This window comes from Haloterrigena alkaliphila (assembly GCF_017352155.2).
GTDB classification, from domain to species: Archaea; Halobacteriota; Halobacteria; order Halobacteriales; family Natrialbaceae; genus Haloterrigena; species Haloterrigena alkaliphila.
Genome location: NZ_CP071462.1, coordinates 2136784 through 3026907, shown reverse-complemented (window position 1 = coordinate 3026907; position 890124 = coordinate 2136784). Strand labels below are relative to the sequence as shown.

General features: G+C 65.4%; 884 protein-coding genes, 10 tRNA genes, 1 other RNA gene and 8 pseudogenes (2 of these 903 cut by a window edge). 452 read left to right on the top strand and 451 right to left on the bottom strand.

Annotation, left to right across the window (positions count from 1 at the left end; genetic code table 11):
- On the top strand, window positions 1-703 hold the 3' portion of the coding sequence (locus J0X25_RS33630; protein WP_207288245.1) for a formate/nitrite transporter family protein. The gene continues 86 nt to the left of window position 1, outside the view; the window shows 703 of its 789 coding nt (coding positions 87-789); its start codon lies off the left edge, out of view; it ends in the stop codon at window positions 701-703.
- 79 nt (window positions 704-782) lie between these two features.
- Here J0X25_RS33630 and J0X25_RS33625 read toward each other — a convergent pair whose 3' ends face one another.
- On the bottom strand, window positions 783-1364 hold the full coding sequence (locus J0X25_RS33625) for an ArsR family transcriptional regulator (RefSeq protein ID WP_207288244.1): 582 nt from the start codon (window positions 1362-1364) through the stop codon (window positions 783-785).
- Window positions 1352-1672, bottom strand: a complete 321-nt coding sequence (locus J0X25_RS33620; RefSeq protein ID WP_207288243.1) for a hypothetical protein — start codon at window positions 1670-1672, stop codon at window positions 1352-1354. Before J0X25_RS33620 ends, J0X25_RS33625 begins: the two co-directional genes overlap by 13 nt.
- A 285-nt stretch (window positions 1673-1957) precedes the next feature.
- On the opposite strand from J0X25_RS33620, the gene J0X25_RS33615 reads away from it, so the two are divergent.
- From J0X25_RS33615 to J0X25_RS33590, 6 genes are all read left to right on the top strand, one after another.
- Complete coding sequence (locus tag J0X25_RS33615; protein WP_207288242.1) at window positions 1958-2311, top strand: four-helix bundle copper-binding protein; 354 nt, start codon at window positions 1958-1960, stop codon at window positions 2309-2311.
- A gap of 70 nt (window positions 2312-2381) precedes the next feature.
- The gene (locus J0X25_RS33610) at window positions 2382-2753 is read left to right on the top strand and encodes an SPW repeat domain-containing protein (RefSeq protein WP_207288241.1); all 372 of its coding nucleotides are present in this window, start codon (window positions 2382-2384) and stop codon (window positions 2751-2753) included.
- 84 nt (window positions 2754-2837) lie between these two features.
- A complete protein-coding gene (locus tag J0X25_RS33605) occupies window positions 2838-4760 on the top strand; it encodes a glycoside hydrolase family 15 protein (RefSeq protein WP_207288240.1) in 1923 nt (640 codons plus the stop codon).
- A gap of 15 nt (window positions 4761-4775) precedes the next feature.
- Window positions 4776-6329 carry a vitamin K epoxide reductase family protein gene (locus tag J0X25_RS33600; protein WP_207288239.1) on the top strand — a complete coding sequence of 518 codons (1554 nt, stop codon included), beginning with the start codon at window positions 4776-4778 and terminating at the stop codon, window positions 6327-6329.
- Window positions 6330-6331: 2 nt separating this feature from the next.
- On the top strand, window positions 6332-7351 hold the full coding sequence (locus J0X25_RS33595) for an SDR family oxidoreductase (RefSeq protein WP_207288238.1): 1020 nt from the start codon (window positions 6332-6334) through the stop codon (window positions 7349-7351).
- A gap of 60 nt (window positions 7352-7411) precedes the next feature.
- The gene (locus J0X25_RS33590) at window positions 7412-8344 is read left to right on the top strand and encodes a diacylglycerol/lipid kinase family protein (RefSeq protein WP_207288237.1); all 933 of its coding nucleotides are present in this window, start codon (window positions 7412-7414) and stop codon (window positions 8342-8344) included.
- A gap of 325 nt (window positions 8345-8669) precedes the next feature.
- On the opposite strand, the gene J0X25_RS33585 is transcribed toward J0X25_RS33590, so the two are convergent.
- Window positions 8670-8752: transfer RNA gene (locus J0X25_RS33585), tRNA-Ser, on the bottom strand.
- 40 nt (window positions 8753-8792) lie between these two features.
- Window positions 8793-9554: a hypothetical protein gene (locus J0X25_RS33580; protein WP_207288236.1), complete on the bottom strand. Its 762-nt coding sequence runs from the start codon at window positions 9552-9554 to the stop codon at window positions 8793-8795.
- A 159-nt stretch (window positions 9555-9713) separates the two neighbouring features.
- On the opposite strand from J0X25_RS33580, the gene J0X25_RS33575 reads away from it, so the two are divergent.
- Entirely contained in the window at window positions 9714-9974 is a 261-nt protein-coding gene (locus J0X25_RS33575; protein ID WP_207288235.1) for a hypothetical protein, read from the top strand.
- A 12-nt stretch (window positions 9975-9986) separates the two neighbouring features.
- Here the strand turns inward: J0X25_RS33575 and J0X25_RS33570 are convergent, their stop codons facing one another.
- From J0X25_RS33570 to J0X25_RS33550, 5 genes are all read right to left on the bottom strand, one after another.
- Window positions 9987-10655 carry a uracil-DNA glycosylase gene (locus J0X25_RS33570; RefSeq protein ID WP_225896672.1) on the bottom strand — a complete coding sequence of 223 codons (669 nt, stop codon included), beginning with the start codon at window positions 10653-10655 and terminating at the stop codon, window positions 9987-9989.
- 186 nt (window positions 10656-10841) lie between these two features.
- Window positions 10842-11855, bottom strand: a complete 1014-nt coding sequence (locus tag J0X25_RS33565) for a helix-hairpin-helix domain-containing protein (RefSeq protein WP_207288234.1) — start codon at window positions 11853-11855, stop codon at window positions 10842-10844.
- Window positions 11856-12101: 246 nt separating this feature from the next.
- The gene (locus J0X25_RS33560; RefSeq protein WP_207288233.1) at window positions 12102-12377 is read right to left on the bottom strand and encodes a DUF7976 family protein; all 276 of its coding nucleotides are present in this window, start codon (window positions 12375-12377) and stop codon (window positions 12102-12104) included.
- The gene (locus J0X25_RS33555) at window positions 12374-13450 is read right to left on the bottom strand and encodes an Mrp/NBP35 family ATP-binding protein (RefSeq protein ID WP_207288232.1); all 1077 of its coding nucleotides are present in this window, start codon (window positions 13448-13450) and stop codon (window positions 12374-12376) included. Before J0X25_RS33555 ends, J0X25_RS33560 begins: the two co-directional genes overlap by 4 nt.
- 106 nt (window positions 13451-13556) lie before the next feature.
- A complete protein-coding gene (locus tag J0X25_RS33550) occupies window positions 13557-13880 on the bottom strand; it encodes a DUF7969 family protein (protein ID WP_207288231.1) in 324 nt (107 codons plus the stop codon).
- A 303-nt stretch (window positions 13881-14183) separates the two neighbouring features.
- Between J0X25_RS33550 and J0X25_RS33545 the strand changes: the two genes are divergently transcribed.
- Together J0X25_RS33545 and J0X25_RS33540 are read left to right on the top strand one after the other, a co-directional pair.
- On the top strand, window positions 14184-14516 hold the full coding sequence (locus J0X25_RS33545; protein ID WP_207288230.1) for a DUF5783 family protein: 333 nt from the start codon (window positions 14184-14186) through the stop codon (window positions 14514-14516).
- A 62-nt stretch (window positions 14517-14578) separates the two neighbouring features.
- The gene (locus tag J0X25_RS33540) at window positions 14579-15430 is read left to right on the top strand and encodes an eIF2B alpha/beta/delta subunit family protein (protein ID WP_207288229.1); all 852 of its coding nucleotides are present in this window, start codon (window positions 14579-14581) and stop codon (window positions 15428-15430) included.
- Window positions 15431-15470: 40 nt separating this feature from the next.
- On the opposite strand, the gene J0X25_RS33535 is transcribed toward J0X25_RS33540, so the two are convergent.
- Window positions 15471-16193, bottom strand: a complete 723-nt coding sequence (locus J0X25_RS33535) for a ThuA domain-containing protein (RefSeq protein ID WP_207288228.1) — start codon at window positions 16191-16193, stop codon at window positions 15471-15473.
- Window positions 16194-16469: 276 nt separating this feature from the next.
- Between J0X25_RS33535 and J0X25_RS33530 the strand changes: the two genes are divergently transcribed.
- A complete protein-coding gene (locus tag J0X25_RS33530; protein ID WP_207288227.1) occupies window positions 16470-17594 on the top strand; it encodes a Gfo/Idh/MocA family protein in 1125 nt (374 codons plus the stop codon).
- A 130-nt stretch (window positions 17595-17724) separates the two neighbouring features.
- On the opposite strand, the gene psmB is transcribed toward J0X25_RS33530, so the two are convergent.
- Together psmB and J0X25_RS33520 are read right to left on the bottom strand one after the other, a co-directional pair.
- Complete coding sequence (gene psmB / locus J0X25_RS33525) at window positions 17725-18456, bottom strand: archaeal proteasome endopeptidase complex subunit beta (RefSeq protein ID WP_207288226.1); 732 nt, start codon at window positions 18454-18456, stop codon at window positions 17725-17727.
- 135 nt (window positions 18457-18591) lie between these two features.
- The gene (locus J0X25_RS33520) at window positions 18592-18768 is read right to left on the bottom strand and encodes a hypothetical protein (protein WP_207288225.1); all 177 of its coding nucleotides are present in this window, start codon (window positions 18766-18768) and stop codon (window positions 18592-18594) included.
- Between the two features lie 324 nt (window positions 18769-19092).
- Between J0X25_RS33520 and J0X25_RS33515 the strand changes: the two genes are divergently transcribed.
- Together J0X25_RS33515 and J0X25_RS33510 are read left to right on the top strand one after the other, a co-directional pair.
- Window positions 19093-19446, top strand: coding sequence for a DUF555 domain-containing protein (locus tag J0X25_RS33515; protein WP_207288224.1), 354 nt, complete (start codon window positions 19093-19095; stop codon window positions 19444-19446).
- 105 nt (window positions 19447-19551) lie between these two features.
- Window positions 19552-20091 carry a CBS domain-containing protein gene (locus J0X25_RS33510; protein WP_207288223.1) on the top strand — a complete coding sequence of 180 codons (540 nt, stop codon included), beginning with the start codon at window positions 19552-19554 and terminating at the stop codon, window positions 20089-20091.
- 60 nt (window positions 20092-20151) lie between these two features.
- On the opposite strand, the gene J0X25_RS33505 is transcribed toward J0X25_RS33510, so the two are convergent.
- Window positions 20152-20565, bottom strand: coding sequence for a winged helix-turn-helix domain-containing protein (locus J0X25_RS33505; protein ID WP_207288222.1), 414 nt, complete (start codon window positions 20563-20565; stop codon window positions 20152-20154).
- A gap of 153 nt (window positions 20566-20718) precedes the next feature.
- Between J0X25_RS33505 and J0X25_RS33500 the strand changes: the two genes are divergently transcribed.
- A complete protein-coding gene (locus J0X25_RS33500) occupies window positions 20719-21273 on the top strand; it encodes a DUF8170 family protein (RefSeq protein WP_207288221.1) in 555 nt (184 codons plus the stop codon).
- 24 nt (window positions 21274-21297) lie between these two features.
- Here J0X25_RS33500 and J0X25_RS33495 read toward each other — a convergent pair whose 3' ends face one another.
- The 6 genes from J0X25_RS33495 to J0X25_RS33470 form a co-directional block, all read right to left on the bottom strand.
- Window positions 21298-22272 (bottom strand): aldo/keto reductase, encoded by a 975-nt coding sequence (locus J0X25_RS33495; RefSeq protein ID WP_207288220.1) that lies wholly within the window; start codon window positions 22270-22272, stop codon window positions 21298-21300.
- A 646-nt stretch (window positions 22273-22918) separates the two neighbouring features.
- On the bottom strand, window positions 22919-23311 hold the full coding sequence (locus tag J0X25_RS33490) for a hypothetical protein (protein WP_207288219.1): 393 nt from the start codon (window positions 23309-23311) through the stop codon (window positions 22919-22921).
- On the bottom strand, window positions 23308-25728 hold the full coding sequence (locus tag J0X25_RS33485) for a penicillin acylase family protein (RefSeq protein WP_207288218.1): 2421 nt from the start codon (window positions 25726-25728) through the stop codon (window positions 23308-23310). Before J0X25_RS33485 ends, J0X25_RS33490 begins: the two co-directional genes overlap by 4 nt.
- 104 nt (window positions 25729-25832) lie before the next feature.
- On the bottom strand, window positions 25833-27002 hold the full coding sequence (locus tag J0X25_RS33480; protein WP_207288217.1) for an ABC transporter permease: 1170 nt from the start codon (window positions 27000-27002) through the stop codon (window positions 25833-25835).
- Complete coding sequence (locus J0X25_RS33475; protein WP_207288216.1) at window positions 26992-28884, bottom strand: ABC transporter permease family protein; 1893 nt, start codon at window positions 28882-28884, stop codon at window positions 26992-26994. The genes J0X25_RS33480 and J0X25_RS33475 overlap by 11 nt, the downstream gene beginning before the upstream one ends.
- Complete coding sequence (locus J0X25_RS33470; protein WP_207288215.1) at window positions 28881-29972, bottom strand: ABC transporter ATP-binding protein; 1092 nt, start codon at window positions 29970-29972, stop codon at window positions 28881-28883. Before J0X25_RS33470 ends, J0X25_RS33475 begins: the two co-directional genes overlap by 4 nt.
- A 158-nt stretch (window positions 29973-30130) precedes the next feature.
- On the opposite strand from J0X25_RS33470, the gene J0X25_RS33465 reads away from it, so the two are divergent.
- Window positions 30131-30568, top strand: a complete 438-nt coding sequence (locus J0X25_RS33465) for an SRPBCC family protein (protein ID WP_207288214.1) — start codon at window positions 30131-30133, stop codon at window positions 30566-30568.
- A 318-nt stretch (window positions 30569-30886) separates the two neighbouring features.
- Here the strand turns inward: J0X25_RS33465 and J0X25_RS33460 are convergent, their stop codons facing one another.
- The gene (locus tag J0X25_RS33460) at window positions 30887-31534 is read right to left on the bottom strand and encodes a flavin reductase family protein (protein ID WP_207288213.1); all 648 of its coding nucleotides are present in this window, start codon (window positions 31532-31534) and stop codon (window positions 30887-30889) included.
- A gap of 185 nt (window positions 31535-31719) precedes the next feature.
- Between J0X25_RS33460 and J0X25_RS33455 the strand changes: the two genes are divergently transcribed.
- From J0X25_RS33455 to J0X25_RS33445, 3 genes are all read left to right on the top strand, one after another.
- On the top strand, window positions 31720-32091 hold the full coding sequence (locus J0X25_RS33455; protein ID WP_207288212.1) for a winged helix-turn-helix transcriptional regulator: 372 nt from the start codon (window positions 31720-31722) through the stop codon (window positions 32089-32091).
- Window positions 32092-32216: 125 nt separating this feature from the next.
- Window positions 32217-32966 (top strand): pirin family protein, encoded by a 750-nt coding sequence (locus tag J0X25_RS33450; RefSeq protein WP_207288211.1) that lies wholly within the window; start codon window positions 32217-32219, stop codon window positions 32964-32966.
- A 67-nt stretch (window positions 32967-33033) separates the two neighbouring features.
- On the top strand, window positions 33034-33594 hold the full coding sequence (locus J0X25_RS33445) for an FAD-dependent oxidoreductase (protein ID WP_207288210.1): 561 nt from the start codon (window positions 33034-33036) through the stop codon (window positions 33592-33594).
- Between the two features lie 30 nt (window positions 33595-33624).
- On the opposite strand, the gene J0X25_RS33440 is transcribed toward J0X25_RS33445, so the two are convergent.
- Window positions 33625-34239: a TetR/AcrR family transcriptional regulator gene (locus J0X25_RS33440; RefSeq protein WP_207288209.1), complete on the bottom strand. Its 615-nt coding sequence runs from the start codon at window positions 34237-34239 to the stop codon at window positions 33625-33627.
- Window positions 34240-34435: 196 nt separating this feature from the next.
- On the opposite strand from J0X25_RS33440, the gene purL reads away from it, so the two are divergent.
- Window positions 34436-36733, top strand: a complete 2298-nt coding sequence (gene purL / locus J0X25_RS33435; protein ID WP_207288208.1) for a phosphoribosylformylglycinamidine synthase subunit PurL — start codon at window positions 34436-34438, stop codon at window positions 36731-36733.
- Window positions 36734-36840: 107 nt separating this feature from the next.
- The gene (locus J0X25_RS33430) at window positions 36841-37434 is read left to right on the top strand and encodes a response regulator transcription factor (protein ID WP_207288207.1); all 594 of its coding nucleotides are present in this window, start codon (window positions 36841-36843) and stop codon (window positions 37432-37434) included.
- Between the two features lie 36 nt (window positions 37435-37470).
- On the opposite strand, the gene J0X25_RS33425 is transcribed toward J0X25_RS33430, so the two are convergent.
- From J0X25_RS33425 to J0X25_RS33400, 6 genes are all read right to left on the bottom strand, one after another.
- Window positions 37471-39351 (bottom strand): sensor histidine kinase, encoded by a 1881-nt coding sequence (locus J0X25_RS33425; RefSeq protein WP_207288206.1) that lies wholly within the window; start codon window positions 39349-39351, stop codon window positions 37471-37473.
- A gap of 240 nt (window positions 39352-39591) precedes the next feature.
- A complete protein-coding gene (locus J0X25_RS33420) occupies window positions 39592-40848 on the bottom strand; it encodes a GNAT family N-acetyltransferase (RefSeq protein WP_207288205.1) in 1257 nt (418 codons plus the stop codon).
- A 130-nt stretch (window positions 40849-40978) separates the two neighbouring features.
- A complete protein-coding gene (locus J0X25_RS33415) occupies window positions 40979-41509 on the bottom strand; it encodes a DUF1097 domain-containing protein (RefSeq protein WP_207288204.1) in 531 nt (176 codons plus the stop codon).
- A gap of 11 nt (window positions 41510-41520) precedes the next feature.
- A complete protein-coding gene (locus J0X25_RS33410) occupies window positions 41521-42678 on the bottom strand; it encodes a pyridoxal phosphate-dependent aminotransferase (RefSeq protein ID WP_207290922.1) in 1158 nt (385 codons plus the stop codon).
- A gap of 2 nt (window positions 42679-42680) precedes the next feature.
- Window positions 42681-43166: an Lrp/AsnC family transcriptional regulator gene (locus tag J0X25_RS33405; protein WP_207288203.1), complete on the bottom strand. Its 486-nt coding sequence runs from the start codon at window positions 43164-43166 to the stop codon at window positions 42681-42683.
- Window positions 43167-43519: 353 nt separating this feature from the next.
- Entirely contained in the window at window positions 43520-44158 is a 639-nt protein-coding gene (locus tag J0X25_RS33400) for a hypothetical protein (protein ID WP_207288202.1), read from the bottom strand.
- A gap of 161 nt (window positions 44159-44319) precedes the next feature.
- Between J0X25_RS33400 and J0X25_RS33395 the strand changes: the two genes are divergently transcribed.
- Window positions 44320-44889 (top strand): thioredoxin family protein, encoded by a 570-nt coding sequence (locus J0X25_RS33395; protein WP_207288201.1) that lies wholly within the window; start codon window positions 44320-44322, stop codon window positions 44887-44889.
- A gap of 94 nt (window positions 44890-44983) precedes the next feature.
- Window positions 44984-46141: a mechanosensitive ion channel family protein gene (locus tag J0X25_RS33390; protein WP_207288200.1), complete on the top strand. Its 1158-nt coding sequence runs from the start codon at window positions 44984-44986 to the stop codon at window positions 46139-46141.
- A gap of 298 nt (window positions 46142-46439) precedes the next feature.
- Here the strand turns inward: J0X25_RS33390 and J0X25_RS33385 are convergent, their stop codons facing one another.
- Window positions 46440-47546 carry an NADH:flavin oxidoreductase/NADH oxidase gene (locus tag J0X25_RS33385; RefSeq protein WP_207288199.1) on the bottom strand — a complete coding sequence of 369 codons (1107 nt, stop codon included), beginning with the start codon at window positions 47544-47546 and terminating at the stop codon, window positions 46440-46442.
- A gap of 463 nt (window positions 47547-48009) precedes the next feature.
- Here J0X25_RS33385 and J0X25_RS33380 point away from each other — a divergent pair, with 463 nt between their 5' ends.
- A complete protein-coding gene (locus tag J0X25_RS33380) occupies window positions 48010-48867 on the top strand; it encodes a BtpA/SgcQ family protein (protein WP_207288198.1) in 858 nt (285 codons plus the stop codon).
- Between the two features lie 51 nt (window positions 48868-48918).
- Here the strand turns inward: J0X25_RS33380 and J0X25_RS33375 are convergent, their stop codons facing one another.
- From J0X25_RS33375 to J0X25_RS33345, 7 genes are all read right to left on the bottom strand, one after another.
- A complete protein-coding gene (locus J0X25_RS33375) occupies window positions 48919-50241 on the bottom strand; it encodes a hydroxyacid-oxoacid transhydrogenase (protein WP_207288197.1) in 1323 nt (440 codons plus the stop codon).
- Complete coding sequence (locus J0X25_RS33370; protein WP_225896671.1) at window positions 50241-50441, bottom strand: hypothetical protein; 201 nt, start codon at window positions 50439-50441, stop codon at window positions 50241-50243. Before J0X25_RS33370 ends, J0X25_RS33375 begins: the two co-directional genes overlap by 1 nt.
- Window positions 50442-50542: 101 nt before the next feature.
- Window positions 50543-51790, bottom strand: a complete 1248-nt coding sequence (locus J0X25_RS33365; RefSeq protein ID WP_207288196.1) for a tripartite tricarboxylate transporter permease — start codon at window positions 51788-51790, stop codon at window positions 50543-50545.
- A gap of 104 nt (window positions 51791-51894) precedes the next feature.
- Window positions 51895-52608 (bottom strand): HAD family hydrolase, encoded by a 714-nt coding sequence (locus J0X25_RS33360; protein WP_207288195.1) that lies wholly within the window; start codon window positions 52606-52608, stop codon window positions 51895-51897.
- 88 nt (window positions 52609-52696) lie between these two features.
- Entirely contained in the window at window positions 52697-53050 is a 354-nt protein-coding gene (rpl12p, locus tag J0X25_RS33355; RefSeq protein WP_207288194.1) for a 50S ribosomal protein P1, read from the bottom strand.
- Between the two features lie 18 nt (window positions 53051-53068).
- Window positions 53069-54109 carry a 50S ribosomal protein L10 gene (locus J0X25_RS33350; RefSeq protein ID WP_207288193.1) on the bottom strand — a complete coding sequence of 347 codons (1041 nt, stop codon included), beginning with the start codon at window positions 54107-54109 and terminating at the stop codon, window positions 53069-53071.
- Window position 54110: 1 nt separating this feature from the next.
- Window positions 54111-54743, bottom strand: a complete 633-nt coding sequence (locus J0X25_RS33345; RefSeq protein WP_207288192.1) for a 50S ribosomal protein L1 — start codon at window positions 54741-54743, stop codon at window positions 54111-54113.
- A gap of 248 nt (window positions 54744-54991) precedes the next feature.
- Here J0X25_RS33345 and J0X25_RS33340 point away from each other — a divergent pair, with 248 nt between their 5' ends.
- On the top strand, window positions 54992-55600 hold the full coding sequence (locus tag J0X25_RS33340; RefSeq protein ID WP_207288191.1) for a hypothetical protein: 609 nt from the start codon (window positions 54992-54994) through the stop codon (window positions 55598-55600).
- A gap of 170 nt (window positions 55601-55770) precedes the next feature.
- Here the strand turns inward: J0X25_RS33340 and J0X25_RS33335 are convergent, their stop codons facing one another.
- Window positions 55771-56259 (bottom strand): 50S ribosomal protein L11, encoded by a 489-nt coding sequence (locus J0X25_RS33335; RefSeq protein WP_207288190.1) that lies wholly within the window; start codon window positions 56257-56259, stop codon window positions 55771-55773.
- Between the two features lie 154 nt (window positions 56260-56413).
- On the opposite strand from J0X25_RS33335, the gene J0X25_RS33330 reads away from it, so the two are divergent.
- Together J0X25_RS33330 and J0X25_RS33325 are read left to right on the top strand one after the other, a co-directional pair.
- Window positions 56414-56641 carry an antitoxin VapB family protein gene (locus J0X25_RS33330; protein ID WP_207288189.1) on the top strand — a complete coding sequence of 76 codons (228 nt, stop codon included), beginning with the start codon at window positions 56414-56416 and terminating at the stop codon, window positions 56639-56641.
- Window positions 56638-57018: a type II toxin-antitoxin system VapC family toxin gene (locus J0X25_RS33325; RefSeq protein ID WP_207290921.1), complete on the top strand. Its 381-nt coding sequence runs from the start codon at window positions 56638-56640 to the stop codon at window positions 57016-57018. Before J0X25_RS33330 ends, J0X25_RS33325 begins: the two co-directional genes overlap by 4 nt.
- Window positions 57019-57027: 9 nt before the next feature.
- Here the strand turns inward: J0X25_RS33325 and cutA are convergent, their stop codons facing one another.
- The 5 genes from cutA to J0X25_RS33300 form a co-directional block, all read right to left on the bottom strand.
- Window positions 57028-57366 (bottom strand): divalent-cation tolerance protein CutA, encoded by a 339-nt coding sequence (gene cutA / locus J0X25_RS33320; RefSeq protein WP_207288188.1) that lies wholly within the window; start codon window positions 57364-57366, stop codon window positions 57028-57030.
- Window positions 57367-57445: 79 nt separating this feature from the next.
- Window positions 57446-57637, bottom strand: coding sequence for an HEWD family protein (locus tag J0X25_RS33315; protein ID WP_207288187.1), 192 nt, complete (start codon window positions 57635-57637; stop codon window positions 57446-57448).
- Between the two features lie 111 nt (window positions 57638-57748).
- Window positions 57749-58081 carry a hypothetical protein gene (locus J0X25_RS33310; RefSeq protein ID WP_207288186.1) on the bottom strand — a complete coding sequence of 111 codons (333 nt, stop codon included), beginning with the start codon at window positions 58079-58081 and terminating at the stop codon, window positions 57749-57751.
- Window positions 58082-58335: 254 nt separating this feature from the next.
- A complete protein-coding gene (locus J0X25_RS33305; RefSeq protein ID WP_207288185.1) occupies window positions 58336-59847 on the bottom strand; it encodes a phosphoenolpyruvate carboxykinase (ATP) in 1512 nt (503 codons plus the stop codon).
- Window positions 59848-60104: 257 nt separating this feature from the next.
- Window positions 60105-60539: a cupredoxin domain-containing protein gene (locus J0X25_RS33300; protein WP_207288184.1), complete on the bottom strand. Its 435-nt coding sequence runs from the start codon at window positions 60537-60539 to the stop codon at window positions 60105-60107.
- 195 nt (window positions 60540-60734) lie between these two features.
- Between J0X25_RS33300 and J0X25_RS33295 the strand changes: the two genes are divergently transcribed.
- The 3 genes from J0X25_RS33295 to J0X25_RS33285 all read left to right on the top strand — a co-directional run bounded on the left by J0X25_RS33295 (window position 60735) and on the right by J0X25_RS33285 (window position 64889).
- Complete coding sequence (locus J0X25_RS33295) at window positions 60735-61460, top strand: protein sorting system archaetidylserine synthase (protein WP_207288183.1); 726 nt, start codon at window positions 60735-60737, stop codon at window positions 61458-61460.
- A gap of 78 nt (window positions 61461-61538) precedes the next feature.
- Complete coding sequence (locus J0X25_RS33290) at window positions 61539-62891, top strand: HEAT repeat domain-containing protein (protein ID WP_207288182.1); 1353 nt, start codon at window positions 61539-61541, stop codon at window positions 62889-62891.
- A gap of 141 nt (window positions 62892-63032) precedes the next feature.
- On the top strand, window positions 63033-64889 hold the full coding sequence (locus J0X25_RS33285) for a phospholipase D-like domain-containing protein (protein WP_207288181.1): 1857 nt from the start codon (window positions 63033-63035) through the stop codon (window positions 64887-64889).
- 206 nt (window positions 64890-65095) lie between these two features.
- Here J0X25_RS33285 and J0X25_RS33280 read toward each other — a convergent pair whose 3' ends face one another.
- From J0X25_RS33280 to J0X25_RS33255, 6 genes are all read right to left on the bottom strand, one after another.
- Window positions 65096-65527, bottom strand: a complete 432-nt coding sequence (locus J0X25_RS33280) for a metal-dependent transcriptional regulator (protein ID WP_207288180.1) — start codon at window positions 65525-65527, stop codon at window positions 65096-65098.
- Window positions 65528-65660: 133 nt separating this feature from the next.
- A complete protein-coding gene (locus J0X25_RS33275; RefSeq protein ID WP_207288179.1) occupies window positions 65661-66155 on the bottom strand; it encodes a ferritin-like domain-containing protein in 495 nt (164 codons plus the stop codon).
- A gap of 272 nt (window positions 66156-66427) precedes the next feature.
- Window positions 66428-67648 carry a Fe-S cluster assembly protein SufD gene (gene sufD / locus J0X25_RS33270; protein WP_207288178.1) on the bottom strand — a complete coding sequence of 407 codons (1221 nt, stop codon included), beginning with the start codon at window positions 67646-67648 and terminating at the stop codon, window positions 66428-66430.
- A gap of 1 nt (window position 67649) precedes the next feature.
- On the bottom strand, window positions 67650-69080 hold the full coding sequence (gene sufB / locus J0X25_RS33265) for a Fe-S cluster assembly protein SufB (protein WP_207288177.1): 1431 nt from the start codon (window positions 69078-69080) through the stop codon (window positions 67650-67652).
- Window positions 69081-69141: 61 nt separating this feature from the next.
- On the bottom strand, window positions 69142-70047 hold the full coding sequence (locus tag J0X25_RS33260) for an ABC transporter ATP-binding protein (protein WP_207288176.1): 906 nt from the start codon (window positions 70045-70047) through the stop codon (window positions 69142-69144).
- 196 nt (window positions 70048-70243) lie between these two features.
- Window positions 70244-72982 (bottom strand): DNA-directed DNA polymerase, encoded by a 2739-nt coding sequence (locus J0X25_RS33255; RefSeq protein WP_207288175.1) that lies wholly within the window; start codon window positions 72980-72982, stop codon window positions 70244-70246.
- 377 nt (window positions 72983-73359) lie between these two features.
- Between J0X25_RS33255 and J0X25_RS33250 the strand changes: the two genes are divergently transcribed.
- The 3 genes from J0X25_RS33250 (at window position 73360) to J0X25_RS33240 (ending at window position 74683) form a co-directional block, all read left to right on the top strand.
- Window positions 73360-73542 carry a DUF7331 family protein gene (locus tag J0X25_RS33250; RefSeq protein WP_207288174.1) on the top strand — a complete coding sequence of 61 codons (183 nt, stop codon included), beginning with the start codon at window positions 73360-73362 and terminating at the stop codon, window positions 73540-73542.
- A gap of 82 nt (window positions 73543-73624) precedes the next feature.
- Window positions 73625-74107 carry a DUF7322 domain-containing protein gene (locus J0X25_RS33245; protein ID WP_207288173.1) on the top strand — a complete coding sequence of 161 codons (483 nt, stop codon included), beginning with the start codon at window positions 73625-73627 and terminating at the stop codon, window positions 74105-74107.
- Window positions 74108-74191: 84 nt separating this feature from the next.
- The gene (locus J0X25_RS33240; protein ID WP_207288172.1) at window positions 74192-74683 is read left to right on the top strand and encodes a DUF7346 family protein; all 492 of its coding nucleotides are present in this window, start codon (window positions 74192-74194) and stop codon (window positions 74681-74683) included.
- A gap of 69 nt (window positions 74684-74752) precedes the next feature.
- On the opposite strand, the gene rad50 is transcribed toward J0X25_RS33240, so the two are convergent.
- From rad50 to J0X25_RS33215, 5 genes are all read right to left on the bottom strand, one after another.
- A complete protein-coding gene (gene rad50 / locus J0X25_RS33235) occupies window positions 74753-77443 on the bottom strand; it encodes a DNA double-strand break repair ATPase Rad50 (RefSeq protein WP_207288171.1) in 2691 nt (896 codons plus the stop codon).
- The gene (gene mre11 / locus J0X25_RS33230) at window positions 77440-78855 is read right to left on the bottom strand and encodes a DNA double-strand break repair protein Mre11 (RefSeq protein ID WP_207288170.1); all 1416 of its coding nucleotides are present in this window, start codon (window positions 78853-78855) and stop codon (window positions 77440-77442) included. The genes rad50 and mre11 overlap by 4 nt, the downstream gene beginning before the upstream one ends.
- A gap of 121 nt (window positions 78856-78976) precedes the next feature.
- Entirely contained in the window at window positions 78977-79372 is a 396-nt protein-coding gene (locus J0X25_RS33225) for a DUF5615 family PIN-like protein (protein ID WP_225896670.1), read from the bottom strand.
- Window positions 79296-79520 carry a DUF433 domain-containing protein gene (locus J0X25_RS33220; RefSeq protein ID WP_207288168.1) on the bottom strand — a complete coding sequence of 75 codons (225 nt, stop codon included), beginning with the start codon at window positions 79518-79520 and terminating at the stop codon, window positions 79296-79298. The genes J0X25_RS33225 and J0X25_RS33220 overlap by 77 nt, the downstream gene beginning before the upstream one ends.
- 111 nt (window positions 79521-79631) lie before the next feature.
- Window positions 79632-79901 (bottom strand): MarR family transcriptional regulator, encoded by a 270-nt coding sequence (locus J0X25_RS33215; protein WP_207288167.1) that lies wholly within the window; start codon window positions 79899-79901, stop codon window positions 79632-79634.
- A gap of 122 nt (window positions 79902-80023) precedes the next feature.
- Here J0X25_RS33215 and pan1 point away from each other — a divergent pair, with 122 nt between their 5' ends.
- A complete protein-coding gene (pan1, locus tag J0X25_RS33210; RefSeq protein WP_207288166.1) occupies window positions 80024-81241 on the top strand; it encodes a proteasome-activating nucleotidase Pan1 in 1218 nt (405 codons plus the stop codon).
- Between the two features lie 286 nt (window positions 81242-81527).
- On the opposite strand, the gene J0X25_RS33205 is transcribed toward pan1, so the two are convergent.
- Complete coding sequence (locus tag J0X25_RS33205) at window positions 81528-81665, bottom strand: hypothetical protein (protein ID WP_207288165.1); 138 nt, start codon at window positions 81663-81665, stop codon at window positions 81528-81530.
- 189 nt (window positions 81666-81854) lie between these two features.
- On the bottom strand, window positions 81855-82028 hold the full coding sequence (locus tag J0X25_RS33200) for a DUF7556 family protein (RefSeq protein ID WP_207288164.1): 174 nt from the start codon (window positions 82026-82028) through the stop codon (window positions 81855-81857).
- A gap of 281 nt (window positions 82029-82309) precedes the next feature.
- Between J0X25_RS33200 and J0X25_RS33195 the strand changes: the two genes are divergently transcribed.
- The 3 genes from J0X25_RS33195 (at window position 82310) to J0X25_RS33185 (ending at window position 84916) form a co-directional block, all read left to right on the top strand.
- Window positions 82310-82864, top strand: a complete 555-nt coding sequence (locus J0X25_RS33195) for a GMP synthase subunit A (RefSeq protein ID WP_207288163.1) — start codon at window positions 82310-82312, stop codon at window positions 82862-82864.
- A gap of 242 nt (window positions 82865-83106) precedes the next feature.
- Entirely contained in the window at window positions 83107-84405 is a 1299-nt protein-coding gene (locus tag J0X25_RS33190; protein WP_207288162.1) for an ArgE/DapE family deacylase, read from the top strand.
- 295 nt (window positions 84406-84700) lie between these two features.
- Window positions 84701-84916 carry a hypothetical protein gene (locus tag J0X25_RS33185; RefSeq protein ID WP_225896669.1) on the top strand — a complete coding sequence of 72 codons (216 nt, stop codon included), beginning with the start codon at window positions 84701-84703 and terminating at the stop codon, window positions 84914-84916.
- A gap of 124 nt (window positions 84917-85040) precedes the next feature.
- Here the strand turns inward: J0X25_RS33185 and J0X25_RS33180 are convergent, their stop codons facing one another.
- Window positions 85041-85301, bottom strand: coding sequence for a DUF3194 domain-containing protein (locus J0X25_RS33180; RefSeq protein WP_207288161.1), 261 nt, complete (start codon window positions 85299-85301; stop codon window positions 85041-85043).
- Complete coding sequence (locus J0X25_RS33175; protein WP_207288160.1) at window positions 85302-85700, bottom strand: prefoldin subunit beta; 399 nt, start codon at window positions 85698-85700, stop codon at window positions 85302-85304.
- A 105-nt stretch (window positions 85701-85805) separates the two neighbouring features.
- Between J0X25_RS33175 and J0X25_RS33170 the strand changes: the two genes are divergently transcribed.
- Window positions 85806-86903, top strand: a complete 1098-nt coding sequence (locus J0X25_RS33170) for an iron transporter (protein ID WP_207288159.1) — start codon at window positions 85806-85808, stop codon at window positions 86901-86903.
- 6 nt (window positions 86904-86909) lie between these two features.
- Here the strand turns inward: J0X25_RS33170 and J0X25_RS33165 are convergent, their stop codons facing one another.
- The 10 genes from J0X25_RS33165 to J0X25_RS33120 all read right to left on the bottom strand — a co-directional run bounded on the left by J0X25_RS33165 (window position 86910) and on the right by J0X25_RS33120 (window position 91946).
- Window positions 86910-87410, bottom strand: a complete 501-nt coding sequence (locus J0X25_RS33165) for a DUF2243 domain-containing protein (protein ID WP_207288158.1) — start codon at window positions 87408-87410, stop codon at window positions 86910-86912.
- A gap of 104 nt (window positions 87411-87514) precedes the next feature.
- Entirely contained in the window at window positions 87515-87778 is a 264-nt protein-coding gene (locus J0X25_RS33160) for a KEOPS complex subunit Pcc1 (protein ID WP_207288157.1), read from the bottom strand.
- Window position 87779: 1 nt separating this feature from the next.
- Window positions 87780-87914, bottom strand: coding sequence for a DNA-directed RNA polymerase subunit P (locus J0X25_RS33155; protein ID WP_207288156.1), 135 nt, complete (start codon window positions 87912-87914; stop codon window positions 87780-87782).
- Window positions 87915-87934: 20 nt separating this feature from the next.
- Window positions 87935-88210 (bottom strand): eL43 family ribosomal protein, encoded by a 276-nt coding sequence (locus tag J0X25_RS33150; RefSeq protein WP_207288155.1) that lies wholly within the window; start codon window positions 88208-88210, stop codon window positions 87935-87937.
- A gap of 122 nt (window positions 88211-88332) precedes the next feature.
- On the bottom strand, window positions 88333-88536 hold the full coding sequence (locus J0X25_RS33145; protein ID WP_207288154.1) for a hypothetical protein: 204 nt from the start codon (window positions 88534-88536) through the stop codon (window positions 88333-88335).
- A 148-nt stretch (window positions 88537-88684) separates the two neighbouring features.
- Window positions 88685-89440, bottom strand: a complete 756-nt coding sequence (locus J0X25_RS33140) for a DUF2103 domain-containing protein (protein ID WP_207288153.1) — start codon at window positions 89438-89440, stop codon at window positions 88685-88687.
- Window positions 89441-89500: 60 nt separating this feature from the next.
- Complete coding sequence (locus J0X25_RS33135; RefSeq protein ID WP_207288152.1) at window positions 89501-90046, bottom strand: hypothetical protein; 546 nt, start codon at window positions 90044-90046, stop codon at window positions 89501-89503.
- 2 nt (window positions 90047-90048) lie between these two features.
- Window positions 90049-90549, bottom strand: coding sequence for a hypothetical protein (locus J0X25_RS33130; protein WP_225896668.1), 501 nt, complete (start codon window positions 90547-90549; stop codon window positions 90049-90051).
- A 74-nt stretch (window positions 90550-90623) separates the two neighbouring features.
- The gene (gene surE, locus J0X25_RS33125) at window positions 90624-91460 is read right to left on the bottom strand and encodes a 5'/3'-nucleotidase SurE (RefSeq protein WP_207288151.1); all 837 of its coding nucleotides are present in this window, start codon (window positions 91458-91460) and stop codon (window positions 90624-90626) included.
- A 57-nt stretch (window positions 91461-91517) separates the two neighbouring features.
- Window positions 91518-91946 (bottom strand): zinc ribbon domain-containing protein, encoded by a 429-nt coding sequence (locus tag J0X25_RS33120; protein WP_207288150.1) that lies wholly within the window; start codon window positions 91944-91946, stop codon window positions 91518-91520.
- Window positions 91947-92133: 187 nt separating this feature from the next.
- Between J0X25_RS33120 and J0X25_RS33115 the strand changes: the two genes are divergently transcribed.
- Complete coding sequence (locus J0X25_RS33115; protein ID WP_207288149.1) at window positions 92134-92655, top strand: DUF8173 domain-containing protein; 522 nt, start codon at window positions 92134-92136, stop codon at window positions 92653-92655.
- A gap of 51 nt (window positions 92656-92706) precedes the next feature.
- Here the strand turns inward: J0X25_RS33115 and J0X25_RS33110 are convergent, their stop codons facing one another.
- Together J0X25_RS33110 and truD are read right to left on the bottom strand one after the other, a co-directional pair.
- Entirely contained in the window at window positions 92707-93012 is a 306-nt protein-coding gene (locus J0X25_RS33110; RefSeq protein WP_207288148.1) for a hypothetical protein, read from the bottom strand.
- 114 nt (window positions 93013-93126) lie between these two features.
- On the bottom strand, window positions 93127-94500 hold the full coding sequence (gene truD / locus J0X25_RS33105) for a tRNA pseudouridine(13) synthase TruD (protein ID WP_207288147.1): 1374 nt from the start codon (window positions 94498-94500) through the stop codon (window positions 93127-93129).
- A gap of 468 nt (window positions 94501-94968) precedes the next feature.
- Here truD and J0X25_RS33100 point away from each other — a divergent pair, with 468 nt between their 5' ends.
- Window positions 94969-95181, top strand: coding sequence for a hypothetical protein (locus J0X25_RS33100; protein WP_207288146.1), 213 nt, complete (start codon window positions 94969-94971; stop codon window positions 95179-95181).
- Window positions 95182-95199: 18 nt separating this feature from the next.
- On the opposite strand, the gene pth2 is transcribed toward J0X25_RS33100, so the two are convergent.
- Both pth2 and J0X25_RS33090 read right to left on the bottom strand, forming a co-directional pair.
- Window positions 95200-95538, bottom strand: coding sequence for a peptidyl-tRNA hydrolase Pth2 (gene pth2, locus J0X25_RS33095; protein ID WP_207288145.1), 339 nt, complete (start codon window positions 95536-95538; stop codon window positions 95200-95202).
- A 74-nt stretch (window positions 95539-95612) separates the two neighbouring features.
- Window positions 95613-96428 (bottom strand): hypothetical protein, encoded by an 816-nt coding sequence (locus tag J0X25_RS33090; RefSeq protein WP_207288144.1) that lies wholly within the window; start codon window positions 96426-96428, stop codon window positions 95613-95615.
- A gap of 142 nt (window positions 96429-96570) precedes the next feature.
- Here J0X25_RS33090 and dcd point away from each other — a divergent pair, with 142 nt between their 5' ends.
- The 3 genes from dcd (at window position 96571) to J0X25_RS33075 (ending at window position 99207) form a co-directional block, all read left to right on the top strand.
- Complete coding sequence (gene dcd, locus J0X25_RS33085; protein WP_207288143.1) at window positions 96571-97170, top strand: dCTP deaminase; 600 nt, start codon at window positions 96571-96573, stop codon at window positions 97168-97170.
- 326 nt (window positions 97171-97496) lie between these two features.
- Complete coding sequence (locus J0X25_RS33080) at window positions 97497-98396, top strand: thiamine-phosphate synthase family protein (protein WP_207288142.1); 900 nt, start codon at window positions 97497-97499, stop codon at window positions 98394-98396.
- 1 nt (window position 98397) lies between these two features.
- The gene (locus J0X25_RS33075) at window positions 98398-99207 is read left to right on the top strand and encodes a class I SAM-dependent methyltransferase (RefSeq protein ID WP_207288141.1); all 810 of its coding nucleotides are present in this window, start codon (window positions 98398-98400) and stop codon (window positions 99205-99207) included.
- A 92-nt stretch (window positions 99208-99299) separates the two neighbouring features.
- Here J0X25_RS33075 and J0X25_RS33070 read toward each other — a convergent pair whose 3' ends face one another.
- The 3 genes from J0X25_RS33070 to J0X25_RS33060 form a co-directional block, all read right to left on the bottom strand.
- Window positions 99300-99710: an acyl-CoA thioesterase gene (locus J0X25_RS33070; protein ID WP_207288140.1), complete on the bottom strand. Its 411-nt coding sequence runs from the start codon at window positions 99708-99710 to the stop codon at window positions 99300-99302.
- 107 nt (window positions 99711-99817) lie between these two features.
- Window positions 99818-100582, bottom strand: a complete 765-nt coding sequence (locus tag J0X25_RS33065) for a DUF7001 family protein (protein ID WP_207288139.1) — start codon at window positions 100580-100582, stop codon at window positions 99818-99820.
- Window positions 100583-100697: 115 nt separating this feature from the next.
- Window positions 100698-101588 (bottom strand): NAD-dependent epimerase/dehydratase family protein, encoded by an 891-nt coding sequence (locus tag J0X25_RS33060; RefSeq protein WP_207288138.1) that lies wholly within the window; start codon window positions 101586-101588, stop codon window positions 100698-100700.
- A 74-nt stretch (window positions 101589-101662) separates the two neighbouring features.
- Here J0X25_RS33060 and J0X25_RS40020 point away from each other — a divergent pair, with 74 nt between their 5' ends.
- From J0X25_RS40020 to J0X25_RS39840, 3 genes are all read left to right on the top strand, one after another.
- Window positions 101663-101812: an alpha/beta hydrolase domain-containing protein gene (locus J0X25_RS40020; RefSeq protein ID WP_225896759.1), complete on the top strand. Its 150-nt coding sequence runs from the start codon at window positions 101663-101665 to the stop codon at window positions 101810-101812.
- Between the two features lie 140 nt (window positions 101813-101952).
- Entirely contained in the window at window positions 101953-102123 is a 171-nt protein-coding gene (locus tag J0X25_RS33050) for a hypothetical protein (protein WP_207288137.1), read from the top strand.
- A 14-nt stretch (window positions 102124-102137) separates the two neighbouring features.
- Window positions 102138-102263, top strand: a complete 126-nt coding sequence (locus J0X25_RS39840) for a hypothetical protein (protein WP_284145155.1) — start codon at window positions 102138-102140, stop codon at window positions 102261-102263.
- A gap of 42 nt (window positions 102264-102305) precedes the next feature.
- Here J0X25_RS39840 and J0X25_RS33045 read toward each other — a convergent pair whose 3' ends face one another.
- On the bottom strand, window positions 102306-103238 hold the full coding sequence (locus J0X25_RS33045) for a sulfide-dependent adenosine diphosphate thiazole synthase (protein ID WP_207288136.1): 933 nt from the start codon (window positions 103236-103238) through the stop codon (window positions 102306-102308).
- A 138-nt stretch (window positions 103239-103376) separates the two neighbouring features.
- A complete protein-coding gene (locus tag J0X25_RS33040; RefSeq protein ID WP_207290920.1) occupies window positions 103377-104825 on the bottom strand; it encodes an MATE family efflux transporter in 1449 nt (482 codons plus the stop codon).
- A 408-nt stretch (window positions 104826-105233) separates the two neighbouring features.
- Between J0X25_RS33040 and J0X25_RS33035 the strand changes: the two genes are divergently transcribed.
- Window positions 105234-107726 carry a DNA topoisomerase I gene (locus J0X25_RS33035; protein WP_207288135.1) on the top strand — a complete coding sequence of 831 codons (2493 nt, stop codon included), beginning with the start codon at window positions 105234-105236 and terminating at the stop codon, window positions 107724-107726.
- A 97-nt stretch (window positions 107727-107823) separates the two neighbouring features.
- On the opposite strand, the gene J0X25_RS33030 is transcribed toward J0X25_RS33035, so the two are convergent.
- Complete coding sequence (locus J0X25_RS33030) at window positions 107824-108387, bottom strand: TlpA family protein disulfide reductase (protein ID WP_207288134.1); 564 nt, start codon at window positions 108385-108387, stop codon at window positions 107824-107826.
- A gap of 95 nt (window positions 108388-108482) precedes the next feature.
- Between J0X25_RS33030 and J0X25_RS33025 the strand changes: the two genes are divergently transcribed.
- From J0X25_RS33025 to J0X25_RS33010, 4 genes are all read left to right on the top strand, one after another.
- A complete protein-coding gene (locus J0X25_RS33025) occupies window positions 108483-109091 on the top strand; it encodes a class I SAM-dependent methyltransferase (protein WP_207290919.1) in 609 nt (202 codons plus the stop codon).
- An 89-nt stretch (window positions 109092-109180) separates the two neighbouring features.
- The gene (locus J0X25_RS33020; RefSeq protein ID WP_207290954.1) at window positions 109181-109456 is read left to right on the top strand and encodes a hypothetical protein; all 276 of its coding nucleotides are present in this window, start codon (window positions 109181-109183) and stop codon (window positions 109454-109456) included.
- Window positions 109453-110295, top strand: a complete 843-nt coding sequence (locus J0X25_RS33015) for a beta-keto acid cleavage family enzyme (RefSeq protein ID WP_207288133.1) — start codon at window positions 109453-109455, stop codon at window positions 110293-110295. The genes J0X25_RS33020 and J0X25_RS33015 overlap by 4 nt, the downstream gene beginning before the upstream one ends.
- Window positions 110296-110421: 126 nt before the next feature.
- The gene (locus J0X25_RS33010) at window positions 110422-110637 is read left to right on the top strand and encodes a helix-turn-helix domain-containing protein (protein WP_207288132.1); all 216 of its coding nucleotides are present in this window, start codon (window positions 110422-110424) and stop codon (window positions 110635-110637) included.
- 59 nt (window positions 110638-110696) lie between these two features.
- Here J0X25_RS33010 and J0X25_RS33005 read toward each other — a convergent pair whose 3' ends face one another.
- The 5 genes from J0X25_RS33005 to lrpA1 form a co-directional block, all read right to left on the bottom strand.
- Window positions 110697-110870 (bottom strand): hypothetical protein, encoded by a 174-nt coding sequence (locus J0X25_RS33005; protein WP_207288131.1) that lies wholly within the window; start codon window positions 110868-110870, stop codon window positions 110697-110699.
- Between the two features lie 79 nt (window positions 110871-110949).
- Window positions 110950-111855, bottom strand: a complete 906-nt coding sequence (locus tag J0X25_RS33000; RefSeq protein ID WP_225896667.1) for a DMT family transporter — start codon at window positions 111853-111855, stop codon at window positions 110950-110952.
- A 118-nt stretch (window positions 111856-111973) separates the two neighbouring features.
- The gene (locus J0X25_RS32995; RefSeq protein WP_207288130.1) at window positions 111974-112585 is read right to left on the bottom strand and encodes a nitrous oxide reductase accessory protein NosL; all 612 of its coding nucleotides are present in this window, start codon (window positions 112583-112585) and stop codon (window positions 111974-111976) included.
- A gap of 82 nt (window positions 112586-112667) precedes the next feature.
- The gene (locus J0X25_RS32990) at window positions 112668-113156 is read right to left on the bottom strand and encodes an SRPBCC family protein (RefSeq protein WP_207288129.1); all 489 of its coding nucleotides are present in this window, start codon (window positions 113154-113156) and stop codon (window positions 112668-112670) included.
- A gap of 92 nt (window positions 113157-113248) precedes the next feature.
- Window positions 113249-113677 carry an HTH-type transcriptional regulator LrpA1 gene (gene lrpA1, locus J0X25_RS32985; RefSeq protein ID WP_207288128.1) on the bottom strand — a complete coding sequence of 143 codons (429 nt, stop codon included), beginning with the start codon at window positions 113675-113677 and terminating at the stop codon, window positions 113249-113251.
- Between the two features lie 211 nt (window positions 113678-113888).
- On the opposite strand from lrpA1, the gene J0X25_RS32980 reads away from it, so the two are divergent.
- Window positions 113889-114209 (top strand): hypothetical protein, encoded by a 321-nt coding sequence (locus tag J0X25_RS32980; protein ID WP_207288127.1) that lies wholly within the window; start codon window positions 113889-113891, stop codon window positions 114207-114209.
- Between the two features lie 98 nt (window positions 114210-114307).
- Window positions 114308-115471: a LolA family protein gene (locus J0X25_RS32975; protein ID WP_207288126.1), complete on the top strand. Its 1164-nt coding sequence runs from the start codon at window positions 114308-114310 to the stop codon at window positions 115469-115471.
- A 56-nt stretch (window positions 115472-115527) separates the two neighbouring features.
- On the opposite strand, the gene J0X25_RS32970 is transcribed toward J0X25_RS32975, so the two are convergent.
- The 3 genes from J0X25_RS32970 to aroC all read right to left on the bottom strand — a co-directional run bounded on the left by J0X25_RS32970 (window position 115528) and on the right by aroC (window position 119881).
- Window positions 115528-116463, bottom strand: a complete 936-nt coding sequence (locus J0X25_RS32970) for a thiamine pyrophosphate-dependent enzyme (protein ID WP_207288125.1) — start codon at window positions 116461-116463, stop codon at window positions 115528-115530.
- Window positions 116464-116465: 2 nt separating this feature from the next.
- Entirely contained in the window at window positions 116466-118370 is a 1905-nt protein-coding gene (locus tag J0X25_RS32965; RefSeq protein ID WP_207288124.1) for a 2-oxoacid:acceptor oxidoreductase subunit alpha, read from the bottom strand.
- Window positions 118371-118729: 359 nt separating this feature from the next.
- Window positions 118730-119881: a chorismate synthase gene (aroC, locus tag J0X25_RS32960; RefSeq protein ID WP_207288123.1), complete on the bottom strand. Its 1152-nt coding sequence runs from the start codon at window positions 119879-119881 to the stop codon at window positions 118730-118732.
- 116 nt (window positions 119882-119997) lie between these two features.
- Here aroC and J0X25_RS32955 point away from each other — a divergent pair, with 116 nt between their 5' ends.
- Window positions 119998-120486, top strand: a complete 489-nt coding sequence (locus J0X25_RS32955; protein ID WP_207288122.1) for a hypothetical protein — start codon at window positions 119998-120000, stop codon at window positions 120484-120486.
- Between the two features lie 66 nt (window positions 120487-120552).
- Here J0X25_RS32955 and J0X25_RS32950 read toward each other — a convergent pair whose 3' ends face one another.
- Window positions 120553-121833: an alkaline phosphatase family protein gene (locus J0X25_RS32950; protein WP_207288121.1), complete on the bottom strand. Its 1281-nt coding sequence runs from the start codon at window positions 121831-121833 to the stop codon at window positions 120553-120555.
- Between the two features lie 129 nt (window positions 121834-121962).
- Between J0X25_RS32950 and J0X25_RS32945 the strand changes: the two genes are divergently transcribed.
- Entirely contained in the window at window positions 121963-123135 is a 1173-nt protein-coding gene (locus J0X25_RS32945; protein ID WP_207288120.1) for an MFS transporter, read from the top strand.
- A 188-nt stretch (window positions 123136-123323) separates the two neighbouring features.
- Here J0X25_RS32945 and J0X25_RS32940 read toward each other — a convergent pair whose 3' ends face one another.
- The 4 genes from J0X25_RS32940 to J0X25_RS32925 all read right to left on the bottom strand — a co-directional run bounded on the left by J0X25_RS32940 (window position 123324) and on the right by J0X25_RS32925 (window position 127562).
- Entirely contained in the window at window positions 123324-124466 is a 1143-nt protein-coding gene (locus J0X25_RS32940; RefSeq protein ID WP_207288119.1) for a thiolase family protein, read from the bottom strand.
- A gap of 171 nt (window positions 124467-124637) precedes the next feature.
- Window positions 124638-125936: a 3-phosphoshikimate 1-carboxyvinyltransferase gene (gene aroA / locus J0X25_RS32935; protein WP_207288118.1), complete on the bottom strand. Its 1299-nt coding sequence runs from the start codon at window positions 125934-125936 to the stop codon at window positions 124638-124640.
- A gap of 77 nt (window positions 125937-126013) precedes the next feature.
- The gene (locus tag J0X25_RS32930) at window positions 126014-126310 is read right to left on the bottom strand and encodes a hypothetical protein (protein WP_207288117.1); all 297 of its coding nucleotides are present in this window, start codon (window positions 126308-126310) and stop codon (window positions 126014-126016) included.
- 109 nt (window positions 126311-126419) lie between these two features.
- A complete protein-coding gene (locus J0X25_RS32925) occupies window positions 126420-127562 on the bottom strand; it encodes a LolA family protein (RefSeq protein ID WP_207288116.1) in 1143 nt (380 codons plus the stop codon).
- Window positions 127563-127655: 93 nt separating this feature from the next.
- Here J0X25_RS32925 and J0X25_RS32920 point away from each other — a divergent pair, with 93 nt between their 5' ends.
- Complete coding sequence (locus J0X25_RS32920) at window positions 127656-128846, top strand: M24 family metallopeptidase (protein WP_207288115.1); 1191 nt, start codon at window positions 127656-127658, stop codon at window positions 128844-128846.
- A 353-nt stretch (window positions 128847-129199) separates the two neighbouring features.
- Here J0X25_RS32920 and J0X25_RS32915 read toward each other — a convergent pair whose 3' ends face one another.
- Complete coding sequence (locus J0X25_RS32915) at window positions 129200-130255, bottom strand: NAD(P)/FAD-dependent oxidoreductase (RefSeq protein WP_207288114.1); 1056 nt, start codon at window positions 130253-130255, stop codon at window positions 129200-129202.
- 106 nt (window positions 130256-130361) lie between these two features.
- Entirely contained in the window at window positions 130362-131093 is a 732-nt protein-coding gene (locus tag J0X25_RS32910) for a GNAT family N-acetyltransferase (RefSeq protein WP_207288113.1), read from the bottom strand.
- 226 nt (window positions 131094-131319) lie between these two features.
- Between J0X25_RS32910 and J0X25_RS32905 the strand changes: the two genes are divergently transcribed.
- The 6 genes from J0X25_RS32905 (at window position 131320) to J0X25_RS32880 (ending at window position 136296) form a co-directional block, all read left to right on the top strand.
- The gene (locus tag J0X25_RS32905; RefSeq protein WP_207288112.1) at window positions 131320-132132 is read left to right on the top strand and encodes a prephenate dehydrogenase/arogenate dehydrogenase family protein; all 813 of its coding nucleotides are present in this window, start codon (window positions 131320-131322) and stop codon (window positions 132130-132132) included.
- Window positions 132129-133739, top strand: coding sequence for a small ribosomal subunit Rsm22 family protein (locus J0X25_RS32900; protein ID WP_207288111.1), 1611 nt, complete (start codon window positions 132129-132131; stop codon window positions 133737-133739). Before J0X25_RS32905 ends, J0X25_RS32900 begins: the two co-directional genes overlap by 4 nt.
- A gap of 486 nt (window positions 133740-134225) precedes the next feature.
- Entirely contained in the window at window positions 134226-135032 is an 807-nt protein-coding gene (gene surE, locus J0X25_RS32895; RefSeq protein WP_207288110.1) for a 5'/3'-nucleotidase SurE, read from the top strand.
- Window positions 135033-135146: 114 nt separating this feature from the next.
- Window positions 135147-135368, top strand: a complete 222-nt coding sequence (locus J0X25_RS32890) for a hypothetical protein (protein WP_207288109.1) — start codon at window positions 135147-135149, stop codon at window positions 135366-135368.
- Between the two features lie 209 nt (window positions 135369-135577).
- Window positions 135578-135964, top strand: a complete 387-nt coding sequence (locus J0X25_RS32885) for a helix-turn-helix transcriptional regulator (protein ID WP_207288108.1) — start codon at window positions 135578-135580, stop codon at window positions 135962-135964.
- Window positions 135965-136149: 185 nt separating this feature from the next.
- The gene (locus tag J0X25_RS32880) at window positions 136150-136296 is read left to right on the top strand and encodes a DUF1328 domain-containing protein (protein WP_207288107.1); all 147 of its coding nucleotides are present in this window, start codon (window positions 136150-136152) and stop codon (window positions 136294-136296) included.
- Between the two features lie 31 nt (window positions 136297-136327).
- Here the strand turns inward: J0X25_RS32880 and J0X25_RS32875 are convergent, their stop codons facing one another.
- On the bottom strand, window positions 136328-136648 hold the full coding sequence (locus J0X25_RS32875) for a HalOD1 output domain-containing protein (RefSeq protein WP_207288106.1): 321 nt from the start codon (window positions 136646-136648) through the stop codon (window positions 136328-136330).
- An 800-nt stretch (window positions 136649-137448) separates the two neighbouring features.
- On the opposite strand from J0X25_RS32875, the gene J0X25_RS32870 reads away from it, so the two are divergent.
- From J0X25_RS32870 to J0X25_RS32855, 4 genes are all read left to right on the top strand, one after another.
- On the top strand, window positions 137449-137640 hold the full coding sequence (locus J0X25_RS32870; RefSeq protein ID WP_207288105.1) for a hypothetical protein: 192 nt from the start codon (window positions 137449-137451) through the stop codon (window positions 137638-137640).
- Between the two features lie 179 nt (window positions 137641-137819).
- Complete coding sequence (locus tag J0X25_RS32865; protein ID WP_207288104.1) at window positions 137820-138209, top strand: hypothetical protein; 390 nt, start codon at window positions 137820-137822, stop codon at window positions 138207-138209.
- Window positions 138210-138368: 159 nt separating this feature from the next.
- A complete protein-coding gene (locus tag J0X25_RS32860) occupies window positions 138369-139055 on the top strand; it encodes a hypothetical protein (protein WP_207288103.1) in 687 nt (228 codons plus the stop codon).
- A gap of 148 nt (window positions 139056-139203) precedes the next feature.
- Window positions 139204-139908: an ABC transporter ATP-binding protein gene (locus tag J0X25_RS32855; RefSeq protein ID WP_207288102.1), complete on the top strand. Its 705-nt coding sequence runs from the start codon at window positions 139204-139206 to the stop codon at window positions 139906-139908.
- Window positions 139909-139996: 88 nt separating this feature from the next.
- Here the strand turns inward: J0X25_RS32855 and J0X25_RS32850 are convergent, their stop codons facing one another.
- Genes J0X25_RS32850 through J0X25_RS32840 form a run of 3 tightly spaced genes read right to left on the bottom strand, consistent with a single transcriptional unit; the run spans window position 139997 to window position 143184 of the window.
- Entirely contained in the window at window positions 139997-141019 is a 1023-nt protein-coding gene (locus J0X25_RS32850; RefSeq protein ID WP_207288101.1) for a branched-chain amino acid ABC transporter permease, read from the bottom strand.
- Complete coding sequence (locus J0X25_RS32845) at window positions 141019-141900, bottom strand: branched-chain amino acid ABC transporter permease (RefSeq protein ID WP_207288100.1); 882 nt, start codon at window positions 141898-141900, stop codon at window positions 141019-141021. Before J0X25_RS32845 ends, J0X25_RS32850 begins: the two co-directional genes overlap by 1 nt.
- Before the next feature lie 33 nt (window positions 141901-141933).
- A complete protein-coding gene (locus J0X25_RS32840; RefSeq protein ID WP_207288099.1) occupies window positions 141934-143184 on the bottom strand; it encodes an amino acid ABC transporter substrate-binding protein in 1251 nt (416 codons plus the stop codon).
- Between the two features lie 513 nt (window positions 143185-143697).
- On the opposite strand from J0X25_RS32840, the gene J0X25_RS32835 reads away from it, so the two are divergent.
- The 3 genes from J0X25_RS32835 to J0X25_RS32825 all read left to right on the top strand — a co-directional run bounded on the left by J0X25_RS32835 (window position 143698) and on the right by J0X25_RS32825 (window position 148373).
- Window positions 143698-144441 carry an ABC transporter ATP-binding protein gene (locus tag J0X25_RS32835; RefSeq protein WP_207288098.1) on the top strand — a complete coding sequence of 248 codons (744 nt, stop codon included), beginning with the start codon at window positions 143698-143700 and terminating at the stop codon, window positions 144439-144441.
- A gap of 205 nt (window positions 144442-144646) precedes the next feature.
- Window positions 144647-146101, top strand: coding sequence for a thermonuclease family protein (locus J0X25_RS32830; RefSeq protein WP_207288097.1), 1455 nt, complete (start codon window positions 144647-144649; stop codon window positions 146099-146101).
- 361 nt (window positions 146102-146462) lie between these two features.
- Window positions 146463-148373, top strand: coding sequence for a beta-CASP ribonuclease aCPSF1 (locus J0X25_RS32825; protein WP_207288096.1), 1911 nt, complete (start codon window positions 146463-146465; stop codon window positions 148371-148373).
- 32 nt (window positions 148374-148405) lie between these two features.
- Here J0X25_RS32825 and J0X25_RS32820 read toward each other — a convergent pair whose 3' ends face one another.
- Both J0X25_RS32820 and J0X25_RS32815 read right to left on the bottom strand, forming a co-directional pair.
- Window positions 148406-148648 carry an amphi-Trp domain-containing protein gene (locus J0X25_RS32820; protein WP_207288095.1) on the bottom strand — a complete coding sequence of 81 codons (243 nt, stop codon included), beginning with the start codon at window positions 148646-148648 and terminating at the stop codon, window positions 148406-148408.
- A 546-nt stretch (window positions 148649-149194) separates the two neighbouring features.
- Window positions 149195-149359 (bottom strand): macro domain-containing protein, encoded by a 165-nt coding sequence (locus tag J0X25_RS32815; protein ID WP_207288094.1) that lies wholly within the window; start codon window positions 149357-149359, stop codon window positions 149195-149197.
- Between the two features lie 49 nt (window positions 149360-149408).
- On the opposite strand from J0X25_RS32815, the gene J0X25_RS32810 reads away from it, so the two are divergent.
- Window positions 149409-150686, top strand: a complete 1278-nt coding sequence (locus J0X25_RS32810; RefSeq protein ID WP_207288093.1) for an MFS transporter — start codon at window positions 149409-149411, stop codon at window positions 150684-150686.
- Between the two features lie 209 nt (window positions 150687-150895).
- Entirely contained in the window at window positions 150896-153100 is a 2205-nt protein-coding gene (locus tag J0X25_RS32805) for a universal stress protein (protein ID WP_207288092.1), read from the top strand.
- Window positions 153101-153312: 212 nt separating this feature from the next.
- Here J0X25_RS32805 and J0X25_RS32800 read toward each other — a convergent pair.
- Window positions 153313-153384 (bottom strand) — tRNA-Ala (locus tag J0X25_RS32800).
- A gap of 165 nt (window positions 153385-153549) precedes the next feature.
- Between J0X25_RS32800 and J0X25_RS32795 the strand changes: the two genes are divergently transcribed.
- The 5 genes from J0X25_RS32795 (at window position 153550) to J0X25_RS32775 (ending at window position 158531) form a co-directional block, all read left to right on the top strand.
- A complete protein-coding gene (locus tag J0X25_RS32795; protein WP_207288091.1) occupies window positions 153550-155148 on the top strand; it encodes a long-chain-fatty-acid--CoA ligase in 1599 nt (532 codons plus the stop codon).
- 733 nt (window positions 155149-155881) lie between these two features.
- A complete protein-coding gene (locus J0X25_RS32790; RefSeq protein WP_207288090.1) occupies window positions 155882-156349 on the top strand; it encodes a 30S ribosomal protein S15 in 468 nt (155 codons plus the stop codon).
- A gap of 6 nt (window positions 156350-156355) precedes the next feature.
- The gene (locus J0X25_RS32785; RefSeq protein WP_207288089.1) at window positions 156356-157555 is read left to right on the top strand and encodes an exonuclease; all 1200 of its coding nucleotides are present in this window, start codon (window positions 156356-156358) and stop codon (window positions 157553-157555) included.
- Window positions 157552-157890 (top strand): KEOPS complex subunit Pcc1, encoded by a 339-nt coding sequence (locus J0X25_RS32780; protein ID WP_207288088.1) that lies wholly within the window; start codon window positions 157552-157554, stop codon window positions 157888-157890. Before J0X25_RS32785 ends, J0X25_RS32780 begins: the two co-directional genes overlap by 4 nt.
- Window positions 157887-158531: a 30S ribosomal protein S3ae gene (locus J0X25_RS32775; protein WP_207288087.1), complete on the top strand. Its 645-nt coding sequence runs from the start codon at window positions 157887-157889 to the stop codon at window positions 158529-158531. The genes J0X25_RS32780 and J0X25_RS32775 overlap by 4 nt, the downstream gene beginning before the upstream one ends.
- A gap of 266 nt (window positions 158532-158797) precedes the next feature.
- Here the strand turns inward: J0X25_RS32775 and J0X25_RS32770 are convergent, their stop codons facing one another.
- The gene (locus J0X25_RS32770) at window positions 158798-159898 is read right to left on the bottom strand and encodes a hypothetical protein (protein WP_207288086.1); all 1101 of its coding nucleotides are present in this window, start codon (window positions 159896-159898) and stop codon (window positions 158798-158800) included.
- Window positions 159899-160876: 978 nt separating this feature from the next.
- On the opposite strand from J0X25_RS32770, the gene J0X25_RS32765 reads away from it, so the two are divergent.
- From J0X25_RS32765 to J0X25_RS32755, 3 genes are all read left to right on the top strand, one after another.
- Window positions 160877-160953: transfer RNA gene (locus J0X25_RS32765), tRNA-Glu, on the top strand.
- Between the two features lie 63 nt (window positions 160954-161016).
- Window positions 161017-161319, top strand: a complete 303-nt coding sequence (locus J0X25_RS32760; RefSeq protein WP_207288085.1) for a hypothetical protein — start codon at window positions 161017-161019, stop codon at window positions 161317-161319.
- A 115-nt stretch (window positions 161320-161434) separates the two neighbouring features.
- On the top strand, window positions 161435-162655 hold the full coding sequence (locus J0X25_RS32755; protein WP_207288084.1) for an iron-containing alcohol dehydrogenase family protein: 1221 nt from the start codon (window positions 161435-161437) through the stop codon (window positions 162653-162655).
- Window positions 162656-162733: 78 nt separating this feature from the next.
- Here the strand turns inward: J0X25_RS32755 and queC are convergent, their stop codons facing one another.
- The 4 genes from queC to J0X25_RS32735 form a co-directional block, all read right to left on the bottom strand.
- Window positions 162734-163465 carry a 7-cyano-7-deazaguanine synthase QueC gene (gene queC, locus J0X25_RS32750; RefSeq protein WP_207288083.1) on the bottom strand — a complete coding sequence of 244 codons (732 nt, stop codon included), beginning with the start codon at window positions 163463-163465 and terminating at the stop codon, window positions 162734-162736.
- 21 nt (window positions 163466-163486) lie between these two features.
- Entirely contained in the window at window positions 163487-164293 is an 807-nt protein-coding gene (locus J0X25_RS32745) for a 7-carboxy-7-deazaguanine synthase QueE (protein WP_207288082.1), read from the bottom strand.
- Window position 164294: 1 nt separating this feature from the next.
- A complete protein-coding gene (locus tag J0X25_RS32740) occupies window positions 164295-164771 on the bottom strand; it encodes a 6-pyruvoyl trahydropterin synthase family protein (protein WP_207288081.1) in 477 nt (158 codons plus the stop codon).
- Window positions 164772-165120: 349 nt separating this feature from the next.
- Window positions 165121-165477, bottom strand: a complete 357-nt coding sequence (locus tag J0X25_RS32735; protein ID WP_207288080.1) for a winged helix-turn-helix domain-containing protein — start codon at window positions 165475-165477, stop codon at window positions 165121-165123.
- A gap of 227 nt (window positions 165478-165704) precedes the next feature.
- Here J0X25_RS32735 and J0X25_RS32730 point away from each other — a divergent pair, with 227 nt between their 5' ends.
- Window positions 165705-166391 (top strand): competence/damage-inducible protein A, encoded by a 687-nt coding sequence (locus tag J0X25_RS32730; RefSeq protein ID WP_207288079.1) that lies wholly within the window; start codon window positions 165705-165707, stop codon window positions 166389-166391.
- 24 nt (window positions 166392-166415) lie between these two features.
- Here the strand turns inward: J0X25_RS32730 and J0X25_RS39835 are convergent, their stop codons facing one another.
- A complete protein-coding gene (locus tag J0X25_RS39835; protein WP_284145154.1) occupies window positions 166416-166541 on the bottom strand; it encodes a hypothetical protein in 126 nt (41 codons plus the stop codon).
- 146 nt (window positions 166542-166687) lie between these two features.
- Between J0X25_RS39835 and J0X25_RS32725 the strand changes: the two genes are divergently transcribed.
- The 3 genes from J0X25_RS32725 to J0X25_RS32715 all read left to right on the top strand — a co-directional run bounded on the left by J0X25_RS32725 (window position 166688) and on the right by J0X25_RS32715 (window position 170447).
- A complete protein-coding gene (locus tag J0X25_RS32725) occupies window positions 166688-167884 on the top strand; it encodes an ATP-NAD kinase family protein (protein WP_207288078.1) in 1197 nt (398 codons plus the stop codon).
- Between the two features lie 104 nt (window positions 167885-167988).
- Window positions 167989-169020 carry a phosphate uptake regulator PhoU gene (locus tag J0X25_RS32720; protein WP_207288077.1) on the top strand — a complete coding sequence of 344 codons (1032 nt, stop codon included), beginning with the start codon at window positions 167989-167991 and terminating at the stop codon, window positions 169018-169020.
- Window positions 169021-169157: 137 nt separating this feature from the next.
- Complete coding sequence (locus J0X25_RS32715) at window positions 169158-170447, top strand: MFS transporter (RefSeq protein ID WP_207288076.1); 1290 nt, start codon at window positions 169158-169160, stop codon at window positions 170445-170447.
- Between the two features lie 9 nt (window positions 170448-170456).
- Here the strand turns inward: J0X25_RS32715 and J0X25_RS32710 are convergent, their stop codons facing one another.
- Window positions 170457-171578 carry a hypothetical protein gene (locus J0X25_RS32710; protein ID WP_225896666.1) on the bottom strand — a complete coding sequence of 374 codons (1122 nt, stop codon included), beginning with the start codon at window positions 171576-171578 and terminating at the stop codon, window positions 170457-170459.
- 125 nt (window positions 171579-171703) lie between these two features.
- Here J0X25_RS32710 and J0X25_RS32705 point away from each other — a divergent pair, with 125 nt between their 5' ends.
- Window positions 171704-172465, top strand: a complete 762-nt coding sequence (locus J0X25_RS32705) for a DUF8170 family protein (RefSeq protein ID WP_225896665.1) — start codon at window positions 171704-171706, stop codon at window positions 172463-172465.
- Between the two features lie 49 nt (window positions 172466-172514).
- Window positions 172515-173018, top strand: a complete 504-nt coding sequence (locus J0X25_RS32700) for a DUF5797 family protein (protein WP_207288075.1) — start codon at window positions 172515-172517, stop codon at window positions 173016-173018.
- A 395-nt stretch (window positions 173019-173413) separates the two neighbouring features.
- Here J0X25_RS32700 and J0X25_RS32695 read toward each other — a convergent pair whose 3' ends face one another.
- Both J0X25_RS32695 and J0X25_RS32690 read right to left on the bottom strand, forming a co-directional pair.
- Window positions 173414-174463, bottom strand: coding sequence for a DUF5787 family protein (locus J0X25_RS32695; RefSeq protein WP_207288074.1), 1050 nt, complete (start codon window positions 174461-174463; stop codon window positions 173414-173416).
- Between the two features lie 157 nt (window positions 174464-174620).
- Complete coding sequence (locus J0X25_RS32690; protein WP_207288073.1) at window positions 174621-175061, bottom strand: bis(5'-nucleosyl)-tetraphosphatase; 441 nt, start codon at window positions 175059-175061, stop codon at window positions 174621-174623.
- 154 nt (window positions 175062-175215) lie between these two features.
- On the opposite strand from J0X25_RS32690, the gene J0X25_RS32685 reads away from it, so the two are divergent.
- On the top strand, window positions 175216-175551 hold the full coding sequence (locus J0X25_RS32685; protein WP_207288072.1) for an uS10/mL48 family ribosomal protein: 336 nt from the start codon (window positions 175216-175218) through the stop codon (window positions 175549-175551).
- Between the two features lie 104 nt (window positions 175552-175655).
- Window positions 175656-176936 (top strand): amidohydrolase, encoded by a 1281-nt coding sequence (locus J0X25_RS32680; protein WP_207288071.1) that lies wholly within the window; start codon window positions 175656-175658, stop codon window positions 176934-176936.
- Between the two features lie 57 nt (window positions 176937-176993).
- Here the strand turns inward: J0X25_RS32680 and J0X25_RS32675 are convergent, their stop codons facing one another.
- Both J0X25_RS32675 and J0X25_RS32670 read right to left on the bottom strand, forming a co-directional pair.
- Complete coding sequence (locus J0X25_RS32675; protein WP_207288070.1) at window positions 176994-177809, bottom strand: DUF4397 domain-containing protein; 816 nt, start codon at window positions 177807-177809, stop codon at window positions 176994-176996.
- Window positions 177810-178279: 470 nt separating this feature from the next.
- Window positions 178280-179683, bottom strand: a complete 1404-nt coding sequence (locus J0X25_RS32670) for a geranylgeranyl reductase family protein (RefSeq protein WP_207288069.1) — start codon at window positions 179681-179683, stop codon at window positions 178280-178282.
- Window positions 179684-179897: 214 nt separating this feature from the next.
- Here J0X25_RS32670 and J0X25_RS32665 point away from each other — a divergent pair, with 214 nt between their 5' ends.
- Complete coding sequence (locus J0X25_RS32665; RefSeq protein WP_207288068.1) at window positions 179898-180233, top strand: 2Fe-2S iron-sulfur cluster-binding protein; 336 nt, start codon at window positions 179898-179900, stop codon at window positions 180231-180233.
- A gap of 57 nt (window positions 180234-180290) precedes the next feature.
- On the opposite strand, the gene J0X25_RS32660 is transcribed toward J0X25_RS32665, so the two are convergent.
- Complete coding sequence (locus J0X25_RS32660) at window positions 180291-181574, bottom strand: MBL fold metallo-hydrolase (protein ID WP_207288067.1); 1284 nt, start codon at window positions 181572-181574, stop codon at window positions 180291-180293.
- 153 nt (window positions 181575-181727) lie between these two features.
- On the opposite strand from J0X25_RS32660, the gene J0X25_RS32655 reads away from it, so the two are divergent.
- Window positions 181728-182363: a ferritin family protein gene (locus J0X25_RS32655; protein WP_207288066.1), complete on the top strand. Its 636-nt coding sequence runs from the start codon at window positions 181728-181730 to the stop codon at window positions 182361-182363.
- Window positions 182364-182610: 247 nt separating this feature from the next.
- On the opposite strand, the gene ftsZ is transcribed toward J0X25_RS32655, so the two are convergent.
- Both ftsZ and J0X25_RS32645 read right to left on the bottom strand, forming a co-directional pair.
- Window positions 182611-183777 carry a cell division protein FtsZ gene (ftsZ, locus tag J0X25_RS32650; RefSeq protein ID WP_207288065.1) on the bottom strand — a complete coding sequence of 389 codons (1167 nt, stop codon included), beginning with the start codon at window positions 183775-183777 and terminating at the stop codon, window positions 182611-182613.
- Window positions 183778-183931: 154 nt separating this feature from the next.
- Window positions 183932-185266 carry a D-aminoacyl-tRNA deacylase gene (locus tag J0X25_RS32645; protein ID WP_207288064.1) on the bottom strand — a complete coding sequence of 445 codons (1335 nt, stop codon included), beginning with the start codon at window positions 185264-185266 and terminating at the stop codon, window positions 183932-183934.
- A gap of 178 nt (window positions 185267-185444) precedes the next feature.
- On the opposite strand from J0X25_RS32645, the gene J0X25_RS32640 reads away from it, so the two are divergent.
- Both J0X25_RS32640 and J0X25_RS32635 read left to right on the top strand, forming a co-directional pair.
- Window positions 185445-187904, top strand: a complete 2460-nt coding sequence (locus J0X25_RS32640; RefSeq protein WP_207288063.1) for a PAS domain S-box protein — start codon at window positions 185445-185447, stop codon at window positions 187902-187904.
- Between the two features lie 136 nt (window positions 187905-188040).
- Entirely contained in the window at window positions 188041-189330 is a 1290-nt protein-coding gene (locus J0X25_RS32635) for a DUF7344 domain-containing protein (protein ID WP_207288062.1), read from the top strand.
- 97 nt (window positions 189331-189427) lie between these two features.
- On the opposite strand, the gene J0X25_RS32630 is transcribed toward J0X25_RS32635, so the two are convergent.
- Window positions 189428-190378 (bottom strand): calcium/sodium antiporter, encoded by a 951-nt coding sequence (locus tag J0X25_RS32630; protein WP_207288061.1) that lies wholly within the window; start codon window positions 190376-190378, stop codon window positions 189428-189430.
- 146 nt (window positions 190379-190524) lie between these two features.
- The gene (locus J0X25_RS32625; RefSeq protein ID WP_207288060.1) at window positions 190525-190941 is read right to left on the bottom strand and encodes a universal stress protein; all 417 of its coding nucleotides are present in this window, start codon (window positions 190939-190941) and stop codon (window positions 190525-190527) included.
- 115 nt (window positions 190942-191056) lie between these two features.
- On the opposite strand from J0X25_RS32625, the gene J0X25_RS32620 reads away from it, so the two are divergent.
- The 4 genes from J0X25_RS32620 to J0X25_RS32605 all read left to right on the top strand — a co-directional run bounded on the left by J0X25_RS32620 (window position 191057) and on the right by J0X25_RS32605 (window position 195186).
- The gene (locus J0X25_RS32620) at window positions 191057-191866 is read left to right on the top strand and encodes a shikimate dehydrogenase (RefSeq protein WP_207290916.1); all 810 of its coding nucleotides are present in this window, start codon (window positions 191057-191059) and stop codon (window positions 191864-191866) included.
- Window positions 191867-191954: 88 nt separating this feature from the next.
- The gene (locus J0X25_RS32615; protein WP_207288059.1) at window positions 191955-192767 is read left to right on the top strand and encodes a DUF4332 domain-containing protein; all 813 of its coding nucleotides are present in this window, start codon (window positions 191955-191957) and stop codon (window positions 192765-192767) included.
- Between the two features lie 99 nt (window positions 192768-192866).
- Complete coding sequence (locus J0X25_RS32610; protein ID WP_207288058.1) at window positions 192867-194540, top strand: anthranilate synthase component I family protein; 1674 nt, start codon at window positions 192867-192869, stop codon at window positions 194538-194540.
- On the top strand, window positions 194533-195186 hold the full coding sequence (locus J0X25_RS32605) for an anthranilate synthase component II (RefSeq protein WP_207288057.1): 654 nt from the start codon (window positions 194533-194535) through the stop codon (window positions 195184-195186). Before J0X25_RS32610 ends, J0X25_RS32605 begins: the two co-directional genes overlap by 8 nt.
- A 189-nt stretch (window positions 195187-195375) precedes the next feature.
- On the opposite strand, the gene J0X25_RS32600 is transcribed toward J0X25_RS32605, so the two are convergent.
- From J0X25_RS32600 to J0X25_RS32585, 4 genes are all read right to left on the bottom strand, one after another.
- Entirely contained in the window at window positions 195376-196056 is a 681-nt protein-coding gene (locus J0X25_RS32600) for a metal-dependent transcriptional regulator (protein ID WP_207288056.1), read from the bottom strand.
- 83 nt (window positions 196057-196139) lie between these two features.
- The gene (locus J0X25_RS32595) at window positions 196140-197225 is read right to left on the bottom strand and encodes a metal ABC transporter permease (RefSeq protein ID WP_207288055.1); all 1086 of its coding nucleotides are present in this window, start codon (window positions 197223-197225) and stop codon (window positions 196140-196142) included.
- Window positions 197222-198046 (bottom strand): metal ABC transporter ATP-binding protein, encoded by an 825-nt coding sequence (locus J0X25_RS32590; protein ID WP_207288054.1) that lies wholly within the window; start codon window positions 198044-198046, stop codon window positions 197222-197224. The genes J0X25_RS32595 and J0X25_RS32590 overlap by 4 nt, the downstream gene beginning before the upstream one ends.
- A complete protein-coding gene (locus J0X25_RS32585; RefSeq protein ID WP_207288053.1) occupies window positions 198043-199125 on the bottom strand; it encodes a metal ABC transporter substrate-binding protein in 1083 nt (360 codons plus the stop codon). The genes J0X25_RS32590 and J0X25_RS32585 overlap by 4 nt, the downstream gene beginning before the upstream one ends.
- Window positions 199126-199976: 851 nt before the next feature.
- Here J0X25_RS32585 and J0X25_RS32580 point away from each other — a divergent pair.
- Window positions 199977-200864, top strand: a complete 888-nt coding sequence (locus J0X25_RS32580) for an aminotransferase class IV (RefSeq protein ID WP_207288052.1) — start codon at window positions 199977-199979, stop codon at window positions 200862-200864.
- Between the two features lie 43 nt (window positions 200865-200907).
- Here J0X25_RS32580 and J0X25_RS32575 read toward each other — a convergent pair whose 3' ends face one another.
- The gene (locus J0X25_RS32575) at window positions 200908-201105 is read right to left on the bottom strand and encodes a hypothetical protein (protein ID WP_207288051.1); all 198 of its coding nucleotides are present in this window, start codon (window positions 201103-201105) and stop codon (window positions 200908-200910) included.
- A gap of 138 nt (window positions 201106-201243) precedes the next feature.
- Between J0X25_RS32575 and J0X25_RS32570 the strand changes: the two are divergent.
- Window positions 201244-201504 (top strand): annotated as a pseudogene (locus J0X25_RS32570) (MATE family efflux transporter); the annotation flags it as partial.
- Between the two features lie 7 nt (window positions 201505-201511).
- Here J0X25_RS32570 and J0X25_RS32565 read toward each other — a convergent pair.
- Window positions 201512-202630: a saccharopine dehydrogenase family protein gene (locus J0X25_RS32565; protein WP_207288050.1), complete on the bottom strand. Its 1119-nt coding sequence runs from the start codon at window positions 202628-202630 to the stop codon at window positions 201512-201514.
- A gap of 91 nt (window positions 202631-202721) precedes the next feature.
- Between J0X25_RS32565 and J0X25_RS32560 the strand changes: the two genes are divergently transcribed.
- A complete protein-coding gene (locus tag J0X25_RS32560; protein WP_207288049.1) occupies window positions 202722-203180 on the top strand; it encodes a Rieske (2Fe-2S) protein in 459 nt (152 codons plus the stop codon).
- Here the strand turns inward: J0X25_RS32560 and J0X25_RS32555 are convergent, their stop codons facing one another.
- Complete coding sequence (locus J0X25_RS32555; RefSeq protein WP_207288048.1) at window positions 203181-203543, bottom strand: DUF7344 domain-containing protein; 363 nt, start codon at window positions 203541-203543, stop codon at window positions 203181-203183. It lies immediately after the preceding gene.
- Window positions 203544-203744: 201 nt separating this feature from the next.
- Entirely contained in the window at window positions 203745-204041 is a 297-nt protein-coding gene (locus tag J0X25_RS32550; RefSeq protein ID WP_207288047.1) for a transcriptional regulator, read from the bottom strand.
- Between the two features lie 144 nt (window positions 204042-204185).
- On the opposite strand from J0X25_RS32550, the gene J0X25_RS32545 reads away from it, so the two are divergent.
- Entirely contained in the window at window positions 204186-205151 is a 966-nt protein-coding gene (locus J0X25_RS32545) for a nucleotidyltransferase family protein (RefSeq protein WP_207288046.1), read from the top strand.
- A 110-nt stretch (window positions 205152-205261) separates the two neighbouring features.
- Window positions 205262-205978, top strand: coding sequence for a hypothetical protein (locus J0X25_RS32540; protein WP_207288045.1), 717 nt, complete (start codon window positions 205262-205264; stop codon window positions 205976-205978).
- Window positions 205979-206093: 115 nt separating this feature from the next.
- On the opposite strand, the gene J0X25_RS32535 is transcribed toward J0X25_RS32540, so the two are convergent.
- The 10 genes from J0X25_RS32535 to J0X25_RS32490 all read right to left on the bottom strand — a co-directional run bounded on the left by J0X25_RS32535 (window position 206094) and on the right by J0X25_RS32490 (window position 218170).
- Entirely contained in the window at window positions 206094-206978 is an 885-nt protein-coding gene (locus J0X25_RS32535) for a hypothetical protein (protein WP_207288044.1), read from the bottom strand.
- A gap of 139 nt (window positions 206979-207117) precedes the next feature.
- Window positions 207118-207999, bottom strand: a complete 882-nt coding sequence (locus J0X25_RS32530; protein ID WP_207288043.1) for a twin-arginine translocation signal domain-containing protein — start codon at window positions 207997-207999, stop codon at window positions 207118-207120.
- Between the two features lie 378 nt (window positions 208000-208377).
- Window positions 208378-209103 carry a diphthine--ammonia ligase gene (locus J0X25_RS32525; protein ID WP_207288042.1) on the bottom strand — a complete coding sequence of 242 codons (726 nt, stop codon included), beginning with the start codon at window positions 209101-209103 and terminating at the stop codon, window positions 208378-208380.
- Window positions 209104-209205: 102 nt separating this feature from the next.
- Window positions 209206-210525: a DUF373 family protein gene (locus J0X25_RS32520; protein WP_207288041.1), complete on the bottom strand. Its 1320-nt coding sequence runs from the start codon at window positions 210523-210525 to the stop codon at window positions 209206-209208.
- Between the two features lie 114 nt (window positions 210526-210639).
- Window positions 210640-211635, bottom strand: coding sequence for a signal peptide peptidase SppA (sppA, locus tag J0X25_RS32515; RefSeq protein WP_207288040.1), 996 nt, complete (start codon window positions 211633-211635; stop codon window positions 210640-210642).
- A 111-nt stretch (window positions 211636-211746) separates the two neighbouring features.
- Window positions 211747-213087 (bottom strand): carboxylate--amine ligase, encoded by a 1341-nt coding sequence (locus J0X25_RS32510; RefSeq protein ID WP_207288039.1) that lies wholly within the window; start codon window positions 213085-213087, stop codon window positions 211747-211749.
- A 91-nt stretch (window positions 213088-213178) separates the two neighbouring features.
- Complete coding sequence (locus J0X25_RS32505; protein ID WP_207288038.1) at window positions 213179-213610, bottom strand: nuclear transport factor 2 family protein; 432 nt, start codon at window positions 213608-213610, stop codon at window positions 213179-213181.
- Between the two features lie 233 nt (window positions 213611-213843).
- The gene (locus J0X25_RS32500) at window positions 213844-214725 is read right to left on the bottom strand and encodes a coiled-coil protein (RefSeq protein WP_207288037.1); all 882 of its coding nucleotides are present in this window, start codon (window positions 214723-214725) and stop codon (window positions 213844-213846) included.
- 316 nt (window positions 214726-215041) lie between these two features.
- On the bottom strand, window positions 215042-216967 hold the full coding sequence (locus tag J0X25_RS32495) for a glycoside hydrolase family 2 protein (protein ID WP_207288036.1): 1926 nt from the start codon (window positions 216965-216967) through the stop codon (window positions 215042-215044).
- Between the two features lie 63 nt (window positions 216968-217030).
- A complete protein-coding gene (locus J0X25_RS32490; protein WP_207288035.1) occupies window positions 217031-218170 on the bottom strand; it encodes a tubulin/FtsZ family protein in 1140 nt (379 codons plus the stop codon).
- Window positions 218171-218390: 220 nt separating this feature from the next.
- Between J0X25_RS32490 and J0X25_RS32485 the strand changes: the two genes are divergently transcribed.
- Window positions 218391-218816 carry a DUF5791 family protein gene (locus J0X25_RS32485; RefSeq protein WP_207288034.1) on the top strand — a complete coding sequence of 142 codons (426 nt, stop codon included), beginning with the start codon at window positions 218391-218393 and terminating at the stop codon, window positions 218814-218816.
- A gap of 18 nt (window positions 218817-218834) precedes the next feature.
- Here J0X25_RS32485 and J0X25_RS32480 read toward each other — a convergent pair whose 3' ends face one another.
- Window positions 218835-219062, bottom strand: a complete 228-nt coding sequence (locus J0X25_RS32480; RefSeq protein ID WP_207288033.1) for an antitoxin VapB family protein — start codon at window positions 219060-219062, stop codon at window positions 218835-218837.
- A gap of 151 nt (window positions 219063-219213) precedes the next feature.
- Here J0X25_RS32480 and J0X25_RS32475 point away from each other — a divergent pair, with 151 nt between their 5' ends.
- Both J0X25_RS32475 and J0X25_RS32470 read left to right on the top strand, forming a co-directional pair.
- Window positions 219214-220116 carry an SDR family oxidoreductase gene (locus tag J0X25_RS32475; RefSeq protein WP_207288032.1) on the top strand — a complete coding sequence of 301 codons (903 nt, stop codon included), beginning with the start codon at window positions 219214-219216 and terminating at the stop codon, window positions 220114-220116.
- Between the two features lie 90 nt (window positions 220117-220206).
- Window positions 220207-221394, top strand: coding sequence for a DHH family phosphoesterase (locus J0X25_RS32470; protein WP_207288031.1), 1188 nt, complete (start codon window positions 220207-220209; stop codon window positions 221392-221394).
- A 462-nt stretch (window positions 221395-221856) separates the two neighbouring features.
- Here J0X25_RS32470 and glmM read toward each other — a convergent pair whose 3' ends face one another.
- Window positions 221857-223197 carry a phosphoglucosamine mutase gene (gene glmM, locus J0X25_RS32465; RefSeq protein ID WP_207288030.1) on the bottom strand — a complete coding sequence of 447 codons (1341 nt, stop codon included), beginning with the start codon at window positions 223195-223197 and terminating at the stop codon, window positions 221857-221859.
- Between the two features lie 180 nt (window positions 223198-223377).
- Between glmM and J0X25_RS32460 the strand changes: the two genes are divergently transcribed.
- From J0X25_RS32460 to J0X25_RS32435, 6 genes are all read left to right on the top strand, one after another.
- Complete coding sequence (locus J0X25_RS32460) at window positions 223378-223686, top strand: transcription factor S (protein ID WP_207288029.1); 309 nt, start codon at window positions 223378-223380, stop codon at window positions 223684-223686.
- A 99-nt stretch (window positions 223687-223785) separates the two neighbouring features.
- Entirely contained in the window at window positions 223786-224097 is a 312-nt protein-coding gene (locus J0X25_RS32455; RefSeq protein ID WP_207288028.1) for a DUF7518 family protein, read from the top strand.
- An 81-nt stretch (window positions 224098-224178) separates the two neighbouring features.
- Window positions 224179-227769 (top strand): chromosome segregation protein SMC, encoded by a 3591-nt coding sequence (gene smc / locus J0X25_RS32450; RefSeq protein ID WP_207288027.1) that lies wholly within the window; start codon window positions 224179-224181, stop codon window positions 227767-227769.
- Window positions 227762-229009 carry a segregation and condensation protein A gene (locus J0X25_RS32445; protein WP_207288026.1) on the top strand — a complete coding sequence of 416 codons (1248 nt, stop codon included), beginning with the start codon at window positions 227762-227764 and terminating at the stop codon, window positions 229007-229009. The genes smc and J0X25_RS32445 overlap by 8 nt, the downstream gene beginning before the upstream one ends.
- A gap of 56 nt (window positions 229010-229065) precedes the next feature.
- Window positions 229066-229746, top strand: coding sequence for a DUF8108 domain-containing protein (locus tag J0X25_RS32440; protein WP_207288025.1), 681 nt, complete (start codon window positions 229066-229068; stop codon window positions 229744-229746).
- A 144-nt stretch (window positions 229747-229890) separates the two neighbouring features.
- Window positions 229891-231348, top strand: a complete 1458-nt coding sequence (locus tag J0X25_RS32435; RefSeq protein ID WP_207288024.1) for an MATE family efflux transporter — start codon at window positions 229891-229893, stop codon at window positions 231346-231348.
- Between the two features lie 66 nt (window positions 231349-231414).
- Here the strand turns inward: J0X25_RS32435 and J0X25_RS32430 are convergent, their stop codons facing one another.
- Window positions 231415-231876: a response regulator gene (locus J0X25_RS32430; protein ID WP_207288023.1), complete on the bottom strand. Its 462-nt coding sequence runs from the start codon at window positions 231874-231876 to the stop codon at window positions 231415-231417.
- A gap of 195 nt (window positions 231877-232071) precedes the next feature.
- Window positions 232072-232770, bottom strand: coding sequence for a phosphoribosyltransferase (locus tag J0X25_RS32425; RefSeq protein WP_207288022.1), 699 nt, complete (start codon window positions 232768-232770; stop codon window positions 232072-232074).
- Between the two features lie 146 nt (window positions 232771-232916).
- On the opposite strand from J0X25_RS32425, the gene J0X25_RS32420 reads away from it, so the two are divergent.
- The 5 genes from J0X25_RS32420 (at window position 232917) to J0X25_RS32400 (ending at window position 238036) form a co-directional block, all read left to right on the top strand.
- Window positions 232917-233585: a helix-turn-helix domain-containing protein gene (locus J0X25_RS32420; protein ID WP_207288021.1), complete on the top strand. Its 669-nt coding sequence runs from the start codon at window positions 232917-232919 to the stop codon at window positions 233583-233585.
- 56 nt (window positions 233586-233641) lie between these two features.
- Window positions 233642-233992, top strand: a complete 351-nt coding sequence (locus J0X25_RS32415; protein ID WP_207288020.1) for a DUF7344 domain-containing protein — start codon at window positions 233642-233644, stop codon at window positions 233990-233992.
- Between the two features lie 172 nt (window positions 233993-234164).
- On the top strand, window positions 234165-235613 hold the full coding sequence (gene thiC / locus J0X25_RS32410; protein ID WP_207288019.1) for a phosphomethylpyrimidine synthase ThiC: 1449 nt from the start codon (window positions 234165-234167) through the stop codon (window positions 235611-235613).
- A 64-nt stretch (window positions 235614-235677) separates the two neighbouring features.
- The gene (locus tag J0X25_RS32405) at window positions 235678-237081 is read left to right on the top strand and encodes an alpha/beta hydrolase family protein (RefSeq protein WP_207288018.1); all 1404 of its coding nucleotides are present in this window, start codon (window positions 235678-235680) and stop codon (window positions 237079-237081) included.
- Window positions 237082-237136: 55 nt separating this feature from the next.
- Entirely contained in the window at window positions 237137-238036 is a 900-nt protein-coding gene (locus J0X25_RS32400) for a PhzF family phenazine biosynthesis protein (RefSeq protein WP_207288017.1), read from the top strand.
- A gap of 59 nt (window positions 238037-238095) precedes the next feature.
- Here J0X25_RS32400 and J0X25_RS32395 read toward each other — a convergent pair whose 3' ends face one another.
- A complete protein-coding gene (locus J0X25_RS32395) occupies window positions 238096-238812 on the bottom strand; it encodes a helix-turn-helix domain-containing protein (protein ID WP_207288016.1) in 717 nt (238 codons plus the stop codon).
- Between the two features lie 176 nt (window positions 238813-238988).
- Here J0X25_RS32395 and J0X25_RS32390 point away from each other — a divergent pair, with 176 nt between their 5' ends.
- A complete protein-coding gene (locus J0X25_RS32390) occupies window positions 238989-239846 on the top strand; it encodes an SDR family oxidoreductase (protein WP_207288015.1) in 858 nt (285 codons plus the stop codon).
- A gap of 2 nt (window positions 239847-239848) precedes the next feature.
- Window positions 239849-241873, top strand: coding sequence for an AMP-binding protein (locus tag J0X25_RS32385; RefSeq protein ID WP_207288014.1), 2025 nt, complete (start codon window positions 239849-239851; stop codon window positions 241871-241873).
- 99 nt (window positions 241874-241972) lie between these two features.
- Here the strand turns inward: J0X25_RS32385 and J0X25_RS32380 are convergent, their stop codons facing one another.
- Window positions 241973-242725: a DUF7345 domain-containing protein gene (locus J0X25_RS32380; protein WP_207288013.1), complete on the bottom strand. Its 753-nt coding sequence runs from the start codon at window positions 242723-242725 to the stop codon at window positions 241973-241975.
- Complete coding sequence (locus J0X25_RS32375) at window positions 242722-244239, bottom strand: hypothetical protein (protein ID WP_207288012.1); 1518 nt, start codon at window positions 244237-244239, stop codon at window positions 242722-242724. The genes J0X25_RS32380 and J0X25_RS32375 overlap by 4 nt, the downstream gene beginning before the upstream one ends.
- 171 nt (window positions 244240-244410) lie before the next feature.
- Between J0X25_RS32375 and J0X25_RS32370 the strand changes: the two genes are divergently transcribed.
- The gene (locus tag J0X25_RS32370) at window positions 244411-245613 is read left to right on the top strand and encodes a helix-turn-helix transcriptional regulator (protein WP_226776971.1); all 1203 of its coding nucleotides are present in this window, start codon (window positions 244411-244413) and stop codon (window positions 245611-245613) included.
- Window positions 245614-245866: 253 nt separating this feature from the next.
- Here J0X25_RS32370 and J0X25_RS32365 read toward each other — a convergent pair whose 3' ends face one another.
- Window positions 245867-246112 (bottom strand): AbrB/MazE/SpoVT family DNA-binding domain-containing protein, encoded by a 246-nt coding sequence (locus J0X25_RS32365; RefSeq protein ID WP_207288010.1) that lies wholly within the window; start codon window positions 246110-246112, stop codon window positions 245867-245869.
- A 114-nt stretch (window positions 246113-246226) separates the two neighbouring features.
- Here J0X25_RS32365 and gatB point away from each other — a divergent pair, with 114 nt between their 5' ends.
- The 7 genes from gatB (at window position 246227) to J0X25_RS32330 (ending at window position 253972) form a co-directional block, all read left to right on the top strand.
- Window positions 246227-247723 (top strand): Asp-tRNA(Asn)/Glu-tRNA(Gln) amidotransferase subunit GatB, encoded by a 1497-nt coding sequence (gene gatB, locus J0X25_RS32360; RefSeq protein ID WP_207288009.1) that lies wholly within the window; start codon window positions 246227-246229, stop codon window positions 247721-247723.
- Between the two features lie 304 nt (window positions 247724-248027).
- The gene (locus J0X25_RS32355; protein ID WP_207288008.1) at window positions 248028-249029 is read left to right on the top strand and encodes an MBL fold metallo-hydrolase; all 1002 of its coding nucleotides are present in this window, start codon (window positions 248028-248030) and stop codon (window positions 249027-249029) included.
- A 168-nt stretch (window positions 249030-249197) separates the two neighbouring features.
- Complete coding sequence (locus J0X25_RS32350) at window positions 249198-250538, top strand: ABC transporter substrate-binding protein (protein ID WP_207288007.1); 1341 nt, start codon at window positions 249198-249200, stop codon at window positions 250536-250538.
- 6 nt (window positions 250539-250544) lie between these two features.
- A complete protein-coding gene (locus J0X25_RS32345) occupies window positions 250545-251444 on the top strand; it encodes a branched-chain amino acid ABC transporter permease (RefSeq protein WP_207288006.1) in 900 nt (299 codons plus the stop codon).
- Complete coding sequence (locus J0X25_RS32340; protein WP_207288005.1) at window positions 251437-252528, top strand: branched-chain amino acid ABC transporter permease; 1092 nt, start codon at window positions 251437-251439, stop codon at window positions 252526-252528. Before J0X25_RS32345 ends, J0X25_RS32340 begins: the two co-directional genes overlap by 8 nt.
- Window positions 252525-253253 carry an ABC transporter ATP-binding protein gene (locus tag J0X25_RS32335; protein WP_207288004.1) on the top strand — a complete coding sequence of 243 codons (729 nt, stop codon included), beginning with the start codon at window positions 252525-252527 and terminating at the stop codon, window positions 253251-253253. The genes J0X25_RS32340 and J0X25_RS32335 overlap by 4 nt, the downstream gene beginning before the upstream one ends.
- The gene (locus tag J0X25_RS32330; protein ID WP_207288003.1) at window positions 253253-253972 is read left to right on the top strand and encodes an ABC transporter ATP-binding protein; all 720 of its coding nucleotides are present in this window, start codon (window positions 253253-253255) and stop codon (window positions 253970-253972) included. The genes J0X25_RS32335 and J0X25_RS32330 overlap by 1 nt, the downstream gene beginning before the upstream one ends.
- A gap of 74 nt (window positions 253973-254046) precedes the next feature.
- Here the strand turns inward: J0X25_RS32330 and J0X25_RS32325 are convergent, their stop codons facing one another.
- Complete coding sequence (locus tag J0X25_RS32325) at window positions 254047-254514, bottom strand: acyl-CoA thioesterase (protein WP_207288002.1); 468 nt, start codon at window positions 254512-254514, stop codon at window positions 254047-254049.
- Window positions 254515-254610: 96 nt separating this feature from the next.
- Window positions 254611-255408, bottom strand: a complete 798-nt coding sequence (locus J0X25_RS32320; protein ID WP_207288001.1) for an N-acyl homoserine lactonase family protein — start codon at window positions 255406-255408, stop codon at window positions 254611-254613.
- Between the two features lie 133 nt (window positions 255409-255541).
- Between J0X25_RS32320 and J0X25_RS32315 the strand changes: the two genes are divergently transcribed.
- Window positions 255542-255679, top strand: a complete 138-nt coding sequence (locus J0X25_RS32315) for a transporter (RefSeq protein ID WP_207288000.1) — start codon at window positions 255542-255544, stop codon at window positions 255677-255679.
- A 105-nt stretch (window positions 255680-255784) separates the two neighbouring features.
- On the opposite strand, the gene J0X25_RS32310 is transcribed toward J0X25_RS32315, so the two are convergent.
- Window positions 255785-257554 carry a GMC family oxidoreductase gene (locus J0X25_RS32310; protein WP_207287999.1) on the bottom strand — a complete coding sequence of 590 codons (1770 nt, stop codon included), beginning with the start codon at window positions 257552-257554 and terminating at the stop codon, window positions 255785-255787.
- Window positions 257554-258618 carry a gluconate 2-dehydrogenase subunit 3 family protein gene (locus J0X25_RS32305; protein WP_207287998.1) on the bottom strand — a complete coding sequence of 355 codons (1065 nt, stop codon included), beginning with the start codon at window positions 258616-258618 and terminating at the stop codon, window positions 257554-257556. Before J0X25_RS32305 ends, J0X25_RS32310 begins: the two co-directional genes overlap by 1 nt.
- A 169-nt stretch (window positions 258619-258787) precedes the next feature.
- On the opposite strand from J0X25_RS32305, the gene J0X25_RS32300 reads away from it, so the two are divergent.
- Window positions 258788-260080, top strand: a complete 1293-nt coding sequence (locus tag J0X25_RS32300) for an NAD(P)/FAD-dependent oxidoreductase (protein WP_207287997.1) — start codon at window positions 258788-258790, stop codon at window positions 260078-260080.
- 108 nt (window positions 260081-260188) lie between these two features.
- Window positions 260189-260602 carry an EamA family transporter gene (locus J0X25_RS32295; protein ID WP_207287996.1) on the top strand — a complete coding sequence of 138 codons (414 nt, stop codon included), beginning with the start codon at window positions 260189-260191 and terminating at the stop codon, window positions 260600-260602.
- Window positions 260603-260662: 60 nt separating this feature from the next.
- Here J0X25_RS32295 and J0X25_RS32290 read toward each other — a convergent pair whose 3' ends face one another.
- Both J0X25_RS32290 and artA read right to left on the bottom strand, forming a co-directional pair.
- The gene (locus J0X25_RS32290) at window positions 260663-261370 is read right to left on the bottom strand and encodes a metallophosphoesterase (protein WP_207287995.1); all 708 of its coding nucleotides are present in this window, start codon (window positions 261368-261370) and stop codon (window positions 260663-260665) included.
- 4 nt (window positions 261371-261374) lie between these two features.
- Window positions 261375-262412 (bottom strand): archaeosortase A, encoded by a 1038-nt coding sequence (gene artA / locus J0X25_RS32285; protein WP_207290915.1) that lies wholly within the window; start codon window positions 262410-262412, stop codon window positions 261375-261377.
- A gap of 177 nt (window positions 262413-262589) precedes the next feature.
- Here artA and J0X25_RS32280 point away from each other — a divergent pair, with 177 nt between their 5' ends.
- Both J0X25_RS32280 and J0X25_RS32275 read left to right on the top strand, forming a co-directional pair.
- Entirely contained in the window at window positions 262590-263369 is a 780-nt protein-coding gene (locus J0X25_RS32280) for a DUF7839 domain-containing protein (RefSeq protein ID WP_207287994.1), read from the top strand.
- Window positions 263370-263462: 93 nt separating this feature from the next.
- Window positions 263463-264251, top strand: coding sequence for an enoyl-CoA hydratase/isomerase family protein (locus J0X25_RS32275; protein ID WP_207287993.1), 789 nt, complete (start codon window positions 263463-263465; stop codon window positions 264249-264251).
- A gap of 48 nt (window positions 264252-264299) precedes the next feature.
- Here J0X25_RS32275 and J0X25_RS32270 read toward each other — a convergent pair whose 3' ends face one another.
- Together J0X25_RS32270 and J0X25_RS32265 are read right to left on the bottom strand one after the other, a co-directional pair.
- Window positions 264300-265199, bottom strand: coding sequence for a glycosyltransferase family 2 protein (locus J0X25_RS32270; RefSeq protein ID WP_207287992.1), 900 nt, complete (start codon window positions 265197-265199; stop codon window positions 264300-264302).
- A gap of 110 nt (window positions 265200-265309) precedes the next feature.
- Window positions 265310-266017 (bottom strand): class I SAM-dependent methyltransferase, encoded by a 708-nt coding sequence (locus J0X25_RS32265; RefSeq protein WP_207287991.1) that lies wholly within the window; start codon window positions 266015-266017, stop codon window positions 265310-265312.
- Window positions 266018-266276: 259 nt separating this feature from the next.
- On the opposite strand from J0X25_RS32265, the gene J0X25_RS32260 reads away from it, so the two are divergent.
- From J0X25_RS32260 to J0X25_RS32245, 4 genes are all read left to right on the top strand, one after another.
- On the top strand, window positions 266277-266558 hold the full coding sequence (locus tag J0X25_RS32260; protein WP_207287990.1) for a MarR family transcriptional regulator: 282 nt from the start codon (window positions 266277-266279) through the stop codon (window positions 266556-266558).
- A gap of 141 nt (window positions 266559-266699) precedes the next feature.
- The gene (locus tag J0X25_RS32255; protein ID WP_207287989.1) at window positions 266700-267488 is read left to right on the top strand and encodes an MBL fold metallo-hydrolase; all 789 of its coding nucleotides are present in this window, start codon (window positions 266700-266702) and stop codon (window positions 267486-267488) included.
- 71 nt (window positions 267489-267559) lie between these two features.
- Window positions 267560-268234: a YkgJ family cysteine cluster protein gene (locus tag J0X25_RS32250; RefSeq protein ID WP_207287988.1), complete on the top strand. Its 675-nt coding sequence runs from the start codon at window positions 267560-267562 to the stop codon at window positions 268232-268234.
- 77 nt (window positions 268235-268311) lie between these two features.
- Window positions 268312-269076 carry a geranylgeranylglyceryl/heptaprenylglyceryl phosphate synthase gene (locus tag J0X25_RS32245; RefSeq protein ID WP_207287987.1) on the top strand — a complete coding sequence of 255 codons (765 nt, stop codon included), beginning with the start codon at window positions 268312-268314 and terminating at the stop codon, window positions 269074-269076.
- Between the two features lie 313 nt (window positions 269077-269389).
- Here J0X25_RS32245 and J0X25_RS39830 read toward each other — a convergent pair whose 3' ends face one another.
- The 3 genes from J0X25_RS39830 to J0X25_RS32235 form a co-directional block, all read right to left on the bottom strand.
- On the bottom strand, window positions 269390-269515 hold the full coding sequence (locus J0X25_RS39830) for a hypothetical protein (RefSeq protein WP_284145153.1): 126 nt from the start codon (window positions 269513-269515) through the stop codon (window positions 269390-269392).
- 124 nt (window positions 269516-269639) lie between these two features.
- On the bottom strand, window positions 269640-270044 hold the full coding sequence (locus J0X25_RS32240) for a TRAM domain-containing protein (RefSeq protein WP_207287986.1): 405 nt from the start codon (window positions 270042-270044) through the stop codon (window positions 269640-269642).
- A 120-nt stretch (window positions 270045-270164) separates the two neighbouring features.
- Complete coding sequence (locus J0X25_RS32235; RefSeq protein WP_207287985.1) at window positions 270165-271892, bottom strand: radical SAM protein; 1728 nt, start codon at window positions 271890-271892, stop codon at window positions 270165-270167.
- Between the two features lie 320 nt (window positions 271893-272212).
- On the opposite strand from J0X25_RS32235, the gene J0X25_RS32230 reads away from it, so the two are divergent.
- Together J0X25_RS32230 and J0X25_RS32225 are read left to right on the top strand one after the other, a co-directional pair.
- The gene (locus J0X25_RS32230; protein ID WP_207287984.1) at window positions 272213-272371 is read left to right on the top strand and encodes a DUF7559 family protein; all 159 of its coding nucleotides are present in this window, start codon (window positions 272213-272215) and stop codon (window positions 272369-272371) included.
- 167 nt (window positions 272372-272538) lie between these two features.
- Window positions 272539-272982, top strand: coding sequence for an Hsp20/alpha crystallin family protein (locus J0X25_RS32225; protein WP_207287983.1), 444 nt, complete (start codon window positions 272539-272541; stop codon window positions 272980-272982).
- Between the two features lie 62 nt (window positions 272983-273044).
- Here J0X25_RS32225 and J0X25_RS32220 read toward each other — a convergent pair whose 3' ends face one another.
- Window positions 273045-274232 carry an NAD(P)/FAD-dependent oxidoreductase gene (locus tag J0X25_RS32220; RefSeq protein WP_207287982.1) on the bottom strand — a complete coding sequence of 396 codons (1188 nt, stop codon included), beginning with the start codon at window positions 274230-274232 and terminating at the stop codon, window positions 273045-273047.
- A gap of 170 nt (window positions 274233-274402) precedes the next feature.
- Window positions 274403-275182, bottom strand: coding sequence for a DUF7388 family protein (locus J0X25_RS32215; RefSeq protein WP_207290914.1), 780 nt, complete (start codon window positions 275180-275182; stop codon window positions 274403-274405).
- A 197-nt stretch (window positions 275183-275379) separates the two neighbouring features.
- Here J0X25_RS32215 and J0X25_RS32210 point away from each other — a divergent pair, with 197 nt between their 5' ends.
- On the top strand, window positions 275380-276177 hold the full coding sequence (locus J0X25_RS32210) for a LolA family protein (RefSeq protein WP_207287981.1): 798 nt from the start codon (window positions 275380-275382) through the stop codon (window positions 276175-276177).
- A gap of 52 nt (window positions 276178-276229) precedes the next feature.
- On the opposite strand, the gene J0X25_RS32205 is transcribed toward J0X25_RS32210, so the two are convergent.
- The 3 genes from J0X25_RS32205 to J0X25_RS32195 all read right to left on the bottom strand — a co-directional run bounded on the left by J0X25_RS32205 (window position 276230) and on the right by J0X25_RS32195 (window position 277808).
- Window positions 276230-277162: a mechanosensitive ion channel family protein gene (locus J0X25_RS32205; protein ID WP_207287980.1), complete on the bottom strand. Its 933-nt coding sequence runs from the start codon at window positions 277160-277162 to the stop codon at window positions 276230-276232.
- Window positions 277159-277407, bottom strand: a complete 249-nt coding sequence (locus tag J0X25_RS32200) for a YhbY family RNA-binding protein (protein ID WP_207287979.1) — start codon at window positions 277405-277407, stop codon at window positions 277159-277161. The genes J0X25_RS32205 and J0X25_RS32200 overlap by 4 nt, the downstream gene beginning before the upstream one ends.
- A gap of 122 nt (window positions 277408-277529) precedes the next feature.
- Window positions 277530-277808: a ribonuclease P protein component 4 gene (locus J0X25_RS32195; protein WP_207287978.1), complete on the bottom strand. Its 279-nt coding sequence runs from the start codon at window positions 277806-277808 to the stop codon at window positions 277530-277532.
- Window positions 277809-278093: 285 nt separating this feature from the next.
- Between J0X25_RS32195 and J0X25_RS32190 the strand changes: the two genes are divergently transcribed.
- Entirely contained in the window at window positions 278094-279905 is a 1812-nt protein-coding gene (locus tag J0X25_RS32190) for an ABC transporter substrate-binding protein (RefSeq protein WP_207287977.1), read from the top strand.
- Window positions 279905-280732, top strand: a complete 828-nt coding sequence (locus J0X25_RS32185) for a phosphatase PAP2 family protein (protein ID WP_207287976.1) — start codon at window positions 279905-279907, stop codon at window positions 280730-280732. Before J0X25_RS32190 ends, J0X25_RS32185 begins: the two co-directional genes overlap by 1 nt.
- A 122-nt stretch (window positions 280733-280854) precedes the next feature.
- Here J0X25_RS32185 and J0X25_RS32180 read toward each other — a convergent pair whose 3' ends face one another.
- Window positions 280855-281265 (bottom strand): hypothetical protein, encoded by a 411-nt coding sequence (locus J0X25_RS32180; protein WP_207287975.1) that lies wholly within the window; start codon window positions 281263-281265, stop codon window positions 280855-280857.
- Between the two features lie 133 nt (window positions 281266-281398).
- On the opposite strand from J0X25_RS32180, the gene J0X25_RS32175 reads away from it, so the two are divergent.
- Entirely contained in the window at window positions 281399-281743 is a 345-nt protein-coding gene (locus J0X25_RS32175; RefSeq protein ID WP_207287974.1) for a hypothetical protein, read from the top strand.
- Window positions 281744-281918: 175 nt separating this feature from the next.
- Window positions 281919-282548, top strand: coding sequence for a hypothetical protein (locus tag J0X25_RS32170; RefSeq protein WP_207287973.1), 630 nt, complete (start codon window positions 281919-281921; stop codon window positions 282546-282548).
- A 448-nt stretch (window positions 282549-282996) separates the two neighbouring features.
- On the opposite strand, the gene J0X25_RS32165 is transcribed toward J0X25_RS32170, so the two are convergent.
- Window positions 282997-283752 (bottom strand): DUF2797 domain-containing protein, encoded by a 756-nt coding sequence (locus J0X25_RS32165; RefSeq protein WP_207287972.1) that lies wholly within the window; start codon window positions 283750-283752, stop codon window positions 282997-282999.
- A 120-nt stretch (window positions 283753-283872) separates the two neighbouring features.
- Here J0X25_RS32165 and J0X25_RS32160 point away from each other — a divergent pair, with 120 nt between their 5' ends.
- The 4 genes from J0X25_RS32160 to J0X25_RS32145 all read left to right on the top strand — a co-directional run bounded on the left by J0X25_RS32160 (window position 283873) and on the right by J0X25_RS32145 (window position 287053).
- A complete protein-coding gene (locus J0X25_RS32160) occupies window positions 283873-284226 on the top strand; it encodes a BsuPI-related putative proteinase inhibitor (protein ID WP_207287971.1) in 354 nt (117 codons plus the stop codon).
- A 151-nt stretch (window positions 284227-284377) separates the two neighbouring features.
- The gene (locus J0X25_RS32155) at window positions 284378-285289 is read left to right on the top strand and encodes a CbiX/SirB N-terminal domain-containing protein (protein WP_207287970.1); all 912 of its coding nucleotides are present in this window, start codon (window positions 284378-284380) and stop codon (window positions 285287-285289) included.
- 3 nt (window positions 285290-285292) lie between these two features.
- Entirely contained in the window at window positions 285293-286480 is a 1188-nt protein-coding gene (locus J0X25_RS32150; RefSeq protein WP_207287969.1) for a DR2241 family protein, read from the top strand.
- A 150-nt stretch (window positions 286481-286630) separates the two neighbouring features.
- The gene (locus J0X25_RS32145; RefSeq protein ID WP_207287968.1) at window positions 286631-287053 is read left to right on the top strand and encodes a hypothetical protein; all 423 of its coding nucleotides are present in this window, start codon (window positions 286631-286633) and stop codon (window positions 287051-287053) included.
- Between the two features lie 6 nt (window positions 287054-287059).
- Here J0X25_RS32145 and J0X25_RS32140 read toward each other — a convergent pair whose 3' ends face one another.
- From J0X25_RS32140 to J0X25_RS32125, 4 genes are all read right to left on the bottom strand, one after another.
- Window positions 287060-287635 (bottom strand): DUF7524 family protein, encoded by a 576-nt coding sequence (locus tag J0X25_RS32140; RefSeq protein WP_207287967.1) that lies wholly within the window; start codon window positions 287633-287635, stop codon window positions 287060-287062.
- 16 nt (window positions 287636-287651) lie between these two features.
- Window positions 287652-287858 (bottom strand): methytransferase partner Trm112, encoded by a 207-nt coding sequence (locus J0X25_RS32135; RefSeq protein WP_207287966.1) that lies wholly within the window; start codon window positions 287856-287858, stop codon window positions 287652-287654.
- 112 nt (window positions 287859-287970) lie between these two features.
- Window positions 287971-289260 carry a glycosyltransferase family 2 protein gene (locus J0X25_RS32130; protein WP_207287965.1) on the bottom strand — a complete coding sequence of 430 codons (1290 nt, stop codon included), beginning with the start codon at window positions 289258-289260 and terminating at the stop codon, window positions 287971-287973.
- 142 nt (window positions 289261-289402) lie between these two features.
- The gene (locus tag J0X25_RS32125; protein ID WP_207287964.1) at window positions 289403-290782 is read right to left on the bottom strand and encodes an adenylosuccinate synthase; all 1380 of its coding nucleotides are present in this window, start codon (window positions 290780-290782) and stop codon (window positions 289403-289405) included.
- Window positions 290783-291136: 354 nt separating this feature from the next.
- Here J0X25_RS32125 and J0X25_RS32120 point away from each other — a divergent pair, with 354 nt between their 5' ends.
- Window positions 291137-291442, top strand: coding sequence for a hypothetical protein (locus J0X25_RS32120; protein ID WP_008892687.1), 306 nt, complete (start codon window positions 291137-291139; stop codon window positions 291440-291442).
- A gap of 242 nt (window positions 291443-291684) precedes the next feature.
- Here the strand turns inward: J0X25_RS32120 and J0X25_RS32115 are convergent, their stop codons facing one another.
- From J0X25_RS32115 to J0X25_RS32095, 5 genes are all read right to left on the bottom strand, one after another.
- Window positions 291685-294282, bottom strand: a complete 2598-nt coding sequence (locus J0X25_RS32115; RefSeq protein ID WP_207287963.1) for a DUF7527 domain-containing protein — start codon at window positions 294280-294282, stop codon at window positions 291685-291687.
- A 48-nt stretch (window positions 294283-294330) separates the two neighbouring features.
- The gene (locus tag J0X25_RS32110; protein ID WP_207287962.1) at window positions 294331-294609 is read right to left on the bottom strand and encodes a UPF0058 family protein; all 279 of its coding nucleotides are present in this window, start codon (window positions 294607-294609) and stop codon (window positions 294331-294333) included.
- A gap of 69 nt (window positions 294610-294678) precedes the next feature.
- Complete coding sequence (locus J0X25_RS32105) at window positions 294679-295329, bottom strand: DUF998 domain-containing protein (protein WP_207287961.1); 651 nt, start codon at window positions 295327-295329, stop codon at window positions 294679-294681.
- Between the two features lie 107 nt (window positions 295330-295436).
- Entirely contained in the window at window positions 295437-296624 is a 1188-nt protein-coding gene (locus J0X25_RS32100; RefSeq protein WP_207287960.1) for an ABC transporter ATP-binding protein, read from the bottom strand.
- Between the two features lie 237 nt (window positions 296625-296861).
- Window positions 296862-297332: a DUF5793 family protein gene (locus J0X25_RS32095; protein ID WP_207287959.1), complete on the bottom strand. Its 471-nt coding sequence runs from the start codon at window positions 297330-297332 to the stop codon at window positions 296862-296864.
- 186 nt (window positions 297333-297518) lie between these two features.
- Here J0X25_RS32095 and J0X25_RS32090 point away from each other — a divergent pair, with 186 nt between their 5' ends.
- From J0X25_RS32090 to J0X25_RS32065, 6 genes are all read left to right on the top strand, one after another.
- Window positions 297519-299387, top strand: a complete 1869-nt coding sequence (locus J0X25_RS32090; protein WP_207287958.1) for a type II/IV secretion system ATPase subunit — start codon at window positions 297519-297521, stop codon at window positions 299385-299387.
- A gap of 6 nt (window positions 299388-299393) precedes the next feature.
- Window positions 299394-301502, top strand: coding sequence for a type II secretion system F family protein (locus J0X25_RS32085; protein ID WP_207287957.1), 2109 nt, complete (start codon window positions 299394-299396; stop codon window positions 301500-301502).
- A gap of 45 nt (window positions 301503-301547) precedes the next feature.
- A complete protein-coding gene (locus J0X25_RS32080; protein ID WP_207287956.1) occupies window positions 301548-302258 on the top strand; it encodes a class I SAM-dependent methyltransferase in 711 nt (236 codons plus the stop codon).
- A gap of 86 nt (window positions 302259-302344) precedes the next feature.
- A tRNA-Gly gene (locus tag J0X25_RS32075) sits at window positions 302345-302415 on the top strand.
- 467 nt (window positions 302416-302882) lie between these two features.
- The gene (locus J0X25_RS32070) at window positions 302883-303860 is read left to right on the top strand and encodes an MBL fold metallo-hydrolase (protein WP_207287955.1); all 978 of its coding nucleotides are present in this window, start codon (window positions 302883-302885) and stop codon (window positions 303858-303860) included.
- 582 nt (window positions 303861-304442) lie between these two features.
- A complete protein-coding gene (locus J0X25_RS32065; protein ID WP_207287954.1) occupies window positions 304443-304637 on the top strand; it encodes a cold-shock protein in 195 nt (64 codons plus the stop codon).
- A 139-nt stretch (window positions 304638-304776) separates the two neighbouring features.
- On the opposite strand, the gene J0X25_RS32060 is transcribed toward J0X25_RS32065, so the two are convergent.
- The gene (locus J0X25_RS32060; RefSeq protein ID WP_207287953.1) at window positions 304777-306165 is read right to left on the bottom strand and encodes a S8 family serine peptidase; all 1389 of its coding nucleotides are present in this window, start codon (window positions 306163-306165) and stop codon (window positions 304777-304779) included.
- Window positions 306166-306399: 234 nt separating this feature from the next.
- Here J0X25_RS32060 and J0X25_RS32055 point away from each other — a divergent pair, with 234 nt between their 5' ends.
- Complete coding sequence (locus J0X25_RS32055; RefSeq protein WP_225896664.1) at window positions 306400-306660, top strand: hypothetical protein; 261 nt, start codon at window positions 306400-306402, stop codon at window positions 306658-306660.
- Between the two features lie 130 nt (window positions 306661-306790).
- Here the strand turns inward: J0X25_RS32055 and J0X25_RS32050 are convergent, their stop codons facing one another.
- Window positions 306791-307525 carry a DICT sensory domain-containing protein gene (locus J0X25_RS32050; protein WP_207287952.1) on the bottom strand — a complete coding sequence of 245 codons (735 nt, stop codon included), beginning with the start codon at window positions 307523-307525 and terminating at the stop codon, window positions 306791-306793.
- A 76-nt stretch (window positions 307526-307601) separates the two neighbouring features.
- Window positions 307602-307967, bottom strand: coding sequence for a DUF7344 domain-containing protein (locus J0X25_RS32045; RefSeq protein WP_207287951.1), 366 nt, complete (start codon window positions 307965-307967; stop codon window positions 307602-307604).
- A gap of 157 nt (window positions 307968-308124) precedes the next feature.
- Here J0X25_RS32045 and J0X25_RS32040 point away from each other — a divergent pair, with 157 nt between their 5' ends.
- The 3 genes from J0X25_RS32040 to J0X25_RS32030 all read left to right on the top strand — a co-directional run bounded on the left by J0X25_RS32040 (window position 308125) and on the right by J0X25_RS32030 (window position 310688).
- Window positions 308125-308685, top strand: a complete 561-nt coding sequence (locus J0X25_RS32040; protein ID WP_207287950.1) for a GNAT family N-acetyltransferase — start codon at window positions 308125-308127, stop codon at window positions 308683-308685.
- A 532-nt stretch (window positions 308686-309217) separates the two neighbouring features.
- A complete protein-coding gene (fen, locus tag J0X25_RS32035) occupies window positions 309218-310195 on the top strand; it encodes a flap endonuclease-1 (RefSeq protein ID WP_207287949.1) in 978 nt (325 codons plus the stop codon).
- Between the two features lie 181 nt (window positions 310196-310376).
- A complete protein-coding gene (locus J0X25_RS32030) occupies window positions 310377-310688 on the top strand; it encodes a hypothetical protein (protein WP_207287948.1) in 312 nt (103 codons plus the stop codon).
- A 174-nt stretch (window positions 310689-310862) separates the two neighbouring features.
- On the opposite strand, the gene J0X25_RS32025 is transcribed toward J0X25_RS32030, so the two are convergent.
- From J0X25_RS32025 to mvaD, 4 genes are all read right to left on the bottom strand, one after another.
- The gene (locus tag J0X25_RS32025) at window positions 310863-312014 is read right to left on the bottom strand and encodes an NAD(P)/FAD-dependent oxidoreductase (RefSeq protein ID WP_207287947.1); all 1152 of its coding nucleotides are present in this window, start codon (window positions 312012-312014) and stop codon (window positions 310863-310865) included.
- A 95-nt stretch (window positions 312015-312109) separates the two neighbouring features.
- Window positions 312110-312397 carry a HalOD1 output domain-containing protein gene (locus tag J0X25_RS32020; RefSeq protein ID WP_207287946.1) on the bottom strand — a complete coding sequence of 96 codons (288 nt, stop codon included), beginning with the start codon at window positions 312395-312397 and terminating at the stop codon, window positions 312110-312112.
- Window positions 312398-312520: 123 nt separating this feature from the next.
- On the bottom strand, window positions 312521-312997 hold the full coding sequence (locus tag J0X25_RS32015) for an Lrp/AsnC family transcriptional regulator (protein ID WP_207287945.1): 477 nt from the start codon (window positions 312995-312997) through the stop codon (window positions 312521-312523).
- A 74-nt stretch (window positions 312998-313071) separates the two neighbouring features.
- Entirely contained in the window at window positions 313072-314055 is a 984-nt protein-coding gene (mvaD, locus tag J0X25_RS32010) for a phosphomevalonate decarboxylase MvaD (RefSeq protein WP_207287944.1), read from the bottom strand.
- Between the two features lie 165 nt (window positions 314056-314220).
- Between mvaD and nth the strand changes: the two genes are divergently transcribed.
- The 3 genes from nth to J0X25_RS31995 all read left to right on the top strand — a co-directional run bounded on the left by nth (window position 314221) and on the right by J0X25_RS31995 (window position 316172).
- The gene (gene nth / locus J0X25_RS32005; RefSeq protein WP_207287943.1) at window positions 314221-314904 is read left to right on the top strand and encodes an endonuclease III; all 684 of its coding nucleotides are present in this window, start codon (window positions 314221-314223) and stop codon (window positions 314902-314904) included.
- A gap of 324 nt (window positions 314905-315228) precedes the next feature.
- A complete protein-coding gene (locus J0X25_RS32000) occupies window positions 315229-315471 on the top strand; it encodes a hypothetical protein (protein ID WP_207287942.1) in 243 nt (80 codons plus the stop codon).
- Between the two features lie 260 nt (window positions 315472-315731).
- Window positions 315732-316172: an SPW repeat protein gene (locus tag J0X25_RS31995; protein ID WP_207287941.1), complete on the top strand. Its 441-nt coding sequence runs from the start codon at window positions 315732-315734 to the stop codon at window positions 316170-316172.
- Between the two features lie 102 nt (window positions 316173-316274).
- Here J0X25_RS31995 and J0X25_RS31990 read toward each other — a convergent pair whose 3' ends face one another.
- Both J0X25_RS31990 and J0X25_RS31985 read right to left on the bottom strand, forming a co-directional pair.
- A complete protein-coding gene (locus tag J0X25_RS31990) occupies window positions 316275-317126 on the bottom strand; it encodes an NAD(+)/NADH kinase (RefSeq protein WP_207287940.1) in 852 nt (283 codons plus the stop codon).
- Between the two features lie 162 nt (window positions 317127-317288).
- Window positions 317289-318602, bottom strand: a complete 1314-nt coding sequence (locus J0X25_RS31985) for a M28 family peptidase (RefSeq protein ID WP_207287939.1) — start codon at window positions 318600-318602, stop codon at window positions 317289-317291.
- A gap of 165 nt (window positions 318603-318767) precedes the next feature.
- On the opposite strand from J0X25_RS31985, the gene J0X25_RS31980 reads away from it, so the two are divergent.
- From J0X25_RS31980 to J0X25_RS31970, 3 genes are all read left to right on the top strand, one after another.
- On the top strand, window positions 318768-319832 hold the full coding sequence (locus J0X25_RS31980; RefSeq protein ID WP_207287938.1) for a polyprenyl synthetase family protein: 1065 nt from the start codon (window positions 318768-318770) through the stop codon (window positions 319830-319832).
- A gap of 119 nt (window positions 319833-319951) precedes the next feature.
- Window positions 319952-320347 (top strand): DUF7541 family protein, encoded by a 396-nt coding sequence (locus tag J0X25_RS31975; protein WP_207287937.1) that lies wholly within the window; start codon window positions 319952-319954, stop codon window positions 320345-320347.
- A gap of 12 nt (window positions 320348-320359) precedes the next feature.
- Window positions 320360-320623, top strand: a complete 264-nt coding sequence (locus J0X25_RS31970) for a DUF6684 family protein (protein ID WP_207287936.1) — start codon at window positions 320360-320362, stop codon at window positions 320621-320623.
- 16 nt (window positions 320624-320639) lie between these two features.
- Here J0X25_RS31970 and J0X25_RS39825 read toward each other — a convergent pair whose 3' ends face one another.
- Window positions 320640-320774 (bottom strand): hypothetical protein, encoded by a 135-nt coding sequence (locus tag J0X25_RS39825; protein ID WP_284145151.1) that lies wholly within the window; start codon window positions 320772-320774, stop codon window positions 320640-320642.
- Between the two features lie 382 nt (window positions 320775-321156).
- Here J0X25_RS39825 and J0X25_RS31965 point away from each other — a divergent pair, with 382 nt between their 5' ends.
- The 3 genes from J0X25_RS31965 to J0X25_RS31955 all read left to right on the top strand — a co-directional run bounded on the left by J0X25_RS31965 (window position 321157) and on the right by J0X25_RS31955 (window position 323053).
- Window positions 321157-321423, top strand: a complete 267-nt coding sequence (locus J0X25_RS31965; protein ID WP_207287935.1) for a DUF7520 family protein — start codon at window positions 321157-321159, stop codon at window positions 321421-321423.
- Window positions 321424-321591: 168 nt separating this feature from the next.
- Entirely contained in the window at window positions 321592-322419 is an 828-nt protein-coding gene (locus J0X25_RS31960; RefSeq protein ID WP_207287934.1) for a hypothetical protein, read from the top strand.
- A gap of 280 nt (window positions 322420-322699) precedes the next feature.
- The gene (locus tag J0X25_RS31955) at window positions 322700-323053 is read left to right on the top strand and encodes a DUF7344 domain-containing protein (protein WP_207287933.1); all 354 of its coding nucleotides are present in this window, start codon (window positions 322700-322702) and stop codon (window positions 323051-323053) included.
- A 19-nt stretch (window positions 323054-323072) separates the two neighbouring features.
- Here the strand turns inward: J0X25_RS31955 and J0X25_RS31950 are convergent, their stop codons facing one another.
- The 18 genes and pseudogenes from J0X25_RS31950 to J0X25_RS31865 form a co-directional block, all read right to left on the bottom strand.
- Complete coding sequence (locus J0X25_RS31950) at window positions 323073-324773, bottom strand: methylmalonyl-CoA mutase family protein (RefSeq protein ID WP_207287932.1); 1701 nt, start codon at window positions 324771-324773, stop codon at window positions 323073-323075.
- Window positions 324774-324890: 117 nt separating this feature from the next.
- Window positions 324891-325046 (bottom strand): hypothetical protein, encoded by a 156-nt coding sequence (locus J0X25_RS31945; RefSeq protein WP_207287931.1) that lies wholly within the window; start codon window positions 325044-325046, stop codon window positions 324891-324893.
- A 105-nt stretch (window positions 325047-325151) separates the two neighbouring features.
- The gene (locus J0X25_RS31940; RefSeq protein WP_207287930.1) at window positions 325152-325559 is read right to left on the bottom strand and encodes a hypothetical protein; all 408 of its coding nucleotides are present in this window, start codon (window positions 325557-325559) and stop codon (window positions 325152-325154) included.
- Window positions 325560-325738: 179 nt separating this feature from the next.
- Window positions 325739-326545 carry a CBS domain-containing protein gene (locus tag J0X25_RS31935; protein WP_207287929.1) on the bottom strand — a complete coding sequence of 269 codons (807 nt, stop codon included), beginning with the start codon at window positions 326543-326545 and terminating at the stop codon, window positions 325739-325741.
- A 98-nt stretch (window positions 326546-326643) separates the two neighbouring features.
- On the bottom strand, window positions 326644-328188 hold the full coding sequence (locus J0X25_RS31930) for a DHH family phosphoesterase (RefSeq protein ID WP_207287928.1): 1545 nt from the start codon (window positions 328186-328188) through the stop codon (window positions 326644-326646).
- 154 nt (window positions 328189-328342) lie between these two features.
- Window positions 328343-329874, bottom strand: a pseudogene (locus tag J0X25_RS31925) (NADH-quinone oxidoreductase subunit N).
- On the bottom strand, window positions 329874-331397 hold the full coding sequence (locus J0X25_RS31920; protein WP_207287927.1) for a complex I subunit 4 family protein: 1524 nt from the start codon (window positions 331395-331397) through the stop codon (window positions 329874-329876). The pseudogene J0X25_RS31925 and the gene J0X25_RS31920 overlap by 1 nt, the downstream one beginning before the upstream one ends.
- Window positions 331397-333436, bottom strand: a complete 2040-nt coding sequence (gene nuoL / locus J0X25_RS31915) for an NADH-quinone oxidoreductase subunit L (protein WP_207287926.1) — start codon at window positions 333434-333436, stop codon at window positions 331397-331399. Before nuoL ends, J0X25_RS31920 begins: the two co-directional genes overlap by 1 nt.
- Before the next feature lie 3 nt (window positions 333437-333439).
- Window positions 333440-333745 carry an NADH-quinone oxidoreductase subunit NuoK gene (gene nuoK, locus J0X25_RS31910; protein ID WP_207287925.1) on the bottom strand — a complete coding sequence of 102 codons (306 nt, stop codon included), beginning with the start codon at window positions 333743-333745 and terminating at the stop codon, window positions 333440-333442.
- The gene (locus J0X25_RS31905) at window positions 333742-334230 is read right to left on the bottom strand and encodes a hypothetical protein (RefSeq protein WP_207287924.1); all 489 of its coding nucleotides are present in this window, start codon (window positions 334228-334230) and stop codon (window positions 333742-333744) included. The genes nuoK and J0X25_RS31905 overlap by 4 nt, the downstream gene beginning before the upstream one ends.
- Window positions 334227-334496, bottom strand: a complete 270-nt coding sequence (locus tag J0X25_RS31900; RefSeq protein ID WP_207287923.1) for an NADH-quinone oxidoreductase subunit J — start codon at window positions 334494-334496, stop codon at window positions 334227-334229. The genes J0X25_RS31905 and J0X25_RS31900 overlap by 4 nt, the downstream gene beginning before the upstream one ends.
- Before the next feature lie 2 nt (window positions 334497-334498).
- Window positions 334499-334960 (bottom strand): NuoI/complex I 23 kDa subunit family protein, encoded by a 462-nt coding sequence (locus J0X25_RS31895; protein WP_207287922.1) that lies wholly within the window; start codon window positions 334958-334960, stop codon window positions 334499-334501.
- Window positions 334957-336045, bottom strand: a complete 1089-nt coding sequence (locus J0X25_RS31890; RefSeq protein WP_207287921.1) for a complex I subunit 1/NuoH family protein — start codon at window positions 336043-336045, stop codon at window positions 334957-334959. The genes J0X25_RS31895 and J0X25_RS31890 overlap by 4 nt, the downstream gene beginning before the upstream one ends.
- A gap of 2 nt (window positions 336046-336047) precedes the next feature.
- Window positions 336048-337712 carry an NADH-quinone oxidoreductase subunit D gene (locus J0X25_RS31885; RefSeq protein WP_207287920.1) on the bottom strand — a complete coding sequence of 555 codons (1665 nt, stop codon included), beginning with the start codon at window positions 337710-337712 and terminating at the stop codon, window positions 336048-336050.
- Entirely contained in the window at window positions 337709-338416 is a 708-nt protein-coding gene (locus tag J0X25_RS31880; RefSeq protein ID WP_207287919.1) for an NADH-quinone oxidoreductase subunit B, read from the bottom strand. Before J0X25_RS31880 ends, J0X25_RS31885 begins: the two co-directional genes overlap by 4 nt.
- Window positions 338409-338825, bottom strand: coding sequence for an NADH-quinone oxidoreductase subunit A (locus J0X25_RS31875; protein WP_207287918.1), 417 nt, complete (start codon window positions 338823-338825; stop codon window positions 338409-338411). The genes J0X25_RS31880 and J0X25_RS31875 overlap by 8 nt, the downstream gene beginning before the upstream one ends.
- A 310-nt stretch (window positions 338826-339135) precedes the next feature.
- The gene (locus J0X25_RS31870; protein WP_207287917.1) at window positions 339136-339768 is read right to left on the bottom strand and encodes an AIR carboxylase family protein; all 633 of its coding nucleotides are present in this window, start codon (window positions 339766-339768) and stop codon (window positions 339136-339138) included.
- A gap of 57 nt (window positions 339769-339825) precedes the next feature.
- A pseudogene (locus J0X25_RS31865) lies at window positions 339826-340992 on the bottom strand (5-(carboxyamino)imidazole ribonucleotide synthase); the annotation flags it as partial.
- Between the two features lie 330 nt (window positions 340993-341322).
- On the opposite strand from J0X25_RS31865, the gene ribH reads away from it, so the two are divergent.
- From ribH to J0X25_RS31850, 3 genes are all read left to right on the top strand, one after another.
- Window positions 341323-341754, top strand: a complete 432-nt coding sequence (gene ribH / locus J0X25_RS31860) for a 6,7-dimethyl-8-ribityllumazine synthase (protein WP_207287915.1) — start codon at window positions 341323-341325, stop codon at window positions 341752-341754.
- An 18-nt stretch (window positions 341755-341772) separates the two neighbouring features.
- The gene (locus J0X25_RS31855) at window positions 341773-342921 is read left to right on the top strand and encodes a pyridoxal phosphate-dependent aminotransferase (RefSeq protein ID WP_207287914.1); all 1149 of its coding nucleotides are present in this window, start codon (window positions 341773-341775) and stop codon (window positions 342919-342921) included.
- Window positions 342922-343329: 408 nt separating this feature from the next.
- Window positions 343330-343432: transfer RNA gene (locus J0X25_RS31850), tRNA-Gln, on the top strand.
- Window positions 343433-343556: 124 nt separating this feature from the next.
- On the opposite strand, the gene J0X25_RS31845 is transcribed toward J0X25_RS31850, so the two are convergent.
- Window positions 343557-344075 carry a PIN domain-containing protein gene (locus J0X25_RS31845; RefSeq protein WP_207287913.1) on the bottom strand — a complete coding sequence of 173 codons (519 nt, stop codon included), beginning with the start codon at window positions 344073-344075 and terminating at the stop codon, window positions 343557-343559.
- Window positions 344076-344393 carry a hypothetical protein gene (locus tag J0X25_RS31840; protein WP_207287912.1) on the bottom strand — a complete coding sequence of 106 codons (318 nt, stop codon included), beginning with the start codon at window positions 344391-344393 and terminating at the stop codon, window positions 344076-344078. It lies immediately after the preceding gene.
- 295 nt (window positions 344394-344688) lie between these two features.
- Between J0X25_RS31840 and J0X25_RS31835 the strand changes: the two genes are divergently transcribed.
- Both J0X25_RS31835 and J0X25_RS31830 read left to right on the top strand, forming a co-directional pair.
- On the top strand, window positions 344689-345204 hold the full coding sequence (locus J0X25_RS31835; RefSeq protein ID WP_207287911.1) for a hypothetical protein: 516 nt from the start codon (window positions 344689-344691) through the stop codon (window positions 345202-345204).
- A 142-nt stretch (window positions 345205-345346) separates the two neighbouring features.
- Window positions 345347-347137: an ABC transporter ATP-binding protein gene (locus J0X25_RS31830; protein ID WP_207287910.1), complete on the top strand. Its 1791-nt coding sequence runs from the start codon at window positions 345347-345349 to the stop codon at window positions 347135-347137.
- Between the two features lie 300 nt (window positions 347138-347437).
- Here the strand turns inward: J0X25_RS31830 and J0X25_RS31825 are convergent, their stop codons facing one another.
- Window positions 347438-348466 (bottom strand): glycosyltransferase family 2 protein, encoded by a 1029-nt coding sequence (locus J0X25_RS31825; protein ID WP_207287909.1) that lies wholly within the window; start codon window positions 348464-348466, stop codon window positions 347438-347440.
- Between the two features lie 324 nt (window positions 348467-348790).
- On the opposite strand from J0X25_RS31825, the gene J0X25_RS31820 reads away from it, so the two are divergent.
- Complete coding sequence (locus tag J0X25_RS31820) at window positions 348791-349750, top strand: glycosyltransferase family 2 protein (RefSeq protein ID WP_207287908.1); 960 nt, start codon at window positions 348791-348793, stop codon at window positions 349748-349750.
- Between the two features lie 16 nt (window positions 349751-349766).
- On the opposite strand, the gene J0X25_RS31815 is transcribed toward J0X25_RS31820, so the two are convergent.
- The 3 genes from J0X25_RS31815 to J0X25_RS31805 all read right to left on the bottom strand — a co-directional run bounded on the left by J0X25_RS31815 (window position 349767) and on the right by J0X25_RS31805 (window position 352498).
- Window positions 349767-350792: an FkbM family methyltransferase gene (locus tag J0X25_RS31815; RefSeq protein WP_207287907.1), complete on the bottom strand. Its 1026-nt coding sequence runs from the start codon at window positions 350790-350792 to the stop codon at window positions 349767-349769.
- Window positions 350793-351061: 269 nt separating this feature from the next.
- Window positions 351062-351979 carry a putative sodium/potassium/calcium exchanger gene (locus J0X25_RS31810; protein ID WP_207287906.1) on the bottom strand — a complete coding sequence of 306 codons (918 nt, stop codon included), beginning with the start codon at window positions 351977-351979 and terminating at the stop codon, window positions 351062-351064.
- A gap of 87 nt (window positions 351980-352066) precedes the next feature.
- Window positions 352067-352498, bottom strand: coding sequence for a PPOX class F420-dependent oxidoreductase (locus tag J0X25_RS31805; RefSeq protein WP_207287905.1), 432 nt, complete (start codon window positions 352496-352498; stop codon window positions 352067-352069).
- 184 nt (window positions 352499-352682) lie between these two features.
- Between J0X25_RS31805 and leuS the strand changes: the two genes are divergently transcribed.
- From leuS to J0X25_RS31780, 5 genes are all read left to right on the top strand, one after another.
- The gene (gene leuS, locus J0X25_RS31800; protein WP_207287904.1) at window positions 352683-355445 is read left to right on the top strand and encodes a leucine--tRNA ligase; all 2763 of its coding nucleotides are present in this window, start codon (window positions 352683-352685) and stop codon (window positions 355443-355445) included.
- Window positions 355446-355635: 190 nt separating this feature from the next.
- A complete protein-coding gene (gene ddfA, locus J0X25_RS31795) occupies window positions 355636-355923 on the top strand; it encodes a DdfA family disk-determining factor (protein WP_207287903.1) in 288 nt (95 codons plus the stop codon).
- 115 nt (window positions 355924-356038) lie between these two features.
- Entirely contained in the window at window positions 356039-356782 is a 744-nt protein-coding gene (locus tag J0X25_RS31790; protein ID WP_207287902.1) for a J domain-containing protein, read from the top strand.
- A 79-nt stretch (window positions 356783-356861) separates the two neighbouring features.
- Window positions 356862-357464, top strand: a complete 603-nt coding sequence (locus tag J0X25_RS31785; protein ID WP_207287901.1) for a DUF420 domain-containing protein — start codon at window positions 356862-356864, stop codon at window positions 357462-357464.
- A 61-nt stretch (window positions 357465-357525) separates the two neighbouring features.
- Complete coding sequence (locus J0X25_RS31780; RefSeq protein WP_207287900.1) at window positions 357526-358005, top strand: pyridoxamine 5'-phosphate oxidase family protein; 480 nt, start codon at window positions 357526-357528, stop codon at window positions 358003-358005.
- A 44-nt stretch (window positions 358006-358049) separates the two neighbouring features.
- Here the strand turns inward: J0X25_RS31780 and J0X25_RS31775 are convergent, their stop codons facing one another.
- Both J0X25_RS31775 and J0X25_RS31770 read right to left on the bottom strand, forming a co-directional pair.
- Window positions 358050-358823 (bottom strand): ABC transporter permease, encoded by a 774-nt coding sequence (locus J0X25_RS31775; RefSeq protein ID WP_207287899.1) that lies wholly within the window; start codon window positions 358821-358823, stop codon window positions 358050-358052.
- A 34-nt stretch (window positions 358824-358857) separates the two neighbouring features.
- Entirely contained in the window at window positions 358858-359850 is a 993-nt protein-coding gene (locus J0X25_RS31770) for an ABC transporter ATP-binding protein (RefSeq protein ID WP_207287898.1), read from the bottom strand.
- 229 nt (window positions 359851-360079) lie between these two features.
- Between J0X25_RS31770 and J0X25_RS31765 the strand changes: the two genes are divergently transcribed.
- Both J0X25_RS31765 and J0X25_RS31760 read left to right on the top strand, forming a co-directional pair.
- Window positions 360080-361171, top strand: coding sequence for a GNAT family N-acetyltransferase (locus J0X25_RS31765; RefSeq protein ID WP_207287897.1), 1092 nt, complete (start codon window positions 360080-360082; stop codon window positions 361169-361171).
- Between the two features lie 104 nt (window positions 361172-361275).
- Window positions 361276-362232 (top strand): TIGR03557 family F420-dependent LLM class oxidoreductase, encoded by a 957-nt coding sequence (locus J0X25_RS31760; protein WP_207287896.1) that lies wholly within the window; start codon window positions 361276-361278, stop codon window positions 362230-362232.
- 36 nt (window positions 362233-362268) lie between these two features.
- Here the strand turns inward: J0X25_RS31760 and J0X25_RS31755 are convergent.
- A pseudogene (locus tag J0X25_RS31755) lies at window positions 362269-362580 on the bottom strand (cation:proton antiporter regulatory subunit); the annotation flags it as partial.
- Window positions 362581-362735: 155 nt separating this feature from the next.
- On the opposite strand from J0X25_RS31755, the gene J0X25_RS31750 reads away from it, so the two are divergent.
- Genes J0X25_RS31750 through J0X25_RS31740 form a run of 3 tightly spaced genes read left to right on the top strand, consistent with a single transcriptional unit; the run spans window position 362736 to window position 364423 of the window.
- Entirely contained in the window at window positions 362736-362981 is a 246-nt protein-coding gene (locus tag J0X25_RS31750; RefSeq protein ID WP_207287895.1) for an antitoxin VapB family protein, read from the top strand.
- On the top strand, window positions 362978-363367 hold the full coding sequence (locus J0X25_RS31745) for a PIN domain-containing protein (RefSeq protein ID WP_207287894.1): 390 nt from the start codon (window positions 362978-362980) through the stop codon (window positions 363365-363367). The genes J0X25_RS31750 and J0X25_RS31745 overlap by 4 nt, the downstream gene beginning before the upstream one ends.
- A 51-nt stretch (window positions 363368-363418) precedes the next feature.
- Window positions 363419-364423 (top strand): aldo/keto reductase, encoded by a 1005-nt coding sequence (locus J0X25_RS31740; protein WP_207287893.1) that lies wholly within the window; start codon window positions 363419-363421, stop codon window positions 364421-364423.
- Window positions 364424-364670: 247 nt separating this feature from the next.
- On the opposite strand, the gene J0X25_RS31735 is transcribed toward J0X25_RS31740, so the two are convergent.
- Window positions 364671-366125: a heme o synthase gene (locus tag J0X25_RS31735; RefSeq protein WP_207287892.1), complete on the bottom strand. Its 1455-nt coding sequence runs from the start codon at window positions 366123-366125 to the stop codon at window positions 364671-364673.
- A gap of 169 nt (window positions 366126-366294) precedes the next feature.
- On the opposite strand from J0X25_RS31735, the gene J0X25_RS31730 reads away from it, so the two are divergent.
- Window positions 366295-366645 carry a DUF7410 domain-containing protein gene (locus J0X25_RS31730; RefSeq protein WP_207287891.1) on the top strand — a complete coding sequence of 117 codons (351 nt, stop codon included), beginning with the start codon at window positions 366295-366297 and terminating at the stop codon, window positions 366643-366645.
- Between the two features lie 69 nt (window positions 366646-366714).
- Here the strand turns inward: J0X25_RS31730 and J0X25_RS31725 are convergent, their stop codons facing one another.
- On the bottom strand, window positions 366715-367017 hold the full coding sequence (locus J0X25_RS31725) for a DUF7111 family protein (RefSeq protein ID WP_207287890.1): 303 nt from the start codon (window positions 367015-367017) through the stop codon (window positions 366715-366717).
- 129 nt (window positions 367018-367146) lie between these two features.
- On the opposite strand from J0X25_RS31725, the gene J0X25_RS31720 reads away from it, so the two are divergent.
- Both J0X25_RS31720 and J0X25_RS31715 read left to right on the top strand, forming a co-directional pair.
- Window positions 367147-368049: a DUF3267 domain-containing protein gene (locus J0X25_RS31720; protein WP_207287889.1), complete on the top strand. Its 903-nt coding sequence runs from the start codon at window positions 367147-367149 to the stop codon at window positions 368047-368049.
- Between the two features lie 66 nt (window positions 368050-368115).
- A complete protein-coding gene (locus tag J0X25_RS31715; RefSeq protein WP_207287888.1) occupies window positions 368116-368421 on the top strand; it encodes a PadR family transcriptional regulator in 306 nt (101 codons plus the stop codon).
- 12 nt (window positions 368422-368433) lie between these two features.
- Here the strand turns inward: J0X25_RS31715 and J0X25_RS31710 are convergent, their stop codons facing one another.
- Both J0X25_RS31710 and J0X25_RS31705 read right to left on the bottom strand, forming a co-directional pair.
- The gene (locus J0X25_RS31710) at window positions 368434-369579 is read right to left on the bottom strand and encodes an acyl-CoA dehydrogenase (protein WP_207287887.1); all 1146 of its coding nucleotides are present in this window, start codon (window positions 369577-369579) and stop codon (window positions 368434-368436) included.
- 163 nt (window positions 369580-369742) lie between these two features.
- Window positions 369743-370384, bottom strand: coding sequence for an SDR family oxidoreductase (locus J0X25_RS31705; RefSeq protein ID WP_207287886.1), 642 nt, complete (start codon window positions 370382-370384; stop codon window positions 369743-369745).
- 181 nt (window positions 370385-370565) lie between these two features.
- Here J0X25_RS31705 and J0X25_RS31700 point away from each other — a divergent pair, with 181 nt between their 5' ends.
- The gene (locus J0X25_RS31700; RefSeq protein WP_207287885.1) at window positions 370566-371612 is read left to right on the top strand and encodes a phytoene/squalene synthase family protein; all 1047 of its coding nucleotides are present in this window, start codon (window positions 370566-370568) and stop codon (window positions 371610-371612) included.
- Here J0X25_RS31700 and J0X25_RS31695 read toward each other — a convergent pair whose 3' ends face one another.
- Window positions 371613-371870 (bottom strand): DUF5789 family protein, encoded by a 258-nt coding sequence (locus J0X25_RS31695; protein ID WP_207287884.1) that lies wholly within the window; start codon window positions 371868-371870, stop codon window positions 371613-371615.
- 97 nt (window positions 371871-371967) lie between these two features.
- Window positions 371968-372822, bottom strand: a complete 855-nt coding sequence (locus J0X25_RS31690) for a 3-hydroxyacyl-CoA dehydrogenase family protein (RefSeq protein ID WP_207287883.1) — start codon at window positions 372820-372822, stop codon at window positions 371968-371970.
- Between the two features lie 129 nt (window positions 372823-372951).
- Between J0X25_RS31690 and J0X25_RS31685 the strand changes: the two genes are divergently transcribed.
- From J0X25_RS31685 to J0X25_RS31675, 3 genes are all read left to right on the top strand, one after another.
- Window positions 372952-373710, top strand: a complete 759-nt coding sequence (locus J0X25_RS31685; protein ID WP_207287882.1) for a hypothetical protein — start codon at window positions 372952-372954, stop codon at window positions 373708-373710.
- Between the two features lie 143 nt (window positions 373711-373853).
- Window positions 373854-374648, top strand: coding sequence for a class I fructose-bisphosphate aldolase (locus J0X25_RS31680; protein WP_207287881.1), 795 nt, complete (start codon window positions 373854-373856; stop codon window positions 374646-374648).
- A gap of 1 nt (window position 374649) precedes the next feature.
- Window positions 374650-375519 carry a class 1 fructose-bisphosphatase gene (locus J0X25_RS31675; protein WP_207287880.1) on the top strand — a complete coding sequence of 290 codons (870 nt, stop codon included), beginning with the start codon at window positions 374650-374652 and terminating at the stop codon, window positions 375517-375519.
- A gap of 28 nt (window positions 375520-375547) precedes the next feature.
- Here the strand turns inward: J0X25_RS31675 and J0X25_RS31670 are convergent, their stop codons facing one another.
- A complete protein-coding gene (locus J0X25_RS31670) occupies window positions 375548-375802 on the bottom strand; it encodes a DUF8119 family protein (RefSeq protein ID WP_207287879.1) in 255 nt (84 codons plus the stop codon).
- A 143-nt stretch (window positions 375803-375945) separates the two neighbouring features.
- Window positions 375946-377118 (bottom strand): hypothetical protein, encoded by a 1173-nt coding sequence (locus tag J0X25_RS31665; protein WP_207287878.1) that lies wholly within the window; start codon window positions 377116-377118, stop codon window positions 375946-375948.
- An 870-nt stretch (window positions 377119-377988) separates the two neighbouring features.
- Between J0X25_RS31665 and J0X25_RS31660 the strand changes: the two genes are divergently transcribed.
- Both J0X25_RS31660 and J0X25_RS31655 read left to right on the top strand, forming a co-directional pair.
- Complete coding sequence (locus J0X25_RS31660; RefSeq protein ID WP_207287877.1) at window positions 377989-378339, top strand: DUF5658 family protein; 351 nt, start codon at window positions 377989-377991, stop codon at window positions 378337-378339.
- 990 nt (window positions 378340-379329) lie between these two features.
- Entirely contained in the window at window positions 379330-379524 is a 195-nt protein-coding gene (locus tag J0X25_RS31655; protein ID WP_207287876.1) for a hypothetical protein, read from the top strand.
- 25 nt (window positions 379525-379549) lie between these two features.
- On the opposite strand, the gene J0X25_RS31650 is transcribed toward J0X25_RS31655, so the two are convergent.
- Together J0X25_RS31650 and J0X25_RS31645 are read right to left on the bottom strand one after the other, a co-directional pair.
- Window positions 379550-380938, bottom strand: coding sequence for an NAD-dependent succinate-semialdehyde dehydrogenase (locus J0X25_RS31650; protein WP_207287875.1), 1389 nt, complete (start codon window positions 380936-380938; stop codon window positions 379550-379552).
- A gap of 89 nt (window positions 380939-381027) precedes the next feature.
- The gene (locus J0X25_RS31645) at window positions 381028-382344 is read right to left on the bottom strand and encodes an RNA-guided endonuclease InsQ/TnpB family protein (RefSeq protein WP_345778467.1); all 1317 of its coding nucleotides are present in this window, start codon (window positions 382342-382344) and stop codon (window positions 381028-381030) included.
- A 38-nt stretch (window positions 382345-382382) separates the two neighbouring features.
- On the opposite strand from J0X25_RS31645, the gene J0X25_RS31640 reads away from it, so the two are divergent.
- Entirely contained in the window at window positions 382383-382526 is a 144-nt protein-coding gene (locus tag J0X25_RS31640; RefSeq protein ID WP_207287874.1) for a hypothetical protein, read from the top strand.
- A gap of 145 nt (window positions 382527-382671) precedes the next feature.
- Entirely contained in the window at window positions 382672-383946 is a 1275-nt protein-coding gene (gdhB, locus tag J0X25_RS31635; RefSeq protein ID WP_207287873.1) for a glutamate dehydrogenase GdhB, read from the top strand.
- Between the two features lie 290 nt (window positions 383947-384236).
- Here the strand turns inward: gdhB and J0X25_RS31630 are convergent, their stop codons facing one another.
- On the bottom strand, window positions 384237-385520 hold the full coding sequence (locus tag J0X25_RS31630; protein ID WP_207287872.1) for a Cdc6/Cdc18 family protein: 1284 nt from the start codon (window positions 385518-385520) through the stop codon (window positions 384237-384239).
- Window positions 385521-386559: 1039 nt separating this feature from the next.
- Between J0X25_RS31630 and J0X25_RS31625 the strand changes: the two genes are divergently transcribed.
- The 3 genes from J0X25_RS31625 to J0X25_RS31615 all read left to right on the top strand — a co-directional run bounded on the left by J0X25_RS31625 (window position 386560) and on the right by J0X25_RS31615 (window position 389777).
- Window positions 386560-387426, top strand: a complete 867-nt coding sequence (locus J0X25_RS31625) for an HpcH/HpaI aldolase/citrate lyase family protein (RefSeq protein ID WP_207287871.1) — start codon at window positions 386560-386562, stop codon at window positions 387424-387426.
- Between the two features lie 108 nt (window positions 387427-387534).
- A complete protein-coding gene (locus J0X25_RS31620) occupies window positions 387535-388791 on the top strand; it encodes a Glu/Leu/Phe/Val family dehydrogenase (RefSeq protein ID WP_207287870.1) in 1257 nt (418 codons plus the stop codon).
- 245 nt (window positions 388792-389036) lie between these two features.
- Complete coding sequence (locus tag J0X25_RS31615) at window positions 389037-389777, top strand: DUF6517 family protein (protein ID WP_207290912.1); 741 nt, start codon at window positions 389037-389039, stop codon at window positions 389775-389777.
- Between the two features lie 50 nt (window positions 389778-389827).
- Here J0X25_RS31615 and J0X25_RS31610 read toward each other — a convergent pair whose 3' ends face one another.
- The 3 genes from J0X25_RS31610 to J0X25_RS31600 all read right to left on the bottom strand — a co-directional run bounded on the left by J0X25_RS31610 (window position 389828) and on the right by J0X25_RS31600 (window position 393803).
- Window positions 389828-391108 (bottom strand): RNA-guided endonuclease InsQ/TnpB family protein, encoded by a 1281-nt coding sequence (locus tag J0X25_RS31610; RefSeq protein WP_207287869.1) that lies wholly within the window; start codon window positions 391106-391108, stop codon window positions 389828-389830.
- Between the two features lie 236 nt (window positions 391109-391344).
- A complete protein-coding gene (locus tag J0X25_RS31605; protein WP_207287868.1) occupies window positions 391345-392487 on the bottom strand; it encodes an acyl-CoA dehydrogenase family protein in 1143 nt (380 codons plus the stop codon).
- 149 nt (window positions 392488-392636) lie between these two features.
- Entirely contained in the window at window positions 392637-393803 is a 1167-nt protein-coding gene (locus tag J0X25_RS31600) for a DUF7544 domain-containing protein (protein ID WP_207287867.1), read from the bottom strand.
- A gap of 185 nt (window positions 393804-393988) precedes the next feature.
- Here J0X25_RS31600 and J0X25_RS31595 point away from each other — a divergent pair, with 185 nt between their 5' ends.
- On the top strand, window positions 393989-394798 hold the full coding sequence (locus tag J0X25_RS31595) for an RIO1 family regulatory kinase/ATPase domain-containing protein (protein WP_207287866.1): 810 nt from the start codon (window positions 393989-393991) through the stop codon (window positions 394796-394798).
- A 16-nt stretch (window positions 394799-394814) separates the two neighbouring features.
- Here the strand turns inward: J0X25_RS31595 and J0X25_RS31590 are convergent, their stop codons facing one another.
- Window positions 394815-395114: a DUF4242 domain-containing protein gene (locus J0X25_RS31590; protein WP_207287865.1), complete on the bottom strand. Its 300-nt coding sequence runs from the start codon at window positions 395112-395114 to the stop codon at window positions 394815-394817.
- A 120-nt stretch (window positions 395115-395234) separates the two neighbouring features.
- Between J0X25_RS31590 and J0X25_RS31585 the strand changes: the two genes are divergently transcribed.
- The 7 genes from J0X25_RS31585 (at window position 395235) to J0X25_RS31560 (ending at window position 401690) form a co-directional block, all read left to right on the top strand.
- On the top strand, window positions 395235-395753 hold the full coding sequence (locus tag J0X25_RS31585) for a hypothetical protein (protein WP_207287864.1): 519 nt from the start codon (window positions 395235-395237) through the stop codon (window positions 395751-395753).
- A 127-nt stretch (window positions 395754-395880) separates the two neighbouring features.
- Window positions 395881-397419, top strand: a complete 1539-nt coding sequence (locus tag J0X25_RS31580) for an aldehyde dehydrogenase family protein (protein ID WP_207287863.1) — start codon at window positions 395881-395883, stop codon at window positions 397417-397419.
- Between the two features lie 148 nt (window positions 397420-397567).
- A complete protein-coding gene (locus J0X25_RS39820; protein ID WP_284145148.1) occupies window positions 397568-397690 on the top strand; it encodes a hypothetical protein in 123 nt (40 codons plus the stop codon).
- Between the two features lie 186 nt (window positions 397691-397876).
- Complete coding sequence (gene glmU / locus J0X25_RS31575) at window positions 397877-399058, top strand: bifunctional sugar-1-phosphate nucleotidylyltransferase/acetyltransferase (protein ID WP_207287862.1); 1182 nt, start codon at window positions 397877-397879, stop codon at window positions 399056-399058.
- 121 nt (window positions 399059-399179) lie between these two features.
- The gene (locus tag J0X25_RS31570; protein WP_486606260.1) at window positions 399180-399461 is read left to right on the top strand and encodes a DUF8044 family membrane protein; all 282 of its coding nucleotides are present in this window, start codon (window positions 399180-399182) and stop codon (window positions 399459-399461) included.
- 58 nt (window positions 399462-399519) lie between these two features.
- Window positions 399520-400662: a DUF4350 domain-containing protein gene (locus J0X25_RS31565; protein WP_207287861.1), complete on the top strand. Its 1143-nt coding sequence runs from the start codon at window positions 399520-399522 to the stop codon at window positions 400660-400662.
- Window positions 400659-401690 (top strand): AAA family ATPase, encoded by a 1032-nt coding sequence (locus J0X25_RS31560; RefSeq protein WP_207287860.1) that lies wholly within the window; start codon window positions 400659-400661, stop codon window positions 401688-401690. Before J0X25_RS31565 ends, J0X25_RS31560 begins: the two co-directional genes overlap by 4 nt.
- A gap of 32 nt (window positions 401691-401722) precedes the next feature.
- Here J0X25_RS31560 and J0X25_RS31555 read toward each other — a convergent pair whose 3' ends face one another.
- Genes J0X25_RS31555 through J0X25_RS31545 form a run of 3 tightly spaced genes read right to left on the bottom strand, consistent with a single transcriptional unit; the run spans window position 401723 to window position 404701 of the window.
- Window positions 401723-402718: a DUF7982 domain-containing protein gene (locus J0X25_RS31555; RefSeq protein WP_225896663.1), complete on the bottom strand. Its 996-nt coding sequence runs from the start codon at window positions 402716-402718 to the stop codon at window positions 401723-401725.
- The gene (locus J0X25_RS31550) at window positions 402708-403217 is read right to left on the bottom strand and encodes a DUF8163 family membrane protein (protein WP_207287859.1); all 510 of its coding nucleotides are present in this window, start codon (window positions 403215-403217) and stop codon (window positions 402708-402710) included. Before J0X25_RS31550 ends, J0X25_RS31555 begins: the two co-directional genes overlap by 11 nt.
- Complete coding sequence (locus J0X25_RS31545; RefSeq protein WP_207287858.1) at window positions 403214-404701, bottom strand: DUF58 domain-containing protein; 1488 nt, start codon at window positions 404699-404701, stop codon at window positions 403214-403216. Before J0X25_RS31545 ends, J0X25_RS31550 begins: the two co-directional genes overlap by 4 nt.
- 170 nt (window positions 404702-404871) lie before the next feature.
- Between J0X25_RS31545 and J0X25_RS31540 the strand changes: the two genes are divergently transcribed.
- From J0X25_RS31540 to J0X25_RS31525, 4 genes are all read left to right on the top strand, one after another.
- Window positions 404872-406971, top strand: a complete 2100-nt coding sequence (locus J0X25_RS31540; RefSeq protein WP_207287857.1) for a hypothetical protein — start codon at window positions 404872-404874, stop codon at window positions 406969-406971.
- 154 nt (window positions 406972-407125) lie between these two features.
- Window positions 407126-408139 (top strand): winged helix-turn-helix domain-containing protein, encoded by a 1014-nt coding sequence (locus tag J0X25_RS31535; RefSeq protein WP_207287856.1) that lies wholly within the window; start codon window positions 407126-407128, stop codon window positions 408137-408139.
- Between the two features lie 181 nt (window positions 408140-408320).
- Window positions 408321-409400 (top strand): DUF1616 domain-containing protein, encoded by a 1080-nt coding sequence (locus J0X25_RS31530; RefSeq protein WP_207287855.1) that lies wholly within the window; start codon window positions 408321-408323, stop codon window positions 409398-409400.
- Window positions 409401-409719: 319 nt separating this feature from the next.
- Window positions 409720-410937 (top strand): hypothetical protein, encoded by a 1218-nt coding sequence (locus J0X25_RS31525; protein ID WP_207287854.1) that lies wholly within the window; start codon window positions 409720-409722, stop codon window positions 410935-410937.
- Window positions 410938-411024: 87 nt separating this feature from the next.
- Here the strand turns inward: J0X25_RS31525 and J0X25_RS31520 are convergent, their stop codons facing one another.
- The 3 genes from J0X25_RS31520 to J0X25_RS31510 are packed head-to-tail and all read right to left on the bottom strand — an operon-like array spanning window position 411025 to window position 414255.
- Window positions 411025-412251, bottom strand: coding sequence for an ABC transporter permease (locus J0X25_RS31520; protein WP_207287853.1), 1227 nt, complete (start codon window positions 412249-412251; stop codon window positions 411025-411027).
- A 2-nt stretch (window positions 412252-412253) separates the two neighbouring features.
- Window positions 412254-413516 carry an ABC transporter permease gene (locus J0X25_RS31515; protein WP_207287852.1) on the bottom strand — a complete coding sequence of 421 codons (1263 nt, stop codon included), beginning with the start codon at window positions 413514-413516 and terminating at the stop codon, window positions 412254-412256.
- Window positions 413506-414255: an ABC transporter ATP-binding protein gene (locus J0X25_RS31510; protein WP_207287851.1), complete on the bottom strand. Its 750-nt coding sequence runs from the start codon at window positions 414253-414255 to the stop codon at window positions 413506-413508. The genes J0X25_RS31515 and J0X25_RS31510 overlap by 11 nt, the downstream gene beginning before the upstream one ends.
- A gap of 371 nt (window positions 414256-414626) precedes the next feature.
- On the opposite strand from J0X25_RS31510, the gene J0X25_RS31505 reads away from it, so the two are divergent.
- Entirely contained in the window at window positions 414627-414764 is a 138-nt protein-coding gene (locus J0X25_RS31505; protein WP_207287850.1) for a hypothetical protein, read from the top strand.
- Between the two features lie 304 nt (window positions 414765-415068).
- On the opposite strand, the gene J0X25_RS31500 is transcribed toward J0X25_RS31505, so the two are convergent.
- Both J0X25_RS31500 and J0X25_RS31495 read right to left on the bottom strand, forming a co-directional pair.
- Window positions 415069-415986 carry an NAD-dependent epimerase/dehydratase family protein gene (locus J0X25_RS31500; protein ID WP_207287849.1) on the bottom strand — a complete coding sequence of 306 codons (918 nt, stop codon included), beginning with the start codon at window positions 415984-415986 and terminating at the stop codon, window positions 415069-415071.
- A gap of 96 nt (window positions 415987-416082) precedes the next feature.
- On the bottom strand, window positions 416083-416250 hold the full coding sequence (locus tag J0X25_RS31495) for an HVO_A0556 family zinc finger protein (protein ID WP_207287848.1): 168 nt from the start codon (window positions 416248-416250) through the stop codon (window positions 416083-416085).
- A 477-nt stretch (window positions 416251-416727) separates the two neighbouring features.
- Between J0X25_RS31495 and J0X25_RS31490 the strand changes: the two genes are divergently transcribed.
- Window positions 416728-417960, top strand: a complete 1233-nt coding sequence (locus tag J0X25_RS31490) for a glycosyltransferase family 2 protein (RefSeq protein WP_207287847.1) — start codon at window positions 416728-416730, stop codon at window positions 417958-417960.
- Between the two features lie 50 nt (window positions 417961-418010).
- Here the strand turns inward: J0X25_RS31490 and J0X25_RS31485 are convergent.
- A pseudogene (locus J0X25_RS31485) lies at window positions 418011-419290 on the bottom strand (RNA-guided endonuclease InsQ/TnpB family protein).
- Between the two features lie 220 nt (window positions 419291-419510).
- Between J0X25_RS31485 and J0X25_RS31480 the strand changes: the two are divergent.
- Window positions 419511-419655, top strand: a tRNA-OTHER gene (locus J0X25_RS31480).
- 62 nt (window positions 419656-419717) lie between these two features.
- On the opposite strand, the gene J0X25_RS31475 is transcribed toward J0X25_RS31480, so the two are convergent.
- The 5 genes from J0X25_RS31475 to J0X25_RS31455 form a co-directional block, all read right to left on the bottom strand.
- A complete protein-coding gene (locus tag J0X25_RS31475; RefSeq protein ID WP_207287846.1) occupies window positions 419718-419903 on the bottom strand; it encodes a hypothetical protein in 186 nt (61 codons plus the stop codon).
- A 109-nt stretch (window positions 419904-420012) separates the two neighbouring features.
- Window positions 420013-420294 carry a DUF433 domain-containing protein gene (locus J0X25_RS31470; protein ID WP_207287845.1) on the bottom strand — a complete coding sequence of 94 codons (282 nt, stop codon included), beginning with the start codon at window positions 420292-420294 and terminating at the stop codon, window positions 420013-420015.
- Between the two features lie 146 nt (window positions 420295-420440).
- A complete protein-coding gene (locus J0X25_RS31465; RefSeq protein ID WP_225896661.1) occupies window positions 420441-420935 on the bottom strand; it encodes an HVO_A0114 family putative DNA-binding protein in 495 nt (164 codons plus the stop codon).
- 31 nt (window positions 420936-420966) lie between these two features.
- Window positions 420967-421215: a type II toxin-antitoxin system RelE family toxin gene (locus J0X25_RS31460; RefSeq protein ID WP_207287844.1), complete on the bottom strand. Its 249-nt coding sequence runs from the start codon at window positions 421213-421215 to the stop codon at window positions 420967-420969.
- A 6-nt stretch (window positions 421216-421221) separates the two neighbouring features.
- A complete protein-coding gene (locus tag J0X25_RS31455; protein ID WP_207287843.1) occupies window positions 421222-421542 on the bottom strand; it encodes a winged-helix domain-containing protein in 321 nt (106 codons plus the stop codon).
- Between the two features lie 102 nt (window positions 421543-421644).
- On the opposite strand from J0X25_RS31455, the gene aglF reads away from it, so the two are divergent.
- Window positions 421645-422376, top strand: coding sequence for a UTP--glucose-1-phosphate uridylyltransferase AglF (gene aglF / locus J0X25_RS31450; RefSeq protein WP_207287842.1), 732 nt, complete (start codon window positions 421645-421647; stop codon window positions 422374-422376).
- A gap of 4 nt (window positions 422377-422380) precedes the next feature.
- Here the strand turns inward: aglF and J0X25_RS31445 are convergent, their stop codons facing one another.
- A complete protein-coding gene (locus tag J0X25_RS31445; RefSeq protein ID WP_207287841.1) occupies window positions 422381-423913 on the bottom strand; it encodes an oligosaccharide flippase family protein in 1533 nt (510 codons plus the stop codon).
- Window positions 423914-423971: 58 nt separating this feature from the next.
- Complete coding sequence (locus tag J0X25_RS31440) at window positions 423972-424580, bottom strand: hypothetical protein (protein ID WP_207287840.1); 609 nt, start codon at window positions 424578-424580, stop codon at window positions 423972-423974.
- A 19-nt stretch (window positions 424581-424599) separates the two neighbouring features.
- Between J0X25_RS31440 and J0X25_RS31435 the strand changes: the two genes are divergently transcribed.
- A complete protein-coding gene (locus tag J0X25_RS31435) occupies window positions 424600-424962 on the top strand; it encodes a hypothetical protein (RefSeq protein ID WP_207287839.1) in 363 nt (120 codons plus the stop codon).
- Between the two features lie 721 nt (window positions 424963-425683).
- On the opposite strand, the gene J0X25_RS31430 is transcribed toward J0X25_RS31435, so the two are convergent.
- Window positions 425684-426730 carry a glycosyltransferase family 4 protein gene (locus tag J0X25_RS31430; RefSeq protein ID WP_226776970.1) on the bottom strand — a complete coding sequence of 349 codons (1047 nt, stop codon included), beginning with the start codon at window positions 426728-426730 and terminating at the stop codon, window positions 425684-425686.
- Between the two features lie 161 nt (window positions 426731-426891).
- On the opposite strand from J0X25_RS31430, the gene J0X25_RS31425 reads away from it, so the two are divergent.
- Window positions 426892-427653: an FkbM family methyltransferase gene (locus J0X25_RS31425; protein WP_207287837.1), complete on the top strand. Its 762-nt coding sequence runs from the start codon at window positions 426892-426894 to the stop codon at window positions 427651-427653.
- Here J0X25_RS31425 and J0X25_RS31420 read toward each other — a convergent pair.
- Window positions 427650-428729, bottom strand: a complete 1080-nt coding sequence (locus tag J0X25_RS31420) for a glycosyltransferase family 4 protein (RefSeq protein ID WP_207287836.1) — start codon at window positions 428727-428729, stop codon at window positions 427650-427652. The genes J0X25_RS31425 and J0X25_RS31420 overlap by 4 nt on opposite strands.
- A 127-nt stretch (window positions 428730-428856) precedes the next feature.
- On the opposite strand from J0X25_RS31420, the gene J0X25_RS31415 reads away from it, so the two are divergent.
- Window positions 428857-430464 (top strand): alkaline phosphatase family protein, encoded by a 1608-nt coding sequence (locus tag J0X25_RS31415; protein WP_207287835.1) that lies wholly within the window; start codon window positions 428857-428859, stop codon window positions 430462-430464.
- Window positions 430465-430483: 19 nt separating this feature from the next.
- Here the strand turns inward: J0X25_RS31415 and J0X25_RS31410 are convergent, their stop codons facing one another.
- Together J0X25_RS31410 and J0X25_RS31405 are read right to left on the bottom strand one after the other, a co-directional pair.
- Window positions 430484-431605: a glycosyltransferase family 4 protein gene (locus tag J0X25_RS31410; protein WP_207287834.1), complete on the bottom strand. Its 1122-nt coding sequence runs from the start codon at window positions 431603-431605 to the stop codon at window positions 430484-430486.
- A gap of 16 nt (window positions 431606-431621) precedes the next feature.
- The gene (locus J0X25_RS31405; RefSeq protein WP_207287833.1) at window positions 431622-432887 is read right to left on the bottom strand and encodes a sulfatase; all 1266 of its coding nucleotides are present in this window, start codon (window positions 432885-432887) and stop codon (window positions 431622-431624) included.
- Between the two features lie 130 nt (window positions 432888-433017).
- Here J0X25_RS31405 and J0X25_RS31400 point away from each other — a divergent pair, with 130 nt between their 5' ends.
- The 5 genes from J0X25_RS31400 (at window position 433018) to hepT (ending at window position 437653) form a co-directional block, all read left to right on the top strand.
- Window positions 433018-434154 (top strand): glycosyltransferase family 4 protein, encoded by a 1137-nt coding sequence (locus J0X25_RS31400; RefSeq protein WP_207290908.1) that lies wholly within the window; start codon window positions 433018-433020, stop codon window positions 434152-434154.
- 1591 nt (window positions 434155-435745) lie between these two features.
- Window positions 435746-436042 carry a UPF0175 family protein gene (locus J0X25_RS31395; protein WP_207287832.1) on the top strand — a complete coding sequence of 99 codons (297 nt, stop codon included), beginning with the start codon at window positions 435746-435748 and terminating at the stop codon, window positions 436040-436042.
- Between the two features lie 40 nt (window positions 436043-436082).
- Window positions 436083-436568, top strand: a complete 486-nt coding sequence (locus J0X25_RS31390; RefSeq protein ID WP_207287831.1) for a PIN domain-containing protein — start codon at window positions 436083-436085, stop codon at window positions 436566-436568.
- A gap of 219 nt (window positions 436569-436787) precedes the next feature.
- Window positions 436788-437231, top strand: a complete 444-nt coding sequence (gene mntA, locus J0X25_RS31385) for a type VII toxin-antitoxin system MntA family adenylyltransferase antitoxin (protein WP_207287830.1) — start codon at window positions 436788-436790, stop codon at window positions 437229-437231.
- Window positions 437231-437653, top strand: coding sequence for a type VII toxin-antitoxin system HepT family RNase toxin (gene hepT, locus J0X25_RS31380; RefSeq protein WP_207287829.1), 423 nt, complete (start codon window positions 437231-437233; stop codon window positions 437651-437653). The genes mntA and hepT overlap by 1 nt, the downstream gene beginning before the upstream one ends.
- A gap of 40 nt (window positions 437654-437693) precedes the next feature.
- Here hepT and J0X25_RS31375 read toward each other — a convergent pair whose 3' ends face one another.
- The 3 genes from J0X25_RS31375 to J0X25_RS31370 all read right to left on the bottom strand — a co-directional run bounded on the left by J0X25_RS31375 (window position 437694) and on the right by J0X25_RS31370 (window position 438318).
- Window positions 437694-437849 carry a hypothetical protein gene (locus J0X25_RS31375; RefSeq protein ID WP_207287828.1) on the bottom strand — a complete coding sequence of 52 codons (156 nt, stop codon included), beginning with the start codon at window positions 437847-437849 and terminating at the stop codon, window positions 437694-437696.
- Window positions 437850-437962: 113 nt separating this feature from the next.
- Window positions 437963-438085: a hypothetical protein gene (locus tag J0X25_RS39815; protein ID WP_284145146.1), complete on the bottom strand. Its 123-nt coding sequence runs from the start codon at window positions 438083-438085 to the stop codon at window positions 437963-437965.
- 92 nt (window positions 438086-438177) lie between these two features.
- Window positions 438178-438318 (bottom strand): hypothetical protein, encoded by a 141-nt coding sequence (locus J0X25_RS31370; RefSeq protein ID WP_225896660.1) that lies wholly within the window; start codon window positions 438316-438318, stop codon window positions 438178-438180.
- 578 nt (window positions 438319-438896) lie between these two features.
- On the opposite strand from J0X25_RS31370, the gene J0X25_RS31365 reads away from it, so the two are divergent.
- Both J0X25_RS31365 and J0X25_RS31360 read left to right on the top strand, forming a co-directional pair.
- Window positions 438897-440228 (top strand): DUF2189 domain-containing protein, encoded by a 1332-nt coding sequence (locus J0X25_RS31365; RefSeq protein ID WP_207287827.1) that lies wholly within the window; start codon window positions 438897-438899, stop codon window positions 440226-440228.
- Between the two features lie 70 nt (window positions 440229-440298).
- On the top strand, window positions 440299-440868 hold the full coding sequence (locus J0X25_RS31360; protein ID WP_207287826.1) for a metal-dependent hydrolase: 570 nt from the start codon (window positions 440299-440301) through the stop codon (window positions 440866-440868).
- A gap of 83 nt (window positions 440869-440951) precedes the next feature.
- On the opposite strand, the gene J0X25_RS31355 is transcribed toward J0X25_RS31360, so the two are convergent.
- Window positions 440952-441473, bottom strand: a complete 522-nt coding sequence (locus J0X25_RS31355) for a metal-dependent hydrolase (protein WP_225896659.1) — start codon at window positions 441471-441473, stop codon at window positions 440952-440954.
- A 5-nt stretch (window positions 441474-441478) separates the two neighbouring features.
- Window positions 441479-441991 (bottom strand): hypothetical protein, encoded by a 513-nt coding sequence (locus J0X25_RS31350; RefSeq protein WP_207287824.1) that lies wholly within the window; start codon window positions 441989-441991, stop codon window positions 441479-441481.
- A gap of 249 nt (window positions 441992-442240) precedes the next feature.
- On the opposite strand from J0X25_RS31350, the gene J0X25_RS31345 reads away from it, so the two are divergent.
- On the top strand, window positions 442241-442708 hold the full coding sequence (locus J0X25_RS31345) for a hypothetical protein (protein WP_207287823.1): 468 nt from the start codon (window positions 442241-442243) through the stop codon (window positions 442706-442708).
- Between the two features lie 148 nt (window positions 442709-442856).
- Window positions 442857-443411, top strand: a complete 555-nt coding sequence (locus J0X25_RS31340; protein WP_207287822.1) for a metal-dependent hydrolase — start codon at window positions 442857-442859, stop codon at window positions 443409-443411.
- 78 nt (window positions 443412-443489) lie between these two features.
- On the opposite strand, the gene J0X25_RS31335 is transcribed toward J0X25_RS31340, so the two are convergent.
- Window positions 443490-443660, bottom strand: a complete 171-nt coding sequence (locus J0X25_RS31335) for an HVO_0758 family zinc finger protein (protein ID WP_207287821.1) — start codon at window positions 443658-443660, stop codon at window positions 443490-443492.
- Window positions 443661-443845: 185 nt separating this feature from the next.
- Between J0X25_RS31335 and J0X25_RS31330 the strand changes: the two genes are divergently transcribed.
- From J0X25_RS31330 to J0X25_RS31320, 3 genes are all read left to right on the top strand, one after another.
- Window positions 443846-445018 (top strand): glycosyltransferase family protein, encoded by a 1173-nt coding sequence (locus J0X25_RS31330; protein ID WP_207287820.1) that lies wholly within the window; start codon window positions 443846-443848, stop codon window positions 445016-445018.
- A 26-nt stretch (window positions 445019-445044) separates the two neighbouring features.
- The gene (locus J0X25_RS31325) at window positions 445045-445524 is read left to right on the top strand and encodes a DUF7109 family protein (RefSeq protein WP_207287819.1); all 480 of its coding nucleotides are present in this window, start codon (window positions 445045-445047) and stop codon (window positions 445522-445524) included.
- Between the two features lie 216 nt (window positions 445525-445740).
- A complete protein-coding gene (locus J0X25_RS31320; protein WP_207287818.1) occupies window positions 445741-446334 on the top strand; it encodes an NUDIX hydrolase in 594 nt (197 codons plus the stop codon).
- A 281-nt stretch (window positions 446335-446615) separates the two neighbouring features.
- Here J0X25_RS31320 and J0X25_RS31315 read toward each other — a convergent pair whose 3' ends face one another.
- From J0X25_RS31315 to J0X25_RS31305, 3 genes are all read right to left on the bottom strand, one after another.
- Complete coding sequence (locus tag J0X25_RS31315) at window positions 446616-447296, bottom strand: DUF502 domain-containing protein (protein WP_207287817.1); 681 nt, start codon at window positions 447294-447296, stop codon at window positions 446616-446618.
- A gap of 103 nt (window positions 447297-447399) precedes the next feature.
- Window positions 447400-447714: signal recognition particle sRNA (gene ffs / locus J0X25_RS31310), an RNA gene on the bottom strand.
- A 59-nt stretch (window positions 447715-447773) separates the two neighbouring features.
- A complete protein-coding gene (locus J0X25_RS31305) occupies window positions 447774-449078 on the bottom strand; it encodes a PQQ-binding-like beta-propeller repeat protein (protein WP_207287816.1) in 1305 nt (434 codons plus the stop codon).
- A gap of 153 nt (window positions 449079-449231) precedes the next feature.
- Here J0X25_RS31305 and J0X25_RS31300 point away from each other — a divergent pair, with 153 nt between their 5' ends.
- Entirely contained in the window at window positions 449232-449558 is a 327-nt protein-coding gene (locus J0X25_RS31300) for a DUF5798 family protein (protein WP_207287815.1), read from the top strand.
- Between the two features lie 71 nt (window positions 449559-449629).
- Complete coding sequence (locus J0X25_RS31295) at window positions 449630-450610, top strand: PLP-dependent cysteine synthase family protein (protein ID WP_207287814.1); 981 nt, start codon at window positions 449630-449632, stop codon at window positions 450608-450610.
- A 231-nt stretch (window positions 450611-450841) separates the two neighbouring features.
- On the opposite strand, the gene J0X25_RS31290 is transcribed toward J0X25_RS31295, so the two are convergent.
- From J0X25_RS31290 to J0X25_RS31280, 3 genes are all read right to left on the bottom strand, one after another.
- Window positions 450842-451729: a hypothetical protein gene (locus J0X25_RS31290; RefSeq protein WP_207287813.1), complete on the bottom strand. Its 888-nt coding sequence runs from the start codon at window positions 451727-451729 to the stop codon at window positions 450842-450844.
- Window positions 451730-451980: 251 nt separating this feature from the next.
- Window positions 451981-452382 (bottom strand): metal-sulfur cluster assembly factor, encoded by a 402-nt coding sequence (locus J0X25_RS31285; RefSeq protein ID WP_207287812.1) that lies wholly within the window; start codon window positions 452380-452382, stop codon window positions 451981-451983.
- Window positions 452379-453452, bottom strand: a complete 1074-nt coding sequence (locus tag J0X25_RS31280) for an amidohydrolase family protein (RefSeq protein ID WP_207287811.1) — start codon at window positions 453450-453452, stop codon at window positions 452379-452381. The genes J0X25_RS31285 and J0X25_RS31280 overlap by 4 nt, the downstream gene beginning before the upstream one ends.
- Before the next feature lie 143 nt (window positions 453453-453595).
- Here J0X25_RS31280 and J0X25_RS31275 point away from each other — a divergent pair, with 143 nt between their 5' ends.
- Complete coding sequence (locus J0X25_RS31275; protein ID WP_207287810.1) at window positions 453596-454732, top strand: hypothetical protein; 1137 nt, start codon at window positions 453596-453598, stop codon at window positions 454730-454732.
- Window positions 454733-454781: 49 nt separating this feature from the next.
- Here the strand turns inward: J0X25_RS31275 and J0X25_RS31270 are convergent, their stop codons facing one another.
- From J0X25_RS31270 to J0X25_RS31255, 4 genes are all read right to left on the bottom strand, one after another.
- Window positions 454782-455192: a CoA-binding protein gene (locus J0X25_RS31270; protein ID WP_207287809.1), complete on the bottom strand. Its 411-nt coding sequence runs from the start codon at window positions 455190-455192 to the stop codon at window positions 454782-454784.
- A gap of 360 nt (window positions 455193-455552) precedes the next feature.
- Window positions 455553-456185 (bottom strand): RAD55 family ATPase, encoded by a 633-nt coding sequence (locus tag J0X25_RS31265; RefSeq protein WP_207287808.1) that lies wholly within the window; start codon window positions 456183-456185, stop codon window positions 455553-455555.
- Window positions 456186-456352: 167 nt separating this feature from the next.
- Window positions 456353-457204, bottom strand: coding sequence for a geranylgeranylglycerol-phosphate geranylgeranyltransferase (locus J0X25_RS31260; protein ID WP_207287807.1), 852 nt, complete (start codon window positions 457202-457204; stop codon window positions 456353-456355).
- A 157-nt stretch (window positions 457205-457361) separates the two neighbouring features.
- Window positions 457362-457544 (bottom strand): DUF7511 domain-containing protein, encoded by a 183-nt coding sequence (locus J0X25_RS31255; RefSeq protein ID WP_207287806.1) that lies wholly within the window; start codon window positions 457542-457544, stop codon window positions 457362-457364.
- 145 nt (window positions 457545-457689) lie between these two features.
- Here J0X25_RS31255 and J0X25_RS31250 point away from each other — a divergent pair.
- Window positions 457690-457764, top strand: a tRNA-Arg gene (locus J0X25_RS31250).
- 270 nt (window positions 457765-458034) lie between these two features.
- Here J0X25_RS31250 and csa3 read toward each other — a convergent pair.
- Window positions 458035-458688 (bottom strand): CRISPR-associated CARF protein Csa3, encoded by a 654-nt coding sequence (gene csa3 / locus J0X25_RS31245; protein WP_089787283.1) that lies wholly within the window; start codon window positions 458686-458688, stop codon window positions 458035-458037.
- Between the two features lie 436 nt (window positions 458689-459124).
- Between csa3 and J0X25_RS31240 the strand changes: the two genes are divergently transcribed.
- The 7 genes from J0X25_RS31240 to J0X25_RS31210 are packed head-to-tail and all read left to right on the top strand — an operon-like array spanning window position 459125 to window position 477806.
- On the top strand, window positions 459125-459991 hold the full coding sequence (locus J0X25_RS31240) for a hypothetical protein (protein WP_207287805.1): 867 nt from the start codon (window positions 459125-459127) through the stop codon (window positions 459989-459991).
- Complete coding sequence (locus J0X25_RS31235; RefSeq protein ID WP_089787280.1) at window positions 459988-460917, top strand: hypothetical protein; 930 nt, start codon at window positions 459988-459990, stop codon at window positions 460915-460917. The genes J0X25_RS31240 and J0X25_RS31235 overlap by 4 nt, the downstream gene beginning before the upstream one ends.
- Complete coding sequence (locus J0X25_RS31230) at window positions 460914-463991, top strand: hypothetical protein (RefSeq protein ID WP_207287804.1); 3078 nt, start codon at window positions 460914-460916, stop codon at window positions 463989-463991. The genes J0X25_RS31235 and J0X25_RS31230 overlap by 4 nt, the downstream gene beginning before the upstream one ends.
- A 1-nt stretch (window position 463992) precedes the next feature.
- Entirely contained in the window at window positions 463993-464829 is an 837-nt protein-coding gene (locus J0X25_RS31225) for a hypothetical protein (RefSeq protein WP_089787276.1), read from the top strand.
- A 2-nt stretch (window positions 464830-464831) separates the two neighbouring features.
- Window positions 464832-470360: a DEAD/DEAH box helicase gene (locus J0X25_RS31220; protein ID WP_207287803.1), complete on the top strand. Its 5529-nt coding sequence runs from the start codon at window positions 464832-464834 to the stop codon at window positions 470358-470360.
- 26 nt (window positions 470361-470386) lie between these two features.
- On the top strand, window positions 470387-475837 hold the full coding sequence (locus tag J0X25_RS31215; RefSeq protein WP_207287802.1) for a DEAD/DEAH box helicase: 5451 nt from the start codon (window positions 470387-470389) through the stop codon (window positions 475835-475837).
- Window positions 475830-477806, top strand: a complete 1977-nt coding sequence (locus J0X25_RS31210) for a phospholipase D-like domain-containing protein (RefSeq protein ID WP_207287801.1) — start codon at window positions 475830-475832, stop codon at window positions 477804-477806. Before J0X25_RS31215 ends, J0X25_RS31210 begins: the two co-directional genes overlap by 8 nt.
- A gap of 1084 nt (window positions 477807-478890) precedes the next feature.
- Here the strand turns inward: J0X25_RS31210 and J0X25_RS31205 are convergent.
- Window positions 478891-479157, bottom strand: a complete 267-nt coding sequence (locus J0X25_RS31205; RefSeq protein ID WP_097007351.1) for a hypothetical protein — start codon at window positions 479155-479157, stop codon at window positions 478891-478893.
- 254 nt (window positions 479158-479411) lie between these two features.
- The gene (locus J0X25_RS31200) at window positions 479412-479765 is read right to left on the bottom strand and encodes a DUF7344 domain-containing protein (protein WP_207287800.1); all 354 of its coding nucleotides are present in this window, start codon (window positions 479763-479765) and stop codon (window positions 479412-479414) included.
- Between the two features lie 423 nt (window positions 479766-480188).
- Between J0X25_RS31200 and J0X25_RS31195 the strand changes: the two genes are divergently transcribed.
- From J0X25_RS31195 to J0X25_RS31175, 5 genes are all read left to right on the top strand, one after another.
- A complete protein-coding gene (locus J0X25_RS31195) occupies window positions 480189-481367 on the top strand; it encodes a DUF5797 family protein (RefSeq protein WP_207287799.1) in 1179 nt (392 codons plus the stop codon).
- A 254-nt stretch (window positions 481368-481621) separates the two neighbouring features.
- On the top strand, window positions 481622-484525 hold the full coding sequence (locus tag J0X25_RS31190; RefSeq protein WP_089787263.1) for a DUF6884 domain-containing protein: 2904 nt from the start codon (window positions 481622-481624) through the stop codon (window positions 484523-484525).
- 97 nt (window positions 484526-484622) lie between these two features.
- Entirely contained in the window at window positions 484623-485657 is a 1035-nt protein-coding gene (locus J0X25_RS31185) for a tRNA-guanine transglycosylase (protein WP_207287798.1), read from the top strand.
- On the top strand, window positions 485654-486550 hold the full coding sequence (locus J0X25_RS31180) for a hypothetical protein (RefSeq protein ID WP_207287797.1): 897 nt from the start codon (window positions 485654-485656) through the stop codon (window positions 486548-486550). The genes J0X25_RS31185 and J0X25_RS31180 overlap by 4 nt, the downstream gene beginning before the upstream one ends.
- The gene (locus J0X25_RS31175) at window positions 486550-487707 is read left to right on the top strand and encodes a BREX system ATP-binding domain-containing protein (RefSeq protein ID WP_089787258.1); all 1158 of its coding nucleotides are present in this window, start codon (window positions 486550-486552) and stop codon (window positions 487705-487707) included. The genes J0X25_RS31180 and J0X25_RS31175 overlap by 1 nt, the downstream gene beginning before the upstream one ends.
- Before the next feature lie 264 nt (window positions 487708-487971).
- Here the strand turns inward: J0X25_RS31175 and J0X25_RS31170 are convergent, their stop codons facing one another.
- The 4 genes from J0X25_RS31170 to J0X25_RS31155 form a co-directional block, all read right to left on the bottom strand.
- A complete protein-coding gene (locus J0X25_RS31170; RefSeq protein WP_207287796.1) occupies window positions 487972-488751 on the bottom strand; it encodes a hypothetical protein in 780 nt (259 codons plus the stop codon).
- A 154-nt stretch (window positions 488752-488905) separates the two neighbouring features.
- The gene (locus J0X25_RS31165; RefSeq protein WP_097007359.1) at window positions 488906-489286 is read right to left on the bottom strand and encodes a DUF8115 family protein; all 381 of its coding nucleotides are present in this window, start codon (window positions 489284-489286) and stop codon (window positions 488906-488908) included.
- Window positions 489287-489288: 2 nt separating this feature from the next.
- Window positions 489289-490140: a ParA family protein gene (locus J0X25_RS31160; protein WP_097007360.1), complete on the bottom strand. Its 852-nt coding sequence runs from the start codon at window positions 490138-490140 to the stop codon at window positions 489289-489291.
- Between the two features lie 132 nt (window positions 490141-490272).
- Window positions 490273-491184 carry a hypothetical protein gene (locus tag J0X25_RS31155; protein WP_207287795.1) on the bottom strand — a complete coding sequence of 304 codons (912 nt, stop codon included), beginning with the start codon at window positions 491182-491184 and terminating at the stop codon, window positions 490273-490275.
- Window positions 491185-491560: 376 nt separating this feature from the next.
- On the opposite strand from J0X25_RS31155, the gene J0X25_RS31150 reads away from it, so the two are divergent.
- On the top strand, window positions 491561-491755 hold the full coding sequence (locus J0X25_RS31150; protein WP_207287794.1) for a hypothetical protein: 195 nt from the start codon (window positions 491561-491563) through the stop codon (window positions 491753-491755).
- Between the two features lie 145 nt (window positions 491756-491900).
- On the opposite strand, the gene J0X25_RS31145 is transcribed toward J0X25_RS31150, so the two are convergent.
- Window positions 491901-492656: a rhomboid family intramembrane serine protease gene (locus J0X25_RS31145; RefSeq protein ID WP_207287793.1), complete on the bottom strand. Its 756-nt coding sequence runs from the start codon at window positions 492654-492656 to the stop codon at window positions 491901-491903.
- A 255-nt stretch (window positions 492657-492911) separates the two neighbouring features.
- Here J0X25_RS31145 and J0X25_RS31140 point away from each other — a divergent pair, with 255 nt between their 5' ends.
- Together J0X25_RS31140 and J0X25_RS31135 are read left to right on the top strand one after the other, a co-directional pair.
- Entirely contained in the window at window positions 492912-493100 is a 189-nt protein-coding gene (locus J0X25_RS31140) for an AbrB/MazE/SpoVT family DNA-binding domain-containing protein (protein ID WP_207287792.1), read from the top strand.
- Window positions 493093-493881 (top strand): serine integrase family protein, encoded by a 789-nt coding sequence (locus tag J0X25_RS31135; protein ID WP_207287791.1) that lies wholly within the window; start codon window positions 493093-493095, stop codon window positions 493879-493881. Before J0X25_RS31140 ends, J0X25_RS31135 begins: the two co-directional genes overlap by 8 nt.
- A 433-nt stretch (window positions 493882-494314) precedes the next feature.
- On the opposite strand, the gene J0X25_RS31130 is transcribed toward J0X25_RS31135, so the two are convergent.
- The 6 genes and pseudogenes from J0X25_RS31130 to J0X25_RS31105 form a co-directional block, all read right to left on the bottom strand.
- A complete protein-coding gene (locus J0X25_RS31130) occupies window positions 494315-494533 on the bottom strand; it encodes a HalOD1 output domain-containing protein (protein ID WP_207287790.1) in 219 nt (72 codons plus the stop codon).
- A 161-nt stretch (window positions 494534-494694) separates the two neighbouring features.
- Window positions 494695-495015 (bottom strand): annotated as a pseudogene (locus tag J0X25_RS31125) (transposase); the annotation flags it as partial.
- Complete coding sequence (locus tag J0X25_RS31120; protein ID WP_207290905.1) at window positions 495014-495715, bottom strand: metal-dependent transcriptional regulator; 702 nt, start codon at window positions 495713-495715, stop codon at window positions 495014-495016. The pseudogene J0X25_RS31125 and the gene J0X25_RS31120, both read right to left, overlap by 2 nt.
- An 83-nt stretch (window positions 495716-495798) precedes the next feature.
- The gene (locus J0X25_RS31115) at window positions 495799-496878 is read right to left on the bottom strand and encodes a metal ABC transporter permease (protein WP_207287789.1); all 1080 of its coding nucleotides are present in this window, start codon (window positions 496876-496878) and stop codon (window positions 495799-495801) included.
- Window positions 496875-497699: a metal ABC transporter ATP-binding protein gene (locus tag J0X25_RS31110; RefSeq protein WP_225896658.1), complete on the bottom strand. Its 825-nt coding sequence runs from the start codon at window positions 497697-497699 to the stop codon at window positions 496875-496877. Before J0X25_RS31110 ends, J0X25_RS31115 begins: the two co-directional genes overlap by 4 nt.
- Complete coding sequence (locus J0X25_RS31105; RefSeq protein WP_225896657.1) at window positions 497696-498748, bottom strand: metal ABC transporter substrate-binding protein; 1053 nt, start codon at window positions 498746-498748, stop codon at window positions 497696-497698. The genes J0X25_RS31110 and J0X25_RS31105 overlap by 4 nt, the downstream gene beginning before the upstream one ends.
- Window positions 498749-499211: 463 nt before the next feature.
- Between J0X25_RS31105 and J0X25_RS31100 the strand changes: the two genes are divergently transcribed.
- Window positions 499212-500156 (top strand): phosphatase PAP2 family protein, encoded by a 945-nt coding sequence (locus J0X25_RS31100; RefSeq protein WP_225896656.1) that lies wholly within the window; start codon window positions 499212-499214, stop codon window positions 500154-500156.
- Between the two features lie 222 nt (window positions 500157-500378).
- Here J0X25_RS31100 and J0X25_RS31095 read toward each other — a convergent pair whose 3' ends face one another.
- Window positions 500379-501248, bottom strand: a complete 870-nt coding sequence (locus tag J0X25_RS31095) for a hypothetical protein (RefSeq protein WP_207287787.1) — start codon at window positions 501246-501248, stop codon at window positions 500379-500381.
- A gap of 114 nt (window positions 501249-501362) precedes the next feature.
- Here J0X25_RS31095 and J0X25_RS31090 point away from each other — a divergent pair, with 114 nt between their 5' ends.
- Entirely contained in the window at window positions 501363-502247 is an 885-nt protein-coding gene (locus J0X25_RS31090; protein WP_207287482.1) for an IS1595 family transposase, read from the top strand.
- 128 nt (window positions 502248-502375) lie between these two features.
- Here the strand turns inward: J0X25_RS31090 and J0X25_RS31085 are convergent, their stop codons facing one another.
- Complete coding sequence (locus J0X25_RS31085; RefSeq protein ID WP_207287786.1) at window positions 502376-502726, bottom strand: DUF7344 domain-containing protein; 351 nt, start codon at window positions 502724-502726, stop codon at window positions 502376-502378.
- Window positions 502727-503203: 477 nt separating this feature from the next.
- Between J0X25_RS31085 and J0X25_RS31080 the strand changes: the two genes are divergently transcribed.
- The 5 genes from J0X25_RS31080 to J0X25_RS31060 all read left to right on the top strand — a co-directional run bounded on the left by J0X25_RS31080 (window position 503204) and on the right by J0X25_RS31060 (window position 508425).
- Entirely contained in the window at window positions 503204-505222 is a 2019-nt protein-coding gene (locus J0X25_RS31080; RefSeq protein WP_207287785.1) for a hypothetical protein, read from the top strand.
- Between the two features lie 542 nt (window positions 505223-505764).
- Window positions 505765-506379 carry a hypothetical protein gene (locus J0X25_RS31075; RefSeq protein ID WP_207287784.1) on the top strand — a complete coding sequence of 205 codons (615 nt, stop codon included), beginning with the start codon at window positions 505765-505767 and terminating at the stop codon, window positions 506377-506379.
- The gene (locus J0X25_RS31070; RefSeq protein ID WP_207287783.1) at window positions 506376-507551 is read left to right on the top strand and encodes a tyrosine-type recombinase/integrase; all 1176 of its coding nucleotides are present in this window, start codon (window positions 506376-506378) and stop codon (window positions 507549-507551) included. Before J0X25_RS31075 ends, J0X25_RS31070 begins: the two co-directional genes overlap by 4 nt.
- A gap of 47 nt (window positions 507552-507598) precedes the next feature.
- Window positions 507599-507928 carry a hypothetical protein gene (locus J0X25_RS31065; protein WP_207287782.1) on the top strand — a complete coding sequence of 110 codons (330 nt, stop codon included), beginning with the start codon at window positions 507599-507601 and terminating at the stop codon, window positions 507926-507928.
- A 26-nt stretch (window positions 507929-507954) separates the two neighbouring features.
- Entirely contained in the window at window positions 507955-508425 is a 471-nt protein-coding gene (locus J0X25_RS31060; RefSeq protein WP_207287781.1) for a hypothetical protein, read from the top strand.
- A 132-nt stretch (window positions 508426-508557) separates the two neighbouring features.
- Here the strand turns inward: J0X25_RS31060 and J0X25_RS31055 are convergent, their stop codons facing one another.
- The 6 genes from J0X25_RS31055 to J0X25_RS31030 all read right to left on the bottom strand — a co-directional run bounded on the left by J0X25_RS31055 (window position 508558) and on the right by J0X25_RS31030 (window position 515238).
- Window positions 508558-509088 (bottom strand): hypothetical protein, encoded by a 531-nt coding sequence (locus tag J0X25_RS31055; RefSeq protein WP_207287780.1) that lies wholly within the window; start codon window positions 509086-509088, stop codon window positions 508558-508560.
- Window positions 509089-509307: 219 nt separating this feature from the next.
- Entirely contained in the window at window positions 509308-510855 is a 1548-nt protein-coding gene (locus tag J0X25_RS31050) for a hypothetical protein (protein ID WP_207287779.1), read from the bottom strand.
- A gap of 119 nt (window positions 510856-510974) precedes the next feature.
- Window positions 510975-511985: a tyrosine-type recombinase/integrase gene (locus tag J0X25_RS31045; RefSeq protein WP_207287778.1), complete on the bottom strand. Its 1011-nt coding sequence runs from the start codon at window positions 511983-511985 to the stop codon at window positions 510975-510977.
- 708 nt (window positions 511986-512693) lie between these two features.
- The gene (locus J0X25_RS31040; RefSeq protein ID WP_207287777.1) at window positions 512694-514370 is read right to left on the bottom strand and encodes a DUF262 domain-containing protein; all 1677 of its coding nucleotides are present in this window, start codon (window positions 514368-514370) and stop codon (window positions 512694-512696) included.
- 211 nt (window positions 514371-514581) lie between these two features.
- Entirely contained in the window at window positions 514582-514998 is a 417-nt protein-coding gene (locus J0X25_RS31035; protein WP_207287776.1) for a PIN domain-containing protein, read from the bottom strand.
- A 9-nt stretch (window positions 514999-515007) separates the two neighbouring features.
- Entirely contained in the window at window positions 515008-515238 is a 231-nt protein-coding gene (locus J0X25_RS31030; protein WP_207287775.1) for a hypothetical protein, read from the bottom strand.
- A gap of 388 nt (window positions 515239-515626) precedes the next feature.
- Here J0X25_RS31030 and J0X25_RS31025 point away from each other — a divergent pair, with 388 nt between their 5' ends.
- The 3 genes from J0X25_RS31025 (at window position 515627) to fdhF (ending at window position 522382) form a co-directional block, all read left to right on the top strand.
- Window positions 515627-516928, top strand: coding sequence for an L-lactate MFS transporter (locus J0X25_RS31025; RefSeq protein ID WP_207287774.1), 1302 nt, complete (start codon window positions 515627-515629; stop codon window positions 516926-516928).
- A 442-nt stretch (window positions 516929-517370) separates the two neighbouring features.
- Window positions 517371-518984: an NADH-ubiquinone oxidoreductase-F iron-sulfur binding region domain-containing protein gene (locus J0X25_RS31020; protein ID WP_207287773.1), complete on the top strand. Its 1614-nt coding sequence runs from the start codon at window positions 517371-517373 to the stop codon at window positions 518982-518984.
- Window positions 518981-522382, top strand: coding sequence for a formate dehydrogenase subunit alpha (fdhF, locus tag J0X25_RS31015; RefSeq protein ID WP_207287772.1), 3402 nt, complete (start codon window positions 518981-518983; stop codon window positions 522380-522382). The genes J0X25_RS31020 and fdhF overlap by 4 nt, the downstream gene beginning before the upstream one ends.
- 598 nt (window positions 522383-522980) lie before the next feature.
- Here the strand turns inward: fdhF and J0X25_RS31010 are convergent.
- The 4 genes from J0X25_RS31010 to J0X25_RS30995 all read right to left on the bottom strand — a co-directional run bounded on the left by J0X25_RS31010 (window position 522981) and on the right by J0X25_RS30995 (window position 529134).
- Window positions 522981-523697 (bottom strand): MaoC family dehydratase, encoded by a 717-nt coding sequence (locus J0X25_RS31010; protein ID WP_207287771.1) that lies wholly within the window; start codon window positions 523695-523697, stop codon window positions 522981-522983.
- 202 nt (window positions 523698-523899) lie between these two features.
- The gene (locus J0X25_RS31005) at window positions 523900-524727 is read right to left on the bottom strand and encodes an alpha/beta fold hydrolase (protein ID WP_207287770.1); all 828 of its coding nucleotides are present in this window, start codon (window positions 524725-524727) and stop codon (window positions 523900-523902) included.
- Between the two features lie 329 nt (window positions 524728-525056).
- Window positions 525057-526637 carry a uracil-xanthine permease family protein gene (locus J0X25_RS31000; RefSeq protein ID WP_207287769.1) on the bottom strand — a complete coding sequence of 527 codons (1581 nt, stop codon included), beginning with the start codon at window positions 526635-526637 and terminating at the stop codon, window positions 525057-525059.
- 352 nt (window positions 526638-526989) lie between these two features.
- Complete coding sequence (locus J0X25_RS30995; protein WP_207287768.1) at window positions 526990-529134, bottom strand: VWA domain-containing protein; 2145 nt, start codon at window positions 529132-529134, stop codon at window positions 526990-526992.
- 34 nt (window positions 529135-529168) lie between these two features.
- Between J0X25_RS30995 and cobN the strand changes: the two genes are divergently transcribed.
- From cobN to J0X25_RS30980, 3 genes are read left to right on the top strand one after another with little or no spacing between them, the layout of a single operon-like run.
- Window positions 529169-533059, top strand: coding sequence for a cobaltochelatase subunit CobN (gene cobN / locus J0X25_RS30990; protein WP_207287767.1), 3891 nt, complete (start codon window positions 529169-529171; stop codon window positions 533057-533059).
- Complete coding sequence (locus J0X25_RS30985) at window positions 533052-533786, top strand: precorrin-8X methylmutase (protein WP_207287766.1); 735 nt, start codon at window positions 533052-533054, stop codon at window positions 533784-533786. The genes cobN and J0X25_RS30985 overlap by 8 nt, the downstream gene beginning before the upstream one ends.
- A complete protein-coding gene (locus J0X25_RS30980) occupies window positions 533783-534622 on the top strand; it encodes a cobalt-precorrin-7 (C(5))-methyltransferase (RefSeq protein WP_207287765.1) in 840 nt (279 codons plus the stop codon). The genes J0X25_RS30985 and J0X25_RS30980 overlap by 4 nt, the downstream gene beginning before the upstream one ends.
- Window positions 534623-534936: 314 nt before the next feature.
- Here J0X25_RS30980 and J0X25_RS30975 read toward each other — a convergent pair whose 3' ends face one another.
- Both J0X25_RS30975 and J0X25_RS30970 read right to left on the bottom strand, forming a co-directional pair.
- A complete protein-coding gene (locus J0X25_RS30975; protein ID WP_207287764.1) occupies window positions 534937-535119 on the bottom strand; it encodes a hypothetical protein in 183 nt (60 codons plus the stop codon).
- A gap of 72 nt (window positions 535120-535191) precedes the next feature.
- Window positions 535192-535752, bottom strand: coding sequence for a DUF1802 family protein (locus J0X25_RS30970; protein WP_207287763.1), 561 nt, complete (start codon window positions 535750-535752; stop codon window positions 535192-535194).
- 111 nt (window positions 535753-535863) lie between these two features.
- On the opposite strand from J0X25_RS30970, the gene J0X25_RS30965 reads away from it, so the two are divergent.
- The 29 genes from J0X25_RS30965 (at window position 535864) to J0X25_RS30825 (ending at window position 567548) form a co-directional block, all read left to right on the top strand.
- The gene (locus J0X25_RS30965) at window positions 535864-537180 is read left to right on the top strand and encodes a cobyrinic acid a,c-diamide synthase (protein ID WP_207290902.1); all 1317 of its coding nucleotides are present in this window, start codon (window positions 535864-535866) and stop codon (window positions 537178-537180) included.
- Between the two features lie 441 nt (window positions 537181-537621).
- Entirely contained in the window at window positions 537622-538068 is a 447-nt protein-coding gene (locus J0X25_RS30960; protein ID WP_207287762.1) for a nucleotidyltransferase domain-containing protein, read from the top strand.
- Window positions 538061-538579, top strand: a complete 519-nt coding sequence (locus tag J0X25_RS30955) for a DUF8154 family protein (protein WP_207287761.1) — start codon at window positions 538061-538063, stop codon at window positions 538577-538579. Before J0X25_RS30960 ends, J0X25_RS30955 begins: the two co-directional genes overlap by 8 nt.
- 169 nt (window positions 538580-538748) lie before the next feature.
- Window positions 538749-539531: a 3-oxoacyl-ACP reductase family protein gene (locus J0X25_RS30950; RefSeq protein WP_207287760.1), complete on the top strand. Its 783-nt coding sequence runs from the start codon at window positions 538749-538751 to the stop codon at window positions 539529-539531.
- 180 nt (window positions 539532-539711) lie between these two features.
- Entirely contained in the window at window positions 539712-540344 is a 633-nt protein-coding gene (gene cbiT, locus J0X25_RS30945; RefSeq protein WP_207287759.1) for a precorrin-6Y C5,15-methyltransferase (decarboxylating) subunit CbiT, read from the top strand.
- Complete coding sequence (locus J0X25_RS30940; protein ID WP_207287758.1) at window positions 540341-541207, top strand: cobalt-factor II C(20)-methyltransferase; 867 nt, start codon at window positions 540341-540343, stop codon at window positions 541205-541207. Before cbiT ends, J0X25_RS30940 begins: the two co-directional genes overlap by 4 nt.
- A complete protein-coding gene (locus tag J0X25_RS30935) occupies window positions 541204-542100 on the top strand; it encodes a cobalt-precorrin-4/precorrin-4 C(11)-methyltransferase (RefSeq protein WP_207287757.1) in 897 nt (298 codons plus the stop codon). Before J0X25_RS30940 ends, J0X25_RS30935 begins: the two co-directional genes overlap by 4 nt.
- Before the next feature lie 225 nt (window positions 542101-542325).
- Window positions 542326-543318, top strand: a complete 993-nt coding sequence (gene cbiG, locus J0X25_RS30930; RefSeq protein ID WP_207287756.1) for a cobalt-precorrin 5A hydrolase — start codon at window positions 542326-542328, stop codon at window positions 543316-543318.
- Window positions 543315-544193: a precorrin-3B C(17)-methyltransferase gene (locus tag J0X25_RS30925; RefSeq protein ID WP_207287755.1), complete on the top strand. Its 879-nt coding sequence runs from the start codon at window positions 543315-543317 to the stop codon at window positions 544191-544193. Before cbiG ends, J0X25_RS30925 begins: the two co-directional genes overlap by 4 nt.
- 7 nt (window positions 544194-544200) lie before the next feature.
- On the top strand, window positions 544201-545280 hold the full coding sequence (gene cobJ / locus J0X25_RS30920; RefSeq protein WP_207287754.1) for a precorrin-3B C(17)-methyltransferase: 1080 nt from the start codon (window positions 544201-544203) through the stop codon (window positions 545278-545280).
- Window positions 545281-545282: 2 nt separating this feature from the next.
- A complete protein-coding gene (locus J0X25_RS30915; RefSeq protein WP_207287753.1) occupies window positions 545283-545549 on the top strand; it encodes a ferredoxin in 267 nt (88 codons plus the stop codon).
- Window positions 545546-546268: a cobalamin biosynthesis protein gene (locus tag J0X25_RS30910; RefSeq protein ID WP_207287752.1), complete on the top strand. Its 723-nt coding sequence runs from the start codon at window positions 545546-545548 to the stop codon at window positions 546266-546268. Before J0X25_RS30915 ends, J0X25_RS30910 begins: the two co-directional genes overlap by 4 nt.
- 16 nt (window positions 546269-546284) lie before the next feature.
- Window positions 546285-547517 carry a CbiX/SirB N-terminal domain-containing protein gene (locus J0X25_RS30905; protein ID WP_207287751.1) on the top strand — a complete coding sequence of 411 codons (1233 nt, stop codon included), beginning with the start codon at window positions 546285-546287 and terminating at the stop codon, window positions 547515-547517.
- 68 nt (window positions 547518-547585) lie between these two features.
- Complete coding sequence (locus J0X25_RS30900; protein ID WP_207287750.1) at window positions 547586-547957, top strand: DUF3209 family protein; 372 nt, start codon at window positions 547586-547588, stop codon at window positions 547955-547957.
- A gap of 2 nt (window positions 547958-547959) precedes the next feature.
- The gene (locus J0X25_RS30895; protein WP_207287749.1) at window positions 547960-549282 is read left to right on the top strand and encodes an outer membrane protein assembly factor BamB family protein; all 1323 of its coding nucleotides are present in this window, start codon (window positions 547960-547962) and stop codon (window positions 549280-549282) included.
- Window positions 549283-549437: 155 nt separating this feature from the next.
- Entirely contained in the window at window positions 549438-551384 is a 1947-nt protein-coding gene (locus J0X25_RS30890; RefSeq protein WP_225896654.1) for a DNA primase, read from the top strand.
- Window positions 551385-551419: 35 nt separating this feature from the next.
- Window positions 551420-551971 (top strand): hypothetical protein, encoded by a 552-nt coding sequence (locus J0X25_RS30885; RefSeq protein WP_225896653.1) that lies wholly within the window; start codon window positions 551420-551422, stop codon window positions 551969-551971.
- 60 nt (window positions 551972-552031) lie between these two features.
- Window positions 552032-553003, top strand: coding sequence for a hypothetical protein (locus J0X25_RS30880; protein WP_207287747.1), 972 nt, complete (start codon window positions 552032-552034; stop codon window positions 553001-553003).
- Window positions 553004-553083: 80 nt separating this feature from the next.
- The gene (locus J0X25_RS30875; protein WP_207287746.1) at window positions 553084-554136 is read left to right on the top strand and encodes a hypothetical protein; all 1053 of its coding nucleotides are present in this window, start codon (window positions 553084-553086) and stop codon (window positions 554134-554136) included.
- Window positions 554137-554270: 134 nt separating this feature from the next.
- Window positions 554271-554747, top strand: coding sequence for a hypothetical protein (locus J0X25_RS30870; protein WP_207287745.1), 477 nt, complete (start codon window positions 554271-554273; stop codon window positions 554745-554747).
- A 197-nt stretch (window positions 554748-554944) separates the two neighbouring features.
- Entirely contained in the window at window positions 554945-555439 is a 495-nt protein-coding gene (locus tag J0X25_RS30865; protein WP_207287744.1) for a universal stress protein, read from the top strand.
- Window positions 555440-555662: 223 nt separating this feature from the next.
- Window positions 555663-557699: a cation:proton antiporter gene (locus J0X25_RS30860; protein ID WP_207287743.1), complete on the top strand. Its 2037-nt coding sequence runs from the start codon at window positions 555663-555665 to the stop codon at window positions 557697-557699.
- A 200-nt stretch (window positions 557700-557899) separates the two neighbouring features.
- Window positions 557900-559876, top strand: coding sequence for an acetate--CoA ligase (gene acs / locus J0X25_RS30855; protein WP_207287742.1), 1977 nt, complete (start codon window positions 557900-557902; stop codon window positions 559874-559876).
- Between the two features lie 139 nt (window positions 559877-560015).
- Complete coding sequence (locus J0X25_RS30850) at window positions 560016-562259, top strand: bacterio-opsin activator domain-containing protein (protein WP_207287741.1); 2244 nt, start codon at window positions 560016-560018, stop codon at window positions 562257-562259.
- Window positions 562260-562531: 272 nt separating this feature from the next.
- Window positions 562532-564511, top strand: coding sequence for an acetate--CoA ligase (gene acs / locus J0X25_RS30845; RefSeq protein ID WP_207287740.1), 1980 nt, complete (start codon window positions 562532-562534; stop codon window positions 564509-564511).
- Between the two features lie 69 nt (window positions 564512-564580).
- Window positions 564581-565039, top strand: a complete 459-nt coding sequence (locus tag J0X25_RS30840; protein ID WP_207287739.1) for a DUF4212 domain-containing protein — start codon at window positions 564581-564583, stop codon at window positions 565037-565039.
- 38 nt (window positions 565040-565077) lie between these two features.
- On the top strand, window positions 565078-566772 hold the full coding sequence (locus J0X25_RS30835; protein ID WP_425600935.1) for a sodium:solute symporter family transporter: 1695 nt from the start codon (window positions 565078-565080) through the stop codon (window positions 566770-566772).
- Window positions 566773-566775: 3 nt separating this feature from the next.
- Window positions 566776-567237, top strand: coding sequence for a universal stress protein (locus J0X25_RS30830; protein ID WP_207287737.1), 462 nt, complete (start codon window positions 566776-566778; stop codon window positions 567235-567237).
- 86 nt (window positions 567238-567323) lie between these two features.
- Complete coding sequence (locus J0X25_RS30825; protein WP_207287736.1) at window positions 567324-567548, top strand: DUF8119 family protein; 225 nt, start codon at window positions 567324-567326, stop codon at window positions 567546-567548.
- Window positions 567549-567597: 49 nt separating this feature from the next.
- Here the strand turns inward: J0X25_RS30825 and J0X25_RS30820 are convergent, their stop codons facing one another.
- Window positions 567598-567825 carry a hypothetical protein gene (locus J0X25_RS30820; RefSeq protein WP_207287735.1) on the bottom strand — a complete coding sequence of 76 codons (228 nt, stop codon included), beginning with the start codon at window positions 567823-567825 and terminating at the stop codon, window positions 567598-567600.
- Between the two features lie 75 nt (window positions 567826-567900).
- Window positions 567901-568398 (bottom strand): cupin domain-containing protein, encoded by a 498-nt coding sequence (locus tag J0X25_RS30815; protein WP_207287734.1) that lies wholly within the window; start codon window positions 568396-568398, stop codon window positions 567901-567903.
- Between the two features lie 188 nt (window positions 568399-568586).
- Between J0X25_RS30815 and J0X25_RS30810 the strand changes: the two genes are divergently transcribed.
- Window positions 568587-568880, top strand: coding sequence for a hypothetical protein (locus tag J0X25_RS30810; RefSeq protein ID WP_207287733.1), 294 nt, complete (start codon window positions 568587-568589; stop codon window positions 568878-568880).
- Between the two features lie 114 nt (window positions 568881-568994).
- Window positions 568995-569558: a tRNA (cytidine(56)-2'-O)-methyltransferase gene (locus J0X25_RS30805; RefSeq protein ID WP_207287732.1), complete on the top strand. Its 564-nt coding sequence runs from the start codon at window positions 568995-568997 to the stop codon at window positions 569556-569558.
- A 112-nt stretch (window positions 569559-569670) separates the two neighbouring features.
- On the opposite strand, the gene J0X25_RS30800 is transcribed toward J0X25_RS30805, so the two are convergent.
- Window positions 569671-570249, bottom strand: a complete 579-nt coding sequence (locus tag J0X25_RS30800) for a hypothetical protein (RefSeq protein WP_207287731.1) — start codon at window positions 570247-570249, stop codon at window positions 569671-569673.
- A gap of 85 nt (window positions 570250-570334) precedes the next feature.
- The gene (locus tag J0X25_RS30795) at window positions 570335-570997 is read right to left on the bottom strand and encodes a hypothetical protein (protein WP_207287730.1); all 663 of its coding nucleotides are present in this window, start codon (window positions 570995-570997) and stop codon (window positions 570335-570337) included.
- A 188-nt stretch (window positions 570998-571185) separates the two neighbouring features.
- Between J0X25_RS30795 and J0X25_RS30790 the strand changes: the two genes are divergently transcribed.
- Both J0X25_RS30790 and J0X25_RS30785 read left to right on the top strand, forming a co-directional pair.
- Window positions 571186-572763 carry a class I adenylate-forming enzyme family protein gene (locus J0X25_RS30790; protein ID WP_207287729.1) on the top strand — a complete coding sequence of 526 codons (1578 nt, stop codon included), beginning with the start codon at window positions 571186-571188 and terminating at the stop codon, window positions 572761-572763.
- A gap of 121 nt (window positions 572764-572884) precedes the next feature.
- Complete coding sequence (locus tag J0X25_RS30785; protein WP_207287728.1) at window positions 572885-573118, top strand: hypothetical protein; 234 nt, start codon at window positions 572885-572887, stop codon at window positions 573116-573118.
- 103 nt (window positions 573119-573221) lie between these two features.
- Here J0X25_RS30785 and J0X25_RS30780 read toward each other — a convergent pair whose 3' ends face one another.
- Window positions 573222-574214, bottom strand: coding sequence for an MBL fold metallo-hydrolase (locus J0X25_RS30780; RefSeq protein WP_207287727.1), 993 nt, complete (start codon window positions 574212-574214; stop codon window positions 573222-573224).
- A gap of 139 nt (window positions 574215-574353) precedes the next feature.
- Here J0X25_RS30780 and tfe point away from each other — a divergent pair, with 139 nt between their 5' ends.
- The 3 genes from tfe to J0X25_RS30765 are packed head-to-tail and all read left to right on the top strand — an operon-like array spanning window position 574354 to window position 576366.
- On the top strand, window positions 574354-574872 hold the full coding sequence (gene tfe / locus J0X25_RS30775; RefSeq protein WP_207287726.1) for a transcription factor E: 519 nt from the start codon (window positions 574354-574356) through the stop codon (window positions 574870-574872).
- Complete coding sequence (locus tag J0X25_RS30770) at window positions 574872-575594, top strand: DUF2110 family protein (protein ID WP_207287725.1); 723 nt, start codon at window positions 574872-574874, stop codon at window positions 575592-575594. The genes tfe and J0X25_RS30770 overlap by 1 nt, the downstream gene beginning before the upstream one ends.
- A 1-nt stretch (window position 575595) precedes the next feature.
- A complete protein-coding gene (locus tag J0X25_RS30765; RefSeq protein WP_207287724.1) occupies window positions 575596-576366 on the top strand; it encodes a DUF5803 family protein in 771 nt (256 codons plus the stop codon).
- 49 nt (window positions 576367-576415) lie between these two features.
- Here the strand turns inward: J0X25_RS30765 and J0X25_RS30760 are convergent, their stop codons facing one another.
- Window positions 576416-576874 carry a chemotaxis protein CheW gene (locus J0X25_RS30760; protein WP_207287723.1) on the bottom strand — a complete coding sequence of 153 codons (459 nt, stop codon included), beginning with the start codon at window positions 576872-576874 and terminating at the stop codon, window positions 576416-576418.
- Window positions 576875-577010: 136 nt separating this feature from the next.
- Here J0X25_RS30760 and J0X25_RS30755 point away from each other — a divergent pair, with 136 nt between their 5' ends.
- The 9 genes from J0X25_RS30755 (at window position 577011) to J0X25_RS30715 (ending at window position 587588) form a co-directional block, all read left to right on the top strand.
- The gene (locus J0X25_RS30755) at window positions 577011-577832 is read left to right on the top strand and encodes a chemotaxis protein CheW (protein WP_207287722.1); all 822 of its coding nucleotides are present in this window, start codon (window positions 577011-577013) and stop codon (window positions 577830-577832) included.
- A gap of 133 nt (window positions 577833-577965) precedes the next feature.
- Entirely contained in the window at window positions 577966-578328 is a 363-nt protein-coding gene (gene cheY / locus J0X25_RS30750) for a chemotaxis protein CheY (protein WP_008896351.1), read from the top strand.
- On the top strand, window positions 578325-579515 hold the full coding sequence (gene cheB, locus J0X25_RS30745; RefSeq protein WP_207287721.1) for a chemotaxis-specific protein-glutamate methyltransferase CheB: 1191 nt from the start codon (window positions 578325-578327) through the stop codon (window positions 579513-579515). Before cheY ends, cheB begins: the two co-directional genes overlap by 4 nt.
- Complete coding sequence (locus J0X25_RS30740; RefSeq protein WP_207287720.1) at window positions 579508-582975, top strand: chemotaxis protein CheA; 3468 nt, start codon at window positions 579508-579510, stop codon at window positions 582973-582975. The genes cheB and J0X25_RS30740 overlap by 8 nt, the downstream gene beginning before the upstream one ends.
- A 34-nt stretch (window positions 582976-583009) precedes the next feature.
- Complete coding sequence (locus J0X25_RS30735) at window positions 583010-583615, top strand: chemotaxis protein CheC (protein ID WP_207287719.1); 606 nt, start codon at window positions 583010-583012, stop codon at window positions 583613-583615.
- Window positions 583612-584868, top strand: coding sequence for a chemotaxis protein CheC (locus J0X25_RS30730; RefSeq protein WP_207287718.1), 1257 nt, complete (start codon window positions 583612-583614; stop codon window positions 584866-584868). Before J0X25_RS30735 ends, J0X25_RS30730 begins: the two co-directional genes overlap by 4 nt.
- Complete coding sequence (locus tag J0X25_RS30725; protein WP_207287717.1) at window positions 584865-585386, top strand: chemotaxis protein CheD; 522 nt, start codon at window positions 584865-584867, stop codon at window positions 585384-585386. The genes J0X25_RS30730 and J0X25_RS30725 overlap by 4 nt, the downstream gene beginning before the upstream one ends.
- Complete coding sequence (locus tag J0X25_RS30720; protein ID WP_207287716.1) at window positions 585383-586237, top strand: CheR family methyltransferase; 855 nt, start codon at window positions 585383-585385, stop codon at window positions 586235-586237. Before J0X25_RS30725 ends, J0X25_RS30720 begins: the two co-directional genes overlap by 4 nt.
- A gap of 76 nt (window positions 586238-586313) precedes the next feature.
- A complete protein-coding gene (locus J0X25_RS30715) occupies window positions 586314-587588 on the top strand; it encodes a hypothetical protein (RefSeq protein ID WP_207287715.1) in 1275 nt (424 codons plus the stop codon).
- 34 nt (window positions 587589-587622) lie between these two features.
- Here the strand turns inward: J0X25_RS30715 and J0X25_RS30710 are convergent, their stop codons facing one another.
- From J0X25_RS30710 to J0X25_RS30680, 7 genes are read right to left on the bottom strand one after another with little or no spacing between them, the layout of a single operon-like run.
- Complete coding sequence (locus J0X25_RS30710; RefSeq protein WP_207287714.1) at window positions 587623-588387, bottom strand: DUF7289 family protein; 765 nt, start codon at window positions 588385-588387, stop codon at window positions 587623-587625.
- Complete coding sequence (locus tag J0X25_RS30705) at window positions 588384-588893, bottom strand: DUF7266 family protein (RefSeq protein ID WP_207287713.1); 510 nt, start codon at window positions 588891-588893, stop codon at window positions 588384-588386. Before J0X25_RS30705 ends, J0X25_RS30710 begins: the two co-directional genes overlap by 4 nt.
- Window positions 588890-589378, bottom strand: coding sequence for a hypothetical protein (locus J0X25_RS30700; protein ID WP_225896652.1), 489 nt, complete (start codon window positions 589376-589378; stop codon window positions 588890-588892). Before J0X25_RS30700 ends, J0X25_RS30705 begins: the two co-directional genes overlap by 4 nt.
- Complete coding sequence (locus J0X25_RS30695; RefSeq protein ID WP_207287712.1) at window positions 589372-590022, bottom strand: DUF7288 family protein; 651 nt, start codon at window positions 590020-590022, stop codon at window positions 589372-589374. The genes J0X25_RS30700 and J0X25_RS30695 overlap by 7 nt, the downstream gene beginning before the upstream one ends.
- Window positions 590023-590028: 6 nt before the next feature.
- Window positions 590029-590565, bottom strand: a complete 537-nt coding sequence (locus J0X25_RS30690; RefSeq protein ID WP_207287711.1) for a DUF7287 family protein — start codon at window positions 590563-590565, stop codon at window positions 590029-590031.
- 1 nt (window position 590566) lies between these two features.
- Entirely contained in the window at window positions 590567-592639 is a 2073-nt protein-coding gene (locus J0X25_RS30685; RefSeq protein WP_207287710.1) for a type II secretion system F family protein, read from the bottom strand.
- Complete coding sequence (locus tag J0X25_RS30680) at window positions 592636-596562, bottom strand: ATPase, T2SS/T4P/T4SS family (RefSeq protein ID WP_207287709.1); 3927 nt, start codon at window positions 596560-596562, stop codon at window positions 592636-592638. Before J0X25_RS30680 ends, J0X25_RS30685 begins: the two co-directional genes overlap by 4 nt.
- A gap of 396 nt (window positions 596563-596958) precedes the next feature.
- Between J0X25_RS30680 and J0X25_RS30675 the strand changes: the two genes are divergently transcribed.
- Together J0X25_RS30675 and J0X25_RS30670 are read left to right on the top strand one after the other, a co-directional pair.
- Window positions 596959-597726, top strand: a complete 768-nt coding sequence (locus J0X25_RS30675) for an SDR family NAD(P)-dependent oxidoreductase (protein WP_207287708.1) — start codon at window positions 596959-596961, stop codon at window positions 597724-597726.
- A 178-nt stretch (window positions 597727-597904) separates the two neighbouring features.
- On the top strand, window positions 597905-599146 hold the full coding sequence (locus tag J0X25_RS30670) for an acyl-CoA dehydrogenase family protein (protein WP_207287707.1): 1242 nt from the start codon (window positions 597905-597907) through the stop codon (window positions 599144-599146).
- Window positions 599147-599522: 376 nt separating this feature from the next.
- Here J0X25_RS30670 and J0X25_RS30665 read toward each other — a convergent pair.
- Together J0X25_RS30665 and tatA are read right to left on the bottom strand one after the other, a co-directional pair.
- Window positions 599523-599595 (bottom strand) — tRNA-Arg (locus J0X25_RS30665).
- Between the two features lie 17 nt (window positions 599596-599612).
- On the bottom strand, window positions 599613-599912 hold the full coding sequence (tatA, locus tag J0X25_RS30660; RefSeq protein ID WP_207287706.1) for a twin-arginine translocase TatA/TatE family subunit: 300 nt from the start codon (window positions 599910-599912) through the stop codon (window positions 599613-599615).
- 271 nt (window positions 599913-600183) lie between these two features.
- Here tatA and J0X25_RS30655 point away from each other — a divergent pair, with 271 nt between their 5' ends.
- Window positions 600184-600663, top strand: coding sequence for a redoxin domain-containing protein (locus J0X25_RS30655; protein ID WP_207287705.1), 480 nt, complete (start codon window positions 600184-600186; stop codon window positions 600661-600663).
- 150 nt (window positions 600664-600813) lie between these two features.
- Window positions 600814-601629 carry an HD domain-containing protein gene (locus J0X25_RS30650; RefSeq protein ID WP_207287704.1) on the top strand — a complete coding sequence of 272 codons (816 nt, stop codon included), beginning with the start codon at window positions 600814-600816 and terminating at the stop codon, window positions 601627-601629.
- Between the two features lie 354 nt (window positions 601630-601983).
- Here the strand turns inward: J0X25_RS30650 and J0X25_RS30645 are convergent, their stop codons facing one another.
- Window positions 601984-602208, bottom strand: coding sequence for a MarR family transcriptional regulator (locus J0X25_RS30645; RefSeq protein ID WP_207287703.1), 225 nt, complete (start codon window positions 602206-602208; stop codon window positions 601984-601986).
- Between the two features lie 264 nt (window positions 602209-602472).
- On the opposite strand from J0X25_RS30645, the gene J0X25_RS30640 reads away from it, so the two are divergent.
- Window positions 602473-602667: a XapX domain-containing protein gene (locus J0X25_RS30640; protein ID WP_207287702.1), complete on the top strand. Its 195-nt coding sequence runs from the start codon at window positions 602473-602475 to the stop codon at window positions 602665-602667.
- A gap of 41 nt (window positions 602668-602708) precedes the next feature.
- On the opposite strand, the gene J0X25_RS30635 is transcribed toward J0X25_RS30640, so the two are convergent.
- From J0X25_RS30635 to J0X25_RS30610, 6 genes are all read right to left on the bottom strand, one after another.
- A complete protein-coding gene (locus J0X25_RS30635; protein WP_207287701.1) occupies window positions 602709-602897 on the bottom strand; it encodes a hypothetical protein in 189 nt (62 codons plus the stop codon).
- An 88-nt stretch (window positions 602898-602985) separates the two neighbouring features.
- Window positions 602986-604824 (bottom strand): FAD-binding protein, encoded by a 1839-nt coding sequence (locus J0X25_RS30630; protein WP_207287700.1) that lies wholly within the window; start codon window positions 604822-604824, stop codon window positions 602986-602988.
- A gap of 3 nt (window positions 604825-604827) precedes the next feature.
- Entirely contained in the window at window positions 604828-605700 is an 873-nt protein-coding gene (locus tag J0X25_RS30625; RefSeq protein ID WP_207287699.1) for a succinate dehydrogenase/fumarate reductase iron-sulfur subunit, read from the bottom strand.
- Between the two features lies 1 nt (window position 605701).
- On the bottom strand, window positions 605702-606067 hold the full coding sequence (locus tag J0X25_RS30620; RefSeq protein ID WP_207287698.1) for a succinate dehydrogenase hydrophobic membrane anchor subunit: 366 nt from the start codon (window positions 606065-606067) through the stop codon (window positions 605702-605704).
- Window positions 606067-606462 (bottom strand): succinate dehydrogenase, cytochrome b556 subunit, encoded by a 396-nt coding sequence (gene sdhC, locus J0X25_RS30615; protein WP_207287697.1) that lies wholly within the window; start codon window positions 606460-606462, stop codon window positions 606067-606069. Before sdhC ends, J0X25_RS30620 begins: the two co-directional genes overlap by 1 nt.
- 192 nt (window positions 606463-606654) lie before the next feature.
- On the bottom strand, window positions 606655-607758 hold the full coding sequence (locus J0X25_RS30610; protein ID WP_207287696.1) for a succinylglutamate desuccinylase/aspartoacylase family protein: 1104 nt from the start codon (window positions 607756-607758) through the stop codon (window positions 606655-606657).
- A gap of 176 nt (window positions 607759-607934) precedes the next feature.
- Between J0X25_RS30610 and J0X25_RS30605 the strand changes: the two genes are divergently transcribed.
- The 4 genes from J0X25_RS30605 (at window position 607935) to katG (ending at window position 614484) form a co-directional block, all read left to right on the top strand.
- The gene (locus tag J0X25_RS30605) at window positions 607935-608684 is read left to right on the top strand and encodes a GNAT family N-acetyltransferase (protein ID WP_207287695.1); all 750 of its coding nucleotides are present in this window, start codon (window positions 607935-607937) and stop codon (window positions 608682-608684) included.
- Window positions 608685-609005: 321 nt separating this feature from the next.
- Window positions 609006-610475 (top strand): flippase, encoded by a 1470-nt coding sequence (locus J0X25_RS30600; protein ID WP_207287694.1) that lies wholly within the window; start codon window positions 609006-609008, stop codon window positions 610473-610475.
- Between the two features lie 75 nt (window positions 610476-610550).
- Complete coding sequence (locus J0X25_RS30595; protein ID WP_207287693.1) at window positions 610551-611894, top strand: RimK family alpha-L-glutamate ligase; 1344 nt, start codon at window positions 610551-610553, stop codon at window positions 611892-611894.
- A gap of 421 nt (window positions 611895-612315) precedes the next feature.
- Window positions 612316-614484 carry a catalase/peroxidase HPI gene (katG, locus tag J0X25_RS30590; protein WP_207287692.1) on the top strand — a complete coding sequence of 723 codons (2169 nt, stop codon included), beginning with the start codon at window positions 612316-612318 and terminating at the stop codon, window positions 614482-614484.
- A gap of 75 nt (window positions 614485-614559) precedes the next feature.
- On the opposite strand, the gene J0X25_RS30585 is transcribed toward katG, so the two are convergent.
- Window positions 614560-615930, bottom strand: a complete 1371-nt coding sequence (locus tag J0X25_RS30585) for a hypothetical protein (protein ID WP_207287691.1) — start codon at window positions 615928-615930, stop codon at window positions 614560-614562.
- Window positions 615931-616226: 296 nt separating this feature from the next.
- On the bottom strand, window positions 616227-616817 hold the full coding sequence (locus J0X25_RS30580; protein ID WP_207287690.1) for a DNA-3-methyladenine glycosylase family protein: 591 nt from the start codon (window positions 616815-616817) through the stop codon (window positions 616227-616229).
- A gap of 208 nt (window positions 616818-617025) precedes the next feature.
- On the opposite strand from J0X25_RS30580, the gene J0X25_RS30575 reads away from it, so the two are divergent.
- Entirely contained in the window at window positions 617026-617184 is a 159-nt protein-coding gene (locus J0X25_RS30575) for a DEAD/DEAH box helicase family protein (RefSeq protein ID WP_207287689.1), read from the top strand.
- A gap of 68 nt (window positions 617185-617252) precedes the next feature.
- On the opposite strand, the gene J0X25_RS30570 is transcribed toward J0X25_RS30575, so the two are convergent.
- Both J0X25_RS30570 and J0X25_RS30565 read right to left on the bottom strand, forming a co-directional pair.
- On the bottom strand, window positions 617253-619868 hold the full coding sequence (locus J0X25_RS30570) for a heavy metal translocating P-type ATPase (RefSeq protein WP_207287688.1): 2616 nt from the start codon (window positions 619866-619868) through the stop codon (window positions 617253-617255).
- A gap of 340 nt (window positions 619869-620208) precedes the next feature.
- Complete coding sequence (locus tag J0X25_RS30565; RefSeq protein ID WP_207287687.1) at window positions 620209-620955, bottom strand: helix-turn-helix domain-containing protein; 747 nt, start codon at window positions 620953-620955, stop codon at window positions 620209-620211.
- Window positions 620956-621016: 61 nt separating this feature from the next.
- On the opposite strand from J0X25_RS30565, the gene J0X25_RS30560 reads away from it, so the two are divergent.
- Window positions 621017-621532, top strand: coding sequence for a hypothetical protein (locus J0X25_RS30560; RefSeq protein WP_207287686.1), 516 nt, complete (start codon window positions 621017-621019; stop codon window positions 621530-621532).
- A gap of 248 nt (window positions 621533-621780) precedes the next feature.
- Here J0X25_RS30560 and J0X25_RS30555 read toward each other — a convergent pair whose 3' ends face one another.
- Window positions 621781-622932 carry an acyl-CoA dehydrogenase family protein gene (locus tag J0X25_RS30555; RefSeq protein WP_207287685.1) on the bottom strand — a complete coding sequence of 384 codons (1152 nt, stop codon included), beginning with the start codon at window positions 622930-622932 and terminating at the stop codon, window positions 621781-621783.
- A 115-nt stretch (window positions 622933-623047) separates the two neighbouring features.
- On the opposite strand from J0X25_RS30555, the gene J0X25_RS30550 reads away from it, so the two are divergent.
- Both J0X25_RS30550 and J0X25_RS30545 read left to right on the top strand, forming a co-directional pair.
- The gene (locus J0X25_RS30550; protein WP_207287684.1) at window positions 623048-625021 is read left to right on the top strand and encodes a 3-hydroxyacyl-CoA dehydrogenase/enoyl-CoA hydratase family protein; all 1974 of its coding nucleotides are present in this window, start codon (window positions 623048-623050) and stop codon (window positions 625019-625021) included.
- Window positions 625022-625299: 278 nt separating this feature from the next.
- Window positions 625300-625872, top strand: coding sequence for a HalX domain-containing protein (locus tag J0X25_RS30545; protein WP_207287683.1), 573 nt, complete (start codon window positions 625300-625302; stop codon window positions 625870-625872).
- On the opposite strand, the gene J0X25_RS30540 is transcribed toward J0X25_RS30545, so the two are convergent.
- The gene (locus tag J0X25_RS30540) at window positions 625869-627866 is read right to left on the bottom strand and encodes a PAS domain S-box protein (protein ID WP_207287682.1); all 1998 of its coding nucleotides are present in this window, start codon (window positions 627864-627866) and stop codon (window positions 625869-625871) included. The two genes, J0X25_RS30545 and J0X25_RS30540, sit on opposite strands and share 4 nt — an antisense overlap.
- A gap of 171 nt (window positions 627867-628037) precedes the next feature.
- Entirely contained in the window at window positions 628038-629189 is a 1152-nt protein-coding gene (locus tag J0X25_RS30535; RefSeq protein ID WP_207287681.1) for an acyl-CoA dehydrogenase family protein, read from the bottom strand.
- A 252-nt stretch (window positions 629190-629441) separates the two neighbouring features.
- On the opposite strand from J0X25_RS30535, the gene J0X25_RS30530 reads away from it, so the two are divergent.
- Window positions 629442-630467: a DUF4382 domain-containing protein gene (locus J0X25_RS30530; RefSeq protein ID WP_207287680.1), complete on the top strand. Its 1026-nt coding sequence runs from the start codon at window positions 629442-629444 to the stop codon at window positions 630465-630467.
- Window positions 630468-630817: 350 nt separating this feature from the next.
- On the opposite strand, the gene J0X25_RS30525 is transcribed toward J0X25_RS30530, so the two are convergent.
- The 3 genes from J0X25_RS30525 to nikR all read right to left on the bottom strand — a co-directional run bounded on the left by J0X25_RS30525 (window position 630818) and on the right by nikR (window position 632418).
- On the bottom strand, window positions 630818-631264 hold the full coding sequence (locus J0X25_RS30525; protein WP_207290899.1) for a hypothetical protein: 447 nt from the start codon (window positions 631262-631264) through the stop codon (window positions 630818-630820).
- Window positions 631265-631524: 260 nt separating this feature from the next.
- Window positions 631525-631902 (bottom strand): cupin domain-containing protein, encoded by a 378-nt coding sequence (locus J0X25_RS30520; RefSeq protein ID WP_207287679.1) that lies wholly within the window; start codon window positions 631900-631902, stop codon window positions 631525-631527.
- An 87-nt stretch (window positions 631903-631989) separates the two neighbouring features.
- Window positions 631990-632418, bottom strand: coding sequence for a nickel-responsive transcriptional regulator NikR (nikR, locus tag J0X25_RS30515; protein WP_207287678.1), 429 nt, complete (start codon window positions 632416-632418; stop codon window positions 631990-631992).
- Window positions 632419-632684: 266 nt separating this feature from the next.
- Between nikR and J0X25_RS30510 the strand changes: the two genes are divergently transcribed.
- Window positions 632685-633494 (top strand): creatininase family protein, encoded by an 810-nt coding sequence (locus tag J0X25_RS30510; RefSeq protein WP_207287677.1) that lies wholly within the window; start codon window positions 632685-632687, stop codon window positions 633492-633494.
- Between the two features lie 624 nt (window positions 633495-634118).
- Window positions 634119-634934 (top strand): mechanosensitive ion channel family protein, encoded by an 816-nt coding sequence (locus tag J0X25_RS30505; RefSeq protein ID WP_207287676.1) that lies wholly within the window; start codon window positions 634119-634121, stop codon window positions 634932-634934.
- Window positions 634935-634992: 58 nt separating this feature from the next.
- Here the strand turns inward: J0X25_RS30505 and J0X25_RS30500 are convergent, their stop codons facing one another.
- A complete protein-coding gene (locus J0X25_RS30500; protein ID WP_226776968.1) occupies window positions 634993-635535 on the bottom strand; it encodes a hypothetical protein in 543 nt (180 codons plus the stop codon).
- 140 nt (window positions 635536-635675) lie between these two features.
- Between J0X25_RS30500 and J0X25_RS30495 the strand changes: the two genes are divergently transcribed.
- From J0X25_RS30495 to J0X25_RS30485, 3 genes are all read left to right on the top strand, one after another.
- The gene (locus tag J0X25_RS30495; protein WP_207287674.1) at window positions 635676-636128 is read left to right on the top strand and encodes a DUF1467 domain-containing protein; all 453 of its coding nucleotides are present in this window, start codon (window positions 635676-635678) and stop codon (window positions 636126-636128) included.
- Window positions 636129-636253: 125 nt separating this feature from the next.
- The gene (locus tag J0X25_RS30490; RefSeq protein WP_207287673.1) at window positions 636254-639727 is read left to right on the top strand and encodes a PAS domain S-box protein; all 3474 of its coding nucleotides are present in this window, start codon (window positions 636254-636256) and stop codon (window positions 639725-639727) included.
- 68 nt (window positions 639728-639795) lie between these two features.
- Window positions 639796-640257, top strand: a complete 462-nt coding sequence (locus J0X25_RS30485) for a hypothetical protein (protein ID WP_207287672.1) — start codon at window positions 639796-639798, stop codon at window positions 640255-640257.
- A gap of 385 nt (window positions 640258-640642) precedes the next feature.
- Here J0X25_RS30485 and J0X25_RS30480 read toward each other — a convergent pair whose 3' ends face one another.
- On the bottom strand, window positions 640643-641311 hold the full coding sequence (locus J0X25_RS30480) for an O-methyltransferase (protein WP_207287671.1): 669 nt from the start codon (window positions 641309-641311) through the stop codon (window positions 640643-640645).
- A 96-nt stretch (window positions 641312-641407) separates the two neighbouring features.
- Here J0X25_RS30480 and J0X25_RS30475 point away from each other — a divergent pair, with 96 nt between their 5' ends.
- Window positions 641408-642085 carry a LysE family translocator gene (locus J0X25_RS30475; RefSeq protein WP_207287670.1) on the top strand — a complete coding sequence of 226 codons (678 nt, stop codon included), beginning with the start codon at window positions 641408-641410 and terminating at the stop codon, window positions 642083-642085.
- A gap of 66 nt (window positions 642086-642151) precedes the next feature.
- On the opposite strand, the gene J0X25_RS30470 is transcribed toward J0X25_RS30475, so the two are convergent.
- Window positions 642152-642823 (bottom strand): HD domain-containing protein, encoded by a 672-nt coding sequence (locus J0X25_RS30470; RefSeq protein WP_207287669.1) that lies wholly within the window; start codon window positions 642821-642823, stop codon window positions 642152-642154.
- A 226-nt stretch (window positions 642824-643049) separates the two neighbouring features.
- Between J0X25_RS30470 and J0X25_RS30465 the strand changes: the two genes are divergently transcribed.
- From J0X25_RS30465 to J0X25_RS30450, 4 genes are all read left to right on the top strand, one after another.
- Window positions 643050-643466: a cobalamin B12-binding domain-containing protein gene (locus J0X25_RS30465; RefSeq protein WP_207287668.1), complete on the top strand. Its 417-nt coding sequence runs from the start codon at window positions 643050-643052 to the stop codon at window positions 643464-643466.
- Window positions 643463-644560 (top strand): methylmalonyl Co-A mutase-associated GTPase MeaB, encoded by a 1098-nt coding sequence (gene meaB, locus J0X25_RS30460; protein WP_207287667.1) that lies wholly within the window; start codon window positions 643463-643465, stop codon window positions 644558-644560. Before J0X25_RS30465 ends, meaB begins: the two co-directional genes overlap by 4 nt.
- 99 nt (window positions 644561-644659) lie before the next feature.
- On the top strand, window positions 644660-645604 hold the full coding sequence (locus tag J0X25_RS30455) for an alpha/beta fold hydrolase (protein ID WP_207287666.1): 945 nt from the start codon (window positions 644660-644662) through the stop codon (window positions 645602-645604).
- Window positions 645605-645839: 235 nt separating this feature from the next.
- Complete coding sequence (locus J0X25_RS30450) at window positions 645840-646130, top strand: HalOD1 output domain-containing protein (protein ID WP_207287665.1); 291 nt, start codon at window positions 645840-645842, stop codon at window positions 646128-646130.
- A 118-nt stretch (window positions 646131-646248) separates the two neighbouring features.
- On the opposite strand, the gene J0X25_RS30445 is transcribed toward J0X25_RS30450, so the two are convergent.
- Window positions 646249-646644, bottom strand: coding sequence for a Zn-ribbon domain-containing OB-fold protein (locus J0X25_RS30445; RefSeq protein ID WP_207287664.1), 396 nt, complete (start codon window positions 646642-646644; stop codon window positions 646249-646251).
- Entirely contained in the window at window positions 646641-647813 is a 1173-nt protein-coding gene (locus J0X25_RS30440; protein WP_207287663.1) for a thiolase domain-containing protein, read from the bottom strand. Before J0X25_RS30440 ends, J0X25_RS30445 begins: the two co-directional genes overlap by 4 nt.
- Window positions 647814-647958: 145 nt before the next feature.
- Between J0X25_RS30440 and J0X25_RS30435 the strand changes: the two genes are divergently transcribed.
- Complete coding sequence (locus J0X25_RS30435) at window positions 647959-649026, top strand: M42 family metallopeptidase (protein ID WP_207287662.1); 1068 nt, start codon at window positions 647959-647961, stop codon at window positions 649024-649026.
- Here the strand turns inward: J0X25_RS30435 and J0X25_RS30430 are convergent.
- Entirely contained in the window at window positions 649023-649547 is a 525-nt protein-coding gene (locus tag J0X25_RS30430; RefSeq protein ID WP_207287661.1) for an SRPBCC family protein, read from the bottom strand. The two genes, J0X25_RS30435 and J0X25_RS30430, sit on opposite strands and share 4 nt — an antisense overlap.
- 108 nt (window positions 649548-649655) lie before the next feature.
- Between J0X25_RS30430 and J0X25_RS30425 the strand changes: the two genes are divergently transcribed.
- The 5 genes from J0X25_RS30425 (at window position 649656) to hpt (ending at window position 653988) form a co-directional block, all read left to right on the top strand.
- On the top strand, window positions 649656-650399 hold the full coding sequence (locus J0X25_RS30425) for an FAD-dependent oxidoreductase (RefSeq protein WP_207287660.1): 744 nt from the start codon (window positions 649656-649658) through the stop codon (window positions 650397-650399).
- Between the two features lie 53 nt (window positions 650400-650452).
- Complete coding sequence (locus J0X25_RS30420; protein ID WP_207287659.1) at window positions 650453-651187, top strand: competence/damage-inducible protein A; 735 nt, start codon at window positions 650453-650455, stop codon at window positions 651185-651187.
- Window positions 651188-651320: 133 nt separating this feature from the next.
- Window positions 651321-652541, top strand: coding sequence for a bifunctional phosphopantothenoylcysteine decarboxylase/phosphopantothenate--cysteine ligase CoaBC (coaBC, locus tag J0X25_RS30415; RefSeq protein ID WP_207287658.1), 1221 nt, complete (start codon window positions 651321-651323; stop codon window positions 652539-652541).
- Window positions 652542-652705: 164 nt separating this feature from the next.
- Complete coding sequence (locus J0X25_RS30410; RefSeq protein WP_207287657.1) at window positions 652706-653341, top strand: DUF7344 domain-containing protein; 636 nt, start codon at window positions 652706-652708, stop codon at window positions 653339-653341.
- Between the two features lie 77 nt (window positions 653342-653418).
- Window positions 653419-653988: a hypoxanthine/guanine phosphoribosyltransferase gene (gene hpt, locus J0X25_RS30405; RefSeq protein ID WP_207287656.1), complete on the top strand. Its 570-nt coding sequence runs from the start codon at window positions 653419-653421 to the stop codon at window positions 653986-653988.
- A gap of 16 nt (window positions 653989-654004) precedes the next feature.
- On the opposite strand, the gene J0X25_RS30400 is transcribed toward hpt, so the two are convergent.
- The 7 genes from J0X25_RS30400 to J0X25_RS30370 all read right to left on the bottom strand — a co-directional run bounded on the left by J0X25_RS30400 (window position 654005) and on the right by J0X25_RS30370 (window position 662502).
- Window positions 654005-654514, bottom strand: a complete 510-nt coding sequence (locus J0X25_RS30400; RefSeq protein ID WP_207287655.1) for a DUF7529 family protein — start codon at window positions 654512-654514, stop codon at window positions 654005-654007.
- 114 nt (window positions 654515-654628) lie between these two features.
- Window positions 654629-655072 carry a DUF7555 family protein gene (locus J0X25_RS30395; protein WP_207287654.1) on the bottom strand — a complete coding sequence of 148 codons (444 nt, stop codon included), beginning with the start codon at window positions 655070-655072 and terminating at the stop codon, window positions 654629-654631.
- A 3-nt stretch (window positions 655073-655075) separates the two neighbouring features.
- Window positions 655076-656452 carry an ABC transporter ATP-binding protein gene (locus tag J0X25_RS30390; protein WP_207287653.1) on the bottom strand — a complete coding sequence of 459 codons (1377 nt, stop codon included), beginning with the start codon at window positions 656450-656452 and terminating at the stop codon, window positions 655076-655078.
- Window positions 656452-657801, bottom strand: coding sequence for an ABC transporter ATP-binding protein (locus tag J0X25_RS30385; RefSeq protein WP_207287652.1), 1350 nt, complete (start codon window positions 657799-657801; stop codon window positions 656452-656454). The genes J0X25_RS30390 and J0X25_RS30385 overlap by 1 nt, the downstream gene beginning before the upstream one ends.
- A complete protein-coding gene (locus tag J0X25_RS30380) occupies window positions 657801-659540 on the bottom strand; it encodes an ABC transporter permease (protein ID WP_207287651.1) in 1740 nt (579 codons plus the stop codon). Before J0X25_RS30380 ends, J0X25_RS30385 begins: the two co-directional genes overlap by 1 nt.
- A complete protein-coding gene (locus J0X25_RS30375) occupies window positions 659537-660595 on the bottom strand; it encodes an ABC transporter permease (protein WP_207287650.1) in 1059 nt (352 codons plus the stop codon). The genes J0X25_RS30380 and J0X25_RS30375 overlap by 4 nt, the downstream gene beginning before the upstream one ends.
- A 134-nt stretch (window positions 660596-660729) precedes the next feature.
- Entirely contained in the window at window positions 660730-662502 is a 1773-nt protein-coding gene (locus J0X25_RS30370; protein WP_207287649.1) for an ABC transporter substrate-binding protein, read from the bottom strand.
- Between the two features lie 476 nt (window positions 662503-662978).
- Between J0X25_RS30370 and J0X25_RS30365 the strand changes: the two genes are divergently transcribed.
- From J0X25_RS30365 to J0X25_RS30340, 6 genes are read left to right on the top strand one after another with little or no spacing between them, the layout of a single operon-like run.
- A complete protein-coding gene (locus J0X25_RS30365) occupies window positions 662979-664622 on the top strand; it encodes an ABC transporter substrate-binding protein (protein ID WP_207287648.1) in 1644 nt (547 codons plus the stop codon).
- Window positions 664623-664655: 33 nt separating this feature from the next.
- Window positions 664656-665606: an ABC transporter permease gene (locus J0X25_RS30360; RefSeq protein ID WP_207287647.1), complete on the top strand. Its 951-nt coding sequence runs from the start codon at window positions 664656-664658 to the stop codon at window positions 665604-665606.
- Window positions 665603-666631, top strand: coding sequence for an ABC transporter permease (locus tag J0X25_RS30355; protein ID WP_207287646.1), 1029 nt, complete (start codon window positions 665603-665605; stop codon window positions 666629-666631). The genes J0X25_RS30360 and J0X25_RS30355 overlap by 4 nt, the downstream gene beginning before the upstream one ends.
- A 2-nt stretch (window positions 666632-666633) precedes the next feature.
- Complete coding sequence (locus tag J0X25_RS30350; protein ID WP_207287645.1) at window positions 666634-667677, top strand: ABC transporter ATP-binding protein; 1044 nt, start codon at window positions 666634-666636, stop codon at window positions 667675-667677.
- A complete protein-coding gene (locus J0X25_RS30345) occupies window positions 667674-669026 on the top strand; it encodes an ABC transporter ATP-binding protein (RefSeq protein ID WP_207287644.1) in 1353 nt (450 codons plus the stop codon). Before J0X25_RS30350 ends, J0X25_RS30345 begins: the two co-directional genes overlap by 4 nt.
- A gap of 22 nt (window positions 669027-669048) precedes the next feature.
- Entirely contained in the window at window positions 669049-669576 is a 528-nt protein-coding gene (locus tag J0X25_RS30340) for a DUF7974 family protein (protein ID WP_207287643.1), read from the top strand.
- A gap of 72 nt (window positions 669577-669648) precedes the next feature.
- Here J0X25_RS30340 and J0X25_RS30335 read toward each other — a convergent pair whose 3' ends face one another.
- The 6 genes from J0X25_RS30335 to J0X25_RS30310 all read right to left on the bottom strand — a co-directional run bounded on the left by J0X25_RS30335 (window position 669649) and on the right by J0X25_RS30310 (window position 677326).
- Entirely contained in the window at window positions 669649-670599 is a 951-nt protein-coding gene (locus J0X25_RS30335; RefSeq protein ID WP_207287642.1) for a phosphatase PAP2 family protein, read from the bottom strand.
- On the bottom strand, window positions 670589-672337 hold the full coding sequence (locus J0X25_RS30330) for an ABC transporter substrate-binding protein (protein ID WP_225896651.1): 1749 nt from the start codon (window positions 672335-672337) through the stop codon (window positions 670589-670591). Before J0X25_RS30330 ends, J0X25_RS30335 begins: the two co-directional genes overlap by 11 nt.
- 447 nt (window positions 672338-672784) lie before the next feature.
- Window positions 672785-672859, bottom strand: a tRNA-Met gene (locus tag J0X25_RS30325).
- Between the two features lie 66 nt (window positions 672860-672925).
- The gene (locus J0X25_RS30320; RefSeq protein ID WP_207290897.1) at window positions 672926-673372 is read right to left on the bottom strand and encodes a GtrA family protein; all 447 of its coding nucleotides are present in this window, start codon (window positions 673370-673372) and stop codon (window positions 672926-672928) included.
- A gap of 322 nt (window positions 673373-673694) precedes the next feature.
- Entirely contained in the window at window positions 673695-673961 is a 267-nt protein-coding gene (locus tag J0X25_RS30315) for an HAH_0734 family protein (protein WP_207287641.1), read from the bottom strand.
- Window positions 673962-674032: 71 nt separating this feature from the next.
- Window positions 674033-677326: a nitric-oxide reductase large subunit gene (locus J0X25_RS30310; protein ID WP_425600916.1), complete on the bottom strand. Its 3294-nt coding sequence runs from the start codon at window positions 677324-677326 to the stop codon at window positions 674033-674035.
- 272 nt (window positions 677327-677598) lie between these two features.
- On the opposite strand from J0X25_RS30310, the gene J0X25_RS30305 reads away from it, so the two are divergent.
- From J0X25_RS30305 to J0X25_RS30285, 5 genes are read left to right on the top strand one after another with little or no spacing between them, the layout of a single operon-like run.
- The gene (locus J0X25_RS30305; RefSeq protein WP_207287639.1) at window positions 677599-677880 is read left to right on the top strand and encodes a 50S ribosomal protein L44e; all 282 of its coding nucleotides are present in this window, start codon (window positions 677599-677601) and stop codon (window positions 677878-677880) included.
- Window positions 677881-677885: 5 nt separating this feature from the next.
- The gene (locus J0X25_RS30300; RefSeq protein ID WP_207287638.1) at window positions 677886-678059 is read left to right on the top strand and encodes a 30S ribosomal protein S27e; all 174 of its coding nucleotides are present in this window, start codon (window positions 677886-677888) and stop codon (window positions 678057-678059) included.
- The gene (locus J0X25_RS30295) at window positions 678056-678856 is read left to right on the top strand and encodes a translation initiation factor IF-2 subunit alpha (protein ID WP_207287637.1); all 801 of its coding nucleotides are present in this window, start codon (window positions 678056-678058) and stop codon (window positions 678854-678856) included. Before J0X25_RS30300 ends, J0X25_RS30295 begins: the two co-directional genes overlap by 4 nt.
- An 8-nt stretch (window positions 678857-678864) precedes the next feature.
- Window positions 678865-679044 (top strand): RNA-protein complex protein Nop10, encoded by a 180-nt coding sequence (locus tag J0X25_RS30290; RefSeq protein WP_207287636.1) that lies wholly within the window; start codon window positions 678865-678867, stop codon window positions 679042-679044.
- A gap of 7 nt (window positions 679045-679051) precedes the next feature.
- Entirely contained in the window at window positions 679052-679822 is a 771-nt protein-coding gene (locus J0X25_RS30285) for a proteasome assembly chaperone family protein (protein WP_207287635.1), read from the top strand.
- 639 nt (window positions 679823-680461) lie between these two features.
- On the opposite strand, the gene J0X25_RS30280 is transcribed toward J0X25_RS30285, so the two are convergent.
- A complete protein-coding gene (locus J0X25_RS30280; RefSeq protein WP_207287634.1) occupies window positions 680462-681289 on the bottom strand; it encodes an amidohydrolase family protein in 828 nt (275 codons plus the stop codon).
- A gap of 200 nt (window positions 681290-681489) precedes the next feature.
- On the opposite strand from J0X25_RS30280, the gene thsA reads away from it, so the two are divergent.
- Window positions 681490-683034 (top strand): thermosome subunit alpha, encoded by a 1545-nt coding sequence (gene thsA, locus J0X25_RS30275; protein WP_207290896.1) that lies wholly within the window; start codon window positions 681490-681492, stop codon window positions 683032-683034.
- Window positions 683035-683131: 97 nt separating this feature from the next.
- A complete protein-coding gene (locus J0X25_RS30270) occupies window positions 683132-683491 on the top strand; it encodes a HalOD1 output domain-containing protein (protein ID WP_207287633.1) in 360 nt (119 codons plus the stop codon).
- A gap of 155 nt (window positions 683492-683646) precedes the next feature.
- Here the strand turns inward: J0X25_RS30270 and J0X25_RS30265 are convergent, their stop codons facing one another.
- Complete coding sequence (locus J0X25_RS30265; RefSeq protein WP_207287632.1) at window positions 683647-684534, bottom strand: SAM hydrolase/SAM-dependent halogenase family protein; 888 nt, start codon at window positions 684532-684534, stop codon at window positions 683647-683649.
- Between the two features lie 102 nt (window positions 684535-684636).
- On the bottom strand, window positions 684637-685155 hold the full coding sequence (locus tag J0X25_RS30260; RefSeq protein WP_207287631.1) for a nicotinamide-nucleotide adenylyltransferase: 519 nt from the start codon (window positions 685153-685155) through the stop codon (window positions 684637-684639).
- Between the two features lie 292 nt (window positions 685156-685447).
- On the opposite strand from J0X25_RS30260, the gene lonB reads away from it, so the two are divergent.
- The 3 genes from lonB to J0X25_RS30245 are packed head-to-tail and all read left to right on the top strand — an operon-like array spanning window position 685448 to window position 689037.
- Window positions 685448-687637, top strand: coding sequence for an ATP-dependent protease LonB (gene lonB, locus J0X25_RS30255; RefSeq protein WP_207287630.1), 2190 nt, complete (start codon window positions 685448-685450; stop codon window positions 687635-687637).
- A complete protein-coding gene (locus J0X25_RS30250; protein ID WP_207287629.1) occupies window positions 687638-688657 on the top strand; it encodes a CPBP family intramembrane glutamic endopeptidase in 1020 nt (339 codons plus the stop codon).
- 26 nt (window positions 688658-688683) lie between these two features.
- Complete coding sequence (locus J0X25_RS30245; protein WP_207287628.1) at window positions 688684-689037, top strand: hypothetical protein; 354 nt, start codon at window positions 688684-688686, stop codon at window positions 689035-689037.
- Window positions 689038-689056: 19 nt separating this feature from the next.
- On the opposite strand, the gene J0X25_RS30240 is transcribed toward J0X25_RS30245, so the two are convergent.
- Window positions 689057-689527, bottom strand: coding sequence for an MGMT family protein (locus J0X25_RS30240; protein ID WP_207287627.1), 471 nt, complete (start codon window positions 689525-689527; stop codon window positions 689057-689059).
- Between the two features lie 471 nt (window positions 689528-689998).
- Window positions 689999-690412, bottom strand: coding sequence for an Lrp/AsnC family transcriptional regulator (locus J0X25_RS30235; protein WP_207287626.1), 414 nt, complete (start codon window positions 690410-690412; stop codon window positions 689999-690001).
- Between the two features lie 102 nt (window positions 690413-690514).
- Here J0X25_RS30235 and carA point away from each other — a divergent pair, with 102 nt between their 5' ends.
- A complete protein-coding gene (carA, locus tag J0X25_RS30230) occupies window positions 690515-691591 on the top strand; it encodes a glutamine-hydrolyzing carbamoyl-phosphate synthase small subunit (RefSeq protein ID WP_207287625.1) in 1077 nt (358 codons plus the stop codon).
- 111 nt (window positions 691592-691702) lie between these two features.
- Here the strand turns inward: carA and J0X25_RS30225 are convergent, their stop codons facing one another.
- From J0X25_RS30225 to purH, 4 genes are all read right to left on the bottom strand, one after another.
- Window positions 691703-692698 carry an NAD(P)/FAD-dependent oxidoreductase gene (locus tag J0X25_RS30225; RefSeq protein ID WP_207287624.1) on the bottom strand — a complete coding sequence of 332 codons (996 nt, stop codon included), beginning with the start codon at window positions 692696-692698 and terminating at the stop codon, window positions 691703-691705.
- On the bottom strand, window positions 692688-693881 hold the full coding sequence (locus J0X25_RS30220) for an ABC transporter substrate-binding protein (RefSeq protein WP_207287623.1): 1194 nt from the start codon (window positions 693879-693881) through the stop codon (window positions 692688-692690). The genes J0X25_RS30225 and J0X25_RS30220 overlap by 11 nt, the downstream gene beginning before the upstream one ends.
- Before the next feature lie 88 nt (window positions 693882-693969).
- On the bottom strand, window positions 693970-694743 hold the full coding sequence (locus J0X25_RS30215) for an SIMPL domain-containing protein (RefSeq protein ID WP_207287622.1): 774 nt from the start codon (window positions 694741-694743) through the stop codon (window positions 693970-693972).
- A gap of 349 nt (window positions 694744-695092) precedes the next feature.
- Window positions 695093-696733: a bifunctional phosphoribosylaminoimidazolecarboxamide formyltransferase/IMP cyclohydrolase gene (gene purH / locus J0X25_RS30210; protein WP_207287621.1), complete on the bottom strand. Its 1641-nt coding sequence runs from the start codon at window positions 696731-696733 to the stop codon at window positions 695093-695095.
- Window positions 696734-696910: 177 nt separating this feature from the next.
- Here purH and purB point away from each other — a divergent pair, with 177 nt between their 5' ends.
- The gene (purB, locus tag J0X25_RS30205; protein ID WP_207287620.1) at window positions 696911-698299 is read left to right on the top strand and encodes an adenylosuccinate lyase; all 1389 of its coding nucleotides are present in this window, start codon (window positions 696911-696913) and stop codon (window positions 698297-698299) included.
- Window positions 698300-698368: 69 nt separating this feature from the next.
- Window positions 698369-699142 carry a CPBP family intramembrane glutamic endopeptidase gene (locus tag J0X25_RS30200; protein ID WP_225896650.1) on the top strand — a complete coding sequence of 258 codons (774 nt, stop codon included), beginning with the start codon at window positions 698369-698371 and terminating at the stop codon, window positions 699140-699142.
- A gap of 88 nt (window positions 699143-699230) precedes the next feature.
- Here J0X25_RS30200 and J0X25_RS30195 read toward each other — a convergent pair whose 3' ends face one another.
- Window positions 699231-700145: a DUF8173 domain-containing protein gene (locus J0X25_RS30195; RefSeq protein ID WP_207287619.1), complete on the bottom strand. Its 915-nt coding sequence runs from the start codon at window positions 700143-700145 to the stop codon at window positions 699231-699233.
- 133 nt (window positions 700146-700278) lie between these two features.
- Between J0X25_RS30195 and J0X25_RS39810 the strand changes: the two genes are divergently transcribed.
- Window positions 700279-700410, top strand: coding sequence for a hypothetical protein (locus J0X25_RS39810; protein WP_284145143.1), 132 nt, complete (start codon window positions 700279-700281; stop codon window positions 700408-700410).
- A gap of 36 nt (window positions 700411-700446) precedes the next feature.
- Here the strand turns inward: J0X25_RS39810 and J0X25_RS30190 are convergent, their stop codons facing one another.
- The 8 genes from J0X25_RS30190 to dapA form a co-directional block, all read right to left on the bottom strand.
- Window positions 700447-701637, bottom strand: coding sequence for a M20 family metallopeptidase (locus tag J0X25_RS30190; protein ID WP_425600915.1), 1191 nt, complete (start codon window positions 701635-701637; stop codon window positions 700447-700449).
- On the bottom strand, window positions 701634-702464 hold the full coding sequence (gene dapF / locus J0X25_RS30185; RefSeq protein WP_207287618.1) for a diaminopimelate epimerase: 831 nt from the start codon (window positions 702462-702464) through the stop codon (window positions 701634-701636). Before dapF ends, J0X25_RS30190 begins: the two co-directional genes overlap by 4 nt.
- Window positions 702465-702468: 4 nt before the next feature.
- Window positions 702469-703911: a diaminopimelate decarboxylase gene (lysA, locus tag J0X25_RS30180; protein ID WP_207287617.1), complete on the bottom strand. Its 1443-nt coding sequence runs from the start codon at window positions 703909-703911 to the stop codon at window positions 702469-702471.
- Window positions 703912-703962: 51 nt separating this feature from the next.
- A complete protein-coding gene (locus tag J0X25_RS30175) occupies window positions 703963-704343 on the bottom strand; it encodes a type II toxin-antitoxin system VapC family toxin (RefSeq protein WP_207287616.1) in 381 nt (126 codons plus the stop codon).
- Between the two features lie 6 nt (window positions 704344-704349).
- Entirely contained in the window at window positions 704350-704601 is a 252-nt protein-coding gene (locus J0X25_RS30170) for an AbrB/MazE/SpoVT family DNA-binding domain-containing protein (protein WP_174681104.1), read from the bottom strand.
- 112 nt (window positions 704602-704713) lie between these two features.
- Window positions 704714-705550 carry a 2,3,4,5-tetrahydropyridine-2,6-dicarboxylate N-succinyltransferase gene (locus tag J0X25_RS30165; RefSeq protein ID WP_207287615.1) on the bottom strand — a complete coding sequence of 279 codons (837 nt, stop codon included), beginning with the start codon at window positions 705548-705550 and terminating at the stop codon, window positions 704714-704716.
- Window positions 705547-706314, bottom strand: a complete 768-nt coding sequence (dapB, locus tag J0X25_RS30160; protein ID WP_207287614.1) for a 4-hydroxy-tetrahydrodipicolinate reductase — start codon at window positions 706312-706314, stop codon at window positions 705547-705549. Before dapB ends, J0X25_RS30165 begins: the two co-directional genes overlap by 4 nt.
- Entirely contained in the window at window positions 706311-707255 is a 945-nt protein-coding gene (gene dapA / locus J0X25_RS30155; protein WP_207287613.1) for a 4-hydroxy-tetrahydrodipicolinate synthase, read from the bottom strand. Before dapA ends, dapB begins: the two co-directional genes overlap by 4 nt.
- Window positions 707256-707644: 389 nt before the next feature.
- On the opposite strand from dapA, the gene J0X25_RS30150 reads away from it, so the two are divergent.
- On the top strand, window positions 707645-708469 hold the full coding sequence (locus tag J0X25_RS30150; protein ID WP_207287612.1) for a M48 family metallopeptidase: 825 nt from the start codon (window positions 707645-707647) through the stop codon (window positions 708467-708469).
- 71 nt (window positions 708470-708540) lie between these two features.
- On the top strand, window positions 708541-709038 hold the full coding sequence (locus J0X25_RS30145) for a LabA-like NYN domain-containing protein (RefSeq protein ID WP_207287611.1): 498 nt from the start codon (window positions 708541-708543) through the stop codon (window positions 709036-709038).
- 35 nt (window positions 709039-709073) lie between these two features.
- Here the strand turns inward: J0X25_RS30145 and J0X25_RS30140 are convergent, their stop codons facing one another.
- The gene (locus tag J0X25_RS30140) at window positions 709074-709256 is read right to left on the bottom strand and encodes a hypothetical protein (RefSeq protein ID WP_207287610.1); all 183 of its coding nucleotides are present in this window, start codon (window positions 709254-709256) and stop codon (window positions 709074-709076) included.
- Window positions 709257-709519: 263 nt separating this feature from the next.
- Here J0X25_RS30140 and J0X25_RS30135 point away from each other — a divergent pair, with 263 nt between their 5' ends.
- The 5 genes from J0X25_RS30135 (at window position 709520) to ppsA (ending at window position 713997) form a co-directional block, all read left to right on the top strand.
- A complete protein-coding gene (locus J0X25_RS30135; RefSeq protein WP_207287609.1) occupies window positions 709520-710017 on the top strand; it encodes a PUA domain-containing protein in 498 nt (165 codons plus the stop codon).
- Between the two features lie 84 nt (window positions 710018-710101).
- A complete protein-coding gene (locus tag J0X25_RS30130) occupies window positions 710102-710239 on the top strand; it encodes a hypothetical protein (protein WP_226776967.1) in 138 nt (45 codons plus the stop codon).
- An 82-nt stretch (window positions 710240-710321) separates the two neighbouring features.
- Window positions 710322-710708: a nascent polypeptide-associated complex protein gene (locus J0X25_RS30125; RefSeq protein WP_207287608.1), complete on the top strand. Its 387-nt coding sequence runs from the start codon at window positions 710322-710324 to the stop codon at window positions 710706-710708.
- Window positions 710709-710711: 3 nt separating this feature from the next.
- The gene (locus J0X25_RS30120) at window positions 710712-711503 is read left to right on the top strand and encodes a methyltransferase domain-containing protein (RefSeq protein ID WP_207287607.1); all 792 of its coding nucleotides are present in this window, start codon (window positions 710712-710714) and stop codon (window positions 711501-711503) included.
- Between the two features lie 157 nt (window positions 711504-711660).
- Window positions 711661-713997: a phosphoenolpyruvate synthase gene (gene ppsA, locus J0X25_RS30115; RefSeq protein ID WP_207287606.1), complete on the top strand. Its 2337-nt coding sequence runs from the start codon at window positions 711661-711663 to the stop codon at window positions 713995-713997.
- Between the two features lie 42 nt (window positions 713998-714039).
- On the opposite strand, the gene J0X25_RS30110 is transcribed toward ppsA, so the two are convergent.
- The 4 genes from J0X25_RS30110 to J0X25_RS30090 all read right to left on the bottom strand — a co-directional run bounded on the left by J0X25_RS30110 (window position 714040) and on the right by J0X25_RS30090 (window position 717356).
- On the bottom strand, window positions 714040-714381 hold the full coding sequence (locus J0X25_RS30110; RefSeq protein WP_207287605.1) for a type II toxin-antitoxin system PemK/MazF family toxin: 342 nt from the start codon (window positions 714379-714381) through the stop codon (window positions 714040-714042).
- The gene (locus tag J0X25_RS30105) at window positions 714371-714739 is read right to left on the bottom strand and encodes a TrmB family transcriptional regulator (protein ID WP_207287604.1); all 369 of its coding nucleotides are present in this window, start codon (window positions 714737-714739) and stop codon (window positions 714371-714373) included. Before J0X25_RS30105 ends, J0X25_RS30110 begins: the two co-directional genes overlap by 11 nt.
- A gap of 549 nt (window positions 714740-715288) precedes the next feature.
- The gene (locus J0X25_RS30095; protein WP_207287603.1) at window positions 715289-715951 is read right to left on the bottom strand and encodes a helix-turn-helix domain-containing protein; all 663 of its coding nucleotides are present in this window, start codon (window positions 715949-715951) and stop codon (window positions 715289-715291) included.
- Window positions 715952-716063: 112 nt separating this feature from the next.
- Window positions 716064-717356, bottom strand: a complete 1293-nt coding sequence (locus J0X25_RS30090; protein WP_207287602.1) for a glycosyltransferase family 2 protein — start codon at window positions 717354-717356, stop codon at window positions 716064-716066.
- Between the two features lie 334 nt (window positions 717357-717690).
- Between J0X25_RS30090 and mfnA the strand changes: the two genes are divergently transcribed.
- The 3 genes from mfnA (at window position 717691) to metG (ending at window position 721990) form a co-directional block, all read left to right on the top strand.
- The gene (gene mfnA / locus J0X25_RS30085) at window positions 717691-718776 is read left to right on the top strand and encodes a tyrosine decarboxylase MfnA (RefSeq protein WP_207287601.1); all 1086 of its coding nucleotides are present in this window, start codon (window positions 717691-717693) and stop codon (window positions 718774-718776) included.
- Window positions 718777-719446: 670 nt separating this feature from the next.
- The gene (locus tag J0X25_RS30080; RefSeq protein ID WP_207287600.1) at window positions 719447-719815 is read left to right on the top strand and encodes a hypothetical protein; all 369 of its coding nucleotides are present in this window, start codon (window positions 719447-719449) and stop codon (window positions 719813-719815) included.
- Window positions 719816-719875: 60 nt separating this feature from the next.
- The gene (metG, locus tag J0X25_RS30075; RefSeq protein ID WP_207287599.1) at window positions 719876-721990 is read left to right on the top strand and encodes a methionine--tRNA ligase; all 2115 of its coding nucleotides are present in this window, start codon (window positions 719876-719878) and stop codon (window positions 721988-721990) included.
- Window positions 721991-722053: 63 nt separating this feature from the next.
- Here the strand turns inward: metG and J0X25_RS30070 are convergent, their stop codons facing one another.
- The gene (locus tag J0X25_RS30070) at window positions 722054-723811 is read right to left on the bottom strand and encodes an alkaline phosphatase D family protein (RefSeq protein WP_207287598.1); all 1758 of its coding nucleotides are present in this window, start codon (window positions 723809-723811) and stop codon (window positions 722054-722056) included.
- A 317-nt stretch (window positions 723812-724128) separates the two neighbouring features.
- Here J0X25_RS30070 and pyk point away from each other — a divergent pair, with 317 nt between their 5' ends.
- The 5 genes from pyk to J0X25_RS30045 all read left to right on the top strand — a co-directional run bounded on the left by pyk (window position 724129) and on the right by J0X25_RS30045 (window position 729043).
- A complete protein-coding gene (gene pyk / locus J0X25_RS30065) occupies window positions 724129-725886 on the top strand; it encodes a pyruvate kinase (RefSeq protein ID WP_207287597.1) in 1758 nt (585 codons plus the stop codon).
- Window positions 725887-726030: 144 nt separating this feature from the next.
- Complete coding sequence (locus J0X25_RS30060) at window positions 726031-726402, top strand: DUF7312 domain-containing protein (protein WP_207287596.1); 372 nt, start codon at window positions 726031-726033, stop codon at window positions 726400-726402.
- 105 nt (window positions 726403-726507) lie between these two features.
- The gene (locus J0X25_RS30055) at window positions 726508-727128 is read left to right on the top strand and encodes an NfeD family protein (RefSeq protein WP_207287595.1); all 621 of its coding nucleotides are present in this window, start codon (window positions 726508-726510) and stop codon (window positions 727126-727128) included.
- Between the two features lie 71 nt (window positions 727129-727199).
- Window positions 727200-728339, top strand: a complete 1140-nt coding sequence (locus J0X25_RS30050; RefSeq protein ID WP_207287594.1) for an SPFH domain-containing protein — start codon at window positions 727200-727202, stop codon at window positions 728337-728339.
- Window positions 728340-728422: 83 nt separating this feature from the next.
- Window positions 728423-729043 (top strand): winged helix-turn-helix transcriptional regulator, encoded by a 621-nt coding sequence (locus J0X25_RS30045; RefSeq protein WP_207287593.1) that lies wholly within the window; start codon window positions 728423-728425, stop codon window positions 729041-729043.
- A gap of 27 nt (window positions 729044-729070) precedes the next feature.
- Here the strand turns inward: J0X25_RS30045 and J0X25_RS30040 are convergent.
- The 3 genes and pseudogenes from J0X25_RS30040 to J0X25_RS30030 all read right to left on the bottom strand — a co-directional run bounded on the left by J0X25_RS30040 (window position 729071) and on the right by J0X25_RS30030 (window position 730810).
- A pseudogene (locus J0X25_RS30040) lies at window positions 729071-729685 on the bottom strand (HAD family hydrolase).
- A 115-nt stretch (window positions 729686-729800) separates the two neighbouring features.
- Window positions 729801-730034, bottom strand: a complete 234-nt coding sequence (locus tag J0X25_RS30035; RefSeq protein ID WP_207287592.1) for a DUF7123 family protein — start codon at window positions 730032-730034, stop codon at window positions 729801-729803.
- 248 nt (window positions 730035-730282) lie between these two features.
- On the bottom strand, window positions 730283-730810 hold the full coding sequence (locus J0X25_RS30030) for a DUF84 family protein (protein WP_207287591.1): 528 nt from the start codon (window positions 730808-730810) through the stop codon (window positions 730283-730285).
- A 219-nt stretch (window positions 730811-731029) separates the two neighbouring features.
- On the opposite strand from J0X25_RS30030, the gene J0X25_RS30025 reads away from it, so the two are divergent.
- The 3 genes from J0X25_RS30025 to J0X25_RS30015 all read left to right on the top strand — a co-directional run bounded on the left by J0X25_RS30025 (window position 731030) and on the right by J0X25_RS30015 (window position 733289).
- On the top strand, window positions 731030-732016 hold the full coding sequence (locus J0X25_RS30025; protein ID WP_207287590.1) for a transcription initiation factor IIB: 987 nt from the start codon (window positions 731030-731032) through the stop codon (window positions 732014-732016).
- Between the two features lie 70 nt (window positions 732017-732086).
- On the top strand, window positions 732087-732782 hold the full coding sequence (locus J0X25_RS30020; RefSeq protein WP_207287589.1) for a type I 3-dehydroquinate dehydratase: 696 nt from the start codon (window positions 732087-732089) through the stop codon (window positions 732780-732782).
- A gap of 57 nt (window positions 732783-732839) precedes the next feature.
- Window positions 732840-733289 carry a zinc ribbon domain-containing protein gene (locus J0X25_RS30015; RefSeq protein ID WP_207287588.1) on the top strand — a complete coding sequence of 150 codons (450 nt, stop codon included), beginning with the start codon at window positions 732840-732842 and terminating at the stop codon, window positions 733287-733289.
- A gap of 45 nt (window positions 733290-733334) precedes the next feature.
- On the opposite strand, the gene J0X25_RS30010 is transcribed toward J0X25_RS30015, so the two are convergent.
- Window positions 733335-734564: a 3-dehydroquinate synthase II gene (locus J0X25_RS30010; RefSeq protein WP_207287587.1), complete on the bottom strand. Its 1230-nt coding sequence runs from the start codon at window positions 734562-734564 to the stop codon at window positions 733335-733337.
- 234 nt (window positions 734565-734798) lie between these two features.
- On the opposite strand from J0X25_RS30010, the gene J0X25_RS30005 reads away from it, so the two are divergent.
- Window positions 734799-735476 carry an HAD family hydrolase gene (locus tag J0X25_RS30005; protein WP_207287586.1) on the top strand — a complete coding sequence of 226 codons (678 nt, stop codon included), beginning with the start codon at window positions 734799-734801 and terminating at the stop codon, window positions 735474-735476.
- Between the two features lie 64 nt (window positions 735477-735540).
- Here the strand turns inward: J0X25_RS30005 and J0X25_RS30000 are convergent, their stop codons facing one another.
- Together J0X25_RS30000 and J0X25_RS29995 are read right to left on the bottom strand one after the other, a co-directional pair.
- Window positions 735541-736077 carry a hypothetical protein gene (locus tag J0X25_RS30000; RefSeq protein ID WP_207287585.1) on the bottom strand — a complete coding sequence of 179 codons (537 nt, stop codon included), beginning with the start codon at window positions 736075-736077 and terminating at the stop codon, window positions 735541-735543.
- 159 nt (window positions 736078-736236) lie between these two features.
- Window positions 736237-736812 (bottom strand): SprT family zinc-dependent metalloprotease, encoded by a 576-nt coding sequence (locus J0X25_RS29995; RefSeq protein ID WP_207287584.1) that lies wholly within the window; start codon window positions 736810-736812, stop codon window positions 736237-736239.
- Window positions 736813-736898: 86 nt separating this feature from the next.
- Here J0X25_RS29995 and J0X25_RS29990 point away from each other — a divergent pair, with 86 nt between their 5' ends.
- Window positions 736899-737882, top strand: a complete 984-nt coding sequence (locus J0X25_RS29990; RefSeq protein WP_207287583.1) for a phosphorylase family protein — start codon at window positions 736899-736901, stop codon at window positions 737880-737882.
- Window positions 737883-737901: 19 nt separating this feature from the next.
- On the opposite strand, the gene J0X25_RS29985 is transcribed toward J0X25_RS29990, so the two are convergent.
- From J0X25_RS29985 to J0X25_RS29955, 7 genes are all read right to left on the bottom strand, one after another.
- Window positions 737902-738498, bottom strand: coding sequence for a poly-gamma-glutamate hydrolase family protein (locus J0X25_RS29985; protein ID WP_207287582.1), 597 nt, complete (start codon window positions 738496-738498; stop codon window positions 737902-737904).
- A 59-nt stretch (window positions 738499-738557) separates the two neighbouring features.
- Window positions 738558-739799 (bottom strand): NRAMP family divalent metal transporter, encoded by a 1242-nt coding sequence (locus J0X25_RS29980; protein ID WP_207287581.1) that lies wholly within the window; start codon window positions 739797-739799, stop codon window positions 738558-738560.
- Window positions 739800-740134: 335 nt separating this feature from the next.
- Window positions 740135-740932 carry a 2-amino-3,7-dideoxy-D-threo-hept-6-ulosonate synthase gene (locus J0X25_RS29975; RefSeq protein WP_207287580.1) on the bottom strand — a complete coding sequence of 266 codons (798 nt, stop codon included), beginning with the start codon at window positions 740930-740932 and terminating at the stop codon, window positions 740135-740137.
- Window positions 740933-740956: 24 nt separating this feature from the next.
- Complete coding sequence (gene trpA, locus J0X25_RS29970; RefSeq protein WP_207287579.1) at window positions 740957-741823, bottom strand: tryptophan synthase subunit alpha; 867 nt, start codon at window positions 741821-741823, stop codon at window positions 740957-740959.
- Window positions 741820-743139 carry a tryptophan synthase subunit beta gene (gene trpB / locus J0X25_RS29965; RefSeq protein WP_207287578.1) on the bottom strand — a complete coding sequence of 440 codons (1320 nt, stop codon included), beginning with the start codon at window positions 743137-743139 and terminating at the stop codon, window positions 741820-741822. The genes trpA and trpB overlap by 4 nt, the downstream gene beginning before the upstream one ends.
- Before the next feature lie 40 nt (window positions 743140-743179).
- Window positions 743180-743971: an indole-3-glycerol phosphate synthase gene (gene trpC / locus J0X25_RS29960; protein ID WP_207287577.1), complete on the bottom strand. Its 792-nt coding sequence runs from the start codon at window positions 743969-743971 to the stop codon at window positions 743180-743182.
- 611 nt (window positions 743972-744582) lie between these two features.
- Window positions 744583-745290, bottom strand: a complete 708-nt coding sequence (locus tag J0X25_RS29955; protein WP_207287576.1) for a PHP domain-containing protein — start codon at window positions 745288-745290, stop codon at window positions 744583-744585.
- A gap of 54 nt (window positions 745291-745344) precedes the next feature.
- On the opposite strand from J0X25_RS29955, the gene J0X25_RS29950 reads away from it, so the two are divergent.
- The 5 genes from J0X25_RS29950 (at window position 745345) to J0X25_RS29930 (ending at window position 750337) form a co-directional block, all read left to right on the top strand.
- A complete protein-coding gene (locus J0X25_RS29950) occupies window positions 745345-746295 on the top strand; it encodes a diacylglycerol/lipid kinase family protein (RefSeq protein ID WP_207287575.1) in 951 nt (316 codons plus the stop codon).
- 90 nt (window positions 746296-746385) lie between these two features.
- Window positions 746386-746952, top strand: a complete 567-nt coding sequence (locus J0X25_RS29945; RefSeq protein WP_207287574.1) for an NUDIX hydrolase — start codon at window positions 746386-746388, stop codon at window positions 746950-746952.
- Window positions 746953-747186: 234 nt separating this feature from the next.
- A complete protein-coding gene (locus J0X25_RS29940) occupies window positions 747187-748560 on the top strand; it encodes a glycosyltransferase family 4 protein (protein WP_207287573.1) in 1374 nt (457 codons plus the stop codon).
- A 2-nt stretch (window positions 748561-748562) separates the two neighbouring features.
- Window positions 748563-749285, top strand: a complete 723-nt coding sequence (locus J0X25_RS29935) for a class I SAM-dependent methyltransferase (protein ID WP_207287572.1) — start codon at window positions 748563-748565, stop codon at window positions 749283-749285.
- A complete protein-coding gene (locus J0X25_RS29930; RefSeq protein ID WP_207287571.1) occupies window positions 749282-750337 on the top strand; it encodes a glucosidase family protein in 1056 nt (351 codons plus the stop codon). Before J0X25_RS29935 ends, J0X25_RS29930 begins: the two co-directional genes overlap by 4 nt.
- Window positions 750338-750624: 287 nt before the next feature.
- Here the strand turns inward: J0X25_RS29930 and J0X25_RS29925 are convergent, their stop codons facing one another.
- Together J0X25_RS29925 and J0X25_RS29920 are read right to left on the bottom strand one after the other, a co-directional pair.
- Window positions 750625-751368: a class I SAM-dependent methyltransferase gene (locus J0X25_RS29925; RefSeq protein ID WP_207290893.1), complete on the bottom strand. Its 744-nt coding sequence runs from the start codon at window positions 751366-751368 to the stop codon at window positions 750625-750627.
- Window positions 751369-751379: 11 nt separating this feature from the next.
- Complete coding sequence (locus J0X25_RS29920) at window positions 751380-752489, bottom strand: alkaline phosphatase family protein (protein WP_207287570.1); 1110 nt, start codon at window positions 752487-752489, stop codon at window positions 751380-751382.
- A 219-nt stretch (window positions 752490-752708) separates the two neighbouring features.
- On the opposite strand from J0X25_RS29920, the gene J0X25_RS29915 reads away from it, so the two are divergent.
- A complete protein-coding gene (locus J0X25_RS29915; protein WP_207287569.1) occupies window positions 752709-753032 on the top strand; it encodes a DUF7853 family protein in 324 nt (107 codons plus the stop codon).
- Between the two features lie 119 nt (window positions 753033-753151).
- On the opposite strand, the gene J0X25_RS29910 is transcribed toward J0X25_RS29915, so the two are convergent.
- Both J0X25_RS29910 and J0X25_RS29905 read right to left on the bottom strand, forming a co-directional pair.
- Window positions 753152-753454 carry a DUF7977 family protein gene (locus J0X25_RS29910; protein ID WP_207287568.1) on the bottom strand — a complete coding sequence of 101 codons (303 nt, stop codon included), beginning with the start codon at window positions 753452-753454 and terminating at the stop codon, window positions 753152-753154.
- Between the two features lie 175 nt (window positions 753455-753629).
- Window positions 753630-754655, bottom strand: a complete 1026-nt coding sequence (locus tag J0X25_RS29905) for a zinc-binding dehydrogenase (RefSeq protein WP_207287567.1) — start codon at window positions 754653-754655, stop codon at window positions 753630-753632.
- A gap of 159 nt (window positions 754656-754814) precedes the next feature.
- Between J0X25_RS29905 and J0X25_RS29900 the strand changes: the two genes are divergently transcribed.
- The gene (locus J0X25_RS29900) at window positions 754815-755549 is read left to right on the top strand and encodes a MogA/MoaB family molybdenum cofactor biosynthesis protein (RefSeq protein ID WP_207287566.1); all 735 of its coding nucleotides are present in this window, start codon (window positions 754815-754817) and stop codon (window positions 755547-755549) included.
- 49 nt (window positions 755550-755598) lie between these two features.
- Window positions 755599-756351 carry a 5-formyltetrahydrofolate cyclo-ligase gene (locus J0X25_RS29895; RefSeq protein ID WP_207290892.1) on the top strand — a complete coding sequence of 251 codons (753 nt, stop codon included), beginning with the start codon at window positions 755599-755601 and terminating at the stop codon, window positions 756349-756351.
- A gap of 506 nt (window positions 756352-756857) precedes the next feature.
- Here J0X25_RS29895 and J0X25_RS29890 read toward each other — a convergent pair.
- The 4 genes from J0X25_RS29890 to J0X25_RS29875 all read right to left on the bottom strand — a co-directional run bounded on the left by J0X25_RS29890 (window position 756858) and on the right by J0X25_RS29875 (window position 760275).
- On the bottom strand, window positions 756858-757184 hold the full coding sequence (locus J0X25_RS29890; protein WP_207287565.1) for a DUF7126 family protein: 327 nt from the start codon (window positions 757182-757184) through the stop codon (window positions 756858-756860).
- Window positions 757181-758098, bottom strand: coding sequence for a glutamine-hydrolyzing GMP synthase (guaA, locus tag J0X25_RS29885; protein WP_207287564.1), 918 nt, complete (start codon window positions 758096-758098; stop codon window positions 757181-757183). The genes J0X25_RS29890 and guaA overlap by 4 nt, the downstream gene beginning before the upstream one ends.
- The gene (gene pyrG, locus J0X25_RS29880) at window positions 758098-759795 is read right to left on the bottom strand and encodes a glutamine hydrolyzing CTP synthase (RefSeq protein WP_207287563.1); all 1698 of its coding nucleotides are present in this window, start codon (window positions 759793-759795) and stop codon (window positions 758098-758100) included. The genes guaA and pyrG overlap by 1 nt, the downstream gene beginning before the upstream one ends.
- 126 nt (window positions 759796-759921) lie before the next feature.
- Window positions 759922-760275 (bottom strand): hypothetical protein, encoded by a 354-nt coding sequence (locus tag J0X25_RS29875; protein WP_207287562.1) that lies wholly within the window; start codon window positions 760273-760275, stop codon window positions 759922-759924.
- A gap of 116 nt (window positions 760276-760391) precedes the next feature.
- Here J0X25_RS29875 and J0X25_RS29870 point away from each other — a divergent pair, with 116 nt between their 5' ends.
- Window positions 760392-761312, top strand: a complete 921-nt coding sequence (locus J0X25_RS29870; RefSeq protein ID WP_225896648.1) for a PH domain-containing protein — start codon at window positions 760392-760394, stop codon at window positions 761310-761312.
- Between the two features lie 56 nt (window positions 761313-761368).
- Window positions 761369-761746 (top strand): cyclophilin-like fold protein, encoded by a 378-nt coding sequence (locus tag J0X25_RS29865; protein ID WP_207287561.1) that lies wholly within the window; start codon window positions 761369-761371, stop codon window positions 761744-761746.
- Window positions 761747-762020: 274 nt separating this feature from the next.
- On the opposite strand, the gene infB is transcribed toward J0X25_RS29865, so the two are convergent.
- The gene (infB, locus tag J0X25_RS29860) at window positions 762021-763820 is read right to left on the bottom strand and encodes a translation initiation factor IF-2 (RefSeq protein ID WP_207287560.1); all 1800 of its coding nucleotides are present in this window, start codon (window positions 763818-763820) and stop codon (window positions 762021-762023) included.
- A 169-nt stretch (window positions 763821-763989) separates the two neighbouring features.
- Here infB and J0X25_RS29855 point away from each other — a divergent pair, with 169 nt between their 5' ends.
- Both J0X25_RS29855 and J0X25_RS29850 read left to right on the top strand, forming a co-directional pair.
- Window positions 763990-764235, top strand: a complete 246-nt coding sequence (locus J0X25_RS29855) for a PRC-barrel domain-containing protein (RefSeq protein ID WP_207287559.1) — start codon at window positions 763990-763992, stop codon at window positions 764233-764235.
- Window positions 764236-764239: 4 nt separating this feature from the next.
- Entirely contained in the window at window positions 764240-764698 is a 459-nt protein-coding gene (locus tag J0X25_RS29850; RefSeq protein WP_207287558.1) for an NOB1 family endonuclease, read from the top strand.
- Between the two features lie 33 nt (window positions 764699-764731).
- On the opposite strand, the gene J0X25_RS29845 is transcribed toward J0X25_RS29850, so the two are convergent.
- The 5 genes from J0X25_RS29845 to J0X25_RS29825 all read right to left on the bottom strand — a co-directional run bounded on the left by J0X25_RS29845 (window position 764732) and on the right by J0X25_RS29825 (window position 769262).
- Window positions 764732-765862, bottom strand: a complete 1131-nt coding sequence (locus J0X25_RS29845) for a CPBP family intramembrane glutamic endopeptidase (protein ID WP_207287557.1) — start codon at window positions 765860-765862, stop codon at window positions 764732-764734.
- A 75-nt stretch (window positions 765863-765937) separates the two neighbouring features.
- Complete coding sequence (locus J0X25_RS29840) at window positions 765938-767239, bottom strand: glucose-6-phosphate isomerase (protein WP_207287556.1); 1302 nt, start codon at window positions 767237-767239, stop codon at window positions 765938-765940.
- A gap of 63 nt (window positions 767240-767302) precedes the next feature.
- Window positions 767303-768118 (bottom strand): TrmB family transcriptional regulator, encoded by an 816-nt coding sequence (locus J0X25_RS29835; RefSeq protein WP_207287555.1) that lies wholly within the window; start codon window positions 768116-768118, stop codon window positions 767303-767305.
- A gap of 323 nt (window positions 768119-768441) precedes the next feature.
- Window positions 768442-768909, bottom strand: a complete 468-nt coding sequence (locus J0X25_RS29830) for a response regulator (RefSeq protein WP_207287554.1) — start codon at window positions 768907-768909, stop codon at window positions 768442-768444.
- Between the two features lie 47 nt (window positions 768910-768956).
- Window positions 768957-769262, bottom strand: coding sequence for a hypothetical protein (locus tag J0X25_RS29825; RefSeq protein WP_207287553.1), 306 nt, complete (start codon window positions 769260-769262; stop codon window positions 768957-768959).
- Between the two features lie 174 nt (window positions 769263-769436).
- Between J0X25_RS29825 and J0X25_RS29820 the strand changes: the two genes are divergently transcribed.
- The 3 genes from J0X25_RS29820 to J0X25_RS29810 all read left to right on the top strand — a co-directional run bounded on the left by J0X25_RS29820 (window position 769437) and on the right by J0X25_RS29810 (window position 772594).
- Complete coding sequence (locus J0X25_RS29820; protein ID WP_207287552.1) at window positions 769437-769910, top strand: DUF5812 family protein; 474 nt, start codon at window positions 769437-769439, stop codon at window positions 769908-769910.
- Between the two features lie 198 nt (window positions 769911-770108).
- Window positions 770109-770993, top strand: coding sequence for a protein translocase subunit SecF (secF, locus tag J0X25_RS29815; protein ID WP_207287551.1), 885 nt, complete (start codon window positions 770109-770111; stop codon window positions 770991-770993).
- Complete coding sequence (locus J0X25_RS29810; protein WP_207287550.1) at window positions 770993-772594, top strand: preprotein translocase subunit SecD; 1602 nt, start codon at window positions 770993-770995, stop codon at window positions 772592-772594. Before secF ends, J0X25_RS29810 begins: the two co-directional genes overlap by 1 nt.
- Before the next feature lie 97 nt (window positions 772595-772691).
- On the opposite strand, the gene J0X25_RS40015 is transcribed toward J0X25_RS29810, so the two are convergent.
- The 5 genes from J0X25_RS40015 to J0X25_RS29790 all read right to left on the bottom strand — a co-directional run bounded on the left by J0X25_RS40015 (window position 772692) and on the right by J0X25_RS29790 (window position 776800).
- Window positions 772692-772796, bottom strand: a complete 105-nt coding sequence (locus J0X25_RS40015; RefSeq protein ID WP_425600914.1) for a DUF7563 family protein — start codon at window positions 772794-772796, stop codon at window positions 772692-772694.
- Between the two features lie 108 nt (window positions 772797-772904).
- Complete coding sequence (locus tag J0X25_RS29805) at window positions 772905-773918, bottom strand: sodium:calcium antiporter (protein ID WP_207287549.1); 1014 nt, start codon at window positions 773916-773918, stop codon at window positions 772905-772907.
- Between the two features lie 88 nt (window positions 773919-774006).
- Entirely contained in the window at window positions 774007-774699 is a 693-nt protein-coding gene (gene rnhB, locus J0X25_RS29800; protein WP_207287548.1) for a ribonuclease HII, read from the bottom strand.
- A 44-nt stretch (window positions 774700-774743) separates the two neighbouring features.
- Window positions 774744-775292, bottom strand: a complete 549-nt coding sequence (locus J0X25_RS29795) for a carboxymuconolactone decarboxylase family protein (RefSeq protein ID WP_207287547.1) — start codon at window positions 775290-775292, stop codon at window positions 774744-774746.
- 155 nt (window positions 775293-775447) lie between these two features.
- The gene (locus J0X25_RS29790; protein ID WP_207287546.1) at window positions 775448-776800 is read right to left on the bottom strand and encodes a tRNA pseudouridine(54/55) synthase Pus10; all 1353 of its coding nucleotides are present in this window, start codon (window positions 776798-776800) and stop codon (window positions 775448-775450) included.
- A gap of 198 nt (window positions 776801-776998) precedes the next feature.
- Here J0X25_RS29790 and J0X25_RS29785 point away from each other — a divergent pair, with 198 nt between their 5' ends.
- From J0X25_RS29785 to J0X25_RS29770, 4 genes are all read left to right on the top strand, one after another.
- A complete protein-coding gene (locus J0X25_RS29785; protein WP_207287545.1) occupies window positions 776999-778102 on the top strand; it encodes a S1C family serine protease in 1104 nt (367 codons plus the stop codon).
- Window positions 778103-778390: 288 nt separating this feature from the next.
- Window positions 778391-778582, top strand: coding sequence for a DUF7511 domain-containing protein (locus J0X25_RS29780; protein ID WP_207287544.1), 192 nt, complete (start codon window positions 778391-778393; stop codon window positions 778580-778582).
- Window positions 778583-778591: 9 nt separating this feature from the next.
- Window positions 778592-778780, top strand: coding sequence for a DUF8028 family protein (locus J0X25_RS29775; protein WP_207287543.1), 189 nt, complete (start codon window positions 778592-778594; stop codon window positions 778778-778780).
- Between the two features lie 165 nt (window positions 778781-778945).
- Complete coding sequence (locus J0X25_RS29770; RefSeq protein ID WP_207287542.1) at window positions 778946-779104, top strand: hypothetical protein; 159 nt, start codon at window positions 778946-778948, stop codon at window positions 779102-779104.
- Here the strand turns inward: J0X25_RS29770 and J0X25_RS29765 are convergent.
- Window positions 779101-779286, bottom strand: coding sequence for an HVO_A0556 family zinc finger protein (locus tag J0X25_RS29765; protein WP_207287541.1), 186 nt, complete (start codon window positions 779284-779286; stop codon window positions 779101-779103). The genes J0X25_RS29770 and J0X25_RS29765 overlap by 4 nt on opposite strands.
- A gap of 205 nt (window positions 779287-779491) precedes the next feature.
- Here J0X25_RS29765 and trmY point away from each other — a divergent pair, with 205 nt between their 5' ends.
- The 3 genes from trmY (at window position 779492) to J0X25_RS29750 (ending at window position 780617) form a co-directional block, all read left to right on the top strand.
- A complete protein-coding gene (gene trmY / locus J0X25_RS29760; protein ID WP_207287540.1) occupies window positions 779492-780094 on the top strand; it encodes a tRNA (pseudouridine(54)-N(1))-methyltransferase TrmY in 603 nt (200 codons plus the stop codon).
- A gap of 91 nt (window positions 780095-780185) precedes the next feature.
- Window positions 780186-780258: transfer RNA gene (locus J0X25_RS29755), tRNA-Pro, on the top strand.
- A gap of 206 nt (window positions 780259-780464) precedes the next feature.
- The gene (locus J0X25_RS29750; RefSeq protein ID WP_207287539.1) at window positions 780465-780617 is read left to right on the top strand and encodes a hypothetical protein; all 153 of its coding nucleotides are present in this window, start codon (window positions 780465-780467) and stop codon (window positions 780615-780617) included.
- A 50-nt stretch (window positions 780618-780667) separates the two neighbouring features.
- Here the strand turns inward: J0X25_RS29750 and J0X25_RS29745 are convergent, their stop codons facing one another.
- Together J0X25_RS29745 and J0X25_RS29740 are read right to left on the bottom strand one after the other, a co-directional pair.
- On the bottom strand, window positions 780668-782251 hold the full coding sequence (locus tag J0X25_RS29745) for an acetolactate synthase large subunit (RefSeq protein WP_207287538.1): 1584 nt from the start codon (window positions 782249-782251) through the stop codon (window positions 780668-780670).
- A gap of 76 nt (window positions 782252-782327) precedes the next feature.
- Window positions 782328-782735: a pyridoxamine 5'-phosphate oxidase family protein gene (locus J0X25_RS29740; protein ID WP_207287537.1), complete on the bottom strand. Its 408-nt coding sequence runs from the start codon at window positions 782733-782735 to the stop codon at window positions 782328-782330.
- Window positions 782736-782833: 98 nt separating this feature from the next.
- Here J0X25_RS29740 and J0X25_RS29735 point away from each other — a divergent pair, with 98 nt between their 5' ends.
- Window positions 782834-783112, top strand: coding sequence for a hypothetical protein (locus tag J0X25_RS29735; RefSeq protein WP_226776966.1), 279 nt, complete (start codon window positions 782834-782836; stop codon window positions 783110-783112).
- 124 nt (window positions 783113-783236) lie between these two features.
- Window positions 783237-783584: a hypothetical protein gene (locus tag J0X25_RS29730; RefSeq protein WP_225896647.1), complete on the top strand. Its 348-nt coding sequence runs from the start codon at window positions 783237-783239 to the stop codon at window positions 783582-783584.
- Window positions 783585-783653: 69 nt separating this feature from the next.
- Here J0X25_RS29730 and J0X25_RS29725 read toward each other — a convergent pair whose 3' ends face one another.
- Window positions 783654-783902, bottom strand: a complete 249-nt coding sequence (locus J0X25_RS29725) for a hypothetical protein (protein WP_207287534.1) — start codon at window positions 783900-783902, stop codon at window positions 783654-783656.
- A gap of 174 nt (window positions 783903-784076) precedes the next feature.
- Here J0X25_RS29725 and J0X25_RS29720 point away from each other — a divergent pair, with 174 nt between their 5' ends.
- The 3 genes from J0X25_RS29720 (at window position 784077) to J0X25_RS29710 (ending at window position 787463) form a co-directional block, all read left to right on the top strand.
- Window positions 784077-785324, top strand: a complete 1248-nt coding sequence (locus J0X25_RS29720; protein WP_207287533.1) for a sulfatase — start codon at window positions 784077-784079, stop codon at window positions 785322-785324.
- 153 nt (window positions 785325-785477) lie between these two features.
- Window positions 785478-786209 (top strand): profilin-fold protein, encoded by a 732-nt coding sequence (locus J0X25_RS29715; RefSeq protein ID WP_207287532.1) that lies wholly within the window; start codon window positions 785478-785480, stop codon window positions 786207-786209.
- 150 nt (window positions 786210-786359) lie between these two features.
- The gene (locus tag J0X25_RS29710; protein WP_207287531.1) at window positions 786360-787463 is read left to right on the top strand and encodes a DUF4397 domain-containing protein; all 1104 of its coding nucleotides are present in this window, start codon (window positions 786360-786362) and stop codon (window positions 787461-787463) included.
- Between the two features lie 186 nt (window positions 787464-787649).
- Here J0X25_RS29710 and J0X25_RS29705 read toward each other — a convergent pair whose 3' ends face one another.
- Window positions 787650-787925, bottom strand: a complete 276-nt coding sequence (locus J0X25_RS29705) for a PadR family transcriptional regulator (protein WP_207287530.1) — start codon at window positions 787923-787925, stop codon at window positions 787650-787652.
- Window positions 787926-788102: 177 nt separating this feature from the next.
- On the opposite strand from J0X25_RS29705, the gene J0X25_RS29700 reads away from it, so the two are divergent.
- The gene (locus tag J0X25_RS29700) at window positions 788103-788657 is read left to right on the top strand and encodes an NUDIX hydrolase (protein WP_207287529.1); all 555 of its coding nucleotides are present in this window, start codon (window positions 788103-788105) and stop codon (window positions 788655-788657) included.
- A 185-nt stretch (window positions 788658-788842) separates the two neighbouring features.
- Here J0X25_RS29700 and J0X25_RS29695 read toward each other — a convergent pair whose 3' ends face one another.
- Together J0X25_RS29695 and J0X25_RS29690 are read right to left on the bottom strand one after the other, a co-directional pair.
- Entirely contained in the window at window positions 788843-789874 is a 1032-nt protein-coding gene (locus J0X25_RS29695; protein WP_207287528.1) for a hypothetical protein, read from the bottom strand.
- Window positions 789875-790151: 277 nt separating this feature from the next.
- Window positions 790152-791657: a hypothetical protein gene (locus tag J0X25_RS29690; RefSeq protein WP_207287527.1), complete on the bottom strand. Its 1506-nt coding sequence runs from the start codon at window positions 791655-791657 to the stop codon at window positions 790152-790154.
- Between the two features lie 352 nt (window positions 791658-792009).
- On the opposite strand from J0X25_RS29690, the gene tgtA reads away from it, so the two are divergent.
- Window positions 792010-793485, top strand: a complete 1476-nt coding sequence (gene tgtA / locus J0X25_RS29685; protein ID WP_207287526.1) for a tRNA guanosine(15) transglycosylase TgtA — start codon at window positions 792010-792012, stop codon at window positions 793483-793485.
- 40 nt (window positions 793486-793525) lie between these two features.
- Here tgtA and J0X25_RS29680 read toward each other — a convergent pair whose 3' ends face one another.
- From J0X25_RS29680 to J0X25_RS29670, 3 genes are all read right to left on the bottom strand, one after another.
- Window positions 793526-794179, bottom strand: a complete 654-nt coding sequence (locus tag J0X25_RS29680) for a ribonuclease HI family protein (RefSeq protein WP_207287525.1) — start codon at window positions 794177-794179, stop codon at window positions 793526-793528.
- Window positions 794180-794483: 304 nt separating this feature from the next.
- Window positions 794484-794819: a DdfA family disk-determining factor gene (ddfA, locus tag J0X25_RS29675; RefSeq protein ID WP_207287524.1), complete on the bottom strand. Its 336-nt coding sequence runs from the start codon at window positions 794817-794819 to the stop codon at window positions 794484-794486.
- A gap of 133 nt (window positions 794820-794952) precedes the next feature.
- A complete protein-coding gene (locus tag J0X25_RS29670; RefSeq protein WP_207287523.1) occupies window positions 794953-795426 on the bottom strand; it encodes an Lrp/AsnC family transcriptional regulator in 474 nt (157 codons plus the stop codon).
- Between the two features lie 102 nt (window positions 795427-795528).
- Between J0X25_RS29670 and J0X25_RS29665 the strand changes: the two genes are divergently transcribed.
- Complete coding sequence (locus J0X25_RS29665; RefSeq protein WP_207287522.1) at window positions 795529-795891, top strand: TRAM domain-containing protein; 363 nt, start codon at window positions 795529-795531, stop codon at window positions 795889-795891.
- A 484-nt stretch (window positions 795892-796375) separates the two neighbouring features.
- Complete coding sequence (gene arcS / locus J0X25_RS29660) at window positions 796376-798133, top strand: archaeosine synthase subunit alpha (RefSeq protein WP_207287521.1); 1758 nt, start codon at window positions 796376-796378, stop codon at window positions 798131-798133.
- Between the two features lie 337 nt (window positions 798134-798470).
- Here arcS and J0X25_RS29655 read toward each other — a convergent pair whose 3' ends face one another.
- The 8 genes from J0X25_RS29655 to J0X25_RS29620 all read right to left on the bottom strand — a co-directional run bounded on the left by J0X25_RS29655 (window position 798471) and on the right by J0X25_RS29620 (window position 806263).
- A complete protein-coding gene (locus J0X25_RS29655) occupies window positions 798471-798614 on the bottom strand; it encodes a hypothetical protein (protein WP_207287520.1) in 144 nt (47 codons plus the stop codon).
- Window positions 798615-798928: 314 nt separating this feature from the next.
- The gene (locus tag J0X25_RS29650) at window positions 798929-800611 is read right to left on the bottom strand and encodes a bacterio-opsin activator domain-containing protein (protein WP_207287519.1); all 1683 of its coding nucleotides are present in this window, start codon (window positions 800609-800611) and stop codon (window positions 798929-798931) included.
- Window positions 800611-801072, bottom strand: a complete 462-nt coding sequence (locus J0X25_RS29645) for a response regulator (protein ID WP_207287518.1) — start codon at window positions 801070-801072, stop codon at window positions 800611-800613. The genes J0X25_RS29650 and J0X25_RS29645 overlap by 1 nt, the downstream gene beginning before the upstream one ends.
- A complete protein-coding gene (locus J0X25_RS39915) occupies window positions 801065-801475 on the bottom strand; it encodes an ATP-binding protein (RefSeq protein ID WP_345778466.1) in 411 nt (136 codons plus the stop codon). Before J0X25_RS39915 ends, J0X25_RS29645 begins: the two co-directional genes overlap by 8 nt.
- Before the next feature lie 163 nt (window positions 801476-801638).
- Window positions 801639-803951 carry a DNA polymerase domain-containing protein gene (locus J0X25_RS29635; protein ID WP_207287516.1) on the bottom strand — a complete coding sequence of 771 codons (2313 nt, stop codon included), beginning with the start codon at window positions 803949-803951 and terminating at the stop codon, window positions 801639-801641.
- Window positions 803948-804259, bottom strand: a complete 312-nt coding sequence (locus J0X25_RS29630; RefSeq protein ID WP_207287515.1) for a DUF8156 family protein — start codon at window positions 804257-804259, stop codon at window positions 803948-803950. The genes J0X25_RS29635 and J0X25_RS29630 overlap by 4 nt, the downstream gene beginning before the upstream one ends.
- The gene (locus J0X25_RS29625) at window positions 804259-804978 is read right to left on the bottom strand and encodes a hypothetical protein (RefSeq protein WP_207287514.1); all 720 of its coding nucleotides are present in this window, start codon (window positions 804976-804978) and stop codon (window positions 804259-804261) included. Before J0X25_RS29625 ends, J0X25_RS29630 begins: the two co-directional genes overlap by 1 nt.
- 265 nt (window positions 804979-805243) lie before the next feature.
- Window positions 805244-806263 (bottom strand): Cdc6/Cdc18 family protein, encoded by a 1020-nt coding sequence (locus J0X25_RS29620; RefSeq protein ID WP_207287513.1) that lies wholly within the window; start codon window positions 806261-806263, stop codon window positions 805244-805246.
- 1277 nt (window positions 806264-807540) lie between these two features.
- Between J0X25_RS29620 and J0X25_RS29615 the strand changes: the two genes are divergently transcribed.
- From J0X25_RS29615 to J0X25_RS29565, 11 genes are all read left to right on the top strand, one after another.
- A complete protein-coding gene (locus J0X25_RS29615; RefSeq protein ID WP_207287512.1) occupies window positions 807541-808380 on the top strand; it encodes a GNAT family N-acetyltransferase in 840 nt (279 codons plus the stop codon).
- Between the two features lie 31 nt (window positions 808381-808411).
- On the top strand, window positions 808412-808798 hold the full coding sequence (locus tag J0X25_RS29610) for a DUF7971 family protein (protein ID WP_207287511.1): 387 nt from the start codon (window positions 808412-808414) through the stop codon (window positions 808796-808798).
- A gap of 171 nt (window positions 808799-808969) precedes the next feature.
- Complete coding sequence (locus J0X25_RS29605) at window positions 808970-809488, top strand: hypothetical protein (protein ID WP_207287510.1); 519 nt, start codon at window positions 808970-808972, stop codon at window positions 809486-809488.
- Between the two features lie 258 nt (window positions 809489-809746).
- The gene (locus J0X25_RS29600) at window positions 809747-810097 is read left to right on the top strand and encodes a hypothetical protein (RefSeq protein ID WP_207287509.1); all 351 of its coding nucleotides are present in this window, start codon (window positions 809747-809749) and stop codon (window positions 810095-810097) included.
- Window positions 810098-810181: 84 nt separating this feature from the next.
- Window positions 810182-810472: a ubiquitin-like small modifier protein 1 gene (locus tag J0X25_RS29595; protein WP_207287508.1), complete on the top strand. Its 291-nt coding sequence runs from the start codon at window positions 810182-810184 to the stop codon at window positions 810470-810472.
- A gap of 65 nt (window positions 810473-810537) precedes the next feature.
- Window positions 810538-810738 (top strand): hypothetical protein, encoded by a 201-nt coding sequence (locus tag J0X25_RS29590; protein ID WP_207287507.1) that lies wholly within the window; start codon window positions 810538-810540, stop codon window positions 810736-810738.
- Window positions 810739-810848: 110 nt separating this feature from the next.
- Window positions 810849-811634 (top strand): AzlC family ABC transporter permease, encoded by a 786-nt coding sequence (locus J0X25_RS29585; protein ID WP_207287506.1) that lies wholly within the window; start codon window positions 810849-810851, stop codon window positions 811632-811634.
- Window positions 811627-811941, top strand: coding sequence for an AzlD family protein (locus J0X25_RS29580; RefSeq protein WP_207287505.1), 315 nt, complete (start codon window positions 811627-811629; stop codon window positions 811939-811941). Before J0X25_RS29585 ends, J0X25_RS29580 begins: the two co-directional genes overlap by 8 nt.
- 71 nt (window positions 811942-812012) lie before the next feature.
- A complete protein-coding gene (locus J0X25_RS29575) occupies window positions 812013-812273 on the top strand; it encodes a MoaD-like domain-containing protein (protein WP_207287504.1) in 261 nt (86 codons plus the stop codon).
- A complete protein-coding gene (locus J0X25_RS29570) occupies window positions 812273-812659 on the top strand; it encodes a DUF8048 family protein (RefSeq protein ID WP_207287503.1) in 387 nt (128 codons plus the stop codon). The genes J0X25_RS29575 and J0X25_RS29570 overlap by 1 nt, the downstream gene beginning before the upstream one ends.
- Before the next feature lie 85 nt (window positions 812660-812744).
- Complete coding sequence (locus J0X25_RS29565) at window positions 812745-813197, top strand: pyridoxamine 5'-phosphate oxidase family protein (protein ID WP_207287502.1); 453 nt, start codon at window positions 812745-812747, stop codon at window positions 813195-813197.
- A gap of 27 nt (window positions 813198-813224) precedes the next feature.
- Here J0X25_RS29565 and J0X25_RS29560 read toward each other — a convergent pair whose 3' ends face one another.
- Window positions 813225-813374 carry a DUF7560 family zinc ribbon protein gene (locus J0X25_RS29560; protein WP_207287501.1) on the bottom strand — a complete coding sequence of 50 codons (150 nt, stop codon included), beginning with the start codon at window positions 813372-813374 and terminating at the stop codon, window positions 813225-813227.
- A 136-nt stretch (window positions 813375-813510) separates the two neighbouring features.
- A complete protein-coding gene (locus J0X25_RS29555; RefSeq protein ID WP_207287500.1) occupies window positions 813511-814173 on the bottom strand; it encodes a helix-turn-helix domain-containing protein in 663 nt (220 codons plus the stop codon).
- A gap of 274 nt (window positions 814174-814447) precedes the next feature.
- On the opposite strand from J0X25_RS29555, the gene J0X25_RS29550 reads away from it, so the two are divergent.
- Window positions 814448-814834, top strand: coding sequence for a winged helix-turn-helix domain-containing protein (locus J0X25_RS29550; protein ID WP_207287499.1), 387 nt, complete (start codon window positions 814448-814450; stop codon window positions 814832-814834).
- 272 nt (window positions 814835-815106) lie between these two features.
- Here J0X25_RS29550 and J0X25_RS29545 read toward each other — a convergent pair whose 3' ends face one another.
- The 3 genes from J0X25_RS29545 to J0X25_RS29535 form a co-directional block, all read right to left on the bottom strand.
- Complete coding sequence (locus J0X25_RS29545; RefSeq protein ID WP_207287498.1) at window positions 815107-815550, bottom strand: hypothetical protein; 444 nt, start codon at window positions 815548-815550, stop codon at window positions 815107-815109.
- A 158-nt stretch (window positions 815551-815708) separates the two neighbouring features.
- Window positions 815709-816032 (bottom strand): DMT family transporter, encoded by a 324-nt coding sequence (locus tag J0X25_RS29540; RefSeq protein WP_207287497.1) that lies wholly within the window; start codon window positions 816030-816032, stop codon window positions 815709-815711.
- Window positions 816033-816377: 345 nt separating this feature from the next.
- Window positions 816378-816791 carry a helix-turn-helix domain-containing protein gene (locus J0X25_RS29535; protein WP_207290890.1) on the bottom strand — a complete coding sequence of 138 codons (414 nt, stop codon included), beginning with the start codon at window positions 816789-816791 and terminating at the stop codon, window positions 816378-816380.
- 98 nt (window positions 816792-816889) lie between these two features.
- On the opposite strand from J0X25_RS29535, the gene J0X25_RS29530 reads away from it, so the two are divergent.
- Window positions 816890-817510 (top strand): DUF7509 family protein, encoded by a 621-nt coding sequence (locus tag J0X25_RS29530; protein ID WP_207287496.1) that lies wholly within the window; start codon window positions 816890-816892, stop codon window positions 817508-817510.
- Between the two features lie 23 nt (window positions 817511-817533).
- On the opposite strand, the gene J0X25_RS29525 is transcribed toward J0X25_RS29530, so the two are convergent.
- The 3 genes from J0X25_RS29525 to J0X25_RS29515 form a co-directional block, all read right to left on the bottom strand.
- The gene (locus tag J0X25_RS29525; RefSeq protein ID WP_207287495.1) at window positions 817534-819456 is read right to left on the bottom strand and encodes an aldehyde ferredoxin oxidoreductase family protein; all 1923 of its coding nucleotides are present in this window, start codon (window positions 819454-819456) and stop codon (window positions 817534-817536) included.
- Between the two features lie 312 nt (window positions 819457-819768).
- Window positions 819769-819963 carry a DUF1328 family protein gene (locus tag J0X25_RS29520; RefSeq protein WP_207287494.1) on the bottom strand — a complete coding sequence of 65 codons (195 nt, stop codon included), beginning with the start codon at window positions 819961-819963 and terminating at the stop codon, window positions 819769-819771.
- Window positions 819964-820061: 98 nt separating this feature from the next.
- On the bottom strand, window positions 820062-821972 hold the full coding sequence (locus J0X25_RS29515; RefSeq protein WP_207287493.1) for a bacterio-opsin activator domain-containing protein: 1911 nt from the start codon (window positions 821970-821972) through the stop codon (window positions 820062-820064).
- Between the two features lie 110 nt (window positions 821973-822082).
- Here J0X25_RS29515 and J0X25_RS29510 point away from each other — a divergent pair, with 110 nt between their 5' ends.
- The 4 genes from J0X25_RS29510 to J0X25_RS29495 all read left to right on the top strand — a co-directional run bounded on the left by J0X25_RS29510 (window position 822083) and on the right by J0X25_RS29495 (window position 824892).
- A complete protein-coding gene (locus J0X25_RS29510; RefSeq protein ID WP_207287492.1) occupies window positions 822083-822274 on the top strand; it encodes an HVO_0649 family zinc finger protein in 192 nt (63 codons plus the stop codon).
- Between the two features lie 412 nt (window positions 822275-822686).
- Window positions 822687-823352, top strand: a complete 666-nt coding sequence (locus J0X25_RS29505; protein ID WP_207287491.1) for a helix-turn-helix domain-containing protein — start codon at window positions 822687-822689, stop codon at window positions 823350-823352.
- Between the two features lie 103 nt (window positions 823353-823455).
- The gene (locus J0X25_RS29500) at window positions 823456-823713 is read left to right on the top strand and encodes a HalOD1 output domain-containing protein (protein ID WP_207287490.1); all 258 of its coding nucleotides are present in this window, start codon (window positions 823456-823458) and stop codon (window positions 823711-823713) included.
- 78 nt (window positions 823714-823791) lie between these two features.
- Complete coding sequence (locus J0X25_RS29495; RefSeq protein WP_207287489.1) at window positions 823792-824892, top strand: archaeosine biosynthesis radical SAM protein RaSEA; 1101 nt, start codon at window positions 823792-823794, stop codon at window positions 824890-824892.
- A gap of 21 nt (window positions 824893-824913) precedes the next feature.
- On the opposite strand, the gene J0X25_RS29490 is transcribed toward J0X25_RS29495, so the two are convergent.
- From J0X25_RS29490 to J0X25_RS29475, 4 genes are all read right to left on the bottom strand, one after another.
- Window positions 824914-828120: a PAS domain S-box protein gene (locus tag J0X25_RS29490; protein ID WP_207287488.1), complete on the bottom strand. Its 3207-nt coding sequence runs from the start codon at window positions 828118-828120 to the stop codon at window positions 824914-824916.
- 143 nt (window positions 828121-828263) lie between these two features.
- Complete coding sequence (gene purQ, locus J0X25_RS29485) at window positions 828264-828956, bottom strand: phosphoribosylformylglycinamidine synthase I (RefSeq protein ID WP_207287487.1); 693 nt, start codon at window positions 828954-828956, stop codon at window positions 828264-828266.
- A gap of 59 nt (window positions 828957-829015) precedes the next feature.
- Complete coding sequence (gene purS, locus J0X25_RS29480) at window positions 829016-829267, bottom strand: phosphoribosylformylglycinamidine synthase subunit PurS (protein WP_207287486.1); 252 nt, start codon at window positions 829265-829267, stop codon at window positions 829016-829018.
- Between the two features lie 114 nt (window positions 829268-829381).
- Complete coding sequence (locus tag J0X25_RS29475) at window positions 829382-830650, bottom strand: MFS transporter (protein ID WP_207287485.1); 1269 nt, start codon at window positions 830648-830650, stop codon at window positions 829382-829384.
- A 276-nt stretch (window positions 830651-830926) separates the two neighbouring features.
- Here J0X25_RS29475 and J0X25_RS29470 point away from each other — a divergent pair, with 276 nt between their 5' ends.
- Complete coding sequence (locus J0X25_RS29470; RefSeq protein WP_207287484.1) at window positions 830927-831877, top strand: formyltetrahydrofolate deformylase; 951 nt, start codon at window positions 830927-830929, stop codon at window positions 831875-831877.
- A gap of 63 nt (window positions 831878-831940) precedes the next feature.
- Here the strand turns inward: J0X25_RS29470 and J0X25_RS29465 are convergent, their stop codons facing one another.
- Window positions 831941-832099 (bottom strand): DUF7576 family protein, encoded by a 159-nt coding sequence (locus tag J0X25_RS29465; RefSeq protein WP_207287483.1) that lies wholly within the window; start codon window positions 832097-832099, stop codon window positions 831941-831943.
- Between the two features lie 195 nt (window positions 832100-832294).
- Window positions 832295-833179 (bottom strand): IS1595 family transposase, encoded by an 885-nt coding sequence (locus tag J0X25_RS29460; RefSeq protein WP_207287482.1) that lies wholly within the window; start codon window positions 833177-833179, stop codon window positions 832295-832297.
- Window positions 833180-833383: 204 nt separating this feature from the next.
- Here J0X25_RS29460 and J0X25_RS29455 point away from each other — a divergent pair.
- Window positions 833384-833574 (top strand): annotated as a pseudogene (locus J0X25_RS29455) (acetamidase/formamidase family protein); the annotation flags it as partial.
- Between the two features lie 152 nt (window positions 833575-833726).
- Here J0X25_RS29455 and J0X25_RS29450 read toward each other — a convergent pair.
- The 3 genes from J0X25_RS29450 to J0X25_RS29440 all read right to left on the bottom strand — a co-directional run bounded on the left by J0X25_RS29450 (window position 833727) and on the right by J0X25_RS29440 (window position 835967).
- A complete protein-coding gene (locus J0X25_RS29450) occupies window positions 833727-834350 on the bottom strand; it encodes a hypothetical protein (protein WP_225896646.1) in 624 nt (207 codons plus the stop codon).
- 162 nt (window positions 834351-834512) lie between these two features.
- Window positions 834513-835532 carry a phosphoribosylaminoimidazolesuccinocarboxamide synthase gene (locus J0X25_RS29445; RefSeq protein WP_207287481.1) on the bottom strand — a complete coding sequence of 340 codons (1020 nt, stop codon included), beginning with the start codon at window positions 835530-835532 and terminating at the stop codon, window positions 834513-834515.
- A 144-nt stretch (window positions 835533-835676) separates the two neighbouring features.
- Window positions 835677-835967 carry a hypothetical protein gene (locus J0X25_RS29440; protein ID WP_207287480.1) on the bottom strand — a complete coding sequence of 97 codons (291 nt, stop codon included), beginning with the start codon at window positions 835965-835967 and terminating at the stop codon, window positions 835677-835679.
- Between the two features lie 242 nt (window positions 835968-836209).
- On the opposite strand from J0X25_RS29440, the gene J0X25_RS29435 reads away from it, so the two are divergent.
- Together J0X25_RS29435 and cofH are read left to right on the top strand one after the other, a co-directional pair.
- Window positions 836210-837007 carry an alpha/beta fold hydrolase gene (locus J0X25_RS29435; protein WP_207287479.1) on the top strand — a complete coding sequence of 266 codons (798 nt, stop codon included), beginning with the start codon at window positions 836210-836212 and terminating at the stop codon, window positions 837005-837007.
- Window positions 837008-837152: 145 nt separating this feature from the next.
- Window positions 837153-838532 carry a 7,8-didemethyl-8-hydroxy-5-deazariboflavin synthase subunit CofH gene (cofH, locus tag J0X25_RS29430; RefSeq protein WP_207287478.1) on the top strand — a complete coding sequence of 460 codons (1380 nt, stop codon included), beginning with the start codon at window positions 837153-837155 and terminating at the stop codon, window positions 838530-838532.
- 296 nt (window positions 838533-838828) lie between these two features.
- Here the strand turns inward: cofH and J0X25_RS29425 are convergent, their stop codons facing one another.
- Window positions 838829-839389: a hypothetical protein gene (locus J0X25_RS29425; protein WP_207287477.1), complete on the bottom strand. Its 561-nt coding sequence runs from the start codon at window positions 839387-839389 to the stop codon at window positions 838829-838831.
- Between the two features lie 573 nt (window positions 839390-839962).
- Between J0X25_RS29425 and J0X25_RS29420 the strand changes: the two genes are divergently transcribed.
- Both J0X25_RS29420 and J0X25_RS29415 read left to right on the top strand, forming a co-directional pair.
- Window positions 839963-840721 (top strand): SDR family NAD(P)-dependent oxidoreductase, encoded by a 759-nt coding sequence (locus J0X25_RS29420; protein WP_207287476.1) that lies wholly within the window; start codon window positions 839963-839965, stop codon window positions 840719-840721.
- A gap of 90 nt (window positions 840722-840811) precedes the next feature.
- A complete protein-coding gene (locus J0X25_RS29415; RefSeq protein ID WP_207287475.1) occupies window positions 840812-841261 on the top strand; it encodes a nucleoside deaminase in 450 nt (149 codons plus the stop codon).
- An 11-nt stretch (window positions 841262-841272) separates the two neighbouring features.
- Here J0X25_RS29415 and cofG read toward each other — a convergent pair whose 3' ends face one another.
- Entirely contained in the window at window positions 841273-842463 is a 1191-nt protein-coding gene (gene cofG, locus J0X25_RS29410; protein WP_207287474.1) for a 7,8-didemethyl-8-hydroxy-5-deazariboflavin synthase subunit CofG, read from the bottom strand.
- A 154-nt stretch (window positions 842464-842617) separates the two neighbouring features.
- Here cofG and J0X25_RS29405 point away from each other — a divergent pair, with 154 nt between their 5' ends.
- A complete protein-coding gene (locus J0X25_RS29405; RefSeq protein WP_207287473.1) occupies window positions 842618-842776 on the top strand; it encodes a hypothetical protein in 159 nt (52 codons plus the stop codon).
- A 78-nt stretch (window positions 842777-842854) separates the two neighbouring features.
- Here J0X25_RS29405 and cofC read toward each other — a convergent pair whose 3' ends face one another.
- From cofC to J0X25_RS29390, 3 genes are all read right to left on the bottom strand, one after another.
- Window positions 842855-843529, bottom strand: coding sequence for a 2-phospho-L-lactate guanylyltransferase (cofC, locus tag J0X25_RS29400; protein ID WP_207287472.1), 675 nt, complete (start codon window positions 843527-843529; stop codon window positions 842855-842857).
- A 258-nt stretch (window positions 843530-843787) separates the two neighbouring features.
- Window positions 843788-844969 (bottom strand): tubulin/FtsZ family protein, encoded by a 1182-nt coding sequence (locus J0X25_RS29395; protein ID WP_207287471.1) that lies wholly within the window; start codon window positions 844967-844969, stop codon window positions 843788-843790.
- Window positions 844970-845222: 253 nt separating this feature from the next.
- Entirely contained in the window at window positions 845223-846143 is a 921-nt protein-coding gene (locus J0X25_RS29390) for a complex I NDUFA9 subunit family protein (RefSeq protein ID WP_207287470.1), read from the bottom strand.
- A gap of 95 nt (window positions 846144-846238) precedes the next feature.
- Between J0X25_RS29390 and tmk the strand changes: the two genes are divergently transcribed.
- Window positions 846239-846850: a dTMP kinase gene (gene tmk, locus J0X25_RS29385; RefSeq protein WP_207287469.1), complete on the top strand. Its 612-nt coding sequence runs from the start codon at window positions 846239-846241 to the stop codon at window positions 846848-846850.
- A gap of 510 nt (window positions 846851-847360) precedes the next feature.
- Complete coding sequence (locus tag J0X25_RS29380) at window positions 847361-848017, top strand: trimeric intracellular cation channel family protein (protein WP_207287468.1); 657 nt, start codon at window positions 847361-847363, stop codon at window positions 848015-848017.
- Window positions 848018-848203: 186 nt separating this feature from the next.
- Here the strand turns inward: J0X25_RS29380 and J0X25_RS29370 are convergent, their stop codons facing one another.
- Window positions 848204-850072, bottom strand: coding sequence for an SLC13 family permease (locus J0X25_RS29370; RefSeq protein ID WP_207290888.1), 1869 nt, complete (start codon window positions 850070-850072; stop codon window positions 848204-848206).
- A gap of 177 nt (window positions 850073-850249) precedes the next feature.
- On the opposite strand from J0X25_RS29370, the gene J0X25_RS29365 reads away from it, so the two are divergent.
- The 5 genes from J0X25_RS29365 to J0X25_RS29345 all read left to right on the top strand — a co-directional run bounded on the left by J0X25_RS29365 (window position 850250) and on the right by J0X25_RS29345 (window position 852987).
- Entirely contained in the window at window positions 850250-850891 is a 642-nt protein-coding gene (locus tag J0X25_RS29365) for a hypothetical protein (RefSeq protein WP_207287467.1), read from the top strand.
- Window positions 850888-851514 (top strand): DUF2238 domain-containing protein, encoded by a 627-nt coding sequence (locus tag J0X25_RS29360; RefSeq protein WP_207287466.1) that lies wholly within the window; start codon window positions 850888-850890, stop codon window positions 851512-851514. Before J0X25_RS29365 ends, J0X25_RS29360 begins: the two co-directional genes overlap by 4 nt.
- A gap of 90 nt (window positions 851515-851604) precedes the next feature.
- Window positions 851605-851835, top strand: coding sequence for an Lrp/AsnC family transcriptional regulator (locus tag J0X25_RS29355; protein WP_207287465.1), 231 nt, complete (start codon window positions 851605-851607; stop codon window positions 851833-851835).
- A 175-nt stretch (window positions 851836-852010) separates the two neighbouring features.
- On the top strand, window positions 852011-852757 hold the full coding sequence (locus J0X25_RS29350; protein ID WP_207287464.1) for a potassium channel family protein: 747 nt from the start codon (window positions 852011-852013) through the stop codon (window positions 852755-852757).
- Window positions 852757-852987 carry an Lrp/AsnC family transcriptional regulator gene (locus J0X25_RS29345; protein ID WP_207287463.1) on the top strand — a complete coding sequence of 77 codons (231 nt, stop codon included), beginning with the start codon at window positions 852757-852759 and terminating at the stop codon, window positions 852985-852987. Before J0X25_RS29350 ends, J0X25_RS29345 begins: the two co-directional genes overlap by 1 nt.
- Window positions 852988-853453: 466 nt before the next feature.
- Here J0X25_RS29345 and J0X25_RS29340 read toward each other — a convergent pair whose 3' ends face one another.
- Window positions 853454-853990, bottom strand: a complete 537-nt coding sequence (locus tag J0X25_RS29340; protein ID WP_207287462.1) for a DUF5813 family protein — start codon at window positions 853988-853990, stop codon at window positions 853454-853456.
- Between the two features lie 193 nt (window positions 853991-854183).
- On the opposite strand from J0X25_RS29340, the gene J0X25_RS29335 reads away from it, so the two are divergent.
- The gene (locus J0X25_RS29335) at window positions 854184-854381 is read left to right on the top strand and encodes a hypothetical protein (RefSeq protein WP_207287461.1); all 198 of its coding nucleotides are present in this window, start codon (window positions 854184-854186) and stop codon (window positions 854379-854381) included.
- On the opposite strand, the gene J0X25_RS29330 is transcribed toward J0X25_RS29335, so the two are convergent.
- From J0X25_RS29330 to J0X25_RS29310, 5 genes are all read right to left on the bottom strand, one after another.
- A complete protein-coding gene (locus J0X25_RS29330) occupies window positions 854359-854748 on the bottom strand; it encodes a DUF7522 family protein (protein WP_207287460.1) in 390 nt (129 codons plus the stop codon). The two genes, J0X25_RS29335 and J0X25_RS29330, sit on opposite strands and share 23 nt — an antisense overlap.
- Before the next feature lie 118 nt (window positions 854749-854866).
- Window positions 854867-856156, bottom strand: a complete 1290-nt coding sequence (locus tag J0X25_RS29325; RefSeq protein WP_207287459.1) for an O-acetylhomoserine aminocarboxypropyltransferase/cysteine synthase family protein — start codon at window positions 856154-856156, stop codon at window positions 854867-854869.
- 84 nt (window positions 856157-856240) lie between these two features.
- Entirely contained in the window at window positions 856241-856399 is a 159-nt protein-coding gene (locus J0X25_RS29320) for a hypothetical protein (protein WP_207287458.1), read from the bottom strand.
- Between the two features lie 33 nt (window positions 856400-856432).
- Complete coding sequence (locus J0X25_RS29315) at window positions 856433-859063, bottom strand: alkaline phosphatase PhoX (protein WP_207287457.1); 2631 nt, start codon at window positions 859061-859063, stop codon at window positions 856433-856435.
- 332 nt (window positions 859064-859395) lie between these two features.
- Window positions 859396-859803, bottom strand: a complete 408-nt coding sequence (locus tag J0X25_RS29310; RefSeq protein WP_207287456.1) for a hypothetical protein — start codon at window positions 859801-859803, stop codon at window positions 859396-859398.
- A 258-nt stretch (window positions 859804-860061) separates the two neighbouring features.
- Between J0X25_RS29310 and J0X25_RS29305 the strand changes: the two genes are divergently transcribed.
- The gene (locus J0X25_RS29305; RefSeq protein ID WP_207287455.1) at window positions 860062-861585 is read left to right on the top strand and encodes an NAD(P)H-dependent oxidoreductase; all 1524 of its coding nucleotides are present in this window, start codon (window positions 860062-860064) and stop codon (window positions 861583-861585) included.
- A gap of 20 nt (window positions 861586-861605) precedes the next feature.
- On the opposite strand, the gene gpmI is transcribed toward J0X25_RS29305, so the two are convergent.
- Complete coding sequence (gene gpmI, locus J0X25_RS29300) at window positions 861606-863192, bottom strand: 2,3-bisphosphoglycerate-independent phosphoglycerate mutase (RefSeq protein ID WP_207287454.1); 1587 nt, start codon at window positions 863190-863192, stop codon at window positions 861606-861608.
- Window positions 863193-863579: 387 nt separating this feature from the next.
- Complete coding sequence (locus J0X25_RS29295) at window positions 863580-863840, bottom strand: hypothetical protein (RefSeq protein ID WP_207287453.1); 261 nt, start codon at window positions 863838-863840, stop codon at window positions 863580-863582.
- Window positions 863841-864062: 222 nt separating this feature from the next.
- On the opposite strand from J0X25_RS29295, the gene J0X25_RS29290 reads away from it, so the two are divergent.
- Window positions 864063-865337 carry a DNA double-strand break repair nuclease NurA gene (locus J0X25_RS29290; protein ID WP_207287452.1) on the top strand — a complete coding sequence of 425 codons (1275 nt, stop codon included), beginning with the start codon at window positions 864063-864065 and terminating at the stop codon, window positions 865335-865337.
- A gap of 208 nt (window positions 865338-865545) precedes the next feature.
- Here the strand turns inward: J0X25_RS29290 and J0X25_RS29285 are convergent, their stop codons facing one another.
- Entirely contained in the window at window positions 865546-865896 is a 351-nt protein-coding gene (locus J0X25_RS29285) for a DUF7113 family protein (RefSeq protein WP_207287451.1), read from the bottom strand.
- A gap of 318 nt (window positions 865897-866214) precedes the next feature.
- Between J0X25_RS29285 and J0X25_RS29280 the strand changes: the two genes are divergently transcribed.
- Both J0X25_RS29280 and J0X25_RS29275 read left to right on the top strand, forming a co-directional pair.
- Window positions 866215-866844, top strand: coding sequence for a helix-turn-helix transcriptional regulator (locus J0X25_RS29280; protein ID WP_207287450.1), 630 nt, complete (start codon window positions 866215-866217; stop codon window positions 866842-866844).
- A 183-nt stretch (window positions 866845-867027) separates the two neighbouring features.
- Window positions 867028-868929, top strand: a complete 1902-nt coding sequence (locus J0X25_RS29275; RefSeq protein WP_207287449.1) for an ATP-binding protein — start codon at window positions 867028-867030, stop codon at window positions 868927-868929.
- A gap of 86 nt (window positions 868930-869015) precedes the next feature.
- On the opposite strand, the gene J0X25_RS29270 is transcribed toward J0X25_RS29275, so the two are convergent.
- Window positions 869016-869702, bottom strand: coding sequence for a dienelactone hydrolase family protein (locus J0X25_RS29270; protein ID WP_207287448.1), 687 nt, complete (start codon window positions 869700-869702; stop codon window positions 869016-869018).
- Window positions 869703-869969: 267 nt separating this feature from the next.
- On the opposite strand from J0X25_RS29270, the gene J0X25_RS29265 reads away from it, so the two are divergent.
- Together J0X25_RS29265 and J0X25_RS29260 are read left to right on the top strand one after the other, a co-directional pair.
- Window positions 869970-870824: a PspA/IM30 family protein gene (locus tag J0X25_RS29265; protein ID WP_207287447.1), complete on the top strand. Its 855-nt coding sequence runs from the start codon at window positions 869970-869972 to the stop codon at window positions 870822-870824.
- A gap of 160 nt (window positions 870825-870984) precedes the next feature.
- Entirely contained in the window at window positions 870985-871335 is a 351-nt protein-coding gene (locus tag J0X25_RS29260) for a hypothetical protein (RefSeq protein WP_207287446.1), read from the top strand.
- Window positions 871336-871383: 48 nt separating this feature from the next.
- Here J0X25_RS29260 and J0X25_RS29255 read toward each other — a convergent pair whose 3' ends face one another.
- Window positions 871384-871896 (bottom strand): FxLYD domain-containing protein, encoded by a 513-nt coding sequence (locus J0X25_RS29255; protein ID WP_207287445.1) that lies wholly within the window; start codon window positions 871894-871896, stop codon window positions 871384-871386.
- Window positions 871897-872162: 266 nt separating this feature from the next.
- Here J0X25_RS29255 and J0X25_RS29250 point away from each other — a divergent pair, with 266 nt between their 5' ends.
- Window positions 872163-873212, top strand: a complete 1050-nt coding sequence (locus J0X25_RS29250) for a DUF7972 family membrane protein (protein WP_207287444.1) — start codon at window positions 872163-872165, stop codon at window positions 873210-873212.
- Here J0X25_RS29250 and J0X25_RS29245 read toward each other — a convergent pair whose 3' ends face one another.
- Entirely contained in the window at window positions 873213-874265 is a 1053-nt protein-coding gene (locus J0X25_RS29245) for a DUF7972 family membrane protein (protein ID WP_207287443.1), read from the bottom strand.
- A 148-nt stretch (window positions 874266-874413) separates the two neighbouring features.
- Between J0X25_RS29245 and J0X25_RS29240 the strand changes: the two genes are divergently transcribed.
- Both J0X25_RS29240 and J0X25_RS29235 read left to right on the top strand, forming a co-directional pair.
- Complete coding sequence (locus tag J0X25_RS29240) at window positions 874414-875442, top strand: DUF7972 family membrane protein (RefSeq protein ID WP_207287442.1); 1029 nt, start codon at window positions 874414-874416, stop codon at window positions 875440-875442.
- 81 nt (window positions 875443-875523) lie between these two features.
- On the top strand, window positions 875524-876561 hold the full coding sequence (locus J0X25_RS29235) for a DUF7972 family membrane protein (RefSeq protein ID WP_207287441.1): 1038 nt from the start codon (window positions 875524-875526) through the stop codon (window positions 876559-876561).
- A 34-nt stretch (window positions 876562-876595) separates the two neighbouring features.
- Here the strand turns inward: J0X25_RS29235 and J0X25_RS29230 are convergent, their stop codons facing one another.
- Together J0X25_RS29230 and J0X25_RS29225 are read right to left on the bottom strand one after the other, a co-directional pair.
- The gene (locus J0X25_RS29230; RefSeq protein ID WP_207290887.1) at window positions 876596-876940 is read right to left on the bottom strand and encodes a cupin domain-containing protein; all 345 of its coding nucleotides are present in this window, start codon (window positions 876938-876940) and stop codon (window positions 876596-876598) included.
- A gap of 210 nt (window positions 876941-877150) precedes the next feature.
- Window positions 877151-877336: a hypothetical protein gene (locus J0X25_RS29225; RefSeq protein WP_207287440.1), complete on the bottom strand. Its 186-nt coding sequence runs from the start codon at window positions 877334-877336 to the stop codon at window positions 877151-877153.
- A gap of 160 nt (window positions 877337-877496) precedes the next feature.
- Here J0X25_RS29225 and J0X25_RS29220 point away from each other — a divergent pair, with 160 nt between their 5' ends.
- Window positions 877497-877814, top strand: a complete 318-nt coding sequence (locus J0X25_RS29220; RefSeq protein ID WP_207287439.1) for an RPA12/RPB9/RPC11 RNA polymerase family protein — start codon at window positions 877497-877499, stop codon at window positions 877812-877814.
- 267 nt (window positions 877815-878081) lie between these two features.
- Entirely contained in the window at window positions 878082-878549 is a 468-nt protein-coding gene (locus J0X25_RS29215) for an ATP-binding protein (protein ID WP_225896644.1), read from the top strand.
- A gap of 111 nt (window positions 878550-878660) precedes the next feature.
- Here the strand turns inward: J0X25_RS29215 and J0X25_RS29210 are convergent, their stop codons facing one another.
- The 5 genes from J0X25_RS29210 to J0X25_RS29190 form a co-directional block, all read right to left on the bottom strand.
- The gene (locus J0X25_RS29210; protein WP_207287437.1) at window positions 878661-879569 is read right to left on the bottom strand and encodes a hypothetical protein; all 909 of its coding nucleotides are present in this window, start codon (window positions 879567-879569) and stop codon (window positions 878661-878663) included.
- A gap of 96 nt (window positions 879570-879665) precedes the next feature.
- Window positions 879666-880715 (bottom strand): dipeptide epimerase, encoded by a 1050-nt coding sequence (locus J0X25_RS29205; protein ID WP_207287436.1) that lies wholly within the window; start codon window positions 880713-880715, stop codon window positions 879666-879668.
- 5 nt (window positions 880716-880720) lie between these two features.
- On the bottom strand, window positions 880721-881740 hold the full coding sequence (locus J0X25_RS29200; protein WP_207287435.1) for an N-acetyltransferase DgcN family protein: 1020 nt from the start codon (window positions 881738-881740) through the stop codon (window positions 880721-880723).
- A gap of 587 nt (window positions 881741-882327) precedes the next feature.
- Window positions 882328-883269: a Vms1/Ankzf1 family peptidyl-tRNA hydrolase gene (locus tag J0X25_RS29195; protein WP_207287434.1), complete on the bottom strand. Its 942-nt coding sequence runs from the start codon at window positions 883267-883269 to the stop codon at window positions 882328-882330.
- 35 nt (window positions 883270-883304) lie between these two features.
- Window positions 883305-883682, bottom strand: coding sequence for a DUF5802 family protein (locus tag J0X25_RS29190; RefSeq protein WP_207287433.1), 378 nt, complete (start codon window positions 883680-883682; stop codon window positions 883305-883307).
- Between the two features lie 405 nt (window positions 883683-884087).
- On the opposite strand from J0X25_RS29190, the gene J0X25_RS29185 reads away from it, so the two are divergent.
- A complete protein-coding gene (locus tag J0X25_RS29185) occupies window positions 884088-884972 on the top strand; it encodes a hypothetical protein (protein WP_207287432.1) in 885 nt (294 codons plus the stop codon).
- Window positions 884973-885070: 98 nt separating this feature from the next.
- A complete protein-coding gene (locus tag J0X25_RS29180) occupies window positions 885071-885727 on the top strand; it encodes a metalloregulator ArsR/SmtB family transcription factor (protein WP_207287431.1) in 657 nt (218 codons plus the stop codon).
- A 16-nt stretch (window positions 885728-885743) separates the two neighbouring features.
- Here the strand turns inward: J0X25_RS29180 and J0X25_RS29175 are convergent, their stop codons facing one another.
- Complete coding sequence (locus J0X25_RS29175) at window positions 885744-886406, bottom strand: DUF456 domain-containing protein (RefSeq protein ID WP_207287430.1); 663 nt, start codon at window positions 886404-886406, stop codon at window positions 885744-885746.
- Window positions 886407-886487: 81 nt separating this feature from the next.
- On the opposite strand from J0X25_RS29175, the gene J0X25_RS29170 reads away from it, so the two are divergent.
- The 5 genes from J0X25_RS29170 to J0X25_RS29150 all read left to right on the top strand — a co-directional run.
- Window positions 886488-886691 carry a hypothetical protein gene (locus J0X25_RS29170; RefSeq protein ID WP_207287429.1) on the top strand — a complete coding sequence of 68 codons (204 nt, stop codon included), beginning with the start codon at window positions 886488-886490 and terminating at the stop codon, window positions 886689-886691.
- An 85-nt stretch (window positions 886692-886776) separates the two neighbouring features.
- Entirely contained in the window at window positions 886777-886974 is a 198-nt protein-coding gene (locus J0X25_RS29165; RefSeq protein ID WP_207287428.1) for a hypothetical protein, read from the top strand.
- Window positions 886975-887133: 159 nt separating this feature from the next.
- Window positions 887134-888405, top strand: a complete 1272-nt coding sequence (gene gatD, locus J0X25_RS29160) for a Glu-tRNA(Gln) amidotransferase subunit GatD (RefSeq protein WP_207287427.1) — start codon at window positions 887134-887136, stop codon at window positions 888403-888405.
- 365 nt (window positions 888406-888770) lie between these two features.
- Window positions 888771-889766 (top strand): GNAT family N-acetyltransferase, encoded by a 996-nt coding sequence (locus tag J0X25_RS29155; RefSeq protein WP_207287426.1) that lies wholly within the window; start codon window positions 888771-888773, stop codon window positions 889764-889766.
- A gap of 99 nt (window positions 889767-889865) precedes the next feature.
- On the top strand, window positions 889866-890124 hold the 5' portion of the coding sequence (locus tag J0X25_RS29150) for a sulfite oxidase (RefSeq protein WP_207287425.1). The gene runs 1013 nt beyond the window's last position; the window shows 259 of its 1272 coding nt (coding positions 1-259); the start codon lies at window positions 889866-889868; its stop codon lies off the right edge, out of view.

Sequence of the window (890124 nt, the reverse complement as noted above, 5' to 3'; positions counted from 1 at the left end):
GATCTCGACCGGCTTCATCGCAGGATTCACGATCGTCTTCGGCATCGCGGCGCTCGGTATCGTCCACTCGGTCGTCGAACCGAGCGCCGGTGACGTCGCGAAACTCCCGGGGTCGCTCGCGCTCGGCTTCGGCGTCGTGATGTTGGTCGTCGGGCGGTCGGAGCTGTTCAACGAGAACTTCTTCGCTCCGGTCGCGACGGCGATCGAACGAGACGACTCGTGGTTAATCGGATCGCTGCTCCGCCTGTGGGCCGTCACGTTCGTGTTCAACCTCGTCGGCGGCGCCCTCATGGTGTTCGTGCTGTCGGTCGACGGCGCGCTTCCCGCCGGAACGGGCCACGCGCTGGTGACGGTCGCCGAGGAGATCGCTCACCGTGAACCGAGGGGTGCGTTCGCGGACGCCATCGCCGGCGGCGCGCTCGTGGCGTTGCTCTCCCACCTCCTCGAAGCCGTCAACAGCGTCGGCAGCCGGATCGCCATGGCGTTCATCGTCGGCGTCCTGCTGGCGCTCGGCCCCTTCGACCACGTGATCGTCAGCGTCCTCCACGTCTTCTTCGGCATGCGGTTCGGTGCCGATATCGGTATCGGTACGCTGGGGACGATGACCGCCGTCGTGACCGCGGGGAACGTCGTCGGCGGCCTCGGACTCGTCACGTTCAGTCACATCGCGCAGGTCGAAGGAGCGCGCTCGTCCGGCGACTGACCGCCGGTACCCGACGCGAGGCCGTTCGGAAACCGAGCGTTCCGTCGAGGACTGCTCCGAACCGCCGTCACGGGGTTGCTCAACTCCGAGCGCCCGTTTCGGTCTCCGCCTCCGGGGCGGTCCGAAGCTGTCCCCTGAGGTACCGCTCGCCGCGCCGCGCCAGTCGGTACTTCCCCCGTTCGACCTTCTCGAGGAAGCCGTGGGCCTCGAGTTCGATCAGGCGCCGGTTCACCTCCTTCCGACTGTACCCCGTGTTGAAGGCGACGACGGCGGGCGACAGAACGAGATCCGTCCCGTGAAACGCCCCGAGGATCTCGTCGTCCATCGGCGTCATCCACTCGGCCGGCCGTCGGATCCGGGACGGTTCGTTCAACAGCACGCGCGCCCACTCCGTCCGCCGGACGTCGTTCGTCACGGGATCGTAGAGGCCGAAGACGACCAGCAAGGCGGCGGCCCCGTGGACCCAGTGGACCAGTTGCGGCGCGACCAGTTCGACGACGGGCCCGCCGATCACGGCCAGCACCAGTCCGGCGACGGTGACCAGCACGAACCGACGGTAGGCCGTCACGGCAGTCTCGAGCGAGAGGAAGTACAGGAGTTCGAGGGCGACGACGACGCCGATCACGAGGTTGTAGACGACGAAGGGGGTCAGTCCGTCCACGCGAGGTCACCTCCCGATCGATTCCCGCGGAGCTGTCGATGGCGGAGAATCAGCAGGCCGAGGAAGATCGCGACGATCGTGTTCGCCGCGCTCCGAAGTACGTGGAGGACAAGCGACTCCGGGCCGGCGACGAGCAGCATCGTATGGTAGATCGTCAGCGCGACCATCCCGACCGAGAGGAGGGCGATCGCCGTACCGAACGGCGAGTTCCGAAAGATCCCCCACGACAGGAGCGCGAACACGCCGGCCCCGGTGCCGGCGACGATCGCGAAGGGGATACCGAGAAGGTGGACGACGGAGTGGGTCACACGGCGGGTTTCGGGTTCGGTCGCCGTTAAGCTGCGGCATGGTATTTCACCGGTCGGTCGACGCGCAGGGCGATCCGATCCCCCACCGCGTTTTCGGCCGACCGGACGATGGCGGCGGGGCGACTCGCCCTCGAAGGGACCGTTTTTCCGGCAGTAATCTCTCATAACCGGCCCCTCACCGATCGGTCGAACCGGACAGTCCCCCGGATCTCGATCCTCACCGATCGGCCGCCGGATCGTGGGCGACGGATAACAAAGCCGGTCGTCGCCGACCGTTCGACTGCAATGGCACTGACCCAGATCGACCACGTCAGCGACGACGAGGAGATGCAGGAGTGTATCGACAGCTGTTTCGACTGCGCCCAGGCCTGCGAGTGGTGCGCCGACGAGTGCGCCGACGAAGGTGAAGGAATGGCCGACTGCATCCGGCTCTGTCGGGACGTCGCCGACCTGGCGACCATGCACGCGCGGTTCATGGCCCGCAACTCCGGCTACAGCTCGGACCTCGCCGCCATCACCGCCGACGCCTGCGAGGAGTGTGCCGGCGAGTGCGAACGGCACGACGCCGAGCACTGTCAGGTCTGTGCGGACGTCCTACGGGACTGCGCGGAGACCTGCCGGAGCATGGCGTCGGCCTGAGTGCCGGTCACGGCGTCGCGAGGTCTCGACCACCGACCGACCCCCGCTCGAGTCGACCGCGTAGTAGCACATGGACGCGACGACGAAACTCACCGCCGTCGGCAACGGCGCGCTGGGCTGCTGGCTGATCGCAGCGCCGTTCGTCCTCGGCGCGCCGGCGGTCGGTCGCTGGAACGACGTCCTCGTCGGAGCGGCGGTCGCCGCCGCAGCCGGGTACAACTACGTCGAAGACGGCGACCGACCCGCGAGCGCGACCACTGCGGGAGTCGTCGCGGTGCTCGGCTGCTGGCTCGTCGTCGCGCCGTTCGCGCTCGGCCTCGCCGGCCCCGCGCTGTGGAACGACGTCGTCTGCGGGACCCTCGTGGCGAGCTTCGGCAGCTACGACGCGTACGTCGCGTCGGCCGTCGGTCGCGCCCCGGCCGTTCGTGCGACTGCCGAATAGGGAACGCGACCGAGCGACACTAGACGACACGCGCAACGCTACCGCCGAACGGAGGCGACCGATCGCACGAGATCACGACAGATCATGGACTACGACCTGCTCGAGGAGTACGGCGCGATCGGCGACGGCGATACGGTCGCCCTCGTCGATCGGCACGGTTCGATCGACTGGTGTCCGCTCCCCCACGTCGAGTCGCCGAGCGTCTTCACCGCGATTCTCGACGCCGACCGCGGCGGTCGCTTCGCCGTCCGACCGACGGGGTCGTTCGAGTCCGTCCAGCGCTACCGCGACCGGACGAACGTCCTCGAGACGACGTTCCGGACCGCCGAGGGGGGCGCGACGGTGACCGACTTCATGCCCGTCGCCGAAGCGACCGGGCCGAACGCCTCCTCGCCCGCGATTTTCCGAAAACTGGAGTGCGACGATGGCCCGCTCGAACTCGAGGTCGCGTTCGAGCCGCGCTTCGACTACGCGCGGGATACCCCCAACGTTGAACCGACGGCCGACGGCGTCGTCGCGACCGGCGAGGGCGACGGCGAACGACTCGTCCTCTCGAGCGACCTTCCGCTCGAGGTCTCGACCGACGGCCGGTCGGCGAGTACGACGGTGACGCTCGAGGGCGGCGAGACCCGCTGGCTGGTGCTGGGGTACGGCGAGTCGATCCCCCTCGACCCCTCGCGCCACCGGGAGACGCTCCGAGCAACCGTCGACTACTGGCGGGAGTGGGTCCACGACTGCGACGGGACGGACTGCCCCGTCGGCGGCCAGTGGCACGACCTCGCCGTCCGCTCGTCGCTCGTCCTCAAACTCCTCATCCACCGGGAGACGGGCGCGGTGTGTGCGGCCCCGACGACGTCGCTGCCCGAGGACGTCGGCGGCGTCCGCAACTGGGACTACCGGTTCAACTGGATCCGCGACTCCGCCTTTACCGTCCGAGCGCTGTCCGAACTGGGCCACCTCGAGGAGGCCCGCTCGTACTTCGAACTCTGCCTCGACCACTGTCGCGACCACGATCCCGCCGAAATCCAGCCGGTCTACAGCCTCCACGGGGAGAACGATCTCGAGGAGCAGGTCCTCGACCACCTCGGCGGCTATCGGGGATCGGCACCCGTTCGGATCGGGAACGCGGCCCACGGCCAACAACAGCTCGACGTCTACGGCGAGTTGATCCTCGCGATTTACGAGAGCATCCGGTACGGCGAGCCGGTGACCGCCGACGACTGGTCCGTGATGTGCGACCTGATCGACTACGTCTGCGAGGCGTGGGACGAGCCGGACGCCGGCATCTGGGAGGTTCGGAGCGATCCCCAGCAGTTCGTCTACTCGAGGGTGATGTGCTGGGTCGCGCTCGATCGCGGAATCCGGCTCGCCGAGGCCGCCGGCGACCACGTCTCGGCCCCGCTCGAGCGCTGGCGGACGTGTCGCGACGAGGTTCGGGCGGCGATCATGGAGCGGGGCTACAGCGAGGAGGCGAACAGTTTCGTCCGCGCGTTCGACGACGACGAGGCGCTCGACGCGGCGAACCTGCTGATCCCGATCGTCGGCTTCCTGCCGGCCGATGACGAGCGCGTACAGGGCACGATCGACGCGACGATCGATCGGCTGGCGACCGACGGCGGCCTCGTTCGGCGCTACGACGGTGACGACGGACTCCCCGGCGAGGCGAGCCCCTTCGTCGTCTGCTCGTTCTGGCTCGTCACCGCGCTCGCGCTCGCGGGCCGGACCGACGACGCGGTCGAGCGCTTCGAGGCGGTCCTCGAGTACGCCAGCCCGCTCGGGCTGCTGGCCGAGGCCGTCGATCCCGAGGCCGGGGAACAACGCGGGAACTTCCCGCAGGCGTACAGCCACATCGGCCTGCTCAACAGCGCCCTCTCCCTCGCCGGCGCCGACGACTCGAGCGGAACGTCGGCGGAGTCGCCGGCACCGGCCCCGCTCGGCCGCGACGAACCGATCGGGGACGGCGACTCGAACGGCGAGATCGTTCGTCGATCGACCGATAGCGACTGAGAGACCGAAATTCCAATGACCGACGACAGACACGACGATTCGAACCGAGAACGGAGCGCCACGACGACCGACGCTCGAGCGCGTCGCCCGCGGACCGGCGGCGGCGACGGGAACGGAGACGACGAGGGCGGAACCGGGACCGACGGCGACGGCGGAAACGGAGGCGAGAACGGCGGGGGTGGTGAGGGCCAGAACGGCGGCGGAAACGGAGACGACGGATCGATGCGCCCGGGCGACATGATGCTCGCCCACCCGACGAAGGAGGCGTGGGTTCAGTACGCCGTCATCTCGCTCGGGCTCTGGCTCGTCGCGAGTCCGCCGACGCTCGGCTACGGGAACGCGCTGATGACGTGGAGCACCGTCGCCACCGGACTCGTGCTCATCGCGCTCGCGGGGCTGACGATCTACCGGGAGAGCGGCTACGCCAACTACGCGAACGGGTTCGTCGGCCTCTGGTTGCTGTTCTCGCCGATCGTGTTCTGGGCGCCAACGGCCGCGGCGTACGCCAACAACTCCCTCGTGGGCGTCATGGTGATCACGTTCACGGTGTTGATCGTGATGCGCTCGGAGATGGACGGGCCGACCGTCCCGCCGGGCTGGTCGTACAACCCCTCGACGGCCGCCCAGCGCGCCCCGCTGATCGCGCTCGGGATCTTCGGCTTCTTCGCCTCGTGGTACATGGCCGCCTACCAACTGGAGTACATCGACGCCGTCTGGGATCCGCTGTACGATCCGGGAACCCACGCGATACTCACGTCGCAGGTGTCGGAGGCGTTCCCCGTCTCCGACGCCGGCCTCGGCGCGGTCGCCTACGCGATCGAGGCGCTGATGGGATTCATGGGCGACCGCCGGCGCTGGCGCACGATGCCGTGGATGGTCGCCTTCTTCGGCGTCGTCGTCATCCCGCTCGGCTTCGCGCAGGTGCTGTTGGTCATCATGCAGCCGATCCTGGTCGGGACGTGGTGTACGCTCTGCCTCCTCTCGGCCTTTGGCATGCTGTGGATGATCTCGCTGTCCGTCGACGAGGTCGTCGCGATGGGCCAGTACGTCGTCCGGCTGATGCGTCAGGGCGACAGCCTCTGGACGGCCTTCTGGATGGGGGGGACGATCTCCGAGGACGAAGAGGGCGTCGACGAGACCTCGAAGCGACCGATCGGCGACTCGCCGATCAGCGAGCCGTTCTGGGGCGTCTCGATTCCCTGGACGCTGCTCGGCGCGATGGCGCTCGGCGTCTGGCTCATGCTCTCGCCGACCCTCTTCGGGATGACGGGACTCATGGCCGACACCAGCCACCTCGCCGGTTCGCTGATCGTCTCGTTCACCGTGATCGCGACCGCCGAACCCGCGCGCGCGATCCGGTTCTGCAACGTTCCGCTGGCCGGGTGGGTCATCGCGGCGCCGTGGCTGCTCGCGGGGGTCCCGACGATCGCGGCGATCAACGCCACCGTCGCGGGCCTGCTCGTCCTGGTCCTCACCGCCCCCCGCGGCCCGATCGCGGACCGCTACGGCGGCTGGGAACGGTACGCCACCCTCGAGACGGTCGACCGACTGAACCCCCTCAGTAGCTAACCATGTCCGAACCTATCGACTCCGAAGTCGTCGTCGTGACTGGCGCATCGGCCGGCGTCGGGCGAGCCACCGCTCGCGCGTTCGCCGAACGCGGCGCGAAGATCGGCCTCCTCGCGCGCGGCGAGGACGGTCTCGAGGGCGCACGCGAAGACGTCGAGGCGGCCGGCGGCGAGGCGATCGCCGTCCCGACGGACGTCGCCGACCCCGACGCGGTCGAGGCCGCGGCCGAGACCGTCGAGGACGCCTTCGGGCCGATCGACGTCTGGGTGAACAACGCGATGGTGTCGGTGTTCTCGCCGGCCGCGGAGATGACCGCCGACGACTACCGCCGCGTCACCGAGGTCACCTATCTGGGCTACGTCTACGGCACGCAGGCCGCGCTCGAGCGGATGCGACCGCGCGACGAGGGGACGATCGTACAGGTCGGCTCCGCGCTGGCCTATCGGGGCATCCCGCTGCAGTCGGCGTACTGCGGCGCGAAGCACGCGATACAGGGATACACCGAGTCCGTACGGACGGAACTCATCCACGACGACTGCGACGTGCAGCTCTCGATGGTGCAGATGCCCGCGATGAATACGCCGCAGTTCGAATGGACGAAGAGTCGACTCCCGAAGAAATCGCAGCCGGTGCCGCCGATCTACCAGCCCGAGGTCGCCGCTCGAGCGATCCGCTGGACCGTCGACCACGAACGCGACGAGCTCTGGGTCGGTCGGTCGACGGTGAAGGCGATCGTCGGCAATCGGCTGATCCCGCGACGACTCGACAACCTCCTCGCCAGCGGCGGCTACGACTCCCAGCAGACCGACGAGCCGGTCGATCCCGACCGCGAGCACAACCTGTACGGGCCCGTCGACGGCGATTTCGGCGCTCGCGGTCCGTTCGACGACCGAGCGCGAGAGCGGAGCTACCAGCTGCAGGCGTCGATGCATCGGCGGGCGCTCGCCCTGTTGGCCGGCATCGCGGTCGCGATCGTCGGCGCCGTCGTCGGTCGTCGCCTCGAGTCGAACGGCTCCAACTGAGCCGGCCACCGGCCGAGTCCTGCCGAGAGTACTTGGGCGATGCTCTATTTCGATTCGGTCATGACCGGAGGACCCACGGGTCCCACGGCCACGCCGGCCGAAGACGCACGGCTCGTCCTCAACCCGACGAGCGGCGAGGCCGATCACGCAGAACGCGTCCGTCAACTCGCCGCCGAACACGGCTTTTCCGTCGTCGAGACCGAACGGGCCGGCCACGCGGCCGACCTCGCGGCGGCGGCCGCGGCCGACGGCGTCGACCGCCTCGCGGCCTGCGGCGGGGACGGCACGATCCACGAGGTCGTCCAGGGGCTCGTCGCGGCCGACGCGCTCGAGGACGTGCCCCTCTGCGTGATTCCGGCGGGAACGGCCAACATCTACGCGTCGGGGTTGGGAATCGAGAACATCGAGGACGGCTTCGCGGCGGCCCGACGGGGCGCCACGAGGCGGCTAGACGTGGGCGTGGCCGACGGCGAACCGTTCGTGCTGTCTGCCATCGCGGGGCTGCTGGCGTCGGCGAGCACGGCCACCTCCGAGCGGCTCAAAGAGCGGATCGGTACCCTCGCGTTCGTGGTCGAGGGCATCCGGACCGCACGGGAGTTCGACGGCCTCGAGGTCGCGATCGACGCCGTTTCCGACGACCAGGAGTACGTCTGGGAGGGTGAGGCCCTGTGTCTGCTCGTCGGCTCACTCCGGCGGTTCACCGACGAGGACGAACCGTCCAACGCCGAGAACGGTCAGCTCAAGGTGACGGTCATCGATCGCCTCCCGCCGACGGACGCGATCGCCGAAGCCGTCGAACAGCGGGTCTTCGATCGGGAGACGCCCCACGTCACGACGATCGAAGCGGCCGAACTCGAGATCGTCGCCCTCGAGGACGAGCCGGTGCGGTTCAGCCTCGACGGGGAGCCCCGAGAGTACGAGCGCGTCGAGATCGGCGTTCGACCGCGGGCGCTCCGCGTGTGCGTTGGTGAGGCGTACGCCTCGCGACAGTGATCGGTCCGCGCGTCGGATTCGCCCACCGTGTATCACGGCGCCGATCCTGCTCCTGTGACGCCGACTTCGCCCTGTCGCACCGCTCTCGAACGGTGACGGATCCCGACAGCCGGGTCTCGCTCTCAAGCGACCGTAGTAGTCCATGCTTCTCGAGGCGGGCTCGAGACGCGGTTCGAAAATCGGTGGGGATGGGATTCGAACGAGACGAGTCGCAGTGCCCGAACGAAGTGAGGGCGACCGTCTCGGCGTAGTTCGAATCCCAACGTGTCGTCTTCTCACTCGCGATACTCCTCGCTACGCTCGTCGTCTGATGCTCGTGAGAAGACGGTGGGGATGGGATTCGAACCCATGAGGCATGAAGCCACCTGCTCTCAAGGCAGGCGCGGTAGGCCGCTTCGCTACCCCACCTCACCTCCGGATTCGCCGTACGTTCAAAAAGTGTTGTCGGTTACGCGCGCTCGAGCGAGCCGTCAGTCCCCACTGACAGCCCCAGTTCGTCCACGGCGGCGGCCGTCGCCTCGCCGCCGGGTTGGCCCGCGATTCCTCGAGCCTCGAGCAGCGCCACCGTCGAGCGAAGCCCCGCGGGCGTCGCCACGGTCGAGAGCATCGGCGCGAACCCGACGCCGAGTCCCGCGTCGTTGGCCCGCGCGGCCAGCGTCGCCACCTCGGGAACCGCGTACGCGCCGGTGAAGTCGATCGGTTCCCCGAAGGCCGCGAGGTAGGTTTGGCCCTCCGTGGACGGGCCGAGAACGACGTCGTGACGGCGGACGGACATCGCCGCGCCGTCGATTTCGGTCCGGCGGACCAGCGGCACCGTCGGCTCGAGGACCCCGACGCTATCGGCCGCCTCGCGCTCGAGCAGGTGCGTGACCGTGTTGCCGATTCGGGCGGCGCGACTCGAGCCGACCTGTCGTTCGAATCGGACGCCCTCGCCGTCGTCCCCCGCGAGGGCGTCGTCCCCGAGGGCGTCGACGACCAGCGCGCGGACCTCGGCTTCCGGGTCCCCGTCGGCGAACTCGTCGGGGAGGGTATCCCCGTCGCGGTAGTTGACCAGGAGGTCGCCGCCGCTCTCGAGGACGGCCCAGCAGACGTCGACGACGGCGGCCTCGTAGAGCGTGACCGCGGCGGCGGCCGAGAGCGGCGTTTCGTCGACGAGCGACGACAGAACGAGCCCCTCCCGGGGCGGGTCGACGGGGACGACGACGATCATACGTCACGCTCCGGGAGCCCGACCCTTGAACGCGGCGCTTCCGGCGGTGGATGCAACCGAGGCGAGGACGACCGGAACGCGGCCCTCCGAGGCGGCGTTGCGACCGCAAATCGACCGGATGGCGGACGAATTATAGTGGTGGGACGAGAGACCTCGAGTATGGACGACCAATCAACCGACCGAACGGTCGATCAGGGGATAACGCGATCGGTCCCCGGTTCGTTCGGCGTGCTCGCACCGCTACTGATCGCCGGACTCGCAGTGATCGGTATCTGGGGCTTCGTCGACGGCCAACTGGGCGGCTCCGGCGAATATCTCACGTCGACCCTTGGCGTCCTCGCGGTCACGCTCGTCGTGGTCGGTGCACTGATCGTCGTGGGTGCGCGGTCCAAACGGTGGCTCGAGGGGCCCTACTGGTAACGAGTCGAGCGCTTAGCGATCCCGCTGTCCTTTCGTCTGGCGGTAGTCCGACGCCATCAGGTCGACGAACTCCTCGAGCCACCGCTGCGTCTGCGCGTCGGACTGTTCTCGGGGGTCGATCATGGGGACGAGTTCGAACCCCCGCCCCCGGATGCGCTCGGCGTGGTCGGCCGGCAGCGCGAGGTCTTCGGCCAGCGTCGTCGTGTACTCGACGCCGAGTTCCCGCAGCGCCCGCTCGCCGACGGGAACGAGGATTTCGGGGTTGATCATCCGGATCTCGGCGTTGAGATACGGGTCGCAGTTGACGATTTCCTCGTCGGTCGGTCGCCGGTCCGGATCGCGACAGCGCGTGAGATTCGTCAGGTAGACGTTCTCGAGGACCGGCGCGTCCGCCGGCGACGTCGCGTCACAGAGCCCGAGGCGCTCGAGGAGCCGTCGAAGGGTCGTGCCGGCCTCGTCGTCGCGATCTGACGCCGACTGGTCGTCGACGTCGGACGCCGCGAACGGAACGCCGACCTCGTCCGCGGTCGCCGTCGGCCGCTCGCCGACGAACAGGAAGTCCGCGTCGACGTCGCCGTAGCCGTGGACGACCTGCGTGCGCGTCTCACAGAGCGCCGGACAGTTCCGACACTCCTCGTCCATGCCGAACGGGTTCGCTCGAGACTGCTGGTTCGCGTCCACACTCGAGTCTCGAGATACGAACCCAAAAGGGACGCGGCTGGCGGGGCGCTCTTCGCGCCGATTCCGCTTCGATTTCGGGTCGCTGTCGCTCGAGAGCCGGCGCTACTGTGGGTCGAAAGTCGACGGAAAACGGGTACGCCGGAACGGCGGCGATACCGGGCTCGCTCGGCGCCAGCACGACGACGCCTACGTCTGGGACTGGGACTGTGCGGCCTGAATCCAGTCGGTCGCGCGGGCCTGGGAGATCTCCGCGGCCTTTGCGACGGAGTTCGCTTGCGCCCTGGACAGGTCGGCGACGGTCTCGATCCCCGCGTCGGCGAGACGCTCCGCGTAGGTCTGGCCGACGCCCTCGAGGGCCTGCAGGTTCTGCTTCGCCACGTCGGTTCCCGCTTCGGTCGCGGATTCGATCGCGTCCGTCGTGTCGACCGCGAGGTCCTCGGTCGCGTCGGCGGTCTGATCGACCAGCTCCTGAGCACTCTGCTGGCTCGTTCGCGCGACCGACTCGGTCGATTCCTGCGCCGTCCGAGCGACGGCTTCGGTCGACTGCTGAACGGTGTCGGCGACGTCTTCAGTCGACTGCTGGACGGTCTCGGCGGCCTCCTCGGCGCGGCGGACGCCCTCGACGGTCTGCTGTTCGGTCTCCCGCTGGGCCTCGAGCATCGACTGCGTCGAGTCCGCGAGCACCTGCTGTTGCTGGGCGGTCAGTTCGTCGACGGCCTCGAGGAAGCCGTCCTCGAACTCGTCCCAGGCCTCGTTCTGGGTGCGTTCGAACTCCTCGAATCCGTCGTTGACGGCCGAACGGACGTCGAACTCGTCGCCGTCCATCACGGACTCGAGGGCGTCGAACTGCGCGTGAAGCATCCGCTGGACCAGTTCGGCGTGCTGCTCGAATCCCTCGTTGAACAGCTGCTTGGTCTGTTCCGTGCTCTCTTCGATTCCCTCGTCGACGGTCGAGCGGACGTCGTACGCGTCCTCGTCCATCGCCGCCTCGAGGGTCTCGAGCTGGGCGTCGAGGAATCGGCGGGCGAGTTCGGTTCCCTGGCGCTGGGCGCTTCGCTGGGCCGCGAGCCCGTTGCGGAAGAACGATTCCATCGCGTTCTCCTGGAACTCGAGCCCCTGCTCGAACAGCTGTTGGCTCTGCTCGATCGACTGGCGCTGCAGTTCGAACGTGGCCTCGATGGGTGTGGTTGCGTCGGTCATGAGTTGCTATCGATAGGAACGCCTCCCAACGGGATAAGGGCTGCCCCTAAATGGTTTTAGATACCATTTGATACCACAGAAGGGAAGAATTCCTCGACGCAGCGACAGCTATCGGTTTCCGATCGTCGTGTACTACCGCTGTCAGTTCCGTCGCGCGCTCCCCCGACATCGTGGCGGGCAGCACGAGTGCGATAGTAGCACGCCGCCGAAACGGACCGACGGCCGGAAGGCGAACCGACTACCCACTCAGCGGCCGAGACCGCCGCGCTCGTTGACCTCGAGGATGAACTTGACGTTGCGAACGATCTCCTCGGGCGTGGTCTCCTCGTCGGGATCGTAGAGGTCGCTGGTTCGATAGAGAATATTGGCGAGTTGTTTGCTCTCGCTGCTCTCGCCGCGGACGTCGTCGGCCGCCTCGCGGAGAGCGGCGACGCGGTCGAGATCTGGGTCGAACGCGGGTTCGTCCTCGGTCGCCGCTCCGGCGTCCGTGTCCGCCGCGTCGTCGTTCGGTTCAGACGTCATCGATCGGCCGATGCGGCTTCGCTCCGTCGCGTCTGGGAGACGCCGCGCCGGTGGACGATCCCGGTGTTGTTCGCGACGTTCTCGGTGATCGTCCGGAAGGCGTCGCCCGTCTCGGTCCCGTCCTCGAGGACGGTCGGCTTGCCGCCGTCGCCGCCCTCGCGGACGGCGGGATCGAGCGGGATCGAGCCCAGGAACGGCATCTCGTGCTCGTCGGCGAACTCCCGGCCGCCGCCGGAGCCGAAGATGTCGTGCTCGCCGCCGCAGTCGGGACAGGCGAACGTCGACATGTTCTCGGCGACGCCGAGCACGACGGTGTCGTGCTTGGCGAACATCTCGAGGCCCTTGCGGGCGTCGTCCAGGGCGACGTCCTGTGGCGTCGTGACGATGACCGCGCCCGTGACGGGCATGGTCTGGAGCATCGTCAGTTGGGTGTCGCCGGTTCCCGGCGGGAGGTCGACGACGAGGTAGTCGAGGTGGCCCCACTCGACGTCCTCGGTGAGCTGGGTGATGACCTTGTGGACCATCGGGCCGCGCCAGATGACGGGGTCGTCCTCGCCGGTGAGGAAGGCCATGCTCATCAGCTTCACGCCGTACTTCTCGGGCGGGACGAGCGTCTCGTCCTCGGTGGCCATCGGCGGCTCGTCTGCGTCGACCATCCGCGGCACGTTCGGGCCGTAGACGTCGGCGTCGAACAGCCCCACGGTGGCGCCCAGTTGCGAGAGCCCCGCGGCGAGGTTGACCGCAACCGTCGACTTGCCGACGCCGCCCTTGCCCGAGGCGACGGCGATGACGTTCTTGACGCCCGGCAGCACCTGATCCTCGCCCGGCAGGTCGTCGCGGTCGGAAATGCTGGCCGAGAGATCCGGTTCGAGGCCCTCGTCCTCGAGCACTCGCCGAACCTCGCCGGCGATGTCAGTCTCGGTGGGCGAGTAGGGCGCCCCGAGTGCGAGATCGATATCGACCCGATCGCCGTCGACGGTGATGTCGTTGACGAGTCCGAGCGAGACGATATCGTCGCCGAGTTCCGGATCTTCGACCGTCCGGAGGCGGTCGCGAACGGCGGCTTCGTCCATGTCCGATGGTAGGCCCGGCCGTCGAAAAGGGTTGTGTTCCCACCTGTTACGAGTCGTCCTCGCTCCATTCGGTCGCTCCGGTCGCTCGAACTCCGTCCCGTCGCGATTACGCGTTGAAATCGAACCGCGGTCCGCCGTAGGTCGGCGGATCCGGCTCGAGTTCGACCCCCTGCTCGTAGCGGACGAAATTGAGGTAGAAGGGCCGACCGCAGCCGTCGACCGGCTCTCCCTCGAGGTCGGTGACGGGGCCGTCCTCGCCGCAGAGGAACTCGATGCCGTCGGCCGATTCGCGGTCGGAATCGTCCGGTTCGGCGTACTCCCACCCCGGCTGCGGGACTTTGGTGACCGATCGGTCCGCCAGATCCGGCGGTCGCTCGAGGCTCACGACGGCGTTACAGCGGGGACAGGTGTATCGGACGGTGACGGTCATCAGGTGCTGCTAGGAGACTCGAAAACGTAAGTCTGCGGTCGTAGACGATCTCTCCAGCGTGTGGTGGCGCGCGCCGAACTGCGCCGAACGAATAGTGAGGCGGAGTTCAAAGACGTGCGAGGGATGAGCGAGGGAGTGAAACGACCGAGCGAATCGGTTGGGGAGGGCGTGGCAACTCCCCGTTGCCACGATAGCAGAGGCGACTCGAGGGAAGCGGAGATGACTCGAGTCGTCCAACATCGTTTGCTATGCGTCTCTAGATCGCTCCCGAACCGTTTACCACCTGCAGTCCCAGAATCGCTCATGTCCGAGACCGAGTTCGATCCCGAGAAGTTCGAGGACAAGTACGTCCACTACTTCGAAGAGCTTCAGGAGGCCTACTCGAACGCCTACAACCAGCTCCACGGCCGGTACGACTCTGAAATCCTCAAAGCGATCGACCGGCAGGTACTGAGCGAGAGCGAACCGTTCTACGAGGATGATGGCGAGTTCCGCGTCGACCTCCCCGAGGAGCGGGTCGAGGAGGTCCGCGCCGCCGTCGGTGACCCCGACCGGTTCGATACCGTCCTCGAGGAACTCACCGACCGAATCGAAACCGAGCTACGGCGCATCTTCGGGTTCGAATCGGCCGACTGAGGCCGAACGCGTTCGCTACCGACACCCGAACACCTTTCCCGCTGACGGGAATTCGTGCAGGTATGATCGACGAGACGGTCGAGGAGATCCAGCAGATGCAGACCCACAGCTCCTCGGTGGTGGCCGTTCACGCCGCCCGGGCACTCGAGGAGCTACTCGAGCGGGAGTTCGCCACCGTCGACGAGTACACGCGAGCCCTCGAGCGCAACGGCTCGGTGCTCCGCCGTGCGAATCACTCCCACGCGTCGCTGCAGAACGCGGTTCGAGAGGTCGTCGACGACGTCACCGACGCCGAACCCGACAGCGTCGAGACCGCGAAGCGACTCACCCAGGAGAAGATCGACACCGTCGTCGCCCGAGTCGAGTCCGGCAAGCGGCTGGCGGCCGAGAACGCGGTCGACTACCTCGAGGACGGCGCGACGCTGTTGACCCACGACTACTCCTCGACGGTCCTCGAGGCCCTCGAGCAGGCGGTCGAGGCCGGCAAGACGTTCGAGGTGTACGTCACGGAGGCCCGGCCCCGCTACATCGGCCGCAAGACGGCGCGGGCGCTGGCCGACCTCGAGGGCGTCGAGACGACGCTGATCACCGACAGCGCCCACGGGGTCTACCTCGAGGAGTGCGATCGCGTCGTCGTCGGCATGGACTGCATCGTCGAGGAGACGCTCTACAACCGCGTCGGCACGTTCCCGATCGCGGCGACGGCCGCACAGCGCGACGTTCCGGTCACCGTCCTCGGCTCCGCGTCGAAGATCGTGAGCGAGGGGTTCGTCTTCGAAAACGAGTTCCGGCCGGGCAGCGAGGTCATGCCGGAACCCGCCGAGGGCTTCGCCGTCGAAAACCCCACGTACGACGCGACGCCGGTCGAGCTGCTCGAGAGCGTCATCACGGACGAAGGCCGACAGGAGCTCTGACCGGAATCGAGCCGGATTCTCACTCCGAATCCGTCCTGACCTACTCGCGTTCGCCGAACGTTCGCGGGGCGCCCTCCGTCGGAGCGGCCCAGTCGACCGCGTTGCGAAGCACTCGCCGGACGTCGGCGTTCTCGTAGATCGGATACGTCTCGTGACCCGGTCGGAAGTAGAAGATCCGGCCGCTGCCCCGGCGGTAGCAACAGCCGCTGCGGAACACTTCGCCGCCCTCGAACCAGCTGACGAACACCAGCCGGTCCGGTTCGGGGACGTCGAACGGTTCGCCGTACATCTCCGTCTGCTGGAGTTCGATCGACTCCCCCAGCCCGTCGGCGATCGGGTGTCCGGGGTCGACGACCCAGAGCCGCTCGGTCGCGCCGTCCTCGCGGTACTGCAGGCTACAGGACGTGCCCATGAGCCGCTTGAAGGGGTTCGCGTAGTGTCCGGAGTGGAGGACGATCAGGCCCATCCCCTCGAGGACGCGCTGCTGGACGCGGTCGACGACGGCCTCGGAAACCTCGTCGTGGGCCTCGTGGCCCCACCACAGCAGGACGTCCGTCGACTCGAGGACGTCGTCGGGAAGCCCGTGAGTCGGCTCGTCGAGCGTCGCGGTACGAATATCGTGACCGTGCGACTCGTCTCGATCGGTTTCGTCACCGGCGAGTCCGTCGGCGATGGTCTCGTGGATGCCGTCCGGATAGACGGCCGCGACGTCGTCGTCCTCGCGCTCGTGTCGGTACTCGTTCCAGATCGTCACGTTGGCCATCGGCCGGCTATCGTTTCGAAGCGCCTTAGGTCGGCCGGTGATCGGAGTCGACTTCCGGACAGAAATATACAATTATTGGAGTATGTACCCGTGGTCCACCCAGTAATAATATAATTATACCTGAAATACAATACATTCGTACAGATTAATCGGTCACAACTCTTATTTCGATCGCCGACTGCTACTCTCTATGGACTGGCACCGCACGCAAACATCGAAATGGCTCGTTTCCTCTACCACCTCCTCCTTCTTCGGTCCACAATCGGGGGTTTCGCCATGATCGGCGACGGGATCGGCGTCGGAATCGTCGGCTTGGGTGGAATGGGTCACCTGCACGCGCGGAGTATCCGCGAACTCGGCGCCAGCGTCGTCGCCGGTGCCGACCTCGTCGAGGCGCAGCGACGACGCTTCGCCGACGAGTTCGGCGCGGCGACCTACGAGACCCACGACGGACTCCTCGAAGACGACGCCGTCGACGCCGTCATCGTCACGACGCCCAACCGGTTCCACGAACCGATCGCCGTCGCCGCCCTCGAGGCCGGCCGCCACGTGCTCGTCGAGAAGCCGCTGGCCCACACGCTCGAGAGCGCCGAGCGGATCGCCCGGACCGCAGCGCGCTCGGATGGGATCTGTATGGTCGGCTTCCACAACCGCCACGCCGCGTCGATGGCCATGTTCGACGAGCAACACGCCCGCGGCCGCTTCGGCGACCTCACGCACGTCGAGGCGAACTACGTCCGCCGCCGGGGCGTTCCGGGCCCCGGGTCGTGGTTCACCGATCCCGAACTCGCGGGCGGCGGCGCCCTGCTGGATATCGGCGTCCACGCGCTCGATCTCGCCCTCTACGCGCTGGACTTCCCCGAGATCACGGAGGTCACCGGCGTCACTCGAACGACGTTCGGCACCGACGAGGAGTACGCCGACCCCGAGGGCTTCGGCGACAACTGGGACGCCGAAGCGGAGACCTACGAGGTCGACGACTCGGTCAGCGCCTTCATCCGCACCGCGGAGGGCCAGACCGTCTCCCTCGAGGCCGCCTGGGCGACCAATCGCGAGGAGAGCATGGACTTCCGCGTGCGCGGGACGAACGCCGGTGCGCAGTTCGATATCGGTGACACCAGTCTCGAAATTCTCGAGGCGGGCACCGCGGGCTGTGACCACTACGCCGACGTCACGATGACCGGCGACGCCGCGCTGACCGGCTACTCGGAACAGGACGAGCAGTTCCTCGAGACGATCGCACTGGGCGCGACGCCCGAGACGAACACCGTCGAGGAAGCGCTGACCGTCCAGCGCGTCATCGACGCCATCTACCGCTCGAGCGAGACCGGGTACGCCGCTCAACTCGCCGAGCCGCAGGTCTCCGAGCACCAGCTCGAACAGGCGACGCAACTCGAGTAACGGCGGCGTTTTTCGCTCTTCTGGTCGCGGCACAGCGCCCGACACGACGCAACGTACCCAGTCCGAACGGAGCCGACGCTACTCGCGAGAGAAACCCGAAAAGCGACGCCCCGTTCCGTTTCGAACCGACTTACAGCACTTCGTCGAAGTCGTGGTGGCCGTGGATGTCGACGCCCTCGTCGGTGATCTCACAGAGGAAGACGCCGTTGCCGGAGCCGGTGTCGCGCTCGACGGCGGACTTGATACCGCGGGCGGCGACCGTCTTGGCCTCCTCGTTGGACATGTCCGGTTCGTAGGCCTGCTCTAAGTGACCGTAGGCGAGTTGCATCCCGGAGCCGGTGACGGTGTAGTCGTCCTCCATGACGCCGCCGGCGGGGTCGATGCTGTAGACGTGGCTCCCTTCCTCGTCGACGCCGCCCAGGATCGGGTGGATGGCGAAGAATGGACCGCCGCGGGCGAAGTTGCCGGCGAGCGTCGCCAGCGCGTCGATGCTCATCCCCTCGCCGCGTCGGGCCCCGTAGAGGTTAACCTCGGCGCGGAGACTCGAGATGAACGACTGGGCGCCGCCGACGCTGCCGACCAGCGTGAGCGCGGCCGTCGGGTGGATCTGCTCGACCTTCTGGACGTTCTTGTTCGAGACGAACCGGCCGCCGAGGCTGGCGCGCATGTCCGTCGCGATGATGACGCCGTCGGCCGTCGAGATGCCGATCGTCGTCGTGCCGGTCTTGTTGACGTTGTCGAGGTCGGCCCGCGACAGGTCGTTCTGGGGCATCGACCCGATCTCGGGCTCGTAGGGGTTCGGATCGTCGGCCAACTGGTCGACGGTACGGGAGAAGTCCGAATTGTGCTGAGGTGCTCGCATTGACGAAACTGTACGGCCGGCACGGTATAAAACACCGGCGGTCACCACGGCGGTTTCCGCTTTCGGGACCGGTCGCTCTCGACGTCGATGGCTGAGAGAAGCGGGGGTCGCAGCGGTGGACTGTGGGGGCGTCGATTACTCGTCGGGCTGTCTGGCCTCGAGGGAGTCCTCGACGTTCGCGAGGATGCGGTGGATCGGCAGCGTTACGCCGGCCTGGCGGGCGGCGATCGCGAGCGGCATCGCGACGATGCCGATCACGATGCACAACTGGTACAGGGCGAACAGGGTCGCGTGGTACACGCGGGATATCATCAGCGTTCATCGATGGCCAGACGATCGGTGTATATAAGCTTTCTTGAAGATCGATTATCATAACCATTTATCACCATAGTTCGAGTCGGCGCCGTCGTGCGATTCTACTCGACCTGCGGTCCGGACAACTCGAGACGGGTTCGGGCCGATGTACGGCTAAGCGGTCGGCAATCGACTCGCTCGATTCCCGTAACTTATGCGCATTATCCGTCTCACGTGCGCACCTCGGGCGCGCCGATCGGACGGCGACGATCGGCGACGCGACGCGGGTTTCGGCCGGCTACGAACCGCAAGACAGGAAACCCCTCGGAACGACCACCGCGTATGGGAAACTATCTCGTCGCGATGGAAGCCGCGTGGCTGGTTCGTGACGTCGAGCAGATCGACGACGCCATCGGCGTCGCCGTCAGCGAGGCCGGGAAACGACTGAACAGCGAAGACATGGACTACGTCGAGGTCGAGGTCGGCGCGACGGGCTGTCCGGCCTGCGGCGAGCCTTTCGACTCGGCCTTCATCGCGGCCGACACCGCGCTCGTGGGCCTCGCGCTCGAGATGGAAGTCTACAACGCCGACGGCGAGGAACACGCCTCCAGGATCGCCAAGAGCGAGGTCGGCGGTGCGCTGCGAGACGTCCCCCTCTCGGTCGTCGAGGTCGTCGAGACGCCCGACGAGGACTGATCGCGCGTCGCCCCGCGTCCAGCGGCGCTGACGGATACCCACCGTCGGCGTCAGCCGTCCGGTTCGACCCAAAGTATTTTTGATAACCCGCAGTTATTGTTCCCCATGGAACTTCCGACGCCCGCGGACCTGCGCCAGCGCCGCACCGATCTCGGGCTGACCCAGAGCGAACTCGCGGAGACGGCCGACGTCTCCCAGCCCCTGATCGCCCGGATCGAAGGCGGCGACGTCGATCCGCGCCTCTCGACGCTGCGCCGGATCGTCAACGCCCTCGAGAAGGCCGAGAGCGACGTCGTCCGCGCCGAGGATCTGATGAACGAGGCCGTCGTCAGCGTCGCGCCCGACGACGCCGTCAAGGCGGCCGCCCGCGAGATGGAGGAGGAGGCCTACTCCCAATTGGCGGTCATCCAGGACGGTATTCCGGTGGGCTCGATCAGCCAGAGCGACCTCGTCCACCTCGACTCCGAGGCGCGGGACGAACCCGTCGAGGACCACATGAGCGAGAGCTTTCCGACGGTGTCGAAGGACGCGACGCTGGACGAGATCAGCAACCTGCTCGAGCACTACAAGGCCGTGATGATCACCGAGGCCGGCGAGACGGTCGGGATCATCACCGAGGCCGACATCGCCTCGCGGTTCTCCTGATCGGCGTCGGTTCCCGAGCGACCGATCGGGCGATGGACGCTCGAGTTCTCTCTGCGGAACTCAGTCCCGATCGGGTCGCGGCGCGTTCTCGTACTTCACCATCTTCTCTGGTTTGTCGGAAATCGTCCCGTAGATCCGTTTGAGCGTCTCCTCGGCCCGAAGCAGGTTGTGGCGCCCGAGGAGTTCGCGGCCCGCGTCGGTCAGGCCGTAGAACTTCCAGGGGTAGCCCTGCCGGCGCTCGTCGTCGGACAGCGCGACCGCCTCGACGATGCCGGCGTCGATCAGCTTCTGGACGTGTTTGTAGACGGTCGCCTCGCTGACGCTCGGGTTCAACTGCTCGAGTTCGTACATCGAGGGCAGTCCCTCGGGGTGTTGCAGGATGTTGGCGACGAGCGCGAACCGGGTCTCCTGGGTGAGAAAGTGCAGGAGTTCCCGCGTCTCCGTCCCGTCGGCGGTACCCACGTCGGTACTCATGCGAGGGCCTACGCACCCCGCCACCAAGTAGTTTACCCTGAGGTAAATCACCCCAGAGTAAACCGAACTGGGTCGAGATCGCCACACCCGACCCGTTTCGGAAACGGAATCGGTGGAGAAAACCCTATTGTCGTCTCCTCTGAATCGTGGGGTATGACCGACGAGTCGCCGCCAGTCCCCGAGGCAGTGCTCGCGAGCGCGACGGAGCGACTCGAAGCCGAAGAGCTCTCGCTCGCGGACAACGAGGACCTCCTTCACGCCCTGAGCGAATTGGCGCCGATCTACGAGGCCGACCGCTCGTACTTCGTGCTCGGGAACTACGACCCGGAGCCGATGGCTCGGCTCGAGCTCGTCGTCGACCGTCTCGGCCGCCGTCGGGACGCCGCCGCCTTCCGGATGAACGACGTGCGCGGCGGCTGGGACAACGGGATCCAGAAGTTCTGCCTGATCGCGGACCTCGTGACCCACGTCGTCGGCGTCGCCGAGAAGGAACCCAGCGGCTTCCTCGTCGAACAGGGACTGCTCGCGGGCACCGAGGAGTACTTCGAGAAGACCCACGTGCTCAAGCGGGCGTATCCCGACGCCGACGAGGCCCATCCCTACGGCTGGATGGAGGACGGGGTGTTCGACCTGCTCGAGGCCGAGGGCCGACTGTACGAGTGGCGGACCGAGGAGGACCTGCTCGAGGTTGTGGAGGAAATTCCGTGATCGCGGTTCGCGTGTTCGTCCCGCTCAGGAGTGCCCCGACACCGGCACCGGTTCGTACGGCTCTTCGAGGTACGCGATATCCGACTCCGACAGCGAGATGTCCAGCGCTTCGACGGCCTGCTCGAGGTGCTCCACGCTGGTCGTCCCGACGATCGGCGCGTCGACCCAGTCCTTGTGCAACAGCCACGCCAGCGCGACCTGGGCCATCGTGACGCCCTTGTCGGCGGCGATCTCGGCCACGCGCTCGTTGATCTCCGACCCGCCGCCCTCGCGGTAGGGGTGTTCGTACATGTGTTCCTCCGTCTCGCCGCGTTTCGTGGCGTCGATTTCCTCGTGGGGGCGCGTGAGGTAGCCGCGGGCCAGCGGCGACCACGGGATGACTCCCACGTCCTCCTTCTCGCAGAGGGGCAGCATCTCCCGCTCTTCCTCGCGGTAGACGAGGTTATAGTGGTTCTGCATCGTCTGGAACCGCTCGAGGCCCAGGCTGTCGCTGGTGTGCAGCGACTCCGCGAACTGGTGGGCCCACATCGAGGAGGCGCCGATGTAGCGGACGTGACCCCGCCGAACCGCGTCGTCGAGCGCCCGCAGGGTCGTCTCGATCGGCGTCTTGGGGTCCCACCGGTGGGGCTGGTAGAGGTCGATCGTGTCCATCCCCAGTCGCTCGCGGCTCGCTTCGAGTTCCTGTTCGATGGCCTTCCGGGAGAGGCCGCCCGAGAGCGGATCGCCGTCGCGCATCCGGAAGTACCCCTTCGTCGCGACGACCGAGCGCTCGCGGTGGCCCTCGAGGGCCTCGCCGAGGATGCGCTCGGATTCGCCCCGCGAGTACATGTTCGCGGTGTCGAAGAAGTTGATTCCGAGGTCGATCGCCCGCTCGATGATCTCCTTGCTCTCCTCGTCCTCGAGGACCCACTCGCGCCAGTCGCTCGAGCCGAAGCTCATGCAGCCGAGGCAGAGGCGGCTGACTTCCATGCCGGTCGAACCGAGGGTCGTGTACTCCATACGGGTCGGACGTGGGCCGGCGAAAAAACAGTACGTGCTACGGCGACCCGCTCGTCTGAGACGACGATTCGGCCCACTCATCCGACGTGCGGTGGCGCGCGCTGTGTCGCGGTGAGCGAACAGCGAACCGCGAGGCAAAACCGTGCGAGGGATGAGCGAAGGAACGCAGTGAGTGAGCGAATCGGCTGGGGAGGGAGTGGTTACTCCTCGTTGCCACGATAGCAGAGCAGTCGGTTTCACCTCGGTGTTCGAGCACAGAATTGAGCCGACTACGGAGTCGTTCGGATGCATGTGACGCCATCTCGCCGGACCTAAAGTCGAATAGCAGTGCGCTGCTATCGTGGCAACAGGGATTCCCACACCCCACCCAACCGACTGCGGTCCTCGCTCCCGCTGGTCGCTGTGGTCCTCATCCACTGGAAGACGCGGGGCGTCTTCCAAGCTGCTGAAAATCGGAGATTTTTCGCATCACGAGACGGCGAAGCCGTCTCGAACGACTTCGCTCGCTACGCTCGCGAAGACCTCGCACGGTGTCGTCAACCGGCCTCGCAATCGCTCGGTCGGTCGAAAGCGCGCGCCACCGCACGTGCCCCTCTCGGGCAGAGCGAAACGTGGCCACATCGGCTATTAGAGTAGCAAGTCATTATCACACAATTCCCCGAACGAGCGACCCGAGCACCGGCAGCCCGATCGCGCTGGCGACGACCAGGTAGATCACCGGCGTCATTCCGAAGACGGTCCCCGCCGACCCACCGAGCGAGAGCGCGAAGGCGACGAGGACGACGACGCCGAAGCCGATCGCCCCGGCGACCCCGCGCCACGGGGTCGACGCGGTGAGGGCCACGAGCGCCCCGCCGACCACGAGTCCGAACCAGTGAAGCCACGAGAGGGCCAGTCCGAGGGCAACCGCGACGACGACGGCGACGGCGTGGTGTCGAGAGTCGGTCCTGATACGCTCGAGTGCGGTTCCGGCGCGTTCGGGTACGCTCGAGGCGTCCGAACCGGACGGATCGGTTCCGGCCGCGTCGGTTTCGCTCACGACGACCCCCCGGTGAACTCGACGGCGACGTCGGCCTCGGTCGACCGGTCCATCGGTTTCTGCTCGTTGGCGATCCAGCGCTCGAACTGGTCGTCGTAGTGATCGGAGAAGTAATCCCCCGAGTTCCCGCCGGGCAGGACGGCCGTCGCCGTTCCACCGGGTTCGACGACCATCCGCCAGCTCGAGCCGACGCCCGATCCGACGCGATAGTTGTTGACGGTCGCTCGCGAGCCGTCGAGGGCGTGCTCGTCGAGGTTCAGGAACGGGGCCTCCCCGCCGAAGGGATGTTCGATCGCCCGCGTCGTGTTCCAGTCGCCGTACTCCTCCCAGCCCGCCTCGTCGATCTCGTCGAGGGCCGCCTCGAGCGCCGCGACCATCGTCTCGCCCCGCGGCCGGTCCGCGTAGAGGTCGCCGTGGGCCGAAAGCGTCGCGACCGCCCAGTCGGTCGGATAGTACGAGTCGTCGAGGTCGGCCTCGTCGAACTGCGGCTCGACGGTCAGCCGACGGAAGTGGTCCATCCAGCGGGCGAAGACGAGCGCGCCCTCGCTGTCGCGACCCATCCGTCGGTCCCACTCGTCGAGCGTCGCCGCGGCCGTCTCGAGTCGGTCGCCGACGTCTCGCTCCGCCACGGCCTCGAGCAGATCCGGCAGGAGCTGATCGGCCCGGCCGTCGCGAGTGTCGCGCTGGAGGTCGCGATGGAACTCGAGGTCCGTAACGCCACCGTCCTCGAGCGCGGCGTCCAACCGCTCGTAGATTCGCGAGCCGCGGTATGGCGCCGCGTAGGCGACGCCGACGTAGTGCTCCGGGGCGTCGACGACGCGCTGGTTGGCCGTCGCCAGTACGTCGGGATCGATCGCGTGCGGTTTCTCCTCGAACGGGACGAACCCGTCCCACGAGGACTCGCCAAAGGGCGTAAAGCCCGTCCACTCGCCCTCGCCCGCGGAGCCGTCGAATATCCGGTTCGCGGCCACTTCCTCGCCGTCGACGGTCCGGATCGGGAGCTTCCCCGTCGCGTAGTAGCACGTCCGGCCGTCGGCGTCCGCGTAGACGAGATTCTGGGTCGGCAGGTCGAACTTTCGCGTGGCCTCGAGCAAGTCCTCGAGCCCGCCGCTCCGACCGAACTCGTATATCGCGTCGGTCGTCCGGGTGGCCGTGTGCCCGGTCCAGGCGACGCCGACCGTCCGCTCCTCGCGCTCGAGCACCGGTCCGTGGACCGTCTTCCGGACGGTAATCATCCGATTCTCCCCGCCGGCGACGGCGAGTTCGCGCTCTTCCGTGTCGAACTCGCGCCACTCGCCCCGATAGCGATAGCGCTCGCCCTCGTCGTCGATCTCGTAGCGGTAGCAGTCGAGCACGTCGGCGCCGACGTTGGTGAACGACCACACGCCCGCCGCGTTCGCGCCCGCGATGACGAACGGGACGCCGGGGAACGTCGCGCCCCTGACCGACCGTTCGGGCGTCTCGACGTGCTGTTCGTACCACAGCGGGGGCGTCATCAGCGTGAGGTGGGGGTCGTAGGCGACGATGGGCGTCCCGCTTTCGGTGTGGTCGCCCGAGACGACCCAGCTGTTCGAGCCGACGCCCGTCGGCGATTCGTACCTCGAGAGCCACTCGGTCAGCGCCGGCCCCACCGATCCGTTCGCGGCGGCGTCGGTCGGTTCGTTCGAGCCGTCAGTTCCATCTCCGTCGCCGTCACCACCCTCGAGGCGGTCCGCGTCGACGGCGTCGCGGAGGATCGGCGTGTCGTGATCCATCCGTTCGGGATACAGCTCCGCCGCGACGGCCTCGCCGAGCCGGTCGGCGACCAGCGCCCGCCGGAGCTCGCCGAAGTTCCCCGTCAGGTCCCACGAGATCTGTTTCTCCATCAGCATCGAGTCGACCGGCGTCCACTCGCGGGGCTCGTAGCCGAGGAGTTCGAACTCGAGGGGCAACTGTTCGCGCTCCATCGCCGCGGTGACGCCGTCGGCGTAGGCCTCGACGAGCGGTCCCGCAGACGTTTCGGCGACGAGTTCCCAGGTCGCCTCCGCGGCGCCGGCGAAGTCCATGCGGACGTGGAACTCGTCGTCCTCGAGGGTGGCCTCACCGACGATTTCGGAAAGCTGGCCGCGCATGACTCGCCGCTGGAGGTCGAGCTGAAAGAGTCGGTCGAACGCCTGCACGTAGCCGACGGCGAAGTACGCCGCCCGCTCCTCGTCCGCCTCGACGTGCGGGACGCCGTAGTCGTCGACGCGGAGCGTCGCCTCGCCGTGGGGACTCTGGACCGCGTCCGGTAGCGACCGGTCGGCCGCGTTCCAAGCCCGCCCGGAGAGGGGAGCGAACTGCTCGAGCAGCTCTCGAGCGCCAGTCAACGTCAGTCCGCCGACGCCGGCGGCGAGCGCGCCCGCGAGCACGCCGCGACGTGTGGTATCGGATGGCACTGGTCGTACATTCGACTCACTCGTCTTAACTATCACGCTGCCGAGTTGTTTCTATAAATCTGGGAGGGGTGGTTACTGAATCCCGTGGCCGTCGACCCACACCGTCACAGCGCGTCCGCTTCGAGCCGCGCGACGCCCGCCCTGACGGCGAGGTAGCCGCCGATAGCGAGCAGACAGTACGCCGCCAGCGAGAGCCAGGTCGTCGCCGTGGGGTTGCCGATGGCGAACTTCGCGACGGTGTTCGCCGGGTGTTCGGGCAGCAGGGTCGCGACGACGAGCGCGCCGACGATGCCGACCGAGTAGCACAGTTGCGCCTGCCGCCGATCCGGCGCGAGCAGGGCGACGCCGGTCCCCGCCGCGGTGACGAGCAACGCCAGCGCCGCCGCCAGCACGACGAGTGGGATCGGCGCCGCGATGGCGGTCCCGTTGAACGCGAGCAGGACCAGCCACGCGGTCGCCTGCAGCGGCGCCAGCGCGGCGATCGCCAGCAGCTTCGCGTCCGCGATATCGACGAGCGACAGCGGACTGACCCGGAGCAACTCGAGGGTGCCCCGCGAGCGCTCCTCGATCAGCGAGTCGACGACGATCGAGCCGCTGATGAACACCGGCAGGAACACCAGCAGCGGGAGCAAGATCGTGTAGGTGAACTCGACGTACGGGCTCGCCTCGCCACCCTCGGGGACGGTCAGCGGCGGCTCCTCGAGGAACTCGGCGTTGGCGACGTGCTCGTGGTGCTCGAGGCTCTCGAGCAGTTCCTGAAGCTGGACGACGAGCAGGGTCGTCTCCAGCCCCCCGTCGGGGACCGTCGCCTCGACGACGAGTCGGCCGTCGGCGTTCCGGTGCACCTCGAGCATCGCCGCCACCCGTCCGTCCTCGAAGGCCTGCACGGCGGCGGCCCTGTCCGCCGCGACGCTCGAGCGGAGTCCGTCCTGCTCGGCGGCGAGCGCGTTGAGCTGCTGGAGCGCCTCGGGGTCGTCGCCGGTGACGACGATCTCGGTCTCGTAGCCGTCGACGGCGCTGGGGTCGTACAGCGAGACGAGCCCGACGACGAGGAACGAGGAGAACGCCGCGATGACGAGCTGGATCGCCAGCGCGAGCACGATGGTCTTCTCGGAGCGAAGCGACCGGAGTTCGCGACGGGCGAGGGCCCAGCGCGCACCGAAACGGGAGTCGCCGGCCGCGTCGGCGCCGCCGTCCGACCGCGTCGGCGGATTCGGACCCCGCTGGATCGGCGTCGACTCGTCGCTCGAGCGACCGCCCCGATCACGCGACAAGGATGATCACCCCCACGTTGTAGGCCGCGTGAACGAGCGTCGCGACCAGGAAGGCGAGGGCGTACTGGGTTCGGCCGCGACTCGCCCCGAGCGCCGAAATCGTCGCCGTCACCGCGTGTAACACCAGCGGGGCGAAGAAGACGGCGACGAGGACGAGCGGGTCGCTCGAGAGCGCGGGACCGAACGCGGCGGTCCCGACGGACAGCTCCGGCAGACCGACGAACTGGACGATGTGCGTCACCTTCTCGCCGACGAAGAAGCCGGCGCCCGAGACGATCCCGAGAATCGCGGCGACGCGCAGCGAGGCGTCGAACCGCGAGCGGGCGAACCCGGCGTAGACGTGGATGCTCTTTGCGACCTCCTCGAGGGCAGCCGCGAACACGATGATGACGGGCAGAGCCAACGCCTCGGGGACGGCGAACAGCAGCGCGACGGCGAGCAACTGGCCCCCGAAGACGAAGGGGATGAAGAGAATCGACAGGAGGGCGACGCTCCGGTAGCCGCGGAGGCGACTCGCGATGGCGTCGATCACCTTCCCCGGGATCGCCTTCTGGGTGAACATGTCCTCCTCGCGGTAGACGCCGATCCCGAGCAGGTAGCAGACGGCCGCCGCGCAGTAGAACGGCCCCGTCGAGAACAGGTACTCGCCGAACGAGACGGACTCGCCCTGCAGGTCCATCACGATCAGCGTCAGCGGCGAGATCAGCGCGATTGGGTTCACGTCGGTGAAGACCGCCGGAATGAACGTGTACGTCGTCAGGAAGACGCTGATCGTGACCGTCACGAACGTGAGTTCCTTGTACGAACGGGCGAACATCGCCCCCCCGAACGTCGACGCGAGGAACAGCAACGCGATCGGGACGGCCGCGGCGACCGAGAGGATGCCCCCGCCGACCGCGACGGAGATGCCGACGGCGATGGCGACGAGTCCCAGCAGGTACGGCACCGTCTTCCCGGCGACGATCTCGTAGCGCGAGGCCGGAGAGACGAGCAGCAGTTCGCCGCGCCGTTTGACCCGCTCGTCGACGATCGTGCTCCCGTAGGCCTGGATGGCGAAGTTCATCGGGACGACGAACAGGAACGCCAGCACCAGCGACTTGAAGGGGAACGGCGGCGAGATCGAACCCGGCGGCCCGGAGAGGCCGTCCGCTGCGCTCCCGCCGATGTCGGGCACCTGTAGTCGGCCGTCGTCGCTCCCGCCGTCACCGTTGCCGCCATCGCTTCCGCCGGTTCGATCGCCGGAGCCATCCGAACCGCTGCTCCCGGAGTCGTCCGTCGTCTCGCCGGATCCCTCACCATCACCGGTGCCGGACTGGCCGCCGTCACCGCCGGTAGTTCCGCCATCACCCCCGGCCTCGTCGTCGGTCGGTTCCGCGAGGTTACGGTCCTGATAGTCGAGTTCGACGAGCACCGGATAGGCGGCCGTCTCGTTGGCTTCCTGACTCAGTCGGTGCTGGTTGTACGACTCGACTGCGTCCCGAAACGCGGCGTAAGCGGCGTTTCCGTGGGGATCGAACCGCTCGACGCGGCCGTCCCGCGTGAACGCCACGTCGGCGTTCGCCCGGGCTCCGTCGTCGGCGACCTCGAGCTCCGCGAGCGGGATCGCTCTGAACGTGTCGCTCTCGACGGCGACGTCGTGGTAGGGGTTGTCTTCGTCGACGGCGACCACGTAGATGTCGTCCTCGAGACCCAGTCCCTCGTTGGCGGTCGAGAACCCGACGACGCCGACGGTCAGGAGCATCGCGACTACCACGAGCGCCGTCTTCCGATCGACCGTGCCGGCGCTCCGGGCGACCTCCCAGCGGGAGATCCGCGCCGTTCGCGCCACTGCCCCGCGGAGTCGGCGCCACCGGGACCGGTCACGTTCGCGCTCGTCGGTCACGTCCGCGCCTCCGCCGCGTTCTCGGTGTCCGCCGCGTCCTCGGCGTTCTCGGTATCCTCGGCGTTCTCGTCCGCCGGCCCGGTCGCCGAGTCGTCTCGAGCCGCGGCCGGCTCGCCGGCGACCTCGAGGAATATCTCCTCGAGGCTCGGCGTCTTCGTCTGGATGTCGGTCACACGACCACCCTCGCGCTCGACGGCTTCGCGGACGGCCTCGACGCCGTCCATGTCGGCGACGACGTGACGGAACTCGCCGCCACCGGAAGCGTCCGCACCGGCATCGCCGGTGGCCACACCGGTACCGTCGACGTCAGCACCGTCTCCAGCGGCGCCAGCACCGTCACCGTCGGCGTCGACGGTCGGCTCACCGGCAACGGGATCGCCGCCGGCGTCGGCGGTCGCGTAGACGTGGTACTCGGTACCGCCGTGGGCGTCCCGGATCTCCTCGACGGTCCCGCGGGCGACGATCCGGCCGTCGTTCATGATGACGATCCGATCGCAGACGCTCTCGACGTGAAAGAGGTTGTGCGCGCTGAAGACGATGGTCTTGCCTTCGTCGCTCAGTTCGCGCGTGAACTCGATGATGTAGTTGGTCGTCAGCGGGTCGAGGCCCGACGCGGGCTCGTCGAAGATGAGCACGTCGGGGTCGTTCACCAGCGCCCGCGCGATGGCCACCTTTCGCTGCATGCCCTTCGACATGTTGCCGATCCGTCGGTCCCGGTGTTCCAGATCGAGACGCTCGAGCGAGCGCTCGATCCGGTCGCGAGCGACGTCGCGGGGGACGTCGTAGAGATCCGCGAAGAACTCGAGATAGCTGTTCGCGGTCATCTCCTCGTAGAGGGGGGACTCCTCGGGGAGGAAGCCGAGGCGGCGTTGCATCGCGGGGTCGCCGGGGGTGTGACCGGCGACGACGGCGGTGCCGCCGGTCGGTTCGATCAGTCCGGCGAGCATCTTCAGCGTCGTCGTCTTTCCCGCGCCGTTGGGGCCGACGACGCCGAAGACCTCGCCGCGCTCGACCGCGAAGGTACTGCCGTCGACGGCGGTGAAGTCGCCGTATTCTTTGCGGAGGGAGTCGACTTCAAGTATCGCCATTCGTTACCCGACCGAGGGAGCCACCCCAGTAAAGTCTAGCGGCCAGTGAAAGTCACCGACCTGTTCCGATTCGCCGTCCCCGCGAGACCGATTCCGTCGTTTCAGCCCGCCGGACGGTCGTTGCATCCTTGACCGAGCAGCGCGTAGCGACGAGACGAATGACCCGCCTTCGGACCACGCGAACGCCCGACGGCCGGCGGCTCGAGGCCTCACACGTGATCGAGGCGCCCGCGGACGCGGCCTGGGATCTGCTCGTCGATACGACGCGATGGCCGGAGTGGTCGCCCGTCGTCACCGGTGTCGAGGCGACCGACCGCCGCCTCCGGTCGGGAACGTCCGGTCGGGTCCGTCTCCCCGGGGCGTGGGTTCCGTTTCGCATCACCGGCTACGATCCCGCGGCTCGGCGTTGGCGCTGGCGTATCACCGGGCTCCCCGGTGCCGGTCACCGCGTCGACGACCTCGGCGACGGACGCTGTCGAATCGCGTTCGAGTTGCCCCCGCTGGCGACCGGCTACGCGCCCGCCTGCCTGCGCGCGCTCGAGCGACTCGAGGAGGTGCTGCTCGAGGAACGTGTCACCGAATCAAACGACAGATAACCGTGTTCAGTACAGGCTGAGAGCGAACCACGCTCGGCTGAGGAACCGCCGTGCGGTGGCGCGCGCTGTCGGCCGACCGAGTGATAGCGAGGGCGGTCGACGACTTCGTGCGAGGTCTTCGCGAGTGGAACGAGCGAACGGCTCGGAAGACGCTCTGCGTCTTCCGTTGGATGAGCGAACGAGCCTGCGAGTGAGCGAATCGGTTGGGGAGGGTGTGGCGATTCCCTGTTGCCACGATAGCAGGACACTTCTTTTCACCCATTCCGTCAATCGAAGAGCCGTTCCATTCGCACACGTTGGTCGTGTTACCGGCTACCGTTATGGAGGCCGCTCGAGCGAGAATCGATCCGCCGTCCGCGTGTAAAGACTCCCCGCCAGCCGTCCCACGGCGTCGACCTCGTTCACGTCGATCTTCCCGTCTGTCGTCACCGACTCGTCGAGGTGGACGTACTCGACGTCGCCCAGTACGAGCGTCGACCCGCCGACGTCCAGCAGATCCCGAAGGGAACACTCGAAGGCGATTTCCGCGTCGGCGACTCGCGGCGCGTCCACGACCGTCGAGTCAGCGCGCTCGATCCCGGCGTGGTCGAACTCGCTCTCGTCGGCCGGCAGCGTCGCGCTGGTCTCGTTCATCGCCTCCTCGAGGCCGTCGGTGACGATATTCACCACGAACTCGCCGGTCTCACGGGCGTTGCGCGGCGTGTCCTTGAGCCCGTCTGCGCCGTCGACGGGCGCGAACAGCAACACCGGCGGATCGACCGATGCGACGGTGAAGAAACTGTACGGCGCGAGGTTGTCGACGCCCTCGTCGCTCCGGGTGCTCACCCACGCGATCGGGCGTGGAACGACCGCGCTCGAGAGGACTCGATACAGCGAGCCGTCGTGGGAGTCGACGTCGATCTCGAGGGTTTCGCGCGTCTCTCCGCTGTCCTCCGCGCTGTCTGCCGGGTCCGAATCGGCCGTCATGGGCGTCTCACCTCGAGCGCCGCGCTGCGGGGATCAGTGTTCGCGCTCCGATACGGATCGACCGTCGACCACGTTCGCGTTGTGAGTACGAGAGTCATTGTAGTTACGTGCCGGAACCGACTAACGTCGTGTTAGCTGGTTCGAACCCGAACTGCTAAAACGGTTCGCGTCGTACCTTCGTTCGAATGTCATCTCCCCAGACCCACCCCCGCGACGAGGCGGCCGACGCGGCCGAGTCGTCCGGAGCGCCCGACGCCTGCCCCGTCATCGAGTCCCTCGAGCAGATCGGCTCCCAGTGGCGGCTGGCGGTCCTCCACGAACTGCTGTCCGGCGAGCAGCGGTTCAACGAACTCAAGCGCTCGACCGACGCGAACGCCCGGACCCTCTCGCGCGTCCTCGACGACCTCGGCGAGATGGGGTTCGTCGAACGCCGCATCGAGGAGGACGCCCCCATCGCGACCTACTACAGTCTGACCGCCAAGGGCGAGTCGCTCGAACCCGTCTTCGACGAGATCGAGTGCTGGGCCGGGTCGTGGCTCGAAACCTGCGACGCCTGAGCGGACGACGGTTCGAGCGAGCGTCCTGCTTCTCCTGACTCGTTTCGCACCCGTCTCTCTTCGGTGACCGCCGTGAAGCGGCTCGCCGTCGACAGGTTTTACCGGACGGTAAACCAAGGGGCGATATGGACTCGAGCGAGGCGCAGTCGACCCCCGACGGCCCGATCGCCGGCGAGGCCGTCCGACACGGAACCGGCGTCCAGTCGAATCGTGCGTTCCCGACGAACGGTTACCCGCGAAATCTGGATCCGTTCGTGCTGTTCGAGCGGTTCTACATCGATCCCGACGAGGGGTTCCCGATGCATCCCCACCGCGGGTTCGAGATCGTCTCCTACATGATCGACGGCGGGATGGAACACGAGGACTCCCTCGGCGTGACGAACACCGCCGCCGCGAACGACGCGATGCGCATCACGGCCGGCGAGGGGATTCGCCACTCCGAGTTCCCCGCGGACGGCCGGGCCTGTAACGGACTGCAGCTCTGGGTGAATCTCCCGCGAGCCGAAAAGGACGTCGAACCGGACTACGTCGACGCGACGGCGGCCGAACTCCCGACCGAAGAGCGAGGCGGCGCGACGGTCACGACGGTCGTCGGCGAGGGATCCCCGATCGATCTCCGCACGCCGATGGAGTATCTGGACGTCTCCGTCTCCGACGCGTGGACGTGGTCGATCCCCGACGGCTGGTCGGGATTCCTCTACGGCGTCGCCGGCGAGGGGACGGTCGACGGAGACGCGTTCACCGAGGGCGACGTGCTCCCGGTCACCGACGCTCGAGACGTCGCCCTCCGGACCGACGGAAGCCTCCGCGCAGTCGCCGTCTCGGGCCGCCCGCACGGCGAGCCGATCCGGCAACGGGGTCCGTTCGTTCTCTGAATTCCCAACTTCGGCGCGGTTTTACCAAATGGTAAAATACTTCTCCGTGCGGTGACTGTCTCCGAATATGGCAGACGTAGCCGTCGTCGGCGGTGGACCCGCCGGCCTGACCGCAGCACAGTACGCCGCGAAGAACGACCTCGAGACGATCGCCTTCGACACGGACGAGTCGTGGATGCACAAGGCGCACCTCTTCAACTACCCCGCCGTGCGGAGCATCAGCGGCGACGAGTTCCTCGAGATCGCCCGCGGACAGGCCCGCGACCGCGGCGCGACGCTGTACGAGGAAGAAGTGACCGCCGTCGAGGAGACCGACGACGGGTTCGTCGTGCGAACGGACGAGGACGAGTACGCCGCGGAGTACGTCGTCCTCGCGACGGGCGGCGACCGAAGCCTCGCCGAGGATCTCGGCTGCGAGTTCACCGACGAGGAGGTCGTCGACGTGACCCTCGACATGGAGACCTCGGTCGAGGGCGTCTACGCGACCGGCGCGATGAGTCGCGCGGAGAAGTGGCAGGCGGTCATCGCGGCCGGGGACGGCGCAGCCGCGGTCCTCGATATTCTCTCGAAGGAGAAAGGGGAGTACTACCACGACTTCGATATGCCGTCGGACGTGCCGGAACTGTAGTCCGCCGGACCGACGCGCTCGAGCGCGAACTCACTCCGCCGGATACAGCGAGTCGAGGACGAACTCGTCGATGGCCCGGCGCGCCTCTTCCGGGGCGTCCTCGTGACCGAGCGCGAGGCGCCGTTCTCGGGCGGCGTGAATCACGTCGGTGACGAGCTGGCCCATCAGTTCGGCCTCGACCTCCCGGAACTCGCCCCGTTCGATCCCCTTCTCGATGACCGAGACGATGCTGCCCCGAAGCCGGTCGTAGTGCTCGTTGAACAGGTCCCGGTGCTCGTCGTCGTTCTGAGCGTGGGCGTACAGTTCGTGGTAGACCTTCATCCGGTCCCAGTGGGTGAACTCGTCGAACTCCGGCCCGAACAGGCAGCGATCGATCCGCGCGTCGAGTTCCGCGCGGGGGTCCGTCTCGTCGTCGACCGTGACGCTCCCCTCGTACTGGTCGATGACGTACTCCAGAAACGAGGACATGAGGTCGTACTTCCCGTCGAAGTGATAGTGGATCACCTGCCGGGAGAGGTCCATCTCCGCGCCGATATCGCGGACCCGCAGGTCCTTGTAGCCGTGTTCGCTCAGCGCCCGGAAGGTCGCCTCCATGATCACGTCTCTGGTGTCTCGAGACTCGAGTCCCCCGTCCGAATCGCTCATGTCGTCATTCGTGGCGAGGGGACCATAAATCGGTTTCTCCATCCGGGAACGGTGGAATCCTCGCGTTCGGGTCCGGACGGCGCGAGTCCGTCGACGGTCCGTTCGACTCCCCCGTCCCACCACCACAATCAGCGGAGTGATACACGAACGTGCATATGGAAACCCCTTTACTCCCCGACTTCCACCACTGACGTGAATGAGTCTTGCCGATTCGGACCGCGAACTCGTCGTCGAGGAACTGGACCGGGAGCCCACCCCGGCCGAGGCGGCGCTGTTCGAGAACCTCTGGAGCGAACACTGCGCGTACCGCTCCTCGAGACCGCTGCTCTCGGCGTTCGACAGCGAGGGCGAGCAGGTCGTCGTCGGGCCGGGCGACGACGCGGCGGTCGTCGCGCTGCCCGGAAGCGAGGAGGGCGGCGCGGACGAGGGGACGACGTACATCACGATGGGCATCGAGAGCCACAATCACCCCTCCTACGTCGACCCGTTCGACGGGGCCGCGACGGGCGTCGGCGGCATCGTCCGGGATACGCTCTCGATGGGCGCCTACCCCATCGCGCTGGCCGACTCGCTGTACTTCGGCGAGTTCGACCGCGAACACTCGAAGTACCTCTTCGAGGGCGTTGTGGAGGGGATCAGCCACTACGGGAACTGTATCGGCGTCCCCACGGTCGCGGGCAGCGTCGACTTCCACCCGGACTACGAGGGCAACCCCCTCGTGAACGTCGCCTGCGTCGGCCTGACGACCGAGGACCGACTCGTCACCGCCGAGGCCCAAAAACCCGGCAACAAACTGGTTCTCGTGGGTAACGGCACCGGCCGCGACGGCCTCGGCGGCGCCTCCTTCGCTAGCGAAGACCTCTCGGAAGACGCCGAAACCGAGGACCGTCCCGCGGTGCAGGTCGGCGACCCCTACACCGAGAAACTGCTCATCGAGGCCAACGAGCAACTGGTCGACGAGGGCCTGATCCAGTCCGCCCGCGACCTCGGGGCCGCAGGCCTCGGCGGCGCCTCGAGCGAACTGGTTGCAAAAGGGGGCCTGGGCGCCGACATCGAACTCGAGCGCGTTCACCAGCGCGAACCGAACATGAACGCCCTCGAGATCCTCCTCGCCGAGTCCCAGGAGCGGATGTGTTACGAGATCGAACCGGAGAACGTCGACCGCGTGCGCGAGATCGCCGAGCGGTTCGATCTGGGCTGTTCGGTCATCGGCGAGGTCACCGAGGGCAACTATACCTGTACCTTCAACGGAGAGACCGTCGTCGACGTCGACGGCCACTTCCTCGGCGAAGGTGCGCCCATGAACGATCTCCCATCCGAGGCGCCCGAACAGCCGGAAACGGATCTCCCTGATGTCGACCTCGAGGACGCCTTCGACGCCGTCGTCTCGAGTCCGAGCACGGCCTCGAAACAGTGGGTCTACCGCCAGTACGACCACGAGGTCGGCGTCCGGACGAGCGTGGGGCCGGGCGACGACGCGGCGATCATCGCCGTTCGAGAGGCGAGCGCGGAGCCACGTCGAGGGAACTCGGAGAGTTCCCGACCGTCGGAAGACGAAGTCTTCCGAGACTCCGCGGATGAATCGAGCGGCGATAGCCGCGAGATCGGGCAGGGACTCGCCATCTCCGCCGGCGCCGCGCCCAACTGGACCACCGCCGCGCCCTACGAGGGTGCGAAAGCGATCGCCCTCGAGAACGCGACGAACGTCGCGGCCAAGGGGGCGACCCCGCTCGCAGCGGTCGACTGTCTGAACGGCGGCAACCCCGAGAAACCGGACGTCTACGGCGGCTTCGAGGGGATCGTCGACGGGCTCGCGGATATGTGCGCGACGCTCGAGGCGCCCGTGGTCGGCGGGAACGTCTCGCTGTACAACGACTCCGTCGCCGGGCCGATCCCGCCGACGCCGACGCTCGCGATGGTCGGCACGAAAGACGGCTACGACGCGCCGCCGCTGGCGGTCACGGCCGACACTGACGGCGATAGCCGACTGCTGCTGGTCGGTGACGTCGGCCTCGAGTCCGACGAGCCACGCCTCGGCGGCGCCGAGTACCTCGCGCAGTTCGACGGCAGCGACGCCTTCCCCGAACTACCCGACGACCCCGCCGCCCTCGTCGAAACCCTCGCGGACGTCGCGAACGACGACGCGACCCTCGCGGTCCACGACGTCAGCCACGGCGGCCTCGCGGTCGCGCTGGCCGAGATGGTCACCGACGACGCCGGCCTCGAGGTCTCGATCCCCGCCACTGAATCGGCCGATGACCCGGCCAACGCGGCCGCTGCGGCGCTGTTCCACGAACAGCCCGGCCGCGCCCTGATCCAGACCGAATCGCCCGAGGCGATCCGCGAGGCGTTCGACGGCGTGGCACCCGTCGTCGAACTCGGCTCGGCGACCGACGACGGTCGTCTCGCGATCGACGTCGGCGGCCGAACGATCGCGACCGACGCCGCCGCGATCCGGGAGCGACGCGCGACGATCGAACGCGAACTCGAGTGACCGAGCCGCAGGCGCCGTCCGGATCGGTGATTTCCGATTGCCCGATATCTTGAAATACCCAGGGTGCAATTGCTACGACGAACTGATATACTGGGGGATATCGCCTGATGGCCACTGAGACACCGTCCGTCCTGATCGTCGAAGACGAGCCGGACCTCGCGAACCTGTACGCCGCCTGGCTCGAGGAGCCCTGCACCGTCGAGACGGCCTACGACGGACAGAGCGCGCTCGACGCGATCGACGAAACGGTCGATATCGTCCTGCTGGACCGACGAATGCCGGGGCTGTCGGGCGATACGATCCTCGCGACCATCCGGGACCGGGGGCTCGACTGTCGGGTCGCGATGGTCACCGCCGTCGAACCGGACTTCGACATCATCGAGATGGGGTTCGACGACTACCTCGTCAAACCGGTTTCGAAGGAGGAAATCCGTCGGATCGTCGACCAGCTGTCGCTGCGCTCGAGCTACGACGCTCAGCTCCAGGAGTTCTTCGCCCTCTCCTCGAAGAAGGCGCTGCTGGACGCCGAGAAGACCGAGGCCGAACGCAAGTCGAGTCAGGAGTACGCTCGGCTCCAGGACCGGCTGGCGGCCCTCCGCGTCCAGGTCAACGACACGATGGAGGAGTTGCTCGAGCAGGACGGCTACCGGCGGCTCTGTCAGGACATCACTCGCGATTCGATCCTGCAGGAGTCCGACTGATCGCGACCGCAACCGACTCGTCGCGCTACCGGCCGATCACTCCGCCCGCTCGAGGGTCGTCACGTCGCGAATCTCGAGTCGCGTGCCGCCGTTCTCGCCGTTGTCGATCGACAGCGTCCACTCGTGGGCTTCGGCGATCGCCCTGACGAGCGCGAGCCCGAGCCCGGCCGTCGAGATCCCGCCGTCGACGTCCTCGTCGATATCGGTCGCGGGGTCGAGCACTCGATCGTGGGCCGTCGGCGGGATTTCGGCGGCGTCGTCGAGCAGGTAAAAGCCCCGCGAGCGATCGCTCTCGTCGAACCCGACGAGGCCGACCCGAATCGTCACCGCGCCGTCGGCGCGGACCGCGGCGTCGTCGAACGCCGTCTCGAGGAGGTGGACGAACCGATCGGCGTCGGCTCGCAGCGTCGCTCCGTCCTCGAGGACGACTGCATCGTCGTCGAGCCTGGATCGCTCGAGGGCCTCGTCGATCGCCGACTCCAGATCGATTCGGCTCCGGGTACCGACCGTCGAGGCGTTTCGGGCGAACTCCCGGACGTCGTCGACGAGTCGTTCGGCCCTATCGAGCGTCGCCTCCACGGAGTCCTCCGCGAGCGGGAACTCCCACTCCTCGGGGTCGTCGCCCTCGAGCGCGTCCGCGACGGTCGACAGTTGCCGCTTCAGGTCGCTCGAGAGCACGTTTGCAACCGACTCGAGGCGGTCGGTCTGACGCTCGAGTTCGGCGGATCGTTCCTGGAGGACCCGTTCGCGGTCGGCCCGATCGAGGGCCGCTCGGGTGTTCTCCACGAGCGTCGAGATGAGGTCGACGTCGGTCTCGCCGAACCGGTGGGCCTCGAGGGAGCCGGTCATCAGGACGCCGTGGGTGCCGATCGGCGCGATGATCTCCGACCGGATCGGGGTGTCGGGATTGTAGATCTCGTCGACGGTCCGGAGGTCGTCGAACCGTTCGACCGTGCCGGACTCGAAGACGTCCCAGACGAGTCCCTCGCCGGGATTGAACCGCGGGAGGCCGCCGAACTCGTCGTGGGCGCCGGCGGTCCCGGCGACGGGGTCGAGATAGCCCTGCTCCTCCGCTAACAGCCAGACGCCGCTGATCGGGAGGTCGAGCAGGTCGCTGCCGGCGTGGACCGCGATCGCGCAGATCTCCTCGGGATCGTCGGATTCGAGGAGCCAGCGGGTCACCTCGTGGAGCGAGGTGACGACGCGTTCGTACTCCTGTCGGTCGGTTACGTCCCGGATCACGCCGGCGACGGTCGCGATGTCGTCCTCGATCGGGACGAAGCGAAACTCGCCGACGCGGTCCCTGCCGTCGGCGTCGGTAAACGGCACCTCGAGCGTGCGCTCGTCCGCGTTGCCGACGTCGACGTCGGTGATCGCCCGACCGATCTCGACGGCGTGGTCGTCGGCGATCCCCGCCCGCTGGGTCAGCGTCTCCACGTGTTCGCCGACGAGTTCCGTCCGGTCCACCCCGAGCGCCGACTCGGTGGCGCCGTTGACGGTGACGATCTCTCGGGTCCGATCGAGGGTGACGACGGCGTCGTTGATGGCCTCGATGACGGCGGCGTGTTGGGCCAGCGTCGTCTCCTGAACCTTCCGTTCGGTGATGTCGCGCATGTAGACCGACAGCCCGCTCTCCGCGGGGTAGGCGCGGGCCTCGAACCACGTGTCCAGCGGGGCGTGGTAGACCTCGAACGAAACCGGCGTCTGTTCGTCCATCGCGCGGTGAAAGCGGTCGGGAAACTGCGTCTCGACTGTCTGAGGGAACTCGTCCCACATGACGCGGCCGATCAGGTCCTCGCGGGACCGTTTCAGCAGCGTCTCGGCGCGCTCGTTGAGGTAGGCAAACCGGAAGTCCGTATCGAGCGCGAAGAAGGCGTCGGTCACCCGGTCGACGATCGGCACGGAACGCAGCGTCACGGCTGTGCACCCCCGCACACGGTCGGCGACGGCGTGGCGAGACATCCCCCTGCGAGCCGATCGGCTCGCACCCACGTTGTGATCATCGACGGCCAGTTACTCTCCCTTTGCAGAGCGCGTATTTCAGTGTCGTGGCCGAGCGCTGTCCCGTCACGATCTCGCGTACCGGTGCAGGGCCGGTCCGTTCGTCGTCGCTGCCGGCCCTCGCAGCCGATCCCGATCAGATGAACTCCATCCCGGTTAGAAGAACTCCCCGAGGTAGACCTCGGTCTCGGGGAACAGCGCCGAGAGGTCCTCGAGTACCGTCGACTCCGCCGCCTCGAGGCATCCCGTCCGCTCGAGAGCACGGGCGGACCGACAGCCCACGACGAGTTGCGAGAGCGCACCGATCTCGAGGGAGACGTCGACGTCGTCCGAATCGGGACTGCCGCGGGTGCGCTCGCACGATGCGGTACCGTCCGCGACCTCGAGCGCAAACGTGCCTTCGTTCCAGTCGACCAGCGGATCCTCGACGCCGATCGTCAGCGTGGCGTCGCGCTCGGGGTAGGAGAGCGCCGACAGCGTCGCCGCGAGGTCGACGATCCGGACCATTGGGCCGTCCGAAATCGTCGTCTCGATCTCGTCCGGATCCCGAGCGAGGTCCCGGAGCGGGACGTCCGCGGGAATCCGAAATCGCACGCGCTGGACCTGCGACTCGTGTCGGTAGCAGAACGCCAACAGCGCCAGCAGGGCCTCGCGATCGGTGAAGACGAGTTCGGAGACGCCCATCGTCCGATCGCCCATCCCGCCGTCCATCGCGTAGACGAGATAGCCCTCGATCCGTCCGTCGCGTTCGACGGCGTAGACGAACGGGTCGCGGTCGCCGCCGCCGAAGACGCGGTGGCGCCACCAGTCGGCGTCCCGCTCGAGCGCCAGCCCGTACCGGTCGGCGTGGGCCGCGTAGGCCGACTCGAGGCGCTCGTACTCGTCGGCCTCGAGTTGGGGGGCGATCGTTCGCTCGGTCTCGGTCCCGGTCCCGGTTCCGGACGCGTCGAGCGCGCCGGTCGCGAACGACAGCACCGACGGCTCGCACTCGTGGGTGACGATCCGGTTCGCGGTATCCCAGCCGTACTGTCGGTAGAACCGGTAGCGGAACGGCCACAGCACCGAAAACCGGACGTCGTGGTCGCGGTACTCTCCCAGCGAGCGGGCGAGCAACTGTCGGACGTGGCCGCGGCGGCGGTACTCCGGCGGCGTCGCGACCGACGCGAGTCCGGCGGTTCGGTGGACGTCGCCCCGGACCCGGGACTCGAGCCAGTAGTGGCGACAGACGCAGCGCGGCTCCTCGTCGTCGGCCCCCTCAGTCGCGTAGAGGCCCCGACGTGAGCCGAGGGTCGCCCGCGGCGTCTCGTGCTCCTCGGGGTCGTACTCCGGTACGCCCTCCTCCGGCCGGAACGCGTAACTGCGGTACTCGTGGAAGACGTCCCGCTCGTCGGGAATGGGACGGTAGTCGACCATGCAAACGAGAGCGCAGGCGACCAGGAAAACTGTTCGTGCTCGGCGACTGCTCGCCAGCGGCCGCGTTCGCTTCGACCCGCCCCCCGAGTGACTCCGAACGCAGTACGCAGCCGACCGGTGACGTGCACCGTTAGGTTCCGAGGCGAGAACTCACCTCGTCGGTCGCGAGGCCGATCCCCGCACCGATGACCATCGAGAGGACCGCCGCGAGCGTCTCGCCGGGGAGGCCCACGACGCCGAGGGCAGTCGCCTCGGCGGCGTGGACGCTGAACATCGTCGCGTAGCCGAAGAACGCGCCCGGCGTGAACGAGAGCAGCGGAACGAACTCGTGGAGAGTGGCGAGGAACATGAAGACGCCGACGACGACGCTGAGTGCGACGACCCCGCCGCCGAGATAGCCGTCGACGACGGCGAGCGTCGCGGCGGCGTAGACGATGCCGGCGAGGTTGCTCGCGTACGCCCGGACGACGCCGTCCAGTCCGTCACCCGCCGCGTAGTACGTCGCCGACGCGATGAACGAGGGCCACAGCGGGATGTGCAGGCCGGCCACGAAGGCGTACGTCCAGGGGACGGAGGCGAGCCCGAACACGACCGCGAGCGACCACGTGTCGTTCCAGCCCCCGATCAGCCGCCCGAACGGCGAGTTCTCTCGACGACTCATGGGTGGCCCGATCAGGCGTGGTCCTCGACGAACGCCTCGAGTCGGGCCAGCGCCTCGCGGAGGTCCTCGAGGCCGGTCGCGTAGGAGACCCGGAGGTGGCCCTCGCCGACGTCGCCGAAGACGTCGCCGGGGACGACGGCGACGCCCTGCTCGCGGAGGACGTCCTCGGCGAACTCCTCGGCGGTGAAGCCCTCGGGAACCTCGGGGAAGCAGTAGAACGCGCCCTTGGCCTCGAAGACGTCCATCCCGATCTCGCGGAATCGCGAGAGGACGAACTGGCGGCGCCGGTCGTACTGACTCACCATCTCCCGAACGTCGTTCTCGCAGGAATCGAGGGCCTCGAGCGCGGCGTACTGGGCGGTCGTCGGCGCCGAGAGCATCGTGTACTGGTGGATCTTGTTCATCGCGCCGATGGCCTCGGCCGGGCCGAGCGCGTAGCCCAGCCGGAGGCCGGTCATCGCGTGGGCCTTCGAGAACCCGTTGAAGACGATGGTGCGCTCGCGCATGCCCTCGAACGTCGCGATCGAGGTGTGTTCGCCCTCGTAGGTCAACTCGGCGTAGATCTCGTCGGAGAGGACCATCAGGTCGTGTTCGCGGGCGAATTCGGCGATCGGCTCGAGGTCCTCGGCGGGCATGATCGCCCCCGTGGGGTTGTTCGGGTAACAGAGGACGAGTACGTCGGCCTCGTCGGCGCCCGCTTCCTCGAGCCCTTCGACGGTGAGTCGGAACTCGTCTTCCTCCCTCGTCGGCACCGGCAACACCTCGCCGCCGGCGAAGATCACGCCCGGTTCGTAGGAGATGTACGACGGCTGGGCGATGGCGACCGTGTCGCCGGGGTTCACGAACGCGCGGAAGGCCAGATCGACCGCCTCGCTCGCGCCGGCGGTGACGATGATCTCCTCGTCGGGGTCGTAGCCCAGGTCGAACCGGTCGGCGACGTAGTCGGCGATTGCCTCGCGGAGTTCGCGCTTGCCCCGGTTCGCTGTGTAAGAGGTCTTCCCCTTCTCGAGGGACGTGATCGCGGCGTCGCGGGCCGCCCACGGCGTCGCGAAGTCCGGTTCGCCGACGCCCAGCGAGATAACGTCGTCGCGCTCCTCGGCGATCTCGAAGAATCGCCGGATGCCAGACGGCGGCACCGTCTGCACGCGATCTGAGAGTTCGAACTCCATGGTCACGGTGAGAACGAGAGCCGTTCGTCGTCTTCGCCGTCGCCGAGTTCGATCCCGTTCTCCTTGTAGGAGGTCATCACGTAGTGGGTGACCGTCTGTGTGATCTCGGGGACGGGCGCGACCTTCTCGCTGATGAACTGCGAGACCTCGCGGATGGAGTCGCCCTCGACCTCCATGTCGAAGTCGTAGTCGCCGCTGACCAGGCGCAGGGCTTTGACCTGCGGAAACCGTGCGAGGCGCTCGGCGATGTCGCCGTAGCCCGTCTCGCGGTCGAGGTGGACGTTCAACTCGACCTCGGCGCGGACGCGCTCGTCCTCGAGTTCGTCCCAGTCGACGACGGCCTGGTAGCCCCGAACCACGCCCGCTGCCTCGAGTTCCTCGATGGCTGCCTCGACCTCGCCTTCCTCGAGGTCGGTCATTCGCGCGATATCCGCGGTCGAGTACCGCGCGTTCTCACGAAGCAACTCGAGCACCTCGCGTTCGCTCATACCAACGCGAAGCGCGAGCGCGAGTAAAGGTCTAACGTTGTTCGGCCGTCAGGACGGTCACGCTACCGGCGGCGTCAGTGCAGCGAGACCTCGCACTCGGGACAGATCTGCGAGTGCATCGGCACGCGGCGCTGGCAATCGGGACAGGTGATATCTTCCTCCAACTGAAAGCGGTATGCTCGGTCCATAGAGATCCATTCGAAACCACACCCACGGTTCTCATAAGTTACGCCGTAACGGATCGTGACTGTCCGCACGGCGAGTCAGTCACCGTCGTCGGCCGGTGGTCGGCGGACGCCCGTTTGGAGCGGACGAGAGGCGTTCGCGGACGCCGAGCGCGTCGCCGGTGGCACCTATCGGTAGTTCTTGAACAGCAGCGCCCGGACGTCGTCTTTCGTCTGGACCTCTTCGGTCGTCCCGTCGGGCAGTTCGACGCTGTAGCGGTAGTCCGCGGAACTCGACTCCTCCCACTTGTCGTCGTGGGTCTCGAGGAGGCTCATCATCTCGTCTAACATATCGTCGTCGTCGGCCGTGCCGTCACTCTCGCCACCGTCGTCGTCCTCACCCTCATCGGCGTCGGCCTCGGCGTCTTCGATCGGGCCCGCTGCGTCGTCGTCCGCGTCGGATGCGTCGTCGCCGTCCGTCTCGGCGTCGGGGTCGACCACAGCAGCGTCCGCATCCGCGTCGATTTCTGGCTCCTCGTCCTCGACGGACTCGTCCTCGATGTAGGAGACTTCCTCGAGGTCCGCCGGCGGCGACTCGCCCTCGATCGCGGCGCCGACCGAGGCGGCGACGTCGTCGGTCGCCGAGGAGTCTAGCTCCGTGTCGATATCGACGTCGATCTCCGGGTTCCCGTCGAGATTGTCGATCAGGAACTGGATCGCGTCGCGTTCCCGGACGTAGCCGTACTTGCCGACGACTTGTTCGGAAATCTCCTCGCGTAGCTGCTGGACGACCGCGTACTGTTCGTCAGTGAGCTCGAGCGTTTGCATACCCAACCGATGTCGCGGGGGGTACAAATATCATAGGCCAACCGTGTACGTTGTAGGCTGGCGCGCCGGTGGCTGCGCCACCCCATGTGACGTCCCCTAGCAACCGAGTGAGCGGACAAGTGAACACGATGCTTAAGATGAACGATCCGAAATCATCGAGTATGGTACTCCAAGAGTCCGACTCCGAACTCGAGGCCGGCGATCCGGCCCCCGACTTCGAACTCGAGGGCGCCGACGGCGAGACGTACGCGCTCGAGGACTTCGCCGACCGCGAGGCGCTGCTGGTCGTGTTCACCTGCAACCACTGTCCGTACGCGCAGGCGAAGTTCGACCTGCTGAACGAACTGGCCGCCGAGTACGACGACGTCGCGGTCGTCGGGATCAATCCCAACGACGCCGAGGAGTACCCCGACGACTCCCTCGAGCGTATGCGCGAGTACGTCGCGGACGGCCGAATCCAGTACGACGCGTACCTGCGCGACGAGCGCCAGACCGTCGCTCGAGCGTACGGCGCGGTCTGTACGCCCGATCCGTTCCTGTTCCGGTGGGACGACGACACCGGGCGCTTCCGGTTGGCCTACCACGGCCGCCTCGACGACGCGCTGAACCCCGACGACGAGCCGACGCGGTTCCACGTCCGCGAGGCGATCGACGCGGTGCTGGCTGGCGACTCGGTGGACCTCGAGTGGCAGCCCTCCCAAGGCTGTTCGATCAAGTGGACCGACGACTGAGTGATCCGCGGCGACGATCAGTACCGGCGGCCCGAAGGCTTGCATTTGCCGGGCGTTCGCTCACGGTGTACGGGTCGTTATTCAGTATCGCTGAATGGTCAGGATCGCGCCGACTGTTCTCTCTCACGGACTTCATCTTCGGCCGGATCCCATTCCGGAGATCCAGCAGACGTATCTCGGGACGACCGACGTCCAGTTCCTCGCGACCCTGTTGCTCGCCGTCCTGGTCGCGCTCAGCCTCGGCACCGCCTCGCGGATTCAGGCGGCCGCTCGCCGTCGGTACGGGAGGCAGATCGCCGAGGCCAGCTCCGTCGCCTTCCTCGGAGCCGTCGTCGCCGCCGCCGTCTACGCGTTCAGCGTGATCTGGCACGTCACGTACGTCCTCGAGTACACGCTTTCCTCGGTGATGATCGATCGGTGGTTGGCCGCCCAACAGCTCGTCACAGTGGGGATCATGGTGGGCGCGTACCTCGCGATGCGGTTCGTCAACCGATCGATCGACAAGCTCGCGCAGACGCGAGCGCTCACGAAACACCAGAGCGAGGTCGCCTACCACGTCACCGACGTCGCGATCGTCGCCTTCGCCGGAACGGTGATCCTGACGCTGTGGGGGATCGACCTGACGAACATCTTCATCGGCGCCGGCGCGATCACGGCGGTCGTCGCGCTGACGGCCCGCGAGACGCTGACGGCGATGCTCGCCGGCTTCATCCTGCTGTTCTCGCGGCCGTTCCACGTCGGCGACTGGATCGAGGTCAACGAGTCGACCGGCATCGTCACCGACGTCACCATCTTCACCACCAAGATCCAGACGTTCGACGACAGAAACGTGTTGATCCCCAACGACGAGGTGACCAGCAGTCAGCTGATCAACTACTCGGAGAACGACCAGTTGCGCGTCGCGGTCGACGTCGGGATCGATTACGACGACGACCCCCAGCACGCCCGCTCGGTCATCGTCGACGCCGTCGAGGACCTCGAGTCGATCAAGAACGCGCCGAATCCGCAGGTGATCACGACGGCGTTCGGCGACTCGGCGATCCTCCTCGAGTGTCGCGTCTGGATCGCCGATCCGACGATGCGCCGGAAACTCGACGCGCAGACGGACGTCATCGAGGCGATCACGGCCGCGTTCGAGCGCGAGGGGATCGAGATCCCGTATCCGCAACGCGTTCACACCTCGCGGGGTGACGCGCTGCAGGTCGACGGAATCGGCCGAGCGGGAAGCGGCGTCCCGACGGTCGACGATTGAGCGGCGACTGGCTGGTTCGTCGCCGGAGATGCAAAAACCGGATGCAGGGGGTGAGAGTCGGTCGGAGTAGTAGGAGGTTGTGGGAATCGGAGTGGCTACGGGAGCCGACGCGGATGCCACGGGAGTCGGCGACCGCCTGCCAGGAGGTACGGGCGGTCGCCGGATGTTGAACGGGATACCTCGTTTCGGGCGCCGGCGGCTGAACGTAGCGACTGCGACCGATTGAAACGTCCACCCGGTTCCCACGGACTGGGAGGCTGGCGATCATATTCGGACAATTACGTGGCACCGTGGACCGTCACCGAACGGCCCGACGGTACTGAACGGGCCACTTCGCGTCCGCGTCCGACTCGAGTTCCGCGGCCGCTCGAAGCCCGAAGTACGGATCCCGGAGGAACTGCCGGCCGACGAGGACGAGGTCCGCCCGACCGTTGCGGACCAGCGCGTCGGCCTGCGCGGGGTCGGTGACGCCCCCGACCGCCCCGACGGCGGCGTCGCTTCCCTCGCGAATCGCTTCCGCCAGCGGCACCTGGAAGTTGGGTCCGGCGGGGACCTGCTGATCGGGGTGGATGCCGCTCGAACTGACGTCGATCAGGTCGACGCCGAGGTCGGAGAGATCGCGGGCCAGTCGGACGGACTGGTCGATATCCCACGATTCGCGGTCCTCGAGCCAGTCGGTGCCCGAGATCCGCACGAAGACCGGCTTGTCGTCCGGCCAGACCTCGCGGACGGCCTCGACGACCTCCCGGACGAGACGAGTGCGGTTCTCGAAGCTCCCGCCGTACTCGTCCTCGCGATCGTTCGTCACCGGCGAGCAAAACTCGTGGAGCAGGTAGCCGTGGGCCGCGTGCACCTCGGCGATTTCGAACCCCGCCTCGAGCGAGCGCTCGGCCGCCGCCCGGTAGGCGTCGATCACGCCCCGAATATCGTTGCGGTCGGCCCTCCGCATCGCCGGCCGATCGCCGTCGAACGGCGGGTAGGCCTCCGGCGACGGGGAGAGCACCTCCCAGCCCGACGCGCCGTCGGGATCGGTTTCGTCCGGTTGGATCGGGACGTTCCCGTCCCACGGCCGCGTCTTGCTGGCCTTGTGACCGGCGTGAGCGAGTTGAATTCCCGGTACCGCACCCTGCTCGCGGATGAAGCGCGTGATCGCCTCGAGCGCCGCGGCGTGCTCGTCGCTCCAGATCCCCAGGTCGTGGGGCGTGATCCGTCCGCGGGGTTCGACGGCGGTCGCCTCGGTCATCACGATGCCCGCTCCCCCGACCGCTCGACTCCCGAGGTGGACCCGGTGCCACTCGGTCGGGAGGCCGTCAGTCTCACAGGAGTACTGGCACATCGGCGAGACGGCGAGCCGGTTCGGCGCCTCGAGGTCGCGCAACGGCAGCGAAGCGAACAGTTCTGGCATCCCTCGAGGCTTGCGAGGGACGAGAGAAAAGAACCGTGAACGGGGGCGGCCTTGCCGGCTCACGGTCCGATAGCCGGTACTGCTTTCGGGCGCACTCCGAGTTCGACTGCCGCCCATGCGGTGGCGCGCGCTGTCGGGAGTCCGAGCGAGAGCGAGGACTCACGGCGAAATTGTGCGAGGTCTTCGCGAGTGAAACGAGCGAACGGCTCGGAAGACGCGAAGCGTCTTCCGGTGGATGAGTGAGCGACCAGCGGGAGCGAGCGAATCGGTTGGGGAGGGTGTGGAACTCCCCGTTGCCACGGTGGCAGGACGCTTTTCTTCTCAGTGTCGATCGTGACCCGGTGTTCGCAGTCCGCTCGAGTGGATTCAGAAGGACACCTCCCGATTACTCGAGCACAATCTCGTCAGTCGATCGAATCCACGACGACTTATCTCGCTCGAGCGCCCAAATCCACCCATCTCCATGCCACCGTCGACCCCACTGCTGGACCGCTTCGACGCCGCTCGACCCGTCGTCGGAATGGTCCACCTCCCGCCGCTGCCCGGTGCACCCGGCTTCGACGGCGACCGCGACGCCGTGCGCGACCGCGCGCTCGAGGACGCCCGCCGCCTCGAAGCCGGCGGAGTCGACGGCCTCGTGCTCGAGAACTTCGGCGACGCGCCCTTCTACCCCGAGGACGTCCCCACCCACGTCGTCGCGGAGATGACCGCGGTCGCGACGGCCCTAACCGACGCCGTCGACGTCCCCGTCGGTATCAACGTCCTTCGCAACGACGCTGACGCCGCGCTCTCGATCGCCGCGGCCGCCGGGTGCGACTTCGTCCGGGTGAACGTCCACGTCGGGACGGCCGCGACGGATCAGGGCGTCCTCGAGGGGCGCGCCCACGAGACGATCCGCCTCCGCGACCGGATCGACGCCGACGCGGCGATTCTCGCCGACGTCCACGTCAAACACGCCGCGCCGATCGGCGAGGCGTCGATCGAACGGGCCGCCCTCGAGACGGTCGAGCGCGGCCGCGCCGACGGCGTAATCGTCTCCGGGCCGGGCACTGGGGCCGACACGGCTCTCGAGGACGTCGAACGGGTCGCCGGGGCGCTCGAGGACTCGAGGGAAGAGACCGGTGAGACCCTCCGAAAGCCCGTCTTTGTCGGCAGCGGCGTCACGAGCGAGACGGTCGGCCACTGCCTCGCGGCGGGTGCCGACGGCGTCATCGTCGGGACGGCGCTCAAGGAGGGCGGCGAGACGACGAATCCCGTCTCGCTCGAGCGCGTCGAGGATCTGGTTTCGGCGGCCCGCGCCGTCGACTCGAGCGACGGCTGAGACCCCATCGATCCACTACTCTCTCCCGATTCACTACTTCCTCTCGGTCCGCTACTCCCAGTTGTACAGCGCGTCCCGGAAGATGTCGGCCGCGTCGTCGGTCGTCACCGGTCGCGGATTACAGCGAAGCAGGCGCTGTTGGGTCTCGACCGTCTGGTTCGCGAGCCATTCCACGTCCTCCTCGGTGATCCCGGCGAGTTCGTTGAGGCCGCTGGGGATCACGTTCAGGTCCTGCTGGAGGCGGACGTACTCCGCTCGAGCGCGATCGGCCGCCTCGCGAGTTCCCAGTCCGTCGGTCTCCGCGCCCAGCATCTCGGCGACGCGGACGAAGCGCTCGGGGTCGCTGGCGACGTTGTACCCCAGCGTGCTCGCGGGCGTGAGGACGGCGATGGTCTCGCCGTGGTAGGTGTGATACCGGTTCCCGACTGGGTAGGCCATCGCGTGGCAGAGGCTCGCGCCGGCGGTGAGTCCGGCGATGGCGCCGAAGAGGGCACCCTTGAGCATCGCCGCCCGCGCCTCGAGGTCGTCGCCGTTGTGGACGGCGGTCCGGACGTTGTTCGAGAGCAACCGGATCGCTTTCTCGGAGAACATCTCGGTGAGTTCCGTCCGGCCGGCGTAGACGGGTCGTTCGCCCGGATCCGAGGCTCGCAGGAGACCATCGAAGGGGTGGGTGGTGTAGCCTTCGATGGCGTGACCCAGCGCGTCCATCGCGGTCTTGCCGGTCGTCTCGGGGGGCAGCGTCGTCGTGAACGTCGGATCGAGGACGGCCGCGTCGGCCCGGATGTGGTTGCTCGAGATGCCCTCCTTGATCTCCTGCTCCTCGACGGAGAGGATGGCGACCGGCGAGATCTCGGCGCCCGTGCCCGCCGTCGTCGGCATGAGGATCAGCGGCGGGCCCGACTCGGTCAGCGCCTCCCCGCCGCCCGTCGGCGCCGCGACGTAGTCGAGCACCTCCCCGCCGTTGGCGATCACCGCGCGGGTCGCCTTCGCGACGTCGATGCAGCTCCCGCCGCCGAAGCCGACGTAGAAGTCGTAGCCCGACTCCCCCTCGTTCTCGCGGACGAACTCGATGCAGCGATCGACGTTCTCGATCGACGGCTCGCGTTCCGCGCCGTCCCAGACGGTGACGTCGTAGCCCGCGTCCTCGAGGTGAGCCGTGACGCGGTCGGCGTGACCGATGTCGACGAGGGTCTCGTCGGTGACCACGAGGCCGTGAGGGTCGTCCGCGGCGTCGACGCCGAGATCGGCCAGTTGGAAGCCCAGTTCCTTGACGGCGTCGCGACCGAACCGAATCTGTGGCATCTGGAGGTGCCAGACGGTCTCGGGACCGAGGTCGTGGTCGGGCGCGGAGACCGAGCGATCGTAGCCCGCCATCAGTGCCCCCGCCCCTCCTCAATCTCGGCGTCGTGGCGACGCTCGAGTTCCTCGATCCGCCGGAGGCTGTCGAACCACTCGGTCTTGCCCCGCAGGACGCCGGCTTCGAGGGGTTCCTCGGCCTCGTAGCTGGGCGCCTGGTAGATCCGGTCGCACTCGAGGCCGCTCCGATCGATGGTATCGACGGTCGCGTCTACCATTGAAGTAACACCTCGCTACGATACATCAGTTCCGCGCAAAAGCGTTTGCGTGACCATCGCACGCACAGGGGGACGGCCGAGCGCTTTTGTTCGGCAACGGATCACACGCCGACGATCAGCGGCCCCATCAGCACGCCCATCAGGTGGACGCGCCGCGCCCGAAATCGTACCGGGACCATGCCGATCCCGGCCGCCACTGCCAGAACGGCGATTCCGAGGAACCCGGCGAAAAGCGCCGAGAGGACCACCAGCAGGCCCAGCACGGCGGCCGACACCTGCCAGTAGGGTAATCGACCGACGAACTCGAGGTAGGCGTCGCCGACGACCAGCACGAGGACGAACCCGAACAGTCCCGCGAGGACGACGCCCGCCAGAAGGATCGGCAGGTCGAGTGGCGCGTTCACCTGCTCGACGGCGACCATCACGCCGGTCCGGGGCTGGCCGATCGCAACGAGCGCGAAGAGTGCGAAGACCGTGTTCGCCGTATCGACGCCGCTGGTCGCGACGATGTAGCCCCGGTCGCCCGACCGGCCGGGGACGACGAGCAGCGCGGCGACGGCGGCGATGGCGGCCGAGACGCCGGGGACGTAGCCGACGACCGCGCCCGCGAGCGCGCCGGCCAGCGCGGTGGCACCGACGAGCGGCCCGGAGAGCGCGATTCTCTCGCCACGCTGTGGGGGGATCCCGCCGCCGCGAATCGCGTCGATCAACACCGGCGCGCCGAACAGGCCGGCGAACAGCGGCGCGAGGGTGCCGCCGGCCTCGAGCGGTGCGTCCGGCGAGAGATCGATGGTCGCGGCACCCAGCGCGGCCGCGAGCCCAAACGAGCAGACGGCGCCGAAGCGGGCCCGCCACGTCCGTTCGGCGGCGACGAGCGCGACGGCGACCATCGCCAGCAGGAGCGAGAGGTGGGCCCGAATCGTGGGATACGCTGCCGTGACGCCCCGCGTGATCGGGAGGGCGAGCGGTATCGCCGCGACCACCGCCAGGAGGCTGCCGAGCGCGGAGAGCCGGATCGCCTCGTACCCTCGGCCCTCGAGGACCAGCCGGTGGCCCGGCAGCGCGGTGACGGCCATCTCCGCGTCGGGCACGCCCAGCGCCATCGCGGGGACGGCGTTGACGAACGTGTGGACGACGCCGGCCGAGAGCATCGCACAGGCGACGAACAGCGGATCGCCCGGTATCGACGGCGCGACGCCCGCGAGCAGGAGCGCGAAGTTGTTCGCGTGGAGGCCGGGAATCAGGCCGCTACAGCTCCCCAGCAGCGCACCGACCAGCGTCCAGCCGAGCACCTGTAGCGTCAGCGACGGCTCGGCGACGAGGTCGACTGCCGCTGGTGTGACCGCCATCGCTCCCTCTGGCCGCGGCCTCCCGGTTAAACTCGAGGGTGAATCGAACGGCGCTGCGAGGGGGAAATCGCCGGCGATCGATCGAACGCCACCCGACCGGTCAGCTACCTGCGATCGGTTCGGCGCGACGACGACTCGAACGGACCCCGAATCGCCATCGGAAGCGACTCGGCCTCGAGCAACGCGTCGACGCTCGAGACGACGGCGTCGGCGGCCTCCGGAGGGGCGTCGCTCTCGGGATCCTCATCCCCCATCACGTAGACGGTCCGGTACCCGGCGTCCCGAGCGCCCACGACGTCCGCCTCGTAGCTGTCGCCGACGAACACGTACTCGTCGGCCGGCAGTCGCTCCCTCGCGGCATCGAAGATCCGTCGATCGGGTTTCCCCGCACCGACGTCGCTCGAGACGACGATTTCGTCGACCGCCTCGTCGAGTCCGTGGCGCTCGACTTTCGCCCGCTGGTGTTTCCCGGCGCCGTTCGTCAGAATGCCCGTCGGACAGGTCTCCGCGACTCGCTCGACGATCCGCTTCGTCGCCTTCGACACGACCGTTGCCTCGAGTTCGCGCTCGCGGTACTCCCGGGCGAGCGTCTCCGACCTCGCGTCGAGGGTGGTCTCGGCCGCGGCTGCGTCGAACGCCTCGCGGTAGGGGTCGGGTTCGCAGTGCTCGATCGCCGCGAGCAGGCGGTCGACGTACGCCTCGTAGGCGGCCTCGGTCGGCTCGCCGTACGGCGAGACGGTCGCCTCGAACAGGTCCGCGAACGGGACCGCGTAGGTACACAGCGTCCCGTCGAGGTCAAAGTAGACGGCGGTCGTCATGCGTTGCCCGTCTCGGAGCACACGGAGAAGTAGCTGTCCGTTCGTCGCGTCGAAAAATTCGAGATTGCGTGAATCGTCGCGTCGCGACTTAGCCGAAGAGTTCGCCGAGGCCCTCGCCGCCGGCGTCGTCGTCCTCGTCGTCGTCCTCGTCCGTCGTGTCCGGGACGTCGCTGGTCTCTTCGACCTCTTCCTCCTCGCCACCTTCGTCGCCACCGGCGTCGCCGCCCGCAGCGGCGCCGCCCGCTGCGGCACCGCCGGCGGGGACGGCCGCGGCTTCCGAGACTGCCTCGTCGATGTCGACGTCCTCGAGTGCGGCGACGAGCGCCTTGACTCGGGACTCTTCGACGTCGACGCCGGCAGCGTCGAGCACGTCCGTCAGGTTGTCTTCGTTGATCTCTTCGCCCGATTCGTTCAGGATGAGTGCAGCGTATACGTATTCCATTGTAGTGTTCTCAGTTGGTTAGCCGAACATCTCACCGAGTCCTTCCGCGCCGTCACCGTCGTCTTCGTCGTCGTCATCGTCGGTGTCGGGGCTTTCCTCGGCCTCGGCGGTGTCCTGTTCGTCGTCCGATTCGTCCTCGCCCTCGTCGGCCGCCGGTTCGGGGGCGGCCTCGACGCCCTGTAGTTCCTCGGGCAGGGCGTCCTCGTCGTCGATCTGCGACGCGAGCGCACGCAGTTGTGCGTCGGCCTTCGTGACGAGGTCGGGCATGAGGTCTTCGTCCTCGATGGCGGCCTGCAGGCCGAGGCTCTTGGCCTCGCCCGTGGCCTTGGCGATGAGCGTCGGCGCCGTCGCCGCGGTCGGATAGCTCGCGTTGATCGCGAGATTCCGCGCTCGGGCGGCCGCGGTCGACACGTCGCTCTCGTAGGCCTCGATGTCGATGTCGAGGTCCTCGGGATCGAAGAGCACGCCGTCGGCGACGACGGCGCGAAGGTCGAGTCCGACCTCCTTGGGCTCGATACCGAGTTCGTTGAGCACGTTCGCCAGATCCGCAGAGACGGATTCGCCGGCCTCGAGGACCGTCGAGTCCTCCATGACCTGGATCGAACCCTCTTCGATCCGCGCGTTGGCACCGATCTGCTGGAGTTCGCCGACGAACGGACCGGGATCGATCCCGGTGTCACCCTCGGGGATGACGATGTCGTTCGGGGCGACCTCGCCCTCGTTGATCGGCGCGGGCGTCTTCGACGCCTCGAGTTCCTTGTACAGCGTGAACGGGTTGTCGTTCGTGCCGACGAGACCGACCTGGCCCTCGACGTGTTCGACGAGGTCGCTGAGTCCGGTCTCTTCCAGCGCGCGGACCTGCAGCGTGTTGCGGCTGACGCGCAACTCTGCGGTGCCGTGCAGGTCGCGGCGCATGTCCTGGAGCTGTTTGCTCGGAATGCCGGCGATGCCGACGATGCCGACGCTCTCGTAGCTCTCGATGAGTTCCTCGAGCTCGTCGACCTCCTCTCGCTTCCACTGGGGAAGGTTCTCGGTCTTGCGTTCAGCCTGTGCGCTCATGTTAGACAACCTCCTGAGACGGCCCCATCGTCGTCTTCACGTAGACGCCATCGATGTTCTGGGGTCCCTTCTCGAGGTCGGCGTGCAGGCGCCGCAGGATGACGTCGATGTTGTCGGCGATCTCCTCGGCGTCCATGTCCTCGGCGCCGACGAGCGTGTGGAACGTTCGTCGGTCGCCGGAGCGAAGCTGCACGGTATTTTTCAGTCTGTTGACGGTCTCGACGACGTCGTCGTCGGGCGAGAGCGGGTCCGGCATCTTCCCTCGGGGACCGAGAACGGTACCCAGGTGCCGGGCGATGTCTTGCATCATCGCCTCTTCGGCGATGAAGAAGTCCGTCTCGTCGGCCATATCTTTGGCCTCGTCGTCGTCCAGATCGGCCACGTCGCTCTCCGAGAGCACCTCGTCCGCGGCCTCTTCGGCGCGGACGGCGGTTTCACCCTCGGCGATAACGACGATGCGGGTCTCCTGGCCGGTTCCGGACGGCAGGACGATAGACTCGTCTACACGGTTCGACGGTTCGTTTAGGTCTAAGTCGCGCAGATTGATCGCGAGGTCGACCGTCTCGGTAAAGTTCCGATCGGGCGACTCCTCGAGTGCGCGAGCGACTGCTGTTTCAATATCCGAATCTGCCATCGTTCACCTCCGTAGTACGCAGGACTGCTCCTACGGGTCAGTGAAACAGGCTACGCCTGTCTCCGTTGAACGAAGTGCCATGCCGAACTTAAACCCGTCGAACTGCTGCGCTCGGGAGTTCCACCGGTCACGACGCCGACAGCCACGCGTAGACGATGCGCCCGAATCACACGCGCGAAAAATATCAGTAGTAATGATGTTCATAAATACCGAAAATACTATGTGAGGGAATGCTGTATCTATCTCGTATGCGGCCAGTAGATTTATATGGGGTCGGTGGACCCGGGGGACTCGAGCCGAACGCACCCTTGGCGATCACGGGCATCGGTCTCGAAACGTATCAGGCGCTCAGCCAGTTGGAACGGGCCGGCCTCCAGTTCGCGGCGGTGTTGCTCGCCGGGACGGTCGTCCTCGGATTACTCCAGCGATACGGGCCGGGGACGGTCACGAAGGCTCGCCGGAGCCCGGTCATTTCGATCTGTATCGGACTGCCGAGTCTGTTCGTCCTCGGCGGACTCGTGAGTACGGGCGTCCTGATCACCGGTACCAGCTTCGGGACGTTCTTCGGGATCCCGCTGGTCGTCCTCGGCGGCACGGCGCTGTCGACGCTAACGGTGCTGGGACTCGTCGCGACCGGCCGTTCGATCGCGGCGCGACTCGGCTGCGACCGGCTCTGGACCGGCGTCCTCGTCGCCAGCCTGCTCGCCGGCGTCGCCGGCCTCTCCCTGGCGGCCTCCCTCGTCGTCTTCAGTCTGGCGGGGGCGCTGGGGGTCGGTGCCGGCGTCCGCGTGATCATGGCCACCGGCGGAGCGAGCAACCCCGACGAACGCACCGTTCCGCCCGCGAACAAGATCTAGACTCGAGTCTCGACCGATCGCCCGGGACCCTCCCCGCCGCCATTTTTCGTTCGCACACCTTCTCGCTGTGACCAGCGGCGGCCACGTCGCGAGCGCCGACGTAGTGGTACCGTCGACTATCGGGTCGAACTATCGCAAAACGGAACCGCGCGGTGTCGGACTCGAGTCGACTACGCTGCCGCTTCGTCCACAAGTATGTCGTCGTACTCGCCGCCGTCGACCTTCTCCTTGAACTCTCGAGCGTCGTCGCCTTCGATGGTGACGCCCATCGAGGCGCAGGTGCCGACGACTTCCTTCGCCGCGTTTCGAACGTCGTACGCGAGGAGGTCGGGGTGTTTCTGCTCGGCGATCTGCTTGACCTGCTCGACCGAGAGGTCGGCGACGAAATCCTTCTGGGGTTCGCCGCTGCCGGTGTCGAAATCGGCCTCGTCCTTGATCAGTTCGGCCGTCGGCGGCACGCCGACTTCGATCTCGAAGGAGCCGTCGTCCTCGTACTCGACGGTGACGGGGACTTCGGTCCCGTCGAAGGCTTCAGTCTGGTCGTTGATCTCCTGTACGACCGCCTGCACGTCGACAGGGGTCGGTCCGAGCTCGGGACCGAGCGGTGGGCCAGGGTTGGCCTGGCCACCCGGAACGAGCACTTCGATGGTTCCAGCCATATCCCACAGAACCCGCGCGCGAGTTTTAAGGGTTGCTTTTTCGGGCAGTCGAGAGTGTGACGGTCTGACGTACCTCCCGACACGGACCGGATTGGATCGATCCTCGAGTCGTCTCCGGAAGGACCGAAATACGTGGAGATCTATATCTACACGCATGGCGACGAAGAGCCTCACCATCACCGAGGAAGCGTACGATCGCCTCAGAGAGCACAAACGAGAGGGCGAAAGTTTCACGGAGACGATTCTCCGTCTCACCGATCGCGACCGAGACGTGATGAAGGGATTCGGTGCGATGAGGGACGCCGACGGAATCCGCGATGCCGTCGATTCGACGCGCGGCGAATTAGACGCCGATCTGCGAGAGCGTGAGCGTCGGCGATAGCGTTCGATACGACGTTTCTCGTGGACTGTCTGGACGGCGAGCCCGCGACCCGGACGTTCCTCGAGAATCACGAGGGGAAACCGTTCTGCGCCCCGTCGCTCGCCCTCTTCGAAGCGTACCGAGGGGCCGCGAAATCCGCCGGCCGAGACGGCGTCGATCGGATCGTGACCGGACTCGAGTGGATCGAACCGCTCGCGCTGACCGACGGGGCCGCTCGAGAGGCCGCGGTGATCGAAGCCGAACTACTCGAGGGCGGAACGCCGATCAACCTCGGCGACGTGTTGATCGCCGGCGTTTGTCGCCACAACGGCGCGCGACTCGTCAACCGGGACGGACGCTTCGATCGGGTCGACGAGTTATCGACGACGACCGACTAGCGGCGGAATTCACTCGTCGCTCTCGCCAGTTTCGGTACTGGCAGCGTTCTCGACGCTTTCCGCGCGCCACTGGGCGAACGACTCGAGGACGGCTCGCTCCTCGAACCGCTCGATACACGGCACGCCGTAGGGGTGGAGTTCCGCGACCCGATCGACCAGTTCGTCGGCAGCCGCTTCGGTCGTCTTCGCGAGCAAGATGACTTCGTCATCGCGGTGAATCTCGCCCTCCCAGCGATAGGTCGACGCTGTCGATACCTGATTGACACAAGCCGCGAGTCGCTCCTCGACGAGCGTCTCGGCGATGTCGGTCGCGTCGCTCGGCGGCGCGGTGATATAGACGGTCGGCATCGGCTACTGCTACGCTCGAGGCGACAAAAAGGCCCCGACGCAGGGGCTCGACGGAGAGAGAAATCCGCGGCGGCCGGCGTCAGTCGGCGTGGCCGGTGACGGGGTTGAACGTCCCGTTGATGTCCCACTCGTGAATGCAGTGGGGGCTTCCGATCTGCTTCTCACCGTCTTCGCGGGCGATCTGCCAGGCCTCGAGGTTGTCGTCCCATCGTTCGGATCGACCACACCGTTCGCAGACGCGGAGGGTCGGTGTTTGTACTTGTGCGCTCATTACCGGCTGTGAGAACTGCACGCATATAACAGTATCCGTGTGCGGCAACTTCTGCCCGACGTTCGTCCAGTATAATTGTACATTAAACACGGGAACGATAACGGTCTATTGCTACAATCGATCGCCGTCGTGGCCGAGTGCGCTGCTCGACTCAACGGTGGCCGGACCCTCGAGCCCCGACGGTCGGGACCGGGGCAGCGACAATCGACCGGACGGCGAGCGGTAGTACGCGACCAGCGACCACGCGACGGCGGTCCCGAGCAGACCGACTGCCGAAAACGTCATCCCCAGCGAGTGGAACGTTGCGGTATAGACGACCGCGAGGGTCAGTTTCGGGACGCTCGTGCCGAGCGGAATGCGCGCGTTCGCGTTCCGTAGCGTCGGGAGCAAGGCGACGACCGTCAGGAGGCTCCCACAGAGGAAAACGAGATCTTGCCAAGACATACACTAAATACTCGCTATTGAGTAAATATAAATGCCGATTTGATCGCCGGGAGCGCGACCGCGTCGACGCCTGAGAATGCACGATCCGCTGGCGAGGACACGATACGTGGACGCGTGAGGACCTCGGCGACGAGGAAGACCGCGATTCGCGAGCGCGCAACGCGGATCGATTACACGGCGACTCCACGGCCCGTCGGCTCTCGAGGAACGGAATACGCGTTCGAGGAGCTGACAGCCCCGACCGGATCAGCCGGTCAGTAGACGGCGTCCTTGATCTCCTCGCGGAGCTCGTCGAACTCCTCGAGGTAGTCGCGTCGTTCGGCCCGCAGGTCGGCGACGGCCGCGTCGTAGTCGTCGACGTGGTCGGGGACGTAGTAGTCCTCGATGTCCAGTCCGGGCACGCGCTCGGGGATGGTCAGTCCGGTACGGTCGTCGTCGGTCCACTCGATCCGGTCGCGTGCGGTTTCGGTGAGGATCGTCACGGACTCCTCGACGCCGACGTCAATGGATTTCTCGCCGAGATAGCCCGTGTTGATGACGTAACACTCGACGTCGAGGGTTTCGATGAGGTCCTGGAAGACGTTTCCTTCCTCGCCCTCGGGACCGACGATGAAGGGGTTCGTGCCGACGACGCGGATCGACTCGCCGGCCCGCGAGGGGTCGCCGGCGCTGGTCTCGATCGACTCGCCGAGCATGAAGGCGACGGCGGCCTGCTCGTCGTCGAGTTTCGCGACCGGGGGCATCAGGGGGTTCCGGGTGATGAAGAAGACCTGGTCCATCCGATCGAGGTCGATCTCCTCGTCGGCGCTCTCGAGTTCCTCGCGCTGGACGATCGCCCGGGAGTTCGAGGTGTAGCGGTCCTCGTCGAAGTGAACCGTCCCGTCGTCGTCGACGGCGACGTTCTCGAGGATCGCCGACTCGTCGGTCGCGGCCGCGTACAGTTCGGGTTGCTCGTCCGCGTCCAGCCCGATGGTCTTGATGAACAGGCCCTCCCCTTCGCTGCCGGCGACGGAGCCGTCGGGCAGGAGCCCGCAGACATCGTCCTGTAGCATGGAGGCGTCTTCGGGGTCCTCGAGCCAGCAGCCGTGGGAGGTCAGCGTCGACTTGCCGGTCGCCGAGAGGCCCATGAACACCTGCCCGACGGTGCGCAGGTCGCCGTCGGCGTCGCGGACGCGGACGCGTTTGCTGCCGGCGTGGAGTCCGAGACCACCCTGTTCCTTGATTCGGTACATGAACAGGCGCAGGAACGATTTCTTGGCCTCGCCGGTGTAGTCGCTGCCCAGCACCGCGGTGAAGCCCTCGTCGGGGAGGACGCGGATCGCGGTCTCGTCGTAGTCGGGACACTGAACCGTGTACAGGTCGGGTTCGCGGCCGTCGGTCGGCTCGAACAGGTTCGCCCACGCCAGCGCGATCCGGGCGTGCTCGACGGGAACGAAGAGCCGACAGCAGAAGGTCGCGTCCGAGTGACGACCCATCAGGCGATCCACGCAGAGCATCTCGCGGTCGCTCGCGAGCCCGATCGCGTCGTCGACCAGTTTCTCGTCTCGCTCGTCGAACTCGTCGTCGACGGCGTTTTTCGTCCGATCCGCGCTCCGCGATCGGTACTCGCTGACGTACGACGGCGACCCGAACTCGGTCGTCGTCTCGTCGTCGGCCGCGAGGTCGCGAAGCTCCTCGAGCGACGGCTCGTACCGGACGTTCGACGCGCTCGTCGGATCGGGAAGCTGTCGGACCAGCGGACGGGTCTCCGCCCCGGTTTCGGACATACACGTAATTCACCACCACGGTGATGTATAAACATGAAGGATCCTTATCGCAGTGTGTCACGTCCTCCCCAGAGACGGGGTGGCATATCCCAGTATCCTCCCGCTAGCAGCCGTGAGCGGCTCGATCACTCTATCTCGAGTAAATATCTGATACGAGAGAGTTCCGGGGGATCGTAGAGAAACAGGACTCGATCCGAAAATAATTCTGCGCCGGGTACCCGACGCGACGTCGGTCGCGCTCGATCTGCAGTCCGGTCTCACTCGGAGACGACGATCCGGCCCGCCATGCCGGCGTTGATGTGGGGCTCACAGAAGTACCGGTACGTGCCGACCACGTCGAACGTGTGCTCGAACGTCTCGCGGATTCCGAGTCGGCCGCCCCGTTCCGCGTGCCAGGCGTCGACGGCGGTCGCTTCGTCCTCGAAGCCGCCGGTCGCGAAGTAGTCGGCGCCGTCGGGAAGGCTGCTCTCGCGGGCGGTGATGGTGTGATCGGCGTCGCTGGTGTTCTTCCAGACGACCGTCTCGCCGACGCTGACCTCGTACTCGTCGGGCGTGAACGCGTTACGGGTCATCCCGATATCGCAGCCGTCGCAGCCGTCGTCCTCACTGAACGCACTGCTGACGGCCGAACAGCCCGCTAACCCGGTCGAGGCGGCGGAGCCGACGGCAGCGAGGTAGACGCGCCGGTTCATACGATTGATTTGGGAGAGTCACGGTATAATCGCCTCGGTTCGATCGTCGAAAGCCGACTCGACTGGTACCGCCTCGAGCGGTCCCGACAGAGACCGAGCCGTTACGGTCGAAACCCGGAGCCGTTACAGTCGAAACCCGGAGAAGCCATCCTGAAACGAAAACACGTAAGGTAACTCCCCGACGAACCCGCGAGTATGCTTCCCCGGTTCGTCGGGCGTCTGGGCGTCGCCGACGCCGTGACGATCGCCAACGCTGCGCTGGGGTTCGTCGCGGTCGTCATCGCGTTCGTCGACATCACGCAGGCGGCGCGGCTCATTCTGCTGGCGGCCATCGCGGACGGACTGGACGGGATCCTCGCGCGCCGGTACGGGGGGACCGACGCCGGTCCCTACCTCGATTCGCTGGCCGACGTCGCCTCCTTCGCCGTCGCCCCCGCCGTCCTCGCGTTCGTCGTCGTCACCCGGGGCCTCGAGATCGGGTTCGACGCGGTCTCCGGCGAGTTGGTCCTCGTGCTGGCGGTCTGTTCGCTGTTCGTCGCGATGGCCGTCACCCGGCTTGGGATGTACACCGCCTACGACGTCGCCGGGAGCCACACGGAGGGGATTCAGACGACGCTCGCGGCGACGATCCTCGGCGCCGCGATCCTCGCGGGCGAGAGCCACCCGTGGCTCGTGCTGGCGGTCACGGGCGCGTTCTGTTACCTGATGGTCTCGCGGATCGAGTACCCCGATCTGCTCGCCCGCGACGCCGGCATCATGGGGATCGTCCACGGGCTGGCGATCCTCATTCCCGATTTCGCCGGGCGCACGTTTCCGTACGCGCTGTTGACGCTCGGCATCGCGTACATGGTCCTGAGCCCGTGGTTCTACTGGGGCGACCGCGAGCGCCGCACGGAGCCCGAGGTGCATGGAAACGCTTAGGGCGCTGCTGGAACGACTGTGGCGTATGTACACTGCCACGCGTCGGCGATATCCCCGGATTCAGCGCCGGGTGGTACCATGAGCGATGACGAGGCAGCCGAGGACGGCGCGGACGAGCCGGCCGACGAAGGGGCGGAACCGGTCGACCTCGAGGCGATTCGCGAGGCCCTCGAGGCCTTCGAAGACGACGTCGACTCCCTCGAGAGCGACCTCGAGGCCGCCGAGACCGAGGACGACCTCGACGTCGTCGAGGCCGACATCGAATCGCTTCGCGCGGACCTCGAGGAAGTCGAAATTCCCGACCCGCCGGAGACCGAAGACGAGGGCGACGGCGACGAGGAGGAGGAGGAGGAGATCACCCCCGAGGAAGAACTCCAGGAGCGCTACGACGAGATCGAGAGCGATATTTCGGATCTGGAGTCCGATCTCGAGGACCAGCGCGGTCCCTACGGCGAGGACGTCGTCAGCGAGATCAACGGCGTCAGCGGAACGATCACGGGCACCCGCTGGACCGAGGAGGGCAACGCCGAACTGATCGAGGCCGTCGACGACTTCCTCGACGACCCGAACGACCTGCTGGGCAGTTCGGTCACGCTGGTCAATCAGGGCGACGACGTCCCCGACCAGCTCGACGCAACCCTCGATTCGGCCGCCGCGGCCGTCGAAGACGCCGCCCTCGACGCGGACGACGACGCCGAGACGATCGCCGCCCTGCTCGAGGCCACTGACGACCTCGAGTCCGACGTCGACGACGCTACCGCGTGGACCGACCTCGAGATCCGCGAGCAACTGCGCCGGGAGGGGTTCTACGACGTGCTCGACCACGTCAAGGACTTCCCGCCTGAGTGGCACGCGATCAAGGTCCACGAGAAGCGCGGCAACGTCGACCAGATCTTACTGGCCCTCGAGACGTTCGACTCGGACTTCATGGAAGACCACTGCATGGAGGCCCTCGAGCGAATGGGCCCCGAGGAGGCCACGGACTCGATGCTCCAGAAGGCCAACCGCCGCGATCAGGCGGCGATGCGCGTCCTCGGCAAGATCGGCGTCGCGGACGAGGAGGTCGTCGAGACGCTGGTCGACTACGTCGACTCCAACCCGAACCTCCAGCGGCCCGCCTTCCGCGCGCTCGGCGAGATTGGCGCCGAAGACGCCGTCGAGCCCATCGCCCAGCAACTGGTCGCGGACGAACCTGACGTCCGGAGCTGGGCCGCCCGCGCGCTCGGTCTGATCGGCGACACCCGCGCCATCGACCCGCTCGCGGACGTTCTCGCCGACGACGAGGAAGACCGCGTCCGCGCCAGCGCCGCGTGGGCGCTCAACCAGATCGCTACGGAAGAAGCCCTCGAGATCGTCGCCGAGTACGACGACGACCGCGCGTACCTCGTGCAGGCCGAAGCCGAGAAGACGGGTCTCGAGCCGGCGGCCTAATCACCCCCCAGCGCGATCCGTTCTGACCGCGCCTCGACACGCCGTTCTGACCACTTTACGACACGCCCGTTCTGAACACCCGTCGCCACGATCCGTTTTCCGACCTGCAGTTTATATCCGAAGGCGCGGCCAGACCGCCCGATGAATCGCCGTCGAGCCGTCCTCATCGCGCTCGTCGCGTTCGGCGTTCTCGCCGGTGCAGCCCTGGCGCTCGGCGTGAGCGACGATACCGCGACCGAGACAGCGGCGGCGGGGTATGCATCGACTATCGCTCGAGGGGGCGCCCCCATCGAAACCATCGGATCCTGTCCAGCGCGCGTCCCGAACGCACCTGCTATTCCGGGGACCAGAGGCGATACCAGCAGAATCGAGGTGACGACCCCGAACGAGAGCACCGGCACCCGTGCGCCGCGAATCGTCGAACTCTACCCGAATCCGACGATCCCCGACAACGTCGGCGAGTACCTCGTCCTCGAGACGCCGCCGGAGACGCGACTCGGCGACTGGACGCTCACCGACGGCCACACCACCGCCGGGCTCCCGAACGAGACCGTCTCCGGTCGCGTCGCGCTGAGCACGGCGCCGACCGTCACGCGGGGACTGACCGACGCCCCGGTGCTCGAACTCGAGGGTCACCTACGACTCGCCGCGGACGGCGACCACCTGGAGCTCCGGAACGGGACGACGACGGTCGATACCGTCTCCTACGACCGCGCGCCGACGGCGCGCCGGTGGTACCGCAGCGAGGGTGGCGCGAACGCGACGGTCGATCCGGCTGCCGGCAGTTGGCACCCTCGAGGGGCGACCTGTCTCCCCGTCTCGACGGCCGACGCCGCGGCGGCGACGGCGTTCGTCCTCCCCGACGCGCCGGAACTCCCCCTCGAGACGATCCGCGAGGCCGACGAGCGGCTGCTGCTGGCCGGCTACACGTTCACGTCCACTGCCGTCGCCGACGAACTCGTCGCCGCGGCCGACCGCGGTGTCGACGTCGCGGTCCTCCTCGAGTCGGGTCCAGTCGGCGGGACGCCGCGGGCCACCGACTCGGTCCTCGAGCGACTCGCGGCGGCCGGCGTCGACGTCCGCGTCACGGGCGGCGATGGTGCCCGCTACCGGTATCACCACGCGAAGTACGCCGTCGCCGACGACCGCGTGCTGGTCACCAGCGAGAACTGGAAGCCCTCGGGCATCGGCGGCGCCTCGAGTCGCGGCTGGGGCGTTCGGCTGGCGAACGCGAGTATCGCGGCCGACCTCGCGGCCGTGTTCCGGGCCGATCACGGGGGCTGGGACACCGAATCGGGAGCGGCGTTCCGCGCGAACGCCTCGTTCGTCGACGGCGAGGGCGGGGACGCAATCTCGCAGACGGATCCGTCATCGCGGGCGTTTTCGACCGAGCACGAACCGGCGACCGTCCCCCTCGAGTCAGCCGAACTGCTCCTCGCGCCGGACAACGCCGAGGCGCGCGTGACGACTCTCCTCGCCGACGCGGACGACGAAATTCTCGTCAAGCAGGCCAGCATCGATCGGGACGCCGCCGTCCTGGAGGCGACGATCGACGCCGCCCGTCGGGGCGTCTCAGTACGGATTTTGCTCGATTCGACGTGGTACCACGAAGACGAGAACGAAGCGCTGGCGGCCGATCTCGAGGCGCTGGCGGCCGAGGAGTCGCTGCCGCTCGAGGTCAGACTGGTCGCGGAGACCGACGACTTCGAAAAGATCCACGCCAAGGGGGTCGTGATCGACCGCGAGGTCGCCGTCGTCGGCAGCGCCAACTGGAACGAGAACTCCTTCCGGAACAATCGGGAGGTGCTACTGGCGCTGCACGGCGAGGCGATCGCGAGCTACTACGCGGCCGTTTTCGAGGACGACTGGGAGGGCGACGACGGCCCGTGGTCGCTCACGGTGGGGGTAGTTCTCACCGTCATCGCGGCGCTGGCGCTCGCGGCACTGGTCGGCCGTCGGTACGTTCGGTTCGGCGATGTTGCGGAAGAACGCCAATAGAGGGCTCGTTCGTCTCTTCGTACTAACGGGCTTCTGCAGTGATTGATCTCTCCGAACTGGAATACACGAGCGTCCTGCTATCGTGGCAACAGGGAGTAGCCACACCCTCCCCAACCGATTCGCTCCTTTCAGTCGCTCATCCCTCGCGCATAGTCGTGCCGCGCTTCGCGCGGCACAGCGCGCGCCACCGCAGAGAGAAAAACGCCTCAGTCCGCACAGCCGTCGCCAGCCTCGAGTCGCTCGCAGACGTCTCGTTCGGGGTCGAAACAGTCGGGACACTCGGCGGGGCGGTCGATGATCGTATCGAGGCGTTCAGCGACGGTGTCGTCGATAACGCTCTCGAGGGCGCGGGCCTCCTCGCGGTACTCCTCGACCTCGAGGACGTTCGCGAGGAAGCGTTCGATGATGCAGTAGGTCTGGAGGGCGTCGTGGGCGCGCTCGAGTCCCTCGTCGGTCAGGCTCGCCCCCTTGTACTTCTCGTGTTCGACGAGTTCGCGGCCCTCGAGTTTGCCGATCATCTCGTTGACGCTGGCGGGACTGACCTCGAGCAAGTCCGCGAGCGTGCCGGTCGATGCGGGGCCGTCCTCGATGCGTTGCGCCAGATAGATCGCCTTGAGATACTGATCCGCGGTGTTCATTGCGTCCCTCCGTCGGTGTTGTTGGGTGTCGCGTCACTTGCTCGCCGGCACAACCAGGCCCGGGCCTCGTTGCGGGGGGACGGCGTCCCGCCGACGACCCCACGCGCAGGTGCCGCGGTCGGCGTCGCCCCGATCATGCTCTGTGCTCCATGATCTCGGCCACCTCTTCGACGCCCTCCTTCTCCTCCTCGCGGATCTCGTAGAGGGTCTCGAGGAGTCGCTCGCGGTCGATCGCGAACTCGCTCTCGGAGGCCTCGATCGCGTCGATCAGGTCGTCGTAGAATTTGTAGGCCGTCTCCTCGTTCGCCAGCTGGTCGTAGAGGACGCCGTCGGTGTCCTCGGGCGGCCCGTACTGGGCGTCGACCAGAGCGTTGATCTCCTCGTACGCGACGGTTTCGGCCTCGAGCTCGTCGACCAGCGCCTCGAGCCGCTCGCGGTGGTCGGCCGACTCGGCGGCGGCCTCCTCGAGCAACTCCCGCACCTCCTCGTCGATCGCCGCCCGCTCCGCGGGCGCCAGCGAATCGAGGTGGTGGGCGGCGCGTGACTCGACGACCTCCTCCAGCACGACCCCGATCTGGAGCAATCGGGCCAACTGGTGGTCGCTCGAGACGCGCTGTCCCAGACTCATACCACGTGGTCTGGGCCGCTGATACTTAACCGTCCCTACTGAGCGGTCGGGTTTCAGTCGCCGTTGCGATCAAGTACGATACCGCCAGCCGTGTGTCTGCACCCTGCCGTCGACCACGTCGACCTGTTTGTGCCCCGCCTCGAGACAGCGCCATCGGCCGTCGCCCCTCTCGTACGCGGACGAGACTGGAACCGATTGCTCCTGTCGCTCTCGGACGAACGGTCCACACGCGGAAAACGCAGCGAAAGAAAAGCCGGATCGACCAGTCTCGCTTACTCTCGCTTGCTAAGACGCGCCCCGATCAGTTCCTCGAGGTCCTCGCGGAGTTCGTCGACGGCGATCTCCTCGAGGACGGGCACGAAGAAGCCCTCGACGAGCATGTTACGGGCCGAACGCGGGTCGACGCCGCGGGAGGTCATGTAGAGCAGGTCCTCCTGGTCGATCTGGCCGACCGTCGCGCTGTGGGATGCCTCGGTGTCGTGGTTCTTGATGATCAGCTTCGGGGAGGCGTCGGCCTCGGACTCGTCGCTGAGCATCAGCGTGTTCTCGCGCTGGTAGGAGCTGGTGTCCCACGCGTCCTTGCCGACGTCCTGGACGCCCTCGTAGACCGAGCGGGCGACGTCGTCGGTGACGCCCCGAGTCACTAGGTCCGCGGTCGTGTGCTCCGCACGGTGCCAGACCTTCGCGTCCAGATCGAAGTGCTGGTCGTTGTGGCCGTAGAAGGCGCCGACGATCTGCGTCTCCGAGGAGTCGCCGTTGAGCTCCGTCGAGACGCCGGACTTCGTCAACTGGGTCCCGAGGTTGACCTCGATCCAGTCGATCGTCGCGTAGGTGTCGGCGTCGCCGCGCTTGAGCGCGAAGTTGTAGGCCTCCTCCGAGAGATTCTGGAGGCTGCCGTACTGGACGTTGCTGTTCTCGCCCGCGGCGACTTCGACGATACCGCTGTAGTACTGCTCGTCCTGTTCGGCGCCGGTAGACTGGCGCTCGAGGATCGTCACCGAACTCGACTCCTCGGCGACGACGAGCGTGTAGTTGAACAGCGAGCGGGAGTTCTGCTCGGTCCGGATCGTCACGTCCTCCGCGTCGACGCCCTCGGGGACGTAGACGACCGTCCCGGTGCTAAACAGCGCAGTGGAGAGCGCCGTCAGGTAGTTCTCCTGGGGATCGATGATGCTCCCGAAGTGCTCCTGCAGGAGGCCCTCGTGCTCCGCGACGGCCTCGCTCCAGGGGAGGACCTCGACCTCGTCGGGCCCGACCTGATCCTTGTTCTCCGCCGCGTTCAGCGGATCCACGAGCGACTCGAAGTCGAGCTCGTGGAGGTTCGTCCAGTCGCGACCCGGCGTCCGGATGACGTCCGGCATGTCGAGGTCCTCGAGCGCCTCGAGGGCCTCGAGACGGGTCTCGAGGAGCCACTCGGGCTCGTCGAGGTCGCCCGAAATTTCGCGTACCTGTTCTTCGGTCAGATTGGCGTGGACCTGTGTTCCTGCGCTCATATTATCCGAGGCTCCCCTCCATCTCGAGTTCGATGAGGCGGTTGAGTTCGACCGCGTACTCGATCGGCAGTTCCTCCGTGATCGGCTCGATGAAGCCGGCGACGATCATCTTCTTGGCGTCGTCGTCGTCCAGACCGCGCGACTGGAGGTAAAAGATGTCCTCGTCGCCGATCTTGCCGACGGTCGCCTCGTGGGCGACGTCGACCTTCGACTCCTCGATCTCCATGTACGGCATGGTGTCCGACGTCGACTCGTTGTCGAACATCAGCGCGTCGCACTCGACGGCGGTGCTCGAGTTCTCGGCGCCGTCGGCGATGTGGACGAGCCCGCGGTAGTTGGTGCGGCCGCCGTCCTTGGAGATCGACTTCGACTCGATGGTCGAACTCGTCTCGGGCGCGTTGTGGTAGACCTTCGCGCCGGTGTCGATGTCCTGGCCCTCGCCCGCGAAGGCGATGGTGATGTGGGTGTCGGTCGCGCCGCGACCCTTGAGGATCGTACACGGGTAGAGCATGGTCGCTTTCGACCCCATGCTGCCCGAGACCCACTCCATCGTCCCGTTTGCCTCGACGATGGCGCGCTTGGTGTTCAGGTTGAACGTGTTCTTCGACCAGTTCTGGACGGTCGAGTACTGGACGTGTGCGTCTTCGCCGACGAAGACCTCGACGCCGCCCGAGTGGAGGTTGTGGGTGCCGTACTTCGGGGCCGAACAGCCCTCGATATAGTGAACCTCGGAGCCTTCCTCGGCGATGATGAGCGTGTGCTCGAACTGGCCCATCCCCTCCGAGTTCATCCGGAAGTAGGCCTGGACGGGCATCTCGACGGTGACGTCCTCGGGGACGTAGACGAACGAGCCGCCGGACCAGACGGCGCCGTGGAGCGCGGCGAACTTGTTGTCGCTCGGCGGCACGCAGCTCGTCATGAAGTGCTCCTTGACGAGTTCAGGGTGTTCGCGGACGGCCTCGTCCATGTTCATGAAGATGACACCCTTCTCCTCCCACTGCTCCTGCATGTTCTGGTAGACGACCTCGGACTCGTACTGGGCGCCGACGCCCGAGAGCGCGTTCTTCTCGGCCTCCGGAATGCCCAGCTTGTCGAAGGTGTCCTTGATGTCCTCCGGCAGTTCTTCCCAGTCGTCGACGCCCTCGCGTTTGTCGACGTCGGGACGGATGTAGGGAACGATCTCTTCGATGTCGAGTTCGGAGAGGTCGGGCATGCCGGGCCAGTCTGTCGGCATCGGCATGTTCTGGTACTGCTTGAGCGCGCGCAGCCGGCGCTCGAGCATCCAGTCGGGCTCGTCCTTGTCCTCGGAGATCATGCGGATGACCTCCTCGGTCAGGCCTTTGCCGGATCTGACTGCGGAGTTCTCCTCTTTCTTGAACTCGAACCGGGCCTCAGTATCTGTCTCTTTTAGGTGGTCTTGATCGGAACTCATTGGTTGATGTGATTTATGGTTACGGCTGTAGCGTTATTACGGTTGTTCTAGTCGAATCCGGTTACGCGGTGCCGTAGACCTCTTCGCGGACCCAGTCGTACCCCTTGTCCTCGAGTTGCTCGGCGAGTTCGGGACCGCCGCTCTTGGCGATCTGTCCGTCGAGCATCACGTGGACGTGATCGGGCTCGACGTAGTCGAGGATGCGCTGGTAGTGGGTGATCTGGAGGATCCCGGTGCCCTGCTCGTCGCGCAGCGCGTTGATCCCGTTGGAGACGTCCTGCAGCCGGTCGATGTCGAGTCCCGAGTCGATCTCGTCGAGGACCGCGATCGACGGCTCGAGGATGGCCGCCTGCAGCACTTCGTTCTGCTTCTTCTCGCCGCCGGAGAAGCCGGCGTTGAGGTAGCGCTGGGCGAACTTCTCGTCCATCTCCAGCTGTTCCATCTTCTCCTGAAGGATCTGCTGGAACTCGGCGACGCCGACTTCGCCCTCGTCGACGTCTCCCTCCATCGGCGAGGTCTCGAAGCCTTCGTCTGCTTCCTCCTCCTCACCGTCCTCGTCCTCGAAGAGCTCCGCGCGCTCCTCGATCTTGGCGTTCAGCGCCGTTCGGAGGAAGTTCGTCATCGTGACGCCCTCGATCTCGGCGGGATACTGGAAGCCCAGGAAGATGCCGAGCGCGGCGCGCTCGTTGGGCTCTAATTCCAGCAGGTTCCAGGTGCGCTGGTCCTCGTCGATCTCGATGTCCTCGCCGAACTCGTCCTCCTCGATGTGGAGCAGGACCTCGCCGTCGGTGACCTCGTAGGCCGGGTGGCCGGCGATGACCTTCGCGGTCGTCGACTTGCCGGAACCGTTCGGTCCCATCAGGGCGTGAATCTCGCCCGACTGAACCTCGAGATCGACACCCTCGAGAATCTTCTCGTCGCCCTCCGCTACTTCCGCGTGCAGATTGTTTAGTTCGAGACGTGCCATAGTACTTGCTCGTTTGAACGGTGGGTCGTATGACTGATAACGGTTTCGTATCCAACTGGATACTGTCCCACATTAGCAAAATAATTTCCTGAAAGGGAAACTGCTGTTATGGCTGAATGGAACTCGTGGTCGCGGGGTTCGTCCGTTCACGCGGCGAATGCTCGAGCGAACTGAAGGCCTGAGAGGCTCCGAAACCTCACATAAAGCTGTCTAAACCTTTCTGCTCCTGACCGCTTTTCACTTCGTTCCACGAGACGCCCAGCGCCTCGAGGATACGCTCGATCGGGCCCTGCAGCGTCTTCTCGAGCATCTTGTCGTAGTCGACCTCGAACTCCGGGGGGATCTGGTCGTCGTACTCGAAGCAGATGACGTCGGGATCGCGTTTGAACGCCCCGTAGAGCGGATCGGTCTGGGGGTCGAATCCCTCTTCGGTCTCCATCCGGCGGAAGAAGGCGGGGTCGACCCGGTCGAGGTAGAGTCGCTTCGGCTTGCTCCCCCGCTGGAAGTTGGTGCCGAGTAGCAGGTTCGCGTACTTCGCGCCCCGGACCTGCGCCGTGTCGGTGTCGTAGTTACCCAGTCGCTTGCCGATGCCGCCCGGGATGGCGATCTGCTCGAGGGAGATGTCGCCCGTCCGAACGTCCTCGATGATCTCGTTGAGGTACTCCTTGGCGCCCTCGACGTCGCCCTCGCGGACGATCATCTCGATGACCCGATGCTGGACCTCCTTAGTGATCGGCGCGATGTCCGAGCGCTGGTACTCGAAGCCGACGATGTCGATATCGTCGACGTCCTTCCCCTCTTTCCAGACGATGTGGCCGGCGTAGCGTTTCTTCTTGCCCGCCTGGAAGAACCGGCGGTAGAGTTTCTCGAACTCGATCTGAAAGCGGTGGGCGTCGGCGTTCAGGTCCTCGCGCGCGAAGTCGTCGTAGCGGCCGTTGATGTGCTCCTCTATCTCGAACGACTGATCGATGGCTTCGTCTTTCGAAATCTCGGGCCCGAGATCGAGCATGACGCTGTCGGTGTCGCCGTACGTTACCTGATAATCCAGTTCGTTCGCGGCGGTCTCCGTGAACTCGATGACCTCGCGGCCTGTCGCCGTGATCGCCGACGCGGCCTCCTTGTCGTACAGCCGGAACTGCTCCCAGCCCGACACCCCGTACAGCGAGTTCATGATGACCTTCACCGCGCCCTGCTGGCGGTCGTACTGTTCGTACTCGAGGCTCCCGGGTTCGTGCTCGTTGCGCAGTTCCTTCTTCTCCTCGCGCTCGGCGAGCAACTCGGTGATCATCTCGCGCATGACGCCGTCGGGCTCCTTCCGGAAGTGGATCGGCTCGGGTTTTGTCGGTGCGACGTAGGTCTCCCCGTCGTACTCGTCGGGGTCGACCTTCGTCTCGGGCGAGGCGTTGATCGTCGTCATGCACATCGGGTACAGCGACTTCAGGTCGAGCACGGTGACGTTCTCCTTGACGCCCGTGATCGGGTCGAATACGGCGCCGCCCTCGTACTCCTCGCCGGCCTCCTGCTGGCCCTTCGAGGGCAACGCGAACCGGCCGTAGGCCTCGTGGAGGACGTACATGTCGACCGCGTCCCCGGGCGTGGGGGCGTCCTCGAGTTTACACCCCACGAAGGAGCGCACCTCGTCCCAGAACGGGATGATCTCCTGCTGGCGGTCGAGTTCGACGCAGAGTTCGACGTCCCGGAGGTTGTACTCGAGCAGTTTCGTCGGGTCGTCCTCCCAGAGGTCGCCGATGTCGCCGGCGTACCGCTCCTTGCCGACGCCTAACTCGGCTTCGCCGACCGCGTCGAGTCGGTACGAGTCCAACTCGGAGAAGACCATCCGCTGGTAGCCGTAGAGCAGGTCGAAGACGACCCGACCCTTGATGTCCGGGCCGCCCCAGTTGCTGCGCCAGACCTCGTCGACCCGCGAGAGGCGATCGATCGAGAGGTCGTAGTCGTGGTGTGGCCCCTCGAGTTCCTCGAGGCGGTCGAGGAAGTACGGCGCGTCGAAATCCTCGAAGTTCCAGCCCGTGAGGATGTCGGGATCGGTCTTCTCGACGTACTCGATGAAGGCCTCGAGCATCGCCTCCTCGTCCTCGAAGGCGCGGACCTCGTGGTCGATCTCGCCTTCGATCGGGTCGTAGTCGTCGATCTCGGTCGGGATCGAGCCGTCGCCGACGGGCGCCTCGTAGAGCCACATGATGTACTCGTCGTCGTACGAATCGTGGCTGGTGAGACAGACGATCGGCTCCTCGCCGTCCTCGGGGAATCCCGACCGGTCGTCGACCTCGATGTCGAACGTGTTGACGCGCGGTTCGGCGTCGACGTCGACGGCCTCGGCCTCGTCGTGGGGGACGACCAGCGAGTCGTCCTCGGCGCGTCGCTCCGGAACGCGGATTCCGCTGCGGATGTCCTTGTCGATGAGAAATCGGTTCGGGAAGAGGATGTCGGCCTCGAAGTGCTGGAAGTCGTCGCGGATCTGCCCGACGTCTCGAGGCGTCTGACCGAAGATCTTGGTGAGCTTCTCGCCCCGGATGCTCTCGTAGGGCTCGCCGTCCTCGCCGACCTCCCGGCTGCCCGTTAGTCGGTCGTACTGCTCCTCGGGCGGCCGCTCGAGGCTGTCCGTCGGCGCGTAGAAGTACGGCCGGAAGCCGACGAACTGGACGTGCTCTAGCTCGCCGTCGGGCGTGCGCCCGAAGACGTGCATGATCGGTCGCTCCTCGTCGCCGTAGCCCGCGATGGTGTAATCCACCTGCATCACCGCGAACTCGAGTTCGCCCCGCGGTTCGGGCAGGGTCTCCTCGATGACGTCGATCACCTCCGCAGCGTCGGATCCGCCGTTGCCGGCGACCGCGACCGCCTCTTCCTCCGGCCGATCGTCCGTCTCGTCGGAGTCACCGCCGTAGTCCGTCAGTCCGGATTGGCCCGCCTCAGTCATACTGGCGAGATTTGCAGTCGGCGGATAAAAACCCCTGCAATCCCCGACTGCGACCTCGTGGACCGGGCTGGATGGCGGTGAGTCCGTCCCGGGACCGGTCCGTCGTCGATTCAGCGCGCGACCAGCCGATCGCCACAGGAAGGGAGCATGAGTCGTTACCTCGGCGAGCGCGGCCGTCGGCATCTCGGAGGCACCGGCTGGATATCTCCCGAGCATCCGCTCGGCGAGTTCGCCGGAGCGTTCCGAACGGTCGACTCGTACCCCTCAGCCGTCGGTAGTCGGTCCCGAGAGAGTGATATCACGTAGGGGGCGGACGGGTCCGGTTACTTGCAGTAGCAACAAGACATATACTGTGGTAACACATACCATAGAGTCAGGTGATCGAAGTGTCCACTAACGCTGACGACACGACGGATCGAAGCGAGCCGCGTAGCGACCACCAGGGCACCGCGACGATCGAGTCCTACGAGACCGAGGACGGTGTCGTCTTCTACGACGCCGAAAATCCGCTCGCGTGGGTTGAGACCTCTCGGACGCTCACGCTAACGGAACTGGCCTGAAGGCCGATTCGGCCGCCCCGTTTCCTCCCCGCTGCCACATCGAACGCGAACGCTTTTTTGCTGGCTGCTCCACCGTTCCAGTGTGGGATCCGACCGGAACGAGCACGAACCCGAGGAGTACGACCCCGAGGAGGAGTTTCGCGATCCCGAGAGTGACTCCCTCACGATTCCGTCGGTCTCGACCGAGGACGCGGGCGACGGACTCCGGTCGGAGATTCGAGCCGACATCGAGGAGGACCGGGCCTCGGAGCCGTTGATCCCGACCGACGAGACGGACGTTCCGCCGGAACTTCTCGAGACATTCTGGGCGCTGGTCCTCGTCATCAACGGCGCGCTCCTGACGCTGTCGCTCGGCGTCCTGTTCCTCGTCTTCGAGGGCGTGTCGCGAGTCAGCGGCGTTCTCCTCGTCGTCGGCCTCGTGCTCACCGGCTTCGCCGTGCGCCGGTATCGGAACTACCAGCGGCGCGACGACGCCAGTCCCGACGCGGATTCGACGCCAGAACCCTCGACAGCCCCTCCCGCCGACCAGGACGAGGAGGTCGACGGGGATGAGGAGACTTCGTAATCAGCTCTTACCACCCTTGCAGACAGCCGAAACTACTTCAGGAGTGCTCTCGCAACACCAGCCACCGGACGATCCCGACCGATCATGAAATCCGTCCAAGACGACACCGGCAAACGATACCTGCTTCTCAAGCGGTCCGAACACGCGAGTCTGGTCCGTGATCCGCGGAACGGCAACGAGTGTTACGTCCAGAACGACCGCCTCGAGGACCTCGACGAGTCGCCTCTCGAGACGTCCGCCCGGACCGTCGACGATCCGGTTCGGACGCTCCTGACCGCCGTCCACGACGAGGCGACCCTCGGGCTACTGATCGAACTCGCCGAACGAGGGCCGCTGGGCGTCCGGACGGTCCTCGACGCCTACGACTTCTGCGAGAGCGATCTCCACGGCCGACTCACGGTCCTGACGGCCGCCGGCCTCCTCGCGGAGACCGAGGTCGCCGGTGAGCGCGGCTATCGGATCACCGACAAGTGTGAACGGGCGCTCGAGGGAATCCGATCCGCCGACGCCGATTCGGAGGGCCCCGTCGAATCGTCGGGCACCGCGTCGAGCGGTGGGCCCGACAGCGCCTCGTAAGGACGGCATCCGAGCCGGTTCTCGTGGTTCTCGTCGGCCAGTGGTTCAGTCAGCCGGACGGCACTGTTGTCAGTCGGAAACGACCAGTTCGGCCTCGAGCGGCTCCCCGCGCTCGAGGCGGGAGCGATTCGACGTGGCGTCTTTTTCGACGCGGATCAGCGAGTCGGCCGCACCGACGAGCTCCTCGTCGTGGCTGACGACGACGATCTGTTCGACGCCGAAGTCGTTGCGCATCGATTGGATCAGCGAGACGAGTTGCGTGACGTGTCCGGAGTCGAGGAAGACCGTCGGCTCGTCGAGGATCAGCGGCGGCATCGGGGCCGATCCCTCGACGCCCTCGGCGAGCAGCCGGTAGATCGCACAGCGCAGGCTGAGGTTGAACAGCGCCCGCTCGCCGCCCGAGAGCTGTTCCGGTTCGAGGGCTTCGCCGTCCTTCTGGTAGACCGTCAACCGGTACTCGCCGTCTAGATCGATCCCCGCGTAGGAGTCGTTCTGATAGACCAGATCGAACGTCTCGTTGAGCAGCCGTTCGAGGGTCTCGACGTTGCGCTGGCGCAGTTCCGCCCGCAGGTCCGCGTAGGTCGCCTGCAGCGTCTCGGCCTCGTCGTACAGCGACTCGAGGCGCTCGCAGCGCTCCTCGAGTTCGTCGAGTCGGTCTCGGAGTTCCTCGAGTTCCTCGAGCTCCCGTTCGGCAGCGCCGATGTCGTTCTGGATCTCGGTGCGTTTTTCCTCGAGTTCCTCGAGTTTCGCGTCGACCTTCTCGAGGTAGTCCTCGGCGTTCTGCTTGTCGTTCCGGGCGGTCTCGACGCGCTCCTCGTCGAACTCCGACTCGAGGTCGCGCTTGCGCTCGCGTTTGCTCGAGAGCGTCTCGCGGCGCTCGTCGTTCATCGTCTGCCAGTCTCGGCGGCGCTCGCGACGGGTCTCGATCTCGCCGGCGAGGTCCGCGCGCTCGTCGTCGATTTCGGCGATCCGGCGTAACGACTCGAGACCCTCCTTGATCTCGCCGCGCTCGGTGTTGATCTCGCCGAGTTCGGCCCGGTGATCGTCGACCTCGTCCTCGAGGTCGTCGGCCTCCTCGCGTTTGGTCGCGGCTTCCGCCTCGTACTCGTCGGCCTCCTCGAGCAAGCGCTCGCGCTGGTCGCGGCGCTCGTCGAGCGTCTCGCGTTTCTCCGCGAGCAACTGCTCGACGTTCTCGCGGTTCTCCTCGAGTTGCGCGACCTGCCGCTCGGCCTCGCGGAGTTCCTCGGCGCGGTCGATCCGCTCCGCGAGGTCGTCGCGGTCGGCCTCCAGTTCCTCGAGTCGTTCCTCGAGCTCCGCGAGTTCCGCCCGTTTCTCGTCGAGGACGTCGACGTGCGGCGAGTCCTCGACCGGCTGCCCGCACTCGGGGCACTTCCCCTCCTCCAACAAGCGTTCGCCCTCCTCGATGGCGTTCTCGACGGTCCTGACGTCGGCGGTAACGTCGCCGATCTCGTCCGTCAGTTCCTCGCGCTCGGACTCGAGGTCTGCGAGGTGGTCGGCCGCGTCGCCGAACGCGATAGGCGCCCCGTCGAACCGCTCGCGTGCCGTCTCGATCTGCTCGTCGAGTTCCTCGATGCTCTCCTCGCGGTCGTCAATGGCCTCCTCGTCGGTCTCGAGTTTCGACTCGAGGTCCGCGGCGTCGGCCCGCGCCTGCTCGGCCTGTTCCTCGAGGTCGTCGGCCTCCTCGCGGAGGCGTTCGATCTCGCCGTTGGTCTCGGTGATCGCGACGCGAACGTTCTCCAGGTCGTCCCGGAGGTCCTCGTCGCGGGCCTCGAGGGTCTCGATCCGGTCGTCGACGTCCTCGGCGTCGGTGGCGTCCGCGCCCTCGAGGTCGACCTCGGCCAGTAACTCCTCGCGCTCTGCCTCGAGGTCGTCGCGTCTCTCCTCGAGGTTCCGGATCTCCTCTTTTGCGGCCTCACGCTCGCGTTCGGTCTCGGAGATCTTCGAGCGCAGGTCCTCGATCTCCTCGTCGAGCGAGTCGATCTCCTCGCGCGTCTCCTCGTGGCGCTCGAGGACGTCCTCGGCGGTCTCGAGCGTATTTCGGGCCTGTTCGCGCTGATCCTCGAAGCGGTCGATCTCCTCGTTGACGTCGGCTCGGCGCGACTCCAGTTCGTTGAGGCGCTCGTGGAGGTCCTTCTCCTCCTTCTGCTCGACCTGTTTGCGGAGGTCCTCGAGGACCTCCCGCTGGCCGTCGAGGACGGTCTTGACGCCCAGCCGGGCGTCGCTGGCGCGCTCGCGGTACTCCTCGAGCGCCCCGAGTTGCAGGAGGTCGTCGATCATGTCCTGTCGATCGCCCGGCGAGGCGTGGATCAGCTTGTTGACCTCGCCCTGCCGGACGTACGCGCAGTTGACGAACGCCTCGGCGTCCATCCGCAGGAGTTCGGTCACTTCCCGGCGCACGTCGCGGGCGCCCTCGATCGTCTCCGTCGGCGTCTCGAGGACGCACTTCGTCGTCGTCGCCCGATCGCCGCGGAGTTTGAGTCGGCGCTCGACGCGGTATTCGCGGCCGTCGTGAGCGAACCAGAGTTCGACCTCCGCGTCCTCCTCGCCGGTCGTGATCACGTCGTCTAAGGTGCGCTCGTCCAGCGCTTTCGAGCCGTACAGCGCGAAGAAGACGGCCTCGAGCAGCGTCGACTTCCCGCTGCCGTTGACGCCGTGGACGACGGTTACCCCGCGCTCGAGGCCGAGATCAGCCTCGCCGTAACACTTGAAGTTCATCAGGCGAACGCGGTCGACCCTCACGCGAAATCACCCAGCGAGGCGGTGTCGGCGTCAGCCGCTTCCTCGCTCTCGACCGATTCGTCGTCGGCTGGGGGCGTCTCGTCGTCGGCCCTCACTTCGGTCTCGTCGGATGTCGCCACAGCCTCGTCGTCGGTCGTCGCCTCGATATCGTCCGTGTCAGTGTCGGTCGCTATCGCATCCTCCGTCTCGGCAACGTCGTCCGTCTCGGCACCGGTCTCGTCGTCAGCGAGTTCGTCCGCGACGGTCGTCACGTCTTCGTCCTCCGGCGCGCGTTCCGGCGCAGGAGCGAACGCGGCTTCGTCGTCCTCGAGCAGGTCGCGAACTCGCCCTTCGACGGTCTCGCGGACGTTCGAATCGGCCAGGTCGTCGTTCCGGACGGTCTCGTCGATGGTGCGGGCGGCGTCGCTGAGTCCCAGTTCCCGGACGCGCTCGCGGACGGCGGCGTCGGGATCGGCGAAACTGACCGAAACCGCCTCGTCCTCGTCGGCGATCTCTCGCCGGTCGTTGACCCTGGCGACCAGCGCCCCGCGGTCGATGGCCGCCTCCTCGACCGTCGCGGGGGCGATCGGCTTGCCGTCGCCCTCGACCGTGACGATGACGACCGCGTCCTCGAGGTCGTACTGGCGGACCCGTTCTTGCACTCGATCGACGCCCTCGCCGGCCTCGAGGTCGACGTCGACGAAGACGAACTCGCGGGTGTCGGTCAGTCCGCGCCTGCTGATCGCCACCTCGGCGTCCTCGCCGTCGGGGAAGTCCACGAGGTTGTAGCCCCGATCCTCGCGTTCGCTCGCGCTGGCGCGCTCGGTCGACCCGCAGTAGGTGACCCACGTATCGGCCACCTCGGCGGTGTCGGGTTTGTGGTTGTCGCCCAGCAGGACGGCGTCGAACTCGACCGCGGACTCCTCGAGCAGCTCCTCGGTGTCCCAGTCGGCGTGGGCGAAGGGTTCGAAGAGGCCGTGAGTTACCAGCGTGGCGTGCTCGGCGTCGTCGGGGAGCGGTTCGAACGCGTACTCGAGGTCATCGCGCCGCGGTCGGGGGACGAAATCGAGTCCGTAGAGAGCGACATCGTCGACGACTTCGGGGTCGGCGCCGAGTCGCGTCGCGAGTCCGAGATCGGCGAAGAGATCGAGCCACTGGGCGTCGCGCTTCGACTCGTGGTTGCCGACGACGGCCAGAAAGGGAATGTCGGCGTCGGCGAGCGTTCGGAGAATTTCGACGGTGCCCTGCAGATCGACCAGCCCGGGACGGCGGTCGTGAAAGAGGTCCCCGGCGTGGACCACGGCGTCGACGTCGTCGGCGACGGCGTCCTCGACGACGGAGCGGAAGGCCTCGAGGAAGTCCTCGCGTCGCTGTGGAGAGTTGTATTGCTGATACCCGATGTGGGTATCGCCCGTATGGATAAGCCGCGTCATTGTCACCTCGTTAGGAGGCGCTCCCTAAAGGCATTCCGTGACCGACGTGAAAGTGAAGCGAACGGTTCGAGACTGCCGAACGGGCAGTAAGGAGATCCTCGAGGCGTAGAAGTCAAATCTATCAACAGTAGTGGATTTCGCGGTCGTCTTCCGACCGATCTTCGAGATGCGAATCGATCGCCTTAACGACGTCGCCGATATCACGGTTCGCCTGCTGAACGTAGATGATTCCCGCGTGATCGAGGTTCGATCCCTCGACGAGCGACAGAAAGTCGTCGCCGAACGTCACCAGAATCCAGTCGTTCTCGAGGGCGTACGAGAGGTGTTCGCGGTCGGGTTCCCCAGTTTCATCTCCTCTCGAACGGTTTTGACGGACCAGCCTCGACGGCGTAAGCCATCGGCTACCGGGATCCAGATACTTTCGTCGCAGTAGAGCGGCCTCATGCTCGAGCGGACTCCGCGGACCGGAAGTCGTCGATGTGGTCGTAGTAGTACGCGAGAGCGCGGTGGACGTCACCGAGCGAGAGGTCGGGGTACAGTTGCGTGATCTCGTCGGGTTCGTACCCGCTGTGTTCGTACGCCGAAGCGATGTCTTTCACTCGAATTCCCGTTCCCTCGATCGTGGGCGCTCCGTCGCTGTGATCCGGATCCCGAACGATGCTCATGGAACAAGATAGCTTTCGATCGTTCTTAAAGTCGTGGGACGATACGAAAACGAACGTATCCGTGTCTTGGCCGGCTTTCGGTCGGTCGTCCTGACGCTCCGTTCGAAGCCGTTACGCTTCGATATCGAGACTGTACAGCCGTTTGCGAGCGTCCGAGAACGAAAAACGGGAGTCGATCACGTTCTCCTCGTCGAGGCGGTTGAGGGCGTAGCGGACCGTTCGGGAGGGCAGCAGCGTCTCGTCGGCGATCTGTTGCTGGGTCATCGTCTCGTTGTACTCGAGGACCTTCGCGACGAGTTTGGCGCTGGGCGGTAGCTCCCTGACGTCGTCCCACGTCCCCCGCTGGTCGGGCTCCTGTCGTAGCGACTCTGAAGCACTCATCATCTCCCCATTCAGAATACAGGCTGATAATATTTTCTGTTTCGAAAAATGCGCAGCAGTCATATTCAAGACGGGTGTACTTACCCGAAGCCTCTTAAGAACCAACACCCAAAGGTCGGGTGATGAGCGACACTGTGGACGACGTCGACCTCCCGTACGACGAGGACGAGGCGTCCCAACAGGAGAAGATTCAGGCACTCGAGGAACGGCTGGAGGTCCTCGAGGCGCAAAACGAGGAGATGCGTGACAAACTCCTCGATGCCAACGCCGAGAACAACAAGTACCAGCAGAAACTCGAGCGACTGACCCACGAGAACAAGAAGCTCAAGCAGTCGCCGCTGTTCGTCGCCACCGTCCAGGAGATCACGGACGAGGGCGTCATCATCAAGCAGCACGGAAACAACCAGGAGGCGCTGACGGAAGTCACCGAGGAGATGCGCGAGGATCTCCAACCCGACGACCGGGTCGCGGTCAACAACTCTCTCTCGATCGTCAAGACCCTCTCTAACGAGACGGACGTTCGCGCTCGCGTGATGGAAGTCACCGAGAGCCCCGAGGTCAGCTACGCCGACATCGGCGGCCTCGAGGAACAGATGCAGGAGGTCCGCGAGACCGTCGAGATGCCCCTCGAGAAACCCGAGATGTTCGACGACGTCGGGATCGAACCCCCGAGCGGCGTCCTGCTCTACGGGCCGCCGGGGACGGGGAAGACGATGCTCGCCAAGGCCGTCGCCAACGAGACCGACGCCACCTTCATCAAGATGGCCGGCTCGGAACTCGTACACAAGTTCATCGGCGAGGGCGCCAAACTCGTCCGGGACCTGTTCGACGTCGCCCGCGAACACGAACCCGCCGTCATCTTCATCGACGAGATCGACGCGATCGCGGCCAAGCGAACGGAGTCCAAGACCTCCGGCGACGCCGAGGTCCAGCGCACGATGATGCAGCTCCTCTCGGAGATGGACGGCTTCGAGGAGCGCGGCGAGATCCGAATCATCGCCGCCACGAACCGCTTCGACATGCTCGATCGGGCCATCCTCCGCCCCGGCCGGTTCGACCGCCTCATCGAGGTGCCCAAGCCCAACGCCGAGGGTCGCGAGATCATCTTCGAGATCCACACCCGCGGCATGAACGTCTCCGACGAGGTCGACTTCGCGGAACTCGCCGCCGAGGCCGAGGAGGCCTCCGGCGCCGACATCAAGGCCATCTGTACCGAGGCCGGGATGTTCGCCATCCGCGACGACCGGACCGAGATCCGGACGGAGGACTTCCGCAGCGCCTGGGACAAGGTGCAGGCCGACTCCGACACCACCGAGGACGTCTCGAAGACCTTCGCCTGAGCGTTCGGTTTCTCCCCTCTCTCACTCTCCGTTTTTGCCGTTTTCACTCGAGAGCGACGCTCCCTTCTCGAGTTCCAGCTGCCGTCCGATCGATCCAATCAATCGACGATTCCGCTTCGATCCGTCGTCGATTCCGCTCCGATCGCTGTCGCTCTCGACACATCGACACGGACAACAGGTGACCGACGCGCTATCGGCCACAACCGCAGGCGTCGCGACGCCGCACGAGTTCGAGCGGGGATCGAACCGTCCGCTCCCCGATGTGTGTCTCGCAGTCCCTACTGCGTCACAGCGCCATGAAGACCAGCCACGGCACGACGAACAGGGCGACCGTCAGGACGGCGAGGATCAGTGCGTATCCGAGTCCCGTTCCCGCTGCGGTGAGCCACGCCGGATGATCGAATTCGCTGAGATCGACTGCCATATCGGTACCGTCCGGTGAGACGAGTATAAACGTACCGGAACGAGCGGCCCTGTCGTTCGCTGTCATCCGCATCGAACGCTCGCTGTCATCCGCGCCGGTCGGTCCCCGCCACCGGTGTCGGTTGGGTTGACCGCTATCACGGCTCGAGTCGATTCCCGCTCCCGCCCGGCGGCGCGTCGAATGACGGCGTTATCGCCAGGCGTCGAGCGAAACCGCGTCTCGCTCCGTCATCGAGAGCCAGGCGTCGTCCCGACCGATATCGGCGATAACGAGGTGTGGGCGATCCTCGATCTCGTCGATCGCGGAGACGACGGTTTCGTCGTCCGACGACTGATTCCCGACCGCTTCGCCCTCAGGTGTCATATCCAACGATACTCTCGGCGCCTGTATGAATGTTTTGGTATATCTCGAAACAGTGGTTGAACACTTGGTGTTATCGAGCTCTTTTTCCATAGTTTGGTTCTAGTGCCGATAGGAGTGGGAGATAAGAAGAAAACCCCTTCGTGCCGCCCGGGCGCAACCGGCAGTGCGAGCCGGTCCACCGCGGTGCGAAACGCGCCGCGGCCCGCCCACCGTTGCGGTCCGCGACGATTCGAAATCGGTTTCCGGACCGTTTTTACCGGCTGCCCGGCTAGCCACCCCCAATGACGAAGATCGTCGTGGTGGACAACCACGGACAGTTCACCCACCTCGAGCGCCGGGCGCTACGCGACCTCGGCGTCGACACGGAGCTGATCGACAACGAGACGCCGCCCGAGGACGTCGACGCCGACGGCGTCGTCCTCTCGGGCGGCCCCGACATGGATCGGGTCGGCCGTTCGGCGGACTACCTCACCGCCGACGTCCCGGTGCTGGGAATCTGTCTGGGAATGCAACTGATCGCCGAGGAACTCGGCGGGAGCGTCGGAAGCGGCGAGTACGGCGGCTACGCGGACGTAACCGTCGATATCGTCGACGACGCCGATCCGCTGACGGGGTCGCTTCACCCCGAAACGCGCGTCTGGGCGAGCCACGCCGACGAGGTCACGGAACTGCCCGACGGCTTCGAACTGACCGCCCGCAGCGACGTCTGCGACGTCGAGGCGATGAGCGACACCGACCGCGACCTCTACGGCGTCCAGTGGCACCCCGAGGTCGCCCACACCGAAGAGGGCGACGAGATCTTCGAGAACTTCCTCGAGATCTGCGAGTCGCGGTAAGGCTTCCCGAGTCGTCTCGACCGCCGGTTCGACTCGTCGACTTCGCCGCTCTCCGATATATCTTCTACAGGAATAGGAGTACCGACGGTTCCCCTCACGTCGCTGTCGGTGACGCCGCTGTTGGGTAGTAGGCCTCTCCCCTGTAACGACGGGGGGATGGACTGTCGGGTTCCGGCGGCCGATACGGGCGAGCAGCGGGGGAAAGGCGTAAGTACGCAGTGTGCTGTATCGTACCGTGGTATATGTCTGCAATAGACAGGAGCGTTCTCCGCGAGCGGATCGAAGACAGGCGCGAGGAGCTCGTCGATCTCCTCAGTGAACTCATCGCCCGGGAGTCCGTGACCGGCAACGAAAAGCCCGCACAGGAGGTTGTCGTGTCTCGGCTGGAATCCCACGGTCTCGAGGTCGATACGTGGGAACCCGACGCCGACGACCTGCGGGACCATCCCGGCTTCTTCGAGACGTCGTCCTACGCGGAGTACGGATACGACGACCGCCCGAACGTCGCAGCGACGTGTGACGGCGCCGGAAACGGGCGGTCGCTGACCCTGAGCGGACACGTCGACGTCGTTCCGGTCGACGAAGACGAGTGGCGCTACGACCCGTGGGACGCCACCGTCGAAGACGGGCGCCTCTACGGCCGCGGCAGCAACGACATGCTCGGCGGCGTCGCGACCATCCTCGTCGCCTTCGAGGCGCTCGACGACCTCGACGTCGAACTGGCCGGCGACCTCACGATCCAGACGACCATCGAAGAGGAGGACGGCGGCCCCGGCGGCGTCCTCTCCGCGCTCGAGCGCGGCTATCGGCCCGACGCGGCGATCATCACCGAACCCTCCGGGCTCCCGGATATCGGGATGGCGAGCGGCGGTGTCATGTACTTCCGCGTTCGCGTGCCCGGGAAATCGGCACACGCCGCGCAGGGCTACGCGGGCGTGAACGCCATCGGGAAGGCGACGACGCTCTATCGGGCGCTCGACGAACTGGATCAGGAACGGAAGTCGCGCATCTCCTACGAACCGGCCGTCCGTCAGAACCCGAAACTCGACGGCCACGAGACGAACCTGAACGTGGGCAGTATCGACGGCGGCGACTGGCCCTCGACGGTCCCCTCCGAAGCAGTACTGGAGGGGCGGATCGGCTGGCCCCCCGGCGAAACGCGCGAGGAAGTCCGGGCCGAAATCGAAGCGGCCGTGCGAGACGTCGCCGAGGACGACGAGTGGCTGTCCGACCACCCGCCAGCACTCGAGTGGTTCGGCTGGAACGCCGCGCCGCACGAACTCGACACCGACGCGGAGATCGTCCGACTCGCGCGGGAGAACGCGGAGACGGTCACCGGCGAGGAGACGACCTTCGGTGGCGGCGCCGCCGGCAACGACGAACGGTTCTACAACCGGTACTACGATATCCCCTGTCCGTCGGTCGGTCCGCGCGGCGACAACATCCACGGTGCCGACGAGTACGTGGAAATCGATTCGTTAGTCGAAACGGCACAAACGCTCGCGCTGACGGCCGTCGACTGGTGTGGAACCGTGGAGTGATACCCACCGACTCGCGGCGTTCTCGACCCTCCACGCTTATGTCGGATCGGTGAATTTACGTCGGTAATGGGTTCGCTCAGCGTGCGCGATCACCTCAGATCGACCGACGGCGACTACCCGCCGGGAATCTACCGCGTCGTCGGCACTGGCGAGGCCACCGTCACCTTGCTTCGGGTCGGCGACGCCGACGGCCGGCGGATCAACACCGGGGAGGTCGTCACGGTCGACGCCACTACCCTCGAGGCGTTCGAGCCGGCCGACGATCCGGACGGGAACCGCCCCGCTCGGGACCGCCGTGACGGCGGAACTCGAGATGGTCTACTGGCGAATTCGGGTTTTCGCCGAGCAACTGATCGCACAGCCGGTCCCGGCGACCGTCGCGGCGACGCTCGTCGCGGTGGGTTACGTCGGCGATACGTTCGGGTACGTCTCCGACACCGTAGCGAGCGTCCTGCTGTTCGTCGGTGTCGTCGGCCTCGCGTACGTCGGGAGCGGTTCTCTGGACCGGTAGCGACCAACCCGACCGCTCGGGGAGAACGGGATTCGAATCGGGACGTCGACACGCACCGCTCGAGGTGGAAGAAGAATCGGCGGGTCGACGACCGCCGAGGTGCCGCGACCGCGAATCGGGTCCGCTACGCCTCGAACAGGTCGTCGACCGCGTCCCGTGCGGCGCGCGCTGCGGCGTCGGCCACCTGATCGGGGCCGGGACCCGGTCCCTCCTCGGCACCGGGGACGTTGAGATAGACGTCGACCTCGAGGACGCCGTCCTCGAAGGCGACGGTGACGTCACAGTCGCGCACGTTGGACTGCTTGTACCGCGAGAAGATCAGCCCCTCCGCGGCGTCGGAGGCCGTCTGGACGACCGCCTCGTCCGTCGGCTCGTCGGCTGGCATTTATGCGCCGCCCGCACCCGGACCGCCCGGACCGGCCGGGCCGCCCATGCCGCCACCGCCGCCGAGCAGTTCCTCGAGCTCGTCCTGCAGGCCCTCGAACTGATCCTGGACGCGCTCTTCCTGTTTCTCGAGGGTCTCGAGGCGGATCTCGAGGGAGTCGACTTTGTCCTCGAGGTCGTCCTCGGCCTCGTCGTACTCCGTCTCGACGAGCAGTTCGCCGACCTTGCGGTACATCTTGGTGTCGCCGTCGATCTCCTCGAGTTCCTCGAGGGCGTTCTCGGCCTCGGTGAGGCTCGATTCGGCCTCCTGTTTCTGGACGGCGACCTGCTGAGCGGTCTCCTGAAGGTCCTGAAGCTGTTCGATTTTCTCCTGCGCTTCCGGCGGCAGATTACCCTGCATATCTCGACGGTCGCCCTCCGGACTGATAAAGCCAAGCTTTGTCCGCTGCGAGGGCCGGCGTCGGCAGCCCGGGGCGCTTTTCGGGTCGACGGTGTGGTGATCGATATGCGACGGCGCGAGGCGCTGGCAGCCGGCGGATCGGTACTCGCGGTACTGTCCGCTGGCTGTCTCGAGGCGCTCCGTCGGGACGACGCGTGGCGCGAACTGGTCGTCGACCCGCCCGAGGGGGTCTACGTGCCGCCACACGCCGACGAGATGGTGCGCTACGGGACGGCGACCGCGGTCGGCCGGGAGATTTCGCTGCTGGCGTCGCGTCCCCACTCGTTCTGGGTCGTCGCAGACGCCGAGCGCAATCGGGCCGACGTCCGCTCGCGACACGATCTCCACCTGATGGCGACCGTCCGGGACGCCGAAACGGGGGCGTTCGTCCCGGCGCCGGTGACGACGACGATCCGCGCTCGCGGGGCCGACACCGACGAGCCGATCGACCGGCGATCCCTCTGGCCGATGCTCTCCCAGCGGATGGGTGCCCACTACGGGGACAACGTCCCGCTCGCCGGCGACGGTTCCTACGTGGCGACGATCCGCGTCGGCGCGACGACCGCGAACGCGACCGGTAGGCGCGCGGACGTCCTCGAGCGCGAGACGAGCGTCGAGGCCGAGTTCGCGTTCGACACCAACGAAATCGAGGGCCTCGAGCGCCGGTTGATCGACGAGGCCGAGGGCCGCGGCGAGGCCGGCGCGCTCGAGCCGATGGATCACGCCGTGAGGGGTGACGTCGGGCCCAGCCGCGACCCGGGCGCGGAACTCGGCGCCGCGACGAGCGGCGACATCGAGTACACCGCGACGCTCCTCGACGATACCGATCGGAGCGGAATCGACGCGCCGATCCTCGCGGTGACACCCCGAACGGCGTACAACTCGTTTCCGCTCCCCTTCGCCGGCCTCGCCGCGTCGGTCGCTCGAGACGGCGAGCGGATCGCGAGCGCGCCGCTCCGGGAGACCCTCGACGCCCGACTCGGCCACTGCTACGGGACGGCCGTCGATCCGGCTATCCTCGAGCGCGGCGACGAACTGACGATCGACCTCGAGACGCCGCCGCAGGTGGCGCGCCACGAGGGGTACGAGACTGCGTTTCTCGAGGAGCGTTCGGTGACGTTCTCGAGGACGAATCGGTATCGAGGGCGCTCGAGCGCACCGTGAACCGTCTCATTCGGTCCGACTGGCGGCAGCGGTGGCGGGGTGGACGGCCCTGTCGACCGTCTGCAGGAGGGCCACTCCGAGCGCGAGCATGACGACGCTGACGACGACCCAGTGGGGGTTCCACGCCTCCGTCCCGTGGACGACGTTGTGCAGGTCGAGCACGTAGTGGTCGACGATGCCGTCGAAGACGTTGAACACGCCGGCGCCGACGAGGATCGACCCGACGAGATACGTCGTCGAGAAGCGTCGGTCCGTCCCGTTGACCAGCCGCCAGAGAAGCCCGAGTCCGACGAACGCGACGGTGAGCGTGGCGATCAGGAACAGGCCGTCGAACATCACGTTCGTCCGGTAGCCGTCGAGGCTGTACGGATCGTAGTAGCCCGACAGAAGGTGATGGGTCTGCAACGTGAGGTGGAAGATCACGGTGTCGACGACGGCCCCCATTCCGAATCCGGCCGTACCGCCCGCGAGCAGGAGCCGCCGTCGCAGGCTGTCTCGTGACGCCATACCGACGCTTCGGCGGCGACGGACAAAAATCGAGAACCGGCACCTGCTACGCGCAAACGCGTTCGCGGGACCGCCGGTCTCGTACCGTTCTCGATCCCGGCCGACTACGACTCGAGGACCGCCGTCCCAGAATCGGCCGTCCGTTCGGCGACGTCGATCAACGTAAACCAGGTGTTCAACGCGGCCCGCAGGGCGATCACGTCCGCAGCGTCGATATCGATCCGGACGATCGATCCATCGCGTTCGATGCTCGTCCGCGAGCGTGCGTCGTCGATTTCGCCGACCTCGCGGGCGACGCTTTCGGCGACGATGCGTGCGCGAGACGGCGTCTCGTAGTCGAACTCGAGCGTCGCGTCGTGGGTGGACACGCTAGACGACGTCGACTTCCTTGACGTCGCGACTGCGCTCTTTCAGCAGCACGCGGTGGCCACAGTAGGGACAGCGGACGCCACCGTACTCGTCGAGCTGGACGTCGCGTTTACAGCGAGAACACTTGTAACTCATAGTGAATCGTAACTCGAGGGTTATTCGTCGTCTTCGTCTTCGTCTTCGGCCAGCGCCGCGCGGATCGAGCGCGTGACCGTGCGGCCCGCTGGCGTTTCCGGACGGTAGGCGCCGCCGGTGAAGACCTCGCCGGTCTCCTCGTTCTTCCAGATGCCGGTGCCGACGCGCGTGACGTCGTCGCCGTCGACCTGGGCGTGTTCCATATCGTCTTCGATCTCGCTGACGCGACGGCGGGCGACGCGACCGTAGCGGGCGCCGAAACGGCCCGCGCTACCCACGCTTCCTTTCTTGGCCATAGTAGGACTAGCTATCGCCAGCGGATTCTTAAACCTGTTGAGTTAGGGCGGATGCGAATCCGCCGACGCCAGCGACGGTCAGCGACGAGAGCGACCGTCGGGCCGATCCGCCCGGGGGGTGATCAGTTCGTCGCCCGCTCGGCGACGGGACCGGTCAACAACTCCCCGAAGACCAGCGCGAGTGCGGCGAGCGGGCCGACGGGAGCGAGCGGGGCGGCCAGGAGTCCGGTCGCGACGCCCGTCAGTGCGATGGCCGTTCGCAGGGCGAGTCCACTCACCGCGAGCAGCGGAATCGCAGCCAAGACGGCGTCGGGACGCTCGATCATGGCTAATTATATCTAATTACGCCATCCGGATAAGGGGCCGACAACCAGCAGACAGTGTCTCTTCCATCAGGTGCGGACAATACTTGCGAGTTGGACGTCGACGCTCTCGCCGGCCGTCGGCGGACTCGCAGTGCCGTGAGGGCCGTCCTCACTGGAACTCCGCGTCGTCCAGCACCTCGTTTAAGTCCTCGCGGATCCGTTCGCCCATCTCCCGGTCGCGGGCCGTCGTCACGACGCGGTTCTCCTGGACGCTCGAGCCGTCCCGGAGGAGCATGCGAACGTTGCCGCCGTGGTCGGCGCGGGTGACTTTCGCGCGAAGCCCGGACTGCGAGCCCTTGCCGCCGGCGTCGATCGGTCCGGGGATGACCTTCTTGACGTGGGGGTGGCCCGCGACGGCCCGGATGGCTCGCATTCCGGTCCGCCCGCCGATGAGCGTCGAGTGGCTGCCGCCGATCTTCTCCGCGGGCGGCGTCTCGACCACGTCCAGCGCGCGATTCCCTCGCCGGTCCACGACCGCCGCGACGGGGTCGTCGTCCTCGACGCGGTAGAACGCGTGGTGGATGTCCTCGCGGACGGCCTGAATCACCGCCCGCTCGCCGCCCGCGTAGACCTCCTCGGGCCGCTTGCGCCTGATCTCGTCGCCGATCAGCCCCGCGAAGTTCCGGAGTTCGACGACCTCGTTCTCGCCCGCTTCGGGGGTCGTGGTGATCGTCGTCTCACCCAGTACCGGATCGTCAGTTCCGCGTCCCGCCGCCGTGGCTTCGTCGCCATCGCCTGCAAGCATCGTGAGCGTCGCCCGCTCGCGCCCCGCCTCGAGAACGATCGCTTCCGTGTTCGTCTCCCGGCAGACGAGACAGAAATCGCCGGGTTTCTCGAGCGGCGATGCGCAGTGGCGACACTCCATAGACTACCCCATCATTGGCCGGTCGGATGTAAAACAGGCGGGTTTTCGACCGGTGTCGTCCTACGACCCGCTTCCGGCGACGGTCGCGTCGTCGCGTCCCGTCTGTCCGTCCGCGTCGGCGACGGTAGCGACGATTCGATACTCGGCGAGTCGCTGGGATCCTCGAGCGCGGAGCCGCTCGGTCGCGGCGTCGCGGTCGCCGTCGAGGGTCGCCGTCGCCGCGTCGACGACGTCACCGGTGTCGGGATTCCGGAGTTCGAACTCGACCTCGTCCAGATTCCCGTCGGCGTCGGTCGCCTCGAGGGAGACGTCGTACCGGTCCTGACTGCCCCCGGTGTTCGCACTCACGTCGGTGATCGTCGCGGTCGGCGCCGGGCCCGAGTCGGAATTTCCATCGCCGTCCGTTCCCCCACCGTCGCGATCCATCACGCGGATGTCGTACGTGACCGCTCGGGGCGCTCCGTCGCCGAAGCGGAGCGTCGCCTCGACGTCCCGGCTCGCGTCGACGTTCGCGGGCGCGTCGTAGACGAACGTCGCGCGGTCCTCTGCGTCGGTGACGGGATCGACGGCTCGAACGCGCCCGTCGCCGCCGGCCGTTCCCGTCATCGTCACGCCGCTGACGGGGTTGTCGAACCGTCCTCGAACTCGTCCAGGTCGGGCTCGACGACGTGATACCGGTTCGTGTTGGTCGCCTCATCGTAGAGGATCGTCACGTACGCGTACGGTCGGTTCACCCAGTAGCGATCGACTTCCTCGTAGGCCTCGAGGTAGCCGAAATCGAAGAACTCCGTCTCGATGAACGCATCGGACGGCCGACCGGGAAAGGCGTCGTCGGGCCGGTCGTCGAATGAGTCCCGCACGTCCTCGAGGACGGCGGCTCGCACCTGTCGGGTCGACTGCGTGCCGGACGGCGCGATCGCCGAGGTCGTCGCCGTCTCGTCGGCGTCGGATTCCGTCGGGCCGTCGGCACCGCTCCGGCGCTCGTCGTTCTGCGGGGCGACGGGGTCGACGTCGCGTTCGGTCCCGGACGCGGGACCGATGTCGCGTGGCGGGTTCGACGGGATCTTCCCGCGGGTTTCGTCGTCGCCCGGCTGGTTGCCGTCCGGCATCGATCGATCTGCTACCCCGTGTGAGGCGACCCTCTAAATCGTATCGGCTGGTGAGAATGTGAGCGCGGTGACCGCTACAGAATGTCGTCGAGTATGTTCCGAACGGCCTCGGTCTGCACGACGTCGTAGGGGACCCGTATCGGAGAAATCGAGATCTGCCCCTCGAGCAGCGCGTGTCGATCGGTGTCCTCGGGGTCGGGGATGTCCCGGTTGGCCATCTGCTGCCAGAGGCGATTCGTCAGCTGAAACCGGCCGTTCTCCATGGCGGCGTCCATCTCGTAGACCTCGGTCGGCCGGGTCAGCGCGAACTCGTCGCTCTCGACGTCGGGCCGCGGGACGTTGACGTTCAGGTAGTCGACGCGGTCGAACAGCCCGGTCCCGGGCGTCCCCTCGACGAGCGCGGCGGCGACCTCGCCCGCGTGTTCGAAGTCCGCGGGCACCTCCTCGCCGTCCATCCCCAGCGTGTCCATCGAGACGGCGATCGACGGCGTCTCGAGGAAGGCGGCCTCCATGGCGGCGCTGACGGTGCCCGACCGCGAGAAGACGTAGGCGCCGAGGTTCGCGCCGGAGTTACAGCCCGAGACGAGCAGGTCGGGTTCGGGCTCGATGGCGTTGACACCGACGATGGCGCAGTCGCAGGGCGTACCGTCGACGGCGTAGCCGAGTTCGTGCTCGGTGTGGGGGACCGGCGAGGTGAACGCGTCGGCCTCGAGGTCCAGCGCGAAGTCGTCCGTGTCGGAACTCGTCCGGCCGTACGACAGCGATCGGCCGACGGCGCTCTGGTTGCGGTCGGGAGCGATCACGGTGACCGACGCGACCTCGGTGAGCGCGTCGTACAGCGCCCGGATACCGGGCGCGTCGATCCCATCGTCGTTCGTCAGGAGGACGTGTGGCGGTGAATCGGGGTCCATGTGTCGTACCCGTGAGATGCGCGGCGAGCTACCTATGGGTTCGGTTCTCGGCCGACGCTACGAGTCGGTCCCACCCGCGTCCGCGAGGGTCGTCCCGCAGTTCGGACAGTACCGCGATCCCTCGGCGACCATCGCCTCGCAGTCGGGGCACGCGACGGTCCGCTCCTGGTCGCGCGCGGTCGCGAGGTCCTCGCCGCAGTCCGGGCAGTATCTGGCCGCCGACGAGACGGCTGCGCCGCAGTTCGGACAGTCGCGCTCCTCCCAGAGAACGCGCCGCCGGGAGTTCGAGACGTAGTTGTACGCCCCCCAGACGACGTTCCCGACCCCCATCGAGAACCAGAAGGTCAGGAGGGCGACCAGCAGGTGCGAGAGCAGCGATCCGAACTCCCGGTCGACCATGACGACGTGGTCCGGCGCTTCCTCGTCGATGGTCCACCCCTGCGCGATCAGGTCGTCGATCTCCCGCTGGAGCCGTTTGCTGTGCATACCCGGTCTAGAACTCGAGCGGCCAAAAGCCTGTCAGCGCCCATCGCTCGTGCAGTTCCGCCCTCGGTCCGCCTTGCTCGAGTGGGCGGGGGACAGCAACGAACGTCCTGTTCGGGCTCGTCAAGGGAATCGCGGACGCAGGGGTCAAATGCGTGAACGTATCGTTTCTCGAGTCCTCTAGGGAGGCATGATCGAACTCGCACAGTCCGTCGCGACGACCGCGCTGCTCGCGCAGGCGAATCCCGGAATCGACGTCGATATCGGCGCCACCGAGGGGCTCGTCGGCGGCGCCGTCAGCGCCTTCCTGACGACCCTGGTGGTCGGCGCCATCATGGTCGCGATCGCCCCCGCGTACACGGAGCGGATGATGGCAGACGCGCTCGAGGACCCCGTCGGGGCCTTCCTCTACGGCATCGTCTCGCTGCTCGCGCTCGCGCTCCTGACCGTCCTGCTGGTCGTCACCATCGTCGGGATCTTCGTCGCGCTTCCGCTCGTGCTCGTCGCCTATCTGGTGTGGGCGGTCGGCGCCACCGTCGGCTACCTCGCCATCGCCGACCGACTGGTCGGTCGCGCGTACGGCTGGCTGCAGCCGTTGCTCCTCGCCGCCGCGATAAACGGCGCGCTCGCGCTGACCGGGGTCGGCGGCCTCGTTTCGATCTGCGTCGGCGCGGTCGGCTTCGGCGTCGTCCTCCGGAACGCGCTCGGCTGAGTCGCGGGAGCAGTCGCTCCGACGCTGTGGAATCGGGCGCCAGCCACTCGGTCACCACGGGAGCAGGCGGCGGACGCGGGACAGAAGCGACGGTTTCTCACAGCGGACGCGCAGCGTGGTCCCCTCGCTCTCGAACGTCGCCTCCCGCGCGGCGATCCGCTCGCCGCCGGGCAACTGAATCTCCTGATCGTCGATCGGGACCGTGCCACCGCTGCCCGCGCCGAACGAGGTCGGTTCCGGCGGTCCGCCCTGCAGCTCCGGGACCGGATCGCTGTACTCGATTTCGTACACCGTCGTCCCGTCGACCACGTCCCGGTGCCAGTCGACGATCTCGCGGTCCTCGTTCTCGCCGATCATACTGCCACGGTCGCAACAACTCCACAAAAGGCGTTCGGCTGGCGGGCCGTGAGGCGGTCGGCTACCGTCCGAGAGGCGTTCGGCTGCCGTATCGGTGGTCGGCGACGGTCGCCGTCACCCTAGCTCGAGCGGATCGACCTTCAGGAACTCCCGGCAGAGGACCGTCGCGTACGACCCCTTCGGCAGCGCGAACGAGAGCGTAAGCGGATCGGTCTCGAGGGAGAGAGCCGTCCGGACGAGGATCGCTCGCCGGGTGCCAGTCGAGTGAAATTCGCCGGGCAGATCGAAGTCCGCGGGCTCGAGGTTCAGTTCGTCGAGGACGCTCCGTTCGATCTCCCCTTGCTCGCCGTCGGCGAGTTCCGTCTCGGTGCCCACGAGCGGCGCGGTGACGAACGCGCGTCCGCGCTCGCAGTGGCGCCGCACCGAGCGCACGCGGCGCTCGTCGACCCGCTGGAGGCGATCGGTGTCGGGCAGCTCGAGGCCCGCGGGGGCGTCGGTGTCGGCGAAGCAGGCCACGTCGCCCGCGACGGGTTCGTCGAACGGCAGGCCGCGCTCGAGGCGCTCGGAGAGCATCAGGTTGAACGCATAGGACTGCGCGGCGTGGACGAACAGCCGCTGGAGATTCGAGGGGAGCCGCTCGAGGGCGGCCCGGAAATCCTCGGGTCCGGGCTCGCCGTCGACCTCGGCCAGCCCGTGACAGAGCGAGCGCTCGTACCGGAGGCGGTGGGGGAAGCGCTCGAGGGCTGCCTGCCAGTCGCGGGTCTCCTGGACGAAGGCGCGGGCCTCCTGCGTGGACTCGGGTTCCGCGTCGGTCGGGTTCCCGAGGTAGGCCATCACCGCGCCCGCCCAGTCGCCACGGACGATCTCGAGGCCGACCGCGTGGGTGACCGGCCGACGACTGCCGAAGCGCTGCTGGCCGAAGAAGTTGGGGACGCCGACGGAGACGCTCGAGCCGTCGTCGCCGTCGGTCGCGTCGGCACCGCCGTCCTCGAGGCCGCCGAAGGCGTGCAGTTCGTCCGCGATTTCGGTCGCGTTCTCGGGGTGCTCCGCGTCGCTGACGACCAGTTCGAACGCGTTGCCCGCGAGGTCGCCGAACTCGAGGTTTCGGCCGGCCCGCCCCAGCACCTCGAGGTCGGCGCCGTTTACGTCCGGGAGGTTCGTCGGGTCCGCCCCGTAGATCGAAAACAGCTGCGTGGTGACCGCGTACTTGTCCTTCGTCCCGGCCCAGTTGACCCGCTCGCGGGAGACGCCCAGCGCGTCGGAGAGTCGCGAGGCGAAGTCGTTGGTGTCCCAGCCCGACAGCCTCGCGCGAACAACGAGGTGCGGGTAGGCGTCCGCGTCGGCGTCGACCGGCTCGGTCGAGAACCGCTCGAGTTCGCGCACGCGGAAGTGGTCGTCGGCCTCGCGCAGGCGGCCCCCGACGCCGTCGCTGTCGGTGACGTAGTACTCCATGCCGACGGCCCGCTCCGTTGGATGTGCCGGACGCATGCTGATTGTCGGCGCTTGGGCGGCCGGGGATAAATCGGTTCGTTCTCGCGTCGCTCGCCGGATCGTTCGTCCGTCGGCCGACCCTCGCGCGCTGACCGAACCGATTATCGGCCGGGGCGGTCGACGGTGGCCGTATGGACGCGACCGGTCTGCGAGACCCGCTCGAGTCGTCGGTCGGGCTGGCGGTCGGTATCGGACTGGTGACGCTCGCGACGGGCGACTGACCCGGCCTCGGATTCGCGCTCGGTATCGCGCTCGTTCCGGTCTTCTTCGTGGCGCTCGCGCAACTCGACGGCCCGCTCGAGGTGCGGACGGCCCGAATCGGCGCGACCGTCGTGGCCGGCGGGCTTCTCGCTGCGGCGCTGTGGCTGCTGTGACGGTGTGACGGTTGCTCCCCTCTCGAGCGCCGTCGCACCGGGGCCGGAGCGACCCCGACACTTTTGGTCCTATCAGTTGTTAACAACGTCTATGGGTGGGAAACGGGAGTCGCCGAACGCGGAGAAATCGAAGGGAGTCGCCGTCTGCGACGGCTGCGAATCGGTCGTCTCGGTCTGGGTGAGAAGCGACGGGCGAGTGGATCCGATCAGTCCGCAGGGGGTGTGCACCTGTGCGGAGCCATCGCTTCAGCTCGTGGACGACGGTGAACGCGAGCCGGAGGAATCGACGACGAACGGCCCGTAACAGCGCTCTCGAGCCGTCTCAGAACAGGGAGAGGTCGCCGGTGACGCTGTCGACGCGGTCGTCGCCCGCGGGGCCGACGGCCAGCGTCGTGACGGTTCCGGGCTCGAGTTGCGTGTGACCGGCGTCCCTGACGACCGCGTTCGGGAGGCCCTCGCTGTCGGCGATGGCGGCGAGTTCGTGTAGCTGGCGTTCGCTCTCGCCTTTCAGGACGACCTTCTTCTGGCCGCTCTGTTTCCACTGGCTCCGGAGTTGGCTGTCCGCCTTCTCGTAGGCCGACAGCGACGCGTGGGCGACCTGCGCGGCGAGTTTGCCCTGCCCCATCCCGATGTCGGTGCGGGCGACGATGGCCTGCTTCATGGCCGAGAGAAGACGGGGGACGCCTTTAGCAGTGACTATTTCCGCAGCTGTGACCGAAGAGCGCCCCGAAGCGGTCAGCGAACGATCTCGCCCTCGAGGCCGAGTTCGCGTTCGGTTCGCCGCGCCTCGGGCCCCGCTTCGACGAGGCTCGGTTCGGCGGCCGGCCCCGAGAACCGTTCGGGATCCGGGTCGACGCGTTTGACCACCGACGAGAAAACCGAGCCGCGCCGGCCCGACGCCGAGACGATCCCGCCGTACTTGCGCTCCTCGAAGGTGGTCTCGTCCGGGTCGGGGAACTCCTCGCGGATCATGTCGGCGCCCTCTCTGACGTACTCCGCCGCCCGCCGCTGGGAGTACTGGCTCTCCTCGTAGTACGTCTCGGCGTGCTCGCGGGCTAGCTCCTCGGAGCAGTGTTCCGGCGACTCGTAGTGGATCGCCTCCGGCGCGGTGCAGTCGCTGGCGAAGCGAATGTTCAGCGTGAACCCGTCCGGATAGCGGAGGAGCAGCGGCGCGTACACCATCTCCGTCACCGTGGGCCACTGCTGAACCCGCCAGACGCCCTCGAAGAAGTACGCGGTGATCTCTGCGATCCGGTCGTCGCGGTCGCCCCGAAAGTACGCCATCGCGACCTCCTCGTAGTCCTCGCCCGCGATCCGCTGCAGTCGTCGCTGGAAGCTCTCCGCGGCGTAATCGAACCCCTCCTCGTAGGCGGTGAGCAACGGGACGTCCGGATCCGCCAGCAAGTCCGCCTTCCGCTCCTCGGCGTCCGCGATAGTCATCATGTTCTCGTGGAAGACCCGCTCGGCCTCCTCGTCGGGAAGCGGGATTCTGACAGATCGCTGATGTAACACCCCCGCATCGCCGTTGAACCGCTCCTGTTGCCCCTCCATGAGAATCCATTCGGGGTACCACTTACTAATCGATTCGGGCCACGAGTTGGAAAGTGAACCATCGAAGAATATTCGGCTGCCGTTCACGCACCCCCACAACGGATCGGGTGATTTAGGGCCTCGTGGTTCGCACCGACTCGGTATGATCCTCTCCGACGCGGACATCCTCGAGCGCCTCGAGGCCGGCGACCTCGTCGTCGAACCGCTAGACGACCCCGAGTTGCAGATCCAGCCCGCCAGCATCGACCTCCGGCTCGGCCAGGAGTTCCTCGAGTTCCAGCGGACGAACATTCCCTGCATTCACCCCAACTCCGAACAGGAGGTCGACGAGTACGTCACGGAGACCGTCGTCGAGGACGGCGACGACTTCATCCTGCACCCGGGGGACTTCGTGCTGGGAACGACCCACGAGCGCGTCGAGATCCCGGCCGATCTGATCGCCCACGTCGAGGGCCGCTCCTCTCTGGGTCGCCTTGCCGTGGTAGTCCATGCCACAGCGGGACTCTGCGATCCGGGGTATCGCGGCCAGATCACCCTCGAGCTATCGAATCTCGGCACCGCGCCGGTCGCGCTCACGCCCGGCATGCGGATCTCGCAGTTGACCTTCACCGAACTCAAGACCGAAGCAAAGCGTCCCTACGGCAGCGAGCGCGGCTCGAAGTACCAAGATCAGGCCGGGCCGCAGGCCTCGCGAATCCAGAGCGACGACGAGTTCGGCGGGGATCAACTCGAGCGCGACTAGTCGATACTTCTTTCAGCAGTATCGCTTTCGGGGGCGATCACAGCCGTTCCTCGAGTGCGGGAACGGGTGCGCGGAACACGCTGCTATCGTGGCAACTAGGATGGCCACACCCTCCCCAGCCGATTCGCTCGGTCACGACGTTCCCTCGCTCATCCCTCGCACGATGTCGCATCGCGGCTCGTTGTTCACTCGCCGCGACGCAGCGCGCGCCACCGAAACGGTGGCGAACGAACCCGTCGCTCAGCATCCCTCCTCGAGCGCTCGATTCCGATCCCGGGACCCACCGATCCCACAAGTTATTCCGCGCGCGGACGTAGGTCCGACAAATGCAATTCGTCGAAGAAATCGTCGTGGACGAGTTCCTCCCGACGGTCCGGTCGCTGCTGGCCGGGGAACTCCGCGAGCGCGGACTCACTCAGAGCGAGGTCGCGGAGGTCCTCGGGATCAGTCAGAGCGCCGTCTCGAAGTACGCCCACGGCGACGTCACCACCAACGAGCGCATCGCCGACGACGAGCGCGTCGAGGGGCTCGTCGGCGAACTCGCCGACGGGCTGGCGGCCGGCGACGTCACGCCCGTCCAGGCGCTGATCGAGATCGAAGTCCTCGTTCGCGACCTCGAGACGGGCGGCGACCTGCTGGCACAACTCCACGAGGAGGCGGTTCCCGACCTCGCCGACCACGGCGCGAGCTTTCGGGTGCACGACCCCGAAAACGACCTGCGGACCAGCGAGCGCGTGCTGTCGTCGCTCCGGCGCGGCCTGCGCATCCTCGAGAACGCCAGCGGCTTCTCGACCCTGATCCCGGCGGTCGGCTCGAACCTGGTCGCCTGTACGCCCGACGCCGCGGACGTCGACGACGTCGCCGGGGTTCCCGGCCGCATCTTCGACGTCAAGGGCCAGACCACGGTGCCGTCGGGTCCCGAGTTCGGGGTCTCCGAACACGTCGCGACCGTCCTCCTCGCCGCGCGCGACCACGGCGCGGACGCCTCGGCGGCGATCAACGTCCGGTACGACAAGAACCTGCTCGCGGAACTGACCGAACAGGGTCACACGACGGCCGAGTTCGACGAGTCGAGCGACGTCGCCTCGAGCGTCGGCGCCGCGATCGAGGACGATCCGGAGGCGACGGTGCTCTACCAGACCGGCGGGATGGGGATCGAGCCGCTGATCTACGTGCTGGGACCGGACGCGGAATCGGTCGCGGACGCGGTCCGATCGCTGATCTGAGATGGCGGGCCTCCCCTCGAGACTCCGAGCGCTCGATCCGCGCCGAGATTCGGAATCGGGACCGGCCACTGGAACGAGAACGAACGCGGCGTCTGAGACCGCCCAGGAGTTCTACGGCCGCTGGGCGCGCCTCTACGATCTCGTCGCGCGCCGCACGCCCGGAATCCCGGCGCTGCGACGCCGAGCGGCGGCCGCCTGCCGCCTCGAGCCCGGCGACACCGTCGTCGAGATGGGCTGTGGCACCGGCGCGAACCTGCCGTACCTGCGCGAGCGGGTCGGTCCGGAGGGGACCGTCATCGGAATCGACTTCACCGGACCGGTGCTCGAGCGGGCGCGGGAACTGACGGCCGAGTACGACAACGTGCACGTCGTCCGGGGCGACGCGACGCGGCCGCCGCTGGGCGCGCTCGAGGACGACCCTGATGCCGAGGACGCGCCAGCTGACGGGGTGCCAGCCGACGAAGCGGCCGTCGACGCCCTCCTGGCGACGTTCGTCGTCGGCATGCTCGAGGACCCCGCCGGCGCGGTCGACGACTGGTGTGACCTCGTCGGCCCCGGCGGCCACGTCGTCCTCGCCGACGCCGCCTCGAGCCGCGAGTGGTACGCGCCGCCGGTCAACGCTCTCTTCCGGGCGATCGTCGTCCTCTCGACGCCGCCGACGACGAAACTGCGCTACGAGCGCGATCCGCACCGTCGGCTGGACGAGAAGATCACCGACGCCCACGCGCGCCTCCGCGAGCGGTCGACCGCCGTCGCCGACGAATCCCACGTCTTCGGCGTCGTTCGGCTGACCGGTGGTCGGCTGGAGTGATCGGCGGCGGCAAACTGCCGTGATCGCCGGCGGACTGGCGTGATCGGCAGAGAAAAACGGTGATCCGAAGTCGATGCATCCACGAGGGTCGCCTACGCCGGCGCCTCGATTCCTTTATATTTCGCGATCGGGTCGCGGAGCTCGTCGGGCAGCGGCGACGGTCGCTTCGACTCGGGGTCGATGTGGACGATGGTCGTCTCGGCGGTCGCGGCCACGTCGTCGCCGACCCGGATCTCGTACTCCATCGTGCAACTGGACTCGCCAAGTCGACCGATCCGGAGGGCGACCTCCGGGTCGTCGCCCTTGACGACCGGTCGTCGGTAGTCGATCTCGAGGTTGGCGATGACGAAGGAGATGTCCTCGGGGGCGACGCCGACGACCTCCTCGAGGAAGTCGGTGCGGGCGACCTCGAGGTAGCTCGCGTAGACGGCGTGGTTGACGTGGTTCAGCGGATCGAGATCGCGGTAGCGGACGGGGATAGAGACGGTAAACGGTTCACTCATTGTGTGTTGAAGATGCCGGCTGTGACAAAAGAGGGCTGCGGTTCTGGCAATCCCGGAGCGGGGAGTCGATCGCTGCCGGAGCGGGGATTCGTCCGTCGCCGGTGCGGTCAGCCCTCGTACAGCCGAGCGTGGTCACTGCAGAACTCGGGGTCGCGCAACTGGGCCTCGATCAGGTCCTCGTGGTAGTGCGCGTTATAGAGGCGACACGCCTCGCTGTCGCAGAAGGTCTCGCCCGTCTCGAGGTAGTGGTACGCCTGCAGAACGTACCCCTTCAGGGCGTCGGTCGTCCGGGGGTCGTCCTCGATCAGGAACTCGCCCTCGACCCGATTCTCGAGGACCTCCCGGGGCGGCGCGTCACCAGAGAGCAGCGCGTGGCGCTGCTTTGCCTCGTAATAGGCCTCCGGCTTAGCGGGGGCCTCGTAGAGCCCGGGCACCGAGACCAGCGCGGGTTGTCCGAGGACGGTCACGCGCTTGTGCCAGCGACCGTCGTGGTCTCCCCACGTTCCGATCGCGCGGTCGAGGATCGCCACGTGGAGCGTCTCGAGGCCGCGCTCGGCTTCCGGGAGCGCGGCGTTGAGCGCCCGCTGGACGGCCACGCCGTCGTAGAGCACTCCGCCCTCGCGTTCGGGGTGCTCGAGCGCGCGCTCCTCGTACCGGATCGTCCCGAGCATCGTGTTGCCCGTCTCGCGTTCGTAGGGCGAGGGGACCCGCCCCTCGGCGAACCGCTCGGGGAGGTCGTCCGTTCGGTGGACGTCCAGAAACCGATCGCGAACCGTCACCGACGCGTCGATTCGGTCCGCGAGCCAGTCGGCGACGGTGTCGGCGTTGACGACGGTCGAGGGCGCGCGATAGCAGATGACTTCGTCGACCATATACAACCTAGTCGTACCACTCGGTGAAACGCTTGCGGTCACCGGTCGGTCCGCGGTGGGACGGGACGAACACTGAACGTCGGATTCGCGGGTTCGACGACGGACCGACAGACTGTCATTCGTCGAGAAACGCCGGCCTCTCCACGCGCTCGGACTCGGCCTCGCGCCACGAGTGTGTGGGCTCCCACCCCAGTTCCCGGCGCGCTTTCGCCGTCGAGAACGCCGACTGCTCGCCCTCGAGGTCGCAGTCGGCTGGGAGGTCGCCGAAGACGGCCTCGATCGCGTCCGCGGTCGGGCGGCCGAGGTAGTTCTCGGCGGCCATCGCGTGGTACGGCTCGTGGCCGTCGACGTCGGCCGCGAGGGCAGCCTCGACGATCGAGACGACGTCGCGCACGTCGACGTACGACCAGAAGTTGCCGCTGGGCTCGGCCGAGTCGGGGTCGAAGCCGTCCCGGACGTCGCCACACCGGTACTCGCCGGGGTACTGGACCCACGACGGACGGATCGAGGCGACCGAGACCCCGTGCTTCCGGACCGCCTTCGCCGCGAGTTCTTCGCCGACGAGCTTCGACGCCCCGTAGCCGTCTTCGGGCCGCTGCGGGTGCGATTCGTCGATCGGCAGGGCGTCCGGCAGGAACGGCTCGTCGGCAAAGGGCATCCCGTAGAGGCTCTCGCTCGAGGTCCAGACCACGTCCGCGCCGACTCGACCCGCGGCCTCGAAGACGTGATAGGCCGACGAGACGTTGGTCAGGAACGTCTCGGTCTCGGGCGCGAGGTCCATCCGCGGAATCCCGGCGCAGTGGATCACCGCGTCGGGCTCGCGCTCGAGGATCGCCTCCCACGCCGGCCCCTGTTCGGTGAGATCGGCCGCGAGGAACGTGACGTTCTCGCGCTCTCGCGGCGGTCGCTCGAGGTCGATCCCGACGATCTCGTGGCCCTCGCCCGCGAAGTGATCGACGGCCCAGCTTCCGACTCCGCCGGTCGCACCGGTCACGACGAGTTGCATGGTCGAAGGCTGCTCGCCCGCCGCGAAAACGGTGTGGATTCGGATTCCGTCTCGAGGATGCCACGCTCGCCGCGCTGTACGATTCCGACGACGACTACGTCGCCCAACTCGAGACCGCGACCGACGACGCCGTCGAGCGCGGCCACCTCCTCCAGTCCGACGCCGAAGATCTCCTCGAACGGGCGACCAGCGCCTCGATCGGTATCGATTCGGTCGACGGCTGAGCGGAAAGCGCGACTCGAGTCCCGTTCCGCAGCCGCCGGCGTCAATGCGTGCCATTACTCGACGAAGGATCGCTCGTCGCGAATCGCAGGTGTACGTACCGTCAACAGAGTTACCTTTCTCAAAAGACGACTCGATAGCGATGTACATTCCGCTGGCCGGAAATGCCCTCCAGATCGCGTCGACGATCGATGTCGCATCTTCGGTCGGTCGGTACGTCCTGCTCGCCGCGTTCGGAGTGATAGTCTTCGTGCGGATTGTGCTTCAGTTCGAGCACATACACGAGATCTACGGTGACGACACGGCTTCGTAGGAGTCGAAGAACAAATGTCTCTCGTGTGGGCCCGCGTTCCGGCGGACGCCGACGCGTGCGGGTACTGCGACGAATCGCTCACCGACGAGGACGAACCGTCCGCCGACGAGGCGCCGGACTACGGGTGGATCAACGACTGACGGCGCCTCGAGTCACCGAAAACGGCGGCGTCCGGGACCCGCTCAGTCGTCCGCCGGCGATGCCGCGCGCGAGGTGATGTCGACCGGGTCGGCGTCGACCTCGAGTTCGTCGAGCGCGACCTGTGCGGCGCGCTTACCCGAGACGAGCATGGCGCCGAAGGTTGGACCCATCCGCGGGAGGCCGTAGGTGGTTGCCGTCGCCATCCCGGTCGCGATCAGACCGTCGTGGACGAGGCCCGTGTGTTCGACGACGGCGTCCTCGGACTTGCCGACCCACATCGAGTCGTGGCCGGGCGAGTCGTGGCCGGGAGCGCCGTAGCTGTCGTCGCCGGTCTGGTCCATGCCGGTCGCGTTGGCCTCGGCGTCGCCGATACCGGGCGCGTCGAGGACGCCCCGCTCGTCGAGTTTCTTGACGGCCATCGCGTCGTGGCCGGTGGCGTCGATGACCAGATCGGCCTCGACGGCGATGGGGTCGACGCAGGTGATCTCGCGGGGCAGGGCGTGGACCGGCGTCCAGTTCATCACGATACCCGAGACCTTGTGATCCTCGCGGATGACGATGTCCGTGAACTCGGTCATGTTCTGCATTTTCGCGCCCGCATCGCAGGCGGCCTTGATGAGACCCGAACAGGCCTCGGGGCCGTTGGCGACGTAGAGCCCCTCGCTGTCCGCGGACTGCTTGTGCGAGACGTCGAGTTCGTCGAGGATCTGTTGGGCCGGGTCGCGGACGGTGACCTTGTTCATCAGGAAGCCGCCGAGCCAGAACCCGCCGCCGAGGTAGTTGTTCTTCTCGACGACCATCGTCTTGACGCCGCGCTCGGAGAGCTCCTTCGCGGCCGTCAGCCCCGAGGGACCCCCGCCCACGATGATCACGTCCGAGTCCGAGAAGTCCATGAACTCCTCGGTCCACTCCTGTCCGATCGCTCGAGTGACGTCCGCTTCGCCGACCTGACTGAACTGCTCGAAGTCGCTCATACAACCTAGTGGTAGTATCGGATGGTGAAAAGTCTATCGTGACGAACATCCCGAGAAATCAATTTTCGGACCCGTATACGGGCGAATAGATCGACATTCCTCGTGATCGATCGTGCGGTTCGGGAACGCCGTCGGCCGTCAGTCGTCGACCGACTCCGGATCCCGGTCGCCCGCCGGACGGTCCGTCCGCGGGTCGGTTCCGTCCTCGTTGCCGTCGATGACGCCCTCCGTCCACGTTCCCAGCCGGAACCAGGCGACGGCAACGACGAACGAGGCGACCATTCCAAACGAGTAGGCCCACCAGATCCCCTCGACGCCCCACTCGAGGCCGCTGATCTCGAGGCCGACGCCGGGAACCGTCACCGTCCAGCCGAAGGCGAGGACGAGCGCGACTGGGACGCGGAAGATCCACCGCGAGAGGAAGGAAAGCACCATCGCCTCGCGGGTGTTACCGGCGCCGCGGAACGCGCCCTGGATGACCATCACGCCGGCGAACAGCGCCCAGAAGGGGGCCATGATCCGCAGGTAGACGACTCCCTCGGCGATCACGTCCGGATCGCCGACGAAGATTCGCATGGCCTGTGCGGGGAACGCGATCAACACCGCCGCCACGGCACCGATCAGTACCATCGTCCCCGCGGTCGCCGTTCGCGCGACTGCCGCCGCTCGGTCGGGGGTCTTCGCACCCAGATTCTGCCCGACGCCGGTCGCCGTCGCGTTCCCGACGGCGCCGGCGACCGACCACGTGACCGACATCAGGCGGACGCCGATGCCGTAGGCCGCCGTCGGGTTCGCACCGAAGCGGGCGACGAACCCGGCCATCGCGACCGACGCGAAACTGCGCGCCCAGCCGTCGATCGTCGACGGGTAGCCGACGTCGACCAGCTGTTTCAGGACGGTCACGTCGGGTGTGAGATCCTCGAGCCGGAGTCGAACCCCGAATCGGCCGTCGAGCAGGATGGAGACGCCGGCGACGGCGGCGAGCCCGCGGGAGACGAACGTCGCCACGGCGGCGCCGCGAGTGCCCATCGCGGGGAACGGCCCCCAGCCGAGGATGAGGAACGGATCGAGGACGACGTTGATCCCCGCGGAGACGAAGACGAGCCACATCGCCGTCTTCGTGTCGCCGGCGCCCTGAAGCGAGGAGCGAAAGGCGAAGAAGAGGAAGGTCAGCGGCAGCGCCAGGAAGATGATCTCGACGTAGGCCAGCGCCTCGACGAACACCTGATCGCGCGCGCCGATTAGGGTGAGCAGCTGGCGCCGGAAGACCAAGCCGACCGCCGCGAGGACGCCCGAGACGGCGAGCGTGAGCAAAATCGTCTGGGCGACGACCCTATCGGCCATTCGATCGTCGCCGGAGCCGACGTACTGGGAGACGAGTGCGATGGTCGCCGCGGTAATTCCCATCGCCGTCGAGACGAACATCCAGGAAAGGGGAAACATCAGCGAGACCGCGGCGACCGCCTCGCTGCTCACGCGGCCGACCCAGAACATATCCGCGAGGTTGTAAACGGTCTGGAGCAGGTTACCCAGCACGAGCGGCCACGCGAGGTGCAGCAGTTTCGGCGGGATCGCTCCCGTCGTCATGTCGACGCGCTTGCGCTCGGGTTGCGATTCTGCCACGTGTCCCCTCCGTCCGACTCTCGCCCGGCGACGTGAAAAGGACTCGGCTCCCGGTAGCGGCGTGCCGTTTTCGGGAGGACCGGCTTCGAGCGCCGTCGGTTGGCGCGGGCCCGGAGCCCGCCGGCCGGTCGCCTCGAGAGACGAACCCGATAGTTCGCCGACCGCGTCGGTTCGAATATGGGATGCGTCGGCGACCTACCAGCAACCGACCTTCACGCACACGCGACCGCGGCCGCCCGCACAACGCACGCACACCCGCGCTATCCCCCGGTTTCCGGCGAAAACGTTATCAAACCCTCACTCGTAGCGAGCGACGATGCAGGACACTCGCCCGCACGTTCCGGAACCGACCGCTCGCGGAGGTGAGCCGTCGTGGAACTGATAATCACGGAGAAGGACAACGCCGCGCGACGGATCGCCGACATCCTGAGCGGCGGCACCTACGACTCGAGTCGCGAGAACGGCGTCAACGTCTACGAGTGGGGCGGTAAGCGCTGCGTGGGGCTGTCGGGTCACGTCGTCGGCGTCGACTTCCCCGCCGAATATTCGGACTGGCGGGACGTCGAACCCGTCGAACTCATCGACGCGAGCGTCGAGAAGACCGCCACGAAGGAGAACATCGTCGCGACGCTGCGCATTCTGGCGCGCAAGGCCTCCCGCGTCACCATCGCGACCGACTACGACCGCGAGGGCGAACTCATCGGGAAGGAGGCCTACGACATCGTGCGCGACGTCGACGAGGACGTCCCCATCCGGCGGGTTCGCTTCTCGTCGATCACGGAAAACGAGGTGCAAAGCGCCTTCGACGAACCCGACGAACTGGACTTCGATCTGGCGGCCGCGGGCGAGGCCCGCCAGATCATCGACCTCGTCTGGGGCGCCGCGCTGACGCGGTTCCTCTCCCTGTCGGCCGGCCAACTCGGCAACGACTTCATTTCGGTCGGCCGCGTCCAGTCGCCGACGCTGAAACTGATCGTCGATCGCGAGCGCGAGATCGAGGCGTTCGCCCCCGAGACCTACTGGGAACTGTTCGCCGACCTCGCGAAACACGAGGGCGATTCGACCACCTTCGACGCGCAGTACTACTACCGCGACGAGGACGACAACGAGGCCGAGCGCGTCTGGGAGGAGGCCGTCGCCGAGGAGGTCTACGAGACCCTCGCCGAGCGCGACGCCGCGACGGTCGTCGACGTCAACCGCCGGACGCGCACGGACACGCCCCCGGAGCCGTTCAACACCACCCAGTTCATCCGCGCGGCCAGCGCCATCGGTTACTCGGCCAAGCGGGCGATGTCGATCGCCGAAGACCTCTACACCGCCGGCTACATCACGTATCCGCGGACCGACAACACCGTCTACCCGGACGATCTGGACCCCGAGGAACTGCTCGACGACTTCGTCGGCCACCCCACGCTCGGCGAATCCGCCGAGTCGCTGCTCGAGGCCGACGAGATCGTTCCGACGGAAGGCGACGAGGAGACGACCGACCACCCGCCCATCCACCCAACCGGCGAGATTCCCTCGCGCGGGGGCGACGTGAGCGACGACGAGTGGGAGGTGTACGAACTCGTGGTGCGCCGGTTCTACGCCACCGTCGCCGAGGCGGCGATCTGGGAACACCTCAAGGTCGTCACCGAGGTCGACGACTACCGGCTCAAGTCCAACGGCAAACGACTCGTCGAGGCCGGCTACCACGACGTCTACCCGTACTTCAACACCAGCGAGAACTACGTCCCGGACGTCGACGAGGGCGAAGAACTCGCCCTCTCCGAGGTCGAACTCGAGGAGAAGGAGACCCAGCCCCCGCGCAGGTACGGCCAGTCGCGACTCATCGAGACCATGGAGGACCTGGGGATCGGGACGAAGTCGACCCGCCACAACACCCTGGAGAAGCTCTACGACCGCGGCTACATCGAGAGCGACCCGCCGCGACCGACGCGGCTCGCGATGGCCGTCGTCGACGCGGCCGAGGACTACGCCGACCGGGTCGTCAGCGAGGAGATGACCGCCCAACTCGAGGCCGACATGGACGCCATCGCGAACGGCGACGCGACGCTCGAGGACGTCACCGACGAGTCCCGGGAGATGCTCGAGGGGATCTTCGAGAACCTCGCGGACTCGCGCGAGGAGATCGGCGATCAGCTCCGCAAATCGCTGAAGGACGACAAGCGACTCGGCCCCTGTCCGGAGTGCGGCGAGGACCTGCTCGTCCGGCGGAGCCGCCACGGCTCGTACTTCATCGGCTGCGACGGCTACCCCGACTGCGAGAACACGCTCCCGCTGCCCTCGACGGGCAAGCCGCTGATCATGGAAAACGAGTGCGAGGAGCACGGCCTCAACGAGGTCAAGATGCTCGCCGGCCGGCAGACGTTCGTCCACGGCTGCCCGCTCTGCAAGGCCGAAGACGCCGGCGAGGGACCCGTTCTGGGTGTCTGTCCCGAATGCGGTGACGAACACGACGGCGAGTTAGCGGTCAAGACGCTCCAGAGCGGCTCCCGACTGGTCGGCTGCACGCGCTACCCCGACTGCGAGTACTCCTTACCCCTCCCGCGACGCGGCGATATCGAGGTCACCGACGAGTACTGCGACGAGCACGAGCTGCCCGAACTCGTCGTCCACAGCGGCGACGAGCCCTGGGAACTGGGCTGTCCGATCTGCAACTACCAGGAGTTTCAGGCCCGCGAGAGCGAGACCGGCTCCGACCTCGAGGCGCTCGAGGGCGTCGGCGCCAAGACGGTCGAGAAACTCGCCGACGCGGGCATCGAGAGCATCGACGATCTGACCGACGCCGATCCGGACGTCGTCGCCGAGGACGTCGAGGGCGTCAGCGCCGATCGGCTCCGCAGCTGGCAGGCGAAGGCCTGACCGAGCCGCGACCCGTTCGCAGCCCGCTCGTTTTTACCGTCGGAATCAATCGACTCGAGGCGGGTCTCTCGGCCGCGGACCTCGATTTCGCCGACGATCACTCGATGACGGATTCGACGCCACCGACGACCCTGCGGGGGCTCAGAACGCCGTTTTCCTCCCAGTCCTTCTCGCCCTCGGAGTCGACGACGATCGTGACGGGGAAGCCGACGACGCCGTAGGCGGCGGCGAGTCCGTCCTCGTACCCGACGGCCCACTCGCCGGAGTGGTCGGTCCACCACTCCCGGAGCGTCTCCGACGGCAGTCGCTCGGGCGACTGGTAGGTGACCGAGAGGAACCGGACCGCGTCGCCGTGGCGAGTGGCGAGCCGTTCGCGGGCCTCGGCGAGGCGGGGAATCTGGGCCTGACACTGGCCACAGCCCGTGGTGAAGAACATGATCGCCGTGGCCTCGGCTCCGTCGTCCCCGCCGCGAACGTCGAACGTCCCGGCGGTGCTCCCCTTCGCGTCGACGGTCTCGACCTCGAGCGGGTCGCCGTCCTCGTCGCCGGACGGCGCCGGAGCGCCGTCGCCGAACGACGGGAGGCCGCGCCAGAGGATGCCGCCCGCGCTGGCGATGACCCCGACGCTGCCGACGCCGGCGACGAACTCGCGTCGCTGCATGTCCGTTACTACGGGCCGGCCACCAAAGGAATCACTGGTTCGATCGTGGAACGATGGGGCGAACTTCCAACTGGGTCGCGCCCGTCGGTGCGCTCGTGACGGACGAACGCGAGCGGTGGAACGAGCGGTACAGCGACGTCGACTTCGAGTTGCCCGACGAGCCGATTCCCGAACTCGAGCGCCGCGTCGCGACGCTGCCCGAGGGCCGGGCGCTCGACGTGGCGACCGGCACCGGCCGCAACGCGCTCTTCCTCGCCGAGCGCGGCTACGACGTCGACGCGGTCGACGTCTCGGACGCGGCGATCGAGACCGCCCGCCGCAGAGCGGACGAGCGGGACGTCGACGTGAACTGGGTCCGAGCCGATCTGGGCGAGTTCGACCTCGAGGCGGACGCCTACGACGTGATCACGGTGAGCTTCTTCGCGGCGCTCGAGAACCTGCCCGATCTCAAGACGGCGCTGGCGCCGGGCGGCGTCCTCGTCTACGAGCACCACCTGCGCTCGAGCGACGCCCTCGAGATCGGCCCCTCGAGCGAGCGCTTCCGGTATCGGTCGAACGACCTCCTGCGGGCGGCGCTCGACCTGACGATCCTCTCCTACGCGGAGCGGCGCCGGCCCGTCGCGGGCGGGACCGCGGCGATCGCGACGCTGGTCGCGCGGAACACGCACGGCGGCACGCAGTCCTACCCCAAGTTGGGCGAGTGACCGCGGGACCGCGCTTGACCCGAGGACCCGATCGAGACCACCGATTCCGTCCCACGAATCGTTAACATGCCACAGCCGAAACTGGACGTATGACCTGTCCTCACCTCGAGTATCGAGACGAATCCGACGGGACGCGCTTCGACGAGGCCCGCGCCTACTGCACCGCGGCCGATCGCTTCGTCCAGCCGATGCGCGCCGACGTCTGCAACGACCGCTACGACCACGCACACGATCGGCACTGCGAGATCTACCTCGAGCACGCCGATAGCGACGGCGCAGGCCGGTCCGACGACGAGGCTGTGAACGCCGGTGCCGGTTCCGGAGGCCGAACCGAAAGCGAGGTCGACGACGGAGGCGAGCGATGAGCTACGGCGACTTCCTCCGGGGCGAGCCGGCGATCGTCACGGCGGCCCTGACCGGCGGCGTCCACGGCAAGGAGACGACGCCGAACCTCCCCGAGACGCCCGAGGAGATCGGGAAGGCGGCGGCCGCAGTCGAGGCGGCCGGCGCCTCGGTCGTCCACGTTCACGCGCGCCGTCCCAACGGGGAACGCACGTTCGAGACGGAGCGCTTCCAGGAGATCGACGACGCGATCCGCCGGTACGCCGACGACGTGATCATCCAGCACTCGACCGGCGGCACCGGGGCGCCGGACGCGGACCGCCACCGCCCGCTGCGAACCGACCCGCCGCCGGAGATGGCCTCGCTCGACATGGGGCCGCTGAACCGGTACGACCACCTCACCAGCGAGAACACGCGCGGACTGGTCGACTCGCTCCACGAGGAGATGGTCGACCGCGGCATCAAGCCCGAACTCGAGGTATTCAACGACGGCCACCTGAACGAGGTCCACGGGCTACTCGAGCGCCGCGACCTCGCCGATCCGGTGTACGCGACGCTGATCTTCGGCCCCGGCACGCTGGCCCGTCCGCGGCCGCGGAACTTCCTGAACGCGATCGATAATTTGCCCGAAGGCGCGCTGTTCAACACGCTCGGGTTCGGCCAGAATCAGCTTCCGTTCGCGACGATGGGGCTGCTCTTCGGCGGCCACGTCCGCGTCGGCCTCGAGGACAACGTCTACTACCGGCGGGGCGAACTCGCCGAGAGCAACGCGCAACTGGTCGAACGCGTCGTTCGCGTCGCCGAGGAACTGGGTCGACCGGTCGCGACGCCCGATCAGGCCAGAGAAATCCTCGGGCTCTGAGCGCTCTCCAACCCGTCCAGGAACCTGCTATCGACTCGTCGCTACGTCTGTGGAACCGACTTTCTCTCAGATCGACAGGCCACCGAAACATCTATGTCATATTTTGCCGTGATATATGGTTATACAATGACCAACTGTTCGAGTCGAGGACTTCTGGACGTTCTCGACGAGCGGGGGCCGGCCGAGGTCGGGTCGCTGGCCTCGGCGCTCGAGGTCCACCCGGTGACGGTTACGAAGGAGTGTCACGATCTCCAGTCCGACGGCCACATTCGACAGATTTCCGGGGGCGTCTACACCATCACCGAGGACGGCCGACAGTACCTCGAGACGGTCTCCGAGTAGCGAGCGACGGGACCTACTCCCGCGATCCGGGCCCGTCAGTCGTCGGATTCATTCGCCCGTCAGGCGTCCTCGACGCCGCTGGGAACGACGTCCATCGTCAGGGTAGACTGTTCTTCCGCCGCCTGCTGCTCGACGCCATCGAGGGCGCCCGTCTTCGTCGCCACAACGACGGCGCCCGTCCCCGTCGCGAGGACGAGGACGGCGCCGGCCGCCACGATGCCGAGTAGGGGCAACACCCCCGATTGCAGTGATCCACCGATCGCTCCTCGCCCTCGAACCGCGTCGACCGGAACCGTCACTCCGTGCCATCGTTCACGTCCCCGAGCCGTCCCGTCGCTCGCGCTCGAGCGTCGTCACGGCGATGCCCGCGAGGACGACCGCCCCGCCGGCCACCGTCACCGCGTCGGGGACTTCGGCCAGCAGAACGACCGCCAGCAGCGTCGCGCCGACGGGTTCGCCCAGCCAGGCGACGCTCACCACGACCGACTCGAGGTGTTTCAGCGTCCAGTTGACCACGGTGTGCCCGAAGACGCCGGGGCCGACGGCCATCCCGAGGAAGAGCAGCCACTCGCGGGCCGGATAGGCGACGTAGTCGTGGCCCTGCGCGGCGACGAGAGCGCCCAGCGTCAGCGCGCAGGCGGCGTAGACGACGGTGACGTAGGGAAAGAGGGAGACCCGCTGGCGGATCGACCGGCCCGCGAGCACGTAGCCCGCGACGGTGACGGCGCCCAGCAACGCGAGCGCGTTTCCGTACAGCGTCGCGTCGGAGAGTGGCGCCTCGCCCGCGTCGCCCAGCGACATCGCGGCGGCGCCGACGACGGCGACGGCGATCCCCGCGACGGTCTCGCGGGTGATCCGCTCGCCGAGCACGAGTCCTGCCGCCAGCGCGACGACGATCGGCTGGCTCTGGACGATGGTGACGCTCGCCGCGACGCTCGTGTGGTTCAGGCTCTCGAACCACGCCGCGAAGTGGATCGCGAGCGCGACGCCGGCGACGACGGCCGCGGCCAGATCGCGCCTCGAGAGTCGCGAAAAGTCCGCCCGATTCCGCACGAGCGCGACGGGCGCGACCAGTGCCGTGGTGAACAGCACCCGGTAGAATGCCGCGACCGAACTCGGCGCCGCGCTCCAGCGGACCAGCACGGCGCTGGTGCTCGCGGCGAACACCGCGAACGCGAGGGCGACCATCGGCGTCACCTCGAGGTCCGACCTGCGCACGTCGTAGGGGATTCGAACGGGTGCCCAAACCGGTTCCGAAACGCCGCGTGAGCAACTCGAGGCAGGACCGTGGATTTCGCCGGTCGCGACGGGACGGTGGCAGCCTCCCCGGAGGCAGTCACTCGTCCGGAAGGCGGTTCCCGCGATAGATCGCCGCGATATCGCGGTCGACGGCCTCGAATTCGACGATGTCGTCCTCCGTGAGGTCCTCCGCGCCCCACTCCTCGAGGTAGGCGACCGCGTCGTCGTACGACGCGAACGGGCGGGGATTGATCTTCATCGTCTCCGTCGGGACGGCGTCCGCGTCCGTGACGAGGACGAAGAAGGCGTCGCTCGCCTCGACGAGCCGTCCCGTCTCGAAGTCGGTGACCCAGGCGCCGACGACCGCCTCGTCCGTCGGCGGGGCGGCCGCGTACGCGAACAGACAGCCCGGCGTGTCGAAGACTGCACCGACCCCGTCGGCGTGGGCGATCTGGGCCTGCCAGTCGGGGTAGTCCGCGGCGATCATGTTACAGACCGGGCATCGATCCTCGTCGCCGAACTCGATCGGTTCGTCGCCGGGATGGGAGAGCTCCGTCGCGTACGGATGTTCCTCGTTACCGCCATCTCCGTCCTCGTCACCAGCGTCCTCCTCGCCGCCCAGACAGCCGGCGACGGCCACCGCGGTTCCCGCGCCGACGGTAGCGAGCAGTCGGCGTCGACCGAACGAGCGACCCGCGGGGCCAATCATGGCGGTCACTACCGCTTCGACGGCCAAAACGGACGTGGTTCGATCGTCTAACGCGACGAAACGGATCGACGCGCCGGATCCCTCACTCGAGGCGCGCCTTCGTCGCCCGGTGGCGGCCGCGAAACATCGCCTCGAAGCCGGCCTGCGAGAACGGCGTCGTGACCTCGGCGAGCGGGCCGCGGCCGAGGACCGGGAGTTCGTAGACGACGCGGTCCCGGAGGACCGTCCGCTCGCCGTCCGCGGAGAAGGCGTGGGTGTGTTCCCAGCGCTCGAACGGGCCGTAGACCATCTCGTCGCGAAAGTACGCGCCGTCGTCGCGGCGGTCGCGGTCCGTGATCAGCGACGTCCAGTGCTGGCGCGGCCCGATACCCAGCGGACGGATCGACAGCGCTAGTTCCGTTCCGACCTCGAGCACGTCGGGATCCGGCCGGCCGTCGGGGCCGAGCACGGCCTCGACGCGGAGGCCCATCCAGTCGGGTGTGACGGCCTCAAGCCCCTCGACTCGCGAGTGGAACTCCCAGACCTCCTCGAGCGGTGCGTCGACGGTCGTCCGGCGCTCGTACGTCGGCATAGCTCACTCCACGCCGGCCGGCGTGAAAACGGATGGGCCGAACCGATCGGTCTCGGGGAGACGAATTTGCGGCGAACGGACGCGGTAGCCGTCTACTTCAGTCGCTCCTGGAGGAAAGAGGGATGGGCCGCGGTGACGCCGTCGATCTCGAGGATGTTCTCGGAGATGATCTCGCCCAGCGCGTCGCCGTCCGCGGCGCGGACCTCGGCCATCAGCATGTGGTCGCCGCTGGAACTGTACAGCGCCTCGATCTGATCGAGGTCCTTCAGCGCCTTCGTCGCCTCGACGTAGCGTTCGCTCGCGACGTCGATCCCCACCATCGCGATGGTCTTGCTCGAGAGCTTCTTCGGGTCGACGTCGGCCGAGTAGCCGACGATGACGCCCTCTTCCTCGAGCTGGTTGATGTACTTCCGAACGGTCGGTTTCGAGACGTTCGCCTGCTCCGCGATCTCGGCGTAGGACGCCTGCGCGTCCTCCTCGAGGACCTCGAGGATGCGATCTTCCGTCGCCTGTGTACTCATGCTACTCTCTTTTGCTCGGACGGAAAAATATCTTTTGTATACGAAAACGACCGGTACGCCGGCGAACGATCCGCTGCTGGCGTGAATCGGGCGCCAGCGCCCGAATACGTATCAATACATAGATATAACCCCCGATAAATCGTGATCGCCGTCAGTTAGCGGTGGGATCGTCGGACTTATTCGCCCGCCCGACGCAGTTCCGGCGAACGACATGGTCGATCCGCACGTGATCAGCGGCGCCGTCTGGGTGTTCTGTGGGCTGCTCATTCTCGGACTGGGATCCCTCATCGCGTTCCGCGGCCGGGTCGACCTCCACGCGAACTACGACGAGTCGGTCGATCCGGCCTACGTCGCCCGGTGGGCCGGCGGCACCGCCCTCCTCATGGGGGTGCTCGTCGTCGCCTACGGCGTTCGCGAGATCCGGTTCGGGTTCCACCCGTACGCGCTCGGCGGCCTGATCGTCGCGTTGCTCGCGTTGAGCTACGTCTCGAAGCTGTTCGCCGGCGGATTCGGGACGGGGAACCGCGACTGATCACGATCGCCGCCGCCGAACCGGCCGGCCGCCGCGTTCCGTGAGAGAGTATCGGACGAATAACAATTGATTTGTCGAATGGGTGACGGTGTTGACGTATGGAACCGACACGTCGAAAATTCGTCGGGCTCGGATGCGGGGCGGCGACGGCGGTGGCGGGCTGTCTATCCGTCGGCGACGACGGCGAGGGGACGACGGACGCGGACCTCGAGGCGAGGCTGGCCGACCTCGACCGACCGGAGACGATGATCGCGACGGTCGAGACGACGGTCGAACGGGACGGAACGACGACCACCACGACGGACGAGATCACGGCGCGGCTCACCGGCGAGACATACGTCGAGGGCCGCAACGACGACAGGACGTTTCGGAACGTCGACGACGGGGAGCGGGCCTGGTTTCACGACCTCGAGCGAAACCGGGTGGCGGTGATGGACTCCGAGATGAGCGGCGAGAGCCACATCGAGTACCTCTACGGCGAGACGACGACGTACTTCGACCAGCTCGAGGCGCGGGTCGGCGGGGAGGCGACCCTCGACGGGCGGTCGGTCTACCGCGTCCGGTTCGATCCCCCGCCGTCCGAGACCGTCGAACGCTCGATCGGCGTCCTCGTCGGGAACACCGAGTTCGTGATCCCGCTCGAGACCGAGGAGCGCGAGGACAGCGAGTTACAGCAGTCCGTCGAGCGGATCGACGTCTGGTTCGACCGGGAGACGCTGTTCCCGGTCAAACAGGTCGTCGAGACGGACGAGGCCGACTTCGACGCGGTCTCCACGTCGCTCTCGCTGAACGAACCGGTCGACGACGAGCTGTTCGCGTACGAGCCGCCCGCCGACGCGCTCGTCGAGGAGCACGTCTTCCCGTACCTCGAGCGGTACGAGTCGCCCGCCGACGCCGAAGCCGCGGCGGGCGTCGAGATGGCGGAGCCGACGCACGTCCCCGAACGCTTCGAGCGCGCCGGGGCCGCCGTCGTCGATTACCCGTACGCGAACGATCTCCGGGAGGTCTCGGGCAGGTACGCCGGCGACGCGTCCGTCGGCGAGTCGATCCGGATCGGCGCCTGCAACGGTCCCCGTCCGTTCGCGCTCGAGGGCGAGACGGTCACCGTCGACGGCGTCTCCGGCACGATCGTCGAGAGCGACCTCGGCACGATCGTCGAGTGGGCCTGCGAGGAGCGGACGTACTACGTCTTCGCGACTGCGACGGTCGATCGCGAGACGGCGCTGTCGGTGGCAGAATCCGTCGAGGTCGACTGCGACTAGCGGCGAAACGCGGCAACATCGTTCGGTCAGCGATCGCGGACCGCCCCGCCGACCGGTTACGTGTGCCGCTCGAGCAGGTCGTAGCTGCGCTCCCACTCGGCGTCGTCGTCGAAGTAGCGCTCGGCCAGCGGCTGGTCGGGCATCTCGCCGACGGCGTGTTTCTCCTGCGAGTAGGAGGGACGGTCGTCCTCGACGTAGTAGCGGCCCGTCAGGACGGTCCCCTCGTTGAGGACGTCCTCGGTCTCGCGCATCATCTCGGCGGCTTCCGCGCGGTCGTGGACGTCGAAGTCGTAGTCGTCGGACTCCTGGACGTCGATATAGGGGACGTACTGGCGGGCGTCCTTGTTCCAGGTCGGACACTGGGTCAGGAAGTCGATGTGCGCGAAGCCGTCGTGCTCGATGGCCTCCTTGATGATCTCCTTGGCCTGGTTCGGGTTGACCGCGGCGGTGCGAGCGACGTAGCTCGCGCCGGCGTTCAGCGACGTCGAAAGCGGCCGCAGCGGCGTCTTCGCGCTGCCCGAGGGCTGGGTCTTGGACTTGTGGCCCTTCGGGCTCGTGGGCGAGGTCTGGCCCTTCGTCAGGCCGAATATCTCGTTGTTGAACACGATGTACGTGATGTCGTGGTTCTCCCGGGCCGTGTGGATGAAGTGGTTGCCGCCGATCCCGTAGCCGTCGCCGTCGCCGCCGGCGGCGATGACCTCGAGTTCCGGATTCGCGAGCTTCGCGGCCCGGGCGACGGGCAGCGAGCGGCCGTGAATCGTGTGGAAGCCGTACGTGTCCAGGTAGCTGTTCAGTTTGCCGGAACAGCCGATTCCGGTGACGGTCAGCACCTCCTCGGGCGTCTTCCCGACTTCGGGCAGGGCCTGTTTCAGCGACTTCAGGACGCCGAAGTCCCCACAGCCCGGACACCAGGTCGGCTGCGGTTCGACACCGGGGGTGTACTCGTCCCGGTCGATCTCCCGTTCCTCACCGATCGCGTTGAATGCACTCATTGTTAGTCACCTGCAGCGGGTTCGATTCGCACCTGTGCGGTCGGCTGACGGTCCTCGTCGGCGAGATTGACCTCGTACCCCTCGACGATCTCGGCGGGTTCGAAGGGGTTGCCGTTGAACTTCAGCAGGCTGGTCATCTTGTCGCCGAAGCGACCCAGTTCCTTCTGGATCAGGCCGCGGAACTGCGCGGTCGCGTTCATCTCGACGACCATCGCCTCGTCGACGCTCTCGAGGAACTCCGTCACCTCCCGTTCGGCGAAGGGCATCATGTCGGAGACGCTGATCCCCTTTACCGAGTGCCCGTTCTCGTTCAGGCGCTCGATGGCCTCCGCGACGGCGCCCTGCGAGGAGCCCCACGTGACGATGCCGTAGTCGGCGTCTTCCGGACCGAAGTAGGTCTGGGTCGAGTCCCGTTCCTCGTCAAGCTCCGCGCGGATCGACTCGAGTTTCTCGATGCGCCGTTCCATCTGCGCGACGCGGTTGTCGGGATCTTCGCTGATGTGGCCGACGGGGCTGTGCTCGTTCCCGGTCGCGAGGTAGCGGCCGCCCTTCTGGCCGGGGATCGAGCGGGGTGCGACGCCGTTTTCGGCGTCGTCGTAGTTGAACCGCTTGAACTTCCCGGAGTTGTCGTGGGCCGCCTCCGCCAGTTCGTCCTCCGTCAACGTGGAGCCGAGGTCCGGCGAGGGCTCGCGGTCGAAGAACTCGACGTCGACGTTCTCGTTCTCGCCCGAGAGCTTCTGGTCGTAGATGACGATCGCCGGGATCTGGTAGTCCCAGGCGATGTCGAACGCCAGTCGGGTCTGCTCGTAAGCCTCCTCGATGTTCCCGGGCGCGAAGACGACGCGCTGGGAGTCGCCCTGACTCGTGTAGAGGACGTGCTCGAGGTCGGCCTGTTCGGGCTTCGTCGGCATCCCCGTCGAGGGGCCGGCGCGCATCGATTCGACGAGCACGACCGGCGTCTCGGTCATCTCGGCGAGGCCGAGCGGTTCGGACATCAGGGCGAAGCCGCCGCCGGAAGAGCCGGACATGGCCTTCACGCCGGCGTGGCTCGCGCCGACCGCGAGGGCGGCCGCGGCGATCTCGTCCTCGACCTGCTCGGAGACGCCGCCCATGTCGGGGAAGTTCTGGCTGAGGATGGTGAACACGTCCGTCCACGGCGTCATCGGGTAGCCGGCGATGAACCGACAGCCGGCGTCGATCGCGGCGTAGGCGATCGCGTTCGAGCCCGACAGCAGCGCCTGCTCGGTGTCGTGGGAGCCCTCCGGCGCACGCAGATCGTGCTCGAAGTCGTACTCCTCGTTGACGGTGTCGTAGGCCTCGTGGAGGATCTCGAGGTTCGCCTCGAGGATCTCCCCACCCATGGCGTCGGACATGAGGTCCTCGATGTGCTCGAGTTCCATGTCCAGCAGCGCCGCTGTGACGCCGACGCCGGCGGTGTTGCGCATGACCTCGCGCCCGTGCTCTTTGGCGAGGCCGCGCAGGTCCATGGGGAAGACGTGCCAGTCGTTCTCCTCGGCGCGCTCCTCGAGGTTGATCGCCTCGACGTCCTCCTCGTCGATCAGCCCCTCGTCGTAGACGATGATCCCGCCCTCGCGGAGCTCGTCCAGGTTCTCGGAGAGGGGTTTGATCTCCTCGTTCCCGTAGTAGGCCTCCTCCTGTGGGTTCCGGGCGAACGAGTCGCCCAGCGAGAGCAGGAAGTTGTAGCCGTCTCCCCGTGACTGTACCTCGCGGTCTGCGGCCCGGATCTCGACGTAGGTGTGGCCGCCGCGGATTCGCGACGGATAGTGCCGATGGGTGAACACGTCGAGCCCCGAGCGCATCAGCGCCTTGGCGAAGTTCTGACTCGTCGAGTCGATTCCGTCTCCGGAACCGCCTGCGATTCGCCAGATGAGTTCGTCGTCGCTCATGGTGAAACCAGTGGCCGGTGGGCCGACCGTACCGGGATTTTGCTCTACGTGAACTAAAGCCTTTGCTATAGATTACCATAGATCTATCGTGAAGAATGAACAACCACACAATATATGGCATGAAAGACCGTTAGAGTTCGAGAAATTCGAGGGTATCGATTCTATTTATGAATGGTCGGCCAGCGTCCGACACCGACCGGAAAGACAGAATTGCACGAGAATAAACCATTATATAGTCGGTTCGCCCGCCCGCCGTCGGCCGATCCGTCTCCCCTGCGACGACGGAATAGCCGGGTCGAGTCCGAACCGATCCCGTTCGGCCGACCGCGAAGAAATTGCGAAACCGTGAAAACCGCCGACTACTCGTTTCGCGGGTTGCTCGGGTGGTAGTCCGTGTCGTACTCCCCGGGCTGGTCGTCGACGCGGTCGGGGTTGATCCGGCCCGACAGCAGCATGAAGTCGACCAGCGTCAGGGCGAGCATCGCCTCGACGACGGGCACACCGCGGGGCGGCAGGACGGGGTCGTGACGGCCGATGACCTGCTCTTCCTTGAGTTCGCCCGTCTCCCAGTCGGCGGTCTGCTGGCTCTTGGGAATCGACGTCGGCGCGTGCAGCGTGACCTCGCCGTAGATCGGCTCGCCGCTCGAGATGCCGCCCTGAACGCCGCCGTGGTCGTTCTCGACCGGCGTCGGGTTGCCCTCGTCATCGAACTCCCAATCGTCGTTGCGCTCCTTGCCGGTCCACTCGGCGGCGTCGGTTCCCAGTCCGAACTCGAAGGCCGTCGTCGCCGGGACGGCCATCATCGCCTGGCCGAGTCGTGCGGAGAGGGAGTCGAACCGCGGTGCACCGAGGCCGACGGGGACACCCTGCGCCTCGAAGTAAATGCTGCCGCCGATGGAGTCGCCCTCCTCCTGGTACTCCGCGATCAGGTCCTGCATCTCTTCGGCGGTCTCGGGGTGGGCACACCGGACGTCGTTCTCCTCGGAGTGCTCGAGGATCTCGTCGAAGCTCACGTCGGGTGCTTCGACGTCGCCGATCTGGTTGACGTGGGCCTTGAGTTCGATTCCCTCGCGCGCGAGGAGTTTCTTCGCGATGGCGCCCGCCGCGACCCAGTTGACCGTCTCGCGGGCCGACGAGCGGCCGCCGCCGCCCCAGTTGCGCGTGCCGAACTTCGCCGAGTAGGTGAAGTCGCCGTGGCTCGGCCGCGGCGCGGTGATGAAGGGCTCGTACTTGCCCGAGCGGGCGTCCTTGTTCTGGATGACCATCCCGATCGGGGTGCCCGTCGTGTAGCCGTCCTGAATCCCCGACTCGATCGAGACGTCGTCGGGTTCGCCGCGGCTGGTCGTGATCATCGACTGGCCCGGCTTGCGCCGATCCAGGTCCTCCTGAATGTCCTCCGCCGAGAGCTCGAGGCCGGCGGGGCAGCCCGAGACGGTACAGCCCATCGCCTCGCCGTGGCTCTCGCCGAACGTGGTCACCTGAAAGAGGCGACCGAAGCGGTTGCCGTTCATTACGGCTCTCTCGGGGACGGGGACACTTAGCGGTACGTGATTCCGTGCCGACACCGACGGCGCTGCAGTGATACCCCAAGCGTCTTTGCCCCGAGTGGTGTAAAACCGTTCACACTATGAACCGTCGATCGTTGCTCGCCGGCGCCGCCGCCTCGAGCGCCGCCCTCGCGGGCTGTTTCTCGGCCGCCGAGTCGGCGCCCGCGGAGAACGGTCCGGACGAGACGCCGCCCGAACCCCCCGAGGACCCGGACGATCCGATCGCGCGGTCGGCCATCGGTACGCGGTCGGACGACCCGGCCTCCCGCGTCCGGCTCTGGAACCTCGCCGATCAACGACACAGGGTCGATCTCGAGATCGAATCGGCCTCGGAGACGCTCTCGTTCGACGGGAGCTACGACCTCGATCCCGACGCTCACGTGGTCGTCCTGCTGCGGGGCCGAGACGAGTACGAGGCGACCGTAACCGTCGACGACGACGAGGCGAGATCGGTCGAACTCGAGGCCTCGTCGTTCGACGACCCATGCCCGGCGACAGAACTGTTCGTCCTCGAGGACGGCGCGTTCGACGCGACGACAAAATCGAACGCCGATCACTGTACCGACTGACGGTTCGATCGACCGCCACCGCTGGACGGTCCGACGATCGGTCGCCGCTTTTCGGTGGCACGCCGGCTACGACGGTCCCAGCGATGACAGATCACTCGCGGCGAACGGCACCAGCATCTCGTCGGGGTGGAGCCCCCCGTGCATCCCGATCAACTCGAGTTTCTCCGTATCGCTGCCGTACCAGACCGCCTGGTCGCGGTGGCTGACGACGAGGTCGCCGAGTCGGCGACGGAAGGTCTCGCTCTCCTCGCCGTCGCCGAACAGGTTGCGAGCGCGGACCTCGTCGGCGGTGAAGATGCGGGCGTCGAGCGCGTCGGCGAGTTCCGACCGGATCCGCTCGCGGACGCCCGCGCCGTCCCGCAGGTGGAGGTGGGCGTTCCGCGGACTCCCGGCGTAGCGGACCGGCTCCCCGTTCGCGTAGCGCTCGAGGTTGTCCATCACCGTCGGCCAGGACTCGAGGTCGACGGTTCGGTCCGCGTCGGTGTCGACGTGGCCGTGATCGACGGTTACGACGACCAGCGTTTCCGCGGCGGCCGCGGGGTCGTCCGTTGCGAGGCCGGCGAGCGCACGTTCGACCGTTTGCAGGGTGTCCGCGACGGTCGACCGGTACTCGTCGCTCTCGGTGCCGGCGGAATGCGCGGCGGTGTCGATCTGCGGGAGGTAGGCGTAGAGGTACGCCGGATCGTCCGCGGTGGAAAACGCCTCGCGGAGCGACGACTCGAACCCCTCGAGCGAGTACTCTGGACCGTCGTCGCCCCCGCCGTAGGTGTGGGCGGTCGCGCCGTCGTACGTTTCGGGGAACGGCACGATGTGTCGGCAGTCGACACCGGCCGCCTCGAGGGCGGGATAGATCGGCTCCCCCTCGAAGACGTCCTGCAGGTCGCGGTCGACCGGTTCGGTGCCCTCCGTAACCTCGACGGTGAAGGCCTCGTAGGAGGCGTCGTCGACCGGGTCGTAGACGTCCCAGCCCAGCACGCCGTGGCTCGTCGGGAGTCGACCGGTGTGGAGGGTGGTCAGCGCCGCCGCCGTCTCGGAGGGGGAGGTCGTCGTCAGCGGCGAAACGGTTCCCGCGGCCTCGAGTCGCTCGAGCAGCGGGTGGCCGTGGCGCTTCCAGAACGCGAGGCCGAAGCCGTCGACCAGCACGACGAGCACCCGGTCGTAGTCGTCGCCGACGCTCGCGAGGACGTCGTCGGGGAGCGGGCGTCGAGTACCGGCGACGCCGCCGACGCCGAGCACTGAGGCGACCGTGTCCGGCACGCCGGCGAAGCAGTAGCCCGCGTAGTCGGGGAACAGGTAGCCGTCCTCGGTCTGGCGCTCGCGGAGTCGGGACTCGAGGTCGGTGCGCATGCGTCGACTCACGAACGCGACCGAGAAAACCGTCACGGGTGTTCGACCCGTCGCGACGCGCTCGAGCGATTCGCGTCCCGATGTCACGAGGCTTATACGGGTCTCGCAGAAACCGGCGTGTAGACTCAGATGCGCTGGCAGTATCGCACGACGGTGCTCGCGCTCTGTCTGCTCGCCTTTTTCGTCACCTACTTCGCGCGGATGGCGATCAGTCCGGTCATCCCCTTCATCGTCGCGGAGTTCGACGTCTCGAACACGGCGATCGGGTTCGCCCTGACGGGAATGTGGCTGGCCTACGGCCTCTCGCAGTTCCCCAGCGGCGTCCTCAGCGACCGGTACGGGGAGAAGCCGGTCATCCTCGTCGCCGTCGGCGGGACGTCGATCGCGAGCCTCCTGCTCGCGTTCGCGCCGGCCTTCCCCGTCTTCGCCGCACTCGCCATCGTCCTCGGGTTGGTCGCGGGACTGCACTACGCCGTCGCGACGACCCTGCTGTCGCGGACGTACGACGAACTCGGCCGCGCCGTGGGGATCCACTCGATCGGCGGTCCCCTCGCCGGGCTAATCGCGCCCGTCGCGTCGGCCTGGGTCGGCGTACGGTACGGCTGGCGGCCGGCGCTCGCGCTCGCACTCGCCGTCGGGTTACCGGTGTTCGCCCTGTTCGCGTGGCGGATCCGACCCACGGAACCCCGAAGACCCGCCCAGCCGATGCGGGAGCGGTTCGATCTCGCAGTGCTGTTCGAACTCGTCGGCCGACCCGCCGTCGCCTTCACGCTCGGGATCGCCATGCTCGGGACGTTCGTCGTGCAGGGACTGCTTACCTTCCTCCCGACGTTCTTCGTCGACCACCTCGGCTACTCGGCGACGCTCGCCGGGACCGCCTTCTCCGCGTTCTTCGTCGTCCGCACCGTCGGACAGTTCGTCCTCGGCGAGTTCTCCGATCGGTACGGGCGCGACCTCGCGATCGGCGGATCGATGTTCGCGGGCGCCCTGGGACTCTTCGGACTGGTGATTGGCCGGACGGACGCGACGATCGGCGTGGCCGTCCTGCTGGCCGGATTCGGCTCGAGTTTCTTCTCGGCGATCGACCCGCGGTTCCTCGATCAGTTCGGCGACGCCGAGCGCGGCGCCGGCTTCGGGCTCGTCCGGACGGTCTACACCGTCGTCGGCTCCGCCGGCTCGGTCGGCGTCGGCCTGCTCGCCGACCTGTTCGGCTGGGGGACCGCGTTTCTCGTCCTCGCCGGACTGTTCGCGATCACGTTCGGTGCACTCGCCGTAAACTGGGCGTTCGACCTCGGCTACTGACGCTGGCGCTCCCCTCGAGCGACGAAAAAACGGATCAATCGTCTCAGGGGAGTTCGAACTCGATCGCCGCACCCTGACGCGACCACCTTTTGTCTCGGTCGTCACGCGCGGTTCTCGCTCACTCCGTTCGCTCCGAACCGGCGCTCCTCCCTCGCAAAATCTGGACCAAAAAGCCTAGAGCAACCGTCTCAGGGGAGTTCGAACTCGATCGCCGCTCCCTGGCCGAAGCCGACGCACTCGGTCGCGATGCCCCGGTCGACGCCTTGGCGGTTCATCTCGTGGACCAGCGTGACCGGCAGGCGTGCCCCCGAGGCGCCCAGCGGATGGCCGATGGCGATGGCGCCGCCGTTGACGTTGAGCCGATCGTCCGGAATGCCCAGTTCCCGCTGGGAGTACAGCGTCTGGCTGGCGAAGGCCTCGTTGATCTCCACGAGGCCGTAGTCGTCGATGTCGCGCCCGGCGCGCTCGAGCAGGCCCTCCGTCGCGGGGACGGGGCCGACGCCCATGATCGTGGGATCGACGCCGGCGACGTAGCTGGTGCCGACCTCCGCGAGGACCTCGAGGTCCTGCTCATCGGCGAACTCGCGGCTGGTCAGCAGGAGGCCGGCCGCGCCGTCGGCGATCTGGGAGGCGGTCCCCGGCGTGACGGTGCCGTCCTCCTTGAAGACGGTCGGCAGTTCCGCGAGTTTCTCGGGGGTCGTGCCGGGCCGGAGCCCCTCGTCCTCGTCGTGGACGCCGTCCTCGGTCTCGATGGGGACGATTTCGTCGTCGAACTTCCCCTCCTCGGTGGCCTCGACGGCGCGTTGCTGGCTGCGGGCGCCGTACTCGTCCTGTTCCTCGCGACTGATGTCGAACTTCTCGGCGACCTTTTCGGCGGTCATCCCCATCGAGAGGTTCTCCATACCGTAGACCTCGTCGAGTTTCGGGTGCATCTCGCCGCTCTCGGCGGCGCCCATCTTCACGCGACTCATGCTCTCGACGCCCCCGGCGACGACCGCCTGGTGGCGACCCGCGGCGATCGAGTCCGCGGCGCTGATGACCGCCTGCGCCGAGGAGGCACACTGACGGTCGACGGTGGTCGCCGGGACCTCCTCGCCGAGATCCGAGAAGAGCGCGATCTGTCGGGCGATGTTCGTTCGCTGTTCCGCGCGCTGCTGCGCACAGCCCCACATCAGGTCGTCGACGTCCTCGCCCGACAGCCCCGTCTCCGCGAGCATCTCGTTTACCAGCGGGATCGAGAGGTCCTCGCTTCGAATGTCCGCGAGCGCACCGTCTTCTCTCCCCTGTGCCGTTCTAACAGCGCTAACGATTACCGGTGTGGTATCTGCCATTGTATAGCACAATTATTCGTGATCGTAAATAGCTAACTCCTCCGGAAACCCACCGGGACGAACACCGGGCGACTGGAAGATGGAACATCGCGACTGGGGTCGTAGCCGACGGCCGAGATCGTGGCAGACGTCCGAGATCGTGGCAGACGGCCGGGGTCGTAGCCGGCGATGCTACTCGCGTCGCTCGAGGGCGACACCCAGATCCTCGAGCATCCCGAAGAAGCCGGGAAACGAGACGTCCACGTGGTCGGCGCCTTCGACGGTCGTCTCGCCGTCGGCGACCAGTCCCGCCAGCGCGAGCGCCATGATGATCCGGTGGTCATCGCGGCCGGAGACGGTCGCCCCCTCGAGTCGGGAGTCGCCGCCGTGGACCGTCAGCGAGTCCCGCTCCTCGGTCGTCTCGACGCCCAGTTTGCCCAGTTCCTCGGCCATCGCGCTCACGCGGTCGGTCTCCTTGTACCGGACGTGCTCGGCGTTCGTGATATGGGTATCGCCGTCGGCGACGGCGCCCAGCGTCGCGATCGTCGGCAGCAGATCCGGGGTGTCCTCGACGTCGACCTCGATCCCCGACAGCGGCGCGCTCGAGACGTCGATGACGCCCGCCTCGCGGTCCCAGTCGACGTCGGCGCCCATTCGATCGACGATCTCGACGATGGCGGTGTCGCCCTGCGCGCTGGGGTTGGCGCCTTCGATACGGACGCCGTCGTCCTCGTCGCCGGCGATGGCACCCGCCGCGAGGGGGTAGGAGATCGAGGAGAAGTCGCCGGGGACCGCGTACTCGCCCCCTGCCGGGTCGTAGGACTGGCCGCCCTCGACCGCGAAGCCGCCGTCCGTCTGGCGGGCGTCGACGCCGAAGTCTGCGAGCACCTCGAGCGTGATATCGACGTAGGGCGCGGACTTCAGTTCGGTCTCGAGGTCGATCTCGATCCCCTCGTCGGTGACGGCGCCGGCCAGCAGCAGGGCCGTGATGTACTGCGAGGAGACGTCGCCCGGGATCGAGACCGCGCCGCCCGAGAGGGGGCCGGTGACGACCAGGGGCGCCTGCCCGTTGCCGCGCGTGCTGTCGGCCTCGGCGCCGAGATCGGTGAGCGCCTCGAGCAGCGGGCCCTGGGGCCGCGAGCGCAGCGATTCGTCGCCGGTGAGGACGGTCGTGCCGTCGGCGAGCGCCGCCGCGGCTGTAACGAGTCGCATCGTCGTGCCGCTGTTGGCGCAGTCGATCACGTCCGCCGGCACGTCGGGCCGGCCGTCGAAGCCGTCGACCTCGAGGGTGCCGTCCTCGCGGCGCTCGACGTCGCCGCCGAACAGGTCGACCGCGCGGGCGGTCGCCCGCGTGTCCGCGCTCAAGAGCGCGTCGCGGACCGTCGCGCCGTCGGCGTAGCCGGCGGCGAGGATCGCCCGGTGGGTGTAACTCTTCGAGGGCGGTGCCCGCGCCGCCCCCGCGACGCTCGAGGGCGTGATCGTGACGTTCATGGTCGCCCTGTCGCGTGGCCTCCCCTTACCGATACCGATCCGAACGGTTCGCGAGGACGGCCGACAGGCCCGACGGGCTACTTCACTCGAAAAACGTGTTCGTGGTGCGCGTCCAGCAGTTCCAGCAGCGGTGCGATTTCGTCGAATCGAGGGCCTCGCTCGACCGTGTTTACGGCGGGCGTCCATTCGATGAACCCGTAATCGTCTAACTTGGGGAGGTCGCAGTGCTGGTATTCGGCGCGACCCGTGTCCGGTGGCGAGTCGTGGGTTATCGGCGAGTCGGTCTGCGGGGTCGTCTCGAGGAGGGCGAACAACAGGGTTCGTCGTTTTTGATCCGCCAGTGCGTCGAACATCTCTTCAGTCTGTTGAACCATCTTCCCTGAGATAGTTCCTCGAGACGTATACAGACCGCCATTTTCACGAGAATTAGGGGTTTTGATTAACTGGGTGAACGCCGGTATTGTTCGGCCGATCCGCGCGGGATCACGGACAGCCGATCGAGGCCGCGATTTCGCGCAAGGGTTCGTCGCCGGTCACGCTCGAGACCTCGTAGTTGAGCCCGTCGCAGACCCAGAAGACGCACTTCCGCCGCCCGTCGCGCAGGTAGGCCGTTCGACCGTCGATCTCGATCTCCTCGAGCGCGCTCGGTCTGAACCGCTGGAATTCCCGAACGGTCACGTATAGTTCGCGCGCGACCACGTCCGGATCGTCGTACCACAGCGTCGCGGTCACCCCGCCGTACTGGTCCTTCCGGTCGACGACCGTGATCCGATCGAGTTCGAACGCGTCCGGGACGTCCGGCGCCGGCAGGTCGTACGGCACCGCGGCTTCGGCGGCGTCCCGAGAGGCGAAGGCCCCGTCCGGTTCGGTGCCCTCGGTGACGACCTCGGCGTCCGCAGGGGGGTCGTACGTGAACGTCCCCGGCGCCAGCCCCTCGTCGATCGCGAGGTCCGCGTACGTGACCGACAGGCTGTGGACGGTCTCGCCACCGTCGTTCAGCACGGTTCGTTCCCGGATCGGATACCGGTACTCGTCGTCGATCCAGACGGTCCGGGTCACGTCCAGTTCCTCGAGGCTGCCCGTCGATCCCAGCGGCACGACGTACGTCGTGTCCCCCACGACCAGGTCGATCGTCGGGCCGCGGTCGTCTTCCGGGGGCTTCGTCTCGACGACGTGGGCCTCGCGCCCGTCGACGGTCTCGCGTCCCTCGTAGCCCAGCCGGTACTCCTCGAGGAGCATCTCGAGGACGCGCTGGGGCCGGTCGGAGTCGACCTTGTTCGGGTGGTACTGCTTCTCCACGCGGTCGGTCGTCGGATCGTACTCCCAGGTCACCTCCCGGTTGGTCACGTCGACCGAGCCCTCCGGGAACGTTGGATCGGTCGACTCGAGGATCTCCCGCCGTTGTGCGGCCGGCGGCCGACTGGCGAACCGTTCCGTTCGCTCGCGGGTCTCGTCCGGGAGTTCGGCCGTCACGACGCGACGGGCCGCGAGGTCGGTCATCCCCCGGCGCGTCTCGACGGCCTCCCGGACGAGCGCGTCGGCCGACGGCGGCTCGTCGGCGGTCTGTCGCACGCACCCGCCGAGCGCGACCACCGCGCCGGCCGCCAGGATCCGTCGCCGATTCATACGCGACAGAGTATCTTCTTAATTGATAAGTTTGTGGGTCCGAATCGATCCGCGATAGCCGGGGTTATGTGGCTGCCCGCCACACACCGACGTATGGACGTAGACGTCGACCTCTCGCCCCTGCGCGACCACCTCGAGACCGAGGGGCTGGACGGCTATCTGATCGACGACGACGCCTCGGACGCCGACCAGCGGTACGTCTCCGGCTTCACGGCGCCGGACCCCTACCAGACGCTGGTGACCCAGGACGGCGTCCACCTGCTCGTCTCGGGACTCGAGTACGGTCGCGCGAGCAAGGAATCTAGCGCGGACTCGGTGTCGCGGCTGGCCGCCTACGACTACCAGACGCTCGTCGCCGAACACGGCGCCTACGAGGGCAAGAGCCGCGTCCTCGCGGCGTTCCTCGAGGACCACGGCGTCGACTCGGTCGCCGTCCCGCGGAACTTCCCGACCGGGACCGCCGACGGCCTGCGCGAGCGCGGCCTCGAGGTCACCGTCGAACCCGAGGGGATCGTCGAGGACGTCCGGGCGACGAAGACCGAGTGGGAACTCGAGCAGATCCGCGCGACCCAGCGGGCCAACGAGGCCGCGATGGCCCGCGCGGAGGAACTGATCGCGACCGCGGACGTGGACGGCGACGGCGTCCTCGTCAGCGACGGCGAGGCGCTCACCAGCGAGCGCGTCACGGAAGAGATCGAGGTGACGCTGCTCCGCCACGGCTGCGGCCTCGACGACACCATCGTCGCCTGCGGCGCGGACGGCGCCGATCCTCACGACCGGGGCAGCGGCCCGCTCGAGGCCGACGAACTGATCGTGATCGACATCTTCCCGCGGGACAAGGAGACGGGCTACTTCGCGGACATGACCCGGACGTTCGCCCGCGGCGACCCGGGCGAGGAGGCCCGGCGGCGGTACGAGGTGACCGAACGGGCGTACGAGGCCGCCCTCGAGACCGTCGCAGCCGGCGTCACCGGCGCGGCCGTCCACGACGCGGCCTGCGACGTCATCGAGGACGCGGGCTACGAGACCCTTCGGAGCGATCCTAATACCGAGACCGGCTTCATCCACAGCACCGGCCACGGCGTCGGCCTCGACATCCACGAGGAGCCCAGCGTCTCCCCCTCCGGCGGCGACCTCGCGGCTGGCCACGTGATCTCGATCGAACCCGGTATCTACGACCCCGCCGTCGGCGGGGTCCGCATCGAGGACCTGATCGTCGTCACCGAGAACGGCTACGAGAACCTGACCGACTATCGGGTGGGACTCGAGCCGACGGCGGAGTAACCGGACTCGAGATCTCCTTGGACGGGTATCGGTTCCGAATCCTTCTCCTTGCCGTGGCGCGCGCTGTCGTCCGTTCGAACGGTAGTGAGAACGGACGATGATATTGCGCGAGGGATGAGCGAGGGAGCGCAGCGACTGAGCGAATCGGCTGGGGAGGGAGTGGCGATCCCCTGCCGCCACGTATGCAGGATGCTTTTTCCCTCGTTCTGCTATCGTGGCAACAGTGACTTCCACGCCCTCCCCAGCCGATTCGCTCGTTCCCTCCGGTCACTCGCTCATCCCTCGCACGCATTTGTAGCGCGGTTCACCGGTGGTTCACCGCGCTACAGCGCGCGCCACCACACACCGGTTCCTCATCTGGAGTTAGTATTCGTGACGCGCTCGCCGGTCTCGAGACCGTTCCGTAACGCGGCGTGCAGTCGCCCTTCGCCGGCGACCCAGTCGCCGAGACAGTACAACCCCTCCGCTTCGGCCTCTCGAATCGGCTCGCGGTCGACGCCGTCCTCGGGTTGCGCGTAGCGCCAGCCCTGGTGGGCCGTCCAGTCGGGCTCGAGCAACCGCTCGTCGTCCATCACGTCGGCGGTGAGCTCGGCGAGGTCCTCGAGGGCCTCGTCGGGGTCGTCGTCGAAGCGCTCGAGCGACCACTCGTGGTTGGCCTGGACGATCAGCAGCGTCTCGCCGTCGGGAACGTGGCCCGGCTTGCACTCCTCGCGGGCGATCCAGCCGATCTCGTGGGCCTTGTCGGTGTTCACCAGCGCGTAGTAGGGTTGCTCGAGTTCGAACGGGTAGTGGAAGACGCCGGTCCAGATCGTCCGGTAGGGAACGCTCGAGATTGCGTCGACGATCCGCTCTCGAAGGCCGCCGTCGGACTCCCAGTCGGCGTCCCGCAGCAGGTCGGCGGTCTGGGGCGCCGGCGGATTCAGGAGGACGGCGTCGAAGGGACCCCACTGGTCGCCGCTGGCGTCCTCGAGTTGCCACGTTCCGGTGCCGGAATCCTGGCGAATCGTCTCGACGCACGTCTTCCGGTGGACGGTCGCGTCGGTTCGCTCGAGGAGTCGCTTGGCGATCTGGGTCAGTCCCTCGCGGTAGGTCCACTTGTGCTCGTCGGCGTCCCGGCCCTCCGAGACTGCGCCATCGCCGTCGAACGTCCAGATCGGCTCCGCCACATCCACGAGCCCGTCAGTCGCGAGGGTCTCCGTGAGCAGGTCGACCACCCGCTCGTCGTCGGCCTTGACGTAGTTCGCGCCGTAGTCGTAGGTGACGTCGCCGCGCCGCCGGGTGGCCGCGCGGCCGCAGAGGCCGCCGGACTTCTCGAGGACGGTCACCCGCGAGTCGGGTCCCGCGGTCTCGAGGGCGTACGCGGCGGCCGCGCCGGCCGCGCCCGCGCCGACGATTCCGATTCGGGTCACGGTGGCCCGTTCGGCGCCGTCCGTCAAGTAGTCCGGCCCCAACGCGACGGGATGCAGGCACCTCGGCACTGATGCAACGAGACGCGGGAACCTCCCGCCGCCGTCGCTACAGTTCGCGGGCCATCATCACCTCGTCGATGCACTCGCCGTCGATCTCGTAGTGATCGCGCCGGATCGCCTCGGTGTCCCAGCCGTGCTCGGTGAGGAACTCGAGGGCGTGATCGTTGGTGATCGGGACGCTGTTGTACACCTTCCGGAAGCCGTTGGCCTCCGCCCACTCGAGCCCCCGCTGGAGCAGTCTGCTCCCGATGCCGTGACCCCGGTAGGCCTCGCGGACGCCGACCGTCTGCTGGGCGGTGCCCTGCAGGTGTTCGGTCTGGGGTAGCTCGAGGTGGGTCCAGCCGACGAGGTCGCCGTCGACCGTCGCGACGAAGAACATCCGCGACCGGACGCTGTTGTGTCTGGTCACCGCGTCCTCGTAGAGCAGTTCCTCCGCGATGGTCTCCGCGACGACGTACGTCTCCTCGGCGGTGACGTCCCGGACCGCGTCGACGAGGCCGTCGAAGTCGTCCTGTCGACCGGGCCGGATGACGAACGCCAGCTCGTCGGTCTCGTACTTCGCCACCGCGCCGAACTCGAGGGCGATCTGGAGGGTCCCGCCGCGCTCTTCCAGGTAGCCGTCGTTTTTCAGTCGCTCGAGGTGCGTTCCGAACTCGTCGGCCGAGAGCGCGACGGCGTCCAGTAACTTGTGTCGTTTGACCGTCCCGTTCCGTTCGACGTACTCGTAGATGCGTTTGCTGGCGTCGGACGCGAACGTCGGGCGCTCGATCGCTCCCATAGGGTCCGTACGGAAACCGGCGGCTTAGAGTTTGGCCCTTGGTACCGTCAGCCACAACTGACCGTTCCGAGCACGTCTTCGGGGCCGACTGGCGTTCCCGACCGACGACGCGGCGGTGTCACCGACGGACGACAGGGGGTCGCGGTTCGTCGGATCACTCCAGCGGACGGTCACGCGAGGCGATCGATCGAACGGCTTTTGCGACGCCGGGCGGTAGCAGAGGGCGATGGACGTACTGATCGTCGGCGCGGGCGCGATGGGGACCTGGTTCGGCCGCGCCGTCGACGCCGCGGTCACGTTCGCCGACGTGGACCCCGACGCCGCCGCGGCCGCGGCCGACGCGGTCGGCGACGCCGAGACCACCGCCCTCGAGGGCGACGACAGCTACGACGCCGTCTGTCTGGCGGTGCCGATGACCCACGTCGTCGAGGCGGTCGCCGACCACGCCGAGCGGGCCGAGCGGGCCATCCTCGACGTCTCGGGGGTGATGGAACCGCCGCTCGAGGCGATGGCGACCCACGCGCCGGACCTCGAGCGGACGAGCCTCCACCCGCTGTTCGCGCCCGACCGGGCGCCCGGGTCGATCGCGGTCGTCCGCGAGGCGACGGGGCCGGTGACCGACGCGCTCCTCGCGGCTCTCCTGGAACGGGGCAACGACCCCATCGAGACGACGGCGACCGAACACGACGAGGCCATGGAGTCGGTGCAGGCGGCGACTCACGCCGCCGTCCTCGCCTTCGCCCTCGCCGCCGAGCCGGCGCCGGACGGGTTCGAGACGCCGATCTACGACGGGCTTCGCACGCTGGTCGAGCAGATGACCGAGGGGACGCCGCGGGTCTACGCCGACATTCAGGGCACGTTCGCGGGCGCCGAGCGCGTCGCCGACGCCGCCGCGACGATCGCCGACGCCGACGCCGCGGAACTCGAGTCGCTGTACCGCGACGCGGCCGAACGGTGGCAGCCCGAACGGGAATTGCGGGGGGACGAGAGTACCGGGGACGGACCGATGCAGGACGCAGACGGCGGTGATCTCGAGTGAGCGACCAGCGCGACGCCGTTCGCTCGAACGCGAAGTACCTGCAGCACGTCCGGCCGATCGATCCGGACGAGATCTGCGAGTACGTCGAGGGGAACCCGCATCCGGCGGTCGTTCGCCAGCACCTTCGCGAACTGGCGCCCGAACTCGGCCTGCTCGAGCGCGACGACGGGACGTTCGTCCCCGTCGACGACGACCCCGTCGCGGCGAACCCCGGCCCCGTAGAGCGCTTCCCCACCAGATACGAACGCCGCCTCGAGGACTTGCTGGTCGACCGCTACGGCGCGAACTGGCACGAGGACGCCACGGGGGAACTCCTGCGGTCGACGATTCGGCGGTTCAAGCGCCGCTACCTCGAGCGCCGCCCGGTGGAGTACGACGAGGACGTCGCGTCGGGGTACGCGATCTACCACCTGCCGGGCTACTACGCCGCCGTCCAGTACGCGCTGGACGACCTCGCCGAGCGCGGCCTGCTCGGGCGGTCACTGCGGGTCCTGGACATCGGCGCCGGCGTCGGGGGTCCCGCCCTCGGACTGTGCGACTATCTTCCGGAGGACGCCCTGCTCGACTACCACGCGGTCGAACCCAGCGCGGCGGCCGACGTCCTCGAGGAACTGCTCGCCGAGACGGGCCGGAACGTCCACCCGACGATCCACCGGACGACCGCGGAGGAATTCGACCCCGGCGACGTCGCCGCCGGCGACGGCGACGGCGCGTTCGATCCGACCGCGCCCGACGACGGCTTCGATCTCGTGCTCGCCGCGAACGTGCTGAACGAACTCGCTGATCCGGCCGCCGTCCTGCGCTCTGCGCTCGAGACGCTCGCGCCCGACGGGACGCTGCTGGCGATGGCGCCCGCGGACAAGAACACCAGCGTCGGGTTGCGCGAGGTCGAACGCGAACTCGAGGACGAGCGCCTGTGGACGCCCGAAGAGATGGGCATGGGCGAGGACGGCGAGGAAGCGGAGGATGGGGACGACGGCGAGGAAAGGGACAGTGCGGATAACGGCAAAGCCGACGAGTACGGCCGAGTGACGGTCTACGGTCCCACCGTCCGACTCTGGCCGGGCGAGCGCCCCGCGGATCGGGGCTGGTCGTTCGACGCCAGACCCGACCTCGAGGTCCCCTCCTTCCAGCGGAAACTCGACGAGGCGGCCCCGCCCGACGACGAGGAGCACGCCCCCGGCGAGTTCGTCAACGTCGACGTGCAGTTCTCCTCCTCGCTGTTGCGACTCGACGGCCGGCGGCGGATCGACCTCTCGCTGACCACCAGCGACTGGGCGAAGATGGCCGAGATGGAGCGCCACGTCACGAACCGGATCGACCTCGTCGCCGCGAAACTCAGCCGGTCGCTGAGCGACCGCGGGGACGACGGCCGAGGCGGTGGTGGCGGCGGCCGCTCGAACCCGCTGTTCAAGATCAGCGACGGCAGCGAGGCCGTCGACCACTACGCGGTCCTGACGACGGAGACGACGCTCAACCGTCCGCTGCTCGAGGCCGACTACGGCGACGTGCTGTCGTTCGAACGGATCCTTGCGCTCTGGAACGACGACGAGGGGGCGTACAACCTCGTCGTCGACGAGGAGACGATCGTCGACCGGATCGGCTGAGCGATGGTCGGTCTGGCGATTTCCTATTCGGACTCGATATAGTACGAAAACGCTCTATGCGGTGCCGATACGTGCGAATGGAACGACGCTTCGATTGGAGCGACGGGTGAAACGAAGCGTCCTGCTATCGTGGCAACAGGGAATCGCCACGTCCTCCCCAGCCGATTCGCTCGTTCGCAGGCTCACTCGCTCATCCCTCGCACGAAATCGTCAGCCGCCCTCGCGCTCACTCGGACGGCTGACAGCGCGCGCCACTACACGCCGGTTCCTCAGCCATTATTGACCGCGGTTTCACGGACACTTCCGAACAGAGAGACGGTACTACCAACTACGATGAGGCCGCTTGAAGCGGGTGCGACCGTCGTAACCGCTCGAGCGATCAGTGGGGACCCGACCCGTCAAAGATCGGCGAGCACCCGGAAACCGATCCACCGAACGACCTGCTAAAGCGGTGGGCTTTTCGCGTCGGCTTCCGACCCGACGGATATGAGCGATCGCCTCGAGATCCTGCTGACCAACGACGACGGGATCCACAGCACCGGGCTCCGGGCGCTGTACGACGCCCTCTCCGAACGCGGCAACGTGACCGTCGTCGCTCCCGCGACCGACCAGAGCGCCTGCGGGCGCTCGATGTCCCACGAGGTCGACGTCGAGACGCACGAGTTGGGCTACGCCCTCCACGGGACGCCCTCGGACTGCGTCGTCGCCGGCCTGGCCGAACTCGGCCCCGACCCCGACATCGTCGTCGCGGGCTGTAACAAGGGCGCCAACCTCGGCGAGTACGTGCTGGGTCGCTCGGGAACGATCAGCGCCGCCGTCGAGGCCGCCTTCTTCGACGTCCCGGCCATCGCCACGTCGATGTACGTCCCCGTCGAGGACGCGCCGCTGAGTCAGATCGACCTCGCGACCGACGACTACGCCGAGGCGACCCGAGTGACCTCCTATCTGGTCGAACACGCCCTCGAGGCCGGCGTGTTCGACCACGCCGCGTACCTCAACGTCAACGTGCCCGTCGCGGACGGCGATCCCGCACCCGTCGAGATCACCCGGCCCTCGAAACGCTACGAGATGGACGCCGAACGGGACGGGAACCGGGTCCACCTCAAGGATCGCGTCTGGGAACGGATGGATCCCGAGAGCCTCCCGGACCCCGAGGGAACCGACCGACGGGCGGTCGTCGAGGGCCGCATCAGCGTCTCCCCGCTGACTGCGCCCCACTCGACGCCCCATCACGAGGCGCTGACGACGCTCGTGGAGGCCTATCCCGACAGTGCGCGGTCGACGAACGACTAGTCGTGGTGACGACGCGATGACGCCGGATCCGTCACGTCGGGGCCGCCCCGAACACGTCGGCGAGAATGCGCCTGCTACCGAACTGATTTGTATCGGGATGGTGAACGGATAGCCATGGCAGCGGTCGAAACCGAGATCTGTGAACCGCGCGAGGGCCTCGAGCGGGGCGTATTCGTCCGGTTCGGAGCCTCCTCGGCGGGCGGCCCGCGCCTGGAGACGGGGCCGAGTCCGCCCGGGAACGGTGGTTCCGACGGCCGAACGGTCGACGCGCGCCTCGTCGATAGCGAGACGACTTCCGTACGCGAAACCGGCTGCTTCGTCCGGGATCTGCCGTGACGGTCGATCGTCTCGGTCTCGAGTGTCTACTCGATGAGGTGATAATCGACTTGCGGGTCGCAAGGCCCGCGCTATTCGCCAATGGCAGCGTTACGATAGTTATACCGTAATTAGCAACTACAGAGATACATAACCCATGAAACATAAAACCAACGTCGGTGGGGTCCCAACGGACGCCACTGACGAGTACCACAGACGGTGATCGAAGAATGGTAATCAGCACACTCTGGGGTCGGCTCACTTCACTCTGGTCGGACAGTACGGCGGAAAACGCGGATACCGCCGAATCGGCGGACGAAGACGCCGACGGCAGCGAGGACGAAACGCTCAGCTACGCCGAAGAGATCGAGTACGGCGTCGACGAGCAGGAACTACCCGACGACGACAAAATTCTCAGACTACTCGTGAAACGCGGCGGCCGCGTCGATCGATCGACCGTCCAGCAGCAAACCGGCTGGTCGGAGGAGCGCCTTCGTGACGTCATCAGCGACATGGAAGACGACGGCCAGATCAGTGCGATCACCGTCGGTCGAAAGCGGGTGATCTGCCGGCGCGGGTTCGAACCCAAGGGCTATCGGTCGCATCTCAACGAGTAGCGGATCGAATCGAGTCGAACCGAAGTGGGACGGAGTGGGTTTTGCGGGGCTACACTGTAGACTCACGGATAGTGATACTCGAGAGACCGACCCTGCCGATGGTCGGTAGAGACGGCGGGCGGTGGTCGGTGGAGGCGGCGTATTCAGGCCGAATTCACTTCCGTCGAACAGCCGTTTGTATAGACATGTTAGAACTCGCACTGCTGTTCTTCGTGATCGCGATCATCGCCGGTGCGCTCGGCGCGAACGGCGTCGCCGGACTGAGCATGGCTGCCGGAAAGTGGCTCGTGTTGTTGTTCGTCGTGTTGGCCATCGTGTCCTTGCTGCTGTGACGGCCGGGACCCCATTTTTAGGGGAACGACCTCACCGGTACACGGGCGCCGACGACGACTGCTGGAGGGACAGATCGTTCTGACAGAGCACGCCGTCGACGAAGAGCCGACCGTCGCTGGTGATCGTCACCTCGTGGTCGGCGATCTCGAACGTAAACTCCCAGGTGCCGCCATCGTAGTCGGCCAGCTCCGTCAGGACGGCCGGGTTGATGTACTCGTAGAGGGTGTACTCGACTTCGTCGAGGTTGAGCCGATCGGCTTCGGCCAGCGCCTGGACTATCTCGACGATGATTTCGTCTCGACCCCCGTCGGCTGACGACTGCTGATTCGATTGGGACTGAAAGTTATCCATCGCTGGAACCTCGGTCTGAACGGGACTGCAACGGGCGAACCGATTCGACGGTCTGTTTACCTGATTCGGCGGTCCGTTTCCACGTTTGCGCGTCGGTACCTCGCTGGCGGCTCGAGTGGGGAATTGCGAGCGGGGTCGATCGCAGTCGGCCACGCATCGACGATCGGAAGCGGCGATCCGACCCCCCCGCCACCCACCCGTGGGTGTGCGAGGAGACGGACGTCCCGGTGTGGCGCGATCCGACCGCGGGACGACGCGGTGAACCACCCGGTCGCGGGCCGAACTGCGCCGCTCGGACGCCCGTTTTCCGGGACGCCACCCGCTTGAATCCCCATGACTGATCGATCATCGTCACGTACTCCCACTCCATCGGATCAATATTAAATAGGTTGTCACTAAATCGAACAGGAAGCTCTCTTTCGATCGCGTATGTCATACCTGATTAGGTGCCGGTGCCGTACGATCGGCTCCTCGCAGTATATGGTGTGGATACGGTCACTGGGGCTGGTGCGAAAACGGTCGCTATCCCCTCGGACGTCCACCGGACGGGACCGAACCGGAGAACGCGGTGGACGGGGCGAAGCGCCCGGCCAGACCCCAGATACGCTTCAATTGCAAAACCGACGACGGCCGATCCGTTCGGATCGGTTAGGACGGATCTCGTCACGAACGGTGCTCACCGTGCCAATTAGCCCCACTTCACGCCGATATGGCACATTTTGCGCCTGTTCGTTCCACTCTCGATGAAATTCTCGAGTAGTAAAATTCATTCTCCCGATCCGCGTCTCGACGGAGTGGGGATGGCTCACAAAGACGAAGTGACGCGAGTGCTGGCCGCGTGCGACGCGTGCGGATCCATCTACGCTGCGCGACAGTGGCCCGACGGGACCGTGCGGATCATCGGCCAGGAGGGGTGTTCGTGCGGCGAAGGGACGTTCGAAGTCGTCACCGATCCCGAGACAGATCCGCCGGCCGACGCCGGCGCGGAGTAGCGCTCTCTCCGGTGGCTCGAGTCAGTATCCGATATCGCGAGCCGTCGGTATCACCGCCCGTTGCCCGATCGAGACCGTCCGTTCTCGGGGCCCCTGGTGATTTGCGTAACGTGGAAGTCTTAGTTCTCCAGTCACAACCCTCGCCTACAGATGCGCCCCGACCACGCGAGGTGGCCACGATGATCCTCGACGACACGGAGCGACCCGCCGCGGAGTACGCGGCCCTCGCCGACGCCCTCGAGGAGTTGCGCGACGAGGTCGCCGAGAAACCGATCAAGGAATCGCGACTCGAGGGACTGTTCGACGAGGCGACCACGAGCAACCCCGACATCTGGAACACCGTCACGGCGTTCGTCGACGTCGAAGACGGCGAGGCCGTCGTCACCGAGGAGTCGAAACTCGCCCGCGGGAAGTGGGCCCCCGAAATCGTCGACGACTGCGACGCGATGGTGACCGTCGATGTCCAGTACGGGCAGATGCCCGACGAGTTCGCGTACAGCGTCCTGAAGAAACTCGAGACGAAGATCGAGACGGCCCGGGAGCGAGCGGCGGCGCAACGCGAGGAGTGAGCGGTTCTTCTACTGTTGTCCCGGGCGATCGGCGTTCGTCCCCCAGTTTCGGACGATCCGAACGCGGGTCGCGATACCGTACCGCTCGGGAAGTCAGTCGATACGAAAATCTGTCTCGATAGTAATATCTATAACCGTAAACCGAAAAGGGCGATATCAATGGTCACTCGGAGCGGGGTCCTCGTCGCCGTCTTCGTCGTCCTCTCCATCGGAATCGGCGACCCATCCGTCGCCGCGGCACAGGAAGGGGGAGATTCGATGGAAACGACGACGACGGTCACCGAGGACGGGGACATCGACACCCTAGAGATGAACTGGAAGACGGACGCGGCGACCTACGAGTCGCTGCGGGCGGCCGCGGACAAAGGGGGTTACGAGACGGTCGCCGCGTGGTTCGCCGAAGAACGGATGCTCCCCGCCGAAAACGGGTTCGAGGCGTACGGCGACGCCGCGGACACCGAACTCGAGGACGGCTACCGTATCGAGGTCGCGTTCACCCAGTTCGATCGCAGCGAACTCGAGGGACTCGAACTGACGGTCGAAGACGGAACGGTCGCCTACGAGTCCACGAGCGTCGAGGACCCCGCCGAGGACGCGACGTTCGACGAAGTAACGTACGTCCTCGAGATGCCCGGCGAAATCACGGACTCGAACGCCCACGAGGTCGACGGGAGCGTCGCCACGTGGCACCTCCACGAGGAGCCGGTGGACTCGCTCAGCGCCACGGCCGAGACGGGCAGTAGCGGGGAAACTGGATCGGCCGAGAGCCTCCCCGGCTTCGGTGCCGGAGCCGCCGCCGTCGGCGCGCTCGTCGCCATCGCCGTGCTCGGCCGTCGATCGGACTGATCTCCCGCGCTCCGATCGGGATCGCGGACGGCCGCTATATCGTGGGAGACTGTCGTTCCCGTTCTTCCGCTGCCAGATACCAGTATCACGGGGCGAGACTCGGCGAACTGAGGTACTATTTTAATGGCGGTGTGTGTATAGTGGCCCAATGACACTGCTCGAAGTGGATAGCATCGACGTCGCGTATGGGGACATCCAGGTCGTCTGGGACGTCAGCTTCTCCGTGACTGAAGGCGAGACAGTCGCGTTACTGGGCGCCAACGGTGCCGGCAAGACGACCGTGTTGAAAACCATCTGTGGCCCGCTCACGCCGATGGCGGGGGAGGTCACGTTCGATGGGGAGTCCATCGGGCACCTCCATCAGGACGAGATCGTCCCGAAGGGGATCACCCACATTCCGGAGGGTCGCGAGATTTTCTCGGACAGCACCGTTCGAGAGAACCTCCGGCTCGGCGCGTACACGAACCGCGAGGGGATGGACGAACAACTCACCCGCGTCTACGACGTGTTCCCGCGATTAGAGGAGCGACAGGGCCAAAAGGCGGGTACGCTCTCCGGCGGCGAACAGCAGATGCTGGCCATCGGACGCGGACTAATGAGCGACCCAGACCTGATCCTGCTCGACGAGGCCAGTCTGGGGCTCGCTCCCGTGCTCGTCGAGGACGTGTTCGACGCCATCGAGCGCATCAACGAGGAGGGAACGACCGTGCTACTCGTCGAACAGGACGTCAACAACGCGCTTCGCATCGCCGACCGCGGGTACGTCCTCGAGTCGGGCCGGATCACGCTGTCCGGCGACGCGGCAGAACTCGCGGACGACGAGCGCGTCGCGGCGTCGTACCTCGGCGGATAGTCGTCGGCGCGAGAGGCGGTTCTCGAGTCGAGGGACAGCGAGGAGCGGCCGGCGAGAAAAGGAGTGGCAACGGAGACGCGGTCAGCAGTTACTCCGCACCTGACTGGTCGGTAGTGGCGTCCTCATCGACGGCCGGCGATTCGGCGTCGCCGAAGCGGTCCGCGAGGAGTTTGTAGAGGCCGCCCGGCGCGTAGATGATGAACGTGATGATGAGCGCTCCCTCGATGACGGGTGCGAACTCGCCGGCGATCTGGCGCAGGCCCTCGTCGAGCGCCACGAACAGGGCGCCCCCGAGCAGCGGCCCGGCCATCGACCCCATCCCGCCGAGGACGACGACGACGAGCGTATCGACCATCCACGAGACGGCGAGCGTCGAGTCGGGGTTGACGTACAGCCAGAACTGGGCGTAGAACCCGCCCGCGATGCCGGCCATCATCGAGGCGACGATGAACGCGAACATCTTGTACCGCAGCGGGTTGATGCCGAGGCTGCTGGCGGCGTCCTCGTCGTCGTGGATGGCCCGCATTCCGAGCCCGGCGCGGCTGTTCACGATGGCGTACGTGACGAGGATACACGCGACGGTCGCGACCAGCATCAGCAGGAATACCACGTCCGGCTCGAGCTCGTTGCTGACGTAGTAGCCGGTCGCACCCCCGGAGAACTGCCGCTGGTCGAGCAAGACGAGCTGGATGATCGCAGCCACTGCAAGCGTGCCGATCGCGAAGTAGTGGCCGGTCAGCCGGAACAGGATCGGACCGAGCACGAGCGCGAGCAGTCCCGCGACGATCGCAGCGGCCGCGACTGCGACCAGTACGGGCGATTGGATGGACTCCGGTAAGCCGGCCCGCATCGGCGTCGTGAGCCACGCGGAGACGAACGCGCCGAGCCCGAAGAAGGCGTGGTGACCGAGCGAGATCTGACCCGTGTACCCTGCGATGAGGTTCCACGAAACGCCGAGCAAGACGAAGACGAGCCCGTTGAAGAAGATGTTCGTGACGAACCTCGTCGTCGTGTAGGGAACGACCGCGAGCGCGAGCACCGCGACGACGAACAGCCCGACGCGGCGCCGATCACCGAACAGCCCCTCGAAGGGTCCCGTGAGCGACACCATCACTCACCACCCCCGGAGTTGCCGAACAGGCCGTGTGGCCGCACGAGCAACACCAACACGAAGATGGTGAAGCTGATGATGTCTCGGAACCCGCCCCCGAGGTAGAGAACGCCGACGTTCTCGGAGACCCCGAGGATGAGGCCGCCGATGAGCGTGCCGGGGACGCTCCCGACGCCGCCGAGGACGACCACGGCGAACGCCTTCAGGAGGTACGACCAGCCGACGAACGGCGTGATCGGGAACAGCATCGAGAGCAGCGCGCCGGCCGCGCCTGCGAGCCCCGTCCCGATGCCGAGCGTGAGCACGTAGATGTTGGCCGTGTCGATACCCATGTACTGCGCGGCGGCGTTGTTCTGTGCGGTCGCGCGGATGGCGAGCCCGGTCGTCGTGTACTTCAGGAACGCCCACGTGCCGAGGATGAGCGCGAGGGAGAGGACGAACGTCACGAGCCGGGGGAACGAGAGCGTTATCTCTCCGATGGAAACCGGATTCCCGGGAATCCCGATATCGGTGGCCTGCGCGTCGCTTCCGACGACGATCCGGCCGATGCTCTGGAGCATCAGCGCGAGCCCGAACAGGACGATGATGGGTTGTTCCATCCCCTCTCCGACGACGCGCTTGAGAACGACGCGCTGGAGCGCCATCCCGAGCACGAAGAGCACGACGAACGCGACGACCATGCCGACGATCGGCGTGAGTCCGAACGCGGTGAACAGGGTGATCGCGACGTACGCGCCGACCATCAACATGTGGCCGTGGGCGAGATTCACGATGTCCATGATCCCGAACACGAGCGAGAGGCCGAGCGCGGCGACGGCGTAGATCCCCCCGAGGAGAAGGCCGTTGAGCAGCGACTGAACGACTAGGTCGGTAGCTACCATGTGTGTGTATCAATAACGTTGGACGGCGAGGGATTACCGTTCGCTCCACGACGGAATCGGGTAGCGGAAGTCGGACGCACCGCGCCCGTCGGCGTTGGGGTAGACGGTGTGCTGGTTCCCCTCCCACCACTGGCCGGTCGGTGCGGTCAGTTCGCCTTCCGCCGGCAGCCCGTTGTCCTCGAAGCTGAACGAACCGATGACGGTCTCGAAGGACTCCGACCGGAGCGCGTCCTGAATGGCACCGGGATCCGTGGAGTCGGCGGCCTGAACCGCCTGCAGCGCCGTCTGTGCGAGGTTGTATCCGCCGCCAACCGGGGTTCGAATGAGTTCGCCATCGTCGAGCCCGTACTCGTCCTCGTAGGCGCTCCAGAGCTGTTCGTTGCCGCCGCCGGTCAGCCCCGGCACCCAGCCGGGACACATGCAGGCGTAGGCGCCCGCTTCGCCGAGACCCGACCACCACGCGGTCGGGTCCGCGGCGCGGACGAACTTCAGCACCTGTGGTGCCCAGCCGTTCTCCTGCATCTGGGTGACGGCCGTGATGCCGCCCGGCGGCGTCGGGGTCGACAGCAACACTTCGACGTCGGCGCTGGCCGACTGGGAGATGAGCGACGAGAAGTCCTCGGAGCCGAGTTGGTAGGTCTCCCGGAGCACGACGTCGTAGCCGGCCCCCGAGAGCGTCTCCTCCCAGTAGTCGGCCTGCTCCTCGCCCCATCCGCTGTTGGCCTCCCAGATACCGATGTTCGAGGGGCGTTCACCTTCCGGGATGAGTTCGAGCAGGCCTTGCGTGGACCGCGCGACGTCCCGGGACTTCGGGAACGGGGAGTACGTCCACTCGTACCCCTCGTTGCGGTGTGGCCCCTCGAAAGCGAAGAACGCGCCGAGGAACGGCAGTCCCTGGTTCTCCGCGAACGCGCTCCCTGCGGTCACGAGGACGCTCGAGAAGCTCCCCCAGATCATGTCGACCTGGTTGTTGCTCGTGATCTGCGTGAGGCTCTGCGAGACGACTTCGGGGTCGCTTTCGTCGTCGTGCATGATGATCTCGACCTCCTCGTCGAGTTCCTCGTTCATCCTCGCGACGCCGAGTTCGTACCCCTCCTCGACCGCCGTCCCGAGCGAGGAGAACTGCCCCGACCGCGGTACCGTCGCGGCTATCGTAATCCCTTCCCCGTCGTCTTCGTCCCCGATGAGGGTACAGCCGGCGAGTCCGGACATGCCGGCGGCACCGGCCGCCCCGAGTGTTTTGAGATACGTACGCCTTCCCTGCTGCTTGTTACGTCCCACCATGCTATATCTCCATCTATATCACTTACATTATAAAAGGTATGGTTATGGTCCACCAACTATTACATTTGCCACGTTTCACTGCTGATTTCAACGATCGAGGTCTCCGTGACGGGGTTTGAGAGGATATTAGCTGATGAAGTTACCGATGGGAAAATTGGAAGATAGGTCGTCGGTGTGGTCTTTGTGTATTAATAATGGTAAATAATGCTTGGGTGGGCCTGACGATCCCATCGCGGGACTCGCCCCCGGGGTGTATCGGGGCGGCCTGCTCCGACGAGAATTTCGCGTCGGAGTCGCTCGTTTCTACCAGCGGCATCGGAAATCGACGCGTCCGCCGCGACCGCATCGGCGGCGCGGCTCGAGGCCCAGAGCGCGGAGGGACGCCGCCGATCGGGCCCGATCCGTTCGGATCCGTATAAAACTCACTTCGCCCGGGCGTAAATTTCACGCGCGTGGGACAGGGCCGACGCAGAAGACCACATTTATGCGAGTGGATGGGTAACGGCTACCAAGATGACCGTACTCGAAGGCGAGCAACTCACGAAACGGTTCGGCGGCATCGTCGCCGTCGACGACGTCTCGTTCGCTATCGATCGGGGAGAGACCGTGGGTCTCATCGGGCCGAACGGCGCCGGCAAGTCGACGCTGTTCCGACTCATCTCCGGCGTTCAGGAACCCAACGAAGGGACCGTGTACCTCGACGGGAACGACATCACCGGCCTCTCCCCCCACGAAATCTGTCACCGGGGGCTCGTTCGCACCCACCAGATCGTCCGCCCGTTCGAAACCCTCACGCTCGTGGAGAACGCCGCCGTCGGCGCGGAGTTCGGCGGCCGCGACGTCGACGACCCCGAAGAGCGCGCCCACGAAGTCCTCGAGTTCGTCGGGCTCGACGAGATGGCCCACACCACGCCCGACGAGCTCAGCGTCGGCGCGCTGAAGCGCCTCGAGATCGCTCGCGCGCTCGCGACCGATCCCGAGGTCCTGCTGTTCGACGAGGTCGCGGGCGGCCTCGACACCGAGGAAACCGAGGCGATCGTCGATCTCATCGGAGACATCGGAGATCAGGGGAAGACGGTCTTCCTCATCGATCACGTGATGCGCGCGCTGATGTCCGTCAGCGAGCGCGTGTTCGTCCTCGACAACGGCTCTCTCATCGCGTCCGGGACTCCCGACGAGATCCAGAACGATCGCCGGGTCATCGAGGCCTATCTCGGCGAGAACGCCGGCGAGACGGCGGGCGCCGCCGGCGACTGATCAGGTTCGATTGCGATCGGAACTCGCAGGCTCGAGGCTGGAACCCCGGAATCTCGAATTTGGGTTCAGTGCTCTGCTGGGAATCTGTAACGCTCTACTGGAGTGGGGTTCGATGGATTCTCGCATCGAGTTTGTATTATCTCAATGACGCTGATTCATCGAATCATCAACAGCGCTGATTACGGCGTGTGTGGGCGTGTGTCGTATGCCTGCAGGCGTTACTATCGGACGGGTAAAACAGGTCGTCGTTTACGGGTCGGGGATATGCCTACTTCTGGCTGGTCTCGGCGGGCTGGCGGAGGGAGGTGTAGGACTGCTCGGCGGATCGATTCTACTGGTGACCGGGCTGCTTCTCCTCCCGAAAACCCGTCCTCTCGTTATCGGTGCAGTCGAATCGGTCGGCGGCCCCGACCTCAGTACGCTCGGACGCGGGACGTTCGTCGTCGTAATCCTCGTCGGAACGGTCGCAGGGGCGGCTCTCGTTCCGACTGCGGAGTCTCCAGCGACGGATGACGCAAATTCGCCCGCGTCTCAGTCCGAGTCGACGGACCCGCCGTCCGACTCGTCATCGGACGACTCGTCAGGGGACGACGCAGAGGAGACGGGAGACACCGATTCCGGGTCATCCACAGCAGAGAGTTCGGATTCGGCGTCTGACTCCTCGGGAACCGACACGGCGGATTCGTCCTCGAATGCTGATTCGGACCAGTCGCCCGACGATAGCACGGCAGCAGCCGCTGACTCGTCGTCGAATGCCACGACAGCCTCACCAACCGATTCCGAATCCACCTCTCAGCCGGACGATAGCACGGCAGCCACGTCCGACTCCTCGTCAAGTGGGACAGCGGATTCAGTCGCTGATTCTGAGTCGAGACCGACATCGGACGGGAGCACGGCATCTCCGTCCGACTCCGCATCGGCGGATTCGAATGCTGATTCACACGCCGATTCGATAGCACGTGGGCAACAGACGTCGTGGACGGTTACGGTCGTCTCCGTCACCGACGGGGATACGATGGACGTGCGAATGCCCGACGGCAGCACGGAGACGATCCGATTACTCGGCGTCGATACGCCGGAGACGAGCACTGGCCGGACGGACCCTGCGGAGTGGGAAGGCATTCCCGATGATGCGGCCGGAAGGAGTTGGTTAGCCCAGTGGGGTGATCACGCCAGTGAGTACGCCGAAGAGCGCCTGGCCGGGGAAGAAATCCATATCGAACTGGACCCCGAATCCGACCGGCGCGGCACGTACGACCGCCTACTCGTGTACGCGTCCCAGTCGGCGTCGTCGGACACGTCGTTCAATCTCCGCCTCCTCGAGAACGGATACGCGCGGCTGTACGATACCCAGTTCACACAGCGATCGGCGTTCCGATCCGCCGAGGAGGCGGCTCGAGCCAACGATGTCGGCGTCTGGGAGTACGCAGGGTCCTCCCAGTCGTCCGGTGGGAGCGACGAGTCCACAGAGCAATCGGATCCGGAACCGCCAGCAGATGAGAGCACCGAGGATCTCCCCCAGCTTCCCGCGGATGGAGATTACGATTGCGGCCATTTCGACACGCAGGACCAAGCACAAACGGTGCTCGAGAGAGATCCGAGCGACCCGCACCGCCTCGATGCCGATAGCGACGGAATCGCCTGCGAGTCGCTCCCCTGATTTCGACACCGGAGGACGGTATTTTCCGCGCCTTCGGCCGTCGCACTCTCGCCGTAACTCACCAGAACGGCTGCAATCTGGCCACGAACCCGCCACTCATCTAGTTCGCTCGGACGGTATCGCGGTTCGTTTGACTCGCTGGCCACCATCCCACCACGGCGGGGAGGTTGTCACCGCATGGTTCGATGCCGTCCCACGCTATTCGTGATACGAAGTTTTTTGGTCCTCCTCACTAAGACGAAACTACCGGTTCATCACCCCCTCTCCGTCCCTTCGATTGGCGAGTTCGATGCCAGTTTCTAGTACACGGGTCCCTCGAGGAGGTGTATGTGATCACCAGACAACGACAGCGATCCGATCTATGAGTGACGATACGAACGCTTCCGACCTGTACGACCGAGTTAGAAATGAGGTGCCCTCAGAACTGGACGTCACCGACGTTCAGTACGAGGGTCCCGATCTCGTTATCTATACTGAGACGGCTCGAGAGTTCGCACGCGATAGTGATATTCTCGGGACGCTCGCACACGCACTTCGCAAACGAATAACGATCCGTCCGGTTCCGGGAACGCAGTCGAGCCCGGACGAAGCCGAGGCGGTGATCCACGATGTCGTTCCCGACGACGCGAAGATCCAGGATCTCGAGTTCCACTCGTCGATCGGAGAGGTACTGATCAAAGCCGAGAAACCGGGGTTAGTAATCGGACAACGAGGAAGTACGATCCGCGAGATTTCGCAGGAAGTGGGATGGAATCCGGAAGTCGTCCGGACGCCGCCGATGGAGTCGTCGACGGTGGACAACGTCAGGAATTACCTTACGCAAGAACGAGCCGAACGGCGTGACTTTCTCGTCGACGTCGGCGAACAAATTCACGGCACGCCCGAGAACGACGTTGACTGGGTTCGAGTGACGACGCTGGGCTGCTGTCGTGAGGTCGGCCGTGCGAGCTTCGTTCTCCACACGCCGAATACGAAGATACTCGTCGATTGCGGCGACAAACCCGGTGCCGAAGGTGAGGTGCCGTATCTTCACGTTCCGGAAGCGATGCCACTGCCGGAACTCGATGCCGTCGTGCTGACGCACGCACATCTGGATCACAGCGCGTTGCTCCCCTTGTTGTTCAAATACGGCTACGATGGACCGATCTATACGACGGAACCGACGCGGGATCTCATGGGGCTCCTCCAACTGGACTATCTCGACGTCGCCTCGAAGGAAGGCCGGACGCCGCCATATTCCAGTGAGCAGGTCCGGCAGGCGATCAAACACACGATTCCGATCGGATACGGTGACGTCACCGATATCGCGCCGGACGTCAAGTTGACGATGCACAACGCGGGGCACATCCTGGGGAGCGCAACGGCGCACTTCCACGTCGGGAACGGCTTTCACAACGTCGTCTTCTCCGGCGACGTCCACTACGAACCGACGCGACTGTTCAACGGTGCGGTCAACGACTTCCCGCGAGCGGAAACGATGATCATGGAGTCGACGTACGGCCGACGGAACGATTATCAGACGGAGACCGAAGAGAGCGAAGCGCGGGTCCGTCAGATCATCAGAGAAACGTACGATCGAGATGGAACGGTCGTCATCCCCGCCTTCGCCGTCGGCCGCTCACAGGAGCTGATGTTAGTCCTCGAGGAAGCGATGCGCGAGGACGAGATTCCGACGATGCCGATCTATCTCGACGGGATGATTCGGGAAGCGACCGCGATCCACACGGCGTATCCGGAGTATCTCCGCGACGGGCTTCGGCGACGCATCCTGCACGAGGACGAGAACCCCTTCATGGCCGAGCAGTTCCACCAGGTCGACGGCGGCGGGGCGATGCGCGAAGAGATCGCCAGCGGCGAGCCCTGTATCATCCTCTCGACGTCCGGGATGGTGACCGGCGGCCCGATCATGTCCTGGCTCGAGTTACTCGGTCCGGACGCGGACAACACGCTCCTGTTCGTCGGGTACCAGGCGGAAGGGACGCTCGGCCGCAGAATCGAAAGCGGTCGCACGGAGGTGTCGCTCGAGGGCGGTTCCGGACGCGCGGAGCGATTGACGCTTTACTGTCGAATCGAGTCCGTGAGCGGATTCTCGGGGCACGCGGACCGAGCGGGTCTCGAGCAGTACGTCGAGGAGATGAACCCGCGGCCGGAGCGGATTCTCTGCGTTCACGGTGACGATCAGGCGACGGATCAGCTCTCGTCGGCCCTCTACCAGCAGTACGATATCAGGACGCATCAGCCGAAGAATCTGGAGACGTTCCGATTCCCCTGAGAGCGATCGGCCCAGTTGCTCGGCACGATATCCTACCGTGTCCACCTGATTTCGTACTCGAGTTCGTACCGCTGGTCCCCGGTTTCCGAATCCGTGAGTCGCTCGAGTTCGACTTCGAAGGTCGGCTCTTCGGGGACGGTGACCTGCTGCTCTTGGTCTGTACTCTCCAGGTGAACGGTGCCGGCCTCGATCTGTTCGGCGGCATCGATGAGCGCCTCGGCGATCGCCGATCGTGATTGTGGTTCCTCCGTTTTGAAGAGTTCTTCTTCGGGCATCAGCCGCTAGTACGACTCCAATTGTCATATACTCACCATCTGGTTCCCACGGTTGGGTTTCTGGTTGGTTCACGGAACGGTGAGTGAGGAGGTCGCTCCCTACGCAACGGTAGCAGTCGGTAGTGCTGGTGTTCACAGTCCGTCTCGTCACTAACTCAGCCGTGTCGGTGACTACTGATGCGTAGCGAACACCGACTGCGCTCGAGTGGTTGAGTAACGGATCTCGAACAGCGGCTACAGTCGACACTCCGTCGGTAATAAATCGGTGGACGGAAACGCCGAGTACCCCTACCCGCTGTCCACCGTCTTACTCGGTGAATCAGTGGTCGGTGGAATATGCTTTGTGGCCCTCTCTACTGAGCGCTTGTCCCGAATTATGTCGAATACAGCGGTGAGAGACGCCGAACGGGATTGGATAGCCAGGGATTCCGGCGAGCGCATACCCCCAGAGCAGTCGTTCAAATCTGCCTCTCGCTATTTCTCATCGGACTTTGCTATGGGGTTCTTTGATCCGGTGTTCCATCCGTGTGCGATAGATACCGCTGTTCATCGTCTCTCCTCGGCTATCGATTCGAGGTCGGCGTACTCCCGCTGCGAGTAGGTGATCGCTCGAGTGTCGGCCACCGACGATTCGTACTCCCGGACCTCCTCGCAGACGTATCGCACCCCCTCGTCGAAGTCGAACCCCGCGGCACCAGTACCGAGGATCATGCGTCCGCCGTTTCGAAATCTCTTTTTCGCCACATTCGAAAGAGGCGCCGTGGACGAAGATCGCCTCCAGTTCTGGTCGCTCTATCTCGCCCGGTTCGCGGAAGGGTTCGGCTTCGTCACCCTGATCACGCTCCTGCCGTACTACATCAACACGCTCGGTCCAACTGATACGACAGTTCTGGGAGTAACAATCAGCGCCGGACTCATCGTCGGCCTCTACACGACGGGCTTCACGTTCGCCCAGACCCTCGCCGTCGTTCCGATCGCGTGGGCCGGCGATCGATTCGACAAGCGGACCGTGTTGCTCGTCGTACTCGGAATCGGTGTCGTCGCCTACGCGCTGTTTCCGATCGTCGACTCGAGCGCGTCGTTCATCGTCATTCGAGGGCTACAGGGGATCGTCGTCACCGGAACCGGACTGATGACGCTCTCGCTCGTCGGGCAACTCGCCGACGTCGGGACGCGAGCCAACTACATCGGCAAAGCCAACGCTGCCAGTTTCGCCGCGTCGATCGTCGGGAGCCTCAGCGCGGGGACGCTCTACGAAGCGTTCGGGTTCGGCCCGATCTTCGCGATCATCGTCGGGATCGTCCTCGTCGCGTGGGTCGGAACCGTGTTGTATCTCGATCCGGACGAGACGCGCGTCCACGGATTCCCGTTTACCGATCTCGCACTCAACCGCCGGATTCTCACGCTCTCGAGTTTCCGCTTTCAGTACGCGTTTTCGGTGACGCTCGTCCGAACGTGGGTCCCGATCTTCGCCGGCGTCTCCGCGGCCGACGGTGGGTTGGCCTACGGCGGACTCGCCGTGTCGCTCACCGTCGTCGCCGAGAAGTTCACCAACATGTGCTGTCAGCCGTTTACGGGCCGGCTCTCGGACGGCTACGGTCGGGCGATGTTCGTCTTCGCCGGCGGCGGTGCATACGGCTTGGTCGCGCTGGCCGTCCCGTTTTCGCCGGCGATCGGAACCGCGCTCGAACTGCCGGCTCGCGTACCCCTGTTCGGCGACGTTTCGCCGGCGTTTCTCCCGCTCGTTGCGCTCTCCGGATTTCTCGGCGTCGCGGACAGCTTCCGCGAACCGGCGAGCATGGCCCTGTTCGCCGACGAGGGGACCGACGACGGCGGCGTCGCCTCGAGTTTCGGGATCCGCGAACTGATCTGGCGGCCGGGAAGCGTCGTTGCGCCGCTGCTCGGCGGCTGGCTGATGTACGAGATCAGTATGGCGTCGGTGTTCTACGTCGGTGGTGCGTTCGCACTGACCGGTGTTGGATCGTTTCTCGTGATTCTGGTGTGGTTTCACGGCCCTGACGCGCTCACCGAGTGGTGATGAGTGCATCCGTCTAGGCGATGGAGAACGAATATTCAGCAGAGTACGTGTGGCACGCAACTAAATTCGGGATGTTTATACCGGAGGTATCTCGTTGTTCGAACGAGAGCGGGGAGACTCTCCGTTGCGGTGTTTTTACCCGACTCGTCTTTCCCACCAGATGAGTGGTACGACCCGCCGAAATTGACAGCCAGTACTCACACACCCCCATGACAAAGGACCTCGAACGAGACCTCGGACTTCCAGCCGTATTGGCCATTAGCATCGGCGCGATGATCGGCAGCGGGATCTTCATCCTCCCCGCGCTGGCGATCAATATCGCGGGCCCGGGCGTGATCCTCGCGTATCTGATCGCCGGGCTGCTCGTCGTCCCGGCCGCGCTGAGTAAATCCGAAATGGCGACCGCGATGCCCGAAGCCGGCGGGACGTACATCTACATCGAACGCGGAATGGGCCCGCTGTTGGGGACTATCGCCGGCGTCGGAACGTGGTTTTCGCTGGCGTTCAAGGGTGCGCTGGCGCTCGTCGGTGGCGTCCCGTACCTCGTGTTGCTCTTCGACCTTCCGGTTAAACCCGTGGCACTCGTGTTGGCGGTCGTCCTCATCGCCGTCAACCTGCTCGGCGTGAAACAGACCGGCCGGCTCCAGGTCGCCATCGTCGTCGTCATGCTCGCCGCCTTGCTGTGGTTCATCTACGGCGGAATGCCCGCCACCGAGACGGCCAACTACGACGGGTTCTTCGCCGACGGCGCGGGCGGCCTCCTCGCGGCGACCGGTCTCGTCTTCGTCTCCTACGCGGGCGTCACGAAAGTCGCGAGCGTCGCGGAAGAGGTCGAGCGACCGGATCGAAACATTCCGCTGGGGATCCTCGGCTCGCTCGCCTTCACGACGGTGCTGTACGTGCTCATCGTCGCCGTGATGGTCGGGGTTTCTCCGCTCGAGGAACTGGCGGATACGGAGACGCCGATGGCAATCGCCGCCGAGGCGACGCTCGCACAGGCGGGGGTCGTCGCCGTCGTCCTCGCAGCGATTCTCGCGCTCGTCAGCACCGCAAACGCCGGCATCCTCTCGTCGTCGCGCTATCCGTTCGCGATGAGTCGGGACAACCTCGCACCCGACCGGTTCGCGGCGGTCAGCGACCGATTCGGGACGCCGACGACCGCGATCACACTCACCGGAAGCGTGATGCTCGTGTTGATCGCGTTCGTCCCCATCCTCGAAATCGCAAAACTGGCTAGCGCGTTCCAGATCCTCGTGTTCATCCTGATCAACGTCGCCATCATCGCCTTTCGGAACGCGGACATGGACGAGTACGATCCCAGCTTCGAATCACCCCTCTATCCCGCAATTCAGGTGTTCGGCATCCTCAGCGGGGTCGTCCTCCTCACCCAGATGGGGGGCGTCGCGCTCGTCGGCGCGGTTATCATCACGGTCGGGAGCGTCGCCTGGTACTGGTTCTACGCCCGTTCCCGAATCGATCGCGAAGGAGTCGCTGTCGATACGATCCGACGGAAAACCGGACGAGAGGCCGTCGATCGGACCGAGGCGTCGCTCGAATCGCAGGCGTACGACGTGCTGGTCGCCCTGACCGAGGGGACGACCGAGGAGCGCGAACAGCGACTCGTCCACATCGCGGCCGACATGGCCCGACAGCACGACGGTGGCGTGACGGTCATTCAGTTCGACGAGGTTCCCGATCAGGTGCCGCTGCAGTACGCCTCGGAGACGCAGTCCTCGGCCGACCTCCAGTTCGAAGCACAGACGGACCACCTCTCCGAGGAGTTCGACGTCCCGATCCAGTACGGCGAGATCGTCAGTCACGACACGAAACACGCTATCGTAAACTTCGCCGAGCACGAGGGTGCGAATGCGATCCTGATGGAACGCCATCCCGGGCGACTCAGTCACCAGTTCATCGGCAGTCCGATCGAGTGGATCCTCCGACACGCGCCGTGTGACGTCCTCCTCGTCGAGGACCGCGCGTTCGACGACGTCTCGGAGATCACGGTCCTCACCGACCAGAGCCCCTACGACCCTTCGAAGGTCCGCATCGCCGACGCACTCGCCGGCGAACTGGGGGCGACGGTCAGACTGGTGTACGCCATCGACGAGTCAGCGACGACCGACTTCAAGCGGACGCTCGACGACTACCACAGCGAGCTGGTGGACCTCTGTTCGGCACCGGTCACGACGGAAATCGTCGAAACCGACGGCTCGGTTGACGATCTTATCACGATTGCAGCGTCCACCGAGTTCCTGGTGTTGAGCAGGAACTACCGCCTCAGTCACGAACTCCGGGACAGCGTGAGTGACCAGGTAATCGACGCCGTGGAGATCCCCGTACTCGGCGTCCACACGCACGAATCGAAGCGCCCTGGTCCCCTCGGCCGTCTCGTCGAACGATACGTGTTCTAACCATCGGGATTTGAACCCGAAGGAAGGCGGTCGCTCGCTCCGCTCGCGCTGTGACTTTCAGGGTTTCAACTCCCGCCTCCGACGACAATTCGCGCCGCTCGCAAATATGCTCGCGGCGCAAGAATAGTGGACTCGCCGGGAGTCACGCGAGCGAAGCGAGTGTGACTACGGCGAGTTCATTGACTGGAGCGAACGTAGTGAGCGAAAGGAAATGGACTCGCCGGGATTTGAACCCGGGGCCTCTCCCATGCCAAGGGAGTGATCTACCTCTGATCTACGAGCCCTCGTACGCATCCACTCTTTTCCGTCGGGAATAGATAAACCCCTCGAAATTCTCGAGCACCCCCACGCTTTAGCACACCCTCGAGCCACGATCCACCCTGCAACCGCTGGAACCCGGGAGTAAACATTTGACCGAGAACGTGGTCGGTGGTAACGGGTGCCACAGAATGAAACAGGAGATGCTCACCACGGACTTCCTCGAGCGCGCGGTCGATATCTACGGCGACGTCACCGGCGTCGTCGCCCACGACGGGACGGCGTACACCTACGAGGAGGTAAACGACCGGGTCAACCAGCTCGCACACGCCCTCGAGGAACGCGGCGTCGAACGGGGGGACCGCGTCGCCCTGCTGGCGCCGAACACGCACTACTTCATCGAGACGCTGTACGCGACGAACAAGCTGGGCGCGGTGTTCGTCCCGCTGAACTACCGGCTGACCGCCGGCGAGTACCGGTACATCCTCGAGGACTGCGCGGCGAACACGCTGATCGCGGACTACGACTACGCGGCAAAGGTCGAGGAAATCCGCGACGAGATTCCGGCGGAGACGTTCGTCGGGTATCGGGCCGACGAGATAGACGGGGAGTGGACCGACTACGAGGAGTTCCTCGAGGGCCACCCCACCGAGGAACCCGACCGACCCGAGATCAGCGAGGACGACGACGCCAGCATCAACTACACCTCGGGGACGACGGGCGATCCGAAGGGGGTCGTCCGCACCCACCGCACGGAACACTGGCACGCCCTCGTGCTCAACCAGCACATGGAGATCCGGGACGACGACACCTACCTCTGGACGCTGCCGATGTTCCACTGCAACGGCTGGGGCCACACCTACGCGATCACGGGCACCGGCGGCACGCACGTCTGCCAGCGCACCTTCGACGCCGAAGGCGTCTTCGAGCGCGTGCGCGAGTACGACGTCTCGTTCATGTGCGGCGCGCCGACGGTCCTGAACAACCTCATCCAGTACTACGAAGAAAATCCCGGCCTCGAGACCACGGGCGACCGCGACGTTCGCATCGCGACGGCCGGCTCGGCACCCGCCACGGCCACCATCGAAACCGTCGAGGACGAGTTCGGCTGGCGGATCATCCACATCTACGGGCTGACCGAGACCGCGCCGATCATCACGACGAGCAACTCGCCGCGCCGACTCGCCGAGCGCGGCCGCGACCTCAAGGTCAAGCAGGGCAGCCAGACCCTCTGTACCGACGTGCGGGTCGTCGACGAGGACGGGACCGAGGTCCCCCGGGACGGCGAGACCATCGGCGAGATCGTCGTCCGCGGCAACCAGGTGATGGACCGGTATCTCAACAAGCCCGACGCCACCGAGGAGGCCTTCAACGCGCGCCTCGAGGGCTACTTCCACACCGGCGACCTCGCCACTATCGACGAAGACGGCATGATCGCGATCCAGGACCGCAAGAAGGACATCATCATCTCCGGCGGCGAGAACATCTCGAGCATCGAGGTCGAGGACGTGCTCTACGACCACCCCGACGTCCTGAAGGCCGCCGTTATCCCAGTCCCCAGCGAGCAGTGGGGCGAGACCCCGAAGGCGCTGATCGTCCCGCGTCAGGGTGCGGCGCCGGCCGAAGACGAGATCCTCGAGTTCGTCGGCGACCACCTCGCGGGCTACAAGAAACCCACGAGCGTCGACTTCGTCGACGATCTACCGGAGACCGCGACCGGCAAGGTCCAGAAGTACGAACTCCGCGAGGAGTACTGGGACGAAGAAGAGACGCGTGTGGGACAGCAATAATCGGTCACTCGATTGACCGCGATCGCACTCCATTCTTTCAGTACTGGATCTCTCGAGAACACCACGAAAGCCCCTGACGCGCTCGACCCTCCGGGGCTCGCTGCGCGCGCTCCCTACGGTCGCGTGCTTATTCCGGAAGACTCGCTTCACTCGTCTTCCGACGTTCGCCTCACTTCGTTCGGCTCACCGTCGCCCGGGAGGGATCGAGTGGGCGGTCGGCGGAGCCGACCGCCAATAACGTGGCGGCGAAGCCGCCACGCACGCGTCAGCCCCTTTCATTCCCACCCTACGGTGGCATGACCGGCCAGCCGACACGGGCGGGAATGAAAGGGGCTGCCGCTATCGAGGAAGGTCGACGAAGCAAGCACTGGAGCGAACGAAGTGAGCGAAGGCGTTCGAAAGACGCTTCGCGTCTTTCGTGATGACGAGAGAGCGAAGCTCTCTCGAACCACGCGCAGCGAGGCGCCCGACTCGATAGCGGCAGGGGCTTTCGTGGTGTTTGCGGGACAGTAATCGACTCTCGAGCACCGTTCGGCCGATTCGAGAATTCGAGGAAACCAGTGTAGAAATCCTTTAGTCCGTCCGAACGAAGAAACGCATGGGAAGCGCACGGCCGCAAATCTGACTGCGCCATTCGCTGTTCAGAGTGGCTTGGGATTGCGGAAGTGCACGGGCAGTCGCAGCCGCGACTGTCACACTATCGGAGCGGTCAGTGCGGTTCCTATCCTCACCAATGGCACGAATGCACACCCGCCGTCGCGGCTCGTCCGGTTCGGACAAGCCGGCGGCAGACGAACCCCCGGAGTGGAGCGACGTCGACGCGGAGGACATCGAGTCTCGCGTCGTCGAACTGGCAGAGCAGGGCTACGAGCCCAGCCAGATCGGGATGAAGCTACGTGACGAGGGCGTCACGGGCACGCCCATCCCGGACGTCAAGCTGGCGACCGGAAAGAAGCTCACCGAGATCCTCGAGGAGAACGACGCCACGTCTGACATTCCCGAGGACCTCTACAACCTGATGGACCGGGCCGTCCGGCTGCGCGAGCACGTCCGGGAGAACCCCCAGGACTACCAGAACAAGCGCGCCCTGCAGAACACGGAGTCGAAGGTCCGACGCCTCGTCAAGTACTACCGCGGCGACGAGCTCGAGCCGGACTTCCAGTACTCCTACGACGTCGCGAAGACCCTCCTCGAGGACTAACGCGAGATGGCTTCCGAGGGTCGGTCCGCCGAGTCGTCGCCCGCCGCTGCCGCCGAGGCAGTCGAGAGCGCCGGCTTCGTCCACGTCGTCACGCGAGCCGACGGCGACGCGCTCGCGGCGGGCGGACTCCTCGCGAGGGCGCTGGCCGACCGCGGGACGCCCTACCAGGTGAGCGTCGGGCGAACGGTCGCGGATCGAACCGACCGCGTTCGCGACCGTCAGCCGGCACCGGACGACGTCGCGATCGGTATCGGCGCGATCGACGCGGACGTGACGCGACTGGACGAGACCGACCGTCCCGCCACGCTCGCCGCGCTCGAGGTCGTCCGAGACCTCGGCGCGACCCCGGCACACGACCTCGCGCTCGCGGGACTCGTGGCCGCCGGCGTCGAACCGGGCGCCGGCGAGAGCGAGTGGCTCCTCGAGGCCGCCACCGAACGCGGCCTCGTCGAGCGGCGACCGGGCGTCGCGGTGCCGACAGCCGACCCGGTCGACGGACTCGCCCACACCACGCGCGTCCGCGCGCCGTGGTCGGGTGAGACGGCGGCGACGCGCACAGCCCTCGAGGGCCTCGGCGTCGACCTCGCGGCGCCCGACGCGTTCGACGCGGACGACCACCGGACGGTGGCCTCCGCCGTGGCGCTGGACGCGGTCGGCGACGACGACGCGGCCCCGGCCGCCGCGGAGACGATCCAGCAGGTACTGCGACCGTACGCGACCCCCGAGGCGCCGTTCGCGACCATCGGGGGCTACGCCGACGTCCTCGAGGCGACCGCCCGGGACGAGCCCGGAACGGGCGCCGCGCTGGCGATGGGCCACGACGCCCGCCGACCGGCGCTGGACGTCTGGCGCGAGTACGGCCGCCAAACGCACGCCGCGCTCGAGGGCGCCTCGACCGGCCGCTACGACGGGCTGTTCGTCGTCGGTATCGACGACGGCCCCGTCGAGGCGGTCGCCGACGTCGCCGCGGCGTTCCGGTCGCCGGAGCCCCTCGTCCTCACCATCGGGGCGGGCGAGGCCGGCCTCGCGACCCGCGACGCCGGGACCGACCCGCTGGGGCCGGTCCTCGAGGCGGTCGCCCGCGAACTCGAGACGGCCGGCATCGACGGCGTCGGCTACGATAGTACCCGTCGGCGCGGCTACCTGCGGTACGACCCCGACGTGGACGAGTCGACGATCATCCAGATCGTGAGGGAGCGACGATGAGTCGACGCGCGACGATTCGGACGACCCACGACGACCCCGCGCTCGTCGCCCGAGCGCTGGCCCCCGACAACACCGACGAGATGGAGACCGCCGTCGACGGCGACGACGGCGGCGATACCGAGACGGCAGGCGCCGTCGTCACGCGGATCGAACGCGAGACGACCGGCGGCCTCCACTCGAACGTCGACGACTACGTCGTCAACCTCGAGGTCGCGATGGACGTTGCGGCCGCTGCACGGAACGCAGGCGGAGCCGACGAACAGCACGAGCAACCAGCGGACGCGGGGCTCGCGTTCGATGCGAATGCGGACACAGATACACCCAACACACAATGAGTGAACGATCAGTTTCACGCGCGAAACAGGAGAAGCGGTGGTACACCATCCTGGCACCGGAGCAGTTCGACCGGAAGGAACTCGGTGAAACCCCCGCTGACGAACCGGAGAAAGTCTACGACCGGACCATCGAAACGACGCTCGGCGACCTCAACAACAACGCCAGCGAGAACAACACGAAGCTGACCTTCAAGGTCACCGACGTCGGCAGCGACTCGGCGTACACGGAGTTCGTCGAGCACTCGCTGACCCGCGACTACCTGCGCTCGCTGGTCCGCCGCGGCGCCTCGAAGATCGAGGCCTACGTCACCGTCCTCACGACGGACGACTACCGCGTCCAGATCCAGCCCGTCGCCTTCACGACCAAGAAGGCCGACGCGAGCCAGGAGAAGGCCATCCGCGAGCAGATGGTCCAGATGATCGAGGAGGCCGCCGCCGAGCGCTCCTTCGAGGAACTCATCGACAGCGTCGTCGAGGGCCGGCTCTCCTCGGCGATCTACGGCGAAGCGAAGACGATCTACCCGCTTCGACGCGTCGAGATCCAGAAGGCGACGCTCGAGGCCCACCCCGAGGAAGTCGCCGAAGAGGAAGCGACCGCGGTCGACGTCGACGAGGAAGACGTCGCCACGGGCGACGACTGAGCCCGGTACTCGACGCCGACGACCGACGATCGATTTTTCTCGCCGATGGCAGCGCCGAGCGGCCGCCGCGTTCGGACCCCGACAGCGTGGACCCGACGGTCGATCGCCCATAGCCGACACACAACTGCCCGTAGCCGACGCACGACCGCCCTGGCCGACGGCCGAATTCGACGCGGAGTGACCGCTGGATCCCCACCGAGTGACCGCCGACCTGTCCGAGTGATCGGCGCGCGAGAACCCCTCTCAGGTGACCGCCATCTCGGAAATCAGGTGACCACCACCATCTCGGTGACCGTGTGGGCGCCGGTATCGACCCTGACGGGGAACTCCTCGCGGCCGCCGGAGGGGGTCCCGGCGCGGAACTCGAGAGTGATAGCCGCCGACTCGCCCGGATCGAGCGTGAGTGTTTGGCTGTCCTCGACTTCGGGCGAGTGGCCGACGACCAGTTCGACGTCGGTCGTGCCCGCCTCGTCCCCGACGTTCTCGATGGTCGCCGACACCTCGAGCAGTTCGTTGGGGCCGACCGGGGAGTTCGTCGAGACCGAGGCGACCTCGAACAGCGCCGGATCCGAGTCACCCTGCCCGACGGCGTCCTCCCACCGCGACCTGATTTCCTCGAGACAGCCCTCGGCGTGGGGGTTGCCGTGGGTGGTGCCGGCGACCCGATAGTCCTCCTCGTCGGTCGTCAGCCCCGTCAGAACGGTGCCGTACTCGCCGTAATTGGGAACGTCGACGTAAATTCGGTCACCGTCCTCGATCACGCGCGAGTCGTCCGAGATCCGGACGACGATCGTCCCCGTGAACGGCGCGTCGACGTCCTCGCCGACGGTGATCCCGTCCTCGATGATCGTGTTGCCGACCCCCGACTCGGTGTAGAAGATCGTGCTCGCGTAGCAGGGATAGCCGTCCTCGAACGTTCCGGTGAGCCGCGCCTGCGTACAGGCGTCGAACGTCACCCCCTCACCGGGATCGCCGCCGTCCGCAGTGACGACCACGCTCTCGGAGGCCTCGTGGGCACCCGTATCGACCCGGACCGGGAACTCCTCGCGCCCGCCCGACGGCTGCCCCGCCCGAAACTCGAGCGTGAGCCGCTGGCGTTCGCCGGGCGCGAGCGTCAGGGTTCGACTGTCCTCGACTTCGGGCGTGTGGCCGACGATCAGTTCGACGTCGGTCGTCCCCGTCTCGTCGCCGACGTTCTCGATGATCGCCGTCACCTCGAGCAGGTCGCCGCCGTTGACCGGCGAACTCGTCCGCGCGGTCGCGACCTCGAACAGCGCCGGATCGTCCTGTGCGGATGTCGTCGCCGGACCGACGCCCGCAGTGCCGATTCCCCCACCGGTGAACGCGATGAAGCGTCGTCGGTTCATACCCTAACCTTGCGTGTCAATCCCAATCAAACCATACGGCACGTGTCATGTTCGACTACTGTCAGTGCGACTGGTCGCTCGGCAGGTAATTCCGCGGGCGGGACGGCCCGTGGGTCGCCGCACCGTTCGCCCGTGGCGCGCGGTCGTCCGACCGGGACGCTCGACCGCTCGTCCCCTCGAGTCGGGTCGACGAGTACCGTTCGGAGCCGACCGATATGAGTGTGTGTATCATACCCAAAGCACAGTTAAGGAGATCGCACCAGTGACATCGAAACGAAGTCTTCAGACGCGCACAACGAATTCAGGTGATCCCACGTGACCGCTCGCTCCGCGCCACGGCTCCGCTCGCTTCTTTCGACTCGAGCCGTGACGCACGGTTTCGGCGGGCTCGAACGCCGCGAACCCGTGGGAACCCCGGACGATCTCGGGTATCCGAACTGGTCCAGTACTCAGACACTGGCGACCCGTCTCGGGATCGTCTGATCCACTTGCCCGCATAATCCGGCCCCCACACGGAGTACCCGTCCGGGGCCGGAGAAGACGGGCGCGCCGCTCGCGAGGCACAGCGTCATCGCCGTCGTTCGCTGTCGACCTCGCTCGCGGCATCTCGATTTCGGTTACGGCGACACCGCGAGCCGGTAGCGATCGAGCCGCCGGCTCGGTCGGCGCGCCGGCTGCCGTCCACGCGGTACGCGAGTAGCCGTGGCCCCGTTCAGTTCGGGTCTCGCCGCCGGAACCGCGAGATCGAGACCCGACGACGAAGCCCGCGAGGGATGCGCATCGAGACAGGCACCGACTCGCCCGACCGGGACGACCGTCCCCGACCGGGTGACTGCGAGGGTCCCGGAAGGGACTACGACCTGCACGAACCGGTGCCCATTCCCGGCCCTCGGCGGCCGGAGGACGCCGCTCCGCGACGGACCGGCCCCGGAATCGGGCCGTCCCGTCACGTACTGCACCGAACCGACCGCCGACCCGGCTCCCGGAGTCTCCGGTGGCGAGAGACGCCAGCCCTTCGAGCTGGAGGTCGGGGGTTCGATTCCCCCCCGGGAGCACTGCGGAACCGCTCGCGTGACGGGCCGCCGTCCGCGACGAGCGCTCCACGCGGAGGTGAAACGATGACTGCGCTCAGTACCACCGACGACGATGTGGAATCGACCGGACACGCCGCGGTCGCGACGGTGCGGGTCCCGAACGGAGCGGACGGCGGTCTGGCGCTCGAGGTCGAGCGCCGGCTGGGAGCGGTCGACGGCGTCACGGAGGTCGTCGTCGACGGCCTCCGCGGAATCGAGCCGCGGCTGTCCGCGACGGTCGTGACCGCGACGGTCACGGTCCGCGCGGAGGCGAGCGTCGCCGGCGAGGTGCGGGACCGGCTGTCGGACGGTCCGGGTATCGAGAACGTCGATTTCGGGGGTGCGTGACGGGTCCGTCCCCACGCGCCACCGGACGCAGCCGACGCCGCCGATCCGACGGAGTATAGCGGCGTCCGGTGTCACGACTCGCGGGTTTAACACCGCGCGGGACGTACGACCGGCCATGACTCCCTCGAGCGACCGCGACCCGTCGTTTCGCTTCGACTACGACCCGGCGACGATCCGGTTCGGCGCCGGGTGCGTCGACGATCTCGCGGCCGAACTCGAGGCGCAAGGCCTCGAGCGCGCTCTGATCGTCTGCGGCACCACCGTCGGCTCCACGCCCGCGGTGATCGATCCGGTTCGGCGGGGGCTGGGGGATCGACTGGCCGGCGTCTTCGACGAGACGACCCCGAAGAAGCGCCTCGAGACGGCCCTCGAGGGGCGCGACCGGCTCCGCGAGACGAACGCGGACGTTCTCGTGAGCCTCGGCGGGGGCAGCAGCCTCGACGTCGCGAAGGTGATCAGCACGCTCGCGGCGAGCGACCGGTCGGCCGACGACGTCGCCGACGAGTTCGCCGAGCGGGGGACGATCACCGTGCCGGAGGAGGGTCTCGTCCCGATCGTGGCGATTCCGACGACCCTCGCGGGCGCGGACCTCACGATGGTCGCGGGCGTCACCGCCGACCCCGAGTCGGGGCTGGTCGAGTCGGCGGTCAGCGGCGGCATCTCCGATCCCGGCCTCATGCCCGCCGCGACCGTCTACGATTCCGAACTGGTCGCGACCACGCCCGAATCGGTGCTGACGGGGTCGACCATGAACGGCTTCGACAAGGGTCTCGAGACGATCTACGCGAGCAACGCGACGCCGATCACCGACGCGACGGCCGCACGCGGCCTCTCGAAACTCGAGGCGGGACTCCGCGCCTTCGGCGACGGCGACCGCGACACCGGAACGTTCGAGACGGCCCTCGAGGGGATCGTCCTCGTGCAGTACGGCATCTCACGACCCGGCGAGACGACGCTGTCGATCGTCCACGCCTTCGGCCACGGGCTGACGCGCACGTACGACGTCCAGCAGGGGGCCGCCCACGCCGTCGTCGTTCCCCACGTTCTGGAGTACCTCTTCGAAGCGGAGCACGTCGACGCCCGACTGGACGTGCTGGCCGACGCGCTGGGCGTCGCCGACGCCGCCGATCCGGCGGGAGCGGTCGTCGACGCGGTGGCTGACATCCGCGACGCGCTCGACCTCCCTACCCGCCTGCGCGACGTCGACGGGCCCGAGCGCGACGAGTTCACCGCCGTCGCGGAGTCGATCCTCGCCGATCGCTTCACGGCGAACGCGCCGCCGGGATTGGATCCCACGGTCGCCGAGATCGAGGGGATCCTCGAGCGGGCGTGGTGATCCCACGTCAACGCGCGTGGTGATTCCGCTCCGAACGGGTGTGGAAGATCGACATCTCGCGTCAGTAATTGGCCCGCGTCAGTCGTCGGCGTAGGACGGCCGCTCGGCGTACTCGATCGGGTCGCGGACGTCGATGTTCTGGAACGCTTGCAGGCGGTACGCACAGGCGTCGCAGGTGCCGCAGGCGGGTTCGTTCTCGCAGTAACAGCTCCAGGTGTGTTCGTACGGTACCTCGAGTTCGACGCCGCGCCGGGCGATGTCAGTCTTCGAGTGCTCGACGAACGGTGCCTCGATCGAAATTTCGGTCTCGGGTTTCGTCCCGACGTCGACCACTCGCTCGAAGGCCTCGAAGAATTCGGGCCGGCAGTCGGGGTACCCCGAGAAGTCCTCGCTGTGGGCGCCGATGAAGACGGCCTCGCAGTCGTTGGCCTCGGCGTAGGAGACGGCCATCGCGAGCAGGTTCGCGTTCCGGAAGGGGACGTACGAGGTGGGAATCTCGTCGCTCGCCATATCGGCGTCCTCGACGGCCAGCTCGTCGTCGGTGAGACTCGAGGCGCCGATAGCCGAGAGGTGTCCGGTCTCGAGCCGCAGGAAGTCGGCGGCGTCGAGTTCGTCGGCGAGTCGGCGGGCACACTCGAGTTCGCGGTCCTCGGTTCGCTGGCCGTAGGAGGTGTGGAGGGCGTAAATTTCGTAACCTCGTTTGCGAGCCTCGGAGGCGGCGGTGGCGCTGTCCATGCCACCCGAGAGGAGGACGACGGCGCGCTCGGAAGACGGTTCGTCGGTCGTGGTATCGGCGGTTGCGTCAGTCATGGTCGTGATCGAGTCGGGTGATTACGTCTCGGGCGCGTCGTTCCAGAGGTCGACGTGCAGTCGCGGCGTGTACCGGAAGCCGTACTCCATCGCGAGGTCGGCGACGCGGGTGCGGGTCTCCGCGAGGCGCTCCCGGGTCGCGCCCTCGGGCATCAGGAGCACGTCGTCGTCGCCGATCGGCGCGTCGGTGACGCCGCGGAGTGCCTCGAGGAGGTCGAGTATCTCCGGCATGTCGTCTTCGTCGGTGACGACGAACTTCAGTTGGAACTCGTAGTCCTCGACCAGCGCGGCCAGGGCCTCGAGGTCGATGCGATCGTTCTCGTGGCGCTCCGCCCATCGGTCCGCGTGGGCGCCCTCACCCTCGGGCGCTCGTTCGGGCGTCGGCGTGCTGCTCTCGAGTTTCGGGCTGATCGAGGCGAGGTCGATCGGGGCGTCACGGTGGATCGTCCCGTTGGTCTCGACGGTGGTGTGATAGTCCCGGTCCTCGAGGGCTTCGAGCAGGTCGACGCTCGCCTCGTGGAGCAGGGGTTCGCCGCCGGTGAGAACGACGTGGTCGGCGTCGTGGGACTCGATCTCCGCGAGGATCTGCTCGCGGTCCAGCCAGGCGTGGGTCGGCTCCCAGGAGGTGTGATAGGAGTCGCAGAACCAGCATCGGAGGTTACAGCCGCTCGTGCGGACGAACACCGACGGAACGCCGGCGAGCGTTCCCTCGCCCTGCAGCGAGTAGAACAACTCGTTGATCGGCAGGCCGTCCGGCGTCTCCTCGCTGGTGGTATCGCCGTCGGCATCGACTTCCGGGTCGAAATCGACGGAATCGGAAACCGGCATCTCAGAGCTCGCTCCCCCCGCAGAGTTCGCTCGTCTCGTTGACCTGCACCGCGACGTCCGTGACGGTATCGGGCAACGCGGCCGCGAGCTTTCGCTCCAGGACGACGCTCATCACCTCGGCCGTCGGCGGGTGCTCGAGGACGACGACGGCGTCGTCGTCGCCGGCGGCCTCGAAGGCCTCGATCAGGGGGTCGCCGGCCTCGAGGAGGAACATGTGGTCCCACTCGGAGATTGCTGCGGTAATATCGCCCTTGTCGGCGATCCACCCCTCCTCGGTCAGCGTGCCGGCGACGGTGACGGCCACCTCGTAGTTGTGGCCGTGGGGTCGCGCGCACTTGCCGTCGTGGTGTTGGATTCGATGGCCGGCGCTGATCCTGATCGGCCTGTCGTGGCCCACGCGGAGGACGCGTTCGGTGCCGACGACCGCGTCGCGGTCGGTTCCGGCACCTCGTTCGGCGCCGTCGGTCGATCCGGTCATATCTCAGTATTCTTCCGAGAATACTTAAGTATGATCGAAGCGAGTTCGAGCTCTCGGTTCGAGTCCGAGCCGTCGGCTCCGACGTCCAGTGCGTCGACGATAAGCCTGCTCCGCGCCGGTGTAGCGAGCACCTGCGCCGTTGTAGCGAGCACCTGCGCCGGTGTAGCGAGCACCCGCGCCAGAATCGTCGAGTAGCGATTACGAACGGCGGATTCGTCTCCGTCGCGAATAGCGATCAAAAGGGACGACCGCGTGAACGCCCAACCGTCACTGACCAACCTCGAGAGACGGGACGCAGCGCTCGTGGCCGAACGGAGCGACGCGAGTCGGGAGCGAACGGGTGAGTAGCCTACTCGTGGAGTTGATCCTGAAGTCTGTTCTTGGCTTCCGTGCGGTTTTTCCGCGATAACGCCGGCTGTTCGCTCGAGAAGTTGACCTCGATTTCGTCGAGGGTGCGCCGATAGATGTTCGTACGACGGCCCTCCGTCGAGAGCTGTCGCCCCTCGCAGGTCAGCAGTCCGGCGTCGACGAGTTCCTCGATTCGTCGATAGCACGTCGCGATCGGAATCTCGATATCCTCGCTCAAGGTCTGCGCCGATTTTGGCGTTCCCGCCGCACAGAGAATCTCTGCGCTGTACTTGTTTCCGAGCGCCGCGAGAACCGCAGTTGACTCCGATTCGTTTCCATTCGTCCGACTCTGAGACATCGTTCATCCTCTAACGAATTATCAAGATTGAATCTTGTGGTTACGTGACCGTCTCCTTTATATACTAATCAGGCCGCCAGACCGCTAATCGGCCGGGCTGTCAACCGCCGACCGATCGAACCGTCGACGGCCGACCGACCGGATTCGGCGGACTGTCACGACTCCGCGGTCGGCGTCGTGGGCGGAACCTCGATACTCGTTTTAGGCCGCGACCCGAACGGAAAGCCATGAACGTCGCGGTCGTCACCGTCGGAGACGAACTGCTCGCCGGACGAACGGCGAACACCAACGCCACGTGGCTGTGTGAACGACTCGCCGAGCGCGGCGTCTCGGTCGAACGCGTCACTACGCTTCCCGACCGGATCGGCGATATCGCCCGCGTCGTCAACGAGTATCGCGCCGAGTACGACGCCGTCGTCGTCACCGGCGGCCTCGGTCCCACGCACGACGACCTCACCATGGAGGGCGTCGCCGCCGCGCTGGGACGGGACCTCGAGGAACACGAGGGCGCGCTCGCCTGGCTGGCGGAGGACGGCTACTCGCGGGCCGACCTGACCGGGGGGACGGCCGACCTGCCGGCCGGCGCGCGAGCGCTGCACAACGAGGAGGGAGTCGCGCCCGGCGCCGCCCTCGAGGGCGTCTACGTCCTCCCCGGCGTCCCCAGGGAGATGAAGGCGATGTTCGAATCGATCGAATCCGAGTTCTCGGGAACGCCGACCTATCGGGAGGAGGTCGTCGCCGACGAACCGGAGAGCGCGTTGCTCGATCGCATCGCCGCGGTGCGCGACCGATTCGACGTCTCGGTCGGCAGCTATCCGGGCAATTCGGTTCGAATTTCACTCGAGAGCACCGACGAGACGACCGTCGCCGAGGCGGCCGCGTGGCTCCGCGAGCGCGTCGACGGTCCCGAGTAACGACACCCGACTCGAGGGTCTCGACTACCGGTAGACGTAGGCCGTCCAGATGATCGCGACGAGCAGGCTCAGGATCAGCGCGCCCCAGCCGACCAGGTCCATCGGAAGCTGCGTCTCCGTCGCGAGAACGGCGTGCGTGAGTGCGTCCATGGTTCGCGATCCGGCCGCCTCCCTCTTAATCTTTCAGAAACGCTGTGCGTCGATCCCCGCGCGCATCGGCTGCGGGCGAGCAGGTGCCGGCGCCGGCGATCCGTCGAACCGCCACACTGACTTGCAATCGGCGGCATACCGTCACCATGGACGCAATCGGTGTCGTCGTGAACCCGATCGCGGGGATGGGTGGTCGGGTCGGGTTGAAGGGGACCGACGGCAAGGTCGAGGCGGCCCGGCGACGCGGTGCCGAGCCGCGGGCGCCCGACCGGGCGCGGGATGCCCTTCGCTCGCTGCATCGGCGCTCACCGGAGCTGACCGTCTACACGGCCGCCCACGTGCTGGGCGAACGCGCGGCCCGAGACGCCGGCTACGAGCCGATCGTGGTCTACGATCCGGCGACCGACGGCCCCGAAGCCGATTCAGCATCCGATACCAATACCGAACCCGTCGCCGACACCGATCCCGAATCGGACGCCGACGCGAATGACTCCGCGCGGCCGGTCGATCCGGCGACCGCCGAGACGACCGCGGCTGACACGCGCGCAGCCGTTCGTGCCTTTCTCGAGCGCGGCGTCGATCTCGTCCTGTTCGTCGGCGGCGACGGAACCGCCGTCGACGTCGCGACGGTGATCGAGGAGTCGAACGAGCAAGAAAGCGGGACGACGCCGATGCTTGGCGTACCCGCCGGCGTCAAGATCTACTCGTCGGTGTTCGCCGTGACGCCCGCCGACGCCGGCCGGATCGCCGCCGAGTTCGATCGCGTCGAACCCCGCGAGGTCAACGACATCGACGAGAACGCCTACCGCGAGGGCGAGGTCCGCGCGGAACTCAGGGCCGTCGTCCCGGTCCCCGTCGCGCCCGACGTCCAGTCGGGCAAGCAGGTCTCGAGCGGCAGCGTCGAGTCGTTAGCCGCGGGATTCGCGCGCGAAATCGACCCCGATCGGACCTACGTCTTCGGCCCCGGCAGCACCGTCGGTGCGATCGAGGAGGAACTGGGGGTCGACCCCTCGCCGCTGGGCGTCGACGTCTGGCGCGACGGGACGGTGCTGGCCCGCGACGCCGCCGAGAGCGATATTCTGGACGTCCTCGAGGAGCCGGCGACGATCGTCGTCTCGCCGATCGGCGGCCAGGGGTTCGTCTTCGGTCGGGGCAACCACCAGCTCTCGCCGGCGGTCATCCGGCGCGCGGACGCGATCGAGGTCGTCGCCTCGGACGCGAAACTCGACGACATCGACGCGCTACGCGTCGACACGGACGACGAGACCCTCGACGAGGAGCTTCGGGGCTGGGAACAGGTCCGAACCGGTCGGTTCACGACTCGCCTCGTGAAGGTTGTTTAAGGTTACGACGGCATCTCTCACTTCGGTCAACGATATAATCATTGATGCCATGTATAATGACCATATAGTCAAGATTAAGGTCCCGTCCTTCCTTAGAACTCCACATGGAAACGCGGAAAGTGCAACGACTCGGGCCGTCGACGCTTGCCATGACCCTCCCCGCCGAGTGGGCGTCGGAACACGACGTCGAAAAGGGCGACGAGGTCTCCCTGCGAACCAGCGGGAAGGGGACCCTGACCGTCATGCCCGAATCGGCGAGTTCGGAGGAGACGGAAGCGATCATCCACGCCGACGACCTGGACGCACAGGCCGTCGAGCGAGCGATCGTCGCCCAGTACGTCCTCGGACGGCGCGTCATCCGCATCGATACCGAGGACGGCGCCCTCGAGTCCGATCACATCAACGCCGTCTACCAGGCCGAGACGCAACTGATGGGACTGGGCGTCATCGAGGAAACGCCGGAAAGCATCTCGATCCGGTGTTCGGTCGACCCTGAGGATTTCACGCTCGATAACCTGCTCGAGCGCCTCGAGCGAACCGGCCAGACGATGCGCGGCGAGGGGATCAAGGCGCTGGCCCACGGCAACCCCGATCTGGCCCAGCGCGCCCTGAACCGGGAGCGACAGGCCAACAAGATCTTCGTCCTCCTGTTGCGCCTGATCTTCACGGCCTATCAGAATCCAAACCTCGCGCGGGCGGTCGGCCTCGACAGCGGCTTCCCGCTGATCGGCTACCGCTCGATCGCGAAGAACCTCGAACTCACGGCGGACAACGCCGAGGACATCGCCGACATCGTCATCGAGACCGAAGGCCACTCCCTGAACGTCGACAGCTCCGTCATGCGCGACATCCGCGAACTGAACGAACTGGTCGACGAGATCACCTCGCTGGCGGTCGAGGCGGCCGTCGAGCGTGATTACGACAAGTCCAACCAGGTGCGGGCGCTGTTCCACGACGTCTCCAATCAGGAACAGGAGATCCTCGACGAACTCCCGGAGATGTCCAACGAGGACCTGCTGCGCGTCCGCGAGGTGCTCGTCAGCCTCCAGCAGACCGCCCAGTACGCGATGCGCAACGCCGAAATCGCCGCGAACCTCGCGCTGAACGAGGAGTCCGAACACACGACGATCAACTGACGACCCCGGGACCGATCAGCGACGGTCGGTCGTCCTCTGCCTCCCGTTTCGACGGCTGACCTGATCGTGGACCGGGACGTCGTGGATACCTTTTCGGTTCGAAACTATAATCGGACGGGACGATCCATATGTGCCCGATGGGGAATCTCCTTCGCCGAGTCGTCGCCCAGTTCGACGTCGATCGGCGGGTCCTCACCCTGGCGTTCGCCCGGATGGCCGACGGGATCGGAAACTCGTTTCTGATCATCGTCATCCCGCTGTACGTCACCAGCGACGCCGTCGGCGGCGCGACGTTCGGCCTCGAGGAGGCGATGATCATCGGGGTCATCCTCTCGCTGTTCGGCTTTCTCAACAGCAGCGCGCAGCCGTTTACGGGCCGCCTCTCGGATCGACTGGGGAAGCGAAAGCCGTTCATCCTGATCGGCCTCGGCGGCCTCGCGGCGACGAACCTCGCCTACGTGTTCGCCGATTCCTACCTCTCACTGCTCGCGATCCGCGGCTTGCAGGGCGTCAGCGTGGCCTTCATCGTCCCCGCGTCGATCGCGCTGGTCAACGAACTCGCGACGAGTCAGGATCGGGGCGGCAACATGGGCGTCTACAACACGTTTCGGCTGATCGGCTTCGGCGCCGGCCCCATCGCGGCCGGCGCGGTGGTCAACCTCGGCCCGTACGCGCTGCCCAACGGCGCCTCGATCAGCGGCTTCGACGCCGCCTTCGGCCTCGCGACGGTGACGGCCCTGATCAGCTATCTGCTGGTGAGCGTCCTCATCACCGATCCCGACGGGACGAAGGCGAACGCGGGCGCGGATCTCTCGATTCCGATCCGCGATCGATCGGGACCGAACCTCCTCGATCCCATCTTCACCCTCGGCGTCGCCTCGCTGTTCATGGCGGCGGCCATCGCCCTGTTCTCGACGATTCAGCCCCAGGTCAACGCCCGCCTCGAGCAGGGGGCGACCTGGTTCGGCCTCCAGTTCGCGGCGTTCATCATCGCGCAGGTCGCCCTGCAGACGCCGATCGGCCGGGCCTGCGACCGGTACGGCCGGCGGCCGTTCATCGTCACCGGGATGGTGTTGCTGATCCCGACGACGCTCGTACAGGGCTTTCTCACCTCGTCCCTGTTGATGTTCCTCGCGCGACTCTCGCAGGGGATCGCCGCGGCGATGGTGTTCGCGCCGTCGCTGGCGCTGGCGGGTGACCTCGCCGGCGAGGGCGAGTCCGGGTCGAAGCTGTCGGTCCTCACGATGGCCTTCGGCTACGGCATCGCGATCGGCCCGCTCTCCTCCGGCGCGCTGATCCCCTACGGCTTCCACGCGCCGTTCGTCTTCGGGACCGTCCTCGCCGTGCTCGGGACGATCCTCGTCTACACGCAGATCGAAGAGACGCTCGAGTCGACGGCGACCGTGCCGGTCGTGGGCGACGACTGACGGCTCTCGTCACTCGAGAAGTTCTATCGCTCGCTCTGTAAGCCGATACCGATACGGTTGCTGTACGAATACGATTCGACCGTATTCCTCGGATTTGGTGACCTCTCGAGACGATTCTATCGCGTCGACTGCGGCGTTCAGCCGATCGACCGGATCTCCCGAACGCAGGTACTGGGGAACTCGTTCGGGTACGATGTCGAATTCGGCCGCGAGAATGCTGCGAACCGTTCGGCCAGCACCGTCTGCCATCGCGACCGAGGGTTCGACAGTCGCCGCTCGAGGCTGGTCCAATTCCGCCGCTTCGGAGTCCAGTTCGATCGGCTGGAGTTCGTCGTCGATGTGTGCGACGAGTGCGTCGATATTCGTCTCGGCCTCCGTCTCGATCTGCCCGTTCACGATTTCGTCGAGTCGTTCGCTAATCGCGAAGATATTCGGACCCGGTGGCGTGAACTCGTCGACGAGATCGGTATCGACGAGCTGATTGAGGGGCGTTGTCGGACGGTACTCGAGACTATCCGCTAGTTGCTCCGACAACTCGGATAGCTTGAGCCCGTCGTGATCTGGACCGATATCGTTCTCGTAGAGCGCAGTGACGATTTCGACCTGATCCGCTACGGTCCGTGATTTCTCCTGATTCTGACGGAGGTATCGTTCGATTCGATCGGTATTTGCGGCGTCCGTCGTCGATTCGATAGTGAGTGCTCGAGCGACGGATGCTGGAAGTTCCGGACGTGGCGCATCGCGATGCCGTTGGGCCTTCTCCGAGAGCCGCGTATTGTCGTACACTGCGCGTGCGACTGGCAACCCACGGAGGTAATTATACTCGTCGAGTACCGTGACGCCGCGTTCGGTCAATCCGTAGAACTGTGACGGAAGGTCGCGAGAATTCTCGTTCGACGGGTGGTCGTATCGATCGAGGAGTCCCGCTTCGTCGAGAACCTGTAACTGGTCTCGGATCGCCGCTTTGTTCTTCGGCATCAGATACGCCAGTCCGTCGAGCGACGGAAGGTGGTCTGGATGGCCGAGAATATGCTGGAGAATCAGGTGCCGCGTCTCCTGGGACAGTAACTCGTAGATCTGCCGCTGCTCTTCGAACGGTCCGATATCCTCTGCGGCAGGAGCGTCGCTCATCTGTCTCTTATATGAACGAAGTGTTCCGATTCAGATAATAGTTCGGGTTGACCGATGTGGTCAAACCCTGGTGAAGCCAAACTAATTGCGAACGCATTTATTGGAAGCGCAGTAATCCGAACGAAATGACAGCGCCCGGTCCGCCCGAGAACGCCGCGGAAATCATGGAACGCGTCGACGAGGCATTACAGGGGCTCGAACTCGAGCCCCACGAGTCGTCGGAGATTCTCGGATTCGCAAATCAGGAGATTCCACACCTTCAAACGCCCGAGACATCGTACTTCGTTCTCGGAAGTTACCGCGACCCGTTTATCCGCCGGCTACGGATCGTCGAAAACGAGTTAGACAAACGACTCGGGTCGTATCCGTTTCTTATGGGGGACCTCCGCGAGACAGATATCGATCGCCTTCCTACCTTTCGTCTCCGGTTTCATCTTCTCGCGGCGTATGCGGACTACATCGTCGCCGTGTACGAACAGGACGCCGGCGGTGAGGTGACTGAACTCGGGAAAATCCGCTCGACACCGTATTTCGAGAAGTCAGTCGTGTTACCGCGGGACTACACGTGGATGACCGATCGAAAACTCGAGACGCGAGCCGATGTCTTCGCCGCTGCCGTCAATATCTACTTCAACGGCGACCTCGATTCGGAAGCCGTCGAAAACGAGCTTGACGCCCTCGTCACGCGAGCCAGCGGCAACGGTGTCGATATCTCGGTCGACGAACTTACTGAGCGAATTACCGAGCGAGAAGAAGCCGAGCGAGCGGCGGTTTCGTATAGTTGGGTTCATCTCAACGAGTTCCGCCTCTTCGAACTCCACGGCCGATGCTTCCCGTGGTCGGAACCGGACGAACTACGAGCTGTCGTGGACCACGTTCCGAACTGAAGATGACGGGACGCAACGCAAAAGTAGCGGATCCGCGTACGACCCGCCAATGACGCTCTCGGAGGAGGCAACGGAACGGTTGGCGGACGTGGTGGAACTACAGCCGACGAAGAACTCGGAGCTCCAGGAGCGCTGGGACATGGAGAGCGGCAGCGAGGTCCACCAGTACCTCGAGAACGAACTGAGCGACTACTACTTCCGGGACGACAACAGCCTGATCCGCGCGACCGCCGAGGCGAACGATCTCGTCGACGTCGAACCCGGCATCGAGAGCGACCCCGAGGACGACGGCGTCCCCTCCCGGATCCGGGTACCGGAACTCCAGTCGCAGATCGTCGCGGTGCTGGCCGGGCCCGACGAGGAGTCCGAGAGCGTGGTCTCCGTGGTGCACAAACTCCGCGACGAGTACGACGTCGACCCCGAAGCCGAGGACGTCCGATCGGGCCTGCAGAGCCTGCGCCGCAAGGGCGTCGTCGAGGTCGAGTACCGCACCGTTCCCACCTTCCGGTTGACCGTCGACCGCGACGAACTCGAGGTTGCCGTCTCCGATTGAGGGTCGATCACGCGTCGCGCGCACACCGTCTCGAAACCAGCAGTTGCTACGGTAATTCCGTTCCACGCAATCGTCCGGTAGAACCGGTTCTTGGCCATACCCCTGTATTTGTCCGCGAACGCGATCAGGACGAAACGGAGTGTCCTGCTATCGTGGCACCTGGGATTCGCCACGCCCTCCCCTGCCGATTCGCTCTCTCGCTGGCTCACGACCTCCGGCCGTCCGCCTTGCCGCGACGCAAAGCGCCGCGCACCGCTCGTTCGCTCATCCCTCGCGCATGATCGACGGCCGCCCGAACGACGGTGAGGGCGGCCGCCAGCGCGCGCCACCGCACCGGATTTTGGCCGGGTACTCGGGTATCAACTGTACTCTTCGCGAGTTTCACGAGGGATACGCTACAATCCCGGTCGCTGCCGCCGACGCCGGGCCTCGAGCAACTTCCGAGTCCGCTTTCCGGGTCCGCCCTCGATCGGCCACCCGTTCGTCCGCCAGACGGGCGGCTCGGGTTCGAACGCGGAGCACCCCCCTGAGCACTCGGCGGCCGTCTGGCACCGCTCCTTCGCCGCGCAGTAGGGCTCGAGGTGGGCTCCCTCCCGCGCGCGCAACTCGAAGTAGCGACAGTCGGGGCGCATCGTGTCCACGAACGAGCGCCAGCCGCGCTCGTAGGCCCGCTCGGCGATCTCGAGTCGCGTCTCGGCCTTCTCGTCGGGATCGACGTACTCGAACCGCGCCGCCGAACCGTCGCGTTCGCCGCCCTCGGGGCGCTCGAGGATCCGCGTGCCCGGTTCGTCGACGGCCAGCGAGCGAGGGTACCACGCGACCTCGGCCGCGAGCGTTTCGGGATCCAGCGCGAGGATGCCCGCCTCGACCGGCAGATCCTCGAAGAGCGCTGGCTCGACGCGGTCGCCAGTTGTTCGGGTGGCGACCCAGACCTCGTCGGCTAGCCCCATCGCGACGTCGTACTCGAGTTGAGCGCCCAGCACGCGGGCGGCGCTCCTATCGAGGTCGGGCTTGTTCTCGATCGCGACGATCCGCTCGAGCCAGTCGGGATAGGGCCACTTCCGGCGGATCTCGATGCGGTTGCCCGCCCGGCGCGTCTCGAGGATCCCGCGGTCGTCGGCCCGATGGATCGCTTCGCGGACGTACCGCCACGGGTAGCCGGGATGGGGAAGACAATCGCGGTAGTAGGACCACTCCGCGGGCGCGTTCCGCACGACGTGGAGGAGGTCGCTATCGAGTCGTTCGAGGCCGAATTTCGCCCGCTCGCGGAGGGCCCCGGGATCGCACTCGAGGACGATCGTATCCCAGCGGCGGCGTTTCGTGCCGAGTTGCCGGGCGACGAGGAACGCGCGGTCGTCACTGGCGGCCGCCTCGGGCGGCCAGGCGCGTTCCGCCCAGCGACAGGTTCGGAGTTCGAACGGGAACTCGCTTGCGTACCGGTCCACGCCCGGCTTTGGGACCGCGCCAGCAAAAGCGCTACTCGATCGGTCGCCGTTGACGGCCGGTCCAATCGGTTGCCGGGCGCCGTCCAGACCCGAAGCTGAACGCCGTGCGGTCAGCTATCGGGGTCGATCTGGAGCGATCGGATCGATTCCGTCGGCCCTACTCTTCGTCGTCTTCCTCCTTGCGTTCGTCGAGAAACTCGTGAGCGTCCTCAAGGATCTCTCGCGGCCCGTCCTGCGTGACGGTGTTGATCGCCTGTTCGTAGTCGCGCCACTGGAGGTCGCGATGTTCGTTTGAGAGTTCCGCGCTCGCCTCGAACGATTTCGCAACGAAGAGGTGAACGGTCTTGTGGATCGTCTTGCCGTTCGCCTCGAAGACGTAGTCGTAGTCCTTGCGGAAGCCGTCGAGTAGTCGGAACTGTTCGATACCTGCCTCTTCCTTTACTTCGCGGATCGCCGTCTGCTGTAGCTCTTCATCTCCTTCGACACCGCCCTTGGGAAACTCCCAGTCGCCTGGGCGGCTCTTGAGTAGAAGATACTCGCGCCGGCCCCGCGTATCGCGGAAGAGGATCGCGCCTGCGCTCGTAGCTTCGACTGCCATTAACTGGGCTAATAGGTGCGACGTTAAGAGAATATCGGACTGTTCGTCCAGCCTATGTACTAACGACTGGAAGTCCGTGGGGCGCCTCGCGGACCGAGTCGCCGGATCTCAGCAGCTTTTTACGCGCCGGCCGATGATGATTGGACGATCAGCCATGACCTTCGTCACCCGTCTCACGCTCCAGAGCGGCGATCGCGCCGCGCTCGATAGCATCGTCGAGGACATCAAAGCCACCGCCGAGCGCAAGGGCGCCGCGCTGAAAGGGCCCCACTCCCACCCTCCGGAGAAGCTCTCCGTCCCGCAGTCCTGTCGGCTCCACGCCGACGACGACCGGCGGTTCTCCTCGTGGGAGTACACCGTCTTCACCCGCGAACTCGAGATTCACGGCCACGACAACCTCGCGCGCAACGTCGCCTCGCAGAACTTCCCCGACTCGGTCCACATCGAGGCCGAAGTCGAGCAGATCCACGGCGCGGGTCGGGGCAACTGAGGCGGCGCGGTCGCGACCGTATCGCCGACAGTGCGCGATCGATCCGCGAGCGATCGGCGGACCCGAGGGTTAGCGCTTTTCACGCCGCCCGACGAGTGTGAGGTATGAGCACGGACGACCTCGTCTCGTTGCGGCGCGACCTCCATCGGAAACCCGAGCCCGCCTGGTGCGAGTTCTACACGACCGCGCGAATCGTTGACGAACTCGAGTCGCGTCTCGGCGACGAGTTGGCCGCACTGCACGTCGGTCCGGAAGCCATCGCCGGCGACGAGCGACTGGCCGTTCCCGACGAGACCGAACTGACCGGGTGGTACGAGCGCGCGCGGTCGGCCGGCATCGACGAGGACGTCCTCGAATCCCTCGAGGGGGGCTACACGGGCGCCGTCGCGGTCCTCGAGCGCGGTGAGGGGCCGACCGTCGGCCTCCGCGTCGACATCGACGGCCTCCCGCGCGCCGAGAGCGACGACCCCGAGCACGTCCCCGCCGCGGAGGGATTCCGTTCCGAGCACGAGGGCGCGATGCACGCCTGCGGCCACGACGCCCACGCGACCATCGGCATCGGCGTCCTCGAGCGCATCGCGGAGAGCGATTTTTCCGGGACGCTGAAGGTGTTCTTCCAACCCGCGGAGGAGGTCGTCGGCGGCGGGAAGTCGATGGCCAAGAGCGAGCACATCGACGATATCGACGCCCTGCTCGCGATCCACATCGGGCTGGACCACCCGACCGGCGAGATCGTCGCCGGTATCGACGGCTTCCTGGCCGTCCGCCACATCGAGGCGACGTTCACCGGCGAGTCGGCCCACGCGGGCGGCCACCCCGAGCAGGGACGCAACGCCGTGCAGGCGATGGCGACCGCAGTGCAAAATCTCTACGGGATCCCGCGACACAACGACGGGAGGACCCGGGTGAACGCCGGCGTCGTCGAGGGCGGGACCGCCGCCAACGTCATCCCGGAGGAGGCGCGCATCCTCGCGGAGGTCCGGGGCGAGACCACCGCCCTGATGGAGTACGTGGACGACCACGCGCGCCGGGTCGTCCGCAGCGCCGCCGAGATGCACGCCTGCGAGGTCGAGTTCTCCGTCGGCGCGGAGGCGCCGAGCGCGACCAGCGATCAGGTACTCGTCGATATCGTCGCCGACGTCGCCGGCGAGACGCCGGGCGTCGAGAACGTCCTCGAGCGCGACGAACTCGGCGGCAGCGAGGACGCGACGTTTCTGATGCGGGCGGTCCAAGAGAACGGCGGGAACGCGTGTTACGTCGGCATCGGGACGGACCACCCCGGCGGCCACCACACCGCGACGTTCGACGTCGACGAGGCGAGTATCGCCCACGGCGTCGACGTGATTTCCGGCGCCATCGAACGAATTGCTCGTGACGGCGCCTGAGCGACGTCGATCGGCACCCGTCCGATCCGGCGCGCCCGATCCGGCGCCCGTCGAAGCTCAGTTCTCCTCGCTCTCGTGGTCCACCACGACCTCGAGGTCGAACGGCGCGTCGGCCGGCGCCGATTCCGGCTCGAGGTAGCCGACCGCGAACGCCGAGTAGACGCCGCCAGCCGCGGGTTCGACGTCAAACGTCGCGACTACTTCGCCGTCGTTCGCGTCGGTCGCGGGTCGGACCTCGAGCGTGTACGCGTCGGGAGCGACCTCGACGGCGGCCGCGTCGCCGAAGGCGACGTTCTCCACGAGCACCGTCTCGCCGTCGCCGACCGTGACGTCGACCGCGGGGGCGTCAGGCGACGCGTGGACGAGTCGGAGTCGGGCGTCCTCGCCGGGGTCGCCCAGGTCGTCCTCGAGGACGGCCGGGGCGAACGGCTGGTTCTCGTCGGCCACTTCGCCCAGAGCGGCGACGGTGTAGTCGCCCTCGCCGACCTCGACCTCGTCGTCGAAGACCACGGTCTCGGCGTCGCCGGCGGCCGTGATCATCACTTCGTACGTGCCGGGCGCCAGTTCGAGGTAGTCGCTGATCGTTCGGTAGGGGACGTCCTCGAGGACGGCGTCGCCGTCGACGTAGACGTCGACGTTCGGCGCGTCCGGCGAGAGGTGGGCGACGCGGACGCCGGCGGCGCTTCCGTTCATCGCGTCGCCTTCGGTCTCGTTAGTCATTTCGTCGCCGGTTCCGGTGTCGTTCTCCCCGCTATCGTCGGTCATCTCATCGTCGCTCGTTCCGTCGTCCCCGCCCATACAGCCGGCGAGCGCGGCGGCCCCGGTGGCGCCGATGAGAGTCAGTGCTTGTCTTCGCGTCTGGTTTCGTGCCATCGAGACTATGTATCCGCTCGACAGGAATGGAGAGATACCCTAACAGAGAAGGGTTTTGGCCAGAACTAGTTTAAGTCATGAACCGATCAACGTTTTCGGCTGATCCGCCTTGTCGCACAAGTTAGGGGGATCGACTCGAACATCCCGGCCGGGAGCGGGCTCCGAGCACTGCGAGGAGCCCGTGACCCGGGGAAGGGCAGGCTGTCCCCAGTCGCCGACCGCGAGCGACCGAAGGGAGCGAGCGGGCCGACGACTGATGTGAAGTGACGCATCGCGTCACGGAACGGAAGGAGGAGTGCTTTTCATCGACGCTGAGCGGGATCGAAGATCCCGCGAGGTCGTCGGCGCTTCGCGCCGACTGCCCGAGGGACCTCCGGTCCCTCGCTGTCCAAAAGAGCGCAAAGGGCTCTTTTGAAGATTTTGCCGAGTGCGGTCGCTTCGCGACCGCACGCAGAGCAAAAGTTCGCTCCTTAGTATTTAGGGTCAGCCCCGGTCGTCTCGTAGATGGCCTCCATCACGTCGTCGCGGCGCTGCTGCCAGTGCTCGAGGGCGGCGGGATGGTTCGGGTAGTGCTCGTAGAGTTCGAGCAGGTCGTCGGCGCGGCGCTTGGTCTGGAAGAGGTTCCAGATGGTGCCCCAGTGGTCGCGGCTCTTGTAGAGGCTCTCGAGGGCGAGTTTCGGGCCGATGCTCGTGCTGCCGGAGTACAGCGCCTCCGCGAGTTTCTCGCCGGGCATGGCGGCGAGTAGCCCCATCAGGTCGTCGACGTCGACGGCCGTCGAGAGGATGTTGTAGACGTCCAGGGCGGCGTAGCGCGCGCCGAAGTGGTCCATCACCCGCTCGTTGTACTCCCAGAGCGCCTTCTCGCCGACGTCGCCGGTCTCGAGGCCCTCGATCGCCGCTTCGGCGGCGTACTTGCCGGCGTAGGCGGCGCCCGCGATGCCGCCGCCGGTGGTGGGGTTGACGTGACCCGCGGCGTCGCCGACGGCCATGTAGCCCGGGTGGACCGCGGAGTCGTAGGGCCGCCGGGTGGGGAGGGCGGCGCCGAGTTTGTCCTCGACCGCTGCGCCGGCGAACTCGGGGCGATTCTCGAGGTCGCGTTTGAGGTCGTCGACCAGTTTCATGGGTTCCTCGGTCATCTGGAAGCCGAGTCCGGCGTTGATCTCCGTCTCGGTCCGCGGGAAGTACCAGAGGTAGCCCGCCGCGCGCTCGGTCGGCTTGAACACGAGCGCGTCGTGCCACTCGACCGGTTCGTCGACGTGGACGATCTCGCGGTAGGCCGAGCAGAAGTGGCTGTAGTTGACGTTGGTGTCGAACGTCGACGTCGAGAAGTCGACGTTGTCCTGCAGGACCGACAGCGACCCCGCGGCGTCGATCACCACGTCGGCCTCGTAGCGTCGGGGCTCGCCCTTCCGGATCGCCTCGACGCCAGTCACACGGCTGTCGTCGGCCTGCGTGACGTTCTTCACGACCGTATCGTAGTGGAACTCGGCGCCCGCGTCCGCCGCGCCCTCGATGATCAGGCGGCCGTACTCCCAGCGGTCGATGACCGCAAGTTCGCCGGGGATCGGAATCTCCAGGACCGTATCCTCCTGCGGGATCTCGAAGCGGCCGTGATCGACGCCCGTGTTGGTGAACGCGGACTCGATCTGCGATTTCGGAATCGACTCGGGGAAGGCGTCGGCGCCCTTCAGCGCGTCCCCGCAGGCGATGTGGCCCGCCTCTTCCTCGGACTTGCGCTCGAGGACGACGACGTCGTACCCCTCGCGCGCGACGGTCGCTGCGGCGTAACACCCTGCGGTCCCCGCGCCGACGACGACGACGTCCGGCGCGTCCGTCTCGGACGTCGCGGTCGCCGACTGCTCCTGCGTACTCATACGAACAGTATCCTCACCACGGGAAGAAAACGTTTTATGTGTGATTTGTCGCCGCCGGGGGACCACAAACGGGCCGCGGAGACCGATATTTTCCTCCCGTAACGCCTCGAGACTGGTTCGGGTGCGTCGACAGGTCCCGCCGGCCGATTCTCGGTGGTCCTGTCACGACAGAGAGGAATAAAGAGTTTTAGTGAGGTCGTCCGTATCGGATGCCATGACTGAGTACACGGTCGAGTTCGTCGGGACGGGTGAGACGATCACCTGTTCGGACACGGAGACGATTCTCAGCCGGTGTCTCGAGGAGGGCATCGCCCAGGAGTACTCGTGTCGCGTGGGGATGTGTCTGGCCTGTTCGGCCGAAATTCTCGAGGGCGAGGTCACCCAGCCCGCGGCCCGCGGACTCACCGAGGAGGAGGCGGAGAACTACGCGCTGACCTGTATGGCGCGCCCGCAGTCGGATCTGAAACTCGACCGCGGGAAGTACCCGCCGAGCATCGAGAGCGACCTCGAGGCCGAGGGCTCGAGCGCCGGCGCCGCGGCCGACGACTGAGACTGACCGGATCGCTCGCTGCTCGTTCTCGCTGTCTCGTTCTGGCGACCCGCGCTCTCAATCGGCGACCGCGCAGTTGTTCGGCCCGAGCTCGAGTTCGAACGCCGTCTCCCTGTCGACCTCCTCGCGGCCGAGATTGACGGCGACGATGCGCTCGTGGTTGGCCGGCCGCGGCGGGAGATCGCTCGTCGCGCGCTCGACGAACGCAGCCTCGTCCATCGAGAACGCCTCGAGCCGCTCACGGAGCGCGCCGAGGCGTGCGGTGTACGTTCCGTTCCCCTGGGGTTCGGCGGCGGGGCTGTAGTGGCCCGGAGCGATCGTCGTCGTATTCGGAACGCTCTCGAGTCGATCGCGTAGCGTCTCGTACAGCTCTCGGGCTATGTCGGCCGCTCCCTCGTCGCCGTCTCGCGGTTTCACCGTCTGCTCGCGGGCCTCTGGCCCGCTCGCACGGTTCGAGGAACTCTTGGAGTCCCTCGCTACTCGACTGTCCGCGGCGCGTTGCGCCGCGCTCTCCTCGAGGTCCGGTCGGCCGACCCCCTCGAGGAAGAGCGTGTCGCCGGTGAACAGGAGGTCGCCGAGCCGGTACGAGACCGACTCGGTGGTGTGGCCCGGCGTCGCTACCGCAGTCAGCGTCGCATCGCCGATTCGCAGTTCGTCCCCGTGTTCGACCGTCGACGCGTCGAACGCGAGGCCGCGATCCGTGGCGCCTACGGGGACGACCGACTCCGCACCGGCCCGGTCCCCGAGGGTCCGAACGCCGCTGACGTGGTCCGCGTGGACGTGCGTGTCGATCGCGTACTCGATCGTCGCGTTCCGATCGGCTGCGTCGTCGACGTACCGGTCGGCGAACGCGCGGAGCGGGTCGATCACCGCTACCTCGCCGTTGCTATAGATCGCGTAGGAGAGACAGCCGCTCGAGGGCCGATCGTACTGAACGACCGTCGCCGGCGCGTCGACCTCGAGTTCGCGGGCGAGGTACAGGTCGGCCCAGGCGTCCATCCCGCCGGCGAGGTTGGCCGCGTCGACGCCCGCCTCTCGGAGGAGTCCGACGGCGTAGGCGCTCGCTTCCCCGCGGCCACAGACCGCGACGATCGGTTCCCCGAGGTCGGCCACGAGATCGATCACGCCGCCCGTGGCCTGAGCCTGGATGAACTTCATATGCGGAATCTGGACGGCCTCGATCCCCTCGCCCTCGAGGTGCCACCGTTCGAACTCGTCGCGGTCGCGGACGTCGAGGACGGTCAGGTCGTCGCCGGATCGCAGTCGGTCGGCCAGCGTCTCGGGAGCGATCGAGGGGGGTTCGTCGGTCGATCGCTCGTCGGCGTCGCTCCGGTCGGTCATATCGATCCGTACGCGATCCCGGCAGTTAACGTCGCGGCTCGAGGGTCTCGAGCGACGGCGGTCGGTTCGGTCGCCTCGCGGCGCCGGCGGGGCCACTGCCGTTCGATAGTCACGGCCACCAACGTTCAACACGCTACGCGGTGTCGTCTCCGTATGGACGCCGACGAATTCCGACGATCGGTCGAGGAATCGATGGCCGTCGAACTCGAGCGTCTCGGGTCGTCGAAACTCCTCGTCGCGCTCACCGACGCGGAACTAACCGAGGAGATGGTCCTCCGAACGGCCGCGAACAGCGAACGCGCCGCCGTGGACACGTTCGAGGCGTGGGTCGACGGCGCGGATCACGACGACGCGCGGGCGGCGTTCACCGACTGTCGCGACGAGGAGCGCGAGCACTACGACCGGGTCGCGGCCCTGCTCGAGGGCGAACACGAGGTCGATACCGCGGACGGGGGTCCGATGCACGACCGCCTTCGATCGCTCGAGACGGATACGGCTCGCCTCGGCGGACTCGTCGGTCGATCGCTGGTCGGCGAACGGACGCACCTGCAGGTCGTGAGCTTCTTCGTCAACGAGGGCGACGAGCGCCGCGCCGACGTCTTCCGGGAGCTGCGGACCGAAACCGCGGCGCAAGGCGACCGAGCGCTCGAGGTGCTCGAGGAGCTCAGTGACAGCGAGGAGGAGTGGGATCGCGCACGGACGGCCGCCGAAGAAGTGATCGACGTCGCCTACGAGTCGTACGCGCAGTCATTGGACGACCTCGGCCTCGATCCGAAGCCGATCTGTTGACCGCGCGAAGTCGATCTGTTGACCGCGCGAAGTCGATCTGTTGACCGCGCGAAGTCGATCTGTTGATAGCGCGAAGCCGATCTGTCCGCGTTCGGGGCGAACCGTCGGCTCGAGACGTGCGACTGCTGAGAGGGTTCTGAAGTGTCGAGCGGGAGAAACTAGATCGTAGAGGAGAGAGAAAGAGAGGACTCGGATCGCCGACGGGCGGTCACTCCCGTTCCGCGTTCGTCTCCGAGCGGGATCGCGATTACTCGACGAAGTCGATGTCGTCGCCCTCGCCCGGCGTCTCGGGCTGGACGGCCTCGCCGTCCGGGCGGCCGTAGATCTGGGGCGACTCGACGCCGGTGACGACGATCATCGTCCGCATGCTGCCCTCGAGGCTCTCGTCGATCGAGGTCCCCCAGATGATGCGGGCGTCGGGGTCGATCCGGTCGTAGATCTCCTCGACGACGCCTTCGGCCTCTTCGATGGCCATGTCGTTGCCGCCGGTGACGTTGACGAGGGCGGAACTCGCACCCGAGATGTCGACGTCGAGCAGCGGCGAGCGGAGCGCCGTTTTGACCGAATCCTCCGCCTTCGCCTCCGAGTCGGACTCGCCGAGGCCGATCATCGCGACGCCGCCGCGTTCCATGACGGTCCGAACGTCGGCGAAGTCGAGGTTGACGAGGCCGGGTTTCGTGATGAGTTCCGTGATGCCCTTCACCGAGCGCATCAGCACCTCGTCGCTGACCTTGAACGCCTGCCGGACGGGCAGTTTGCCGACCGAGTCGAGCAGGCGGTCGTTGGGGACGACGATCACGGTGTCGCTCACGTCGCGCAGGCGCTCGAGGCCCGCTTCGGCGTTGGTTCGGCGGACTTCACCTTCGGCGGTGAAGGGCGTCGTGACGATCGAGATCGTCAGCGCGCCGGCCTCGCGGGCGGCCTTCGCGACGACGGGCGCGGACCCGGTCCCGGTTCCGCCGCCGAGGCCGGCCGTGACGAAGACCATGTCCGAGCCGTCGATGGCGTCGTAGATGTCCTGCTGGCTCTCGAGGGCCGCCTCTTCGCCGACCTGGGGGAGCGAGCCGGCGCCGCGGCCGCTGGTCTTCTCTTTCCCCATCAGAATCTTGGTGTCGGCCTCGATTTCGACGAGGTGCTGGACGTCGGTGTTCGCGGCGACGAGTTTCGCGCCGTGGATACCTTCCTCTTCCATCCGGTTGATGGTGTTGCCGCCGGCGCCGCCGCAGCCGACGACCGTGATGTCGGTCTGGAGGTCCTGGAGGACGTCCTCCAGTTCGTCGTCGGTCATCGTTCCCGTCTGGTTCGATTCGCCTCCGGTCGGCGACTGGCCATCCTGTGGCGGGGCGTCGTCCGGGGCCTCCGAGGGCTCCCCGGTCTCGGCCTCGTCGATGGCATCGTCGATGATGGAGTCCATTCTTGGCCCAGTCTAAAAGATGGAGCATAATTACCTTTCCCCTACACGTCAGACGGATGTCTGACGCCGTGTAGCGATTAGCGGTCGCTCACCGCCCCCGAGAGTCCCGGTATCCGATCCGGTGTCACTCGAGTACCGTATTCTTTCGGGCCGATCACCGAGAGAAACGATCGGTCTTCTCGGTGCGAACGTCCGCCGGATCGATCGGTTCGCCGTCGACCGTGACCGACTCGCCGTCCGCGAGCGCGCCGAACTTCGGCCCCTCTGGGACGCCGGCCTCGCGCGCCAGCGCCGGATCGAACGCCGTCCGCTCGGCGACGACCGCGTCGTCCGTCACGGTCACCGCGTCGTACTTCGCCTCGAGGACGGCGGCCAGTTCCGTGACGATCCGCGCTCTGGCGTCGTCCGCGTCCGCGGCCGGAACCGCCACGCGCGATCCGACGCGGCTCCCCCCGTTTTCGGTCTCGAAGGCGACGGTGTGGGTCTCGACGATCTCGCGGACGCGGTCGGGGTCGACTCCCTCCGCGGCGTCGATCAGATCGCCGGAGAACTCGGCGACGGCGAACTCGTCGGTGCGCCGGTCGCCGAAGCGAGTTCCGTCGTCGACCGCGCCCAGATCGGCCTCGACCGCGTCGACGAGTTCGAGCGATCGATCGCCGACCTCGCGCAGCCAGGTCTCGCTGACGATCCGGTATCCGAGTTCCCCGAGCGTCTCCTCGAGCACGGGCCAGTCGCCCTCGAGGAGCGCGATCTCGGCCGCGCTGGCCTCGAAGGCGTCCGCGAGGACCTCGCGGTGGGCCGTCGGGTGCCCCATCGCCTCGAGCGCCCAGTCGGCGGCGACGTGGCCGACCGCCCACGGCGTCTCGCGGACGACGCGCTCGAATCGCGGGGCGTAGTGGTTGCCGCCGAAGCCGACGACCGCTCTGGTGCGGTGTGGGTCGACGCCCCGCAACTCGAGGATCGCGCGGGCGACCGCCTCGGCGCCGGCGGGGTCGTCCCACTGCTCGTCGCCGCTACCCAGTTCCGCGAACAGCGAGGGGCAGCCGACCTCGGTGGGGCCGTGGTGGGTACACTCCATTCCCACGTCGTATCCGGCCGGCGCGTGCTCGTCGAAGGCCTCGAGCAGGCGCGCGAGCGCGTTCGGAGCGGCGTCGGCGACGGCGTCGTCCTCGCCCCCGAACTCGGCCGGGCCGAAGTTCCCCGTGAAGTGACCCGTCAGGAGCGCCCCCGTGTCGCCGGAGTGGCGCGAGGCGAAGACCAGCAGGTCGGGGTCGCAGTCGAAGACCTCGGCGGGCGACTCGAGTTCGATGTGGAGGTCGTCGACGGATCGCAACTCGGCGCCCTCGAGCTGGTAGTAGGTCCCGCCGCCGTCGGCCGCGGGTTGAGAGTCGTCCTCGAGGGGCTCCCAGTCGGCGAGATCGCGGAGTCGATCACAGACGTGGACCGACGCGCGGTCGGCCCGGCTCTCGACGATAGCGAGGTCGGTCATACGCGAGTTGCGGTGTCCGGGCCCGGTAACGTCGTCGGTTTCCCGCGACGAATCGGTCTGGCACTGTCTCCCATGCAGAATCATTATAAATACGTGGCGAGGGCCGCCGGTGGTTTTTCCGCTTTCCGAATGGTAACAGGTATTGGGAAATACCATCCCCCAACGAAGCTGATCGCCAATGACGGAGTCATCGTCGGACGGGGACGACGATCCGAGCGAATCGAACCCGCCAACGGATCCCGATTTCCCCGTCGAGTTCAGCCTCGACGTGCGACAACTCACCGGCCTCGTCAGCGATCAGACCGTCGCGTTGCTTGATCCCGAGGGGCGCGTCGGAACGTGGAACGAGAGTGCGCGCCGCCTCACTGGCTACGAGGAAGACGAAGTCGTCGGGCGCCACTACCGGCTGTTTTTCCCGGTCGGCCGGCGCGAGCAGGGGGTCCCGGAACGACTCCTCGAGCGGGCGCGGACCGAAGGGAAAGCCGAGGAGCAGGGGTGGCGGCTCCGGAACGACGGCAGCAGGCTCTGGGCACGGGAGGTGATCGCGCCGATTCGAACGGACGACGTCGACATCGAGGCCGAGAGCGACGCCGATTCGGCCGACGATGACGACGAAAACGGCGATCTCGTGGGGTACGCGTGGCTTCTCCACGACCGGACGCCGGAGTACGAACGCGAGCAGAAACTCCGGGAGCAACAGACCTTCACGGAGAGCGTCTTCGCGGCTCAGCCGGACATCGTCTACGTCTTCGACGTGGAGGGTAACTACCTCCAGTGGAACGATCGAGTCCCGGAAGTGACGGGCTACACGGAGGCCGAACTGGCCGAGATGGAGCCCCTCGAGTTCATCGCGCCGGAACACCGCGAGCAGATCGCCGAGGCGATCGAACGGATTCTCGAGGAAGACGAGTACGTCACCAGGGAGGCGGACCTCCTCACGAAAGACGGTGAGCGGATCCCCTACGAATTCAACACCGCCCGGATCTCCGACGACGACGGGACGACCCTCGGTTTCACCGGCGTCGGCCGCGACGTCAGCGATCGCAAGGAACGCGAGCGCGAACTCCGCGAGGAGAAGGCCCTGACCGAGAGCATCTTCGAGGCGCAGCCGGACCTCCTCTACGCCTACGACGCCGACGGAGGCCTGATTCACTGGAACGATCGCCTCGAAGAGCTCACCGAGCTCGAATCCGACGAACTCGAGGGCAGGGAGCCCCTCGAGTTCATCGCGCCGCCGGACCGAGACCGAATCGCCGAGGCCATCGACCGGATCATGACCGAAGGGGAACGCGTCACCGAGGAGGGGCGACTCGTGACGGGCGAGGGGGAGTACGTCCCCTACGAGTTCAACAGCGCCCGGATCACCGGCGAGGACGGGGCGGTCCTCGGCTTCACCGGCGTGGGCCGCGACATCAGCGACCGCAAGGCGCGCGAGCGCGAACTCGAGCGCCTCGAGCGCCTCAACGCGACGATCCGAACGATCGACGAGACGATGGTCGCGGCGGAGAGCCGGGACGAGGTCGAATCCGCGATCGTCGACGCGTTCGCGGCCGCCGAGGCGTACCGGTTCGCCGTCATCGGACGGGTCGACACGGCGCCGGCGAACGCCGAGCGACGGTGGGAGGCCCAGGCGTGGACGGGTATCGACCAGGACGGAGCCGCGGACGCCCTGCAGTCGTTCGCCGACCCGCCGACCGGTGCGGGCGAGTCGCCCCTGGAAACGGGGCGCGTCCAGTGTTATCGCAACCTCCGTGACAGCGACGTCGACCGCTGGCGCGACCACGCTCGCGACCGCGAGTACGGGGCGGTCGCCGTCGTCCCGATCGTCGCGAGCGGGCGCACCTTCGGCCTGCTCCTCGTCGCCGCCGAGAAGGGGTCCGCGTTTACCGATCGCGAGCGGGAAGTCCTCCAGGAGTTCGGCGGGACGATCGGCCACGCGATCAACGCGATGATCGTCCGTCGACTCCTCTATCAGGACACCGTCGTCGAACTCGAGTTCGAGTCGACCGACCGGCAGGAGATCTGTATCGATCTCTCGGCGCGACTGGACTGCCGGCTGAGTCTCGAGCACGTGTTGTCGCTGACCGACGAGACGTTCGTCTACTACGTCACCGTCACCGAATGCGATCCGGATCGCGTTCGATCGTTCGCCGCCGAGCACGGTGGCGTCGACGAGTTCCGCAGCATCGACACCGGCGGCGAGGAGAGTCATTGGGAACTCGTGGTCCGCGGGCCGACCATCACCGGCCTGCTCGCGGACTACGGCGCGCGAATGCGCTCGATGATCGTCGACGAGGGCGTCTCGAACGCCGTCGTCCACGTGAGTCCCGACGTCGACGTTCGGGATCTGGTCGGCGCGGTGACGGCGACCTACCCGGAGACGGAACTGCGGTCGAAACGGACCGTCGAACGGCCGGTCGAGACCAGCGGCGATTTCCGACGCCGGGTGCAAGACGAGTTGACCGACAAGCAACAGACCGCGCTCGAGGCCGCCTACTACGGCGGCTACTTCGAGTGGCCGACCCGGACCAGCGACGCGAGCGAAATCGCCGACCGGCTCGGGATCGCTCGGCAGACCTTCCACCAGCACCTTCGGGTCGCACAGGAGAAACTCTTCTCGGCGTACTTCGCCGAGTGAAGGTGTCGAGGCCGGCGGTGACGAGCGTTTGGGACGGAACTGACGATCGGTTGGCGAGATTCCACCGCGGTATCGCCGGGTCATACCAGAGCACGCTGGTACGCACCTTTCCCGCGTTCGCTGTCTCTATAGACCAATGAGTTCCCCCCTCACTACCGAACGGTTGACTACCGTGTTCGACGTCTTCGCCGATTGCCGACGGCGATACCTGCTCTCGATTCTCGACGAACAGTCGGAACCGATAGCAGTGGACGCGCTCGCGACCGAGTTGGCAGTGCGGGAACGCGGCTCCCCCGTCGTCACCGACGACCAAGTCCAGAACGTCGCCATCGAACTCGTTCACAACCACGTCCCGCGATTGGTCGACATCGGCGTGGTGACCGACGACGGCGACGGAGACGACGAACCGCGAACGATCGCGCTCGCCGATCACCCGCTCGCCGAGGCCGACTGGGTCGGCGCGCTCCTCGAGAACCCGACCGGCGGCCCGGGCGTCGACGAATCGGCGCTCGATCGAACGATCGAAGTGCTCCAGCCGGCCCGCCGCCGAATCGCCTGTGCGGCGCTCGCGCGACAGCGCGACTCGGTCCCCGTCGCCGACCTCGCCGCGATGGTCGTGGCGCGGACCGACGACGTTCGACTCGTCGACGTCGACGAGGCGGACCGGAAACCGGTCGAAACGCAGCTCACACACGGCGATCTTCCCGCGCTCGCCGACGCGGGGCTCGTCGAGTTCGATCGCTCGAGCGCGACCGCCGAACTCGCGGCCGACGCGGACCAGTGGCACGCCGACTGGCTGGCTGCGAGTCCCCTCGGCGAGATCACCGACGCGCTGACCGGCGGCCGAAACCGGATCCGCTCCGTCGACACCGGGCCGGCCGCCTCCGAGGCTGGCAGCGAGAAGGGACGAGAGCCGAGAGCGACCGGCGCGTGCTGGACGCTCGAGGGACGGGAGTCGGTCATCGCCAGGGGCCAGGAAATCGCCGACGCGGCGTCGGAGGAACTGTTCGTGACGGTCCCCGACGCGGGACTGCTCCAGGACCGCTGTCTCGACCGGTGGCGCGCGGCGGCCGACCGCGGCGTCGACATCTACGTCGGCTCGCAGTCGACCGAGGTTCAAAATCTCGTTCGCTCGGTGATCCCCGAGGCGACCGTCTGCGAACCGCGGTTCGACTGGATGAACTTCCCGGTCGATCAGTTCCACCACGGTCGCGTCGTCTGCGCGGATCGCGAAACGGTGATGCTCGCCACGATCGACGATTCGGTACCCGGTGCGGACCCGCGCGTGACCGCGATCAGCGGCCACGGACGAGAGAACACGCTGGTCGTCCTCGTTCGGGAACACATCGGACCGCGACTGGATCGCCTGCAGTCTCAATACGACGGGACGACTGACGCCGAAGAGGCCACGCCGCTGCCGCTGTGAGCGAGGCGAGACACCCGCCGTAACTGTTCTCTCGACGCGCGGATACTCGGTAGCGACGGGTTCCGCGACCGCCCGCCGGCCGTGAGGGCGCCGTCGATCACGGGAACAGCAGGTAGATGAACACGCCGTAGCCGACCACGAGCGCGGCCCCGTCGAGTCGCGTGAGCCGACGGCCGTACCCCATCATGGCCACCAGCACGATCGTGAAGGCGACCAGGACGGGAAGCTCGAGGCGGAGCGTGCTCGCGGTGATGTCGATCGGCGTGATCACGGCGACCACTCCGAGCACGGCGAGGATGTTGTAGATGTTCGAACCGACGACGTTCCCGATGGCGAACTCCGTCTGGCCGCGGACGGCGCCGACGACGGACGCCGCCAGTTCCGGCAGCGAGGTCCCCAGTGCGAGGACCGTGAGGCCGATGAAGAGGTCCGAAAACCCCAGTTCCGACAGCAGGCCGGTCCCGCCGGAAACGAGCCAGCGCGAGCCGACCAGGAGCGCCACCAGCCCGCCGATCACGAGGGCAACGTCCCGGAGCGCGAGGCCGTCGCCGGCGTCGGCGTCCGGATCGTCGACCATCGGCGCCGGGGTGGCGTTGACGCCGTAGAGCAGGTACGCCGTGAAGACGGTCAGCACCAGGAGGAGGACCGTCCCCTCGAGACGGCCGATCGTGCCGTTCGCGCCCAGTCCGACCAGTAGGATCGCCGCGAACACCATGAAGGGGACGTGGCGCCGCATGACGATCGGTCCGACGCGCAGGGGTTTGATCAGCGCCGACACGCCCAGCACCAGCCCGATGTTGGCGATGTTCGAGCCGACGACCGCGCCGAGACCGATGTCCGTCGAGACGTTCAGCGCGCCGATGGTCGAGACGAACAGTTCGGGCGCGGTCGTCGCGAGCGCGATGACGGTCACGCCGACGGTCGCCGCACGGAGCCCGACGCCGAGCGCGAGTCGGCTGGCCCCGGCGACCAGTAGCTCGGCGCCGCCGTAGAGCGCGACTACGCCGGCCGCGAGGAGGGCGAGATAGAGTGGCATCCCGGAGAGCATAGCGACGGCTACACACGACCGGCTCAAAAGGGACCCGAAAGCGAATCGAGCACCCGGGCGGTGGCGGCCGACGCGATTCACCCGCCGTCGAACGCGTCGGGGTGATCGGCGGACTACCGGACGATCGTCACCGGACGATCAGCGGACTACCGAACGATCGTCACCGGAACGGGCGCCCGTCGCGCGACGCGTTCCGCGACACTACCGAGCAGGATGCGGCTCGCGCCCGAACGGCCGTGACTCCCGATCACGACGTGGTCGACGCCCCGCTCGTCGGCGAAGGCGACGATCTCACGAGCCGGATCGCCGACGGTTGTCTCTTCGGTGATCGGTCCGTCGTGGTCGGCCGTCAGCTCCCTGACGTCCGCGAGCAGTTTCTCGGCCGTCGCTTCCCGGCCCTCGAGGACCGACTCGTACGCGTAGACGCCGCCCTCCCCGTAGGTCGCGAAGTTCGGATCGATGACGTGCAACAGCGTGATTTCGGCGTCCGGGTACTGCCGACGGGCGTGCTCGAGGGCCGCCCGTGCCGGCTCCGAATCGTCGATGGGAACGAGAATCTCCATACGATGCGTTCGACGAACGGCGATAAAAGGGGCGGGGCGAGTTCCCGCGACGCGGTGAGACCCCGGCGAAGTCACACGGATTATAATCCCGCCGCGTCGACTGTGCGGTATGGCCATGGACGTCTTCGGGTTGCTCGGCAACCCGGTCGGACACTCGCTGTCGCCGCCGATGCACGAAGCGGCCTACGACGAACTCGATCTCGAGGCCCGCTACGTCACCTTCGAGCCCGCTCCCGAGGAGCTCGAGGGCGCGATCGACGGCGCCGAAGCGCTGGGTATCGCCGGGCTGAACGTGACCATTCCGTTCAAGCGGGACGTCCTCGACGTCGTCGCGGCCGACGAACTGGCGAGCCGGATCGGCGCGGTCAACACGATCGATTTCACGAGGGACGGAGCGCCCGCGGGGCACAACACCGACGCCGCTGGTGCCCTGCGCGCCCTGCGGGACCACGACGTGACCGTCGACGGCGCCCGCGCGGTCGTCGTCGGCGCCGGCGGCGCCGGGCGAGCGATCGCGTTCGGCCTCGCGGACGCCGGCGCGACGGTCGAGATCGCCAACCGGACCGAATCGACGGCCCACGAGTTGGCCGACGAGGTGCCGCGCGCGACGGGCCACGGACTCGACGGCGAGACCGTCGCCGACCTGCTGGCCGACGCCGATATCCTCGTCAACGCGACCAGCGTCGGGATGGAGGAGGACGCCTCGCCGGTCGCCGCCGACGCGCTCCACGGGGGACTGGCCGTCCTGGACGCGGTCTATCGCCCGCTCGAGACGCGACTGCTCCGGGAGGCGGCCGACGCGGGGGCGACGACCGTCGACGGCGCGTGGATGTTGCTCTACCAGGGCGTCGAGGCCTTCGAGATCTGGACGGGGCGGGAGGCGCCGGTCGATGCGATGAACGAGGCGCTCCGCTCGCGGCTGTAAGCCCCCTCACCCCCCGCTCCGGACGGACCGAACGCCGGGATCCGAGTATCACGCGAATTTAAGTGATGGAACCGACTATATCGAGATAATGGCAATCCTCCAAAAGCTGAAGTCGCTGCTCGGGTTCGGCGATTCGGACCCGGAGCGAGGACGCAGTCGAGAGGTCGGGGTAACGGTCGAGCGGGAAGGATCGGGGGCGACCGAATCGACCGCGGACGACGCCGAATCTGAACGGCCGGCACCCGCGAGTCCCGGGGTCGAGTCCGAGAACGAGGCCGACACTCAAGCCGATATCGACGCCGACGACGCGTCGGAGTCGGCCGCCGCCGGCTCGACCGCCTCGAGCTCGACGGACTCGATGACCGAACCGTCCGACGGCCCCGACGAGGCCGCCGAACCGGCGGAAGCGACCGGGCCCGGGACGGAAGACGCGGCGCCGACAGAACCGAAGACGCCCGACGCCGCCGAGGACGAGGTCCCGGTCGACGAGGCCGAACCGGACGTCGACGAGGCACCCGCCACCGAGACGGACGGCGAAACCGAGACCGAGACCGAGATCGAGTCCGAGACCGAGTCTGAGTCAGAGATCGAAACCGAGACCGAAACCGAGTCCGCCGCGGAACCCGCACTCGATACCGACGACTCGGGTTCCGAGGAGACGGAGACGGCTCCCGAATCGGAACAGGAAGCGGAACCGGCGCAAGACGCGGACGACGAGGCCGCCGGGGAACCGGTCGACTCGATCAAGGGGATCGGTCCCGCCTACGCCGACCGCCTCGCCGCCGCCGGCGTCGACTCCATCGCCGAACTCGCCGCCGCCGACGCCGCGGAACTGGCCGAACAGACCGACATCTCCGAGAAGCGCATCCAGGGCTGGATCGATCGCGCGGAAGTTCGCTAACCTCGATCGGTCCGTTCGGTCGCCAGCGCTCCCGTTACCCGGTTTCTTCTCTCGCGCTAAACCGCAAAAGGATTAGGGCCCCCTCGCCTCTCGAGGCACATGAGCGACCCGCGCGTCGTCACCTCGCTCGCCGCCTTTCGCGCCGCCGCCCGCGACGGACGCGAGCGAGACGCTCCCGCGAGGGACAGAGCGACACGGACGCGGTCCGGACGCAGGATCCCCGTCGAAGTTCGCGTCACCGTCGACGACCCGTTTCTCGCCTACCGACGGGCGCGCGATTCGACCGGTGGAACCGCCTTCCTCGAGACGACCGGCGGACAGCCCGGCTGGGGCTACTTCGGCGTCGATCCGGTCGACCGGCTGACGGTCGGCCCGCAGGCGGTCAGCCGAGCCGATGCGGACGACTCCCCGACGCTCGCCGCCCTCGAGGGACTCCTCGATGCCGACGAACTCGCCCGCGGCGACTGCGACGTCCCCTACCCCTGCGGCGCCGTCGGCTGGCTCTCCTACGACGTCGCCCGTGAACTCGAGACCCTCCCCGAGTCGGCGGTCGACGACCGCGGACTGCCGCGACTCGAGGTGGCCGTCTACGACCGACTGGCGGCCTGGGAGGCGCCGGCCGCCACCGCCGACGGCGACCCGGCGACGGACGGGCTCACGCTGCGGGTGACGGCGTGTCCGCGACTCGAAGGGGACGCCGATAGCGCCGGATCGACCGGAACCGTCGGCGACGATGCCCTCGTGGCGGCCTACGAGCGCGGCCGCGACCGAGCGCTCGAACTCGCGCGGGCCGCCCTCGAGGGCGATCCGAGCGTCGGGGATCCGCCGGTAGCGACCCCCGAAGCGACGTTCGAGAGCGACTGCGGCCGCGAGGCGTTCGCGGAGCGAGTTCGGCGAATCAAGGCGTCCGTCCGCGACGGGGACACCTTTCAGGCCAATCTCTCCCAGCGGCTGGTCGCCCCGGCCGCGGTCCACCCCGTCGCGGCCTACGACGCCCTCCGACGGGTCAATCCCGCACCGTACTCGGGACTGCTCGAGTTGCGCGCGGTCGATCTGGTGAGCGCGAGTCCGGAGCTGCTGCTGGAGCGCGAGGGCGATTTCGTTCGGACGGAGCCCATCGCAGGCACGCGACCGCGCGGAGAGACGCCCGAGGAAGACGAGGCGCTCGAGGACGACCTCCGAACCGACGAGAAGGAGCGCGCAGAACACGCGATGCTGGTCGACCTCGAGCGCAACGACCTCGGGAAGGTCTGCGAGTACGGCTCCGTGTCGGTCGACGAGTATCGCCGGATCGACCGGTACTCGGCGGTGATGCACCTCGTCTCGAACGTCACGGGGCAGTTGCGCGACGACGAGACGCTGGCCGACGCGGTCGCGGCGGTGTTCCCGGGCGGAACGATCACCGGCGCGCCCAAACCCCGCACGATGGCGCTCATCGACGAACTCGAGGCGACGCGTCGCGGCCCCTACACGGGTAGCGTCGGCATCTTCGGCTTCGACGGGCGGGCGACGCTGAACATCGTCATCCGGACGCTGGTCCGCCACGCCGACGAGTACCACCTCCGGGTCGGTGCGGGCATCGTCCACGACTCCGAGCCCTCCCGCGAGTACGACGAGACGCTGGACAAGGCCCGCGCGCTGCTCACGGCCGTCGACGAAGCGCTCGGCGAGCGGGCCGGGATGGGACTCGAGGCCAGCGGCGAACCGACGACGGACGACGGCAAGGCGACTGCACTCGACGGCCGCGGCGGCGTCGGTGATACCGATGCGTGAGTCGCGGCCGGGCGACGAGACGCGAATTCTGGTGGTCGACAACTACGACTCCTTCGCGTACAATCTGGTACAGTACGTCGGCGAAGTCGCGGACGACGTCGTGGTCCGTCGCAACGACGCGATCGATCTCTCCGACCTCGAGTCGATCGATCCCACCGGCGTCGTCGTATCGCCGGGGCCGGGGACGCCCGCGGAGGCGGGGATCTCGATCCCGCTGTTCGCCGAGACCGACTACCCGATTCTAGGGGTCTGCCTCGGCCATCAGGCCCTCTGTGCGGCCGCCAGCGCGCCGGTCGTCCACGCGCCCGACGTCGTCCACGGCAAGCCCTCGACGGTCGAACACGACGGCGACGGGATCTTCGCGGGGCTCCCCGAGACGTTTCAGGTTGGACGGTACCACTCGCTGGCGGTCGACCGGGCGGACCTCCCCGACGCGCTGGTCGAGACGGCCCGGACGACCGACGAGCGCGGCGTCTCGATGGCGGTCCGCCACCGGGAGAAGCCCCACGTCGGCGTCCAGTTCCACCCCGAGAGCATCCTGACGCGGGGCCACGACGACGCCGCGAACGGCGACGGCATCTCGCTTTCGGTCGGCAAACGGATGATCGCGAACTTCTGCCGGTTCGCCGCTCGAGTCGACGAGTGATCTGTCCGACCGAATCGTCGCTCGGGCGGGCCGATCGGCAGCCCCTCACCGCCCTCGATCGATCACCGCTAGGCGGTGCTGAATAGATAGCGCGCATCGGTCATCGGCCACTTGCGGTTGCGTGAGGATTTGGAGCGGTAGTCACAGCGGGTGAACCCGTCAGGGGGCCGTTCGAAGACGCGACCAGCCCTACACCTCGACACCGTCCGCGGCGGCTGCCGGGACGACCTCGATGAGCTGGGCGATCGCCTCCGGGAGGCTCTGCTCGCCAGCCGGCGTCTCGACGGTCACCATCCCAAACGGCGCGACGGCAACTACCGTGAGTTCGTCCTCCGGGCGGACGCCGGCTTCGGCGAGGTACCGCAGTTCCGCGTTGCCCTGGTGGTGAATCCGCCGGACGGTCACGCGCTCGTCCTGGTCGATATCGACGAGACGGGTAGATTCACCCTCCTCGGGGAGGGACAGATCGGCGTCAGGGATCGGGTCGCCGTGCGGATCGACTGGGGGGTTGCCTAGCACCTCGGCGATGCGGTCGGTCAACTCCTCGGAGACGTGGTGTTCGAGCCGATCGGCCTCATCGTGGACGTCGATCCAGTCGTAGTCGAGCCGTTCAGTCAAAAACACTTCGAGGAGGCGGTGGTGCCGGGTGATCTCGAGAGCGACGAGTTCGCCCTCCTCCGTGAGCGTCACACCCTTGTACTCCTCGCGGTCGACCAGGCCCCGCTCTTCGAGCTTTTTCAGCGTGGAGGAGACGGTCGGCGCGGTGACCTCGAGGTAGTCGGCGAGCGCTGAGGTCGACATCCGCCCGTCGCCGTCGCTCTCGATTGCGTAGATCGCCCTGATGTAGTCCTCCAGAACCGCGCTCAGCATTCCTCTCGATACGTTCGGCCGATTCCCCTTGTCGCTTCGGGTGCGACCGTCGTCTGGCGAGTCATCATCACCGGACGGGACCATCAGTCACCCTCCGTCCTGGTACCGACATCCGCGCCGTCGGCCTCAATGCTCCCCATCTCGGGCGTGTCCTGCTCGCCGCGGATGGACTGAACCTTGCCCAGTGCGACGGCACAGACGTAGATTCCCACGGCGATCAGGACGATGGCCCCACCGGCCGTGACGCCGGCGTAGTAGGCAACGCCGATGCCCAGCAACACCGCGAGTTCCGCGAGGACGACCGAGACCACCAGCGATTCGGAGAAACTCCGGGACACCTGGGTCGCGCCCGCTACTGGAACCACGAGCATCGCCGCGACGAGGATGACGCCCATGATCTGCATTGCGCCGACGACGACCATCGCCGTCAGCATCACCATTACTCGGTTGTACCAGTTGACGGAGATACCGGAGACGGCAGCCGCCGTCTCGTCGAAGGTTACGTACAGGAGCTGGTTTCGTGTCACGGCCACCGTCCCAACGATGACGGCGAACAGCACCAGGAGGATAGCTGCACTCTGGGGTGACACGGTGGAGAGGTTGCCGAAGAGGAACTGGTTGACGCCGACGGCGAGCCCGCCCGCGTTGAGACTGATGAGCGTCGTCCCCAGCGCGAACCCCGTCGACAGGACGATGGCCATCGAAACGTCGTTATAGGCGTCCGTGGTCTCGGAAATGAGCTCGATGAACAGCGCGGCGATCATCGCCACGACGACGGCGGTGAGGTACGGCGACACCCCGAGGTCGATGACGGCGTTCAGGAACAGGCCGACGGCCACGCCCGCGAACCCGGTGTGGGCCAGGGCGTCTCCGATGAGCGCGAGCTGCCGGTGGACGAGGAACGTCCCGATGAGCGGCGCCATCACGCCGACGCAGAGCCCGACGAGTATCGCCCGATGCATGAACCGGTAGCGCGGGTTCAGCATCTCCAGGCCCGTGAAGTAGTACACCCAGTCCATCAGCCAGTACCACTGCTCTAGGAACCACAGGAGGACGCCGAAGACGAGGTCGCCGATGGCGCCCAGCCCGCTCTGCAGTGGGAGCATCACGGACGGGTCCACGGTTGCGAGGACGTTCGCCACGAACGTGGCCGCCACCTCCGCGCTCATCCGTCAACCTCCCTGAGAAGCCGCGCCTTGGTTCCGAACGCCCGAGCCAGCGCGTCGCTTTCGACGAACTCGTCCGTCGGACCGTCGAAGTAGACCTCCCGGTTCAGGCAGACGACGCGGTCGGCCTGCTCGACGACCGCCCCGAGGTCGTGCTCGATGAGGAGGACGGTGATGCCCTCGGCGTTGAGCGCCGCCAGTAGATCGTAGAAGGCGTCGACCGACTCGGCGTCGACGCCGACAGTCGGCTCGTCCAGAACGAGCAGGGCGGCCTCGCTCGCCAGCGCTCGCGCGATGAACGCGCGCTGGCGCTGGCCGCCCGAGAGCTGCGTGACGCGCCGGTCTGCGAACGCACTCATCCCGACGGTCGCAAGCGCGTCGTCGACGATGGCCCAGTCCTCGCTCGACAGCCGGCCAAAACCGACGTGCGGGAATCGGCCCATCTTCACCACCTCGCGGACGGTGATGGGCATCTCCTTCGCCGCGTTGGCGTGCTGGGCGACGTACCCGACCCGCTCGCCGTCGTCGAAGTGGTCGGCGCGCTCGCCGAACAGACGGGCTGTGCCCGTGTCAGGCTCGAGCAGCCCCAGCATCAGCTGCATCAGCGTCGACTTCCCCGAGCCGTTCGGCCCCACGATGGCGACGTACTCGCCCGAGCCGATGGCCAGCGAGACGTCCTCGACTACGGGTGTCGCCGTGTAGCCGAAGGTGACGCCTGCGAGGTCGATGATTGGCTCGCTCCCCGTCGCGTCCGGGGCGCTCTCGGTGGTCGCTCGATCGTCTGTGACAGCCGCCGTCGCGGGATCGGTATCCTCGGTGCTCATATCGGTTCGAAGTTCCGCCACTGTTCGAGCCACTCCTCCGACGGCGCCGCGTCCGCGGGTGTCCCGTTGCCGAGGACGATCTCGAACGTGGGCATATTGATGTTGTCCGCGATCTCCTCGTAGCCCCAGTCCTCCGCGACCCACTCCTCTCGGACGCCGGCGTACGGCGTCACGGGGAAGTACGCCTCCACGCCCGTCTCGCGGACGAGCTGCTGGGCCGGGCGCTGGGACTCGAAGACACCGTTGGCGATATACCTGATGTCGTTCTCGCGGATTACCGCCTCCGCTTCGCGTACGTCCGCGGGTTTGACGTCGCCGCTCGCCGCGAGGTTCGTCACCAGTGGCCGCATCCGAACGCCGTAGCGCTCCCCGATGTACTGGAAGGCGTTGTGCGCGGCCAGCTGGACGATGTCACGTTCGGCTCGGTCGAAGATGGCCTCGTAATCCGCGTCGATGCGGTCGAGCACATCGGTCTTGTAGGTCTCGGCGTTTTCGCGGACGGCGTCGGCGTGTTCCGGGACAATGTCGGCGAGTCCATCGGCGATGTTGTCGACGGACTGCTTCGCGCGTCGGGGGTCTAGCCAGAAGTGCGGGTCCTTCCCGCGCTGAGCACCGACACCCTCCTCCTCGCGATCGAGGGTCGCGGCGAGATCCACGAGGTCGATGCCCTTCCGGACATTGATGAGCGCCGTGTCGACGTCGTCGCCCTTGATCGTCTGGATGGCGCGGTCGGCCCAGGGCTGGAACTCCCCCCCGACGTGGATGAACGCGTCCGCCTCGATGATACGCCGGGTGATGCTGGCGTTTGGTTCCCAGCCGTGGCCGTGCAGTCCCGTCGGAACGAGGTTTTCCACCGTTAGCGGGGTCCCGTCGGCGATCTGCCGGCCGAAGTCGTAGAAGCTGAAGAACGAGGCCACGGCGACCGGCCCGTCGCTTCCGTTGTCACCGTTACTCCCGGACTGCACCGGTGCATCGGGTAGTGCCGTGCACCCGGCCAACCCCGCCACTGCCGCCGCACCGCCGGCGCGTAGCGCGTCCCGTCGCGTAACCGCTCGTCCGTCGTATGTTTCGTGTGGCATAATAACTCTCGAAGTTATAGATTAGGTCTGTCTAATTCTTTGTTTGGTGCATCCACATTTGTAGATTGTGGTTTCAAAAGCAGCGGTGGGCGGGGCGGACGACTGCGAAAGGAATGAAAGCCGTTTTGCCCGGAGAGGTCATACGCCACTCCGCAACCAGCGACGACGATCGGCCCGTGAGGAACTGTCACTTCCGGACCTCTCGACCGTGGACGACTGACCGCATTCGTCGGCGATGCTGGGGGTGACCAGCGCCCGATTACAGACCACCGTTCGGTTCCTTCGACCAGTGAGACGCTGAATAGCCCTGGTCAATACACCGCAGCAAGATACGCGGTCTCTATGCAGCATATATTCGATTCGGTACCGACGTTCTGATAGGAATGCCCTCGTTGTCTGGCCCATCGTCCCGCTGAAATTCGCTCGTCACCGTCCCCATCGCGGTGACGCCAAGCGCTAATTGTTTCGCCGTCTTTTCATCGGACGCATCCACGTCGACTGCGGAGTCGAACTGGTAATGTTGGCAGATGTAGGTGCTACGAGATCCGCAAGAGTCCCTCTGAATAGAACTCGGGAGAGTGAGTTTTGAGACGACTCTCCGGGGCACACGTCGCGAAGATCGAGTTCCCGTATCCGAGCACGATTCGACCGTGTTCACCGCTCCGGGATCGGTGTTGTGCTGAATCGGTCAGTCGAACACCCGTACCAGAACCCACGACCCGGTATCCAGAACCGATCAGCGAATACTCGAGATACGCCCCCAATAGCGGCCCGCATTCACGACAGTCGGACAGTGAGTTCATGGTCCTCCGAGTGCCACGACGAGATGACTCCGACTCGAGAACACCGTCATGACCGACGACCGCATCTACCACGTCGACGGCGAACTCGTCCCCGCGAGCGAGGCGACCGTCAGCGTCGACGACCGCGGCTTTCGGTACGGCGACGCCGCGTTCGAAACGCTTCGGGCCTACGGCGGGACGGTCTTCGCGTGGGATCGACATTGTGAGCGCCTCGAGCGGACCTGCGACGCCCTCTCGCTCGCACACGGCCTACCCGGCGCCGACCTCCGCGCCCGGATCGACGAGACGCTCGGTGCGAACGCCCTCGCGGACGCCTACGTCCGGCTCTCGATCACCCGCGGCGTTCAGCCGGGGAAGCTCACCCCTCAACAGGAAGTCGATCCGACGGTCGTGGTCTACGCGAAGCCGCTCCCTCGAGGGGGCCTCGAGGGCGAGTCCGTCTGGGACGAGCCCGCGATCGTCCGGACGGTCGAGACGCGCCGGACGCCGAGCGAGGCGGTGCCGGCCGCGGCGAAGACGCACAACTACCTGAACGGCATCCTCGCGCGTGCGGAACTCCGGGCCGACGACGGGTCGGTCGAGGCGGACGAGGCGCTCACGTGCGACCTCGAGGGGCGCATCGCCGAGGGCGCGACGAGCAACCTGTTCTTCGTCCGCGACGGCGCGCTCCACACGCCGACGACCGACGGGCCCGTGCTGCCGGGGATCACCCGCGATATCGTTCTCGAACTGGCTTCCGAGAACGGGATTCCGACTCAGGAGGGGCAGTACGACCCCGCGGACGTCCTCGCGGCCGACGAGGCGTTTCTGACGAACCGGACGTGGGAGCTCCGACCGATCGCAGCTCTCGACGACCGCGAGATCGGTGGCGGCCCGATTACGGATCGACTCTCGCGGCTGTACGACGAGCGCGTCGAACGGGCCTGTTACTCGTAGCCTCAACCGGACCATCCTCGAGGGGGCCCGAATTCGAGACATCTCATTCATCGGCGGTCCGTAGCGGAACCGGCGGTATCGCGACCGTAAACCCGATCCCGAGCCCGATCATGGCACCAACGTACTCGAGGGGCTCGAACCGATCGAAGACGAGGATTTCGAGACCGCTGATGAGAAGGAAGGCGAAAATCGCCCAGAACACGAACGAGAGCGCGACGTTTCGGACGATCCATTTGCTCATTTTTCGACGATCCATTTGGATAGCAAGCTAATAAGCGTGTCGCGAACCCCACCGTCGTCGCGTCGTCTCGAGCGCGTGTGCGTTCCCTCGAGTGCCGCCTTCAACAGGTTCAAGCGCGACACTCGCGGACTCCAGCCCGTGCTCTCCGGAGGCCGACGACGGCTGTTCGACGTCTGGCGGCGCGTGTTCGACCTCTCGTGGCCGGTGATGATCGAGCAGTTCCTCCGGACGCTGATGCGGACGACGGACGTCGTCGTGACTGGCCTGTTCTCTCCGGCAGCGGTGACGGCCGTCGGACTGGCCGACCTCTACGCTCGACTGCCACTTCGCATCGGGCTGGGACTGAGTAGTGGCGTCATCGTCCTCTCGAGTCAGGACACGGGCAGCGGTGCGAAGGACTACGGACTCAGTCGTCGGACTCGAGGGCCGACCGTTCGGGGTCCCTTGATTCGGTCGGGACCTCGAGGAGTTCGCGCTCGGTACCGTCGAGTTCGAGGACGAAGTCGGCCCCGAACGCCGATGCCGGCGTCTGGAACCCGTCCGGGACGCGCCCGCGAGGGCTGTCGCGGCCGTCGACGACGCGTTCGGCGGCGCGCACCGCGGCCTCGGCCGTCAGCGCGTACGGGTTGGGCGTTCGAAGGCGGGCGCGTGCGCGCCGCCCGGTCGACGCGTCGGTGACCTCGCCCCAGACGATCGCCTCGCTGCTGGCGAGTTCTCGCTCGTCCGGGCCGTCGATTCGGGCGTCGACGAGTCGTTTCAGGATCCCTTCGACCGGTCGGGACTCGAGCAGCCAGCCCAGCGAGTCGACGACCGACATCGCGCGGGTCGCCCACGGTCCCGCCGCCGCGTACACCTCGATCGAATCGATTCCCGTGCTGTGGGCGGCCGTGACGACGTCTCCCCACGGAATCGTGACGGCGGGTTCGGCGCCGTCGCCGAAATCGATCGCTCGCGTTCGGTACGTCGCGGGGACCCTGATGAGCCGTCCGTTGCGACGGACGACGCCCTCGCTCCCGGCCTGTTCGACGAGCGTGCGGGCGGTGCCCCGCGAGAGCGACCCGCCGCCCTTGATGGCCAGCGAGAGCTCGGTCGCGGACGGCACCTGCTCGTGGAGAAACGCCGCCAGGCAGTCCGACGGGACGACGTCGAACCCGACGCCCGGGAGCACCGTCACGCCCGCGTTCCGCGCGGCGTCGTCGTACCGCCCGAGTCGTTCGAACACCTGAAACTCGCCGGTGATATCGAGATAGTCCGTTTCGGTCTCGAGACACGCCTCGACGAGCGGTTCGGCCGTCTTCGCGAACGGTCCCGCACAGTTCAACACGGCGTCGAAGTGCCGGATTCGGCCGGCGACGTCGTCCTCGAGATCGAAGGTCCGGCCTTCGACGCCGAGTTCGTCGGCCTGCCGAGCGACGGCTCTGGCGTCGCGACCGGCGACGGCCGGCGACCCTCCTCGAGCGACGGCTTCGCGGGCGATCAATCGACCGGTGTAGCCGTACGAGCCGTAGATGAGAAGGGAGTCCATGGCCGTCGTTTGGCGTTCAGACTGTTAAAGGTGCGTCAGACGTGGGGGGTTCCGTAACGTTCACCACGTCGGACCGGGTACCGAGGTGGCGATGGACGCCTCTCAGCGGATCACCGCACTCGCGGACGTGCCGGCCGAGTCGACGGTTTGCTTTCGCGTGTCGAACGACACCGACGAGGTGCGGGAAGCGATTCTCGTCGCGAGCGACGGCGCCCCCGACACCGCTGACGATCGGTCCGACGCCTCGGACGACGAGCGGGTCGCCTGCTGGCTGAACTACTGCCAGCACATGACGCACATCAAGATCGACAAGGGATCGGGAGCGCCGATGCGAGACGGCGAACTCGTCTGTGCGAACCACGGGGCGTACTTCGACGCCGACTCCGGGAAGTGTACGTTCGGCCCCTGTGAAGGCGCCTATCTCACCGATCTCGAGGTGACGGTCGCGGACGGCGCCGTCTACCTGGCCGACGACGAGTACGAGTTCGTCGGCGAGGGGCCGATCGACGACGGCGACGATCTCACCTCGAGTTCCAACGTCAAAATCTGACTACTCTAACTCGGTCGGGGAGACCAGATCGCGTTCCTGATCGTACTCGAGGAGTCCGGCTTCGACCAGTCGCGGCAGGTGATCGTGATACAGCGAGATGTAGGTCTCGTGGACGCGCTCGGCCGAGATAGATGGCACGGGCGATCCGGTCTCGCGGACGGCGACCTCTTCGGCGGCGTCCGGGAGGGTCAACGGCTCGTCGAAGGCGCGCATCACCTCGAGCAGTAGCCGACGGCGTTGATCGGCGAGTAACCCGAACGCCTCGTCGACCGTTTCGGCCGACGCCTCGCACGTGTCCAAACTGTCGAGGACCGCCAGCACGAAGTCAACACAGTCGGGGTCGGGTTGGGACGTGGCAGTCATTCGTATCCTCCGTGAGACCTCTCGAAACGGACGGATACCTGAATACGGAGACGAGGGGGTATCAGATATCGATCGATCCCGTGTGCCGACCGTCCGTTCGCTCGAGGGTTCGTACCGGGTTCTTGGCACGCCACTAAATATTAGTATCGAATCCGTTTCAGCTTGTCAGGTAACCATGACAGTCATCGGTTCACGAACGCGTCACTCGATGGTCAGCGTCGGTTCGCTCACGGACTCGCTCTTGCAGTCCGGACACCGGGAGGGTAGGTTCAACAGGTCGTCGAAGTCGTCGAATCCGCAGTCCCGACAGGCCGGGGGCGCGACGAGGAACCGTTCGTCCGACTCGGCGCGATCGACCGACCGGGAGACGTGTTCGGCGTGACGGACCACCGCCTGCGGGGTCAGGTCGAGTTCTACCGCGAGTTCGCTCGGCGTGGCTGGTTCGGCTCGGAGGGCGTCGGCGAGTCGCTGTCGCGTCGTTTCGTCGGCCTCGCGCATATCGGGGACAGGGCGGCCGGACGTTTATACTGTCGGGCAGGTGCCGGTGAGAAGCCGACCGGTCGCGGGCGTCGATCGCTCGACGGCGCCATCCTCGGTGGGGAAAGGGCAAACCACTTATCACATGCAGGTGAACATCGGGACATGAAGGCCGTCGTTCTTGCCGGCGGATACGCGACCCGTATGTGGCCGATAACGAAACATCGGCCCAAGATGTTCCTCCCGATCGGCGACTCGACCGTCGTCGATCGCATCTTCGCGGAACTCGAGGCTGACGACCGGATCGACGAGGTCTACGTCAGCACCAACGAGCGCTTCGCCGCCGACTTCGAGGCCCACCTCGCCGACAGCGAGTTCGAGAAGCCGCAGTTATCGGTCGAGGAGACCACCGAGGAAGACGACAAGTTCGGCGTCGTCGGCGCGCTCGCACAGTTGATCGACCGCGAGAACGTCGACGACGACCTGCTGGTCATCGCCGGCGACAACCTGATCAGCTTCGACGTCGCGGACTTTCTTGACTACTTTCAGGAGCACGAGTCCCCGACGCTCGCCGCCTACGACGTCGGCTCCCGCGAGAAGGCCAAATCCTACGGGCTGGTCGAACTCGAGGGCGACCGCGTCGTCGACTTTCAGGAGAAACCCGATGACCCCAACAGCACGCTGGTCTCGATCGCCTGTTACGCGTTCCCGCGGGATTCGCTGTCCCTGTTTCCCACGTACCTGGCGGAAGGCAACAATCCCGACGAACCGGGCTGGTTCATCCAGTGGCTCCAGAATCGCGACCCGACCTACGCCTACACGTTCGAGGGCGCGTGGTTCGACATCGGGACCCCCGAAAGTTACCTCGACGCCGTCGGCTGGCACTTGGACGGCGAGTCGATCGTCGCCGACTCGGCGACCCTCGAGAACGCCACGGTCGGCGAAAACGTCCACGTGATGGCCGACGTGACGCTCGAGAACACCGATCTCGACCACGCCGTGATCTTCCCGGAGGCGACGGTCCAGGACGCGGACATCCGCCGGTCGATCATCGACGAGGGGACCCACCTCGAGGATATCGACCTCGCGGGGGCGCTCATCGGCGCCCACACGACGATCACGAACGGGTAGTAGCGGGTCCAGAAGAGCGCTGACGGTCCCACCTGCCGCCGGGGACACTCGAAACCGGGAACGGGCGGTACAGCTATAGGTCTCCCGTGTGATGCGTATCGACGAGGGACATGTCTCGGTCAGTTCAGACCGTCCTCGACCGGTACGCCGAGGAGGTCCCCTACGAACGACTCGCGGCCGCCGTCCGCGAGCACCGGCGCTGGACCGGCGACGACCCCCGACTTCTGGTGGCCGAGGCCGCCGCGTCGACGACCGGCCAGAGCTTTCTCGGCGGCAGCAAACCCACGGTCGAGCGCTTCCGCGAGACGTTCGTCGCGACAGGCCGCGTCGACTCCTTCGCGGACCTCGCCGCGCTCGACCTCGAGGACGACGATCTCGTCGCCGCCTTCGGCGCCCAGCGGAAACGCCACGTCCTGCTCGAGATCGCTCGCGTCCTCGCGGATCGCTCCGCAGACGACGACCTCGTTGCGCTGGTCGACTGGGCGAGCGCGGCCGACCAGTACCGGTACGATGCTGACCCGATCGGGTCGATCGCCGGCGTCGGCCCCTCGACGTTTCAGTACCTCCGCCAGCTGGCGGGGATCGACGCGCTGGTTCCCGATCCGACCGGCATTCAGTTACTCGAGGTCGTCGCCGCGGACCTCGAGTCCTCGCCGATCGATACGGCGACCGATCTGCGAACGATCGCGTCCGCCGAGTGGCTGGCCTGGGAGTCGTCGTACACGCCACTCGAGATCGACCGCCTCGCGTGGTGGACGTTCACCGACGACGCGGAGCGGGACGCGATCCTCGAGGTTCACGGGATGGCCGACGAACTCGTCGACTGAGACGAATCGCCGGTCGAGTCATCTACGCCGGATGAGACGAACCGACGGTCGAGTCGTCGACGCCGGATGCGACCATTCGACGGGCAGTACGACGAATCCGGCGTCTCAAACGCCGTTAGAACTTCTCGGTGGGCATCGTGTAGTCGACCGTCACCAGACGACCGTCCTGCGAGACGTCGTTCAGTTCGCTTTCCTCCTGCATATTGTCCTCGAAATTCTGCTCGATTTCGTCGATATCGATCCCGTCTTCGCTCTTATACAGAAGCAGGTACTCCACGTTCATCTCCTCGCCGTCGATCGTCAGCGTGGCGCCGGTGGCGACGACGATATCGTCGCTCGCCTCCTCGGCGGACGACTCGGTTTGTCCCTGGACGAATACGGCGGCACCGAGTTCGACCTCGTCGCGAATCGTCGCGAAGTCGTCGTTGGTGTCGGCGAACCGATCCGCGTCGTCGTTGTAGGTGTCGATCAGGAGTTCGAGTTCCTCGCGCGGTCCGAAGTCGACGTACTGCGCCGGTTCGGACTTGATGAGGTAGTCCCCGTCGGTCCCGATCAGTGCGGATGCGTTCCCCTCCTCGTCTTCGTCCTCCTCGTCGACGTAGACGTCGAATCCTTCGTAGCTATCTTCGCTGGAGAACTCCATTTCCTCGACGATATCCGCGCCGTCGAACGAACCGGTGAGGATCTGGGCGTGACCGACGTTCAGCGAGTAGTCGACGTTGTCGGCCTTGAGCGTCCCGCTGTAATTGCTGGTGACGTCGTCACGGATCTCACCTTTCTTCACCTCGTCTTCCTCGAGAACCGACGAGATGTCCGTTAAATCCGCACTTATCGAACTCGATCCCAGTTCGTCCGGATCGTAGGCCCACTCGGTGATGTCCGGTTCACCCTCGAAGTAGCTTCCGACGACCGGAACGTTACTGCAGCCCGCGAGGCTCGCGATCCCGCCGGCAGCCGCGAGTCCGGCACCCGTACGAAGTACGTCGCGTCGTGATTGCATTCCTCGCTGTATAGTCAGTACGTCTATAAAGTAGTTCTGACCGACAAGAGCTGCGCTGGAGAACTGCACTCCGGTTCGGGAACTGCGCCGATGAACTGAAATTCGGTGGGTGTTCGACGGCCCCACCAGAACGAGGCCGTTACAGGAACTTCTCCGTCGGGATCGTGATTTCGACGGTGAGCAGACGTCCGTCCTGTTCAATCGTATTTAACTCGATCTCTTCGACGTTCGTCAGCTCCGATTCGAGTCGTTCGACGTCGATTCCGTCCGCGTGCTTGTAGAGTTCGACCCACTCGAGGCGCGTCTCCGTCCCGTCGATTTCGAAACTCTCGCCGTTCGCGATGACCGTCTTGGCGTCGGCATCCGCGGCGGCCGATTCGGTCATGCCGCTGGTGTGGACGACGTGGCCTGCCCCGAGTTCGTCGGACACCAGGGCGTAGTCGTCGTCGACGTCGACGAACCCGTCCGGGTCGCCGTTGTAGGTGTCGATCAGGAGTTCGAGTTCCCCGCGCAGGTCGTACCCGGAGCTCGCCTCCGATTTGAGGAGGTAGCCGTCGCCGACGGCGAACAGCCTGCTCGCGGACTCGTGCGCGTAGACGTCGAACCCGCCGTAGGCCTCGGCGGACGAGACCGCCAGCCCCTCGACGAGCGCGGTCGCATCGAACGTTCCGGTGAGAACGTGGGTCCCGCCGACCTCGAGTCCCGTCGCGACGTCTTCGACCGCGAGTTGCCCGTCGTAGCCCCCGGTGAAGTTCGATCGGATCGCCTCCTCGTTGGGAAAGCTGTCCTGGGAGAAGAGCGCCTCGGCGTCCCGCAGGGTCGCCGTTATCGAATCGCGATCCATCGATGCGGGGTCGTAGACCCAGTCGGCGGGCTCGATTTCGGTGACGGCGTCATCAGAATCGGACTGGTCGTCGGTGTCTCCGTCGTCGGTAGCGGTCGACTCATCACTGCAGCCAGCGAGCGTCGCGAGCAGTGCGGCCCCGGTTCCTGCGCGGAGGAAATTCCGTCTCGATTGCATTCTCTCACGAGATAGCGCCGTCGGCTACATATCCATTATTGCCGATCGAATGACCGGAATCGTCCCTCGAGCCACCCCGGTCGTCGCCGTAACCGGTCCGGAACCGGCGGTAGCGGCGTCGACGCCGCCGCGAAGAGTGTAACATCCAGACGTGTTCGCTCGCAGTAGTTACGCTAACTCCGCACCCGTAATCCGCAACCGCCCGCGCGTCCCATCCTACTCCGTCTCAGAACCACCTTTTTCCGCCTCGGGATTCGCTCGCGAACCACTCGGCGCAAAAATCTGTCTGGCGAGAGCTTCGCTCTCGCTGACCTTCGCTCACTTCGTTCGCGAAGAGACCGAAAAAAGCCGCTCGCTCACTGCGTTCGCTCGCGGGACTTACGCTAGCTCCGCATCCGAAATCAGTAGTCTACCGCGCGTCCCATCCCACTCCGTCTCGTACTCGAGGTCGATCCGCCGGTCCATATGCGGGCCGTCCACCACCAGCGTCTCGAACTCGCCGCCCTCACCCAGAATGTGGACGCCGTACTCCTCGTTGAGCGCCTCGAGGTCGGCGATCGCCTCGCGGTCGAGGGTTCGGCCGAGCCAGGACTCGTCGAGGCCGCCCGCGGCGACCTGGATGATTTTGATCTCGAAGCCGGCTGCGAGCATCGCGTCGGCGAGTTCGCGGGGGTCTTCCTGCCAGAGCGGGGCGAACAGTTCACAGCCCAGCCGATCGCACATCCCCTGAATGCGACTGGTCTGGTACTCGCTCTCGACGGCGCCGGCCGTGACGCCGGCGATTCCGGCCTCGAGTTCGCGGTCGAGGTCGGTCAGGGCGGCCTCGAGGGGTTCGAGTTCGTCGTCGCCCTGCTGGCTCGAATCCGCGGCTCGTTCGGCCTCGAAGTCGGCGGGTTCGACGTCGACCAGCGGGATCCCGACGCTCTCGGCCGCCAGCGCCGCGAGTTCCGTGGCGGGGACGTGGTACATGTACGAGTCGCCGGTCGGGTGGACGGTGACGAGCCGGGAGACCTCGAGTCCGTCCTCGAGGGCCCGGTACAGCGCCCACGAGGAGTCTTTGCCCCCCGAGAAGAGGCTCACCCACGCGCCGTCTGCGTCGCTCATGGTCGGCAGTACGCGCACAGGGGTAAATGGATGGCGAGTCGCGGCCGTCGTCAGCCGGTCCGCTCGACGGTTGTCGTCAGTTGGTCCGCTCGAAGCTCGTCATCAGTCGGTCCGTTCGGCGTCGGTCTGGGCGTCCGAATCGCCGTTCGAGGCCGCGTCCGACGGCTCGTCGGCCGGCGACGACTCGGTCCCCGGACCGCCGTCGGTGAGTTCCGACGGGAGGTCGGCGTCCGCGTCCGGTACCGGGGTGGCTCCCGACGCTGCGTCCCCGTCTTCGCCGCCGTCCGCGAGTTCCGTCTCGTCGCCCTGGGACTCGCTGAAGTACGACGCGATGCGCGCCCCGACGAGGCTGACCACGATTCCGGTCACGACGAACAGCGCGAGGCGTTCGCCGGCCGTCACGACGAAGCGCTCGTTCGACAGGACGCCGAACTCGTTGGCCGGTACGATGAACGGGTCGATCACGCGCTGTTGCTCGAGGAAGTACGCCGAGAACCCGCGCACGACGAGCGCGACGGAGACCACGATGAACGGCAGGTTGAGGAACGAGCGGCGGATGGGGTGGTCGCCGATGGCCTCGTCGAGCAGTCGGCCGGCGCTGGCCGTCAGCGCGGCCATCGCGAGCCACGGGATGCTGTCGAAGGCGAACTGCATCGCCGGGATCACCACGCCGGGGGCGTCCTCGAGGTTCGAGACGCCGAGCGCGCCCGCGAAGAGCCCGACGAGGGTGAGCCCGGCGGCGACGACGTAGGTGACGACCGAGACTTGCCCGGAGTACAGCGATTCCCGAATCTGGTGGGCAGCCCTGGTGAGGAGTTCGTCGACGTTGAACCCCTTGTAGAGCAGGAAGATTCCGATGACGGTCGTGATCGCGGCGGCGCCTTCCGCGGGCCCGACGACGGTCGCGAGGATGGGAAAGACCAGCAGCGTCAGCCCGATCGGAACCAGGACGGTCTGGCGCAGTTCCTCGTCGGCGAGGAACTGCTTGAGCAGGTAGTACGTCGACTCGATGTCCCGCGCTTGACGGACGACCACGCGGTCGACCGAATCGACTCGGACGCGGCTCTCGACGATCGGTACCAGTCGCTCGTCCTCCGCGCTGTCGATGACGACGACCGCCGAATCGGGATCGTAGTCGGCGACCAGATCGTCGAGCTGTGTGGCGACCGCTCGATCCGCCGACACCATCGACTCTCGGTCCCCCGAGACGACCGCGACGACGACCTCCTCGTTCTCGTCGCGGAGATCCTGCGCGACGCGCAACGTCTCGAGCAGGGAGTTGACCCCCGAATCCTCCGGATCCGCCAGCCCGACGTCGGTCACGAGCGAGCGGACCGCCTCCCAGCCGACGACGGGTGAACGGAGTCCGGTCTTGCGACCGACGTCGTCGGTCCGATCGAGGCAGACGACCAGCGTTGTCACGGTAGGCGTTGTATGCTGTGGTACGATAAAACCTCTTACTCGATCGACGCATCGGTCGCGCCGCCGCCTCGATGTCGACGGGCGGTATCGGTTCCGAACCGGTATCGACGCCGATCAGGTCCGCAGGCGGAACTCCCGCTCGTCGGCGACCCCCGCGATGCCGGCGCCGAACGCGTAGGCGACGCCGCGCGCGCCGGCCCCGACGCGGGCCATCAGCGGCCGATCGGGCTCGAACTCCTCGACGGTGACCTCCTCGCGGGCGAGGCGGTCGGCCAGTTCCTCCTCGAGCTCCCGGCGGGTCCCGAGGCGGTCGACGAGCTCCAGTTCGTGGGCCTGCTCGCCGAGGTAGATCCGCGCCTCGGTGTCGCGGACGAACGCCGGATCGAGGTCGCGGCCGTCGCTGACCCGCTCGACGAAGGTGTCGTAGTAGTCGTCGATCAGCCCCTGCAGGTAGGCGCGCTCGTCCTCGTCCATCTCCTTCAGCGGGGTGCCGGCGTCCTTGTAGTCGCCGGCGGCGAACCGCTCGTAGGAGAGGCCGACCTTCTCGGCGAGGTCGCTCGCGTTGACCCGGGAGCCGATGACGCCGATCGAGCCGACGATAGATCCTTCGCGCGCCCAGAGTTCGTCACAGCCGCTGGCGATCCAGTAGCCCCCGCTGGCACAGACGTCGGTCGCGTAGGCGATCGTCGGCCCGTCGAATCGCTCGGCCGCGAGTCGGATGTCGTCGCTGGGGACGACCTCGCCGCCGGGCGTGTTGAGTTTCAGGAGGAGGGCGTCGACGCTGTCGTCCTCGTCGGCCCGATCGATCTGATCGACGATGTCGTCGGCCGGCGTCCCCCGCGGGCTCGAGGGAAGGCCCCCACCGCCGCCGTCGCGCGTGATCGGCCCCTCGACGGCGACCTCGGCGACGTCGTAGTCGGGAAACAGCGAGCCGGCCGCGTTGCTCGAGAAGCGAAGCCCGAGGAGCACGACGCCCAGCGCGATCAGGACGCCCAGCAGATCCGTCACCGACTCCGGATAGACGACGAACAGCGCGATACCGATGGCGGCGAACGCGACCGCACCGACGGCGACGATCAGGAGTCGACCGATTCCCTCGCTACCGACCATCTCGAACACCTCGAGTCATACGGTCACCTGTGTACGGCATCCGGTAAGCATTGGTGGTTGTGCCCGCTCCAACGCAGGTCGGACCGTCGTCGGGCCGGACGGTCGGGAGACTCAGTCGTCGAGGCCCTGTGACGCCTGGGACGGCGGCGATCCGTGTGGCTGATTCGATCGCTGGTCGGCTCGATCCGGATCGGTCGAGCGGCGATCGCCCGACGCGCTCGAGCGCTCGCCGTCGTCCGGCGCGTCCGATCCCGATCGGGTGCCCCACCACGTCTGGAACAGGTTGAGACCGTCCCTGACGAACGGCATCGGGTCGTCGGGGACGGCGTAATCGAACCGGGGCTCGCTCACGAGCGACGTCGCGATGTCGCGGGCCGCATCGGAGAACGAGGGGCGTTCGACCATCGGATAGTCCTCGGTCACCACGCTGTGGAGGTAGCTGAGTTCGCCACGGAGCAGGTGGCCGCCGATGCCGACCTCGTAGGTGTCGTCGGAGTCGATCGGCTCGCCGTTGGCCTGCTGCCAGTAGTAGTAGGGAAAGTCCGCCCCCGCGCGGACCGAGAACGGCAGCGACGACCAGAAGCGCGGGTTGATCTCCATGAGTTTGTACTCGTCGTCGACGGGGTCCCGGAGGAACTCGACCATCGCGAGCCCGTGCCACTCGAGTTCGTCGAGCAGGGCCCGGCCGGCCGCCTCGAGGTCGGAGTCGTAGACCGACTCGCGGTAGGCGCTGGGGCCGCCGCAGTACTTCCAGCCGCGGTGCTGGCAGTGCTGGAAGGTCGCGACGGGTTCGCCCTCGTCGTAGAGCGCGAAGAAGCCGAACTCCCGCGAGTCGGGGATGCGCTCCTGAACCAGAGGCACGTGGCCGCGCTTGTCGACGACGGCCTGCGAGTCGGGCGCGGTGCCCGGCGTCTGATACTCCGTCGAACCGATCTCGATTTGGTCCGCGTCGGAACCGAGGTATGCGGGCGCGGCGACCGTGTATCTCGGTTTCACGATCGTCTCCTGGTCCCAGTCGTCCCACTGATCGAGCAGCGCGGTTTCGGGGACCGCAACGTCTGCCGCGTCGGCGGCCGCGAAGAGTTCGACCCGGTCCTGGACGCGACGGAGGGTCTCGGCGTCCGGCCAGTTCGTCTCGACGACCTCGGCGAACTCCTCCTTGCGGTCGGCGAGGACGTAGACGTCCTCCTCGCGGACCGGGATGATCGTTCCCACGTCGGGCCGTTCGGCGAGCTCGAGCAACACGTCGCCGTAGGCGGTCAGGTCTTCGGTCGCGTCGGGGACGGTGACGAACTCGTCGCAGTACGCCGAGCAGGACGAGGGCGTCGTCGTCGAGTCCGAGGCGACCACGGTGTGGACGCCGCGCGGGCGAAGCGAGCGCAGGCAGGCGACGGTACTCGGTGCATCGATTCCGGGAACGAGGACGCCCGGGTCGCCGCTGTGTCGGTGCATGGTCGAAGCGTTCTGATCGTCTGTCATCGGTATGTGCTGGCTAACGCGGTTCGGTGTTCGGATAGTCGGTAACGATTTCCGTCTCGCTGTATCAGCGCTCGAACGACGACCGTTCGAGCGCGGTATCGGTGTAGACTCGGCACGCCTGGACCGTCTCGCCGTCCAATTCGTGGATGTGGACGAACGGCACGTCGAACTCCCTCCCGTCGGTGGTGCCGACGTAGGCACCCTCTACGACGACGGTTTCGTCCGCTTCGGAGAATCGCTCGGGGACCGCCTGGACGTGATCCGCTGGTCCGCTGATCATCGTAACGTATTCGACGACACCCTCGACACCCGTATAGTTTCGCTCGGAACCATCACCGTCCGTGACCACGGTCCAGCGCACGTCGTCCGACAGCGTCGCCGCTACCTCGTCTCGACCCGCCCGATCCGTTGCGAGGTGATTGAAGGCGGCGTAAAACTCGGTAACGACCTCACGGCCACCCGTACTCGCGGTCGATCGACTCGTATGTAGTTCCATTACCCTGTCGTGTGATACGAACCCGCCCGTAACCAAAATAACTCACACCGTTTACAGCCGGTGAGAATGTACCGCGGACGACAGATACGCGCGGTGACGGTGCGGATCCGTCTCGGCGATCGCAGCGACCCGCCGTCGTCGACGGCGCTACGATCGAATCGCGAGTCCAGCGGCTCGAGCGTCGAAAACGAGAGAACCGCAGCGATCGCGAATCGCAGGTAGACGAGATCGAACTAGAGCAGCCCCGTTTTCTGGAGCTTCATCAGGTCCTCGGTGTCGAGGGTTTCGCCTTCCTTGAACTTCTGATAGATTTCTTCGGCCTCCTCCTTGGCCTCCTCTTTCTTCTTGTCGCGCTCGGACTTGCGCTCCTTCTCCTCTTTCTTGTCCAGTTCGCGGAGGCGCTTCTGGACGCGCACGAAGTCCTCGTGGTGCTGGTCGGCGGCCTCCTGGGCCTCGACGAAGGACTCGTGCATCTCGTCGGCCTCGTCACGGATGTCGTCGGCCTCCCGGTAGGCCTCGATCATCTGGTTGTGGTGTTCCTGGGCCTTGTCCGCGAGCTCAGTCACCTTCTGGTGGTGCTGGGAGGCGTCCGATCGGACTTCCTCGGCTTCCTCGACGAGTTCCTCGAGGTCCTCGTTCTGCTCGAGTTTTCCCTTTCGCTCCTCGTACTCCTCGCGCTTGGACTCGATCTTCTCGATGAGCTCCTTCTCCTCCTCGCTCGAGAGGACTTCGGTCTGCTGTTTGAACTCGAGTTCCTCGATCTCTTCCTCGAGGTCCTCGAGGTCCTTCCCCTCGTCGAGTTCCATGTCGGACTTGAGCTTCTCGACCTTGTCGAACAGCTTGTTGGCCTCCGCGTTGAGCTCGTTGCGCTGCTCCTTGTGTTCCTGGACCTGCTCGTTGAGCTCGTCGCGCTTCTCGCGGTGCTCCTGGGCTTCGTCGACCTTCTCGCGCGTCTTCGCGTTCAGGTCGTCGCGCTTGGATGCGCGCTCGGAGGCCATCTGGTTGAGCTCGTTGCGCCGGTCCCGCAGTTGACCGGCCATCTTGATGAGCTGTCCTTTCGATTTGTTCTCGAGGTCGTCCTCTGTCAGTTCGATGTTCTTCGATTCGTCTACCATGTGTTAGTCAAACCTCTGTGCCATACCCGCACCGGGGGCGGCGATGGCTCGCCTCGAGACGGCTCACACCCGTCGGTAGGGTGTGGACCGTCTGTCGAAGGCGAGCGATCGTGTAAAGCGCCTGCTCACGATCTGCGAAACCTCGGTGAATAAGATTTCCTGTCATCGATCGTCGAGCGATACGCGCCCCGGTGGCGTTCTGGTAGCCGTACCTACTGGCGCCTTCAATTTAAATGTACCGGTCACCAGCACCCTGAAAACCGTTAGCAGGGACCGCCTCCTACTGTGCTGGACTGTGGCACGGGTACGCAGTCAGTTATAAACGATATTCGTTGGAGATCGTTCGATCACCGGCGTCGACGGTCAGTTCGATCCGGGAGGCGGCGGCGGGAACGTCGGCCGTTCCGGCCGCCGCCGTCGAGAGCGGCCCGACGCGGACGACCGTCTCGCCGGTCGCGTCGCCGGCAGTCCAGGCGACGGTCGCCTCGAGTGACTCGTGGGTGTCGTTACAGAGCGTGATCCCGACGCGTCCCGGCGCGGGCGGGCCGTCGAGGACGGCCTGTACGGGTTCGAAAGCGTCGGCGATCGCGCGGTAGGCCGGTTTCGCGTCGCCGTCGACGGTCAGGACCCCCGTGCCGCCGGCGGCGTCCGTATCGCGCAGCGTCGACGCCGACAGGAGGGCCGACTGGCGTCGGCGCAGCGCCTCCGCGACGACCTTCAGCGTCCGCGCCTGATAGGTCTGGGACGCGTCGACGCCGACGTCGTCCCCCAGCCGTCGCTCGAGGACTGCCCCGTCGAGACCGGAGACGTCCGCGGGATTGACCCCGCTCTCGGTCAGCGAACCCGCGCCGAACGCGGCGACGATCCGCGCCAGGTCGGGATCGCGCTCGAGGAGCCACTCGATATCGTCGGCGGCGAGGTACCGCCAGCCCGGGTAGAGCGCGGCCGCGTCGGGATCGGTCCCCGGCGGTCCGACGCTCGAAACGACCGGGCGATCCCCGGGAACGGCCTCGGCGGCCGCGTCGGTCGCCTCGCCGTCGACGTCCGTCCGCCACGTGCGGTACCGGAATCGGAGTTTCGTCATGATCCCGCTCCCGTAGAGGCCATCGGCGGCCCCGCTCGCGGCCGATTCGTCGGCGACGCCGTAGAGCGCGAGGCTCGGGTGGTGGCCGTAGGCGTCCTCGAGTGCGGCCGCGAGGTCCCGAACGCGATCGGCCGCCGGGTCGCCACCGATCCCGGTCGACGGCAGATCCTGCCAGACGAGGACGCCGGCCGCGTCGCAGGCCGCGTAGAACGACTCCGAGGGCACGTGCCCGCGGACGCGAAGGAGGTTCGCGTTCGCCGCGACGGCCCGTTCGACGTCGACGACGGGAGGGCCGCCGGATCGCCGCACGAAGCCCCGGGAGCGAACGGGGGTCCCGTTGACCAGCAGGTCGTCGCCGTCGCGGTCGACGGTCCGGAAAGCGGCCGTCGTCTCGGTCGAATCTCCACCCAGTTTCGCCTGCACGGCGTACCGGTGCCGGGGGCCGTATCCGGTCGGCCACCACAGGGCCGGTTCCCGAATCTCGATCGATTCCGTGACCGTCACCCGCTCGCCAGCGGCCGCCTCCACCGAGAGCCGTTGCATCGTGGCGCCGCCGCGAAAGCCCTCGGGGCGCACGGAGAGCGTGATCGCGTCGTCGACCGCCCTGCCCGCGTCGACCTCCATCTCGATATCGACGACGCCGCCGTCGTCGGTCAGTCGCGGCCGCGCCTCGAGGCGCCGGCAGAACGTCTGTGGTCGGCCCTCGACGTCGAGGTTTAGACCGACGCTCGAAACGTCCAGATCGACACCCGCGACGTCCGTAACGGCGGTGCCGCCAGCCGACGATGGATCGGTCGACGGATCGGCGGTCGCCTCGTCGCGGGCGGCCGAACCGGGCCGCTCGCGGACGACGATCAGTTCGTTCTCCGGTCGGGGGTCGAACGCCGCGCGAACCGGTCCGAAGCTCCCTTCGCGCGTCCGCACCCGGTCGCCGTTGAGCCAGAGTTCGGCTCGCGGGCCCGCGCCATGGAGTTTCAGGAATCCGCGCTCGTCGTCGCTCGTGCGCGGATCGCCGAACGTCGTCCGGTAGGCGATCCGGTCCGCGGGATCCGCGGCCTCGGTCCACCGGCCGCTCTCGGCGACCGGCCGCCACTCGTCGTCCGTCGGTGGACCGTCGTCAGAGCGATCGACGACGCCACCGGTCCAGTTGGCATCCATCGAGACAGTCACGGAACCCGAGTGAAAAAGCACTTCCGACGTTTCGTTCGAGACGGGTTCCTGCTAAAAGAGATTCTCGAGGCGATCGTCGGCGAACTGTTCGGCCGGATCCGACGACCGGTCCTCGCGTTCCTGAGCCTTCTTCGCTTCGCGTGCGCGTTCCATGAACTGTTGGATTCGATCGGAGCGTTCCGCGCCGCCGAGCAACACCAGCGCGCCGAGTCGATCGCTCTCGAGGGGGAAGTCCCCGCCCCGAACCTCCATGCTGCCGGTCTCGTCCTCGAGCCACCGGCGCGCGCGCTCGACGCCCTTGCGGGGGATCCGTTCGGGTTCGCCGGCGACGACCAGCAGCGCCGAATCGGCGGTCGTCGCGTCCGGGAGACTGGTCCCGGTCAGCAGGGCCTGCCGCGAGACGCTCATCGCGGTGTTGATGTTCTCGGCGCTGTCCTCGCTCGCGAGTTCGGTCGCGTAGCCCAGCGCGGCGATGCCGCCCGCCCGCAGGGTGTTGATGACCTCGCTCGAGTCGACCACGCTAGCGGCGGCTGCGCCGCCTCTCGTTCGTGACGTCTTCGACGTCACGCTACTCTCGCCGACGCCCTCGACGGCTTCGCCGGACGCGAAGAGGAGGCCGACGCGCTGAGCGATCCGCTCGTTGATCGTCTCGAATGCGCCTTCGACGCTCTCGCCCTGTTCGTGCCAGGCGTCGTTGTCGACCAGCAGCGTCGAGTCGGCCTCGCGGATGATCGTCTTCAGCGAGCGGCCCGCGTTGGCCTGGTAGAGCGTCCCCTCGTTGCGCCCCGGCAGGACGCCGAGCGCGTAGACGGGGACGTCGTAGACCCGCTGGAGGTGGTGGACGAGGACCGGCGCGCCGCCGCTGCCGGTCCCGCCGCCAAGCCCCGCGACGACGAAGACGGCCTCGGCTTTCGAGGTGACGCGGCCGTCGAGCGAGCCGAGCACCTGCTGGATGTCCGACTGCATGACTTCGGTGCCGAGTTCGTTGTCGCCGCCGACGCCGTGGCCGTTGACGCGGTCGGCGCCGATCAACTGGGTATCGACGTGCTGGAGGGAGCGGAGGTCGGGTTCGGCGGAGTTGACGGCCAGTGCGCCCTGAACGGCTCCGTAGCCCATCTCCGCGTCGAAGCGGGCGAGCCGTTCAGTGATCTTGCCACCGGCCTGACCAACACCGATCAGGGCAACTTTCATACGGGATCATGTAAGTATTCCCAGTTGAACGTTCCGGTGAACAATTGCACCGAACGGAGTGGCTCGAGCGGGCGGCGACGGGCCGTCGGCGTCCTCTCGATGGATCGCCGAGGCCGCGCCAACGGGCCATCGACGCCCTCCCAACAGGCCACCGACGCCGCACTGGCGGCCGGCACTGATAATAACAATCCCTTTCAGCGTGATGCTCGTTTTGCCGCGCATGTTCTACGAGCAACGGATGACCGTCCCGGAGTCGCCCGCCGACCTCCGCGCCGAGTACGAGGACGACCTGCGGGCCGTCGTGAACCAGCACGGCGTCGACGCGGTCGCCGAGCGGACCGACGTCGACCGCGAGACCGCCGACGCGCTCCTCGAGGGCGAGTCACCCGCCCTCACGCTCCCGGAGGCGGCCCAGATCCAGTCGCTCGAGGCGGGCGAACCCGACCCCGACGAGATGGTCACCATCGCCTGCGAACACCTCCTGCTCGGGATGTCGACCGCCGTCCTCGACGTCGACGCGCTCGAGGGCGAACTCGACCTCGACCTCGACGCCAAGGAGATCCAGCAGAAACTCGAGCAGCGCGCGCCGATGTCGTTCGAGGAGTACGTCCACCTCCAGTACGTGATCGCCGACGGCGCGCCCTAGTTCAGTACTCGTTCCAGATCACTGATCTTCATCGTCGAGCCTCGAGAGCGCACCACGGCTCAGTTCCTCGACGTCTGTTTTGACAGCCTCTTGAGTTTCGGGATCGAGTACCCCCTCGCCGGTCACGTCAGCGAGCCGTCGACCGTCAGCGAGCGTCTCCCTGATTACCTCGCTGAAGCTTCGGTCCCCCTTCTCTCGCTTCAGTTCCCGGTCGGCGTCGTCCGAGATCGCGATAATCTTGCTCATACTCGGTGTATGGGTACCCATACGCAAACCGGTATCGTCGCTCGAGTATGAGATACCATTCCTCGGCCGCGTCCGGTTCCTGATCGTCGACCCAGCGATTGATATTCGGTCAGAACGTCGAAATTATGGTCGTTCGGTCACGAGTACCGCTATGAACGTCGCAATCCTGGGCTGCGGCCACGTCGGCCTCGAGTTGGGCCGCCAACTGACCGAGCGCGGCCACGACGTCGTCGGCGTCCGGCGATCCGACGATGGTCTTGGACAGATCGAAGACGCTGGCTTCGAGGCCGTACGGGCCGACGTCACCGACCGCGAGTCGCTCGAGGCCGTCCCGGACGTCGACGCCATCGTCTTCGCGGCCAGCAGCGGCGGCCGCGGCGCCGAGGCGGCCCGCGAGGTCTACGTCGACGGGTTGCGGACGGCCATCGAGGCGTTCGGCGAGCGCGAGGGCGCGCCCGAGCGGCTGGTCTACACCTCCTCGACGGGCGTCCACGGCGACCACGACGGCGACTGGGTCGACGAGGAGACGCCGATCGAGCCGACCACGGCGAAGACCGAGGTGCTCGCCGAGGCCGAACGGATCGCGCTCGAGTCGCCACCCGAGTACGGCTTCGAGGGCACCGTCGCGCGCTACGCCGGCCTCTACGGGCCCGGCCGCTTTCGGCTGGAGCGCTACCTCGAGGGCCCCGTCACGGAGGGCTTCCTCAACATGGTCCACCGGGACGACGCTGCCGGGGCCGTCCGCTACCTCCTCGAGGAGGACCTCGCGCGCGACGAAGTGGTTCTGGTCGCCGACGACGAACCCGCTCACAAGTGGGAGTTCGCCGACTGGCTGGCCGATCAGTGTGGCGTCGAGCACCCGCCGAAGCAGACGAAAGCCGACCGGCTCGCGGACGACGACGTCTCGGGAGCGGGCAAACGCCGCATCCTGACGAGCAAACGCTGTTCGAACGAGAAACTGCGCGAACTGGGCTACGAGTTCGCGTTTCCGACCTATCGCGAGGGGTACCGAGCGGCGATCGAGGCCTACCGCGACGATTCGTCGGGGCGGTAATCGGCCGATAGCGAGCAGTACTGACAACGACCCAACCGATACCGTCACTCGAGGGGGAAATTTCTTCACGATTCGATTAGATGGTGACGTATGAGCGCCCGGGACAGCTCGATCAGCGACGCGTTCCTCGAGCCGAATGCAGCGGTCGTCGAGCCGACCCGGGACTTTTTGAACTCCCTCGACCCGTTGATACTCTCCCTGTTCGTGCTGGCGACCGTCGCCATCGTGGTCGGGGGCTGGTGGGTCGTCCGCTGGTTCCGCCGGCCACCCGGCGTGCGCCTCCAGCGGCTACTGAGCAACTACGACGAGATCGCGGTGTTGATGCACCCGAACCCGGACCCCGACGCCATGTCCTGTGCGATGGGGATCGCCAGAATCGCCGAGGCCGTCGAGACCGAGGCGACGCTACAGTATCCCGGCGAGATCCGCCACCAGGAGAACCGCGCGTTCCGGACCGTCCTCGATCTGGAGATGGAGTCCATCGAGTCGAGTTCGCAACTGGCGGCCGACGCGGTGGTGCTGGTCGACCACAACACGCCCCGGGGGTTCGCGGGCTCCCAGACCGTCGAACCGATCGCGGTCGTCGACCACCACCCCGGCAACGGCGCGGGAACGGAGTTCACCGACGTCCGCACCGACTACGGCGCCGCGTCGACCATCGTCGTCGAGTACCTGAACGAACTCGGCGCGACGATGGCCGCCGACAACGGTACCGGCCTCGAGATTTCCGAAGAACTCGCGACGGGGCTGCTCTACGGCATCCAGTCGGACACGAACCACCTGACCAACGGCTGCTCGCGGGCCGAGTTCGACGCCTGCGCCGCGCTCTTCTCGGGCATCGACCAGGACCTGCTGGATCGGGTGGCCAACCCGCAGGTCAGCGACGACGTCCTGCAGATCAAGGCGACGGCGATCACCGAGAAGCGCGTCGAGGGCCCCTTCGCGGTCTGTGACGTCGGCCAGATCTCCAACACCGACGCGATCCCGCAAGCCGCGGACGAACTGATGCACCTCGAGGGGGTCACGGCAGTCGTCGTCTACGGCCAGAACGACGGGACGATCCACCTCTCGGGGCGCTCCCGGGACGACCGGGTCCACATGGGCGAGACGCTTCGCCACGCCATCAGCGACATTCCGATGGCCAACGCGGGCGGGCACGCCCGGATGGGCGGCGGCCAGGTTTCGGTCGAACACATGAACGGGATCGGCCCCTCCGACGGGATCAGCAAGAACGAGTTCGAGGAACGGCTCTTCGCCGCGATGGCCGGCGAGCGATAACGACCGGCTGAGAACGGAGTGCTCCAGTCCGAGAAGCCGGCATGTGGTGGCGCGCGCTGTCGATCGAGTCCGAGCGAAGCGAGGAACGATCGACGACATTGCGCGAGGGATGAGCGAACGACCGGAGGGAGGGAGCGAATCGGCAGGGGAGGATGTGGAAATCCCCGTTGCCACGATAGCAAGACGGTTACTTTCGATTACTATCCCTTGTACTCCAGTTCGATAGGCGTGCGTATCGAACGCGTGTCTGTGAGAAGAGGATGAAGGAAACAAGCGTCCTACTATCGTGGCTACAGGGAATCGCCACACCCTCCCCAGCCGATTCGCTCGGGCCCTGCGCGCCCTCGCTCATCCCTCGCGTGCAGTCGAGCGACGGTTCGCCGTCGGCTCACCGCCGCTCAGCACGCGCCACCGCAGTCGTTCGACGAGGCGGTTCGAGACGGAGCGTGCGGGCGTCCGGCGTTATTCGGCGGCCGGCGCGTCGGCGCCCTCGACCGCCTCGAGGACGATCTCGCGCGCGTCTTCGAACAGTTCGTCGGCGCGGTCGTCGTCGCGGGCTTCGGCGGTGATCCGGACGACGGGTTCGGTGCCGCTGGGACGGACGAGCGTCCAGCCGCCGTCGTGTTCGATCCGGACGCCGTCGAGCGCGTCGAACTCGAGGCCGCGGTCGCGGACGGTCGCCTCGACGCGATCCATGACGGCCGGCTTGTCGTCGACTTCGATCGCCGTCCGCCGGATCGGGTACGTCTCGAGGTCGTCGACCAGCGCCCCGAGCGGGCCGTCGCGGCCGACCATGGCGGTGAGTTTGCAGGCCGCCAGCATGCCGTCGGGGCAGAGCGTCTCGTCGGGCCAGATCCACGCGCCGCTGGGCTCGCCGCCGAAGACGACGTCGGGATCGGTGGCCCGCTCGGCGACGTAGACGTCGCCGACGGCCGTCCGGGTCAGCGAGGCGCCGACGGTCGCGAGCGCGTCGTCGACCGCGAGGCTCGTGTTCAGCGGGGCCGCGACGAGGTCCCCCTCGCCCGCCGCCTCGCGGGCGAACAGCGCGAGCAGGAGGTCCTTCGGGACGAACTCCCCGCGCTCGTCGACGGCCACCATCCGGTCCCCGTCGCCGTCGTGGGCGACGCCCAGGTCCGCGTCCGTCGCGCCGACCAGTCGCTGGAGGTCCTCCAGCGTCTCCGCGTTAGGTTCGCTGGGACGACCGGGGAAGCGGCCGTCCTGCTGGGCGTTGAGCGTCCGCACCGACGCGCCGAGTTCGACCAGCGCGTCGGCGGTGACGCTGCCGGCGCCGTTGCCCACGTCGACGACGACGTCGAGGCCCTCGAGCGAGCCGACGGAGTCCCGGATCGCCGCCGCGTGGCGCTCGAGGAGGCCGTCGTGCGATCGGCCGGTGCCCAGTTCGTCCCACGACGCGAGGTCGTAGCGCTCGTTCTCGACGCGGTCCGTGATCGCCGCCCGCCGGTCGGCGTCGAACGCCTGCCCGGTGGGCGACCAGAGTTTGATCCCGTTGTCGGTCGCCGGGTTGTGCGAGGCCGTGATCACCACGCCCGCGTCGGCCTCGAGCCAGTCGACGCCGCGGGCGACCGTCGGCGTCGGCGCGACGCCGACCTCGACGACGTCCCCGCCGCACTCCCGAACCCCCGCCGAGAGCGCGTCGACCAGCATCGCGCCGCTCTCGCGAACGTCGCGCCCGATCACGACGCGTTCGTACCCCTCGGTGGCGAGCGCGCGACCGACGGACAGCGCCAGTTCGGCCGTCACCGCCTCTCCGACCGCACCCCTGATACCGCTCGTTCCGAACATACCCGACCGTAGCACGACCGAGCATATAAATACCGGAATACCCTCCGGCGTTCTGAGATGGGGCGTGGCCAAGTGGCACGGTTCGGGAACGATGAGAGCCACCCCGATGCTCGAGCGGTCGAGGCACCGGGGACGGTAAACGGGTGGCTTAAGTTACTCGGCCGCTGTAGCCCGGACAACATGGAATTCTGTGACGAGTGCGGTTCGATGATGAAAGCCGACGACGGCATCTGGGAGTGTGGCAGCTGTGGCTACACGAAACCGAAGGACGACGCGAAGGAGTACGTCGTCACCGACAGTCAGGAGGCCAGCGAGATCATCGAGTCCTCCGGCGAGACCTCGCTGCCCGAAACCGACGCCCACTGTCCCGAGTGCGGCAACGACCGCGCCCACTGGTACATGCAACAGATCCGCTCGGCCGACGAGTCCGAGACCCGGTTCTTCATCTGTACCGAGTGCGAACACAAGTGGCGCGAGGACGATAACTGATTCGGGGACGGCCGCGACTCGAGGCGCCCACTAAAACGTGCCAGAATAGTTAGTCTTGTCTGACGTACGTTTATGTGGTCTGACCGACCCCTAGTGACTATGCCGAAAAATCGCGTCGAGGAACTCGAAGCGACGGTTGCGGAACTCGAGTCGACGGTAGAGGGCCTGACGGACGAACTGATCGAGGCCAAGGAGCGCATTCGCGTCCTCGAGGCCGAACTCGATGCCGAGACGCCGACCCGCGTCCCCGACCGACGCGCCGGCGAGGACGACGGCGACGTCACCGAGGACGAGACCCGGGAAGCCGAACCCGACGAGGTGGCCGAGGCCGCGGCCGACGCCGACGCGGACGACGCGCCGGCCGGTGACGAAACAGAAGACTCAGGTACCGACGACATTATCGTCGCATAACTACGCCCCGCGGTCGTCACGACGACCGGGTGCGACCTGTCGGCGCGGTTCCCGCTGCAGGACGGAGGACTCGAGAAGAGAATGTATATCAAGGCACTCGTTCTGGACAATTTCAAGAGCTTCGGTCGCAAGACGAAGATCCCGTTCTACGAGGATTTTACCGTAATCACCGGCCCGAACGGCTCGGGCAAATCGAACATCATCGACGCCGTCCTCTTCGCGCTCGGACTGGCCCGCACCCGCGGGATCCGCGCGGAGAAGTTGACGGATCTCATCTACAACCCCGGTCACGAGGACGGCGACGCCTCCGCCGGGCCGCGGGAGGCCACCGTCGAGGTCATCCTGGACAACGCCGACGAGACCCTCACGCGGTCGCAGGTCGTCAACGCCGCCGGCAGCGACGACGTCGGCGACGTCGACGAGATCCGCATTCGCCGGCGGGTCAAGGAAACCGAGGATAACTACTACTCCTACTACTACCTGAACGACCGGTCGGTCAACCTCTCGGACATTCAGGATCTCCTCGCGCAGGCGGGCGTCACGCCCGAAGGATACAACGTCGTCATGCAAGGCGACGTCACGGAGATCATCAACATGACGCCCCACGATCGGCGGAAGATCATCGACGAGATCGCGGGCGTCGCCGAGTTCGACGCGAAGAAGGAGGACGCCTTCGAGGAACTCGAGGTCGTCGAGGAACGCATCGACGAAGCCGAGTTACGGATCGAGGAGAAGCGCGACCGACTCGACCAGCTCGCGGACGAACGGCGGGAAGCCATGCGCTACCGCCGACTGCGCCGCGAGAAGGAGGAGTACGAGGGGTACAAGAAGGCCAGCGAACTCGAGGAGAAGCGCGACGAACTCGCGAGCGCCGAGGAGGAGGCCGACGAACTCGCCGACGACCTCGAGGAACTCCAGCGGGAACTCGACGAGCGCCAGGGCGCGGTCGTCCGCTTACAGGAGGACCTCGAGGACTTAAACGCCGAGATCGAGCGCAAGGGCGAGGACGAACAGCTCCGGATCAAAAGCGAGATCGAGGAGATCAAGGGCGAGATTTCGCGCCTCGAGGACAAGATCGAGGCCAGCGAGGAGGCCATCGAAGAGGCCGAATCGAACCGCCGCGAGGCGTTCGTCCAGATCGACCGCAAGCAGGAGCAGATCGACGACCTCGAGAGCGAGATGCGCGATCACAAACTCGAGAAGGCCTCGATCAAGAGCGAGATTCAAGAGCGGGAGACCGAGCGCGACGAACTCGAGGCCGAGATCGAGGCCGTCGACACCGAGTTCGACGAACTGAAGGCCGACCTCGCCGAGCGCAAGGAAGAACTCGAGGAAGCCAAGACGGAGCGGAACGACCGCCAGCGCGAGCAGGACCGCCTGCTCGACGAGGCCCGCCGTCGATCGAACGAGATCGACGAGAAGGAGGCCACCATCGAGGAGAAACGCGAGGAGATCCCCGAGATCGAGAGCCAGCGAAGCGACCTCGAGCGGGAACTCCAGAAGGCCGAAGCGAACCGCGAGAACATCGCGGGCGTCGTCGACGACCTCAAGGGGGAGAAGCGCCGCCTCCAGTCGGACGTCGACGAGTTGGACGACGAAATTCAGGCGAAACAACAGGAGTACGCCGAACTCGAGGCCAACGCGGGCGAGAGCGGCGACTCCTCGTTCGGCCGCGCGGTGACGACGATCCTCAACGCGGGGATCGGCGGCGTCCACGGCGCCGTGGCACAACTGGGGAACGTGGCCGGCGAGTACGCCGTGGCCTGCGAGACCGCGGCGGGGGGCCGCCTCGCGAACGTGGTCGTCGACGACGACGTCGTCGGCCAGCAGTGTATCGACCACCTCAAATCGCGCAACGCGGGCCGGGCGACGTTCCTCCCGCTGACGGACATGAGCCAGCGGCGACTGCCCAACGCGCCGAGCGATCCGGGCGTCGTCGACTTCGCGTACAACCTCGTCGACTTCGACCAGGAGTACGCCGGCGTCTTCTCGTACGTGCTCGGCGACACGCTCGTCGTCGAGGACCTCGAGACCGCCCGCTCCTACATGGGCGACTACCGCATGGTGACGCTGGACGGCGACTTAGTCGAGAAGAGCGGCGCGATGACCGGCGGTTCCGGTAGCGGGTCGCGCTACTCCTTCACCGGCGGCGGCGAGGGCCAACTCGAGCGCGTCGCCAAGCAGATCACCGAACTACAGGAGGAACGCGAGTCCCTGCGGGAGGAACTCCGCGGCGTCGAGGAGCGCCTCGACGACGCCCGCGACCGGAAGACCGACGCGGCCGACGAGGTGCGCTCGATCGAGAGCGAACTCGAGAGTTTAGACGAGCGCCGCGAGTCGATCGAGGCCGAGATCGAGTCCCTCGAGGACGACCTCGAAGAACTCGAGGACGAGCGCGAATCCGTCGACGAGCGGATGACCGAAATCTCCGGCGAGATCGAGGAGAAGACGGCCGCGATCGAGGAGATCGAGGCCGACATCGAAGAACTCGAACGGGAACTCGCCGACTCGAAGATCCCCGAACTCACCGACCAGATCGAAGAACTCGAGGCCGAGATCGACGAGCGCGAGGAGAAGATCGCCGATATCGATAGCAAGCTCAACGAACTGAGCCTCGAGAAGGAGTACGCCGAGGACGCCATCGAGGACCTCCACGACGACATCGAGACGGCCCAGAACCGGACGGCCGAACACGAGGACAAGATCGAGGAGTACGAGGAAGCGATCGAGGGCAAGCGGGAGACCCTCGAGGAGAAGCGCGAGGCCGTCGAGGACCTCGAAGACGAACTCGCCGAACTCAAAGAGGAGCGCAGCGACCTCAAGGAGGAACTCTCGGACGCGCGGACGAAACGCGACCAGCAGCAGGACCGGGTCAACGCCGTCGAGAGCAAACTCGAGGAGACCCGCAGCCGCGTGAGCGACCTCGAGTGGGAGATCGAGAGCCTCGAATCGGAGGTCGGCGACTACGACCCCGAGGACGTGCCCGACCACGAGACCGTCCTCGAGATGATCGAGTACCTGCAGGCGGACATGGAGGCCATGGAGCCGGTCAACATGCTCGCGATCGACGAGTACGACGAGGTCCGCAGCGACCTCGAGGAACTCGAGGACGCGAAGGCGACGCTGGTCGAGGAAGCCGAGGGGATCCGCGACCGGATCGAACAGTACGAGACCCAGAAGAAGCAGACGTTCATGGACTCCTACGACGAGATCGCCGAGCAGTTCACCGAGATCTTCGAGAAGCTCTCGGAGGGGACCGGGACGCTCCACCTCGAGGACGAGGAAGATCCGTTCGACGGCGGGCTGACGATGAAGGCCCAGCCGGGCGACAAGCCCATTCAGCGGCTCGACGCGATGTCGGGCGGCGAGAAGTCCCTGACCGCGCTGGCCTTCATCTTCGCCATCCAGCGGCACAACCCGGCGCCGTTCTACGCCTTAGACGAGGTCGACGCCTTCCTCGACGCGGTCAACGCCGACCGCATCGGCGAGATGGTCGACGAACTCGCCGACGAGGCCCAGTTCGTCGTCGTCTCCCACCGCTCGGCGATGCTCGACCGCTCCGAGCGAGCCATCGGCGTCACGATGCAACAGGACAACGTCAGCGCCGTCACCGGGATCGACCTGAGCGACGGCGCCGATGCCAGTGGTGAGGAGGTGCCAGTGAGTGACTAGGGAGTCGCGAAGCGACTCCGAACAACCGAGCGGGGAACGAAGTGACCCGCGAGGTAGCGAGCCGCCACGCGGCTCGGAAAACGCGAGCGACAACCCCGCGAGCGAGGAGTCGCGAAGTGATCCGTCCGATGATCACGACGAGTTCTATACCGACGGCGGGAGAGACGACATCCCCCTGAACATCGCCGGCCACGAGGAGAGGGAGCCGCCGACAGGCGGCTCCGAACAGTCGAGCGGTGAGCGGAGCGAACCGCGAGACCGCGAGCGGCCGGGAGAATCGGATTCGGACTCGAACTCGAGCGATGAGGACGGATCACCCGGGGCCGCGGAGTCGATGCTCGAGTTTTCGGAAGCCGACGGAGACGAGGCCTCGAGCGGGCCGGATGCGGACGAAGAGGGAACCGAAGGCGATGCGGACGACGACGAGGAAGAGGTCGAACCCGTCGAACTGCTGGTCCAGCTCGCCGAGAACGGCGAGATCGACCCGTGGGACATCGACGTCGTACGCGTCACGGACAAGTTCCTCTCGGCGCTCGACGACGCCGACCTGCGGACCTCGGGGCGGGCGCTGTTCTACGCGAGCGTCCTCCTTCGGATGAAAAGCGACGAACTGTTCGCGACGGACGAGCCCGACGAGGAGGAACTCCCGCCGTGGGAGGCCCCCTTCGCGGACGAGGGGCCGATGGACGCCGACGACAGTGCGGGCGGCGGACACCCGCCGGGGTTCGATCCCGTCGAGAACCTCGAGGAGGAGATGGAACGGCGGCTCGAGCGCAAGCACGCCCGCGGGAAGCCCGAGACCCTCGACGAACTGGTCCGGGAACTCCGAAGCGCCGAACGCGGCTCCTGGTGGAAGGAGTCGCGCAGTTACGACACGAGCGACTCCCCGCAGGGGTACGACCGGGGCGTCCAGGAGCTGAACTACCACGCGGGCGACGACTTCCGGGTCGACGACGAACCGACCAGCGACGACGTCACGCACACGACCCACGAGGAGGACATCGAGACCGTCATCGACGACGTCGAGGGCGAACTCGAGGCCCACTACGAGAACGACCGCGAGGAGGTGCTGTACGCCGAAATCGACGAGGTCGGCGGGACGCGCGTGATGACGTATCTGGCCCTGCTCTTTCTCGCCCACCGGGGCCGAATCCGCCTCGAGCAGGACGAACTGTTCGGCGACCTCTGGGTGAAAGACGTCACGCAGGAGGCGGAGGCGAGCGAGGCGATCGCCGACTGAGTCGGGCGCTGAAACTGCCACAAACGTTTACTCGACACCGGCGAAACGGTGGATCGATGGAACGGCCCGACGACGCCGCGCTCCGGGTTCACGTCGAGACCTTCGCAGTCGTGCGGCTGCTCCTCCCGGTCGCGATCCTCGGCAGCGCGCTCCTCGGGCCGATCTTCGTCCTCGAGCCGAGCGTGGCGATGTGGTGCTCGGTGGGGCTGTTCACCGCCAGCCTGTTCGTGCTCCGGATCCTGAACGGCCTGCCGCTGTATCCGGCGCACACCTTCGGCCTCGAGTACCGGTACGAGGATCGTCCCTTCGAGGAGGGACGGCGACGCTGCGTTCGCTGCGAGACGATCACCGACGAGGGGGTTCACCGCCGATACGCCCGCCAGATCGTCGTCCTCGGCGTTCCCATTCACACGCTCGCGTGGGGCAGCAACGACTTCTGTCGCCCCTGCTTCGAGGCCGACCCGAGCGAGGGGGGCGCGGCCGACGCCGACGCGACCCGGACTGATCGGGCGGCGTCGGACCGCGACGGAGCGACGGCCGCGGCGGGGAACGCTCCCGACGCGTCCGAGACGCGACGGGAACGGGACGAACGGGGCGGCCGAGGCGACCGGCGCCCACCGACGAGCGTCGTCCGGCCGGACGACCCCGGCACCGAAATCGCCCGCCGTCTCGACCTCACCGACGAGACGACCGCGCTCGAGGTCAGACGGGCCTTCGACGGAGAAGAGGCCCGGTAGGGAACTCGGACGGAGCGGGACTCGTACGTAGCGGGGACTCAGCAACGGAACCGAAGGCGATCGGGCGCGATCGAGCCGGACGGACACGTCCGTCGATACCACACCTCACGAGTGGTCAAGTGAGTCGAACGACACTGTCGAGGTATGGTTGCGGGTCCGCAACCGGACGAGAGTTCGCTCACGGAGGGGAAACTCGTCCGGCCGATGTTCAAACTGGCGTGGCCGCTCGTGGTCATCCAGTTGCTGCAGGTCACCTACAACGTCGGCGACACCTTCTGGCTCGGCGCGCTCTCGCCCGACGCCGTCGGCGCGGTGAGCCTCGCCTTCCCGCTCCTCTTTCTCGTGATCGCTGTCGGCGGCGGCTTTACGACTGCAGGTGCAATCTTGCTCGCCCAGCACACCGGCGCCGAGAGCGGCGAGGGCGGGCTGATCGCCGGCCAGACCATCACTTTCGTCTCGCTGGTCGCGGTCGTCCTCGGCATCGTCGGCTATTTCGCGACGGATCCGATGCTGGCCGCGCTGCCCGCCGACGCCGAGACGCAGGCCGCGATCTTCCCGCTGGCCGCCGACTACCTGCGGATCTTCTTCCTCGGGGTTCCCTTCGTGTTCGGCTTCTTCGTCTTCGCCGCGCTCATGCGCGGGTACGGCAACGCCCGCGCGCCGATGCGCGTGATGGTCGTCAGCGTCCTGCTCAACCTCGTCATCGACCCGCTGTTGATCTTCGGCGTCGGGCCGCTGCCCCGCCTCGAGATCGCCGGCGCCGCCGTCGCGACCGTCGTCTCGCGGGGACTGGCGACGGTCATCGGCTTCTACCTGCTGTACTACGGCGACGTCGGCCCGGACATCCAGGCGGCCCACCTCCGGCCGCGCCTGAAGTACGTCACTAAGATCGTTCGACTGGGCGTCCCGACGGCCCTCGAGCAGTCGATGACGGCGCTGGCGCTCGTGGCGATGACGGCGATGGTCGTCACCTTCCCGCCGGCGGTCGTCGCGGCGTACGGACTGGGCAACCGGCTGATCTCGCTGGCCTTCCTGCCGGCGATGGGAATGGGCCAGGCGACGGACTCGATCGTCGGCCAGAACCTGGGCGCGGGGAACGCCGACCGGGCGGGAAAAGCGACGTGGATCGCCGCGGGCGCCATCGCGGGGATCATGGCCGCCGCGGGGCTGCTCGCCGCCCTCTTCCCGGAGCCGTTCGTCTCGGTGTTCGTCACCGCCGACGCCGCGGGGAAAGCCGAGACGATCGCCTACGGCTCGACCTACCTCCGTATCGCCGCCGTCGGGTTCGTCTTCATGGGCGCCATGCAGGTCGTGTTGGGCGCGTTCCGCGGCGCCGGCAACACGAAGACGGCGCTGGCCTTCGCCGTGCTGGGACTGTGGATCGTCCGGGTTCCGGTGACCTACTACCTACTGTTCGTCGCCGAGTGGGGGCCGATGGGAATCTGGACCGGCGTCGTCGTGGGCGATATCGTCGGCGCCGTCGCCGCCGTCGCGTGGTTCACGCGCGGGACGTGGAAGGGGTCACTGGTCGACGAGTCGAGCGACGAGGACTCGAGGGCGGAGCCAACCGAGGCGTCCGACGCCGATTCGGTCGCGGAGTAACGAGTAGTGGATCGACGAGGGCGACCGAGCGAGCGACGTCCAGAGACGACGGACACCGATCGAGGATTACGCCCCGTTCGTCGGCGGCAACCGCGCGGTTGACAACCAGAACGTTTCGAACGAGCGGAGCGTGTCGATGTACTCGTCTGCAGTTCCCGATTTGGTGATGCAGGCGTTCGCGTGGTACTCGTACGCTTCGACGACGTCTCTCTCGGCCTGTGACCCGGTCAGAACGATGACGGGGATCTGACCGAGTTCCGAGTCGTCCTTCAGTTCCATCAGCACCTCGTCGCCGCTCGTCCCGGGCAGATTCCAGTCGAGGAGGACGAGATCCGGGCGCGGCGCGTCCGGATAGTCGCCGCGTTGATAGACGAAGTCGAGGGCGTCCTCGCCCTCGGTGACGACGTGGAGCGACTCCGCGAGTCGCTCGTCGCTGAACGCTTCCTGGACGAGTCGGGCATCCCCTGGGTTGTCCTCGACCAGCAGGAGAACGGGCGCTGGTCCCGAATCAGGGGACGAATCACTCATGGCCATATTGTCTGCGCGCGTGTACATAAAACCAGTGCGGGAAATCCGTCTATTCGAAGTCTCTCAGTCGTCTGTGAATCGTGTCAATATATAGGTGTGATTTCCTAGTGGGTTCTTCGAACAGTACCGACGACCGAGCGGTGAGCGACCGCTCGCCACGACACGCCGGCGGCGACGGGCGATCCGATCGGCCGATCAGCCGTCGGCCAGTCTCCACTCGCCCGGCCCGGCCGACTCGAGGACGTCGCGTCGTTCCATCTCGTCGAGGACTTCCGGAACCCGGTCGGGTTGGGCGATCTCCATCTCGATGCGGTCGATGCCGTGGAACTCGGCGAGGTAGTGGCGGATCTCCTCCTGCGTGAACGACTCCTGGTCGGCCTGGCCCATCACGCTCGAGACGAGGTCGACCATGTCCTCGATGAAGTTCCACGGGTAGACGATCCAGGTCCACTCCGCTAAGCGTTCGCCGACGTAGTCGGGCTGATACTCGCTGGTTCCGAGCAGTTGCAGCGTCGCGGTGCGGACCTCGCCGGCGTCGCGGTCCGTGACGTACTCGTACGCGCGCTCGATGGAACCGCCGGTGTCGGCGATATCGTCGATGATGAGGACGTCCTTCCCCTCGACGCTGCCCTCGGGCATGGGGTAGCGAACCGAGGGCTCGCCGCTCTTCTCCGCGGTTCCGACGTAGTGTTCCATCTTCAGGCTCGTCAGGTCGTCCAGCCCGAGGAAGTCACAGAGACACCGGCCCGCGAACCAGCCGCCGCGGGCGAGTGCGACGACGACGTCGGGTTCGAAATCGTCGTCGCGGACCTGATCACTGACGTCGCGACACAGGCCGTAGATGTACTCCCAGGTAGTGATCGTGCAGTCGAAGTCGTCCGGTAGATCGGACATCTGGTGGCACCTACTCGGTGGCAGGGCGGCGACCCCCATAAGTCAGGTTATCTCCCCTCGGCTATCGCCGTGGGCTCGAGCGTGGGACTCCACTCCTACCGACGTAACGATTAACATTCAAGCCGGCGACGACGGAACACCGTGATATGAGCGTCATTCTGGAGTTTACCATCGCCGCCGAGAACTTTCGGCTCGGTCGGGTCCTGTCGGGGCTGTCCGAGATGGAGTTCGAACTCGAGCGGATCGTGCCGACGGGCCACATGGTGATGCCGTTCGTCTGGGTGACTGGGAAGAACCACGCGGCGTTCGAGGAGCACGTCCGGACCGATCCGGCGGTGAAGGAACTGCTCGTGCTAGACGATCTCGACGGCAGCGGGCTCTACCGGATCGAGTGGAACGACTCGCCGACCGACCTCATCGAGGCCATCGCCGCGGCCGAAGCGAGTATCCTCCAGGCTCGCGGGAACGACGACTGGGTGTTCCGACTTCGATTTAACGACCACGATGCGCTCTCCCGGTTCCACGACGACGTGCTCGAACGAGAGATGCCCATTCACGTCGACCGAACGTACACGTTGTCGGAGGCGCCCGACCGCGGCCACCGTTTCGACCTCACGCCCGAGCAGCGAGAGGCGCTCCTGCTGGCACTCCGGCAGGGGTACTTCGCGACGCCGCGGGAGGGGAGCCTCGAGGAGCTGACAGACGAACTCGGAATCACCCGACAGGCGCTGTCGAATCGCCTCCGTCGGGCCAACGAGAAAGTCCTCCGGGGGGCGTTACTCGCTTCGGATACCGACGTCGACGACACTCCATAAAAAGGGATTGACGCGTCAACGACACCGCGTTTCCCTGCTAGCGTTGAACTGGGAATGTGACTGGTTCGTTTCCATCTGACGACGAGGGTACGTCCAGCGAGCGGGTCGACGCACTATTCGAGGCGCTCGCCGACGAACACCGCCGTCAGGTGCTCTGGTATTTTCAGACGACCGATACGGACGTCGCGTCGGTCGAAGCGCTCGTCGACTACGCGCTCGAGCGGGAGAACACACCTCCATCGCGCGAGCGACTCGTCCGGCTGTTCCACCACAGTACGCTGCCCAAGTTGGCCGCGATGGATTTCGTCGGGTACGATGTCCACAGCCAAACGGTGAACTACCGCGGATCCCCGGCACTGGAACGGATACTCACCGTCGCCACCGAAACGGACCTGGTCGCCGAGTAGCGCGGTTCTCGCGGGACCGCTTCCAACGACAGCCGTTCTCCTCCACGCAGCCCGCCGTTTCCGTCCAAAATTCGGTTCGGCTGACCCGCTCTAGCGCGTCCAGCGAACGCTCTTCGGCTCGCTTCCGAGCAGCGCCAGACATATATAATGCGGTAGTACAACCTAGTTATCGATGGCGCGAACACAGATCGAGGCCGCCCGCGAGGGGACGGTCACCGACGCGATGGAGCGAGTCGCCGAACGCGAGAACCGCGACCCGGAGTTCGTCCGGGCGCAGGTCGCCGAGGGGCAAGCCGTCATCCCGGCGAATGCGAACCACGACGCGCTCGATCCGATGATCATCGGCCGGGAGTTCGCGACGAAGGTCAACGCGAACATCGGCAACAGCGAGGAGACCAGCGACCGCGAGACCGAACTCGAGAAGCACCACACTGCGGTCCACTACGGGGCGGACACCGTGATGGACCTCGGGACGGGCGCGAATCTCGACGCGATTCGCGAGACGCACGTCGAGCACTCGCCGGTACCGATCGGGACGGTACCGCTGTACGAGGCCGTCAAACGGGCGGGCAGTCCCGAGGACGTGACGAAAGGGTTGCTGCTCGAGGTGATCGAAAAGCAGGCGAGACAGGGCGTCGACTACATGACGATCCACGCGGGAATTCTCGCCGAGCACCTGCCGCTGACCGACGGCCGGAAGACGGGGATCGTCTCGCGGGGCGGGTCGATCATGGCCTCGTGGATGGAAGCCCACGGCGAACAGAACCCGCTCTTTCAGGTCTACGACGAGCTCTGCGGGATCTTCGCCAAATACGACGTGACGTTCAGCCTCGGGGACAGCCTCCGACCCGGCTGTCTGGCCGACGCCTGCGACGAGGCCCAGTACGCCGAGCTGGATACGCTGGGGGAACTCACTCGCCGCGCCTGGGAGCACGACGTGCAGGTGATGGTCGAGGGGCCGGGCCACGTCCCGATGCACAGGGTCGCCGAGAACGTCGAGCGCCAGCAGGCGGTCTGCGACGGCGCGCCGTTCTACGTCCTCGGGCCGCTGGTGACCGACGTCGCGCCCGGCTACGACCACATCACCAGCGCCATCGGCGCCGCGATGGCCGCCCAGGCCGGCGCCGCGATGCTGTGTTACGTCACGCCGAAAGAGCACCTCGGGCTCCCCGAGGAGGAGGACGTCCGCGACGGCCTCGCGGCGTACCGAATCGCCGCCCACGCGGGCGACGTGGCGAACGACCGTCCCGGCGCCCGCGACTGGGACGACGCCCTCTCGGAAGCCCGCTACGCGTTCGACTGGCGCGAGCAGTTCCGCCTCGCGCTGGACCCCGACCGCGCCCGCGAGTTCCACGATCAGACCCTCCCCGGCGACAACTACAAGGAAGCCCGCTTCTGCTCGATGTGCGGCGCCGAGTTCTGTTCGATGCGGATCGATCAAGAAGCGCGAAGAGACGGCGAGATGGAAACGCTCGACGACGACCGGGACGGCGGGACCGACCTCGAGTCCTCGCCGGCCGCGGAAGTCAACCGCCCGCCAGTCGGCACGCACGAGTCGGGGGATCTACCGTCGGTCGACGACGAGAACGACTACCCGGTCGAGCGGGCGGACGACGATTGACGGATCGGTCACGAGCGGAGAGTAACAGTATTTATTACCTTCCTGTCATGAATCTAAATCGATAATGACAGCTCTCGACCGGCGACAGCTACTGGCGGCGATATCGACGACGACGGCCGCCGCGCTGGCCGGCTGTTCCGACGCGTTAGACGGCGAGTCCGAACTCGACGGAAACGAGACCGATCCGTCCGAAGACGGGACGGACTCGGCGCCGGACACGCCCGCGGAACTCGCGACGGCGTTCGCCGAGAAACTGGCGGCGGAACGGTTCGAAGCGGCGAGCGAACTGACGTCGGTACCGCACGTCGGTTCGATCCCCGCGGGGAATCTCGAGCAGTTCTGGATGGGATACACGTCCGCCCACGGCGCGTTCGAGGAACTCACGGGCGTCGAGGAGACCGACGACCTCGATACCAGACAGGCCAGGACGTTCGGCGACGCCACGGTCTTCCGCATCGGGCTCGCGTTCGAAAACGGTCAGGACGGACTGCTGGCCGGGATCGACGTCGACGTCACGGCGGTGGACTTCGCCGGCGAGTACGAACGGCCGTCGTACGTCGATCCCGACGCGTTTACGGCGGAATCGGTGCCCGTTTCGGGCGAGGGCTGTCACCTCGAGGGGACCGCCGCGGTCCCGACGGAGCCGGCCGCGGGCGACGACGTGCCGGGCGTCGTTCTCGTCCACGGCTCGGGCGCGGCCGACGAGAACTACGACAACGGCGGAACGCAGCTGTTTCGGGATCTGGCGGAAGGGCTCGCGAGTCGCGGGATCGCCGTGCTCCGGTACGATAAACGGACCTACCGGTGTAACGTCGATTTCGCCGACCACACGCTCGATCGGGTCACGGTCGACGACGCGCTGGTCGCGATCGACGAACTCCGCGGGGTCGACGGCGTCGACGCGGACCGCATCGCCGTCGTCGGCCACAGTATGGGCGGAATGGCCGCGCCCCGAATCGCAGACCGCGACGGCGACCTCGCCGGCGCCGTCTCGCTGGCCGGAAACGCGAGACCGATGATCGACCTCGTCCCCGACCAGTTGGAGTACCAGTCGAACCTCGGCGAGCACGAGTGGGAGCAACTGGATCGGCGTGTCGAGCAAATTCGAACGCAAGTCGAACGCGTTCGCAACGGCGAGTACGAAGCCGGCGAACTCGTCGCGATGTACCCCGGCGCGCTCTGGCAGAGCCTCGAGGAGTACGATCCCTTCGAAACGGCCCGAACGACCGACGTCCCGCTGTGTTTCCTCCAGGGTAGTCGCGACTACCAGGTGACCCTCGAGAACGACTTCGAGCTGTGGCGCGAGGAACTCGGGGATCGGTCGGCCACGGCCTTCGAATCGTACGACGGGATCAACCACCTGTTCATGCCGGGTCGGCGCCCGTCCAATCCCAACGAGTACAGGGCGCGCAACAACGTCGCGGAAGCGGTGATCGACGACCTCGCCGACTGGATCGACGGGCGCTGACGATCGGTTGGCCGACGACGGAGGATTGATACGCCGCTCGGCCCACCGCAATCGTATGCAGACGATTCGGATCCTGCAGGTCGACGCGTTCACCGACGAGCCGATGGCCGGAAATCCGGCCGGCGTCGTGCCGGACGCGGGCGGCCTCTCGGCCGACCAGATGCAGCGGATCGCCGCCGAGATGGCGGTCAGCGAGACGGCCTTCCTTCGCTCGAGCGACACCGCCGATCGGCGGGTTCGATACTTCACCCCCACGCAGGAGGTCGATCTCTGCGGCCACGCGACGATCGGGTCGTTCGCCCACCTCCACGACGAGGGGCTCGAGGCGGGGACGACCACGCTCGAGACGAACGTCGGAACGCTCGAGATCGACGTCGACGAGGACGGCACCGTCTGGATAACCCAGGACGCCCCGCAGGTCCGCGAGGTCGACGTCGGCTACGACCGCGTCGCCGAGGCGCTGGGCGTGGAGAGCGCCGCCCTCGAGGGAGCGAGCGCGGACATTCCGCTCGCGGTGTCCTCGACGGGACTGCCGTTTCTGATCGTGCCGATCACGTATCTCTCGGACCTCGGGGACGCCCGACCGGACATGCGCGCGATCGAGGAACTGACCGACGAGGTCGACGCCGCGGGCGTCTACCTCTTTACCTTCGACGCGCTCGACCGGGAGTCGACCCTCCACGGGCGGATGTTCGCGCCGGGTGCGGGCGTCCCGGAAGACCCAGTGACGGGCACCGCGAGCGGTGCCGTCGGCGCCTACCTCGATCGGTTCGGCGCGTTCGACGACGACCTCCCCGACGAACTCCGCCTCGAGCAGGGCCACTACGTCGACCGGCCCGGACTGGTCCGCGTTCGCGTCGGGGAGGACGTCCGGGTCGGCGGTCGCGGCGTGACCGTCCTCGACGGCTCGCTGACCGTTCCCGAGGACGACGACGACGAGATTCTCGAGGCCTGAGTCGGCCTCCTAGCGGTCACGCGGCGGAAGCAGATGAGTCGCCACGCGGGCGGACGGAATCAGCGCGTTCCGGTCCCGTCCATGTTCTCCAGCGCCGACAGCGCCGCCTGCAGCACCTTCCGTTCGCTTCGGCGCAGGTTCATCGAGACGGCCGTCTTCGAGACGTCGAAGTGGTCCGAGAGGTCGGCGAGGGTCGTGTCCCGCGGCGTCTCGTAGTACCCCTCTCGAGCGGCGACTTCGAAGGTCTCGCGCTCGGTTTCGGTCAGCGACCGACAGCCCTCGAGCAACCGGAGCGCGCTGTCGGAGTTCTCCAGCAGGTCGAACAGTTCGGTGGGGCCGAACTGGTCGCGGTCGGCGACGGTGAACTCGTTGTGGGTCTCGAGTTCGGCCAGCGCCCGGTCCTCGTCGGCGTCGTCGTCGAAGCCGACGTGCCACCGTTCACGGCCGTCCTCGATCCGGAACGGGCCGGTGATGTAGCCGCCGTTTCGCTGGATCGTCCGCATGGCGTTGGTCTCCTCGATCGTCGTCCCGATCTCGGCGACGTTCTCCCGCTTCGAGAGGATGTAACACTCCCGCATGTTCGGGTGATCGCGGAGTTCGTGCAATCCCACCTCCAGCGCGCCGGTCGACGCCCCCTTGGCGATGAGTCGCGTCTCGAGTTGCTCATCGTCGGTGTCCAGTTGCCACTGGACGGCCGAGAAGGCGATATCGACATCGTCGGTCGTATCGATGAACGGACAGTCGTACTGGCGCATGTCGATATCGAGGTCAATCATTACTAGGAAGGGAATTACATACAAGGTATTAATATCTGCTATTCGTCGGCACATGTCACAATTTTGCGGTCGGACGGGCCAGAATCGGGCGAACCGTCGGCAGCGGCGGCGCCGTCGGTGCCTCGTTGATATGTTAACGGCTGAGTATTAACGCGCTCCCCGGGTACCACGTGAGTATGTCCCAGGATCAGGTGACGCCGCCGACGGTGTCGGCGGACGACATTCATCGCATCGACGACGACTCGTTTACCGGCCGGAACGTCTGTCTCGTGACGGGCGCCGGATCGGGGATCGGGCGCGCGACCGCGCTGGCCGCCGCTGGCAACGGGTTGACGGTCGCCGCGACGGACATCGACGAGAAGGGGCTCGCGGGAACCGTCGACCGCGGCGAGGAACTCGGCCTCGAGAGCGATATCGAGCCAATAGTAGGCGATCTGACGGAGGACGACGACCTCGAGCGAATCGTCGAGGAAGCCGCCGAACTGGGCGATATCAAATATCTCGCGAACATCGCCGGGATGCAACACATCGACTCCATCGAGAACTTTCCGATGGAGACCTACGATACGATGCATCGGATCATGCTCCGGGCGCCGCTCTACCTCTCGAAACTGTGCATCCCGCACTTCCGGGAGACCGAGGACGGCCGGGGCTGCGTCGGCAACATGGGCTCGGTCCACGGCCACTACGTGACCAGCGACAAGGTCGCGTACAACGTCGCGAAGTTCGGCCTGCGCGGCCTCACCCAGTCCATCGCCGCCGAGGGCGAGGGGGAGATCCGCGCCTACTCGATCAGCACCGGCTACGTGAAGACGCCGCTGGTGACCGACCAGCTCGAGGACACCGCCGAACAGCGGGGGATCTCGGTCGACGAGGTGATCGAGGACGTGATGCTGGGCCAGTCCCGGGTCAAGGAGATGATGGAACCGGTCGACGTCGCCAACCTCTTCCTGCTGGGCTTCTCGGATCTGGGCCGGCACCTCGACGGCGGCGACCTGTTGTTTGATGGTGGCATGACCCTTACCTACGAGTAACGATGTCCGACGCAACAGATCCGGCCCTCGAGGACGTCGACGAGATCGTCCACGAACCGAGCCGGGAGTTCGTCGAATCGACGAACGTCTACGACTTCATGGAGACGTACGGGATCGACGACTACGACGAACTCATCGAGCAAACGACGAGCGAGGTCGACGGTGTCGAGGCCTCGGGCGTCGACTGGTTCTGGGACGAACTCGTCGACTACCTCGACATCGGGTTCTACGAGGCGTACGACGAGATCAGGGACGACAGTGAGGGACCGCAATTCACTGACTGGTATCCCGGCGGCGAGATCAATATCGCGCACAACGTGCTGGACCGCCACGCCGCCCGCGACGAGGAACGGCGCAACAAAGTCGCGACGATCTGGGAGGGCGAGGACGGCGAGATCCGCGAGGTCACCTACCACGAGTTGCGCCGCCAGTCGAACATGGTGGCGAACGCCCTCGAGGAACGCGGTATCGAGACGGGCGACACCGTCGGGCTCTACATGCCGATGGTGCCCGAGGTCGTCTCGATCCTCTACGGCTGTTTCAAGGTGGGCGCGATCGCGGTCCCGATCTTCTCGGGCTTCGGCGTCGACGCGGCGGCGACCCGGATCGCGGACTCGGAGTGTTCGGTGCTCTTTACGGGCGACGGCTTCTACCGCCGCGGCGATCCCGTCTTCCTCAAGTCGGCTGCCGACGAGGCGATCGAGGAGGCAGGCCACGTCGAGGACACGATCGTCTTCGACCGGTTGGGATCGAGTGACGACCGGAACGAACACCAAATCCCGTGGACCGACGACCGCGACGAATGGTGGGCCGACGCCGTCGGGACTCAAAGCGACGAGTACGAGACGAAGTCGCTGGACTCGAGCCAGGAGTCGATGCTGCTGTACTCTTCAGGGACCACGGGCAAACCCAAGGGAATAGTTCACACGCACGCGGGCGTGCAGGTCCAGTGCGCCAAGGAGGTCTACTTCGGGATGGATCTGAAGCCCGCGGACCGGTTCTTCTGGGTCTCGGACATCGGCTGGATGATGGGGCCGTGGACGCTCATCGGCACGCACACCTTCGGCGGCACCGTCTTCATGTACGAGGGCGCGCCCGACCACCCCGAACCCGACAGGTTCTGGGAGATGATCGACCGCCACGAACTCACGCAGTTCGGCATCTCGCCGACCGCGATCCGCGCCCTGCGCAAGCACGGGGACGACTGGCTCGAGGGCCACGACCTCTCCTCGCTGCGCTTGCTGGGGTCGACGGGCGAGCCGTGGGACCCCGAGTCCTGGCGCTGGTTCTACGAAAACGTCGGCGGCGGCGAGGCGCCGATCATCAACATCTCCGGCGGCACCGAAATTTGCGGCTGCTTCCTGATGCCGATGCCGACCCAGCCGCTGAAACCCTGCACGCTCGGCGGTCCCGGCCTCGGGATGGACATCGACATCGTGGATCGCGACGGGAACTCGGTGACGGAGGAGAACCAGCGAGGATTCCTCGTGGCTCGAGACTCCTGTCCGTCGATGACCAAGTCGCTGTGGTCGGGCGACGAGCGCTACCTGAACGAGTACTGGTCGACGTTCGAGGACAGGTGGAACCACGGCGACTGGGCCCAGCAGGACGCGGACGGCTTCTGGTTCCTCCACGGCCGGGCCGACGACGCGCTGAACGTCGCCGGCCGGAAAGTGGGGCCGGCGGAGGTCGAGGGGGCGCTGATCGACCACGAGTCGGTCAATCAGGCCGCGGCTATCGGCGCGCCCGACGACACGACCGGGACGGCCGTCGTCACCTACGTCATCCTCGAGGACGGCTACGAGGAGTCGGACGACCTCCGCGAGGAACTGCGAGCGCAGGTCGGCGAGGAGCTCGGGAAACCGTTCCGGCCGCGGGACGTCCTGTTCGTCGACGACCTGCCGAAGACGCAGTCGGGCAAGATCATCCGGCGGGCCATCGAGGCCACGTACACGGGCGAGGATCTGGGCGACATGAGCAGCATCGAGAACCCGGCGGCGCTCGAGGAACTCGAGGACGCTCGATAACTCGTGTCGGTTGGTCGGCCGGCAGCGTCGTGATCGAGTCCGAGTGGATCCGATCGGTTCCCGAGAACCGGCGTCAACCGGAGCCGTGCGTCGCTGCGCTTACCGGCGGCGGCACAGCCAGGCGCCCCCGGCGATCGCCGCAACTGCTGCCCCGAGGCTGAATCCGGGTTGTCCGTCAGTCTTCTCTCCCGTCGTTTCGTCCGCCGGAGTAACGACCGTCTCGTATCCTTCGAGCGACGTGTTCGCGTCCCAGACGATGCGTCCGTCCGTTCGCTCGCTCGGCTCCGGCGTGGACGCCGAGAGCGAGTAGCCCTCGGGGAGAGCCATCACGACGGGCCGGTCCGACGTGAAGCCGCTGGCGAACGGTTCGGTGACAGTCAGTCGATCGTCGTCGGTGGCCGCGAATTCGGTCCAGGTCGCTGAGACGGAAACGATACCGCGATCGGTCTCTCCGTCCGTTTCGAAGGACGTGCGCGTGTCCTCGATGGCCATCTCGCGACCGGTCTCGTTGGCCGCGCTCGTCGCGACCGCCTGCAATCGCCGTTCAGTGCGGGTTTCGAGTTGACTCCGTTTCGTCTCGTTCGCTTCAAGCGATTCGAAGGCAGCCCGATCCGCCTCGTCGCTCAGGTCGAACGTGACGTGGACGGTCACCGTCGCGTCGCCGTCCGAATCGAGAGCGACCTCGAACGCTGAGTCGGTGTCGATTTCCTGCGAGCGATCGGTGCTGTGCACGCCGTCGAGGGACGCGGTGGCGGTTCCCGTCAGGAGCAGCCCGACGAGGATAACTGTCAGGAGTCCTGCTCGACACGTTCCGTTCGGTAGTAGTCGGTCCCGGTCAGTTCCACGACTCATTGATCAGTTTCGTCGTCCTCTTCATCTTCGTCTTCTTCGTCCTCTTCATCCTCTTCTTCGTCTTCATCCTCCTCGTCACTTTCGAGTTCGAACTCGAGTTCGGACTCGAGTTCGCCACGGAGTACCTCGATCTCGAGTTCGTCAGTATCGTCGTCGAGAGCGAACGACACTGTGCCGTCCTCGCCCGTCGTCCCGACCGTCTCGTCGTTCGCGACGACGGTCGCACCTGCGACCGGGCTCTCGTCGAACGTCGCCGAGACGGTGACGGTACCATTGTCGATGGTCGCGTCGGCGTTGAACTGCGATTCGGCGTCCTCGTCGCCAGACCCGTCATCGAACTCGAACTCGAGTTCGCCCTCGGCATCTCCGTGTTCGGCTTCGATCTCGGCCTCCTCGACCGGAAGGGTGACGGTGAGTTCGCCGTCGTCGTTCGTCGTGCCGACGGCCCGATCGTTGACTGTGACCGCTGCGTCAGCTGCTGGCTGTCCGTTCGCGAGGAGTTTGAGCGTCACCTGCTCGCCCGGATCCGGGGAGCCGGACGCGACGAGAACGACGAGTCGTTCGTCCTCGTCTTCTTTTTCGTCCGCTTCGTCCTCGTCGTCAGCCGCATCTCGCCGCTCGATCTCCTCCTCGAGTTCGAAGACGGTCCCCGTTTCGCCGTCGACGCTGACCTCGGCCTCGCCGGTCTCGCCGGTTTCAGCGCCCGCTAGGACGAACTCAAACTCGTAGACGCCGTCGTCCGTCTCGGCTTCGGTGACCGTCCAGTTGCCGTCTTCGACCGGCGAGAGCACGTCGGTGGCCGCGTCGAGCGCGTCCGTCTGTGAGATAGCCAGTGATCCGTCTCCGTCGCGCGGTCGCTCGTACTCGCGGGTCCGTTCGCCGTCGTCGGTCTCGACCTCGATCGACACGCCGCCGTCGACCTCGATCTCGGCGTTGCCGTTGGTCTCACCGGTGAACTGCTGGAACAGCGCATCGGCCCCCGAACTCGTGAGGTCGGCCACCGCCGCTCGCTGGTCGGCGAGTTCCGACGGCGTCACGCCGGCGGCGCGGCGGTCGATCTCATCGACCGATTCGACGCGCTCCTCGAGTCGTTCGTAGCTCGAGACGACGTTCTCGGCCCGCGCGGAGAGTGACGCGAGCCGCTGTGCGTACGCAGACTTCTCGAGGTCGCCGACCTCGTAGGCGGCCGTCGCGTTCTCGTACTCCGCCCGCAGCGTCGTCGAGCGATTCTCGAGTGCGGCCGCACGCTCCGCGATCGCGGCCGCGCGATCGCTGGCGTTGTCTGCCATGCGTTCGTCGAACGCCGTGTTTTCGAACTCGGTGCGGACCTCGTCGCTCGTCGCCGTGACAATCGTCGACAGCTGTGCGCCGGTCGTAACGGTAACGTCGTTCTCGGTCGATTCGTCCTGGATCGCCGTCTCGGGCTGGTTCGCCGCCCCGGCGGCGGCCGCCGGGCCGAACAGCGCGGTGCAGAGCACCACGACCATCGAGACGGTCAGTAGTCGTCGGTTCATCGTCGGTCACGTCTCGGAACGGGGACCCCATAAATCGGCGCGATTATCGGACCGATTTGCAGCGGTTTGCACGCCGTGTGAGTAATTCGTACCGTCGTTTGCAGCGGTTTGCAGCGAGTTGCAACTGTGGGACAGAAAACTTACATGCCCCCTCTCAAAACCTCGGATAGCGTGAGTATCGTATCCGATCGTACAGTGACCGTGGTCCTCACCATGCTGTGTCTGATCGCGTTCGTCCCCGCCGGATCGTCTGCGGCGCTCGCCCAGTCGGGCGAGACGAACGGCGACGATCGATCGCCGCTCCTTCCGTCGGTGGGACCCGAGGTCGACACGACGGTCACCCGGATCGACGTGGCGGCGAACGGCACCGCCCGCTGGTCGGCGACGATCCAGACCCGGCTCACGAACGAGTCGGACGTCGACGACTACGAGGCCTTCCAAGAGCGGTTCCGCGCCGACCGCGAGGAGTACGCCGATCGGTTCGAACGCCGCATGACCGGCGTCGTCTCGAGCGCGTCCGAGTCGACCGGCCGGACGATGGCCGCGTCGTCGTTCCGCGCCGAAACGTCGATTCAGGAGGTACCGCGGCGGTGGGGAACCGTCACGTACTCGTTCACTTGGACGAACTTCACCGCAACCGAAGACGAAGCGGTCGTCGTCGGCGACGTCTTCGAAGGCGGCCTCTATCTCGATGCGGACGATTACCTCGAAATCGTCGGGCCCGACGGCTACACGCCGACGGCGACGACGCCGCAACCCGACGAGACCAACGGCACGACGGTCGTCTGGACCGGGCCGAACGATTTCACCGATCAGCGGCCGACGGCGAGTTTCGAACCCGCCAGCTCGGAATCGATGGCCGCGAGCGCGAGCGACTCGGATCGGTGGCTTTCCCTCTCCCCGACGCTGCTCGGGATGACGTTCGTCTTCATGCTCGCGCTCGTCGGACTCACGCTCGTCGTCGCCTCGGATCGCGAACCGTTTTCGACGATCGGCTCGCGGCTGTCGATTCCGGACTCGCTCGAGACGGCGACCGAATCGGACGACGCCGAGTCGACTGCCGTCAACACCGATTCCGACACGAGCACCGACGAACCGCCGCGATCAGCCGCGATCGCCAAACCGTCCGATGCGACCGCTTCGGGCGCCGACGCTGCTCTCGACTCGGATCTCCTCACCGACGAAAACCGCGTCCGTCGACTCCTCGAGCGGAACGACGGCCGCATGCGCCAAGCCGATATCGTCGACGAACTCGAGTGGTCGGCATCGAAGACATCGCGGGTCGTTTCCGGGATGGCGGACGAGGGAACAGTTGAAAAGCTCCGTATCGGTCGTGAGAACGTGATCGATCTGGTGGATGACGGCGATCCCTGAGGATTCTACGAGGGCAAGTACGAACGCCGGAAGTACGAGCGAACGATTACCGCGCTGGCCGACAGCCGGCCGTCCGGCCTGGAAACGAGCTGCGCGCGGTCGCGCTCGCTACCGCCCGATAGCCCCAGTTGGCCGTCGGCGAATCGGGGACGGTGCTCGAACGGCGGTACTGACGGTCGTTGGGGACACGGCGGTGATCGAACTAGCGAGGATCGTACGGGTTCGTTGGCGTTTCGACGACCGGACGCGGCATTCACTCCACTCCCCACGCGTCGTGGTTCGTCGCTGAGTCAGTCTCGTCCTCCCCGTCGTAACCCGTGAAATCGGCGAACGAACCGCTGCTGCGGTGAACGACCTCGACCCGTACCGAACGGTCGTCTTCGACGCTCCACTGGAGGCGATCCCCGTCGTCGATATCGAGGCGTCGACGGATTCGTGTGGGGATGTTCGCCTGATTGCCGGAGACTTTGCTTTCGGCGTCGACCCGATCGGTGCTCATAGTCGCAATGAGTTGCTGTGAATACAAATTTAGTGTGGTGATACACTATCCGGGTGCCACCGAGACGAGTCCGTCCCGTTACGTTTTACCGCACCCGGCTCGAATCGGGGTCCAATGACTGCCCAGACCGTCCAGCAGGGCGACCTCGTGACCGTCATCGGCCTCGAGGTCCACGTCCAGCTGGAGACCGACACGAAGATCTTCTGTGGCTGTTCGACCGACCAGACCGACGAGCCCAACGAGAACGTCTGCCCGGTCTGTCTCGGCCTCCCCGGTGCCCTCCCCGTACTCAACGAGGCCGCCGTCGAGGCCGCCGTCAAGATCGGGAAGGCGATCGACGCCGAGATCCCCGAGGAGACCCGGTTCCACCGGAAGAACTACTACTACCCCGACCTGCCCAAGAACTTCCAGATCACCCAGTACGACGAGCCGATCTGCGCCGACGGCGACCTCGAGGTCGCCGTCGAGGGCGAGCGTCGAACCGTCACGATCGAGCGCGCCCACTTGGAGGAGGACCCGGGCAGCCTCCAGCACGTCGGCGGCGGTGGCGGCATCGATTCGGCCGACTACACCCTCGTCGACTACAACCGCGCGGGGACGCCGCTGATGGAGATCGTCACCGCCCCGGACTTCCGCAGTCCCGACGAGGTGCGGGCCTTTCTCGCCGAACTCGAAGAGGTCCTCGAGTACCTGGGCGTTTTCGACGCCGAACGCGACGGCAGCCTGCGGATCGACGCCAACCTCTCGATTATCCCCGAAGCGGAGATCGAGAGCGACGATATCACCGAGATCGGCGAGGAGGCGCTGGCGGCCGCTAACCGCACCGAGGTCAAGAACATCTCGAGTCACAAGGGCGCCCAGAAGGCTCTGGCCTACGAGGAGACCCGACAGAAGAACGCCATCCAGCGCGGCCGCGCGGTCGAGCAGGAGACCCGTCACTGGGACGAGTCCCGCGGGATCACCGTCTCGATGCGCTCGAAGGAAGAGGAGAAGGACTACCGCTACTTCGAGGAGGCCGATCTGCCGCCGCTGCGGGTCTCCCACTGGACGGACGAGATTTCGATTCCGGAACTCCCCTCCGCTCGACGCGAGCGCTTCCAGGACGAATACAGTCTGAACGAGGAGGCTGCCTCGAAGCTCACCTCGACCAAACAGGTCGCGGACTTCTACGAGGACGTCGCGAGCGAGTTCGACCCCGATCTGGCGGCGACGTGGGTCGCGGACAACCTGCTGGGCGAACTCAACTACCGCGACATGGAAATTACGGACATCGAGGGGCGCCTCGAGGAGATCTCCCGCCTCGTCGAACTCGTCGCCGACGACGAGATCACGGCGAAAAACGCCCGCGAGACCGTTCTGCGGTCGATGCTCGACGACGGCCGGACGCCCGACGAGGTCGTCGCCGAAGAAGGATTGGGCAAGACCGACGAGGACGAGGTCCAGCAGGCCGTCGTCGAGGCGATCGACGAGAACCCGGACGCCGTCGACGACTACGAGTCGGGCGACGACGGCGCGATCAACTTCCTCGTCGGCCAGGTGATGCAAAAGACCGGCGGCAGCGCCGATCCGGGCGACGTCAACCAGTTGCTGCGGGCCGAACTCGAGGGATAAGAACCGAACGCGAACGAAGTGAGCGTTCGGCTTTTTGGTCCAGATTTTTCGAGTCGAGCGGGACCGGAGGTCCCGCTGACCATGTGAACGGGCGCTACGCGCCCGTGAACAGAGAGTGGTTGCGAGCCTAGCGAGCAACCCGACGAGAAAAAGGTGGCAAAACTGACCGGCGGCAGCGCCGACCCCGGCGACGTCAACCAGTTGCTGCGGGCCGAACTCGAAAGCTAAGGAACGAACGCTCGTATTCTAATGCGACCGTCCGCTTTCGGGTGAATTACAAGCCGACGGCGTGTGGGGTGGCGACATGGACCGAATTCGGCTGGGGAACGAGGAGTTCGAGGGCCGGAACAACGCGTACGTGCTCGATGATGACGACGGCGATGACCTCGCACTCGTCGACACCGGCCTCTCGACGCCGGCCGTCCGCGAGGACCTGCGAGAGGGGCTGGCCGAACGGGGATACTCGTTCGCGGACGTCGACGACATCGTGCTCACGCACTTCCACGTCGACCACGCCGGCCTCGCCGGCGAGATTCAGGCCGAGAGCGACGCGACGGTGTACGTCCACGAGGCCGACGCGCCCCTCGTCGAGGACGATCCCGACGCGGTGGCGGCGATGGAGGACCGCCGGCAGTTTCTCCTCGACGAATGGGGCGTCCCCGAAGCGAAGCAGGCCGAACTGCTGGCCGTCTTCGACGACGCGAGCCACCTCGTGGGCGAACCGGCGGACGTGACGCCGATCGAGGACGGGACGGTGCTCGAGGTCGGCGGCCGACGACTCGAGGCGGTGCATACGCCCGGGCACGCGGCCGGACACTGTTGTTTCGAGATCAGCGAGGCGCCGGGAACGGAGCGAGGGGATGGAAACGGCGACGCCGCCGGCGCTTCGGCGGCGTTCGTCGGCGACGCCCTCCTGCCGGTATATACGCCCAACGTCGGCGGTGCCGACGTCCGCGTCGAGCGTCCCCTCGAGCGCTACCTCGAGACGCTCGAGTGGCTCGCCGACCGCGAGTACGACCGCGTCTGGCCGGGCCACCGGGACCCGATCGACGACCCGACCGGGCGAGCCCGAGAGATCATCGACCACCACCGCGATCGAACCGACGAGATCCTCGACGTGCTGTCCGAACACGGACCGGCCGACGCGTGGACGGTCAGTGATCACCTGTTCGGTGAGCTGTCGGGAATCCACATCGTCCACGGCCCCGGCGAGGCGTTCGCCCACCTCGATCACCTGCGGCGTGAGGGGGTCGTCGCGGTCGACGACGGCGAGTATCGACGCACCGATGAAGCTAAGACAATCTAGAGTAACCGGTATTCAGTACGTTCCCGCCGTCGATCATCTCACGTGACCGCCTGCTGCCGACAACTACACACGTGTGTATAGTTCCCAATTATCTTTGCGAACTTCCCTCATCTTTATTATGGGTGAATTGAAAGGGGGAGATGGGAATCGGTAACTCAGTGACACACAATGCCTAACGAAGATAACAATACGCTCGAATCGAGAAGAACTGGAAAGCGGTGCGTCAGGCGACGAACGGTCCTCGGCGCCGCAGGGACGGGGATCGCAGCGACGGCGCTGGCCGGGTGTCTCGGCGGCGTCGGCGGCGGCGGTAGCGACGACGGAGTCTTCAAGATCGGTCATCTGGCCCCGACCGCGATCCCGAACGGCCGCGGTTCGCAACGAAGCGCCGAACTCGCCGTCGGCGAGATCGAGGGCGACGGCATCCTCGATCAGGAGGTCGAACTGGTCGCGGAGAACACGCAGGGCGATACCAGCGAAGCCACCTCGGTGGTCCAGCGGATGATCGAGCAGGACAACGTCGACCTGCTCGTCGGCACCTTCGCCAGCGAGGTGACCCAGACGATCGCCGACTACGTCGGCGAGCGCAACGTACCGTTCCTCATCTCCGGCTCCGCCGACCCGGACACGATCACGAACAACCACGGAGAGAACTACGACAAGTTCAAGAACATCTTCCGGGTCGGCCCGCTCAACTCCGAACTGCAGGTCGAAGGGTTCGGCGACTACGCCGAGTACCTCAACGACCGACACGGCTGGACCGACTTCGCGGTCCTTCCCGAGGACGCGGCGTGGACGACGTCGTTCCAGGACGGCATCGCCGACGAGTTCAAAGGTCGCGGGCTGAACGTCGTCTACGAGAACACCTCGAGTGTAGAGACGGAAGACTACACGACTTTCTTCGACGATATCGAAGCGGCAGGTGCCGACGCGCTGTTCCGCTTCTTCGCTCACTCCGGGAAGGGTCCCGACGTTGGGGCGTGGAGTCAAGGCGAGTACGAGTTCGCCCTCGAGGGTACTCACGTCGCTTCGATGTCGCCCGAATTCTACGCGGCGACTGAGGGCGCTTCCCTGTACGAGTCGACGAATCAGTCGGGGGCCGGCGGTGTCGCCGAACTGTCCGAGAAAACGATGCCATTCGTCGAGGCCTACGAAAAGGAGTACGCCGATGGGAAACCGCCGAGCAAGCCCATGTACATGGGGTTCAACACGTACGACGCGATCCACCTCTACAAGGAAGTCGCCGAGGAAGCGGGGACGGTCAACTACAGCGAGGAACTCGACACCATCGTCGACACGCTCCAGGGAGTGTCCTACACCGGTGCCGCTGGAACGATCGAGTTCTTCGGCGAGGACGAGGCGTATCCGAACGACCTCAAACCGACTCGGGACGACAGCGACAAGATCGAGAACTTCCCGGTCACGCAGTGGCAGGGAGACGGCAGCGTCGAGTGCGTCTACCCGAGCGCCGACCAAACCGCCGACCACGTCGCACCCGAGTGGATGTAAGAAGACATGCTCGATTCTCTACTTACCGTCCTCCTTCTCGGAGCGACTATGAGTGCCATCTACGCGCTGATCGCCCTCGGCTTCACGATGGTGTTCGGCGTCGGCGGGGTGCTAAACCTCGCCCATGGCGGTCTGATCATGGTCGGCGCATACACGTACTTGGTCGTCTCACGGTCGGGAGCGCTCGATTGGCTTCCGGGTGCGGGCCCGGAAGTAGCGAGCCTGCTCGTCGCGGCACTCGTCGCGGCACTCGTCTCGTACGTCTTGTACGTTGGACTCGTCCGTTATATCGAGGAGAACGTCGTTATCACGTTCCTCGCGACGGTCATCGTTGCGCTTCTGCTCACGGAGGTAGCTCTCTATCAGTTCGGCAGCCAGCCGAACACTCTCCGTGCGATATGGGGCGGTGCAACGAACCTGGAGAGCGTCGGTACCCGCGTGCTGCACATGCACGTCCTCGGGTTCGTCGTCTCCTGGGTGATCATCGGCGGGCTCTGGTACTACGTGAAACGGACCGACGAGGGCCGGTCGATCCTCGCGGCGTCAATGAGCGAGCGTGGCGCACAACTGACCGGCGTCAGCCTCCAGAAGGTCAAGTCCCGAACGTGGCTGATCGCCGGCGCTTTCGCCGGGATCGCCGGAGTCTTCCTCGGTGCAACGACACAACCAGCGTCGCCAAACATGTGGCTCAACCCGCTGGCACTCGCGTTCATCATCGTCGTCATCGGCGGCATCGGCAGCATCAAGGGATCGGTCGTCGCTGCGTACCTCATCGGGTATCTCGAGGCGTTTACGATCGAAGTGATCGGCGCGAGCTACCAGGGAATCCTCTCGCTGGTGGTTCTGGTCGCCGTCCTACTGGTCTTACCCGAAGGCCTCTACGGGAGGGAGTTCGTCCATGAGTAGCGAAACCGAGAGTTCGAACACGATCGCAGGGGAGTCGTCGGGGAGAGTCGTCGATCGACTGCGCCCCGTGACGGGACCGATCGACCGCGCGCTCTCGCCGCTCGCGAACGGCTACAACCGCTTCCTCGGCCCCTACTTCGGCGAGATGAACGGGCTCCAGTTCGCGCTCCTGTTCGTCTCGCTGATTTCGCTGGCGACGGCTCCGTTCTGGTCGAACTACATCATCGTCCAGACGTTTACCGTCGCGTCGATCTGGGCGATCTTCGCGATGAGCTGGGACATTCAGAGCGGCTACACCGGCTACATCAGCTTCGGCCACTCGGCGCTGTCCGGCGCGGCGGCGTACACGACCGCGATGTTGCTCTACAACGTCGGCGACTTCCCGTTCATGGTCACGGCCCCGGTTTCGGTGTTCGTGACCCTGGTCGTTGGCCTCGCGATCGCGCTGCCGTCGCTGCGGCTGAGCGGGCCGTACTTCTCGCTGATCACGTTCGTTGCGGTGTTGATCTTCTACCGCCTCATCCGACCGTTCAGCGATCAGACCGGCGGCGAGACGGGGCTTCAGTCGGTGGAGGTGTTCACCTACGATCCCGTCGCGCTGTACTACTACATGTTCGTCCCGATGGTCGTGATCGCCGTCGTCCTGGTGTTTATCGCCAGGTCGAACATCGGCCTCGTATTCACGGCGATCCGCGAGAACGAAAGCGCCGTCGAGGCGGCCGGGCTGAACGCGACGAAGTTCAAGCTCTGGTCGTTCGTCATCAGCGCGATCCCGATGGGGATCGGCGGCGTGTTGCTCGCCCACTACTACGGCGGCGTCGATCCGTACACGTTCGTCGTGGTCGACAACAGCATCGAGATGATCGCGATGGCGGTCGTCGGCGGCATGAGTTCGATCCTCGGACCGCTCGCAGGGGCGTTCCTGTTCCTGAGTCTGGACCGGATCATTCTGACCGAACTGCCGACGAGGCTGCGCTGGATCATCATCTGGGTCGCCGTCCTGGTGGTCCTGGTGTTCGCCCGGGACGGCGTGTTCCGGAAGCTCTGGCACGGCCTCGACCGACTCGGAGGTGACCGCGAATGAGCCTGCTCGAGGTCGACAGCCTGACGAAGAAGTTCGGCGGCCTCGTCGCCGTCGACGACTTCTCGATGGACGTCGAGCGGGGCGAGATCGTCGGACTGATCGGCCCCAACGGCTCGGGGAAGTCCACGGTGTTCAACTGCATCATGGGCATCTACAACGTCACCGACGGAACGGTCCGATTCGGCGGTGACGAGATCACCGACGACGCGACCCACGAGGTCGTCAACAAGGGACTCTCTCGCGTCTCTCAGGAGTCGAATCCGATCGACTCGATGTCGGTCGCCGGCAACATCAAACTCTTCACGCTGCCCGACAGCATCGTCTCGCTGCGCGGCGGCGCGACGGAGGAGGAGATCTACGAGTACGCCGCGCGGATCGATATCGAGGACGATCTCCACGAGATGCCCGACGAACTGCCCCACGCGGACGTCCGGCGCCTCGAGATCGCCAAGGCGCTGGCGACCGAACCCGAGATGATGCTCCTCGACGAGCCGTTCGCGGGGATGAACCAGGCCGAGATCTCGGAGCTGGCCGCCCAGATCGATCGCTTCCGCGAGGAAGGGATGACGATGGTCGTCGTCGACCACAACATGGGCGGGCTGATGAATCTCGTCGATCGGGTCGTCGTGCTCAACAACGGCGTCAAACTCGCCTCGGGCGAACCCGAGGAGATCGCCGAGAATCAGGAAGTCCAGGAGGCCTACCTCGCTGGGGAGGGAATATAATGTCCGACACGATCCTCGAAATCGAAGACCTCAACGTCTACTACGGCAAGTCGCACGCACTCAAGGGCGTCTCGCTGTCGATCAAGGAGGGCGAGATCTACGGCGTCATCGGCCCCAACGGGGCCGGCAAGACGACGATGCTCAACGCCGTCGCCGGGTTCCTCGACTACGGCGGAACGATCCGATACGACGGAACGGACCTCGCCGGCGTGAACCCGACGCAGATCGTCCGGGACGGGCTGATCTACTGTACCGAGGACCGGGACCTGTTCCCGTACTTCTCGGTCCACGAGAACCTCCTTATGGGTGCGCAGTTCCGCGACGACCGTGACACCGTGAAAGAGGACCTTCGGATGATCTACGACCTGTTCCCGCGGCTGGACGAACGCCGCGAGCAGGAAGCCGAGTCCATGAGCGGCGGCGAGCAGCAGATGCTCGCCGTCGGTCGCGCGCTGATGAGCGATCCCGACCTGCTGATGCTCGACGAGCCGACGCTCGGACTCGCGCCGGTCATCATCCAGGACATCGGCGAGGCCCTCGAGAAACTCCAGCAGGAGACGGGGCTGACGATTCTGCTCGCCGAGCAGAACTCGACGTTCGCGTTGAACCACGCCGAGCGGCTCTCGCTGATCGAGACCGGGGAGATCGAACTGTCGGGGACCCACGACGAGTTCACCGACAACGAGTACGTCCGCGAGGCGTACGTCGGCGTTCACTGACGCCGGCGGTCGCCGATTTCGATCGTCGTTTCGCGGTGGTTTTTCTTCGACTCGAGCGGCCGCGCCGGGAGACATCAGCCGTCGGTCGGGAGTCCGCCCTGAAACGCCGCGATAGCCTCGCGGAACGCGTCCGGGACGGGCGTCGTCTCCCCCGTCTCCCCGTCGACGGCGACGTGGGTGACGGTCCCGTCGGCGAGGACGGCATCGTCGCCCGTCCGACGCACGCGGTAGTCGAACGTAACGCTCGCGGTGCCGATCTCGGCGACCCGCAGTTCGTTGACCAGCACGTCGCCGAACTCGGCCCCGTCGCGGTAGTTCAGTTCCGCGTTGGCGACGTGGATCTCCCAGCCGTCGTCCTCCATCTTCTCGTAGCTGTAGTCTATCTGCCGAAAGAACTCGGAGACGGCCTCGTCCTGAAACGTGAAGTACTCGCCGTAGAAGACGATTCCCTGCTGGTCGGTCTCCGCGAACCGAACGCGGTTCTCGAAGACCGGCTGGAACGCCGGGCCGTCGGACGGATCGGTCTCGTCAGTCGTTCCCATACGTCGTATCGCCGGAGCGAACGACAAAGTCGTACCGGCGCCGGCAACGAGCGACCGCAGTCGTCACGTGGCCACCGCGAACGGTGCGACTGCAGTCTACAGCGACTCGAGCAACTCGAGGTCGTCGCCGTCGTGGCCGCAGATCACCGTCGCGTCGCGGCGCCGTTCGATCTCCTGGACCGTCCGGAGGCTCTCGAGCCAGTGGCGTTTGCTCCAGAGCAGTTCGCCGCCCAGCGGCCGCTCGTCGCGGTAGTTCGCCCGCGTGTAGGCCTGATCACCGGCGAGGACGACGGTGCCCGCGTCGTCGAGCTCGAGTCGGACGCCCAGCAGGCCGGGCGTGTGCCCCGGCAGGCGGACGAACTCGAGGTCCGCGTAGCGCTGCTCGCGGTCGCCGTGGATGGGCACCCAGTGCAGGTCGCGGTCGAAGTCGCCGGCGACGTAGGCCTCGTCGGCGTCGACCGCGTCGGTCTTGGCGCTGTAGTAGGCGTACTTCAGTTCCCGCTCGTGGACGTAGATCGGCGTGTCGGTTCCCTCGAAGGCGTAGAGTCCGCCCGCGTGGTCGAGGTGGAGGTGGGTCTGGATCACCGCGTCGATGTCCGCGACGTCGTAGCCCGCGTCGGCGAGGTCGTCCTCGAGCGGGCGCAGGCCGGTGTGTTCGAAGGCGGCGTAGAGGTCGTCGGGCCAGTGGCCCGAATCGGCCTCGGGGTGGGAGCCGGTGTCCCAGAGGATCGTCGCCTCGGGGTGGTCGATGACGACGTTGTAGACCGGTCCGTCACCCATCACCGTGTCGGGGTTAGGGTCGTCGGCGGTTCCCAGCCGAAACCCCTCGACGATGTTGTTGACGTCGGTGGTAATCGTGCCCCGATCGATCGGCGTGAGCGTCGCGTCGACCATACTCGACCCACGGCCGAGCGACCCATATACGTGTGGAACGGGCGGCGGACTCGGTGGCACCCACCGGCCGAGCGCATACGGGCCCTGTACATGTCGGCCACAGCGATACCCCCCGCGGCGTAGACGACCGCGTATGGTCCGACTCTCGACGATCGTGATCCTCGCCGGAATCGTGATGCTCGTCTTCCCAGTACCGCCGATCGCGAGCGCGATCGGGGGACTCGGCGTGATCCTCATCGGGATCCTCCTCCGGGTGCTGACGGACAAGTAACCGTCATCAGGCGACGGGTCGCCGACGCCAGCGACGCTCGGCGACGAGTACCGAACTCACGTCCGAGGACTCGAGGCGAAGAAAAAACGACCGCCGCTCGGCGGATCAGTTCTCCGGAGCGGCCAGTATCTCCGGTTCGTTCAGATACTGCTGGATCCCCTCGGCCGCGCGGAACGCCAGCGCACCGACCGTACCCGTCGGGTTGTAGCCGCTGTTGTGCGCGAACGCGGAGGCGCCGGGGACGAAGAGGTTGTGCGCGTCCCAGTTCTGCAGGTAGTTGTTCACCACGGATTCGGCCGGATCGGATCCCATGACCGCGCCGCCGGTGTTGTGGGTCGACTGGTAGGGCGTGATGTCGAAACTCCCCTCGAGGCTCGTGCTCGCGTCGACGGTGTCCGCGCCCATCTCTTCCATGATCTCCTCGAGGAACGGGCCGATGTACTCGACCAGGTTTCGATCCTGCTCGTGCCAGTCGAAGGTCATCCGAAGGAGCGGGCGACCGTACTGGTCGGTGTAGTTGGGATCGAGGTCGAGGTAGTTCTCCCGGAACGGGAGCACCGCTCCCTGCGCGGCGATCGAGACCGAACTGTGGTAGTTGTCGATGCTCTGGGCCTTGAACTCCGAGCCCCACGACGGGGTGCCCTCGGGCACCGGGTTGTTAGCGATCGGCCGGTCCCCGGTCTGGTTGAGCGCGACGTTACCGCCGTGGAGGAAGTCCAGATCGGAGTGATCGAAGTTGTCGCCGTTGAAGTCGTCGATCGACGCGCCCAGCGCTCCGGCCCCCATGTAGAGGTTCCACTCCTCGTCGTCGAAGAACCCGCGAGCGCTGGCCTGGAAGTTCTGGTAGCAGTAGTTCTTCCCGACGGTGCCCTCGCCGGTCTCGGGGTCGTACGGCTCTCCGATCTCCGACAGCAACAGGAGACGGACGTTGTTCAGCACGTAGGCGGTCAACGCGACGACGTCGGCCGGCTGCTCGTACACCTCGTCGGTCTTTCGATCGACGTATCGGACGCCCTCGACCCGCTGTTCGTCCTCGTTGTACAGCAGTTCGACCACGTCGGAGTGCGTCCGCAATTCGAAGTTCCCCGTCTCCTGGGCGGCCGGCAGCACGGTCGTGATCGGCGAGGCCTTCGCGCCCCACTCGCAACCGAACCGCTCGCAGTACCCGCAGTACTGACACTGGCCCTGCTGGACCCCGTCGGGGTTCGTATACTGCTCCGTGAGGTTGGCCGAGGGCGCCTGAAACGGTTCGTATCCCAGCGCCGCGGTCGTCTCCTTGAACCGGCTGAGCACCGGCGTCTCCATCATCGGCGGAAGCGGATACTCCCGCGACCGGGGCCCCTCGTAGGGGTTACCCAGCTCCTGGATCTCGCCCTCGATGTTGCCCGCCTGGCCCGCGATGCCGGCCGTGTACTCGAAGGCGTCGTAGTAGGGCTCGAGTTCGTCGTAGCTGATCCCCCAGTCCTGTAGCTGCATGTTCCCGGGGATCTTCTCCTCGCCGTACTCGTCGATCGTCCGCGACTCGATCTCGAAGTCGTAGGGGAGGAACCGCCAGGTCTGGCCGTTCCAGTGGACGCCGGCGCCGCCCTCGCCCGATCCCGGCAGGAAGGCGCCGTAGCGGCGCATCGGCAACGCGGTGTCGTCGACCGCGTTTCGGAAGGTGATCGTCTCCTTCGAGAGGTCCTGCATCAGCTTGTACCGGAGTGCGTACCCCAGCTCGTCGTGGACCGTGAAGAAGTCCTCCGTCGCGCGCTCGCCGCCACGCTCCAGGCTGACCACTTGATAGTCCTCCTGGGCGAGTTCCTTCGCGATGATCCCGCCGGTCCAGCCCGCGCCGACGGTGACGACGTCGACCGGCTCGAGTTGCTGGACCATCACCGGTCACCTCCCTCGTCGGCGGCCTCGTCGTCGAGTCGCAGGCGAGTGGTCTCGTCGCCGTCGGCGTCCCCGCGTGCGGCCGCCTCGTCGACGATATTCGGATAGTCGGCCTCGGCCGCGTTGTGGACGTGGGCGTGCCCTTCCTCGCTCTGGTCGTTCGCCGGCTGCTCGTTCTCGCCGTCGATCCCGAGCGACTCGATGTCGTCGGCCAGTTTCCGGAAGTCGTCCTCCTCGAGTTCGATGTACTCGCCCTCTTGCAACACGCCGCGGTAGCTGCCGAGCGCACCGGGCGTCCCCGGGAACCCCTTCAGCCGCCAGCCGATCATCTCCCGATTGCCGCCGTGCATCGGATCGCTGAACATCCCCTCCAGCGTGTTCTGGCGAACCATGAGGAAGAAGCCGCTGGCGTCGATGCCGGTATTCTCGAACGTCTCGACCTCGTCCGCCTCGAGCGCGGCGACGACGGCGTCCTGCTGGTCGGCATCGAGTTCGGTGAACGACTCCGCGTCGTCGGCTTCCGCGGCGACGTACTCCTCGATGGCGTGAATACCCTGATCGTAGGCTTCGTTCGGAGTGAGCGCGTACTGCCACCCCTGCGTCGCGGCGGGATCTTCCTCGGACCACGGCACCTCGACCTCTTCGCCCGCGGCGTCCGCCGGTTCTGCCTGGAACGGATCGGTCGGCGACTTCCCGGCGAACGGGGACTGCATGTACCAGCGTTCGCCGCGGCCCCACGCCGAATTCATCTGCTCGTCGATGAAGTAGACGACGCCGGCCTCCGGCGCACCCGGACCGTTCTCGTCGGACGGATAGATCCGCGCCGTCAGGTCGTGGACGACCCGCGCCTGCTGAATCGTGAAGTACTCGAGTCCCTGTTCTTCGACCTCGACTTCCTGAACGTCCTGGAGCGGCGCCACGTCGAACCGCTCGGGGTCGAATCCCTCCGCGGTCCCGGCGATCCCGAAGACCGCCAGTCCGCCGCCGGCGCGCATTACCCGCCGTCGCGACACGTCTCGCGTGAAGTCCAGCTTCGCCCGCTTCTGTTCGTCATTGTCTCCCATGCGGACTCACGGACTCCGAAGCGAGAGTTAACGCGTATCCTTGCAGGTGATGGCCCGGCGGTCGGGGCGTGACCAGCGTCTCCGGCCGGCGGACGGATTCGGCGACGACTGCGGCCGGTCATCGTGGTTTGGTTACACGACTTAGGGGCCGGTCGTCGAACGTTCGGTCATGACATCGACACCGCGCGTCCTCGTCGTCGGCGGGGGGCTCGCCGGCCTCGTCGCCGCCAGGCACCTCGCCGGCGGCGGCCTCGAGGCGACGCTGCTCGAGCGCCGCGAGACCGTCGGCGGCCGCGTCCGAACGCTCGAGCGCGACGGCTACCGGTTCGATCGGGGGTTTCAGGTGCTGTTTCCCGCCTATCCGGCCGTCCGGCGGGAACTCGATCTCGAGGCGCTGGAGCCGCGTCGGTTCACGTCGGGAGCGACCATCGCGGCACCGGACGGTCGATCGGTGCTCGCGGACCCGCGCAGCGCGCCCGGGACGCTTCCCGCGACGCTGCGCAATCCCACTATCACGCTGGGCGACCGCCTCCGCGTCGCTCGGCTCTGGGTGGAACTCCATCGAACTGATCCGGACCGGCTCTTCGACGACGACCGCGGCGAGGAGCAGTCGATCGAGCGCTATCTCCGAAACCGCGGCTTCTCGGACGGATTCATCGAGAAGTTCGTCGCACCCTTCTACGGGGGGATCACCCTCGACCGCTCGCTGTCGACCTCGAGTCGAGTCTTCGAGCACACGTTTCGAACGCTGGCGGCCGGCGGCGCCGCGGTCCCCGCGGCGGGGATGGAGGCGATCCCGAGGCAACTCGCGGATCGCGTGCGCGAGGCCGGCGGGACCGTCGAGACCGGCCGCGAGGTCGAATCGGTCTCGAGCGAGGGTGACTCCGCAACGGTCCGGCTCGCCGACGGCATGAACGGCGAGGTCGACGCCGTCGTCGTCGCGACCGATCCGCTTACTGCCCGAGAACTCACCGGCCTCGAGTCGATCCCGACCGACGCGCGGGGCTGTGTGACCCAGTACTACGCGCTGCCGGACGGGGCGAGCCTCGAGACGGGAAAGCGACTCCTGCTCAACGCTGTCGACGACGACGGACCGAACCACGTCGTCCCCCACAGCGCGGTCGCGCCCGAGTACGCACCCGACGGATCGACGCTGATCAGTGCGACCTACCTCGGAGACCGGGCGGAGAGCGACGCTGATCTGGCCGCGCGAACGCGAGACGCACTCGAGTCATGGTACCCGAAACGGGCGTTCGACGGCCTCGAAACCCTCCACACCGCCCGGATCCCGTTCGCGCAGTTCGATCAACCGCCGGGGATCCACGACCGCCTGCCCGGGACGCGCGACCCCGACGGCGCCGTCTACCTCGCCGGAGACTACACGCGCTGGTCGTCGATTCAGGGCGCGATGCGAAGCGGTCGGGACGCGGCGAAGGCGGTGCTCGAGGATCTCTCCGGATAGCCGACCGCCGATCGACCCCGGTAGCGTACCGTCGCTGCCCGATCGTGTATTCGCGCGAATGATTCTCGAGAGCGGGACGTTTTTGGTGGTGAAACAGAGCCGTACCCTATGGCCAATACAGCGATCGTCCTCGCGCTCGGCGCGTTAGTGCTGTACGGTGGGTGGGCGGTGTCGGCGGGCGTCGCGACCCGGTCGCTCTCGCCCGTCAACGCGGTACTGCTGTCCTACGTCGCCAGTCTCGCCGTCGTCGGCGGCTACGTACTCGCGACCCGTCGCCCCGTCGTCGGGACGCGCACGGACGTCGGCTTCGCGCTCCTGTCCGGCGTCCTGCTGGCCGTCGCGACGATCAGTTTCTACGCCGCGCTGACCCACGGGAACATGGCGATCGTGTCGGCGATCGCCGCGCTCTACTTCGTCATTCCCGCGATCGTCGGCGTCTTCTTCTTCGACGCCCAGCTCGCGACGACGAACGTCGCCGGACTGGCGCTGGCGATCGTCGCGGTCGTCCTCGTCGCTACCTGAATCGGGCCTCGGTGACCCGAGTGCCGCCGGCCGACGACCGCCGGCCGGCCCGCAGTATCGTTACAACAGCCGCCGACACTCGCCCAGCGGCGGGAACCAGAGTACCTCCTCGCTCGAGTCGTCCCAGACCGCCGGATGAAAGGCGTCCGCGTCGGTGACCAGCGGGGACTGGAAGTCCCGGGCGCGCATGCCGTTGACCGTCGCGCCCGCCGCCAGCGTCGTGAAGCAAGGGCAGACGATCACGTCGGCCCCCTCGTAGACGCCGGGGCCGTAGAGGAAGCAAGGCAGTTTGCGGCCCTCGACGGAAAGGGCGGGGTGGTCGTGGCCGATCACGTACCGCGACGCCGATTTGTCGGGCCGTTCGTGACCGTGGCAGACGACCGTCTCGCCGTCCGCGAGGCGGTAGTCGGCGGCCGTCTCGCCGTCGAAGACGTCCGCGAGCATCGTGTCGTGGTTGCCGGGCGTGACGCGCAGGTCGGCGCCGGCGTCGGCGACGCACTCCGCGAGCGCCTCGAGGTCGCGCCTGACGCCGCGCGGGACCCGCTGAAAGGAGTGGAGCAGGTCGCCCGCGACGACGACCGTCTCGGGGTCGGTGCGCCCGAGCAGCGACGCGAGGCGCTCGCGGACGTCCCGCCCGTCGTCGATCGGTGCGTCGACGTTCGAGTCGGCCGCGCGCCCGAGGTGGACGTCGGCGACGACCAGCGCGTCGGCTGCGGGGACGAAGAGGGCGCGCTCGAGGGGCGCCACGGGGAGGTCGATCTCGGTCACGGCGTTATCGGTCGCGGTCCGCGGCGTCCGGGCCGCCGTCGGCCCGCGCTTGCATCTCCTCCGCCCCCAGCGCCTCGAAGAGGTCGTACTCGTTGCCGGTGACGACGAACAGGGCCTCCTCGAGCGGGACGAGCACCTCGGGGAGGATCCTGACGACGAGGTAGGTGATCCCGATCAGCGCGACGATCGAGAGCGTCTGGGCGATGTAGTTGTGCGCGACGAGGTAGGAGACGCGGTTGGCCTCGGCGCCCATGTAGGTGGTCATGAACGAGACGAGCCAGTCCTGCTGGAACCAGCCCCACGGCGACGCGAGGCCGATGAAGACGTTGCGCACGAGGTTGAGGAACCAGATGACCCCGACCGCCAGGCCGAAGGCGGTGACCTTGCGCTTCAGCGGGGCCTTCACGGCAGCGACCAGACCCCCGAAGATGGCCATGCTCCCGATGCCGGTACAGGCGAGGACGATGTAGGTCGTCCGCCCGGTCACCGTCTCCTGGGGATCGAAGGCGAACTTGCTCTGGTAGCCGTTGCTCCCGACCTCGAGGCCGGGGCTGTAGCCGAGCAGTTCCATCCCGAAGTGCGTCTGGGCCGCCGTCGTCTCGATCAGCCACGTCTTGACGAACGGCATCGTCTCGACCGGGAGGTAGATCAGGCCCATACAGGCGACGGCCTTCGTGAGGACCAGCAGCGAGTCGCGCCCCTCCCAGAGGAGGTAGCCGGTGTAGAGACACAGGGGCAACGCGAGCAGTCCCAGCACCGTTTTGAGGGGGCTCTGGGCCTCGCCGTAGTAGTACGGCACCATCGTCAGCCAGAAGAGACCGAAGGTGATCCAGGCACCCGTTCCGAGATAGCGCGCTGCCTCGAGGTATCCCTGATATGCGAGGAGCAACGCCGCGAGGAACGCGCCGATGGCGACCCACGCCAGCAGGTCCGACGGATCGATCCCGGCGACCGCGGCCATCCCCGGTAGGAGGGTCGTTGCGCCGGCGAGTTCGCTGCCGACGACCGACGCGGCCCCGGTCGCGGCGGGTGCGGACGACATAGTCATGCTCGACTGAAGGACGCCCCTGCTATCAACTTGACGCCTCGCGGATTCCGCGCGCGGAGGCAGGATGCCGACCCCCGCGAGGGTCGTCCGGTCGTCAGGCCAGTGCAGTCGACCGCTGGTGCCCGACTTCGACCGAGCACCTTTTTGGCGCGCTCGTGAAAGTGTGAGCGCATGGTCGACGTCCTCGACAACAAGCGGGCCGCGACGCGCCTCCGGATCCTCGTGCAGATCGCCGAGCGCCAGCCCGCGGTCAGCCAGGGTGAGATCGCCGAGGAAGTCGGCGTGACCAGTCAGGCGGTCAGCGAGTACATCCGCGAACTCGTCGACGACGGCCTCGTCGAAAAGGAGGGTCGCTCGCGCTATCGCGTCACGCCGGAGGGCGTCGACTGGCTGTTCCGGACCGCCGACGACATCCGCCGGTTCGCCGACCACGTGACCGGCGACGTCCTCGACGCGATGAGCGAGGCGGCCTACCTCGCGACCGACGACATCGCGGAGGGCGACACCGTCTCCCTGTTCGTCGAGGACGGCCTGCTCCACGCGGCGCCCGGGGAGGAAGGGCCGGCGACCGGCGTGGCGACGACCGACGCCGAGGCGGGAACCGACGTCGGCGTCACGAGTTTCGAGGGCGTCATGGACTTAGAGCCCGGCTCGGTCACCGTCGTTCAGGTGCCCGCGGTCCGCACCGGCGGGAGTCGCGCGGTCGATTCCGACCGCCTCGCCGACCGCTGCGAGGGGGCCGATCTGATCGTGGCGGCCGGCGTCGAGGCGGTCGTCGCCTGCCGACAGACCGGGGCGGATCCGGCGGTGCCGTTCGCAGCCGGCGAAATCGCCGCCGAGGGGGCAGAGCGGGGTCTCGCGGTGACCGCCGTCGCCACGACCGACGAGGTCGGCCGGGTCACCGACACCCTCCGGGACGCCGACGTCTCCTACGAAGTTCTCGAAGGCTGACCGGCGGTCGGCCCGAATTCAGCGGCCCGCCGGCCACCGGTACTCGCTCTCGTTTTCCACACCGTTAAGAGCGTGGCACTGGATCGCACGGGCATGGAATCCGTAGGCAACGGCCTCGCGGTGATCGACTGGAACGACCATCGGGCGGACGTCTACCTCTCGCGTCCCGACAAGCGAAACGCGATGACGGTCCCGCTCATGCGGGACCTGATCGAGGCCTTCGAACGGGTCGACGCCGACGACGACGTTCGCGCCGTGACCCTGCTCGGCGAGGGCCCCGTCTTCTCCGCCGGCATGGACCTCGAGATGATGCGCGACCGTGTCGAATCCGACTCCGAGATCGATCGCGACGTCTTCCCGGAGGTCCTCGATACCATCGAGACCGCTCGCCAGCCGGTCGTCGCCGGGATCAAAGGCGCCGCACCCGCCGGCGCGTTCGAACTCACGCTCCCCTGTGACTTTCGAGTCATCGGCCGGGACGCGAAGTACGGCCTGCTCGAGGTCGCACTCGGGACCTTCCCCCACGGCGGCGGGACCCAGCGCCTGCCGCGGCTGGTGGGGCTGTCGAACGCGAAGGAAATCGTCCTGACCGGCGAGTTCGTCGATCCCGAGGACGCCGCCGAGATGGGACTGGTCCACGAGGTCGTCGACGCCGAAGCCGTCGACGAGCGCGCGAAGGCGTTCGCGGACGACCTCTGCGAGAACGCCCCGCTCGGACTCCGGAAGGGCAAGCAGGCGCTCAACGCCGCGTTCGACATGCCCCTCGAGCACGGCCTCGAGTACGAGCGCCAGTTGGGCCACGAACTCGACGACACTCGCGACTACCGCGAGGGGTTCGAAGCGCGACTCGAGGACCGAGAGCCCGAGTTCCGCGGCGAGTAGGGGTTGCGAAGAACCGGCGAGGCGACGAATCGTCTCGGCGAGAGACGGCTACCGACGGTCGTACATCCGAACCGCGCGGTCGTGGCGCACCGAGACGCCGTTCGGATTTCGCTGGGCCGATCGATCGGCCCAGCGCGCGCGGAGTCCGTCCCGCAGTCCGCGCGCGCCGTTCGCGAAGACGGCGCCGCCGTTAGAGAGCCAGTCCGTCGGCGTCACGTCGCCGGAAACGACGTCGCGGACGCCCGAGAAACCGTCGCGGAGGGCCCCGCCGAGCAGCCGACCGACGACCGACGGTCGCAGCCCGTAGTTCTTCGCGAGCCGGTAGGACCGCGAGCGGTAGGTGTCGCCCCAGTCGTCGCCGGTCCTGCCGCCGTCGGTTCCGACCTCACAGCGGGCGGCCATCTCCGCGTCCCAGGCGACGTCGAAACCTAACCCGGCCACGCGGTGGGCGCAGTCGCGCTCGCCGCCGACCGCGAGGTACTCGTCGAAGCCGTCCAGCGCGTCGAGGACGGTCCGGTCGAACGCGACGTTGTCGCCGTCGAAGTGGGTGACGCTCCGGCCGGCGACGGTTCGCGGGTTCTCGAGGTCGTAGTCGGTCCCGCCGCCGGTGACGGGCCCGGAGACGACGTCGATCCCGTCGTCGATCGATCGCTCGACGGCGTCGTACCAGCTGTGGTCGACGGCGTACTCGCCGTCGAGGAAGGCGACGACGTCGCCCGTGGCGGCCCGCAGGCCCGCGTTACGCGAGACGTTCGGGTTTCGCTCGGAGATCTCGACGAGCACGTCGACGTCGGATCGGTCGCGGACCACGCCCGTCGTTCCGTCGGAGGAGGGCCCGTTGACGACGATGATTTCGGTCCCGGGGGGCGTTCGCTCCGCGAGGGCGTCGAGACAGGACAGCAGTCGCTCTCGGTCGTTGAGCGTCGATACCACTACCGAGAGCTCCATATCCCGAGATAGGGTTCGTCGATAGTAAAATTAGGGGAAATCCGTATCGGAGCGTGCCAGTCGCTATCTCGGGGCATTCGTGGGGGAACCGAGGGGGCTAGTGCACGCGGTCACCGAACGCGCGTGTTCCAGTAGGAGACCGACGCGAGGTGGTCGGTCACCGGCAGCGACCCGATCAGTTCGTCGAGCCCGCGGATCGGCGACGCCAGCCCGTTCGGGATCGACCGGTAGAGTCCGTAGGGAACGAGGAAATCGTCCTCGACGTCGACGAGCGTCAGGTTCGTCTTGGCGAGCAGAACGGCCACTTCGCTCTTCGAGTAGAGTCGCGAGCCCATCGGCAGCGCCCAGTTGTAGATGCTGCGCGCGCTGAACCGGTTGAACGTGTCGAAGACGATCTGGTCGCTAGATACCCGCCGCATCTCCTTCAGGAACGCCTCTGGATCGTCCGCGAGGTGGAAGAACCGCATCGCGATGACGGTATCGAAGTGATCGTCCGGAAACGGCAGTCGTCCCGCGTCACCGCGAAGGAACTCGAGTGTCCCCTCGAGAGCCGTGTTCTCCCGCTTGTTTCGCCCTTGCTGTAACATCGCCGCCGAGATGTCGAGTCCGACGACGTCGGCACCCTGTTCGGCGAGCATCACCGTGAACCGCCCGGTACCACAGGCGATCTCGAGGATGTTCCGGTCCTCGACGGGCATGATCGCCTCGAGGACGGCTGCCTTCTCCCGACGGTCGATCAGCTGGCCGCCCTGGGAGAACCGTTTATCGTCGTACTCCTCGGCGACGTCGTCGGCCTGGTACCACTCCTGTCCTTTCACACTGGGCACAACTACAGGAGCGGGAGGATAAAACGATACTGGACTCGTTCGAGGAATGGCCGACCTCGCACGCGTGCCGAGTCGGGTCCGATCTGCCGCCGAACCGTCCCAATTCGCCGGAGAGATTCCTCCGAAACCGCGTGACTGGATCGGATTGGCGGTCCTGTGTTAATACACCATTCATACCCCTTATACAAACTGAACTGTTCGTATCCACATATAGGGAAGCTTTACCATCGGCGATTCCGCTGAAGAGTATATGAGCTTGAGTACCGCCGAGGACCGTGCCGCCGCTGCCGAGGACACCCTGTCGGAGGAGGAATACCGCGACCGGCTCCGCGACCTGCCGCCGAGTGCAAAGCTCGTCGCGAAGGTGCTGGAGACCGACTCGCCGCTCTCGCAGGGCCAGCTCGCCGAGGAGTCGCTGCTGCCCGACCGCACCGTCCGCTACGCCCTCAATCGGCTCGAGGACGTCGGAATCGTCGGCTCCCGGTACAGCTTCCGCGACGCGCGCAAGCAGGTCTACTTCCTCAAGCACTGACCGACCGCAACCACTGATCGACGACCGATCCGCCGGCGACCCGGTCTTCTCCGCTCTGGGGGTGGAAACGGGGGTGGCCGCGGAGGACGGTCTCACCGTCTCGCCGATACACACTTTTTCGCCCGCTGAGTCACTCGATACATGGACGTCACTCGGTGTTCCGTCCCAGTTGCGACGCGTGCGCCAGCCGGCGAGACGAACGCCTATCTGCTCGGCCGCGATCCGGCCGTCCTCGTCGATCCCGCGGCCCGGACCGACGAACTCGACCGACTCGTCGGCGAGCGAGCGGTCGCACACGTCGTCGTCACGCACACCCACCCCGACCACGTCGGCGCCGTCGACGCCTACGCCGCCGAAACGGACGCGACCGTGTGGGCACGATACGGCCGAACCGAACGCTTTCGCGAGGCGACGGGCCGGGAGCCCGATCGGACGTTCGCGCACGGAACGACGATCCCCCTCGAGGACGGCCGCGTTCGCGTCCTCGACGCGACCGGGCACGCGCCGGATCACGTCGCCCTCGAGGCCGGCCGCGGCGGCCCGATACTCTGTGGCGACTGCGCGGTCCGCGAAGGGAGCGTCGTCGTGGGCGCACCAGAGGGCGACATGCGCGCGTACGTGACGACCCTCAGACGGCTGTGGGCGATGGACCCGCCGACGCTGTCTCCGGGTCACGGCCCCGAAATCGACGCGCCACGGGAAACCCTCGAGCGACTGCTGGACCACCGTTCGCAGCGCGAGCGACGGGTGCTCGAGGCCGTCGAAAACGGCGCCAGAACGCTCGAGGAGATTCTGGACGAAGCGTACGAGAAGGACCTCTCCGGGGTCCGGGATCTCGCGAAAGCGACGGTCCGAGCCCACCTCGAGAAACTCGCGGTAGAAGGCCGACTCGAGTGGAACGGCGAGCGCGCGACGCCGGTAGGCCAGTGACCGTGACCGCGACCGAGGGAGCCCGATCGCTGAGCGACTGACTTTTCCGCGTCGCCGCCCCACGACCGGGTGTGCAATCGCTCGAAGCCGAACTCGAGGCGGCCCGCGCGCTGGAGATCGACGACCTCGCGGACGCCATCGAGTCGATCGGCTTCGAGTGTACCCGCTGTGGTGCCTGTTGCAAGAGCGACGACGAGGACGACCACACGGCGACGGTCTTTCCCGACGAGGTGCGCGACCTCGAGGCGAGTGATAGCTACGACGGCGACTACGACTGGCGCGACGTCGCCCGACCGATGCCGTACGGCCTCTCGGAGACCGACGACGGGGACCTCGAGGGTGAGACCTTCGAGTGGGCGCTCCAGACCGACGGCTGCGGCGACTGTACCTTTTACGAGGAGGGCGACGACGGCACCGGCGCCTGCGCCGCCCACGACGACCGGCCGCTGATCTGTCGGACCTACCCGTTCAGTGTGGCACTCGCGGGAACGAGCCAGCCGATGGGCGAGGCAGTCGACGAGGCGGGCGTCGTCCGCGCCCACGAGTGCGAGGGGCTGGGACGAGACATCTCCCGAGAGGACGCCGAGGACCTCGCCGGCGCGCTGAAGGAGCGAGCCGTCCGCGAACTCGAGGAAGCGATCGCCGTCCGGGACGCGTACGAACCCGCCGATCCCGGCCCTGGTGAGGTCGTCATCCACGACTCCGAGGGCGCGAAACGGATCGACGGGATGCCCCTCGAGGAGTAGCTGGCGCCCCCAGCGTGGCGCCGCGCCGCCGGTGGGAAACCGACAGGACATTCACCCGGTCGGCCGAAGCCCTCGACATGACGCTCGACTGGGACGGGATCACCCACGTGACGAAGGTCGATCCCGCGAAGCCGCTGCCGGCCGATCTCGGCGTCCTCGAGGGGACCGATCTGGTGATCGTCGGTGGCTCCGACGCGGTCACCGAAACGAACACGCTCGAGACGGTCCGCGCGATCGACGACGCGGCGCCGGAACTGCCCGTCCTCCAGGAACCCTACGACGCGGCTCACGTCTCCGTTGAAACGATCGACGCCGCCGACGCGATCGCCGTTCCGGCCGTCTACAACGGCGACCGAGAGCACTTCGTCGGCAAACACGTCGATCTGTTCACCGAGATCGGCCGCAAAGCCGACGCAGTGCTCGGAAGCGAGTCGTCGGCCGACGGCGATTCCGACGCGGCGACCGCCGCCGACGCCATCGCGGATCTCGCGAACAAACTCGTCGGTGAGGGCTACGTCGTCCAACACCTCGAGTCGGCCGCCGCGGCCACCGCGGGCGTCGACGAGCGCTACACCCGCGCGCAGGTCGCCGGCGCCGCCCTCGCGACCGAGGCGTTCTACGGCTTCCCGGTCTTCTACGTCGAGTACTCCGGAACCTACGGCGGCCCCGAGGACGTCGTCGCCGCCGCTCGCTACCTCGAGGAGACGACGCTGTGGTACGGCGGCGGTATCGACAGCCGAGCGAGGGCGACCGAGATCCTCGCGGCCGGTGCGGACGCCGTCGTCGTCGGCGACTGTTTTCACGACGACCCGGAGACGTTCCGGGAGACGATTCCAGAATAGTGGTCCTGTTTTAGCAATCCGCGATAGCGACGGGGTCGGGGCGGACTCGCCGGATGGTGTCGCCACGGGTCGTTCGTCCAGCCGAGACCGGAGTGGTGAACAGTGATCGGTCCGCTAGCGTCGCCCGGTCGGCCGACGAACCGGCGCGATAGGGGGCACTAGACGGGTAATAAACCGGCGGACAGAAACTGCGAGTACCCCTACCCGCTGTCCGCCGTCCTACCAGATCAATCACTGGTCGGTGGAAATATGCTTTGTGGTCCCACTGTCTCGAGCGGTTCGTCACTCGTCGTTCCTGTCACCGAAACGAGTTCTAGTGGCTCGAGGGGCCGTATCCGGCGACCGCGTCGGCGCTGGCTCGAGACGGGGGCCAGTAGGTGACGGCACGCTCCGCCTGGCCGTTCCTCGAGCGGGATTCGTAGCCGGACTCGGCCGTCATCGCGCGTTTCAACGATTCGAACGGGAGGTGCGAACGCGATCGCTCCTGGTTGTTGCGCGAGCGGTGTCGCGAGCGTCGAGACCGGCACCCGAGACGCCAGCGAGGCCCCGGCTACAGCGGTGCGTTAGAAGGTGTCCTCGATGATTTCGCCGACGGCGAAGTTCGATTTGACCTCGGTGACTTCGACCTTGACGCGCTCGCCGACGTCGGCCCCCGGGACGATGATGACGTAGCCGCGCTCGACGCGCGCGATGCCGTCGCCCTGTTTGCCGATGTCCTCGATCTCGACGTAGCGGGTTTCGCCGACGTCGACCGGCGGTTGCGGTTCCGACGGCGCGCTCCCCGGCGTGGCCGACGCCCCCTCGCTGTCGGCCGCTTCGTCGCGGGAAATGAGTGCGACGCGGTAGACCTCGTCCGGCTCGATGTCGCCGGTCTCGACTTCCTGGCGTGGTACCTCGATGACGTAACGGTCCTCCTCTGCCGAGACGTCCGCGCTGAACAGACACAGGAGTTTTTCAGATATTTCCACAGGTAGACCCTCAATTCCACCTCTGAAGCGCCTCCATAATAGAACTACCGACCGAAAGCCGACATTTGCCGGGGTAGCGCTCAAAAGACGCGTGGGTAGACACTCGTTTCCGGGCGGTCGTCAGTCCGCGCCTTCGAGCGCGCGGGTCGTCGCGAACCCCTCGAGGTCGACCTCGGAGCCGAGATCGGCCTCCGTGACGGCCTCGTAGGGCCGATTGACGACGATGTCGCCGGCGGTCCGGTCGCCGATGCCGGGGATCGCGGTCAGTTCGTCCATCGAGGCCGCGTTGAGATCGAGCGGGTACGGGACGCCGGTCACCGAGCGGTAGCCGTGGTCGACGACCGCGACGTCGATCATCCGTCCGAGTTCGCGTTCGCCGGGGATGCCCACCAGCAGCGGGTAGGTCCCGAGCTGGCGGCCGAAGGTCTTGCCGTCCTGATGGTACTCGAGGTGGACGTCCGGGAGGACGGTCCCGCGGGGCGCGACGCGCTCGAGCATCGGGTTGTCGATCTCCTCGCGGACCCGCTTCTTGTACCGTTTGAACAGCTGCTTGTGTTCGTTGGCGATCTGGGCCCCCGTCTCGCTCATCTCGGTGCCGTCGAAGGCCATCACCTGCCGGATGTTGATCCGCCGGAGCATGTACCCCTCGTCGTAGACTCGCTGGAGGAACTCGCGGTTGCGCTCGTAGGTTTCCTCGCGCTCGGCCTTGAGGCCGTGTAGGAGGTTAATTCCGGGGAGGAGCTTGGGGAGCCGGTTCGGGGCGTCCGGACCGAAACTCGGGCCGTCCCCGGGTTCCTCTCCGGGACGCCATCCCGCTTCCTCGTTTACGATTTTGACCGCTTCGAAGCACTCCTCGGCGGTGACGTTCAGGTTGTTCGCCTCCTGCACGACGGGATCGGCCGACTCGAGTCCGAACGCGGCCGTGTCGCCGGGCGTGTTGTGCTCGGCGATGATCCGGATCCCCTCGCGGCTCTGCTCGGGCCACTCGACGATCGTGATCGGGTTCATGTTGTCGAGGTGGAGCGTCTCGAGGTCGGGCGCGACCTCGCGGATCCCGCTGTACAGTTGGCGGAGGGCGTCGGGGTTCGGCGCCTCGCCGTCGCCGCCGTAGGCGAGGATGTCGGCTTGTCGGCCGAGTCGGAAGTGCTTGACGCCGAAATCGGAGAGCGCGTCGACCTCGCCGACGACCGTCGGCGGCGGACGGAACGAGGGGTTGCCGTACAGCGGCTCGGTACAGAACGAACACCGATAGGCGCAGCCGCGGGAGGTCTCGAGTTCCGCGATGAGGTGGTCCGGGTGGTTGGGGTGGTGCTCGACGATAAAGGCACCCTCCTGTGCCCACCGCGAGACCTCGTCGATATCGCGCATCCGGTTGTTGAAGCCCTCGAGGCCGCCTGTGACGAGGTCGTAGACGGCGGCCTCGACGTCTCCTTTGGCGACGAAGTCGAAGTCCAGGTCCTGGCGCTCCGTTTCGGTGGCGCCGGCGTTCTCGTCGCCGACGCCGAACTTGACGGGGCCGCCCATCAGGCTCGTGCCGTTCGCGGTCCACGCCAGCTTTCGCACCTCGTCGGGTTCGGCGGGCGTGCCGCCGACGTACTTCCCGGGGACGGTCATCCCCCCGATGTAGATCATGAGATCCGCCTCGTCGACGTCGCGCCACCGATCCGGCTCGTCGCGCAGGCCGTCGATCGTGTGGTAGGTGATCCGCTCGCGGGGAACTCCCGCGTCGACGAGCGCCCCCGCGGTGTAGCGGGGGTACGTCGAGATGTACGGCGGCACCCCGAAGTGTGCGGGCTCGTCGACGTAGCCGTCGACGATCGTCACGGACAGCGTCTCGGGGTCGGTCATAGCCGCCGATAGCGCCTCGAGGGGTAAAACGATGACTGAAAGGGGCTGCCGCTCGCGACGCTTCGCGGCGCGAGCGGCAGCCCCTTTCAGTCCCGCCCACCGCCGTTGCTCGACCGGCCGGCCGATACGAGTCAACCGGCCGGATTGGCCGATATCGAGCGGTACTCGAGCCGTGTTTCAGCACGCGATGCGTGCTGGTGGCGCGTCCGAGTGACTCGAGCGGCCGAGGGTGTTCTCCTGACAGGGGCCGAACGGAGACAGCCTGTAATCGAGGTGCCGCAACCCCGACGTTGATAGTGCTCGTGGCGCTACTATCGGGTATGCCACCGACCGAGGAAGTCGTCTGCACCGACGATGATTGCTTTCTCGACATCTTCGAGAACCACTACACGTACGACGTCCCCGACGACCTCGAGGTGACGGAACTCTCCTGTCCCGTCTGCGGGGGGACTGACTGCCTCGAGCGGGTCGAACTGTAGGCGTGGCCGCTGTACCGGCCGCTCGCGGCGGACACGTGTCAGACGTTTATTTTGACCCATCAAAAGAGATATGAATGGCGCCATCGTAACTCCTCGTGAGCCATGACTTCGACGTACCTCCAGGTCCCCACCACCGCCCTGCGAACAGCTAGCAGGGGTGACGCCGCGTGAGCCTCGGCGATCTCCCGAAATCGGTCGGCAGCGTGCTCTACCGGCAGGTCGGCCGCGCGAACGGAGAGTTCCAGAACCACCGCTCGCTGCCCGTCGACGTGCTCGAGAACGACGCGTCGTATCGGGTCGTCTTCGACGCGCCCGGCGCCGAACCCGACGACGTCCAGGTCCGCTATCTCGGAGGGAACGTCAAGATCCAAATCGATCGGTTCCGCCAGTACCGCGACGGCTACGAGATGCGCTTTCCCGGCCGCGGGATGGAACTCGAGGGCGAAACCGAACTGCCGTCGGACGCGATGGTCGACCCCGATTCGGGGACGGCGACGCTGACCGAGAACGGCACCTTGCGCATCGACATTCCGAAGGACTCGACGGTCGAGGGCGACGAGAGCGAGTCCGACCCCGCCTCCGAAGCGGACGAACTCACCGCCGACGACTGATCAGATCTCTCCGGGCCCACTCCCTGCGTCCCGCGGCCGACCGGTCGGCCCCGCCGTCGGTCTTAATTCTCCGACTCGATCGACATCCCGTCGACGATATCGAACGCTTCGTCGCCGCCGAACCGCGCCGGATCGAACGCGTCGATGCCGTCGCCGCCGAGAACCTGTTCTGCGAGCCGCTGGCCGATCGCCGGCGCGCGCATGAAGCCGTGGCCCTGGAAGCCGGTCGCGACGTAACACCCCGCCGCGACGCGGCCGACCAGCGGGTCCCGGTCCGGCGTCGCCGTACAGAGCCCGGCCCACGCCCGGTCGAGTTCGAGGTCAACCCCCGGAAGCCGGTGTGCGACCCGCTCGAGGAGGTCGTCGGCGAACTCGGGATCGGCCTCGCGGTCGTAGTCGTCGGGGTCGCTCTCGACGTGCTCGGTGCCGTCCCCCGCGAGGAGGCCGTCGGGGTGCGGGCGGAGGTAAAAGGAGTCGCTCGCGTCGTAACAGATCGGTTCCTCGAGGTCGGCGCTGGCGACCAACGCCTGCACCCGGTAGGGTTTCACCGGGATCGAGACGCCGGCGTCCGCGAGCAGTTCCGTCGTGTGAGCGCCTGCGGTCACGACCACCGCGTCCACCTCGCGCTCGGTACCGTCCGCGAGGACCACCCGCGCGGGGTCGAGCGCGACCTCGACGGGCGTCTCGGGCTCGAGGGTTGCGCCGGCGCCGTCCGCCGCGGCGGCGAGGCAGGCGGTGTATCTGGCGGGATCGGTGTAGCCCGCCGCGCCCGCGATGCCCGCGACGGCGACGTCGTCCGTTCGCAGGGCGTCGAAGCGATCCGCGAGCGCGTCGCCGTCGGCCTCGAGGGCGACGATCCCCTGTTCCTGCATCCGCTCGACCTGTTCGCGTATGGCGTCGGCCCGCTCCGTATCGCCCTCGCGGGCGAGCCAGACGTAGGGACACTCGACGAACGGGAACGTCTCGTCGCCCGAGAACGCGCGGAACCGCTCGATGGCGTCGCTGGCGATTTCGGCGTCGAGGGGGTCCGCGAACGCGTCGTAGCAGATGCCCGCGGCCCGACCGCTCGAGCCGCTCGCGATCGATCCCTTCTCGTAGAGCGTGACGTCCGCCCCCTCCCGCGCGAGGTCGTAGGCGGTCGTCGCACCGACGGCGCCGGCGCCGACGACCGCGATCTCGAGGCCGGCACCCGACTGCGTGAAGGCGTCCGCGCCGACGGCGATCTCCGGATCGTCGTCGATACCGCTCATCGCCGATCACGCTCCGATCCGCCGGCCGTCCGGCGCTGTACTCGACCGTCGATGGCCCGAACGAAACTCGTCATAGCGGCTACTGGGGGTGGCGGGCACTTACCTCTGGGTGGTTGTCGATCGACGGAGACTGATCGAGACTGCAGGCGGCGCCGCTCATCCGCGAGCGGTCACTCGAGAAACGGTTCGAGACCCTGTGCGGGGTAGCCGACGACCGTCGCCGCGCCGGCCTCGCGGACGGCGTCGGTCTGCTCGCGGACCTCGTCTGCAGTGCCGACGAGCGCGTAGTCCGTCGCCGCGGCGAGCAAGACCTCTCGAGCGCGTCCGGTCGCGCTCGCGTCCGTCGCGGCGCCCGCGGGTAACGCCTCCGCGACGGGGCGCCGCCGGGCGACGTAGTCCCCGACGGCCTCGAGGATTCGGTCCTCGTCGTCGGTCAGCACCGTCGGCGCGTAGACGGCGACGCCGCCGTCGAAGCCGGCCGCCCGCAGCGCCCGCAGGTCGCGGTGGGTAGTCCGGGAGAGCAGTTCGTACTGGGTCGCGCCCGTGGCCATCGCGATCCGTTCGACGCTCTCGGTGCCGACCCAGGCGTCCGGGTCGCGCTCGAGGGCCGCACCGAGTCGGGGGGCGACGGCCCGCTCGCGTTCGTCCGAGGTGAGGTAGGCGGGGTGGCCGGCGACGAGGACCCGCCCCACCGAATCGGGTAGTTCCGCGACCAGCGAGTCGTCGCCCAGCGGATCGAAGCCGTCGGCCCGGACCGGCGTCGTGAGGTAGACCGCGGCTTCGTTCGAGAGGGCGCGAAGGGTCTCGCGGGCGGGGAGGTGCTCGCGACCCTCGTAGTCGATCGCGATCGTCTCGACCGGCAGCGCGCTCGCGGCCGAGACGTCGCACTCGGCGGGCTTCAGCGCGATCGCGTCCAGTCCGGCACGGGCGACGGTGTTCGTTGTCAACATCGGGAAGTTCTCCTCGGGCAACGCGGCCGCGGATCGTCGAGTCGATTCCCGGTCGCGGCCCGCGTCGTCGTGGGTATGCACGTGCTGAGCGGTCGCCGCGCAAAAAACTGGCGTTCCGGACCGATTCGGGTCCGAGCCGGATCGTTTCGGTTCGAGGATGAAAACGCTTAGTACTGTCTAACCGGCTGACTACTCCTATGCAACCTCGCCGATTCGCGGCGCTGTGCTGCCTGCTCGCGCTGATCGTCCTCGGCGGCTGCGTCGGCGTCCCGTCCGGCGAGGGGGCGCCGGGCGACGCCGACGACCCCGATCCGGAAGCCGTCTTCGAGGGCGCGTTCGTCCACAGCGACGATCTCGAGGACGTTAGCGGCGAGATGCGGACCGAGGTGACCGACGGCGACCGGTCGGTCGTCGAACGCGTCCGCATGGCCGAACGTCCTTACGTCGACTACCGGGACGAAGTCCTCGAGGCGTCGAACCCCGACCGCGTCGGCGACGTCTACGTCTCGAACGCGACCACGAAGTGGTGGTACTACCCCGACGCCGGGGTCGCCCAGTACACCGAGTTCGAGGAGCCGTTCGAAGACGCGTCCGTCCGCGAGAGTCGCGCCGACATGGCCGCGGAGCAACGCGAGCTGTACGACCTCGAGTATCAGGGGACGGCGGAAATCGCGGACCGCGAGGCCCACGTCCTCGACGTCGATGCGAAAGACGAGGTGGTCACGGAGGGACTCTCGGTCCTCGTCGGGGACACCGAGTACGTCTACGCCCTCGAGACGATCGATCCGGAAGACGAACTCACCGTCGTCGAGCAGACGATCTGGATCGACGCGGAATTCGACTACCCGCTCAAGGAGAAACTGGTCTTCGAGGGACCAGCGGGCACCCGCCACGTGATGATCGAGAAATTCGAATCGGTGACGTTCAACAGCGGTCTCGAGGACGATCGGTTCGCCTTCGACCCGCCGGAAAACGTGACCGTCGAGGAGTGGTAGCGCCGACTGTGGGAGGCGCGGTGTACGTTGAAACCGCTCGGTGCTCGTCGCCTTATTCTGCCGGCTGACCGATACTCGGCCTGTCTTCGAGCGTGAGCCCGCCCTCGAGCGTGCGGACGGGGTAGGGGATGTCGATCCCCTCCTCGTCGAAGCGCTGTTTGACGCTCGTGACGTACTCGCCGCGAATCCGCACGAAGTCGGCCCGCGAGGGGTTCGCGATCCAGAACCGCGACTGGAGCCCGACGTCGGAGTCACCGAGTTCCGTCAGTCGGACCGACGGCCCTGGATCGTCCATGATGTCGGGGTGGCGCTCGGCCTCGTCGACGATGATATCGGTGGCCTTCTCGATGTCGTCGCCGTAGCCGATTCCGAAGACGAACTTCAGTCGGAGTTTGTCGCCGTCGACCGGGTTCTTGAGGACGCTATCGGTGAGACTCGAGTTCGGCACCGTCAGGAGTTCGTTGTCGAACGTGCGCACCCTGGTCACCCGGAGGCTGATGTCCTCGACGACCCCCGAGTAGGTCCCGTCGTCCCACTCGATCCAGTCGCCGATGCGAAACGGCTTGTCGACGTAGATGAAGACGCCGGCGACGAAGTTCGAGATGACGTTCTGCATCGCCAGGCCGACGGCGAGCGCCCCGGCCGCCGCGATGCCGGCCATCGAAACGAGGAAGTTTCCGAAGCCGGCGAAGCCGAAGGCGATGGCGACGGCGACGAACAGCATCCCGAACGTCGTCAGCCGCAACAGCGGCTTCTTCGCGTGGTCGTCGAGGTCGCGCCCGTCGAGGGCCCGCCGGACCAGGGGCACCACGACCAGACGACCGATCACCCAGATCGCGGCGAACGCGAGGACGAACCGGATCACGCTCGCGACGCTCCCGGCGACGGTCGGCCCGACGTACGGAATATCTAGCGCCTCGAGTCCGCGACCGATCGGACCCAGTTCGTCGGCCTGGAGCACGATCGAACTGGGGCCGCCGGTCATCGATACAACACCGCAGTGTGCCCGCGCGTCTCGATCAGTTCGGCGCCGACCCGATCCGCGAGATCGGCCGCCTTCTCCTCGGTGGAACTGCCCGCGCGGGCCGCGCGGAGGAATTTGACCTTCACGAGTTCTCGGGTCGAAAGCTGGTCGTCGAGTTCGTCGACGACCGATTCGACGCCGCTCTTGCCGACCCAGACGGTGACGTCGAGATCGTGTGCCTCCTGCTTGAGTTTCTGGGTATCCATACCCGTCGATAGCGAACCGAGCCGTTTGTATCTTCTCGAATCGGAATTCCGCTTCCCAGGTCCATCGCCGACGGGTCCGATAGCGGCGGTCGACCACTCAGTCGTCGGTGGCGGCCGGTCACTCAGTCCTCGTAGGGGTACCTCGCGTGGGCCCCGCAGTCACAGGTGATCACGACGTGGCCGTCCCGGAGCCTGACGCGAGCGTTCCGTCCGGGCCGGAGGTACGCGTCACAGCGATCGCAGGCGAACCGCCGAAACTCGCGGGGGAGCGTGAGCCGGTTCCGTTCGGCGATGCGACGCGCGAGGCGGACGTAGTACCGCGCTCGGTCGTAGTCGTCGTCCGCTGTTGCCGCTCGAGCCAGCTCGTGGAGGCGGTCGATTCGCTCGGCGGCGACGTCCATACTCCGTCTTGCGGTGGTTCGCCTATTGATGTTGCGTTCTCAGGGCTCCGCGGGGCGGCCTCCACGGACCGACAACCACGGCTCACCGATCGAATCGACCCGAACGGCGTCGACCGAGAACCCTCGATAACAACGCCTCTCGTCGTCGTTCGGGCTGATTTTTGGCCAGGGCCGTCAATCGTGGGGTATATATGGGCGATTGGAAAAGTTTTTGACGATGCCCCATAGCCGATCGTAGTACGCAATATTGTTATATATCAACAACAAAGAGGTGTAATAGACTGAATGAAATGCAATCCAACTGATCCGACTGACGGCGTCGATCGCCGCTCCGTCCTGGCCGCCGGTGCGGCCGGGCTTTCGCTCTCGTTGAGCGGGTGTGTCGAGTCGGTGCAGAGCGTCGTCAACGGTGACGGAAACGAGCACATGTCGCTCTCCATCGTCACGGTTCCCGGCGACGCCGGCCCCGAGACCGTTCAGATCGCCCGCCATCTCGAGCGCAACCTCAAAGAGATCGGTATCAACGCCAGTCTCACGATGCGTTCGCCCGCGGACTTCCTGGAGAAGGTCCTGATCGACCACGATTTCGACATCTACGTCGGCCGCCACCCCGCGGACTACGATCCCGACTTCCTCTACGAGGCCCTCCACTCCACGTACGCCACCGAATCCGGCTGGCAGAACCCCTTCGGATTCGATAGATGGTCGTTCGATTCCCTCCTGGAGGACCAGCGTCGGGCCGACGGTGAGGATCGACGGCGCGACATCGCAGAGGTATTGGACGGAATCGCCAACGAAAAACCGTTTCAACCGATTTGCCGGCCCGACGAGGTTCGAATCGCCAGAACCGATCGATTCGAGGGCTGGGACGAGACGCTCTTCCCCACGCGAAGCGCCTATCTCGGCCTCGATCCGGTCTCCGACACCGACCGACTGAACGCACTCGTCACCGACGCGCGCGCGTCGCAGAACCTCAACCCCCTTTCGGCGACGACTCGAGATCGGGGGACGGTCGTCGACCTGCTGTACGACTCGCTTGGAACCGTCGTCGACGGCGAGGTAACAGCGTGGCTCGCGGAATCCTGGGAGTTCGAACCCGCCTCGGACGAGTCGGACGACTCGCCCGGAACGACCGCGACGGTTACGCTCCGAGAGGACTGTCGGTTCCACGACGATGAACCGAACACGCCCCGGACGGTCACCGCGAACGACGTCTTTTTCACGTATCGATTCCTCGCGGACACCGCACTCGGACAGGCCCAGCATCCGTCGCCGCCGCCGCGCTATCGCGGCCACACGAGCGCCGTCGAGGACGTCGAAATCGTGGACGAGCGGACGCTCCGGTTCACGTTCGACGCCAGCACCGAGGTCGCCAAACGCGCGTTTACGGTGCCGATCTTCCCCCGTCACATCTGGCGCGAGGAACTCGAGAACCGGATCGACGACCTCGACGAGTTCACGGCACCGCAGGGTCGGTGGGGACTCGTCACCTCCAATTCGGTCCCGCCGATCGGCAGCGGCCCATACCGGCTCGCCGAGCGGGAAGAACGGAGCCACGTGTTACTCGAGCGGTTCGACGACCACTTCACGCTGCGCGAGGACGCCGAGGCCGATCACCTTCGCGCGCCCCTCGCCGAGGAACTCCGGTTTACCGTCGACACCGGAAGCGCGTCGTCGATCAACCGCATCGAGAGCGGGAACGGAGACGTCACGGCCTCGATGCTCGCGTCGTCCACGATCAGGGGGATCCCCGACGATTCCGACATCGAACGGCTGGACTCGCCGTCGTGGACGTTCTTCCACGTTGGGTTCAATACGCGCCGCCCGCCGTGCAGTAACCTCCACTTCCGCCGCGCCGTGTGTCAGGCGATCGATACGCAGTGGCTGGTCGACGAGGTCTTCCACGGTCACGCACAGCCGCTGGCGACGCCCTTGACCGACGAGTGGACGCCCGACGACCTCGCGTGGGACGGGGAGGACCCCGTGACACCGTTCGCCGGCAGCGACGGAACGCTCAACGTCGAAGCAGCCCGCGCTGCGTTCGAATCCGCGGGCTATCCCATCGACGACGAGGGACGGGTGCTGAGGAAATACTGATGCTCAGCGACATTCTGACGCAGGTAGCGATCGTCGTCGGCCTCATGGTGGTTCTCTCCACAGCCGTATTCATCGGCCGCGACCGCCTCGAGCAGACGCAGAGGGAGTGGCTGTCCCGAGTTCGAGTCTCTGCGCCAGTTCTCGCCGTCCTTGCGTGCGTCCTGGTCTTCAACCGTATTATGCGGGACAATCAGCCGGATATCGGCGTCTACATGACCCGGACGATCCGCTCGATCGAGGGGGAGTTCGTCCTGATCTTCCAGGCGATCGCCTCGGAGGACGTGACGTTGTACTTCTCGTTTACGTACATCTATGGCTACGCGTTCCTGCTGATCTTCCCGCCGATCGCGTACTTCGCCCTGTCGAACACCCGACCGTTTCGACGGCTGCTGACGGCCTACTCGCTCAACTACGCGATCGGGGTCGTCATCTACGCGCTCGTCATCGCCTACGGACCGCGGAACTTCATGCCCGAACTGCCGACGATCCTGTACAACGTGAACCCGGAGGCCCAGCACCTCACCCGCGAGGTCAACCGCAACACCAACGTCTTCCCCTCGCTGCACACCTCGCTGTCCGCGACCGTCGCCATGTTCGCCTATCAGACCCGGTCGGAGTATCCGAACTGGTTCCCCGTCTCGGTCGTCTTCGCGGTCAGCGTCATCATCTCGACGATGTATCTGGGTATCCACTGGGGGATCGACGTCATCGGCGGACTCATCCTCGCGGTCGTCTGCGTCGTCGCCTCCGACCGCATCGTCGGTCGCTGGTCGGTAACGACACTGTACGAAACGTTCCGCGAACGCCTGAGCAGCCACGTCGAGTGAGGCCGAGACGGGCGCCGGCCCGCGGTCTCCGATCGGCAGCCACGAGCGACCGGCGACGATCGATCGCGAATCGCGACGCTACCGGGCTGGTAATCCGAAAAATCGAGCGAACGGAACGGTCGTTACCGATCCTCGAGCGCGTCGGCGATCCGCTTGAGCGCGCGCGTCTGGTCGCGCATCTCGTCGCGGAGCTGGCGAACTTCCTGCACGAGTTCTTCGTTCCCGACCTCTTCGCCGCGGCCGCCGGGACCGCCGCCCATGCCGCCGGGACCGCCGGGGCCGCCGCCCATCATGCCGCCCATCATCTGCGCGAAGGGGTTGCCGCCGCCGCCCATGCCGCCTGGGCCGCCGCCACCGCCGAACGGGCTCTCGGGCGGCTCGCCCTCGCCGTCGCCTTCTTCGGCGCGCTTCTCTCGAATCTCTTCGACTCGCTCGCGGAAGGACTTCTCCTCGCCGTCGTCCGCTTCGCCGTTGGATTCGTTTTCGTCCGTCATACCATCGGATTCTGGACGGCCGCGGAAAAGGATTGCCATGTTTCGAACCGGGTAGCGGCCAGTCGGCGGGACGAGTCGTCTCGTCCGGACGCGGGTCCCGGGCTGGCTCTGGGACCATCGACGCTGGTATCGCTTGCAGAAGACGGAACCCGGTCGGGACGGAAGCGCCCGTATGAACGACGCGAGCGCCGACGGAGAGCCGATCGCCAGCGAGGGCCGGTACGCGGTCGTCGCGGCCGAAGAGAGCGAATCGACGGACTACTGGTTCGTCACCGACGACCGCGAACACGCCGTCCCTCTCGGGGACACCGATCTGGACGCCGCCGCGACCGTCCTGTCGCGGGTTCGCAACGCGCGAACCGACGCCGGCGGGACCGGGAGCGGAGCGGAGTCGTCGGACGGCGTCGAGTTGACCTGCCACGAGTGCGGCAAAACCTGGACCTACACCGGCGGGGACGAGCACGCGTCGTGTCCCAACTGCGAGACGGAGGTCCCCGTCGAGGGCATCGGTCCCTGAAACCGCCTGAAGCGACGGGACCCGCTCGAGCGCGCTGCAGTCGCATAGGCCGAACGGGCGACCACGAACGTTCAGGCCGAACGCTTGTCTCGAGTGTAGGCCAACGGACCGTCGTGACGCCGAATCGATACGACGAAACGGTACTCGACGCGCCGGTTGCCGTCGGTGAGCGGCCGTGACGCCGGACCTGACCAGACGCGAAGCGATGGCGGGTATCGGGAGTGCGGTCGCGGTCGGGGCGAGCGCGGGCCTCGCGGGGGCACAGGAGTCGCCCGCCGAGGCCGTCGTCGACGCCGACCGCGAGGGCGACTATCCGCGCTGTCTCTACAAGCCCGACGGCGACGGGGAGTGGAACCCCGTCCTTCCGATCAACGTCCACGCGCGCGACTCGAGCGACGGCGCGGCGCTGGCGACGGTCGAGGACGCCTTCGCTGGCTTCTCGAACCTCGAGTGGACGCGCGTGTTCCCCGACGCGACCGCGCGGGCGTGGGACCGCGAGCGCGAGCGACTCGTTCCGCCGGACTACTCGGTGCGGCGACCGCGACTGGGCGACGAGTGGACCCACGTTCACGTCTGGGACGTCGACGACGACCGGGTGGCGATCCACGCCCACCTGGACGTCTTCGACCCCAGTTCCTCGCACTTTCACCGGGGCGACCACTACGGCGACGCGGCCCGGGCGGTCGCCGACCACCTCGGCGACGAGGGCTGGACCGTCGAGCGCGACTACAGCATCGAGTACGGGGTCGGCGAGGATCGACTCGAGCGCTGGGGCGACACCGGCGACCTGAAACTGACGTACTAGTCACGTCTTCGAGTCCGCCACTCCGGACCGACGATTCGGCGTGCGGTGGCGCGCGCTGTCGGCCGTCCGAGCGAGCGCGAGGACGGCCGATGACAATGCGCGAGGGATGAGTGAGCGACGGACGCGCGGCGCTACGCGCCGCGGAAAGGCGAACGGCGAGTCGTTCGAATCGCCGACGGCGTTTCGTGACTGAGCGGAACGGAGTTCCGCGAGGTCCGCGAAATCTTCGATTTCGCTTGATGACGAGAGAGCGAAGCTCTCTCGAACCACCGTGAGCCAAGGAGCGAACGAATCGGTTGGGGAGGGCGTGGCGATTCCCTATTGCCAGAAGTCGTAACGAACGCGATGATAGTCGACGTCGTCGCATCTCGAACGGACCACTCCGCTGCGAAATAGACCGAGAGTGGCCACAGCGACCGACTCGAGCAGACTGGACGAATCGACTCGACTAGCCGAACGACCCGAGCGAGGACTGCAGGCTGCGACTCGTCTCGCCGGCCGTGACGTCGTACCCCACCAGATCGCGCATGTCCACGGCGTAGGTCGTCCCGCCGGTCTCGAGCACCAGCAGCCGCCCCTTCACGCCGACGACGGTCCCCGAGGCGATGGTCTCGCGGACCGGTTGGGCCTCGAGGCCGAGGCCGTAGTCGAACTCGAACCGCTGAATGACGTCGAATTCGTCGAGAACCGACTCCCACGCCGCACCGTCGATCGTCGCGGCCAGTGAGGCGACCTTCGCCGGCGTCCGGACCCGATCGACCAGCCGCTCGGCGATCTCGGCCTCGAGTTCGCGGGCGATTCGGCCGTTCGAGACGGTGTGGACGTGGGCCGCGCGGTCGGCGCCCTGTTCCCGGAGGCGGGTCTCGAGCCGGCGACTCTTGGTGACGCCGACCTTGAACGTGTCCGGGGCGAAGGCGGCGATGTAGACGGCGTGTTCCTCGTAGCAGTCCATCTCGTCCTTCAGGCAGGTGCCCGTACAGCGGGCGCAGACCCACGTACTCGTGTGGTACTCGCAGTAGGGGGCCGACGGTCGATCACACGAAACGTGGTCGCCGTCCTCGTCGATCGTTCCGGCGCAGTGGCGCTCCCCGAGCGCGTAGGCGAGGTCGGCCCCGGACTCGAGCGGGCGGGCGTCGACGGCGTCGCCGTCGCTGACCAGCAGCATCGACCCGCGGCCGCTCGGTTCGTAGCCGACCAGTTGCACGCCTCCGGCTTGGGACCGGGCGCAAATAGGCGTAGCGCTCCCGGCCTCGAGTCGGTCGTCACCGCTCTCGAACCGTCACGCGAGGGAAGACCTATCCGACCCTCCGCCCTACCGGATCGTATGACACTCGAGGGGGCGCTCGAAGCCGACGTGCGGCCGACCGACGGCGACTCGAGAACGGTCTCGTTCGCGTTTACCGTCACCAACGCGGGCTCCGAACCCGTCGAACTGCAGTTTTCGGACGCGTGCAAGGCGGAGTTCGTCGTCCGCGACGGCGACCGCGAGGTCTGGCGCTACACGGAGGGCCGACTGTTCGCCCAGATGCTGAGTCGGGAGGACCTCGAACCCGACGGGTCGTCGACCTACGAGGCCGAGTGGGAGCGGCCGCGGACAGGCGAGTACACCGTCACCGCCGAGTTGCGAACACAGGAGGCGTCCTGCGAGGCGCGAACGTCGGTCACCGTTCCGGAGTGATCGATCGCGCCAGCGCTCGTCCGCGGTCCCATCGAACGAGGTTCTTCTTTCTGAAAGGAGTTTTCCCAACTATACAACTCTGGTTCGGGTTTCGGGGAGGACTATTCGCCTTTCCATAGAGTATAAATCGCTTCCGTCCGAAGGGAAGCCCATGCAAGCGCTGGTCATCGCGGCGCACGGTTCACACCTGAATCCCGACGCCTCTGACCCCACCTACGTCCACGCGGACACCGTCCGCGAGACGGGCGCGTTCGACGAGGTCCGGGAGGCCTTCTGGAAGGAGGAACCGCACTTCCGGGAGGTGATCCGCACCCTCGAGTCCGACGAGGTGTTCGTCGTCCCGCTCTTCATCAGCGAGGGCTACTTCACCGAGCAGGTCATCCCGCGGGAACTGCGCCTCGAGGAGTGGAATCCCGAGAAGTGGGACTCCGACGGCACGAGCGCCTCGCAGGTGACCCTCGAGGTCGGCGACGCGAACAAGACCGTCCACTACTGCGGCCCCGTCGGGACGCACGACGCGATGACGGACGTGATCGTCCAGCGCGCCGAGTCGGTCACGGCCGATCCCGACGTGGGGGAGGGGGTCGGCCTCGCGGTCGTCGGCCACGGCACCGAGCGCAACGAGAACTCCGCGAAGGCCATCGAGTACCACACCGAGCGCATCCGCGAGCGGGACCGCTTCGACGAGGCGAAGGCGCTGTTCATGGACGAGGAGCCGGAGGTCGACGACGTCACCGACTACTTCGACAGCGACGATGTCGTCGTCGTCCCGCTGTTCATCGCCGACGGCTACCACACCCAGGAGGACATCCCCGAGGACATGGGGCTGACCGAGGACTACCGGCTGGGCTGGGACGTGCCCAGCGAGGTCGACGGCCACCGCATCTGGTACGCCGGCGCCGTCGGCACGGAGGGGCTGATGGCCGACGTCGTCCTCGAGCGAGCGGCCGACGCCGGCGCCGATATCGGGGGCGCGCTCGAGGCGGTCCGCGAGGGCGTCGCTCCGACGGGCGACGGCGACCGCGGGACCGATCCCGAACCGAGCGCGGAGATGGGGGACTGACGGGTGACGGCGACGCTGCCGGCAGCCGACTTCGAGGCGCTGCTCGAGGCCGTCGACGCCGACGGGACGGTCGGGTTCGACGGGCTCCGGATCGATCGCGCCTCGGACGGCGACGGCTACACCCTCGAGACGCCCGACGACGAGTGGACCGGCCTCGAAGCCGACGACCTCCGAGACGCCCTCGAGCCGCTCGCGGCGTACGTCACGAACTGGCGCTACTGGCAGCGGTCGGTCGGCGGCGAGGGGACCGCCCGGCGGGCGTTCCTCCGGTGGTGTGAACGAGCGCCCCTCGAGCTCGAGGGAGACGGTGACGAACCGGCGGACGCCGACACCGACCATCCCGACCATCCGTCGGTCGACGACCCGCTTCCCGTTCCCGAGCGCTACGAGGCCCTGCGTGAGGGGATCGACCGTGAGTGGGGCCAGCTGTGCATCACCGCCCGGCTCGGCGACGACGTCGACGAACCCGCCGGCGAGCGCGTCTACGACCTGTGGCACGTCGACGACGCCGCCAGCGACATCGCCGACCTCGAGATCTACGACGATCCCCTCGAGGCCCGCGAGATCGCGACGTACGACGAGGACGGTCGGTACCGCCCGCTGAAGACCGCGCCCACGCTGCCCTCGGGGTGGGCGTTCACCGGCCTCTCGGGCGCGGAACTCGTCGAGACGGTGGAGTTCGTCTACCCCGCGACGGTCGCCAACTGGCACCGCGAACGGCGCGGGGAACTGGACGTCGACCACTGGGTCGAGACCGCCGAGCGCCAGACCGGCATCTACGACGTCCTCGACGAGCTACCCCGCGAGGCCGTCGAGTGGGTGGCCGAGGCCTGCTGCGTCGACTCGCAGTGTCTGCGACGACGCGAGTGGGAGTACGAGGCGGGCGACGACCTCGACGTCGACGGCGGCGACGGCCCGTTTCCCTGTCGGGAGCCCTGCTCGCTGGTCGTCGCCGCCGCCCGCAAGTGGACCATCCTCGAGTCCGAGGCGGAGCACACCTACGAACTCGAGTTGACCACCAGCGAGTACAACCAGCTCGCGGAACTGATCGACGCGGTCGCCGAGGGCCGAACCGACGAGATCCGCGAAGCGGACGTCAACGACGGTGCGAACCGTTTCCGGGCACGCTACCTCCGGGCCAAGCGGTTCGACGAGGAGGGGGACCTCGAGGGAAGGCGGGTCGACGACTGATCACCGCTGCGAGCGGGAACGGGACGACGACCGGGCGGCCCCCGAGAGCCGAACCGGGATGACCACTGCCCGTCCCCGTGACCCAGACGGGGGACCAGTCGCGCGCCGTCGGCCGCAATTTTGGTGTACCGGTACTCGAACAGTGCAGACGTGAATCGCCGCGAGTTCCTGACGACCACAGTGTCGACGACCTTCCCGCTGGCAGCCGGCTGTTCCGCACTCGCTGGGGAAGACAATGGCCTCACGTACACGCTCGAGATCGAGGGCCCGATCGAGGAGTCCGCAGCCGATACCGACCCGTCGATCGAGGTGCTCGATTACGAGACGATCGGGCTGGCGATGAGCCAGCGAGAAATCGTCGAGGAGACAGTTCAGTCGGGGTCGTACAGCGAGGAGAACGTCACCTGGGATACCCTCCCGGGACGGGAAGCGATCACGATGGACTTTCGGATGTTGCTCCAGCTACTCGCCCGGCACGTCGATCGCGATCCGGAGATCGACCGCCCGACGTCGTTCGAAACGCCGAGCCGGTACGAGAAGACGCCGTACCGAACGGTCGTCACCGCCGAGTGATCGCGCTCACCACGCCAACAGCAACAACGCGACGGCGACGCCGAGAACGACGACTGCCAGTCCCGCAGCGGCGACCGGACCGCCGATCGCCGTCGCCGTCAGCACACCGACCATGACCGCGATCGCGCCGAGTGCACCGATCGCCAGCGACGCCGGCTCGAGGGCGGTGACGTCGACCGCTCGCTCGAGAGCGGACCGGTCGGACCGGTCGGCGGGCGGGTCGGCGAGCGAGTCGTCGACGTCGACCCCGTCCGGTGCGGGGCCGACCGTCACGGGGATCGAGAGCGATTCGGATCCGTAGCCGGTCAGTATCTCGAGTTCGCCCGCGATGGAATCGTCGATTCGCTCGGCGGCGACGTGGACCGGGACGATCGTTTCGCCATCCTCCTCGACGTAGTAGTTCGACGTCTCGAGCGTCGCGATCCGCGCGAGCGCGTCGTCGAGACGACAGTGGACGTGCGCGGGCGAGCCGTGGCTCTGGACGCGCAGGCCGAACGAGCCGCGCGTCTCGACGGTGTCGACTGCGGCCTCGAGCGAGTCGGCGGATCCACGGTTGACGTGGACGATGACCTCCGGGGACACGGGTGAATCTGGCCGTTCAGGCCGGGGTCTCCTCGCGCATATCCGGCGGGAGCAGGTTCGGGATGCCGTCTTCGATCGGGTACCGTTCGCCACACTCGGTACAGACGAGGTCCCCACCGATGAGTTCGGCGTCCTCGTCGTCGCCCTCGTAGTCGGCGTCCTCGAGTTCCAGTTCGTGTTTGTCCAGCGGACAGCAGAGGATCTCCAGTAACGACTCCTTCATAGTAGGAAGGGTGACCGCATCAAGCAAAAGGTTTCGGGAACGTCGGGCGTGAGTCGATGGGGTTCGAGGGGAGCGTGCGCCCCGCTCCCTGGTCGAATCGGATCGGTTCGAATCACGCGCCCGTCTTCTCGACCTGATACCACTCGCCGTCCCAGCTCAGGAGGTACTCGAAGGCACAGCGGATCGTCACGAGACCGAAGCCGGGGTAGACGAGGGGAGCAAGCAGGAACGCCGGGGTCAGTCCGTGGATATGGCCGGCCCGGTAGTCGCGGTAAAGCGTCGGGAGAACCGTCAGCGCGACTGCGATCAGAGGCAGCGCCGCGACCGCGTAGAGCCCGTAGTAGACGAGGACGGCAATCTTGGCGACCACCGCGACCATGAACAGGCTGGCCGAGAGGCTGGTCGCGAGGCGGATCGTCGACGCGGCGCCGCGCAGGCCGGCGGGTTCGAACCCGCGGGTCACCGCCTTCTGGAAGACCTGAATGTGGCCGATCCGCCAGCGTTTGCGCTGCCCCCAGAGGTCCGCGAGGGTGTGGGGCGCTTCCATCTCGTTGGTGATGTGACGGGACTGCTTGACGTCGAGTCCCTGGCGGAAGCACTTGTGAGCGAAGTCGATGTCCTCGGTGAGGATGTCGTCAAGGCCGCCGACGCGCTCGAAGGCCTCGCGGGTAAACGCCGACGAGGAGCTCCGGCAGTAGGTAAAGCCCAGCGGTTCGATGAGCTTGTAGCTGGCGTGAAAGAGGAGCCGCTCGCAGTAGGCTAACGCCTCGACGTGGCCGTTGGCGCGCGGAACGCGTCGCACCTGGAAGACGTCGCGATCGTTCTCGAGCAGTTCGTACATCGCCGTCGGGACGAACTCGGGATCCACGCGTTCGTCGGCGTCGAACGCACAGAAGTACTCCGCGTCGAGCCGCGAGACGGCGTCGTTGATCGCTCGCGCCTTCGAGCCGGGCTGGCGATTGAGCAGGAGCCGAACGTCCGGATGGTCGGCCAGTTCACGGGCGGCCGCAAGCGTCGCCTCGTCTCCCGGTTCGCCGACGATTACGACCTCGAGGTTCTCGTAGTTGGACTCGAGGAGCGATCCGACGCTCGCCTCGAGGACGCCGCCGTCCCGATAGACCGGAACGATCGCGGCGACCGTCGGCCCCTCGGTGAGCCGCGCCTCGGTGTCCCGCCGCTGATAGACTTCGCGGGTGAGCATCAGGCCCGACAGCGCCGTGAGAAACGTGAAGAGCAGTATCGCCGGCACCGCACTCTTCGTCGCGAGATGGATCGCGGACCCGGGAACCTCGAGGATCACCGCGACCGGCTGAATCCCCTGATAGAACCCGATCGCGAGGCACAACCCAACCCCCGTAAACGAGCCACTGAGACCGACTGCGTCACGAAGGTCTACAACCATACTCGACAACATCTCAGAAGTGTATAATGAATCTATCTATCTTGTTGGGTAGTTAATGACGGTGAATAAACACCCACTGATTGATAGTGGGCGGGTTTTCGGCGCGATCTCGGACCGCGATCCCCGGCGCGTCAGGGACCGCCTACTCGTGGGGGTTCTCGACGACGACGGTCTCCTCGCGGCCGGGACCGACGCCGACCGCGTAGATCGGCGCGTCGAGTTCGTCGCTGATGTACTCGAGGTACGTGCGCGCGTTCTCGGGGATCGCATCGTACCCCGCCTCCGCGACTTCGCTCCAGTCGACTTCGGGCCAGCCCTCGAAGCTGCGGAACGTCGCCTCGCACCGGCCCCACTCCTCGGTGGTCGAGGGGATCGTGCGGATCTCCTCGCCGTCGAGTTCGTACGCGTGGCCGACCTTCACCTCGTCGAGGCCCGCGAGCACGTCGATGTGGTTGACAGCGAGGCCGGTAAAGCCGTTCGCGCGGGCGGCGTGGCGGAGCATCGGTACGTCGAGCCAGCCGACGCGTCGGGGGCGACCGGTGACGGTACCGTACTCGCCACCCTCCTCGCGGATGTACGTCGCCAGTTCCTCGTTCCGGCCCTCCGTCCCCTCGTCGTAGCCGGGCGTGTCGCCGACGACGCCGCCGAGTTCGGTCGGGAGCGGACCGCTTCCGACGCGCGTGAGGTAAGCCTTGACGATCCCGATGATCTCACCGGTGCCGACGACGCCGGGGCTGAGCCCCGTACCGACCGCGGCGCCGCCCGCCGTCGGGTTCGACGACGTCACGTACGGGTAGTTGCCGTGGTCGATGTCGATGAGCGTCCCCTGTGCGCCCTCGAACACGACGGTCCGTCCGTCGTCGATGGCATCCGAGAGGAAGTCGCCGGCGTTGACGGTCATGTTCTCCTCCTCGAGGCGACGGCCGAACTCGCGGAACTCCTCGAAGAGCGCGTCCACGTCGAACGCGTCGGGATCCTCGAGGTCCTCGACGTCGAGCCCGTAGACCTCTTCGACGAGCGCGCGCTTCTGGGGGACCAGGTACTCGAGTCGGTCCCGGAGGACGTCGGGGTCGAGCAGGTCCCCGATCCGGACGCCGCGGCGTCCGGCCTTGTCCTCGTAGGTCGGGCCGATGCCGCGGCCGGTCGTCCCGACCTCCTGATCCGTTTCGCTCTTGACGTCCTCCTCGATGCCGTCGAGGACGCGGTGGAGCGGCAGGATGGCGTGGGCGCGTTCGGCCACCCGGACGTCCGGCTCGAGCCCCTGCTCTCGGAGCGTGCTCAGTTCGTCGAACAGCGTCCGCAGGTTGACGACGCACCCGTTACCGAGGACGCCGACCTTCCCCCGGACGGCGCCCGACGGGACGAGCGAAAGTTCGTACTTTGCACCGTCGTGTACGACGGTATGTCCAGCGTTGTCGCCGCCCTGATAGCGAGCGACGATGTCGGCGGCGTCGCCGTAGAGATCGACGACCCCACCCTTGCCTTCGTCGCCGAGTTGCGACCCGACGATAGTGACGGTCATAACAGCGGCGGGTTCTTGCCGGGTCGATAAACAGATTACGGTATGGCCGGGGCCACGCAGTGAGAGCCACGGTTGTCGGGAGGGCCACGCGAGGACGCGACATCGCTCGGCGAGATATCGACGACGCCCGCGAGGGCGGATCCGACCCCCGAGCTTCGGTCCGCGGACGTCGACGACCGATTCAGAATTCGAGCGCATCGAGAACGATAACGAACGATATCAGGGTTTCGCCCGCGGAGATCGGCCGCAACCCGAAGCGTTAACTACTGACAGGAACGAGCATTCAGTTGAGAGTGGACGCTCGAATCATCGAGAGTAACGTTTAAAAGGTCCGAAGACAAGTTAACAAATGCCATGATAGACCGACTTGAGAAGGAAGTCGATATGCTGGAACGCCATCTTCAGGTTCTGAAGATGGTCATCGAAAACGAACCGATCGGGATCGTAAAGATGTCTAACGAGACGGGCTACCCCCACCACAAAGTCCGCTACTCCCTGCGCGTCCTCGAGGAGGAGAACCTCATCGAGCCCTCCAGCCAGGGTGCGATCAAGACCGAGCGCACCGCCGAGTTCGTCGACGAACTCGACGACAAGCTCGACGACATCATGGACAAGCTCGACGGAATGAAGATCGAAGACGTCGCCGAGATCGAAGGCTAGTCTCTCTGCCCGCACGTCCGACTCGACTACCAGCGCCCGGTAGCGAGCCGTTCGGGGCCGGGGATCGGGGGCCGGACCGGAGCCGATCGCCACCGATCGCGACGCCGTTCTGATCGGTCCGGAACGACCGAACGACCGCTTTTCGACACGGTACCGCCGCTAGTCGCGACGTCGACAGCCCGACGAAAACCGCGTCTTCTCACGCCACTGACGGCCCGAAACCGGACCGCCGCGCGCCCCGACTACAGTTCCGGGACGTTCATGTGGAACCCTTCGGAGCGCGATTCCACCAGACAGAGGTGATAGCCCTGTTTCCGCGAGAGGTTGACGTAGCTCAGCTTCGAGCCGCGACTCAACAGACCGCCGCTGGTCGCCTGCTCGGCCACCTCGAGCGCGCCGGGTTCGAAGTAACTCGAGGTGACGACGACCGCCGCCGCCAGGTCGGGATAGTTGGCCTTGACCGCCGAGGCGGCCTCCTCCATCTCCTCGAGCATCCCCTGAGTCGCGGGGTCGCGCGAGTCGTTCAGGTTCGCCACCACGAGCGGATTGCCCATCTTGTCGAACGCGACGACGTCGAAGGTCACCTGGTCGGGCACGTCTTCGGTATCGTCCTCCTCGAGGGAGAGCGTCGCGCCGAGTTCTGCGCGGTCGATCCGCGGAATCGCGTCGTAGAGGTCGGCCAGCGCGTCGGCGCTGCCGGTGTCGCGGATCTCGAAGAGCAGCATTTCGGTGAGCCAGTCGACGAACCGGTGTTCCATGGTCTCCGTCAGGAACGTCTCGTAGGGCCGGCCGTCGACCGCGACGTCGGCCGCGTCGAACCCGGTGTGGTGCTCCAGTCGCAGGTTCGAGGCGACGTCGGTTCGGTCGGCGTCGCCGTCGTGGGCGGACTCCAGCGTCGGCTGGCTCTTCGAGACGTACCGGACGAACAGGTTCGTGTCGGCCAGCGCCCGCTGGGGCGACAGCGTGGTGCTCGCCGACGGCGTCGCGTCGCCGCCGTCCGATCCCGACTCGCGGGCTCGTTTCAGTTCGGCCTCGAGTTCCTCGATCCGGGACTGCAGGCGGTCGACCGTCGAGGAGAGTTCCTCGTTCTCCGACTGCAACTCGTCGCGTTCGGTCTCGAGTTCCTCGGCTTTGGCCGCGAGTTTCTCGCGGTGTGCCTCGAGGGTCTCGATGCGCTGCGTGAGTTCGGCGACCCGTTCGTCGGCGCGGCCGCCGTTCGCCGCCCCGCCCGACGAGGAGCCGGACTCGGCCGTTCCGGGGCTCTTGGCCTCGGCGCGGTCCGTCCGCTGGGCCGCGCGCTGGCCGCTCGCATCGGACTGTCGCTGACGGCTCGTTTGTGTCGACCCCGCGGCCGTACCGCGCGACCTGCCGTCGGATCGGTCCGCCTCCGACGAGCGGCCGGTCCCGCGCTGGGTCGTTCCGTCGCGGCCGGCGGCCCCGCGCTGGGTCGAGTCGGCCGTCTCGCTGTTGTCCGGATCGATCGACGGGATACTACGCGTCTCCCGCCACTGAGCCTCCTCCTCGAATCGCTCCTCGTTCTCCGGCGCGTCGGCCGCGGCCTCGGTCGCCGTGTCGGCGGCGACGGCGGAGGCGGTTTCGGTCGTCGACTCCTCGTCGGTCGTCGAGTCGACGTCGTCCTCGGTCCAGGAGATGTCGTTCTGGTCCAGTTGCTCCGCGGCGGCCTCGACTTCGGCGAGGTCGGGGCTCGAGTCACTGGTCTCGGTGTCGGTCTCGGGATCGGTCGTCGACGCCCTCTGGTCGCCGTCGGCCTGAATGTCGGCCGCGTCGGGGCCCTTGCTCGCCGCTGGCTCTACGGCCTCCTCGACCGTTGTCTCCGTCGTCGGTTGCGCCTCGGTCTCGTCCGGGGTCTCGGAGTCGACCTCGCCGATCGCCGCTTGGACGTCCGGGTGGTCGTCGTCCGCGGGCGACTCGGTCGCGTCCGTACCCACGCCGGTATCGGTGATGCCGCTCGAGGCCGGTTCCGGGTCCGGATTCGCGTCGTCGGTGGCCGTGATTCCCGACGGCGCGTCCGCGGAGTCGGACGATGCGCCGTCGATAGCGGCCTCGTCGAACGAGACGTCCTCGATCGGTGCGGCGGTGCCCCCGGCGTCGGCCGCAGTCTCGGGCTCCGATCCCGAGATGTCGATCGACTCGACGGCCGACTCGGTCGGGTCCGTACTCGGTTCGGTCCGCTCCGGTTCGCTCGAGCCGGTCTCGGCGTCCGCGCCGGCGGTCGATCCAGCGCCTGCGTTCGATCCGGCGTCGGCGTCGGAACCGCTCTCGTCGGGGCCGTCCGACGCCGCGCCAGATACGTCGGTCACCTCGATCTCGACGTCGACGACCTCGTAGATGCCGACCTCGTCGGCGGCGCGTTCGAACGCCTCCTCGCCGGTCAGCAGCCGTTCGGCGTTCCCGATGTAGGCCGCGGCCATCCGCCGGCCGCCGTAGTAGACGGTGTAGTAGTCGCCGCTGAGAACGTTCTCGCTCAGCTTGACGTAGCCGGTAAAGGAGCCGTTCTGGAGGGTCTCGTCGACCTCCCGGAGGGGCGTTTCGTTCGTGTAGTAGTTCGCTCTCGTCTCACCGCCCCGTTCCTCCATCGTACAGAGGAGCGGGAGCGCGGGATCCGGTGCCTCGTGGGCGGTGCCGGACGCGCCGTCGAAGTCCTCGATCGTGCCGTCGAAGACGCCGACGACGCGGCCGTTGAGCATGAACAGCCACGTGCCGGCAGCGGCGACAGCTCCGGAGAAATCAGCGTCAGCGAGATCAGTAAGGCCGTCATAACCGCCGTTGAACGGGCGAGAATCCCATCGTTCGACGCGCTCTTGCGTGCGCGGGTCCATACGACAACAAGCGGGAACCGCACCAAATACGTTTCGCCTAGATAGAGTCTATATTTTTGACTCGGCGTCCTCGGCGAGCTCCTTCATTCGCTTGCCGATCCGACCGGCGCTCGAGAACTCGTCCTCGCTCATTCCCTTCGCTAAGGCGTTGCCTAACACGAAGACGGCGTGTTTGTGCTCGCTCTTGGACTTGTGGACGTGCGACGGATCCACGTCGAGGTTGCGGTAGGGTTCGAACAGCGCTTCGTCGACGTCCTCCCGCTGGGCGAAGTACTCCATGATCACGACGAGTTCTTCGTGAAGCTCGAGGAGTTCGTCCTTATGCATGCACGTGTGTACGAACGGTCCGGGCTTAAACGTTGTGTGGAACACAGGTACAATACCCGGACGGAGCGCTCAAATCCTCGATTTCGGGCGGTTGTCGGCGAGACGACGATACCGGTTCGCGGCCAGCGCCACTACCCAGCCGCCGAACGCGACAGCGGCGACGAACTCGGGCACGGCGAACCACGCGGAGGGATCGCCGGCGGCGGCTCTGGAGACGAGCCAACCCAGCCAGGTCAGCGGGTGCGCGATCCCGAGCCAGATCGAGACGAGACCGAGTCGGGCGTCGCCCGCGAGGACGAGGCCGCTCCCGTAGAGCCACTGCGCGAGCGGCGCGAGCCCGAAGTACAGCAGGGCGACCGGCGCGTGAAGCTCCGTTCCGAGGTAGTACGCGTCGTGGCCGAGGAAGAAGACGCCGATCCCGACCAGCGCGGCGGTCGCCGCCCACAGCAGCGCGACGCCCACTCGCTCGAGGCCGTTGCGGGCCGCGACCCAGAGCTGCCAGCCGAAGGGAACTCCCAGTAGCCCGCCGGCGATCAGGCCGCCGTTGAACAGGAGGAAGGTTCGGGTCCCGACGCGACCCATGTCCGAGAGCGCGCGGGCGCGCCAGGTGAACGTCTCCGGCGCGGCCAGCAGCGTCGCGAGACCGATCGCTCCCAGCGCGACGAGGGGAGCGGCGAATCCGCAGGCCGTCGTAATCCGCCGTCGAGACCGAGTACTCATCGTCTGAGAATGTCAGCAGCCGACTATCAAACTGTTCGTCTCCACCGGGCAGCGCCGAGGCAAGAGGGACAGTCCGCGGCAGCGTCGGCACCGATGAGGCAGAAGTATCAGTCCGCGGCGGCGTCGGCCGCGTCGGACGCTTCGGCGGCGGCCTCGCGCTGGCCCGCGGGGAACCACGCGAGGTCGTGGTCGGCGGTGATGCGGACGGCGACGCGCTCGTCGAGATCGATTCGGTCGGAGTGGTTGTGCATGCACTCGACGGTCTCACCGGAGTCGAGTTCGACCCGGTAGAGGACCGTCGGGCCGAGATAGCGCCGGTAGACGACGCGACCGTCGGCTTCGTCGTCGCTCTCGTCGTCGACCGGGAACGCCGTCACGTCGTCCGGGCGGAGCAGCAGGTCGATCGCGGTGCCGTCGTACTGGTGGGCGAGGCCGTTGACGTCGTCGCGGAGCACGCGCCCGACGGCGGTGTCGACGCTGTCGCCGTGGACGTCCCCCTCGAGAAAGCTCGCGTGGCCGAGAAAGCCCGCGACGAACCGGGACTCGGGCTGCTGGAAGATCCGCTGGGGGCGATCGATCTGTTCGACGTCGCCGTCGTTCATCACCGCGACGCGGTCGGAAATCGATAGCGCCTCCTCCTGATCGTGGGTCACGGAAATCGCGGTGACGCCGGTTTCCTTGATGATCCGGCGGACCTCCTCGCGCATCTCGACGCGAAGGTCGACGTCGAGGTTCGAGAACGGTTCGTCGAGCAACAGCATCTCGGGTTCCGGCGCCAGCGAGCGGGCCAGCGCGATCCGCTGTTGCTGGCCGCCGGAGAGTTCGTCCGGATACGCGTCCCCTTGGGCCTCGAGGCCGACGAGTTCGAGCAGTTCGTCGACGCGAGCCGCTCGCTCCTCGGCGTCCCACTCCTGGAGGCCGAAGGCGACGTTCTCGCGGGCGGACAGGTGGGGGAACAGGGCGAACTCCTGAAAGACGACGCCGACGCCACGGTCCTCCGGGGAGACGAAGCAGTCGGCCCCCGCGACGGCGTCGTCCTCGAGGAGAACCCGCCCGTCGTCGGGCCGCTCCAGCCCGGCGATCAGTCGCAGCGTCGTCGTCTTGCCACACCCAGACGGACCGAGCAACGTGAGAATCTCGCCGTCGCGAACGGACAGGGAGAGGTCGGTGATGACCTCCTCGCGCCCGTACCGTTTCACGACGCCGTCTAGCTCGAGCACCACCTCGTCGTCGTCCGGGGTGTGCTCGGGTCGTCGTCCCTCGGCCGTCGTCGTGAGAACTTGTTCGTTCGACATTGATCGATCCTCCGGTAGCCGGCGGTGCCGCGTCTATTGGATTTAGGCACCCCTAAAACACTTATAGCTGCCGGTCGGTTCCGACGGTCGGGAAGACCGACGGGCGCAGTTCGACGCCGGGAGTTGCAGTTCGACGCCGGGGTTGCAGTTCGACGCCGGGGTTGCAGTTCGACGCCGGGGTTGCAGTTCGACGCCGGGGTTGCAGTTCGACGCCGGGGTTACAGTTCGACGCCGGGGTTACAGTTCGACGCCGCTGGGGATCAGGCTGTGCTGACGGAGCAGGTTCCCCTCCTCGTCGTAGACGAGGAAGGTCCGTTTGTCGTAGGAGACGAACCCGTCGCCGTCGAGCGTGATTTCGACCTCGTAGCGGCCGTCGTCCTCCGTCGCGTCCTCTCCGTACCCTCGCGCGGCCTGGATGAAGGTCAGGACGTCCTGGGCCGGCTCGTTGAGTTCGAGAATGAACTCGCCGGTAACCCGGTTCGTGACGCTGACGACGCCGTCGGTATCTTCCCCGAGCGGTCCCTGCAGACGGAGGGCGACGTCGGTTTCCCCCGCCTCGAGAACGTCGCCGTCGGGACCGGTAAGGCGCTCGCGAAGCATCGTCGCCGGGCCGGTAAAGTCGATCGATACCGAGGGTTTACTCGGTTCGCCGTCGGTCTCGACCCAGTCGACGTTGCTGACGTCTAGCGTGAAATGCTCGCGCCTCATTCCGTACCGGTGGCTTCGCACTCACACCGTATCAACGTAACGCACAACGAATCAACGATCCGGTCAGTTCGAGCGCGTCGTTGTCGATACGCGGACCGGCGCGTCGCCGATCGATCGGCCATCTCACTTATGGCGGTTCGCGCGCGACATGCCACGAGAACGACTTCGCCTCGGAGATCCTCACAGATGTCAGACCAGATCGACGCAGGAACGGCCGACCGACCCCCAGTCGGCGACGACGCCGACGCCGGCGGCCGACTCGAGTCGACGATCGCGACCGCCCGCCGGACGATCCGCCGGGTCCGCGAGACGCTCCAGGGCTCGGAGATCGAGGTCACGAACTACGACCCGGGAGCCCACGGCCCGCTGCTCGAGTTCGACGGCATCGACGGCGTCGACGAAGCCGAGCGCTACTGGGTCGACGCCCCCTTCTCGTTCGTTACGATCGGCCACGATCCCGACACGAACCAGTACCGGTATCACACCGTCGAGCCGACGCTCCGCGAGGACGAGGCGGCCCTGCTCGAGACCCTGTTCGACGATATCCGCGATCCGCTGTTGTACCGCGAGGACGAGCCGGCCGACGTCGAGACGCTCCTGCGGGAGACGATCCACGAGTACCTCGAGCGCTACGGCGCCGAGATCGACATGGCGACGTTCTACCGCCTGTTTTACTACATCCACCGGGACTTCCGGGGCTACGGCCGCCTCGAGCCGATCATGCACGACCCCCACGTCGAGGACATCTCCTGTGACGGCTACGACCTGCCGATCTTCGTCTACCACGACGAGTACGCGGACGTGGCGACGGACGTCGCCTTCGCGAAGGCGGACCTCGACGGCTTCGTCGTCCGCCTCGCCCAGCACTCGGGCCGGCACATCTCGATCGGCGATCCGATGGTCGAAACGACCCTCCCCGACGGCTCGCGCGCGGAACTGGCCCTCGGCGAGGAGGTCACTCCCCGCGGCTCGGCCTTCACCGTCCGTAAGTACGCCGACGAGCCGTTCACGCCGATCGACCTGCTCGAGTACGGGACGTTCAACGTCGAGCAGTTGGCGTACCTCTGGCTGGCGATCGAGCACAACAAGAGCCTCATCTTCGCCGGCGGGACCGCCTCGGGGAAGACCACGAGCATGAACGCCGTCTCGATGTTCATCCCGCCGCGCGCGAAGGTCCTGACGATCGAAGACACCCGCGAGCTGCAGCTACACCACGACAACTGGCTCTCCTCGGTCACGCGCGAGCGCATTCACGAAGGCAAGGACGTGACAATGTACGACCTCCTGCGCTCGGCCCTGCGCCACCGCCCCGAGTACATCGTCGTCGGCGAGGTCCGCGGCGAGGAGGCGATCACCCTCTTCCAGGCGATGAACACGGGCCACACGACCTACTCGACGATGCACGCCGATTCGGTCCAGACGGCGATCAATCGCCTCGAGAACGACCCGATCAACGTTCCCCGGCCGATGGTCCAGAGCCTCGACATCCTCTCGGTCCAGACGCTGACCCGACTCGAGGACGGTCGCGTCCGCCGAAACAAGGTGCTCGCCGAGATCGACGGTATCGACCAGCGAACCGGCGAACTCGACTACTCGACGGCGTTCACCTGGGACGGCGACACCGACACGTTCCGGTCCAGTGGCAGCCGGCTGCTCGAGGAGATCCGCGACGAACGCGGCTGGAGTCGGGCCGAACTCCTGGACGAACTCGAGAACCGCCAGCGGTTCCTCGAGTACCTCCGGACGAACGGTATCGCCGACTACCGCCGGTTCACCGCGCTGGTCAACGAGTACTACACCGACCGCGAGGGCGTCCTCGAGACGATCGAGGCGGCCGACCTCGAGATGGACGGCGAGACGACCGACGCAGCCGACCTCGAAATGGACGACCAGACGACCGAAGCGACGCGTCCGAACGGTCTCGAGGACGAGGGAGACGAGTCGACGACCGAATCCCTCGAGTTCGAGGACTCGACGGTCGATGGTGGGCATGAGAATCCGACAGTCGATGCTGGGCACGAGGATCCGCCGACCCGAGGGGACGACCACGACTGAGCCACTATGAACCTCTCGAACTTTCTGCCGCTGGTCGTCGCACTCTGTTGCTGTGCTCCCGTCGTCGTCGCGCGGTACCACGACGGGGTCGACCGCGCGCTGACCCGCGCCGCGGTCGGCCTCTTCGGCGGCTACGTCGACGAGTTCCGTTCCGAACACTCCGACAGGCAGGCGGCCCTCCGGGCCGCCCACACGCCCGTGACCTACCGCGAGTACGGCGCGAAGACGGTTCTGTACGCGGGCCTGTTCGCGATGCTCGGCTCGGTGCTGGGGATCTACGTCATCTGGGCCTTGCTGTTCGTGCTCTCGATCGATCCCCGCACCCTCCGCGAGGCGCTGCCAAGCGCCCTCGCGTTTCTCGCGAACCTCGGCGGCGTCCCCGCGCTGTCGCCCGTCGAACTGTTCGGCCTGCTCTTCGCCTCCTGTCTCACGCTCGGCGCCGTCGCCGGCGGCGCCAGCTACTGGCTCCGCTGGTGGTACCCGGGCTACGTCGCCGACAACCGCGCCCGGCGCATCGAGGCCGCGCTGCCCTCGACGGTCGCCTTCGTCTACGCGCTCTCCCGCAGCGGGATGGCCTTCCCGAAGGTGATCCGGATCGTCGCCGCCCACGAGGAGACCTACGGCGAGGCCGCCGCGGAGTTCGACGTCGCGGTCCGCAGCATGGACACCTTCGGGCAGGACGTCGTCTCGGCCCTCCAGCAGATGGGGCGGCGCTCCCCCAGTCCGCAGTTCCGCGAGTTCACCGAGAACCTCGTCAGCGTCCTCCAGAGCGGCCACAACCTCTCGAACTTCCTCGAGCGTCAGTACCACGACTACCAGGAGGAGGCCGAATCCCAGCAGGAGCGGACCCTCGACCTGCTGGCGACGCTCGCGGAGGCTTACGTGACGGTGCTCGTCGCCGGCCCCCTCTTTCTCATCACGATCCTCGTCGTCATCGGCATCTCCGGCGGCGACACGATCGAGCCGCTGCGGGCGGTGATCTACCTGATCGTCCCCTTCGGCAACCTCGCGTTCGTGGTCTACCTGAGCGCCGTCACCGACAAACTCACCCCCGGCGAGGTGAGTGGCGACTCCTCGAGCGACGCCCCCTCGATCGAGAGCGAGGCCGCTCGAGCGACCCGCGCCGACGGCGGGAGGACCGCCGATAGTGGGCCACTCGACGCCGAATCGACTCCCCATCCCAACGTCGAACGCCTTCGGATCTACCGCCGGCTCCGGGGGCTGCGCGAGCGGTTCGGCAACCCCGTGCGGACGCTGCTCGATCGGCCGGTCCTGTCGCTGGGGCTCACGGTCCCCGTCGCGCTCGCGGGCGTCCTGTGGCAACTGCCGGGCGCCCTCGAGGGTGGCTTCGATATCTCGGCGGTCGACGACGCCGCGGCGCTGGGGCTGCTGGTCGTTCTCACCGGCTTTGCGATCTGTTACGAATTCCACCGCCGGCGCATCACCGCCATCGAGGCGGCGATCCCGGACCTGCTCGATCGACTCGCGAGCGTCAACGAGGCCGGGATGTCCATCGTCTCGGCGGTCGACCACGTCCGCGGCTCAGATCTGGGCCCGCTCGGCGTCGAACTCGACCGGGTCTGGGCGGACGTCCAGTGGGGCGCCGACCTGCAGACCGCGTTCGGCCGCCTCGAGACGCGCGTCCGGACGCGATCGACCTCGCGCGTGGTCACGCTGTTGACCGAGGCGATGAACGCCAGCGGGAACCTCGCGACCGTCCTCCGGATCGCGGCCCGGCAGGCCGCGGCCGACCGCCGACTCGAGCGCGAGCGCGCCCAGGCGATGGTCGAGTACATGATCGTCGTCTACGTTTCGTTTCTGGTCTTCCTGTTTATCATCGCGGTACTCGCGGGGTATCTCCTCCCGAGTCTGCCCGCGAGCGGGGCCGGTGAGGCGGTCGGCGCCGACGCCGGCACCGCCGTCGAGGGACTCGGCGGCCTCTCCGAGTCCGACAGCGCGGCCTACGGGACGTTGTTCTACCACGCGACGCTCCTGCAGGGACTGCTCTCGGGGCTGATCGCCGGCCAGTTGAGCAGCGGAAACGTCAGGGGCGGCGCGAAACACGCCGCCTTGATGGTCGCGCTGTCGGTCACCCTGTTCGCCGTGCTGCTCTGACCCCGTTGCGAACGCTTTTTGCGCGCCCCGCGAGGAACTCCGCCAATGGCCGATCACGGGGACCGAGACGAGGCCGCCGACTCCGACCGACGCGCCGCCGTTCGCGACACTTACGACCGAATCGCCTCGCACTTCGCGTCGACGCGGGAGTACGCCTGGCCCGAAGTCGAGGCGTTCGTCGAGACGGCCGCGGGGGACCTCGAGTCCGGCACGAGCGAGCGTCCGGTCGGACTCGACCTCGGCTGCGGCAACTGCCGCCACGCCGAACTCCTGGCCGACCACTGCGTCACCGTCGTCGGGGTCGACGTCAGTCGCGGTCTCCTCGAGACGGGTCGGGAGCGATCGCTCGAGCGCGGCTTCGACGTCGCGCTCTATCAGGGCGACGCCGCGCGGCTCCCGCTGGCCGAGGACAGCGTCGACCTCGCGGTCTACGTCGCGACGCTCCACCACCTGCCGACCTCGCGGGCGCGACGGGCCAGCCTCGACGAACTCGCCCGCGTCCTCGCCCCCGGCGGCCGCGCGCTCGTCAGCGCGTGGTCGACCGCCCACGACCGCTTCGAGGAGTCCGAGGGGTTCGACACCACCGTCGAGTGGACCCTCCCCGGCGGCGAGACCGTCGATCGCTTCTACCACATCTACGCGCCCGACGAGTTCGAGGCCGAACTCGAGGCGAGCGAACTCGAACTCCTCGAGTGGGAACTCTCGAGCGGGAACTGCTACGCCGAGGTGACGGCACCGGGAGGCGACTCGGGGTGAGGGCTCGAATAGGGAGAATCGCTCGACCCCGACGCGCTGCCCCGAAAAGCAAGAGCCTTAACCGTGGAGGGAAAATCGGCTGGTGCGCGCGGATGGTCTAGTGGTAGGACCTGAGCCTTCCAAGCTCATGGCCCGGGTTCAAATCCCGGTCCGCGCATTTCTGCTGCGAGCAACTTCGCGAGCAGCAGAAATCGCAAGAGGGATTTGAATTATACCGAGGTTCTGCGAGCGAAGCGAGCAGGTTCTCGGGAGTAGTTCAAATCCCGGTCCGCGCATGGAGACAGCAGAGCTGTCTCGCAGGTTTCCCACACATTATAGGTGAACAAAAGATGTGGGTCACAGCTCATAGTCCGGGTTCAACTAACGACCCTACCGTCGTACAGCGATTTCAAAAATCGTGACCTCGCTACCCTGGGCGCAACGGACCGTCGAAGAAGACGAGTGGGTTCCCGCCATTCAAGAAGCGATCGCCGATCTTCTACCGGAGGAACCGTGCTTCGAGTAGACTATGATCCGTCATAAACGATCGTACTGCCTTATCATGAGATAGGTATGCCAATAACCCGAACCCGAATTACGGCGTTGGTGAGCACTATAAGTAATTGAAGTGTGAATGTTGTGGCTATGGAAGGAATGGAACGGATCTCGATTCCGACACCGTTCAGCGTCGGGCGGGTAAACTGCTATCTCTTTACAAAGAACGGTCTGACCGTCCTCGATCCTGGACCCGCAACTGAGGAGGCCTACGAGGAGTTAGAACGCTCTCTCGCTCGCTTCGGGTACAGTAGTAGCGATATCGATCGCGTACTTATTACTCATCCTCACATGGATCATTTCGGTCTTGCACACCGGCTCGTAGCGGAATCGAATGCCCATGTATTCGCCCACGAGGATGCCGTCGAGCAGTTGTCTGACCCAATTGGATACTTCGAGAAGGAGCAGGAGTACTTCCGACCGTTCTTACTCTCGATGGGAATGCCTATGGATACGGTGGATACAGTCCTCGAGTTGCCGGAACCGTACACCGAGTATCAGGATCCGGTCACTGTCTCCCACGAATTAGCTGAGGGAGACACTATCGATGTCGGCGTAGAGTTAGAGTGCCTTTCGACACCGGGTCATGCCCCTGGTTCACTCTGTTATCTCGCAAAAACGGAAGGCATCATGTTTGCTGGCGACCATGTCTTGCCCGATATTACGCCGAATCCGTTACTTACGCTCGCACCCGGCTCCGAAGACGAACGAACGCGAAGCTTGCCGACATATCTCGAGTCACTACGAAAAGTGCTCGATACCGAGGTCCCGTTCGGGTACGGCGGCCATGGCGACCCTATCTCGACTCTTCAGAATCGAGCGCGAGAGACGATCACTCATCATCAAGAGCGGAAAGAACGAATCGCGGATCTCGTAGCCGACCACGAGCCGACGACGGCGTATCAAATTATGAAGGAGATGTTTCCGGATCTTCCAGCGACTGAAATGTTCCCCGGAATGTCCGAGGTGATAGGCCACCTCGACCTCTTAGAAGATGAGAATCGCGTTGTGATCAGCGAGTCAGATGGAGTAAAACGGTACGAACTCGATACACAGCAGTACGAGTAAGTCATTCTAACTCGCATACTAAAATCGGAGCTATCACGCCCGTATGGTCGATTCGCCCGATTCGAGGAAATTCGGACTCATATCGATGCTCGTAGCGACCATTCTATAGCCGTCGATAGGTCTCATCCGACTCGTCCTCGAATACGGAAGCAAGCCAATGGCCCGGGTTCAAATCCCGCTCCGCGCATTGCTGTCGCGAGCAACTCCGCGAGCGACAGCAATCGTACGAGGGATTTGAATTATACCGAGGTTCTGCGAGCGTAGCGAGCAGGTTCTCGGGAGTGGTTCAAATCCCGCTCCGCGCAGGAACCCACCATGGATGAAGAGTTCGGAAACGAACCATTCCGTGTGGCACATGACCAAATCATAAGCGAACACGATAGACCACTGAGGGAGAACTATGGATACGACGAAATACCTCGCTCGTTGTGACGGGTCGGGCACTGATTCGGTGAGATATCCCACGTATATATCTAAATATCCATAAAGTAGTGGACTTGAGAAACATTCGTCTCGAAAACCCTGGCTCAGCTATACAGATGCGGAACACTTATCCGTATATGCAGTCACGATTCAATCGCAATGGCAAACGGTAAGGTCGACTTCTTCAACGACACTGGCGGCTACGGTTTCATCGAGACTGACGACGCGGACGAGGACGTTTTCTTCCACATGGAAGACGTTGGCGGTCCGGACCTCGAGGAAGGCACGGAGATCGAATTCGACATCGAACAGGCCCCCAAGGGCCCCCGAGCGACGAACGTCGTTCGGAACTGATACGGGTTCGCACCGTCGCGGATAGCGGCGTCGCGTAACTTCGTTTTCTACGGCAGCACGTCCTCGAGAGCGACTGCTCGCGAGGCGGCAACGAGTTCGAAAGACGGAGCGGCAGCCACAAGGAGAGTTCCGGGACGCCCTATAGCGCGTCGAGGATGTTCAGGAATCCAGAGCCGTAGAATTCCTTGTCATAGCCGTCGGGAACCTCGGCCGCCTCCGTGAGCGCCGATCGAACCTGATTGGCGCCGTACTCCGGATTGACGCTCTTGACGAGCGCGGCGGCGCCCGCGACCTGCGGGGCGGCCATGGACGTCCCGGCGGCCCACGAGTAGGAGTGCTCGTAGTCGGCGATATCGACCAACTCGCCGTCCTCGTCCCGCTCGTACACCGGTTCGGAGATGGTACTGAACACCAGATCGTAGTACAACGCGGGTAGCCCGCCGATCACCTCCTCGAGGGACTGGTCGAAATCGCCGCCTGGGGCTCCGATCGCGACCGCGTTCGTCCCGTAGTTCGTGTAGGTCGCCGGACTCTCCGGCGGTGCCTGCAGGGGCGCGTCGTCGGCCAACGCGTGCCCGAACCCGATCGGCCCGGTCGCCGAGACCGAGAACGATCTGGCGGCCTCGTTCGGGAGGCTGATGACGTTCCCGTCGTGCTGGAGGTCCGCGTCGGCGTTCCCGGCGGCCATCACGAGCAGCGTGCCCTCGCGGTTCACGTGCGTCGTCGTGCTAGTGAGGACCTTCCCGTAGAAGTCCCCGTGGCCGGTCACCAACTCGCCGTCCTCGTCCCGGTAGGCGTTTCGCGGCACCGGATACGCGCCGAGGCTGAGGTTCGCCACGTCGGCATCGATGGTCGCGCTGTAGACCATCGCCGCGAGAATGTCGCCGAACAGCGCCGTCGCGTCCGGCGAGAAGACCCGACAGTCGACGAGGTCGGTCGCCGGCGCCGTGCCGGTGACCCCCTTCCCGTTGTCGGTCTCCGCGGCGACGATTCCCCCGACGTGGGTGCCGTGATAGCCGCCCGCGGCGTTCGCCGCGCCGAATTCGTCGGCCGTGAAGTTCCGGGAGAGCTCCTCGTCGACCTCGAGGTCGGGATGGTCGGCGGCGACTCCCGTGTCGATGATCGCGACGCGAGTCCCCTCGCCCCGGGTCGTCTCGTGGGCCGTCGGCACGTCCAGCGCCTGTTTGTCCCACTGGTACGGGTACAGCGGGTCGTCCGGAGCGTCCGCGGCGTCGACCGTCGGCGCCGCCTCGTTGACGGTCGGCTCCTCCAGTTCGAGTTCGATGTCGGGTGCGTAGTCCCGAACGGCGTCTGCCCGCCGCAGCTCGGATTCGTCGCCGCGAACGACCGCGAACGTCACGCCGGGCATCTCGTGGACGACCTCGAGGCCGCCGAGGTCGGCGTCGCCGCGGGTCTCGACGACGAATCGGTCACGCCGCGCGGCCGCCGTGACCGTGGTTCCGGTCGCGAGTCCGCCGAGGACGCCACCGCTGACAGTGAGAACCGTTCGTCTGCTGTAGTCTGTCATGCGACACACTGTCTATGACCGGGGTATATAAAAATAATTGACCATAAGAATATCGAGAGTATCGGCGGCGGAGATCCGCCGCCACTCTCGGTCTCGAAATTTCCCGGTGGGGCGGAGGTGACGGGAGAACCGACTCGAGCGGCGAGCGGCATCGACAGCGGTTTCGATCCGACGCGACTCCTCCTTGCGAATTCTTGCGCTGTCCCTTCCGACGTGACGGCCCGACCGTCGCGTATGAGCGAAACCGCGACCAGATACGTCGAGGCCGGCGACGACCGACCGGCGTACGTCGTCGGTCTCGGGGCGGTCGGCTCGGCCGTCTACCGCACCTCGAGCCTGACGTCCAGCGACCTCGAGGACGACGCGACGGAATCGGCCGACGGCGATCGGTTGACCGGCGTCGTCGACGAGGACGTGAACGGCCTGGACGACCTCTCCGAAGGGTGGGACCGCGACAGCGTCCTCGAGTACTGGTCGTCGATCGACGTCTCCTGAGAAGAGTGCGCCGAGGTGTTGGCCGACGAGTTCGACGAGGAGCGCGCGGGACCACTGTTCGGCGATGAAAGACGAGGTGCTGCGGACCCGTCGGTGGCGCAATCGGTTTTGAGATCCACGGGCCCGGCCGTTACGCGCCGTCGGTCGCGCACTCGAGGATCGCTCGCTCGAGAGTCGCGACGAGATGCGCGTCGTCGGTCCAGTAGCCCTCGAAGCTGTCCGCATCGCGCTCTCTCGCCAGGAGGGCGCTGTTCCAGAGCTGGTCGCCGCTCCCATCGAAGGTGAGAAACCAGTAGCCGCCGATTTCGCTCCCGGCGTCGGCGTGGATCGTCACGCCCGGGACCGACGGTCGGTCCCAGTCGTCGGCGATGTAGACGTGGACGTCCAGCGACGACTCCCCCGCGAGGCGGACGTACACCGGTACCATCGCCTCGAGCGCCGCCGCCCGCTGGAAGCCGACCCGGAGGGTTCCGCTACCCACGCGCCACGCGCGGGACTCGATCTCGCGGCTGATCGCGAGCAGCTGTCGCCGCTCGAGCGCGCTCCACACCGTCGTCTCGAAGACCTCGATCACGCGCCGATACGACGAGTCGTCGCCACCCTCCGCCCAGGGGGCGACGATCGGCGGCTCGAGGAACTCCCGGACGGCCGGCAGGCCGATCGCGGCGACGAACGCGTCGTCCTCGCGAACGACGAGAAATCCCTGATCGTCCCGCGTCGCTTCCGGAAGTTCCCGGTAGTCGACGGCGTCGATCCCCGTCTCGGTCGCGATCCGGTCGACGAGATCGGGCCGCGGCGGGGGCGCGTAGACGGTGACCGTCCGCGCGGGCGCCTCGAGTCGATCGAAGTACTCGGAGAGCGTCATCGGTTGCGCTCGACCGTCGGTCGCCGGTCCGTTCGGGTCCGATCGGTCGCGATCCCGTCGGCAGTCGGCCGGCCGGTCACGAGCCGGTCTCCGCGGCGCAGGCTCGCGCCGCCAGTTCACGGATCGGCTCGGGACAGGGCGCCAGCGACACCCGGTCGGCCTCCTCGTCGTGGGCGACGACGCCGACGTCGGCCAGCTTCGGGACGTGCGTTTGCAGGAGCCGGCGGTACCGCTGGTTCCGACACTGGGGTTCGATGACCCCGCCGTCGGCCGCGTGGCTCCAGGCGGTGACGACGTCCGCGAGTTCCGCGACCGATGCCGTCTCGTGCTCGAGCAGGAAGTAGAGGGCGAACCGACGGTCGCGGTCGCGAAGCGCCAGAAAGGCGTCGTCGAGGGCGTCCGGGTTCGCGGTCGGCTCGGTCGACGACTGTTCGGGATCCATTCTCACGGTTCCTACTCGATACCGCGGTGTTAGCCCTTTCCCCTTCATTCGCCGACGGTAATTGTGGACGGAGGGGCCCAACGGCGACCCGTGCCGGATCACGGCATCGACAGCGCAGTCGCCGGAATCTTAGTCGGTGGCGTCCGAACGACCGAGCGTGGAGTACGACCTGCTCGGCTGGCCGCCCGACGGCCCGAAACTCCGGCTCGACCACGAGCGGTTCAGCTACGCCGGCAAGTTCGTCATGACGAACACGGGAAAGGCGGTCTCGCGGACCGACGACGGCGAGATCGTCGCCGCCGTCGCGTTCAACGAGGATCGCACCGACGAGACGACGCTGTGGCTTCGCTACGTCACCGTCGCCCGCGACCGGCGCGGCGAGGGAATCGGGCCCGAACTCCTCCGGCGGGTCCGCGACCGCGCGCTCGAGCGCGGCTACGATCGCCTTCGAATCGCCGTCAACAACCCCTTCGCCTACGAGGCCCTCTACCGGACCGACTTCGGCTACACCGGCGAGACGACCGGCATCGCCGAACTGGTCCTCGAGCATCCGGCGCCCGTCGACGACGGAGACGACCGCAGCGGCGAACTGGATGTGCGCGAGCGCTATCAGTCGGGACTCGAGGAATTTCGCGAGCGCGACCTCTCCGACGAGGAGGAGGAGTTCCTCGAGTCACGCGAAGGGAGTGACCCGCCGGAATTCGGACCGCGCGATTAGGGAACGGAACACCTCACCCTCGGCGCGCGGTGCTGCGGCGAGCGGGAGCGAGACGCAGCACGAATCGCGAGGGATGAGTGAGCGACCATAGGGAGCGAGCGAATCGGCTGGGGAGGGTGTGGAAACTCCCCGTTGCCACGGTAGCACAGAGTAGCGAGCGGTTCCTATCGGTTGGTTTCGCCGTAGTTTTCCGACTAATTCGTCCGTAGCTTCTCGGACCGGACGGGAAACCGGAGCGGAACGAAACGGAAAACAGAATGGTGTCCTGCTAACGTGGCGGCAAGGAGTCGCCACACCCTCCCCAGCCGATTCGCTCACTCACTTCGTTCGTTTACTCATCCCTCGCACGGTTTCGGACCGCGGTTCGCTATTCGCTCACCGCAGTCCAGGGCGCGCCACCGCATATCGGACGAGTCAACTGAAACGATATCTGCACGGAAATCAGAGTTGAACGACGTGTGAACGACCGTACCGAGCAGTCGTCACCGAAGAAGCCAATGATACAAATCCCAGTCCGCCCAAGGAAGCGGTAATGGGAAACGCTGCACTCCGGGACATCGCCGTCATCGAGGAGATACCCTTCTCCGAGATCGAGGGCATCGTCGCCGTCGACGCGCACAACTGGCTCTACCGATACCTGACGACGACGGTCAAGTGGACCGACAGCGCGACGTACACGACCGCTGACGGCACCGAGGTCGCCAACCTCGTGGGGATCGTCCAGGGCCTGCCCAAGTTCTTCGAGAACGACATCACGCCGGTGATGGTCTTCGACGGCGGTCCCTCCGACCTGAAGGAAGACGAAATCGAGTCACGGCGCGAGCAGCGCCGGAGCTACGAGGAGCAACTCGAGACCGCTCGCGAGGAGGGCGACGAGGTCGCCATCGCGCAACTCGAGTCCCGGACCCAGCGGCTGACGCCGACGATCCAGGAGACCAGCCGCGAACTCCTCCGACTGCTCGACGTGCCGATCGTCGAAGCGCCGGCGGAGGGTGAGGCGCAGGCGGCCCACATGGTCCGCCGCGGCGACGCCGACTACGTGGGGTCGGAGGACTACGACGCCCTCCTGTTCGGCGCTCCGCTGACGTTGCGCCAGCTAACGAGCAAGGGCGACCCCGAACTGATGGATCTCGAGGCGACGCTCGCCCACCACGACCTCACGCTCGAGCAACTCATCGACGCGGCGATCCTCATCGGGACGGACTTCAACGAGGGCGTCTCGGGAATCGGTCCCAAAACCGCCATCAAAGCGATCACCGAACACGGTGACCTCTGGAGCGTCCTCGAAGCCCGCGGCGACCACGTCGAGTACGGCGACCGCGTCCGGCAACTGTTCCGAGACCCCGACGTGACCGACGACTACGAGTTCGAGACGGATCTCGACCCGGACCTCGAGGCCGCCCGGGCGTACGTCTGCGAGGAGTGGAGCGTCGACGAGGGCGAAGTCGAACGCGGCTTCGAGCGCATCGAGGAGAGCGTCACGCAGACGGGACTGGATCGCTGGACCTGACGTCGTTGGATCGCCGGACCCACCGCCGGTCGAACCCTCCCCCATATTCTGATAAGCGTCGCGTACAGTACCTAGTAAACCGCCGGAACGGACACCGGTGCACCGCCGCTCGAGCGTCCCGTCGGATACGCACCGAATAGTAAATGCCGACCGCGGACTCCGACGAAACGGGTGACCACCCATGCCACGACAGTCCGGTAGCGACCGATCCCGAGACGGCGCTCGAGAGTCGCGGCCGCCGGCCGATCGACCGGGTGAGCCCGCACCCGCGCCCGGACGATGGCTGCTGTCAACCGTGTTGCAGACCGTCGTCGCCGTCGTCGGGCTCGTCGTCGTCCTCTACGCGCTGAGTCGCGCGTTCGGCGTCGATCTCCTCGGCAGGACCGCCGCCGCGCTCGCGACTCAGACGGGCCAGTGGATCGCGATCGCCGTCGTCGCGCTCGTCGCCATGAGCGCGGCGATGCGAGCGGTCCGCTACGCTCGAACGCCCTGAGCCGGGACGACCCCGGTCGCGTTCGGTTCCTGACGTCGCGTGGACACACCCTATTTTCTTCGCGTGAACGACACCCGCCGATGATAGCTACGGCGCCCGGACCGAGGACGCCGTCGACTACAGAAGGCCGGCGAGCATCAGGGACTCGACGTCTCGCTCGAGTGGCTAGAGTGACTACCGCCGCCTGAACCGCTCCGGAACGAACTCCCGGTAGGCGAAGCCGGCCGCGTTCCCGGCGCCGCCGACGCCGGAGAGGTAGCCCACCCCGACGCTCGCCTTGAGGGCCTTCGCGGCCCGTCCCGTTAGGACTCGCGAGCCGACCGTGGCGACCGCGTCGTCGCCGACGCTGACGGCCCAGCCCGGAGAGTCGAAGCGAAACTGCTCGAGGTCCGGTTCGGACGGTTCGACGCCGTCGCGCCGCGCCTCGACGAGTCGCTCGATGTTCTCGGCCACCGTTCGGGCCTCGCGGACGGCCCCTTGCGCGCTCGGCGGGACCGCCTCCCCGTCGGCGTCGGTCACCCGCGCGGCGTCGCCGAGCGCGAACGTCCGGTCGTCGAGTCGGAGGTCGGCCCCGACGGCCGGTCGCTCGCCGTCGAACGCGTCGGCCCCGCGGATGCCGCCGGTCCAGACGAAGGGGTCCGCTGGCAGTCGCTCGCCCGACTCGAGGCGAACGCCGCCCTCGTCGGCGCCGACCACGGCGGTCTCCGTTCGAATCTCGATCCCGGAGTCCTCGAGCGCGCGTTCGACCGCGCGCTGGAAGGGGTCGGGGAACCCCGGCGCCACGCGATCCAGTTGCTCGAGGAGCGTGATCGACGCCGATCCGTGCTCCTCGCGGGCCAGCGCCGCGAGTTCGCCGGCGACCTGAACGCCGGAGAGACCGGCACCGCCGACGACGATCCGACCGTCGTCCTCCCGAAGCGCCCCGAGCGCTCGTCGCCGGATTCGACGGGCGTCGGCCAGCCGCTTCAACGGAAACCCGTGCTCGGGGACGCCCTCGAGGCCGTAGTACGCGGTCTGCGCGCCCAGACAGATCGCCAGGAGATCGTACTCGAGCGTGCCGTCCGACAGGGACACGAGCCGTCGATTTCGGTCGATACTCTCGACGCGGGCGACCCGGACCGTCGCGCGCTCGAGGGCCGCGGGGAGCGACACCGTGATCTCGTTGGCCAGCGCCGGCCGCCGGATCACGCGGTGGAGTTCGTGCTGCACGAGGTGGTCCGGCGACTCGTCGACCAGCGTGAGGGCGACGTCGGCCGGGAGGTCGGACTCGAGTAGCTTCGTCAGGGTCAGCCCGGCGTAGCCCGCGCCGCAGACGACGACGTGCATAGCGGCGGCTACGGGCGCGAGCGGTATAGTAGCACGCCGACTGCAGATCAAATCAGAGTAGTACGTCTCTCACGACGGAACTCGGTAGATATCCGTCACTCGTCAGGCGAGAGCCACTCGCTCGAGGGAATCTCCTCAGTCGACGCCGAGACCTCCACGTGACCGGTACCGGTAACCACGACGGACCGATCCCCGTATCGAAACTGGATCCGAACGTTCTCCGTCCCGGATCGAACGAGGGCGTCCAGCGCCTCGGGGTCGACTACATCGTAGAGCGTGGGTTCGAAGTCCAGCGGTGACGTCCCGGATGCGGTGGCGACGGCCTCGACGACTCGCTCGCTCGGTGCGCGGCGGTCGTCTGGTGGGTGAGTCTGATCGGGCATCGAGTACGGGTATCGCTTTAAAGGCCTAAAAAACGTCGCTCACCGAACAGTTTCCGTCGTCCCTTTCAACCCGTCGCAACACTGGCCGGAACGCGATCGGATTTTTGCGGAATCGTTCCGAAATTAGCCGTCGCTCGTGTACTTCTCCCCGAAGTGGTCGAAGACGCGGGTGGTCTCTTCCACGACGACGCTCGTCTTCGTGATCTCGACGCCGAGTGCGTGGAGTTCGTCCGCGACCGCCTCCGCTCGCTCCTGTGATCGAATCACGAGTTCGATGTGGAGGTCGTCTTCGTCGGCCAGCAACCGTCTGACGCTGATCACGTTCTCGATCTCGCTCACCTTCGTGACGACCCCTTCGTCGTCGGTCTCGGGACGGACGGTTCCCAGGAGGATCAGCCGCTGCTCGAACCCGGCCTTCTCGTAATCGATCGCCGGTGCGTAGCCCGTGATGACGCCGCGTCGCTCGAGGTCGTTGATCCGCGAGGCGACGGTGCTAGAGGCGAGGTCGACCCGCTCCCCGATCGTCTCGGTCGTCGTGTTGCGCGCGTCGTCTTGCAGGACGTGGAGGATCGCCATATCGTCCCTGTCCAGATCGGCCATTGGATGGACAACGACTACGAGCGGCGCCACTATAAGAGTCGCCCAGCGGAATCGATTCCGACGGGGTCAGAACCCTAAAAGAGGTGTTTGTCCTCGTCGAGTAGCTTGGCGGGGCCGCCGACGTCCCAGACGGTCGTGGAGACGCCACAGTCCGAGATCGCTTCCTCGACCTCGTCGGCGTGTTCGTCGGTGGTGTTGACGTAGACGCTGGCGCCGGTGTCGGTCGAGAAGTAGACGGGGATATCCTCCTCCTCGCGGAGTTTGCGCACCGTGTTGAAGATCTTCAGCGTCGCCGGCTGCCAGTAGACCCACCCCGAGGGGCCGGTCATCGTGGTCGCGGCCAGCGAGAGGGAGTCCTGTTCGGCGAGTTCGAACGCGCGGTCGAACTCGTTGTTCCGCAGTGCGTCGCGCATGTCGGACAGTTGGCCGTGGATGTGGGCCATCCGCGACTCGAACATGTGGCTGTCGGCGGCCTCCTCGTGGGCGTCCTCGGTCTCCTTGTGGTAGGGGACGAGGCCGACGACGATCTTCAGGTCCTCGTGGATATCGGTCGGGATGCGCCGGGAGCGACAGTCTTCGTCGTTCAGGCCGGTGTGCAGTTGCGAGAACGCGCCGGTGACGGCGCGGGCCGCCGAAGCCGACCCGACCCGAGCGATCGTCGAGATCTCCTGCCGCGAGGCGTCGATCTCCGCAGCGTCGGCCAGCGCCATCGCGGCGGCGGCGAAGCCGGACGACGAGGAGCCCAGACCCACGTTCGACGGGAAACTGTTCTCGCTCTCGAGGCGGACCGGGTAGACGGTGTGGGCGGCGTCGGACTTCTCGCGGGCCTTCTCGACGACGGCCTCGACGCGCTCGTAAGCCCGGCCGTCGAGTTCCTCGCCGTCGACGACGAAGGTGTCCTCCTCGTAGTCCATCGAGAACTCGACGGTCGTGCGGGTGTGGCTCGGCGCCGTACAGAGGCTGATGCTGTCGTGATAGGGGAGTCGCTCGATCTCGTCGCGCATCCCGTGGTACTTGACCAACCCCTGAATCGGGTGGGCCATGGCGGTGGCTTTCATACCCGAATAGCCGGATGACGACCGCTTAAAGGTCACGGCATCCGAACGGACGGGGTGCTGTCACCGGCGCGTCGGTTCCGCGCGCCCGGGTCGAGCCGTCGTCGCTCGTACCGTCGTCGCCCGTGACCGATACGCTCAAATGGACGCTCTCGCAACGAACGCCCCATGGGAACCCCGCTCGAGAGCCGCGCCGCGCAGGCCGAGGAAGTCGTCGACCGACTCGAGGAGGCGTATCCGGACTCGACGATCTCGCTTCGGTACTCGAATCGCCTGGAGTTGCTGATCGCGGTGATCCTCTCGGCGCAGTGTACCGACGAGCGCGTCAACGAGGAAACGAAGCACCTCTTCGAGAAGTACGACGGGCCCGAAGAGTACGCCAACGCGCCCCAGGAGGAACTCGCGGAGGACCTGAACTCGATCACCTACTACAACAGCAAGGCGGGCTACATCAAGAGCTCCTGTCGGACGATCCTCGAGGAACACGACGGCGAGGTGCCGGACACGATGGACGAACTGACCGAACTGTCGGGCGTCGGCCGGAAGACGGCCAACGTCGTCCTCCAGCACGGCCACGACGTCGTCGAGGGGATCGTCGTCGACACGCACGTCCAGCGACTCTCGCGGCGACTCGGACTCACCGAGGAGGAGCGCCCCGAGGCGATCGAACAGGATCTGATGGGGATCGTCCCCGAGGGCTACTGGCAGCAGTTCACCCACCTCTGTATCGACCACGGCCGGGCGACCTGTACCGCCCGCAATCCCGACTGCAGCGACTGCGTGCTCGCGGACATCTGCCCCTCGGAAAAGGGCTACGGCGAGATCGATCTGGCCTCGGGCGACCCCTGGTAATCGGTCGAACGAGAATCGTTCCGGGCCGACTTACCGCCGTACGGTGGTGCGCGCTGTCGGCCGACCGAACGACAGTGAGGGCGGCCGATGACACCGTGCGAGGGATGAGTGAACGAACGGAGTGAGTGAGCGAATCGGCTGGGGAGGGTGTGGCAATCACCGTTGCCACGGTAGCAGAACGCTCGATTTATCCACGAGACGACTCACTCGAGCAGCCGAACGATCAACGAGACGACTGCAGACGAACTGGGAATTTCGTTCTAGCCGACCTTCGCAAGCCCAACGCCTTTTCACGGTTCGACGGTACCCGGACACGGGATCAGTATGTCCGACAACACTGACGAGACCGGCAAAGACGAACACGGGCGGGACGTCGAACTGGCGCACGAAGACACGGACGCCGAGGCCGAGGACGAACTCACGGAAGAGGAGATGGAGGCGCGAGAGCGCCAGGACGAGGAACAGCGCCGACAGGACATCGAACACAAGTCCGACGAGCGGGTCAACGACGCCCTCGAGCAGGAGAACCCGGACAGTCACCGCGACGAGGAGCCGTACAACAGCTAGTCGACGCTCGAGCGCTTGCGACCGCTCGAACGACTCCGCTGCCGACGGCCCGCCGTCCACGCCGGCGCTCGCGATTTTCGTTTTTCACCACCCTCGAGTCACGACGTTCGAAGTCGTCACTCTGCCCTCGAGTCGCGACAGCCTCGGTTCGTACACCCCCGAATTACGCCGCTCTCGAGTGCCGTACGACCTTCTGTGAGTAGCCCTACAACCGCAGGCACGACCGCTTTCCCTGAGACCCGGCTACGACCGGTGAAGACATGAGCGAAACACCGACGGATACCGACTCGAACACGACTAGAGCCGACCGCAACAGAAACACCCTCAACACCGACGTGATGCAGTGGCTCAGCGCCCTCGTCGCGCTGATCGGCCTCTACGTCGTGGCCTCGCCGTTCATCTTCGAGGCCACGGACCAGGCCATCTGGAACGACACGCTCGTCGGAACGGGCGTCTTCCTGCTGGCGGGCTACAACTTCGTCCGCCTGTCGCGCGATCGGCTGGCGAGCGTCGGCGTCGCATCGCTGGCCGCCCTGCTGGGCCTCTGGCTACTCATTGCGCCCAGCGTAATCGACATGGGCAGCGAGACCCTCGCGACCGGGACGGCCGCCTCCGGGGCGGCCATCGCCGCCCTCTCGGCGTACAACGCCTACGCGAACAAGAAGGCCGACGCGCCCGACCACGTCGGCACCCGGGCCTGAACTGCGACGCCCGGCGCTTCGGTGACGACTGGCTTTTTCTCCGCGAACGTCGCCCGTTACGACTCGAGTCGACCACCCATTACGACTCGAGTTGACTACTCATTACGACTCGAGTACCCCATCCGGAACGGACAGCGTCTCGAGCGCGCCGTCTACAGCGATCGTCACACGGGAATCGACGTCGACCGTCGCCACGGACCGCCCGTCGGCGACCAGTCTGACGTCGCCCTCGTCGCGTTCGACCGTCACCGCGAGGTCGTCGTCCGGGAGCACCCACCGCCGGGTCTGCGTGACGAAGGGGGCGATGGGGGCGACGGCGACGGCGTCGACGGCTGCCGAGAGGTGAGGTGCGTCGACGGCGCTGGCGTAGCCGTGACTGCCGGCCGGCGTCGCGATCACGACGCCGTCGGCCCGGAACGTCGCGACCGACTCGCCGCGACTCGAGACGCCGTACTCGGAGATGCGTGCCGGTTCGTCGGTGACGAGCGTGGCGTCGAACAGCGCGTACTCCCGAGCGCCGTCGCGCTCGACCGAGTCGGCTGCGTCACCAGTCGATCCACGTCCGGCCGCGTCGCCGCGGTCCTCGACCTCGAGTCCCAGTATCGGGTGCCGGTGGATCCTCGCGTCTCCCTCGAGGACGGCCTCGAGCGCCGCCGGTAGCCGATCGAGATCGACCGCGTCGATCCCGGTCACGTCGCCGACGGGGAGAACCGGCACGTCGGGTCGCCGTCGAGCGACCGCCGAGAGGGCGTCCTCGCCCGCTACCACGAGAACAGACGGCGACCCCGCGAGCACGTCGGCCGCGTCGCCGCCGACGGCCGTGGCGTCGTGGGCGTCCAGCGTCGGCCGGAGCGCGTCCTCGAGCGACTCGGCGCCGTCGCTCGGTCCCGCCTCGACGTTCGGGTCGACGATGCCGACGACCGGTCGCTCGTCCGCGGACCACGCGGCGTCCATGTCCGCCCGTTGGCGCGGGGCCGAAAAAAGCCGTTGGGTTCCCTACTCGTCGTATAGTACCAACTGAAACTGTTTACACACCGATCGCACTATCCGCGGTTCTCACTCGCTTCGCTCGCTCCGAACCGCGCTCCTGTCGTGCGATCGGGTGTGCACTGACTTTCAGTGGCTACTATAGGGCCAGTCGCCGGTGATCCGCATGCCGTCCGCCAGGTCCTGGGCCTCGAGGTCGGCGGCGATTGCCTCGGGATCGCGGTGCTCGACGGAGGTCTCCTCGCGGGCGAGTTCGACGACGAGGTCGGTCAGGAGGATCGCCTGCTCCCGGAGCGTCCGTTTCTCGAGTTTCTCGATGGTGTCGGCGGAGGTGTGGCCCCAGCCGCGGCCGACGTCGTCCGCGGTCGAGTTGACGTACGCGCCGGGAACGCCCCACTGGACGAACGACCAGTGGTCGCTGTGGGGACCGAGCGTCGGATCCGTCTCGATCGGGTGGCCGTGTCGGTCCGCGATTTCGTCCGCGACGGCCTCGAGGACGTCGAAGCCGTGGGTCGTCACGGAGAGCGTTCGACCGCGCACGACGCCGTCGTTGTTGACGATTGCCTTGATCGTCTCGCGGTCGGTCGACTCGGCGTAGCGCGAGGAACCGACCAGTCCGACCTCCTCGGCGCCGAAGGCGACGAACTCGACGCGGGTCTCGAGGTCGTCCGCCCGCGTCGCGAGCGCGTTCGCGAGTTCGACCACCAGCGCCGTTCCCGCGCCGTTATCCATGGCACCCTCGGCGATGTCGTGGGCATCGACGTGGCTGGTCACGAGGACGCGCTCCTCGGTATCGGGGCCGAGTTCGGCGTGGACGTTCTGACTCCGGGCCGAGTGAACGTCGGCCTCGACCGTCAGTTCGATCTTCTCCCCCGCGAACCGACGGGATAACCGGGCGCCGACCTCGCTCGAGACGCCGACGGCCGGAATCTCGCCGATCGGATCCTCGTCCGTTCCGACGCTTCCAGTCGGGGGCAGACAGCCCTCGACGTGGTTCCGGTAGACGAAGCCGGCGGCGCCCGCGTCGACGGCGTGGTAGTACTTCTCCCGCCGGTGGACGTAGCGGTCGGCGTAGTCGGGGATGTCGCTGCGGACCAGAACGATCGCCCCCTCGAGATCGGCCTCCTCGAAGTCCGCCGGGAGCCCGTAGCCGAGGTCGACCAGCGGCCCGGTCGCGCGTTCGGACGGACTGCGCGGCAGGGCGATGCAGTCCTGGGTCGTCTCGCCGGCCGCGATCGAACTGTCGCCGCGCGTCCAGCCCTGAATCTCGACGGACTCGAGGCGGGCGTTTCGGGCACCGGCGTCGGCCAGCGCGTCGCGAGTCAGTTCGGCGGCCTCGCGCTCGCCATCGCTGCCGGCCATCCGGTTCCCGACGTCGACCAGTTCCTCGAGGTGGCTCCAGCCGACGTCGCTCGTAAAGACGTCACCGATCCAGTCGCTCATACCGACAGCGTGGGGCGACGGCCGGGTAACTGTACCGCTCGCGAACGGCGGTACCGGGGCTCGAAACCGGAGTCGCGGGGCACGGAAAACGAGAGCGATCCAATTAATCGCAACTGACAACATAAACTGGGAAACTTTTTCACGCCCCCCACGCACGGGACGAGTATGCGGGAGACGCTTGCCGACTGGCGACCGGCCATCGACGAGGCGATCGCCGACCTGGTCCCACGCGACGTCGACGCCGACTATCTCGAGTCGTTCTTCGGTGATCCGACCTACGAGTACGATTCCGGGGGGATCCAGCGGGCGCTGTCGACGCCGCTGTGGGACCTCCTCGATCGGGGCGGGAAACGGTGGCGCGCGGTGCTCTTTCTCGTCTTCGTCGAGGGGTTCGGCGAGGACCCCGCCGACTACGTCCACTACGCCTGTATCCCGGAGATCCTCCACAACGGGACGATCATCGTCGACGACGTCGAAGACGGCGCCACGATTCGACGCGGCGAGCGCGCCCTCCACCACGTCTACGGACATGACATCGCGCTCAACGCCGGCAACGCGATGTACTTCCTGCCGCTGAAAGTGCTGACCGAGGACCCCGGCGACCTCCCGGCCGAGCGGCGACTGGCCGCCTACGAGATGCTGATGTACGAACTCAACCGGACCCACCTCGGCCAGGGGATGGACATCTGCTGGCACAACGAACGGGCGGTCCGGGTCGGCGTCGACGAGTACCTCGAGATGTGCGCGTGCAAGACGGGCTGTCTCGCCCGGATCGTCGGGCGCCTCGCGGCCATCATCACCGGCCAACCCGACGACGTGGAGCAAGCCGTCGCGACGTACGCGGAACTGACCGCGGTCGCCTTCCAGATCGGCGACGACATCTTAGACGTCGAACACTCGCTGGGTCGGGCCGGCGACTTCGGCAAGGAGTTCGGCAACGACATCCGCGAGGGGAAGAAGACGCTGCTGGTCATCCACGCGATCGAGGAGAGCCCGCCCGAGCGGGCCGAGCGACTCCAGGCGATCCTCGGCGCCGACTCGAACACCGACGAGGAGATCGCCGAGGCCCTCGCGATCATCGAGGACGCCGGCAGCCTCGAGTACGCCCGCGAGTTCGCCCTCGACCTCGCCGCGACGGCCCGCGAGGAGATCGACCGACTCGCATTCGACGACGAGACGACCCGGAAGCTCCACGAGTTCACCGAGTTCGTCATCGAACGCGAGGCGTGACGGACGGCGACGAGCCGCGCTAAGTACTCGATTAACCAACAGTCACCGGTCGACCACTGTCTCGAGAACGGACGAACGGCCCTAGCTACTACTGGGGGGACGTGGTAGCCCCGAATCGAATGGCCGACCACTCGCGCGCGAACGACAGGGAGCAGCCGACGGCGAGCCCGTGGCCCCTCATGGTCGCGCTCGGGCTCGTCGGCTCGGAGGTCGGGATCGTCGTCGACCTCTTCCCGGTCGCGGTCGGCGGCCTCGTGCTGTTCGCCGCGAGCGTCGCCGGGATCCTCGCCGAGTCCGGCCACGTCGAGAGTCCGTGGCCGCTCGCGACGGGACTGGGCGCCCTGTTCGTCGTCGCGGGTGCCCTGCTGTACGCGCTCGGTACCGGTGTCCTCTCGGTCGCCGCGCTCGAGGGACTCACGGGACTGGCGACCCGCGGCCTCGCGATCGCCGTCGCCGGCGTCGTCACGGTCGCCGGGACGGTCCTCGTTCGCGCTCGAAGACGATCCACCCGCTAACTCCACCCACTCATGAGTAGAGCCGCTTTCGACTCGGAAATCACGCTCGACCTGGCAGTCAACCTGATCCCGCTGGCGATCATGGTCTTCTTCGTCGCCCTCTTCGCGGTGTTCAACCCCTGGGGCGTCGCGATACTGCAGTCGACGATTCAGTTCGCGATCTTGCTGTCGATGATCGCCACGCTCGGGTTCGTCACCTACTACGCGGCGCGCGTGATCGAGGGCGACGAGCGGACCCACCACGACGTCGCGGAACCCGAACTGGAGGAGCACTGACCGCCCGCCGCCGCCGTCAGGTGACGATCAGGACGTACCCCGTCAGCGACATCAGTACCGCGATTCCCACGAGTAACAGCAGGAACAGCTCTTTCTCGGCGAACCGTCGCCGCGAGTCCGCGCCGTCGGAGTCGGTGGTCTCGGAGTGCACGGCTACCTGCGACGCTACGACGTGAGCGGGCAAAAAACCGACGCGGAGTCGCGCGCCAGTAGTACCAACTGAAACTGTTCACACACCGATCGCACGACAATTATGCGATCGGATGTGCACTGACTTTCAGTCGCTACTATAGCGGGCGGGAGACGGCCGTCGAGTAACCGACGGAGAGGATGGGGGTGCAACGGCAGGGTGACAGGACCGGGTCCAGTGCCGACGACCCTGCCGTACGTACACGTAGGACGGCATCCTCGATATCAGTGGCCCCAAACAAATTTGGTTCCCCTCGAGGCGGCGCGAATCTGGCGGAATCGGCCCGCTCGAGCGCGGACGTGAAACCGCAACGGCCTCGTATCCGCGCGGTGAACCGACGGGCGTGACTGGTGATCGCCGACTCGGCGGGCGCCGCGTGGTGGGTGGCCTCGTCCTCGCGCTGAGCGCCGCGACCGCCGCCTTCGGCGCCGTCCTCGGCTACGCCCTCCCCGCGTGGAGCGGCCTCGAGACGATCACCGTCCTCGAGCGGTCGATTCCCGCCACGCCGATCACGTTCGCTCTCTACGGCGGCGTCGCGGTCGCGCTCGTGCTGGGTGCCTTTCTGCTGGTCGTCACGGTGCTGTCGCGGTTCGACGACGACGCGGTCTGACTGCGACGGGTGCCGCGGGCCACTCCGCTTCGAACCCGTCGTCGGTCACTTCGTCCGGCGGTTTCGACGCCGGGACGTCAATCGAGGGGCACACTCACGGCCCCGAGGTCGACCGTTCGCGAGCGGTATCCCGCGGGAATTATCCTCTCCGGCACGCAACCGGCCCGTATGCCGCCGACGAACCTGCTCGTCATGGGGGCCGCGCTGCTGTTCGGGCTCGCGGTCCTCGCCGCCGGAGTGATCATCGCGTCGATGGGTGTCGGCCGGATTCGACTCGCCCGACGGCTCCGTGCGGCCGGGCCGATACCGCTCCGCGAGGTTCCCGACGCGAACCGGCTCGTCGAGTTCGCGGGAACCGCTCGAGCGAGCGACGAGGGAACCCTCGAGGCGCCGGTCTCCGGCACTGCCTGTCTGGCGTACACGGTGCAGTCTCGCTCCCGCGACGAAACGCGGCCGGACGCGACGTGGACCCACGACGCGGCGGTGTCGGCCGGCGTTCCGTTCGTCGTCGACGAGGGCACGGACCGCGTCAGAGTCGACCCCGCGAGCGCCGTCCTCTCGCTGACAGACCGTCCCTCAGCCGCGACGGCCTGGACGGACCGGGCCGACCTCTCGGCCGACGTCCGCGATCGGCTCGCGGGGATCGGCCTTCCGAACGCGGCGACCGACGGCGACGGCGCCGACTCGAGCGACGACCTCCGCGAGTACCGGGAACACCGAGAGTACCGCGAATACCGCCTCGAGCCCGGTGGTGACGTCCACGTCTACGGCGGCACCGTCACCGACGGGGCCGACCGCGCGTCCGATCCCGACGCGCCGGTCACCGTCGCCGGCGACGACTGGTTCGAAGTGTCGGTCGGCGACCGGCCGACGGTGATCCCCGACCGGCAGCGCTCCGGCTCCCTCTACGTGATCTTCGGCGGACTGCTCGCGGTTCCGGGACTGGGGTTCACGCTCGCCGGAATCGTCGGGCTGGTGTCGACGCTCGTGTTGTGACCCGATCCTCGCGTCGTTCCGATCGATCGGGGAAGCGTGGGTGGAACGATCCGGGGACCGTACCGACGGAACGGTGAACGCCAGGGTGGCAGCCCCTCTCGAAGCGGTTCTGCACCGCGCACGAGAGTCTGCGCCGCGTACGAGAACCTCGTCGCGAGCACGGTGACGGTCACGCATCAGGGCGGAGAGTGACGTCATCTCCGTTCCACCTCCGCACGCCCCACTCTGGGTGGTGTATACAACATATCCCCTCTTCCGCAAAGAGGTGCGTTATCCGTGTATGGTTGGGCCACAACAGTCGCACGAATCCGTCAGCACCGTCTTCGAAATGCTCTCACACCGCCGCCGTCGGTACGCCCTCGAGTGTCTTCGGGAGTACGAGAACCCGCTCCCCTTGGCCGATCTCGCCGACGAGGTCGCCGTCCGGGAGCACGACGCGCCGATCACGGAGATCCCACCCGAGGAGGTGAGACGGATCTATCTCACGCTGTACCACACGCACGTTCCGAAGTTGGCGGCCGCGGAGTACGTCGACTACAGTCAGGAACGGGATACGGTCACCCTCCGGGAACACAGCGAGCGCTCCGAGCAGCTTCGAGCACACCTCGAGGCCAGCGGTTGCGCCACGAGCTAATCGGTGACCGGTCGCCGCCTCACGCCAGGCCGATCTCTTCGCTGTAGGCGCCGTACTGCTCCTCGAAGACGCCCATGATCTCGCCCATCGTCGCGTACGCCTTCACGGCGTCGACGATGTACGGGATCGTATTTTCGCCGCGCTCGCTCGCCTCGCGGAGCGCCTCGAGCGCGTCCTCGACGGCCGCGTCGTCTCGATCCGCCTTCACGTCCTCGAGGCGGGCCAGTTGCCGCTCGGCCGTCGTCTCGTCGATCTGGAGGATCTCGGGACTGGTGTCCTCCTCGAGCGTGTACTCGTTGACGCCGACGACGACCTCCTCGCCGCGCTCGACGCGCTCCTGGTACTCGTAGGAGGCCTCCTGGATCTCCCGGAGGAAGTAGCCGTCCTCGATGCCCTTGAGGACCCCGTCGCGGACGGAGCCGTCGCCCATCTCGCGGATCTCCTCGAGGTAGCCCATCACCCGCTGCTCGGTCTCGTCGGTGAGCGCCTCGACCGCGAAGCTCCCGCCCATCGGGTCGACGATGTCCGCCGCGCCGGACTCCTCGGCGATGATCTGCTGGGTGCGCAGGGCGACCCGGACGGCCTTCTCGCTGGGCAGCGCCAGCGCCTCGTCGAAGCTGTTAGTGTGCAGCGACTGCGTGCCCCCCAGCACGCCGGCGAGCGCCTGGATCGTCACCCGAACGACGTTGTTCAGCGGCTGCTGGGCCGTCAGCGACTGGCCCGCCGTCTGCGTGTGGAACTTGAGTCGCTTCGACTCGTCGACCTCCGCATCGTACCAGTCGTCCATCACGCGGGCGTAGATCCGTCTCGCAGCGCGGTACTTCGCGATCTCCTCGAAGAAGGCGTTGTGGCAGTTGAAGAAGAAGGAGAGCCGCGGCGCGAACTCGTCGACCGCGAGGCCACGTTCGAGGGCGTCCTCGACGTAGGCGAAGCCGTCCGCGAGGGTGAAGGCGAGTTCCTGCACCGCCGTCGACCCGGCCTCGCGGATGTGATACCCGGAGACGGAGATTGGGTGGAACTTCGGCGTCTCCTCGGTGCTGAATTCGACGACGTCCGTGACGAGATCCAGCGAGGGCTCCGGGGGGATCACCCACTCCTTCTGGGCGATGAACTCCTTGAACATGTCGTTCTGGAGGGTCCCGCGGAGATTCTCGCGCGGAACGCCTCGCTGGTCGGCCAGCGCGACGTACATCGCGTAGATCACCGGCGCGGAGGGGTTGATCGTGAAGGACGTCGAGATCTCCTCGAGATCGATCCCGTCGAAGAGGATCTCCATGTCACGGAGCGTGTCGACGGCGACCCCCTCCGTGCCGATCTCCCCCTGGCTCATCGGGTCGTCCGAGTCGAGACCCATCAGCGACGGCATGTCGAAGGCCACCGAGAGGCCGGTCTGGCCCTCGTCGATCAGGTAGTGAAAGCGCTCGTTGGTCTCCTCGGCGGTTCCGAAGCCCGCGAACTGGCGCATCGTCCACGTCCGCCCGCGGTACATCGTCGGGTACGGCCCGCGGGTGTACGGCTCCTCCCCCGGGAAGCCCAGATCCTCGAGGTAGTCGAGGTCGGCGACGTCCTCGGGGGTGTAGAGCCGATCGACGTCGAGATTCGAGACGGTCGCGAACCGGTCCTTGCGCTCCCCGTGGGCGTTGAGGGTGGGCTCGAGCGTTTCCGCCTCCCACTCGTCGGTGGCCTCCCGGATCGCCGCGAGCTCCTCGTCGTCGTACATGGGTGCAATATTTGCCGAACGCGGCATTAAGGATTCCGGGGATTGGTAGCCCGTGACGAAGGTCAGCCGTCGGCTCGAGGGACGTCTTCGCCGGCTCCGCGAGCGGCGACGAACCGATCAGGCGAACCGGCTGAACTCGGTACCCCCGCAGTCACAGCGGTCGCCCAGTCCGATCAGGAAGACGTCCCCGTCGGCTTCGATCTCGGCGGTGAAGATGGACTGGCAGTCCGCACAGCGCACGGCGGTCTTTCGCTGGGTCTGGGTTCGTGCCATACTAATCTGAACGGCCGATGACGTGTTGAATCCGTTCCCAACGTACAGTGGGACGAGGGGCCAAAACCGTGCGCATCGACCGGAGCGTCGGCGCCGGCGGTGGGACTACCGCTCCGCCAGCCACTCCAGCGCGTCGGATTCGCTCTCGAACGTGCGGTACGTGAAGCCGGAATCGGGTTCGTTCACCATCCGTTCGATTTCCTCCATATCCAGGCGCGCGACCGCGGAGTCCGCGTGGACGCCGGCCCCCATCCCGACGCCCTGATCGATCAGCCTCGGTACCCAGGTGTCGGCGATCCAGCGCTTGTCCTCCTCCGGATGCGCCATAAACGCCTCGGCGTTCACCACGTACCGGTCGGCGTCCGCCGCCTCGAGGACCGCCGCCCACTCGTCGAGGACCTCGCGGAGTTGCTCCCCGGAGACGTACTGCGTGTACGTGAAGATCGCTACCCCCGACTCGTCGTCTCGTTCGATCGTGTAGTCGTCGCTCCGTTCGAGTACCGTCCTCGACATACGGAGGGGTTGTCGACGCCCGCTTGTAACTATTCAGGCGCGATTATCATTGCTGATAGTCGATCCGAACGCGGTCGCCTCGAGAGAAGCGAGTACGGCCCCTCGAGATCGCGGATGCGAGTTGGGCCGAGTGAGTGCCGGTCGGAACGGAGGCGAGTGCGACGCGCTCGGCGCACCCCTCATTCGTCGGTCTGCAGCCGTTTGGTCGTCTGGACGAGCGGGTGCCGGGCGTAGTCGACGACGTCGATGTCGTCGATCCGCTCGAGTTCCTCCTTTTCGGCCGTCTTGGCCATTCCGAGGTCGATCTCGCGGTCGACGACGATGACGTAGGCGTCCATCTCGTCGATCCCGAGTCGATCCGCGGCGAGGACGCGGTGGTGACCGTCGGCGAGCAACAGGGTGCCGTCGTTGTCGATGACCACCAGCGGTTCGGCCAGCCCGTGCTCGAGTTCGTAGCGCCGGCCCTCGAGTTCGTCGGCGTAGACCCGGCCCTGCGTGGGCGTCAGGTCCGCGAGCGCGACCGTCCGCCGCGCCTGATCGAGGTCGGTGTCGTGGATCTCCTCGAGCGTGCGCATCAGTTTGCCGACCTTCTCGGGCGTCGCGCGCTCGATCTGACTCCGGATGACGTCGGCGTTGGAGATGATGCCCACGAGGTTGCCGGCGTCGTCGACGACGGGCAGTTTCTGGATCCCCGAGCGGAGGATGACGCGGGCGGCCTCGGTCACCTTCATCTCGGGGTGGGCCACGAGGAGGTCCGTCGTCATCACCTTGAACAGGGGATCGTCGTCGTCGGCCAGCAGCAGGTCGCGGGCGCTGACGAACCCCTCCACGCGGCGGCGTTCGCAGACGGGAAAGCCGCTGTGCTCGTCGCTTTCGGCGATCCGGGCCGCGACCTCGCCGACGGTCTCGTCGGGGGCGACCGTCGCCACGTCGCGCGTCATGTACTCCTCGACCCGGGGTTTGGTCCTGTCCGACACGACGTCCATACGCGAGTCAACGGCCTCCGGGCGCAAAAACGTGTCTTCGCGAGGGAGTCGACGATCCGCTGCGGTCGTCACTCCGGGTCGAGTCGGACCCCCCGCCGCTACGCCGATTCCTCGCCCTCGTCCTCGGACGCGACCCGCTCGCTCGCGGGCGTGGCCTCCTCGTCGTCGACGTCGAACAGCCACTCGCTGGTCTGGGTGTAGGTGCCGACCGGGACCCCCGGACGGGTGTCGATCGCCTCGAAGAACCGGTTGGTGATGACCTCCTCGACGACGCTGACGATCGATTCCACCTCGTCCTCGTCGTCGGCACTGCCGAGGATGCCGATCTCGAGTTGCGCGCCGGCCATGTCGCCGTGGCCGCCCGCGCTGCCGATCCGGTCGAAGGCGTCCCGGAGGGCCTCCCCGAGGTCGACGTCGCTCGCCCGCGAGCGCGCCGAGAGGAACACCATCTCGTCGCGGAATCCGAACACCAGCGTCGTCTCGACCCCCTCCATCAACAGCAGTTGGTCGGCCGCCTGCGGCAATGCGTCGCGGTCGCTCATCATCCCGACGCTCGCGACGGCCACCGACTCCCGCTGGATGCGGTTCTTGATCGCCCGGGCGATCGTCTCTAAGGTCTCGCCCTCGACCGTCGGCTGTTCGATCTGGCTCATGACCGACGCGTCAACGTAGGGCCACAGGAGCGACGCGGCGTTGAAGTCCGCCGCGGAGACCTCCCGCGTGAAGTCGTTCGTGTCGATCCGGATGCCGTACAACAGCGCCGTCGCGGTCGCGCGCCGGGGCTCGAGGCCGAACCGGTGGAGGTAGTCGGTCAGGACGGTGCTGGTCGCGCCGGCGTGTTCGCGCAGGTCGACGAACTCGCCGGGCACCGGGCCGCGGGGCGGATGGTGGTCGATGACGATGTCGACGTGCAGATCCTCGGGAAGTTGATCGTTGACCCCGGGCCGGGAGTGATCGACCAGCGCGAACGCGGCGTACTCCTCGATGGAGTCCGTCGGCGAGAGGTTCCGCAGGTCGAGATCGAGCAGGTTGACCATCGCGCGGTTCTCCTGGTGGGAGATCTCGCCGAAGTAACAGGCGTCGGCGTCGACGCCCACCTCCGTGGCGATGTCGACCAGCGCGACGGCGCTGGCGATCGCGTCCGGATCGGGGTTGTCGTGCATGACGACCGCCAGCCGGCCGTCGATCCCCGCGAGTCGCTTCCGGAGCCCGATGGCGGCGTCGGCCGACGGGCTCACGATGCCGTCGAGCACGTGATCGACCATCGCCCCCCGCGCGTCGACGACGTGGTCGGCGAGCTCCTCGAACCGCGTTCTGTTGGCCTCGGTCGCGTTGCCGCCCATGTAAGCCACGATCGACGCCGTCGGGAACCGATCCCGGGCGCGCTCGAGAGCGGTCCGGTTGACGTCGGTGCGGTCGCTGGCGACGAAGATCACGTCCGGCGCGTCGAGGCTCGCGATCACCGACGGATCCGTCGGGTCCCCGAACCGGGCCGGAATGCTCTCGTCCCGGAGCGTCTCGACGATGCTCTGGTCGTCGGTCACGACGAGCAGTCGGTTGGCGTCGCCTCCGTCGCGCTCGGGCAGCTCCTCGACGACCTGCCGTCCCACCGTTCCGCACCCGAGCACGAGCCGGAAAACCATGTATCGCGCTTTGCAACCCGACGGGGAAAAACTACCGGGTCGGCTCGGCGCCGCTGCCGTCGTCCGTCAGTCTCGTACGGACCGCTGTAAGTCGTTTCCGGAGCAACCTCGATCGTCCTGTGGTTGCTCCGGTAAATCGGTACAGCAGACCGTCTCAGCCCACGATCGACGCGGCGGTCTCGAGGGCGGCGTCGACGACCGGGCCGAAGCCGGGCAGGATGACGATCGTCATCACCGCGGCCGCGACGATCGCGGCGTAGAGCCCGGTCGGCTGGCGAGTCGATCGCGGGTCATCGGCGGCTCCTCGATCCACAGCGCCTTGACCAGCCGCGAGTAGTAGTACAGCGAGAGCGCGCTGTTGACCACGAGCGCGCCGGCGACGGCCAGCATCGCCGTGTTCGCGGCTGCCGCCTCGAGCGCCCCGACGAACAGGAAGTACTTGCTGAAGAAGCCGCCGAAGGGCGGGATGCCGGCGAGGCTGAAGAGGAAGACGGCCATCGCCGCGCAGGCGACCGGCGCCTGCGTCGAGAGGCCGTTGTAGTCCTCGAAGGTGCGACCGACGCCCCAGTGTTCGGCCAGCGCGACGAACAGGAACGCGCCCGTGTTCATGAAGCCGTAGACGAGCAGGTGCATCAGCGCCGCCCCCATCACGAGTTCGCCGCCGTCGGCCGACAGGCCCGCCAACCCGATCAGGGCGTAGCCGGCGTGGCCGATCGACGAGTAAGCGAGCATCCGCTTGACGTTCTCCTGGGTCGCCGCCGCGAAGTTGCCGACCGTCATGGTAACGATCGCGAGCACGATGAACGCGACCGTCCAGTCGAAGCCGATCGCGCCGCCGATCTCCTCGAGCGGGAAGGCCACGTTGAACACGCGAAAGGCGATCACGAAGCCGGCGGCCTTCGAGGCCGAGGAGAGGAACGCGCTGATCGGCGCGGGCGCGCCCTCGTAGGCCTCGGGCGCCCAGAAGTGGAACGGGACGCTGGCGGTCTTGAACGCGATCCCCCCGAGCAGCATCAGGATGCCGAGCCCGAGGAGGCCGCCGTGGACCTCGACGTCGTCGTTCCCGATGACGTCCGCGATGGCCGCCAGGTCCAGGTAGCCGGTCGCGCCGTAGACCAGCGAGATCCCGTAGACGAAGATCGCCGACGAGAGCGCGCCGATCAGGAAGTACTTCAGGCCGGCCTCGACGCTGCCGCGGTTGTCCTTGAGGATCGCCACGAGGGCGTACGACGGTAGGCTCGTCAACTCGAGCGCGATGAAGATCGTCACGAGGCTGTCGGCGGCGGCGACCGTCGACATCCCGGTCGCGGCCAGCACGACCAGCGAGTAGTACTCGGCCTGGTAGGTGTGGCCCTCCAGGTAGTCGTAGCTGGCGACCACGACCAGCGCCGTCACGATGGCGACGACGATCATGAAGTACAGCGCCAGCTGGTCGACGACGAGGCCGTGAATCGGCTCGACCACGCCGCGACCGCCGTCGATCGTCGGTACGCCGACGCCGGCGGCGGTGTACCAGACCGCGACGGCCAGCGACGCGAGCGCGCCCGTCGCCGCGGTCCCCGCGAGCAGCGCGCGGTTCGTCGATCGCGGCGAGATGCTGTCCACGAGGAACAGCACCAGCCCGGTCAGCGCCAGGATCAACGGCGGCGCCAGCGCGGCCCACTCGGGCAGTTGGTACACCGCCATCACAGTTCACCTCCGGTCAGGATCGGATCGACTGCGTCGGTTATCATCTCGAACAACAGGTCGGGGGCGACGCCGAGGGCGATGATGATGCCCAGCAACACGAACATCGGTGCGAGGTCGTGCAGCGGCGCCGCGCCCACGTCGTAGTCGGTCTCGAGTCGGTACGGGCCGAAGATGGTCCGCTGGAGCGCGAACAGCAGGTAGCCGGCGACGAGGACGATGCCGAACATCGCCAGCGCGGTGAAGACGGGCGCGTAGGGGAAGTCCGCGCCGAACGCGCCGAAGAAGATGAAGTACTCCGCCGCGAAGCCGCTCATCAGCGGCAGCCCCATGTAGCCGAAGGCGCCGGCGACGAGGATCCCCGCCGCGACCGGCATCCGATCGGCCAGCCCCGACATGTCGCCGACGTTGCGGGTGTGGGTCGCGTTGTAGATGACGCCGACCGCCATGAACATCAGCCCCGAGATGAGGCCGTGGGAGACCATCTGGAACGTCGCGCCGCCGACCCCGAACTGGGTGTAGGCGATCAGGCCGAGGATGACGTACCCCATCGACGACACCGAGGAGTAAGCGACGATCCGCTTCAGGTCGGTCTGGGCCAGCGCCAGCATCGCGCCGTAGATGACGCTGATCACCGCGATGGCGGCGATCGGGACCGCGAACGCCTCGACTTGCTCCGGGAACATCGTGAAGTTGAACCGGAGCAGGGCGTAGGTCCCCATCTTCAGCAGGACGCCCGCCAGCAACACGGAGGCCGGCGTCGGCGCCTGCACGTGAGCGTCGGGGAGCCACGTGTGGAACGGCACCACCGGGACTTTCACGGCGAAGCCGAGGAACATCGCGACGAAGACGATCGAGGCGAGGGTGGTTCCCTCGAGGCCGAAGACCCCTTCGGGGCCGGTCTCGATCATCGCCGACGCGATCTCGGGGAGCGCGAACGACGTCACCGCGTCGCCGAGGGCGAACACGAGCGTCACGAACGCGCCGAACATCAGCAGCGACGCGACGTTCGTGTAGACGAAGAACTTGATGGCGGCGTACTTCCGGTCCGGACCGCCCCAGATCCCGATCAGCAGGTACATCGGGATCAGCACGGCCTCCCAGAAGATGAACCAGACGAAGAAGTCGAGCGCCGCGAAGACGCCGATCAGGTTCGCCTCGATGAACAGGACGAGCCCGTAGAACTGGGACTCGCGGCGGTCGATCGGCGTCCACGAACTCAGGATCGCCAGCGAACAGAGGATCGTCGTCAACACCACCAGCGGCAGGCTGATGCCGTCGAGACCGACGACCCACGAGATCGAGTACTCGCCCAGCTGAATCCACTCAACGCGGGATTCGAAGGCGAGGTCGCCGCCGAGCAGGGCGTTGCCGCTGCCGTCGAAGGCCGCGAACAGCCACAGGCTGAGCGCGGCGGGCACCAGGCTGATCGCGAAGGCCAGTTTGCCCGCGTAGCGATTCGGCACGACGAACGTGACGAGCGCGCCGACCAGTGCGACTGCGATCAGTGCTTCGATCATCATTAGAACCACCCTCCGTAGAGTCCGAGCGCCGCAAGCAGGGCGACGAATCCGGCCACCAGCAGCGCCGCGTAGTTCGTCACCAGTCCGGTCTGGATGCGTTTGACCCAGCTACTACCGAACAGGCTGCCCGTCGAGACGCCGTCGACGGCGCCGTCGACGACGGTCCGATCGAACAGATCGGCCGCTCGAGCGAGCGGCAGCGTCAGCCCCTCGGCGAGCCAGACCTGGTACTCGTCCTGGTAGTAGTTGTCCCGCAGGACGCTGTACGCGCCGCCGAGTTTCGTCGCGTGCCGTTCCGGTTCGGGCACGTTGTAGAGCGTGTGGGCCGCGAACGCGCCGGCCAGCGCCAGCCCGAGCGACAGGCCCGCGCTCAGGAGCATGGTGATAGTCTCCGAGCCGACGTAGCCCTCCTCGAAGGCGACCGTCTCGTGGTACGCGTGGTAGGTCAGCCCCTCGACGGAGCCGTACTCGCCGTCGAGCCAGTGCTCGAGGAACGCGATGTCCCACCCCGCGATGTGGGCGATCGGCGCGAGATTCACGAAGCCGGCGACGGCCGCGAGGACGCCGAGGACGACCAGCGGCGCCTTGATCGACCAGCCGACGCCGTGGGGGTCTTCCGCGGTCTCCGTCCGGGGTTCGCCGTGGAAGGTCAGGAAGACCATCCGGAACGTGTAGAAGCCGGTGAAGAAGACGGCGAGCAGCCCCATCGCGTACGCCGCGAGGATCACGGGCTGCTCGAGGCCGACGATCAGCGCGTCGAACAGCACCTCGTCTTTCGACCAGAAGCCGGAGAACGGCACGATCCCCGCGAGCGCGAGCGCGCCGGCGAGGAACGTGTAGTAGGTGACCGGCGCCTTGTCCTTCAGGCCACCCATCTCCCACATGTCCTGTTCGTGGTGCATGAGGACGATGACGGCGCCGGAGCCGAGGAACAGCAGGGCCTTGAAGAAGGCGTGGTTCATGAGGTGGAAGACCCCGGCGACGTAGCCGCCGACGCCCAGCCCCAGCATCATGTAGCCGTACTGGCTGATCGTCGAGTACGCCAGCACCTGCTTGATGTCGTCCTTGACGACGCCCATCGTGGCCGCGAACAGCGCGGTGAAGCCGCCGACGAACGCGATGATCGCGAGCGCGGTCGGGCTGAGCGCGTAGTAGCCGAACATCCGCGCCACGAGGTAGACGCCGGCCGCGACCATCGTCGCCGCGTGGATGAGCGCGGAGACGGTCGTCGGGCCTTCCATGGCGTCGGGTAGCCAGGTGTGGAAGGGGAACTGCGCGGATTTGCCCAGTACGCCGCCGAGCACGAGCAGTCCGGTGATCGTCACCCACGTCTGGGCGTCGAAGCCGAACAGCGTCGCGCCGTCGTCGATGGCCGCCTCGGCGGCGACGACGAACGAGTCCTCGCCGGCGAAGCCGACCGTGCCGAACGTCGCCGCGATGGCGACGACCCCGATCAGGAAGAAGTAGTCACCGAAGCGGGTGACCAGGAACGCCTTCTTCGCGGCCGAGGGGGCAGATTTCGTGCGGAACCAGAACCCGATCAGCAGGTACGAACAGAGGCCGACGAGTTCGAAGAACATGAACGCCATCAGCAGGTTGTCCGCGACGACGAACGCGAGCATGCTGAAGGTGAACAGACCGAGGCTGGCGTAGTACCGCGGGAGCCCGGTCTCGCCCTCGTCGTTCATGTAGCCGAGGCTGAACACGTGGACGAGGAAGGCCACGAGCGAGACGATGACCAGCATGAGCGCCGAGAGCGGGTCGATCAGCAGCCCGAAGCTGAAACTGATCCCCTCGGCGCCGGCCTCGGCCGCGGCCGAACCGGCCGTCCACTCGTAGAGCGGTTCCGAATTGTGTCTCACTTCGCCGCCCGCGACGGTGACGAGCATCCACAGCGAGAGCAGCAGGGAGCCGCCCGTCGCTATGATGCCCGCGAACGCGCCCTTCTTCGGCATGTACGTCCCGAAGACCAGGGCGACGACGAACGCCACGAGCGGGAACACCGCGATCGCCGGAGCGTATGCGAATGCGTCTGCCATTGGTTACCACCTCATCGTCGTCGGAACCGTGACGTCGACGTCACGGAAGTTGCGGTACAGCACCAGGATGATCCCGAGTCCGACGGCCACCTCGGCGGCGGCGAGCGCCATCGTGAACAGCGCGAACACCTGCCCCGTGAGGTTGCCGTGGTAGAACGCGAACGCGATCAGATTGACGTTCGCCGCGTTCAGCATGAGTTCGACGGACATCAGGAACAGCAGTGCGTTACGACGCGTCAGCACCCCGAAGAGGCCGATGCAGAACATCGCCATCGAGAGCAACACGTAGTACTCGACGGCGACCGTCATCGGTCCTCACCCCCGCTCGAGTCCGCATCGGAATCGCCAGCGGCGGTCGTCTCGGTCCCGGCCGTACCGCCGTCGGTCGCCGTCGACTCCGAGCGACCGAAGCCGCTCGAGTCGACCGCCGGACGCGCGCCCGTATCGGGGTTCTTGGAGCGCGAACTGGACAGCGGGCCGACGGGTTCGCCCTCCTCCTCGCGCTTCGCGAGGACGAGCGAGGCGTCCAGCGCCGCGTCCAGTGCGATCGCGATCAGCAGGAACGCGGCGAGGAACGGTTCGGTGGCCGACATCCCGCCGTCGGTCGACGCCAGTTCCGGCAGGTCGAACAGCGCGTAGCCGATTTCGGACGTGATCGCGATGCCGTCCGGGAAGCCGGTCATCTCGCCGAACGACGTGTTCAGGGCGATCAGCGCCATCAGCCCGAAGAGGGCGACGGCGAGCAGTCCGGGAACGAGCGTCTTGCCGAGGCGGAGTCGCGGTCCGGTCGTCACGCCTGCGTCACCCCCTCGCTATCGTCCGACTCGAGCTGGGTGAGCATGACGGCGAACGTGATGAGGACGAGCACCCCGCCGACGTAGACGAGGATCTGCATCATGGCGACGAACTCGGCCGCCAGCATCACGAAGTGCACCGCGATGCTCAGCAGCGCGACGCCGAGCATGAGCGCAGAGTGCCACGGGTCCTCTAGCAGGACCACGCCCAGCGCGCTGAGCAACGTCACGAGCGCGAACGCCGCGAACGCGATCGTCTCCAACATGGTTACTGGTAATCGACCTCCCCTTCGCCCTCGCCGATCCACGCGCCCCGGTCGGGTTCGCGCGACTCGAGCGGGTCGATGTCCTTGTACCACGGGACCGCCTTCAGCTGCTCCTTGTTGTAGACGAAGTCGTGTTTCGTGTCCGCGGTGAACTCGAAGTTCTGGGTGAGCAGGATGGCGTCGACGGGACAGACCTCCTCGCAGAGCCGGCAGTAGACGCACTGCCCGATGTGGAGGTTGTACTGTTCGCCCTCTCGCTGGTCGTTCGTGACGATCTGGATCGTGTCGTTCGGACAGACGTTCTCGCACTGGCGACACCAGATACACCGCTCCTGGCTGAACTTGTGAACGCCCCGGAACCGCGGGGAGACGTCCGGTGCGGTCTCGGGGTACTCCACCGTGAAGGTGGAGCCGTCCAGCGCGTGCTTCATCGTCGTGGCCATGGATTTCAGGATTCCGATCATGCTATCAGCCCCACAATTACCGCGGTCAGGACGAGATTGGCGAACGAAAGGACGAGCAGTCCCTTCCAGCCGATCTCGATCAGTTGGTCGATCCGGACCCGGGGCACCGCCGAGCGGAGCCACTGGGTCAGGAGGAATATCGCCCAGATCTTGATGAGGAACCAGACGATTCCCGGCAGGAGTGGTCCGGCCGGGCCGCCGAGGAAGATGGTCGCGATGATCGCGCCGCCGAGGAAGATGTGGAGGAACTCCCCGAGGTAGATCAACACGAAGTAGACCGAGGAGTACTCGGTCTGGTAGCCGGCGACGATCTCGGTCGGCGCCTCCGGCGTGTCGAAGGGGTTGCGGCCGACCTCCGCGAAGTTCGCCACCAGGAAGAGGACGAACGCGAACGGGTTGACCAGCGCGTACCACGCCGGAATCGCCACGATGCCGAGGTCGAACAGGGGCTCGGCTTGTGCCGCGACGATCTCGCTCGTCTGCAACGACCCGGCGAAGATCACGACCGACATCCCGGTGACGACCAGCGGGATCTCGTAGGCGATGTTCTGTGCCACCGCGCGGAGGCCGCCGAGCATCGAGTACTTGTTCGCGGACGCGTAGCCGGCCATCACCAGTCCGAGGCTCGCGATGCCGGCGACGGCGAAGACGTACGCCAGCCCGACTTCCGGGTCGGCGAGGTGGATCCCGCTGCCCATCGGAATGACGGCGAAGCCCAGCAGGGCCGAGCCGGCGACGACGATCGGCGCGAGGTCGTACGCCGGTCGATCGGCGTTCTCGGGAACGATCAGCTCCTTCGACAGCAGCCGAACGGCGTCTGCGACGATGATGAACAGTCCCGCTGGCCCGAGCCGGTTGACCGCGATGCGGTCCGTGAACGCGGCGGTGATCTTCCGTTTGGCCCACGGGCCGGCGACGCCGGTCATCGCGAGCATCAGGTTTCCGATGATGAACGCCGCGATGAACGTCGCGAGCAGTTCGCCCCCGACGCCGAAGCCGTCCAGTCCCGTCAGGTCGCCGATCCGCTCGGGGAGCAAGACGGTGTCGTCGCTCTGCAGCGGAACCGCGGTGAGTCCGCCGACCATACCTATCGGTCCACCTCCCCGAGCACGATGTCGAGACTACCCAGCGACGCGATCAGGTCGGGGACGTACTCTCCGTTGGACATCTCCGGCAGCGCCGAGAGGTTGTGGAAACACGGGCTACGGATCTTGAACCGTGCGGGCTTGTCAGTCCCGTCGGATCGGATGTAGATCCCGAGTTCGCCCTTCGCCCCCTCGACGGCCCGATAGACCTCCGTGTCCGCGTCCGGCTTGAGGGTGCGGGGGACGTTGGCCTGGATCTCCCGCTCGTCTTCGGGCCAGTCCTCGATGAGCTCGAGACACTGCTCGATGATCTTGGCCGACTCCTCGACCTCCTGCATCCGCACGAGGACGCGGCTGTAGTTGTCACAGCCCGGTTCGGTGACGACGTCCCACTCGAGTTCGTCGTAGTAGCCGTAGGGGTCGTCCCGTCGGAGGTCGTACTCGATCCCGGAGCCGCGAGCGACGGGGCCGGTACAGCCGTAATCCTTCGCGACCTCGGGCTCGAGGACGCCGGTGTCGTGCGTTCGAACCTGGAAGATCTCGTTGCCGGTGAGCAGGTCGTTGTACTCGTCGACCTTGGCGGGGAGTTCGTCGAGGAAGTCCCGACACTTCTCGATGAACTCCGCGCGGGGTTCGGGGAGGTCCCAGGCGACCCCGCCGAGTCGGAAGTAGTTGAACATCAGCCGCTGTCCCGTGAGGTCCTCGAGGATGTCCTGCACGACCTCCCGATCGCGCATCCCGTACTGGAAGATGGCGGTGAAGTCGCCGTAGACGTCCAGCGCGAACGTCGCCAGCGCGAGCATGTGGGAGGCGATCCGACAGAACTCGGCGCCCATGGTCCGGATCACCTGGGCGTAGTCGGGGACCTCGATGTCGGCCAGATCCTCCGCGACGCGCGCGTAGGCCCACTCGTTGAGCAGGCCCGCCGAGACGTAGTCCCAGCGGTCGGGATAGGGCATGATCTGGTGGCGGTAGGTCCCGTTCTGGCACATCTGTTCCTCGCAGCGGTGCAGGTAGCCGACGTCGGGATCGACGTCGACGACCGTCTCGCCGTCCAGCACCGTCTCGAGGTGGAGCACGCCGTGGGTCGCCGGGTGGTGGGGACCGATGTTGAGGAACATCGTGTCCGATTCGTCGTCGTGGTGGTCCGGCTGGATCGGGTTGGCGTGTTCCGTGAGGGTGACGACCTGGGGCTTCTCCTGGTCGTACTCGAGCGAGAGCGGGTGTCCCTGCCAGGTTTCGGGCAGGAGGATCCGCCGGGGATCGGGGTGGCCCTCGTAGTCGATCCCGACGAGGTCGAACGCCTCTCGCTCGTGCCAGTCGGCGGTGGAGAACACCGACGCGGCCGACTCGCTGACGGGATCGTCGATCGACGTCGGAACGACGATCGACACCTCCTGGGTCCGGTCGGCGTACTTGGTCAGGTGGTAGATCGACTCGTACCGGTCCTCGTACTGCTGGGCGGTCAGGTTCGAGAGGTGGTCGAACCCGGCCTCCTCCTTGAGGTCCGAGAGGACGTCCCGGACGTCGTCCGGCCGGACGACGAAGCCCGGCGCGTTCAGGTGATCGTCTCGCGCGAGCGCGCGATCACCGATCAGCGCTTCGAGGTCGTCCTCGGAGACCTCGACCGGTGGCCGTCGCCGTCCGCGCTCGAGTCCCGTGCTCATGGCGAATCAGCCCAGTTGTAGCGCATGACGAGGTCGTCCTCGTCGATCTCGCTCGCCAGTTTCTGGACGAGTTCGTCCTCCGGCAGGTCGCCGAACTCCTCGAGTTCGTACGGTTTGACGACGACCGGGGACGACTCGCCGTTGCGGATCCGCTCCTGGAGTTTGGCGATGCCGTAGACCAGCGCCTCGGGCCGGGGCGGACAGCCCGGGACGTGGATGTCGATCGGGATGATCTCCTCGGCACCCTTGACGACGTTGTACCCTTCCTGGAAGGGGCCGCCGGAGATCGTACACGACCCCATCCCGACGACGAACTTCGGTTCGGGCATCTGGTCGTAGACGCGTTTCATGCGGGGCCCGAACTTGGAGACGATCGTCCCGGGAACGATCATCACGTCCGCCTGTCGCGGCGAGGCGCGGGGAACGCCGGCACCGAAGCGATCGAGGTCGTGCTTGATCGCGTACGTGTGCATCATCTCGATGCTGCAACAGGCGATCCCGAACTGCAGCATGAACATCGAGTTGCCCCGGACCCAGTTCATGAACTTGTCGAACTTCGTGAGAATGAACGGCGTCGAGCCGAACGCCTCCCGAAGCTTGGAGTTGAACCGGTCGTCGGGACCCTCGCCGATCCGGGAGTCGCGAGTGTCCGTCGACGGTGCGGTGCTGTCGTGGATCGATTGCCGTGGATTGTTGCTACTCATGTCGGTCAGAGTCGGCCGCTGCCTGACGGGGTGTCTGTGCCCACTGTACTGCGCCGTTGCGCCACGCCCACGCGAGTCCGACCAGCAGGATGGCGACGAACAGCAACATCGGCCCGAGTATCTCGAGCAGGGCGATGTCGTCCGATTCGACGGCATCCAGGTACACGACCGCCCACGGGAACAGGAGGACGGTTTCGATATCGAAGACGAGGAACAGAAGTGCAACCGTGTAGTACTGGATGTTGAACCGGACTCGGGTCCCGCCGGTGGGAATCTCGCCACTCTCGTAGGTGGCGCGTTTACTCGTTTCGGGGACGGTCGGCCGCAAGAGGTACGATACCGCCATCATTCCCAGCGGTATCAGCAACCCCACGAGCGCCAGCGCCCCGATAGCGATCCAGTCGTTCATCTCCGTAACGTTCGGAGGTTCTTACCGCACGCATATAAGGGTTGATTGTTCGATTTGCGGCCGCAGACGGGCTACAGCGGCGACTTCCGGGAGATCAATCCCTCCTGAATAATCGCCTTATACGATATATGTCCGTTTCAGGAGTATCGAATTCGGTATCGCGCGATTACTACGAGCGATAAATCGCGTTACTGCGGTCCGGTCGACGGGTTGCAGTCGACGTCCCCGATATCCGCAACCGACCGAATGACCAGTTCTCGTCGCCGTGAGCCCGACGGAGCGAACGGACAGTAATCGCCCGAAGGGGGTGCTATTCGCTCGAGAACGCCGCGGTTCCCCGATCGTGAAGCCGCCGTGAAACGTCGCCGACGCCCTCGCGGAGGTCCTCGTGGTAGTCGACGAGCGCCTCGCGGACGGCCTCGTGCTGGCGCGCGAGGATCTGGGCCGCGGAGAGCGCCGCGTTGAACGACTTCCCCGCGTCGACGGCGACCAGCGGCGCCCCGGTCGGCATCCCGATGACGCTGTCGACGGACTTCTCCTGGACCGGCACGCCGATTACGGGCAGCGGGTAGGCGATCGAGGCGGTCATGTTCGGTAGATCCGCCGACTTGCCGCCCGCGCCGGCGATGATCACCTCGAGGCCCCGATCCTCGGCGGTCTCGGCGTAAGCGGTCATTAAGTCCGGCGTTCGGTGGGCCGATGTCACGTACGTCTCGAACGTGAACCGCGCTTCGGGCGGGTTCTCGTAGTCCGTCTGCTCGGCGAACCCGAGTTCGTCGACGAAGGCGTCGTAGGCCCCGCGACGGCGGCCGCCGGTCATCATTGTCTCGAGGTCGGAGTCGCTGCCCATGACGATGCCGACGTCGGGCGTCTCCTCGTCCGGGCGGTCCTGCTCGGCCTCGCGGCGAAGCCGGTCGATGAGGTCGCTAACGCTGTCGCTCATGGGTGATGATGTGCGGGCGGATGACTTGAAACGGTGGCAAACGGGACGGCCAGTAGCTCAGTTTCGGAACGTCACCGCGTCCTCGAGGTCGCGCGCGGTCTCGAGCAAGTCCTCGACGTCGGCGCCCTCGCGTTCGCCGGAGACCGTCACGTGCCCCATCTTGCGCAGCGGCCGGACCTGGCGCTTCCCGTACCAGTGGAGGTGCGCGCCCGGCGTCTCGAGGATGCGGTCGATGTCTCCCAACTCCGCGCGCTGCTCCTCGTCGACGTCGCCCAGCAGGTTCGTCAGCACGGTCGGCGAGCGCAGTTCGGTCGACCCGAGCGGCCAGCCCAACACGGCGCGGGCGTGCTGTTCGAACTGCGAGCTCTGGGCCCCCTCGATGGTCCAGTGGCCCGAATTGTGCGGGCGCGGCGCGATCTCGTTGAGCAGGATTTCCTCCTCGGGCGTTTCGAAAAGTTCGATCCCGTAGACGCCGCGGCCGTCCATCACCTCGAGGACGTCCCGAGCAACGTCGTAGGCGCGTTCCGCGGCCGCCTCGCTCGAGCGCGCGGGCACGATCGTCTCCCGAAGGATCTCGTCGACGTGGACGTTCTCCCCCAGCGGGAACGTGGCGACTTCGTCCTCGCCCTTGACCGCGATGACCGACACCTCGCGCGCGAAGTCGACGAACGACTCGACCATCGCGGGGCCGGCGACCGACTCGAGCGCCTCCTCGGCGTCGGCTTTCGACTCGACGGGGACGTTCCCCCGGCCGTCGTAGCCGCCCGTTCGCGCTTTGAGCATCACCGGCGCGCCGCAGTCGTCGATGGCGTCGCGGATATCGTCGGCGTCCGCGACCTCACGGAACGGCGGCACCGGGACGCCCGCGGCCTCGAGTTCGCGTTTCTGAACGAGCTTGTCGTGGATCGTCCGCAGCGTCGACGGCTTCGGGTGGACCGGCGTCCCCGAGTCCTCTCCGACGCGCTCGAGGACGTCCTGGTCGGCCAGTTCGATCTCGAAGGTGAGCACGTCCGCGCGCGCGGCGAGCTCGCGGATTCCGGCTTCGTCGTCGAAATCCGCGACGATCTGGTCGCGGGCGACCGGCGTCGCCGGACAGTCGGGCGTCGGATCGAGCACGACGACCTCTACCCCCAGCGGTGCGGCCGCCTCGGCGAGCATCCGTCCGAGCTGTCCCCCGCCGACGACCCCGAGCGTCGGTCCCGGCGTCTGGAGCGTTGTCATTGCGCGCCGCTTGTCTACGGCCCCGCTTAAGCGTTCTCACTTTCGCACACGATCGTGCCTACCACACGGAGTGGTCGCTCCAGATCTGATCACGTTCGAGGACACCGAACCCGATCAGGGGCGAGGACCCTCCGAGAGCGCCGGCGTCCGGTCCGGGCGAGCGCGGCGGGGTGTTCGCGGTGGTACCATCAGTATAGTCGACCGCATCGCGTCGGTGCCGCCGATCGCATCGGGAGCAATCGCTGCGTGACGAAGCGTGACGGAACCAACTCGGCGGGAGACTGGCCACGCGAGAACGGTACCTCTTTTACTCACCCTCTCCACCGCTGGCGTATGACCACGCTCGGACTGGTGGTCGCGGAGTTCAACCGTCCGATCACCGAGCAGATGGAGCAGGAGGCACTCGAGGCGGCCCAAGCCGCGGGCGCCGAGGTGTACGAGACGGTCACCGTTCCGGGCGTCTACGACGCGCCCCTCGCGGCGGACCGACTCGCCCGCCTCGAGACCGTCGACGCGGTGGCCGTGATCGGGACGGTCATCACCGGCGACACCGACCACGATCAGGTGATCACCGACGCGACCGCCCAGCGGCTCTCCGACGTCAGTCTCGAGCGTGACACTCCGGTGACGCTCGGCGTGACGGGCCCCGGCATGTCCGCCGCCGAATCTCGTGAACGCGTCGAGAACGCGGCGAAAGCCGTCGACGGGGCGCTCGACCTCGTGGACGAACTTCCCGATTCGGACGGAGACCCAGATTCAGCGTAACGCGACCAACTCAGCACAATGTCCATGGAATTCACCGATCGCCTGACCCGAGTCGAACCGTCCGCAACGCTCGCCATCTCCGCGCTCGCGACCGAACTCGAGAACGAGGGGGCCGACGTCGTCGACCTGAGCGTCGGCGAACCCGACTTCCCGACGCCCCGGAACATCGTCGACGCCGGCCAGGCGGCGATGGACGCCGGCCACACCGGCTACACCCCCTCCGCCGGCATCATCGACCTCCGCGAGGCGATCTCCGAGAAACTCGCCGACGACGGCCTCGATCACGGCTCCGAAGAGATCATCGTCACCCCCGGCGCGAAGCAGGCCCTCTACGAGATCGTCCAGGCGCTGATCGCCGACGGCGACGAGGTCGCCCTGCTGGACCCCGCGTGGGTCTCCTACGAGGCGATGGTGAAGATGGCCGGCGGCGACCTGACCCGCGTCGACCTCTCCGAGACCGACTTTCTGCTCGAGCCCGCGCTCGACGACCTCGCGGACGCCGTCTCGGACGAAACGAAGCTGCTGATCGTCAACTCGCCGTCGAACCCGACCGGCGCGGTCTACTCCGACGCCGCGCTCGAGGGCGTCCGCGATCTGGCCGTCGAGCACGACATCACCGTCATCAGCGACGAGATCTACAAGGAGATTACCTACGGCGTCGAACCGACGAGTCTAGGCACGTTCGAGGGGATGGCCGACCGCACGATCACGGTCAACGGCTTCTCGAAGGCCTACTCGATGACCGGCTGGCGGCTGGGCTACTTCGCCGGCCCCGAGGAACTGATCGATCAGGCCGGCAAACTGCACAGCCACTCCGTCTCCTCGGCCGTCAACTTCGTCCAGCACGCCGGTATCGAGGCGCTCGAGAACACCGACGAGGCCGTCGAAGAGATGACCGAGGCCTTCGAAGACCGCCGCGATCTGGTCGTCGGCCTGCTCGAGGACCACGGCGTCGACGTCGCGGTTCCCGAGGGCGCGTTCTACATGATGCTGCCAGTCGATGACGACGATCAGGCGTGGTGCGAAGGAGCCATCGAGGACGCCCACGTCGCGACCGTCCCCGGCAGCGCGTTCGGGACGCCCGGCTACGCGCGGATCTCCTACGCCGCGAGCGAGGAGCGACTCGAGGAAGGGATCGATCGGCTGGCCGAGGAAGGGTACCTGTAGGCGTCGTCGTCGGCTCGAGCGGCTCTTCGGTAACCGATCCAAAAGTTGTTCTCAACGTTGAGAGCTGTCACGGATAATCGTTGCCAGTACCGTGAGAACGGGCTATCTCACACTCGGTACGCGGTACTAATTCGTATGATATCCAAGCCCGAAGGCGGTGTTCACCAGCGACGAAAAGTAACACTATTGTGCGACGGTAGTCTATCCTACGAGTGAAGTCCCGTGGTGGTGAGCAGTTTCGACGGAACTGCGAGGTATCCGGGGCGTGCGAAACGAGGAGTCCCGTGGTGGTGAGTAAATCCACTGGATTTACGAGCCTCACGGGGCTTCGAACGAAGTGAGAAGTCCCGTGGTGGCGAGCAAACCCGATGGGTTTGCGAGCGACACGGGACGATGAGTGAAACGAAGAGTCCCGTGGTGTAGTGGCCAATCATATGGGCCTTTGGACGTGTTCGGTTCCGGCCGTCACGGAAGCGAGCCCATGACGGCGGTTCGAATCCGCCCGGGACTATTTTCGCGCGAACAGTTCCGTGAGCGCGAAATATCCTCGGCGGTTCGAACCCAGAGGACGAGAGGATTCGAGTCCTCGCGGTTCGAATCCGCCCTATACTACCGGAGTATTGGTAGTGGACCAATCACTGCATCTGCCGTTGGAGAGTCACCTCTGCCTGCGCGACGTACGTGTTAGTTTCCCAGCTTCGGGCTTCGCTTATCTTCGACAACAGCTCTTCCGCGTCTACCGGGGCGAGGTGCTCGTTGCGAACTAACGCTGTCAAGAGTGACGGTGTCGTCACGAGTCGGGTGTCAGCTAAGGAGGCGTGAATAAGCGCGAGTTGATTGAATTCATCGCAGAGAAACTGCGTCGCATCGAGGTCGTTGGCCAGCGAAACCGCGGCATTCTCACCATCGTCGAGTGGAAGGTCCTCCTCGAGTTTCGCGGCTCGGACGCTGAACTCCGAACGACGGTCGAGAACGGCCTGTGCGGCGTTTCCCGAACGGTCTTCGTACGGGGCCGTTTTTTGCAACTCAGACACCACCTGTTCTGGAATACAGACCAGATGGGTGTCGAGAAGAATACTGAGGGGCGTCTTCTCGTGAGTTGCAACAGTCCCGAGACTAACGAGAGCGGACGTGTCTGCGACGAGTAACGCCATCTACGAGTCCGCCAGTTCCTCCGCAGTCTCTTCGAGGAATTCGTCGCTTAGTTGGTTCTTCAGGACGCGAAAGTTCGCTGCCTCCTCGTGTCCGACGAGGTCCTTCAACTGCTGGAAGGTAATGTCGTTCTCGTAGTACGCTCCAGCGATCTCCTGAGTGATGTCGTCATCGTGAGATGCGTCACGGAGGTACTCGCGCAGTGCGTTGGTGAGGATGTCCGTGCGATCGGTTTCGAGGACAGTTGCGAGCGCATCCGCTCGCTCGACTAACCCTCGAGGAGCGCGGAACTGAACTCGCTTTTTACCTTCGGAGCTCATGTGTGTACATCGTGAGTGTTATCGGTTAACTCTTTCTTCGTTCCGATCGGTGTGGGCGGGGTGAGAGTACGGAGGATTCGACACTCAAACCCTCGGATTACCCAAGACTATTATTTGCGGATTGGTACGTATCCGGGTTCCCTCTGCTCGAATCACTACACCCTCTCGAGTACCGACCGAACGACGACCGACACCCAGCAGAGAGAAACCATCCTAAACCGTCGAAAATCGAGTTGATCCGCTCTGGATGAACGTACGCTTATTTAATCGATCATGCGACAGCCTCGAGTGCATCATGACTGAACCGAAACAGACTCTCCCGGCATCGCTCGAGTACGAGACGGTGAAGTCCATCAGCAAACTCCTAGTGGCGACGCTGTCGCTGCTCGCGCTGCTGTGGCTCGTCTCGCTGCTGCCCGGAATCGATCGGCTCGTCCCCGGGACGCCCGTGACGTTCGCCGCCCTCGTCGGCGCGGTGGTGACGGTCGCGACGGTCGCCCTGCTGCTGTACCTGGCGCCGACGCTCGCCGAACTCGTCCGGTCGACGCTCGAGGGACCCGAAGGCGTCGTGAACGACGTCGCGTCGATCGTCAACCTGCTGGTGGTCCTGATCGCCGTGCTGGTGGCCCACCGCGGGCTGGCGGCGGCGACCGTCCCGCTGCTCGGCGGGGCGACCTGGGTCTACGACGTCCTCTTCCTCGCGCTCGCGCTGCCGCCGCTGGCGATCCTCGCGGCACGGCTGTACGTATCGCTCGATCCGATCTCGGAATTGCTGGCCGAGCGGATGACGGCGTCGGATCGGGACGACTGACCGACGTCTCGCGGACTGGGCTCCAACTCGAGACGCGGCCCTCCACCCCGAAGCGGTCGGTCTGAGACCCGGATACGACTACCTTCCCTGCGGTAATCTTTCGATAACAATAACGTTCGTCCCCGTCCGTCGAGCCGGATTAATGGCTACTGACGAGCTCTCGCGGCGGGAAAAACTCCGCGGGTTGTACCTGATCGCGACGTATCGGCCTGCGGTGACGCTGGGAATCGTCGTCTGCAGTGCTGTCGCCGCGTTGCTGGCGGGGATCGGTGCCACCTTTATCGTTCCGCTCATCGAGTTGGCGCAGGCGGACAGTCCGGCGGCGGCCGAGGGAGGCCGCATCGTCGCCGCGTTCGTAACCGTCTACGACGCGCTGGGCGTGCCTTTTACGATCGGTACCGTCGTCCTCGGCGTGAGTCTGGCGATGACCGTCCGCTTCCTCTCGAGCATCGCCGTCGCGTGGATGCGCGTCTGGCTCCAGACGACGTACGTGCGCGAACTCCAGGCGAAGGCCTTCGAGAACGCGCTCGACGCCCACGTGTCGTACTTCGACCGTGAGGGGTCGGACGACATCCTCAACGCGATCGTCACCCAGGCGGAGTACGCTGGGAAGGTCATTCGCGACTTCGTCCGCGTCTTCGAGCAGGGCATCCTCATCGTGATGTACCTCGGGCTCGCGTTCTATCTCGCGCCGATGCTGACGATCGTCGCCGGCGGGATCATCGGCGGCCTGACCTTCCTCGTGCGGAACGTGTTCGAGTCGGGGTACGCCGTCGGCGACCGGGTCGCGGACGCCAACGAGAAAATCCAGCAGAGCGCTCAGGCCGGGACGCAGGGGATCAGAGACGTGAAGATGACCGGCATCCGGGACGAACTCTACGACGGGTTCTCCCGGAACCTCGATCAGTTCACCGACGCGCGGATCAAACTCGGGCGTAACGAGGCGATGATCAACAACGTCTACAACCTCTCGATCGCTGTCCTCCTGTTCGTCCTGATCTACGCGGCGCTGTCGTTCGCCGAGATGTCGCTGGGCGCGCTGGCCGCGTTCCTCTTCGTCATGTTCCAGACGGGGCCGCGCGTCAGCCAGACGAACGAGTTCTTCTACAAACTGGAGGGGCGCATGCCCCACCTGATCCGCACCCAGCAGTTCATCGGGGAACTCGAGGCCAACCGCGACCTCGAGGGCGGCGACCGACCCGTGCCCGAGGAACCGACGCCGATCGCGTTCGACGAGGTGTCGTTCGCCTACGAGGCGGACGAACGGATCCTCGACGACGTCTCCTTCCGCGTCGACGACGGCGAGTTCGTCGCGTTCGTCGGCCAGTCCGGCGCCGGGAAGTCGACGATCGCGGCCCTGCTCGCGCGGCTCTACGCGCCCGACGACGGGGAGATCACGGCCGCCGGAGAGCCGATCGACGAGTTCGACGTCGCCGAGTGGCGCTCGCGGATCGCGTTCGTTCGCCAGGACCCGTACATCTTCAACGACACGCTGCTCGAGAACGTGACCATCGGCAACCGCGACGCGTCGATGGACGAGGTCGAGGAGGCCTGTCGGATCGCCCAGGTCGCCGAGTTCGTCGACGACTTGCCCGAGGGCTACGAGACGGAACTCGGCGACGACGGGGTTCGGCTCTCGGGCGGCCAGCGCCAGCGCGTCGCCCTCGCCCGAGCCCTGCTCGAGGACGCCGACATCCTCATCCTCGACGAGGCCACGAGCGACCTCGACGCGACGATCGAGAGCGAGGTCCAGGAGGGACTCGAGGCGCTGGGGCGGGACTACACGATCGTCGCGATCGCCCACCGCCTCTCGACCGTCCGCGACGCGGACACGATCTACACGCTCGAGGACGGCCACATCATCGAACGCGGCGAGCACGGCCAGCTCCTCGAGGCGGACGGCGCGTACGCGGATCTGTACGCCGCCCAGTAGCGACGCGGCGCCGTCGTGACCGGCGAAAGCGGGTCCTGAATCGTCGACTCGGTTTTCTATCGACGACGATGGTCAGTAGCCAGTGGGAAAGCGAGACGAATCGGGTACAGTCTCGTATGGAACGTAGATCGCGACGGCTTTCGAAGCTGCTGGCGCGAAATCAACAGCGGTCGGGATCGACGTGCCGCGACGAGAAAACGGACCGTAATGCGGGCCGTGACGCGAGCCGGTAGCGAACGCGAACGGCTGAGAAACAAGGCGAGAAACCGATTGTGACCGAGCGAACGGTGGGTTCGGACGTTACGCTCGAGGGAGGGGCTCCGCTTCGTCGGTCGTCGGTTCGGTCCGTGTCTCGCGCTGCCAGTCGACCGCAGAACGATCGATATGAGAGTCCGTGACGGTATCTCGGACGGAGCGCACGAGGTCGAGCACGGACGGCCCGAGGAGGGCGAAACAACACACCGCGAAACTGGCGATCGTCGGCCCGTATTTCGCGGCTTCCCAGCCGTACCGGAACGCCCGCCGTCTGTTGTTCCGTTCGATCTCCGTCCAGCCGTAGGAGACGTGACGTCCGTGCCGTAACCGCCGCTGGACGTCCGGGTGACGCTCGAGTTCCTCGCGGTACTTCGACCAGATCCGCCCGGCGATGTCCATGGACTCTTCGAGATCCAACTGGAGCCTGTCGACCTGGTCGACGGCCTGTTCCGAGGCGTTACTGTCGTGGAACTGACGGACGACGAGGGGTTCCGGGACGTACTCGTACTCGTACTCTCGAGCGACCCGGATCGCGTGGTCCCAGTCCTCGCCGCAGTCGAAGTCGGTGTCGTAGCCGCCGACCGTCTCGAAGCACTCGGCGCGGATCATGTGTCCCGAGTACGGTTTGAGGCCGAATCGGGCGAGGATTTCCGGGTAGATGTCGCCGGACATCGAGGGCTGGTACCTGCCGACGATGCGGCCGTCCTTCCGGACGAGACCGCCGGTGTAGACGGCGCCGCAGCCGGGATTGGCCTCCATGACCTCGAGTTGTTTTTCGACCTTCTGGGGCCCCCAGCGGTCGTCGTCGTCGAGGATGCAGACGTACTCCCCGCGGGCTAGTTCGACCGCACGGTTGCGGCTCGCGGCGATACCGACTCGCTCGTCGTTGTAGACCGCCCGGACGCGCTCGTCGTCGGCGTACCGTTCGAGGACGGCGCGCGTCTCCTCGACGGGCGGATCACAGACGACGACCACTTCCATCTCGTCGTGGGTCTGGGCGAGTGCGGTCTCGACTGCGCCGTCGATGAACGACGGTCGGTCGTAGGTCGGGACGATCGCACTGACGAGCGTCATGATCGCAATCTACTCGGGAGTCGCCTCCAGCGAACGGTCGTCCACCACCACTCACCGATGCACATACGGCGACCGATCACCGAGAGGTACTTATCTATAAACAGGATTATCGAGAGATACCGACGTTTACGTATCCATACTGGAGGTCCCCGTCCACTTTCTTGAAATCCATCCCGGTAGCCCCGTTCGCGACGATTCAGGTCGGTTTCGATTCGGTTACAGTCGATTCTCGCCGTCAGTCACTCGCGGAATGGTGTCGCTACTTTTCACTGTCAGCCTCGAGAGACGGAGACGGGACCGACGACGTCGCGCTTTCGAGGTACTATGAACGAATACGACACACGCGCAGAGCAGGTGAACGACGCGGACGGAGACGAGTGGCCCGACGTTTCGGTGATCGTGCCCGTCTACAACGACCCCGAGGGACTCCGGGAGACGCTCGACTCGCTCACGGCTCAGACGTACCCGGACGACGCCCACGAGATCCTGGTCGTCGACAACGATTCGACGGACGACACCCCGGCGGTCGCCCGATCCTACGCCGACGACTACGAGACGGTCACGTACCTCCTCGAAGACGACCGGCAGAGTTCCTACTCGGCGCGCAACACGGGCATCGCCGCGGCGAGCGGCGAGGTGTTCGCGTTCGTCGACGCGGACATGCTCGTCGAGGCGGAGTGGCTCGTCGACGCCATCCGGACGTTCGAGCGAAAAGACGCCGAGTACATGGGCTGTAACGTCGAGATGATCCCCTCGAACGGCGGCGACTCCCTCGCCGAGCGGTACAATCTGCTGAGCGGGTTCCCGATCGAGCGCTTCATCGAGACCATCGGGTTCGCGCCGACGTGTTGCCTGGTCGTCCGCCGAAGCGTACTCGAGGACGTCGGCGCGTTCGATCCGCGACTGGTCTCCGGCGGCGACCGGGAGTTCGGCCACCGGGTCCGCGACTCCGGACGGGAGCTACACTTCGCGCCGGACGTGACGATGTACCACCCCACGCGGTCGACGACCGACGCGATACTGCGAAAGTCGCGCCGAATCGGCCGCGGAATCTACCAGCTTCGGCTGTTCCACCCGGACCGCTACGACGACCGGCTGCCGGTCGCGCTCAACCCGTCGCCGTACCTCCCGCCGCGACTCGAAACGCACCGCGAAATGGACGGCTGGGCGGAGCTGACGCGCCGCGAAAAGGTCGGCTTCTATCTACTCTCGTACGGCCGCAAGGTCTGGAACGGCGTCGGTCGGATCGAAGAATCGCTGCGCCGGCGACGGAACCCGAGTTGAGGAACGGACCGCACCGCTACTTCCGCGCGACGAGTTCGATCGAGTGATCGCTCTCGGCCATCGCCCGCCGGAGGTCGTCGAAGTCGTCGACGCCGCACTCGAGACCGTGCCAGCGCCGCTCGTCGTCGACGCCGGCCGCCGCGTCGGTACGGACCGCGGAGACGACCTCGAACCCGTGGTCGACGAAGCGATCCACGATGGCTGTTCGCGACTCCGGGGACAACTCGAGCGGGTGGAGTTCGACGAAGACGACCGTCGGGCCGGGAGCCGCCAGCACGTCGGACAGCCCCTCGAGCACCTCGCGTTCGTACCCCTCGACGTCGAACCGGACGACGTTGACCGACGCGGGGTCGACGTCTCGCTCGGCGAGGTACCGGTCGCCGGTCGTCTGCTCGACGGTGACCGTGTCGTCGCTCCCGGCACCGTCGGACGGGCCCGAATCGCGAACCCGGTGCTGATTCGAGTGAGTGCTCAGATCCATCTCGACGGTCGCCCGTTCGGCGCCGAAGGCGAGCCGGTCGACGTCGACGCAGCCGTCGAGATCGTTGCGCTCGAGGTTGTGCTCGAGCAGGTCGACGTTCGAGGGGACGGGTTCGACCGCGTGGATCCGCACCCGCTCGTCCAGCGCGGCCGCCTCGACCAGGGCGAAGTAGCCGATGTTCGCGCCGACCTCGAGGATCCGGACCGGCCCGTCGACGACGGCGGCGAGGCGCTCGAGTTCGCGTTCGAACGCCCGCGTCGAGCGGTACTCGTGGACGCCGTAGGCCAGCAGCGTCCGCGAGATGCCGGCGTCGGCCGTGTCGACGACCAGTTCGTACCCCTTCACGTCGACCCGCTGGTAGCGCCCGTTCTCCAGCCGAGCGGCGTAGTATGGGTTCCGTCCGGTCAGGAGTTCCGCGACGGAGCCGACGAACGCGCCGGGACGGCGCATCCGCAGCAGACAGCCGAGTTTTTGCGCCTCGAGGCGGACGTACTGTGCGATTCGCTCGGTACTGGTCCCCGCGGATCGAAGCCGGTTCGCGAGGGGGCGAATCGCGCTCATGGTCGACACACCCGTCTAACGGTCGCTCGTGCGTCCATACTCGTGACGACTGGTACGTCACGGGCGCGAATAAATCCGGAGCGGACCTCTCGTCTCGTGAGACCGCCGCGACGGGCAGCAGACCGAGGAGGGCTCGGGCACCGCTCGAGGCGGCGGTAATCGTGTCGTAACCGGACGCTCACGAGGAAGTCCTGTTCCGATCGACACCGGGCCCCTAACCCCCACACCGGAGAACGCCGGCGTTACGAGGGACCGTCGCCCTCGGGCGGTCAGCCGTCGTCGGGCGAGTCGTTCCCGTCCGGCGAATCGTCCTCGTCGTCGGACTGGCCGTCGGAGCCGTCTGAATCATCCTCGTCGGACTCCTCTACTTGGTCGCCCTCGTCGGATTCCTCTACTTGGTCGCCCTCGTCGGATTCCTCTGCTTGGTCATCCTCGTCGGACTCCTCTACTTGGTCGCCCTCGTCGGATTCCTCTGTTTGGTCGTCCTCGTTGGACTCCTCTGTTTGGTCGTCCTCGTCAGATTCCTCTGCTTGGTCACCCTCGTCGGATTCCTCTGCTTGATTATCCTCGTCAGAATCCTCTGGTTGGTCTGTGTCGTCAGGTTCCTCTGGTTGGTCGGTGTCGTCAGGTTCCTCTGGTTGGTCGGTGTCGTCAGGTTCCTCTGGTTGGTCGGTGTCGTCGGGTCCTTCCGATTGATCATCGTCGAACGGGTCGTCCTCCGATTCCCCAGGGAAGTCGTCTCCGAACGGTCCCTCGTCATCGTCCGTCGATCGGTCCTCCTCGTCCGGAGTCTCGTCGGGTTCCGCTGATCGGTCCTCCTCGGGCGACCCGTCCTCGGCGTTCGCCGACGGACCGTCGTCCTCATCGGCCGACGACGGATCCGCGCCGGACTCGTCGCCGGATTCGTCGGTGCTGTCGTCGTCGGCCGGCTGACTGTTGGCCGCATCGGCGTCGGCTGGTTGACTGTCGGTCGCCTCGGCGTCGGTATCGTTGTCGTCGCTCGCGGCCGTCGACGGTGCACTACTCGAGGAGTCGTTGCCGTCGCCGCCGTCATCCGGTCCGAGCGGTGACAGACCGATACCCGGCGCGACGACCACCGCGAGAAGCGCGAACGTCAGCGAGACGACGAGAACTGTCACGAGGAGCGTCGACCCGGTCGGCATCGAATCATCGCGTGAACGAGACATTCAGGTAGCCGTTTCTTTCAGCCCGATACGCTTTGTTAATGACCGCCCACAGCCGCCGTCGTCGCTCGAGGACGGTGATCGGACTCGCTACTCGTATTCGCGTCCGCGGGCGACGACGTGTTCGGCGGGTATCCGAACGATGACGCGCGGGTCGTCCTCCTCGTCGTGGTGGGGGTACTCCTCGACGTCGAGGTACTGGCGGGCCAGTTCGTCGATGTGCTCGACGGCTCCCTCCTCCGAGAGCGTCGCGCTCCCGCGAACGGCCACGTAGCGGTACGGATCGTCGGGGTCGACGACCGAGATCGAGACCGCCGGGTTCGCTCGGATGTTGCGCTCCTTGGTGCGGCCCCGGACCGTGTTTATCAGCACGGCCTCGCCGTCGTCGTGGTCGACCCAGACGGGACTGCTGTGCGGATGGTCGTCCGAACCGATCGTCGCGAGGTGCCCGAACGATCGCTTCTCGAGGATGTCTCGGTGCGATTCGGGGATCCGTCCGCTGTGCGTTTCGAACGCGCTCATTATCCCCGACTCGCGGCGGAATCGGTTTCGAGCTTTCGATCCGAGCCGCTCCCGACTCTCGATTCCGCGAGGGGGCGCGACGCCGCCGTTCGAACGGCCTGTTCGCCGTCGTCGACCCGCTCGGCGGGCGACCGAACAATGATATGGCCCGCACGCCCAGTATTCGGCAAGACCGATCGCTACAATGACCAATCACTACGATCACGCACAGGTCCAGGAGTTCTGGCAGTACGTCTGGGAGCGCGACGACGTCTACGAACTCGACGACGACGCCGCCGACCCGACATACGTCCTCGGGATGTTCCCCTACACGTCGGGGACGCTCCACATGGGTCACGTCCGCAACTACGCGATCACCGACGCCTACGCCCGCTACCGGCGGATGCGGGGCGACGACGTCCTCCATCCGATGGGGTGGGACGCGTTCGGCCTCCCCGCCGAAAACGCCGCGTTCGAGCGCAAGACCGACCCCCGGTCCTGGACGGAGGCGTGCATTCGGCGGATGCGCGAGGAACTCGAGACGATGGGCTTCGGCTACGACTGGTCCCGCGAGATCACCACCTGCGAACCGGAGTACTACCGGTGGAACCAGTGGTTCTTCAAGCGGTTCTACGAGGAGGGCCTCGTCGAGTACGAGGGGGCCTCGGTCAACTGGTGTCCCGACTGCGAGACCGTGCTCGCTGCTGCACAGGTCGAGGAACGCGAGGTCGGACGTAGTGAGTCCACGGGTCGAGGGAGTGACGACGCCGCGAGCAGTGACGTCGAACGCGTCTGCTGGCGCTGCGAAACGCCGGTCGGCCGCCGCGAGCTCGACCAGTGGTTCTTCACGATCACCGACTACGCCGAGGAACTCCACGACGGGCTCGAGGACCTCGAAGGCTGGCCCGAGGGCGTCCGCGAGATCCAGCGCAACTGGATCGGCCGGCAGGAGGGCGCGCGGATCACGTTCGAAGTGAGCGAGGCGCGTAGCGCCTCGAACGGACGCGGCGAGGGTACCGAGCCGCGGGAGCACGGCACCGTCGACGTCTTCAGCACTCGCCCGGAGACGATCCACGGCGCGACCTATCTCGCCGTCTCGCCGGGCCACGAACTGGCCGACGAGCTCGCCGAGAGCGATCCGGCGGTCGCCGACTACGTCGAGGACGTCCGCGAGCGAGACCCCGGCGAGGTCGGCTTCGCGGGGGTCGAGACCGACGCGACCGCGAGGCATCCGCTCACGGGCGACGAACTCCCCGTCTACGTCGCCGGCTACGTCCTCGAGGACGTCGGTACCGGCGCCGTGATGGGCGTCCCCGCGCACAACGAGCGCGACCACGCGTTCGCGCTCGAGCACGACCTGCCGATTGAGGGCGTGATCGCGCCGAAGAACGCGAGCGTCGAGGTCGACCTCGCGGCGGACCCGTACACGGGCGAGGGCATCCTCGAGGACAGCGGGGAGTACGACGGCCTCGAGAGCGAGGCCGCCCGCGACCGGCTCCTCGAGGAGAGCGCGTCAATCGAGGACGACGTCACCTACCGCCTGCGCGACTGGCTGATCTCCCGGCAACGCTACTGGGGGACGCCGATCCCGGTCGTCCACTGCGACGACTGCGGTCCCGTGACGGTGCCCGACGAGGAGTTGCCCATCGAGTTGCCCGAGTTCGTCCGGACGACGGGGAATCCGTTAGACGCCGCCGAGGAGTGGAAGCAGACCACGTGTCCCGACTGCGGCGGGCCGGCCGAGCGGGAGACGGACACGATGGACACCTTCGTCGACTCCTCCTGGTACTTCCTGCGCTTCCTCTCGCCCGGCCTCGCGGACGCGCCGTTCGACGCCGATCTGGCCGACGAGTGGCTCCCCGTCGACGTCTACGTCGGCGGCGAGGAACACGCCATCCTCCACCTGCTTTACACGCGCTTCTTCACGAAGGCGCTGGCCGATCTTGGGCTGCTCTCCGAGCGCGAACCCATTCGGGAACTCAAGAGCCAGGGGACGGTGCTCTACGACGGCGAGAAGATGTCGAGTTCGAAGGGCAACGTCGTCGCCCCGCGGGAGTACGGCGCGGAGACGACCCGGCTGTTCGTCCTCTCGGCGGCCCACCCGGAACAGGACTTCGAGTGGACCGCGAACAACGTCCGCGGCGCCTACGACCTCCAGCAGACCCTCTACGGCATGGCGGCCGACTTCGTCGAGGCGGGCGATACCCGGCTCGAGCGCCGGCCCAGCGACGAGTACCTCGCCCGGGAGATCGACCGAACGATCGCCGCGGTCACCGAGGAGTACGAGCGGTTCCGGTTCCACCGCGCGGCGACGGAGATTCAGGAACTGGCGCGGCTGCTCCGGCGCTACCGCGAGTACGACCGTCCGCACGAAGAGGTCTATCGGCGCGGACTGCTGACGCTGGCGGCGCTGATCGCGCCGATGGCCCCACACCTCGGCGAGGAGTGCTGGAACAAACTCCGCGGCGAGGGACTGGTCGTCGAAGCCGACTGGCCCGATCCCGAGGGCGACGTCGCCGACTACCGCCGGGAGCGCCGACTCGTCGAAACCACCCTCGCGGACGTCCGCGATATCGTCGACACCGCGGCGATCGACGATCCGGAGCGGATCGAACTCGTCGTCGCGCAGGACTGGAAGTACGAGGTCGTCCGACTGCTGGCCGACCTCGTCGACGAACCGGCCGACGCCGATACCGGAACGCTCGTCGACCGCGTGCTCGAGGCCGACCTCGAGGCCGACGTCGACCGCGAGACCGTCGCGACCTTCGTCGCCGGCCTGCTCGAGCGGGGGAGCCACACGGAACTCGACGGCGTCCTCGCGCCCGCGACGGAACGATCGATTCTCGAGCGAGGGGCCTGGCTCGTTACCGACGAGTTCGACGCCGAGGTCACCGTCAGGCGGGCCGCCGAAGGCGACGACCTGGCGGGGGCCGCCCGCCCGGGCAAGCCCGGGATCCACATCAGTTAATCACTCGTTGCGTTGTCAGCACTACTACAACAAGAGGCAGTGAGAACGAAATCGAGGCCTGATAACGCCGATATTGCCCTAGTAGCGGCCCACAACGCGGCATTCTGTATCGCCCCGGAACTGAACCTGTACTGTCAGAAACTCGACCGGGAAGGACAGTTTTATTCCATCGGCTTCGGTACAGTGGAATATGACCGATGGGGACGGCGACAGCGTCGACTCGTGGTGCCGGAAAACGCCAAGCCAGACGGTCATCGAAGCCGTCGCCGCGGCCGAAGACGTTTCGCCCGCCGAGTTGCGTCCGCCGACGTACGAATCGCTCTACGCCGTCGTCGATCCGGAGGCACTCGACGCACTGTTCGCACAACGGGGCGACGGAACGCCGCGACCTGGCGGTGAACTCTCGTTCCGGTTCTGCGAGTACGAGGTGACCATCGAGTCCGACGGGTCGGTCTCGGTCGACGAATCACCCGACTGATCGATCGCCAGGTGACGACCGGTCGGTCGGCGGGCACGGACGGACCGACTCCGCCAGTTCGATGGCGATAGCCGGACGGAAAGACTCTTTTCGTCGAGGTACGGTAGTACGGATCGTGGAGAGCCACTACGAAGTCCTCGGGCTCTCGCCGACCGCCGACGAGCAGGAGGTACGGCGAGCCTACAGGACGCTGCTGAAGGAACACCATCCCGACCAGGGTGGCTCTCGAGAACGGTTCCTCCGGATCAAGGAGGCCTACGAGGAGATCGTCGGTGACCGGCCGGCGGACGATCCCCTGCTCGACGGCCGGTCGATTTCGTCCGGCGACGGGCCGCCCCCTCGACCCGAGGCCCCGACGTACGATCCCGACGACCGCGAGGCTATCGGCGCCGATCACGAGACGCTGACGGTCACCGGTGAGAATCTCACGCTCACGCTCTCGGCGCTGGTTCACGACGTCTCCCTCGACAACCTCGTCGACGGCCACGTCCCCGCAGTGACCGACCGAACGGTCGCGTTCTTTCGGGTCCACAACACGAGTTCCCACCACCTCCCCTGGCGGGGCGAAGCCAATACGAGTTTCATCGGCGACGACGGCTTCCTCTACGAGGGGTCGCGTATCGTCGCGCCCCACGCCGACCGCCTGCCCGAGCGGTGGTGTGGCACCGACGTCGAGATCCCGCCCGGCCGGGCGCTCGACGCGATCGTCATCGCCCAGGAGATGCCCGCCGACGTCGCCGTCGAGAAGGTGCTCTACACCCAGCACGGTCCCGACGCGGGCGACGACACCGAGCGCTACCTCTTCGAACTCCGACCGCTCGTGCGCGAGCGACTGAATCGGCTGCCGTTCCGCGACTGACGGTCGCCGGCGACACCCGTTGCCTGCCCGACGACCCCGAAAGGCAAGACAGATACGGGATTGCTTCGAATCGCCGACAATGGCAACCGCCGACGCGAGACGACGGCTTCGAGAGCAGCCGATCGGGGCCACGATCGTCCTCACGATCGTCGGCTACGCGCTCGTCATCGGGACCTTTCTCCTCGACGTCCCGATCTACCCCGATCTCAGCCTCGAGCAGGTCAACCTGCTCACGGATCTGATCGCGGTCAACAACGCGATCGCGACCCTCCTCCTGATCGCGGGCTGGTACTGGATTCGAGCCGGTGAGATCGCGAAGCATCGACTCGCGATGATCACCGCCTTCGGACTGATACTCGTGTTTCTGGTCCTCTACCTCCTCAAGGTCGGCGGGGGCGGCACGAAGGAGTTCGTCGGACCGCAACTGGTGAGATACGGCTACCTGCTCATGCTCGCGATCCACATTCTCCTCTCGATCGTCTCGGTCCCGGTCGTGCTGTACGCGCTGATCCTCGGCCTGACGCACACGCCCGCGGAACTCCGGACCACCGCCCACGCGCGGATCGGCCGCATCGCCGCCGGCGCGTGGATCCTGAGTCTCGTGCTGGGCGTCGTCACCAACCTGCTGCTCAATCACATCTACGGCTACGAGTTCGCGGGTATGCTCGCTCCGCTGGTCTGAGCGATAGCCTGAACGGTGCACTCCGTGTCAGTATTTTGGGCGTCGCGGTCGTACCGACGGTATGCAGGTACGCGGGAGCCTCTCACCGACGGCGATCACGAGCTTTCTCGAGGACGCGACGATTCCGGTCCGACTCGCCTGTCGAACGTCCGCCGACCACCTCTGGATGTGTTCGCTGTGGTACCGACTCGAGACGACGGCCGTGGACGACGGACCGAGCGACCACGACTGGCGACTCCGGTGTGCGACGGCCGCGAGCGCGGATATCGTCTCGTTTCTCGAGAGCGACCCCGAGATCGCCTTCGAAATATCGACGAACGACCCGCCCTACACCGGCGTCAGGGGCCGCGGGACCGCAACGATCGATTCCGATCCGGAGAAGGAGACGCTCCGGGACCTCCTCGAGCGGTATCTCGGCGACACGGAGTCGGGATTGGCGCGGAATCTGCTCCGAGCCGAGCGCGAGGAGGTGACGATCACGATCGATCCGGCCGTCGTGTACGGCTGGGACTTCACGGATCGAATGAGCGATACCGACTGACGAGCTCGAGACCGCACTGGACGGCAACCGCGACGCCGCGCGACTCAGTCCGTCCGCGGAATCGACCGCGCGCCGAGTGTGAACGCGATCACGGCGACCGCGGTCAGAATTCCGAGGTTCGCCAGCGCCGGATCGACGCCGGCCACTGCGGAACCGCCGGCCTCGGGATACGTCGCCGCACGGACGCCGCGGGCGAAGTACGTCAGCGGCGAGAGGTTCACCAGCGGCTCGAACCAGCCCGGAAGCTGCTCGAGCGAGACGAACGTCTCAGAGAGGAAAAGCAAGGGGAGGCCGATGGCGTTGCTGGCGGCGACGGCGCCGTCCTGGGAGTCGGTGTAGCTGCCGAGCATCGCGCCGACGCCGCAGAAACAGACGACGCCGACGAGGACGTACGGAACCAGCAGCGGGGAGAACGCGATCTCGGCGCCCGTCAGGACGATCACCATTCCGAGGATCAGCAGGCTCGCGAGGCCGATGATCGCGGCGTTGACGGCGGTCTGGGCGAGCAGCCACTCCCCCCGGGTCAGCGGCGTCGTCGCGAGCTTCTCGAAGCGGTTGCCCTCGCGGTGGCGCGCGACCTCGCTGCCCATCCGCGAGAGGGGCGTAAAGAGGACGACGACGGCGAGATAGCCCGGTACGTAGTAGGCCGCCGGCTCGGTGAACAATCCCCCGCCCGTCGGATCCGTCTGGACGAGCGCGCCGAAGATGGCGATCAGGATCACCGGGAAGAAGAAGGTGAAGAAGACCGCCGTCCGGCGGCGGACGAACGATCGCCACCCGGCGCCCGTCGCCGCGCGGACGCGGCCGACGCGAGTCACGCCGTCTCACCCCGTCTCCGGCGTCGAGTTCGGATCACGCCGTCTCACCCGCGCGAGCGAGGTCCGATTCGTCCGCAGCGCCGTCACCGCTACCCCCCCGACCGGTCCGCTCGAGTTCCGTCCGGTCCGCCAGCGCCAGGTAGACGTCCTCGAGGTCGGGTTCGGCCCACGTCAGGCCGGTGTATTCGATTCCGCGGTCCTCGAGGTAGTCGACGACGGTCCCGATTTCGGCGGGATCGACGTCGCGGACGACGACCGTTTCCGACGGCCGGCCGTGACGGCGACCGGTCGCCGGGCGGTCGGCCGGATACTCGAGGTCGGCGAAGGCTTCGAGCGAGGCCGTCGTCTCGATTGTAAGCCGACTCGAGCCGCCGTGTTCGGCGACGAGTTCCGCGGGGGTGCCGCGGGCGACGACGGCGCCGTCGGCCAGCAGACCCACGCGGTCGCCCAGGCGTTCGGCCTCGGCCATGTCGTGGGTGGTGAGGACGACGGTCGTCCCGGCCGCGGCGAGGTCCTCGATCAGGCGCCAGACGGTCCGCCGGCCGGCGGGATCGATGCCGGTCGTCGGCTCGTCCAGAAAGAGGACGTCGGGGTCGTTGACCAGCGTGGAACCGACGCAGACGCGTCGTTGCTGGCCGCCCGAGAGGTCCTCGTACCAGGTGTCGCCGGCGTCCGCGAGGCCGACGTCGGCGAGGACGTCGTCGGGGTCGCGCGGATCGTCGTAGAGGCCCGCGTAGTACTCGAGGAGTTCGCGCGCGCTGAGGCGATCCGGCGGCGAGAAGTCCTGTGGCAGCACGCCGAGGCGGTCCCGGTCGATGGCCGTCGGCGACTCGCCGAGCACGCGTGCCGTTCCCGAATCGGGTTCGGTGGTCCCCGTCAACGCGCGGACGAGCGTCGTCTTTCCGGCGCCGTTCGGACCGATCAGCGCGAAGACCTCGCCGCCCCCGACGGCGATCGACGCCCCCGACAGCGCCGTCGTCTCGCCGTAGGTCTTCTCGAGAGCAGTCGCGTCGACTACGGCTGTCATACGGGCCGATTTCGGTCGGCCGGGCGTAAGGGGTTCGGTTTGCCGTCACGGACGGTCTCGTCCCCCGGACTTAACGGCCTGATTCGCCGGCGTTCCCGGAAGTAGGAGGTGTTTACTCGCCGCGTTTTCGTCGGTACGGAACGAGAGAAAACCGGTTTCAGTCGTTCGTATCATGCTATTGACTGATGTATCCCCTTAACGAAGGATTGTTCCGTCGATTTCCGATCGAATGGCGCTCGAGACACAGACGGATAGTTCGGACGAGTACAGCGTCCGGACGTTCGATTCGGGGGATCGCGAGGGAATTCTGACGCTGTTCGAGACCGAGTGGGGTACTCGGCCGAGCACCGAGTGGTTCGACTGGAAGTACGTCGACGATCCGTACCTCTCGCACGTTCCGATCACGCTCGCCGAACGGGACGACGAGATCGTCGCCGTACAGGGATACGTGCCCTGTCGGCTCCGCCGCGGTGCGGACGTTGCCCTGGCGCTCAAACCGGTCGACGCGGTCGTCCACCCCGATCACCGTCGACAGGGGCTGTACTCTCGGATTACCGAACTGGGGATCAGTCGCTACGAGGATCGAGAGTCGGCGTGTTTCTTCAATTTCCCGAACGGCGCGTCGCTGGGCGCACAGGAGAAACTCGGCTGGTCGGAAGTAACGGTCGTGTCGACGTACAACCGGGTACAACGGCCGGGCAGCGAGCTTCCGGACGAAATCGCCTCCGGGCCGATCGAGCGGGTGACGAACGCCGCCTCGCGGGGCGGACTTGAGCTGTGCGATCGACTCGCACCCTTCGACGGAACGTACGACATCAAACGGTACGCATCGCCGCCGCCGGACCTCCTCGAGTCGATCTACGAGTCGGAGGTCCCGCGAGCGTTCCACGCCTACCGCGAAGCGCAGTACTACCGCTGGCTGCTCGACGCACCGTCCCTCGACCACACCGCGTACGTGGCCACCCGCGACGACCGTCCCGTCGCCGCGCTCGTCACGCGGTCCGATGGCGGGGACGTGATCATCTTCGATTCGCTTCCGCTGGGCGCGAACCACGACGCGTTCGCCGATCTGCTCGCGGCGGTCGTCTCCGACAACGAGGACGCGGACGTGCTGTCGGTGACCGATCAGACACTCTCGCCGTCGCTGCTCGCCCGCCACGGATTCGTCAGCGACGGGATGCCGGTCGTCTCGCGTTTCAGTCGGCCCACGTACATGGCGGTGCGGCCGCTCTGGGGCGACGACGAGTCGGCGCCGTTCTCCAGACGAGAACTCGTCGACGCGGACAACTGGTGTCCCTCGTTCCTCGAGGTGAAGGATTAGCGACGCCGTGGGGCCGTCCGGTTCCGCTCCGATCGCTGCTCGGCCGCGTTTCTTGCCCTCGCAGGGTGAACCATTAGGCGCCGAATTGTGGTAGCGGTCGGGGAATGACCGACATCGGTTACACCCTCTCGAGCGAGGAGCACGTCCCGACCGAACTCGTCGATATCGCCCGCCGGGCCGAGGAGGCGGGCTTCGACTTCCTCTCCATCTCCGACCACTTCCACCCGTGGGTCTCCGCGCAGGGCGAGTCGCCGTTCGTCTGGTCGACGCTGGGCGCGATCGCCACCGAGACCGACGACATCGAGGTCGGCGTCGGCGTCACCTGCCCGACGATCCGAATTCACCCGGTCAACGTCGCCCACGCCGTCGCCACCGTCGACGAACTGTTCGGCGACCGGTTCACGTTCGGCGTCGGCACCGGCGAGAACCTGAACGAACACGTCACCGGAGAGCGCTGGCCGGAACACGACGTCCGCCTCGAGATGTTAGACGAGGCGATGGACGTGATGCGCCAGCTCTGGACCGGCCAGACGACGAGCCACCACGGCGAGCACTACACGGTCGAGAACGCCCGCCTCTACACCTGTCCCGACGAGCAGCCGACGACCATCGCGAGCGCCTTCGGCCCGCAGACCGCGGAGTGGGTCGCCGAGACCGCCGACGGGCTCTGGTGTTCCGGCCCGAAGGGAGAGCCCGTCGCGGCCTACGAGGACGCCGGCGGCGACGGTCCGAAATACACCCAGCTGCACGGCTGTTACGCCGAAACCGAGGAGGAGGCGATCGAGACGATCTACGAGCAGTGGCCCAACGGCTCGATTCCGGGCGAACTCGGGCAGGAGCTGCCGACGCCGGCCCACTTCGAGCAAGCGGCCCAGCTGGTCGAAAAGGAGGACATCGCCGAGGCCGGGACCACCACCGAACCCGACCCGCAGGCTCACATCGACAGCATCGAACAGGCGATCGACGCCGGCTACGATCACGTCTATTTCCACCAGATCGGGGACGAGCAGGAACTGGCGATCGAGTTCTACGAGGAGGACGTGCTTCCGTCGTTCGACTAGCCCTCGAGGCGGCCCCAGCGCTGACTCGAGGCGGGTTCAGCAGGCCAGCGAGACGAACCGGTTGATCGCCTCGTCGTCGCCGGCCACGATCAGCACGTCGTCCGTGCGAACGACGAACTCCGGACCGAGGTCGGTCAGCAGCTCCCCCTCGCGTTCGACCGCGACGACCGTACAGCTGGTTCGCGCCCGCAGGTCGACCTCACCGAGGCTCCGGCCGGCAATTTCGGGGGCCGTCGTCCGGACGAGTTCGAACTGCGTCTCGGGCGTGAGGATCTCCTCGTCCTCGATCAGCACGGAGGCGAGCATCCGCCCGGTGACCGTCGACAGCGAGAGGACGTACTCGGCGCCACCAGCGGTTCATTGCCATATCGTGACCGATGAACCGCCATGTAGCTTCGGAAGCTGCCGTCGCTCGTCCGGACCCCTTCTTGACGGAGAGCACGATTGGTCACTCGTGATACCGCAGTAGATTTTTAGGATACACGTACGTACATGTACACATCATGGGGACGAAGACGATCTCGTTAGCAGACGACGCGTACGAACGACTCCGTGCGGAAAAGCGCGAGAACGAGAGTTTCAGTGACGTCGTTCGGCGCCTGACAGCGGGCGCTTCACTCGAGGAGTACTACGGAGCGTTGAGCGACGAAACGGCGGACGAACTCGAAGCAATCGTTTCACGGCGCCGGAACGAGCGAACGAGCGAACAGCGAGAACGAGTCGAACGAATCGTAGACGCGCTCGAATGATCCTCGATACGTCGTTTCTCATCGACACACTTCGAGGTGAGGAGACGGTCGAAGAAGCTGTCCGGACAGTCGACGAGCGCGGTACTGCACAAGTGAGTTCGATCACAGTGATGGAACTCTGGGAAGGCATTCACCTCGCGGATTCGTCCGATCACGAGCGAACAGTAGTGGAAAATCTGCTCACGGACGTTCGAGAACTCCCGTTCGATCGCGAGTGTGCGACGACTGCCGGAGCGATCAACGCCACACTGCAACGGGACGGCGCTCCGATCGAGGACGCTAACGTGATGATCGCCGCCACCGCTCTCGTCCACGACGTCCCGATCGTGACGAACAACGTCGCCCACTTCGACCGAATCGACGACCTCGAGATCCTCACGTACTGATCGATCGCCGCTTCCCCATCCGTTTTGCCGCTCGCGGGCGAATCCGCGCTCATGGAGTACACCACGCTCGGCAACACGGGCACGACCGTCTCGAGGCTCTGTTTCGGCACCTGGCGCTTCGCGAAGGAGAGCGGCGGCACCGTCGAAACCGACCGCGAGGAGGCCCACGACCTGCTCGACGCGGCGTGGGAGCAGGGCATCAACTTCATCGATACGGCCAACGTCTACGGCGATCCCAACGGGACCAGCGAGGAGTGGATCGGCGAGTGGCTCGCGGACCGCGACGTTCACCGCGAGGACGTCGTCATCGCCTCGAAGGTCTACTTCCCCTTCGACGGCCGGGGCGAACCCGGTCCGAACGACTCCGGGCTGGGGCGCAAGCACATCCGGGCCCAGATCGAGGGGACCCTCGAGCGGCTGGGAACCGACTACCTCGATCTGTACTACATCCACCGCTGGGACGAGGACACGCCGATTTGGGAGACCATGCAAACGCTCACGGAACTCGTCCGCGAGGGAAAAGTCCGCTATCTCGGCGCCTCGTCGATGGCCGCGTGGCAACTGACGAAGGCGCTGTGGACCAGCGACGTCGAGGGACTCGAGCGGTTCGACGTCACCCAGCCGATGGTCAACGCGGTCCAGTACGACGAGGTGGGCGACTACCTCGACGTCTGTGCCGATCAGGATCTCGCGGTCTGCCCGTATTCGCCACTCGCGGGTGGATTCCTCACCGGCAAGTACGACCGCACCGAAGACGGCGGGGTGGAAGCGCCCGACGGTTCGCGGGGCAGCCTCGACGAGATGTTCGACGAGTACTACGTCAGCGAGCGGGCCTGGGACGTCCTCGAGGCCGTCGAGTCGGTCGCCGACGAGGTCGGCGCCACGCCGGCGCAGGTCTCGCTGCGCTGGCTGATGGACCAGGACCGCTTCACGTGCGTGCCGATCGTCGGCGCGCGGACGCCCGAGCAACTCGAGGAGAACGTCGGCGCGGTCGAGATCGATCTCGACGAAGCGCAGTTCGAGCGGATCGACGCGGCCCGAAGTTCGAACGAGTGAGGATTACTGATCGACTCGAAACCGCCGCTCACACTGGGGGCTAGGGATCCCACGTCCTCCCCAACCGATTCGCTCGCTGCGCTCGCTCATCCCTCGCGCGACGGTGCGTCGTGACTCGCTGTTGGCTCGTCACGACCCAGCGCGCGCCACCGCACCGTCCGGTCGGTTCGGAGCGGTACGGCGTCCACTACACTGGAAGAATAACGCACAATAACGGGGACTCGAGCGATGGTCCCGGCCGTTCGAATCAGAACGGGGCGCCAGTCAGCACGAGCGCGTCGACCAGCACCGCGACGAGGACGGCCCCGAGGAAGGCGTTCGAGGCGTGAAACGAGCGGAACGCAGCGGCCTCGGTCTGCTCGAAGTGGAGCCTGACGGCGGTCCAGAGGAAGATGCCGCCGAAGACGACCACCGTCGCGGCGTACAGCGCGCCGAGGTCGGTGATCCAGGCCAGCGCGACCGTCGACACCAGCGTCGCCGCGAGGTAGTAGACGATCTGCTTTCGCGTCTCGGTCTCCCCGCGGACGACGGGCATCATCGGGAACCCGCCGCGGGCGTAATCGTCCTTGTACGCCAGCGCGAGGTTGTAGAAGTGCGCCGGCGTCCAGAGGAAGATCACGCCCGACAGCGCGAGCGCCGGCAGTCCGATCTCGTTGGTCACGGCCGCCCAGCCGATGAGCGCGGGAAGCGCGCCGGCGATCCCGCCGATGACCGTGTTCTGGACCGTGTTCGGTTTGAGGACGACCGTGTAGACCACGCTGTAGAACACGATCGCCGTCAACCCGAGCGCGGCGGCCAGCCGGTTGATCGTCAGGAAGACGCCGACCGAGGCGACCGTCAGCAGGCCGCCGAAGGCCAGGGCGTTTCGAACGGGGATCAGGTCGGTCGCCAGCGGCCGATCCGCCGTCCGGGACATCTTCTGATCGACGTCGCGCTCGAGGACGTGGTTGAACGTCCCCGAGGCGCCGATGGCGAGGACGCCGCCGCCGAGCGTGGCGACGATCGTCGCGGGCGTCAGCGCGGGCCCGGCGGCCAGCGCCATCCCCGCGGCGGCGACCAGACAGAGCAGCCACATCAGGCGCGGCTTCATCATCTTGAAATAGGCGAAGGCGGTCAATCGAGCGCGCTCGAGGCCGCCGGAGGGAAGGGAGCGACCGGCCTCGGCGTTCTCGACACCGGCCGCCGAATCGGGTGCGAGGGGTTCGGGCTCCGGCATCGTGTCGTCCTCGCTGCCGGTCGCGAGTTCGAGGTCCCAGGCGAGCGCGAGCACGACGGCCCCGAAGATGGCGAGGCCGAGGCCGAGGTGGAGGCCGGGAACGATCGCCGCGGGACCGGAAAGCGCCGTGACGGCGCCGACGCCGACCTGCAGGACGTAGAGCACCGCCGCGGTGACGAGCGTCGTCCGCACGCGTCCGGAGACGTCGCCGAGGACGGCGGTGACGGCCGTCGCGGCGACGAGCAGGCCGACGACGACGGCCGCGATCCGGTGACCCCACGCGACGGCGAGTTGCGTCTGGTTCAGCGGATCGACCGGGGCGTGACAGGTCGGCCACGTCGAACACGCCGCGGCCGCGTTCGTCAGCGACGTCGTGGCACCGACGAGCAACAGGAGGTAGACGCCCAGCGCGGTCGCTGTGAGCAGTGCAGCGAAGCGCTGTCGGGTGCCGATCGGACGGGGAAACGACGGGGATTCGGTTGCCACGGCTATTCTCGTATGGATCGTTCGACTCCGCGTATTTATGGTTCCCGCTTTTTCCCATCGGGCGAACGGATCGCCCGACTCGATGGCCCTCGGCCGACGATACGGACACGGGTACGATACCTGAGACGTTGGAGAGGATCCTTTAGCGAGGACGGTGTATCGTCGACCGATGTCCGCATCCGACCGGCGACGGGAGTCCGCCGACTCGCCGCGGCGGGAAGCCGACGGATCGCCGACTGAACGCGCGTCGGCGGTCGACGAGCGTCCGGCGGTCGCCGTCGGAGCCGACGAACCGGCCGCGCGCTGCCCCTACTGCGGTCTGCCGTTCCACGAGGAGCGACTGGAGACGCTCCACCGGGGACTCGAGCACCCCGCATCGCTCTCGGATCGCGAACGCGCCGCGTTCGAACGCGCCTATCGCGAAGAGGATGCCGACGTACGCCGATTCCGCCTGCTGGCGCTCGGAGCGGTGGTACTCTGTTACTTCTGCCTGCTGTTCGTCTACGCGGTAATACTCTGACGGCCGACGGTCGTCGGCTGCGAGCCGTCGTCGACTACGAGCGAGGGCAGCTCGAGCCCTCCAAGTCCGTTACATGCCCATGTCTTCGGCCGCCGCGGGTATCGGAAGATCGCGTGGGGCGACCCCCAGCAGCTCCGCGGCGTGGTCCAGCGCCATGTCGAAGCCGTAGTAGCGCTCGAGTTCGTCGCCGTCGACCGTCGGCCGTACCTTCAGCATGGCGTACCCCTCGCGGTTCTGTGCGATCGCGGCGGTCGCACCCGATCGGGGCGCCGCGGTGTCGTCGATCGCCTCGAACGCGAGGCGTCGTTCGGAGTCGGTCTCGTCGTACCGCGCCGCGATGCCGTTCGCCGCGGCCGTTCGCTCGTCGGTCATGGCCGGTACTCGGCGGTCGAGGACCGGGAAACTATCGGTTTCGTCGGATCCGACGACTGGGACGACCCGACCCCGCCTCGAGCGTCCGGAATCGGTACCGATTTTTCGGCTCCCTGTGAGGAGGCGACCGTGAGCCGGGAGCCCGCTACCGACCGACTGATCGCTCAGTTCCGACGGACGCGGACGGTCGCGATCCAGTGGGTCGTCGGCTCCGCGATCGGCTTCTTCGCCGCCGCCTACGCGTTCGGTCACGTCCTCGCGGTGATTCGGGGGACCTCGCTCGAGCCGATCGTCATCCCGGCCTTCTCGCCGCCGGACGTCGGCGTCTGGCTCGTCGCCTCGCTGGGGCTGGCCGCGCTGGTCGTCGTTCCCCACGAACTGCTCCACGGGGCCGCCATGGCCCGGTACGGCGACGATCCCGAGTACGGCGTCGGCGTCTCCCACTTCGTCCTGCCGTACGCGTACGCGAAGTCGGAACGGGAGGAGTACACGCGAAACCAGATGCTCGTCGTCACGCTGGCCCCGTTTCTGGGACTGACGGCCGTCGGCCTCGTCGCGATGGTCGTCTACCCCTCGCCGCTGGTCGTCGTCGCGCTGGCGGCCAACGCCGCCGGCTCGATCGGCGACCTCTGGATGGCCGCGGTCCTCCTGCAGTACCCCAGTGACGTCCGGGTGGCCGGCCTCCCTCGCGGGGCGGGCCAGGGCTTCGGCGTCTACGGCTCGAGCGAGGACGACGCCGGGCGACGCCCGGGAATGCAACTCCTCGCGCCCGCCGTCTCCGGCGCGGTGGGGACGATCGCGATCCTCTCGACGGCGTTCGCGGCGGCGGTCTTTCGCTCGCTTGCCGTCGGCTCCGGCACCGTCGTGGTCGGCGACCCCGCCGGCCGCTGGCTGCTCTTCAGCCACGAACGCCACGCCGCTGGAGCGGTCCACCTCGAGATCGGCGGACTCGCGCTGCTGACCGTCGCGGTTGCCGGCGGCCTCGCGTGGGCGCTTGTCGTCGCGGGCTATCGTGCGCTCGCCGAGTCGTGATCGGCGACCGGACCCCTCGAGCGGGAAACCGTAACGCTCGAGCGGGGGCGACGCCACGACTGGGATATGACCAAGTGGCTCCGGAGCGGCCGCCGCCGCGACATCTGTTTCCTGCTGGCCGCCGCGGAGGACGGCGAACTGCGCAGCCAGCAGCTGAAGTCCCGTCTCGAGTCCCACTACGACGACCACCTCGATCCGAAGTCGTTCTACGGGTCGCTGTCGGCGCTCGAGGACGCAGGGTTCGTCGAGAAGCGAACGGCGGGGATCCACGACGTCTACGCCCTCACCGAGGGCGGCCGGCGGCGGGTCCGAGAGCACTACGAGTGGGTGCAGGACTGTTTCGAGGGAGAGACGGATCGCTCGAAGCGGTGATCGACGGCCGGCTTATTCCTCGAGCAACTGGTCGCCGATCGTGTTCCGGAGCACCTCGCTGGTGCCCTCGTAGATCTCGTTGAGTTTGGCGTCGCGGTAGAACCGCTGGGCGGCGAAGTCCTTGGTGTAGCCGTAGCCGCCGTGGATCTGGATGCCCTCGTTGGCGACCTCGCGGCTCACTTCGGAGGCGTAGAGTTTGGCCTGCGAGGCGTCCTTGATGTAGTTCTCGCCGCGGATCTTCTTGTCGGCGGCCTTGTGCATCAGCATCTTCGCGGCCTGGATCTTCGTATCCATGTCGGCCAGTTTGTGCTTGATCGACTGGAACTCGCCGATGGGCTGGCCGAACTGCTCGCGTTCGTTCGCGTAGTCGCGGGCCTCCTCGAAGGCCGCGCGGGCGATGCCGACGCCCCGAGCCGCGATGGTGATGCGGCCGCCGTTGAGCGTCTTCAGCGCGTGGACGAAGCCCTCGCCCTCCTCGCCGAGCCGTCGCGATTCAGGGATCCGCATCTCGTCGAACCGGAGTTCCGCGGTCGGACAGCCCTTGTCGCCGAGTTTCTCCTCAGTTCCTTCGACGATGAAACCGTCGTCCTCCTCGGGCCGAACGATGAAGGAGGTGATGCCCTCGTTGCCCGCCTCGGGGTCGGTCTTGGCGAACAGCGTGACCGTGTCGGCCACGGAGCCGTTCGAGATCCAGAGCTTACCCCCGTTGACGACGTATTCGTCGCCGTCCTTCTCTGCGGTGGTGTCCATGGCTGGCACGTCGCTTCCGGCTCCCGCTTCGGAGAGCGCGAACGCGCCGATGTCTCGCCCCTCGGCCAGCGGCGTGAGGTACTCCTCCTTCTGCGACTCGTCGCCGAACTCGTAGAGCATGTTCCCCGCCAGCGAGGTGTGGGCGGCGACGATGGTTCCCAGGCCGCCGGAGCCTCGGGAGATTTCCTCGAGGCCGATGGCGTAGGAGTGGTAATCCAGCCCGGCGCCGCCGTACTCCTCGGGGAAGGGCATCCCCATCAGCCCCAGGTCGCCCATCTCGCTCACGAGGTCGGCCGGAAACTCGTCGTCGTGGTCGATCTCCTGGGCGACCGGGACGACCTCCTCGTCGACGAACTCCGAGACCATCTCGCGGATCTGTTCCTGTTCGGCAGAGAGTGAAAAGTCCATGCTCGAGCTATCGGGACCCGCGTTGTTAGTGGTATCGTTCCGTGCGGCCGTTTCTGGACCTGGGAGTGCGAAATAAGTGCGGGTGCTGAGGACCGACGAACGTCGAAGTGGCGTCGCCGGCAGTCGCCGAATCGGAACGGCCGACACGGGTGACCAGCGACGATCAGTTCGGAGCGATCGTCGCGAGCGCTTCCTGAATCGGCTCGTCGCCCGAGAGGAGCTCGAACGTCTCCCCGACGAGTTCGTCGTGGTCGAGCGCGGCCACGAGCGTTCGGGCGACGTCCTCGCGGGGGATGTCGCCGGCGTCCAGCCCGATGTCGTCCCCGACTTCGACCGTGCCGGTCCCCGAGCCGTTCGTCAGTTCGCCGGGGCGGACGATGGTGTGGTCCAGACCGCTCTGCCGGAGGTACTCGTCGGCCTCCGCTTTGGCGGTCAGGTAGTCCTCGAGCGCGTCGGGGCCGGACTCGGGGTCGTCGGCGCCCATCGAACTGAGCATGACGAACCGATCGACGCCCGCGTCCTCGGCGGCGTCGATCAGATTGATCGCGCCGTCGCGGTCGACGCCGAAGACGTCGTCACCGCCGGAACCGGCGGCGAAGACGATCGAATCGCAGCCCTCGACGGCGTGGTCGACGTCCCCGGTCAGGTCCGCGACGACCGGCTCGGCACCCAGCGATTCCATCTCGTCGGTCTGGTCCTCGTCGCGGACCATCGCTCGCGCCTCGTGTTCGCCCGCGCCGAGCAGTTCCGTGACGTGCTGTCCCACCTGTCCGTGCGCGCCGGCGATGAGTACGGTTCGGGTCACGGCCGCGGGTTGGCCCTCGGCGCGCTTACGGATTCGGGCGGGAGGCGCCGGGTCGGGGCGAGCGTTACCGTCTCGAGACCGGGTCGACGGCTCGATGTCGGGAGTGAATTCGACGACTGGACGGAAGAATGCGCCGAGACCCGGGTGTTTTTCCGGTCTGGCGCCCAAATGCAGGCAGTAGATGACCACGGGCCAGTCCGGATCACAGACCGACGCCGACCTCGAGTGGTGTTACGATGCGGTTCACGGCGTTTCGCGGACGTTCTCGATAACCATCGACCGACTCGAGGAACCGATGGCGAAGCACATCTGTCTGGGGTATCTCCTCTGTCGAGTCGCAGACACGATCGAAGACGCGGGGCACATTCCGCCGGCGACGCAGACCGAACTGCTCGCGACGTACGACCGCGTGCTCGACCCCGACGCGGACGAGACCGTCTCGGGATTCATGGACGACGTCGAGCCGTGGCTCCCCGACGAGCGCACCGACGACTGGGAGGTCGTCGCGCAGACGCCCCGCATCGTCCGGACGTTCGAATCCCTCGAGGAGGGCCCCCGCGAGATCATGCGCGACCCCGTCCGGGAACTCGTCGACGGGATGGCGATGTTCACCGACCGCTACGCCAGCGAGGGCGGTCTCCGTCTTCAGACACTCGAAGAACTCGAGGAGTACTGCTGGTACGCCGCCGGCACCGTCGGGACGCTCATCACGGGACTGGTCGCTCGCGGCGCGTCCCCGGATCGCGCCCGCGAGATGCAACAGAACGCCCGTTCGTTCGCCCTGCTCTTGCAACTGGTCAACATCGCCAAAGACGTCTCCTCGGACTACCGGGAGGAGAACAACGTCTACCTACCCGCCGAGTGGCTCGAAGACGAGGACGTCGACGTCGACGCCGTCACCGACGAGACCAGCCACCGCGGCGTCACGAACGTCATCAAGCGGGTGACCGGCCGAGCCGAGACGTACCTCGACGACGCCCAGCGCTACCTCGAGGTCGTCCCCGAGACCCACGGAAACCGGCTCTCGGCGTGGGCGATCCCCTACCTGCTGGCGGTCGGAACGATGCGCGAACTCCGCGAGCGACCGGAAGACGTCATCCGCGAAGGCGACGTGAAGGTCTCCCGCGAGGAGGTCTACGCGCTCCTCCAGACGTTCGAGGAGGGAGTGCCGCGGTCGCACCTGGCGGACCTCCGCAAGGAGATGTCGGAGAAGCCGCTACACCAGTGACTATCCTTCGCCCTCGGACTGGTAGGGCTCGCCGACGGCGCGTCGGGGGAGCAGGTTGAACACTTCCGACTCCAGATCGTCGACCGACGAAAACTCGTCGCCGCCCGACTCGGCGACGAGGTCGCCGAGGTTCTGCTCGCCCTCCGCGAGGATCAGCGTCACGTCGTCGTAGCGCTCTGCAGCCGCGTCCCGAGCGATCGGATAGTCGAGTTCCTCGAGCACCGGCTCGATGTCGTTGAGGTGGACGTCTCGGCCCATACCGGTGCGTTCGGCCGCAACCCGCTTACACCTACGCATGCGTCAGCTCCCGTGACGATCGCTCTCGTGACGATCGTCCGTACCGTCGGCGCGGTCGTCAGTCGTACTCGTAGAATCCCGTGCCGGTCTTCTTCCCGAGGTCGCCGGCCTCGACCTTCCGCTTGAGGAGGTAGGCGGGCTTGTAGCGGTCGCCGAGTTCCTCGTGTAGCGTCTCGGAGGCGTGCAGACAGACGTCCAGTCCGATGTGATCGGCGAGCGTCAGCGGCCCCATCGGGACGTTCGTCCCGAGTTCCATCCCCGCGTCGATGTCCTCCTTCGTGGCGACGCCCTCGTCGAAGGCGCGAATACCCTCGTTGATCCACGGCATCAAGATCCGGTTCGTGACGAAGCCGGGTTTGTCGTCGGCCTCCCACGTGGTCTTGCCCAGTTCCTCGGCGAGGTCGTGGGCCAGTTCAGTGGCCTCGTCGGTCGTCTTCTCGCCGACGACCACCTCGACGCCCTCCATGATCGGGACGGGGTTCATGAAGTGGAGGCCGATCACGCGCTCGGGGTGCTCGAGGTCAGCCGCGATCGAGGTGATCGAGAGCGTGCTCGTGTTCGTCGCGAGCAGGACGTCGTCGTCGCAGACCCGCTCGAGGTCGGCGAAGACGTCTTGCTTGATCTCGAGTTCCTCGAGCGCCGCCTCGACCACCAGATCGCAGTCGGCGAGGTCGTCGATAGCCGTCGTCCCCGCGATTCGGTCGCGGATGGTCTCCGGGTCCTCGTCGAGGGCATCTCGACTTTCGAGGCGGCCGAGGCTGTCGTCGATGGTCTCGAAGCCGTTCTCGACGAACTCGTCCTCGATGTCCCGCATCACCACGTCGTAGCCGGTGGTCGCGGCGACCTGTGCGATGCCGCTGCCCATCGTGCCCGCGCCGACGACGCCGATCCGCTCGAGTTCCGTGCGAACCATACCCCCGTTTCGCGGGACGCCGCCGTAAGGATTTGCGTCTCCATCGCCGTGCTGGAGCGGTTATCACGTCCACCGCGAGGACAAGTTTCAAGAAGAGTGGGTGAGAGCTACCCATAACCGGTGAATCGCGTGAGCAAGAACGAGGTCGTCAGCGAAACGGGAGCGAACCGAGGGAGCGACGCCGAGGGCGACGAGAGCGACGGCGGTGGCACCGAACCCGTCGATATCGGGATCGGGATCGCCGTCGAGATCGACGCCGACGCCCTCGAGGCCGTCGACGACGCCGACACCGACGTCGTCGAACTCGAGTTCGACGAGGCCGAACTGCTCGAGGCCGACGTCGCGTCGCGTCGCGACGCCGGCGCCGACGGCCAGCGGATCGAAGCCGACCAGCGGGACCGCCTCGAGGCGGTCGACGTCGACCCCGACGCCGTCGCGGCCAAGGAGTACTCCTACCGGATGTTACTCGACGCCGGCGTCGACGAGTCCGACGCCGACGCGCTCCGGCGACAGTTCTCGCTGCCGTGGTCGTTCGACGGCGACGGCGACCTCGAGCGTCGCTCGAGCGAGGTCCGCGGACTCGGCGACGCCGAGCGCGAGTGGATCGCCGTTAGCGGCGACGAGCGCTGGCAGTCGTTCGACTACGAGCACTCGCCCCTCGCGGCGGTCAGTCGCGAGCGCCCGTCCGAACGCCCGTATCCGAAGCCGACTCCCGTGACGGCCGTCACCGGCGTCGGCCCGGACGACGCCGACGAACTGGCCGAGGCCGGGGTCCGCTCGGCGGAGCGGCTGGCGACGGTCAGCGCCTTCGCGGTCGCCAACGCCCTCGGTCTGGACGTCCTGCACGTCCGGACGTGGCGACACAACGCCCGGGAGATGCTGGGCTGACTGACCGCCGCGCATTACGACTCACTGCAGCGACAATATCGAGTCTCCCGATACGGTTGTCAGGCTCGTTTACTACTCGAGTACGGAATTTCGATAATCCGGACCATCAGAGATATATAGCGGCCTAGTGGACCGTCTAACAGATGATTCCGATCGACGATTCCCCGATCGTCCGCGACGGTAAGTCACTGATTCTCGCGATGGACCACGGGTTAGAGCACGGACCGACCGACTTCGAGGAGGTTCCCGAGAAGCTCGATCCCTCGACGGTCTTCGAGACGGCGACCCACGACGCCGTCACCGCGATGGCCGTCCAGAAGGGGATCGCCGAGGGCTACTACCCCAGCTACGAGGACGACGTCAACCTCCTGCTGAAGGTCAACGGGACCTCGAACCTCTGGATGGGCGAGTACGACTCGGCGGTCAACTGCTCGGTCGACTACGCGGCCGAGATCGGCGCCGACGCCATCGGGTTCACCCTCTACGGCGGTTCGAACCACGAGGTCGAGATGGCCGAGGAGTTCCGCGACGTCCAGGAGGACGCCCGCGAGCACGACCTGCCCGTCGTCATGTGGTCGTACCCGCGCGGTCAGGGGCTCAAGAACGACACCAAACCGGGGGTCATCTCCTACGCGACTCGACTCGGCCTCGAGCTGGGCGCGGACATCGCGAAGGTCAAGTACCCCGGCGACGCCGAGGCGATGGCCCACGCCTGCAAGTCCGCCGGCGACATGAAGGTCGTTATGTCGGGCGGCTCGAAGACCGACGACTACGAGTTCCTCTCGACCGTCGAGGCCGCCGTCAACGCCGGCTGCTCGGGACTGGCCGTCGGCCGCAACGTCTGGCAGCGCGAGAATCCCACGCAGATCCTCGACGCCCTGGAGAAGGTCATTTACGAGGAGGCGACCGCCGACGCCGCGCTCGAGGCCACGGAATAGGATGACGGTGTCCGATCCAGTCGTCGAGAGCGTCGTCGCGACGATCAGCAGATCGGCGACCGAGATCAGACAGGGCCTCATCGGCCGGCGCGGCGCCGTCGACGAGGAGAATCCCAGCGGCGAGACCCAGATGGAAGCCGACGTCTGGGCCGACGACATGCTCCGCGAGCGCCTCACGGCCATCGACGGCGTCGGCCAGTACGCCAGCGAGGAGCGCCCCGAGGTCGAGGACTGCGGCGGTGATCCGGCGGCCGGCGACGCCTACGCGGTCGCGGTCGACCCGCTGGACGGCTCCTCGAACATCAAGTCCAACAACGCGATGGGGACGATCTTCGGCGTCTACGACGACGCGCTGCCCGCCCGCGGCGAGACGCTCGTCGCGGCCGGTTACGTCCTCTACGGACCGATCACGACGATGGTGCTGGCGACCGAGGAGACCGTCTCCGAGTACGAGATGACCGGCGGGGAGCGGCAACTCATCGAGCGCGACGTCACCCTGCCCGCGGATCCGGTCGTCTACGGCTTCGGTGGTCGCGTCCCCGACTGGCCGGCGGATTTCGAAACCTACGCCCGCGAGATCGAACAGGAACTCAAACTCAGGTACGGCGGTGCGATGATCGCCGACGTCAATCAGGTACTCACCTACGGCGGCGTCTTCGCGTACCCCGGCCTCGAGTCCCGTCCGGAGGGAAAACTGCGCCTCCAGTTCGAGGGGAACCCAATCGGCTACGTCGTCGAACGCGCCGGCGGCCGCTCCTCGGACGGTACCGGGTCGCTGCTGTCGGTCGACCCCGACGCGTTACACGACCGGACGCCGGTCCACGTCGGGAACGAGGGCCTGATCGACCGACTCGAGGACGCACTCGAGTGAACGCCGGCGACGACCGATTAGTCTGCGATCACGACGACTCCGACCCGTCTCCGCCGTCGGACCGCCCCCACGTCGCCGTCACGGTGACGTACCCGCCGACGCCGACCACGAGCAGCGCGTAGAACGCCCAGCGGGGCCACGCGGTCTCGAGGAAGGCCAGCGTCAGGAAGACGACCCAGACGGTGACGACGAACAGGTCGAGAGCGAGTCGAACGACGGTGCTCACGACGCCGCGGACGGTGCGTCCGAACCGGCCGGAACGCGATGTATTATCGGTTACCATTGATCGAGGAGAAGGGACTACCAGTCGGTGCTTGGCGATGGTTGTGGGACGGTCGTCGGCGCGTGTTGGATGATAGTTGGTGCGCGTTGGACGCCCGTCGATACTCGCGGAACGAGCGTGGTCGACCGTCCGTCGGGAGTCGGTCAGAAATGATAGCCATGCTCCTCCGTGATTTTGTAGGCGGCGACGCCCCAGACGTAGCTCTGCCCGGGCCACCAGGTGCGGGCGTTGTTGAACCCCGCGACGAGGACGTCGCGGTCCTCGCCCTCGGGATCGCTGTGAAAACTCACCGACCCGCTGTCGCCGTCGGTCAGGTCCATCTCTCCGCCCCAGCGGATCTGTCCGTAGCGACAGAAGTCGTCGGTAAAGCAAGTGACCGCGTCGATGCCCTGGATCTTCCCGGTCGTGTGGCCGGTCACCGCGCCGACCTTCTCGAGTTTCTCGCCTCGAGCGACGAGGTCGGCGAGTCCCAGTCGGGTGAACTGACCGCGGACGCGGGCCGGCGACGGCGAGTCGATGCTGTTGGAGGGAGCGGTGCCGCCGTACGGCGCCACCGCGGCGATGTCCTCGGTCGGATGGGCGTATTCGACGGCGCCCAGATCGACGGTCTCGGCGTTTTCGACCGGGAGCGATAGCTGGTCGCGGGACGGTGTGGCTCCGCCCGCGAACGCGTGTTCGGCCGTCACGAAGAGCTCCTGTCGAGACGACGGATCGTACAGCGCGGGGCCGAGCGTCGCGATGCTCTCGGCCGTCTGGCAGGCGACGCCGCTCGGGACGTCGTCCATCGACACCGAGCCGGCGAGCCGCGGCTCGAGGTCCTCGGGACCCTCCTCGATGTCCTCGACGTCGATGATCGTCTCCATCTGGAGCGAGACGCCCTCGAACAGCCCCTCGACCGTCTCGCGGATGGATTCCGCGTCGGTAGAGACGCCGACGGAGACGGTGGCGGTGGCGCTCTCGTAGGACCCGGGGACGACCGCACTGCCGAGGTAACCGGTAAACGCCGTCCGCGCCAGGCGCTCGTTCAGTTCGAGGGCTTTCTCGACGGCGGCGTACCACTCCGCTGGGACGTATTTGACGCGTTCTTCGATCGACCACGGATCGTCGGGGTCCGAGCGAACGAGCCCGGTCACGATCGGGACCTCCCCGTCGCCGGCCGCGAGGAAGTCGTCGACGCCGAGGAACTTGGCCACGCCGAGCGCGTAGCCGCCGGTAACCAGGGTCCGGAGAAATTCGCGACGGTCCATCCCTGCGTCGATCCGGTCACGAAGCGTCGCGAGCCGGTGGACGAGATGCTCGTTATGTGTGCGTTCCATGCCCCACTGGCGGGTTCTGCTCTCGAGTTCGCTCCGTGACGCTAAAGCTAATGTTCACGTACACGGAGGGGCCGATCTGGACTGTATACTCCCACGAAATCGTCGAAAGCGGTTGTGCCTGCAGTTGCCACCGGCTCCTCGCGGCCTCGCGCGGCGAAATCGGGGACGCACCGGACCGGTGAGATGCGGTCGGCGACGGGGTAGCACTTGTCATCCCCGATATAATAGCTGTACGACTGAACGCGAGCATTGGTGTCGATCGACCGTCCAGCATACGATGTCTCCGTGCTGGTGACCACGGAGGCAGTATATCCGAGCGGGTCGCGTCCCACGACACGCGATCCTCCTCATCCCCTCGTGGCGAGCTCCAACGATCAGTGGTGATCGGACGCGCCCCGCTCTCTCCTCTCCCCTCTCTCTGTGCCCCACTTTCCTGAGCGACTGACTCGCAACACAGCGGAAGCCAGGATTGCGCGACTCGAGTCGAGCCCTGCAGTTATGGACTGATTTCGGACGGTTCCACCGACGTCGTTCGGCCCGAGCGACGCCCTGCGTTCCGGAGTCCTCGCACAGGGCATCCTCCATCCATCGGCTCTCCGTCGTGTCAGCACCGGCTCCGTCGAGTCAGCACCGACGCGAACGTCCGAACTCGATCGATTCCGGCGCGTCCCGATGGCGACTCGAGTCCGCCGTCCGCTCGACCGAGCGAGCACGGTAGTGTCGTTTTACGGTGGTTACCTCGCTGGACGACCGACCGAGCGCCGCCTATGGCTGCCATAACAATACCCCGAGCGGCGGTACCGTGGCGTGCTTGTCGCACGCTCCCGACGGTCGCCGCGGCTGGGCCGGTTCGACTCCGGCAGGGGGTCTATGAGCTCCGATGGCGCGTATCCGCAGTTCGAGCTCCCGTTCGATCTCTCGCCGACCACCCTCGAGCGCGCCCTGTGGGTGGTCGTCGCGCTCTCCCTGGTCGCCGACGTCATCACGACGTTCGTCGGCCTCCACCTGGGGTTGGCCGAATCGAACCCGGTCGCTCGGAGCGCGATCGAGGGACACGGGCTGGCCGGCATGCTCGTGTTGAAGGCGGCCGCCGTCGGTATCGCCCTGGTCTGTCGACCCATCCTCCCCACCGCCTACCGACCGATCATCCCTGCCGGGCTAGTGGTTCCGTGGACGATCGCGGTCTGCATCAACGTCTACACGATCTCGAACGTGCTGTAGTGTTCTCCGAAGGGGTCATCCGCGCACACCTCGAGCGGCCGCAAGGCGTTCCCTCCGCTGGGACTCGATCTATCCACTGGGACTCGAGGGCGCGAGACCCTCTCGGAGACGTCTCCGCCGGGACTGTGAGACGTTTCGTCTGTGCGGTCGAAAGTTCGACTCGGACTGCCCGACTCGTAATCCGGCGTGCGGTGGCGCGCGCTGGCGGTGCGCCTGAGTACTGCGAAGGCGCGCCGGAAACGACGTGCGAGGGCTTCGCGGGCGCAGCGAGCGAATGGCTCGGAAGACGCGAAGCGGCTTCCGGTGGATGAGCGAACGAGTAGCGCGGGACCTCCGGTCCCGCGAATCATGCGAACGGGCGCTTCGCGCCCGTGAGCAGACGGAGTGAGTGAGCGAATCGGCTGGGGAGGATATGGCCCTCCTAGTTGCCACGATTGCAGGACGCTCTGTGTGTCCTCGGTCGTCCCGATTCTCCCGTTCATTCGCCCGGTATCGATCGACGTGCTCGAGGAGAATTACAGTGGAGACAGAGCGAAAGCCCACGTATTCAGTTGTGGGAGAAGTCAGATCGAGTAAGCGTCCTGCTATCGTGGCAGCGGGGATTTCCACAATCCTCCCCAGCCGATTCGTTCGCTCACGGCTCGCTTCGCTCCCGCTCGCTCACTCATCCCTCGCACGAGTCTGGCCGCTGGCCTCGCTATCGCTCGTCCAGCCGCCAGCGCGCGCCACCGCACGTCGATTGCGTCATCGGCGGGACGGAGACCAGCGCACGCGACGGATCAGCAGTCGCCAGCGGTCATCAGTCGCTCGAGGCCCCCGGCCCGACGTTTCACTCAACCGATGCCGTTCCGATTTCACTCCCCAGATACCTTGATAACGATTGACGTGGTACCGGGAACTGACCCCGTATATGAGGGGGCACGTGCTCGAGGCGGCGACGCAGCGAGGACCGGATCGTGATCGACCCACGACGGGACCAGTACGAGATCGATGCCACTGCCACCCGAACCGATGTTGCTGTACGTGATCGTCAGTACGGTCGGCTACGCGCTGCTGTGGCGGTGGTGGTGGAGCGCGATCGAGAACGGCGACGTCGAACTCAGCTACTCCGAGGACGGACTCCGCGACGTCGGGGAGTCGGACCGATTCCGCGACGACGCGGAGATCCGGTTCCGCGACGAGTAGCAGTACCCTCCCCTCACTCCTCCCTTCAGGTTTCCTCGCCGGCGTCCCGCTGGACCCAGATCGTCTTCGTATTGACGAACTCGCGAATGCCGTCGCGGGCGAGTTCGCGGCCGTAGCCCGAGTCCTTTACGCCGCCGAAGGGCAGTCGGGGATCGGACTTGACGAGTTCGTTGACGAACGCGAGGCCGGACTCGAACTGCCTGGCGACTCGCTCGCCGCGCTCGAGGTCCGCGGTCCAGACGCTGGCGCCGAGGCCGAACCGGGTGTCGTTGGCCTTCTCGATGGCGGCTTCCTCGTCGGGCACGCGGAACACCGTCGCCACGGGACCGAACAGTTCCTCCTGATCCGCGGGCGCGTCTTCGGGGACGTCGGTGAGGACGGTCGGCGGGTAGAAGGCGCCGTCGCGGTCCATCGGCTCGCCGCCGAGTTTGCACTCGCCGCCTGCCTCGAGGGTCTCCTCGACCTGCCCGTGGAGTTCTTCCATGAGGTCTTCGCGGGCCTGCGGCCCGATGTCGGTCTCCTCGTCCATCGGATCACCGACGGTCTGGGCGTCCATCTCCTCGACGAAGCGCTCGACGAACTCGTCGTAGACCTCGTCGACGACGACGAACCGCTTGGCCGCGATACAGGACTGGCCGTTGTTGATGAGTCGCGCCTGGACCGCCGTCTCGACGGTCTTGCCCATCGGGGCGTCCTCGAGGACGACGAACGGATCGCTGCCGCCGAGTTCGAGGACGCTCTTTTTGAGTTCGCTGCCGGCGGTCTCGGCGACCGCGCGACCCGCCCCGTCGCTCCCGGTGAGGGTGACGCCCCTGATTCGGTCGTCGGCGATGACGTTGTCGATCTCGCTGGAACTCATCAACAAGGACGTGAACGCGCCCTCCGGGAACCCGGCCTCGCGGAACACGTCCTCGATCGCCGTGGCACAGCCGGGGACGTTCGAGGCGTGTTTCAGCAGGCCGACGTTACCCGCCGCGAGGTTGGGCGCGGCGAAGCGGAACACCTGCCAGAAGGGGAAGTTCCAGGGCATGATCGCCAGAATCGGTCCCAGCGGCTGGTAGGCGACGACAGTCCGCGCGTCGGGTTCGCCCGCGACGACCTCGTCGTCGAGGAAGTCGGCGGCGTGTTCGGCGTAGTAGTCGCAGACCCACGCGCACTTCTCGACCTCGTCGCGGGCCTGCCCGACGGGCTTGCCCATCTCCTCGGTCATCAGTTCGGCGAACTCCTCGCTCCGGTCGCGGAGGACGTCCGCCGCCGCCGAGAGCAACCCCTGGCGGTGCTCGACGGGCGTCTCGCTCCACTCCTCGAAGGTCTCGGCCGCCCGCTCGAGGCGATCCTCGCGGTCCTCGCTCGAGGTCTCGTCGAAGGTGTCGACGACCTCTCCCGTCGCCGGGTTGGTACTTTCGATAGACACGCGGATGACGACTACGCCGAGGGGCTTCAATCAGGGGGCTTGACATCCTCCCACCCATAAAGGATGGGATTCCTCCGGTGAGATGTTGGCTATGCCGTACCTACGGAGGCAAGTTTCCCGTCGTCGGTACTCCGGTTTGTGCGCTCCTCGTTGGGACTGGCCCTCTCGGGAGAGCGTGGTGACTCCGACCAGTTGTGGTCGTCCCACTTGAGGCGTACGGGCCGTGCCATCGACCCCACTCCCAGATTTGTGCCAGCCTGCCGTTCGAGGAACGTCCGCGAAGCGTCGAGGTCGGCGTGTCCCTCGTAGCCACACGAACACCGGAACACATCGCCGTTCCGGTCTGTATCGTCGCGCTCGCCACACGCCGGACACTCCGCCGTCGTGTACGCTTCCGACCGCACCTCGATCCTGATACCGTACTCTTCGGCGGTCGTAGCGAGCCTGTCGATGAACGAACGGTACGCCCAGAACTGGTGCGTCTTCTCGTTCACCACTGTACTCCAGTGTTCTGACAGCACGTCCGTGAGGTCGCCCACGTACATCGTAGCGACACCTTCGTCGTACAGTCGCTCGATAAGGTCGCGCACGAGCGCGTCCCGTGCGTGGTCGCGGCGTCGCGTTCGCTTGCGATACAGGCGTCGGATCCGGCGACTGCTGTACCGGCCCTCCCGGAGTTTCGACTGCAACCGGGCAATTTCTCCGGTGGTTTCGCGGAATCGGGCGAACAGGTCGCGCCCCTCGTAGAGGTACTGCTGACCGGTCGTAGTGGTACAAGCGACGAGGTTGTTCGCGCCCACGTCCAGCGCGGCTTCTTCCAAAGCCAGTGGTGAATCCTGTCGAGAATCGGGTACGGTGACAGGCTGAATGGCTCTGAACGTGTCGTCTACCTCGTCGTAGTACAGTTCCAACCGGCCCTGCTCGCCGTCCCACTTCGGGTGGCCAGTGACTTCGAGGCGCAGACGGTCGTGGTAGCCAAGGCCGTACTCCTCTTTCAGGTCTTGGCCGACGGGGACTTCGAGTCGGCTCCGCTCGCCGGTTTCGAGGGTGTACTGGTCGTTGCGGAGGTACGTCCGCAACTCCCGCCCCTCGTCCTCGTTGCCCCAGTAGCCCGGCGGGGCGGTGTCCTCACCACCTTCTCGAGTAGCGAAGAACGACCGCCATGCCTCGCTGTTCTTGCGGATGACTTGTTGGGCGGTGGCGGAGCCGAGGACGCCGACGTACTGCTTGCGGTAGTCGGCGGTGTCCCACACCGATTCGCCGTCGAAGAAGTTTTGGCGACGTTCGTAGGTAAGTTCGTTCCACAGACTGGCGGAGGCGTCCAACAGGTCGCGGAGCAGTTGCTCGTCCTGCGTGGAGAGCGGGCGCACCGCGAACGTGTTGGTTCGCCTCACGACAACAGACATTTACAGTTCTACGTCCAAATGTCTTTTGGACATAGACGATGCGACCGAACATCGACATCTCGCACACGTTGAACGGGCGCGTGAAAGACTACGCCGAACAGCAGGACGTGACCCTCGAAGAAGCCTATCGGGAAATTATCGAAGCGGGGTTGGAAGCGGTGGAACATCCAGACGAGCAATAGCGCGTGGATTGCCGAGCCATGCTGTCGCTTACACTCACCCCTGAAGGGGTGGGCTTCCGCTCGCTACGTGTCAGTAGACGAGTGCAGTGCCAAGGGTTTTGCCCGGCCTCCGGGAAGAGTACGCCACGATCCGCCCGATTCTACCATGACAGTCGCCGACCAGCAGTCCGAACCCGAGTCGGAGAGCGCGGTCGAAACAGCCCGTCGCCAGCTCGAGCGCGCCGCGGCCCATCTCGACGTCGACGAGGGGATCGTCGAGCGACTGCGCTACCCGACGAGCGTCCACCGGGTGACGGTCCCCCTCGAGCGCGACGACGGCTCCCGCGAGATGTTCACGGGGTATCGCGCCCACCACGACAGCGTCCGCGGGCCGTACAAGGGCGGACTGCGCTACCATCCGGAGGTGAGCGAAGACGAGTGCGTCGGGCTCTCGATGTGGATGACCTGGAAGTGCGCGGTGATGGACCTCCCCTTCGGCGGCGGCAAGGGCGGCGTCGTGGTCAACCCGAAAGAACTCAGCGCGGAGGAAAAAGAGCGGCTCACCCGCCGTTTCGCGGAGGAACTGCGGCCCGTGATCGGCCCGATGAAGGACATCCCCGCGCCGGACATGGGAACCGATCCGCAGACGATGGCGTGGTTCATGGACGCCTACTCGATGCAGGAGGGCGAGACGACCCCCGGCGTCGTCACCGGGAAGCCGCCGGTCGTCGGCGGCTCCTACGGTCGCGAGGAGGCGCCGGGACGGAGCGTCGGCATCATCACGCGCGAGGCGATGGAGTACTACGACTGGGACGTCGAGGAGACGACCGTCGCCGTCCAGGGCTTCGGCAGCGTCGGCGCCAACGCGGCCCGCTACCTCGACGACCTCGGCGCGTCCGTCGTCGCCGTTTCGGACGTCGACGGCGCCGTCTACGATCCGAACGGCCTCGACACCTCCGACGTCGAGGACCACGACGAGCGGCCGGGGATGGTCTCGGGCTACGACGCGCCCGAGACGCTCACCAACGAGGAACTGCTCGAGCTGGACGTCGACGTGCTCATCCCCGCCGCCATCGGGAACGTCCTGACCGGCGAGAACGCGCGCGACGTCGACGCCGACATGATCGTCGAGGGCGCCAACGGGCCGACGACCACCACGGCCGACCGCATCTTCGCCGAGCGAGGGGTTCACGTGATCCCCGATATCATCGCCAACGCCGGCGGCGTCACCGTCAGCTACTTCGAGTGGCTCCAGGACATCAATCGCCGGAAGTGGTCCCTCGAGCGCGTCAACGAGGAACTCGAGACCGAGATGTGTCAGGCCTGGGCCGACGTCCGCGGGGAGTACGACGCCCGAGACGTGACCTGGCGCGACGCGACCTACATCGTGGGCCTCGAGCGGGTCGCGGCGGCACACGAGGCGCGAGGACTCTGGCCGTAAGTCGGTTCGACGACGGATGGAGTCGGGATCGGAAATACGCGGGCCACCCCCACCCCCGATTCAGAGTGAAACGGTGGCGAACGGACCGGACGGATACGTCGATGAGAGAATCGATTCGACGGAAGAGATTTGATTCGACGAGAAAGATCCGATTCGACGAGAGAGATTTGATTCGACGAGAAAGATCCGATTCGACGAGAGAGATTTGATTCGACGAGAAAGATCCGATTCGACGAGAGAGATTTGATTCGACGAGAAAGATCCGATTCGACGAGAGAGATTTGATTCGATCAGGAGAACGACGAGAGATCGGCGTCCCGATCCGTCGTCGCCCGCTCGGTGCCAGCGAGGTCGTCGTACGTCGGAAGATCCTCGAGCGACGAATCCCGCCGCACGGCTTTGACGATGTGTTTCGGATCGGTAACGAGCCGGTGGAGGAGGTAGCTCCCCTGCGAGCGGCCGCCGCCGGTCTTCTCGGACTCGATGACGCCGAGGAAGGCCTGTTCCTTGAGCTGGCGGTAGAGGCCGTTCTCGGTGATCGGATCGGTCGCGATCAGATCGCAGACGCTGCCGTAGCGCTCGTAGATCTCGCGGGTCTTGTACGTCTCTCGCTCGCCGGTGACGATGTGACTCGCCAGTGCGTAGAGGGCGAGTTTCGCGTGGACCGTGGCACCGCTGGTCAGTTCCTCGATTCGATTGATCTCGGCGACCTCCTGGGCCTGCTTGATGTGGTCCTCCGAGACCGTCTCGCTCCCGGTCCGACGGGCGAGTTCGCCGGCCTCTTTCAGAATCTCGATGGCCTTCCGCGCGTCGCCGTGTTTCTTGGCCGCGAGCGCGGCACAGAGCTCGATCGTCCCGTCCTCGAGCACGCCGGACTGAAAGGCGTCCTCGCGGTTTCGCATGATCTCCCGGAGCTGTGAGGCGTCGTAGGGGTGGAAGAACAGTTCGCGGTGACCGAAGCTGCTGTCGATGCGCTCGTCGAGCGTTTCCCGGTACTTGACCTTGTTACTGATCCCGATGACACCGATGTAGGCGTCCGTCTTCTGGGCCTCGCGGGCCCGCGAGAGTTGCATCAGGATGTTGCTATTGTCCAGTTTGTCGATCTCGTCCAGGATAACGATGACCGCGTCGAAGAACGCCTCGAGCACGTCCCAGATGTGCTGGTAGTACTCCATCGTGCCGACACCCCGGACCGGAATGTTCCCCTCGTACCCGGTCCCCTCCTTGAGACTGAGCGCCAACTGGCGCGTCGCCCGCGTCTCCGTGTTCGCCTCCGAACAGTCGACGTAGAGGACGCCGCAGTCGACGTCGTTCCCCCGGGACGCGTTCCGCGCTCGAGTCGCGACGTGTCGGGAGATGAGACTCTTTCCGGTGCCGGTCTTCCCGTAGATCATCACGTTGTTCGGCGGGTCACCGCGCGTGATCGCGCCGACTTCGGCGGCGACGGATTCGATCTCGTCGTCCCGGCCGACGATCCGTTCCTCGTCGGGGACGTGCCCGACGTGGAGGAGTTCCTTCCGATCGAAGATCGGATCGTGAGATTGGAAAAGCGGATCCCCTGCCTGATCAGCCATGTCTCGGTCGTCGAAGACGGACATAATAAATCTGTGGAAGGTAGTTCAGACTGATACACCGCCGTGAAATACCCACCGATGGAGTCGATCGCCGGATCCTCTGTAGCGATTTCGCGCTGAATGCAGACTGAATCCAGAACCGTCCGACGCCCTGCTCCCCCACCCCTCATGCAGAGTGAAAACCGGCGAACGGGCACTCCATCCAGTCCCTGATACCGCCGACTTAGAATCGATTCCAAGCGGTATCAGCAGACCCCAGAATCGTATCCGAGCGTGTCAGCAGACCCCAGAATCGTATCCGAGCGTGTCGGTAGCCTCGAGTAACCCAACGGAGTGTCTGGACCGCCTTCCGCTACGTGTCCACACTCCTCTCCTCTGCTCTCCCATACCCCTCCCCTCTCCTCCCTCCCTTTCTAGTTTAGTAATATATGTTACGATACAAGCAACAGTGTCCTGAGAACATTAAGTGTCGATGAGTGATGAGGCGAATTAGCCCTGGTGATTCCTGATGAAATATCGGTTCCGCTCCTCAAATTTTGACTTCCGAGGCCCCTCATCCAACATTCAAGGAGTCTCATCCGACAATTCGGCCCGGTCCGCTACCTCCGATACATAGCTCACCCGTTTGCCGGTTTTCACTCTGCACGAGGGGTGCGGGACATCGACCCACAGTCGCGGTCGGCAGGGTACCTATCGACTCGAACATGCGACACCCCCTCGTTCAAAGTGAACTGGTCCGTCGATCTCTCGAGCCCTCGCCCCCTCATCCCCGGGGACGTCAGCACCGCTTTCAGTTTGAACGAGGGGCCCCCGAAACCGGACGAGACCAGACGATCCATCGCACACCGTTTTCACTCTGAACAGGGGGTGCCCGTCTCGAGCGACCTCGCGACGTAACAGTTGCGCGCCAGCGACCATCGGCAGTTGCCCGGCGCCAGCAACCGTCGACAGTCGCCCGGCGCCAGCAACCGTCGGCGGTCGACACCGCTAGCAGTATTCCACACACATTCCTTTGGTCGTGGACCGAAGACACGCCAGTATGGGACGCAGAAGCGTGCTGTTCACCCCCGGCGACCGACCCGAGATGCTCCGAAAGGCGCCCGAAGCGGGCGCGGACGTGATCGTCTTCGACCTCGAGGACGCCGTGGCTCCCCAGCGCAAGGCCGAGGCCCGCGAAACGGTGCGCGAGGTGCTCGTCGACCCCGCGTTCGATCCCGACTGCGAGGTCTGCGTGCGGGTCAATCCGAGCGAGTCGCTGCTGATCGACGACCTCGCGGCGCTCCTGGAACCCGCCGACGACGGCGACCGCCGACTCGACAGCGTGATGGCGCCGAAGGTCGACTCGCAGGCGGACGTGCTCGATCTCGCGGACGAAATCGCGAAGTACGACGACTCGCTGCCGATCTTGGCGCTGATCGAGAACGCCGCCGGCGTGCTGGCGGCCCCGGAGATCGCCGCGATTCGGGAGACCAACGCGCTCGTCTTCGGCGCCGAGGACCTCTCGGCGGACATCGGTGCGACCCGGACCGCCGAGGGAACGGAGGTCCTGTACGCCCGCGAGCGCGTCGTGCTGGCCGCCGCGGCGAACGACTGTGCGGCGATCGACACCCTCGTCACCGACTTCGAGGACGACGCGCGACTCCGCGAGGACGCCGCCTTCGCCGTCCAACTGGGCTTCGACGGCAAACTCGCGATCCACCCCGCACAGGTCGGCCCGATCAACGAGGCGTTCACCCCCGCGGACGAGGAGATCGCGTGGGCCGAACGCGTCCTCGAGGCCAAACGCGAGGCCGACGCCGACGGTCGAGGCGTCTTCGAGGTCGACGGCGAGATGATCGACGGGCCGCTGATCGCTCGAGCGGAACGAATCCGGGACCGGGCCGCCGCAGCGACGGACGACAACTGACCGACCGTCCAGAATAAAAGGAGATGGGAACTCCTCGAGTGGATGGGGGATGATGGACTATGATAGATATTCGCTACGCTTATCCTTCCATCCCGAAAACGCACGCGTATGGCCGAGGAAGCGAATCCGTTCGAGAGTCTCCAGTCACAGATCGACGACGCGGCGGCCTACCTCGAGGTGGACGACGACGTCATCGAGCGTCTCAAACACCCCGAGCGCGTGCTCGAAACGAACCTCACCGTCGAGATGGACGACGGGTCGCTCGAGCGATTCAAGGCGTTTCGCTCGCAGTTCAACGGCGACCGCGGCCCGTACAAGGGTGGCATTCGCTATCACCCGCAGGTCTCACGGGACGAAGTCAAGGCCCTATCGGGCTGGATGACCTACAAGACGGCGACCGCCGACATCCCGCTGGGCGGCGGGAAGGGCGGAATCATCATCGATCCCGCCGACTACTCCGAGAGCGAACTCGAGCGCGTCACTCGCGCGTTCGCGAAGGAACTCCGCCCGCTGATCGGCGAGGACCGGGACGTCCCCGCGCCCGACGTGAACACGGGCCAGCGGGAGATGAACTGGATCAAAGACACCTACGAGACCCTCGAGAACACCACGGAGCCGGGCGTCATCACGGGGAAGAACCTCGCGAGCGGTGGTAGCGAGGGGCGCGTCGAAGCGACGGGCCGCTCGACGGTCATCGCCGCCCGCGAAGCGTTCGACTACCTCGACAAGGACCTCGAGGGCGCGACCGTCGCCGTGCAGGGCTACGGCAACGCCGGATGGATCGCCGCGAAACTGATCGACGAGATGGGCGCGACCGTCGTCGCCGCCAGCGACTCGAGCGGCGCGATCTACAACCCGGACGGCTTCGATCCAGTCGCCGCGAAGGATCACAAGAACGAGACCGGTAGCGTCATCGGCTTCGAGGGGAGCGAGGAGGAACTCACCAACGAGGACCTCCTGACGCTCGACGTCGACCTGCTGATCCCCGCCGCCCTCGAGAACGCCATCGACGCCGACCTCGCGGAAGACGTCGAGGCGGACGTCATCTCCGAGGCCGCCAACGGGCCGCTGACGCCCGGCGCCGACGAGGTGCTCGCGGAGAAGGACGTCTTCGTCATTCCCGACATCCTCGCCAACGCCGGCGGCGTCACCGTCTCGTACTTCGAGTGGGTCCAGAACCGCCAGCGCTTCTACTGGACCGAGGAGAAGGTCAACGCGGAACTCGAGGAGCTCATCGTCGACGCCTTCGACGCCCTCGTCGACACCTTCGAAACCCACGACGTCGATAACGCGCGCATCGCCGCGTACGTCGTCGCGATTCAGCGAGTCGCCGACTCGTTCGAAGAGGCCGGTAGCTGGCCCTAACCCGGATCCGACGGCCGTTTGCACGACTCGAACAGTAGGTTTGGCGAGCGCATTGCCGTCCGTTCCGTCGACTCGTTCCTTCCGTGGGGTCTGCCGAAATCGGCCGACGTATTCGATGCAGTGGCTTCCAGCTACCCGTATTCGTTCCGAACGGTACTGGAAAAGGATTTCATATTGACAGACTGTCGTCGTTCCAATAAACACTTACCACCTGAATCTCCATATGGTGGGAAATGGATCGACAACTGAATCGACGAAGCGTCATCGCGTGCCTCGGGGCCGCCGGCCTCGCGAGTCTGTCGGGCTGTCTGGGATTGATCGGAATGGCGGAACACGAGTCCTCGCCCGCGGGCGTCGAAGCCGCCGCCCGCGAGGAGACCGGCTACGAACAGACCGAGATCGAAGCGCTCCCCATCGAGCGCGACGTCGGCCCCACGAACGAGACCGTCACGGTCCGCAACCACATGACCAAACACGAAAAACGGGTCGGGATCATGGGGCTCGGCGAGCGGCGCGCTGCCATCTACAACGTGTTGACGACCCCGCAGGTCAGCATCTTCGGACGGGAACTCAACCCCGTCGGAGAGATGTCGACGCAGGAACTCATCGACCTCGTCAGGAGCAACTACGACGGGATCAACGACATCTCCCACGAGGAAGACAGCGACGTCACGATCCTCGGCGAGTCGACGACCCAGTCGCGGTTCACCGCCGACGCGACGTTCGACGGGCAGGAACTCGAGGTCGACATCCACATCACCGAGGCCGTCGAGGCCGACGAGGACCTGCTCGTCACCATCGGCGTCTATCCCCGGGACCTGCAGAGCCAGGAGCAGCCGAACATCGCGACGCTCACCGAATCGGTGACCACCGACGTCGATTCGGACGACTCGGCCGGCGGTTCCGAGGACGGTGGGAACAGCAGCTCGAACGAAACCAACGACGGCAGCGGTGACAACGAAAGTACCGACGGCATCCTCGGTTGACATCCTCCCCGCCCTGAAGGGCGAGGATTCTCGCGTTGGGATATTGTGGTTTACGACGTGACCTGTTCTTGAGGTGTGAACGCACCAGTTTCCTTGTCAAACAGGAACGTCGATGGCTGTGCCAACCAGCCGTTACTCCTATCTCCCCCGTCACAGGAGAGACTCGGAGATACTTTCTGTCGAATATTCTCAGCGCCGTTCACATCGGCATTTGCCACCATCCCGCATTCATCGCACACATACAACCCGCGTTCGACACGGTTTGCTTTTCGTGTACGGCCACAACACGAACACGACTTCGAGGTATCGCGCTCCGATACCTGTTCGACCGTGATGCCTTCCATCTCGACCTTGTATTCGAGTAGGTCGGTGAATCGGTCGAACGCCCACGAGTGCAGGTCAAGGTTGCCGTGCTTGCCCCAGTTCTTCGCCTCGTCGTTCTCCTCGTCTTCGCGGATACCAGAGAGGTCACCCACCACGATGGTTCCAACTCCCTCATCTACACACCGCTGAACTATGTGTTTGGAAAGTGTGTGGAAGTAGTGGGTTCGGCGAGCCGACTTCTTCCGGTGCAACCGCGTGGCCTGCTCGGAGTCAGAGTCGTCACACCGAGCGATGCGCTTGCTGAAGTAGTAGTCATCCTGCTTCAAGCAGTTGAGTGGGTACAACTCACTGTGACCGTCCTCGTAGGCGAGGGCAGCGAAGTTGTTGATACCGAGGTCAACACCCACCGTCTTCTCACCGGGTGCTTCTGATACTTCGATTTCGACTTTGCAAACGAAGTGTAGCTCCCACTCGTCACCAGTCCAGACGCCCCGTACTTGTTGGACGTTCTCCACAGTGGAGAGATCAACGTCGGGGCGAGTCTGGTACTCGCAGAGGATGAAGTCCGACCAGTACTCCTTGAGGTTCGAGCCTTTAGAGAGGCGGACTCGCTGGTACTTCGTGTCGAGTTTGAAGCCTTTGTTCTTGAACGTGACCGTGCTTCGGGGGTGTTCATCGCCGTGTTTGCGGTAGCCGGGCGGGTTTGCGTTCGTGTCTCCGTTACGTCGTTTGCCGTACCAGCCGTTGAACGCTTCAGCGAGTTCTTGAAGAACGCGCTGACTTGACTGAGAATGCAGGTCATCATAGCGTTCGTGTGACTTGAGGTACGCGGTGAGTTCGTCGTGTTCAGGGATGTAGTCGATTTCATCCCAGATGCGACTGCACGTCCACCGTCCGACGTTCCAGAGTTTCGAGGCGGCGAACCCGAGCGAATCGAGATCGTCAGACACCCGTGACTGGTTCCGAATGGAAGCAGTGTAGGTGCGGGTGACGACCCGTTTCGCCATACGTAACTAATGTAGAGAAAGCTACTTGAAGGTAGGGATTGCGAAGCGAGGAATATCCTGCTGTGCCATCGGACGGTGGACTGCGAAAGGTTATGTCGGATTCATCCCCGCGCTAAAGCACGAGGCTTTCTCCTTGGATTGCCGTAACGCCGTTTCGATCGAGGATTTCTATACGGCCTCGAGGCGGTCGATCGGCCGGTACCCGCGACGCGTTTGATTTTCTGACTGCGTGCCCCTCAGAGGCCGAGTTCCCGGCCGATGACGAGGTGTTGTATCTCGCTCGTGCCCTCGCCGATCTCCATCAGTTTCGCGTCCCGGTAGAACCGCTGGGGGGCGAAGTCGGTGGTGTAGCCGTAGCCGCCCAGCACCTGGACGGCGTCTTCGGCGACCTCGCGGGCGGCCTCGCTGGCCTCGAGTTTCGCGAGCGCCGACTCGCGGGTCACGGGTTCGCCCTTGTCGGACGTCCGAGCGGCGCGGTAGGTGAGCAGTCGGGCCCGCTCCGTCTTGCGGTGCATGTCGACGATCGTATCCCGAATAGCGTCGAACTTCGAGATCGGCTGCCCGAACTGCTCGCGCTCGGTGCTGTAGGCCTTCGCGTGTTCGTAGGCGCCCTGGGCCAGCCCCGTCGAGAGCGCGGCGATGGAGATCCGGCCGCCGTCGAGGGTCTTCTTGGTTTGCTCCCAGCCGTCGCCTTCCTCGCCGAGCAGTCGATCCTCGGGGAGGCGGACGTTCTCGAGGCGAATCTCACAGGTCGGCGAGGCGTTCAGCCCCATCTTGTCCCAGATCGTGGTCACCTCGAAGCCGTCGTCTTCGCGGGGATCGACGATGAACGTCGAGATACCGTCGTACCCCGCATCGGGGTCGGTGACGGCCTTGACAAGGACCGACCCGGCCTCGGAGGCGTTCGTGATGAACTGCTTGGTGCCGTTCAGCACCCACTCGTCGTCCTCCTGTTCCGCAGTCGTATTCATGTCCGAGGCGTCGGAACCGCTCTCGGGTTCGGTCAGCGCCCAGCCGCCCAGATAGTCGCCCTCGGCGAGCGGACGGAGCCAGCGTTCCTTCTGGGCCTCGGTGCCGAACCGCTCGAGCGGTTTCGAGGCGAGCGACGTGTGGGCGACGTATGAGAGGCCGATCGAGCCCGAGACGCGGCCGAGTTCCTCGGCGACCAGCGCGTACATGAGGGTGTCGCCGCCGAGGCCGCCGTAGCGTTCCGCGATGGGGACGCCCATCACGTCCAGATCCGCGAGCTGGTCGAAGATCTCCGCCGGGAACCGGTGTTCGTCCTCGATCTCCTGGGCGATCGGTTCGATCTCGGTCTCGCAGAAGTCCCTGACCGTCTCCCGGATCATCCGGTGTTCGTCGGGCAGGTCGGTGTCCATACGCGATATGTGCCGGGCTACAGAATAAACGCACCGACGACCCCGCAGCGTCGGTCCGATAGGTCGGCGGTAGCGGCAGCCCGACGGTTCGCGGCAGCGTCACTTCGACGGTTCGTGTCAGCGTCGATCCGATGGATCGGAGCGGCGACCTACCAACTGCGGTCGTCATCGTCGTCGCTGTCGCCGCTCTCATCCGCGTCATCGGCGTCGCCCGCCTCGTCCCACGGATCCGACCCGTCCCAGCCGCTCTCGTCGTTCCAGTCGTCGTCTCGAGCCGACGAGTCGCTGTCGGGTCGCTCCCAGTCGCTGCGGCCGATCGCACCGCCGGTACCGGCGGCTCGAACCGCGGCGCGCTGGTCGGGGACGAGATCGAGTTCGGGGTCCGTATCGCCCAGCAGCAACAGCGCGTAGTACTGGAAGTAGGTGGTGACCGGCGTCCAGACGAGCGCGGCGAAGAGCAACACGGCGGCGAGCGCGAGCAGGCCGACCACGACGGCGACGGCCCAGCCGATCGGGCCGGCGAGCACCGCGACGAACGCCACGATGGCGAACGGGATCGCGATGACGACGGCGCCGAGGGCGATGACGATCGAGACCGTAACCGTCACCGCGAGCGTGAGGACCCAGACGAGGAGCAGATAGACCGCGTACTCGGCGAGGTTCGCCCGCAGCGTTCGCCAGAACCGACCCCACGCCGCGAGGACGCCGCAGTCCTCGAGGAGCATGATCGGCGCGACGAACTCGTCCGTGAAGCGGCGACCGATCGAGTGCAGCAGGTAGAGCCCGCCCCCGTACAGCAGGTAGAGGGCGAGCAGGCCGGGAGAGATGTCGTCGAAGGTGCCCAGACCGACGGCGATCGCGGCGGGCGCCGACACGAGCGCGCCGGCGACGAGCAGGAGGGCGAGCCGAAACAGGAACAGCCGGACCCCCTTCCCCGCGTTCGCGCCGAAGTAGCCGCGTATTCGGACCTCCTCCGACCGCAGCGACTCGAGGAAGACGAACTCCATGACGCCGGCGAGCAGCGCGTAGCACAGCCACAGCACCAGCACGACGGCGGCGACGACGAGGAGCGCAACGAGCAGATCCTCGACCGGTAGTTCCGACTCGAGTTGCTCGAACTCCTCCTGGAACGAGTCCTCGGTGGCCGTACCGTCGGCGTACATCGTGGTGTCGCCGCCGGGAGCCGCCGCCCCGAACCCGAGCGAACTGACGAAGAAGACGACCACCGCGAGCGTGACCCACTGTCTGACGCTCAACTGCGTCAGGAAGTTGCGGGTTCCCTCGATCGCGTCACTGAGGTCGTCGATCGCGTCCATACTCACCCGTTCGTTCAGTAGCAGCGTTGATAATAATGTTGTTCTCGAGGCCGAACCGTCGTCGCGCCGCCGATTTCGAGGAGGGATCGAGGGGAACGGGATCCGAGCACCAATTCGTTCGTCGGACACGTCTCGTCGGCGACAGTTCGGGACGCATTTAACCCCCAAGGCCCCACACCCGACGTATGGATATCCGCCGGCTCGCGCGAGGGACCGTCGAGTGGGATCGCCTCGAGCGCGTGGTCCGGACGCTGGCGGATCGGTACGACCGCGAGGAGGTCCGCGTCGAGTTCCTCGAGGCCGACAACTGGCTGTCGACGCCCTGCGTCATCGACGACCGGTGGTTCGTCAAGATCGTCTCGCGCCAGAACGCGCTCGTCCACGCGGTGTTGACCGCGGGGCGAAACGTCGGCGCGGTGTCGGCGGGCTCCGGCGGCTTCTTCGGCCGGTTCGACACGCCCCGCGAGATGGTCGAACACGAGTACGAGGCGACCGAACGGATGCGCGAGATCGGAATCAACGCGCCCCAGCCGATCGACGCCTTCGAGGTCAACGGTCTCGGCGTGCTCGTCCTCGAGTACCTGCCGGAGTTCCGGTCGCTCGACGACACGCCCGACTGGCTCGTCGCCGAGCGCGCGACGGTCCTCTTCGAGATGCTCGCGACGCTGCGCGATCACGGGATGGCCCACGGGGATCTGCGCGCCGAAAACATCCTGCTCTGTGACGGCGAGTTCTACTTCATCGACGCCACGAACGTCCACGACGACCGGGTCGCCGAGACCACCGCCTACGACCTGGCCTGCGCGCTGGCCGTCCTCGAGCCCCGAATCGGCGCTCGAGACGCCGTCTTCGCGGCCGCGACGGTCTACGAACCCGACGAGTTGCTCGCCGCGCGGCGGTTCCTCGACTTCGTCCGCCTCCGGCCCGACCACGAGTTCGACGCCACGACGCTGCGCGACGAACTCGAGGAGGCCGCCGAGATACGACAGCAGTGATTCCGCCCGACGCCGACTATTCTCCCTCGAGCGGGTGCCCTCGTCGGTCGATTCTCGTGACCGGAAGCTCGGCGCGATCGGCGTGCTCCCGAACGACCTCCTCGCTCTCGGCCCGGTAGTGACAGTAGGTACCGGTGATATCACCGTCCTCGTTCGTCATCACTTCCGATTCGATCCACCGAATGTCCGCGCCTTCGTTCCGGAGGTCCTCGAGGGCGTCACCGGATCGATCGCCCGCCGCCTCGAGGTCGTCCTCGGTGATCGGTTCGTCCATCGCTCGGAGGATGAGGAAGTCCTCCAGGTCTCGCTCTGGCATGGCTCCCACCGTGGTATATTTTGGCAGAGAGGGACATAAACCCAGGAGGACGGGTAGACGCGCTCGATCCCGGCGGCTGCAGGCAGCAGTGGCTTTCGACGGATTCCAGTAGGCCCGCCCATGAGCCACACGTTCACCGACGACGACGTCGACAAGCGCGTCGAGACGGCCAACGGCGAGCGGATCGGCGTCGTCACGATGACCGAACCGGAGACGGCGTACGTCGACCTCGAGTCGGACGTCGCCGACTCGACCGCGGCGGCGCTGGACTGGGACGGCGGCGACGAGGTCGTGCACCTCGAGGCCGACTCAGTCCAAGCCGTGACGGCGGAGACGATTCGACTCGCGGGGGACGGGAAGCCGGGGGCGACCGACGACGACGCCACCGATCCCGTCTTCGACCGCGACCCGGAAGCGGTCGCGGACGAGCGAAGCGGCGATCGGCAGCCGAACGGGGTGACGGCGAGCGGCGAAGACGAGACGGACACACCGGAGGAGGGCCGATCCGGTACCGCGATGGAGCCCGAAACCGAGGAGATGGACGAGGCGGGCGAGGAGCGCCAGCCCGACGAGGAAGACCGGCCCCCGGAGGGCGACCGCACGGTGACCAAAGACCGCGCCGAGGAGCAAGATCGATAACACTGACGGTCGTCGCCGGACTCGTCCCCCGAGCCGCCGGAGCCACCGAGGCGCTCCCTCGGGGCGATTCCCGCGCCGTGTGTGAACCACCATCAGGGTTTTCACCTCGCTCGCCGTTTCGTCTCGTATGAGCCAGCAAGCCACCGAACAGGTGTACGGCCACTACATCGGCGGGGAATGGACTGATGGCGCGGACGACACGTTCGAGAGCCGGAATCCCGCCACCGGCGAGACGCTGGCGACGTTTCAGCGGGGAACGGAGGACGACGTCGACGCGGCGCTGGCGGCCGCCGAAGACGCCTTCGAGGAGTGGCGTGACCTGTCGTACATCGACCGCGCGGAGTACCTCTGGGACATCTACCACGAACTACGGGATCGCCACGACGAACTGGGCGAGATCGTCACGCAGGAGTGCGGGAAGGAAATTTCCGAAGGAAAAGCCGACGTCACCGAGGCCTGGCACATGGTCGAGTGGGCCGCGGGCAACGCCCGCCACCCCCACGGCGACGTCGTGCCCTCGGAGATCGCGGGGAAGGACGCCTACATGCGCCGCAAGCCCCGCGGCGTGATCGGCTGTATCACCCCGTGGAACTTCCCGGTCGCGATCCCCTTCTGGCACATGGCGATCGCCCTCGTGGAGGGGAACACCGTCGTCTGGAAGCCCGCCGAACAGACGCCGTGGTGCGGCCAGATCATCGCCGAGATGATGGACGACGCCGGCGTGCCCGATGGCGTCTTCAACATGATCCAGGGCTACGGCGACGCCGGCGCGGCGATCACCGACGACTCGAGGGTCGACACCGTTCTCTTCACCGGCTCCGCCGAAGTGGGCCACGAGATCGCCGGCAAGGTCGGCGGCGAACCCGGCAAGCTCGCGGCCTGCGAGATGGGGGGTAAGAACGGGATCGTCGTCACCGAGGAGGCGGATCTCGATATCGCCGTCCACTCGGCGGTCATGTCCAGTTTCAAGACGACCGGCCAGCGCTGCGTCTCGAGCGAGCGCCTGATCGTTCACACCGACGTCTACGACGAGTTCAAAGAGCGATTCGTCGACATCGCCGAGGACGTCGCCGTGGGCGACCCGCTCGAGGAGTCGACGTTCATGGGACCGGCGATCGAGGCCGACCACGTCGAGAAGATCCGCCGGCACAACGAACTCGCCGTCGAGGAGGGCGCGAACGTGCTCGTCGACCGGTTCGAACTCGAGGACGACGAGATTCCGGAGGGCCACGCGGATGGCCACTGGGTCGGCCCCTTCGTTTACGAGGTCGAGTACGACTCGGACGCCGACCTGCGGTGCCTCCAGGAGGAGTGTTTCGGCCCCCACGTCGCGCTGATCGAGTACGACGGCGACATGGAGCGAGCGCTCGAGATCCACAACGACACGCCCTACGGGCTGGCGGGGGCGGTCATCTCCGAGGATTACCGCCAGCTCAACGCCTTCCGCGACCGGGCGGACCTCGGGCTGGCGTACGCGAACCTCCCGTGTATCGGCGCCGAAGTCCAGTTGCCCTTCGGCGGCATCAAGAAGTCCGGCAACGGCTATCCCAGCGCCCGCGAGGCCATCGAGGCCGTCACCGAGCGCACGGCGTGGACGATGAACAACTCGAAAGAGATCGAGATGGCACAGGGGCTGTCGGCCGACATCACGACCTCGGAGGACTGACCGGCTCGAGCGAACCGGCGTTTCGCGGTCGCTGACGGCAACCTCCTTTTGGGGCCGCTGACCGCGATCTCCGGCGGAGCGGCCCGTACGCTTGAACGCGGAAACAACAGCTATACGACACGTCACGCAGTAGTGGACTCGAGCGACGATGATCGAGACTCTCGGAATCGTTCTGCTGCTCGCGGTCAGTGTCCTCCTCGTTCTGCTTCCGTCCCTGGCCACGAGCTGGTGGCTGTCTCGCGATCGAGACGACGACCGCCCGGACGAGTGAGCCGTGGTTGACGCGATCAGTCGTACCATCGGCGAGCCGTAGCTGTCGGCGCCCGCGGTCCCAGTACGGATCTCGCGATCTATTCGACGGAGCGCCTTCGACGGGCATCCCGTCTTGCGGCGATAGTTGCAGTCGGCTCTAGCGAGCGAATCGCTTATCCGGCCGCTCAATGAATCGTCGGGATGCATGAAAGCAGTCGTTCTCGCGGCGGGCCAGGGAACGCGTATTCGACCGCTCTCGGATTCGGTTCCGAAACCGATGCTGCCGGTCGCCGATCGGCCCCTCGTGGCCCACACCATCGACGCCGCGATCGACGCGGGGGCGGACGAAATCGTTCTCGTGATCGGCTACGAGGGCGAAACCGTCCGCGACTATTTCGGCGACGAGTACCGCGGAACGCCCATCTCCTATGCGGTCCAGACCGAACAGGCGGGGACAGCCCACGCGGTCGCCACCGCTCGCGACCACATCGACGGGCCGTTCGCCGTCCTGAACGGGGACAACCTCTACGATCCGGCGGCGGTCGAACGGCTCTTCGATGACTGTCCGGCCGTCTGCGCCGTCGAAGTCGAGGAGCCGCGCAACTACGGCGTTCTCAGTACCGACGGCGGAACGGTCACCGGCATCGTGGAGAAGCCGGCCGATCCGCCGACGAACCTCGCCAACGCCGGCGCCTACGCCTTCCCCGAGGAGGCCCGCGAGTGGCTCGAGGTCTCCGAGAGCGAGCGCGGCGAGCACGAGATCACCGACGTCCTGGCGACCGTGATCGGGGCCTTCGACGTCACCCCGGTCACGCTCGAGCGCTGGCTGGACGTCGGCCGGCCGTGGGAGCTCCTCGAGGCCAACGAGTGGAAGCTCGGCGAGCTCGACGGCCGCGTCGACGGCGAGGTGAGCGAGGACGCCCATCTCGAGGGCGACGTGGTCGTCGAGGAGGGCGCAACGGTGAAACCGGGGGTCGTGATCGAAGGCCCGGCGCTGATCCGCTCGGGCGCGACGGTCGGGCCGAACGCCTACGTCCGCGGCGCGACGCTCGTCGACGAGGACGCCGAAGTCGGCCACGCCGTCGAGGTCAAAAACAGCGTCATCGGTCCCGACTCGTCGGTGAGTCACCTCTCCTACGTCGGCGACAGCGTTCTCGGCCGGTCGGTCAACGTCGGCGCGGGGACGAACGTCGCGAACCTCCGCCACGACGACGCGGACGTGAAGTTCACGGTCAAGGGCGAGCGCGTCTCGACCGGCCGGCGCAAGTTCGGCGTCGTCGCCGGCGATCGGGTCAAGACCGGCATCAACACCAGCCTGACGCCCGGGCTGAAACTGACGACCGGTGCGACCACGCGACCCGGCGAGACCGTCGAACGGGACCGGTAGCGCGCGTCTGTCCGCTTCTCCTCGAGTCGTCTCCGCCGCGGGCTCGAGACGGAACTCTCGATTCGTTCGAGCCACCGAAACCCCGAGGATTTACGGGTTCCGGCGTCGCGTACAGCACTAGATGCCGACGCACCGACGGATGCGATTCGTCCGCGGGCAACTCGCCTGGATGCTCGCAGCCGTGCTCGTTCTCTCCCTGCTTGGCTCGTTCTCCTACGAGCTGTTCTTCGTACTGTCGCTGATCGGACTCCTGATCGTCACCGAGCTGACTGCTCCATTCGCCGTCACACCCGACTGGCGACGCCGTCTGCGGTGGATCATCGCGATCGGACTCGTCGGCTTCGCCGTCGTGGTCGTCCGACGCATTCTGGAGATTCTCCCGCCGGAGGTGTTGCCGTGGTGATCCGGCTGCGTGACGCGACTCGAGTCAGAGATGCTTCGATGCGACCGGAGGTGCGGCGATGACCGTCCGCGAGTGGTTCCGCGACGGCGGCGGACTCGACTGGCCGCGCGTCCTGCTGGCCGCCCTCTCGGTCGCCGTTCTCGGCGGGCTGCTCGTGGCCGCCGCGACCTCGAGCGCGGCGTTCGGCCCGTACAACCCGTCGTGGGACGGGACCTCCGAGCTCCGCAGTCAGGTCGCGTCGGAGCCGGGCGTCGAGAGCGAAATGGTGCGAGACACGGCCAGATACGACGCACACGAACCGAACGAGACGGTCGCGTTCGTCGTGGCCCCGGACGAGTCGTACGCCGACGAGGACGCCGAGCGACTCCGCCGGTTCGTCGCCGACGGCGGGACGCTCGTCGTCCTCGAGAACTTCGGGACGAGCGGCAACGAACTGCTGGCGGCCGTCGGCGCCGACACGCGGACCGACGGCGTCCTGCTTCGGGACGAACAGGAGTACTACCGCGGCCCGACGATGCCGGTCGCGACCGGCGTCGAGAACCACACCTACACCGACGGCATCGAACGGTTGACGCTCAACCACGCGTCCGCGCTCGAGGTGCCCGAAGACGGTGACGGCAATACGACAGTGCTCGTGCGTACCAGCGAGTACGCCTATCGCGACGCCGACGGCGACGGCGAACTCGGCGCCGACGAGTCGCTCGACGCCTATCCCGTCGCGGCCGTCGAGAACGTCTCCGAGGGGCGGGTCGTGACGGTCGGCGATCCGAGCATCGCGATCAACGCGATGATCGACGAACCCGACAACGCGGCGTTCCTCGGGCGGCTGTACGCCGACGCGGACCGCGTATTGATCGATCTCTCTCACTCCGAGGACCTCCCGCCGCTGACGAGCGCCGTTCTCGCGTTCCGCGATCTGCCGCTGGCACAGGTCCTCGTCGGCGCCCTGGGAATCGTCGGGATCGCGACCTTGTCCGGCCGGCGCGTCAGACCGTCGCTCGAGCGCGTTCGAACGCGAATCGGCGGCTCCCGCGATCGGAGAACGCCACTCGACGACGCGACGCCCGGCCCGTCGGTCGAGACCGTCGACGAGCGGCGGGCGGCCGTGCTCCGCGAGCGCCACCCCGACTGGAACGAGGCCCGCGTTCGGCGCGTGATAGCAGCGCTTAACCGTGACGACGCGGAACCGGAGGACCAATGAGCGGCGACCAGCCCTCCGCCGGCGATTCCGCGGACGCCCTCGATCCGGCACCGATCTACGAGGCGGTCCGCGAGGAGATGGGGCGCGTCCTGATCGGCAACGAGTCGGCGGTCGAACACCTCACGATCGCGCTGTTCACGCGAGGGCACGTCCTGCTCGAGGGCGTCCCCGGCGTCGCGAAGACGACGCTCGCGAACCTGTTCGCGCGGGTGACCGGCCTCGAGTACACCCGCATCCAGATGACGCCCGACATTCTGCCGGCGGACATCACGGGGACCCACGTCTACCGGGAGTCGACCGGCACGTTCGAACTGCAGCGCGGACCGATCTTCGCCAACATGGTCGTCGCCGACGAGATCAACCGCGCGACGCCGAAGACCCAGTCGGCGCTGCTCGAGGCGATGCAAGAACGGCGCGTGACGATCGAAGGCGAGACGCTCACGCTGCCGACGCCGTTCATGGTCGTCGCGACGCAGAACCCCATCGAGATGGAGGGGGTCTTCGAACTCCCGGAGGCCCAGCGCGATCGCTTCCAGTTCAAGCTCACCGTCGACCTCCCCGATCGGACCGTCGAGCGGCAGTTGCTCGACCGGTTCGACGACGATCCCGACCTCGGCCCCGAGGCCGTCGATCGGGTCGTGACGATCTCCGACCTCGTCGCGGCGCGAGAGACCGTCACCCAGGTCCACGTCGCGGCGCCGGTCAAGGAGTACGTCCTCGACCTCGTCGCGGCGACTCGAGACCATCCGGACGTGACCCACGGCGCCTCACCCCGGGCGACGCTCGCGTTCCTCGACGGCGCCAAGGCTCGAGCGGCGATCCGCGGTCGGGAGTACGTCATCCCCGACGACGTGAAGGCGCTGACCGAATCGATCCTCGTCCATCGGCTCGTGTTGAGCACCGACGCCGACCTGAGCGACGTCACGACCGCGGACGTCGTCGCCGACGTCACCGATTCCGTCACGTCACCGGGTGCCGACGCCGTCGAACTGCAACCGGCGAGCGACGGCGGCGAGAAGCGAGAGTAGTCGGTCGACGGGGCGGACTCGAGTCGCCGATTCTATTCACCAGTGTTCGTCTCCGTCCCCTCGTCGCGCTCTTCGTCACCGGCGGCGTCAACACCGTCGTCCGGCTTCGCCTCGAGGCCCCACCGACAGGTCACCAGCCAGTCGGCCCGGTCGTCACCGGGCGCGACCTCGAGGCGGACCGGTCGATCGAGCCCGGCGGCGAAGCCGACCGCGAGGAAGGAGGGGATCGGGTGATCGAACCGGTCGATCGACCCGAACGCGCCGTCGTTGATCGCGATCGTCGCGCGGCCGTCGGCGGCGTCGACGTCGGGCGCGGCGCTTCGCGCGAGCTCGAACTGTTCGACGAGGCCGTCGGTCAACTGGGCGGCCAGCGGCGTCGGCTCCGCCGCGAGGTCGCCGGTCAGGGCCCGCTCGAACTCGCGGAAGAGTTCGGCTCCGGTCGCCTCGAGCAGCAGTCCCCGGGCGTCGTCGACGACGATCGGGCCGGCCCGCTCCTCGGGTAGCGCGGCGTCGGCGTGCTGGGGGACGTAGAGCCGGGCCGGTGCCGTCCCGCCGGGGACGTACACGCGCTCGTCGCGGAGACCGAGTTCGTCGGCGATCGCCGCGGCGTTCGCGGCTCCGGCGGCGTACACGCGCTCACCGACGTCGGCCGCGACGACCCGGCCGGGCGTGAGATAGTAGGTCAACAGCGCGCCGAAGAGGCCGGTCGCGCCGAGCGCGACGAGCACCTCCCGCGCGTCCGGGAAGAGGATGCCGCCCAGAACGGCGACGACGCCGATCGCCGCGAGACCGAGCGCGGTGGACCGATACCGGGACTGGCGGGCGCGGACGTACTCCTCGCGCAGCCGGCGATTCTCGTCGGCCAGGAGTTCGACCTGTGCCGCGAGTTCGTAGCTGTCATCGGTGGCGGCCGGCGCCGTCTCTGCGGCAGTCGCCTCGCCGATGGCCTTCGGGTCCGTCTCGTCGTCGGTAGCCGCGTCTCTCGAGGACGCGGGCGAATCGGTCGTATCGACGTCGTTACTGCTCATGGGTCGGTGAGTCGGCGTCGGAGTCGATCTCGGGGACGAGCCCGAGGCGAACGAGTTCGTACCGGTGGAGGGCGTAGGCCGCGAGCGCGACGGCGATCAGCAGCGTTCCGGCGGCGATCCAGAGGGGCTGGGCGCCCGCGACGAGCCAGCCGATGCCCACGAACGTGGTCGCGGTCGCGAGTACCGCGAGAGCGTCGCCGACGGCCGTCTCCGACCGGACGACGGCGGCCAGCAGGACCGCGACGAACGCGAGTTCGACCAGCAGGAACGTCGCGGCGTCGATCCCGTCCGGGAACGCCGCCGCGAGCACGACGTGGCCGGCCGCGAGCGCGTAAGGCGTTCCAAGGACGTACCAGGTCAGGGCCGTCGCGAGGCCGGCGACCGCACCGGTCGGCCCGGCGAGGACCGCCAGCGCCCCGGTGAGGACGGCGAGCGCGACGAGCGTCGGCCAGCGGCGGCCCGTCGGTTCGGCCGGGCCTGCCGTCGCGACGCCGCTCACGCGCGACCACCTCGAGCGCGGACGCGTCCGCCCGAGAGGACCGCCGAGAGGCGATCCCGGGGGCCGACCTCGAGGGCGGTCACGCGCGGTATCCGGGAGAGGTCGCGACGCAGTTCCTCGAACTCGACGTAGCGGTCGTACGCGTCCTCGACGTCCGCGAGCCCGCCGGGTTCGTAGAGTACCGTTGGTGCTAGCAGGACCAGCACCGAGTTCCCGTTGCCGCGAGCGAGTTTGACAGTCTCGCGGACCTCCGCGGGCCGGGAGTCGTCGGTAAACAGAATGGTCCATCGACCGCCGGTCCGGTCGCGGTGGGCCGCCCTGACGGCGCCGTAGAGCGGGTCCGATTCGATGCGCTCGCGGTAGCCCTCCCGCGTCGCGTAGAACGGCCGGAGCGTCGACGCGAAGGCGTCGGTCTCGTCGCCGAGGGCGGAGAGCTTCGAGCGGGCGTCGGCCGCGGTGAATCCGCCGACGGTGCGCGGCGTCGATCCCCCGAAACGCCGACGATCACGGTCGACTCCGTCGACGTGCCCTCCGGGGGTCGACGGATCGACCGTCGGCTCGAGGTCGAGCAACCGGCGGCGGATCCGATCGTACGCCGCCGGCGTCGTCGCTGGCTCGAGACTGAACGTGACGCCCTCGTCGCCGACGGTGCGCAGTCCGACGGGGTCGCCGAGACGGCGGGCGCTCGCCGCGGTCGCGAGCGCGACCTCGCGGAGGTAGTCGAGTTCGGTCTCGCCGGGGCGGCCGGTCGCCAGCGACTCGCGGTGGTCGACGACCAGCAGCGTCTGCCGGTCGGACTCGGCTTCGTACTCCCGGACGTGGGGCGTCGCCAGCCTGGCCGTCGCCTTCCAGTCGATTCGGTCGGCCGTGTCCCCGGGGACGTACTCGCGCAGTTCCGCGGGCTCGATTCCTCCACCGAGGCGTCCCGTCTCGTGTTCGCCGTAGGCCGTCGCGATCCGATCGCCGCCTTCGCCGACGTGGATCGTCCGCGGCCCGCGGGGTTCGACGGTCACGACCGGCGTCGACCCGAGCGATACCGTCTCGCGGAGGTGGCCGTCCGTGAGGGTCACGGTCGGTTCGTCGAACCGGTGGCGGCCCGCGACCGGCCACGTCACGTCGATCGTTCGGTCGGCCCCGGTCTCGGACGCGTCGAGCGACAGCGCGAGCGGTTCGTCGGCCGCGGTTCCGGTCGGCAGTTCCGCCTCAACTGCGACGACCAGCGGCGACGGCGCCTCGAGCGTCGCCGAGAGGGTGACCGGGACGGTGTCGTTCGTCCGAACGCCGGTCCGGGCGATCGACTGTTCGACGGTCAGCCCGTCGACGGTCTCCTCGAGCGTCCGGTAGAACCGGTACTGACGAACGGCGATCCACGAGCCGACCAGTCCGGCGCCGCCGAGGAGGAGCGGGCGGGCGGTGACGACCGCGAAGGCCGCGAGAAAGACCGCGAGCCCCGCGACCGCCCACAGTCGACGCGTGGGATACATACTCGGTCGATCTTCGGGTATCCTGTTGAAGCTACTGGTGTCGGGCGAACGGAACGATGGGGGCTGCTCACGCCCGGTCGATCCAGCCCGTCCGATCGATCCGGTGGAGCAGTACCGACACGTTCCGCGGAGAGAACAGTTTTTTGCCGTGGGCCGCGAATCCCACTCCCGTGAACGTCGCCGTCGTCCGAGCGCTCGTCCTCGCTCTCCTGCTCGTCTGTCTGCCGCTGAGCGCGGCGGGGAGCGGACTCGCCGCCGCTGAGACGGCGGGCGTCGGTGACGGCGACGCCGAACCGGCGTTCGGTAGCGTCGCCCAGCAGGAGTCGACGGACGACGACGCCGACAACGAGAGCAACGAAACCGTTCGCCACCGAAACCCCGACGAGTACGACGAGAACGCCGACGAAGCGCAACTCGAGCGGTGGCTCTCCGGCTGGATGTCGAGCCAGCTCGAGAGCGGGGCGATCGAACTCAGCGAGGGCGAGTACGAACTGGCCAGCCAGTACGTCGACGAGGAGTACCACGACCGGCTCGGACAGTACGTCGACGTTGCGGGTGAGACCGAACGGGCCGAATCGTTCGACGACGCCCGAAGCGAGCAAGCGGAGATGACGGAGTCGGTGGCCGAATACGAGGAGACGAGGGAGGAGTACGAGGCGGCGCGCGAGGCGGGCGACGAGGAACGGGCGCGGGAACTCGCCCGCGAACTCGAGACGCTGGCCGAGGAGATCGACGGTTCGAGTCGGAGCGTCAAGACTCACTACGATGCGATCAGCGAGGACGAGAACATCGACCTGCGCGACGCCGCAGCGGAGATCGAGGCGGTAAACGAAGCGGTTCAGGCCGAGCAGGAAGAAATTCGCGACGCGGAGTTCGTCGAGACCGAACTGACCGTCGAGTCGGCGACCGAGGAGATCTCGTTCACCGACCCGATGACCGCGAGCGGTCGACTGGAGACGACGGACGGCACGCCGGTCGCCGACGAGGAGATCCGCCTCGACGTCGGGAACCAGACGCTCCGAACCGAGACGGACGCGACCGGCTCGTTCGAGTTCGAATACCGACCGATTTCGGTCCCGCTGTCGGCCGACTCGGTGTCCGTCGAGTACGTCCCGGAAAATCAGTCGATCTACCTGGGAAGCGAGACCAGCGTCCCTGTCGAGATCGAACAGGTCGAACCGACGCTGACGGTGTCCGACGTCGAACCCGATACCGTCGCCTACGGTGAGCCGGTGACCATCGGCGCCGAACTCCTCGTCGACGGCGACCGAATCGATAACGTCCCCCTGGTCGTCACCCTCGACGGGACGGCGCTGGGACTCTTCGAATCCCGCGAGGGGACGATCGCGGGCAATCCGACGATCCCCGCCGACGTCCCCACCGGTGAACGGGAACTACGGGTCTCCCTTCCGTTCGAGGGGCGAGCGCTCGCGAGCGCCGCCGACTCGACGACGATCACCGTCGAGGAAACAGAACCTGCGCTCTCCGTCTCCGCGAGTCGAATCGGCGAGCGCGAGATATCGGTCAACGGGACGCTCGAGGCCGGCGGCGACGGCGTTCAGGGGCAATCGATCCGGCTGATCGCCGACGGCACGGTCCTCGAGACGATGTCGACCGACGGGGACGGCGAATTCGGCGGCGCGGTTTCGATCCCCGAGGAGACGGCGACGGGAGACGTGCAACTGGTAGCCGTCTACGACGACGAGGCGACGAACCTGGCCCGGGCCGAGGCCGCGACGACGGTCTCGTTCCCCGCCCCCGGCGACTCGCTCGTGCCGACGTGGGCGTGGCTGGCACTCGGCTTGGTCGCCGTCGCCCTCGGAACGGGCGCCTACCGGTATCGGAGCGGTTCGAAGTCGGGTGAGCCGGAGGCCGATCGAACCGACCGGGACGAGCCGGTCTCGGCGTCCGACTCGACCGACTCGTTCGATCCGTCGGCGGCCCGAACGCTGCTCGCTCGAGCGACGGAGCAGGCGTCGCAGGGCGACCCCGACACCGCAGTCCAGAGCGGCTACGCGGCGGTTCGCCGCATCCTCGGGCCGCGAATCGACGCTCGCGACTCGCTCACCCACTGGGAGTTCTATCGCCGATATCAGGACAGCGAGTCGGCGGCGGACCGATCGAGCGACGTGCTTCGGGACGTGACCGAAGGATACGAACGAGCGGCGTTCGAGCCGGGGGGCGTCTCCGAACGCGAGGCCGAGACGGTTCTCGAGGACGCACGCGAACTGTGCGTCGAGGAACCCACCCGTACCGATACCGCCGATTAATTTTTCATCTGGCTCAGGTTGGCGGATTAACCTGAAAGAACGAAATATAAAGCGCGTTGAAGATCTATAATCGATTCAGAAACACAGGTTGTTATGTGAGTGTATTAAAATTTGAGGAAGCTATAAGCAACGGTTCGTCATAGACAGGTTCTGTATGGCGAACGGGGGCACCGAGGCAACTCGCAGAACCGGTGGTGAACAGGACGCGCCGCGCGCGATCATTCACAAACAGATTCTCGATCACGCCGACGAGAATCCGGCGGCGGCGATGGAAGCGATCGCCGACGCGGTCAGCGGTGCGACGACGGCGACCGTCGAACGCGTACTCGAAGAGTACGGCGATCCCGCTGCCGACGAATCGGACGGGGAGGTCGCCGCAGCGTCGGATACCGAGCCGTCACCTGCAGCGGCGGTATTGGCTACTCCGGACGGACAGCCGGCAACCGACGGCGGCGCGACGTCGGAACTGGCCGAACCGATCGTCACTGAAAGCTCGACGACGGAGGAGCCAGTGACGACCGACCGAGACGAGGAGACCGAACCCAGGTCCGAGTCGGGCCTCGATCGATCCGAGCTGACCGAGAAACAGCGAGAAACGCTTCGGGAGGTCTACGAGCGCCCCGATGCAACGCAGGCGGAACTCGCCGATAGACTCGGAGTCAGCAGTCCGACGATCAGCCAGCGCGTCAACTCGATCGACGGGTTCGACTGGTCTGACCGACACGCACTCGTCGCCTCGCTGTTCGAGACCGACGGTGACGAGCGGGAGGACGGAGGGATGACGCACACGAACGATACAGACCCTGCCTCGAGCGGCGGAGACGCGGACGAGCGGACGAACGCGGAATCGAACGCCGATCAATCCGACGAAGACGCGGCCGACGTGTCCGCGCACGACCGCCGACTGACGGAACTCGCCGAACGGATCGACGAACTCACACAGCAGGTGGCAACCGTAGAGCGAGAACTCACGGCGCTCGAGCGCCCGGAGGTCGCTCGCGAGAGTGATCCATCGGTACTCGCCGATCCCGAACTCGCACACAAGATCATCCACGCCTGCATGCGCTCCGATCGCATCACTGAAGAGGAAGAATTGCGGCTGCTCCGCGACGTCACCGCAGCGAGCGCGGTCGCCGAACCGGACACGAGTCAGTCGGACTCGACCTAGTACTAGCCCGAATCCGCTAGTACTAGCTGACCGCGATTACCGTTCCGATCGGCTCCGATAGTGAGCGATCAGCGGTGATCGAAACCGGAACCGGACCGGGCAGTGTCAGAGAGGACGGCGGGAAAATCGCGTCCTCGATGACCGGTTCGTTTTTGCCGTCGTCCTCGTTAGGTAGGAACGAATGGTCGAGACACGGTCCCTGGTGGCGATGCTTCCGCGTCCGGTACGGACGCTTCCCGCCGATCTCGCGACCGTATTCGTCCTCGTGGGTCTGACGAATATCGCCGTGCTCGGCCCCATCATTCGTGACACGCCGCTTCGGGTACCACTGGGACTCGCGTTCGTTCTCTTCGTTCCCGGCTACGCGTTCATCGCAGCACTGTTTCCGGAATCGGGTGAGGCAGCGACCGCCGACACCACGTCCCCGACCGACGAGGACGTCACGGCGGGTGAATCGGACAACCGCGGTCTCGTCCCCGGCAGTTCGGTCTTCGCCGACCGGTCGGGTATCGACGGGATCGAGCGCGTCGCGCTCTCGTTCGGACTCAGCATCGCTATTACTCCCTTGCTCGGGCTCGCGTTGAACTTCACGCCGTGGGGCATCAGACTGGTGCCGATCATGCTCACCGTGAGCGCGTTCACGGTCGGTGCGGCGGTCGTCGCCGCCGTTCGCCGGTGGGAGCTCCCCGAAGACGAGCGCTTCCGGGTGCCCTACCGCGCGTGGTACGCGGCCGGACGCGCGGAGTTGCTCGAGCCGGACACCCGCGCCGACGCCGCGTTGAACGTCCTGCTGGTCGCCTCCGTCCTGCTCGCGGTCGGCAGCGTCGGGTACGCGGTCATGGTGCCCCCCCAGGGCGAACAGTTCTCGGCGGTCTACATCCTGACCGAGGACGACGACGGCGAACTCACGGCCGACAACTATCCGACCGAGTTCACGCGGGGCGAACCCCGAGAGATCGTCGTCGGGATCGACAATCACGAACATCGAACCGTCGACTACACCGTCGTCCTGGTCGAACAGCGAGTCTCGGTCGAGGGCAACGAGACGACCGTCGAGGAGCAGCGCGAACTCGACCGGTTCGAGACCCGACTCGCTCACAACGAGAGCTGGCACCAGCCCCACGACCTCGAGCCGACCATGACCGGGGACGACATCCGACTGGTCTGGCTGCTGTACCCCGACGGAGACGTGCCCGCCGAGCCGTCGATGGAGACGACGGAGTATTACGCGCACCTCTGGGTCGACGTCAGCGACGAGTGAGCCGGCGGCCGCTGGAGGTCGGCGTGAACGGTAGCTGACTCGAGGTCAGGTTCGACATTCGGGAACAATAATAGATTATCCGCGGCGCAGTCGGCCGGTAGCGATCGACCAGACGGTAAGAAATGCGTTGGGTGGCCGGTTTCCTGTCTCGATTCGGACATCCCATCAGTTCCGAAATCCGCCAGTCGACGTCCCGGCGTAATGCGTTCTCGTTTCGTACGCCTCCGTCCACGGGGGTGAATGAATAACGTAAATTCTGACTGTCTATCTGACTATAATAGGACTTTATGACAGGATTCCTCATGTATTGGAATCGAATATGAGTAACGACAAGAACGGTTCGACCGACTCGAACTCCCGATTCGGCCGGCGCACGCTACTGGTCGGGGCGGGTGGCGCAGCTATCGGTGTCTCTGGGATCGCAGGCGCCGGGAGCGCGCTCGCAGGTGAAGGCGACGACGGTACTGGCAAGGGAGCCCACGCCGACGGTACTGACACGGAAGCCGACACGGCAACGACCCAGTTCCAGGGAGTGTACCACAACGAGGCGGTGCTCTGGGATCACGACATGGATATGGCGTTTACGAACCGGATGCGGCTGGCGGCGGATCCGGCGGGCGGGGATCGCGTCGGCATCGTTCACGTGACGTCCGACGGTCAGGAGTCGTCGGATTACGCCGTTTCGGGCATCGACCTGCGTGCTGCGGACCTCTCGCTCGGGGACATCAGCGACGTCGGCTTCACCTACGATTACTTCAAGGGAGAACGGGCGTCCTACAAGGTGCCGGACGAGGTGTTTCTCATCCTCCAGACGACGGACGGCGAGATCGCCGTGACGTATCGGAAGGAGGATACGGAGCAAACCGGCACGTGGGAAACGCGGGACGTCTCGAGCGAGTTGACGGCGGGCGGCTGGCGGGAGTTCGGCGTCGACGCCGGCGATATCGACGTCGAAGACGAGCAGGTCCGCGTGACGGCCGAGACGATCGGGAACAACATCATGGCGTTGCGAGAACAGGACCACTACGAGAACGTTCTCGACCGATTCGGCGCGGAGACGTCGGTACTGGCGGTCGCGATCGGGAACGGGAGCGTCGACGGGGTCGTGAGCGATGCCTACTTCAACAACGTGCAGATCGGCGAGACCACCTACACCGTTCCGGCGACGGTCTCCATGGACCCGACGGTCACGTCCCAGCGGGGTCGAGGGGGCGGACGCGTCACCGTCTCGCTCACGTTCACCGACGACCAGTACGGACTCTCGGCGGACGACATCGATCCGGAGTCGGTACGGATCGCGCCGTACTCGTCGTTCGGCCCGCCGATTCCGGGTACCGGCGACCCGAGCGACGTCGCGCTCGCCGAGGACGCGTCCGTCTCGGGCGACGCCCTCGAGGCGGAGTTCGTGCCCGGACAGATCCAGCGCCTCGTCCGCGGGAACCGACCGACGACGGTGCTCGTCTTCGGTGGCTTCGAAGACGAACCGTATCGGTTCGTCGGCGTCGCCGAACTCGAGGGCCCCGGCGGCGGAAACTGACCCGTCACCGATCGGTCGCAGCATCAGCGGGGACCGACCCTCTCGAATCGGTGAGGTCCGTCTCTCTCGAGTCGGCCGTCGCCGGTCTCAGATGAGCGTCTCGAATCGCGCGTACAGACTGGCGCGCCACCCGGCGACGACGGCGGCGACCGTGCCGACGCCGACCGCGATTCCGAAGCCGAGCGCGTAGACCGCGGGTGGCGTTCGCAACAGGTTCTCGAAACCGACCAGCGCCGCGGCGAGCGCGTTCAGCGCCAGCGCGGCCGGCGGCGTCGCGAGCAGTCCGAGGGCGCCCCCGCAGAGCCCCAGGACGACCCCCTGGCCGCCGACGAGTCCCGCGATCACGCCCCGCGAGAGCCCGATCGCGCGCAACGCCGCGAGCTCCTCGCGCTGTTGTGCCGCGACGAGCGCCAACAGGTTCACCGTCAAGACGACGCCCGCGAGGACGGCGAGGGCGACGAGCGCGACGCCGCTGGCGAGGAGCAGAACCTGGTCTTCGAACATCGACTCGAACTGCTCCTCGCTCGTCCGGACGTCGTACGCCGGATACTCCGACTGCAGTTCGTCGCTGACCGCGTCCCGATCGGCGCCGTCGGCGACCGTCGCGGTCACGAACGCCGCTCGGTCCGTTCCGGTCGTTCCCGCAATCTCCTGCAGTTCGCTCAACGGCATCGTCACGGTAGAAGTCCCGAGGAACTGCGAGTACGACGACGAGATGCCGACGACGGTGAACTCGCGTTCCGCCGCGGTATCCGGATTCGTGCCGACGTAGATCGAGTCGCCGACCCCGACGTCGAACCGCTCCGCTGTTCCCGGATCGACGATCACCTCCTCGGTCATCGGTCCGTCGTAGTCGCCGTCCCCGTAGTGGACGTCCCCCTCGGAGAACCCGTCCCCTTCCTCGAGCGTCAGTCCCCCGTGCTCGTTCGGGACGCCGACGCCCGAGACGAGTTCGAGGTTCGAGGGGTCCGTGCCCGCGTAGACGGCGTGGAACGCGATCGGGGACGCGCTCTCGACGTCGTCGCGCTCCGCGACGTCGGCCGCGAGGCGGTGGGAATCGGTGATCGGGTTCTCCATCCCGCCGGTCGCCGTGAGCTCGATCGAACCGCCCGTGATCCAGACGTCCTGATCGGCCTCGTCGAACCGATCCTGGCCCGTCTCGAGCACGCCGAGCCCGAGGCTCGCGAGCAGCGTCACCGCGAGTACCGCCAGGGCGATCGCGACGATCACCAGCACGGTGCGACCGAGGTCGTGGCGGAGCTGGGCCGTCGAGAGGCGTCCGACCGCGGCGATCTTGCGGAGCGTTCGGATCACGGTCACTGTCCGAGTTCGGCGACGACGTCCGTTTTCGTGGTGAGATACAGGGGGTACGGGAGCGCGAGCAGGCCGGCGACGACCGACACCCCGAGCGCGTAGGGCACGAACAGCGGATCAGTCGTCGCGATCGGCGACGACGTGACCGTGGTCATTGCCACGTAGTTCGCGAGCGCAACGCCCGCGTAGCCGAGCGCGATCCCGACCGCACCGCCGGCGAGCGTGAGCGCGAGGGTCATGACGGCGATGACGGCGAGTCGGGAACGGCCGGCGAAGCCGACCGCCGCGAGGACCGCGAGGGTCCGGCGCTCGCGTTCGACGAGGAGTGCCGAGGCGGTGGTGACGAACAGCGCACAGATGCCGATACCGACGACCAGGGCGACGGCGCTCGTCGCCAGCGCGAGCGTATCGTCCCGCAACGCGGTCATCCCGCCGTCCGCGCCGGACTCGATCGTCGCGTTCGGGTAGGTCTCCTCGAGGGCCGCTTTCGCGTCGGCGGACTCCGTTCCGACGAGGACCTGATCGGCGAGGTCCTCCTCGTCGGCGCCCGTTAGCGATTGCAGTTCGCTCAGCCGGAGGACGACAACTGGCAGTTCGCTCGTCACTCCCCCGGACTCGGCGTCCTCGATCGCGGTCACTTCGTGGGCCTGTGAGACGGCGCCGGTCCGCGGACTCCTGACGAGCAACGGATCCGTTTCCGACGCTTCGAGTTGCTCGGCGGCGCCCGAGGAAAGCACGACGTCACCCGTCCGCTGACCGTCGTAGTTACCGTCCGCGTAGTGAGGGTCGCCGGGCTCGAGAACGCTGGTCGAAACGCCGCCGACCGGCGGAGACCCCTCACGAGGGACGACGCCGATGGCGAGTACAGTCGTCGAGTCGTCCGATCCACGCGTTCGGATCTCGATGACTTCAACGAGGACGGGCATCGCGTAGTCGACGTCTTCCCGGTCGTCGATCGTCGCCGTTCGATCGTGGACGTCGCCGAGTCGGGGTCCCTCGACCCCGACGACCGGCGACAGCGTTCCCCCCTCGTGGGGCACGACGCGGAGGTCAGCTTCGTCCTTGGAGGTCGTCTCGTCCGCGAGTGCGACGCCGATTCCGGTGACGATGACGAGCACGGCGATCGTGATCGCGACGAGGCCGACGGTCACGGCGGTCCGGCGCGGCGTTTGCCGGGCCTGCGTCGCGATTCGTCCGCCGGCGAAGCGAACGATCGCGACCCACCGGTCGCGGGCGGTACGTTCGGTCGGGTCCTCATCGATCATCGTCGACCACCGTCCCGTCGAGGAGGGAGATCACCCGCTCCGTTCGGTCGACCGCTCGCTCGTCGTGGGTCGCCAGAACGACCGTCCGGTCTCGGGCGGCGTCGACGAGGTCGTCGAGAACGGCCATCCCCGTCTCCGTGTCTAGTTCCCCCGTCGGTTCGTCGGCCAGGATTACGTCCGGGTCGGTGACGAGGGCACGTGCGATGGCGACGCGCTGGCGCTCGCCACCGCTGAGTTCGCCGGGTCGGTGGGTGGTGCGGTCGGCCAGTCCGACCTGCTCGAGTCGCCGCTCGGCGCGCAGGCGTCGTTCCGATCGGCCGTATCCCAACTGCACGAGGGGCAGAGCGACGTTGGCGACCGCCGTCAGCGACGGGAGGAGGTGAAACTGCTGGAAGACGAGTCCGACCCGCTGGCGGCGAATTCGGGTCCGCTCGCGCTCCGAACACGCGGTGAGGTCGTCGCCGAGCAGTTCGACGGTCCCGCCGGTCGGCACGATCAGCCCGGCGATTGCGTGCAGGACCGTCGACTTGCCGCTGCCGCTGGGGCCGATCAGCCCGACGACCTCGCCGGTCTCGATCTCGAGGGAAACGTTCTTCAGGGCCGTGACCGACCGATCGGGGCCGGACCCGAACCAGGAGGAACTGCCCGCGTACTCGTGGCCGATGCCGGTACAGCGGATCGCGACGGACCGTTCGGGTGACCCGGGTGCGTCGCTCCTCGAGGACGAATCGCTTGCCATACTCGGGTAGGTCTATCGTTCCATGCATCCCGCTAGCCATAGTTTGGATCCGCCTACCCAGACACGCGACGAGTCCGACGATCAGTTGCGGGACCACCGCCCTCGGCTACGCTCCGCCCGGTTCAGTCCATTGAACGGCCGTAACTCCGTATTACGTCGACGATCGGCCGCAACGAGCACCGCTCGTGTCCCGGGATTCGGGGTAACGGATCCGTCTCCAGTCGCCTTCCGCGAGTTTTCGAATGGCGAACCTATTTTGGTTACCACCAGGTGGCAATCCATTATCTCGCTAATCCATAATTGCATTTCAGTCACTTCAATAAATATTATACTACGGAACTTTCATTACTCGTTACCACAACGAGTCCGGTATGGGGGACGATCGGGAGCAGCAACTGGTTACGGCGTGTCCGGAGTGCGGTGACGACGGATCCGTCAAACAGACCGTGCCGTGGCAACCGAACATCTGTACGAGTTGCGGTTCGGATATTCCGAAGTCAGACGACTAGTGCGGTGGGGCCGGCGGCTTCCGCGCCCAGCGACGGCCGTCTCGAGGAGAATCGCGTCTCGGTCCCGGTCCCGATCCCGGTCCCGGTCCTCGGACGGCCCCCGCCTCCGGCCGCTGGGCGTTCTTGCGGCGGTGATCTGCCGGTGGACCGAGGCGACGATCGGGAGCGCGGTGATCGCTCCGACCGCGTCGCGGTTGCGATTTCAGTCACCTCCCGCTCGACACTGATTCGGGCGTTGGCTCCGATCGACGGGGGCAGTCGAGCGTTCGCAACTAGTACGAGGCCCTAGTTCCACTAGTGGTGACTAGCGGTACGGCTCACACACCTGCTCGATCCCCTCCTCGAGCGCGATTTCGGGTTCCCAGCCGGTGTCCTCCCGCATCTTGCTCGAGTCGGCGCAGGTGTCGTGGACGTAGACGTCCTCGGGGATGGGATTCTCGATGTACTCGGGGTCGATGTCGGTCCCGAGTTCGTCGTTGAGCATTCCGACGAGTTCGTTGAAGCTGTAGGCGTCACCCGTGCCGAGGTTGTAGACGCCGGTGAGTTCGTGATCCGCGGCGAGCTCGAGGCCGCGGACGATGTCGTCGACGTGGGTGAAGTCCCTCGTCTGGGTGCCGTCGCCGTAGAGGACCGGGGCGTCGCCGCTGGCGAGGTCGTCGGCGAACTGGGCGATCACGTTCGCGTACTCGCCCTTGTGCTCCTCGGCGCCGCCGTATCCCTGGTAGACCGAGAAGAAGCGCATGCCGGCGACGTCCATATCGTAGTGATTGGCGAAGTACTCGCCGTAGCGTTCGCGGGCGAGCTTGGAGGCCTCGTAGCCGGTGTTGACCGAGACCGGCATGTCCTCCGGAGAGGGGTCGGTCTGGCTCCCGTAAATCGAGGAGGTGGAGGCGTAGACGACGGTGTCGCAGCCGTCCTGTCGGGCCTGATCGACGACGTTGACGAACCCCTCGACGTTGACGCGAGCGCCCGTCGTGGGATCCTCCTCGTGCATCGCGTAGGAGGACAGCGCCGCGAGGTGGAAGACGACGTCGACGTCCGTCGGGAGGTCGTCCTCGAGGACGCTCCGGTTTCGGTAGTCGACGGCGGACTCGAGGTTCTCGGGCGTCCCGAGGTACTCGTCGTCGATCGCGACGACGTCGTTGTCGTCCGCGAGGTGATTCGCCAGATTGGAGCCGATAAACCCTGCCCCACCCGTGATGAGAACGCGCTGATTCTGCATGCCGGTACAACTGTCGGTCACCTACGAGAACCCTGCGATCTCCGGTGGTGGCTGATCACCGGTATCGGGTCGCGAAAAACGGGTCGCCCGAGGGCGTTACCAAAGTTGGACGCCGGGCGTGTCGCAGGACTCGCAGACAACGGCGTTCTTCCCCTTGTACTCCTCTCGAACGAGCGTTCCGCCGTCGCAAAACGAACAGTCGGCCCCCTCGAGTGCATCGATCACGGGATGCACGACGGCATCACCTCCCACGGATTGTTGCATAACGGCTTACACATTGCATCTGACCGTGTTAAATCCACGGATCTTCCCGAATTGTAACCGGTTACTCCCGACTGTTCGTGTTCTTTTCTGCTACTGCGGTTCCGGAACGTCTTCAATGTCGCGTATTTCGACCGGACCGAACTATTTCGCAAATCGAAGCCCCGTTCGTCCACCCTAACACGTCCGAATCGCATCCAGTTGACGTCATCGTTGAACTATTCATTTCTATCCGATATTTCTGCGACTGACTACCCGTGACAATGTGCAACGCGACCGAGAAGCCACCCATCGGCCGTTTGCACGCCGTAGCGGGCTCTCCGCGCCGGTTGTATTCAGGAGCTACAAGTCAGTAGTATCCTAGTGCGCGAGCCTCGTCTCTTTACGGATAGTCAGTTTCCGAGGAATATGAATAGCTACTGTTAAGAGGCCAGTCGCGATACACTTTGAGCGTGCGGGGGAGCACATACGAACTCAACGATGTCTTCGAAATCACAATCTAACCAGTCGTCCTCGACTGATCGCCCTCTCGAGGCGGACCGGGGCCTCGAGCGTCGGTCTGCGGACGACCTCCTGGTGGACCGAGGGAGCGACGTCGAGCCGACGTTGTCCGTCGTGATGCCGACGCTGAACGAGGAGGAGGGGATCGAAACCTGTATCAACTGGATCAAATCGGCGGTCGAGGAGCTGCAACTGCCGACCGAGATCATCATCAGCGACAGTTCGACCGATCGAACGCCCGAGATCGCGCGGGAGCTGGGGGCCATCGTCGTCGAACCGGATCAGCCCGGCTACGGCTACGCCTACCGGTACGCGTTCGAACGGGCCCGCGGCGACTACATCGCGATGGGCGACGCCGACACGACCTACGACTTCAAGGACATCCCGCGGCTGCTCAGTCACCTCGAGGAGACCGGCGCGGACATGGTGATGGGGAGTCGCCTCGAGGGGGAGATCAGACCCGGCGCGATGCCGACGCTCCACCAGTACGTCGGCAACCCGCTGCTGACGAAGTTTCTGAACGCGTTCTACCGGGCCGGCGTGAGCGACGCCCACAGCGGCTTTCGCGTGTTCCGCCGGCAGGCACTCGACGAGATGGAGCTCGAGACGACCGGGATGGAGTTCGCCAGCGAGATGATCATGGAAGCCGGCGCGAAGGACCTCGTGATCGAGGAGACGCCGATCATCTACCACGAGCGCGAGGGCGAGGAGACCCTCGAGAGCTTCCGCGACGGCTGGCGACACGTCCGTTTCATGCTCGTCAACGCGCCCGGATTCCTGTTTTCGGTACCCGGAATGCTGATGAGCCTGCTCGGGATGGCCGTGATGGGAGTCGCATACTCCGAGGCGTCGATCAACGGCGTGTCGCTAGGACTGCACTCGATGATCGCCGGGAGTTTGTTGACCATCGTCGGCTATCAGGTTGCGAGCCTCGGGGTGTTCGCCGCGGTGACGAGCGATCCGATCCAGAAGCCCGAAGACCCGATCACGGAACGGGTGATCGGATCGCTATCGCTCGAGCACGGCGCGACGGCCGGCCTCCTGGTCTTTGCTGCCGGGGGGCTGTACGCCGCGGGACTGGTCTACCAGTGGATCTCGAGCGGGTTCGGCTCGCTCGAGTTCACGATGGGGGCGCTGATCGCCTTCACCGCGATCGTCATCGGCCTCCAGACCGTGTTCTCGTCGTTCTTCCTGAGCTCGGTCGAGCGTTGACATCCTCCCAGCCCTGAAGGGCGAGGATTCCCGCGTTGGGAGATTGTGGTTTACGACGTGACCTGTTCTTGAGGTGCGAACGCACCAATCTCCTTGTCTAACAGGAATGTCGATGGCTGTGCCAACCAGCCGTTACTCCTATCACCGCCATTCGTGGCGGGACTCGGAGATACTTTCTGTCGAATGTTCTCAGCACCGTTCACATCCGCGTTCGCCACCGTCTCGCAGTCATCACACACGTACAGTCCGCGTTCAACACGGTTCGCCTTACGCTTCCGACCACAACACGAACACGACTTCGAGGTGTCACGCTCCGAGACCTGCTCAACCGTGATGCCTTCCATCTCGGCTTTGTATTTGAGCAGGTTGGTGAAACGATCGAACGCCCACGAGTGCAAGTCGAGGTTGCCGTGCTTGCCCCAGTTCTTTGACTCACCGTTCTCCTCGTCTTCGCAGATACCGGAGAGGTCACCCACCACGATCGTTCCAACGTCCTCGTCAACACATCGCTGAACGATGTGTTTCGAGAGTATATGGAAGTAGTGGGTGCGGCGAGCCGACTTCTTCTGGTTCAACCGCGTGGCTTGCTCAGAGTCCGAGTTGTCACAGCAGGCGAGACGCTTGCTGAAGTAGTAGTCGTCCTGCTTCAGGCAGTTGAGTGGATACAACTCGGCGTGACCGTCTTCGTATGCGAGGGCGGCGAAGTTGTTGATCCCGAGGTCAACACCCACGTCTTCTCACCGGGCAAGTCGGATGTTTCGATCTCGACTTTGCACACAAAGTGCAGTTCCCACTCATCGCCCGTCCAGACCGCCCGAACCTGTTGGACGCTCTCCACAGCGGAGAGATCTACATCAGGACGAGCCTGGTATTCGCAGAGGATGAAGTCCGACCAATACTCCTTGAGATTCGACCCCTTTGAGAGTCGGACTCGGTTGTACTGAGTGTCGAGTTTGAAGCCTTTGTTCTTGAAGGTGACCGTGCTTCGTGGGTGTTCGTCGTTGTGTTTGCGGTAGCCGGGCGGGTTCGCTCGTGTGTCTCCGTTTTGCCGTTTGCCGTACCAGCCGTTGAACGCCTCAGCGAGTTCTTGAAGGACTCGCTGACTTGACTGAGAATGCAGGTCATCATAGCGTTCGTGCGACTTGAGGTAGGCGGTGAGTTCGTTGTGTTCGGGGATGTAGTCGATTTCATTCCAGACGCGACTGCACGTCCACCGTCCGACGTTCCAGAGTTTACTGGCGGCGAACCCGAGCGAATCGAGGTCGTCTTGCACCTGTTGCTGGTTCCTGATTGAAGCAGTGTATGTGCGCGTGACGACCTGTTTCGCCATACGTAACCTATGTAGAACTGGTTACTTGAATATGTGGATTACGTAGCGTGAAATATCCAGTCGTGCCATCGAACGTCGGTCTGTGAAGGGTAGTGTCGGATTCATCCCCGCCCTAAAGGGCGGGGCTTTTTCCTCGATTTCCGTAAGGGTCGCTCTCGGGTTGTCGCGGTTTGCCGTCCGATGACTTTTTGCCTGGCGTCGTGGTCGTCACTCGAGTCAGGGGTGTGTAGTTCAGTCCGGAAGAACCGCTGAACCGTCGACGTGGGTCGGGCGAGGGGCGCGAGTCCGCGCGGCGCGTCGTTCGCGAGAGGGGAGTGCTCGGACAGCAGGTCAGCAGGCCCGGGGTTCGAATCCCCGCATACCCACTGTCGGTTGTCAGGCTCGAAGGGAGTGGTGATGTTCTACAGACTGTTCGGTTTCGTCGGCGTTACGCGTCGGGGTCGGCCGACCCGACCGTGGGGATGTCGACCACCGTCTCCTCGGGGTCTTTCCGCTGTTTGCCCGTCGGCGAGTAATGCTCCCGGACGTACTCCCGGCCGAAAGGATGCTTCAGAAGTCCCCAGTAGGCCATCGTCCGCTCGAGTCGGACCAGCACGCGTTTGCGAGCGTTCATGGCTGTACGAGGTGACGGCAGGGACTTATCCGTTCGTAGCGTTTCGAGGCGCGTATCGAGACGTGAGTCGTGGCGAGCCGAGAGTCGTAGTGGGGGATCAATCGAGACGTCATTCGCGGACTGTATCGGGATCGGTCGTCAATTCCGCGTACTCGTCGGCGGCCTTCCGACGCTGGTTCTCGACCGTTCGCATCTCGTCGGGATGGTCGTGATAGTATGTGAGCGCTCGGTAGACGTCCGCCACGTCGAGGTCGTGCCGATTGGCGACCGTCCGTGGCTCGAGTCTTCGATCTTCGACCTGTGTCTTGATGAACTGAACCGTCAGTCGCCTCCCCTCGAGGTGCGGTTCGTCGTGGAGCTCGCGAACGATCGCCGTCCCCATCTGGCTCATACCGGAGGTAGTTCGCCATCGCACTTGAACCGTGGGCCGAGTCCCTCGAGTGGAGTTCCCTCGAATCGACGCCGAATCGGGGGACGGGACCGTCCGCTCTCGATCATCGCGGCCTTCAACCCGGCGCTCGTCCTCGTCTCGCCAGGTCAGGCCGGTGCGATATCGTCGGCCGGGTTCGGTGTCGAAATCTCGAGGCTGACCTCGATGCTCTCGTACGGGACGAACGGACGCTTCGCCCGCCCGGCCTGCTCGAAGTGAACGATATCGTACTCGGCCAGTACCTGGAGGTCGTCGTGGACCGTCTTGACGTCGCGGTCGAGGCGCTCGGCCAGCCGACGGATACTGTCCGGTCGCTCGGCCATGATGCTCCGAAGGAGTTCGATCCGTCGGTCCGTGAGCAGCGCCCGGAGATCGCTCGGTTTCTGGAAGTTGATGACGTGCGGGACCTCCTCGCCGTTCTCCCAGCGCTCGAGGCGCTCGAGCGCTCCCCGTCGGTGGGCGTCCTCCGAGTCAGAGGTAATCCGGAGCGTCGACGGGTACGCTTCCGGGTCTCGATCCTCGAGGAACTCGGCCTCGGCTTCGGTGTCATCCATCGAAATTTCCTCGTTTTCGGTCTCGTCGGTGGTGGATTCGTCGTGCATGATCCGTCACCTCTTCCGGCGCGGGAGGATGTCAGTCGTAGACGTTATCTCGAGTGTCGATCTCCAGCACTCTCAGTTCGCCTCGTTGCCCGTCCCAGTCGATAATCGCCCGTCGTTTGCCGATCCGGAGCGAATACTCTTCGCGGCCCTTCAGCGGCTTCAAATGCCGTTCGGGGTTCGCCCCGGCGTCGCTCAATTTGGATCGAATTCGGTCTTCGATATCGTTCGGGAGCGACTCGAGTCGCTTCTCCACGTCCGGGTGTAACAGTACCCTCGCCATCCGTCGTTACAGTTCCGTCCACTCGTCGGACTCCTTTCGAGTCTCGACGCGGTCGACGGTTTCGGCGTCGAGTTCCGGTGCGACCTCCGCCCACCAGCCGACCGCTCTCGCGCCGAACTTCTTCCGGCTCACCAGGCCCTCCTCGGTCATCCCCTCGAGTCGGCGGCGGACGCCTTCCGAGGTGATGGATTTGCCGAACCGTCGAAGACCGTCGGCGACTTCCGTCGTCGTGAGAACTGGATCGTCCTCGTAGTCGAAGACCTTGAGGATGTCCTGTTCGGTGACGGTCTCCTCGAACCGGCCCGCATCGTCGCGTCCCTGACTCATATCGGTCCGTTCGGAAGCGAGCCCCATAACCGTTTTGCACGTGCAAACCGGATTGGATGACACCCCGTTTCTATATGGGTTCCCGTCATCAATACGTCGCGTATGAAAGCAGTCGTACTCGCGGCGGGCGAAGGAACGCGGCTCCGACCGCTCACCGAGGACAAACCCAAGGGAATGGTCGAGGTCGACGACAAACCGATTCTCACCCACTGTTTCGATCAACTGGTGTCGCTGGGCGCCGACGAGCTGATCGTCGTCGTCGGCTACCTCAAGGAGAAGATCATCGATCACTACGGCGACGCGTACGAGGGCGTTCCGATCACGTACAGTCACCAGCGCGAGCAGCAGGGCCTGGCTCACGCGTTGTTGACCGTCGAAGAGCACATCGACGACGACTTCATGCTGATGCTCGGCGACAACGTGTTCCAGGCGAACCTCGAGGACGTCGTGCGTCGCCAGCGGGAGGACCGCGCCGACGCCGCGTTCCTGGTCGAGGAGGTCCCGTGGGACGAGGCCGACCGGTACGGGGTCTGTGATACGAATAAATTCGGTGAGATCACGGACGTGGTGGAGAAGCCCGACGATCCGCCGTCGAATCTGGTGATGACCGGGTTCTACACGTTTACGCCCGCGATCTTTCACGCGTGTCATCTGGTGCAGCCGTCTAATAGAGGGGAGTACGAGATCAGTGAGGCGATCGACTTGCTGATTCAGAGCGGGCGGACGATCGATGCGATTGGCTTGGAGGGATGGCGGATCGACGTTGGGTATCCCGAAGATCGGGAGGAGGCAGAAGAGCGGTTACAAGATTATGCAACTAAATCAACATCGTGAACGATTACTTACCCTCTCCAGTAGTATGGCTGATGTGGTGAAGGAAGCTAAGAATCCACTTCGAGAACGGTTCCGGAATACGTGAAACTAGTGGCAGAACCTCTTCATGGTCAATCGTACGCGTTCGAACAGCGATCACCAAATATATGATTAGTCCTACTGGGGGAACAACTATTAACGAAAGAATAGCTGACTTTATCAAAAAAGAAATGCCAAAGATAAGTAGAGCGGATGAAACTGATGTGGTAGCAAGGCGTACAAAGCGAAGATCGGCAAATGGATCATAGCCGATTTTTCGAGCAACAATTCCATGGAATATGAGCATTGAACCATAACCAATACTTGTAGCAACTGCGGCGCCGATCATACTATAACGTGGTATCAGGATAATATTTAGCAATAGATTGATTAGTGCTGCAAGACCTGTCGCTATGATGAGGGGACGGAGCTCACCTTTCCCCTGTCCAATTGCAAAAATTGGCCGAGCAATCGCAAAGCCTAGGGCGCCCGGGAGAAGCAATAAGAGTGGGATTATTGATTCAGTGAACTCTTTCCCAAAATAAAGCGGTACAAAATGATCAGCTAACGCAGCAATTCCAATGGCTAGCAATAGTGTAAAAAGAATTGTGAATCTTGTTACGCGTGCAGCGATATCTGTGATCTCGGAAAGATCACGTTTGGTCCACATTTCCGAAGTTGAATGAAGGAGAGCTGTTTGTGCTGCAATTGGCACAAACCACAGAAACTCCGCAATGAGTAGAGATGCTTTGTAATAACCAGTGGCTGTGCTTCCGGCTAGTGGTTGTAACAAGATAATGTCGACATTATAGAGAGAATTCATAAGGAATATTAGTACTATACTATATAAATTGAAGGTCAATAATTCTAATTTAGGAAACCCTTCCGGAGGGTTGCGAAAAATTGAATGTAAATTATATCTATCAGATATATAGTATAGACCAATAATTGTAGCGAAGGTACTAGCTAGAATATGTCCGATAAGGACCCCTGTTACGCCGTACCCAATAATTGCGAGGGATAATCCTATAAAGGCGAACATCATCTTTTCAACCACTAAGAGTGGCTCAGAAATGTGCTCTAAACCTTTCCCCATGAGAGAACTCCGTATAATAGAGGAGAATTGCCTACCAAAGATCAGTATCGCGACTAAGTAGAGATAATACTCAAATCTATGCCCAATTATGTTTCCCACAATTCCAGAGGCAGATAACACAAGAAAGAAAATAGCACCAATACTGGCTAATAGTGCTCCTTGCCGTGTATAGTATCCAAAAACATTACTCTCCCAGGTTGGACCTGATCGATCTTCTGCAACAAATTTTCGAATACCATCATTTATACCTGCGTTTATAATGATCATAGCCAATCCCAGCAATGAGAGTATAAACGAATAGTCACCATACTGGGCACTACCTAATGAACGAACAAGTAATGGTGTTATCGCTAATGTCAAAATTAGTGTGCCGATCTTCGCAGATAGGATAGATAAAAATCCTCGAAGCGCATCTATTTGCATTAGATCAGTATACTATATTCTGCTTTGTAGCTTTCACGAAGTCCTTGCTAGGGGCGCATTATATTGTGCTGGGACAGCCTCCAACTGAAATTCCACCCGAATTGTAAATAACCTCTTGTTCAGGAGGGCGTATCCATTGTTTGGTTCCAGCGTAGTGTTCTCGTTCGATACTATAGCCCCTACATTCGTTAGTTACTCCCCTTTCGACTATTGATGAATAATCACTTGCGTGCCAAAGGAGTGGCTGTTCAGCTATAACCTCTTCTTCCCCATAAGTTGTGACCCAGTTGCCTATCGCAAATTCAGATGGCGTATAATGTGACTCTCCATAAACCATATCGGTTTGATCATTCTTAACCAATTGAGGAGGGATAGCAGCAATTTGAGTTGCTATTAGAAGCACTACTAATATGATTGCAATTGTTTGCTCCTGAGGTACCTTTATTTGACGAAAATACAGCACTGCTATGGCTGCTGTTAGTATAACTGGCAATAATGGGGTGAAAAGACGAATTGGATCTAGGGGGATTACTTTCCCACCTATCAATGTAAAGAAATATGACGCACCCAATAAGCCAGCTAATACTGCCCAAGCTTGTTGCCAATCCAGAAGGAACTTTTCAGATAAAAAGCCTCCAGCTACAATTATACATAGTATTATTAACACTACAAAAGCAGATCGAGAAATGAATTGGCGTGGCGCAAGTTTACTAAATTCAAAAAAGCCTGGTCCAGTTGCATCAGTACTTGGTGCAGGAGTTGTACCATTGAAAATAGATCCAATAATGGTATTAATCCCCCATTTTGTGAAGGATATATACAACATAGAGAGAATAGATAATAACACGAGTGTTGCAATAATTGAATATATTGGCCTTACTCTTGTAGAAGTTCTTATCGTTTCTAATCTATCGGAAATTATGTTAAGTGGGAGAATTGGAATGAAAGCCCATATAAATAGGATAAAGACAGTAAGTAAAGCAGTGAAATGGTGCGAGAATAAAGTAGCAATTAGAACAGGAATGATTAGAAATGGGTGTTTCTTATAGTTAGATGTGATGAATATCATAGAGATGATTGAAAATAGAAGCGTAATCGCTAGCATCTCTTCTATGAATTTTGTTTGAAATAGCAGTAGAGTACGACTTGATGCAACTCCAATCGAAATAAGAAAGGAGATCTGTGAAGAGAATGACCGACTCAGTCCGATAAAAAGCAGAGCGGGGATTGAGGTAACTATTAGAGGAAGGTATTTACCAACAGTTTCTACATCTGATTCTAATATGGAAACTACCAACGACGTGAGTGAGTATAACGCAGGCCAATCCCCTTCATAAGAGATGAATAGTTCCCATCCACTTTGAAAAGATTCGTAGCCGGAAAGGGTATGAAGATATGGGTCATGACCAAACAGACCCATCTCATTTGGTCCAATAACGACTAACATAGATATGAATGATGTACTAATTAGAAATATTGTTAGTATGAATTTAGTCGGATCACACAAGAAGCAAACAAGAATAGGAGTGATGAATAATAAGCCTAAGAGGGCATAGTTAAATGTTATTGGAAAAGAATAGATGGTACGCAATGAAAGGAAAGCAAAGAAAGAGAAGAAAATACAATAGATACTAACTCCAGTTTTTAGCCAATGAGAAGATCCAGATCTGTATTCTGGCATGGTAACTTTCATTAATACGGTAGCAGATAATGAGTCTATCGTTGACTCATTAAGTATGAGGATGTTCTATGACTATCATCAAAAACTGGTTAGGCAATAGTTCTTTCGAAGACGCCAATCGTTTGGTTTGCGACGTTCTCCCAGGAATATTTTGAGGCTTTTTGGACACAAGGAGCTTGTTCTATCTCACGAACTGCTTCAACTCCTGCTAATAGATTTGGAGTTACTCTACCACAGGAGTCATCTACGATCTCAGCAGCGCCACAATATTCACTGACTACAACAGGCGTGCCACAGGCAAGTGATTCCAGAATCACATTACCAAAAGCCTCAAACTTAGCTGGGTGTATTGTGGCTATCGCTGAACTATAGTATTTTGCGAGTTGATTCTGGCTAAGACGACCAAGTGAATGCAGGTTATCTGAGTTGAATTTTATATCCCCTGCAACATATATTGGGTACGGTGATTTTTCAGCGAAGTCTATTACTTTTCCCAACCCTTTCCGAGGTATTGTTCCAACAAATAGAACAAACTCCCCGTTCTCTATATCCCTTGGATAGAAAATATCCCTGTCTACTCCATTATGTATGACTTCAGATGGTGATGTGATCGTATATTCCCTTTTCCAAATTTTCCTTGTAAGGGCACTATTGAATATTAGATGGTCGGCTAAGTCAAGAGACCGTTGAGCTGCCCATGATCGAGTAGGCTGAAGTGCCGTTTCTAGTGCTTTCATAAGGGATCCCATCGTCTTTCGATAATATTTCCTCCCCTCATGCTTTGCATCATGGAACTTATATACAGTTGGTATCTCAAGTGAAAACGGTAATTCTGTGTGGGAAACAGCGATATCGTATTTATCTATGGATAGATTCCCTATTTCCCGGTATAAGAAAGCCGGAAATTGGAGGTGATAGGCAACCATTGACGGATAATCAATCCAATGAACATCAATATTTGGATCTATATCAATTGAATCAATAGGATCGACATTTCTAGGCCGTCCAGCTATCACTGTTATATTATGGCCCTTCTTAGATACTTCAGAATAGAGGTTTTCTAGGTGGTAAGATAAACCTCCAACCACATAAGGAGGGAATTCACGAGTGATAACTAGTATCTTCATATTGGTCATGAATCACCCTTTGGAGTATAGGGGTTTTGATTCACTAATCTTTGATCTGATCACGATTGAGTGATTTTGGTACAAAATTGTATATTTATGCACGTATGTGCCATATCTTATATTAGGTAAATTCCAATGGTTGTTTATAGATAGATGCCTAATGCGGATCTATGACTATGAGAAGATTGGCACAAAAGGCAGTTTCTGTCTATCAGGAAGAAGGAATGCAAACAGTTCTTAGAAATATTCCTACTGCTATCCTTACACGATCGCATGGATATTTTAATAGGAGTGATATAGTAACTGATGGTGATATTCTTGTCCCTTCTTCAGAGAGCATTTCAAATAATGAGATTGGTAGAATTCATTTCGGTTGGCATGAACAATCTGAGCGCTTAGCTATACAAAAATACCTCCCCACGGATATTCCTGTTATTGAACTGGGGGCGGGTATTGGTTATATTTCATCATATATAGACGAAACACTTCAAGAGGAAGAACATCTTGCAGTAGAAGCGAATGAAAACTTATGGAGTGCACTAGAGTTAACTCGAGAACTGAATTCTGCATCCTATAAGATAATAAAAAAAGCATATCACCCAAATAGCTCATCAGTGTCATTAAGCAATTCAACAGATTATTCTGAACAGTCTGTCCTAGAACGTTCTGGTGGTATTCGGACAGTATCTCTAAAAGATCTTGTCAACAAATATGATCTCGATAAATTCGCTCTAGTTGCTGATATTGAGGGAGCTGAGAGATTAATTATTGAAGAAGAGATTGAATTGCTCAGAAAACATTGTCCGTGGATTATAGTTGAATGGCATGGGACAATTTCTGAAGACGTTCTTCTTAAATCAGGCTTTGAAAAAGTATCGGAGATAGATGAGGTGTATATTTTCCTAAACAAGGAACTTAAATACATGATCTAGACTATATCTTCGCAAACCTCTAAAAGCAGATCGGTAGTATTTGCCCAAGTAAACTCTTTAGAACGCTCTTTTCCACGACATTCCATTTTTGCACGATATCCGTCATCTACTAAAAGCTTGTGTATTTCTTCTGCAAATTGTTCTGTATCATGCGGATTAACTAGTATTGCACCATCATCTAGGATCTCGGGCATAGATGCAGCATTTGATGCAACAACAGGTGTCCCGGTTGCCATGGCTTCCAAGGGGGGGAGCCCAAACCCCTCATGCAATGAGGGATACAAAAATACATGAGCATTCTTATACGTGTACTTTAGTTCGGAATCAGATATGTATCCAGTAATATGGATCTCATCCTCTAACGATGGGGTTTTATTATAAATATTCCCATTTTCTGGCCCGACTAGTACAAGAGAATGTTCCATATTGTATTTGTTTTTCAATATCCTGAACGAATCAATAGCTGCATCCAGATTTTTCCTGTTACCAAAATCCAAGGCAGAAGAAACAACTAGGATGTATTTTTCAGGTAGATCTAAGGGCGTGATATCTCTATCAGAGATAAAGTATTGATCAACCCCATTGTATATTACTTCTATTTTATCTGAGCCCACATTCAACTCTTCTATAACCTCATTTTTTGAAAATTCAGATGGAGTGACTATTTTATTAGCTACAGAACAGGCTATCGGTAAGGTGACATTTCTATAGGTCTTGTGAAGTGGATCCATCCACCCTTTTTTCGAACCAACATCATGAACCCACATTATGACTGGGATAGTGGTTTTAGTGAGGGGACCATTCCCATTGGGAGCGAAAATAACATCTACCCCGTATTTTTTCGCGAACAATGGAAGCACAGTTCGTTCCCATAATACACCGAACGCCCTATGATCCGATATATAATAATCATCAACGACAGTAGTAGCGAACTCTTTTTGGATTGATTGGTGTCCAAATAGAATGACTTCATGATTTGAATCAGACACAAGCTCATGCGTCACGTTTTTTGCCGCTTGAACAGAACCACCAGGTTCCTTTGTTGAGAAAGTTCTTGCATTAACTCCGATCTTCACTCTAAATCCCCCTTCTTTCTCTATCTAAACGACGTCTCTAATAAAGCTTACAATTTCTACTACCTATGAAGTCATGACGAGCGGACAACCACAACAATTATGTCCTGTATTTGCACTGGATAGAATAATGGGTGCCAGAGAGCCAGTTATTTTGATTGGTCTTGATGGATTAGGTGAAGGAGAAATTCATGACTGGGTATCTCCAGATCATTTATCGAACCTATATAAGCTACGTTCTGGAGGAAACATAATTAACCTGAAAAGCACACATCCTCCATGGACACCCTGTGCATGGCCTTCTTTTCTCAGTGGCCGTAACCCAGGTAAACATGGTGTTTTTGACTTTTTTACTCGTGAGGCTTACGATAAGCGTCTGATCAAACGATGGGATGTTGATGCTCCGTATCTATACGAAGTAACTGATAGAAAGGACCTCACCTCGATCACCATAAATTATCCAGTCACACATCCTGCTTCCAGTATCGAGAATGGTGCTATCGTCCCAGGATATCTTGCTCGCGAAGACGTGTCGTTTCACCCAGAACACCTTCGAGATGAGTACGAATCCGAACACGGCGAATATATCATATACCCAGAATACGGAGCCGACGAAGACGCCGTCAGCGAATACGTTAATGTTGCTCGTCATCGGCGAGACATGGCGCGATTTCTTGACGAACGATACGACTGGGACTTATTAGCTGTCCAGTTTCAGGTTACGGACTCTATTTTCCATGATCTCGATGATCACAACGAGATCCGCCAAGTCCTCGAGAAAGTCGATGAATACATCGGAGACATAATCGAACTCGCCAGAAAGGATCCGACCGTCTTCATCGCGTCGGATCACGGCATGGGTGACTACGAGTGGACATTTTACGTCAACTCTTGGCTTGCCGAGCACGGTTACTGTGAAACGACGACAGGTGATACCCAGTACTTCTGGCAACAGAAGGAGACACTAAAGGGAACAGATGACGAAACCGATGAATCGAGCCCCCTAGAGACTGCCATTGGTACGGCGGCGAATGCCCTCTCGAAAGTCGGACTCTCTCCCCATCACGTTCATCAGGGACTTTCCGCAGTTGGACTGGCAAAGGCCGTCGAACGAATACTTCCTGAAGACGCGCTCGTCGTTGCACAGAACCAAGTCGTCGATCACGCCAACTCAGAGGCGTTCCAGTTGTATTTCAATAGCCTCGGAGTACATTTGAACGTTGAAGGTCGAGATACGAACGGACAGATCCCGGAATCAGAGTACGAAGAGACACGCGACGAACTCATCGCTGAACTCGAGCAGGTCCGCGACCCTGATGGCGAACTAGTCTTCGACGAGGTTCTCCCTCGGGAGGAAGTGTACGAGGGGAAGCATCTTGAGGATGCGCCGGATATCGTCTTCATCCCGCGAGACTATCAGTACGATGTCAGCGGCTCGATTCTAGATACGTTCCGACGATATCCGCACAAGAACCACAAACCGGACGGAATACTCCTCTCGAACCGAGAGCTCACGTGTGACGACCGGGCCAAAATCTACGATATCGCACCAACCGTCGCGGCAGCGCTCGGGATCCCTGTCGATACAAACACTGATGGGGAAGTCCTCCTCGACGGAATCGACGATATCGAACGTGCGGATTGGGACGAGCTGGCAGAAGGATACGGGACCGCGGGATCCGACACGGATATGTCAGATGTCGAGGGCCGACTCGCAGATCTCGGATATATGGAGTGAGGACCGTCGAGGGCGTCGTTCAGTTCGTGGCAGTGATCCGTTCGTAAATCCGATTCGTCTGTTCGGCGACGCCCTCCCACGAGTACTCGTCTTCGACTAGTTCGTATGCATTTGCGGCCCACTCTGTTCTCTCGTCTTCGTTCGATAGTGCGTACTGAATCGCGTCTGCAAGCTCACTCGGTGATTCCGGCGGAACGAGATACCCGGTCTCTTCGTGTTCAACGAATTCAGCGATTCCTTCGACATCGCTTGTGATAACTGGAACCTCACCTGCCCACGCCTCGAGTAACGTCAACGGGTGTCCTTCCCATACCGAAGGTAAAACGAACAGTTGGGCTCGTCGATAGTATCGCGGAATCGCTTCGTCCGAGACGCGTCCTTCGAACTGGACGCGATCGGCAAGCCCGTAGCGTTCGGCCTGAGCTTTCAACTCGTCACCTTTCGGCCCCGTCCCGACAATCACGAGGTCCGTATCCGGAATGTCGTCTGCGATTCGATCGAACGCCTCGATCAGATCACTCACCCGTTTCTTGGGTGCGAGACGGCCGAGGAACAGGATTTCGTCACGACGCTCGACATCGACATCGAACCGGTCGAGATTGACGCCGTTCGGAACGCAGGAGAGATTCGTGTGATGCTCGCTGAGGAGATCGAGATGCTCCGTATTGACCGAGATGACGTGATCGTAGTCGAAGTTGAGAACGAACAATCGCTCGAGGCGCCGTTTCACGTGAGCGAGCATCGATTCGTCACGGCCGACACCGGACGTAAGCGCTGTTCCGTGCACAGTGAAGACCGTCGATGCGTCCGTGAGTGCGCCACCGGTTCGTGTCGGAACCGCCGGTAAGAACGTATGTCCGTGGACGATATCGAAATCCTCTGTAAGCAGATGCGGTACTGGCGTTCCGAGGGACGAAACGCGACCGATCGAATTCCAGTATTCCGTCGACGGTTTCAATCGGTGGACTCGAACGGCTCCGTCGACGAACGTTTCCGTGCCAGTATGGTTCCGTCCATCTTTTTCGAGCGCTCGCGTGTATATATCGATCGTGTGGTCGAACTGTCTCGCGAGTGCAACCGAGAGCTCCTTGACGTGTACTGGTCCGCCACCGGTACGCGGCCACCAGTCGTCCTGTATCATCGCGATTCTCATCGAATCACTCCTTGTATCCCAGCGCTTCCAGTCGTCGATCGATCTCCTCGTCGACGTCGCCGGTATCGGCTACGTCGTCGCCATTTTCTCTCCCCATACGCGCTTCGACGTGTGCCTCAAGCTCGTTCCGAAGCGATCGGGACGTACAATCGGTAAACGAGAGCGCTTCCGTTTCTTGATCTCGTTCGCAGAAACACGCCCCCTCCCGAGTCCGAAGTGCGTATCGCCGGACGTGACTCTCGTCGTCTTCACCGCGGGCCTGCATGAACACGGTTCGATCCTCTTCGAATGATCCGAGCAGGGAAGTCCCGTCGTGATCACTGCTAGTAGCAACGGACTGCTCGACTGTCGCGGCGATATCCAGCGTACTGGCTGGTATCGATACCTCGTCGTCAGCCCCGCCAGGAGGTCGAACCATTAGTGGGACGTGGATGATCTCGTCGTGAAGGTATCGCGGATGCTCGTAGTACCCGTGCTCGCCGAATGCATCACCGTGATCGGCAGTGAAAATGAGCAACGATCGCTCAAGTAACTCCCGTTCTCGCAGCGACTCGAGGAACTCTCCAATCCGTTCGTCGTTGTACCGAATCTCGGCGTCGTAGAGAGCAATCAACAGTTTCTGCTCTTTCTCGGTGATCGAATCAGGATCCTTGATTGCCCGTCGGTACAGCGACTGTGCATCTCGGCCCGACAATTCCTCGACGTGGTACAACTGCTCGTATTCGCCAGGCGGCTCGTACGGACCGTGCGTATCCATGTAGTGATTCCAGAGGAAGAACGGTTGATCATCGTCTAGCGAATCGATCCAGGAGAGGGACCGTTCGTTGATCTCCTCGGCTCGAGCGTAGTGACGATTCCGCAGTTTGTCGAGTGCCCGCTGGGCCAGCGCGATGAGCTTGTGTTTCCCGAAATGCAAATCGTCGTTGAACTCGTCGAATCCGCGGTCGAAGCCGTACGCGCGGGAGATGAACGGATTCGAATGGAATCCGCCAGTAGCGAATCCGTGTTCGGAGAGCGTTGATGCAATTGTATCAGTTGCAAGCCGATAGTCAGGCCCAACTGCGGTGTCCGGATACTCTCCAGTCAACAGCGCGGGAACTGCTTCTCTCGTGTGCGAACTCGCGCTATAGGCGTTGGTGAAGTGAAGACTCTCGTCAGCCAGCTCGTCGAGAACGGGTGACGTTTCCCGATGATAGCCGTGACACGAGAGGTGATCTGCCCGTAATGCATCCGCCGAGAGCAGAATGATATTGTCCCAATCCTCAGCCATTGTTGGCAAAGAGGGAGAGGAAGTCTTTATAGCTTTATTCTCCAGTGACATACTAGGGCAGCATCAATCAGATGAGAAACAGTAACCAGTTTCGAAGGTTCATTAGTTCCCGTTTCCGACCACTAGGATGATGGATATCGCGTTCGTTTCGAACGTCGTTTTTCCGTTCGTCAAGGGGGGAGCTGAAAAACGGATTCACGAAATCGGAACTCGACTCGCAGCTGAGGGTCACGACGTCACAGTGTACGGACGTCACTACTGGGACGGACCTCAGGTAATGGAGTACGAGGGACTCACACTCTACGGCGTCGCACCCGCCAAAGAACTCTACGACGACGAACGGCGATCGATCACCGAAGCGATCGACTTTTCCGTACGCCTACTTCCTCATCTCCGGCGGAATGTCGACGATCACGACGTCATCGTTGCGTCCCTCTTCCCCTATTTCCCTGTCCTCGCATCTAAACTCACTACGCTCAGAACGGATACTCCACTGATCACGACCTGGCACGAGGTCTGGCTCGACTACTGGGACGAGTACCTCGGTCGACTCGCCCCGTTCGGCAAGGCGATCGAACGACTCACCGCGAAAACGCCACACTATCCGATAGCCATCTCGAGCGTCACCGCCGACCGTCTTACGGAGATCGGCTCAACGAGAGACGAGATCGAAATCGTCCCGAACGGAATCGACGTCAAGCAGATCGAAACGACCCAACCTGCCGAAGACGGATTCGATATCCTCTATGCAGGTCGGCTCATCGAACACAAGAACGTCGATCTCCTCCTCGAGGCGTTCGACCGAATCGCCGAAACCGCCCCGAACATTACGCTGGGTATCATTGGCGATGGCCCAGAACGTGACTCCCTCGAGCGCCAGGCCCAAAACCTGAACCACGCCGACCGGGTAACGATGCTCGGCTTCCTCGAAGAGTACGACGACGTCCTCGCACACATGCGTGCAGCGGACATCTTCGCCTCACCGTCCACTCGAGAAGGCTTCGGGATCACATTCGCCGAGGCGATGGCCGCGGATTGCACCGTCATCGCAGCGGACCATCCCGAATCCGCTGCCTCCGAAGTAATCGATGACGCAGGGTTCCTCGTGTCACCGACGGTCGACGACGTAACCGCTGTTCTCGAACGCGCACTCTCCGGTGACCGACCGAATACGGAGCCGACGACTCGAGCCCAGCGATACGACTGGGATACCGTCGCTGAACAGGCAGAGCAGTGCTATCAGCGGGCGATCGATGGAAACTGGTAGACTCGCGAACACAGAAGGAACTGACCGACAACTGCTGCGTTCGTATCCTGAACTGGTCTCGTTCTTCGATCCGAATTACACTTTAGCGTCTCCGTTTTCGTCCGAAGGACCCGTCTCGCGTTCCCCGCCGAGTGGTGTATAGCGGGCTTTCGCGTACTCCCGACCGCACGGATGGTCCAAGAGCCCCCAGTAGAGGAGCGCCCGGTGCAGTCGCACTCCCAGACGCTTTCGGAGTCCCATGTTGTGTGTTAACGTGTTTTTCGATATGGCTGTCGCTGGCCGATGCAGGCGATGACATCGATTGGGTATACGTGCTCGTCGACGGTGGGCGGCCTCGCGCAGCCCGTGACCGAGGCCCGGGGTGGGACAGAGAACTGTCCGACACGAGGCACCTGCCTTGATCGCCGTCGAATCCGTCGTCGCAGTCCACCGACGGTCCGCTCGCACCCGACTACTCCGCGCTAGTACCCGACACACAGGACTAGTCGATTGCCGTCGCCCCTAGTGCATCCGGGAGCACTAGGCACCAGTACTCGAGCGGATGGCAGCCGGCTGTCTGACTCGCCCCGAAAGCGAGCTACTGGGTCCGACTACGGCCGTTATGGCCACTGCGCCCGCGAATCGCGTGCCGGCACACGGGAAACCATTATGTCGCTTCTCGAGCGAAAGAAGCGATGCGGGGGCAACCTGAATGAGTGTGAAAAACAAACGAGAGAGCGATCGGGCATGGGCGATGTACTGCGAACGTGGGAGTGTGCCGCCCGGATACGAGGCCGAAATCGCCGAACGGCGGCGGCTCTGTCGCGAATGGACGGCTGCTGGGGAACCACTCCGCTAAGGGGTGGTGAACCAGCGCCGGGCGACCTCCCCTGATGGGCGGTCAGCAGCGACGGTGCGACGCGCGCGGCGCGTCGCCGGACGCGGTTGCAACGAGCGACGGCAGTGCTCGTAGCGGGCCCGACGTGTGCAGCCCGAGATCAGCGCAGCGTCAGGTCGAACGTGTGTCCGAGAGCGGCTGGTGGGACTGGCTCACGGCTTGCCGACCCCATGCAGTGAGACGACCACACCGCGTGCGTCTGCCGGTCCGGTCCAATTTCTCTCGGCTAACGGCCTCGAGTACACCGAACGCGGGCTCATCGTCCCGGCCGACGCCGAAATCCCCGGCGAGTAAGGCATCACGAGTTCAGCCGACGAACGGCCCTCGAGTGAGCTGGGCACACGACTCGAGGTCCACGAATGGCGCGAACGCGAGCGTTCCGACCGGCCCCGGAGACAGCTGACGTCCTCGAGCAGCCGTGGACGGCCCCGAAAACGCTCCTCGAGAGAGGTCACAACTCTCGCGCGATCCACACCATCCCCGCCGCGAGCGATCGGCTAGCCGGGTTCGGTAGCCGTGGGTGTCCCGCCTCGAGCAGTCCTCGGCAGTCTCGCGAGCAACGCGAGCGAGACATCGAGAGATCGGGTTGATCTCTCGGCAGTCGAGAGCGAGACGGCCTCGAGTCGCTGTCCGGAGACGACGGCTGTCCACGGACGGGCGATCCTGCCGTACTCGTCCCAGTGTTTATCTGTGATTCGGCCGTACGGACGACTAATGACCGGCTTCGTCGAAGACCTCGAGCGGATTGCGGCCGTGGGCGGCTACGAAGACGCGGACGACGTCCTCGAGGACGCCGTTCGCGAACTGTTACGGCGACGGCCGGAGCTTCGAACGTCGCTTGCGGTCGAGAAATACCGGGCGGGGGACATCAGTCTGAACCGGGCTGCGGAATTGGCGGGGACGTCGACCGAGAATTTCAAAGCCGAACTCTCCGATCGCGGAATCGATCGCGAAGCTGGATTTCTCGACGACGTTGACCGGGAGGAGAAACTGGACGAGTTCTGCGGGTGAGGGAGGCGGAGCCACTGATGACGGTCGCGATAACAACATATTGAGTGCCGTCGCGAAGATAGAACGACTGGCGTTGGTTCCGGCCGTGTTCGATACGGTCGGGACGCCGACGGCAGTCGTCGACGAACTCGAGCGTGCGAAGGCGACAGGATACGAATTCGTTACTCGTATTGACGCAGTGAAATCCTACAATGGTGGCTGGCTGAAAGTCGTTTCGCCGACACAATCTGAACTCCAGTTAGCGGACGAAATCCGAGATCACGCATTGTCGACGACCGATTCCCAGTGTCTCGCAATCGCATCCCAACGTGGTCGACGGCTCGTTACTGACGATGCCCATGTCGGAACGATCGGAGACCAACGAGGTGTGGACGTCTGGGACCTCACGTTATTTCTCAAGGCAGCGATTCGGGTCGACGCGATCGAGTCAGTTGACGAACTCACAGAGATACTCGAAGCCCTTCGCCGCAACGACGGCTACCGATTTTCCGCTACCGACGAAGAATCCCTCTTCGAGGAATTCTGACTCCAATTCCAGTACGCCGAACCCAGACTCATCGTCCCGGCCGGCGCCGAGATCGCCGGTGAGCGAGGCACCTCGAGTTCTGTCGACGGCCCACTCGAGCGGTTTGACACCACCGGACTCGAGAACGGATCGACCGAGAAACAGGGGTACCGCCACGTGGCCGCTGGCAGCGGGATGAGCCACCGATAGTATAAGGCGGGACCGGACGTAGACGAAGGTATGCGAGACAACCCTCGCGTTTCGGACGAGGTCCGTACCCACATCAATCTCGAGGGGTTCCGGTCGGTATTCGACGAGGCAGACGTTCGATACGCTGTCCTGTTCGGATCCTACGCCACGGGGTCGGAATCACAGACGTCGGATCTCGACGTGGGCGTTCGATTCGCTGACGAGTGCTCGCGCCGCGAACGATTTCGGCGACGGAATCGAATCGATAGCGAACTCCAGTCGTATGCGGATCCGTTCGTGGATGTGAGCGATCTCGAGGCACTCCCGGACACTGTCGCGTTGACTGCGCTTCGAGACGGGCGTCTGTTGTACGGTGATCTCGCCGCAAAGGCGGCGGACGAACGGCGACTCGAGCGACGCGTCGAGGAATCGAGTGAGCGACGCGCTCGACGGCGACGCGACGTTATCGATCGACTGGCCGAGAGAGACGTCTGATGGTCGACGAAGATGTCGTCGTGGACCGTCTCGAATTGATCGATCAGTACACGAACGAATGCAAGGAGATGCGGGACGTTTCGAAAGGAGAGTACCTTGACGACGTCATTCTCCAGCGTGCCGTCGAGCGGTCGTTGATGAACGCGATTCAGTCGTGTATCGATCTGGCGGGCCATATTCGTGCATCTGAAGACCTCGAAACTGCTGAGACCTCACGCGAGGAAATTGAAGCACTCGTCGCGGCCGATATTCTCTCAGATGAAACCGGAGCAAAACTCGCGGAAGCGGTCGGCTTTCGGAACCACCTCGCCCACCGATACGGCGACATCGATCACGACCTCGTGTACGAGGTTCTGCAGGACGATCTCGAGTGGATCGATCGGTTTCAGCGCGAAATCGCGACGTGGATTCGAGAGCGCTGACGAGAGATCGCGACGAAAACGTTCGTATCGAGAAAGAGCCTCATGTCCGTTCTCGAACGTTCCGGACCTCGTCGACGGAGTCGATGTCGAGTTCGGACGCCATTCCACGGAGCCGCTCGCCCAACGGCGCCCGATCGTCATCCTCGGCGTCGTCCGACCGAGCGAACTCGCTCACATCATCGACGTATACTCCCATAAGCGAGCGCACGTACGCCACGGATAGAACAGTTCGGCGAGTGCTCGAGTCTCGCGGAATCGATTCGCGGCCGGTTCGACGACCGTGTACTGGTGCGATCTTCTCGAGCGATCCTACGACTCCTTCTCCCGCTTCCACGTGTGACCACACAGGTTGCAGCCGTACTGGATGACTCGAGCGCGTTCCTCGAGCCAGACGTCCGTTTCGCCGCAGTTCGGACACGATTCGGAGGCCATACGGGACGGACGACCGCCAGCGGCTTCAGCGTCACTGTCACGCGTCTACCGAAGCCGCGGCGACGCGAACCGGAGCCGAGAAGCAGCGGTGCCTAGTCCTCGCCCGGGCTTTCGAGCCGGTCCTCGATGGCCGTCACGACGGTGCCGTCGGCGTGGACGGTGAACCGCGCGATGAGGTCGTCGACCTCGAGCCGCTCGCTCGTGTAAGGGCTGTTTCGCGCCAGCTGAGGCACAGCAGTATCCGCTCGAGTTCGTCGTCCGTGAATTCGAGTGCCACCGTGGTTCCCTCACCCATTTCGGGCTAGTCCCTGCGGGAGGCGGCCAATTAGGTAGTGAGGAACGGTACCGTCCTTGCCGACAATTTCCCGACGCCGCCGGTTCGGGTCGAGTACCGCCTACGCTCGAGGAGCGTACGACCGCCAACAGTTCGGATCGGGCACCGCCTGCCCCCGAGGAGCGAGAGACCACCGACGGACGCGCCGGGAACCCGCCAAAAGAGGCCGTGCGTTTATGTGGCACTCCATGCACCTGTTCGTATGTTCGGTGCCGCCGGCGTCGAGCCGCCGTCCGACGCCGCCGATCGACCGGAACGGCGTTCCCTGCCCGGGCGGCCACCCGTGACGGACCCCCTGTCCGAAGTGAACCTCGCTCGAGCCCGCGTGACACTGACGCCGCCGACAGAGCGGTCGTGGCCACCGACTGACCCGATCCGAGTACCTGATCCGACAATGCGACCGGGCAAATCGAGACGACGAGTGCGTGCTGGGGCTGAGACCGCCTGCAGCAGTGACGAGACCCCGCGGAGTCGCCGATGAACCGCCGAAAACTCCTCTTAATACTTGGGCTCCTCGTGCTCGTCGGGAGCTACCTGGTCGCCGCCGGCGTCGTCGACCCGACCGACGAGCCCGCGGAGTCCGAGACGATCGACTCCGAGCGACTCGTCCAGCCCGAAGCAAACGGCAGTTACATCTGGCCCTACACCAGCCGGGCCCGGTCGATCGACGGCCGGACGCTGGCGATCAACTTCGTCGTCCACGGCTCCGACGAGCGCGTCCGGCGCGCGCTGGTCGACGAAGCCGAACTCGAGTGGCAGCCGGCCGAAACGGAGACGGACGGAGAAGCGGCACCAGAGAACGAGACGAACGAGACCAACGAGACGAACCGGACCGGCTTCGAGAACCGGACCCGGTCGAACGACTGGGACGACGCGCACGGATCGATCCGCTACACCTACGTCGATACCGGCCCGCACGGTGGCGACGGGCGCTGGATCAAAGAGAGCTATCAGCTCCACCGGGGGACGTACATGGGGAGCCGGATTCACATCCGCGCGTACACCACGGACCACGACGACTGGACCGCGATCCAGGCCCACCGGGAGTACTGGGACTGGTTCCGGCTCCGCCACACGGTGACCGACATCCAGGACTCGAGGAACACGCTCGAGGCGGAGTTCCTCGACGAGCCGTACGTCGACGAGGTGCGCCGCGAGTACCACGGGACGCACAAGGGCTGGAACGACGGCTGGCTTTCGGTCGTCGAACTGGTGCCCGCCATCGCGATCGTACTCGTCGGCGGCGTGGCGAGCCTGCTCAGCACCGACACGAGCCGGGAGCTCTGGCGCTCGGCGCGACGGCTGATCCGGTGGGCCTATCGGAACGTCCGCGGGTTCGTGCTCGCGACGGCACTCGCGGGACTGGTCCTCGGCGTCCGCAGCGCAGCCCTCGCGGCCGAGGCGGCGATCACCTCGATCACGCCGCAGGCGTTCGTCGTCGTGCTCTACCCGCTCCTAGTGATCGGCCTCCCGGTCACGACGATCCTGCTCACTCGGCCCCTCGAGGGGGCGTCCCGCTTCGTCCGCGTCCGGCGCGTCGCGAGCTGGCTCGGCGCCCCGCTGGAGCCCCAGCCGGCGTTCGCGTTCACCGCCGTCGGAGTCGGGACGGGGTTCATCCTCGACTTCGTCGGGCTCGGCGTGACGGCGCTCCCGGTGGAGCTGTTGCTCCATCGCGTCGGGCTTGTGGTCGCACTGGGGATCGTCGCGGCGGGCTCGGCCCGCAACGACGCCGAAGGCGCCGGACTCCTCGCGCTCGGTCTGGTCGGCTGGTGTATCGGCCTCGCGATGCCGCTGCTCGGCTACCTGTAAGGCCGCCGGACGCGAGTGGCCCCGTTCCTGAACGAAGCACCTTTAGGAGTCTCGGCGGAATCCCGAGACGATGTGGCCTTGGGGACACCTCGCCGTCGTCTATCTGTGCTATTCGCTCCACTGCCGGCGACGCGACTGGCCGCCGCGAGCACTATCAGTGATCGTACTGGCGATCGGCTCGCAGTTCCCCGATCTGGTCGATAAGCCGCTCGCGTGGACGTTCGACGTTCTCCCCGGCGGGCGGACGCTCGCTCACTCCGTATTCGTCGCCGCCCTCCTGCTCCCGACCGTCGCCCTCGCCGCGCGCCGGTTCGACCGCCGCGACCTCGGTACCGCCTTCGCCGTGGGGCACGTCTCGCACCTCCTCGCGGATATCCCGCCGTCAGCGATCCTAACCGCCGACGCTTCCGAGCTAACCTTCCTCGTCTGGCCGCTGCTCCCCCCGTCCCCGTACGAATCGGTCGACGGCATCCTCGCCGGCTTCCTGCGTTACTCGATGGGGTGGTACGAGTGGGCCCAGCTGGGACTCGTCCTCATCGCGCTCGTCGTCTGGTACCGCGACGGACTGCCCGGAACCGGCTACGCTCGAGACGTCGTCGAGCGCATCACGGGGAGAAACGACGCGAGAGAGGGTATCTGACTGTCGCGAGGCAAGGGTAGCTGACGGTAGCAAGACGACCACCGATCCGACGGATCAGCGAGCCGCGATCTCGAGCCACTGACTTACCCTTCGATTCGCACCGGAGAATCCCGCTCGAGTGCGTGAGACCGGCGACGAGCGAGCGCGTGCGCCGCCAGCGCCAGAAGGACCGCGACTATTGCGACCCATCGATCGTGACTCGTGTAGAACCCCGGAACGACGAGTCTGGCGCTCGTAATCGGCCAGAGATACTGGTAGGTGCCCGCGGGCGGTACCAGCAGGAGGTCGAGTACAAAATGCGACAAGGCGCCGAGCGCAAGCAGGAGCGCGACTGCACGCCGATACGTGGCCCGGACGGTCAGCGACGCGATGGCGATGACGACCGCGACGCCGCCGATCGAGTGCATCGGTCGCCAGGAAACCGACACTCCGAGTATCGATTCGATCGTTTCCGGCGGAACGATCCACTGTAGGCGATTGAGGTCGGGAAGCACGCCGCCGACCATCGCGACGGTGGCCAGTCGCGTCGTGATCCAGGGATACCGCAGCGAGAGCACCGTCGCGAGCGCGTACGGGACCAGCACGTGGGTTAGGCCGTCGGCCACGTCGATCACTCCCCGCCGCGAGGCACTCGCCTCGTCCGCGATCTCTGCCGTCGCGTCGGTTCCGACCCGCTCGACCCGCCGAACGACAGCCGACCGGTCGGCTCGAGTGACAGCCGCCGAACGTCGACGCGCCAGCCGACGAGCGCGCGGACCGCGACCAGCGCGGCCCCGAGCAGGGAGACGATGTGGACGTACAGCAGTCCGCCGATTCGGGACTGCTCGCTGCGGTCCGCCGGCGCGACGAGGTCGCTCGCGATCGCGGTGGAAACCGACGCGACGCCCGCGGTCACCGAACGGTCGGTCGCGCCGGTGTCGGCGGCCGCCGATCCGACGTCGCGGTAGTCCGCCCCGAGATCAAGGTCGACTCCCTCGAACACCGCGATCTCGTCGGTGTCGCTCGAGCCGTCCGTCAGGCCCGCCTCGAGGGACCAGCCGGCGCCACCCAGCGCGAGGAGACCGAGAAGACCGGCGGTCAGCGCCGCAATTCCGAGGCTTCGATAAAGTGGGCCGGTTCGCATACCTATTGGTTGGGCGGATGCGGCGATAACAGTCAGCAGAATATCACGTCCTGAGTCGAATCGCGACTCGAGTCCCGTTTCGATGCGCGAATCGAACCGTGAGGGGAGCAGACGCTCGAGAGGCGTGCTCGAGGGTCGGGATGACGCGATCAGCCGGTCTCGATCTCCGTTCCTGACCATCGGACGGAACGAATTCAAAAGGTGATAAAAACATATATTAGTAATTAAGAAAGTAATACCAGTAGGCAAATGAGTGGGCAACCTGTGGAGCGGCGGTTCAGGGAGTGGGGGACGGAAGACGTACTGGCGATCACGACCGCCGGCCTCGTGGGGGGGATCGGTTTCGCGATCGTCCTGGCTGCGCTGGGCTTACTCGACTCGGTCGGGGTCCTCGTCGACGCACCCGGGCTGGTGGTCGGTCTCCCACTCGCCCTGATCGCCGGCGTGGTCGGCGCGTTCGTCTATCGGGCCCTCGGAACGCTGTACCCGTTCGAAGAGGACGTAACCGATCCGATTACGGGAGTGACCCTCGGGACGTGTTTCGGGGTCGCCGTGTGGGTAATCGGCGTCGCCGTGTTGGTGCCCCTGTGGCTTCGCCTTCTCGGGAGAACGCCGCCGTTCCCGTTCCTTCACTGGCAGAGCCTCGTCGCGTTGCTCGTCTACGGGGCGATCGTCGGACCGGCGTCTCCGCTCGTCGAGCGGTACGTCCGACTGTAACTCACAGACGGCAGATCGAAACCGATCCGTGGGACGTCCGGATCGACGCCTCGAGTTACGACGACGCTCGCAGTTCTCGAGTCCGACCACGCCGGACTCGACTCCGATCACATCAGTTATATCCCGCCTCCACTACGTCCCGGCCAGCATGTGGCCACTCGGACACGTCGCCGTTGCCTATCTCTGTTACACGCTCGCGACTCGAGCGCGCTTCGACGCGCCGCCGGCACACGTCCCGGCGCTGCTGCTCGTGCTCGGGAGCCAGTTTCCGGACCTCGTCGACAAACCGCTGGCGTGGTATCTGCTGGTGCTCCCGACGGGTCGCTCGCTGGCTCACTCGCTGCTCCTGTTGGTGCCGCTGTCGCTCGCCCTCACGCTCGTCGCCGCCCGCTACGGTCGTAGCGAGTACGGCGTCGCATTCGGTATCGGGGCGCTATCGCACACGTTCGCCGACGTCCTGCCGGCCCTCTGGGACGGCGAGACGACCGCCAATCAGTTGCTCTGGCCGATCACGCCGGTCGAACCCTACCCGGGTGGACCACCGACGATTCTCGGCCTCCTGCGGGACTCGGCGACCGACCCGTACTTCCTCGTCCAGTTCGCGCTGGCGGCGATCGCGTTCGCGTACTGGCGTCGCCACGGCTATCCCGGGCTCGAGGTGCTCCGGGCGGCCGTCGCGCGAGTCCGACCCGCGCCGAGCTAGCGCGGCGGGTCGGGCGTCGTCACTCGCGACGCGGTGCCGGGAAAGGAACTCCGTCTCTTGGCGCCCCGCGGCGGAGACTCAGCGAATCTCCTTCCACTCGGCCGCACACTCCGGACAGATGCGGACGGTCTTGATCTGGTCCGGATCGTTCTCGGTCTTCAGGGGCTTCTCGCACTCGCCGCAGACGAGCCGATCGTACGTGTCTTTCTCGAGTTCGCCTTCGCGGAGTGCCTTCCGGACTGATTTCATGTTGGCCCCCTACGAAGGTGGGGGAGAAAAAGACTGGTGCTCTATCGAGAGCTGTATTATCGATCCGAGTTATGCCATCTCCGTGCGTATGCGGCTGTCGGCGTGCGACTGTCGGTGCTCCGTCACGACCGGTGGTTCTGGCCGGAGTCGTGGCCGTTTTATCGGTTCGGCCGAACACTCCACCGATGGAGTACGTACAGGAGCGGATCGCGACGCTCCACGAGTTCGGCGGGACCGCGGGCCGCGAGCGCGACCTCGCCGCCGACGCCGCGACGGCGGTCGGCGACGCGGCCGTCGTCGTCCCGATGACCGGCCGCGAACACGAGAACCCGGCCGCCGAGCGCGTCCTGTCGGAACTCGAGTCCCTCGAGCCCGCTCCGGCGGCCGTTTTCGTCCCCGTTCGGGCCGACGCCGACCGGATCGGGCCGTTTCGCGCGTGGCTCGAGTCGTTTTCCCTGCCGATCCGCGTCCTGTGGTGCAACGCGCCCGCGATCGACGACCTGCTCGCCGACGCGGGACTGGGTGGCGAGTTCGGAAAGGGGCGAGACGTCTGGCTCGCGCTCGGCCCCGCCGCCGCGGCCGGGTCGTCCGTCGTCGTCCACGACGCCGACGCCAGCAGCTACGAGGCGGGCCACGTCCGTCGACTGCTCGCGCCGCTGACGATGGGCTTCGACTTCGCGAAGGGCTACTACGCGCGCCTCGAGGACGACCGACTGTACGGACGACTCTTTCGACTGTTCTACGCCCCGCTCGTCCGCACGCTCGCGGGCGCACACGACGCGCCGATCCTCGACTACCTCGCCGCCTTCCGGTACGCCCTGGCCGGCGAGTTCGCCGTCACCGCCGACCTGGCTCGCCGTCTCCGTACGCCCCGCGCCTGGGGGCTCGAGGTCGGCACCCTCGGCGACGCGTTCGCGTCCGCCGGCTTCGAGGGCACCGCGCAGGTCGACCTCGGTCGCCACGAACACGACCACCGCGCGGTCGCCGGCGAGACCGGCCTCGAGGGGATGAGCCGCGAGGTGGCCGGGGAACTGTTACGCGTCGTCGAGGAACGGGGCGTTGACCCCGACTACGCGACCCTGCGGGAGCGATACCTCGCGGCCGGCGACCGACTGATCGACCAGTACCGCGCCGACGCGGCGTTCAACGGGCTCGCGTACGAGCCCGCGGACGAACGCGACCAGCTGGCGCGCTACGCCGACTCGATCGCACCCCCCGGACCCGACCGCCGCCTGCCGCGGTGGACCGACGCGCCGTTCGACCCCGACGACGTGCTCGCGGCGGCCCGGCCCTGGCGCTCGGACCGACGCGGCGGCCGTCACCGCGCCGACCGCGTCGACTCTCGCGCACAAGACTAATCTTCCCACCCTCCGTTGTGGCCCGTATGGACGCGACCGCCGACGAACTGGCCGGCGTCGTCGACCTCTTCGGCGGGTTGACGCGCCCCGAACTCGAGCGGGCGCTCTCGGAGGCCGCGTTTCGCGCCGACGGGCAGTCGGTCGACGACGCGGCGCTCGAGGCGGCGATCGACGACGCCCTCGAGTCGTTCGCCCTCGTGCGCCACGAGCGACACGACGGCGGCGAGGACCGGCCGCTGCTGGTCGCCGGCCCGACGGCGTTCCCGTCGGTCCCCGACCACGCGGAGGACGTCCCGCACATCCTCGACGTCGACAGACGGCGTCTCGATCGGGACGCCCTCGGCGAGACCGCCCGCGAGGAGTTCGCGGCCGCCGTCGAGACGGCCGTCGACGACGGCGACGAGGACCGCCTCGCCGTCCTGCTCGACGTCAGCTACGACGTCGAGGCGTGGGCGCCGGTCGACCTCGCGAGCGAGCAGGAGCGACTGGAAGCGGCTCTCGAGTGATCGGAACCGCCCCTCGAGTGACCGGGCTCGACTCCGGACCCCGGAGGCGACCTCGAGACTCGAACAAAAACGGAGACAGGTTCGAGATGCCGAACGGACCCGCCGGCAAAACCGAAACGGACGGCGAAACCGAAACGAGCATTCGGATCCGGACCGACGATCCGGTATCCCGCGCTCCGCCGCCGAGCGCCACCGAGACAGCTCACGTGTGATCGCATGCCACAGCCGACGATGAACCTCGAGGCGGTCGCGGAGCACGACCCGCTCGAGATCGACGACCAGGAACACGACGCGGCAGTCCTCGCGCCGATCATCGAGCGCGACGGCGAGGAGCACCTGCTGTTTACCCGCCGAGCCGACCACCTCGGGGAGCATCCGGGCCAGATGAGTTTCCCCGGCGGCGGCGCCGAACCGATCGACGACTCCATCCTCGAGACGGCGCTCCGTGAGGCCCGCGAGGAGATCGGCCTCGAGGACCACGAGACGGAGATCGTCGGCCAGTTGGACGACATCCGGACGATCACGGAGTACGCCGTCACGCCCTTCGTCGGCCGCGTCCCGGATCGGGAGTACGTCGGCGACGGACGCGAAGTCGCCGAAATCGTCGTCCTGCCGCTGTCGGGACTGCTCGATCCGGCCAACTACGAGTACGAGCGCCGGGATCACCCCTACTACGGCGACATCGTCATTCACTACTTCCACGTCGACGGCTACACCGTCTGGGGCGCGACCGGGCGGATTCTCGTCCAGTTGCTCGAGTTGACGACCGACTTCGAGGTGCCCGAGCGCGTCGAGCGGTCACGGCGCTAACAGATCGCTCAGCCGATCAACTGGCATGCGGTGGCGCGTGCTGTGCCGGGGTGAGCGCAAAGCGAACCGCGGCGCGAACTCACGCGAGGGATGAGCGAGCGAAGCGAGCGAATCGGCTGGGGAGGGTGTGGTGATTCCCTGGTGCCACGATAGCAGGACGCTTCCCGCCAGTTCACCGCCTCTCATCTCGAACGTACTAATCAATCTTCGGACACAATTATCGGAGCGGGCGCCTCAGTGTCAAAACTCAGGCGAGGTAACGAAACGGATCTTCGACGACTCTACCGCTGCCGCTTCTCGTCGCCACTCAGCTCTCCCACGATGGCCAGCGACGCGTCCTCGAGATCCTCCGCCTGATCTGCGTTGCCGAATCCGCCGCTGACGACCCGCGTGAGCGCCTCCTCGACGGTCTCGTCGAGTTCGATGACCTCGTCGGCTGCGACCTCGAGGACGAACCCGGACGTGATGTTCGGTGAGGTCGGCAGGAACAGCGTGACCCGGCCGTCGCCCGCACTGCGGCCGGTCTTGAACGCGGTCATCCGAATGTTCTCCCACGTTTCGACCCTGACCGGCGTCTGCAGCGCCTCGCCGGCGCCGAACGTGGTCTCGGTGGCGGTCTTCGAGGCGTTGTAGACGACCCGAATCACGGGGACGCGGTTCGCCGCGTAGTCGACGATCCCCTCGAGGAGTTCGCCCATCGTGGTCTCGGTCATCTGACCGATGACGTACATCGAGAGCCCGATGATCCCGACGAACGCGACCACGCGCAGGAAACCGGCGAGTCGTTCGCGGACGCCCTCGCCGAGGCCGGGCACCACCACCGCGAGCGTGTCGGCGTTGAGGAACACGTCGGGGACGATACCCGCGATGAACGAGTAGAGGTAGTGCAGGAGAAACAGCGTCACCAGGATCGGGCCGATGACGATCAGCCCGCGCCCGAAGTCGCCCTTTACCGAACTCATGGCCTCCGTCTCACAGTCGGTGTCTGGGAGTCCACCTACGTGTAGATTGCGGAGTGGACTCGAGCGAGCGCAAAACCGGTCGCTATCGGGTGTGAATGCGGTATGAATGGTGGAAGCCACGGTTGCCCGGCGTTCCGGCCGGGGGAATCCCGGTTGCCTTCTCCACCCCGCGACCCGTCGAGCGACAGGTGTCCGGCGGTCCACTGCTCGCTTCCGCGCCTGATGGGCTGTCGCCGACTAACCACGATGGGACGTCCCTGCGGACGGCCACCGTGGACCGCTGTCCCCGACGGACGAGGCTTCTGCGTTGGCTCCCGGGGCCCCGGCCGGTCTGACCGGACGCCCGCGGTGTTTGGTCCCCGCTAAAGGCCATATCGCGGGTTACGAGCAGGGCCTAACTGCCCGACCTATCCGTATATTGGTAAACGGCCGGACCTTAAGGGCCTTTCGTCTCCACGATCGACGGACGGCGCGGGGTCAGTCGCCCGCCTCGCGGAGCGCGTGGAGTCCCGCGCTCGGGAAGAAGACGGTTCCACCGACGACCGGCGCGACCGGGTCGCCGCTGCCGCTCTCCGCCTCGGACCCGTATCGCCACAGGCGCGTCCCGTCCGCGGTATCGTACGCTTCCATCGTGTTCAGTCCGCTCACGTAGACGACGCCGTCGGCGACCACCGGCGGATCGTTTCCGCGGATCCCGGTCGTCCAACGTTCCGATCCGGTCTCGGCGTCGAGGGCGGTCAGTTGCCACGAACTCACGACGTACAGCGATCCGTCGGCGACCGCCGCCGACGTGACGGATTCTCTCCTCGATCCCTGACCCCCGCTTTCGACCGGCTGTCGCCATCGCTCCGCGCCGTCCGGATCGAACGCCGCGACGCTGCCGTCGGCGACGGGGACGTAGAGCGCGCCGTCGGCGACCGTCGGCGATCCGGTGACCGTCTCTCCGAGGTCCCGCGACCACTGCTGTTCGCCGTCGGCCGCCGACAGCGCCACGAGGTCGGCCCCGCCCTGGTAGACCGTCCCGTCGACGACCGCCGGCGGCGTCGGCCGGTACAGCGCGTCGCCGGTGAGCGGGGCGTTCCAGCGCTCGCGTCCCGTCTCGAGGTCGATCGCGACGAGCGTCGGCGGGTCGGCGTACGTCGTGTTGATCGCGTACACCGTCCCGTCGGCGACCGTAATCGCGTCGGAGAAGTCCCGATCGAGCCGCCAGCGTTCGGTCCCCGAGTCGGCCTCGAGGGAGACGACCGACGCGCCGATGCCCAGAACGACGGTGCCGTCGACGACGGCGGTCGACCCGAACGAGTTCGTCCCGGAGTAGGTCCGGTCCCACTCGACGTCTCCCGTCGCGCCGTCGAGGGCGTAGACGACCGTCTCCACGTCGTCCTCGCCGACGGATCGCCCCTCCGCGACGTAGACGGTTCCGTCGACGACCGCGGGCGATCCGATATTGTAGGCCGGCCCGAGTTCCCCCTCGCGAAACGTCCAGACGGCCTCGACGTCGTCGGTCGGCCCTTCGTCGGCCGTCGCCCCGACGTGGGCCGGTCCGTACTGGTCCATTCGGTACGGATCGGCGTCGGCCAGTCGCTCCCGAAGCGCCGCCGTGTCGTGGGTCGACTTCGAATCGGGTTCCTCGGGTTCTCCGTCGCCGTCGGACTCGAGGTCGCCGAGACAGCCGGCCAGCCCGGACGCGAGCGCCACACCGGTGGCGGAAAGCAGCGCCCGACGACCGGAGCCGTCGGACGCCGATGAGCCGTCGAACGTCAAATCTCTCGTGAACTTCATCGTTCGTGTCACTATATCGAAGAAATATATAGGTGGGTGGTGTCACTCAGCGGCCCCTCGGCCGGACGCGCTCGCCATCGGTGTTCGGTGGTGCCAGCGACGAGCGTGCGACGGAGGAAAAGGCCCATTAGTTCCCCGACACATCGACTAGCTATGGGACTTGGCAGCACTGCAAAGAAGATTCAGGGACTCTCGGATCGCGCCGAGGCGATGTACAAGCAGGTTCAGAAGCTCCAGCAGCGGATCATCGGGCTGGAAGAGGAGATGGACGAGACCAACGACACGGTCAACCGACTCGACCATCAGTTGACCGAACAGCGCGCGCTCCTGCTGGCCATCGCCGAAGAACACGACCTCGACGGCGAACAGATCCTCGCCGACGCGGCTATCGACGAGGCCGAACTCGAGGCCGAAGACGGAACGGAATCCGACGACGAGACCACCGCCGACGCCGAAACAAGCGACGCGACGGCCGAGTAATCGGCGTCGTGCCGGGTCGGCCCTCGTGCGATGAGTAACACCTAACAGCAGGGGCAACTTTTGCCAGCACGATGACGAGCCACGAGCAGCCGGTCGACTCGGTGCTCGAGACGATCGGACGGACGCCCCTCGTCGCCCTGCAGGACGGGCCCCCGGACGTCGACTGTTACGCGAAACTCGAGACGTTCAATCCCGGGGCCAGCATCAAGGACCGGATCGGCCGGTACATGCTCGAGCGCATGCTGGAGCGCGGCGACGTCTCGGCGGGCGGGACGGTCATCGAGCCGACGGCGGGCAACACGGGCATCGGACTGGCGATCGCGGCCGAACAGCTGGGACTCGAGGCGATCTTCGTCGTCCCGGAGCGGTTCAGCGTGGAGAAACAACAGCTGATGGCCGCGCTGGGCGCCGAGATCATCAACACGCCCACGGACGCGGGCATGGGCGGCGCGATCGATCGCGCCCACGAACTCGCCGCCGAACTGGACGACGCGGTCGTCCCCCAGCAGTTCTCGAATCCGCTCAACGCCGAGGCCCACTACGAGACCACCGCGCCCGAGATCTACGAGGCGCTCGACGGCGAGGTCGGCGCGGTCGTCGTTGGCTGTGGCACCGCGGGGACCCTGATGGGGATCGCCCGCTACGCGCTCGAGCGCGACCCCGAGACCCACGTCGTCGCGGTCGAACCCGAGGGCTCGATCTACGGCGAGGCCCTCGGCGACGACCGCGAGGAAGGCGAGTACAAGACCGAGGGAATCGGCACCCACGATCTGGCGACTAACGAACTGTTCGATCCCGACCTCGTCGACGCCGTCCACGCGATTTCCGACCGGGACGCCCACGAGGAACTCAAACGATTGGCTCGCGAGGAGGGGCACCTGGTCGCCTCGAGCGCCGGCGCCGCCAGCGTCGCGACGAAGCGGGTGGCGCGAGAGATTTCGGCGGGTGACCTCGAGGTTCCCTACGATAGCGTGGTGACGGTGTTCCCGGACTCGAGCGAGCGCTACCTCTCGAAGGGGATCTACCGCTCGTTCGAGGAGTGGGAGGGGTAAGCCGGTCGCATACTGGAATTCGAGCCCGAACTATCGGCACAACCAATACAATTTTGTACCTTTGCTGGCGTACCGTGAAACGCAATGAACGAAGCGGCTGTCGACAGAATGCGCGAACTCCGCCAGCGCAACGCTGAAATCTATCGTGAGATGGGGCGTGTTGGCAGTGGCCGTTCCACGGATGAAGACGGCTCTGAGTGGATCGATCGATAGTTTTTTCGTCTCTCGTACTTATTCGCCGAATTCTGCTAACCGCCCTCGTATGTCCTGTAAGCAACTGTCTAACAGTTCCGTCGGTGGGTCGTCGGGACGACGCCGTTCTAATTGATCCGTCAGTGCTCTCGTGAAATATCGATACCAGAGATAGAAGTGTTCATCGCGTTCCCATAGTGTATTGAACCGATTGTCCGTTTTTAACGTGCGCGTATATTTCGAAAGGAGTACCACTCGTCGGATCTCCGGTCGAATGAGATCGGTCGCTGGCCCGCCGTTTTGTTCGACGATATATTCGAGCGTATTCGTCGCAGTTCGATGGTTAGCATCCGGAAAGAAGTGAAGGCCTGTGAAGGCACGTACCCAGTGAGCGCATTGAGCGGGAAGCGGATCGTGAGTCGGGAATTCTCTGATGAGACGATGGATATCTGTATCGGCAACACCCCGTATCCGCGTTCGTGTTCGTTCCGGCGAGTCTCGAACCCAGCCATAGACTTCGGTCGAATCCTCGATGATGTCGTAATTTATCCGTTTTATCGTGGGACCATCGATCTCACTGAAATCCTGGATCCTCCACTCATCGGAGGGGTACTTCTCCGGCACGATTGCTTCGACATCGAATAATCCGTTAGACAAGGGAAGCGGTTCGGCATCTCGAAGGACATCCTCACCATATTCCGTGATTTCATAGAATTCGTGACCTGCTCGACGGGCTAACCCGAGTCTCCGTAGATCTTTCAATTGTAACCGGATAACGTTCTCTCGATACCGGCCATTCGCTAATTCGTATGGTGTGTTCCGATCCCCTTCTGTTAATTCGTCCAAGAGTTCAGTGTCAGAACGATACATCGGCTGCTGAACGTCGATGAAATCACGATAAGAATGGTCGCCAGCTGTCGGTGACATTTGACCAAACGCGTCGATCGAGTATCTTTAATTTTGTTACCACCAATTTCCCCCTTGAATACAGGTTGTTCCAACGATAGAGGAAGTATACTGATCGAGTCACTCTGCCAGAAGGGTCGTGCCACGTTCTACTGATCGTCTTCCCACGTGTGGGGTATTCCGACTGATCATCGGACGCTACCTGCGCAGAGCGACCTCCTAGTGCGCACACTGTGGTAGCGGACAACGAGGGGAAGCGGAGTGGGGTGGTCTTACGCGTCTGAAGCTGACTCTGCCCCGTCGCACTCCCGCCGGTACCGCGACTCGTGCTCGTCCAGCACCGCCTGCCGGCGCCGCTGGGCCTCGTCGGTCATCAGCTCCTCGGACCACTCGAAGCCGCCGTCGGTCTCGAACTCGACGGACTCGATCCCGGGCAGATCACGAAGCCGCTCTTCGACCTCCTTGTTGAAGTACGGCACCATGTGGCACATCGGCGTCGTGAGCCGCATCTCCACGCGAACGCGGTCGCCGTCGACGTCGATCGACTTCACCAGCCCCATCTCGACGATGTCGAGGTTCGAGCCGGTCGCGGCGCTGCAGGGGTCGACGATCTCGCGGAGGCGCTCGCGAACGCGGTCGGCCCCGACCGTCTCGTCCGTCCCGGCGGAACTCATTCGGCCACCTCGAACTCCGTCGTCGCCCACGGCTCCTCGACCAGTTCGGCGTCGCTGTACTGGTCGCCCTCCATCGCCGACTCGAGGTCGTCGATGTCGAAGCCGTGGGCCTCGGCCCAGTTCTCGCCGAGGATCTTGCGCTTGTCTTCCTGCGTGATCTCGAAGCTCCCCGAGAAGCTCTCCATCTCCGGGAAGTCGTACTCCCAGAAGCGCTCGAGCAGCAGTTGCGGGTGGAAGTGCGGCGCGCCGGTGCCCCAGAGGATCTTCTCGAGGGCCCGCTCGCCGCCGGCGAACAGGAGGTCCTGGAGGGTGTCGACGAACGAGTCGGGGGTGGTGACGAGTTCGGTCAGCGTGAGCTCGAGGTTGACGTAGACGTTCGGGTGGCGGGCGATCTGCCAGCCGGTCTCCTCGGCGAACGTCAGCCCGCCGTGGACGATCTCGAAGGTGAGATCCGGGAAGCTGGCCGCGGCCTCCTCGACGTCGCCGACCTCGTAGGAGTCCATCGGCACGGCCCCGAACGGGAACGCCTTGTGCACGGCGACGACGTCGAGGCCGAGGTCCGCGGCGTGCTCCCAGAGCGGGAACGCGACCTCCGGGTCGTCCATCCGGAACCCGTGGTGATTCCCGTCTTCCTCCCAGTAGGAGGGGTAGACCTTGACGCCGTGCGGGTCGAACTCCTCGACCTGTCGCGTCAGTTCCGCCTGCGGATCGTCCAGTCCGATCGCGTCGATGCTCGCCAGCGCCGCACCCCGCGTGGGGTTGCGCTCGACGAACTGCCTGGCCTTCTCCTCGGCGGTGAGCCCATCGTGGAACACCCTGATCGACTGCGGGTGGAAGACGGCGAAGTCGGTCTGACTCTCGCGGAACAGCGCGTTCTCGGTGTTTTCGACCGGCCAATCGCCCAGAAACGACTCCGGGGTCCGCGCGTAGCCCTCGGGCATCTTCGACTCGAGGCCGACCCCGATCTCGGCGATCTGCTCGGCGTAGCGCGGAACGCGGTAGTTCGACTCGGTCTGGTTGTAGGCGTGCGTGACTGCGTCGGCGACGAAGACCTCGTCCAGTGATACCATAGCGCACTCGGGTTGCCACCGAGGTCGTACATAGGAATTGTGGTCGACGACACTGATACTGACAGCCCCGGCCCCACTCCGGGACCGTCCGCGCGCACAGCGGCGACCAGTACACTGATTAGGCGGTGCTAGCAGGTGATCGTATGAGCCGGCCGCTGGACACCCCGCTCGGTCAGGCGGACCCCTCGCCCGCCGTCCGGGAAACGTGCGAGACCTACGCCGACCAGGGCGGCCTCCTCGGGACGTTCGTCCACGCGCTCGTCGACCTCGAGACCGGCGACGCCGACCTCGCGGAAGTGCTGGCTTCGATCCCGACGAACCTCTTCGTGACGAGCAACCTCCACGACGACGCGATCGACGAGTCGGCGGGCTGGGACGACCGGAAGCGACGCCTGAACGAACACGTCACGCTCGGCGACCTCGTCTTCACCGACGTCGTCGAGACCGCTGCCGCACTGCCGGCCGACGTGGATCTGGGACCGGTTCTCGAGACGGTCCGCCGGATCGGCGCGGGCCAACTCGGAGAGGAGCGCGTCGACCCGAAGTCAGCGACGCTCGAGGACGCTCTCGCCCGGGTCGACGCGCGCGGCGCCGTCTGGGGCGACCTCGCGACCGCACTGGTCGACGCCGGCGGCGGCTACTCGGACGCGCAACTCGAGGCGCTCCACCGGCTGGCGACGGAGGGGATGGTCGTCCTCGCCGTCCTCGACGACGTCGAGGACCTACCGGCCGACGTCGCCAACGGCGTCGCGACCGTCCCGCGGGCGCTCTACGACGGCGACCTCGCGGCGTTCGACTCGACGGCGGCCGCCGTCGAGGCCTTCCTCGCGTCCGACGCTCCGGCGCGACTCGAGGCGCTGCTGGCCGAGCGATACGCCGCGCTCGAGGCCGCGGCGCTCGAGTTTTCGGAGACACTGGATGGGACGGACGCGGAACTGCTCGCGGCCGTCCACGGGGCACTGTCGTGGTACTGCGAGACGGTCTGTTCGGTGCCGGTCGCGCGAACCGTCCCCGAGAACCGTCAGCGGGCGCTCCGCGCGCAGGTGACCGGCCCGGCGGAACAGCGCCGAGCGGCGATCGCCGCGGTCGTCGCCGACGCGCCGATCGATCCGGCGGCCGCGACGGTGGATTTCGACGCCGCGATCGATGCCGTCGCCGACCTCCCCGGCGACCCGCTCGCGGACGCGCTGATCATGGTCGCCCACGCCGCGGCGATCATCGACGAGCGCGTGGCTACGTCGCTCGCGGACGCGCTCGGGACGCTCGAACGACGCGTCTGAGCGCCTGAGCAGCAAGCCGAGCTGTTCAGCAAGCCGAATCGAAGCGTCGTCAGGGCGCGATGCGACGGTGTTCGACCTTCATACACCGATCCTGGACGACGGTCCGGCCGTCCGACTCGGCGCGGGCCGCGGCGTCGTCGTCGCGGATCCCCTGCTGGGTCCAGATGACCGCGACGTCGTCGCGCTCGAGGGCCGCGTCGACGATCTCGCCGACCTCCTCGCTCGGGCGGAAGATACAGACGACGTCGATCGACTCCTCGACGTCGTCCAGCGAGTCGTAGACCTCCCGGCCGAAGATCTCGTCGGCGTAGGGGTTGACCGGAATCACGTCGTAGCCGTGATCCAGCAGATACTTCGGCACGTCGTGGGCCGCCTTGCCGGGCGTGCTTGAGCAGCCGACGACGGCGATGGTCTCGTACTCGAGGACGTCCTCGATCGCTTCGGTGGTGTCGACCGGCATGGTACTCGAGGGTACGCGCTCGGCGCTGAAACGTTTCGGGGTCTCTTATCTCGGGAACGAAGTGACTCGAGTCGGGAGACAGCGGTGGCTGAGGAGACTACAAACAGCACGAAAGCCCCTTCATTCCCACTCGCGGAGGTCCGACTGGTCAGCCGCTACGGGTGGGAATGAAAGGAGCTGCTGGCTCCGGGAAGACGGGCGACACAAGCACGTGAAGGAGTGAGCGCGCGCAGCGAGCCCCTCGACCGGAGCCAGCAGGGGCTTTCGTAGTGTTCTCGACTCCATGGGCTGTGAGTGACGGGATTCCGGCACTATCACACAGTAGTCGCAGCGAAAACGAGTGCCAGCGGTCGATATCGATTATCGCGAGAGGCCGGCGGTCCGAATCTCGGGCTCCTCGCCGTCGTCCGCTTCCTCGAGTTCGATGACGGCGTCGAACAACTGTTTGAGCGTGTTCATGGTCTGGTCGTCGTGGGCCGTCGAGTCGATGACGTACAGGCCCATGGCGTCGGCGCTCTGGATGCGGCCGGTGAAGACGTGGAGGAACCGGAACACGGTCTGCAGATCGGAGTACATGAGCAGCGTCGAGACCGAGTGAAGCAGGACGCGGTTCTCGGTCAGTCCGCGGCCCTCGTAGAACTCCTGGAGGAACTCGGAGAGCTTGATCCCGATGCCGGTCATGTCGACCGGCGAGGACGCGTACTTGATCCGCGGGTCGGCGTCGACGGTGCCGATCCCGCGCTGTTTCGTCACGCAGTCGACGACGCCGACGTCCGGCTCGGTGCCCGCATCGACCGTCTCGGTGAAGGTCTCGAGGATCTTGTCGGCGCTGTCCTTGGTCGTGACGACGATCGAACCGTCGCCCCGATTGGCGCCGTTCGCGAGAATGTCGAAGGCGAGCTCGCGCTTGCCGGTCAGCGGCGGGCCCGCGATGAGCAGGTTCGTCCCGGGATCGATTTCGGCGTCCGGGAGGGCGTCTGCGAGGTCATACATACCAGATACTCACATCCATACAGCCGTCGTGCGGACCGCTGGCTACTTCGGCGTGTAGTATGAGAATGCGGCATCCAGCTTATATTACTTTTGATTGTTCGGCCACAACCAATACTAATTCGTATGGATTGTGGCACTTGAACCGGCCGTAACTGGCCTGTACGACGTCACGCGATCGCTACCATCGTCGCTGCACGGCCGACGATAAACGCGACAGCGGCCAGAAACATCCCGTACTTGAGGTATCGCTGGCCGGCCGTCGGATCCGCGAAACTCTCGTAGGCGCCGTAACACATGATCGCGACGGCCGGCACCACCACGGCCAGATACGCCTCGTCGAAGTACTCGAGGAGATACGGCAGGGGGCTCGCGACGACGCCGACGAGAAGGAGGCCGGTCGCGACCCACAGCGCGGGCCGTTCGCCGATCGCGATCGGCAGCGTGTTCAGCCCCTCCTCGCGGTCGCCCTCGAGGTCCTCCACGTCCTTGACGATCTCGCGGGTCAGCGTCGCGATCGCCGAGAGGAGAAAGAGGACGACCGCGGGCGCCATCTGGCCCACCGCGGCGGCGCCGAAGAGGAACGTGCTCCCGACGAGGTAGGCCACCAGCGCGTTCCCGACCCCGGGCAGTCCCTTGAAGACCTCGGTGTAGGCCACCAGCGCGACGAGGTTGATCCCGGCGATGGCGAGCGCCGCCAGCGGGAGCGTGACCGCGAGCGCGACGGAGGCGCCGAAACAGACGAGACTGAACGCGAGCGCGCCGCGCGGGCTCACCGCGCCGCGGGGGATCGGCCTGTCGGGCTGGTTGATCCGGTCGATCTCCCGGTCGAAGTAGTCGTTGATCGCGTTTCCGGCCCCGACCGCGAGTCCCGTGGCGGCGACCGCCGCCGCGACCGCGACCGGTTCCTCGGTGATCCCGCCGGCGACGAACGACCCGATAGCCGTCAGAACGCTCGCCGCGATCACGTTCACCGGCCGCGTCAACTCGAGCAACCCGCGGCCCGTCTCGCCCGCTGTCATGCACGGCAGTGCTCAGCGGGACTGGTTAAACGGTGCGATCCGGCGCCGCCGCTGCAGGCGACGACGCTGGGAACGGACGGCGAACTGGGTGGAGAATCGAGACCGAATGCTCAGTGGACCGAACGGGCGGTCGATCGCAGTTGCGGGGGTCGGATCGCTAGCGCCACTCCTCGAGGTCGCAGAGCGTGTCGGCGTCGATCGAGAGCCACTTGCTCACCCGTTCGTCGCCGGTAGCGTCGGCGGGGACGGCCGTCCAGACGTCCTCGTCGTCGGTGAGCAACTCGAGCGGTGCGTCGTCGGTCTGGCCGTCGTCGGGGATCGGGGCCTCGTTCACCGTCATACGGGTCGACGTTCACCCCCCACGACAAAGACCCCGGGCGGCAATTTTCACCGAATGAGAAGTGGCAATGGTGGACGCGGTAAGGGCTGCCGGAATGGCCCAAAATCGAGTGACTTATACGGCCCGACGGAAATTGCTCAACTGAGGGCGCTTAGCTCAGTCTGGACAGAGTGCTTGGCTTCGGACCAAGTTGCCGTGGGTTCAAATCCTGCAGCGCCCATTCGTTTTCCGAACGGATCACATTCGCAAGACGGCGGTACATCGTTTATAAACGAGCCGCCGATCGCGCATTTGATTTCGTTCGATTATCGAACGGGGGTCCCTGCTGTCCTGCGATTCGCCAGGATTTACTGGACAGTCCAGGGACATAAATCTCGGTTCTGACCGTTTCCATAGGACACAATTCAATGCAGGTCTGGAATAAACATCACAAAGATGTCTATTCTCCAAGATAGTGATAATGCCGCCAGAAGGGACAGAGCGGATCGTTTCAGATAACGTTAGCAGCTCTTGTCTTTAGGAAAATCCGACCACTGTCGGTGATTTCGACCGTTTTGCTTCTCCCATTCTTTCTGGTCCGCACGAAGCCCGCGGATTCTAGGCTATTGATATGGCGTGCGATTGTACTCTTCGACTTATCAAGCTCATCTGCTATTTCACTTATTGATAAAACTGTATCCAGGTCGTGGAGGTCGGCGAGAAGGGTCGCTTCAGCGTCCGAAACTTCCCCGCGGAGATTCAAGCGTGGTAACCGTCGGACACTGCTATCTATATCGCCTACTTGGAGCACTGTGTCGATATTTTCACCACTAGTGAATGTCGCGACTGTTAGTGGCAACAGTAATTCCCGCGCACCACCACCCAAAATAACGATGGTTTCACCTTCCGATGCTTGGATGAGATCAGCACAGTATAACGTTGTCTCGACAAAATCTGTGTACGGTAGATGCTCTGTTTCTAAGTCTAGGTCCGGGACTACTTGCGTCAGGACATTTTGAACTTCCTGAAAAGCATCCTCTCCTCGATCGGAACTGCTTGCGGGTTGCAGTAATACGACTTGATCTCCTGTCTCTATACCTTCACTCAAAACTGGTCTGACTACGCGTCGACTATCGAATCCCAATGGAGCGAGGTATGTGCGCATATCGATAGCATCTGCTCGAAGCATCGTTACTGTTCCGGAATAGTGCAACAGTGCGCACTATATTCGAACAGGAGCGACGAGAAGGGTCCAGAAATCACTGGCACATCCGATGTCTTGGTTTAGTTCGCGATCTACCGTATCGCATTATCGCAACTCACGTCTAACTGTTTCATCGCCGATAATTATATGATGATTCGACAGAGAGTGTGAAGTGTTCGCTCATCTCGCCGACGGGGCGAGTAGAGGCATCTATGGAATTATAACCTTCCCGACAGTTTTATGTGGGTTCCGCTCTGACTGCTATGCGTTCGCACCCTACGTTCACGGCCTGAGAAGGCCGAGAACGACGTAGCGATAGCTACGGTCAATGGGTGCGTTCAGACGGCGTCCATCCCACACCGACGCCGAAACCAACTCCCAAGCGATCACCAGAACGATGCACGATCCACCCGACTCAGAGACGCCAGCATTAGCGGACTTCATCGGAACACGAGATTCGTTTCTCGTGATTCGGGATCCGCAACTAGCAAAGACTGGTTCCCAAGCACGTGCGCAACTCAGATCGTTGCCGTTCCTCGCCGAATTCGGCCTCGATAGAGTCTCGCATCCCGAAATATACGACAACGGGTTGCGACTCGTCGAGTACGAACTGTTTCCGAACGAGGATCTCCGAGAGAATGGGGTGGATGGTGTCGAGTTTCCACTAGTTCACTACGTCAGCCAAGAGATGCTGACGGGAGAACTACGGGACGAAGACAGTACGTTCGACGATCAAGACGTTATTCGGCGGCTGCTGCGGAAGCGCCCGGAAGGTCTGCCATATGTGCTCGTCACTGATACGAGTACACCGAAGATGCCCCGTCATACGAAGAAACCGGGGAAGTCGTTCATCGACGAGTTCGAGTGCACGGTCACCGATTACAAAGGACTGCTGAAGCGGTACATACAGTACAACCTCGACTCGGATCTACCGCTATCAACAACGCAGAATCTGTTCTTCCATCAGATTTCTGCGCATCACAAACAGGAGGGTCTCGAGGCAGGCTCGATTCCGGTACTCTTCGATTACACGCAGATTCCGGCTGAAAGTCCCGCCTGGGCACCCCTCTACTACCTCATTCGAGAGGACGTAGACCGTGTACTGGAAGATTACTCCGAGCGCATCAGAGAGGCGCTCCGTTCGTGGACTGAGCGCGGGCCCACGCAGAAAGTCGCGAACAGCATGCTCGACATGCTCGAACGTGTAGAATTCGAGGAAGATCGATTAGACAGTTATCGTTATCGCCACCAGGAGGACATATGAGTACAACATACACACCGGCGACCAACAAGCCGGACAAACTACTCACCGGGTTCATCTCGGTGCGAGCACCGGAGCTAAAACACATCTACGGCTCACTTCAGGGGACCACCAGTGTCTCGGAAGTCACGAGCAAATTCGGTCGACCAGCCACCGGCGGTGAGGTGAAAACCGATCACGTCGAAGGGTCACTTCGTTTCCTGAATGCGGTCGATCTCGTCGAGAGTCCGACCGGAGACATCAAAGATACGGTCGAACCCATTAACGAGCGGCACTTCGAGGGCCTCCCTTTCGAAGCACAGTTGCTATACCACTGCAATCAGCAGGACGGTCGTCAGTCCCACTTTGGGGATGTTCACCGTGCCCTATTGAGTGAGGGGAGCCGAACGGTGAACGCTGGCCGAGACAACCTTCGAACCATCCTGAAGCGCGAGACTGACTACGACTTCAGTTGGACCGACGAGAAGATCGACATGTGGGTGACGTTGTGCGAGCAACTGGGTCTCGTGTCGGAGACCGAGGACGGTCTCGTGCTGAGCCCCTGTCGGGCAATGATGTACGACGCGCTCATACTCGCCCCAACTAGTTCGGGAGAGGACGCAGGCTACGACGGAGAGACAGTTGAAAACGGTGAATTCCGACGCGCACTCAACTGGATCAACGACAACTTGTTCACCGTCTACAAGGCACGAACTGGAACGCCGCGGCTTCACCCTGCAATCGCTGACGTCCTCCGTAACATGGAGGAAGATGGGGTCTTGTCCCTGTCTGCACCCGGCGACGCGCAGAACCAGGTAGAAGTGCCACCAGCAGACCTCGACGATGACGTCCGCGGAAACAGACGAAGCGTGACGCACGTTTCGATTCATTCTCGACCGGACGAAACGGCGTATCAGTACCCTCTCGACCAACTTCTCACTCACCAATGAGCCAACAAATCAAAGATTCACCGGCCAGCGGAGAGATGCCCCAATACTGGGACGACGAGGAAGTCGACCACTTCATCACGTCGGAAGCCCATACGAAGAAGAAGACGCCCGAACAGTTCCGAGAGACCCACGTCGACATCGATCGGATTTACGCAGACACGCTGACCCCACTCGGTATCTCGGGCGACTTCGTTACCCAAGAGAACGTACTCGACGCGATTACTGCGTCGAATATCGACGACCCGAACCGTATTTTCATCCTCCGTGGTGAACCCGGATCGGGTAAAAGCCAGCTCTGTGAGTGGACAAAGTATCAGATCAATGGTTACGGCGAGGATGACGATGGCGTCGAAGATTACGTCGCCTTGCACGTCTCCCGTAGCCAGACCCGAATGGATCAGATCATCGACGTCCTCACTGAACCACTCGACGTCGATACTGATGTCAGAAACATCGACGATCTCGACCCCGCCGATGCGGCGAGCGCCATCGTCGAGTATATGCGCGGTATCTGGTCGACCGAACACTTTTCAGACCAAGAAATACAGGAACTGACCGAGAGCAGAGGCGATAATAGCGACCTGCGAGAAATCTTCGCCAAGAACATCAGGGAGTATCAGGAAGCTCTCGAGTCTCGTGACGAGAATCCCGACTTCAATCTGCTAACCCGCGCAGATTTCCGCACTCTACGCCTGCAACTGAGCTTCAGTACGAAGCTCACGGAGAACAAAGACGTTCTGTACTCTGTCTTGAAGAACGAGGCTCACGAATACCTTTCCCGCAATCTCGTGGGCGACTTCAAGGAACAGCTACAGCAATACTCGGAGATGTATCAAGAGCGCGGTATCCGGCCGGTACTCATCTGTGAGGACCTCACGACGTTCAGCGTCCTGAAAGAGCAACTCCTAGACCACATCTTCGAACTTAGTAGTAGCAGCTACGACATCGTCCTCGGTTGGACGATCGGTTGGGAGCAGGACAACATCGACGACGCCCTCGCTCGCGAAGACGCAGCGACGTACATGCAAGGCCGATCTGAGGGGTACCTAACGATGACCGACGAGAACGGCGAGGCGTACTTCCTCGACGACGATGCTTCAGTAGCCCTCGCCCGATCGTATCTAGGTGCCATCGAACGGAATTCTGATGCGGCAGATGCGCCTCAGGACGTTGCAGAAGCTTTCGACGGTTTATACCCGTTTAACGAGCGCTTCATACACGTCGCTTATCGACAGCTAAACGACGAGGGAAGCAACCGGAAGACGCCGCGACTGTTGCTTCTTCGAGTGGTAAAGCACTGTCTCAAGTCGACGTGGGCACCTTACGAAGCGATGAAGTCGAACTCGTTCGTCGACACGCCGACCTTCGAGATCGACATGAAATACGACCAAATCTACCAAGACGTCAGCCGCTGGTACGGAGTTCCTGTCGAGGACGGCGTCGGGGTCAAGGTCGGCATCTTCGAAACGTTCGGTATCGAACTACCGGACGACGACACTGCCGCTGTGAAAGGCGATTACGTCGTGTTCGACAAGGGCAAGGGGAGTGCGGTACTCGATAAGATCAAGAACCCGCCGGTACCGGATCACGAGGTCGATACCGAGGACGACGGAGACGATACAGAAAGCAACTCTTCTGAGGTCGAAGACGGCGAAGAAGCAGCAGACGACGAGGATCCAGAAGACGAGCAGGTTGAGGTCATCGACGAACCAGAACTGAGCGAGGAAGAACGCGAGCGACAGCGCAAATTCCAGGAGTTCCAAGACTGGGTCACGAGCGGCGAAGAGTATCCCAGTTCGGACACGCTCCACGACGGCGCAGTCGCCGTTCTCGAACGGTGGCACAACCCTACGCGCCTGAGTAATCCGAACTCCTCGACGCGGTCGGTCGGTGGGATCTACTACGCTCGCGGCGACAGTATTCCGGTCTCCATTCAAGGGGACCAACAACGCCAAGCTAGCGTCGACATCGAACTCGAATGGGGCGCAGAACACGCCGATCTCTACACACCGATGCTGGAGTACGGACTGTTCGATATGTTCGACCCGACGACGACGAACTTCGATCAGCTCCGTGCGTGGGCAGACACTAACGTCGCCCAGTTCCAGCATGAAATGCGCGAAGAGATCGAGGACTGTCTTCCCGAGGAACTCACGATAGAGAAAACGCTGGTCCTCGCACAGTTCTTCCTTATCAACGCTGCCCGTGGAGTTGAGGTCGACGACGATCAGATCCCCACAGAAATCGTCTTCGAGGAGTACGACAGCAATCAGTCGTACGGTAAACCGATCGTCGAAAACTTCGATCGAGATAGCGCGTTTGGACAGGCGTTCACCGACCTCACCGTGTCGTCGGGGGATATTAGTGACCTCATCGAGGGGTTCTTCCTCCTCAAATCGAACGTCGTAGACTACGAGCGCCTGTCTGAAGCACGTAGGGAGGTTGCCGAAGACCTCGAGGCACACGTCGACGCTGCGATGGTCATCGATACCGACGAACTCGCTGACGCGTACAAGGTCGGAACGACGCGAAATAACGCCAATACCAAGGTATCGAGTCTTTTCGATCGGATTTCGGATTACGCAGCAGAACTCCAGCGGCTCACGGTCAACGACGACGCATCACACATCCAGGACGCGCTTGAACCCGTTGAACGGTGGTACGACAGCGGCCATACGGTCGACCAGCTCGCAGAGTGGTTCGAGACGTTGTATCAGTGCGCAGGTGCGATGGACGTTCCGATCAAGTCGAGTTACGAGGACGCCTACGAACTGCTCACCGAATCGCCGGAGGAAGTGAAGCTCACGGCCTTCCGTGATGATGTCAAGCAGTTCCGTAACATGGGTGACGCAACCGGTGTGACGTTCATCGCTCGACTTCACGACTTCGCCCGGAGCCAAGACGAACAAGCAGCGTGGGAGATATACGAGGCGTTCGACTCGCTGATCAGCGATCTCCAAGACCAGGAACACGCTACCGGGGCCGATCTCGAACATCGCATCAAGCAACTCAGCGAGTACAGTAACTACGAGCAGAAGCGCCAGTCGATCGTCTCTCTGACGGAGGATCTGTAAAATGAGCGAATCGAAATCACTACCGACGGCCGTTGACGCTCTCGAAGACAAGGCTCGAGAACACAAGCAGGCACAGAACACGCAGTATCACGTCTCGGTCGCGCGGCACAACATCAGCGAGGTGAACGACGAACTCGACGACCTCGCCGAGCGCCTTCGAGACCTGAAATACTACAAGAAAGTGCTTGAGGAGGCCTTCGACGGTTCCGCGCCATCGATGACCAGTAGTGCGGTTCAGGTGGCAGAGAAAGCGGTCGAGGTGACTCAAGAGGATCTACTCGAGAACGTCCAGAGCGACGATATGGGCGAGGGAGACGCGGAACTCGACGATCTTGGCGCAGACGGTCAGAGCGACCTCGAAGTCCAGCTGACACCGGACGTCGAGACCCATATCGAGCAGATTCGCTCGGCGAAGAAGCAGGTAAAGAACGTCACCGAGACCATTGAGAGTCAACTTGACAGCAAGCGCAACGATTGGAGTACAAAGGTCGCGGCAGCGGAAGAACTCCAGAAGATCCTCGGTGGGCAGGACTCGGACTTCGCGCGTACACTCAACCACATGCACACGTTGCTGACGCGAGAGTTGATGGACTCGAGCGGAAGCGCCACGAGCTTCGTATCAAAGTGGGATAACGCCACCAGCGACTGGGAGAAACATCAATCGCTCCAGAGCTTCGACGACTTTCAAGAGAAACACGACCTCTCAGACTCCACGATCGAGGACGTAAAGACGCTCAGTAAGTCCCAACAGCTTACGTTGGCTGATGTCTCGCTCGACTCGCTCGAGGAGATGAAACGCGTGGATGAACTGGAATCGGCGGTGGAGCTTAACCTGTAACGATGAAGGACCCCGTCGCCAGCGCGGAACAAATGCAGGCTGCATACCACGACTACTTTATCGGTCGTGGGGGACGAGCTGCGCGTAGCGTCGCTAATCGCCTGGCGGACGGCGAGGACGACATCACGGGGATGCGCGGTCCCTATCTTCAGGCACTCGACATCCCGAACTGGAGCGGCCGTTCGTGGGACGCGTTCGCCAGGTCGGCACGTCTCGAGCCGCATATCCGCCGGGCTTTCTCGAAGATCGGCTTCGAACGGCTCTACGACTTCCAGGAGCGTAGTATCGAGGCCATTCTCGAGGGAGATGATACCGTCATTACTGCCGCGACGGGACGAGGAAAAACTGAAGCGTGGCTCATTCCCATCCTCAACCGCATCCTCGAAGACAAACGGCATGGTGACGGGGGTGACGATACGAGCGTCAAGGCCACGCTCATCTATCCGACGAAGGCGCTCGCACAGGACCAGTTGAAGCGCCTCCTCCAGTACCTCTACCTCATCAACAACCACCTACGGTCGGAACAACAGATCACCGTCGGTATTTACGACGGTGATACCCCGCGGAATGTCGGCGAATCAGGCTCCGAAGGGTACCTCAATGCGACCTTCCGTCACTTCGAGTGCCCTGGGTACAATGACGAACTCGACAAATGCCAAGACTGCGGTGGTGGTGTTCGGATCCGAAACACCGGCGCTCGGTTCAAACTCATCCCAGAGAAAGCGCACTGTGAAGACGATGATCCGCACGACGTTCCGCTCGATTTCCTGCGGCTAACGAAGAACGACATCCTCGAGAACGGCGTTGACATCCTGCTCACAAACCCGGACACGATCAACTACCGACTCATCAACACTAACGCCGAAGACGAGCACGAGCGGTTCGTCTACGAACCTGAATTCCTCGTCTTCGACGAGGTCCACACCTACGACGGCCTGTTCGGGAGCTACACGTCGACGCTGATGAAGCGAATCCAGTCGCTCCGCGAGGAACGCGGCCTCGACGACTTACAACTCGTCGCGAGCAGTGCGACCGTCGAGAACGACGTCGAGTTGTTCCAGAAGGTTAGCGGTGCCGTCGACGTCAAACAGGTGAGTGAGTCACCACGCGACCTCGATGGGGAGGTTCCGGACGATGTTCCGGAAGAGCTAACGTCGCACAGTCTGTCCGTCGACCGCATTCTGCGTGCGACGGCCGCGCCGGACGACGTTGTTCCGGGCCTCGATGCGTTCGACTACACGCTGGAGGATGCATCGAGTTACGACCGTGACCGCCGGGAGACGCTAGCGAGTGACGCTCTCTTCGATTACCTCACTGAAGCCGAGGACGACCCCGGCGCACAGGTCGTTCGCTACGTCCACCAGTTGTTGTACGATGAGCCACTCACGCGGTCCCAACTACACGACGAGTTAGCGACGACGCTGAATCTCGACGCCGATGAAGCATCGAAACTGGTGGCGAACGTCCGGACCCTCGGTGAGTTTTCCGGCATGCTGGAGAACCGAAGTCACGTGTTCTCTTGGCCGATCGACGGCTTCTATACGTGTCCATCGTGTGACGCAACGTACCGCTCCCCACAGGACGACTGTAACGAGTGTGGGTTCGACTTCGTCACGCGCTCTACCTACTGCCGACACTGTAGCGACGAACACCTTGTCGGATGGTACTGTCCAGGCTGCGACCAACTAGAGCCGTACACGCCAACCGAACACGGGACGATCGACCAAGACGAGGAACACGTCTGCCGCCGATGTGAGGTAGCGCGCGACGATGTCGTCCAGATGGTTCGTACGACGTTCCAGCCGTTCCTCGAGTGCCTCGACTGTGGACTCCGAACCGAGCGAACGACGACCCGTGACTGTCCCGAGTGCGGTTCCAAGACCGTCAGGACCGACGATGAGACGTTCACCTGCGTTAATCCGAAGTGTGAGTCGGCTCACGAGATTGAGCGAGTCTGCGATAACTGTGACGGGACCGACTTCGGGCTAGCTACTGTTGCGAGTCGATTCGATTGCCCGGAATGTGGCGCGACTTACGAACACCCCGAGCAGGCCTCTGACCAGTGTGTCGACTGTGGTTCCTCACTCACCTCGACGAGGTTCCTTCCCTGGGTCTGTGGGAGCGACGATTGTAGCCGGATCCTCTTCGATGATTCCCCCGATCAATGCGACTGTGGCTCATCGTCGTTCGTAAAGCGCGGACTCTTCGAGATTTACGACGACCAACACTGCCGTTCGTGTGAGACGGCATTCCTCGGCGACGAGGGCTGCAACTGTGACGATCCGGACATCCATCCGCGGACCGGTCATCATCAGGCCTACAAGACGATCGACACCAGTGGGCGGATTCACACGATGAGTTCGCAGCCGTCGGCTGTCCCGTGCCCGCATCCGTATGCCCGGTACGAGATTGACCGCCGGTTCGACGAACTGATGCGAGGACCGAGCAATCTCGCGGTGACCACCTCGCAGTACATGTTGCGCCGCGTCGCCGACGAGGAGGGCCAACAGGCGGCGAAGCTCCTGTCGTTCGCTGACTCTCATCGTGACATGAAGGAGCTCAGTCGTGACTTCTCGGAACCAGAGGTCGAGACCCTTCTCGATCAACTGTTAATCGAAAGTGCGTCGTCCCGTAATGACGGGAACGACTGGACACCGTTTAATCAGGTCCTCGAGGACGCGGCGAACATCGTCGACGAGGTAAACGATGCACTGGAACCGCCGCGAGTCGCGAGGAGTGTCGAGTTTGACCTGAAGTCACGATTGAAAGATCAGCCCCGAAAGCGCTGGGACGACGATGACGCGCTTCGGGATCGACTCACCCGACGCGCACTCGAACACACCTACAGCCAGCGTTTGGGCGAGCGGGACGGCTCCCTCACCGAAGAAGGACTGCTCGATGTCCGCTTTGCCCCAGGTCTCGACGAACTCGATGGTGATGAGCGCGCTATCGTCCGCGAACTCGCCGACGAGGGCAATGACTATCGTGTCGCAAACTTCGACCATCCGAGTCCCGACAGGCCCGCCGAAGCAGTCGTCGACGAACTGGTTGACCGCAATATCCTCTCCTACGGGCACTCTGATGACTACGTCTCGTTCGATCCGTCGGCGCTCGCTGTTACGGTTGCGGGCGACGGTGATGGTATTCGGTTCGACCCTGATACTGAGCGGTACTACACGACGCTCCAGCACCAGTTTGGTCTGGATACGCAGTCCACTGTTCAGTCCGGAACGTCGCTCGCCGAACGTGCCTCGACCTCCCATCCCCGGTTCACACAGCGTGCCCACCGTGCCGAATACTCAGAGACGCGGATTCTCATCTCTGAGGAGTATCTCGGGGCGACGAATAAGCGCAAACGTCGGGAGTTAGAGTACCTCTTCCGCGAGGAGAACTACCCCCACCACCTCTCTTCGGGACCGACGATGGAACTCGGGGTCGACATCGGTGACCTCGACGCACTCCTGCTGTACGGGACGCCGCCGAACATGAACGCGTACCTCCAGCGGGTCGGGCGTGCGGGGCGCAGCTCCCATTCTTCGATGGTTCACTCGGTCAGTCAGCGCAACCCGATCGACTACTACTACTACGACCACCCGGACGAACTCATCGACACCGATCCGACTCCAGTACCGCTCAACGAACACAACGAGGAGGTCCTACGCGTTTCGCTGTCGTGGGGGATCTTCGACTACGTGGCGGCTAACTTCACTATTCCGTGGGACGTCAGTCGACACGGTCGCGCGCGGTCGATCGATGGTGGAGATACCTATCACCGTCGGAGCATGCTCGACGAGAGCGAACGTGACGACGCCAGTAAACTGACCCACGTGATGTCCCTCGGTGCCGACACGCTATCGCTCGGTGGCGACGACTCAAAACTCGACGTACTCGGCGAAGTCGTCGACGACTATGAACGAGACATCGCCGACTACCTTGAATCTCTCCTCGACTACCGCTACTGCGAAGAATGTGAGCGGCGGTATGCTACTGACGACGACCGCGAAACGTGTACCAACAGTGACTGTGATGGAGAAATCCTGCACGCTCAGAGCGAGTTCGGCCACCTTGTCGACGACGTTCTCGCGAACTTTGACGAGCGCTACATCACTGGATACCGCGAATACAAACGGGGACTGGAAAGTGAGTTGTCCAACCTGAAACGACGTAACTCTCGGTTGCGTCGTGACCAGCAGCGGGCCGGGTCAGACGAACGAGCACGCATCATGCGCGAACGCCGGGGCCTCAAGGACCGCATCGAGGTTCTCGAGGACTACCTCTCTGATCTAGGTGGTGCGAGCTACTTCGACTTCCTCAGAGAGTCCCGTGAAAGCAAATACGACTTCTCGATGCGGAGCGTCGCCACGACGGCAGGTCTGTCCCTGGTCGACGAAGGGTACAACCGCCGGAACGTCGGCGATCAGGGGAGCGGCCGCGCGATGCAGATGGCGCTCTCAGAACTCCACCCCGGTGCCGCCTACCTTGACGGCGGGGAGACGTACACCGTCTCGCGCGTCCGACTCGACGACAAGGCTAGCTCGGACCTCCGGGATACCGTGAGCGAAGCCGTCGACGGAGATCACCTGGCCGAGGAACTCGTCTGCCCGGCGTGCCACACCTCGCACGACCTCGACGCTGACGGGTGTGATTGCGATAACGATGTACCGCTCAAGCGACGCCGACTGGCGGTACTCGATTCGGTCGATGCCTACCACGACAACCTCAAACTGACCGCAGAAGGTGACGAAGCGCGCTACCTCCACGACGAACCGAACAAACCGATCCAGAACACGTACGCCGAGCGGGAGACGTCGATACTCGAGTTCGACTCTGAACGGACGTTCGAACTTCAGGATGCCGATGGCGATCCTCTCGGGACGATCGAGTACGGCGATTACTCGGTTCTGCTGCACACGAAGAGCTACAAGACGAAGTACAAGTCCGGTGAGGTCGATCCGAGGCCGACAGCCTTCGAGGTATGCGGTGAAGAGAACTGTCCAGGCGTCATCTATCGTGACGATGACGACGAGCGTCGGTGCAGCGCCGACCCTGACCACTTCCCTAACGGCCGCGGTGCTGACTCCGAGTTCATTCGCCTTGGATACCAGTACGACACTCAGGGTGTCCGAGTTGACCTCAACGACCGCGACCTGTCGCACACGTTGGCTCACGGCCTCCGAGTCGCGCTGCAATACCTCGGCGGCGTCAACATTCGTGACCTCGCCGAATATGTCGGCGAGGATCACGTAGACGTCTTCGAGTCTCAAGAGGGCGGGTCCGACGTCGCGCGACTCCTCTTCGAACGGACGGACGGAGAGTTCCGGGCGTTCCACCGTGCAGTCGGGCTTATGCGCGATCAGTTCGACTGTGACTGCGAGAACGGGTGTCCGTCCTGTCTCTACCAATACGGCTGTGACGTCAGGAACGACCAGCGGTCGTTCGACCGAGAACGTCTTCGAGACATCCTCGCCAACGGTAGCGTGATCATTCAGCCGATCACGAACCACGAAATCGACGAACAGCTCACCGACTGACCAACATCCCACACAAATTGCCGCCGATGGATTTCGACCCACTCGAACTCGCGAACTCGATGCGCGAATCGTACGCTGAACACTACGCCGGCTCCCAACCACAGCGAGCCGTCAAGAACCTCGTCTCGCGGTACCACGACGGGTCTGGCGAGTCACTGGAGGAGGACCTTCCTGAGTTCATCCGGACGAAAGGCCCCTTCCTCCAGGTGCTGGACCTTCCACGGATGAGCGACACCTCTTGGGAGACGTTCGCCAGTAACCAAGGCCTCCACGACGATGTCACCGAAACGTTCTCTGAGGCCGGGTTCCGATCCCTGTATGAATTTCAGGAGTCAGCGGTCGAATCGGTTCTCGAGGACCACCACACGCTCCTGACCGCAAGTACGGGTCGGGGAAAGACCGAGGGATGGCTCATCCCTATCCTTCAGTTCATTACTGAGGCAAAAGCGGGTCAGCACGGCGACCATCCACCAGACAGCGTCAAGTGCGTCCTCACATACCCGACAAAAGCACTCGCACAGGACCAGTTGAAGCGATTGATCGACTACCTCTTCACGCTCAATCGAGATCGATCGTTGGACGAGCAAGTGACCGTTGGTATCTACGACGGTGACACTAAGCGTCGCGACCCCGACGAACTCGCGTACCTCCAGACCACGTTCCAATACTTCGACTGCCCGTGCGACGAGTGTGATTCGTCGCTGACGGTTAGGCAGCGTGACGACGACTCGTTCGTCGTCGAACCGATGGTGGAACACGAGGACGACCTCACGTTCGATTTCATCAAGGTCACTCGTGACGCCATCGTCGAATCGCCAGCGGACATCCTGTTGACGAACCCAGACACGATCAACTACAGGCTCTTCAACGTCAACGGTGACGAGGAACAGCAGCGCTTCGTCGCCGAGCCGAAATACTTCGTGTTCGATGAGATCCACGAGTATTCCGAACTCTTCGGTTCGTTCACGTCGACGCTCATGCGCCGGTATATTCGAGAGCGGCAGGAACTCAACGGGTACGAGAGTGAGGCAGACGACGATCTCACCATCGTCGGTGCGTCGGCGACCGTGGAGAACAAACGGACGGTCTTCCAGCGCATCAATCCGTTCGTCGACCCTGACATCGAAGTTGTCGAAGAAGACGAGCGTACCCTCGACGCACCGTTCCCCGTCGACATCCCCGACGAATTTGTTTCGGCAGAAATGAGCGAAGAGGAGTTACGTGCCGGGGACACCGATGCCGCGAGGCAAGCACTTGACGCAGCTGCCGTAAAGGATGGTAGTGAGGACGTTGATGATGCGCTCTACGAACATTTAGTCGAGGACGAAGGTGGGCCCCTTGAGTTCGTCCGCGGGATCTACGCGGCGCTCCGTGAGACCCCACTTCGGCCAGTCGGTCTTCGGGGCCGCCTGATCGACGAGGCTGGGCTTTCTGAGTCCCAGGCGGAGACAGTCGTAGCGAACTTCATGACTATCGGCGAGGTGTCGGGCATTCTCGAGCGCCGCGCCCACTTGTTCAGCTGGCCGCTCGACGGTTACTACACGTGTATTAACTGTGGGACAGTCTACGACACCCCGCAGTCGTCCTGTACTGAGTGCGGCCACCACTTCGTGACGAAACTCTCGTTGTGTAACGAGTGTGGTGAAGAGTCGCTTGAATCATGGTTCTGTCCAAACTGTGAGCGCCTCGCACCTCATACCGTCACGTCGGAAGAAGGCCGTTTCGAGTATTTCCAACGGAGAGAATGTCAGTGTGAGACCATCGACGGCGAAACACCGGAGATGGTTCGAGTTTACTGGCGACCGTACTACGAGTGTACGGACTGTGGCGAGCGTCAGAAGATTGACCATCAGCATGACTGTCCCGACTGCGACGCCTCGATGGTCCTCGACGATTCGATGGAGAAGCACGTTTGCACCAACCCAGACTGTGACGGCGAACTCACGGTCGAGGAAGCACGGGAACCCGAATGTCATTCCTGCCGTTCCACTGCGTTAGAGCCGCTTGCAGACGAAGATGTTCAGTATTGCACCGAGTGTGGAGAAGTCTATGAAGATCCGGAGGGACAGGAGTGCACTACAGACGACTGTGACGGCGAACTCACGCCCAAACGGTTCCTCGGATGGACGTGCAGCGACCCCGGGTGCGACGAAGTGTATTTCGGTAATCCACCCGCGTCGTGCAGTTGCAATAAACGGAAACTCGTTCGATCCGCGCTGTTCGACATCAACATGGTCGACGAGTGTCAGTCCTGCGGGCACGAGTTCCTTCCTAACGGTCCACACAACTGCAACTGCGACGATCCCGAGATTAGCCGCCGGGCGAAGGGCTACGGGAACTTTCGGATGGTAGACGATAACGGACGAATCAGGGAAGCGAGTAACTTCTCCGGCGGACTGCCGTGTTACCACGAAGATCGGCGAGAAACCTACGCGAAGAACCGGCGATACGACTCGATGCTCCGTGGTCCGGCCAATGCTGCTGTGACGAGCGGGCGCTATTTGTTGCGTTCACTGGCAGATCGTGACGATCCCAGTACCTTCGGAGAATCGAAGATGCTCTCGTTCGCGGACAGCCAGTCCGACATGAAGGAACTCGAGCGGAACTTCCGCGAACCCGAAGAGTCGTTCTTCTTCGACCAGTTGTTCGTAGATAGCGTCAGCTCGGAGGCTGACGAATCGGGTTGGGCAACACTGTCCGACGTCGTGGAGTGCGGAGTAGACGATGCACACCAGTACGAAGGGCAATTAGTCGGTAAGGACGGTAACGCCCCGCAGATGTACGAACATCTGACCGGCTACGACCAGTCGGTCGACGAATACCTGACAGAAGAATTGCTATCTCGCGTCTTTGAAGGTAAGTACAGTCAGCGTTACCGCAGTAGCCAGCTTAGCGACGAGGGGCTGGTCGACGTTCGGCTGGACGCCGGACTTGACGAGCTCAGCGAGGGCGAGCGTGAGTTACTCGTAGAGGCAATCGGTCAGAACCACCATTATGAGCCGAATCTGGTGGACGAGATCGAGAACGGACACGACCATCTCGACTCCCTCGTCGATCGCGGTATTCTACGTCGCGTCGAAGAGGAGGGGAGTCGGTTCGTCATGGTCGACGAAGATGCGGTCGAATGTGCGGTCGTCGACAACGTGACGCCGACGAACTACAGTCCGAGCCAAGAGGAATACGCGACCTCGCTCGAAGTCACTCTAGGGCTCGCACCGGATGATGTCATCGAGTTCGGAACGACGATAGAGGACCGGTCGGAGTTCTCTCACTCCCACTACTCCCTGACTGCTCAACAGGTTTCGACGTCCGACCCGATGATGTTGCTCGCGCGGGCATACTACGGTGAGACCGACCGCGACGAGCGGCGAAAACTGGAGTACCAGTTCCGACAGGGGCGGTATCCACACTTCCTCTCGTCTGGGCCGGCGATGGAGTTAGGTGTCGACATCGGCGACCTCAACACGCTCCTCCTGTACGGGACCCCGCCGAACGCCAACTCGTATCTTCAGCGAATCGGACGTGCGGGTCGGGCTTCGGGCAATTCCCTCATTCACTCGGTCAGCCAGCGGAACCCCATCGATTACTACTACCACGAACACCCAGAGGAACTCATCGCGGCCGACCCCCAGCAGGTTCCGCTCAACGAGGTGAACCACGAAGTGCTCCACCAGTCGCTTTCGTGGGCCGTCCTCGACTGGGCTGCGACGACCCGATGGGTCCCATGGCGCCGCGAACAGAGCGGTCTCGAAGACCTCATCGTCTGTGGCAACGAGCCAGTACCGCGAACGGAGCCCCGACCGAACGACGTGATGACGTTCACCGGGGTGCTTTCGTCCACGAACTTCCAAGTCCAGAGTTGGAACGATGATGCTCCGCTTGAAGCACTTCGGAGGCTCCTCGACGAGAACCGGGACGAAATCGAGCAGTGGTTGGAGGACCTCCTGTCGTTCAGCGTTTGTTCAGCGTGTGGCCGAAAGCACGCCGCTGGCTACGGCGGGGAGTGTCAGCGTAACGACTGTGACGGTGTCGTCGAGTCGGTTCTCGATAAGCATGGGGACCTCGTCGAAGGGATCCTCGCCGGAACCGAGGACAAACAGAGCTTCGAGGAGACTATCGTCGATCTCTATCGCGACCAGCAAGACGACATCTACGACGACATCGATGAACTTGACGAGGAAGTAAGCGATCTACGGCGAGAAGAACGGAATACTCGCGACCGCGACGAAAAGCGCCGCCTACGAGAACAGCGAGAGCAGGTCGAGCGTCAACTCGACCAACTGAACGACTATCTCGACCGACTTGAGGACATGGACTTCGGTAGCTATCTGAACCGGGAGAGTCCTGCTGCGTTCGGATTGCGGTCGGTTGGTAGCTCGGTCGATTACCAACTCGTCGGTGAAGACTTCGAGCACGTCAGCGACGGGTCACGCGAGCGCCGCATCGCTCTCTCTGAACTCCATCCTGGCGCTGCGTATCTCTACGACAGCGAGACCTACGTCGTGACACAGGTGTACTGGGAGCCGCTGGAATCCGCACGCATCACTGACGACCTCGAAGATGCGGCTATTTGTCCGACGTGTGCTTCCGAGTACGATAGCGACACTTCCAACTGCGAGTCGTGCGGGACGCGACTGAAGCCGCTCGTCACTCAGGTCCCGGAAAGAGTGATTGCGTACCAGCACGATCTCCCGCTCAGTTCGACGCCGAGTACCCAGCAACTTCAACCCTCGACGGTCTACCAGAACGATACGGAACCCCAGAGCACGTACGCTCCCGTCGAAACCGATGCCGGCGATTCGTTCGAGGCGACGTTCTCCCGGGACATCGTCGACGAAAACGGGACCGTCCACGGACAGTTCGAGTACGGTGACGTCACGCTACTCGCCTCGACGAGCAAATACTGGGCGACCTACAAGGACGGTGGAGCAGACCCGTTACCGAACGTGTTCGAGATGTGCGGTGTCGACGGATGTAACGGAGCAATCGCGAAAACCGGAGACTCGGCATACTGTACGAACAACGTCGAACATCCCGTCGATGAGAGCGAGGCTGTCCGGCCCGCAACGAAGTTCTCTACGAAGGCGGCCCGGATACGCTTCGACAGCGAAGAACTCGAACACGGCTTCGCTCACGGCCTCCGAGTCGCACTCCAGTACATCGGCGGCGTTAGCGTCAGGCAGGTTCCAGAATCCATCGAGGACGAAGGAACACTAGTCTACGATTCCGACGAAGGCGGAAGCGGCATCACCGTGCTGCTAACTCAAGATGACGGAGAGAAATTCGAACGCGCCGTCGAACTCATGCGTGAGGCGTTTTCACCGGACGAGTCGAAGTGTAACTGCGAGAACGGATGTCCGTTCTGCCTCTACCAGTATGGGTGTGTAGAGCAGAACGACCCCGAATCGTTTGCAAAGGACGAACTGCTAGACCTGCTATCTCACGAGCTTCACCTCGAACCGAGGAACGATGAGTAATCCACTCAACGCCGCGAACGAACTCCGAACGCAGTCACCTGAGCGCCTCTGGGCGCTTTCAGCGGAGAGCGTGTACTCTGCACTCGCCGCAACAGCAACTGGGGAGCCCATACAGGAACGCCTCGAACCGCATGTTCGGACTGAAATTATCAGAACGAATGACGAACGAGGCCGCGATCCCGTCGTCTCGATACACGAGTGGCTGCTCGACGAACTCGGTCTCGTCGACAACAGCACCATTTCGCTACTGGGAATGGTAGTGCTAATCTCGGACGAGCCACAGCCGTTCATCCGAACAGCTACTGTCGCTCGGCTTCAGCCAGCTGAGATGGTGCTTCGCTCGTGCAACGAAATCGAGGAGGATAACGTCCCGAGACGCGAACTCGACAGCCTGCTCGCCGACGAGTGGGATGAAACCGTTCTTGCTCCCCTCTTAGGGTCGCTCGGGTTCATGACTATCTATCCCGATAGCGTCGACCTCAATCGAGAACGGATCGACAGTTCGCTGTCGGCCCAGCAGACAATGTCTACCGAGACAGTTGTTGCAGAAGCCTATCGCGACATCCTCTCTCGCGTCGTCGAATCTGCGGACGCAGCCTGTCTAGAAGACCTCGTGCAGCGATTAATTGGAACAACTCCGACGAAGGGAGAACTGGAGATGGCCGAGGTAGCAAACCTCGCCAGTACGCAAGCGATCACAGTCGATGAAACGGAAGTCGAAGACGCAGTCCGTAACCAGCGGCAGGAATACGAGGACGAATTCGACCAAGTGCGATCACTGCTGGTGCCATCAACTGAGGCCGACTTAGAGAGGGTCAACACGGACCAGTCGGTCGGACTCGACGATGTATCGGAAGATGCGGATCTTAGCGCTGATGAACGGGAGGCAGCTCTCAAAGTCGTCGCCACTGTTGCGGCATACCCCGTTCTGGCGACGTTCGACGTGCACTTCGTTACTGAGCGGTGGCCGAGCGTAACGCCGTACTCTCTCTACCAAGCACTTTCATCAGTTCCGGGAGTCGAGTGTGAGGTCAGCGACGGCCTCGTCGAATTTGAGACCGTGCCAGAAGCTGTCGATGTCGAGGCTGTACGAGACGAATATACGAAACACCTCGTGGAACGCTGTTCGGACATTCAGAGTCGCATCGACACCCTCTCTCAAGAGACGGTGTCATTCCCGCCTGACCCCGTCGCGACCGAGTCGATGGTGGTTCAGGACTACGAGTCGATCGACAGCGGGGCGATCGCACCGACCTACTTCACCTACACGCTCGTCGATCCGGACGCTCTCGGAGAGCAAAAGATGGACGCCTACGTCGGAGATTCACGTGGACTCGGTAGAGAACGGGCACGTCTCCGCCGCTGGCATGAGAGGCGCTCGTCGGGACTGAAACCGTACACTGCAATGACCGACCGCTTGTTCAGCCTCGGCCTCGAGCGCGACATAGAGGACAAGGTTTTGCGCATCATGACACCGTTCGACGACGACACGTTCAACGAGTACGTGGCCCAAATTCGTCGTCTTCTCGAACATGGCTTCGAGCTTCGTTTGCTCACTCGCCATACGAAGGAACCCTGGGAGTGGCGGCGGCTTCAACGAAACCTGCTGAGCGAGATCAAAGAACATCGTGATCGAGTGACGGTGCGTTCCTATTCGCGGTTCAAGGAACACCAGCGTGTGACGCCCGATATGGACTTCCGCGATCTCAATGAAATCGGGATTCATGGCAAACTCCAGACGGTCGGTGCACCGGAGGAAGGGGCAGCACTCCTCGGGTCTGCGAACTTCATGGAGAACAGTTACGACTGGAACCCCGAATGTGGGATCTACACCGAACGAACGCAGTTTGTTGATGCCGCAGTCGAATTCTTCGACATCGTATGGGACATCTCGGCAGCTGACGAATTATCGATTGAGCGCTTGCAAGAGATTCCCGATCACCAGCTAGTACCAACGTACTATAGCTAGCTTGTCCTGCCTAGCAAGCGCATTTGGATCTCTGCCTCAGAAACATACGTTGGTATACAAGTAGTACAAATATGTAGATAGCCCAACTGGCGACTGAAGTTCTTCGCAAGTTGGCTCAGTCGATTCGTCGCCTTAATGGCTCATAGGCATGGGTTCTTACGGACTCAAAACCACCCTCACGACTCCACTTTTTGCTATATAAGCGTATTAGAAACGATAATATCCCATCTAATGGCGAGAAAAAGCGTGAGAGGTTACGCCGATTTTTGCCATTGTCGACCTCACACTTTCTAAGGAGTTTATAGGGGCCGAAATAGGATTTGGGTTTTTGTTTCCCACTAAAACTGCCGAAAGACGATGCTGGTGACAAATATAGCTTCTCGGGATGACACAAATGTGTGCAAACTGCCCACATCGGTCTAAAAATCGCAGGCCATCGAGACGACTCTGAAATCATCCAAATGATATTCTGTGTATCAACTCCCGTATTATAAATAATATTACTATTATGCAGCACGCTTGGCACACATCATGAGAGAATTTTTACTGTAATGTGGGCAGATTGCCCACAGAGTTCTAGAAATCGCAAGACGAAATCCGAAACACAATATTCAAAATCAGACATGTGCTAGGTAGCTCACTATACATAAGATGGTTTTTATAACTCAGATTTAATTCGCGCCCGGAATAGTTTGACTGATTATCATAATGTGGGCAGGTTGCACACATTCCTTGAGAATTGGTGGACGTGGCAAGAGGTATCGTATGAAAATTCTGGTATTAGGATGTTTGTCAGTATTACATAAACACCCATACACTATTGGCCACCAAATTGAACTCCATCTGTTATTTCTGCGTTTTCAGACCCCACTGCTATTATTAACTCGTAGGTTTTGGCGAATCGCCATACTGCAAGGGGTCTAGTGTGTTGGAGTCATCGTGAGAACGTCTAATTGGCTCGCCAATACGGATCCTTCGAGATTGCACACAAGAGCGTTCCAGCGTGACGTCTTGAGCGACGTGGTTTCCTACCGAAAGTCGCCGCTGCCCAGTGATTCATCAGAGCCAACTCGTACAAAATTGGTCATTCGCACCAGCAGCGAACTCGACTCTCATCCTCTTCGGTTTCGACCTCACACGTGAATGAATCTCCTTCAGGGAACATGATGAACCGATCTTCTTCAACGTTTTTGACGCAGTCAACGTCCTCTATCTCCCAATTCGCATCTTCACCATCCTCCCATGTGTAGTAGTCATTCTCGCCTTCAACTGCAAAATCAAGGATCCCAGATCCACTCCCGAGAATGTGTTCAACTTGTTCCAGCGTGGTTGACTGAGAGATTCTTGGCATGGTCGAGTGTTCTGTGTTCACACAAATTAATACCGGCTACTTTGGCGGCGCTGTGTCACTATTTCAAAAGGGAAGTTCGTGCCACCGATGGAGGATGGCAACTCCCAAGCTTCCCAGGTGGGGACGACGTAATTTTAGAGCATACCACGCATCCCACTACGCGGTAGACCGTCGTCCACTGGATCAGATGCGGTCAAGAGATAAAGATATTGGCCGCGTAGACTGGTGACTTACTTTATTCTGAAGAGGTGACCTTAGACCGAGATGGCAAGTTGAGCGAGCACAGAGATCGATGCGTACCTCTGGAGACGGGGGGTTACCACTACCTCCTTCGCTGATTCATCGTACTCAATCAAGCCCTTCGCGCTGAGTTTCGGGAGGTGCGTTTGGATCAGTCCGTTGTAGGCTGATTCGTAATCGCCTGTACTGACCTGAGTGGGCGGAGTTCCGGTCTCTATCCCTCGAATGACCCTCGCGATGTGACGGACTGTTACAGAGGCGTTCTCCTCGAACAGAGAGAGGTACCGAATGAGCAGGTTACGCCGTTCGTTGCCGAGGAGTTTGTGAACCGAAGCCGGTCGGGTGTCGACGTCACTCTTAGCTGCCATTCTTCTCCACCTCCGTTGAGGGCAATGCGATAGTTGCATCTACTATTCCATCGTCGGACTTTTGCGAATCGTCCTCGACTATGTACATGCTGTCTGCTCCAGACAGCGCGGGTTCGGTGTCTTCACCACCGGGCCCACTTCTGTGGACCACCGCGCGTCAAAAACGTGTAGGTCGGGAACCGTCTTAACCGTAGGTAAATCGGCTCAGTGGCCAACAAACCAAGCTTTGGGGTTCGCCTCTCTTGGAGGATCCTGATTCTGTCGAAACACTCTCCAGTTGCTAGGAATGGTATGCTGAATACAGCGCGTTTGGTCAGTAAGAAGTCATCGTTTGTTTCAGCCGGTTAGAGCAATGCGGTCGTTAGATAGCCGTGCATCTATAAGAAGGAAAACAAATTTCTTGATTGACTCGTATCGATGCGTATGCCCAACCCGTACAATGTCCTCGGAATAACAAAAAATGCAAATGAGGTAGTTGTTGAAGCTGCATATCGAGCGCTGGTAAAGGAACACCATCCAGATCAGGGTGGAAGCAAGGAGCGTTTCCAAGAGATTCGGGATGCGTACAAGCAGATACAGAACGGTGACCCAACTGCTGGTACTGCGGACGGTACAAGTACGTTCAGTGGGTTTGCTCGTGGACTCGCGGCGCTCGGTACACCCGTTAGCGTAGCGTCGATAGAGGGCACGCTTGCAGATGACTTGACAGTCGAGAAGGGCCCGCTGCGCGTGTCTCTTATCGGACTGTTCCGAACCGACATCGAACCACTCGCTTGGCCTCATGAGATTGATTCTATCCAGACTGAGGACCGGTTTCTCTGTGTAACTCGCATCGAGAACACTTCCGAGTACGTGCAAAAGTGGAACGGACTCAGTAAAACGAAATTCGTCGGGAGTGACGGGCAAACGTATTCACCGACTCATGATTTAGCATCGACAGAAACAGATATTCCGCCCAGTGTAGACCAACGTGATACGCAGCTATCTCCACAGTTCTCCACCAACTACAGTAAACTTGAACCGAAATCATGGACGCTTGGGATAACGGTCGCACCGAACCTCCCCGGGCAGGTGGATATTCAGCGGGTGTCTTATACTCATAGTGTATTTGAGGGGCATCAGACCGATGGGGTTGTGAAGGAAAAGATTCGATATGAGTTCTCGATCACTCCGGAGAGGCAGCAGCAGATGCTTTCGCTTATCGCGCAGGAATTGATGGACGAAGTCCCAGAAGAAACACCGTTGCAAGCGCTCGCGTCTGTGGAAGACACCCCGGCTTCGACGCAGACTACGGAGGACGATTCACAATCTACGCAGAGTGGTTCTGAGTCGCAGCAGGTACCGGCACCAATGACAGATGACTCTGGTTCGGTGAGTGCTGGTTCTTCGGCGAGACGTGAGCTCTCGGAGCAGGAACAGGAACGAGTGGCAGATATTGTTCGCTTGGCGCCAACATCGAATGGGGAACTTGCTTCTTCTTGGGGTCTCGAGACAGGAAAAGAGGCATGGGAGTACCTTTCTCAGCATCTGGAGGACTACTACCATCGGAACAAAAATAGTCGTATTGAGCCGACGGAAGAGGCAGTTCAGATAGTTGAATAACCAATCTGCACTTAGTGATTCTCCCGACGATCGATGACGTCCTACTCTATAACCGACATGTGCGCTCTATACAGCACGACCGCTAATCTCCATCACCTGCTGTGGGTTTCAACAAGACCAGAAAAGCCCACCTCGGGCTCGGGTACGTCCTAACGTGATAATATTTTCATCCGTTCCGGAACTACACTTCGACGAAGCGGAAAGGGAGATTCATAAGGAGGAACCAACTTAGCGTAAGACGGTGAATAGAATCTGTGAGATTTTACGTTCCTGAGTGGGACGACGCGGTCGATTCCCACTACGATTTCCGACACGACGAACTCTCTACTCTCGACCGTCAGGAGCGGGATCTAGATTACATCTGGGACATTTTCGAGCGCGACACAACCCCGATCGATGGCGTGCTAATTTCGCGTGAACAAGTCGAAGAGACGACTCGCAAAGCAAATCGTCTCGCCGAGTACGGGGTCTACGATGACCCGGTGTTGTCCGTTCCAGAATGGCTTCCTACGATCAGCGACTGCGGCGCGTGGGGCTACAAGTCACTCCCGTTCCCTCCGTACGGGAACGCCGAGATGCTCGACTTCTACGAAACGCTGGAGGTCACAGTCGGCGTTACTATCGATCACCTCGTTTTGGGCTCGGGGAAAGACAAGGGTCGTCTGTACCTCGACGAACGCGCCTTCCATACCGATTTCAAGAAGAGTGACATCCCAGACGCACTGACTGACGTCGTCGATTTGATGGTCGACGAGTGGCCCAACGAATGGCCTACTTACGTCGAGGAGTACGAACCGACCATCTGTACTCAATCGAAGAAGGAGGTCGAGGCCTTTGCTCCAGAAGACTTCCAGGGTGACGTCGATACGGTACTTGCGCGATTGGCTCGCGATCCCAGAGCGGTGTACCGAGAGGACGACGCAGCATTCCGCTACGAGCTTACTCTCCGGAACGCTCAGGAGATGTACGACCTGTACCACCGAGGTAACTACCCGTTCCGGCTAATGGTAGCGATCCAGGGCTGGAACCCCGAGACGTATATCGAGGCCACGGAAGAAGTGCTCGACATTGGATACGATTATCTCGGTATCGGTGGCGTCGCTGGCAGTCCCATCCATGACGTCAGGCAAATCGTGAAGGGCGTCGGAAAGTCTGTAAAGGAGTTTGAACGCGAGAATAACACTCGCATTGACTCGCACGTCTTCGGGTTTGCGAAGAGCGAAGGATTCGAGACGGTCGGTCGATCGGGGATGACCAGTTTCGATAGTGCGAGTATGCTCCGTTCGGCATGGACAGGAGGGCAGAATTACCGGCTTGACAACAACGAGCGATACGACGCGATTCGGGTGCGTTACCCATCTAACCGCGATTCTCTTGCAGAGGCCGTGGAGAAGTCCCTTCGAGGCCGCGAGACGCTAGTTGCGTTGAGAGCCTTCGATTCTGAGGAACCCATCGTTGACGCGCTCTATGAGTGGCAAAAGAAAGCAGAAAAGGTCCTTCCAGCCACTCGAGAATATCTGCGTGAACACCGTCACGACGAGCAATACGACGCTTCGCTACTCCAAGAAGTCGAAACCGCTTTTAGAGACGATTTCGAGTACGCCCGAGAGCTACAAGCGAGTTTCAGCGACAATCTTCGAGGAAAGCTGGTCAAGCTTCTTCGGAAAGACGATCCCGAGGACCCGGTTAGCTTCGAAGAGTATTCTGATCTACTAACCGTCGCACAGCAGGAGTTCGAGCCTTTCCCGCGTATGACTACCATCCTTGAAAACGACGATCCTGAAACTACTTATGACGCGATTTGGACCGTCGTTCGCGATTACGCGACGTGGATCGGCGACGAAGACCTCTTAGAAGAGTACCAGCGTACACTGCAAAACCGACCTTGGGAGAAGTGCGATTGCTCGATCTGTACCGAGAACAGTATTGAGGTCTGTATCTTCCGTGGTAACGACCGCAACCGTCGACGTGGATTCCATAACACCCGACGGTTCTACGACGAATTCACCGACGAGCTACCGAAAATCCTCATCGGAACTCGAGGTACGGCATCTCTGAACGGCTACGAAACTATCGAGGACTACCTTCGAGCCGAGCATCCTGACTTCTGGCAGCAGGTGCATGATCTCCCAGTTGCCGAAGTTGGCGTTTTGGACGCCGGCGGTGTACGAGAGTGGTGGGACAAGACCCCCACCGGCGTTTCGCTTGCCCGGAGTCGCATGGCTGAAAACCTTGGTCAGCAAGCAGAGCGATACCAGAAGGTGTTCCTCCACACACCTGACGGAGAAATCGACGAGCACATCGTAGATGCCGTGGAGGAAAGTAACTGCACAATCCAGACGTTCCAAGATCCATCGAAACTGCGCCAGAATGCTTTGGAAGCGTGCGGAGAGAATTACATAGCTGGGGATGACTTCCTGCCTCACCCACCCAAAATCAACGTCCAGGATGGGCTCGACATTTTGGTTATCGACCAATGTTCTGGCTCGAAGGACATCCCCGAAGGTGCACCCGTCTTCGATGATAAAGAGACGCTCCAATTCTCGAGAGAAGAGCTCTTGGAGCGCGATAATGTTCCTGCAATCAACGCCAAGGATCTCTACACGGGCCGACAGCAGGAGTTCGTGAAGGAAGCGGTTAGACGGCTCAAAGGAGAAGGTCACGATGTCGAGCGGTACTTCATAAGTGCAGGCTTCGGCCTCGTTTCCGAGGACGAACCGTTGCCGCCATACGAAGTGACGTTCAGCTCGATGGGCGTTGCCGACATCAGGGAGCGATCTAAACAACTCAGCATTCAGGCCGACTTAGAGCAGGTGCTGAACGAGTCAGACTACGATGTAGTCTTCTTCACTCTCGGGAAGGATTACTACACCAGCATTGACATCGATAATATGGTCCAGGACGTTCGTTCTGATCGTATTGGAGTCGTCTTCAACCGGGAACTCGTCGACGACCAGTTCGATAATATCGTGTCAGTGCCTGCCCGCACAGAAGACGCGAAAAACCACGGCACAATCGTAGTAGGGTTGAAAGGACACTATATGAAGAATTTCGCACACCGTATAGACAGTGTCGAATCACTGGAACCTGAAGCGATTGAGGGCCTCTGTCGTCGTGTAGAAGAGGAACCTACTCAGATGGCCTTCGAGAAGTATTAGACGAGAAATTACTAAGGCGAACCTCTATACTTCACCTCTTCTGATCGTCTATCGCCCCATTATCTAAGTAAGATAACAGCATATCCGAGCGGGAGGGATGCTGTACAGACAACGGAAACTCGATCTTCCCCACGGAGAACTGGATACACCAGTTCTCTTCCCAGTTAGGAACGTGGGGAAGCGATCGAGTGATAACACTCCCAAGTACGTCGGCACTATCCCGGAGTTTTCCGCGGCGATGATTAACGCTCGATCGATACGGAACCGGGACCCGATGTGGAATCGGCTAACGAATGGTGTGGCCCTCCGCGAAGAGATGGACGTTCCAGAAGACACCATCATCTTCGCTGATAGCGGTGGATTCGATTTTTCGGAACAGGAGATCGACACTACGCCGGAAAAGACGATCAAAACTCAACAGAAATTAGATAGCGACATACACGGGACAATTGACATCCCTTTGTCCAGAGAAAACCGTGCAGCAGAGAATCAACGGCGTATCGACCGAAGCATCGAGTTTGCTCTCGAGGCAAGTGATCTCCATACTGGTGATGCTCTACTCTTCGCGAGCGTTCACGGGTACGATCCAGAAACGATTCGTAACAATATCCAGTACCTAGAGAACCGCGGAGATTTTGATGGATATGCACTCGGGAGCATGGTGCCGATCCGGACAGATTACAAAAAGGTGACAAAGTTGGTACTTGCTGCAAGAAATGCGACGGAGAAGCATCTACACGTCTATGGTCTCGGCGGATTAGTCTATCAACCACTTTTACTTTATCTCGGTGTCGATAGTTTCGACTCGTCGGCGTTCATCAGAAGTGCCGGCAATCGTAATTACTTGATACCTGGTTTTGGAGGGGAAGAACTCCACAACATCGAGGACTTAGATCGGTTGCCTTGCCCCTGTCCGATCTGTGGTCAACGGAGTTTAGAAGACATTCGGGAAGACCGAACTGCACTCACTCAGCATAACCTCTGGGCGCTTGCAACGGAGCTTCGACGATTCAAATACATAGCTGAGTCTGATCGGGATGTCGAGAATTATCTCGATCTTCGCTTCCAGGGCAACGAAGTTACTAGACGGGCCTATGAGACCGCAAAACAGCAAGTGAGGAGGCTCACATGAGTGACGAACGAGCGACGATCCGTCCAGTCACACTGAGTCGTTTGGTTGAACTCACACATGCCTGTGAAGACGACGAGAAAACGACAGAGGATCTCGAGACCGCTCTCGATGTAAGTCATCGGCGAGCGCGAGAAACGGTTCTAGAAGCGAAACGAATCGATCTGCTGGACGAACGCGAATCAGATGACGATTCCTATTACGGGACCACCGCTATCGGCGAAGCCTTCTTAGAGGCGATTCGGGATGAGAGCTGGCAGCAGGTGAGTTCAATCCTCGCAACTCGTAGCCCCCACTACGGAACATTTCTCGAGGTTCTGGAGCGACTCGAACCTACAGACCTCGATACCCTTCTGGAGAGCCTGGAAGAAGACCAGAAGTATACACCCTATTCCTTCAACCAGACCGGCATAGAGGTCGTCGGCGACTGGGCCGAACGATTAGGTCGCGTTCAGCGGAATGCCTTCACTGGGAGCTACTATTTGACCAGCCAATCCAGCATTCCGGACAACTTCCCTTTCGTGGTGCTTGACGCTTATGACCACCTCGAACAGACAGCAGGCGTAGATTTACGACAGCGCTATCTGTCGATACCGAAACTTCGGGAGGAAGTCTGTGAACGAATTGGATGTTCACGTGCGGGTTTCGACGAGGCACTAGTCGCTCTCTGCCAGCAAAACGTCGGCAAACTCGAGCTTTCGGGAGCTCCAATGGATACGGAGGCTAAAGATTCTGCTCTCGGAATCAAGCGGATTTCCGTGGCAGATGAGGGAACGTTAGTCTCCACGTCGCAGTCGACACAGCAGGTGATGTCTGGCGTTGAATTGTACGACAAACAATACTACTACCTCGCGGTCCACGACCGCGACGTCACGTTCCACCAGGAGGATACATAATGGCCGACGCATTCGACATTTCAGACGAACAGCAAGATTACTCACAGTACGACCTCGAGGCCAATCCGTTTCCGTACAGCCCGGTTCCCGCAGAGGACCCCGAAATATACTGTGGTCAACAACACGTCTCCGAAAAGATTAGTTCCACAGTCTCCACGATGCTTTCGACTGGAAAGTCTAAGCATCTCGTTATCACTGGGAAATACGGCAACGGAAAGTCGCATACGCTCAAATATACCCGCTCTCTGTTACGGGACCGGGACGATGTCGTCGTTGGGTACGTCGCTCAACCGGGAGAGGGCTTTCTCGACATCTATCATGAGTTCGTGTACGACCTAGGTTTCAATCGAGTCCAAGAGTTGGCCTACGAGTACCTCGCCTCGGTTGCTCGTGACGTCACAGATGCGAATCCAATTAGCGCGAGCGCAATGAAATCGCTCATCGATGAGGGAGACGTCCTTCTCTCTGAGATCGTCCCGGAGGCGGTTCGACGGTTAAGCGATGTGACTCACTTTGCCGACTTTGCTCGTGCGATCGTACACATGGTGTACGAAGACACCAACCTCTATGCTTGGCAGTGGTTGACCGCAGAGGGTATCCGGTATGAGCAGCGCAAGGAGATGGAAATCCACAGCGCACTCGATGACGATACGATGGGCGTCCGGGCGTTCACCGCTTTCAAGAATATGCTACTCGAACTCGGTTACACTGGCGTATTCGTTTTCGTCGACGAGTTCGAGAGTATCGCACGTCTCAGCCCAAAGAATGAGCAGGCCACGCTCAACAGTATTCGACACCTGATGGACCAGAATAGTTCCGGGTTGTGTATGTTGTTTGGCTGTGCTCCCGAGGTCTGGCAAGACGTCATGAGTGAATATCATGCTTTTAGCGAGCGGATCGGCGAGGAGGTCGCTCTGAAACCCCTCACAAACGAGCATCTGAACGACCTGGTATCAGACTACCTCAGTCGAGAACGCAATGGGCCGACCGAAACTTCTTCGATCGACCCGTTTACTGATGAAGCGTTGGATGTGATCCTACAACGTTCACAGGGTAACGTTCGCCAAGCCCTTGCTATCTGTAGCCGCGTATTGGACTCTGCTGTTGAGGAAAACCAAGAGCGGGTCACACCCGAATTCGTTCAAGAATCAATGTGAAACGGGGCCTACCGAACGAACATCCACTAGTTATGGGGTTTCTGTCCCTCAAGCCATTTTGAACCGCGTCGAGGATGGGCAGTTTCAGAAGGAGAAACACATCCCGCTAGGTTCATGGGCACTCTGACATCAATACGGCAGCCAGACCGTATGATCCGATACATGCATACGCCTACGTACATTTCGGAAACCCATCTTCATTTGTTCGATTCACCAAGATCAATTTCTCCCAATAGAACCGTAGATCAGCAGGAGGCGTAGCGGTCAGACTCGAGTAAGAGCTTCGTAGCTCTCGTCGTCTGCGAGTTCGTAGAGGCGGTCGAGGTCTGGGTCGGGCACTTCTATTCTCGCCTCATACTCGCTATCTCCCCAAGTGGCACCGAGAACGGGTCGCACCATAGCGCGTACGTGCTCGTAGTCTTCGGGGTCAAGCGCTTGGAGATCGTGGTCGTTTTTGATTTGCTGCACGTCGTGTTGCCATCCAGCGTAGGGTTTCTCGACGTCAATGCTGACACGGGTGCCGTCAGCGTGAGTGAGGAGGTCAACGATTCCACCACGACCGTTGAGCAGTTTCTGCGTGATGACTTCGGTCGCGCTAGTGACGTAGCGATCGACGAGATCAACGACGGCGGATCCAGGGATGGAAGCCGACACACCGACATCGCTCAGACTTTTTTCGATGTCCATGCTGGCGACCGGGACCTTTGCTGACTCGATCGGGACGATACGCGGCCTTTGCGTCGCGACTTGTTGAATTTTGACGTGATAGCTGTCTATCGTCCCCTGCGTGTAGCCCGTCCCCTGAATGTAGAGGGCGGCGTCAGGATCAACGTACCAACCACTGGTACTGGAGAGAGCAGACAGGTCCACTTCAAGGTCGGATCCTTGCTCGACTGGGATCTGGCCCTGGATTTTGTACTCTGGCTCGTTTACAAACCTGTTCTTGATCTTGGTTGCGTCGAGTTCCACCGGTAGCTCGAGGGGGCCTCCACCATCGTGGAAGCCGTGATCGTCAGCGGTGGGTGATGCGTTTGATTGACTCATCGCAAGTGGAGATTTTGATTGGTCAGGTAAATACCCTAGCCCACTGACGGATCCTCTCCGAGCACTTGTATCTATAGTTAGAATGGGCTGAGAGACAATATACGGCGAGAATATGTGGATATAGGTTTTCCTATAGGATACGATATAGAGGCATCTATAGGTTTTTTGTCGCCTTATCGCTGACCGCCTCGCGCGTCGCTTTCATAGCCTCCGGTGCGGCGGTTCCAAGTCCAAGCCGAAGCGCAAGCCGAATAACCTCGCTCCGATCAACGTCCTCCTGGTCGACATCGAGCTCGTCCTGAAGACGATGACCGACATCATCCAGATGCTCGGGATGGTTCTCGAGAGCACGAACTAATGCTGCCATTGGCCCGTCCCAGACACTGACGACCTTCTGCTGATCTCCTTCGTCGATTTTCTCCAGTTCTTCAAGAATCGCGGTTTTGAGGTCATTCCGTTTCTGTTCTGCACTCACTTCGTCCAATCGGTCTCCTTGGCTGGTCTGCTGTTTCAGCTCTTCAATTTCGTCATCCATGGTTAGTTACCACTGACGCGTTCTATGAGCGCTTCAGCGTTGGTACGATATGCGTCACGTGCTTTACGGGCTGTTCCACTCGGATTGTCCAGCGCAAAGATTGACTGTCCCTGCTCGGTTGCGTTCCGGATGTCTTGCGAAGAGGGAACATACTTTGGCGCGATTGCTCTAGGGTACTCCTCGCGATAGGCATCAAGATACTCGCCAGCGAGTTTCGTACGTGAGTCAACTTTGTTCGGGAGGACCATCGCCAAGTCGACATTGATGTTGAAGTTGGCCTCGACCTTCGCGAGATCGTCACGTAACGCGCCAACTTGTTCGGCCTCGAACGGTCCCATTTCGACGGGGGCGAGCACGTTCTGTGCTGCCCAGAGTCCGTTGTAGGTCACGTTCGTCGTCATTCCTGGCAGGTCGATCAGTACGGCGTCGTAGCCAAGCGGGTCAATGTAGTCGTCAAGGAATTGCTTGAACCGGGAGTACCGGTCGGAAGCATCGTCGATGTTCGCAAGTTCCGCGTCAAGCGTATCCAGTCCAGGATGTGCCGGGATTAGATCGACGCCCTCGTCGGTCTGCACGATGAGTTCCTCAACAGCCTCGTCGCCGAGCTTTTCGACGATCGTCTCCCAGGCGTCGTCGAAGACTGTCGAGATGTTCGGCCAGGCGTCGTCGTTCTCGATGGCGGCCTGTGTGCCCTGCCAGACGCCGAATGATTTTGCGAGGTCTCCCTGTTTACCGGCAAGATCGATGAGCAGGACGTCGTGTCCTTGCTCAGAAAGTGCGACGCCGAGATGTGCGATACTGGTGGTCTTTCCTGTTCCTCCTTTATCGAGGAAACTGGCCACTCTTGCGCTCATTTATGTATTCCTATATGCTCAGATATAGGGAAACCTATAGGATAAACCCTTGTCAGACATCCCTAAGCAACTCGTCAATAGTTGGCGTCAAGGACTCTCGGTTCGTCTTGGACTATTGATGCCCAGAGTGAGTTATTCTTTCGAGAGGTACGGCTCGAGGCTATCGAAGAAGTCACGAAAGCGGTAGTGAAACCTCTCTGAGGGCGTAAACGCCGTTTTTACCCGATTTGATTGCCCGTTCGCATCCTTCTTTCCCAGTTCTAAGAGATAGCCGTTATCAGGGGTAGAAATGACTTTCAGCCAGGCCGTTATGGGATCGGCGTACGCTTTGATCCAGCAAACATCCAGATCCTGCCACTCTCCCTCGACCAGCTTTTTTTCGAGTGCCGAATTGAGTATATCTGGGGCATGCTGAAAACTGTCGATGTCACCTTCTCTAAGCGGAACGTGGACAAATTCGGGGCGCTGTCCTTTCTTGCCTTTACTCAGCTTCAGGTAGAACCCTCCAGCAGGTGCTTCAGCGAATTGCAGAGATCGGTTGGTGGGTTGATGTGGTTTACTTAGCCACACTTGCTGATGCGTCGTCCAAGACCTGTTTGACCGCTGGCGCTGCCCCCGTTCGAAGGCGTCGCGAATCGATGACTGGTGGTGATCCAGGTAGTCAGGGGGGAGTGGAATTTGGATCTCAGGAGTCGAAGGCTCGTCTACAACTGGCCATGATAGCCCATCGTACCCTCGAAGCTGAGGAAGAGCTTTCGGCCAAACGGGCTGGACATGATCAATAGCGACGTCGTACTCGGCATAGTGCTGTTCGGATAGCCAGAGGACACTGAAACCTTCGTCGTAGTAATCTTGGTCAGTCGCAAAGAGGTCTTTCGAGTTGTTCCGGTGCTGAACCTCGACGGCGATTCCCTTCCCGAGAGGAGACCGTGGTTCTGGAAATTCGACGAGAACATCTGCTCGGCGTGGACCGACTGATTTCTCGATACTGACGTCCGCATCAGGGTAGGTGGCTACGAGTTTCGAGAAGGCGATCGCCTTCATTCGTAGATGCGGAATTGACTCACCTGAGCATTCATCGTTAGTCTGATGACGGAAGTGCCGAGCAACGAAACTACCGCGTCGCCGATGCTCGTCAACAACACTCATCGCGTCATCGCAGATGGGACAGACTAGCGCATCAGAAGATTCTGCTTCGTGGGGAAGAACACGTTCGTCATCGCGGGTTGCTGTGAATGGCATGATTCAGGACGTACTGAACTATCGTGATTGAGTGATAGCTATCCAACCATTATTTGTTTCACGATAGGAACGCATTTTCACACCGGCCTTCTGCCGGATCGCCAGGCAGTCGCTGTTAGGGTACGAAGAGCGCCGCGGCAACGCGCCCGACCATATTGCAATCCATCGTGACGGCTTCATGAACGACCCAATTGAGTCGGCCCTTGAGTTCCTGGATAACCGCGGTATCTCCTACGACGTGGTCGAAGTGTGCAAGCAGGCTCCTGCCCGACCCGTCAATCAGGAGGATGGATTCGCGACTCCAGATAAGGCGATCGCCGTAGACGTCAAGGACTTCGACACACAAGGACGGACTGTCTTATTAAACGGCTGATAGTCTAATTTGGCTCTGTTCAAACCCTCTGAATCTGATAGGAATGGCGTGCTGCATACAGAGGGTATAGTCAGCAACAGGGAGATTCCAATTATCACCGACGGACAGAAACTACTGTTTGGTAGAACTTGCCAGTTCGATCCCGCTATTCGTGCTTCCTGACGATACCAAATACTACTATTCCCAGGAGTCCGCCAAACAGGTGAGCGGTGTTTAGGGGTTGTATTGACATATGGTGTACCGCCGTCGTCGCTTGAACGAGGATCTGGATTATAGCAGCCACTCCTACCAGCATCCCCAGATATTCTATCTCATCTCCGTGTTCAGAACTGTATACTGTCATTACAGTGTAGATTCCAAGAGAGTAGACGAAGTCGCTGATACCGTATACCGCGACATTTGGTTTCGGGCTCGTTGAAAGAGTGATAAGTGCATCTATGGGTTTGACGATTATCGCGACTCCAACGAACCATAGGATGTAGTAACGGGTCTGAAATCGGGATTCGATTATTTTCCCGAACAGCGCTAGGAGAGCGATATTGGCGACGAAGTGGCCTACTCCTTTGTGGAGGAATTCTGCGAGAGGCCATGCTATCCACGGGAAGTCGACGAAGAGGTAGGCGGTCAGACCTGTTAGGGCGCTGCGTTGGGTGAGGATGACGAGGATTCCGATGGGAAAACTCTCGGTTATGTAGAGGTAGAGGACTGATTGGAGTATGAAGACGGTTATGGTGATTAGAATCAGGATGGCAGTTACAGGGGCGTCTCGGTCTCTGACCTGGCCAGGAATTGCTTTGAAAAAATCCCTGTAGATGGAGACCCATTCTCTCCAGGTTTCAGCTTCATTAGCCTGAGCTAGGGACTTGGAGGCTGCATCACGGTATTCTTCCTGATCAGCCATACTGGTGTCCAGTGTAGTTAGAGGCTTCTTTGTGAGCTACATATAAAAGAGATTTCTTGATACTATTAGGTGAACAACAAGTCTTGAACTACTTACCATACTTGAGGAAGTGAGCCGCGATGATGGCTCTAGTCAAAATGGTTAGAAACAGAGGAACTGGTGGTAGGTGGTTGCGCAGTGTGTCCCACTACCCGGGGGTTCCGAGACACCAGTAATTAGCACTAAGTGTAGTGCAATCTTTAGCACTAACTACTGATGCCCAAGACGACCGTTACGAAGACCACGAGTACCACCACCAACTCCGACGGTGAAGACCGAACTGTTGAGCAGTACCGAACGACTGTTCCTAAGGGCATCGCCGAGGCGATGGACCTCGCGGGAGCCCGTGTTGAGTGGAACATCAAGAGCGGGAACACACTCGAAATCACAATCACCGATGAGTGACGCTACCACCAGCAAGGCGCTCGCGGTCATTCGACGATCACAAGGCGACGAGGATGGTGCCAGCCTCCGCCTCCAGCGCAAACAGGTACCTGAGCTCGCGAGCGATCTTGCCGATGAATACGATGTCGTCGACCTAGGTGTCCACACCGGATTTAGCATACTATCACGGGACAAGGATGACTCGAGAATTGACGATAACGACGAGATCCTGAACGCGATTGATCGGGTGCGAACTGGAGAGTACGACCACGTGGTCGCCTGGGACGACTCCCGACTGGCCCGCGACGACTTTTTCGCGGAATGGCGGCGTGCAGCTGCCTCGGGCGGCGCCGAGTTCGCGTTCGTCGCTGGAGACGTTAATGTCGACAGTATGGAGCACGGTGTTCGCCGTACGGTCGAGACTGCGATCAAACGCGAGGAGATCAGGAAGGCTCGTGAGGCCGTGAACGACCGCGAACAGCGAGCAATGTGGAACTCCCGGCCACCGGTTGGTCTCGAGTTCGACGACGCGCGCGAGTATTTGGTGGCAAGTGAGTGGTTCGACACTGTTGTGGATGCGCTCGCGATGCGCGCCGACGGCGTGTCATATCGTTCGATCGCAGACGAGACTGGCCTCTCCCGCGGAGCGATCGAGCGGTGGGTCAACCACGTTGAGGACCGAGCGCGGTCATGCCGAGATGACGGTACCGCGCGTGCGCTTCTCGACGCCGCCCCGAACGACGCAATTGACGACTATGAGGGAGACGATCTGTCCGCCACCAGTGGGGGTGAGGCAGCGTGACCTACGACGAGACACTTCCGAAGCTCATGTCAGTGATTGACCGGACCGAACTCGTTAGTGAGGATTCTCGACCAACGTTGTCGCAAGCGCGGGTAGTTGCGCCTGCTGGGAGTTCATCGGCAGACGTCGCGGTTGTTCTTAACGCGGCTCGTGACGGTGAGAATCGGCAGGTGACCGTGCGTACTGACGCTGACGGGATGCGCGCGCTCGGAGAATCGCTCATTGAGGCGGCCAACTCAGTGTCACCCAACGACGATCGTAGTGACGGGTAGCATCGCTCATTCCCCTGGTATGTAGTAACAATCATCCCCGTTGAAATCCTAATGTAGGGGTTTGTTTTAACAGTCGTGCTGGATACAGAGGATGTAGTCAGCACCGAGAGGATCTTTTGTGCAAGCACATCTGACCGAATCAGCCGCAAGGATGAGCGTGCTTACTGATCGATCCTGATCGTGCCGCTATCTACAGTTATTTTGTGTCCAACATACTCGAATTGGATCTCATTTGATTCAGCAAGATCGTCCAGTGCCTCAGGGTCAACGCTATCATAGATAGGTGGCAAGTCCAGCGGATCCCGTTCCTCCATTTCAGCCACTCTATATACAATTTCAAGGGCTGGACTGTGCCGTGTACTCTTCGTTAGATTCCCCATTTGAGATTCAGTTTGACGGCCCCGGTTATAATTTGACCGTGAATTAAAGTAGATGATCATCAACTATGACAGTTGGTAGCTCCCGGCAAATGAATCTCCTATACTGATCGTTAGATGAATCGGTCGAGATTGTGGACGAAGCCCGTTCTCGTGGGCCTCGCTCGAATCTGCTGATCGTCGTATCCCTTGTCTCCAAGCAGAACTCCGACTTCAGCTGCATTTCAGTTGATGAGCGATAGTGTGACCTGTGTATCGTGCTTTCGGGTCGTTATGACGTGGAGATCGAGGGTTGCGTTTGATCTCGTATCGGCTAAGAGCGCAACTTTCAGCCGCTGAATCTCCAATTTCGTCCGTTTCGTATAGTGCTTCGAGGCGTGACCACGGTCGAATCCCGAAGCGTCAATCCCCACAATACCGTTAGTCGGGGGCAATGAAACAGAGAGATTGAGAAGAACCTGCCAGACCGCCAGATCGAATCTGTCAGGATTCCTTCTCCGAGGTGTGAGCCGCCCTATCCTCCGTGGCGGCCGCCGGGGCGACCTCGATGAGCTGGGCGATCTCCTCCGGAAGGCTCTGCTCGCCCGCCTGCGTCTCGACGGTCACCATCCCGAACGGCGCAACGTCGACTACCGTGAGCTCGACCTCCGGACGGACGCCGGCGTCGGCGAGGTAACGTAGTTCCGTATCGCCTTGGTGGCGAATACGCCGGACGGTCACGCGCTCGCCCTCGTCGGCGTCGGCGAGGCGGGTGGTTTCGCTCTCAGCGGGAAAGGACAGGTCGGCGTCGGGGATCGGGTCGCCGTGCGGATCGACTGGGGGGTTGCCCAGCGCCTCGGCGATGCGGTCGGTCAGTTCCTCGGAGACGTGGTGCTCAAGTCTGTCGGCCTCGTCGTGGACGTCGGCCCAATCGTAGTCGAGCAGTTCGGTCAAGAACGCTTCGAGAAGACGGTGGTGCCGGATAATCTCGAGAGCGACGAGTTCGCCCTCCTCCGTGAGCGTCACACCCTTATACTCCTTGCGGTCGATCAGGCCGCGTTCTTCGAGCTTTTTCAGCATGGAGGAGACGGTCGGCGCGGTGACCTCGAGATGGTCGGCGAGAGTTGAGGTCGACACTCGCTCGCCGCTGTCGCTTTCTATGGCGTAAATCGCCTTGATGTAGTCTTCCATGACCGCGCTCAGCATTCCTGCCGACACGTCCGACTGACCTCCATTGCCACTTCGGGCACGACCGCCGCTTGGCGAGTCGCCATTATTGGCTGTGACCATCAGTCATCCTCCGTCCCCGCGCCGACATCGACGCTGTCGGCCTTGATGCTACCCATGTCGGGCGTGGCCTGTTCTCCACGGGCAGATTGAACCTTGCCGAGCGCGACGGCGCAGATGTAGATGCCCACGGCGACCAAGACTATGGCGCCGCCGGCCGTGACGCCGGCGTAGTAGGCGACGGCGATGCCGAGCAACACCGCGAGTTCCGCGAGGACAACCGAGACCACGAGCGATTCGGAGAAACTCCGGGACACTTGGGTCGCGCCCGCGACCGGCACCACGAGCATCGCGGCGACGAGGATGACGCCCATGATCTGCATCGCGCCGACGACGACCATCGCCGTCAGCATCACCATCACCCGGTTGTACCAGTTGACGGAGAGCCCGGAGACGGCGGCCGCCGTCTCGTCGAAGGTGACGTAGAGGAGCTGGTTGCGCGTCACCGCTACCGTCCCGACGATGACGGCGAACAGCACCAGCAGAATCGCTGCGCTCTGGGGCGACACGGTCGAGAGGTTCCCGAAGAGGAACTGGTTGACGCCGACGGCGAGCCCGCCCGCGTTGAGACTGATGAGCGTCGTCCCCAGCGCGAACCCCGTCGACAGGACGATGGCCATCGAGACGTCGTTGTAGGCGTCCGTGACCTCCGAGATGAGTTCGATGAACAGCGCGGCGATCATCGCCACGACGACCGCGGTGAGGTACGGGGACACGCCGAGGCCGATGACGGCGTTCAGGAACAGGCCGATGGCCACCCCGGCGAAGGCGGTGTGGGCCAGCGCGTCGCCGATGAGCGCGAGCTGTCGGTGGACGAGGAACGTCCCGATGAGCGGCGCCATCACGCCGACGCAGAGCCCGACGAGTATCGCCCGGTGCATGAACCGGTAGCGCGGGTTCAGCATCTCCAGACCCGTGAAGTAGTACGCCCAGTCCATCAGCCAGTACCACTGCTCCAGGAACCACAGGAGGACGCCGAAGACCAGGTTGCCGACGGCGCCGAGTACGCCCTGCATCGGGAGCAGCAGCAGTAACGGATCTCCAACATTCGTCACGAGCGTAGTCGCAACCTCAGCGCTCATTCGTCCACCCCCGCGAGGAACCGCGCCTCGGTCCCAAACGCCCGGGCCAGCGCGTCGCTTTCCACGAACTCGTCGGTCGGTCCGTCAAAGTAGACCTCGCGGTTCAGGCAGACGACTCGTTCGGCGTGCTCGACAACCGCCCCGAGGTCGTGCTCGATGAGGAGGACGGTGATGCCCTCGGCGTTGAGCGCTGCCAGCAGATCGTAGAAGGCGTCGACCGACTCGGCGTCGACGCCGACGGTCGGCTCATCCAGCACGAGTAGGTCGGCCTCGCTCGCCAGCGCCCGCGCGATGAACGCGCGTTGGCGTTGGCCACCCGAGAGCTGCGTGACGCGCCGGTCGGCAAACGCACTCATCCCGACGGTCGCGAGTGCGTCGTCGACAATGGCCCAGTCTTCGCTCGACAGGCGGCCAAACCCGACGTACGGGAACCGACCCATCTTCACCACCTCGCGGACGGTGATAGGCATCTCCTTTGAGGCGCTGGCCTGCTGGGCGACGTAGCCGACCCGTTCGCCGTCGTCGAAGCGGTCGGCGCGCTCGCCGAACAGATGAGCTGTGCCCGCGTCGGGCTCAAGCAGCCCCAGCATCAACTGCATCAGCGTCGACTTTCCCGATCCATTCGGCCCCACGATGGCGACGTACTCACCTGGCTCGATGGTCAGCGAGATGTCCTCGACCACCGGTGTCGCCGTATAGCCGAAGGTGACGCCCGTGAGGTCGATAACGGGCTCGCTTGCTGTGGCATCCAGGTTAGTCTCGCTGGATGCCTGCTCGCCTGTGCCAGCCGCCGTCGTGGGGCCAGTGTCCTGCATTCTCATATTGGTTTGAAGTTCCGCCACTGTTCGACCCACCCTTCCGACGGGGCCGCCTCCTGGGGCGTCTTGTTCCCGACGACGATCTCGAATGTAGGCATATTGATCTGGTAGGCGATCTCCTCGTAGCCCCAGTTCTCCTCGACCCACTCTTCGCGGACGCCGGCGTACGGCGTCACGGGGAAGTACGCCTCTACGGCCGTCTCACGGACGAGCTGTTGGGCTGGACGCTGGGATTCGAAGACACCGTTGGCGATGTACTCGATGTCGTTCTCGCGGATGACCGCCTCCGCTTCGCGGATGTCCGCGGGTTTGACGTCGCCGCTCGCCGCGAGGTTAGTCACCAATGGTCTCATCCGAACGCCGTATCTGACGCCGATGTACTGGAAGGCATTGTGCGCAGCCAGTTGGACGATGTCGCGTTCGGCTCGGTCGAAGATGGCCTCGTAATCTGCGTCGATGCGGTCGAGTACCTCTGACTTGTACGTCTCGGCGTTCTCGCGGAACACGTCGGCGTACTCGGGGACAACCTCGGCGAACCCGTCAGCGATGTTGTCCACAGACTGCTTTGCACGCCGGGGATCCAGCCAGAAGTGCGGATCCTTTCCGCGCTGAGCGCCGACGCCCTCCTCGTCGCGGTCGAGGGTCGCGGCGAGGTCCACTAGATCGATGTCCTTGCGGGCGTTGATGAGTGCCGTATCGATGTTGTCACCTTTGATTGTTTGAATGGCGCGGTCGGCCCAGGGTTGGAAGTCCTCACCGACATGGACGAACGCGTCCGCCTCGATGATGCGCTGTGTGATACTGGCGTTGGGCTCCCAACCGTGGCCGTGCAGGCCCGCCGGGACGAGGTTCTCCACCGTCAGTGGGGACCCATCGGCGATCTGCCGGCCGAAGTCGAAGAAGCTGAAGAACGAGGCCACGGCAACCGGCCCGTCGTTTTCGTCATCACTGTCATTCCTGGCCTCTACCGGTGGGCTCGGCAGCGCCGTGCACCCAGCCAGTCCTGCCAGCGCCGTCGCACCGCCGGCCCGTAGCGCGTCCCGTCGTGTCACCGGTCGTTTGTTGCGAAAATCTGATAACATAGTGGTTCTCAAACCAATTGATTAGATGTGTCTAATTCATAGTTTTCCCCGGCCACACCTATATCTTGCGTCTCCAAAAACAGTAGTAGGGGAGGCACGACTACCAGAGGGTGGATGCTGTCTCGTCCAACGCGGCTAGACGCCGCTACACAACCGGCGACGACGGCAGGTCGAGGGAACTATGCTTCCGACCCTCTCGACAGTGATCTGGCTACTTAGTTCGGCGGCGATGCCAGTAGATAGCGACCGGAGGCCATCCATCGTCTGGTCCCTTCTGTTAGTAGGCCACTGTAGAGTTCCATTAGAAACACCCGTTTATTCCGAATTCACTATATAGGTAAAATTATTGCAAAATATGCGCTCTTTTTTAGAACGGATTCTGAGACTTATTACCGACTAAGAGATTCACCAAGGCCAGGTCGAAGTATTAACAATGACCGGAGCCGCACACTGCCGCAAAAAGATGCTCAGCGATTACCGGGGAATCGGGATCAGCGAGGCACTCCACGGGTTGGCACAGGATCCGGTTCTCGTCATCTTTGCGCTGTTGACCCAACTCGGCGATGTCTGGTTTCTCTTTTTGCTGGGCGGCGTACACTACGTCGTCGGTGACAAGTTCCCGCAGTGGGGGATCGACCGACGACGTGGACTGTTCGTTCTCGGACTCTTGCTGACCTACGTGGTTCTCGTCGGAATCCTCAAGCAGTCCTTCATGCTCGCACGACCGCCGGGAGCGGGTACCCCACCGGACATTCAATGGATCCCGTCTGCCCTTCAAGGGGTGTTCGCTAGTATTTCGACGGGAGGGGGGTATGGTTTTCCGAGCGGCCACGCCCTTGGGAGTACGCTGGTGTGGGGTGGATTCGCACTCGTTGTCGGAAAAGATAAAATTTCGAATATGTGGCTCGCCCTTGCGGGTGTCGTAATCGTCATCGTCTCGCTTTCGAGAGTCATCTTGGGGGTTCATTACCTCGTTGACGTCGTAGTCGGAGCCGTCATCGGGATAGTAGTTCTGGGTGCCCTTTATAAGGTCACTGATCACGGTACTGACCCTGGTCGGGTACTCGTGTTCGCCGCGGGTATCGGAATACTGGGATTGATTCACGGAGCTACCTTCGATAGCGTAGCTGCAGCCGGGAGCGCTGTTGGTGCGTGGTTCGCTTGGCGTGCCGTCGGTGATTTGATTCCAGCTCACCCCTCGAATCGCCCCGAGGTCGTTGCGGGTCTCGTCGTCTTCGGACTCGCTGGCGGCTTCTTCGCGCTCTTGTATTCCCTCAAACCGTCGTTGCTAGTCACGTTTTCCGGTGCTACTATTGCCGTCGGTAGTGTCGTTGGTGCACCGCTGGTTGGTAATCGAACTGTCGGGAATTTGGGATAACGGTAGACTTATTCGATGTTTCGTGATCCCGTCAGTTCATCCCGAGTAAAACGTTCGTGCTAATCTCGTGCTCTGTATACAGCACGTCGTTCTTGACAACTATCGGTGGGATCAATTTCGGCTCCGTTACCTACTTCGTCTGTATCTACCGATTCGAGCAACGTCGATTCCAACCATCTGTGACCGATTTGCGCCCTGTATTCAGCACGTCATTCCTATACGTTATCCTAAATCATCAGCGATCGCCTTTAGTATCGTTTGCTCTTCTTCGATCGATTTTTTGACGAGCCTGAGACACGGCTCGCAGAACATCAGCTTCCCCTCCCAATTTTTATATTTCAGCGTCGGACCCTGGACAGGTACGTCGCCGCAAATGAGACATTGTACTGACTCTCCACCATCGGTTCGACATGACGTCGAATGGGTATCACTAGAAGATCGCTGAGCCATAGGCGTATCCAAGTACCGCCACTCTGGTCGATGTTTGAGTCGCATCGCTACCTCTCTTACTGGGTCGATCTGCTCGCACACGGTATCTAGTTCGTTTCGCATCTGCTGGTGTGCTTTCGGAGCGCTTCCAGAGATCGAGATAGGCGATGAGTGGTTCTCTTCTCCTTTCTTGATTGCCGTAATAAAAGTGAGATATGCAGTTAGCTCTGCTGCCACCACTGCCGCGTTAGTTGCTGAGGAGGGTTCACCGAGAAAGAACGGATATTCCTCTTCATCAAGGTAGTAGCTCGACACAACACTCACTTTGCCGTTCTTCCGAAATTCGACCTCCAGATTGATGATCGGTTGTTTGGCTTCTGGTGACCGGCCGATAGCTCTCGCTAGCCTCACTGACCCGTCCCCATCAACGGAATACAGTTGGTGATGGTCAAATTGAGAGCGTACTACTGACTCAATCTCTTGCCAGGTCTGAGCTGAGCCTCCAGTTCCATCACGAAGTTGGGCAAAGTCAAGCGATTGATCTTGGAATGACGGAGCACTCGTTGGGAGGTCTTTGATAGCCGTTTTGAGTGACTTAATCGCTGATTCGAACTCTGATACAGTAGGTAATCGTTCGGGAGATTCTTCCAATGATTCGATCATGGATCAGTCTACAAACCCATGGTACGCTCTTCTGTAGGAGATTGTTGATACTGCTCAGCTATCGCTGTGGAATCGAAGAGAGCAAGGACACCGCGTCAGCGGTGTCCGTTAAGCATGATTCCGCTAGATGTGTTTGGGTCGGAATCGGTCGCAGCGGACCTGTTGGCGCAGGTTCGCTGGCGTAACGGTGTTACTTGCCCTCGCTGCCGTTCTGACCTGGCGGTCAAGAACGGCAGCTATGGGCACTTTCAGCGCTATCTCTGTAAGAATTGCGACCGCACGTTCAACGATAAGACCGGCACAATCTTCGCCCACTCGAAAGTCGCACTCAGAAAGTGGCTGTTCTCGATTTATGCGTTTCTTCGGTTTAACACGAGTCTTCGCCAACTTCAGCTAGAGATCGACGTCCAGTACAAAACGATCTACCAGCGCGTCGAGCGCTTTACGAAGGCGCTCGACGCGCCTTCGCTCGACCTCGTTGGTCCGGTCGAAATCGACGAAGTCTACGTTTCTGCAGGGCTAAAAGGCCGCGAGCGCGACCAAGAGTCGCGCTCGCGTGGCCTGTCCACACGTGGACGAGGATCGTACGATCAGGACAAACCGCCGGTGTTCACGATCGTCGATCGTGGCACCGGCGATCGATACGTGATCCCAGCGAAATCAGCCGATGAATCGACGATTCGGCTCCTTCTCGCAAACCGCGAGAAGGAGCCACTGACCGTCTACACTGACGGATTTCGCGCCTACGATCCACTTGCCGAGGACGACGCATTCGACCGCGAATACGTCGTCCACGGCGACGGCGAATACGCTGACGAAAACGTACACGTCAACACCTGCGAGAGCCACGGATCGCTGCTGCGACCGTGGCTCTCGCCTCATCGAGGCATCTCAAAAGATAAGCTTACACAGTATCTCCGAGCGTTTCAACTTCGACGCAAGCTACTGCGGAAACCAGGGAGAGAAGCCCTCAAACATGCTGTCAAAGCTACGCTGTGAAATCAACAAAGTGCTACACAAGAGCGCCCATGGTATTAGTCTATATGCTGGCTAAAATCGAGGTCTCTATAATACACGTAGATGTGCTCTACAGGTAGTTTTCTCTGTTAGATCCCGTGTCTCTTTAGTCACGGACTTAACGGGCGTGACTCGATCCCAGATCCAGGTAGGAGAACTGCAAAAGCGTAGTAGCGACGAAGGTTCTCCCCAGGGGCAACAGTGGTGGAGTCGTAGTTGACGACGTTCGCCGAGTCAAGCTTCGGGAGATGGTATTGAGTGCTCGTTGTATAAACTGACTGACGGGATTTCTTGTCGACGGGTCCTTGAGTCTGGGATTCGAGTCTTGCTACTTCCGTAGCGAGTTCTCCTACGTCGATCGGATCGCCACCACAGTTCTCAAGCAGGACCATGGCGATCAGGGCACGTCGTCGACTACTCAGAAGGTCTCCCCACTTGATCGTGCCGTCGCTATCTGGCATGGGTGACCTCCCAGTCTGGCTCGTCTGCAATGATAGTCCGATGCCTCTCGACTCGAGCGAGACATTTTAGTCTCGCAGCGTCTGATTCGATCATGCGGTTTGCCTCCAAGCGGACCGCACGACAACCCGCGCACCACCGCGGGTTTTGATCCGACAGCGTTCCAGTCGTGCGGTCTGAGTAATCCTGTGTCCTTGTATAAAATAAGCAATTGTATCTTGCGCTACTGGGGTCGAAACAACTTCTGTCTTCACCCGTCAGCGAAGGTACTCATCGTTCTGTTCGCCGGAGGTTTCTCTGTGAGTTCCCGTTCTTGATTTTCCCGCTGCTGGTAGGCATCTAGACAGTCATTCCATCATCAATTCTCCGGAACAGAACTGCTGCTATCAATATCATCTTCTATCTGCATCTGTAGAACATCGAGCGACAGACTAAACTGGAAATGGCTAACTGGTGTCAGCAGGGAAGGACCTATCTCTATGTTATCTACACAAGAGCAGAAAAGCATCAACAAGGTTCGAAAAGCGACAAAGAAACTGGTTGATGATGCTTACGACAAAGCAAAACCCGTTCTAATCGAAGCCCCTCCTAATAGCGGTAAAACGACTTCTGCGATCGAAGCCGCTGTTTCGTCTGATAAGCCAGTCACATATCTTGCAGGTCGCACGGACTTGTACGAAGAGGCGAAACAGTTGTGCGATGATCTCGATCTCAGATATGAGGTTATTCCCAGTCCTCATCGTCATTGCCCTACCTTTAGAGGTGAGAATGCGGGCGATGAGGGCTCTGTGGCACAGTTGTACAACAAGGGATACTCGGGAAGAAAAGTTCACTCGCTCCCATCAAGTGTAGCAGATACTCCCTGTAACGATGGTCAGGGCCGGTGTGAATACATCCAGCGGCTTCGGAAAATTGACCGCGAGCTATCCGAGATCGACCTGCTAGTAGGGCATCATAAGCACAGCCAGCGGCCAAGTTACGTAAAAGGTCGTGTTGTCATACTCGACGAATTCAATCCCGATCCATTTCTGGAACGTTACCCATCTCCAGAAACGAAGAGAAGTCCTAACCACCCCGGCGACATCGTACGACACTTCCTTGAACGGATTGCTGAAGAAGATGAAGATTTCCCAGCTGAACTAAATGACCTAACCGACCTCATTGTGAAACGTCACGACAGCGAGGTGAGACAGGAGGCATTGGACTGGTTCAAAGAAAACGGGGCAAGCCAACGTGCTGCACGTGATTTCGATTTTCTGGACGTGACTACGTACCGCCATGATGCAGCCAACCTTATCGCGCCCTTTCTGACACTCAGTATCCTCTGTATGGAGAAACTCAGTCCAGGTATAGAACGTGCCCCTCCAACCGACAATCAGGAGCTCTACGACGAATGGATTGAAACTGGTGTGCGAAGAAACTGGAAATGCATCCGTGATCGGAACACTGGAGAAATGTACGTTCTGAAACCACCACTCCTGGAGGGGGCGGCACAGGTTATCGGATTAGATGCCCTTCCCTCTCTCGAGTTGTGGAATCTCGTTTTCGGTGCTGACGAGGAGTTCCAGCACGAAACGATCATTCCACGGGAAGATTTGGCTACGTACCTCGATTCGGCTCTCAATATGACCCTTGTTCAGATCGGGGATGGAATGCACCACTACGCAGGTGGACGAATCAGTAACCGAGATGAACAGAGATTCAGAACAGTACAGGCCCTTGAACAGGGCCGTTTCACACTCATTTCTACAAAAAAGGCACTGAAGGAGTACGAAAGGAGAGGACTAATCGAGAAGTATGTAAAGAATGGACACAGTGAAACCGACCTCAGCCCAGTTGCAAAGAACTACGCAACAGTTCGTAGCTCGAATGAGTTCGAGAAAGAGAGGCTAGGGGTTGTTTCCGGGACACCGTATCCAGGAGACGATATTGTCGAACTGTGGAGCGGCCTCTGCGGCCAGCCGACGTCGTCAGAAGGGTCAGGAATAGAGAAGTCGTTCGAAGGCATCGGCGAGGAGGTTTTTCGATATTTCACTCATCACCAGGTCATTCAGGCGGTTCTCCGGTTCGGGCGACACAAATCAGTGATAAATGACGGTGGTTCGACGATTTACGTGAACACGAAGGCTGTCCCCGCTTGGTTTTCCCCTACTACCGAAATCGAGATACAGACAGACAAAAAGCAGACCGCAATCGTGGAGACACTCATTCACGCCAGCCACACTGATTCCCGTAAACCACTCTCCCAACAGACTGTGAATACTCTCGTCGAACTACTCAAGAGCCGAGATGACATAGGAGAAATTAGTGAAGAGCACGTTCGGGAGACTCTAAGAAGACTTCACGATCGTAATCTTATCACCGTGCGTGAGAATGCGGGTCGCGGTGGGGCAGACTTATTCCAGTGGGATGGAGACGAGTTCGTATCGAAGATTGGTGGAGAGGTCGTTCTCGCTAAGGACGACTACAGTTGGATCCTGTCGTCCGACGCCGTTTAGTGAGTTGTGTGCTAACTCTTCAGAAGTAGCCAATTCTAGAACTATTAGATTGGGACTTCCACTATTACTATAATGGAGGAGGAGAGGCGGCGTCTTCAACTACAGATCGAGTTCCGTAGTTTCTACTTCTGATACCCGGGGCGCGACGCCCCCAAGTGAGGGGGCGGAAGCGTCGCGCCCCGGGCGGCAGCGGTGTTCCGATTATCGCTGATCCGGTCGGGAAACCGGACTTCCGAGATAAAGATGACTGAAGCGATTCAGACTTCGATAGAGGCGTATCGAACGATCAAACGCGATATTCTGACTGAGAGCAATACAACCACCTTCGAACAGCCAGGTTCCGTGATAGCAACGCCGAAGTCGTGTGTATCTATACTCGGTTGTTCTGCAACGATGGGAGATGTCTCAACTTGTTCTCAGCTATTTAGAGGACAGCGACGGTTTCGAACTAGTTCTAGAACGCTTTGTTGCTATCATCGTGATAACGAACAGTCTCTGGTTGAATCGGAGTCGATTTCTGGCAGCTTCCAGGGTGATCACGAATGAGCGATCGAGATCAATTTAACGTGCGAATTGACGAATCAGTTGCAAAGCGGTTCCGTTCGTTTGTACAGGATCACCGTGGTGATCGTCGGGGCGCTCTCGGTAAAGAAACAGAAAATGCATTGCGGGAATACATGGACAACGACCAGGCAGCCAGAATCGAAGCGAACCTCGATATTCTTCTTGACGAAATTCAAGAGGTGAAAGCCCTCCTCGATCAGGAAAGCAGTGTACACACACAGACGTCGCCTGCTAGCGATAGACCACCGGAGACAATACAGAAATTGGAAGAAATCTTCTCTCGGATTCAGGATCAGGCTACTAATGGCGAGTCAGTAAAAGAAGAACACGTCGAAAGGGCGATCAAGCACGTTGCAGGGGCGAATCCCCAGACTCTCAGACGATATAAATCAGAGTTGAAGGCAGAGGGTCATGCCTTCGAAGATCCTGGTGAGCCCCCGCTATGGTATCTCAAAGAAGAGATATTATTTAATAGACTAGTTAGAACACGTAACACCGATGAGGTTCTAAGCCAGTACCCAAATGAGGTAAAGAAGTCATTCGATGATTGGTTAGAAAGTAATCAAGAAATCTGGGCGGGGGATAACGAATGAGTGCTAACTCCCCGCTTGAGGAGACTTCTGATTCATCTACTAAAGATGAGTCACAGGACCTTGCCAGCCTTCGATCAGAATTAAACGCAATCCAAGAGCGACTCTCGACAGAGTCTGATCTTGAACCGATCACTCCCGAGGAGGCAGCAGAAATCTACTTGGAAGATCGCCGCGAGGATCTCGTCGAATCGACAGTTCAGGACTATCGTCGAAGTTTAGATTTCTTCGTCAAGTTCTGCGATCTCGAAGGTATCGACAACCTCAATAACCTCAGCGGTCGGACAATGCGCGAATACCGGGCCTGGCGACGATCTAAATCGTCACACAAGACGCTCAGTCCCAAGACGATGCGTGACGAGATGTACCTGATGAGAAACTTCCTTGGGTTCCTCGAAGACATCGAAGGAGTCGAAACAGGCTTGGCCAACAAAGTCCAGACTCCCGAACTCAGCTACGAAGACGAAGTCCGGGAAGGACACCTGTCGAAAGACCGCGCGAATGAGATCATCCAGCATCTGGAAGAGTACGAGTATGCTACGGCCGAACACGTTATCTGGCTTCTGCTCGGCGCCTTGGGTTGTCGTCGAGGCGGCGTCCACTCACTTGACCTTGAGGACGTCCACACTGATCGCAGCGAACTCTTCATCGAATTCCACCATCGACCCAAAGGAGGAACGACTCTGAAGAACAAGAAAGCGGGAGAGCGAGAAGTGAATGTCTCCGAAGAGGTCGCTGAGGTGATCGATGATTACATCGAACACAACCGGATCGAAGTAACTGATGACCACGGTCGTGAACCCTTGATCACGACCACGCACGGCCGGATGGCAAAGTCGACGATCAGCAAGTACATCTACAAGTGGACTCGCCCGTGCGAGATCGGCAAGGACTGTCCACACGACCGTGACCCAGACGAGTGCGAAGATGCACAAACCATCGACAGCGCCTCCAACTGCCCGTCTTCCCAACCGACTCACAACGTCAGAAAGGGCTATCTGACAGCTGAGAGGTCGAACAATATCCCGATCGAAATGCTGGCTGATCGCTGCGACGTCAGCCCAGAGGTTATCAAAAAGCACTATGATCAGCGTGACAAGACCGATCGACGCGAACTGCGTCAGGAAATTTACGAAGAAGTCTACGGCGATAGCCGAGGAGGGTATCTGAGCTAACCATGGATCGTGGGTATCCTTCGGAAGAAGACGGTTCAGGCCCTGATATGGCTGAACTCGTCCGTCTAGAAGCCGATCTCCTGGGAGAGCCAGTCGGAGAGTCGGATCAAACGTTATTCGATACGGCCCTCCGAGCACATCTGGTGATGCTCCGAGATGACTGGAACGAGCCGCTAGTAGTCCCTGGGCAGGTCTACTCTGAGGCTCGAGATCACAATCCGGATGCAGAGGCTCACACCGCTATAGAGTTTGCTGACGCCGTTCACCGCTATCTCGAGAAGCGTGGCCTCGACACATTCAAGGAACTGCTCAACCGGGAGCCAGAACTCCTGAGCCAGTACAGGGACGTGAAGCAGGCTCAGCAGGAATCCAACTAACTCATCGAAATCACCCTTAGCAAGATATGACCGCTGACGACACTCACAGTGACAACTGGGTCGACGAACTCGACATCGAACAGCTATCAGATGAACAGCTCGAAACGATTCACGACGAAATCGAGACTGAACTCGAAAATCGAATGCAGGATGCTGATCTCGCCGATAGCCGTACTATCGATCTCGTCAACGATCAGTGGGTCAGTTGGCGAGAGCTGAGTGCCCATCCCAACCTGAAGGCCGTCAAGCCGTGGATTCTTCGTGTCACTGGTCTGCACGACAAGTACGGCGTCGATGGCGATTGGCTCGACAAACAGCAGATCGATGGCGAGTACCACATGGATGTCTCTGACCTCAAACAGGAAGACATCATCAAGATTAGTGGAGGCAGCCACAACAACCGTAAACATCGCTACTACCGTGTGACTGCGTTCGAGAACGGTCAGCTCTACTACGAGAGAATCAGCGAGAGTGAGACGATCGAGGCAGTAGGCTGATCTAACGAGTTCTGTTGTGACTGCTTCACCTAGGTACTCAATACAGCCAAGACCTGTGATTAAACCTCAGAAACCCCATTCAATTCAGACCGAGAGACCTAGAGACTTGTTCGTGGCAGTACGTTCGTAGGTCTAAGCAGACAGTGAGTCAAGCGTAATTACCGTACCAGAGTTGAGCGATCTCACATCCTCTAAGTTCAAGCACCAGCCCATAATATCGTCCTCTGGAACATCCCTAACATCATCTAATACAGCGTCGAGCATGTCAAATGCTTCTTCCACTTCCTTTCCATCGACTTCATTCTGGTCTGGAGTATCGACTGGTCGGGTATCGAATTTTCGCGTCTGATAACCGTCATGATATGCACGACGACTTCGGAGCCCTAAAGATTGGAACGCTTTCCGAATTTCCTTGGAATAGACTCCTCGCCGGATTTTTTCGAAGGTTGCATCAAGAAGTGAATAGTCATTATTCGACTGCCAATTGACCTCGGCAGAGAACAGAATTGCTTGAACACGTCGCTCAGAGACGTAGTTGTCACTAGATTTCGCGAGGACATATTGCACTGCGGGTCGAGTCTTAATTGCATATTCACAATTGCTATTCGGGTTTTTGACTGACCGTTCTAAAGCAGCACTTTCACCACTTGATTGCGTACTCATTTTTGTTGTCTGAGTATCAGCGTATGTTTTGCTAGCGAGGTCCTCACGCTCTTTCAGGTACTTCGAAGTTCACCAGTATGCCCTAATAGCTTTTCGACACACGAACATGTTGTCTTCTGCCCCTGGTTCGTCCATATGTGCTCATGGATTTGGATACCACTGTGATCACTAAAGTATCTTATCGAGGGTTGTCGATCTAGTAGCTGGGTACTCATTGTCTTATGTGGTCCCGTCATCATCTGTGGTCCCGTCATCATCTGTGGTCCCGTCATCTTCTCGGAGACTTTCCCAAGTGTCGGTAATAAGATACTCAACATAGTTTGCTTTGTAGGAACTGGTCGCACTGAAGAAGGCGACTGCCGATAGACCAATGAAAAAGATGATCCCTGGTAATGAATCACCGAATATTTCAATCACGAGTGGCTCTGGCGGGGAAGCATAGCCAAAGAGCGCTGTACAGAATTCCCCTATCTGAGTGAATAAATCGAGACTGAACCCGACACTGTACTCTACAGAAACCGTGAATAGAATCAAGAGTGATTCAGCCAACCATTTGCCGAGAAGTGAGTTGATTGCGAGAATTCCAATTCCAACAGCGGCACCCCATGTCAGGATAAGTGGAACTCCATTAAAGAGTCTTTCAAAGGATTGACCAAAAAGGGTAGCTGAGAGAGTGATTATAAAGACAATTGCCAATACTTCGCTAACAGCTTGTAGAGGCAAAATCGAGAAGATAGTATCAGTGGCTGAGGAGGTATCAATCTCATTAGCCCGGGTATAGACACCCCCAAAAGCGAGAAAGAAGACAAGAGTGGTTAACCACATGCTGCGACAAAATGAATATCGGGCTTGAAACCCTGTTGCTCGTGTTAACCCCTCAGAATCCAGTTTACTTCGGAAGAATGGATACAGATCAGAGAATGAAGAATCTTCTGCCTCAGGACCGAATTCGTCAAATTCTACACTGTAGTACGGTTCAGCAACTGCTTCAAGGTGATTGTACCCTATCTCATCTGGATCTCTTGGAGTAAGATAGTAGCTCCCTGTAGTATAGAGATAAGATTCAAATAGTTCACGATGAGATGTGAGCCCAGTATTTAAGATACGAATCAGTGTGATCACCTTCTGTTGCGTTTGTTTGAGTACAGTTCGTGGAACGAATGCAGGAACTTCCTCATCAAGATCAGCAGAGAGTGCCTCTACGATGCGTGATTCTATCCCATATCTATACGTAATATATACGGAGATTCCTGCAATGATAACAAATAGAAAGGCAACTAGTAAAATTCTCTCAGGAGAGAAAAAACCACTAAGAATCATGAGGGCTTGTAGAACTCCAGTGATAATAGCAGCAAGAGTAATGCCGAGTAAGACAGCAAGTGTCGCTTGTTGTTGTCTCTCGTCAAAAGAAGGGAGGTTAGATTCAACAAAGTATAGTGCCCAATTCACTATAAGATCCTTTGCCAATATGAGAATTGCTGCGACAGCACCAATCTGACGTCGGACCCAGGCGACAATGTGTTCTGTGAGACGAGCTAAAGTATCGATTCCTTGTCCAAATATCAACCCTGCAATGATTGCAACCGCAAGAAGTCCGACAATACGGCTGAACGAAAATGTTACGTCTCCCCCACTAGATGCTGTCGAGCCGAATGAAAATAGCTCAGCAGGCAGGAGTAGGATAAGTCCAAAGAACCAAGCGACCCCTGGGACTGCTTTCCCGAGAATATCGTAACTGTCGAGAAACCCAGTCAGTTGAGTGGACATAATATATGACTTGTATATAACCAGCCAGGTAAGATAAGTTATTATGTCTCGTACGACCGGCCAATGAACGCTTTCTCTATGCACCGGTCGTAGTTCTGTGCGATAACCGTAGAACTTCTCTATAGATCGTCTAAGTAATCACGTCGTTGTTCCATCCGTTCTCGTTCAGTTCTACGGTCATAGTGCGTATCGATGACCTCCTGACTTACATTAGCTCGATCGCTCACGACTTTATCTGGCATATCGCTGTTTAGACTGTGTGTAATGCTCCCACGACGAATCGCGTGCGGACTGACCGATGACGGGCATTTTGAGAGGTGATCGCGATCAGTAGCTTCACATTCGTCAGGATCACGATCATGCGGACATTCCCCATCGTATCGGCAGGGCTGCGTCCAGCGGTAGACGTATGCTCTGAGCGTCGTCTTGCACGGTCGCCCCTGAGCAGTCGTCAACAGTGGACTTCGGTCGTTATCGTCAGTCATGTTGCGACGCTGATTATCAATCCAGTCGTCGAGCAGTTTGCAGAGGTCGTTGGAGAGGGCAACCAGCCGTTCGCCATCGCCTTGATTCTTGATTGGTGTCCCGGCTTCGGGACGGTGGCGAACTTCGACATACTGCTCGCTGGGATGATAGTCTTTCAGGTCGAGAGCGTGGACCGCCCCAACACGCATCATCGTATGCCACATGAGCGCGATCGTGACGTGCTCGATAGACGCGTAGTGGTACTTCTCAAGGTGGGCCAGAACTTTAGCGGCGCGATCAGTATCGAGCATCACGTCGCGAGAGTTCTGCTCGGGTGTGATGTCCGGTGAAAGGACCTTCTGGCTGAGATCCTGCTCAACGCCATCAACAGTTTCGAGCCACCGGATGAACACTCGTAGCGTATCCATCTGGGTTTTCTCCGAGACCGGCGAGAGGTCGCCCTCATCTCGCCTCCAGACGCGGTAGCGCTGGAGCTGCCGTCCGCTGAGATTGTTGAGGTTCTCGATGTCCTGGTGGTCGCACCAGCGGACGAAGTGGCCGAGTCGGTACTCGTGAGCTTCAAGCGATGCTTCGGCGAGTTCGTTGTCCTTGTCCGCGAGGTAGAGTTCCAACGCGGTGTCGGGTTCGATTGGTTCCAGACTCATGGTTCGTGGTGGCGATCCAGAACCTATCAGGAACCTTTTACAGGATGCGCCTCATACGGTGGAAACCGTGAGAGGTCGATGCTTTCGTCGGTCGAAAGCAAGCCTGCAGCGCCCATGTTTCTATCGCGAACAAACTCGTGAGCGACAGAAACGGGACCGCGAAGGATTTGAAGGAGACAGCGGCGAGCGAAGTGAGCCGCTGGCGTAGTTCAAATCCTGCAACCTTCTCCAGAAATAATAACCATTCCCGAGCCAAGAACAGTAGCCGCGCCAGCAACTCTCGTCTCGGAATTCGGCCCTACGTCACGACGTGCGGACTCTATACTCATTATGCGACGGGTTTGACAGCTCCACGAGTACGCATCGCAGTTAATTCCACTGCGCAAAATACTATCTTCTAACTGAAATATTTAGATCACCCACTGGTAGCAGGAAACCGTGTGGAGAATCTCTCAGTGCAGGGTCCCTCCATAGAGGGTTTCGCTGAGCGCGGATTCACTCTCGAGAAACTATCTGAAACGTTTGACATATGGTGACATGAAAACACGCTCGTTACACGGTTCAAATGGTGGGCCGTGTCTGCACTAGAAGCGCTCGTTGTTCTCGTGGAAGTACCTTGTGTGGATGGTTTCCGTTAGAGGAAGCAGCTATGCGCGTTGTAGAGGGGATAGAGATTTCAGCGACGATTCTTCGGTCGTAGGTGGTTAGTTAGACTGACCAGCGGTTGGTCAGTTCCTTCGCAAGGTTCTCAGTACGGTCTTTGATTTTCTCGCTCGTCCACTCGTCGTAATCACTCAGCTCTTCGGTAATCTTGATGTCAGACTTTCTGTACGTTCTCCGTTTCTTTTCGAAGGACGATTCATCCAGTCGTCCGTGGTCGGTCGGTGAGAGGAGCGTGAGGTTCCCGAGCCTGTTCTTGTAGTCCTCAAACTCGCTTTTCTCGATATCGAGGTCGTGCTGCCAAGTCGTGTAATCCGAACTCTCGAAGGTTCGACGCGGTGCAACGTGTTCGATGTGGAGGTCGTCGAAGTCGATACGCCACGGGCCACGACGCTCTTCTTCAATGCTGGAGAGGATAAGTGCAGTTCGGAAGCCCCATTGACCGCGAATGGTCATGTCGTTTGCCTTTAGATATTCGATAATTTCGGAATCCTCGGGCGTTCTATCGTTGATTGAGTCGACAAGCGTGCTTCGGATATCATCACTCCCACGGACTGCCTTCGCAGTTCTGTAAATGGTCTTGCGCTTGTCCTCGGAGCGACGGCCCGCTAATTCCGATCGCATGCCGATGATAGAGGCGAGTCTGAAGTACTCTTTCAGGAGCTTTTCGTTATCCGTGTTGTTCAGGATAGCGAGCGTGAGCACTTCCGCATGAGTAGAGATAGAGTTAAAGTACTGGAGGTGGCGTTTCGCATCGTTCGGAAAATCTCCACCGTTAACATCGTAGCCTGAGCTACTCAGTTTCAGGTATTCATCGGTCTGCCCGTCGAACCACTTGACGAATTCGTGGACATCATCATGGTTCTGCAAGGTCTCGTCGAAGTTGCGATACAGAGCGGATTTGTCTATCTGTGTCGGCGTGGCCGTATCCGAATTCACCAGAATCTGTGACATCGGTCGGCGAACACGGAATTCATCGCGGAATCTCGGACTGCCCAGTTCGCTTTCAAGCTGCTGATATATTTTCTTCCAGCGCCCTTTCACCTCGCGCTGTTTCGCGATGTCATCGAACTTCTCTGCTTCGCCGAAGATACGTGCTTTCGCGAGAATCTGAGGTTCGACGTCCTTCCCTCGCTCGTTCTGGGACTGGAAGACCATGTAGGCGAGACTCGTGTCCTCAGACGTGGTCTCGACCACTCGCATCTTGTTTACCAAGTTTGTCTTGAGTTCCTCGACCTCATCCTCGTCGCAGCTTATCAGTTTCCGCGAGAAGAAATTGTACGCGTCGCCGATAGTGCCATCAACATCATCTGTCTCCCCTTGCCAGAGTGCTTCGAATCGAGCGTCCTGGTCGTCGTTGTAGAGATGCAGTTTCCGCTCCGCACCCCCTGTGGGATACGTATTCAGAATGTCCTCGATGATTTTATCATCGGCGTTGCCCATATCCTGGCGGTCTCGAATCGCCATCATTAGAGTGGATATGGTTACCATCCGCTGCTGGCCGTCAACGATACTGAAGCGCTTCGTATCCTCGTCCTCTTCAAGTAGGATGATGATGTTCCCGAGGTAGTGCATGTTGACCCTGTCGCCAACCCGCTTCAGGTCTGACCATAAGTCCTCGAAGTGTTTCTGCTCCCACTCATACCCTCGCTGGTACTCAGGAACTTCGAATTTCGACCCCGACTTCCCGTAAAGGTCCCGTATCCGTTTAAACCGAGCTTCCATAGCTCTCACTGGTCACCCTATTATGATAATGGTTATGACTGTCATGTAGTACAAGCTGTTGCTCTACAGTAGTATTTTGAGGTAATATCGCTAATAGAATTGTAGAAGCAAGGGACTCGCTGACGCCCTCAACTCGAAGACGAGAGAGTAAAGAGACGGCATGTGATCAGTGTTCAGTTGATATGGCCACTCTAGAGGAGATCACTCTGAGCTAGAACGTGTCGAAGGAGTCGATCACGTCGCTCGTCGAGTACCTCTCGACCAGATTCTGTTCGTCGAAATCGGAATCATCACTCCAGATGGCCGCATCGTTGGCGATCGCACACGCGAGATAGAGCACATCGTCGGGGTCGGTGTCGCCGATCACAGCGTCCGCGTTCTCGATAGCCGGATAGAAGTCGTCGACAGGAACAACCTCGATGTACTGAAACAGGAGGTCGATGAACTGTGCCACTCGATCCGGTTTCATCCCGAATTCTTCCACGATCACGTCTTCGTAGTTCTCGACGTCGTCGTGGACGAACGCGGGCGTCAAAAGATCCGATTCAAGTGTAACGATGAGTTCCCGCGTTTTCGAATCAGCGATGAGCGCGGAGATGACGACGTTAGCGTCGATGACCAGCTTCATTCGTCGAGCCTACTTCGATTCTTCTTCGGCGCGCTTGCGTCCACGTTCGTTTATCTTGTCGGCGATTTCCTGAACGTCGTGCTCGGTGAGTTCGCTCTCGCTAGTGAGTTCGTCCATCATTTCGAGCGCCTCGATCTTCTCCTGAATGGCCTGTCGTGTGACCTCACTCCAGTTGATCTCCGGGTGGTTTTCCATTCGCTCTTTGAGGTCGTCGTCCACGTTGACCGTGATACTGGGCATACAGAAATCTATGTAGACACAGAATACTGTGTCTTCCGGTAGATTTCAGCTCCTCGATTCGGGACACCATACTCCTGAGAGGTCAAATCGTTCGATGGATGACCGAGAGGCTGCAACACCCATCATTTTGCGACGGTCTCCAAACGTTGACGGAACGAGGTGAAAAATCGCTGCGCGATAACAGACAATCTAAATTCTACTTGCGCGACCCGGAGCCCGTTCCATTCGACTCCGGAAACCGGGTATCGACACCGCGACACCGTTCGAAACGATACAAAGATACCCCCTGATCGAGACTCGAGAAGACCTGCAGTCGCCGTCGGACGCGACGCCGACGGTGCAAACGCGGGCCACGGACCTTTACTCTCCAGTCAGATACCCGGCAGTGATGGTCCGAACCGACGCCGACAGAAATCGCTGGTTGATCGCGCTCTCGGCGATCGCGATCCACCTATCGATCGGATCGATTTACGCGTACAGTGTGTATCAGAACCCGTTACGCGACGAGTTGGGCTGGGCGATCTCGGACGTGTCCCTCGCGTTCACCGTCGCGATCGTCTTCCTCGCGCTCTCGGCGGCGTTCCTCGGGGGGTTCGTCGAGAACCGCGGACCGCGGATCTCGGGACTGATCGCCGCCGGGACCTTCGGGCTCGGTATCATCGGCGCCGGCCTCAGCGTCCAGCTCGAGACGTACGCCGGCTTCGTCCTCACGTTCGGCGTGATCAGCGGGATCGGCATCGGGATCGGCTACATCACCCCGATCTCGACGCTCGTCCAGTGGTTCCCCGACCGCCGGGGGATGGCCACCGGGATGGCCGTCATGGGCTTCGGCGCCGGCGCGCTCGTGACCGGCCCGGTCGCGAACTACATCATCGAGACCGTGAGCATTCCGGTCACGTTCTACGCGCTCGGGGTCGGCTACTTCCTCCTGATGGTCGCCGGCGCGAGCTACCTGAAGAAGCCGCCGACCGACTGGGTCCCGGAGGGAATCGACGAGAGCGAGATCGACACCGCGGACAATGCGAAAGGCGTCTCCATCAACACCGACCTCGCGGAACTCACCGGCAGCGAGGCGCTGCGGACGCCGCGGTTTTACCTCGTCTGGCTGATCATGTTCATCAACGTCTCGGCCGGGATCATGCTGTTGTCCGTCGCGTCGCCGATGACTCAGGCGATCACCAACGTCGACGCGGCGACCGCGGCGTCGGTCGTCGGACTCATCGGCGTCTTCAACGGCGGGGGTCGAATCTTCTGGGCGACCGCCTCCGACTACATCGGGCGGACGACCACGTACGGGGCGTTCTTCGGCCTCCAGATCGTCGCGTTCGTCCTGATGCCCCAGATCAGTCACCTCTGGCTGTTCTCGGGACTGATGTTCCTCATCATCACCGCCTACGGCGGCGGGTTCGCTTGCCTGCCGGCGTACCTGGGCGACCTGTTCGGGACGAAAGAACTCAGCGCCATCCACGGCTACACCCTGACGGCGTGGGGGGCCGCCGGCGTCGCCGGTCCGATGCTCGTCTCGGAGATCGTCGAGCGGACGAACAGCTACCGGATGGCGTTCTACATCATCACCGGAGCGTTGGTCGTCGGACTGGCTGCCGTGGCCGTCCTCTACTTCCGGATCGAGTCCGTTCGCGACGCCCGCGGCGGTCCGAGTCGCCGGCCGTCCGAGCAGGCGACCGACTGATCGGCGACGGGTCCCGCGACGGGACCGGCACGCGGCGGGCTCGCCGCCGTGATCGCGCCGCGTTACCGGTGCCGTGCGAAAGCCTATCCGTCGCGCCGGCGAACCGTGACGCATGTTCGGTGATCCCACACCGTCCGAAGAACCCCAGTCACGACCGGAAAGCGGTCGACGCGTTCGGCCGGCGTTCCTGACGCTCCTCGCGATCGCGATCGCGGCCGCGGGACTCATTCTCTGGCGTCGTCGCACCGCGGCGCCGAAGCTAGAACCGCCGTTCTGATCGCCGACGGGTCCGCCGGAACCCGGCGTTCGTGGCCCGAGCTATCGCGGCGGCTCTTCGTCCGAACCGCCCGCCGGCGCCCGTCAGACGCCCGACACGCCGGCGAACCGTTCCATACCCTTTCAGGCCGTGCCTTTTCGGGCCGGGGTGCCGTCCGAAGGCGTAATGGCTGAACGGAGCGATCCGACCGACGAAGAGACGGTGATCCGGGTCGCCGGCGGTTCGCGGAGCCGACGGCGCAAGCGCCGCGCCCTCGAGGAGATCCGCTCGGCGGCCGCCGACACGCCCGTCGCCGAGACGGGGCCGACAGGCATCAGGGCGCTCGAGCCGCTGGTGCTGTTCACCCGCGAGGACCGAACGGCGTTCTACCCGGGCTCGGTCACGGGCCGACTCGAGTCGCTGGTGGAGACGTTCGAGCGCGGGGAGCTCCCGACCGACGACGCGATCGCGGTCGTCGAGCACGAGCCGACGCCGTCGTCGCTCCCGACGCCCGAGGACGGACCGCTCGCGGTCGGTCGACGTCGCGTCCTCGGCCGGTGTGGCTGGGCCGAACCCGCGTCGATCCCCGGCGAATCGGCGGCTGAACTGGCCGGCGACGAGCCCGAGACGGCCCTGTCGCGAGTCCGCGACATCGGGGTGCTCGGCCGCGGACGCGGCGATTGGTGCGCCGACGACCCCGTCACCGAGGAGTGGGGGATCGCCTACGAGGCCGCCGCGGGGGACGCGGACGAGGGTCGCGACCCGGTCGTCGTGGTCAACGCCAACGAGAGTGACGACCGCAACGGAACCGACCGGCTCCTCCTCGAGTCGGCGCCGGGCGAGGTCCTCGACGGGGCGCTGGCGGTCGCCGAACTGGTCGGTGCCGACGACGTCGTCGTCTACTGCAACGAGAACGACGACCGGGGCCGCGAGCGGATCCACGAGGCCGCACGGAACGCCGAGGAGACCCTCGACGAGCGCCTCGATCGCGAGGTGCGTCCGGAGGTCGTCGTCGGCCCGGACCGCTACATCGCCGGCGAGCCGACGATGGCACTCGAGGCCATGGAGGGCAACGACCGCCTCGAGGCGCGGCTTCGACCGCCATCGCCCGCGGAACACGGGCTGTACGGACGGCCGACCGTCGTTCACACGCCGCGGACGATGGCGCAGGTCCGCCGCGCGTTGCTCGCCCCCGACGAGTTCGACGCCGACGACGCGGATCCCGGCACCCGACTGTTCACGGTGACGGGCGACGTCGACGCGGCGGCGACCGTGGAACTGCCGACCGGCGGGAGTCTCGCCGACGTCCGCGAGACCGTCGACCTCGAGGGGCGGTTCAAGATGGCCTGCGTCGGCGGCCAGTTCGGCGGCTTCACCCCCGATCTCTCCCACTCGCCGTCGGCGCCCGCCCTCGAGGGTGCGGGACTCGGGACGGAGGGCGTCGTCGAACTGCTCGACGAGGACACCTGCGTCCTCGCGACGGCCGGGCGGCGAGCGAACTTCGCGATGGAGTCGAACTGCGGGCGTTGCGTCTCCTGCCGCGAGGGAAGTCAGCAACTCACGAACATGCTTCGAGAGATCTACGACGGACGGTTTCGAGACGCGAAGATCCGCGAACTGACCCGCGTGATGGGCAAGACCAGCATCTGCCACTTCGGCCGCACGGCGATCCGACCGGCCGTCACGGGGATGCGCGAGTTCGAGCGGGAAGTGGCCGCCCACGCGGAGGGGCGCTGTCCCAGCGGCGAGTGCGAGGCCGCGCTGACCCAGACCGCCGGCCACCGCGGGGGGGAACGATGAGCAGCGAGGGCAGCGACGAGGTAGCGAGTCACGTCGACGACGTGGAGGCCGAACGGCGGCCGACCGCGGTCGAGCGACTCCCCTCGGTGCCGAACGTGACCGATCCGCGGCCGAGCACGCCCCTTACGGAACAGTTCGAGACCGGGACCGCCAACGATCCGGACGTCCGTTCCGGAGACGGCGAGGACGGAATGACTCGGCTCACGGTCGACGGGACGCTCGTTTCGGTACCGCCCGGCTCGACGATCATCGACGCGATCGAGTCCGTCGAACCGGCCGACGAGATCGCCGCGCTCTGCTACTACGACCGCGACACCGAACAGGCCGACGCGATCGGGCCGCGCGGTGAGTGTCGGACCTGCACCGTCCACACGGACGAACACGGACTCGTGACGTCCTGCTCGCACCCCGTCGAGGAGGGGATGACGGTCCGGACCGACGAGGACGACGCGGCCGAAGCGCGCGAGGTCAACCTGGACCTCCAGCTCTCCGACCACAACCTCCGCTGTACGACCTGCGGTCAGAACGGCCGCTGCGAACTCCAGGACACCTCCATCGAGCAGGGCGTCGAGGAGCCCCGCTGGGGCGTCTTCGAGGATCGCGACCAGTACGATCCGCTCGACGACACCTCGTCGGCCATCCAGATCGATCGCAACAAGTGCATCCTCTGTAACCGCTGCGTCGAGGCCTGCAACGACGTGCAGGTCGAGGGCGTCCTCCGCATGGAGGGCAACGGGCAGGACACCCGCATCGCCTTCCAGAACGGCGAGGACACCTTCGACGAGTCCACCTGCGTCTCCTGTGGCCACTGCGCGACCGTCTGCCCGACCGGCGCCCTGGTCGAGCAGGGGCTGACCGACGCCGCGACGATCCCTCTCCCTGGCTTCACCCAGGAGAACTCGATCGGCAAAGTCCTCGAGAGCCCCAAGGCCGAGACGGCCGATCAGACGGAGGCGCCGAACCGGGACCTCCCCTACGATGTGGACGGGCGAGGTGAGCCGGAGGAGGACCTATCGGGCGTCGCCCGCTTCATGTCGATCGCGAAGGCCCGCGCCGGCGACGCGAGGCGCCACGCGAGCGAGTCTCTACAGCGGACCGGCGACCGCGCGCTCGAGGAGTTCGAACACGTCGCCGAGGGGATCGCCAGCGAGGCGATGCCGGCCGGCCGGCTGTTCGACGTCGCGACGACCATCGGCGACGCGCGCCTCTCGCGGGTCGACAAAGCGGAGACGACCTGCAACTACTGCGCCGTGGGCTGTCGGTTCGAACTCTACGGGAAGGACGGCGAGGTGCTCGGCGTCCGACCCGCCGAGCCCGACTCGGCGCCGGCCAACGACTTCTCGACGTGCGTCAAGGGGAAGTTCGGCTACGACTACGTCGACGCCGACGACCGCCTCGAGAAACCGCTGATCCGGAAGGAGGACGCGCCGGACGGCCCGGTCGGCCGCGACGGATTCCGCGAGGCCACGTGGAAAGAAGCCCTCGAGCGCGTTTACGAGGGCCTCTCCGAAATCAAGGAGGAGCACGGCAGCGAGTCCCTCTCGGTCATCTCCTCGTCGAAGACGACCAACGAGGAGAACTTCCTCTGCCAGAAGTTCGCCCGGCAGGTCCTGGGGACGCCCCACGTCGACAACTGCGCGCGGCTCTGTCACTCCTCGACCGTCGCCGCGCTGCAGCAGACGGTCGGCTACGGCGCGATGACCAACCGGATCAACGAGGACATCGCGGAGACCGACTGCTATCTCATCACCGGTTCGAACACGACCGAGTCCCACCCCGTCCTCGCGACGCGGATCAAGCAGAACGTCCGGGAGGGCGCCGACCTCATCGTCATCGACCCCCGCGAGATGGGGCTGGCCGAGCACGCCGACCAGTACATCCGGACGACGCCCGGCGAGGACGTGGCCTGGATGAACGGGATGATGCGGTACATCATCGAGAACGACCTCCACGACGAGGCGTTCATCGAGGAGCGGACGAAGCACTTCGACGAGTTGAAGGAGAAGGTCGAGCCGTTCACGCCCGAGCAGGTCGAGGAGCTGACGGCCGTCCCCGCCGAGGAACTGAAGGAGGCCGCGGAGACGATCGCCACCGCGGACACCTGCATCTTCGGCTGGGCGATGGGGTTGACCCAGCACAACACCGGGACGCGCAACGTGATGTCGATCGCCAACCTCGCGCTGCTGACGGGCAACCTCGGCAAGCCCCGGGCCGGTCTCTCGGCGTTCCGCGGCCAGAACAACGTCCAGGGCGGCGGGGGCGACATGGGACCGGCGCCGCACACGCTCCCGGGATACCAGGACCTCGCCGACGAGGAGGTCCTGGACAAGTTCGGCGACGCGTGGGGGGAGCGTCCGCCCAACGAGATCGGGCTCCGGCTCCCGGAGATGTTCCACGCGATCAACGACGGGGAGCTCCGGGGCATGTTCATCATGGGCGAGAATCCGGTCCTCTCGGAACCGGACGTCGACAACGCCGAGGAGGGGCTCGAGAACATCGACTTCCTCGCCGTCCAGGACATCTTCCTGACGGAATCGGCCGAGTACGCCGACGTCGTCCTCCCGGCAGCCTCCGCCGCCGAGAAGTCGGGCACGTTCACGAACACTGAACGGCGCATTCAGCGCGTCCGTCCCGCGGTCGACTCGCCCGGAAAAGCGAAACCGGACCAGGAGATCCTCATCCAACTCGCCCGCCGGTTCGGCTACGACTGGGACTACGACGAGCCGGCCGACGTGATGGACGAGATCAACGACCTCGTTCCCATCTACGGCGGCGTCACCTACGAGCGCCTCGAGGAACAGACCAAGGGCATCCAGTGGCCCTGCTTCGACGAGGACCACCCCGGCACCCCCTACCTCTACGAGGACGAGTTCAACTTCGAGGACGGGAAGGCTCGCTTCGTCCCCGCCGACTACGCCCAGCCGCCGGACATGCCGGACGAGGAGTATCCGCTGACGCTCTCTTCGGGTCGAGTACTGTACCACTGGCACACCGGCACGATGACTCGCCGGGTCGGGACGCTGATGAACCACGTCCCCGAGAGCTTCGTGACGATCCATCCCGAGATGGCCGACCAATTAGGCGTCGAGGACGCGGAGTACGTCCGCGTCGAGTCGCGACAGGGAGAAATCGTCGTGAAGGCCACCGTCGAGGACACCTCCGATCCCGGCGTCGTCTTCATCCCGATGCACTTCCCGCAGGGGGCGATCAACAAGCTCACCCAGCACGAACTCGACCCGACGTCGTTCATCCCGCAGTACAAGGTGACGAGCGTTCGCATCTCGCCGCTCGAGGCCGATCCCGAGGAGGTGAGCGCGGACGTTCACCCGACGCCGGGGCAGCTCGAGGGCCAGGGCGGCGACCCCGAGGACGTCGGCGGACGGCAGGCCGACGACTGAGCGGGGCGGTCGACGGGCTGGCCGCTGAGGGGGTGGAGCGGGCAGTCGTCGGGCTGTTCGCTGAGCGGCGGTCGGCTGCGACGAACGGCGGAAAATCAGTGACCGGCGGACGATCCGCGGGTACTCGAACTCGATGCCGTCGCGGCGCCGTCGACCGTCTCAGTCCGACGGCGGGGCCGCCGCCGAACCGGCGTCTCCCGACGGGGAGACCCGACGGAAGTCCCCGTCACCGCAGGTGCACTCTTCCGAGACACCGATCGGTCTGATCGTGCCGTCCGGTTTCTGTTTGGAGACGAACACCGATTCACAGGAACGACACACTGCGACGATCCTCGTCTCGGATTCTGACCTGCTCATCGAGAAGAAAAACAGCACGAACAGGTATCACAATTGTTCCAAGGTGTTTTGGCCCGCTCGCGACGCGCCGACGGTGACGGCGAATCGACCGGCCTCGAGCAACGCTCTCGAGGCCGATACCGTCGGTCACCGACCGGAACCTGAATTCTCAGGGTGCGGCCCTCGCGCTCTGGACGGTCGAATCGCTCACGGGTCGTCAGAACGCGTTCGGCGAAAATTCATCGTCGCTCGCGGGTCCGGATCAGGCGTCGGACTGGGTCTCGATGATGACGATTGCTTCACCGTCGATCACCGTTTCTCCGTCGGCCGTTTCGACCGTCGTGTGCAGTCGGTAGCGGGTGTCGCCGAGCAGTTCGACGATTTCGCAGGTGGCGGTGACCGTCTCGCCGATCTCGACGGGGGCCTGGAACTCGAGGTCCTGCGAGAGGTACACCGTCAGGCCGGGGAAGCGAGCCAGCGCGGCGCTGATCGTCCCGGCGACGAGCGTTCCGTGAGCGATCCGCCCGCCGAACTGCGTCTCGTCGGCGAACTCCTCGACGAGGTGGAGGCGGTTCGTATCGCCGGAGACCTGTGCGAACGCGGAGACGTCGGTGTCTTCGATCGGTTTCGTGAACCGGACGTAGTCGCCGACCGCGAGGTCCTCGCAGCTATCGGTCGATCGCTCCATGAACCACGTCTCGTCGCCGAAGGCGACCTCGGCGACCGGCGCGTCGGCGGTTTCCGGCTGCCGGCCCGGGGTGACCGGCTCTTCGGTGGATTCCGACGGCTCACCGTTCGGTTCCGACGACCGGGACGGCGAGAACCCCATCGCCGCCAGGAGGGCGTTGTTCGCTTCCACGTAGCTGTTGACGACGTGTTTCGAGACGCTCGACCACTGGTTACTCGAGGCGCTCGACCACTGGTTATTCGGTGCTACCGCGGTATCGCTGGCGTCGGACTCCGGACAGTTACTGCTCATGAGTACTCGAGTTCGTCGGGTCGCGGCCGATAACCGAATCGGACCGACCTACGTCATCCGTTCGCGCTCGCACCCCTTTGTGTCATCGCCAAAATGCGTTGGGTGAGACGGCCCGACTATCATCGCCCGCAGAACGTCGAGAGAGCGATTCGTTCGAGAAGATAGGGGCTCTGCTCGAGGGTACGTGTCACTCTGGGACACGCTAGGCTGCGCGACAGCCCTCGAGGAACGTCTCGCTCGCGACGTTGAACGCGTTCGGCCGGTCGAGGTTGACCAGATGGCCCGATTCCGAGAGCTCGAGTCGGTCGCCGTCGGCGACTTCCGAGACGAGTTGTCGGCCCTGTCGTTTGACCAGCGGCGCCTCCTGCTCGCCGTGGACGACGAGCGTCGGCGTCCGGACGTGCGAGAGGTCCGAGGGATCGTACCGGTAGAGCGCACCGAACACCTTGCGGAACTCGTCGCGTTCGATCTCGTCGACGGCGTCCATCGCCCGGGCCTGAACCTCCGGCTTTACCGTCAACCACCGCTCGCCGGTCGTCGCCCGGATCGAACACAGCATCGATCGGAACGTCGTCTTCGAACCGGTCAGCGACAGCGACGTCGTCAGGGCCGGTAGCGGCGAAAGGAAGGGTTTCATCCCCGCCGGCAGCTCCATCGGGGGCATCGAGCGCACCGCACCGCCGAGAATCGCTCCCGCGGCGCGGTCGGGGTGGCGGTCCATGTACTCCTGGACGACCATCGAGCCCAGCGAGAGCCCACAGAGGATCGGGTCCTCGAGGCCGAGGTGCGCGAGCAGCGCCTCGAGGTCGTCGGTGAAGAGTTCGATCGAGTACTGATTCGGCTCGGTCGCGCCGGTCTGGCCGTGGCCGCGGACGTCGAGCGTGACGACCTCGTAGTCGTCGGCGAAGCGGTCGACCTGGGGCCGCCAGGACTGTCCGTTCATCCAGCCGCCGTGGATGAACACCAGCGGGTGGCCGTCGCCTCGCGTCTCGTACCAGAGGGTTCCGTCCTCGAGGGATAGTTCTGCCATTGACAGGTAGTGGGGTCGGCACGGGTAAAGATGGTCGGGTTGCAGGGCGGGCGAATCGCGGTCTTGCGGTTCTCGAACCGAGGACTGGACCTGTTTTCGAACGGAGCCCAGACGGACGAGCGTGCTGCTACCGCTGGCAACTGTGATTTCCACGTCCTCCCCAACCGATTCGCTCACTCCTTTCAGTCGTTCGCTCATCCACCGGAAGACGCTCGCGTCTTCCGAGCCGTTCGCTCGTTGCACTCGCGAAGACCTCGCGCAATGGTGGCGGCCCCTCGCAATGCTCGGAGCCGCCACCAGCGCGCGCCACCGCACGTGTTCGGTCGTCCTCACTGGCCCCGATCGGTGCCGACCCACCGGTCCCAGAAGCTATCGAACTCGGACTCGTCTTCGGTGATCCGGTCCCAGTGGGCCAGTCCGCGCTCCTCGCGGCTGCCCGGGATCGTGTTGTCCAGTACTAGCGCCGCGAGGCCGCCGACGGCCATCCCCGTCGAACCGATGATATAGACGGTGTCGACGACGGCCTGTGCCGCGGCCTCGAGCCAGACCGGGAACGAGGCGAGGGCGGCCTCGAGCCCGATCGCCTCGCGGAACGCGATCGTGCTCTCGAAGTTCCCCATGTAAGCCGGAATGGCCAGCCCGACGAACAGCGCGAAGCCGACGACGAAGGTGTTCCTCGAGGAGTCCAGATCGACGTGGCGGAGGTTCGAGACGCCGACGGCGACGATCTGGGCGAACATGGCGATGAACAGTCCGCCGACGATCGGGTCCGGAATGGTCGCGACCAGTTGGCCGAAGGGACCGAGGAAGCCGACCACGAGCATGACGACGGCGCCGAGCTGGACGACGTACCGCGAGGCGACGCCGGTCAGCCCGATCGCGCCGATGTTCTCCGAGTAGGAGGTCGAACCGCCGGTGCCCATGATCCCGGAGAAGACGTTCATCAGCCCCTCCATCCCGATGCCGTGGTTGATCCGCTTCTCGCTGGGCGCCGCGGAGCCGGTCAGGTTCGCCACGGCGTAGTAGTCGCCGATGCTCTCGACGATCGAGGCGAGCACGCCGGCGAACATCCCGACGACGAACGCGATAGTGAGTTGGGGCGTCCCCCACTGGAACGGATAGATCGGCAGCAGGAACTGCGTATCGGTGATCTGCCCCAGCGCCACGTGGCCCGGGTGGGAACTGCCGATGACGCCGGTCGTCGAGAGCGCCGCGGCGACGACCCACGCGATCACGAGCGCGAGGATAACGGGATAGAGCCGGAACGCTCGAGCTTTGACGTCGAGGTACTGCGAGAACAGCAGGATCAGGCCGAGCGTCAGCCCGAGCAGGGGCCAGCTCTGGTTCGCGGCGGTGATCTGGGGCGCGTTGAACAGCGCCAGCCCGATCAGCGCGATGGTCGGCGCGATGACGACCGGCGAGAGGAAGCGCCGGAGTTTGCCGACGAGGCCGAGATACCCCATCAGTACCTGTACCGTCGCCGCGACGATGATCGCGCCCTGTAACTGGAGCAGGGCGGCCTCCCACCCGCCCCCGCCGACGCCGCCGGACGTGACGACGGCGATGATCGCCAGCGCCGGCGCGAGCATCGAGAACGGCGCCCCCTGCACGATGGGGTAGCGGTTCCCGAAGGTCGTCTGGGCCAGCGTCGCGATCCCCGAGACGACGAAGAAGGTCCCGATGAACCGGGCGGTCACGTCGGGCGGCATTCCCATCGCACCCGCCAGAATCAGCGGGACCGCGATGTTCGCCCCGACCATCGTCAGGTAGTGCTGGACGCCGAGAACGAACGATTCGGCCGCCGGTGGTCGGTCGTCGATACCGTACTCGATCTCGTCGCTGACGGTGACGTCCCGCTCGAGTCCGCCATCACTGCACCCGTCAGCGACGTGGTCCCCCTGTTCGGTCATCTCGTCGGATAACGAGCGAGGGGGATCATATTGATACTGATCCACCGCCGCCGATTCCCTCGAGACGGCGCGAAAATAACCCCGAGATGACGTGCGCCAGCCGCGACGGTCTCATCGCGACCGAGTCCGAGAAGAACGGACGAACGTCTCAGGAGAGGACGTTCCAGACGTGCCCGCACGCTCCGCATTCGACGGTTGGCTTCAGATCGGACGCGAGCGTCTCCCGTCCGGTCTCAGTGCCGGCGCCGGTCAAACACGACGGACACCGCACGTCTCTCACACGGCTCATTGCCGTCCGATTTGGACCGGGAGTATCTGTCGTCATCTCCACCGTAGTTCGGTTCCCTCGACGTCACCGCTCGTCCGACGCGGCGCGATCGGCCGCCGCGCGGACCGTCTCGGGCGACAGGGCCTCGAGGGCGACCACCTCGCCCCCCGTCTCGCCGGCGACCAGTTCCGAGAGGCCGGCCCGGGAGTCGTCGCCGGCATCGACGACGACCACGGTCGCGTCGTCGGCCGCGAGCCCCCGCGCGGCTTGCCGGGTCGCCTCGGTCGGGCTCCCGTCGGCGACGTTCGCCCGACCGTCGGTCACCAGAACGACGACCGCGGCGTCCGTCTCGGCGCGCTCGAGGACCCGCCGGGAGGTCTCGAGGCCCGCTGGCAGGGGCGTGCGGTCGCCAGAGGGCAGTTCCTTGAGGTGGCGCGCGGCCAGCGAGACGCTGTCGGTCGGCGGCAGGAGGACCTCGGCGTCCGCGCCGGCGAAGGCGACGAAGGCCACCTGATCGCGCTGTTCGTAGCTATCGCGCAGGAGATCCAGCACGACGCCCTTGGCGGTCCGCATCGCGGGTCGCATCGAGGCGCTGGCGTCGACGGCGAAGACGATCGTCACCGACGTCTCGCCGCTTCGCACCGACTGCCGGAGGTCCCGCTTCTGTACGCGTGAGTCGCCGCGTGCGGCGGCGGAGCGAACCGACGCCGCCGCGTCGATCGAGCCGTCGCCGGAGGCGGGTTCCGTTCTGACTCGAGCGCCGCGGTTGTCCGTACTAGGGGCCGTGCTCGCTCGAGCGCCACCGGACGCCGTCGCTGTGCGGTTCTCGACGTCGGGCGTCTCGAGGTCCGGCGCCGTCGCCTCGCCCACTTCCGCGACCTCGGCGCGCTGCTGGCCCGGAACGAGCGGGTTGGCTTCCTCGTCTTCCTCGCCGCCGGTCGAGTCGTCGCCCTCGTCCGGTCCGCGTTCGGGACCGGACTCATCCGAGCCGGGATTGGCGTCGGGATCGCCCCCGCTGCTCGAGTCGTCCGGTCTGCCATCGCCGTCCTCGCTGCCACGGTCGTCATCGTTACCGCCGCCGGACTCGTTTCCCGCATCGTCCTCCCGACGCTCCGTCTCCGCCTCGTCACCGTCGCCGTCGGCGTCTTCACCGGTCTCATCGTCCCCGTCCCCCTCCTCCGGCGATTCCTCGTCGAACCGGTCCTCGAGCAGGTCCTCGAGGTCGGGTTCGTCCTCGAACGGCGTGCTCCGGAGCCGGTGGGGCAGGGTGTAGCTGGCGGCCTCGTGGACGTCCGATTCGATAACCGTGGTTCGGCCCTCGAGCGCCGCGAGGGTCATCGCGGTTCGTGCGGTGGCCACGTCGCCGCGGTGGCCGTCGACGCCGGCCTCGAGGCAGAGTTCGGCGATATTAGCTTTGAACTCGGCGGGGAGGGTGACCTGGGAGAGTCGTTCGCGAGCCGCCGCCAGTTCGTCCCGGAGCGAGGCCGTCTCGTCGGCGTACTCGGTCCACGGGTCGGAACCGTCGGGACCGCCGCCACCGGACTCGAGCGCCCGATCGATGATCTCCACGCGCTGGTCGATCTCCCGACAGCCCTCGACGGTCGCCTGCAGGGCGAAGCGGTCCCGGAGTTGGGGCCGGAGATCGCCCTCCTCGGGGTTCATCGTCCCGATCAGGGTGAACTCTGCGGGGTGGGAGACGCTAATCCCGTCGCGCTCGACGGTGTTGACGCCGCTGGCGGCCGCGTCGAGGATGACGTCGACGAGGTGGTCGTCCAGCAGGTTGACCTCGTCGACGTAGAGGATGCCCCGGTGGGCGCGGGCGAGCAGGCCGGGATCGAAATCCGCGTCCCCCGCGAGGGCGTCCTCGACCGAGAGGGTGCCGACGACTCGATCGCGGGTCGCCCCCAGCGGGAGGGTGACGAGGGGGACGGGGCGGCTCTCGACGGGCAGTTCCTCGCGGTCGCGCTCGCGGCAGTCCTCGCACTGCAGGCTCGAGTCGTCGGGCGCACAGCCGTACGGACAGTCGGCGACGGCTCGCTGTTCGGGCAGAAGGTCCACGAGCGCCCGGACGGCGGTCGACTTGGCGGTCCCCTTCTCGCCGACGATCAGCGCGCCGTCGAGGCCGTCGTTGGCCGCGACGGCCAGCAAGACGCGCTTCAACTCCGCCTGTCCGACGATGGCCGGAAAGGGGAGTGACGACAGCTTTTTGTCTTCGGACTCTGCAACCATACTTGCGCTAATACAACAGAGGTTTAAAAACGCGATGACTACGATCGGGATCTATACCGCCACGGAGAACGAACTCGGCTCGATCGGCCGGGCAGCCGACCGTCTCGAGGGGATCGACCTCGTCGTTCGCTCGGAGAGCGATCTGGACGGGGAGGCCGATATCGAGGAGTTCGTCGAGGAATTGCACGACGCCGCGGCGGCCGTCTTCTGGCTGCACGGGGCCGAGGACAGCATGCCGGGCTACGAGTACGCGACGGGCGCGCTCGAGGACGCGGGCGTCCCGCTGATCGTCAAGGCGACCGGCGACGCCTTCGCGTTCGAGGACACGACCGTCGCGGAGGGCCATCGCGACCTCGCCTACGAGTTTCTGGAGAAGGGGGGCACGATCAACGTCGCCAACCTGTGCCGATTTCTGGCCGCGGAGTACGAGGGCCGCGATATCGAATACGATGACCCCACCGAACTGCCGACGGAGGGCGTCTACCACCCGGACCATCCGGGGATCGAGTACGAAGAACTGCTCGAGACTCACGACCCCGACCTGCCGACGGTCGCGATCTGGTTCTACGAATCCCACTGGACCCACGAGAACACCCGCTACGTCGACGCGCAGGTCCGTGCGCTCGAGGAACGGGGTGCTAACGCCCTCCCGATCTTCTGTAACCCCGCGACGGACACCGACGAGCAGGAAGACGCCGAGTGGGTGACGGACAACTGGCTCATCGCCGACGATGGACGGCCCGTCGTCGACGCCGTGCTCTCCTCTTTTATGTTCTCCCTCTCGATGGACGAGCGCGGCCGCAGCGCCGACGACGAGGGCAGTTCCGCGGAAGACGTCTTCCTCGACCGCCTCGGCGTGCCGGTCCTCCAGACGGTCACCACGATGCGCTCTCGATCCCGGTACGAGTCCAGCGACACGGGCGTGATGGGCTTCGAACTCGCCCTCTCCGTCGCCCTGCCGGAGTTCGACGGCAACGTCATCACGCATCCGATCTCGGGTAAGGAACGCACCGACGACGAGGCCGGCATCGGCTCCGCGCCGAAACACCACTTCCCGATCGAGGACCGCATCGACCACGCGACCCGCCTCGCGGTCAACTGGGCCGAACTGCGTCACACACCCAACGAGGAGAAACAGATCGCCGTCGTCCTGCACAACTACCCGCCGAGCGACGACGGGATCGGCACCGCGTTCGGCCTCGACAGTCCCGAATCGACCGTCAATCTGCTCGAGGAACTCGAGGCCCGCAACTACGATTTAGGCGATGATATGCCCGATAGCGGACAGTCCCTCGTGGAGAAACTGACCGCCCAGCTCACGCTCGAGGACCGCTGGGTCGCCCCCGAGGACGTCCGCGACCTCTCCGTCGACGTCGTCTCTCCCGACACCTACGAGGAGTGGTTCTCGGAGGTCGACGAGCGCTTCCAAGAGAATATTATCGACGAATGGGGCGACGTGCCGGACCGTCCGTTCGCGATTCCGGGCGTCGAGTTCGGCAACGTGCTCGTGACGGTCCAACCACCCCGCGGATTCGGGATGGACCCCTCGAAAGTCTACCACGACTCCGATCTCCAGCCGCCACACGACTACTACGCGTTCTACGGCTGGCTACGGAATACGTTCGAGACCGACGCCGTGGTGCATCTGGGGACCCACGGCAGCCTCGAGTGGCTCCCAGGCAAAACCGTCGGCCTCAACGGCGAGAGCGCGCCCGACCAGTTGATCGACGATATCCCGAACGTCTACCCGTACATCGTCAATAATCCGGGGGAAGGAACGCAGGCGAAGCGGCGTTCGTACGCGGCCATCGTCGACTATCTCACGCCAGTGATGCGGAACGCCGGGACGTACGACGAACTGTCGGAGCTCGAGGAACTCGCGAATCAGTATCGCGAGGCTGGGATGGAGGACGCCCGCGCCGATGACGGCGAACACCTCGAGGCCCTCATCCGCGAGAAAGTCGAGGAACTGGATCTCGCCGTGGAACTCGGCATTTCGGGGACGATCGACGAGAAGGCAGACGTTCGCGGTCCGGACGAGGCCGGCTCGAGCCTCGCGGAAGGCGAGGTCGATGGCGACGACCTCGCAATCGACGAACTCGTCGAACGCGTCCACGAGTACCTCACCGACGTCAAGACCACCCAGATCCGGCTGGGACTGCACACGATGTCCGAGCCGCCAGCCGACGAACGCCTCGTAGAGTACCTCGTCGCGCTGACCCGGCTCGAGAACCCCGGCGCGCCGAGCCTGCGCGAGAGCGTGGCGGGTGCGCTGGGCGTCGACTACGAGAAGATGCTGAATGCGCCCGGCGAATACGATGACGATCTCGGAATGACCTACGCTGAGGCCGCCGACGTCGTCTACGAGACGAGCGTCGATTTGATCGAGACGCTCGCCGAGCACGACTTCGACGTGCCGGAATCGGAGCGGGAAGCCGGTCCCGACGACGAGGTGAACATGAACCTGCTCGTGGTCGACCTCGAGACGATCGGCGACGCGCGAGCCAAATCGCGGGCCCACGACGACCTACGCGAGGTGCTGGCCTACATCTGCGAGGAGGCCCAGCCCCGCGTGCAGGGGGCCGAAGACGAGATTCCGCGCACCGCGGACGCGCTCTCGGGCGAGTACGTGCCGCCGGGCGGGTCGGGCGCGCCGACCCGCGGCGGCGTCGACCTGCTGCCGACGGCCCGAAACTTCTACACGCTCGACCCGCGGAAGGTCCCGGTCAAGGCAGCTTGGCAGGTCGGTAGCGAAGTGGCTGGGGGCGTCCTCGAGCGCCACCATAGCGAAAACGGGGAGTACCCCGAGGAGGTCGGCGTCGTCGCGTGGGGGACACCCACCGTCCGTACCCGCGGCGAAACGATCGCACAGGTGCTGGCCATGATGGGCGTCGAACCGCAGTGGACCGACGCCGGTCGGATCGACGACGTCGAGCCGATTCCGCTCGACGAGTTGGATCGCCCGCGCGTCGACGTGACGACGCGCGTCTCCGGCCTGTTCCGCGACGCCTTCCCCGCAGCAGCGGGGGTCATCCACGACGCCGTGGACGCGGTCGTCGACCTCGACGAACCCCCCGAGATGAACTACGTGAAGAAGCACGTCGAGGAAGAGCAGGCGGAACTCGAGGCGGACGAAGGCCTCGACGAGTCCGACGCCCGCAAGGCCGCGAAGCATCGCGTCTTCACCACCAAGCCCGGCGGCTACGGCGCCGGGACGAACAAGGCCGTCGACGAGGGCAACTGGGACGACCGCTCCGATCTCGCGAGCGTCTACGTCCAGTGGGGCGGCTACGCGATGGGCTCGAGAGGGCGCGTCTCGGACGCCCACGACGCCTTCGAACGGCGCCTCTCGAGCGTCGACGCGACGGTGAAGATCGAAGACACGATGGAACAGGACGAGTTCGACTCCTCGGACTGGTACGCCTTCCACGGCGGCTTCATCTCCGCCGTGTCCGAGATCTCGGGCGAGGAACCGGCCTCCTACGTCGGGGACTCCTCGGATCCCGACAACGTCGACGTCTACACGAACGAGGAGAAGGTCCGCAAGGCCATGCGCTCCCGGGTTTTGAACCCCGACTGGCTCGAGTCCATGGAGGACCACGGCTACAAGGGTGCGGGCGATCTCTCGACGACCGTCGACGTAACCCTTGGATGGGACGCCACGACGGGCGTCGTGAGCGACACGCTCTGGGAGGAGGTCGCGGAGAAGTTCGCCTTCGACGCGGATCGCCAGGACTGGATGCGAGACGTCAACCCGTGGGCGCTCGAGTCCATCACGGACACGCTGCTCGAGGCGATCGAGCGCGACCTGTGGGACGCAGATGACGAAACGGTCGATCGCCTGCGCGATCTGAACCTCGAGGTCGAGGGTGACCTCGAGGCGCGGACGACCAACGAGGCCGTGGGGGTGACCAACGATGACTGAACAAGAGTTTGAGAACGAGTACGCTGATCTGGGTGCAACGACGCAGAACGCGATGGACATCGCGGAGACGAGCATGGACATCGTCCGGCAGTTCGTGCCGGACGAGACTCTTGGAGACCGCATCCGACAAAAGGCGGTCCATTCAATGGGCGACATTGAATTCCAGCACTTGATCGAGTTCACCGGGAGCGACGACGAGGACGCGCCCGTCCGGGCCGGCGCTCGAGCGGTCCTCGACGAGGCCACGATCGTTACTGACATTACCATGTCCAAAGCTGGAATCACCGGCCGCGGACACAACTGCGAGAAGCGCAAGGCGATCGGTAACGGCGCCGAACTGGCCGAGGAGACCGGGATGACCCGTACCGCCGCCTCGGTGCTCGAACTCGACAAGCGGGGCGTCTACGACGGCGCGATCGCCACGATCGGCAACGCGCCGACGGCCGCCTTCGCGCTGGCCGACTGCATCGAGAACGGCACCCGACCCGCCGCCATCGTCGCGACGCCCGTCGGCTTCGTCAAGGCCGAGGAGAGCCGCCAGCGGATCCGCGAGGTCAGCGACGAATACGACGTTCCAGCCATTACGAACGTCGGCCGCCGCGGCGGCAGCGGGCTGGCGGCGGCGCTGACGAACGAACTGATCCACGTCGCGAAGGACGTGCGAACCGACGAAATCGACCTCGACCTCGACGCCGAAACGCGGGGCGCGGACGGCCGGAACCGATGAGTGGCGAGTACGACCTCGATTCGGGACCGGACCCGGCGACGTTCGCCGCGGGAGCGGCGGAACCCGATATCGACGAGCGGGCAGACGATCCGGTCTACGCCGTTGGCGTCGGGCCCGGAAACCAGGAGTATCTTACCCCCCGCGGCGAGCGCGCGATCCGCGAGGCCGACGTCGTCGTCGGCTTCACGACCGTCGTCGAGTTCGTCGAGGACCTGACCGACGCCGACCTGCTGACCTGTGGCTACAAGGACGAGGCCGAGGCGCTCGAGGCGTTCGGCGAGCGCGTCGCCGCCGGCGAGTCCGGGACTGCCGTCGCGATGGGCGACCCCAACCACTCGGGCTACCAGTTCGTCGGAAAGGTCCAGGACGCCGTCGAGCAAAGCTCGACGAGCCCTGACTCACAAGCTCGTCAGGATGCGGTCGAGCGGGCGGATTCCGATACGCCGGTTCGCGTGATCCCTGGCATCTCCTCGCTCCAGCTGGCCGCCAGCCGGGCCCGGACGCCGATGGAGGACACCGAGTTCGTCACGCTGCACAAGAGCGGCGACCTCGAGGCCGACATGGACCGCCTCGCGACTGCAGCGACGGTCGACGAGCGACACCTGCTCGTGCTCCCCCGCCCCTACGATCGGATGCCCGGCGACATCGCCGCGTTCCTGCTCGAGGAAGGGGCCGACCCGGACCTCGAGGCGCTGGTCCTCGAGAAGTTGACCCACGACGAGGAGGAGATCCATCGGTTCACGCTGGCGGAACTGTCCGAGCACGCCGGCGGCAGCGGACGAGAGGACACGCCGTTCTCGGATCTGGTCGTCCTCGCGGTGAGACAGCCGGTATAGTCGCTCTCCGTTCCGCTCCAAGGATCCATCCGCCGTGCGGTGGCGCGCGCTGGGACGCGGTGAGTGGTGAACGAACCGCGTCCCAAAGCCGTGCGAGGGATGAGTGAATGAACACAGTGAATGAGCGAATCGGTTGGGGAGGGTGTGGTACTCCCCGTTGCCACGACAGCAGGACGCTTCTCGAGATCGCCTCCTCGCGAGGTCACCGTTCCGTATGCGGATACCCGATAACGACGCTGTGAACTGGTGACGGTAGCACTGAAACTACGTGTCCGAACAACAGCCGCTCGGTCAACCGAATCAGCGCTCGCCTCCTATTCGTCCTGTTCGTACTCGCGCAGCACCGTCGAGACGGTGTTTTCGACTTCCTCGAGCGCGACGGCGTTTGTCTTCCTGATATCGTCTGCGTCGCGCGCCGCGCTCAGGTGCTGCAGCGCGTCGCGGAGGTGCTGTTCGGTCTCGGTCCCGTCGTCCCCACTGGCGTGGTCCCCGTTCATGATTCGATCCGGCGTTCGTAACCGACTCGAGCGGTTAAGTTCGTCGGTGGTTTGAACCGACCGATAGAGCCGTCACTCGAGCGCGTCCCGAACCGCGGCCCGCCGCTCTGCGAACGTCGCGTCGTCGAGGACCGGCGTCGCCGCGGCGGTGTCGATCTCGACGTCCGCCTCGAGATCGATCCACGCGCGACAGCCGCGGTAGCTGCCCCGCTCTTCGACGAGCGGTGGTGACGCGAGCGCCGACACCCGAAGCAACAGCACGCGCAGGTCGTCATCCGGGTCGTACTTGTCGCGCAGACCGTCGGGCGTGTAGACGTAGTGACGCGCCAGCGCCTCGAGAGCGTCACTCGAGACGGTGTACTCCTCGCGGACGTCGGCGACGGCGCGGATCGGCACGCCGGCGTCCGGCTTCGCGCTCGAGCGATGGTAATACTCCTCGTACCGGGACTGGTAGCGGGCCGGATCCTGATGGCTGTACGCCGGATAGAGGACGAACCGATCGTCGATCGTTCCAGGATCGAGCGTCGGGTGGCGGACGAGGACGGTCTGGGCGCCGTCGAGCAGGGCGTTGACGACGCCGGCGCGCTCCTTCAGCGCCGGCACCGTTTCGGTGGCGGTCGTCGCGTCGCTCATTGATCTCAGTCTCCTGAACGTGGACGATTCCCAATTCGGTTTCGGTCGCTCGAGGCCCACGGTCACCTCACCGACGGATTCAAGTCCAGTTGTGCGAACGAAAGGACAATGATGGACGGATTCGTCCTCGGCGGCGTCAGTTCCGGCGTCGGGAAGACGGTCGCGACGCTGTCGATAATTCAGGCCCTCGAGGACGCCGGCTACGCGGTCCAACCCGCCAAGGCTGGCTCGGACTTCATCGATCCGAGTCACCACGAGGCGATCGCGGGCCTGCCCTCACGGACGCTCGACCTGTGGCTCTGCGGCGAGGACGGCCTGCGGCGCAACTACCAGCGCGGCGAGGGAGACATCTGCGTCGTCGAGGGCGTCATGGGTCTTTACGACGGCGACGGCTCGAGTACGGCGATGGTCGCCGAAGCGCTCGACCTGCCGGTCGTCCTCGTGGTCGACGCCAAGGCGGGGATGGAAAGCGTCGCGGCGACCGCGCTCGGATTCCGCGAGTACGCCGAGACCATCGGCCGCGATATCGAGGTCGCCGGCGTCGTCGCCCAGCGCGCCCACGGCGGCCGTCACGAGCAAGGGATCCGCGACGCGCTGCCGGACGGCCTCGAGTTCTTCGGTCGGATTCCGCCCAATTCGGACCTCGAGATCCCCGACCGACATCTGGGCCTCGAGATGGGCGAGGAGGCGGCACTGCCGCGGGACGCGCTACGGGAGGCCGCCGAGTCGCTCGAGGCCGAACGGCTGGCCGCCGTCGCGAGCGAACCGCCCGCACCGGTGACGCCGTCGCGGACCGACGGGGCCGCCGAGCCGGTCGACGCTACCGTCGCCGTCGCCAGCGACTCCGCCTTCTGCTTCCGGTATCCGGCGACGATCGAGCGGTTCCGCGACCGGGCCGAACTCGCCACGTTCTCGCCCGTCGCGGGCGATCCCGTCCCCGACTGCGACGGCGTCTACCTCCCCGGCGGCTACCCCGAACTCCACGCGGCCGAACTCGAGTCGAGCGACGCGCTCGACGAACTCGGACGCCTCGCGAGCGAGGGCCTGCCCGTCCTCGGAGAGTGCGGCGGACTGATGGCCATGAGTCGGTCGCTGACCACCGCCGAGGGCGACCGCCACGAGATGGCCGGCATCCTGCCTGCCGACGTGACGATGCACGACCGCTATCAGGCGCTCGATCACGTCGAGTGCGAGGCCAGCGAGGGGACCCTGACCGCCCGCAGCGGCGAGTCGATTCGCGGTCACGAGTTTCACTACTCGAGCGCGGCGGTCGACGACGACGCTCGCTTCGCCTTCGAGACCGTACGGGGCGACGGGATCGACGGCGAGCACGACGGCCTGACCGAGTACGAGTCGCTGGGGACCTACGTCCACGTCCACGCCGAGAGCGGCGCGTTCGATCGGTTTCTCGAGTCGATCGCGAACTGATCTCCTCGAGTCGAGGTCGTGTTCCTCGTCGGAGTATCGAGACCACTGTACTAATAAACTATATATTGGCGCAGTATCATGCCGTATGCGGCACAGTAGTTCGGGAGATCAGTCGGTCCGCACCGACCGATCGTCCGGGGCAGCTATCGGGCTGACGCTCCCCATACGGGACTCGGAACTCTTCAAACACGGCGCCAGCCCGCACATCCTCAACTTTCTCGGTGACAATCCGGATATCGATGTCTCCATCCGTCAACTCTCCGCGGTGACGCCGATGAGCGAGCGACCCGCGAAGCCGTCAATACGCTCGAGGCCAACGAACTCGTGGAAACGTTCCACGAGGGGAACGCACGACGGGTCCACATCAACAGAACGCGACTCGACAGACCGAGCGATCCGATACAGAGCGTTCCGCAGGTCCAGTTTCGGACTCCCGTTCGAGTGGGACGACACTACATCGAAGACGAACTCGACGACGTGAAGGGAATCGTCCTCTTCGGCAGCGTCGCTCGCGGAACGGCCGACCGCCAGTCTGACATCGACCTGTGGGTTCTCGTCGGCGGCGACCACATGCAACAACGGCACAACGCAAACAAACTCGAGAAGCGGCTCGCCGACCTCCGGATTCCGCGAACAGTTGCGGCCGCAGACGCCGCGGAAGCCGACTTCGAATCGAACTGGGCGGAAATCAGGGCGCGACTCGAGGACGACGACCAGGCGTGGACCTCGGCAGAGCGGCATTCCTTCGAAATGATCGTCGAAACTCCTCGATCGATCGTCAATCAATCGGACCGAGTCGACGCCGAACGGCTATTCGGTGACGGCATTACGCTCTACTCCACGGAGACGCTCGAACGAGTCAAGTTGGAGGTTCTGCGCGATGAGTGATCCGGCCGAACTACTCGAGCGTATCGACGCCGCTGAGGACGCGTTCGGGCACGCACACGGGCGACCGACGTTCGAACCGGAGCTGAACGCAGCGTCCGACGCTGACGCCGGTGAGGTCCAGGTTCAGAAGGCGTGTCGACTCCTCGAATTGATCCACGAGATCGACGACCTCGGTGACTACTACGGTGCGATTCTAGAACACTCGTTCATCGTTATCGAACACACCTTCCAGGGATACCTGTTGGCGGTAACCGACACTGACGCGAGCGAGTTACGGGATCACACGTCCCCCTACGAATTTGCGAAAGGACAGGTCCTACTCGAGGACGAGACGATCGAGTCGCTGAAAACGCTGTACGATGCGAGACGAACGGAACACTACTACGGAACGACTGTCACGACGAAAGCGCAGGCACGGACTATGCGTTCGGTAGCGACGACCGTTCACGACCACATCGTTTCGTTCGACCACGATATCGAACGGTTCCGCCGCTGCTCCTCGTTCGAGTGAGTGGAGCAGTCCGACCGATTTCTCGAGTCGATCGCGAACTGATCGCGGGTGTCGAGGATCCGCTGCCGCGTCGATGATTCCCGACTCGACACCCTATCACGAGGTAGTATTCACGAATTCTGACGTGTAGTCAAATAGTTAACACGAATGCCGGTGTACTGTCTCTCGCATGTCCGAAACCGTCCAACGACTCGAGCCGCTGGAGCGAAGACCACTGACCGACCGCACCTGTCTCGTCACGGGATCCTCGCGCGGGATCGGCCGCGAGATCGCCTTCGAATTCGCCCGCGCCGGCGCCGACGTGGCCGTCAACTACCGCTCGGCCGAGGACCGCGCCCTCCAGGTCACGGAGACGATCGAGGAGAACGGCGAGAACGCCGTCCCCGTGCAGGCGGACATCTCCGAACCGCAGGATGTCGAGCGAATGGCCGAAACGATCCGCGAGGAACTGGGCGAGATCGACGTCCTCGTCAACAACGCGGGGATCACCATCGACCGGACGTTCGAGGACATGACCTACGAGGACTGGCAGACGGTGATCGACGTCAACCTCAACGGCACGTTCAACTGCACGAAGGCGTTCTACGAGGACATCAAGACCTCCGACCACGGTCGCCTCATCAACATCTCGAGCGTGGTCGGCCAGCAGGGCAACTACGGGCAGGCCAACTACGCGACATCGAAGGGCGGCCTCTTCGCCTTCACGCGGACGCTCGCCCTCGAGTTGGCCAGCCACGGCTCGACGGCCAACTGCGTCGCACCCGGGTTCACGGAGACGGACATGCTCGAGAAGGTCCCCGAGCGGGTCCAGGAGAAGATCCGCGAGGACATCCCGCTGGGTCGGTTCGCGACGACCGAGGACATCGTCGGGATGGTCCGGTTCCTCGTCGGCGATCAGGCGGAGTACATGACCGGTCAGGTGCTCGGGATCAACGGCGGCATGGAGTGGTAGCCTCGCGTCCCGCGCGCCGAACCTGATCGGCGCCGACCGCTCTCGACCCAGTTTTTCAGTGACCAGCGGGCAGCCGTCCGTGAGCAAATTTCGTTGGACTACCCCAACCATATCTGGGCAATTACAGTTGCCCTACTCCAAACAAAATTGTTTTAGGGGAGGCTGCTGTTGCCACGGGTGATGCCACCCATCGCGCTTCCACACGACGCGAAGGCCGGCCCGACCAAGTCGGAGGTCCGGGCCGTCGTCCGCTCGAAGCTCGCCCTCGAGCCGGACGACCACTTCGCGGAGGTCGGCTCCTGTACGGGGGCCGTCACCATCGAAGCCGCACAGCGAGCCGGGCGGGTGACCGCCCTCGAGCGGAAGGCCGACCGGCTCGAGACGACCGAGCAGAACCTCGCGGCCAACGCGGAGTCGGTACGGGCCGACGTCGAGTTGCGCAACGCGGAAGCTCCCGAAGGGCTGCCCGACGACGCCGACGCGCTGTTCCTGGGCGGGAGCCGGAACTTCGAGGCCGTCCTCGACCACGCCGTCGAGACCGCGGTCGACCGCATCGTGATGAACGTCTCGCGACTCGAGGTCGCCGGGAAGGCGACCGAAGCGTTCCGCGAGCGCCAGATTCTCGAGGAGGTCGTCCAGTTTCAGGTGAGCCACGGCTACGAGTTGGCCGGGGCGACGAGCTTTAACTCGGACAATCCGGTCTACATGCTGGTCGGGAGCGCGACGCCGGACGAAGACAATGCGGACGAAGACGGCGGCGAGAAAGTCGCAGCCGATGGAAGCGGCGAAACGACGAGAGGTGACGAGCGATGACGCTCTACGGCGTCGGACTCGGCCCCGGCGAGGCCGACCTCGTGACCGTCCGCGGGAAGGAGGTCCTCGAGCGCGCCGACGTGGTTTACTCGCCCGGTCGCCTGTCGCGATCCGTCGCGCTCGAGCACGTCGACGAGTCGAAGATCGGGGAGCTGGACTTTCCGATGACGAGAGACGAGGAGAAGCTTCGAGCGGCCTGGAAGGAGGCCGCGGCGGAGATCGCGCCGAACGCGCGCGACGGCGACGTCGCCTTCGTCACGCTGGGCGACCCGAACGTCTACTCGACGTTCGGCCACCTGCGCCGGACGATCGACGCCTTCCACCCCGACGTCGAACTGGAGATCGTCCCCGGCGTGAGCGCCGTCACGGCCTTCGCGACCGCGATGGGGGTCGAGATCGAGGCCGGCGCGGGACTGTCGCTCCGGGAGGCCGCGAACGGTGCGAGTCCCGCCGGACCGGATCGGATGATCCTGTTCAAGGTCACCGATGCGCCGGCGACCCACGAAGGGCTCCTCGAGGCCGGCTACGACGTGACCTACGGCCGGCGGCTGTTCATGGAGCAGGGCGAGACCGTAGTGACGGACGACCCCGAGGCAATCGACGAGCGGGACTATTACACCCTCGCATACGCCGAGAAGGCGGATCTCGAGGTCGAGCAGGCGACCAAGGCGTTCCTCGAGGACGAAGACGGCGATGGGACTGCGAGCGATGGGACCGACGACGCGACCTCGAGCGACGGGACCGGTGAGGCGAGCGACGACGAATCGGCGACGAGCAGCGAGCCCGTCGCAGACGGCGGGGCCGTCGTTACCGAAGAGATCGCCGAGGGCTGTGCGCACGGCGACTGTGGAGGCCACCGATGACCGACGACACGCAGAACGACCCACAAGACGCGATCGATTCCCAGGGCGAACGGCGCCGCGAGGAACTCGACGACCGGATCTTCGAGCACAGCGCCGGCGACGAACAGGAGGGGATCCCCTTCGTCGGCGCCGGCCCCGGCAACCCGCGGTTGCTGACCGTCGCCGGAAAGGAACTGCTCGAGGCGGCCGACCTCGTGGTCCACGCGGGCTCGCTGGTCAACAGCGAACTGTTGGACGAGTACTGCGGCCACGCCGAGTTGGTCAATTCGGTGGGCAAGGACCTCGAGGAACTGATCCCCCTGATGCGGGACGCCTACGAGGAGGGCCGGAACGTGGTCCGCCTGCACAGCGGCGATCCCGCGATCTACGGGGCGGCGCTCGAGCAGATGGACGCGCTCGAACACGAGGGCGTCCCGACCTACTTCGTCCCGGGCGTCACGTCCGCTTTTGCCGCGAGCGCGACGCTGCGGACCCAGTTGACGCTCAACGAGGTCTCGAATCACGTCGCGTTCACTCGGCCGCAGGGGAAGACCCTGAGCCCGGAGGAGGACCACATCTCCGACTTCGTCGAGATGGGCGACGTGACGACCTGCATCTACCTCGGGACCCACGCGGTCCGCGATACGATGGATCGGTTGCTCGAGGACGGTCACGACCCCGAGACGCCGGTCGCGGTGATCTACCACGCCTCGTGGCCGGATGAGGACGTCATTATCGGTTCAGTTGAGAATATCGCCGACAAGGTCGAAGAAGCCGGTTACCGGGCGTCGGCGCTGGTCGTCATCGGCGACGCCGTGACCGGCGCGGGCTACGAGCGCTCCTTCCTCTACGGCGACTGGGCTAATCGGGGTTCTCCGGAAAGTTCGGCTGAAACGGAGGCGGGCGATGACTGAAACGCAGTGCAATGGCCGCAAACACGGTGAAAGCCCCCAGCCCCGTCGACTCGGGGGGCTCGCTGCGCGCCTCGGTCAGTCGCAGGGCTCCCTCCCTGCGGTGCTTGCGTCGCCCGCCTTCGCCGACGGGACTGGCCCCTTTCAGTCCCACCCCCGTGGTGGTCTGAACGGGTCGAAAGAACGTGGACAGGACGATTTCGCTACGAGTACGACGGAGGTTTCAGCATGAGTTCAGGAACTGAGAACACGGACACGACGAACGAATCGGATTCCGACGGCGGCCACTGTGCGACGCCGGATTCGGACGGCGAGGTCGCGGAGGAGATCGCGATTATCTCCTTCGGCCGGAAGATGAACACCGCCGAGGAGATCAAGGCAGAGATCGGCGATCGCTACGAGGCGATCGACATCATCGAGTACCACGGCGACGTCTTCGAGGAGCACTGGGGCGAGTACGACTGCTTCATCGGTCTCATGGCCTCGGGCATCGCGATGCGGAAGACGGCCCACCTGCTCGACGACAAGTGGGACGACCCCGCGATCTGCGTCGTCGACGAGGAACTGACGTGGGCCATCCCGATCACCGGCGGCCACCACGGCGCGAATCAGGTCGCACAGGATCTCGCGACGATGGGGGCCGTCCCGGCGATGACCACCGCTTCGGAGGCGGCCGGCAAGCAGGGCGTCGAGTCCAAGGCGAAGGCGATGGACGCCCACGTCGTCAACGGCGACTCGACCGTGAAGACGAACCTCGCCGTCCTCGACGAGAACCTCGGCCCCGTGGCCCGGCTCGACGGCCCCAAAGCCGTCCTCGTCGGCGACGACGTGACGGTGCTCAAGCGCAACAAAGACGACGGCGTCGTCCTCGGTACCGGAAGCGTTTCGGGGGCCAGCAAGGACGCCTTCCTCGAGGCCTGGGAGGAGGCCCTCGAGCGGACCGACTACGGCTTCGACGACGTGGAGTTCGTCGGCACCGCGACGCGAAAGGAAGACGAGGAGGGACTGCTCGAGGCCGCCCAGGAACTCGATCTCGGAGTGGTCGCCTTCGACAAGGAGACCCTGCTCGAGCACGAGGGGCCGACGCCGTCGAAATCGAAGGAGCTGATCGGCTGGCCGGGCGTCTCCGAGGCCTCCGCCATCGCGGGTGGCCGTGAACAGGAACTGGTCCTCGAGAAGATCAGCTACGAAAACGAGGTCACGGTGGCGATCGGCCGATGAGTTCGGGCGCCGAATCGACCGGCGCGACGACTGGAGGTACCCCCGACGATCACGGCACCCTCTACGTCGTCGGCATCGGCCCCGGCCTCCCCGACCACATGACCAAGCGAGCGAAGGAGGTCATCGAGTCCGCGGACGTGGTCATCGCCTCGAGCCTCTACCAGGAGTTCCTCCGGGCCGACGGGACGATCCCCTCGGAGAAGCAGACGGACGAAGACGGGGTCGCGACTCGAGACGACGGCTTCGAGCAGGAGATCGTCCGTTCGACGATGGGCCGCCAGATCGAACTCGCCCGCGCGGCGTTCGACTACGTCCGCGAGGGGAAAGACGTGGCTCACGTTTCGGGCGGCGACCCGTCGGTCTACGGCAAGTCGGACCTGATCTTCAAGATGGCCGAGGAGGAGGACGCGACGGACATCCCGATCGAGATCGTTCCCGGCCTGACGGCGGCACTCGGTGGGTCAGCCAACGTCGGCGCGCCGCTGTGCAACGACTTCTGTACGGTCTCACTCTCGGACAAGTGGCGCGGCTGGGACGAGATCGAGGAAAAACTGCGTGCCGCAGCGATCTCGGACTTCGTGATCGTCCTCTACAACTGCTGGCGCAACTACGAGCAGGCCGTCGAGATCGTCCGCGAGGAGCGAACCGACGACGCCTACGTGGCCATCGTCAACGACGCCGGCCGCGAGGACGCCGGCCGCAACGGCGAGAGCCAGTTCATCACCACCCTCGGCGAGGCCGCCGATCACGACGACAAGGTCTCCGGCATGGGCACCTCGCTGATCATCGGCAACCACGAGACCGAAACGTGGAGTAACGACGACCGAACGTACCTCGTCACCCCGCGCGGCGGGCGTGACGTCGACGACTTCTGATACCACAATGAGTACTGACACCGACGCAGACGCCGACGCCGAATCGACTTCCAAATGCGGTGCGTCCACGACCGACGACGAAACCGAGACGTCGAGCACCTCCAAATGCGGGGCCTCGAGTAGCACTACCGAAGCCTCGAGCTCCGGCTCGAAATGCGGTGCGTCCTCGAGCGATACGGGCGACTCGAGTAGCTCCACGTGCGGTGCCTCCTCGAGTTCCTCGTCGTCCTCGAGTTGCGGCGCCTCGAGTTCCGACGACGACTCGAGTAGCAACGAAAAGGAGGTCGGCGCCACCATCGAAGATTTCGACGCCGAACCCGGTCAGCTGATCGCCGTCGGACTCGGCCCCGGCCACCCGGAGGGGATGACCGAGCGCGCCAAGGACGCGCTGCTCGAGGCCGACCACATCGTCGGCTACACGACGTACATCGAACTGATTCCGGACGAGATCACCGAACAGGCCGACGAGATCTACGACACCCCGATGTGCGGCGAGGTCTCCCGCACCGAGGAGTCGATCGACCGCGCGCTGGCGGGCAACGACGTCGCCATCGTCGGCAGCGGCGACCCCAACGTCTACGCGCTGGCGGGGCTGGCGCTCGAGATCCTCGAGTCGAAGAGCGCAACGGCCTCGATGGTCGATTTCGAAGTCGTGCCGGGCGTCCCCGCGGCGCAGTCCTGCGCGGCTCGCCTCGGTGCCCCCCTCGTGAACGACACCGTCTCCGTATCGCTGTCGGACCACCTCGTGCCGATGCCCGAGATCGAGTCGCGGCTCCACTCCGTCGCGAGCGAGAACTTCACGATCACCATCTACAACCCCTGGAGCCGCAAGCGCCGGGAGAACTTCCAGAAGGCCTGCGAGATCCTGCTGACCCACCGCGACCCCGACACGCCGGTCGGCATCGTCCACGGCGCCGGCCGCGAGGACGAACAGGTGATGATCACCGAACTCGCCGAACTCGAGGAGCTCGGCGAGAGCGAGATCATCGACATGACGACGACGATCGTCGTCGGCACCGAGGACACCTACGTCTGGGACGACCGGATGGTCACGCCTCGAGGCTACGAGACGAAGTACGATTACTAACGATGCCACGATACGAAGTCACCATCGAGAAGGACGCCTGCGACGGCATCTTCGCCTGCCTGACCCGCGACCCGCGGTTCGTCGAGGGTGAGGACGGCCTCGCGACGATCGATCCCGGCGCGGACCCGGTCTACGACTGCGAGGGCGAAGTGACGGACACCACCGAGCGCGTCGTCGCGACGTTCGACGACGACCGCATCGGCGAGGCCCAGCAGGCCGCCGCGGCCTGTCCGACGGACGCGATCATCGTCGAGGAGGTGGGCGAATGAGCGAGAGTCGGCCGAAATCCGACGGTGAGGCCGCGGCGGAAGAGTCGCTCGAGATCGCGGTCCCGTCCGATCCGCTCGCGGGCCACCCCGCTACGGCGTACTTCTGGGGCCACGTCGCCGGCAGTGGTGACGTTTCCGACGACCGCATCGAGGTCGTCGCCAACGACGAGGAATCGGCGCAGGTGCTGGCCGCCGTCGCCGGCGGCGACCTCGAGCACGAGACGACGACGCGCGACTACGCCCACGATACGTCGATCACGCGGACGGAGGACGAGTACACGCTGACGATCGGCGACGACGATGAAACGGGCCTCTTGGGGCGAAGCGGCGCGCTCGGCCTGCCCGTCGACGGCCGCGGCAACTACCGCTTCGGCGCGTTCTCCGAGTACGACCGGGAACTCCTGCGGGGCCTGCTCGAGGGCTGTGGCACCGTCTGCTTCAAGTCCTCGAGCGGCACCGTCGGGATCTCGTTCGTTCACGACGACGCGGACCTGCTCGAACTCGCACAGGAACTGATCGCCGATTGTCCGGTCGAAGCGCCCTTCGACGACCTCTCGGAGACCTCGTCGGGCGGCTACTGGTTCGGCGTCGACGACGACGCCGCGCCCGCGTTCGGCACGTGGCTCTACGAGGACTGCGAGGCGACCGGCCTGTTCGCGCCGAGTCGCCGGCGCAAGTTGGAGCGCAGCCTCGAGCAGGCCGACGCCTACGACGAGTGATCGACTGAGCCCCACCATGAGTACACCCGACGACTCCACGTCCGCGCCCGCGGCCGCGTTCGACGACGAGGCCGTCCTGCTGGTAGGCCACGGCTCCAGGCGCGAGAAGTCCAACGAACAGGTCCGCGAACTGGCCGCCGACCTCGAGTCCCGGCTCGGCATCCCGGTCGACGCCGCCTTCCTCGAACTCGCGGAGCCGGCCATCGACGAGGCCTTCGACGCGCTCGAACCGATCGCCTCACAGGTGACCGTCGTCCACTGCTCGCTGTTCGCCGCGAGCCACGTCAAAAACGACGTGCCGCTGGCGATCGAGCAGGCTCGGGCGACCCACGACATCGAGATCAACAACGGCGCGCATCTGGGGATCCATCCCGCAATCGTGGACCTGCTGGACGACCGCGCAGCCGCGGTCGAGGATCAACTGGGCGTCGACCGCGAGGCGGACGACGTCGCCGTCGTCCTCTGTGGCCGCGGCTCGAGCGATCCGGACGCTAACGGCGACGTACACAAGCTGGCCCGCCTGCTCTACGAGGGCCGCGCGTTCGACCGCCTGGAGGCATCGTTCATCGGCGTCACGGAGCCGACGCTCGAGGACACGCTCCACGGACTCTCGAAGCACCGCCCCGATGCCGTCGTCGTCCTGCCGTACATGCTCGGCGACGGCGTCCTCACCCAGCGGGTCCGGGACTGGACGGACGACTTCGACGACGACTACCCGTACGTCGACGCGCTGGCCGGCGATCCGCTGGGGACCGACTCCCGACTGCTGGACGTCTTCGCCGACCGCTGGCAGGAGGCCCGCACGGAGAGCGTCGAGATGTCCTGTGACACGTGCAAGTACAAGGTCGACCTCGAGGGCTACGAGGAGGACGTCGGCGGCGCGCGAGCCATGCTGCGCGCGCTGGCCCATCAGGAGGCCCACGCCGACCGGGAGGACGTCGACGACGAACCCCACACGCACGACGCGCTCGAAAAGCACGTCGCGGTCTGTACCAACCAGACGTGTGCGAAGATGGGGTCGCCAGCGGTCCTCGAGCGACTCCGACAGGAGGCCCGCGATTCCGAGCACTGCGACGCCCGCATCACGCGTTCCTCCTGCCTCGGCCGGTGCGGCGACGGACCGATGGTCGCCGTCTACCCGGACGGGATCTGGTACGGAGACGTGGCGAGCGAGGACGCGGAACGGATCGTCGGCGACCACCTCGATCGGGATCGGATCGTGAGCGACCTCGTCGACCAAACGCTGTAGCGGACCGAATCGACCATCGAGACACGCGAAACGAAAGACACGAAACCGATAATCCACTACGTATACCCATGAGCTGCCACGAAATCGAAGCGTTACGACTCGGACTGATGACCGTCCTCGGCGTCGGGGACGACAGCGCCCGCGACCACGCGGAGAAGGAACTCGAGGGTCACCTCGAGGGGCCGATCGAGGGGCTCGCCAACGCCGAGAGCCTCGCGGAGATCGAGCGCCACCTCGACGCGACCCTCGTCGATCTGGAGGAAGAGGTGGCCGCGATGGACAGCGACGACCCCGAGTACGACTACACGCGCGGGCGCCTGCTGGCGGTTCGCGACGCCGAACGTGCAGTCCAGCGCCTGAGCGCGCAGGGCGAGAGCATCGTCGACGGCCTCGGCGACGCCCACGACACCCTCCACGAGACCTTCCCGGTCGAGGACTGACTATGTCCGAAGCTGCAGACGTCGACCGCGGCGAGGACGGTGACGGCAGACTCGAATTCCGGTCGGTCCCGCTCGGCGATATCGAGACGGCCCGGAGCCGCCACATGTGGACTCGCTCGGCGGTCCACGTCGCCGACGGGGGCGACCTGGTCGTCACCGGCGAGTGGGACGGAACGGTTACGGCCCGTGAGAGCGACTCGCTCGAGGCCCGCTGGACGACCGACCATCCAGATCACGCGGTCGGCATCACGACGCTCGAGGGGAGCGGTGCCGAGAGTAGCAACGCCGATAGTGACGGCGACACCGCAGAGACGGTCGTCGTCGCCGGCCGCGGCGAGACCGGCACCGTCGCGGCCTACGACGCTGCGACGGGGGACCAGCGCTGGCGGTACGACACCGTCGACGACCTCGGCGAGGCCGTCAAGGACACCGTGTTTTACCTGCCCTACGTGGTCAGTCTCGAGACCGGCAGCGACGGCGACACCCTCTACGCGGCCGCGCGTCGGTACGAGCGCGACGGCGAGGTGCGGCGGTGGCACAGCACCGTCTACGCGTTCGACGCCGACGGTACCGTTCGCTGGCGCTACGAGACCGACGCGTCACCGATCGCGATCGATCTCGACGCCGACGGCGAGCGACTGGCGGTCGGCTACAACCGCTGTATGGGCGACCACGACACCGGTCTCGTCGTCCTCGAAGCCGAGACGGGCGACCTCGAGTGGACCTGGGACCCCGGAACGGAGGGCGACCGCCGCGTCGGCGACGTCTCGTTCGACGGCGAAACGCTCGCGGTCTCGAGCCACGGCGACAAGCGCGGCTACCTGCTGGGTCCCGGCGGCACCGAGCGCTGGCGCGTCGACCTCGCGGTCGAGACCGAGATGGATGGCGAGACGCTCTACGCCTACCCGAATCACGTCTCGGCGGCCGACGGACGGGTGACGTTCGTCACCGGTAACACCTACGCCGAGGAGAGCCGCGAGACCGAGGGGCGCCACCCGAACGAGCACCGAATCGCGACGTTCGACGCCGACGGCGAGGTGGCGTGGGACGCCCAGGTGCGGGGCTTCGTCCACGGCCTCGCGACCGGCGGCGAGACGATCGCTGCGCCCTGCGCACAGAACTTCCGGGTTCGCGATCCCGAAACGCACGCCGTCCGCTGGTTCGAGCGTGAATCGGGACCGCAGGGACTCGAGCGACTCGAGGGCATCGCGACCGCCGCAGCGGCCGACGACGGGACGCTCGCAGCGATCGAAGAACCCGTCGAGTACCACGACGATGGCGAGACGCGCGGCGAGTACGCGCTCCACGTGGCCGCGCTCGAGTAGCGGTCCGCCGCGATCGCGTCGTTCGATCGCCGGCTTCGAAATTTCCGGTTTGTCGTCACGTAACGTCGGAATCCGCCTCGGACTGCTGACACGGGTGAAAGTCGCACACGCAAGGGAAATCACCACAACGCTGACTCCCGTCTTTTTCGTATATAATGACAAACGGTTTAGAAGATGATGGTTCCGAGGAGAGTTCCGATCCCGTGGAGGTCGCGGACGCCTCGAGCGATCGTCACGACGGTGAGCACGCGGAGCGATCGGGCCGCAGGATTATGACCGATGGCGGCCAGGCAGAGATGGCTGAGGAGAGCGACGACGAGGACTCGAGTGGTGATGCCGACGAAGCGTCGGCAGCCGACACGGAAGGTGCTGACGCCGAAGAAGCGGAAGAAGAGGACGAAGAGGCGGAGGAAGAGGAAGCCGAAGACGAAGAGGCAGAGGAAGAGGAAGCCGAAGAAGAGGAGGCCGAAGACGAAGAGGCTGAAGAAGAGGAAGCCGAAGACGAAGAGGCAGAGGAAGAGGAAGCCGAAGACGAAGAGGCAGAGGAAGAGGAAGCCGAAGACGAAGAGGCAGAGGAAGAGGAAGCCGAAGACGAAGAGGCAGAGGAAGAGGAAGCCGAAGACGAAGAGGCAGAGGAAGAGGAAGCCGAAGACGAAGAGGCAGAGGAAGAGGAAGCCGAAGACGAAGAGGCAGAGGAAGAGGAAGCCGAAGACGAAGAGGCAGAGGAAGAGGAAGCCGAAGACGAAGAGGCAGAGGAAGAGGAAGCCGAAGACGAAGAGGCTGAAGAGGAGGAAGCTGAGGACGAAGAGGCTGAAGAGGAGGAAGCTGAGGACGAAGAGGCTGAAGAGGAGGAAGCTGAGGACGAAGAGGCTGAAGAGGAGGAAGCCGAGGACGAAGAGGAGGAAGCCGAGGACGAAGAGGAAGAAGCCGAAGACGAAGAGGAAGAAGCCGAAGACGAAGAGGCTGAAGAAGAGGAAGCTGAAGAAGAGGAACAGGACGTCGGAGACGATACCGGTGACCTCACCGAGGACAAGCGCGAGGAAGGACACGCCGAGGACGCCGAAAAGGTCTACGAGGGCGACGACGCGTCCGGCGTCCTCCATCTCGATCTCGACGGCCTCTTCCTCGATCTGCTCGGCCTCGAGGTCAACCTGAACCCGCTCCAGCTCGACGTGTCGGCCCGTCCGGGCGGAAACAACCTCCTCGGGAACCTGTTGTCCGCCGTGACGGGGCTACTGGACGGCCCCGGTGCAATGATCGACAAGGCGAAAGAGCTCCTGAGCAAGCCGGTCGAGCTTCTCAAGAAAGTCCCCGGCAAGGCGAAAGAGCTCCTGAGCAAGCCGATCGAGCTTCTCAAGAAGGCCCCCGGCAAGGCGAAAGAGATGCTCAGCGGACTCCTCGAGAAGCCCAAGGAGTTCCTCAGCGGGTTGCTGAGCAAGCCGAAGGAACTGTTCGACAAGCTGCTGGGGATGCTGGGACTCGGCGGCGAGGAAGAAGCCGAAGGCGAGGAGGAGGCCGAAGCCGAAGAGGGCGAAGAAGAGGAAGAAGCGGACTCCGGTGGCCGGATCTCCTCGGCCGTCAGCTGGGTGAAGGGAATGCTCGGCAAGCCGGTCGAGTGGATCCGCGGGCTCTTCGGCAGCGGAGACGAGGAGGAAGCGCCGGACGAGGAAGAAGCGGCCGAAGCCGAAGAAGAGGAAGCGCCGGACGAAGCGGAGGGAGAAGGAGAAGGCGAAGAGACACCGGACGAAGCGGAGGAGGGAGAAGGAGAAGGCGAAGAGACACCGGACGAAGCGGAGGAGGGAGAAGAAGAAGAAGGCGAAGAGACACCGGACGAAGCGGAGGAGGGAGAAGAAGAAGAAGGCGAAGAGACGCCGGACGAAGCGGAGGAGGACGAGGAAGCGACCGAATCGCCGAGTCCGATCTCCGCAGCCAGCGACCGGGCGAAGGAGGGTCTCGCCGGACTCGTACCGAGCTTGCCGGTCGAGGACTTCGTGGCGACGGTCGTCAGCGAGGTGCTCGAGCAGTTAATTGAGCAGCTAGAACCCGACGAGGAGCAGGAAGGGGCCAGTGACCAATCCGACGCGACAGCGGAGGCAGCCTAACGATGAGTGGAGAATCCGAATCCGAGTCCGAATCAATGGCACAGCGAATCGACTACGGGAAGATCACCGAGAACATCGACATCAACGAGCTGATCGAGGGTACCCAGTGGGAAGACGAGATCGACGAGGACAAGCCCCTCGGCGAGGCGCTGGGCGCCCAGATCGGCGCGCTCGTCGGCCGGAAGATCGGCGAATCCATCGGCCGGACGATCGGCGACATGGTCGTCGACGAACTGCTCGGCGGCGCGGACGAACTCGAGGAGGAGGCCGAGGGCGAGGACCTCGAGGAAGATGCCGAAGAAGACGAAGTTCAGGAGGAAGCCGAGGACGAGGAGGACGCCTCCGAAGACGCCGACGAGTCGGCGGAGGAGGACACCGAGACCGAATCCGACGACGAGGAAGGGGACGACGAATCCGCGGACGACGGGGAAGACGAGGAGTCCGATGCGTCCGACGACGAAGGCGGTGACGACGAACAGGCCGACGAAAGCGAGGACGACGCCGCGGCGGACGACGGGGGCGGCGACGAAGCCGACGCCGACGGCGAGGACGAAGAGGCCGAAGCGGCCGAATCCGAGGAGGACTGACCATGAAACGGAGCCAGATTCCCAACACCGACTCGCCGATCCAGCCTCGAGGTGAGCGCCGTGACTGAGAGCGGGCTGAAAGCGATGGTGGCCCAGGAGGTCAGCGACCAGCTCGACGTGGCCGAACTGCTCGGCGACGGCGACATCGAGGACAGCATCGACGGCGGCGAAGTCGGTGCGGCGGTCGGCCGCGAGTTCGGCGAACGCGTCGGCCGAGAACTGGGCGGCGCGATCGGTCGCGGCATCCACGAATCGATCGCCGAAGGCATCGAGGAGGGGAAAGACCGCAAAGAGATACGGTCGGACCTCACGGCGTCGATCCGCGAGGCCATCCGCGAGTCGGTCGAGGAAAACGACGCGAAGGAATCGGTCCAGTCGCTGGCCGAGAGCGTCTCCGAGGGGAGCGGCCTCGAGGGCCTCCTCGAGAGCGGAGAGAGCGACTCCGAGAGCGACGACGAGACCGACGAGGCCGAAAGCGAGGGCGGCACGCAGGAGACCATCGAGGACGTCGTCGAGAGCATCGGCGAGGAGAGCGGACTCGACGAGCTCCTCGAGAGCGACGAGGACGACGCGGAAGACGACGGGGAGGAATCCGAGTCGGAAGTCGAAGGCAGCGAGGACGACGCGGAAGACGACGGGGAGGAAACCGAGTCGGAAGGTGAAGGCGACGAGGACGACGCGGAAGACGGAGGTGAAGAAGACGAGGCAGAGCCGGAAGCAGAAGGCGACGAAGACGACGCAACGGACGAGGAGTCCGAAGGGGAGCAGGAAGGCGAAGGCGACGAGGAGGAGACGGTCGAGGACGAAGCGGGCGACGACTCGGAGCCGTCGGTCGAAGACATCGAAGACCTCCGCAAAGACACCCTCGAGGACTTCCTCGGCGTGATGTCCTACCAGGACCTGCAGTCGGTGGCCAAGGACGTCGGCGTGAAGGCGAACCTCAGTCGCGAGGAGATGACCGACGAGATCATCGCGGCGGTGACGGACGACGAAGGCGAGGACGAGTCGGAAGCGGAGGCCGAAGCCGAATAGCGCCCGTCCGCCCCTCGAGTGCGACTCCGACGGCGGCGGGCGGCGAACCGCGAACCGCGGTGCGGACGCCGAGGGGAGCCATGAGCCAGGACAGCCAGGACCTTCACGACCGGGTGACCGAGATACTGAACGCGGCCGAGACCTCGAGCGGATCGATGCTCGGCGGCGAGAACGGCGACGGCACGGATCTGCTCGAGACCGCCGAGGAGGCCAGCGACCTCCTCGAGTCCGCGGAGCCGAACCAGCTGCTCGCAGCCGTCGGCCTTGATACGCTACCGGACGGCAGCGAACCGAACTCGATTCCGGCGGCGATCGCGCAGGGCGATCCGGAGCAGGTCGCGGACCTCCAGCGGCTGTTGCACCTCTCGAATCTCGCCGACGGCGACGGCGACGACGAGGGGACACTCGAGGGTGCCGTCGACGAGTTGCGGGCGTCGATCGGCGAGCGCGAGGGTGCGTCGAGCGATTCGGACGCCGAGGAGGGCGAGGGAGACGCGGACGGCGAGAGCGACGCCGGCGGCGGGAGCGACGACGAAGCCGAGGACGGACTGCTCGAGAGCGTCCTCGGCTCGAGCGAGGAGGGCGACAGCGCCGACGGGGACGGCGGCGCTGAAGCCGAAGACGCCGACGAGGCCGACGAAAGTGACGAATCCGAGAGCGAGGGCGGCGCTCGAGAGGCGATCGAGTCGGCCGCCGAGACGGTCAGCGAGGCCGGGGGGCTCGACGGGGTCCTCGAGAGTGAGGACGACGAATCGGCCGAGAGCGAGGACGGCGAGGCGGACGGCGACGAGACGTCGACAGATGACGGCGGCGACATCGGCGACCGGCTTCGATCGGCGGTCGAGTCCTCGTTGACCGACGTCGGCGACGACCTCGAGGGTCTCCAGGATCGACTGCAGAACCGCAGTGCCAGCGCCGTCGGCGGAGACGAAACCGATGACGACGAAAACAACAGGGCCGACGACGCCGAGGAAGACGAGGACGACGGCCCGCTCGACACCGATCTCGGCTCGAGCGAGAAGAGGACCGGCGGCGGCGACGGAACGCGCCACTCGACGATGGCGCCCCCGCCGTCGGAACGCGCGGATATGCGAGCCAGTACGCGACACTCCACCATGCCCAGACGACACTGATCGGACCTCGAGTCGTGGTCGGGTCGGGTTGGGGCGGGCCGAGTCGGATCGGATCGAGCACACGGCCGACGGGACCGACGGCAGGCTCCACAACGCCGGTGATTTATCGGGGTTGGCGTCGTCCGAATCGTGTTATGAGGCACATTAGCGAGACGCAGATCCGCCACTGGCTGGACGAGACGGCGATCCGGGACGTGACGGCCCACACCGACGAGGACACCGAGTTCAATCTGCAGGTCGAACTCTCGCAGCTCCCGGTCCACGTCATCAAGGAGTCGGAGTTCGGGCCGGTGCGGATCGTCGGTCGGAGCGGATTCGACACGGAACGGACGAAGGAGCTCCTGCGGGACGAACAGCACCGCAGCGAACTCCTCCAGTACGTCGGCCCTATGCTGGCGGCGACGCCGGGGTTCTACACGTTTCTCGACCCGGACGGTGCGGCGTGCCAGTTGCGGCGTGCGGAGACGGTCCAGGTCGAGTACCGGATCTACCCCGACAGCGCCTCCCAACAGGTCCTGATGGACGGCATCATGTCGATCGCGACGAGCATGCGCTACGTCAGGAACGTCGTGGCGGCGATCGGCGATCGAGAGCGCGAGGCGGGAGAATAGGCGTTCACATTGCGGTTCGCAGCCGTCGATCGGCGGCCGCTGCGGGGCGAGCGCTGCTCGGAAGCACCGTCACCCGACTCGTTCGGACCGCGGACCGCCCCGTCCTGATCGTCGACGGCGAGGAGTGCCGCTACCACCCGATTCGATGGGGCGATGGAGGCCGAACATTTACTTCCACTGTCGTATGAGATAGGCCCATGACGCTACTCGTGCCCTTCGACGGCTCGCAGTTGGCCGGCAAAGCACTCGAGAAGGCTTCCGAATTCGGCGATCTGCTCGACGAGGAACTCGTCGTGCTGACGGTGATCCCGGACGACGCCGACTACGCCCGGGAGCGGGGCTGGATCGCCGAGGGAGAGCCGTTCAACCTCGAAGCCATCGAGGAGGGCATCGCGACGCGGGCCGAAGAGATCGCGCCGGAGGCGACGGTTCGCACCGAGCGCGTCAGCTCCGACGAACCGACCGCGACCTCGACGAAGAACGTCGTCCGCGAGATTCGCCGAGTCGCCGCCGAAGTCGAGGCTTCCGTCGTATTCATCGGCTCGGAGAACGCCGGCTCCGTGATCACGCCCCAGTCCAGCGTCGGCAGTCCCGTCGCCAACGATCAGCGATACGACGTCTACGTCGTCCGCCAGCACGGCGCCGACGTCGACCCCGAAGAGATCACGGATATCGACTCGACCATCGAGTGAGTCCGCCCCGAGCGTCCGACTCCGGAATCGGCGACGCGTTCGAGGTCGGCACGGGTCGATTCCCTCGTTCGGAAATCGCAACCAGCTTCCCCTCGATCATCCCCGTCTCGAGCAGGTATCCGACGATGTCTGGATGGGATTCGAACGCAGTAACTGACGGCCGTCGGCGACGCAGCCAGCCGGTTCGATCCTGGAGCCTGCTGGATCGATTCTGGAAACGAGTATGACGGCGCCGCTAACGTTCCCCCTCGAGGACTCCATTCTCATCTTCGGGCTGGCGATGACCGTCTTCCTGGTCGTGCCGCTGGTGCTCGGCCGGTATCGCCTCCCGGGGATCATCGGCGTCATCGTCGTCGGCGCGGCCATCGGACCCAACGGGATCGGGGTGCTCGAGCGCGGCGAGACGATCGTCCTGCTGGGCGAGGTCGGCATCGTCTACCTGATGTTCGTCGCCGGCCTCGAGATCAACCTCGCCCAGTTCATCGCGTACAAGGATCGGAGCGTCGTCTTCGGCCTGCTCTCGTTCGTCGTCCCGCAGGCGGTCGGGATGATCGTCGGGGTCTACGCGCTCGGACTCACGCTCGGGGCCGCGGCGCTGTTCGCGGCCATCTTCGCCTCGCACACGCTGCTCGCGTATCCGATCGTCAGCCGACTGGGGATCACGAAGACGGAGAGCGTCACCGCGACGATCGGTGGAACGATCGTCACCGACACCCTCGCGTTGCTCGTCCTCGCCGTCGTCATCGCCGCCGAGACCGGCGAGATCGGCCCGGCGTTCTGGCTCTCGATGGCCGCCAAACTCGCCGCGTTCTTCGCGGGCGTCTGGCTGCTCGTCCCCCGACTCGGCGAGTGGTTCTTCCGGACGGTCGACCAGGAGAGCTACTACGAGTTCCTGTTCGTGATGGTCGTCCTCTTCGGCTGCGCCTTCCTCGCCGAACTCGCCGGCGTGGAGTACATCGTCGGCGCTTTCCTCGCCGGCCTCGTGCTCAACCGGCTGATCCCCGAGAGCGGTCCGCTGATGAACCGCATCGAGTTCGTCGGCAACGCGCTGTTCATCCCCTTCTTCCTGCTGTCGGTCGGGATGCTCGTCGACGTGCGCGTCCTGACGGAGGGGCTCGAGACGCTGACGATCACCGTCGCGTTCGTGATCCCGCTGCTCGCGACGAAGTACGCGGCCGCGTGGCTGACCGCGCGGCTGTACGGCTACTCACACGCGGAGGCGATGACCATGTTCGGCCTCTCGCTGGGCCAGGCCGCGGCGGCGCTCGCGATCGTCCTCATCGGCTACCAGGAGGAACTGTTCGGCGAGGCCATGCTCAACGCGGTCGTTCTGATGATCCTCGTCGTCAGCGTGATCAGCCCCGCCGTCGTCGACCGTTACGGGCGAGCGGTCGTCCGCGCGTCCGAGCGCCTCGAGTACGACCCGCGGACCGCCCCGCGGCGGATCATGGTCCCCTTCTCCCGGGACTCCGAGTACCGCGACCGCCTCCTCGATCTGGCGCTGCTCGTCCGCGACCCGGAGGACGACCAGCCGCTCTACACGCTGAGCGTGGCCCAGCCCGGCGAGCGGGCCGAGGCGGACGTCGCCGCCATCGAGGCCGCTCTCGAGGAGACCGAGGCCTACACCGCCGGGGCCGAGGTGGCGGTCGAACCCCAGGCCCGCGTCGAGGCTAACGTCGCGTCGGGGATCGTTCGCGCGGCGCTCGAGAACCGGATCACGACGCTGGTCATCGGCTGGGACGGCGCCCGACGCGATCAGCGCGTGTTCGGCCACGTGATCGATCAGGTCCTGATCCGAACGAAACAGCAGGTGCTGGTCGGACGCGTCCGGCACCCCCTCAACACGACGGACGAGGTCGTGGTCGTCCTCCCGGCGGGAATCGACCGGAACGAGGGGTTCTACGAGACCGTGCACACGGTCGAATGGCTCGCGGACCAGCTCGGGGCGCCGATCCGCGCCGTCGTCGTGGACGACGATTCGGCCCAGTTCGAACGGCTCTTCGAACTGGTCGAACCGGACGTCCCCGCGACGTTCGAGCGGGCGGCGGACTGGAGCGAGGTCACGACGCGCCTCCGCGAGGAGGTCGACGAATCTTCGCTCGTCGTTCCGCTGAGCGCCCGCCGGGGAACGATGGGCTGGCAGTCGCCGCTCCGGACGCTCCCCACGACGGTCGCGCAGTCGACCGACGCGAACTTCGTCGTGATCTATCCGGCGGTCGGCGACCGGGGCGACGACCGGCAGTTCCTCCAGTTCCGGTGATCGATCTACTGAATCTGGAGCATCCGCGAACGAAGTGAGCGGTTTTCCGCCGGAGCGGGGCTTCGCCCCGCGGAGGCGGTCTTTTTTCATCGAAGTTTTTTGGCTGGGTTCGAGCGCGGCCGTTGGCCGCACGAGGACCCAGTTAAAAAAGTTCGGGGCCTAACGCTTATTCCGCTGCCTGCCGTCGATTCGAACGAGATATGGACGATCGGAACGGGTGGGGACGGGAGCATCCCGTCCTCACCGGGTCGCCCCGCAGCCCGCCGGCGTCGTTCGTCGAGCAGGCGAACGTCACGGACCCGGGGATCTACGACGAGTTCGAGGCAGAGTGGCCCGACTGCTGGGAGCGGGCGGCCGACCTGCTCTCGTGGGCGGAGCCGTACGAGACCGTCCTCGAGGACGAAAACGCCCCCTTCTACGAGTGGTTCTCCGGCGGCGAACTCAACGCCTCGTACAACTGCCTCGACCGCCACCTCGAGGCGGGGCGGAAGAACCACGCCGCGATCCGCTGGGAGGGCAAGCGGGGCGAGCGCCGGACGTACACCTATCGCGATCTGTACGTCGAGGTCAACGAGGTGGCCGCGGCGCTGCGGGACCTGGGCGTCGAAGAGGACGACGTGGTGACGATCTACCTCCCGATGATCCCGGAACTGCCGATCACGATGCTGGCGTGTGCCCGGATCGGAGCGCCCCACAGCGTGGTCTTCGCCGGCCTCTCGGCCGACGCGCTCGCGACGCGGATGGACGCCGCCGACAGCGAGTACCTGTTGACCTGCGACGGCTACTACCGCCGCGGCGACGCCTTCAACCAGAAGAGCAAGGCCGACAACGCCCTGCTCAAACTCGAGCACGACGTGCGAACGGTCGTCGTGGATCGGCTGGGCGCGGACCTCCCGCACGTCCTCGGCGACGAGGAGTACGACTACCACGACCTCCGCGACGAGTTCGCCAGCGAGACCGTCGACCCGGTCTCGCGGGACGCCGAGGACATGCTGTTCCTGATGTACACCTCCGGGACGACCGGCGAACCGAAGGGCGTCGTCCACACCACCGGCGGCTACCTCTCGCACGTCGCGTGGACGACCCACGCCGTGCTGGACGTCAAACCGGAGGACACCTACTGGTGTGCGGCCGACATCGGCTGGATCACCGGCCACTCCTACATCGTCTACGGGCCGCTCGCACTCGGAACGACCAGCCTCATGTACGAGGGCACCCCCGACTATCCCGACCGGGATCGGCTCTGGGAGATCGTCGAACGGAACGCGGTCGACGTCTTCTACACCGCGCCGACGGCGATTCGCGCGTTCATGAAGTGGGGGGAAGACTATCCCGCTCACCACGACCTGGCCTCGCTACGATTGCTCGGAAGCGTCGGCGAACCGATCAGCCCGCGGCCGTGGAACTGGTACTACGAGCACATCGGCAACGAAGAGTGTCCCATCGTCGACACCTGGTGGCAGACCGAGACGGGCGCCGTGACGATCTCGACGCTGCCGGCCATCGACGAGATGAAACCCGGCGCCGCGGGACCGGGGCTTCCCGGCATCGACGTCGACGTCGTCGACGCCGCCGGCGAGCCCGTCGATCCCGGGGACTCGGGCTACCTCACCATCGACCGGCCGTGGCCGGGGATGGCCCGGACGCTGTACGACGGCGACGAGCGCTTCCGGACGGAGTACTGGGAGCGATTCTCCGACCCCGGCCGCGACGAGTGGCGCTACTTCAGCGGCGACGCCGCGCGCGTCGACGAGGACGGCTACGTCACCGTCCTCGGCCGGATCGACGACGTGATCAACGTCTCCGGGCGCCGCCTGAGCACGATGGAGATCGAGAGCGCGATCACCGACGTTCCCGGCGTCGCCGAGGCCGCCGTCGTCGGCCGCTCGAGCGAGGGAACCGGGACCGATATCCACGCCTACGTCAGCACCGAGGGCGGCTACGACGACGACGGCGCCGTTCGGGAGGCGATCCTCGACAACGTCGAGAGTGCGATCGGGTCGATGGCCCGCCCGGAAGCGGTCGTCTTCACGCCAGAACTCCCGAAGACCCGCTCGGGCAAGATCATGCGCCGCCTCCTCGAGGACGTCGCGAACGACGAGGAACTCGGGGACACCTCGGCGCTGCGGAACCCGGAGATCGTCGGCGAGATTCAGGCCGAGATCGACGAGGAGTAGTCGGACGACGGACTGTTTCGGGATATCAGAGAGTGCGAAACGCAGGTAGCGCAGAAAACGCGGTAGTCTCGAGTCATTCAGCCAAATAGCGGCCAGCACAGCGACACAATTATATTCGGGCCGCTTGAATGCGCGAAGCATGAGTCTCGAGGAGACCGAGTCGTCGGTACTCGCGCGCGACGAGTACGAACTCCTCCTCGACGCCGCCGAAACCTACCGCGAGGCGCTGGTCGTGCGCCTCTGTGGCGACGTCGGTCTCCGCCCGACGGAGCTGGCCGAACTCACCGTCGACGACGTCGAGCAGGTCCGAATCGAGCCGCCCCGTTACCTTGTCCGCGTGCCGGTCGTCGACGACGGTGACGGACGGACGGCGTACCTGCCAACCAGGGTGGAACGCGAACTGCGGCGGTACGCCCGGAGCAACGGACTGACGACCGACGATCGGATCTTTCCCGTCACGGCGCGGCGCCTCCAGATGCTCGTCTCGGACGTGGGCGACCGGGCCGCCGATCTGTTCGATCGACCGCCGCTCGCCCACGTCTCCACGAGCGATCTCCGGCAGTACTTCGCCCGCCGGGCGCTCGTCGACCACGCCGTCAACCCGCGCGTCGTCAAGGCCGCCGGCGGCTGGCGGAGCTTCGAGGCCCTCGAGCCGTACCTGCCCGAACCCACCGACGCCGAGATCGTCGACGCCTTCGACGCCGTCGAGCAGCCCTCCGGCACCGGCCGCGACCGAGGCGACGGACCCGTCGTGGGCGACGACAGCGTCATCCGCCTGTTACTGGCCGCCAGCGACCGGTACGCGCTGTTGCGGCTGGACGCGGACGGCTACGTCGAGCGCTGGAACCGGAGCGCGGCCGCGATGTTCGGCTACCGAGCCGGCGAGATCGTCGGCACGCACGTCTCGACGTTCTACCCCGACGCGGCCGTCGACGACGGCGTCCCCGAGCGGACGCTGTCCGCGGCCCTCGAGGAGTCGGGCTACGAGCACGAGGGGTGGCGCGTCCACAAGGACGGCTCGCAGTTCCGGGCGACCGAGGTCGTCTCGCCCCTGCGGGACGACCAGGGGCGTCACCGCGGCTTCGCCGTCTTCGTCCGCGACGTCTCCCCCGCCCACGAAGAACTCGAGGATCTTCGCGCGCGCACGCACGATCTCGAACGGCGCGACGCCGTCGCCCGGACCCACCGAGCGGTCACGCGGGCGCTGTTGGAATCGACCGACCACGAGGAAGTGGAGACGAAGACCTGCGCCGCGCTGACGGCTGGAGGCGCCTACGAGTACGCCTGGATCGACCGAGCGACCCACGCGAATCAGCGCCGGGACTGGCGCGCCGCGAGCGGGATCGACCCCGACGCGGTCGAGCGACTGGTCCCCGACGGCTGGCGCGAGGACGGCGGAGAGACCGACGCGTCAGCCGACGAGACGCCGATCGTAGTCGAGACGGACGTCCCCCTCGCGGTCGATGGCGACGGCGTGGACAGCGGCGGTGGGGGTAACGCGGACGACGCGGCCGGCGCCCTCGCGCGCGTCCCGCTGGCCTACGGGGACACGGTCTACGGCGCCCTCGCGGTCGCGACCGACGCGTCCGCGGCGTTCGACGACGAGGAGCGGCGCTGGCTCGAGACGATCGGCCGGCAGGTCGGCTACGCCATCGCCGCGATCCGGCGGCGGAACCTCCTGTTGTCCGATCGGATCGTCGAACTCGACGTCGAGTGTCGCGATACCGACTCCTTCTTCGTCGACGCCTCCCGGCGACTGGGCTGTCGGTTCGAACTCGACTCGCTCGTCCCCCTCTCGGAGTCGACGAAGCTGTACTACCTACGCCTCGAGGACGCCTCGCCGGCCGACGTCTTCGATCTCGCCGCGGACGAGGCCGGCATCGAGGACTACCGGCTGGTCGAGACCGACGCGGAGGGGTGGCGCGTCGAGTTCGTCGTCGACGGTGCCTGTCCGATCGTCACGCTCACCGAGTACGGCACCACCGTCCTCGAGGCGCACTTCGAGGGCGGGACCGCGGCGATCACCGCCGAGTGCGCCGCCGACGCCGATATCCGGACGATCGTCGACGGGCTTCGCGCCGTCTTCCCCGACTCCGAACTGATCGGGAAACGCGAGACCGAGCGGACCGTCCGGACCGCCCGGGAGTTCCGCGAGGGACTCGAGGACCGACTGACCGACCGCCAGGAGGCGTCGCTGCGGGCGGCGTACTTCGGCGGCTACTACGACTGGCCCCGCGAGAGCACCGCCGAGGAGATCGCCGACGCGATGGGCATCTCGTCGCCGACGCTGCACAACCACCTGCGGAAGGGCCAACACGAACTCCTGCGGACCTTCTTCGACGATCCGACGGCGGAAACGACCGACACCGCCGATACCGACTGACGGCGCCGATCGCTCGACCGTCGTGGCGACCGGCCCGACCCTAAACCTCTAGAGCGTCGGCCTTGCACCTGCGTGGTCACGGCCGCGGTCGTCCGCGCTCGAGGCGTCGCGTCGCGTCGCGCGACCGCGAACCGGCGTCGACGGGCCGATATAACCGGCTATATTCTCCTAATACAGTCAATATTCCTTAGCTATCCGCCCCGTACGCGGCCCGATTTTGCACAACTAGATGGCGGCTTTACTATGGCAGTTGTGCATTGCCCTGTTGTATCATGTCACAGGAGGACGCGAACCTCGAGGCGAGACTCGAGGAACAGGAGGCGTTCGATCCCCCTGAGTCGTTCGTCGAACAGGCGAACGTCTCGGACCCGGGGATCTACGAGGAGTTCGAGGAGAACTGGCCGGAGTGTTGGGAACGAGCGGCGGACTTGCTCTCGTGGGACGAGGAGTACGACACGGTACTCGAGGACGGGAACGCCCCGTTCTACGAGTGGTTCACCGGCGGGGAACTCAACGCGTCGTACAACTGCCTCGACCGGCACGTCGAGGAGGGCCGCGGCGACAGCGTCGCCATCGAGTGGGAGGGGGAACTCGGCGAGACGCGCAGCTACACCTACGACGAACTCTTGGACGAGGTCGAGGACTTCGCCGCGACGCTGCGGGACCTCGGCGTCGAGGAGGACGACGTCGTCACGCTGTACATGCCGATGGTTCCGGAGCTGCCGATCGCGATGCTGGCGTGTGCCCGGATCGGTGCCCCACACAGCGTCGTCTTCGCCGGCTTCTCGGCCGACGCGCTGGCGACCCGGATGAACTCCGCGGACAGCGAGTACCTCGTCACCTGCGACGGCTACTACCGCCGGGGCGACGCGCTCGACCACATCTCGAAGACCAACGAGGGGCTCGAGGGCGTCGAGCACGAGGTCTCCGACGTCGTGGTCGTCGACCGACTCGGCGACGACCTGGACCACGAGCTCGCGGACAACCAGCACGACTACGACGAACTCGTGGCCGACCACGAGGGGTCGACGGTCGAACCCGTTTCGCGGGACGCCGAGGACATGCTGTTCCTGATGTACACGTCGGGGACCACCGGCAAGCCGAAGGGTGTCAAGCACACCACCGGCGGCTACCTCGCGTACACCGCGTGGACGAGCCACGCCGTCCTCGACATCGAGGCCGACGACACCTACTGGTGTTCGGCGGATATCGGCTGGATCACCGGCCACTCCTACATCGTCTACGGCCCCCTCGCGCTGGGGACGACGAGCGTGATGTACGAGGGGACGCCGGACTACCCCGACAAGGATCGGCTGTGGGAGATCGTCGAGAAGAACGAGGTCGACATCTTCTACACCGCGCCGACGGCGATCCGCGCGTTCATGAAGTGGGGCGCCGAGTACACGGAGAACCACGACATCTCGAGCCTTCGCTTGCTCGGCACCGTGGGAGAACCGATCAATCCCCGCGCGTGGAAGTGGTACTACAAGCACATCGGCAACGAGGAGTGCCCCATCGTCGACACCTGGTGGCAGACCGAGACCGGGGGCATGATGATCACGACGTTGCCGGGGATCAACACTATGAAACCCGGCTCCGCGGGGCCGCCGCTGCCGGGGATCGACGCCCGGGTCGTCGACTCGCAGGGTGAGGAGGTCGAGGCCGGCGAGGCCGGCTACGTCACGGTCAACAACCCGTGGCCCGGGATGCTCCGAACGCTGTACAACAACGACGAGCGGTTCATCTCGGAGTACTGGCAGGAGTACTCCGACGAGGACGCCGACGAGTGGGTCTACTTCCCCGAGGACGGCGCGAAGATCGACGACGACGACTACATCACCATCCTCGGCCGGGTCGACGACGTGATCAACGTCTCCGGCCACCGGCTGGGGACGATGGAGATCGAGTCGGCCGTCGTCGGCGTCGAGGGGATCGCCGAGGCCGCCGTCGTCGGCGGCGACCACGACGTCAAGGGCGAGGCCGTCTACGTCTACGCCATCCCCGAGGACGGCTACGAGGACCGACACGCCGAACTCGAGGAGAAGGCCATGGAGGCCGTCCTCGACTCGATCGGCCCGATCGCCAAGCCCGAGGAGATCGTCTTCACGCACGAACTGCCCAAGACGCGCTCGGGCAAGATCATGCGTCGCCTGCTCGAGGACATCGCGAGCGGGAACGAGCTCGGGAACACCTCGACGCTGCGCAACCCCGAGGTCGTCGACGACATCGCAGCACAGGTCGAAACGGACTGAGGCGTCCGTTCGAGGCGAATATTTTCGAAATCCAACGAACGCGAAAACCGAGAGACGACATACGAAACCATGGCAGATAACACCAACCACGATACGGGAGACGAACCCCGAGACGTCGCGACCGACGGCGGACTGAGCGACGTCGAACGCGAACAGCAAATCGACTACATGGACGTCGAGATCAACCTGTTGAAGCCGGCGACCCCGTTCATGCGGGATCACCTGCGGATCATCTGGATCGGCTTCGGCATCTGGGTGCTGACGACGTTCGCGCCGATCACGGCGACGCGTCTCGCACCCGACCTGATGACGAGTCAGATGCCGCTGATCGGCTTCCCGTTACACTACTTCCTGCTCGCCATCGTCGGGCCGGGGGCGGCGCTCATCCTCTCGGTCTGGTACGCGCGCAAGCGAGATCAGATCGACGAGAAGTACGGTATCGAACAGGGCGTCGCCGAACCGGAGACGACCGACACCGACTCCGTCCCGGACGACGCGGCCGCGACTGACGGAGGTGTCGAGGAATGATCGGCACGCCGGCGCTGGCGAACCTCGCGATCGGTGCGATGGCCGGGGCGCCGCTGCAGACGGACGAAGGGTTGCTCCCGGAGGGACTCAACGTCTCCTTCAAACTCGTTCCGTCGATCATCGTCATCGGCATGATGCTGTTGTTCATCGTCGCCGGCTTCATGTTCAAGGTCGCCGACACCGACGACATGTGGGTCGCCGGCCGGTCGATCGGGAACATCGAGAACGGGATGGCCATCGGGGCCAACTGGATGTCGGCCGCGACCTACCTCGGCGTGGCTGCCACCGTCGCAATCTCGGGCGTCTACGGGCTGGCGTACGTGATCGGCTGGACGACGGGATACTTCATCCTGCTGATCTTCATGGCCGCCCAGATGCGGCGGTTCGGGAAGTACACCGCGCCGGACTTCGTCGGCGACCGCTTCAACTCCGACGCCGCGCGCGCCCTCGCGGCGATCACCACGTTCCTGATCGGATTCGTCTACGCGCTCGGTCAGGCCCGCGGGATGGGCCTCGTCGGGATGTACATCCTCGGCGACTGGTCGGCGGTCACCGGCGGTGCGCTATCCGCTTACCAGACGATGATGGTGATCTTCATGGTCATCACCGTCGCCTACCTCTCGCTGTCGGGGATGCTCGGCGCGACCAAGAACATGGTCCTGCAGTACGTCATCCTCATCGTCGCGTTCCTGCTCGGACTGGTCGTAACCGGCTGGTCGGCGGGGTACACGACGATCCTGCCCCAGCTCGAGTACGGGATGATGATCGACAGTCTCGGCGCCGAGTTCTCGGAGCCGTTCGCGGGCGGCAGCTACTACCTGTGGGTCGCGACGTGTTTCAGCCTGGTCTTCGGAACGTGCGGACTGCCCCACGTGCTGGTCAGGTTCTACACGGTCAAGAACGAGCGCGTGGCCCGCTGGTCGTGCACCTGGGGGCTGTTCTTCATCTCGCTCCTCTACCTGAGCGCGCCCGCGTTCGCCGCGATCGGCACGGCACTGTACGGGGACCAGATCGGCGCCGTGTACGGTGACCCCGGCATGACCAGCGCCGCCGGCGACGTCCTCGTCGTGCTGGCCGCACAGCTCGCGGAGCTGCCGGCGTGGTTCGTCGGCTTCGTCGCGGCGGGCGGCATCGCCGCGGCGGTCGCGACGACGGCCGGCCTGTTCATCGCCGCCTCGTCCGCGATCTCCCACGACATCTACGCGAACATCATCAACGAAGACGCGACGCAGCGCCAGCAGGTGCTCGTCGGCCGCCTGAGCATCATCCTGATCGGTCTGCTCACGATCGTCTTCGCGCTGAACCCCCAGCAGCCGATCGCGGCCCTGGTCGGGTTCGCGTTCTCGCTCGCGGCCATCGTGCTGTTCCCGATGTTCTTCCTCGGGCTCTGGTGGGAGAACACGAACCGGCCGGGTGCGCTCGCGGGCATGACGACCGGGATCATCGTCTGGTTCATCCCAATGTTCAACGAGGGGAACTTCGGTCTCATCGACGGCGGACTCGGCATCGACGTCATCTCGACGTGGATGCCGGCCATCGGCTCGGCGCTCGTCGGGACGCCGATCGTGTTCGCAGTGACGATCATCGTCTCGCTCGTGACCACCGAACCACCGCTCGAGACCAAACAGATGGTCCGACAGTGTCACAGCCCCGATCCGATGCCCAGCGACAAGACCGCGGCGGACATCGTCGCCGAGAAGAACCGTGGCGGAAACACCCCTGCGGACGACTGACCGATGTACGAACGCATACTCGTTCCGACGGACGGTAGCAAGGTCGCGAAGGCGGCGGTCGATCACGCGATCGATCTCGCCGAGCGGTACGACGCCGACGTTCACGCGATATTCGTCGCCGACACCGACGCGATCGCGTACGGACTGGGCACCGAACAGGTCGACCGGATCCGACAGGGTCAGTTCCAGGGAATGACGGACCTGCGCGAGGACGCCGAGGCGGCGACCGGCTACGTCACGGAGGCGGCCGAGGCCGCCGGCCTGACCGCCTACGAGCGCCACGCCGGGGGACAGCCCCACCGGATGATCGCCGACTACGCCGAGGAGAACGATATCGACCTCATCGTGATCGGCAGTCACGGCCGGTCGGGCGTCCGGCGAGCGCTGCTCGGGAGCGTCACCGAGCGCGTGCTCCGCTCGACGACCGTTCCCGTGCTGGTGGTCGACTACGAAGGCGAGGACTGAGTCGGACGCGCAAGACTGACGTCCCACCGATTCCATTCTTTCGACATGATACAGCCACGGTCCACGCACGCGGGAGGGTCAGCGCGATGAGCGTCGTCGATCGCGTGCGCGAACACGTCGACGAACACGGGGGCGGCATGGTGTACGACCTGCTGTTCGCCGTCGTCTGGGTTGCGCTCGTGAACGCCCTCTTCGATTTCGTCTTCACGGGCGCGCCCACGTGGGTCTTCTACATGTTCATGGCCGCGGGCATTCCCGCCTACTTCGGGTTCTTCTGGTCGCTCGAGGCGGCCAAGCAGCAACACGACTGAGACGGGCCGCCGGAACGACGTCTCGGCGCAGCAAAACGAGTCCGCACGTTCAGTCGTCGTCTCTGGCTGCGACAGCCCGCCGTCGCAGGTGGAAACTCAGCAGCGCGGCACCGGCGAAGATGACCGGCGTCGCCAGATCCGACGGCGATCCGGACAGGGCGGGCTGGACGCTCATCCCGGCCATGACGGCGAACACGAGTGACAGTAGCCCGGCGATCGGAACGATGAACCCGTCCGTGAACGTCGACCACCGTTCGTCGTTCGGCTCGTTGCTCATACGAGACGTTAGTGGTGTGTTACCTAATAACCACGGATTCCGACGGACGGAGGACTCACGACGGGACTGCCGTCCCTACTCCTCGGGTTCGTCCGCGTCCCAGTACGCCACGTCGTCGTCGATTCGGTAGTAGCCCTCGAGCGTTCGCTCCTCGCGACCGCCCGGCGGCGAGCCCACGTAGACGCCGAACGTCTCCAGCTCGGGGTAGACGGTGACGTCCGGTTCGTTCATCGTCGAGACCAGCAGGTATCGCAGCGGCTCGTCGCCGTCGTTGACGATCCGGTGGCCGCCGCGCTCGTTCGCCGGGAACGTCGCGTAGTCGCCCGCCTCGAGCGGGTGCTCGCCGTCGGCAGCGACGAGCAGCCCGTCGCCCGCCAGCACGTACAGCGCCTCCTCGTTGGCCGTGTGGTAGTGGTAGGGCCACGAACGCTTCCCCGGCGGGAGTTCGTAGAGGCTGCAGCCGAGGTCGTCGGCGTCGACGGCCGTCGAGAGTTCCTTTCGGCGAAACACTACGTCATCGAGTTCCGGGTCGTTCTCGGACCATTCGAGGTCCGACTCGTTGATCGTGTTCATCGACGGTATCGAAGTCGGTCAGAAGAGTAATATATTCGAGGGTGCTCGAGTCGGTGCGGGAATAGCCCTCGCGCGAGAGAGCGACGGTCAATCGCCGCGCGGTTCGAGATCGAGTTCGTAACGATCGATTCGATCCACCGGCCATCCGTCAGTACAGTTAAGCGATCGGAGGGCGACGTTCCGATCCCATGACGTGTCCAGTTTGCGATGAGACGGACGTGACGGTGATCAACGTCCGCATCGAACAGGAGAGCGACCTCACGCAGGCGATCGGAAGCGCGTGGGACGGGCGGAATATGGCCCGCTGTGACAACTGCGGCGTCCTGTACGACCACCAGCTTGCGACCCGGGAGAGCGACGGATCGAGCGGCGAGCGACGGGAGTCCGAGACGGTGAACTGTCCAAGCTGTGGGTCGCCGGCCCCCGGCGACCGCGACCGGTGTTCGTACTGTGACGAGCCGTTACGGTCCCCGTCCAGGTGAGCGGCGACCGTCCGGTGGCCGTCTCGCAGTCGCTCGGTCGGGCGCGATGACGCCGACGCTCGCGCTCGGCGCGAAAACGAAACCCCCTAACCATGTCCGGGAGTGGATTCGAGCATGCACGACGAACCCGCGGTCGCCGTCCTCCGGCTGGGCCACCGGCCCGGCCGGGACGAGCGGATGACGACCCACGTCGGCCTGACCGCGCGGGCGCTGGGCGCCGACCGCGTCTGGTTTCCGGACAACGCCGGCCAGTCCCTCGAGACGGTCGAAGACATCACCGACCGCTTCGGCGGCCCATTCGCGGTCGAACTTACCGATTCGCCGCAAGGAGTCATCGGCGACTGGGAGGGTCGGGTCGTCCACCTCACGATGTACGGCGAGCGCGTCCAGGACGTCGAGGACGAGATTCGGAAGGCCCACCGGAGCGAGGGCGACGAGAGCGGCGGCGAGCCAATTCTGATCGTCGTCGGCGCCGAGAAGGTTCCCTTCGACGTCTACGAGGCCGCCGACTGGAACGTCGGCGTCACCAACCAGCCCCACTCTGAGGTCGCTGGCCTCGCGGTCTTTTTGGACCGGCTGTTCGAGGGTCGCGAACTCGAGCGCGAGTGGGCCGACGCCGACCGCCGCGTCGTGCCGATGGAGACCGGCAAACGCGTCGAATCGGAAGACGACGGCTGACTCCCGCTAACGACCCGGAATCAACACCGAGAGCGGCCGACAGAGCCGGCGGATCGCGTCGCGAGCCAGCCCAGAAATCCCCATCTTCGCTTCGTTCACGGTGTACCGATCGTCACCGACCCGTTCGATCGGGACGTCGTCGCCGAACTCCTCGAGGAGACGTTCGACCTCGTCGACCGAGAAGTCGCTTCGATCGGCGATTTCTGCGGGTGAGAGGGCGACCGGCGATTTCTGCGGGTGAGAGGGCGACCGGCGATTCGCGGAGGACCCGGCCGATCGCGCCCGTATCCGACACGACCCGCATGCTCTCGCGAAACGAGTGGTCCGCCATGGGGTCCTCGGACGGCCCCGCGCGATCGATCCCGTGGCGGCGATCGTAGAGGGAATCGAGACAGAGCCACCAGCCGACGGCCGAGAAGGCGACGAACAGCCACGAGAACCAGCCGACGGCGGCGATAGCGGCGCCGAGTCCGACGCCGCCGCCGATCAGGACTCCGGAGAGGTAGTCGGGCGCCTCGAGGGTCGCTAGCACCGCTCTGAGGACGGCCAGTCCGACGATGACGGCCGGAATCGCGGCGAAGGCCAGCCACGACTCAGTCAGCAGATAGACGACGGCGAGCGCGACTGCGAACGAGACCGGATTCTGCGGCTCGAGTTCCGTCCGGAGCGTCCGAACGAACGAGTGTGTCATACGATTCGCTTCGTGACGACAGTACAAAACAACGATGATCCAGTTGACAGGACGCCGGTTCGCTTATCGGCGGGCCGGCCGCCGGTCAGCCGGCCGGCCGAAACAGCCGGAACGGCCGGAGGAGGCGCCCGCCGATCGTCCGGACGAGGTTCCGAACGAACGCGACGGCGCCGAGTTCGCGCTCGTCGATCGTGTAGCCGGTGCCGACGCGTTCGATCGGTCCCGACTCGCCGTGAATCTCGAGCAGGCGCTCGAAATCGTCCTCGGTGAGCCCCGTCCGCGACTGAATTTCGTCGGCGGTGAGCGGCCGATCTGCCGTGCGGAGTTCCTCGACCAGCCAGCGGTTGTACTCGCCGTAGAGATGCAGTTCGTCGGTCAACATATCGTCGTCCTTACTCGTGTCGGCGACGTCGCCGTGGCGGCGCGTATCGATCCCGTCGAGAACGAGCCACGCGCCGGCGATACCGAACGCCAGACCGAGCCAGTGGCTGCCGTTCCAGTAGCTGTTGATCCCCGCGGCGACGGCGAACGCGCCGAACAGACACTCGGCGAGACCGGGCCCGAGATCCAGTTCGGTGGCCTCGAAGAGAGCGGTGACGAACGGGACGCCGATTAGGAGGCCGGCGAGCACGCCGATCGCGGTCGATTCGTGGCCGAACAGGGAGAGGACGACGGCGAAGAGGACGGCACTGACGACGTCAGCGCGGTCGATTTCGTTCCGGAACCGGGACGCAAATCGTCGAATCATCGTGTAGAAAAACGGACACCATTGGTGTTAATACTACCGTTCGGATCGGCTCCGAATTCGCGGCTGCATCGGCGGTGCCGCGATCGAAGACGATATCGACGAGAGCGAGAGGGGCGAGCCGTCCAGCGGTTCGAACCGAAGCTATCGCCAACGCGAAATTTTATACGTGATCCTCGGTATCGTCCACCATGGATCTGGAAGACGTCGATCCGGTCGCACGGGAGGGGAACGTCGCGAAGCTGTTCGACGAGACGGCGTCCCAGCACGGGGACGCGCAAGCGATGGAACACCACGGGGAGCGGCGGACCCACGCCGAACTGCGGGACCGAACCGCCGCGTTCGCCGGCGGACTCCACGATCTGGGGCTCGAGCCAGACGACCGAATGCTGCTGTTCCTGCCGAACTGTCCGGAGTACCTGATCGCGTCGCTGGGGGCGTTCAGGGCGGGCGTCGTCATCTCGCCGGTCAACCCCCAGTACAAGCGCCGCGAGGTCGCCTACCAGCTCGAGGACACCGACGCGAAGGCGATCGTCACCCACCCCTGGCTCCGGGAGGTCGTCGACGAGGGGCTCGAGGACGCCGACCGCGAGGCCGAGGTCATCACTATCGAGAGCGAGGGGATGGAGCGAAACCCCGAGGACGTCTTCTTCGAGGACGTCAGCGGCGAGGCCACGCTGGTCGAGCGCGCCGACGACGACGTCGCCCTGCTGCCCTACACCTCCGGAACGACGGGTAAACCGAAAGGCGTCCAGCTCACCCACCGCAACACCCGGGCGCAGCTGAACTGGACGCTCGCGGCCTCTAACGTCGACGTCGAGAGCGAGGACGTTCGCAGCCTCATCTGGCTGCCGCTGTACCACATCACCGGCTTCACCCACACCGCCCTCCAGCCGCTGGTCGGCGGCGGCAGCCTCTACTTCCGCAGCGCCCTCGAGTGGGACGCCCAGGAGTGTATGCAGCTCGTCGAGGAGGAGGAGATCACCCACTTCGTCGGCGTGACGACGATGTACGCCGACATGGTGCAGGCGGAGGACTTCGGCGAGTACGACATGACGAGCCTCGAGTCGGCCTCGGAGGGCGGCGCGAAGCTCTCGACCGCGGTGCAAGAGCAGTTCGAGGAGACCGCCGGAGTCGACATCTCCGAGGGGTACGGCCTCACCGAGACCCACGGCGCGACCCACACCCAGCTCGGCTCCTCGTTCGGGCTGAAACACGGGACGATCGGCCAGCCGCTGCGAATGACCGACTGCAAGATCGTCGACGACAGCGGGGACGAAGTCCCGCCCGGGGAGAAGGGCGAACTCGTCGTGCGCGGGCCGCAGGTGATGTCGGGCTACCACGAGATGCCCGAGGCGACCGAGCAGGCGTTCACCGAGCACGGCTACTTCCGGACCGGCGACATCGCCCGCCGCGACGAGAACAACTACTACGAGATCGTCGACCGGAAGAAGCACATGATCAACACCGCCGGCTACAACGTCTACCCCAGCGAACTCGAGAATCTCCTGCTCGAGCACGAGGCCGTCGCGGACGTCGCCGTCGTGGGAATTCCCGACGAGCGGCGCAACGAAGTACCGAAGGCGTTCGTCGTCGCGTCGGCGGACGTCGAGTCGGGCACCGACGTCACGGCCGAGGAGATCAAGCAGTTCAGTCTCGACCGCGTCGCCGAGTACAAACACCCCCGCGAGATCGAGTTCATCGACGAACTCCCCCGCACGACCAGCGGGAAGATCCAGAAGTACAAACTCGAGGACGACGAGTCGTAACCGACTCGAGCAAGACGAGGTGTACCCCGGCGCGCGCACTCCCAGTCGACGCAGCAGGGCGACGGGGCGGACGGCCGGACGAATGGGCTAGTTTTTCGGCGATCGCGGACGCAGGTCGCGTATGGCTTTCGACGCGCCGTTACAGCGGACCCCGATCGAGTACTACGCGTTCGCCGCGGGGCTGGTCGTCCTCAATGTGGTCGGCCTGCTCGCGACCGGCCACACCCTGCCGGCGTCGTTCTCGATGGGGCTGTTCTTCGGTCTCTTTCAGGCGACGATCATCCTGCTCATCGTGGTCACCCTGCGACTGGTCCTCGGCGGGAGCGGGGGGTCCGACGCCGAGTCGGCGGAGTGATCGTCAGTCGTCGGCCGTCTTCCTCTCTCTCGCGTCGACCGTTCATCTCTGCTTCCGTCGCCCGTCGGCCGCTCGCCATCCGCTCTCGTCTCCCGTCGATCGATCAGGTCGTCCGGTAGTATCGCACGCCGTCCTCGCTCTCGGAGCGGACCCGTCCCCGGTTCTCGAGCGTCCCGAGCGCGCCGAGCGCGTCCATCACGGGCGCGGGGTAGCGGACGCTCCCGGTGTGCTCCTCGGCGATCGCCAGCGCCGTCGCGGGTTCGATCGCCGCGACCGCCTCGAGGGTCTCGGCGAGCAACGTGTCGAGTCGATCCCGCGTGCGATCGACGACCCGGTGGGGATCCTCGAAAACCGGGCCGTGGCCGGGGAAGACGTGCGTCGCCGTCGTCTCCTGCAGTCGATCCATCGCGTCGTAGTAGGCGTCGACGGCCTCGTCGGCGCCCCGATCGAACCCGACGTGGAAGGCGCCGGCGCGGAAAGATTCGATGAGCGCGTCGCCGGAGAAGAGGACCGTCGTCCCCTCGAGGTCGGTCTCGAGGCTCAGGTGGTGGATCTGGTGGCCCGGCGTTTCGAGCGAGCGAAACTTTCGGTCGCCGACCGCGAACGTCGTTTCCGGGGCGATCGGTTCGGTCGCTTCGGGGTCGAGCAGCCGTCGATCCCGCCGAAACGAGTCGACTTCCCCCTCGACGATCTCCTCGAGGGCGTCGCCGCTGTACCCCGCAGCCCGCGCCGTTTCGTGGACGGCCTCGCGGACTCGGTCCGGGTCCCGCCGCAACCGCTCGAGGGCCGGTCTCGGCGCGTAGATCGTCGCGCCGGCCTCGCGGAGGGTGTCGGCCTGCCCGAGGTGGTCGCTGTGGGGATGGGTCACGACGACGTGTTCGATATCGCGAATCGAGAGGCCGGCTCGCTCGAGACCGGTCTCGAGCGTCGACTCGCCCTCGTCGACCGGCGTGCCGGCGTCGATCAGCATCGGTTCGGGGCCGTCGAGGGCGTACGCTGCGACGTGTTTCGGGGGCCACGGGACGTCGAACTCGAGGCGATGGAGCGTCGAGAAGAGGCCATCGCTCCGACAGGAACCGTCGGTGTCAGTCTTCATCACCTCGAGAGGAGCCGTCCACGACTGTGAATGTTACCCTCTCCCGGGTCCGTCCCCTCCGCGTTCGGCCCCGGAACGGGGCTGCGCGGGCGGGTTGACAAGACAAGACTTAATGGCCGCATGCCGTTACACGTAGGTAATGGCTTTTGAGGACCTGCTCGAGGATCCGGTTATCCAGAAGTACTTGCACGAGCTGGTCGGCCCGAAGGGGATGCCCGTCGCGGCGGCGCCCCCGGACGGAGAGGTGACCGACGAGGAGCTCGCGGAAGAGCTGGACCTCGAGTTGAACGACGTGCGGCGGGCGCTGTTCATTCTCTACGAGAACGACCTCGCCACCTATCGGCGGCTTCGCGACGAGGACTCGGGATGGCTCACCTATCTCTGGACCTTCGAGTACGACAACATCCCCGAGAACTTGGAAGACGAGATGTACCGCCTCCACGAGGCCCTCGAGAAGCGCCGGGAGTACGAGCGCAACCACGAGTTCTACCTCTGTGAGATCTGCTCGATCCGGTTCGAGTTCGGCGAGGCCATGGACTTCGGCTTCGAGTGTCCCGAGTGCGGCTCGCCGCTGGAATCGATGGACAACGATCGGCTCGTCAACGCGATGGACGACCGCCTCGACGCGCTCGAGGACGAACTGAATCTAGAGGCCTGATGGTCGTACTCGCAACCAAGCTCTACGTCGAGGGCGACGCCCGCGAGCGGGCGCTGGACTCGCTGCGCTCGCTGGTCGACAACGAGATCGGCGAGCTCGCCGTCGAGTTCGAACTCGGCGTGCGCCACGACGACTTCCCGTCGGTGACGATCGAGGGCGAGGACGCCACCGTCGCGCGAAACGTCCTCCGCGAGGAGTTCGGCGAGATCGTCCCCGACCTCGAGGTCGGCGAAACCTACGTCGGCACGCTCGAGTCCTGGGACGACGACGGCTTCGTCCTCGACGCCGGACAGGGCGAGGGGGTGCGAATTCCGACCGACGAACTCGGGCTCGGCCCCGGCTCCCCGGAACAGCTCCGCGAGCGGTACGGGCTGGTCCAACATCTTCCGCTGCGGTTCGTCTACGGCGGTAGCGGTGGCGGCGGAGCGGGCTCCGACGACGGGGAGGGCGACGGGGACGAGCCGTCGCGACTCGCCGACGAGGAACGCGACCGCCTCTACGACTGGACCCGCGGCGACGGTCGGCTCAACGTCAACAGCGCCACCCGCGCGGAGGTGCGGGCGACGCTGAACCGCGCCGGCCACGCCCAGGATTACGTCACCGTCGAGCGGCTGGGTCTCCTCGAGCAGAGCGTGATCTGTACCGAGGACACCGACCCGCCGGGACTCCTGGCCAGCGTCGGGGAGTACCTCCCGGCGGAACTGCGCTGCGTCGTTCCATAATATGAACCGGCGACTCGTTCTCGCGGCGCTCGCCGTCGGCTTGCTCGTCACCACCGCCGGCTGTTCGATGTTCGGCGGCGGCATCTCCGACGAGGAACTCGATCAGGACCAGGAGTACGACGACCTCCGGGACAGCGACGCCGACGTCGCCATCGACGTCGAGACCGGGAGCCTGATCAGCAACGGCGAGTTCCGCGCGGTCTACGACCTCGAGGAGCAAGAGGAGCTCTCGCTGTACCGATCGAACCTCTACAGCGATCAGGCGCTGGACATTCACAGCGTCCGCTACTGGTACCCCAACGGGACGGAGGTGACCGGCTCCGAACTGGACATCGAGCAGGGCCAGTCGAGTACCGACGTTCGCGTCCCCGACGGCAACGGGACGCTCGCGTTCTCGGGCGAGGCGGGCCGAAAGACGTTCGGCCTGCCGGCCTACGTCGAGGGCTCCTACGAGATCACGCTGCCAGCGGGCCACCGGACGTCGAACTTCATCTTCGGCGACGTCACGCCGAACGGCTACGAACGCGAGGTCGTCGACGACTCGGAGCGCCTGACGTGGGACGAACTGGACAGCGACATTTCGCTGCGATACTACCTCACCCGCGACATCCCGCTGTTCGTCGGGCTGGTCGGGGCCGTCGCCCTGATCGGCGGCGCCGGTATCGGGTACTACTACCGGGAGGTCAAGCGACTCAAAGCCCAGCGCGAGGAGCTCGGTCTCGACGTCGAACTCGAAGACGATTCCGACGACGGCTCGCCGCCGGGCCTGTAGCCGGGGTCGCGACTCGTAGCTCGTTTTTTGCCGGTCTGCGAACCGGTCGTCAGCCGTGAATCGTCCGTTCGTCGAGCCAGACGACCTCCTCGTCGTCGATCTCGATGCTGCCCTTGACGTGTGCCATGCGGGCGCTCGTGGCGGTCGATTGCAGTTCGGCCGGCCGAACCCGCCGCGTGACGTCGACGTCGTCGACGAGCCAGCCGTAGTAGGAGCCGTCGTCGTCGGTCAGCGTGAAGACGATCAATTTCGGTTCGTCGATCCGGGTGGTCGTCCGGACCGACGAGTTGAACGCCCGGGGCAGGTCGACGACCCGAACCCGGTCGTCCCCGACCGAGACGGTTCCCGCGTTCCACGGGTCGTCTGCCACCGCGACGGGTTGATCATCGGTGACGCCGAGAACGGACGCGACGGACTCGGCCCGGACGCAGTACCGCTCCGCCTCGAGATCGAACGTGAGCACGGAGACCCGATCGTCCCGATCCTCGCGATTTACGGCCGATGCCATGCTGGTGCGAAATTAAACCGGAGCGCGATAAACGTTTCGAGTTTTCGGGGGAAAGACGAACGGACGGGTCGAGACCGCGGAGCGGGACGTGGGGAGTCAACGTTTTAGTGTTGGAATGTGATACTCGACCAAGACCATGGCCCCGGATCTCTCAGAAAAGCTTCTCGGAATCGATATCGACGACGCCGACGACGGACAGCGCGGGAACGCGGACGGGACGGACGAGGACCAGGAGGAACTCGCGCAGTTCCTCTTCGTCGCCCTCGGCGCCCAGCGCTTCGCGGTGCCGGTCGCGGCCGTCAGAACGCTCGCGGAGGTGCCCGACGGGCTCACCCGCGTCCCGCGGGCGCCGCCGGCTATCGAGGGGATGATGGACCTTCGCGGCGAGATCACGGCCGTCATCGATCCACTGGTCCACTTTCCGAACATCGCACCCGAAGAACGGACCGGCAGCCAACGCCTGCTCGTCCTCGACCGACCGGCGGACCAACAGTCCGCAGCCCTTCGCGTCGACGAGGTACTCGGCGTCGAGACGGTACCCGAACGTGACGTCCTCGACGAGACGACCGTCGCGGACGGACCGCTCTCGGGCGACGCGCTCGAGCACCCCCTGATCGTCGCCCTCGTCGAACAGGAACACGAACGGCACCAACCGGTCGCCACGCCGAATCGCCGGGCCGAGGTCGGTTTGGAGACCGACGCCGAACACGACGCCGGCGGCACCGCGCTGTCGGGACCGTCGGGAGCCCTCGGCGACGCCACCGCCGACGTCGGACAGCAGTTCGCACTCGAGGGCGAGGAGTCGGGAGCCGCCGACGAGACGACCGGCGGCGACGACCCGTCCGGCGGCGACCCGACCGGAGCGGACGGGTCGGAACCGACGCGGGAAGTTGTCGTCGAGGCGACACCGGTGATCGACGTCGACACCCTCCTGTTGGCGTCCGGACAACGCGAATAGCTGAGAACACAGGGGTCACGATGTCGCAGTCTGAGCGGCCTCTCCGTCCGGTATTTGTCATTTATCACGACTGATAATCGAGAGACAGCATTTATGGTAGTTGTATTTCTATCAGCGGTTGGTGTACTACTGAATGTCGACAGGGGTGCTCATCGTGGACGACTCTCATTTTATGCGGAATCTACTGCGCCAGATCTTGGAACAGGATTACCGCATTCTCGGAGAGGCGTCCAACGGCGCCGAAGCAGTCAAACTGTACAAAGAACACGACCCCGACATCGTCATGATGGACATCGTGATGCCCAAGTGTAACGGCATCAAGGCGACCGCGGCGATCAAGAAGATCGACCCGGACGCCCGCGTCATCATGTGTACGAGCGTCGGACAGCGTGAGAAAATGAAACTCGCCGTGAAGGCTGGCGCGGACGGCTACGTCACGAAACCGTTCGAAGAACCCAGCGTCAGAAAGGCCCTCACCGACGTCGCCGCGGCATGACGCGAGTACTCGTTGTCGACGACTCGGGGTTCATGCGGACAGTCATCGGCAACGCGCTCACGGAGGCCGGCTACGACGTCGAAACGGCCACGAACGGATCGGAGGCCGTCGAGGCCGCCGCGGCGTACGATCCCGACGTCGTGACGATGGACGTCGAGATGCCCCAACTCGACGGTATCGGCGCCGTCGAACGGATCATGGCGACGAATCCGTCGCTAATTCTCATGCTCAGCGTCCACACCGCCGACGGAGCGGAGGCGACGCTCGACGCGCTCGAGCGCGGCGCCGTCGACTTCATCCACAAACCCGACGGGTCGGATGAACGAAACGTCGCACACCTGAGCGACGAGGTCGTCGCGAAGGTCGACGAACTGGCCGACGCCAACGTCTCGTCGATCGCGCTCGCCCGCGCCGCCGCGTCCGCGTACGCGACGCGATCGAATCGGACGACCGGACAGGCCGGCGCGAGACGAGCGGTCGCCGGCTCCGGGAGCGATACCGGTAGCGGACCCTGCGGCCCGACGGAGACGTCCCCGACGGGCCCCGGTGGCGACGGCGACCTCGCCCCGGTTACCTTCGAGGGAACCTACGCGGACGACCCGACCGTCGTCCTCGGCGCCTCGACGGGCGGTCCGAAGATCGTCGAGCAGTTGTTCGAGCGCCTGCCGGTCGGCCTCGACGCGAAAATCCTCGTCGTCCAGCACATGCCGGCGGGCTTTACCGATCGGTTCGCCACGCGCCTCGACGCGCGCAGCGAGTACGACGTCCGCGAGGCGGCCGACGGAGAATCGATCCGCTCCGGCGAGGTGGCGGTCGCACCCGGCGACGCCCACCTCGAGGTGACGAGCAACGTCAACGGCCGCCTGCGGGTTCGCCTCGACGACGGCGACCGACTCCACGGCGTCCGGCCGGCGATCGACGTGACGATGGAGTCGGCCGCAGATCGGGTCAGCGATCCGCTCTGTGGCGTGGTTTTGACCGGCATGGGACGCGACGGCGCGGCCGGCATCGAGGCGATCAGCGCCGCGGGCGGACACACCATCGCACAGGACGAAGCGACGAGTCCGGTCTTTGGCATCCCCTGTCAGGCGATTCAGACGGGCTGCGTCGACGACGTCGCGCCCGCCGGCGATATCGCCCAGACGATCGTCGACGCGTTCGATACGGACGGTGAGATAGATGACTGATTATGTGACCGACTTCGTTCAGGAGAGCGAAGAACGAATTACGGAACTGAACAACGCGTTGCTCACGCTCGAGCGCGATCCGACCGACGACGAGGCGCTGGAACAGATCTTCCGCGTCGCGCACACGCTCAAGGGCAACTGCGGTGCGATGGGTCTCGACCCGGCGAGCGACCTCGCACACGCGATCGAAGACGTGCTCGACGCCGTCCGAACCGGCGATCTCGAGGTGACGGCCGACCTGATGGACGTCATCTTCGACGCCGTCGACGAACTCGAGACGATGATCGACGAGGTCGCGGCCGACGGCGAGATCGATACCGATCCGTCGGCGACGATCGAGGCGCTGCGCGACCAGCTCGAGGCGGGCACGGATCAGAAGACGATCCGGACGCCGACGACCGACGAGATCGACGCCGTCATCGAGCGGTTCGAGCCGCCGGCGGACGACGAGCACCACGCCTACCTGGTGCGACTCGGAGTCGTCGACCGCGACGACGTCAACAACGGCAATCTCGTGCTCGACGCCCTGATCGACGCGTTCGATCTGATCGGGACCGAGCCGCCGCGCGACGAGATCGAAGCCGGCGACGCCGGCGGCCAGTTCGACGCCGTCTTCGGCAGCGCGGTCGGCGAGGCCGCCATCGCGTCCGGACTCGAGCCCGTCGAGGAGGTCGCCGACTTCGAACTCGTCGACGTCTCGGACCGCTTCGAGGCCCGCGCCGACGCGGCGGCCGCCGAGGCCGAATCCGCGAGCGGTCCGGGCGCCGGCATCTCGTCGGAAGACGCCGCCGATCTCGAGGTCGACGACCTCCTGGACGAGTTCGAGGAGTTCGACAACCTCGACGAGATGGTCGAGGACGTCGAGGACGACGAACTCGAGGCGTTCGAGAACATGGGCGAGGCCGGCTCGTTCGACGACCTCCTCGACGAGGAGGAGCTCGCCCTCGATGCGGAACCCGACGTCGCGACCGAGGACACCCTCGACGAGGGGGGCGACCTCGAGGCCGACGAGACGGACGCCGCGTCGGCGACCGAGCCGGCGGACGACGAGGACGTCGACGACGCCAACGCCGTCTTCAACGAACTCAAAGACGAGGTCGAGATGGTCGGCTTCGACGAACTCCAGGCGGAACTCGACGAACTCGAGTTCGACGAGTTCGACAACGACGACGAGGTCGGGATGGACGAACTCCTCGGTGACGACGTCGACGTCGAGGACGACTCGTTCCTCGAGGGCGAGCCGTCCGAGGACGCCGTCGACGACATCCTCTACGATGGCGACGACGAGTCGACGGAGTCGACCGAGGCCGAGGCGGCGGTGCCCGGTATCGACGAGAAATCGATGCCGGACGAACCCAGCGTCGCCGACCTCGTCGATGGGACAGCTATCGACGACGATGGCCCAGTCGCGGTCGGACCTGCCGACGAGGACGACCTCGCGGTCGCGGACGACAGCGGCGAGTCGACGGCCGACGCCGACGACGCGCCGACCGCCGAGGCCGCGGACGAACTCGAGGCGACCCCGGTCGACGACGGCTCCGATGCGGTCGGTTCGGACGACGAATCCGATCCAGTGGCGGTCGCCGAGGAACCGGACGAGTCCGTCTCCGCAGTCGAGTCGGACGACTCCGCCGAAGCGTCCGTCGCTGACGATTCCGTTGTGGACGATTCCGTCGCGGAACCTGCCGCAGCCGACTCGAGCGAAGAGGCCGTCGCGGACGATACTCTCGAAGAACCTGTCGTGGACGACTCCCCAGAAGAATCCGTCGCGGACGACTCCAGCGAGGAATCCGATTGGGACGAGTCCGACGAGTCGGTGGACGGTACCGACGAAGACGACACCGCGGAGAGCTTCGAGGCGGAGTTCGAAGACGAGTTCGCATCGTCCCCGGCCGACGAGGCGACCGAAGCGGCGGCGGACGACGATCCGTTTGCGGACGACTCCCTCGCGGACGACTCCCTCGCGGACGACGATCCGTTTGCGGACGACGAGTTCGCCGACGACATCGCGTTCGGCGGCACGGACGAATCGTTCGACGCCGAGTCGGCCGACGACCTCGAGGACGACGCGTTCGACGACGCCTTCGCCGACGACGAGTTCGACGATCCGTTCGCGGACGACGACTTCGCGGACGAGTTCGACGAGAGCGACGCGGGATCAACCGATCCCGTCGATTCGGACGCGGGCTCGTTCGGCGACGACAGGGCCGATGACGGCGACGACGCGGACGACGGCGTCGTCCGACGGATCGACGAACCGACCCTCGAGAGTCCGTCGCTGTCGATTCCGGAGACGACCGATCGGCCCGACGCCGACCAGCAGACCGACGAGATTCAGTCGGTCCGGGTCGACGTCGACCAGATCGACTCGCTGCTGACCCTGGTCGAGGGGCTGGTCACGAGCCGCGTTCGGCTCCGCCACGCCGCGACCGAGGGCGAGGAAACGGGCGCGCTCGAGACGGAACTCGACGACCTGGAGGATCTGACGACGGAGCTCCAGGAGACGGTGATGGACATCCGGCTGGTGCCGTTGCAGACGGTGACCAACCGGCTGCCCCGCGTCGTCCGCGACATCGCGCGCGAACAGGACAAGGAGGTCGCCTTCGAGATGACCGGCGAGGACGTCGAACTCGACCGGAGTATCCTCGATCGGATCGGCGACCCGCTAATCCACCTGGTCCGCAACGCGGTCGATCACGGGATCGAACCGCCCGCGGAGCGCGGTGACGACAAACCCAGCGAGGGGACCGTCGAAGTCCACGCCGACCGCGCCCGGGATCGCGTGACGATCACGGTCGAAGACGACGGCAGCGGCCTCGATCCCGACCGGCTGCGCGCCGAGGCGGTTGACGCGGACATTCTCACGGAAGCGGAGGCGGACGACCTGTCCGACGATGAGGCCTACGAACTCATCTTCCACCCCGGCCTCTCGACGGCCGACGAGGTGACCGACGTCAGCGGCCGCGGCGTCGGGATGGACGTCGTCAAACGAACCGTCGAGGACCTCGAGGGAACGGTCTCGATCGACAGCGAAATCGGGGCTGGGACGACCGTCACGATGACGCTGCCGGTGACCGTGGCGATCGACGACGTTCTGTTCGTCGAGAGCGGCGGCGAGGAGTTCGGCGTGCCGACGAAGGCCGTCCAGGACATCGAACCGGCGGAGGTTCTCGAGACGGTCGAGGGCCGCCCGGCCCTCCCCGACGCCGAGGACTACTCGGTGGTTCGACTCGACGAGACGCTCGAGACGCCGCGACGCGGTGTCAACGGGGACGGGATGATCGTTCGCATCCGCGGCGACGTCCGGCCGGTCGCGCTCCACTGCGACCACGTTCACGGCCAGCAGGAGGTCGTCGTCAAGCCCTTCGAGGGCTTCATGAGCGACATTCCGGGACTCAGCGGTGCGACGGTACGGGGACGGGGGGAAGTGGTGAACATTCTAGACGTAACAACACTATGACACTAAACGACAATCCACACCCACGGAGGAACCCATGACGCTAATGGTCGATATTCGGAAGCTGAGTTTCATCAACGAAATGGCGAAGGTCGGGACGAACGGCGTCGCCGACAACATGAGCAAACTGACCGGCGAGGACGCCCAGATGGAGGTGACGAAGACGAACTTCATCGACGTCGACGACATCGAGTCCCAGCTGGACTCGGGCAAGCGAGTCGGCGTTCGCGTTCGACTGCTCGATCCACCCCACGGCCACATCCTCATCCTCTTCCCCGAAGCGAGCGCGAAGAAGATCACGGCGATCATGCTCCGGGACGTCGTCGACGACATGTCCGACGTCTCGGGCAAGATGGCCCGCAGCGCCGTCGAAGAGATGGGCAACATGATGGCGAGTGGCTTCATCGACGGCTGGGCCGACGTGCTCGGGCGGGCGATCGACATCGCCGCGCCCCAGCTCGTCTACGCCCCGACGGGAGAGATCGTCACCCGGACCGCCGGGCTCGGCGGCGACGATCTCGCACTGTTCTTCGACTCGGACCTGACCGTCCCGAGCTACCAGATCGAGGCCGAAATCTACGCGTTCCCCGACCTCGAGGAGTTCGTCGAAATGGTCAACGGCATCGAAGTCCAGCACGCATGAAACTCGACGTCAACGCCCTCGGCACGTTCTACCGGATGGCCCGAGAGGGCGCCGGACTGGCCGCCGGTCGGCTGACACACATGACCGGGGTCGAAACGCAAGTCGGCGTCACGAAACTGAACTTCATGCGCGGACAGGAGATCCGTCGCGACTTCGAAGACTCGACGGAGAAAGTCGGCGTTCGGGTCAACCTCACCGGCGCCATCGAGGGCTACTCGATGGTCGTCTTCGAGCGCGACAACGCCCTCCGAATCGTCGAGACGCTGCTCGCGGAGGCCGACGACGCCGAACTCGACGGCGACGACGTCGAGTTCGACGAGATGACGAAAAGCGCCGCGACCGAGGTCGGCCACATCATGAACAGCGGATTCATCGACGGCTGGGCCGACGTCCTGGAGACCGTCATCGACGTCTCGACGCCCGAGTTCGTTCAGGGCGCGACGGCCGAACCCTTCTTCGGCGACATCGAGGAGACGCCCGACGACGACGACCTCGCCTTGCTCTTCCAGAGCCGGATCGAGACCGTCGGCACCGAGGTCGGCTTCAGCCACTACCTCTTCCCGAAACGGGAGTCGATGTCGTCGCTGCTCGAGCAACTGCGGACCAGCGGCGGCATCGAGTACGACAAACTCGACGGCTTCGACCGCATGGCCGAGCGCGGCGCCGAGGAGGTCGCCAAGACGGCGACGACGCTGACCGGCATCGACACCAGCGTCGAGATCCGCCGGCTCAACTTCGTCTCGCTCGAGGCGATCCCCGAACAGGTGGCCGACGAGAAACTCGTCGGCGTCGCCTTCGAGTTCGACGGGATGCCAAGCGGCTACCTCCTCTTCCTGTTCGACGAGGAGTCGGCCCACGAGATCGTCGACGCGATGGTCCCCATGGAGGTCGACGAAGACGGGTTCGGCGAAATGGGCACCAGCGCGATCAAGGAACTGGGCAACATCATGGCCAGCGGATTCCTCGACGGCTGGGCGAACGTCCTCGATACGACGATCGACCACTCGACGCCGGAGTTCATCCACGACATGGGCGCCGCCGCCGTCGATCCCGTGATCATCCAGCTCGGGGAGGATCAGGAGTTCGCGTTCGTCTTCGACACGGTCGTCGTCGCGGACGGTCGAGAGTTCGACTGTGAAGTCTACGCGATCCCCGACGAGGCCGACCTGGAACGCGCGTTGAACAACCTCGACGTCGATCGGATCGAAGAGACGCCGACGACGGCCGAATTCCAGGAAGTCAACAACACATGAAGACGTACGGAACCGAACCGGGCGCGCCGACGCCGGTCCAGGTCGGGATCTCCGAACTGGCCATCAGCGACGGCGACGATACGCTCAAATCCTACGGGCTGGGGTCGTGTCTCGCGATCGTTCTCTACGACCCCGGAACCGATATCGGCGGACTGGCCCACGTCATGCTGCCCGACGGCGACGCCGCCGACAACAGCGACCGCAAACCCGGCAAGTACGCCGACACCGCGATCCGGGCGCTGCTGCGACGGATGGTCGAAAAGGGCGCCAGCTACACCACCGTCGAGGCCAAGATCGCCGGCGGCAGCGACATGTTCGAGTTCGAGAGCTTCGGCGACGGCGTCGGCCAGCGCAACATCGCCGCCGCCAAAGAGGAACTCGAGAAACTCGGCGTCCCGCTGGTGGCCGAAGACGTCGGTGGCGGCTACGGCCGAACCGTCGAGTTCACGCCGGGAACGGGCCGGCTGCTCGTCAAAACGGCCGATCAAAGCGCCGAGGACGGAGTGAAGGAACTGTGAGCGACCAGGCGTTCGACGAACTCCTCGCGTTCGTCGAGGACGAACTCTCCTTCGCGACCAGCCACTACAACGACAGCTACCTCGACCGCCGCGTCTCCTCGCGCATCCGTCGGACCAACAGCGACTCGTACGCTGAGTACTTCGAGAAACTGCGCGCCGATCCCGACGAACAGAAGGCGCTGCTCGAGGCCATGAGCATCAACGTCACGGGGTTCTTCCGAAACCCCGACGTCTGGGACGGGATCCGCGACGTCCTCCAGTGTCTCACCGCGACGAACGAGACCGTCCGCGTCTGGAGCGCCGCCTGTGCGGACGGCCGCGAACCGTACTCGGTGTCCATGCTCGCCCACGACGACCCCGACATCGACGACTCGTCGGTCTGGGTCCTCGGCACCGACATCAGCGAACCGGCACTCGAGACGGCCCGCGAGGGCGTCTACGAGGAGTCCCGAACCGTCGACATCGCCGACCAGCTCTCGTTTCTCGACGACTACACCGACTACGTCGAGCGAGACGGGCGGACCTATCGGATGAAGCCCCGCGTGCGACGGAACATCGCGTTCGAGCGCCACGACCTGATCAACGACGACCCGAAGACCGGATTCGATCTCGTCATCTGCCGGAACCTCTTCATCTACATCGACAACGAGTACAAGCAGCCGATGCTGGCGACGATCGCCCGGTCGATTCGCAGCCGAGGCTATCTCGTCATCGGAAAGGCCGAGACGATCCCGCCGAACCTCAAGTCCGCGTTCTCGGTCCGCGACGCGCGCCTGCGCATCTACAACCGGGATACCATGGAGACGAACAGCCTGACCGGCGATCAGCCGGAATCGAACACCGGGCTCTAACCGGTTCGGCCCGCCCGTCGCGGCCCGTGCAACGCACACCGAGTCTTACATACCCGTGCTTCGAATAGCGACGTAGATGAGTGCACTCGACCTCGACGCGTACGTCAGCCGCGCCCGGGCGCTCGTCGGTTCGACGCCGCCCGCGACGCGCCGGGAAACGCGGGCCTGGCTCGTCGAACCGTTTCTCGAGACGCTCGGGTGGGACGTCCACGACGAGGCGTGCCTGACCGACGCGACCGTCGACGGCTCGCCCCTCGAGTACGTCCTCGCAGTCGGCGGCGTCCCCGCCCTGTTGGTCGCCGTGGAGTCCTACAGTGAATCCCTCGAGAAAGCGCGGGCCGTCGACCTCCTCGAGACGATGGCGTGGACGGGGATCGACCGCGCGATCTACACGAACGGCCGGGACTACCTTCTGCTGGCGGGCACGACCGATGTCGACAGGCTGGCCTGCCAGCTGCCCGAACTGGGCGAGCACGAGTCGACCGTCGCCCACTACACGCGCGAGACGATCGGCCAGCGCCTCGAGCGCCACGCCCGGCCGTTCGTCGCCCGGCAACTGGCGGTCGAACGCGAGACGTTGGTGGACGCGATCGTCGCGGAACTGACGGACGCGGCCGACCAGAGCGGGACCTACAGCGCGGAGTTCGAGTCCGCGGCCGACCGGTTCGTCGACCGACTCGTCGCGTCGTTCGCCGACGACGACCGCCGGGCCGCGGGAGAACTCGAATCGGCTCCCGACGCCGACGTCTCGATCGAATTTTCCGAAACGACGATTTCGGGGACCGACCACTCAACCGATGCCGAATCGAGCGCCGCGGAGAGCCCGGAGCCGTCGCGCACGGCGGAAACGGACTCGAGAGCCCCCAAGGAGGACGCGGCCAGCGAACGCGGGGACGACGCCGCTGCCGACGGTGAACCGAAGCCCCTCCCGGACGACGGCGACTCCGACCGATCGCACGACTCCCGGTCCGATCAGGCGGCGAGCGAGGACGACGACGAGAGCGACGGCGAGTACGTCGTCCGCTTTTTCAACGACCGCGGCTCGATCGGTGCGATCGGCCACTCGAGTGCCGATCGGGCGCTGGTCGCCACCGCGGAGTATCTCTTCGAGCGCGGCCTCTCGGGGGTCACCGTCCCCTGGAGTCCCGACGAGAGCGACGGCGCTCGAGCCGTCATGAACGAGTCTCCGACGCACCCCGACGGCACCCCGATGAGCGCGCCAGAACAGCTCTCGAACGGGCTCTACCTCGAGACCGCGGGAAGCGTCGACGAACGGGCGACTCGACTCGAGGCGCTGGTCGACCGTGCCGGGTTACGGGCGATGCTGACCGGGGACTGGGAGTCCGAGTAGATGGGGTCGTGACGGAACGAATCGGGTGCGCCGGTCAGTAGTGGACATCGACGTCGACGAGCGTAACGACGACTCGGCCGTCGTCATCGTCGAAGTCACACGTCCCTTTGGTATCAGTACTATCGTCCCATTCCGAGAGGATATCCGTCCACGCGTCGTCGTAGTCGGTCTCGTTGACCGACACCGAGACGTCGTCGACACCGGTGTAGACGGTACTGCTACGGTCCTCGACCTCCATCGTGAACTCGAGCCCGCTGCTGCTCGATATGGATCGATCGTCGCTCGAAATCGTGACGAGCGAGATGACTGCAGTATCGTCCCCGCACTTCAGCTGTGGTCGTTTACGGACGAGGCTCCAGTCGCCGTCGTCGCCAGCGCTGACGAGGCCGCCGCCCTCGTACGCGATTCGTCTGTCGTCAGACCGGTAGGTGAACTCCCCGAGGTCGGCGGTGACGCTGTCGTCAGGCCCCGAAGTCTTGTTTACGGTGATGTCCAGGGTCGTCCCGCTTCCGCTCGTCGAGACCGTCCCTTCTCGCAGCGAGAGTTCACCGGAGCGCTGATTGACACCGTTATCTCTGATGACGTCGTTGAAGTTGTCCGCGAGCGCCTCCATCGCTCGCTCGGCGTTGATCTGCTGTTCGGTCTCCTGATAGTCGCTCATCGCACCGAACGCGGTCGAGTACAATATCCCGACCGAGCCGAGGATCATCGCGAAGACGAGGACGAAGGCGACGACCTCGGAGACCCCGCGATCGGCTGATTCTATCCCTACGATCGATTCGGTTCGTCGGTCGCTCATCGGTCGACCTCCTTCAGCGTGATGTGGCGGTCACCACTCCCATCGTTCTCGTACGCGATTTCGATCGATCCGCCAGATACCGATGCATCGGTATCGAGTTCACTCTCTGTCACGAGCGGCACGTGTACCGTCACGTCGGTGTTGTGCGCCGATAGTTCGATGCACGAGCCACTGTCGATCAATGGCGCCTCGTCACCGCTGCAGTCCTCGAGCAACGCCACGGAATACCGTGAGTTCGCGACCCGGCGCGGATGATCGGCGACGAGTGTTACGCTGGCCTCCTCGCTGTCGTTCGCGATCCGATCGACGTTGTCGATCTCGCCAGCCAGTCGCTCGCCGACGGTCTCGAGCGAAGTCCGGGTCGACCGCTCGGTCTCGGTGTCCAGCATCGTGCTACCGGCCATCAGGAGCATGGCGATGAGAATTGTCGTGATGCCGATCGTCAGGATGTGCGTGAGCGCGATCGACATCCCGCGGTCGGTCTCGTCGTGTGGTCGTCGGATCATGATGGACACTCCTCCGCACTGATCTCGACGTCTCGTTCGTACGTGAGATCGTTCGAGTCGTAGGTGATCGTGACGGTCACGCTATCGTCGAGAGTGATAAGCGAGGGATCGGTCTCGAGGTCCACGACTGCTGGCTGTGAGTGTGCAGTCGCGTTTCGGTACAGACGGCTGTATTCGTTCTCGATTTCCTCCTCGAGGTTCGATTTCCGCACCGAGTCAACGAGACCCTCATCGTCCTCGTTGAGTAGACAGCCGACACCCTGCCTGACCTCGAGTTCGGTCGTTTCGGCGCTACTCGCTCTCTGGCTCGTGTCGGCCGACGACAGCGTTTCGGTGTAGATGACGCCGTTGAAAACGACGACGATGCCGAGAATGATGAACGCGAGTGCGACGGCACCGATGAGGATGACCTGTGCCCTGTCCGCACGGCCGTTCGATCGATCGGCCTCTCGTTCGGGACGGCCTGAATCACTAGTAGTTACCATACTGATACGCGCACCTCCACAACGTTGTATACCGGCTGGTCCTCGCCGGTACTCGGCGGAATCGGGTACTCGTGATCCTCCCACGCCTCCCGAATGGGGGTATTTTCATGACCCGGTGCCGTCAGATTATCCGACTCGAAGAGTGTGACGGTGTAACTCGCCGTCACCGCCCCCGACTCACCCTGATATACCAGGTACGGGTGATCGTCGTCGAATTCCCCGGCCTGATCCTGATAGACGAGTTCGATATTGTAGCTCATCCCTCGTTCAGTGAACCGCTCGTTGAGCGTCTTCCCCAGGGAGAACTCGTTGTACAACTCCGTGTCGTTCGAGGCCTTGTAGTAGCCAGTCCCCGAATTTTCGCTGGAGTTGTGGAATTCCTCCTCGGCAGGGTCCCAGTAGCGAACCATCTCCGTGAGGTTCCCCTCGCTCTCGTTCGCCGTTGCAGCGACCACCAGCGCGTCCTGGGCCTCCTGTCCCAGTTGCGCCTGTACCGTCCGATCGCCTACCCCGCCGGTCGTCGGCGTGATGACGACCGACTGGAGTGCGAACAGTAGGGCCATCAGGACGACCATCGCCGAGACGAATCCCTCGAGGGTGTAGGCCTGCCCCCGTTCGTCGGATGTCGATGTAGATCGTTGCATATCAGATCACCATACCCGTACGACGAGTCGACACGCCGGATCACAGCCGGGCTCGGAGACGCCCGGGGGGGTGTCGCCGACAGTTACCAGGCGCGCCGAACTGGCCGCGGATTGATTTCGATACTCCGACCCGGCGGTCCAGTTCCCAGGATCGTTGACCGCGGATCCGTTCGGATGCTCGAGTCGAATATTCACCTGATCGATACTGCGAAGACCGACGAGTGTGGACAGGTTCGCGTCATCGGCAGCGTAGTCCTCACTGAACTCGGTGCCGTCGATCTCGTTGGGCCGATCCGTCGATTCAGATAGATTGTGAACGACCCGATCCGCGATCCGATCGGCCTGTGCCGTCTGCCCTCCAGTGACCGACGAGTCGAAGGGGGTCAACATCGTCGGCAGGAACGAGAAGACGAAGGCGATCGCCAGGATGAACACGCCGATCCCGACCGCGAAGTCCTGCGTGGTCTGCCCGCGATCGCGCAGGGACAGCGAGATCGTCCGCGGGCGTCGGTCGGAGTCCGTCTGGGAACGGTTGCGCGTCATCTTATGCCACCAGTGTCCAGCCGACGAGTGCGATCGTCGCCAGTATGACCGAGTACTTCAGTCCGCTCAGGATGTCGGCGTCGCGGATGTAGCCACAGATGATCCCCGAGAGGATCGCCTGCATCGTCACCGCGTGGAAGAACAACACCGAGAGCATGTCGACGTTGATGTTCTCGCTCAGGTTGGCGTCGGAGAGACCACCGCCGGCGCCGCTGGCGGCCTCGGACTCGACGTCGCCGCCGGCACCCCCGAGACCAGCCATCGTATCGATGAACTGCGTCTTGAGGATCGCGATCACGGCGAGGACGGTCAGGAACGTCATGATGATGATCACGACTTGCATCCGGGTACGGGACTTGCGCTCGCGCTCGATATCGTCGTGGTTCTCGCTGGCGCGGGCGGCCGTCCGGAGCACGTCGGAGATCTGGTTCGAGGCCTCCTGGGCCTCGGTGATCAGCCGGGTCGTCCGGGCCAACCGCGGGATGTGGTACTTGTTGTTGAACTCGATGAGAGCCTGTTTCAGGCTCGTCCCGTAGTTGACCTTCGTGTGCATCATCTCGAACTCGCGAGCCAGCTTCCCGTTCGTCGTGTCGGAGACGGCCTTGAGCGACTCGAGCAACGTCAGCCCGGTGTCGTTCGAACTCGAGAGTTTGCGCAGGTCCTCCGACAGCTGGCTGACGACGGAGTTGCGGTGACGGACGTTCCACTCGCGGAAGACCGCGAGCGGGATCGCGATGACGTACAGCGGAACGTAGACGAGGATGAACGTTCCCCAGACGGCATTGTCGAGCATCGCTTGCCACGACATCGGCGCCGAGCCGTTCATCATCGCCGTCGCGATGATCACGAGCACCGCGGGCACCGTCAGCGCCATCGTGTACAGCGGGTTGTCCCGGAAGAAGTGGTGGGGCTTCCGGAGCACTTCCATCGTCTCGTAGGTCCCCTCGCGGTTCTTGATCCGGTCGAAGACGCTGTGCTCGCCCGTGAACTTCTCGATGAGGCCGAGATTGAGCAGGCCCTCGTCCCCCCCGACGTCGATGCGTCGGTCGTTGCTGCCCATCGAGAGGTAGCCGTCTCCCGGTTCGTCGTGTTTGACCGTCGAAACCATGATGAGAAAGCCGACTCCCGTCACCGGAATCAGCCCGTAGACGGTCATATAGAGCATCGAGTTCGTGACGGTCGCCTGCGGGATCATCTGCATGACGACCATGATGATGATCAAGAGCAGGGGGAACAGCGACAGCGTCATGTACATCTCGCCGAACAACTCGAGCGTCTCGAGGGTGAGTTCCTGCTCCTGTTTCGCGGTCCGCATGTGCTTTTCCTTCTTGTCCTCGAGGAAGCTCTCCATGTCGCCGCCGCTGTTGACGATCGAGAGCATGTCCGTCAGGAACTGCGAGAGTTCGTCGCTGGGCGTCTCCAGTGCCTGCTTGCGGATCGCCGTCCGGTAGTCGACGTCGAAGTACTCGGTCTCCTTGACGATGCTCTGGAACTCCTTTGCCACCTCTCCGTAGGTGTCGTCGGACTGGGCCATCGCCTCGATGATCTCGAGTTGGTTCAGGCCGCCGACCGACAGCGCGTACATGAACGAGACCGAGTCGGTCAACAGCATGTTGATCTCGCGCTTCCGGGTCGAGGCCCGCGAGTAGGGGATCGCCACGAGCGAGCCGAACCCGATCGCGAAGCCGATCGTGCCGAAGACCAGACCCGTCACGAACACCAGCGCCGGCACCCGGAGCATATCGATGAGCCTGAGGAGGGCCTCGCTACTGACCGGGAACCCGAGGATCTCGTCGACCTGGATGACCCCGGTCGCGAACAGCACGTAGCCGAGCAACAGGCCGAGCAACCACAGCGCGACGCCGCTGATGCAGCCGATGCCGATGGCCCGCGAGAGGTAGAGTTCGACCGTATCGGTCATCCGCGCCTGTGCGAGTTTCGTCTCGACGTCGTTGGCGAACTCGCTGTCGTCGCTGAACAGACGAGCGTAGAGGGGGTAAAACGTCTCTCCGAGGAAATCGGAACCGCCGGAGATCTCGCCCGACCCGCCGCTACTGTCGGTCTGAAGGCTCATGCGTCGGACTCCTCGTTGTCGTCGCCGTCGGGTTCGTCATCGCCGCGCTGTTCGTCGTCGGCGGAGGACTTGAATATCGAATCGTTCGTCTCCGTCTCGCTCGTGTCGTCGCCGAACAGCGATCCGTCGTCGCCGTCGTCGTCCCCATCGTCGGAGAAGATGGAATCGGACTCGGAGTCGTCGCCGAAGATGGACGCCGATTCGTCGGTCCCGTCCGTCTCGTCCATCGTTTCCGCCTCGGCCGCCGCTTCCGTTTCGTCCACCGCTTCCGCCTCGGCCGCCGTGTCTGCCTCGTTCGCCACATTTGCCTCGGCCGCGTCGTCGGCCGACGTCGGCTCCGCGGCCGACGCTGTGCCGTTAGTGGCGTCGCGGGGCGGATCGTCCGTGATCCCCGTCGTCTCGTCGGTTCCACCGGCCGGGGCACCGCCATCGTCGCTATCGTCGGCGCCGCCGTCCCCGTCGGTCGGCGATGCGGCGTCCGTCTCCGCCGCCGGTTCGTCGGGTCCTTCGGCGACGATACTTCCGGTTTCGCCCGTGCCGGTCCCGGCACCAGTTCCGTCGTCGATGATGCCCGACGGTTCGTCACTCGTCTCGTCTCCGGAAGCCGTCTCGGCCGTCCCGCCTGTCTCGAGTTCGCTACTGAAGTCTCCGGCCGTCTCGTCGCCGGCGTCGGGATCGAAGATCGAGTCGAGGTCGTCCTCCGGGAACATCGAATCGAAGCCGGAGGTATCCGGCTTCGGTGTCGACGGTTCCTCCGTCGCGGGATCCGGCTCGCTCCCGTCGTCGAGTCGGTCGACCGTTTCGCCCATGTCGTCGAACAGCCCACCCAGGTCCGCGTCGTCGCCGTCCTCCGACGGGAAGACCGTCGGGTCCGTTTCGTCGTCCGTCTCGGTCTCCGGCTGGGGCGGCTTCGTCTCGGTCGCCGGCTGGGCCGGCTCCGTCCCCGCGTCCGTCGACGGGGCCGGCGGACCGCTGACTTCGGCCGATTCTTCGGCGGCCATATCGAATCCGTCCGTCGTCCCGCTCCGGGCGGACGCGCTCGAGGGTTCGTCGGCAGTTCCGTCCGCCGACGCTTCCTCGAAGGATTGTTCGACGGCCGTTCCACCGGCGGACTGCTCGGCTCCCGCGCTGGCGCCGTCGTCGATATCGAACCCGGTGTCGTCGCTGATCCACGCGGGCTCCGCCTCGTCGTCCCCGTCGATGTCGAAATCCGTCGAGCCGTCGCCGAGTTCCCACTCGCCTTCCTCGGCGGTCTCGTCGACGGCGCCGGCGAAGTCGAACTCGTCGGCGTCGGCGCGGTCGACCTCGATGGGCTCGTCCTCCTCGACCTCGCCGAGGCTGCTCGCGAGTCCGCTGGGAACCTTCCCGCGGTACTCCTCGAACAGCGATTCCTCGGCGCGCTCGAGGAGATCCATCGAGATGTTGTAGGTCTCGTCGGTCGCCTCCGGACGCGGGACGAGTTCCTCTTTCTCCGGGTCGACGTCGATCAGAACGCTCTCCATCTCCCGAAGGTCCTCGAGGCTGTCCTCGAGTTGCCCGTTGGCGATGAGGGTGAGGATCGTGTCGGGGTCGTTGATGAACGCCTGAACGGTCGCCGCGACCTCCGCGTACGTATTGAGTCCGTTCTTGATGAGGTAGGCGAGGATGACCTGGCGTTTGAACAGTTCATCCTCGAGTTTCTCCGTACTCCATCCGCGGTCGAACTGGATCTCCTCCAAGGTGTTCGAGTCCCCCATCTTGAGGTACTCGTCCGTCTCCGCCTGCCACTGGTAGACGTCCTGAACGTTGATCTCGTCGTGTTCGGCCTCGTAGTGGTTGATCTCGGTCAGCGACTTGTTCCGGCGGACCTTCCGCCCCTGCACCCGGGTCTGGGTCTGGATCGAAACGAGGTCCAGCGCGGTGAACATCGTCTTCGAGACGTTGATGGGGTCGGTCGTAAACCGCTTGAGCACCTCGTCGACGGAGTCGGCGTGGAAGGTCGTGTAGGTCGTGTGACCGGTCGACATGACCTGGAACAGCGTCCGGCCTTCCTCCCCACGGATCTCACCCATGACGATGTAGTCGGGGCGCTGTCGGAGTGCGGCCTCGAGCAGGTCGAACTCGTCGACGTCGCCCTGCTCGTCGTCGGCGAAGGAGGGGCGCGTGACGCTGGCGATCCAGTTTCGCTGGGGCAGTTCGACCTCGCGGGTGTCCTCGATGGAGACGATCTTGGCGCTGCTCGGGATGAACAGCGAGACCGCGTTCAGCGAGGTCGTCTTCCCGGACGCGGTCCCCCCGGCGAAGATCAGGCTCTTGTGGTTCTCGATACAGAGCCAGAGGAACGCCATCTCGTCGAGCGAGAAGGTGTTCCAGTTGATGAGGTCGATCGGGGTGAAGGGAACGTCCTTGAACTGACGGATGGTGTAGTTGGTCCCGTGGTCGGACACCTCCTTCCCGAGGGTCAACTGGGCACGCGACCCGTCCGGCAGCGTCGCGTCGACCTGCGGGAGCCGTTTACTGATCCCCTTCCCGGAGCGCTGGGCGAGTTTGACGACGAAGTCGTCGAGTTCGTCCTCGCCGTGGTAGATGTTCGAGATGATCTGTTCGTACTCGGAGTGGTAGACGAAAACCGGCGAGTTGTAGCCGTCGACGGAGATGTCCTCCACGTTGATGTCGTGTTTGATCCCGTCGATCCGCTCGTAACCGATGAAGTTTCGCTTGAGCAGGTACAGCAGCTTCTCGACCTGATACTCGTTCAGCGTGTCCGGGTCGTCCTCGAGGATGGCCGGTTCGGGCCGGACCTCGATGCCCTCGAGCGGGTCGGGACCCGAGCGCTCCTCGTCGTCGACGTCCTCGTCGTCGTCGAGCAGGTTCCGTAGCGTGTCCAGGACGCTCTCTTGGGTGCTGCCCGACGTCTTCTCGAAGAGATCGTACCGCTTGAGCAGTCGTCGGGCCTCGTCTTCGATGACCGTCCGGCGCCCGTCCTCGGTCGCCTTCTCCTTGATCCCCTCGTCGGAGTACTTGATCGCCGTCCTGAGTTTGCCCGAGAGGAACTCCTGGAGTTCGATCTCGATCTCGTTCAGGTACGGCTCGACCATGTAGTACTTCTTCTCGTTTTCCTTGTCGGAGTGGAAGATGACGACGTAGGCGTAGGGTTTGTTCACCCAGTACCGCTCGACCTCCTGAAAGTGGGTCTTCTTCTCGAAGGGGACCGCCTTCTCGAGGTCGTAGCGGTTGGAGACGGTCGTGTTCCCGTCGACCGTCGAGAAGAACTCGTCCTCGTCGAGATCCTCCTCGACGTTGACGGTCCGTTCCTCGACGAGTTCGTCCAGTTCCATCGCGGCCTCGTCGCCGGCGAACAGCCGCTGTTCCAGCGCGTCCGGATCGAAGCCGAGCGCCTCCTCCTCGTCGTGACGGACGATCTCGCCGTTCTTGTCCCGCGGTCGGGAGCCGTCGTCCTCGTAGTAGTACTCCCACTTGTAGTGTTCCCAGGTCCACTCGTCCTTGACGACCGGCGTCGTCTCCGGGTCGACGTACTCGAGGAAGATCTCCCGAAGTTCCTCGGCGTTGTCCCCGGCGATCGGGAGGACCGACGAGTCCAGATCGTCGGGATGATAGCCGAGATGGGATTCGGGATCGAAGTCGACCTGATTCCAGTCGTCCCCGCTGGGAACCGTGTGCGCCGATCCCTCGTCGGTGTCGAGTCCGAGTTGATCGTCCGCGCCCGCCCCGGCGGGTTCGTCGGGATACAGCACCGACGCGTCGTCGCCGTATCCGTACTCTTCCATGTAGTCTTCCCACGTGTACTCGCCGACGCGGACTCCCCCGTTCGAGTCCGAATCGCCGTCCGACTCGTGAGACCGATCGTCCGCCGACGCAGGATCGGATGCCTCCCCCTCAGAAAAGTCCCCGGCATCCGACTGGTCGGCCTCGTCAATAGCCATTGAGTCCACCCAAACTCTCACCCTTCAAAAATTTCATCCATACATTACCACTTCTGATAATCCCGGGTACACCGCTCTGTACCCTCGGTCTGCACAAATGTCTTCGCTCAGTCAGATATTCCCTCATACGTCTGTCACGCCTATCGATCAACCGATACGTTCTCCGTAATCGTACTTATACTGTGGTATTACAGGTACGCTCCCAGACTGGTTCGGGAGCGCTACTCGGACGAACGGGCGGTATGCCCGCAGTGGGCAGAACATATATGGGGACGCCAGCAGTACGACCCGGCCGATGGAAGTGAGTGACGACGATCAGGCGGGCTGGCAACGAACCGGGAGTCGACCCGAATCGACCTCGCTACCCGCCTCCGAAACCGCGGCAGCCACAGGACCATGACCGACCAGTTCAGCCTCGAGGACCGCGTCGCGGTGGTCACCGGCGGGGGCCGCGGCATCGGTCGCGCCATCGCGACCGAACTCGCCGCGGCCGGCGCCGCGGTCGTCCCCTCCGCGCGCTCCCGCGGCGAGATAGAGGCCGTCGCCAGCGAAATCGAGGACGACGGCGGCGAGGCACTCGCCGTGGCTGCGGACGTAACGGATCCCGACGCGGTGGACGACGTGATCGAACGAACGGCCGACGCGTTCGGGGGCATCGACGTCGTCGTCAATAATGCCGGCTTCAACCCCGACGATGCGCTCGGGCGCCCGGAGGACGTCGAGACCGAGTCCCTCGATCGGGTGCTCGACGTCAACCTCAACGGCGCCTACGAGGTGACACATGCGGCCGCCGACCACCTCCTCGAGAGCGGCGGTGGGTCGGTGATCAACGTCGCGAGCGTCGGCGGTCTGGTCGGACTTCCCCGCCAGCATCCCTACGTCGCCTCGAAACACGGGCTGGTCGGCCTCACCAAGAGCATGTCCCTGGACTGGGCCCCCGACGTCAGGGTTAACGCCGTCGCGCCCGGCTACGTCTCGACGGAACTCACCGAGGACCTCGAGTCGAACGATCGCCTTCGACAGTCGATTATCGATCGCACGCCCCTCGAGCGCTTCGCTGACCCCGAGGAGATCGCCGGGCCCGTCGTCTTCCTCGCCAGCGACGCGGCGAGTTACGTCACCGGCACCTGTCTGTCGATCGACGGCGGCTGGACCGCCCGATAACCCGCGACCGGTCAGCCTGCAACCCACATATTTTCCATTGGTAGCAAGAAACTCTCTATCAACTATCTCTGGAAGGGAAGCTAGGAATTTATACACCTATCGTAAATATCTTTGGTAGAGTTCCACACTCGTGAGAATTATCACCGGCACCTATCGCTACAGTGTTCGGAGTGGACGTATGAACTACGCTGATTCCGATCGAGCACAGGAGCTCGCCGACCGCGCCCACGAATTGATGGAGGAGGTCGTCCTCCCCATCGAGCGCGAGCGACCCGGCGGCATGGGCATCTCGAGTGGCACCGTCGCGGAGCTCCGGGAGGCCGCCCGCGAGTACGATGTCTACGCGCCCCAGATCGCCGAGGAGTACGGTGGGATGGGCGAGAGTTTCCGGGACGCGCTGCCCGTCTTCGAGGAGGCCGGCCGCAGCCTGCTCGGTGCCGTGGCGATGCGCGTCGACGCCCCCGACGAGGGGAACATGCACCTGCTGGAACTGGCGGGCGACGACCTCCAGAAGGAGACGTACCTCGAGCCCCTCGTGAAGGGCGAGCTCTCGTCGGGGTTCTCGATGACCGAACCGCTGCAGGGGGCCGGATCGGACCCGAAGATGATCCAGACTACCGCGGAGAAAGAGGGCGACGAGTGGGTCATCGACGGCCACAAGTGGTGGACGTCCAACGGCGTCGAGGCAGACGTCCTGATCGTCCTCGCGCGAACCGATCCGGACGCCCACCCCTACGAGGGCTGCTCGCTGTTCCTCGTTCCCGCGGAGGCCGACGGCGTCGAGGTCGTCCGCGACGTCCCACACATGGGCGGCGAGACGCTCGGCGCCTCCCACGCCGAGATCCTCTACGAGAACGTCCGCGTCCCCGAGGAACACCTGCTGGGGGAACTGAACCAGGGCTTTACCCACGCGCAGGAACGGCTCGGCCCCGCGCGGCTGACCCACTGTATGCGCTTCTCCGGGATGGCCCAGCGCGCGCTCGACATCGCGAAGGCCTACACCAGCGAACGCGAGGGATTCGGCTCGACGCTCTCGGATAAGCAGTCGCTGCGCTACCGCATCGCCGACGCCGAAACGCGACTCCACGTCGCCCGCACCGCCATCCGCGACGCGGCCGACCGAATCGCCGCGGGCGAGGAGGCCCGCATCCCCGTCTCGATGTGTAAGGTCTTCACCGCGAACGTCACCCAGGAGGCGATCGACCTCGCCGTCCAGTGCTGTGGCGCCAACGGCATCGGAAAGGACCTCCCGCTGGCCGAGTTCTACCAGTCCGTCCGCAAGTTCCGCATCGTCGACGGCGCCGACGAGGTCCACCGCCGCGTCATCGCCCGCGACGCCTTCGAGGACGTGCCGAACGAGGAACTCGAGGCCCTGACCCGGTTCGGCGATCCGAACACGCGACGCGAGGGCGGTCACTGAAGGTTCGGGGGATGGGAGGTGGCTCGAGCGTCGGTTGTTGACCGCTGTGAACCTGTTCTACAGACGTTACGATTTGCCACACACGGCCGGCGAGAGGGAATCGAATCGCGCGAAGACGTACTCGAGTGCAACGGGGAGTCGAATCTGTCAGTGTTGGTCTTGGACTCACCGATGAGCATCAGCGAGCGGGAATAACAGGAGTGAGCGAACGCGAAGAATTCGCGATATACGCCCCAGTTGCGTGACCAACGAAGCGAATTCGGGCAGGCGTGACGGGATTTGAACTACGCCTGAGAACCTGCTCGCTACCGCTCGCAGAACCTCAGTCTAGTTCGAATCCCGCGCCCGCTTGCTCCTCACATCCGTTCGTCGCAAGCGGGCGTGACGGGATTCGAACCCGCGATCAGAAGGTTAGGAACCTCCTGCCCTCTCCGCTAGGCCACACGCCCCTCGGGGAAAAAACCGATCAGTTGGTTTCCGTTTCGGTCTCGGTCTCGTCTTCTTGGGTGACGGGTTCGGTGTCGACGAAGTCGTCGTCGGTCTCGTCGAGTTCCTCCTCCTCGAATCCACCCTCGCGCATCTCCTCGAGTTCCGTTTCGACCTTTTCACGCCCCTTCTGGAATTCGCCCATGGCCTCGCCGGTCGAGCGCGCCAGTTTCGGGATCTTGTTGGCCCCGAACAGCAGGATGGCGATGAAAAGGATGATCAGTAGTTCCGGACCCCCAGGTGCGCCGGGGATGAACAGCGGTGCGATTTCGGCTACCATCTCTATCCTTAGCTTGGCCACTGCCAATTATAACCTTTTTGGACCACTTAGGAGAGCAAGTATTAGCGAAAGTCCGTTTGACGGGGACTATCGAGCTAATTACTCCGCCCGAACACCGGAATATAGTGCCGGTACCCGACCGATTACGCCGACGGCAGAGCCGAACCCGGGTTCCATCGCAAGCGGAAACAACGACGTCGGCGCTATCGACGGGCTGCGATCGGTTCCGCGAACGAAACTGACTTTCGGACTAACCGTTAACTGACGGGCGATGGCAGAAACCGGAGACAGCGCCCCAGATTTTACCGCACCGCTCGCAAACGGCGACATCGAGGAGTTCACCCTCTCCGACCGCCTCGAGAGCGAGGCCCCGATCGTCCTCGCGTTCTTCCCCGGCGCGTTCACCAGCGTCTGTACGACCGAGATGTGCGCGTTCCAGGACCGACTCGCCTCCTTCAACGACCTCGACGCGAACGTCTACGGCGTCAGCCGTGACTCTCCGTTCACGCTCAACGAGTTCCGCGCACAGAACGACCTCGAGTTCGGGCTCATCAGCGACTACAACAAGGAGATCGTCGACGACTACGACGTCGAGATGGACTTCGCCGACCTGGGCGTCTTCGGCGTCGCCAAGCGCTCGGTGTTCGTCGTCGACGCCGACGGCGAGATCACCTACGCCTGGGTCAGCGACGACCCCGGCGTCGAACCCGACTACGACGAGGTCGAGGCCGCGGTCGAAGACCTCGCCTGAGCGGCCCGCACCGACACCGTCGCGACTCACCGACCGCCGGGTCCGATCGCTTCGCGATTCGGTTCCGGTTCCGTACCGCTCCCCTGGGGTACGGACGCAACCGAAATCCGTCGCCGCAGGGCTTTTTTAGCCGGCACGAGAGTATCGTTTATGAGCGACGCTGCCGACAACGACTCCAGCTACCGTGTCTACGCTCCCGACGACGATCACGACTTTCCCGACGCGAAACTGAACCAGGTCCTCGAGTTCGTCACCGACGACGAGGAGATCCAGACCTACCTCGAGGCCCAGAACGTCAACGCGGTCGACCGGATGCGGTACAACGACCACGGCGCAAAGCACATCGAGATCGTCCGCAACCGGGCGCTGAACCTCTACGACCTCCTGAAGGCCGGCAGCGTCGATTTCAACGGCGCGCGCCAGCAGGGGCTCGCGGAGGAAGACGAGTCGGTGATCATCGCCCTCGCGGCGACGCTGCACGATATCGGCCACGTCGTCCACCGCGACGAACACGTCTACTACTCGATCCCGCTCGCCGCCGACGTCCTCGATCGCGTCCTTCCGGAGTTCTACGGCCTCGCCGAGACCGTCCGGATGAAAGCCGAGATCCTGCACGCGATCCTCTGTCACCACACGCCCGAGACCCCGCTGACCACCGAAGCCGGGGTCATCCGCGTCGCCGACGCCCTGGACATGGAGAGCGGCCGCTCCCGGATCCCCTACGAACACGGCGGCCGCGGCATCAACACCCTCTCGAGCCAGGCGATCCGGCGCGTCACGCTGCAACCCGGCGAGAGCAGCCCCGTCCTGGTCGAGATCGCCATGACCAACGCCGCCGGCGTCTACCAGGTCGACAACCTGCTCAAAGCGAAGCTCAAGGGGTCGGGCCTCGAGGACGAGATCCGCATCGTCGCGCTCAACACCAACGAGAACCACGAGCAGTTGGTCGAGCGCATCGAGCTCTAAGGAACGAAGTTTTGCGCTGCGGGCGCGCCTACGGCGCGCCCTCGGCAAAAATTCGATTAAAAGCAACGGAAGACGTTCCTGCTCACTTCGTTCGCGGGCTGCGACTTCCGAGCCTTCGTTCGCTACGCTCACGAAAACACTCCTCCCTCCGTTCACTCACTTCTGAGCGACGCTTCGCGTCGTCAGTCGCTCGTTCACAGCAGTCGTCGGCCCGCTCGCTCGGCCTTCGGCCTCGCTCGCGGCGCAAACGGTGTGGCGGCCTGCCCTCCCCCGGGTTGCGGGTTACTCGCAGTGCTCGGAACCCGCTCCCGGCCGGTATCTGGGGGTGCTACGCAGTCGCGATCGAAAACGAGTTCAGGCGAGTTCGAATCCCGAACCGGTCCGCTCGAGGTACCCCCGATCCCGGAGCGTCCCGGTGATCGAGAGCGCGGTACCCTTCTTCACGCCGAGGTCGTCCCGCAGTTGCTCGGCCGTCGCGCCGCCGCTGGCGGCGACGTACAGGTACACCAGTTTCGCCTGTGCGGACTCGAGATCCGTCGGTACCGAGATATCGACTTCCGGTGGTGACTGTGTTGCCATACTCGAGCCTCTCAGTTTCGACGATAATAAATCTCATCTACAACGATCGTCGAAAATCTATGGCAGTTGAGGTGAAGCGCAACGATCCCGCGGGACGACTTTCGCCGGAACGGCCGTCTGTGATCGGATTTCGACGCGGAACGAGGGTGTGACGATCGACGAGACCGACGACGGGGGCGATATGCCAGTCCCAATCGTCACGATGAGACGGCGACGGCTACCAGCCGAGGCGCTTTTGTATCCGCCCCGCGGAATCAGCACGATATGTCGACCCAGCTTACTGTCCTCGCGCTGCTGACGGGAGTGGTCACCGGCGCGCTGTTTCGCTTTCTCAACGTTCCGATCCCCGCACCGCCGGAAATCCCCGGTATCATCGGTATCGTCGGAATCTACGTCGGCTACAAGCTGATCGAATACCTCGACATCGGCGTCGACCTGCTCGAGTTACTCGGCGCGTAGCGGCCGGGCGGCCACCCCGACGTGAGACGGTCCGACGCCGATCAGGAACCGGTTCGTCCCACCGACGTCTGCGAGAGTACCCACACGATCGAGATGAGGCCGGCGAACGTCACGTATCCCACCGCGAGGACGTACAGCAACAGCGGGAACGACTCGAGGTGCCAGCGGATCGCGAGCACGATCGCCGGCACGAGAACGGCGTTCAGGAGGACGAATCGCCTGAGGTTCATTTACGTAGACGAATCGAGAGCAGATACATAGCCCTGCTGCTATCGGTCTTTCGACGCTCGAAAACGGAACCGAATCCGCAAAGGGCCCTCAGTAGCTGCGCTCTTTGGGCTCGTAGGTCTTGCTCTCGCCCTCGAGGATGACCGGCCGGTAGAAGATCGAGGGGGCGCCGTCGTCCCAGGAGACGAGCGTGTGCTTGAGCCAGTTCTCGTCGTCGCGGTTCTGATTCTCCTGACGCCAGTGGGCGCCGCGGAACTCGTTGCGCACGAGCGCGCCGAGCGCGATGGTCTCGGCGACGTCGATCAGGTTGCGCGTCTCGATGGTCTGCTGGAGGTCGGTGTTGAACGTGCGCGAGGGGTCGTCGACGTAGACGTCCTGGTACTCCTCGCGGCACTCGCGGATGAGCCGCAGGGCCTTCTTGACGCCCTCCTCGGTGCGGAAGACGTTGACGTAGTCGGTCATGGCCTGCTGGAGCTTCGCGCGGATCTCGGCGTGCTGGACGCCGTCGTCCTTGTCCATCAGGCGGTCGACGCGCTCGCGGGCGGTCTCGACTTTCCGCTGCAGGATGCCCTCCGCGTCGGCCGCGACACCGCCGTCGGCGGCGACGCCGCCGGACGACTCGAGGCCGGCGCTGCCGGGCTGGACGGGCAGTTCGGTCTCGGTCTCGTCCTCGACGTCGTCGCCGTAGCCCGTCTTGATCTGGGGCTCGCCGAGGTCGTCACCGGCCGCGTGGCGACCGGCGCGCTTGCCGAAGACGATCAGTTCCGGCAGCGCGTTGCCGCCGAGTCGGTTGCCGCCGTGGACGGAGACGCAGGCGCACTCGCCGGCCGCGTAGAGGCCGTCGATGCAGGTCTGGCCGTTCTCGTCGACCTCGATGCCGCCCATCGCGTAGTGCTGGCCGGGCTTGACCGGCATCGGCTCGACGAGGCCGTCGACGCCCTCGAAGTCCTCCGCGAGGTGGAGGATGTTCTCGAGGCGGTCGAGGATGCGTTCCTCGCCGAGGTGGCGCATGTCGAGGTGGACGTACTCGTCGTTGACGCCCCGTCCCTCCTGAACCTCGGTCAGTTCGGCGCGGGCGACGACGTCGCGGCTCGCGAGTTCGCCGGAGTTGTTCGCGTAGCCGTGCTCGAACATGAACCGCTCGCCCTCGCTGTTGTAGAGGATGCCGCCCTCGCCGCGGACGCCCTCAGAAATGAGGACGCCGGTCGACGGCAGCGACGTCGGGTGGAACTGGATGAACTCCATGTCCTCGAGCGGCGCGCCAGCGCGGTAGGCCATCGCGTGGCCGTCGCCGGTACAGGAGACGGCGTTGGTGGTGTGATCGAAGGCCTGTCCGGGACCCCCGGTCGCGAGGACGACGCCCTGGTTCGCCTTGAACCCTTCAATCTGGCCGGACTGGACGTCGTAGGCGACGACGCCGTGGCACTCGCGGTCGTTGGGGTCGTCCTCGTCGGTCGTCGCCAGATCCATGACGTACCACTCGTCGTAGACCTGGATGCCGCGCTTGACGACCTGTTCGTACATCGTGTGCAGCAGGTGGTGGCCCGTCTCCGCACCGGCGTAGGTGGTCCGCGGATAGGAGAGGCCGCCGAACGGCCGCTGGGAGACGCGGCCGTCCTCCTCGCGCGAGAACGGCATCCCCCAGTGCTCCAGGCGCATCGTGTCCTCGGGAGCGTCCTGTGCGAGGGTCTCGACCGCCGGCGCGTCGCCGAGGTAGTCCGACCCCTTCATCGTGTCGTAGGCGTGGAGCTCCCAGTCGTCGCCCTCCTGCAGGGCGGCGTTGATTCCCCCTTCGGCCGCGCCGGTGTGGCTGCGAACCGGGTGGAGTTTCGAGACCAGTGCGACGTCCGCACCAGCCTCGTCCGCTGCGACCGCGGCCCGGAGGCCGGCGCCGCCGGCGCCGACCACGATAACGTCGTGTTCGTACATGGATTACCAGAACTTCAGGTTCTTCTTGACTGCCTCCCGCTTGAGCTCCTGAATGTGCTCGGTGAGCGGGATGTCTTTCGGGCACACCTCGGTACAGGAGAACTGGGTCTGGCACCGCCAGACGCCGTGTTCCTGCTCGAGAATGCGGAGTCGGTGCTCCTTGATCGCCTCGCCCTCTCGGTCGTCCATCGCGAACTTGTAGGCCTTGTTGATCGCCGCCGGCCCGAGGTAGTTGTTGTCGCCGGCCGCGATGTTACAGCTCGACATACAGGCGCCACACCAGATACACCGCGAGGACATCTTGATCTTCTCGCGATTCTCGGGGCTCTGGCGCTGCTCCTCCAGGTCTGCCGGATTCGGCGTGTCCTCGTCCTGGAAGTACGGCTCGACGGTGTGCATCTGGTCGTAGAAGTGGTCCATGTCGACGACCAGGTCCTTGACGACCTCCTGATGTGGCAGCGGTTCGATCCGAACCGGATGCTCGAGGTCGGCGATCTGGGTCTTGCAGCCCAGGCGCTGTTTCCCGTTGACGAAGAACGCGTCGGAGCCGCAGACGGCCTGCCGACAGGAGTGACGGAAGGTCAGCGAGGAGTCGTAGGTGTCTCGCGCGTACATGACCGCGTCGAGGACCGTCATCCCCTTCTCGAAGGGGACGTGGAAGTCGTCGAATCGCGGTTCCTGCTTGCCCTCGACTTCGGGGTCGTAACGGAACACCTTGATGAGGACCGTCTTCCCCTCGAGTTCGGAGGCGTCGGCCGCCGTCTGGTCGATCATCCCGTCCTCTTTTTCCTTCTCGTCGACGGGCGACTCCGCGCCCTTCATCTCCGGGTCTTCCGGTGCTTCCTGCGTTTCGGGTTGCTGTTGTTGGGTACTCATGTTAGGTCCACCCCGCCATCGTGGTCGCAACGTAGATTCCCTGCCCGATCAGTCCGAGGCTCGCGATCACAAGCACTGCGAGCACGACCTTCTTTTGCGTCCCCTCCAGCCCCTGATTGAGCAGGGCGTTGTAGACGCCGTTGACGCCGTGGAAGGTGCCGGCGATCAGGAACGACACCATCGTCAGGAAGTAGCCCACGTTCTGCATGCGGGCCTGCGTGCCGGCGAACTCGATCTCCGCGGCGTGGTTGACGAAGTGCAGGAGGAAGAAGTGAAAGGCGAGCACGACGACGAGAAACGCCGCCGTGATCCGCTGGAGCAGCCAACCGGTTCCGCCGGGCGTAAACGAGGAGTATCGTTCCGCCATCAGATGGTCACCTCGGTCATGAACGTCGGCACGCTCGCGACGGTGATGATGGCGGTCAACACCAGCGAGGCGTAGAAACTCTTGTCCTGTGCCTCCAGCCCGACGCCGAGGTCGACCATCAGCAGGCGAAGCCCGTTCAGGATGTGAAAGACCGCCACCGCCAGGAGGCCGACCTCGAGAACTCGCACGATAAACAGCGCCTCGAGGCCCTGAAGGGTGTTCGTATACGCTTCGGGTCCGGACAGCGCGCTACTCAACACGGCGATGTGGGTAAACAGGTAGCCGATCAGCATCCACCCGGTGAACTTGTGGAAGATCCACGCCCACATGCCGGCCGAGAACTCCTTCCAGCGACCGAAGTCCTCGACGAGGCCGCGATTGTAAGACTGACTCATACGCTCATGTGAACCGTTAGACCGTGGGGGTATAGAAGTTACTTTTATCTCTGGAGCGGGACGGTCGGTCGGTCCTGATTTGATCAGAAATCGACTCGTTTTTGCACACGAATCCTGAACCCGTTCGGGATTCGAGCGTCGTCCGTCCGTTCGTTCGGAGTCGGCGAGCGCCGCGGTCGCCCTCGAGGCGGGTCACTCCCCGTCGTCCGGCTCGGCCGACCGGAGTTCCGACCGCGAACTTTCCTTGGTCCGTTCGCGCTCGAGCGCCGTCCGGGTGTCCGCCGACAGGCCGACCAGATGGCAGAGGGGGTTGCCCGGGTAGACCACGGGATTCTCGAGGACGCCGACGATCAACCCCGTGAAGGGTGCCTCGACGGTGACGATGTCGTCTTCCTCCTTGAACGGGTTCGTGATCGTACAGATCGTCTCGCCCTCCCGGACGAACTCGCCGCGGCCGCGTTTCATGTCGACGATGCCGCCCGCGTCGGCGCGGATCCAGGTCTTCTCGTTGTCGTCGTCGATCACGGTCCGCCAGCCGGGCCAGTGGACCGACGAGTCCGGGTGGCAGCCGAACTCGGCGAGCACGCTCGCGACGCCGGTCAGCGCGCGGTCGATCAGTCGGCGCTGGAACCGGTGGGCTTCGCCCATCTCGACGGTGATCGCCGGAATGCCCGCGCGGGTCGCCTCGCGGCGCAGCGTCCCGGAGGGCCCCTCGCCGGCGATGACGACGTTCGAACTGAACGCCTTGGCGAGGCGGCCGACGTTCGGATCGTCCATGTTCGCCCTGACGTGGAGCATGTTCGTTCGTCCGCGCGTGGACGTGTGGAAGTCGATCCCGAGGTCGCAGGGTTCGATGAAGTTCGTGAAGATTCGGTAGGCCATCCGCCGGGCGGACGTCGAGTCCTCGCGGCCGGGGAACGAGCGGTTCAGGTCCCGATCGTAGATCGGCAGGTACCGCTCCTGTGCGAGGAAGCCGGGGACGTTCATCACGGGCAGACAGACCAGCGTCCCGTGGAGTTCCGAGTGGTCCCAGTCGTGGGCCACCTCGCGAACGACCTCGATGCCGTTGAGTTCGTCGCCGTGGGCGGCGGCCGAGAGGAACACCGTCGGGCCCGGTCGCTCGCCGTTGACGACCGTCACCGGGATGCGGACGGGATCACCGAGGTAGGTTTCGCTGATGCCGTACCGGATGTTGGCCGACTCGCCGGGGTCGACCCGGCCGCCGTTGTAGGTGAACGGCTCGGGGTCGCGGTCGGACGCACCGTCGTCCGGCGGTTCGTCCATAACGTCGCTCATACCGGTTGCTTGACCGGTAGCAATGTGAATCTTCTCACCTCGACGTGAAATCGGAGCGAGAACGGCGGCCGCCGGTGTGGATATTACGGCGAAACCGGTCGTTGCACTGAAACGAAGACGGGGAAAATCTCTCCCCGTGGGCATACGTTTTGTACGATGCCATGGTAGCCCCGGCTATGGATATTCGCGAAGCGACCGCAGACGACATCGACGCCATTCGTTCGATCGCCCAGCGCTCGCTCGAGTCGACGTACACGGACTTTCTCAGCACGGAAACCGTCGACGACGCGATCGAACAGTGGTACGGCGAGTCCTTTACCGACGACCTCGAGGACAATCACTCGATGGTCCTCGTCATCGAGCGAGACGGGGAGGTCGCCGGCTTCTCTCAGAGCGACATGATCGGCCAGCAGTACGACACCGGTCGCATCCTCTGGTTGCACATCGATCCCGACCACCGGGGCGGCGGCACCGGCGTCCGGCTGCTCGTGCGCACCCGCGAGAAACTGCTCGACAAGGGCGCCGACCACGTCCAGGCGCTCGTCCTCGAGGACAACGAGGGCGGCAACGAGTTCTACCGTGACAACGGCTTCGAACGGGCCGGCCAGCGCGATGTCGAGATCGGCGAGGAGACCTTCACGGAGAACGTCTACGCCGAGGGCGAGATCGGCGACGAGGGCTGGAAGGCCGTCGACGAACTCGAGGTCGACGGCGAGACGGTGTTCGTGAACTACGGCGAGGCCTCCCGCGGGGCGAAGGCGCCGTTCTACGGCGCCTACGAGACCGCAGACGGCGAGGAACTGTACGCCTGGTACTGCGGCTACTGCGACTCGCTGGAGAACAGCATGGACACGATGGGACGAATCGAGTGCAACGTCTGTGGCAACCGACGGAAAGCGACGCGGTGGGACGCGTCCTACCTCTAAGGGTAGCGTCCCGCCGTCGGCCGGGCGTTCGCGGGACCGTCTCTCCCCGAGTCGTCTGCCAGTGCGTTCGCGCGCGACGCGCGGCCGCCGGTCGCGTCACGACGGTCGTCCCGATGGCGTCGGCGTAAGCCGATATTTCGGGACCGGTACGGGAACGATACTCCAGTTGTCACCGCATTACAATTGCCAACTCGGTCGACGACTCGAGTGCGCCGGCCCTCGTTCCGTTCGGGTCGTCGACCGACCTCCGTTCGGACAGTCGACAGGTGGAACGAGCGCATACTGACGTGTCGAACGAACACAGACTGACGTATCTCTCGAATGAGTAGACAGGAACACATCGTCGACGGGTTCAAAGCGACGCTCGTCGCTCGAGCGATCTACATGGTCTCGAGCGCGCTGTTGATGCTCGTACTGGCGCGCTATCTCCTCGATCCCGACGGCTACGGGACGCTGTACTGGGTGATCGGCATTCTGGCGATGATTCAGCTCGTCGCGGATCTGGGGCTCGGAAAGTCCGCGGCCCGGTACTTCTCGGAGTACCGGGAGCGGGATCCGAAGCAGATTCCCTACCTGATCGAGTCGACGATCACCTTCAAGATCGTCCTCATGGCGCTCGTCGGCTACCTCCTGTTGCTGTTTCACGAACAGCTGGCGGTCGCGCTGGGCGAACCGGAAGCCGCGGCGTTTCTCGCGGCCGGGATCCTCTACATCGCCGCCTTCTCGTTCAGCACCTTCGCGGAGATCTCGTTCCAGGGGTTCAACAATCTCGCGTACAGCGCCGTCGTCAGGGCGATCAGCGGCTTCTCCCGGCTCGTCTTCGCCGTCGGGTTCGCGCTGCTCGGGCTGGGCGCCCTCGGGGCCTTCTTCGGCTACATCGTCGGCTACGTGCTGTCGGCCACGGTCGGGTTGGCGCTGCTGTACTACAAGTTCTACGCGTCGTACGATCGCGCGGAGAGCTACGAGGAAGGGTTGGCTCGCCGGCTGGCCGAGTACAGCGTTCCGTTGACGGCGACGCGCAGCGCGAACATCATCGACAAACAGGTCGACACCGTCCTCGTCGGCATCCTCCTGAACCCGACCGCGGTCGCCTTCTACACGCTCGGCAAACAGATCACCGATTTCGTGCTCTCGCCCGCCGAGTCGCTCGGCTTCACGATCTCGCCGAACTTCGGCGAGCAGAAGGCCGCCGGGCAACTCGAGGAGGCCCGTCGGATCTACGAGACCTCGCTGACTCACACGATGCTGTTCTACGTCCCGGCGGCCACCGGGCTAGCGATCGTCGCCGAACCGTTCGTCACCATGGTGTTCGGCGGGAGTTACGCGGGCGCGGTCCCGGTGCTCCAGGTGCTGGCCGGCTTCATCGTCCTCCAGGCCGTCACGAACCTGACCAGCGACACCTTGGACTACATGGGTCGGGCCCGCCACCGAGCGGTCGCGAAGGGCGCGACGGCGGCGGCCAACTTCGGGTTGAACATCGTCCTCATCCCGATGATCGGCGTCGTCGGCGCGGCGATCGCCACGGTCGCCACGCACTCGGTGTACGTGGCGGTCAACCTCTACATCGTCCACCTGGAACTCGATCTGCGCCTCCTCCGGCTGACCAAGTCGATGGGGGCGATCTGTGCCATCACCGGCGTCATGGCCGTCGCCGTCCTGCTGGTGACGCCGCTGGTCTCGAGTTTCCTGATGCTCGGCGGCGCCATCGCACTCGGCGCGGCGACGTGGGCCGTTCTCGTGGTCGCGAGCGGACTGGTCGACCCCCAGCAGGTCCGCTCGGCGATCACGTAACGAATCGAACCGTTGGCCGCCGTTCCGGCGGTTGATTACCGCATACTTTTCCCGTGCGTCGCTGTGTACTCCGGTATGGCAGTCGCCGATCCCGTCACCGTAGGGGTGCTGAGTCTACACACGAGCAAGGAGACGAAAGCGATCCTGAACGCCGTCGAGGCGCTCGGCCACGACACCGAGTGGCTCCGGTCGGAGAACACCTCGATCAGCGTCACCGACGGCAGCGTCGTCCTCGAGCCGGGGGTCGACGTCATCGCCAACCGGATGCTGCTGTCGAACACCGAACAGCCCGCCGAGGAACTGGGGCTGGCGAACACGTTCGCCCAGCTGGTGCCGACGCTCAACGAGCCGTCGACCGTGCTGACGGCGATCCACAAACTCGCAACTGCGACGACGCTGGCCGCCAACGACGTTCGGACCCCCGACGTCACCCTCGCGCTCAGCGGCGAGCAACTCAACGCGGCGCGCGACCGATACGGCGAGGAGGCCGTCTACAAGACGGCGATCGGAACCCACGGTGGTGGAACCTGGAAGGTCGGCCCGAACGACCCGGTCAACGCCAAGGTCGGTAACCGATACGCCTTCCTGCAGGAACTCATCGACCGCGACGACGCCCGCCACCGCGACGTCCGCGTCTACGTCGTCGGCGGCGAGGTCATCAGCGCGATGTACCGGTACGCGCCCGACAACGACTGGCGGACCAACGTCGCGCTCGGGGGCTCCGTCGAAGACGCGACCGACGACCTCCCCGAGGAGGCCCGCGAGATGGCCCGCCGCGCCGCCGACGCCATCGGCCTCGACTACGCCGGCGTCGACCTCGTCGAGGGCGACGAGGGCTGGTTCGTCCTCGAGGTCAATCCCACCGCGGGGTTCAAGGGGCTGTACGAGGCGACCGACGTCAGTCCGGCGCCCTACATCGCGAAACTCGCCATCGAGCGCGCCGGCGGCGACGTCGACCAGGAACGCGTCGAGGACCTCTCGAGCGTGCTGGACGACTCTCGGCCGACCGCCCAGCCCATCAAGGCGACGACGCCGGACGCGGAGCCGAGCGTGATCGGCTACACCGAAAAGATCGTGCTCTCGGGCACGAGCGGCTCGAAGACCGTCCTCGCGAAGTCCGACACGGGTGCGACGCGGACCAGCATCGACACCGCGCTCGCGGCCGACATCGGCGCCGGCCCGATCAAGTCGATCACGAAGATCCGCTCCGGCAGCAGCAAGACCGCCAGGAGCCGTCCCGTCGTCGACGTCGTCGTCGGCGTCGGCGGTAACCAACACACCGTCACCGCCAGCGTCGAGGACCGCAGCCACATGGACTACCCCGTCATCCTCGGCCGGGACATCCTCGGGAACTACCAGGTCGACGTGGGTCGCCGCGTCGACGCCGACGCGCCCGACACGCCCGAAGAAGAGGAATAAGAAACGTAACGGTCGACCTCGGAACGGCCGAACTGTTGAATATCACCCTCGCGGCCGACGATGGCTTTTGATTCACGGCCTCCGACAGCGGCGAGTATCGCGTCCGCCGGCCGAGTCGAGGACCGACGGTGACGATCCGAGGGGCGACCGATCGCCGCCCCTCGCGAAGACCGTCGTCGACGGGACAGACTCCGCGTCGCTAGCGGTCCAGGGACGTCGCGGCGTTTCGAGGGGCTCGCGGACGGATCCCGAAAGCGCTTCGAGGAAGACGCTCGAATGCTGAACGATCCTCGATTCGGGCCGACACCGGAAGCCGAGGAGGCAATCAGTGTTAATATATCCGGAAGAATTATTCTTGTAGTAGAAAGACAACGTCATGGAACCGAAAACATTAATAGGCGAACGTGGCTTTTACCGGGTGATGACATGGTCCAACCAAGACTGGTGGCCGAACCTGTTGCGATTAGACGTTCTCGACGATAACGCCTTCGAGGCCGGGCCGTACGGCGAGGACTTCGACTACGCCGAGGAGTTCCAGAAACTCGACTACGAGGAGGTCAAAGCGGACATCGAGGACGTGATGACGTCCTCCCAGGACTGGTGGCCGGCCGACTACGGCCACTACGGGCCGTTTTTCATCCGGATGGCCTGGCACAGCGCCGGGACCTACCGGACGGCCGACGGCCGCGCCGGCGCGTCGGGCGGTCTGCAGCGTCTCCCGCCGGAGAGTAGCTGGCCGGACAACGTGAATCTCGACAAGGCACGTCGGCTGCTCCAGCCGGTCAAACAGAGGTACGGCCGCAAGCTCTCGTGGGGCGACCTGATCGTGCTGGCCGGGAACGTCGCGCTGGAGTCGATGGGCTTCGAGACGTACGGCTTCGCTGGCGGCCGCGAGGACGAGTTCAAGTCCAACGAGGTCGTCGAGTGGGGGCCCGAGACCGAGTGGGAGACGACCTCGCCCGAGCGCTTCGAGGACGAGGAGGTCGGCAATCTCAAGAACCCGCTCGCGAACACCGTGATGGGGCTCATCTACGTGAACCCCGAGGGCCCGTACGGCGAACCGGACGTCGAAGGGTCCGCGAAGAACATCCGCGAGGAGTTCTCGCGCATGGCGATGAGCGACCGGGAGACGGTGGCACTCATCGCTGGCGGCCACACCTTCGGGAAGGTCCACGGCGCGGACGACCCCGAGGAGAACGTCGGTCCCGAGCCCGAGTCGGCACCCATCGAACAGCAGGGCCTCGGTTGGGCGCAGGAGCACGTCGAAGACAAGGCCGGCGGCCTCGACGTCATCACCAGCGGTATCGAGGGGCCGTGGAACGCCACGCCGATCCAGTGGGACATGGGCTACATCGACAACCTGCTGGAGCACGACTGGACCTCGGTCAAGGGTCCCGGCGGTGCCTGGCAGTGGGAGCCCGTCGGCGACGACATCGATGAGGCGCCGTCCCCACACGACTCCGAGGTGAGCGAAGAGCCGATGATGCTGACGACGGACGTCGCCCTGAAGCACGACGACGACTACCGGGAGATCCTCGAGGAGTTCCGAGAGGATCCGGAGGCCTTCCAGCAGGCGTTCGCGAAGGCGTGGTACAAGCTCCTCCACCGCGACATGGGCCCGCCCGAGCGGTACCACGGCCCGGAGGTCCCCGACGAGACGTTCGTCTGGCAGGACCCGATTCCCGAGGCCGACTACGAGTTCGTCGGCGACGAGGAGGCCGCACAGCTCAAAGACGAGATCCTCGCCTCGGACCTCTCGGTCTCGCAACTGGCGAAGACCGCGTGGGCCTCGGCCTCGACCTACCGCGACAGCGACAAGCGCGGCGGCGCGAACGGCGCTCGCGTCCGACTCGAACCACAGCGCAGCTGGGAGGTCAACGAGCCCGAGGAACTCGAGACGGCGCTCGAGACCCTCGAGGGCATCCAGGAGGAGTTCAACGCCTCGCGCGACGACGACGTGCGGGTCTCGCTGGCCGACCTGATCGTCCTGGGCGGCAACGCGGCCGTCGAGCGGGCGGCGGCCGAGGCCGGCTACGACGTCGAGGTTCCCTTCGAGCCCGGTCGCACGGACGCCACGCAGGACCTGACCGACGTCGACTCCTTCGAGGCGCTCGAACCGGAGGTCGACGCCTTCCGCAACTACCTCGGCGACGGCGACGTCGACGACCTGTACGACACGCCCGAGGAGCGGATGGTCGACAAGGCGGAACTACTGAACCTGACGGTGCCCGAGATGACCGTGCTGGTCGGCGGCATGCGCGCTCTCGGCGCGACCTACGGGGACGCCCACCGCGGGGCCTTCACCGACGAACCGGGAACGCTGACCAACGACTTCTTCGAGAACCTGCTCGATATGAAGTACGAGTGGGAGCCGGTCGACGAGAACGAGGAAGTCTTCGAAGTGCGCGACCGCGATACCGGCGAGGTCGAGTGGGAAGCCACCCGCCTCGACCTCATCTTCGGGTCGAACGCCCGACTTCGCGCCACCGCGGACGTCTATGCCGCCGCTGACGGTGAGGAGAAACTCGTCGAGGACTTCGTCGACGCCTGGCACAAGGTGATGACGCTCGATCGCTTCGACCTCGAGTAAGGACTCGAGACGTCGACTCCGACGCGTCTCACTTCTCGCTCGACGCGCCGTTCGCGTTGCGATCGGTTACCCTTACTAGATGCCGGTGGTGTCCTCGTCGTCGGTGAGATCCTCGTTCCCGCTGTGCTGGACGATCACTTCGTCGTTGTTGATCTCGTTGATCTCCGAGGCTTCGATGGGGTAGTCCTCGTCGTCGTGGCCGCCGCCCCAGTTCATCCGCGCTTTGAGACGATCCGTCAGCCCCGGCTCCGGATCGACGTAGGCCGTCTGCCCCTCGACCTCCGCGACGATGCCGATCTGTTCGCCGGTCTCGTCGACGACGTCCTTCCCCTGATCGTCCTCGGAGAGCTCGATTCGGCCTGCACCGCCCATATCGCCCGTGTCGGCGGTCGACGTCCCGGTACCGGACTCGACTTCAACGTCGGGTTCGCCGGTCGCCTCGGTGCCGGTACCCATGCCAGCGCCGGCACCTGCACCGCCGGCCTCGGCGATCGTCTCGATCTCGCCGTACTCCTCGACGTCGATGATCTCGCCCTCGATGACGTCGGTGCCGATGACCTCCGAGTCGAGCAGTTCGGTCTCCTCGAGGGTGAAGATCATCCGCGTCCGTTCGTCGATCTGCTCCTCGATCGTGCGACGCTCGATCAGTTCGCTGTGGACCGCGTCGCCCTCGTCGCGATTGCTCCGGATGACTCCCTGCTCGATGACGTCGTCGGCGGTCACGTCCGTCCGTACGACGTCGCTCTCGAGGATCGACCGCTGGACGCTCTCGAGTTCGATGCCGGTCTCGATCTTTTCGCTCTCGAGTTCGTCGTGCTGGTCGACGTCGACGTCGACGACCTTGCTCTCGATCGTGTAGCGTTCGACTTCCTCGATCGTGTCGAGGCGGCTCTCCTCCGTGATTACCTCGATCTCGTCGGCGGTGACGAACTCGGTGTCGACGATTTCCCGGTTCAGCAGCTCCGAGTCGACGACGTGGCGTTCGGCGAGTTCGGTGTCGACGACCTCGCTCTCGATGGTGTCCCGCTCGACGACCTCCGTCTCGACGACCTGGGTTTCGACGATTTCGGTCGTCACCGTCTTCCCCTCTCGAAGCTGATCCTCGAGTTCGTTTCGGCCGAGGTCGGCGCGTTCGAACGCCCGCTCGCGCTCGACGAGTTCGAAGTGGCCCAGTCCCTCCGCCGTGGACTCGTCCTCGTGGTAGATGAACACCAGGTCGTCGTCCTGAAACGCGTCGATGAACTCGTCCCAGGTGTACTCCTCGTGGTCGTCGGTGAGGTCGTCCCGGCGAGCGAAGGAGTGTCCGTGGTCCTCGCTGTCGCGAACCGTTACGGGGACCGCATCGCGGGCTTCCGCCCACTCCTTGATCCGCTCGGGGTCGGTGGTCATTCGCCGCTCCGACGGGGTGTCTGTCGACTGCTCGTCCGAGGGCATATCGTTTGCCATATCCCCAATCGCGGGCGAATCACACTTGAGTCGGCGGGGCCCTCTCGCCGGTCAGTATCTCGTTTCTCCGGCCCCCGAACGCGGCATGAATTATCGGGTCGGTAATCGCGGTTTACGGCGCCGGTCAGGGCGACTCCCGGTCGTCGGGGCGCCAGCAGCACCGGATTACCGGTGTCGACCCTCGACTCGAGTCACTCTGCCGACCGTTTCAGTGGGTTCCGTCTCGAGCAACGTTCGTTTGATCGCCCGAGGCCCCGTCGCTCGAGGGGACGATACCGAGCCTGTCGTCGGGGTGGTCAGTCCGATTCGTACTCCGCCCACAGGTACCGCGTCGCGACGCTCCGGTACGGTCGCCACTGGTCGGCGATGTCGCGCATCTCGGCGCGGGAGAGCTCCCCACCGTTCCCGTAGAGGTCCTCGATCGCGCGGCGAATGGCGAGGTCACCCAGCGGCAACACGTCTTCGCGTTCCAGGACGAACAGGAGGTACATGCGCGCCGTCCACTCGCCGACGCCCTTGATCTCGGTCAGTCTGTCGACGACCTCGTCGTTCGAGTACTCGGCCATCCCCTCCCGCGTGTAATCGTTCGCTCGGAAGGCACGCGCGGCGTTGCGCATGTACTCGACCTTGCTCTCGGAGAGGCCGGCCGCGCGCAGCGCCTCGTCCTCCGCGTTCAGGACGTTCTCGGGGGTCACCTCGCCGCTGAGCGACTCGAAGACGCGCTCGCGAACGGCGGCCGCGCTGGCCGTCGACAGCTGTTGATTGATGATCGTGATACAGAGCCGCTCGTACTCGTCCCAGTCCCGTTCGACGTACGGATCGTGTCGCTCGATGAGGTCGGCCATCACGGGGTCGCGTCGCAGTACGGAGTGTGCCTCGTCCAGCATTCGGATACGAGCGTAAGGGACCGGGAGCGGATAGGCGTCCCGGTTGCGAATCGCCGCCGACTCGTGGGGAGACCGCTCGAGGACGGTCACACCCCGAGGCACGGCCTACGCCTGCCCTTTTCGGCCCGCCCGTCGAGACGAATCCGCCGCTCTTCGCACCGACGTGATTCGGCGAGGAGGTTTTCGCGTCGGACGGTCTACCGTCGGTATGACTACCCGGTCATCGGTCTTCTGTCCGCTGTGCAACGAAGGGATGGTTCTCGACGAGGATCTCGAACACCATCTCGTCTACGATCACCGACCGCGCGAGTTGGCCAAAGAACTCGTCGCGGAGTGGGAAGCGGAGGAACTCGGCGACGCCGTCTGACCGATCGCGCGTTCCAGACGGCGTGTCCGGTCGAGTCGTCGCGTAGAACCGATCGAAAGCCGATTCAGTTACCGATCGCCGGCGTCGGTCTCGAGTCCCGGAGGCGTCTCGGGTTCGACATTGGCCAGGCGCATCGCGTTGCCGGTCACGCCGAGGCTCATCCCCATGTCGCCGATGACCACCGCGTGGATCACCGTGACGAGGCCGAACGGCGTCCCGGCGGCGAGGACGGCCTTCACCGCGAGGCTCGCCCAGATGTTCTGGCGGATGACGCCGTTGGCGGTGTGGGAGAGTTCGTAGAGGTACGGCAGCCGCGTGAGGTCGTCGCTCATCAGCGCCACGTCGGCCGTCTCGAGGGCGGTATCGGTCCCCGCAGCGCCCATCGCGATGCCGACGCCGGCGGTCGCGAGCGCGGGCGCGTCGTTGATGCCGTCGCCGACCATGGCGACGGTGGCGTCCTCGCTGGTCGCCCCGTTGCCGTCTCCCTCACTACCCTCCTCGTCCTCGCCCTCGAGCCGGCGAATCCACTCGAGTTTCTCGTCGGGCAGCAGTTCGGCGTGGTACTCGTCGATCCCCACCGCTTCGGCGATGGCGCGGGCGGTGCCCTCGTTGTCGCCGGTGAGCATCACGACGCGGACCCCTTGCTCCTGCAGTTTCGAGACGGCCCACTTCGCTTCGGGTCGGACGCGGTCCGCCACGGCGATAACGCCCAGCGGTCGGTCTTCGGTGCCGACGACGACGACGGTCTTTCCGTCCGCCTCGAGGTCCGGGACGACGTCCGCGAGGACGTCCAGACAGCCATCGCGCTCGCACTGCGGGCTCGAGTCGTACCCCAACTCCTCGAGGGCCATACCGCCGTCGGTCGTCGCGTGGGCGTGTTTCAGGTCGGCGAGGCCGTCGAACAGGTCCGGCTTGCCGACGTAGTGGGTGGCGCCGTCGATTTCGGCGCGGACGCCCTTCCCGGTCAGCGCCTCGAACGCCGAGACGTCGGGGTCGTCGTCCGCGTCGGTGACTCCCTGGTCCTCGGCGTAGTCGACGATCGCCTGCCCGATCGGGTGTTCGCTGCGTCGTTCGATGGCGCTGGCCCGCCGGAGGACGTCGTCCTCGTCGGCTCCCTCGAGGGGGATCACGTCGGTCACGGAGAGGTCGCCCACGGTGAGGGTTCCCGTCTTGTCGACCGCGAGCACGTCGCTCTCGCCGACGGCCTCAAGGTAGCGCCCGCCCTTGATGAGCACGCCGTTTCGGGCGGCGCTCGTGATGCCGGAGACGACGCTGACCGGCGTCGAGATGACGAACGCGCAGGGGCAGGCGATCACCAGCAGCGTCAGCCCGCGGAGGAACCAGGTGTTCCACGAGGCGCCCGCGAGCAGCGGCGGCGCGACGGCGAGCGCGACCGCGAGCGTGACGACGATCGGCGTGTAGACGCTCGCGAAGCGGTCGACGAACCGCTCGCGCTGGGTCTTCTCGCGCTCGGCGTCCTCGACCATGCGGACGATTCGGGCGATCGTCGAGTCGTCGGCCTCGCTGGTCACCTCGACCTCGAGATAGCCCGACTCGGGGATCGTCCCGGCGAAGACCTCGTCGCCCGCCGTCTTGTCGGCGGGCACGCTCTCGCCGGTGATCGGCGACTGGTCGACCGCACTTTCACCCTCGAGCACCACGCCGTCGGCCGGGATCTTCTCTCCGGGCCGAACGACGACGGTGTCACCGACCGCGACCTCCTCGGCGGGGACCGTCTCCTCGCTGCCGTCCTCGCGCTTGACCGTCGCCGTATCGGGCGAGAGGTCCATCAGTTCCCGCAGCGAGTCGCGGGCGCGGTCCATCGAGAACTGCTCGAGCAGTTCCGCGACGCTGAACAGCACCGCGAGCATCGCCCCCTCGAAGGGGTGGTGGGCCGCGACGCTGGCGAGGATCCCGACCCCCATCAGGAAATCGATGTCCAGACTCCGGTTGCGCGCGGAGTAGTAGCCGTTCCGGAGGATCGGCGCACCGGCGATGGCCGCGGTGACGAGAAAGAGCGCCGTCGAGAGGTGGTAGGTCCGATCGACGAGACCGCCGCCGACGAGCGAGAACAGCGCCGGGTTCGCGCTCGGTAGAACGAACTCGAGGAGCATCCCCAGCCCCACGAGGACGGCCCCGATACCCGTCGTGACGGCCCGGCGGCTCTGCCAGATCGGCTCGTCGTCGCCCATCGGCTCGCCGCCGGTGCCGTCGTCCATCGGCGTCGCGTCGTAGCCTGCGGAGCCGATAGCATCGGCGACCGTCTCCGAGTCGGCGCCGTCGTCGACCGCGACCGTCACGCGACCCGAGGCCGGCCGGGTCTCGATCTCGCCGACGCCCGCGGTGCCCTCGAGCGCGTTCTCGACCTTGTTCGCACAGGAGGCGCAGTCCATGTCGGGCACCGAGAACGTCAGCTCCGACGCCGCGCCGACGATCTCGTAGCCGGCCGCGCGGACCCGCTCGCGGATCGCGTCCTCGTCGGTCCGCGTCGGATCGAACTCGACGACGAGGCGACCGCTGGTCACCCGCGCGTCGATCCCGTCGATTCCCTCGAGTCGCTCGACGCTGTTGGTCACCTTCCCGGCACAGGAGGGACAGTCCATCTCGGGGACGCGGAGCTCGAGGGTCCGGCTCGTATTCGCGTCCGGCGGCGCATCGGGTGCCGATGGGGAGGTGTCGCTCATTACTGGTCAGTAGTCGTCCCGCTACTATACGGGTTATTTGGCGTGCGCCAAATCAGGTGTCGGCTCGAGCTAATCGGTCGTCCTTCGAGGTCGGCTTCGGCCCATCGCGTAGACTCGACCAGCCAGCGTGCGGTGGCGCGCGCTGTCGCCCGCCCGAGCGACCGCGAGGGCGGGCGCCTATGCCGTGCGAGGGATGAGTGAGCGACTGGAAGGAGCGAGCGAATCGGTTGGGGAGGGTGTGGCTATTCCCTGTTGCCACGAGAGCAGCACACTCGTTCCGGAACGAGTTCGCGAGTCGACCGTTCGGTTTCTCCGTCTATAGCGGGGCACCGGTTCTCATTCAGAGTCCAGCCGCCAACGTCTCGAGCGACTCGTCTTCGTCCACGAACGTCGTCGCGAGGCTGGACTCGGCCCGCCGAAGCCGGTAGGAGAGCGTCGATCGCGGAATCTCGAGTCGCTCCGCCAACTCGCCGAGTTCGATCCGGCGCGGCGTCTCGTAGTAGCCGTGCTCGACGGCCGCCCGCAGCGCCTCGCGCTGTTCGTCCGGGAGGTCCTGCTCGGGCTCGAGCGGGGCGCGATCGGGATCGAGTTCCGTCAGCCGCAGCATCTCGATGCCGGTACACTCGCCGACCTCGTCGCCCAGCGCGTCGAAGAACTCGTGGATCGGCGCGTCGCTGCCCAGCACGATCCGCCAGCGGTAGCGCCGGCCCTCGCGGTAGGTCTCGAACAGCAGCCCCTTGCCGAGGTACTCGAGGGCGACGTGGGGAACCGACGTGCAGACGTCCGTGCGGTCCCAGTAGGTGTAGACGACCAGCGTATCGTTCGAGCGATCCAGTACCTGCACTTCGCAGTCGGCGCCGCAGTCGTCCTTGACCAGACAGTCCGCGAAGAAGGCCGCGTTCTTGTAGGCGTCCTCGAGAGCCTCGAGCGCCTCGGGCGAGCCCTCCGCGTGGTCGACCCGCCAGAGGCTGTCCCGGGTGACGTGACACGACAGCGAACGGATCGAGGTGTCGGGATACTCGGCGAGGACGTCGGCGACCGGGTTGGTGCCCGGTTCGTACTCGAGGGCGAAGACGAACTCTCTCATTGCGCGTTCGTAGGGTCCCACACGACAAAGGGGTTTCTCGCTCGAGCACGTACGATCGCTAATGGCATCGCCGGTGGTGATTTCGACCGTGACGAAACACGGCAGCGAGTTCTGGGCGTACTACCGCCGCTATACGGACACGACCGTCCACACGGCCGCGACCGCGGGACTGACGATCTTCGGGCTGCTGATCTTCCTCGATCCGTGGTTCGCCGTGCTGGCCATCGGCTCGTACGTCCTCCCGCCCGTCGTGCTGTATACGCTCTCGGACGACCGTGCCCCCGGCGCGGACGACGGGTCCCCACAGCAGGGCCGTCCGTCGGACCACACCGCGCGAACCATCGACTCGACGCGGCGGCGATCGACCGGCGGCTCACCGCGCGCGACCGACGGGCGCGACACGAGGGCGAACCCGCACACGGTCGTCGGTAACGGCGACACCGACAGCGATAGCGATGACGGCGATACCGATACCGATTCGGACAGCGACGGGACCGATACCGACTCCGACAGCGACGGGACCGACACCGACTCGGACAACGACGGAACCGACACCGATTCGGACAGCGACGGCTGACTCGAGATTCCGTCTCGAATCGGCGAACGAACGGTTCGGAGCCCCGCAGGGGCGAGAACTGCGAGACAACGAACGGGGAACGTAGTGACCCGTGAGCGACGCCGTTCACCGCGAGCGCCGATGGCGCTCGCGGGCCGACGACTGACCCGGAACCCGCGTTTACGCGGGTGAAGGGGAAGGAGGAGTGCTTTTAATCGAATTTTTGCCGAGGGTGCGCCTTCGGCGCACCCGCAGCGCAAAACTTCGTTTTACAGCCCGTCGCTGAGCAGTTCGCGGGCGATGACGTTCTTCTGAATCTCGCTGGTCCCCTCGTAGATCTGGGTGATCTTCGAGTCGCGGTAGAAGCGCTCGACGGGGAAGTCGTTGACGTAGCCGGAGCCGCCGTGGATCTGGACGGCCTCGTTGGCGACGTCGACGGCGACGCGCGAGGAGTACTCCTTGGCCATCGAGGCGAGTTTGGTGATGTCGTTGCCCTGGTCGACGTTCCAGGCGGCCTTGTAGGTCAGGTTGCGCGCGGCCTCGGTCTTCGTCGCCATGTCGGCGAGTTTGTGCTGGATGGCCTGGAACTCGCTGATCGGCTGGCCGAACTGTTCGCGGTCCTGGGCGTACTCGAGGGCGGCTCGAAGCGCCCCTTTCGCGATCCCGACGCCCTGTGCGGCGACGCCGGTTCGGGTGGCGTCGAAGAACTGCATCTGCTGGAGGAACGCGGCGCCCTCGTCGCCGATGAGGTTCTCCTCGGGGACGCGGACGTCGTCGAGGATGAGTTCGGCGGTATCGGAGGCCCGAATACCGAGTTTGCCGGTGATCTTGTCGGAACTGAATCCGTCGCGGTCGGACTCGACGACGATCTGGCTGAAGCCGTCGTACCGGCCCTCGGCGTCGGGGTCGGTCTTACAGAGGACGACGAAGAAGTCGCCGACGGTGCCGTTGGTGATCCACATCTTGTTGCCGTTGATCACCCACTCGTCGCCGTCCTTCTCGGCCTGCGTCGAGACCGAGGAGACGTCCGAGCCGGTGTCGGGCTCCGAGATCGCCGCGCCGGAGATCTTCTCGCCCATCGCGACGGGCTCTAAGAAGCGCTCCTTCTGGTCTTCGGTGCCGAACTCGCGGATGGCCTCGGTACCGAACGAACAGGCGAGAATCGAGAGCGCGATGCCGGGGTCGTAGGAGAACAGTTCCTCGGCGATGAGCACCGACTCGACCGTCGAGTAGCCGGCGCCGCCGTACTCGATCGGGATCGAGGAGCCGACGAGCCCCATCTCGGCGGCCTTGTCGACGATCTCGTGGGGGAACTTCTCCTCCTGATCGTACGTCTCGGCCTCCGGGACGATTTCGTTCTCGGCGAACCGAGCGACTTCTTCGCGGATCTGTTCCTGTTCTTCGCTGAGACCAAATTCCATGGGTGTGCATTCCAATCCCAGAGATAAAGAAGTTTGTAACCGACAGTGAACTCAACAACAGTTTCCTCGATAGAATGGGGAAACGTTCAAACAGGTCCCCATCGCACGTACGTCCATGGAGCTGGAAGATATCAACACTGTCGCAGTTCTCGGGGCGGGCAACATGGGCCACGGCATCGCGGAGGTCGTCGCGATGGCCGGCTACGATGTCACCATGCGCGACATCAAAGACGAGTTCGTCCAGAACGGGTACGAGCAGATCGAGTGGTCGCTGAACAAGCTCGCGGAGAACGACCAGCTCTCCGAGGAGGAGGCCGACGCCGCCCTCGAGCGGGTGACGCCGCTGGTCGACATGAGCGAGGCCTGCGGCGACGCAGACGTCGTCATCGAGGCCGTGCCGGAACAGATGGAGATCAAGAAAGACGTCTACGAGGAACTCGAGGAGGTCGCCCCCGACCGGGCGATCTTCGCGACCAACACCTCGAGCCTCTCGATCACGGACCTCGCGGAGTTCACCGAACGGCCGGAGCGGTTCTGCGGGATGCACTTCTTCAACCCGCCGGTGCGGATGGACCTCGTGGAGGTCATTTCAGGCGCGGAGAGCAGCGACGAGACCCTCGAGACCGTCGAGGCGCTGGCCGAGGATATCGGGAAGACGCCCGTGCGCGTTCACAAGGACTCGCCCGGCTTCATCGTCAACCGCGTCCTCGTGCCGCTGATGAACGAGGCCTGCTGGCTGGTTCACGACGACGAGGCGACCATCGCCGAGGTCGACTCGACGACCAAGTACGGGATGGGGCTACCGATGGGGAGCTTCGAACTCGCCGACCTCACCGGCATCGACGTGGGGTACCACGTGCTCGACTACATGAACGAAGTACTGGGCGAGGCCTACGAGCCGAGTCCGCTGTTCGAGCAGAAAGTCGAGAGCGAAGAACTCGGCAAGAAGACCGGCAAGGGCTTCTACGACTACGAGGACGGCGAGGGAGCCCAGATCCCCACCGACGAGCAGTCCGACCTCGTCGAGAAGCGGCTGGTCGCGACGCTGGCCAACGAGTGCGCCAAGCTGATCGGCGGCGACGTCGCGCCGCCCGAATCGATCGACGAGGCGACCAAACTCGGCGCCGGCTTCCCGGACGGTCCCGTCAAGATGGTCGACGAGTTCGGGATCGAGAACGCCCTCGAGGCGCTCGAGGAGGCCCACGAGAAGACCGGCCACGCGCGGTACGAACCCGCCGACTACCTCGAGGAGCGCGCCGAAGAAGGCGGCTTCTACGAGCAGGGGGGAGACGAGGGGACGACCGAGTTCGAGACGATCCGCGTCGAGTACCCCGGCGACATGGTCGGCCACGTCGTCCTCGACCGGCCCCACCGGATGAACACGATCAGCGACGAACTGCTCGAGGAACTCTCCGAAGCGATCGACCTGCTCGAGGACGACGACGAGGTCCGCGCGATCTGCATCATCGGCGAGGGCGAGCAGGCCTTCTCCGCGGGCGCGGACGTCCAGAGCATGGCCGGCAGCGGCGCCGACCCCCTCGAGGGCCAGGAACTCTCGCGACTGGGCCAGCGGACGTTCGGCGAACTCGAGTCCTGCGACCTGCCCGTCGTCGCCGGCATCGACGGCTTCTGTCTCGGCGGCGGGATGGAACTGGCCACCTGCGCCGACCTCCGGGTCGCCAGCGAGCGCTCCGAGTTCGGCCAGCCGGAACTGAACCTCGGCCTCATTCCGGGCTGGGGCGGCACCCAGCGGCTCAAGCACATCGTCGGCGAAGGTCACGCGAAGGAGATCATCCTCACCGCCGAGCGCTTCGACGCGGAGACGATGGCCGACTACGGCTTCGTCAACGAGGTCGTCGACGACGACGACCTCGCCGAGCGCGCGCTCGAACTCGCGACCGACCTCGCGGGCGGGCCGCCGATCGCCCAGAAGTTCACCAAGCGCGCGATGCTCACCGGTCGCGACGACACCGAGGCCGGCCTCGAGTACGAGGCCTCCGCCTTCGGCCACCTGATGGCGACCGACGACCTCATGGAGGGGATCACGGCCTTCATGGGAGACGAGGAGCCGGAGTTCGAAGGGAAGTAACGGGAGGAGATCCGGCGAGACGGCCGGCAACCCGCTCGCACCGATCCGCTACGGAGACTCCCGTCGTCGAGTGCCACGGCGTCCCGACGCAGTATCGGATTCGCTATCTTTTCGAGCCCGATCGAACGGCGAGGCAGATTCTCACCGCAGCCGAAAGGAGTAGTGGACTCGGTCGCCAGAATGGTACGAATTCTGATAGCTGGTCGCGAGATTTATCACGAAGAGGTACCATGAGTGACCCGTGGCTGTAACGATGCAGAGAACGGAGGGGGCAATCAATGAGTGACGAACTCGAGATCCTCGTCGTCGACGACGAGGCGCGTCTCGCGGATCTCTTCGCCGCGTGGCTCCAGAACGAGTGGACCGTCGACACGGCCTACGACGGCGAAGAGGCCCTCGAGAAGATGAGCGACGCCGTCGAAGTCGTCCTGCTCGACCGGCGTATGCCGGGCCTCTCCGGCGACGAGGTCCTCGAACGGATCAGAGACGCCGGCTACGAGTCGCGGGTCGTGATGGTGACCGCCGTCGACCCGGACTTCGACATCATCGAGATGGGCTTCGACGATTACCTCGTCAAGCCGGTCTCGAAGGACGAACTCGTCCAGATGGTCGACGACGTCGCCGATCGCTCGGAGTACGAGTCGGACATCCAGGAGTACTACGCGCTCGTCTCGAAGAAGGCGCTGCTGGAGTCCGAGAAGGCCGACCGCGCGCTCGCGGACAACGAGGAGTACCAGGACCTCTGCGACCGCGTCGCGGAACTCGAGGACCGCGTCGACGAAACGGTCTCCGGGATGTCCTCTCACGACGACTTCGTCGGCGCCTTTCAGGACTTGCAGTCGGAAAACTAGTCTCGATCGTCCGAATCGGCGTCGAACGCGAATTCGAACCGTGCCCCACCGTCCTCGCCCTCGGTCGCGGTAACCGACCAGCCGTGTCCAGTAGCGACTTCTCTCACGATCCAGAGCCCGATGCCGAGCCCCGACGACGATGACGAGACCGACTCCTCGAACACCTCGTCACGGATGTCGGCGGGCAGCCCCGACCCGTCGTCCTCGACGTAGAACCCCCGCGCCTGGGCGTCCGTTCGGTCGCCCAGGACGCCGACGCGGATGACGGACGCGTCGCCGTGTTCGACGGCGTTGCGGAACAGATTCTCGAGCAGGCGCAGGAGGCGCGCCCGGTCGCCCTCGATCGTCGCCGTCTCCGCGACCGACAGCGACGCGTCGGCCGTCGAGACGTACTCCCAGGCGTCGCGGGCGACGACGTCGAGATCGACGGGTTCGACGTCGGCCACCCACTCGCCGTCGCGGGCGATCGCCAGAACGTCTTCGACGATCGTCTCCATGCGATCGAGACCGTCGCGGACGTTATCGACGTATTCGAGCGATTCGGTCTCCGCGAGCAGGTCGAGATACCCCTGCGCGACGCCCAGCGGGTTTCGGAGGTCGTGACTGACGATGCCCGCGAAGGCGTCCAGTCGCTCGTTCTGTTCGCGGAGTTTGCGCTCGCTGCGCTTGCGCTCGGTGATGTCTCGAAGGACCCCGACCGAACCCGTGAACTCGCCGTCGCGGACGAGCACGGCGATCTGGGCCTCGCAGGGGATTCGCTCGCCGCGCTTCGATTCGATAGTCAACTCGAGCGTGTCCGTCCGCTCTCCGCCCGAGAGCAGCGAGCGGATGATCTCCTCGCCCGCCTCGATGTCCTCCTCGTCGAAGACGATCGACGCGTGTTCGCCGAGGAGGCCCTCGCGGCTGTAGCCGGTCGTTGCCGTGAGCGCGTCGTTGACGGTCATGAAGTGGCCGTGCCCGTCGAGGACGTACATCCCGTCGCCGGCCGTCTCGACGAGCCGTTCGTACCGGTGGAGGGCCCGCCCCTGTTGCTCGAGTTGGCCCCGGATCGCGATCGTCTCGAGGACGTGCGAGGCCGCGTCGGCGACCGAGCGGATTGCCCGTCGCTCGGCCTCGGTGACGGCCTCGAGCGCGTAGACGACCACGACGCCGTAGCGCTGGCCGCTGGCGGAGAGCGGGGCGACGGCGACGGCGCTGACGTCCCGTTCGAACGCGTGATCGCCGAACGGGACCGCGTCGCGGTCGTCTCCGACGTGCTGCTGAGTCTGGAGGTCTCCGGTCCGGATCGCGCGCTCGAGCAGCGGTTGCTCGCCGCCGCCGATGCCGAAGGTCCGTTGCATCGGCCACTCCGTGCTGTCCGGGTCGGTCAACCACGGGACGATCTCCCCCTCGCCCTGATCGTACTCGCCGACCCAGGCGAACGCGAACCGATCGTTTCTCGTCACCTCCTCGCGGAGAATCCGCTCGAGGGCGACGGGGGAGGTGACGTCGACCAGCCGCCGCCTGACCGCGGAGACGATCGCCGCGAGGTCGTCGGGGAGGTCCGCGGGCGTGGCGTCGCCTTCGTTCCGGTCGGTGTCGTCGGTCAGTTCGGCGGCTAGCGACTCGAGGTCGGTCGACCCGTCGGTCGGACCGCTCCCGATCCGGTTCGTCACCGCGTCGGCCAGTCGGGCCGCCGACTCGGTTTCGTCGGTGCGCGCGACGACCTCGCTGAGGACGGCGACCGAATCGTCCCCGGCCTCGGCGTTTCCCCAGTGGACGAACGTCGGCGTCGCCGGCGCCTCGGCCTCGACGGCATCGACGAGTCGCGGCACGTTCGCGACCGTGCTCGCGTCGATGAGGATGGCGTCGATCGACTCCCGATCGAGGCGTTCGACGGCCTCCGTACTGCGCTGGGCGATGACGACGTTGACCGGCGCGTCGGTCAGCGCGAGCGTCACGGACGCTCGCGTCGATCGGTCGCTGCTCACACAGAGAATTCGTGGCCGGGTCATGTCAGTTCGACTCCGTTCGGGATCCGCAGACATCGCGCCGGATCGCCATTGGGCAACTCATTGGCGGCGGAACGGTTTGCTCTTTCGGCACGGAACGATCCGCGACCGTCTCGAGCGAATGCTGCGATCGACGCCGCGGAGTGAGGGCGAAAATGGCAACAGGGTCGTCCGTCACGGGGCTTGCCCGTAGATCAGGTTGCGCTGAATCTCGTTCGCCCCCTCGTAGATGACCGGAATCCTCACGTCGCGGTAGACGCGGGCGATCCGGCGCTCGTCGAAGATCGAGCGGCCGCCGTGGAACTGCATCCCCCGTTCGGCGACCTCGACGGCCGTCTCCGTCGCGTTGGTCTTCGACAGCGCCGCCCAGTACCCCTGGTTCTCGCCGTTCTCGACCTTCTCGCAGGCCCGCCAGGTGAGCGCTCGAGCGCGCTCGAAGGCCATCAGCATGTCCGCCAGGCCGTGCTGGACCGCCTGGAAGTCGCCGATCCGCCGGCCGAACTGCTCCCGGTCGTGGACGAACTCCCAGGCCTCCTCGATGGCCGCCGCCGCGAGGCCCAGTCCGTGCCCGGAGACGGCGATCCGACCGTGGTTGAAGAAGTCCGCGAGCAGCCAGAATCCGTCGCCCTCCTCGCCGATCAGGTTCGCTTCCGGAACGCGGCAGTTCTCGAGTTCGATGTGGGCCTGCTTCGAGGCCCGCATCGCCATCTTCTCGGGGATGTGTTCGGCCTCGTAGCCGTCGGTGTCGGTCGGCACGATAAAGAGCGAGTAGTTTCCGTACGGGTTGTCCTCGTCGTCGCCGGTGCGAGCGTAGAGCGTGATCCAGTCGGCCTCGACGCCGTTGCCGATCCAGTACTTCTCGCCGTTGATCACGTACTCGTCGCCCTCCTTCTCGGCGGTCGTCTCCATCCCCGCGAGGTCGCTCCCGGTGTCGGGTTCGGAGACCGCCAGCCCCGAGCGCTGCTCGCCCTCCGCGACCGGGCGGATGTACTCCTCGCACTGCTCGTCGGTGCCGTGGCTGTAGGTGATCTCGCAGCCGAAACTCGCCAGCTGGAGCGTCAGCGCGATGCCCGCGTCGGCCCGGTAGAACTCCTCGGTGATCGCGAGTAACTGCGGGAGGTCGAACCCCCGACCGCCCAACTCCTCCGGGATGTCCTGCGCGACGAGGTTCGCCTCCCGCCCCGCCTCGAGGATCTCCTCGGGGTACTCCCCCGACTGGAAGTACTCCTGCGCGTTGGGTTCGATGTGTTCGCTGGCGAACTCGCGGGCCTCGGCCTTGACGTCGCGCGCGTGCTCCGGGACGATGGTCTCCTCGAGTAGATCCATGCCCGAGTCAACCACAGCCCGGAGGAAATAGCCGCGGGGGTCCGTTGCAAGCGTTGAAAACGATCGCCGGTCCGGACCCACCACTCGAGAAGCGATTGCGGGGGCGGTTCGTCCGTCGTCCCGTCCGGCGGTCGACGGTCCCTCCGGTGATCAGTTCGAACCCGAAATTGGCCGTTCGAAACGGTTATAAACGGTTCTGAAGGTTCGGAACGAGTGACCTCCTTTTTGCGATGAGGGTTCGACGACCGACGTATGACGAACGACCAGTCGACTCACGATCGCGATCGAATGCCGGACCGTCCCGAGACGGACATCGACCGCCGCACGTTCATCGCCGCCGGCGGGACCGTCGGCGCGACGATGCTGGCCGGCTGTGCGTCGGACGGCTCCCCGACCGGCGACTCGGGCGACGAGCCGTCGGACGACGATGAGACGACCGAGGAAGCGACCGCCGGGGCGAACTTCCGGCTACTCATCAGCGACCAGCCGGCCGACATCGGCGATTTCGACCGCCTCGACGTCTCGTTCGATGAGGCGCGCATCTTCGACGGCGGCGGTGAGGAGTCGGGCGACGACGAGGACGGGGAGGGAGACGGCGAGGACGGATCCGACGGGGAAACCGAGAACGGCGACGAATCGGCTCCCGAAGGGGGCGAGGACGGCGGCAATTCGACGTCCGAGGACGAGGAGACCGCGACCGAGGACGGAACCGAAACGGAAGACGGTGACGAACCCGACGACAGCGACGGAGACGACTCGGACGGGTCAGGCGGCGAGGGCGTCGAGCGACGCCGCGGATTCTACTGGCTCGACCTCGAGGGCGCGACGGTCGACCTGACCAAGGTCGTCGGCAAGAAAGCGATCTCGGTCTTCGATGGCGGGCTCTCGGAGGGCACCTACCAGAAGATCGAACTCCACGTCGCTGACGTCGAGGGCGTCGTCGACGGCGAGGTCGTGGACGTGAAGGTCCCCAGCGAGAAGCTCCAGATCACCCACTCCTTCGAGGTGTCCGCGGACGAGCCCCTCGAGTTCGTGTTCGACATCAACGTGGTCAAGCGCGGGCCGAACAACGGCTACATCCTGAAACCGGTCATCTCGGAGAGCGGCGTCGCGGGGAAAGACGTCGACGTCGAAGAGGTCGGCGCCGACGACGAGTCCGAAGACGGTGAGGACGGATCCGAGGAGAACGGGCCAGAAGACGATAGTGACGGTGGCGATGCGGACGGCGACTCCGACGCCGACGCCGGCGACGCCAACGAGAGCGACGCGAACGCGTAGAGGTCCAACGGCGGCCGTCCAACCGAGGGTATCCACACGGGTCACCAGTACAGGCGATCTACATACTGCTCAGACGGTTAACTGGCATGCGGTGGCGCGTGCTGTGCCGGGGTGAGCGAAAGCGAGGTGCGAACGGAGTGAGCACCTCGGAAAGCGAATGGGGAGCGAAGCGACCCATGAGCACAGCGAACCGCGGCACGAACTCACGCGAGGGATGAGCGAACGACCGAAGGGAGTGAGCGAATCGGCTGGGGAGGGCGTGGCAATTCCCTGTTGCCACGATAGCAGGACGCTTCGCGTCAGTTCCCCGCCTCTCATCCCGAACCCACTGCTCAATTCGTAAGTCGAATTTATCGAAGCCCCCGCACGAGTTCGTCGATCGAGTCGAACTCGCTCGCGGTGCGCTCGAGTCGCCAGCGGTCCCACGCAACGTCGCAGACGAGGTGAACGTAGAGGACGACGCCGGTCAGGACGGCGAGGGACGGACTCGCCAGCGCCAGCGTCGGGACGACGACGCCGATGATGAGCAGGTGACTGAGCAGTCGCGAAAGGACGCCGACGTCGCCGTGACCGAAGATGCGTCCCTGATCGGCGACGGCCGCGAGCGGGTTGGAGAGACAGAATCGGAGGGCATCCCACGACCCGGTCTTGACGCGGGCGATGAGCAAGTGGTCGACGTCGATGAACACGCCGACGGCGGTGCCGTAAGCGACGACCGCGACGGCGGGAATCTCGGTTCCGAAAACGGTGATCGGCGACAGGACGGCGGCGAGGACGCCGGCGACGACGAGCGAGATGGCGGCGTGGTGTTTCGAGTAGATCGGCGGTCACCCGGCCGTGACGACCACGGCGGCACACAAAACCGTCCCGCCGTCTTTCGATCGGTGGTCGCGTCTCGATCCCTCGAGCGGTCTGGACGAATACCGACTGGCGCTCGAGCGGTCTGGACGAACACCGACCGTCCCTCGAGCAGTCTCGCCGAACACCGATTTTCCTCGAGCGCCGTCGACGGTCGCCTCGCGTCACGGCGCCGATCCGCAACGTCACAGCGTCGAACTCAGCCGGCGAAGCCCGAGAGCAGCCACTCCCCCTCGTCGCCGTCCTCTTCGCCGATGCTCGGCGCGCTGACGAGGACGAACGCGCTCTCCGCGTCGCCGTTGCGGATCTGCCGGGTCGACGCCGGGGGAATCCACAGCGCGTCGCCGGCCTCCATCGCGACCGGTTCGTCGTCGATCACGACCGTCGCCTCCCCCTCGATCAGCACGTAGACCTCCTCGTGGCCGTTGTCCGTGTGATCGTGTGGCTTGCTGTTCCAGCCGGGATCGCAACGTGCCACCGTCACCCCCACCTGCTCGGTCTCGAGCGGGTCCGAGAGGAAGTGCATCGCGCTCGAGACCTGCTCGACGTCCTCGTAGTTCACCTTCCGGTAGGTCATGCACGCACGTTCGACGGGCGCACAGTAAAACTAGGCGTTCGAACACGACGGGCGCCCGAACGGACGGGCGGTCGAACGCGACCCGAGTCAGTCGCCCTGCGCGATCGGATCGAAGTCGTCGACCGGGATCACCGAGTAGTCGACGGTGAGCGCGTCCTTCGTCGCGCGAATCTTCCCGACGAACGTCGAGATGTCCTCGAGTCGCCCTTCCAGCACGAACAGTTCCATGCAGTAGTGGTCGCCGACGTGGCTGTGGAAGTTCGAGGCGACGAGATCCTCGTGTTCGTGGCGCAGGTGCATCATCCGCTCCTCGACGCTGGTCGTCTCGTAGTCGAAGAGGACGGTGACGATGCCCATCAGATCCCGTTCCTCGAGACGGGTGTTCTCGAACTCGCCGAGCAGGTTCCGCGAGGCCTCTCGGACGACTTCGCTACGCCCGGTGTAGCCGTGTTCGTCCGCGAACTGGTCGAGTCGCTCGAGGAGTTCGTCCGGCATCGAGACGCTGACGACTGCCATGTAATAATCCGTCGGGTGTGAACTATTAAGAGTTATCATAAACTGCCGTCTCGAGGGAGTTCGAGTAACAACTGGACCGGCGCACGGCGGCGCAGACCGACGGCAGCGGTCGAATCGGAGATGACCGACTCGAGTTGAACCCGTCTGGGTCGAATCGATCCGACCCGAACCAACTCGAGTCGAACCGAGGACGGATGGGACGAGACGACGGCGGCGACCGGTTCCGCAGCACGCACTGTTTTCCGACTTCGCCGAATGCGTCGACTATGTACCTCGCCCACCAGTCCTGGCCGGAACTCGGCGACTACGCGGCGGCGGAATCGCTCGCGGTCGTCCCGCTGGGCTCGACCGAACAGCACGGCCCCCACCTCCCCGAGGGGACGGACCACATGATCGCGGAGGCGCTGGCCCGCGAGGCGACCGACCGGACGGGCCACCTCTGTACGCCGCCGGTCCCGATCGGCGTGAGCTCTCACCACCGGCAGTTCCCCGGCACGATGTGGGTCGAGGCGCCGGTCTTTCGGGACTACGTCGAAAGCCTCTCGAGAAATCTCACGGCCCACGGCATCGACCGCATCGTCTACGTCAACGCCCACGGGGGCAACGTCGCCCACCTCCGGGAGGTCGGTCGACGGCTCCACGAGGACGGCACCGCCTACGCCATCGAGTGGATGTGGGACGAGTCCATCCCGGACCTGATCGACGAGGTCTTCGAGACGCCCGGCCCCCACGGCGGCCCGAAGGAGACGGCGATGATCATGCACATCGCGAACGAACTCGTTCACGAGAACCGCCTCGAGGCGGCCCGCGATGGCGGCGCGGTCTTCGATTACGACGCCGAGCGGGTCCACGGCGCGACCACCTTCTACGACTGCATCGAGAACAGCCCCAACGGCGTCTTCGGCGATCAGACCGACGCGACCCCCGAAATCGGCGCGGAACTGTTCGAGGCCGCGACCGACCAACTCGTCGCGCTGCTCGAGTGGCTCGACGCCCAGCCCATCGAGGACCTCATGCCCGAACCGTACCTCGAGCCGCGTTCCGGGGACGGTCCCGAGAGCGGCGACTCGAGGTGAGGCGCCTCGCTGAGACGGTTCGCCCCCACCGGCGTCGCCGGCTCACCGGCGGTGCCCTGCTGTCTCGAGGTATCTCGCCGCTCGAGAGACGCCGTGATTCTCGCTCGCTGCCGACCTTCGAGAACGGGCCTGTTCCCTCGCTGTGCTAATCCGCGATTACGCGAATCGGCGGATCCGAACGCCGAAATCGAGTCTTGCGGCGCAGCCGTCAGGGCCGACCCGACGAACGAGCGAATCGCACCGATTCGCGGCTCGACGCGACCTCGTGACCGGCCCTCGACGTCCGGACGCCGCCGATCACAGTCATGCATGAAACTCGGTACTTACCGTCTGCGACCGTTCTCCGAATCCGACGGTGTCACCGGTTGATCTGTCGGCCGATCGGCGACAGTACGGCCAAACCTCGATTATCGCCCGACTGCGCGACGGTCGGTGCGCCGTCGCCGGCGATGGATGCGACGACGAAGCTCGGAACCGACCTCGATCCGTCACGGTCCGTTCGGCGCGCAATTCCGGTCAACGGACACTTCAATCGGCGCGCCGTCTCCGACGACGAACGGTTGGTTTCACGACAGTTCGATAGGCACGCAATTACGAAACGCCGTGAGGCCCACGATTCGGTGTATGGTACAACCCCAACTCGCACAGCAAGGACCGATTCCGGACTGGTTGCAGGATCCGATCGCGGAACTCGTCACGTTCCTCCCGCGACTTGTCGGCGCGCTGGTGATCCTCTTCATCGGCTGGATCGTCGGCCGTATCGCCGCCAAAGCCGTGCGGAGCCTCGCCGACGGTATCGAACTCGATAGAATGGTCCTCGAGACGCCGCTGGGACGCATCCTCGGCGGGACGGAACGGGCCGTCTCGAGCGCGTTCGGCTCGCTCGCGAAGTGGTTCGTCTACTCCCTGGCGATCCTCGCGGCCGCCAACGCGCTCGCGATCCAGTTACTATCCGAGTGGATCGCGACGGCCGTCTCGTATCTGCCGGCCTTTATCGCCGGGCTGCTCGTCATCGTCATCGGCTTCGTCGTCGCCGACTTCGTCGGTGACATCATCGAGCGGACGCGCGCCGCCGCCGAGACGGTCTACGGGAACTGGTTCGCCAACGGCGCCCGCATGTTCCTCTACTTCACCGCGATCGTCATCGGCCTCGACACGATGGGGATCGACGTCAGCATCCTCTACGTCTTCGCGCGAGCGCTCGCGTGGGGCCTCGCCGCGGCGGTCGCCATCGGCGCCGGCGTCGCCTTCGGCTGGGGCGGGAAAGACTACGTCTCCGAGAACATCGGCGGCTGGATGGGACGCACCGCCAACGTTGCACCCGACGATGACGGATCGAGCAGCGGTCGATCGACCGGAAGCGACCGATCAGCCGGCAGTCAGTCCCCGCGCTCCGACCGGGACCCCGGGTCCGAGCCCGGTCCGACCGACGACGACTGATCGGCGCGCGTTGGACTGGTCGGCGCGCGTCGACGACTGACCACCGCATCCGTCCCCGTCACTCGACGACCGACCGAACCCGCGGCGCGTCGTCGGTTCGGTCGCGGGGAAACAGCGGCTTGACCGGGACGACGACGTAGGATTTGACGAGCCGATCGTCGGCCGACCGCCACTTTTCCAGCCGGGCCAGCGAGTGCGCCTCGTAACACGCCTCGAGTCGCTCGAGGGCGGCCTCGAACGCGTCGTCGTCGAACTGATCGGCGGAGACAGGATCGGAGACCACGGCGATCCGACTCACCCGCGCGTACACGTCGAGGCGGCCCTCGAAGGCGTGTTCCAGCCGGTCGATACAGTCGTGTACGTCTCCGACCGACGGTTCGGCGTCGTCCGTCGGCAGGGAGACGTACGCCTGATAGCCGTCGGGCTGGTCCTGTACGTGTCGTTTCCAGAGTCGTTTCACGAACTGCACGGATTCCCCTCCGTGATCGGTCGGAACGGGCCGTCCGCGCTCGTCCGTCGATCGGACGGGCCGACGCGTGTCGACGGCTGACGACGCACGTCCGCGGCGGTCCGGTTCGAAGCCAGTCGGTTCCTGAGCCACATACTCTCACCTTCGACTCGTCGACGCCGGTAATACGTTCTTTGTTGTCGACCGCGACCGCGTCGTGGTCACGACGCGCACGCTCGAGCGCGGCCGCTTCGCGAGAGTTTTGTACAACGACTCACTACCGGTTCGCAGCCATGCCACGACCGTTCTCCGCTCCCTCCGGGTCGCTACTCGCCGGGTCCGTCGCGCTCGTCGCCGTCGGGATCGCCGTTAATACCGGGTTAGAGTCGCCCCTCCGACTGCTCCCGTCGCTGCTGCTGACGACGCTCGGAATCGCCGGCGTCGCCAACGGCGCCCGCGACTACGGCGTCGAGCGACTCCGACTGACGACGAAACGCTGGTGGGCCGGCGCCGTCGTCGCGTTCATCCCGTACGCGCTGGTGGCGGCCCCCGCGAGCGATTCGGCGGCCGCCGTCGGCGACGTATTTGTCGGAACGACCATCCCACTCGTCCTCGAGGCGACCGCCGGTGCGGTCGTCTGCTGTGCGGTGGCGACGACGGTGCTGTACGGCTTCGCCAGTTACGGGATCCATCCCGGCCGGCCGTCGCCCGAAGAGCGCGTCCTCTCCGACGGCGGAGAGGAGTAGGGACGGCTGACGGCCCCACGGTCGACGCGCACCCGGCGCGGGGTCGGTCAGCGAAGACCTGACGCCGGGCCGGTCGGCGCGGACCTTACGCCGGACTTATGCGCGTGAGCGACCTGGAGGAGGTAATGAGCGATCGGCCAGCGTCGGCGGTCACGACATTCTGGGGGGCCGGCGACGATCGAACGGCATTGCAATGTAGTCGAGCGCTCGTCGATTGCGTCGACGGCGGGATCGTCCGCCTCGACGCCGACGATCGGTTCCTCGCGGTCGACGACGCCCTCCTCGAGACGACGGGCTACGCCCGCGACGACCTCCTCGGGTCGCACGTCTCGGTCCTCCTCCCGGAACGGGCGGTGAAGCGACTCGAGCGGGCGCGATCCGGGTCCGACGGCGAGACGGTCGTCGCCGTCGAAACCGCGATCCGGAGCGCCGACGGCGCGACGGTGCCCTGCGAGTTCCGATCGGCGGCGGTCCGTCTCGACGACGGGTCCCGGGGCTCGGTCGGGGTCGTCCGGGAACGCGAGGCGTCGACGGCCGCCCCGTTCGAACCGGTTCCCACGATCCTCGAGGAGGCCGACGTCGGCGTGTTCGTCCTCGACGAGGAGTTCGAGGTGGCGTGGATCAACGAGGCGAGCGAGCGATACTTCGGGATCGACCGGGCCGACGTCGTCGGCCGCGACAAGCGCGAACTGGTCACCGGGACGATCGGCGAACGGATGGCCGATACCGCGTCGTTTTCGAAGACCCTCCTCGAGGCGTACGACGCAGACGGCGCCGTCGAGCAGTTCGAGTGTCGCGTCACGCCCGACGACGACCGCGAGGAACGCTGGCTCGAACACCGGAGCCGGCCCGTCGAATCCGGCCCCTACGCGGGCGGCCGGATCGAACTCTACTACGACGTGACCGAACAGCGCCGGCGCGCGACCCAGTTGCGTCGCCTCAACGAGGCCGTCCAGGAGTGGCTCGAGGGGACGACCCGCGAGTACGTCGCCGAGCGGGCCTGTCACCACCTCGTCGAGATCCTGGGACTCGAGATCAACGGCGTCTTTCTCCACGACCCCGACGCGGACGTCCTTCGCCCGACGGCCTGGTCGGCGCCGGCCGACGCGCTGTTCGGCGAACTCCCGACGTTCGCGGCGGGCGAGGGGATCGCCTGGCGCGTCTTCGACACCGGCGAGCCCGAAACCTATAGCGACGTGACGGCCGACCCCGACGTCTACAACGCCGACACGCCGGTCCGCAGCGAGATCTGTCTCCCCATCGGCGACCACGGCGTCGTCATCATCGGCTCCGAGGCCCGCAACGCCTTCGACGACGGCGACCGCTCGCTGGCGAAGATCGTGGCCTCGAGCCTCGAGGCGACGTTCGATCGGCTCCGCCACGAGCGCCACCTCGAGCGCGAGCGCGCCCAGACCGAGAAACTCCTCCGGACCGCCCCGGTGGCGATCTCGGTCGAAGACGCCGACGGCGAGACGATGCTGTCGAACCGCCGGGCGCGGGAGACCCTCGGCGTCACCGACCGCGTCACTATCGGCGACGCGACGGCGATCGACGGCTGGACCGTCTCCGACGCCGACGGTGACCCGCTCGATCCCGAACGGACGCCCGCCGCGCAGGTCCGCGAGACGGGGGAGGCGGTGTTCGACCGGGAACTCGTCCTCACCGGGCCGGACGGCGAGCGCCGGTGGTTCTCGGTCAACGCCGCGCCCGTCTTCGGCGCCGACGGCGGCCTCGAGCGAGTCATCTCCGTCGGCGAGGACGTCACGGAACTGAAAACCCAGAAACGACGCCTCGAGCGCCGCAAGAGCGAACTCGAGACGGAGCTGAGCGAGATCCTCGGCCGGATCTCGGACGGGTTCTACGCGCTCGACGACGAGTTCCGGTTCACCCACGTCAACGAGACGGCCGAGGAGTTGCTGGGCCGCTCGCGCGAGGACCTCCTCGGCACCGTCGTCTGGGACGTGTTCCCCGACGCAGTCGAGTCGGACCTCGACGAACGGTACCGCGAGGCGCTCGAGACGCAGGAACCGATCTCGTTCGAGCGCCGATCGGAACCGCTGGGGATCTGGGCGCAGGTACAGGTCTACCCCTCCGAGACGGGGCTGTCGATCTACTTCCGCGATATCTCCGAGCGAAAGGCCCGCGAACGGGAGCTTCGCACCTACGAGACGATCGTCGAGACGATCGAGGACGGGATCTACGAGCTCGACGCGGACGGTCGGTTCACGACCGTCAACGACGCCTACGTGGCGCTGACCGGCTACGACCGCGAGGAGCTGATCGGCGCACACGCCTCCCTCGTCGTCGACGAATCGGTGATGAACCTCGCCCGGGAGGTGGCCGCCGACGAGAGCGACGTCCCGACGGTCGAGACCGAACTCGAGACGACATCCGGCGAGCGGATTCCGGTCGAAGCGACGGTGACGTCGGTCGGCGACGGTCCCGAACGGGTCGGCGTCGTCCGTGACGTCACCGAGCGCGAGGAACGCCAGCGCCGCCTCGAGGAGAGCGAACAGCGCTACCGCACACTCGCGGAGAACTTTCCGAACGGGATCGTCGCGCTGTACGACGAGGACCTGCGGTACACGGCCGCCGGCGGCCAGCTGGTCGGCGAACTCGGGATCGATCGGGAGGCGGCGATCGGACAGACGATCCACGAGCGCTATTCCGACGACCTGCTCGCGGAGATCGAACCCCACTTCCGCGCCACCCTCGAGGGCGAGGAACGATCCTTCGACGTGCGCTATCGCGACCGCGAGTTGCTGGCGCGCACGCTCCCCGTCCGGACCGGCGGCGACGGGCGGACGGGGATGCTCGTCGTCCAGGACGTGACCGAGCGGGCGGAGTACCAGCGCAAACTCGAGGAATCGAACGAACGACTCGAGCAGTTCGCCTACGCCGCCAGCCACGACCTGCAGGAACCGCTGCGGATGGTCACGAGCTACCTCCAGTTGCTCGAGAACCGCTACGGGGACGAGCTCGACGACGACGGGCGGGAGTTCATCGCCTTCGCAGTCGACGGCGCGGAGCGCATGCGCGAGATGATCGACGGTCTGCTCGAGTACTCGCGGGTCGAGACGCGGGGCGATCCGTTCGAACCGGTCGAGTTGGATGCCGTTCTCGACGACGTGCTCGCGGACTTGCAGCTCCAGATAGAGGAATCCGACGCCGATATATCGGTCCCGTCGCTGCCCCGGGTTCGGGGCGACAGGAGCCAGCTCCGACAGGTGTTCCAGAACTTGCTGTCGAACGCCATCGAGTACAGCGGCGACGAACCGCCGCGGGTCGACGTCTCGGCCGAACGGTGCGAGGCGCGTAGCGCCTCGGAACGGAGCGGTGAAACCGCGGAGAACGGCGGCTCCCAGTGGACCGTCTCGGTGCGCGACGAGGGGATCGGAATCGACCCCGACGACGCCGACCGGGTCTTCGAAGTCTTCCAGCGCCTGCACAGTCACGAGGAACACGCCGGGACCGGGATCGGGCTGGCGCTCTGTCGCCGGATCGTCGAACGCCACGGCGGCGAGATCAGCGTCGAGAGCGAACCGGGCGAGGGATCGACGTTCTCGGTGACGCTGCCGGCGCTCGAGGCCGCCGAGTAGCCGGTTCTCACGACCGCGAGACGAGCCAACAGCTATATATTCGATCGGCTGTTCGTCCCTCCAAGGCGGTGCACGACGTGATTCCGACACCAACCAGCACCAGTTCGGATCGGTTGCTGCTCGCCGTATCGTTCGCCTGCTTCGCCGTCGCCGGCGTCGCGACCGGAGCGGTCGATTCGATCGCACCGACGCTCGGCGCGACGGCGCTGGCCATCGCGGGCGTCTACTGCGTCGCGCAGTACGCGACCCGGGTCTCCCGGCGCACGCTCGCCACCCTCGCGCTCGCGTTCTGGGTCGGCTTCCTCGGTATCGGCGGCCTCCACGCGATCGGCCTCGAGACGGTCGCCGCCGCGGTTCCCGGGCACGACGCCACGCTCGTCGGGTCGCTGACCGCGATCACGTGGGCGACGCTGCTGATCGCCTGCGCGGCGACGATGTTCCTCGGCTTCCGGGAGTACGGCGCCACCTCGAGCGGCGACACGCCCGAAGATCGGGTGCTCGAGGGCGAGTCCGAGTACTCGACGCGATAACGGTCGTTCGGCGCGGATTTCGAATTTTCATTTAGATTTTACTGACTGTATGGGAGGGGAACGTCGGTAACACGAGCGTTTCTGCCATCGTGGCAACAGGGAGTAGCCACGTCCTCCCCAGCCGATTCGCTCACTCCCTACGGTCGTTCGCTCATCCACTGGAAGACGCTGTGCGTCTTCCAAGCCGTTCGCTCGTGATACTCGCGAAGACCTCGCACGCTATCGCTGATCGCCCTCGCATTCGCTCGGGCGATCAACAGCGCGCGCCACCGCACGTTGACACCTCCATTCGGCACGCGCTGACCTCGGCCAGCATTGAGTGAATGCGAGTGTCGCGAGCGGTCCCAAAGACCCGACTCGTCACTCGAGGTCCCGATACCGACACTCACTCGATTCGATAACTGACCGCGATCCCCTCGCCGAGCGGCAGCACGATCGTCTCGAAGTCGGGGTCGCTCGTGACGCGCTCGAGGTAGTCGGCGATCCCGCGCGTGTGTTCGTTCGCATCCTCTGGGTCGCCACCCTCCGCCCACTGGAGCAGTTTGTCGAACTCGATGGGGCCCGCGGTGATCGCGTTGTCCGCGACGACGACGCCCCCGACGGGGACCGTCGAGCGAACGGCTTCGAACGCGTCGACGTAGCGCGGTTTCTGGTGGTCGATCAGGACCACGTCGAACGGGCCGTCGTAGTCCTCGATCGTCTCGAGCGCGTCGCCGAGTTCGTACCGCGCGCGGTCGTCGTAGCCGCCGGCGGCCATGTAGTCGCGGGCTAACTCGAGTTCGTCCGCGTCGACCTCGGTGAGGACGATTTCGCCGTCGGCGGGGAGCGCGTCGGCCATCCAGTACGCGGAGTAGCCGTAGCCCGAGCCGAACTCGAAGATCCGTTCGGCGTCGGTCGCGCGGGCGAGAAACCGGAGGGTGGCGCCGGCCTCGGGCCCGACGTGGGGGAAGTCCTCCCGCTCGGCGTAGGCGTCCATCTCGCGCAGCGTCTCGTCGGGGTCCGGCCCGACCGCGCGAACGAACCGGGCGATGTCGTCCGTGAGAACGTCGACCATACGGACGGCTACGGCCTCGAGCACCTCAAAGGCGGCGTGTCGGCGAGGAATTCACTGCGCTTTTTACGACCGGGCGACGACTCGAGGCCGAGACCCGTGGCCTTACTCACCACCGCGCTCGCGGGGGTCGTCTTCGGATTGGCCCTCGCGGCGCCGCCGGGACCGATGAACGCCATCATCGCCGAGGAGAGCGTCGTCCGCGGCTGGGGGGCCGGCTTCCGGGCCGGCCTCGGCGCGATGTCCGCGGACGTGCTGTTCTTCGTGCTCGCGCTGGGCGGCGCCATCGCCGTGATCGATCGCTCCCCGGCCGTGCGGCCCGCGCTCTACCTCGCCGGCGGCTTCCTGATGCTGTACTTCGCCGTCGGCGCCGTCCGCGAGGCCAGAGACGCCGCCTCGTTCACCGGCGACGGTCAGGGCGTCGCGAAGGGGTTCCGGAAGACGTTCGTCCTCTCGCTGACCAACCCCTACCAGATCGGCTTCTGGCTCACCGTCGGCGTCGGCCTGCTCCAGCCCGGAACGCTCGACGTGCTCTCCCACGTCCCCGGCGCCGGCGCGGCGCTCGAGGGCGTGCTGGTCGTCGAGACCGGATCGCCGTCGCTGCTCGTCGGCTTCTTCGCGGGAATTGCGATCTGGATCACGGCCTACCCCGCCACGATGGTCGCGGCCCGGCGTCGCGTCGACGCCTTCGCGCCCGCGGTCGCGGCGCTCAGCGCCGTCGTGCTCGTCGGGTTCGGACTGCTCTTCCTCGCGGTCGGGGCGCTCCGGTTCGTCTAGGGTACGCGCCGCTCGTGGGACGAACCTGAGGCTCGAATTGCTCGACGCCCTCGAGTGGACGGGCCGTCAGCCCATCGCGGCGATCTCGTCCTCGAGCCACTCGCGGAACCACTTGACGCGTTTCAGCCGCTGGTGGGCGATCCCCTCGGCGGTGTCGCTCTGGACCCGCGAGGCGGCGTCGTAGCCGCGCTCGAGGACGCGATCGACCATCTCGTCGGTGTCCATGTGGGTGCGGGCCTCGTAGCCCATCCGCAACAGCATCAGCGCGGTGCCGTTGGCCCCGACCTTGTCGAGCAGGTCTGCCTCGATGAGACACTGGGTCTCGAGGGCCAGGTCGGTCAGGTCGCCCTGGTAGGAGTGGTGTTCGATCGCGCGACACACCTGGTCGATGAACGACTCGGGGTAGTCCGCGCGCGACTCGAGGTACTCGCGGGCGACCCGCGCGCCGGCCTCGGCGTGGAGTTCCTGATCGGTCTCGAGTTTCGCGACGTCGTGGAAGAGCGCGGCGACGCGGGTGACGTCGACGTCGGCGCCCTCTTCACGGGCGATCTCCTCGGCGAGGTCGACCACGTTGAGGATGTGGTTGTGCCGGTACTCCGCCGAGTGCCAGGGGTACCAGCGCATGCGACCGCCCTCCTCTTCCTTCTCGACGCTGGCCGCGAGGTACTCGAAGACGAAGCCCCTCATCTCCTCGAACTCGGCGTCGGGTACCCTGGTCTCTTTTATTTCGACGCCCACGAGAGATCCCTCCGCAGTAAACGAACGATAGTCATTAGCGGAATGTTAGGTCGTTTCGCTCTTTAGCCTTTGGTTCACGTTGGTCCAGTCGATCCATCCCGCTCGCTGATAGGTTCGCGCCCGCGTTGCCGGGGTGACGTTCGGTTCGCCTCGCGGAGTGCCCGCCGAGCGGCAAATGCCACGATTTTCCGTTAGAGTCAAAGAGGCGGCCGGGGAAGTGAGGGGTATGAGTAGCGAACAGGAGCAGGAGTCGATCCGGTGTCTCGTCGCCAAAGTCGGTCTCGACGGCCACGATCGGGGGGCCCACGTTATCGCGCGAGCGTTCCGCGACGCCGGCTTCGAGGTCATCTACTCCGGGCTACACAAGGCACCCGAAGAGATCGTCCAGGCGGCGGTCCAGGAGGACGTCGACGTGCTGGGCATCTCCATCCTCTCGGGCGCCCACGACACGCTCATCCCGAAGATCATGGACGGACTCGAGGAGTACGGCGCGAAGGAGGACACGCTCGTGCTGGCCGGCGGCGTCATCCCCGAGGAAGACCGCGACGAACTGAAGGCTCAGGGCGTCTCGGCCATCTTCGGCCCCGGGACGTCGGTCGCGGAGACCATCGACTTCGTCCGCGAGAACGCGCCCGAGCGATGAGCGACGACGAGTTACTCGAGGGCCTGCTCGCGGGCGAACACCGCGCGCTGGCCCGGGTCATCTCGAAGATCGAGAACCGCGCCCCGGGCTACCGGGAGCTCGTCTCGGCGCTGTACGCCCACACCGGCGAGGCCGACGTGATCGGCATCACCGGCTCGCCGGGCGCGGGGAAGTCGACGCTGGTCGACAAACTCGCCGAGACCTACCGCGACCGGGGCGAGACGGTCGGCATCATCGCGATCGACCCCTCCTCGCCCTTCACCGGCGGCGCGGTGCTGGGCGACCGCATCCGGATGGCCTCCACCGTGGGGGACATGGACGTCTTCGTGCGGTCGATGAGCGCGCGCGGGACGCTCGGGGGGCTGTCGACGGCCACCGCGGACGCCGTCAAGGCGATGGACGCCTTCGGCAAGGACAAGATCATCATCGAGACCGTCGGCGCCGGACAGAACGAGATCGACATCGTCCGGACCGCCGACACCGTGGCCGTGCTCGTCCCGCCGGGATCGGGCGACGAGATCCAGACGCTCAAGGCGGGGATCCTCGAGATCGCGGACGTCTTCGTGGTCAACAAGGCCGACCGCGACGGGACCGACCGGACCGTGCAGGAGTTACGGGATATGATCCAGCTCGACGACGGGGGCGGCACGAGCGGTGGTGCCGGCGGGGGCGGCGGCCACCACAGCCAGGAAGTCATCGACGCCCACGACGACTGGGACCCCGAGGACGACGCCGACGAGGCGGAACCCGAGGGCTGGACCACGCCCATCGTCGAGACCGTCGCCACGACGGGCACCGGCGTCGAGGAACTCATCGACGAGTTCGCGAACCACCGCCAGTACCTCGTCGACTCCGGCGAGCACGCCGAGCAGGTCCGCGGACGCTACGCCGAGGAGATCCGGACGCTGCTGCGCGAGGACGTCCACGCCGTGCTCGAGGACCGCCTCGAGGCCGCCGGCGGGATCGACGACCTCGCCGAGGCCGTCCGCGAGGGGGAGACCGATCCGTACGCCATCGCCGACGACCTGCTGACGCCGGTCGAGGAGTGCATCGACGAACTGGAGACCGGGAACGGAAATCGCGGCGAGGACTAGCAGTCTCGAGACCGGGGCGGCGAACGCGGGTCGCTGCGCTGCGGGCAGATCCTGAACGGCAACCGCACGCCTAAGGCCGTCGCCACCGTACGCCCGTCCATGAAAGCCCGAACAGTCCTCGGTGCAGCGGTCGGAACCGTCGGTGCAGCCGTGCTCGGCAATCGCCTCCTCAAAAAGCGCGCGGGCGACCTCGAGAACCCGCTCGTCGGAATCGAGCGGACCTACCGCTGGCGCGGCATCGAGACGGCCTACACGGTCGCGGGGGATCCGAACGATCCCGACATGCTCTTGCTGCACGGGATTCACGCCGGTGCGAGCAGCCACGAGTTCGAATCGCTCGTCGAGCGCCTCGCCGAAGAGTACCGCGTGTTCGCGGTCGATCTCCCCGGCTTCGGTCGCTCCGAGCGACCGCCGCTGGTCTACTCGGCGACCCTCTACGCCGAGTTCGTTCGCGATTTCGCGGCCGACGTCACCGACGACCCGATCGTCGTCGCCTCCTCCCTGACCGGCTCGTTCGCCGTCGAAGCCGCCGCCGAGGGCGACTTCGAGCAACTCGTGTTGATCTGTCCGACCGACCAGACGATCGACGAACGGCCGTGGGTACGGACCCTCCTTCGGACGCCGATCGTCGGCACGACGCTGTTCAACCTGCTGGCGAGCAAGCCGTCGATCCGCTACTTCTACGACCGCGACGGCTACTACGAGTCCTCGCGGATCGACGACGAGGCGGTCGACTACGCCTGGCGAAGCGCCCACCAGCCGGGGGCCCGCTACGCGCCCGCCTCGTTCAGCAGCGGCACGCTCGATCCGGACTTCGATCTACAGACAGAACTGACGGCCCTCGAGACGCCGACCACGCTCGTCTGGGGTCGCGACGCCGAACTCGTCCCGCTGCGCGAGGGCCGAGAGCTCGCGGAGACGGCCGACCTGGATCTGGTCGTCATCGACTACGCGACCCAGCTTCCCCACGCCGAACACCCCGAGAAGTTCCTCGAGTACCTGACCGCGGAGCTGTTACACGCCGACGCGAACGTCGGGGACTGACGCAGCTCACCGGCCGGAACTGGCGCGCGATTCCACCGTCGCGATCGTGTCGGTGGTCGCGATCGTGTCGGTGTGCCAACAGCAACGAGGGCGGTGACGGCGGTCTGTTATAGTTGTTCTTCCTACACAGTTGGCCTTTGCTAGTGCGTGCAGAGGCATCTTCCGTCAGATCCGCGAGTAACGTATCAACCCTGTACCGTGTTCAACGGTAACAAACGACACTTCCAGCCTACCAATGCAATTATCACACGTCCTCGAGCGCGAGTACGGGCGCGAGAATCCGGCGAGCATCGCCCTCGTCGAATCGATCTGTGCGATCGAGAACGTCGATCCGACCGAGTTACCCACCGAAGGCGGGTTCGTCTTGCACGATTACGTCGATCCGACCGCGCTCGACTCGCTCGTCGGCGACGGAACCGGAGACGGGACCACGGTCGTTTCCTTCGAGATCGTCACCGAGAAGACGTACGCAGTCGATATCTGCGACGACGGCCGCATCGTGATTCACCACGACGGCAGCCCGTAGTTCGTTCGACCACCGTCCCGTAAGGTGCCGACCGGTGGCCGCCAGCACCGGGACTGGCGGAAACGTCAGAATACCGGAGCCGCTAGATTCGTCAGAATTGCCGGAACGACGGAACCGCCTAAACCGAACTGAACCCGAGCACGCGTTCGCCCGTCGTCTCCGAGACGGTGACCTCGAGTTCGACCTCGAGGCCGTTCTCGATCGTTTCGAGTTCGATGCCGACGACCTGCCCCGTGATTCGAACGGGGCCGAAGTCGGCGACGGCCGTCGCGTACGGCGCGTCCTCCTCGAACGCCGGCGTCGGAACGTGCGTGACGGTGAACGTCTGGATTTCGCCCGTCTCCGGCAACTGGGCCTCCTCGAGATGGGTCGCGCCGCAGTCCGGACAGACGCGACGCGGCGGCAGGGAACCGTGGCCGTTCGGGCACTCGAGGTAGTACGCCGCGTCCTCCTCGGCGGCGTCGAGCCACTCGTCGAAGCCGGCGTCTCGCGTCTCGGATTCGTTCTCGCTCATCGGTCGCTCACCTCCTCTAAGACGTGGACGGTCGCACTGGCGACGGTACCACCGGCGTTGTGGGCGACCGCGGTCGACGCGTCCTCGACGAACGCGCTGTTCGGGTGGTCGCCGGAGAGCAGCGTGGCGACCTCGGCGATCTGGGACGCGCCGGTCGCGCCGACCGGGTGGCCCTTCGCCTTCAGGCCGCCCGAGAGGTTGATCGGCGTCTCGCCGTCGGCGGTCGTCCGCCCGTCGCGGGCCGCCGAGATACCCTCGCCGACGGGGAAGAGGTCCAGCGATTCGATCGCGAGCACCTCGGCGATGGTGAAGCAGTCGTGGACCTCCGCGAAGTCGACGTCCGCGGCGTCGACCCCGGCGTCGGCGTAGGCCTCCGAGCCGGCCTCGCGGGCGGCGGGCGAGCGCGCGAGGTACTCGCGGTCGTGCAGGGCCATGCGGTCGCCGCCCTGGCCGGTACCCGTGATCGCGACGGGGGCGTCGACGTCGTTCTCGGCGGCGTACTCCTCGCTCGTCAGGACGATGGCGGCGGCGCCGTCCGAGATCGGACAGGAGTCGTACAGCCCCAGCGGCGAGGAGACCTGCGGCGCCTCGAGGACGTCGCTGACCTCGATCGCGCTCTGGTACTGGGCCTTCTCGTTGTTCAGGGCGTTCTCGTGGTTCTTGACGGCGATGTGGGCCAGATCCTCGTGTTCGCCGCCGTACTCGTCGAAGTAGGCCTGGGCCATCAGCGCGTAGGCGCCGGGGAAGGTCATCCCCGCGCGGACCTCCCAGAGGTCGTCCGCGGCGATGGCGAGGGCTTCCGTCGCGCCCGCGGTGCCGAGGTTGGTCATCCGCTCGGCGCCGCCGACGAGGATGACGTCGTCCTCCCCGTTGCGGATGCGCATAACCGCGTCGCGGACGGCCGTTCCGCTCGAGGCGCAGGCGGACTCGTAGCGGGTCGCGGGCGCCCGCACGCCCGCGGCTTCGGCCATCAGCGGTCCGTGGTGGCCCTGGTGTTCGGACAGTTCGCCCATGAAGTTGCCGTAGAGGAGGGCGTCGACGTCGTCTCGAGAGACACCGCTGTCCTCGAACGCCGAGATACTCGCTTCCGCGAAGAGGTCCCGGCTGGTCCGCTCGGGCGCGTTCCCGAACGGGGTCAGGCCGACGCCTGCGACACGTACGTTACTCATGTAGACAGGTCTAGCGCCTCAGCCCGTTAATACTCCGCGGTTAATATGGCAACGGATCAGGGCAGGCCGGGTGGAATCGCGCCGACGTACCGGGGACGGCGCCGCTACCCGCGAGTTTATAACGAAACCGTCCACAAGGACGAGTATGACATCCGCCCCGTTCGATCTGGAGTTTCTCACCGAACTGACGGAGACGAGCGGCGTCCCCGGCTACGAGGACCGCGTTCGCGAACTCGTGATCGACGCGTTCGAGGACAGCGTCGACCGCGTTCGGACGGACGCGATGGGAAACGTCGTTGGGACGCTCGAGGGCGACTCGGAATTTTCCGTAGCCGTCGCCGCTCACATGGACGAGATCGGCTTCATGGTCCGCCACGTGACGGGCGACGAGGACGGGTTCGGCTTCGTCGAACTCGAGGCGCTGGGCGGCTGGGACGCCCGCATCCTCAAGGCCCAGCGCGTGACGATCCACACCGACGACGGGGACCTGCCGGGCGTCATCGGCTCGCCGCCGCCCCACACCCTCAGCGAGGAGGAACGCGAGAAGACCCCGAAAGTGGAGGACGTTGTCGTGGACGTCGGCCTCCCCTCCGAGGAACTCGAGGAGCGGGTTTCGCCAGGCGACCTCGTGACGATGGACCAGACGACCGAACTGGTCGGGGAGACGATCACCGGCAAGGCCCTCGACGACCGGATCTGCCTGTTCGCGATGCTCGAGGCGGCCGACCGACTCACCGGTCCCGACGTGACGATCCACCTCTGCGCGACGGTCCAGGAGGAGGTCGGCCTGCGCGGCGCCCACGCGCTGGGCGTCGACGTCGACCCCGACCTCGCGCTCGCGCTGGACGTCACCGTCGCCAACGACGTCCCGGGCTTCGACGCCGGCGATCACGTCACCGACCTCGGCGAGGGCGCGGCGATCAAGCTCAAAGACGGCAGCGTCATCACGTCCCCGAAGGTCCACCGACGGCTACAGGCCGTCGCCGAGGACGAAGCGATCGACTACCAGCACGAGATCCTCCCGGCCGGCGGCACCGATACCGCCGGCTTCCAGGGGTCGGCCGGCGCGAAACCCGTCGGTGCGATCTCGATCCCGACGCGATACCTCCACACCCCGACCGAGACCGCCCACGTCGACGACGTCGCCGCGACGATCGACCTGCTCGAGGCGTTCCTCGAGAGCGAGGACGGCGAGTACGATTACACGCTCTAGGGCATCTCGTGGACCGTCAACTCGACGTCTCGACGCTGTTCACCCTCGATGTCCGCGACGAGTCGCTGGACGACGGTCTCGGCCTCTCCCAGCAGTTTCGGCTCGACCTTGTCGACGACCCAGTCCAGCGAGACGAATCGCGGTAACGAGATGGCGTTCTCGTCGGCCGAGTAGGGGTCGTAGACCGCCTCGAAGTAGATCCGACTCGCCGTCTCGACGCCCTCGGGCGCCGATTCCGGCTCCGGTTCGACGCGCCACTGGCCGCGGGCGTCGATGTCGTTGACCAGTCGCCACTCGAGCGATTCCGGGGCGTCGATGGCGACCACCTCCGAGCGGGCGGTGTAGTTGAGCTTCCACCACGCCAGTTGCAGGTCGTAGACGGAGCCGACGTCGCCGTCGCCGTGAACGCGGACCTCCGTGAGGTGCTCCGTGTACCGCGGGTAGTCCGTGAACGACCGCACGTACGGAAAGACCTCCTCGGGCGGGCGGTGGGCGAGCGTACTGAGGAGAATTCTGTCCACGGCGGCCGTACGACGGATCCGAAAGTAAGGATTGGCATTCTCGTCGTTCAATCGGTCGGTGTGACGCCGGGGTTACCTTCTATACTCGCGGCGGGCAACGGACGCCGCATGAGAAACGTCTGCGTCGTCGGCGGGGGTGTCGCCGGCCTCGCCGCTTCGATCTTCACCGCCCGCGCGGGTCTGGATACCATCGTCATTGACGGCGGGGAGTCGATCCTCGCTCGCAACGCCAGCCTCGAGAACTATCCCGGCTTCCCGGACGGCGTCGACGCCCGGCGCTACCTGCAACTGACCCGCGAACAGGCCAGCAACGCCGGCGCCGAGTTCGAACTCGGGCGCGTGACTCACGTCGAACCGGTAGACGAAACGGACCTGGAGCAGGGGTTCGTCCTCGAGACCGAGGGCGGCGAGCCGCTCGAGGCGCGGCGAGTGATCGCCGCCTCGTGGTCCGACAGCGAGTACCTCGTTCCGCTCGACGTGGGCCGAATCAAGCGCGGGAGCAAGCACTTCGTCGATACCGACGAGGGCGGCCGCACGGCGGTCGACGGCGTCTACGCTGCCGGCCGACTCGCCGAGGAGCCCCACCAGGCGATCGTCGCGGCCGGTCACGGCGCGAAGGTCGGCCTCGCGGTAATCCACGATTCGGACGCGAACTTCTACCACGACTGGGTCGCGCCCGAGGGCTACTTCACCGGCCGTGGCCGCGAGGTGCCGCCGGGCTGCGAGGAGATCGACGACGCGGAACGCCGCGAGCGCGACGAGCGGGCACGGGAGCGTATGCTCGAGGCGTTCGCCGAACCGCTGGACGAGCGGCCGACGATGCACCCGAGCGTCGAGCGCAACGAGGACTGAGCCGACCGGCGGCGCCCGCACCCTTTTGACGACTGCGCGCGTCGGTTCGGCCGATGGAAGTCGGCATTCTCACCGTCGGTGACGAAGTGCTCGCCGGTGATATCGCGAACACGAACGCCCGGTGGCTCGCGACGCGCCTGACCGACAGCGGCGCGACCGTCGATCGAATCCTCACGCTCCCGGACGACCGTGACCGGATCGCGGCGACGATCGGGGAGTGGACGGCCGCCCTCGACGTCGTGATCGTGACCGGCGGCCTCGGCGGGACGCACGACGACGTCACGGTCGACGCCCTCGCGGACGCGTTCGAACGGGAACTCGTCGTCGACGACGCCGTCCGTCGGGACGTCCTCGAAACCGTCGCCGACTACCGGGATATCGACCCAGACTCGGTCGCGGCCGCGGAACTCGACTTCGACGTCGACGCCTGGGCGGCGCTGCCCGCCGGGAGTCGACCGCTGCTCAATCCGGAAGGGCTCTGTCCCGGGTGCGTCATCGAGAACGCGTACGCGTTCCCGGGCGTGCCCGCGGAGCTGAAGGCGCTGTTCGAGCAGGTCGCCGGGGAGTTCAGCGGCGACGCCGTCTCGAGGACGGTCTACACGCCCCAGCCGGAGGCGTCGGTGGTCGACGCGATCGCCGGCGCTCGCGAACGCTTCGACGTGACGATCGGCAGCTATCCGGATACGGAACGGCGAAACCGGCTGAAGGTGACCGGGACCGATCCCGAGACCGTCGACGCGGCCCTCGAGTGGCTCTCCGAACGGGTCGAACTGGGTGCAGACGAATAGCGGTCCCCGGCACAGTGTGCCACCCCAACACGGTGGCCCACGCGGAGCCGGTGCGCGATCGTGCGCTTCGATCGAGACGGCGGCCGACGACGCCTCGCTACGCTTAACATACTCCGAGAGAGAATAGCAGACGATGCTCGAGGGAGTCAACGTCGCGCTCGGGGTGACGGGGTCGATCGCGGCCGTGAAGACGGTCGAACTGGCCCACGAGTTGCGGCGCCAGGGCGCCGACGTGCGCGGAGTGATGACCGACAGCGCGCAGGGAATCATCCACCCCTGGGCCGTCGAGTTCGCGACCGACGACGACGTCGTCACCGAGATCACGGGGAGCGTCGAGCACGTCGACCTCTGTGGGTACGACGGGTGGGCCGACGTCTTCCTGATCGCGCCCGCCACGGCGAACACGGTCGGCAAGATCGCCGGCGCGGTCGACGACACGCCCGTAACGACCTGTGCAACGACCGCGCTCGGGGCCGACACGCCCGTCGTGATCGCGCCCGCGATGCACGAGCCGATGTACGACCACCCCGGCGTCCTCGAGGCCATCGACACCGTCTCGGAGTGGGGTGTCGACTTCGTCGACCCGCGTCTCGAGGAGGGGAAGGCTAAGATCGCGAGCGAGGAGGCGATCGTCTGCGACGTCGCTCGCGCGGCCGGCGACCGGTCGCTCGAGGGCGAGCGCGTGGTCGTCACCAGCGGCGCGACGGCCGAGGCGATCGACCCGGTCCGTGTGATCACTAACCGGTCGTCGGGGAAAATGGGGCGGGCCGTCGCGCGGGCCTGCTACGTCCGGGGCGCCGACGTCACGCTGGTCCACGGCGTCGTCGGCCCGCGACCGATAACCGGGACCGGAGATTCGCTCGAGATCGACGGCGACGGCAACCTCCCCTACGCGACCGTTCGGAACGTCGAGAGCGCGAGCGAGATGCTCGAGGCGACCCGCGAGGCCTGCGCCGACGCCGACGCGCTGGTCTCGGCGGCCGCCATCGGCGACTACACCGTCGAGGGCAGCGACGAGAAGATCCGCTCGGGTCAGGAGCTCTCGCTGGCGCTCGAGCCGACGCCGAAACTCATCGATACGATCCGCGAGGAGCGACCGGAGCTGCCGATCGTCGGCTTCAAGACCGAGACCTCGGGCGACGAGCGGGCGATGATCGAGCAGGCCCGGACCGCGCTCGAGCGCGCGGGGCTGGCCTTCGTCGTCGCCAACGACGCGAGCGTGATGGGTGCCGATCGGACGACGGCGCTGCTCGTTCACGCCGAGGACGCCGCCCGCTACGAGGGGACGAAGGCGGGGCTGGCCGGCGAAATCGCCGACTCGATCGCGGCGATCGGCGGCGACGCGAACGGGTAGCCCGCGACCCAAATTGCCGACCCCGCGTCAAGAGAATTATATAGGTGGCGTTCGTGCCACGAATTAATAGGTATGCGAACAGTTTCAGTTTCAGTTTCGATTCTGGTTTCGGTCCTCCCCACGGCCACCGACAGCTCTCACTCGTTTTCGGCGAGCGATTCGAGGTGATTCAGGTGGCTCAGCAACAACAGCGACAGCGGTCAGACGGTGGCGACAGTAGCGACGGCAGCGACGATGGCGACGGCGAAGTTGACACCGCGCTCTCGAAGGGCGAGATCTTCGAGGTGTTGCGCAACCAACGCCGGCGGTACGTGCTCCAGTATCTGAAACAGGATAGCCGGCCGGTCGAACTCGGCGACCTCGCTCAGCAGGTCGCCGCCTGGGAGTACGAGACGACCCTCGAGGAGGTCACGCCCGAACAGCGAAAGCGCGTCTACACGACGCTCCAGCAGACCCACCTCCCGAAGATGGACACCGCCGGAATCCTCGAGTTCGACTCCGACGCGGGGGTCATCAGGGGAACCGACCGCGCGCGCGACATCAGCGTTTACCTCGAGATCGTCCCCGGCCACGAGTTCGCCTGGCGGGAGCTATACCTCTCGCTGGGCGCGATCAGTTCGGCGCTGGTCGCCGCGCTGTGGCTCGATATCTATCCCCTGACGGTGCTGTCGGACCTGACGTGGACCGCCGTCATCGCCGTGACGTTCACCCTGACGGCGGCGTTGCACATCTACCACGAGCGAAACATGCGACTCGGACACGGCGATCAGCCGCCCGAACTCAGCTACGCCGACAAGTGACCCGGCCCGTGTGAGCGAGCCCCACGCCGGTCGCCCGTGATCGTCAACTTTTACTCCGCGTCGACCAGACCCACGACATGGATCAGTTGAAGCGGTCGCTTCTCGAGGCCCCGATCATCGAGAAAAACGGCTATCACTACTTCGTCCACCCGATCAGCGACGGCGTCCCGAAACTCGACCCCACGCTGCTCCGGGAGATCGTCATCCGCATCATCCGGAAGGCGAAACTCGAGGAGGTCGATCGGATCGTCACGCCCGCCGCGATGGGCATCCACATCTCGACGGCCGTCTCGCTGATGACCGACATCCCGCTGACCGTCATCCGGAAGCGCGAGTACGGTCTCGAGGACGAAGTCGCCATCTCCCAGAAGACCGGCTACTCGGAGAACGAGATGTACATCAACGACGTCCGCGAGGGCGAGCGCGTGCTCGTGCTCGACGACGTCCTCTCGACGGGCGGCACGCTCGCGGCGGTCCTCGAGGCCCTCGACGAGATCGGCGCCGAGGTCGTCGACACGGTCGCGGTCATCAAGAAGGTCGGCGGCGAGAACAAGGTCGACGACGCCGGCTACGACGTCAAGACGCTGATCAACGTCGACGTGGTCGACGGCGAGGTCGTCATCGTCGACGAGGACGGGGACTCGTAGGCGTCGCGGCGCTACGCTACCGGATCCGGTCCGGAATCAGCGGCTTGTACTCGTCGTGTCGGAAGGAACCGAGAATCGTCCCGTCTAGCGTCTCGACGTGGGTGTAGAGACATCCCTCCGCTTCGGCTGCGTTCACCATGCCGGGCGCGTTCTGGAATTCGTACTGGCCGGCCAGCAGGATCGCAGTCGACGTCTCGGGGTCTAACAGTTCGGTAACGAAGAAGACCGCCTGCCCGACCTCGTTCCGGTAGGCTTCGTACCGCGGGAACTCGCGGTTCTCGAAGGCGTCGGCGAACGCGTCGGCGTGGTTGCCGGGGATCACGTGAACGATACCGAACCGATCGTCCCTCCCGGCGTCTCGGCTCAGCGGTGCCGTGTGGGCCGCCGGGATCGCGACCGTCTCCCACCCTTCGTCGCGTCGCTGCTCGGCGAGTGCCGTCATGTCTTCGTTCGTCTGAACCCAGGCCTGTTTCGTCGCCGAGGTGGTGCCCGGTTCGACGGTACCGTCGTCTCCGATACGTGACATAGGGATCCATGGGTACACGAGTGGGATAACTCTTTTCACGACGAGCGACGGATCGCAGCTCGCCGGTCGCTACTCGCCGGGACGCGACGGGGAGCGTGCGTCCGCTGCGCCGTCTCAGATCCCGAAGAAGCTCTCCATGAGATACGAGACCAGCAGGACGAGGAGGCTTCCAAGGAAGAGTTTTCCCGGCGGCGTCATCCGCTTTTCGGGATCCGGTCCGTCGACCCAGCGGATCGGTGGGGTCGCCCGGACGAGCCGCTGGAAGCGCGTTTCGTCGGCCGTTTCCGGAATCGAACCCCCCGCAACGCCCCTGGCGGTGGTCCGCTCCAAGTCGGCGGGCGAACGTGGCCAGAGTCGAACCGACGCGTAGCCCATCAGGAGAAACCCCGCGAAGAACAGCGCGTACTTCGCGCGGACGAGTCCGCCGCCGGTCGCGACGCCCAGCACGATGGCCCCCACGGCCACCACAAAGGCGAGCGCGACCGCGTACGTGAGCGCGTCGAGCCAGACGAGCGCCCACGTTCTCAGTTGGTCGTTCGACGGGCGGTTGGGGAACATTGATCAGCGGTGGCGGTCGTCGAGTACCTGCCCGGGATCCCGATACTCCGACTCGTGCCGGTGACAGAGGCTCCGACGGTCGGAGCTGCTGACGACGTGGTACTCCGGCTGGACGGGTTCGGCGTCGTCCGCCTCGTCGCGGTTCCTGTCGACCCCCTCACAGATACTACCGAACTCCGCTCGGAGGACCTCAAGGGCCTCTCCCTCTCGGTCCTGTCGAGCGTGTTCAGCGGCCTCCTCCAGAATCGACTGCACGTCAGACGGGACGGAGTACTCGCCGAAGAGTTCGTCGTAGACCTCGTCGATTGTCCCGATCTGCGATTCCTTCCCGAGCAGTTCCCGGATTCGGTCGGTGATCGACCGTTCGGCCCGCTCGCGCTCGCGGAGCACCTCGCGAAGGGTGTCGAGTTTCGTCCAGAGCTCCTTGTCGAGGTCCTGGTACTCCGGTGGCCGGATCCGGGCCGGACACCGCGTCGAGAACGGACAGCCCGCGGGCGGATACCGGGGACTCGGTGGCGTCCCCTGCAGAGTGATCCGCTCCTTCTCGGCCGTCGGGTCGGGTTCCGGAATCGCCGAGAGCAGCGATTGCGTGTACGGGTTCGCGGGGTCTGCGAACAGCTCCTCCGTCGGACCGATTTCCATGATGTTTCCGAGATACATTACCGCGACGCGATCGCAGATGTGGCGCACGACGGAGAGGTCGTGGGCGATGAAGAGGTAGGTGAGGTCGAACTCGTCCTGAAGCTCCTCGAGGAGGTTGATCACCTCGGCCTGAACCGAAACGTCCAGCGCGGACACCGGCTCGTCGAGGACGATGAAGTCCGGCTCGAGCGTGAGCGTCCGCGCGATACCGATTCGCTGGCGCTGACCGCCGGAGAACTGGTGGGGATACCGGTAGTAGTGTTCGCGCTGGAGGCCGACGGTATCGAGCAGTTCCTTGACCCGCTGACGCCGCTCGCGCGGGGTCTTCCAGTCGTGGACGTCCAGCGGTTCGCGCACGATCTCGCCGATCGTCATTCGATCGTTGAGACTCGAGTCGGGGTCCTGAAACACCATCTGGGCGTTCCGACGCCACTCCTTGAGATCGCTGCCCGACAGTTCGGTAATGTCTACGTCGTCGAATCGGATCTCGCCGCCGGTCGCGGACTCGAGTTGCAGGAGCGTTCGTCCCAGCGTGGTCTTCCCGCAGCCCGACTCGCCGACCAGTCCGAGCGTCTCGCCGCGTTTGATATCGAAGCTGACGCCGTCGACGGCCTTGACCGGCGTGCCGCCGAAGATGCCGCCGTCTTCGTAGTAGGTCCGGAGGTCTCGAACCGAGACCATCACGTCCTCGTCGGGGGTCGATTCGACTGCGTTCGTCTGCAGGGCGTCCTGGCTCATCAGTCGTCACCTCGTGTCGATCGCGTGTCTCGATCCGATCGCGGTTCCGCTGGGTCCGCGCTCGACTGACTCTCGTAGCGCTCGTCGTACAGCAAGCAGGCGGCCGTGTGATCGGGCGCCCCCTCGTCGACGGGGAGTTGGTCGGGGTGGACCCGTTCGCAGTCTCCGAACGCCTTCGGACACCGCGGTGCGAACCGGCAGGCGGTCGCCGGCTCGTTCGGCGTCGGTACGGTCCCCTCGATCGTCTCGAGTTTCTCGCCGGCCTGTCGACCGGGGATCGACCGCAACAGCCCCTGCGTGTAGGGGTGTTTCGGCTCGGCGAACAGTCGCTCGACGTCGGCCGTCTCGACGACTTCGCCGGCGTACATGACGTTGACGCGATCGGAGATCTCGGCGATGACGCCCATGTCGTGGGTGATGAACATGACGCCCAGATCACGCTCCTCCTGCAGTTCGGCGAGCAGGTCCAGGATCTGGGCCTGGATGGTGACGTCGAGCGCGGTCGTCGGCTCGTCGCAGATCAGCACCTCCGGATCGCAGGCCAGCGCCATCGCGATAACGGCACGCTGGCGCATGCCGCCAGAGAACTGGTGGGGGTACTCGCCCACGCGCCGACGCGCGTCCGGGATCCCGACCGCCTCGAGCAGTTCGATCGCCTCCTGCGTCGCCTCGGCGCCGTTCAGCCCCTGATGGAGCTCGAGTGCCTCTTCGATCTGATTGCCGACCGTGTAGACGGGGTTGAGGCTCGTGAGCGGATCCTGAAAGACCATCGCGATCCGTCCGCCGCGCATCGCTCGCTGCACCTCGCCGGAGCAGCGGGTGATCTCGACGAAGCCGTCGACGATCGACTCCGGATCGTCGGGGTTGCCCTCGGTGACGAAGATGCAGTCGTCGTCGTCGACGAGGCCGAGTTTTGCGCCGTACCCGCCGATAACATCTTCGAACCTCGCGTCCGCGACCGACTCGTATTCGAACGCCGACGGCGACGCGTTGACGCCATCGCGCTCGAACAGCGACGACGCGTTGTGGGTGTCAGCGATCCGCGTCAGGTCGACGGTCCGGTCGGGGAACCGCTCGGCGAAGTCGCGGACCGTCTCTATGTCGTTGAACCGGATGCTGCTACCCTCGAGGACGTGGCCGGGGGATTCGACCAGTCCCATGATCGAACGAGCGGTGACGCTCTTCCCCGAGCCGCTCTCGCCGACGATGCCGGTCGTCTCACCGGACGTGATCTCGAAGTTGACTCCGTCGACGGCCCGGATCGTTTCCTTGTCCGTGAAGAACGCCGTCTGCAGGTTCCGAACGGTGAGGATGGGGGCGTCGAGGCCGGAACGGTCGTTCGCCGCCATCAGCCACCACCTCCGGTTGCGGCGGCACTCGCACCCTCGTCGCCGCCTTCGCTCTGCGGATCGATGGCGTCGCGGATCCCGTCACCGAGGGCGTTGAACCCGGTCACCAGCAACACGACCATCAGTCCGGGGAACGTCGCGATGTGCCACGAGGACGTCGAGACGTACGGACGCCCCTCGTAGACGATCCGCCCCCACTCGGGGGTCGGCGCCTGAACGCCGAACCCGAGGAACGAGAGGGCGGCGACCCCGATGATGACGCCGCCGAGCGACAGCGACGCGTAGATGAGCATGTAGCCCGCGATGTACGGCGACATGTGTTTCCGCATCGTCGCCGCCGGCGTCTGGCCGTAACTCTTCGCCGCGTCGATCCACTCCTGTTCCGCTACCTGTAGCGCCGGACCGCGGACCGCTCGCCAGAGGAACGGCCAGCCCGTCGCTGCGAATATCAGTGCCAAGAGTAAGCCTCCGTCGTAGATTCCCGCGATCGGATGATTCGCCTCCATGAACAGCACGGACAGCAGGAGGACGACCAGCAACCGCGGCAGCGACATGATAGAGTCGCTGACGATGATCGTCAGCAGGTCGGTCAGCCCCTTGTAGTAGGCGGTTATCAGCGCGATTACGGTCGCCGCGACCGCCTGAAGCACCGTCGCGAGCAGGCCGATCACCAGCGAGACCTGCGCTCCGTACATCAGCATCGTGAACAGGTCCTTCCCGTCCTGATTCGTGCCGAGCGGGTGGAACCGGTCGTACTGGTCGTAGCTCATCATCCCGACGTTGGTATCACCGCCCTGGGAACGAGAGTCCATGTTCGCTTCGCCGTGGGTGGTCGTCTCGACAGAGCCGTCGCCGAGATACTGTATCTCGTGTTCGTACGGGCTGTAGATGTTCGCCTCGGCGGTCACCGGACTGACTGCCGGCGCCCACAGCGCCAGCACGACGAACGCGAACACGGTGAACAACCCGAACAGTCCCCAGTAGTGGGTTCGAAGCCGATTGACGCTGTCGTCGCGGGGCGTCCAGTCGGCTTCCCGGTAGTGCTCGCGGAAGATCTCGTATCCCTTCCAGAACCAGCCGAGCCAGACGAACGCGTAAACGAAGACGACGAATACGCGAACCGCCCAGGCCCACGCCGGCGAGAGTCCGAGGAACGTCCCCTCCCAGCCGCCGTCGACCGTCTGGTGGCCCTGGTTCGGAATCACTTCCCGACTTGTTATCGTCGGGATCGAACTCAGCGCCTCCAGACCGCGGGCGAATAGCCCGAACGCAGCCTCAAGGATGCCGCCGACCGGCGTCAGCGCGACGAGCGCGACTGCCAGCCCGAGTACGAGGGCGATCAGACCGCGCTCGAGGAGGTCGTCGATACCCGTTCCCCGCTCGACGCCGAGCCGATCGGCGAGCGACCACGGGACGAACAGCGACTTGACGATCGCGGCGGCGACCAGCAGCAGCAGAAACGCCGTCAGCAGGAACGCGAGCGCGCTGCCGACCAGCGAGACCGCGTCGCCGGCCGACGCGAGCCCCCCGCCGACCGCGCCGGCGACCCAGCGCGGCGTCGCCGCCAGGCCCTCGATCGTGAATCGACTCACTTCGCCGAGCCGGAGGAGTCCGCCCGCGAACCGGCCGAACTCGAGTGCGATCAGGGCGACCACGCCGCCCAACCAGAGCAGCGCCGGTCGCGGGTTGTCGGCGATCCGTTCACGGAGCGTCGTATCGTCGAACTCGTTCATGCTCATCGGTCGTACCCCACGCGTGGATCGAGAATCGTGTACAGCAGGTCCTGCAGGATGTTGATCGAAACGATCAGGACGATGAAGACGAACATCAGCGATCCCACGAGCGGCAGATCGGCCTGGATGGACGCCTGATAGAACAGGTAGCCCAGACCGTTGATGCCGAAGATGACCTCGACGATCACCGAGCCGCCGATCAGGAGGAACGCCTCGTTCGTGATGACCGGAACCAGCGGAATCAACGCGTTACGGAAGACGTGTTTCCAGACGATCACCCGGTCGGATAGCCCCTTCGCCTTCGCGGTCTCGACGTAGTTGGAGTTGATCGTCTCGAGGACCGCGGTCCGACCGATCCGCATCTCGTTACCCATCGCCGCCGATCCCAGCACGACCGCGGCGGGAAGCACCTGTTTGATCGCCTGCAGAAACGTCGTCCCCGAGACGTAGAAGCCGACCGGAACGCTCAGCACCCCGATCGTGGTCCACTCGGTGATCAGGAAGAAGTCCAGCGGCGGCTGCCCGACGAGACTCCCGATATCGATCCCGAAACTCCGCCAGTCGAAGCCGAAGTACGACCGTCGCAGGAGCGCGAGCATGATCACGGCCAGCCAGAAGTTCGGCATCGCGCGCCAGACGATCCCGCCGAAGGAGGCGAAGTAGTCGCCGCCGGTGTTGGGGTTCAGTCCCGCGTAGAAGCCGAGCGGAATACCGACGAACAGCGCGATCGACACGGACCAGAAGCCGAGCCAGAGCGTCCGCGGCGCGTACGTCCCGATGAGGCTGTAGACGCTCCGCCCCGGCTGGATGACCCAGGACTGACCGAGGTTGAACGTGAGCATGTCGGTCATGTAGTCGGTGTACTGTTGCCAAAGCGGCTGGTTGACACCGAGCCGCGCCTCGATATTCGCCCGACTGACGGCACCCCCCTGTTCGCCGACGATCGCCGCGACCGGATCGATCGGCCCCATTCGAACGATGACGAACGTGATCGTGAGTCCGAACAGCACGACGGGAATCGACAGCAGTAGCCGCCGAAGGAAGTATCGCGATCGGCTCACGACGCATCACCCGCCCATAATCGTTTCATATCTCTTACTAGCAAATATTGGATCATTCGAGTACTATAAGCGTCTCTATTATTGCCTGAAATGGTTAAATAGTCGTCACGATCGACGACGTTCGATGAGCGGCACTACTCGTCCAGCGAGACGTTGTTGAACCGCTGCTGGTAGGCACCCATCGCACCGAACGGTTCGACGTCGACGTAGTCGTAGATGAACCGTTCTTCGAGGTCGTGGAGCAGCGGAATCATGACGGCGTCGTCCCAGACCGCTCGCTCCATCTCGAGGTAGGCTTCGTCACGGACGTCCTGCGCGTCGGGGTCCGGATTGGCTTCGACGCGCTCCCAGGCCCCCTGGGCCTGCGCCGAGGCGTCGGAGTCCTCGCGGTGCCAGTCGAGGTAGTAGCCGTTCGTCTCCTCGGGCATGCGCGAGGTGTCCGTGTTCTCCGGCTCGAAGCCGAACATCCCGTAGTCGGCCGCCGGCCAGCTCCACGTCCAGCCGAGCGAGTAGAAGTCGAGCTCGCCGTTCTCACCGCGCTCGATGAGCGTCGCGAACGGTGACTGCTCGAGCGAGAGGTCGACGCCGAGCCCGGAGAGTTTGTCCCGGGTGAGGCGGCCGAACTCCTGGAAGACCTCGGACTCGTAGGTCGTCAGCGTCAGTTCGTACGGATCGTCCGACGTGTAGCCGGCGTCCTCGAGCACCTGGCGGGCGGCGTCACGGTCCGTCTCGTTGGCGCCGTACGGGTAGTCCTCGATGAAGCTCTCGTACTGTTCCTGTCCGCCGGGGAACGCGCCCGGCGGCGTGAACGTCCACGCCTCCTCGCCGCGCTCCTTGAAGACCTCGGCGATGAGTTCCTCGTGGTCAGTCACGTACGCGATCGCGCGTCGGACGGGTCGCGGTACGGACGGCGCGTTGAACGCGACGTAGTACGTCGAGAGCTGGGGAACGCCGACGTACTCGACCGTATCGCCGTTCTCGATCGGACCGTAGCTACCGACCGAACGGCCGAGGTCGTCCGTCTCGGCGTCGACCTTGTTCGGGTCGTACTGGGCCGTCGGCATCCCGCCGCCGGGGCCGAAGATGTCGGCGTTGCGCTCCATCGCGTACGTGTACCCGGCGTCGTCGTCCTCGATGATCTGCCAGTGGACGGCCTCGACGTTGGCGGTGCTGCCGTGGTAGTCGTCGAACCGAGTGACGCGGGCCTCCGCGTCGGGCTCCCACGTGTCGAACTCGAACGGTCCGGTACCGATCATGGTCTCGGTCGAGAACTCGTCGTGCTCGATCTCGCCGTCGTACCCTTCGATATCGCCGACGAGCCCCTCGGGGACCGCCGAGAACGAGTCGTAGGCGAGCAGTTCGAGCGCGTTCGGGTGGGGCGTCTCGAGTCGGATCTCCAGCGTCTGGTCGTCGACCGCTTCGACGCCGAGCGAGTCCGGAACGAGTTCCTCGCCCTCTACCTCGTGTTCGACGGAGAGGAAGGTATCTTCGAGGACGAAGTTCGCTCGCTCGCTGTTCGGCGATTCGGCCAGTCGACGCAGCGAGTAGACGAAGTCGTCGGCCGTGAGCGGGTCACCGTTGTGGAACTCGGCGTCCGCGAGCGTGAACGTGTACGTCAGCAGGTCGTCCGAAATCTCGACGTCCTCGGCGAGCAGGTTCTCCACGCTGCTTTCGCCGTTCGGATAGTACGTGAGCGCTTCGTACACTTGCTTGACGATCTGGCCGGACGCCGTGTCCGTCGACTGGATCGGATCGAGCGTCGTGACCGTCGAGTTAATCAGGTTCAGTTCGTTGTCGCTACCTTCGTCCGGATCACCGGTGAGACAGCCCGCTACCGTCGCCACCGCGGCACCGGAGCCAGTGGCTTTCAGAAACGTCCGTCGCGAGAGGTCGGTTTCTCTTGACATACCGAGTGGCATGAGTGACGGGAATTATATAAATTTTTGTTTTGTTTTGGATCTAGTGTCAGACGTTGTACCCATACTGCTTACACTATCCAATCTTACATTGCATATCTCTCTCATTGTACGCGTAGAGGTATTAAATAAGCACTCCAACAACCGGTTGATAACTATATGGGTGGAATTGATATTCCGATCGTGAAGAGAGAAGGAGCGGGAAGATGCGAATCCGAGTTTGAGGGCGACGCCAAGCGCGAGTGCTCCCCAGGACGAACAGCAGGGTCGCTGCTAACGAGAGTTCTGCACTCGTTTCAACGGGTAACCGTTTGAGACTGTCGCGCATCGGCAGATAGCCGGCTAGATGGCGCGACCGCGTCCCTGTCATCACTCGTTCCACGAGTATCGGTACAGAATTACTCCGACGAAGTGATAAAATAACCCAGTCACAAGGAATATGCCACCGGGATAACAACCAGATGGCAATGCCAGGTACTGGCGATAGCGACTCTACGCAACTACCTCGTCGACCAGTTCTCGAGGGAGTCGGCGCCCTCGGGATCGCTGGACTCGCCGGCTGTATCAGTACCGGCGGCGACGTCGACGTTGACGGCGAGGCCGAGGAACTCATCTACGAGGGATTCAAAGAGGAGGGCGTCGAGCCGCCGGTCGAGACGACGATCTACGCGAATTCCGAGACGGAGGCGCGCGTCAGGTGGGCGCAGCTGGTGCAGAACGAACTGGACTCGACCGACCTGTTCGACGTATCGTTCAGGCAGATCGCGTTCACCGAGTATCTCGATCTGGTCAACAGTATGGCCGCCGAGGAGGAGAACGCCCTGATCTGTCTGGGACTCGTCGGCGGCTGGGACCCCCACTCCTACGTCTATCCCGCCTTTCACTCCGACAATTTCGCCCCGAACGGACTCAATATCAGTCACTTCGAAAACGAAGCCGTCGACCGGCTCATCGAGGACGGCGTCAGGGAATCCGACACCGACGAGCGCGTCGAAATCTACGAGGAACTCCAGGAACTGCTCGTCGAAGCGTCGCCGTTCTCGTTCGTCCGCTCACACGAGGAGATCGTCGTCTACCGGGCCGACGCTATCGACGGCTTCCGAACGTATCCGATAACCGGCGACGAGTACACGTCGATCTACGCGCCGACGCTCGGCGTCTACACGGAACTCACCACCGGCGAGGACGAACTTATCGGCGACGTCGGAACGGGGATCAGCAGCTACGACCCGACCACGATCAACGACGACACCTCGGGCATGGTCACCGGACTGATCTACGAATCGCTCCTCGAGGTCGACTTCGACGGGAGCGTTCGGCCGTCCCTCGCGACCGACTGGCGCCGGATCGACGAGACGACCTACCGCTTCGACCTGCGCGAGGGCGTCACCTTTCACACCGGCGACGAGTTCACCGCCGAAGACGTCCGGACGACGTTCGAACGGTACGAGGAAACGCCCCGAGAACACGACGTCTACGACTGGTACGACGGAATGGAGATCCTCGACGACTACCGGATCGAGGTCAGTCTCACCCGACCGTACGGACCCCTGGAAACGATACTCTCGGGGGTGCCGATCGTTCCGAGCGCCGTCGCCGACGGGAGCGTCGATCTCTCCCAGCGGCCGGTCGGGACCGGCCCGTACCGGTTCGTCGAACACCAGGAGGGCCGACTCTGGCGGATGGAAGCCAACGACTCCCACTGGTACGACGGCAGCGGCGACGTCCCCGAAACGCCGCCGATCGAGACGATCACTCTACGAATCATTCCCGAAGGATCCTCGCGCCGCGCGGCGCTCGAGACCGGCGAGACGCACCTGACTATCGGCCTCCCGAACGGATCGCTCGAGGCCTACGAGGCGGACGACGAGTACGTCGTCGATCGAACGCTCAGCGGGGGCGTCGACTTCCTCGGATTTCCGTGCTACCTCGAGCCGTTCACCAACCGAAAGGTCCGCCGCGGAATCGGGATGCTCGTCCCGCGCGACCGGATCGTCGAGGACGTGTTCCACGGCGCCGGTAGCCCGGCCTACACGCCGATTCCCCCGCTCCTCGAGCAGTTCGTCGATCCGGAATTCGAAGCGCACATTGTCGACGAGTATCTCAATTAAGGCGACGACTATCTGCGAGTACGTTCGGTGCCCATGTCCCTCGCGAACGACGTCGGCAAGCGGGTGCTGGTGACGGTCCCGGTACTGGTGGGTGTGACGGCGCTCACCTTCTCGTTGCTCCACGTCTCGCCGGGCGATCCGATCGACGTCGTCACCGGATTCCAGCGGGTCGATCCGGCGGTCAGGGAGTCGTTGCGCGCCGAGTACAACCTCGATCGTCCGCTCTGGGAACAGTATCTGCTGTGGCTGGCCGACGCGATCACCCTCGAGTTCGGGGAATCGCCGGTCACCGGCCGCGACGTCGGGGCGACGATCACGGATCGGCTCCCCTACACGCTCTTGCTGGGCGGCGCGGCGTGGGTGCTCTCGCTGGCGATCGGGATTCCGGCGGGGGTCGTCGCGGCCGTCAACCGGGGCGACACCGCCGACGAGGTCAGTCGCGTCGCGGCCCTCGCCGGCATCGCGACGCCGAACTTCTGGCTCGGCTTGCTCCTCCTGTTCGTCTTCGGCGTCCACCTCGAGTGGGTCCCGGTCATTCCTCCGGACGCACCCCTTCTCAGTGCGGACACGCTGTGGTTTCTGGTGTTGCCGACGATCACGCTGGGCACGGCCACCGCCGCGCTCGTCGCGCGCCTGTTGCGCTCGTCGATGCTCCGGGAACTGAACGCCGAGTACGTCCGCACCGCACGCGCGAAGGGGCTCCGCGAGCGGACGGTCATCTGGAAACACGTCCTCCGGAACTCCCTGATCGCCGTCGTGACCGTCGCGGGACTCCAGATCGCCGTGCTCGTCGACGGTGCGGTCGTCGTCGAACAGGTGTTCTCCTGGCCCGGCATGGGCCGACTGCTGGTCGACGCGATCAATCGGCGGGACGTCCCGGTCGTACAAGCGGGCGTCCTCGTGATCGCCGTTTCGGTGGTCCTCGCGAACCTGCTCGTCGATATCGCCTACTCCTACCTCGATCCGCGAATCAGACACTCATGACGGGAGACGATCGATCGACGCCGGAACGGGGCCGCATTCGAATCGAAGGGTTCGGCGAGGCCGTCGCCGCCGACCGCACCGTCGACGTCTGGGCGGACGAGCGGGAGCCACCGACCCGGAGCCGCCTCGAGGACGCCTGGCGCCGGTTCCGGTCGAACCGAACGGCCGTGCTCGGCCTCGGGATCGTCGCGGTGCTCGCGGTCGTGGCGATTTTCGCGCGACCGATCGAGGTGTCGACGATGGGGTACACGATCACCCTCCAGCCGTTCGCGCTGGCGCCGTACGATCCGAGCGCGGTCTACGTCGGTCCCGCAAACGCCGGGCCGTCGCTTTCCCACCCGTTCGGGACCGACTGGGCGGGGCGCGATCTGTTCTCGCGCGTCCTCGTCGGCGGCCGATTCAGCCTCAGTATCGGCGTCGTCGCCGTCGCGCTCGCCGTGCTCGTCGGCGTCCCGCTGGGGGCGATCGCCGGCTACTTCGGCGGCTGGATCGACGAACTCGTCATGCGAACCGTCGATACGCTCTACGCGTTCCCGTTTCTCGTGCTCGCGATCGGGATCGTCTCCGTGCTCGGGCGGGGCTACTGGAACATCGTCGCCGCGCTCGTGCTCACCGGCTGGATCGGCTACGCCCGCCTGCTGCGCGGCGAGATTCTCTCGGTCAGGGAACGCGAGTACGTCACGGCCGCGAAGGCGCTGGGGTCGCCCGATCGGATCGTCATCGCCAGACACGTCGTCCCCAACGCGATCGCGCCCGTCATCGTGCAGGCGACCCTCAACGTCGGTACGGTCGTGCTCGCGGCCGCGGCGCTGGGTTTCCTCGGCCTCGGACTCGATCCCAGCACGGCCGAGTGGGGCGCGATGCTCTCGGGGAGTCGCACGGCGATCGCCAACGGCCACTGGCACGCGACGGCGTTTCCCGGCCTCGCGATCTTCCTGTTCGTGATGGCGGTCAACCTCGTCGGCGACGGCATCGCCGACGCGATCGATCCCCACGGCGAGACGGCAACCCGGAGGGTGCGATAACCGTGGCGCTGCTCGAGGTCGAGGATCTCGTCGTCCAGTTTTACGCCGAGGACGGCGTCGTCCGCGCGGTCGACGGCCTCAGCTACGAGATCGAACGCGGGGAGACGCTCGGCATCGTCGGCGAGAGCGGCGCCGGCAAGAGCGTCGCGAGTCTCTCGTTACTGCGGTTGATCGACGGTCCGGGCGAGATCGTCGAGGGCGAGATCCGGTTCAAGGGCCGGAACGTACTCGAGTGCACCGACGAAGCCCTCCGCGACCTCCGGGGCAACGAGATCGCGATGGTGTTTCAGGACGCCGGCGCGGCGCTCAACCCCGTCTACACCGTCGGCGAGCAGATCGCCGAGGCGGTCCGGGCCCACCGGGACGTCACCGACGCCGCGGCCCGCGAGCGGGCGATCGACCTCCTCGAGCGCGTGGGCATCCCCGACGCGGAGCGCCGCTATTCTGACTACCCCCACGAGTTCTCCGGCGGGATGCAACAGCGGGCCGTGATCGCGATGGCGCTGTCCTGCGACCCCGACTTGCTCGTCTGCGACGAACCGACGACGGGGCTGGACGTCACCATCGAAGCCCAGATCCTCGAGTTGCTCGAGGACCTCGCCGCGGAGTTCGAGACGGCGATCCAGTTGGTCACCCACGACCTGGGCGTCGTCGCCGAGCGGTGCGACCGCGTGCTGGTCATGTACGCCGGGCGGGCCGTCGAACGGGCGACGGTCGAAGAGCTGTACTACGATCCCAAACACCCCTACACGGTCGGGCTCATGGCCTCGATTCCGCGGATCGGCGACGACCGCGACCGCCTCCCGGCGATTCCGGGGACGATGCCCGACCTCGTCCAGGTGCCGACCGGCTGTCGATTCCACCCGCGGTGTCCGTACGCCGAGGAGGTCTGCACGCTGCGCGACCCGGCGCTGCTCGACGCCGAAACGGGCGTCGACGCGGCGGACGCCGACCCGGACGCCCACCTCGCGGCCTGCCACGAGTACACCGGCGACCTCGAGGCGGGCCTCGACTACGCGGTCACCGTCAGGGGTGACGACGAGTGAGCGATCGCGACCCCCTTCTCCGGATCGAGGGGCTCGAGAAGCGGTATACGACCGCCGACGGCTTCCTCGACCGACTGCTGGGCACCGTCCAGGAGGTCACGGCCGTCGACGGCGTCGACCTCGAGATCGACGAGGGCGAGACGCTCGGACTGGTCGGCGAGAGCGGCTGCGGGAAGAGTTCCCTCGCCCGCTCGCTGCTGCGGCTCACGGAACCGACCGCCGGCTCGGTTACCTACCGCGGGACCGAGGTGACCGACCGCTCGAGGGCCGACCTCCGGTCACTGCGGACTGACGTCCAGTACGTCTTTCAGGACCCGCTGGAGAGCCTGAACCCGCAGCTTCCGGTCGCCGACATCGTCGGCGAACCCCTCGCGGTCCACGAGATCGTCCCCCCCGAGGACCGCGAGGAGCGGGTCGCCGAACTGCTCGAGACCGTCGGGCTGCGGGCGAGCCACGCGACCCGGTACCCCCACGAGTTCTCCGGCGGCCAGCGCCAGCGCATCGGTCTGGCCCGCGCGCTGGCCGTCGAACCGGAGTTCATCGTGCTCGACGAGCCGGTCTCCGCGCTGGACGTCTCGGTCCAAGCTCAGTTGCTCAACCTGCTCGAGGACCTGCAGGCGGAGTTCGGATTGACCTACCTCCTCATCGCCCACGATCTCTCGGTCATCGAGCACGTCGCCGACCGCGTCGCGGTGATGTACCTCGGCGATATCGTCGAAATCGGGCCGACCGAGGACCTGTTCGCCGGCGACGTCCACCCCTACACGGCCGCCCTGCGCTCGGCGATTCCAGAACCCGATCCGCTGTGGGACGGCGATCGGATCGTCCTCGAGGGGGACGTCCCCTCGCCGGCCGATCCCCCCTCGGGCTGTCGGTTCCACACTCGCTGTCCGATCCCCGTCCCGCCCGCGGAGTACGACCTCGATCCCGAGACGTTTCGGGGCGTGCTCTCCCTGCGGCAGCGACTCGCCGACGCCGATGGCGATACCGACGTTCTCGCGGGGCTCGAGTCGGTGTCGCCCGATCCGGCGGCCGCCGAGGACCGCCCCGCAGCGATCCGCGAGGCGTTCGACATCCCGGCGGAACTCCGCGACGAAGCCGCCGACGACGCGCTCTCGAACGCGCTCGAGGCGGCGGCCGCCGGCGACGTCGACGCCGCACGGGAGCGACTCGCGGCCGCGTTCTCGACGCCCTGCGAGACCGACCGACCGGACCTCGAGACCCACGGTGACGGTGATAAGAATGGTGACGAGGACGCTGACGGTGACGGCCATCCGATCGCCTGCCACCGCTTCGACGACGCGTACGCCGAGCATCTGCCGGACCGATCCGAACCGAGACAGCGATGACGCTACTCGAATCCAGACCGCGATGAAACGAATCTACGACTCGCGCGCGCTCGAGCGCGACGCGGACGATCCGTTCGCCCCAGCGGCGAGCGACGACGAGAACGCCCGGCGCGCGATCGACTGGGACGCGTTCAGCCACGCGTTCGCGCCGGTCGCGCTTCGCACCCGGGCGATCGACGTCACCGTGACCACGGACCGCGACGTCTACCGCCCGGGGCAGTCGGTCGCCATCGGGATCGAGTTCCGCAACCGACTCCCGTTCCCGATCCGACTGCGAACCGACTCCCCCGAGCGCTGGACGTGGGCCGTCGACGGGATCGAGGCGGCGACTCGAGTCCCGCGGGCCGTTCCCGACCGATCCGCCGCCTTCTCCTTCGCCCGAAGCGAGCGCAAGCGATTCAGCCGCGAGTGGGCCCAGCGCATCCGCGTCAGCGAGTCCGAGTGGAACCCCGTCGACCCCGGCCGCTACACGATCGCGGTCCGGATCAATCGCGCCGACGCCGCCGACCGCGGGCTGGTCGCCGCTACGGGGATCGAAATTCGGGAGTGAGGCGACCGGTGACGTCGCGCTCTCGACGCGATCACCGCCGGACGGCCAGCCGAGGGGAGTTCGTCGCGGTCATCAGTCCGTCCGCGAATCGGCGCTCTCGACGCAAGTCTCGTCGTCCTCGTCGTAGTCGTCGGTTCCGGTGGCCGAAGACGCGTCGATCGGGACGATCGTCTCGACGAGCCGTCGGGTTCGAGCCGCGTACTCGTCGATTTCGATACCGAAATCCTCGGCGAGCGACCACCGGCCGACGAGTCGCTCTGCGGCGACCACCGTGACGGCCGCCAGCCCGACGCCCGCGACGACGTCGATCGCCCAGTGGATGCCGAGATACATCGTCGAGACGGCGATGCTCGCCGCCAGCGGCACCGCGACGACGAACCAGATCGGATACTCCCGCCGGGTTCGATAGGCGAATATCGCGATCGTCGCCGACAGCGAGGTGTGCAACGACGGAAAGACGTTGGTGTTGTGATTGACCTGGCGCGTGAGATACTGATACTGCGGGCGGAAATCGTACAGCATCGTATCGATGGCGGTGGGCATGACGTTTCGCGGCCCGTAGGCGATCACCAGCAGGTAGAGGAGCAGTCCGATCAGGTAGTTGAGCGCGTACGCGGACAGCAGTTCCCTGAGCGGGCGCGTGTCCGACAGCGCGAAGTACGCGATCACGGGAAAGATCAGGATGAAGACGTAGCCGAAGATGTAGACGAACGAAAAGAACTGCGTCAGCGTCTGACTCGCGAACGTCTGGAACCAGAGGACCGCCTCCCCTTCGATGGCGTAAAACGTCGGCGTCAGATTCCAATCGAGCGCCCAGGAGAGTTCGGGGAGGCGTTGGCGGGTTATCCGGTTCACGAGTAACACGACGACCACGACGCTCGAGACGGGCGCGGCCTGTCGGACCCGACGTCGCCACTCGAGTCGCGTCGCTCGGAGCCGGCGGCGGCCGATACAGACGGGAACGAACACGGCGAACAGGAGCACGGTAACTACTGCCACCTGCGTGAGCAGTTCAATGAGCATTATCTACGATGTATTCTCCGTTTTTGTCGTACTGGAAACCGTGCTGCTCGAATGCTCGCTTCGCCCGTTCCACGTCGAGTTCTCCCGTATCATCACTATGCGTCTCGTCGCGGAAAAAGGGCGCGTATGGTGCTTCTCCGTCCCACTCGAGTTCGTCGGGGATCCACTCGGTGGAAACCGGGGCGACGGTCGGCGTCGCCAGCCCGTTGAACACGTCTTCGACGGTCGACTCCCTGTCGATCAACCGCGCGACGATCCGGCGGAAGTGGAAATTGCTGAACGGCGAATTCCTGACGTTGAATCCGAGGTAGTAGAACGTCCGCGGTTTCGATTCGACGAGTTCGAGATTCGACGGAAGCGAGTCGACTCTCTCGGCGCCGAGAACCGATGCCGTCATGTCGGCGTTTCCCGCCTCGAGTTGAGTGACGGCCGAGCCACTGTTCGGCTCGACGTTGAAGACGATGCCGTCGACGCTCGGTTCCGGGAGGTCGACGTAACCGCGTCGGGTGAAGTGGTCGTCGAACCGATCGAATCGAACGTGCGAGCGCGGTTCCTGCTCGGCGAGCGCGAACGGGCCGCTACCGATCGGATCGATCTCGTCGGTGGTGACGACCTCCCACGTCCCCTGCGTGGGTTCGACGCCGCGCTCGAGGCGACGTTCGACGGCGGACCTCCAGACGTGTTCCGGGAGGATCGGTACCGTGAACGACTGTTCGGCGACGTCGGTGCTCGAATCGACTCGAATTCGGACGGTCCGATCGTCGACGACCGTGACCGTTCGGATCGCGTCTACCTGCCCGCGGTACCTCGGCGCCGGCGACGACCCGTTGCCGGCGCCGAGTGTGGTGTCGGCCAGAAACTCGTAGGTGAACTCGACGTCGGCAGCGGTGACCGGTTCGCCGTCGTGGAATCGGCAGTCCGGCCTGAGCGTGACCGTCGCGGTCGAGTCGTCCCAGTCCCAGGCGTCGGCGAGCCACGGGCGGATCTCGCCGTCGTCTTCGGTCGCCAGCGAGTCGTACAACAGATCGACGAACGCGCCCTGAGACCGATACGGCGCGGCCAGGGGGTTGAGGTTTCTAGTGGGACGCGAGTCGGTTATGACCGCGATCAGGAGGACTTCGTCCTCGAACGCCTCCTCGTTCGGTTCGAGCCCGACGAAGCCGAGTCGAGTTCCGAGATGAGACTCGTTCCAGCCGTCGAACCGGTCAGTTCTGACGAGTCGACGCTCCTCGGGGATGCAGATCGGTACGATCGGATGCGTTTGTGCCAGTCGATCGAGTACCTCCCCGACCGCTTCCTCCCGGTCCCCGTTCGACGTCGAGCGCTGTCGCTCGAGCAACTCGTCGGTCTCGGAATCGACGAATCCGAACGGGTTCTGCCAGCCCGCCTCGGGAGCGAACGAGGAGTGAAACGTCTCGTAGAGGTACTCGGGATCGTGACCGCCCGGATAGCAGCTGATATAACAATCGAAGTCGTGCTCGAGCAAGACCGACCGCAGTAACTCGGGATAGGCCCGCGGCTCCAGCCGGACGTTGATGCCGACCGCGTTGAGATGCTTCTCGAGGCGTCTGGCGATCTGAATCGCCTGACGATCGTTGTCGGTCGGAAGCGTTTGGAGGGTTATCGTGAGCTGATCGTCCGCCGTGCCGGTGATGAGCCGCTCGATCCGATCCATACACCCGGCCAGCGAACCGGCGATGCCGGTACTTCCGGCTGCAAGCGCTGCTCGCCGACTCACTCGGCTGTCCGACTGTTCCGGCGGGGGAGCCATCAGGAGTACTAGTCGAATACAGCGTTACGAATATAACAATTTTGCGAACCACCATCGTGTCAGAGAATGAGAGACGCCGACTCGATCGGTGTTCGGTGCGTCTCGAGCGGCGTCGACGAACCCCGGTATTGTTCGCGTCGAAAAGTAGCGGGCGGTAGATTGGAATTGTGGGAGGTAGATCTGAACTACGCCGACTTCGGTCGCTTCGCTCCCTCGTCGTCTACTTCAAATCTACTCGGCGTATTTTCGACGCTCACGACACTCGTCACTCCGTTCCTCGATATTGTTCGCGTCGAAAAGTAGCGGGAGGTAGATTTGAACCACGCCAGCACTCTCGCTCCGATCGAGCGCTGTCTGGTTCAAACTACCACCGTGCGATACCTGCCGCTCGCGGATTTGCTCGCGGCAAAAGTATAGCGGGAGGTAGATTTGAACTACCGATCTGCGGGTTATGAGCCCGCCGGAATCTCCTGGCTATCCCATCCCGCTACCAGACAGTACCCGCGTGCCCTAGTTAAGGGTTATGATTCCGCTACCGTATGGTGGTTTCTCCCGTTACTCGTGGTGAACCTTCCACGTGTAGAGGCTCTCGCACGTGTAGTTGACGAAGAAGCCGACTACGATACCGATCACGTTCGCAACCAGATACCAGACGTCGTACCGGATGACCAGAACGCCGAGTACCGTCAGCGTGACGAGAAAGCCGGCGAACCGGACCGCGTTCGAGCGCAGAAACCGCCGCGCGAGCGCTCGTGGCGTCATCGCACCGTAGTTCGCGAAGGTCCAGTGCTCGTTGATCGCGAAGATGACCACGATCGACAGCTCCCACGAGACGGCCTTCGCCACCAGATACCAGATTCCAAAGACGTCGACTAAGATCGCGAGGCCCACGATGTCGACGGTCCCGCCGACGATCCCGACGCCGGCGAACTGGCTAAACCGGGCCGTCGAGAGCAACGCGCGAACCCGGGTTCTGACGGCCTCGGTGAACGACTCACTCATCGTCGGTTCGGGGAAACGTTCGTCCGTCGCCATTATTCGACGTCCACACGGGCGTATCGACCACTGGCTGGCGCTCCAGTATTGGTGTTGCGGTCCTCTCGCGACCCCGACTCGCCGCGAGTCCGATCGACGCGGCCGCCTCGAGTCCGGATTTCCCAAGCGACGTCGACCGATCGTCGGTGTGATCCGTCCATCTGTGCGTGACCGAGACGGTATCGAGCGAGAACACAAAAGAATTCGGAGTCGTCCGTCGGGAGAGGATCGACCGCCGATCGCCGATCGCCGGCCGTCGGGTCGACGTAGACGGCGAGGTCGGGTCGACTCAGACGGCGAGATCGCCCTTCGCGCGGACGACGTCGACGGCGTCGGCGTCGACGCGATCCACGTCGAGGAAGTGCGGCGTGTAGTTGCGCTTCTCGTAGTCCCCGTACTCGTCTTCGGTGCCCACGGTACACCACAGCTGGACCTCCTCGGGGCCGTGCCACTCGCCGTTGCGGTTGATCCCGAAGCAGACGACTTCTTCGCCGGCGTAATCGATGATGGCCCCCTTCCGGATCCCGGGGTCGCCGTGGATGATGAGCCGCTTCATGCCGGCGACTTCTCTCGAGAGCGGATTAAGCGCTTCGGAGTCCGGGCCGGGGAACCGGGAGCAGCGGGCCGTCAGCCGGCCGCGACTCGGTTCCGGCGCGCGGCCCAGAGGTGGCGAACCGTCGCGGCGGTAAACGCCAGCGCTCCGAGGATCATCGGCGTGTCGCCGAGGGTGCGGGCCCAGAGCAGCGTCTGGACGCGATCCCGTTCGTAGAACTCGAGGCTGCGCGCGGTCGCGTACCCCTCCTGGTAGGCGGTCTGCAACTGCAGGAAGCCGACGGGGAGCAGCGACGCGACGGTCATGACGGTGAGTCCGATGTTGGTCAGCCAGAACGCGCCGCGGAACCACGACGGATTCCACGCCGATTCGGGAGTCACGACCCGCAGGATGTAGGTTCCCAGCCCGAGCGCGAGCAGGCCGAACGCGCCGAACATCGACGTGTGGGCGTGGGCGACGGTCAGGTAGGTGCCGTGCTCGTAGTAGTTGATCAGCGGCAGGTTGACGAAGAAGCCGAGCACCCCGCCGCCGACGAAGTTCCAGACGCTCGAGCCGACGATAAAGAGCAGCGGCAGCGTGTAGGGGAACTCCTCGCCCTGGGCCCGCAGCGAGCGGTACTCGCCGAGGCTCCGGTAGAGGACGAAGACGAGCGGGACGAACTCGAGCGTCGAGAACGTCGTCCCGATGGGCACCCACTTGTCCGGCAGGCCGACCCACCAGTAGTGGTGGGAGACGCCGACGATGCCCGCCGCCATGATCGCGAACACCTCGAAGAGGATGGCCTTCTCGGCGTCGGGCTTCTCGATCAGGTCCATCGACACCAGCGCGGCGGAGATCACGGCGGTGACGAAGAACTCGAAGACGCCCTCGACCCACATGTGGACGACCCACCAGCGCCAGAACTCCGTGACCGCCATGTTCGTCTCGGGCGTGTAGAGCATGCTCGCGCCGAACATGAGCGCGATCGAACCGCCCGCGTAGGTCATGAAGTGGCCGAGCCCGGTCGACGGTTCGTCGAGTTGGCGGACGCCGCGGAGGACCAGCCCGGTCCAGGCGGCGAAGCCGGCCAGCAGCCCGAGTTTCCAGACCCGGCCGACCTCGAGGTACTCGAGGCCCTCGCTCCCGAGCCACCACCAGAGGTCGCCGTCGCTCTCGCCGCTCCCGGGCGAGCCGAACGCGCCGCGGGTGCCGAGCCAGACGCCCGCGAACGCGCCGACCGTGATGGCGACGAGCGCGCCCAGCAGCGCGGTCGCCCCCGCGGCCTGCCAGGGCGGATCGCGCTCGCTGAACAGCCCCGGCAGGAAGAGCCCGCCCGCGAGCCAGAGCGTCGTGATCCAGAGGATGCCGAGGTTGACGTGCCAGGTGCGGCCCAGCGAGAACGGCACCAGCGAGACGAGGTCGATCCCGAGGGTTTCCTCGAGGCCGTAGAAGCCGGTGCGCTCGACGTAGTAGTGGGCCAGATAGGCGCCGACGAGGGCCTGCGCGACGAACAGCGCGCCGGCGACGGGGACGTACCGCGCCGCGGCGTACTGGCTCGGCGTCACCGAGACCGAATCGGGCGAGGGGACGTCGACGAGTTCCGTCGTCGGTTCGGCGACGTCGAAGGAGTGGTAGGCCCAGACGCCGAACCCGGCGCCGGCGATGAGCAGGACGACGCTGATCGTGCTCCAGACGACGACCTGTCCGGTGGGTCGGTTCCCGGCCGCGGGCACGTACGGCCAGTCGTTCGTGTAGGAGTGGTTCGAATCGGGGCGATCGGTGTGGGCCATCCACGCCGTCCAGCACGCGAAGTCGGCGATTCGGGCGGCCGCCTCCGGCGAGTCGACGTACCCCTGCGGGATCCCGCGCTCGGGGGAACCGCCGTAGTAGCGGTCGACGTACTCGTTCCGGATCTGCCCGTGGGCGTACACTTCCGCCGCCGAGTAGCGGGCGATCGACCCCTCGGGCGCGTCGGCGTCGAATTCGTTCTCCACGCGCCGCTCGATGGCCGCCCGGTCGTCGTCCGCGAGGGAGTCGAACGAGTCGGCCCCGCGCTGGCGGGCGTAGTACTCCCGCATGTACTCGGCTTTCAGGTCGAGCGCATCGGCCGTCAGATCGACCCCGAAGTACGAGCCGTTACCCAGGACCGACCCCTGATTCATGAGGCCGTTAGCCTGGAACGCCTTCTTCCCCCGCTGGACCTGCTCGTCGGTCACGACGGTCGTCCCGTCCGGGCCGCGGATCTCGTCGGGGATCGGCGGCGCCTTCTTCCGGGAGAGCCAGGCGCCCAGCGACATCGCCGCGAGGTTGGCGACGAACAGGCCAACGAGCGCCAGCGATCCGGTCGATCTCGAGCGCAGCGCGTCGAAGCCGAGGTCGCTCTCCGCGCCCGTCTGCACCAGTAACGGCACCAGTTCGCCGAGGAGTCGGTCGATCGGCACGCCGCTGGCGCCGTCGCTCACCTGCAAGAGGCTCGTCGCCACCTCTCCGACCGCGGGATCGACGCCCTCGCCGTCCGGGAGCAGCGTCGTCGCCGCGACGGCCGCCGCGATCGCCGGGCCGAGGCGCCCCGACGGGACGCGGTTTTCTCGGCCGGCGGCGGATCCGTCGCTCGCGCACGCGGCCGCATCGAACGATCGTGTGCCCGCGGCCGCTGGACCCGACGACTTCGCGCTCGAGGGCGTCCCGCTAGAGGTGTCCAGGTCCGCCATCTCGGCCTCCAGTTCCGCCACGAGCGCCGGCAGTTCTTCGGTGAGCACGCGCTCGAGTTGATGTCCGGCGACCACGGCGTCGCGCTCGAGGACGTCCGCGAGCAGCCCGGCGATCGGTCGATCAGCCGTCTCGTCGAATCGTGTGCGGAGTCGCGAACGGGCCTCGGCGAGCGGATCGTCGCTCGAGTGGGCGGCGTCGCCGTCCGCTTCCGCAGCCGTACCTGCGGCCGAGGCCGCGCTCGAGTCGCGGTCGTTGTCGTCCGACGCGGTCGAGCGCTCGCTCAGGACCCGCTCGAGCAGTTCGGCCGCGTCCGCGTCCGCGCCGGCGGCCGACAGCCGGGTCCGGATCGCCTCGAGCGTCCGGTCGTCCAGCCGATTCTCGTCGAGGCCGTACCGCCGGAGGAAGTTCTCGAGCGCACGATCGAGGGGGTCGTTCGGACCGGAGTCGAGGGTCCCGCCACCCCCGCCGAGCGTCGATTCCTCGAGCAACGCGTCGGCGCTCCGGTCGAACGCGCGCTCGCACAGTTCGTCGACGGCCCGCTCGGTGACGGCCGTCGCCCGCTCGCTCGCCGTCTCGCAGACCTGCGCGAAGCGGTCGCCGACGGTCTCGGCACCCGACTCGAGTCGCTCGGTTACGTAGCCGGTCGGATCCCGGCGCCCATCCGTCTCTGATAACACGCTCCTGAGACCCATTTCTTTCTGTCACATCCGTTTGCAACGGTAACAGTGAGCAGATTCCGTGGTAATGGTACACACGTCAGTCGCCGGTGACTTATCACCCGGATGGTGATCGCGACTCCGCTATCAGCCGACGAAACCACGATCCCCCTATCGATCGACGAGTTCGCGACTCCGCCATCGGACGGATCGCGATCCGCCGATCGCCCGCCGGCGACGAACCAAACGGGTTTTAAACGCCCCTGCCTTAGCCCACGGCAAGTGAGATAACCATGCAGATGCCACGCCGATTCAATACGTACTGCCCGCACTGCAACGAACACCACGAACACGAAGTCGAGAAGACCCGAACCGGCCGTTCCTCGGGGATGAAGTGGGACGCTCGCCGCACCCGGCGAAACTCCTCGTCGATCGGGAACTCCGGTCGCTTCTCGAAGGTGCCCGCCGGCGAGAAGCCCACCAAGAAGACCGACCTCAAGTACCGCTGCAGCGAGTGCGGCAAGGCCCACCTCCGCGAAGGGTGGCGCGCCGGCCGACTCGAGTTCCAGGAGTGATACCGATGGCAGGAAATTTCTACAGCGTTCGATGCAGTGACTGCGAGAACGAACAGACCGTCTTCGGCAAGGCCTCCACGGAGGTCGCCTGTGCCGTCTGTGGCACGACGCTGGCGCGACCGACCGGCGGCAAAGCCGAGATCGAACACGAGATCCTCGAAACAGTCGAGTCACGATGAAGTACAGCGGCTGGCCCGACCCCGGCGAACTCGTCGTCGGCAAGATCGACGAGATCGAGGACTTCGGCGTCTTCGTCGATCTCGAGGAGTACCAGGACAAGCGCGGCCTGATCCACATCTCCGAGGTCGCCTCGGGGTGGATCAAGAACGTCCGCGATCACGTCCGCGAGGGTCAGATCGCCGTCTGCAAGGTCCTCGAAATCGACGAGGGCTCCCAGCAGATCGACCTCTCGCTGAAGGACGTCAACGATCACCAGCGATCCGACAAGATCCAGGAGTGGAAGAACGAGCAGAAAGCCGACAACTGGATGGGGATCGCGCTCGGCGACGATGTCGACGACGAAACCTACACCGCGGTCGCCAACGAACTGATCGGCGTCCACGGCAGCCTCTACGACGGCTTCAAGCAGGCCGCGATCCACGGCGAGGAGGCCCTCGAGGACACCGATCTCTCCGACGACGAGGTCGAGTCGATCGTCGAGACGGCCCGCGAGAACGTCTCGGTGCCGTACGTCAACGTCACCGGCTACGTCGACCTCGAGAACCCCTCGCCCAGCGGCGTCGACGGCATCCGCGAGGCCCTCGAGGCCGCCGAAGGCAACGGCGAGGTGCCCGACGAAGTCGACCTCGAGGTCAGCTACGTCGGCGCGCCCGAGTATCGCATCGAGGTGCAGGCGCCCAACTACAAGACCGCCGAATCCCAGCTCGAGGACAGCGCCCAGCGCGCGGTCCGAGCGATCGAATCCGAAGGCGGTTCGGGCGAATACCACCGCGAGCGACGGACCGACGACGAGTAACGCACCGCATGAAGTCGGATATCCGGATGTGTTCGGCGTGGCGCGACGCACACGACCGCCCGGTGTACACCCTTTCTGACAGCTGTCCGGACTGCGGCGCCGACGCCGTCAACAGCGCTCCAGCGCCGTTCAACCCCGGCGATCCGCACGGCGAGTACCGACGCGCTCTTAAACGTCGCAACCGCTGAGTACGGTATGGACGAACTCGAGATCGACGCAGTCGCCGAGGTCGAACTGGACGACCCCGTTCTCGTCGAGGGGTTGCCCGGCGTCGGCCACGTCGGGAGCCTCGCCGTCGAGCACCTGCTCGAGGAACTCGAGGGCGACAGCACGCTCGTCCGGCGGGTCTACTCCCAGGAGTTCCCGCCGCAGGTGAGCGTCGAGGACGGCGTCGCGGAACTGACCTGCGCCGAGATCCACGCCGTCTCCGTGCCCGACGGCCGCGATCTGTTGTTGCTGACCGGCGATCACCAGGCCCAGACCAACGACGGCCACTACGTGCTGACCGACGCCTTCCTCGACATCGCCGAGGAGTTCGGCGCCGAGGAGGTCTACGCGCTGGGCGGCGTCCCGACCGGCGAACTCATCGACGAGTACGCCGTCGTCGGGGCCGTCAGCGACGAGTCGCTGCTCGAGGCCCTCGAGGACGCCGGCGTCGAGTTCCGCGAGGACGAACCCGCCGGCGGCATCGTCGGCGTCTCGGGGCTGTTACTGGGGCTGGGTCAACGGCGCAGCTTCGACGCGGCCTGCCTGATGGGCGAGACCAGCGGCTACCTCGTCGACCCCAAGAGCGCCCGCGCGGTGCTCGAGGTGCTCGAGGAGACCCTCGGGTTCGACCTCGAGTACGAGTCGCTGGACGAACGAGCCGACGAGATGGAAGAGGTCATCGGCAAGATCCAGGAGATGGAACAGCAACAGCAGCAACAGCAGATGCCGACGGACGACGACCTGCGGTACATCGGCTAGATCGACTTTTTTGAGGAATTTCCGGGAGCACGACCCGCTCGAACAGCGGCGTCGCTGAGGCGGCGTCTGGAGTAGAGTTATGAACTGATGCTTGGGGCGCCGTAGCGGGTGAAGCGAAGCGTCCTCGAGCGAAATGGTGGGCAAGCGAAGCGTCCTGCTATCGTGGCAACAGGGAGTCGCCACGCCCTCCCCAGCCGATTCGCTCAGTCACTTCGTTCCCTCGCTCATCCCTCGCGCAGTTTCGTCGGAGGCCCTCACTATCGCTCGGTCCTCCGACAGCGCGCGCCACCGCACGCCGGGTGGTCGGGTGGAGCGTCCTCGAGCGCGACCGAACCGAGGGAGTCCGCGACGAACGGGATGGCCGAGCACACGGATTCGCGACGACCCTGTCTCGTCGATGACTCGAGTATCCCTCCCGGGTGATCACTGTCCGGTGCTCGTCGCTCCGGGCCGAAACAGGGCGCAGTTCGGACACCAGATAGAGCCGTCCAGTCGACGCTTTTGCTTGCCGTTACAGTCGGGACAGCGCTCGTCCGCGTACTCCGCCATGGGGTATCGAAGAGAACTTCGCGCGCTGTGGCATGGGCCTTTCGGCGGTTGCGGTCGTGACGAACGGTCGCGGTCCCTCGAGCGAGACGGCTACGTGTCCGCGTTCGGCCCGAGCGCGTCGATCACGCGGCAGGCGTTTTTCGAGAACACCCGCCACAGCTTGTCCTCCGAGACGTCGAGCGTCAGGATCTCCATGACGGCGACGTCGGGGTGGCAGGCCGGCGCGCCGCTGCCGAACAGGACCCGGTCGGGGTGCTCGAGCAGCGCGCGCTCGAGGAGGTCGCGGTACCGGACGAAACTCGTCTCGAGGTAGCAGTCGTCGAACTCCGCGAGGAGGTCGATCGTCTCGCCCATGAGCGACCGGTCGAGGGGATGGCCGCCGAAGTGGGCGACGATCACGGGAAACGATCGCTCGAGCAGCGTGTTCGCGAGGGCCCCCGGGGTGGCGTCGGTGCCCCCGCGGACGATCACGGGGAGGTCGACGGCCTCGAGGGCCGCGAGGACGTCCGCGTCGGGGTAGCCGTCGGTTCCGGGATCGATGACGAAGCCGTGGAACCGGGCGTCGTAGGCGTAGCGCTCGACGTCCGCGGGGGTCGTGTGGTGGTCCTCGCGGCTCCTGACGGCGTTTCGGAGCCGGTCGGTCGCACTCTCGCTGGGCCGCTGCGAGCCGTTGATCCGCGCGAAGGCGACGAACGGGCGGTCGACGCTGCGGCGGGCGACGCCGTTGTTCGGCGCGAGGTAGCCCCGCTCGGGACCCGCGGGCGGGAAGACGACCGAGCGCGTGATCCCCGCCTGGTGCATCTCCCGCTCGAGCCGGTCCGCGGTGATCGAGTGGCCGCCGGTGCGTCTCGTCCCCTCGTCGACCGACAGCCGCGAGTAGACGTCGACGACGCGAAACCGGTGTTCCAGCTCGAGCATTCCTGCCGGCTCTTTCCGTCGGAGCCATATTTTGCTACCGGCCCCGCGAGCGCCGTGTGTGGTGGTCACTGACAAGCGGTGGCCGGGGGCAATCGCCAGACGGAGCGGCGGCGGGAGGGAAATGTTTATATAGAAGTGCTGACGACATAGGTAGTGAGGATTCAACGATGGCACAACAGCGACGCATGGGTGGGCAGCCCATGTTTATCATGAGCGAGGATAGTCAGCGAACACAGGGGCGTGACGCCCAGTCGTCCAACATTATGGCCGGGAAGGCGGTCGCCGAGGCCGTACGGACGACGCTCGGCCCCCGCGGGATGGACAAGATGCTCGTCGACTCCGGCGGCGAGGTCGTCATTACCAACGACGGGGCGACGATTCTCAACGAGATGGACATCGAGCACCCCGCGGCCCAGATGATCGTCGAGGTCGCCGACTCCCAGGAGGAGGAGGTCGGCGACGGGACGACGACCGCGGCCGTCATCGCCGGCAACCTGCTCGGCGAGGCCGAAGACCTCATCGAACAGGACGTCCACGCGACGACGATCGTCGAGGGCTACCACGAGGCGTCCGAGATCGCCCTCGAGGCCATCGAGGAGCAGATCAGCGAGGAGGCCGTCGACGACGACGTGCTCAAGCAGGTCGCCGAATCGAGCATGACCGGCAAGGGCACCGGCGGTCTCACCGCCGAGTCGCTGGCCGAGACGGTCGTCGAAGCGATCCGGCACGTCGAACTCGAGGGCGGCGTCGCGCGCGACAACGTCACCGTCCACACCCAGATCGGCGCCTCTTCGAACGCGACGGAGCTCGTCCCCGGCATCGTCATCGACGAGGAGCCCGCCCACGAGGGCATGCCCACGGACGTCGAGGACGCCTCGATCGCGGTGCTGGACGTCGAACTCGGCGTCCGAACCGGCGAGATCGACGCCGAGTACGCCATCGACTCGATCGACCAGCTCAACACCGCACTCGACGCCGAGGAGAGCGAGGTCCGCGGCTACGCCGAGACGGTCGCCGACAGCGGCGCGGACGTCGTCTTCACCACCGAGGACGTCGACGACCGCGTAAGTAACTTCCTCGCCAACGAGGGCATCCTCGTCTTCGAGAACGTCGGTAGCAGCGACGCCAAGGACATCGTCTCCGCGACCGGCGCCACCCGCGTCGGCGCTCTCGACGATCTCGAGGAATCGGACTTCGGCGCGGCCGACCGGGTCCGCACCGACTCCTTCGGCGACGACGAACTCGCGTTCGTCGAGGGCGGCGCGGCCGCCGAGACGGTCACCGTCTTCGTCCGCGGCGGCACCGAACACGTCGTCGACGAACTCGAGCGCGCCATCGGCGACGCCTTAGACGTCGTGGCGACCGCCCTCGCATCGGGCGAGGTCGTCCCCGGCGCCGGCGCGACCGAGATCGCCATCGCGGACAAGATCCGCGAGGAGGCCGCCGGCATCGAGGGTCGCAAGCAACTCGCCGTCAACGCCTTCGCCGACGCGCTGGACGTCGTCCCGCGCACGCTGGCCGCCAACACCGGCCAGGACCCCATCGACGCGCTCGTGGACCTTCGTGCCGCCCACGAGTCCGAGGGTCGCGCCGGGCTGATCACCAGCGGCGAGGAGGTCACCATCGCCGATCCCTTCGAGTACGGCGTCATCGACCCCGCCGACGTCAAGCGTGAGGCCGTCGAGAGCGCCACCGAGGCCGCGACGATGATCGCCCGCATCGACGACGTCATCGCCGCCGAGTAACGCCGACGTCCCTCGATTTTTACCCATTCATAACCGTTCGAGACTGTCGTCTGGCCATTATTGTTAAGTGTTAACATACGGTAGTCAGTGTCGTATCATGTCCGAAGCCGCTCGCGACGAGCTGGTGCCGATTTCCGACGTCGGCACGCGCCCAGTTTACCACGACGAGGCCCGAGGAACGTACCACGCCAGGTACGAGACCACCGACTACGAGCCGGTGACGGCGCTGATCGAGGCCGTCTCGTCGGTCCTCGGTGTTGACCCCGACACGCTCGAGAGACCCGCGGAGCGGATCGATCCGGACGCGCTGAACGCCATCGCCGTCCACTGGTCCGAACGCGAGACGCGACGGGGAGCAGTCACGTTCCTCTACGCCGACTGCACCGTGACGATGCGCGCCGACGGGGAAATCGTCGTCGACCCCGACGTCCCCGTCGAATCGTCGACCGGGAGGTGACCGTCTCCGGAGACGCTGTTTTCTCAGTTCGTTCTCGTTGACCGCGGTCGCGTGCCGAGGGAGCCGTCAGTGAAAAGTGAGCCGTCAGCACAACAGTGAGTCGCCAGTACAGCGCCCGGTATCCCTCTCCGGGACCCGTCATCGGTACATCCTGCTCACTCGGAGACGCCCTCGAGGACCACCCGATCCCCCGCCTCGAGGCCGAAGGCCTCGTCGCCCCGTCCCCGGTTGACGTCGAGTTCGACGTAGCCGTGGCTGCCGACGGTCGCGAGGCGCTCGCCGACCGGGACCGCGGCGAACGTCTCGCCGACGGGCACCGTTTCGCCGTTCACAACGATCCGTTCGCGACCCGCCAGAACGTCGCCGGGCACGTTCGTGATCACGTTCCCGAAGCCGTCGACGACCAGCACCTCGCCCGCCGCGCGGTCGTCCTCGACGGTGGCCTCGGGGAGGTGGCAGTCGACGGGGTCTGCCTCCAGCGGCGCGAGCCACTCGAGGTCGCCGAGCGAGTCGAGTCCGGCCTCGTGGACCTCGCCGGCGGCGGGTGCGAAGACGTCCCGGCCGTGGAACGTAGCGCTGGCCGGACCGTGCCGGGCGTCGCCGTCGCCGCCGCCGTGGCGAGCGTCGCTGCCGTCGGCGTCGGCTCCCGAGAGCGCCGTCGCGCTCGGCCCGGTCTCGCCACCGGCCGGCTCGACCGGCTCGAGGCGGCGCTCGTCGATCACGTACGTCTCGAGGGCGGCGTCGCCGGCGAGTCGGCGCGCGGGCGGGAGCAAGACGCCGTTGTCGGGCCCGACAAGCGCGTGCTCGCCTGCACGGACGACCAGCGCATCGCGGTCGGTGCCGACGCCGGGGTCGATCACGACGAGGTGAGTCGCCGGCGGAAAGTAGGGTAACACCTCGCGGAGCCAGAAGGCGCCGGCGCGAACGTCCTGCCGGGGGAAATCGTGGGCGACGTCGATCAGTCTGGCGGCAGTTCGCCGGCAGAGCACACCCTTCATCGCCGCGGGGTACGGCGTCCCGAAGTCCGACGCGAGCGTAATCATGGGGGCGATACGGACCGACCGGTGAAAATCGACACGACTCGCCTCGAGTGACCGGGCACGACGGTCGCCGGACGATCGCCGTCGGCCGACGATCGGCCGCCGTCAGGCGCCGTTGGAATCCGAGCCGCTGATCATCTGGATGCGTTCGATGCCGCCGATTTCCTCGACGACCTCGACGACCGCCCCGGGGACGAGCGTCTCCCAGTCGCCGCCCGTTATCATCCGCTCGCGGACCTCGCTGCCCTCGAGCACCTCGCGGTTGAACATCGGCGACTGGCGAATTTCGATGTCGTCCTCCCGAAAGAGTTGAATGACGAGCGGGTTGTTCGAGTAAGCGACGTCGAAATCGGGACTCATGCTCTGGACGTGGCTCACCCAGACGGAATTGCGCTCTAAGTCCTCGATCGGGACGGCGTAGGTGACGAGGTCGTAGTCGACGAGCGACTTCGTGATCATCATGATGCGCTCGCCCGCCGTGAACGGGTTCCGAACGGTGTGCGAGTCGTCTGCGCTCCCGATCCCCAGAACGAGTTCGTCGACGTCCTCGGCGATCTGCTCGACCATGCTGAGGTGGCCGTTGTGAAAGGGCTGGAACCGGCCGATGTAGAACCCCCGGGTCATGCCGGAAACTGTTCGGGGAGCGGGCTTAAGCGTGGCGAGTTCGGGGGCCCCTCGAGCGGCGAAAACTGGAGAACCGTTGCCCCGATTCGGCTCACCGGCTGCCGCCGCGAGGACGCCCGGATCTCGACGCGCACCAGCCGACCGGGCCATCGCTGCAGACGGTCGGTGAGCCGAATCGCTGATCGGAGGTCTCGGGCGCTGTACGCCCCGGTTTCACCCCCTGTCACCATCCTCCGCATGGAGAAAGTATATCAGTGGCAATCCCTTCGAATCAGGTACTGAACAGAGTTCTATGAGCAAGGATACGAACGTTGACGATCCTCCCGAAGACGCTTCCGACGACGGGCCTGACAACGAGCAGGCGCGACAGCCTCGAGACGGGGCGTCGGAGTCGAAGCGCCAGGGAGAACGGTCGCCGCTCGAGGAGGACGGTGACCGGGGCGACGTCGACGACGGTGACGAGTTCGACGATCCGATCGACGAGTTCGAGCCGGATTCGACCGAGGACGACGACATCGAGACCGTCGACGACCTCGGGAGCTCCGTCGAAGTCGATCCGGGCGTCGAAGTAGACGAGGAGATCGCCGAGGACGATCTGCTCGGCGGCCTCAAGATCGACTCCACCGAGGACATCGAGGTCCCGGATCGGCTCGTCGACCAGGTCATCGGTCAGGACGAGGCCCGAGACATCATCATCAAGGCGGCCAAGCAGCGCCGGCACGTCATGATGATCGGCTCGCCGGGGACCGGGAAGTCGATGCTGGCGAAGGCGATGAGCCAGCTGCTTCCCCAGGAGGATCTCCAGGACGTCTTAGTCTACCACAACCCGGACGACGGCAACGAGCCGAAGGTCCGCACCGTCCCCGCCGGCAAGGGCGAACAGATCATCGACGCCCACAAGGAAGAGGCCCGCAAGCGCAACCAGATGCGGTCGATCCTGATGTGGATCATCATCGCGATAATCATCGGCTACGCGATTCTCAGCCCCGCCAGCATTCTGCTCGGCATCCTCGCGGCGGGGATCGTCTGGCTGATCTTCCGCTACACGAACCGCGGGAGCGACGCGATGGTGCCCAACATGATCGTCAACAACGGCGACAAGCGCACCGCGCCGTTCGAGGACGCAACCGGCGCCCACGCCGGCGCGCTGCTGGGCGACGTCCGCCACGATCCCTTCCAGTCCGGCGGGATGGAGACCCCGAGCCACGACCGCGTGGAACCGGGCTCGATCCACCAGGCCAACAAGGGCGTGCTGTTCGTCGACGAGATCAACACCCTCGACGTCCGCACCCAGCAGAAGCTGATGACCGCGATCCAGGAGGGCGAGTTCTCGATCACGGGCCAGTCCGAGCGCTCCTCGGGCGCGATGGTCCAGACCGAGCCCGTCCCCTGTGACTTCATCATGATCGCGGCCGGGAACCTGGACGCGATGGAGAACATGCACCCCGCGCTCCGGAACCGTATCAAGGGATACGGCTACGAGGTGTACATGGAGGACACCATCGAGGACACCCCCGAGATGCGGCGCAAGTACGCGCGCTTCATCGCCCAGGAGGTCGAACGCGACGGCCGCCTCCCCCACTTCACTGCCGACGCCGTCGAGGAACTCATCCTCGAGGCCAAGCGGCGCTCGGGCCGGAAGAACCACCTGACGCTGCACTTCCGCACCCTCGGCGGGCTCGTCCGCGTCGCGGGCGACATCGCCCGCTCGGAGGATCGGGAGTTCACCACCCGCGAGGACGTCCTGCAGGCCAAGGGCCGCTCGCGCTCGATCGAGCAACAGCTCGCCGACGACTACATCGAGCGCCGGAAGGACTACGAACTGCAGGTCGCCGAAGGTGGCGTCGAGGGCCGAGTCAACGGCCTCGCCGTCATGGGCGAGGACTCCGGGATCATGCTCCCCGTCATGGCCGAGATCGCCCCCGCCCAGGGAGGCGGGCAAGTGATCGCTACCGGTCAGCTCAAGGAGATGGCCGAGGAGTCCGTCCAGAACGTCTCGGCGATCATCAAGAAGTTCTCCGACGTGGACCTCTCGGAGAAGGACATCCACATCCAGTTCGTCCAGACCGGTCAGCAGGGCGTCGACGGCGACTCCGCCTCCATCACGGTGGCGACGGCCGTCATCTCCGCCCTCGAGGACATCCCGGTCGACCAGACCGTCGCCATGACCGGCTCCCTCTCGGTGCGGGGCGACGTGCTCCCGGTCGGCGGCGTCACGCACAAGATCGAGGCGGCCGCGAAGGCCGGCTGCAAGAAGGTCATCATCCCTGCCGCCAACGAGCAGGATGTGATGATCGAAGAGGAGTACGAGGAGATGGTCGAGATCATCCCGTGTTCAAACATCAGCGAAGTCCTCGACGTCGCCCTGATGGGCGAACCGAAGAAGGACTCGCTCGTCGATCGACTCAAGTCGATCACCGGCTCGGCGTTCGATCAGGGCACCGTCGGCTCCGCCGGCGGCTCGAACCCGAGTCCCCAATAGATGGCCCAGTGGGCGACGTTCGCCGGCGTAACGGGCGTCGTCCTCGTGTTGCTGCTCGTTCTTTCCCACCTGACACAGACCGCGTTCTCCGATCCGCCGGACCCGTCCGAGCGTGAGCGCGGGCGCAACGCCGACGGCGACTCGTTCTCGAGTGTGTCGGCCGACGAGGCGTCTCCGCGTGCGGATTCGCCGTCCGATATCGATACGGACCGGCAGCCTCGAGGCGACGCGGACGCCTCGGCGTCGAAATCGGCCCTCGAGACCGACGTCGACCTCGAGACCGACATCGACCACGAGAACGACGCGGATCCAGCGCGCGAACGAGAGGTCGCGGTCGATGCCAGCGGCCCGCTCGATCGGAGGCCGGAACCCGAACGTCCGAACGGCCGAACCGGACGTATCGACCCGCAATCGCTGTCGGTCGGCGAACTGCTGGCCAACGTCGCGCTCTCGCAGGGGCTGTTCGCGAGCGTCCTCCTCGGCGCGGTCGTCTACACGGGGATCCCGGCCGACGCGCTGGGGCTCGAGTTCTCCCGATCGTTCCTCCGAGAGGGGTTCGTCTTGGGGACGGCGTACGGCCTCGTGCTTTACGTCGCCAACGAGATCGCGGCGGCGGTCGCGACCCGGTTCGGGTTCGACCACGAGGAGGACCTCCGGGAACTGCTGGCGCCGGAGACGCTGCGTGGGTGGCTCGTGCTGTTGCTGGTCGTCCTGCCGATCATCGCGGTTTTCGAGGAGTTGCTGTTCCGGGCGGCGCTGATCGGCGCCGTCGCGACCGGCTTCGGCGTCTCGCCGTGGCTGCTGGCCGTCGTCTCGTCGGTCGCCTTCGCCGTCGGCCACGGAATGCAGGGCTCGGTCGGCGTCGTCGTCACCGGCGTCCTCGGCTTCGTCCTCGCGGCGATTTTCGTCGTCACCGGGAGTCTTCTCGTGGTGATCGTCGCCCACTACCTGGTCAACGCCCTCGAGTTCGTCGTCCACGAGGGCCTCGAGTTCGACTGGGCGGACTCCCTCGAAAACTAAAGGGTCTGGCGCAGAATACCGTGCGTATGAGTACCACCGACGACGTTCCCGCGTCGATCCACCGAGCGATATTCCTCGCCGTCGTCCTCTATTTCGTCCTGTTACTCTACGGGCGGGTCGCGGGCGAACCGCTGGCGACGTACGCCGCCGAGTTCGTCTTCGGCGTCATCGCGGTCGGCGTCGGGACGATCCTCGCCCTGCAGGTCCGCGGCGGTCGCGGGCCGCAGGTGCTACTGGGTGCCGCTGCCTGCCTCGTCGTCGGCGGCGCCCTCCAGTTCGCGGCCCTGTTCACTCGCATTCCGACCCTCGAGCAGGGCTCCTCGCTGCTCGTCTTCCTCGGAATCGGGCTGTACCTCTACGCGGTCTGGAACACCGACTGAGAAGCGGAAGCGCGGCGTCCTACAGTTCCTCGAGCGAGCGCAGTTTCTGTTCGACCGGTGGCGGCGCGGCGCTGGGCCCGTCGCGGACCCGGTGGTCGGGGATCAGGATCGGCGCGGGGTTCTCGTCGAGGGCCGTTCTGACGAGGATGATGTCGTCCTCGTCCTCGTGATCGAGGTCGGGAGTCATCCGGGCGAGCGTCTCGACGCTGACCTGATCGCCGTAGGGGATCTCCCGGACCGACTCCAGCACCGCGCGCTGGTCGGTCGGCACCGTCAGGGCGACCTGCACGTCGTCGAAGGTGACCTCCTCGAGCCCCTCGAGGTACTCGAAGATGCGGTCGAGCACGGGATGATCCGCCTCGGCGTCGTCGTCAGCGATCTCGGGAAACGTGACGCTCAGGACGCGCCCGCTGGCGGCCCCGAGTTCGACGTATCGATCGAGGTACGACGATTCCCGCGCGTAGATTCCGGCGTCCGTGACGTCCTCCATACGGAGTCGTAGGCGATAGGGACTTGAATAATCGCCGGTCGCGATTTGAGACTGGATCTAATCGCTTGGACGGGACTACAGAACACTGGGTCCTCGTTCCAACGAGTTCGCTGCTCACACTGGCAAAGTGATTTCCACACCCTCCCCAACCGACTGCGGTCCTCGCTCCGGCGTCGCTGCGGTCCTCATCCACTGGAAGACGCCGCGCGTCTTCCAAGCTGCTCGAAAACGCTACGCGTTTTCGGCATCACGAGACGGCTTCGCCGTCTCGAACGACTTCGTTCACTCCGTTCACGAAGACCTCGCACGAATTCGACTCGCGGTTCGCTGATCGCTCACGGCTCCCGATGGTCGCCGTTCGCGTTTCCGAGGTTTTCACTTCGTTCAGCCCTCGCTTCGCTCACCGCGAGACAGCGCGCGCCACCGCTGGACTGTTATGTCGGAGCCGACGACGAACGTCTCCGAACCGCTCTAGCCGAGCTCTTCGTCCAGAATCAGCCGCGTTTTCGTACTCACGACCTCCTCCTGATCGCGGGCCTTCGTGATCAGATCGTTGACCCCGCGGGTGTCCGCGGCGTCGACGACGAGGACGACGTCCTGTTCGCCCGAGACCATCCAGACGAAATCCACCTCGTCCCACTCGGCCATCCGCTCGGAGACGGCCTTGGTGTCGACGTCGACCGCGACGCTGATCTCGAGCATCGCCTGCACGTTTCCCGTCCGGGTCGAAATCGTGAACCGTTCGATGACGTCCTCGTCCATCATTCGTTCGACGCGGTTGCGGACGGTTCCCTCGCTCGTCCCGACCTCGTCGGCGATCTCGGTGTAGGGCGTCCGGGCGTCTCGCCGGAGGATATCGAGGATCTGTCGGTCCAGGTCGTCCATGGAGATGCGTGACTACGGGTGAGGTGCACTTACCGATTACGAAATTCGTAACTGAGCTTCGAAGACAACACTTATGATGGTGGATCCGATACGTAGATCGTAATGACGGAAGCCTACGTTGCACTGGAGGGTGGCCACGTGATCGAGGGACGTGGTCGCGCTCCCGGAACGGCTCGTGGCGAACTCGTTTTCACGACAGCGTACTCGGGATACGAAGAAAGTCTGACCGACCCCTCCTACGAGGAGCAGGTCCTGACCTTCTCGTACCCGCTGATCGGCAACTACGGCGTCCGAGAGGAGCGCTTCGAGGACGACCGCGTTCACCCGCGTGCCGTGCTCGCGAAGGAACTCACCGAGGACGTCGCCGACTGGCTCGCCAGCGAGGGCGTCCCGGCGGTCGACCACCTCGACACGCGCGAGGTCGTCACCGACATCCGCGACGGCGGCGCCATGAAGTGCGGCATCGCCGTCGGCGATGACGTCACCGAAGAAGACGCACTGGCCGAGCTCGAGCAGTGCGAGGCCATGAGCGACCACACGGAGATCGGCGCGCAGGTCAGCGTCGACGAGGCCGAAGTCCACGGCGCCGACAACGACGGCGAGACCGTCGCCCTGATCGACTGCGGCGCGAAGGGATCGATCATCAGCTCGTTGCTCGAGCGCAACGCGTCGGTCCACGTCCTGCCCTACGACGCCAGCGTCGAGGCCGTCGAGGCCGTCGACCCCGACCTCCTCTTTATCTCGAACGGCCCCGGCGACCCGGTCAACTTCGAGCAAGCGATCTCGCTCGTCGAAGCGTTCGTCGAGGACACGCCCGTCGCCGGCATCTGTCTCGGCCAGCAGATCGTCGCCGAGGCGCTCGGCGGCACCACCGAGAAGATGACCTTCGGCCACCGCGGCGTCAACCAGCCCGTCCTCGACCTCGAGTCCGGGCAGGTCGTCATGACCACGCAGAACCACGGCTACACCGTCGCCGAACCCGGCGAGCACCTCGAGATCACCCAGATCAACGTCAACGACGACACGCCCGAGGGAATCGACGGCATCGAGTACGACGTCATCACCCGACAGTACCACCCCGAAGCCAATCCCGGTCCGGAGGACACCCTCGACTTCTTCGACGACGTCCTCGCGATGGCCGAGACGCGAAGCCAGCAGGCCGTTCCCGCCGACGACTGATCGGCGACCCTCGATTCTCGCTCCGGTTTCGATTTTCGTATCGCACCCAGCGGCGATAGCACCGTGTCTCGAGTGCGAGAATCAGTCCTTGAGCGGTCGGTCCGGTCCGATTCAGTCGTCGACCCCGCCAGCGTCGTCCGCGGGGGTCCCGGTGCGCTCGAGGGTCGTCGCCCGCTCGAGGATCGCGTCCTCGTCGACGGCCTCGAGCAGGATCTCGTCGTCGAGCGCCCGCGCGAGCCGTCGTTGGCCGCGTTCGGCTCGCGTCGATGCGGTCTCGTCGTCGAGATAGGCCGCGTCGCGTTCGTCGGCGTAGGCTTCGGCGAGTCGTCGGACCTCGCTCTCCTCGCGGTCGTCGGGCGCGTCGGCCGCGAACAGGTCGACCCACCGCTCGGAGTCGGCCCACTCCTCGTCTCGGTTCTCGAGCAGGCGCCGCCAGTCGTAGTGCTCCGCGAACCGCCCCCAGTATCCGTCCGCTCGGCGCAGATCCTCGAGCAGCGCGCGGGCGATCGTCGCGCCGTGGCCGGCCGCGATGATCGCCTGATCGCCGCCGCCGGCTAGCGGGCCGGCGACGTAGAGCCCGTCGACCGGCGTCCGACCGTCGTCGTCCGGATAGTCGCGGTCGAACCGCTCGACCGCCTCACCGTCGTGCGTCTCGCTGACGAACACGGCGTCGTCGCTGTCGAGCCCCCGGAGGTACTCGCCGTCGTACTTCGTCGCCGCGATCACGAACCGCGCTGTGATCGGATCGCCGTCCTGTGGCTCGAGTCGAAATCCCGCGTCCTCGAGCGCGACGACGGACTCGACGAGGTCGCGCCGGAGCCGACAGCCCGCGTCCGTCGCGTGGTCCTGCGCCAACTCGAGGAACGTCTCGACGTCGATCCCGCCGGGGAAGCCGAGGTAGTTCTCGAGGCAGGCACACCGGCGCAGCGAGGAGGAACCGCGGTCGAAGATCGTCGTCTCGAGGCCAGCGCGGGCGGTGAAGACGCCGGCCGAGCAGCCGGCGGGGCCGCCGCCGACCACGGCGACGTCGGCGTCGAACTGGGGATCGACGTCGTCGGTACCGAACTCGTCGACCGGCCCGTCGCGATCGTCGGTTTCAGTCGTCATTCGCCGCGCCCTCGGTGACGATCTCGGCGACCCGATCGCGGTCGAACAGCCGTTCGTCGGCCGGGATCTCCGGATACGCCTCGCCGGGTTCGAAGCCGGGCCACTCGCCGAACTGCTCCGGATAGAGCTGTTTGACCGTCATCTCGAGCTGGAAGAGGTTCATGATCGGTCCCTGGTAGCGCATCCCGCCGGCGACGACGCGGTCGTTCCGGACCGCGCGCAGCCGACTGGCCGCATCGTGATCCTCCAGCGCCGCTCGAGCCTCGTCGATCGGGTACTGCGGCGTGATCCCCCAGAGGTGGAGGAGCACGTCCGGATCGGCCTCGAGCATCGTCTCGTAGTCGATCGTGCCCCAGTCGGCCGACCACTCCCGGTCGGCGAAGACGTCGCGGGCGCCAAGCGGGCGGATCTCGGCCTGCCAGAAGCCGTCCGCGTTGAGGTGGTGGGCGTAGAAGACGTCGTTGTTCGGATCGTAGGTGGCCCGCGCGACCGTCGGCCGCTCGCTCTCGGGCGGGAGATTCGACTCGATCTGTGAGCGGGTCTCCTCGGCGAGCGCCGCGAGGGCTTCGTAGCGCTCCCGCTCCTGAAAGACGGCCGCGACCTTCTCGAAGAGTTCCCAGAGCGTGTAGTACTCGTAGCTGTCGGCGTACGCCTCGGCCGGTTCGCTGTGGACGCCGCTGTGGTAGCTCCCGACCCACGGGCCGACGGTCTCGGCGATCGTCTCGATCCGGGATTCGTCCCAGTCGTCCTGGGTCGTCAGCAGGTAGGACGGATCGAGGAAGTGGACGTCGTGCTCGGCCTCGAGGAGGCCCTCCCTCGTGACTGGTTCGGCGAGCGGATTCTCCAGGTCCTCCCAGTCGAAGGAGACGCCCTCGAGTCGCTCGTAGAACGCGTCCATCGTCGGCCCGGACATCGCCGGCGAGAACAGCGTGCTCACCGCGTCGCCGTGGCCGAGCGCGACCGCCATGTCCGCGTACTGCGTGAAGGTGACGAACGCGTCCTCGGGGACGGAGTCGAACTCCATCTCCCCCATCGGCGCCATCGTCACGGTGTAACCGTCCTCGTCACCGGAGCCGCCGGTGCCGTCGCCCGAGATACAGCCCGCGAGCGCCGCCGTTCCGGCTGCGATCCCCGCGCCGACGAACTCGCGTCGCGTCCGGTCGAACTGCCGTGGTCCGTTCATACGGTTTAGGCTCGCCTAACTATTCAAAAGTCGTTCGATTTTAGGCCGGCCGAAACCACTGTGAGGGATACCGCTCGAGCGACAGCCGTCACTCGGCGAACGCGTACGTGACCGTCACGCTCGCGCTCGCGCCGACGGGATCGGCCTCGATTTCCGTCGGCGGCGCCCCGTCCGCCGCCGCGTTATCGCTCGAGAGAGCCTCTTCGACCGGTCGAACCCGTATATCGCCGGTCGTGACGGTCGTCGTCCCCTCGAGTTCGACGTTCCGGTTGTCGGCGACGTGAGCCGCCTCGTCGTCGGCGGTGGCCAGTGCGGCGTCGAGCGCGTCTCTCCGCAGCGTCGCTCGCGTCTCTTCCTGCAGCGTGAAGCGCACCTGTCCGACGTCGTCGGCGCCGGCATCGATCGCCGCGTCGACGACCTCGCCGACGCGCCCGACGTCGGTGACTGTCACCTCGAGCGAGTGCGCTCCCTCGAACCCCTCGGCGTCCCGCTCCCGTGCCGGATGAACCCGGTACCTGCCTTCCTCGACGTTCTTCCGTGGGATACCGAGGTCGGCGAACGCTTTCCGAAGGGCTGCGACCCCCGTGGCCAGTTCCTCGGTCACGGCGTCGGCGCTCTCGCCGCTCGCCTGTACGCCGACGGTGACGACCGCCTGATCCGGCTCCGCCTCGACGTCGCCGCTGGCGCTGACCGTGATTTCGCCGCGGTTTGCACGCTCACGCTCGCCGGCGGACGCTTCGGCCTGTGCGTCGACATCGGTTTGTTTTTCGGCGCCGGTGTCACTGCGTCCGTCTCCGATACAGCCCGCCGTCGCCGCCGCGATTCCGATGCTCGAGGCCGCGAGGAACTGTCGTCGATCCATGGCCGACGGACGACGAGCGACGGAAAAAAGCCCCGGCTGCACTCGAACGATCCGCCGGACCGCGAGCACTCGTACGCCTCGAATCGGTTCGGGGCAACTGGTGGTGATATTTCCGATACGTACGCTACGCTTCGAAACGTCTCGACGAAAAAACTCTCACTCCGTTCGCTTACGAGTAGCCGACCGTTCGCCTTCTCGCGGTTGCTAATCGTGACGGAACGACCGCTGGCCCGTAAACGCCATCGCGGCATCCACCTTTTTGCGCTTGGGTTCACTCACTGCGTTCGTTCACCTCTCGCGCAAAAATCTGGACCAAAAAGCCGCTCGCTCACTACGTTCGCTCGCGGTTCTAATCGTGTCTAAACGACCGCTGGCCCGTAAACGCCATCGCCATTCCGTGCTCGTCGGCGGCCTCGATCACGTCCTCGTCGTTGACCGAGCCGCCGGGCTGGACGACCGCCTCGATGCCGGCCTTCGCGGCCTCCTCGATGCCGTCCGGGAACGGGAAGAAGGCGTCCGAGGCCATGACCGCGCCCTCGGCGTTCTTCCCCTCCGCGTGCTCGTCGGCCTTCATCGCGGCCAGTCGCACCGCGTCGACGCGGGAGACCTGTCCCATGCCGATGCCGACCGTCTCGGTGCCGTCCGCGAAGAGGATCCCGTTCGATTTGACGTGTTTGAGCGTCTGCCACGCAAAGACCATCGTCTCGAGTTCGTCGTCCGTGGGCTCGCGCTCGGTGACGACCTCGAGGTCGTCGACCGTGATCGACTGCAGATCCCGTTCCTGCACGAGGCGGCCGCCGACCAGCGGCTTCTCGGTAAAGCGCTCGGTCCGCTGGTCGCCCAGTTCGCCCACGTCGAGCACGCGCAGATTATCCTTCTCGAAGAAGGTCTCGAGCGCCTCGTCGGTGTAGACGGGCGCGACGACGACCTCCTTGAACGAGTCGATGATCTGCTCGGCGGTCGCGGCGTCGCACTCACGGTTGAGCGCGACGATGCCGCCGAAGGCGCTCATCGGGTCCGTCGAGAGCGCCTTCTCGTAGGCCTCGTCGAGCGAATCGGCGGTCGCACAGCCCGCCGGGTTGGTGTGCTTGATGACCGCGGCGGCGGGGTCGTCGAACTCCTTGATCAGGTTCAGCGCGCCGTCGGCGTCGTTGTAGTTGTTGTACGAGAGGGCCTTCGCGCCCTCGTTCAGCTGGTCGGCGTGGACGACGCTGGCCTCGTCGGTGGTGTAATCGGCGTACACCGCGGCGTCCTGATGGGGGTTTTCCCCGTAGCGAAGGGTGTCGGCGCGGTCGTCAGAGACCAGTCGACGGCTCGGAAGCTCATCGTGATCGGCGTCCTCGACGCCGGCCACGTCGTTCTCGACAGTGACTTCACCCGAGTCCGTATCCACGTCCACCGCACCCTCGGCGAACCACTTCACCGCCCGTGGGTACGCGCGGAACTCGCCCTCGTAGAGCACGCGCTCCTTCAGCGTCTCCTCGTCGTCGCCCTCGTAGACCGGGATCGGCTCCTGGGTGACGATCGGACCGGCGTCGACGTCCGCTTCGACGACGTCGCCGTTTTCGTCGGTCGCGTCGGTGACGACGTGGACCGTACAGCCGGTAACCGAGACGCCGGCCTCGAGCGCGTCGCCCCAGGCGTCCATGCCGGGGAACGACGGGAGCAGCGCGGGGTGGACGTTCAGCGTCGTCGGCGCCTCGGCGAGGAACGTCTCCGAGAGGATGCGCATGTAGCCGTCCAGACAGACCAGATCGAACTCGTAGTCGGCGAGGGCCTCGAGGACGGCCTCCTCGTGCTCCCGGCGGCTCATCCCGTCCTCGAGCGGGACGACCTCGGTCGGAATCCCGCGCTCGGCGGCCGACTCGAGCACCGGCGCTTCCTCGCCGTTCGTGAGGACGACCGCGAGTTCGGCCCCGCCCGGCGCGCGGTCGGCGATGTTCAACAGGTTGCGCCCTCGGTTGCCGGCCATCCCGGCGATTCGCGTCATGGTCTGATGGCCGCCCGCGAGCGGCAAAGTGGTTGCGGTCTCGATCCCTCGCGTATGCACGTTCGTGTATTATTACGGCAGTATTCTCCCCACACCCCCTCGAGATATGCACGCTCGTGGCCTCGCGCGGGTCGCGGTTTCGATACGCTTTTTCGCCGTCGTTGCGGACGGGCTACCATGACCGACACCGACGCCCTGTACGCCGTCTCGCCGCTGGACGGCCGCTACAGCAGCCGGACCGCACCGTTGTCGCCCTACGCCAGCGAGGCCGCGCTCATGCGAGCGCGGGTTCGCGTCGAAGTCGAGTACCTGCTCGCGCTCGCCGACCTCGAGGCGACGCCCCTCGAGATCGACGCCGACGACCGCGAGCACCTGCGCGGCCTCTACCGGCACTTCGCGGAGGAGGACGCCCGCCTGATCAAGAAACTCGAGACCGAGGGCCACGCCGGCTTCGAGGCGACGAACCACGACGTGAAGGCCGTCGAGTACTTCGTCCGCCACGAACTCCCCGACGACAGCGACGCTTCCGCGTGGATCCACTTCGGGCTGACCAGCGAAGACGTGAACAACCTCGCCCATCGGCTGCTCGTCCGCGACGCCGTCGACGAGGTGCTCCTGCCGGCGCTGTACGACGTCCGCGACGAACTGACGGAGATGGCGCGAGACTACCGCAAAACTCCGATGCTGGCCCGCACCCACGGCCAACCCGCGACGCCGACGACATTCGGCAAGGAGATGGCCGTCTACGCGTCCCGACTGGGCCGCGCGACCGGTCGCATCCGACGGGCGACGGACGATCTGCGCGGAAAACTCGGCGGCGCGTCGGGGACGTACGCCGCCCACCACGCCGCCTATCCGGACGTCGACTGGCGGGCGTTCGCCCGGGACTTCGTCGAGGACGGACTGGACCTCGAGTTCGAACCGCTCACGACGCAGGTCAACCCCTGTGACGACCTCGCGGCCGTCTTCGACGCGTTCCGCGGGGCCAACGACGTCCTGCTGGACCTCGATCTGGACGTCTGGCTTTACGTCTCCGACCGCTACCTCGGTCAGGAGGCCGTCGAGGGCGAGACGGGGTCGTCGACGATGCCCCACAAGGTCAACCCGATCGACTTCGAGAACAGCGAGGGGAACCTCTCGAAGGCCAACTCCGACCTCACGTTCCTCGCCGACTACGTGACCACCTCGCGGCTCCAGCGGGACCTCTCGGACTCGACGGTCAAGCGCAACATCGGCGCCGCCTTCGCCCACTGCCTGATCGGCTACGGCAAGACGGCCGCGGGACTCTCGAAGGTCGTCCCGAACGAGCACGTCATGCGCGAGGACCTCGAGTCGACCCCCGAGATCATCGGCGAGGCCGTTCAGACGATCCTCCGCCGCGAGGGCCAGGCGGACGCCTACGAGCGCGTCAAGGCGGTGACGCGGGGGAAGGACGTCACGCTCGCGGACTTCCGCGAGATGTTCGACGACCTCGCGGTCGACGAGGACGTCCGCGAGGAATTACACGCGCTGACGCCGACGGGGTACACCGGCGTCGCCGACGAACTGGTCGACGACCTCGAGTAACCGGCGCGAGTCGCTCGACCCGCCTGCGGTGTCAGTAGCTATTTCTACCGGCCGCGACTACGGGGGCGTGTGTCCACGATACGCGGGATACCGGCGTCGGTCCCGGCGGGCGTACGGGCGGTCGGGCTCTGTCTCGTCCTCGCGATGGGCGGCTGGTTGACCGGCCTCGCCGCCACGCTCGGCGTCGAGGGGCAGTTGCTGTTGCTCGACGTCGAGGCGGCGGCGGTCCGGCAGATCGCCTCGTCGGTCGCGTTCAACGTCGTCGGGGCCGGGGGCCTCGCGCTCACCTACCTGATCGTCCGTCGCAACGGTTTCGACTGGGACTACATCCGCTCGTTCCTGCGGATCCGGAAGCCGACGGTCTGGGATCTCGGCTGGATCGTCCTCGGACTGGTCGGCGCGTTCGTCGTCCTCGTCGGCTATCAGGCGCTCGTCGAGTTTCTCGACCCGTTCGGGGTCGGAAGCGAGGGCGAGACCCACTCGGGGATCGAGCGGGGTCGCGAGCTCCCGGTGCTGTTTCTCGTGGGAATCCCGATCGCCATCCTCCTCACCGGGCCCGGCGAGGAACTGCTCTACCGCGGCGTCGTCCAGTCGCGCCTCGGCGAGACGTTCCCGGCGCCGCTGGCGGTGCTTCTCGCGGCGCTCGTGTTCGCCGCCGTTCACGTCCCCGTCTACATGGGCGATCAGCTCGGCACGATGCTCGTGAGCCTCGGCACGGTCGCGACGCTCGGCCTGTACTTCGGCGTCCTCTACGAACTCTCGGGCAACCTGCTCGTCCCCGCGCTGATCCACGGCGGCTACAACGCGCTCGTCTACCTCACGAACTTCCTCGAGTACGCCTGAGTCCGACCGCGAGGAGGATAGGGCCGGCGATAGCGTACGACCGCGAGGAGGACGGCGACGACGCCCGACCGCGACACCGACCCCGGCATCACGAGTCGTCGGCCGGCTCCGGTTCCGTCTCGTCCTCGCGGTCGGCGTCCGTTCCGATGTCCCACTCCCAGTCGTCGACCGTCCACGCCTCGTCCGCCCGGCGGTCGCCTTTGCGCGGCCCGTCGACGTCGGACTCGGTTCGATCGATCACTTCCGCCGTAGCATTCGCGTCCCGCTCGCTTGCGGTCGCGGACGGCCGATCCTCGTTCGTTTTCCAGACCGCGGTCTCGCTCGAGCGACGGGCATCCCAGTCGACGGTCGATCCCGCAGCGGCGGTCGCAGTCGGTTCACGGTTCCCTTCGTCGTCGATTCCGAGCCACCGCTCGAGGTCGAAGCGCCGTCGCGCGTCGGCCCCGATGGCGACGGTCGCCAGCCCCATCGCCAGGAGCGCGCCGAAGACCGGGACGAGGAGGCTCGCACAGACCACGACGGCACCGATGGCGAGCGCGCGGCGAAGCGACGGCGAGTCGTCGCCGAGTCGGACGGCGATTCGATCGCCGAGGACGATGGCGCCGAGCGTCCCGCCGACGAGGAGCAGGGCCGCCCAGCCGAGCAGTCCCGGCAGGGAGACGATCCCGGCGAGCGGGTCGAGCGCCGAAATCCCGAGGTACGTGGCGCCGGTCATCGGCAGCGCGACCGCGACGAGCAGGCCGAAGAGGACGACGAATCCGGCCGCGAAGGAGAGATCCGGTCGCTCGACCGCGTCGCCGCTGACTCGGCGCGTGGCCGTCGGGAAGCCAGCGATCAGGACGGCACCGACCCCGACCGTGACGAGCAGCGCGCCGACGGCGACCCACAGCGGCCGGAAACTGCCGTCGGCGACGCTCGCGAGGGGCGTGGCGGCGCTCGAGACGGCCGCGGCGAGCGTCCGGAGTCCGATCGTCACCGCAGCGTCGGCGGGCGGAGGAAACACGTGCGTGACAGGTAGGTACGCCAGTACCGATAAAAAACGTGCGATCGGGTGCGGATCGCTCGCACGCGGCCCGGGTGCGGACCAACACCGTTTTGGGACGACGTGTCCAACGGAGCGTCTGTCAAACGCGATGATGGAATCCCTCGTTGCCGAACCCGCTCTCTTCCCGGGGCTCTCCCTCTTCCCGGAGATCGCCACGATCGCGCTGGTCGTCATCGTGGTCGGCGGTCTGCTCGCGCTGTTCTACATCTGGACGAGATGGTGATCGGCTCACCGACGCTCTGGTCGAGACCGAAACGGCCTAGCCGACGAGCGTTCGAACCGTCTCCTCGAGCGCCCGCGCCGCCGCCCGGACGGCGTCGACCCGGACGTACTCCCGCGGGGCGTGGGCGACCGCGCCCTCGTCGTCCGCGAGGACGCCGGGACCGAAGACGACGGTCGGTGCCTCCGCGGCGAAGTACGAGGCCTCCGTCGCGGCGGTGAAGGGGCGGACGTCGCCGCCGGAAGCGTTTGCGAGAACCTCGACGATCCGTTCGTCGGGGTCGGTCTCCCAGGCCTCGAGGAACGGCGTCGGCCGGTCGGTAAAGCGGAATTCGACGCCGACGTCGTCGGGGACCCCAGTGCGGAGCTGGTCAATCAGCGCGTCGTGGAACTCCTCGGCCGTCTCGGGCGGGACGCTCCGGCGGTCGACCGTCAGCGCGCAGTCGGCCGGCACCTGATTGGTCGCGTCGCCGCCCTCGACGACAGTCGGGGTGAGTGTTGCGCCGCCGAGTTGCGGGTGCGTCGGCGGCGCGTCCGCCCGCTCGTCGAACGTGCGAATCGCTTCGAGGACGGACTCGAGCGCTGCGACCGCGTTGATCCCCGTCTGGGGTTCCGCCGCGTGGGCGTTCGCACCGGTCAGGTGGACGGTCCCCTGAAAGCGCCCCTTCGCGGCCGTACAGACGTCGAGGTTCGTGGGTTCGCCGACGATTACGGCGTCGGCGTCTCGAGTGGGCGACTCCTCACTCGACACCAGTTCGTAGGCGCCCGTCGAGAGCACCTCCTCGTCGGGCGTGATCGCCAGCGTAACGCGCCCCTCTGCAGGGTCTACTGCGAAGAACGCTGCGAGCAGCGCGGCCAGCGGTCCCTTCGCGTCACAGGAGCCTCGGCCGCGAATCACCGCGCCTTCGCCGGCCTCGGGGGCCGTTTCATCGCGCTCGAACGGGACGTGCGGCGAGACGGTATCGATGTGCGTATTCAAAACGAGGTGCGTCTCGGCGTCGCTCGGCCCGCGCGTCGCCAGCACGTTCCCGCCGTCGGCGACGCGGGGATCGTCGCCGTGGTCCTCGAGCGTCTCGCAGAGGAACGCCCGCATCGGCTCGACGTCCTCGTGAGAGGGGTGCTGGACGGCCGTCTCGAGGAAGTCGAGCGGGTCGAAGGCGGCCTCGCGACCGCGGTTCAGGTCGCCCGCGTTCGTCGCGTCGCCGCTCGTCGCGCCGTCGTCCCCGCTCACAGTTCGGTCGGCGACCGGACGGCCACTTCACCGTCGAACTCGTGTTCGACGGGGCCCTCGAGCGTCGCGTTCCCGTGCTCGTTGAAACTCACCCGCAGGTCCCCGCCCGGCGGGTGGACCTCGACCGGATCCGCGTCGGTGAGGCCGAGGCGCCGCGCGACGACCGCGATGGCGACCGCGCCGGTGCCACACGAGTCGGTCTCGGCCTCGACGCCGCGCTCGTAGGACCGCTGGTCGAAGCCGCCCGACCCGTCGGGGCTGGCGATCGTGACGTTCGTCCCGACGGGGAACGCATCGGCGTAGCGCACCGGCGGCGCGACCCGCTCGAGGTCGACGTCGTCGACGTCGTCGACGAACGCCACGGCGTGGGGGACGCCGGTGTTGACCATCGTCACCTCGAGCCCCTCGATCTCCTCCTCGAAGACCTGATCGTCGGCCCTGACGGGGATTTCGTCGGGGTCGAACGTCGGCGTCCCCATCTCGATGACGATGCCGTCGTCGGTTCGGTCCGCGCGCAGGGTACCCGCCTGCGTGTCGATCATGACGCTGTCGGCGCCCGTGCGCTCCATGGCCCAGTCGGCCGCACAGCGCGCGCCGTTGCCGCACATCGGCGCGGTCCCGCCGTCGGGCTGGACCAGCGTCATGATGACCCGCGGGGGCCGGAACCGTTCCTCGAGAGCGAGATAGAGGATGCCGTCGGCACCGACGCCGTCGTCGCGGTCGCACTCGCGTTCGGCGAGCGCGCCCCGGTCGGGGACGTACTCGTCCGCGTGGATGATCAGAAAGTCGTTGCCGGTGCCGTGGTACTTCTGGAATGGGACGCTCATCGTGCTATCGTGTGTCGTAGTCGTTATCTGTTTCTCGGTCCGCATCTACGTTTGGGTTCGCGTTCGTCGGATTCGCCGCGTTCGTCGGATTCGCCGCGTTCGTCTCCGGCCGGATCACGTCGTCGAACGTCTCGCGCCGCCGGGCGAGTCGGACTGCGTCGCCGTCGACGACGACCGACGCGGGTCGGGGCCGGGAGTTGTACTGGTTGGCCATCTCGTAGCCGTAGGCCCCGGCGTTACCGATCGCGAGGGCGTCCGTGCGTCTGCTGGCCGGGAGTTGGCGGTCGGTACAGAAAACGTCGCCGCTCTCGCAGATGGGCCCGGCGATCGTCTGCGGGACGATTTCGCGGCCGGTATCGGTGGTTTCGCCACCCTCGTCGCTCGAGTCGGCGCTGCCGTCGCTCGAGTCGGAATCGGACCCGCCCTCGAGGTCGGCCGTCAGGTTCCGAATCGGGTGGGAGGCGTCGTACATCGCGGGCCGGAGCAGGGTGGTCATCCCGGCGTCGACCCCGACGGCGAGGGTGTCGCGGGCCTCCTTGACCGTGTTCACTTCGGTCAGGAGGACGCCCGCGTCGGCGACGAAGTAGCGGCCGGGTTCGATCGTCAGCCGCGCGTCGACGTCGCCCAGCGCCTCGCGGGTCGCCGCGGCGACCGCCTCGAGGTCCAGCGGTTCCTCGTCGTCGCGGTAGGGTACCCCGAAGCCGCCGCCGACATCGACGAACTCGAGGCCGTCGCCGTCCAGGGTCTCGTTCACCTCACGCGCGAGGTCGCCCATCCGTTCGACGAACGCCCGGTGGTCGTCCAGTTGGTCGCTCGAGACGCCCGACCCGACGTGGGCGTGGATCCCGACGACGTCGAAGCCGCGCTCGGCCGCGTCGACGAGGACGTCGACGGCGCGCTCGATCGGGACGCCGAACTTCGCCGCGGCGCCGGTCTTGACCTTCTCGTGGTGGCCGGCGTCGATGCCCGGATTCACGCGGAGACAGAGCCGCCCGTCGTAGCCCCGCTCCTCGAGGCGGTCGATGGTGTCCTCGGCCCCAACGGTGATCGTCAGCTCTGGATACTCCTCCCACGCATTGACGACCCAGTCCAGATCCCGCGCGGGCGGGTTGACGGCCGTGTAGTGGACATCTGCTCCGGATGCGTCGCTCCCGTCGCTCGAGTCGGCGGCCGCGAGCGCCCGTTTGACCTCTCCGGCGGAGGCGCACTCGAGGCCCGCCCCCTCCTCGTGGAGCGTCTCGAGAACGTCCCCCAGCGCGTTAGCCTTCACCGCGTACATGATCTCGGCGTCCGGAAACGCCGCCGCGAGGCGACGGTAGTTCTCGCGCACGCGCTCGAGATCGAGCACGTACAGCGGCGAGCCGTAGTCGCCGACGAGGGACTCGAGGCGTGCCGCGTCCCAGTCGGCGAGCCGGCGGACCGCCGGCGATTCCGTGAGTTTAGTCATTATCGCGTCAAAGTAACCGCGAGGATTCAAGCGTTTGGGTCTCGCTCTCGACTACTCGGGTTCCCGTTCCTCTATTGCGATCCGGTCGTCCGTTACCTCGTCGAACGATTTGTCCGACGAGACGAGCGGATCTTCGTCCGCGTAGGCGACGTGATAGGCATCGAACGGAGTGAGTCCGTCTTGTTCCATGTAGTCCGCCGCCTGAAACAGAACGTCTTCGTCTTCAGGGACCATCGCGATCTCGAGCGCGTAGGTAAGTGCCTCCATCCGATCGAACTCGAACCGGTCAGAAATCATGAGCAGTTCGAGCAGCGTCGCGCGTGAGGTGTAGATCTCCCCCTCGTTTTCGAGTGCGATCTTGGCCGCCCGATCCTGAAGCCAGTCGTCGTCTTTCACTAGCGCGATGAAGAAGTCCGTATCGGCGTAGATCATCGAACGCTACTCACTCACGTCGTCTATCGCATCTTCTCGAGCGGCCTCGCGCGCCTCTCGCTTGATCTCGTCGATCGATTTGTCGTCGAATGCGTCACCGACGGCATCGCGGAGGCCCTCGATCGGGTCGTCTTTCAGCGGGATCAGTTCGACCCGATCGTCGAGTTCGACGACCCGGTACCGGTCGCCGTGTTTCTCACGGATTTCGTGAGGGATGACGATTCGCCCTCGGTCGTCAGCCTCGGCCCGTTTACTCATTACAGCTACTACTAATGCGGGAACGATCAAAAAACCTCCCACGAAAGTAGCTGACTTCCCCAACTCGATTGCGATCGAATCGATTGGCTCGATACCTCCGTTTGCAGTCCGTCTATTCCCGAAGCGCGTCCTCGCGTTCCGTCGCCTCGAGCGTCTCCGTCTCCAGATCGGTCGCCACCACGGCGGGCTTGTAGGCGCCGCCCTCGAAGAGGTCGTGGTCGCTGATCGAGGACTCGACGAACCGCGTGAACGCGCGGCGGTCGGCGGGCAGTTCGCCGTAGACGACCTCCTCCTCGACGAGGTCGTAGACCGGGATGCGCGGCGTGAGCAGGGTATTCTCGCCGACGACGCTGTTCTCGCCGACGACGAAGCCCGAGGTCACGCGGCAGCCGGCGCCGAGCGAGACGTTATCTTCGACGATGACCGGCGCGTTCTCGACCGGCTCGAGCACGCCGCCGATTAACGTGTTGGCGCCGAGCTTGACGTTCGAGCCGATCTGCGCGCAGGAGCCGACCGTGTCACAGGAGTCGACGAGGGTGCCGTCGCCGACGTGGGCGCCGATGTTGACGAACGCCGGGCTCATCAGGATGCAGTCCGAGCCGATGTGGGCGCCCTTCCGGACGACCGTGCCGTCGGGCGTATTCCGGCTCCCGCGGTCGCCGTACGCGCTCGAGTCGGCCAGCGGCAGCACGTCGTTGTACGTGGTGCCGCCGTGTTCGTACCGCTGGATCGAGCGGAGGCCGAAGTTGAGCAGGATGCCCTGCTTGACCCACTCGTTGGCCTCCCACGAGTCACCCTGCTTCTCGGCGGCGCGGACCTCGCCGTCCGCGAGGGCCTCGAGGAAGGCCTCGAGCGTCGCGTACTCGTCCTCGACGGCGGTGTCGGCGCTCACGTCGTCGTTCTGGTACTGCGTCCACAGCTCCGAAATTTCGCTCTCGAGTGCGCTCATTCGCTGATCACGTCCGCGAAGTCGTATCGGCCCGCCTTCTGTCCAGCGATCCAGACCGCCGCGTCGACCGCGCCCGCGGCGAAGACCCCGCGGTCCTCGGCGCGGTGGGTGAGTCGGACCTCCTCGTGGTTATCCGCCAGAACGATCTCGTGTTCGCCCGTAATGTTCCCCGCACGCAGCGCGTGGACGCCGATCTCGGCCTCCTCGCGGGGGGCCTCGCCCTCGCGGCCGTGCGTGCGCTCGGAGAACTCCCCGTTGGCTTCGATCTCCTCGAGCAGGCGGTTCGCGGTCCCGCTGGGCGCGTCGCGCTTTCCGTTGTGGTGGGTCTCGACGAGTTCGACGTCGTAGCCCGGCAGGTTCTGGACCGCCTCGCCGACGACGTTCAGCAGGGCCTGGACCCCGCGGGCGAAGTTCGGCGCGTGGAGCACGGCGACGTCGTCGCCGGCCGCCTCGAGCGCCTCGAGTTGATCGTCGTCGAAGCCGGTGGTTCCGGTGACGAAGGCGACGTTGGAGTCGGCGCACGCGTCGGCGTAGTCGACGGCCGATTCGGGGCCGGTGAAGTCGACGACGACGGTGGGCTCGCGGTCGACGACCAGCGAGTCGAACTCCTCGGCGGATTCGATCTCGTTGCCGGCGATCGTCTCGTCGTCCGGATCCCGGTTGACCGCGAAGACGACCTCGCAGTCCTCGCGGTCGGCGACGGCGGCGATCACTTCCCGGCCCATCCGGCCCGTGGCGCCGGTGACGCCGATCCTGACCGTCATCGATCGCTCTCCACCGCCGCGCCGTCGTCGCTCGCGTCGACGCCGTCGACCGCCGACTCGCCCTCGAGGTCGGCCAGGACGGCCTCGAGATCCTCCCGGTACTCGTCGGCCAGTCGGGAGAGCGGCGAGCGCAGGCGGGCGGGGCCGTAGCCGCGGATCTGCATGGCCTCCTTGACCGGGATCGGGTTGGTCTCGACGAACAGCTCGCGGAACAGCGGCCCGAGTTCGCGGTGCAGTTCTCGCGCCCGCGCGTAGTCGCCCTCGAGCGCGGCGCCGACCATCGCGCAGGTTCGCTCGGGTTCGACGTTCGCGGCGACGCTGATGGTGCCGGTTCCGCCGACGGAGATGGTCGGCACCGTGAGCGCGTCGTCACCCGAGAGGACGGCGAACTCCTCGTCGGCCGTTCGCTCGGCGATCTCGCCGATTTGGCCGAGGTCGCCGCTGGCGGCCTTGTAGCCCGCGACGTTCTCGTGGCTCGCGAGTTCGACCGCGGTGTCGGGCTCGATATTGCGGCCCGTCCGCGAGGGAACGTTGTAGACGATCTGGGGCAGGTCGACGGCGTCAGCGATGGTCCGGAAGTGTTCGACCAGCCCGCGCTGTTCGGGCTTGTTGTAGTACGGCGAGATGAGCAGGAGACCGTCCGCGCCCGCGTCGGCGGCGCGTTCGGAGAGTTCCAGCGCCTCGCGGGTGTTGTTCGAACCGGTGCCCGCGATGACGGGCACGTCGTCGACGGCCTCGATGACCGCCTCGACGACCTGCACGTGTTCGTCGTGGGTCAGCGTCGCCGACTCGCCCGTCGAGCCCACGGGAACGAGGCCGTCGACGCCCGCGGTCTCGAGGCGCTGCGCGTCGGTCTGGAGCGTTTCGAAGTCGATGCGTTCGTCCTCGTCGAAGGGCGTACACATTGCCGGGAAGACGCCCGAAAGGTCGATGTCTGTCATTGTGGATCGGTGGATGTCGTGTCGCGTGTCGCGGGTCGGTCGCTCGACGTCGCGCGGTGTCTCGCGCGTCGATCGGTCGGAGCCGTGTTCGGTCGGCGCTGCTCGCGTGCGGTCCGAAACCGCGCCCGAAACGGGGTCGCTACTCCCGCGACGAGCGCTCTCACGCGCGTTTACGTTTCGGAAAACGAGGGGAGACGCCGCTCACGACGGGGCCGACGGTTCGGTGAGCGACGCGACGCATGTTCGGTACAGCGACCCGAACTAACTTGTACGTTGTGTCTTCCGTCGACCGTTCCCGGCGTTCACGGCCGCTCGATCGCGATCTCCGTGTGGTTCCATCCCATGAAACTCCGCGAAATTTATACCTACGGCGGCCCGTACTCCCACCTATGACAGACTTTGGACTGAAAGTGCGGATGGCGATCGTCGGCTCGATCCTGTTCGCGTTCTACATGCTCGTCGGCGCGTTCGGACTGGCGATGTTCGGCGTCGGCGCGTGGCCGTTCGTCCTGCTCGGCCTGCTCGTTCTCCCCGTGATCCAGTACAAGATCGGCGTCTGGTCCGCGACTAGACGTGCTGAACCCATGCCCGAGGAGGGCCAGTACGCGGACATTCACGGAATGACCGAGTCCCTCTGTCGGGACATGGGCATCGACAAGCCCAAACTGATGGTCATGGAGATGGGCGTCCCTAACGCCTTCGCGACCGGTCGGAGGGGCAACGGCGTCGTCGTCGTCTCGACGGAACTCGTTCGCCTCCTCCAGCGCGACGAACTCGAGGGCGTGATCGCCCACGAACTCGCCCACCTCAAGAACCGCGACGTCGTCACGATGGTCGTCGGCCAGTCGATCGGGATGATGGTCGGCTGGGTCGCCTACATGGTCTACATGATGGGCGGGGAGCGCAACATCGGGAGCATCTTCGTCGGCCTGCTCATCTCGAACCTCGCCCAGATGCTCGTGATGGTCTTCGTCCTGGCGATCTCGCGGTACCGCGAGTACGTCGCCGACGAGGACGCCCGCCAGTACATCGGCAGCGGCGACCCGCTCGCCCGCGCGCTCGAGAAGATTTCCAAGGGCGCACAGGGGCGGGAGTCGACCGTCGACGACAGCGTGAGCGCGCTGTGTATCTTCAACGCCGACAAGAGCCTGCTGGCGAAGCTGTTCGCGACCCACCCGCCGACGGAAAAGCGCATCCAGAGGCTCCGCAGCTAACGACGCTCCGGGCCGTGAGATCATCGTTCGAACGACCCGTCTTTTTAACGGTAGCCGATACAACGTAGCATATGACGGAGATTCATCCCGGTCAGCGCGTCGCCGTTCTCGTCGACGCACAGAACCTCTATCACACCGCACAGAGTCTGCACAGCCGCAACATCGACTACTCGTCGCTGCTCGAGAAGGCCGTCCAAGGCCGCCAGTTGACTCGCGCGATCGCGTACGTGATCCGCGCGGACTCGCCCGAGGAGGAGAGCTTCTTCGAGGCGCTGGTCGACATCGGCTTCGAGCCCAAGATCAAGGACATCAAGACGTTCTCCGACGGCTCCAAGAAGGCCGACTGGGACGTCGGCATGAGCCTCGACGCGGTGACGCTCGCGAACCACATCGATACGCTCGTGCTCTGTACGGGTGACGGCGACTTCTCGCGGCTCTGCTCGCACCTGCGCCACGAGGGCGTCCGCGTCGAGGTGATGGCGTTCGAGTCGTCGACCGCCGAGGAACTCATCGAGGAAGCCGACTCCTTCCTCGATCTGGGCGAGCGCCACGAGACGTTCCTGCTGTAAGTCGGTCCTGCTCGAGTCGGGCCCGTCCGACGGGATCAGAACCGGCGGGGGTACTCGCTCCGCCAGAGGCCGATCAACAGCGCGTAGCCCGTGACCAGCAGCGTCGCGGCCGTCAGGAGATAGGTGATCGGCCCCGAGACGAGCGACGCGGGTCCGGCCAGCGTCAGGGTGCCGAGCGCGAGCAGGGCGACCCCGAGCCCGATTTGCGTAACGTCCATTGAATGTCCGTAGTACAGATTCACGTATTATAACATTCGCTATCCCGTCGGCAGCCGCGGCTCTCGTCGTTCCCGCGGGGCCTCGCTCGAGGCGCGGTCGTCGGATCGTCTCGTCGCGATTCGTCGGAACTCGTCGCGTCTCCTCGCGTTCCCGTACGTCTCGTCGCGCCTTCCCTCGTTTTCTCGCGTCTTGTCTGGTGAATTCGCCGCCACCGCACCTCGAGGTCGAAGGGCTTTCGACCGTGGCCCCCGAGGTCGAACCAATGAGTGATGCAGCAGCCGCCGGCGGACACGCGGGACTTCCCCAGCTCCGGACCATCGCGGACTACCAGTTCGGCGCCGGTGCGGGGAAGGCGCTCTTCCCGCCCGCCGAATCGCTGACGATCAACCGCACGTCCTCGGGTCGTCCGCGCCAGATCCACGCCGACGCGGGCCGGATCGTCTCCTTCGGGACCGACGGCCGCTTCACGCTGGGTCTCGAGGGCGGTCGACGGCTCCACGAAGCCCTCGAGCACCCCGCGTACAGGGTCGTCGTCGACGACGAGAGCGAACCGTTCGTCCGCGACGAGAAGAACGTCTTCACGAAGTTCGTCCTCGAGACGGGCCCCGAGATCCGGCCGGGCGACGAGGTACTGGTGGTCCACGAGCGCGGCGAGTTGATCGCGGTCGGCACGGCGGAACTCGCGGCCGACGCCATCGCGGACTTCGAGACCGGGATGGCGGTGAGCGTTCGCGAGGGCGCGTCTGCAGAGAATTCGTAGGGACGAATTATCGGATATGGTCGAGTCGTCGCTTCGAATGACCACCGCAAGGCTGTTTGAGATGACGAACGTACTGGTCCGTCGATGGTCGATTCTGATCGAGACAAATGGGCCGGATTCGGCGCCCTCTCGACCAGTGGTGCCGAAACAGCAGCGGGGATGACCCGCGTGCGTGAGGAGTTGCGTGGCGGGATGTGCGAGGATATTGCGGCGATGTCGTAGCTGTAACGGTGTTCAACTGCGCTTCTCGAGAACGGCACGGCAGACCGCAGGGTAAAAGGTCGCCCGTGCCGAGGTGTCGGGTATGTTCGGAGGAGGAGGCGGCGGCGGACTGAACCCGCGCAAGATGGAACAGATGATGCAGCAGATGGGGATCGACGTCGAGGACATCGACGCCGAAGAGGTCATCATCCGCACCGAGGAGTACGACCTCGTCTTCAACGACGCCGAGGTCACCAAGATGGACGCCCGCGGTCAGGAGACCTACCAGGTCATCGGCTCGCCCGAACAGGTCGAGTCCGGCGCCGCGGGCGGCGCCGACGCCGGTGCCGACGAGAGTGCCGGCACCGAGATTCCCGACGAGGACGTCGAACTCGTCGCTACCCGCGCCGGCGTGAGCGAGGACGAGGCCCGCGACGCCCTCGAGGACGCCGACGGCGACCTCGCCGCGGCGGTCGAGCGACTCGAGTAACGCGTGCGCGACGAACGCGATTCCGAGACCGGAACCGGCGGCGAGGGCGTGACCGACGAGGACCGCGTTCCCGTCTTGCTGGTCAGAGGCGACCGCGAGTTCCTCGTCCAACCGGGCGGTGAACAGGGGACCGACCTCGGCGTCCTCGAGGTGCCCGAAGACGTGCAACCGGGCGACACCGTCGAGACCCATCTGGGCGAGGCGTTTCAGGTGCGCAGGCTGCGCGGGCCGGACCTCTTTCACCAGTTCGAGCGGACGGGGGCGCCGATGGTCCCCCGCGATATCGGACTCGTCATCGGTGAAACGGGCGTCGCGACGGGTGACCGCGTGCTCGATACGGGTACCGGGACGGGCGTCCTCGCGGCGTCGATGGCCCGGGCCGGCGCCGAGGTCGTGACCTACGAGCGCGATCCGGAGTTCGCAGACGTCGCCCGCGAGAACATGAAACTCGGCGGCGTCGCCGACAGCGTGGACGTTCGGACGGGCGATCTGACCGAGGAAGTAGACGCGCTCGAGCCGTCGTCGTTCGACGTGCTGACGCTCGATACGGGCGACGCGGCGTCGATCGTCGAGCACGCGCCCGAGTTGTTGGTCGAGGGCGGCTTTCTGGCGGTCTACAGCCCCTTCATCGAGTCGACCCGGGCGGTCGTCGAGGCGGCCCGCGAAACGGACCTGTCGAACGTCCGCACGCGGGAGACGATCCAGCGGGAGATGCAGTTCGACGACCGCGGCTCGCGGCCGTCGACCGCGCCGGTCGGGCACACGGGGTATCTGACGATCGCTCGAAACGTCTGATCGACGGCGACTTCAACTGTCTGATCTCTCACAGGTGCGGTCGCGCAACCGGATTGTAAACTGGGACCTACCGCAGATACTCATTCGGTTGTGAGTTGCGAATGCGCGCGACCGTTCGCAACCTTCTTTATTCGTTCGGGTGTCGAATCAGATAGCAATGGCTGTACTCTGGCTGGACGAGATCAGTGCCGGCGACCTCGAGAAGGTCGGCGGCAAAGGCGCTTCCCTGGGCGAACTCACGGGTGCTGGGCTGCCCGTGCCGCCGGGATTCGTCGTAACCGCCGGGACCTATCGATCGTTCATCGAAGAAGCCGAAATCGACGAAGAACTGTTCGAAGTCGTCGACGTCGACGTCGACGACTCGGCCGCGCTCGCGGACGCGTCCGACCGCGCGCAGGAACTCATTCTCGAGACGCCGTTTCCCGACGAACTGCGCGAGGAGATCCTCGCGTCCTACCACGAGGTCGGCGACGGCGAGGCGTTCGTCGCCGTTCGGTCCTCGGCGACGGCGGAGGACCTGCCCGACGCGTCCTTCGCGGGCCAGCAGGAGACGTTCCTCAACGTGACCGAGGAGGCGCTCCTCGATCGCGTCCGCGAGTGCTGGGCGTCGCTGTTCACCCAGCGGGCGATCTACTACCGCCAGGAGCAGGGGTTCGATCACTCCGCCGTGAACATCGCGGTCGTCGTCCAGCAGATGGTCGACGCCGAGAAGTCGGGCGTGATGTTCACCAGTCACCCGTCGACCGGCGACCCGACGATGATCATCGAAGCCGCCTGGGGACTGGGGGAGGCCGTCGTCTCCGGTGCCGTCTCGCCCGACAACTACGTCATCGAGCGCGACGGGCGATCGGTCGACGTCACCGTCGCCGAGAAGAAGGTGATGCACGAGAAGGACGAGGCGACCGGCGAGACCGTCGAGCGCGAGGTGCCCGAGGACAAGCGCAACGAGCGGGTCGTCTCCGACGAGGAGATCGACGCCCTCATGGACCTCGGCGAGCGCGTCGAGGATCACTACGGCGAACCCCAGGACGTCGAGTGGGCCATCGTCGGCGGCGACGTCTACATGCTCCAGTCCCGACCGATCACGACGATCGACGAGGGCGGCGCCGACGCGGCCGAGGCGGCCGGTAGCGTCGACGCCTCGAAGGGACTGACCGACGGGAGCGGCGGCGTGCAGGCCGCGGAGGGCGGTAGTGGCGGCGCCGACTCGAGTTCCTCCGGCGGCGTCATCGTCGACGGACTGGGCTCGAGTCCGGGTACCGTCAGCGGCGCCGCGCGGATCGTCAAAAAGCTCGACGATCTGGACAAGGTCGGCGAGGGCGACATCATCGTTACGGAGATGACCATGCCCGACATGGTGCCCGCGATGAAACGCGCCTCGGGGATCGTCACCGACGAGGGCGGCATGACCAGCCACGCCGCCATCGTCTCCCGGGAACTGGGCGTCCCCGCCATCGTCGGCACGACCAACGCGACGACGACGCTCGAGGACGGCCAGATCGTCACGCTCGACGGCGACAAGGGCGCCGTGCTCGAGGGCAGCGAGGTCGAACCCGACGAGGAGACCGAACCCGTCGAGGAGGTCCGTCCGCAGTCGCCGGTCAAGCCCATGACCGCGACCGAGGTGAAGGTCAACGTCTCCATTCCGGAGGCTGCCGAACGCGCCGCCGCAACCGGCGCCGACGGCGTCGGGCTGCTCCGCATGGAGCACATGATCCTCTCGCTGAACCAGACGCCCGCGAAGTTCATCGCGGAGAACGGCGAGGACGCCTACATCACGGAACTGGTCGAGGGGATTCGCGGCGTCGCCGACGAGTTCTACCCGCGACCCGTCCGCGTCCGAACGCTGGACGCGCCGACCGACGAGTTCCGCCAGCTCGAGGGCGGCGAGGACGAACCCGAGGAGCACAACCCGATGCTCGGCTACCGGGGCATCCGGCGGTCGCTGGATCGGCCGGACGTCTTCGCCCACGAACTCGAGGCGTTCCGTCGGCTCTACGAACTGGGGTACGACAACGTCGAGATCATGTTCCCGCTGGTCAACGACGCCGAGGACATCTACCAGGCCAGGTCGCTCATGAAGGAGGCCGGCATCGACCCCGAGAAGCGCAAGTGGGGGGCGATGATCGAGACGCCGGCCTCGGCGCTGTCGGTCGAGGAGATGGCCGAGGCGGGCATCGACTTCGCCTCCTTCGGGACTAACGACCTGACCCAGTACACGCTCGCGGTCGACCGCAACAACGAGCACGTCGCCGATCGGTTCGACGAGCTCCACCCCGCGATCCTGAAACTGATCAGTGACGTCATCGAAACCTGTCGCGAACACGACGTCGACACCAGTATCTGCGGGCAGGCCGGCTCCAAGCCCGAAATGGTCCAGTTCCTCGCCAAGGAAGGGGTCACGTCGATCTCCGCGAACATCGACGCCGTCCGCGACGTCCAGCACGAAGTCAAGCGCGTCGAACAGAAACTGCTGCTCGATTCGGTTCGCTAATTCGGGCCGATCGACCCGTTTTTCGTCGGCAATCGGTCTCGTTCACCGTCTCGTTACGTACTCCGTCAGTTGGGCGACCGTCTCGTCGACGAAGTCCGCCTCGAGTCGACCCTGTCGGAACTCGATATCGTCGGCGTCGATGGTTTCGACGCTCCACGGGACGATGCTGCTCGATTTCGGTGTCCCGCCGACGATCCACGCATCGTCCGGAATCCGAACGAACCCGTCGTGCCACGTTCGCGTCGTGAGTGCGAGGACGATATACTGCTCCCCCTGAAACGGGCTCGATTCGTTGCTGATGATCACCCACGGGCGCGAGTAGTCCGCCCCCTTGAACGCGTCGGCTCCGTAGCAGACGTCACACCGCTCGAGATCACTCGTCATCGTTCGACGCCGTTGTCGCGTCTTCCGCTGCGTGGGCCCGCCATTCGTCCTTGTTTTCGACGCCGTATCGTTCGTTTAGTCGCTCGGTCGCTCGGCGGTACCGGTCGAACGATCGAATTCGATCCTGATCGCCGATCGCCCAGTAGTCGCCCTTGTGACGAACCAGCTCCCGCTTCTCGAGTCGACTGAGGACCGTGTGTATCGAGTTCTCGTTGACGTCCGTTCGGGCGGCAATTTCGGTGGCCTTGAACGCCCTATCGTCGTTCGCGAGCAGAAACTGGAGGACTTTCTCGGGATTACTCAGTTCCCGGAGGTCAGCTTCGGGCGTCGTTTCGAACGTCTCGATATCGATCGACATACCTCATATTCGTCGTCAGAGTGTAGTAAGCGTTACCACCGTAGCCCTGTACGTCCTGTATCTACATCGTCCTAGATCGAACTGACATTGTCCGCGATATACAGCACGAGGGCAAGCATGTCGAACAGAAACTGCTGCGCGATTCGGTTCGCTGACCGCTAGCTCGCGGCCATTACGGCTATTTTCGCTCGGTAATCGGCTCGCTCGGCTCGAGTCCAGTCAATTCTAAGGGCTCGGTTCGGACGACCACGCTCCGGTCGAGTTCCGTCGCGATCAGTTCGAGAGGGCTTCGAACTCCGCAGTGCCGCACTGACAGCCGTCCTTTCGACCGATCGGTTGCACGGTGTCGTCGGCGAAGACCCACGCGGAGTAGACCGAGCCGCAATTCCGACATCGCGCGGCTACTTTCGTCCGTCCGTCGGTCGGGCGCGCGTCGGCATCGTGCGTCTGGCGGTTACCTGCCACGAAGGAATAAACGCCAACCCTGTGGAAGAGTCGAGGGGTTGTATGGACCACTTCGATCGTCGGTGACGGGAATCCGGGGACGGCCTACTCGTCGTCCGGGTGGGTGAACGTCAGGGTACTCGTGATGAGATTCCTGTGTGCGGCGTGAAACCGTTTCGAGAGCGCCTGCTGGGAAATCTCCAGTCGGTCCGCCAGTTCGCTCATCGTGATCCCCTGTGGGATTTCGTAGTAGCCCGCCTCGAGCGCGGTGACCAGCGTCTCGCGTTGCTTCGTCGTGAGATCGTACTGGGCGCTGGTCATCGGCTGTTCCTGCTCCTGAATGCGGTTGAGTTCGAAGACGATCCCGTTGTCCTCGCAGTAGGTCTGGAACTGCGAGAGGCTGTCCCGATCGTCGAATCGCATGCGCAACTCCCAGTTGTCGGCCCGCCCCACCGCTTGCAGGATGGACGCCCCGAGTTCGACGTAGGCGTAGACGATCGTTTCGACGTTCTCCGTCCACTCGGCCCGGTACAGTCTGGCACCGTCGGTTTCGTCGATCGGGGCGATATCCGTCACCGATTCGTCCTCCTGAAACGCAACTTCGAACTCCGCGTGATCGCCGCCGCTGACCCAGAAGTACGGCATCACCCGATCCTCCATCGTCGCCACGACCTGTTCGATCTCGACGACCATCTGCGGCGCCGCCGTGAGCGCGTGATTCAGTGCCAGATCGTCGGATTTGACCGAGAACTCCGCGATAATACTCATACCATCCGTACGCGGCAGGCCCGAATAAACGCGGGGGACTCACTGCGGTCGGTCCTCCCCTGCCTCGAGTCGATCTGTGCTCGATCGACCCGACCGGCGCTCGCCCGACCGGCTACGAGCCGGTCTTCTCGACGTGATACCAGCTCCCGTCCCAGCTGAGCCCGTACTCGAGGAACGACCGGAGCGTCAACACCCCGAACGCGGGGAAGCAAAGCGGCGCGAGGGCGACGCTCCACGAGAGGCCGTCGATGCGGCCGTCGCGGTAGTCGCGGGCGGCGACGAGGCCGACCGTGGCCACCAGCGCGAGCGACGGGATCAGGATGGCCGACTCGACGTCGAGGACGAACAGGAAGAGGAGCTTCGAGACCAGCGCGAGGGTCAGCAGGCACCCGCCCAGGCTCGAGCACATTCGGCCGATCGAGATCGCCCCCCGGTAGCCGACGCGGCCCCGCAGGAGGTCGACGAGGGTGGCGTGGAGCACCTCGACCTGTCCGACGCGCCAGCGCTTGCGCTGGCCCCAGAGGTCGCCCCACGCGTGTGGGGCCTCCATCGTGTTGGTACACTGGCGGGCCTGCCTGACCTCGAGGCCCTCCCGATAGCAGGCGTGGGCGAAGTCCAGGTCCTCGGTGAGCACGTCGTCGTAGCCGTCGACGCGCTCGAGGGCCTCGCGGGTGAACGCCGTCGAGGAGCTGCGGCAGTTCGTGAAGCCGGCCAGTTCGACCAGCTTGTAGCTGGCGTGGAAGACGATCCGCTCGCAGTAGGCGACGGTCTCCACGACGCCGGTGGGTCGCGGGACGCGCCGGCCCTGAAAGACGTCCGCGCCGTCGCGCAGTTCGCCCATCGCCGTCGGCAGGAACTCGGGGGCGATCCACTCGTCGGCGTCGAAGACGGCGAAGTGGTCACTCTCGCTCTCGCGAACGGCGTCGTTGATCGCGCCCGCCTTCGATCCGGGCTCGCCGTTTATCAAACACGTCACGCGGTCGTGTTCGGCCGCGAGTTCCCGCGCTCGCTCGAGGGTCGCCTCGTCGTTCAGCTCGGCGACGACGGCGACCTCGAGGTTCTCGTAAGCGCTCTCACAGAGGCTCTCGACGCTGACGTCCATCACATCGTGGTCGCGGTAGACGGGCACGATCGCCGTCAGCTTCGGCCCGTCGGTGACGGACTCGCGGGAGTCGCGGGAGGTCCAGACCTCGCGGACCAGCAACAGGCCAGTCAGCGCCAGGAATCCCGTGAAGACGGCCGCGGCCGACATCGCCTCGACGAAGGCGAAGCGGACGGTGATGGCCAGCAGGTCGAACGTAAACGACTGAACCTCGCTCGCGTCGAGAAACCCGAAGACGAGCAGTGCGAGAACGCCAGCGACGGTCCCGCCGTACTCGGCGACTCGAGACGCGATCCCGATCATTATCGGGTGGTTTCGACTAATGGGTTATATATTCCGCGGCCGAGCCCTGGTTCGTCCGACCGCCGACTGACTCGCTTGGGAGCGGACAGGTTGCGGCAGGGTTCGGGCGGAAACGCGCTCGTACCCCTCGAACCACCGCTATTTTTACGTCCGTGACTGCTCCGAGGTGATGGTTTCCCGGCAAATAATCAACTTCCAGGGATTTAAACTATTGATCGTGCGATCTATTCTCGATACTTGTGGCGAATTGGTTGAATAATCGCTAGAAGCGTGACGAATGCAGTTATCGCCACCAAGCGCAACGTCTAAACCGGTGAACGTACTTGTGCGTGATATGCAAATCGAGCCGCAAGCGTTCGACCGGGTGCTCTCGTCGATGTGTACGGAGCCACACCCGGTAGCGCGCGACGCGGCCGAGCGGTTCCTCGCGACGAATCCCGGGGACCCGGGGACGTATCCGTCGGTGTCGGCCCTCGAGGAGGACGCGATCGCGATGTTGGGGACGATCGCGGGCCTCGAGGACCCGGCCGGCTACATCGCCAGCGGGGGGACGGAAGCGAACATTCAGGCCGTCCGGATCGCTCGCAACCGTGCGGAGACGCGGACGCCGAACGTGGTCATGCCCGAGTCGGCCCACTTCAGTTTCCAGAAGGCCGCCGACATCCTCGGCGTCGAGTTGCGAATCGTCCCGACGGACGACCGCCACCGGGCCGACCTCGAGGCGGTTCGCGCCTCTGTCGATGGGTCGACCGCGCTGGTGGGCGGGGTCGCGGGAACCACCGAGTACGGCCGCGTCGACCCGATTCCGGAACTCGGCGAGATCGCCCGATCGGTCGACGCCATGCTCCATGTCGACGCCGCGTGGGGCGGGTTCGTCCTCCCCTTCACGGACTACGAGTGGAACTTCGAGCACGCGCCGGTCGACACGATGGCGATCGACCCCCACAAGATGGGGCAGGCCGCCGTCCCCGCGGGCGGGCTGCTGGCCCGCTCCGGGGAGTTGCTCGACGAACTCGCCGTCGACACGCCCTACCTCGAGTCGACCTCGCAGGCGACGCTGACCGGAACCCGCTCCGGCGCGGGCGTCGCGAGCGCCGTCGCCGCGATGGAGGAGCTGTGGCCCGAGGGCTACAGGCGCCAGTACGTCCGCTCGCAGAACAACGCCGAGTGGCTCGCGGACGCCCTCGAGAAGCGGGGGTACGAGGTCGTCGATCCGACGCTGCCGCTGGTCGCGGCCGACGTCCCCCGCTCGACCTTCGACGCGTTGCGCGCGAAGGGCTGGCGCATCTCGCGGACCGCCACGGGGGAGTTGCGGATCGTCTGTATGCCTCACGTGACGCGGGAGATGTTGGCTTCCTTTATCGGGGATCTCGATCGGCTCGAGGTGCGTGCGAGCGTGCCCGTCGCGAGCGACGATTAATCGGGAATCGGGTCCACGGATCGTTTCTCTCGCTCGAGTCGCTGTTGCGGGGTTCTAACACTCGATAGGAGCCTGGGTTCGTTATTCGGAGCTTCTCACGGAACTCGCGTTACGTACAGGCTGTACAGTGAACGTGGGGAGCGGCCTGGGGATTCATTACTTTTCGACCCTCATCGTTACAAATGGATGGATGTACATTCATTATAGTTATATTCTCTGATTTATCTTAGTTTATTCCAATATTTTTTGGAAACGCCTTCATCTTGGGCCGTGCTGTTGTGTGTAGTATGTCCTACACTACGGCTGAGAAGACCGTTGCACGGTGCAGTAGTTGTGGTGAAATCCACACCGTCGAAACCAGGAGCGACGGATCGGTATTTCTTATCGGCATCGGATTGCTAAACCAGTGTCCGTGTGGCGAGAGCAGTTTAGAAATACTACACGTGGAGCTTGACTCCTAAGTCGAGACGCTGTCGAACCGATATCGCATACTTCTCTGCTACCATGGGAGGGCCCGTTCAGTTCGCACGCGTGATTACTGAATCGATCGTCTTCAGTTTCACAGTGCTGACAGCGTTACTAACTACTGATAGATTCGAGCGCGCTGCGTACACTGGCAAGAGCGACAAGCGATCGGTAGCCGTTTGCCCTCTCACCCGAAGATTCGAGTATGGCGCTGGCACTGGATCGGATCGACGCCGTCTCGATCGTCGGCTTCCTCGCGCTGGTCGCGGCGTCGACGGTCCTCGAGGGCGTGGTCGTCGCGACCGTGATCGGCGGCTTCGCGCTCTCGCTGTCGACCTGGCGGCTCCACGGCGGGCGGCCGTGGGAGGCGCTGGCCTGGCTGGCCTGGGTCGGCGCGGCCGTCGCGGTCGTCATCGTTCCCGGGACGCCGGGGGTCGTCGCGTTTCTGGCGCTGCTAGTGGTTGGCCTCGGACTGCTGTTCGGGGCTCGAGCGGGACGGTTACCGACGATCTGGAACCGCGACCGGGGATCGACGAGCGACGAGTCGGTCGACGGCTGTGGCGACTCGAGGTGAGGACGCCACCGTCGATCGAAAACCGGCGGGTTTTACGCCCGGCACCGACTCGTAGTGCGTATGAGCAACGACGAGTTCCCGACGGCGCAGCCTGCAGTCGTGACCTGCGGGTTGCCCTACGCGAACGGTGACCTCCACATCGGTCACCTGCGCGGGTACATCGGCGCGGACGCGTTCTCGCGCGCCCTCGAGACGCTCGGCCAGGAAACCGCCTACGTCTGCGGGTCGGACATGCACGGCACGCCGGTGGCCGTCAACGCCGAACAGGAGGGGGTCGACCCCGAGGACTTCGCGCTGGACTGGCACGAACAGTACGAGGAGACGTTCCCCCAGTTCAACGTCGAGTTCGACAACTACGGCCACACCCACGACGAGACCAACACCGAACTGACCCAGGAGATCGTCCGGACGTTGGACGACGAGGGCTACATCTACGAGAAGGAGATTCAGGTCGCCTACGATCCCGAGGCCGACCAATATCTGCCCGACCGCTACGTCGAGGGGACCTGTCCCTACTGCGGCGAGAAGGCCCGCGGCGACGAGTGCGACGAGGGCTGTCAGCGCCACTTGGAGCCCGGCGAGGTCGAGGACCCGACCAGTACGATCACGGGCAACCCGGCGGAGTACCGCGAGCGCACCCACAAGTTCTTCGAGGTCTCGGAGTTCGCCGACTTCCTCACCGAGTTCCTCGACGGCCTCGAGGGGACCTCGAACGCGCGCAACCAGCCGCGGCAGTGGATTGAAGACGGCCTGCAGGACTGGTGTATCACGCGGGACATGGACTGGGGGATCGAGTACCCGACTGCTGACGGAGAGGATGAAAGCGATCTCGTCCTCTACGTCTGGGTCGACGCGCCGATCGAGTACATCGCCTCGACCAAGCAGTACTCCGAGCGCGTCGGCACGGACGAGTTCGACTGGGAACAAGTCTGGAAGGGCGACGGCGAGATCATGCACGTCATCGGCCGGGACATCATCCAGCACCACACCATCTTCTGGCCCGCGATGCTCGAGGGCGCCGGCTACAACAAGCCCCGCGGAATCGCCGCGACCGGCTTCATCACCATCAACGGCAAGGGCCTCTCCACGAGTCGTAACCGCGCGATCTGGGCGAAGGAGTACCTCGAGGAGGGGTTCCACCCCGACCTGCTGCGGTACTACCTGACGACCACCGGCGGCCTCCAGCAGGACGTCGACTTCTCCTGGGACGCCTTCCAGGAGAAGGTCAACGGCGAACTCGTCGGGACGGTCGGCAACTTCTGGTACCGCTCGCTGCTGTTCGCCTACCGGAACTACGAGGGGACGCCCGATGCGGACGTCTCCGAAGAAGTGCGGGAGCGCATCGAGGGCGCCATCGGCGACACCCGCGAGAGCGTCAACGACTACGACCTGCGCGGGATCGGGCAGGCCGCCACGCAACTGGCCCAGTTCGGCAACGAGTACATCCAGCGCAACGAGCCCTGGAAGCTCGACGCCGAGAGCGAGGAGGCGACGCAGGTGATCCGCGACTGCGTCCAGATCGCCAAGGCCGTCGGCGTCCTCCTCGAGCCGATCGCCCCCGACAAGGCCCAGCGGCTGTGGGAACAGCTGGGCGAGGACGGTGCGGTTGCCGACGCCCACCTCGAGGACGCCCTCGAGGCCCCGCCGCAGAACTTCGACGAACCCGGCGAACTCTTCGGGAAGATCGAGGACGACCGCGTCGAAGAACTGAACGAGAAACTCGAGGAACGCGTTGCAGCGGCCGCGGGCGACGAAGAAGACGAGTCCGCCGCAGACGCGGAAACCGAAAGCGACGACACCGCCGCGGACGAATCCGGCGGTATGGCTGACACCGACGACCTCGAGCCGTTAGCCGAGGAGCGAATCGGGTTCGAGGACTTCCAGGAACTCGACATCCGCGTCGGCCGCATCGAGTCGGCAGAAGGCATCGAGGGCGCCGACGACCTCGCGCGACTCGAGGTCGACATCGGCTTCGAGACCCGGCAGATCGTCGCGGGAATCAAGCAGCTCCACGACCTCGAGGAACTCCCCGGCGAGAAGTGCGTCATGCTGGCGAACATGGAGAAAGCGGAGCTGTTCGGCGTCGAGTCCAACGGCATGATCCTCGCCGCGGGCGAGGAGGCCGACCTGCTGACGACCCACGGCGACGCCGAGGTCGGCGAGAAGATTCGGTAACGGAGCGGTCCGCTCGATTGTTACTCGTTTTGGCCTGTCTCGTTCGCGACTCCCCTGCTCCCGCTACCGCGCCCGATATCGGGCGGTCACGTCCTCGAGTTCGACCTCACCCTCCGTAACGCGGTACGCGGCCACGACCGACCGATCGGCGTCGGGGCCGTTCGTCGTCTTGTCGACCGCGTAGCCGACGTACGTACACGCGTCGCGCGTGAATTCGACCACCGAATACCCCCAGTGGTGGCTGTCGAAGAACTCGATGTGCGGATTCATCGCCGGCACGAGTCGCGACAACAGCGGTTCGGTGAGCGTCCGCCGCCAACCGCGGGTCAGATGCAGGGCTTCCGCGACGTTGAGCGAGGTCACGGCGGGCGTCATGAACTCGACGCCGATCCGGTCGCCCTGCGCGACGCCCTCTCCGCCGGTAACCCGGCCGGGATACGACGCTTGCGAGTACGCGGCGACGTAGCAGTGCATGTCGCCGGTCAGCGTCACGAAGTTGTCGACGTCTGCGGCCGCGATCGCCTCGGTAATCTGCATCCGTTCTCTCGTGTAGCCGTCCCAGCCGCCCTGGACGGGATAGAGCGAGAGCGGTCCGGAACCGATCCGGAAGGGAACCGTCAGGACCTCGTCGGCCCACACCGTCCACGTCGCGTCGGAGCCGGTGATCGTATCGATCAGCCACTCGCGCTGGTCGTCGCCGAGCATCGTCCGTCCGGGCGGTTCGCGGTGTGGGCCGACGTTGTCGGGCGTCGGAATCGCCTCGCGAGGGGGATCGCGGAACAGCCGTTCGTCGGTCATCGCGAGCGTCACGACGTCCCCGAACTCGAACTCGCGCCAGAGCTGAAATCGGTCCTGAAGGTCCTCGCCGCCCGGGTCGTAGTGGACGCGGGCGGGCATGTACTCCCACCACGCGTGCATCGCGTCCGCGACGAGGTCGGTCATGAACTCGGGATCGTCGCCGCGGGGATGGTCGCCCGCGGGCGCGTCCGTCCGCCGGTCCCAGTAGAGGTCGTTGACCATCTCGTGGTCGTCCCAGCCGGCGATCAGCGTGTGCGCTTCCAGCGCTTCCCGGAGGAATCGGTCCCTCCGATACGTGCGGTACAGATATCGGTAGTCCTCGAGTCCCCAGACGCGGCCGTTGCCGCTCGGCAGGTCCTTCTCGCGGCCGGGGTAGTCGTACGAGCCGAGTCCCTTGAAGTGGCCCTCGCTGGATTCGTAGATGAAGTCGCCGACGTGGACGATGAAGTCGACGTCCTCCTCGGCGACGTAGTGGAGCGCGGGGTAGTAGCCGTTGAGATAGTTCTGGCAGGCGAGCACCGCGAACCGCACGGACTCGGGGGACGCGTCGGGGGCGGGCAGCGTTCGGCAGCGCCCGGTCCGGGAGGCCGTGTCGCGGTAGTAGAACCGGTAATAGTACTCGCTGTCGGACTCGAGGTGGCCGTCGAGGTCGACTTTGACCGTGTAGTCGTGGGCCCGAATTCGCTCGGCGTCGGTGACCACGCCCTCGTAGACGACGTCCTCGAGGTCGGGGTCGCGGGCTACGCGAACAGTGAGAAACTCCTCCGGATCGAAGGCGGCGGGCGCGAGTCGCGTCCAGAGGATCACGCCGTTCGGGGTCGGCCCGCCGCTGGCCACCGACTGGGGAAACACCGCGTCCGGATCCGCGTCGGGATCGGACTCGAACTGATCGGCCTCGACGTCGGCGTCCGGTTCGGTCGCGACGGCCAGGTCGTGCGAGTCGAGTTCGGAGAAGAGTTCGGCGTGATCGTCGTCACCCCGTACCGGTTCGTCCCGTCCGCCGAGGTCGATGTCGTCCGCCATACGGTCCCCACTGGGTGAGCGCGAAGTTGTAGCTCTGTGGATTTCGCGAGGGACGCCCGCCGTACGCGACGGTGCCACGACGTTCTCACTCAAGTCTCGGGTCCCGCGACGCGACCCAGTCCAGGCCGAGTCCCTCGCGAAATACCATCCACGACTCCAGCGGATCCGTCACTCGGCGAATCGGCTCAGATCTCGTCGACCGGCTGCGCGAAGTCGTCCGGCAGGGAACCGGACGGTAGGGAACCGACAGAAGAAATAAAAACTCGAATCCGAGTTATCCACCTACCTTTTTGGCCGTACTCGCGCTAGCCTCCGCTATGAGAAACGCGAAGATCGTCTGTACGCTGGGGCCGGCCTCGAGCGATCGGGGGACGATCCGGGAACTCGCCGACGCGGGGATGTCCGTCGCCAGGCTGAACGCCAGCCACGGCAGCCGGGAGGACCGCGCCGAGTTGATCCAGCGGGTCCGATCCGTCGACGAAGCCCGCGACAGGCCCGTCGCCGTGATGCTCGACATGCAGGGCCCGGAGATCCGGACGGCCCCGTTGCCGGAGGGGGAGACGGTGACCCTCGAGACCGGCTCCGAGATCCGGTTCGTCGAGGGTGACGAGGCGGATTCGGAGACGGTGGGGCTCTCGCTGTCGATCGACGCCGTCGAGGCGGGCGATCGGATTCTCCTCGCGGACGGGTTGATCGAGACGACCGTGACCGAACACGAGGGCGAGACGGTCCACGCACGCGTCGATACCGGCGGCGAACTCGGCGGCCGCAAGGGGGTCAACGTGCCGGGCGTCGATCTCGATCTGGACGTCGTCACCGGGAAGGACCGCAAGGACCTCGAGTTGGCCGCCGAGCGCGAGGTCGACTTCGTCGCGGCCAGTTTCGTCCGCGACGCGGCGGACGTCTACGCGGTCAGCGAGGTGCTCGAGGAACTGGGCGCCGAGATCCCGCTGATCGCCAAGATCGAACGCGCGGGCGCGGTCGAGAACCTCGAGGAGATCATCGAGGCGTCGTACGGGATCATGGTCGCCCGCGGCGATCTGGGCGTCGAGTGTCCCATGGAGGACGTTCCGATGATCCAGAAGCGAATCATTCGGAAGTGTCGCAACGCCGGATCGCCGGTGATCACCGCGACGGAGATGCTCGACTCGATGGTCCACGCCCGCCGGCCGACGCGGGCGGAGGCCTCGGACGTCGCTAACGCCGTCCTCGACGGCACCGACGCGGTGATGCTCTCCGCCGAGACTGCCATCGGCGACCACCCCGTTGCGGTCGTCGACGCGATGGACAGCATCGTCCGTCAGGTCGAGAACTCGGGGGAGTACGCCGAGTTGCTCGAGCAACGCGTCCCCGCGGCGGGGGAGGCGCGAACGGACGCGCTGGCCCGGTCGGCGCGGTTCCTCGCGCGAGACATCGGTGCCGACGCGGTCGTCGCCGCGACCGAGTCCGGCTACACGGCGCTGAAGACCGCGAAGTACCGCCCCGGCGTGCCGGTCGTCGCGTCGACGCCCAACCACCACGTGCGCCGGCAACTGGCCCTAACGTGGGGCGTGACGCCGCTGTACGCCCGCGTCTCCGACCAGGGTGCCGACGCCGTCGTCGAACGGGCCGTACAGGCGGCCCTGAACGCTGGCGTCGCCGACAGCGGAGATACGGTCGTCGTCCTCTGTGGCATGATGACCGAACTCGAGGGGGCGAACACGACCAACATGATGAAGGTCCACGTCGCCGCGGAGGCGCTGACCACCGGCCGGGTCGTCGTCGACGGCCGCGTGACCGGGCCCGTCGTACGGCTCACCGACGGCGACCTCTCGGACGTCCCCGAGGGGGCGATCCTCTCCCTGCCGGCGGATTTCGACGAGGAGTTCACGGGCGACGTCTCGAAGATCGGCGGGCTGATCGACGCCCAGCGAGGGCTGACGGGGTATCCGGCCCTGATCGCCCGCGAAATGGATATTCCCATGATCAGCGGTGCGACCCTCGAGAATCTCGCTGACGGGACCGTCGTCACCCTCGACGCCGAACGCGGGGTCGTCTACGGCGGCGACATCGGCGATCGGCCGACGCGCCCCTGATCGATTTCCGGGACTGCAGCCGCGACCCGATCGTCTTCGGGGCGGCAGTCACGGCCTGATCGACTTCGGGGACGGCAGTCGGGCCTCGAGTCGGAACCGCCGCGCGGACCGCGGGTTTTTGATGCCCGACGCGTTAGGTCGGGTATGGCAGACGACGCGTCCGGGACCGACGACCGCGACCGAACGTCGGATTCGTCGGCGACCGACTCGGACGACTGGGATCTGACGGGAAGCGAGGACCGCCGCGGCTCCGACGATCGATTCGGCTCCGTCGCGCGCGACGACGACCCTCGCGAGGAGGGGTATCGGATCCCGCTCGATCTCTCGGAAGGCAACGGGGACGAGACGGACGACGTCGACGCGGCCGACGCCGACGCAGACGACGCGTACGCGCCGGAACCCAGTTCGACGCCGATCGAACCCGGCGATCCGGACCTCGAGCACGTCATCTTCGTGTTCCTCGGAGCCGTCGCGATGGTACTCGTGCTGTTTCGGCTCCTCTCCCTGCCGTTGTGAGACGGGTGAGCCCCGGCGGATCGTCGGACCCGACCGATCCGCTCGTCACGTCAACGGCCTATCGGCTCGATAACCTTTAATTCCGGTGAGAACTTAGCTCGGCACATGCTCGACCTCCTGCTGGGGAACATGCCGTTGGCGCTCCTGGTCGCAGGGCTCGTCCTGATGGGCCTCGAGGCCATCTCGCCGGGTGCACACCTCATCGTCATCGGCGTCGCGCTGGTCGGCGCGGGACTGATCGGCGTGCTCGTCCCGCTCACCCTGAGTCCGATCGTTCTGGCGGCGCTGACGCTCGTTATCGGCCTCGGTGCGGCGTACGTCTACCGCGAATTCGACTTCTACGGCGGCAAGGGCACCGCGCGGACGACCGACTCGAGTTCGCTGGCGGGGGCGACGGGATACGTCACGGAGACGGTCACGGCTCGCGACGGTGAGGTCAAACTCGACGAAGGGGGCTTCGCCCCCTACTACAGCGCCCGCTCGACCAGCGGGACGATCGAGGAGGGCGAAGAGATCATCGTCCTCGATCCCGGCGGCGGCAACGTGGTGACGGTCGAATCGCTCGGCGCGATCGGCGAGGACGAGATCGATCGGGCGCTCGAGCGGGACCGGGCTGCGACCGAGACCGAGACCGACACCGACGGGGGAGACGACCTCGAGCCGACGCCCGACGCCGACGGCGTCGCCGAATCGGCGTCGGAAACCGAAACGGAGCGGTCGAGCTAGCCGACCTGCGGCGGGCGGACCTGTTAGCGAAATAAGGGAACGTTTTTCCCGTTCCCGTGACAAGATCGATTATGGTCGTAGATCTAGTACCACTACAAGCCGCTGGCGGCGCATTGCTGTTCGTGGGAGCGCTCGTCCTCCTCGTCGTCATCGCCGCCCTCCTCAGTGCGATCGAGATCGTCGATGCGTACGAGAAGCGCGCGCTCACGGTCTTCGGCGAGTACCGCAAACTGCTCGAGCCGGGGATCAACTTCGTCCCGCCGTTCGTCTCGAACACGTACGCGTTCGACATGCGAACGCAGACACTGGACGTCCCCCGTCAGGAAGCGATCACGCGGGACAACTCCCCCGTGACGGCCGACGCGGTCGTCTACATCAAGGTGATGGACGCCAAGAAGGCGTTCCTGCAGGTCGACGACTACAAGCGGGCCGTCTCCAATCTCGCCCAGACCACCCTCCGTGCCGTGCTGGGCGACATGGAACTCGACGACACGCTGAACAAACGCCAGGAGATCAACGCGCGCATCCGCCAGGAACTCGACGAACCCACCGACGAATGGGGCATCCGCGTCGAGTCGGTCGAGGTTCGCGAGGTCAACCCCTCGAAGGACGTCCAGCGCGCGATGGAGCAACAGACCTCCGCCGAGCGGAAACGCCGCGCCATGATCCTCGAGGCCCAGGGTGAACGCCGCAGCGCCGTCGAGAAAGCGGAGGGTGACAAACAGAGCGAGATCATCCGCGCTCAGGGCGAGAAGCAAAGCCAGATCCTCGAAGCGCAGGGTGACGCGATCTCGACCGTGCTGCGCGCCCGCTCCGCCGAATCGATGGGCGAACGCGCGGTCATCGACAAGGGGATGGAGACGCTGGCCGAGATCGGGCAGGGCGAATCGACGACGTTCGTCATGCCCCAGGAACTGACCTCGCTGGTCGGCCGCTACGGCAAACACCTCTCGGGCAGCGACATCAAGGAGAACGGTTCGGAACTCGAGAGCCGCGAGTTCGACGACGAAACGCGCGAACTGATCGGACTGGACGACATCGCGGAGATCATCGGCGAAATCGATCAGGAAGCCGAGATGGACGTCGAAGCGATGGAGCAGGAGGCTCAGGCGATCAAAGAAGGGGCCGACCCGTCCAACATCTCGGATCCGGACGAGGTCATCGAAGAGATGGATCAGGAGTTCGCCGGCGACGCCGATACGAACACCTAGATACGAAGACAGTCAGTTTTCGGTGAATAAAGTCGAGCGAAACCTGTTTTACGATTGGCCCCATTTCGGGTAGTAGGCATAGCATGACGGACTCAAATGGCGTCGATAACGAAAAACGAGCGACACTTCGTCGTTTCGCTGCGCTCGGCGCCGCTTCGCCGCTGGTCGGCCTCTCGGAGTCGGCGGCGGCAGACGCCGGCGAGAGCGACGCACGCGACGCAATCGCCGGTTACCTCTCGATGACGCCCGGCGCGCACTTCTCGAAGATTCGAGACGACCTCCAGTTGGGCACTGGCGAAACCCAGCACCACCTGCGTCGCCTCGAGGACGTCGGCGCGATCGAGCGCTATCGCGACGGCGACTACAAGCGGTTCGTCCCGGCCGAGCGGTTCGACGAGTTCGAAAAGCAGGCGTTGGGCTATCTCCGTCGGGAGACGCCTCGCGGCATGCTGATCGAACTGCTGGGCAACCCCGAGGCGACGGCCGGCGATCTCGCCACCGCGCTGGACGTCTCGCCGCCGACGGTGAGCAAGTACGCCGGCGAACTCGAGGAGGCCGGCCTGCTCTCCCGCGAGGACGGCTACGCCGTCGAACGGCCCGAGACGGTGCTGATTCTGGTCGTGCGCCACGCCGATTCCTTCGGCGAGGCGGCACAGGGACTCGCGCGCAACGCGGATCAGTTCCTCACGTACGGCGGCCGGTAAGGCGCGGATATCGGCGGTAAGAGGACATTACTTCTCGAAATCGGGCCCGTTCAGTCGCGAATTAGGGTCGTCGAGCGACTCGAGCAGCGGCCCGATTTCGGTCAGCGATTCGAATTCCGCGAGCGCCCCGGAGGGAGTGTCGACGTCGCGATTGTGCGGCCGGCGGAGGAACGCCGCCTCGAGGCCGGCCGCGCGGGCGTCGGTGACGTCTGTGGTCGAGTCGCCGACGAACTCTGCGGTCGCGTGGCGGTTGTCGGTGACCAGTCCGACGGTGGTCCGCTCGGCCAGCTCGGCGATGGCGTCGACGTCGTCGTAGTAGCCGCGGTCACCCGATCGAAGCCGTTCGTGGGTTCGTTGGGAGGCGTACGCGTCTTTCAACTCCCAGAACCGCGCCGGGTTGACACCCAGCGTTTCGCAGTAGGCCCGGACCTGTTCGATGTCGTGACGCCTGAGATCGGCTCGCTGGGCCGGCGTCGGATCGGCGCCGAGATCGGCGAGGGCGTCGTCAGCCGTCATCAGGTGCCGTCTGATGGCCCGTCAGAACGCGCGCGTTCTGACGATAGCGTCGGCGTACACCTGCGGATCGGTTCCCGATCCCTCGAGGATCACCCCGTCCATGTCGAACAAAATCGGCGTCGGCATTCGGCCGTCGATACGAACCGCACCGTGAGAAAGCGGTCGCTGTGGGGGACAGTTGCGTCGAGAAGAACGGGGTGTGAGGAGGATCCGATCAGGGCGTTTGGATCGAAGCGTCTGCTTAAACGTTAACTTTCCACGTCGTACTCGAGGAGTAACCCCACTTTTCGATCTCGACGTCGTAGTTTCCGTCCTGGAGGGCGGTGATGTTCGATCCGACTTCCTTGGCCGTCATGCCGAGATCCTGTCCGATGAGGCGGGATTTGAAGTACGTCTTCGTTGCCGCGTTTTCCCGGAGATACTGGAGGATTCGCTGTTGTTTGCTCGTGAGGTCGGCAGTTATTGCGGTGCTCATACTTCGTTCGATGGCAGGAATGCCCTTATGGGGTTTGGTACGCTAGGTTAACCCGGCGCCTGCTTGCGGTTTCGGGGGACGGTAATGGAACGATAACGGGTTAGAAAGCTTCCGTTGGTACGTCCGGTTAATATAGTATATTTCGTGACTATCACAAGTCTAAAACCATCACAGAAGGCTAAACGCGGACGATCGCGCGGGACCGACACGATAGGACGAACGGCCTCAAGCGGTCCTGAACCGACGAATCAGTAGTCGATTGGAAGCGATTCGCTCGCGACGAACGGGCCGAAGGCACAGGCTACTGCTTCGCCCAGCGCCTGTGCCCGGCCCGTCAACCCGGCCGTGAGCACGCCGGCCGCACCCTCGGTCTCGGCGACACCCGAAGTGTCGAGAACGTCGTCCATCACCGGACCCAGTTCCGCTCCGTCCGCGAGGCGGTCGGCGACGTCGTCCGGGAGGCGGAGCGTGGGACCGCCGCCGCGTTCCATCCGATCGCCGTCGGTCGCGGCACCCCACATGATCAGCGACAGCCCCGGAACCCCTTCGATGCGGGCGACGCCGCCCTCGAGACCGATGCCGTAGTCGGCTCCGGTCGCCGCGAGGGTCCGCCGCGCGCGGGTTTCGGCACCCGTCACGGTCTCCTCGATCGACCAGGGCTGTTCGGGGACGCCGGAGTCGACGTCGGCCGCCGTGACCGTCGGCTCGAATCGCTCGAGCGTGCGTTCGACCGCCTCCACCTTGACCGGGTTCGTACTCCCGACTGCGAGCTCCATGGCGGCGATTCGAACGGCACGCAGTTGGACCCACCGGTGCGGGTCTCTTTCTCAGCTTTAATGTTTTGATCGTTGATGCTAGTTCCCGCGAATTACCCGCTTTCGAGAGGTGTCGGGTCGCGATTTCGAAACCCTTAACCATCGAGTGTCAGAACCACGTAGGTAACGAATCCGTCCGGGCTTTTGCAGCCAGTTCGGCCGGTCAGCATTCGCCATCGTATGACCAACACTCCATCGAACACCAGAGTACGACGTACCGAGCGGGAAACGGACGAATCGACGAGCGAAACCGAGAGCGAGCAAAGCGACCTCGCCTGCCCCGAGTGTACGGGCAACCTCGTCGTCGACGACGAACACGGCGAGACGGTCTGTGAGGATTGCGGCCTCGTCGTCGAGGAGGACTCGGTCGACCGCGGCCCCGAGTGGCGCGCGTTCGACGCCGCCGAAAAGAACGAGAAGTCCCGCGTGGGCGCGCCCACGACGAACACGATGCACGACAAGGGGCTCTCGACGAACATCGACTGGCGCAACAAGGACGCCTACGGCAACTCCCTGGGATCCCGGCAGCGGGAGAAGATGCAGCGCCTGCGCAAGTGGAACGAGCGCTTCCGAACCCGCGACTCCAAGGAGCGCAACCTGAAGCAGGCGCTGGGCGAGATCGACCGGATGGCCTCCGCGCTGGGCCTGCCGACGAACGTCCGCGAGACCGCCTCGGTCATCTACCGGCGCGCGCTCGAGGAGGACCTGCTGCCCGGTCGCTCCATCGAGGGCGTTTCGACGGCCTGCGTCTACGCGGCGGCCCGACAGGCCGGCGTCCCCCGGAGCCTCGACGAGATCGCGGACGTCTCCCGCGTCGAGAAGAACGAGATCGCTCGGACCTACCGTTACGTCGTCCGCGAACTCGGACTCGAGGTCCAGCCGGCCGACCCCGAGAGCTACGTTCCCCGCTTCGCCTCCGGACTGGAGCTCTCCGACGAGGCCGAACACCGCGCCCGCGGGCTCCTCCAGAACGCCAAGGAGAAGGGCGTCCACAGCGGCAAGTCGCCGGTCGGTCTCGCGGCCGCCGCCGTCTACGCCGCCGCGCTCCTGACCAACGAGAAGACCACGCAGGCCGCCGTCAGCGACGTCGCGGACATCTCCGAAGTGACGATTCGAAACCGGTACCACGAACTCCTCGAGGCCGAGGAGACGCTGGGGCTGGCCTGAGACCGCGCGACGGGTGGCGTAACTCGCCGGAACGACACCGTTTTTCTCGCGCTCGTTCGAGAGGCTAGGTATGAGTCTCGACTTCGATTCGTTCGTTCTCGCTGCTGCGACCGCCGATCTCTTCGCGGAACCGGCCGCTCGCGAGCACGCGGACGCGATCGAGTTCCGGATGGATCTCGCCGACGACCACCTCGACGCACTCGAAGCCTCCGACGGCGATCTGCCGATCCTCGCGACCAACCGGGCCGCATGGGAGGGCGGCGAGTGGGACGAGGACGATGCGGAGCGACTCGAGGTACTGGCAGAGACGACCGCGTTCGAGGCCGTGGAGGCGATCGACGTGGAGCTCGAGGCGATTCTGGACGACGAGCTCGACACCGACGCAGTCCTCGAAACCGCACGTGAGCGCGACGTTTCAGTAGTGGTCTCGGCCCACGACTTCGAGGGGACGCCGCCGCGGGGCGAACTGGTCTCGACGCTGACCGAGGCGAGCAAGTACGGCGACGTCGCGAAACTGGCCGTGACGGCCGAGTCGAAAGCCGACACCATCGCCCTGCTCTCGGCGACCGAGCAACTGGAGTACCACGGCGATACCGTCGCGACGATGGCGATGGGCGAGGTGGGGAGCCACACGCGCGCGGTGGCGCCGATCTACGGGTCGAAGATCGGCTACGCCCCCGTCGACCCCGATGAGGCGACCGCTCCCGGCCAGTACGACCTCGAGACGCTGTCGGACCTGCTGACCCGACTGGGCGTTCGCGACTAGTCAGCGCCGAAGAGAAATCGGAATGTTAAGGGCAGGGGTGCCCTAGCACCACGTACGATGACATGGCTTCGCGCGGTCGCCGCCGGTGTCCTCTCGCTGTTGCTCCCCGGCGCCGGCCACGCTCTCCTTCGGGATTGGCTCCGCGCCCTGCTGTTCGCCGGGCTCTACTTCGTGGCGATCTGGTTCTTCTACCCGGTTCAGGATCTCGCCACCGACGGCGGCTCGCTGTCCGAGATGATGTCCGAGTCGATGGACGTCGCCGCGAACGTCGATCCGATGGCCCAGATGACGATCATGCTCGTGGTCGCGATCGCGACGTTCGACGCGATCCTCCGCGCGTTCGGGTTCCCGCCGACTGCGAACGCCTCGAGCGACGGTCCGACCTGTCCCGAGTGTGGCAAAGAAGTCGACGCCGACCTCGAGTTCTGTCACTGGTGTACGACTCGGCTCGAGCCGATGACCGCCGAGACCGACGAGGCCGAAGCGGAAGAGACGGCACGGTCGTGAATCTGATCTACAGCCCGTTCGATCGCGCGCCGAAGTTCCGGCCGACTACTTCTCGATGATGCTCTCCTCGACGGCTTCGCCGAAGTGGCGCGCCGTGTCCTCGTAGTAGAGGAGGAGTTCGTCGCCGGCCTCGAGGTCCGTCACCGCCGTCCGTCCATCGCGAGTGGGGACTTTTATCGTCTCGGCGTTCTGGAGGAGGGTCTCGACCCGATCGCCCGACTCGGTCTCGAGGGCGACCCGGAACATCGGTCGCTGCTCGATCTTGACCCGCCCGACGATGGCCTCGCGGGTGTTGCCCGCGGTGTCGACGACCTGCACCTCGTCGCCGCTCTGGAGTTCCGAGAGGTACCTCGTGCCGCCGTCGGGCGTGCGGACGTAGGCGTGGACGGCGCCCGCGTTGACTCGGAAGGGCCGGGAGGCGACGTAGGGCGACTCGGCGGTCTCGGCGTGGACGAACACGAGGCCCCGGGACATCGAGCCGACGAGCATCCCCTCGTCGTGTTCCATCAGATTTCCGGTGTCCACGCAGACCCGGTCGGCGCTGCCGACGCGCTCGACGTCGAGCACCTCGGCGTACTCGAGGTCGAGCGACTCGCGTTCGGCCTCGTCGCGGACCTCGACGGTCTCGCGGATCTCGTCGGGGTCGTCCGAGTCGAGCAGGACGGCGTCGGCGCCGATCTCGAGGGTCTCGAACGCCGTTTTAGCCTCCTCGGCGCTGGAGACGCCCGCGACGAGCGTGGTCTCCTCGCCGATGCGGGCGATCAGGTTCTCGAGGGGGATGATCGTCCAGTCCTCGCCGACGACGATGGTGTAGTCGGCCTCGTCGGCGGCGGTCTCGGCGAACCGCTCGTACTCCTTACCGAGGATGCGGACGTAGGCGCCGCGGGCGAGGTCGCCGTCGCGGCGGCGAAGCGTCGAGAGGTCCGCCGACCCGGAGAAGTCCTCGGGGAGGTCGATCGTCGCGTCGCCCTCGCCCTCCTTGCCGACGACGACGGCGTCGGGCCGGACGGTCGTCCCGTCGCCGTCGCCGTCGGCTTCGGCCTCGTCGATGTCGTCGATATCGTCGACGGTGTCGACCTCGTCGACCAGCGTCACGTCGCCGTCGGTCCGGAACGCCGCGACGCCGATGTCGCCGAGTTCGCGCACGCGTTCGACGTCGTCTTCGTCGACCAGTACCCAGTCGGCGCCCGCCTCGAGCGCGGCGGTGATCCGCGCCCGGCGGTCGTCCCAATCGCCGACGGCGTCGTCGGCTTTGACCCAGACAGATCGCGTCATATCTCGACCCTCGAAGGGAACCGGCTTGAACGTGGCGAATGCCGCAGGTCGCGACGACCGACCGCCGATTCGCGACCACATCGCCCCGTCGGTCGCTGACCCCGGCCGGTGACCGAACGAGGGCGTCCGTAACCGGAGGACGCGTTCAATACTCTGGTCGCGTCCACCGCTCGACCGTGCGGTATCCTGCCACGATCGAAACGTTAAGACCGCCAGCCCTCCTCTCTCGAGGCGATGGCCGCGTACGATGCGATCTGTTTCGATCTCGACAGTACCCTCTGCGAGCCCACGCGGGACCCCGCGACGCTGCTCGAGGCGACGTTCGAGCGGGCCGACTGCGAGCCGTTCTGCACGCCGACGGACCTGCGGGCCGCGATTCCCGCGCTGCCGACCGCCGAAACGGATCGCGAGTTCTTCGACCAGTTGTTCGTCGAAGTCGCCCGCCGCGCCGGCGCCGATCCGGCCCTCGCGCCGACGCTCGCGGACCACTATCTCGACCTGCAGGACCCGACCGCCGTCCGGTTTCGACCCGGGGCGGAGGCGGCCCTCGAGCACGCCCGCGACCGCGCACAGGTCGGCCTGATCACCAACGGCGGGCGGCCGACACAGACGAAAAAGCTCGAGGCGCTGGGCATCGCCGACGCGTTCGACGTCCGCGTGTTCACCGATCCGGGGAAGGGAATCCACCCGAAACCCGACGCGGCTCCCTTCGAACGCGCGCTCGCGGGGCTCGAGGCGACCCCCGAGACGGCGATTCACGTCGGCGACTCGCTGCACGCCGATATCGCGGGTGCGAACGCGATGGGAATCGACTCGGCCTGGATCGACACCGGCCACGAGGGGCTCGACGGCGTCGACCACGAACCGACCTACGAACTCGCGTCGCTCGAAGCGTTCGAAACGATCGTCTAGTCCGGATCGAGTGTCGAGCGGGAGGAAACGGTCGAACGGGCGGTCCGTTCCGGCGTGAAACCGGCTACTGCTGCTCCGGCAGCAGGTCCTCGTGAACCAGCGCGCGGTACTGATTCTCCGTGGCTTCGTCGAGTCGTTTGAGCAGCGCCGTTCCCCGTCCGAAGCTCTCGGGCAGTTCGAACGGGTCGTCGCCGTCCTCGTCGCGGCGCTTGCAGCGGTTGACGTAGGTGAGCAGCGTCGGGTAGGTGTCGACGCGGGCGTAGACGACGCCGATGTCGTCGGTCACCTGTTCGTCCCAGCGCTCGAGGATCGCCTCGGTCTCGAGTCGCGGCTGTTGCTGTTTCGCGGCCAGTTGCTCGGCGTCGATTTCGACGTCGGCGAGGACCTCGTCGAACGCCTCCTGCAGCCCGTCGGCGTCGCCCTCGACGGGCGGCGCGTCGGATTCGGTCTCGAGCAACTCGTCGAAGGCGTCCAGTTCCGCGCGCCGCACGGCGACCGGATAGACGAAGTCGTGGGTCTCCTGCGGTAGTTTGAACGACTTCCCCTCGATCCCCTGTTTGCCGGGGCCGGAGTCGCCCAGCATTAGCTCGAGTATACCCATAGCTGAACAGGATAGCGGCAGGTGAATAAGTGTTCCGCGCTCGACCGATCACACGGGCGAGCGGCCGAATCGCGGTCGGTCGCTCGCTCGTCGCCGTCATCGCTCGCTGCCGTCGTCGTCACCACTCGTCGCCGTCGCCGTCACCGCTCGTCGTCGCCATCACCACTCGTCCTCGAGGGCCGCCTTCGCCCCGCCGAATCCGCTGGCTGTCGTCCACGTCCGGCCGCTCTCGGCGTGTTCGACTTCGTAAGCTCCGCCGCAGACGCCACAGCGGTACTGATCGGGCGACTTCACCGGCTTCGACGCTCGGTGACGGTTTGCCGTCCAGTCGCAGTCGGCCGTCAGACAGCGCAGGACGTAGCGGGGCTCGGAGAACGACTCGCAGTGCCGCGGCGCCTCGAGTTCGGCCGCCTTCTCGCGAAACCGCGGTCCGTGGCCGGACTCGCCGAACCGCTGGAACTCCCAGGCGTGGACGAGTTCGTGTCTCACGACGCCCGCGAACGTCTCCCAGTCGTAGCGCCGGTAGGCTCGCCGCGTGAGCACGATGGTCGCCACCTCGCGGTCGGCGTTCCAGCGACACGCTCCCGCGCGCCGACGGGCGCGGGTCGAGACGTCCCACTCGAGGGCGTCGCGGTCGACGGCGAAGTCGTACTCCTCGAGGACCTCGCGGGCGTGGATCCGCGCCCGGGCGAGGAGTTCGTCGTCGACCGTGAGGTCGGCGTCCTCGTCGATCACGGGCCGGGGAACGCAGGCGGTGATAGAAACTCTTCCGGTCTGACGAATCCGGTGGGCCTTTGCGCGACGGCGCCCTGGCCACCGCTATGAGTGACAGCGACGACGCGCTGCCGACGCCGCGGACGCCCGATCCGGACGCGCCCGTCTGCCCCGCCGCGCTGGTCCTCACCGCGGCGTTCGAGGCGCCGCTCGACGAGCGTCGGCCGTGGCTCGAGCGAGACGAGATCGCCGGCGCGCTCGAGGTTCCGGGCGCCGACACCCCGATCTACCTGACCGAGGAGGGGATCGCCGTCACGACCACCGGGATCGGCAAGAGCGACGCGGCGACGACCGTCACCGCCCTGCTCGCGGCGCCGGGGCTCGACCTCGAGTCGGCCTACGTCGTCTCGTGTGGCATCGCGGGGTCGTCGCCCGACACCGCCGCGCTGGGATCGGTCGCGGTCGCGGACGCGGTCGTCGACTGGGATCGGAAACACCGGTGGGATCACGGGTCGAGCGGGAGCGACTCGAGCGCGCCTGGGGACGACATTGGGACGGCTGACGAGCGTCCCATCGACCTCCTGGCCTACCGCCCGCGGGACTACGTTCACCGACTCGAGGAATCGGTCGTCGACCGTGCGCTCGCGGCCGCCGGCGACGTCGACCCGCTCGAGGACGACGACGCGCTCGAGTACCAGCGCGAGTATCCCGCCGCGCCCCAGACGGGGCCGACCATCGAACGCGGGACGACCGTCTGCGGCGACGAGTTCTGGCACGGCCCCCGCTACGCGCGGGAGGTCGCGTGGCTCTGCGAGGCCTACGGCGTCGGGCCCTACGTGACGACCCAGATGGAAGACGCCGCGACGGCGACCGCCCTCGAGCGGTTCGGTCTCCGCGACCGGTACCTGAGCGTGCGCGCCGTCTCCAACTACGACCGGCCGGCGCCCGGCGAGTCCGTCGCGGAGAGCTTCGACGGCGATCCCGCGAGTCTGGCGCTGGCGATCGACAACGCGGCCCGCGTCGGGAGCGCAATCGTCGAAGCCCTGATCGAGGCTGACCCACTCGGGATCGGTACGGATCGTTCCGCCTGATTGCTCGACCTCGAGGGAGTTAGAGTACGCCGGCGGTCCGGAGGTCCGCGAGCGCGGCGACGACCGCCTCGCGCTCGTCGTCGCGGACGGCGCGGCTCTGCTCGAGCTGCAAACCGCCCGCGCCGTCCCGTGCGAGCCAGTTAACGAAGTTGTCCGGGCTGACGCCGGCGCAGGGGCCCGACGAAACCGGTTCGACGGGCGCCGAGAGGCACCTCGAAAGACGACGGCTGACGCGGCGTTTCGTCTCGCGGTCGGTGGCGCCGCCGACGAGCACCCGATCGTCGCCGAGGCCGTGGAAGCTGACGACCGTCTCGAACCCCCGGTCGGCGATCTCGCCGAGCAGCGGGTACTCGTCGGGAGAAACGTCGCTCGAGGGCGGGTGCCACAGTTCGAACGAGTTCCGCTCGTCGTCGTACCCCAGACACGCCCAGCAACTGGCGTTCGGGAGCCGGGCGGTCAGGTCGATCGCCTGCTCGGCGGTCCAGGGTTCGACCTGCCCGCCGTGGGCGGCACAGACCAGCACCTCGTCGTTCGTCCCGTCGTCGTACAACAGCTCGGTGTAGTGTCCGGTGTCGGTCTCCTCGAGCCGGTGGCTCCGAAACGTCGCTCGAGTCACGGAGCCGAATACGCGATCGATCGGAAAAATACCCGTCCTGGCGCCCGCCGGATCGAGGACTAGAGCCAGCCAGCGAGCGTCGTCGCGAGCGACTCGGCCGTCATGGCGCTGCCGATGAGCAGGACGAGCGCGACGAGCGCGAAGGCGACGTTCTCTTTTTTCGATATATCGCCGTACCGGTTGACGGCGCCGATCAGTCCGAGGACGGTGACCGGCAGGGCGATCAGGCCGTTGATCGCGGGCATGATGATCGCCATCCGAACGGGCGTGAGGCCGGTGTTGGCCAGCAGCCAGAACGCGGACAGCGCCGAGAGGGCGATGAGGCCGACGACGGTCGCCCGGAACCGCGCGTCGCCGAACTCGGTGTGGTGGCCCAGCGCCTGCGGGACCATGTAGCCGGCGCCGAACAGCGTCCCGGTCGCCGAGCTGAAGCTGGCGAGCAGCGCCGCGATCAGGAAGACGTAGAGCGCGCCCTGACCGAGGCTTTCCGCCAGCGGTTCGCCGGGTCCGGTGAGCGTCATCGTCCCTTCGGTGAGCGTGACCGCCGAGACGATCATCACGAACGCGCCGATGGTGAGCGTGGTCATGATCCCGGCGGCGTTGTCGCGCCGGTAGCTGTTGACGTCGGACCACTCCTTGGTCGGGCCCATGCTCGACTGGATGAAGAAATTGGGCCAGTAGACGGTCGTCCCGAGCAGCGCGATGATCGCCGTGAGGTAGCCGATATCGCTGGTCAGCGCCGGAACGAGTCCCGCGGCGACGTCACCGATCGGGATGTCGAGCCCCACGAGCAGGAGCCCGTAGGAGGCGAAGACGGCGATCACCATCGCGGCGATCGCACCCTCGATGCGTTCGTAGACCCGCAACTCGACCAGCGCGATCCCGACGCCGCTCGCCAGCAGGATGCCGATGAGGACGTTGTCCAGTCCCGGAACCAGCCACGCCAGCGCCGCGCCGGCGATCGCGTAGTTCGAGATCGACCAGAGGGAACTCATCGCGGCCATCAAAACGATGAGCGCTCGCCCGCTGGGACCGGGCAGGCGATCGACCAGGTAGTCGGTCAGCGGTTCGCGGGAGACCGCCAGCCGGGCCGACATGTCGTGGAGTGCGATATCGATGAGGAACGCCAGCGGGAGCACCCACAGGAGCGCGAACGCGAAGTTCGCGCCGGTGTCCGCCAGAATGTAGACCGATCCCGCGCCGAAGACGTTCGCCGCGAACAGTACGCCGAGACCGTACGCTTCCAGGAGATCGGCGAGCTTCGCCTGCACGCCGCCGACTTGATATGTCTCACTCGCCATCGACGACCACCTCCGACCATCGGGTGACGCGTATGAGTTTGCGGGTGACCGTGGCGGATCGTAGTTCCATACACACCACTACGCCAAGATAGGGGAGTGGGTTCGGCTTGCATCGGCCACTGACGGATAACTAACTTGCAAATACAACGCGCAGGAATGGTAAGTAGCCGAACAGCCGGTCCACGAGACCGCTCGTCGGGAACCGAGTACCGCCGGTGGTACACCGAGAAGTCGCCAACCGAGGGTGCGAGACGGAGCGGTCGGTTGCGACAGTCGCGTCTGCGGGCAAGCGACCGATCAAGTGAGAAAAGCGGGACTCGAGACGGGACCGGCGCTCAGGCCTCGAGGGCCAGTCCGGCCTTCGTCAGTGCCTCCTCGGCCGAGCAGTCGTCGTGGACGACCGCGGCGACGGCGGTCGCGATGGCCTCGGGGTCCTCGTGCTGGAAGATCGACCGCCCCATCGAGACGCCGGCGCCGCCGGCGTCCATCACGCCGCGGACCATCTCGATCGTCTCGCGGTCGGTGCCCTTCGAGCCACCGGCGATGACGACCGGGAGCCGGGTCGACTCGACGACGTGCTGGAAGCTCTCGGCGTCGCCGCTGTAGCCCGTCTTGACGATATCGGCGCCCAATTCCTCGGCGATCCGGACGGCGTGGCCGAGCGCCTCGGGGTCCTCGGGGTCGACCCCCGGACCGCGGGCGTAGGCCATCGCGAGCACCGGCATGCCGAGGCGGTCCGCTTCCGCGGTGACCTCCGAGAGCTGGGAGAGTTGGTCGGGCTCGTGGTCGGAGCCGACGTTGATGTGGAAGGAGACGGCGTCGGCGCCGACGCGGACGGCCTCTTCGACGGTGCCGGTCGGACGCTTATCGTTCTCGTCGGGCCCGATCGTCGTCGAGCCGTTGAGGTGGACGATGTACCCCTTGCCGTTCTTGTGCTCGTGGACGCGGGGCGCGATCCCCTTCTGCGTGAGGACCGCGTCGGCGCCGCCGCGGGTCACGCCGTCGATGGTCGATTCGATGTCCTTGAGCCCCTGGACGGCGCCCATCGTGACCCCGTGATCCATCGGGACGATCACGTAGGAGCCGTCCGTGCCGATTCGGTCGAGTCGCGCGTCGATGCCTGTGGTAGTCATTGCGAGTTTGTAGCAAGCTTGCAGTTATGGCTGTTCTGGTTCCGGTGTATCTTCCGGATCGACCGTGATACTGTCCGCGCCGCGCCGGGCGCCGCGTTTGAGTTCGCGGGCCTTCGCCTCGAGATCGACCGCCGGCTCGTCGCTCGAGGCGACGATATCCACCAGCGCGCTGCCGACGATGACGCCGTCGGCGCCGGCCTCGACGATCTCGGCCGCGTGGTCGCCCTCGCTGACGCCGAAGCCGACCGCCTTGGGCACGTCGAACGCCGACAGACGCTCGAGACTCTCATGGGTGGCCGTCGAGACGTCCGCGCGCGCGCCGGTCGTTCCGAGGCGGGCCTGCACGTAGGTGAAGCCCGAGACCTGCGACATGATGGTCTCGAGGCGCTCGCCTTCCGTCGTCGGCGCGACGATGAAGACGAGATCGAGGCCGTGGTCGTCGCAGGCCTCGCGGAGGGGATCGGCCTCCTCGGCGGGCAGGTCGGGGACGATGATCCCCGCGAGGCCGGCCTCGGCCGCGCGTTCGACGAACGGCCGAACGTCGGGCTCGTCTCCATATTGGAGAATCATGTTGTAGTAGGTCATCACCAGCAGCGGCGCCTCCGTCTCGAGGTCGTCGACCAGTTCGAAGAAGCCCTCGGGGGTCGTCCCGGCCTCGAGCGCGCGGTTGATCGCGGCCTGGATCGTCGGTCCCTCCGCGATCGGTTCCGAGAACGGCAGGCCGAGTTCGATCAGGTCCGATCCGCCGCGATCGAGGGCCTCGACGTACGCCTTGGTGTCCTCGAGGGAGGGATCGCCCGCGGTGAGGTAGGTAATCAGCGCGGGGTGCTTCTCGCGGATGGCGGCTTCGACGTCGCTGTCGTACTCCGTCCCCGTCGAATCGGCGGTCATCCGTCGAACACCTCCACCTCGGGCGCGGCCTCGAGGTCGCGCTTTTCGGTCTCCTCGAGCACCGTCTCGAGGTCCTTGTCGCCGCGGCCCGAGACGTTGACGACGACGAGGTCGCCGAGTTCCTCAGAGCTCTCTTCGTCTCGCGGGCTTCGCCCGCTCGACGTATCCGCGGCGGTTCCCGCCGCGCGCTCGAGGTAGCCCAGCGCGTGGCTCGACTCGAGCGCGGGGATGATCCCCTCGAGGCGCGAGAGTCGGTGGAAGCCGTTGAGCGCGGCCTCGTCGTCGACGCTCACGGGGGTAACGCGACCGATATCGACGAGGTGGGAGAGCTCCGGGCCGACGCCGGCGTAGTCGAGCCCCGCGCTCACGCTGTGGGATTCCATGATCTGGCCCTCCTCGCTCTGGAGGAGTCTGGTCATCGCACCGTGGAGGACGCCGTCCGTGCCCGTCGAGAGCGTCGCGGAGTTGGGCGCGACGCCCGATTCGGCGTCGATCTCGAGGCTCGAGCCGCCCGCTTCCACCGCGTAGAGGTCGACGTCCTCGTCGGGGACGAACTCGTGGAACGTGCCCATCGTGTTCGAGCCGCCGCCGGCGCAGGCGACGACGCTGTCGGGCAGCCGCCCGGCCTTCTCCTGCACCTGTTCGCGGGCCTCGCGGCCGATAACGCTCTGGAAGTCCCGGACCAGTTTCGGGAACGGGTGGGGACCGACGACCGAACCGATGACGTAGTGGGTGTTCTCGACGGTCGTCGCCCAGTCGCGCAGCGTCTCGTTGATCGCCTCCTTCAGGGTCCCGCTGCCGGCCTCGACGGGATTCACCTCGGCGCCGTTCATCCGCATCCGGTAAACGTTGGGCCGCTGGCGGTTGACGTCCGTCCGGCCCATGTAGATCTCGCAGGGCATATCGAGGTGGGCCGCAGCCATTGCGGTCGCCGTGCCGTGCTGGCCGGCGCCGGTCTCGGCGATGATCCGCTCCTTGCCCATGTACTTGGCCAGCAGGACCTGTCCGAGCGCGTTATTCAGTTTGTGCGCGCCGCCGTGGACCAGGTCCTCCCGCTTGAGGTAGATGTCGCGGTCGTAGCGCTCGCTGAGTCGATCCGCGCGCTGGAGCGGCGTCGGTCGGCCGCCGAAATCGCGCATTCGCTCGCGAAACTCGTCCATGAAGCCGTCCTCGTTGTTCAGGACGTAGCGCTCGTAGGCGTCCTCGAGTTCCTGCAGGGCCGGCATCAGGGCCTCGGGGACGTACTGGCCGCCGTAGTCGCCGAACGTGGCCTCGCTGTCGCGCTCGCGGTCGTGGTCGTGATCGCTCGTGCTCATTTCTCTGTCTCGTCTCCGTCGTGTGCGTGGTCGCTCGTGCTCATGTCTCGTCCTCGGTCTCCGCGGAAACCAATCGCCGGGTGTTCTCGGTCACGTCGCTGTCGGCCGCACCGTGGTCCATGATGGCGCTGCCGACGAGCAAGGCGTCGGCCCCCGCCTCGCGCATCCGTCGGACGTCGGCCGGCGACGAGACGCCGCTCTCGGCGATCAGCGTTACCTCGTCCGGAGCGTGGGGTGCCACGGACTCGAAGGTTTCGAGGTCGACCTCGAGTCGCGCCAGATCACGGTTGTTGACGCCGATGATGTCGGCACCGACCTCGAGGGCGGCCTCGAGTTCCGATCGGTCGTGAACCTCGACGAGCGGCTGGAACCCGCGCTCGCGCGCGGCGCCGATGAGTTCCTCGAGCGCGTCGGTCTCGAGGAAGCGGACGATCAGCAGGAGTAGGTCGGCCTCGACGGTATCCAATTGTTTCTCGCGGAGGACGAAGTCTTTCCGGAGAACGGGGACGTCGACGGCCTCGCGGATCCGGGTCAGCGCTTCCGGCGACCCGCCGAAGTGGCTCGGTTCGGTGAGCACCGAAATCGCCGTCGCGCCGCCCGCGACCATCGCCTCGGCGAGTTCGACGGGGTCGTCGTCGCGGGTCCCGTCGGACGTGGGGCTCGTGGGTTTCACCTCGGCGATCACCGGAACGCGGTCGTCGGCCTCGGCCTGCGCGATCGCGTCGGGCAGCGACCGCGCGTCGACGTCGACGACCTCGTCGCCGCCGGTGCGCTCCCGTGCAGCCTCGAGGATCGACTCGACCGCGGGCGCGAGGTCCGTGTCGGGGTTCATTATTGTACATCGACGTACTCATATGTACAAAAGCTTTGCGTCATCGTGGCGTGCTTTCGGACTAGGAGGAGCGTTTGCGGTGGCGCGCGCTGTCGGCCGACCGAGTGATAGCGAGGGCGGCCGATGACGCCGTGCGAGGTCGTCGTGAGCAGCGCGGGACCCTCGGTCCCGCGAGCCGTTCGCGCGGCAACGCCGCGCGAAGACGAAGCGAGCGACAGCTTGGAAGACGTAAAGCGTCTTCCAGTGGATGAGTGAGCGACGCAAGGAGCGAACGGTGGTTCGAGAGAGGTTCGCTCTCTCGTCATCAAGCGAAATCGAAGATTTCGCGGACCTCGCGGAACTCCGTTCCGCTCAGTCACGAAACGCCGTCGGCGTTTCGAACGACTACGCCGTTCGCGTTCGCGGCGCGTAGCGCCGCGCTCTCGCTCACTCATCCCTCGCGTGATTTCGAATCGCGCCTCGCTGATCGCTCACGGCTCCCGGTGGTCGCCGCTCGCGTTTCCGAGTCCGCCACTTCGTTCAGCCCTCGCTTCGCTCGCCGCGATTCAGCACGCGCCACCGCAGTCCCCTCCTCGTCACACTGACAGCGTGCGGTCCTCGTCACAGCACGGTCAGTCCTCGCCCGGCGGGGTCCCGACACCCGGCGTCGGCCGTTCGATCGCGTCGATCACGTGTTTGTGCCGGTGAATCACCCGGTACGCCCGGCGCAGGAGCCGATCGAGCGGCGAATCGGCGACGCGAGCGCTCACCCGGCCGTCGCGGATCGCGTCCACGACCGCCTCGGGGGTGAATCGGTCGGCCTCGACGACCGTGTACGCCCGCCCCACCTCGAAGGGGTAGTGGGCGTCGCTCCCGCCGACCAGCGGGAGGTCGCGTTCCGCGGCCAGTTCCTCCACGAGCGGCCGCGAGCGCGGGTGTTTGCCGTTGACCTCGATCGCGTCGAAGGGGACCTCCTCGAGTTCCCGTACGGAGCTGTTGCGAAACGGGTGGGCGACGATGGCGGCGCAGTCCCGGTCGTGAGCCAGCGCGACCGCTTCCGCCGGCGAGAGCGCGCCGGGTTTCGTCGCCGACGGTGGGTCCGGTCCCACGACGAGGACGTGGCCCTGATCGGTCGTGATCTCGATCCCGGGAATCGTCTGGGCGCCCCCTGGCGGGTCCAGCGGCGTGTAGTAGTCGTGGTTGGTCGTCGCGACGCCCTCGAGGCCGCGGCGACCCGCGGCCCGCGCGAGCAGGCGGGCGCCCAGCGGGTCGAACCGATCGCCGAGGGCCCGGCGACCGTGGAAGAATCTCGTGTGCGCGTGGAGGTCGACCGTATACATGGTAGAGCAGACGCCGGGCAGACTCTTTTGCCTGCGGCCGGCATCTCCTGCAGTATGGGCTCCGACGCTGCGAGCGATCGCGTTCTCGTTCTCAATCCCGTCAGCGGGAGCGGGGATCACGTCGACGAGGTCGCCGAACTGGCGGCCGAGCACGGATTCGCGGTTCGACAGACCGAGGAGGGTGGCGACGCCAAGCGCATCGCCCGCGAGACCGCACCCGACGCCGACCTCGTCGCCGCGGCCGGGGGCGACGGAACGCTCAATGCGGTCGTCAACGGCATCGCCGCTGCCGACGCTCTCGCGACGACCGGCGTCGCGGTCGTCCCGGCGGGGACGGGAAACAACTTCGCGGCGAACGTCGGGATTCGGAGCATCGAGCACGCGTTCACGGTGATCGAGGAGGGGCGACGTCGATCGATCGACATCGGGACGGCGAACGACCGGATCTTCGTCAACTCCTGCGTCGGCGGCGTCACCGCCGAGGCGAGCAGCGAGACGTCGCCGGAGAGCAAGGAGTCACTGGGCGTGCTCGCGTACGTGAAGAACACGATCGAGACGGTCGGCTCGTTCGAATCGCTCCCGCTGCGGGTGAAGACCGCCGCGAGGCCGAACGGGGAACGGACGCAAGCCTGGGAGGGCGACGCGCTGTTCGTCCTCATCGGGAACTGTCGACGGTTCACCGGCGCGCGCACCGCACAGGCCGACGTCGAGGACGGCCTGCTCGAGGTCACGATCGTCGAGGACACCGCAGCCATGGAGCTGCTCGGCGGCGCGGCCCGCGAGCGGCTGTTCGACGGCGACAGCGACTGCATCGTCACGCGGCGGACGCCGGCGCTCGAGATCGAGAGCCGCCGGGACGCCGTCGAGTACAGCCTGGACGGCGAGATGCTCGAGACCGAACACCTCCACCTCGAAACGAACGCGAGCGCGCTCGAGATCGCCGTCGGCGACGCCTACGAGCCGGATCCCGACGCGGACGGGCCGCACTGGCCCTTCGAGACGTGACGTCCGAACGAGGGGAGACGACCATCCCGACGGGGTCAGACGCCGACGGAAGACGATACTGGTTTCAAGAACCGTCGTAATTATCAGGGTATGACTACGCCTCAGGAACGCCACGACGCGGAGCACAAGAACGCCGAACAGGACGTGATCGCCGTCGACGCCGACGACAACGAACTCGAACTGGTCAACCGACTCGAGGCCCACACCGGCGACGGGATCCGCCACCGCGCGTTCACCTCGCTGGTCTTCGACGGCGAGGGGAACGTGTTGCTGGCCCAGCGAGCGCCCGGCAAGCGCCTCTGGGGAACCTACTGGGACGGCACCGTCGCCTCCCACCCCGTCGAGGGCCAGAGCCAGGAGGAGGCGACCCGCCAGCGACTCGAGGAGGAACTGGGGATCACGCCCGACCAGTACGGCGACCTGCGGCTGACCGATCGCTTCGAGTACAAGCGCTACTTCGAGAACGCGGGCGTCGAGCACGAGGTCTGTGCCGTCCTGAAACTGACGCTGGAGGATCGCAGCCTCGATCCCGACGAGGAGGAGGTCGCGGGCCTGCTGTGGGTCCCCTACGAACGACTCCACGAGAATCCGGAGTGGTACCGCCAGCTCCGGCTCTGCCCGTGGTTCGAGATCGCGATGCGCCGCGACGTCGAGTAGCCGCGCTCGAGCGTGTCTAGAACCGTATACCTCGCCCGACTCACCTGACTGGAAACCCGGTTCCCCTCAGGAGTGGGCGTTCTCAATTCCGGCCGCTCGAGCCCCAGACGGCCGTTTTGGGTACTCGCCGATCGGCAGCGATGGCGGCCGCGTCTCGGAATCGAACACCGTCTAGAAACAGTACACGAGCGGGAGGTTTATTAGTGAGTGCCCACACATGAAGGATAGACTGCGATGGTCAGTGATACGTTCAGGCGTCTCCTCCGGGGCAGTATCATCACCTCGTCGGCGTCGGCAGGGGGGTCGACCGCCGCGAGCGCCACGACGGAGGCGGGCCCGTCACCCGGGACGGCGCGGCTCGAGGGCGAGCCGCTGGATATCTGTCTGTTGAGCTACCGATCGAACCCCTACTCCGGCGGGCAGGGCGTCTACGTGAAGTACCTGAGCCGGGCGCTGACCGACCTCGGCCACTCCGTCGACGTGATTTCGGGCGAGCCCTACCCCGAACTCGACGACGACGTCGGCCTGATCAAGTTACCCGGCGAGAACGTCGTCGACGAACTCGACCGCCTCGGCCAGTTCGAGCCGTCGTACCTGACGGATCCGCTCGCGATGTACGAGTGGCTGAGCGCCCTCACCGGCGGGTTTCCGGACCCCTACGCCTTCGGCCGCCGCGTCGTCGACTACTTCGAGGAGCGCGACCCCGACTACGACGTGATCCACGACAACCAGTCGCTGTGTTACGGCCTGCAGACGCTGCGCGAGCGGGGTCACCCCGTCGTGGCGACGGTCCACCACCCGATCACCGTCGACCGGGACGCCGCCCTCGCCGCGGCCGACGGCTGGGGCGAGCGTCTCCTCATCCGCCGCTGGTACCGGTTCCTCCGGATGCAACGCGAGGTCGTCCGGGAGCTCCCCCACGTCCTGACGGTCTCGGAGTCGGCCAAGCGTCGCACCGTTTCGGACTTCAGCGCCGACCCCGAGTCGATCCGCGTCGTCCACAACGGCATCGACACCGACCTGTTCGAACCCGTCGATCAGAGCGTCGACCGTCCGCGGGTGATGACGACCGTCAGCGCCGACGTGCCCCTGAAGGGGGCGCGCTACCTGCTCGAGGCCTTCGCCGAGGTTCGCGAGGACGTCGACGCGGAACTCGTCGTCGTCGGCGAGTTCGACGAGGGTGGCGACTGCGACCGGCTGCTCTCGGAACTGGGAATCGCGGACGCCGTCGAGACCCACAGCGAGATCAGTTACGACCGGATGATCGACCTCTACGGCACCGCGGACGTCGCCGTGGTCCCGTCGTTATACGAGGGCTTCGGCCTCCCCGCGGGCGAGGCGATGGCCTGTGGCGTTCCGGTCGTCGCGACGACCGGCGGTGCGCTCCCCGAGGTGGTCGGGGACGCGGGCGTCCTCGTCAAGCCGGGCGACGCCGGCGAGATGGCCGACGCGATCCGCGACCTGCTCGCGGACGACGACCGGCGCCGACGGCTGGGCGAGCGGGCCCGCGACCGGATCGTCGAGGAGTTCGACTGGGAGCGCGCCGCTCGCGAAACAGTTCGCACGTATCGAACCGCGATCGAGGCCCGAGCGACGCGGGAGGCCTGACCATGGAGACGATCGACTTCGACAGACTCACGCTGACCCCGGGAATGCGCGTCCTCGACGTCGGCTGCGGCGAGGGCCGCCACGTCAACGCCGCCGCCCTCGAGAACGTCCGGGAGGTCGTCGGCGTCGACCTCGAGCGCTCGAACCTGACCGCCGCCCGCGAGGACTACGAGGAGTACATCGCCCCCGAGACGGACGTCCCGGTCACGTTCGCGACGGGTGACGCGCTCCGACTGCCATTCGAGGACGGCGCCTTCGACGTCGTCTGCTGTACCGAAGTCCTCGAGCACATCCCCGACTACGAGGCGGCGCTCGACGAACTTCGCCGGGTCTGTAAGCCGGGCGGCACGCTCGCGGTCAGCGTTCCCCGCGAGGGGCCCGAACGGGTCTGCTGGGCGCTGTCCGACGAGTACCACCAGGTCGAGGGCGGCCACGTCCGCATCTTCGACCGCGAGGAACTGCGCGAGGCGATCGAACGGCGCGGCTTTCGGCGCACCGACGGCCACTTCGCCCACGCGCTGCACGCCCCCTACTGGTGGTTGAAGTGCCTCTGGTGGGACCGCGATCAGCGCGACGAGGCGCCGCTGCCGCTGCGGGCCTACGACCGGTTCCTCGAGTGGGACGTCCTCGAGTCGCCCCGGCCGGTGCGGCTGCTCGAGCGGGCGCTCGACCCCGTCGTGGGCAAGAGCGTCGTCTACTACTTCGAACTGGAGGGAGCGGCGTGAGCGACGCGTCCGGCCGACGGTCGCTCGCCGACTGGGGGCTCGAACCCGCGGTCGACTACGTCGAGCGCACCCAGCGCGAGGACGGTCTCGTGCTCTGGTATCCCGACGGCCCCGCGGATCCGTGGGACCACGTCGAGAGCGCGATGGCGCTGTCGGTCGCCGGCCGGGACGCGGCGGCCCGGCGGGCCTACCGCTGGGTCGCCGACGTCCAGCACGACGACGGGGCGCTGTGGGCGACCTACGGCGACAGCGAGGACGGCGACGGCGCCCACGAGGGCGACGAACCGCGCAAGGAGACCCACCGGAGTTGCTACGTCGCCGTCGGCGTCTGGCACCACTACCTGTGTACCGACGATCGCGCGTTTCTCGAGACGATGTGGCCGACCGTTCGCGACGCCCTCGCGTTCGCCTGCGCCCACCAGGCCCCGACCGGCGAGATCTACTGGACCGTCGGTCCCGACGGCGAGGTCTACGAGGACGCGCTGGTCGCCGGCTGCGCCTCGATCTACAAGAGCCTCGCCTGCGGCGCGGCCGTCGCGGACGTCATCGGCCACACCGAGGCCCGCGACCGCTGGCTCGAGGCCCGCGCCGACCTCGGCGAGGCGATACGGGAGCGGCCAGACCGGTTCGACCGCACCTGGGAGAGCAAGTCCCGGTACGCGATGGACTGGTTTTACCCCGTCCTCTGTGGGGTCGTGACCGGCGATCCGGCACGGCGACGGCTCGAGGCCGGGGAAGACCGCTTTCTCGAGACGGAACTGGGCTGTCGCTGCGTCGCAGACGAGCCGTGGGTGACCGTCGCCGAGTCCTGCGAACTCGTGCTCTCGCTGGCCGCGGTCGGCCGGACGGAACGCGCCCGCGAGATCTACGAGTGGCTCTTCCAGTGGACCGACGACGAGGGCGTCTTCTGGACGGGCTACCAGTTCGAGGACGGGGAGTTCTGGCCCGGCGAACGCCCCACGTGGACCGGCGCGGCCGCGGTGCTGGCCGCGGACGCGCTCTCGGGGCTCTCTTCCGCGGCAGATCTATTTACCGACCCGCAGCCGGAGTGAGATCGGATCGGCGACGCTCCTCGAGCCGAGACGGGATCGTTCGGCGCGGACGCGTTATTTGTCCGTGAACACTCTGAGTACGCCCCCGGCGAGTATCAGCGTCGCTCCGAAAACGATCCCCAACGGCGGCGGGAGCGGCGTGAGCCGCACGAGCCCGACGAGTATGACGATAGTGGAGAGTCGAACCACGGGTCCCCTAGAACGAACGCACTGAAAAGGTCGCTGCGCGCGTTATTCAAGCGGCGAGTCGGAGGCGCGTCGCTCGCTGTGGCTACGGACGCGTTCGCTCACTCCGTCCTCCCGGACGACGGAATCCGGGCGATTCCCGTATCGCAGACCACGCACGCGCGCAAGTCGTTCGTACAGGTGAACCGGTCGAACAGCCTCGAGAGGCGCACGTCGTGACTGGCGAGCACGCCGCCCGCTGCGAGGTGGGAGAGGGCCGTCTCGTACTCGAAGCGCATGTGGGGTAGCCGGTGATCCGAATCGTGCAGGAACAGGTCGACGGAGCCGACGCGCTCGAGCAACGTCGGCAAAACCTCCCGCGCGTCGCCCCGATGCAGTTCCCACCGATCGCGACAGCGATCCGGAATCAGGTGGCCGTACTCGAAGGGGCCCGGCGGCCCGTCGGGCAGGTCCACGGAGTGCAGCGTCCCGCCGCCGTTCTCTTCCATCGCCGCCAGCACGTGCGCGTCGAACGAGCCGTACAGGACGCCCGTCTCGACGGCCGTCTCGACCTCGAGGGCGCGACAGACGACGTACAGCGTCACCCCGTCGCGCCAGTGGGTGGTGTCGGTCGCCACGCCGGCGTCGTGGATCTCCGCCACGCGGTCGGCGTAGCTGTCGTGGAACCACTCGAGGGACTCGTACTCGCGCTCGTACGCGCGGAGTTCCTCGGCGGTGGCCGGGAGCACGCGTGCCAGCCGCTCGGCCCGCTCCTCGGTCTCCTCGCCGTAGTCGAGGCGACGGCGCTCGAGGCCCAGTCGGGCCTTCCGGAGGGCGTAAACGGCGTCTCGCAGGCGGCCGGACAGCGGACCCCTCGTCACCGGTACCCCAGCGCCTCGAGGCGCGATTCCACGTCGTCGTCCTCCTCTGGTTCATCACCGCCTCGTCCGGTGCTGGCGTCCGCGTCGTCGGTCCCACCGCCCTCGCGGATCGCGTCGGGCAGGGCGGGCTCGCAGGTCCCGCGATCCGCGCCCTCGCGGACGACCCACGGAACCCGCCGCAGGGCGGGCACCGGCGTCCCGGGCGGGTGGGACCAGACGCCGTACTCCCCGAGCGCGTTGCCGTGGTCGCTGGTCATCGCGACCCGGCCGTCGCAGTTCTCGAGCAGGCGCGCGACGTCGTCCAGTACCCACTCGAGGTTGTCCCGGTAGGCCGCCCAGACGGCCTCGAAGGGGAGGTCGCCGTCGCGGACCCGCAGCCACGGATCGTTCATCGAGTCGTCATCGTCGTCGGCCTCGGCGAAGGCCTCGAGCGCCTCGCGCTCCTCGGGCGTGAGGTCCTCGAGGTCGAGTTCCTCCTCCGCCGACGCGTCGACCGCGTCCTCGTCCCCCGCGTCGATCTGTCCCCAGTGTTCGATGTCGGCCGCGCCGAAGAACCACCCCGGCTCCGACCGGAAGGGTGCGTGGGGCTGCATGTAGTGGACGAGCACGCGGTCGATCCCGAGTTCCTCGCGGCGCCGCCAGATCGCGATCGCGGCGTCGGTGAGGGAATCGGGCGGGATCGTCGAGATGTCGTCGTCGACCCAGTCGTCGCGCCAGGCCTCGTGGAAGACGCCGAAGTCGGCGTCCGTCAGCGGCAGGACGTCGTCGGAGGTGACGAGGATGTGTTCACAGGACTGCGAGGAGAAGGGGTTGCCGGTCACGTAGGCGGTCCGGGCCATCTCCTCGCGGTAGGCGGGCGCGAAGGTCCGGTCCATCCACTCGGCGGACTGCGATCCGACCGACCACAGCGAGTCCACGGCCTCGGGCCCGGGCAGCGCCTCGTGACCCGCCGCGGCCGTCTCGCACATGAGATCGAGGCGACAGCCGTCGAGGACGCAGCAGACGTCCCACTCGCGCTCCCAGATCGCCGTCGCGGGAACGAGGCGCGAGAGCGTCCGTCCGATACGGCCGGTCGCGATTCGCTCGGATAACGTCGCGAAATCCATCGGCGTCGGCTCCTGTATACTGGCTGGATACCGTTCTGTTAGTAGCTTTTGATCGGCGAACGAACCGGTCGCCCCGACGACCGGTCGCGACGCCCCCGAGGCAGGGGTGCCGGGTCGAATTACCTCCGGAAACAGAAATATGCCACACGGTAACAAGGCTTATAATAGGGCAGTTCGTAGCCTCGACCGAGGACCGACACAACCGGTCCGTGTGACGAAATGAGTTCCCCACCACCGGAAACCGAGACGTACGAAGTTACGCTCTCCAGAGACGAGCAATGGGTCGCCCACCACGTTCTCGCGGACGCCATCGACGAGGCCCTCGACGAGGACGAGACCCCCCCGACGTGGGCGGTCGAACTGCTCGAGGAAATCGAGGACCGGAACGAGACGGACGTACTCACCGGCTATCAGGCCCAGCAGCTCTTCGACGCGATGGCGACGTACGTCGACCGGGAGGAGACGCCCGAGCGGGACGTCGTCCACGGATCGAGCGTCGTCGACCGACTCGAGGACCGCCTCGAGTCGCCCGAAACTGCGTAACGACGGCGCTTCGACGCGAACGGAACCGGCGACGAAAAAACGAGCGATACTGGTTTTCGATTTCGACGAGCGACGGACGGTGTTCCCCGGCAGATTACGGACGCGTCGTTGCCCGCCGGTTAGGGACGCGTCGTTCCCCAGACGGCCGCCAGCGCGAGGAGTGCGGCCGGGAACAGCGGGAGGCTCAACAGCGCGAAGCGGTAGCCGACGTCCGGCGGCCAGAGGAGGATCGCCACCGGCGCGACGATGAAGGCGACGACGATCATGCCGACGACGACCCAGCCTCGCCAGTCGAACTCCCGGTCGGCCGTCTCGGGATGGGGCGGTTCGGTGGTCGGTTCACCCGCGGACTCCGTTCGCTCCCCGCCCTCGTCGAACGTCGAGGGGTCGTGGACGTAGCCGCCGTCGTCGCTCGAGGTCACGCACGGGTCTTGCGGGGCCGTGGTGATAGCCCTCCCGGTTCCGGAGGGATTTCGCGAGGGGACCGAATCGATTCGGCGCGAGACTCGAGTGAGTATTCGGAGCACGTTCGAGACTGCAACTGAACGGGGTATTCGCACCGCCTCTCGAAGAAAGAACGGGCAATCGGAGCGCCGACTATAATTCGCTATCGGGGCGCACGACGACCTTCCCGAACCCTTCGCGGTTCTGGATGATCTCGTGGGCGCGGGGCGTCTCGCTCATCGGTAGCTCCTCGCGGATCGCGGGTTCGAACGTGCCGTCCCAGACGAGTTCCATCACGTCGTCGACCTGATCGGGCGTCGCCATCGTCGAGCCGATGATCGTGAGCTGTTCCCAGAAGATCCGCGGAATATCCGTCTCGGGGTTGCCCCCGCCGGTGCCGCCGCAGGTCACGAGCCGGCCGCCCTTAGTGAGGCTCTTCAGCGAATCCCGCCAGGTGGGCGCGCCGACGTGTTCGACGACGACGTCGACTCCGCGACCGCCGGTCTCCTCGAGGATCCAGTCCGCGAAGTCCTCCTCCTCGTAGTTACAGACGTGGTCCGCGCCGTGCTCCTCGGCGTAGTCGAGTTTCTCCTCGGTGCTGCCCGTCGCGTACACCTCCGCGCCCGCGTAGTCGGCGATCTGGAGGGCCGCGTGGCCGACGCCGCCGCTGGCGCCCAGCACGAGGACTTTCTCGCCGGCCTCGAGGTCGGCGCGCTCGATCAGCATCCGCCAGGCGGTCTGGAACACGAGGCAACTGGAGCCGGCGACCGCCCAGTCGACGCCCTCCGGGACGGGGATCAGATTGTCCTCGGGGACCGCAGCGTACTCGGAGTGAACGCCCTGGACGTGCTCGCCGATGATGTGGAAGCGGGGGTCCAGCGTCGGATCGTCCATCCGCAGGTCGCCGACCCCGGCCGTGACCGCGACGCGGTCGCCCGCCTCGAACCGGGTGACGTCCTCGCCGACCTCCTCGACGACGCCGGCGGCGTCGCTGCCCGGAACGTGGGGCATCTCGAGGTCGATCCCCGGCATCCCCCGGCGCGTCCAGATGTCGAGGTGGTTCAGCGCCGCCGCCTTGACGTCGACCAGTACCTCGTCGCGCCCGACTTCCGGATCCGGATACTCCCCGTACTCGATGACGTCCGTGTCGCCGTGCTCGGTGATTTTGACTGCCTGCATACACGCGAGTCAACGGAAACTCCGTCCATAACAGTTGGGCTACCAGCACTCCGTCGGTGGCCGTCGCAATCATCGGCGCGACCGCACGGGAGGCAGGACCTCGTCGGAGGAGACCACGGGTGGACAGCGTTTTACCCGCCGGCTCTCGAACGACGGGATATGACCGAAACGGACTCGAGCGAGGACCGGAGACAGGGGGACCACGACGGGGCGACTGCGGACGAGGAGCGCGGCGCGGACGACGATTCGGCCGACGAGAGGGACGACGTGGACGGCCGCACCCTCGGCACCGGCGTCGTCACGATCGCGACGGACCGCTCGCTCGAGTCGGATCCCGCCGGCAAGGCGATCGTCACGCTTCTCAAGAAGGCCGACCACGAGGTGGTCACGCGGGAACACATCGGGAGCGATCACGACCGGATCCAGTCGATCGTCTCGCGGATGCTCGACCGCGACGACGTCGACCTCGTCCTCACCGGCGGGTCGACTGGCGTCGAACCCAGCGACGTCACCATCGAGGCCGTCGAACCGCTGCTCGACAAGCGACTGACGTCCTTCAGCGAACTGTTCACGACGATGGCCTACGAGGCGGTCGGGACGAACGCGATCGCGGCCCGAACGATCGCCGGCGTCACCGACGGGACGCCGGTGTTCTGTCTCTCCGGGAACGGGGACGCGGCGCGACTCGGCCTCGAGGAGATCATCCTCCCGGAAATCCACAATCTGGTCAGCCTCGCCCGGGAGGACATCGCCCAGGACAGGTGGGCCGTCGACGAATCCGAGGGTGAGGACGAGGCCGAAACCGATCTCGAGGCGAGTAGCGACGACGCCGCGACCGAAACCGACGAGGAAGCCGAAACCGCCACCGAGACGGACGACGGCGGGGACGAGTGAGATGGACGACACGGAGGCGAGCGAAATGGATGACACGGAAGCGAATGAGATGAACGACACCGAACGCTCCGCCCGCGAGGACGCCGACACCGTCGAGAAGGAGACGATCCGTCAGCGCGTCTGGGACGACCTCGAGGAGAGCGGCGAGGCGCGATTCCCCTTTCCGCCCCACGGTCGGATTCCGAACTTTGCGGGCGCGGACGAGGCCGCGGACCGGCTCGCGGAGCAGCCCGAGTGGAAGGCGGCGACGACGATCAAGGCCAACCCCGACGCGCCGCAACTGCCCGTCCGCCGCCGGGCGCTGCGCGAGGGGAAGACGGTCTACACGGCCGTCCCGCGGCTCGCGGACGAGGACTGCTTCCTGAAACTGGATCCCGCGGTTCTCGAGGACTACGACGCGGCGACGACCGTTTCGGGATCCTCGGAGCACGGCGAGCAGGTCGGCCCCGACGCGGTCGCGGAGATCGATCTGATCGTCTCGGGGAGCGTCGGCGTGACCGCTGACGGCGGTCGAATCGGGAAGGGGGAGGGCTACAGCGATCTCGAGTACGCGATTCTGCGAGGACTCGGCCTCGTCGACGAATCGACGACCGTCGCGACGACGGTCCACGAGCGACAGGTGATCGACGACCCCGTCCCGATCGACGACCACGACGTCTCGATGGACCTGATCGTGACGCCCGAGCGGACGATTCGTCCCGACGGCCGCGAGCAACCGGCGGGGATCGACTGGGAACTGCTCGAGGAGGAGCGACTCGCGGAGATACCGGTACTGGAACGACTCAGCGCTCGCGAGGAGTGAGTGGAATCCCGACGAGGCGCCGCAAAAGGGCGGCGCCTCGAGTGCCAACCGCAGGGTGGACACACAGGCGGGTGCAGCGGACCTGTGTTGGTACCGGGGAATCGGTACGGTCTGGCAGTGGGGGAAGGGTGCTGTGGGTGGGGTTGCTGGAAGTCACGGGTGCAGGCAGCGGGTGCCTCGTGGGGTCTGCCCGTCGACCTCCATCCGAGTGGAGTACCGCCTGCCACTTCAACGGGGGCGACGGTATCAGTGGCTTACGCCGGATTCCGCCGATTTCAACTCGCATTTACTCGGACGAATACGGGCACGAGAACGTTTATCCGCCGGATATCAGCGTAACTGACTGTTTTTCGGGTGACAGACGCGGTCGGAACCGATCGTGACCTCGAGCGCCGGACGAAAAGCGGGTGGAAGCCGGGCGAAAAGTGCGCGGAAACTGGATGAAGAGCACGCGGGAGCCAGGCGAAACGCGCACTCGAGGCCGCTACCGCCGCCAGCGGGGTCGTTCAACTGGTCAACTCGTCCGCGACGATCGCAGCGGTCATCAGCTGCGGATCGATCGCGAGATCGAGCTGCCCCTTGACGAACTCCGGGACGGTGTCGCGGGCGTAGACGACGGTGCGAACGTCCTCAGAGAGATCGCAGACGATCGGAATCGTCGTCGCCTGCCCGATGTCGGTCAGCACGTACAGGTCGGCGTCGACGATCCCTGCCTCCTCGAGGGCGGGCCGCGAAACCACGCCCGTGAGGCGGGCGACGCTGGCGCCTTCCGCCTCGAGCGCCGCGCCGATCTCGTCCTCGTCGGGGCCGGCGACGATGGCGTCCGTGCTCATTCGTACTCGATGGTCGCCGGCGGTTTGTGGGTCACGTCGTAGACGACGCGGGCGACGTTCTCGTGGCCGCCGGTGATCCGGGACTGGATCCGCTGGAGTGTCTCCCAGTCGATCTCCTGTGCGCGGGCGGTCATCCCGTCGCGGGATTCCACGGATCGAACGGAGACGACCCAGCCGTGGACGCGGTTGTCGCCTTTCACGCCCGTCGCCTTGCCGATGACGGCCGCCAGCGCCTGCCACGGTTCGTACTCCTCGAGTTCCTCCTCGACGACGTGACAGGCGTGGCGCGCGACCTCGAGTTTCTCGTCGGTGACCTCACCGATGACGCGCACCGCGAGACCCGGGCCGGGGAACGGCATCCGTTCGGCGACGATCTCGTCCAAGCCGAGGTGGCGGGCGACCTCCCGCACTTCGTCCTTGTAGAGGTCCCGGACCGGTTCGACGATCCCCTCGAAGTCGACGACCTCCGGCAGGCCGCCGACGTTGTGGTGGGACTTGATCCCGCCCTCGCTCTCGATTCGGTCGGGGTAGATCGTCCCCTGGACGAGGTAGTCGGCGTCCGCGTCTTTCGCTTCGCGCTCGAACTCGCGGATGAACTGCTCGCCGATGACCTCGCGCTTCTCTTCGGGGTCGGTGACGCCCGAGAGGGCCTCGAGGAACCGATCCTCGGCGTCGACGATCCGCAGCGACTCCATGTAGTCGAAAGTCTCGCGGATCTGGTCGGTCTCACCTTTCCGCATCAGGCCGGTGTCGACGTAGACCGGCGTCAGCCGGTCGCCGATGGCCTCGTAGGCGAGGGCGGCGGCGACCGAGGAGTCGACGCCGCCCGAGAGGGCGATGACGGCGTTCGCGTCGCCGATTTCGGTCTCGATCTCTGCGACTGCGTCCGGAACGAACGTCTCGGTGTCTACCATCAGTGGGTTACCTCCGTTTCCGCGTCGGCGTCGGTGTCGGCGTCAGCGGCTTCGGTCTCGCTCCCCGCACCCGCGTCGGACTCCTCGAGGATGGCCTCGACGAGTCCCAGGAACGGCGGGCTCGGCTGGCCGGGGCGGGACGTGTACTCGGGGTGGAACTGCGTCCCGAGGAAGTAGGGGTGGTCCTCGAGTTCGAGGATCTCCATCCGATTGCCCGCGGTGCCCGAGAACGTCAGCGGTTCGTCCTCGAAGGCGTCGAAGTACTCGGGGTTGACCTCGTAGCGGTGGCGGTGGCGCTCCGTACAGGACGTGTCGTCGTACAGGTCGTACGCCAGCGTCTGCGGCTCGATGACGGTCGTGTGCTCGCCGAGTCGCATCGTCCCGCCCATGTCCTCGACCTCGTACTGCTCGGGCAGGATGTCGATGACGGGATGGGGCGTGTCCTCGACCATCTCCGCGGAGTGGGCGCCCTCCAGTCCCAGCACGTTCCGGGCGTACTCGACGACGGCCATCTGGAAGCCCAAGCACAGCCCCAAAAAGGGCACGTCGTTCTCGCGGGCGTAGCGGACGGCCTCGATCTTCCCCTCGGAGCCGCGCATGCCGAAGCCGCCGGGGACGATGATCCCGTCCATCCCCTCGAGTTGCCCGTCGTGACCCTCGCTCAGTTCGTCCGCAGCCACCCAGTGGCGCTCGACGTCGACGCCGACCTCGAAGCCGGCGTGTTTCAGCGACTCGTGGATCGACATGTACGCGTCCTCGAGGTCGTACTTGCCCACGAGCGCGATGTCGACCGTCCCCTCCTTCTCCGTCGTGACGATCTCGCGCCACTCGTTTGCGCGTTCCCCCTCCGGCAGGGCCGCCTCGGCCAGCCCGAAGTGCTCGAGGACGTACTGATCCAGCCCCTCCTCCTCGACCATCAGCGGGACGTGGTAGACGTCCTCGACGTCGGGATTCGAGAATACCGCCTCGGTGGGGATGTCACAGAACAGCGCGATCTTCTCCTTGGTCTTTCGCTCGAGGCGGTCCTCGCAGCGGCCGACGATGATGTCGGGCTGGAGACCGATCGAGCGCACCTCCTTGACCGAGTGCTGGGTCGGTTTGGTCTTCTGCTCGCCGTTCTTCGAGTACGGGACGAGCGTGACGTGGGTGAAGAGGACGTTCTCCTCGGGTTCCTCGTGGGCGAACTGGCGTAAGGCCTCGAGGTAGGGCATCCCTTCGATGTCCCCGACGGTGCCGCCGACCTCGATGATACAGACGTCGGTGCCTTCGGCGGCCTCCCGAATGCGTCGCTTGATGTCGTCGGTGATGTGGGGGATGATCTGGACGGTCTTCCCGAGGTAGTCGCCCGCACGCTCCTGCTCGATGACGTGCTGGTAGGTCTTCCCCGTGGTGATGTTGTGATCCGAGGTCATGTCGATGTCGAGGAACCGCTCGTAGTTCCCCAGATCGAGGTCGACCTCGCCGCCGTCCTCCAAGACGTACACCTCCCCGTGCTGGTACGGGTTCATCGTCCCCGCGTCGACGTTGAGATACGGGTCGATCTTGACCGCGGTGACGTCGAAGCCGGCGTTCTTGAGGAGACGGCCGGTGCTCGCGGCCGTGATCCCCTTGCCGAGTCCCGACATCACGCCGCCGGTGACGAAGATGAACTTGTTCCCCAGTGAGGGGTCATAATGAGTGTCCGGTTCCGTCGGCATACCGAGTGTCCGCGCGACCGGTTGAAAACGATTTCGGGACCGCGCCGCCACCGACAGGCGTTGTCACTCCTCATCGGCGGGCCCCGCCGGGCGTCACGCTCCCGAGATCGGTGACTCGAGCGCGTGCTACTCGGGGTTCTCATCCTGCACTTCGACGATCTCGGCGTGCTCGAGGGACTCCATGCCGCCTTCCATACGGAGTTGCACCGTCCGCCCGGGGAGGCCCGGATCGCCGCCGTCGCTCGAGTCCTGCGGGACGGAAACGGCCGTGACTCCCTCGACCGTGAGGGACCGGCGCTGGATCGGGTCGCCCTCGTACTCGACGGTGTCCCACGTCTCCGCGTCGAGTTCGTCCATGTCCTTCCCGAAGTAGTCTTCCGCGTCGGGGTTGACCGCGTCCTCGGTCTGGGACTCGCCGGTCGTCCGATTGTCGTCGAACTGCACCTCCTCGTGTTTGTACTGGCGGAGCTGTACGAGCATACCGCTACCCATCACGAACGGTGTGTTAATCCTTGGCGCGGCATACGCACCCGACCGATTGGTGATCCGTCACGTCCGTGTTTATTTTATACGAGGAGCACGAACCCCTGAGCACAGTGACATCTCACGAACGCCGCCCGACCCTCGAGATCGGCGAGCCCGATATCGGCTTTCAGGCCGGCTTCGGGTTCTACCTCGGCCTCGTCGCGGCCGGCGTCGCGACGATCGTGGGGCTACTCGCCGACGTAGGGACGGCGACGCTGCTGGGCGTCCTGCCGAGTACGGTGACCGTCGTCGCCATCGTCGGTCACATCTACGCCAGGGGAGCACGGGGACTCCCCGAGCGCATCGGCCGGAGCCGATGGCGTCGTCTCGGCTGTTACGCCCCGGCGGGGGCGTTTACCGCAGTCCTCCTCACCGCCGGGATCACGCCGGTCGAGGCCACCGGCCGGTTCGTCGTCCTGACCGTCGCCGCGGCCGTTCTGGCCGGCGTCTCGGGCTTCGGCCTCGATCGGATGGCGAAAAACCGGTACGTCGACGCGCTCACGGCCGACGAACCCGCCGCGACGTGGACGTGGCAGCGAAGCGGCGGGTGGAACGGCGAACCGGCTTACGCCGTGATTATGGCGGTTATGATCCTCGCCGGCGTCGTCAGCGTCTGGCAGGGGGAGTGGTACCTCGGTCCGTTCTGGATCGTCTACGGCGTCGTCATGATCCTCTCGCGGCGGTACGGCTGGTACGATCTCGACGAGACCGACCACTGGAACCCGCCGGAGATCCGCGCCCACGAGGCCGGCCTCGTCGTCGACCGATCGTTCTGGAACGAGTTCGTCCCGTGGGAGACGATCGACGGCGTCCGCCTGACCGACGACGAACTCGTCGTCGAACGGCGGCGCTTCGGCCTCGACAGTAGCCTGTTCGACCTCCGCTGTGACCGCTCGGCGATCGACGACGCCGAAGCAGTGCTCGAGGCGCTCGAGCGCGCTCGCGGCCGGGCCGACCGTCGTGACTCGAGGGCCGTCGAGGCCGCGGATTGAGACGCGACTCGAGTCGGTCGCCACAGAGAAGTACCCCTGCTTCGTGACGTGTTCGTATGAGCGACCTCCGCGTTACCGTCGCCGACCGCGACCTCGAGGCCGAGTGGACCGACGACGCACCCGAGACGAGGGCCGCCCTCGAGGCGGCGCTACCCGTCGCGGGCGAGGCGACACGCTGGGGCGACGAACTCTACTTCGATCTCGAACTAGATGCGCCGCTCGAGAACGCACGGGAAGCGGTGCCCGAGGGTGCGATCGCCTACTGGCCGGCCGGCGGGAAACTGTGTCTGTTCTGGGGTCCGACGCCGGCCAGCGAGGACGGCGAGCCGCGGGCCGCCGCGCCCGTGACCGTCGTCGGGCGGGTTACTGATACGGAGCCGCTCGATGAGTTGGATGGTGAGGCGCGGGTTCGACTCGAAAACGACCGACAATGACGGCGATCACAGTCGGCGTTTACCTCCGACGTATGGAGACGGGAACCCAAGGGATACTCGAGACAGAGCAGAATGAAGAAGACCGTTTTTGCTAGCGTGGCAACATGGAGTAGCCACGCCCTCCCCAGCCGATTCGCTCGCTCCGAAGTCGCTCGCTCATCCCTCGCACGGCGTTGCACCGCGGTTCGTCAGTGACTCACCGCGGATCAGCGCGCGCCACCGCACGCCAAGTGGGTAGTCAAGAACGAGACGCCGCCGGCGGTCCTGAACGGACTCACTTCCCCCAGAACGGGTCCCGATTGCGCTGCTTGTCGAGGTACATGTTCAGCGCCTCGAGTTCGTCGCCGGGAATCTCGCCGGTCAGTTCCTGCTCGAGGATCTTGGCGTGCTTCTCGGGAATCTCCGTCCAGAGTTCGTCGTCCTCCTCGATCTGGCGGCCGACGGTGGGGCCGTCGATGGCCACCGAGACGCGGTTGCCCGCGCGGGCCTCGTCGACGTCCTCGCCCTGTTCCTGAATGCCTTTGACCTGCCCGACGCGCTCGGGTTCGTTGCCGTCGAACTTCACGACGTTCGCGTTGTTCTGGATCGTCCCGGCGTTCACCTCGACGCCGACGACCGCCGGATCGTTCTGGCGGAAGGTGTGATCCGGCAGGATGCGGAAGCGAGCGGGCCGGGTGATGTTCTCGAGGATGGTGTCCTGCTGGGCCTGCTCGATCCCCTCGACGTACTCCTCGTACCCCTCAACGAGCTGATAGATGACCTCGTCGGTGAAGAGGTCCACGTCGTCGACCTCCGCGCGGGACTCGGCGTCGTCCAGCGCGTCGACGTTGAAGCCGAGGATGACCTGCTGCTTCGGGTCGTCGGCCGTCGACGCGACGGAGACGTCCCGCGGCGCGATGTCGCCGACCTCCGCGCGGACGATCGGCACCTCCGCCTCGCCGAGCGCGTCGGCCATCGCCTCGAGGCTACCGAGCGTGTCGGCCTTGACGACGACGCCCTCCTCGGCGGTGTCGACCGCGATGTCGGCGAGTTCGGCCTCGACCTCGCCGATCACCTCGTCGCGGTTGCGATCCCGGATGACGCGGACCGGCGCGCCGGCCATCGCGTCCGCGAGGTCCGGCGCGGCGACCTTGATCCCGGCCGCGGCCGAGACCTCGTCGACCTTTTCGAACCGGCTCTCGGTGCGGATCTCCGCGAGCGGCCGGGGCTGGAGCAGCGCGCGCACCTCGGTGACGATCGGATCGTTCTGGCCGCCGACGACGATCTCGTCGTCGGCCCTGATCGTCCCGTCGTAGAGGACGATGTCGACCGTCTTCCCGAACCCCTTCTCCTCTTTGACCTCGAGGACGGTGCCGACGCCGGGGCCGGTGACGTCGATCTCCATCTCCTCTTTCATGTAGCGCTGAGAGAGCCCCATCATCACGGTCAGCAGGTCGGGGATCCCCTCGCCGGTCATCGCCGAGACGGGGACGACGCCGACGTTGCGCTGGAAGTTCTGGACGCGCCAGTAGAGGTCGGCGGAGAACCCGTTGTCGGAGAGGTTGCCGATGATCTCGTAGAGGCTCTCGTCTAAGCGCTGGCGCACGCGGTCGGACTGGGACTCGTACGTGTCGTTGATCGGCGAGTCCTCGTTGACCGACCAGCCCGGAACGGTGTCGATCTTGTTCGCGGCGACGATAAACGGCGTTTCCGAGCGCTTGAGGATGTCCAGGGCCTCGAGCGTCTGGGGCTGGAAACCGTCGTTGACGTCGACGACGAGGATGGCGATGTCAGCGAGTGCGCCGCCCCGTGAGCGAAGCGTCGTGAAGGAGTGGTGACCCGGCGTGTCGATGAACAGCAGGCCGGGCAGGTCGAAGTCGTCGGGGTCGACGAGGTCGCCCGCGATCGTGGAGATGATGTCCAGCGGGACGGCGGTCGCCCCGATGTGCTGGGTGATCGCGCCCGCCTCGCCCTCGATGACCGCGGAGCCGCGTATTTTGTCCAGGAGACTGGTCTTGCCGTGATCGACGTGTCCGAGGACGGCGACGATCGGTGTTCTGAGAGATGTGGGGTCGCGAGTATCCGTATTCGACATGGTGAACCACCCGAGAAGGTCTTGTCTAAAGCGTCGGTCGAGCGGTAGTTAAACCCATCGTCATCGACGGTGGCTGGGCCGGCCGCGATCGACCGCGACCGGCGTCGGTCCGACACGCGTTCGCACGGACCCCGTTGTTTTTAATACCGATTAGTAAATACGGATATGCATGAGCGATATACTCGCTGAAAATCTCTCGGGGAAGTCCGTCATGGGGTCGGACGGCACCGAGCTCGGACTGCTCTACAACATCACTATGGATCTCAAATCCGGCAAACTGCACGATCTCGTCATCGAACCCGACGAAGACCTGCCCGCCCGGAAGGTCGACTTCGATCGCGATGACACCGGTCGCTTCCTCGTCCCCGTCACTCGCGTTCAGGCGGTCAAAGACTACATCGTCGTCCAGCGCTAACGGTATGTACGTTCTCGACTCCTCGGCGTTTATTCACGATTTTCACACGTCAGAACAGACTGCGACCATCCCGCTCGTCCGCGAGGAACTGGAAGACGAGAGCGCCTATCGCTACGACGCGATGGAAGGCTCCGGGATGCACATCCACATTCCCAACGAGGACACCACCGAGAAGGTTCAGCGCGCGGCCCGCGAGTCGGGCGACCTCGACGTCCTCTCCGAGACGGACGTTCGCCTCGTCGCAGCGAGCTTCGAACTCGACGCCAGCCTGGTGACCGACGACTACGCGATGCAAAACGTCGCGGAGAAACTCAACGTCGACGTGGAAGTGATCGCCCGCGAGGGGATCGACGAACAGCGCCACTGGCACTACCAGTGTCAGGGCTGTGGCCGGGAGTTCGACGAGCAGAAGGACCGCTGTCCGATCTGCGGGTCGGAATTGGCCCGGAAAAACCCCTCGTGAGCCCCGTCTGAGGGAGCGCCGACCGACTTCTCCTCACAGGAACATATCGACGAAGATCAGGGCGTTGTAACAGCCGTGGACGAGCGCCGGCACGAGCAAATTCTCCGTCCGTTCGTAGATCGCTCCGAGGATCAACGCGAGGACGAACAGCAGCGAGAGGCTCGCGAGCAACTCGCCCGGCCCGGCGGTCGCGTACGCGGTGACGTGGACGAGCGTGAACACGACGCTCCCGACGGCGACCGCACCCGCCCGCGAGAACCGTTCGTAGAGGGACTTCTGGATGACGTTCCGGTAGAGCAGTTCCTCGAACGGCCCGACGAACAGGATCATCGACGGAACGATGATCACCAGCAGGTCTGGGTTCTCGGCCACCCGCTGGGTCGTCGTGTGCTCGGAGGACTCGATCCCGAGCGCGGCCATGAGTTCCGCGATCCCCACGTTCGCGGCGACGATCAGGATCAGGCCGCCGACGATCCAGCCGACGGTCCGCGGCGTCGGCGCCTCGAGGTCGATGAACGACCGATCGTGCCCGCGGTAGGCGAGATAGCCCGCGGCGACCCCGCCGAGCCCGAGCGCGTAGGCGGGATACTGGATCAGCGTCGCCTGGAGTTCCGTGGGTTCGCCGACGAAGACGGTCACCGGCAACGAGAGGAACAGCGCCGCGATCGAGATGCTGAGGAGGCCGACGAGGGCGACGACTCCCACCTCGACCGTCCGCGTGAGTCGGCTGAGCAACCCCCGCCCCGCGATGCCGGCGCGATCGGCGACGCCGACGCCGACGGCGGCCATCCCGACGAAAAACGCGACGAACAGCGCCGACACCGATCCCTCGAGGCCGGGGAGGGCGACCGAGCCGAGGACCCCCTGCGTGATCGCGTAGCCCGTGCAGACGACCACGAGGAGGCTCCCGCCGGCCGCGATCGGGCCGGCGACGGCGCGCTCGAGGAGACCGTGGCGACGCCCGACGAAGGCGACCGTGGCGACGAGGGCGGCGACCCCCGCGACCCAGACCGCGGGGTCGTCGACGCCGCGGCGAACCGGGAGCACGATCGCGGCGAGGATCACGCCGGAGAGGACGGTGCCGACGGTCGGGACGACGGCGGACGGGGCCGGGCCGGCGTCACCGTCGCCGTCGGCGTCGGCGGTCCGCGCGATATCGCTCATACGTGATGCTTCGAGCGCGAACCCATAGGCGCACCGCAATAGTGCGGCCGGAGTTCGGCGGCGGCGAAGTCGGTACTACCGTTCGACCCGTAGCTCGGTCTTCTCGGCGACGGCGTCGGCTTCCTCGAAGTCTCCGCCGCCGAGCAGGCCGCGAGTCGCCTTCTTCGCCCACTCGACGGCCGGCTGTTCGAACGTGTTGACGCCGTACAGTTCGCCCGCGAGCACGCAGGCCGCCTCCATGCCGTACAGCAGGCCGCCGAGTTCGTACTCGTCGACGGCCTCGAGTTCGAGCCGGACGTTCGGCCGCCCCGCAGCGGCGAGGCTGGCCTCGGTGGCCTCGAACTCCGCCTCGAGCAACTCGCCGAGCGTCGCGTCGCCGAGGTAGGCCAGGTCCTCGACGTCGGTGTCGGGGATCGGCCGGTCGTCGGTCTCGCCCGGCGAGACGAACGTCACGAGTTTGTCGCGCGGGCCCGCGCGATAGAGCTGCAACTGGGAGTGCTGGTCGGTCACGCCGAGGGCGCGCACGGGCGTCTGGCCGAGGTCGTCCTTCCCCAAACTCTCGGCCCAGAGCTGGGCGAACCACTCGGCGAAGGTCTCGAGGGACTCCGCGTAGGGGACCATCGCGTTGATTCCGGCGCCGCGCTGGTCGAGCGCGTAGGCGGTCGCGCCGTAGGCGTAGGCCGGACAGTCGAACAGCGAACCGGTCAGCGTCTCGCGCTCGGCGGCGGCGCCTGCGAGCAGCGCCTCGAGGTCGTGTCCGCAGACGGCCGCGGCGACCATCCCCACTGCGGAGAGGGCGGAGAAGCGGCCCGGGACGCCGTCGGGCACCTTCAGCGAGGGCAGATCGTGGCGGTTCGCGAGGTCGCGGAGCGGTCCGGACTCGCCCGTCGTGACGATCGTTCGCTCGGTCCAGTCGACGCCCGCGGACTCGAAGGCGTCGCGCACGACCAGAAAGTTCGCCAGCGTCTCCGCCGTGGTCCCCGACCGCGAGACGACGTTGATCGCCGTCTCCTCGAGGGGGAGTCCCTCGAGGTGGTTCGACACCCACTCGGGGTCGACGTTGTCGAGGTAGACAGCCTCAGTGTCGCTCTCGGCCGCGAGCGCGTCCGTGATCGTCGCCGCACCCAGCGCGCTGCCGCCGATGCCGACGGTGATCAGGGCCTCGCTGTCGGCGACCGGTTCGACCGCCGCGCTGATCTCGTCCGGATCGGTTCGCTCCGGGAGATTCAGCGCTTCGTAGCCGTGTTCGGCGTTCGCCATCCCCCGCTCGATGCGCTCGTGGGCGTCCGCGACCTGGTCGTCCAGGCGCTCGAGGGCCGCCCGCGAGACGCCCGGCGAAACCTCGGACGCGAGCGCGTTACCGATGTCGACGTGCATACGAGAGACGGCGACCGCCTGCGGTAAAGGCGTTCCGTCACGGGGTGAGGACCGACGAGGGGGTTACTTCCCCGGATCCTCGATGGCGGCGAGCCCTTCCGTCACGAGCCGCCGCAGGAGCACGACGACCCCGTTCTGGAGCCCCTTGGCGAAGACGGCCTGCTCCTTCCACTCGCCGTTGCTGGCGTCGGGGTAGTAGGTCCCGATCAGGAGCGTCTCCCGGTCGACGAGCAGTATTCGACTGATCGCGACCTCCGCGTCCGCCTCGCTTCCGGTGAGCCAGTCGAGACCGGTCTGGAACACGTGCGTCTCGGGCAGTCGCCCCTCCAGCGTCGCCGCCGTCTCCGGCGTTTGCCCGCCCAGTAAGACGGTGAGGTCTCGTTCGATCGCCTGCTGGACGCCGTCGAACAGCGCCTCGGAGAGGACCGACTCGTCGACGACGAGGAACGCGATCTCAGACTCGGCGTTGCCGATCAGTTCGAGCGTCCGCGACTCGATCGCCTCGTGGCCGTTCAGCGACCAGATCTCCTGGATGTGGTCGTCCTCCTCGGGGTCCTGAACGTCCGTGTTCTCGAGGTACGTCTCGAGCGTGTCGATCCGATCGGTGTACTTCTGGCGGAGAATATCGGTCGCCTCGTTGATCCCGACGGCGCGGTACCGCTGCGGACTCGAGTGCTGAACTTCCACCAGGCCCTGTGACTCGAGCACCCGAATCGCGTCGTACACCCGCGTCCTCGGCACTTCGGAAATCTCGTGAATCTCCTTTGCGGTCCCGTTGGGAAGTTTGTTCAGCGCCATGAAGCAGCGCGCTTCGTACTCCTGTAGCCCGAGGTCCTGCAACAGGCTGATCGCCTCCGTCGTTATTTGATCTTGTGACATGGCCCAACCACGAATTCGGAAATCCGAACACGCTGTATAGGGCGCGGGGATGGAAAAGAATTCGCGTTCACAACCGAGTCGAAATCGTTTCTTTCCGGCGTGAGCACTCGAGAATGCTTCATTCACTCGAATTATCACACAAGCTACTTGGGGGCGCGGTCGGTAGGTATCGATGGCGGGTTCCATCTGGCCCAACCACTATGGGGCCTGCCTTCTTCACATGACGGAACTACGATAATTATTTGCGTCGATCGCTGACTACGACGACCCGACCGCAAAACCCGCTGCGCCGCACGCGACTCGAGGCCGTGACGGACCGAGAACTACGCCGACATCGGGGGCAGTTGTACCTGCGTGAGCCAGAACCGCTCGATCGACTCGACGAGCGAGACGAACCCGTCCAGATCGGTCGGCTTCGTCAGATAGGCGCTGGCGTTGGCGTCGTAGCACCGCGCGATATCGTCGGTGGCGTCCGAACTGGTGAGGACGACGGTCGGAAGCCGCCGTAACGTCGGCTCGGCGTTGATCGTCTCGAGGACCTCGAGGCCGTCGTGGTCCGGCAAGTTCAGATCCAGGAGGACGAGATTCGGTGGCGAATCAGCGTCGGATTCGGCCGAGCGCCCCAGAAACGCCAGTGCCTCGCTTCCGCTGGTCACGACGTGCAGGTTCGTTTCGCCGTTCGTCTCAGTCATCTCGAACGCCTCTCGAAGCAGGCGGACGTCGTGCGGGCTATCTTCGACGAGGAGGACGTCGATCGATTCGACTGCCGGTCGCTGAGAGAATGCGGGCATGTAGGCTGTATGGATGTACGCGCGTGTTTGCTGCCGGTAGCGAGATCTTACGCCAGCGTGGCGGGAAGCGTTTCTCGATTCTCGAGCAACAACCGCAGGACCGATCTGATGGTCTCGAACCGAGGCCCTTCTTCGACGACGTTCGTCTGCGGGTCCCACTCGATAAACCCGTAGTCCGCCAGTTTGGGAAGGTGGACGTGGTATCGCTCGACGATCGCACCCTGTCCGCCGTCGAACCCGTCCGGCGGCGAGTCGATATCAATCGACTCTTCGTACTCGACGAGCGTGAACAGGAGCTGCCGGCGCTGTTCGTTTGACAGAGCGTCGAATACGTCGTCCTGTATATCTGCCATAAACGCGTGCGTCTTGGACACGGATGCTGTTTATTCCGCCGCATTTTCACGCTGAGCTGGGTTTTGAATAACTGAGTGAACGACGCCGCGCGCCGCGAGCGATCGACCGCCGAGCGGCCGCCGATCCGACCGGAAGACGAAACCCGGAAACCGACTCGCTCCGTACGCCCGGCTATGACCGAAACGACGGGTACGTTCGTCGTCACCCACGCCGAGAGCGACTCGGCCGTCGTCCGTGACGTCGAGACCGCACAGGTCCACACGCTCGCGTCGAACCCCGGCCTCGAGGTCCGCGACGTCCTCGAGGCGACCGTGGCCCCGGAACCGCCCCTCGAGGTCACCTGGCAGGTGATCGACGTCGAGGATCGGCGCTCGATCGACCTGGTCGACAGCGACCTCGAGCCGACCCAGGAGTCGAAGGCGGTCGCCGCGGACGCCGACGTCGGCGACCTGATCCAGCGAGAGCGGGCGGGAACTGGCGAGATCCACGTCTTCCGCGCTCCCGAGGGTGAGGTCGAGACCGCAGCGCAGGACGTCCTCGAGGACGAGGAGACCATCGCGAGGGCGGCCCGACTCGAGGCGGTTCGCGTCGAGGTCCGCCGCTCGGCGGACGACGGGGTGTTGAGCGTCCGGTACCTTCCCGATTGACCTGTCGGCGCGGGAATCGGTTTCGCCGACGAATCGATCGACTCACCGGCCGTCCGGTATTCCGTCCTTTCTATCCGGTCACAATTCCCAAACTGCCTCGAGAGGCGTCCTACCGCGCTCGTTCCGCTAACGTTCCGCGGGGAGCGCGTTGTAGAAATTGAGAAGGCTTACTTCAGCCGCCCCCCAGTGGTCGGACATATGGCGTCCTTCGACGTACCGGAGTTCGACTACACCCGGTACAGTAACCGCCAACTCGCGGCGGTACCACTCGCGGTACTCGCGGTCGCATTGCTCGTCCTCACCGGCTCGTTCCTCGCGACGGGAACGCCGGTTCCGCTGGGGATGGACTTCTCGGGCGGTTCGGAACTGACGATCCAGACGACCTCCTCCGAGGCGGAGATCGCGGCGGCGTTCGACGAGGAACCGGAGTCGATACAGGCGGTCTCGGCGCCCGACTCCCGGAACCAGTACGTCGTCCAGTTCGCCTCGACCGACCTCGAGTCGCTGAGCCAGCAGGCCCAGCAGAACTTGGAGCAGGACGGCGACGCCGATATCGTCCAACTCGAGTCGACGGTCTCGGAGAGCTTCGGCGCACAGACCCAGCAGACGGCGCTGCTGGGACTGGCGGTCGCGTTCGTCGGAATGAGCGCCATCGCGTTCCTGCTCTTTCGGACGTTCGTGCCGTCGATCGCCATCGTCATCTCGGCGTTTTCGGATCTGGTGATCCCGCTGGCGTTCATGACGGTCGCCGGCATCTCACTCTCGCTGGGGACCGTCGCCGCCCTGCTGATGCTGATCGGTTACTCGGTCGACTCGGACATCCTGTTGAACAACCACGTGTTGCGCCGGCAGGGTGACTTCTACGAGAGCACCCGGCGCGCGATGCAGACCGGGATCACGATGACGGTGACGTCGATGGCGGCGATGCTCGTCATGGGCGTCGCCGCGTGGCTGTTCGGCGTCGAACTGCTGGCGTCGATCGGAATCATCCTCTTCGTCGGCCTCGCGGCCGACCTGATGAACACGTACCTGCTCAACCTGAGTCTCCTTCGCTGGTACAAGTTCGAGGGGGTGCGATCGTAATGGGGCCGATCAGCTTCGTCAAGGAGTACTGGCGACTGATCCTGCTGGTCCTGTTCGTGACCGGCTCGCTCGTCTCCCTGTTCGTCCCCGGCGGCGTCATGGGGGACAACAGCTACGTCGAACAGCAAAACGACAACCCGACGAACCTCGAGTACGGGCTCGGACTCGACGGCGGGACGCGAATCAGCGCTCCGGTCATCGGCATGACCGCCGAGGACATCGACGCCGGCGCCGTCAGCGACGACGGCAGCGTCGACCGGGAACGGCTCACCGAGATCGAGAACACGCTCTACGATGAACTCGACCTCGAGACGGGGAACGTCAGCGTCAGCGTCGACGACGACGGAAACACCCACGCGGAACTGTTCACGAGAGACGTGAGCGAGGAGGAGTTCGCCGCCGCGCTCGGCGAGGCCGGCGTCGACGTCGATCCCGACGACATCCGCGACGGCGTCACCGCCCAGACGCGCCAGCGGATGATCGACACCATCCAGTCGCGGATCAACGCGGCCGGACTCTCCGGCGGCTCCGTCTACGAGTCGTCCCGCCTCAACGGCCAGTACTACATCGTCACCGAGGCCCCGAGCATGGGGGCCGACGAACTGCGAGAACTGCTCGCCGAGCGCGGACTCGTCGAAGTGCAGGCCTACTACCCGACCGGGGACGGCAACCACACGAACGAGACGGTGTTGACCGGCCGAGAGATCGCGGCGGTCGATCCGCCGGACAGCGAACACCGGGTCTCGGTGCAGGTCGACAGTAACGCGGCGGGGGACTTCCAGGACCGGCTGAACGAACTCGGCTTCACCGACGAGGGGGTCGGACGGTGTGACCTCACTCGCGACGGCGAGACCGTCAACTTCCAGCAGGAGTACAGCCGGGACCAGTACTGCCTGCTCACGGTCGTCGACGGCGAGGTCCTCGACGCGCACTCGATGGGTGATCTCGCCGTGCCGATGCGCGAGGAAACCTGGGAGAACGATCCGACGTTCGTAATGGGCACGCAGAACAGAGAACAGGCCCAGCGCCTCTCGGTGAACCTCCAGTCAGGCCAACTTCCGGCGCCGCTGGACTTCAGCGAGCAGCAGACCTACTCGCTGTCGCCGGCGCTGGCGGACCAGTTCAAGCTCTACTCGCTGCTGATCGGCGCGCTGTCGGTGGTGACCGTCAGCGGGGTCGTCTTCCTGCGCTACCGGGACGCCCGGGTCGCCGCGCCGATGATCCTCACCGCGATGACGGAGGTGGTCATCCTGCTGGGCTTCGCCGCGCTGATACGAATGCCGCTGGATCTCTCCCACATCGCCGGCTTCATCGCGGTCGTCGGGACCGGCGTCGACGACCTCCTCATCATCGCCGACGAGGTGATGGATCAGGGCGACGTCAGCTCACGGCGGGTGTTCGAGTCCCGCTTCCGCAAGGCGTTCTGGGTCATCGGCGCCGCCGCGGCGACGACGATCATCGCCATGTCGCCGCTGGCCGTCCTGAGCCTCGGCGACCTACGCGGGTTCGCCATCATCACCATCCTCGGCGTGCTCGTCGGGGTGCTCGTCACGCGGCCGGCCTACGGCGACATCCTGCAGCGGCTGCTGACCGATAAGTAGTCGAGTAGTCCGACCGACAGCGTTTCGGTAGCGACTCTCGTCTCTCGATTCTCGCTATTCGGTTCTCGCTATTCGATTCTCGTCTCTCATCTCTCGCCTATCGCTCCCGACACCGCGGACACCAGTCGACGGTGCCGTCGTCTCCGTGGACGCGTTCGAATTTGAGAGAAACGGGGTTGTTACAGTTCGTACAGACAGGCATTGCGAACACCGTATCTGATCGCCGTGATCGCAAAGAGCGGGCAGCCTGCAGCTGCAGCGGCGGCTCGTGGACGCGTGGGACCTATCGGCACTTAGCTCGATCCGCAGCTCAGGCCGGTACGACGGTCGACACGCCGACGCTCTCGAGGAGCAACCAGCCGACGAACAGGCTGTAGAGGACGAGCAGCAGCCGGGCCTCCCGCTCGGTCAGCAGCATATCGGTCCTGACGATGGTGAAGAAGACGATCGTCGCGACGATCAGAAAGCCCATCATCGGAACGATGTGGGGGAATGTGATCGACAGGGTACCGGCGACCAGCACGCCGGCCGGCACCGCGACGAGCAGGTCGAAGATGTTACTCCCTAGCACGTTCGCGAGGCTGACCGCCGAACGGCCCGACCGCGCGGCGGTGACGCTGACGAACGCGTCGGGGATGCTCGAGCCCGCGGCGACGACCGTCATCCCCCAGAGGAACGCGGGGGTGCCGAAGGCGTCGCCGAGACTGATCGCCGCCCGGACCAGCCCTTCGACGCCGACGACGATCAGCGCCAGCCCGAGGACGAACCACAGCCAGGCCCGTCCGCGGTCGACGTCGGTGTCCGCTTCCGTCTCGTCCTCGGCGGTGTCGAGGTACTGGGTGAAGACGTAGAGTCCGTACAGCACCAGCGGGAACAGCGCGAGCGGCCGGGTGACGTCCCCCTGGAGGGCCGTCCCGTCGGCGGGGTAGTAGATCACCGCCAGCGAGAACGTCAACAGGAGGGAGGCGACCGCGAGCATGTAGAACAGCGCCTCCTTGTAGACCAGTTCCCGGCCGGTCTCCATCGCGCCGCCGTCTGCGGCGAGGACCGACACGGCCGGGATTACCAGCAGGTTGAACACTGCCGAGCCGACGATCGTCCCGATTCCGACCTCGAACTCGCCGTGGAGCAGCGTCGCGACGAGCACGCTCACCAGTTCGGGCATACTCGAGCCCGCGGCGGCGATGATCGCCCCCTGAACGACCGCCGGCACGCCGTAGCCCGCCGCGAGGCTGTTCGCGGACGTCTCGAGCCACGTGCTTCCCTTCCAGACGACGGCCGTGCCGACCGCCGCGAGCGCGAGGAGCGCGACCACGTCGAGCATACGTAAATCGTGACTCGAGCGGATGGATAAAACGGTCGACACGGCGTCTCCGGAGCGGGTTCGCTCCTTGCGAACGGCCGACCGGCCGTCAGAACTGCTCGAGCCCGGTTTGCTGGGCCTCAGCGAGCAGGTCCTCGCAGGTCGACCACGACGCTCGCGCGAACGGCGGGAGGTCGCCGTGCTCGTCGACGTAGGACGCGAGGAATTCGCGGGTATTCGGATCGCTCGGGTAGCCGCTGCCGACGGGGCCGTACTCGTCGGCGATGGCGGCGACGTGGGCGTCGCGCTCGACCTTGGCGACGATGCTGGCCGCGCCGACCAGCGGCGACTCGTCGTCGGCGCCGTGGCGGGCCTCGATCTCGATTCGACCCTCGAGCGACGACGGGACCGAATCCGCACAGCGGTCGCTCACTCGCCGCGCGAAGCGTTCTGCGTCGGTGTCGCAGGCGTCACAGAGGCCGGACACCGCGTCACCCTCGAGTGCGTCGGGGTCGAGTCCCTCGAGGGCGCCCTCGATCGCCTCGGCGTGGGCCGCGACGGCCAGCGAGTTCATGTCCGTCTCCGGATCGTCGATGCGGGCCGGCGGGATTTCGGCGACGCCGACCCGGATGCGATCGTCGCCGCGGATCGCCGCGGCCAGTTCCTCGCGGCGCTCGGGCTCGAGTCGCTTCGAGTCGGCGATACCCGCCGGGAGGTCGGCGGGGTCCTCGCAGTGGACGGCCGCGGCGAACATCGACCCGAGCGCCGGCCCCTTGCCCGCCTCGTCGACGCCGAATGGCATGTTCCCGGGATTCGTCGCCGACCGCTAAACCGTTGCGCTATCGGTCACTCCGGGATCCAGCCGACGAACTCGCCGCCGTCGATCGGAACCGACAGGGCGTCGAGGACGCGCGCTGTCATCAGGTAGTAACTGGCCAGCATCGTCAGTCCGACGACGGTCTCGGTGTCGGTGACCGCGGCGGCCGCCTCGAAGAGCGGGTCGGTGACGGCGCCCGCTGCGACGGCGCTGGCGTACCGCACGATCGCCTGCTCCCGTTCCGGAAACGAACAGTCGTCGTCGCGGGCGATCGCTTCCAGTTCGTCGGTCGTGATGCCCGCGTCTCGCCCCAGTTCGACGTGCTGGTGCCACTCGTAGCGCGCTCGGACGGTGCGGGCGACCGCCAGGATCGCCAGCTCCCGTTCGCGCGCCGAGAGATCGCCGGCGTTCCACAGCGCGGTGCCGTAGCGCATGTACGCCCGCATCGCCCGCGGAACGTGCGCGATCGACTGGAAGAGATGCAGTTCGCCGAGGACCTCCTCGTCGAAGAGGTACTGGTAGTCGTCCGGAAGCTCCTCTCGCGTCAACAGCGGAATGCGCGCGTCATCGCGTGGCATAGCGCTACTGCGAGGGACGAATACAAAACGGTACTGTCAGCATCTTGCCATCGGAAACTGGTCGTCTCGAGCAGGGGCGTCGGCGTTTCCGTCTCAGACCGCCACCGTTCGACCCGAGACCGAACTCGTCCGGATCAGCCGCCGCTTCGATCGCGCTACGCCGCCGAACGCGGCTCGTCGAGGAAGTACTCCTCGCGTTCGAACGGTTCGTCTTCACCCTCCACGCTGAGCACGTCCAACGCCGTCACCTCGGCGTCGGTCTCGAGTAGCCCCGCGAGGCTCGGCTCCGTGCGACCGTCGTCGCTGCTGATCAGTTCCTTCACGTAGAGCCCACCTTCGCCGTGGATCCGGACCTCCCCCTCGGTGGACGACTGCAACTCGCCGTCGATGTCGTAGACGATTCGCTCACGCGTGAGGTCGGCCCGCCGGTGGTCGACGCGCTGGGGCGTGTTCTGCCGGACCGTCGTCCCGGACAGTTCCTCGAGGGCGGCTTCGAACGCCGCCTCGTCGACGGGGTCGGCGAATTCGACGTCGGCGCGGTACCGTTTGCTCGCGTCGTGTTCCTTGACGCGTTCGACCATCTCGTAGGTCGCGCGCCGGAGCCCGTCGACTTCGACGGCCCCCTCGGCGGCCGCGTTGATCTCCCGCTCGAGGGACTCCACGTCCGGATCGCGGGTCTTGGGGCGTTTGACCTCGAGGACGAAGGGGCGTCCCTCCTCGAGCATTCGGGCGTCGACGTCCTCGCGGCCCGCGCCGTGGAACGTCCCCTCGTCACCGTCCATGGCCTCGACGACGTGCGGGCGGACGACTTGTTCGACGCTCGTGTCGTACAGGTAGCCCGATCCCCCGCAGTAGTCGCAGGGCTCCTCGCCGTCGTCGCTCAACTGGGTCCCGCTGCCGCCACACTCCCGGCAGGGCCACTCCGTCTGGGGAATGTCTCGCTCGAGTTTTCGGTAGCGGCCGTAGACGAAGGCGGGGTTGATCTGGACGTCGACCGCGTGGCTCGTGACCGAGTCGGCCTCGAGGGCCTCGAGCGGGTCGAACGCCTCGAGGTCGACGATCGCGAGGACGTCCGGGCGGTCGAAGTCGACGTCGGTGCCCGTCGCCGCGCCGACGCGCCGGCCGACCTCGCGGTTGACCTCGCGCTTGAGCGACTCGCCGGCGTCGGGGCCGAGGTCGGCATCCTCCCGGAAGAGCAGGTCGTTCTCCTCGACCAGCGGCGGGACGCGGCTCCCGACCTGATAGTCGTCGAAGTCGACGCCCTCGAGTGCGTCGACGATGGTCTCGGCGATCGCGTCGACGGTTTCCGAGTAGCCCTCGCAGACCCAGCAGTCGGCGGGGTCGTCGGGCTCGAAGTCGGCGTCGTCTGCCATCGCGATCGTCGTCCGCAGCGCCCGGCCGCGCTCGGCGTTGGTCAGTCCGAAACTCCGCTCGGCGAAGGGGCGGCCGAGACAGGAGTCGCAGACGGGCCCCGTCTCGAGCAGCGCGCGGGCGTCTTCCGTGATCATGTCTCGGGAATCGGGCGGCCGCGGGTAACACGTTTTCCCTTCGCCGGGCGCCTGTCGGCCGCGACGCAGTCGCACAGTGGCCGTCCGCTCCCGCACTCGCCACCTGTTGACCACCGTCCGTGCTTGCGTCCCCATCCGTGCTTGCATTCGCTACCCGGGACCCGGGGGTTCAAATGGGTCGGGTTCCATCCCACGAATATGAACGATTTCCGACTGGACCGGCGCGAGCTGCTCGGACTCGCCGGCGCCGGCCTCGTCGGTGCCGTCGCCGGCTGTTCGGAGCCTCGAGGAGCGGAGAGTTCGATGGAAGGGACCTCGTCGCACACGATCGATCCGGGCAACGTCGCCGAGGGATCGACGTACACCGACGTCTACGAGGCGGTCATCGACGCCGTTCCGCAAATTCGGGCCCTCGGCGTCACCGATCCGGCGACCGGGCAGAAGGGCCGCGGACAGGGGTCGGGCTTTCTCGTCGACGAGACCCACGTCGTCACGAACGAACACGTGGTCGCCGGCGCCGACGACGTCGACCTCCAGTACATCAACGGCGACTGGACGGACACCACCGTCGTCGGCACCGACTTCTACAGCGACCTGGCCGTCCTCGAGGTCGATCACGTCCCCGACGACGCCGCGGCGCTGTCGCTGGCCGACGAACACCCGGTCGTGGGCCAGGAGGTCCTCGCGATCGGCAACCCCTACGGTTTCGAGGGATCGATGACCAAGGGGATCGTCAGCGGCGTCAATCGCCGGCTCCAGATGCCGGACCGGGCGTTCGCGTTCTCGAACGCGATCCAGACCGACGCCGCGGTCAACCCCGGCAACAGCGGAGGGCCGCTCGTCGATCTCGCGGGCAACGTGCTCGGCGTCATCAACGCCGGCGGCGGCGACAACATCGGCTTCGCGATTCCGGCGGCGCTGGCGAGTCGCGTCGTCCCCGCGCTCATCGAGACCGGGCGGTACGAGCACCCCTTCATGGGAATCAGGTACGCGACCGTCGACCGATACATCGCGGAGGCGAACGACCTCGACGAGGCGACCGGCATCATCATCACGGACGTCCAGCCGGGTGGCCCGGCGGACGGCGTTCTCGAACCCGCCTCGCCGCGCCGTCGCGACTCCCGGCCCGTCGGGGGCGACGTGATCGTCGCGATCGACGGCGAACCGATCCCGGACGGCCACGCGCTCTCGACGTATCTCGGCCTCCAGAAACGCCCCGGCGAGCCGATCGAGATCGAATGCTGGCGCGACGGTCGCGAGACCACCGTCTCGATGACACTCGGCGCCCGTCCCCGTCCGTAGCGCGGGTGTAGCGACGGTGTACCGCCGGTATCGCGGGGCCTCGTTTTCCCGCTCGAACCGAGAAAAACCGTTCTAAAGCACACATTATACGACGGGTACGGGTCGTCTAGGAGGTACGTAATCTCGCCAAACAGGTTAGAATCGATTTCGTTCTCGAGTTTGTGAACGATCCCGGTGAACTGGGACGAAATCGGACGCGAACGGCACCGTTCACGGGGTAGACGGCCGATAACAATAGGTGAATCGCCGGTAGACCCGAGCGGAGCGATCACCCATCGCCCGTCACGCATGACCCTGAACGCCGACAGCCCCACCCCAACCGACGAATCGCCGATCGACCTCGATGCGGTCACGGTCGAGAACGAAGACGCTCCCGACGAGTGTGCGATCTTCCCGCGGGAGGCGAGCGAAGACGAACTGCAAACCGCCTGGATCGTCGCCCACGACGACGGGTTCGTCTCGCTCGAGTCGATGCGCTGAGAGAGGACCATGCACGTCGGACACTCCCTCACCGCCGCCGGGTTCTGGCTCGGCACGCTGTTGCCGGTCGCGTACCTCCCCGTCTTCCTCTCGGGGATCGACTCGGTCCAGTCGCTGTCGCTGGTCGTCGGACTCCTCGCCGTCCACGCCCTCGCGCTGGTCGTCGGCCACAGCTACCCCGGGTCGCGCGCGTCGTGACCGTGGCCGGGACGCCAACGGACGGCGCCGCCGCGGTTCCCGGTCCCCGCGTGTCCTCCCCGGAGCCGCCCGCAGCGACCGTGACGGGCCCCCGCTGTTTTCGTTCGACGTCGTTCCGGTGAAAACCGTGAAAGCGATTTACGGCTGATCGTGTGAGCCGTTCGCATGAAGGCTCGCTGTCCGCTCTGTACTCGACCCGTCCCGCGTACGATCCAACAGTGGTGTGAGTGCGGTCAACCGATGGATCCAGGCTGTTACGAGGCCCACGAGGATTGGTGTGCGGTCCACGGCGCCGACGCCTGGATCGGTGCCGTCGAGCGCTAGTCGCTCGGCTGCCAGAGCTGCGCGTGCGGCGTGTCACAGCTGTCGCAGACCGCCGCCCGCTTGTCCTTGTAGACGCCCCGCTCGAGTTCGCCCTCGGAACAGTACGGACACGGTCGGCCCTCGAGAACCGCGAGCAACTGCCGATCTTCGCCGTCCGTCGCCGACGACTCTGATTTCGCCATATAGGTATCCCATACCCGAGAGCGGTGAAATCGTTGGCCATGCCTATGCAGCGTCGACGAGTCCGACGGGGAGGGACAGAAGTCCCTGACGGCGGGGCAACGACGGGGCAGCCTGCCCGCGGGTGCGATACGCGCTCGCTACCGCCGGTCCCCGTCGAGTCTCGAAACCGTGGCGGCTATCCCACGGGTCGCCGTCGTGGTCCCTATGCGCCAGTTCGTACTGATCGGTCACGACGTGCCGACCGAGCCCGACTTCTCGCTCGAGGACCTCGCGGGCGGGGCCGGCCGCCTCGACGCGCTCTGTCGGTCGATCACCGCCTCGTTCGTCACCTCCCACGGCATCCGCGAGGACGTCCGCACCCACCTCGTCGCGCAGGACGAGCTCACGATCACCTTCGACGGGAGCGAGCTTCGGGGGCTCAACCCCGACGAGCGCAGCACCGCCGCGCTGGTGCGCAAGGCCCTCGAGCACCGCGACGAAGCCATCGGCGCGCTGCCCGCGGAGCCCAGTCCCGGCATCGAGGTGTACCGGAGGGGGTTCGAGGCGACGCTCGAGGCGGTCGCCGACTCCGGGACCGTCGTACAGTTGCACGAGGACGGCGACGCCGTGGTGGACGTCGGCGCGGACGGACTTGCGGATCCGGTGTTCGTGCTCTCCGATCACCGGGATTTCACCGACGCGGAGGAGGCGGTGCTCGAGGACGTCGTCGATCGGCGGGTGCGGCTCGGTCCCGAGTTGTTGCACGCCGATCAGGCGATCACGGTCGCGCATCACTATCTCGACACTGAAGGGTACGAGCGGTTTTAGGAGCGGGGGCTCGAGCGTGCGAATCGATAGCGGGCGACCCGACACGCGCTTTCGGAAGCGTTAAACAAACGGACGCTCACAGTTCAGATGCGGGCCGGTGGGGTAGCTTGGTATCCTTCGGCCTTCGGGTGGCCGTAACCGCAGTTCGAATCTGCGCCGGCCCACTTCTCCCGCAACGCAAATCCGCGAGCGTAGCGAGCGGTCTGCGTTGCGGAGAATGGAAACCAAGCAGATTCGAATCAGGGAGGAGCTTTGCTCCGACCGTGGTTCGAATCTGCGCCGGCCCAGTTCTTCCGACGAACCACGCCATAGCGATATCTCATTCATCGTCACCAGCAGGCTTTTTTCACCCAAACCTGTAACCTCACCTATGGTACTCGCTGCTGACGACCTCGCTGAGTTCGTGGCCCGCGATCCGTCGGACGACGAGGACGTTCCTCTCGGTGATGCCCTCGAGGAACTATCCATCGACGTCGAAACCGACGCCGTCGACGCAGTTCGCGACGTTCGCGGACGCCGCTGAAACTCGCTGCGTCTGTGAGTCCTCATCTCGAGAACTCCCGAAAACCCCACTCAACTCTCGAGCCGAACCTCGATCAACGCCAACTCGTCCGAAGGCACGGCCTCCTCGAACGCCGCCGCCACCTCGTCCCACCCCTCGGGCCGATACGCGTCAATACCGAAGCTCTCCGCGAACGTCACCAGATCCGGATTCGTTAGCTCGGTTCCGGTGTGTTCACCCCGGTGACCCTCCTGCTTCTCGGAGATCAGGCCGTAGTCGTCGTCGTTGAACACCACGGTCGTAAAGCCACAGTCCAGCCTCGAGGCGGTCTCGAGTTCCGCCGCGTTCATCAGGAATCCGCCGTCCCCGGTCCCGGCGACCACGTTCGAATCGACCGCCAGATCGGCCGCGAGTGCGCCGGGAACGGCGATTCCCATGCTGGCCAGCCCGTTCGAGATCACGCAGGTATTGGGCTCGTACGTCGGGAACGACTGGGCGATGGCCATCTTGTGGCTGCCGACGTCCGAGACGAGCACGTCGGAGTCGGCCATGGCCTCGCGCAACAGCGGCAGGGCGTTCCGGACGGTGATCGGGTCGTCGTCAGCAGGCGGCGCCGTCGCCGCCTCGAGCAGCCGATCGTGGAGGTCGTCACACCACAGGGAGCAGGCCTCGTCGGGCAGGCGGTCGTCGATGGCCGACAGCGCCGCGCCGACGTCGGCGACGATCTCCACGTCCGGGTTGTAGTGGCGGTAGACCTCCGCGGGTTCGGAGTCGACGTGGACGATGGTCTTCTCGAGGTCGGGGTTCCACCCCTCGGGGTCGTGTTCGGCGATGTCGTAGCCGACCGCGGCGACGCAGTCCGCGCGCTCGATCGCCCGCGCGGCCTCCTCCCCCGGCCCCGAATCGAGGGTCATCAGCGAGGCGGGTTCGCGGTCCGAAATCGCCCCCTTGCCCATGTACGTCCCGACGACGGGGATCCCCACGCGCTCGACGAGATCGCGGATGTACTCCGACGCGCGGGTTCGCACCGCGCCGTTGCCCGCGAGGATGAGCGGCCGCTCGGCGTCGGCGAGCAACCGCGCCGCGCGCTCGGCCGATTCGTCGTCCGGGTCCGGCCGTCGAACCGGATCGCGGACCTCGATCGGGTCCGCGTCGATCTCCGAAGCGGCGACGTCCTCGGGGAACTCGAGGTGGGTCGCGCCCGGCTTCTCGTACTCGGCGAGTTTGAACGCCTTTCGGACCGACTCGGGTGCGATCTCGGGCTCGGCGATCTGGGTGTTCCACTCGACGATGGGTTCGAAGAGGTCGACCACGTTCAGGGCCTGGTGGCTCTCCTTGTGCAGGCGCTCGCGACCGCCCTGGCCGGTGATGGCGACGACCGGGCTCTTGTCGAGGTGGGCGTCGGCGACGCCGGTCATGAGGTTCGTCGCGCCGGGACCGAGCGTCGAGCAGCAGACGCCCGCCGCGCCGGTCAACCGGCCGTGGACGTCCGCCATGAACGCGGCCCCCTGTTCGTGGCGCGTCGGAACGAAGCGGATCGGCGAGTCCCGCAGCGCGAACAGCAGGTCCTCGATCTCTTCGCCCGGCACTCCGAAGACGCGCTCGACGCCTTCGGCCTCGAGACAATCGACGAGTACGTCGGCTGTGGACGGCATGGTCGTCCGGTCCACACCGCCGTCATTAATCGTCCGCCCTGCAAGCCCCAGAACGGTCGAATCGTCCTCGAGCGCCTCAGCTGCTGTCGCTCGCGTCGACGACCCGATCGACTCGAATCCGCAGAATCACGCGTTCGGTCTCGATGGGAGTCTGGTACTCGTCGGCGTCCGTATAGCGCCGGGCGAGTTCGTCGATGTGTTCTCGCGCGCCGTCGGTCGTCACCTCGTCGACCTCGCCGATGATCGACAGCCGTCGGTACGGGTTGTCGGGGTCGGTCATGCTGACGCCGACCCCGGAGTTTCGTTCCACGTTCTGGGCCTTCTGGCGGTGGCGTTCGGTGTTGACCAGCAGCCGCTCGTCGTCGGCGTCGTAATCGACCCAGACCGGCGTGACGTGGGGGAGCCCCTCGTCGGTCAGCGTCGCGACGTGGGCGAACGTTGCCTTCTCGAACAGGTCGTGGAACTCCTCGGGAATGGAAGCCATAGGTGGCGTTCTCCGACGGTCGGCTTCTGCTTGATGCCTACATTGAGAAGCCGGCGACCCCCGCGACGGCGAGCGGCGTCGTAACGGGCAGAAGATTCATGGTTCTCGTCGGGTATCCGCAGCTAGACATGTACGCGCGCAATCCCGAGCGCGACGCGATCTGGGACGAAGTCCTCGAGTGGATGCTGTTCCGGGGGCTCCCGCTGCGGCCCCGGGAAATCGAGGGCTACGATCCGGGGCTCGTGCGGGACGTTCTGGAGACGATGACCGTCGACGACTGGGTCACCTACGACGAACGCGGCGACTTCTTCGAGCCCGGCCCGCGGGTCGAACGCTTCGAGGACGGCGCCAACGCGCCGCGGCGTCGCTCCTGGTGAGTCGAACGGGTCGGTCGCGATCGGTTCCAGCATCGACGCCTCGAGCGAACACCCGGAACTGACTGCGCTCGGACCGGCGAGTGTCGGCTAACGGCTTATCGGCCTCGACCGAATGGCTATCGATGTGACACGGAACCGACGGACGCGACGGCGGCTGTTACAGGTATCGGGTGCTGCGGTGGCGACGGCGCTGCTCGCCGGCTGCGGCGGACCCGGTCAGGAGGAGGAAAACGAGAGCGGGAACGGCGAACCCAGCGCCGAGGAGGGGACGGGGAACGGACAGGACGCCGACGAAGACGGGGGGCTCGTCGACGGCAACGGGAACGAGTCGGAGAGCGAGGAGGAGGCGGGCGCAGGCGCCGAAAACGACAGCAGCGGCGATGCGGGAGTCGACGAGAGCGGCGGCGAGGACGCTGGAGCTACCGACGACAGTGACAACGCGAGCGCAGGTAACGGCGACGGATCGGGCTGACACGACGGCCGCAATCGCCCGGACGAGGCGTTGACCGGATCGCTCGCTTCCGTCCTCGCTCCGACACCCTCACTCGAGGTAGCCCAGCGCCTCGAGTCGCGTCTCGACCTCCTCCTGATCGACGCTCGAGGCCGCCTCGTCGGTCTCGTCCTCGACGCGAGCGAGGACTTCCTCGAGGACGAACGTCGCGTACTCGTCCGCGGTCTCGAACTCGCTTCGCTCGAGGCGACGCTCGACGCGTTCGTAGACGCTTGCGGGAACGGAGATGGTCGTCCTCGCTCGGTTCTCGGGGGTACTCAGGTCGTTTTCCGCAGCCATGGTCTTGTCTCCGCGAACGTCATCGACGACTATTGTTATGTGAGTGTTACCTATTGTATTCATGAAGAAACGGCCCGATACGTTCTCGCTTCGACGCGCTCACTGGCGCGGCTTCCGACGGAGTAGTTGGAACTCCATCCATTACAAAGTGAGTGTCATCCGATTCGACCGATGATGAGTGACGAGGATCGACTCGAAGACATCGTGCTGGTGACGGTCGACAGCCTGCGCGCCGACCACTGCGGGTTCATGGGGTACGATCGGGACGTCACGCCGACGCTCGACTCGCTGGCCGAGGACGGACTCACCTTCACGAACGCCATCGCACCGGCGCCGGAGACCAACAGCTCCGTCTCGGCGATGCTCACCGGCCAGTACATGAATCCCGACCTCGAGTCCGACGGAGGCGGGTACACCGACCGGATCCGCCAGCACATGCGGGCCCGGCGAACCCTCCCCCACCGGTTCGACGAACTGGGATACGAGACGGCGGCGTTTACGGCCAACCCGTGGACGTCGCGGTACTTCGGCTTCGACGGGGACTTCAATCACTTCGAGGACTTCATGGACGAGAGCCTCGCCGACGGCCTCGTCGCGCAAGGGGGCGATCAGCGCGGGTTCGTCGGCGACGCCGCCGCCCAGTTGCTCAACTGGGTCCAGGGGCAGGACATGTTCATGGACTGGGAGTCGTTCGCCGACGACGTGCTGGCGTGGACGGAGTCGGCCGACTCGCCGTACTTCCTGTGGCTCTTTCTCGTCGACGTCCACATGCCCTACCTCCCGCCCGGCGACTACCGCTCGCGGTCGCGGTTCCTGAGCTATCCCGCGAACATGTCGCTGTTCGCCGGGCAGTACGACCTGCCGTTCGAGTCGGTGTTCCACGACGTGCTGGTCGACTCCTACGACGACACGATCCGCTACACCGACGAGTTCGTTCGCCGGTTCCTCGCGGACGTCGACGGCGACCCCCTGCTCGCGGTCACCGGCGACCACGGCGAGGCCTTCGGCGAGAACGGCATCTACGGCCACGGTCCGGCGGTCTCCGAGGAGATGCTCCACGTCCCGTTCGTCGTCGCGAACGGGCCCGAGGGAACCGTCGACCACCCGTTTTCGCTCCGAGGACTGCCGGAACTGCTCCCGCGGCTCGCGACCGGCGACGACTTCGAGGACCTGCTCGAGCCGACCGCGTGGGCCCGCAACTACGATCCGGCCGTCGCGATCCGCGGGCGGGACTGGCGCTTCGAGTGGCGACCCGACGAGGAGCGAGTCCTCGTCCGCGAGGACGGCGAGTGGGAGGCAGCCTCGGTTCCGGAACTCGAGTCCCTCGGCCGGGACCTGCTCGAGAATCGGGTCGAGGCCGAACGGGAACGCGGTCGCGTTCTGGACGCGGCCGACGCGCTGGCGAGCGAGGCGGCGCTGTAGCCGGCGGTCGGCCCCGCGCCACGGAACCGGCGCCACGGAACCGGACGACGACCGAGCGAGGCGAGGACGATCGCCCCGGTGCGTCGGGTGGTACGCGAAGCGAGTGAGTGCCGAGGCGCAAGGGGTATCGGTCCGCAGCCCCTCCCTCGAGTGATGACCGAGGGACTCGAGACGGACGTCGAGGAGATGGACGAAATCGCGGAGCGGCGCGACGAACTGGCGGCGCGGGTGCGAACGCACGCGGGAGAGATCGCGCGCGAACTCGCCGTCCTGCAGGGCGGCGACTACGGCCAGCAGGAGTTCACGACGGACGCGGGCGCCTGGACGCTCAAGTACGAGGCCGGCGACGTCCAGTACCTCCGATTCGATCCGAAGTCGGGGTCGGAGATCTACGTCGTCTCGAGCAAACAGCCGCCCGAACCCGAGGCGCTCGAGACGGCGATGACCGACTACGGGGCGTTCGTCGCGGCCTACAACGCCTACGTGCGCTCGTTCGACGGGATCCTCGCGGACGTCCCCGACGAGTTCCCCGAGATCGAGTCGACGGCCGAACTGGTCGCCGAACGCGACCGGATCCTCGAGCGAATCCGCGAGGTCGGAAACGCGATGGCGAGCGAACTCCACCGCTTCGAGGGGGAGTACGGCACCTACGCGACGACGGTGTCCGGCACGCGCTGGGAACTCAAGTGGGACGGCGACGTGGCCGCCTACCTGCGCGTCGGCGGCTCCGACGGGACCTACCTCCTCTCGCAGTACGGCCCGCCGTCCGCCGCCGAGGTGCGTCGGCTCGCGGAGGACGTGGGCGCGTTCGTCGACGCGTTCAACGAGCACGTCGACGACCTCGAGGCGGACCTCTCACACGTGTCTCTCGGCGACGGCGCGTAACGAGGCTCGAGCGGCGACCAGACCCCAGTAGGCCCTCGTTTCGATCAGTATGGTCGTTCTACACTTCGACCCGTCGAGTAAACGAGACGACAATCAGGGGAACTGACTGAGCGGTTTTTCTCGATTTCACGCCCCCCTTCCGAACGTAGCATGACACTATCACGACGTTCGACGATCAGGACGATCGGTGTCGTCGGTGCCGGATCGGCGCTCACCGGCACGGCACTGGCCGTCAACGAACACCAGGACAGCGGACAGGAGCCATCGGCCGACGAAGTTGGTTCGATCCGGGTCGGTCACTTCGCACCCGACGCGCCGAACGTGGACGTCTACGTCGACGATCAACAGATCCTCACGGACGTCAGTTACGGCGTTCTCTCGCCGTATCTCGGCATCGAACCGGGAACGTACACGGTTTCGATCACGCCCGCCGGCGAAGCGGAGCCCGTCCTCGAGGAGACCGTCCCCGTCGATACGGGGTACTACACGGTCGCGGCGATCGGCGAACTCGAGGGCGACGAGACGGGCGACGACTCCGGGGACGGCGTCGACGCCGCGAACGAGACCGCAGAGACGAACGCCACCAACGAGACCGCGAGCGACGGCGCTGACCCGTCGCTCGGCGACGGGAGCGACTCCGAGACGGGGGGTCTCCAGTTCCTCGTCCTCGCCGACCGCGGCCCGGACGACGTCCAGGAGGGGACTGCACTCGTCCGAGTGGTCCACGCGTCACCGGACACGCCGACCGTCGACATCGCCGAGTCGGAGAACGACACGATACTCTTCGAAGACGTCGCGTTTACCGAACCGTCGGGATACGCCCCGGTCGATCCCGAGGCCGAAGCGCTCGGATTCTTCCCGGCGAACGACCCGTCCGGCGACGAACTGGATGACGACGAAGTGATCTCGCAGTCCGACCCGGTCGTGACGGTCGAACTCGACCTCGAAGCGGGCCAAGCGTACACGGCCTACGCCATCGGCTACCTCGAGGGCGAGGAGGGAGTCGAAATCGACGCCGAGACGGACGACAGCGACGATGACTCCCGCGACGACGCCGAGGACGACCGATCGTTCGACGTGTACCTCGCCCTCGACGGGACGACGGAACGAGCGCAAGGGGACGATCGCGAGGACGACGAGGGAGACGACGAACTCGAGGCCGGTGACGATGACGACGAGTCCGGAAACGAAACGGGCGACCGAAACGGGTCCAGCGACGGGCACCACGCAGAACCGACAACGGCCGACGACTGATCGCAGACCGGTGCCTCAGCCGCCCGCCCCGAGTACTCGGTCTCCGCTGACACCCCTGACGGTCGTCGACGACATCATCGACCCGCTCGTTTGCCGTTCCGTGGGCCCATCAGCGGCCGGACGCCGTCGAGCGGGGCGCTATGCGATCTCGGTCCTCGAGAAGGCCACAGCGGTCGCGCAGGAGTGTTAGACGTCGACGTACTGTTCGACCCACTCCTGACGGCGCTGCAGCGCGCGTCGGCCTTTCGGCGTCAGTGCGTAGTAGTTCGTCCGTCGGTCGAGTTCCCCCTTCTCGACCAGTTCCTTCTCGACCAGCGTGTCGAGATTGGGATACAGCCGGCCGTGCGTGACCGGCTGATCGATGTAGTCGTTGATGTCGTCGAGGATCTCCTGCCCTGACGGACGGTCTTTACCTGCGATCACGTACAGCAAGTCGCGTTGGAATCCGGTTAGCTGATCCATGGATCACCCTCTGAGTGACGACGTTCACCTATCTGTGACTTTGTTATAGAGCAAATACGTGTGCTAAACCGCCCGGAAACGCAATACAGTGGGTGGGTAATGAGCGTCCACCGGACGCCGGTTTCGACTCTGTGCCGTGACGGGGCGCTTTTGGCGACCACCGCCGTACAGGTCGCTATGTCCACTGATCCGCTCGTCTGGGAGACGATGGACAGGCGAATAGCCTACAGTTGTCCGGGCTTCGACGTGGTTAACGAGAGCGTTCGGCTCCCCGACGGCACCGAAACCGAGTTCGACTACCTCTCCGAGTCGCCGAGCGTCTGCGTGCTCCCGTTCACCCCCGACGGCGACGTCGTCTGCATCGAGGAGTGGCGCCAGGCCGTCGACCGCGTGAACCGCGGGCTCCCCGTCGGCGGCACCGAACCCGAGGACGACGACCTCGAGGCCGCCGCCCGCCGCGAACTCGCCGAGGAGACCGGCCACGAGGCCGATCGGCTCGAGCCCCTGGTGACCGTCGAGCCGGCCAACGGCATCGCGGACGCCGTCCTGCACTTCTTCGTCGCCCGCGGCTGTCGCGCGACCGCCGAGCAGCGACTCGACCACAACGAGAGCATTCGCGTGACTCGGCGCTCGTTCGCGGACCTCCTCGAGGCCGTCCGCGACGGCGAGATCCGCGACGGCCGGACCGTTCTCGCGCTGTCGTACTACCAGTTGTTCGAAGCCGACGCGTAACCGCGAGACTACGCCGACGTCGCCTTCCGCGTTCCGGCGGAGCGTCACGACTGGCCGGGGCGGTGTCTCGACTGTAAAAATCGATCGCACGGGGACCCATCGGCGATCGGTCGACCGATCGAATCCGCCCGTCCCGATCGGATCGAACCGACGGTCGACTACGACTCGTTGGCCGTTTCGTTCGCTTACTCGCTCTCGTTCCCCGTCTCGGTGGCGTTCTCTCCGTCACTCGTTTCGGTGACCGCCTGGAGTTCGGTCGCGTCCTGAAGGGTGACGGTGTTGGCGTCCAGCGTCTCGATCGAGATCGACGACGCGGCGGCTTCGGAGACCGTCTCGCCGGTCTCGGTGGCGTTCTCCTCAGTGGCGTTCTCATCCGCAGTCGCGTTTTCCTCGGCGGTCGCGTTCTCCTCGGCGCCGACGTCACCTTCTTCGACGGACTGGATCGTCATCGAGTCGACCGACAGCTCGTCGACGTCGAACTGTTCGATCGTGAGCGCCTCGATCTCTTCGGCGGACGCTGCGCTCTCGTTGCCAGCGCTCTCGCTTTCCCCGCCGTCGTCACCGCCGAAGAGTCCGCCGATGAAGTCGCTGATCCCCCCGAGAATTCCGCCGCCCTCTTCGACCTCGAGGGAGTCGATCGACATCCGCTGGACGTCCATCGTCTCGATGGTGAGGTTCTGGACGGCGAGCTGGTCGGTATCGTTGCTGATCACGGTCTGGTTGCCGCTCGCGGTCTCGTTTGCGCCGTCGGCCGGCATCGCTTCGGTGTCGTTCGCGGCGCTCCCGACCGGCTGCCCGTCGAGTTCGAGTGCTTCCATCGTGACGTTCTCGAGCGCGAGCTGTTCGATCGCGACGCCGGAGATCGTTATCCCGGCGTCCCCGCTCTCGTTACCGGCGCTGTCGTTCGCCCCGCTCTCGTTGCCGCTCGCCTCGACGGATTCGTTGAGTTGCTCGAGGTCCTCCTGGGCGGCGTCGAGCCGTTGGACGTTCAACTCCTCGATCGTCGCGTTCTCGACGGTAGCGTTCTCGAGTTCGAGCGTCTCGACCTGTACGTTCTCGAGCGTCGCGCCCGCGTGGGTGCTCACGTCGCTGTCGGTGCTCACGTCTCCGGTGTCGGCGTTCGCCCCTGTCGCCGCGCCCGCGAGGGCAGGACCCCCCGAGAGTGCGACCAGCAGCGCGACGAACACCGCACCGAGCGTCTGCGGTCGTGAATCCATTGCGATCGGTGCTACCGGTCGTTCGCGGCTAAAACGAGTCGACTGTTACAGAGTTATCTCTGGGAAAGGCACCGTTTGCGACCGCCCTGAGCACCCTAATCCCGCGTTCACCACGACGTCGGACGGTGGTTTCGCCGATCGAATCGGCCGATCGATACCGGCGATTCGAGATCGGCGACTGAGCGGCCGCTACCGGTGAATTGGAGGCGGTCCGAAAAAGTTCGCAACCGCGGAGCGGTCGGTTCGATACCGACCGATCGCGTGGCGTCCGCGCCGATCAGTTGAACAGTCCGCCGAACAGTCCGCCGTCGTCGTCGCCGCTCTCGTTGTCCGACTCGCTGTCTTCGCTCGCGTTGTCCGACTCGTTGTCGTCCATCGTCGTCTCGTTGTCTTCGGTCTCCGTCTCGTTGTCGCTAACGATCTCCGTCGTCGCCGTCTCGGAGTCGTTGCTCTCGATGTTCTGCAGTTCGCTCGCGTTGCCGAACGTCAGCGTGTCGACGCTCGCGTTACCGATCGTGATCGAGGATGCGGAGAGGTTGGCGATGGTCTGGCCTTCAGTCGTGTTGTTCATCGCCGTCTCGTTGTCCATCGCGGTCGCGTTGTCTTCGGTTTCGTTCTCCTCCTCGATTTCGATCTCGTCGTCTTCGTCTTCCTGGATCGCAGCGCCAGTCTCGGTCTCGTTCTCGTCGTCGTCGAGGATGCCGAGACCGTCGTCTTCGGATTCGTTCTCGGTGGCGTTCTCTTCGGACGCCATCGCGGCGTCGGTGGTGTTACCCTCTTCGACCGACTCGGCGTTCATCGACTCGATCGTGATCTCTTCGACGTCGAAGTGCTGGATCGTGAGGTTCTGGAACTCCTGGGTCGCGTTCTCCTCGGAGTCCATCGCCGTCTCGTTGTCCATCGCGGTCGCGTTGTCTTCGGTTTCGTTCTCCTCCTCGATTTCGATCTCGTCGTCTTCGTCTTCCTGGATCGCAGCGCCAGTCTCGGTCTCGTTCTCGTCGTCTTCGATTTCGAGCTCCGTCTCGTCGTCTTCGGTCTCGTTGGTCGCGTTGTCGGTCTCCATCGCGGAGTCCTCCTCACCGACGGTCAGCTCTTCTACGGTCAGCGTCTCGACGTCCATCGTCTCGATGGTGAGGTTCTGGACCGTGACGTTCTCGGTGCTCTCGTTGATCAGGCTCTGACCGGCGGACTCGTTGTCCATCGCCGTCTCGTTGCCCATCTCCGTCTCGTTGTCGTCCTCGAGACCGATGCCGTCGTCTTCGTCCTCTTGGATCGCGGCGCCGGTCTCCGTCTCGTTCTCGTCCTCGATTTCGAGTTCCGTCTCGTCGTCTTCGGTGTCGTTAGTCTCGTTAGTCGCGTTGTCGGTCGCGTTCGCCGACTCGTTCATCTGCTCGAACTCCTCGAGTTCGACGTCTTCGAGCTCGAGTTGCTCGAACTGAACGTTCGTGAGCGTCACATTGCCGCTCTCGTTGGCGGCCGTCGCGTTGTCTTCGGTCGCGTTAGCGCTCTCGTTGGCGTCCAGTTCCTCCTGGAGGGCCGTCACGTTGGCGTCGAACTCCTCGACGTTCAGTTCCTCGATCGTCGCGTTCTCGACGGTGACGTTGTCGAGTTCCAGTGTGCCGACCTGTACGTTCTCGAGTGTCGCACTCGCACCTGCGTCGTCGCTCATGTCTCCGGCGTCGTCGCTCTGCGCGGATGACGCGCCGGCCAGGGCAGGACCCCCGGACAGCGCAACCATCAGCGCGACGAACAGGACGCCGAGTTTCTGTGGTCGTGAAGCCATTGCGCTCGATTATACCGTCCGATTGCGGCTAAAACGAAGCGACTGTTTCGAGATTATCTCGGAGAAAACCAGTGTTGGAATCGTGCAACGGTCCCTAACCTCGCGTTCATCTGTCGAGACCGATGACGGTCATCAGTGCCGAGATTCGGCGGGGGAATCGGCCTGATCATGTCACCACGCGAAGTGAAATCGGAGTTGTGCTTGCAGACGATTGCGGGTTATAGCAAACGGGACGGAACGGGAGGTTTACCGGCAATTTACGTCCTGTTCGGCCGACCGAGTTTCAGGCGTTCGAGCAGCTACCGGTCGCAAACCTTCACTGACTTACGTCGGACGCGCTAACGGGCGATCGATGCGCGAGTGCTTCGAAATCCGGGACACCGACGCCGGCGGACGGATCGGCGAACTCACCGTTCCCCGCGCCGACGTCACGGTCGAAACGCCGGCGCTGCTCCCGGTGATCAATCCGAATCTGGACACGATCGCCCCGCGGCGCCTCGCCGACGAGTTCGGCGCCGAGATCCTCATCACGAACTCCTACATCATCCACGGGACCGACGACGTCCGCGAACGGGCCCTCGAGGAGGGGCTGCACGACCTGCTGGACTTCCCGGGGGCGATCATGACCGATTCGGGCTCCTTCCAGCTCTCCGAATACGGCGATATCGACGTCACGACCGAGGAGATCCTCGAGTTCCAGCGCGCGATCGGCTCCGACATCGCGACGCCCGTCGACATCCCCACCCCGCCGGACGTCCCCCGCGAGCGCGCGGAAGCCGAACTCGAGACGACCCAAGAACGCCTCGAGATCGCCGAGGGCGCCGACACGGGCGACATGCTCGTGACGGCGCCCGTTCAAGGGTCGACGTATTCGGACCTCCGGGAGAAGGCGGGCCGGAACGCCGACGCCACCGACCTCGACGTCTTCCCCGTCGGCGCGGTCGTCCCGCTGCTGAACGACTACCGCTACGACGACATGGTCGACGCCGTCGCCGCCGCCAAGCGCGGACTGGGCGCCGACGCGCCGGTCCACCTCTTCGGCGCGGGCCACCCCATGATGTTCGCCCTCGGCGTGGCGATGGGCTGTGACCTGTTCGACTCCGCCGCGTACGCGCTCTACGCCCGCGACGACCGCTATCTGACGGTTCGCGGCACGCGGAATCTCGCCGACATCGACTACTTCCCGTGTTCGTGTCCGATCTGCACCGAGTACTCGTCCGACGAGCTGCGCGCGCTCGACGACCGCGAGCGCGAGTCGGAACTGGCCGTCCACAACCTCCACGTCACCTTCGAGGAGATCCGCCGGATCAAGCAGGCCGTCCGCGCCGGCACCCTGCTGGAACTCGTCGAGCAACGCGCCCGGTCGCACCCGACGATGCTCGACGGCTACCGGACGCTCCTCGACCACGCCGCCCAACTCGAGCGCTCCGACCCCGTCTCGAAGGGCGCATTCTTCTACACCTCTCACGAGAGCGCGCGCCGACCCGAAGTCGTCCGCCACCACCAGCGCCTCGAGCGCCTCTCCGTTCCCGAATCGCTGTTTCTCACCGAAGGCCAGCCGGCACGGAGCGACGAGTTCGACGACTCGTGGCGGGTCGAACCCCCCTTCGGCCCCTTCCCGCGGGCGCTCTCGAGGTCGTACCCGCTCACCGCCGAGGTACCCGAACGGACCGACCGCGCGGCGCTCGAAGCCGCGGCCGACGGCGTCGCGCGACTCGCCGACGTGAACCCGGACGCCGACCTCACCCTCGGCCACCGCGGCTGGCCCGCGGCCGTCCTCGAGCGCGTCCCTGCTGGCGTCGATCTCATCGATCTCACCCGCGACTGACGGGGCACCCTCGAGCGGTCCGCGGCGCGGCGTCACGCTCCTATCCGGGTCCGAAAGCCGCGATATCGGCTCCCACCGTCGCCAGCACGTCGGCGGGGTTCGGGTCGCTGTCGGCCAGATGCGTGTACCGGTGGTCCGGGATGCTCGACAGCGCCGCCGTGATGGCTTCGCTGTACGTCTCGACGCCCGATTCCGTCGGGTCGTCGCCACCCCAGACGTCTCGGATGACCGTCATCGAGTCGATCCGCACCTCCAGTCTGCGCGGCTCGTAGCGAGCCAGCAGTTCGGCGAGTCCGAGCTGGAGGGCGACGTACTCGGCGGTGTTGTTCCCCGTCCAGGAGCCGACGGGGCGGCCGAGACGGGCGAGTTGGTCCTCCGCAGCGTCCACGATGACGGCACCCGCACCCGCGGGGCCGGGGTTGCCGCGCGAACTGCCGTCGACGTAGAGGACGAACGCGTCGCTCGTCGCCTCGGGAACGGGCGGCCGGCTGAGTCCCGACTCGAGCAGGCGCTCGAGCGCGCGACGCAACTCGGCCGGGGTGGTCTCGGGAGCGAAGAGCCCGCCGTAGCCGGGGACGGCGTCGTCGATGGCGTCGGTAGCGGCCGCCACCTCGTAGCCGACAGCTGCGAGGACCTCGTCGACGAGCGCGGCGAGCGGCGAGAGGTGTTCGGCCGGGAGGGGGTCGTCGGTCACGCCACGTCCCCCTCCGGGCTTCGATTTGGGGGCCTCACACCCTCGATCCCGGATGCTCTCGTTGGCTGGTCGCACCACTGCATACGGGCTCTCGGTGGTCGAGCGGGATAATCCCTTCCGGTGGTACCGGTGGCGGGCCGTTTCGAGTCAGCCGGCTCTCGGAATCCCCGTCCTCAGTGAGACGTGATTACAACCGGTCTTCTCTGCGTACTGTCATCGGTAATACGTATCGGCGGTAAAACAGCAAAATTCGAGCGGTCGACTGACGCGCGGTCGTCGCCGACACCAGCCGTCGACGACCGCTTCAGGCGTTGGGACGGAATTCGGTGGACGAGTCGCGGTTACCCACGGCAATCGGCTCGGCCGCCATCGGCGTGTCGTCGATCGTGATCTCGAGGTCGGAACCGCACTCGACGAGGACTTGATGCCCGTCGTAGGTGAACTCGAGTCGGCCGCGGCGCGGGCCGCCCGGCCTCGTCGGCGCGAAGAGCGCGTCGAGCGCGTCGGGATCGATCGACTCGTAGAGGGGCGGCAGTTCGGTCGGTTCGACGTCACGTTTGGCGGCGATCGCAGTGACGACGGCGATGCTGACATCCCCGTCGAATCCGCTATCAGTCGAACCGATGAGTGAGTTATTCACGTCCTACCTCAACAGACCCGTGTATAAAAGCGCATCGAGGAATCTCGCTCTAACGAACCAAATTCGGGTATCATTTCGTTTTCCGACGTGAATCCCGTTTCTAATTCGGAAAGCATCGTAGCCGAGGCTCGCGTCAGCTTTCGACCGCGTCGGTTCCGAAGTGGTTGAACGGCTGGCGGTACTCGGCCTTGAGGAGCTCTTCCACCTCGACCTCGAGGCCGGCCCGCTGGAGGCGGCTGACGGCGGCCGTGATCTGGTCGGTGTCCTCGGCGACGATGTCGACCCGAAGGTTCCGATGGCCGGTCATGAGTTCGCGGACGGCGACGACGCCGTCGATCTCCAGCGCCGACGCCGCCTGTTCCCCCCGTTCGTGAATCGGGACCGAACACTCGACGACCACGTGCAGCGACTTCTCGGTCCGCTCGTAGTCGATCAGCGGTACGTATCCTGCGACGATCCCTTCGTCCTCGAGGCGCTGGATCCGGTTGCGGACGGTGTTCGCCGTTACACCGACGTCGTCGGCGATGTCCGTCGCCGTGGTGTGGCGGGCGTCTTCCTGTAGCCGGTGTAGAATCCCCCTGTCGATATCGTCCAGTTCGAACCCCATACCCCTCGTTTCGCGTCCATCGGGAAGCGCTTTTGGTTCGAACGGGCGCCCATCCCCGACCGAAACGGAACAGCAAAGACGCCGGCGACGCCAGACGGGAGTATGTTCGGGGTCGAAGCGCTCGGCGTCGGCGTGTTCGTGGTCCTGGCCTTCGGCGCGTGGCTGCTCAGGCGGGTCCGGGGCGGGGGCCGCTCGGCAGCACAGCGGGAGTCCTACGAACGCCACCGGGACGCCCAGCAACGCGACCCGCCCGTCGACCTCGGCGACGTCAGGGAGGTCGCCGTCCACGAGTTCACCGACCACCACAGCGGCGAGCGACGCGCGGTCTGCAAGATCGAGGGCTTCGTCGTCTTCGTCGAAGACGTGCCGACCGACCTCGCGGTCGGCGACGTGATCGACGTCGAGATCCTCTCCTTCAACCGCGGACACACGTCGGCGACGGCGCGGTTTCTTGAAACCGCGTAAGTAGGCGCGGTTGCTCGAAGTCGCGTAGAGAAGCACACGGTTTTCTGAAGTCGCGTAGAGAAGTTCGATTCCTCGAGACAGCGTGAACGGGCGCGGATTCTCGGACGTCTCCGAGCCATCGTTCCGGCTCTCGAGCGGTCTGGAACGGTGCCGGCGCCGCCATTGCAGCCGGTGAACTCACAGAGCAGTCGGCGTGAGAACGCTATCGGCGGACGCGTCGACTCAGTCGGCGCTGTGGAACGGAACGGTACCGCAGTCGGGACAGCCGTTGTGTTTCGTCGTCCGGTAGTTCAGGTCGGTGCCGCAGTTCGAACACTCGTAGTGAGAGTCAGTCATCGAACGGTGGAAGGGCAGCGTCGTTCATAGGGCTTTCGGGGGTGTATTAACTATTATAGTAAACTTTCATCGGTTCGGCCGCGAATAGCGATCGACTGCGTGCGCCGGGACCGACAGCCTCTTTCGCGCGCCCCCGCCCATATCGGGTATGACCGACTACTTCGAAGTCCACGAGCGCGACGGGGCCGCTCGCGCGGGCGAACTCCGCCTCGAGTCGCCCGTGACGACCCCCGCGCTCGTCGACGACGTCCTCGAGGACGCGGGGTCGCTGTGGAGCGCCGAGCGGGAGGTCCCCGAGGGCGACGACTCGCATCTGACGGTCCTCCCCCACCGGGCGTTCCCCGGCGGCACCACCGACGAGGTCCGGGAGTCTTTCGCGGTCGACCACCCCGACGTCGACTACCCCAGCGTCGCGGTCGTCTCGAGTGAGGACGCCGACGACCAGGGGACGGACGCCTACGCCGTCTCGGACGTCCAGTCGATCACGGGCCACGGCGCGGCGCTCGTCGAGGCCGTCGTGAACGTCCGCGAAGCGATTCCGGCCGACACCGCGCTCTACTTCTCGGGGGTCGCCACGCCGCGCAACGTCGCCGTGCTGGCCTACGCCGGCGTCGACCTCTTCGACGCGACCGCCGCGGTCGTGAAAGGGACTGAAGGGCGCTATCTCACCACCGACGAGGCGTACTTCCTCGAGGACCTCGAGGAACTCCCCTGCTCCTGTCCGGCCTGCCAGCAGCCCCGCGAGGAGTTCACCCGCGAGGACTGCGCCGAACACAACCGAAACGCCCTGGCGGCCGAACTGGGGATCGTCCGCCGGCGCATCCGCGACGGCCGTCTGCGGGACTACGTCGAGGGGCAGGCCCGCCACGACCAGTGGCTCACCGCCGCCGTGCGCGAACTGGATTCGCAGTGGAGCTACCTCGAGGAGCGCACGCCCATCCTGCGGGACGCCCAGATCAACGCGGCGACCGAGGACACCCTCCGCCGGGTCGAGATTCAGCGCTTCGCCGATCGCGTGACCACGCGCTATCGCAACCGGTTCAAAAATCCGCTGGTACTGGTGCCCTGCTCGGCGACGAAACCCTACAGCGAGTCCCAGAGCCACGGCCAGTTCCACGACGTCATCCAGTGGCGCGCCCACCTCGTCTCGATGACCAGCCCCATCGGCGTCGTCCCGCAGGAACTCGAGACGACCTACCCGGCCCAGCACTACGACACCGTCGTGACGGGACGGTGGTCCGAAGACGAGAAGCAGTTCGTCAGCGAGGTCCTTCGGCGCTACCTCGAGCGAAACGACTACCCCGAGATCATCGCTCACGTCCCCGACGAGGGCTACCGCGACATCGTCTCCCGCGTCGAGGAGGCCCTCGACCTCGACATCACGTACACGGTTCCCGAGGGCGGTCACCCGACCGACGACGAGTCGCTCTCGAATCTCGGAACGGCGCTGGATGGCGAACTGAAGTACTCCAAGCGCGAGCGCGAGCACAACACCGTCCGCGCCATCGCGGACTACCTGCTCGGCGACGGCGCCGGCGACGACCTCTTCGAAGATATCCAGACCACCAGTCGCTACCCGAAGATCCAGGTTCGGGACAGCGAGGAGACCCAGCTGGCGACGATGGTCCCCCAGTACGGCACGCTCTCGTTCACGCTCGAGGGCGCCCGACGCTGGGTCGAGAGCGACGCCCCCGCGAAGCGCGTGGAAATCGACGGCTTCGTCCCCCACGGCAGCGTGCTCGCGCCGGGCGTCGTCGACGCCGACGACGAGATCCGAGTCGGCGACGAGGTCGTCGTCGAGGGGCCGTCGGCCTTCGCTATCGGCCGCGCCGAGATGTTCGGCCGCGAAATGTGCGAGAGCAGCCGCGGCATCGCCTGCGAGATCCGCCACGTCGAAGAGAAGTAGCGCACGCTACCGACAGCCGCAGTCGTCGAGGACGTTCTCCCGGCACGACGGACACCGGCAGCCGTTCACGAAGCGGTTCACCGACCGGCCACACGCCGGACACTGCCAGATGCTGGATTCGAACTGCCCCATCACTGGTCGGTTCTGATATCGACGACCCGAATAGGCCTTGCTCCGCTTCTCGCCGAAAGAAAACCGCGTCACGCGTCCGTCGGACGATCGGTGTCAGCCGAGCGGTTCGGGATCGAGCGATTCCGCGTCTCGCCGGCCTCTCGAGTCGCGATCATCGACCCGGACCCGCTCATCGATTTGGACCCGCTCATCGACTCGGACACACTCACCGGCCCGGGCACGCCTTGAGCAGGTGTTCGCGGTAGACGGCCGCCGGAACGCGCTCGCCACAGACCTCGCACTCGCGGCCCCCGCGTCGCTCGTCGGCGTCGCGCTCGGGATCGACTCGCTCGTCGTTCGCGTCGGTCACGCGTCCTCGTTCTCGCTCGAGCCACCTCGGCGTTTCGGACGCGGTCCGGTCGATCGACTGACTGGGCCGAAGTTCTCGACTGACCGGTTGCCGAGACGCGCATCGGGAGCGGAACGCGCCCGCGCTCACCCGGACGACGCTTCCGCGAAAATATCACTGTAGCAGTATTTCGTATCGCAGTATACGATGTATCCGCCGATATCGACGGCGGAGCGACTCGAGGAGAAGAAACGTACTGATTCGCGAGAGAACTGCCGGAAAACGCCGGATTCGAGACCGCTATCGGACGCGTCGCCAGGTGCGGCGAGGGGCCGTCACTCGCCGATCACCGAATCGAAGAACTTCCGCTCGGCGGTCCGGAGGTGCTGGTTGAAGGTCGCCGGCGCGATCCCGAGTCGCTCGGAGATCTCCTCGCCGGTGCTCTCGCGGGGCCAGTCGAAGTAGCCCGCGAAGTAAGCCGTCTCGAGGGCCGCTCGCTGCTTGTCGGTGAGGTCGTCCTCGAGAACCGACGTCGTTCCCGAATCGCTGCGCTCGCCGCGCTCGCGGGTCCGCTGGGCGAGGTAGGTGACGTCGTCGCGCTGGTCCTTGATGAGTTCGATCATCTGCCGGGTGTCCCGGCCGCGCGGGAGTTCGACGACGAATCGGAACTCGCCGTCGGCGATCCGCGCGGACTGAACGCGGCCGCCGTGGGTCGCGATGGTCTCGAACATCGAGACCGCGGCCGGCGCCACGAGTTCGAACTCGAACTCGTCGCGTCTGACGGCGAGGAACCGGACCTCGCCGAAGCCCTCGGTCTCCGCGATGGTCTCCTCGAAGGTCTCCTGATCGACGCCCTCCGCCGATCCGTAGGCGAGCAGCGTCTCGTCGCCGCGGATCAGTTGTTCGAACTGGATCGTACACTCCTCCTCGGACGACAGCCGGATCAGCGGCTGCGCCAGTTCCTCGACGCGGAACTCGAGTTCGATGACGGCGTCGCTGACCAGCGCGTCCTTACGCTCGATCGCGGTGATCGCGTGGGCGATGACGTCGCCGATCCGGGCGAGGATCGTCGTCTCCGGCCCGTCGAACGCCCGCGGCGACTCGGAGTAGACGTTCAACACGCCGTAGACGAGGTCCTCGTGCATGATGGGGATCGCTGCAGCCGAGTGATAGCCGCGCTCGAGCGCCTCCTCGCGCCACGGCTCGAACTCGGGGTCCGATTGCGCGTCGCTCATCACCTGCACCGAACCCGTCCGGATCGCCGTCCCGGTCGGTCCCTGCCCGGTCACGTCGTCCTCGTCGACGGAAACCTCGACGTCGTCGAGATAGCCGTCCTCGGCGCCCGCGGCCGCCTTCGGTACCACGCGATCGCTACCGGGGTTGACGCCGCCGATCCACGCGAATCGGTAGGCGTCGGACTCGGCGAGGCGGTCGCAGACCCGTTGCTCGAGGTCCGCTCGCGTCTCGGTCGTGATCACCGCGTGGGTGATGTCGTGGCCGATCCGGTTGAGCCGGTTGAGCGCCTCGAGTTGCTCGCGCTGGCGACGGCGTTCCCGTTCCTGTCGGGCCCGTTCGATCGCGTGGTGGATCGTCCGCACGAGCAGCTCGCTGGTCACCTCGTCCTTGACGAGGAAGTCCTGTGCGCCCCGCTGGATCGCCTGCACGCCGACCTGCTGGTCGCGGACGCCGGTCAGCACGACGATCGGCGTCTCCTCGCTCTCGGCGTGGACCGTGTCGAGGGTCTCCAACCCCTCGCTGTCGGGGAGGTTCAGGTCGAGCAGAACGACGTCGGCGGCCGTCGCCTCGAGGGACGTCAACCCGTCCTCGAGTCGGTTCTCGCGGGTGATCTCGGGCGTTCGTCCCGCCGACTCGTCGGAGCTGACCCGCTGGGCGAGTTCCTCGGTGTCCCGGAGCATCTCCTGGATCAGCCGCGCGTCACCCGGATTGTCCTCGATGAGGAGGACCTCCAGCGTGTCGGCGTCGGCGCTCGCGTCGGCCTGCGTGTCCGTCTCGCTCATTATTGCTCACCTTCCGGCGGGAGTCGGACGACGGAGAACCAGAACTTCTCGAAGGCCCGGACCGTCTCGATGAAGTCGTCCGGATCGACCGGCTTCGTCAGGTAGGCGTTGGCGTGGAGTTCGTACGACCTGACGACGTCTTCCTCGGCCCGCGAACTCGTCAGCACGATCACCGGAATCGATCGTAGCTCCGAGTCCCCCTTGAGTTCCTCGAGGACGTCCTCGCCGTCCTTCCGCGGCAGGTTGAGGTCGAGCAGGATGAGGTCCGGTCGCGGCGCGTCCTCGTACTCGCCGCGCTGGTAGAGGAACTCCAGCGCTTCGTTGCCGTCCGAGACGACGTGGAGGTCGTTCTCGATGCGGCCCTGTTTGAACGCTTCTTCGGTCAGTCGGACGTCCCCGGGATTGTCCTCGACTAACAGTATCTGTGCTGGCTCCGGTTTGAACTGTCTCGAATCACTCATGGTCGGTCGTGGGTCCAGTCGCGGGTTGGGCGTCCGGCGGCGCCGGCAGCGTCACGGAGAACGTCGACCCCTCGTACTCCTCGATGCTGTGGAGCCGGTCGAACACCTGATAGATGCGATCCGCGTCCGCCGGATCGGTCCCGATCCCCCGTTCGCAAGCTGAAATCGTCCACTCTTGTCCACGTTTATCCGCGAACACGGATATACGTGGGGTGTCTTCGCCAGCATATGTAACCGGGTTGTCCAGCCGGTTCTGGAACACCCGTCTGAGCCGTCCCGAATCGCCGTAGACCGTGGGAGCGGAACGACGGTGATCTCGACGTCGGTCTCCGCGATCCGCATCTCCAGCTCCGTCAGCACGTCCGCGAGGCGCCCTCGGTGGTCCAGTTGGGCGACGATTCATTGTCGGTGTCGGAGGCGGGACCGACGCTGATCCGCGGGCTGATCGGAATGCCTCATACGCAAGTAGTACTCACGAGTCGGTTGACGCGCATAAATGTGGTGCACACCCTCACTACGTGTGTCCAGTCAACCGCTTCGACAGTCGGTGCTCGGTACTCGAGCCCTCAGTCGACGAACGCCGACAGTCGCACCGTCCGTCCTTCGCGCAGGTGCCGGCGGATCCGCGAGCGATCCCAGCCCAGCGGCGAGACGACGCTCTCGCAGGCGCGGACGAGCAGGGTCGCGTAGAACGCGGCGTCGTACTCGAGACCCGCGGCCGCGTTCGCCTCGAACGGCAGTCGAACGCGCTCGGGCCCGCGAGCGTCGTCGTCCGCAACGAGGTAGCGGACCGACTGGCCGGGCCGGCGGTCGACGCCCCGCCGCTCGTAGCGCTCGAGGGCCGCGACGGTTCTGGTCCGCCGGTGGTACGCCGACAGCGGTTTCGAGACGCGCTTCGTGATCTCGAGGGCGGCGGGATCGACCTCGCCCCGCCGGAGCGCCCCGAGTCGCCGCTCGAGGACGTCGCAGACGGCGGCGGGGTCGCGCTCCCGGTCGAGGGCCGCGACGAACGCCCGCTGGCTCTCGGCGACGTACTCAGGGGTCGAGCGCTGGCGCAGTTCGATGCCCCGAAACTTGTACTGGCCCGACTCGCGCTTGCCGAAGTATTTGGTGAGCGCGCCCGCTGGCGCGGAGTTGAGCTCGCCTGCTGGCGCGGAATCGGGGGCCGTCGCCGACCGACCCGCGTTCGCCGTCGCCGCGCTCACGTCCGCCGGCTCCGATGCAGCGCCGTCCGCGCTCGGGATCGACTCTCGCAACGGCACGAAACAGACCCACTCGTAGCTGCCGTCGTGCTCGAGGGGGATCCCGACCCGCTCGCCGATGTCGGCGATCACGTCCGCCAGGGGCTCCGGATCGACGCCCTCGCGCGGCGTCACCCAGAGGCTGTCGACGATGCCGTGGACGATCCGCCAGCCCGCGTCCTCGAGTCGCCCCTTGGCGGTCAGCGCGATGTCGCGGGCGTAGGCGTTGATCGCCTCGTGGCACTCGATGCGGCCGTACTTGGCGTTCCGGTAGCCCTGATAGCCGAAACAGGAGACGAGCACCCACTTGATGGCACCCGACTCGGCCCGGAGTCGGCTCGCCTCGGGTTCGGGCGGATCGTCGGCGAGTCGTTCCTTTATCGCGGCGCGATCGGACAGGAGGGGCTCGAGGACGGACGGCAGGAAGGGGCCGTCGTCGGTTCCCCTGGCCCCGCCCTCGCAGATCTCGTAGCCGAGTTGCGGGACGCGATGGCTGTCGCACTCGAGCGCGCCCGCGTCGTGGGCGCAGTCGACCGTCTCCGGACTGACGCCGTACTCGCAGATGATCCGCGGGTACAGCGACGCGAAGTCGATCTCGTGGACATCCTCGTGGAGCCCGACCTCGGGGGCGAACGTGAACCCACCCCGGTCGGCCGCGTGCAGCGTCGACACGTCCGAAAACCGCTCGGGTTCCCACTTGTTCCACGGCGCGAGGACGCCCCAGTCGTCGCGGGCGATCCGAATCTGGCGCGAAGTCAACAGCGTGCCGATGCTCCCCCACGCGGCCTCCTGCAGGGGTCGGCCCGTCTTCGCGACCATGTACTCGAGGCCGGCCAGCCCCGACTGGTTCCAGAGGAAGCTGTTCGACGTATCGACGATCGCCCGGCCGGGAACCCGGTACCGCGCCGGCGAGTGGCCCACCCGTCCGTAGCTCTCGAAGGCGTTCTCGCCCGCCAACTGCGTCCAGCCCGGCAATCGTCCCAGCGAGAATTCCTCGAGGCCCAGTTCCGACGCCCGCCGCTCGAGCAGCGGGATCAGGTCGCCGTGGCTCACCACGAGGACGTCCGGATCGTCGCGCTCGAGGCGTCGATTCAGCGTCCGGAGGATCTCGAACTCATCGGCGGGCGATGCCGTCTCGATGATCGGCTCTCCCTCGAGTCGAAGCGCTGCGACGGTACCGTCGGCCAGCGCGGGATCGTCGAGTTCGAGCCGGAGGGTCCGCAACTCGCGGGTCGGCGTCGGATCGATCCTGCGGTCCAGACAGTAGCGGAAGCCGGGCTCGAGGTCCACGTCGTAGAGGCGGAAGGTGCCGGGGGCGTGCGTCCCGCGCTCGTGAACGCCGCGGATCTCGCGGACGAGCGTCCGGATCTCGCCGACGCGCTCGCAGTCGACTCGCAGCGGCCGGCTTCGCTCGCCGACGTGAGCCTCGTGGAGGTCCGTCGCCCACCGATCGCGGGCGGTCGCGACGACCTTCGGATCGGGATCGAGGCGCGCTCGCAGGTCCGCCAGCGCGTCGTCGGGTCCCGAGACGAACAGCGAGGGGGTGTAGTCCTCGACGAGCGTCGGCGCCGCACCGGTATCGGTCAGCGACCACTCCCGAACGGCGCCGTCCTCGAACTCGAACGTGTAGGGACTCACTCGCCGTCCCCTCCGCCTCGATCATCTCCCTCCACATCTCTCTCCGCACTACCGCCGTCCGCACGCGCCTCGAGTTCCGCCCGTAACCGGCGCAGTTCGACCTCGTGGGCCAGCGCGAGCGAGAGCAACAGCGCTCGCGCGGGATCCCGCGGGTTCGCGTAGCCCGCCGCGTCGGCGAAGTTCCGACCGCGATCGAACAGCCGGTCGAAGTCCGCCTGATACTCCCGGCGCAGCGCCCGCCGCATCGGCTCCCACTCGGACTCGAGTCGCCGGAGCGAATCGCGGTAGGTGGGATTGGTGCGCCCCATCAGGCGCTCACCTCCAGCAGGTCGCGGTCGTGAGCCTCGACGACCGACAGCGGCGCGTCGACGGCGCCACACAGGTCGACCCAGTAGGGGATCGTCGTCTGCCAGTAGTGCTCGTGCCAGTAGCCCGCCGTTTCGTCAACGACGGTCCCGCGGTTCCCGTCGGCGTCCGCAGCGTCAGTGCCGCCGTCCGCGCGCTCGAGTCGGATCCCCTCCCGCGTGCGAACGCACTCGATCGTCGCGGTGGCGTAGTCGGAAACCGTTGCGACCCGGTCGTCGTCCGCGCTCGTCACCACGACGGGACACTCGAGCACGCGACCCAGTTCCGCGAGCGTCTCGAGCGACGCGGCGAGGAGGTCCTCGCGCTCCCACTCGGGCAGGTCGGCGTCGTGATAGAGGCTGGCGACGTTCGGCGCGACGATCAGCGACGCGTCGGGTCCCGCCCGCCGGGTCACCGCCCGGACCAGCGAGTGGTGCTGGTAGGCCGTAAAGGCCCGCGCGACCCGCAGCGACTCGAGGGCGCGCGGGCTCGAGGTGCAGTCGTAGAGAACCTGCGTCGCGGCCGTGTTCCGCGCGTCGATCCAGTACGCTTCGAGGCCGCCGCCGTCGGCGGTCGCGGCGTCGGCCAGCCGCGAACAGACCAGTCTGTGAACGATCGCCGATCGCGGCGACGGCACGGCGAGCGCCGTCAGTCCCGGTTCGAACTCGAGTGGCTCGTGCATGGACGGAGACTCGGGCGAACAGCCCATAAGCGGCGGAATACCGTTTCCGAGATTCCGAAACCGGTCCGGATCCGCTACTCGGGCCGCTCACGGGCTTGATGCCGTCGATTCGGCCCCTTCCGGGTCGGTTCCGAAACCGGCCGGCGGATAGTTTGACGGATTTGCCAATATACTATTTACTTCCGACGACGGCGATACGAGTGCCCGCGGGGTCACTCCACCACCTACTCACCACCACATTGCGCTCCGCGGGCCACCCAACCACCTACTCGCGGTCGACCGCCTCGCCGACGAGGCGGTACGTCCGTCCGCGGCGCTCGCCGACGGCTTCGATCAGGTCGTAGTGGACCATCTTCGTCAGATAGTTGCGCAGCGTCCGGTTGGTCTTGGGGTCGTCCACCCGGCGCTCGTACTCGTCGTAGAGGTCGCCGGGTTCGATCTCGCCGGCCTCGGCGATGACGTCGTACAGTACCCGCTGGTGTTCGATCAGCCCCTCGACGGTCTTGCGCCGGATCGCCGTCCGGGCGTCAGGAATCGCCGCCTCGAGGACGTCGTCGGTCACTGCCTCGAGTCCCTGCCGGCCCGCTCGGCGGGCGGCCGATCGAAGGATGCCGAGCCCCACGCGGGCGTCCCCTGACGCGGCGTCGGCGACGGTCCGCAACTGGCCGTCGCTAACGGCCCCGGGCTCGAGGGCCTTGTCGGCCCGCTCGGCGAGAATGGCGGCGAGTTCGTCGGTTCCGTAGCGGTCGAATCGGACCCGGGTCCCCGCCCGCAGCCGCGAGCGGACCCGGTCGTCGAAGCTCGCGAACAGCTCCTCCTCGCGGTTGGCGATCAACACGAGCGAGACGTGGCCCAGCCGGTGGAGGTCGTACAGCGCGGCCGTCTCCTCTAACTGGTCGACCTCGTCCAGAATCGCGACCACGGGCTGGTCGTCCGTCCGGCGGAGTCGATCGAACAGTTCGTCCTTCGGCGTCGAGCGGTGAATGTCGACGGTTCGTCCGACCGCCTCGAGGATGCTGTAGAGTACGCGAAACCGGGTGTACTCCTGCCAGCAGTTGACGTAGGCGACGTCGACGGTCGGTTCCTGTTCGCGCAACTGCTCGAGCGTGTAGCGGGCGATGCAGGTCTTGCCGACGCCGGTCGGGCCGAACAGGAACGCGGGATCGGGCCGCCGATCGTACAGCAGCGGCTCCAGGGACTCCGAGAGGAGGTTCACCTCGTCGTGGCGGTGAACCACCTCGCTGGGCACGAAATCCTCGCGCAGGACGCGGCCGTCGACGATCACACCGGTTCCGTTGGACGGCGTCCGTTGTAAACGATGGCGTCCCGCTTCCGAAACTTCCGAAACGGATCCGACTGTTTCGTATCGCTCTATGTAGTTTATGCAGAGCGGTTCGGGCCGATTCCGATCGAATCGAGGAACTGTCGCACAGCCCCGAAGCCGGCCGTCTCGGTCCGTACTGGCTCGAATCAGTAGCGATCGCGAACACGAGAGGCCGAGAAGGCGGCCAGATCCGGACGGCAGTTCCGTGTGCGCCGGAACTCGAACGCGACGTTCGGACCAATGACCGAGCGACACGCACAGCGGTTCGTGACGGATCGTCGCAGTGCAATCGGCGATCAGCGGTCGCACATCGCTCACGTTCGAGACGCCCTCTGCTCTGGTTTTCTCACACGCGCGTCAGGACGCCCCGCTTCGAATTCGAATTGCGGGACAGCCGCTCGAGTAGTGACCTCCGTGGGGGCCGACGGCACTCGTCGACCGACTCGAGGACGGTGAACCAGGGCCGGAGGGTGGGGCGATGGGTCGATACCGACTCGAGCGCTCCCACACGCCCGGGAGACCGTCCAGTTCGTCGGCTGCAGCCGGACAGACACCGATCCGTCTCACCCGGCCGTGCGCTATCGATACCGACCGATCGTCGTAGCCGGGACTGATCCGTGTGAACCGGCCGAAAAGAGCGAGCGAGCAACCCCCAGTTCCGCCCTCGAATCCCCAGGCTCGAGGCAGCCGAACGATCATCCGAATCGAGGGGTGGACGCCATCGAACGCTGACCGGACGCCGATCGGACCGCTTCCCAGTGGCACATTCGATGGCGATCGAGAAACTCGACCGCGACGAATTGAGAGACTACGTCCGAAATCACGAGTCGCGGAGCGCCCCCGTAGCGAGCGTCGTCCGTAGCGCGTCCCCGATCGCGGTCCGAACGCGGTTCTCACGGCGGCATATCGAATTGGGCCTCGAAAGCCGTTCACACCCGCTTTGACGGCCCCTTCCGCCGATTCGATGTGTGATTCGTCCGGTGCCCAAGGATATCGATAAACTTCATAGGGCGATATCAAATCGAGTTCGAACGGCCGAGGAGAAGAGGATCTCAAAGCGACCGAGAACGGCGGGATACCGGTGGGATCGGCCCGCATGGAGACCGACTTCAACGGGCGATTAGGGAACCGACAAGGGTCCGCGGGCCCGGGGAACGGCAGATTGCGCTCGGCGTTATCCCCCATTGCGCGGCGATACGGCGTCCATAATAATGTCGCCAGTTGCCCCTCCTCGCGGTATGAGCGTTCAGCCCGGTATCTCGCCGGCCGACGAGTTCGAGGACGACCTGCAACGGACCATCTACGAGTACGTCGAACGGAACGGAGCGGTCGCCCCCGCCGAACTGGCGGGGTCGATCCGAATCGACGCGGAGCGACCCCAGTCGAAGCCCGCGCGGTCCGGCGAGTACACCGAGTCGGTCTGTCCGCCCGCGGGCGACCTCGAGTCCTGCCTCGAGGACCTGAAGGAGCGCGGCTACCTCACCGAGAGCGACGGGAAAGTTCGCGTCGCCCTCTCGGGAACCGCGACGGAACTGGACCACTCGGACGGCACGGTCACGATCCGACCGGCTCGAGAGGAGGACCGCGACGGCGTCGTCGAGACCATGCGCGAGGTCGCCGACGGGAGTACCTACATCGTCGCCGACGACGTCGCGACGCGACTCGACCGCGACTCGGCACTGGTGCGGGCCAACGGGGAGGTATCGCGGGTCTTCTTCACCGCGGTGTTCGACCCCGAGAGCGACGGGGAGACGGCCGACGGGGGAGCGTCTCGGGTCGTCGGCTGGGTCCACGTCGACGCGCCCGAACTCCCCGCGCTGCGCCACACCGTCGAACTCACCGCCGGTGTCGACCCCGAGTTCCGGCGCAACGGGATCGGTTCGAGCCTCCTCGAGTACGGCCTCGAGTGGGCGACCGACGCCGGCTACGAAAAAGTCTACCAGAACCTGCCCGCGACCAACGAGAAAGCCATCGAGTTTCTCGAGGAGAACGGCTGGCAGCGCGAGGGCGTCCACGAGGGCCAGTACTGCATCGACGGGGAGTACGTCGACGAAGTGATGCTGGCCACGTGGCCGTAGTTTCTTCCCGGTACCGTCCCATAGTCGCGGTATGGACGAACTCGCACTCGGCGTGCCGAAACCGGTGCTCGAGCGACTGCCCGACGACGACGCGACCGCCGCGGCGGACATGAAGGAGGCCGTCGCCGGCTGGGAGCAGCGATTGAACCGCGCGATCGAAGCGGCAGAGGACGACCGCGAGGCCGCGAGTCGCGTCCTCGAGGCGATCGAGCGGTTCGAGGACCGCCGCGAGACGTACGACGACCTCGTGCCGGAGTTACGCGCGTGGGGCCAGTCGCCGATCTACGCGATCGCGTGGCGGACGCTGTACGACGACGTGATCGCCCAGTGCTACGACCACGAGGAGCTCGCCGACCACCTCGAGCGGGAGCGGAACGCTCGGCTGGTCGAGGACGGCATTCGATTGCAGGACCTGTAGCGGACGCCGGCCGCCACCGGCGTCGGCACCGATACTCGACCCCCTCGAGCGCGGCGTTCCGGAGCGCTATATAGCCGTCCGGGACGAGGATCGGGGGGATCGACGGCCGCTGCGGGCCGGATCGCCGACAGCAACAACGATTTTGCGCTCGCCCGTGACTAGTGACCCACCGTGGCCTCGACCGACGACCGCGACGCCGCCGACGCGATCGACCTGACGACGCGCGTGAGACGTCGCGTCTTTCCGACCCTCCACCGCATCAAGGAACCCCTCGGCGGGTTCGCACAGTGTCTCCAGCACCCCGACGAGTACGTGGGGACGATTCCGTACGGACTCGGCGAGTTCCGGTCGGACCTCCAGGAAATGTCGTTCGAACCGGAACCGATCGCCGCCCTGAAAGTCCACCGCGACGGCCGGCTGTCGGCCGGTAGCTGGGTTCGGCGCCAGTCGGCGCTGGCGTCCTGGCAACTGCACGTCTCGCTGTTTCGGACGGATGCCGACGCCGTCGAGGTGTTCGCACACCGCGAGTACTCGTGGCTGCGTCACTCGTACAAACACTACACGGGCGCGGGATGGGACACCGAGGCGGGCGTCGAGCGAATGCGCTCGCTGCTCTCGGATCACGACGTGACCTACCGGATCGATCCCCGACGGGCCGGAACTACCGATTCCATCGCGGGCGGCGACTGATACGGTCTGCTGTAACGATTTACCGGAGCAACCGCGGGGACGGTTCGTGGTTGCTCCGGAAATGACCGACAGCAGTCCGTATGAGGCGACACCGAGGCGGTGGATCGAGAACCGAACTCGTCGCTCGAGCAGTTAGCGGGGCTGTACGACGCGATTCTCGACGGGTAGCCCCGATGCCGGCGGCGGCCGAAAGACGGGTGGCCGCGACGTGTGAATACAGACCGAGGGTTCAACTTCCCGCGGTCGATAGGGAACGGTATGGAGTTTGCAGTTTCGCGGGCCGGGACGACCCGCGTCACCCTTCACGGGGGAAGCGACACGACCGCCTGCGACGACGCGACCGACCAGCTCGCCGAGACCCTCGAGACCCTGGCGGCCGACGGGGTCATCGCCGACTGGGAGATCGAGGACGCCGACGTGTACGAACACCCGGCCGGACCCTTCGATCCGTACACGATCACCCTCGAGTTCTCCGTGACCGTCGTCGTCGAGGCCGACGACGCGGACGCGGCGACGGAGCTCGGTGCCGATGCGATCGACGAGGCGCTCGCCGACGCCGACTTCGACGCCGTCAGCTACACCTCGTCGCCGGCGGCTTCGGCCGACTGACCGGCCGCCGGGCGAGTGGCGGGCGAGCGGCGACCTGCGCGTTCGGCCACCCGAACTTATGCGATTCCGCGACCATCGGTCGATATGGAACTCGAGTTACGGTTTTTCGCGACCTTCCGAGAGGCCGTCGGCGAGAAGGAACGGACGGAGACGTTCGACGACGACGCCACCGTCGGCGACGTGCTGGCCGCCCTCGAGAGCGAGTACGCGGACCTCGAGGGGCAGTTGCTCGAGGACGGCGGATCGGCGCGAGCGATCAGGGGGCAGTTGAGCGTCCTGAAGAACGGGCGCGACGTGACCCACATGGCGGGTCCCGAGACGGCCCTCGAGGACGGGGACCGACTGTCGGTGTTTCCGCCGGTCGCCGGCGGCTGACGCCGTCGCCGACCCTGGCCTGTCTCTCGCAAACTATTATCAATGTGGCTTACAATCTCGGAGACATGGCACTCGAGTTACTCGTCGACGCGATCTTCGAGACCGCGTTCGACAGGCGGGACGAGCGCACGCGGTTCCAGTGGGGGTGTCTCCTCGCCGGCTTCGGTCTGTTGCTGATCGGGACGGCAGTTAGCCTCTCGAGGGGCGGTCCGTACGGGTTCGTCGTCGCGGTCGTCGGAGCGCTGTTCGTGCTGTACGGGCGGTGATCCGCCGCCCGCTCGTCGCGTGCGAGAGCGACGGCGCCCGCCCGGGATCCCTCGCCGATTCCGAGAACGCTTTACGCGGCGGCCCGCCGAGGGTGAGATAGAACGACGCGATGGCGACGGACTCCGAATCGGACGCGGTCGCACCTCGGGACTCGAGCGCAGCGACCGGCGGCGGTGGCGGACCGGAGCGGGACGACGCGCCGGACGCCGACGCCGTCAGGTTCGATCGGGAGGGCGTCCGTGCCGGCTTTCTCACCGGCATCCCGGTCGCCATCGGGGTCGGCGGCTACGGGATCGCGTTCGGCGTCCTCGCCAGTCAGGCCGGGCTGAGCGTCGCGGAGGCGGCGCTGATGAGCGCGACCGTGCTGGCCGGCGCCTCCCAGATCATCGCCGTCGAACTCTGGGCGCACCCGATCCCGGTCGCGACGATCGTCGCCACGACGTTCGCGGTCAACCTGCGGTACTCGCTGATGGGCGCGGCGCTGCAGCCGTGGTTTCGTCGCCTCTCGCCGGCCCAGATCTACGGCAGCCTCGTGATGATGGCCGACGAGAACTGGGCGCTGACGATGCGCGACCTGCAGTCCGGCAGCGGCCGCGGCGCCTTCCTGCTCGGGAGCGGGATCGCCCTCTGGCTGTGCTGGGTCGGCGCGACGATCCTCGGCGTGTTCGCCGGCGAGACGATCGGCGATCCCGGGCGCTACGGCCTCGACTTCGTCCTCGCGGCCGTCTTCGTCGCGCTCGCCGTCGACCTCTGGGAGGGGCGGTCGACGCTGGCGCCGTGGCTCGTCGCGCTCGGCGTGAGCGTCGTCACCGCGAACGTCCTCCCGGGGCGGTGGTACATCCTGCTCGGCGGGCTGGCCGCGGCCGCGCTCGAGGTGGTGAGACGCGATGGCTGACGTCCTCTCGCTGGATCCGCTCGTGGTCGGCGTCATCCTCGCGATGACCGTCGTCACCGTCCTCACGAAGGTCGGCGGCATCTGGCTCGTGCGCCGCGTCGAGCTGAGCGAGCGCCTGCAGGCGGGGCTGGACGTCCTGCCCGGTGCGATCGTGATCGCCGTTCTCGGGCCGGAGTTGGCGGCCGGCGGCCCCGCCGAGTGGGGCGCGGCCGCGCTCGTGGTCGCGGTGATGTGGCGGACCGAGAGCATCCTGCTGGCGCTGCTGACCGGCGTCGTCGGCGTGGTGTCGCTCCGGGCGCTGCTCTGACTCCAGCCCGACCACGAGGCCCGTCGTGCCGCCACGATCGGATTTATCGGTCGGGATCCCGAAGCACGGCTATGGCAACGCGCGTCGAACGCTCCTTTCGCGGCATCTCCGAACGGTTGGCGATCCGCTACCTGACGAACCTCGGCGGCGAGCGCGTCGACGAGGACACCGTTACGGGCGAGGACTGGACCGCCACGATCTCCGCGGAGAAAGTCGGCATCGGCCCGTCGCTCCAACTGACCGAGGTGACGGTCGTCTTCGAGGGCGACGAGGCCACTCTCGAGTCGCTCGTCGACGACTTCGCGCGGAAAGCGATGCGAGCGGGTGGCTGATGTCCGGCGAGCCGATCGAGGGGCAGATCCTCCTGCTCACGGCCGCGAAGGCCAGCGTCGCGTCGACGCGACTGCCGGAACTCGTCGAGCGCGCGCAGGCCCACCTTGCACCCGAACGCGAGCGCTACCGGCAGGAGTACGAACGCGTTCATGCAGGCGACCAGCGCGAGGCGTTCCTGGTCGAGTGGGGCCACTGGGACGCGCTGGGCGAGGCTCTCGAGGCGAGCGAGCGGGAACTGTCGGCGATCCGGCGGGCCCACGAGGAGCAACTGTTGCGGATCGGCCGGCGGACCGACCGCGAGGACGAGTTCGAGACGGCCCTCGAGATCCGGGAGCCGGTCTGTATCGGGACGAACGACGACAGCGGGCGCGAAGCGAAGCGCTAACCCGACGACGGCGGTCCGAGACGGAGCGTCGGCGGCGATGGCAACTATAAAGAGCGTGTTCCCCCATGCTCAATGCACTGAGACGATGGCTATCGATCAGGAGACCGATATGGGCGACGCGGAGATCGACGAGTTCCTCGGCGAGCACGAGACGGGCGTCCTGTCGCTCGCGCGGACCGACGATCCCTACGCGATTCCGATCTCGTACGGCTACGATCGGGACGAGCGGGAGTTCTACATGCGGCTGGTATCGACGCCGGAGAGCGAGAAGCGGGAATTCCTCGAGTCGTCACCGGCGGCGCGCCTCGTCGTCTACGACGAGCAGGATTCGAGCTATCGGAGCGTCATCGCCACGGGGAGCCTCGAGAACATCCCGCCGGCGGAGCTGACGCCGGACCAGATCGCCCAGTACGGCCAGGCGAAGCGGCCGCTGTTCGAGATCTGGGCGCAGGGAAAAGAGGACCTCGACATCGAACTCTATCGGCTGGATCCGGACTCGCTCAACGGACGGCGGACCGAAGTCGATCGCGAGGAGTAGCGTCGGACGCCATCGGGTCTCGGAAACTCAGTTCGTCTGTTGCTCGGCGGCGAAGGCCGCGGTCGTGACGTCGGCGCCACAGACCGGACAGCCGTGTTCTAGCGTGGCCTCGCGCATCTCCTCGTTGACCTCGATCGCCTGACCGCACTCGGGACAGGTGAATTCGTATCTACTCATGACGGGGGCGTGATTCGTGTGTACCGTGGGTCGCCTACGTTCATAGCTGTGCGTCCACTATATATAGGGTTGCGGTTCGGCACCGAACGCCAGTAGTTCCCGAAGCGTTTTTGAACGATGATCGACCGAGGGCCGGTCAGTCCTCGTAGTCGAGGATCGCGTCGAGGAGCTTCGTCTGTGCGGCCGCGAGGTGTTCGGTCAGCGTCGTCGCGGAGATCTCGAGTTCAGCGGCGACCTCGCCGGCGTTGGCCCGCTTTGGGTGCTCGAAGTACCCCATCCGGTGGGCCGTCTCGAGCACCTCGAGCTGACGGGCGGTCAGCGTGCTCCGGTCGACGAAGACGAGGGTCCCCTCGTCGTGGTCCTGCTGGGACTGGAGCAGCCGCTGGACGTCGAGGGTCGAACACCGCTCCATGAGGTCGCCGATGATCGCCTGCAGTCCCTCCATGTCCGGCGCGTGGAAGGTCAGGTACAGCGACGAGCCCCGCGTTCGGACGTCGGTCACGGGCGAGTCGTGGCGCTCGACGCACTCGCAGGGACACCCCTGTCCGAGTTCGCGCGTAAAGCGATAGACCTCGCCCGAGCCGTAGGAAAACACCCGCGACGGCTCGGGGTCGACGTCGAACGCGTCGGGGTACTCCTCGGCCTCGAGCAGGAACTCCTCGGTGACGCGCTCGGGCGCGTCCGGATTCGTGCTCTTCGAAACGGAGTGGACCCGTCCGCTCGCCGCCGCGGACGCCGCCGTGACGACGCAGCCGGCGGGGTCCTCGATCTTTACTTCCGCCCGAATCCCCGAAGGCATAGCTGTCCCTGCGGCACCCGGCCTCCTAAACCCTGTGTCCTGTCCCGTTTCGGTCCGAGCGTCGACCCGCTACTGGGCCCGCTCGGTGCGAGTCGCCCCCTGTCCAATATAGATCGATCCCCCTCGCTCGAGCGGGGCCGGGCCACCCGCCGTCCGGCCGCCGACGAACGCCGCTGACAGCGGTTCGCACGGCGATTTTCGACGCCCCATATAAAGGGCCACGATTTAGTGGGACTCATTTGGAGGGCCACCGGCCAGTAGTAGAGAGTAGACGATGTCCGCTACGAACTCCACTACGAAGCGAGGATGGCCCGCAACCGACGACGCGACCGACGCCGGCGCGGTGCTCGGCGCCCTGGACGACGACGCCTGCCGAGCCATCCTCGAGGCGACGAGCGAGGAGTCGCTGACCGCGACGGAACTCTCCGAGCAGTGTGACATCCCGACGTCGACGGCCTACCGGAAAGTCGAGAAGCTGACCGAGGCCGAACTGGTCGAGGAGCGCGTCCGGATCAACACCTCCGGCAAGCACGCGACCGAGTACCGCACGTCCTTCGACGACGTACTCGTCTCGCTCGACGACGGCGAACTCGAGATCGAGTTGACGAAACCGAGCGTCGAGAACGAGGCCGGCGCGAACTACGCCGTCGCCGACGACTGAGCGCCGCCGACGGACCCGACCGAACCGCTTGCACGACCACTGCTCGGCGACGTCGTAGCGGACCCACGACGGCCGCGCAGATCGAACGTTTATTCGGCTATCACCCCCGCTATCGGCGGATTCGCTCCGAGGGATAGTTCGCTCGAGGCGTCCGTTCTCGATACCCGTTCGGAGTTCGTCTGCGGCGATCGGCTCCCGTTTCTGCTTCTCTCGATCCCCACCCTCGTCGGCGCCATCGCGAGCGCGGTAACGGTCGTCCTCGCCGGGCTCGCTCAGTCATCGGCGAGGACTGCCCCGAAGAGCAAGGGCGCGGTGAGGAGCGTCAGCGGCACGAGTATCCACACCTGCCCCGCGAAGACGTCGTATTGCGCGAGGGTCGCGCTGACCGGCGTTCCCTCGAGGGCACCGACGAGGAACTCGAACCCGACCGTCAGCACCGTCCAGAGGATCCCGACGAGCAGCAGTTCGGCCCGCGAGTAGTCGATCGACGAGCGCGCGAAGTAGAGGGCCGAGAGGACGAGAACCGCGGCGATCAGGAGCGCCGTACTGAGGACGTGACCGGTGTACTCCCCCACTCGGGGGATGAGCACGGTTTCCCTGAAGCCCCCGTTGGCGACGGCGACGACCGCCATCACCACCCAGAGACCGAGCGGGAAGACGAACACGGACGGCCGGAACGACCGTCGCTGGACGGGGGCGGACAGGATCGGAGTCATTGGAAGCGCTCTCGACCGACTACGACGTGCGACGTGAAAGAAGTAGGAGATGAGTCACTGATTTCGATACCGCCTTCGGACCGGGCCGCTCGCTCGCGCCTCGAGCGGACCGAGAGCTGCGTTCGAACCGAGCGGAGCCGTGCGACGCCGAGACCGAGTTAGTGGGCGCCGGAAACGGCGTGGAGGCCGACGATACCGACGACGATCACGCCGATGAACAGCATCCGGGCGAGGGTGGCCGGTTCGTCGAAGAGGACGATCCCGAGCGAGGCCGTCCCGACGGCGCCGATCCCCGTCCAGACTGCGTACGCCGTGCCGATGGGGAGGTCTTCGACGGCCCGTGCCAACAGTACCATGCTGATGACGAGGGCGACGACGGTGCCGAGCGTCGGCACCGGTTTCGAGAGGCCGTCCGAGTACTGGAGGCCGATCGCCCAGCCGATTTCGAACACGCCCGCGAGTACCAGGAGATACCACGACATTTCGACCGCACCTCGTCGTCGGATCCGTCTATAGCTTCTGTTGTTCACTACGCTGTAACGGATTTCGAACGGAATCGAGCGGCCGCCCTCGTTGGGTGCGGTGACCGCCGACTCCCGGATGGTCTGCACCGCCTACTGGTGGCCTTCTGTGAACGTACGCCGTCGCCGTTCGCGCGGCGGCGTTTTTTCGCCGGGCGATCGATCGCGGCACTCGCCGTCCCCGAGTCAGGTCCGCTCCTCGAATGGGTTCCGGAACGAGACGCCGCGGCGTGACCTCGCGCGAATCCGCTTCGCTCACGCCCGAGGGTGCAACGCGGAGAGGAGTGGTTCGGACGTCGAGCGGGCTCAGTCGCCGTCGCGGCTACTATCGTACGCCTCGCGGAAGTCCCGTTCGCGTCGGATGAGTTCCTCGAGGCCGTGCTCGAGAATCACGTCGCCGAGCACCGTCGACCGATAGTAGGTGTAGAGGCCGTCGCGGTCCCGCTCCGTACGGACACGCTTCTCGACGAGCCCCACGTCGCGGAGTTCGTTGAGGTGGTAGTGGAGCGTGCTGTCGTCCACGTCCATCACCGCGTCGAGTTCCGTGGGCGTCAGTTCGTCCGCGTGAGAGAGCCGATAGACGATCTCGAACCGAGTCCGGTTCGCGATCGCGGCCTGCATGTCGAGATACTCCTCGAGAGAGAGCACGCTCCGTTCCGGAAGGAGGTCTTCCGGATCCTCCGGCGCATCGTCGCCGATCCGCGTGGTTTTCGTCCCCATCATGTATCGGACTACGCCCCACCGTGATTTAGTCTTTGTCAAGCCAATATCCACTGAAAATGCCCTCTTTTATATATCCGCCACGAATCGTTCCCGCCGTGACTTCGGAGATCACCCGGGAACTCATCACCCGCCAACTGGGGGACGTCTCGTACGACAGGTTTCTTCTCTACCTGATGGGTCCGTACAAGTCGTTCAACTTGAACTACGTCTTGACTGACGAGGAGCGAGCGGAGGTAGACGTCGACTCCCTTCCCGGTCCGCTCAGGAAACTCTTTCAGAACGAGGACTCGATCGACGAAGCGAAAGCCCTGCTACGACGTCTTCAAGGGAATCTCCGGGCCGATCCGGGGGTGAATGCGTTTCTCGCAGTCGACGTGAACGTCGACACGGACGAAGTCGACGCAGTGACCCAGAGTATCGAGTTTTCTAGCTGTGCGAACGCGACGGTGTTCGTTCTGCCGTTTCTCGGCCACAACTTCGGGGTCGGAGAGGAGGCGGGAAGTATCTTGGAGAATCTCGCGGAAACCCACGGCGACAGGATCGTCTTCGTTTACGAGGCGAACGTGACCAGCGAGATGATCAGGTCGGCTCGAACGCGATGGGATCTGCGCATCGAAACGTACGAGACGGAAACGGAACTGGTCGACACGGTGAGACGGTTCGTCGTCACCACGATGAACCGCGAGCGATTCGGCGACCTCGAGTTCCCGGGCTGACGACACCCGTCAGCGAGCGACGATCAGTCGTCGGCCGGCGCCGGCGAATCGCCTGCGGAGACGCCCGTGCCCGGACCGATATCGATCCCGAGGTCGTCAAGTTTCTCGTCGGGGACGACGCCGTCGACCCAGCCGCGGTGGTCGTAGTACTCTTCTTTCATCTCCTCGAGTTCGCAGTACTCGCCCTCGCTGGCGCCCTGGCCGGGGATGCCGTCCTCGAGGAAGCGCGCGGGCAGCGAGTCGTCGCTGCCGTCGAAGCCGTTGAGGTTGTTGTAGTAGCGCTCGAGGTTGTAGATGCGCTCGCCGGCCTCGAGCAGTTCCTCCTCGCCGACGTCGCGGCCGGTCATCCCGTTGTACTGGAGGACGTACTCCTCGATGCCCTCCGCGAAGGCGTTGAACTTGCAGATGTCGAACGAGTCGCTGATGGCGTGGAGGTCCTGGAACTGGGCGGTGAGTTCGCCCTTCCCCTCGTACTCGTAGGGATCGACCTTCTCGGGGATGCCGAGGATCTCCGCGGCTGGCGTGTAGCCCCGCAGGTGGCAGGCCCCGCGGTTCGAGGTGGCGTAGCCGATGCCCATCCCCTTCATGCAACGGGGGTCGTAGGCCGCGATGGTCTGGCCCTTGACGGCCAGCGAATTCTCCGCGGCGTCCTTCCGGTCGGCGACGCGCTTCGGTCCCTCGGCGAGCAGGTCGGCGAGGTCGTCCTCGCGGTAGGCGATCCGCTCGATCAGGTCGAGCATCGTCTCGTGGTCGCCCCACTCGAGTTCGCCTTCGTCCTCGAGTTTGCCCTCCTCGGACATCTCCATGGCCATCGCCATCATGTTGCCAGTGTCGATGGTGTCGACGCCCATGTCGTTACAGCGGTCGATCATGAGGGCGACCTTGTCTCGGTCGGTGTGGCCGGAGTTCGGCCCGAGCGCGTAGGCCGACTCGTACTCGTAGGACTCGGTGCGGACGTTCAGCTCCTCGCCCTTGTGCATCGCCGTCACCTCGACTTCCTTCTTGCAGGCGACCGGGCAGGAGTGGCAGGTCGGCTCGTCGACGAGGATGTTCTCTCGGACGTTCTCGCCGGAGACGCGCTCGGCGTCGATGTCGACGCCCTCGGCCTCGCGCATGGCCTCGGTCGAGGTGTACCGGCCGTTCTTCGTCGGGAGGCCGTCCATCTCCTCGCCGATGTTCATCAGGACGTTCGTCCCGTACATCGAGAGGCCGCCCTCGTTGGGCGCGGTGACCTCCGACTCCTGAATGGCCTGCATCGCCTGCTGGTGGCCCTCCGTGAACGTCTCCGAGTCGGCCGGCTTCGGCATTTTCGTCGTCGACTTGACGACGACCGCCTTGAGGTTCTTCGACCCCATCACGCAGCCGGTACCGCCCCGGCCCGAGGCCCGATCGTCCTCGTTCATGATGCAGGCGTACTTGACGCCGTTCTCGCCGCCGGGACCGATCCCCATGATGCTGAGGTTCTTCCCGTAGGCGCCCTCGACCTCCTCCTCGATCGCGTCTCGAGTGTCGTGGAAGCCCTCACCCCAGAGGTGCGAGGCGTCTCGCAGTTCGACTTCGCCGTCCTCGACGACGGCGTAGACCGGTTCGTCCGCCTGTCCCTCGAACAGCAGGCCGTCGAAACCGGCCCACTTGAGCCGGGCGCCCGACCAGCCGCCGTGGTGGCTGTCCGTGACGGTGCCGGTCAACGGCGACTTCGTACAGACCGCGATCCGCCCGCTCATGGTCACCTGCGTGCCCGACAGCGGCCCGTTCATGAACGCGAGCAAGTTGTCGGGCCCGAGCGGGTCGACGTCCGGTCCCTGCTCGAAGACGTACTTCACCCCGAGGCCGCGCGCACCGATGTACTTCTCCGCGTCCTCGTCGTCGATCGACTCGTAGGCGACGTCCCCCTCCGAAAGGTCGATACGAGCGACGTGATCCTGGAATCCTCCCATATCAGTCATGATAACTCCACACCGTTCATTTGGACGGCTATCCTGTTAGGCGTTCTCACCCAGACGTAACCAGATGTGGTTATTATCTCCGAGGGAGAAATTCCAGACGGATCCGAAGAGAGGGGAGACCGCGTTGAATTATCGACTCGAGAACTGGCGAGCAAAAACTGCCAGATCGTAACCCGTGATACATCCGGCACACTGCGCCGGTGACTCGAGACGGCAATGCGACTCGAGGACGGATCCATCACTGCCACCGAAGCGTCGCCGGTGGCCCGTTCGCGGGCTCGCGCCACCGAGTCGCAGGCCGGCCGTCGGCCGCTACAACAGTAACGCGACGATCGCGAGGATGATGAAGATCAGCACGAAGATCCGGGCGATCTCCATCGAGACGCCCGCGACGCCGCGGGCACCGACGGCTGCGGCGACGATCGCGAGCACGAAGAAGATCAGCGCCCAGTACAGGAATCCACCGCCGCCCATCTGAAGCGGAACCGCCGTTACACTGTCGAGCATATCCCGAGCTATCACGAGCCGACGGATAAATATCCGCGACCGTCCAACCCATAACTCGGGGCTACAGTCCGTTAGGACGGCCATTCCGGCCTGCAGTATCAGCCCGAAGACTCAGTATCTCCGAAGAAGGCGTGACACAGCTTTTTCTCGGCCGTTCGCAGGTGTTCGTGAAACGTCGGCCGCGAGACGCCCATCGACTGGGCGAGTTCTTCGCCCGTCGTCGGACGGGGCCACTCGAAGTAGCCGCTCAGATACGCCCGCTGGATCGCGGCGAACTGGCGCTCGGTGAGGTCGCGCTCGAGGCGGGCCGCGAACTCCTGGCGGGTCTCGCCCTCGCGCTCGCGTTGCTGAAACGAGACGATGTCCGTCCCGGCGTAGCGGTCCTCGAGCGCCTCGACGATCGACCGAACGTTGGCCGATCGGGGGATCTCGAGGGTCACGCGGGCCCGGCCGTCCTCGCTCTCGATCGCCTCGAGGCGAACGCCTCGCTCGGAGAGCCAGCCGACCAGTTCGTCGCCGCCCGCGAGTTCGATCAGACACTCTCCCTCGCGCTCGAGGACGACGCGACAGTCCAGCTCGGCGGCGTCGGCCGCGGCGGCGAGGTCGGCGGCGGTCGCGTCGGGGCCGGTGACGGTGAACAGCGACGCGGTCTCGTCGTCGGTCCGGTGGACCGACCGGCGGTACTCGAGTCTGCAGTCGGCCGCGGCGGAGAGCGCGACCGGAGCCAGCGCTTGGTCGGTCAGCGCGAGTTCGACGGCGACGACGGCGTCGGTCTCGAGCACGCGGCTGGTCTCGCGGGCGTTGACGCCGCTGGCGACCGCGCGGGCTAGCGCCGAGAGGATCACCGTCTCCCGCTCGTCGATCGTTCGCTCCCGGTCGGTCCGGACGGTGAGCACGCCGTACTCGATGCCGTTGTACGACAGCGGGAACGACGCGTGGGTCCGCCCCTCGAGCGCGTCGGTCGTGGCGGCGTTCTCGGCGAGCGCGGCGGCCGCGGGGTGGGCCGCGTCGACCGGGACGCCCCTCGACTCGTCGGCGTACTCGCCGGCCCCCGCCCGGACGTCGATCGTTCCCGTCGCGGGATTGCGCTCGCCGATCCAGGCGCCGTCGTAGGCCGACTCCGCGGCGATCCGGTCGCAGACTTCGGCCTCGAGTTCCGCGCGATCGGTCGAGCCCGCCACGACGGCCGTGACGTCCTGGATCAGCCCCTCCACGCGCTCGAGGATGTACTCGAGTTCCGCGGTGCGGCGCTCGAGTTCCAGTTCGGCCTCCTTGCGCGCCGTGACGTCGTTCTGGAACCCGACGTAGTGGGTGACCGCACCGTCCTCGTCGCGGACCGGTGCGATCGTCACCTCGTTCCAGAACTCGGTGCCGTCCTTGCGGTAGTTCTGCAGTTCGACGGTGACCGGCCGATCCTCGTCGATCGCCGCGGCCATCTCGGCGATCGCCGTTTCGCTCGAGTCCTCGCCCTGCAGGAACCGACAGTTGCGGCCGACGACCTCGTCGTAGCCGTAGCCGGTGATCTCCTGGTAGGCGTCGTTAACGTAGACCAGCGGGTTGTCCTCCCGATCCGGATCGGAGATGGTGATCCCGACCGGCGCCTCGTTGATGGCGCGGTCCTTGACGACGCGGTCGCGGTCGGTCGCCTCGCGCCCCGTCGCCTCGTCCTCGAGTCGATCGAACGTGATCGTCGCGCCGTCGACCGCGCGATGGACGCGGGCGTCGTACTCGTCCTCACCCGCCTCGAGCGAGACGCGGCGCGCGGTTCCGACCGTCGTCTCCTCGATCGCCGCCTCGAGTGGCCCCCAGCACGCGATCGCCGTACTCGCCTCCCACTCGCCGGCCCCGTCCTCGCTCTCGGTCGGCGCGTCCAGTCCGAACGCGTCCCGCGCCGCGCCGTTGGCGTACGTGATCGTCCCGTCGGTGACGGCGACGACGGGATCGACGACGGCCTCGAGTGCGGCGGCCGCGATCCGACCCTCGCTCCCCGCCGTATCGGCGTTCTCCATAGCCTCCTCTTGGGAAGCGAGCGCCGTAAGAACCCCGGTGCTCGATCGACCGATCAGCGATCGGACGGGCGGGCTAGCATGTTATGTGATAGCGTATCATATAGAGACATATGCGCACGTATCGATCGCCGTTCGAGCGACTTCGGGCGAAATTCGACGAATCGGACCCCGAATGTCCGGCCTGCGGCTACTCCGACGAGAACACCAACTGGCGCGTCACCACGACGGGCGACCGCGTCACCTACCAGTTCGTCTGCCCGACCTGCGAGGCCGTCGAAACCCGGGAGATGCGCCTCGCGTAGGGAGGCGTCCGTCGCCGTCGCGAGCGAGGCCCTCGCGCTCGAGTAGCCGACGGACCGACGGGCGAGACCAGTCCTCCGCGCCCGGCCGGCGCGGAAGTTCAAGGCGATAAGCCCGCGCCGACGGTGTCCCCGGTCCGACCGAGGAGCGCTCCGAAGACCAATACGACGGGCCGTCCGCTCGCCCGGTGAATCCTATTCTGCTATACCAAATCCGCTCGATCGCGGCGAGGACCGCTCTCGAGGAGGCGGCCGGTGCCGTCGCCATCGAGAACATCCTCTCCGACGAGTTCGATCAGGCTGAGGCGACGAGAGCGACGCCTTCGGCCTCGAGTAGCGACTCGAGCGGGAAAACTGTCAATCCCCGTTCGAACCATCGTTTTCCGTCTCGGACCGATACGTCGAGGTGAGACCGATGACCCGGAGTTTCATCGCCGAGATGACCATCTCGCACCCCGATCTCCCGTTAACTCCGTCGATTCGGTCGACCGACGCGAAAATAACGGTTGAGTCTCAACCGTTGACGTATGACGAAGCGTCGGGGACGATTCTCTTCTACTCCGTCACGTGCAGCGATTACCGGGAGTTCGAATCCGCGCTCGCGACCGATCACACGGTCACTGACTGGGAAGCGACGATGACGTTTCCGGACTGTCGCGTCTACCAGATCTACCACAGTTCCGAGACGAAATTTACCACGCCCGAGATAGCCGACCTCGGTCTACAGGTGCTCACCATTCGTACCGTCGATCGGAACTGGAACCTGCGGCTACACGCGCCCGATCGGGAACGCCTCGGCGACTACTGGCAGTTCTGTCGCGCGGAGAAGGTACAGTTCGACCTCGAGAAGATCTACAGCACCGAACCGCAAGCGAACGCGTTCTACGGCGATCGCGCCGAGATCTCCCTGACCGAACGCCAGCGGGAAGTCGCCCGTACCGCGGCCCGAACGGGGTATTACGAACCGGAGGGCGCGAGCGCGGCCGAAGTTGCCGACGAACTCGATATCTCGCCATCGACGCTGTCGACGCACCTGCGACGGATCATGGCCAAAGTGTTCCGCCAACTGTTCGACGACTGACCGACTCGGAGGACGACAATCGCTCGTCCCGGTATCGCCCCCGTCATAAAAAGGGGAAGAATACGACGGTAGATTCGAGGGGGCGGGCGGACATTATTCGGTAATGTGTGAATCTGAGATCTCCGTGTCGCTATCGAACGAGACGCCGAGTTTGGAGCTCATCGAACAGGTCGCTTCGCTCGAGGAAACCGATCCGATGGCGTTACCCCCGCTGTACGACGCCATCGATCCCGAAGCGTTGGACTCGCTCTGTCGCTCGTCGGCTTCCGACGGCGCGATGACCGAACCGACGGTCCACTTCACGTACTGCGGATACGACGTTCGCGTCGGCGCGGCCGGCGACGTCGCGGTCTCCGAGTGACGCCGCGCCGATAACGTGGCGGCTCGATCGCGATCCCATACGAAGGCGCTTTACGCGCCGGGCTGCTTGCGTCTCCTAATGAGTAAACCGAGCCCCGAGGTCTACGAGCAGGGCAAGGGCATGGACGCCCACAATCAGGCGATGCGGGAGATCCGCTCGCGCAAGGAGGCGAGTTACGACCCCCACGAGCCCACCCGCGTCTGGCTCGACGAGGACAACACGCCCGACGGCGTCAAGACGAGCCTGACGATCATTCTCAACACCGGCGGCTGCCGGTGGGCCCGCGCCGGCGGCTGTACGATGTGCGGCTACGTCGCCGAGAGCGTCGACGGCGGCTCCGTGAGCCATGAAGCCCTGCTGGACCAGATCGACGTCTGCCTCGCACACGAGGACGAAAACGCGGACGACCCCGCCGACCTGATCAAGATCTACACGTCCGGCTCCTTCCTCGACGAGCGCGAGGTCGGCGCCGAGACCCGCCGGGCGATCGCCGACACCTTCGCCGACCGCGAGCGCATCGTCGTCGAGTCGCTGCCGGACTTCGTCGACCGCGAGAAAATCGCCAACTTCACCGACCACGGGATCGACACGGACGTCGCGATCGGCCTCGAGACGGCAACGGACCGCGTCCGGCACGACTGCGTGAACAAGTACTTCGACTTCGCGGACTTCGAGGACGCCTGCGCGGCGGCCGCCGCTGCCGACGACGACGCTGGCAGTACCGCCGAGGCGGGGATCAAGGCCTACCTGCTGATGAAGCCGCCCTTCCTCACGGAGTCGGAAGCCGTCGCGGACATGATCGCCTCGATCGAGCGCTGTGCCGACGTCGCGGGCTGTCACACCGTCTCGATGAATCCCTGTAACGTCCAGCGCTACACGATGGTCGACGAACTCTATTTCAACGACGGCTACCGCCCGCCGTGGCTCTGGTCGGTCGCCCACGTGCTCGAGGAGACCGCGGACGTCGACGCCATCGTCGTCTCGGACCCCGTCGGTCACGGCTCCGATCGCGGGCCCCACAACTGCACGGAGTGCGACGATCTGGTGCAAAAGGCGATCAAGGACTTCGACCTTCGGCAGGACCCCTCGGTGTTCGAGCAGGTCTCCTGCGAGTGCGAACTGACCTGGGAAACCGTGATGGAACGCGAGCGGAGCTTCAATCAACCGCTGACGCGCTGACGCGACGGCGGGCCGTTCGAATCAGTCGCTGGTCGCCGTCGCGTCGCTCGCCGGTTGGGCTAACTCGGCGTCGGCCCGGGGCACCTCGAGCGTGACCACGGTTCCCCGCGGCTCGTTGGGTTCGAAGCGCAACTGACCGCCGGACTGGCCGACGACGAGCGTGGCCATCCAGAGGCCGAGGCCGCTGGCGTGGCGCAGTTGCGTGATCTCCCGCTCGCCTTGCAGTAGTTCGCGTTCTTCGTCGGGTATTCCGGGGCCGTCGTCGGCGATGGACACCGACAGCATTCCGTCCTCGGTCCGATCGCACACCGAGATTTCGATCGACGGCGTCGCGCCGTCGTGGTGTTCGACCGCGTTCTCGAGCACCTGGTAGATCGCCGTCTGGAGCGACGCGTCGGCGCGGGCGAACGTCCGGTCGGGAGCCGAGCAGTCGACCTCGACGGCCGGATAGGCGGCCTCGAGTCGGGCCGTCGCTTCCGCGACGGCGTCGGTGAGGTCGATCGGCCCCGTCGTGGCCCGTTCGCGCTCGAGGACCCGTTCGACGGCGCGGGTCTTCTCTGCGAGGCCGATGAGTTCGCCGGCCCGCTCCTGGATGGTCGTCGCGTACTCGACGTCGTCGTCGTCGACGGCTTCGGCGAGCATCTCCGCGCAGCCGTCGATGATGTTCATCCCGTTGCGCATGTCGTGGCGCAGCACGCGATTGAGGATCTCGACGCGTTTCTGGCGCTGCTTCTGGTCAGTGATGTCGGTGTAGAGCCCGAAGACGTAGCCGGACGATTCGTCCACGTTCATGGGGACGATCCGCATCATGAAATCGCGCAAGCCGTCGGCCGTCCGCCGCCTGACCTCGGCCTCGGCGATCTCGCCGTTGCCGCCGCGGCGGGTGAGCGCCTCGGCTTCGTCGGCGCGGTCGGCGGGAACGATGAACCGATCGAGCGGTTCGCCGACGAGGGTCTCCTCGTCGTAGCCGAAGGTGCGCTCGAAGGCGGGGTTGACCGACTGGACGATCGCGTCGCCGTCCTCGTGGCGCGCGCTGACCACCGCGTCGGGGACGTTCTCGAACAACGCGGCGAACCGGTCGCGTTCGGCCCGGAGCTGTTCCTCGAAGGCGAGCCGATCGAGCGCGTCGGTGACGTGGGACAACAGGAGTTCGGCCAGTTCCTCGTCCTCGCGGTCGAAGGCGCCGACCGTCGTCGAGACCGCCTGAAAGACGCCCCAGTCGCCGACCGGCGCGGACAACACCGAGCGCAACCCGTCGTCCCGCGGCTCGGCGTCGGGGTCGTCGGTAATGTCGCCGATCCGGTAGGTTTCGCCCGTCCGGTAGGTCCGGCCGGCGATCCCCTCGTCGATATCCAGCGGTCGATAGAACTCGCCCTCGAGCGTCGAGGAGAGGGCGGCTTTGACGAGCGTGTCGTCCTCGACGCGGTCGACGACGCAGAGATCGAAGTTGAGAACCTCCTCGGCGGCATCGACGGTACACTCGTAGATCTCGGCGCGGCTCTCGCAGTCCTCGAGCCGGGACGCCACGTCGTGGAGGCCCTCGATCTTCGCCTTCCGTTCGACGAGTTCCCGCTCCATCCGCTTGCGGTCGCCGATGTCGCGAGCGATCCCGACCAGCCCCTCGATCTCGCCGTCCGAACGCAACAGCGCCGTGTTGACCTCGGCCGGGGACCGTTCGCCGTCGCGGTCGACCAGCGTGATTTCGTAGGTCGCGACGTTTCGTCCGCCCTCGCTCGCCAGCTCCTCCGCGTGGCGGGAGCCGCGTTCGACGCTCTCATCGGTGATGACCGTCGAGACGTGCTCCCCGAGAAGCTCGTCGCGAGCGTAGCCACACGTCCTCGACATCGTATCGTTGACGGCGACGAACCGCCCCTCGGTGTCCAGTTGATAGACGCAGTCGCCGACCGTCTCGACGATCGTCTTCGTCTGCTCGAGTTCGCGCTCGCGGGCCGCCCGATCGAGCGCGGCTTCGGCCGTCGCGGCCAGCACGTGCACGAGGTGGATCTCGGCGAGATCGAGATCCTCGCCGCCAACCGACGCCACCGACAGCATCCCGTGGTCGCCCATCGGGTAGAGAATCGACTTGCCGACGTCGATTTCGAGGTCGTAGGGGATCCGCTCGGTCGGGACGTCCTCGACGACGAACGGCTCGCCGTCCTCGAAGGGGTCCCAGAGCACCTGATCCGACGGATCGATCGAAGAGATGTCACCCGTGACGTCGTCGAGTCGCTCGCTGCTCGCGGCGAGTTCGAGCGTCTCCGTCTCCTCGTCGTGAAACCGGAGTGCAGCGAGCGGGTTGTCGATGACGTGTTCGGTCGCGTCGGTCACGATCGCGGCGATCTCCGCGGCCGACTCGGCGCGCATCAACTCCCGGGTCGTCTCCTGGAGCGCCTCGAGGGCGTTTGCGCGCTTGCGTTCGGCGGTGACGTCCTGAACGAGCGAGATTACGCCGACGATCTCGTCGTCGCGCGGCGAGCCGCCGTACGACCCGCCAGAATCCGCGTTCTCGCCGGTCAACCGCATGTTGACCCACTCGCAGGTGATCGTCGTCCCGTCCTTGCGGACGTTCTCGTTGGTCCGCCAGGCGGTGTTTCCGTCGAAATCGCCGTCGAGCAGCCGTTCCCAGTGCTCGAAAACCTCGTCCCGAACGTCGTCGGGGACGATCAGATCGGTACCGGACTCGCCGTAGGCCTCCGATTCCGCGTAGCCGAACAGTTCCGTCGCCGCCGGATTCCAGCTCACGACGTCGAAGTCGGGCGACCACTCGATGATCGCGAGCGGCGACTGATCGATGAGCGACGTGAACGGATCCGGGAGGGCGGATCTCGAGTCGTGAGTCGGCGGGCTTGCAGCGGTCGTCGACGCGGTATCCCCGCCTTCGAGGAGCGCCTCGAGACGAGTCGCGAGCGTCTCGACGCCGTCGGCTTGCGGGACGTAGCCGTCGGCGCCGGCGGCGATTACGTCGCCGGCCAGCGATTCGCTGCCGTCGGCCGGGAAGACGACGAGGGGGACGTCGGGGCGGCGCTCCCGGATCCGCCGGCAGCACTCGACCGGGTCGGCGTCGGAGAGCCCGTCGGTCGTCACGACGCAGTCGGCACTCGAGAGGGCCTCGAGACAGTCGGCGACGGTGCCGACGGTCGTGACCCGATCGCTGTGCTCGCGTAGTTTCCGACCGGTTCCGTCGGCCGCGTCGGGGCAGACGTAGACGACCCGCGTATCAGATTCCATGCACCCGTCCCTCCACGTTGGATATGTCGGCGTCAACGAACTGCTGTGTTATTACTGTTCGACTCGACTCAGAATCTGAGTCGCGGCGAAATCGACGGTTCAACGGGACCGGTCGAGCCGGTAATACGCGCTTCAGAGGACAGCTACGTCCCAGAATCGGCCTCTTCGAACCCGCGGAGGACTCCCTGCCCGTCGGTCGATCCGACGTCGGGCAGCGTCGCGCGCTCGGGATGGGGCATCAACACCGCGACGGTCTCGCGCTCGCCGAGGACCCCCGCCACGTTGTGCTTCGAGCCGTTGGGGTTGACGTCGGGGCCGGTCTCGCCGTTCTCGTCGCAGTACCGGAAGAGGATTCGGCCCTCGTCCTCGAGCGTCGCGAGTCGGTCGTCGTCGATCTCGTAGCGACCCTCGCCGTGGGCGATGGGGACCTCGATGACCTCGCCCTCGTCGTAGCGGATCGTCCACGGCGTGTCGTCGCGCTCGACGCGCAGGGAGACGTGCTCGCACTGGAAGCGCGCGCTCTCGTTGGTCGTGAACGCGCCTTCGGTGAGACCGGACTCGCAGCCGATCTGGGCGCCGTTACAGACGCCGAGGACGGGCACGCCGTCGGCCGCGGCCTCGCGGACCTCGGCCACGATCGGCGACCGCGCGGCCATCGCGCCCGCACGCAGGTAGTCGCCGTAGGAGAACCCGCCCGGCAGGACGATCCCCGACGTGTCGGTCGGGAGGCCGTCCTCGTGCCAGACGATTTCGGCGTCGATTCCGAGGTGCTCGAGCGCCCGCTCGGCGTCGCGGTCGCAGTTCGAACCGCCGAATCTGATGATCGAAACCGTCACAGTCGCCACCCCGCGGTGTTGCAGCAGGCGGTTTCGATCAGTGTGGGAGAGACCGTCATCTACCGCTCGTCGACCTCCACGTCGTAGTCGTGGATGGTCGGGTTCGCCAGGAGCCGTTCTGCCATCTCGCTCGCGCGCTCGCTCGCGGCGTCGGCCGACTCGGCCTCGAGGTCGACCTCGAAGCGATCCGCCGCGCGCAGCTCCTCGAGGTCGAAGCCGAGTCGCTCGAGGGCCTGCTGGGTCGTCTCGGCCTCGGGGTCGAGAACGCCGCGTTTGAGTCGGACGGTCACCGTCGCGGTGTAGGCGGTCATCACCTGATACCCCGTAACCGTGCTCAAAAACGCTTTCGGGTTGGCGCTGTAGTACACGTTCGTGAATACTCGAGGGGCGGCTCGACGAGTCGCGTACCGACGGCCGACCGACCGTCAGACGTCCGTTCGGGCGACTCTAACCGCGAGGAAGAGCCCGGCGGAGAGCAGCCCGACGACGGCAGCGCCGACGAACGGTACCGCGTAGCCGCCGAACTGATCGATGCCCAGACCGACGCCGTACGGGACGAGGGTTCCGGCGACGGCGAATCCGATGGCCGTCACGCCGAAGAGCGTGCTGAGATCCGCCGTTCCGAAGAGGTTCGCGAGGAGCGGCGACATGAGCGCCGCGGTACCGCCGTACCCGAAGCCGATGATACCGGAGAGTACGAGTACGGACGCCGGCGTCGGAGCGGCGACGAGCAGGAGCATCGGCACGCACATCAGGACGACGCAGACGGCCATCATTCGATCCGTCCCGATGACGTCGGCGGCCCAGCCGGCGGTGAACTTGGCGACGACGTTCATGCCGCCGACGATGCTGAGCGCGATGACGCCGATCCGGCGGGTCACGCCGGCGGCGTCGGCGAAATCGACGAGGTAGACCAGGATGGCGTTCGCCGGAACGAACATCAACAACATGGCGGCGAACACGACGCCGAACAGCGGCGTCTTCACCGTCGACAGCGCCGTGTCGACCTGTTCGCGCATCGAACGGGGTTCGCCGCCGTTGGCCGTCGGGGCCACCTCGAACTCGCCGGTCGTGTCGGCGCCGACCGCTCGCGGTCGATCCGCGAGCAGGGCGACAGCGATGACGAGCGCGACGAAAAACATGGCCGCGAGGGCGAGGTAGGTTCCCTGCCAGCCGAGCGCGCCGATGAGTACCTCGACGAACGGCGGCATCGCGAGGATTCCGACGCCCCATCCCGACACGGCGACGCCGGTCGCCAGGCTCCGACGCCGCTCGAACCAGCGCGGCGGCGTCGTGTACGCCACGACGAACGTGATCCCCATTCCCGCGGCGGCGACGACGCTGTATGTGGCGAGGACCCAGTAGAACGACGGGGACTGACTCGCGCCGAGCAGTCCGACACAGATCAGCGCCGCGGCGAGGACCAGCAGTCGCTGCAGCCCGTACCGATCGATCGCGAACCCGAGCACGGCGGCCCCGCTGAACGTGACGAACGACTGAATGCTGAACACCAACGAGGTGTTCGCGTAACTCTGGTCGAACGCCTCGAGAACCGGGCTGAGGAAGACGCTAAAGGAGAACATCGTCCCGGCCGTCATCAATGAGAGGGCGAAACACCCCACGACGACGAACCACCCGTAGTAGACGTCGGACTCGAGGAGTCGGGCCTGCAGTAGGTTGGGAGAACGTGACATACGTGTACGGTTCCGGTTCCGCCCAATAACCGCCCACGTCCAGTACGGTTTTGCCGCCTCTTTCGATTTCGTAGCGCCGTCGAGACGCCGTCGTTCGCAGAATCCCGTCTCGGGACCGCAATCGGCCGGTGACGACTCGGAACGTACTGTCATCGGACGATATTTTTCGGTACGCTGTCGTTCTCAGGAACATCAACAGAAAGCAGGACTTTTGACCACAGGTGGACTGAAGCACGTAGTGATGGATCTACATTCGCTCGAGCGGAGGTGGCAGCGATGACGACCGACGTAACCGAGATCACCGTGATCGGAGACGACGACACCGGACTCATTGCCCGGGTGACGAGCCTCCTGTTCGAGCGCGGAATCAACATCGAGGACCTCGATCAGGCGGTTCGCGACGGCGTCTTCCGGATGTACCTCGCCGTCGATACCTCGGAGATGGTCTGTACCAAGGAGACCCTCCGCGAGGACCTCCACGAGCTCGGCGACGACCTCGGCCTCGACGTCCAGGTCCGGTTCCCCGCCGACCGCGAGAGCCAGCAGATCGCCGTCCTCGTCACGAAGGAGAGCCACTGCCTCGAGGCGATGTTCGAGGCGTGGGCCAACGACGAACTCGGCGCCGACATCGGCGTCGTCATCGGGAATCACGACGACCTGCAACCCCTCGCGGAACACTACGACGTCCCCTTCCACGACATCGGCGACGAGGGCGGCCAGCAAAACGAGGAGAAACTGCTCGACCTCCTCGCCGAGTACGACGTCGACCTGATCGTCCTCGCGCGGTACATGCGCATCCTCAGCCCGAACGTCGTCTTCCGCTACGAGGACCGCATCATCAACGTCCACCCCTCGCTGCTGCCCGCCTTCCCCGGCGCGGAGGCCTACCGGCAGGCCGTCGAGGAGGGCGTCCGCGTCGCGGGCGTCACCGCCCACTACGTGACGACCGACCTCGATCAGGGACCCATCATCACCCAGCGCGCGTTCGACGTCCCCGACGATGCCAACCTCCCGGAGATGAAACGCCGCGGCCAGCCCCTCGAGGCCGACGCCCTGCTCGAGGCGGTCAAACTCCACCTCAACGGGGACGTCTCCGTCCACCGCGGCCGGACGTCGGTCCGGGAGAACGGCACCGACTATCAGCTCGGCCTCCCCGAAGAGGTCGACGAGTTCACCCCGGACCGACCGGTCGACGGCATCGGCGACGTCGTCGCGAACGAACAGTAGCGGCCCTCGGTTCTCGAGAGCGTTTTCGCGTCCCCCCAAGCGGTTCGCGCGTCGACGCTCGAGCTACGCCTCCCAGCTCTCGAGGCAGTCGTCGCTACAGAAGTGGTGGTAGACCGCTTCACCGTCCTCGACGGTGGTGACGACGCGGTAGTCGGAAGACGATGCAACGGAGTCGCCACACTGTCGGCAGTCCGGTGAGTCCTCGTCCGTCGAATCAGCCATTAGGCGACCGAAGGGACGAGACTCACTTTAACGAACTTGTTCCGGCGGTATCAGCCACGGTCGACCGAACCGGGGCGTTCGCGCCGAATCGGACCCGTCGCACGACGGTAAACGGCTGCCGGCGTCCCCACCGATCGGAAGCGCAGCCGAGCCTGTCAAAATCAAGGAACGCTCTTGTGTAGCACTTTGTTGATTTCACAGCGTAGCTTTGACAGCATGTTTGAGGGCTTCTCTCCCTGGTTTCCGCAGTAGCTTGCGTCGAAGTTGAAACGCTCGGAGATACTGTGTAAGCTTATCTTTTGAGATGCCTCGATGAGGCGAGAGCCACGGTCGCAGCAGCGATCCGTGGCTCTCGCAGGTGTTGACGTGTACGTTTTCGTCAGCGTATTCGCCGTCGCCGTGGACGACGTATTCGCGGTCGAATGCGTCGTCCTCGGCAAGTGGATCGTAGGCGCGAAATCCGTCAGTGTAGACGGTCAGTGGCTCCTTCTCGCGGTTTGCGAGAAGGAGCCGAATCGTCGATTCATCGGCTGATTTCGCTGGGATCACGTATCGATCGCCGGTGCCACGATCGACGATCGTGAACACCGGCGGTTTGTCCTGATCGTACGATCCTCGTCCACGTGTGGACAGGCCACGCGAGCGCGACTCTTGGTCGCGCTCGCGGCCTTTTAGCCCTGCAGAAACGTAGACTTCGTCGATTTCGACCGGACCAACGAGGTCGAGCGAAGGCGCGTCGAGCGCCTTCGTAAAGCGCTCGACGCGCTGGTAGATCGTTTTGTACTGGACGTCGATCTCTAGCTGAAGTTGGCGAAGACTCGTGTTAAACCGAAGAAACGCATAAATCGAGAACAGCCACTTTCTGAGTGCGACTTTCGAGTGGGCGAAGATTGTGCCGGTCTTATCGTTGAACGTGCGGTCGCAATTCTTACAGAGATAGCGCTGAAAGTGCCCATAGCTGCCGTTCTTGACCGCCAGGTCAGAACGGCAGCGAGGGCAAGTAACACCGTTACGCCAGCGAACCTGCGCCAACAGGTCCGCTGCGACCGATTCCGACCCAAACACATCTAGCGGAATCATGCTTAACGGACACCGCTGACGCGGTGTCCTTGCTCTCTTCGATTCCACAGCGATAGCTGAGCAGTATCAACAATCTCCTACAGAAGAGCGATCAAGGAAAGAAGTGTTCGAAACGCGGGTTCCGGCGACAGTAGCCTCATCGAGAGCGGCATCGAAGTTTGGTACGTTATGGCACAATGAGGGGAGCGGGAAGCCCAACAGGAACTGTTCGTCGATCAGTACACACTTGGACTGGTCGGTCCGGACCAGGAGTGGGCGGGAACCGTCGCGGACGGCGGGACGATCGAGACGTACACGCCGCCGGGCTGCTGGGGGCCGATCTCACCCCCGAGTTCCGCGGCGGTCACGAGGTCACGCGGCCGATCCGCGTCGAGGGCGCCGAGGTTGGCGGGGCCCGAAGCGAATCGACGGGACGCCCCTCGAGGACGAGCCGGAAACGGACGCGGAGTCGTGGAACGCGTGACGGTCGGCGCCCTGCTCGAGTTCGGAACGCGAACCGCGATCGTCCCGACAACGAGAAAATGCAGGGGTTTCGGCTACGCAGCGGTTACACACCCGTTGCGCCCGACGTCTGGCCCGATCGTGACGTCTGCAAGATCCCGTACGCGCTGACGAGAGACAGGATCATGATAAGGATGCCGGCCGCGACGTTGATCTGTATCACCAGGGGTCGACTAACCCCGAGGACGAACGGCGCCGCGGTCGTCCACGCGCCGAGCAGCGCCAACACGCCGGCGAGGGCGATGATCGGCTTATCCTGACTGATCCGAAGCGCGTGGACCGACGCGAGTACGGCCATCGTCGCCCCCAGTAGAACGTTGTGGATCCCCATCCAGTGGGTGATGGTGAACACGGCCGTCGAAACCATGACGAATGCGCTGATGGCCGCTGCGAGTCCCACCGTCCGTTCTGCTAGTACTAGCGTGCCGTCGCGGTTGATCACGCTCAGTACATCCGTCCGATCTAGGAGATTGTGCCGTCTCGAGGAGTCGGCGGACGAGGACCGCGCAGGCTGTGCGGGACCCCAGTCGTCCGACATCTGCGAGAGGACGGTGAATCCGATGATGACGAGGATAAACAGCGTCAGCATCCCGGTCGCGACGGCCGCGATTCCGCTGGTGAGGCTGAACGCGACGATACTCGCTGCGATTGCGCTGGCGGTGAAACTCATTGACGCTCGGTCGAATGTGTTTCGTCCCCCAACATGAGGGTTACTTATCCGTTTCGAGCGCGCCACACGGTAGCATCTGCCGCATTCTGCGATGGGCGACGACGGTCGAGCCGACGCCGGCGCCCGAGGCGACGGAGCGAGGACCGGCGCGATCGCGGCGGATTACAGCCGGCGGACCGCGCCGATGGCGCTCGAGAGGGGCGGCGCGTCGAACAGTTCCATCCCGGTGTAGGCGTTAGCACCGGCGCAGTAGAGGTCGCGGGCCGTCTCGACGACGCGCTCCTCGAGGGGCTCGGGCTCCGCGTCGCACAGGGACTTCCAGTCGGCGACGTCCTCGCGTTTCGCCTCGGCCTTGGCCGCCTCGACGGCCTGCACCCACTCGGGCTGGGTCCGCTTGTGATACTGCCGGAGGACCTCCTTGGAGAGCTGGGTGCCCTCGTAGCTGAAACGGTTCTCGTCGAAGGTACCGACGACGTCGGCGACGCGGATCTCTCCCTGACAGTAGCAACACTCGATCTTGCCGTCCTCGTGGACCAGCCCGGCGGACTCGGCTTGCTCGGTGACGATCCGGTTGACCTCGCTGGCAACCGACTCGAGGTCGTCTATCGCGGCCGCGCCGGCGATCTCGTCGGCCTCCGCGCGGTCGAGCTGCCGGTCGCTCTCCTCGTACTTCGTCGTGAACTCGACGATCGGGTCCTCGAGGTCGACGGCCTCGTCGGGCCACGCGTCGAGATCCAGGCCGTGGTCGGCGGGCTCGGTCCGATCGCGGAGGCTCGAGCCGACGGGAACGCGGTTCCGGAAGACGATCTCGAGGGGCACGAGGTAGTTCTCGCCGGCCTCGGCGTGGTACCTGTCGTAATCGTACTCCCGGCCTTCGTTGGGGAGGTCGGGCACCTGCGTGAGGTCGATGGCCATCTCCCAGGGCGGGCGCGAGGCGTCCTCGAGCGAGACGACGTCGCCGTTCTCGACGACACCGCGGTAGTGGGTCGGAACGCCTTCGGACTCGAGCAGTTCGAAGTTGAACGCGCCCATCGTACAGAGGCTGGCGCCCTTGTCGGGGATGCGGTCGGGCATCTGGCCCCAGTCGAAGACGGAGTAGGCGTCGGTGAAGACGAACGCGCCGTCGCCGAGTTCCTCGTCGGTCGCTTCGTCATCGATCCGGAACTCTTTGACGCTCGTCACGTAAGACACCTCGAGACGTGTCCGCGGCCGCCGTTCATATCCCAGTTGCCGTGGCCGGCCCCTAAGAAGGTTTCAGTATCGAGCGGGCGACTCGGCATCGGTGTCGGCGTCCGCTCGAGGGTCGAAACCGGTCGGGTTCCGCGTTCAGTCACCGTCGACGGTCGTGAGCAACTCGTCCGCGTTCCCCTGGAGCGGTTCCTCGAGGGTCTCGTCCTCGACCAGGTTGCGGAGCGTCGAATCGCACTGGGGCGTCGCCAGCGCCTCGAGCGCCTGCCGGCGATACCGGTCGTCGATTCGATCCTCGCGGACGAGCGCCGCGAGTTCGTCGCACTCGTTGGCCGTTTTCAGCTCGCGAATCGCGTCCGCGCGTCGCTCTTCGTCGGCCCCCTCGTCGAGAGCGAGGTCGACGCACTCCTCCGGTGTCCGTGAACTCATGGGTCACCGTTCGCGGCCGCCGCCGATAACTTCGGGACCTGCGTTCGACGGACGGGACGCGGAACCGACCCCTGAACCTCGCGCGTCTCGGCGCTGCTCGCCCGGGAACCGACGCCGTCGGCGACCGACGACGGACCAAGGGACTGACGCGACGCCGGTCCGTCCTCGAGTCCGTAATTTTCGCGCGCTTCCTGTCCGTATCGGTGCAATAGTCCGACACAGCTGGCGCTCCTTCGACGCGTATGGAGATGAATCACATCCGGCGTGGCGACGGCGAGCCGCTGCTCCTCGTTCACGGCCTGGGCGGAAGCTGGCGGACGTGGACGCCGGTGCTCGACGGGCTGGCCGCCGAGCGCGAGGTGACCGCCGTGGATCTCCCCGGTCACGGCGAGACGCCGCCGCTGTCCGGCGAGGTTTCCGTCGACACTCTTGCCGATGCGGTCGCCTCGTTTCTGACTGCGAACGATCTCGAAGGGGTCGACGTCGTCGGGAACTCGATGGGCGGGCGACTCGTCCTCGAACTCGCGCGTCGGGGCGACGTCGGCGCGACCGTCGCGCTCGATCCCGGCGGGTTCTGGACGGGCTGGGAACGGTACTTCTTCTACGCGACGCTCGCCCCGTCGATCCGCCTCGTTCGCGGGCTTCGGCCCGTGATGGATCGACTCGTGGACAGCGCCGCGGGCCGGACCCTGCTCCTGGCGCAACTCTCGGCGCGCCCCTGGGACCTGCCCGCCGACGTCGCCCGCGAAGAGATGCGGACCTTCGCCGACTCGCCGTCGTTCGACGAACTGTTGCGGCGGTTGGCGTTCGGTCCCGGCCAGCCCGGGACGGAGTCGACGCCGGGCCCGGTCGTGATCGGCTGGGGCCGCAAGGATCGGGTCACCCTCCCCCGACAGGCGAAGCGCGCTGCGAACCGATTCCCCAACGCGCGAGTCTACTGGTTCGAGGACAGCGGACACTATCCGCACTGGGACGCCCCCGAGGAGGCCACGCGGGTGATCCTCGCCGCCACGGCTCGCGAGACGTTCGACGGGTCGTGAGGACGAGACTCCGTACACGCCGGCGCGGAACGCGGCCGTGACCGAGAGAGTCGACCCGCACACACCGACCGGGACGTCAGTTCCTCGAGCGGGCGGGACGAACGATCCATCACCCTTTTCTCGCTGTACCGAGATTGATACGCCGATGGAGCGACCGGTGACCGAGGCAGACCTCACGTACGACCACGTTCCCGAGACCGACCAATCGTTCGAGAACGCACTCGAGAAGGCGCGCGCCGGCGACCGGCTCACGGTCGACGACGCCATCGAGTTGCTCACGACCGGGTCGGACAGCGACGGCATCGATCGCCGGCGCAAGGAACGAGTCCTTGAGGCCGCCGACCGCCGCCGCGCCGAGGTCGTCGGCGAGGAGGTCACCTTCGTCGCCAACCTGAACAACAACGTCACGACCGCGTGTAACGTGGGCTGTCTGTTCTGTAATTTCAAGGACGCCGCCCACACGTTCGAACGCGAGAGCGAGGTCGAGACCGCGGGCTTCACGAAAACCCCCGCGGAGTCCCGCGAGGTCGTCGCCGACGCCGTCGAGCGGGGCATCTACGAAGTTACCTCCGTCTCCGGCCTCCACCCCGCGTTCGCCCTCGACGACGAGCACCGGGAGATCCTCGAGGCCCACCCGAACCCGAAGGAAGTCAACTACAAGCCCCCCGAGGTCTACGCGACCAGCCCCGGCACCTACGTCGACCAGATCGCGGCGATGAGCGTCGACGGCGTCCACGTCCACTCGATGACCCCCGAAGAGGCCTACCACGCCCGCCGCGGAACGGAGTGGTCCTACGAGGAGGTGTTCCGCCGGCTGCAGGACGCGGGACTCGACACCGTCCCCGGAACGGCCGCCGAGATCCTCGTCGAGGAAGTGCGGGACGTGATCTGCCCCGGCAAGATCGGCACCGAGGAGTGGCTCGAGGCGATGGAGGCCGCCGCGAGCGTCGGCCTCGGCATGACGGCGACGATCATGTACGGCCACGTCGAGAACGAGGCCCACCGCGCGATGCACCTGAAGCGGATTCGGGACCTGCAGGACCGGACCGGAAACATCTCCGAGTTCGTCCCGCTCTCCTTCATCCACCAGAACACCCCCCTCTTCGAGCACGACGTGGTCTCCGGCGGCGCGAGCACCGACGAGGACGAACTCATGATCGCCGTCTCGAGACTGTTCCTCGACAACGTCGATCACGTCCAGTCCTCGTGGGTCAAGTACGGCGACGAACAGGGGCTGAAGATGCTCTCCTGTGGCGCCGACGACTACATGGGGACGATCCTCTCCGAGGAGATCACGACCCGCGCCGGCGGGGAGCACGGCGAGTTCCGGTCGTTCGCGGACTACGTCGAGATGATCTCCTCGATCGGTCGGGTCCCGGTCGAGCGCTCGACCGACTACGAGACGCGACGCGTCATCGACGCCGACGAGCCACCGTTCGGCCCGCAGTTGGGGCCGAAGGCCGACGGCACGCCGCTGCTGACCGACGACGAACGCGCTGAACGAGCAGTACCGGCCGACGACTGACCGGCCGATAGCGGCGGATTCGACGTTCGGCCGTCGGACGCCCCGCCCGAACTCTTGTAAACTATTTGAACTAGAAGCGCGTAGCCGATGCCGAGATAGTCGTCGACTGCGGCGTTGTGTCTGTCTTCCTGAGGATCGTGCGGTCCCCGTCTCGCCGCCGGTTATACGCCGAGTGATCGCTGGAAAAACAACGAAAGCGTTGACCGATCGTTCCACCGCCCGGAGCCCGGATAGCGCCGAACGGAGATCGGACCGCTGAGTGCGGCAAACTACGGGTTCCAGACGGTCGAAGGCGTTTAGTTTACTCCCTGCGGATCGAGGAGGCCGGCGACTGCACAGAGCAGGTTCCCGAGGAGGTTCCCCCCGCCCGACTGTGCATCTACGTTGACGGTTATCTCGGAGATATTGACGACGAGGCCCAGCAGGTTGAGGTCGATCGGGCCCAGATTGAGGAAGAGGATGTCACACGTTTGCTGCTGTGTACTCACCGTATCCTCTGCCGTTTCCGCGGGCTGTAGCGTCGCCGTTGCGCCCTCGAAAGTCCCACTATTCGTCTGCAACGCGTTCTCGTTGGCGTTGACATTAGGCAGGACTTCGGCAACGAACTCACCGGCCAGTTCGACGGTGTTTTCTCCCGTCTGTGTCGCTTCGGTAATCGTGACCGTGAGCGACTGGATGACGGCATTCTTGTTTCCGCTGACGATCTGGGCCTGATCGGCCACGTCGCCCAGCGGAACCGATCCCGTTGCGGATTCTTGGCCGGCAGCTGAGCCAGCGAGTCCCGCAACGCCGGTCGCCGCGACACCGGTTACTGCTGTACTTTTCAATATCGTTCGTCGAGTGGGATGGTCTGTCATTGCGATCCGGGTGGAACGGGGCTGCGATTCCGTAAAAACTGGCGCGACCGTTTCGGACGGTTCCTCTCGAGAATACGATACACGATCGATCGTCGATGCAATAGTACCGCAGTCCGGTACGTAACCCCTCTTCTTGGCGGTATCACAGATTCTGTTATCGATGATTAGTCGATCCACCGCCGATAATCGGCAGACGGTACGGCGATATATCGATTGGAAACGTTCGGTGTTCTGGACCGATTGCAGCGACCGCACCCGTTTCGGCTTTCCAGGAATCGCTCACGAACGCGGACTCGAGCGTTTCGTTTCAGAAATAGACCTTAGGCTGATAGAAGTCTGTGATTTTCTTCGAATCGTATTTAATATACACTCGTCACTTATGGCCAGAAGCCGGATTCCCCTTGTATACCAGTATCTGTCATTGACAGTAGATGTGACGAAATTCGAGCTTTCACTAGTGCCGTATAGTTGTCAACACAGTCGATACGGAAAATTTGTCGAGGATACCCGACTCGAGCCGGCAACCGATGCGTCGGAACCATCCTTTATGGGGACACTCGAGAACGTATGCGTATGCGACTCGAAGGCAAGACGGCGTTTATCACGGGTGCAGGGTCCGGCCTCGGCCGGGAAGCCGCAGAACTGTTCGCCGAGGAAGGCGCGACGATCGTCGCCGCCGATATCGACCTCGAGGGCGCCGAGGAGACGATCGACCGCGTCGAGGACATCGGACAGGCGGGGACCGCCCTCGAGTTGGACGTCCGGGACGCCGACGCGGTCCACGCGGCCGTCGACGAGGCGGTCGACGAGTTCGGCCTCGACGTCATGCTCAACAACGCGGGCGTCAGCCACGAGCGCGCGAAGGTAGAGGAGATCGACGAGGGCGAGCGCGACCGGGTCATCGACGTGAACGTCAAGGGCGTATGGAACGGCTGTCACGCCGTGATTCCACACTTCAGGGAGCAGGGGTCGGGCGCGATCGTCAACACCGCGTCGCTGGCGGGCGTCATCGGCGCGCCCCAGCTCGGCGCCTACTCGCTCTCGAAGGGCGCGGTCGTCAACTTCACGCGCACCGTCGCGGCCGAGGTCGGGCCGGCCGGCGTCCGGGCGAACGCGGTCTGTCCGGGCGTCACGGACACGGCGATGCCCCGGAAGAACCACACCGAGGAGGAGTGGGAGGCGAGGAAGGAAGAGATGTCGAAGTTCTATCCGCTCAAGCGACTCGGTGAGCCCGAGGACATCGCCAACGCCATGCTGTTCCTCGCCAGCGACGAAGCCGACTGGATCACCGGGCAGGCGCTGGTCGTCGACGGCGGCTTCTCCTGCACGTAGGACGTCGCGTTCCAGTCGCCGCTCACGGCGACTCGTTTCGCTCGCATCCGGCGGGGGAAGCGTTTCGGGACCGGCGGCCGAACGCCCGCTATGGCCACCGACGAGTCGTACGTCCGGCAGGCGATCGATCTCGCCGAATCGGCGGTCGAACACGGAAACACTCCCTTCGGCTCGCTGCTCGTCGTCGACGACGAGATCGTTCGAACGGCCGAGAACACCACGCTCACGGACGACGACATCGCCGCCCATCCGGAGTTCGAGCTGGCCCGGTGGGCCGCGAGCGAACTCGAGTCGAACGAACGCGAGTCGTGTACGATGTACACGAGTACCGAACCCTGTCCGATGTGTGCGAGCGCGATCGTCTACGCGGGACTGGGGCGGGTCGTCTACGGCGTCTCCGTCGAGTCGCTCGCGGAACTCAGAGACGGCGTGATCGAGATTCCCTGCGAGGAGGTCGTCGACCGGGCCGACGCGCCGACCGCTGTCGACGGACCGGTCCTGGAAAGTGAGGGGCTCGCGGTCCACGACGACTACTGGTAGCGCGTCCCCGCTCAGCGCGTCGCCGCCGCAGCGTTTCGGAGCACCGCGCGATACCGCTGCCCGGCCTCGTCGTCGGCCGCGAGCGCCTCGTGAATCGTCGGCGAAATCCACTCGCGGTCGGCGTTCGGCTCTCGCGTCGCGCCCTCGGCACCGGCGGTGCCGTCGGCGGCGACGCCGTCGAACCCGTCGGTTCGCAGGTCGTCGGGCAGGAACCGCTCGTAGACCGGTAGGCGTTCGCCGAGCGGCAGTTCCGCCGAGGCGGCGATCTCCTCGAGTTCGCGCAGCGCGGGCCACTTGTACTCGGGGTTGATGTGGTCGTCCGTGACCGGCGACACGCCGCCGAGGTCGTCGACGCCGCAGTCGATCAACTCTTTCGCGGGTGCGAGGTTCGGCGGCACCTGCACCGAGACCTCCTCGGGGAGGGCGACGCGGGCCATCGCCGTCACGTGGCGCATCGTCGCGAGGTCGGGCGACCCCTCCGACCAGCGCTCGTTGTCGACGACCGGCTGGACGATCACCTCCTGGATGTGATCGTAGCGCTCGTGCAGTTCGCGGATCGCGAGCAGGCTCTCCGCCCGGTCGCGCCACGTTTCGCCGATCCCCACGAGGATTCCGGTGGTGAAGGCGACGTCGAGTTCGCCGGCGTTCTCGATGGTCCGCAGGCGCTGGCCCGGTTCCTTGCGCCGCGGACCGGCGTGGGCGCCGACCTCGGCGGTCGTCTCGAGCATCACGCCCATGCTCGCGTTGACGTCGGCGACCTCGGCCAGCTGCTCGCGGGTCTGGTCGCCCGGGTTGGCGTGAGGGAGCAGTCCCTCCTCGAGGGCGACCTCGCAGGCCGCGCGCAGGTACTCGTGGATGGAGTCGTGGCCCCACTCCGCGAGTTGCGCGTGGATCTCGGTGTAGCGGTCGTCGGGGTCGTCGCCGAAGGTGAACAGCGCCTCCGTACAGCCCGCGTCGGCCCCCTGTCGGCAGATCTCTCTGACCTCCTCGAGCGAGAGGAGGGAGGCCTCTCCGGGCGGATCGAAGTAGGTGCAGTAGGTGCAGGTGTACCGGCACGCCGTGGTCAGCGGCACGAAGACGTTTCGCGAGAAGGTCAACGCCGCGGGTGCCTCGACGTCGGCGGGCGTGACCTCGAGGAGGTCCTCGACCGCCGCGTCGTCGACCGCGACGTCGACGCCGTACTCGCTCGCCCCGGGGAACATTACCTCAGATTCCCGGCGCTCGGCACATAAGCCCTTCACTTCCGGGCGTGGTCTCGACGCCGATCCGAACCGGCAGCGGCGGAGAGAGACGGATCAGTTATGGGAGCGACGGATCGGTTGTCTTACGGCGGTCGTCGCGCCTAGTGGAACGCACATGCTCGATATCGCACTCCATACCGGAACCGACCACCCAGATCTCCTGTGGATACTCGTCCCGAGTTTCCTGTCGTTCGTCGCGGGACTCACCGCGCTCGCGTACTCGGACCGCATCCGCGAGTGGATGCGCCCCGAGAGCGAGCCGACGTCCGACTGAGCGCCGCCCACACTCCGTTCGTTCGTGAATTCGATCGTCCAGCGGCGCGGCCGGCGTGTCGGCTGCCGGGCAGGAGGACTACTCGGTGGTCGAGTTCTCGAGTCGAGCGACGGTCACGCGGCCGCCGTCCGCGTCGAGTTCGAACCCGAGTTCCCGGAGCGACGCGGGGGCGCGGTCGGTCTCGGAGCCGTGGACCAGCACCTCGACGAGATCCGCGGGTTCGTCGACGTCGGTCGCCAGCCGGAAGGAGTCGACCGTCTCGAGGTTCGCGCCGACGTCGCGGGCGATCTCGCAGTGATCCAGGTAGGACGCCCCGTGGTAGTCCACCCGAAAGTCGGGGTGGCGAACGACCAGCGCGTTCGTGCCGCCGCCCCGTCCCGGTGCGACGGCCACGTCGGCGTCCGCGGAGAAGAGGGTCTCGAGCGCGTCGACCGTCGTCAGCGCGAGGTCGGCCATGACGACCGCGACGGCCTCGTCGCCGCACCCGTTCGGGAGGCGCGCGTTGACCGCCTCGGTGAGCGACCGCTCGTCGACCGAGACGGCCGTCGACACGCGAACGTCGTCCGCGATGGGGAGCGCGTCGAGGTCGAGCGGCGCCGTCGCCACGACCGTCGGTTCGTGACCCGCCCCGACGACCGCCGCCAGGACGTCCGCGAGCATGGCTCGAGCGACCGTCGATCGTTCCGACGGTGAGAGGGCGGCCGCGAGCCGCGTTTTGGGCTCCGTCGCGGCGAACGGGACGACGACGTGCATCGCTCGAGGGTACGCCGGTCGGACCCAAAAACACGTCGAACCGGGACCCAGTCGAATCGGGACCCGCGTCGAACCGGGACCCAGTCGAATCGGGACCCGCGTCGAACCGGGACCCGATTCCGTGCGATTACGGGTTCGGACCGCGGCGGCCTCCGCGCGGTTCCGCGCTCGGGCCACGCCAGTTACGGGCGACCACCGTCGTGCCCCCCGACACGAGTGCGGTCGCTGGCGTCGTCGGGTCGCGAAAGAACGGCGAGCCTAGAACAGCGGCTCGAGTTCGTCCTCGTCGTCTTCGACGAGTTCTTCGAGGTTCTCCTCGCTCTCCTGCTGGATGTCGTCTATGTTGTCCTGCGCTTCGATCGCGACCTGCTGGAGGCGCTTGATCCGCGGGACGTTCGTCACGCCGGAAAGCAGGATCGCTGCGGACACTTCGGGCTCCTCTCGCGGGAAGTCGCCACCGCGAACTTCCATGCTGCCCGTCTCCTCTTCGAGCCACTTCCGCCCGCGCTCTATGCCTTTCCGGTTGAGGTACTCCGGCGGACCGGAGAGCACGAGCAGGGCCCGCTCGGTGCCTTCGATCTCACACGGTAGCGTCAGCCGGCCCAGCGCGGCCTTGCGGACGAGGCTCGTGATGCGGTTGGTCGTGTTCGCCGCGTCGAGATCGTCGCCGCTGCCGCCACCGTCACCGGTGAATCGGGACAGCAGCCCGCCGCCGCTGTTCAGGTCGACCTCTTCGCTGGCGAAGCCGACCGTCGAGACGCCGCCGCCCGAGAGCGTGTTGATGATCTCCGAAGAGTCGACGACGCTCTCGGCGACCTCCTGTCCGTCGCCGACCTCGCCGGCGCCGAAGAGGATGCCGAATCGACGGACGATCTCCTCGTTGATCTGGTCGTAGCCGCCTTCGACGGACTCGCCGGTCTGTCGCCACGAGTCGTTGTCGAAGACCATGAGGTTGTCCACTTCGCGGACGAACGTCTGGAACGACCTGGCCGCGTTGAGCGTATAGATCCCGCCCTCGTCCGTGCCCGGCAGGACGCCGAGGCCGTAGACCGGGATCGTGTAGATCCGTTTGAGGTGTTTTGCGAGGACGGGCGCACCGCCGGATCCGGTTCCGCCGCCCATTCCGGCGACGACCAGAAAGGCGTCGACCTCGTGGGTGGGGATCGCATCGATGGCGTTTTGCACCTCGTCGATGTCCTCCTCGGCGACTTCCGCGCCGAGTTCGTTGTCTGCTCCTACACCGTGGCCCTTGACGCGGGCCTGTCCGATGAGGACGCGATTCTCCTGTGGTATGTTGTCGAGACCGATGAGGTCCGCTTTCGCGGAATTGACGGCTATCGCCGCGCGGACGATTCCGCTACCCGTCCGATCGTCGTAATCGAGGAATCGATCGACGATCTTGCCACCGGCCTGTCCGAATCCGATCATCGCCAGCTTCATTGTTTGTCAGGGGGCTCCGTTGGATTGGTACAGTGTGATCAAGGACATAAGTCTTTTGTTGAAGTGAATTTCACGACACCTTCAGTGTCTTCGAAAACCGCCAGCAGACGCCGAGGTTCTCGAGTGAGTTACGATCGATATTCCGATCGCTAGAAACGGCAGCCCTATCCTTTATACTAAAGCTTTGGGCTAATTGGGACACCCTTAAGTCGGGGTAGGAAACCGTCGACGGCGATCCAGTCTCGGGCGCGGCTCACGCGGACCGCCGCTTGGCCGTCCGACGGTCGGCCGCGTCCACGCCGAGATACGCGCCGAGCGTCGTCAGTTCGTCCTCCGAGACGTCGAACGCGGTCACGTCGTTGGTGACGACGGTGTTGTTCATCTCGAGCGAGCGCGCCTGATCGGCGCCGAACGGAACGAACGGGAGGGGTTCGACCGCCGACAGGCCGAGTTTCGCCAGCGACATGGGGATCGAGAGGATCTTCACCGAGTGCCCGTCGGCCGCGTAGGCCATCTCGGTCGCGTCCGCGAGCGTGACGATCTGCGGACCGGCGATCTCGTAGGTCTCGCCGACGTGGGTGTGATCTTCGAGGGCGTCGGCGAGCATCGGGACCAGGTCGCCGACCCAGACCGGCTGGAACCGCGTCTTGCCGCCGCCCGGCAGCCCCGTCACGTACGGCGTCGTCAGTTGCTTCGTGAACTCGAGGAACTCGGCGCCGTCGCCGAAGACCACGGACGGGCGGACGATCGTCCACGCGAGGTGCGAGTCGGTGACGATGGCTTCGGCCGCGCCCTTGGTGCGGAGGAACTCGGTGTCGGCGTCCGGATCGGCGCCGAGCGCGCTCATCTGGACGAACCGATCGGCGTCGCCGTCTTCGGCGGCCCGAACGAGGTTCTCGGTGCCGCCGAGGTGGACCGTCTCGTGGGCGCCCTCGTCGCGGGGCTGGTACAGCGGCGAGAGCGAGACGAGGTTGACGACGGCGTCGTGGCCCGCGACGGTGTCGGCGATCGAGTCGTAACTGCTGACGTCCCCTGCCGCTCGCTCGACGCCCTCGGGGAGGGCAGCGCCGCTTGGATCGCGGGCCAGCGCCGTGACGTCGTGGCCGCGTTCGTGGAGTTCCGTGCAGAGATTCGTGCCGATAAAGCCGGTACCGCCGGCGACGAGGACGTTCATAGCGGAAACGTGCATTCGGAACGATAAATAGCTGGAGGTGCCGATGTGCGGCCGATTGACCTACACCTAAGTACTCCACCCCACGACGTGGGAGTATGCTGGTCACGCTCGAGGGGCTGGACGGCAGCGGCAAGACGACGGTCTGGGAGGCGCTGTACGACGCGTATCCCGACGCCGTATTCACCCGCGAACCGACGAACGACTCCTGGTACGGCGAGGCCGTCTATCGCTCGATCGAGGACGACGACGCCGACCCGCTGGCGGAACTGTTCCTCTACACCGCCGACCACGCCGCGCACCTCTCGCGCGTGGTCGAGCCCGCGCTCGAGCGCGGCGACCTCGTGATCTCCGATCGCTACTCCGACTCCCGCTTTGCCTATCAGGGCGCAACCCTCGAGCGATCCGATCGAGTCGACCTCGAGGACCCCCTCGAGTACGTCGTCGACATCCACGACTCCTTCACGATCCCGCCGGACCTGACGGTCTACCTCGATCTCGACCCCGAGACGGCCGCCGAGCGCGCGGGCACGACTAACAAGTTCGAGCGGGCGGAGTACCTCGAGACGGTCCGGGACAACTACGAACGCCTCCTCGAGTGCGACCCCGACCGGTTCGTCCGCGTCGACGCGACGCAGGAACCCGAGACGGTGCTCGAGGAGGTGTCGGGAGTTCTCGAGTCGGTGCTGGAGGGATCCGGCCTCGAATGAGTGTGAGCCGGCCGAACCTCCAGGTAGAGAGTTGCACGGTTTGGCTCTATTGAAACCCGATTCTTCAGATGCATTGTAGCGTGAAACGCAAGCACACTACACGTGTGAATAGAACGGCGCTTCGATTGACGAACTGGATAAAGCGAAGTGTCCTGCTATCGCGGCAACAGTGATTCGCCACGCCCTCCCCAGCCGATTCGCTCGCTCCGCTCGCTCATCCCTCGCGTGAGTTCGTGCCGCGGTTCGCTTTACGCTCACCCCGGCACAGCACGCGCCACCGCATGCCGGCTGACCGGCCGAGAAGTATGTAGATCGCCTGTTCTTACCGATTCCCCATCAGAATTCGTTAGCCGCTGAGGATTTTAACAGCGTATCCGATTTCGTTATCGAACCAGCTGTGAAACTCGCGGGAAGTACAGATCACCCTGTTAGCGCACGTGAGGGGCCGCGGATCGAGACGGAACCGGCGTCTCGGAGGACTCAAGGGATCTGTTCCCGTAGGAGCGAACAATGGGGCAGGACCTCCTCGGGGTATTGTTCGGCGATCCGTTCGCGGTGATGAACACGATCGGCTTACTCGCGTTCGCTCTCGTCGGCTCGTCGAAGGCGATCCGCGAGGAGTTCGACCTGCTCGGAATTACTGTCGTCGGGCTGGCGATGGCGTTCGCTGGCGGAGCGACGCGCGACCTCCTCGTGACGCGGGTTCCGTTAGCGCTTCAGTCCCCGATCGAAATCGCGCTGGGACTGCTCGGAGTCGGCCTGGCGATCGCACTGAGCGTCGTCCTCACGGCTCCGGATACGCACCCGATCACGCTCGTCGCGGACGCGATCGGGCTCGCCGCGTTCACGACGACCGGTGCCATCGTCGCCACCGACGCGGGCGTTTCGGCGTTCGGCGTCGTCGCTATCGCGACGATCAACGCCGTCGGTGGCGGCGCGTTCGCCGATATCCTTCTGGATCGATCCCCGTTCATCCTCTTCGACGATTTCTACGCGAGTTGCGCAGTGCTGGGCGGAAGTACGTACTTTCTCGCGGGGGTCGTCGGCGTCACCGGAAGCACCGCCGCCGGACTATGCGCGGCCGTTACCGTGCTAACGCGGTTAGCTGCGGTCACTCGTGACTGGAACCTGCCGACGGTACAGGGATTAGGACTCGTCGAGCAGTGAATCGGCATCTGATGTAGACGCACTCATCGCAACGACGCCCGCAAGCGTAGCGACCTCGTCCGCTCCGATCGGTACTCCGACATCAAGTTCGCCGCTCAGGGCGCGACCCTCGAGTTGTCCGACCACCTCGCCGTCGACGACCGCCTCGAGTACGTCGTCGGTCCCCTCGGCAAGCCGCCGGCCGCGTCAGAGTCCCCAGAAGAACGCGATTCCCAGCACCGTCACCACGGAGAGCAGCAACTGCAGCGGCGCGCCGACGCGGACGAAGTCCGTGAACTTGTAGCCGCCGGGGCCGTAGACGAAGAGATTCGTCTGGTAGCCGACGGGCGTGAGGAACGCCGTCGAGGCCGCGAAGGTCACCGCCAGCACGAACGCGAACGGGTTCGCGCCGATCTGGGTGGCGGTCTCGACGGCCACCGGGAGCATCAACACGACGCTGGCGTTGTTCGAGATGACGCCCGTGATGAGCCCGGTCGCGAGGTAGAACACCCAGAGGACCCCGAGCATGGGGAGGTAGGCGCCGGTCGCGGCGACGAGACTACCCAGCAGGTCCGCGCCGCCGGTCTGCTCGAGGGCCATCCCGAGGGGGATGATGCCGGCCAGCAGGAAGATCACGTCCCACTCGACGGCGTCGTAGATCTCGGTCGGCCTGAGCACGCCCGCCGCGACCATCGCGACGACGCCCGCGAGCGCCGTGACGAGGATCGGCAGGGAGAGTGCCGACATCGCCTCGAACGCCGCGATGCCGGTCGCGCCGGCCAGCGCGGCCCCGAGCCCCGCCCACGGCACGGCGACGAAGCCGACGACGCCCGCCATGATCGCTACCGCGTGTGGGATCTTCTCGGTCCGGTAATCGGGTCGCTCGGGCTCGTGGGCGACGATGAAGTCGTCGTTCTGCGAAAGGCGGTCGATGCTGTCCGGAGCCGCCTGCACCAGCAGCGTGTCGCCGACGCGAATTCGGCGCTCGTCCATGTCCTCGCGGACCGTCTCGCCCCGGCTGCGGAAGGCCAGCACCGTCGCGTCGTAGCGCTGGCGAAACGTCGAGCTCTCGAGGGACTCGCCGACGAGGAACGACCCGCGCGGGACCACGATCTCGACGAGGGTCCGGTCGGGGGCCGCCTCGGGCTCGAGGTCCGCGACGGTCTCCGGGCTCCCCGCGAGCCTCAGCGTCTCCCGATCGACGAGTTGCTGGACCGTCTCGCGGTCGGCGCGCAGTCGCAGCAGGTCGCCGTCCCGGAGCGTCTTCTGCCCGATCGGTTCGATGAACTCCTCGTCGTCGCGGACGACCTGGAGGATGTCGGCGTCGAACTCCACGTGGTCGATGGCGTCCGCGACGGTCGTTCCGATCAGCGGCGAGTCGTCGTCGACGACGACTTCGGTCAGGTACTCCTCGATCTTGTACTCCTGCACGTAGTCCTCCTCGACGGGGACGCGTTCGGGCAGCAGTCGGTGCCCGATCGTGAGGAGGTAGGCGCTTCCGACGAGCAGGACGATGATCCCGAGTTTGGTGAACTCGAACATCGAGAACGGGTGGTCGAGCAGGCGCGCGGAGACGTCGCTCGCGAGGATGTTCGTCGAGGTGCCGATGAGCGTGAGCATCCCGCCGAACATCGACGCGTAGGAGAGCGGAATCAGGAGCTTCGAGGGCGACGTCTTCCCCTTGTGGGCGATGTCCGAGACGACGGGAACGAGGATGGCGACGACCGGCGTGTTGTTGATGAATCCGGAGATGGGACCGCTGACGCCGATCGTCGCGAGCAGTTGCCGGTCGAGGCTCTCGCCCGCGAACGCGGACATCTTGCGGCCGACGATCTGGACGACGCCGGTCTGGCTGATTCCCGAACTGAGGATCAGCATCGCCAGCACGGTGATCGTCGCCGAGCTCGAGAAGCCCGACGTCCCCTCCGCCGTCGAGATCTCGGTAAAGTTCACCACGCCGTCGGTGCCGAGCACCATCAACAACACCATGACGAGGATGGCGGTCACGTCGATCGGCAGCCACTCGGTCACGAACAGGACGAGCGCGAGGAGAATGATCCCGAACACGACCACCATCTCGGGCGTCAGTTCGAACCCACCGGCCTGTGCGGGTAGTCGAGCGACGCCGTCCTCGAGGAGAAAACGACCGAACACGGTTGACGTACCGGGGTCTCGACTGGCACCGCTTGAAGTTCACGGTTCCGAGGCGGATTGCCAGTGGGTTTATGCGGCCTTGGTCGCTGGAACCGAGATATGAGCGATAGTCGGGACGGAACGGGCGTCGAGGTGGGGCCGATCGAACTCGAGGACGTCTTCGCGAACCTCTTCCGGGACGGACGCACGAACGCCGTCCTCTCGTGGGCGCTGGTCGCCGTCCTCGTCGTGGTGTTCGTCGAGAGCGTGCTCGACGCCGACCGGCAGTGGATGGTCTTCGTCGCAGCCGTCGGCGCGATCGTCCTCGTCCCGCCGGTCTCCGCCTGGGAGTGGCGGATGATGCTCCCGTGGGAACTGCTCGTGCTCGCGTTGTTGCCGATCCTGACCCGAGGACTCCTCGGCGGGACCGTCGGGACGTTCGCCACCTACCTCTCGATCGCGGCGATCGCGCTGATCGTCACCGTCGAACTCCACATGTTCACGTGGATGCGCGTCACCCACTGGTTCGCCATCGCGCTGGTCGTCATGCTGACGCTGGCGTCGGTCGCCGTCTGGACGATCGTCCGCTGGACGTTCGATCGCTCGCTCGGGACGTCGTACCTCTCGACGAACGAGGTGCTGATGGTGGAGTTCCTCTGGGTGACGGCGGCGGGCGTCGCCGCCGGCGTCCTCTTCGACGTCTACTTCAGACGCCGCGATCGGCAACTCCGGCGCGCGATCGGACGGGTGGGCCGCCGATGACGCTGCTCCCGCGGCCGTCCGTACGGATCCAGCGGCTCCTGACGCGGGGCATGCAGTTTCTATTGCTCGGGATCGTCGGCTACGGACTCCTCGCCGGGCAGACGAAGGCGATCGTCAACGGTACCGCCAGTCTCCTGATCACGTTCCTCCCGGCCCTGCTCAAGCGCAACTACGAACTGCCGCTGGATCCGTGGCTCGCCCTCTGGATCACGTCGTCGGTCTTCCTCCACACGCTCGGCTCGGCCGGGCTGTACGGCCAGATCTGGTGGTGGGACCACCTCACGCACGCGCTGTCGGCCTCGCTGGTCGCCGGTGCCGGCTACACCGCCGCTCGAGCGATCGATCTCTACAGCGACGAGATCCACATTCCCCGGCGCATCGCCTTCGTCTACATCTTCGTCGTCGTCCTCGCCTTCGCCGTCGTCTGGGAACTGTTCGAGTTCGCCCTCGACATCGCGGCCGACGCGACGGGGATCACGATGCCGCTGGCCCAGATCGACCTCGACGACACCGTCAAGGACCTCCTGTACAACTCGCTTGGTGCGCTCTTGGTTGCGGTGTTCGGACAGGCCCACCTCGCCGGCGTCGCGGATACCGTCCGGGACCGATTCGTCTCGACGTAGCGACCGGTCGCTCCAGCGGGTACAGCGAGAACTCCCGGCGCCCGACGCTGGGCAAAGGCTTTAGTCGTGCCATAGAGTACCACACTACCGATGGTCCACGCGTTCATCATGGTGAAGACGGCCGCCGGAAAGTCCGAAGGGCTCCTCGCGGAGATCAGGGGCCTCGAGTCGGTGGCGGACGCCCACATCGTCGCCGGCAACTACGACATCATCGCGGAGATCGACGGCCCGGAGGTCTACGACGTCCTCGAGACCGTCTCCTCGAGCGTCCAGGGCCTCGGCGGCGTCAGCGACACGAAGACCTACATCGCGATGGGTTGAGCGTCGGTCACCCCGGAAATCGGCGGAATCGAACGGCGAACACACGGCGGCCCTGAATCTCCTCCGGATCGTCCGATTCGCCTCGAGTCGGCCCGCGCGATACGTTCTCGATTTCGAACCGGTACCATGGTACACCGGCGCAACCTTATTCACTGGGGCCGGCGTACCCCTGTCCATGCGGTTCGTCATTATCGGGGCTGGACGGGTCGGCCTGCGCACGGCGCGCGTCCTGCGCGACGAGGGCCACGAGGTAACGGTGATCGAGCGCGATGAGGCGAAGATTCGCCGCGCCCGCGATCAGGAGTTTACCGTCGTCGAGGGCGACGGCTCCCGCGAGGAGATCCTCGAGGAGGCCGGCATCCGCGACGCCGACGCGCTGAGCGCGCTGACCGGCGATCTGAACGTCAACTTCACCGCCTGCATGATCGGCAACCACTACGGCTGTCGGACGGTCATGCGCATCGACGAGGCCTACCGCGAGGGGATCTACCGCAAGTACGCCGACGAGGTCGACGAGGTGATCTACCCCGAACGCCTCGGCGCCATCGGCGCGAAGAACGCCCTGCTGGGCGGGACCATCCGCGCCATCGCGGACATCGCGCCCCACCTGCAGGTCGTCGAACTCACGATCACCGCCGACGCACCCGTCAACGGCTACACGATCAGCGAACTGCAACTGCCCGCCGACGCGACCGTCCTCGCCTTCGGCAAGCGCGACCAGGACCTGCGAATCCCGAACGAGGACCTCTCGCTCGAGGACGGCGACCGACTCGTCGTCCTCGCGGACTTCGACGTACTGAGCGAGGTCCGACAACTCCTGGTCGGCGAGACGCCGACTCGAGCCGCCGCGAACGCCGGCTCGGGCTCGAGTTCGGCGACGACGGACCTGTCGTCGGAGTCGGACACCGGAGGTGTCAACTGATGGTTACCGCATTCATCATGATCAAGGCGAACACGGGTGAGGCGGATCGACTCAGAGACAGCATCGAGACGATCGAGGGCGTCCAGTCGGCCCACATCGTCGCCGGCGACGTCGACATCATCGCGAAAGCGCAGGTCGAGACGCCCGCCCAGGTCAAGGAGATCGCCGCCACCCAGATTCAGGGCATCAACGGCGTCGAAAACACGCAGACGTACATCGCGATGGACTAAGGACCCAACTTTTGCGCTGCGGGCCAGCAAAGCTGGCCCTCGGCAAAACTTGGATGAAAAGCACTCCTCCTTCCCCTTCGGGTCAGTCGTCGGCCCGCTCGCTCACTCCGTTCGCTCGCGGTTAGTAAGGGGTGACGGCCTGCCCTTCCCCGGGTCGCGCGACTCTCGCGTCTGCTCGAGTCGCTCTCCCGGCCATTCCGCAGTTTCGAACCTTCGTTCGAGTAGGCAATCTGATGCCGCATATCATTCCACCAATGCAGCGTCGGCGAGCGAGCGGTTCGGAGAACCCGAGCGGCGCCGTTCACCGAGCGTTACGCGCTCGGGCCGACGAGCGACCGGAGCGCGGCGCGAAGCGCCGCGGAATGGCGAGCGGCGACGCCGCGAGCCGAGGGAGCGAGGAGTGCTTTTCATCGAAGTTTTGCCGAGTGCGGTCGCGAAGCGACGGCACGCAGAGCAAAAGTTCGGTCTACATCGGCATTCCGCCGCTGTTCCCATCGTCCTCTGCAGCCTGCTGGCCGCGGCCCTGCGCGTTCTCGAGCAGCGTCGCCGCCGCGCCGCGGTACTCGTAGCCGGGGATGATCCCCTGGGCGAAGGTCCCTTCGACGTACTCGACGAGCGCTTTCGAGTCCGCGACGCCCTCGGCGGCGTCCCAGGCGACGTACTCGAGCGAGACGGTGACCGTCTCGGCCCCGCGGTCGACGGTGGGGTCCTCGTGCGTGCTCGTGTGGGCGACGGTGAACGCGTCCTCGAGGCGCCGCTCGAGGGTCTCGAACCAGCCGTCCTCGACGACGGGAGCGACGGTCTCGCCGGCGACGGCGGCGTCCAGCGTGGGGAGCGTGACTGTGACGCGGAACTCGCCGTCCCGTTTTCCCTCGGCGTCGTCGGCCGTGACGGTCGTCTCGAAGCCGGTCGTAGTCAGGTCGTAGCCGGCGTCGTCCTCGCGGGGCGCGAACGCGTCGTGGGACTCGAGTGCGCGTGCGACGGGGGGCGGAAGGTCGGTCATTACGACAGTGAACGGGGGTGGGCGAAAAGGGTGTTACGCTGTCGACGAATCCCTCACGATAGTTCCCAGAGAACGGAACTGTTACAGGGTCGAAACCGCCAGCAAGCGCCGGAATCGTTTCACGAGCGTAGTCGGTCGTTTCCCCAGCAAATGGCGTGCATTACTACGTCGGATATTGCCGTCTTTCGTCGACATGAGCATGGACAGACACGCCGCCGAACGTCGCCGGTTCGCCCGCCTCCTCGGAATGGACGGTGAACTCGGGAGTGGCCTGCCGATCGGCACCCGCTCGAGCCCGACTGCCGAGGAGGAGACCGACCGCGACCAACAGGAGGACGCGACCGACCGATCGACCGGTCAGCAGTCGACTACTCGATCTCGCGACCGCTGAGGAACGTATTGATCGCCGTCGCGACTTCTTCGAAGTCCTTGACCGTGAGCCCGTCCGTCGTCACGAAGATCCCCTCGCTGTCGCTGGTGACGCGGATCAGGAACCCGTTGTCGAAGACCCGAATCGTGTAGTTGTAGTCGCCGAGTTCCGACTTCTCGTAGGCGGTCTGGGCGGTCTTGAAGCCGCGCCACTCGTGCCCGATGAACGTCGAGAGATCGGCGTCGCGCTCGAGGTCCTCGCGGAGGTACACCTGTTCGAAATCGTCGCGCGTGAAGTAGGTGACCGAGCGGAGGCTGTCGCCGATGGCGGTCCGGCAGGTGGTGACGATCTGTTCGGCCGCCTTATCGGTGAGTATCCCAGTGGGCATACCGAACGAATCGAACGCCGAGCCCTTAACGACGGGGGCTGGATCCCCTCGCTGAGAACCGTCGATCCGTGACAGTCAGGTCTCAGCGCCCGTGACGCGATGGCCGATCGATCGCACTCTACTGGGCCGCGTCGATGGCCCGGTCCAGATCGGCGATCACGTCGTCGACGTCCTCGATGCCGACCGAGAGGCGCACCATGTCGTCGGTCGTGCCGCTCGCCAGTTTCTCCTCCTCGGTGAGCTGCTGGTGGGTCGTGCTCGCGGGGTGGATGATCAGCGTCTTCGCGTCGCCGACGTTGGCCAGCAGGCTCGCGAGGTCGACCTCGTTACAGACCGTTTCGGCGGCGTCGTAGCCGCCCTCGAGCCCGAAGGTGATCATGCCGCCGTAGCCGCCCTCGAGGTACTCCGTGGCGTTCTCGTGCGTTTCGTGGCTCTCGAGGCCGGGGTAGTTGACCCACGAGACCTTCTCGTGGTCCTCGAGGTACTCCGCGACGGCCATCGCGTTCTCGCAGTGTTTCTCCATCCGCAGCGGGAGGGACTCGAGTTTCTGCAGCGTGACCCACGCGTCGAAGGGGGCCTGCTGGTTGCCCAGATCGCGCAGCCCGCGGGTGCGGGCGACGACCGAGAAGGCGGCTTCGCCGAAGGTCTCGTAGAAGTTCACGCCGTGGTAGGCGGGGTTCGGTTCCGTGATTTCGGGGTAGTCGCCCTCCGGCCACGGGAAGGAGCCGCCGTCGACGAGGATGCCGCCGATGGTCGACCCGGCGCCGTGGATCCACTTCGTCGTCGAGTTCCAGACGAGGTCCGCGCCGTGCTCGAGCGGCCGGCAGAGGTAGGGGGTCGCGAAGGTGTTGTCGACGAACAGCGGCACGTCGTGGTCGTGGGCGATGTCGGCGATCCGCTCGATATCGGGCGTGACGAGCGCGGGGTTGCCGATCGTCTCGAGGTGGACGAACGCGGTGTCGTCGTCGATCGCTTCTTCGTAGGCTTCGTAGTCGAGCGTGTCGACGAACTTCGTCTCGATACCGCGCTTCTCGACGGTGTGGGTGAGGTAGGTGTAGGTGCCGCCGTACAGCGACGACGCGCTCACGATGTTGTCGCCCACGTCGGCGAGGATGAACGTCGCGAGGTCGAAGGCGGCCATCCCCGACGACGTCGCGAGCGCGGCCGCACCGCCCTCGAGGGTCGCGATGCGCTCCTCTAACATCGCGTTCGTCGGGTTCATGATCCGCGAGTAGATGTTCCCGGTCTCCTCGAGGCCGAACAGGGCGGCCGCGTGGTCGGTGTCCTCGAACTCGTAGGACGTCGTCTGGTACAGCGGCGGCGCGCGGGCCCCCGTGGTCGGGTCCGGTTCCTGACCGGCGTGGACGCTGTCCGTGGCGAACTGTCGATCGTCGGAATCCTCGCTCATACGACCGTCACAAGACAGTAGAGTGCCAAAAGTGTTGACGACGATTGCCACGGGCTGGCGACTGTCGGACGAAAAAATGGCGAGTCAGCGGAGTCGGACGAGGACGGCGGCCACGAGCACGGCGAGGCCCGGTTCGGTTCCGCTCGAGGCGGTGCCGAGCAGCTGAACGTCGGCCGGCAACGTGGGGGCCGGCCGCGGCGAGTGCGGGCTGGCCGCGGCGGGTGCGGTGCCGTCGGCGGTCAACGGGGACTCGTCGGCGTCGTGACGACGTATCGGTTACAGTTCGTCGTAGAGGGAGACGACGTCGTCGTAGTCGATGCGCCCGTTCTCGTTGAAGTCGAAGGCGTCCTCGTTGAGCCGGACGGAATCCGACTCGAGGGTGTCGAACAGCAGGGTGACGTCGTCGTCGTCGAGTCGGCCGTTACCGTTGATGTCCTCGAAGCGACCGTCGCCGTCAGGGTCGGTGGGGGCACGGCCCGGTCCCGAGCCCTCGCCAACGGGCTGCGGGCCGACGACGACGACGCCCGGACGGGACTGGGTCTCGATCGCCGTCCCGTCGTCGTCGTCGAGCGCGTGGACGTCGATCGTGACGTCCGTCGTGCCCGTGCCGACGGCCTCGAGTTCGAGCGTCGCCAGCGTGACGTCCTCGAGCGTGGCGCCGATTTCGTCCTCGTGGTCGGCGAACCGGAACTCGACGCTCGAGCCGTCGCCGCTGATCGACGGCCCCGCGGTGAGCTCCAGCGCGTCGTGGTAGCTGGCGCCGGTGAGTTCGGCGACGTCGGCGTGCTCGACGGAGACGGTGATGCGACCGCCCGCGAGCCCGTCCGGGATCGACGAGAGCGTGAGGTCGACCGCGCCCGTCGCGCCGTGGCTGATCGCCACCGAGTCGGTCTCGAGGACCGCCGGCGGCTCGTAGACCCACAGGGCGTCGTTGGGGTAGGAGCGGCCGAAGCTGCCCTTGTCCTCACAGAGGAGCACGCGGCCGTCGTCGAGCACCATCACGTTGTCGACGTTGATCGGCGCGGCGTCGACGATCGATTCGGAATCGGTCGCGTCGGGGCCGACGACCACCGGCTCGAGCGTCGACACGTCGTACTCGGAGTCGAGTTGCGCCCGGTAGACGACGCCGCCGTCGACCCGGTCCATCCGAATCTCGCCCTCGTCGTCGCTCATACCGTCGTTGAGCTCCGAGATACCGATGTAGAGGTAGTCGCCGGGCTCGGCGTCGTCGAGCGAGTCGATCCCCTCGGCCTTGCGGAACTCGATGGTGGCGCCGACTTCCTTGGCCGCGGCGCGGGTCTCGAGGAAGGGGACGCGGCGCAGTTCCTCGTCGACGCCGTCGGGACCGCGCTTCTCGTACTGTTTGGCCCACGCGAGGATCTCCTCGTCGGTGATGTAGTCCCGGTTGCCCTCGATCGCGACCGTCTCGTCCGCCTCCGTGATGGCGGCCTCGAGGTCGTCCTCCCAGTCGGTGTCGGCGTGGGTCTCGAGGTAGTCGACCTGCGAGACGTCGTCGTACTCCGCGATCCAGGACTCGACCTCGGCGTTGCTCGCGGTGCCGAGTTCGACCCACTCGATCTCGAGATCGACCTCGGCCGGCGGGCGGTTCTTCGCGGCTTCCTCGTTGACCACGCGAGCGGCGGACAGCGTCCCGCGGACGTCCGCCCGGTCGTCGTAGCTCGTGATGGGCTCCTCGGCGACGAACTTGTAGAGTCCCTTGCTCGAGCCGTCGGAGGCGAGGTAGACGGTCCGCTCGTCGGGCATGAACTCGGGACACTCGAAGGCAGCCCGACCCATGACGTGGTGTTTGACCGGCGTCGGCTCCTCGGCCGTCGGTTCGGTAACCTCGACGATATAGCCGTACCGGTACCGGTTGGGGTAGCCGTCGCCGATCGGTTCCGTCGTGTTCGTGTCGCCGTCCTGATCGACCGGATCGGCGCCGAGGTAGTAGGCCAGCATCTCGAGCCCCGAAAGCGCCCACGTTCCCTGCGGACTCCAGCCCTCGTCGAACAACTCGTCGAGCGCACCGTCGATCTCGGAGGGGTTCGGACGGTTCCAAAAAGTCGCCGCGCCACGAATACCGACACCACTCCCCGCGTCGACAATCCCTGAGACCGTCGCCGGACCCGAAACGCGCGGGTGGCCGTACTCCTCTTCGGACGACATCGGCGTCCCCCACGGACTCAGGTCGCCGTAACAGTTGATTCGGGTGCCGCCGATGTCGCGGAAGCTCTCGAGGTTCTCGAGTTCCATCGCGTCGTCTGGATCGGCCTCCCAGCCGTCCTCGCCGCGGCTGATCGGCGTCCGGCTGATACAGCCCGGACTCGTCTCGTTGTTCGTGAAGAGGTAGCCCTCGAGGCCGTCCTCGTCGGTCGGCACGAAGAAGTTCATGTCGGGATTGTAGCCCACGTCGCCGTACCGGGTGCCGACGAAATCGGCGATGTCGGTGCCGTCGGGCGTCTGTGGGTGCCCCCACCGCTCGTCGCCGCCGTTGATCGAGTCGCCCTCCTGAACGAGGATGTCGTACTCGCCGCCGGCGACCTGGACCTGTCCCTGCGCCTCGTTCGACCGGGGTGCCTCGAGTTCGTCGAACTCGTCGTTAGTCCCGTTGAACGTGAACTGGTGGCCCGCGAGCACGCCGACCGCCGCCGTGTCGTACGGCGCGGGGTTGTCCCGACTCGGATGCTGGAGGCTGAACAGCACCTCGCCGTTCTCGAACACGAACGGGCCGGTGACCTCGGCGCCGTGGGCCGTCGTCGCGAGTCGCTTGATATCGCCGTTGATCCGCGGAGCCCCGGGCGTGTCCCCGTCTTCATCTTCCTGTCCGCTCACGGAACCGATCGCTCCGACGCCGATGGCGGCTGCCGTCGAGGTCGCCATCAGCCGTCGTCTGGTAAATTCGACCATGCAGGTGGAGCAATCCCCCGTTATACGATCAGGCTTTATAATATTCGTACGAATTGTAAAGATAATCGACGTTGGGCTTTGTATTTCTCTGTAGCTGAAACGAACCACGCGAGAACTATATATCCGAATCGACGGTGGGAACCGAACGGATCGGGCAGCCAAGCGTCGTCGTGATCGGGACAGAAACGCGAGCCAACGGTACCCGACGCGGTGGACGGCAGCGGCTCCGTGGGACGTCGTATCGAGCGATACCGGCGGTACTCGAGGCGACGGTGACTGGTTCCGAAAACGCGTAACCGAACGGTCGGACCGAGGCGATGCCGGCGCGGGGACTACTCGAGGTCGATTGTTGCCGCCTCGGTACGGATTTCCGCCGCGCGGTCGCGGACCCACGAGCAGTAGCGATCGACCTCCTGGGTCGTCATTCCGTAGAACGAGGCGACCCAGTTGACGTCGGCCCACGGCATCGTCACGAGGTAGGCGGCGAGGGTGTCTTTGCCGGCCTGAACGACTTCCGGCGGCACGCCGCGCTCGCCGGTCCCCTCCTCGACGAAGCCGTTGACGTCGAAGTAGACGTCGGCGTACAGGCGGGCGTCCTCGAGGCTCTCGAACGCGATATCGGTGTGTTCGGGGGCCTCGAACCGGTACCCGTCGGTTTCGTCGTCGACGATGCGAACGCCGAAGACGTAGTCCTCGACGACTCGGTCGGCGGTTTCGGGGGCGGGATCTGACGTGGACATGAACGGTCTCCCTGCACCTATCCGGCCCCGGTACGATATTGAACGTTGATATGATGGCTACTGTGGGCTCGTGAGCGGTTCGTACCGGTACCCGGTCTATCGTTGCGCCACCGGTCCCGTCGGTCTCGAGATCGGCGAACGGACGCCGATCAAATCGACGGTCACTCGCCGGTTGGAACCGAACGTTCTGTTCATCTCCGGGTCGTCAAGCCCCGTCTTTTAGGCCACCGTCGTCGTTACGGGCGGGTACGACGTCCCATGAACGTCCTGATCCTCCTCGGACATCCCCGGACCGACAGCCTCTGCGGCGCGCTGGCCGACGCCTACGGCGAGGGAGCCCGCGAGGCCGGCTGCGAGGTCCGGGAACTCGCCGTCGCCGACTGCGAGTTCGATCCGGACGTCCGCGAGGTCTCGCCGACCGAACAGCGACTGGAACCCGACCTGCAGGCGGCGCAGGACTCGATCGAGTGGGCCGACCACCTCGTCTTCGTCTACCCGAACTGGTGGGGGACGATGCCGGCGCGACTCAAGGGCTTCTTCGACCGGGTCTTCACCCCCGGCTTCGCGTTCTTCGAGTACGAGGACGGCGAGGGAGCGGGTCACGAGGGGTTGTTGGACGACAAAACCGCCGAACTGATCGTCACGATGGACATGCCGCCGTGGGTCTACCGCTGGATCTACCGCCAGCCGGGGAACAACGCCGTCAAGCGCGCGACGCTGGGCTACGCGGGGATCCGAACCACGCGGATCACGAACCTCGGTCCCGTCGAGTCGTCGACGCCCGAGAAGCGCGAGCAGTGGCTCGAGCAGGCCGCAGGGCTGGGCAGACGCCTCGCCGACGGGCCCGACGCGCCGTCGACTCGCGTTCGCCGCCGGGCGACGGCGTGGCTGAAGGCGCTGCGACTGCAGTTCTACCCGATGGCGTGGGTGGCCTACACCATCGGCGCGCTGGCGGCGACCGGCTCGAGCGGCGTGCTCTCGTCGCCCGCCTACTGGCTGGGCTTCGCCTTCCTCTTCTTCCTCGAGGCGGCGACGGTGCTCTCCAACGAGTACGTCGACTATCCCACCGACCGCGAGAACGGGTTCGCCGGTCCCTTTACGGGGGGTTCGCAGGTACTCGTCGACGGCGACCTCGAGTTCGACGATCTCAGACGAGGGTTCGGCGTCGCGCTCGCGCTGGCCGTCGCGTCGGCCGCGGGAGCCCTCGCGGTCGCTCCCGGCCCCGCGGTCGCCGCGGCGGCCGTCATGGCCGTGCTGGGGCTGCTGGCGCTGGGGTACACGATCCCGCCGCTCGAGCTCTCGTACCGAACGCTCGGCGAACTCGACGTGGCCGTCACCCACAGCACGGGGGTGTTGCTGGTCGGCTACGTTCTCCTCGGCGGCGCACCGACGGATCCGCTCCCGTGGCTGCTCTCGGTGCCGTTCCTGCTGTCGGTGCTGCCGTCGATCACGCTGGCGGGCGTCCCGGATCGCGCCGCCGACCGAGCCGCCGGCAAGGAGACGATCGCCGTCCGCTTCGGCATCGACGGCGCCGCGACGGTGGCGACGGCGACCGCGGTGCTGGCCTGCGCGACGGCGCTCGTCTGGGTGGCGTTCGACGTCGCCGGCGGAGCCTACGGCTCGCTCGTCGCCCTCAGCGTCCCGCACGCGCTCGGACTGGGCTGGCTCCTCAAGAATCGGCTGTGGGACCGGACGGAACCGGCCCGCATCGACGGGCTAATGGCCGCGTCGCTTTCCTTTCTGGTCTGGTTCGGCGTCGTGCCGCTGCTCAATCTCGCGTGAGATCGAACCGCGGTCCGGGACTACTCGAGCAGCGACTCGCCGGTCATCTCCGGCGGCTGGTCGAGGTCGATCAACTCGAGCATCGTCGGCGCGATGTCGGCGAGGGTACCGCCTTGGCGGACCGTTCGGCCCCCGTCCGTGCCGTCGGCGGCGACGTAGATCAGCGGCACGAGGTTGTAGGTGTGCGCGGTGTGGGGGTCCGCCTCGGTCCCCATGTCGTCGGCGTTGCCGTGGTCGGCGGTGACGAGGACGTGGGAACCCGCGGCCTCGAGCGTCTCCGCGAGCCGTCCGAGTTGCGCGTCGACGGCTTCGACGGCCTCGATGGCGGCCTCGTAGTCGCCGGTGTGGCCGACCATGTCCGGATTGGCGTAGTTGAGCACGAGCACGTCCGGATCGTCGCTTTGCTCGCGGGTCGTTCCTCCCCGCTCGCTTTCTCGAGGCGCTCCCTCCACTCGCGCCTTGCCCTCGATGATATCGACGGCGGTGTCGGTCACCTCGGGCGCGCTCATCTCCGGCTGCAGGTCGTAGGTCGGCACGTCGGGACTTTCGACGATCTCCCGAATTTCGCCGTCGAACTCGACCTCGCGGCCGCCGTTGAGGAAGTAGGTGACGTGGGCGTACTTCTCGGATTCGGCGATCCGCAGCTGCGTCCGGCCGGCGTCGGCCAGCACCTCGCCGAGCACCTGCTCGGGCTGGTTCGGCGGGTAGGCCACGGGCAGGTCGAACGTCCTGTCGTACTGGGTCATCATCACCACCTCCGTCTCGGGCGGGCTGGTCGCAACCTGATCGGCCCAGTCCTCGCTTCGGATGTCCGCCAGCATTCGGGTGAGCTGCCGGGCGCGGTCCGAGCGGAAGTTGAACCAGACGACCGAATCACCGTCCTCGAGCGCGGGTGCCCCCTCGACCACGGTCGGTTCGACGAACTCGTCGGTGACGTCGCGGTCGTAGGACTGTTCGACCGCCTCGACTGCGGAGTCGGCGGTCCACTCGGCCTCGCGGTGGACCATCGCGTCGTAGGCGCGCTTCGTCCGTTCCCAGTTCTGGTCGCGGTCCATCGCGTAGTAGCGGCCCGTGACCGTCGCGACGTGGCCCGTCCCGTGGTCGGCGATCACGTCCTCGAGCGTCGAGAGGTACTCGCGCCCGCCGGTGGGAGAGGTGTCGCGACCGTCCGTGATCGCGTGGGTGACGGCCTCGACGTCGCGGTCGCCCGCGAGTTCGATCAGCGCGTGGAGGTGCTCCTGGTCCGAGTGGACCCCGCCGTCGCTGACGAGGCCGACGAAGTGGACCTGTCCCCCATTTTCGCGGGCGTTGTCGAACGCGGTGTTGATCGCGTCGTTCTCCCGGAAGGAGCCGTCCGCGACCGAGTCGGAGATCCGCGTGTACTCCTGGTAGACCACGCGTCCGGCACCGATGTTGAGGTGGCCCACCTCGCTGTTGCCCATCTGGCCGTCGGGGAGGCCCACGCGCCGGCCCGCGACCTCGAGCGTACCGTACGCGCCCGCGTCGGCGAGCCGATCGAAATTCGGCGTGTCGGCCGCCTCGACGGCGTCCCTGCTCGTTCCGTCGCCGAGTCCCCACCCGTCGAGGATTATCAGCGCAGCGTCCATGTGCGACGGGTCTGCAGCCGCTCGTAACTAGCTATCGTTGTCGGATCGCTTCGGACGAATCGGGGTCCAGTTTGTACGGACTGAGGGCATCGTTCCCGACCTCGAAACCGGCGTGCGGTGGCGCGCGCTGTCGGGCGACTGAGCGAAAGCGAAGTCGGGCGACGATATTGCGCGAGGGATGAGCGAACGAGGGTAGCGAGTGAGTGAATCGGTTGGGGAGGGCGTGGCGATTCCCTGTTGCCACGATAGCAGGATACGTCTCTTACCCTTCGACCCGAGCGAAGCGCCGTTCCTCACTGTACAGAGCGAAGAGAAAGACCTCTCCGTCGACGGAAAGCCGCCCTTCAAAACCGCAAACAGCACAAAACCGCAAATGACGATCTCGAGTCAGTCGTGCCGGTGCTCGAAGGTCGCGCCGCAGTCGCCACAGACGGTGCTCGCGCCGGGCGTCGTCCGCTGGGCGAAGACGGCACCGCAGTCGTCGCAGATCATGTAGAGTCGGTGTTCCGGCGGGACGCCGGCCTCGAAGGTCATGCGGACCCAGGCGTCGGGATTCGTCTCGTCGTAGAGCGTGACGTCGCTGCCGCGCTGGCGCCAGTTGATCGGTTCGGCGTCGGTTTCGACCGCCTCCGTAGCTCGCCTGGACATCGGGACGTGAGCAAAGGACCCGCCACCACATATAATTTTTATGATAATAATTTACACGGCCTCGAGTTAATGCGGGACTACGGACGGGTCCGACAAGCGCCGCCCCCATGTCAGTCCACCGCCTCCCTCAAGTCAGTCCGCCGTCTCCCCCGAATCAGTCCGCCGGCGCCCCGGAACCGGTCCACCGCTGACTTTTTGCGGGTGCGGTGGCTGCCACCGGGTATGACTCTCGATCCGGTCCACTTCGACGGCATCGCGCAACTCGCGAAGCGGATCGACCACGGGGCCGACGAGCGCGACCGCCGCGCCTTCGCCGAGACGGTCTGGGCGGAGTTCCTCGACCCGCTCGTCGACGACGGCCGGACGATCCTCGAGCCCGTCGGCGACCAACGGCGACGGCTCGTCGACTGCGAGGACGTCGCCCTCCACGACCGCCCGTTCGAGACCGAACACGGCCTCGACGCGGGGACGATCAACCCGACGACGTTCAAGAACGGACTGGTCATCGACATCGCGCAGGCCGCGATGGCCGCGACGCCGAGCGACCTCGACCTTCACCGTTCCCGGACGACGGTGATGACGGTCCACTCGAACGACGAGACGATGACCGTCGACGAGTCCTGGGGAAAGTTCGACGAGGGCTACAGCCGGAGCCGCGCCGTGAAGATCCCGCCGCTCCCGCGGTTCGCGGAGGGCGTCGTCCACGCGCTCGCGCTCTACCTCGCCGAGAGCAACCACGCCCGCGACCACGCCGACGGCGTCGACGACCTGCTCGTCCTCGACGGGCCGATCTACCCCCGCGGCCTACTGCGCTGGGCCGACCAGCACCCCGACCTCGCGGACTTCCTGCTCGAGGATCCCCGGCCGACGACGGTGCTCGAGAACTACGTGCGACTGGTCGAGCGCTTCGTCGAGCGGGACGTCCCCCTCGTCGGCTTCGTCAAGAATCCGGCGACCCGGGTCGTCACGCGGACCCTGAAGAAGAAACCCGGCGTCGACCTCGCCACCCCGTGGAACGACGACGCGGCCCTGTTCACCCGCCTGCTCGAGCGCGGCGAGTACGTCGACGACGTCGAGGGCCAGCGCTGGGAGCGAGACACGTCGACGCTGACCTACACCAACTGGTTTCGCTCCCGGGGCGGCGTCGACCGGCCGCTCTCGGTCGAGGGAGACGCGCTCGGCGTCGACCGCGAACTCGACCACGAGGTGTACGAGGTCACCTTCTTCGTCGTCTACGACCCGCGCGAGGACCTCGTCTACCGGATCGAGGCCCCCTACGCGTTCACCCGCGACCCCGAGACCCGCGAGCGACTGGCGCTGCAACTGCTCCAGGACGTCGCGGTCGCCCACGGCCCGCCGACGATCGTCGCGAAGGCCGACGAACTCGCCCGGATCAGTCGCTCGGAGAAGGCGTCGCTCCGCGAGACCCTCGAGACGCAGTTCGACACCGCACAGGATCGAACCTACGACGACCACCGGTGGGACGAGGAGTACTGACCGGTCCGTCCGTTACCCGATTAGCGTCGCGGAACGGTGACCGACCGAGACGGCGGGCTGACGCGCCGCCGTCCCCGGTTACCTCGACGGTGACGACGCGATTCCCGGATTTTCGGTACCATCTCGGCGGTGCTCGTCGACCCGTTCGCGATCACAGCGACGGGTTACGGCGGCGAAACAGACCGCTAACGAGGTATTACCGCCGGTGCTACTCCTCGAGCGCCGACTCGTCGGCCTCGGCATCGATCTCGATCTCGACCTCGTCGCCGTCGACGCCGATGCGGGCGAACTGCGTTCTGACGTGTTCCCTGGCGCCGTCGAGGGCCTGGTCCCGGGTGTCGAAGCCGCGGGGCATCGGCGATTCGAACGCCAGATTCACCTCTCGCCCGTCGACCAGCTGGGTCGAACCCCCGCTGTCGACTTCGTAGAACTCGTCACAGACCCAGACGTAGGCGGCATCTTCGTCGGGTGCGCCGCGAAACGAGGGGGCTCGATCTCCGCGTTCGTACAGGGTACCGGTGAGTTCGGTGCCACCGGCACGACCGCGAACCAGAATCATACCGGCACGTAGGGGGCGTGACTGCAAAAAGACAGTGGCGTTCGCCGCCTCGAGCCAGCGACGTACCCGAGCAGGGTGATCCGAGACACTCTCGCAACTGCTCGGAGTGGAGCGCCGACCCGACCGATCACTGATCAGACCAGTTACCGATCGTGATGATTCCCGTTATCGGACCGTCAATTCAACCATAAAATCCCGCTATACGGTCGCCTCAGCCCGTTCAGAGAGTTATGGCGACATTACACGAGTAATCAGCCGTTCCCGGTCCAAATCGTTTTGGAAATGGGCTTATCCCCCCTGCACCAGTTGGAGTGAGTAATGAGTTCGGAAGCGTACCTCGGCGGTGACAGCGAGCAGGACCCCCTCGAAAACATCCCGACAGAGTGCTACGACGTTCTTCGGCATCCGCGCCGGCTTCGCGTTCTCGCGGCGCTCGGCACCCAGCGGACGCGGCTTTCGCTGATGGATCTCACGACGGAGATCGTCGAGGGCGAAGACCGCGACGTCTCGACCGGTCAGGCCCGCCACGACGTCCGCATCAGTCTCGTCCACAACCACCTCCCCCGGCTGGCGGAGTACGACCTCGTCGAGTGGGACGTCGACACCGGCGTCGAACTCGTCGGCGAACCGCCGGTCCACCCCGCCGACCTCTCGGCGCTGCTCGACCTGTGTGACGGCGAGAACGACGACCGGCTGCTCGAGGCGCTCGTCCACCCCGTCCGCATGCGCGTCGTCTCGGTCCTCTCGGAGCGCGACCGCACGGTGTCGATCGACCGCCTCGCGTCGGAACTCGCCGGTCGCGACGGCGTCCCGTCCGACGCCGACCGAGTGAAGCTCTCGCTTCACCACGCGCACCTGCCCACGCTCGCCGACGCGGGCATCCTCGAGTTCGACCACGAGGCCGGGCTGGTCGCGCCGCGACAGCGGGTGCCCCAGACCCTTCAGTAACCGAGCCACTCACACCGCCACGCAGTTCTTCCGAGCGGCTCGCCGCCCGCCCGTCGACCGATCGATCCTCCATTCTATCCGTCGGATCCACACTCAGTAGCCGCCTCGGCGCGTCTCGAGGCGTCCCTCGAGTCCCAGACCGGGCACGAAAAGTAGTTGTGGGCCCAGCCTGATGGACCTGATATGACCGATCTGGGTGACTTCGGCGATTTTAACGCGGAATCCGACACCGATTCCGCCGCTACGGGCGGCGAAACGTCGGATTCCGACGGGGTGACGCCGTCACCGTCGACTAACGACGAGCCGACAGGTACGGACGGCGGAACGACGGACGCGTTCGAGCCGACCCCCGTCGAACCGCGGGGCGAGGACGTCGGTATCGGCGCCATCTGCGTCTCCCAGGGACTGCGGGTCGCCGAGGACGGCGACGAGACGACGCTGCGCGCGTATATCACGCAGGGGAATCGCTCGTCGATCCGTATCGGGAGTTATCTCCTCGCACCCTATCCCGATGGAGAAACGCTGTTCTGCCGGATCACCGGCCTCGAGTACGCCCAGCAGTACCACGCCGACGACGCCACCGAAATCCACGCGCGGCGCGCGATGCGAACGGACGGGGTCGACGAGGCCGACTACAAGTTCGTCGCCGAACTCGAGCCCGTCGCGGTCCTGTACGACGACGGCGATGAGCAAAGCTCATCTGGCAGCCGGACGCAGTCCGGCGACGACGGCGAACTCAAACGGCGGATGACCGACCGCGTGCCCAAACCCCAGACGGTCATCCGACAGGCCGACGACACCGAGGAGATCAAGACCGGGCTGAAGATGCCCGACGACGGCGTCTTCATGGGCCACCTCTCGGTCGGCGGCGAAAAGGTGCGGACGGCGGCGTCGCCGCCCACGATCGATTACCGACTGAAGGACGACTACGACGCGGGCGACCCGCTCGTCTTCCGGCACACCCTGATCGCCGGCGGGACGGGGTCGGGGAAGACCCACGGCGCGAAGAACATCCTGCGCCAGTACCTCGCCGAGGACCGCGCCTACCCGATGGACGACGGCCGCGAGGTCCGGCCGGCGGTCGTCCAGTTCGATCCGCAGGACGAGTACGCCCAGATGCACGACGACAACCCCGACCTCGACGACGAGTTCGCGCGCCGGCTCAAGCGCGAGGGCGTCGCCTACGGCGGCCACGACGACACGATCGCCTTCGTCCCGAAGGTGGGGTCGGCGTCGTACGCGGCGGGCCACCACCGCGCGGAGCAAGTCGAGTTCACGATTCCGTTCTCGATGGTCTACGAGAACCCGTGGCTGGTCGCGGGCAGCGGGCTGAACGACAACCAGTACGGCGCGCTCGTCAGCGTCCTTCTGCCCAGATTCAGGAAGCAGTACGGCGACGACGGCACCTACGAGGAGTTCACGACGTTCCTCGACGACCCCGCGCTGCGCGAGGAACTCGACGAGTCCGGCCGGGTCCACGAGGCGACCTTCGACGCCGTCCGCCGGCGCGTACTCGGCTTCGGCCACGTCTTCGATCAGGACGCGCGGCCGATCACCGACCTCGTCCACGAGTTCGTCCGCCCGGGCGGGCTGACCGTCGTGCCGACCTACCACATCAACGATAGCCGGGCGACCGAGGCCATCGTGCTCGCGGTCTCCTCGCTGCTCATCGACCAGAAGCTCTCGAACGACCCCAACTACGACCGGATCAAGGAAACGCCGGTCGTGCTCGGGATGGACGAGGCCCACAACTTCCTGACCGACGCCGACAGCGTGCAGGCCGGGAAAGTGATCGCAAAGTTCACCGAGGCCGCCAAACAGGGCCGCAAGGAGCGACTCGGTCTCTTCCTCATCACGCAGGACCCGCAGGACATTCACGACGCCGTTTTCAAGCAGATCAACACCACCGTCGTCCTCAACCTCGGCGACGAGGACGCCATCAAGAGCGTCAACATCCCGAGCAACCTCGAGTCCAAAGTACCCTACATGGAGAAGGGGCAGATGGTCGTCTACTCGCCGGACAACTCCGAACCCGTCGAGTTGATCGGCCTCTCGAAGTGTCTGACCCGGCACGGCCGAGACTGACGGACGGAAGTTCTCGCCTCAGCCCATCAAGTTGTAGTACTACTCGAGTCACGTCCGCTGCTCCGAGAGGCCGGACCGGAGCGTCGTTACGTCGACTCGAGCAGCGCCCCCTCGAAAAACGTCGCCACCTCGTCCGCGATAGCGTCGCGCTCGCCGAGGAAGAAGTGATCGCCCGACAGGGCGGTGACGGCGTCGCCGCGCTCTCGCGCCCGCTCGATCACCGGCTCCCAGTCGACGGTCGCGTCGCGTTCGCCGTAGAGTACGTGAACGGGAGATTCGATGTCCTCGAGCGCCGCGTGCGCGTCGAGGTCTTCGCCGAGATCCGCCGCGGGGGCGAGGACGGCGACGGCGTCGGGGTCGACGTCCGCCGCCGCGAGCAGCGCCAGCGACGCGCCGAAACTGTAGCCGAAGACGCCGACGGGCAGATCGGTCGCGACGCTCGCTCCGTCGGCGTCGCCGTACTCCTCGCGCGCCCAGCGGACGGCGTTGCGCACGTCTTTGCGCTCGCCGTAGCCCGCTCGCGGCTCATCGCCGCTCGCGTCTTCCGAGGCGCGTTGCGCCTCGCTCTCGTCCCACGCGCCGTAATCGAATCGCAGGCAGGCGATGCCGGACTCGACGAGCGCTTCCGCCACCGCGACGAGACGGCCGTCGCTGCGCGACCCGCCGTGCTGGGGATGGGGCGGCGCGGCGACGACGATCGCGTCGGGGTCGTCGGTCGGTTCCTCGAGCGTCCCGCGAACGTCGCGTCCGCCGGGGAGCAGGACGTCGCTCATGGGCGGTCGTTTCGCCCGAACGGTAATCAAGGCTCGTCACTGGAGCGTCGCCGCCGTGGACACCGTCACGAGGTCGTGGGCGACGACGGGACGGTGACGAGGCGTTCGACGTCTGCTCGATTAGCGTCGACCGTTAGTCCGCGTGTCGCGTTCGACCGTCCCCGTCCGGCCACCTCCGCCCGGTCACCCCCGTCCGCGACCGGTCGCGTTCGTCACAGTCTGTTGACGAAGTGATGTTTTTAAGGGCAACGAGCGATACGTACGAGTATGGGCATCCTCTCTCGGACCTCCTACATCATCCGGTCGAAGATCAACTCGGTGCTCAACCGCGCCGAGGATCCGACGGAGACGTTGGATTACTCCTACGAGCAGATGCGCGATCAGCTCCAGCAGGTCAAACGGGGTATCGCCGACCTCACGACCCAGAAGAAGCGCCTCGAGATGCAGAAACGGCGCCTCGAGGAGAACGTCGACAAGCACAACGACCAGGCCCGCACCGCCGTCCAGCAGGGACGGGAGGATCTGGCGCGACGCGCCCTCGAGAAGAAGAAGACGAAGATGAACCAGATCGAGGATCTGGAGCGTCAGATCTCGGACTTGCAGAACCAGCAGGACAAGCTGGTCGAGCAGAAGAACACGCTGCAGAGCCGCATCGAGGAGTTCCGCACCAAGAAGGAGACGATGAAGGCCCGCCACGAGGCCGCGAAGGCCAGTTCGACCGTCTCGGAGGCGATGACGGCCACCGGCGAGGAGTTCGAGGACGTCGGCCGCGCCATCGAGCGCGCCGAGGAGAAGACCGAGGACATGGAGGCACGGGCCGCCGCGATGGACGAACTCCAGGAGTCCGGCGCGTTCGACGACGTCCTCTCGGACAAGGACGACATCGACCGCGAACTCGAGCAGATGGAGACCGACAGCGGCGTCGAGGCCGAACTCGAGACGCTCAAATCCGAGATGGGCCAGGGCGAGACCGAGTCCGAACCGGCGACGGACGTGGAGGGCGACATCGACGAGGAGGAACTCGAGGAGGCGGAGTCGGCGGTCGAGGACATGGAAGCCGAGGTCGACGACAGCGAGGTCGAGGCCGAACTCGCGGAGCTACAGGACGAGGAAAACGCCTGATCGGGCTACCCGGGCGTACTCACCGGCGGCGAGCTATTTTCCACGTCGTCAGGCCGTACTCACCGCGACGAGTCGCCACTGCACTCCGCGACGCGAGTCGCCGTTTTCGCTCGTTGGGTGTCGGAGTAACGACTACCACGGTCGAGGGCAAAGTATCGGTATGGCCATCGATACGGAGCCCTCGTTCGAGGAAATTTCGCTGACCAATCAGGTCGTTCTGCTCGGCGTCGCCGAGTTACAACAGCGCGGCGAGACGCCGGTTCAGACCCACGACCTGCGCCGGGTCTGCAAGACGCAACTCGAGGGGGTCGAGACGACCGTCGTCGGAACGATCACCGAGGCGGACGTGATGCGGTCGCTGTACCGACTGGAGGACGAGGGGTTCGTCGAGGAACGGGACCTCGAGGGGACCTCGCCGACCGGAAAGGGGCGACCGGCGTACACGCTCGCCATCGATGTCGAAGCGCTCTACGCGGGCGTCGACGACGAACTCCTTAAGGGCGACGGCTGAGGACGGACCGACGAATCGCGGCGATCGGCGCGAGACGGCCGACGACCGTCACGAGGGCGTTCCCAGCACCGCGATGTCGTAGTCGGCGACGGCGGACGGCGCCTCGAGGACGATCACCTGAAACTCCCAGGTGTCGCCGCCGTCGAGGTCGCCGGTGGTGGCGAGGTAGCGGCCGAGCACGTTGCCGGCGTCGTCGTAGACGCGCGTTCGCACTTCGACGATCTGGATCCGATCGGTGCCCGTGTTCTCGACGGTCCCCTGAATCGTCGAGCCGAGATACCCTCCTTCGACGACGAACTGGTGGTCGGTCAACGAGATCGGGTCGAGGGGAGTCACGGATTGAGACGGCTGTTGATTGGCGAGCGACGCCGCCGTCGACATCTCCGAGGTGTTCCGACTGGAGACGTTACTGGCGTTTACCTCGACGCCGTTACCGTCCTCGTAGGTGGCTTCGCCGCTGAGACTCCCGCCGCTACCGGTACAGCCGGCGGCCGCGACCCCGAGCCCCGCGCCGAGCGACGCGAGGAGTCGACGTCGGCTGGTCGACTCCGGTCGGGTCATCGTCGTCGATCCCCCGTCCTCGAGTCAGGTTCGTCACCGAGCATATATCGAAGCGACACCGCGAACGCATTTCAGTGTAGGCCCTGAAGCGACAGTTCTCGAGTCCGGGTTCCCCGAGTCCGGGTTCCCGCGCTCGGACGACGTGTCGGCAGCGAAGACGATCCGGTGATGGCGCTTGCGCTCACGCGGTGCCCGTTACGGTCCGGTCGCGGTGCCGGCAGTGTGCAACGCAGGTCCTTATTGTCGGGTGGGTGGAACGTGGCGCCATGAGTCCCTCCGAGAGCGACGAGACGCTCGAGTCATTCGGAGCCGACGTCGGGAAAGGGGGCGAGACGGCGACGCGGTTTCAGGAGTGGTTCCTGATCCAAGGGAGCCGTCTCGCCGTCGCTGCGGTCCTCGCACTCGCCGTCCTCGCCGCGCTCGTCGCGGCGTACGAGCTCGACGTCGTCGCGTTCACCAATCCGAACTCCGTGACGCGCGTGGCCAGCGGGATGATCGCCGGCACGTTCTCGCTGGTGACGCTGGTCGTCTCGGTCAATCAGCTCATCCTCTCCCAAGAGTTCACCACCGCCTCGAAGGCCCGCGACCGGCTCGACGGCGTGATAGAGTTCCGGGAGGACGTCGCCGACGAGGCGGGCATCCCCGCGAGTCCGGCCGCGCCCACGAGAATGCTCGAGCTGTTGATCGAGGCGATCCGACACGACGCCGTCGAACTCGCCGACGCCGTCGCGGATCACGACGACGAGGTTCGCGACGTCGTCATCCGGTACACGAACAGCATCGAGGAGCGGGCCGACCGGGTCGACGAGACGCTCGAGGAGACGAGTGTCGGCACGTTCGCGGCCGTCTCGGCGACGATCAACTACGACGAGGCCTGGCAGCTGTACGTCGCCTCACACCTGCGTGGCGAGTACGCCGACTCGCTATCGCCGGAGGCGACCGAGCGACTCGACGAACTGGTCGGGACGCTGAAGCTGTTCAACGTGGCACGCGAGCAGTTCAAAACGACCTACCTGCAGCGGGAGCTCACCCGGTTCTCGCAGCTGACGATCTACTGCGGCGTGCCGTCGATCCTATCGGCGATCACCATCGGGCTCCTGTACGCCGACTTCGCCGGGCCGACCGTCAACATCGCCGCGCTTCCCTACGCGACGATCACCCTGATCCTCGTGGGGCTGACGCCGCTGTTCCTCCTCGTCTCCTTCATCCTCCGGACCGCGACCGTCACGCGCCGAACCGCGTCTATCGGGCCGATGATCCCCCAGAAGGATCCCGACGAGGGGCCGTTCGACGTGTCCTACGGCGAGGACCGGTGACTATTCCCAGCCGACGTCCTCCCCCCGGTCGGTCTCTCGGAGGATGAACGGGCCGATCGCGAGCGTCCACTTCGCGACCGTAACGACCCGGAGGATGTACGACAGAAAGATCGCGAAGGGCGTCACGCCGACGGCGAAGGCGAGGCCGACGAACAACAGTCCCTGATCGAGTCCCGCCACCACTCCGGCCACGTCGCCCACCTCGAAGACGAGGATCATGTACGCCGAAACCGCCAGCGCCGGCAGGGCGAGGTACGCCAGCGACCGCGAGAGGGTGATGATCTCCCACCGGAAGTACAGCGTCTTGAAGTGCTCGCGGGCGGGCCCGAAGAACCCGAGAACCTCGAGCAGTTCGTCGAGTTGGTCGTCGATGTCGTCGGGAAGCGTCTCCTCGTGGCGGTTTCGGACCCGATTGCCGGTGTAAATCTTCCAGGAGTAGTTGTACTCCAGTGCGGCCTTGACGACCTCGAACCGACCGAACTGTTTACCCTCGAGTTTGTCGGCGACCCGTTCGGCGTCGGCGGCGATCCCCTCGGCGTACTCGCGGACGTCCTGACGGACCGCCTCGTCGAGGTCCGGGTCGGACTCGAGCGCGTCGATGAGTTCGTCGGCCCGGTCCCCGGTCGCTTCGACGAGCCCGCGGAGGAACGCGGAGGGCTCGGGGGGACTGGTAGTCCGGCCGACGGCGTCTTCGGTATCCCGCCGGAACTCCATCGCTTCCGCCATGCGCTGGCGCTGATCGCCGACGGGGCCGAGTTCCTCGGCGAGGACGAACTGGTTGAACGTCAACACGAGCGTGACGCCCATGATGATCCCGATGATGGTCGGGGTGAACGTCGAGGCGATCGGCGCGGGGTCGAACAGCTTCGAGATGGAACCGGGGCCGAACGTACCGAGAACGACGAGGAGGGCGTAGGAAACGGTGAGCATCACGCTGGCGACGAGAACGCGATTCCCCTCGACCAGAAACCACAACATCGGTCGGCCGCCGCGAACGCGGTCGACCATCGTATTCGACGTCTCCTCGCTGGCACTCTCGCCGGGCTCGCTCATGCGAGCGATCGTACCATGGCCCTGCCTACAAGCCTTTGGCCGTCAACGGTAGTCTCTTCCGGGAGAACGGGGATGCGGTGGTCGACGTCGGGGTTGCTTTCGCCCGGATGACTCTTTTACCCGCCGCCGTGGTCCCTTCGAACAGGCAATGAGCGACTCGGACTCGAGCGGCGTGTTGAGTCAGCGGGCCGGCGTCGGCGGCCCGCGGCTGTGGGTGTTGCTCCGGCTGAACCGCTGGCTCTTCACGGCGGCCGTGCTGGTGATCGTGTTCATCGTGCTGGTCGGCACCAGTCTGTTCGATCTCGCACCCCACCGGGTACTCGTCGAACGACACAACGCGACCTTCTGGATCTTCTCGGGGTTCATCGGGGCGATCATCACGGGGACGTCGATCGTCGTCACGATCAATCAGCTCGTGCTCTCCCAGGAACTCGGCGCGGTCGGCGATCAACGCGAGCGGATGCAGAACGCGATGGATTTTCGTAAAGACATCGAGGAGACGCTCGAGTACGAGGACGTGACGCCGCCCGAACCCGCGGCGTTCCTCTACGAACTCGTCGACGGCGTCGAGGAGGAAGCGCAACAACTCGAGGAGACGGTGGCGGACCACCACGGCGACGAAATTCAGGAGAAGGTCTCCGGCTACGTCGACGACGCGGTCGAAAACGCCGAGGTCGTCAAGGACGACCTCGAGGACGCCCAGTTCGGCACGTTCGACGTGATCTGGAACGCGCTGAACTTCAACTACTCGCGGAAGATCTACGACGCGCGAAAGATCCGCGCGGATCACAGCGAGGACCTGTCGGACGAGGCCGACAACGAACTCGACGAGATGATCCAAATTCTGAAGTTCTTCGGACCCGCCCGCGAGCACTTCAAGACGCTGTACTTCCAGTGGGAACTGATCAACCTCTCGCGGGCGCTGCTGTACGTCTCGGTTCCCGCGCTCGCGGTGATGGGACTGCTGATGATGTACATCGACGGCTCTGCGCTCCCGGGCACGTTCCTGGGGATCGACAACCTCGTCTGGCTGACCAGCGCGGGGTTCGTCGTCGGTATCTCCCCGTTCATCGTCTTCATCGTCTACATCCTGCGAATCGCCACCGTCGCGAAGCGAACCCTCGCGATGGGGCCGTTCATCCTGCGGGAGTCCGAGCGCGACGAGGATCTGGGGTAACTCGGTCGACGCGCCGCGTTCGATTCCCCGGCGCCTGCCGTAGCTATTTCCCGGCGGGGCTGGTATCGGCCGACTCGAGCGATGAGTGGCGACGGCTCCCAGCCCAGCGACACGATGGCCGAGCGCAGCGAGTCTCCGACGCTGAAACACACCCTCCTGTTGAACGCGAATCGGTGGCTGATCACCGCGGGACTCATGCTGTTCATCTTCGTCGGCCTGCTCGTCGCCGCCCGGCTCAGCCCCGTCTCGCTGCGCGCGATCATGGGGACCGCCGACCCGGTCGATACGCTCTTTCAGGCGCTGACGACAGCACTGATCACCGTCGTCGCGCTCGTCGTCACCATCAACTCGCTGGTGCTCTCACAGGAGCTCGGCGCCGTCGAGGATCAGCGCGAGCGGTTCTCCGGTGCGATGGATTTCAGGGAAGACGTCGAGTCGTCGATCGACGCGCCGATCAGCCCGCCGGAACCGTCGTCGTTCTTTCAGGCGATCATCGCGGCCTCCGAGGACCGGGCGACCGACTTCCGCGAGGCCGTCTCGGAGAGCCAGGACGAGGAACTCAGGGAGCGCGTCGACGACTTCGTCGACAACGTCACGACCCACGCCGATTCGATCCGCGACGACCTCGAGGACGCGGACTTCGGGACGTACGACGTGGTCAAGGCCGCGTTGGACTACAACTACTCCTGGAAGATCTTCCGACTCCGCCGGATCCGAAACACCCACGCGGACTCGTTTACCGACGAGGCCCACGACGCCTACGACGACTTGCTCGAGTCGCTGAAGCTGTTCGGCCTCGCCCGGGAGCACTTCAAGACGCTGTACTTCCAGTGGGAGCTGATCAACCTCTCGCGGGCGATGATGTACGTCGCCGTCCCCGCGCTGATCGTCACGATTGCGATGATCCTCTTTTTCGATCCGAGCGCTGTGAGGGGAGCCGCCTTCGGTATCGACGCCGTCGTCTGGGCCGTCGCGGCGGCCGCGACCGTCACCGTCACCCCGTTCCTGCTGTTGATCGCGTTCATCCTGCGGATCGCGACGATGGCGAAGCGGACGCTGGCGATCGGTCCGTTCATCCTGCGGGACTCGAGTCGCGGCGAAGAAATCGAGTGGGAGTGAGACGGGACGGCGGCCCGATTCCGTCGTCGCGAACCTACAGCGGCGCGCCCACGAGAACCAGCTTCGAACGCTCGTCGCCCCGGTTGAAGATCTGACGGGTCTCCTCGGGATCGAGTCGGATCAGGTCGTCTTCCTCGAGGGAGACCGTCTCGTCCCGATCGGCCAGTTCGACCTCCGCGGTGCCGCTGACGACGTAGTAGATCTCCTCCTGACCGCGATCGGCTTCGTCGTGTTCCATCCCCTTCCCGTCGGGCTCGAGCTCGAGGACGGAGATCCCGACGTGGTCGCTGTCGAGTTCCTCCTTGAGGAACCACATGCCGCCCCACTCCTCGTCGATGACTGATTCCGGATCGGTCTTGCTGGCGGTGTCGTAGCCCATGCGCGCTCGTTCGATGGTGAGCGGTAAAGCCATGGGGGAAGCGGAAGCCGAACAGTTGCCTTACGAATGGAACGCGACGGTTGGTCTCAAATATCGATAGTGGTGAGCAAGTCGTGCTGAATAGAGGGCGCGAATGTTGCACGAGATTCGGCTTGATTTGCGCCAGTGAAAAGCGGTCAGTGGAGAGTAAACACGAAGTACACTACCGCTCTACCGCTGTAACTCCGCTAGTGGTTTTATTCCGAATAGCGCCAGTAAAATTCCGATGACAACGTCTGAGAGTGTCGTTTCGTGATACTGATGAGCGGCTGGTAATTGTATGATGACGAGTATTCCCGCTATAATTCCGATGACTCCGACACCGGCGTCCACGTTCGCCCCGAGATTCTGAGCCATATCTACTGCACCCCGTGGCCAGTTGATAGCTGTCAGGCAAGATCAACCGTTGCCTGTTGCCGCTTCGATAACTCAGTACAGTCAGCATGAGCAGTCGCCTGAAATCCACGACGGATCGAAAGTTAACACATATATCCGCAACCGTGTATTCCTCCGTTATATGCAATTCTGTGACGAGTGTGGTTCGATGATGCACACGGAGGGCGACACGTGGGTGTGTCGCTCCTGTGAGAACGAGGAGTCGCGGGACTCGCAAGCAGAAGCGGCGATGGCGACCCAGGATGGACAGCGGGACGACGGGGCACCCGCCGTGGCCGACGCGACCCAGGGCTCCACCGAGACGATGCAGGAGCCCTGTCCGGCGGACGACTGCGACAGCGACCGGGCCTACTCCGAGATGATGCCGAAGCCGGGCGGCTCCTACGAGGTTCGGCTGTTCACCTGCGTCGAGTGCGGCCACAAGTGGCGCGAGTCCTGACGGCGCATCTCGCGAACCCCGCCGCTTACATATGCACAGACCCCCACATCAGACTCTCAACTCCCGGGGTTACTCGGTCTCAAGTGGAGCCACACATCGACTCCAAACCACCTCCCACAACGTTCTTGAGGCTATCACCAACCTCTGTCACAAGCGCCGTTGTGCACTGGACACGGGTTCGAGTCCGTGTGCGACTAGTCGGCCCGTTTGCAGAATACTGCGAGCAGGAATCCGACGACCGTTAGGCGCCCAGCCCCTACGGCGGCCGTGATCCTCGCCGACTGCGGCCCACCGGGCGCCGGCAAGACCACCATCGCGACCCGGGTTCGGGACCGCCTCGAGGCCCGCGGCGTCCCCGTCCGCGTCCACCACTCCGACGACCGCTCGAGTCGCACCCACGAGCGACTGTACGAGCGGGCCCGCGACGACCCGAACGAGGCGATCACGGTCGTCGACGGCACGTTCTATCAGCGCGAGTGGCAGACGCAGTTTCGGACCCTCGGCGAGGACATCCGGTTCGTCCACGCGACCGCGAGCCTCGAGACCTGCCTCGAGCGGAATCGAGCGCGTGCGGATCCGATCGAGGAGCAGGGCGTCCACGTGATCTACCGGGAGTTCGACGCGCCCGAGGACGCGCTCGTGATCGACACCGAGGAGGCGAGCCTCGAGGCGGCCGTCGATCGAGTGCTGGGGGCGCTCGAGGCGTGGAACGCGGTCCCAGACTCGACGACGTGAGCGGCATCGCCGAGCGCGCGACGATCGGACTCGAGCCGGTTGCTACACACCTCGAGTCGGGGACGACACGCCGGTGAATCGATATACGCTATACGAAATCGGTAGCGGGCGCTACAGCCCCGGCACCAGCGCCGCGAATTCGTCCGGTCGCCGCTCGGGGACGAGTTCGTCGGGGAGGACGTCCCAGCCGAGTTCGTCGCTGCCCGGTTCGGCGTCGGTCTCGAACCCGACCTCGGCCGCGGGGTCTCGGTCGCGGTACTCCGGCGGCGGCGCGTGGTGGGCGTAGACGCTCTCGGGGTGGTCGACCGCCCAGACGTGGAGCATGCAGGGCGTCCGACAGGGGATGCCGATCCCGCCGTCGGCGAACTCCCGCTCGTAGGCCTGCTGGTAGTACCACCACGCGAACCGCCCGGGGAGGCCCTCGTGGGAGTGCCACGGGGAGCAGGGGGCGGCCGGGTCCGCGGTGCCGTCTATGGGACGGTCGTCCGTCGTCGCGTCGCCGTCGCTGCCGCCGTAGACCGCCGGCGGATCGACCGCGTCCCCGTTGCGCGTCGCGACGAACATCACGCCGATCGAGCGCCACGTCTCGTCGTCGACGAGGACCGACTCCGGTCGCTCGGGATCCAGCAGGGCGTCGTCACCGATGTACTCCGGATTGAGCCAGTGGGAGTAGCTGTCGTCCTCCCGGTCGAGGGAGTCGAAGTACGGCTTGTATCCGGCGTCGATCAGCGCGCCCGCGTCCGGATACCGCTCCTCGAGGGCGGTCTGGACCGCCGATCGAAGCTCGACCGTCGCCGGATGATCGTCCGCGCACCCCTCCATCCCGTCCTCGACGCAGTGACCCTTCGTCGGCTCGAGGCTCGCGTCGGGACAGTCGTCGAACCACGGCGCCGTTCCGCCGCCGTCGCGTCCGCTCGCAGTTGCCGTTCCAGTACCCACCGCCGAAACAGCGACCGTGCCCGCCGAGGCCCGCAAGAGTCTCCGGCGAGACACGTTCACGCTGTCGTCACCGTCGTGCATACCACCGGTTCCACACCGACGACCGTTGTAAAGCCATGTTGGCGATCGGTCGAATAGTCGCGTCGCGTGAAGAGTTCGACCGACCCCGACGAACGATTACTCGCGGACCGCGCCGGTGCCAGACCGCTCGAGGCCCGCCAGATCGATCCGGCCGTCGGGCAGCGGGACGCCGTCGTAGGGATCGTCGGCGAGCAACAGCGAGCCGTCGAGGTCGGCGTAGTCCAGCAGCGGCGCGAGGTGACAGGCCGCGGCGATCGAGGCGTTGGACTCGGTCATACAACCCAGCATGACCTCGAGACCGTGGGCCCGGGCGGCGTGGATCATCCGCTTCGCTTCCCGGAGGCCGCCGCACTTCATGAGTTTCAGGTTCGCGATATCGCACCGATCCGCAACCTGCGGGACGTCCGCGAGCGTCACGCAGGACTCGTCGGCCGCGATCGGCAACGGCGAGCGTTCGTAGACGAACCGCAGTCCCTCGGGATTCTCGGCGGGCACTGGCTGTTCGACGAACGAGAGGTCGTACTCGGCGAGGTGGTCGATCTTCCGGACGGCTTCTTTCGGTTCCCAGGCCTCGTTGGCGTCGACGAACAGGTCGACGTCGGGGGCGACCGATCGGATCGTCTCGACGATCTCGAGGTCCCGATCGGTGCCGAGTTTGATTTTCAGCGTTCCGTAGCCCCGCTCGAGTGCGGTTTCGGTCTTCTCGCGCATCGTCTCGAGGTCGTCGAGGCCGATGGTGTAGGACGTCTCGAGCGTTCGGTCCGGATCGAGTCCCCAGTAGCGGTAGAGCGGCACGTCGAGCCGTTTCGCGACGAGGTCGTGGCAGGCGATGCTGACGGCGCAGCGGGCCGCCGGATTCCCGCGGACGGTCTCGCGCATGCGCCGTTCGACGGTCTCGAGTCGGTGGAGATCGTCCGCATCCGTCACCTCATCCTCGACGACGGCGAGCAGGTCCGGCAGGACGGCGGTCACCGTGTCGACGGTCTCGCCGTAGTGGGACGCGGGCGCAGCGGCGCCAACGCCGACGGCGTCGTCGTCCTCGATGCGGACCGTGACGACCTCTCGCTCGGTCGTCGTCCCGCGGGCGATCCCGAACGGGTACTCGAGGGGCAGCGCGTGGCGTTCGAAGGATGTCTCGAGTACCATGGCGATCACTCGAGCAGAGTCTCGAGGACGTCATCGGCTCCGAAGCGGATGACGTCCGTCGCGGGGGCGTCGATTTCGGTCGCGTACTCGTCGACCGCCTCGCGGGCGTCGTCGTCGGCCTCGAGGGAAGCCGTGTTCAGCGCGCCGGCGACGACCGCGCCGCCCGAGACCGGTGCAGATAGCGACTCGTAGAGGTCGACGTAGGTCGAGCGGTCGGGCAGCGCGAAGGACTCGTAGCCGTGGATCGTCTCCCGGCCGGCCGCGTGACAGAGGACGAGTTTGTCGGGCATCGCACCGTGGAGGATGCCGCAGGTGACCGCCGAGTACGCGGGGTGGACGATGCTGCCCTGCCCCTCGACGAAGAGGTAGTCGCGCTCGTCGCCGATCTCGAGGATCATCTCCTCGACCGCGCCCGCGGTAAAGTCGCTGACGACGCGGTCGATCGGGTTGCCCCAGCCCTCGATCATGATCCCCGTCTGGCCGGTCGGGATCACGGCGGCGTCGTGGCCGGCCTCCCGGGCCGCCCGCGCCAGTTCCATCGTGGTCGTCATCTTGCCGACCGAGCAGTCGGTGCCGACGGTGAGCACGATCTCGGCGTCGACCTCGCCGGCGACCCCCTCGGCGACGGTCAGGTCCTCCGGTGGCTTCCGGACGTCCCGCAGTTCGCAGTCGTGTTCGTCGGCGAGGCGGGCGAACTCCTCGTCCTCGCTCAGGAAGTAGTGCAGTCCCGCGACGACGTCGCAGCCGTTCTCGAGGGCCGTTCGGACGTCGTCGCGCCAGCGCTCGTCGAAGCCGCCGCCGATGGGCGCGATGCCGATCAGCAGGGCGTCGACGGGGGACTCGAGGGCGGCCATCCCCTCGACGATCGGTGCGTCCTGGACGTCCGGGACGAAGTCGTTCACCCGCCGGCCGGCCGTCTCGCGGTCGAGGACGGCGACGACCTCGTCGTCGGCGTACCGCAGGACGCCGAGAGCGGTCTTGGCCCGGTCGGGAAACTTCTCGTGGGCGAGAATGGCGACGCGCATATCGGATCAATGCCGACGGAGCACTTAAACGGTCGATATCGCGTGCCAAGAGCGATCGAACAACGTGCGGTGGCGCGCGCTGTCGGACGACCGAACGCTAGTGAGGGCGGCCGACGACACCGTGCGAGGGATGAGTGAGCGACTATCAGGAGCGAACGAATCGGTTGGGGAGGGCGTGGCGATTCCCAGTTGCCAGCACGAGGAGGACGCTCGACCTGCTTCCATGGAACGCGGTGAGACGGAGAGACCATTGGCTAGTCACCAACTCGTTCGCTCGAGCGAAAAAGCCGGAATCGAACGCGCTCGAGTCGCGTCCTCGAGCGCAGCAGTTCGACGCCAGTTTTCAACGCCGGTTCTCAGTTCGCCTCAAGCGCGCACGCGGGCGAACAGAACCCGCGCTGGGCCGCGTTGGCGTCCGGGAATGCCTTGAAATCGTCACCACAGCTGTCGCACGTGACGGTTTCGAAGTCGGACATCGCTCACGCGGCTAGTCGTCCGCCGCGGCCAAAAATTTCTGCGATTCGCCTCGAGCGACGACCGCCCGACTGCCCGACCTCCTAACCGCCGGCACACCGCACGCGGCCCCCTCAGAACACCCGCAGTTCGGTCGTCCAGAACGATCGGTGGGCGTCCTCGAGCGCCGGTTCCGGATCCCCCGTCGCGTCGACGGCGGCGGTCCCGGCGGGCTCGAGGCCGCTCTCGTCGGCGAGCGTCTCGACGACGCCGCGCTGGCCGACCAGGTACAGTCGGTCGGTATCGCTTCCGACGCGCTCGGCGAGGGCCTCCCGGCAGCGCTCGAGGTGGTCGTCGATCTGATCGTCGCGGATCCGTTCGAACCGGGCCTGCGAGAAGCCGCCCTTGGAGTGGCTCCCCTTGACGTCGCTCTCGAAGCCCCGGTAGTCGACGCGGTCGCCGTCGTCGTAGGTCCCGAGGGCGAAGAGATCGGTCCGGACGAGCGCGAGCGCGTACCGGCCGGTCGGGAGGAACCACTCCCGCTCGAGGGCGAACCGGTCGTCCCAGCCGACCCGGGGGTCGGGGTCGGGCATCGCCGGCGGCTCGAGCGCGACGGCGACGAGGCCGGCGTCGTCGAGACACAGCACGCAGGGCGCGGCGGCGTCGACGAGTGCGGCTCGGTCACCGAGCAACGCCTGGAAGTCGACGTCGTGTGCGTCCGCGAGGGTCGCGACGCCCTCGTCGTCGCTGAGGACCGCCGTCAGCGCGCCCTCGGGGCCGGTCTCGAACGCGGTCAGTCGATCGATCACGGTCTCGAGACGAGTCCCCCGGAGCCGTTCGCGACGGCGGGGGGCGACGTCTGTTTCGACCGCGTCCGTTCGCTCGAGTTCGCCCTCGAGCTGGGCGATGCGGTCCTCGAGTCGGTTGACTTTCTTCTCGGCCTCCTGCCGGGCGGTAGCCGCCTCGGCGCGGCGCTCGGATTCGGCCTCGTAGCGCGCTTGCAAACGCTCGGTTTCCGCCTCGAGTTCGTCGATGCGATCCTTGAGCGAGGCGCGGCCGAGCAACTGGTCGAGCATCTGCGTGTGGACGAAACGGCGAAGCGCGAGTACTTTTAGGTTCCGGCACTGGGGAGGTCGTCCCCGGGCGCGGACCAGCCGCCGGCCAGGGAGAGCAACTGCTCGGCGCGCTCGCGTCTGGCCAGCAACACCTCGTGGAGCGAGGGCGGATTGCGAACGTCGGTGTTCTCGAGCATCGATTCGGGCAGCGCGAGCGTGTTCGCCGGAACGGCGTCGTCGCCGTGAACCGGGAAGTGCTGAGAGTCGAGTTTCATCACGAGCGGCGCATCGAGGCGCTCGAGACCGTCCCCGGTCGCGTAGACCTCCTCGTTGATCCGCTCGTGTTGCTCGCTGTGCATGAGGGCGTGATCCCGGTCGGTCGGGGTCACGTAGAGCCGTCCGAGATAGTAGCTCCGCGTAAACACCTCGAACATTGGTATCAGGACACATGGACCGGCGAGATATAACTATTTCCGGATAGATTTAAACCGGAGGACTATCAGAGGAGAAGTTCAATCTGTCCCACACACTACCGACCGATTGGATAGTTTGTCGAGTAGTAATACATCAAACAGGCATCGATGAACGGACGCACACAGTGTGAACGATTCCCGGGAGAACGCGTTCCGGGGGTCCCGCGGCGCGTCTCATCGGTATTCACCCGGAGAGGCGTGTGGCGGCGAAACACCTGGAAGCGGATTCAAGGCGCCGTTGAATCGCAGCCACGGCGTTGCTCCCGTCCGTGAACGATTGAACTATCGCTGAGGGGGTCGTGGACTGGATTGAACGGTTCGAACGAAAGTTCGGCTTTTTAGTATGTTCTCTCCTACGAGAGAGCAATGACCACTCGGTCGGTTGTCCTACTGGTGTTCGTCGCCGTCGTCGGGCTAACGGTCGCCCCGGTCGCGAGCGGTGCTGCCGTCGGAACGGTTGCCGCCGACGAGACCAACGAGTCGACGTCGAACACCACCGTGTCGACGCTCATGCAGGCCAGTGCGGCCGACGTCGAGAGCACGGTCGACGAAGAACTGTTCGAGGCGAAATACGAGGCCGCCGACAACGACAGTCGGCAAGCGATCGTCCGCGACCGCACGGGCGACATCGAGCAGCGACTCGAGGAACTCGAGGCCGAACGCGAGGAGCTTCGCGAGCGGAAAGACGATCTCCACCCCGGTGAGTACCGGTCGCGACTGGCCAAACTCTCCGTCGAGATCACGTCCCTCGAGCGCGCAATCGATCGGGTCGAGGACCGGGCCGTCGAGAGCGGCGTCGGCAAGGAGCGCGTCGACGCGCTCAGATCGAACGCCTCGAAGCTGTCCGGCCCCGAAGTCGCCGAAATGGCGCGGGGCCTCGGCGTCGATGGAACGCCCGGAAACGGACCGCCGGACGACCCCGGAAATCAGTCGCGCGGCAACGGGAACGGGCAGGGTAACGATCGCTCGCCGGGCAATTCTGATCGCGGACCGCCGAACGACGAGTCGAACAACGCCACGATACCCGGCCGGGAAAACGGCTCCGGTCCAGGGATGGGGAACGGCAACGGGAGCGGCTCCGAGAAGAAGGGGTCCCCCGGTAACGGATCCGGGTCGGAGAACGGCGCCGATTCGAGAAACGGGAACGGACAGGGGAACGGGGCAGACTCGAGAGACGGTACGAACCCCAGGAACGGGAACGGAAGCGGACCGGGCGCCGACTCGGACGGCAGCGCGGAGACGGACGCCTGAGGAAGCCGCGACTCGAGTGACGCGGGCGAGCGAGACGGGTATCGCTGTCCCGCACCGAGCAGACACGCTTTTCAGCGCCGACCCCCAACCATCTCTCGATGGACTCCGCCGCATTGCTGGATTTGTTGGGTAACGAAAACCGGAGACGAATCCTCCGGTTGCTCGCCCGCAAACCCTGTTACGTCACGGAAATTTCCGAGTATCTGGGCGTGAGTCCGAAGGCGGTCATCGAACACTTGCGGAAACTCGAGGAGGCCGGCCTGATCGAAAGTCGAGTCGACGACCAGCGCCGGAAGTACTTTCACATCGCTCGCAACGTCCGTCTCGAGGTGAACGTCTCGCCGTACGGGTTCGCGAGCAAGAGCGCCTATCCCGCCAACAGCAGTTTCGACATCACGACCTGCCGCCACCTCACGCTGGACGTCGCCTGGGACGAGAGCGACGACCTCGACGATCTCCTGCGCGCCCTCGAGGACCTGGAGCAACTCGAGAACGAACTGTCGCTGGCCCAGCGGTGGGTCCAGGGCCGGCTCTGTGACGTCCTCGATCGGATTTCGGAGGACGTCGGCGCCGGTCCCGAGAGCCGGATCTACGCCGACGTTCTGGCGAGCATCCGCTCCGAGCCCAAGTCCGTGGACGAACTCAGCGAGGACGTCGACGCCCCGCGGGAACTCGTCGCCGAGTTGCTCGAGTCGATGGCCGACGAGGGTGTCGTCCGCCGGACCGAACGGGGCTGGGAACTGACGCCGAGTTAGCGCCGACGGCCCTCGATCATTCGATATCCTGGGACAGTCCGTTTCGCAGATCGCGTCCGAAGTAGTAGCCGAGCAGACAGCCGACCAGCCCGGCCGCGACGCCGACGGCGACGACCGCCCGAACGGAGCCGGCGAACGCGATCACGGCGTTGCTAACTACGGCCGAGACCCCGCCGACGGCGGTCCCCGCGGCGCCCATCTCGAGGTATCGACGCTTCGAGGAGAGCAGGCCCACGGCGAAGGCGACGCCGAACATCCCGACGATACGGCCGGCGATCGGAATCACCAGCCCGCCGGCGAACAGCCCCGCGCCGACCAGCAGGACGAACGCGAGAAACGCCCGCGGCGAGAAGTACTTCTGGGGCGAGAGCCCCGGCGTGAGTCGGGAGCGCAGCGATCCGGTCCTCGAGTCCGCGTCGGTCCCGGCTCCGGAGTCCGCGTCGGTCCCGGACCGCGAGTCGGCGGACGACCACCACGAGTCGTCGCCGCTCGGTTCGCGCCCGGTCGATTCGTCGACGGTCGGAGGTTCCCGATCCGACGCCGGTCGGTCCGCCGGCGTCGACGGCGTCCCGGCCCCCGGTTCCGCTCCGGCGCCCGACTCCGAGAGCAGGTTCTCGGTCTCCTCGAGGAGGTCCTCGGTGTCCCGGCTCTCGGTGACCTCGTCCGAGCGGTCGCTCATGGGTTCTCGTTGGGCAGCCGACAGCATGGATCTTTCCCCATCGGCCACAGGATATACGACCGCGGCCGTCCCACCGAATCCATGGACTGGCTTCCGGCGGCGACGTTCGGCTTCCTCGCCGCCGGCGGCGGCGTCTTCTGTTACGTCCTCGTCGCGAACCTCGAGCCCCAGCCGGAGTATCCGGAGTTGATGACCGATCTGGCCCGGCTGCTCGGGTTGGGCATCGCGCTCTGTGGACTCGCGATCGGCGCGGTCTTCCTCCGCGCCGCAGCGGGCCTCGCGTGAGTCGCGCTCGCCGCTCGGAGCGGTGATTCTCTCATCTCGAGTTGCGGGGGCTTCCTTTTCACGCTGGCCCCGCTACCAACGCGGGATGAGCACCGAACTGCTCGCGTTCGGTATCAGCGCGCTCGCACTGGGGATCGGGGTGCTGGTGGCGACCCGCCGGTTCTACCCCCGACTCGACGTTCCCGAGGACGTCGAGTCCTCGCTGCAGGCGCTGACGTCGATGATCGCGGGCATCCTACTACTGACGGGACTGGGGCTGATTCTGCTCGGGTTGTTCACCTGAGGCCGGCTTCGGGGGCGTGTTCGATCGGTGGCACGGCAGCGACGTCCATCGCGCGTCCGGCACCCGTTCGATACGAGAGCGTGTTCGATACGCGAGCGTTCTCGAGCGCCCCGGGTCCGAATGCGTGGCTTCAAGTCCGCCGGTGCGCAACGCCCACCCATGAATCCAGGCGATCGCGTTCGCGTCGACCGCGCGGATCGCACGTACGAAGGCGTGTTGCTCCCCTCGAGCACGGACGACCACCTCGTGGTGAAACTCGAGGGCGGCTACAACGTCGGCGTCGACCGCGCCGAGGCGAACGTCGAGGTGCTCGCGGAGGACGTCTACGAGATCGACGGCACCGACGCGACGGGCGCCGACGAGGACGACGCCGGTGACGAGGGCGCGTCCGAGATCGAGTTCGACGACGACCTGCCGACCATCTCGCTGATCTCGACCGGCGGAACGATCGCCTCGACGGTCGACTACCGCACGGGCGCGGTGACCGCGCAGTTCGACGCCGAGGACGTCCTGCGCGCGGTTCCGGACCTCGCGGGTCGCGCGAACTACCGCGGGAGAGTCGTCGCCAACATCCTCTCGGAGAACATGGAGCCGCCGATCTGGCAGGACCTCGCGCGAGCGGTGCGCGAGGAGATCGACGCGGGAGCCGACGGCGTCGTCGTCATGCACGGCACCGACACGATGCAGTACTCCGCGTCGGCGCTCGCCTTCATGCTCGAGACGCCCGTGCCGATCGTCTTCACCGGCTCCCAGCGCTCGGCGGATCGGCCGTCCTCGGACAACGTGATGAACGCCGTGTCGGCCGTCGAGGCCGCCAAGAGCGACTGCGCGGAGGTGCTGGTCTGCATGCACGCCTCCGAATCGGACGACGTCTGCGCGCTCCACCGCGGGACGCGCGTGCGGAAGAACCACACCTCGCGCCGGGACGCGTTCGAAACGGTCGGCGCGGAGCCGCTGGGGACCGTCGACTACGAGACTGAGGCGGTCGAGTTCCAAGGCGACTACCAGCAGCGGGGGAAGGCAGACCTCGAGCTGCGCGACGACCTCGAGAGCGACGTCGAACTCCTCAAGTTCACGCCGGGGATGGATCCCGCCTTCCTCGACGTGGTCGAAGGGAGCGAGGGACTGATCATCGAGGGGACCGGCCTCGGCCACGTCCACACCGACCTCATCCCCCGCATCGAGGACCTGATCGACGACGGCACGACCGTCGTCATGACCAGCCAGTGTCTCGAGGGACGGGTCTGCGACCGGGTCTACGATACGGGTCGGGACCTGCTCGAGGCCGGCGTGATCGAGGCCGGCGACACGCTGCCGGGAACGGCGAAGGTGAAGCTGATGTGGGCGCTCGAGCACAGCGAGGACGTCGAGGAGGCGATGGGAACCTCGCTGGCCGGCGAGATTCAGGAGCGGTCGGTTCCCTGGGAGTAGGCGAGACGGAGCACAGCGAACAATTTTTGCCCGATCTCTCCTGTGGCAAGCCTGTCACGGCTGATCTTCGTATGGAGTAAGAATCCGAAGTAGAACACTTCGCTCGCGCTGACAACGGGGATTTCCACACCCTCCCCAGCCGATTCGCTCGCTCTCGGCTCACGGCTGTGCCGTTCGCCCTTCCGCGGCGCGATGCGCCGCGCTCCGCTCGCTCATCCCTCGCGCAGCGTTGGAGCGCGGCTCACACTTCGTTCGCCGCGCACCAGCGCGCGCCACCGCAGTAATTGGACGAAACCGCTACGAGTTGATCGATCTGTAAAGTGCTTTCTCGCACGACGTCCTCAGATGGGGCTGTTCAACTGACGATGGCACCCGATTCAGACATCGACTCCACACTCGAGATCCGTCGGGCGACCCACGACGACTACGAGGCCGTCGCGGACTTCACGGGCGACATCTGGGCGGATCGCGGCGGCGACTACATTCCGCGAATCTACCACGACTGGCTCGAGGACGACCCCGGCCAGGGGAAGAAGACCTTCCTCGCGACGGTCGACGGCGAGGCCGCGGGCATCGTCCAGGGCGTGCTGCTCTCCGACGACGAGGCCTGGTTCCAGAGCATGCGGGTCGCGGCCGAACACCGTCGAAAGGGCGTCAGCCGCCGGCTCAACGAGGCGCTGTTCGAGTGGGCCCGCGAGCGGGGCGCGGCCGTCGGTCGCGTGATGATCTTCTCGTGGAACACGGCCTCCTTCGGCGCCGCGCGAGCGAGCGGTTACGAACCGCTCACCGAGTTCCGGTTCGCGCATCCCGATCCCGACGCCGCCGACCTCGAGTCCGAGGCCGACGGCTCGTATCGGGTCTCGAGCGACCCTACCGCGGCGTGGCGCTACTGGACCCACAGCGACGCGCGCGAGCACCTGAACGGGCTGGCCCTGTCACCGGAGGAGTCGTGGGCCGTCCGAGAACTGAGGCGAGGGGACCTCGAGCGACTCGCCGACGAGACGGCCGTCTTCGCCGTCGAGGGATCGGACGGCCTCGCGGGAGCCGCCTACCGGTCGCGGACGTACGACCAGGAGGTCGACGTCGAGGACGAGGACTCGAGCGATAGCGGCGGCGCGAACGCAGAGCCGGAAACGCGGACCGAGACGTGGGCCGAGTACGGCGTGGGCGCGTGGGATGACGTCGACGCCGCCCGCGCGCTGTTCGCCGCGATCGCCCGCGACGCCGCCGACCGCGGCGCCGACGAGACGCGGGTTCTGATTCCCGAAACAGCGCGCTACGTCACCGACGCGCCGGCCGCTGGGGTCGGCGTCTCCGACGAGCCGGACTTCGTGCTCGGGATCGATCTGACGGCCGACTGACGCGGCGCCATCGAGCCGAGGAGCGGTATCGCGGCGCGGACACCGGGGCCGACACGACCGTGCCACTATTTACCACGCGGCAGTGTGGAGTGAGACGCTATGGTCGCCGAAGGGCCGCGAGAGAACCGACACGGGGAGATCGAGGCGATACTGGAACGGAAAGACGGCGGCGTGCGTCCGGTTCGAGACGAGGCGGACAAGTACACGGTCGTCGGCGCCGCGGAGCGTCGCACCTACGCGAGCTGGCTGACGCCCGTCGAGGAACACTTCGTCTGCCATCGAAACGACATTCCGCGGGTGGCGGCCGACGGATGGTCCGTCTCGCTCGCCGGGCAGCTCGAGGGGACCCTCTCGATGG

What these genes read in the sequence shown, in the direction of transcription:
- J0X25_RS30245 (WP_207287628.1), top strand. Translation starts at nt 688,684, where the DNA reads ATGAGTACCACCGACGACGTTCCCGCGTCGATCCACCGAGCGATATTC.
- fen (WP_207287949.1), top strand. Translation starts at nt 309,218, where the DNA reads ATGGGAAACGCTGCACTCCGGGACATCGCCGTCATCGAGGAGATACCC.
- J0X25_RS29710 (WP_207287531.1), top strand. Translation starts at nt 786,360, where the DNA reads ATGACACTATCACGACGTTCGACGATCAGGACGATCGGTGTCGTCGGT.
- J0X25_RS31085 (WP_207287786.1), bottom strand. Translation starts at nt 502,726, where the DNA reads ATGCCAGATAGCGACGGCACGATCAAGTGGGGAGACCTTCTGAGTAGT.
- aroA (WP_207288118.1), bottom strand. Translation starts at nt 125,936, where the DNA reads ATGAACGTCACGATCACGCCCTCGAGCGTCGCGGGGGCGGCGCGGGCA.
- J0X25_RS29580 (WP_207287505.1), top strand. Translation starts at nt 811,627, where the DNA reads ATGGCTGACGTCCTCTCGCTGGATCCGCTCGTGGTCGGCGTCATCCTC.
- J0X25_RS32390 (WP_207288015.1), top strand. Translation starts at nt 238,989, where the DNA reads ATGTCCCAGGATCAGGTGACGCCGCCGACGGTGTCGGCGGACGACATT.
- J0X25_RS31185 (WP_207287798.1), top strand. Translation starts at nt 484,623, where the DNA reads ATGCTGTACAGACAACGGAAACTCGATCTTCCCCACGGAGAACTGGAT.
- J0X25_RS32395 (WP_207288016.1), bottom strand. Translation starts at nt 238,812, where the DNA reads ATGATTGACCTCGATATCGACATGCGCCAGTACGACTGTCCGTTCATC.
- J0X25_RS31530 (WP_207287855.1), top strand. Translation starts at nt 408,321, where the DNA reads ATGGTCGAGACACGGTCCCTGGTGGCGATGCTTCCGCGTCCGGTACGG.
- J0X25_RS30395 (WP_207287654.1), bottom strand. Translation starts at nt 655,072, where the DNA reads ATGTTCCCCAACCGCCCGTCGAACGACCAACTGAGAACGTGGGCGCTC.
- pyrG (WP_207287563.1), bottom strand. Translation starts at nt 759,795, where the DNA reads ATGCCGACGGAACCGGACACTCATTATGACCCCTCACTGGGGAACAAG.
- J0X25_RS29255 (WP_207287445.1), bottom strand. Translation starts at nt 871,896, where the DNA reads ATGACCCGACCGGAGTCGACCAGCCGACGTCGACTCCTCGCGTCGCTC.
- J0X25_RS29520 (WP_207287494.1), bottom strand. Translation starts at nt 819,963, where the DNA reads ATGCTCGACAGTGTAACGGCGGTTCCGCTTCAGATGGGCGGCGGTGGA.
- J0X25_RS30755 (WP_207287722.1), top strand. Translation starts at nt 577,011, where the DNA reads ATGGCCCCGGATCTCTCAGAAAAGCTTCTCGGAATCGATATCGACGAC.
- carA (WP_207287625.1), top strand. Translation starts at nt 690,515, where the DNA reads ATGACGGAAGCCTACGTTGCACTGGAGGGTGGCCACGTGATCGAGGGA.
- J0X25_RS31070 (WP_207287783.1), top strand. Translation starts at nt 506,376, where the DNA reads ATGAGTGCTAACTCCCCGCTTGAGGAGACTTCTGATTCATCTACTAAA.
- J0X25_RS30645 (WP_207287703.1), bottom strand. Translation starts at nt 602,208, where the DNA reads ATGGCAACACAGTCACCACCGGAAGTCGATATCTCGGTACCGACGGAT.
- J0X25_RS30110 (WP_207287605.1), bottom strand. Translation starts at nt 714,381, where the DNA reads ATGACGAGTGATCTCGAGCGGTGTGACGTCTGCTACGGAGCCGACGCG.
- J0X25_RS32830 (WP_207288097.1), top strand. Translation starts at nt 144,647, where the DNA reads ATGCCTGCAGGCGTTACTATCGGACGGGTAAAACAGGTCGTCGTTTAC.
- J0X25_RS31075 (WP_207287784.1), top strand. Translation starts at nt 505,765, where the DNA reads ATGAGCGATCGAGATCAATTTAACGTGCGAATTGACGAATCAGTTGCA.
- J0X25_RS30340 (WP_207287643.1), top strand. Translation starts at nt 669,049, where the DNA reads ATGAAACGAATCTACGACTCGCGCGCGCTCGAGCGCGACGCGGACGAT.
- J0X25_RS30810 (WP_207287733.1), top strand. Translation starts at nt 568,587, where the DNA reads ATGACGTGTCCAGTTTGCGATGAGACGGACGTGACGGTGATCAACGTC.
- J0X25_RS29915 (WP_207287569.1), top strand. Translation starts at nt 752,709, where the DNA reads ATGAGTTCCCCACCACCGGAAACCGAGACGTACGAAGTTACGCTCTCC.
- J0X25_RS29780 (WP_207287544.1), top strand. Translation starts at nt 778,391, where the DNA reads ATGACCCTGAACGCCGACAGCCCCACCCCAACCGACGAATCGCCGATC.
- J0X25_RS33465 (WP_207288214.1), top strand. Translation starts at nt 30,131, where the DNA reads ATGACCCGCCTTCGGACCACGCGAACGCCCGACGGCCGGCGGCTCGAG.
- J0X25_RS29875 (WP_207287562.1), bottom strand. Translation starts at nt 760,275, where the DNA reads ATGCTCGTACAGCTCCGCCAGTACAAACACGAGGAGGTGCAGTTCGAC.
- J0X25_RS32990 (WP_207288129.1), bottom strand. Translation starts at nt 113,156, where the DNA reads ATGCCGACGTACGAGCGCCGGACGACCGTCGACGCACCGCTCGAGGAG.
- dcd (WP_207288143.1), top strand. Translation starts at nt 96,571, where the DNA reads ATGATCCTCTCCGACGCGGACATCCTCGAGCGCCTCGAGGCCGGCGAC.
- J0X25_RS32780 (WP_207288088.1), top strand. Translation starts at nt 157,552, where the DNA reads ATGAGTCGACGCGCGACGATTCGGACGACCCACGACGACCCCGCGCTC.
- J0X25_RS29770 (WP_207287542.1), top strand. Translation starts at nt 778,946, where the DNA reads ATGAAGGCTCGCTGTCCGCTCTGTACTCGACCCGTCCCGCGTACGATC.
- J0X25_RS31935 (WP_207287929.1), bottom strand. Translation starts at nt 326,545, where the DNA reads ATGGACGTCGTGTCGGACAGGACCAAACCCCGGGTCGAGGAGTACATG.
- J0X25_RS30740 (WP_207287720.1), top strand. Translation starts at nt 579,508, where the DNA reads ATGACTGATTATGTGACCGACTTCGTTCAGGAGAGCGAAGAACGAATT.
- J0X25_RS39915 (WP_345778466.1), bottom strand. Translation starts at nt 801,475, where the DNA reads ATGAATCGTCGCCCAACTGGACCACCGAGGGCGCCTCGCGGACGTGCT.
- J0X25_RS29855 (WP_207287559.1), top strand. Translation starts at nt 763,990, where the DNA reads ATGAGCGATATACTCGCTGAAAATCTCTCGGGGAAGTCCGTCATGGGG.
- J0X25_RS29990 (WP_207287583.1), top strand. Translation starts at nt 736,899, where the DNA reads ATGAGTGACAGCGACGACGCGCTGCCGACGCCGCGGACGCCCGATCCG.
- J0X25_RS30355 (WP_207287646.1), top strand. Translation starts at nt 665,603, where the DNA reads ATGACGGGAGACGATCGATCGACGCCGGAACGGGGCCGCATTCGAATC.
- J0X25_RS29540 (WP_207287497.1), bottom strand. Translation starts at nt 816,032, where the DNA reads ATGTCGTGGTATCTCCTGGTACTCGCGGGCGTGTTCGAAATCGGCTGG.
- nikR (WP_207287678.1), bottom strand. Translation starts at nt 632,418, where the DNA reads ATGGCAGTCGTCAGCGTCTCGATGCCGGACGAACTCCTCGAGCGACTC.
- J0X25_RS33045 (WP_207288136.1), bottom strand. Translation starts at nt 103,238, where the DNA reads ATGAGCGACTTCGAGCAGTTCAGTCAGGTCGGCGAAGCGGACGTCACT.
- J0X25_RS32260 (WP_207287990.1), top strand. Translation starts at nt 266,277, where the DNA reads ATGAGCTTGAGTACCGCCGAGGACCGTGCCGCCGCTGCCGAGGACACC.
- J0X25_RS31255 (WP_207287806.1), bottom strand. Translation starts at nt 457,544, where the DNA reads ATGACGGTGAACGAGGCCCCGATCCCCGACGACGGCCAGACCGACGAC.
- J0X25_RS32835 (WP_207288098.1), top strand. Translation starts at nt 143,698, where the DNA reads ATGACCGTACTCGAAGGCGAGCAACTCACGAAACGGTTCGGCGGCATC.
- J0X25_RS33135 (WP_207288152.1), bottom strand. Translation starts at nt 90,046, where the DNA reads ATGACGGGAACGGCCGGCGGCGACGGGCGCGTTCGAGCCGTCGATCCC.
- J0X25_RS33410 (WP_207290922.1), bottom strand. Translation starts at nt 42,678, where the DNA reads ATGGAGTTCGAACTCTCAGATCGCGTGCAGACGGTGCCGCCGTCTGGC.
- J0X25_RS30450 (WP_207287665.1), top strand. Translation starts at nt 645,840, where the DNA reads ATGCAATTATCACACGTCCTCGAGCGCGAGTACGGGCGCGAGAATCCG.
- J0X25_RS31495 (WP_207287848.1), bottom strand. Translation starts at nt 416,250, where the DNA reads ATGCAACAATCCGTGGGAGGTGATGCCGTCGTGCATCCCGTGATCGAT.
- surE (WP_207288151.1), bottom strand. Translation starts at nt 91,460, where the DNA reads ATGGACCCCGATTCACCGCCACACGTCCTCCTGACGAACGACGATGGG.
- J0X25_RS29980 (WP_207287581.1), bottom strand. Translation starts at nt 739,799, where the DNA reads ATGGCGAGTGAGACATATCAAGTCGGCGGCGTGCAGGCGAAGCTCGCC.
- J0X25_RS32995 (WP_207288130.1), bottom strand. Translation starts at nt 112,585, where the DNA reads ATGATTGGCCCCGCGGGTCGCTCGTTCGGTCGACGCCGACTGCTCGCT.
- J0X25_RS29555 (WP_207287500.1), bottom strand. Translation starts at nt 814,173, where the DNA reads ATGCCTTCGGGGATTCGGGCGGAAGTAAAGATCGAGGACCCCGCCGGC.
- thiC (WP_207288019.1), top strand. Translation starts at nt 234,165, where the DNA reads ATGGCGCGAACACAGATCGAGGCCGCCCGCGAGGGGACGGTCACCGAC.
- J0X25_RS31840 (WP_207287912.1), bottom strand. Translation starts at nt 344,393, where the DNA reads ATGAGCTCCGAAGGTAAAAAGCGAGTTCAGTTCCGCGCTCCTCGAGGG.
- J0X25_RS32185 (WP_207287976.1), top strand. Translation starts at nt 279,905, where the DNA reads ATGCTCAGCGACATTCTGACGCAGGTAGCGATCGTCGTCGGCCTCATG.
- J0X25_RS29645 (WP_207287518.1), bottom strand. Translation starts at nt 801,072, where the DNA reads ATGAGTGATTCGAGACAGTTCAAACCGGAGCCAGCACAGATACTGTTA.
- J0X25_RS32340 (WP_207288005.1), top strand. Translation starts at nt 251,437, where the DNA reads ATGAGTAGCGAAACCGAGAGTTCGAACACGATCGCAGGGGAGTCGTCG.
- J0X25_RS30510 (WP_207287677.1), top strand. Translation starts at nt 632,685, where the DNA reads ATGTACCTCGCCCACCAGTCCTGGCCGGAACTCGGCGACTACGCGGCG.
- J0X25_RS33610 (WP_207288241.1), top strand. Translation starts at nt 2,382, where the DNA reads ATGGACGCGACGACGAAACTCACCGCCGTCGGCAACGGCGCGCTGGGC.
- J0X25_RS32630 (WP_207288061.1), bottom strand. Translation starts at nt 190,378, where the DNA reads ATGCTCTCCGGGATGCCACTCTATCTCGCCCTCCTCGCGGCCGGCGTA.
- rpl12p (WP_207288194.1), bottom strand. Translation starts at nt 53,050, where the DNA reads ATGGAATACGTATACGCTGCACTCATCCTGAACGAATCGGGCGAAGAG.
- J0X25_RS33115 (WP_207288149.1), top strand. Translation starts at nt 92,134, where the DNA reads ATGATCGAACTCGCACAGTCCGTCGCGACGACCGCGCTGCTCGCGCAG.
- J0X25_RS31135 (WP_207287791.1), top strand. Translation starts at nt 493,093, where the DNA reads ATGAGTGACGCTACCACCAGCAAGGCGCTCGCGGTCATTCGACGATCA.
- hpt (WP_207287656.1), top strand. Translation starts at nt 653,419, where the DNA reads ATGGATCAGTTGAAGCGGTCGCTTCTCGAGGCCCCGATCATCGAGAAA.
- J0X25_RS30595 (WP_207287693.1), top strand. Translation starts at nt 610,551, where the DNA reads ATGGCAGTCGCCGATCCCGTCACCGTAGGGGTGCTGAGTCTACACACG.
- J0X25_RS30520 (WP_207287679.1), bottom strand. Translation starts at nt 631,902, where the DNA reads ATGACCTACCGGAAGGTGAACTACGAGGACGTCGAGCAGGTCTCGAGC.
- J0X25_RS31165 (WP_097007359.1), bottom strand. Translation starts at nt 489,286, where the DNA reads ATGGATGACGAAATTGAAGAGCTGAAACAGCAGACCAGCCAAGGAGAC.
- J0X25_RS32805 (WP_207288092.1), top strand. Translation starts at nt 150,896, where the DNA reads ATGACAAAGGACCTCGAACGAGACCTCGGACTTCCAGCCGTATTGGCC.
- J0X25_RS32430 (WP_207288023.1), bottom strand. Translation starts at nt 231,876, where the DNA reads ATGAGTGATTCGTCCCCTGATTCGGGACCAGCGCCCGTTCTCCTGCTG.
- J0X25_RS31820 (WP_207287908.1), top strand. Translation starts at nt 348,791, where the DNA reads ATGAACGAATACGACACACGCGCAGAGCAGGTGAACGACGCGGACGGA.
- J0X25_RS30445 (WP_207287664.1), bottom strand. Translation starts at nt 646,644, where the DNA reads ATGAGCGAGAACGAATCCGAGACGCGAGACGCCGGCTTCGACGAGTGG.
- tgtA (WP_207287526.1), top strand. Translation starts at nt 792,010, where the DNA reads ATGCGCGAGTGCTTCGAAATCCGGGACACCGACGCCGGCGGACGGATC.
- J0X25_RS30985 (WP_207287766.1), top strand. Translation starts at nt 533,052, where the DNA reads ATGACTGAACAAGAGTTTGAGAACGAGTACGCTGATCTGGGTGCAACG.
- J0X25_RS32350 (WP_207288007.1), top strand. Translation starts at nt 249,198, where the DNA reads ATGCCTAACGAAGATAACAATACGCTCGAATCGAGAAGAACTGGAAAG.
- J0X25_RS29365 (WP_207287467.1), top strand. Translation starts at nt 850,250, where the DNA reads ATGAGCGATAGTCGGGACGGAACGGGCGTCGAGGTGGGGCCGATCGAA.
- J0X25_RS32605 (WP_207288057.1), top strand. Translation starts at nt 194,533, where the DNA reads ATGCGTGAGTCGCGGCCGGGCGACGAGACGCGAATTCTGGTGGTCGAC.
- J0X25_RS33495 (WP_207288220.1), bottom strand. Translation starts at nt 22,272, where the DNA reads ATGGAGTACACGACCCTCGGTTCGACCGGCATGGAAGTCAGCCGCCTC.
- J0X25_RS31605 (WP_207287868.1), bottom strand. Translation starts at nt 392,487, where the DNA reads ATGGACACCGACCTGCCCGACGAACACCGGATGATCCGGGAGACGGTC.
- J0X25_RS32230 (WP_207287984.1), top strand. Translation starts at nt 272,213, where the DNA reads ATGCCACCGACCGAGGAAGTCGTCTGCACCGACGATGATTGCTTTCTC.
- J0X25_RS32175 (WP_207287974.1), top strand. Translation starts at nt 281,399, where the DNA reads ATGAACGACGCGAGCGCCGACGGAGAGCCGATCGCCAGCGAGGGCCGG.
- J0X25_RS32440 (WP_207288025.1), top strand. Translation starts at nt 229,066, where the DNA reads ATGGAACGGCCCGACGACGCCGCGCTCCGGGTTCACGTCGAGACCTTC.
- J0X25_RS31900 (WP_207287923.1), bottom strand. Translation starts at nt 334,496, where the DNA reads ATGTTGGAGACGATCGCGTTCGCGGCGTTCGCGCTCGTGACGTTGCTC.
- J0X25_RS30825 (WP_207287736.1), top strand. Translation starts at nt 567,324, where the DNA reads ATGAGCGTCGTCGATCGCGTGCGCGAACACGTCGACGAACACGGGGGC.
- J0X25_RS32875 (WP_207288106.1), bottom strand. Translation starts at nt 136,648, where the DNA reads ATGGATAACTTTCAGTCCCAATCGAATCAGCAGTCGTCAGCCGACGGG.
- J0X25_RS31670 (WP_207287879.1), bottom strand. Translation starts at nt 375,802, where the DNA reads ATGGTAACCGATAATACATCGCGTTCCGGCCGGTTCGGACGCACCGTC.
- J0X25_RS33420 (WP_207288205.1), bottom strand. Translation starts at nt 40,848, where the DNA reads ATGGTCGACTACCGTCCCATTCCCGACGAGCGGGACGTCTTCCACGAG.
- cofC (WP_207287472.1), bottom strand. Translation starts at nt 843,529, where the DNA reads ATGCACGTCGTCGTCCCGTTCGCCGCGACGGAGCCCAAAACGCGGCTC.
- J0X25_RS29785 (WP_207287545.1), top strand. Translation starts at nt 776,999, where the DNA reads ATGAACGATTTCCGACTGGACCGGCGCGAGCTGCTCGGACTCGCCGGC.
- J0X25_RS31810 (WP_207287906.1), bottom strand. Translation starts at nt 351,979, where the DNA reads ATGTCTCGTTCACGCGATGATTCGATGCCGACCGGGTCGACGCTCCTC.
- J0X25_RS30885 (WP_225896653.1), top strand. Translation starts at nt 551,420, where the DNA reads ATGGCACAGCGAATCGACTACGGGAAGATCACCGAGAACATCGACATC.
- J0X25_RS30435 (WP_207287662.1), top strand. Translation starts at nt 647,959, where the DNA reads ATGACATCCGCCCCGTTCGATCTGGAGTTTCTCACCGAACTGACGGAG.
- J0X25_RS32180 (WP_207287975.1), bottom strand. Translation starts at nt 281,265, where the DNA reads ATGGCAATCCTTTTCCGCGGCCGTCCAGAATCCGATGGTATGACGGAC.
- J0X25_RS33390 (WP_207288200.1), top strand. Translation starts at nt 44,984, where the DNA reads ATGGTCAGGATCGCGCCGACTGTTCTCTCTCACGGACTTCATCTTCGG.
- J0X25_RS29615 (WP_207287512.1), top strand. Translation starts at nt 807,541, where the DNA reads ATGAGCGTTCAGCCCGGTATCTCGCCGGCCGACGAGTTCGAGGACGAC.
- J0X25_RS33170 (WP_207288159.1), top strand. Translation starts at nt 85,806, where the DNA reads ATGCGACGGCGCGAGGCGCTGGCAGCCGGCGGATCGGTACTCGCGGTA.
- J0X25_RS32455 (WP_207288028.1), top strand. Translation starts at nt 223,786, where the DNA reads ATGCCGAAAAATCGCGTCGAGGAACTCGAAGCGACGGTTGCGGAACTC.
- J0X25_RS30860 (WP_207287743.1), top strand. Translation starts at nt 555,663, where the DNA reads ATGACGGCGCCGCTAACGTTCCCCCTCGAGGACTCCATTCTCATCTTC.
- J0X25_RS31260 (WP_207287807.1), bottom strand. Translation starts at nt 457,204, where the DNA reads ATGACAGCGGGCGAGACGGGCCGCGGGTTGCTCGAGTTGACGCGGCCG.
- J0X25_RS32425 (WP_207288022.1), bottom strand. Translation starts at nt 232,770, where the DNA reads ATGTCCGATCTACCGGACGACTTCGACTGCACGATCACTACCTGGGAG.
- guaA (WP_207287564.1), bottom strand. Translation starts at nt 758,098, where the DNA reads ATGGTAGACACCGAGACGTTCGTTCCGGACGCAGTCGCAGAGATCGAG.
- J0X25_RS33600 (WP_207288239.1), top strand. Translation starts at nt 4,776, where the DNA reads ATGACCGACGACAGACACGACGATTCGAACCGAGAACGGAGCGCCACG.
- J0X25_RS29465 (WP_207287483.1), bottom strand. Translation starts at nt 832,099, where the DNA reads ATGGCTGATTCGACGGACGAGGACTCACCGGACTGCCGACAGTGTGGC.
- J0X25_RS32435 (WP_207288024.1), top strand. Translation starts at nt 229,891, where the DNA reads ATGGTTGCGGGTCCGCAACCGGACGAGAGTTCGCTCACGGAGGGGAAA.
- J0X25_RS32160 (WP_207287971.1), top strand. Translation starts at nt 283,873, where the DNA reads ATGACACTCGAGGGGGCGCTCGAAGCCGACGTGCGGCCGACCGACGGC.
- J0X25_RS30900 (WP_207287750.1), top strand. Translation starts at nt 547,586, where the DNA reads ATGAGCTGCCACGAAATCGAAGCGTTACGACTCGGACTGATGACCGTC.
- J0X25_RS30565 (WP_207287687.1), bottom strand. Translation starts at nt 620,955, where the DNA reads ATGAGAGAGTTCGTCTTCGCCCTCGAGTACGAACCGGGCACCAACCCG.
- J0X25_RS31595 (WP_207287866.1), top strand. Translation starts at nt 393,989, where the DNA reads ATGGATATCCGCCGGCTCGCGCGAGGGACCGTCGAGTGGGATCGCCTC.
- J0X25_RS32855 (WP_207288102.1), top strand. Translation starts at nt 139,204, where the DNA reads ATGACACTGCTCGAAGTGGATAGCATCGACGTCGCGTATGGGGACATC.
- J0X25_RS29325 (WP_207287459.1), bottom strand. Translation starts at nt 856,156, where the DNA reads ATGAGCGAGGATTCCGACGATCGACAGTTCGCCACGGACAGCGTCCAC.
- J0X25_RS31160 (WP_097007360.1), bottom strand. Translation starts at nt 490,140, where the DNA reads ATGAGCGCAAGAGTGGCCAGTTTCCTCGATAAAGGAGGAACAGGAAAG.
- J0X25_RS29330 (WP_207287460.1), bottom strand. Translation starts at nt 854,748, where the DNA reads ATGCCCACTGGGATACTCACCGATAAGGCGGCCGAACAGATCGTCACC.
- J0X25_RS30715 (WP_207287715.1), top strand. Translation starts at nt 586,314, where the DNA reads ATGAGTGCACTCGACCTCGACGCGTACGTCAGCCGCGCCCGGGCGCTC.
- J0X25_RS30725 (WP_207287717.1), top strand. Translation starts at nt 584,865, where the DNA reads ATGAAGACGTACGGAACCGAACCGGGCGCGCCGACGCCGGTCCAGGTC.
- J0X25_RS29460 (WP_207287482.1), bottom strand. Translation starts at nt 833,179, where the DNA reads ATGATTCCGCTAGATGTGTTTGGGTCGGAATCGGTCGCAGCGGACCTG.
- J0X25_RS32120 (WP_008892687.1), top strand. Translation starts at nt 291,137, where the DNA reads ATGATAGACCGACTTGAGAAGGAAGTCGATATGCTGGAACGCCATCTT.
- J0X25_RS30925 (WP_207287755.1), top strand. Translation starts at nt 543,315, where the DNA reads ATGAGTTCGGGCGCCGAATCGACCGGCGCGACGACTGGAGGTACCCCC.
- J0X25_RS30050 (WP_207287594.1), top strand. Translation starts at nt 727,200, where the DNA reads ATGGTCGTAGATCTAGTACCACTACAAGCCGCTGGCGGCGCATTGCTG.
- J0X25_RS32540 (WP_207288045.1), top strand. Translation starts at nt 205,262, where the DNA reads ATGTCTCGGTCAGTTCAGACCGTCCTCGACCGGTACGCCGAGGAGGTC.
- J0X25_RS29235 (WP_207287441.1), top strand. Translation starts at nt 875,524, where the DNA reads ATGAGTGGCGACGGCTCCCAGCCCAGCGACACGATGGCCGAGCGCAGC.
- J0X25_RS30795 (WP_207287730.1), bottom strand. Translation starts at nt 570,997, where the DNA reads ATGATTCGACGATTTGCGTCCCGGTTCCGGAACGAAATCGACCGCGCT.
- J0X25_RS30280 (WP_207287634.1), bottom strand. Translation starts at nt 681,289, where the DNA reads ATGCTCGAGCTGGAACACCGGTTTCGCGTCGTCGACGTCTACTCGCGG.
- cofG (WP_207287474.1), bottom strand. Translation starts at nt 842,463, where the DNA reads ATGTTCCCCGGGGCGAGCGAGTACGGCGTCGACGTCGCGGTCGACGAC.
- J0X25_RS31465 (WP_225896661.1), bottom strand. Translation starts at nt 420,935, where the DNA reads ATGCACGACGAATCCACCACCGACGAGACCGAAAACGAGGAAATTTCG.
- J0X25_RS33460 (WP_207288213.1), bottom strand. Translation starts at nt 31,534, where the DNA reads ATGACGGCCGATTCGGACCCGGCAGACAGCGCGGAGGACAGCGGAGAG.
- J0X25_RS31200 (WP_207287800.1), bottom strand. Translation starts at nt 479,765, where the DNA reads ATGGCAGCTAAGAGTGACGTCGACACCCGACCGGCTTCGGTTCACAAA.
- J0X25_RS32200 (WP_207287979.1), bottom strand. Translation starts at nt 277,407, where the DNA reads ATGGATACCCAGAAACTCAAGCAGGAGGCACACGATCTCGACGTCACC.
- rnhB (WP_207287548.1), bottom strand. Translation starts at nt 774,699, where the DNA reads ATGCCATTCGGCGTCGACGAGGCGGGCAAGGGGCCGGCGCTCGGGTCG.
- J0X25_RS33590 (WP_207288237.1), top strand. Translation starts at nt 7,412, where the DNA reads ATGACCGGAGGACCCACGGGTCCCACGGCCACGCCGGCCGAAGACGCA.
- csa3 (WP_089787283.1), bottom strand. Translation starts at nt 458,688, where the DNA reads ATGCGCACATACCTCGCTCCATTGGGATTCGATAGTCGACGCGTAGTC.
- J0X25_RS30790 (WP_207287729.1), top strand. Translation starts at nt 571,186, where the DNA reads ATGGATCTGGAAGACGTCGATCCGGTCGCACGGGAGGGGAACGTCGCG.
- J0X25_RS32760 (WP_207288085.1), top strand. Translation starts at nt 161,017, where the DNA reads ATGACTGCGCTCAGTACCACCGACGACGATGTGGAATCGACCGGACAC.
- J0X25_RS31330 (WP_207287820.1), top strand. Translation starts at nt 443,846, where the DNA reads ATGGAGTACGTACAGGAGCGGATCGCGACGCTCCACGAGTTCGGCGGG.
- J0X25_RS31780 (WP_207287900.1), top strand. Translation starts at nt 357,526, where the DNA reads ATGCAGGTACGCGGGAGCCTCTCACCGACGGCGATCACGAGCTTTCTC.
- J0X25_RS32560 (WP_207288049.1), top strand. Translation starts at nt 202,722, where the DNA reads ATGGACGCCTCTCAGCGGATCACCGCACTCGCGGACGTGCCGGCCGAG.
- J0X25_RS29495 (WP_207287489.1), top strand. Translation starts at nt 823,792, where the DNA reads ATGAGTAAACCGAGCCCCGAGGTCTACGAGCAGGGCAAGGGCATGGAC.
- J0X25_RS30780 (WP_207287727.1), bottom strand. Translation starts at nt 574,214, where the DNA reads ATGAAGACTGACACCGACGGTTCCTGTCGGAGCGATGGCCTCTTCTCG.
- ddfA (WP_207287903.1), top strand. Translation starts at nt 355,636, where the DNA reads ATGACCGATGGGGACGGCGACAGCGTCGACTCGTGGTGCCGGAAAACG.
- J0X25_RS31320 (WP_207287818.1), top strand. Translation starts at nt 445,741, where the DNA reads ATGCCACAGCCGACGATGAACCTCGAGGCGGTCGCGGAGCACGACCCG.
- J0X25_RS33180 (WP_207288161.1), bottom strand. Translation starts at nt 85,301, where the DNA reads ATGCCAGCCGACGAGCCGACGGACGAGGCGGTCGTCCAGACGGCCTCC.
- J0X25_RS29945 (WP_207287574.1), top strand. Translation starts at nt 746,386, where the DNA reads ATGACTACGCCTCAGGAACGCCACGACGCGGAGCACAAGAACGCCGAA.
- J0X25_RS30420 (WP_207287659.1), top strand. Translation starts at nt 650,453, where the DNA reads ATGGAAGTCGGCATTCTCACCGTCGGTGACGAAGTGCTCGCCGGTGAT.
- J0X25_RS30035 (WP_207287592.1), bottom strand. Translation starts at nt 730,034, where the DNA reads ATGAGCACCGCAATAACTGCCGACCTCACGAGCAAACAACAGCGAATC.
- J0X25_RS29900 (WP_207287566.1), top strand. Translation starts at nt 754,815, where the DNA reads ATGACCGAAACGGACTCGAGCGAGGACCGGAGACAGGGGGACCACGAC.
- J0X25_RS32125 (WP_207287964.1), bottom strand. Translation starts at nt 290,782, where the DNA reads ATGACCGTCACTATCGTCGGGTCGCAACTCGGCGACGAAGGCAAGGGT.
- J0X25_RS32105 (WP_207287961.1), bottom strand. Translation starts at nt 295,329, where the DNA reads ATGAGTACTCGGTCTCGACGGCGGATTACGACGGCCTGCGGATTCGCC.
- J0X25_RS31830 (WP_207287910.1), top strand. Translation starts at nt 345,347, where the DNA reads ATGGCTACTGACGAGCTCTCGCGGCGGGAAAAACTCCGCGGGTTGTAC.
- J0X25_RS31710 (WP_207287887.1), bottom strand. Translation starts at nt 369,579, where the DNA reads ATGGACTTTTCACTCTCTGCCGAACAGGAACAGATCCGCGAGATGGTC.
- glmU (WP_207287862.1), top strand. Translation starts at nt 397,877, where the DNA reads ATGAAAGCAGTCGTTCTCGCGGCGGGCCAGGGAACGCGTATTCGACCG.
- J0X25_RS29230 (WP_207290887.1), bottom strand. Translation starts at nt 876,940, where the DNA reads ATGGGCTACGACACCGCCAGCAAGACCGATCCGGAATCAGTCATCGAC.
- J0X25_RS33370 (WP_225896671.1), bottom strand. Translation starts at nt 50,441, where the DNA reads ATGGTAGACGCGACCGTCGATACCATCGATCGGAGCGGCCTCGAGTGC.
- J0X25_RS32195 (WP_207287978.1), bottom strand. Translation starts at nt 277,808, where the DNA reads ATGGACGTCGCCGCCGAGCGAATCGACCGCCTCCACGAGCTGGCTCGA.
- J0X25_RS32060 (WP_207287953.1), bottom strand. Translation starts at nt 306,165, where the DNA reads ATGACAGACTACAGCAGACGAACGGTTCTCACTGTCAGCGGTGGCGTC.
- J0X25_RS32645 (WP_207288064.1), bottom strand. Translation starts at nt 185,266, where the DNA reads ATGACCGACCTCGCTATCGTCGAGAGCCGGGCCGACCGCGCGTCGGTC.
- J0X25_RS32205 (WP_207287980.1), bottom strand. Translation starts at nt 277,162, where the DNA reads ATGACCGGCGGCCCCAGTTCGATCGTGCTCCAGGCCGACGAACTGGGT.
- J0X25_RS31030 (WP_207287775.1), bottom strand. Translation starts at nt 515,238, where the DNA reads ATGCCCAGTATCACGGTCAACGTGGACGACGACCTCAAAGAGCGAATG.
- J0X25_RS32735 (WP_207288080.1), bottom strand. Translation starts at nt 165,477, where the DNA reads ATGTCTCAGAGTCGGACGAATGGAAACGAATCGGAGTCAACTGCGGTT.
- J0X25_RS32700 (WP_207288075.1), top strand. Translation starts at nt 172,515, where the DNA reads ATGACGCTCTCGGAGGAGGCAACGGAACGGTTGGCGGACGTGGTGGAA.
- J0X25_RS31505 (WP_207287850.1), top strand. Translation starts at nt 414,627, where the DNA reads ATGGGGGACGATCGGGAGCAGCAACTGGTTACGGCGTGTCCGGAGTGC.
- J0X25_RS29305 (WP_207287455.1), top strand. Translation starts at nt 860,062, where the DNA reads ATGAACGTCCTGATCCTCCTCGGACATCCCCGGACCGACAGCCTCTGC.
- J0X25_RS32475 (WP_207288032.1), top strand. Translation starts at nt 219,214, where the DNA reads ATGAACGTCGCAATCCTGGGCTGCGGCCACGTCGGCCTCGAGTTGGGC.
- J0X25_RS31365 (WP_207287827.1), top strand. Translation starts at nt 438,897, where the DNA reads ATGAACCGCCGAAAACTCCTCTTAATACTTGGGCTCCTCGTGCTCGTC.
- J0X25_RS40015 (WP_425600914.1), bottom strand. Translation starts at nt 772,796, where the DNA reads ATGCCTGTCTGTACGAACTGTAACAACCCCGTTTCTCTCAAATTCGAA.
- J0X25_RS33275 (WP_207288179.1), bottom strand. Translation starts at nt 66,155, where the DNA reads ATGAGTCTGGGACAGCGCGTCTCGAGCGACCACCAGTTGGCCCGATTG.
- J0X25_RS30270 (WP_207287633.1), top strand. Translation starts at nt 683,132, where the DNA reads ATGTCCGAAGCCGCTCGCGACGAGCTGGTGCCGATTTCCGACGTCGGC.
- J0X25_RS30575 (WP_207287689.1), top strand. Translation starts at nt 617,026, where the DNA reads ATGACTACCCGGTCATCGGTCTTCTGTCCGCTGTGCAACGAAGGGATG.
- J0X25_RS30865 (WP_207287744.1), top strand. Translation starts at nt 554,945, where the DNA reads ATGACGCTACTCGTGCCCTTCGACGGCTCGCAGTTGGCCGGCAAAGCA.
- J0X25_RS29420 (WP_207287476.1), top strand. Translation starts at nt 839,963, where the DNA reads ATGCGACTCGAAGGCAAGACGGCGTTTATCACGGGTGCAGGGTCCGGC.
- sppA (WP_207288040.1), bottom strand. Translation starts at nt 211,635, where the DNA reads ATGGTCGGTAGCGAGGGAATCGGTCGACTCCTGATCGTCGCCGTCGGT.
- J0X25_RS30045 (WP_207287593.1), top strand. Translation starts at nt 728,423, where the DNA reads ATGACGGACTCAAATGGCGTCGATAACGAAAAACGAGCGACACTTCGT.
- metG (WP_207287599.1), top strand. Translation starts at nt 719,876, where the DNA reads ATGAGCAACGACGAGTTCCCGACGGCGCAGCCTGCAGTCGTGACCTGC.
- J0X25_RS30000 (WP_207287585.1), bottom strand. Translation starts at nt 736,077, where the DNA reads ATGGGTATACTCGAGCTAATGCTGGGCGACTCCGGCCCCGGCAAACAG.
- J0X25_RS31990 (WP_207287940.1), bottom strand. Translation starts at nt 317,126, where the DNA reads ATGGACGCCGCGTGGTCCGCGGACGAGCGACCGGTCGTCGGCATCGTC.
- J0X25_RS31880 (WP_207287919.1), bottom strand. Translation starts at nt 338,416, where the DNA reads ATGAGTAGCAACAATCCACGGCAATCGATCCACGACAGCACCGCACCG.
- J0X25_RS29175 (WP_207287430.1), bottom strand. Translation starts at nt 886,406, where the DNA reads ATGAGCGACCGCTCGGACGAGGTCACCGAGAGCCGGGACACCGAGGAC.
- J0X25_RS30890 (WP_225896654.1), top strand. Translation starts at nt 549,438, where the DNA reads ATGACAAACGGTTTAGAAGATGATGGTTCCGAGGAGAGTTCCGATCCC.
- J0X25_RS31745 (WP_207287894.1), top strand. Translation starts at nt 362,978, where the DNA reads ATGATCCTCGATACGTCGTTTCTCATCGACACACTTCGAGGTGAGGAG.
- J0X25_RS33605 (WP_207288240.1), top strand. Translation starts at nt 2,838, where the DNA reads ATGGACTACGACCTGCTCGAGGAGTACGGCGCGATCGGCGACGGCGAT.
- J0X25_RS32620 (WP_207290916.1), top strand. Translation starts at nt 191,057, where the DNA reads ATGGACGTCTTCGGGTTGCTCGGCAACCCGGTCGGACACTCGCTGTCG.
- J0X25_RS31885 (WP_207287920.1), bottom strand. Translation starts at nt 337,712, where the DNA reads ATGAGCACGGGACTCGAGCGCGGACGGCGACGGCCACCGGTCGAGGTC.
- J0X25_RS30235 (WP_207287626.1), bottom strand. Translation starts at nt 690,412, where the DNA reads ATGGACGACCTGGACCGACAGATCCTCGATATCCTCCGGCGAGACGCC.
- gdhB (WP_207287873.1), top strand. Translation starts at nt 382,672, where the DNA reads ATGACAGTCGCCGACCAGCAGTCCGAACCCGAGTCGGAGAGCGCGGTC.
- J0X25_RS31500 (WP_207287849.1), bottom strand. Translation starts at nt 415,986, where the DNA reads ATGCAGAATCAGCGCGTTCTCATCACGGGTGGGGCAGGGTTTATCGGC.
- J0X25_RS29690 (WP_207287527.1), bottom strand. Translation starts at nt 791,657, where the DNA reads ATGGCTTCACGACCACAGAAACTCGGCGTCCTGTTCGTCGCGCTGATG.
- pth2 (WP_207288145.1), bottom strand. Translation starts at nt 95,538, where the DNA reads ATGAAGCAGGCCATCGTCGCCCGCACCGACATCGGGATGGGGCAGGGC.
- J0X25_RS31610 (WP_207287869.1), bottom strand. Translation starts at nt 391,108, where the DNA reads ATGGCGAAACGGGTCGTCACCCGCACCTACACTGCTTCCATTCGGAAC.
- J0X25_RS32665 (WP_207288068.1), top strand. Translation starts at nt 179,898, where the DNA reads ATGACTGAGTACACGGTCGAGTTCGTCGGGACGGGTGAGACGATCACC.
- J0X25_RS32380 (WP_207288013.1), bottom strand. Translation starts at nt 242,725, where the DNA reads ATGAGTCGTGGAACTGACCGGGACCGACTACTACCGAACGGAACGTGT.
- J0X25_RS33575 (WP_207288235.1), top strand. Translation starts at nt 9,714, where the DNA reads ATGGACGACCAATCAACCGACCGAACGGTCGATCAGGGGATAACGCGA.
- J0X25_RS29595 (WP_207287508.1), top strand. Translation starts at nt 810,182, where the DNA reads ATGGAACTCGAGTTACGGTTTTTCGCGACCTTCCGAGAGGCCGTCGGC.
- J0X25_RS30495 (WP_207287674.1), top strand. Translation starts at nt 635,676, where the DNA reads ATGCCACGACCGTTCTCCGCTCCCTCCGGGTCGCTACTCGCCGGGTCC.
- J0X25_RS32725 (WP_207288078.1), top strand. Translation starts at nt 166,688, where the DNA reads ATGGACGCAATCGGTGTCGTCGTGAACCCGATCGCGGGGATGGGTGGT.
- J0X25_RS32375 (WP_207288012.1), bottom strand. Translation starts at nt 244,239, where the DNA reads ATGAACCGACGACTACTGACCGTCTCGATGGTCGTGGTGCTCTGCACC.
- J0X25_RS32685 (WP_207288072.1), top strand. Translation starts at nt 175,216, where the DNA reads ATGACCTTCGTCACCCGTCTCACGCTCCAGAGCGGCGATCGCGCCGCG.
- J0X25_RS31805 (WP_207287905.1), bottom strand. Translation starts at nt 352,498, where the DNA reads ATGAGCGCGTTCGAAACGCACAGCGGACGGATCCCCGAATCGCACCGA.
- J0X25_RS31045 (WP_207287778.1), bottom strand. Translation starts at nt 511,985, where the DNA reads ATGAGTCTGGAACCAATCGAACCCGACACCGCGTTGGAACTCTACCTC.
- J0X25_RS29725 (WP_207287534.1), bottom strand. Translation starts at nt 783,902, where the DNA reads ATGGCTGCGGAAAACGACCTGAGTACCCCCGAGAACCGAGCGAGGACG.
- J0X25_RS30025 (WP_207287590.1), top strand. Translation starts at nt 731,030, where the DNA reads ATGACCAACACTCCATCGAACACCAGAGTACGACGTACCGAGCGGGAA.
- J0X25_RS33200 (WP_207288164.1), bottom strand. Translation starts at nt 82,028, where the DNA reads ATGACACCTGAGGGCGAAGCGGTCGGGAATCAGTCGTCGGACGACGAA.
- J0X25_RS33515 (WP_207288224.1), top strand. Translation starts at nt 19,093, where the DNA reads ATGGGAAACTATCTCGTCGCGATGGAAGCCGCGTGGCTGGTTCGTGAC.
- J0X25_RS29195 (WP_207287434.1), bottom strand. Translation starts at nt 883,269, where the DNA reads ATGCTCGACCAGTTGCTCGGCCGCGCCTCGCTCAAGGATCGCATCGAC.
- J0X25_RS29650 (WP_207287519.1), bottom strand. Translation starts at nt 800,611, where the DNA reads ATGAGCGAGACGGACACGCAGGCCGACGCGAGCGCCGACGCCGACACG.
- J0X25_RS30480 (WP_207287671.1), bottom strand. Translation starts at nt 641,311, where the DNA reads ATGGTCGACGTTCTCACGGACGACATCGCCCGGTTCGTTCGCGCGGTC.
- J0X25_RS32965 (WP_207288124.1), bottom strand. Translation starts at nt 118,370, where the DNA reads ATGAGCGACGACGAACTCATCTGGCGAATCGCAGGCGGTTCCGGAGAC.
- J0X25_RS31335 (WP_207287821.1), bottom strand. Translation starts at nt 443,660, where the DNA reads ATGAAATCAGTCCGGAAGGCACTCCGCGAAGGCGAACTCGAGAAAGAC.
- J0X25_RS32550 (WP_207288047.1), bottom strand. Translation starts at nt 204,041, where the DNA reads ATGCGCGAGGCCGACGAAACGACGCGACAGCGACTCGCCGACGCCCTC.
- J0X25_RS31035 (WP_207287776.1), bottom strand. Translation starts at nt 514,998, where the DNA reads ATGAAGCTGGTCATCGACGCTAACGTCGTCATCTCCGCGCTCATCGCT.
- acs (WP_207287742.1), top strand. Translation starts at nt 557,900, where the DNA reads ATGGACGATCGGAACGGGTGGGGACGGGAGCATCCCGTCCTCACCGGG.
- J0X25_RS29665 (WP_207287522.1), top strand. Translation starts at nt 795,529, where the DNA reads ATGTTCGGGGTCGAAGCGCTCGGCGTCGGCGTGTTCGTGGTCCTGGCC.
- J0X25_RS30935 (WP_207287757.1), top strand. Translation starts at nt 541,204, where the DNA reads ATGACCGACGACACGCAGAACGACCCACAAGACGCGATCGATTCCCAG.
- coaBC (WP_207287658.1), top strand. Translation starts at nt 651,321, where the DNA reads ATGCTCGAGGGAGTCAACGTCGCGCTCGGGGTGACGGGGTCGATCGCG.
- J0X25_RS29340 (WP_207287462.1), bottom strand. Translation starts at nt 853,990, where the DNA reads ATGACCGACCTTCCGCCCCCCGTCGCACGCGCACTCGAGTCCCACGAC.
- J0X25_RS30055 (WP_207287595.1), top strand. Translation starts at nt 726,508, where the DNA reads ATGCTCGACCTCCTGCTGGGGAACATGCCGTTGGCGCTCCTGGTCGCA.
- J0X25_RS33040 (WP_207290920.1), bottom strand. Translation starts at nt 104,825, where the DNA reads ATGACGACGGGAGCGATCCCGCCGAAACTGCTGCACCTCGCGTGGCCG.
- J0X25_RS30015 (WP_207287588.1), top strand. Translation starts at nt 732,840, where the DNA reads ATGACATGGCTTCGCGCGGTCGCCGCCGGTGTCCTCTCGCTGTTGCTC.
- J0X25_RS29820 (WP_207287552.1), top strand. Translation starts at nt 769,437, where the DNA reads ATGACCGAAACGACGGGTACGTTCGTCGTCACCCACGCCGAGAGCGAC.
- J0X25_RS33280 (WP_207288180.1), bottom strand. Translation starts at nt 65,527, where the DNA reads ATGAACACCGCGGATCAGTATCTCAAGGCGATCTATCTGGCGCAACGC.
- J0X25_RS31835 (WP_207287911.1), top strand. Translation starts at nt 344,689, where the DNA reads ATGACTGAACCGAAACAGACTCTCCCGGCATCGCTCGAGTACGAGACG.
- J0X25_RS31695 (WP_207287884.1), bottom strand. Translation starts at nt 371,870, where the DNA reads ATGGGCCGAGACGTCCACCTCAACGACATCGAGCCGGTGCTCGAGGAA.
- J0X25_RS30580 (WP_207287690.1), bottom strand. Translation starts at nt 616,817, where the DNA reads ATGCTGGACGAGGCACACTCCGTACTGCGACGCGACCCCGTGATGGCC.
- J0X25_RS33130 (WP_225896668.1), bottom strand. Translation starts at nt 90,549, where the DNA reads ATGCCGGACGGCAACCAGCCGGGCGACGACGAAACCCGCGGGAAGATC.
- J0X25_RS30370 (WP_207287649.1), bottom strand. Translation starts at nt 662,502, where the DNA reads ATGTCAAGAGAAACCGACCTCTCGCGACGGACGTTTCTGAAAGCCACT.
- cheY (WP_008896351.1), top strand. Translation starts at nt 577,966, where the DNA reads ATGTCGACAGGGGTGCTCATCGTGGACGACTCTCATTTTATGCGGAAT.
- J0X25_RS29310 (WP_207287456.1), bottom strand. Translation starts at nt 859,803, where the DNA reads ATGTCCACGTCAGATCCCGCCCCCGAAACCGCCGACCGAGTCGTCGAG.
- J0X25_RS30320 (WP_207290897.1), bottom strand. Translation starts at nt 673,372, where the DNA reads ATGAGTGAGTCGTTCACCGAGGCCGTCAGAACCCGGGTTCGCGCGTTG.
- J0X25_RS33255 (WP_207288175.1), bottom strand. Translation starts at nt 72,982, where the DNA reads ATGACTGAGGCGGGCCAATCCGGACTGACGGACTACGGCGGTGACTCC.
- J0X25_RS32080 (WP_207287956.1), top strand. Translation starts at nt 301,548, where the DNA reads ATGGCCGATCACGGGGACCGAGACGAGGCCGCCGACTCCGACCGACGC.
- J0X25_RS29695 (WP_207287528.1), bottom strand. Translation starts at nt 789,874, where the DNA reads ATGGATTCACGACCGCAGACGCTCGGTGCGGTGTTCGTCGCGCTGCTG.
- J0X25_RS33300 (WP_207288184.1), bottom strand. Translation starts at nt 60,539, where the DNA reads ATGAACCGGCGCGTCTACCTCGCTGCCGTCGGCTCCGCCGCCTCGACC.
- J0X25_RS31000 (WP_207287769.1), bottom strand. Translation starts at nt 526,637, where the DNA reads ATGACCGAACAGGGGGACCACGTCGCTGACGGGTGCAGTGATGGCGGA.
- J0X25_RS30135 (WP_207287609.1), top strand. Translation starts at nt 709,520, where the DNA reads ATGAGTGATGCAGCAGCCGCCGGCGGACACGCGGGACTTCCCCAGCTC.
- J0X25_RS33150 (WP_207288155.1), bottom strand. Translation starts at nt 88,210, where the DNA reads ATGGCCAAGAAAGGAAGCGTGGGTAGCGCGGGCCGTTTCGGCGCCCGC.
- J0X25_RS30295 (WP_207287637.1), top strand. Translation starts at nt 678,056, where the DNA reads ATGAAGTACAGCGGCTGGCCCGACCCCGGCGAACTCGTCGTCGGCAAG.
- J0X25_RS32815 (WP_207288094.1), bottom strand. Translation starts at nt 149,359, where the DNA reads ATGATCCTCGGTACTGGTGCCGCGGGGTTCGACTTCGACGAGGGGGTG.
- J0X25_RS31955 (WP_207287933.1), top strand. Translation starts at nt 322,700, where the DNA reads ATGGTTGGGCCACAACAGTCGCACGAATCCGTCAGCACCGTCTTCGAA.
- J0X25_RS31725 (WP_207287890.1), bottom strand. Translation starts at nt 367,017, where the DNA reads ATGACCGACGAGCGAACGGCCGCGGCGAACGGCATCGCGGCGCGGTAC.
- J0X25_RS33020 (WP_207290954.1), top strand. Translation starts at nt 109,181, where the DNA reads ATGACCTGTCCTCACCTCGAGTATCGAGACGAATCCGACGGGACGCGC.
- J0X25_RS29210 (WP_207287437.1), bottom strand. Translation starts at nt 879,569, where the DNA reads ATGCACGACGGTGACGACAGCGTGAACGTGTCTCGCCGGAGACTCTTG.
- J0X25_RS31215 (WP_207287802.1), top strand. Translation starts at nt 470,387, where the DNA reads ATGGATTTCGACCCACTCGAACTCGCGAACTCGATGCGCGAATCGTAC.
- J0X25_RS32905 (WP_207288112.1), top strand. Translation starts at nt 131,320, where the DNA reads ATGGACGTACTGATCGTCGGCGCGGGCGCGATGGGGACCTGGTTCGGC.
- J0X25_RS29415 (WP_207287475.1), top strand. Translation starts at nt 840,812, where the DNA reads ATGGCCACCGACGAGTCGTACGTCCGGCAGGCGATCGATCTCGCCGAA.
- pyk (WP_207287597.1), top strand. Translation starts at nt 724,129, where the DNA reads ATGAGAAACGCGAAGATCGTCTGTACGCTGGGGCCGGCCTCGAGCGAT.
- J0X25_RS30080 (WP_207287600.1), top strand. Translation starts at nt 719,447, where the DNA reads ATGGCGCTGGCACTGGATCGGATCGACGCCGTCTCGATCGTCGGCTTC.
- J0X25_RS29950 (WP_207287575.1), top strand. Translation starts at nt 745,345, where the DNA reads ATGGGCTCCGACGCTGCGAGCGATCGCGTTCTCGTTCTCAATCCCGTC.
- nth (WP_207287943.1), top strand. Translation starts at nt 314,221, where the DNA reads ATGGGAACCCCGCTCGAGAGCCGCGCCGCGCAGGCCGAGGAAGTCGTC.
- J0X25_RS33470 (WP_207288215.1), bottom strand. Translation starts at nt 29,972, where the DNA reads ATGGCGATACTTGAAGTCGACTCCCTCCGCAAAGAATACGGCGACTTC.
- J0X25_RS32970 (WP_207288125.1), bottom strand. Translation starts at nt 116,463, where the DNA reads ATGAGTGCATTCAACGCGATCGGTGAGGAACGGGAGATCGACCGGGAC.
- J0X25_RS32610 (WP_207288058.1), top strand. Translation starts at nt 192,867, where the DNA reads ATGAGCGACCCGCGCGTCGTCACCTCGCTCGCCGCCTTTCGCGCCGCC.
- J0X25_RS30970 (WP_207287763.1), bottom strand. Translation starts at nt 535,752, where the DNA reads ATGAGCGACGCGACGACCGCCACCGAAACGGTGCCGGCGCTGAAGGAG.
- J0X25_RS31715 (WP_207287888.1), top strand. Translation starts at nt 368,116, where the DNA reads ATGACCAAGTGGCTCCGGAGCGGCCGCCGCCGCGACATCTGTTTCCTG.
- J0X25_RS31155 (WP_207287795.1), bottom strand. Translation starts at nt 491,184, where the DNA reads ATGAAGGCGATCGCCTTCTCGAAACTCGTAGCCACCTACCCTGATGCG.
- J0X25_RS39820 (WP_284145148.1), top strand. Translation starts at nt 397,568, where the DNA reads ATGATCGAGACTCTCGGAATCGTTCTGCTGCTCGCGGTCAGTGTCCTC.
- J0X25_RS30965 (WP_207290902.1), top strand. Translation starts at nt 535,864, where the DNA reads ATGGACGGATTCGTCCTCGGCGGCGTCAGTTCCGGCGTCGGGAAGACG.
- J0X25_RS32710 (WP_225896666.1), bottom strand. Translation starts at nt 171,578, where the DNA reads ATGAGCGACGCTCCTGCCGCAGAGGATATCGGACCGTTCGAAGAGCAG.
- J0X25_RS39835 (WP_284145154.1), bottom strand. Translation starts at nt 166,541, where the DNA reads ATGGACGCACTCACGCACGCCGTTCTCGCGACGGAGACGCAGCTTCCG.
- J0X25_RS33565 (WP_207288234.1), bottom strand. Translation starts at nt 11,855, where the DNA reads ATGACCGACGCAACCACACCCATCGAGGCCACGTTCGAACTGCAGCGC.
- J0X25_RS31460 (WP_207287844.1), bottom strand. Translation starts at nt 421,215, where the DNA reads ATGGCGAGGGTACTGTTACACCCGGACGTGGAGAAGCGACTCGAGTCG.
- J0X25_RS31590 (WP_207287865.1), bottom strand. Translation starts at nt 395,114, where the DNA reads ATGCCAGAGCGAGACCTGGAGGACTTCCTCATCCTCCGAGCGATGGAC.
- J0X25_RS31660 (WP_207287877.1), top strand. Translation starts at nt 377,989, where the DNA reads ATGAGCTCCGATGGCGCGTATCCGCAGTTCGAGCTCCCGTTCGATCTC.
- J0X25_RS31620 (WP_207287870.1), top strand. Translation starts at nt 387,535, where the DNA reads ATGGCCGAGGAAGCGAATCCGTTCGAGAGTCTCCAGTCACAGATCGAC.
- J0X25_RS31455 (WP_207287843.1), bottom strand. Translation starts at nt 421,542, where the DNA reads ATGAGTCAGGGACGCGACGATGCGGGCCGGTTCGAGGAGACCGTCACC.
- J0X25_RS30465 (WP_207287668.1), top strand. Translation starts at nt 643,050, where the DNA reads ATGAGTAGCGAACAGGAGCAGGAGTCGATCCGGTGTCTCGTCGCCAAA.
- J0X25_RS33360 (WP_207288195.1), bottom strand. Translation starts at nt 52,608, where the DNA reads ATGACGACCGCCGTCTACTTTGACCTCGACGGGACGCTGTGTACCTAC.
- queC (WP_207288083.1), bottom strand. Translation starts at nt 163,465, where the DNA reads ATGACTGACGCAACCGCCGATACCACGACCGACGAACCGTCTTCCGAG.
- J0X25_RS30380 (WP_207287651.1), bottom strand. Translation starts at nt 659,540, where the DNA reads ATGAGCATGAACGAGTTCGACGATACGACGCTCCGTGAACGGATCGCC.
- J0X25_RS33615 (WP_207288242.1), top strand. Translation starts at nt 1,958, where the DNA reads ATGGCACTGACCCAGATCGACCACGTCAGCGACGACGAGGAGATGCAG.
- J0X25_RS29470 (WP_207287484.1), top strand. Translation starts at nt 830,927, where the DNA reads ATGACGACCGACGTAACCGAGATCACCGTGATCGGAGACGACGACACC.
- J0X25_RS30060 (WP_207287596.1), top strand. Translation starts at nt 726,031, where the DNA reads ATGGCAGACGACGCGTCCGGGACCGACGACCGCGACCGAACGTCGGAT.
- J0X25_RS31580 (WP_207287863.1), top strand. Translation starts at nt 395,881, where the DNA reads ATGAGCCAGCAAGCCACCGAACAGGTGTACGGCCACTACATCGGCGGG.
- nuoL (WP_207287926.1), bottom strand. Translation starts at nt 333,436, where the DNA reads ATGGCAGACGCATTCGCATACGCTCCGGCGATCGCGGTGTTCCCGCTC.
- J0X25_RS33165 (WP_207288158.1), bottom strand. Translation starts at nt 87,410, where the DNA reads ATGGCGTCACGAGACAGCCTGCGACGGCGGCTCCTGCTCGCGGGCGGT.
- lrpA1 (WP_207288128.1), bottom strand. Translation starts at nt 113,677, where the DNA reads ATGAGTACACAGGCGACGGAAGATCGCATCCTCGAGGTCCTCGAGGAG.
- J0X25_RS30570 (WP_207287688.1), bottom strand. Translation starts at nt 619,868, where the DNA reads ATGAGCGACACCTCCCCATCGGCACCCGATGCGCCGCCGGACGCGAAT.
- J0X25_RS29775 (WP_207287543.1), top strand. Translation starts at nt 778,592, where the DNA reads ATGCACGTCGGACACTCCCTCACCGCCGCCGGGTTCTGGCTCGGCACG.
- J0X25_RS32050 (WP_207287952.1), bottom strand. Translation starts at nt 307,525, where the DNA reads ATGACGCTCTCCGAGTACTTCGATCGACTCGAGGCGCCCGCGCGGACG.
- J0X25_RS30940 (WP_207287758.1), top strand. Translation starts at nt 540,341, where the DNA reads ATGACGCTCTACGGCGTCGGACTCGGCCCCGGCGAGGCCGACCTCGTG.
- J0X25_RS31475 (WP_207287846.1), bottom strand. Translation starts at nt 419,903, where the DNA reads ATGAACGCTCGCAAACGCGTGCTGGTCCGACTCGAGCGGACGATGGCC.
- J0X25_RS29220 (WP_207287439.1), top strand. Translation starts at nt 877,497, where the DNA reads ATGCAATTCTGTGACGAGTGTGGTTCGATGATGCACACGGAGGGCGAC.
- J0X25_RS33350 (WP_207288193.1), bottom strand. Translation starts at nt 54,109, where the DNA reads ATGAGCGCACAGGCTGAACGCAAGACCGAGAACCTTCCCCAGTGGAAG.
- J0X25_RS32925 (WP_207288116.1), bottom strand. Translation starts at nt 127,562, where the DNA reads ATGAATCGGCGACGGATCCTGGCGGCCGGCGCGGTGGTCGCGCTCGGC.
- J0X25_RS30305 (WP_207287639.1), top strand. Translation starts at nt 677,599, where the DNA reads ATGCAGATGCCACGCCGATTCAATACGTACTGCCCGCACTGCAACGAA.
- J0X25_RS32470 (WP_207288031.1), top strand. Translation starts at nt 220,207, where the DNA reads ATGAGCGCCCGGGACAGCTCGATCAGCGACGCGTTCCTCGAGCCGAAT.
- J0X25_RS32655 (WP_207288066.1), top strand. Translation starts at nt 181,728, where the DNA reads ATGGACGCCGACGAATTCCGACGATCGGTCGAGGAATCGATGGCCGTC.
- purL (WP_207288208.1), top strand. Translation starts at nt 34,436, where the DNA reads ATGAGTCTTGCCGATTCGGACCGCGAACTCGTCGTCGAGGAACTGGAC.
- J0X25_RS30950 (WP_207287760.1), top strand. Translation starts at nt 538,749, where the DNA reads ATGTCCGAAACCGTCCAACGACTCGAGCCGCTGGAGCGAAGACCACTG.
- J0X25_RS29475 (WP_207287485.1), bottom strand. Translation starts at nt 830,650, where the DNA reads ATGTCACGTTCTCCCAACCTACTGCAGGCCCGACTCCTCGAGTCCGAC.
- purS (WP_207287486.1), bottom strand. Translation starts at nt 829,267, where the DNA reads ATGACCGCCTACACCGCGACGGTGACCGTCCGACTCAAACGCGGCGTT.
- J0X25_RS32460 (WP_207288029.1), top strand. Translation starts at nt 223,378, where the DNA reads ATGGAATTCTGTGACGAGTGCGGTTCGATGATGAAAGCCGACGACGGC.
- purB (WP_207287620.1), top strand. Translation starts at nt 696,911, where the DNA reads ATGACCGACACCGACGCCCTGTACGCCGTCTCGCCGCTGGACGGCCGC.
- J0X25_RS33445 (WP_207288210.1), top strand. Translation starts at nt 33,034, where the DNA reads ATGGCAGACGTAGCCGTCGTCGGCGGTGGACCCGCCGGCCTGACCGCA.
- hepT (WP_207287829.1), top strand. Translation starts at nt 437,231, where the DNA reads ATGGTCGACGAAGATGTCGTCGTGGACCGTCTCGAATTGATCGATCAG.
- J0X25_RS29955 (WP_207287576.1), bottom strand. Translation starts at nt 745,290, where the DNA reads ATGTATACGGTCGACCTCCACGCGCACACGAGATTCTTCCACGGTCGC.
- J0X25_RS32405 (WP_207288018.1), top strand. Translation starts at nt 235,678, where the DNA reads ATGACAGCTCTCGACCGGCGACAGCTACTGGCGGCGATATCGACGACG.
- acs (WP_207287740.1), top strand. Translation starts at nt 562,532, where the DNA reads ATGTCACAGGAGGACGCGAACCTCGAGGCGAGACTCGAGGAACAGGAG.
- sufD (WP_207288178.1), bottom strand. Translation starts at nt 67,648, where the DNA reads ATGAGCGCAGGAACACAGGTCCACGCCAATCTGACCGAAGAACAGGTA.
- J0X25_RS31350 (WP_207287824.1), bottom strand. Translation starts at nt 441,991, where the DNA reads ATGCGAACCGGCCCACTTTATCGAAGCCTCGGAATTGCGGCGCTGACC.
- J0X25_RS32420 (WP_207288021.1), top strand. Translation starts at nt 232,917, where the DNA reads ATGAGCGTCATTCTGGAGTTTACCATCGCCGCCGAGAACTTTCGGCTC.
- J0X25_RS31425 (WP_207287837.1), top strand. Translation starts at nt 426,892, where the DNA reads ATGACTATGAGAAGATTGGCACAAAAGGCAGTTTCTGTCTATCAGGAA.
- J0X25_RS32910 (WP_207288113.1), bottom strand. Translation starts at nt 131,093, where the DNA reads ATGGGAGCGATCGAGCGCCCGACGTTCGCGTCCGACGCCAGCAAACGC.
- J0X25_RS33285 (WP_207288181.1), top strand. Translation starts at nt 63,033, where the DNA reads ATGAATCGCCGTCGAGCCGTCCTCATCGCGCTCGTCGCGTTCGGCGTT.
- J0X25_RS33535 (WP_207288228.1), bottom strand. Translation starts at nt 16,193, where the DNA reads ATGGCCAACGTGACGATCTGGAACGAGTACCGACACGAGCGCGAGGAC.
- J0X25_RS29810 (WP_207287550.1), top strand. Translation starts at nt 770,993, where the DNA reads ATGGGGCCGATCAGCTTCGTCAAGGAGTACTGGCGACTGATCCTGCTG.
- J0X25_RS29275 (WP_207287449.1), top strand. Translation starts at nt 867,028, where the DNA reads ATGACCGATCTGGGTGACTTCGGCGATTTTAACGCGGAATCCGACACC.
- J0X25_RS31890 (WP_207287921.1), bottom strand. Translation starts at nt 336,045, where the DNA reads ATGGTCGGCGGACTCACCGCGGTTCCGCTGCAGAGCGACGACACCGTC.
- J0X25_RS29700 (WP_207287529.1), top strand. Translation starts at nt 788,103, where the DNA reads ATGTCCACTGATCCGCTCGTCTGGGAGACGATGGACAGGCGAATAGCC.
- J0X25_RS31625 (WP_207287871.1), top strand. Translation starts at nt 386,560, where the DNA reads ATGGGACGCAGAAGCGTGCTGTTCACCCCCGGCGACCGACCCGAGATG.
- J0X25_RS29240 (WP_207287442.1), top strand. Translation starts at nt 874,414, where the DNA reads ATGAGCGACTCGGACTCGAGCGGCGTGTTGAGTCAGCGGGCCGGCGTC.
- J0X25_RS29570 (WP_207287503.1), top strand. Translation starts at nt 812,273, where the DNA reads ATGTCCGGCGAGCCGATCGAGGGGCAGATCCTCCTGCTCACGGCCGCG.
- J0X25_RS33010 (WP_207288132.1), top strand. Translation starts at nt 110,422, where the DNA reads ATGACCAACTGTTCGAGTCGAGGACTTCTGGACGTTCTCGACGAGCGG.
- J0X25_RS31765 (WP_207287897.1), top strand. Translation starts at nt 360,080, where the DNA reads ATGGCGCTCGAGACACAGACGGATAGTTCGGACGAGTACAGCGTCCGG.
- J0X25_RS33545 (WP_207288230.1), top strand. Translation starts at nt 14,184, where the DNA reads ATGTCCGAGACCGAGTTCGATCCCGAGAAGTTCGAGGACAAGTACGTC.
- J0X25_RS32280 (WP_207287994.1), top strand. Translation starts at nt 262,590, where the DNA reads ATGGTCGACGTCCTCGACAACAAGCGGGCCGCGACGCGCCTCCGGATC.
- J0X25_RS30770 (WP_207287725.1), top strand. Translation starts at nt 574,872, where the DNA reads ATGGTCGTACTCGCAACCAAGCTCTACGTCGAGGGCGACGCCCGCGAG.
- J0X25_RS29265 (WP_207287447.1), top strand. Translation starts at nt 869,970, where the DNA reads ATGGGCATCCTCTCTCGGACCTCCTACATCATCCGGTCGAAGATCAAC.
- J0X25_RS31020 (WP_207287773.1), top strand. Translation starts at nt 517,371, where the DNA reads ATGGCTGAACGGAGCGATCCGACCGACGAAGAGACGGTGATCCGGGTC.
- J0X25_RS31975 (WP_207287937.1), top strand. Translation starts at nt 319,952, where the DNA reads ATGGCCGACCACTCGCGCGCGAACGACAGGGAGCAGCCGACGGCGAGC.
- J0X25_RS30505 (WP_207287676.1), top strand. Translation starts at nt 634,119, where the DNA reads ATGGTACAACCCCAACTCGCACAGCAAGGACCGATTCCGGACTGGTTG.
- J0X25_RS31565 (WP_207287861.1), top strand. Translation starts at nt 399,520, where the DNA reads ATGACCGTCCGCGAGTGGTTCCGCGACGGCGGCGGACTCGACTGGCCG.
- J0X25_RS29935 (WP_207287572.1), top strand. Translation starts at nt 748,563, where the DNA reads ATGGAGACGATCGACTTCGACAGACTCACGCTGACCCCGGGAATGCGC.
- cheB (WP_207287721.1), top strand. Translation starts at nt 578,325, where the DNA reads ATGACGCGAGTACTCGTTGTCGACGACTCGGGGTTCATGCGGACAGTC.
- J0X25_RS39810 (WP_284145143.1), top strand. Translation starts at nt 700,279, where the DNA reads ATGGAATCCCTCGTTGCCGAACCCGCTCTCTTCCCGGGGCTCTCCCTC.
- J0X25_RS32215 (WP_207290914.1), bottom strand. Translation starts at nt 275,182, where the DNA reads ATGTTGACAACGAACACCGTCGCCCGTGCCGGACTGGACGCGATCGCG.
- J0X25_RS32730 (WP_207288079.1), top strand. Translation starts at nt 165,705, where the DNA reads ATGAACGTCGCGGTCGTCACCGTCGGAGACGAACTGCTCGCCGGACGA.
- J0X25_RS32510 (WP_207288039.1), bottom strand. Translation starts at nt 213,087, where the DNA reads ATGCACCGACACAGCGGCGACCCGGGCGTCCTCGTTCCCGGAATCGAT.
- J0X25_RS30400 (WP_207287655.1), bottom strand. Translation starts at nt 654,514, where the DNA reads ATGTCACGTATCGGAGACGACGGTACCGTCGAACCGGGCACCACCTCG.
- J0X25_RS33455 (WP_207288212.1), top strand. Translation starts at nt 31,720, where the DNA reads ATGTCATCTCCCCAGACCCACCCCCGCGACGAGGCGGCCGACGCGGCC.
- J0X25_RS32595 (WP_207288055.1), bottom strand. Translation starts at nt 197,225, where the DNA reads ATGAGCGCGGAGGTGGCGGCCACGTTCGTGGCGAACGTCCTCGCAACC.
- trpA (WP_207287579.1), bottom strand. Translation starts at nt 741,823, where the DNA reads ATGACCGCCGATTCGACGGGGACGGAGTACGACAGCGACGTCGAAGCC.
- J0X25_RS29865 (WP_207287561.1), top strand. Translation starts at nt 761,369, where the DNA reads ATGAGCGACCTCCGCGTTACCGTCGCCGACCGCGACCTCGAGGCCGAG.
- J0X25_RS32535 (WP_207288044.1), bottom strand. Translation starts at nt 206,978, where the DNA reads ATGCAATCACGACGCGACGTACTTCGTACGGGTGCCGGACTCGCGGCT.
- J0X25_RS32490 (WP_207288035.1), bottom strand. Translation starts at nt 218,170, where the DNA reads ATGAAAGTTGCCCTGATCGGTGTTGGTCAGGCCGGTGGCAAGATCACT.
- J0X25_RS32660 (WP_207288067.1), bottom strand. Translation starts at nt 181,574, where the DNA reads ATGACCGACCGGAGCGACGCCGACGAGCGATCGACCGACGAACCCCCC.
- J0X25_RS30130 (WP_226776967.1), top strand. Translation starts at nt 710,102, where the DNA reads ATGGTCGATTCTGATCGAGACAAATGGGCCGGATTCGGCGCCCTCTCG.
- J0X25_RS33365 (WP_207288196.1), bottom strand. Translation starts at nt 51,790, where the DNA reads ATGGCGGTCACACCAGCGGCAGTCGACCTCGTCGCCGAGCCGTCGCTG.
- J0X25_RS31700 (WP_207287885.1), top strand. Translation starts at nt 370,566, where the DNA reads ATGACCACGGGCCAGTCCGGATCACAGACCGACGCCGACCTCGAGTGG.
- J0X25_RS33175 (WP_207288160.1), bottom strand. Translation starts at nt 85,700, where the DNA reads ATGCAGGGTAATCTGCCGCCGGAAGCGCAGGAGAAAATCGAACAGCTT.
- J0X25_RS29550 (WP_207287499.1), top strand. Translation starts at nt 814,448, where the DNA reads ATGTCCGCTACGAACTCCACTACGAAGCGAGGATGGCCCGCAACCGAC.
- J0X25_RS31340 (WP_207287822.1), top strand. Translation starts at nt 442,857, where the DNA reads ATGTGGCCACTCGGACACGTCGCCGTTGCCTATCTCTGTTACACGCTC.
- J0X25_RS32235 (WP_207287985.1), bottom strand. Translation starts at nt 271,892, where the DNA reads ATGACCGACCCCGAGACGCTGTCCGTGACGATCGTCGACGGCTACGTC.
- J0X25_RS33510 (WP_207288223.1), top strand. Translation starts at nt 19,552, where the DNA reads ATGGAACTTCCGACGCCCGCGGACCTGCGCCAGCGCCGCACCGATCTC.
- J0X25_RS30265 (WP_207287632.1), bottom strand. Translation starts at nt 684,534, where the DNA reads ATGATTACGCTCGCGTCGGACTTCGGGACGCCGTACCCCGCGGCGATG.
- J0X25_RS32020 (WP_207287946.1), bottom strand. Translation starts at nt 312,397, where the DNA reads ATGCCCGATCAGACTCACCCACCAGACGACCGCCGCGCACCGAGCGAG.
- J0X25_RS32095 (WP_207287959.1), bottom strand. Translation starts at nt 297,332, where the DNA reads ATGAGGCGCGAGCATTTCACGCTAGACGTCAGCAACGTCGACTGGGTC.
- J0X25_RS29890 (WP_207287565.1), bottom strand. Translation starts at nt 757,184, where the DNA reads ATGAGCACGGACGCCATCGTCGCCGGCCCCGACGAGGACGAGATCGGC.
- cobJ (WP_207287754.1), top strand. Translation starts at nt 544,201, where the DNA reads ATGAGTACTGACACCGACGCAGACGCCGACGCCGAATCGACTTCCAAA.
- J0X25_RS32870 (WP_207288105.1), top strand. Translation starts at nt 137,449, where the DNA reads ATGGCTCACAAAGACGAAGTGACGCGAGTGCTGGCCGCGTGCGACGCG.
- J0X25_RS30585 (WP_207287691.1), bottom strand. Translation starts at nt 615,930, where the DNA reads ATGGCAAACGATATGCCCTCGGACGAGCAGTCGACAGACACCCCGTCG.
- J0X25_RS33215 (WP_207288167.1), bottom strand. Translation starts at nt 79,901, where the DNA reads ATGAGTGCTTCAGAGTCGCTACGACAGGAGCCCGACCAGCGGGGGACG.
- J0X25_RS33530 (WP_207288227.1), top strand. Translation starts at nt 16,470, where the DNA reads ATGATCGGCGACGGGATCGGCGTCGGAATCGTCGGCTTGGGTGGAATG.
- J0X25_RS33380 (WP_207288198.1), top strand. Translation starts at nt 48,010, where the DNA reads ATGCCACCGTCGACCCCACTGCTGGACCGCTTCGACGCCGCTCGACCC.
- J0X25_RS32480 (WP_207288033.1), bottom strand. Translation starts at nt 219,062, where the DNA reads ATGAGCAAGATTATCGCGATCTCGGACGACGCCGACCGGGAACTGAAG.
- J0X25_RS32940 (WP_207288119.1), bottom strand. Translation starts at nt 124,466, where the DNA reads ATGGCAGATACCACACCGGTAATCGTTAGCGCTGTTAGAACGGCACAG.
- J0X25_RS32500 (WP_207288037.1), bottom strand. Translation starts at nt 214,725, where the DNA reads ATGGTAGACGAATCGAAGAACATCGAACTGACAGAGGACGACCTCGAG.
- J0X25_RS31970 (WP_207287936.1), top strand. Translation starts at nt 320,360, where the DNA reads ATGAGTAGAGCCGCTTTCGACTCGGAAATCACGCTCGACCTGGCAGTC.
- J0X25_RS32890 (WP_207288109.1), top strand. Translation starts at nt 135,147, where the DNA reads ATGGCAGCGGTCGAAACCGAGATCTGTGAACCGCGCGAGGGCCTCGAG.
- J0X25_RS31560 (WP_207287860.1), top strand. Translation starts at nt 400,659, where the DNA reads ATGAGCGGCGACCAGCCCTCCGCCGGCGATTCCGCGGACGCCCTCGAT.
- J0X25_RS30550 (WP_207287684.1), top strand. Translation starts at nt 623,048, where the DNA reads ATGGAGCTGGAAGATATCAACACTGTCGCAGTTCTCGGGGCGGGCAAC.
- J0X25_RS30915 (WP_207287753.1), top strand. Translation starts at nt 545,283, where the DNA reads ATGCCACGATACGAAGTCACCATCGAGAAGGACGCCTGCGACGGCATC.
- J0X25_RS32275 (WP_207287993.1), top strand. Translation starts at nt 263,463, where the DNA reads ATGGAATCCGTAGGCAACGGCCTCGCGGTGATCGACTGGAACGACCAT.
- J0X25_RS33030 (WP_207288134.1), bottom strand. Translation starts at nt 108,387, where the DNA reads ATGCAGCGACGCGAGTTCGTCGCCGGCGTCGGCAGCGTCGGGGTCATC.
- cbiG (WP_207287756.1), top strand. Translation starts at nt 542,326, where the DNA reads ATGAGTTCAGGAACTGAGAACACGGACACGACGAACGAATCGGATTCC.
- J0X25_RS31170 (WP_207287796.1), bottom strand. Translation starts at nt 488,751, where the DNA reads ATGAGTCAATCAAACGCATCACCCACCGCTGACGATCACGGCTTCCAC.
- J0X25_RS31110 (WP_225896658.1), bottom strand. Translation starts at nt 497,699, where the DNA reads ATGAGAATGCAGGACACTGGCCCCACGACGGCGGCTGGCACAGGCGAG.
- J0X25_RS30655 (WP_207287705.1), top strand. Translation starts at nt 600,184, where the DNA reads ATGGCAGAAACCGGAGACAGCGCCCCAGATTTTACCGCACCGCTCGCA.
- J0X25_RS29835 (WP_207287555.1), bottom strand. Translation starts at nt 768,118, where the DNA reads ATGTCACAAGATCAAATAACGACGGAGGCGATCAGCCTGTTGCAGGAC.
- J0X25_RS31220 (WP_207287803.1), top strand. Translation starts at nt 464,832, where the DNA reads ATGAAGGACCCCGTCGCCAGCGCGGAACAAATGCAGGCTGCATACCAC.
- secF (WP_207287551.1), top strand. Translation starts at nt 770,109, where the DNA reads ATGGCGTCCTTCGACGTACCGGAGTTCGACTACACCCGGTACAGTAAC.
- cutA (WP_207288188.1), bottom strand. Translation starts at nt 57,366, where the DNA reads ATGCCGACCGTCTATATCACCGCGCCGCCGAGCGACGCGACCGACATC.
- J0X25_RS31025 (WP_207287774.1), top strand. Translation starts at nt 515,627, where the DNA reads ATGGTCCGAACCGACGCCGACAGAAATCGCTGGTTGATCGCGCTCTCG.
- J0X25_RS29390 (WP_207287470.1), bottom strand. Translation starts at nt 846,143, where the DNA reads ATGAACGTCCTCGTCGCCGGCGGTACCGGCTTTATCGGCACGAATCTC.
- J0X25_RS30150 (WP_207287612.1), top strand. Translation starts at nt 707,645, where the DNA reads ATGACAGACTTTGGACTGAAAGTGCGGATGGCGATCGTCGGCTCGATC.
- J0X25_RS29560 (WP_207287501.1), bottom strand. Translation starts at nt 813,374, where the DNA reads ATGAGTAGATACGAATTCACCTGTCCCGAGTGCGGTCAGGCGATCGAG.
- J0X25_RS32575 (WP_207288051.1), bottom strand. Translation starts at nt 201,105, where the DNA reads ATGAGCAAATGGATCGTCCGAAACGTCGCGCTCTCGTTCGTGTTCTGG.
- J0X25_RS30285 (WP_207287635.1), top strand. Translation starts at nt 679,052, where the DNA reads ATGGACGAACTCGAGATCGACGCAGTCGCCGAGGTCGAACTGGACGAC.
- J0X25_RS33110 (WP_207288148.1), bottom strand. Translation starts at nt 93,012, where the DNA reads ATGATCGGCGAGAACGAGGACCGCGAGATCGTCGACTGGCACCGGGAC.
- J0X25_RS29270 (WP_207287448.1), bottom strand. Translation starts at nt 869,702, where the DNA reads ATGAGCGACGTCCTGCTCCCCGGCGGACGCGACGTTCGCGGGACGCTC.
- J0X25_RS32015 (WP_207287945.1), bottom strand. Translation starts at nt 312,997, where the DNA reads ATGGCCGATCTGGACAGGGACGATATGGCGATCCTCCACGTCCTGCAA.
- J0X25_RS33540 (WP_207288229.1), top strand. Translation starts at nt 14,579, where the DNA reads ATGATCGACGAGACGGTCGAGGAGATCCAGCAGATGCAGACCCACAGC.
- J0X25_RS30975 (WP_207287764.1), bottom strand. Translation starts at nt 535,119, where the DNA reads ATGAACGGGGACCACGCCAGTGGGGACGACGGGACCGAGACCGAACAG.
- J0X25_RS30540 (WP_207287682.1), bottom strand. Translation starts at nt 627,866, where the DNA reads ATGACCCGGCCACGAATTCTCTGTGTGAGCAGCGACCGATCGACGCGA.
- J0X25_RS31995 (WP_207287941.1), top strand. Translation starts at nt 315,732, where the DNA reads ATGAGCGAAACACCGACGGATACCGACTCGAACACGACTAGAGCCGAC.
- J0X25_RS29350 (WP_207287464.1), top strand. Translation starts at nt 852,011, where the DNA reads ATGCGGTTCGTCATTATCGGGGCTGGACGGGTCGGCCTGCGCACGGCG.
- J0X25_RS33415 (WP_207288204.1), bottom strand. Translation starts at nt 41,509, where the DNA reads ATGAGTCGTCGAGAGAACTCGCCGTTCGGGCGGCTGATCGGGGGCTGG.
- J0X25_RS33205 (WP_207288165.1), bottom strand. Translation starts at nt 81,665, where the DNA reads ATGGCAGTCGATCTCAGCGAATTCGATCATCCGGCGTGGCTCACCGCA.
- J0X25_RS29295 (WP_207287453.1), bottom strand. Translation starts at nt 863,840, where the DNA reads ATGTCCAGGCGAGCTACGGAGGCGGTCGAAACCGACGCCGAACCGATC.
- katG (WP_207287692.1), top strand. Translation starts at nt 612,316, where the DNA reads ATGACATGGTCCAACCAAGACTGGTGGCCGAACCTGTTGCGATTAGAC.
- J0X25_RS31410 (WP_207287834.1), bottom strand. Translation starts at nt 431,605, where the DNA reads ATGATACAGGACGACTGGTGGCCGCGTACCGGTGGCGGACCAGTACAC.
- J0X25_RS32945 (WP_207288120.1), top strand. Translation starts at nt 121,963, where the DNA reads ATGCGCTGGCAGTATCGCACGACGGTGCTCGCGCTCTGTCTGCTCGCC.
- J0X25_RS31545 (WP_207287858.1), bottom strand. Translation starts at nt 404,701, where the DNA reads ATGTATCCCACGCGTCGACTGTGGGCGGTCGCGGGGCTCGCGGTCTTT.
- J0X25_RS32675 (WP_207288070.1), bottom strand. Translation starts at nt 177,809, where the DNA reads ATGGCACGAAACCAGACGCGAAGACAAGCACTGACTCTCATCGGCGCC.
- J0X25_RS32955 (WP_207288122.1), top strand. Translation starts at nt 119,998, where the DNA reads ATGAACCGTCGATCGTTGCTCGCCGGCGCCGCCGCCTCGAGCGCCGCC.
- J0X25_RS33050 (WP_207288137.1), top strand. Translation starts at nt 101,953, where the DNA reads ATGTACATTCCGCTGGCCGGAAATGCCCTCCAGATCGCGTCGACGATC.
- J0X25_RS39830 (WP_284145153.1), bottom strand. Translation starts at nt 269,515, where the DNA reads ATGACGGCCGAGTCCGGCTACGAATCCCGCTCGAGGAACGGCCAGGCG.
- J0X25_RS30010 (WP_207287587.1), bottom strand. Translation starts at nt 734,564, where the DNA reads ATGACGCGATCTGTCTGGGTCAAAGCCGACGACGCCGTCGGCGATTGG.
- J0X25_RS31375 (WP_207287828.1), bottom strand. Translation starts at nt 437,849, where the DNA reads ATGGGAGTATACGTCGATGATGTGAGCGAGTTCGCTCGGTCGGACGAC.
- J0X25_RS31435 (WP_207287839.1), top strand. Translation starts at nt 424,600, where the DNA reads ATGAATTGGCGTGGCGCAAGTTTACTAAATTCAAAAAAGCCTGGTCCA.
- J0X25_RS31150 (WP_207287794.1), top strand. Translation starts at nt 491,561, where the DNA reads ATGAACGACCCAATTGAGTCGGCCCTTGAGTTCCTGGATAACCGCGGT.
- gatB (WP_207288009.1), top strand. Translation starts at nt 246,227, where the DNA reads ATGACTGCCCAGACCGTCCAGCAGGGCGACCTCGTGACCGTCATCGGC.
- J0X25_RS31870 (WP_207287917.1), bottom strand. Translation starts at nt 339,768, where the DNA reads ATGAGCGACAGCGTTAGCGACCTCATCGACCGGCTTCGCCGCGAGGCC.
- J0X25_RS30815 (WP_207287734.1), bottom strand. Translation starts at nt 568,398, where the DNA reads ATGAACACGATCAACGAGTCGGACCTCGAATGGTCCGAGAACGACCCG.
- J0X25_RS31920 (WP_207287927.1), bottom strand. Translation starts at nt 331,397, where the DNA reads ATGATGATCGAAGCACTGATCGCAGTCGCACTGGTCGGCGCGCTCGTC.
- J0X25_RS33075 (WP_207288141.1), top strand. Translation starts at nt 98,398, where the DNA reads ATGGCGGGCCTCCCCTCGAGACTCCGAGCGCTCGATCCGCGCCGAGAT.
- trpC (WP_207287577.1), bottom strand. Translation starts at nt 743,971, where the DNA reads ATGAACCCCGACACGGACCTCGCGCCCGCGGTCGAGTCGATCCTCGAG.
- J0X25_RS33305 (WP_207288185.1), bottom strand. Translation starts at nt 59,847, where the DNA reads ATGTCCGAAACCGGGGCGGAGACCCGTCCGCTGGTCCGACAGCTTCCC.
- J0X25_RS31405 (WP_207287833.1), bottom strand. Translation starts at nt 432,887, where the DNA reads ATGGCTGAGGATTGGGACAATATCATTCTGCTCTCGGCGGATGCATTA.
- J0X25_RS33195 (WP_207288163.1), top strand. Translation starts at nt 82,310, where the DNA reads ATGACGAAGATCGTCGTGGTGGACAACCACGGACAGTTCACCCACCTC.
- J0X25_RS29745 (WP_207287538.1), bottom strand. Translation starts at nt 782,251, where the DNA reads ATGCCGTCCACAGCCGACGTACTCGTCGATTGTCTCGAGGCCGAAGGC.
- J0X25_RS29975 (WP_207287580.1), bottom strand. Translation starts at nt 740,932, where the DNA reads ATGACTACCACAGGCATCGACGCGCGACTCGACCGAATCGGCACGGAC.
- trmY (WP_207287540.1), top strand. Translation starts at nt 779,492, where the DNA reads ATGCGCCAGTTCGTACTGATCGGTCACGACGTGCCGACCGAGCCCGAC.
- J0X25_RS33430 (WP_207288207.1), top strand. Translation starts at nt 36,841, where the DNA reads ATGGCCACTGAGACACCGTCCGTCCTGATCGTCGAAGACGAGCCGGAC.
- J0X25_RS30640 (WP_207287702.1), top strand. Translation starts at nt 602,473, where the DNA reads ATGTCGACCCAGCTTACTGTCCTCGCGCTGCTGACGGGAGTGGTCACC.
- J0X25_RS31325 (WP_207287819.1), top strand. Translation starts at nt 445,045, where the DNA reads ATGGACGCGACCGCCGACGAACTGGCCGGCGTCGTCGACCTCTTCGGC.
- J0X25_RS29600 (WP_207287509.1), top strand. Translation starts at nt 809,747, where the DNA reads ATGGAGTTTGCAGTTTCGCGGGCCGGGACGACCCGCGTCACCCTTCAC.
- J0X25_RS29155 (WP_207287426.1), top strand. Translation starts at nt 888,771, where the DNA reads ATGGCACCCGATTCAGACATCGACTCCACACTCGAGATCCGTCGGGCG.
- J0X25_RS29850 (WP_207287558.1), top strand. Translation starts at nt 764,240, where the DNA reads ATGTACGTTCTCGACTCCTCGGCGTTTATTCACGATTTTCACACGTCA.
- leuS (WP_207287904.1), top strand. Translation starts at nt 352,683, where the DNA reads ATGACCAATCACTACGATCACGCACAGGTCCAGGAGTTCTGGCAGTAC.
- J0X25_RS30705 (WP_207287713.1), bottom strand. Translation starts at nt 588,893, where the DNA reads ATGATCCGACGACCACACGACGAGACCGACCGCGGGATGTCGATCGCG.
- J0X25_RS31040 (WP_207287777.1), bottom strand. Translation starts at nt 514,370, where the DNA reads ATGGAAGCTCGGTTTAAACGGATACGGGACCTTTACGGGAAGTCGGGG.
- J0X25_RS31645 (WP_345778467.1), bottom strand. Translation starts at nt 382,344, where the DNA reads ATGTCTGTTGTCGTGAGGCGAACCAACACGTTCGCGGTGCGCCCGCTC.
- J0X25_RS31535 (WP_207287856.1), top strand. Translation starts at nt 407,126, where the DNA reads ATGGCGAACGGGGGCACCGAGGCAACTCGCAGAACCGGTGGTGAACAG.
- J0X25_RS29315 (WP_207287457.1), bottom strand. Translation starts at nt 859,063, where the DNA reads ATGGTCGAATTTACCAGACGACGGCTGATGGCGACCTCGACGGCAGCC.
- J0X25_RS31950 (WP_207287932.1), bottom strand. Translation starts at nt 324,773, where the DNA reads ATGTACGACGACGAGGAGCTCGCGGCGATCCGGGAGGCCACCGACGAG.
- J0X25_RS31525 (WP_207287854.1), top strand. Translation starts at nt 409,720, where the DNA reads ATGAGTAACGACAAGAACGGTTCGACCGACTCGAACTCCCGATTCGGC.
- J0X25_RS31770 (WP_207287898.1), bottom strand. Translation starts at nt 359,850, where the DNA reads ATGACAGCCGTAGTCGACGCGACTGCTCTCGAGAAGACCTACGGCGAG.
- J0X25_RS32825 (WP_207288096.1), top strand. Translation starts at nt 146,463, where the DNA reads ATGAGTGACGATACGAACGCTTCCGACCTGTACGACCGAGTTAGAAAT.
- J0X25_RS32865 (WP_207288104.1), top strand. Translation starts at nt 137,820, where the DNA reads ATGATCCTCGACGACACGGAGCGACCCGCCGCGGAGTACGCGGCCCTC.
- J0X25_RS29290 (WP_207287452.1), top strand. Translation starts at nt 864,063, where the DNA reads ATGACTCTCGATCCGGTCCACTTCGACGGCATCGCGCAACTCGCGAAG.
- J0X25_RS31675 (WP_207287880.1), top strand. Translation starts at nt 374,650, where the DNA reads ATGACGGTGTCCGATCCAGTCGTCGAGAGCGTCGTCGCGACGATCAGC.
- J0X25_RS30710 (WP_207287714.1), bottom strand. Translation starts at nt 588,387, where the DNA reads ATGAGCGACCGACGAACCGAATCGATCGTAGGGATAGAATCAGCCGAT.
- J0X25_RS31760 (WP_207287896.1), top strand. Translation starts at nt 361,276, where the DNA reads ATGACCGACATCGGTTACACCCTCTCGAGCGAGGAGCACGTCCCGACC.
- J0X25_RS30785 (WP_207287728.1), top strand. Translation starts at nt 572,885, where the DNA reads ATGGCTTTCGACGCGCCGTTACAGCGGACCCCGATCGAGTACTACGCG.
- smc (WP_207288027.1), top strand. Translation starts at nt 224,179, where the DNA reads ATGTATATCAAGGCACTCGTTCTGGACAATTTCAAGAGCTTCGGTCGC.
- J0X25_RS29360 (WP_207287466.1), top strand. Translation starts at nt 850,888, where the DNA reads ATGACGCTGCTCCCGCGGCCGTCCGTACGGATCCAGCGGCTCCTGACG.
- J0X25_RS32880 (WP_207288107.1), top strand. Translation starts at nt 136,150, where the DNA reads ATGTTAGAACTCGCACTGCTGTTCTTCGTGATCGCGATCATCGCCGGT.
- J0X25_RS31050 (WP_207287779.1), bottom strand. Translation starts at nt 510,855, where the DNA reads ATGTCCACTCAACTGACTGGGTTTCTCGACAGTTACGATATTCTCGGG.
- J0X25_RS30170 (WP_174681104.1), bottom strand. Translation starts at nt 704,601, where the DNA reads ATGAGTAAACGGGCCGAGGCTGACGACCGAGGGCGAATCGTCATCCCT.
- cbiT (WP_207287759.1), top strand. Translation starts at nt 539,712, where the DNA reads ATGCCACCCATCGCGCTTCCACACGACGCGAAGGCCGGCCCGACCAAG.
- J0X25_RS32580 (WP_207288052.1), top strand. Translation starts at nt 199,977, where the DNA reads ATGACCGACGACCGCATCTACCACGTCGACGGCGAACTCGTCCCCGCG.
- J0X25_RS29830 (WP_207287554.1), bottom strand. Translation starts at nt 768,909, where the DNA reads ATGCCCGCATTCTCTCAGCGACCGGCAGTCGAATCGATCGACGTCCTC.
- J0X25_RS30685 (WP_207287710.1), bottom strand. Translation starts at nt 592,639, where the DNA reads ATGAGCCTTCAGACCGACAGTAGCGGCGGGTCGGGCGAGATCTCCGGC.
- J0X25_RS32840 (WP_207288099.1), bottom strand. Translation starts at nt 143,184, where the DNA reads ATGGTGGGACGTAACAAGCAGCAGGGAAGGCGTACGTATCTCAAAACA.
- sufB (WP_207288177.1), bottom strand. Translation starts at nt 69,080, where the DNA reads ATGAGTTCCGATCAAGACCACCTAAAAGAGACAGATACTGAGGCCCGG.
- J0X25_RS32485 (WP_207288034.1), top strand. Translation starts at nt 218,391, where the DNA reads ATGTTCTACGAGCAACGGATGACCGTCCCGGAGTCGCCCGCCGACCTC.
- J0X25_RS29625 (WP_207287514.1), bottom strand. Translation starts at nt 804,978, where the DNA reads ATGCACGAGCCACTCGAGTTCGAACCGGGACTGACGGCGCTCGCCGTG.
- J0X25_RS32000 (WP_207287942.1), top strand. Translation starts at nt 315,229, where the DNA reads ATGTCCGACAACACTGACGAGACCGGCAAAGACGAACACGGGCGGGAC.
- J0X25_RS30530 (WP_207287680.1), top strand. Translation starts at nt 629,442, where the DNA reads ATGACGAACGACCAGTCGACTCACGATCGCGATCGAATGCCGGACCGT.
- J0X25_RS31270 (WP_207287809.1), bottom strand. Translation starts at nt 455,192, where the DNA reads ATGCCGGTCGACACCACCGAAGCGATCGAGGACGTCCTCGAGTACGAG.
- J0X25_RS32565 (WP_207288050.1), bottom strand. Translation starts at nt 202,630, where the DNA reads ATGGACTCCCTTCTCATCTACGGCTCGTACGGCTACACCGGTCGATTG.
- J0X25_RS32770 (WP_207288086.1), bottom strand. Translation starts at nt 159,898, where the DNA reads ATGAACCGACGACGCTTCATCGCGTTCACCGGTGGGGGAATCGGCACT.
- J0X25_RS30560 (WP_207287686.1), top strand. Translation starts at nt 621,017, where the DNA reads ATGGCATCGCCGGTGGTGATTTCGACCGTGACGAAACACGGCAGCGAG.
- J0X25_RS32055 (WP_225896664.1), top strand. Translation starts at nt 306,400, where the DNA reads ATGAGCGAAACCGCGACCAGATACGTCGAGGCCGGCGACGACCGACCG.
- J0X25_RS32135 (WP_207287966.1), bottom strand. Translation starts at nt 287,858, where the DNA reads ATGAAGGAGTCGTTACTGGAGATCCTCTGCTGTCCGCTGGACAAACAC.
- J0X25_RS30850 (WP_207287741.1), top strand. Translation starts at nt 560,016, where the DNA reads ATGAGTCTCGAGGAGACCGAGTCGTCGGTACTCGCGCGCGACGAGTAC.
- J0X25_RS33520 (WP_207288225.1), bottom strand. Translation starts at nt 18,768, where the DNA reads ATGATATCCCGCGTGTACCACGCGACCCTGTTCGCCCTGTACCAGTTG.
- J0X25_RS31510 (WP_207287851.1), bottom strand. Translation starts at nt 414,255, where the DNA reads ATGGCAAGCGATTCGTCCTCGAGGAGCGACGCACCCGGGTCACCCGAA.
- J0X25_RS31875 (WP_207287918.1), bottom strand. Translation starts at nt 338,825, where the DNA reads ATGAACGACTGGATCGCTATCGGGGCGCTGGCGCTCGTGGGGTTGCTG.
- lonB (WP_207287630.1), top strand. Translation starts at nt 685,448, where the DNA reads ATGAGCAAGGATACGAACGTTGACGATCCTCCCGAAGACGCTTCCGAC.
- J0X25_RS32600 (WP_207288056.1), bottom strand. Translation starts at nt 196,056, where the DNA reads ATGCTGAGCGCGGTTCTGGAGGACTACATCAGGGCGATCTACGCAATC.
- J0X25_RS29450 (WP_225896646.1), bottom strand. Translation starts at nt 834,350, where the DNA reads ATGAGTTTCACCGCCAGCGCAATCGCAGCGAGTATCGTCGCGTTCAGC.
- J0X25_RS31855 (WP_207287914.1), top strand. Translation starts at nt 341,773, where the DNA reads ATGTCCATGGAATTCACCGATCGCCTGACCCGAGTCGAACCGTCCGCA.
- J0X25_RS32045 (WP_207287951.1), bottom strand. Translation starts at nt 307,967, where the DNA reads ATGGATCCCGAACAGTCGTCGACCGAGCCGACCGCGAACCCGGACGCC.
- J0X25_RS32790 (WP_207288090.1), top strand. Translation starts at nt 155,882, where the DNA reads ATGGCACGAATGCACACCCGCCGTCGCGGCTCGTCCGGTTCGGACAAG.
- J0X25_RS31265 (WP_207287808.1), bottom strand. Translation starts at nt 456,185, where the DNA reads ATGTATGACCTCGCAGACGCCCTCCCGGACGCCGAAATCGATCCCGGG.
- J0X25_RS31205 (WP_097007351.1), bottom strand. Translation starts at nt 479,157, where the DNA reads ATGCCAAGAATCTCTCAGTCAACCACGCTGGAACAAGTTGAACACATT.
- J0X25_RS32715 (WP_207288076.1), top strand. Translation starts at nt 169,158, where the DNA reads ATGGGGAATCTCCTTCGCCGAGTCGTCGCCCAGTTCGACGTCGATCGG.
- J0X25_RS30835 (WP_425600935.1), top strand. Translation starts at nt 565,078, where the DNA reads ATGGCCGGGGCGCCGCTGCAGACGGACGAAGGGTTGCTCCCGGAGGGA.
- J0X25_RS29370 (WP_207290888.1), bottom strand. Translation starts at nt 850,072, where the DNA reads ATGGTGGTCGTGTTCGGGATCATTCTCCTCGCGCTCGTCCTGTTCGTG.
- J0X25_RS33100 (WP_207288146.1), top strand. Translation starts at nt 94,969, where the DNA reads ATGGGTGGGAAACGGGAGTCGCCGAACGCGGAGAAATCGAAGGGAGTC.
- J0X25_RS30620 (WP_207287698.1), bottom strand. Translation starts at nt 606,067, where the DNA reads ATGGCGGAACGATACTCCTCGTTTACGCCCGGCGGAACCGGTTGGCTG.
- aroC (WP_207288123.1), bottom strand. Translation starts at nt 119,881, where the DNA reads ATGAACGGCAACCGCTTCGGTCGCCTCTTTCAGGTGACCACGTTCGGC.
- ppsA (WP_207287606.1), top strand. Translation starts at nt 711,661, where the DNA reads ATGGCTGTACTCTGGCTGGACGAGATCAGTGCCGGCGACCTCGAGAAG.
- J0X25_RS29840 (WP_207287556.1), bottom strand. Translation starts at nt 767,239, where the DNA reads ATGCACGTCGACATCGGTAACGCGCTCGCGTCCGAGGTTTCGCCGGGC.
- J0X25_RS32310 (WP_207287999.1), bottom strand. Translation starts at nt 257,554, where the DNA reads ATGGTCCAGCAACTCGAGCCGGTCGACGTCGTCACCGTCGGCGCGGGC.
- J0X25_RS31115 (WP_207287789.1), bottom strand. Translation starts at nt 496,878, where the DNA reads ATGAGCGCTGAGGTTGCGACTACGCTCGTGACGAATGTTGGAGATCCG.
- J0X25_RS33560 (WP_207288233.1), bottom strand. Translation starts at nt 12,377, where the DNA reads ATGACGTCTGAACCGAACGACGACGCGGCGGACACGGACGCCGGAGCG.
- J0X25_RS31100 (WP_225896656.1), top strand. Translation starts at nt 499,212, where the DNA reads ATGACCGGAGCCGCACACTGCCGCAAAAAGATGCTCAGCGATTACCGG.
- J0X25_RS33330 (WP_207288189.1), top strand. Translation starts at nt 56,414, where the DNA reads ATGGCGACGAAGAGCCTCACCATCACCGAGGAAGCGTACGATCGCCTC.
- J0X25_RS31930 (WP_207287928.1), bottom strand. Translation starts at nt 328,188, where the DNA reads ATGGTTTTCCGGCTCGTGCTCGGGTGCGGAACGGTGGGACGGCAGGTC.
- J0X25_RS32885 (WP_207288108.1), top strand. Translation starts at nt 135,578, where the DNA reads ATGGTAATCAGCACACTCTGGGGTCGGCTCACTTCACTCTGGTCGGAC.
- J0X25_RS33060 (WP_207288138.1), bottom strand. Translation starts at nt 101,588, where the DNA reads ATGCAACTCGTCGTGACCGGTGCGACCGGCGGAGTCGGAAGCTGGGCC.
- J0X25_RS31750 (WP_207287895.1), top strand. Translation starts at nt 362,736, where the DNA reads ATGGGGACGAAGACGATCTCGTTAGCAGACGACGCGTACGAACGACTC.
- J0X25_RS29895 (WP_207290892.1), top strand. Translation starts at nt 755,599, where the DNA reads ATGAACGACACCGAACGCTCCGCCCGCGAGGACGCCGACACCGTCGAG.
- lysA (WP_207287617.1), bottom strand. Translation starts at nt 703,911, where the DNA reads ATGACTAAACTCACGGAATCGCCGGCGGTCCGCCGGCTCGCCGACTGG.
- thsA (WP_207290896.1), top strand. Translation starts at nt 681,490, where the DNA reads ATGTTTATCATGAGCGAGGATAGTCAGCGAACACAGGGGCGTGACGCC.
- J0X25_RS32615 (WP_207288059.1), top strand. Translation starts at nt 191,955, where the DNA reads ATGGCAATCCTCCAAAAGCTGAAGTCGCTGCTCGGGTTCGGCGATTCG.
- nuoK (WP_207287925.1), bottom strand. Translation starts at nt 333,745, where the DNA reads ATGACGGTCGCCGTCGAGTACTACGTGTTGCTCTCGATGGCGATGTTC.
- J0X25_RS31665 (WP_207287878.1), bottom strand. Translation starts at nt 377,118, where the DNA reads ATGGAACGCACACATAACGAGCATCTCGTCCACCGGCTCGCGACGCTT.
- J0X25_RS31430 (WP_226776970.1), bottom strand. Translation starts at nt 426,730, where the DNA reads ATGACCAATATGAAGATACTAGTTATCACTCGTGAATTCCCTCCTTAT.
- J0X25_RS30610 (WP_207287696.1), bottom strand. Translation starts at nt 607,758, where the DNA reads ATGAGCGACGTTATGGACGAACCGCCGGACGACGGTGCGTCCGACCGC.
- infB (WP_207287560.1), bottom strand. Translation starts at nt 763,820, where the DNA reads ATGTCGAATACGGATACTCGCGACCCCACATCTCTCAGAACACCGATC.
- J0X25_RS33155 (WP_207288156.1), bottom strand. Translation starts at nt 87,914, where the DNA reads ATGAGTTACAAGTGTTCTCGCTGTAAACGCGACGTCCAGCTCGACGAG.
- J0X25_RS32110 (WP_207287962.1), bottom strand. Translation starts at nt 294,609, where the DNA reads ATGCATAAGGACGAACTCCTCGAGCTTCACGAAGAACTCGTCGTGATC.
- J0X25_RS30980 (WP_207287765.1), top strand. Translation starts at nt 533,783, where the DNA reads ATGAGTGGCGAGTACGACCTCGATTCGGGACCGGACCCGGCGACGTTC.
- J0X25_RS31145 (WP_207287793.1), bottom strand. Translation starts at nt 492,656, where the DNA reads ATGGCTGATCAGGAAGAATACCGTGATGCAGCCTCCAAGTCCCTAGCT.
- J0X25_RS33220 (WP_207288168.1), bottom strand. Translation starts at nt 79,520, where the DNA reads ATGAGCATCGTTCGGGATCCGGATCACAGCGACGGAGCGCCCACGATC.
- J0X25_RS30215 (WP_207287622.1), bottom strand. Translation starts at nt 694,743, where the DNA reads ATGGATCGACGACAGTTCCTCGCGGCCTCGAGCATCGGAATCGCGGCG.
- J0X25_RS30090 (WP_207287602.1), bottom strand. Translation starts at nt 717,356, where the DNA reads ATGATCGGGATCGCGTCTCGAGTCGCCGAGTACGGCGGGACCGTCGCT.
- J0X25_RS32155 (WP_207287970.1), top strand. Translation starts at nt 284,378, where the DNA reads ATGCAAGCGCTGGTCATCGCGGCGCACGGTTCACACCTGAATCCCGAC.
- J0X25_RS30260 (WP_207287631.1), bottom strand. Translation starts at nt 685,155, where the DNA reads ATGACCCGGGGGTTCTACATCGGCCGGTTCCAGCCCTTTCACAACGGC.
- J0X25_RS30335 (WP_207287642.1), bottom strand. Translation starts at nt 670,599, where the DNA reads ATGCTCATTGAACTGCTCACGCAGGTGGCAGTAGTTACCGTGCTCCTG.
- J0X25_RS30690 (WP_207287711.1), bottom strand. Translation starts at nt 590,565, where the DNA reads ATGACGCGCAACCGTTCCCAGACGGACTCCGACCGACGCCCGCGGACG.
- J0X25_RS32130 (WP_207287965.1), bottom strand. Translation starts at nt 289,260, where the DNA reads ATGGTTGTAGACCTTCGTGACGCAGTCGGTCTCAGTGGCTCGTTTACG.
- J0X25_RS31985 (WP_207287939.1), bottom strand. Translation starts at nt 318,602, where the DNA reads ATGAGCGACTGGATCGGTGACGTCTTTACGAGCGACGTCGGCTGGAGC.
- J0X25_RS32530 (WP_207288043.1), bottom strand. Translation starts at nt 207,999, where the DNA reads ATGCAATCGAGACGGAATTTCCTCCGCGCAGGAACCGGGGCCGCACTG.
- J0X25_RS32820 (WP_207288095.1), bottom strand. Translation starts at nt 148,648, where the DNA reads ATGCCCGAAGAAGAACTCTTCAAAACGGAGGAACCACAATCACGATCG.
- J0X25_RS31275 (WP_207287810.1), top strand. Translation starts at nt 453,596, where the DNA reads ATGAGCCGGCCGCTGGACACCCCGCTCGGTCAGGCGGACCCCTCGCCC.
- J0X25_RS31690 (WP_207287883.1), bottom strand. Translation starts at nt 372,822, where the DNA reads ATGGTTCGCACGGAACTCGAGCGGATCGGCGTCGTCGGCGCGGGCACG.
- J0X25_RS31300 (WP_207287815.1), top strand. Translation starts at nt 449,232, where the DNA reads ATGGGACTTGGCAGCACTGCAAAGAAGATTCAGGGACTCTCGGATCGC.
- J0X25_RS32030 (WP_207287948.1), top strand. Translation starts at nt 310,377, where the DNA reads ATGCCACGACAGTCCGGTAGCGACCGATCCCGAGACGGCGCTCGAGAG.
- J0X25_RS29165 (WP_207287428.1), top strand. Translation starts at nt 886,777, where the DNA reads ATGAGCACCGAACTGCTCGCGTTCGGTATCAGCGCGCTCGCACTGGGG.
- J0X25_RS31395 (WP_207287832.1), top strand. Translation starts at nt 435,746, where the DNA reads ATGACCGGCTTCGTCGAAGACCTCGAGCGGATTGCGGCCGTGGGCGGC.
- J0X25_RS31065 (WP_207287782.1), top strand. Translation starts at nt 507,599, where the DNA reads ATGGCTGAACTCGTCCGTCTAGAAGCCGATCTCCTGGGAGAGCCAGTC.
- J0X25_RS29825 (WP_207287553.1), bottom strand. Translation starts at nt 769,262, where the DNA reads ATGGCAGATATACAGGACGACGTATTCGACGCTCTGTCAAACGAACAG.
- J0X25_RS32115 (WP_207287963.1), bottom strand. Translation starts at nt 294,282, where the DNA reads ATGGACCCGCGCACGCAAGAGCGCGTCGAACGATGGGATTCTCGCCCG.
- J0X25_RS29920 (WP_207287570.1), bottom strand. Translation starts at nt 752,489, where the DNA reads ATGGATTTCGCGACGTTATCCGAGCGAATCGCGACCGGCCGTATCGGA.
- J0X25_RS31130 (WP_207287790.1), bottom strand. Translation starts at nt 494,533, where the DNA reads ATGGGGAATCTAACGAAGAGTACACGGCACAGTCCAGCCCTTGAAATT.
- J0X25_RS33555 (WP_207288232.1), bottom strand. Translation starts at nt 13,450, where the DNA reads ATGGACGAAGCCGCCGTTCGCGACCGCCTCCGGACGGTCGAAGATCCG.
- purH (WP_207287621.1), bottom strand. Translation starts at nt 696,733, where the DNA reads ATGACGCGAATCGCCGGGATGGCCGGCAACCGAGGGCGCAACCTGTTG.
- J0X25_RS29505 (WP_207287491.1), top strand. Translation starts at nt 822,687, where the DNA reads ATGACCCGGAGTTTCATCGCCGAGATGACCATCTCGCACCCCGATCTC.
- J0X25_RS31470 (WP_207287845.1), bottom strand. Translation starts at nt 420,294, where the DNA reads ATGAGCCAGATGGGGACGGCGATCGTTCGCGAGCTCCACGACGAACCG.
- J0X25_RS29610 (WP_207287511.1), top strand. Translation starts at nt 808,412, where the DNA reads ATGGACGAACTCGCACTCGGCGTGCCGAAACCGGTGCTCGAGCGACTG.
- J0X25_RS30670 (WP_207287707.1), top strand. Translation starts at nt 597,905, where the DNA reads ATGAACTACGCTGATTCCGATCGAGCACAGGAGCTCGCCGACCGCGCC.
- J0X25_RS32625 (WP_207288060.1), bottom strand. Translation starts at nt 190,941, where the DNA reads ATGGAGATTCTCGTTCCCATCGACGATTCGGAGCCGGCACGGGCGGCC.
- J0X25_RS30630 (WP_207287700.1), bottom strand. Translation starts at nt 604,824, where the DNA reads ATGTACGAACACGACGTTATCGTGGTCGGCGCCGGCGGCGCCGGCCTC.
- J0X25_RS29245 (WP_207287443.1), bottom strand. Translation starts at nt 874,265, where the DNA reads ATGAGCGAGCCCGGCGAGAGTGCCAGCGAGGAGACGTCGAATACGATG.
- J0X25_RS33260 (WP_207288176.1), bottom strand. Translation starts at nt 70,047, where the DNA reads ATGGCACGTCTCGAACTAAACAATCTGCACGCGGAAGTAGCGGAGGGC.
- J0X25_RS30360 (WP_207287647.1), top strand. Translation starts at nt 664,656, where the DNA reads ATGTCCCTCGCGAACGACGTCGGCAAGCGGGTGCTGGTGACGGTCCCG.
- J0X25_RS31630 (WP_207287872.1), bottom strand. Translation starts at nt 385,520, where the DNA reads ATGGCTGATCAGGCAGGGGATCCGCTTTTCCAATCTCACGATCCGATC.
- J0X25_RS31360 (WP_207287826.1), top strand. Translation starts at nt 440,299, where the DNA reads ATGTGGCCTTGGGGACACCTCGCCGTCGTCTATCTGTGCTATTCGCTC.
- J0X25_RS30625 (WP_207287699.1), bottom strand. Translation starts at nt 605,700, where the DNA reads ATGAGTACCCAACAACAGCAACCCGAAACGCAGGAAGCACCGGAAGAC.
- J0X25_RS32270 (WP_207287992.1), bottom strand. Translation starts at nt 265,199, where the DNA reads ATGGAGCTCTCGGTAGTGGTATCGACGCTCAACGACCGAGAGCGACTG.
- J0X25_RS30390 (WP_207287653.1), bottom strand. Translation starts at nt 656,452, where the DNA reads ATGAGCCAGGACGCCCTGCAGACGAACGCAGTCGAATCGACCCCCGAC.
- J0X25_RS32845 (WP_207288100.1), bottom strand. Translation starts at nt 141,900, where the DNA reads ATGGTAGCTACCGACCTAGTCGTTCAGTCGCTGCTCAACGGCCTTCTC.
- J0X25_RS29535 (WP_207290890.1), bottom strand. Translation starts at nt 816,791, where the DNA reads ATGGGGACGAAAACCACGCGGATCGGCGACGATGCGCCGGAGGATCCG.
- J0X25_RS31490 (WP_207287847.1), top strand. Translation starts at nt 416,728, where the DNA reads ATGTCTTCGAAATCACAATCTAACCAGTCGTCCTCGACTGATCGCCCT.
- J0X25_RS30605 (WP_207287695.1), top strand. Translation starts at nt 607,935, where the DNA reads ATGGATATTCGCGAAGCGACCGCAGACGACATCGACGCCATTCGTTCG.
- J0X25_RS29805 (WP_207287549.1), bottom strand. Translation starts at nt 773,918, where the DNA reads ATGCTCGACGTGGTCGCGCTCCTCGCGCTCGCGGCGGTCGGCACGGCC.
- J0X25_RS32245 (WP_207287987.1), top strand. Translation starts at nt 268,312, where the DNA reads ATGACGCTCGACTGGGACGGGATCACCCACGTGACGAAGGTCGATCCC.
- J0X25_RS32705 (WP_225896665.1), top strand. Translation starts at nt 171,704, where the DNA reads ATGACAGCGCCCGGTCCGCCCGAGAACGCCGCGGAAATCATGGAACGC.
- J0X25_RS32305 (WP_207287998.1), bottom strand. Translation starts at nt 258,618, where the DNA reads ATGGGAGACAATGACGAACAGAAGCGGGCGAAGCTGGACTTCACGCGA.
- J0X25_RS29335 (WP_207287461.1), top strand. Translation starts at nt 854,184, where the DNA reads ATGAGCATGGACAGACACGCCGCCGAACGTCGCCGGTTCGCCCGCCTC.
- tmk (WP_207287469.1), top strand. Translation starts at nt 846,239, where the DNA reads ATGCTGGTCACGCTCGAGGGGCTGGACGGCAGCGGCAAGACGACGGTC.
- J0X25_RS29715 (WP_207287532.1), top strand. Translation starts at nt 785,478, where the DNA reads ATGACCGAGGGACTCGAGACGGACGTCGAGGAGATGGACGAAATCGCG.
- J0X25_RS29500 (WP_207287490.1), top strand. Translation starts at nt 823,456, where the DNA reads ATGTGTGAATCTGAGATCTCCGTGTCGCTATCGAACGAGACGCCGAGT.
- J0X25_RS30830 (WP_207287737.1), top strand. Translation starts at nt 566,776, where the DNA reads ATGTACGAACGCATACTCGTTCCGACGGACGGTAGCAAGGTCGCGAAG.
- J0X25_RS29545 (WP_207287498.1), bottom strand. Translation starts at nt 815,550, where the DNA reads ATGACTCCGATCCTGTCCGCCCCCGTCCAGCGACGGTCGTTCCGGCCG.
- J0X25_RS31345 (WP_207287823.1), top strand. Translation starts at nt 442,241, where the DNA reads ATGAGTGGGCAACCTGTGGAGCGGCGGTTCAGGGAGTGGGGGACGGAA.
- J0X25_RS32335 (WP_207288004.1), top strand. Translation starts at nt 252,525, where the DNA reads ATGAGCCTGCTCGAGGTCGACAGCCTGACGAAGAAGTTCGGCGGCCTC.
- J0X25_RS29905 (WP_207287567.1), bottom strand. Translation starts at nt 754,655, where the DNA reads ATGCAGGCAGTCAAAATCACCGAGCACGGCGACACGGACGTCATCGAG.
- J0X25_RS29380 (WP_207287468.1), top strand. Translation starts at nt 847,361, where the DNA reads ATGGGGCAGGACCTCCTCGGGGTATTGTTCGGCGATCCGTTCGCGGTG.
- J0X25_RS33310 (WP_207288186.1), bottom strand. Translation starts at nt 58,081, where the DNA reads ATGTCTTGGCAAGATCTCGTTTTCCTCTGTGGGAGCCTCCTGACGGTC.
- J0X25_RS31640 (WP_207287874.1), top strand. Translation starts at nt 382,383, where the DNA reads ATGCGACCGAACATCGACATCTCGCACACGTTGAACGGGCGCGTGAAA.
- J0X25_RS31895 (WP_207287922.1), bottom strand. Translation starts at nt 334,960, where the DNA reads ATGATCGGAATCCTGAAATCCATGGCCACGACGATGAAGCACGCGCTG.
- J0X25_RS32740 (WP_207288081.1), bottom strand. Translation starts at nt 164,771, where the DNA reads ATGACCGGATCGACCGACGGCGCCGAACGAGGTGCCGGAACCGACCGC.
- J0X25_RS30175 (WP_207287616.1), bottom strand. Translation starts at nt 704,343, where the DNA reads ATGATCTACGCCGATACGGACTTCTTCATCGCGCTAGTGAAAGACGAC.
- J0X25_RS30895 (WP_207287749.1), top strand. Translation starts at nt 547,960, where the DNA reads ATGTCCGAAGCTGCAGACGTCGACCGCGGCGAGGACGGTGACGGCAGA.
- cobN (WP_207287767.1), top strand. Translation starts at nt 529,169, where the DNA reads ATGACTACGATCGGGATCTATACCGCCACGGAGAACGAACTCGGCTCG.
- J0X25_RS31555 (WP_225896663.1), bottom strand. Translation starts at nt 402,718, where the DNA reads ATGAGCAGTAACGACGTCGATACGACCGATTCGCCCGCGTCCTCGAGA.
- J0X25_RS32085 (WP_207287957.1), top strand. Translation starts at nt 299,394, where the DNA reads ATGAACCTCTCGAACTTTCTGCCGCTGGTCGTCGCACTCTGTTGCTGT.
- J0X25_RS30425 (WP_207287660.1), top strand. Translation starts at nt 649,656, where the DNA reads ATGAGAAACGTCTGCGTCGTCGGCGGGGGTGTCGCCGGCCTCGCCGCT.
- tfe (WP_207287726.1), top strand. Translation starts at nt 574,354, where the DNA reads ATGGCTTTTGAGGACCTGCTCGAGGATCCGGTTATCCAGAAGTACTTG.
- J0X25_RS31140 (WP_207287792.1), top strand. Translation starts at nt 492,912, where the DNA reads ATGCCCAAGACGACCGTTACGAAGACCACGAGTACCACCACCAACTCC.
- J0X25_RS32210 (WP_207287981.1), top strand. Translation starts at nt 275,380, where the DNA reads ATGCAACCTCGCCGATTCGCGGCGCTGTGCTGCCTGCTCGCGCTGATC.
- J0X25_RS32025 (WP_207287947.1), bottom strand. Translation starts at nt 312,014, where the DNA reads ATGCACGTCGTCGTCTGCGGCGCGGGCTACGCCGGGCTGACCCTGACG.
- J0X25_RS29285 (WP_207287451.1), bottom strand. Translation starts at nt 865,896, where the DNA reads ATGATTCTGGTTCGCGGTCGTGCCGGTGGCACCGAACTCACCGGTACC.
- J0X25_RS31415 (WP_207287835.1), top strand. Translation starts at nt 428,857, where the DNA reads ATGGGTGCCAGAGAGCCAGTTATTTTGATTGGTCTTGATGGATTAGGT.
- J0X25_RS29440 (WP_207287480.1), bottom strand. Translation starts at nt 835,967, where the DNA reads ATGAGTTCACGGACACCGGAGGAGTGCGTCGACCTCGCTCTCGACGAG.
- J0X25_RS29585 (WP_207287506.1), top strand. Translation starts at nt 810,849, where the DNA reads ATGGCGACGGACTCCGAATCGGACGCGGTCGCACCTCGGGACTCGAGC.
- J0X25_RS32930 (WP_207288117.1), bottom strand. Translation starts at nt 126,310, where the DNA reads ATGGTTCAACAGACTGAAGAGATGTTCGACGCACTGGCGGATCAAAAA.
- J0X25_RS32315 (WP_207288000.1), top strand. Translation starts at nt 255,542, where the DNA reads ATGGTCCGACTCTCGACGATCGTGATCCTCGCCGGAATCGTGATGCTC.
- J0X25_RS32325 (WP_207288002.1), bottom strand. Translation starts at nt 254,514, where the DNA reads ATGGGAACGACTGACGAGACCGATCCGTCCGACGGCCCGGCGTTCCAG.
- J0X25_RS29280 (WP_207287450.1), top strand. Translation starts at nt 866,215, where the DNA reads ATGAGTTCGGAAGCGTACCTCGGCGGTGACAGCGAGCAGGACCCCCTC.
- J0X25_RS30875 (WP_207287746.1), top strand. Translation starts at nt 553,084, where the DNA reads ATGAGCCAGGACAGCCAGGACCTTCACGACCGGGTGACCGAGATACTG.
- J0X25_RS39840 (WP_284145155.1), top strand. Translation starts at nt 102,138, where the DNA reads ATGTCTCTCGTGTGGGCCCGCGTTCCGGCGGACGCCGACGCGTGCGGG.
- J0X25_RS33190 (WP_207288162.1), top strand. Translation starts at nt 83,107, where the DNA reads ATGTCTGCAATAGACAGGAGCGTTCTCCGCGAGCGGATCGAAGACAGG.
- J0X25_RS29735 (WP_226776966.1), top strand. Translation starts at nt 782,834, where the DNA reads ATGGTTCTCGTCGGGTATCCGCAGCTAGACATGTACGCGCGCAATCCC.
- dapF (WP_207287618.1), bottom strand. Translation starts at nt 702,464, where the DNA reads ATGAGCGTCCCATTCCAGAAGTACCACGGCACCGGCAACGACTTTCTG.
- J0X25_RS29205 (WP_207287436.1), bottom strand. Translation starts at nt 880,715, where the DNA reads ATGGTACTCGAGACATCCTTCGAACGCCACGCGCTGCCCCTCGAGTAC.
- J0X25_RS30820 (WP_207287735.1), bottom strand. Translation starts at nt 567,825, where the DNA reads ATGAGCAACGAGCCGAACGACGAACGGTGGTCGACGTTCACGGACGGG.
- J0X25_RS31600 (WP_207287867.1), bottom strand. Translation starts at nt 393,803, where the DNA reads ATGGACGCGATCGACGACCTCAGTGACGCGATCGAGGGAACCCGCAAC.
- J0X25_RS33595 (WP_207288238.1), top strand. Translation starts at nt 6,332, where the DNA reads ATGTCCGAACCTATCGACTCCGAAGTCGTCGTCGTGACTGGCGCATCG.
- J0X25_RS32365 (WP_207288010.1), bottom strand. Translation starts at nt 246,112, where the DNA reads ATGAGCACCGATCGGGTCGACGCCGAAAGCAAAGTCTCCGGCAATCAG.
- J0X25_RS33090 (WP_207288144.1), bottom strand. Translation starts at nt 96,428, where the DNA reads ATGGAGGGGCAACAGGAGCGGTTCAACGGCGATGCGGGGGTGTTACAT.
- pan1 (WP_207288166.1), top strand. Translation starts at nt 80,024, where the DNA reads ATGAGCGACACTGTGGACGACGTCGACCTCCCGTACGACGAGGACGAG.
- J0X25_RS30165 (WP_207287615.1), bottom strand. Translation starts at nt 705,550, where the DNA reads ATGAGCGCACTCGAGAGCGAAATTTCGGAGCTGTGGACGCAGTACCAG.
- J0X25_RS30800 (WP_207287731.1), bottom strand. Translation starts at nt 570,249, where the DNA reads ATGACACACTCGTTCGTTCGGACGCTCCGGACGGAACTCGAGCCGCAG.
- J0X25_RS33345 (WP_207288192.1), bottom strand. Translation starts at nt 54,743, where the DNA reads ATGGCAGATTCGGATATTGAAACAGCAGTCGCTCGCGCACTCGAGGAG.
- J0X25_RS32300 (WP_207287997.1), top strand. Translation starts at nt 258,788, where the DNA reads ATGACATCGACACCGCGCGTCCTCGTCGTCGGCGGGGGGCTCGCCGGC.
- J0X25_RS30225 (WP_207287624.1), bottom strand. Translation starts at nt 692,698, where the DNA reads ATGACGACTGAAACCGACGATCGCGACGGGCCGGTCGACGAGTTCGGT.
- J0X25_RS29670 (WP_207287523.1), bottom strand. Translation starts at nt 795,426, where the DNA reads ATGGGGTTCGAACTGGACGATATCGACAGGGGGATTCTACACCGGCTA.
- dapA (WP_207287613.1), bottom strand. Translation starts at nt 707,255, where the DNA reads ATGACAGACATCGACCTTTCGGGCGTCTTCCCGGCAATGTGTACGCCC.
- J0X25_RS32255 (WP_207287989.1), top strand. Translation starts at nt 266,700, where the DNA reads ATGGACGTCACTCGGTGTTCCGTCCCAGTTGCGACGCGTGCGCCAGCC.
- arcS (WP_207287521.1), top strand. Translation starts at nt 796,376, where the DNA reads ATGACCGACTACTTCGAAGTCCACGAGCGCGACGGGGCCGCTCGCGCG.
- J0X25_RS30440 (WP_207287663.1), bottom strand. Translation starts at nt 647,813, where the DNA reads ATGAGTAACGTACGTGTCGCAGGCGTCGGCCTGACCCCGTTCGGGAAC.
- J0X25_RS30455 (WP_207287666.1), top strand. Translation starts at nt 644,660, where the DNA reads ATGAAAGCCCGAACAGTCCTCGGTGCAGCGGTCGGAACCGTCGGTGCA.
- J0X25_RS30735 (WP_207287719.1), top strand. Translation starts at nt 583,010, where the DNA reads ATGACGCTAATGGTCGATATTCGGAAGCTGAGTTTCATCAACGAAATG.
- J0X25_RS31175 (WP_089787258.1), top strand. Translation starts at nt 486,550, where the DNA reads ATGGCCGACGCATTCGACATTTCAGACGAACAGCAAGATTACTCACAG.
- J0X25_RS31515 (WP_207287852.1), bottom strand. Translation starts at nt 413,516, where the DNA reads ATGATCGATGAGGACCCGACCGAACGTACCGCCCGCGACCGGTGGGTC.
- mfnA (WP_207287601.1), top strand. Translation starts at nt 717,691, where the DNA reads ATGCAAATCGAGCCGCAAGCGTTCGACCGGGTGCTCTCGTCGATGTGT.
- J0X25_RS33500 (WP_207288221.1), top strand. Translation starts at nt 20,719, where the DNA reads ATGACCGACGAGTCGCCGCCAGTCCCCGAGGCAGTGCTCGCGAGCGCG.
- J0X25_RS32670 (WP_207288069.1), bottom strand. Translation starts at nt 179,683, where the DNA reads ATGAGTACGCAGGAGCAGTCGGCGACCGCGACGTCCGAGACGGACGCG.
- J0X25_RS31010 (WP_207287771.1), bottom strand. Translation starts at nt 523,697, where the DNA reads ATGAGCAGTAACTGTCCGGAGTCCGACGCCAGCGATACCGCGGTAGCA.
- J0X25_RS33450 (WP_207288211.1), top strand. Translation starts at nt 32,217, where the DNA reads ATGGACTCGAGCGAGGCGCAGTCGACCCCCGACGGCCCGATCGCCGGC.
- J0X25_RS30955 (WP_207287761.1), top strand. Translation starts at nt 538,061, where the DNA reads ATGAGTGATCCGGCCGAACTACTCGAGCGTATCGACGCCGCTGAGGAC.
- J0X25_RS30760 (WP_207287723.1), bottom strand. Translation starts at nt 576,874, where the DNA reads ATGGCATCGGCCGTAAATCGCGAGGATCGGGACGATCGGGTCTCCGTG.
- J0X25_RS32220 (WP_207287982.1), bottom strand. Translation starts at nt 274,232, where the DNA reads ATGAGCGGTATCGACGACGATCCGGAGATCGCCGTCGGCGCGGACGCC.
- J0X25_RS32100 (WP_207287960.1), bottom strand. Translation starts at nt 296,624, where the DNA reads ATGTCGAACGAACAAGTTCTCACGACGACGGCCGAGGGACGACGACCC.
- J0X25_RS32690 (WP_207288073.1), bottom strand. Translation starts at nt 175,061, where the DNA reads ATGGCAGTCGAAGCTACGAGCGCAGGCGCGATCCTCTTCCGCGATACG.
- J0X25_RS33400 (WP_207288202.1), bottom strand. Translation starts at nt 44,158, where the DNA reads ATGCAAACGCTCGAGCTCACTGACGAACAGTACGCGGTCGTCCAGCAG.
- meaB (WP_207287667.1), top strand. Translation starts at nt 643,463, where the DNA reads ATGAGCGACGACGAGTTACTCGAGGGCCTGCTCGCGGGCGAACACCGC.
- J0X25_RS29565 (WP_207287502.1), top strand. Translation starts at nt 812,745, where the DNA reads ATGGCTATCGATCAGGAGACCGATATGGGCGACGCGGAGATCGACGAG.
- J0X25_RS30680 (WP_207287709.1), bottom strand. Translation starts at nt 596,562, where the DNA reads ATGGCTATTGACGAGGCCGACCAGTCGGATGCCGGGGACTTTTCTGAG.
- J0X25_RS31940 (WP_207287930.1), bottom strand. Translation starts at nt 325,559, where the DNA reads ATGTCGAGGACGGTACTCGAACGGAGCGACGACTACACGATCGAACGA.
- J0X25_RS32065 (WP_207287954.1), top strand. Translation starts at nt 304,443, where the DNA reads ATGGCAAACGGTAAGGTCGACTTCTTCAACGACACTGGCGGCTACGGT.
- J0X25_RS29185 (WP_207287432.1), top strand. Translation starts at nt 884,088, where the DNA reads ATGACCACTCGGTCGGTTGTCCTACTGGTGTTCGTCGCCGTCGTCGGG.
- J0X25_RS32720 (WP_207288077.1), top strand. Translation starts at nt 167,989, where the DNA reads ATGGAAACGCGGAAAGTGCAACGACTCGGGCCGTCGACGCTTGCCATG.
- J0X25_RS33440 (WP_207288209.1), bottom strand. Translation starts at nt 34,239, where the DNA reads ATGAGCGATTCGGACGGGGGACTCGAGTCTCGAGACACCAGAGACGTG.
- ftsZ (WP_207288065.1), bottom strand. Translation starts at nt 183,777, where the DNA reads ATGGACTCCATCATCGACGATGCCATCGACGAGGCCGAGACCGGGGAG.
- J0X25_RS30635 (WP_207287701.1), bottom strand. Translation starts at nt 602,897, where the DNA reads ATGAACCTCAGGCGATTCGTCCTCCTGAACGCCGTTCTCGTGCCGGCG.
- J0X25_RS29515 (WP_207287493.1), bottom strand. Translation starts at nt 821,972, where the DNA reads ATGGAGAACGCCGATACGGCGGGGAGCGAGGGTCGGATCGCGGCCGCC.
- J0X25_RS33120 (WP_207288150.1), bottom strand. Translation starts at nt 91,946, where the DNA reads ATGCACAGCAAACGGCTCCAGCGGGAGATCGACGACCTGATCGCGCAG.
- J0X25_RS30240 (WP_207287627.1), bottom strand. Translation starts at nt 689,527, where the DNA reads ATGGAGGACGTCACGGACGCCGGAATCTACGCGCGGGAATCGTCGTAC.
- J0X25_RS32190 (WP_207287977.1), top strand. Translation starts at nt 278,094, where the DNA reads ATGAAATGCAATCCAACTGATCCGACTGACGGCGTCGATCGCCGCTCC.
- J0X25_RS30290 (WP_207287636.1), top strand. Translation starts at nt 678,865, where the DNA reads ATGAAGTCGGATATCCGGATGTGTTCGGCGTGGCGCGACGCACACGAC.
- cofH (WP_207287478.1), top strand. Translation starts at nt 837,153, where the DNA reads ATGGAGCGACCGGTGACCGAGGCAGACCTCACGTACGACCACGTTCCC.
- J0X25_RS29790 (WP_207287546.1), bottom strand. Translation starts at nt 776,800, where the DNA reads ATGATCACGGAAGACGCCCGCGCGCTGCTCGAGACGGGGCCCGTCTGC.
- J0X25_RS32745 (WP_207288082.1), bottom strand. Translation starts at nt 164,293, where the DNA reads ATGCCGGTTTCCGATTCCGTCGATTTCGACCCGGAAGTCGATGCCGAC.
- J0X25_RS31445 (WP_207287841.1), bottom strand. Translation starts at nt 423,913, where the DNA reads ATGCAAATAGATGCGCTTCGAGGATTTTTATCTATCCTATCTGCGAAG.
- J0X25_RS30910 (WP_207287752.1), top strand. Translation starts at nt 545,546, where the DNA reads ATGAGCGAGAGTCGGCCGAAATCCGACGGTGAGGCCGCGGCGGAAGAG.
- J0X25_RS31180 (WP_207287797.1), top strand. Translation starts at nt 485,654, where the DNA reads ATGAGTGACGAACGAGCGACGATCCGTCCAGTCACACTGAGTCGTTTG.
- J0X25_RS32635 (WP_207288062.1), top strand. Translation starts at nt 188,041, where the DNA reads ATGAGTTCCCCCCTCACTACCGAACGGTTGACTACCGTGTTCGACGTC.
- gpmI (WP_207287454.1), bottom strand. Translation starts at nt 863,192, where the DNA reads ATGGACGCTGCGCTGATAATCCTCGACGGGTGGGGACTCGGCGACGGA.
- J0X25_RS32555 (WP_207288048.1), bottom strand. Translation starts at nt 203,543, where the DNA reads ATGACTGCCACGTCCCAACCCGACCCCGACTGTGTTGACTTCGTGCTG.
- J0X25_RS32070 (WP_207287955.1), top strand. Translation starts at nt 302,883, where the DNA reads ATGGAAGGAATGGAACGGATCTCGATTCCGACACCGTTCAGCGTCGGG.
- J0X25_RS31295 (WP_207287814.1), top strand. Translation starts at nt 449,630, where the DNA reads ATGACGAGCCACGAGCAGCCGGTCGACTCGGTGCTCGAGACGATCGGA.
- J0X25_RS32355 (WP_207288008.1), top strand. Translation starts at nt 248,028, where the DNA reads ATGGACCGAATTCGGCTGGGGAACGAGGAGTTCGAGGGCCGGAACAAC.
- J0X25_RS30600 (WP_207287694.1), top strand. Translation starts at nt 609,006, where the DNA reads ATGAGTAGACAGGAACACATCGTCGACGGGTTCAAAGCGACGCTCGTC.
- J0X25_RS33240 (WP_207288172.1), top strand. Translation starts at nt 74,192, where the DNA reads ATGAAATCCGTCCAAGACGACACCGGCAAACGATACCTGCTTCTCAAG.
- J0X25_RS33080 (WP_207288142.1), top strand. Translation starts at nt 97,497, where the DNA reads ATGCAATTCGTCGAAGAAATCGTCGTGGACGAGTTCCTCCCGACGGTC.
- J0X25_RS32950 (WP_207288121.1), bottom strand. Translation starts at nt 121,833, where the DNA reads ATGCGCACCGACCTCGAGTCCCGACTCCGCGAGCGCCAGACCGAGGAC.
- J0X25_RS33140 (WP_207288153.1), bottom strand. Translation starts at nt 89,440, where the DNA reads ATGGAGTGTCGCCACTGCGCATCGCCGCTCGAGAAACCCGGCGATTTC.
- J0X25_RS29260 (WP_207287446.1), top strand. Translation starts at nt 870,985, where the DNA reads ATGGCCATCGATACGGAGCCCTCGTTCGAGGAAATTTCGCTGACCAAT.
- J0X25_RS30840 (WP_207287739.1), top strand. Translation starts at nt 564,581, where the DNA reads ATGGCAGATAACACCAACCACGATACGGGAGACGAACCCCGAGACGTC.
- J0X25_RS33375 (WP_207288197.1), bottom strand. Translation starts at nt 50,241, where the DNA reads ATGGCGGGCTACGATCGCTCGGTCTCCGCGCCCGACCACGACCTCGGT.
- J0X25_RS32090 (WP_207287958.1), top strand. Translation starts at nt 297,519, where the DNA reads ATGTCAGACCAGATCGACGCAGGAACGGCCGACCGACCCCCAGTCGGC.
- mvaD (WP_207287944.1), bottom strand. Translation starts at nt 314,055, where the DNA reads ATGAAAGCCACCGCCATGGCCCACCCGATTCAGGGGTTGGTCAAGTAC.
- J0X25_RS32975 (WP_207288126.1), top strand. Translation starts at nt 114,308, where the DNA reads ATGGAACCGACACGTCGAAAATTCGTCGGGCTCGGATGCGGGGCGGCG.
- J0X25_RS30300 (WP_207287638.1), top strand. Translation starts at nt 677,886, where the DNA reads ATGGCAGGAAATTTCTACAGCGTTCGATGCAGTGACTGCGAGAACGAA.
- J0X25_RS31005 (WP_207287770.1), bottom strand. Translation starts at nt 524,727, where the DNA reads ATGGCAGAACTATCCCTCGAGGACGGAACCCTCTGGTACGAGACGCGA.
- J0X25_RS32525 (WP_207288042.1), bottom strand. Translation starts at nt 209,103, where the DNA reads ATGAGCGACGCAGACGGCGCGTGGGTGAGCCTCTTCTCGGGGGGCAAA.
- J0X25_RS32640 (WP_207288063.1), top strand. Translation starts at nt 185,445, where the DNA reads ATGACGGAGTCATCGTCGGACGGGGACGACGATCCGAGCGAATCGAAC.
- J0X25_RS31055 (WP_207287780.1), bottom strand. Translation starts at nt 509,088, where the DNA reads ATGAGTACGCAATCAAGTGGTGAAAGTGCTGCTTTAGAACGGTCAGTC.
- J0X25_RS29795 (WP_207287547.1), bottom strand. Translation starts at nt 775,292, where the DNA reads ATGCCACGCGATGACGCGCGCATTCCGCTGTTGACGCGAGAGGAGCTT.
- ribH (WP_207287915.1), top strand. Translation starts at nt 341,323, where the DNA reads ATGACCACGCTCGGACTGGTGGTCGCGGAGTTCAACCGTCCGATCACC.
- J0X25_RS30145 (WP_207287611.1), top strand. Translation starts at nt 708,541, where the DNA reads ATGACGGAGATTCATCCCGGTCAGCGCGTCGCCGTTCTCGTCGACGCA.
- J0X25_RS29395 (WP_207287471.1), bottom strand. Translation starts at nt 844,969, where the DNA reads ATGAAGCTGGCGATGATCGGATTCGGACAGGCCGGTGGCAAGATCGTC.
- J0X25_RS31785 (WP_207287901.1), top strand. Translation starts at nt 356,862, where the DNA reads ATGGCAACCGCCGACGCGAGACGACGGCTTCGAGAGCAGCCGATCGGG.
- J0X25_RS29940 (WP_207287573.1), top strand. Translation starts at nt 747,187, where the DNA reads ATGGTCAGTGATACGTTCAGGCGTCTCCTCCGGGGCAGTATCATCACC.
- J0X25_RS30315 (WP_207287641.1), bottom strand. Translation starts at nt 673,961, where the DNA reads ATGAAGCGGCTCATCATCCACGGCGACCCCGGGATCCGGAAGGGGGCC.
- J0X25_RS29510 (WP_207287492.1), top strand. Translation starts at nt 822,083, where the DNA reads ATGCGCACGTATCGATCGCCGTTCGAGCGACTTCGGGCGAAATTCGAC.
- psmB (WP_207288226.1), bottom strand. Translation starts at nt 18,456, where the DNA reads ATGCGAGCACCTCAGCACAATTCGGACTTCTCCCGTACCGTCGACCAG.
- J0X25_RS30140 (WP_207287610.1), bottom strand. Translation starts at nt 709,256, where the DNA reads ATGGACGTTACGCAAATCGGGCTCGGGGTCGCCCTGCTCGCGCTCGGC.
- J0X25_RS30535 (WP_207287681.1), bottom strand. Translation starts at nt 629,189, where the DNA reads ATGGATCTACTCGAGGAGACCATCGTCCCGGAGCACGCGCGCGACGTC.
- J0X25_RS32785 (WP_207288089.1), top strand. Translation starts at nt 156,356, where the DNA reads ATGGCTTCCGAGGGTCGGTCCGCCGAGTCGTCGCCCGCCGCTGCCGCC.
- J0X25_RS31655 (WP_207287876.1), top strand. Translation starts at nt 379,330, where the DNA reads ATGCCACTGCCACCCGAACCGATGTTGCTGTACGTGATCGTCAGTACG.
- J0X25_RS30675 (WP_207287708.1), top strand. Translation starts at nt 596,959, where the DNA reads ATGACCGACCAGTTCAGCCTCGAGGACCGCGTCGCGGTGGTCACCGGC.
- J0X25_RS32495 (WP_207288036.1), bottom strand. Translation starts at nt 216,967, where the DNA reads ATGGATGCCAACTGGACCGGTGGCGTCGTCGATCGCTCTGACGACGGT.
- J0X25_RS32850 (WP_207288101.1), bottom strand. Translation starts at nt 141,019, where the DNA reads ATGGTGTCGCTCACGGGACCCTTCGAGGGGCTGTTCGGTGATCGGCGC.
- J0X25_RS30490 (WP_207287673.1), top strand. Translation starts at nt 636,254, where the DNA reads ATGAGCGATCGGCCAGCGTCGGCGGTCACGACATTCTGGGGGGCCGGC.
- J0X25_RS31680 (WP_207287881.1), top strand. Translation starts at nt 373,854, where the DNA reads ATGATTCCGATCGACGATTCCCCGATCGTCCGCGACGGTAAGTCACTG.
- J0X25_RS31225 (WP_089787276.1), top strand. Translation starts at nt 463,993, where the DNA reads ATGAGCGAATCGAAATCACTACCGACGGCCGTTGACGCTCTCGAAGAC.
- J0X25_RS30095 (WP_207287603.1), bottom strand. Translation starts at nt 715,951, where the DNA reads ATGAGTATTATCGCGGAGTTCTCGGTCAAATCCGACGATCTGGCACTG.
- J0X25_RS32920 (WP_207288115.1), top strand. Translation starts at nt 127,656, where the DNA reads ATGGACGTAGACGTCGACCTCTCGCCCCTGCGCGACCACCTCGAGACC.
- J0X25_RS32320 (WP_207288001.1), bottom strand. Translation starts at nt 255,408, where the DNA reads ATGGTCGACGCGACGCTCACGCCGATCGATCGGGGCACGATTACCACC.
- J0X25_RS32545 (WP_207288046.1), top strand. Translation starts at nt 204,186, where the DNA reads ATGAAGGCCGTCGTTCTTGCCGGCGGATACGCGACCCGTATGTGGCCG.
- J0X25_RS33335 (WP_207288190.1), bottom strand. Translation starts at nt 56,259, where the DNA reads ATGGCTGGAACCATCGAAGTGCTCGTTCCGGGTGGCCAGGCCAACCCT.
- J0X25_RS31290 (WP_207287813.1), bottom strand. Translation starts at nt 451,729, where the DNA reads ATGTCACCGACAGCTGGCGACCATTCTTATCGTGATTTCATCGACGTT.
- J0X25_RS31585 (WP_207287864.1), top strand. Translation starts at nt 395,235, where the DNA reads ATGAGCCACACGTTCACCGACGACGACGTCGACAAGCGCGTCGAGACG.
- J0X25_RS31740 (WP_207287893.1), top strand. Translation starts at nt 363,419, where the DNA reads ATGGAGTACACCACGCTCGGCAACACGGGCACGACCGTCTCGAGGCTC.
- fdhF (WP_207287772.1), top strand. Translation starts at nt 518,981, where the DNA reads ATGAGCAGCGAGGGCAGCGACGAGGTAGCGAGTCACGTCGACGACGTG.
- J0X25_RS33145 (WP_207288154.1), bottom strand. Translation starts at nt 88,536, where the DNA reads ATGATCGAGCGTCCCGACGCCGTCTTGGCTGCGATTCCGCTGCTCGCG.
- J0X25_RS30220 (WP_207287623.1), bottom strand. Translation starts at nt 693,881, where the DNA reads ATGAACGGACCACGGCAGTTCGACCGGACGCGACGCGAGTTCGTCGGC.
- J0X25_RS33395 (WP_207288201.1), top strand. Translation starts at nt 44,320, where the DNA reads ATGGTACTCCAAGAGTCCGACTCCGAACTCGAGGCCGGCGATCCGGCC.
- J0X25_RS30765 (WP_207287724.1), top strand. Translation starts at nt 575,596, where the DNA reads ATGAACCGGCGACTCGTTCTCGCGGCGCTCGCCGTCGGCTTGCTCGTC.
- J0X25_RS31090 (WP_207287482.1), top strand. Translation starts at nt 501,363, where the DNA reads ATGATTCCGCTAGATGTGTTTGGGTCGGAATCGGTCGCAGCGGACCTG.
- J0X25_RS30125 (WP_207287608.1), top strand. Translation starts at nt 710,322, where the DNA reads ATGTTCGGAGGAGGAGGCGGCGGCGGACTGAACCCGCGCAAGATGGAA.
- J0X25_RS32295 (WP_207287996.1), top strand. Translation starts at nt 260,189, where the DNA reads ATGGCCAATACAGCGATCGTCCTCGCGCTCGGCGCGTTAGTGCTGTAC.
- dapB (WP_207287614.1), bottom strand. Translation starts at nt 706,314, where the DNA reads ATGACGGTCAGGATCGGCGTCACCGGCGCCACGGGCCGGATGGGCCGG.
- J0X25_RS31230 (WP_207287804.1), top strand. Translation starts at nt 460,914, where the DNA reads ATGAGCCAACAAATCAAAGATTCACCGGCCAGCGGAGAGATGCCCCAA.
- J0X25_RS29425 (WP_207287477.1), bottom strand. Translation starts at nt 839,389, where the DNA reads ATGACAGACCATCCCACTCGACGAACGATATTGAAAAGTACAGCAGTA.
- J0X25_RS32590 (WP_207288054.1), bottom strand. Translation starts at nt 198,046, where the DNA reads ATGAGCACCGAGGATACCGATCCCGCGACGGCGGCTGTCACAGACGAT.
- J0X25_RS29765 (WP_207287541.1), bottom strand. Translation starts at nt 779,286, where the DNA reads ATGGCGAAATCAGAGTCGTCGGCGACGGACGGCGAAGATCGGCAGTTG.
- J0X25_RS29345 (WP_207287463.1), top strand. Translation starts at nt 852,757, where the DNA reads ATGGTTACCGCATTCATCATGATCAAGGCGAACACGGGTGAGGCGGAT.
- J0X25_RS33505 (WP_207288222.1), bottom strand. Translation starts at nt 20,565, where the DNA reads ATGAGTACCGACGTGGGTACCGCCGACGGGACGGAGACGCGGGAACTC.
- J0X25_RS30250 (WP_207287629.1), top strand. Translation starts at nt 687,638, where the DNA reads ATGGCCCAGTGGGCGACGTTCGCCGGCGTAACGGGCGTCGTCCTCGTG.
- J0X25_RS30730 (WP_207287718.1), top strand. Translation starts at nt 583,612, where the DNA reads ATGAAACTCGACGTCAACGCCCTCGGCACGTTCTACCGGATGGCCCGA.
- J0X25_RS31305 (WP_207287816.1), bottom strand. Translation starts at nt 449,078, where the DNA reads ATGAAGTTCACGAGAGATTTGACGTTCGACGGCTCATCGGCGTCCGAC.
- J0X25_RS30030 (WP_207287591.1), bottom strand. Translation starts at nt 730,810, where the DNA reads ATGGAGCTCGCAGTCGGGAGTACGAACCCGGTCAAGGTGGAGGCGGTC.
- J0X25_RS30555 (WP_207287685.1), bottom strand. Translation starts at nt 622,932, where the DNA reads ATGGAATTTGGTCTCAGCGAAGAACAGGAACAGATCCGCGAAGAAGTC.
- J0X25_RS31195 (WP_207287799.1), top strand. Translation starts at nt 480,189, where the DNA reads ATGCCCAACCCGTACAATGTCCTCGGAATAACAAAAAATGCAAATGAG.
- J0X25_RS29490 (WP_207287488.1), bottom strand. Translation starts at nt 828,120, where the DNA reads ATGGAATCTGATACGCGGGTCGTCTACGTCTGCCCCGACGCGGCCGAC.
- J0X25_RS33295 (WP_207288183.1), top strand. Translation starts at nt 60,735, where the DNA reads ATGCTTCCCCGGTTCGTCGGGCGTCTGGGCGTCGCCGACGCCGTGACG.
- J0X25_RS29435 (WP_207287479.1), top strand. Translation starts at nt 836,210, where the DNA reads ATGGAGATGAATCACATCCGGCGTGGCGACGGCGAGCCGCTGCTCCTC.
- J0X25_RS33290 (WP_207288182.1), top strand. Translation starts at nt 61,539, where the DNA reads ATGAGCGATGACGAGGCAGCCGAGGACGGCGCGGACGAGCCGGCCGAC.
- J0X25_RS33065 (WP_207288139.1), bottom strand. Translation starts at nt 100,582, where the DNA reads ATGGTCGACGAAGTCATCTGCTATCGCGCGCCCTCGACCGTCGTCAAC.
- J0X25_RS39815 (WP_284145146.1), bottom strand. Translation starts at nt 438,085, where the DNA reads ATGGCCTCCGAATCGTGTCCGAACTGCGGCGAAACGGACGTCTGGCTC.
- J0X25_RS32385 (WP_207288014.1), top strand. Translation starts at nt 239,849, where the DNA reads ATGTCCGACGCAACAGATCCGGCCCTCGAGGACGTCGACGAGATCGTC.
- J0X25_RS30070 (WP_207287598.1), bottom strand. Translation starts at nt 723,811, where the DNA reads ATGGCGGACGACATCGACCTCGGCGGACGGGACGAACCGGTACGGGGT.
- J0X25_RS29405 (WP_207287473.1), top strand. Translation starts at nt 842,618, where the DNA reads ATGCTCGATATCGCACTCCATACCGGAACCGACCACCCAGATCTCCTG.
- J0X25_RS30020 (WP_207287589.1), top strand. Translation starts at nt 732,087, where the DNA reads ATGAGTCTCGACTTCGATTCGTTCGTTCTCGCTGCTGCGACCGCCGAT.
- J0X25_RS30700 (WP_225896652.1), bottom strand. Translation starts at nt 589,378, where the DNA reads ATGGTAACTACTAGTGATTCAGGCCGTCCCGAACGAGAGGCCGATCGA.
- J0X25_RS30805 (WP_207287732.1), top strand. Translation starts at nt 568,995, where the DNA reads ATGCACGACGAACCCGCGGTCGCCGTCCTCCGGCTGGGCCACCGGCCC.
- trpB (WP_207287578.1), bottom strand. Translation starts at nt 743,139, where the DNA reads ATGAGCACGAGCGATCACGACCACGACCGCGAGCGCGACAGCGAGGCC.
- J0X25_RS31095 (WP_207287787.1), bottom strand. Translation starts at nt 501,248, where the DNA reads ATGATCGAATCATTGGAAGAATCTCCCGAACGATTACCTACTGTATCA.
- J0X25_RS30365 (WP_207287648.1), top strand. Translation starts at nt 662,979, where the DNA reads ATGCCAGGTACTGGCGATAGCGACTCTACGCAACTACCTCGTCGACCA.
- J0X25_RS29845 (WP_207287557.1), bottom strand. Translation starts at nt 765,862, where the DNA reads ATGAGCGATATCGCGCGGACCGCCGACGCCGACGGCGACGGTGACGCC.
- mntA (WP_207287830.1), top strand. Translation starts at nt 436,788, where the DNA reads ATGCGAGACAACCCTCGCGTTTCGGACGAGGTCCGTACCCACATCAAT.
- J0X25_RS32795 (WP_207288091.1), top strand. Translation starts at nt 153,550, where the DNA reads ATGAAACAGGAGATGCTCACCACGGACTTCCTCGAGCGCGCGGTCGAT.
- J0X25_RS32860 (WP_207288103.1), top strand. Translation starts at nt 138,369, where the DNA reads ATGGTCACTCGGAGCGGGGTCCTCGTCGCCGTCTTCGTCGTCCTCTCC.
- surE (WP_207288110.1), top strand. Translation starts at nt 134,226, where the DNA reads ATGAGCGATCGCCTCGAGATCCTGCTGACCAACGACGACGGGATCCAC.
- artA (WP_207290915.1), bottom strand. Translation starts at nt 262,412, where the DNA reads ATGTCGTCCGCACCCGCCGCGACCGGGGCCGCGTCGGTCGTCGGCAGC.
- J0X25_RS30650 (WP_207287704.1), top strand. Translation starts at nt 600,814, where the DNA reads ATGAGCGACGCTGCCGACAACGACTCCAGCTACCGTGTCTACGCTCCC.
- J0X25_RS30695 (WP_207287712.1), bottom strand. Translation starts at nt 590,022, where the DNA reads ATGCAACGATCTACATCGACATCCGACGAACGGGGGCAGGCCTACACC.
- J0X25_RS29200 (WP_207287435.1), bottom strand. Translation starts at nt 881,740, where the DNA reads ATGCGCGTCGCCATTCTCGCCCACGAGAAGTTTCCCGACCGGGCCAAG.
- J0X25_RS32330 (WP_207288003.1), top strand. Translation starts at nt 253,253, where the DNA reads ATGTCCGACACGATCCTCGAAATCGAAGACCTCAACGTCTACTACGGC.
- J0X25_RS31845 (WP_207287913.1), bottom strand. Translation starts at nt 344,075, where the DNA reads ATGGCGTTACTCGTCGCAGACACGTCCGCTCTCGTTAGTCTCGGGACT.
- J0X25_RS33405 (WP_207288203.1), bottom strand. Translation starts at nt 43,166, where the DNA reads ATGAGCGAACGCGAGGTGCTCGAGTTGCTTCGTGAGAACGCGCGGTAC.
- J0X25_RS31980 (WP_207287938.1), top strand. Translation starts at nt 318,768, where the DNA reads ATGCGGGAGACGCTTGCCGACTGGCGACCGGCCATCGACGAGGCGATC.
- glmM (WP_207288030.1), bottom strand. Translation starts at nt 223,197, where the DNA reads ATGTTCGGAACGAGCGGTATCAGGGGTGCGGTCGGAGAGGCGGTGACG.
- J0X25_RS32585 (WP_207288053.1), bottom strand. Translation starts at nt 199,125, where the DNA reads ATGCCACACGAAACATACGACGGACGAGCGGTTACGCGACGGGACGCG.
- J0X25_RS31080 (WP_207287785.1), top strand. Translation starts at nt 503,204, where the DNA reads ATGTTATCTACACAAGAGCAGAAAAGCATCAACAAGGTTCGAAAAGCG.
- J0X25_RS31730 (WP_207287891.1), top strand. Translation starts at nt 366,295, where the DNA reads ATGTCCGCATCCGACCGGCGACGGGAGTCCGCCGACTCGCCGCGGCGG.
- J0X25_RS31945 (WP_207287931.1), bottom strand. Translation starts at nt 325,046, where the DNA reads ATGGCACGAACCCAGACCCAGCGAAAGACCGCCGTGCGCTGTGCGGAC.
- J0X25_RS33385 (WP_207288199.1), bottom strand. Translation starts at nt 47,546, where the DNA reads ATGCCAGAACTGTTCGCTTCGCTGCCGTTGCGCGACCTCGAGGCGCCG.
- J0X25_RS32345 (WP_207288006.1), top strand. Translation starts at nt 250,545, where the DNA reads ATGCTCGATTCTCTACTTACCGTCCTCCTTCTCGGAGCGACTATGAGT.
- J0X25_RS29180 (WP_207287431.1), top strand. Translation starts at nt 885,071, where the DNA reads ATGGACTCCGCCGCATTGCTGGATTTGTTGGGTAACGAAAACCGGAGA.
- J0X25_RS31570 (WP_486606260.1), top strand. Translation starts at nt 399,180, where the DNA reads ATGCCGACGCACCGACGGATGCGATTCGTCCGCGGGCAACTCGCCTGG.
- truD (WP_207288147.1), bottom strand. Translation starts at nt 94,500, where the DNA reads ATGCGTCCGGCACATCCAACGGAGCGGGCCGTCGGCATGGAGTACTAC.
- J0X25_RS32775 (WP_207288087.1), top strand. Translation starts at nt 157,887, where the DNA reads ATGAGTGAACGATCAGTTTCACGCGCGAAACAGGAGAAGCGGTGGTAC.
- J0X25_RS29575 (WP_207287504.1), top strand. Translation starts at nt 812,013, where the DNA reads ATGGCAACGCGCGTCGAACGCTCCTTTCGCGGCATCTCCGAACGGTTG.
- J0X25_RS29525 (WP_207287495.1), bottom strand. Translation starts at nt 819,456, where the DNA reads ATGACTGATATGGGAGGATTCCAGGATCACGTCGCTCGTATCGACCTT.
- J0X25_RS29190 (WP_207287433.1), bottom strand. Translation starts at nt 883,682, where the DNA reads ATGTTCGAGGTGTTTACGCGGAGCTACTATCTCGGACGGCTCTACGTG.
- J0X25_RS31315 (WP_207287817.1), bottom strand. Translation starts at nt 447,296, where the DNA reads ATGAGTTCGGTAAAGGGCGACTTCGGGCGCGGGCTGATCGTCATCGGC.
- gatD (WP_207287427.1), top strand. Translation starts at nt 887,134, where the DNA reads ATGAATCCAGGCGATCGCGTTCGCGTCGACCGCGCGGATCGCACGTAC.
- mre11 (WP_207288170.1), bottom strand. Translation starts at nt 78,855, where the DNA reads ATGACGCGGCTTATCCATACGGGCGATACCCACATCGGGTATCAGCAA.
- J0X25_RS33340 (WP_207288191.1), top strand. Translation starts at nt 54,992, where the DNA reads ATGCGGCCAGTAGATTTATATGGGGTCGGTGGACCCGGGGGACTCGAG.
- J0X25_RS33315 (WP_207288187.1), bottom strand. Translation starts at nt 57,637, where the DNA reads ATGAGCGCACAAGTACAAACACCGACCCTCCGCGTCTGCGAACGGTGT.
- J0X25_RS31815 (WP_207287907.1), bottom strand. Translation starts at nt 350,792, where the DNA reads ATGAGCGCGATTCGCCCCCTCGCGAACCGGCTTCGATCCGCGGGGACC.
- J0X25_RS29750 (WP_207287539.1), top strand. Translation starts at nt 780,465, where the DNA reads ATGGTACTCGCTGCTGACGACCTCGCTGAGTTCGTGGCCCGCGATCCG.
- J0X25_RS29740 (WP_207287537.1), bottom strand. Translation starts at nt 782,735, where the DNA reads ATGGCTTCCATTCCCGAGGAGTTCCACGACCTGTTCGAGAAGGCAACG.
- J0X25_RS29250 (WP_207287444.1), top strand. Translation starts at nt 872,163, where the DNA reads ATGAGTCCCTCCGAGAGCGACGAGACGCTCGAGTCATTCGGAGCCGAC.
- J0X25_RS29720 (WP_207287533.1), top strand. Translation starts at nt 784,077, where the DNA reads ATGAGTGACGAGGATCGACTCGAAGACATCGTGCTGGTGACGGTCGAC.
- J0X25_RS29170 (WP_207287429.1), top strand. Translation starts at nt 886,488, where the DNA reads ATGGACTGGCTTCCGGCGGCGACGTTCGGCTTCCTCGCCGCCGGCGGC.
- sdhC (WP_207287697.1), bottom strand. Translation starts at nt 606,462, where the DNA reads ATGAGTCAGTCTTACAATCGCGGCCTCGTCGAGGACTTCGGTCGCTGG.
- J0X25_RS29590 (WP_207287507.1), top strand. Translation starts at nt 810,538, where the DNA reads ATGGCACTCGAGTTACTCGTCGACGCGATCTTCGAGACCGCGTTCGAC.
- J0X25_RS31240 (WP_207287805.1), top strand. Translation starts at nt 459,125, where the DNA reads ATGCACGATCCACCCGACTCAGAGACGCCAGCATTAGCGGACTTCATC.
- J0X25_RS31285 (WP_207287812.1), bottom strand. Translation starts at nt 452,382, where the DNA reads ATGAGTTCCGCCGGGACGGACGAGACGGTCGGGGCCGACCGCGTTCGC.
- J0X25_RS30870 (WP_207287745.1), top strand. Translation starts at nt 554,271, where the DNA reads ATGAGGCACATTAGCGAGACGCAGATCCGCCACTGGCTGGACGAGACG.
- J0X25_RS29630 (WP_207287515.1), bottom strand. Translation starts at nt 804,259, where the DNA reads ATGGGGCGCACCAATCCCACCTACCGCGATTCGCTCCGGCGACTCGAG.
- J0X25_RS32680 (WP_207288071.1), top strand. Translation starts at nt 175,656, where the DNA reads ATGAGCACGGACGACCTCGTCTCGTTGCGGCGCGACCTCCATCGGAAA.
- J0X25_RS33015 (WP_207288133.1), top strand. Translation starts at nt 109,453, where the DNA reads ATGAGCTACGGCGACTTCCTCCGGGGCGAGCCGGCGATCGTCACGGCG.
- J0X25_RS29225 (WP_207287440.1), bottom strand. Translation starts at nt 877,336, where the DNA reads ATGGCTCAGAATCTCGGGGCGAACGTGGACGCCGGTGTCGGAGTCATC.
- aglF (WP_207287842.1), top strand. Translation starts at nt 421,645, where the DNA reads ATGAAAGCAGTCGTACTCGCGGCGGGCGAAGGAACGCGGCTCCGACCG.
- J0X25_RS32400 (WP_207288017.1), top strand. Translation starts at nt 237,137, where the DNA reads ATGCAGACGATTCGGATCCTGCAGGTCGACGCGTTCACCGACGAGCCG.
- J0X25_RS31210 (WP_207287801.1), top strand. Translation starts at nt 475,830, where the DNA reads ATGAGTAATCCACTCAACGCCGCGAACGAACTCCGAACGCAGTCACCT.
- J0X25_RS32505 (WP_207288038.1), bottom strand. Translation starts at nt 213,610, where the DNA reads ATGGAACTACATACGAGTCGATCGACCGCGAGTACGGGTGGCCGTGAG.
- J0X25_RS33550 (WP_207288231.1), bottom strand. Translation starts at nt 13,880, where the DNA reads ATGACCGTCACCGTCCGATACACCTGTCCCCGCTGTAACGCCGTCGTG.
- J0X25_RS30005 (WP_207287586.1), top strand. Translation starts at nt 734,799, where the DNA reads ATGGCCGCGTACGATGCGATCTGTTTCGATCTCGACAGTACCCTCTGC.
- J0X25_RS29705 (WP_207287530.1), bottom strand. Translation starts at nt 787,925, where the DNA reads ATGGATCAGCTAACCGGATTCCAACGCGACTTGCTGTACGTGATCGCA.
- J0X25_RS30385 (WP_207287652.1), bottom strand. Translation starts at nt 657,801, where the DNA reads ATGGCGGCGAACGACCGTTCCGGCCTCGACGCCCCCATCCTCACCGTT.
- J0X25_RS29355 (WP_207287465.1), top strand. Translation starts at nt 851,605, where the DNA reads ATGGTCCACGCGTTCATCATGGTGAAGACGGCCGCCGGAAAGTCCGAA.
- J0X25_RS33580 (WP_207288236.1), bottom strand. Translation starts at nt 9,554, where the DNA reads ATGATCGTCGTCGTCCCCGTCGACCCGCCCCGGGAGGGGCTCGTTCTG.
- J0X25_RS31060 (WP_207287781.1), top strand. Translation starts at nt 507,955, where the DNA reads ATGACCGCTGACGACACTCACAGTGACAACTGGGTCGACGAACTCGAC.
- J0X25_RS32755 (WP_207288084.1), top strand. Translation starts at nt 161,435, where the DNA reads ATGACTCCCTCGAGCGACCGCGACCCGTCGTTTCGCTTCGACTACGAC.
- J0X25_RS31235 (WP_089787280.1), top strand. Translation starts at nt 459,988, where the DNA reads ATGAGTACAACATACACACCGGCGACCAACAAGCCGGACAAACTACTC.
- J0X25_RS30105 (WP_207287604.1), bottom strand. Translation starts at nt 714,739, where the DNA reads ATGTCGATCGATATCGAGACGTTCGAAACGACGCCCGAAGCTGACCTC.
- J0X25_RS30545 (WP_207287683.1), top strand. Translation starts at nt 625,300, where the DNA reads ATGAGTGACGAACTCGAGATCCTCGTCGTCGACGACGAGGCGCGTCTC.
- J0X25_RS31120 (WP_207290905.1), bottom strand. Translation starts at nt 495,715, where the DNA reads ATGCTGAGCGCGGTCATGGAAGACTACATCAAGGCGATTTACGCCATA.
- J0X25_RS30905 (WP_207287751.1), top strand. Translation starts at nt 546,285, where the DNA reads ATGAGTACACCCGACGACTCCACGTCCGCGCCCGCGGCCGCGTTCGAC.
- J0X25_RS30995 (WP_207287768.1), bottom strand. Translation starts at nt 529,134, where the DNA reads ATGGTTGCAGAGTCCGAAGACAAAAAGCTGTCGTCACTCCCCTTTCCG.
- J0X25_RS31960 (WP_207287934.1), top strand. Translation starts at nt 321,592, where the DNA reads ATGCCGCCGACGAACCTGCTCGTCATGGGGGCCGCGCTGCTGTTCGGG.
- J0X25_RS31825 (WP_207287909.1), bottom strand. Translation starts at nt 348,466, where the DNA reads ATGACGCTCGTCAGTGCGATCGTCCCGACCTACGACCGACCGTCGTTC.
- J0X25_RS31280 (WP_207287811.1), bottom strand. Translation starts at nt 453,452, where the DNA reads ATGGTATCACTGGACGAGGTCTTCGTCGCCGACGCAGTCACGCACGCC.
- J0X25_RS31400 (WP_207290908.1), top strand. Translation starts at nt 433,018, where the DNA reads ATGGATATCGCGTTCGTTTCGAACGTCGTTTTTCCGTTCGTCAAGGGG.
- J0X25_RS32980 (WP_207288127.1), top strand. Translation starts at nt 113,889, where the DNA reads ATGGTCGATCCGCACGTGATCAGCGGCGCCGTCTGGGTGTTCTGTGGG.
- tatA (WP_207287706.1), bottom strand. Translation starts at nt 599,912, where the DNA reads ATGGTAGCCGAAATCGCACCGCTGTTCATCCCCGGCGCACCTGGGGGT.
- J0X25_RS33070 (WP_207288140.1), bottom strand. Translation starts at nt 99,710, where the DNA reads ATGAGTGAACCGTTTACCGTCTCTATCCCCGTCCGCTACCGCGATCTC.